We start from the raw sequence: 906282 nt of genomic DNA, 5'->3' as shown, positions 1-906282 counted from the left end.
CCATGCTGGTCGAGGACAAGGTGACAATCGCGATCCAGGTCAACGGCAAGCTGCGCGACACGCTGACCATGCCCAAGGGCGCCCCGCGTGAGGATGTGGAGGCCGCGGCGCTTGCATCCGAGAATGTGGTGCGCATGCTGGAGGGCAGGACCCCCAGAAAGGTGATCGTCGTGCCCGACCGACTCGTGAACCTCGTCGCGTGATCCGCGCCGCCGCCTTTCTCGCCGCGTCGGCCTTGATGCTCGGCGGCTGTGGCCTGCGCCCGCTCTATGGCGGCGGCCCGCAGGGGGCGGTGCGTCAGACGCTCGCCGCGGTCGAGGTCGCGCCGATCGCCGGGCAGAATGGCTGGCTGGTCGCCAATGCGCTCCGCGACCGGCTAGCGGGAGCCGATGGGGTGGGAACGGCGCGCTACCGGCTTCAGGTCGCGCTCGACGACGACATCATCGGGCTTGGCGTGCGGCGCAACGACACGATCACGCGCGAGCGGCGGACGCTGCGCGCGCGCTATCAGCTGGTCGATGTGGCGACGGGCGGGGTGGTGCTCGACGCGACCGCGGGGTCGGACGCGGGGATCGACGTCGTCAGCAGCGAATATGCGACGATCGCCGCCGAGCAGTCGGCGCTCGAACGGCTGTCGGGGATCGTCGCGGACCGCATCGTCGCGCGCATCGCGCTCTACGCGCAGCGCACCCGGCCGACCGAATGAACCTCAAGCCCGCGCAGATGCGCGCGCGGCTCGAGAAGCCCGACGAGGGGACGCGCCTCTACCTCCTCTACGGTCCCGACGAATCGGGGACGGGCGAGCTGGCGGCGGTGCTCCAGCGCGCGCTGGGCGAGGGGGTCGAGCGCGTCGACATGGACGGGGCGATGCTCAAGGCGAACCCGGGCCGGCTGGCCGACGAAGCGGCGTCGATGTCGCTGTTCGGCGACAAGCGGTTCATCCGCGTGACCGGCATGGGCGAGGAGAGCCTGGAGGCGGTGACGCTGCTCCTCAATGCCGAGCGCGCGGGCAATCCGGTCGTCGCGATCGCGCCGTCGCTGCGCAAGACGGGCAAGCTGGTGAAGCTGGTCGAGAGCGCGAGCAATGCCGCCGCTGCCGCTTTCTATGTCCCCGAGGGTGCCGACGCCGTGCGCCTCGCCGCACAGATCGCGCGCGAGCACGGGCTGCGGCTCGGCGGGGGCTGTGCCGAGCGGCTGGTCGCGGCGACGGGCGGCGACCGCGCGGTGATCGTGCGCGAGGTCGAGAAGCTCGCCCTCTATCTCGACGCTGCGCCCGAGAGGCCCGCCGATTGCGGCGCCGAGGTATTCGACGCGGTCGGCGCAGTGCTCGACGAAAGCGCGATGGGGGCGGCGATCGAGGCGGTGGTGGGCGGCGACCCCGTGACCGCGGGTGTCGAACTGGCCGCGATCGCCGAGGACAATTTGGCCATCCCGACGCTGCGGCAACTCGCCAAGCGGCTCATCGCGCTCGCCGACATGCGCCGTGAGGTCGAGAGCGGCGACGCAGCGGCGGTCGTGGTCAAGCGCCACCGCGTCTTCTGGAAGGAGGAAGCCGCGACGATCCGCGCGCTCAACCGCTGGAATGCCGCGCAGCTCGCCCGCGCGGTCGAGCGAGTGCGGACCGCCGAACGCGCGATCGTCGCGCGGGGCAATGCGGGTGCGATCCTGGCCGAGGCCGAGGGGCTGGCGATCGCGCGGATGGGGCAGCGCTTGGGCTGAGGCTCAGACGTCCTCGATCAGGCGCCGGTACAGCTCCGGCCGCCGGTCGCGGAAGAATCCCATGCCCGCGCGGTTCTTCTTCACTCGGGCGAGGTCGAGCGTCGCGGTCAGCACGCCCGTCTCATCCGCCCCGAACTCGGCGAGCAGCTCGCCGAACTCGTCGCAGATGAAACTGTGGCCGTAGAAAAGCTGGCCATGCTCGCTGCCGATGCGGTTCGAGGCCACCACCGGTACCACGTTCGACACCGCATGGCCGAGCATGGCGCGCCGCCACATCCGCCGCGTGTCGAGCGTGGGATCGTGCGGCTCCGCCCCGATCGCGGTGGGGTAGAACAGGATCTCCGCCCCCATCAGCATCATCGCGCGCGCGGTTTCGGGATACCACTGGTCCCAGCAGATGCCGACGCCCAGCTTCGCGCCCGGTCCGCCCCAGACCTTGAACCCGGTATTGCCGGGGCGGAAATAGAATTTCTCCTCATAGCCCGGCCCGTCGGGAATATGGCTTTTGCGATAGACGCCCTCGATCCGCCCGCCGGGCGCGATCATCGCCAGCGAGTTATAATGATGCGGGCCGTCCGCCTCGAAGAAGCTGGTGGGGATGTAGAGGCCGAGCTCGTCGGCGAGCGCCTGCATGGCCAGCACGGCGGGATGCTCGTCCACTGGCCGGGCGGTGGCGAACCATTCCTCCTCCTCGGTGCGGCAGAAATACTCGCCCTCGAACAATTCGGGCGGCAGGACGACCTGCGCGCCCCTGCCCTTGGCCTCGCGCACCAGCTCGCTGACAGCGGCAATGTTGGCGCTGAGGTCGCGCGTGAAGGCGAGCTGCAGCGCCGCGACGGTGACTTCGGTCATGCGGCGATCCTCGGCAGTTGCTGGCTGATGCAGTGGAAGCTGCCGCCGCCGGTCAGAATATGGTCGGCGCGCAGGCCGACCGCGCGGCGGCCGGTGAAAAGCGCCTGCACCGCCTCGACCGCGGCCGCGTCGTTTGGCTGGCCATAGGTCGGCACCGCGACCACCGTGTTGCCGATGTAGAAGTTCATGTAGCTTGCCGGCACCACCTCTTCCTCCACCAGCACGCGGCCGGGTGAGGGCAGGCGGACGACCTCGACGCCGAACGCCTCGGCGCGGCGGGCGGCGTCCTGATAGATCAGCCAGTTGGGGTCGTTCTCCTCGGGCGCGGGTACCGCCAGGCGATTGGGGCCGACGAAGCGCGCGAGATTGTCGACATGGCCGTCGGTGTGATCGTTGACGAGGCCGTCGCCGAGCCACAGCACCCGGTCGAAGCCGAGGTCGCGGTAGAGCCAGTCCTCCGCCGTCCGCATCGACAGGCCGGGATTGCGGTTGCGGTTAAGGAGGCACTGCTCGGTCGTGACGACGAGCCCGGTGCCGTCGCCGTCGATCGACCCACCCTCGAGCACCCAGTCGCACGGTTCGAACGCGATGCGCCGCCGCTTCGCGAGGCGCGCGCCGACATCCTCGTCGCCGGGGAAGTCGTATTTGCCGCCCCAGCCGTTGAACCGGAAGGCGCGGGCGGTGCCGTCGCCCGTCACGATCGCGGCGGTATCGCGCAGCCAGACGTCGCCGAACGCCTCGGTCACGATCTCTACGCCTCTGTCGATGCGCGTCACCGCGGCGCGCGCCGCCTCGTCATCGGCGCAGACGAGGAGAACGCGCTCGCCGCGCCCCTCGTCGGCGATCGCATTGGCGAAGGCGATCGTTTCGGCGCGCGCGCCCTCGAGCGGTGGCCCCCAGACTTCCGGGTGGCTCGGAAAGCCGATCAGCACGGCCTCGTGATCGGCCCATTCGGGCGGCGGCGGCAGCGTCATGCCCGGCGCTCTAGGCCCCGGCGCGCCAGCCCGCAACCGTCCGGCTCAGGCCGCGAAGGCCGCCGCGGGGATCGAGTAAAGGAGTTCGGCGCGCGCCGTCGCCGCGGCCTTGAGCCCCAGCGCCTCGGGCACGATCTGCTCGACATAAAAGCGCGCTGCCGCCCGCTTCTGCGCGAGGAAGGCGGGATCGCCCTCGGCCCTCCCGGCGATCCGCCCCTGCCGCTCCATCAGCCAGCCGCAGGTCGCGACCGACAGCATCGTGAGGAACGGGTAGGAGGCGGCAAGGCGATCGTCGGCATCGGCGGTCATCAGCCCTCTGCCGACTTCCTCGCAGGCGTCGATCAGCGTACGGAGGGTCGCATCCTCTGCCTCGGTGCGCATCGCCGCGATGTGGGCGAGGAAGACGCCGCCATTGTCCATCGAGAGCTTGCGCCCGACCAGGTCGGCGGCCTGGATGCCGTTGGTCCCCTCATAGATGGGGGTGATGCGCGCGTCGCGGAAATGCTGTGCGGCGCCCGTTTCCTCGACATAGCCCATGCCGCCATGCACCTGGATGCCTAGGCTGGCGACCTCGTTGCCGATGTCGGTGCCGTGCGCCTTGGCGAGCGGGGTGAGGAGGTCGAGCTGCTTGCGCGCGGCCTCGTCACCCAAAGTCGCACGGTCGCCCGCCGCGGCGGCGAGGTAGACGAGCGCGCGTGCCGCCTGCGTCTGTGCCTTCATGCGGAGTAGCATCCGGCGCACGTCGGGATGCTCGACGATCGCGACGTTCGCGCCGCCGCGCGCGCCCTGCACGCGGTCGAGCGCATAGGCGACGGCGCGTTGCGTTGCCCGCTCGGCGACCTGGACGCCCTGAAGCCCGACATTGAGCCGGGCATTGTTCATCATCGTGAACATGCCCGCGATGCCGCCGCCCTCATGGCCGATCAGCTCGCCCACGCAGTCGCCGTTGTCGCCGAACGACAGGACGCACGTCGGCGAGGCGTGGAGGCCCATCTTGTGCTCGATCGACACCACGCGGATGTCGTTGAACTCACCCGGCCGACCCTCGGCATCGAGGCGGTATTTGGGGACGAGGAACAGGCTGAGGCCGCGCGTCCCTGCTGGCGCACCGGGCGTGCGCGCGAGGACGAGGTGGACGATCTGCTCCGCCATGTCGTGGTCGCCATAGCTGATATAGATCTTGGTGCCGGTGATCGACCAGCGCCCGCCCTCAAGCGGTTCGGCGCGGGTGCGCAGCGCGCCGACGTCGCTGCCCGCCTGCGGCTCGGTCAGGTTCATCGTCGCGGGCCACTCTCCGGTGGCGAGATGGGGGAGGTACGCCGCCTGCTGCTCGGCGCTGCCGTGATGCATCAGCGCCTCGATCGCGCCGCCGTTGAGCGTGGGGCAGAGCGCAAGGCCCATGTTCGCGGTGCCCAGCGTCTCGAGCACCGCGCTCGCCAGCACGAAGGGCATGCCCATGCCGCCATATCCCGCGGGCGAGCCGATCGTGCCCCAGCCGCCCTCGACATAGCCGCGATAGGCATCGCCAAACCCCTCGGGCATGACCACGCCCTTCTCGGTCCAGCGCGCGCCGACCGTATCGCCCACCCGGTCGAGCGGCGCCCATTCGCCCGCGGCGAAGGCGCCCGCGCCCTCCAGCACCGCCTCGACGGTGTCGGGCGTCGCCTCTGCAAAGCGGTCGGTGGCGGCGAGTTCGTCGATGCCGGCGATGTGCGTCAGCACGAAGCGCTGCTCGGCGATGGCGGGGGTGAAGCTCATCGGTCCTCTCTTGTCGCGGTTTTGCCCGCAATATAGCGGCTTTCGGATGCCGCCGACAAACCCGCCCCATGCAACGCGAACCTTACGCTACGGCGCGCCCGGCGCGATCGAGACTGCGGTGGCGGTGATCGCGGCGGGCGGCTGTGTCGCGGTGCCGACGGAGACGGTCTACGGCCTCGCCGCCGACGCGACCGATTCGCGGGCGGTCGCGAGGATCTATGCCGCCAAGGGCCGGCCGAGCTTCAATCCGCTGATCGTGCACGTCCCCGATCTGGAGGCCGCGCGAACGATCGCGCGCTTCGACGAGGGCGCGCTGGCGCTTGCCGAGCGGTGGTGGCCGGGGCCGCTGACGCTGGTGCTGCCGCTCGACGAGGGGAGCCCGGTGGCGTCGCTAGCGACGGCGGGGCTGGCGATGGTGGCGGTGCGGATCCCGGCGCATCGGGCGATGCAGGCGCTGCTGCGCGCCTGCGGCAAGCCGCTCGCTGCGCCTTCGGCCAATGCGAGCGGTGGCATCAGCCCGACGCGCGCCGGGCATGTCGCGGCGAGCCTCGGCGGCCGGATCGCGCTGATCCTCGACGACGGGCCGACGCCGGCGGGGATTGAATCGACGATCGTCGATCCGGCGCGCGGGCTGATCCTGCGGCCGGGGCCGATCACGGGCGAGGCGCTGGGGCTGGCGCGGGGGCGAGAGGGGGAGGCGATCACCGCGCCGGGGCAGCTATCGAGCCATTATGCCCCTAGCAAGCCGGTGCGCCTGAATGCCACCGATCGGCGGCCGGGTGAGTGGCTGATCGGCTTCGGCGCGGTCGCGGGCGATGACACGCTTTCGGCAAGCGGCGACCTGGTCGAAGCGGCGGCGCGGCTGTTCGATGCGCTCCATTGCGCCGATGCGAGCGACGCAGTGGCGATCGCGGTGGCACCGGTGCCGGACACGGGCTTGGGCGAGGCGATCAACGACCGGTTGAAGCGTGCGGCGTTCTAGGTCGACCCATGGTCCTCCCCGTCGGGGAGGGGCTCTAGCTAGCTCTCCAGCATCGCATCCGCCTCGCTACGATCCAGCCCCTCGCCCTGGCCGCGCGTCACCACGCTCGTCACCGCCACATCCATGGTCACATTGCCGAGCGTCCTCACGATATCCGGCAGCGTCTCGACCGCCACCAGCAGCGCCAGGGGCTCGATCGGCACGCCCATTGCCAGCGCGATGGGCGCGATCGAGGAGACGAAGCTGATCGTCCCCGGCAGGCTCACCGCCCCGAGCGTGGTGATCGCCGCGGCAGCGATGCCGATCGCCACCTGCTCCGGCCCCAGCCTGATGCCGAACACGTGCGCGACGTAGAGCGCGACCGACAGGTTCATCGCCGGCCCGGTGAAGCGGAAAATCGCGACCGCGAGCGGCAGCACAACGCCCGAGGCGGCGACGGGAAGCCCCAGCGCCTCGGTCCCGCGCAGCATCGCGGGCAGCGAGGCGAGGCTCGACTGGGTGCTGATCGCCACCGCCTGCGCCGGGGCGATGGCGCGCAGGAAGCGGCGGAGCGGCACCCGGCCCGCCAGCATCGCGGTCGGATAGGCGAGCAGCCATACGAGCACGCCCGTCCCAGCGACCACTGCGACATAGTGGACGAGCGCGCCGAACGCCGCCGTTCCCGCCTTGGCGCCGACGACATAGGCGAGCGCGAACACGCCAAGCGGGGCAAGCCAAAGCACCCAGGTAATCATCACCAGCATCGCGTCGGCGACCGCCTGGAAGAAGCGCGTCAGCAGCTCGCGCGGCTCCTCGGCCAGGCGGGTGAGCGCAAAGGCGAAGGTTACGGTGAAGACGATCAGCGGCAGGAAGGCGTCCTCCGCCGCGGCCGCGACCGGGTTGGTCGGGACCATCGCGATCAGGAAGTCCGAAAAGGGCGGCACCGGTCCCACCGGCGCGGCACTGGTGAAGCTGGCCTTCAGCGCCGCGCCCGCCGCCGCGCCGAGCGGGAAGAGGTCGAGCAGCGTCAGCGTGAACAGCGCGCCTAGCGCCGAGGAGGTCCAGAGGCAGACGAGGAACACGGCGATCGCCCGGCCCGCCAGCTTGCTCGCCCGCGCCGCGCGCGCGGTGGCAGCGACGCCCGTGACGAGCAGCGCGACCACCAGCGGCACGATCGTCATGCGCAGCGCGTTGAGCCACATCGTCCCGATCGGCTGCGCGACCGCGGTGCCCGCCAGCGCCGCATCGGGCCGCCAAGCCGCCAGCGCGACGCCCGCAGCGATCCCCCCGACCAGCGCCAACAGAATTCGCATCGGCTGCGACATACTCGCCCTTCCAAAAAGGCCGCGCTATCAAGCGGCCGGAACATTCGGCGCAACGTGTAGCGGGATCGCGTGATGGCAAGGAAATATTTCGGGACTGACGGCATTCGCGGCGCGACCAACCTGTCGCCGATGACCGCCGAGATGGCGATGCGCGTCGGCATGGCGGCGGGCGCGCACTTCCTGCGCGGCGATCACAAGCATCGAGTGGTGATCGGCAAGGACACGCGCCTGTCGGGCTATATGCTCGAGAACGCGCTCGTCGCGGGCTTCACTGCGGTCGGCATGGACGTGGTGCTGGTGGGGCCGATGCCGACGCCTGCGGTGGCGATGCTGACCCGCTCGATGCGCGCCGATATCGGCGTGATGATCTCGGCCAGCCACAATCCCTATGTTGACAACGGCATCAAGCTGTTCGGCCCCGACGGCTACAAGCTGTCCGACGCCGACGAGGAAGCGATCGAGGCGCTGATCGACGGCCAAGTGCCGCTGGTCCCCTCGAGCGAGATCGGCCGCGCCAAGCGGATCGAGGATGCGCGCGGCCGGTACATCCACTTCGCCAAGGCGACCTTCCCCGACGATCTCCGCCTCGACGGCCTCAAGGTCGTCGTCGATTGCGCCAACGGGGCGGCCTATCAGGTCGCGCCCTCGGCGCTGTGGGAACTGGGCGCCGAGGTGGTGGCGATCGGCGTCGGGCCCGATGGTAAGAACATCAATGACGGGGTGGGGTCGACGGCGCCCGGCATCCTTCAGGAAACGGTGCTGGCGGCGGGCGCGGATCTCGGCATCGCGCTCGACGGCGACGCTGACCGGCTGATCGTCGTCGACCAGGAAGGCGCGGTCGTCGATGGCGACCAGCTGATGGCGACGATCGCGCTTGGCTGGGCGCGGCGCGGTAAGCTCAACGGCGGCGGGCTGGTCGCGACGGTCATGTCGAACCTGGGGCTCGAGCGGCGGCTGGCAAGCGAAGGGCTCGAGCTCATCCGCACCAAGGTGGGCGACCGCTATGTACTCGAGACGATGCGCTCGCGCGGCTACAATGTCGGCGGCGAGCAGTCGGGGCACATCATCCTCGCCGACTATGGCACGACGGGCGACGGCCTCGTCGCCGCGCTTCAGATCCTCGCTGAAGTGGTACGCGCGGGCGCGCCGGCGAGCGAGGTGCTCCACCATTTCGACCGCGTGCCGCAGGTGCTGAAGAACGTTCGCTACGAACGCCCGGCAAAGCCGCTCGAGGCCGCGACCGTGATCGACGTCATCGCCGTGGCCGAGGCGGAGCTTGCCGGCAAGGGCCGCCTGCTCATCCGCCCGTCAGGGACCGAGCCGGTGATCCGTGTGATGGCCGAGGGCGACGATGCGCGCCAAGTCGAGGCGACGGTGGACCGCATCTGCGACGCGGTGCGCGCAGCGGCGTGATCTTACTGTCCGATCGAAGCCGATGGGTTTTGCCAGGCGGGGCCGAGGCCATCGCGTGCCATCAGCCTCGGCTTCGCTCGAGCAGCGGGGGTCATTTCGGCTCGGTCATCGCTGGCGGATCGCTCGCCGGGAAGGTTTCCTCGAGCGCCTCGTCGAGCGCATCCTCGCGCGCGTTCCTCGCGACGCTTTCGTTCATGCGCGCGATCTGCTCGGGCGTCGCCTCGGTCTGGTGGCGCGCCTTCCAGTCGGCATAGAACATACCGTAGACGATCTCGCGCCCCTGGTCCTTCGTCATCCCGCCCGCCTCGGCCACCCAGTCGCCCAGGCAGTTGCGGCAGAAGCCGGCCAGCCCCATCAGATCGACATTCTGCGCGTCGGTGCGGTGCCGCAAATGCGTCACCAGCCGCCGGAACGCCGCCGCCGCCACCCGGTCGTCGAGTTCGTCGATGCCTGCCATTCGTCGCAATCCTATGCATGGTTGATCGGGGGCCAATATCGGCTACCAACCGCGCCGGACAAGCCGAGGAGCCGATTTCACCATGACCAGGGTCATGCCGCCCCGTTCGCGAAAGGTCCGCGTGCTCGCCACGCTGGGGCCGGCGAGCAGCACGCCCGAGATGATCGCGACGCTGTTCGAGCGCGGCGCGGACGCCTTTCGCATCAACATGAGCCATGGCGACCAGGCCTCGAAGATCCCGGTGATCGAGGCGATTCGCGCGATGGAGACCGAGTATCGACGCCCGACGACGATCCTCGCGGACCTTCAGGGACCGAAGCTGCGCGTCGGCAAGTTCGCCGACGGGCGCGTGATCCTCGAACCCGGCCAGACCTTCGTCCTCGACCGCTCGCCCGAGCCCGGCGATGCGACGCGCGTCGAACTGCCCCACCGCGAGATCTTCGCCGCGATCGCACGCGATGCCCGCCTGCTCCTTGACGATGGCAAGCTGGTGCTGCGCGTCACCGACCATAGCGACGACCGGATCGAGACGGTGGTCGAGGTCGGCGGCGCGCTCTCCAACTCCAAGGGCCTGAACGTCCCCGACGTCGTGCTGCCCATGGCGGCCCTTACCGAAAAGGATATCAGCGACCTCGCCTTCGCGGTCGAGCAGGGCGTCGACTGGATCGCGCTGTCGTTCGTGCAGCGCCCGGAGGACCTCGCTGACGCGCGCAAGCTCATTCAGGGCAAGGCTGCGCTCCTTGCCAAGATCGAGAAGCCGAGCGCGGTGGCGCGCCTCGACGAGATCGTCGAGCAGTGCGACGGCGTCATGGTCGCGCGCGGTGACCTGGGCGTCGAACTGCCGCCGCAGTCGGTGCCGCCGCTGCAGAAGCGGATCGTGGAGACGGCTCGCCGCCTCGGTCGCCCGGTGATCGTCGCGACGCAGATGCTCGAATCGATGATTACCGCGCCGACGCCGACGCGCGCCGAGGTTTCCGACGTCGCCACCGCGGTCTATGACGGCGCCGACGCAATCATGCTGTCGGCCGAGAGTGCCGCGGGTGCCTGGCCGGCCGAATCGGTCGCGATGATGGACGCCATCGCCAATGCGGTCGAGCGCGACCCGGCACATGGCGACCGCGTCCACTTCACCGTGACGACGCCCGACCCGACCACGGCGGACGCGCTGGCGGCGGCGGCCAAGACGATCGCCAATACCGCGAGCGCCAGCGCGATCATCTGCTTCACCCTGTCGGGATCGACCGCCCGCCGTATTGCGCGCGAGCGTCCGTCGGTGCCGATCCTCGTCCTCACCCCGCGCGCGCAGACGGCGCGGCGACTGGGGCTGCTCTGGGGCGTCCATGCGGTGCAGACACGCGACGTCGCTTCGTTCGAGGAAATGGTCGCCAAGGCCAAGCGCATGGCGCTGCGCCATGGCCTCGCCAAGGGCGGCGAGCGCGTGGTGGTGTGTGCGGGCGTACCGTTCGGGGTGCCGGGCTCGACCAACGTGCTGCACGTGACGCAGATCATCGGCGACGAGCTCAAGAACTATAGCCACGAGGGTTGAGCGGCCGCTGGCGTCCCACCGCGTTTACCGAGCCAGTCGAAGCCTTTCCTGACCAACTGCCGCAGCCAGGCAGTCGAAGGAGGGTTGCCCTTTCTCCGCCGATCGGATGAACGGCAGCGCTTTCGACTGGCTCGGCAAGAACGCGGTTGGTGCACCTATCCCCCTCCTGGCCGGGAGGGGAGTTAGGTCATCTTGGGGCGCACGTGTCCTCGGCTCCGCCATCGATGTCGAGGCAACGGCCGTCCACCTCGCCCGGCTTGAGCGGCAGGCCCACCAGCGCCGCGAAGCTTGGCATGATGTCCACCGTCTCGACCGGCAGTGGCTGTTCGAAGCGGGTCAGGTCCTTGCGCCAGAACAGGATCGGCACGCGGCGGTCGTAATCCCAGGGGCTGCCGTGGGTCGCGCCGCCCTGTGTTGGCGTGATCGCGGGCTTGAGGAAGACGAACAGGTCGCCCGACCGCTCGGCATCATAAGCGGCGCGCTGGCGATCGGCGAGCGTCCAGGTATCGGGCGTGCCGCCGGGCGAGGGAAGGGCGCGCACTTCCTCGGCGGTCAGCACTGCGGCCACCTGCGGCGCCGCACGCCACGCCGCCATCGCCGCGTCGCGAACGCGCGTGCGCCACTCGCCGGTGAGGTCGGGCGAGAGCCAGACGTCGCCGTTGAGCGAGCCATAGAGGAGCTGCCCGCCGGTCCAGCCGAGTTCGCCCGCGATCCGCTTCCCCAGCGCCTCGGGCGCGAGTTCGGGATCGACGCGGGCGGCCGCGGGCACGCCCCGCTCGCGTTCACGCTCGGGCAGGTCGTTACCGCCGTGATCGGACGAGAAGGCGACGACATAATCGACCCCCGTCGCATCGAGCGCGTCGAGCAGCGTGCCTACCGCGGCGTCGAGCGCGGCGACCTGGATGCACATTTCCGATCCTTCGGTGCCGAAGCGATGGCCGATGTAATCGGTCGCCGACAGACCGACGGTCAGCACGTCGGTGCCGCGCCCGCGGCCTAGCTTCAGGTCGGCGATCATTCGCACGGCGAGGTCGGCGACCGCGGTGTCGAAGTCCGGCGAGGCCTTCCACAGTGCTTCCTTGTCCGCCGGCCGTTCGAACCGGCCGTCGCCCATTGACGTCTCACCGACCTTCACCGGACGGCTGATCGGCGCGCAGAAATCAGGCAGCGGCCGCGCGGCACCCGGCGCCGTAATGGCGGCGCGCGCGGCCTCGTTCGCGGCGACCACGGCCGCGGGGGCAGCAGCCTTCTGGGTCGAAACGAACCCCTTGCCGTCGCGCCAGAACCAGATCGCGTCCATCCGGTGACCGCCCATCATGATCGCCGCGCGGTCCTTGCCCGCGATTGCAACGGTGCGCGTATTGGGATCGCGCATCTTCAGCCGCTCGCCGAGCGTCGGCACGCGCAGGTGCACGTCGCTGGGCACATAGTCCTTGAAGGTGCCGCGCGCTTCATCCTCGGCGCAGTAGATCTCGCCCGGCCGCGGGCCTTTGAACGAAACCCAGTTGTTGGCGATGATGCCCGTGCGCGCCGGCCGGTCGCCGGTCATCAGCGTCGCGTGGCCGGGGCACGTCTCGGTCGCGGCATGGCTCTGATAGCCGTTGGGGTACACCGCGCCCTGCGACAGGCGCTTCAGGCCGGCGCGGTAATAGGGCCGATACTGTTCAAACAGGTCGGTCGAGAACTGGTCCGCGGCGATCATCACCACCAGTTTGGGCGCGGGCCGGGGGGCATTCTGCGCAATTGAGGGGGCGGACAGCGCGAGCGCGGCGGCGAGGAGCGTGCGGCGGATCATCCTTCGCCCATCGCGCCGAACCATGACGCTTTCGTGGCGGTCAGGCCGCGAGCAGTTCGTGTTCGGCTAGAAAGGCGCGGAAGCTCGGCGCATCCCGGAACAGATGCGCGTCGATGCCGATCGCGTTGGCGGCGTCGACATTGGCGGGGTTGTCGTCGACGAACACTGCCTCGCCCGGCTGAAGCCCGAAACGGGCGAGCGCAAGATGATAGATGGCGGGATCGGGCTTCACCATCCGCTCCTCGCCCGAGACGACGATGTTGCGGAAGCGATCGAAAAGTTCGGGCCATTCGGCGCGGAACGGGGGGAAGAATTCGTGGCTGAAGTTGGTGATCGCAAAGAGCGGCACGCCCGCCTCATCGAGCGCCTCGACCACCGCGTGCATGCCCGCCACGGGCGCACCGACGCTCTCGTTGAAGCGCGGCCCCCAGGCGGCGATCAGATCCGCATGATGCGGGTGTGCGGCGATCAACTCGGCCGAGGTGTCGGCGAAGTTGCGGCCGGCGTCATGCTGAAAGTGCCAGTCGTGCGTCACGACCTCGCGCACGAATGCATCGAGCGCCCGATCGTCGTCGATCAGGCGCTCATACAGGAACCGGGGGTCCCAGTGGAACAGGACGTTGCCGATGTCGAAGATGACGGCGTGCGGACGCACGACCGGCCGATCCCCGACCGCGGCAATCAGCCCTGGCGTGCCTTGAAACGGCGCTGCGTCTTGTTGATGACGTAGACGCGGCCACGGCGGCGGATCACGCGATTGTCGCGATGACGGCCCTTGAGCGACTTGAGGCTGTTGACGATCTTCATGACCGGCTCGATTCGTATCCAGATTTGCGCGGAAAAAAGCGAAGGCGCCGCCTAGCCTCGGGGGTCGGCCGCGTCAAGGCGAAACGCCGGGCGCCGGACATCCCGAATTTGGCGGAAGCCAAAGCGTTGTCGGCGCGTTACGATCCTGCCGCCGGACAGGGTCCGTCCGGCGTGTGATCAAGGAAGCTCGCCATGCGTCGTCGTTCGCTCGTCCTTTTGTTGCTTCCGGCGCTTTTCGCCAGTGCCTGTACGACGGGCGGTGTGCGGCGCGGGCCGGTCGAGGTGATTCGCTACAATCTGGGCACGCCGATCGCACCGGGCAGCTTCGCCTTCGACCGTCAGGCTACACGCGGCAACGCGACGATGGCCAGCGATTACGGCATGGTGACGGGGGCAGTCGGCGACGAGCTGGGCCGGCTGGGCTTCACCCGTGTGCCCGACGGCGCCGCCTCGCTCTATCTGGTCGAGGTGAGCGTCAATCGCTCGCAAGTCGGAACGACGCGCGTCGGCCCGCGCTTCGGCATCGGCTTGGGCGGCGTGTCGGGCGGCATGGGCGGCGGGGTCGGCGGCGGCGTTTCGACCGCGCTCGGCGGCTCGACCCGCGCGCTGATCGGTAACGAGGTGACGGTGAAGATCCGCCGCCGCACCGACCAGAGCGTCGTCTGGGAGGGTAACGCGCGCACCAGCGGCACCGCGCCCGCCAGCGCCGACGATGCCGCGGCCGAGGCGGGGCGCGTCGCCAGCGCGCTGTTCAGGGACTTTCCGGGCCAGTCGGGTTTCACTACCACGGTGCCATGACCATCGACGTGAATGCCGCCTTCGACAGCGGCAATATCGAACTGGTCGCCATCGACGGCGATCGCATCGACCTCAATATCCGCCGCGACGCGGGGTCGGACTTCTACCAGTGGTTCCACTTCCGCGTCGCCGGCGCGAAGGGGCGGACGCTGAGCCTTCGCCTGCTCAACGCAGGGGGGGCGGCCTATGCGTTCGGCTGGCCCGGCTATCGCCCGCGCGTGTCGAGCGACCGGGCGCACTGGCCGATGGTTGCCGGCTCGACTTATCAGGCTGGCGTGCTGAGCTTCAGCCACAGGGTGGAGCACGACGTCGTCTGGTTCGCCTATTTCGCGCCCTACTCCATGGAGCGCCACCACGACCTGATCGCGCGCATCGCCGCCGCGCCGGGCGTCACGCACCGCACGCTCGGCCACTCGCTCGACGGGCAGCCGATCGACTGTCTCGATGTCGGTTCGGGCGGGAAGCAGGTCTGGATCTACGCGCGCCAGCATCCGGGCGAATCGATGGCCGAATGGTTCATGGAGGGGGCGCTGGAGGCGCTGACCGATGCGAACGACCCGGTGGCAGGCGCGCTTCGCGAGAAGGCGACGCTGCACCTTGTTCCCAACATGAACCCTGATGGTTCGCGGCGCGGACATCTGCGAACCAATGCGGCGGGGGTGAATCTCAATCGGGAGTGGCATGCGCCGACGCTCGAGCGCTCGCCCGAGGTGCTGTGCGTGCGGGGCGCGATGGACGCGACGGGTGTCGATTGGGCGATCGACGTGCATGGGGACGAGGCGATCCCGGCGAACTTCCTGGCGGGGTACGAGGGCATTCCCTCGTGGACCGACGCGCATGGCGAGCGCTTCTACGACTATCAGCGACGGCTGGCCGCGGCGACGCCGCTGTTCCAGACGCGGCTCGGCTATGACAAGGCTCCGGCGGGGCGCGCCAACCTGTCGATGTCGACCAACCAGCTCGCCGAGCGGTTCGGCGCGGTGTCGATGACGCTCGAGATGCCGTTCAAGGACCATGACCCGTCGCCAGATCCGGTCGAAGGCTGGTCGCCCGCCCGGTCCAAGGCACTCGCGCACGCCTGTCTTCAGGTGCTCGCGGACGTTATCTGATGGACCTGCGCGACGGCCAGCTCGAACATCCGGCGGTGGTCGCGCTGCTCCGCGAGCATTTTGCCGGCATGCTCGCCGCCTCGCCGCCGGGCACGTGCCATTTCCTCGACCTGGCAGCCCTCGCTGCACCTGAGGTGACGTTCGTAACTGCGTGGGAGGGCGAGACGCTGCTCGGCTGCGGCGCATTGAAGGCGCTGGGCGACGGGCATGGCGAGCTCAAGTCGATGCGAACAGCCGCGGCGGCGCTGCGCCGGGGCGTGGCGGCGGCGATCCTGACCCACTTGATCGACCGCGCGCGGGCGGCGGGGATAACGCGGCTGAGCCTTGAAACGGGGACCGGGCCAGCCTTCGCCGCGGCCGAGGCGCTGTACCTGCGGCACGGCTTCACGCCATGCGGCCCGTTCGCCGACTATGAGGCCACCGAGTTCAACCGCTATATGACGCGGGCGCTCTGACCCCGGTCAGAAGCGCAGCTTGTAGCGCGCCATCACGCGGCTGATCGGTCCGCCCTGCGCATCGCTGCCCTGCTCGACCTCGACGCCCAGTTTCTCGCGATCCGACAGGCCGAGTTCGGCGCGTGGCGGGCCTTTGACGGCCTCGTAGCGTTCGGGCAGGGGTTTCAGCCGGTATGCATCGGGATCGGTCCTGCCGCACACGACGATGTCGTCGCCGACGCCCGGCGTGCAGCGCTTCAGGACCGGAACGCGGAGGTCGTCGCGGGGCAGGGCCGGGCCGCTGACGGTCTGTAGCGAGAGGATCAACCAGGCCGGCATCGCTGCTCCTCGACGGTAAACGTCGAAGCTGCGGATGATTTGCGGCGCTGATAAGGCGCCCCCGTCCGATCCGGCGATCGGGCGGGGGCGTGGCGGCATCAGAACTTCGCGCGGACGCCGAAGTTGTAGCGGGCACCGGTGTCCTGAAGCAGCAGAAAGCGATCCTCGATCGCCGAGAACTCCTGAATCTGCTCGTTGGTGATGTTGACGCCCTGCAGATAGAGCTGGAAATTGTCGGTGACGTCATAGGAAAGATTGAAGTCGAGCTGGCCATAGGCCTGCCGGTTACGCGGTCGCGACTGGCTGTCGCGGCAGTTGCGCAGATAGTCCGAGCGCCAATTGTATGAAACGCGCGCGGAGATGCCGTATTTTTCGTAGAAGACGCTGCCGTTCGCCGAATGCGGCGACAGACCGTTATAGCCGCAGGCGAAATCCGACAGCGTCTGATCGCGCTGCACCTCGCTGTCGACATAGGTATAGTTGCCCGTGACGCCGAAGCCCGAGACGAAGCCGCCGAGCGCGTCGAACGAATATTGGCCGCCGACCTCGATACCCTTGATCGTGCCGCTCTGCCCGTTGCGCGTGCGCGTGTCCTGGAAGGTGCGGCCGAAGCGCTGGACGGGCAGCGTCTGCAATTCGAGGAAGTCGGACAGGTCCTTGTAGAAGCCGCCGATGCTCAGATAGCTGACGCGGGTGATGTACCATTCGAGCGCCAGGTCATAGTTGGTCGAACGGAACGGCAGCAGGTTGGGGTTGCCGCCCGACGAGAGTGGGATCGAGATGCGCCCGCCATAGTCGTTGTTGACGCCGAGGTCGGTGAGCGTCGGCCGCGTGATCGTCTGTGAAAAGGCGGCGCGGGCGATCAAATTGTCGGTGACGTTGTACTTGATGTTCGCGGAGGGCAGCGCGTTGACATAGCTGTTGCGCACCGAGATCGCCGTCGCCGGGCCGTAGGTATATTGCAGCGTGTCGTCGCCCGGCGTGTTGTTGATGCTGGTGACCGGCGTGTCGAAGCCCGACGAGACGACGTCGGTCTGGATGACGCGGACGCCGGCATTGCCCGACCAGTTTTCACCGCCGAACGCCATGCTCATATAGCCGGCGACGAGCTTTTCCTGGACGTTGACGGTGCCGCGCAGCTGCTCGCGCACGCCGAACGGCCCGCCGTCGAGCGCCAGAACCTGTTGCGCGAACGCTGCCTGCTGCTCGGGCGTTCGGCCGTTGGTGGGGATCGAGAGCGTTGCCGGATCGCTCATATAGGCGATCAGTGCGGCCGGATCGAACTCGAACAGCGACGGCGGGATGTTGCGGCCGCCGCCGAGCAGATCCTCCCAGCCATAATCCTGAAGCAGGCCGGCGCGGATCGGCACCTGATAGCCGCAATAGGTGCAGTTCGAGTCGCTGTTATTGAACTGGCGGTTGATCTTCCGCCGCTCGGTATAGGAGCCGCCGATCATCACCGACTTGAGGATCGAATCATCGACCTCGTACTTCGTGTCCAGATGGAACTCCGACCCGCGATCGCGCGAGCGGTTGGCGTCGATGCCCATATAGTGCAGGCGCATCCGGTCGGGATCGTTGATGATCGCATTGTCGAACGACACGCTGGGCGTGCCCTGGCCGCCGGTTAGGTCGAACTGGTAGTTGTAGGGCAGCAGCGCCCCGATCACGAGATATTGGTTGGGCGATTCGCGATTGGCGCCCGTAACCGATGCGTCGAGCCGGACCTCCACCGCGTCAGTCGGGTTCCACTTGATATTCCCACCGATCTGGTAGCTGTCGGAGAGGCGGTTGGTGGTGTTGTAGACATGGTCGATCTTCGAGCTGACGCCGTTGTTGGTCAGCCGGCCGGCATTGGCCGCGACAAAGGCCGGGTTCGCCGCGATGAAGTCGCTGCCGATCATGCTCTGGCTGGTGACGGTGCCATTCGCGTCAATCGTCGGGTTCAGATAGGGCGCGGCCATGAAGTTATCCATGCGCCGCGTGACGCCCGACACGTCGAACTTCGAATAGATGCCGTCGACGGTGATCTCGAGATTGTCGGTCGGCCGCCACTGAACGGTGCCCGACACGTTGATTCGCTCGCGCTCTTCCTGCGCGCGCTGGTACAACAGGCTTTGCGGCACGTTGATGTTGCCAGTCGCCGGATAGCGCGGATCGGTGCCGGTCAACAGCGTCGGCACGCCGCCGATCGTCTGGACGATATCGGGCCGCCCGTTGAACCAGCCGTCGACGGCGATGGTGTCGGCCTGGTTCTGGCGCTTCGTATAGGAGCCGGCGAGAACGATGCCGAAAGTGCGATCGGGATTGGTCCAGGATGCGGTCGCGGCAAAATCGGGCGAGACCCGCTCGCGCAGCGTGTCGTAGATGCCGCCGAGCTGCGCAGTCGCATGCAGGCCGCCGCGTCCCTCCAGTGGACGCGCGGTGATGATGTTGACGGTGGCACCTATGCCGCCTTCCTGCAGCTCGGGCACGGGCGACTTATAGATGTCGGTGCGCTGGATCATGTTCGACGACAGCACGTCGAACGAGAACTCGCGGCCGGGATTGTCGGTCGCCATAACCCGGCCGTTGATGAGCACGGTGTTGAACTCCGGCCCGAGGCCGCGGACGGTGATGAACTGGCCTTCGCCGCCCGACCGGTCGATTGCGACGCCGGTGATCCGCTGGAGCGATTCGGCGATGTTCGCGTCGGGAAACTTGCCGACATCGACTGCGCTGATCGAATCGACGATCTGCTCGGCATCGCGCTTTGTCTGGGCCGAGGAGCTCAAGCTGGCGCGGATGCCCGTGACGACGATGTCCTCGGGTTGGTCGGGGGTGGCCGGGTCGGCCGGCGCTGGCGTTTGCGGATCGGCGGTCTGGGGCGGTGCTGCCTGAGCGGCAATCGCAATGGACGACAACGAACATCCGGCGCCAATGGCAGCCGCAAGCCACAACTTCCGCATCTTAGGCACTCCCCATAACAATCTTCTTATCGGCGAAGATGTTACGCGGGATTCACGCGACGGGAAGACCGGCTTGCGACGAACCGCAATCGATTTCGCTGTCATACGTATGCATTCGCGACGAACGGTTCGTCGGCTCAGCCGAGGAAGCGGCGGACCAGGTCTTTTGCCACGCGCACCGGGCGGCGGGTGTCGGTATCGAGCGCGCACCAGCTCGACTTCACCTCGACCAGCACGTCCTCGCCGCGCTGGATCAGCGTGGTGAACATCGCGCGCGCGCCCTCGACACGCTCGGCGATCACGGTCGCGACGACCGCGTCGTCGAGGAAGGCGGGGCGGCGATAGGTGATCTCGTGCTTGAGCGCGACCCACAGGTGCCGGGCGACCGCCTCGGCCGGAGCCACCTTTTCCCAATAGGCGATCACGGCGTCCTGCACCCAGTTGAGGTACACGGCGTTGTTGACGTGCCCCATATGGTCGATGTCGCCCGGCGCGATGGTGACTTCGTGATGGTGCATTGCAATAGGCTGCGCGCAACTGACACCCATGTCAATTGCTTTCAGCCCCGCTCCGCCGCGCTCACCGCGTCGGCTGCGCGGAGTGCCGCGAGCAGCTTGGTCAGGTGCGCGGCGTCCCGCACCTCAAGGTCGATCGTGTTGGTGTGGAAGGTCGTATCGCGATTGTCGAGGCGCAGGCCGAGGATGTTGGCCTTGTGCGCGCCGATGATCGTCGCGATCGCGCCGAGCGAGCCGGGCTCGTTCTTGAGCGTCACCGCAACGCGCGCGGTGCCCCCCTCGGCCTTGTCGCCCCAGGCGAGATCGACCCAGTCGGCATCCTCGGTCTCAGCGAGCATCGGACAGGCGATGGCGTGGACCTGGATCGGCTGGCCCGGCCGGCGCACGCCGACGATACGGTCGCCGGGGATCGGCCGGCAGCATTCGGCAAGGTCGAAAGCAACGCCGGGCGTCAGCCCCTTGATCGAGATCGCGTGGAGTTGCGGCGGCATCGCGGTATCGGCACCTTCGGCCGAGCCGGGCATCAGCGCTTCCATCACCTGCGCGTCGGTCAGCTGCTGATGCGCGATGGCGAGCATCAGCGCCGCCTCGTCGGCGAGGTGCAGGCGGCGCAGCGCGTCGACGAGCGCGTCGGGGCCGAGCGGAACGGGCAACCGCGCGACGATGTCGTCGTAGAGCTTGCGCCCTAGCGCCATCCCCTCCTCGCGCTCCTTGTGGCGAAGGTGGCGGCGGATCGCCGCGCGCGCCTTTCCGGTGATCGCGAAATTGAGCCAGTTGGGCTGCGGCGTCTGCGCCTTGGACCGCAGGATCTGGACCTGGTCGCCATTCTCGATCTCGGTCCGAAGCGGCACGACGCGGCCGTTGATCTTCGCCCCCACCGCCTGGTCGCCCAGGTCGGTATGGACGTCGTAGGCGAAGTCGATCGGCGTGGCGCCCTTGGGCAGCTGGACGAGTTCGCCGCGCGGCGTGAAGGCGAAGATGCGATCCTGGTACATCGCCATCCGCGTATGCTCGAGCAGCTCCTCGGGGCTTTCGGCATTGTCGAGGATCTCGACCAGATCCTGGATCCAGCGGACCTGTGTGTCGGGACGCACTTCCTTCTGCTTGTACGCCCAATGCGCGGCGAGGCCGTATTCGGCCTGCGCATGCATCGCTTCGGTCCGGATCTGGATCTCGATGCGGTTGTCGCCGGCGTGGATGACGCTCGTGTGCAGGCTGCGATAGCCGTTGCGCTTGGGCGTCGAGATGTAATCCTTGAACCGGCCGGGGACGAGCGGCCACTTGCGGTGGATCACGCCGAGTGCGCGGTAACACTCCTCCTCGCTCTTCACGATCGCGCGGAACGCCATGATGTCGGACAGCTGCTCAAGGCTGACGTGCCGCTCCGACATCTTCTTCCAGATCGAATAGGGATGTTTCTCGCGTCCCGTCACCTCGGCCTCGATGCCCGCGCGGCTCAACAGCTGGCGGATATTGTCGCCGATCTTGGCGATTCGGTCGCCGTCGCCCGCCTGCATCGCCTCGAGCCGGCGGGTGATCGATTCATAAGCCTCGGGCTCGAGCTCGCGGAAGGCGAGCGTCTGCATCTCCTTCATGAACTCGTACATGCCGATCCGCTCGGCGAGCGGGGCATAGATGTCCATCGTCTCGCGCGCGATCCGCCGCCGCTTCTCGGGCTTGGGGATGAACTTCAGCGTCCGCATGTTGTGCAGCCGGTCGGCGAGCTTGACCAGCAGCACGCGAATGTCGTCGGACATGGCGAGCAGGAACTTGCGCAGGTTTTCGGCCGCGCGCTCGCTTTCGCTCTGCGCCTCGATCTTCGACAGCTTGGTGACGCCATCGACGAGGCGCGCGACCGAAGGGCCGAACTTCGACTGGATCTCCTCGGGCGTGGCGACCGTGTCCTCGATCGTGTCATGGAGGATGGCGGTCGCGATCGTCTCGTCGTCGAGACGCAGGTCGGTGAGGATGCCCGCGACCTCGATCGGGTGGCTGAAATAGGGGTCGCCGTTAGCGCGCTTCTGACTGCCGTGCGCATGCATGGAAAAGACATAGGCGCGGTTGAGCAACGCCTCGTCGGCTTGCGGGTCGTAGCTGAGGACCCGGTCGATCAGTTCATATTGACGCAGCACAGGGGTAATGTGGGGGGGAAGGGTGCCCGATTGCAACGCATTTGGACGCCCCACGCCGCGCTGCGGCATTGGCGAGTGGCGCAAATGTCACGGGCCGGGTCAGTCTTTCGCCCGAGCGTTGCACTTGTCGAGTGCGGCAGTGTCGAAATCGGCGCCCGCGGCGGCGAAACGCTGGAGCGGGCCTACCTCGCGCACCAGCAGCTCGCACATGATCGCGTCGCGCGAGCCTGCGCGCGGGGCGGCGCAGGTGCCGCCTTCGCACTTCCAGACGGTCGTACGCGTCACAATCGATGCCTTGGCGGGTGCGGTCGCGGGGACGGCGGCGTAATAGGACTGGGCGATGGCCGGCGTGGCGGCGAGCGCCATGGCGGCGGCGGCAAGGGTGCGCAGCATGGGGAGGTCTCCTGTTTGCAAGCAAGTTGCGAATTGCAACCTATCTGGGCAGCGCTCAGGTTGCAAGTCGCAACCTATGCTGCTTTGCAAAAAAGTGCTCTGGTTGCCTGTCGAGGTATTTGCTTTAGGATCGCGCGATGGGATTGCGCGAACCGCTGCGCCAGCTGGCCGAGAATTGCAGCCTCCCCGCCGCGCTGGAGGCGATGGGCGAACGCTGGTCCTTCCTGATCCTGCGCGCGAGCTTCAACGGATATCGTCATTTCGAGGAGTTCCAGTCCGAGCTCGGCATCGCCCGCAACATCCTCGCCAACCGGCTGGGGCGGCTGGTCGGTCACGGCATCCTTGAGCGGCGACCCTGCGACGACGACCGGCGCAAGGTTGAATATCGCCTGACCGACAAGGGCAAGGACCTGCTGCCGACGCTGGTGGCGCTCCGGCAATGGGGCGAACGCTACGAGATGAGCGGCCGCATCTCCCCCGTGCTGGTCGACGCCCGCGACCACCGCCCGGTCGCCGCCGTCCGCGTGATGAGCCACGACGGCCGCCCGCTGACGACGCACGACCTGCTCTGGGCGCTGCCCGAGGAGGTCGAGGACGCGAAGGCGGCGGAGTAGGTGGATGGCGCCACACAAGTGGGCGCCGTCCCTATCGGTCTTGTCACGTTACTCGCCGGCCTATTCGCCAATGCCGAAACTCAGCGCCGGAGCGTTGCAGCCGGCGACGACTTACCCCGGATGTGGGCTAAGGGCTGCGCGACGGGTGGCGCGGCAATGATCTTCGTGATGGGCGCGTTGATCGTGATCGCCAACATCTTCAATTGGCTAACTGCGTAATGATGCACGCCACAAGCATCGTCGTCCTGACCGGCGCCGGTATCTCCGCTGAGAGCGGCATCGCCACCTTTCGCGGGCCGGGCGGCCTGTGGGAAGGGCACCGCGTCGAGGACGTGTGCATGCCAGAGGCGTTGGCGCGCGATCCGGCGTTGGTGCATCGCTTCTATGACCTGCGTCGCGCTGCGCTGGCGGACGTTGAGCCCAATGCCGCACACCGGGCGCTGGCGCGGCTCGATGCCGAGTGGCGGGGCGAGCTCCTGATCGTCACGCAGAATGTCGACGACCTGCACGAACGGGCGGGGGCGACGCGGCTGCTGCACATGCATGGCGAATTGAAGTCGGCGCTGTGCGCGGCGTGCGGGGGGCGGCGCGAATGGGCGGCGGCGCTGCCGCCGGGGACCGTCTGCGAGGCGTGCGGCGCGCCGGCGCTCCGGCCCGACATCGTGTTCTTCGGCGAGATGCCCTATGCGATGGAGCGGATCGAGGCGGCGCTCTCGACCTGCGATCTGTTCGTGTCGATCGGCACTTCGGGCGCGGTCTACCCCGCCGCGGGATTCGTCCAGACCGCCCGCCACTGGGGCGCGGCGACGCTTGAGATCAACCTGGAGCCGTCGCAGGGCAGCTTCCTGTTCGAGGAAAGCCGGATGGGGCCGGCGAGCGTGCTGGTGCCCGAGTGGGTGGAGGCGGTGCTGGCAGCGTAAAGCTCTACGTCCCCCGGGATCAAGTCCGGGATCAAGAAGGAGTTGGAGGACGGTTGAGCGTCACTCCACCCAGTCGAGCCCGATATCGCGGTAGAGGCCACGGTCCTCGTCCCATCCGGGCTTGACCTTGACGTGAAGGTAGAGGTGGACGGGCACGCCCATGATCCGCGACAGTTCCGCGCGCGCCTTGGCGCCGATCTCCTTGATCCGCGTGCCGCCCTTGCCCAGCACGATCGCGCGTTGGGTGTCGCGCTCGACCAGGATCTGCTGGTGGATCTCGACCGAGCCGTCGTCGCGCTCCGAATAGCGCTCAGTTTCGACCGCGCTCTCGTAGGGGAGTTCGGCGTGTAGCTGGAGGTAGAGCTGCTCGCGCGTCACCTCGGCCGCCATCATGCGGTCGGTTGCGTCGCTCACCTGATCCTCGGGGAAGTGCCATGGCCCCGCGGGCATGCGGTTCGCGAGCGCCGTCTTGAGTTCGGGAATGCCGTCGCCGGTCGTCGCCGAGACGAAGAAGATCTCGTCGAACGCCAGCCGCTCGTTCAGCCGCTGCGCGTGGTTGAGGAGGCGCGGCTTGTCGGCGAGGTCGACCTTGTTGAGGATCAGGATCCTGGGCTCCGACCGCGAGGCGAGGCGATCGACGATCGTCAGGACCTTCTCGGGCAGCCCGCCCTTCGCATCGACGACGAGCGCGATCGCGTCGGCGCCCTCGGCCCCCTCCCACGCCGCCGACACCATCGCGCGGTCGAGCCGGCGCTTGGGGTCGAACAGGCCGGGCGTGTCGACGAGGAGGAGCTGGGTCTGGCTCTCGAGCGCGATGCCCATCAGGCGCACGCGAGTCGTTTGCGCCTTGGGGCTTACGATCGCCACCTTCTGGCCGACGAGCGCGTTGACGAGCGTCGACTTGCCCGCATTGGGCGCCCCCACCACGGCGACAAGGCCGCAGCGGGTCGATTCTTGGGTTTCGGTCATGGGCGGCCGTTAGCGCATGGACGCGCAGACCGCCATGCCCGTGCCTATTTCAGCAGCACCAGTTCCTCGGCCATCGTCGGATGGAGCGCCACGGTCGCATCGAACGCCGCCTTCGTCAGGCCCGCCTTCACCGCCACCGCCGCCGCCTGGAGGATTTCGGGCGCGTCGGGGCCGATCATGTGGATGCCGAGGATCCTGTCCGAGTCCGCGTCGCACACCATCTTGTAGAGCGCGCGTTCGTTGCGACCCGCGAGCACGTTCTTCATCGGGCGAAAGTCGGAGTGATAGACCTTGACCGACCCATGCTTCTGGCGCGCCTGCGCCTCGGTCAGGCCGACGCCCGCGATCGGCGGGTGGCTGAAGACCGCGCTGGGGATACAGTCGTAATCGACGCGAGTCGGCTTGTTCCCGTAGAAGGTGTCGGCGAACGCCTGTCCCTCGCGGATCGCCACCGGAGTCAGCTGGACGCGGTTGGTAACGTCGCCCACCGCGAAGATGCTGGGGCAGGTCGTGCGGCTCTGGTCATCGACCTTGATGGCGCCCTTGTCGTCCCATTCGACGCCCGCGGTCTCGAGGCCGAGCCCGCCGGTGTTGGGCACGCGGCCCGTCGCGAACATCACGGCATCGACGACGACGTCGGGATGATTGGTCATCGAGACCTTCAGGCAACCATCGTCCTGCTTCTCGATCCCCTTGAACTCGGCGTTGAAGCGGAACTCGATGCCCTTCGCCATCGAGATCTGGAGCAGCCGGTCGCGCACCTGCTCGTCATATCCGCGCAGGATCACGTCGGTGCGGTTGATGAGCATCACATGGGCGCCAAGCTGATGGAACACGCCCGCGAACTCGTTGGCGATATAGCCCGCGCCTGCGATCAGCACGCGCTCCGGGATCGCGTCCAGGTGGAACGCCTCGTTCGAGGTGATGCCGTGCTCGTGGCCGGGGCAGGAGGGGACCTGCGGCGTCGCGCCGGTGGCGATCAGGATGCGCTCGGCGGTGACGGTGCGGCCGTCGGCGAGCTTGACCTCGTTGGGGCCGGCGATCACCGCGCGCTGGTGGATGATCTCCGCGCCGCTCGACTCGATCGTCCGCGTGTAGGCCTCGTTGATCCGGTCGACCTCTGCCAGCACGTTGTCGCGCAGCCGCGCCCAGGTGAAGGCGCAGTCGGCGGGCACGTCCCAGCCGAAATGCCGCGCGTCGCGCAGGTCCTCGGCGAAATGCGCGCCATAGACGAGCAGCTTCTTGGGCACGCAGCCGCGGATGACGCAGGTGCCGCCGACGCGATATTCCTCGGCGACGGCGACGCGCGCGCCGTAAGCGGCGGCGACACGCGCCGCGCGCGTGCCCCCCGATCCCGCGCCGATCACGAACAGGTCATAGTCGTACTGGGCCAAAGCGGCGTTCCTTTAACTGGGTTGGCCGCCAGATAGGGCGGCGGCGGGCTCGCGACAAAGGCTTTCGCGCCGGAACCCTCTGCGCCATGCGGACGTAGGACGGCGCGAACACGAGGAGGCATGATGCGGCGCGCGGCGAAACGGATGGCGGGCGTGCTGCTCTGGCTGCTGGCGGGCGCGTGCCTCGCGGCGGTGATCGTGCCCGCGTTCCTCGACCGAATCTACTATCGGGGGGCCGCGAGCGGGCATTTCGACGGCGAGCGCTTCTTCAATCCCGGTGGAGACGATGCCGGGCGCGTGCCGGGCGGCGGCAATCGCGCGAGCTTCTTCTGGCGGCGGCTGACGGGAGAGGGTGAGGCGGCGTGGCCGGCGCAGGTGGCGGTGCAGCCCGCCCGGCGCAGCGAACTTGCGCTGCCCGCCCCCTCGGGCGCAGTGCCGCCGATGCGCGCGACATGGGTCGGACATGCCAGCGTGCTCGTGCAGACGCCGGGACTTAACATCCTCACCGATCCCGTGTGGTCCGAGCGGGCAGGGCCGTTCGGCTTCGGGCCAGGTCGGACGACCGCGCCGGGGATCGCGATCGACGACCTGCCGGAGATCGACCTGATCGTCGTCAGCCACAATCATTACGATCATCTCGACCTCACGACGCTGAAGCGGCTGTGGGACCGCGACCGGCCGAGGATCGTCACCTCGCTCGGCAACGGGGCGATCCTGCGATCGGCGGGGATCGACGCGACCGAGCTCGACTGGGGGCGGGCAGCGACGGTCGGCGGTGCGAGCGTCCATGTCGTGCGCAACCATCACTGGTCGAGCCGCTGGTTCGCCGACCGTAACCGCGCGCTCTGGTCGGCGTTCGTCGTCGAGCTGCCGGGCGGCAACCTGTTCTTTGCCGGCGACACGGGCTTCGGCGACGGCGCCTGGCCGCGCGAGGCGGCGGCGATCGGGCCGATCCGGCTGGCGCTGATCCCGATCGGCGCCTTCCGCTTCCAGCCGGGGGAGATGGGAACGGGTAGCCATATCGGCCCGCGCGAGGCGGTGCGCGTCTGGGACCGGCTCGGGAGCCCCATCGCGCTCCCGATCCATTGGGGGACGTTCAAGCTGTCGGCCGAAGCGCGCGAGACGCCGCCGGCGATGCTCGAGCTGCTGATGCGGTGTGCGGGACTGCCGGTGGCCCGGTTCGGGCGGCGCGAGGTGGGGCGGCCGTTCGACGTGCCGGCGGTCGAGGCGGCGGGGGCGCGGCTCGAGGAGGCGCGGCTGGAGGCGTGCGCACGGACGCCTGAGGTCAGGGCGCTACGCTAGATTTGCACCGGAACGGGGAGGTGGCAGCCAAAGGATGACGCAGGGGAGGGCCACGGGCGATCCGCCCGCGGCGATCCTCCTCCACCGCCTTCGGCGGTCCCCCTCCCCCTTGCGGGGGAGGATACTATCCACCCGCCTTCAGCGGCGGGGTCTGCTGATGCTGGACCACCTTCCACAGCTCATGCTCCAGCCGGCGATAGGTCGAGGTGCAGTGCGCGACGTAGCTTTCGCCGCCCTCCTTCTCGGCTTCGGCCGTATAGCCGATGACGATCAGCCCTTCCTGCGGCCGCATGATCTGCTGGTCCGAGAAAGCGACGCGCGACCAGCGCGGCGTCGAGGACACTGCCTCGACCGCCTGCGCTCCGGTCATCACGAACGGCGGTGCGGGCACGACCATGACGCATTCGTCGTCGATCGAGTGGCGATAATGTTCGGCATCGGCGGTCCAGAGGCTTTCCTCGAACGCCCAGACGCGATCGTCGTCCATTTCGCTTCTCCTTGAAATCATGGGGAGAAGTGAAGCGGTCGGGCGACGCCGGAGTTCCGATGCCGGGACCAAAGCCCCATATGTCCGTCAGAAATCGAGGTCAGGCGGGCAGGAGCAGCCGTGCGGTGGTGCCGCGCCCGGCGACCAGCTCGAACTTGCCGCTCAACTGGGCGGCGAGCGTGCGCGCAATGCTGAGGCCGAGGCTGCCCGCGCCGTCGATGTCGAAGCCCTCGGGCAGGCCGCGCCCGTCGTCGCGCACCTCGATGCGCAGCCGCTCGCCGCCCTCGCGCGACAGTTCGACCTCGATCACGCCGGTCTCGCGATCGGCGAAGCCGTGCTCGATCGCGTTGGCCATCGATTCGGCGACGATCAGCGCCAGCGGGATCGCCGCGTCGGGGCTGAGTGTCGCATCGTCGCCAACCATCACCTCACAGCGGATGCCGGTGCGCCCGCTCGCCTCGATCACGTCGTGGCACAGCGGCTCGAGGAACTCGCGCATCCGCCGCGTCGCCCCGCCCGCGTCGTAGAGCTGGCGGCTAATGCGGCCGATGAGCGCCAGCCGGCGCGACGCCTCGTCGAGCGCGGCGCGCGCATCGGCATCGGTGATTCGCCGCTTCTGGAGGGTGATCAGGCCAGCGGCGACCTGAAGATTGTTCGAGACCCGGTGCTGGAGCTCGCGGAACAGGAGCTCGCGCGTGTCGGCGAGCACCCGGCTCAATTCGCGCTCGCGCGCCAGCTTGGCATTGGCGCGCTGCATCCAGTGGATGATGACGATGTCGGTGACGACCACCAGCGCATAGAAGGCGAGCGCAACCCAGGTGCCCGGCAGCAGCACGAAGGTCATCTTCGGTTCGACGAAATAGTACCAGGCCAGCAGCCCACCGGCGATGCCGGCATAGGCGCCCATGCGAACGCCGAACAGCGCCGAGGCGAGGATCACCGCGGGGAAGAAGGTGACGAAGGGGAAGCCGCCGGGCAGATAGGGATCGACGACCCAGCGCAGTGCGAAGGCGGCGAGGATCAGCAGCGTGGTGAGCGCGAAGCCGAGCACGGGCCGATCGGCCGCCAGCGGCAACCGCTCGATCCAGACACGCTCCGCCTTGGTCGTCACTTCGATCACCGCCCCTTCGCCGGCGTTTCGCTTCCGAAACCTAGTCCGAGAAGCGACTGAAATCATTAAAATAAGAAGGGGCGCGGTCCCGACGGCCCGCGCCCCTCCTTTTTTTCAGGAACTTAGCCCTCAGTCCTCGGTGATGAACGACGGCAGGCCGATATTCTCGCCGCCCTCGTCCTTGCCACCTTCCGACCGCTCGCGGCGCGGGCCGCGGTCGCGGCGGGGGCCGCGGTCACCGCGATCGCCGCCCTCCCGGCGCGGACCGCGATCGCCGCGGTCACCGCCGTCGCGGCGGGGGCCACGATCGCCGCGCGGCTCACGCGGCTCGCGCGCAGGACGCGTGTCCTCGAGCTCCTCGCCGGTTTCCTGATCGACGACACGCATCGACAGGCGAACCTTGCCGCGCGGGTCGATCTCGAGGACCTTGACCTTGACCTCCTGGCCTTCCTTCAGGACGTCGCCGACCTTCTCGACGCGCTCGTTGCGGATCTCCGAGACGTGGACGAGACCGTCCTTGCCGCCCATGAAGTTCACGAACGCGCCGAAGTCGACGAGGTTGACGACCTTGCCGTTGTAGATCTTGCCGACCTCGGCCTCTTCGACGATGCCCTTGATCCAATTGATCGCGGCCTCGATCTGCGAGTGGTCCGACGAGCTCACCTTGATGACGCCGTCGTCGTCGATGTCGACCTTGGCGCCGGTCGTCGCGACGATCTCGCGAATGACCTTGCCGCCGGTGCCGATGACGTCGCGGATCTTCGACTTGTCGATCGTCAGCGTCTCGATCCGCGGCGCGTGCGCCGACAGCTCGGTACGCGACGAATCGAGCGCCTTGGCCATCTCGCCCAGGATGTGCGCGCGGCCTTCCTTCGCCTGGTTGAGCGCGGCGGTGAAGATCTCCTCGGTGATGCCGGCGATCTTGATGTCCATCTGCATCGTGGTGATGCCCTCGGACGTGCCGGCGACCTTGAAGTCCATGTCGCCGAGGTGATCCTCGTCGCCCAGGATGTCCGAGAGGACGGCGAACTCGTCGCCCTCAAGGATCAGGCCCATCGCGATGCCTGAGACGGCGCGCTTCAGCGGCACGCCGGCGTCCATCATCGCAAGGCTGCCGCCGCACACCGTCGCCATCGACGACGAGCCGTTCGACTCGGTGATGTCGCTGGTGACGCGGATCGTGTACGGGAACTCGTCCTTCGTCGGCAGCACGGGATGCAGCGCACGCCATGCGAGCTTGCCATGCCCGACTTCGCGGCGACCCGGCGCGCCGAAGCGGCCCACTTCACCGACCGAATAGGGCGGGAAGTTATAGTGCAGCATGAAGTTCTGGTAGCTGAGGCCACCCAGACCGTCGATCATCTGCTCGGCGTCCTTGGTGCCGAGCGTGCAGGTCGCGATGGTCTGCGTCTCGCCGCGGGTGAACAGCGCCGAGCCGTGCGAACGCGGCAGGAAGTGCGCCTCCGCGACGATCGGACGGACGGTCTTGAGGTCGCGGCCGTCGATGCGGATGCCTTCCTTGAGGATGGCGGTGCGGACGATCTCGGCCTCGAGCTTCTTCACCAGCTTGAGCACGCCCAGATACTGGGCGGGATCGGTTTCCTTGAGGTCGGCGAACGCCTCGCGCGCCTTGGTGCGCGCCTCGTTGATCGCGTTCTGGCGCTCGGACTTGTTGGTGAGCTTGTAGGCGGCCTTGAGGTCCTCGCCGATGAGGTCCTTGAGCTTGGCCTTCTGGCCGGCCTGATCCTCGACGGGCTTGAGGTCCCAGGGCTCCTTGGCGGCCTGCTCGGCAAGCTTGATGATCGCGTCGATCACCGGCTGCATCGAGCGGTGCGCGAACATGACAGCGCCAAGCATGACGTCCTCGGACAGCTCCTTGGCTTCCGACTCCACCATCATCACCGCGTCGTGCGTGCCGGCGACGACGAGGTCGAGCTCGCCCGCCTCGACCTGCTTGTCGGTGGGATTGAGGATGTACTCGCCATCGGCATAGCCGACGCGCGCCGCGCCGATCGGGCCCATGAACGGCACGCCCGACAGCGTCAGCGCCGCCGACGCCGCGACCATCGCAAGGATGTCGGGCTCGTTCTCGCCATCATAGGAGAGGACCTGCGCGATCGCGTTGATCTCGTTGTAGAAACCCTCGGGGAAGAGGGGGCGGATCGGGCGGTCAATGAGACGGCTGACCAGCGTCTCCTTCTCGGTCGCGCCGCGCTCGCGCTTGAAGAAGCCGCCGGGGATACGACCCGCGGCCGAGAACTTCTCCTGATAATGGACGGTGAGCGGGAAGAAATCCTGCCCTTCCTTGACCGTCTTGGCGGCCGTCACGGCGCACAGGACGACGGTCTCGCCGAGCGTCGCGATGACCGCGCCGTCGGCCTGGCGGGCAACCTTGCCCGTTTCGAGCGTGAGGGTCTTTCCGCCCCACTCGACTTCCACTTTCTTGTGATCGAACATTTCGTTTCCTTCACACCGGCCGCCCGATGCGGGCCGGGGCCTACTTGGATGCGGACGCTGATCGCCCGCAGATGGCGGAATTTCCGCCGCCGCCATGGCGCCGAATTGCGCCCTGCCGGATATGGAAACGGCCCCGCATCGCGGAGCCGTCCCGGATTACTTGCGAAGACCCAGCTTCGCGATCAGTGCGGTGTAGCGGTCCGCATCCTTCTTCTTCAGATAATCGAGAAGGCTGCGGCGCTTGTTGACCAGCATCAGCAGGCCGCGACGCGAATGGTTGTCCTTGGCGTGCGTCTTGAAGTGCTCGGTCAGGTTGGCGATGCGCTCGGTCAGGATCGCGATCTGGACCTCGGGGCTGCCCGTGTCGCCGCTGTTGCGGGCATTGTCCTGGATCAGCGCTTCCTTGCGCTCGGCAGTGATCGTCATGTGTCAGTTCCTCGACATCGTGTCACAGGTTGAAGCCCCGTACGACGCGGACGTTTCCGCCCGTTACCTCGACCAGCGCGACCGGCGTTTCACCGTCCAGCGCGAAATATTGGCCATCGTCGGCAGCAGATCCGGTCAGCACCCGCCCCTGACGGAGCGCTCCTGCCTGACCGGGTTCGAGGAATAGAGCCGGGATGTCGTCCAGCCCCGCCCTCAGCGGCAGGATGTGGTTCTCAAGCGTGCGCGACCTAGCGGCTTCGCCCAGAATGTCCAGTGAAATCGCCCCGTCGAGCGCGAACGGCCCCGCCTTTACCCGGCGTAGCATGGTCACATGGCCGACGGTGCCGAGCGCATGCGCAATATCGCGCGCAAGGCTGCGGATATATGTGCCCTTGGAGACGTGCGCGGTGAAGGTGGCGGCCGCGATCGAACCGTCGCCGGGGGGCGCCAGCGCGAGCGAATGGATCGTCACCGCGCGCGTCGTCAGCTCGAACGTCTCACCCGCCCGCGCAAGATCGTAGGCACGCTCGCCGTCGACCTTGAGCGCCGAATAGGCTGGCGGCATCTGGTCGAGGGGGCCGGTGAAGCGGGGCAGTACCGCCTCGATCGCGGCGGCGTCGGGGCGCACGTCACTGGTCGCCACCACGCTGCCCTCGGCATCGAGCGTGTCGGTCTCGCTCCCGAAGGTCACTGTGAAAGCATAGATCTTGTCGCTGTCGAGCATGCGGCCCGCCAGCTTTGTCGCCTCGCCCACGGCGATCGGCAGGACCCCCGTCGCCAGCGGATCGAGCGTGCCGCCATGCCCGACCTTGGCCTTACCGTACCCACCCTCGCGCAGCGCGCGCTTGACCGCACTCACTCCCTGGGTCGAGCCGAGGCCAAGCGGTTTGTCGAGGATGATCCAGCCGTGCATGGCGAGCGCGGTTAGTCGCTGACGGCTGCGGGCGCCAGTCATCGGCGCTTCATGTTAGGTGAGCGACGCTGTTCTCCTCCCGATCGGAGCGAACGCCATGCCCGTGCTGACGCTGATTGCCCTGCTGCTAGGCCCCCAGATCTGGGACGGGGGCGGGAAGGAGCCGATCGTTCGTCCGCCAGCGAGCGGGATCGGCCCGATTCTCGGCGATACCGAACGGCGCGTGCGGGCTGGGCGTCGCAGCGGCCAGCTCAGCCGGGCGCAGGCGCGCGGATTCCGACGCGATGCCTCGGTGATCGAGGACCTGTCCGATCGCTACACCGTCGACGGCATGCTGTCCGATTCGGAGAATGCGGAATTGCGCGCGCGGGCAGAGGCACAGCGCGGCATCGTCGATGCGCAGCGGCTCAGTCCGCCGACTCCATCGCCTCGGTAAAGTGGCGGCGGCAGAGGGCGACGTAGCGGTCGTTGCCGCCGATCTCGGTCTGCGCGCCCTCGCGCACTGCGCGGCCCTCGGCATCGACGCGCAGGTTCATCGTCGCCTTTCGCCCGCAGGGACAGATCGACTTGAGCTCGGTCAGCGAGTCAGCGATCGCCAGCAGCCGTGCCGCGCCCTCGAACAAGGCACCGCGGAAATCGGTGCGCAGGCCGTAGGCGAGGACAGGAATGTTCGCCTTGTCGGCCAGCGCCGCGAGCTGATCGACCTGGGTGCTCGACAGGAACTGCGCCTCGTCAACCAGCACGCAGCCGACGGTGCGCTGGGCATGCTCGGCCATGACGACCGCGAACAGGTCGGTCGCTCCCTCGAACGCGATCGCATCGGCGCCGAGCCCGATGCGCGATCCGATCCGCCCCGCGCCTGCCCGATCGTCGAGCGCGGCGGTGAACAGCATCGTGTGCAGGCCCCGCTCGCGATAGTTGAAGTCAGCCTGCAACAGCGTGGTCGATTTCCCCGCGTTCATGGAGGCGTAGTAGAAATAGAGCTTGGCCATGGCGCTCGCCTGCCTAGCAGGCCGCGCGGCCCGCGCCAGCCCGTCGTTGCGCGTCGCGTGCCCGATCCCCATCAAGGCGGCGAGGAGACGCTTGATGATGATGCTCTCGGCCCTGCTGGCGATGCTCGGCGGCTTCCTGCAACCGGCCGAGCGGCGTTACGCGGTCGATCCCGCGCGCAGCACGGTCAACGCCACGGTCGGCTTCTTCGGCATCGGCAGCAAGACCGCGCGCTTTCCGCGCGTCGATGGCGCCGTGACAGTAGGGGAGGGCGGCGTGCGGCTCGACGTCCGGCTCGATGCCGCGGCGCTCAAGGCATCGGACGGCGTGACCGAACGGCGGCTGAAGGGCGAGAATTTCTTCGATGTCGGCCGCTATCCGGTGGTCAGCTTCGCCGGCGCGGGGCTGAAGCCGACGGGACCGGCAGCGGGTACGATCCAGGGCAATCTCACCGCGCGCGGCGTCACGCGGCCGGTGACTCTCGAGGTCCGCTTCTCACGGCCCGTCGCGGCGCTCGGCAGCGGCGAGCGATTTCACGTGTCGGCGAAAACCGAGATCGATCGCCGCGACTTCGGCATGACCGCCTACCCGGTGGTCGTCGGTCGCCGCGTCCGGATCGTGATCGAGGCCGATCTTCAGCCCTCGGGCTGATCCTCGTCCTCGGCAAGGTCACGCGCGACCTCCGGCGAGCGGAGGAGCGCATCGATGCGCCCGCCCTCGTCGAAGCTCTCGTCGGCCAGGAATTTGAGGCGGGCGGCGTATTTGAGGTTCACCCGCCCCGCCACCGCGCGCTGGAGATAGGCGGTGTTCGTGCGCAGCGCCTTGAGCACCGCCGCCTCGTCGGCGCCGAGCAGCGGCTTGATGAAGACGGTCGCGTGGCGAAGGTCGGGCGACATGCGCACCTCGGTCACGCTGACGCTGTGCGCGGCGAGCACCTCGTCATGCACGTCGCCGCGCATCAGCACGTCGGACAGCACATGCCGCACCTGCTCGCCGACACGCAGCACGCGGACCGAGCGGTTTTCTTGAGTGTCGTTGTTCTTCATGGCTGGGGCCGCAGGTCTTCGACCGCGACGCCGAGACAGTCGGCCAGCTTTATCCAGAGATCAACATCGCCGGTTCGTTCGCCCCGTTCAAGCTTGTAGATGAATTGGCGCTGGCAACCCAGCCGCTCCGCTAGCGCCATCACGCTAAGGCCGCGATACTCGCGCCAAACCCTTAGCGGGTTATCGCCGCCGACCAGCCGGTCAACCACCTCAAGCGGAACATATTCCTCGCCCGCGGCCCGTCGCACCTCGGCGGCTTCTGCAGCGGCGGTGTCGGCGCGATCCTCGACGGCATCCAGGAGTCGCTCATAGTCGGCTGCAGGCAGCATGGCGATCCGCTGACCGCCGATCTCGACGAACTGAACACTCATGACCTGTCCTCATATGCCGACCCACGGGGCGCGATATCGTCGATCCAGAGGATATTCTCCTCCCGTCGGAACAGCACTCGCCAGTTCTGTACCCGCAGCCGGTATTCGGGCCGGCCCGCCAGTCGCTTGACGTTCGCCGCCAGTGCCTCCGGGTTGGTGGCCAGTTCGCCGATCTTCTCCCGGATGAGCTTGGCCTTGTCGCACCGGACGAGCGCACGCGCAGCCGATCGTGAAAACCGAATATCCACCCGCCTCGGTTAGTCGATGCGGCGTGACGTGTCCATATAGGGCCATGTCACGCCGCACCCGGAGCGCTTGACTGGTTACAGCGTCCGCTCGCGCATCTCGACCTCGAAGGTTTCGAGGAAGTCGCCGGCCTTGATGTCGGTGAAGTTCTGGCTGAACGTCACGCCGCATTCGAGGCCCGCGCGAACCTCTGCCACATCGTCCTTGAAACGGCGCAGCGAGGCGATCTCGCCCTGGTAGATGATGACGTCGTCGCGGGTGATGCGTGCCTTGAGCGCCTTTCGGATGACACCCTCGACCACCAGCAGACCCGCCGCCTTGCCGTGCTTGCCCGCCGAGAAGACCTCGCGGATCTCGGCGCGGCCGACGACCGTCTCGAACGCTTCCGGCCCGAGCTCGCCGGCCATGCCCGCGCGGATTTCGTCGGTCAGGTCGTAGATCACGTCATAATATTTCAGCGCGACGTGATTACGCTCGGCGATCTCGCGCGCCTTGGCATTGGGACGCACGTTGAAGCCGATGATCGGCGCGCCCGAAGCGGCCGCCACGTTGACGTCGCTCTCGGTGATGCCGCCAACGCCCGAGTGCAGGATGCGCACGCGGATCTCGTCGGTCGAGATCTTGTGGAGCGAGCCGACGATCGCCTCGACCGACCCTTGGGTGTCGGCTTTGACGACGAGCGGATATTCGATCGCCTGCTTGGCCGACAGCGCCGAGAACATGCTCTCGAGGCTGGCCGGCGCACTGGTCGTGCGCTTCTGGGTGATGACCGACTGGCGATAGGCGGCGACTTCGCGCGCCCGCGCCTCGTTCTCGACGACCTGGAGGGGATCACCCGCCATCGGCACGCCCGACAGGCCCAGCACCTCGACAGGCGTCGAGGGACCGGCTTCCTTGACCTGGCGACCCTTGTCGTCGACCAGCGCGCGCACCTTGCCGCTCTCGGCGCCGACGACGAACACGTCGCCGACGCGCAGCGTACCGCGGCTGACCAGGATCGTCGCGACGGGGCCGCGACCCTTGTCGAGCTTGGCCTCGATCACCGTGCCCTCGGCCGGACGGTCGGGATTGGCGCGCAGCTCGAGCAGCTCGGCCTGGAGCTGGATCTTCTCGATCAGCTCGTCGAGGCCGGTCTTCTTGAGCGCCGACACCTCGACGTCCTGCGTCTCGCCGCCCATGCCCTCGACGACGACTTCCTCGCTCAGCAGGCGCTCGCGCACCTTCTGCGGATTGGCCTCGTGCTTGTCGATCTTGTTGATCGCGACGATCATCGGCACGCCGGCCGCCTTGGTGTGGTTGATGGCCTCAACCGTCTGCGGCATCAGGCCGTCATCGGCGGCCACCACCAGCACGACGATGTCGGTCACGTTGGCGCCGCGCGCGCGCATCTCGGTAAACGCCTCGTGGCCGGGCGTGTCGAGGAAGGTGATCCGCGACTTGTCCTTCTGCGTCACCTGATAGGCGCCGATATGCTGGGTGATGCCACCCGCCTCGCCACGCACCACGTCGGTGCCGCGAAGCGCGTCGAGCAGCGACGTCTTGCCGTGATCGACATGGCCCATGATCGTGACCACCGGCGGGCGCGGCTGGAGCGCGCCGTCATCGTCCTCGGTCGTGTCGAGCTGGATGTCGATGTCGCTGTCGGACACGCGCTTGATGTTGTGGCCGAACTCGGTGACGAGCAGCTCGGCGGTGTCCTGGTCGATCGTCTGCGTCAGCGTGACGGGCATGCCCATCTTGAACAGCGCCTTCACAAGGTCGGCGCCGCGCTCGGCCATGCGGTTGGCGAGCTCCTGGACGGTGATCGCCTCTGGCACCTTGACGTCGCGGACTTGCTTGGCCTGCGGCTCGCGCGGGCCGCCATGGCCGCGGCGCTCCTTTTCACGCGCGCGCTTGAGCGCGGCGAGGCTGCGGGCACGGGCGCCGCCATCCTCGTTGAGTGCACGGTTAACCGTGAGCTTGCCCGACTGGCGGCGGTCGTCGCCCTTGCGATCGCGCGACGGCGCGGGACGCGCGGGCGCATCGCGGCGGGGCGTCGCCGCGCCGGTGCCGGTGGGAAGCGGGCGCGCCTGCTGCTGCGAAGCCGCAGGCGCGGCGGCGGCGGGCGCCTCCGGCTTGGGCTCGGGCTTGGGCTGAGGCTTCGGAATTTCGGGGCGCGCGACCGGGCTGAACCGGCGCGGCGCGGGCAGGCCCGGATCGAGCTGTAGCGTCACCGGCTGCGCGGGGGCGGCGGGCTCGGCCTTGGGTTGGGCGGCGCGCGCGACTTCGGGCTCGGGTTGCGGCGCAGGGGCCGGCTCGGGCGCGGGCGGCGGTGCCGCGGCGGCGGCTTCGGCAGCGGCGCGCTCGGCGGCGTCCGCGGCAGCCTTTTCGGCCTGGCGGCGCGCTTCGGCCTCGGCAGCCTCGGCACGTTCGCGCTCCTCGCGGCGACGCGCATCCTCGAGCGCCGACATGCGCTGCTCCTCGGCCTCGCGCAGCAGACGGGCCTGGCGCTCATGCGCGGTCTCGTTCGCCGGCGGGCGTCGCACGGGCGGCGGCGGCGGTGGCGCGACGGCCGCAGGGGGCGGCGGCGCCGCATCCTGAACAGGCGCACCCGTATCCTCGCCCGGACGGCCGATCATGCGCCGACGCTTGACCTCCACCACGACGGTGTTCGAGCGGCCGTGGCTGAAGCTCTGCTTCACCTTGCCCGTCTCGACCGTGCGCTTGAGGCCCAGCGGCGCGCGTGCGCCCAGCTTCGGCTTGTCGTTGTCCGTATCGCTCATTCGGGTACTCGAAGTCCTTCGTTCGTCGTTCCGGCGGGCGCCGGGGCGTTCTGGCCGGCATCCGCCGGTGCGTTCGTTCCGGCAGTGCCGCGCTCGGCCGCGGTTGCGGTCGATGCGCCCTGCGAGCCGGTTTCGCAAGGCTGGGGGACGGGGTCGGGTCCGATAAAATGCAGCCAGCGGTCGAGCGTCTCGCTCACCCGCTTTGCCGCCCTGGCGTCGGTCAGGCCGATATGTACCACATTCTCGCGGCCTAACGCCAACGACAATATGGTGCGGGGGATCGGCAATACCACCCCCATCAGTCCCGATCCCTCGGCATCGCGGCCGACTCGCCAGGCCTGAGCAAGGCGGCGCACGCCGTCGCTGCCGGCGTCGGCGGCATGGTAGAGGCGATGCAGCCGGCCAAGCCGCGCCGCTTCCTCGATCCGCTCGCCGCCGGTCAGGAGCGTGCCCGCCTTCGCCTCAAGCCCCAGCCGGTCGAGCGCTGCGCGCTGGAGCGCGTGGGCGATCCGGTCGGCCAGGTCGGGGGGGACGGTGATGTCGCTCGTCCTGAACGCACGCGACAGGGCGCCACGCAGCCGCCCCTTGGCGATCGCGGCCTCGAGCACGGGCTTGTCGACGCCGATCCACGCGCCGCGGCCAGGGGCCTTGGCGCGCACATCGGGATGGATTTGGCCGTCGGGGCCGAGCGCGAGGCGAACCAGCCCCTCGCGCGGGGCCGTCTCGCGCGACAGGATGCAGCTGCGGTCGTTCATCGCCGCGCCTCCTCAAGGAAGCGCGGCGATGCCGCGATCAACGGTGCGAACGCGCGATCATTGTGAGGATTCCGCATGCGCGTCCTCCTCGGCCTCGGCAGCGGCGGGTTCGTCCTCGAACCAGTGCGCACGCGCGGCCATGATGATCTCGTTGCCCTGCTCGTCGGTGAGGCCGTACTCGCCGAGGATGCCGCCCTTGTTCTCGGGCTTGCGCGGCGCTTCCTCGCCGCGGCGGCGGGGTTCGGCACGGCGCTTCTCGACCAGCTCGTCGGTGGCGAGGTCGGCGAGGTCGTCGAGCGTCTTGATGCCCGCCTTGCCGAGCGTCACCAGCATCGCTTCGGTGAGGTAGGGCATCGTCGCCAGATCGTCCTCGACGCCGAGCGCGCGGCGCTCCTCGCGCGCGGCATCCTCACGCCGCTCGAGCGCTTCCTGTGCGCGGCTCTGCAGCTCCTGCGCCAGCTCGTCGTCGAAGCCCTCGATGCTCGCGAGCTCGTCGAGCTCCACGTAAGCCACTTCCTCGAGCTCCGAAAAGCCCTCGGCGACGAGCAGCTGCGCCAGCGTCTCGTCGACGTCGAGCTCGTTCTGGAACATCTCCGAATTGCGGACGAAGTCGGCCTGGCGCTTCTCGCTCGCATCGGTCTCGGTCAGGATGTCGATCGCCTTGCCCGTCAGCTGGCTGGCGAGGCGGACATTCTGGCCACGGCGGCCGATGGCGAGGGAAAGCTGGTCGTCGGGGACCACCACCTCGATCCGGTCGTCCTCCTCGTCGATCACCACGCGCGCGACATTCGCCGGCTGGAGCGCGTTGACCACGAAGGTGGCGGTGTCGGGCGACCAGGGGATGATGTCGATCTTCTCGCCCTGCATCTCCTGCACCACGGCCTGCACGCGGCTGCCCTTCATGCCGACGCACGCGCCGACCGGGTCGATCGACGAATCGCGGCTAATGACGCCGATCTTGGCGCGGCTGCCCGGGTCGCGGGCGGCGGCCTTGATCTCGATGATGCCGTCGTAGATCTCGGGAACTTCCTGCGCGAACAGCTTCTTCATGAAGTCGGGGTGCGCGCGGCTGAGGAAGATCTGCGGCCCGCGATTCTCGCGCCGCACCGACAGGATCAGGCTGCGCACGCGGTCGCCGACGCGGACAACCTCGCGCGGGATCTGCTGGTCGCGGCGGATGACGCCCTCGGCGCGGCCCAAGTCGACGACGACATGACCGAACTCGACGCGCTTGACGACGCCAGTGATGATCTCGCCGACGCGGTCCTTGAACTCCTCGTGCTGGCGCTCGCGCTCGGCGTCGCGGACCTTCTGGAAGATGATCTGCTTCGAGGCCTGCGCCTGGATGCGGCCGAACTCGATCGGGGGCAGCGGATCGACGAGGAAGTCGCCAATCTCGGCGTCCTTCTTGAGCTTCTGCGCGCCCTTCAGATCGACCTGCTTGTAGAGGTCGTCGACTTCCTCGACCACCTCGACCACGCGCCACAGGCGAAGGTCGCCGGTGCCCGCGTCGAGCTTGGCGCGGATGTCCATCTCGGCGCCGTAGCGGTTCTTGGCGGCGCGCTGGATCGCCTCTTCCATCGCCTCGATGACGATGGCGCGGTCGATCAGCTTTTCCTTGGCGACCGAATCGGCGATCGCGATCAGCTCGGCCCGATTGGCGGAAACGGCGTTGGCCATCTTCGTCTGTTACCCTTCCGTGAGAATCTTGTCGGCGCCCTCGACAGAGAGCGGCTGCGTCGCGGCAATCAGCCGATCGGTGAGCAGCAATTTGGCGTCGGCGATCTGCGCGAAGTCGACGGTCATCGGCTGATGCTTGCGTACGTCGATCGTCACCGCGGTCCCCTCGACGCCGACGAGGTCGCCGGTCAGCTGCTTGCGTCCCTCGACCGGCTCGGTCAGCGTCAGGCGGGCCTCATGCCCCGCCCAGTCGGCATAGTCGGTGAGGCGCGTGAGCGGGCGGTCGATGCCGGGCGAGGATACCTCGAGCCGATACGCGCCCTCGATCGGGTCGTTGCCTTCGGCCTCCAGCGCATCGAGCCGGTCGGAGATGCGGCGCGACAGTTCGGCGCAATCCTCGATCACCAGCTGGCGCGTGTCGGGCCGCTCGGCCATCACCTGAAGCGTCGGGTCCGACCGGCCGCCAAAGAACTTGACGCGCACCAGCGACAGCCCGAGCGCACGGGCTTCGGGTTCGATCAGGTCGGTCAGGCGGGCAATATCGGTCAAATTCCACTCCGGCAGGCAGACAAGCGGGTTTCGTGCCGGAGCCTTTCGGCCCCGACCCCGGCAATGTCACCAATGTCGAGAACAATGGGGCATATACGCGCCTTGGGGCAGGCGCACAAGACTTGGCGGAACCGGCCATCATGCTACGGGTTCGCCAAGCAACTTATTTGCCGGGAGAGACCCAGATGCGTGCCCCTCTTGCCCTTGCGGTCGCTGCGATCGCGCTGATCGCCTGCAACGACGGCGGCGCGCCGTCCGACCCTGCACCCGTGCCCACCCAGAGCACGACCCCGACCGCCAGCCCGACCAGCGGCGGGCTGCCGTTCCAGACCGCGGCAGTCGCGACCTTTGATTCGCCCTGGGCGATGACCTTTCTGCCTGACGCGCGCATGCTGGTGACGCAGAAGGCCGGGCAGATGCTACTCGTCAGCGCCGACGGCAAGACCAAGACGCCGGTCGCGGGGACCCCGGCGGTGGACAGCGAGGGGCAGGGCGCCCTTATGGACGTGGTGCTCGCGCCCGGCTTCGCACAGAACCGTCTCGTCTATTTCTCCGCCTCGATCGCAGGGCCGGGCGGCAAGGGCGTTGCGCTGTGGCGCGGGCGGCTGGCCGACACGGGCGGTACTGCGCGGCTGGAGAACGTGACCGAGCTCTTTCGCGCGACGCCCTTCGTCGACGGCGACGGCCATTATTCGGGCCGCATCGCCTTTGCGCCCGACGGTCAGCACCTGTTCTTCACCAATGGCGAGCGGCAGAAGTTAGACCCGGCACAGGATCCCAAGGCGACGCTGGGCAAGGTCCTTCGCCTGACGCTCGACGGCAGGCCGGCGGGTGATCCGGCGCTGACGCAGAAGGGCTTTCATCCCGCTGTCTGGTCCTATGGCCACCGCAACCTGCTCGGCCTCGCCTTCGATCCGGCGGGCAATTTGTGGGAGCAGGAGATGGGGCCGCAGGGCGGCGACGAGATCAACCTGATCGTGGCCGGCCGCAACTATGGCTATCCCAAGGTGTCGAACGGCGACCATTATGATGGCCGCCCGATCCCCGACCACGCGCCGGGCGACGGGTTCGAGGCGCCGAAGGTCTGGTGGAACCCCTCGATCTCGCCCGGCGGTCTGATCGTCTATACGGGCGACGCCTTCCCGCAGTGGAAGGGCGACGTCTTCGTCGGCGGATTGTCGAGCGAAGCGTTGATCCGCGTCGATGTGAACGGGACGAGCGCGACCAAGGGCGATCAGTTCCCGATGGGCAACCGCATCCGCGAGGTCGAGCAGGGGCCGGATGGCGCGATCTATGTCCTCGAGGACGGCGAGGGCGGGCGATTGCTCAAGCTGACGCCCAAGGCCTGATGCGGGCTCCCGCGCCGGGAGCTCAAGGGTCACGGGCGGTGCGCTTGCAGCTCTAGGCTCCCGCCTTCGCGAGAGCCCGGCACGTCATCTCACCAGCAGGAAGTTGATCCGCGCCGCCGCGATCGGGCGGTGGCAATCGTCCTGCCACGCGAACGCCTCGACATTGGCGATGCGGGTGCCGAGACGGACGACATGGCCCGCCGCCCGCGTGTCCGCATCGCGGCCGCCGCGCATAAAGTCGGTGGTGAGGTTGATCGGCTTGACCGAAACGCCCTCGTCGGCGAGCGCGTGACGCAGCGCCGCCACCGCTGCCATTTCCACGAGTCCACCGATCGCGCCGCCGTGGACAAAGCCCGGGCGCCCCATCACCGCGTCGCCGAACGGCATGACGAGGATCGGCGCGCCGTCGGCATCGGGCTCGACGCGAAGGCCGAGGAGCTGCGCATAGGGGGGCAGCTTCACGGCGTCGCGCCCGTCGACATGAAGGTGCCGGCGACATGCGCAACCGGATCGTCGGGGTCGCCGTCATGCGCGATGCCCCGCACGAACGCGATCGCGCGCGTCAGCCGATAACATTCGCCGCGCCCGATCACCGTCGCGCCCGATCGCGCCGGCCGCAGGTAATCGACGCGCAGGTCGAGCGTCGCATGCGGCACGAAGCCGCCGCGCTTCATCCACACCGCGACGCTTGTCGCCATGTCCATCAGCGCGACGATCGGGCCGGAGGCGAGCACGCCGCTCGCCGGGTCGCCGACCAGCTCGTGCTTCCACGGCAGGTCGAGCTCGGCCCAGTCGGCGCCGTGCGCGCGATAGCCGATGCCGAGGATGCCGCCATGATGCGCCTGCGTCCGCTGGAGGAACTGTTCGGGATGGAAGGGGATGGGGCGGGGTTCGGCCATTGCCGCCCTTGAAGCTCAAGGCGACGCCCACGGCAAGGTTACACCGAATTAACTGCGTTCGCACGTGCACTCGGGCGATGCTGACCCTTGCCGCCGATCCCGGGCGGCAAGGGGGAAACCGACATGCCTGACTGTCTCGCACTCGACCGCCTGCCCAGCCTTGCCACGCGGGTCAGTGATCCCGCCGCCATTCCCGCGGCCGAGCGGCAGGGCGACGACGTCTATGTCTACGTCGTCGCGATGACGGGAGGGACCCGCTGAGCGACCGCCTGAAAGCATGGCGAGCGAGCCAGGCGTTCGCATCGTTTGCCGCGCTCGATGAGGTCGAAGATCCCGTTGCCGCAGCGATGCGATTGATCGCCGATCCGGGCTGGGCGGCGGCGATGCTCGGCCCGTTGCTGGCGCATCCCGACGCCGGGTGGCCGCTGGCGTGCCGCGTGGCCGGCGATCGAGCGACGCTGGTGATCGAGCGCCGTGCCGGAGCCGCGCTGACGGTCACGATGATCGGGCCGGGCGCCGCCGCCGCGACCGGCGTCGTCGCGAGCGGGCGGCACATGTTCGTGCGCGTCCTCGGCGGCAGCGGGCGTCTTGATCGCTGGCCGGCGGGGGAGGTCGATGACCGGTTTACCGCCGCCTCGGCGCCGCCGCTCGGCCGGCGTTGCTCATCGGCACTTAGAGCGGGCGCCGTGATGGAGATCGACGGACGTCGGGACGCCCATCGCATCGTCGCGGTGGGCCGCGAGCTGGTCCTGTTGACGCTGACGCTCGCCCAAGGCGCGGCGCCGCTGCTGCGCGAATATGCGCTGCCCGGTGGCCGCCTGCGCCGCGTCGCCGCCGCCGAGGGCGAGCCGGCGCGCGCGGCGATGCTGGTCGAACTGCTCGGTGCGCTGGACGGCGGCAGCGAGGGGCTGGCGGCGGCGGCACGGCACCCGGCCTTCTTCGTCCGCTGGGCGGCGATGCGTCACTGGCTGGCGCGAGATGCGGCGGGTGCGCGACCGGTGCTCGCCGCCATGGCCGTGGGCGATCCGCACCCAGAGGTGCGGGATGCCGCTGTGGCAGCGCTGGCGATGCCGGCATGTCCCGCCTGATCGCGGTCGCGCCATCCGGCGGGCTCGACGCCGCCGAATGCCTGGCGCGCGCCAAAGCCTCGGGCGCGGACGTGCGCGACGAGGCGGGGCTGGCGACGCTCGCCGACGACCTCGCCGCGTTGTCGGCCGATCGCGGCCTTGTCGCCCGAGTAGCCGAGCGCGTGCTGGCGGCGGGCGGGGCCGATGCGACGAGCGGCGGCTACGGCGCACAGGCGCTGCTGCTGGCGCCGCCCGGCCAACGTTTCGTGCTCCGCGCCGCCTTCTGGCCGGGCATCGGCGACGCGATCCTGGCCGACAGCGGTCCGGCGGCGTTTTTCTATGGCGTGGCGCACGACCACGACTTCGCCTTCCTCACCTGCGGCCACAGCGGGCCGGGCTATTGGAGCGACGAGTGGGAGGTGCCCGAACCCGTTGCCGGGGTGCCCGGCGAAGCGGTGGCGCTCACGCCGCTGGGCCGCCACCGACTCGCGCCCGGCGACGTGCGGCTGTACCGCGCAGGACGCGACGTGCATGCGCAGGCGCCGCCCACGTCCTTTTCAGTGTCGGTCAATCTGCTCGCCCGCGACGCCGCGACGGCGTGGATCGGCCAGTATCGCTACGACACCGACCGGAACTGCATCGCGGGAGAGCTCGGCGGGCTGCCCGCCGCCCTGCTGCTCGATCTGGCGGTCGAGCTGGGAGACGGCCTCGACCTTGCTGAGCGGTTCGCTGCGCGGCACCGCCAGCCGAGGATGCGCGTCGCGGCGTGGCGGACGCTGGCGCGCGTCGCACCGGCCACGCTGCGACCGATCCTGGCGCGCGAAGAGGTCGCCGCCGACCGGATGCTGGCGGCGCACGCCCGCGCGATTCTGACCGATCTGGATCAACTTCAAGGCGAGAGGGTCGGGCAAATCCTGTAATTTGCGCAAGTGATCCTCGGCCGCATCGCCTGTGACCCGCCAAACCCGGCCCTCGCCGCCGCGCTGGCGGCACGCGGGTTGCTGGCAGCGGCGCCGCTGGCGGCCGGGGCCGACGCGCTGGTGCTGCGCAGTGGCGCGGCGCCGCATCCGCTGGTGGCGCAGGTCCGCCGGACCGGCTGGGCGGGGCCGCTGATGCTGCTGGTCGAGCGCGCCGACGACGTGATCGCCGCGCTGGATGCCGGCGCGGACGAGGCCGTCTGTGCCGATGCCGCCCCCGCCGAGATCGCCGCGCGTCTGGCCGCTCGCCTGCGCGCGCCCGCCGGGCGAATTCGCATCGGCGCGCTCGAGCTCGATCCGGTCGCGCGTGCGGCCCGCCGCGACGACCGGCCGCTGCGGTTGCGGGCACGCGAATATGCGCTGCTCGCCTATCTGGCGCGACAGGCCGGCCGCGCGGTGCCACGCGCCGAGCTGCTGCGCGAGGTGTGGCGGCTCGGCTTCGATCCCGGCACCAATGTCGTGCAGGTCCATGTCGCCCGCCTGCGGGCCGCGCTCGATCCGCCCGGCGCCACGCCGATGCTGCACACCGACCGCGGGCTTGGCTACCGCCTGTCGGCGGCCTAGCTTTGCCTCGGGAGGATGCCGATGAACGACCGGGTGACGATAACGATCGAGGGCGGCGTGGCCGAGGTGCGGCTGGCGCGGCCCGACAAGCTCAACGCGCTCGACCCGGCGATGTTCGCTTCGCTGGGCGCGGCGATCGACCGGCTTTCGGCGGCGACCGAGGTGCGCGCGGTGGTGCTGTCAGGCGAAGGGCGCGGCTTCTGCGCGGGGCTCGACATGGCGAGCATGGCGGCGGCGGGCGACCTGGGCGCGCTCGTGGGGCCGGTGCCCAATTCCTTCCAGAAGGTCGCTTGGGGCTGGCGCACGCTGCCGATGCCGGTGATCGCGGCGCTGCACGGGGTGGTGCTCGGCGGCGGGCTCCAGATCGCGAGCGGCGCCGACGTGCGGATCGCCGCGCCCGATGCGCGACTGTCGGTGATGGAACTCAAATGGGGCATCGTTCCCGATATGGGCGGGTACGCGCTGTGGCGCGGTCTCGTCCGCGACGACGTGCTGCGCGAGGCGATCTACACCGCGCGTGAGTTCGCGGCCCGGGAGGCGATGGTGCTCGGCTTCGTCACCCGCATCGCCGACGACCCGCTGGCGGAAGCACGCGCGCTCGCCCGCGCGATCGCGAGCCGCAATCCGCACGCGATCCGCGCCGCCAAGCGTCTGGTGGCAGTGGAGGGTGATGCCGCCACGATCCTCGCCGCCGAAGCGCGCGAGCAGGCGGCGCTGATCGGCAGCCCGAACCAGAGGGAGGCGGTGGCGGCAAACCTGGCGAAGCGGGAAGCGGTGTTCCGGGATTCCGATTAAGGCCGCTTCCACGGCCGCGGCGGGGCCGCCCGGCGCGCCACCATCGCTGCCACCCGGTCGCGCACCTCTCTCCCGCTCGTCCAGCCCGGCTTTAGTTCGTGCGTGACTTCGCCAGAAAGTGTGACGTCTCGTTGCGAGCGCGGCTCGCCAGACGATTCATCTCGCGCGAGGCCGTCGCAATCCGCGCGAGGAGCGGGCGCGCTTCGGTCAGGTCGCCCCGGTCGGTGAACAACACGGCGCCGCTTGCATCTTTCTGCCAACGCCGGCGCGCCAGCACCTCGCACAGCGCCGCGCCATCGGTCGCAAGCGCGCCGGTGAGCTGCCATTGCCGCTCCGCCCGCGGCTGTGTCTGCGCCGCGCCCCTCAGAAAGCTGCGGAACTGGGTCGCGGACAATTCGCCGCGCGCCACCATCGCTTCGCCCTCGCGCGTCACTCGGGCCTGAATGTCCGCAATCTCGCGCTCGGCGGCGGCGGCTTGGCCGGCCAGCGCCGCGACGCGATCGCAGCGATCGAGGACCGGTGACGCCGTCGTCAGTCCTTCGAAACTTGTCACCTGCGCCAGCCCCGCGGCGTCCGCTTCGGCCTTGAAGCGCCGCGTCGTTCCAAGGCTCTGGTTGACGCCGTTCGCCAGGAGCTGCGTCAGCGGCGCGGCGTCAGGCCTCGCTGTCATGCCGCTATTGCCATCGCTTTCCACGATCCGATCGACCTGTGCGGCAACCTCACGTGCTTGGGTCCGCTCCGCTTCGACGGCCCGGCCCGACTCGGCACGCCGGTTGAGCGCGACGAGCTGTGTCAGCACGCCAAGCGCCAGCAGGCTCGACAACGAAATCAGCCGTGCGCGACGCGACGCCCGGCGGATCGTCACGACGAAGGCGATCCCCCAAAGCAGCGCCGCGAACAGCGCCCCGCCCAGAAGCCGCCCGACCAGCTCGCCCTGACCTGCGATGTCCGGCCGCGGCAGGTTCTGCTGCCCGACGCACGATCCGATCAGGAGCAGCGCGCAGATGACGGTCGCTACGATCGGCCTTCCCGTCGACCGGCGACGTGGCGTGCCGATGGCATCTTCGGGCGGCGTGGGACGATCCAGTGTCATCTCGGCGCTCTCGCTCTAGCGGCAACCGCTGCGTTGAACGCTTCGAGTGGCTATCGGTGTCAGCCATCCACCGGATTTCGCCCACCGCCCTGCCCGGTGGATTGCCTCAGCCGATCTTCTGTCCCGTCTTCGCCCAGTCTGCGAGAAAGCCTTCGATGCCCTTGTCGGTCAACGGATGCTTGACCAGCTGCTTGATGACCGAGGGGGGCGCGGTCATCACGTCGGCGCCGATCTTTGCCGCTTCGAGGACATGGATGGGATGGCGCACGCTCGCCACCAGGATCTCGGTGTCGAAGGCGTAGTTGTCGTAGATCAGCCGGATGTCGCCGATCAGCTGCATCCCGTCGAAGCCGTTGTCGTCGTGCCGGCCGACGAAGGGCGAGATGAAGGTCGCGCCAGCCTTGGCCGCGAGCAGCGCCTGGTTGGCCGAGAAGCAGAGCGTCACATTGACCATCGTGCCGTCGTCGGTCAGCGCCTTGCACGTCTTGAGGCCGTCGATCGTCAGCGGCACCTTGACCGCGACATTGTCGCCGATCTTGCGAAGGATTTCCGCCTCGCGCATCATTTCGGCATGGTCGAGCGCCACGACCTCGGCCGAGACGGGGCCTTCGACGATGCCGCAGATCTCGCGCGTCACTTCGATGAAGTCGCGGCCCGCCTTGGCGATGAGCGACGGGTTGGTGGTGACGCCGTCGAGCAGCCCGGCTTCGGCCAGTTCCCGAATGTCATCGACGTTAGCGGTATCAGCGAAGAATTTCATTGGCCCGGCCTCGCAGTTTAAGAACGTTGCCGGGCCTCTACCGGCTGGGTGAGGGCGCGTACAGTCCGAACCGCCGGTCGCTGCCCTTACCCGCCATTAACCGGCCGCGGCCTAACGCTCGGCCATGAACGCGCACCCGCCCTTCGATGAAGCGCACCGCCTGAGGGTCCTAGACGCCCTCGGCCTGATCGGGGCGGCGCCGCAGGCCGAGTTCAAGGCGCTCGCAGCGCTGGCCGCACGCCTGATCGGCACCGACATGGCGGCCCTGACGCTGATCGACGCCACCCATCAGCACGTAATGGCGAGTCATAATATCGACGCGCCGCCGCTGCCGCGCGGCGAAAGCTTCTGCGACAAGACGCTCGGCGAGCCCGAAATGCTGGTTTCGACCGACGCCGCGATCGACGCGCGCTTCGCGGGTAGCGTCCTGGTGCGCGAGGCCCCGCACCTGCGCTTCTATGCCGGGGTGCCGATCCGGGTGCGGGCCGGCGGCGGCCCGCGCGCGCCGATCGGCGCGATCTGCGTGCTCGGCACCGCGCCGCGCGACATCAGCGCCGATCAGTGCGCGGCGCTGATCCGGCTCGGGCGCGTCGCCGAGGCGCTGATCGACGCGCGGGGTGCCGCTCGCGACGCGCTGACGCTCGCCCGGCGGACCCACGAACAGGCGACCGAGCTCGTACGCAAGGACCGCATCTTCCGCCAGGCCGAGCGGATGGCGATGATCGGCTCGTGGCGCTTCGATCCCGTCGCCGAAACGGTCGAATGGTCCGAGGGCGTGCGGCGCATCCACGAGGTGGGCGAGGATTATCGCCCCAATCTTGCCACCGCGCTCGATTTCTATCCCGCGAACGCGCGTGCGATCGTCAGCGGGGCGCTTGCCCATTCGATCGAGACGGGCGAACCGTTCGAGTACGAGGTCGACTTCGACACCGCCCAGGGGCAGCGGCTGCGCGTGCGCGGGATCGGCGAGGTCGAGCGTGCCGGCGGTCGCACCATTGCAGTGACGGGCGTGTTCCAGGACGTGACCGCGCGCTACCTGCTCGAACAGGACCTGCGCCGCAGCGCGCATGTCGATGCGCTGACGGGCATCGCCAACCGCGCCGCATTCGACCAGCGGCTCGAGGCGGCAATCGACCGGGCGCGCCGGGATGGCATGGCGCTGACGCTGATCCTTGTCGATCTCGACGGGTTCAAGCGCGTCAACGATACCCACGGCCATATGGCGGGCGACGATGTACTGCGCGCGCACGGCCGCCGATTGCGCGGAGAGTGGCAGAGCGACTGCTTTCCCGCACGTCTGGGCGGTGACGAATTCGCGCTGGTGCTCGAGGGGGCGGCGACGCGCGACATGGGCGGCCGCGTCGCTCGCCTCCTCGACCTGCTCGCGCGGCCGATCGCGTTGGGCGAGGCGCAGCTGCGTGTCGGCGGGACGATCGGCTGGGCAACCTTCGAGCCCGGCATGGCCAATCCGCGCGACCTGATCCACGCAGCCGACACCGCGCTCTACAACGCCAAGCGCGAGCGCCGAGGGACGGCCAGGGCGGCGAGCGCGTAACGCTTTCTTTCGTGCCGACAGCCGCTATCTCGGGGGCATGCCCGGTGAGCGTGCCCGCGTGATCGTCATGAACTCGGCGCTCGGCCCGCTCGATTACCGCGTGCCGGCAGGGATGCGCGTCGAGCCCGGGTCGGTGGTCGTCGCGCCGCTGGGGCCGCGGCAGTTGCTGGGCGTCGCGTGGGACGCCGATCGGTTGGCGACCGAGGAAGTCGGCGACAATCGGCTGCGCAACCTGATCGCCGTCGCCGACGTGCCGCCGCTGCCGACGCCGCTTCGCCGCCTGATCGAGTGGACTGCCGATTATTATCTCGCGCCGCTCGCCGGCGTCGTCCGGATGGCGCTGCCGTCGAGTTCGGCGCTAGAGGGCGCGAAGCTCGCAATCGAGTACCGAGCGACCGGCCATGTCCCTGACCGGCTGACGCCGCAGCGCGCACAGGCGCTCGAGCGGATTGGGGACCGACAGGGGCTGGTGCGCGAACTCGCGGCCATCGCCGACGTCAGCGACGCGGTGATCCGCGGGCTGGTGAAGGCCGGCGCGATCGAGGCGGTCGAGGTCGATGTCGACTTGCCTTATTCCGCGCCCGATCCCGACTACGCTCCGCCCAACCTGTCGCCCGAACAGGCCGGGGTATCGGCCACCCTGCGCGGGGCGGTGGCTGGCGCGGCGTTCCAGCCGTTCCTGCTCGACGGCGTCACCGGCTCAGGCAAGACCGAGACTTATTTCGAGGCGGTGGCCGAGGCGATCCGCATGGATCGCCAGACCCTCGTCCTCCTGCCCGAGATCGCGTTGACCGAGCCCTTTCTCAAGCGCTTTCACGCGCGATTCGGTTGCGAGCCCGTCGCCTGGCATTCGGGCCTGCGCCAGTCGCAGCGTCGCCGCGCATGGCGTGCGATCGCCAGCGGCGATGCAAAGGTGGTCGTCGGCGCGCGTTCCGCCCTGTTCCTGCCCTATCCCAAGCTCGGCCTGATCGTCGTCGACGAAGCGCACGAGACCAGCTTCAAGCAGGAGGACGGCGTCCACTACCACGCGCGCGACGTCGCGGTGATGCGCGGGATGTTCGAGGGGTGCCCGGTGGTGCTCGCCACCGCCACGCCTGCGATCGAGACAAGGCATCAGGTCGCGCTCGGCCGCTACGCCGAGCTGAAGCTGCCCGGTCGCTACGGCGCGGCGGAGATGCCCGCGATCGAGGCGATCGACCTCCTGCGCGACCCGCCACCGCGCGGGCGGTGGATTGCGCCCACCCTGACGCGTGCGATCGACGCGACGCTCGAGCGGGGCGAGCAGGCGCTCCTCTTCCTCAATCGCCGCGGCTATGCGCCGCTGACGCTCTGCCGACATTGCGGCCACCGCTTCCAATGCCCAAATTGCACCGCCTGGATGGTCGAGCACCGGCTGATCCGCCGCCTCGCCTGCCATCATTGCGGCCATGTCATGCCGACGCCGCGCGCCTGTCCCGAATGCGGCGAGGAGGAGAGCCTCGTCGCCTGCGGCCCCGGCGTCGAGCGCATCGCCGACGAAGCGGCGGCGCTCTGGCCCGACGCACGCATCGCCATCGTCACCAGCGACACCATCTGGTCTCCCGCCAAGGCGGCCGAGTTCGTGGCGCGGATGGAACATCGCGAGATCGACATCGTGGTCGGCACGCAGCTCGTCACCAAGGGCTATCACTTCCCCGACCTGACGCTCGTCGGCGTCATCGACGCCGATCTGGGTCTGGCGGGCGGCGACCTGCGCGCTGCCGAGCGCAGCTTCCAGCAGATCATGCAGGTGGCGGGAAGGGCGGGCCGCGGCACCAAGCCCGGCCACGTCTATATCCAGACGCACGATCCCAAGGCGCCCGTGATGCAGGCGCTGGTCAGCGGCGATGCCGAAAGCTTCTATGAGGCCGAGACTGAGGCGCGCCAGGAGGCCGACGCACCCCCCTTCGGCCGGTTCGCCGCGATCATCGTGTCGAGCGAGGACAAGGATGCCGCGCACGACACCGCGCGGGCGATCGGCCGCGCTGCACCGCGGGTCGAGGGCATGGACGTGTTCGGCCCGGCGCCCGCCCCGCTCGCGATGCTGCGCGGCCGCCACCGCTTCCGCCTCCTCGTCCACGCGCGCCGCGTGTTCCCGGTGCAGGAGGCGATCCGCGACTGGCTGGGCGGCGTCGACTGGCCCGCCAAGGTGCGCGTCGCGGTGGATGTCGATCCGTACAGCTTCGTTTGATCTTGCACCCGTCGGGCGTCTGGCGGATTGAAGCCCGCGCCATTCGACGGAGCTTCGCCTTGAGCCGCCTTGTCATCTTCCTCGCGATGCTCCTGCTCGGCGCCGCGCCCGCGCGCGCCGACGACATCTCGGCGGCAGCGCGGGGAGTGGTTCGGATCGTCACGGTCGCGATGGACGGCGACGAGGTGGTGGGCTTCGGCCACGGCTCGGGCTTTGCCATCGCCCCCAATCGCGTCGTCACCAACGCGCACGTCGTCGAGCTGGCGGCGCAATATCCCGACAATGTCGTCATCGGCGTGGTGCCGAGCGAGGGCGAGCGGTCGGTGCAGGGCCGGCTGATCGCGGTCGATCCCGCCCGCGACCTGGCGCTGATCGAGTTCGGCGAAGTGCGCCTGTCGCCGCTCACGCTCTATTCCGGCCCGGTCGAGGATGGCGAGGCGCTGGTGTCGCTCGGCTATCCGGGCAATGTCGATCTTGCAGTTGCGCGGTCGGCCGCCGACTTCATCCGGCCGCTGTCGCCGGTGCGCAGCCAGGGCAATTACTCGGGCGCGCGGACGCTCGGCGGCACGCAGGTGCTGCTGCACACGGCTGGGATCGCGCGCGGAAATTCGGGTGGTCCGCTGCTCGACCGATGTGGCCGCGTCATCGGCGTCAATTCGGCGATCACCCGTGCCGACGACGGCGATGCGGGCTTTGGCTTCGCCATCGCCGATGCCGAGCTGATGGCGTTCCTGCGCGAAGCCGGGCAGCAAGTGCAGAGCGTCGGTGTTCCCTGCACCAGTATAGAGGCGCAGCTGGCGAGCGAGCGGGACGCCGATGCGCGCACCGCCGCCGCCGAAGCCGCGGCCGTGCGCGAGGCGGCCGAGAAGGCCGCGACCGCGCGCCTCGCCGCGATCGAGGAAGCGCGCGACGCCAACGAACGGACGCGCGAGAACTTCCTCGGGATCGCTGCGCTGCTGCTCGTCGTCGGCGCGCTGGCGGTCGGCGGCGCAGGCCTCCTCTATCAGCGAGGCAAGCAGCGCGAGGCGATGTGGGCGGGCGGCGGCGGCGCGGCGCTGATGCTGGCCGCCATCCTCGTCTTTCTGCTACGTCCCGCCTTCGATCCCGAGCGGGCCGAGGCGCGCGCGCGGGCCGCTGCGCCGAGCCCGTCGCCGACCATTGCCGCCGCCGATCCGCGCGCGGCGATCGGCGCGCTCGCCTGCACCATCGATCCTTCACGCAGCCGCGTCACCGTGTCGGCGACCGATCCTGTCGCGCTTGACTGGGGCCGCGACGGCTGCGTCAACGGGCGGACGCAATATGCCGAGGCGGGAAAGCGCTGGGCACGCATCCTCGTCCCCGATGGCGAGCAGACCGTCTCGCTCCTTGAGTTCGACCCGGCGAGCCGAACCTATACCAACACCCGCTATCTGCTGTCGGCGAACCAGATGACGCAGGCGCGGGCGCTGCGAAAAGAGGTGCAGCTCAAGCAGTGCAGCGCCGACCAAACGGCGCGTGCGGCGCTGGCGAGCCAGCAATCCGCCATCCGCGCGGCGCTCCCGCAACTGCCCAACGAGCGCCTCGTCTATCGCTGTTCGCCGGCACGCTAGGGCTTTTCGGCGGTACCGCCGCGCGTTAGCCTCGGCTCGGGGAAGACGGGGGAGGCGGACATGCGGTGGTGGGCGGCGCTCTGGCTGTGCTGGGCCGCGATCGGGGTTGCGCATGCCGACTGGTACGAGGCCACCGGGCCGAACGTACGTGTCTTCGCCGAAGGCCAGGCCGAGAACGCTCGCCAGTTGGCCGAACGGCTCGAGCGGCTCGATGCGGCGATGCGTATCGTTCGCAGCGTGCCGCCCGGCGACCGGGGCGCGGCGGGGCGGCTCAACGTCTACATCTTGCGCGGCGGCATCGACGCGATCGAGCGGCTGGCGCGGCAGGACAGCGTTGCCGGCTTCTATCGCGCCAGCGCCCGCGGTTCGATGGCGTTCGTGCCGGGGCGCGCCGGGATCGGCCGCCGCGGCGACCTGTCGGCGGAAATCGTGCTGTTCCACGAATACACCCATCATTTCATGTTCCGGAACTTCGACGCCGCCTATCCCGCGTGGTTGGCTGAGGGCTATGCCGAGTTCCATTCGACCGCGCGGTTCGAGGAGGACGGATCGGTGACGTTCGGCCTGCCGGCGAACCACCGCGCATGGGAGGTGCTGTCGGGCGAGCGGGTGACGCTAGACCGCCTGCTCAACCCGGAGTCGACGAAGCTGCCGATGTCGGCGATCTATGGCCGCGGCTGGCTGCTGACGCATTATCTCCACTTCGCCGATGCGCGAAAGGGACAGCTTGGCGCCTATATCCGGTCGATCAACGCGGGGCGGAAGGGCGTCGAGGCGGCGGCCGCGGCGTTTGGCGACCTCAAGGCGCTGGACCGCGAGCTCGATCGCTATGCAGGCCAGAAGCTGACCGGGCTGCGCGTGCCCGCCTCGGTGATCCGGGCGGGCGCGGTGACGGTGCGCACGATGAGCGCGGCCGAATCGGCGGCGATGCCGATCCATATCGTCTCCACGCACGGCGTGACCGCCGAAGAGGCGCGCAAGCTCTTGCCCAAGGCGCGGCGTGCGATCGCACCCCATCCAACGGACGCCTTTGCGCAGGGCGTCCTTGCCGAGGCCGAGTTCGACGCGGGCAACGTGGCCGAGGCGGGAGCCGCCGCCGATCGCGCGCTCGCCGCGGACCCCACATCGCGCCAGGGGCTCATCTATCGCAGCATGGCGCTGGCGGCGCAGGCAGAGGCGCGCAAGGACAAATCGGCTGCGACGCTGAAGGCGATCCGTGCCCCGCTGTTCGCGGCGAACCGCCGCGATCCCGACGATCCGCTGCCGATGCTGATGCTCTATCAGAGCTATGCGGCGACGGTCGGCGCGATCCCGGAAACCGCGCGCAAGGCGATCGTCTATGCGCAGACGCTAGCGCCCGAGGCCGAGGAACTCCGCATGCTCGCCGCGGTCGAGCAGGTCGCCGCGGGCGATGCCGAGGCAGCGCGCGCGCTGGTCGCGCCGCTCGCCTTCAACGCGCATGGCGGGGCCGGAAAGCAGATCAAGGCGCTGATGGCCGCGATCGACGCCAAGGATGCTGCCGCCGCCCGCAAGGCGCTGGCGGGCGAGAGCGACGCTGAAGTGGAGTGATTGCTCGGCGCGGCCACGGTCCGAGCCGTAAGCGGCCTCAGTTTTCGCTGGGGCGACGCATCAATCCGGATCCACCACGCCTTCCCGCGCGCGGAGCGTCCGCTTGCGATCGACGCCATAGGCATAGCCGCCCATCGTGCCGTCGCTGCGCGTCACGCGGTGACAGGGGATGACCACCGCGACGTTGTTCGCCCCGCACGCCGACCCCGCCGCGCGCACCGCGCCGGGCCGGCCGACCGCGGCGGCGAGTTCGGCATAGCTCATCGTGCTGCCCGCCGGGATGCGGCGGAGCGCCTGCCACACCGCCTCCTGAAACGCCGTCCCCGCGACGTCGAGCGGCAGGTCGGGGTCAAGGCCCGGCGCCTCGACTTCCGCCACCACGCGCGCGGCGAGGTCGGCGAGCGCGGTGCCGCCCGGCTCGATCGCGGCGCGCGGGAAGCGGGCGGCGAGCGCTGCCTCGTCCTCGTCGAACGACACGCGGCACAGCCCCTTGTCGGTGGCGGCGACCAGCATCGGCCCGAGGCTGGTCGTCGCGATCGTCCAGCGGATCGTCACCCCTGCGCCGCCGCGTGCCCAGGCGCTCGGCGCCATGCCGAGGCGCGCGCCATTCTCCTCGTAGAAGCGGCTCGGCCCCGAATAGCCCGCCTTGTAGATCGCCTGTGTCACGTCGCCCTCCTCGCTCAACGCCTCGGCCGCCCGGCCTGCGCGACGACCGCGCGCATAGGCGGCGGGTGTGACCCCCAGCGCCCGCTTGAACAGCCGGTGGAAATGATGCGGCGCATAGCCCGCCGCCGCCGCCAGCTCGTCCAGCGACGGCGGCGTCTCCGCCGCCTCGATCAGCGCGAGCGCCTTCGCCACCCCTTCGCGGTCGCGCGCCGCCTCGTCGGGGCGGCAGCGCAGGCAGGCGCGATAGCCCTCGGCACGCGCCGCCGCGCCGTCGGCCATGAAGCGGACATGCTCGCGCCGCGGCCGGCGCGCGGGGCAGGAGGGGCGGCAGTAGATGCGCGTGGTCGTTACCGCGACGACGAAGCGGTCGTCGGCCGCCCGGTCGCGCCGCTCGAAGGCGTCCCACGCCCGTTGTTCGTCGATCTCCATGGCCATGACATAGCCCGGCGCGCACCGGCCCGCATCCCGCCGCTTGCGGTCAAAGCGTCCTCGCGCCTAGGCTCGCGGAAAATGGGGGAGTTCCTGTCGATGCGTCACCTGTTCCTTGCCACCGCCGCGCTCGCGATCGCTGCGCCCGCTGCGGCCGCCGAGCCCGACTATGCCGCCGCCGTCCGCGCCGACTACAAGGCGGAGCTGGCGGCGATGTTCGACTGGTTCCACCGCAATCCCGAGCTCAGCTTCAAGGAAACGAAGACCGCCGCGCGCATGGCCGCCGAGCTGCGCAAGGTGCCGGGGATGCAGGTGACCGAGAATGTCGGCGGCACCGGCGTCGTCGGCGTGCTCAGGAACGGCAGCGGCCCGGTGATCCTCGTGCGCGCCGACATGGACGGCCTGCCGGTCGAGGAGAAATCGGGCCTTCCCTATGCATCGAAGGCGCGGCAGGTCGGGGTGGACGGGGTCGAGGCGCCGGTGATGCACGCCTGCGGCCACGACACGCACATCACCGCGATGGTCGGCACGGCCAAGCGCATGGCGGCGCTCAAGGACCGGTGGCAGGGCACCGTCGTCTTCATCGTTCAGCCCGCCGAGGAACGGGTGGGCGGCGCCGCGGCGATGGTCAAGGACGGGCTCTACAAGCGGTTCCCCAAGCCCGAGGCGGCACTCGCCTTCCACGTGTCATCAGAACTGGCCGCGGGGAAAGTGTCGGCGTCGGAAGGCATCCAATATTCCTCGTCCGATTCGATCGACATCACCGTCCCCGGCATCGGCGCGCACGGTGCGAGCCCGCACATGGGCAAGGACCCCGTCTATATGGCCTCGCAGCTCGTCGTCGCGCTGCAGGGCCTCGTCAGCCGCGAGCAGCAACCCTTGAAGCCCGGCGTCATCACCGTGGGCTCGTTCCACTCCGGCCTCAAGCACAACATCATCTCCGACGAGGCCAAGCTTCAGGTGACCGTCCGCGCCAATGACGAGGCCGAGCGCGCGCGGCTGATCGCGGGCATCCGCCGCGTGGCCAAGGGGATCGGCGAGCTGAACGGCATGCCCGCCGACAGGATGCCCGTGGTGACGGTGACCGAAGGGACGCCGACGACGATCAACGACGGTGCGCTCGCGCGGCGGCTGAATGCGACGATGGTGCAGGCGCTTGGCGCCGAGAACGTCGTCCCCTTCGAGCAGAAGGGCATGGGGGCTGAGGATTTCGCCTATCTCGTCGAGCCCGATACCGGCGTGAAGGGCTATTATTTCGCGGTCGGCGGCACGCCGCAGGCGACGATCGACGCGGCGGCGAAGGGCGGCCCGCCGGTCCCCTCGCACCACTCGCCACTGTTCAAGATCGCGCCCGAGCCCGCGATCGTCACCGGCACGATCGCGATGACCGCAGCGCTCCTCGACCTGATGAAGCCGGGCGCGGGCGGAAGCGCGGGATCGTGAGGCGCCTCGCCCTCATCGCCCTCGTCTCGCTCGCCGGTTGCGGCGGCGAGAGCACGCGCGAAAGCGCCGCACGGACGGGCGAGATCGACGTCAGCAATGCGAGCGTCGAGGAGGTCGCGGCACAGACCAAGGCGGCGGGCGCGCAGATGCGCTTCGATCCCGGTCAGTGGCGCACGACGATCGAGGTCATCGAGGCAGAAGTGCCCGGCCTGCCCCCGCAGATGGCCGAGGTGATGAAGAAGCAGATGCTCCAGAAATCAACCGTCTCGAGCTGCATGACCCCTGAGCAGGCGGCGAACCCCAACGAGGACCTTTTCGCCGGCAAGTCGGGCAATTGCCGCTTCGACCGCTTCACGATGAAGGACGGCAAGGTGGATGCCGCGATGACCTGTGCGGGCGACGGGAGCGGTGCCGGCGCGGCGAAGATCCTGATGACCGGCACTTTCGACAAGACGCGCTTCGAAATGGAGAACCGCATCGAGGCCACGGGGGCGGGGGCGCGGCAGGCGATGAAGATGCGCTCGCGGGTGACGGGGGAGCGGACGGGGGATTGTGCGTAAAGGGTGAACGGATGGGGTGGCGACGACCGTATCCGAGCATCCCATACGTGAAGCCGAAACATAGAGCTGATCGAGCAAACGACCTGAAATGCTTTATTGACGATCAATCGGTATCCGAACAGCGTAACCGATTGGAGAGCGCATGTTTGGTCGCCGCAAAACCCCGCCGCCTCAGCAGGCCAAACCTTCGGATTACCCGGATGCGCCGCAAGGACATGCCCATGTTCTGGCACTTCTCGACCGGGAACAGGCAGCCAAGCCGCTTCAGCGTGTGCAATTGGTAGGAACCGTCCTCTGGGACTTGGCGTGCAAGACGCTCAATCAGGAGGGTACGGGCATTCGGATCGAGAACCTGCTCGCGCTGCTCGCGTCAGTGGGCGGTCAGCAGTGTCTCCTCCCGATACTCGCGATGTTGGGCGGCGAAGGGAGACCGTTGAAGGATGTCGGCATGGTCCAGGCCAAAACCGAAGACGGCAATGTTTATTTCTTCGGTGACGCGTCGAATCGGCTCTTGGTCGAAAGCGAACTGTCGCTGATCAGCCTGGCCTTTGGCGCCGCTCGGGATTGCGGTGCGCCGGTCTCGATGGAGATGATCCACGCCGAGATGCAGCACGTCGCCAGCTCGATCGGCGACGACGAGGCGCTGTTCCGGCTGGACCTGCCCGAATCTCACGCCGTTGACAGCCCTCTCAACTGGGCAGCGCACTTCAGCCCGATGTTCGTGGAAGCGTGCGACCTGTACCGGCTGCCGCCGATGGAGCGTGCGGCGGCTTTCGGCTTCGCGCTGCAAAGAGCAATCATCGAGGGCAAGGATGCCATCGACCCGATGATCGCCGCGCGCATCATACTGAGCTGCGCCATGCGCACGTCGAAGATCGACCCGCACCGCCTTGCGGCTGCCCGCCGCGACTGAAGTTCAGACAGGGTTTCGTCTCGGCGAGTTGGTCATCGAACCCACCCTCGACAACCGCCCCGTTTTCCGCTGATCTCCCGCCCCATGCACCGCCCGTTCCTCGCGCTCGCCCTGGCGCTCGCCGCCGCCGCTCCCGCTGCCTTCGCGCGTCAGGCGCAGCCGGTCGCGGCGCCTGCCCCCGCCTATAGCTACACCAAGACGATGATCCCGATGCGCGATGGCGCGCGGCTCGAAACCGTCGTCATCCGCCCGCTCGACAAGCAGGGTCCGCTGCCGATCCTGCTCGAGCGCAGCCCCTATGGCATCCCCGATGCCGCGCCTGCCGAGACGCCCGAGGACCAGAGCTTCCTCGCGCGGGACGGCTATATTCTCGTCTATCAGAACATGCGCGGGCGGTTCGGGTCCGACGGCAAGTTCACCATGTCGATGGCGATCGCGCCCAAGGGGTCGAAGGCGGTCGATGACGCCACCGACGCCTATGACACGATCGACTGGCTGGTGAAGAACGTGCCCGCCAACAACGGCAAGGTCGGCATGTGGGGCGTCTCCTATCCCGGTTATGCCGCCGCGGTCGCGCTCGCCAAGCCGCATCCGGCGCTCAAGGCCGTCAGTCCGCAGGCGGCGTGGAACGACTGGTGGATCAACGACGACCTCCACCGCTTCGGCGCGGCGCGGCTCACCTACGCCACCGACTGGCTCTGGCTGCTCCAGCATTCGAAGACCAACGACATGTTTCCGGGCTACGACCAGTTCGACACCTATGACTGGTTCCTGAAACAGGGAACGCTCGGCAATATCGAGAAGATGTGGTTCAAAGGCGTGTCGCCGCTGATGACCGCGATGGTCGAGCGGCCCGATTACGATGCGGGGTGGCAGGCGCAGCGCTGGACCGACGCGCTCGGCCGCGCGGGCGTGGCCACGCTGTCGGTCGCGGGCTTCTGGGACCAGGAGGACCCGTACGGGCCGTGGCGCATCTATGAGAAGCTGGAGCGCGACGACCCGAATCGGCTCAATACCATCGTCGCGGGCCCGTGGAACCACGGGAGCTGGCGCGGGCCGTCGGACAAGGTGGGGCCGATCCCGATCGGCACCGAAAGCGGCACCGCTTTTCGCCGCGAGATCGAGGCACCGTTCTTTGCCTATTGGCTCCACGGCAAGGGCGAGCGCCCGGCCTATGAGGCGCGGATGTTTCAGTCGGGCAGCTGGCAGTGGCGCGACTATCCGCAATGGCCGCCCGTCGCCGCCAAGCCGACGTCGCTCTACCTTCGCGGCGATGGGACCGTCAGCTTCACTGCGCCCGCCGCGGGCGAGGCGTGCCGAGATTACGTGTCGGACCCCGCCGCGCCCGTCCCCTATCGCCGCCGCCCGATCTCCTCCACCTGGGGTTCGCGCGACTGGCCATGGTGGGAGGCGGAGGACCAGCGGTTCCTTGGCGGACGGCCCGACGTGCTGAGCTATGTCAGCGCACCCTTGGAGGCCGACCTCACCGTTACCGGCTCGCTCAAGGCCGAGCTGATGGCCTCGACGAGTGGCACCGACAGCGACTTCGTCGTCAAGCTGATCGACGTCTGGCCCGACGACGCCGAGAAGCTGCCGCGGCCGATGAAGCCGGGCGATTACGCCAAATCGCTCAACGGCTATCAGCTGCCGATCGCGATGGAGGTACGGCGCGGGCGCTGGCTTGACGGCTATGAGAAGGCCAAGCCGCTGGTGCCCGGTCAGCTGCGCGCTTGGAACGTTGACCTTCGCGAGCACGACCATGTGTTCAAGAAGGGCCACCGGATCATGGTGCAGGTCCAGTCGAGCTGGTTCCCCGTTATCGACCGCAATCCCCAGACCTTCGTCCCCAACATCGCCAAGGCCGCGCCCGGTGACTTCCAAAAGGCGACGCAGCGCGTCTGCGCGGGCTCACGCATCGTGCTGCCGGTGATGCGCTGAGGGTCGCCGGGGGCGATGAAAGCGGTTAGGCTGATCGTCGTTCCGGCGTGGTGGGAGGTTGCGTGATGAGGTTCCGGTCGATCCTGGCGGCCTGCGGCGCGGCGCTGTCGCTCACTGCCGCCGCGCCCGAGGCGCCGCCCAACCGCCTGACCTCCAGCGAGCGCGCCGCCGGCTGGACGCTCCTGTTCAACGGCCGCGACCTGTCTGGCTGGGGATCGTTCGCCGGCGGCCCGCCGCCCGCGGGCTGGCGCGTGCGCGATGGCACGATCGAGCTGGTGCGCGACGACGGTCAGATGACCGGCACCGACCTCGTGACCGACAAGAGCTTCGGCGCGTTCGAGCTTACGCTTGACTGGAAGGTGGCGGCCGGTGGCAACAGCGGCATCCTCTATCTCGCGCGAAATCAGGCGCCGGCTCGCCAGGTCTATGAGACGGGGCTTGAGATGCAGGTGCTCGACAATACGGGCCATTCGGACGGGAGGATCCCGTCGCACCGCGCGGGCGCGCTCTACGACATGACCGTCCCCCCGCCAAGCGCGACGCGGCCGGCGGGGCAGTGGAACCATGCGCGCCTGCTGGTCGAGCGCGGGCGCATCCGCCAGTGGCTGAACGGCGTGCCGACCGCCGACGTCAGCTATGGCGACGCCGGCTGGCGCAAGCGGGTCGCGGCATCGAAGTTCGCGAAGATGCCGTTGTTCGGCACCTTCGACAGCGGCGTCGTCGCGCTGCAGGACCATGGCGAGCCCGTCGCCTTTCGCAACCTGAAGCTCCGCCCAATCGGGCCGAGCGCCGTGGCAGGAAGCCGATGACCCCTGACAATGCGACCGCGCCCGCCGACGTCATCATCGTCGGATCGGGCGCCGCGGGCGGCATGGCCGCGTGGAGCCTGACCAAGGCAGGCCTACGCTGCCTGATGCTGGAGGCCGGGCGCGATTACGATCCCCAGTCGGAGGTCAACATGTTCGCGGCCGACAGCGATGCGCCGCTGCGCGGCAGTTCGACGCCCGACAAGCCCTTCGGTTATTTCGACGCAACGGTCGACGGCGGATGGGAGATCGACGGCGAGCCCTTCACCAACACCGAGGGTACCGATTTCCGCTGGTGGCGGCCGCGGATGCTGGGCGGGCGGACCAATCACTGGGGTCGGCACGTGCCGCGCTGGGGCCCCTATGACTTCAAGCCCTTCTCGCGCGACGGGCTGGGAGTCGACTGGCCGATCGCCTATGACGACGTCGCGCCCTTTTACGACCGGGTCGAGAAGATCATCGGTGTCAATGGCGGGCCGATCGGGCTGGAGAACCATCCCGATTCGCCCCCCGACTGCCTGATGCCGCCACCCAAGCCGCGTGTGACCGAACTGCTCATCAAGGCGGCGGCCGAGAGCGTCGGCATCCCGGTGCGGCCAGCGCATACCGCAGTGCTGACGCGCGACATGCCCGATGCGGTCGCGCCGCGCCAGGCGTGCTTCAACGCCACGCCGTGCGGCCGCGGCTGCACGATCGGCGCGATGTTCCAGACGACGACATCGTTCCTGCCACAGGCGAAGGCGACGGGCCGACTGACGATCGTCACCGACGCAATGGTCGCGCGCGTGCTGGCGGGCATATCGGGCCGCGCGACCGGCGTCGAATATGTCGATCGCAGGACCGGGCAGCGCCACCAGGTCCGCGCCCGCGCCGTCGTGCTGGCGGCGGGCACGGGCGAGACGACGCGCCTGCTCCTGAATTCGGGCGAGCCGGGGCGGGGCCTTGCCAATTCGTCGGGCGAGCTCGGTAGGAACCTCACCGATTCTACCGGCGCGTCCTTCGCCGCCTTCGTCCCCGGCCTTGCCGATCGGCCGCGTTATAACGAGGACGGGATCAGCGGGCAGCACATCTACATTCCCTTCTGGGACTATGAGCGCCAGAAGCGCGGCGAGCTCGACTTCGCGCGCGGCTATCATTTCGAGATCGGCGGGCGCTTCGGCATCCCGCCGATGTCGGCGATGCCGCGCGTCTGGGGGCCGGCGCTGAAGCAGGCGGTGCGCCACGCGTCCGGCGCGACGGTCAGTCTGACCCTGCGCGGCGAGATGATCCCCAACAAGGACACCTATTGCGAGATCGACCCGATCGTGAAGGACCGCTTTGGCATCCCCGTTCTCCGCTTCGCCTTCCGCTGGTCGCGGCATGAGGTGAACCAGGTGGCGCACGGCCGCCGATCGGCGATGAAGGTGTTCGAGGCGATGAAGGGCAAGCTGCTGTTCGACCCGATGATCCCGCCGGAGAAAATCATGACCGCAGGCGGCGAGATCATCCACGAGCTCGGCACCGCGCGGATGGGTGGCGATCCGAAAAGTTCGGTCGTCGACAGCTATGGCCAGGCGTGGGACGCCGACAATCTGGTGCTGATGGACGGTGCGATCTTCGCGTCGGGCGCCCACAAGAATCCGACGCTCACGATCCTTGCGCTGGCGCTTCGCGCGTCCGAGCGGCTGGCCGAGCGGTTCAAGGCGGGAGCGATTGCATGACCCCTTCACGGCGCACCACGATCAAGTGGATGATGGCCGCCGCGGCTCTCCCGCTCGCGCGTGAGTTGCCGGTCGCGCGGGCGGCGGGGGCGCAAACGCCGCCGCCCTTTCGCGCGATTGCGCCCTGGCCGGCGGCGCTGCCGCCGATGCCGCCCGCCAAGGGCTATGGCCGCGACCCCACCCTCATGGAGCCGAAGGTCACATGGCCGCTGACGCTGACCAAGGCGCAGCGCGCGACCGTCGACCTGCTCGGCGACATGATCCTGCCCGCCGATGCGCAGTCGCCGGGGGCCGGCGCGCTCGGCGTCGGCGCGTTCATCGACGAATGGATCAGCGCGCCCTATCCCAACCAGCAAAAGGATCGCGCAACGATCCTGGGGGGACTGGCCTGGCTCGACGATCAGGCGAAGCTGCTGCATGCCAAGCCCTTCGCCGGCCTCACCCCGCCACAGCGCGCCGCGCTGCTCGATGCGCTCTCGGTCGAGGCGCCGGCCGCGGCGATGGCGCAGCCGGTCGCCTTCATGGACCGCCTGCGCGGGCTGTTCGTGCTTGGCTTCTACAGCCTGCCCGAGGGGAAGGCGGACATGGGCTATATCGGCGACCAGCCGACGCCCGGGCCCTATCCGGGACCGACGCCCGAGGCGCTGGCGCACCTCGACACGCTGCTCAAATCACTGAAGCTGCCGCCGGTTACGGCCTGATCGGCGGGAAGGGGGGCTGACCCGGATCAAGGCCGGCGTGCCGCTTGCCGATCCGGGAAATGGTGCGGTCGAGAAGACTCGAACTTCCACGGGCTTTCGCCCACAACGACCTCAACGTTGCGCGTCTACCAGTTCCGCCACGACCGCACGTGTCATACCGCCAAGAGGACCCGGCGGCCGGTAGGCGGGTGCCCCTAGCAGCGTCCCCGGACCCTTGCAACACGCTTTCTTCCATGATTGCCGGTGGGTGCCCGGCGGCCTAGAGGCCGAAGATGATGCAGCCTGCGCGATCTTCCCTGTCCGACGAGGCGCGGCGCATCCTTGCCCTCGCCTGGCCGGTGATGCTGACCAGCCTCAACTGGACGATCCTGCACCTGACCGACGTCATCGTTGTCGGCATGGCGGGCACGCACGAGGTGGCGGCACTGGGGGCAAGCCGGGCGCTCACCTATATCGGTATTGTCGTCGTGCTCGGCTGGCTGTCGGGGATCATCGTCATGGTCTCGCGCGCCGACGGGGCGGGGGACCTTCGCGAGACGGGGCGCGTGCTGCACGAGGGGCTGGTGCTGGGCCTCGCGCTCGGCATCGCGAGCGGGGGCATCCTGTTCGCCTTTGCCGAGCCGTTGCTCCGCTTCGTCGGCGTTGCGCCCGACCTTGCCCCCGCGGCGGCGGCGGTGGTGCGCGTGATGGCCTGCGCCTATCCGTTCCAGCTCCTGTCGATCGCCGCGAGCTTCTTCCTTGAGGGGGTCAGCCGGCCGCGGCGGGTGATGGTCGTCCAGCTGTCGGTGCTGCCCCTCAATGGCGTGCTCGCCTGGGTGCTGGCGACGGGGCAGTTCGGACTGCCCGCCTATGGCGCGGTGGGCGCGGCGGCGGCGACGGCAATCGCCTCGGCCTTCGGCGCGGCGGCGATGCTTTATGCCGCCTGGACGCTGCCGCGCGCGGTGGAGCGCGGCGTCCGCACGCTGAGTGATTTTCGCTGGCCCGGCGTGGCTGCGCTCCTGTCCTTCGGCGCGGTGCCGGCGCTCGCCTCGGGGCTCGAACTCGCGGGCTTCTCGATCCTGATCGCGCTGTCGACGCAATTGGGCGAGGCGACCGCGCATGCCTTCCAGATTGTCTTTTCGGTCCACAACGTCACCTTCGGTTTCGCGCTCGGCCTCGGCTCCGCGGCCGGGGTACGCGTCGGCAATGCGGTGGGAGAGAAGCGTCCCGAGGAGGCCTGGCGGCGTGCCGCAATCGCCGCCGTGCTGGCGGCGCTCGGCACCGGGCTGATGGCGATCGTCATCCTCATCGGCCTCGACCCGATCGTCACCGCCTTTCCCGCCGCGCCCGCGGTCTACACCATCGCCGCGGCGATGCTGCTCGTCTGGGCGCCGTTCATCCTGTTCGACGGGCTGCAGGTGGTGTTCGTCTATGCGCTCCGCTCGCTCGGCGATCAGGTGGCCGCAGGGGTCAACGGGATCGTTGCCTTCTTCATCGTGACCGGCGGGCTCGGCTGGTGGCTGGTGCAGGCGGGCGCGGGGCCGACCGGGCTCGCCTGGGCATCGGGGATCGGCATGGCGGCGGCGGCGGCGCTGGGCGGCGCGCGGCTTTGGTGGGTCAGCGGCCGGGCGAACGGGCGCTTCCGCCAGCCTGCCTGAACCCCTTGTGGCACCACTCCCCGCCACTTACCTCAAGCAGCAGAAGCATAGGGGGCTCTCCGACATGCAACCGATCCTGACGCTTTCGGGCGTCACCAAGACCTATGCCAGCGGGCATCAGGCGCTGAAGTCGGTCGATCTGTCGATCAACCAGGGCGAGATCTTCGCGCTGCTCGGGCCCAATGGCGCGGGCAAGACGACGATGATCGGCATCGTCTGCGGCCTTGTCGTGCCGACGACGGGAACGATCACGTTCGATGGGCACGATGTGGCGCGCGATTTCCGCGAGGCGCGGCGGCGCATCGGCCTCGTGCCGCAGGAACTGTCGACCGACATGTTCGAGCGAGTGATCTCGACCGTCCGCTTCTCACGCGGGCTGTTCGGTCGGCGGCGCGACGATGCGCTGGTCGAGCAGGTGCTGCGCGACCTGTCTCTTTGGGACAAGCGCGACGCCAAGATCATGGAGCTGTCGGGTGGCATGAAGCGCCGCGTGCTCATCGCCAAGGCGCTGGCGCACGAGCCTGACCTCCTGTTCCTCGACGAACCCACCGCGGGCGTCGACGTCGAACTGCGCCGCGACATGTGGAAGCTCGTCCATCGTCTGCGCGAGGGCGGCACGACGATCATCCTGACGACGCACTATATCGAGGAGGCCGAGGAAATGGCCGACCGGGTGGGCGTCATCAACCGCGGCGAGCTTCTCCTAGTCGAAGAAAAGACCGCGCTCATGAAGAAGCTCGGCAAGCGCGAGATGGACATCTCGCTGACCGAGCCGATGGACGAGGTGCCCGCCGACCTCGCCGAATGGCAGCTGACGCTGGCCGACGAGGGGCACAAGCTGCGCTACGTCTTCGATGCGCAGGCCGAGCGGACGGGAATCCCGTCGCTGCTGCGCAAGCTTGCCGAGCTCGGTATCCAGTTCAAGGACCTCGACACCTCGAAATCGAGCCTCGAGGACATTTTCGTCGACCTCGTCCACCAGCCGCGGAGCGCCGCATGAACCTGCCTGCGATCTGGGCGATCTATCGTTTCGAGATGGCGCGCTTCGGCCGCACCTTCTGGGGCAGCGTCGCGACGCCGGTGATCACGACGGCGCTCTACTTCATCGTTTTCGGCGGCGCGATTGGCAGTCGCATCCAGGAAGTCGACGGCGTACCCTACGGGACGTTTATCGTCCCCGGCCTCGTCATGCTGAGCCTGCTCACGCAGAGCCTGATGAACGCCTCGTTCGGGATTTACATGCCGCGTTTTGCGGGCACGATCTACGAAGTGCTGTCGGCGCCGGTGGCGACGGCGGAACTGATCCTCGGCTATGTGGGCGCGGCGGCGACCAAGTCGATGCTGATCGGCACGATCATCCTCGTCACCTCGGCCTTCTTCGTCGATCTCAGGATCGAGCATCCGGCGATGATGGTCGCCTTCCTCATTCTCACCTCGGTCGCGTTCAGCCTGTTCGGCTTCATTATCGGCTTGTGGGCCAAGGGGTTCGAGCAATTGAGCCTCGTCCCTTCGCTGATCGTCACGCCGCTCACCTTCCTCGGCGGCGCCTTCTACTCGATCGACATGCTGCCGGAGCCATGGCGGACGGTCAGCCTGTTCAATCCCGTCGTCTACCTCGTCAGCGGATTCCGCTGGAGCTTCTTCGGCCGCGGCGATGTCGATGTGATGGTCAGCCTGTCCGCGACGCTCGCCTTCCTCGTGATCTGCACGGGCGTCGTCGCGTGGATGCTGAAGACGGGGTATCGCCTGAAGGCGTAAGCGTCATCGGCATCGTCGCGCTGCCAGGAGCGACCCATATGCGGCGGCGACGATGCCGATTCCGTTCGCGGCGACCGGGAGTGCGTGGTGCCGCAAACGTGTCTCCCCCGAGCCATGTCTGACTAGCCCGGCCACCTCACCGCCGCCATCACTCCTTAGGGTGCGGGCCGCGTTGCAGAGGGCGGCCGGCGCGTTCAGCAGGAATCGCGCACACCCGGATCGTCGGGAATCGTCGTTCGGAATGCGCAGCGGCGCATCGCCCGTGCGCCGGTGCAGTCGCGTTCCTCAGGCAAGCGAAACGCGCCAGCCGCCTCGGCGTGCGCGGCGGGCGATGGGGGGCAGGATCTCGGTACCTGGCATGTTCCGGCCGCGGCCGATCCGATGATCGCAGCTGCAACACGATCAGCCCCTACGCCAGGTCGCGTTCGTGATGGACGGCGATCAGCTCCCCTTGTTGATACCGACGGTGCCGGCTTGGCCACTTGGGTGGCGAAGGCGACGAAATCTGCGCCTGTCGCAGCGATGTTGAAGGCAGGTGGTCGATCCCACGCCCGCTGCCGAGGATGCGCCAGACGCCGACAGGCGCATGCCACCAAGCCTCTATTGACTTTCATTATCAATTACGCGAGGGGCGTTAGCGGATAACGCACCGGGGCACAGATGCATCGCTTCCCTCCTGCCATCTCTCTTTTCGCGTTCGCGTTGGCAGGTCCCGCACTGTTGCCCGAGGCCGCGATTGCGCAGTCCGACGGCCGTCCCGTCTCGCCGCAAGAGGCGGGCGAGGGGGCGGAACGCACGCGCCGGCGCGGCGACGATATCCTCGTCGTCGGCAGGCGCGAGAGCGGCTACAGCTCGCAGAGCCAGTCGGGCGGAACGTTCGGCGAGCAGGACATCCTCGACACGCCGTTCTCGGTCACGGTGATCCCGCAGGAACTGCTGATCGACCAGCAGGTCCGCTCGCTGGGCGACGTGGTGCGCAACGATCCCTCGACGCTGGTCAGCTCCCCGCCGGGCTTCAACGACACGATCAACGTGCGCGGCTACAATCTCGACAATTCGTCGAGCTACCGGCGCGAGGGACTGATCTTCCAGAACCAGGTGCAGAGCCCGTTCGAGAACAAGGCGGCAGTCGAGATCGTCAAGGGCCCGACCTCGGTCCGCTACGGTTTCACGCCGCCGGGCGGGGTCATCAACTATGTCCTCAAGCGCCCGACCGCGACGCCCTACAGCTTCGTCCAGGCCTTTGGCGACAGCTATGGCAGCTATGGCGTGCATGCCGATGTCGGCGGCCCGGTGGGCGAGCGGCTCGGAGTCCGTCTGAACGCGGTGGCCGCGCGCGAGGCGACCTTCGTCGACGGCGCCGCAGGCCCGCGCTTCATGGCGAGTGCGTTGGTCGAGTGGAAGCCGACCGACGACCTGACGATCGAGTTCGACCTCGAATACCAGTTCCGCAAGCTCGAGCAGCAGGCGACGATCAGCATCGCCTCCTTCGCCTCCGGGGTGACGACCGAGCAGCGGCGCGCGCTGCTCGAGCGGTTCGACCAGACGACGTTCCTCGGCCAGTCCTGGGGCACGTACCCGACCTCGAACATCATCGGGTCGGTGGGCGTGAAATGGGCGTTCGCACCCGGCTGGACCGTGCAGGGCCGCGCGCAGCAGATGCGGCTCGAGCGCGATCAGCAGGGGATCAGCATCCGGGCGGGCACGCTTCAGGCCAATGGCGATTTCAGCGCCGGCATCTTCTACGATCCCAACCAGATCCGTGACCCCTTCTCGTCCGAGCTGTTCGTGACGGGGCGCTTCGACACCTTCGGCATCGCCCACGACATCGCGATCGGGGCGGCTTACAGCAACAACCCGCTGCGCGCCTCGAACCGGGCGGCGCAACCCGTGGTGGGGGCGTCGAACATCTTCTCGCCAGTCCCGCTGCCCCGGCCCTTGCCCGAAGCGCTGGTCACGGCGCCGACGCTCGACCTCCTCGTCTTCACGCAGAAGGCGGCGTTCGTGTCCGATCTCGTGACCGTGACCGACTGGCTGAAGCTGTTCGCCGCAGCACGCTACGCCGACCAGCGCAACTCGGCGCAGCAGGTGGCCGACGGGCCGCGTGTCACCAGCTACCAGGACCAGACCTTCGCGCCCAATGTCGGCGTGCTGATCCAGCCGGTCGAGAAGGTGACGCTTTACGGCAGCTATTCGGCGGGGATCACCACCGGGGTCCAGATTCCCAACACCGCCGCCAATTTCGGCCAGCCCTCGATCTTCCTCGATCCCGCGCGCACGTCGCAGTTCGAGGTCGGGGCCAAGGCGGAAATCCTGGCCGGCGCGCTGCTGACCGCAGCTTACTTCGACATCAGCCAGCCGCTGGCAGCGCTCGGGGCCGACAATGTCTTCGCCTATATCGGCGACCAGCAGCATCGCGGGGTCGAGGTCAGCCTGTCGGGCGAGGTGGCGCCGAACCTGCGCCTGATCGCGGGAGGACTTTATCTCGATCCGACGATCGACAACCCGGCCAACGCCGCGGTCGACGGCAACCGGCCGAGCGGCGTGCCGCGGTACCAGGCCAATCTCTATGTCGACTATGCGCTGCCCGCCGTGCCTGGCCTCGCGCTCAACGGCGGCGTGTTCTACACTGGCGACCGGTTCGCCAACGACGTCAACACCTTCACCGTCGACGGCTATGTCCGGTTCGATCTGGGCGTGCGCTACGGCTTCGACCTCGGCGATCAGCGCCTGACTGCGCGGCTCAACGTCCGCAATGTCGGCGATGCGGATTTCGTCGAGGGAACGCAGTTCGGATCGTTCAACTTCGGTTCGCCGCGCGCGGCCTTCTTCTCGATCGCGTCGGAGTTGTGACGGCGGTGACGGCCCGTCGCGGATCGATGGTCGCCGATGAGGGCGCGGCGCTGATCCTGTGGCGGATCGCGGCGGGGTTCGTCGGCGGCTATGCACTGACCTCGGGCTTTGTGGCGCTGCTCGGCTCCGTCCTGCCGCTGGCCGGGATGGCGCGCGGTGAGGCGGTCAGCCTGGCGGCGATGCTGGCGCTGTTCGTCTATGTGCCTGCCTGCCTGCTGATGTTCGCGACGCGCCGCCCCCTGCGTGACGGCGCACTGTTGTCGGCGGGTGCCGCGGCGACGATCGCGCTGGCACGGGCAATCTAGGGCCTAAGCGCGATGCCCGCGATCACCGAGGATTTCCGGCGGGCGATGGGCTGGCTGCACAGCTGGCTGGGCGTGACGATCGGCGTCGTCATGTTCGCGGTGTTCTGGATGGGCAGCCTCACCGTGTTCGCACCCGAGATCGATCGCTGGATGATCCCCGAAACGCGGATCGTCCACCGCGAGCGCGCCATCTCCTACGACCGGCTGCTGGCAAACCTGCCCCCGGAAGCGGCGCGCAGCGACTATATCAACTTCGTCGTGCCCGACGCGCGGCGCCCCGCGATCGGCATGTTCTATCGCGCGGCGGACGGCGAGTTCCGCAGCCTCGACCTCGATCCGGCCACGGGCGCCCCGATCGATGCGACCGACAGCCATGCGGGCACGGGGTTCGTCTATCCGTTCCACCTGTCGCTGACGATCGAATGGCGAAGCCTGGGCTACTGGATCGTCGGCCTGGCGGCACTGTCGATGCTGATCCTCCTGATCTCGGGCCTGTTCGTCCATCGCAAGATCATCGCCGAGTTCTTCGTCTTCCGGCCAAAGCGCCATGCGCGGCGCGCGACACTCGATCTGCACAACCTGTCGTCGCTGGCCGGCCTGCCCTTCTATTTCCTGATGCCGTTCTCGGGCCTGCTCATCTTCGCCTTCCTCTATCTGCCGTGGGGCATGGCCGAGCCGTTCGGCGGCAAGCTCAAGGACGCGACTGCCGCGATCAGCGGCGAATATGCCGTCGCAAAGCCTGCGGGACGGCCCGCGCCGCTCGCTTCGGTCGACGCGATGAAGGCGCGGGCCGAGGCGATGTGGGCGGCGGCCGAGGGGGTGCCCGTCCGCACCAATCTGGTCCGCGTGTTCAATTACGGCGACGTCCGTGCGGCGGTCTATTTCCGGAACACCTTTCCCAAGGACCGGGTCACGCTCAGCGAATATGTCGCGGTGTTCGATGGGGTGAGCGGGCGTGTCCTCCACGACTTCGCCAAGCCGCCGATCGGCCACGCCTCCGCCTGGGTGCAAGGTGCGCATTTCGTGCAGTTCGGGCACTGGCCGCTGCGCTGGCTCTATTTCGCCGGCGGGCTGGGCGGCTGCGTGATGATCGCGACGGGGATGCTGTTCTGGCTGCGCAAGCGCGAGGCGAAGCTGTCGGCGAACTCGCCCGGCTATCGCCTGGTCGAGGCGCTGACGATCGCCGGTACCAGCGGCCTGATCGCAGCGACGGGCGCCTTCCTCGTCGCGAACCGATTGATGCCAGCCGATGCCCGCTTCGTCATGGAAAGTCGCGCCGATGGAGAGGTGCTGGTCTTCTGGCTGGTCTGGCTCGGCACTGTCGTCCACGCGGCGATGCTGCGGGGCCGGGCCTGGGCTCAGCAATGCTGGCTGATCGCGGGACTGGCGATCGCAGCCTTTCTGCTCAACGCGGTGACGACCGGCGACCATTTCGTCGCTGCTGTAGGCGAAGGCCTGTGGGCGGTGGCGGGCATGGACCTGGTGCTCCTGATCGCGGCTGCGATCGCGGGCCGGTCGGCGGTTCGCCTTTCGCCAGTCCGCCCGGCGGTACCGATGCCCGTCGCGATGCCGGCCGAATGAGCGCGTTCCTGTTCCTTGGCGCGCTCCTGTCGGCATTGACGGGCTGTGCGCTGCTCGCGCTGTCGCAGGCACGCCATTGGCAGGCGGTGACGGGCAGCCTTTCGGTCGCGAGACCGGGACCGAGGCGGTCGGGGTACGTGCTGGTGGCGACCAGTCTCCTCCTCACCGTCCTGCTCGACGGCGCCGGCTTCGCGGCGCTGTTCTGGCCCCTGTTGTCAGGAGCGGCGGTGCTGGCGACGGCAGCCGTCCTCGCAATATCGCCCGGTCTGCTTCGGCCGCTGGCGCGGCTCTGGGAAGCAAGGCCGCCAGGCCGGCGATGATCGCATCTCGCAGCCGATGGCGATCAGATCGCGCCTCTCACATCAATGGCGGCTGAGCCATATGTTTCATCGCGCGTCAGGAGCGGGCGAATGCAGCGCCGATCAGCGCGCGAGCCATCCGCCGTCCACCGCAAGGATATGCCCTTGGACATAGTCGGCGGCGCGGCTGGCGAGGAACACTGCGGCGCCGCCGAGATCGTTCGGCTCGCCCCAGCGCGCGGCCGGAATTCGAGCGAGGATCGCCGCATTGCGCGACTCGTCCGCCTGCAGTGCGGCGGTGTTGTTGGTGGCGATGTAACCGGGCGCGATGGCGTTTACGTTCAATCCCTTTGTCGCCCATTCGTTCGCCAGCAGCTTCGTGACCCCGCCGATCCCGGATTTGGACGCGGCATAGCTTGGCACGCGGATGCCGCCCTGGAATGTCAGCATCGACGCGATGTTGATGATCTTGCCGCCGCCGCCTTCCCGGGCGTGACGGGCAATCATGTGCCGCCCGGCCGCCTGACACAGGAAGAACACCGACTTGAGATTGGTGTCGATGACCGCGTCCCAGTCGGCCTCCGTGAAGTCGGTGGCGTCGGCACGGCGGATGATTCCCGCATTGTTCACCAGGATGTGCAGGTCGCCGAACTTGTCCACGGTTTCGTCCACAATTCGCTGCACAGGCTCGATCGTCGACAGGTCGGCGGACACGAACTCCGCCCGGCGGCCGAGCGCACGTATCTGCTCGACGGTTTCGCTCGCGGGCGAGCGGCCCACGGCGGCAATGTCGGCGCCGGCCTGCGCGAGCGCGATCGCGATCGCCTGTCCGATGCCGGTGTTCGCGCCGGTGACGATGGCCGTGCGGCCGGTGAGGTCGAAAGGGCTGATCATGCTGAATTCCGTTCAAAAGGAAGCAGCCGCTCAGCCCAACGCCGGCGGCCATCCGGGACAGGCGCCGGGGTGGGGCGTGTCCCCTCCCGCCGCACTCAGGCCAGCTGACAGATGTCGAGGACGTTCATGTCCGTATAGTCCTGGTTCTCGCCGGCCATCGCCCAGATGAACGCATAGGATTTCGTGCCGGCGCCCATATGGATCGACCAGGGTGGGCTGATCACCGCCTCTTCATTCGCCATCACAATGTGCCGCGTCGCCTCGCCCTTGCCCATGAAGTGCATGACGCGGTCGGTATCCAGATTGTCGAGTTCGAAATAGAAATAGATCTCGCTGCGGCGATCATGGACGTGCGGCGGCATGGTGTTCCACACGCTGCCCTGCTTCAGGACGGTCAGACCCATGACCAGCTGGGCCGAGGCGCACACGCCGGGAATGACGAGCTGGAAGATTGTGCGCTCGTTGGATTCGGCAAGGCTGCCGCGCTCAAGCGCATTGGCGTCGGCGATGCTCAGCTTCTTCGTCTCGAAAGCTGCGTGCGCCGGGCAGGATGCAAGGTAGAAGCGCGCCCCCTCGCCGGCGAAGAGCACCTCGCGCGCGCCCATGGTGACGTAAAGACAATCCTTGTTGCCCAGCGCAAAGGTCTGGCCGTCCACGGTCACGGTGCCCTCGACCCGGCCGACGTTCACCATCGCCATTTCGCGCCGCTCAAGGAAGGGGTGTCCCTTCGCGGAGGCTGGCGCCTCCTGATCGGGCAGGCGCACGGGGCTGCCTGCAACCGCGACGCCGCCGATTACAAAGCGGTCGGCATGGGTATAGTTCAGCACGCACTCGCCCGCGCGGAAGAGGTTTCGGATCAGATAACGCTCGCGCAGTGCGTCGTTCGATACGTGCTCCATCATGTCAGGGTGGGTGGCGTAATAGGTTCGATCAAACATCGCTCTCTCCTAGCGGTCGAACCGTAGACTGGCATCGCCAGTGGGTCGCCGATCAAATCCCGACTTGTATATAAAAATCTAGTTCACTAGTGAAGTAAAAAGAAAAGATGATCGGAGAGCATCGTGGCGATCGAGCACGGGAGGCAAGAAGGTGAGGGAGTCGCGCATGCGTTTGTCGCGGCGCGCCGCAAAGGCTGGGCATTGCCGGTCTATCCGGGGTGTCCACCCCAAAGTCTGAAGGCGGCTTATCGAATTCAGGACGAGGCCATCGCGCTGACGGCGCAGCCCGTCGGTGGTTGGAAGGTCGGTCGGATCAATCCGCCGCTGGACGGCGTCGATCGCCTGAGTGGGCCGATCTTTGCCGATCAGATCGTGGTGGAGACTCCCGCGCCGTCGATGCCGGTTTTCGCCGCGGGGTTCGGGGCGGCGGAGGCCGAATTCCTGCTGCGCGTCGGTACCGCGCCTGATCCGGCCAAAACGCATTATACGGTATCCGACGCCGCCGCGCTGATCGATGCGGTCCATGTCGGGATCGAGATCGCCTCCTCGCCGTTCCCGGGGATCAACGATCAAGGCCCCTGCGTGACCGTTTCGGATTTCGGGAACAACAACGGCCTGGTCGTCGGCCCCTTGTTCCTGCACGACGTTCTCACCACCCCGGTGGAATTGCGGATCAATGGCGAGGTCGCCGGAGCGGCAAGCGCCGAGACGATGCTTGATGGTCCGTTCGGCGCCGCCCGCTTTCTGTTCGAGAATCTGGCAAGCCGCGGCATCGCGATCCGCCCCGGTCAGTGGATTTCGAGCGGCGCGGTGACGGGCGTGCATCGCGTTAGACCCGGTGACCATGTCGAGGCGCGGTTCGGCGACGATTTGGTCGTTACCTGCGACATTGTCGAGCGCTGACATGGCGGGCGAAACCGAGCCAGCGCCACCAGGCGGCGGGTCAGCTCCGGCAGCGCGCATAGGTCGCTATCGCTGGGTCGTGGTCGCAATGCTCTTCGCGGCAACCGCGATCAACTACATCGATCGCCAAATGATCGGCGTCCTCAAGCCGACGTTGGAAACAGAATTCGGCTGGTCGGAAAGTGACTTTGCCAACATCATCTTCTGGTTTCAGGTCGCCTATGCGATCGGGTATATCGGTTTCGGCCGCATCGTCGACGTGATCGGCGCGCGCCTTGGCTATACCGTCGCGATCATCATTTGGACGGCGAGCCACATGGCCCATGGCCTGGCGGTCGGGGTCACGAGCTTCGCGGCGGCGCGTTTCGGTCTCGGCGTCGGCGAGTCCGGCAATTTCCCGGCCGGCATCAAGGCCGTGACCGACTGGTTCCCGCAAAAGGAGCGAGCCTACGCGATCGGTCTCTTCAACGCGGGGGCGAATGTCGGCGCGATCATCACCCCCCTGCTTGTGCCCGCGCTGGTACTGGCATTCGACTGGCGCGTAGCCTTCTATGTCACGGGAATCTTCGGCATCCTCTGGCTGGCGATCTGGTGGGTGATCTACCGGCACCCCGACGATCATCCGCGAGTCACTGCCGCCGAGCTGGCGCATATCCGGCAGGACCCGCCCGACGCGACGACACCGCTGCCGTGGCGCAGCGTGCTTCGCCAGCGTGAAACCTGGGCCTATGCGCTCGGCAAGTTCTTCATCGACCCAATCTGGTGGTTCTTCCTGTTCTGGCTGCCCGGCTATCTGTTCCAGCGTTACGACATGGACCTCAAGACGTTCGGCCTGCCGCTCGCGGCGATCTATCTGATCTCGGACGGCGGCTCGATCGCGGGCGGGTGGCTGTCGTCGAGGCTCATAAGGGGGGGGAGGAGCGTCAACTTCGCGCGGAAGATGACGATGCTGATCTGCGCGTGCTGCGTCGTACCCATCTTCTTCGCGCAGAACCTGTCGAGCGTCTGGATGGCGGTCCTGGTCATCGGCCTGGCGACGGCGGCGCACCAAGCGTTCTCGGCGAACCTTTATACGATCCCATCGGACGTCTTCCCGCGCAACGCGGTCGGCTCGGTCGTCGGCATCGGCGGCACGGTCGGCGCGGTCGGCGGCATGGGAATGGCGCTGTTCACCGGCTACATCCTCGACGCCACGAACAACAATTACTCGATCCTGTTCGCGGTCGCGGGCAGCGCCTATTTCGTGGCGCTGCTGGCGGTGCACGTCCTCAGTCCGCGGCTGGCGCCGATCGGCCTGCGGGGCTGAGCGGCGGGACCGGGTCAGCGGCGATCGAGAAGGTCCGCGTCGATCCGCGTCACGTCGGTCGCGCCCGACAGGGCCATCCCGGTGCGCAGCTCGGCGTTCAGCAGGTCGAGCAACTGCTCGACCCCGCGCTGGCCGCCGGCCGCAAGCGCATAGACCCAGGCGCGCCCGAGCAGCACGCCCTTCGCGCCCGATGCCAGCATCCGCAGCACGTCGAAGCCTGATCGGACTCCTGAATCCGCCAGCACCGTCAGCCGGTCGCCGACCGCATCGGCGACGGCGGGCAGCGCGCGGATCGTTGACAGGGCGCCGTCAAGCTGGCGACCGCCATGGTTCGAGACGACCACTCCATCGGCGCCCAGCCGCACCGCGTCGCGCGCATCCTCCGGATCCAGAATACCCTTGATGATAAGTGGGCCGTCCCATGCCTCGCGGATCCATTCGAGATCGCGCCATTGGATCGCGGGATCGAAATTCTTGCCGAGCCAGCCCATGAAGTCCTCAAGCCCGCTGGCCCGCTCGAGCACCGGGGCCACATTACCAAGCGTATGCGGGCGTCCGTGCAGGCCGACGTGCCATGCCCAATGAGGGTGTAGCGCTGCCTGAACATATCGGCGCAAGACGGCGTTCGGCCCCGACATGCCACTGTGCGCGTCCCGGCGGCGGCTGCCGGGAACGGGCATGTCGACCGTGAACACCATCGCCGAGGCGCCCTGCGCTTTCGCACGGGCGATCAGGTCGCGCATGAAACCGCGATCGCGGATGACGTAGAGCTGGAACCAGATCGGGGCGCGGCTGGCGGGTGCAACCTCCTCGAGCGGGCAGACCGCCACGGTCGACAGGCAGAAGGGAACATCGCGTGCCGCCGCGGCCCGCGCCGCCTGCACTTCGCCGCGCCGCGCGTACATGCCGGCCAGCCCGACCGGCGCAAGGACGACAGGTGATCCTTGGCGCCGGCCGAACAGGGTGGTTGCGGTATCGACACGCGACACGTCCTTCAGCACCCGCTGCCGGATGGCGACGTCCTGAAGGTCCGCAACATTGCGACGCAGCGTCGTCTCATCTCCGGCTGCCCCGTCGATATAGTCGAAGAGGAAGCGGGGCAGGCGCGCGCGGGCGCGGCGGCGAAAGTCCTCGGTCGACGTGGCGATCATGGCGGCATCCTCGTGCAATCTGCACATCGCCTACAATCGAAGTTGATATATGAACAACAACTTTATATGTGGGCATAGCGCCGAGCGCTGAAACAAGCGGCCATGACGCCTGTGGGGAGAGGATCGCACCATGGACACCGATATCGGAACCCGCGCGCCGCCCATCGTCGAACGCCGTTACCGGCTGGCGTTCGCGCTGGTCACAAGCCTGTTCTTCTCCTGGGCATTGGCGGCGGCGCTGAACGACGTGCTGATCCGTCAGTTTCAGAAGGCGCTCGACATTTCACGCACGCAGTCGAGCCTGGTCCAGACGGCGTTCTATATCGGTTATTTCTGTGCCGCGATCCCGGCCGGGCTGCTGATCCGCCATTACGGCTACAAGGCAGCGATCCTGCTCGGCCTGACGCTTTATGCGGGGGGAGCGTTCCTGTTCCTGCCCGCAGCCGACATGCGTGAGTTCGCCTTGTTTCTCGTGGCGCTCTACGTCATCGCCATCGGCCTTGGCTTCCTCGAGACCGCGGCCAACCCCTATGTGTCGATCCTGGGCGCGGAGCGCACCGGGCCGGCCCGGCTGAACCTCGCACAATCGTTTCACGGTCTGGGGCTGATCCTCGCGCCGACGATTGGTGGTCTCTTCATCTTTGCCGGAACCGAGCACACCGCCGCGGAACTGGCGAGCATGACGCCGGGCGCGGTAGCCGAATGGCGAGCTGCCGAGGCGCAGCTCGTAAAGCCGCCCTACACCGTACTTGGCCTCGCCATGTGCCTGCTGGCGGTGCTGGTCGCCGGGTCGAAGTTCCCGCCGATCGAGCGACTAGGGTCTGAGCGCGGCCCCCAGCGGGGCTTCGCCGCCGTGCTGCGCCACGTACAGGTGCGCCGAGCCGTCGTCGCGCAGTTCTTCTACGTGGCCGCGCAGGTTGGCGTCTGGAGTTTCTTCATCGATTTCACCAAGTCGCAGTTGCCCGACACGACTGAACGCACGGCAGCCTACTGGCTGGCGGCGAGCCTTGGCATGGTGATGGTTGGGCGCTTCTCGGGCGCGTTCATCCAGCGTCGGATGGCTCCGACGAAACTGCTCATGGCCTATGCCGCGGCGAACATCGCCCTGTGCGCGGCGGCGGTGCTGCTGTCGGGGGCGCCCGCGGTGGCGGCGCTGTGGCTGACCAGCTTCTTCATGTCGATCATGTTCCCGACGATCTTCGCGCTCGGCGTCTCGGGCCTGGGCGAGGAAACCGAGAGCGCGTCGTCGTTCCTCATCATGTCGATCATCGGCGGTGCGTTGATTCCGCCGCTGATGGGCGTCGTGTCCGAGCAGCTGGGCGGGGTGCACCACATGATGTTGGTGCCGATGCTGTGCTTCTGCGTCGTCCTGTGGTTCGGCCGCTGGGCGCATCGCGCGGGGCTGACCCGGGGCGACGCGGTGCCGACCCATGGATAGGATCGCGCAGCGAACGCTTGTCCGGTCCGACCTGTCGCTGAGCGAGATCGGCTGCGGCGCCGCATCGCTGGGCAATCTGTATCGTCCCGTTGCCGATGCAGAGGCACGCGCAACGCTCGATGCTGCGCTGGCGGCGGGCATGACTTATGTCGACACTGCCCCGCGCTATGGTCACGGCCTGAGCGAGCGCCGCGTCGGTGACGTGTTGCGCGGACGGGATGGCATTGTCCTGTCGTCCAAGGTTGGCCGCCTGTTCTGCGCCGACCCCGCACTGGCGGGTGATGCCGCACGCCACGGCTTTCGGTCGCCGATGCCGTTCGAGGCCCGTTACGACTACAGCTACGACGGCGTGATGCGGAGCTGGGAGGACAGCCTGCAGCGGTTGGGCCTGGGCCGTATCGACATCCTCTATGTCCACGATATCGGCGGGATGACGCATGCCGACGAGCATGACCGTACCTTTGCCGAACTGACCAAGGGCGGTGGTTTGCGCGCGCTCGAGGTGCTGCGCGCCGATGGCGCAATCGGCGCATTCGGCCTTGGCGTCAACGAATGCGATGTTGTCCTGCAAGCGATGAACTACGCCGACCTCGACGTGGTTCTGCTCGCGGGACGGTACACGCTTCTCGAACAGGGCGCATTGGATGCGCTGCTGCCGGCATGCGAACGTCGAGGCGTGTCGATCGTGGTCGGCGGTGCTTATAACTCGGGTATTCTCGCCACCGGCACGCGCCGCGATGGACCCATCTATTACGATTATGGCGCGGCGCCGCCGGATATCGTCGATCATGTGCGCTGGTTGGAGGCGCTGTGCGATCGTCACGCGGTGCCGCTGGCCGCGGCGGCGCTGCAGTTTCCGCTTGCCCACCCGCAGGTGGTGAGCGTGATCCCGGGCCTCGGCTCGGTCGGCCGGGTTCAGCAGACGATGGACCTTTACCATCAGGCGATCCCGGCCGATTTCTGGCGCGACCTTCGTGCGGTCGGCTTGGTGGACGTCGCCGCGCCGCTGCCGGGCGGGGCATGATGCGGATCGACGCGCATCATCAACTCGGGCGGTTGGCGCGTGGCGACCATGGCTGGCTGATGCCCCATGCCAAGGTGTTGCATCGCGACATCCCGACCGCAGACCTTGAGCCGCATCTTGCCGTGCGGGCATCGACGTCGCGATGGTGGCTTAGGTCGTTGAGCGAGGGTTCCGGCAAGGTCGGGCTCGAACAACTCAGCTCCAGTCTCCCGGTCGTTGTCGACACCTTTGCATGCCGACGCACCCTCTGGGGAAGCGAGTGGCCCTTGCCTCTTGGGTCGGCAAGCCATGCCGATTGGCCGGCGGTGACCGACCGGCTGCTGTCGGACCTGCCTGAGGACCACATCGCCGCGATCAGGGGACTGAATGCAGCGCGCATCCATCGCATCCAGAGGGACCTTCCATGACAACCGGACGACTAGCGGGAAAGACCGCGCTTATTACCGCGGCGGGGCAGGGCATCGGCCGCGCGACCGCCGAACTCTGGGCGCGTGAAGGAGCGACCGTCTGGGCGACCGATCTGAATGCGGAAGCCCTGGCACAGATCGACGGTTGCCGGACCGAGCGGCTGGACGTGCGGGACGACGCGGCGGTGGCTGACATTATTGGCCGGGCGGGCCCGCTCGACGTGCTGTTCAATTGCGCTGGCGTGGTGCCAGGCGGTTCGGTTCTCGACTGCTCACCCGATCAATGGGCGTTTGCCTATGACCTGAATGTGACCGCGATGTATCGGACGATCCGCGCGGCGCTGCCCGCGATGCTGTCGAATGGCGGTGGATCGATCATCAACATGTCCTCCGTCGCTTCGTCGATCAAGGGCGTGGCCAATCGCTTCGCCTATTGCACGACGAAGGCGGCCGTAATCGGCATGACAAAGGCGGTTGCCGTGGATTTCGTGACGCAGGGTATCCGCTGCAACGCGATCTGCCCCGGCACGGTCGAGACGCCTTCGCTGCACGAGCGGCTGCGCGCGACGGGCGACTACAATGCGGCGCTCGGCGCGTTCATCGCGCGGCAGCCGATGGGCCGCGTCGGGACGGCGGACGAGATCGCCGCACTGGCGCTGTATCTGGCATCCGACGAGGCCGGTTTCACCACGGGGCAGACGCATGTCATCGACGGCGGCTGGACGGCCTGACCGTCGACACGGCTCAATCAAGGGGATCGTATAATGAAGTTGCTCCGTCACGGCCCGGTCGGCCAGGAACGTCCCGGGCTGGTCGATGCCGAGGGGATCATCAGGGACCTCAGCAGCATCGTCGCCGACATCGATCCCACCGCGGTGACGCCGGAGGGGCTGGCGAGCATCGCCGCGGTCGATCCGGCGACGCTGCCAGCGATGGCCGCGGACACCCGCCTCGGCCCGTGCGTCGGCCGTCCGGGCAAGTTCATCTGCATCGGCCTGAATTTTGCCGATCACGCGGCTGAATCGAACATGCCGATCCCCGAGGAGCCGGTCGTGTTCATGAAGGCGACAAGCGCACTGTCGGGACCGAACGACCCGATCATCAAGCCGCGCGGATCGACCAAGCTCGATTGGGAAGTCGAGCTTGCGTTCGTCGTCGGCAAGGAGTGCCGCTATGTGGACGAGGCGGAGGCCGCCGCCGCCATCGCCGGCTATTGCGTGTGCAACGACGTGTCGGAGCGGGCGTTTCAGATGCAGTCGTCCCAATGGGACAAGGGCAAGGGATGCGACAGTTTCGGACCGCTCGGTCCATGGCTCGTTACCGCGGATGAAGTCGGCGACACGTCCGACCTCCACATGTGGCTTGAGGTCAATGGACACCGCTATCAGGACGGGTCGACGCAGACCATGATCTTCAAGCCGGCGTTCATCCTCGCGTATCTGAGCAGATTCTTCAGCCTTCAGCCCGGCGATGTCGTGACCACCGGCACGCCCCCCGGCGTCGGCCTGGGGCAAAACCCGCAAGTCTGGCTGAACGAGGGCGACCGCGTATCGCTCGGCATTGCCGGGCTGGGCGAGCAGCATCAGATCGTCGTGTCCGCCTGACAGACGCCGGGTCTTCCCGGCCGGAGCGGGGCGGCCCGGTACCCGGCCACCCCGCCGCACCCATCATACCCGGACGTCGGTCGATGCCAGGTCGCTGGAGATCGTCGCAGCAGCAGCGATTACCATCTCGAGGGCGACGTCGATGTCGACATGCTGGGTCGTCTTGTTCACGAACGGCATCGTCAGCGCCGCCGCCGCCGCGTCACCCCGCATGACGGGCGCCGACAGATCGATGATCCCGGGCACGACCCGGCTGGGGTGCTTGTCATATCCTTGGGTCCGCACGACCTCGGCAAGGGCGCGAAACGCCTTCAGTTCGCCGGCGGGCCGCGATCCGAAATCCTTTTCCCAGCGTTTGCGGACCTCATCGCTCTGGAACGCGTACAGGACAGTGCCCGAGCCGGTCAGGATCATCGGCTGGCGGTACCCGATCCGGACCGAAAAGCCGATCAGGCCCGCTGATTCCATCCGTGCCGCGATCACGATGTCGCCCCCCGCCCGCAGCGCTAGGTGGCAGCTTTGTTCAGTATCGTCGGCAAGCCGCCGCATGACCGGCAAAGCGACCTCGAGGATCGACTTGACTGGTGCCTGTGCCATGCCCAGCGCGAAGAGCTTTGTCGTGGGAATGAACCCACCGCCGTCGGCCTGCGCGATGAAGCCGCGGAATTCGAGGACCTGCAGCATCCTGAACAGTTCGCTGTTCGAACGGCCGAGGTGCTGGGAGATCATCGCGTGGGTCATCGGCTTCGATGCGCTCGACAGCAGCTCCAGGATGTCCAGGCCCTTCTCCAGCGCCGGCGCGCGATAACGCCGCTCGTCCGTTGCCTTGCCGCTGCTCGTCATATGCACCTTCGCTGCCTCGTACGGCCCCGAGCGGTAGCCGAAGGCTGCACGATCGCAAAGGGTCGGCTCAAGCCGTCGGCGGCAAGGACGGGTCCTTCTGCACCGGCTGGACGTTACGGACATTGACGCCGAAGCTGTTCTGCGGTCCGGCCATCGCGACCGGAGCGACCGGCGGCATTTCGCGGCCTGAGCGTGGACGGAGCAGGAGGGTCTGCCCCTTTGCCAGATCGGCCTTGAGATGGCCGTTGCGCCCCGGCACCAGCCGGACCGGCCGACCCTCGACCGTTGCTACCGGATCGGCGATGTCGGTCACGATCGCGAGCGGCTCGCCCGCCTTGCTCACGACCTTGATCCACCGGGTCGCGCCGCCGGCGCGAACGCCGCTGACCAGAAACCCGCCCTCGGCGCTCAGGTCGGAGAAGGCGCAGTCGCGCCAGGCCGTCGGAACCGCCGGGAACGGTCGCACCGCGCCGCCCCAGCTTTGCAACAGCATGTCCATGACCGCCTGCGCGCCCGACAGCGGCGTTTCGATGACCGGCCCGGATTCCTTGTAGAGCGTGTTGGGGCGCAGATAATCGTCGAACAGCCCCTTGAGATAGCGCAGCGCCGCATCCCCGTTGCCGATCGCGGCCGAAACCTGCGAGGCGCCTGTTGAGGAATAGCCGCGCAGCGCCTCCGGCATCGACTGCCAGTGGTCGAGTGTCCGCTGGATGACCTCGACGGCGCCCGGCTGTTCGCGGTTCACGAGGTACAACGGGTAGACCATCAGCAGGTGCGAGAAATGGCGATGCGAGCTTTTGAGCGGAAGGCCCGCCCCGATCATGTAGCCGGTGCGGTCGCGTGGATAATCGACGAGCTCGGCAAGAATCCGTTTCCATTCCGGCAGCAGCGGATCGTCGATGCCGAGCCGGCCCGCCGCCTCGATCAACGCAGTGCAGCTCCAGCGGAGCAGCGCCAGGTCGTAATTGGCATCGGGCGCCGCGGCGTATTCGGGCGAATAGGTGACGGGCAGGTGCAATTTTCCGTCCGCCCCGCGGCTCAGGAAATGGCGATAATAGTTCGTCGTCCGACGCAGCAGCGGAAACAGCGTTTCTCGCAGCATCGTCAGGTCCTGGGTATGACGCCAGACCATCCAGACATTGTGCAGCGCCCATGGCAGATCGCCGACTTCGGGCGCGCGGCCAACGGATGCCATGCCCGTCATCTCGGTCGCGCCCGTCCTCTGGCTGGGCGGGTTCTCCGGTGAATCGAGGTCGTCGGCGGACGTCCGGTTGATGGTGGCGGAGTCGCTTCGGAACGGCGGTGCGACGTTGGCGATCAACGCGTCGCGATGATCGTGAAGCGTGCGGATGAGCGATTGCGAGAGCTCGGCGCGGTTCGAGGCGACGGTCGGCCAGTAGGTCAGCTGGACGTTGAGATTCCACCAGGTACTCGGCCACGGCGTCAGCTGGAGCCAGGGGCCCTGGTTATCGATGAGCGCGCGGTCGGCACGGGTTGCCGAGGCGAGCTTGTACATCTGGATCCAGTAGAAGCTCTCGACCCGCGTATCGGGGATCGAGATGAAGCTGGCCGGATAATAGGCATGCCACCACGCCTGATGGCGGACGAACGGTCTGGGCGACGCCGTGAACCGCCGCACCGCCTGGAGCGCTTCGGCCCGCCCGGCGTCACCGTCGCGCCGGAACGCGACGCTGGCCACCAGACGGCCGGGTTCGGTCCGCCATGCGGTGGTCGCACCGCCACCGGCGAGTAGCGGCTGGATCCACAATTCCTCGCGCCCGTCGCGAGACCGCTGGCCCTCGGGGTTCGGGCGATAACCGGGAAGCCCGCGCGTCGGTTCGTTGCGGACGATCGAATATGTCTGGCGCGGGCTGATCGCCGGCTCGCCCACCCATTGCCAGGACGCGCCCGCTTCGCCGCCGGTCGCACGCGTCTCGACCACGATCGCCATGTCCTCGGCATGGACATAGGCGCGGATGCCGATCCGACCGCGATCGGTCGTGACTTCGCCCGTCAGAACCGCGTCGTGAAGGTTGAGCCGCAGCGTGCAGTCATTGGTGACCCGCCCCCTTGTCCGCAGTAGGAAATGCCCAATCGGAAGCCGCGCATTGTCGAAATTGGCATGCTTCATGGGCTTTCGGTGGTCCTGAAAGTCCGACCGTCCGATATCCACCCTGATCGCGCCGCTGTCGGCATCGCGATACAGCATGGCGCCGAGCATGCCGTTGCCGAGGAACGGCGCCTCATCCCAGGCTTGGGGGATGCGGTCCCAGATCATGTCATGTCGGGCGAGGAATCCGGCCCAATCGATGCCGTCGGCACGCCGTGTGAACGTGCGAGCGGCGAGCGGCGCAATCGGCGTCGCAGCGGCGGTCGCCAGCAATTGCAGGACCGTGCGCCTGCCAAATCGTGACGTCATCATCCTCTCCTGCTGCGCTTTTCCAACGTCTTATGCCGTTGTCCCTGATAGTGGCCGTATCACATATGAATTCAAAATTGACAAGTGAAACATGGGGGCGTAATGGGCGGCCAACGAGATAATGCTGCGAGAGGGGATTTGTGATGAGGTTCCGGTTTCTTGCGTCCGCTTCGATCGCGACGCTGTTCTTGGCTTCCGCCGCCGCAGCGCAGACGCAGCCGACGCCCCCGGATCAGCCCCAGCCCGCCGGACAGGATGCCGCGCCCGCAGAGGACGATGCGGCCGAGATCGTGGTCACTGGCATCCGCGCCAGCCTTCAGTCGGCCGCGAACATCAAGCGTGGTGCCGGATCGATCGTCGATGCCATTTCGGCCGAGGACATGGGCGCTTTTCCGGACCAGAACATCGCCGAGTCGCTTCAGCGCGTGACCGGCGTCCAGATCCAGCGCGATCGCGGCGAGGGGCGCGACATCAGCATCCGCGGTCTCGATCCCAAATTTTCTCGCATCCTGCTGAATGGCGATGGTCTGCTAAGCCTGTCGCCGATCACCAACATCAATCCGAACGGGCCGCCGCAGCCTGGCCGCAGCTTCGACTTCACCACGCTGGGTTCGGATTTCGTCCAGACGCTGGTCGTTAGCAAAACTTCGACGGCCGACCTCGAAGACGGCGGCCTTGCCGGTACGGTCGACGTCCGCACGGTCAAGCCGCTCAGCCTGAACCGCAACCGGTTCTCACTGACGGTCGAGGGCCTGCGCAACGCCTATGCCAAGACCGTCGGACCGCACGTCTCGGGCGCTTTCGTCGGCAAGTTCTTCGACGATACGCTGGGCGTGTCGATCGGCGGCGATTATTCCAAGCGGTATCTCCAGACGCAGAGCTATCAGAGCTCCGGGCAGGACAGCCGTCAGGAAAACCAGCTCAAGGCGGCCGGTGCCCCCGACCTCTTCACCAATACCGGTTCGGTCGGCACCGGCCTCCAGCGCAGTTTCGTCGATTGGAACGGTGACGGCGACAACCTTGATGCCTATCGCTTCAATCACCTCGTCCAATTCCAGCAGGACGAGGGCACGCGCGAACGCCAGACCTACAATCTGGGTCTGCAATGGCGGGCGAGTGACAAGCTTGAGCTCAATTTCAACGGCATCTACGCCAAGTACAAGACCGACTTCTACAGTGCCGGCTATTCGTTCCAGACGCATCTGGGTGCCGATCCGACCGTCACCGGCAACCGCGTCGTCAGCAGCCATATCAGCGACATCCCGCCCTTTGCAGGAGACGTGGTCGCGAACGGCCCCTCGATCGCGGCCGTCTGCACCGGCCCGAATGTCTGCTCGCGGCCGTCGACAGGCCAGCCACAGGCGATCGCGGGGCTCGTCGATGCGTACCAGCTTCGCGGCGCGCTGGTCGATAACATCACCAAGTTCAACCAGTCCAAGGCCGACACCCTCCAGGTTCAGGGCGGAGCGATCTACAAGTTCAGCGACGCGGTGCGGCTGAACGTCCAGGGCAGCTACACCCGCGCCAAGCGCGACAGCATCCTGAACACCGGCATGGATGCGTTCAGCTACAAGGAAGTGCTCTACGACCAGCGGACCGACCTCGCCGGTATTCCGAGCGTGGGCTACGGGGCTGGCGCGGATGCGCTGAACCCGGCGACCTACAACTCGGGCGCGGCCTTCCTGACCGGCTTCGTCGTACCGCAGAAGGTCACGCAGAAGATCGCATCGGCCGATCTGACCTGGGAAGACCCGCTGCCCTGGATGCCGGCGCTGAAGATCGGGTACAAACATGTCGATGCCGAGCTGAACCAGACCAACTACAATCTGTCGGTCGGTGCATTCAGCTTTGCACGTCTCAGCGGCGATACGCTGGTGCCGGGCGCCGCGGCCAACGGCATCAAGTCGAACGGCATCAACCTGACCAATTACATGACCACCTATGGCGGGGCAGACTTCCTGTCGCGTTACAACGGGGGGTCGCAGTTTCCGACGACCTGGGTCGGGCCGGACCTGAGGGCCCTGCTAGCGAAATATCCGCTCAGCCAGTTGCAGGCGCTGCAGGGTGGTTCCGCCGCCGCGCCCGTGCCGGCGCTGATCCAGACGCTGCCCACGAACACCTTCCGTATCCGCGAGATCGTCAATGCCTTCTACTTCCGCGCCGACCTGTCCGGTTTCGACGGTGCGCTGACTGGCAACATCGGCCTGAGGCTTGCCCATACCAAATCGGTCGCGGACGGCTTTACCGGCGATCCCGCGACCTTGGCGCAGGCGACCGTGTCGACGCTGCGATACGAAAGCGGCACTGCGGCCCCGCTTCAGGTCGGGCGCGATTACTGGAGCCCGTTGCCCAGCCTGAACCTGCGCTACGATCTCAACGATCGCGCCTCGTTGCGCTTCGCCGCGTCGCAGACAGTCACCCGGCCAGATTTTGGCAACATGGTGCCCAGCAACGGCCTGCCGTCGCTGGTGACGCAGACCTGGACGATCGCCAACCCGAACCTCGAGCCCTATTATTCGATCAATCTCGACTTCGGCGGCGAGATTTCCTTCGGGCGGGAATCGCTCTTGTCGGCCTATGCCTTCAAGAAGTGGATTCGCGGCTATTACGTCAATGCGATCAACCAGCAGTCGCTGACCTATCGCGATCTCGACGGCGCGACGCAGACCCGCATCTTCGCCACGACCCAGCCCGTCAACGGATCTGACACGACGACCCAGGGTATCGAGGTGGCGTTCCAGCAGCCGTTCAGCTTCCTTCCCGGCGCGCTCGGCGGTTTTGGCACGCTGCTGAACTACACCTTCACCGATGCGGGCACGATCCAGACGATCGCCGGCGGCACCGACTTCCCCCTGCCGTTCGTGTCGAAGCATGCGGCCAATGCGGTGCTCTATTACGAGAAGTACGGCCTCAGCGCGCGAGCCGCCTATGTCTGGCGGAGCAAGTACACCGAGGTGGCAGGCGGCGTCGGCGGGGACTCGCGCGGTGGGTCCTACGTCAAGTCCGCGGGCTATCTCGACCTTTCGACAAAGTACCAGATCACGCCTGAGGTCGCGATCACCCTGGATGCCGTCAACGTGCTCGATACCGCGGTCGAGCGGGTGAACATCTACGGCTTTGGGCGCGGGTACGAGGTCAATGGTCGCACCATTACCGGCGGTGTCCGCCTGACATTCTGACGAATCTCGGGCGGAAGGTTGGGCTTGCGGCGCGGTGCCCCCGGGGACCGTGGCAGCAGCCGCGGCCCAACCGATCGCGACGATGGCAACCAAATGGCCAGCAGTGCGAGGCTTTGCATGACCAAGATTATCGGCCTGAAGACGATCGATCTGCGCTTTCCGACGAGTCAGTCGCTGGACGGGTCAGACGCGATGAACCCGGATCCTGATTATTCGGCTGCCTATGTCGTGCTGGAGACCGACACGCCCGGGCTGGAGGGCCATGGCCTCACCTTCACGATCGGTCGGGGGAACGAGATCTGCGTGGCCGCGATCGAAGCGATGCGGCATCTGGTCGTCGGGATCGATCTGGCGACGGTGATCGCCAATCCGGGCACGTTCTGGCGGCATGTGACGGGTGACAGCCAGCTTCGCTGGATCGGTCCGGACAAGGGGGCAATTCATCTGGCGACCGGCGCGGTCGTCAACGCGGTCTGGGACCTTTGGGCCAAGTCGGTCGGGAAGCCGGTCTGGCGGCTGGTCGCCGACATGACGCCCAAGCAGATCGTGGAGGCGATCGACTTCCGCTACATCACCGACTGCATCACCCCCGTTGAGGCGCTGGCGCTGCTCACGCGGGCGCAGGTCGGCAAGGCCGAGCGGATCGAGACGCTCGAGGCCAAGGGTTACCCCTGCTATACCACATCGGCAGGCTGGCTCGGTTATTCCGACGACAAGCTGCGCCGGCTGGCCACCGAGGCGGTGGAAGAGGGCTTCACCCATCTCAAGCTGAAGGTGGGTGCCAATCTTGAGGACGATATCCGCCGCGTGACTATCGCGCGCGAGGTGCTCGGCCCTGACCGCACGCTGATGATCGATGCCAATCAGGTATGGGAGGTCGAGCAGGCCATCGACTGGGTGCGTGAAATCGCCTTCGCCAGGCCGTGGTTCATCGAGGAACCGACCAGCCCTGACGACGTGCTCGGCCACGCCAGGATCCGCGCCAGTCTGGGCTCGGCCTCCGGGGGTATCAAGGTGGCGACAGGCGAAATGTGCCAGAACCGCATCCTCTTCAAGCAGTTCATCATGGGCGGCGCGATCGACGTCGTGCAGATCGATTCCTGCCGCCTGGGCGGTGTGAATGAGATCCTGGCGGTGCTGCTGATGGCGGCGAAGTACAAGCTTCCGGTGTGCCCGCATGCCGGCGGCGTCGGCTTGTGCGAATATGTTCAGCACTTGTCGATGATCGACTATATCTGCTTTTCCGGCACCACCAGCGGGCGAGTGGTCGAGTATGTCGACCATTTGCACGAACATTTCATCGAGCCGTGCGTCATCAAGGGCGGGGCCTATATGCCGCCGCGCCTGCCCGGCTTCTCGATCGAGATGAAGCCGGAGTCGCTGCGCGACTATGCCTTCAATCCGGGAAGGGAGGATCAAAGCGGCGCCAAGGGACATACCGCGCTGCCGGTATTCCAATGACGGGGTGCTTCTCACGCGCGACGACGTGCCGCGTTGCGGCTGCCTTGGCGCCGATTATCGTCTCGATCGCAAGCCTTCCCGCGAGTGCGCAGGGAAGTAGCGCCAGCAATGTCGGTCGGGTCTATGACCGGGTCGCGCCCATGAACGAGACGGTGGAGCGCCGCGTGATCCCCGCGCTCGCATCGCTGGCCGACCGGATCGGACGCGAGGGCCGCGCGATGCAGGTCGCCGGCAAGCCGGGGTTCAATCCCGACGACAAGTTCCTGCCGGGCAAGATCGCGATCGGCATGGCCTATCCGTTGCTGGACGCACCGCGCGGCAGCCGCGAATTCTCGCGCCGCCTTGCCGACTACCGTCGTATCGCTGCACTGACGGCTGGCGACGTCAACGAAACCTGGGGAATCTATTACTACCTGCTGGCGCTCTACAAGCTGAAGCAGGCGGGCCTGCTCGATCGGGCCGTGTCGTCGGAGACGCTGGCCATATTGCGACAGAAGCTTGATTGGCGCAGCTTCGTGCGGCAGCCCGACCTCACCCTCATCGATTTGCCGAACAATTTCTACGGCGTCGCCTTCAGCGCGGCGCGCCTCCGGTTTCTGTTGGGATGGGAGGACGAAGCCGGGGCTAAGGCACTGCTGGCCAAGACCCTCGACCATTATCGCACCTATTCGGGTGAGTACGGGTTCGCAGACGAAACCAACGGCGATGGCCGCTTCGATCGCTACAGCGTTCTGCTGATCGGCGAGATCGCGCAGCGATTTATCGAAACCGGCCTGACCCCTCCGGCAGAGGTCAAGCGATGGCTGCGCCGGTCGGTCGATCTCCTGATTCCCCGAATGAACCTGTCGGGCGCGGGTTTCGAATATGGGCGCAGCATCGGCGCGTATGGCGATACAGCGCCGCTCGAGGTGCTCAGCGTTGCAGCTTATCTGACGCTGCTGACGCCGCTCGAGGAGCAGATGGCTTATGCATACGGCGCGCGCATCAGCGCGCGGCTGATGGACTTCTGGTACGATCCCGGCATGCGCTCGGCGAACCTGTGGCGCGGCGGACGTGCGACCGACACCTATCGCGGCGAGCACCGCGTTCTGGGCGAGAATCTGAGCTTGTTCCGCCAGTTGATCTACACCAACGCCCTCTGGAACCAACTGGGATATCGTGGGCGCCAGGCGGCCCCCGGTTTCGCGCGGTGGCTCGCAACCTTGCCACGTGCGACAACGACGTGGTTCGCACGCGGAGCTTATGACCGCGCGCTGGTGACGATCCGCGACGGTGATCACGTGATCGGCCTGCCGCTCATCAGCGGGGCCGAGGGGTATCACCGCAAGAACGCTTATTTCCCGGCGCCGTTTTCGATCGGCATGCTCGACGCGACGCCCGATCAGACATGGCCGTCGCTGGTGCCGCGGATCATATTTGCCGACGGCACGCCGTTGATGCCGCTGACCTTCTTCAAGGACATTGCGGTCAAGACTGTCGGTGCGACGACGATCGTGACACTGCGGCAGGACGCTCTGGACGATGTGTCAGGGGAAGCGCCGCGAGCCGACAAGCGAGCGAGGGTGACGACACGCTTCGTCTTCACGCCCGGCCGGCTTGTGCGAGAGGATTATATTCAACAGGACCGACCCGGCACCGTCGAGGTGGAGTTTGGAACGCGGTCGGTGCGCCCGGTCATCTCGGACGGGACCGTGCGCTTCGGCCAGGGGACGGTGCGGTCGTTCAAGGCGGACGGATACGGCAGTTGCACGGTCCGCCCGGTCGCAGATGATGCCGCCTATCACAGCGTCACCGGCGCGATGCAAACCGCAGTTCGCTGCTCGAGGAAGGGGGCCGCGGGCCGCTACACGCTTCGTTGGCAGGTCGATTACCGATAAGCGTTATGGGCCGGCATCCGGCGGACCCGCCATCAAGCGTGGGTGACGCCGGGACGCTGCGGGACCTCCGCCATCGGATATCCCGCCCGACAAGTCGCGCCACCGCGTCATGCGCGACGCGCTGAGGCGCCAGTCCGCGCGGCGTCGGCGCTGGCCCTAAAGATGGACCCCGACCAGCGGCAGCTCGAATTCCACGTGAGGCAAATCGGGACGAACGACTTGACGGCAGGATTCGCATGTGAAACACAGATTCATATGCGAATTTAATGATCGCAGCTTGAAAAAAAGACAAGTGTTTAGGGGAGATGACTGATGCGATTGCGCCCATTGGTCCGGCTTGGTGCGTCTGCGTCTGCACTCGCTTGCGGTTCGGCAGCCATTGCCAATCCCGCCCCTTTCCAAGTCGTCGGCAGCGAAAAGGCCGGCGCCTCACAATCGCGGCTCGAAGCACAAGCTCCGGAAGCCGATCCGAGTGCCGAAGAGGACCTGACGGCGGCTGACGAGCAATCGTCGGAAATCGTTGTCCGAGGTTATCGACAATCTCTTCAGAATGCTTTGAATCTGAAGCGAGGCGCCGGCGTGATGCTGGATGCGATCACGGCCGACGACATCGCCTCGTTTCCAGAGGCCAATGTTGCCGAGAGTCTTCAGCGTATCCCCGGGATCTCTCTCGACCGAGAGAATGGCGAGGGGCGTCAGATCAGCGTTCGCGGGCTGGGCGGGGACTTCACCCGCGTGCGGATCAACAATCTCGAAGCGCTGTCCACGAATGGATCGACAAGCGGCAGCATCAATACGTCGCGTGGGTTCGACTTCAACACTTTCGCATCGCAGCTTTTCAACAATGCCAAGGTCCAGAAGACCACATCGGCCGAGGTGGATGAGGGATCGCTCGGCGCCACGGTCGACCTCAACGCCGCTCGCCCGTTCGATTATAAGGGGTTGAAAGTCGCCGCCGCGGTCGAGGGCGCCTATTACGAGAACGGCGGAAAGATCAGTCCACGTCTGACTGGGTTGTTCTCCAACCGGTGGCTGGACGGTCGGCTCGGCCTGCTGGTCTCGGGTGCCTATCAATCGCGCGACACGACGACGAGCCAGTATTTCCGCTCCGCCGGCGTCGGCGACCTTTACTACCGCAATCAGGCTTGGGCAGGAAACGAGAACCCACCGCGCGCGCGCTTCGCCGCGCCGACAGGCACCAATTTCGGCTCGGCGATTACGAATCCGCTGATCGCGCGCGCCTATACGGGGTCAGATCCCGCTGCCTATGCCGCCCTGTACCCGGCCGGCTATGCGACCGCGGGGCGCTTCGACGACAGCACGGTCTTTATCCCCACCCTCGCGGGGGTCAGCGTGGGCGACCTGCATACCGAACGGCTCGGCGGTACCGCCTCGCTCCAGTTCGAGGTGTCCGATCGCACTCGGCTGTCGGTCGATTTTCTGGGGTCGAAGTTCACGCAGGAACAGAGGACATACGGAGTTGAAACCTTTTCAGGCCGCAACGGCTCGAACGCGACGCTGAACAATCTTGCGCCGGGCGCCTCGGCGCAGACGCGCCGGGCCTTTTATCCCGGCCAGTGCAATCGGGTGATCGAAACCCCGCTGCTTGCGCCGCAAGATTGCGGGCAGAGCCTGAACGGAGAGGCGCTCGTTCCCGGGACGTCTTTCAGCTTCAATCCCAACAATCTCGATCCGTTCGACTATTACAACTCACCGGTGTCCCCGGGTTATGTCTCCAGCGATCCCGGCGGCGCGTTCGGCATCCGCGGCCTGATCCCCATCCAGGGCCCGCAAACGATGCGCGTCGTCGGCGCGAACGTCACCAACGGGATCGCCGACTATCTGGCGATCCAGAACATGGACTGGCGCGCGGCAGGAACGCGTGCGCTGGTGACGACGACGTTCAAGCAGCTTTCGTTTTCGCTCGACCACGAATTCAGCGACCGGTTGAAAATCAACGCCAATGTCGGCGGATCCGATTCCAGCACGGACAGCCAGGTCCTGTTCGCCGAATTCAACGCGCTCGATAGGCCGGAAACCTTCGTCTACGACGCGCGCGGCGGCGGCGACATGCCGGTTTATCAGCCCGGCTTCGACAGCGCCAATCCAGCCAACTGGTCGGTGGTGAAGGGGCTCAGCGCCCTGCGTCACAACGCCAACACCGTGGACAACAAGTATCGCCAGGGACGGATCGACGGCCAGTGGGAAGTCGCCGACCAGCTGCTGTTCAAGTTCGGCGTCGCGCTCAAGAACTATGATTTCGCGACGACGAACGCCGTCCGTCTGACGGACACGTTAAATCCGACCGAAAAGGAGCTGGGGGTGTCGATTGCGTCACTGGGGCAGACCAAAGCGTTCGGTCAGGGCCTGAACCTGCCCGATGGAACGCCGACCACGATCTTCGCGCCGGATGTCGACGCGATGACGTCGCTCATCGGCTTCGATTGCAACTGCATCAACAAATGGGGTGACTTTCGGATCACCACGCGGCGCAACCGCGGTGCGAGCTACACCATCGCGGAACGCGACCGCAGCCTCTACGGTCAGTTCGATTTCCGCACCGAAGTGCTGGGCCGCGACCTAAGCGGCAATGCGGGCGTTCGCTATGTCCGCACCTCGATCGACGCACAGGGTTTCGACACCACCGGCCGCACAATCACCGACGACAATGTCTATGAGGATTATCTGCCCTCGCTGAATCTCGCTTACGACCTTACGCCCGATCTGAAGCTGCGCTTCGGGGTCAGCCGTGCGATGGCGCGGCCGCAACTGGCGCTGCTGTCGCCCAGCATCACCCAGATCGGCATTCCGAACACGGGCGAGCGCAGCGGCGCGACGCTGACCGTCGGCAACACGCGGCTACGGCCGTTCCGCTCGACCAACATCGACGCCAGCCTTGAGTGGTATTTCCGGCGGGACTCCCTTGTATCGATCGCGTATTTCGACAAGGCCATCAACAGCTTCCCACAGGTTTCGCTGTACGACGCGCAACTGTCCGCATTTCTGAGCCCGGCCGCGATCGAGGCGCTGAAGGCGCAATATGCGTCCAGTCCCAATCAGCTCGCCTACATCAACCAGGACAATCCGTTCACCGTTCGCCAGGCGCAGGATTCCCCGGGCGGATATATTCGCGGGTGGGAAGCCAATTTTCAGACCAACTTCTTCTTCCTGCCGGGTTTCCTGCAGAACTTTGGTATCCAGCTGAACGCGACGCGGATCTTTTCGAAGATCAACTATATCCTCGACCCCGGGGTCCGCGTCGGCGGGGTGCAGACGATTGCCCCGACATACGGCTTCGGACCATATCTGAACGCCTCTCCGAAGGCGTTCAACGCAACATTCTATTACGAGGATAAAGTTCTGAACGCGCGCATTTCCGCCGCACAGCGCGATGGATACTTCACGACGTTCCCGCTTGCGGCAGGATCATGCAGTCCGTCGCGTACCTGTGCCAATCCTCTGGTCAACGATTTTGCGAGTTCGGCCTCTACGACCAACATCGACGTGGCAGTCGGCGTGAACTTCACGGATCGGATCAGCCTGCGCTTCGAAGGCCTGAACCTGACGAACCAGACCGGTAATCGCGCGGCGTATCAGCAGAATCCGCAGGTGACCCAGTATCAGAGCACGGGTCCGCAATACACCGTCGGCCTGCGCTATCGGTACTGACGAGACAGACATCCTGAACCCCCCATCACCTTCCGGTTGAGAGGTAGTCCATGAAACGCGGGCATCAGAACCTATTCATCGCCTCGATCTCGGCGGTTGCCGGGCTGGCGATGGCGAATGAGCTTGGATTGGTGGGGGCATACGAGGTTGCGCGCTCCCAGCCCGCGGTGAGAATTGCGCCGCAAGCGGAAACGACCGTATTCCCTCAGGGTCAGCCGACGGCTGTTTCCAGCGATGCGTTGGAAGCGGTGACCCCGACGAGTAACTGGGCCAAGATCGTCAACGGCTCGCTCGCCTATCAGACGACGGCCAAGGGTGACCGCATCATGGACTTCTCGTCGGCGGGATATGCCGGTGGCGGCGTCGCATTGCCGACGGACGTGCCCGTGCGCGTCACGCTGTCACCATCGGGCGGCGACGATACCGCAGCGATCCAGGCCGCGATCGACACAGTGTCCGCGCGCGACCGGGGAAGCGACCGGTACCGCGGCGCTGTAAAGCTCGGCGTCGGGACGTTCAGGATCAGCCGGCCGCTCGCGATCAATGCGGCCGGCGTCGTCGTTGCCGGCAGCGGGACGGGTACCAACGGCACGATCATTCAGATGACCGGCACGACCGGCTTTCGCGCTTTCAATATCGGCACGGCACAGGCGCCGGTGCTGTCCAACACTGTCAGCCTGACGTCGTCCTATATCAAGTCGGGCAGCGATTCAGTTCGCGTGGAAAGCGTTGCGGGCTTTGCCGTTGGCCAGCGGGTCCAGCTGTCCCGCACGGTGACGGCGGCCTGGCTCCGCTTCATGGGTATGGACACATTGACCCGCGACGGCGCGCCGCAGACGTGGATCGCGCCCGGCACGGTGATTGCGACGCCCCGTGCGATCAGTTCGATCGACGCCGGCACGAAGACCATCCGGTTCGATGCGCCGATCACCGATTCGTTCGATGCGACCTATCTCGGCTCGCCGGTCGGGACGCTCAGCCGGGTCGACTATCCGGCCCGCGTCTCATGGGTGGGGGTTGAGCACCTCAAGATCGTCGCCCCGGCAGGCAGCACCGTCTATTCGGGCGCAACGTTCAGCAACGTCATCAACGGATATCTGAACGACGTGGTCGGGCAGGACCTGCAGAACAGCTTCAATGTCGCTCGCGACGCGCAACAGATCACCTTCGAGCGCGTCGTCACGACCGGCACGGTGACGCAGAGCAATGCCGCGCCGACAGCGGATTTCAGCGTGACCGGATCGCAGGTGCTGCTCAATCGCTGTCAGGCTCTGACCGCTGGCAATTGGGGCTTCGTAACCGGCGGGCCCGGCGTCGGGCCGACGGTCCTTCTCAACTTCATCGGCGGACCGGGTAGTCGAGGCGTGGCGCCGCATCAGCGTTGGTACACGGGCGTGCTTGTCGACAGTTCCTCGCTTCAGGGCGGATCGTCGACGACGCCGGGAATCGCGTTCACCAATAGGCGCAACCTTGGCACGGGCCACGGATGGACGACCGGATGGTCGGTCGCGTGGAACGTCACCTCTCCCTATTTTGCCGTCCAGAGCGCACCCGGTACGATCAACTGGTGCATCGGTTGTGTCGGCAGCGCCGTTAGCGTCACGGAGCCGGGGACCTTTGACGCGTCCGGGAGCAAGGTCGCTCCGGCCAGTCTTTATCTGCAACAACTGTTGGAGCGGCGAGGTGCCGCTGCGCTCTCCGCGATCGGATACGCGTCCACCGATCCGACCTCGTGACTAATGAAGAGATGGCACGACCGAGGTTGCCGGTCTGCTTGGTGTCGATTTGCACTCTCACACCAGGCCGGCACCGCGCTTTTAGAAAGAGCCCGACACGTTGCCTGCGACCGGCCGATCAGCTTGAGGCGCTGTCCCCAGCGCAGTCAGCCGTCGGTTCGTGGCGTCAGCGGAAACGTGCGCCAGTCGCCTCGGCGTGCGTCCGCCTGCTTATCGACCATGCCGAGGTCGGGAACGAGCAGATCCGCATCACCGGGCGGAAGCACTCCTTGGCGAAACTCGCCACGGACACCCCGCCAGCGCTGAACAGGTTGGCGCACCAGCGCATACGATGATGAGAACTACATGTTCGCTGTAGCACTATGATACTTAAAGCGTGCGCTCCTCTCCCGGGCACGGCTGTTCCTACCGCCAGCCTACCGACGAAACGGAACCACCTCGCCCGGCTCCGTCCCTGGGGACGTTTGGCCAACCCCCGGCTTAAGCCGGACTACTGTCGCTGCCTCATGGGTAAACCAGCCTGGCGGTAGGCCCGTGAGATTCTCAACATCGCCCGCCGGGATCGTAAATTCGAGCGCGAGCAGGTCTGCTTTTGACCGAACACCCCCATCAACGATCAGGTGGAGAGCGTCACGAAGCACGCGGGGTTCGGTTGGTGTCCACTGACGATCGAACGGCTCCTCCTTGGTCCAACCCTTGGCGGAGTAGAGCTTATACAGGTGGGTGGCAAAGTCGGCCGGGATAACGTCAAGATCGGCTAGGCGCTTAATCTGCGCTTTGATTGAGACACGCCAGCGTTCTTTGGCCGTCACCAAGGTCGCGAGCGATGGAAAACGCATCTCGACCGGGTAACTGGTCGACGGAAGCAAGAACGCACTAGCCAACCGGAACGCCTGTGTCTCAATGAGCTTGAGGTCACGCTTCAATTGCTCATTTGTGACATCACGGTGAAGAATAGCGTGCGCCATCTCGTGTGCGGCGTCCATTTGCCGACGCGCAAAGGACATCTTATCACTAGCAAGCAGGATATGAGGTCGGTCATCGTTTGGCGACCAACTGCAAAGCCCATCCAGCTTCACCGTCCCCATTTCAATAACGCTGACAATGAAGCCGAAGCGTTCGAGGACCTGGATCATATCACCACACGGACCGTCGCCGAGCCGCCAGTGTCGGCGTAGGTCGAGCGCAATGCGTTCGAGGTCTTCACCGCGAAGCTGATTATAGCTTGCCCCCGCCATGACATCAGGAATGCCAACTTCCGGTAGGTCTACGTAATGCTCCACCGTGTGACTGATCTCTTGCAGCCAGCGCATTTGAGCTCGCTGATACTGCAGATCACGAACCAGCGTGGAAGAAAGCGACCTTAGAAACATCGGTCGTGCTGAGATGCGTTCGGGTCGAAAGAAGAACTCCGGTCGCACCCCCAGGAAAGCCGCTAGCCGGGTCAACGTATCTGGATCAGGAGCTGAGCTTCCCTCCTCCCATCGGGAAACGGTACTTGGATTCAAGCTCATTGCCCGCGCCAACGCGGACATGCTCGGAATCCGTCGCGCTGCCCTGACCTCCGTAAGGCGGCCGGGCTCGAAGCCTGGTGTGCCGATGGGCATAGCCGTAGTCGTCTATTCCGCCGAACCGTCGACCGCCTCATCCGAGTCCGGCTGCTCCGGCGGCCTGAAGGCTTTCGGCTTCCGCTTCAACCTGACGAGCGGCTCCCCGTCCGGCACAGTATCGGCTCCCGATGTCGACGGAGCATACGCCTTCATCAACGACTCTACGGTCTCGTATGCCAGATAGCCCTGATACTCCGTATCGATCACGCCAATGGCGACTTCTTGCAAACGGCCGCCCTGCGAAGGGTCTCGGGCGAACAGTAGCAGTACGAAGATGTCGCCCGGCTGCGCCGTACTGCCGTCATCCTCAAGGTCCAGACGCGGGGTCAGTCGGTAATTGAGTGTGACGCCCGCCAGTCTCGATTGATTCCTAGTCGGCAGCTCTCTGGGCTCCGGCATTGATGCCAGGCCAAGCAGCACTCCAGGTCCGTCACCCCCGAATCGCATGAATGGTTGGAAGTAACGAAGGTCGGTGCCAGGGATTATGTCCCCTTCCAGTCGCAAGCCGCCATGAGCTTCGCACGCGTCTTGAAAGCCCTTTTCCATGAGGCGAAAGCGCGCCTGTCCTTCCAGTCCGCGAGCGCTACGCCCAGACAGGTCCGTATTATCGCGGATGAGTTCGTGCGCTTGACGCGCGCGTGACACCGCCGTGTCGAGAAGATCAATGATTAGGTCGCGCGGCAGCGTGCCGACCACACGGGCTTTGATCTCGTCCACAGTCACACTCGCCTCCGCCCTCGCCATCGTCGGGCTGATTTATGCTCCGGATTTTTGCACAAGGCAAGAGGATGGCGAAGATATTTTGCAGGCCGCCGGGTTAGGAGGTGAGAGCAGCCCGCGACGAAAACGTTTGCAACTGCGCCACTGCCGCCTCGACATGATGCCGATTGAAGATCCGGCTCTTCCGTTCGGCGGCACCGTCTGGCCCAGGCCAGGTAGCGATCGCCTGCATCATGTGGTCGACCGAGAGTTCGACGCCTGATGCCTCGTGAAGCCAGTCCACCGTGGCAAGCAACTCCAGGCCATGGGGAGACTGGAACCCATCGATCAGGTCCGCCGCTGCATCGAGCGCCGGACGGTATGCGGACGCCTCTGGAGAGGTGAGGTACGCGCTGACCCTGTCTTGACGATCATGGCGGAAACGGATCGGGTCGAAGGGCCGCGCGTCCGCAACCCGGCGTTCGCATTCGAGATAGCTACCGTCCAAGCTGTCCAGCAGGTGGCGAATCTTGTCGGAGTATGGGCCGTACCGATTGGCAGCGAAATCGTCGGCGATCGGGTTCGAGAGGCCTAGCCGCACAATCGTCCGCTTCAGGAACCACCCCAGCTTCTGAGCCTCCAAAATGGAACAGTCGAAGCCCAGCACTTCATAACGCCGGATCATCTCGGCCATCAGGGCACGGGCGGGCGTCAGCTTCTCGACGCCATGTCGCTTCACCACATTCTGATAGGTCTGGGTCGGCTCATAGACGACGATCTCACAATCAGCGTCCCGTAGTGCTTCGACGATCAAAGGCTTCACTTCTCCCCAGCGGAGTCCGCCGTTACCGGCACCCAGCGGAGGAATGGCGACGGATCGAATACCCCGAGCCCCAATCTCCCGCTTGAGAGCTTCGAGACCATCCCGAATCCATTCCAGTTTGGATGGGTGCCGCCAGTGCTTCTTGGTCGCGAAGTTGACGATATAGCGAGGCCCGAGCATGTCATGCCGCTCGGTGATGAAGAGCCCGCCGGGCGCGATCTCACCGGCCTTGCTCGCCGCCTCATACGACCTGAAGTTCTCCGGAAACGCTTCCTTGAACATCAGCGCAATGCCCTTGCCGCTGACCCCCACCGTGTTGACGGTGTTGACCAACGCCTCGACATCGGCGTCCAACAGATTGCCTTGGGTGAATCGAATCATCAGAAGTACCACCCTGGACGTACGAAGACTTTGACACTGGTTCCAGCCTTGGCGACTGCCGCCTCAAGCGGAGGCCGAACGCCTTCGGATGCGCAGCCGATCCCGAGCAGCGCTGACGGGGGCACGTGCTGGTGCGCCAGCGCCTCGGCTTGGTAGCGTTCCATCTTGTCGGGATAGGCGTCGCTCCGGGCAAAGTCATGCCGGCGCAGTATGTCCCAATCGAGCATGTCGGCGAGGTCGGTAGCAGCGCCGGACCAAGCCGCCGTCGCCGTGTAAGCGTGCCGGTCGGTGAAGAGCATCGTCACGCCTCGCGCCGTCATCGTCTGACATGACGAGACCAAGATCGCGATTTCGTCGTTCGAGCGACGCGTGACGCCGTTGTATCCGGTCTTGATGTTGAGCAGCATGGGTGACTTGGGCGTGAAGTAGAACGGGACGTAGTCGGAGAGCATGCCGCCCGGCGGGATGGGAACAGCCCGACGGGTTCGCTTGTCGATCAGGTCCGGGTTGCCGATCGGCACGAAGTTGGGATCGGCCGCGGCACCCCTGGCAGCGTGCAGGCCGTGCGATAGGAGCCACGGCACGTTCGCGACGTGCGTGATCCGGAACAGCAGGCCGCGCTCGGGGGTGAGGTCAAGCGGCATCGCGTAATGTCGTTGCCGCCTCGGGAGCGAACACCTCGGCCGAGAGGGCGGCGGCCATGGCTTCCGCCTTGGCGGCGGCGGCGTCGAGGGCGCGAGCGGTAGCTTCGAGGCGTTGGGCCTGTTCGGCGAAGGCCCTTTGGAGTGAGGACGGAGGTACAGGCACGTTCACCACAGTCAGCGCTTGCCTCGTGATCTGAGGCTGTGCTGCGCCAGTAATTGCATCCCTGAATCCTCGAAGTCGCAGAGCAGTCGCGAGGTACTCCAGCTCCAGCTTCGGCGAGGGGTCGTCCAGGCACATAGCGTTGCCGGTCACGTACGAGCGTGGCACGGTGACGTTGACCGTCCCGCAAGTCGCACCGCGGCATGTGACAGCGATCACCGGCTCCTCGTGATTGTAATCCGAATAGAAACCGATCACCCCGTTCGCGCCATAGACCGGGAAGCCGGAAGGCAGCAGCTCTGCACCTGTTATAGTTTTCCACTGTCGGGGCCGGCACAGCTCCGTCAGCGCGTGCTCAGGCCATCCGTTCGGATTGGTCGCCGGATCGCCGAACATGTCGAGGAAGACAGCGGGGATGATGGCGCGGGCCTTCGCGCGGGCGGCGTCGGCACGGCGCCTGATCTCCGCGGCCCGGTCCAGCAGCCGAACGATCCGCCGCTGCTCGTCGCGCGGCGGAAGCCGAAACACATAGCCTTCCAAAGCGGACTTGTTGAGGTTCTTGATGTTGTTACCCTGAGCCGCACTTGCCCAGCAGCGGAACGCAGCACCCTGAAAAAGATGTGCGAGAAACTTGGCTTCCACTTTCGCCGGCTTCGCCCTGATAGCGGCGCAAAATGCGCCGAACGAGCCAGTCCACTCTTTTTCCAGAAGCGCGCTTTTCCCAACGATTGCAGCGCTACCCGACGACATGCACATCACGATGTCATGGCATCGAAGCAACTGACTCTCACGAACGACCCGCTTCGGCAGCCAGACAAGATCATCATCAAGAATCAATTGCCTATCGATGTTTCCGGCACGGAGGACCGGAATGTCGCCTTCGACGGGAGCTAGGATCACGTCGCCCTTTCCAAACGTGACCCCGCGAATCACACTAGCGACTGTATCCAACCGAACTGAGGGCCATCCGCTCACGCCGCCTCTCCCCGCAGTTCGGCCGCCAGCGTCTGGATGTCGCCAAGCACCGCCTGCACGTCTTCCTCCAACTCCTGGAGCAGCTCGCGCGGGTTCCGATGCTCTGCCGCCTCGCGGCTCTCGGGGCGGTAGCGGGAGGCCGAGAGGTTCCAGTCCTCGCGCTCGATCGCGGCTGTGTCAGCGAACCACCAATTCTCGGTCCAGGGTGCGGCGGGGTCGCGCGCCTGCCAATCCGCCCACATCTCTTCTCGGCTGTTGAAGGCGGCGAGCAGGCCGGGGAGGTCGTCCGCTTCGATCGGCTGATCGTGATTGGCGTCGAGCTTGAAACCATCGTTGCTGGCGTGGAGGAACATGACGCGCTCGGTCCGACCGCCCTGGCGGAAGACCAGCACGCTCGTCTTCACCCCCGAATAGGGCTGGAACACGCCGCCGGGCAGCGACAGCACCGCCTCGACTTGGTTGTTCTGCATCAGCATCCGGCGCAGCTCCCGGTGTGCGCCCGTGGAGCCGAACAGCACGCCTTCGGGAACGACCACGCCGCACCGGCCGCCCGGCTTCAAGTTGTCGATCATGTACTTGACGAACAGCAGCTCGGTCGCCGTGCTCGTCCCGATCTTCACGTCGTCGACGATCCGGTCGCGGTCGATCCTGCCTGAGAAGGGCGGGTTCGCCAGGATCACGTCATAACCGTCGAGCGGCAGCGCCTTCTCCGCCTTCGCCTGACGGTCGAAGCTGGTGGTCAGCACGTTGCGCTTCAGGATGCGAACGTCGGGCAGCCCACGTAGCGCCAGGTTCATGCTGGCGAGGCTGACCATCTTGGGGTCGACGTCGTTCCCGTAGAAGGTCTCGGTCTGGAGCTTGCGCCATTGCCCCTGGTTCAGCCGATCGCCGAACCCGCGCTCGAACGTCTTGCCCTCCAGCTCCGCGACATCGCGACCGTTCGCCGACGAGTTGGCGAGGCGGATGTGCTCATAGGCCGCCACGAGGAAGCCGGCCGTCCCGGCCGCGGGGTCATAGACCGTCTCGCCGATCTGCGGATGGACCAGATCGACAATGGCGCGGATGATATGCCGCGGTGTACGGAACTGCCCCAGCTCGCCTGCCTGCTTGATCTGCCGAAGCACGTGTTCGAAGAGGTCGCCCTTGGTATCCGGGTCTGCCTGTTCGAGCCGGAGCTCGTTAACCAGCGTGACAACCTGAGTCAGCACGGTCGGCTCGTCGATCGCGAGCCGCGCCTGTGCCATGAAGCTCATGCCGTACTGGTCACCGATCCCCGCGAAGAAGGGGAACACCTCATCACGAACGAAGGTGACCAGTTGCTCGCCGGACATCGCATTCGCCCATGACGACCAGCGCATCCGGTCGCGCGGCATCGTCTCGACGCCCTTTGCGGGGGCGTTCAGCGGGTTGCGGATTATCCATTCGCCCGCGAACAGAGAGGCGTAGTCTCGGCTTGTCGCCTTGGCCTGACGCACGTTCGCGGCGTCGATCCCCTCTATCATGTAGAAAAAGAACAGGAAGCTGAGCTGCTCCGCATTGGACAGCGGGTCGGGATAGCCGCCGCCGTACAGGTAATCACGGATCTGATCGACCTTGCGGCGCATGTCGGGGGTGAAAGGCATTGTCGCTCGTACTCAAAAGGGCTTGCGCGGCCGAGTGGGATCATCTTCGGCAACATCGGCGGCGCCGTCGCCGAACACTGCTGCGCTGAGGCTCGCCAGTACGCTTTCGAGTTCGGCGTCGCCGCCGAACACGGCGCGGGCGCGCTCATAGCCGCCGTTCATCGACAGCGGAGGCGCGTCGAATCGCCAACTGTCGAACCCATCCAGCTCGCTTGCATTCGCTTTGATCTGCTCTTTTACGAGGTGAAGAAGCCGAAGCTGATCGGCATTGAACGGCTGGTCATCGAGCCAGGTCTCGAAGCGCCCGCCAAGTGCTTCGGATCGCGCTTCATCGACATCCAGGTAGGCGTGGCCGGTCTCGTCGACCGTCACCCACTCGCGGGTCGTGGGATCGACCTCATCATGCACGTCGAGCGTAAGGAGCCGTCGCGCAGTTGGCGGAGGCGCCTTGCTCTCCCGAACGACGATGACTCCGCCGTCGCCCGGCTCTTCGTCGTCACCATGGCGCAGGGTCACACCCGTGAAGTCCCACATGGTGAAGCGGGTTTTGCCCGGCGCGAGACGCGTCCCGCGCCCGCGCATCTGCTGGTAGAGGATGGAGCTGTGGGTGAAGCGCGCCATGACCAGATTCCGCACATCGGGGCAGTCGAAGCCCGTATCGAGCATGTTCACGCTGACGAGGATTTGCGGGAAAGGCTCTTTCTTGAAGCGTTTGATCTTCGCCGCACCGTCTACCGTATCGTCTGGCCCAAGCCCTGAGACCACGAAGTCAGCATACCGCGTCGATGGCGTAGGCTTCTTGTCCGCGAAGGCGTCGTCGAATATCCGGGCGAGCGTCTCAGCATGTCGCTTCGTGACCGCGAAAACGATCGTCTTGCCCCACTCGGGTGCGCGCCGAACGCCGTTCGGGCCGACATAACCCTGCTCAAGAATTTGCCGAAACTCGCGCACCATCGCCCGATTCCGCTCGGGGATCGTGAACTTGCGCTCCAGGGCGGTGGGATCGACCACCAACTCGTCCCGGTCATCGAAGAGCCGCTCCAACTCTGACCGGCTTGAGTCGTCGAGCGCATCCCAGTCGATTTCAGATCGCTTGACGGCGAACCCATCGGAGGCTGCGGTCCGGCCGGTCATGGCGCGGTAGATTTCGTGCGGGACGAGATGCCCGTCGGCGATAGCCTCGGACATCGAGTAGCTGTAGGTCGGCTTATCGACTTCAAAAAAGCGCAGCGTGTCTCGGATCGCCGCGCGATCTTCCTCGTCCACGTCGGGCGCGTCCCGCATCACGCACGGTGTCGCCGTCAGCCCGATCTTCACGCCGTCAAAGTGATCGAGCGCTCTCTTCCACTGGCCGTAGATGCTGCGGTGACACTCGTCGATCACGACCAGATCGAAGTAGCCGGACGAGTATTTCTCATACTCATTCACCAGGGTCTGAAGCGTCACGATTGTGATACGCTTCTCGTCCTGGAAACGTCGGCCAGTCCGCGGCACACGGTAGCACGGGAGGGTTGGAAGATGCTCCGCGAAGGCATCCTCCGCCTGAATCGCCAGCGTGTTCCGATCGACCACGAAAAGGGCGCGCGTAGCCCAGTTCGCCTCGAATAATCGTTTTAGTAATGCTGCCGCCGTGCGCGTCTTGCCTGTGCCGGTCGCCATTTCGACGAGCATTTTGCGCCGACCCGCCACCATCTCACGGCACAGCACATCAATGCAGACGGATTGGTGCAGGCGACCGCCACCACCCGCAATGCGTTGGTCTATGGCGATGTCGAGCGGGTTGCGGCGGATGTCGCGGGCGGCTTTCCGCCGCACGAGATCATCCTGGCTGAAGACGGTTTCGACCGTTCGAAAATGGGCGTCCTGGAACTTGTCGCGAAACCAGACCTCCTCACCGTTTGACAGGAAGATGAAGGGGACGTCGAGCTGGTCCGCATAGCGTAGACCTTGCGCCTCACCGGCCGACAGGTTGACGCTGGTGCTTTTCGCTTCGAGCACCGCCAATGCGCGCCCTTGACGGTCGAAGAGCGCATAATCCGCCTTTCCACCGTCATCCAGCGGATACTCGAACCGCACACTTCGGCCATCCGTAAGGCGCCAATCGGCATCCCGCAGAAGCTGATCGATCTTGACCCGTGCGAACGCTTCATTGGCCATCAGCGGCGCTCTCCACTGATGGGGCCCGTGCAGCCGTTCTGCGCTCAGCACGACGGTTCAGCCGCTCATACTCTTCGACGGAGATGACGATCACGACTCCACGCCCATGCTTCTCCACCAACACAGGCTCCGCACGTGCCGTGTCGATTAGCATGCCGAAGCCATTCTTGGCCTCGCGCGCCGACATGGTTTTCATAGGCCGCCCCGTCGCTTCAGGCCCGCACTGTAGCGGCTAAAATAGCTCTTCTGCAAGCTGGCGATCATGGGCGGCCCTGAGGACAGGTCGCTCGCCTGTGGACCCCGATCGAAGCGGCGGAGGAGATGGAGGGGTTGATGGCAAGATAAAGCGAGTTGCCTCGCCACCGGGACTACGTCCCTAAGTGTTTGTCTGCACATTATTTTTCCGCACCTACGGAGCCTGCCCGTAAGGTGCATGGGTGGCGCGCCAGGCGTTTTCCTCCGTCTTATCAATGGTTAAGTAGGTGCCACCCCCACAGTGCAGCCAGCGGCGAACCGCAGTTCGCCGCCGCCCGCCTGCATTTGCGCGCTACGTCACTACGCCGGCAACGGCGCTCTTGCCCGACTGATTCTCCCCTTCCAATCGTCGGTCCATGGCCGCCGATGAAGACAGTTTTCGTATCCGTTCGGGTCGGGTCAGAGAGCGCGGCCGGGACGGTGGCCGCGCGAAGCTTCCGCGCCCCGTGCGAGCGCGGGCCAAGACCTTCGCCGGCCAGGTGCAGCAAGCGATCCGGCGGGCAGGCGGCGACCCGTCCCGGGCGGGCAGAGCCGGGAAGCAAAGCGGGCGGTGCAATGCGCGCGGCCGGGGTGCTGCGGTTGCGGCCGGGCTGAAGGGCCGGAGCGCCTGGAGCCGGGACGGAGGCGGCGTTCGAACCCGGATGCGCCGCGTCGCGGTCAAGGCTCGGATCGTCAAGCTCAACCCGCAGCGCGGCGGCGCCCGCACCCGCGCGCATGTCAGCGCCTCGGCGGTCGACGCCCACCTGCGCTACCTTGAGCGCGACGGCGTGACTCACGAAGGCGAGAAGGGCCAAGTCTACTCGGCCGACAAGGACGTGGCCGATGGCCGCGCTCTCCTGGAGCGCGGGCGCGAGGATCGGCACCAGTTCCGCTTCATCGTCTCCGCCGAGGAGGGTGTCGAGCTGACCGACCTCCGCCAGACCACTCGCGAGGTGATGGCCCAAATGGAGGCCGACCTCGGGACGCGGCTCGACTGGATTGCCGTCGACCACCACAACACCGGCCACCCGCACACCCACATCCTCGTTCGCGGCGTGACCGACGACGGCAAGCGGCTCGACATCGCCGGCGACTATATCGCTCACGGCATCCGCGAGCGGGCGAGCGAGGTGGTCACGCTTGAGCTGGGCCGCCAGTCTGAGCAGGAGGTGACGCGCCAGCTTGAGCGCGAGGTGGATGCCGAACGCTTCACCCGGCTCGACCGGATGCTCATCGCCCGGCAGGAACAGGCGGCTGAGTTCGCCGATCTCCGGCCCGACGAGGACATGGCGATCGAGCTGCGCCGCAACCGAGCCCTCCTGATTGAGCGGGCTCGCGCGCTGGAGCGTCTGGGACTCGCGACCGAGTACCGGCCGGGCGAATGGGCGGTCGCGCCGCAAGCCGAGCAGCGCCTCCGCGCCCTTGGAGAGCGCGGCGACATCATCAAGACCATCCACCGCGCATTGGAGCGCGACGGCCTCGCTGAGGTGCGATCGGTCGCCGACTACCAGCTCCATGGCGATGGCCCGAAGTATCGCATCGTCGGCCAGGTTCGCGACAAGCAACTTGCCGGCGACGGGCTGGGGGATCGCATCGGCCTCACCATCGACGGCGTGGACGGCCGTGCCCATTACGTCGAGGCAAGCGCCGCCCAGGCCGAGGATATCCGGCGCGGCAGTGTCATCGCGGTCGAGCCGCCGCCGACCGCGCCGCGCGCTTCAGATCGCAACATTCTCGCAGCGACTGACCCTGGCGGTGTCTACAGTCCAGCGTCTCACCTCGAACAGATGCGCGAGCGGCTCGGAGCCGCAGATGCCGAGGCCTATGTCCGCAGTCATGTCCGCCGCTTGGAGGCCCTACGCCGCGCCGGGATCGTCGAACGCGTTGACGCGGAGCATTGGACGATCCCCGCCGATCTGCCCGAACGTGCATTAGCCTTCGACCGTCAGCGGTTCAGGAGCGGCCCGCGCATCGAGGAGCGCTCCCACCTGCCGCTCGATCACCAGGTCCGTCACGAGGGCGCGACGTGGCTCGACCGGACGATGCTCGGCCAAGATCGGGAGGCGTTGGCTTCTGGTGGCTTCGGCGGCGACGTGCAGACCGCCTGGAACGCCCGCAAGCAGGCGCTCACCGAGATGGGATATGTTCGTGACCTCGGTGGCGGCAAGTTTCGCGCGCCCAGCGACTTGCTGGCGCAGCTTGAGCGCGCCGAAGTCGCGCGGGTCGGCAAGGCGTTCGCGGCCGAGCGCGGCCTTTCCTTTCAGGAGACCGCAACCGGCGATCGGATCAGCGGCAAGCTGGTTGGGCAGGCGCAGCTTGCGAGCGGCCGGTTCGCTATGATCGACAATGGCTTGGGGTTTCAGCTCGTCCCCTGGAACGACGCGCTCACCAAGCGCATCGACCAGCAGATCAGCGGAATCGCCATGCCGGGCGGCGGCATCGACTGGACGTTCGGGCGGTCGCGCGGCCTCGGGCTATAAGGCTGATCAGAACTTGCGCCCAATATGGGCGCATGATAAACGGGAAGGAACATGCGGATCATCGCGCGGCGCACCTTGCGCGACTTCGTCGAGAGCCGGGTCGGCCACAAGGATCAACCGGCCTTGAAGGCTGCGCTCGATGCGTGGTTCGCGGAAGTGAGCAAGGCGAGCTGGACCAGCACCGCCGATGTGAAGCGGCTTTATGCGACCGCCAGCATCGTCAGCGCCGACCGGATCGTCTTCAACATCAAGGGCAACGACTACCGGCTGGTGGTCGCGGTCGATTTCGAGAAGGCGATCGTCTGGATCAAGTGGGTCGGCACGCACCGTGACTATGACCGGATCGACGTGAAGGAGGTGGAGCATGGCGACTGAGCTGAAGCCCATCCGCAACGACGCGGATCATGAAGCGGCGATGGAGGAGGTCGCCCGGCTCTGGGGAGCGAAGAGCGGCACGCCGGATGGCGACCGGCTCGACGTGCTCGTGACGCTGATCGACGCCTACGAGGCCAAGCACCATGCGCTGGACGCGCCCGATCCGGTCGAGGCGATCAAATTCCGGATGGAGCAGCAGGGCCTGACGCGCCGCGACCTGGAGGGCGTGATCGGCACGCGAACGCGGATCGCGGAGGTCTTGAACCGCCGGCGTGGGCTGTCGATCGACATGATCCGGCGCCTGCACGACCGGCTCGGCATCCCGGCCGAGGTACTGATCCGGCCGTCGCGGAAAGCAGCGTGACCGACGCGGCGCACACTGTCGCGCGGCGTAGCGCACATGGGCTGTTCTTATTTCTGGCCCGTGCGGCGATGCTGGCGCGATGCGCCGCGCACCATCTCACGACAGCGACTCGGCCGAGTGTCGCCGGCCTATGGGGGCCGCGCCACTCGACCTGTACGATTATGCTACCCAGGCCGCGAAACGCGGCGCGCGACTGGCCCGTGCCGATCCAGAGCCGATCGCCGTTATCGATGACTGGCCCTACGTCCTACCCATCACCGATGCCGAGGTTCGCATTATCGAGGCCCACTTCGGCGACGTGCTCGACGATTTGTTCGGACCGCTTCCCTAGCCAAGGACACAAGCCATGACCGATGCGGCCTCTCACTTGGCGGAGGCCGCGTCGCCCGGCTCTGCTACCCGCGCGGCGCTCTATCTGCGGGTCTCGACAGGCCGCCAGGCCGAGAGCGACCTTTCCATTCCCGACCAGCGGCGGCAGGCTGAGAACTACGTCGCCTCACGGGGGTGGAACGTGGTGGCCGAGTATGTCGAACCGGGCCAGTCCGCGACCGATGACCGCCGCCCCGAGTTCCAGCGCCTGATGGACGCCGCCTTGCACGGCGGCACGCCATTCGAGGTGGTGCTCGTCCACTCGTTCAGCCGCTTCTTTCGCGATCAGTTCCAGCTTGAGTTCTACGTGCGCAAGCTTGCCAAGGCGGGCGTGCGGCTGGTGTCGATCACCCAGGAGCTGGGCGACGATCCCATGAGCAACATGATCCGGCAGATCATGGCGCTGTTCGACGAGTACCAGTCGAAGGAGAACGCCAAGCACACGCTCCGGGCCATGAACGAGAACGCGCGTCAGGGCTTCTGGAACGGTGCTTTACCGCCGATCGGCTACCGCATTGTCGCCGCTGAGCAGCGTGGGGCGAAGGTCAAGAAGAAGCTGGAGGTTGATCCGATCCACGCCGAGACGGTGCGGCTAATCTATAGGCTCGCCTTGCACGGTTCAGGCGACAGCGGGCCCTTGGGCTTGAAGGCGATCACCAAGCACCTGAACGAGGCGAACATCCGCACCCGCGACGGCGGGCGCTGGGGCATCGCCGCCGTGCATCAGGTTCTGACGCGCACGACCTACTGGGGCGAGCACCGCTTCAACACCCGCGACCACAAGACCCGCCGCCCCAAACCGGAGGCCGAGCACGCGGTCATGGCCGTGCCGCCGATCGTCGCCAAGGCCGAGTGGGAAGCGGTGCAGGCGCACCTCAAGTCCCGCAACCCCCGATGGACCGCACCGCGCGTCGTGAGCGGCCCGACGCTGCTCACCGGCATCGCCTTCTGCGCCGACTGCGGCGGAGCCATGACGCTCCGTACCGGCAAGTATGGCCGCTACCGCTACTATACGTGCTCGACGAAGGCGCGGCAGGGCGAAAGCGGGTGCGGCGGAACGACGGTGCCGATGGACAAGCTCGACACGGCGGTTGCCGAGCATATTGAGCGACGGCTGCTCGACCCTAAGCGGCTAACCGCGCTCCTGTCAGAGGTGCTGGACCGGCGCGAGGAATACACCAGCCGCCGTCGCGAGCACCTCGCCGAGCTGCGCAAGCGCGCAACCGAGGCCGAGGCCAAGCTGAACCGGCTTTACGAGGCTATCGAGAATGGCGTCGCCGACACCGCTGATCCGGCACTGAAAGCGCGGCTCGCCGAGCTGAACGCCATACGCGACCAGGCGCAGGCCGACGCTGCCCGCGCGGCGAGCGCCATAGACCGCGCCGGACCGGAGCTTACGCACGAGAAAGTGCTGGCGTTCGCAGATGCGGCTCGCAAGCGCCTTCGCACCGGCGAAGGCCGCTACCGCCGCGATCACCTTCGGGCGGTGGCGCAGAGGATCGAAGTCACGAGAACAGAAGCGCGCATCGTCGGGTCGAAGACGGAGCTGCTTCGCACCCTGACCGCCGCCGCAAGCGCGGAAACGGCGGCAACCGGCGTTCCCAGCTTGGGACTGAAATGGCGCACCCGACAGGATTCGAACCTGTGGCCTCTGCCTTCGGAGGGCAGCGCTCTATCCAGCTGAGCTACGGGTGCCTGGAGCGGGGCCTAGCAAAGCGGGGCGGGGGGCGCCAGTGATTTTGGCCAGGCCCGGTCGAACGCCTCGATCACGCGATCGCCCGTCTCGCGGCGGAGCGCGGCGATGCCGGTTTCGCGGTGGCGGGTCGGGTGGACGCGATTGGTGAGGAGCGTCCAGGCAAGGCCGCGGTCGAAGTCCAGCCACAGGCCGGTTCCGGTGAAGCCGGTGTGGCCGATCGTCGCGTCGCTGCACGCATCGCCGCCGGGCCAGCCGGGCACGCGTCGCTCCCAGCCGCAGGTGCGCGTCGGCGACGCACGCTCGCGCATCGCCGCGAGCGCTGCGGGCGAGGCGCCGGTGCCGTCGAGCAGCCCGCGCGCAAAGTCGAGCACGCCGTCGACGGTGCCGAACAACCCGGCGTGGCCAGCCGCGCCGCCAAGAGCCGAGGCGTTTTCGTCATGCACCTCACCTTTCAGCACGCGCTCGCGCCACATGCATCGTTCGGTCGCGACGCTGAGCGCGGCATCGGGACGCCAGGCGAGCCCCGGGGGCATCGGCAGGTGGTCGAGCGGTTGGCCGGTCAGCCGCTCGATCGCGATGCCGAGCAGGATGAAGTTGATGTCCGAATAGACGGGCGGCCCCGCCCGCCACTCCCGCTGGAGGACGAAGGCGCGCAGTCGGCGCGGGTCGTCGCCATAGGTGTAGAGCGGCTCGACCGCGGGCAGGTGGGTTTGGTGCGCCAGCGCCGCTCGGAAGGTGATGCGCCGCTCTGCCGCACCCGCGACATCATATTGGCGCAGATCCGGGATCGCGTCGGCGATCGGGCGGTCGAGGTCGAGCCGGCCTTCGTCGGCCAGCCGCAGGATCGCCGGCGTCGTCGCTATCACCTTGGTCAGCGAGGCGAGGTCGAACCAGTGGCCGAGCGTGAGCGGCTCGCGCATCGGCGCGATCTGCGCCGCGCCGGTCGAGACGAGCGCGCGTTCGCCGTCGGCGGTGACGAGGCCGAGCGTTGCGCCGGGGATTGCACCCTCTCGAACCGAACGCGCAGCGGGGGCGAAGGCCAGATCGGCGATGGCGGCGAGGGTCATGCCACTCCTTCGCGCGGGCGGGCGCGAAGCACCGGCGGCAGAAACAGGAGGGCGGCGAGGCTGAGCGTACCCGCCATCAGGAAGAAGGCCGAATAGCCGTGAGCCGCTGCAAAGCTCCCCGCCCCTCCCGCCAGCAGCCGCGGGAGGAGGAAGGCGAAGCCCGAGAGGAAGGCGTATTGCGCGGCGGCATGGACGGGGTTCACCAGCAGCGAAAGATAAACGACGAACGCCGCGCCGGCGAAGCCGTTGCCGAACTGGTCGGCGCCGGTGGCGAGCCAGAGGGCCGGCGCCGACAGCGGCCGGGCACCGAGCCAGACGAACGCGAAATTGCCGATCGCGGCGAGCAGCGCGCCGAGCGCGAGCGTGCTGCCCGCCGGCCAGCGCGCGGCGAGCAGTCCTCCTGCAGCGACCCCCGCCATGCTCGCGGCGAGCGCGACGATCCCGTCGGCCAGCCCGATCGCGCCGAGCGAATAGCCGAGCGCCGCAACAAAGGGCTTTGCGAGGGTGAGGGCGAGCACGTCGCCCATGCGATAGAGCGAGACAAAGGCGAGCAGCGTGATCGCCGCGAAGCCATAGCGCCAGAACAAGTCGAGATAGGGCCGCATTGGCGCGCCGCTGGCGGCGATCGCTTCGGGCGAGCGGCGGCGGATGGCGGGAATGGCGAGAGCCATGGCAAGGAACGGCACGAGCGCGAGGCCGAGTAGCCAAGGCGTCACGTTGCTGTTCGCACCGATGCCTATCGCCGCGGCGAGCGCCAGCAGCGCCGAGCCCGCGATCGCGATGACGAGTGCGAGCCCCGCGAACAGTGCGGCCGATGCCGCCAGTCCCTTCGCAAGCGCCGGCACTCGCCCGCCTTCACCCGCGGCGTCACGGCGGGTCGCGGCGATGGGAACGAAGGCGGCGAGCGCAACGGCGGCGGGGATCAGATAGCCGGCCGCCCAGCCGGCCCGCTCGGCCACCAGCAGCACGCCCGAGCCGACTGCGACCATGGCGCCGCGATAGCCCCAGATGTTCGCCGCGACGATCGGCCCCTGTGTGGCGGCGTCCGGCGCCAGCTCAATCCGCCAGCCATCGACCGCGATTTCGAGCATCGTCGTCCAGAAGGCGAGGGCGAGTGCCCAGAACGCGGTTGCGGTCAGCGAGCGGTCGGGGTGCGTGAGCGCAAGGCCCGTGATCGAGGCGGCGATGCCGAGCTGGCCGGCGAGGATCCAGCTTCGCCGCCGGCCATAGAAGCGCGCAAAGCCCGGCACGCCGAAGCGATCCACAATGGGCGCCCATAGGAACTTGAAGGTGGGGAGCAGCGACACCCAAGCGAAGAAGCCGATGACCGCGATCGGCACGCCGTTCTGCGCCAGCCGCAACGACAGGACCGTCGAGAAGAGATAGAAAGGGAGGCCCGCGCAGACGCCCAGCAGCGCGAACAGCGCGAGACGGCCGGGGGGCGCGGCGATCGCCTGTGGTCTGTCAGCGCCCGTCATGTCCCATGCCCTCTGCCGCGACCTAGCCGCGGCGACACAGGATACGTCCATGATCCAGGTTAATGCCAGCGCCGATTGCCCGGCATTACCGTCAGCCGAGGATGTGCATCCACATCGGACGGCCGGCAAGGCTGGGAGAGCCGGTGAGCTTGTCGAGCGCCTGTGCGACGCATCGCTCCGGCCCTTCATGCGTCACAATCGTGACGATGACCTCGCCCTCGCCGGTCGCGCCGCGCTGGATCAGGCTCTCGATCGACACGCCCGCGTCGCGCATCGCCGCTGCGATCTCGGCGAGGACGCCCACCTTGTCGACGACGGCGAAACGCAGATAGGCGCGGCCGCGTCGCTCGCCGGGGTCGGCAGGCGGCTGGGCGGCGAGGCTGGCCGAGGGCATGGCGTAGGCGGGGCCGAACTCGCCGCGGGCGATGTCGATCAGGTCGGCAACGACGGCGCTTGCGGTCGGGCCGTCGCCTGCGCCCGCACCCTGGAAGAGCAGGCGGCCGACGAAATTCCCCTCGGCAACGACGGCGTTGGTCGCGCCGGTGACGTGCGCGAGCGGGTGGTCGATCGGTACGAGGTGGGGGTGGACGCGCTGGAACAGCCCGCCGGCACCCGCCTCGGCCAGGCCGAGCAGGCGCACGCGATAGCCGAGCGCCGCGGCCTCCGCGATGTCGGCGGCGATGACGTGGCGGATGCCGGTGATAGCCACGTCGCCGAACGCCGGACTGGTGCCGAAGGCGAGGCTGGCGAGGATCGACAGCTTGTGCGCGGCATCGACGCCGTCGATGTCGAAGCTGGGATCAGCCTCGGCGAAGCCCTTGGCCTGCGCCTCGGCCAGCACGTCGGCGAAGTCGCGGCCTTCGGCTTCCATTCGGCTGAGGATGAAATTGCAGGTGCCGTTGAGGATGCCATAGACGCGCGCGATCTCGTTCGCGGCAGCGCCTTCGCGCAGGCCCTTGATGACGGGCACGCCGCCCGCCACCGCCGCCTCGAACTTGAGCGCGACGTCGGCGTCCTCGGCCGCGCGCGCGAGCTCGAGGCCGTGATGCGCGATCATCGCCTTGTTGGCGGTGACGAAGCTCTTGCCCGCAGCAAAGCTGCTGCGCGCGAGCGCGAGGGCCGGACCGTCGGAGCCGCCGATCAGCTCGACCACCACATCTGCGCCCTCGTGCCGGCCGAGCGCGACGGGATCGTCGACCCAGGCGAAGCGCGCGATGTCGACACCGCGATCCTTGGCGCGGTCGCGCGCGGAGACAGCGACGACCTCGATCGGGCGGCCGGCTCGGCGGGCGATCAGCTCGCCATTGGCGTCGATCAGCCGGATGACGCCCGCCCCCACGGTGCCGAGGCCGGCGATCGCGACGCGAAGGGGTTGGGTCATCACTTCAGCCTCATTTCGTCATACCGGACCCGTTCCGGCATCCACGTGGCCGCACGTGCGGCGCAACCGGCTCATGCGGCACGGTGGACCCCGGAACAAGTCCGGGGTGACGAAGAAGAAGTGGGCTCGGGCTTAGTCGGGCTACTCGTTCCCCTAGGTGCATTCGTACCCCGGCCTTCGCCAGGGTACGCAGCGGGGATGTCACGCCCCTACTTCTTGATCAGCCCGATCTCGACCAGCCGCTCATGCAGGTAATCGTGCGCGGTGATCGGCTCGGGATAGCGGTTGGGGCGATCGGCCGAGACACAACCGGGCAGCGTCTTGATGACGAAATCGGGCGCGGGGTGGAGGAAGAAGGGCATCGAATAGCGCGAATGGCCGCGGCGCTCGGGCGGCGGGTTGACGACGCGGTGCGTGGTCGAGGGAAGGACGTGGTTGGTCAACCGCTGCAGCATGTCGCCGACATTGACCACCATCGCCCCCTCGGGCGGCTTGACCGGCAGCCAGCGGTCATCGCGGTCTAGCAGTTCGAGCCCCGCTTCCTCGGCGCCGAGCAGCAGCGTGATGAGGTTGATGTCCTCATGGGCACCGGCGCGAACGTTGGGCGCATCCTCGGTCACGGGCGGATAGTGGAGCAGGCGGAGGACCGAGTTGCCGTCCTCGACCGCGCGCTCGAACCAGTCGGGCGCGAGATCGAGATAGCGGGCGATCGCCGACAGGAGCCGCGACCCGGCTGCGTCGAACGCGGCGAACAGTTCGAGGAAGGTGTCGCGGAATCCCTCGGGCACGTCAGGCCAGATGTTGGGCGACATAACCGCCGCGAAGCGGTGCCCGGCGGGCAGCTCGCGGCCGATATGCCAGAACTCCTTGAGGTCCACATGGGTGGCGCCCTTGGCGATCTCGGTCTTGAAGGGCGTGTATCCGCGCGCGCCGCCGCCACCGGGGACGTACCAGCCGCGCTTCTGCTCCTCCGGCAGGGCGAACAGCGCCTCGGTCATGGCCCAGGCGCGGGCGATCAGCCCCTCGTCGATGCCGTGGTCGCGCACGATCGCAAAACCATAGCGCTGGAACGCCTCACCGAAATCGCGGGCGAAGCCGTCGGGATCGGCGGCCTGGTCGGCGAGGGAGACGGGCCGGATATCGGCCAGCGGGGTATCGAGCATGGAAAATGCCTGTCTTGAATGAACGACCTGCGCGCCAAGATAAGGCGGGCGCCCGGCCCCCCGCAAGCGGCCCGAGATTTTCGTTTGCGGCACCAACATTGGGCGTGACGCGGGCGCCGTCCGCGCTAAGGAGCCCCGATGCATCAACCGCTTGCCGCCCCTGCGTCGCTCGACCGCGCGCCGATTCCGTTTGGCGAGTTCGTGGCGCTGGCGGCTGCGTTGATGGCGCTGACGGCGCTCGGCATCGATTCGATGCTGCCGGCGCTGCCCGCGATTGGCGACAGCCTCGGCGTTTCGAACCCCAACGACCGTCAGTTCGTCATCACCAGCTTCCTGATCGGGTTCGCGGTCGCGCAGCTCGCGCACGGGCCGCTCAGCGACCGGTTCGGGCGGCGGCCGATCCTAGGCGTGTCGCTCTTGATCGCGGTTGCCATGAACCTCGCCGCGGCGGCGGCGGGCAGCTTCACGCTGCTGCTCGCGGCGCGCTTCGTAGCGGGGATGGCGGTGGCGGGCGCGCGCGTCGTCACCGTGGCGATGGTGCGCGACTGTTTCGCCGGACGGCCGATGGCGCGGGTGATGAGCTTGGTTTTCGTCGTGTTCATGGCGGCGCCGGTGCTCGCGCCGGCGTTCGGCCAGATCGTCCTCCTGTTCGCGCCGTGGCGCTGGATCTTCGTCGGCATCGCGACCGTCGCGGGCCTCGTCCTCGCCTGGTTCTGGGTACGGATGCCCGAGACGCTCGATCCCGATCAGCGCAGTCCCCTGCGGCCCGGCCCGATCCTTGCGGGGTTCGCACGCGTATGCCGCGACCGCATGGCGGTGGGCTATACGCTCGGTGCGACGTTGCTGTCGGGTGGACTGTTCGGCTTCATCAATTCGATCCAGCAGATCATGGCCGACCTGTTCGGCGCGGCCGAGTGGCTGACCGTGGTGTTCGCATGCGTCGCGGGGACGATGGCGCTCGCAAACTTCATGAACTCGCGCATCGTCATGCGCTTCGGCACGCGGCTGATCTCGCACAGCGCGCTCACCGGGCTGATCCTGATCGCCGCGGTGCATCTGGGCGTCGGGCTGATGGGCCTAGAATCGCTGCCGGTGTTCATCGTCCTCCAGGCGTTGTTGATGGCGTGTTTCGGCCTTGCCGCGTCGAACTTCTCGGCGATGGCGATGGAGAATATGGGCGGCATTGCGGGCCTTGCCTCGAGCTTCCAGGGCTTCGTCTCGACCCTGGGTGGCGCGCTGATCGGCGCGGCGATCGGACAAGCGTTCGACGGGACGACGGTGCCGCTCTACGGCGGCTTCCTGCTGATGGGCGTGATCGCTTTTGCGGTCGTCGCGGTGGCCGAACGCGGCCGGATGTTTCGCCCGCATTAGGTCTGAGGGCCGGCGCCGCAATCCGACGTGAGCCGGCAACAGCGAAGGAACGGGCATCGACCCGGCCCGTTACCACTCTGCTTCAATCAAGGAGGGTGCGATGGGCGGACACCGTGTGGGCGAACAAGGCCCCAATGACGACGGTTACGAGGAAGACGGCTATGACGAGAGCCAGCGCGCCGAGATCCTCGAGGTGACGCGCGACGGGCCGAGCGACGGCACCATCCTGACCGACGTTGCGCCCGACCTCGGCGACGATGACGAGGAAGAGGAAGACGGTCTCGACGATCTGTCCGACGAGGATATCGGCGAGGAGGACGACGACGCCGAGCTCGACGAGGACGATCGCGACGAGGACGAAGCGCAGGCCGATTTCGACGACGATTCGATCGAGAGCGAGGACGGCGACGACGATCTCGACGACGGCGATCGTGCGGCGCTAGAGCCCTGAGGCACGGGGTTGACGGCGGCATGCGCCGTTCGGCAGGCTGACCGGCATGAGATACGGATCGCCCCTGATCGCGCTGGCACTGCTGACGGGTTGCGGTGGCGGCGAGGAGGCAGGCAACAACTCGGCCACCGCCGATGCGCCCGCAGTCACGCTGATGAACGAGGAAGCGGCCGAGGCGGACAATGCCGCGCTCGCGCCGCTGCCCGAGCCCGCGGCCGACATGACCGCTCCCGACGCCGCGCTGCCCGGCATCGACGCGCCGCCGCTTGCCCCGCGCGCGCAGCCGACCGCAACCCCAACGCCTGAGGCGGGGCGCGCCGATGCGGCGCGGGTCGTTCGCGCCTATTACGCGCGGATCACGCGGGGCGACTATGCCGCCGCGCGGGCGATGTGGGACGATGATGGCGAGGCGTCAGGGCTGACCCCCGCCGATTACGCCAAGCGCTTCGACCGGTTCGCCGAGTTTAGGGCCGAGATCGGCACCCCCGGTCGCATCGACGCGGGTGCGGGCCAGCGCTATGTCGAGGTGCCTGTCACCGTCACTGCGCGCATGAAGGAGAGCGGCGAGGTCGTCGAGCGGCGCGGTATCGTCACGCTCCACCGGACGGGCGATATAGAGGGCGCGACACCCGCGCAGCGGCGCTGGCGGATCGCCAGTGCCGAGATCCTGCCCAAGCCGCCGGCCGCGCCCGCTGCCGAGGTACCGCCCACAGCCGCGCCCGCCGCCGACGCGATCGTCACCGCCCGCTATGCGTGTGAAGGCGGCGTGCGCCTGATCGCGCGCTTCGACAATGCCAAGGGCGAGGTGACGCTCCGCCGCGGCTATCGCGTGGTCGGCACGCTGAGGCAGCAGCCCGTCGGCTCTGGTATCGCATATAAGGGCGAGGACGGGCTCGAGCTGCGCGGCAAGGGTGATGCGGCAACGGTCACGCTGCCGGGCGGTGCGCCGTTCGCCTGCGAGGCGCGTTGATGGCGACCCGGTACCGGGCGGAGATCATCGCGACCGAAGCCGATATCGACGAGCTGGGCCACGTCAACAATGCCGTCTGGGTCAGGTGGATCCAGGATGTTGCCGTCGCGCACTGGCATGCGGTGGCGCGGCCCGAGGATCGCGACGCTTGCTTCTGGGTCGTGACGCGGCACGAAATCGACTATCGCGGCAATGTCCGCGCCGGCGAGCGCGTGATCGCTGAGACCTGGGTGCCGGAGCCGCCGCGCGGCGCCCGCTTCAACCGCCACATGCGCTTCGTTGGCGACGACGGCCGCGTCCGGGTGGAAGCGGTAACGACCTGGGCGCTGATCGAGCGCGCCAGCGGTCGCCTGATGCGCGTGCCGGCGGAGATGGCGGCGCCGTTTCTAGGGTGAAGCGGCGGCCGTCGTCCTGCGTTAAGAGAGCGAAGGAACAGGACCCCGATCGAGTCCGGCGTGACGGGTAGAGGACGGAAAATGATTGCAGCGCCGCCGCTGGGCAGGCGACACGCACCGGTCAGGCGGCGCTTGATTACGACCAACGACTTTGAAGGTTTGTCACTTCGGCCCTGAGCCGGCGCTTCGTTTCTCCTTCAGCCGGCGCGGAAAAAAAGAGGCCGGGGTTTCGCCCGGCCTCTTCATTCGATCAGTTGCCGAAGGTGCGCTGCCACCAGCCGCGGCGGGGTGGACCTTCAGGTTCGGTACCCTCGGCCGCGGCCGTTTCGTCGGCAGTCGCGGGGGCGAGGTCTTGTTCGGCAGGTTCGACCGCAAGAGCCGCCTCGACAGGTGCGGTGTCGGCCTCGGGTGCTGCTGCCCCGGTCTCGCCCGGTGCGGCATCGGCCTTTTTACGGCGCGAGCGCTTGGGTTTGGGCGTGTCTTCGACCTCGACGGCGGGTGTCGCTTCGGATTCGACCGGCGCGGCCTCGGCATCAGCCTTTTTGCGGCGCGTGCGCTTGGGCTTGGCAGGGGCCTCGGCCTCGACTGCCGACGCCGCTTCGACTTCGACCGGCGGGGCCTCGACCTCGGCCTTCTTGCGGCGCGAGCGCTTCGGCTTGGGCGCTTCCTCGACCGGCTCGGCGGGTGTCGCATCGGCGATCGTCACCGCGGTTTCGGCCTCGACGGGCGATTCTGCCTCGGCTGCGGGCGCATCGTCCTCGCCTTCTGCAGCTTCGGCACCAGCCGGCGTCTCGCCCCCCTCGCGGCGGCCACCGCGGCGGCGGCGGCGGCGGCGGCGACGCTCGCCGCCTTCGCTCGCGGGCTGGGCCTCGGTCGTGACCGGCTCGGCCTCGCCGTCGATCGCCTCGTCGGTGCTCTCGGCCTCCTCGCCGCCGGCGGCGGCGTGGCCATTCTCCTCGCCGTCGCGCGGACGGCCACGGCGACCGCGGCGGCGGCGGCGCTTGCGGCCGCGGCCCTCGTCACCCTCTCCGGAACGCTCGCGATCGCGGCGCGGTTCGGCGCGCTCGGTGTCGGTCGCCTCGACCGCTTCCTCTTCTTCCTCCTCGTCGAACTCCTCGATCTCAGGCTCGTCGAACTCTTCGACGATCGGATCGAGCTTGGGTGCGTGCGCGGGTGGTGGGCCGGCCGCCTCGACCGACATGCGCGCGCCCTCGAGCTCGCCGTCCGACGCCACCTCGACCGTCACGCCGTAGCGATCCTCGATCTCGGCAATGTCGGCGCGTTTCTTGTTGAGGACGTAGAATGCGGCTTCCTGGCTGGCGCGCAGGAGGAGCTGCGATCCGCGACCACGCGCGGCTTCCTCCTCGATCAGGCGGAGCGCCGACAGCCCGGCGGACGAGGCCGTGCGGACGAGGCCGGTGCCCTCGCAATGCGGACAGGTGCGCGTCGAGGCTTCGAGCACGCCGGTGCGCAGCCGCTGGCGGCTCATTTCCATGAGGCCGAAGGCGCTGATGCGGCCGACCTGGATGCGGGCGCGATCGTTCTTCAGCGCCTCCTTCATCGCCTTCTCGACCTTTCGGACGTTGGACGAATGATCCATGTCGATGAAGTCGATGACGACGAGCCCGGCCATGTCGCGCAGGCGAAGCTGCCGGGCGATCTCGTGCGCGGCTTCAAGGTTCGTCGCAGTCGCGGTCTGTTCGATATTGTGCTCGCGCGTCGAGCGGCCTGAGTTGATGTCGATTGAGACGAGCGCCTCGGTCGGGTTGATGACGAGGTAGCCGCCCGACTTCAGCTGGACGACGGGGTGGTACATCGCCGCTAGCTGATCCTCGACGCCGAAGCGCTGGAAGAGGGGCACCGCGTCCGAATACTGCTTCACCCGCCGCGCATGGCTGGGCATCAAGAGCTTCATGAAGTCCTTGGCCTGGCGGTATCCTTCCTCGCCTTCGACGATCACTTCGTCGATCTCGCGATTATAGATGTCGCGGATCGCGCGCTTGATGAGGTCGCTGTCGCCATAGACGAGCGCCGGGGCCGAGGACTTGAGCGTGTTCTCGCGAATGCCGTCCCACAGCCGCGCGAGATAGTCGAAGTCGCGCTTGATCTCGGTCTTGGTGCGCTGGAGCCCCGCGGTGCGGACGATGCAGCCCATCGTCGGCGGCAGCTTCAGGTCGGACATGATGCCCTTCAGCCGCTTGCGATCGGCGGCCGACGAAATCTTGCGGCTGATCCCGCCGCCATGCGCGGTGTTGGGCATGAGCACGCAATAGCGGCCGGCGAGCGACAGATAGGTCGTCAGCGCCGCGCCCTTGTTGCCGCGCTCCTCCTTGACGACTTGCACCAGCAGCACCTGGCGCCGCCGGATCACGTCCTGGATCTTGTAGCGGCGGCGCAGATTCATGCGGCGCTGGCGCAGCGCCTCGGCCGGGTCGTCGCCATTGCCCTTCTTGCGGCGCGGAGCGGACGCGCCCTCCTCACCGCCCTCATGCTCGGCCTCTTCCTCGTCGCTAGGTCGCTCGACGACCTCGACGTCGCCGTCCTCGTCGTCGTCATGATCCTCGGCGGCGCGCAGCGCGGCCTCTTCGGCGGCATGCTCGGCCTCTTCGGCGAGCAGGGCGTCGCGATCCTCCTTGGGGATCTGATAATAATCGGGGTGGATCTCGGAAAAGGCGAGGAAGCCGTGGCGGTTGCCGCCGTAATCGACGAACGCGGCCTGGAGCGACGGCTCGACGCGCGTCACCTTGGCGAGATAGATATTTCCCTTGAGTTGCTTGCGCTCCGCCGACTCGAAGTCGAATTCTTCGATACGGTTACCCTGGACGACGGCGACGCGGGTTTCTTCCCGGTGCCGTGCATCGATCAACATGCGTGTTGCCATTAAAAACTCTCCGCGGCGTCGGCGGCGCGTGGCCGGCCGGGCGCCGATGCGATGGATTGGCCCCTGCGCGCATCGCGTCGGGGGCCGTTCGATGTGGATGAAGTGCCTCTGCTGCCGCGAGCCGGCCGGGGCGTTCGCCCGGCAGCGTCCGCGCCACGCGCCGGCCCATTGGGGCGGCGGGTTGGCGAAGGACGGAAACAAGCCTCATTGCAGCGTCAACCTGTGAGCGTCCGACCCCGTGAAGCACGCCGGGCCGGACGAATGTCCCGGTGCGGCAGAGCATCAAACCTCGACGCGCCGGGACCGGTATCCAGCGACGTAGCACCGGGCCGCCTGCGCATCAACCGGCGCGTTTCGGCCGCCCGGTCGGCAAAATCATGCCTGATGCGGCGTTAACCGCGCCGTTTCACCTTACCCCAAAGGGTCAGCATTAAGCCGGTCCCGTTCAAAAGGGGCAGACAGGGTATGCGTTTTGACTGGACCGCCGCGCGGGCGGCGCGCCATAGCGGCCGGGTGACGTGGATCATCGCGCTTCTCGCCGTCTGGATGGGCGGCGTCCCCGCGCTGGCGGGCGACCTGGCCGAGGTGCGGGTAAATGACGAGGCGATCACCGTCACACTGGACGGCGATGTCGCCGGCGCCTCGACCTTCATCCTCGATGCGCCGCGCCGTATTGCGCTCGACATCGTGGGTGTAAAGCCGGGCGCACGGGTCGCACCGGGCGGACCGGTGGCCCGCGTTCGCCAGGGCATGATCGAGCGCGGCGCACGGCTCGTCTTCGACCTCGACCGGCCGGCGATCGTGCGCGAGGGCCGGTTCGATGCGGCCAGCGGCACGCTGACGCTCGTCCTAAAGCGCGTCGACGACGAGCGGTTCGCGCGCGCCGCGGGCGCCGGTCGCCTGCCGCTGTCGGGCTTCGACGGCAGCCTCGCGATGGCGCGCCGACCGATCGCGCCCGATCGCGGTGCGCGCGTCAGCCTGCCCGTGCCCGCGCCGAAGCGCGCGCCCGCGCTGCCGCGCATCTATGGCGAGGACGACAGCCGGCCGCTGGTGGTGATCGATGCGGGGCATGGCGGCAAGGATCCCGGTGCGCTCAATCAGGAAGCGGGCCTTTACGAGAAGGACGTGACGCTCAAAACCGCGCTCGCAATCCGCGACCGGCTGGTCGAGAGCGGCCGGGTGCGTGTCGCGCTGACGCGCGAGGACGACCGGTTCCTGATCCTGCAGGAGCGCTACGGCATCGCTCGGCGGCTCAAGGCCGACCTGTTCATCTCGATCCATTGCGACAGCGCGGGCAATCCGGAAGCGACGGGCGCCACCGCCTATACGCTGTCCGAGGTGGCGTCGGACAAGGAAGCCGCGCGGCTGGCGGCGCGCGAGAACAAGGCCGACATCATCGCCGGACTCGACCTCGGTGATCAGGCGAGCGACATTTCCTCACTGCTGATCGACCTTGCCCAGCGCGAGACGATGAACCGATCGGCCAGCTTCGCGCGGCTGCTGGGGCGCGAGGCGCGGCCCCTGATTCCCACCAAGGACAACTTCCATCGCATGGCGAGCCTCGTCGTGCTGAAGGCGCCCGACATGCCGTCGATCCTGTTTGAGACGGGCTATATCTCGAACAAGGGCGATGCCGAGTTCCTCGGCTCGCGTGACGGGCGGTCGCGGGTGGCGGAGAGCGTGGCGCGCGCGACCGAGGTTTATTTCGCGCGGCGGCTCGCGTCACGCTGAGCCCTCTGGCGACGTTGCCCCGCATCGAGTCCGTGGCTACGGACGAGGATGCGGCCAGCCTGTCCTCCTCCACTCGCCGCGGCGGCATTTCCATCCGGCCTACCTTGGTCTAAACCGCGCGCCTGATGGCGGATGCGGATGCGAATACGGTCAATTTCACGCTGAAGCGCGAGGCAGGCGCCGGCGCGGCGTCGTGGTTCGCGCGGCTGCGGCGGCGCTGGTGGTTCCGGGTACTGGCGGTGCTGGCGCTGCTCGGCGGGCTCGGCATCGTGGTCGGCTGGCTCGTCTTCGCGCGCGACCTGCCCAGCGTCGATGCGCTGAAGGCCTATGAGCCGCCGCTTCCCACGACGATCCGCTCCGCCGACGGCACGCCGATCCACACCTACGCTCGAGAGCGGCGGGTCGAGCTCGACTATGCCGAGTTCCCGCCGCTGCTCGTCCGCGCCTTCCTCGCGGCCGAGGACAAGACGTTCTTCCAGCATCATGGTGTCGACTTCCCCGGCTTCGCCGGCGCGGTGGTCGATTATGTCGGCAAGATGGGGACGGGAGAGCGGGCGCGCGGCGGCTCGACCATCACTCAGCAGGTCGCCAAGAACCTGTTGATCGGCAACGAATATTCGCCGACGCGCAAGGTGCGCGAGATGATCCTCGCCTGGCGGATCGAGGATGCGCTCGAGAAGCCGCAGATTCTCGAGCTCTATCTCAATGGTATTCCCATGGGACGGCGCAGCTTCGGCGTGCAGGCTGCCGCCCGGGCCTATTTCAACAAGGACGTCGATCAGCTCGCGCTCGCCGAGATGGCGTTTCTCGCGACGTTGCCGAAGGCCCCCGAAAGCTATGGTCGCGCGGCGAATGCCGACCGTGCGCTCAAGCGGCGGAACTGGGTGTTGTCGGAGATGCTGCGCAACGGCTTCGTCACCGACGCCCAGTACCGCACCGCCCGCGCCGCGCCGCTGGGCCTCAGCGACCGGCAGTTGCCGACGCTGCAGTCGAATGCCGGCTATTTCGTCGAGGAAGTGCGCCGCCAGCTGATCGACCGCTATGGCGAGAAGGCGGCCGACGGGCCGTACAGCGTCTATGACGGTGGGCTATGGGTTCGCACCTCGCTGGACCCCAGGGTCCAGCAACATGCGACCGATGCGCTGCGCCGCGGGCTGCTCCGCTTCGATTCGGGCCGCGGCTGGTCGGGGCCGATCAAGACGATCGAGGTGGGCGACGGCTGGCGCGGGCCGCTCGCCGCGAGCAACATGACGCTCGACTTCGACAATTGGCGCGTCGGCGTCGTCGTGTCGCGCGGCAGCGACAGCGCCGAGATTGGCTTTGCGGACGGGACGACCGGGACGATGCCGCGCCGGGGGGCGCAGATGCCGGTGCGCGGCAAGGGCGGCACCGCCTTTGCGGCATTGAAGCCCGGCGACGTGATCGCCGTCGCGCCCGAGGGCAGCCAGTGGGTGCTGCGCAGCATCCCCCGCGTGTCGGGCGGCATGGTGGTCGAGGACCCGCGGACGGGCCGCATCCTGGCTCTTCAGGGCGGGTTCGACGCGAGCCTCGACAGCTTCAACCGTGCGACGCAGGCGATGCGCCAGCCGGGCTCCACCATCAAGCCGATCGTCTATGCCGCCGCGTTCGAGGCGGGGATGACACCCGCGACGATCATCGTCGACGGCCCCTTTTGTGTCTATCAAGGTGCGCGGCTGGGGCAGAAATGCTTCAGGAACTTCGGCAACTCGCGCGGGGCCGGGCCGCACACGATCCGCTGGGGTCTTGAGCAGTCGCGAAACCTGATGACGGTGCAGGCGGCGAACCGCACGGGCATGGAGAAGGTGGTGAACCTGATGCAGCGCATCGGCATCACCGACCAGAAATATGCGCCCTATCTTTCCTACGCGCTGGGCGCGGGCGAGACGACCGTCATGCGGATGGTCAACGCCTATTCGATCCTCGCCAACAACGGCCGCGCGCTGACGCCGAGCGTCATTGACTTCGTCCAGAACCGACGCGGCGAGGTGATCTGGCCCGAGCGCTGGCGCGCATGCGAGCGGTGCAACATGCCCGACTGGGACGGCAAGCCGATGCCGCGCCCGCGCATCCGCGCGCGGCAGGTGATGGATCCGATCAGCGCCTATCAGATGACGCACGTGGCCGAGGGGGTGATCCAGCGTGGCACCGCGACTATCCTGCGCGATCTCGGCCGGCCGATCATGGGCAAGACCGGCACCTCGACCGGACCCACCGACGTCTGGTTCGTGGGCGGCACGCCGCAAATGATCGCGGGCCTTTATCTCGGCTATGACCAGCCGCGCAGTCTCGGCGGTTATGCGCAGGGCGGCACCGTCGCGGCGCCGATCTTCAAGGCGTTCGCGACCAAGGCGTGGGAGGGGATGGAAGTGCTGCCCTTCCGCGCGCCGCCGGGTACGCGGATGGTGCGCATCGATCGCGGCTCGGGCCGACCGGTCTATGGCGCCTGGCCCACCGACGATCCCAAAGCGTCGGTGATCTGGGAAGCGTTCAAGCCCGAGAGCGAGCCCACCCGCCAGCGTCGCAACCGCGAGGCCGAGGCGCAGGCCAAGGCCGAGGCGGCGGCGAAGGCGAAGGCCGCCGCCGCTGCTGCCCGCCGCCAGACCCAGCAGCGCCCCTCAGACAGCGATTTCTTGCAAAGGGAGGGCGGGATTTACTAACGCGATCCCAACCCCCTCGTCATCCCGGCGAAAGCCGGGATCGCCCGGTTGGCGGGCGCAGGATCGCCAGCGATTCCAGCCCTCGCTGGAATGACGTTCAGCAAATTGGAGTTTCCCATGCGCGCCGAAGCGCAGGCCTATGCCGACCAGATCAACGACGCGCTCGCGCTCCTTCGCCGCTTTCTCGACTGGGACCGCGCGCTGCGTCGGCTCGACGAACTCAATGCGCGTGTCGAGGACCCGACGCTGTGGGATAATCCGCGCACCGCTCAGGAGGTGATGCGCGAGCGTCAGCGCCTCGACACCGCGATCGGCGCGACGCGCGCGATCGAGCGCGAGCTGGCCGACACTGCCGAGCTCATCGAAATGGCCGATGCCGAAGGCGATGCCGAGATGGCCGAGGAGGGCGTCGCGGGCCTGAAGGCGCTCGCTGCGCGCGCCGAGGAGGATAAGATCAAGGCGCTGCTGGCGGGCGAAGCCGATGCCAACGACGCCTATCTCGAGGTTCATGCCGGCGCCGGCGGGACCGAGAGCCAGGACTGGGCCGAGATGCTCCAGCGCATGTACGCGCGCTGGGCCGAGCGGAAGGGCATGAAGGTCGAGATCGTCGATTACCATGCCGGCGATCAGGCGGGCATCAAGTCGGCGACCTTGCTCCTCAAGGGCGAGAATGCATACGGCTATGCCAAGACCGAGAGCGGCGTCCACCGCCTCGTCCGCATAAGTCCCTATGACAGCTCGGCGCGGCGGCACACCAGCTTCTCGTCGGTCTGGGTCTATCCGGTGATCGACGATTCGATCGACATCGAGATCAATGAGAGCGACCTCAAGATCGACACCTATCGGGCGTCGGGCGCGGGCGGGCAGCACGTCAACACGACCGATTCGGCGGTACGCATCACCCACGTCCCCTCCGGCATCATCGTCGCGAGCCAGAACGACCGCTCGCAGCATAAGAACCGCGCAACCGCGATGGGAATGCTGCGCGCGCGCCTCTACGAAGCCGAGTTGCAGAAGCGCGAGGCCGCCGCGATGAGCGATTATTCGGCCAAGACCGAGATCGGCTGGGGCCACCAGATCCGCTCCTACGTCCTCCAGCCCTATCAGCTGGTCAAGGATCTTCGAACCGGCGTGACTTCGACCGCGCCGTCGGACGTGCTAGACGGGGCACTCGACCCGTTCATGGCCGCCGCGCTGTCGCAGCGCGTAACCGGCGAAAAGGTCGAGGTGGAGGACGTCGATTGACGAAGCGGGGGGCGCCGATGCTGACGATGCTGGTCCCGGCGCTCGCGCTGTTGGCAGCGGGGTGCGAGGCGCCGGTCAAGCCGCCGCAGGCCAACAAGACCGAGGAGAAGGTCGAGGCCCGCTTCCCCGCGGCCGACCGTCCCGTCGCGACGATCGTCTCCAGCCGCTGGTCCACCGAGGAAGCGCGCGACCGGCTTAACGAGGCCGAGACGGTGATGGACAGGGCCGGCATCAAGCCGGGCATGACCGTCGCCGACATCGGCGCGGGTGAGGGCTATTACACCATCCGCCTGGCGTCGCGCGTGGGCGAGGACGGGCGCGTGCTGGCCGAGGATATCGTTCCCGAGGTGCATCAGGCGCTCGGGCGCCGCGTCGCGCGCGAGCGGCTGGACAATGTGAGTGTCCGGCTGGGCCTGCCCGAGGATCCGCGGCTTCCTGAAAACAGCTTCGACCGCATCCTGATGGTGCATATGTATCATGAGATCGCCGAGCCCTATGAGTTCCTGTGGCGGATGCGGCCCTCGCTGCGTGCGGGGGGCGAGGTGATCGTCGTCGATGCCGACCGCGCGACCGAGAATCACGGGACGCCGCCCGCGCTCCTCGAATGCGAGTTCGCCGCGGTCGGCTACAAGCTCGTCCGGCGCGAGGAGATGCGGCGCGCGGGCGGCTATATCGCCGCCTTCCGCGCCGAGGGCGACCGGCCGGCACCCGAGACGATCCGCGCCTGCCGCATCGACCGCCCGAGCGATCCCGCGGTACCGCAGCCGCGGGCGACGGGCGACATGCCGGGGTGAGGACGCTCGTGCCGAGGGCGTCGGCGCGGGTTGGTAAGGCGGTCATCACCGGGCACGACCTGCTCCCCGCGCTTTTCAGGGAGGGGGCCAGGCTAGCGTTCGGCCATTCCCGTCGGCACAGCGAGTGCTGGGGTCGAGCAGGGAAGTTCGCTCATGTCCGGACGATCCCGGCTTCCGCTGAGATGACGATGGTCCTGCGATAGTCGTTGCCACGTCAAATGCCGCCCGCCATTGTCCCGCGCCATAAAAGGGGACGGGCGAATGCGGCACGGGTGGTTGGCAGCGGCGGCGGTTGTGGCACTGGGCGGCGCAGCGCACGCGCAGAACCGAACCGAGGCGCCGCTCCTTGCGATCAAGGCCGATCCCGCCGATGGCCGTGTCCTCGTCACCCTGCCGCCGCCCGACGCGCACGGGATCGCGGGCCGTTTCATCCATGTCGCGGCGCTGCGCAGCGGGCTGGGCTCCGCCGAGATCGCGCTCGACCGGGGGCAGGTGGGGCCGGAGCAGCTCCTCGCCTTCCGTCGCTATGGCAAGAAGGTCGCCGTCACCTTTGAAAACACTCGGTTCCGCGCCAGCGGCGACGCCGGCACCGAGCGCGGCGCGCGCGAGAGCTTCGCCTTCAGCATCGCCGCGATGCTCGACATCGTTTCGACCGGCGCGGACGGGTCGCTCACCGTCGACCTCGCCCCGTTCCTGACGCGCGACATTCTCAACGTCGCGGATGCGCTCAACGGCAGCGGATCGGGCGCCGACCTTGCGCAGGGTGGCCGTGCGGGCAAGGGGTTCAAGCTGGCGGGCGACCTGAGCGCCGTCGATCTCGCCTCGATCAAGGCATTTCCTGACAATATCGAGATCGACGCGGTCCAGACCTATGTCAGCGACACGCCGGGGCGCGAGGTGTCCTCGATCGCGCCCGAACCGCGCCAGGCAAGCTTCACCGTCCATCACAGCCTGATCCGCCTGCCCCCGCCGGGCTTTGCGCCCCGCAGGCTCGACATCCGTTCGGGCAGCTTCGGCAACAGCTATTACGACTATGGCAGCCCCTTGGGCGCGCCGGTGCTGCGACAGGTCGCCAACCGGTTTCGGCTGGAGAAGGTCGATCCCGGTGCCGCGCGGTCGCGGGTCAGGAAGCCGATCGTCTTCTACATCGACCCCGCCGCGCCCGAGCCGATCCGCACCGCGCTGATGGAGGGCGTCAATTATTGGAAGGAAGCGTTCGAGGCAGCGGGACTGATCGACGCCTTTCGCGCCGAGATCCTGCCGCCGGGCGCCGACCCGATGGACGTCCGCTACAACATGGTCAACTGGTCGAACCGGCTGACGCGCGGCTGGTCCTATGGCGGCGGCATCACCGATCCGCGGACGGGCGAGATCATCAAGGGCAATGTCGTCATCGGCGCGCTGCGCGTCCGCCAGGACATGATCATCTTCGAGGGGCTGGTCGGCACCGCCGGCAACGGCAGCGGCGGCGCGCAGGACCCGGTCAAGGCCTCGCTCGACCGCATCCGCCAGCTGGGCGCGCACGAGGTTGGCCACGCGCTTGGCCTCATGCACAATTTCGCCGCGAGCACGCAGGATCGCGCGTCGGTGATGGACTATCCGGGCCCGCGGGTGAAGGTGGCGGGCGGCGCGCTCGACCTATCGGACGCCTATGCGCCCGGCATTGGGGCGTGGGACCGGTTCGCGGTCGACTGGCTGTACGGGGCCGCAGACGATACGGGCGGGTTGGCGAAAGCGGCGGCGGCCAAGGGGCTGCGCTATGCGACCGACACCGACGGGCGATCGGCCGATGCACCCAACCCCTATGGCAGCATGTGGGACGACGGGGCCGATCCGCTCGCGCATCTGGCGCATCAGCTGGAGGTGCGGCGCGTCGCGCTGTCGCGCTTCGGGCCACAGGTGCTGCGCGCCGGCGAGCCGCTGTCGGACCTGCGCCGCAAGTTCGTGCCGATCTGGCTGTTCCACCGCTATGCCGTCGATGCCGCGGGCAAGCTGATCGGCGGGATCGACACGCGCTATGCGCTGGCGGGCGATGGCGGCCCGCCGCCTGCGCCGGTACCCGCGGCGATGCAGCTGGCGGCGATCGACGCGCTGGTCGGCACGCTCTCGGCCGAGGCGCTGACGGTGCCGGCTTCGCTCGTGATGCCGCTGTCGTCGGCGACCAACGTGACGGGCGACCCGCAGTATAATCAGGAAGTGCTGCGCACCGCCGCCGGCCCCGCCTTCGACCCGCTGGTCGCCGCCGATGTGGCGGCGCAGGTGCCGCTCGACAGCCTGCTCGCCCCCGCGCGCCTCGCCCGGCTGGTCGAGCAGCATCGCCGCGACCCGTCGCTGCCGGGGATCGAGGCGGTGCTCGACCGGCTCGACCGCCAAGTGCTGACGCCGGGCACCGACCCGGTCGCGCGCCGCATCGCGTGGCGCGCGGCGATGACGATGGCCTTGACCGCGCGCGATGCCGCGACATCGCCGGAAGTAACGGCGGCGCTCGGCGATCGCCTGAAGCGGCTGGCGGTGCGGGCGGGCAAGGGCGATGCCTGGTCGCGGTACCTCGCGGACGTGCTCGGCGACGAGGAGCGGCTGAAGGCCGAACTGGCGAAGCGGCAGGCAAAGCCGGCAATCCCGCCGGGGATGCCGATCGAGAGCGATTGGTTCGGGAGCGAGTGAGGGGACTCACTCCTGTTTTGACAGATCAGGATAGACGAAATGCACGTGCCGCTGATGGACATCACCGATCGGATCGCAGAGCCACCCAAATGGTGGCTCAGCGGAGTTCCTCGATATTGCGACTATCACCCGGACCATACGCGGGGGCAACATACGCAGCTGCTTGTCCGCGTCTGTTGTCAGAACTGCCAACGAGTGTTCGAAACTGCAATCGGGACCACTGCGAGGCTAGAAGTCGGAGGAATTGAGCCCGTTTTGGGCTATCCGTTTGATAGCGCCACCGGCACTTGCATCGAGGTCGGCGATGACCCTCCGTTTCATCTTGGCGAAGATGGCTATAACTGCATGGGAAACTCAATGGGCGCCGAGTGGGTCGCCATCTTGCAGGTCTGGGAGGGAAGATACTTGGATTGGCGAAGACGCTACGATCTGGATGGCCCATCACCAGAAAGTCCGATCTGAAGGAAACGCCGACCCGATCGTCAGCTATCGCAGGATGACATCGCATCCAACGTCATTGCGAGCGCAGCGAAGCAATCCAGTTCCGGCGCTGGATTGCTTCGCTACGCTCGCAATGACGGAGTAGAGTGATCCGAAGTCGTCCGCTCCGCTGTTCCGACTGACACTACCGTGGTTGCGGATAGCCTACCCCCGCAACGCCTCCAGCATCGCCGCATAGCTCCCCGACGCCGCCGCGCGTCCGCCCGCCGCATCCACCATCATCGCCACGCGCCGCCGCCGGTCGAACCCGGTGAGGTCCGCCATTGCCACCCCCGACCCCGCGAAACACCGCGGCATCACCGTGATCCCCAGACCCGCGCGGACGTGCGCCAGTGCCCATTCGTCGTTGGTGGTGCGCGCGGCCATGAACGGGCGCACGCCGCGGTCGGTGAAGTGGCGGCTGACCGCGGCGAGCGCCTCGCAGTGGCGGCGGACCAGCATCGTTTCCCCGGCGATTTCCTCTGCCGTCACGCGTTCGCGGCCGGCGAGGCGGTGGGTCGAGGCCATGGCGACGGCATAGCCTTCCTCGAACAACAGCTCGCCGGTGAAGTTGCCCTCGGCCGGCGCGGCCACGGCGTCGAGGCGGCGGCGGTCGAGGCGAGCGATCAGGTCGCGGCGCGTGCCCTCGACCAGTTCGAGGCGTTCGTCAGGCGCGGCCGCGCGCGCGGCGGCGACGGCGCGCTCGACCATTGCCGCGGGGATCGAGGGGGCGATGCCGATGCGGATCAGGCGCGCGGGGGCGGTGTCGGCGCCCGCACGCTCGACCTCGGCGAACTCCGCCTCGATCCGGCGCGCATGGGCGAGCAGGCGGGTGCCCGCGGGCGTCAGTTCGACGCGGCGGCTGTCGCGCTCGAACACCGGCGCGCCGACCAGCCGCTCCAGCTTGGCGATGCCCGACGACAGCGTCGGCTGCGACACCCCGGCCGCGCGGGCGGCGCGCGAGAAGTTGCCGTGGTCGACCACCCCCAGGAAATAGCGCAGCAGATAGCGGTCGATCATAGACCGTATCTATCGCCCGATTCCAGCTGTATCAATTTCCCTCTCGCCGCCCGGCGGGGTAGAAGGTCGCGAAAAGCCAGGACTGGAGAGGGCATGACCCCTGATTTCGACTTCGCGCTGGGCGAGAGCGCCGACATGATCCGCGAGGTGACGCAGCGTTTCGCGAGCGAGCGGATCGCGCCGCTCGCCGCGCGGATCGACGCCGAGGACTGGTTCCCGCGCGAGCAATTGTGGGCGGCGATGGGCGAACTCGGCCTGCACGGCATCACCGTCGCTGAGGCGGACGGGGGGCTGGGTCTCGGCTATCTCGAACATGTGATCGCGTGCGAGGAAGTGGCGCGTGCCTCTGCCTCGATCGGGCTCAGCTACGGCGCGCACTCGAACCTGTGCGTCAACCAGATCGCGCGCTGGGCATCGCCTGAGCAGAAGGCGAAGTATCTGCCCAAGCTGATCTCCGGCGAGCATGTCGGCAGCCTCGCCATGTCGGAGGCTGGCGCGGGTTCCGACGTCGTCTCGATGAAGCTGGGCGCGACGCCGGCTGAGGGCGGCTGGGTGCTCAACGGCACCAAGTTCTGGATCACAAACGCAGCGTATGCCGACGTGCTCGTTGTCTACGCCAAGACCGGCGAGGGGTCGCGCGGGATCACCACCTTCCTGATCGAGAAGGACATGCCCGGCTTCTCGATCGGGCAGAAGATCGACAAGATGGGCATGCGCGGCTCGCCGACCGCGGAGCTGGTGTTCGACGACTGTTTCGTGCCCGCCGAGAACGTGATGGGGCCGGAGAATGGCGGCGTCGGCGTGCTGATGAGCGGCCTCGATTACGAGCGCACCGTCCTCGCCGGCATCCAGCTCGGCATCATGCAGGCGTCCCTCGACGTGGTGGTGCCATACCTGCGCGAGCGCCGGCAGTTCGGTGTGCCGATCGGCAGCTTCCAGCTGATGCAGGCCAAGGTCGCTGACATGTACGTCGCGCTCAATTCAGCGCGAGCCTATGTCTATGCGGTGGCTCGAAGCTGCGATGCGGGGCGGACCACGCGGTTCGATGCGGCGGGCGCGATCCTGCTGGCGAGCGAGAACGCCTTCAAGGTCGCGGGCGAGGCGGTGCAGGCGCTGGGGGGCGCGGGCTATACCAAGGACTGGCCGGTCGAGCGGTTCCTGCGTGATGCCAAGCTGCTCGACATCGGCGCGGGGACCAACGAGATTCGCCGGATGCTGATCGGCCGCGAACTGATCGGCGCGGCCGAGCGGGTGGCGCAATGAGCGCACCGGTCCTGCCGACGCAGGTCCAGCCCGATAGCGACACCTTCCGCGCCAACGCCGCACACAATCGCGCACTCGCCGAGAAGCTGCGCGCCGACGTCGCGAACGCCGCGCTCGGCGGCAGCGAAAAGGCGCGCGAGAAGCACATTGCGCGCGGCAAGCTGCTGCCCCGCGAGCGGGTCGAGCGGCTGCTCGATCCGGGATCGCCGTTCCTCGAGGTGGGGCAGCTTGCGGCGGTCGACCTCTATGACGGCGAGGTGCCCGGCGCAGGCGTGATCGCGGGCATCGGCCGCGTCTCCGGCCGAACCGTCATGATCGTCGCCAACGATGCGACGGTGAAGGGCGGCACCTATTTTCCGATGACGGTGAAGAAGCATCTGCGCGCTCAGGAGATCGCAGAGGCCAACCGGCTGCCGTGCATCTACCTCGTCGATAGCGGCGGTGCCAACCTGCCGCATCAGGCCGAGGTGTTTCCCGACCGCGACCATTTCGGTCGCATTTTCTTCAATCAGGCGAACATGAGCGCCAAGGGCATCGCCCAGATCGCCTGCGTGATGGGGAGTTGCACCGCCGGCGGCGCTTATGTCCCCGCCATGAGCGACGAGAGCGTGATCGTCCGCAATCAGGGCACCATCTTCCTTGCCGGCCCGCCGCTGGTAAAGGCGGCGACGGGCGAGGAGATCAGTGCCGAGGATCTGGGCGGCGGCGATCTGCATGGACGCCGGTCGGGCGTAGTCGATCACGTCGCCGAGAATGACGAGCATGCGCTGACGATCGTCCGCGATATCGTCTCGACGCTGCCCGCCAATTTCGCCAACGGCCTGACTCTCAGGGAGCCACGCGCGCCGGAATATGCGGCGGAGGAGCTATACGGCATCATCCCGCAGGACGTGCGCGCGCCGTACGACGTGCATGAGGTGATCGCGCGGCTGATCGACGGTAGCGAGTTTCACGAGTTCAAGGCGCTTTATGGATCGAGCCTCGTCTGCGGCTTCGCGCATATCTGGGGGATGCCGGTCGCGATCCTCGCCAACAACGGCGTGCTCTTCAGCGAGAGCGCGGTGAAAGGCGCGCATTTTATCGAGCTGGCGTGCCAGCGACGCGTGCCGCTCCTGTTCCTCCAGAACATCTCGGGCTTCATGGTCGGGGGCAAGTACGAGGCGGAGGGGATCGCCAAGCATGGCGCCAAGCTCGTCACCGCGGTCGCGACAGCGACGGTGCCAAAGCTGACGGTGCTGATCGGCGGCAGTTTCGGTGCGGGCAATTACGGGATGTGCGGGCGCGCCTACAGCCCGCGGTTCCTGTTCTCGTGGCCCAACAGCCGCATCAGCGTGATGGGCGGCGAGCAGGCAGCCAGCGTACTCGCCACCGTCCACCGCGATTCCGCCAGCTGGACGCCGGAGGAGGCGGAGGGCTTCAAGTCGCCGATCCGCCAGCGTTACGAGGACGAGGGCAACCCTTGGCACGCGACCGCTCGCCTTTGGGACGACGGGATCGTCGATCCGGTGCAGACGCGCGACGTCCTCGGCCTCGCGCTCGCCGCCAGCCTCAACGCCCCCATTCCCGAGCGCCCGTCGTTCGGCGTGTTCCGGATGTGACCATGCGTTACATTGCTCAGGAGACCAGCACTGACTGCGGCGTAGCAGCTTTGGCAATGCTGGCGGGCGTGACACTAAATGAGGCGCGCGACTATCTGGTCGATGCTGGCTTTAAGGTAAGTGGAGTTAAGGCTAAAGCCATTGTTGCGGGTCTAAAGCACTTTGGGCGTGAGCCCTTGCGAGCATCTTCGATCCGGCTCGCCTCAATAAATCTCAACCGTTTGGCTGATGATGCACTACTTAGCTGCTGGCTGAAAGTGGATGAAGAGTGGTGCGGTCACTGGGCCGTCTGGGATGCGCGTGGTCGGCGAGTCCTTGATCCTTACGTTCAGCACGGCGCCGCGGAGGCTCCTCTCCGTATTCGCACCTACTTGCCAGTGAAAGCACGATGATCCGCTCCCTCCTCATTGCCAATCGCGGCGAAATCGCTTGCCGTATCATCCGGACCGCGCGTCGCATTGGCATCCGCACGGTCGCGGTCTATTCGGACGCCGACGCCGGCGCTTTGCATGTCCGCCAAGCCGACAAGGCGGTGCATATCGGCCCGTCGCCAGCGCGCGAGAGCTATCTGGTCGGCGACAAGATCATCGCCGCGGCAAAGGCGGCGGGGGCGGAGGCAATCCATCCCGGCTACGGTTTCCTCTCCGAAAATGCGAAGTTCGCGGAGGGGGTGGCGGCCGCGGGTCTGATCTGGGTCGGCGCGACGCCGCATTCGATTCGCGCGATGGGGCTGAAGGACGCGGCCAAGAAGCTGATGGCCGAGGCGGGCGTGCCCGTCACGCCCGGCTATCTGGGCGAGGACCAGTCGCTCGAGCGCTTGCAGGCAGAGGCCGACGCGATCGGCTATCCCGTGCTCATCAAGGCGGTGGCGGGCGGCGGCGGCAAGGGGATGCGCCGGGTCGAGGCGGCCGCCGACTTCGCCGACGCGCTGGCGTCGTGCAAGCGCGAGGCGGCGGCGTCGTTCGGCGACGATCGCGTGCTGATCGAGAAATACATCCTGTCGCCCCGGCACATCGAGGTGCAGGTGTTCGGTGACACGCACGGAAACGTCGTCCACCTGTTCGAGCGCGACTGCTCGCTCCAGCGCCGCCACCAGAAGGTGATCGAGGAAGCGCCCGCGCCCGGCATGGACGAGGCGACGCGCGAGGCGATCTGCGCCGCAGCCGTGCGCGCGGCGCAGGCGGTCGATTATGTCGGCGCGGGCACGATCGAGTTTATCGCCGACGCTAGCGAGGGCCTGCGCGCCGACCGCACCTGGTTCATGGAAATGAACACCCGGCTCCAGGTCGAGCATCCGGTGACCGAGGAGATCACCGGCGTCGATCTGGTCGAATGGCAACTGCGCGTGGCGGGTGGCGAACCGCTGCCGAAGCGGCAGGACGAGCTGTCGATCGAGGGGCACGCGGTTGAGGCGCGGCTGTATGCGGAAGACCCGGCGCGCGGGTTCCTGCCGTCGACGGGGCGGCTGGATCATCTGGTGCTAGACCGCTCGATGCCGCCACTGCTCTCGATCTTGGCGTCGGCCGAAGCGGGCAGATTTGAAGGCAACGCACCAGACTGGATGCCGCCCTCGCCCTTGCGCGTAGAAACTGGGGTCGAAGCCGGCTCTTCGGTATCGACCTTCTACGACCCGATGATCGCCAAGCTGATTGTCCATGCCGAAAACCGCGATACGGCGATCGAACGACTAGCTGCGGCTTGCGATGGGGTCGAGGTCTGGCCGCTGCGCACGAACGCCGCCTTTCTGGCGCGCCTGTTGCGAGAGACGCGCTTCGGAGACGGAGAGGTGACGACCGGCTTCATCGCGGAGGCCGGCGATTCCCTGACCCAGCCGGCCGCGCTTTCTGATGATGCGGCAAGGCACGCGCTGACGCTGCTTGCCGCGTCTACTTCGAGCGACGGGCCGACCGTCGGGCCGCGCGGCTTTCGCCTGAATGCGCCGGCGCGCGAGGACGCCGTGATCTGGATCGACGGGGCGCCACGTACGGCGACCTGCGCGCCGGTTTCGCTGGCACATGGATGGGCCGACGGCAGCTTCGAACCGGCGTTTGTCGGCGATGGGGATGGCGTGGTGCTGTTCGAGCGAGGCGACGGGCATCGCGCTTCGCTACGACCGCCGCTCGGTGCGGCCGGCGCCGCCGCCGACGGTGCGATCCTGTCGCCGATGCCGGGGCGGGTGCTGTCGGTCGAGGTTGCTGCGGGCGATGCCGTCGTTAAGGGCCAGAAGCTGCTGACGCTGGAAGCGATGAAGATGGAGCATACGCTTACCGCGCCGTTCGATGGCATCGTCGCCGAACTCGACGCGCGGGCCGGCGCGCAGGTGCAGGTCGAGGCGCTGCTCGCACGGATCGAGCGGGGAGAGGTCTGATGGCGGGCCGTTTTTTCGACGAATGGCAGGTCGGCGACCGGATCGAGCATCCGATCCGGCGCACGGTGACCGAGACAGACAACCTTCTCTTTTCCACCATGACGCACAATCCGCAGCCGCTGCATCTGGATGCCGAAGCAGCGGCGGCGTCGGAGTTCGGGCGCATTCTAGTCAACAGCACCTTCACATTCGCGCTGATGGTGGGGCTGAGCGTGGGGGAGACGACGCTCGGCAGCCTCGTCGCCAATCTCGGCTATGACCAGCTCGTCATGCCCGCGCCGGTGTTCATCGGCGACACGCTGCGCGCGACGAGCGAAGTCACCGAGCTTCGTCCCTCCAGGTCGCGGCCGGGGCAGGGGATCGTCACCTGGCAGCACGAGATGCTCAACCAGCGCGACGAAGTCGTCTGCCGCTGCTTTCGCTCGGCGCTTCTGAAGTCGCGGCCGGCATGAGGTCGCTGCTTTTCGTCCCCGGCGACCGGCCAGAGCGCTTCGCCAAGGCGCTGGCCTCGGGCGCCGACGCGCTGATCCTCGACCTGGAGGACTCGGTCGTGCCCGAGGCGAAGGCGCGTGCGCGCGACGCAGTGGCGGCGTTTCTCGGCGAGCGACACGCCGCACGCATCTTCGTCCGCGTCAACCCGCTCGGCAGCGAATGGATCGACGCAGATGCGGAGATCGCCGCGCGGGCCGACGGCATTGTGCTGCCCAAGGCCGAAGGTGCGGCGAGCGTCGAGGCGCTGGCGGCGCTGCTGGGGGACGGAGCGCCGCCAATCCTGCCGATCGCGACCGAGACGCCGCGCGCCGTGTTCGCGCTCGGCGACTATGGCGCGGTCGCGGGCCGGCTGGCCGGGCTGACCTGGGGGGCGGAGGACCTGCCCGCGGCGATCGGCGCGGCGACCAGTCGCGAGGAGAGCGGCGGCTACACCGACCCTTACCGCGTCGTCCGCGCGCTGATCCTGTTCGGCGCGCACGCCGCGGGGGTGCCCGCGATCGAGACGGTGTTCCCGGCGATCAAGGATGAGGCAGGGATCGCGCGCTATGCCGAGACGGGCGCGCGCGACGGGTTCACGGGCATGATGGCGATCCACCCGGCGCAGGTCGCGCCGATCAACGCCGCCTTCACGCCCTCGGCAGAGGCGGTCGAACAGGCGCGGCGGATCGTCACCGCGTTCGCGCAGAACCCCGGCGCGGGGGCGCTCCAGCTGGGTGGCCGGATGATCGACGCGCCCCACCTCAAACAGGCGCGGGCGCTGCTGGCGCGGGCGGGCTGAGCGTCACCAGCCACAGGTCGGGCACCGCCACCAGCCGGAGCGGCAACAGGCTGGTGCCAAGACCCGCGCCGACGATCAGCGTCCGGCCGCCCTCACGCACGATCCCGCACGCATAGCGCTCACCATGCGCGGACATGGTGGCGATCGCGCCGAGGAGGGGCACGCGGATCTGCCCGCAATGCGTATGCCCGGCCAGCATCAGCGGCACCTCGCCGGGCACGCGCGGAAACGGGTCGGGGCTGTGGCTGAGGAGGACCGGCACCCCGCCGACGCGCCGCATCGCCACCAGCGTGGCGTTCAGGTCGTCGCGGCGCGTGAAAGCGTCGGCGAGCCCGCCGACCGCGAGCGGCCCCACCCGCGCCGCCTGATTGTCCAGCACGCGATGCCGGCCTTGGCCAGCGCGGCATGGGCCTGTGCCGTATTCCGCCAGCGATCGTGATTGCCGAGTACCGCGTAGGTGCCGAGCCGTGCGCGAAGGCCGGCGAGCGGGCGGGTCGCCATCTCGAAGTCATAGGTGCGGGTCGCGACGCGCTTGTCGCTGACGAAGTCGCCGGCGATCAGCACCAGGTCGGGCCGCTGCGCATTGACGAGCGCGACGAGGCGAGCGAGCCGCCCGGGCGGCATGTCGGGACCGGCGACATGAATGTCGGACAGGAGGACGAGGCGCAGCGGTCGCTCGCCCGGAGGCAGCAGCGCCAGCCGCGCCTCACGAACGATCGGGTCAGCAAGCGCGGTGCGATAGGCGATCGCGAGCATGATCAGTGCCAGCACCGCGCAGGCCAGCGCCGCGGAAAGGAGGCGCTTCCTCATGCGCCCGGCAGCCAGCCGGGCGGCGCGAGCTCGAAACCGGCGAAGTCGAAGCCCGGCGATACCACGCAGCTGACCAGCGCCCAGCCGGTATCGGCGTGCGCGGCCTGCCACTGACCTGCCTCGATCAGCAGCTGGGGTGCCTCACCGGCGAGCACGTCGGGGCCGAGGCGCATGCGCTCGACCGGCCCTGCGCTGCTCGCTGCGCGCGACAGGGTTAGCGGTACGCCGGCGTGCCACAGCCACAGCTCGGCGGCATCGACGCGATGCCAGTGCGACCGCTCGCCGGCCTTGAGGAGGAACAGGATCGCCGTCGCCGAGGCGCGCTTGCCGGGCGCCGCGGGCGCGCGCCACGTCTCACGGTACCAACCGCCCTCGGGATGCGGAGCGAGGTCGAGCGCGGCGATGAGAGCGTCGGGGTCGGGCATTGCCGGGTCCTTGAGCAAGCGCGGGCGGGGTCGCGTCGCCTGGATCCTAATCTGCGCCGGGCTTCGGTCCAGGACGTTGCGTGCGGGACTTTGCGCCCCGGTACTTGCAGGGATGCGATTACGGGAGATGGGTCTGGAGGACTTTGCCGGTCGTCGATGAGCGCTTCGAGCTGAACGAGCCTGATCCGCGCCTCAAAGCCGCGCCCGCCGACACGCCCCACTCGCGCGCCGGACCGATCAAGATTGTTAGCCAACCGTTCAGCGCCGCTGCCTATGGTCATCGCGTGCATATCGGTCGGATCGGTGTCGCGGGGCTGCTTCCGCTCGTGCTTCTCGCGTGCGTGTCGAGTGACCGGCCCGAGCCGCGCCGGCCCGCAGCGGCGCGGCCGAACCGCCGCCCACCTCCGCGCGTACCCGAACCGCCGCCGGCCGAGACGCGCCAGTGTCTCGCCGATCTCGATACCGACCGGGTCGAGTATCGTGTGCTGCCGCGGCAGGATCTCGGCGGCGGCTGCGTCGTCGTCGGCGCGGTACAGCTGCTCGATATCGGCGTGCCGGTGTCGGGGCTGACCTCGATGCGATGCCCATTGGCGCGCAACTTCTCCAACTGGGTGCGCTACGGCGTCGCGCCGGCAGCCAAGCAGATGCTGGGGAGCGAGCTGACGCGAATCGAGAGCTACGGCACCTTCAATTGCCGCCCGATCGCGGGGAGCGGGCGACTGTCCGAGCATGGCCGAGCGAACGCCGTCGATATCGCCGTCTTCGTTCTTGCCGACGGGCGGCGGGTGAGCGTGCTCGGCGGCTGGAACGACGGTTCGAACGAGGAGCGCCGGTTCCTGCGCACCGTGTTCAAATCCGCCTGCCGCCGCTTCACCACCGCGCTTGGCCCCGAATATAACGCCGCGCACGCCAACCACTTTCATCTCGACATGGGTGGGCGGCCGCTCTGCCGCTGACGCTTCCGCTCGAGCGCCGCCTCGGCTAAGGGCGCGCGGATGAGTGATCCCCGAGTACCGTCGCGCGTCTTCCGCCGCGCCGAGCAGGATGCCGAAACCGCACGGACCGGCACCACCACGCCGCAGACCGAGCATCCGGCCTACAAGCTAGCCTTCCAGGACCTCGACTTCCTGCTGCGCGAGGATCTGCGGCCCGTTCGTTTTCAGCTGGAGCTATTGAAGCCGCAGCTGTTGCTCGACGAGGCACAGATCGCGTCGACCTTCGTCATGTACGGCTCGGCGCGCATCCCCGAGCCCGACCGCGCGAGCGAGTTGCTCGAGCTGGCGGGCGACGGGCCGGGCCGCAAGGTGGCCGAGCGGCTGGCCGATAAGGCGAAATATTACGAGGTTGCGCGCGAATTGGCCCGGCTGGCGAGTGCGTTTCCTCGCGACAAGGCCGGGGCGCGGCATTTCGTCGTCTGCTCGGGCGGTGGCCCCTCGATCATGGAGGCGGCCAACCGCGGCGCGACCGATGTCGGCGCCGAATCGGTCGGGCTCAACATCGTTCTGCCGCACGAACAGGCGCCCAACGCCTATGTCACCCCGTCGCTGTCGATGCAGTTTCACTATTTCGCGCTTCGCAAGATGCATTTCCTTCTGCGCGCGCGGGCGGTGGCGGTGTTCCCGGGCGGCTTCGGCACCTTTGACGAGGCTTTCGAGCTCCTGACGCTGATGCAGACCGGCAAGATCGAGCGCATCCCCGTCCTGTTCTACGGCCGCGATTTCTGGGAGCGGGTCGTGAGCTTCGAGGCGCTGTGCGAGGAGGGGGTGATCAGCCCCAAGGACCTCGATCTCATCACCTGGGTCGAGAGCGCCGAGGAGGGGTGGGACATCGTCCAGCGTTTCTGGCGCGAGAAGGAAGCGGCGGCCTAACGGATCGCCAGCCACCCGGCGACCGCGCCCGTCGCGACGATCGCGGGCGTCACCCATCTGCCTTTCAGCCGCCATGCCGCCGCGCAGGCGATGGCGAGAATCGCCGCGGTGGCGACCGGCGCCGGCGTCCGACTGGCGGTGCCGATCCCCAGATCGATCACCGTCGCGGCGATGATCCCCACCACCGCCGCCGCCACGCCGTCGAGCGCTCGGTGGAGGCGCGGGTCGGCGACGATCGCCTCAAGCCGCTCGAAGAAGATCATCGAGACGGCGAAGGCGGGGAGGAACATGCCCGCGGTGATCGCGAGCGCCCCCGTGGGACCGCCCGCGACATAGCCCGCAAAGGTCGCGAAGATGACGAGCGGCGCCGGCAGCAGCCCCGCCACCGCCACCCCGTCGAGAAACGCGCCGTCGCTCAACCAGCCGCGCCCCACCGTGTCGGCGCGGACATAGGGGATGGCGGTATAGGCGCCGCCGAAGGTGAGGAGCCCGCCCTTCAGTCCCGCGACGAACAGTGTGCCGAGCGTGGCTGTCGTGGTGACGACTGGCGCGGTCCCGATCGGGTCGTTGCCCGGCACGAACAGCCCCGCGACGGCCACCAGCGCGACAGGCACCACCACCCAACACCCCGTCAGAAGTGCGCTTGCCAGTCCGGCGGTGATCAGCAGCGCCCAGAAAGGCACCCCCGCCAGCGTCGCCGCCAGCGCCATCGCGGCGATCCCGACCGCGATCCGGTCGGTGAGGATATGGCTGCCGATCCGCCACACCGCGCGGACGATGACGCCGAGCACCGCCGCCTGCACGCCGAGCAGCACGCCCTCGAATCCCGCGCGCCCCTCGACCAGCCTGACATAGAGTGCACCCGCCATCATCATCAGGGCGAGGCCGGGCAGCATGAAGCCGAGCCCCGCGAGCAGCCCGCCGATCCGCCCGCGCGCCATCATGCCCATGTGGACGCACAGTTCATGCGCCTCCGGCCCCGGCAGTATTTGCATGACGCCGAGCAGGCGGTTGAAGCGCGCGCCGTCGATCCAGCGCTCGCGCTCGACCAACGCTTCGCGGATCATCGCGATCTGCGCCACCGGTCCGCCGAATGCACCAAGGCCGAAGCGGAGAAAGCGCCAGAAAAGCTGTGGAAGGGGTAGGGCAGGTGGACGAGGATCGATCGTCATTCGGTTCGCTCCGAACCGTGCAGGCACGGCGTTGGGAGCGGACTTGGACGAGCGGCCCCGTCTGAACGGGCGTCCGCAGAAATAGCCCGTGCGCGCGTCACGCTGCCAAGCGCGCGGGAGCGTGGCAAGCCCCTATTCGGCAGCGATCAGCGTTTCGGCGGCGCTCAGGTCCACGCTGACCAGACGGCTGACCCCGCGCTCGACCATGGTAACGCCGAACAGCCTGTGCATGCGGCTCATCGTCGCGGCATTGTGGGTGACGATCAGATAGCGGGTCGCAGTCTCCTGCGTCATGCGATCGAGCAGGTCGCAGAAGCGGTCGATATTGGCATCGTCGAGCGGCGCGTCGACCTCATCGAGCACGCAGATCGGTGCGGGGTTGGTGAGGAACAGTCCGAAGATCAGCGCCACCGCGGTCAGCGCCTGCTCGCCGCCCGACAGGAGGGTCAGCGACTGGAGCTTCTTGCCCGGCGGCTGCGCCATGATCTCGAGCCCCGCCTCCAACGGGTCGTCCGAATCGATCAGCGTGAGATGCGCCTGGCCGCCGTCGAACAGCGTCGTGAACAGCCGTCGGAAATGGCCATCCACCGCTTCGAACGCCGCCAGCAGCCGCTGGCGCCCCTCGCGGTTCAACGTGCCGATCGAGCCGCGCAGCCGATGGACCGCCGCTTCCAGCTCGGCGATCTCGGCCGCGCCCTTCTCGCGCTCGGCCGCAAGCTCGGCAAGTTCGCGTTCGGCGATCAGGTTGACCGGCCCGATCCGCTCGCGTTCGGCAACGAGGCGGTCGTGACGGGCGCTTTCGTCCTGCGGATTGCCGACGTCGGCGGCGTCGAAGCCCGCGCGCTCGGGGAGCAGCGGCGGCGGACATTCGAAGCGCTCGCCCGACACGCGGCCCATCTCGACCCGGCGCAGGTCCTGGTTCTCGGCACGCGCCGCGGCCCCCGCGCGGCTCTCGCGCGCGGCGGCGAGCGCTTCGGCGGCGCCGCGCGCGGTCGCCTCGGCCTCGCGCAGCGCCGCCTCCGCGGTGCGCTCGGCAGCGGCGCTGGTTGTCGCCGCGGCTGTTGCTTCGCGTGCGCGTGCGTCAGCGTCGGCCTGTTGAGCCAGCAACAGGGCGGGCCGGCCGGCGAGGCGCAGGCGCTCGGCCTCGCCTTCGGCCGCGCGCTTGTCGAGATCGGCGATGCGCTTCGCCGCCTCGCCCGCCCGCGCGCGCCAGCCCTTCGCCTCGGCCTGCGCGGCGGCGCGGCGTTCGCGATCGAAGGCGAGACTGCGGTCGAGCGCGGCGCGTTGGGTCCGCGCCTCGGACACGGCGGTGCGGGCGGTCTCGGCTGCCGCGGACAGCGCCCGCACGCGCTCGCGCGTTGCCGATCCATCGGGAAGGGCGGCGATTGCCGCCTCGGCGCGCGCGACCTCACCTTCGGTCTCGTTCGCGTCGGCGGCGGTGCGCGCCTTGCGCTGGGCAAGGTCGGCGGCCTGCGCCGACAGGCGTTCGAGCGCGGCGGCGGCGCGATCCTCGTCGCGCGCTGCCTCGCGCTCGGCGCGCTCGCTTGCCTCGATCACGCGGCGGGCCTCGGAGGCGGTGGCGCGTGCCTCGGCGATGGTGGCTGCGATCCGGGTAGTTTCCGCCTCGGCGCTTTCGACCGCTCGGACGGCGGCGGGACGCGCCGCCTCGAGCGCGCGGAGGCGGTTGAGCCGTTCGAGCCGCTCGGCCGCCGCCGCGCCGCTCCCGCGCGCGACGAAGCCGTCCCAGCGGCGGAGGACGCCGGCGAGCGTGACGAGTCGCTGGCCGACGGCGAGCGGGCGGGCGTCGTCGGCCTCCACGACGAAGATCTGCGAGAGGCGACGGGCGAGCGCGGGCGGTGCCTCGACATGCGCGGCGAGCGTGGCGGTGCCGGCGGGCGCGGCGGGGTCGCCCGGCTGCGGCTCGGCGCCCGCCCAGTGGCGATCCTCGGCGGCATCGACCCCAGCCTCCAGATCGTCGCCGAGCGCTGCGGCGAGCGCGCGTTCATAGCCGGGCGCGGCGCGTACCCGGTCGAGCAGTCGCGCACGCGGGCCGGGGCGCGTCGCTCGAGCGAGCACCGCCGCTTCGCTGTCGAGCGCGGCAAGTTCGGCCTGCGCGGTGGCGCGCTGCGCGTCGGCACGCTGACGACCCTCGATCGCGGCGCGCTCGTTCGCTTCGGCTTCGGCGAGCGTCCGGCGCGCGGCGGCGGCGCGTTCCTGCGACTGGCGACGGGCGAGCGCGGCGGCCCGACCTTGTGCCTCAAGCGGCGCGGCGTCGCCCAGCCCCGCCGCCTCAGCCGCCACCCGCGCGGCGTCGCGCTGCGCCCGGTCCAGCCGCTGGCGCGCGGCAGCGAGCGCGGCATCGGCGACGCGCACCTCGGCCGTCTCCTGTGCCTGCGCGGCGAGCGCCTGCGCCAGCGCGACCTCAGCGTCGCGCGCAGCGCGTTCGGCACCAGCAAGCGCGGCGTCGAGCGTTGGCAGCCGCGCGGCGTCCGCCGCGATTCGCGTTTCCAGCGCCGCGGCCTCGGCGCCGAGCCGAGCGATGGCGTCGGCGGCGTCCTGGGCGAGGTCGCCCTCGCGCGCCCGGTCCTCGGTCAGGCGCGCGGCGGCGGCGGTGAGGTCGTCGAGGCGGCGCTCAACCCCGCGCCGTTCGCGTGCCAGGTTCTCGAGTGCGTGTTGCGCCTCTCCGGCGGCATCGCGCGCCGCCTGTGCCGCCGCGCGCGCCTCGGCGAGTGTGGTCTGTGCCGCCACCTGTGCGGCGTTTGCGGCCTCATGCGCGGCCGACGCCTCGGCAACCCGAGCGTCTGCGGCCTTCGCCTCGGCCCGCGCGGCATCGGCGGCGGCGGCGGCGTCGCGCCAGCGAGCAAAGATCAGGCGGCCCTCGGCGGTGCGCACCTGATCGCTGAGCGCGCGATAGCGTTCGGCCTGCCGTGCCTGCCGCCGGAGCGCAGCGATGCGCGTGTCCTGGTCGGTGATCAACTCGCCCAGCCGCTGTAGATTGCTCTCGGTCGCGCGCAGCCGCGTCTCTGCCTCCTTACGGCGGACATGAAGGCCGGCGATGCCCGCGGCTTCCTCCAGCATCGCCCGCCGTTCGACCGGCTTGGCGGCGATCACTGCGCCGATCCGGTTCTGGCTGACCAGTGCGGGCGAATGCGCGCCGGTCGCGGCGTCGGCGAAGAGGAGCGCGACATCGCGCGCGCGTACGTCGCGACCGTTGAGGCGATAGGCGCTGCCCGCACCGCGCTCGATCCGGCGGACGACCTCGACCTCCTCATCGTCGCCGGCGACTGCGTGGATCGCCACTTCGGCAAAGTCGCGCTGGGGGCGGGTGGCGGTGCCCGCGAAGATCACGTCCTCCATCCCCGCGCCGCGGAGCGACCGGGCGGAGCTTTCGCCCATCGCCCAGCGCAGCGCCTCGAGGAGGTTGGACTTGCCGCAGCCGTTCGGGCCGACGACGCCGGTCAGCCCCGGTTCGATCCGGAGGTCAGCAGGATCGACGAAGCTTTTGAAGCCGGTGAGGCGCAGCCGCGTGATCTGCATCGATGCGACCGCGCCTGCCCCAGCGCCGGCTAGGTCAGGCGCCCGCCTTCTTGAGCGCGGCCTCGACCTGCGCCCAGCTCACGGCGCCCTCGGCCTTTTCGCCGTTGATGAGGAAGGTGGGCGTGCCCTGCACCTCGGTCGCCTTCTCGGTCACGCCGACCAGCTTCTGGATGGTGTTCATGTCCGCAAGGCACTGGCGCGCCTGCGCCTCGGGAATGCCGCGCTGCTTGACGAAGTCGATATAGCCCGCTTGTTCGGCGAAGGCCGCGACCTGCTGCGCGGGGGCGAGGTTCTGGATGCGCGTCTGGAACTCGGGCGGGGTCGCCTGCAGCTTGTCGAGCGTCGCCGCCTGGTTGGCGTACATCTGCTCGAGGAGGGGGAAGAAGGTGCCGGGGCCGCCGCAGCGGCCGAGCACGCCGCTCGCCACGTCGGGCGCGCCGTGGATCAGGAAGTCGCGGAACTCGAAGCTGACCTTCCCCGTCTCGACCAGCTTGGTGAGCGGCTCGAATCCCTCGCGCGCGAAGGCGCCGCAAGCGGGGCAGGTGCGCGAGCCATATTCGACGAGCTTCACCGGCGCATTGGGGTTGCCCATTCGATAGCCGCCCTCAGGCGTCTCGCTGACGACCTGGCTCCATTGCTGCCCAGCGGGCGGCGCGGCGCCCTCGACCGGCGCGGCGGGGGCCGCGCTGTTGCCTTCCGAGCCGCCGCCGCAAGCGGCGAGCAGGGCGAGCGGGGCGAGAATCAGGAACGAACGCATGTCGGGGTTTCTCCGGTGAATAGGGGTCAGCGCGCCCCCGCGGCACGCAGCCGCGGTTCGAGGCGAGCCCAGTCGGTGCCCTGGATGAGCTCGCCATCGAGCTCGAACGAGGGGGTGCCGGCGATCTTGTCGAAGGCGGCGCGGGTGCCGGCGATCAGCTGATCGCGTGTGGCCGCGTCGGTAAGGCAGGCGGCGGGCGCCTTGGGCAGGCGCGCGCGGACCAGCGTGGTGAGGCCCGACCCGTCGGCGATCGTCCTGAGCGCCGCATCGCGGTCGCCGCCGGGGGGCGGGGCGATGCTGACTGCCTTGTCGAGCAGAGCCTTCTGGTTGGCGAAGACGAGGCCGTGGACAGCGGCGAAATTGCGCGGGCCGGCGCAGCGCGCATACATCGCTGCGGCAAGGTCGAGGCCGTCGCGCACCGCGTGGCGCACCTCAAGGCTGACGGTGCCCGAACGGACGAACTCGTCCATCAGCACCGGCTTCGATTCGGCGACGAAGTCGGCGCAATGCGGGCAGGTGTAGCTCAGATACTCGACCAGCTTCACCTTGGCTGCGGGATTGCCGATCACCCAGGTACCGGTCGACGTGGGGGTGACGACGGCGCGCCAGTCGCGCTTCGCCTGTGCCATCGCCGTGCCGGCGGTCAGCCCGAGCAGCAGCGCGAGCAGCAATTTCAGAAAACGCATCAACGAACCTTGCCGAGGACGGGAATGGGGATGGGATCGCCGAGGCCCGAGGCGAGCGCTTCGAGCACAGCCTTCAGCTCGGGGTCGGCGATCGCGCGCAGGCTGTCGGACAGGTCGGCGGGGACCGGGCGCGGCGCAGGCCGGGCGGCCGGGCGGGTCGGGCGGCGCACCTCGCCCTGGCGGAACACGACGCGCGCGACTGCGGCATAGCCGAAGAAGCGGTTGACCCGCTCGACGATCTCGGGGGCGATATGCTGCATCATCGGCCCGTGCGCGCCGACCACGGTGAGTGTCAGCACGCCCTCGGCACGCTGCCCCTGCGGGAAGCGGATCGATTCGGGGCTGGACACGCGGGCATAGCGGTCGCCGACGATCTCGACCCAGCGGCTGACGATCGAGGACTGGACGAAGCCGAACTTCTTGAAAGCAGCACCGCCGATGTCGGGCAACAGCTCGCTCACCGCGCGCGCGCGATTCGAGCGCGGCGGCGGGGCGGGCATCGGCCGGGGCTGGCGCGGCTTCGTCATCACCGCCGTCCATGCCATAGGCGGGGCGTGTCCAACAAGGTGCTGCCCCAAATCGCCGCCCCTCTGCTCGCCTGGTACGACGGTGCCGCGCGCGTCCTGCCCTGGCGCGCGCCGCCGGGCAGCGCGCCGCCGGACCCGTATCGCGTCTGGCTGTCGGAGATCATGCTCCAGCAGACGCAGGTCGCGACCGTCATCCCCTATTTTGAGCGCTGGACCGCCCGCTGGCCCGACTTCGCGAGCCTCGCCGCGGCCGACGATGCCGAGGTCATGTCGATGTGGGCGGGGCTCGGTTACTACGCCCGCGCCCGCAACCTCCTGAAGGGTGCGCGGGCGGTCGTCGCCGAGCATGGCGGGCGCCTTCCCGATACCGAGGCGGCGCTGCTGACTATCCCCGGTATCGGCCCCTACACCGCCGCCGCCATCGCCGCGATCGCGTTCGGGCGGCGCGCGGTCGTCGTCGACGGCAATGTCGAGCGGGTGGTGGCCCGACTGTTCGCGATTCCCACGCCGATGCCCGCCGCCAAGCCTGCGATCCGTGCCGCGACCGATACGATCACGCCCGACACGCGCGCCGGTGACTTCGCGCAGGCGATGATGGACCTTGGCGCGCGCATCTGCACGCCGCGCAGCCCGAAGTGCCTGTTCTGCCCGATCGCCGCAGGCTGCACGGCGCGGATCGAGGGAGAGCCCGAGCGCTATCCGGTCAAGGCCGCGAAGAAGGCGCGGCCCCTCCGGCAGGGCACGATGTTCTGGCTGACCAACGCGAATCGCGTCTGGTTGGTGCGCCGGCCCGATAAGGGGCTGCTCGGCGGGATGCGTGCGCTGCCGACCGGGCCTTGGGAAGCAGAGCCGCCCGTGCTGGCGGATGCACCGACCGCGGCGAACTGGCGGATGCTCGACACTGTCGCCACGCACGGCTTCACCCATTTCGAGCTTGTGTGCGCGCTTGCGGCGGCCCGGTGGGACGGGCAAACCGCGCTCGCCCCGGGCGAATGGTGGCCGATCGCCGATCTCGAGTCGGCGGGCCTCCCCACCGTCTTTGCCAAGGCGGCACGATTGTTTCGGGAGGATGGCGCATGCGGTGGATGATCGGCACGGCGATGATGATGGCGCTCGCGGCGCCGATGCCGCTGGCGGCACAGGCGATGCGCCAGCCCGCCCCGCAGCTCGCGCCCCCGCGGGCCGACCTGCCCGCGGTCGGCGCGCTGGTCGACAGCTATGTCGCCGAGAAGCGCACCCCCGGCATCGCCGTCGCGGTGGGTCATGACAACGCGCCGCCGCTGCTGCTCGCCAAGGGGCGGATCGGCCTCGCTCCCGACAGCGCGGCGGCGACGCCCGACACGCTGTGGCGCGTCTATTCGATGACCAAGCCGATCACCGGCATCGCCGCGATGATCCTGGTCGAGGAAGGCAAGCTCCGCCTCGACCAGCCGATCAGCGACTTCTTCCCGGCGTACAAGTCGATGAAGGTCCTGACCGATCCCGACAACAGCCTCGCCAGCCGGCCGGCGGCGCGCGAGATCACCGTGCGGCACCTCCTTACCCACACCGCGGGCCTCGGCTACAACATCATCACCAAGGGGCCGCTTCTCAAGGAGTATGAGCGGCTCGGCATCATCCCCGCCTCGCTCAACCGCCAGACCGAGGCGCAGGGCAAGGCGGTGCGGCCCAAGTCGCTGCGCGAGTTTGCCGAGCGTACCGCCACGCTCCCGCTGATCGCCGATCCGGGGACCAAGTGGAGCTATTCGATCGGCCTCGACGTGCTGGGCGCAGTGATCGAGGCGGCAGCGGGGATGCCGTTCGAGCGATTTGTCCAGACCCGCATCTTCGATCCGCTCGGGATGAAGTCGAGTTTCTTCCAGGTCCCGGCGAGCGAGGCCACACGACTCGCCGACAATGGCGCATGGGTGGGCGAGAACCTCGTGCCCCTCGATCCCGGCGCGACGTCGGTGTTCCTCGACCCGCCGAGCTTTCCCTATGGCGGCGCGGGCCTCGTCATGTCGGCGCGCGACTATGACCGGTTCCTGGCGATGCTGCAGAACTATGGCACGCTGGACGGCAAGCGCGTCCTGAAGCCCGAGACGGCGCGGCTGGCGATGTCGAACCTGCTGCCCGCGGGCGTCACCTACACGCGCATCGACGCGGCGACGGGGGGTAGTGCGGGTCCGAACACGGGTTTCGGCGCGGGCGGCTCGGTGCTGCTGCAGGACGTGCCGGGCGGGCCGGGGGCGGGCACCTATGGCTGGGGTGGTGCGGCAGGGACGATTGCCTTCGTCGATGCGAAGAAGCGCGTGCGCGCCGCCGGCATGGTCAATTACTTCCCCGCCGAGAAATGGCCGCTGCGAAACGACATCATCAAGGCGCTGTACGGCGACCTGAAGCGGTGAAGCCCGGCTTCACCGGCGCGGCCATCGATCGCGCCGATCGGCTGCGCGCCGACCCCGTCGGGCTGGCGGCGGCGGCGGCCGACCCGGCGGCGCGGGTGCTGATGCTGGACGGTCTCGACCCGCTGGTGGCGGGCGGGCGCCTGATGTGGCGGCCAGTCGCGGCTGGCGAGGCCGGCCTCGTGCTGCTCGGTCTCGAGGCCGGCGAACCCCGGTTCGCAGCGCTGCCTGCCGCGCCGACCGAGGGCGCGCGGCGCAGTCCCGAGCTCATGAACCTGCTCGCCGCGCTGCCGGCTGAGGAGATGGCGCTCTATGCCGGCGCGCGCAGCCTTGTCGACTGGCACGCGCGCCACCCCTTCTGCGCACGCTGCGGATCGTCGACTCAACTCGCCAAGGGCGGCTGGGCGCGCGAGTGTCCGAGTTGCGCCGCGCAACATTTCCCGCGCACCGATCCGGTCGTCATCATGCTCGCCGAGCATGACGGGCGCGTGCTGGTGGGCCGCGGGCTTGGCTGGCCGCCTGGTCGCTATTCGGCGCTGGCAGGCTTTGTCGAGCCGGGCGAGTCGATCGAGGAAGCGGTCGCGCGCGAGCTGTTCGAGGAAGCGGGCGTGCGCGTGGGCGACGTGCGCTATGTCGCGAGCCAGCCCTGGCCGTTTCCCTCGCAGCTGATGATCGCTTGTGTGTCGAGCGCGGAGGATGATGCGCTGGACGTCGATACGAGCGAACTAGAGGACTGCTTCTGGGCGAGCCGGGCCGACGTCGCGGCGGCACTGGCCGGGGCGTCCGACGCCCGCTTTCTCGCCCCGCCACCTTACGCCATCGCGCATACGCTGCTGAACTGGTGGCTCGGCGAGCCCTCGCCTCGTCAGCGCGGATCAAGTCCGGGGTGACGAGGGCGTCCTAGTCCCGCTCGCGCGCCTGCGGATAACTCCCCAGCACGCGCACCCAGGCCGAGTGGAAACCGAGCTCCCTAAGCGCGCGATCGACATTCGGCTCGCCCGGCCGGCCAGTGATGTCGGCGTAGAACTCGGTCGCGGCGAAGCTGGCGCCGCGCTGATAGCTCTCCAGCTTGGTCATGTTGACGCCGTTGGTCGCGAAGCCACCCAGCGCCTTGTAGAGCGCGGCAGGCACGTTGTTCACGGCGAAGATCAGCGTCGTCATGAACGGCCCATCGCCGACCAGAGGTTTCGATCCGCGCGCAAGGACGACGAAGCGCGTCACATTGTGCTCGCCGTCGGCAATGTCGTCGGCGAGCACGTCGAGGCCGTAAAGCGGCGCGGCCCTCGCCGGCGCGAGCGCCGCGACGCCCGGCTCGCGCCGTTCCGCCACCAAAGCGGCGGCACCAGCAGTGTCGGGATAGCTCACCGGGCGGATGCCGTGCGCGCGCAGCCAGTGGCGGCACTGGCCGAGCGCCTGCGGATGGCTCACCGCCTCGACCACCTCGTCGCGCGTGCCGACGCCCAGGAGCGCGTGGCGGATGGGCAGGAAATGCTCGCCGGTGATGACCAGCCCCGATTCGGGCAGCAGGAAGTGGATGTCGGCGACGCGGCCGTGCAGCGAGTTCTCGATCGGGATGATCGCGCAGTCGGCACGGCCATCGCGCACCGTGTCGATCGCGTCGGCGAAGTCGAAGCAGGGAAGCGGCAGCGCATCGGGAAACGCCTGCGTCAGCGCGACATGGCTGTTGGCACCGGGCGCGCCCTGAAAGGCGACGGCAAGGTCGGGGCGGGCGGCGGCGGCGGCGGTCATGGCCTCGACCAGCGGGCGCGCGGGCGCGGCGAACTGTTCCATGGCTGGCGCGCCTAGACCGGGGTTCACCGCAGTGCAACCGCGGCTTGCCGCGCCCGGAAAGCGTCTCTAAGGGAAGGCCGATTTTCACTTCATCGGGCAATCGGCAGCGCAATGGACAATCGCACGAACACGATCGCGGGCTGGGTTCTGGCAGGATGCGCCGCGGCGCTCGGGCTGACGATCGCGAGCGGCATGGTGTTCCACGGCGAGCGGCCCGAGAAGATGGGCTATCCGATCGAGGGCGTCGTCGAAGAGGGCGCCGGCGGCGGCGAGGCCGAAGTGCCGATCGCCACGCTGCTCGCCAGCGCCGATGCGGCGGCGGGTGCCGAGGTGTTCAAGAAGTGCGCCTCGTGCCACACGATCAATTCGGGCGGCGCGGCGGGCATCGGCCCCAATCTTTATGGCGTGCTCGGCAAGCCGCATGGCCATCAGGCGGGGTTCGCCTATTCGGATGCGCTGAAGGGGATCGCCGGGAACTGGGACTTTGAGTCGATGAACAAGTGGCTCACCAGTCCGCGCAAGTACGCGCCCGGCACCAAGATGAGCTTTGCGGGTCTGTCGAATCCGCAGGAGCGGGCGAACGTCATCGCCTATCTGAACCAGCAGGGTTCGAACCTGCCGCTGCCCGCGGCGCCCGCCGCCGACGCCGCGCCTGCCGAGGCCGCGGCAGAGGGTGCGGCAGCAGCCAACGTGACCGAGGGTACGCCGACCGCCGACATGGAAGACCGCGCCGTCCCCGCCTCGGGCGCGCCATCGGTCGATCCCGAAGCGGCCGAGGAAGCCGCCGAACTCAAGAAGTAATCGGCGCAAACTGCGCACAAAAAAGCGCGTCGCGGGTCAGCCGCGGCGCGCTTTTTCGTCGAGCACCGCCTGTTGCCAGCGGCCGGGCGGTTTGTCGTCGCGGTGGATGCAGCCGGGCCAGCAGCAGGGGCGCTTCTTGCCCCCGGCGATCTCGGCCACGGTGCGCGCGGGTCGGGGGCGCTTGGCATCCTCGATCCAGCAGATGAACTCGTTGCGGCCGAGCGGCGTCAGCGCACATCAGGCTGCCGCTTCCTTGCCCGACAGCGCCTTTTCGAGATCGGCGGGGAGTGCATGCGCAGTACCGGCAGGAAGCGGCTCGATTTCCGCCTCAGTCATCGGGACCCAGGCCTTCGGCAAGGTCGCGTGGCCGGACAAAGCGGTCGAGCACCGCGCCGCCCTCGCACGCATCGGCCCAGCCACCCTCCCAGTGCAGCACGGCGATTGCCGCGGTCGGATATTTGATCTCGACCTCGCCGCGCAGCGGAGAGTCTGGGCTGTCGGCTGCGAGGGCAAGGACGAGATCCTCCAGCCCCGGATTGTGACCGACCATCAACGCATGCGCGGCACCGGCGGGAAACTCGCGCACCAGATCGAGCAACGTCGCCGCCGAGGCGAGGTAGATGCGCTTGTCCCATGCAGGCTCGATCGGCCGGCCATAACCCTCGCTCACCCCGTCCAGCGTCTCGATCACGCGGGTCGCAGGGGAGGCGGCGACATGGTCGAAGCTGAGCCCCTCGCCCTTCATCCAGCTGCCCACCACGACCGCTGCGCGGCGGCCCCGCGCATTGAGCGGCCGGTCGAAATCGCGGGTGACGGCATCGTCCCAGCTCGACTTGGCGTGGCGCAGCAGCGTCAGGCTCGGCATGGGCTCTCCACTCAGGCTTCGATCGCGCCCTCTTGCCCGATGGGCACCGGATTGGCCAGCGCCCGTGCGATGTCGCATGCCTCGTCGAGGCTCACCCGATCGACGCGCGTGCCCAGCGGGAAGGCATCGAGCAGCCGTGTCGGGCAGGCGGTGGAAAGGAGCACGAATGCCCCGCGATCGTCGGCACGGCGGATCAGCCGCCCGAACGCCTGCGCCAAGCGTGCGCGGACGATGCGGTCGTCATAGGCCTTGCCCCCCATCGCCAGTTTCCGCGCGGCGTGGAGGACGGAGGGCTTGGGCCAGGGCACGCCCTCCATGACGACGAGGCGCAGCGATCGGCCGGGTACATCGACCCCGTCGCGCAGCGCGTCGGTCCCGATCAGCGACGCGCGCGGGTCGTCGCGAAAGATGTCGACCAATGTCCCCGTGTCGATCGGATCAACATGCTGGGCGAGGAGCGGCAGCCCCTCGCGTGCCAGCCGGTCGGCAATGCGCGCATGGACGCCGCGCAGCCGCCGGATCGCGGTGAACAGGCCCAGCACGCCGCCCCCGCTTGCCACGATCAGCCGCGAATAGGCATTGGCGAGGGCCGGCACGTCGCCGCGCTTCACGTCGCTGACGAGGAGGACGCGGGCGTTGCCCGCATAATCAAACGGGCTTACCGCCTCGAACCGCTGCGGTCCCAGGCTGAGGTGCTGCGCGCCCGACCGCGCCTCTGCCACGTCCCAGTCGCCCCCCGCGCGCAAGGTCGCCGACGCAACGACGACGCCGTGAGCGGGCTTGAGGACGGTCTCGGCAAAGGGTCGCGTCGGGTCGAGCCAGCGCCGGTGCAGGCCCATGTCGTATTCGCGCCCCTCGACCCGGTCGACCGCCAGCCAGTCGACGAAATCGGGATCGGCAGGGCCGCCGATCCGCTGGACCAGTGCGCTCCAGGCCCCCACCAGATCGCGCCGCCAGCCCAAAGAGGCGATCGCGCCCTCGATCCGCGCACGCGCCGGGCCGTCGAGCCAGTCGGGGCCGTCGGCCAGCACCGCTTCCAGCCGGTGTCCAAGCGCCACCATCGGCCGCACCAGCGCGTCGAGCGCCGCCGCCGCTGCACCCGCCGCCTCGACCAGCTCGGGCGAGGGTTCGGCGAGCTCGGTCTCCAAACCGTAGCCGCCTTCCGCTGCGCCTTCGTCGCGGGCGTAGACGAGGCCGCGGACGGCACCCAGCAGTGCCTCGATTGCGCCGAAGGGCTCGCCCTGCGCCACGCGGGCGATCCAGCCCTCGGCCGGGAGCGCGCGCGCGCCCTCGATCATCTCGGCGATCGCGCGGCCGCCCGCCTCGTCATAGCTGGCGACGTCGGAAAGGCGCGCGGCGAGGCCCCGCCGCCGCCCGCGCCCGCCACCCTCGGGCCCGGTGATCCAGCGACGAAGCTCGATCGTCTCGGCACCGGTCAGCGCGACGCCGAACATCGAATCGGCCGCCTCGAACAGGTGATGCCCTTCGTCGAACACGATCCGGGTCGGGCGCGTCGCGCTCTCGCGCCCGCGCGCGGCGTTGACCATGACGAGCGCGTGGTTGGCGATGACGAGGTCGGCCTCGGCGCTCGCACGCGCTGCCCGCTCGATGAAGCATTTCCGGTAATGCGGGCAGCCGGCATAGACGCACTCGCCGCGCCGGTCGGTCAGCGCGGTCGAGCCGTTGCGGCGAAAGAGGGTCGGCAACCAGCCGGGCAGATCGCCGCCGACCATGTCGCCATCGGCGGTATAGGCGGCCCAGCGCGCGACCAGCTGCGCCAGGATCGCCGCACGCCCGCCGAAGCCGCCCTGAAGCGCGTCCTCGAGGTTGAGGAGGCAGACATAATTCTCGCGCCCCTTGCGCGTGACGATGCGGCGGCGGCGCTCGGCCGGATCGGGGATCAGCCGGGCACCCTCGGCCGACAATTGGCGTTGCAGCGCCTTGGTAAAGGTCGACACCCACACTGCGCCGCCCGCCCGCTCGGCCCAGAGCGAGGCGGGGGCGAGATAGCCGAGTGTCTTGCCGATGCCGGTCCCCGCCTCCGCGAGGACCATGTTCGGGGCCTCGCGCGCGGTACGAGGGCCAAAGGCGTGCGCGGCAGCGATGGCGAAGCGGCGCTGGCCGGTGCGCTGCTCCGCCCCCGCGCCGGTCAGCTTGTGGAGGCGGCCGAGCACAACGTCCTCGTCCAATGTGACGGTGCGCGGCGCGGGGCGGGGGGCGACCTCCTCCCATTCGGGCAGCTTCGAAAACAGCCAGCGCTCGGGTACCGCGGGCTTGGCGATGCAGCCGGCGAGCAGCGGTGCCCAAGGCCAGCGTGCGCGCGCGAGCGATTGGAGCGCATGCCATGCCCCCTCCCGCTCGGGCCAGTCATAGTCGGGCGTTTTCAGAAGCCGCTGCGTCGCCTCGATCAGGAACGGCGCGACGGCGGCGTCGTCGACCGGCGGCTCGATCCCGATTGCGCGAGCGAGGCCGGCGGGGGTGGGCACGACGAACCGAGCGGGGAAGAGGAAGGCATAGAGTTCGAGCAGGTCGAGCCCCGACAGCTCGGCATGGCCCAGACGCTGGCCGATCAGCGGCGCGTTGAGGACGAGCGCCGGGGTGTCGGCGGCGAACCCGATCGCCTCGCCGCGCCCCACCGCGCGGGCGCCCGCCATATCGGCGATCCAGATGCCGGCATGGCTGGCGTGGAGGGCGGGGTAGGCGCGCACTCGCCTGCTATCGTCACTGTAGAACGAATTGGCAACCAGCCGATGGTCACCTCGGACTTGATCCGGAGACCGGCCGCCTTCTCCGATCGTTGAAGACGGTAGTTGCGTGATCCCGGATCAGGTCCGGGATTCCGGAATCACGAGGCCGGCCGCACCCGCCAGATGACGTTACCCACATCGTCCGCCACCAGCAGCGCACCCGTGCGATCGCCGATCACGCCCACCGGCCGGCCCTGTGCGCGCCCCTCGCCGTCGAGGAAGCCGCCCAGCACCTCGGTCGGCAGCGCCCCTGTCGGGAAGCCGTTGGCGCCGAACGGTACGAACAGCACCTTGTAACCCGCCGGCGGCGACCGGTTCCAAGAGCCGTGCTGGCCGATGAACGCGCCCGAGGCATAGCGGCCACCAAGCTTCACCGCGTCGCTGAAGGCGAGGCCGAGCGAGGCGGTATGCGGCCCCAGGGCATAGTCGGGCCGCCGGGTATATTCGCGAAGGTCCAGCCGCTGCGGCTGTACCCGCTCGTCGGTATAGCCGCCCCAGTAATTCCACGGCCAGCCATAGAAGCCGCCGAATTCGACCCGCGTCAGATAATCGGGCGGCACGTCGGACCCGATCATGTCGCGCTCGTTGACGACGGTCCATAGCGTCCGGTCGGCCGGATTGATCGCCATGCCGACCGGGTTGCGGAGCCCCGCGGCATAGACGCGCATCCGCTTCTGCTCGGGAAACACCTCGAGGATGTTGGCGCGGTACTTCTCGCGGTCGAGGCCATTCTCGGCGATGTTCGAATCGGAACCCACCGCAACGAACAGGCTCGAACCGTCGGGGTTGGCGATGACGTTGCGCGTCCAGTGATTGCCCGCGGGCGGGAGGTCGACGACCTTTTCGGGCCGCGCGTCGATCCGCGTCTGGCCGACCCTGAACGGGAAACGCACCAGCGCATCGGTGTTGGCGACATAGAGCCATTCGCCGACCAGCGCCATGCCGAGGGGCGAGTTGAGATTCTGAAGGAGCGGCGTCCTCACTTCCGCCCGCCCGTCGCCATCCGCGTCGCGCAGCAGGGTGATGCGGTTGGCCGAGGGGACTGCACCGCCCGCCCGACCGATCAGCCAGGCCTGCACGCGCTTGACGATACCGCCGCCCTCGCGTTTCGGCCCGTTCGTTTCGGCCACCAGCACATCGCCGTTCGGCAGCAAGTACATCCAGCGCGGGTGGTCGAGGCCACTGGCGAACGCATCGACCGCGAGGCCCGCGGCCGGCACGGGCTTGGCGCCGTTCGCCCAGCCCACCGGCTCGGCGATGCCGATCGTCGGCAGCCATTGCGCGCGCGGCGGGGTGATGCGCGGCGTCTTGCCCATGACCTGCTCAATGGGCAGCCGCGCCTGGTCGGGTCGAGAGAGATACCAGAACACGCCCGCGCCGAGCGCGATCAGCAGGCCGAGGATGATCAGGATGTGTTTGCGCATGGGCCTGAGATAGCGGCTTGGCCCGAAAGCGAAAGGGTGGTTGGGCGGAAAGCGAGGTCGCCAAAACCGGCGTGCCGCCCCCGCTATGTGCCTCGATGAGGACGCACGCCGCCCCGATTGCGCCTGCGCGGCTCGTGCCGGCGAAATCAACGGGCGCTTGACCCGTTCGTCTCCGAACCCGTGAGGATCAAGCGCTATTCCTCCGGCGCTTCCTCGCGCGGGGGGTGCAGCCTGAGTTTTGCGACGCGGCGCGTATCGGCCTCGACGATCTCGAGTTGCCAGCCGCTGGGGTGTGGAAGGCAGGCGCCCGCCTGCGGCACCTGTCCCGCAAGGACGAAGGCGAGGCCGCCCAGCGTCTCGATATCCTCCTCGACCTCTGCAAGCCGCGGATCGACGAGCTGTGCGACCTGTTCGAGTTCGGCGCGGGCGTCCGCTTCCCACGCGCCGCCGTCGAGCGGCACGAGCAGCGCGTGCGGCGCCTCGTCATGCTCGTCCTCGATCGCGCCGACGATCTCCTCGACCAGATCCTCGATCGTAATGAGCCCCTCAGTCCCCGAATATTCGTCGAGCACGACGGCGAGGTGCGTGCGGCTGGTCTGCATCTGGAGGAGCAGGTCGATCGCGCCCATGGATTGCGGCACGTAGAGCGGCTGCCGGATCAGCCCGTCGAGCGTCGCGGGCGGTGCCTCGCCCGCGGCAAGGATCGCGAACACGTCCTTGATATGGACCATGCCGATGACGTCGTCGAGATTCTCCCGATAGACGAGAAGGCGGCTGTGCCCCTCCTTGGCGAAACACTGGACGAGGTCGGCGAAGGACGTCTTCTCCTCGATCGCGGTGATATCGGCGCGCGGCACGCCGACGTCGCCCGCGTCGCGCTCGCCGAAATGGAGGAGGTTGCGGATCATCTGCCGCTCGACAGGGGCGAGGTCGCCGGCGACGGGTGCCTCGGCCTCCTGCTCATGCTCGGCGATGACGTCCTCGATGCGGGTGCGCAGGCTCTCGTGGCTTTCGTCGCCGAAGAGAAAGGCGCGAAGGCCGCGCCATATGCCGCCGTCGGCGGGGGGATGAAGGTCGCCGGTCGCGGCGCCGGTACTTTGGCCCTCGGGCATTGGGGGTCGTCAGTCCTCTTCGATGGGATAGGGGTCGTGCAGGTTCAACTCGGCCATGACGGCGCGCTCGATCGCTTCCATCGTCTCGGCCTCGCCATCGCCTTGATGGTCATAGCCTAGCAAATGAAGGCAGCCGTGAACAATCAGGTGCGTGGCATGTTCCGCGGGCGCGATGCCGCGCTCGGCCGCCTCGGCCACGCATACGCCGCGGGCGAGGACGATGTCGCCGAGCAACACCTCGCCATCGTCGCTGTTCTGCGTGACGGTATCGAGCAGGTCGGGCTGGATCATCGGGAAGGAGAGGACGTTGGTGGGCTTGTCCTTGCCCCGATAGTCACGGTTGAGCGTCCGCACCTCTTCATCGTCGGTCAGGCGGACGGCGATCTCGATCGTCGCGGGGCTTTGAAGCCACTCGGCCTGCGGCGTGCGGCCAATCGCCGCGCGCGCGGCGCGGTCGGCGATCCCCTGCCACTCGCCCCTGTCGCCCCAATCCGGCTCGGCCTGGACGGCCACTTCGATCATGAAAGGTCGGTCCTTGCGAAATTGCCACCCTTGGAGAGCAACCGCGCGCCATGCGCCTTCGCGCACTCATAGGCGAAGCGGTCGCCCATGTTGAGGGCTGCCAGCATGCGGGGGCCATACCGCGCATGAGCGTCGAGCGCGAGTCGGCGTTCGGCGTCATCAATCGGCACGAGGCGAAGTTGTGAGGCCGCGTCGAAGTCTTCCACCTGCTCACCTGCTCGGTTTCAATCGCCGCCCTCGTAAGCGTTGACGATACGCCCGACGATCGGGTGGCGAACGACGTCGGCGGCGGTGAAACGGACGATCGACAGGCCCTCGATCCCCTCGAGCCGTTGGACCGCGTCGTTGAGGCCGGAGGCACCGACGCCGCCGGGCAGGTCGGTCTGGTTGGGATCGCCGCACACCACCATCCGGCTGTTCTGGCCGAAGCGCGTGAGGAACATCTTCATCTGCATCGGCGTCGTGTTCTGCGCCTCGTCGAGGATGACGAAGGCGTCGGCAAGCGTGCGGCCGCGCATGAAGGCGATCGGCGCGATCTCGATCTCGCCGCTCGCGATGCGCCGCTCGACCTGCTCGGCGGGCAGGCAGTCGTAGAGGGCGTCGTAGAGCGGGCGCAGATAGGGATCGACCTTGTCCTTCATGTCGCCGGGCAGGAAGCCGAGTTTCTCCCCTGCCTCGACCGCGGGGCGCGACAGGATCAGCCGCTGGACGCTGCCCGAGATGAGCTGCGCCACCGCCTGTGCCACGGCGATATAGGTCTTGCCGGTGCCGGCCGGGCCGAGCGCGAAGATGATGTCGTGGCCGACCAGCTGCTGCATGTAATAGGTCTGCGCGGCCGATCGCGGCACGATCGTCTTCTTGCGCGTCCGGATCATGATCGGCGGCGGCGCGGCGGGGTCGCGGCGGATGATGCCGTCGAGCGTCGGTTCGGACGCCATCGCGATCACCGCATCGACCAGGCCGGGATCGATCTCCTGCCCCTGGATCAGCCGCGAATGGAGGCCCTGAAGCACGTCGCGGGCAAGCGCCACGCTCTCCGCCGTCCCCTCGATCCCCACCTTGTCGCCGCGCGCGGTGATATAGACACCGAGGCGGTTCTCGAGCGCGACGAGGTTGGTGTCATATTCGCCGAACAGCTGGGGCAGCATCTCCGGCCGGTCGAAGGCGAGTTCGATCCGCGACTTTTCCCCCGCGCGGGCGGGGACGGGCTTGCGGCTCATGCGATCCTTTCACGCTTCACGGGGCGCAGTCTGTCAGAGTGCGGGAACGCCGTACAACGCGAAAATGACGCATCATCGCGCGAGGCCCGTGCGGCGTGGCGCGAAAGTCACGCGGCAGCGCGGACCCGCTCCACACCGGCCAGCGAGTTGGGATCGGCGCGGACCACCTCGACCTCGACGATGTCGCCGATCGCGGCGTCGGTCATGAGGTGGACCGACTGGAGCCAGGGCGACTTGCCGAGCATCTGGCCGGGAAGCTTGCCCTTCCGCTCGATCAGCACCTCGCAGGTACGACCCAGCGTCGCCGCGTTGAACGCCGCCTGATCGCGGTTGAGTGCCGCCTGGAGGCGCTGGAGCCGCTCGTCCATCACCGCGGCGGGCACCGTGTCCTGCATCGTCGCGGCGGGAGTGCCGGGGCGCGGGCTGTATTTGAAGCTGAACGCCTGCGCATAGCCGACCTCGTCGATCAGGCTCAGCGTCTCCTCGAACTCGGCATCGGTTTCGCCGGGGAAGCCGACGATGAAGTCGCCCGACAGGGCGATGTCGGGGCGAACCGCGCGGATGCGGTCGAGCAGGCGAAGATAGGTATCGCGCGTATGACTGCGGTTCATCGCCTTCAGCACGCGGTCGCTGCCCGCCTGCACCGGCAGGTGGAGGAAGGGCATCAGCTTCTCGACCTCGGCATGCGCGCGGATGAGGCCGTCGGTCATGTCGTTGGGGTGGCTTGTCGTATAGCGGATGCGCGCCAGCCCCTCGATCCGATCAAGCGCGTGGATCAGCGCCTCAAGACCGTTCTGGTCGGCATCCCGCCAGCCGTTGACGTTCTGCCCGAGGAGGGTGATCTCGCGCGCGCCAGCATCGACCAGCGCCCTGGCCTCGTCGACGATCGCCCCCATCGGCCGGCTGACCTCCGCCCCGCGGGTATAGGGGACGACGCAATAGGTGCAGAACTTGTCGCACCCTTCCTGCACCGTCAGGAAGGCCGAGGGGCCGACGCGCCGGCGCCGGGGGAGCGCGCCGAACTTCGATTCGGGCGGCATGTCGGTGTCGAGCGCGGGGGCGCCGGCGGCGGCCCTCGCCACCAGATCGGGCAGGTTGTGATAGGCTTGCGGCCCCACCACCACATCGACCCTGGCGCGGGCGACGATTTCCGCCCCCTCGGCCTGTGCCACGCAGCCGGCGACGGCGATCATCGGCTTGCGGCCGCCGGCAGCGGCGTGCTTGCGGATGCGGCCGATGTCCGAATAGACCTTCTCGGTCGCCTTCTCGCGGATGTGGCAGGTGTTGAGCACGACGAGGTCGGCGGCATCGGCATCGGCAACCGGCGTCAGCCCCTCCGCCGCCATCAGCTCGCCCATGCGCTCGCCGTCATAGACGTTCATCTGGCAGCCGAACGACTTGACGTGGAAGGTCTTGGGAGCGGTGGTCATGACGGGCGCGCCCTTAGCGAAGATCGTCCGCCTCCGCCACCCGCGGGGTCTCGTCGGGTAGCGGCGGTGCGCCGCGTTCTACGGCATAGCGCACCGGCGCAACGTCGTGGGCGAAGGGGCGGAGCGGCTGGCCGAGCGCGGCGACCAGCGCCGTTTCGATCCGGCGGCGGCTCTCGGCGGCGATCGCCTTGCGCCCCGGAAAGTCGGCTGGGAAGAAGGGTTCGAGGAAATGGACCTTCAGGCGGAAACTGCCCGGCCGCGCGAGGATTCGCCTGGCGTTGTTGACGCCGCCCTCCGCGCCGATCCAGCCGATCTCCTCGCCCACCGCGCCATAGTCGAGCAGCACGGGCTGGACCATGACACCCGGCGGCGGCGGTTCGAGAACACGCAGCATCGGCGTCTTGAACGGAAGGAGCGAGCGGCCGTCGGTCGTCGTCCCCTCGGGAAAGATGGTGATTGCCCAATTGTCGGCGAGCGCGTCGCGCAGCTGATTGATCTGCTCGGCGACGCCCAGCCGGTTCTCGCGCTTGACATAGACGGTGCGGTTGAGCCCTGCGAGCCAGCCGACCAGCGGCGAGCTGGCCAGCTCGGCCTTGGCGACGAAGGCGGTACCGCTCGCGCCGCCGAGCGCGAGGATGTCGATCCAGCTCAGATGGTTCGACACGTAGAAGACGTCGCGGCGGAGCGGCGTGCCGATCTTCTCGACCCGCGCCCCCGCCACCCACGCGACCCGCCCAAGGAACCAGCGCGGCCAGGGCGAGGGGAGGCGGAGGAGCCGCCAGAGATAGTGCATCGGCACATGGCTCAGGACGAGCAGCGCCATGAGCGCGATCCGTGCCCAGAGCCGGACCAGCTCGGGCATTGTCAGCCGGGTCGCCAGCCCCGCGGCGGCCTCGGCCCGCCGCGCCGCGTCACGACTTGCGGTCGAGTGCGACGCCATAGAGCTCCATGCGGTGATCGACGAGGCGGAAGCCCAGCCGCTCGGCGATCTGCTTCTGCAAGAGCTCGAGCTCGGGATCGACGAACTCGATGACCTTGCCCGTCTCGACGTCGATCAGGTGGTCGTGATGCGCCTCGGGCGCAGGTTCGTAGCGCGCGCGTCCGTCGCCGAAATCGTGGCGGTCGAGGATGCCCGCCTCCTCGAACAGGCGCACGGTACGATAGACGGTCGCGATCGAGATGCCGCTGTCGATCGCCGAGGCGCGGGCATAGACCATCTCGACGTCGGGATGGTCCTCCGCTTCGGAAAGCACGCGGGCGATCACGCGGCGCTGTTCGGTGATGCGCAGGCCCTTTTCGTGGCACAGGGCTTCGAGGTCGATCTTGCGAGGCATGGGGCCGATGTAATCGGCTCGGCGCGTCGAGGGAAGAGCGCGGCGCCAGCGAACGACTCGCAACTATGAGAAGCGGCACCGGTCCGCTCCCCCACCCCGCCACCCGCTCAGTATCCTGATGGATCGCCGGGTGAAGGAGCGGGCCGGCGCCGCTGGAACGGGCGTCAACCAGTTCTCAAACGACTCTTACCGCTTGCGGCGCTGGGTACCGAGGCCGATCTTCTTGGCCAGGCTTCGGCGCTGCTCGGCGTAGTTGGGTGCGACCATCGGATAGTCGGCGGGCAGGTTCCACTTGGCGCGGTACTGCTCGGGCGTCATCTGATAGTGCGTCATCAAGTGACGCTTGAGCATCTTCAGCTTCTTGCCGTCCTCAAGGCAGACGATGTAGTCGGGCTTCACCGACGCGCGGACCGAGACTGCCGGCTCCTGCTTGATTTCGGGCTCGGCGACGACGCCGCCAAGACCCGAGAGCGCGCCATGCACGTTCTGGATGAGCAGCGGCAGGTCCGACACCGCGACACTGTTGTTGCTGACATGTGCGGCGACGATGTCCGCGGTCAAGGTGACCAGCGTTTCGTTCAGCTCGTTCTGATCGTTCATTCCATGTCCTTTTCGACCCGTCAGGATTGCGTCTGTCGCGCAAGTCCGCGCGGCTCCTATCGGGGTATCGCATGGCGACTTCAAGGCGGGCAGTTGAGCTTTTGGCGGTCAGCCGAGCGTTAGACTGAAGCTGTGGGCGTCGAACACATCGCCCGTCGTCCCGCGGTAATATTCGCGGCGGACGCCGACTTTCCGGAAACCCTCGCGCTCGTAAAGCGCTATCGCGCCGTTGCCGGCGCGAACCTCGAGATGGAGGACGGCGGCGCCGCGGTCGCGGCAGTCGGCGACGATGCCGCGCAGCAGCGCCGCGCCGACGCCTCGCCGACGCATCGCGGGACGGACGGCGAGGAGCAGGAGTTCGGCCTCGTCGGCGGCGAGTCGCGCGAGTGCGAAGCCCGCCGGCTCGCCCGCCAGCTCGGCGACCGTCAGCCAGACGCCCGGCAGCGACAGGATGCCGAGGCACTGGCCCTGCGTCCACGCCTCTCCATAGCGCGGGTCGAAGCTCTCGCGCATCAGCGCGTCGATCAGCCGCACCTCGGCCGGGCCGGCGCCGCGCAGCAACGTGCCGCCGACCGCGGTGCTCAAGCGTGCCCCGGCAGCTTGGCGTCGGGCGCACGGCCGTAGATCGGCGTCGGCGCAAGCGCACGCTCGGCGGGCGGCAGCAGCAGCGCGTCGGCGGCCGCGGGATGGCGCGCCGTCAGGTCGCGATGCCCGTCGGCCAGATGACGGATGCCGTCGCCCACGATCGGCAGATCGGCCGGCAACTGGTCGAGCGCCGCCGCCGGCGTCAGCGACGCAAAGGAGCCGCGCGGGGCAAGGGGGGCGTCAAAGGCCTGCACGAACACCTCACCGTGCCCCCCTTCCATCACGACCGCAAGCGCCGCGAGTTGGGGGCGGTCGGCAAGGGCGCGGGCGGCGACCAGCGGCAGCGCGCTGTACCCCGTCACCGACACGTCCCAACCGAGCGCGAGGCCGCGTGCGGCGGCAAGGCCCACGCGGATGCCGGTGAAGCTGCCCGGCCCGCAATCGACGAGGATGGCGTCGGCGCGGCCGCCTCCGGCCAGTTCGGCGATCATCGGCAGCAGTCGCTCGGCATGGCCACGCCCGACTACCTCGTGCCGCGCGTCGACCACATCGCCGCCTTCGATCAGCGCGACCGAGCAGGCGGCGGTGGCAGTTTCGATGACGAGCGTGCGCAATGCGGTTATTCGATGCGCCCGAAGGTCTCGAACTCGGGGCGCGGGCTGCGGTCGAAAATCGTCGAGGGATCGCCCTTGCCGAAGGTCGAGATGAAGTTGACGCGCACCCGCGGCTGGTCGGCAAAGAAGGCGGCGTTGACCTTGTCGGGATCGAAGCCCGACATCGGCCCCGTGTCCCAGCCGAGCGCGCGCGCGGCGATGATGAAATACGCGCCCTGAAGCGAGCTGTTGCGGAACGCGCTCTCGCGCAGCGCCTCCTCGGTCTTGAACCAGCTCTTGGCGTCGGTGTGCGGGAACAGCCAGGGCAGCTGCTCGTGGAAGTCCAGGTCCATGCCGATCACGACGCTGGCGGGTGCCTTGCGGATCTTGTCGGCATTGCTGTCGCTCGCGGCGGCGGCGAGCTTTGCCTTCGCCTCGTCGCCGAGCACCCAGACGAAACGCGCGGGCTGCTGGTTGGCGGAGGTCGGCCCCATCTTGATGAGGTCGTAGATCGCCCGCACGTCCGCCTCGGTCACGGGCGTATCGTCATAGCCGTTATAGGTGCGCGCGGTGCGGAAGATCGTGTCGAGCGCGGCGTCGTCGAGCGGCTGGCCCATCGAAAGCGGTCCCTTGTCGTTGTCGGATGGTGCGAGGCGCGCCGGGTCAGACCGCGCGCACCTCGGTCACTTCGGGCACATAGTAGCGCAGCAGCTGCTCAATGCCCTGCTTGAGGGTCGCCGAGGACGACGGGCAGCCCGAGCAGGCGCCCTGCATCTGGAGATAGACCTTCCCCTTCTCGAACCCGCGATAGACGATGTCGCCGCCGTCATTGGCGACTGCGGGACGGACGCGCGTGTCGATCAGCTCGCGGATCTGCGCGACGATGTCGGCGTCCTCGGGATCCTCGACGAAGGTCGCGTCGTCGGCGGGCACGGCTATGCCCGCGGCGTTGCCGGGGCGGAACAGCGGCATGTCGCCGGCGAAGTGGTCGAGCAGGATGCCGAGCACATCGGGCTTGAGGCTCGCCCAATCGACGCCGGGCGCCGCGGTGACGCTCACGAAATCGCGGCCGAAGAACACGCCGGTCACGTCGCCCAGGCCGAACAGCGCGTCGGCGAGCGGCGAGGCCTCGGCCTCTTCGGGACTCGCGAAGTCGCGCGTGCCGCCGGCCATCACCTCGCGGCCGGGCAGGAACTTCATCGTCGCGGGATTGGGCGTGGCTTCGGTCTCGATCAGCATGCCCGCCATGTGGCCGCGCGGCTGCTATCTATCAAGTGTCGAGGGCGCTGATCGCCCGGTTCCAGGCGTGGATGTTGGCGCGCGCCTCCTGCACGAAGGCCGAGCGGCGGACGGCGCCCAGAACCAAGTCTGCGATCCACTTGCCCGGCTGGGCGAGCGGGCGCTCGAACTGGATGAGGAGGACGACGCGGGTGCTCGTGCTGTCGTTCCAGACCTCGTGGTCATAGGTGTCGTCGAAGACGAGCGTCTCGCCCTCTGCCCAGCGGACCACCCGGTCGCCGACGCGCATCCGGGCGTCGCCGTCCTGCGGCACGATCAGCCCCAGGTGGCAGGTGATGAGCCCCTTGGTCACGCCGCGATGCGCCGGGATGTGCGTGCCGGGGGCGAGGATCGAGAAGAAGGCGCTGACGAGGCCGGGGATCTCCGTCACCGCCCGCGCAGTCGCGGGGCAGCGGGCGAGGTTCTCGGCAATCGGATAACCATAGCCATGAAGGAAGAAGGAACGCCACGCCTCGGGCGCGGCGATCGCGCGGTGATCGGGCGAGACTTCCGACAGGCTCGGCGCAGCGCGGCGGTCGAGCGCCACCGTTAGCGCCTCGTCGCGGATCGCGCGCCATTGCCGCCGCAGCGCGCATGTCCAGGCGAAGTCGCGCATATCGAGCACGGGTTCGTTCGAGACGAGCGAGGAGCCGCCGATCAGGCGGTCGAAGGCGCCGCGCAGATGCTTGCCATAGCGGATGATGATGGGGCGGTCCCGGGCCGGCGCGAGCGTTGGCGGCTGCGCCGACGCTTCGATATGCTGGGGGACCGGCGCATCGGGCGGCGAGGGGCGGCTTTGGGCAAGCACGGTCACCGGGGGTAAGCTCTTGGACGCCATAGGGATTGTCGCCGCTAGGCGAGCTTCGCGTCCGAAACATGGCGATCCCCGACCCGATTGCGGCAGCGCCCGGGGCAGGTGTCCCCCCGGCTGCCGCCCTCGCATGCAGCACGGGCTGCACCGGCCGTTCGAGCAGTGGGGTGGCGGGCCGCGCCAAAGCCCGCTAGCGTTAACGAATGATCCCCCCGATCCGTTCGCGCCTGGCGCTCGGCGCGCTGTCGCTCGCCGCCGCTTTTCCGCTCGCCGCCCAGACCGCCGCGCCCGCCCCCGCGCCGCAGACCGCCGCGCCCGCCGCCATCCCGCTGATGCAGCCGGGGTCCGTTCAGACCGCCGACGAGCCCTGGCTCTACAAGGGCAGCGACATTACGCCCGACCCGGCATGGACGTTCGGGACGCTGCCCAACGGCCTGCGCTATGCCGTGCGCCGCAACGGCGTGCCGCCCGGGCAGGTGGCGATCCGCGTGCGCATCGACGCCGGCTCGCTGATGGAGGCCGACCGCGAGCGCGGTTTCGCGCACCTGATCGAGCATCTGTCCTTCCGCGGCTCGCAGTACGTGCCCGACGGCGAATCGAAGCGGCTGTGGCAGCGGCTGGGCGTCACCTTCGGCTCGGACACCAATGCCAGCACGACCTTTACCCAGACGGTCTACAAGCTCGACCTCCCTTCCGCGACGCCCGCGGGGCTCGATGAGAGCATGAAGGTGCTGGCGGGGATGATGGCCGCGCCGACGCTGACGCAGGCCGCGCTCGACGCCGAGCGGCCGGTGGTGCTCGCCGAGCAGCGCGAGCGGCTCAATCCCTCGATGCGGTTCTCCGACGCGACGCGCAGCCTGTTCTTCGCGGGCCAGCCGCTCGCCGACCGCTCGCCGATCGGCACGGTCGAGACGCTCAACGGCGCGACGGCGGCGAGCGTGCAGGCGTTCCACGAGCGCTGGTACCGCCCCGACCGCACGACGATCGTCATCGCCGGCGACGTCGATCCCGCACAGCTCCAGGCGCTCGTGCAAAAGCATTTCAGCGGCTGGACGCCCAAGGGGCCGGCGACGCCCGCGCCCGATTTCGGCAAGCCGCAGGAGGGCAAGCCCGCCAGCGCGGTGTCGGTCGAACCCTCGATCCCGCCGGTCGTCACCATGGCGATCCTGCGCCCATGGACGATCGAGGCCGACACCGTGCTGTTCAATCAGGAGCGGATGATCGACCAGATCGCGATCCGCATCCTCAACCGCCGGCTCGAATCGCGCGCGCGCGGCGGCGGCAGCTTCATCACCGCCAATGCCGATCTTCAGGACGTCGCCCGCTCGGCCAACCTGACCGCGGTCAGCATCGTGCCCGTGGGCGAGGATTGGGAGACAGCGGTGCGTGACGTGCGCCGCGTCATCGCCGACGCAATGGTCAACGCGCCAACGCAAGCCGAGATCGACCGCGAAGTGGCCGAGATCGACGCCGCGATGAAGAACGCCGTCGATACTTCTCGGGTCGAGGCCGGCGCGATCCAGGCCGACGAGATCGTCCAGGCGGTAGACATCCGCGAAACCGCGGCTTCGTCGGAGGGCTCGCTCGGCATCTTCCGCGGGGCGGTGGCGAAGAAGTTCTTCACGCCCGCGCGCGTGCTCGCCGCGACGAAAAAGGTGTTCGAGGGCGATCGCCGCGCGATCGTCAACACGCGCACGCCTGACACCAATGTCCAGGCACGCCTCGCCGCCGTGCTCGACGAGGACGTATCGAAGCTTGCCTATATGCGTGCCCGCGGCGGGGCGATCGGCTTTGACAAGCTGCCGCGTCTCGGCCGGCCGGGCAAGGTCGCGACCCGCAAGATCGTCGTCACCGAACCGTCGATCGAACAGATTGATTACGCGAACGGCGTCAAGCTGCTGGTCTTCCCCAACGAGTCGGAGACCAACAAGGTCTATGTCCGCGTCCGCTTCGGCAATGGCCTGCGCGGGCTGCCGTCTGATCGCGTGACGCCGGTTTGGGCGGGCGACCTGGCGCTCATCCCCTCGGGCATCGGCAAGTTCGGGCAGGAGGAGATCGACCGCCTGACCAGCGGGCGGCAGATCGGGCTCGACTTCGCGATCGACGACGACGCCTTCATGTTCGGCGCGCTGACGACGCCCGCCGATCTGGCCGACCAGCTCAAGCTGATCGCCGCCAAGCTCAATTCGCCCGGCTGGGACCCAAATCCAGTGGCACGGGCGCGGGCGGTGATGCTGGCGGGCTATGCCGGGCTCGAGGCATCGCCCGACGCGGTGCTGAGCCGCGACCTCGAGAAGCTGCTCCACAATGGCGACGCGCGCTGGGGCGTGCCGCCGCGCGAGGCAGTCGAGAAGCTCGATGCGAAGGCGTTCCGCGCGTTCTGGCAGCCGATCCTCGCCTCGGGCCCGATAGAGGTGCAGGTGTATGGGGACGTCAAGGCAGATGCCGTGGTCGATGCGGTCGCCGCCTCGTTCGGGGCGATGAAGCCGCGGCCGGAGGCGCCCATCACCGGCCCGTCGCCCGACTTCCCCGGGCATGCGGCCCAGCCCGTGGAGCGCACGCACGAGGGGCAGCCGAATCAGGCCGCGGCGGTCATCGCCTGGCCGACCGGCGGCGGCAGCGACGCGATCAGCGAGAGCCGCCGGCTCGAAGTGCTGGCCGCCATCTTCCGCGACCGGCTGTTCGACCGGCTGCGCAGCCAGGCGGGGGTTAGCTATACGCCCAACGTCGTCAACGACTGGCCCGTGGGGATGCCAGGCGGCGGCCGCCTGATCGCGATCGGCCAGGTGCCGCCCGACAAGACCGGCTTCTTCTTCGAGGCGGCACGCGCGATCGCCGCCGACCTCGTCGCGACGCCCGTCGGCGAGGACGAACTGCGCCGCGCACAGGTGCCGGTGGCGCAGAGCTGGATCCGCATGTCGAGCGGGAACACCTTCTGGATGATGCAGACCGCAGGCGGGACGCGCGATCCCAAGCGCCTCGCGTCGATCGCGACGCTGCCGCAGGATCTCGGCCGGATGGCACCGGCCGAGTTGCAGGCGCTGGCGGCGAAATATCTGCGGCCCGAGCGCGACTGGACGATGACGGTCGTGCCCTCGGCGAAGGTTCTGGCAGGAGCGACCCCGGCAACATCGGCCGTGGCAGCCCCGACTGGGGCACCGGCGGCGCGCTAACCCGGATCGTCACCCCGGACTGGTTCCGGGGTGACGGAAGGGGGCGGGATCAGGCCGTTGCCGCGACCTGATACAGAAAATCGACGAACCCCATCGTCGCGTCCTTCATCCCCATCACCTTGGGGTTGGTGCTCTCGATCAGGAAATATTCGTCGGGAGCGTGCGCGCCGCTGCCGTGGCCGAAGCCGAACTGGCCGGCGGGCAGGCCCAACGGCGGCCCGGTGAAGATCACCCCCGGCCAGCTGCCCGCCAGCCGCGGCGCGAGTGTCGCGGGCACGCCCAGCCGCTCGCAGGTGGCGAGCTCGGCGCGGATCAGCGCGCTCGCCTCGTCGGTCTGGGTCGGGCCATAACCGCCCGAGACGTTGATCTCGACGTCCCCGAACCCCCGCTTGTCGAGATGCGCACGCAGCTTCTGGAGCGTGTCGTCGATCGTCATGTCGGGGACCAGCCGGATCTCGATCTTGGCGGTCGCGCGCCCGGGCAGCACGGTCTTGCCGCCGGGGCCGGTATAGCCCGAGACCAGCCCCTGAATGTTGACCGTGGGCACCTGTGCCAGCCGGACGAGCGAGGCCTCCCAGTCCATGTCGTCGATCCAGCGGGCGACGCCGAGCTGCCGCTTCACCACCGCCTCGTCGGTCGCGCGCGCGGTCATCGCGATCAGCTCGCGCTGGCGGGGGGTCAGCGGCACGACCTTGTCCTGGATGCCGTCGATCATGACCGTATTGCCGTCGGGGCTGACGAGGGTCGAGAGCGCCGCGACGAGGCGCCAGGGCGGGCTGTCGACGCGCGCCTTCTCGCTCGAATGGATGTCGCCCTTGGGCCCGCGGCCCCATTTCTCGCCCGAGACGGTGAGCTCGAACTCCATCGCCCCCTTGGCGCCGAGGGCAAGCGTCACCGCGCCGGTCGCCGGGTTCTGCCAGCCGGTCGGGATGATGACGCCAACCGACTTCTTCAGCGCCGCGGCCACGCGCGGGGTCTGGACGATCTCGTGAAAGTTCGGGGAAGCGATCTCCTCTTCCCCCTCCGCCACGAGGACGAGGTTGACGGGGAGCTTGACGCCGGCGCGCCTGAAGGCGTGGAGCGCGGCGAGGAACACCGTCTCCGGCCCCTTCTGGTTGACCGCGCCGCGGCCGACCATGACACGGCCGAGACCGGGCTTGTCGACGATCCGCCCTTCGAGCGGCGGGCTCGACCATTCCTTGGGGTCGTACTGCTTGACGTCGTACATGAAGTAGATGCCGAGCGTCTTCTTCGCGCCCGCGTCGAGCGTCGCGAACACGCCGGGCTTGCCGCTCGACGGGACGATTTCTGCCGTCTGGAACCCGGCGTCGAGCGCGAGGCGGCGCATATAGTCGGGACCCTCGGGATAGCCGCGATTCTCCGCGGCGATCGAGGGGAGGGCAATCCACTCGCGCAGCCGCTCGACGGCGGCAGCGTGCCCGGCCTCGACCGCGGGGCGCAGCTTCGCCGCGGGATCGGCCGCCAGCGCCGGGCCCGCCGCCGCGCCCGCGAGACCCGCCGCACCCGCCTTCAACATCGCCCGCCGATCGATTGTCATGCCTGTCGCTCCCCCACAAGATGTTGGGGTCAGCATCGCCGTCGCGTCGTGGCACGGCAAGCCGCTGCGGCCGAAATGATTCTTCCACGGGTTTCTTTTTGCTGACCCTTTGGATGCCCTTGCCAATCGCAAAGGTGAGGAACATCCATGCGTCGCAGCCGATGAGCGGTTCTACTGCATCGACGAACCGATTCAGTTTAGCGACGAACCGAGTCCCTAAAACGTCATTTACCCGCTTGTGCGTAAACGCGATTGGCCACAATCTATTGCGGTCACGTCAGGGGGCTGACACAAGAGGTGGTATCAGGACGCCGCGACACCATATCGCGGTGATGGCCCTGCCGCCGCCGCGAGGCCCCGGCGCGATCACTTTTTGTTCTCGCGCGTGGGCGGGGCGGTGGTAGCATCGCACGACGACGCCCGAGTCGAACGTATGAGGAACGGGGCCGTCATGGATTTCAGGGACGATCAGCGCGTGAACGACAGCACCGACATTGCCGAAGCCCCCGCCCTCGAAGCCGCCGCGGCACCCAAGCCCAAGCGCGATTCGAAGTCGATCGACGCACAGCTCTATGCGGTCGAGGTTGATCACGGCCGCGACGCGCTGCTGACCGAGTTCGGCAAGGAGACGCTGAAGGACCGTTATCTCCTGCCCGGCGAAAGCTATCAGGACCTGTTCGTGCGCGTGGCTTCGGCCTATGCCGACGATGCGCCGCACGCCCAGCGGCTCTACGACTATATCTCAAAGCTGTGGTTCATGCCGGCGACGCCCGTGCTGTCGAACGGCGGCACCGGGCGCGGCTTGCCCATCTCCTGCTATCTCAACTCGGTCCCCGACAGCCTGGAGGGCATTGTCGAGACGTGGAACGAGAATGTGTGGCTTGCTTCGCGCGGCGGCGGCATCGGCACCTATTGGGGCAATGTCCGCGGCATCGGCGAGCCCGTCGGCCTCAATGGCAAGACCAGCGGCATCATTCCGTTCGTGCGCGTGATGGACTCGCTGACGCTGGCGATCAGCCAAGGGTCGCTCCGCCGCGGCTCGGCCGCCTGCTATCTCGACATCAGCCACCCGGAGATCGAGGAGTTCCTCGAGATCCGCAAGCCCTCGGGCGACTTCAACCGCAAGGCATTGAACCTCCATCACGGCGTACTGATCCCCGACGCCTTCATGGAAGCGGTCCGCGACGGCGCCGAGTGGGAGCTCAAGTCGCCCAAGGACGGCAGCGTCCGCGGCAAGGTCGATGCGCGCGCGCTGTTCCAGAAGCTGGTCGAGACGCGGCTGGCGACGGGCGAGCCCTACATCGTGTTCAGCGACCATGTGAACAACACGATGCCCAAGCATCACCGTGACCTGGGCCTCAAGGTATCGACCTCGAACCTGTGCAGCGAGATCACGCTGCCGACCGGCCGCGATCACCTCGGAAACGACCGCACCGCAGTTTGCTGTCTGTCGTCGCTCAACCTCGAAACCTGGGACGAGTGGAAGGACGACAAGCGTTTCGTCGAGGACGTGATGCGCTTCCTCGACAACGTCCTCACCGACTATATCGAGCGTGCGCCCGACGAGATGGCCCGCGCCCGCTATTCGGCGGCGCGCGAGCGGTCGGTGGGCCTTGGCGTCATGGGTTTCCACAGCTTCCTCCAGGCACGCGGGCTGCCGTTCGAGGGGGCGATGGCCAAGTCGTGGAACCTCAAGATCTTCAAGCACATCGCCGCGCAGGTGAACGAAGCCTCGATGCAGCTCGCGGTCGAGCGTGGCCCGTGCCCGGATGCGGCCGACATGGGCGTGATGGAGCGGTTCAGCTGCAAGATGGCGATCGCGCCGACCGCGTCGATCAGCATCATCTGCGGCGGCACGTCGGCCTGCATCGAGCCGATCCCGGCCAATATCTACACGCACAAGACGCTGTCGGGCAGCTTCGCGGTCAAGAACCCGTATCTGGAAAAGCTGCTGATCTCCAAGTCGAAGAACTCGGACGCGGTGTGGAACACGATCCTCGAGCGCGGCGGCTCGGTCCAGCATCTCGACTTCCTCAGCCAGGAGGAGAAGGACTGCTACAAGACGAGCTTCGAGATCGACCAGCGCTGGGTGCTCGAGCTTGCCGGCGACCGCGCGCCCTATATCGATCAGGCGCAGTCGCTCAACCTGTTCATCCCTGCCGACGTCGAGAAGTGGGACCTTCTGATGCTCCACTTCCGCGCGTGGGAGCTCGGCATCAAGTCGCTCTACTATCTCCGCTCGAAGTCGGTGCAGCGCGCCGGGTTCGCCGGCGGGGTCGAGGCCGACAACACGATCGAGAAGCCGAAGTTCGAGCTGGGCGAGTCGACTGACTACGACGAGTGTTTAGCCTGCCAGTAATCGGAAGGAGGTGATTTGTTTGGCTTCCAACGAGAAAACTAGTTCGCGTGTTGCGTCTATCGCTAGCCGGGGGATGAAGAACCCCGCCAGTCTGACGCCCCGCGAAATCAAGTCGGTCTCCGCAGCGGCTCTAACGCAACGGCCAGATCGGAAGCGTTGATGATAACCTCCAACTGACGGGGGAGGATCGAAGCCTCCCCCGTCACCAGGCAAAGAAGATGTCAGACCGGCTCGCCGCCTTCTTCCTCCTCGAACGTCACCGCGACGTCGGCATTGGCGGAGAGGCGGACCTGGTCGCCCTCGACCTCGGCGACGAGGCCGGCGGGGATGAAGTGATGGTGGCCCGCATGATGCCCTTCGCCGGCGCCCTCGATATCGGCGCCCGAGTCCTTCTTGGTGAGCTTGATGCGGTCGCCCTCGACGCGGTCGACGGTGCCGACATGCACGCCGTCGGCACCGATGACTTCCATATGCTCGCGGATGTTGTTGAGGTCGGCCATTTGGGGTCTCCTACTGGGGGTTCCGCGCTCGAACGAGCGGGCGGGGGATTGGATGCGCGGTCCTTCGTCACGCGGAACAAGTCCGGAGCGACGATAAGGCGTGTCGCGGCATGAAGCGCCTCGTTCCCCTTCTGCTGCTCGCGCTCGCCGCCTGTGCGCGTCAGGTGGGGGATGCCGTGGCGCCCGGTGCCCCTGGGTTCCTCCACGGGCTTTGGCACGGGTTCATCTTCCCCGTTTCCTGGGCTCTAAGTCTCTTCATGCCCGACGTCGCCGTCTATGCCGTGCCCAACAATGGCGGCTGGTATGACTTCGGCTATTTCCTCGGCATCGTCGTGTTCGGCGTCGGCGCGCGCAAGACCCGGACGGTAACGGTCGTGAAGTGGCGCGAGCGGCGATGAGCCTGTCGATCGCCATCATGTACGCCGTCGCGGCGGTGCTGGTGCTCGCGGGCACCGGCCTTCTCGCCGCGCTCGCCCGGCCGGCCTCGCCGGGGCGGGTCTATGCCTTCCGCATGGTCGGCATCATGGCGCTGGCCGGCGGCGCGGTGCTGGCGATGAGCGCGACGGCGCTGTGGCGGGGAGGCGAGGGGTGAGCATCGCGGCCTTCGCCTCCCTGAGTGTCGTTGGTCCTGGTCTCCTGACGCTCGGCATTTGGACTCTGGTGCGCCGTCAATGGTATGACGGTGTACCCTTGGCCGAAGTGCTGATCGATCGCGCTGCCGGGATCGAGCCGCCCCAGCGTACCGCGTCCGATCGAGCGTTCGCCCGCTTCCATGCATGGGCGAGCGTCGTGTTCGGATCATTTTTCACACTGTGTCTCTGCGCAGTCCTCTTCTCGTCTTTCTCGGAGTAACGCCCATGCCCCTTCTTCAGGCCTCCAAGCAGTACAAGCCGTTCGAATACCCCTGGGCGTTCGATTTCTGGAAGCGCCAGCAGCAGCTCCACTGGCTGCCCGAGGAGGTGCCGCTGGGCGAGGATTGCCGCGACTGGGCACAGAAGCTCTCCGACCACGAGCGCAACCTGCTGACGCAGATCTTCCGCTTCTTCACCCAGGCCGATGTCGAGGTGCAGGACTGCTATCACGAGAAATACGGCCGCGTGTTCAAGCCGACCGAGATCAAGATGATGCTGACCGCGTTCAGCAACATGGAGACGGTCCACATCGCCGCCTATAGCCACCTGCTCGACACGATCGGCATGCCCGAGAGCGAGTATGGCGCCTTCCTCGAATATGCCGAGCTGAAGGACAAGCATGATTACATGCAGAATTTCGGCGTCGATTCGGACGAGGACATCGCCCGCACGCTCGCCATGTTCGGCGGCTTTACCGAAGGCGTGCAGCTGTTCGCCAGCTTCGCGATGCTGATGAACTTCCCGCGCTTCAACAAGATGAAGGGCATGGGCCAGATCGTCAGCTGGTCGGTGCGCGACGAGAGCCTGCACTGCGAGGGCATCATCCGCATGTTCCACGCCTTCTGCGCCGAGCGTCAGTGCCTGACCAAGGCGGTGAAGGACGACATCGCCGATGTGTGCCAGACGACGATCCGGCTCGAGGACGCCTTCATCGACCTCGCGTTTGAGATGGGGCCGGTCAACGGCATGACCGCCAAGGACATCAAGAAGTATATCCGCTACATCGCCGACTGGCGCCTCAGCCAGCTGGGTCTGAAGCCCATCTACATGATCGACGAGCACCCGATCCCGTGGCTGACGCCGCTGCTCAACGGCGTCGAGCACGCCAATTTCTTCGAGACGCGCGCGACCGAATATTCGAAGGGTGCGACGCGCGGCAACTGGAACGACGTCTGGTCGAGCTTCGACAAGCGCAAGAAGGTCGTTGCCGCCCCGGCGAACGAGGACCCGCGCGACGAAGGCGACATGTTCGCGCGCGCCGGAGTCGCGGCGGAGTGAGTGCGGGGCGGGTTGCGGTCTTCCTGCTTCTCGCCGCCGCCGCCCTTCCGGCGGCGGCGCAGGAGGCGTCGAGCCTTGATGCCACCCGCACCTATCTCAAGCGGATCGAGGCGATCGACCGGGCGGGGCCGCGGCTCAACTCGGTGATCGCGGTTGCGCCCGATGCCGAGGCACAGGCGCGGCGGCTGGACGACGAGCAGGCCAAGGGACGCGTGCGCTCGCCCGTCCATGGCTGGCCGGTGCTCATCAAGGACAATATCGAGACGGTCGAACTGCCGACGACTGCGGGCAGCCTGGCGCTCAAGGACAACAGGACCCGGCGCGACGCGCCCGTTGCCGCGCGGCTGCGCGCGGGCGGGATCGTCATGCTGGGCAAGACCAACCTGTCCGAATGGGCGAACATCCGCTCGTCGAACTCGATGAGCGGGTGGAGCGCGGTCGGCGGGCTGGTGCGCAACCCCTATGCGCTCGACCGGACGGCGTGCGGGTCGTCGAGCGGGACGGGCGTGGCGATCGCCGCCGGCCTCGCGCGCGCGGGCGTCGGGACCGAGACTGACGGCTCGGTCATCTGTCCCTCCGCGATCAACGGCCTCGTTGGCATGAAGCCGACGCTCGGCCTCGTCAGCCGCACCCATGTCGTCCCGATCAGCCACAGCCAGGACACGCCCGGCCCGATGGCGACCAGCGTGCGCGACGCCGCCGCGCTGATGGCGGTGATGGCGGGGAGCGATGCCGCCGACGCGGCGACGCGCGAAGCGGATGCGAGGAAGGGCGACTACGCCGCGCGGCTGAACCCTGCGGCGCTCAGCGGCATGCGCGTCGGCGTATTGCGGCCCGAGGGGCTTTCGGAGGCGCTCGCGCGCCAGTTCGACGCGGCGCTCGCGCGGCTGCGCGCCGCGGGAGCCGTGCTGGTCGAGGTCAAGCAGCCCGAGACCAAGGGGCTGGGCGAGGCCGAGTTCGACGTGCTCAAGATGGAGCTGAAGTCCGACCTTGCCGCATATCTCGCCACCACGCCGCCATCGGTGAAGGTACGCACCCTCGCCGACGTCATCGCCTTCAATCGGGCGAATGCTGCGACCGAGATGCCGTTCTTTGGACAGGACATCTTCGAGGCGGCGGAGAAGACCGGCGGCACCGCCGACCCGCGCTACAAGCCGGCGCGGGCCAAGTCGCTGGCGCTGGCGACCCAGGCGCTCGACACGATGCTGGCCAAGGTCGCGGTGATCGTGACGCCAAGCTATGGCGCAGCGTGGCTGTCGGACCCGGTGCATGGCGACCAGGTGAGCGGCCCCTCGGCGAGCGGACTGCCCGCGGTGGCCGGCTATCCGCATCTTACCGTGCCGATGGGGCAGGTGATGGGACTGCCCGTCGGCCTCTCCTTCATCGGGCCGAAATGGAGCGAGCAGCGCCTGTTCGATGCGGGTGCGGGGTATGAGGCGGCACGCGGGCCGCTGCCGGGGCCGCGCTACCTGCCGAGCGTGGCGGCGGGGCCGCGGCTCGAAGGGGCGGAATAATCCTCACTCGTCACCCCGGCCGTGAGCCGGGGGGCGCTGCCATTCTACCGCCGCGACGAGGAAGCGGGATCCCGGATCAAGCCTGTCCCGAGCGAGGTCGAGGGGGCAGGGACGACGTTCGTCTGGCGAGAACCGCCTGCCAAGCGAGGACAATGGGGACCAGCCCCAGTTCGATGCCCAGGCCACCCAGATGCCCCGCTGACGGCGCGCCGACCTGGATGAAGCTCCACGCCCGGCCCAGCCCGCCGGCGATCACCAGCGCGCCGAGCAGGCGGAGGCGCGGTCCCTTGCGCTCGATGCCGGGGATGCAGCTTGCGAAGCCGAGGCCGAGGGCAAGGAAGATGCCCGAGAGATAGCGGAAATGGCTGTCGAGATCGGTGGCGACCGGCGCGGCCTGTCCCATCCACACCGGCCCGCGCGCGAGGCTGATCGCGGCGACCGACAGCGGCACGATGCTGGCGAGCGCGACCACCGCCTGAAGCGCGCCGCGCCCGGCAGTCACGGGTGCCAGCGCCTTTTGCTCGTTGGGTCGAGTTCGAGCAGTTCGGCACGGATGTGCGATGCCTTGAGCGACATGCGCACCTCGATGAGGAAGAAGACGAGGCCGGCGATCAGCATCAGCATCGATCCGATGAAGGCGCTGGCGACGACGGTGCCGATCTTGAGATTCGACAGCTCGGCGATGAACAACAGCGCGACCACCGCGCAGATCGCGATCGCCGAGGCAGTGACGAGCGAGATCGAGGCGTTGATGACGGTGATCCGGCGATCGATGCGCCTGAGTTCCCAGACATGGCGGTCATGCTCCGGCCCCGTCGTGCGTGGGTGCAGCTGTTCGAGCGCGCGGGCACGATCGATGACGCGCGCCAGCCGACCGGTCAGCACGTTGAGCAACCCTGCGATTCCGGCGAGCAGGAACACCGGCGCGATTGCGATCTGGATCGTCTCGGCGACGGTCGAAAGGACGAACCCGAATTCCATGGCCGCGCCTTCATGGGATGGCGCCCGCCACCGGGCAAGTGGCAAAGTCGTGCGATGCGACTCGGGCGGGAAAAGATGCCGTGACCCTCAAGACGCAGGCGACCGAGGCGGATGTCGATGCCTTCATCGCCTCGGTGCCCGATCCGGCGCGGCGCGCGGATGCCGCGGCACTCCGCGCGCTCTACGAGCATGTCTCCGGGGGAGCGGGCGCGAATGTGGGGCGCGAGCATCGTCGGCTGCAGCGAATACAGCTATCGCGCCAGCGGCAAGGACCAGCGGATATGCGCGATCGGCTTTTCCCCGCGCAGGGCCGAGACGGTGCTCTATCTGGCGCAGGACTTTCCCGAGAAGGCCGACCTGCTGGCGCGGCTCGGCCCGCATCGGACGGGGGTGGGCTGCGTCTACCTCAAACGGCTGGACCGGGTGGATGCGGGGGTGCTTGAACAGCTGGTCGCCGCGTCATGGGCGAGCACGCTTGGAAAGCCATGAGCCTCCCGGCGCCGGGGAGGATCAGGCCATCACCACCGGCTCTGCGATCTCGCCCAGCGCGCGTTCCTGCTCCAGCATGTAATCGCGCGTGATCGGCAGCGCGTGGCGGTCGCGTGCATATTGGAGCTGGTAGTTGACGAGCCCGCCATGGCGGAAGCTCACCTCGCTGCCGGCGAGGTAATAGGTCCACATCCGGTAGAAGCGCTCGTCATAGAGCGCGACGATCGCCTCCTTCGCGGCGATGACGCGGTGATACCAGGCCGCGAGCGTGTAGGCATAATGGAGTCGCAGTACCTCGACATCGGTGAGGAACATGCGGAGGCCCTCATGCCCCTTCGCGATCTCCGACAGCGCAGGAATATAGCCGCCGGGGAAGATGTACTTGGCGGTGAAGGCGTCGGTCGTCCCCGGCCCGCCCGCGCGGCCTATCGTGTGGAGCAGCATCACTCCCTCGGGCGTCAGCAGGTTGCGGCACTGCCTGAAGAAGGTGCGGTAATGCGCGGGTCCCACATGCTCGAACATGCCGACCGACACGATCCGGTCGAACTGACCGGTCATGTGGCGATAGTCGATCAGCTCGAAGCGGACCTTGCCGTCCACCCCCGCCATCTCGGCCCGGCGGCGAGCGACCTTGAGCTGTTCTTCCGACAGGGTGATGCCACACACCTCCGCCCCCGTCGTGCGGTGGAGGTAGAGTGCCATCCCGCCCCAGCCGCAGCCAATGTCTAGCACCTTCATTCCCGGCTCGATCGCCAGCTTGGCGGCGATATGAACCTTCTTGTCGAGCTGCGCCTGTTCGAGGGGGGTGGCCGGATCGGTGAAATAGGCGCAGCTGTACTGTCGGTCGACGTCGAGGAACAGGTCGTAGAGCCGGTCCGACAGGTCGTAATGGTGCGCGACGTTGCGCTTCGCCCGGCGCGCCATGTTGATCCGGTCGATGCGGAAGCGGACTGCATCGATCGTGCGCTTCGCCGGGCTCGCGTTGAGCGTGCCGAGGCCCGCTTCCCAGCGGTTGTTGGCGGTGGCGAGATTGAGGAAGTCGCGGATGTCGCCGCGCTCGATGATCAAGCGCCCGTCCATGAACCCCTCTGCCGCGCCGAGGCTGGGGTCGGCGAGCAGCTGCCTTAACGCCCGCCCATCGGCGAAGCGGATGGCGACGGCTCCGAGCTCGGCATCGGGCGCACCATAGGTTGCGGTCCGCCCGCCCGGAAAGGTGACGGTCAACTCGCCGCGACGGATCGCGCGGGTGAGGAAGCGATCGATGAGCGACATGCTGCGTCCGCTAGCGGACAAAGCGGGGCAGGAATAGGGCAAGCGGCGCGATCGGCTTTAGCGGGCGGCGCGACGCCATCCGGCCCCGCACCGGGCAGAGTCACCCCGCCCGGCTGGTCGATTCCAGCTCGGCATCCGTTTGCCGGGCGGCCCGCATGAAGGCGGCAAGCTTCCCCGGATCGAGACGCCCGTCGTTGCGCACGCCCGAGCACAGGTCGAGGCCGAAGGGACGAACCCGCCGGATCGCGTCGGCCACATTCGCGGCCGACAGCCCGCCCGCCAAAAAGACCGGCCGATCGGTGGCTCGGACGATAGCCGCGCTGACGGACCAGTCGTGCGCACGGCCGGTTCCGCCCAGTTCCGCGATGGCTGCATTCGGTCGGCCGGAATCGAGCAGGAATGCATGGACGTGCGGCGCATAAGCGGGGATCAGGTCGAGCGCGTCCGGGCCTTCGACATGGATCACCTGAACGCGGCGCAGATGCGGTTCCAGCCGCGCCAGCTTCTCCGACTGCGCGGGATCGATGTGCGACACGATCTGGACCGCAGTCGGGCGGGTCGCCCGGACATGCGCGGAGATCGCATCGGCCAGGGTTTCGGACGTCAGAAGAAACGTCGCGACCGGCGGCGGTACGACGGCGGTCACCGACGCGATGATCGAATCGGGAATGGGGCCGGGCCCCGATGGCATTCGCGCGACGAGCCCCAGCGCATCCGCACCGGCACCGACCGCGATCCTTGCTTCGTCCAGCGAGGCGATGCAGCAAATCTTAATTCGCGTTCTCATCGTCATGCCCTTCGCATTCGCAGATGCGCGTTCAGTCGTCGTCTAGCGCTCGCCGCCCGCCCTAGCGCCAGCGCCACTTTTCGACTATATCCCGCCCCATGCAGACAGCCTCGGCCGCCCCCATGCCCATCCCCGGGCACATCGATCCTGTGCCGGTCGCGCGGGCGCCGTTCGCGCGGCCCGACGGCCGCGTCGATCTGGTCGGGCTCGACAAGGGTGCGATCCGCGTCGCGCTTGAGGCGGCGGGCATGGAGCCGAAACAGGCCAAGCTGCGCGCCAAGCAGTTATGGCACTGGATCTACAATCGCGGCGTCACCGATTTCACGCTGATGACCGACATCGCCAAGGCGCAGCACCCGTGGCTGGCCGAGCGGTTTGTCGTCGGCCGCCCCGACGTCAAAGAGGCGCAGGTGTCGGAGGATGGCACGCGCAAGTGGCTGCTCACCTCGCCCGACGGGCAGGATTACGAGATGGTGTTCATCCCCGACGCCGATCGGGGGACCTTGTGCGTGTCGAGCCAGGTCGGCTGTACGCTCAACTGCCGCTTCTGCCACACCGGCACGATGCGGCTGGTGCGCAACCTGACCGCGGGCGAGATCGTCGGACAGGTGATGCTGGCGCGCGACGCGCTCGGCGAATGGCCTTCCAGCCCCGACGGGCGCCTTCTCACCAACATCGTGATGATGGGGATGGGCGAGCCGCTCTATAATTTCGATGCAGTGCGCGACGGGCTCAAGATCGTCATGGACGGCGACGGCCTTGCGCTCTCGAAGCGGCGGATCACGCTGTCGACCAGCGGCGTCGTGCCGATGATGGCGCGCGCGGGTGAGGAGATCGGCGTCAACCTCGCCGTCTCGCTCCATGCAGTGACCAAGGATGTGCGCGACGAGATCGTGCCGCTGAACAGGAAATACGGGATCGAGGAACTGCTGCAGGCGTGCGCCGACTATCCCGGCGCGAACAATGCCCGGCGCATCACCTTCGAATATGTGATGCTCAAGGACAAGAACGACAGCGACGCGGACGCGCGCGAACTCGTTCGACTGCTGCGCCAGTTCAAGCTGCCGGCCAAGGTCAACCTGATCCCCTTCAACCCGTGGCCAGGCGCCGAATATGAATGCTCGACGCCCGAGCGCATCCGGTCCTTCTCGAACATCGTGTTCGAGGGCGGTATCTCGGCCCCCGTCCGCACCCCGCGCGGCCGAGACATCGATGCGGCGTGCGGACAGCTGAAGACCGCGGCGGAGAAGAAGAGCCGGGCCGAACTCGACCGGCTGGCGGCGGAGAAGCAGGCGGCGCTGGGGTAGGGGTCCGGTATCTGCGATCGGCTTCCGGCCTTCGTTCAAGCATTCCCGCTCAGGTCGTCCAGGCTGAGGCTGCCGCCCGGCTCCAGATCGGTCGGTGACCGGCACGCGGCGAGCAGCACGTCGACGTCGCCAGCGGTGAGTCCGCTCGCGGCATCGAGCACCCGGTCCGCCGGCGCGTCGCCGCGGAAAGCCTCGAGCCGGAGCCGCGCTTCGTCGAGTGCTTGGTTCATCGCCGGTTCTCCCATCATCGCCGCCATAAGCGCGCGGCCGCGGGCCGCGTTCCGCCGCTACCGCATTTGGTCGGTCGGGCTACCCAAGCACCTGTTTTCCTGAACCAAATCCCGACCTGCCGGTTCTCTTCCCACGCGCCGCCCCGGCGCGATTTCGGGAGATGGCGGATGACGGACAGCGGACCATCGCGGCGCGCGGTGCTGGGCGGTGTGGGCCTGGGACTGGCGGGAGCAGGAATGCCGCTCGCCGCGCAGACACCGGCACCGGCCCCCGCGCGCCCGCTGACCGATCCGCGCAGTCGATACACCAGCGATCCCTTCCCCGAGCAGAAGCAGCCCTGGCCCGGCCTCCAGTCGAAGATGACGCCGAGGCCCGATTGCGGCGAAGCGAGCTATCGCGGCTCGGGCCGCCTCGCGGGGCGCAAGGCGCTCATCACTGGCGGCGATTCGGGCATCGGACGGGCAGCCGCCATCGCCTTTGCGCGTGAGGGTGCCGACGTCGCCATCAACTACCACCCGGACGAGGAGCCCGATGCGCGCGAGGTCGTCGATCTGATCCGCCAGGCGGGCCGCCGCGCGGTTGCCATTCCGCGCGACCTGCGCACCCTTCAAGGCTGCGAGGCGATCGTCGCGAGTGCGCGGCGGGGGCTGGGCGGGCTCGACATCGTCGTCAACAACGCCGCCTATCAGCAGTCGAAGCCGGATATCTTCGCGATCACCGACGAGCAGATGGTGCGGACGTTCGAGACCAACATCTACAGCTATTTCCGTATCGCCCGTGCAGCCGCGCAGGGCATGGCGCCGGGATCGGTCATCCTCAACGTCGGATCGGTCAACAGCTATGATCCAGGTGAGGAGCTGCTCGACTACGCTTCCACCAAGGGCGCGATCCTGATCTTCACCAAGGGGCTGGCCAAGCAGCTCGCCAAGCGCGGCATCCGCGTCAACATGATCGCGCCCGGACCGATCTGGACACCGCTTCAGGTCGCGGGCGGGCAGCTTCCCGGCAAGATGGGCGAGTTCGGCCAGGACACACCGCTCGGCCGCGCCGGCCAGCCCGCCGAGCTTGCTGCGCTGTTCGTGACCATGGCGTCGGACGAGACAAGCTTCTCGACCGGCACCGCGGTCGGTGCACATGGGGGCAAGGGAAGTCCGTAAGGTTCTGCGCGCGGTTTTCTGGGGACCATCTGGACACCCGCCTCGCGCCCCGCGAAAGGGGCGGCATGCTCGACCCCGCCCTGATCGCCCTTGCCGCCGCCGCCGGAACGCTGGGCGGCGCCATGAATGCGCTGGCGGGGGGCGGAACCTTTGCCACCATGCCGGCGCTGATCGCGATCGGCCTGCCCGGCCCGATCGCCAACGCGACCTCGAACGTCGCGCTGCAGCCGGGGGCGATCGCGAGTGCCTGGACCTATCGCCGCGGGCTTCAGCCGATCGGCGGGGTGGGGGTGCGCACGCTCGCCGCCATCACCTTTGTGGCGGGGATCGTCGGCAGCCTGCTGCTCGTCGTCACGCCGACCCGGGTGTTCGACATCGTCATTCCCTGGCTGCTCCTGGTCGCGACGATCGCCATCGCCTTCGGCAAGCGCGCGGCGGAGATGCTCCAGCGTCACGCCGCGCCCGGCCCGCGCGCACTGGTCACGGCGCAGGCGCTGCTCGGCGTCTATGGCGGTTATTTCGGCGGGGGCGTCGGGCTGATGCTAACCGCGACCTGGGGGCTACTCGCGGGCGAGCCGCCGCACAAGCTGATGGCACCCCGCACGCTGATGCTGGCGATGGCCAATGCGGCCGCGACAGTGGTCTTCGTGGCCTTCGGCATGGTTCGGTGGGAGGCGTGCCTGCCGATGCTGGCGGGCGCAGCGTTCGGCGGCTGGGCGGGGGCGCATCTCGGCAAGCGGCTCTCCCCGCGCCTTGTCCGGGGCTGGACGCTGACCGTCACCACGGTCACGACGATCGTGTTCTTCGTGCGCGCTTACGGATGACGTGCTAACATGGCGCAATCGGACGGGCGGGGAGCGAAGCCGATGTGGGTCGCCAAGCACAAATTGGCCACGCGATTGTGGCACTGGGTCAATGCGCTGACGATCTTCGTCCTGCTCGGCTCGGGGCTGATGATCCTCAACGCACACCCCAATCTCTACTGGGGCCAGTTCGGGGCCAATTTCGACCAGCCCTGGTTCCGCGTCGCGTGGGTGTTCGAGGGCGGAAGGGTGCCCGGCTGGCTGACCATCCCCTCGACCTACAATCTTGCGCTCGCACGGCGATGGCATCTGACCTTTGCGCTGGTGCTCGGCTTCGGCCTGCTCCTCTTCATGGTCGCGAGCCTCATCAACCGGCATTTCCAGCGCGACCTCCGGCTCCGCGCCAGCGAACTCGCGCCCGCGCACCTGGCGCGTGACGTGCGTGAGCATCTGGCGCTGCGCTTCCACGATCCAAAGCAACCCGGCGCGTTCAACACCCTCCAGAAGCTCAGCTATGTCGGCGTCATCTTCGTCCTGCTGCCGCTGGCCATCGCCACCGGCTTGACCATGTCGCCGGGGATCAATGCCGCCGCGCCGTGGCTGCTCGACCTGTTCGGCGGGCGGCAGTCGGCACGGTCGATCCACTTCATCGCGTCGATGGCGATTGCGGGCTTCATCATCGTCCACCTTGCGCTCGTCATCTTGGCGGGGCCGGTCAACGAGGTGCGATCGATGATTACCGGGCGCTGGCGCGTGCCGGGGGAGGATTACCGATGAGCCTCATCACACGCCGCATGCTGATCGGGGGACTGGCCGCGGGCGCGGGGGGCCTCCTCGCTGGCTGCGACGCCGCCGGGCAGAACGAGCAGATTCGCGGGCTGATCTTCAAGGGCGCCGACTGGAACCAGTGGACGCAGCGCGCCCTGATGGACCGCAACGCGCTCGCCCGCGAGTTCCGGGTGGACCAGATGTCGCCGGTGTTCCGCACCAACGGCACCCGCAATCCCGGCACCCCCGATTATGCCGCGCACGCCGCCGCCGGCTTCGCCGACTGGCGCGTGCGGGTCGACGGTCTGGTCGCCCGGCCACAATCGTTCAGCGTCGCCGATCTCCTGTCGATGCCGCAGCGCGCGCAGATCACCCGTCACGACTGCGTCGAGGGATGGAGCGCGATCGGCAAGTGGCAGGGGCCGCGCCTCGCGACGCTGCTCGACGCGGCGGAGCTCAGTACCCGCGCGCGCTACCTCGTCTTCCACTGTGCCGACCGATATGCGGGCGGGCGGCCCTATTACGAATCGATTGACCTGATCGACGCCTTTCACCTGCAGACCATCCTCGCGCTCGGGCTCAACGACCGGCGGCTGGACATTGGGCACGGCGCGCCCGCGCGGCTGCGCGTCGAGCGCCAGCTGGGCTACAAGCAGGCCAAATATGTCGAGCGGATCGAGGCAGTCGCCGACCTCACGCCTCTCTACGGCGGCAAGGGCGGCCTGTGGGAGGATATCGCCGGCTACGAATGGTACGCCGGCATCTGAGCCCCGCGCCCTTGCCGCCGGGGCGCGAGTTCCGATATGCGCACCGCACGCTTCGCTGGAGGACCGTTTGCTCACCCTGATCGACATCGCCCGTATCCTGCTGAGCGTCCTGTGGTGGATCCTGATCGTGCAGGCGATTCTGTCGTGGCTGATCGCGTTCAACGTCATCAACACGCAGAATGATTTCGTGCGCTCGCTGTGGAACGGCCTCGGCACGCTGACAGAGCCGATCTACCGCCCGATCCGCCGCATCCTGCCCGACTTCGGGGCGCTCGACGTGTCGCCGATCGTCGTCCTGATCGCCATCGCGATCCTCGACCGGGTGCTCGCGGGGCTGGCCGCCAATATCGCCTCGGGCGGCGCCGTCCCGCTCTGACGCCGGGGTGGCGGCGCCGCGCCTGACACGATAGGGAGCGCGCCATGACAGCCGAACTGATCGACGGGAAGAAAGCAGCCGAACGACTGCGTGCGCGCGTCGCCGAGCTGGCGGCGCTTTTCGCCGAGGATGCGGGGCGCAAGCCCGGCCTCGCCGTGGTGCTGGTGGGCGAGGACGCGGCTTCCTCGGTCTATGTCCGGTCCAAGGGCAAGGCGACGGTCGCCGCGGGCATGGAAAGCTTCGAACATCGCCTGCCCGCCGACACCGCCCAGGCCGACCTGATCGCGCTGGTCGATCGCCTCAATGCCGATCCGGCGGTGGACGGCATCCTCGTCCAGCTGCCGCTGCCCGGGGGGCTCGACGCGCAGGCAGTGCTCACGCGGATCGATCCCGACAAGGACGTGGACGGCTTTCACCCCGTCAATGCCGGGCGGCTGGCAACGGGCCTCAACGGCTTTGTCCCTTGCACGCCTTATGGCTGCCTGATGCTGCTTAAGGCGCAGCTCGGCGAGCTGTCGGGGCTGAACGCGGTGGTGATCGGCCGGTCGAACATCGTCGGCAAGCCGATGGCGGCGCTGCTGACCGCGGCCGACTGCACCGTGACGATCGCGCATTCGCGGACCCGGAACCTGCCACACCACCTTGCCCATGCCGATATCGTTGTCGCGGCGGTCGGGCGTGCGGGTTTCGTGCGCGGGGAGTGGCTGAAACCCGGCGCAGTCGTCATCGACGTCGGCATCAACCGCACGCCCGCGGGCCTCGTTGGCGATGTCGAGTTCGAGAGCGCGGCGTCGGTCGCCGGGGCGATTACGCCGGTGCCGGGCGGGGTGGGGCCGATGACCATCGCCTGCCTGCTTCGCAACACGCTCGTCGCCGCGCACCGGCGCGAGGGCATCGCGCTCGACCCGCAGGCGATCTGATGAGCCTGTGGCTGGCTGCGCTGGCGTTGCAGGCGGGCTCGGTCGTTGATGCCGAGCGTGCTTTTGCTGCCGCCGCGCAGCGGGAGGGGCAGTGGACCGCGTTCCGCCGCTATGCCGCGCCCGACGCCATCCTGTTCGCGCCCGGGCCGGTCAATGCGCAGGCGCTGCTCAAGTCGCTCAGCGATCCGCCGGCTGCCGTGCGCTGGCAACCGACCGAGAGTCACGTATCCTGCGACGGCCGCTTCGCGGTCAATACCGGCGTGACGCAGTGGCCCGACGGGCGCGTCGGCTATTTCACCACGGTGTGGCGGCGCGAGGGTGACGGGACGTGGCGCTGGATCGTCGATCATGGCGACTTTCTGCCCAGTCCTCGCCCCGGCGACCGGCTGATCACCTTCAAGGCGAGCTGCGACGGCAAGCCGGCGCCGCTGCCGGGCGCCGCGAACGCGGTGGGTGCGGATGACGGCGGCGCCTCCACCGATGGCACGATCGCGTGGCGCTGGTCGGTTCGTGCCGATGGCGGCCGCACGCTGAGCGTTTCGGCATGGGACGGCCGGACGATGCGGCCGGTGATCGAGGACCGGGTCGAGGCGCCGGCGCGATGATCGAGCTCTACGTCTCGGCGCTCGCCACCTTCTTCGTCATCATCGACCCGCCGGGCTGCGCGCCCATCTATGCCGGGCTGACGACGGGCGCGACGCCGGTGCAGCGCCGGTCGATGGCGGTGCGCGCGGTGCTGATCGCCGGCGCGATCCTGATCGGGTTTGCGCTGTTCGGCGAGGATCTGCTGCGCGCGCTCCATGTCAGCCTCGATGCGTTCAAGATCGCCGGCGGCATCATGCTGTTCCTCATCGCGCTCGAGATGGTGTTCGAGAAGCGCACCCAGCGGCGTGAGGACCGCGCGCAGAAGATCATCGAGACGCCCGAGGTCGAGGATGTCGCTGCCTTTCCGATGGCGATGCCGATGATCGCCGGGCCAGGGTCGATCGCATCGGTGATGCTGATGATGAGCCGGACGGAAGGGATCGCCGCATCGCTCGTCGTGCTCGGGGCGCTGGCGACGATCCTCCTCGTCACGCTTGCCGCGCTGATCGCCGCCGGGCCAATGATGCGACTGCTCGGCACCCGGATCGAGGCGGTCATCACCCGGCTGCTCGGTGTCCTGCTCGCGGCGCTGGCGACGCAGTTCATCCTCGACGGGCTCGACGCGACGGTGTTGTAACACCCACTACCCGGAAGGGCGGTGCCAGCCGACGCAGCAGCGCTTTCAGCGAGGCCCGGCTTTCGCTACACGCGCCGGTCATGCACCGACCTGCGCTCTCCGTCGTCATCCCCTGCTACAACGAAGCCGAATGCCTCGAGGTGCTGCACGCCCGCGTCTCGGCGGCGGCGCGGGCGGCGGTGGGGGAGGATCACGAGATCGTCCTCGTCAACGACGGTTCGCGCGATGCCTCCTGGGCGGTGATGCAGCGGCTGGCGGCGGCCGATCCTCGGCTGGTTGCGGTCAATCTGTCGCGCAATCACGGGCATCAGCTGGCGCTGACCGCGGGCCTCGACCTCTGCAGCGGCGCGCAGATCCTTATCATCGACGCCGATCTTCAGGACCCGCCCGAGCTCCTCGCCGACATGCGCGCGGTCATGACGGCGGAGGGCGCCGACGTCGTTTACGCCGTCCGCCGTCGCCGCGAGGGCGAGACCTTCTTCAAGAAGCTTACCGCCGCCGCTTTCTATCGCTTTCTCGATCGGGTGACCGACACGCCGATCCCGCTCGACACCGGCGACTTCCGCCTGATGAGCCGCCGCGCGCTCGACGCGCTGCTCTCGCTGCCCGAACAGGCGCGCTTCATCCGCGGGATGGTCGCCTGGGTCGGGTTCAGGCAGGTGCCCTTCCTCTATGACCGGCACGAGCGGCATGCGGGCGAGACGAAGTATCCGCTGTCGAAGATGCTGCGCTTCGCCTTCGACGCAGTGACGGGCTTCTCGACCGCGCCGCTTCGCTGGGCGAGCCATATCGGCATCGCCCTGTTCTTCCTCTCCTTCCTGCTCCTCATCTACATCGCGATCGGCTTCTTCACCGGGTCGGCGGTGCAGGGTTGGACGTCGCTGATGCTGATCACCGTGTTCCTGGGCGCGGTGCAGATGCTCGTGCTCGGGATGATCGGCGAATATCTCGGCCGGCTCTATGTCGAATCGAAGCGGCGGCCGCTCTACCTCGTTGCCGACGTGGCGGGGCCGGTGCAGGGGCGCGCGACGCTCGGCTATCGCGCGGGGCAGGGGGCGATGGGCGAGCCGCCCGCCGCCTGACTGCTACTCGGCGACCGCGCTGCCGCCGCGCACCGGCACCGCCATCAGCCATGCGGTGAGCGCGCGAAATTCGGCCAGATCGCGGCCCGACAGCTGCGAGGTGGTGGTGAAGCTGACCGAGGCGGGGTTGATCGGCGCGCCATTGCGCCACAGCTCGTAATGGAGGTGTGGACCGGTCGACAGGCCGGTCGAGCCGACATAGCCGATCACCTCGCCGCGCGTGACGCGCTCGCCGCCACGCACCGCGATCCTGCTCATATGGCCATAGCCGGTGGCAAGCCCGCCGCCATGGACGAGCTTGACGAAATTGCCATAGCCGCCGTTTCGCCCGGCAAAGGCGACGACGCCATCGGTCGCTGCGCGGATCGGGCTGCCATAAGGGGCGGCGAAGTCAATGCCCTTATGCAGGCGGCGGAACCGCAGCACCGGGTGCGTCCGCCAGCCAAAGCCCGAGGAGATGCGCGCGGCGACGGGCATCGCCATCACGCCCTTCTTCTCGCCCACGCCCCTAGGGTCGAACCAGTCGGTCCGGCCGCCATCCTCCCAGCGGACGAGTTGGGTCCGGCGATCGCCCTGGCCGACCGCGGCATAGAGCAGCTTGCCCTGTCGCACCTCGCCCGTGGCAGCGCGCTCCTGCTCGACGATCAGTTCGTACTGGTCGTCGGCGCCGAGGCGCGACATCGGGACGCGCGTCGCGATCTGGCGAATGAACGCCTCGACCGCCTTCGCAGGCGCGCCCGCCGCACGGGCCGAGCGATAGAGGCTGGCGCCCACCCGCCCGCGGATGCGCAGCGGCGTCGCGTCGATCGCGATCGGTATCGGCCGAACCGCGAAGGTGCCGCCGTCGCGTATTACCTCGAGTGCGAGGTCGAAGCGCGCGCGGAAGGCGAGCCGGTCGAGCGGACGCGGCACGTCGCGGCTGGGCCGGCGCCCGAGCGTCAGGTCGATGCGCGTGCCGGGCCGGATGTCGGCGAGCGCGACCTGCTCGGCGACAAGCGCAGCGGCGCGGTCCGCCTCGTCCGCGCCGACCCCGCTGCGGCGCAGCGTGCGCGCGAGCGCGTCGCCGCCGGGGAGAGTGGCGGACAGGTCGAGCGTCGGCCGCTCGGGCGTGTCCGCAAGCGGGCGAACGGCATTGGTCGCGCCGATGCGCCGGCCGCTGGTCGCGCCGAAGGCGAGCGGGGCGATGGACTGAGAGGCGACCTCGTCGCGGTCGGTAGTCGTAAGGGGTGCGCTGCCCGCCTCGTGAATAGGACGGTCGAAACCGGGGGCCAGCGCCAGCGTCAGGGCGCAGAGCGAGAGGCAGGTGGCGGTACCGCGCCACCAGGCGGGTGAGCCGATATCGGCGCCCAGATCGACAACGAGGTCGAGGGCGCGCAGCCGCTCGATCAATTGCTCGGTGCGCGTCTGCGGCGGCAGGACCAGTGCGGCCGCACGCCCGAAGCTTCGCGTGCCCGTGCCCGATCCGTCTAGCCAATGCTGGTCGTCGTTGAGGAACAAGTCCGTTCGGCCCCCGCCGCTGGCCGCCCGCACCGGCCATGTGCATCCGCGGTGTAGCCACGCTTTGCTAAAGTCAAATTAACCCGCGATGCCGGAGGCTTCGCTGCGGCGAACCGCTCTGCCGCGACGACGAATGTCGGGCAAGGAAAAGGCGGCGAAGCCGATGCCCCGCCGCCTGCCTGAGAAGTCAGTCCGATCAGGAATCGATCAGGTTGTCTTCATGTTCGATGCGACGTTGTTGAACGTCTTGGTCAGGTTGTTGCCCAGGCCCTGCATCGCGGCGATCGCCGCAACGGCGATCAGCGCGGCAATCAGGCCGTACTCGATCGCGGTCGCACCCTTCTTGTCGGCAAACATCTTGCGAATCTTCTGCATTCCGGTCTCCATCGGTCCAAAGCTTCAAACACCCGGCTGTCCGAGAGCCCCCGGAACCAGCACGACCCGAATACGGGGCGGGCAGTTGAGAAAAGGTTTAAGGCCGAGGGCCGGGCAGTTTTATTTTCGGATGAACGGAACCGTGCGCTCGTCTGTTCGTGCGGTCATGTCACGTCATCGACGCGCGTGTTGACGTTGTTCCACATGGTCGTGGTGACACTCGCGACGGACATGACCGCGGCGATGATCGCGATCACCACCAGCGCGACGATCAGGCCGTACTCCACCGCAGTCGCACCGCGCCGATCGGCGAGAAGGCGTTGCGCCAATCGTGTCAGTCGCGGCATCATGTCCCCCAAGGCAGTCGCGCCGAAACCGTAATCACAAGGGGTTAAGGAAATGAGATCGGTCGATCCGATCCCGATGCTGTTCGTCGCAGCGGCCGCGTTGATCGATGCCGACGGCCGCGTGCTTGTCCAGCGAAGGCCGCCCGGCAAGCCAATGGCGGGTTTGTGGGAGTTTCCGGGCGGCAAGGTCGAGCCGGGCGAAACGCCCGAGGCGGCGCTGATCCGCGAGTTGCACGAGGAACTGGGGATCGACGTCGAGGCGGCGTGCCTCGCCCCGTCGGTATTTGCCAGCGAGACGCTTGGCGAACGGCACCTGCTCCTGCTCCTCTATGCCTGCCGCAAGTGGAAGGGCGTGGTCGAGGCGCGCCATGCCGAGGCGCTGCGCTGGGTCCGGCCGGTCGAGCTCCATCGCCTCGAGATGCCGCCCGCCGACCGGCCGCTGATCGGTCTGCTGGAGGCGTTGATCTGAAGAGTCGAAAGGGGCTGCTGGCGCAGCTGCTTCCCTCCCTTGCAGGGAGGCGCTCTAAGATGAGTCAGGTGCGGTGCGCGGCCGCGAGATGCTCAAGGATCGCGACGTGCAGTGGCCGCTCGAATGCAACGCCGACCTCGCCCGGTCGCGACCAGCGTACCTCGCACTTGATCGAGCGAAGCTGATCGACGGTCAGATAGAGCGTCTGGCCGGTGTGGAAGCGGCGATAGGTGGAGATGCGCGCGCCGGTCGACGAGATGTCGAGCAACTCGATCCCGTGCTGCCCGGCATAGGGCTCGGACAGCCGCCCCTCCGCATGCAGCGTCAGGCGCAGATTGGCACGCTGTTCGTGCGCGTCGATCGGCTGGACGGACATAGGCGGCGTTCGGTCCCTTTCGGCGCCAGCCTACATCCGAAAGGGTAAGCGAATGCTTACCGGCGCGCCGCCGCGACCACCGTTTCGACGGCGGTCGCCCAGCCCCGCAGCCGGTCGTCGCGCGCTCGGGCTGTGATCGCGGGGGCGAATCGCTCGGTGGCGCCGCGCATCGTCGCCGCTTCGGCCAGGTCCGCGAACCAGCCACAGCCGACCCCCGCCAGCATCGCTGCGCCGAGCGCCGTCGTCTCTGCAAAGGCGGGCCGCTCGACCTCAAGATCGAGCATGTCGGCCAAGTCCTGCGCCATCCAGTCGTTGGCGACCATGCCGCCATCGATTCGCAGGCACGCCCACTTGGCGCCATCGGCGGCGAAGGCGGTCTGGAGGTCGTGGGTTTGGTGCGCCATCGCCTCAAGCGCGGCGCGAACCAGGTGCGCGCGCGTCGTCGAAAAGCTCATGCCGGTCAGCGACGCGCGCGCCTCCGCCTCCCACCAGGGCGCGCCGATGCCAGCGAGCGCCGGCACGCAATAGACGCCACCATTGTCGGCGACCGACCGCGCCAGCGCCTCGCTTTCGCCAGCCTGTCCGATCAGCCCGATCGAATCGCGCAGCCACTGCATCAGGCTGCCGGCGACGAACACCGACCCTTCAAGCGCGTAAGCGCGACGGCCGCCGAGCTGCCAGAGGACTGTCGAGAGCAGCCGGTGGCGCGAGGCGGGCGGGGACGCGCCGCAATTGGCGAGCACAAACGCGCCAGTGCCATAGGTCGCCTTGACCTCGCCGCGATCGAGACAGGCCTGGCCGATCGTCGCCGCCTGCTGGTCACCGGCCAGGCCGCAGATCGGGATGCGGCCGCCAAATGCGTCGGTCGTGCCGAAGTCGCCGGCATTGTCGACGATCTCGGCGAGGCCGCCACGCGGCACGCCGAACAGGTCGAGGAGGCCATCGTCCCAGCGCCCGGTGCCGAGACCCATCAGCAGCGTGCGCGAGGCGTTGCTCGCATCGGTCAGGTGTGCGCCCGTCAGCTTCCGGACGAGCCAGCTCTCGACCGTCCCGATCGCGAGGTCGTCACCGGACTCCCGCAACTGCGGCCAGTGCTCGAGCGCCCAGGCTATCTTCGTGCCCGAGAAATAGGGATCGAGGAGCAGTCCGGTGCGCGCCTGCACTCCCGCTTCCTCGCCGCGCTCGCGAAGGTCGCGGCAGAGCGCGGCGGTGCGCCGATCCTGCCAGACGATGGCGGGGGCAAGCGGTTCGCCGGTCGCTTTCGACCAGAAAACGACGGTCTCGCGCTGGTTGGCGATGCCGATCGCGGCGACCCGGTTCGCCCCGCCCGCGCGATCGACCACCGCCCGGCCGCAGGCGAGCGTCCGCGCCCAGATCTGCGCCGCGTCATGCTCGACCCAGCCGGCGCGCGGATAATGCTGCTCGAGCGCCGCGCCCTCGCTGTCGCGGCAGGTGCCCGACCGGTCGAACAGCATCGCGCGCGTGGAGGTGGTGCCCTCGTCGAGGACGAGGATGAAGTCGCTCATGGCGGCGAGGCTAGCATCTTTATCCTCCCCCGCCAGGGGGGGCAGCCGCAGGTTAACGGAGGGGCGGTGGTCGCTGCGATTGTGGTTCGCCATCGCCATCGCGCCACACGCCCGTCACTCCCCTGGCGGGGGAGGATCGCCAGCACGCGCGCGATTCGCTAAGGCGAGCATGTGAGCGACAACCCCCATCTTGAAGAGCGGCATCCGCCGCTGCCGCCGATGCCCGAGCCCGCGCCCGATCAGGTCGAGGAGCTGCGCCGCGACCGCCTGCTCGCGGCACTGACGCTGATGGGGGGCGCGGGGCTTTTCCTCGCGCTGCCCTTCGCGCTCAAGGCGGGGTCGGAGTTCTTCCTGCCGCTGACCGCCGCGATCGTCATCGCCATCGCGCTGGTCCCCGCGCTCGAATGGCTCGAGCGGCGCGGGCTGCCCGCGGCGCTGTCGGCGTTCATCTGCGTGATCGTCTTCCTGACCGTCGCCAACGCCGCGCTCGCCTCGATCGTCGTGCCGGCGTGGCAATGGGTGCGGCTGCTGCCCGAGCGGATCGAGCAGATCCAGTCGAACGTGAAGCCGCTCATCGACTTTTATTCGAACGCCGAACGTTTCGTGAATCGCACGATCGAGAACTTCGCCAGTGCCCCGGCGCGCGAGGCATCGACGGCGGTGGCGGCACCGCCGCCCACGGGGCTGCTCGATCTCGTTGGCACCTCGGCGCCGTCGGCGCTGATCGAGATGTTCTTTGCGATCCTCGTCATCTATTTCTTCCTCTCGGGCTGGACCCGCCTGCGCCGCGCGGCGATCACCAGCCGGACGAGCTTTGGCGGCGCGCTCGCGACCGCGCGCGTCATTCAGGACGTGGTCGACGACACCTCGGCCTATCTGGGCACGATCACCGTCATCAACATCGCACTGGGGCTGATCGTCGCGGGGGCGCTCTATCTCGTCGGGATGCCGACGCCGCTGATGTGGGGCGGGATCGTCGCGCTGCTCAATTACATCCCCTATTTCGGCCCGGTCATCGCCGCGGCGCTCCTGGCGCTGGGCGGGCTGATGACCTTCGACCAACTCTGGTGGGCGATGCTGCCCGCGGTCATCATGGTGGGCGCGCACCTGATCGAGGCGAATGCGATCACGCCGTTAATCGTCGGCCACCGTCTGACGATCAGCCCGATCCTGATCCTCGTCTCGCTAAGCTTCTGGGGATGGGTCTGGGGGACGCCGGGTGCACTGCTCGCGGTGCCGCTCCTCATCATCATCCAGACCATCCTGAACGCCGCCGGCAAGCCCGATATCGCCGGGTTCCTGTTCGAACACGGTACCCTCGTCAGCCGGCCCGCGCCCCGCCATCCGGCCTTTCGCAAAAACGATGACGAGGCGAGTTGACAGGGGTGGGGGCGGCGTCTAGAGGCCGCGTCCTCGCAGGGACAATGCGGGTGTAGCTCAGTTGGTTAGAGCGCCGGCCTGTCACGCCGGAGGTCGCGGGTTCGAGCCCCGTCACTCGCGCCATTCCCTGGCGAGAATAACGAAGCCCGGTCATGCAAGTGGCCGGGCTTCGCTGCGTTTCACGCCCGCCAGCGTCCCGTTTCCATCCAGCGCAGCAGCGGCTTGAGCGGCGCGATCCAGACGATGCCGGTGACGATGTAGACCAGCGCCTGGGCCAGCGGGTGCAGCGAGCCGATCGCGCCCGAAAAGCTCGCGACGAGTACCGCCCACAGGACGATCAGCACGACGATCAGGAGCGCGCCGGCGGGTTTCCGCCACGAGGGGTTCACTGGGGATCGGTCCTTTCGATGAAATCCAATTCGGTGACGATACCGGCAAGCGGCCGGTCCCACGGATCGACGGGCAGCAACGGCACCTGTTGCACCGACCAGGCGACGCCCAGTGGCCATGCACCCGGCAGCGCGGCGAGCGCACGGTCGTAATGCCCCGCGCCCTGGCCCAGCCGGTTGCAGGCGCCGTCGAAGGCGACCAGCGGCACCAGCACGATGTCCGGCTTCACGATGGGCGCGTCGGGGGCTGGCTGGCGCAGGCCGAACGGGCCGGTTTCGATCGGATCGCCCGCGGCGAAGCGGTGAAAGGCGATCTGCGCCGCACGCGTCGTCGTGCGTGGAAGGGCTAGAGTGCAGCCGGCCGCCAGTGCCGCCTGTGCCAGCATCTCTGGATCGGCCTCCGACCCCAGCGGCAGGTAGCTCGCGACGATCAAGTCCGGCCGCAGCCGGTCTAGCAACGCCGCGGGCGGCCGGATCGGCGACGGGCCGCCTGCCACGAACGCATCGCGCAGGGCGCGGAGGCGGGCGCGCAACGCCCGCTTGTCCGGGCTGGGGGGCGGGGCGGTGTTCAAGGTGGCGGGACCGCCATGGCCGTTTGCTGGAAGATCCTCTGACGCCCAAACGTCAGGTGGGAACCATGTGCTTCGGACCAGGGTCCGGGCAGGGACAGTCCCCTTGGATGATATTATCGCCTCAGGGATTTTCGCTAAAGCTCGTACCGGGCAGTACCCGCCGCCTATCAATCTAGGCGCTCGCGGGCTCTTCCTCAAGGGCTGCGGCGACGGCTTCGAGCCGTTCGGCGAGCTTGTCGAGAAGGTGCGGCGGCACGCCGCTTGCCGGCGTGCGTTCGAGATCAGCGACCTGATCGGCGAGCATCAGCGCGATATAGAGCAGCGTCCGCTCGTGGCTGAGCCCGCCCGACGCCCGCGTCGCGACCGGCGCCAGCGCATCGAGCCGCTGGGCGAGCGCGCGCAGCCCCGGCTCCTCTCCCTCGCGGCAGCCGACGGTATAGGGGCGGCCGGCGACCTCGAAACTGACCTGCGCCATCAGTCCTGCCCCTCGCGCGCGATCAATTCGTCGAGCACCGCGACGGCCTCCTCCATCCGCGAGCGCAGCGCCGCGTGGCGGCGGGCGAGCGAATCGGCGACGAAGGCGCGGTTGGCGGCGGCTTTCTCGATCCGCGCGACCGCGGCCTCGATCCGCGCGACGGCGGGATGATGTTCGGGGGCCTGCATGGCGAATCAATAGCATCGGGGGGACGCCCTGCAAGCGGCGATGCAGCCGCCGTGCGCCGGGCCGGTTGACGCGGGCGGGCGAGCGCCGCAAAGGCACGCGCGAGCCGCGCGCCGCCAGCCCGACCATCTTCCGCGCGCGATGGGGAGAGCCGAATGAGTGTTTCGGATCAGGACTGCGCGAACGCGATCCGCGCGCTGTCGATGGACGCGGTCGAGGCCGCCAATTCGGGCCATCCCGGCATGCCGATGGGCATGGCCGACGTCGCGACGGTGCTGTGGCAGCGCTATCTGAAGTTCGACGCCGCCGACCCGCACTGGCCGGACCGCGACCGCTTCATCCTGTCGGCCGGCCACGGTTCGATGCTGATCTACTCGCTTCTCCACCTCACCGGCTTCGCGCGTCCGACGCTCGATGACCTCAAGGCCTTCCGACAGCTCGGCAGCCCCTGTGCCGGCCACCCGGAAAACTTCGAGCTTGCCGGGATCGAGGCGACGACCGGCCCGCTCGGACAGGGCCTCGCGATGGCAGTGGGCTTCGCGATCGCCGAACGACACCTCAATGCCGAGTTCGGCGACGATCTGGTCGACCATCACACCTGGGTGATCGCCGGCGACGGTTGCCTGATGGAGGGCATCAACCATGAGGCGATCGGGCTGGCCGGGCACCTGAAGCTCGGGCGGCTGAAGGTGCTCTGGGACGACAACCGCATCACCATCGACGGCGCTGTGTCCAAGTCGTCGATCGAGGACATTCCGGCCCGCTACCGCGCGACCGGCTGGCACGTCGTCGAGTGCGACGGCCACGACTTCGCCGACATCGCCCGCGCGCTCGACGAGGCGGTGGCGAGCGAGCTGCCGACGCTGGTCCGCTGCCGCACCGTCATCGGCAAGGGCGCGCCGACCAAGGCGGGCACCTCGGGCAGCCACGGCTCTCCGCTGGGCGCGAAGGAGATCGAGGGCGCGCGCGAGGCTCTGGGCTGGACGCACGAGGCGTTCGTGGTGCCCGACGACATCCGCGAGGCGTGGCTCGCCGCGGGCAAGCGCGGGCAGGGCGAGCACGAGGCATGGAACGCGCGCCTCGCCGCCCATGCCGACGCCGCCGAGTTCACGCGCCGGATGAAGGGCGAGCTGCCCGCGGGCGATCCCGCGGGCGACTATATCCAAACCCTGCTCGCCGACCCGAAGAAGGTCGCGACGCGCAAGGCGTCCGAGATGGCGCTCGACGTGCTGACCGCGGCGATCCCCGAGATGGTCGGCGGATCGGCGGACCTTACCGGATCGAACAACACCCGCACCAAGGCGACCGGGCCGCTGACGTCCGAGGATTATGCCGGCCGCTACATTTCCTACGGCATCCGCGAGTTCGGCATGGCCGCGGCGATGAACGGGCTGGCATTGCACGGGGGTGTCATCCCCTATGGCGGCACCTTTCTCGTCTTCTCCGACTATGCGCGCGGCGCCATCCGCCTGTCGGCGCTCCAGAACGCACGCGTCATCTACGTTCTCACCCACGATTCGATCGGGCTTGGCGAAGACGGGCCGACGCACCAGCCGATCGAGCATCTGACCAGCCTGCGCCTCATCCCCAATCTCGACGTCTATCGCCCGTGCGACACGGTCGAGACGGCGGAATGCTGGGCGCTGGCGCTGGCGAAGCAGGATGGGCCGTCGGTGCTGGCCTTGAGCCGCCAGAACCTGCCGCAGCTGCGCGCCGAGGCGGGGATGCTGTCGGGCCGTGGCGCCTATCGCCTGCGCGCGGCCGAGGCCGAGAGGCGGGTCATCCTGATCGCAACGGGCTCGGAGGTCGAGATCGCGGTCGGCGTGCGCGAGGCGCTTGAAGCCGAGGGGATCGGCGCCGATGTGGTGTCGATGCCGTCATGGGAGCGTTTCGAGGACCAGTCCGCCGATTACAAGGCGGAGCTGTTCCCCGACGTCGATCCGTCGCAGATCCTCCGCGTCTCGATCGAGGCGGGGACGACGCTCGGCTGGGAGCGCTACACGATGGTCCATGGCCTCCGCTTTGGCATCGACGGCTGGGGCGCGTCGGGGCCGATCGACGCCGTCTATGACAAGTTCGGGCTCACCGTGCCCAAGATCACCGCGGCCGTTCGCGAACGGCTGAACGCTCAGGAGAAGTAAGCGCATGACCAAGGTTGCGATCAACGGTTTCGGGCGCATCGGCCGCCTCGTCGCGCGCGCCATCCTCGAACGGCCCGACAGCGGGCTCGAGCTCGTCACCATCAACGACCTCGCCGACGCCAAGTCGAACGCCTGGCTGTTCAGCCGCGACTCGGTCCATGGCCGCTATCCGGGCGAGGTGTCGGCCGAGGGCAACGACCTGATCGTCGACGGCAAGCGGATCAAGGTGACCGCCGAGCGCGATCCCGCCAACCTGCCGCATGCCGAGAACGGCGTCGATCTCGTCCTCGAATGCACCGGCTTCTTCACCGACCGCGCCTCGTGCGAGAAGCATCTCGCGGCGGGTGCCAAGAAGGTGCTGATCTCCGCGCCTGGCAAGAACGTCGACCTGACCGTCGTCTACGGCGTCAACCACGACAAGCTCGAGACCGGGCACACGATCGTCTCGAACGCATCGTGCACCACCAACTGCCTCGCGCCCGTCGCCAAGGTGCTGAACGACACGATCGGCATCGAGCGGGGGCTGATGACGACGATCCACGCCTATACCAACGACCAGAAGATCCTCGACCAGATCCACGGCGACCTGCGCCGTGCCCGCGCGGCCGCCATGTCGATGATCCCGACCACCACCGGCGCGGCGCGCGCGGTGGGCGAGGTGCTGCCGGAACTGAAGGGCAAGCTCGATGGATCGTCGGTGCGCGTGCCCGTGCCCGACGGCTCGCTGATCGACCTCACCTTCACGCCCAAGCGCGACACGACCAAGGAAGAGGTCAACGCGATCCTCAAGGCCGCGTCGGAGGAAGGGCCGCTCAAGGGTGTGCTCGCCTTCACCGACGAGCCGTTGGTGTCGATCGACATCGTCCACACGCCCTTCAGCTCGACCGTGGACAGCCTCGAGACCGCGGTGATCGACGGCAAGCTCGTCCGCGTCGTCAGCTGGTATGACAATGAATGGGGCTTCTCGAACCGCATGGTCGATACCGCGACCGCGATGGCAAAGCTGATCTGAGCATGACGGGCGTGGTGACGGGACGGCTTGCCGGCATCGCCCGCCACGCCCGTTCGCGCGGTCCGATCGAGGTGGTCGACCAGGTGTCGGTCAGCATCGAGGGCGGCCTTGCCGGCGATTTCCGCGGGGCGTTGAAGCCCGGCGGGCGCGGGCGGCGGCAGGTGTCGCTGATCGAGGCGGGCGATTGGGACTGGGCGATGCAGGCGACCGGTCACAGCCTCCCTTGGTGGCACCGCCGTGCCAACCTGCTCGTCGAGGGGATGGACCTGCCGCAGGTGCCCGGCACGCGGCTGCGCATCGGCAGTGTGGTGCTCGAGATTACGCAGGAATGCGATCCGTGCAGCCGCATGGAGGAAGTCGCCGAGGGCCTGAGGGCGGCGCTGACCCCCGACTGGCGCGGCGGCGCACTGGCGCGCGTGATCGCCGGCGGCGACATCGCGGTCAGCGACGCAATCGAGATCATCGAAGCATAGAGGAAACGGACATGCCACGCAGCTTCAAGACGCTCGACGACATGGGCGACCTCACCGGCAAGCGCGTGCTGGTTCGCGAGGACCTCAACGTGCCGATGGCCGAGGGCAAGGTCAGCGACGACACCCGCCTGCGCGCCGCCGTGCCGACGGTGAGCGAGCTCTCGGACCGCGGCGCGATCGTCCTCGTCCTTGCGCATTTCGGCCGGCCGAAGGGACAGCCCGACCCGACCCTTTCGCTGTCGCTGGTGACGCAGCCGCTCGCCGAGGTTCTGGGCCGCGAGGTTCGTTTCGTCGACTGGGACTCGGCGCCCGACGCGGTGGCGATGCTCCAGCCCGGCGATATCGCGCTACTCGAGAATACGCGTTTTCATGCCGGCGAGGAGAAGAACGAGGCGGGAGTGGTCGACATGATCGCCGCGCTCGGCGACCTCTACGTCAACGACGCCTTCTCCGCCGCGCACCGTGCGCATGCCTCGACCGAGGGGCTGGCGCACCGGCTCCCCGCCTTCGCGGGGCGGCAGATGGAGGCCGAACTCGATGCGCTCGAAAAGGCGCTCGGCAATCCCGAGCACCCGGTCGCCGCGGTGGTCGGCGGCGCCAAGGTCTCGACCAAGCTCGACGTGCTCAAGCACCTCGTCGGCCGGGTCGATCACCTCATCATCGGCGGTGGCATGGCCAACACCTTCCTCGCCGCGCGCGGGGTGGATGTGGGCAAGAGCCTCGCCGAGCATGATCTGGTGCCCACGGCCGAGGCGATCTTCGACGCCGCGGACAAGGCGGGCTGCACGATCCACCTCCCCTATGACGTGGTCGTCTCGAAGGAGTTCGCCGCCAACCCGCCGTCCCTGCGCACCTGCAACGTCCACGAGGTCGCCGCCGACGAGATGATCCTCGACGTCGGCCCCGCCGCGACCGAGGCGCTGGGCGACGTGCTCAAGACGTGCCGCACGCTCGTCTGGAACGGGCCGCTGGGCGCGTTCGAGACGCCGCCCTTCGACACCGCGACGATGGCGCTCGCCCGCACCGCGGCGGCGCTCACGCGCGAGGGGTCGCTGGTGTCGGTCGCCGGCGGTGGCGATACCGTGGCGGCGCTCAACCAGGCGGGCGTAGCCGACGACATGACTTTCGTCTCGACCGCCGGCGGCGCGTTCCTCGAGTGGATGGAGGGCAAGGAACTGCCCGGCGTGGCGGCGCTGTCGGCGTAAGAACCGACCGTTCACACCCGCTCGCCCTGAGCCTGTCGAAGCCTTTTCTGAGCGACTGCCGCAGGCGGGCGGTCGAAGGAGGCCGTCCTTCTTCGGAAGAAGGGCAGGGCTTCAGCAGGCTCAGCCCGAACGGGTAGGGGCTATCGCCCCTCTAGCTCGGCCAGCAGCGCCGCCGCCGCCGCGGTCTCCGCCTCCTGCTTCGACGCGCCCTCGCCCTCGGCACTGGCGAAGCTGCCGAGCTTCACCGACACCTTGAACCGCGGCGCGTGGTGCGGGCCCGAGCGGTCGACGATCGCATATTCGGGCGCGCGGCGCTGGTTGGCGGCCGCCCATTCCTGCAGCGCCGACTTCGGATGCCGCGGTGCCGCCCCCTGGGCGTCGATGCGCGACCCCCAGGCCTCGCGCACGAACGCCGCCGTCCGGTCGAACCCGCGCTCGAGGAACAGCGCGCCGATCAGCGCCTCCATCACGTCGCCCAGCACATTGTCGCTCTGCGCCGCGCCGTCTTCGCGCGCCTGCTTGCCGAGCCGCAGGTGCTGCGCGACGCCGATCGACCGCGCGACATCGGCGCAGACCGGCCCGGTGACGAGTGCATTGAGGCGGCGCGACAGCTTGCCCTCGGGCTCGCCCGGATAGCGTGAATAGAGCCACTCGGCGACAGCGAGGCCCAGCACCCGGTCGCCCAGATATTCGAGCCGCTCGTAATTCTCCGCCGCCTGGCTGCCATGCGTCAGCGCGCGGGCGAAGCGCTCGGGCGTCTCGACCCTGCCGAACGTCGCCGTCAGCCAATCCTCGAGCTGCGACATGGCGTCAGTAAAGCTCGCCGATCCGGCCCCAGCGCGTGGCGCCGGGCCAGGTCCATGGCTTGAGCCACGCGGCATTGCCGTCCGTCGACCAGAAGTTGACGACCGCTTTGCCCTCCAGATTGGTCATCGGGACATAGCCGATCGAATCGGGGAAGCGGCTGTCCTTCGAATCGTCGCGATTGTCGCCCATCATGAAGACGTGGCCCGCGGGCACGCGGTAGATGCCGGTATCGTCGCCGACGCTGAAGCCTTGGTCGAGGATTCTATAGCGGACGCCGCCGGGCAGCGTTTCCTCAAACTGCGGATAGCGGCAGATCGGCGTGCCGTCGGCCGCGCGGTCGCGAAAATAGGGATCGCACGGGCTGTTGGGACTGACCGGCAGCACGAAGTCGGCAACACGCTGCTTCGGCACCGCGCGGCCGTTGAGGAACAGCGTGCCGCCGCGCATCTGAATGGTGTCGCCGGGCAGACCGATGACGCGCTTGATCCAGTCCTCGTCGCTGGTCGGCGGTGCCTTGAATACGACGACGTCGCCGCGCGCGGGTGTCGAGGCGAAGATGCGGCCGGGGATCAGCGGCAGGCTGAACGGCAGCGAGTGGCGCGAATAGCCGTAGTTCCACTTGGTCACGAACAGATAGTCGCCGATCAGCGTCCGCGGCAGCATCGACCCCGACGGGATGACGAAGGGCGAGACGAGGAAGCTACGCACGACGAACACGATCGCCACCAGCTTGACGAGGAAGATCAGCGTTTCCTGCCATTCGGAGCGGCGGGGGCGCCTCGGCGCGCGGGCGGGTCTCAATGCCATGCGCCGGACGTGCCGGGGTGTGTTGCGCGCGTCAAGCGGTGAAGCCATAGTGGCGGTGACAAGGCAGTCGACAGGCGCCCGGCGATCCTATACGATTCCGATAGAGGAGAGGGCCATGGGGCACAGCGATCGGCCGGGCGTGCCGGCATGACGGGGATCGAGGCATCGAGCGGCTGGTCGATCGACCGGCGTACCGCACTTGCCGGCATCGCCGGCGTCTTCGGCGCAAGCCTGTTCGCGCCGCTCGCGCGTGCTGCCGGGTACGAGCCGGTCCCGAAGATCAACACCGGCAAGCCCGCGGTCGTCTTCACCCCTGCGCAGCGCGCGCTCGTTGCCGCACTCAGCGAGCGGGTGATGCCGACCACCGACACGCCGGGCGCGATCGCCGCGGGCGTGCCCGACTATATCGAGCACATGATGGGCGACTGGGCGATCAACGACGATCGCGACCTCATCCTTGGCGGGCTTGCCGCGCTCGACGCGCGCAGCATGGCCGACTTCAGGAAGCCCGCGCTAAAGGCCTCGTCGGCGCAGCAGGATGCGCTCCTGACGCTGGCGATGAACGACCAGCTGCCGGGCGGCGCCAGGTTCTTCGAGGCGTTCCGCCAGCTCGTCGTCACCGGCTACTTCACCTCCGAAGTCGGGATCATGCAGGAACGGACCTACCTGCCCGTCCCCGGTGACTATGACGGCGCCTATCCGGCCTCGAAAGTCCCGCGGATCTTCTCCGCCTGACCGCTCTTCACTTCCGATTTCGACAGGCAGACATCATGGCAGCAACGGATCGCTTCGACGCAATCGTCATCGGCTCGGGCGTGAGCGGCGGCTGGGCCGCCAAGGAGCTCACCGAAAAGGGATTGCGCGTCCTGATGGTCGACCGCGGCCGGATGGTCGAGCATGGGGAGGACTATCCCTATGACGGCAAGCCCGCCTTCGAGATCCCCGCGCGCAACCGGATGCCGGCGGCGTTCACCAAGAGCGATTACAAGGGCCTGAATTTTTGGGTGCAGCCCGCCAACCAGCCCTTCTTCACCAACGACCGCCTCAACCCCTACGACTTCGACGCGCCCAACCCGTTCCACTGGGTGCGCGGCGGGGTGGTCGGCGGGAAGTCGCTCACCTGGGGCCGCTGGAGCTTCCGCTGGGCGCCGACCGATTTCGAGGCGAACAAGCGCGAGGGGATCGGCACCGACTGGCCGATCCGCTATGACGACGTCGCGCCCTGGTACAGCTATGTCGAGAAATATATCGGCGTGTCGGGCGGGCGCGAGAATCTCGACTATCTGCCCGACAGCGAGTTCATGCCGCCCTTCCCGATGAACGTCGCGGAGAAGTGGCTGAAGGAGCGGCTGGAGGCCGAGTTCCCGGGCCGCAAGCTCATCAACGCGCGCCTCTCCAACATCACCGAGGACAAGCCCGAGCAGAACCGCTCGCGCTGCCAGAAGCGCGCGCAGTGCGACCGCGGGTGCAGCTTCGGCGCCTATTTCTCGACCCAGGCGGTGACGCTGCCCGCCGCACGCGCGACCGGGCGGCTGACGCTGCGCGCAGATACCTGGGCGACCAACGTCGTCTATGACCCCGCGAAAAAGCGCGTCACCGGCGTCCGCCTCGTCAACGCAAACAGCGGCGCGGCCGAGGTGGTCGAGGCGCGGATGGTGTTCCTCTGCGCCTCCGCGATGGGATCGCTCCACGTGCTCCTCAATTCGCGGCCCGAGGGGAGCGAACGGAGCTGGTTCCATTCGAACGGCGCGCTCGGCAGCGCGGTAATGGATCATATCTTCAAGGTGAATGTTGGCGGCGACGTCCCCGGCATGACCGAGTTCGTCGAATATGGCCGGCGGCCGGGCGGCGTTTACGTTCCCCGTTTCCGCAATCTCCAGCCCGAGGAGCTGCCGTTCAAGCGCGGCTATGGTTATCAGGGCGGGGCGAGCCGGCGGCAGCCGGTGCCGCAGGGCTTTGGCGCGTCGATGAAGCACGGGATGCGCCAGTACGGCGGCTGGCGCTTCAACATGAGCGCGTTCGGCGAGTGCCTTCCCTACGAAGACAATCGCGTGATGCTGAATTTCGACAAGACCGACAGCCGTGGCATGCCGCTCCTGCGCTTCGACGTCACCTTTCGCGAGAACGAGATCAGAATGATGGACGATGCCCAGGCACAGGGCGAACTGATGCTCAGGCAAGCGGGCCTCACCAACGTCACCAGCAACCGCGGCACGCATATTCCCGGCGAAGCGATCCACGAGATGGGCGGCGCGCGCATGGGCCGCGATCCGAACAGCTCGGTGCTCAACGGCTGGAACCAGGCGCACGACGCGCCCAACCTCTACGTCACCGACGGCGCGATGATGGCGTCGGTGTCGTGCGTCAATCCGTCGCTCACCTTCATGGCGATGACCGCGCGCGCGGCGGACCATGCGGTTCGCCAGATGAAGGCCGGCGCGATCTGAGATCGAGGCGCGCCGACGGTGCGGGCAGGCATGCCGGTCGCGAATCCGGGACTGGATGCCGCCTCGCGCAGCCTGTAGCCCGTGGCGCGTGAGAATCGCGATCATCGATACCAGCACGACGCGCGCGGCGATCATTGCCGAGGGGCTGCGCGACGCCGGGCTCGACGATCAGGTGGTGCTCGATCCCGCCGGCCCGCTGGTCCGCCAGATCGAGGCGTGCGCGCCCGAGGTCGTGCTCATCAACCTCGAAAATCCCAGCCGTGACCAGCTCGAGGACTTTTTCGCCATGTCGCGCGCGCTGGGCCGTCCAATCGCGATGTTCGTCGATCAGTCGGATGCCGAGAGCGCGCTGGCCGCGGTCGATGCGGGCGTCTCCGCCTATGTCGTCGACGGGTTGGCGCGACAACGGATCAAGCCCGTGCTCGACGTCGCGATACGGCGTTTCCAAGCCTTTTCGCGCCTTCAGGCCGAGCTTGCCGAGGCGAGGACGGCGCTGGCCGACCGGCAGACGATCGACCGTGCCAAGGCGATCCTGATGCGCCGCCGCGGTATCGACGAGCCCGCGGCCTATGCGCTGCTGCGCCGTCACGCGATGCAATCCAACCGCCGCATCGCCGAGGTGGCGGAGGCGATCGTCACCAGCGACGCGCTGATGGGAGACCTGCCATGAGCACCGAGCGTCTGCGCGTCGGCTTCCTGCCGTTGGTCGATGCGGCGCTGCCGATCCTGGCGCACGAGCTGGGCTTTGCCGAGGCCGAGGGGCTGGCGATCGAGCTGGTGCGCGACGTCACCTGGGCGACGGTGCGCGACCGGCTGATCTATGGCCATACCGACGCCGCGCACATGGTCGCGCCGCTCGCCATCGCGACCGCGCTGGGAAGGACGGGACCGGCGATGGCGATGGCGGTACCGTTCGTGCTGGGGCTCAACGGCAACGCGATCACCTTCTCGGCCGCGCTGGGCAAGGCGTGCGGGCTGGGCGAGATGCTGGGCGAGCCGCATGCGGTCGGCGCGGCGCTGAGGGCGACCGCGATGGCCCGCAAGCTGCGCTTCGGCGTCGTTCACCGCTATTCCAGCCACAACTACATGCTCCGCTACTGGCTGGCGGGAGTCGGCATCCGCCCCGACACCGATGTAGAGATTGTCGTCACTAGTCCGCCCTTCGCCGCCGATGCGCTGGCGAGCGGCGAGGTCGACGGTATCTGCGTCGGCGAGCCGTGGAACTCGATCGCGGTCGATCGCGGCGTCGGCCGCATCGCGCTGGCGACAGCGCAGATCTGGCGCCGCGGCGTCGAGAAGGTGCTGGCGATGCGCGCCGATGTCGCCGCCGATCGCGGGGACGCGACGCAGCGCCTGATTCGGGCGCTCCACGCCGCCGCGGCGCACTTCGTGCGGCCCGACACGGCCGAAGGAAGCGCGGCGATCCTCGCGCGTCCCGCCTATCTTGATGCACCCGCCGACGCGATCCTGCGCGCGATTACCGACCGCATCCGCCTCGTCCGGGGCGGGGAGCCCGTCCACTATCCCGACTTCATGTTCCAATATCGGGAGGCGGCGAACTTCCCATGGCGTAGCCAGGCAGCATGGCTTTACGCGCAGATGACGCGCTGGGACGGGCGCGGCTATGATGCGGGCGATGCGGCGATCGCGGCGGCGACGTTCCGGCCCGATCTCTACCGCGCGGCGCTCGCCGGATCGGGCGCGGTGCTGCCGGGTGCATCGTCGAAGCTTGAAGGGGCACTCGGCGAACCGATCGGCGCGGGTTCGACGCAGGGGCGGCTGGTGCTCGGCAACGACCGCTTCTTCGACGGGCGCGCCTTCGATCCCGACGACATCCCTGCCTATCTCGCCGGGTTGCCGTGACTCTGCGGTTGCACATGCTGCAACTGCGAAAAGCGCTTGCACCGCGCCCGCGAATCATGCAGCTTATTGTTCGCTCGGCAAGGATGCCGGGCGCGAGATAGCAGCGACACGCCTCTCCAGCGCGGGGGAGGCCAAGCTGACGGAAGCCGGCGCCGCCGGCATCCGATAGGGCAACGAAGCCGCCAGGACGCACCCGAACAGGGTCGCCGTCCCGGCGGCTTTTTTCGTTTTTGGAGCTGAGCCGAGGGGACGGGCGATGGCGACGGCATATTGGGAAGACACAGGGACTACGAAGAGCGGCTTCTGGCGGAGCGGGCATGTGCCCACGCTGGTCGCGGCATTCCTTTATTTCGACCTCGCCTTCATGGTCTGGGTGCTGCTGGGGCCGCTCGCGCCCGAAATCGCGAAGACGCTCGCGCTGACCCCGGCCGAGAAGGGGCTGATGGTGGCGGTGCCGACGCTGGCGGGCGCGGTGCTGCGCGTCGTCAACGGGCTGCTGGTCGATCGGATCGGCCCGAAGCGCTCGGGCGCGATCAGCCAGGTGATCGTCATCGCCGGGCTGTTTTCGGCCTGGGTCCTGGGGGTCAACAGCTTCGCGGGTACGCTGGCGTTGGGCGTGGTCCTGGGCTTTTCCGGCGCGTCGTTCGCGATCGCGCTGCCGCTTGCCAGCCGCTGGTACCCGCCCGAGCACCAGGGCAAGGCGATGGGGCTGGCCGGCATGGGCAATTCGGGCACCGTCTTCGCCGCGCTGTTCGCGCCGGGCGTTGCCAAGCTGTTCGGCTGGAACGCGGTGCTGGGCCTTGCCTGCATTCCGCTGACGATCGTCTTCGTGGCATATATGGTCATGGCCAAGGATGCGCCCGGCGCGCCGGCGCCCAAGCGGCTCGCAGAATATCTGGCCCCGCTGCGGCAAGCGGATGCGTGGTGGCTGATGGGCTTCTATTCGGTGACGTTCGGCGGGTTCGTCGGGTTGGCGGCGAGCCTGCCGATCTACTTCACCGACCGCTTCGCCCTGACGACGATCGAGGCGGGCTATGCGACCGCAGCATGCGTGTTCGCCGGGTCGCTGGTGCGGCCGATGGGCGGCGCGCTGGCCGACCGCGTGGGCGGAGTGAAGGCGCTGACTGGGGTGTTCCTGCTCGCGGCGGCCGCGCTGGCGGGCGTGGCCCTCGCTGGCAGCTTCGCCGCGGCGCTGACGCTGTTCGTGGTCGCGATGCTGGCCCTCGGGGCCGGCAATGGCGCAGTGTTCCAGCTCGTGCCGCAGCGTTTCAGCGCCGAGATCGGCGTGATGGCCGGCCTCGTCGGCATGGCGGGCGGGGTGGGCGGCTTCTATCTCGCCTCCTCCCTCGGCCTCGCCAAGCAGTGGACGGGCAGCTTCGCGTCGGGCTTCCTCATCTTTGCCGGGCTTGCGGTGGTCGCACTGGCCGGGCTGACGCTGGTCAAGGCCGGCTGGCGGCGCAGCTGGGGCGCGGCGGAGGGGGTGCGGATCTGATGCGTGCAGTCGCGCTCCTTGCCCTCGCCGCCGCGACCCCGGCGACGGCGCAGACGATCAAGCCGCTCGCCGAGGCGCGCCTGCGCTACGAGCATGCGGAGCAGGACGGCCTTCCGCTCGATGCCGACGCGGTGACGATGCGCGTCCGTGCCGGCGTGGAGGCGAGCACCGGCGGGTTGTCGGCGCTGGTCGAAGCGCAGGGGAACCTTGCGATAGTTGGCGACTATCTCGACGGACTGCACGGGGTCCAGACCCGCCCGCTCGTCGCCGATCCGCAGAATGTGGCGATCTACCGCGCGCAGCTTCGCTACGCCCGGGCGGGTCATTCGGTGACCCTCGGGCGCCAGCGGATCGCGCTCGACGACGAACGGTTCGTCGGCAACATCCCCTTTCGCCAGAACGCGCAGACCTTCGATGCGGTGCGCGGCGAGTTCTCGCCAATGAAGGGCGTCAGGGCAGACTTCAGCTATGTCTGGTCGGTGCGCACTCTCTGGGGGATCGACGGCAACGGCGCGCGCCAGCGGGCAATTTCGGGCGACACGGTGCTCGCCAACCTTGCCTGGGCATCGCCGATCGGCACGCTGACGGGCTTCGGCTACTGGATCGACCAGGACGAGGCGGCGGTGCAGGGCTTTCGCCTGTCGAGCCGGACGCTGGGTGTGCGTCTCGCCGGTACGCGGTCGATCAGCGGGGTGAAGCTCGCTTATGCCGCCAGCTATGCGCGGCAGGTCGATCACCACCGCAACCCCAACGATTATCAGGCCGATTACTGGACGGTGGATGCCGCGCTCGACCTGAACGGCCCGCGCATCGGCGGCGGGTACGAGGTTTTCGGCGCTGGTGACGGCCGCGCGCTGACCAGCTTCCAGACCCCGCTCGCCGCCAATTTCAAGTTCAACGGCTGGGCAGAGAAGTTCACGATCAAGCCCGCCGATGGCCTGCGCGACCTTTATGCCGGCGCTGGCTGGGGGTGGAAGGCGGTCGGTCCGCTCAGGGCGGTGACGGTGTCGGCGACGTGGCACCGGTTCGAGAGCGACCGGCTGATCCGCCATTACGGCGACGAGATCGATCTGCTCGCCCAGGCGCGCATCGGCCGGACGACGGCCGCCATCCGCTACGCGGACTACCGGGCCGACCGCTTCGCGACCGACACGCGCAAGCTGTGGCTCCAACTCGACTGGACGATCTGATGAAATACGAGCCCCTTAAAGCGCCCGAGGGCGACCTACGCGACCACCTGATCGTCATCGGCAACGGCATGGCCGGTTGCCGCGCGGTCGAGGAACTGCTGGCCCGCGACCCGGCACGCTACCGCGTGACGATTTTCGGCGCGGAGCCGCGGGTCAACTACAACCGGATCATGCTGTCGCCGGTGCTGGCGGGCGAGAAGACGTTCGAGGAGATCGTCCTCAACGGCCACGACTGGTACGCCGACCACGGCATCACGCTGCTGAGCGGCGACCCGGTGGTCGCGATCGACCGCGAGGCGCGCACGGTGACGAGCCGCAGTGGCCTGACGCTCCACTACGACCGGCTGCTGATCGCGACGGGCAGCGATCCCTTCATCATCCCGGTGCCCGGCCACGACCTGCCCGGCGTCGTCAGCTTCCGCGACATGCACGACGTCGAGGCGATGCTGGCGGCAGCCGACCGGGGCGGCAGCGCGGTCGTGATCGGCGGCGGCCTGCTGGGGCTCGAGGCGGCGCACGGTCTCAGTCTGCGCGGGATGAAGGTGACGGTGCTGCACCTGATGCCGACGCTGATGGAGCGTCAGCTGGACGAGGCGGCGGGCTGGCTGCTCAAGACTGCCCTCGAGGCGCGCGGGCAGACGATCCTGACCGGGGCCGACACCGCCGCGCTCGTCGGCGACGGCCGGGTCGAGGGCGTCCGGCTGAAGGACGGAACGGAAATCGCTGCCGATCTCGTCGTCATGGCGGTCGGTATCCGACCCTCGGTCGCACTCGCGCGCCAGGCCGGGCTCGAGGTCGGGCGCGGGATCCGGGTCGACGACCATATGGTCACGTCCGATCCCGCGATCCTGGCGGTCGGCGAATGCGTCGAGCATGACGGACAGGTCTATGGCCTCGTCGCGCCGCTGTGGGACATGTGCCGTGCGCTCGCGGACGGGCTGGTCGAGGCCCCGAGCGGCTATCGGCCTGCGCCCACGTCGACCAAGCTCAAGGTCGCCGGGCTGGACGTGTTTTCCGCGGGCGACTTCTCCGGCGGGGGCGGGGCGGAGGACATCGTCCTGCGCGACGCGGCGCGCGGCATCTACAAGCGCGTGGTGGTGCGCGACGATCGCATCGTCGGCGCGGTGCTCTATGGCGATACGGCCGACGGCAACTGGTATTTCGACCTGCTGAAGCGTGGGACAAGCGTTGCCGACATCCGCGACGCACTCATCTTCGGCCAGGCCTTCGCCTCGGGAGGGGGGCAGACGGACCCTAAGGCGGCCGTTGCGGCGCTTTCCGACGATGCGGAAATCTGCGGCTGCAACGGCGTCTCCAAGGGCCGGGTCCTCGCCTGCATCGACGGCGGGGCGCATGGCCTCGACTCGGTGCGTGCCGGCTGCAAGGCTTCGGCGAGCTGCGGCTCGTGTACCGGAATCGTCGAAAGCCTGCTCGCCCTGCGCCTCGGCAGCGAGGTCGAGGCCGGGCCCAAGACGATGTGCAAATGCACCAGCTTCGGCCATGACGACGTGCGGCGCGAGATCGTCGCACAGGCTATGCGCTCGATCCCGGAGGTCATGCAGAAGCTGCACTGGTCGACGCCCGACGGTTGTTCGTCGTGTCGGCCGGCGCTCAACTACTATCTGCTCTGCGCGCTTCCCGGTGAATATGTTGACGACCAGCAGAGCCGCTTCGTCAATGAGCGGATGCACGCCAACATCCAGAAGGACGGCACCTATTCGGTCGTCCCGCGCATGTGGGGCGGCCTCACCAACCCCCGCGAGCTGCGCGCGATCGCCGACGTGGTCGAGAAGTTCAACGCCCCGATGGTCAAGGTGACAGGCGGCCAGCGGCTCGACATCTTCGGAATCAAGAAGGAGGACCTGCCCGCGGTCTGGGCCGACCTCAACGCTGCGGGAATGGTCTCGGGCCATGCCTATGGCAAGTCGCTGCGCACCGTGAAGACGTGTGTCGGCAGCGAATGGTGCCGCTTCGGCACGCAGGATTCGACCGGCTTGGGCGTGAAGATCGAGCGCGCCACCTGGGGCAGCTGGATGCCGCACAAGTTCAAGATTGCCGTCAGCGGCTGTCCACGCAATTGCGCCGAGGCGACCATCAAGGACTTCGGCGTCGTCTGTGTGGACTCGGGCTACGAGCTGCATGTCGGCGGCAATGGCGGGATCAAGGTCCGCGCCACCGACCTGCTCTGCAAGGTCGCGACCGAGGCTGAGGCGATGGAGATGTGCGCCGCCTTCATCCAGCTTTATCGCGAGGAGGCGCGCTATCTGGAGCGCACCGCGCCGTGGATCGAGCGTGTCGGGCTCGACTATGTCCAGTCGCGGCTGCTGCCCGATGCCGAGGCGCGCGGCGACCTCGCGCGGCGGTTCTGGTTCTCGCAGCAGTTCATGCAGGATGACCCCTGGGCGGCGCGCGCTGCCGGGGCGGATCGTGAGCAGCACGCGCCGATGGCGCGCTTCACCCCGGCGGAGGCGATGGCATGACTGGCGAGTGGCTCGATATCGGCTGGGCCGAGGAAATCCCGCTGCGCGGCGCGCGTACCATCAGTGTCGAGGGCGGCGACGACATCGCCGTGTTCCGCACCGGCGAAGATCGCGTGTTCGCGCTGCTCGACCGCTGCCCGCACAAGCATGGCCGGCTGAGCCAGGGCATCGTCCATGGCGGCGCGGTGGCGTGTCCGCTGCACAACTGGCGCATCAGCCTTGCGACCGGCGAGGCGCTCGGGGAGGACAAGGGCTGCACGCCGACCGTCCCGGTGAAGATCAGCGGCGGGCGTGTCTTGGTCTGCCGTGCCGGCCTGATGAGGGCCGCGGCGTGATCCTCCCCGGCACGAGGAGGGGGACCATGCGCAGCATGGCGGAGGGGACTATCCTCGCGCGCTGCCTCTCATTGCCGTTTCGCTTCACCAGCCTGCGGCTGGTCCCCCTCCTCGCGAGCGGGAAGGATCGATGAGCGTCAAGACCACCTGCGCCTATTGCGGGGTCGGGTGCGGGATCGTCGCCACGCGCACTGGCGAGCGGTCGGTGCGGATCGAGGGCGACCCCGAGCATCCCGCCAATCGCGGCCGGCTATGCTCCAAGGGCACGCATCTCGGCGAGACGGTGGGGCTGGAGGGGCGGCTCCTCCACCCCATGATCGGCAATCGCCGCGCGTCGTGGGACAAGGCGCTCGACCTCGTCGCCAGGCGCTTTCGCGACACCATCGCGCGGCACGGGCCGGGCAGCGTCGCCTTTTACGTCTCGGGCCAGTTGCTGACCGAGGATTACTATGTCGCCAACAAGCTGATGAAGGGCTTCATCGGCACCGCCAATATCGACACCAATTCGCGGCTGTGCATGTCGAGCGCGGTCGCCGGCCACAATCGCGCGTTCGGCGAGGACGTGGTGCCGGCAAGCTATGACGACCTCGACGCCGCCGACCTGATCATCCTCGTTGGCTCGAACACCGCCTGGTGCCATCCGATCGTCTATCAGCGCATCCGCGCGCGGTGCGACGCCGGGGCGAAACTCGTCGTCATCGATCCGCGCCGCACCGAGACGGCGGAGGAGGCCGATCTCCACCTCGCCATCCGGCCGGGCAGCGACGTTGCGTTGATGAACGGCCTGCTCGCCTGGTGTCGGGACGCGGGTGCGCTCGATCGTGCGTTTCTCGACGCGCATGTTACGGTGCCCGAGGGGTTCTGGACGCTGGCGGACGGCGATTTGTGGTCCACCGCGCGCACCTGCGACGTGCCCGCCGCCGACCTTCGCCGCTTCTACGAGCTGTTCGCCGCGACCCCGCGCACGGTGACGCTGTTCAGCCAGGGCGTGAACCAGTCGCTCGCCGGCACCGATCAGGTCAACGCGATCCTCAACGTTCACCTCGCCACCGGCCGCATCGGCAAGCCGGGCGCGCAGCCCTTCTCGATCACCGGCCAGCCCAATGCGATGGGCGGACGTGAGGTCGGCGGACTTGCCTCCACCCTCGCCGCGCACATGGACTTCGCCGAGGGAAACCGCGCGATCGTGCAGCGCTTCTGGGCCTCGCCGACCATCGCCGCCAAGCCGGGCCTGAAGGCCGTCGACCTGTTCCGCGCGGTGGGGGAGGGGCGTATCAAGGCGCTGTGGGTGATGGCGACCAACCCCGCCGTGTCGATGCCCGATGCCGGCCGCGTGCGAGAGGCGCTGGCGGGCTGCCCCTTCGTCGTCGTCAGCGATGTGATGGCCGACACCGATACCGGCGCCTTCGCCCATGTGCGCCTCCCTGCCGCCGCGTGGGGCGAGAAGGACGGTACCGTCACCAACTCGGATCGTACGATCAGCCGCCAGCGCGCGATCTTCCCGCTGCCGGGCGAGGCGAAGGCCGACTGGTGGATCGTCACGCAGGTCGCGCGGCGCATGGGGTGGAAGACCGCCTTCGCCTATGACCGCCCCGCCGATATCTGGCGCGAGCATGTGCGGCTCTCGACCTATCGCAATGACGGCACGCGTCTGTTCTCGCTCACGGGACGGGCGAGCGGCGGCAATGCCGACTATGACGCGATGGAGCCCTTTCGCTGGGGCGGCACACCCTTCGCCGACGGTCGGTTCCCGACGCCGGACGGCCGCGCGCGGCTGGTGCCGGTCACGCAGAAGCCGCTGGCTGCGCCGCTGCGCGACTGGCCGCTGACGCTCAACACCGGCCGCTATCGCGATCACTGGCACACGATGACGCGCACCGGCCTGTCGCCGAAGCTGGCGCGGCATCGAGAGGAACCGCTGGTCGAGGTTCATCCGGACGACGCAGCGCGGCTGGGGATCGCCAATGGCGCACTGGCGCGTGTCGCCACGCCGCAGGGCGAAAGCCTCTATCGCGCGCGTGTCACCGACGCGCAGCGGCCGGGCGAGCTGTTCGTGCCGATCCACTGGACCCACCGCACCTCGACCGGCGGGCGCACCGGGCTGCTGCCGCGCCCGCTCGCCGACCCGATCTCGGGCCAGCCGGGGTTCAAGGCGACACCCGCCGCCATCGCCGCGGTCGCGACGACGTGGCGCGGCTTCCTGATCCTCGCGGGAGAGCCGGCGAAGCGCCCGGATTGCCTTTGGGCGACCCGCGTGGCGGTCCCGTCGGGCAGCCTTTGGGAACTGGCGGGCGACGGCGGCACGGGCCTGCTCGACACCGCATTGCCGGCGGGGGAGCGGATCGAGGCGGTCGATACCGCGCGCGGGACGCGCCGGGTTGCCGTGCTCGCCGGCGGGCGGCTGGCCGCCGCCCTGTTCCTGACCGAGCGCGGCGAACTGCCGCCGCGCGACTGGCTGATTGACCAACTGCGCGAGGCCGAGGCGGCGCCGACGCTGCTTGCCGGCCGTGCGCCGGGGCCGGCGATCGACCGCGGCCCCATTGTCTGCACCTGCTTCGACATCGGCCTCAGGACCATCGTCGCGGCGATCCGCGAACAGCAACTGGCTGACGTCGCCGCCATCGGCGCGGCGATCGGCGCTGGCACCAATTGCGGTTCGTGCCGTCCCGCGCTGGCGCGGCTCATCACCGGGGAGACGACGCATGCGGCATGACGATTTCCCCGCCGGCAGCGTGTGGCTGGTCGGCGCCGGGCCGGGAGATCCCGAACTGCTGACCGGAAAGGCGCTGCGCCTCATCGCGGCGGCGGACATGATCTTCTACGATGCGCTGGTCGGTCCCGCCGTGCTCGACCTGATCGGGCCGGGCACCGAGCGCATCTGCGTCGGCAAAAGATCGGGTCGCCATTCGAAGGATCAGGCAACGATCGATTCGCTGATCGTCGCGGCGGCACGCTCCGGCGCCCGTGTCGTCCGGTTGAAGGGCGGCGATCCGGCGATCTTCGGACGGACGGCGGAGGAGCTTGCCGCCTGCCGCGCCGCGGGTGTGCCCGTCCGCATCTGCCCCGGCATCACTGCCGCCAGCGCGGCGGTCGCGTCGGCGGGGGCAAGCCTCACGCTGCGCGGGGTCGCGCGCCGGCTGACCTTCGTCACCGCGCATGTCCGGGCGGACTCGCCGCTCGATCTCGACTGGCGGACGCTCGCCGCGCCCGATTCGACGCTTGCGGTCTATATGGGCCGCGCGGCGGCGGCGACTGTCGCGCGGCAACTGATTGCCGCAGGGCGCGCGCCGGACACGCCGGTGTTGGTCGTCGTCAACGCCGCGCTGCCCGACGAGCGCATCCTGCGCGGACGGCTGTCCGCGCTCGCTTTCCTCGTTGAGACGGTGAGCGACGATGATCCCGCCATGCTCGTCATCGGCGAGGCCGTCGCGGCGACCGCGCCGCAAGCGACGGATCGCGTGAGCCGGAGCTGTGCGTCGGCATGAAGTTGTTCAGGCCGCTTTCCTTTCCCGAATGCGGGTGGCGCGCGTTTGCAGGGCATACGGCCCTTTGCTGTGGCGCCGCGTGGGCGGCGACGCTGCTGCTCGGCTAGGATAGGATCAGCGAACGGCCGACTGGGGCGGGCGAGTCGCGGGCGATGCAAGGGACGCGGTTCGGCCATCTGCCGCTGGAGCCGGATCGGTGGTGCGCTTGGTTGCGCCGAACCGATCGAGCCACGCCGCTGCCGCGGCGATGCGGGCGTCGCCCTGTGTGGTTTCGAGCGTCAGTTCCAGCTCGGCAGCCGCCTCGCCCAGTTCGGGTTCGCCGAACATCCCGGCCACCCCGGCGAATTGATGGAGCGCCCCGGCGAGGGTGGCGATGGCCTCATCCGTAACCTCGGCCGAACGGGCGACCGCCTCGACCTCGGCGAACAGTCTGGCCTTGCGTTCACGAAAGCGCTGTTCGAGGCCCGCAACGGGCGCTGGCGGGGGCGGATCCTGGGCCAGCGACGATGCGGGGATCAGACGTCCGAGCACCGCCAGCAGATCCTCGGCCGAAACGGGCTTGGCAAGGTGATGCTGCATTCCCGCCGCGAGGCATATGGCGACATCGTCGGCATAGGCATTGGCGGTGAGCGCGACGATCGGCAGGCGGTCGGGTCCATAGCCCGCCGCACGCAGTCGCCGGGTTGCCTCGAGCCCGTCCAGACGCGGCATCTGGACGTCCATCAGCACGAGGTCGAAGGGCGTTCCAGCCTGGTTCGCCGCCTCCACCTTGGCGATCGCGTCCTCGCCATCGGACGCGATGGTGGCATCGATGCCGATCCGCGCGGCGATGGCCAGCATGAGTTCCTGATTGATGTCGTGGTCTTCCGCCACAAGCACACGGGGCTGACGGCCCGTCGGCGCACGCGCGGGCACGGCGCTCTTCGGCGCGATGGTCGGGGCATGACCCGGCGCCCGGCGGCGCAGCGGGAGCGTGACCGCGAACAGCGTACCCTTCGCCGGCTTGCTGGTCACCTCGATCGTGCCGCCCATCAGCTTAACGAGGTGGCTGCTGATCGACAGGCCGAGCCCGGTGCCGCCGAAGCGGCGGGCGATCGACAAATCGGCCTGGGCGAACTTGTCGAAGATGAGCGACAGTCGCGATGGGTCGATGCCGATGCCGCTGTCCTCGACCTCCAGCCGCAGCGTCTCGCCAAGCGCGCGAGCGCGCACCACGACGCCGCCGCTTTCGGTGAACTTCACCGCATTGCCGATCAGGTTGAGCAGGATCTGCCGCAGCCGCAGCGGATCGCCGCCGATCGTCGCCGGGATCGCGGGGTCGATGTCGAGGTCGAGCGTCAACCCCTTGGCGCGGCTGACCGGCTCCATCAGCCGGATCGCGCCGCGCATCAGGTGGGGCAGATCGACGGGTTCCTCGGCCACGTGCATCTGGCCCGCCTCGATCTTCGAGATGTCGAGGATGTCGTTGAGCAGCCGCATCATTGCGCGTCCCGAATCGGCAATCAGCTCGACCGGACGGCGCTGGTCGGGCCGCAGGTCGCCGGCCAGCAACAGGTCGGTAAAGCCGATTACCGCGTTCATCGGCGTGCGGATCTCATGGCTCATATTGGCCAGGAATGCGGCCTTTGCCTGGGTGGCGTTCTCGGCGCGAATGCGGGCGAGCCGCAGCTCGTCTTCCAGCGCCTTCGCCTCCGAGATGTCGCGGAGCGAAGCGATCACCTCGAGGGGGGCGCGGGTCACCGGATCGCGGACAAGGCCCAGATGCGCATCGAGCCAGCGATACTGACCGGGCTCGCGTACCTGTTCGATACGATAGGCGACGATCCGCCGTTCCTGCTCGCCGCTCGCCACCGCCTCGAACGCGGCGATGGCCGCCTCCCGGTCGTCGGGGTGGAAGCGCACGAGCATGTGCTCTCCGACCAAGACGTGCGGCGGGATGCCCAGCAGTCGCTCGGCTGAGGGCGAGGCATAGATGCAATCGCCGGTCAGCGTCAGGCGGAACACCGCATCGGTGGCGTTGTCGGCCAGGAGGGAGAGCTGCTGGTCGCGCTCGACAAGCGCCAGTTCCGCGAGCTTCTTTTCGGTGACGTCGCGGATGTTGCCGGTCGTTCCGATGAACGCACCATCCGGGCCGCGCAGCGCACGCACGCTTACCTCGATAAAGGCGCTTTCGCCCGACTTGCGGAAGAAGCGTTGCCCGAGCGTGCACTCGCCGATCCTGCCCGAGACAAGATCGGGATAGACGGTGCGCGCCGTCGCCAGATCGTCGGGATGGAGCAGCCGGGTGGTGAACCAGCCGATGCTTTCCTCGACAGTATAGCCGGTCAGCGCTTCCCATGCGGGGTTGAGGAAGACCCAGCGGCCCTTCTCGTCGGTGCGGAAGATGACCTCGCGCATATTGTCGAGCATCAGCCGGTTTTCCGCCTCGCTCGCGCGCAGCCGCGCGGCGATCGCCTCGCGCCGGGCCAGCGCCGCCGCGACGGGCAGGCTCATGAAGAAGCTGACGGCGAGAAAGCCCTGCAGCACATGCAGACGGTCGCTCATCTCGCCGCGCACCAGCGTCATCGGCCCAAGTCCGCGCTGCGTCGCGATCCAGGCGATGACGGCGATCAGGGTCGTCGCCGCCGCCGACCCCAGCGCGCCCAGCCGGAATGCGGCGAGGAGGACGAAGGGTGCGGCGATATAGAGAAGCGGGAACCGCGTCTGCCCGAAGATCAGCAGCGTGGCGACGATCGTGACGCCGAGCACCAATGTCCACTCTGCCGGCGAGGCGGGTGACGGCGCGATCCGGCCGCGCCAAGTGTCGATACCGATCCACAGCGCGGGCGCCACGATCAGCAGGCCGAGCGCATCGGTCAGCCACCAGGTCAGCCATAAATCAACCCTGAACGAGCCGACCGGCGGGAGGACCAGTGACGCCAGCACGCCAGCGACCGCGGGAGCGATCCCGCCGGCAATCAGGCAGAAGGCGATCAGGTCGCCGCGATCCTCCATGTTCGGCCGGCTACGCCCGAGGCGGCGCATGCCGAAGCAGATCAGCAAGATCTCGACGCTGTTGACGCCGCTAAGGGCAAGGGCGCGAAGCACCGGGTCGCCGGCCAGCAGGTTGGATACCACGTTCGCGACGAACGCCGCCGCCACCAGCAGCAAATCGGGCTGCGGGCGGCGCAGCAGGATCGCCACGAGTACCGCATTGGGCAGCCACACCGCGGCGATCCGGCTCTGGTCGCGGGTCATCGCGACCCCGAAATAGGCAAGCGCACCGAAAACCAGCGCTACGCCGAGCATCGCCGCCACCGGGCCGGCCGTCGGGGCGCGCAGGTTACGGATCATGCGCTCATCTTCGGATCATCCGCCTCGCCAACGGGACCGCTCTCCTGATCGCGTTCATAAACCGTCGGCTCGGCTTCCGCCACCCGGCGTTCGACGGTGAGCGGCCAGGCGGTCTTGCTCTCGTCGGCGCGGGTATAGCCGGTGCGCGGCACTGCGGCCCAGGCAGTATCCTTCTTCAGGAAGCGCCAGAAGCCACGCAGGCGGTAGACGAGGTTGATCTGGCGGTAGCCGAAATTCTCGACCACCGCCGCCAGCGCGATCCGCCCCAGATCGGCGGCGCGGGGGGTGCGGCGCAGCTGCCGTTCCTCGAGCGCGAGCGTGGCGATGCTGACCCCGGTGCCGAAGACGAAGGTAAGGCTGAAGAAGGCGAGGGCTGTCGCCGGCTCAAGGATGCCGAGCAGATAGCAGACCGGCACCACGAGGTAGCCGATTAGCTCGGCCGGCGGGCCGATCACGTCCTCCAGCACCATCAGCGGCATCGCGATCAGCCCCACCCGGCCATAGCGCGGATTGCCGATCATCGCGCGGTGCGCGACCAGCGTTTCCAGCGCTCCCTGCTGCCAGCGCGACCGCTGGTTGCGCAGGCCCCCCAGCGTCTCGGGCGCCTCGGTCCAGCAGACGATCTCGGGTACGAACTCGATGCGATAGCGTTGGCGCCTTTCGCGCATGTGGCGGTGAAGGCGGGTGACGATCTCCAGATCCTCGCCCACGGTATCGTGGCGATAGCCGCCGATCTCGACCAGCACCGACCGCTTGAAGATGCCGAACGCGCCCGAGATGAGCAGCAGCGTGCCGGTATGCGCATTGGCGACACGCGCGGTCAGGAACGCGCGCAGATACTCGACGATCTGGAACCGCGGCAGCCATTTGGGCGAGACGCGCAGCGTGGTGATATGGCCGCCATCGACGGCGCTGCCATTCACGACACGGATCGCGCCGCCAACCGCGACGAGCTCACCGTGATCGGTCATGAAGGGCTCGGTCGCGCGTAGCAGGCCGTCCGATTCGATGATCGAATCGGCATCGATCACGCAGACCAGCGGCGTGACCGCAAAGCCGATCCCGGCATTGGCGGCATCGGCCTTCCGCCCGTTCTCCTTGTCGACGACGAGCAGGTTGGGATAGCCGGGTGAGGCATAGACACCGAGGATGCGCGTGGTCTGCAGCGCCACGAGCTGCTGGCGGTCGACGGAATGCATCCCGAACGCCTCGATCAGCCGCGCGAGCGTCGCGTCCTTCGACCCGTCGTTGACGACGATCACCTGATGATCGGGATATTGCAGCGCCAGCAGCGCCTTGACGCTGTCGACGACCGACAGCTCCTCGTTGAATGCGGGCGCGACGACGGTGACGGGGGGTGCGAGATCCTCGTAGCGCGACCATAGGTCGATCGAGCGCGGTGCGGGCTTGATCCGGCGCGCGAACACCCAGGCGGCGATCGCGAGCTGGAGGACCGATACCGCGTTGCGCGCGATGACGATCAGCATCGACGTCCAGGCGAGGCCGAGGATCAGCACCTGGCCCCAATAGGTCCACCCCGAAGCGGTACTCATCGCCGCAGTCCGATCGGCGCCTCGGGCGAGGGCTGGCCGCCACGCAGCAGCGCCAGCGCCTCGACCGCGCGCATCCGCACCCACCAGGACGGGTTCTCGACCAGTGCGGCGAGCATCGGTATCGCCTGGGTCAGCCCAAGTTGCCCGGCCGCACGGACCGCCTGGATCCGGACCTGATCGAACGGGTCGAGGAGCAGCGGGATCAGCCATGATCCGGCGCCGGGGTGGCCGAGCTTGCGGGCGGCGCGCGCGGCGGCGGCGCGAACCGCCGGATCGGGATCGCCTGCATGGTCGTGAAGCACCGCAAGGACCGAGAAGTCGCCGATCCAGCCCAGCGCCTCGACCAGCAATGGCCGAACCCGGCCCGTCGCCGGATCGCGCGACAGGGCGATGAGTTCAGCCGAGTGGCGTGGCGCCCCGGCGCGCAGGATCGCCTCGTGCAGCCGGTTGATCGGCCGGCGACGAAGGTCGAGCGTGTCGATCAGCACCCCGGGCGCGGGCACCGATCCGATCCGCGCCAGCGCCGCCGCTGCTTCCAGCCGCACGTCGTGCCGCCGGTCCTGCGCCAGGCAGCGCTCCAGCGCCTCGACCGCACGGGGCAGCGGATAGCGCTCCAGCTCGCGCATAGCGTCGACCCGCTGCGCGGCGTTGCCTTTGCGCAGCCGCCGGATCGCGCCGTCGGGCATCCCCAGTGCGTCGGCCAGCCGCATCAGCCGGTCGTGATCGTCGCCGCGCACCAACTGCAGCAGGTGGGAGAACACGCGGGTGCGGCGTTCATGGTCGATGCTGCGAAAGCGTTCGCGAAGGGTATCGACCTGCTCGGGGGTGCGCGCGGCCATCAGCTCGCGCGACAGGGCGATGTCGTCCGCGCGCTCGTGCCGCTGCTGCCGCTCGTCGATCAGCCGGCGCACATAGAGCGCGGCCATCGCCGTACAGCTGGTGACGGCAAACACGATCGACACGACCATCGCCGCGCCCGCCGCCGTCGATGTCAGGGCGATCAGCGCGTTCAGAAGCGCACGCTGACCCCGATCACGCCGGTGTCGCGGACATAGCTGTCGCGCCGGTCCTCATGCTCATAGGTCGCCCGGACGACGACGTCGTCGCTGACCGACAGGATGGCGCCGACAAAGCCCGACCGAAGCCGGCGGGTAATCCCGGCTTCGGTATCGGGATAGGTCGCACCGCCCGCGATCAGGCGCAGGCGCTGGCGTGGCTGGACTTCGCCGCGCAGCGCCCAACCGGCGCGGTGATCGCCCCGCTCGTCCCACAGGTTGATCGACCGTAGCGCGACCGACCAGCGGTCCGATGGGCTGTTGAGCCGCACGCCTGGCTCGGCCGAAACCGTCTTGCCGCGGCCGAAATCGGTGTAGCGCAGGTCGCCGGTCAGCATCAGGATGGGCGCGACGGCGAATTCACCGCCGGCACGGACACCCCAGCGCTCGCGGAAATCGGCGTCGGGGGTGGTACTGACCGAAACATAGGCGAAGCCGTTTGCAAACCGTCGGTCGAGCCTCACCGACCCGCGCACGTCGACAATGCCGGCACGATTCTCTCGCTCGAGATCGGTGCTCAGCGTCATACGGGGTGACAGCGGCACCGCCAGCGTGACGATGGTGTCGGCCCATTCGCGCCGCGTGCCGCCCACCCGCACGCGGGCAAGGCTCTGGCTGAGCGCAATCAGCGGACGCGGCGAGAAGCCGGGATCGGCATTGCGCGCCCGGTTGATCGCCTGGGCGAGCACCGGCAGCTCGGCATTGCCGGGATCGTCGCGAGCGATCGTGGCGGCGAGACCGGCTGCGGGCGCGATCCGGCCCGACCAAAGATAGGCGCGGGCCAGCGCCAACGCGATATCCTGGTCGCGCGGCGCCAGCGCGCGGGCGCGGGTCAGCGTCGCGATGGCCGGATCGTAGCGCCGGGCAAAGGCATAGCTGGTCCCGAGCAGCCGCAGGATCTCGGGATCGTCTGGTCGGGCGCGGTCGGCGGCCTCGAGCAGTTCGATGGCGCGATCGAAATCGCCGGCCTCGCGCGCGGCGATGGCGGGCGCGAGATCGATGTCCTGCGCCGACGCGATCGGGACGGGAGTCAGGGCGATGCCCGCCAGCAGCAGCAGGCTCATCTCAGCCCCGCCGCGCGAGCAGCCGCTCGATCCGCAGCACCAGTTCGTCGGGCAGGAAGGGCTTGGTGATATAGTCGTCCGCGCCCGACTGCAGTGCGTTCATGATGTCGTCCTGTCCCTTGCGCGCGGTCAGCATGATGACCGGGATGGCCGACAGGTCCGGATCGCCCTTCAGCGTCTGGAGCAATTGCTGCCCCGACAGGATCGGCATCATCGCGTCGAGGATCAGGATATCGGGCCGATCGGCACGGATGGTCGCCAGCGCCGCCTGACCGTCCTCGACCAGCGTCAGACGATGGCCGACCGCCTCCAGCCGGAAGCGGACCAGGTCGGAGAGGAGCGGATCGTCATCGGCGACGAGGATATGGGCCATGAAATCTCCTCTACGCAGGCCAGCTAATGCTTAATAGCCGGTATCTTTTCCGTTAATGCCTCGAGTCTAAGCGGCTGATGCGGTGGGATACCGCCAGCCTGTATTGCCGTACCGAACCCATGCCCGCACGCGCCGCTATCGTCGCTTCATGACCTATTCCGAGCATGGTTGCGCGAAGCGGGCGACCGGGCAAACGATCACGCGACGCCGGGCCAGCGGACGCCTTCTGCTACAAGGGTCAGAAATCGTGGATGACAGACGGATCTACGGTGCGAATCGACCGCTTTGTTCAGGAGGCATCACAGCGCTGCTCGTCGATGTGCCATGGCGCTGGAGATAGCTTCCGAGAAAGACCTGGTGGGTCGGCAGGCCCGCCACCGTCTGGCCAACGCGCGAGCGGATATCGTTGAGGGCGCCCGCGAGCCGATCTGGCGGCATGATCCGCCCCAGCGGATGATGCCGTTTGGGCTGGAGCCGCTGCCCCAGCATCACCTGCACCCATGACGCGACGCGGAACAGGTCGTGCGTGTCCTGATAGGCATGTGCGCCCTCGGCGAACAGCGCGATCCGTTCGGTCAGGCTGTCGGGCGGGGGCGTCGTGCGACAGCGGACCCAGAAGGGCTCGGGCCGCCCGTTGAGGTAATAATGGAGGGTGATGAAGTCGCGGATCGCCTCAAGCTCGCGGCGCGCCTGCTCGTTGTAGCGCGCGACCGCCGCGGGGCTGATCCCGCCCAACGGCATGACCTGCAACAATCGCGTGAGCGCGATCATGACGAGGTGGATCGAGGTCGATTCGAGCGGCTCGACGAAGCCTGAAGCCAGGCTCAATGCGACGCAATTGCCCGACCATGCCTGTAGCCGGCGGCCGGTCCTGAACCGGATGGGATTGGGCTCGACCAGCCGCTCGCCCTCGACCTGCGCGTAGAGGCGCGCCTGCGCCTCGTCGTCCGACAGATAGTCGCTGCAATAGACGAGGCCATTGCCCACCCGGTGCTGGAGCGGGATGCGCCATTGCCACCCGGCGCTGTGCGCGATCGCTCGGGTATAGGGGCGGGCAGGCTCGACCGAGGAGGTCTGGACGGGAAGGGCGCGGTTCGCGGGCAGCCAGTGGCTCCAGTCCTCGAACCCCACGCCCATCGCCTCGCCGATCAGGAGCGCGCGAAAGCCCGTGCAGTCGAGGAAAAGGTCGCCGGCGACGATGCGCCCGTCGGCCAGGTGCAGCCGCGTGATATGGCCGCTCTCGCCGTCGCGCTCGACGCGCGCGATCCGGCCTTCAACCCGCTCGAGCCCCGCGGTCTCGCACGCTTCGCGCAGATAGCGGGCATAGGATCCGGCGTCGAAATGATAGGCATAGTTGAGCGGCGTCTCGCCGCCGGTCGCGAACCGGCCGAGTTCGGCCGCACGGTGTTCGAGGCAATAGTCGCCGAGCTCGGCGGCGATGCCCTGCGCCCGCGCCTCGAGCCAGAAATGGTGGAAGTCGCCCATCCAGGTCGAGCGGCCGAGATCGCCGAACGAGTGGATATAGCGATCACCGACCCGCGACCAATGCTCGAACGAGATGCCGAGCTTGAAGGTCGCGCCGGTCGCGGCCATGAATTCGGCCTCGTCCAGGCCGATCAGCGCATGGAAGGCTCGTACCGTCGGGATCGTCGATTCGCCGACCCCGACCGTGCCGATTTCCTCCGATTCGACCAGCGTCACATTGACCAGTGCCGAAAGCTGGCGCGTGAGGAGCGCGGCGGCGAGCCAGCCGGCGGTGCCGCCGCCGGCGATGACGACGCGCATCCGGGAAGGGGTGGTCATCGATTGAGCCGGTCCGCGATCTTGGCGCGCAGCCGCCGCGCGGCCCGCTGATCAAGCGGGCCGAGCTCGCCCCGCACCGCCTCGGGCAGATGCGCTCCCGCGGCCGCCGGATCGCCGAAGACATAATGATCGAACATTGCCCGCCATGCCGCCTTTTCGGCGGGCGACCGGTCGCGCAGCGACAGGATCGCGTGGAGGAGCGTCGTCATCGGCGTGTCGGTGTGCGCCGGCGTCTCGTTCCACCAATAGTTGACGAGGATGTTGAAGGGGTCGAGCGCCTCGACATGATGCCACCACAAAGCGGGGTAGAAGAGCACGTCGCCCGGTTCCAGATCGGCGACCCTCGCCGCCGCCAGCGCGTCGGCAAACCGCGGATAGCGGTCGAGATCGGGGGCGGCGAGATCGACCATGCTGACGACCTGACCGCCGGGCGTGGGTTCGAGCGGGCCGGGATAGAGGTTGGCGACCTCGGCCGGCGGAAAAAGGGTGAAACGCCGGCGCCCAGCCACGCAGACCGCCAGGTTGTTCGACATGTCGTAGTGCGTCTGCGCGATCGTGTGATTGCCGATCCAGATGCTGACGAGCGGCGGGTCATGGTCCGGGGGCGGCGGGGGAAGGGCAAGGTCGTTCTCCCCCCGCAGTCCCGGCAGATAGAGGTCGAGGTCGGTCGAGCCCAGGTAGAGCGCTGGCGGCGCCGGATCCTGTGCGGCCGCGGCGACGCGATCGAGATAGTCGCCAAGCGCGACGCGCCCTGCCTCGAAATTGAAGCCCGACCAGTCGTCGCGATAGAAGAAGCGGCCGCCGATCGACGCATCGCCGGTATAGGCGACGACCGGACGGCCTGCATCGAACCGTTTGAGATAGGCAATCGCGGCGTCGATGCCCCGACGTCCCGCGGCGACCAGCGGCCAGTCCGCCGCCACCCCGCGAAGGATCACCGGTTCCTGCGCCTCAAGCAGGGAATCGAGCGACAGGTCCGTCGCCGCGGCGTCCGGGATGACACGCACCGGCCGGGGGCAGGTCGTCGCGATCATCCGACGCGAGCGTTCTTCAATTCGATGAGGCGCGCGACATTGGCGAGCGAAGCCGCAGCCATCGTCGCCGCGCGCAGCAGGCCGCTGCGGTGCAGCCGTACCAGCGCCGCATCCGGCAAGTCGGCCAGCCTTTCCTCATCCAGCGTGAAGACTTCCGGGACGGTATAGCTGGTGCCATCGCCCAGCTGGATGTCGAGGGTACGGGCGCGCAGCAGGCCAAGCTCGTCGAGCGCGGCGAAGAACGGCGCGATGCTGGCGCTGCCGTGCCTGATCGCCTCGGTCACCGCGGTCACGTGCTGGAGATAAGGCGCGCTGCCCCCGTGCGGGAGGAACAGCGGCTCGCCATCTTCGACCCCGACACGCGGATCGTCGAAGTCGATGAGCGGCGCGCCGCCGGCGGGATCGGCCGAAAAGGGGCCGCGCTGTTGGACGGCGGGGACGTATCGGCTGGTCCACCCGCTTTCGGCGAGAAACAGGTTTTCGTCGAGATCGAGGCCGAGCAGCGCCACGGCATAGAAGCGCGCCTGATCGTCACGCCGAAACAGGATGGGATATTCGCGCTGGATCTGCTCGAACTCGGTCGGGAAGACGAGCACCTGGTTGACCGCGTCGCCGAACGCCGCGCCGTGACGCCGCGCAACGGTGAGTTCCGCGTGATCGACATTGTCCAGCTTGACCCAGTTCGCCATCGGCGACGTGCCTCTCCCTTGGTACGGCGATGATAGGAACCGTCCGCCGCTGCACAAAGCAAAAAAGGGGCGGCCGAACATACGGCCGCCCGCAGGGAGGACGGGGTCAGAAGCGGTAGCGTGCGCCCAGCAGCAAGCGTGGCTTGAGCTCCTGTGCGAAGACCAGCGCGGTGCGGTCGCGACCATATTGGACGACGGGCTCGCTGGTCAGGTTCACGCCCTCGAACGACAGCGCGATGCGCTCGTTGAGTTCGTAGCTGATGTTGAAGTCGAGCGTCCCGAATGCGTCGGTGAAGATCGGATTGCGATCGTCGCCCTGGTTGGTCGCAGACAGGAATTTGTCACGCCAATTGTACGAGACGCGCGCCGACAGGCCATTCTTGTCGTAGATGAGCGACGCGTTCGCGCTGTCGCCCAGGCCGGTGAGCGCGAAGACGTTGACGTCGGGGCTTGCCGTCACATCGACGTTCACGTCGCCGTTGACCTTGGTGTACGACGCCGCGACCCCGAAGCCGGTGTCGCCGAAGAAGTGCTGGCCGGCGATTTCGAAGCCGTAGATGCGGCCGTCCTGGTTGTTGATCGGCTGCGAGATCGCGAAGTTGAACAGCGGATCCGCCGAGTTGGCGACCACATCGACGGCGCCGAGCAGCGCATTGGCATAGACCGCGTTGAACTCGCCATTCGACGAGTTCGCGCGATATTCGGCATCGGCGGCAGCCACGTCGCCGCCATTCTGCTGAAGCAGCGCGGTATAGCTGAACAGGTTGAGGTCGTTGATCGTGGCGCCGAGTGCGGTCAGGCGATCGCGCGCGGTGCCCGAACGCGATCCCGCTGCGCCCGAGGAAGGATCGCGCAGACCGAAGGCGTCCCGATTGAACACGCCCGACCCGAGGAAGTTGCGGACCCGCTTTTCAAAGAAGCCGACCGAGACGAAGCTCGACGGCTTGTAATACCATTCGACCGAAACGTCGAAATTGTCGGAGACCAGCGGCCGCAGATTGGCATTGCCGCTGCTGCCCGTGCCGACGCCGTCGAGCGCGGTCGGACGGCTCGGCCCGCCCACGGTGGTGGAGGCAAAGAGGTTGCCATAGTCGGGCCGGGCCAGCGTCCGGCTGGCCGACGCGCGCACGATCAGGTCACGCGCGACTTCGATGTTGAAGTCGATCGCGGGCAGCAGGTTGGAATAGCGTCCGGTCTGGGTGACCGTTACCGGCGTCGCGGTCGCCGCATTCGGCAGCACGACCGAGAAATCATTGTCGGATTGCCAGATGATCCCCGAGGGGGCGACCTGGCGGGCCAGCGAGCGGGTTCGGGTCTCTTCGTAGCGGGTGCCGAATACCAGGTTCGCTGGGCGCCCGGCGATCTCGCCCTTCCACGTGATCTGTCCGTAGACCGACCACACCTTTTCGCCGACCTGGTCGAAGTCGATGGCATTGGTGTTGACCGGGTTGTTTGCGTAGTTCGACGACAGCACGTCGAGCAGGCTGATCGCGTTGCCGCGGAACGCCACCTGGGCCGGACCCTGCGCGCGCGGGTTGAACCGGTCGAACTTGCAGGTCAGGCAGAAGGTGTCGACCAGCTCGGGCGCCAGGCGCTGGATGATGCCGGGATCGCCGATGCCCCAGTCGCCCAGCTGCTGCTGCGTCTGGGTGCGGGCGCTGGTCATCACCGTGTCGGTATAGCTGCCGCCGAAGTCGAACCGGCTGCCGCCGCCCAGATCCCAGCCCAGATCGGCGCGGCCGCCATTGATCCGCTGACGCTGGCTGGACGTGACGGTGCGCGCAACCTGCGAACCGAGGTCGCCAAGATCGAGAACGCCGTTGCCATTGCCGCGGACCGCGTCGTTGATGATCTGCGTCTGGACGGGGAAACCGCTCGAGAAATCGACCGACTGGGACTGGCCCACCGGCGCACCTAGGCTGACGAGGGTCGCCGAGGTGCCGTTGGGATTATCCGGGGTCGAGTTCGACACGGCGTGATAGCCGTCGAGGTTCAGCGTGACCGCGTCGGTGATCTCCCACTTGCCGTTCAGGCCGTAGGACTGGAGCTGCGTCTGGGTGGCGCGCAGCTGCTGTTCGTAGCCATAGTCCTTGGTGCCGTCATCGTCGCGGCGCAGGAACACCGCGGTCGGGATCGCCGAGTTGCCGCCGAAGCGGACCTCGTTGAACGGGCGGTTGAACCAGTTGGTCTGCTCCGAACGGATCTCACGCAGGTTGTTCTGCGCGAACAGCGCGTCGGCGGTGAAGGTGAGCGTGTCGACAGGCCGCCATTGGGCGACTGCCTGGGCGTTGATGCGCTCGCGCCGGTTGTCGGAGAACTGATAGCGGCTGTCGTTCGGAATCAGCACATATTCCGACGTCGGTGCATTGGTGATCTGCGTGGTCGCGCTGATGTAATCGCCGGGATTGAGGAAGTCGCTGGTCCGGACGACGTTGAAATAGTTGGGCGCGCTCTGTGCCGAGGTGCTGTCGCGGCGCTGGTAGCTGCCGAAGACCGAGATGCCGAACTGCTGCGCCGGATCGCTCCAGCTGACGAGGCCCGACAGCTCGGGCAGGATGCGGTTCTTGCCCTGGCTTTCCGCCTGCTCCACCGAGGTATCGTAGAGCGCCTTGGCGCCGATCGAGCCCGACAGGCCCGACTCGCGCGCGTCGAGCGGCCGCCGCGTGACGATGTTGATCGAGGCGCCGATGCCCCCCGACGGGATCGCGGCGCGGCCTGTCTTGTAGACCTCCAGCGCGCTTACGCCTTCGGAGGCAAGATTCTGGAAGTCGAACGATCGGCTGGTGCCGCGGGCGAAATCGCCGGCACCGCTGGTATCGACGTTCGATGCCGGCAGCTGGCGCCCGTTCAGCGTGACGAGATTGAAGCCGCCGGAGAAACCGCGAACCGACACCTGCGAGCCTTCGCCGTTGACGCGGTTGATCGACACGCCGGTGATCCGCTGCAGCGATTCGGCGAGGTTGGTGTCGGGGAACTTGCCGATGTCCTCGGCCGAGATCGCATCGACGACACCCGCCGAATTGCGCTTGATTTCGATCGCACGATCGAGGCTGGCACGGATGCCGGTGACGACGATGTCGGTGCCCTCGTCCTCCGCCTGCGGATCCTGACCGGTCGGCTGCACGCTTGACCCCTCGCTTGCCGGCGCGGTCTGCGCGGCCGCTGCGTACGGGAGAGCCAGACACGTCGTCAGCGCCACGACCGAGGTCGAACGTACAAGTGCCGTCAATGCTGCTGAGCCCTTCATCAACCCCTCCCCTTTGCCGCGGATGCGCCGCATGTCGCCCGACTCGTTGGCCCGGCACCAAGGGGCTACCACATTGTCCGACGTTGTCAACGCGACATGAGGCTCACGGTCCCGCAATCGCCGGGAACGGGTGGTGAGTGGTCGCGGCTTCGCGAATGGACCTGACAACGCAAACATGGCAACTCTCCGACGAAGGAGCGCGCATGCACGACCAACGGCGAATGACGATCATCGACGTGGCTCGACACGCCGGCGTTTCAGCCAAGACGGTATCGCGGGTGTTCAACGACGAGCCGCACGTGAGCGCCGGGGTGAAGCAGCGCGTGCGCGAGGCGGCGGCGGCGCTCGACTATCATCCGAACGTCATGGCTCAGGCGCTGGTCCGACGCCGGTCGCACCTGATCGGTCTCGTATATGAGAATCCATCCTCGAGCTATGGGACCGAGCTGCAGATGGGGGTGCTCGATCGGCTGCGCGACGAACCCTATCGGCTGGTAGTGATCCCGATCGCGTCCGTCGCGGAACACGCGGCCGAGGTCGTTGGCCTGCTGCGCTCGGCCGCGCTAGATGGCGTGGTGCTGGCGCCGCCGGCGTCGGACAACCCGCGCATCCTGTCCGATCTGCAGCGCGCCGGTATCCGGTGCGCGCGCATCGCCTCTACCCGGCTGCTGGACGCGGCGCCGAGCACGACGATCGACGATCTGGCTGCCGCGCGCGAGATCGCCGCGCATGTCATCGAGCTCGGTCACCGCGACATCGCGATCATTAAGGGCGACCCGACCCACGCCTCAACCGAAGCGCGGCTGCTCGGATACGGTCAGGCCTTTCATGCCGCGGGGCTGACGATGCGCCTCGACCGGATCGAGCAGGGGCTGTTCACGCGCGAAAGCGGGCGGGTGGCGGCGGCGCGGCTGCTCGAGTCCGCCGACCGGCCGAGCGCGATCATCGCGCAGAACGACGAGATGGCGCTCGGCGCGCTGATCGCCGCGCGTGAGCTGGGGCTGTCGGTGCCGGAAGACCTGTCGATCGTGGGGTTCGACGATACCGAGCTTGCCCAGCTCGCGTGGCCGCCGCTGACCACAGTGCGCCAGCCCGTGTTCGACATGGCCGTGGCGGCGACCGACATGGTCATAGCGCAGCTGCACCGCGAGCAAGTCACGATGCAGCGCGCCTACAAGCACGTGCTCATCATCCGGGGCTCCACCGCCGCGCCGCCGCGTCTTGATTGTTGACAACCTTGACAGCGTGCGTCCGATGATAGGGTCCGTCGCGACGGAGCCGCAAAGATCCAGTTGTGGAAGCTCACAGCCGTTTGCCCGATTCTCGAAATCGGACGTTCGTTTTGGATAGGCGCCAGCGCAGGGCTGGACGCGAGCAGTGCAGCGGCCGGAAGCGGGACTTTTTTCATCGGGTCGTATCGCAAACAAGGGAGCGGCTGCGCGAGGGGCAGGGCGCGGCCGCGGGAGATCTTAAGGGCGCCGGGGCTGGATGGTGCCGCTGAGAATGCGCGACGCTCCCTGCGGTCCGGTGAAGGTAGTCGAATAGTTCGCAGTGCCGTCGCTATTGCCGGTCGCGATTGTCGTGGAGTCGAAGCTGTTGTCGTTGGTGAACGTAGTGGTGCGGCCGCCGCTGAAATTGCCGTCGCCTCAGCTCGCGTCGCGCGAGCTGATGGCACCGCGCCCGTTGTTGAACTGGGTGCTGCGGTTGGCCGGTAGTGGCCGGGGCCATATTCGCGACCGCAACTGTGGCGATCGCCGCGGCCAGACCGAGAGTTTTGGGTGGGAGAAGTCACCCGCTACCGCATCGCCGCGGTGACCGCATGAGCGACATTAGGATGAGATCGCTGCGCTGGAGGTCCTCTCGTCCAACGACCTGCGCGTTCGCTGGCGCGAGCTTACGCAAGGCCCGGTGCTGCGGGTCAGCCCAGGCTGCTGCGGCAGGCGCCTGCCTGGGAGATGCCTGCGCAGCGGCTTGGCGGCCATAGCCGCGAGATCACCCGCCGTCTCGATCAGCTCGCCCGCGGTGAAACCCGCACCGATGCGGCTCGACCCGGCATGCGGCTGGTTCGTGAGTCGCAGGGAAGGATGCACGTCGTCATGATCGATGAGGATCGGTCCATCCACTATGAGGGTCGCAGCTACCACTCGCTGAGCGGGGTGGCGCGCACGATCACCGGCATGTGCTGGTCAGGGCCCGCCTTCTTTGGCCTCACGAGGAAGGTCGCGGCATGAAGCCGGTTCGCTGCGCCATCTACACGCGCAAGTCGAACGAGGAGGGGCTGGAGCAGAGCTTCAACTCGCTCGACCAGTGGTGATCGCGCGCAGAAACCCGGCCGCCGCTTCGCCTCGCGGACGGCTCGAGGCCTCGACGGTGCGTCTAAGGATGCCGCCCATGTCCGAACTGATGGCGGCATAGTCCCGGTAGTCGAGCTCTGCGGCGATGGGCGTGCAGGAACTGCCGCTGCCGGCGACAGACGGGTCGGTGGCCGCCGAGCCGGCGAACGAATAGGTCCACGCGACGAAATGTACGTATCGGACCGCAATGGAATGCCACGGGGCAGCATTGGAATGACGCGCGGCGCAGTCATAATGCGCGCTTTCACGGCTCATGCCGCAAACGATAATGGGATCGCGGCGCGCCCGAAGAAATGCGCTCCAATTTGATCGGTTGCGAGACCTCAGTCGCCGTGGGCGATTGAAGGGCATGCCAGTCATGCCTTCGCCAGTTCTCCGTCGCGGCGAAGACTATCTTCGCCAGTTGCAAGCTGCAGCTCCGAAATGGCACGCGATGTGTTAGAACGCACCGTTTCAGCGGGTGATTGTTGCGTTCACCGTCGCGCCTGCGGCAGGACAGGCGCATGAGCAAATCCCACGAGCCCACCGGGGTCACGCCACGCGTCCGCACCATCGCCGATCTCGCGCGGCTGGCGGGCGTCACGGCGGGCACCGTCTCGCGCGCGCTGGCGGGAAAGGAGCTGATCAGCCTCGAGACGCGCGAGCGGATTCAGAAGCTTGCCGACGAGCATGGCTTTCGTCCCAACCAGATGGCGCGGCGGCTGCGGACGCAGCGGACGGGGGTGATCGGCGTCGTCGTGCCGCTGGGGCATGAGCGGCGCCAGCATCTGTCTGACCCCTTCTTTATGACGCTGCTCGGTCACCTCGCTGATGCGCTGACCGAGAACGGCTATGACCTGATGCTGTCACGCATCATTCCCGATGCCGATGACTGGCTTGAGCGGATCGTCACCTCGGGCATGCTCGACGGGGTGCTGCTGATCGGCCAGTCGGACCAGTTCGAGGCGATCGAGCGTGTCGCCGCCGGCTATCGCCCGCTGGTCGTCTGGGGCAGCACGCTGCCGGGGCAGGTCCATTGCGCCGTGGGCGTCGACAACCGGCTCGGCGGGCGGCTGGCGGCCGAGCGGCTGGTCGCGCGGGGGCGTCGCCGATTGGCCTTTCTGGGCGAGATCCGGACGCTGGAGCTGATCGAGCGGCATCGCGGGGTGTGCGACGCGCTTGCCGATGCCGGGCTCGAACCGCCGCTCCAGCTCGACACGCATCTCGCCTCCGACATCATGGCCGACGAGATCGCCGCGCATGTCGGGCGGTTGCTGCCGGGCTATGACGGCATCGTCGCCGCGTCAGACGTGATCGCGATGCGCACGATCCGCGCGCTGGTCGATCAAGGGGTGGCGGTGCCCGAGCGGATCGCCGTTACCGGCTTCGACGATCTGCCGCTGGCCGAAAGTATGGTGCCGCGGCTGACGACGGTGCGCCAGGACCTGGTGCGGGGCGGCCGGGCGATGGTCGATGCGTTGTTCGCGCGCATCGCCGGCAGGGACGCGCCGTCGCTCGAAATGGCGCCCGAGCTGATCGTTCGCGACAGCGCATGATCGCCATCAGGCGATGGCGATGCGGTCGCCCTCGATCCGAAGCTCGAAGAAGGGCGCGGGCACGCCGCCGAACGCCGCGCGCCGTGCCGCCGGATTGTCGGGCTCTGCCGTGGGACCGCCGCGCCAGTAATTGACGAAGCTCGCCACGCGCAGCTCCTGCGTCACCCACCAGCAATAGGCCTGAAGCGGCGCCGCGGGCGGGTTGGCGGCGACGAGGCCAGAGCCGTTGACCGGCAGCCACGCGCCGTCGAACCGATCGGCCACCATCGCGTAGAGGCCCGAGGGCGCATCGATACCGGGCGCGAAGCGATGCCGGTGCGTCGACCAGAATAGATAATAGCGGCCGTCATGAACGACGACATGCGGCCGCTCGAGCTCGCTGTTGACGCCGATCGCCGACAGAATCGGCGGTCTCAGGTGCCAGCCTTCGCCCTGAAAGGTGGCGAGCCCGATCACGCCATCGGGCCACTGGCTCGCGCCGGCGGCGTTGGCGGTGAACAGCAGGTGCTCGCGACCGTCGGCGGGATCGCGGAAATAGCCGGGATCGCGAAAGCCCTTGATCCCACGCGCCGACGCCACCCGGTCGCGCGCGAAGGCATAGTGGCGGCCGTCGGCGGCGACCAGCTCGGTCGGCGCTTCCCACGCGTCGAAGCGCGGCGCGTCGCCCGACGTATCGATGGCCGCGCGGCTTTCGAATAGCCGCTGTTCGAAGCTCGGCGGTTCGCCGCGGCGGCCGGCGGCGGTGAAGAAGTGGCGCACCGTGCCGTCGGCCATCCGCACCGCCGAGCCCGACCATTCGCGGGAGCCGGGGGTGAACCCCTCGGCAAAGGTCCAGCCGTGATCGCGCCAGCCCTCCTCGCCATGGCTCAACAGCCGGATGCGGGCATGGTCGTGCCGCGCCTCGGGATCGGCGAAGCGCTCCGACGCGAGGAAGAACCACCAGCTGCGGCCGCCGATGCGGATTGTGCCGCCCCCCGCTTCTGCAAGCGGCCACATGTCCCAGAGGTCGAGCGCCGGCAGCCCCGGTATCGGCTCGACCGCGCGGATCGGCGGGATCGTCGCGGCCGGTTGATGCGCGGCAGCGCGCGCGGCGTCGGTGGTCCAGGCGCTGACACACGGGCGATCGGGGGCAGCGGGCGGCAAAGTCAAACGGTTCAACTCCGACACGCCCCTCGATCCCACTCAACCGTCACCCACGGCACCCTGCAACAACCCGGACGAGCGATCAACAATCGATTGCACCGATTGGCCCGAGAGCCTATCAGCCGAGCACCACCACGTGGAGAGGACATGGGCGGGGATCGGATCGACGCAGCGGGTCGCCAGGCGGAGCGGGGCGCGCCCGTGCTGCTCAAGGCGCTCGTGTTCCTGATGTTCGCGATGTTCGCGATGACGACCGACTCGGTCGGCACCGTCATCCCGCAGGTGATCCGCGAGTTCGGGCTTGGGCTGACCGCGGGCGGCGCGTTCCATTATGCGACCATGTCGGGCATCGGCATCTCGGCGATCGCGCTCGGCTTTCTGGCCGACCGGATCGGCCGCAAGTCGACGATCCTGATCGGCTTGACGATGTTCGGTGCGGGATCGGCGCTGTTCGCGGTTGGCGACCAGTTCCTGTTCTTCACCTTCCTCCTGTTCGTGTCGGGCCTCGGCATCGGCATCTTCAAGGCGGGGGCGCTGGCGCTGATCGGCGACCTCACCCGATCGACGCGCGAACATGCCGCGACGATGAACCTGGTCGAGGGGTTCTTCGGGGTCGGCGCGATCGTAGGGCCGGCGCTGGTGGCATGGCTGCTGCAGGCAGGGGCGAGCTGGAAATGGGTCTATCTGATCGCCGCGGCGCTCTGTGCGCTGCTGGTGCTCGGCACCTTTGCTGCGCGCTTCCCCCGGCCGATCGCCGCCCCGGCCGAACGCGCCGATGCGGGCGAGGCGCTGCGGCTGATTGGCGATCCGGCGGCGATGTTCTTCGCCTTGACGCTGATGCTCTATGTCGCGGCGGAGGCGGCGATCTATGTCTGGGCGCCCACTTATCTTGCCGGTTACCGCGGTGAGTGGGCGTGGCTGGCGCTCTATGCCGTGTCAATTTTCTTCGTCCTGCGCGCCGCGGGTCGCTTTGTCGGGGTGTGGCTGCTCGCGCGCTTCGACTGGAGCACCGTGCTGGCGATCTGCAGCGGCGCAATGGCGCTCCTCTTCTGGGTGGCGGTGGCGGGGGGGCGCGGTGCCGCGATCTTCGCGCTGCCGGCGACGGGACTGTTCATGTCGGTGCTCTATCCGACGATCAATTCGACCGGGATCAGCTGCTTCGACAAGCGCCGGCACGGGGCAGTGGCGGGGCTGCTCCTGTTCTTCACCTGCCTGTCGGCCGTGCTCGCGCCGCTCGCCATGGCGGCGCTGGCGGAGGCGCTTGGGGACACAAGGTGGAGTATCGTCGTCGGGGCGCTGTTCGCGACGGGGCTGGCGGGTCTTACGGTCTGGAACCTGATCGCCGCGCCATTTACCGCGCGGCTCGCGGCGCGCAACGCCGCCGATTATGCGCCCGGCAGCTGATCGGCCGGTGCGCTTCTCTCAGCCGCAAAGCTTTGCGATAACCGTGTCATGAGCGCCGATCCTGCCCCCATTCGCCGGGTCGTCATCCTGGGCGGCGGCACCGCGGGGTGGATGACAGCCAAGGCGCTGTCGCGCAGCTTCGGCCCGACCCTGTCGATCACGCTCCTCGAATCCGACGCGATCGGCACCGTCGGCGTCGGCGAGGCGACGATCCCGACGATCCACTGGTTCAACCAGCTCGCCGGCATCGACGAGGCCGCGTTCCTGCGCGAGACGCAGGCGAGCTTCAAGCTGGGCATCGAGTTCGTCGACTGGACGCGGCCGGGGCATCGCTATTTCCATCCGTTCGGCCAATATGGCGTCGAGCTGCCCGGCCCGCCCTTCCAGCATCGCTGGCTCAAGGCGAAGGCCGCGGGTCTCGACCTGCCGCTCGGCGCCTATTCGCTGGCGACCGCGCTGGCAGAGGCGGGGCGGTTCGCGCGGCCGTCGGGGGGCGGGCGATCGATCCTCTCGACGCTCGGCTATGCCTATCATTTCGACGCCGGCCGCTATGCCGCGTTCCTGCGCCGCCTGTCGGAGGGCGAGGGCGTGGTGCGTGTCGAGGGGGAGCTGGCGGTCGTCGATCGCGATGCCGAAAGCGGCTTCGTCACGGCGCTCCGCACCCGGCGAGGCGAGGTGCTGGAGGGCGACCTCTTCATCGACTGTTCGGGCTTTCGCGCGCTGCTGATCGAGGGGGAGATGCAGGCGGGGTTCGAGGATTGGTCGAACTGGCTGCCCTGTGACCGGGCGGTCGCGGTGCCGTGCGCGCGGGTGGCGGCGACGACGCCCTGTACGCGATCGACCGCGAGGCCCGCGGGCTGGCAATGGCGCATCCCGCTCCAGCATCGCACCGGCAACGGCTATGTCTATGCGAGCGCGCAGATCTCCGACGACGAGGCGGCGGGGTCGCTGCTCGCCGCGCTCGACGGCGAGCCGCTGGCCGAGCCGCGCTTTCTCAAGTTCACCGCCGGGCGGCGGCGGCGTGCGTGGGTTGGCAATGTCGTTTCGATCGGGCTCGCCTCGGGCTTTCTCGAGCCGCTTGAGTCGACGAGCATCCACCTCATTCAGAGCGGCATCGCCAAGCTCGTCACGCTGTTTCCCGAGCGCGATTGCGACCCCGCGCTCGCCGCGCGGTTCAATGCGGTGTTCGATCGCGACATGCTCAACATCCGCGACTTCCTGATCCTCCACTATCACGCGACCGAGGGGCATGAGGGCGCGCTTTGGCGGCATTGCCGGGCGATGGCGGTGCCCGACACGCTCGTCGAGCGCGTCCACCATTATCGCCGCACCGGCCGCGTCATCGTCGAAAGCGACGAGCTGTTCCGTGAGACGAGCTGGCTCGCCGTGCTCGACGGGCAGGGGATCGTGGCGGAAGGGTGGAGCCCGCTCGCCGACGCGCTCGATCCGGCGACCAATCGCGCGCAGCTCGAGCAGATCGCCGAAGTGATCGCGCGCGCGGTGCCGACGCTGCCGAGCCATGACGACGCGATCGCCGAGACGATCGCCCGCGCGGCAGCATGAGCGCGCGCGTCGTTGCGCGGCGGATCGGGCGGGAGCGGGAGCCGATCGCGATCGCCGACGACTTCCATCCCGAGCCGGCGGCGCTGCGAACCAGCGCTCATGCCGCCCGCTTCGCGCCCGCCGACCGGCATTATCCGGGGGTGCGGGCGCCGCTCGGGCCGGAGACGCTGCTGCCAGTGCGCGAACTGATCGCGGCGATCTTTGCCGAGTTGTTCGGGCGGCGACAGACGGCAGACGTGCTCGACATCGGCTTCTCGATCGTCGCGACGCCGCCGGCGCGATTGAGTCTGGTGCAGCGGTTACCGCATGTTGATGCGGTCGAGCCGGGGCGGATCGCGATGGTCCTCTACCTGTTCGACGAAGCGGAGGGCGGCACCGCCTTCTACCGCCACCGCGCGACGGGGTTCGAGACGCTCGATCCCGAGCGCTCGCCCGCCTATTTCGAGGCGCTGAAGGTCGAGGTCGCGCGCGATGCGCCGCCGGCCGCTTATCCGGGCTCCTTGCCGCAGTACGAGGTCGTCGATCGCGTGCCCGCACGCTTCAACCGCGCTGTCTTCTATCGCAGCCGGCTGCTCCACAGCGGCATCGTTACGCCCGCGACGCCGCTCGTCGCCGACCCGCGCGCCGGGCGGCTGACGATCACGGGGTTCTTCGACGCGAGTTGAGGGTTGGACGGAGCAACGAGCCGCTTTCTTTCACCGTTCGTCCCGAGCGAAGTCGAGGAAGCCGCGGAAGCGCCTCGACTTCGCTCGGCAGGCTCCCTCGACTTCGCTCGGGACGAACGGTTAGGGATCGGGCGCTACCGCGGCGGCTGGACCGCGAGATAGACGGTGCTCCAGAGCTGCGCTGCGTTCGATTCATCGACATCGGCGCGCCCGGCCCCGAACGCGACCACGCGATAGGCGCCGTCGCGATAGGCCCAGGACCAGAGCTCCGAGTTCTGAACCGCCTTGCCCGCGCGGATGACGCGCCAGAGGTCGGCCTGCGCGCGGGTCAGCAGCGCGCGGGTCGAGGCGGGCAGGTCGCGCCGGCCGAGCTGCCGCTCCAGCCCCGCGGCGAGCAGCGCCTGCTGCCACGACCAGACCACCGCGCCGTGATAGCGCTCCGGCCCGAACTCGCCCCGGCGGCGGGCATCGGCTTGTGCGGCATTTGCGACGAGCAGGCCGATATCGGTCATCAGCCCGGCGGGGAAAGGCCGCATCATCGCCGCCACATCGCGCTCCAGCAGTGCAGGCGCGGGGTCGGTGAAGAGGAGCGCGAAACCTTCGTCGGAATGGACGATCGGGACGGGTGTGCCGTCAGCCTCGAGGCTGATCGCATGGAAGGCGAGGTTAGATTGCCCCAGCGAGGCGAGCGCCGGCGCGGCGGGGACGCCGAGCGACTTGGCATAGGCATCGATGGCGGAGCGCGCCCGCGTATTGGGGATGGCGACATTGAACAGCCGGGGAGCATGCTCGCGCCAGACGGATGCGAGGCGCCCCGCCTCGGCAAGAGTCTTTCGGTCGTCGGCACTCAGCGCCGGGTCGAGCCGTCCTGATCTTAACAAACGCTGGGCGGCGTCGAGCGCGGCGGGGACGAACACCGCGTTGACATCATAGGCATAGCGCCCGCGCCCGAGACCCTGGTCGCTGTCGCGCCACTGGCCGTTATCGCGCCCGTCCTTGATCGCGACCAGATTGGCGACGCGCGGATCGGCGGCGAAGGCGCGCGCGCGCTCGACGACGAAGCGCAGGTTGCGGACCAGCGCCTTGCCTGCGCTTTCCTCAAGACCGGGCTGCGCCTCGCTCTTGAGCGGGCGATCGATGAAGGTGCGGGCTTCCCCGGCACTCGCGCGGTCGAGCAGATAGGTGGCCGCGACGGGCGCGAGCAGGAAGTCGTCGTCGACCATCGCATAGTCGAGCGTCGCGGCATCGCCGCCCGCCAATCCCTTTTCGCGGCGCTCGAGGATCGCGAACTCGCCCAGCGCTTCCTCATGCGCCACTTCGCCACCGGGGTTGAGCCGCGCGAGCACTGAATGGAGGCCGGCCTCGATCGCGGGGGGACGAAGCGCGGGCATGAGGAGCCGCAGGGACATCAGCGTGTCGCGGCCGAAATAGGTGTCGAACCGCCACGAGCCTGCGAGGAACTTCTCGCGATAGCTGAGGAAGCGCAGGGCGTTGCGGGCGGCCGGGTCGGCGGCGGCGCGATCGTTGAGAAGCTCGGCCGTCGTAAGCCCGGTGAGCGGCGTCTCGCCGGTGACGGCGGTGATCTCCAGCCGGATGCGGCCGCCCGCGCCCGCGCGGATCGAGCCGTCAGCGGAAAGCTGCCCCTCGAGCACGCGCAGGCTCAGCGCATAGCCGGGCGCGCCGTCGATGCGGTCGCGCTGCCAGACGATCCGGTCGCCGTCGATACGGGGCGCGGCCTTCAGCTCGGCGGGGTAGCGGCCGATCGCCTGATAGTCGCGCAGGAAGCGTACGTTCGACAGCACCGCCTCGCGCGGGCGGAGCGAAGCAGCGGTGATGCTGGCCGTCGCGACGATGCCGTTGAGTGTCCGGTCCTTCGCGTCGCGCTGCGTCGTCGGCCGGAGCCGGGCATCAAGCGTCCAATTTGCGGGGGCGGCGGTCGGTTCGAACCACAGGCCGACGCCGCTGTTGCCCGCGGGGAAAGCGACGAGGATGCGCGGGTCGGTGCCCGAGCGGAGGAGGAGATGCGCCGCCACCGCGCCGTCGCGGACAAAGGCGTTGAGATTGCGCCCCTCCTCGATCCCATAGGCGAGCTCCGGCGCGCGCTGCTGCGCGTGGCCGGCGGTCGCCGCCAGCATGAGCCCTGCGCTGCCGAGCAGCCGCCACATCCGCCGCACCACCCTCAGAACCGCATTGTCAGGGTGCCGCCCACCGTCGGCCCAACGATGCCACGCGCGTAGAAGAAGCCCGAGTCGGCATTCTGGCGCTGGCCCTGACGCGGATTGCCCTCGGTCAGGCCGACCACGTCGAAGATGTTGTCGGCATTGATCCCCACCTGGATGCGCTCGGTCACGTTGATCGTCACGCCCGCGCCGGTCACGCCATATGCCGGCAGGGCGACGCCGTTGCCCGAATCGGCGAAGATCTTGCCGATATATTTGTAGCGCACGAACGCCTCGCCCAGCCCGTTGGGCAGGGTGAAGGTGGGGATGATCGTGAACAGGGTCGCCGGTGTGCGCTCCGGCCGGTTGCCGTCGAAGGTCGAATCGGCAACGCCGTTGAGGCGAAGGTTGTTGAGCGTCGGATCCTGGAACACGCCCGATGCCTGGATCGCGAACCAGCTGGTCGGGCGGATGAGCGCGTCGATCTCGACGCCGCGGGTCTTGAGGTCGGCCTGAAACGCGGTCTGCTGCGTCGGGTCGCTGGGATCGATGAAATTGTAGAACTGGTCGCGGAAATTGGTCTGGAAGACGGTGGCCGAGGCGCTGATCAGACGCTCATATTCGAAGCGCACGCCCGCTTCGTAGAGCTCGATCCGGCTGATCGGGTCGACATTGTTGGTCTGGAACCCGTCGGCATAGCGCGCATAAACCGACAGATTGTCGGTCAGCAGATAATTGGCGCCGACCGTCCACGAGATCATGTCCTTCTTGTCCTCGCGGACGGTGAAGGTGCCGTCGAAGGTCGAGCCGACGGTCGGGATGACGGTGTCGAGGCCGGCGGGTACCGGCTGGTTGACCGCCGCCGCGTTGCCGTCGGCGAAGCGCGAGTCGAGGCTCTCCCAGCGGATGCCCGCGTCGATGCGCAGCTTGTCGCCGATCGCGATCTCGTCATTGGCATAGAGCGAGAAGGACTTGTCGTCGCGATCGCGGATACCCGCGCCCCAGTCGCCATAGCTGACAAGGCCGTTGTCAGTCAGCTGGCCGATGACGCCGTTGTTCGCATCGAGCGCGACCACGTCATAGATGTCGCTGTTGTTGCGAACGTCGTTGAGCGCGGTGGCGGTCGCCGACTGGTCCTGGAACCGGCTGACATCGTAATAAAGAAGGCCAAAGGTCAGCGAGTTCTTGACCGTGTCGCCCTCATATTCCCAGCGGCCGCCCAGGTTCATGCCGAAATCATGACCCTTCTGGTAATCGTGGTTGAGCGTCGTCAGCTGGAGAAAGCCGTTGCCGTTGAGCGCGTTGAGCCCGCTCGCCTGGTTCGAGCCGAGGACGACGCCGGTTCGCGTGTTGCGGATGCCGAAGCGCGCCGCGGTCGGGAACGCCGCCTGGCCAACTGTCAGCAGGCTGTTGATCGGCGAACCCGTGCCCGGCGTCAGGTAATCGACCGCGCTCGCCAGCCCCGCATTGCCGGTGCCCGACCCCGGGAACAGGCCGTTGAAGTCGTAGGACAGGTCGAGATACCGCGCACGGCCGAAGACCGAGAAGCTGTCACCGAGCGGTTTGTCGAAGTCGAAGCGGATCTGCTTGGTCTTGACCCGGACGCCCTCCTCATAGCGAAAGTCGCGAAAGCCGTCGGGATCGACGAAGGTCGAGACGGGCACGGCGATGTTGGTGAACGCGGTGCCGCCGATATTGTCGCGCTGGACGTCGAGCCCGGGCAGCCCCTCCGGATCGCCATTGTTGTTGGCGTAGGGCATGCCGGCATAATAGGCGGACTTGAGGTCGCCGATCCGCGCCGACAGCCGCGCGAAGCCGCCATCGTCGAACCGGTATTCGAGCGCGGCCTTCAGCCGATAGCCGTCATAGTCGAACGGGTTGCGACGCACGCCCGGATCGCTGGTGTAGAAGCCGCTCACCGCGAAGGCGAGGTTGTCCGCGATCGGCGCCGACAGATAAACGTCGGCGCGCTTCTGGCCATAGTCCCAAGCGGTGATCCGCGCGATCCCCTCGAGCTCCTCGAAGTTGGGCCGCTTGGAGACGAAGTTGATCGTCGCGCCCGCGCCGTTGACGGTCAGCACGCCCGACGAACCGCCTTTCACCGCCTCCAGCCGATCGGTCGAGAGGTCGGGGGTGAAGAAGAAGTCGCCGCCGCCGCCGCCATAGACGATCGGCATGCCGTCCTCTTCGAGCTGAACGAAGCGCTGGCCGCCACCCTGAAGCCCGCGGACCGAGTAGTTGTTGGACAGGTTGCCCGCGGTCCCCTCCACGAAGACGCCGGGGACGAGTTCGAGCAGGTCGGCGGTCGACTTGGCCGCGCGCCGGTCGATCGCCTCGCGATCGGCGAGGGTGATGTCGGCCGAAGCGGTGATGAGCGGACGATCGCGCGTCGTCTGGCCGGTGACGACGATTTCCTCGTCCTGGCCGGGATCGGCCGGTGCCGCGGCCTCCTGCACCTGCGCCCCGGCGGCGGTCTGCGCCCAGCAGGCAGACGGCGTGAGCGCGGTGCCCAGCAGCACAAACGCGCGCACCATGCTTGACTGACCCCTGCGCATGATCCTCTCCCTCATTGTATCGCAATCGATTGTTGCAATCGATTGCCGAGTCCTTGGTACGTCCACTCCCGTCGAATTGTAAAGGGGCACGCCGGGGACGGATCGCGATTTCGAGCAGCGCGTGACCGGGCTGCAATGTTCGCGGTCGCGACTGCGACACCGAGCACTCCCGCGAGTGGCGCGATCGATCGGCGAGCGCCTTGCGATTTGCGACCCGGCTGCCTCCGAGTGGATCCATTTGGTGAGCGCGTCGCTTCCGCGATCACAATGTCGTGGCGACGGACGTCGAGAGGAACGATTTGCGTCCGGATCGCCGTGAGGTGCTGCTCAACCTGGTCGCTGCCTATAGTCAGCCGCTCACCCGCTACTTTCATCGAAAGACGGCGGCACCCGACGAGGTCCCCGACCTGTTGCAGGAGGCGATCCTCCGGCTGAGCCGGATGAACGACCCCGAGGCGATTCGCGAGCGCGCCAGCCCGCCATGACCTTGTCCTGCTCAGCGACGATGACTGGGACCGAGAAGCCACAGGCCTTGATGCTTTCGGCGATCGTTTTTGATCTGCTGCCGCAAATGAGTACGCGCCTGCCGGTCGACGGCGTGTAGCGTGCCGGGTTGACGATGGCAGGTGTCCAGTGGACCGGCGGCAAACGTGAGGTTCCGTTCCGCCGTCGCCTTAGGCAAGGCGGTTGTCATGATGCTGTGTCATCGAACAGGAATAAAGGACGCAGTCGTTTAGAGCGGATTTGGTTCGATCAAGCGAACAAGAGGAGTCTCGGTGAATACGCGAGGTACGTTCGAGAGCTCGCTGGCGGCGAAAGGTATCTAGTTAGACGGGCTTCTGATTGTTCGTCTCGCTGTCACCTATAGGCACATTTATCATTGTTAGGACGCCAAAAGGGACGGCAAAACTTCAGCCGCAAGCGTGGTCAGGAATAAAGCTTCCCCTGATGGGGTTCGTTTGCGCCGCTCAGCCGCTTGACCCGCTACCCTGAAGCAATCGGGTTTGATAGCCCATAATAGCGCGCGCGATCTCGACGAGAAGCGATCTACCCTATAACCACTGTATTTGGCTTACGGAGCGGCTCGGGCGGAAGGCGCGACCAAGCATTCCGTACCATACGCCGCCGTAGCAGAGGAACGACGTGATTTGTCGCACTGACCCTCTCCTTGGATGCCTTTCCAAGACAAGGGTCAAACAACGGAATCGTGCTGAACTGCGCCGTTTGGGTGCAGGAGCCCTTTGGAGGGCGAAAAGCCTTGACCGGTTGGCGGAGCGGGAGGGATTCGAACCCTCGATACGGTTTTGCCGTATACTCACTTTCCAGGCGAGCGCCTTCGACCACTCGGCCACCGCTCCGCATCGCTGGGAAGGCGCCGCTTAGGCGAGGTGGGGGCGCACCGCAAGGGCGGGGATTGCGTGTGCCCGCCGCGGCGTGCGAGGCTTGGTCGATGACGATCGCTGCCGCACTGATGCTTGGCCTTGCCCAGGCCGCCCCTGCACCCGCCCCCGCCGAAAAGCCCGAGCCGCCGACCCCCGCCTCGATCGTCGCGGGGGCGCCGGGGTCGGACTGGCGCTCGATCCCGGCCGGCGACCTGCTCGTGATGGACCTGGCCGGTTCGCGCCGGGTGGTCATCCAACTCGCCCCGGCGCCCTTCGCTGCGGGCTGGACCGCGAATATCCGCCGGCTGGCGGCGTCGCACTGGTGGGACGGGACGGCGGTGGTGCGCGTACAGGACAATTATGTCGTGCAATGGGGTGACCCGACCGAGAAGAAGCCGCTGCCGCCCGGCATAGAGCCGGTGGCCGAAAGCGCCTATGTCACGCCGCTCGACATGATCGCCGACGCGCGGCCCTCGATTGGGGCGCAGGACCTGCCAGAGGCGAGTGCGCGGGCGAAGCGGCTGTCGGACATCGCCATTCGCGGCACCGTGACCCAGGCGGCCCCTGAGGGCTGGCACGAGCGCGACAGCTATGCCGAATGGGTCGAGGTGCTCGACAGCTGGCCGCTCGCCGCGGACAGGACGAATGCGTGGATGCCGCATTGCTATGGGATGGTCGGTGTCGGCCGGAACCTGTCGCCCGACACGGGGACGGGCGCCGAGCTCTATACGGTAATCGGACAGGCGCCCCGCCACCTCGACCGCAATATCGCGATCGTCGGGCGCGTCATCGCCGGGATGGAGCATCTGTCGAGCCTTCGCCGGGGGACCGGCGACCTCGGCTTCTACAAGACGCCGGCCGAGCGGACGCCGATCGTGCGCGTGCGGCTGGCAAGCGATCTGCCTGCGTCGCAGCGCCCCGCGTTCGAGTATCTGGCGACCGACAGCGACAGCTTCGCTGCCTATGTCGCGGCGCGCGCCAACCGGCGCGACGCCTTCTTCAACCTGCCCGCGGGCGGGGTCGATATCTGCAACCTGCCGGTTCCGGTGCGCGCGGTGAAGTAGGAGGCGGTTGCCGCTTCAACTCACAATGCGCCGGCGACGATGTTGACGGTGATCGCCAGCACGCCGAGGTTGAAGAAGAAGGCGATAAGGGCGTGGAGCGTGCTCGCGCGGCGGATGCGGGGGCCGGTGATTTCGATATCGGCGGTCTGGCAGGTCATGCCGATGACGAGCGCGAAGCTCGCGAAATCGGCAAAGCCGGGCTCGGCCCCGCCGGGCAGCGCGATCCCGCCATGGTCGCCGCCACCCTCGGCGCGGTCATAATAGAGCCGCGCATAGTGGAAGGCGTAAACGAGGTTGGCGAAGCCCCAGGCGATGGCCTCGGTCGCGATCGCCAGGGGTTTGGCACCGGGAATGATGCGGCGATGCGTGCCGAGGAGGTCGACCACGCAGACCAGCACCGCCATCGCGATGACGCCCGCCAGCAGGAGGAGGAACACGCGCCCGCCATCGTCGCGCTCGGACCGGGCGCGCAGCTCCCTGAGGTCGGCCTCGATCCGCCAGAGCGGCAGCGTCCCGGCGATGAAGCTGAGCGCCGCCACGTCGAACGCTGCGACGAAGGCGATGCGGAGCGGCAGGTGCGCGAGCGTGCCGGCCACGAAGCCCGCGATCAGGATTGCGAGGAAGGCGAGGAAGCGCGGGTGCGGGATGCGCGTATGCATCAACGCGGCGGATCGGGCGGGCAGGGGCCTTAGAGTTCGTCCATTCGCGCCGCGTTCTGGGCGATGCTGTCCATGCCCGCCGCCTTGCGCAAGCGATCGGTTGCGGCCTCATCCTGCGTCAGTGGCTGCGGCATCCGCTTGCCGGCCTTGCAGGTCCACTGCGTCCCGTATCGCTGCTTGCCCGAGAGCTTGAGTTCGACGCGATCGGTGAGCATCGCGACTTGCTGCGGATCGACTTCTTTTTGCGCGACCAGCGGGGTCATCAGCCGCAGCGCCTTCAGCTGGAAGGCCGGGTCGTTGTCGGCGTGCTGCGCCAGCAGCCAGGCGGCGTTGGCGGCGTCCTGACCGACCTTCGACCGCTTCGGCCAGCCTTGGGCCGTAACGATCTTCGCCAGCCACGCGGTGTTGGCCTGGTCGCGTGCGGTCACCGCCCGCGTGATGATGCCGTCGTAGATCGCCCGCTCCAGCGGTGAATAGTCGGCGGTGGCACCCTCTCGCTTGCCGCTTTCGACCCATCCGAAACGAAGCGCTTGGTCGCCAACAGTTCTGGTCGAGAGCTGATCGGCGAGCGAGCCCTTCTCAAGCACCTGATCCTCGGCCAGCGTCACGCCGCGCAGCACACCGAGCGCATAGGGACGATCCTTGTCGAGCGCAGTTGTAAACGCGGGCCAGCTAACGTCGGGGCCGATGCCGGGCTGCACGAACTGCTGGCAGCGTTTTGGTACCGCATAGAAACCGTCGAGTACGACCACCTTCGCGCCGAGCGCGGCGAGGTTGGTCTTCACCACAGCCTTTGACCACAGCTCGCACGCGCCGCGGAAGTGATCGGCAGCCCTGAACGCCTCGACTTCCGCCAGGGTTGCGCCGGGAAAGCGGCCGCGCAGCCAGCGATAGTCGCCCGCGGGGACTTCGCCATCGACCAGATAGGGCGTCAGCGCCGACGGCACGGGCGGCGCGTCCGTTGGTTGCGCGGCGAGAAGCAGGGCGGCGAGCAGCTTCAACGCCCCGCCGCCAGTCGCTTACCGCCCCACCCAGTCGGCGACTTCGACCGCCACCTGATTCGCCGCCTGATTGAGCCCGGCCGCCGCGTTCGCTGCGTCGATCGCGTTCACCGGTACCCGCGCCTCGAAGCGGCGCTTGTCGAAGGTCGTGGCGTCCTTGCGCAGGATCGCCGCGTCATAGGTGACGACCGCGCTGTTCGACGCGGCGTCGAGGCCGAAGCTGCGCAGCTCGCCGGTCAGCTGCGCGCCGGGATCGACGTTCGACTGGCGACCCGACAGGACGACATAGTTGGTGCGCGCCGTCACCGTGTCGGCGAGCAGGCGCGCGAACAGCCGCGCGGGCGGCTCGACCCATTGCGCGTCCTTGACATAGGCGATGCTGGTATCGCTGGCGCGTACCGGCACGCGCGTCACCGCGATCTCCTGCGGCGTCGCGGGCACGCGGATGGTGATGTTGCGCGCCTGGCCGCTGTTTGCCGCCGCGCCCACGGGCACCGGCGTCGTGGGCGACAGGGTGAGCAGCGACGGCGGCGGCTCGGCGCCGAAGCGGATGCACGCCGCGAGCGGGAGCGTCAGCAGGATGGCAAGCTTCTTCATCACGACGCTCCCTTATTTCGCTTCATAGTCGGGCAGCTTCGACGAGCCGACGAGCGAGCCCGCGCCGCCACGATTGACCCGCTCGGCGACATCGGCCAGCGCCTCGGTCAGGGTGCGCAGGTCGGAGACGAGCTGGCCCACCTCAGGCACCGTCTGCTTGGAAAAGGCCTGAAGGCCCGGTCGTGCGTCGCCGATCGCCGCATCGAGCGTCTCGGCGCTCTTCTGCGCCGCGCCGATCGCCTTGTTGAGGTTCTGCATCGCCGGCTTGACGTCGTCGGCGAGAACGCCGTTGGTGGTGGCCGCGAGCTCGCCGATCTGCTGCGCGGCGACGCCCGCCTTCTGGATGGCGATGCGCGTCTCGGCCATCGTCGCGGCGATTTCCGGCCCGCGATCGGCAAGCGCGTCGGTCAGCCGCTGCGTGTTGGCGAGAATGCCGGCGATCGAGTTCTGGTTGCGGTCGGAAAGAAGCTCGGTCAGCCGCTCGGTCAGAGTCGAGATGCGCTCGAGCAGTTGCGGCGCCGAATTGAGGATCGCGCCGAGGCCGCCCTGGCGGGTCGGGATGACGGGCACGCCGAACGGGCATTCCTGCGTCGACTCGCCCTCCGGACAGGCGATCGGCGGCGCGCCCTTGACCGCGCCGTCGAGCGACACCTGGCTGACGCCGGTGAAGCCGATGCCCTGAATCGTCGCGGTCGTCCCCTCAAGGATCGGCACGTCGTCGTTGACGCGGATGCGCACGCGCACAAATTGCGGATCGGGCTTGAACAACGCGATGTCGGTGACCTGGCCCGAAGGCACGCCCGAGAAGCTGACGGGCGACCCCTTGTTCACGCCGTCGACCGCCTGCTTGAAGAAGATGTCGTACTCCTTGTCGTTGCCACCGGACAGCCGGGCGAGCCAGACCGTGAACAGCGCCAGCATCAGCAGCAGGATCAGGACGACCGCGCCGACAAGGACATGGTTGGAACGGGTTTCCATGACTTACCTCGAATCCGCGCGGGCGGGGGAAGGGTGGGGGGCGGCGGCCTCGGCACGGGCGGCGCTGTCGACCGCGGCCCGACCGCGGGGGCCGTTGAAATATTCCTGGATCCACGGATGGTCGAGCGCCAGCAGTTCGGGGATCGTGCCGACCGCGATCACCTTCTTGTCCGCCAGCACCGCCACCCGGTCGCAGATCGCGTGCAGCGTGTCGAGGTCGTGGGTGATGAGGAAGACGGTGAGGCCAAGCGAGCGCTGGAGCGAGTGCGTCAGCTCGTCGAACGCCGCCGCGCCGATCGGGTCGAGGCCGGCGGTCGGCTCGTCGAGGAACAGGAGCTCGGGATCGAGCGCGAGTGCGCGGGCGAGGCCGGCACGCTTCTTCATGCCGCCCGACAGCTCGGCTGGGTATTTCGGCCCGGCCTCGGCGGGCAGGCCGGTCATCACCACCTTGTAATTGGCGATCTCGGCTAGGAGCGCGGGGCTGAGGCCCGGGTAGAATTCGCGCAAGGGAACCTGCACATTCTCCGCGACGGTGAGCGTCGAGAAGAGCGCGCCGCCCTGAAACAGCACGCCCCAGCGCTTCCGGATCTCGACCGCCTCGGTCTCCTCGCGGCCGATCGTCGGCTCGCCGAAGACGTGGATGTCGCCCGCGGCCGGCGTTTGGAGCCCGACGATCGAGCGCATCAGCACCGACTTGCCGGTGCCCGATCCGCCGACGACGCCCAGGATCTCGCCGCGCCGCACCTCGAGGTCGAGGCCCTCGTGCACGACCTGCTCGCCGAAGACGTTCTTCAGCCCCTCGACGCGGATGATCGGCTCGTCCCGCCTCATATCCAGCCGATCCAGGTGAAGAAGACCGCGAAGAAGGCGTCGAGGACGATCACGAGGAAGATTGCCTGCACCACCGCACTCGTCGTGCGCAGGCCCACCTGCTCGGCATCGCTTTCTACGAGCATCCCCTGGAAGCAGCCCGACATGGCGATGATCGCGCCGAACACCGGCGCCTTGACGAGGCCGACATAAAGGTCGGTGATCGGAACCACCTCGCGAATGCGCTGGATAAAGGTGATCGGCGGGATGTCGAGGCTGGCCCAGCAGAGCAGCCCGCCGCCGATGATCGCGACCAGCGAGGCATAGAAGCCGAGCAGCGGCATCAGCAGTACCGCCGACAGGACGCGCGGCAGCACCAGTGCCTCCATCGGGCTGACGCCGATCGTGCGCATCGCGTCGATCTCCTCGGTCAGCTTCATCGTGCCGAGCTGCGCCGCGAAGGCCGATCCCGAGCGCCCGGCGACCATGATCGCGGTCATGAGCACGCCGAGCTCGCGTAAGGTAATGCGGCCAATGAGGTTGATCGTGAACACCTCGGCCCCGAACTGACGCAGCTGCACCGCGCCCTGCTGGGCGATGACGATGCCGATCAGAAAGCTCATCAGCCCGACGATGCCGAGCGCGGAGACGCCGACCACCTCGAACCGGTGCACCGTGGCGTTGAAGCGGAACCGGCGGGGGTGGCGCACGACCGTTGCAAAGGCGATGGCAGTCGCCCCCATGAAGCCGAGCAGGCCATAGAGCGTGCGGCCCGCAATCGCCACCGCTTCGCCCACCTCGTCGAGGATGCGCAGTCCCGCGGGCAGGGTGCGCGGCGGCACGGCGACGGGGGCATCGGCGTGGACGACCTGCGCCAGAAGCCGCTCGCCATCCTCGCTGAGGCCGGTGATCTCGGCATCATGCTCGCGCGCGAAGCGGTGAACCACCCAGGCGCCCACGGTGTCGATTCGCTCGACTCCCGACAGGTCGAGCGTGCGCGCACCCGCACGCTCGGCATCAAGCCGGTCGGGCAGATCGCCAAGCCGTGCGAGCGACAGGTCGCCCGAAAAGCGAATGGTTTCGCCGTCCGCGCCGTCGCGGACGAATTCGGCTTGCCGCGTCATCGTCCGCTTCCATCGTTGATTTGCACTGGATCGGCAAGCGCGCAGCCGACATGAGGGCTGCCATGGTCCGCATCGCCATCTACGACATGGACAAGACAATCACCCGCGCGCCGACCTGGACGCGGTTCCTGGTCGCGGGCGCGCGGGCGCGCGCGCCGTGGCGGCTCGCCCTGCTGCCGTTGGCGGGGTTGATCGCACTGGGGCATCCGCTGCGCCTTCTCGACCGGGCGCGGCTGAAGCGGGTGACGCAGCGACTGATGCTGGGCAGCCGGCTGAGTGCGGGCGAGGTCGCCGCGCTCGTCGAGGCGTTTGCCGAGACGATCGATGCCGACGCTGTGATGGCTGAGGCGCGGGCGCGGATCGCCGCCGATCGCGCCGCGGGGTACCGGCTGGTGCTCGCGACCGCTTCCTATCGCTATTATGCCGAGGCGATCGCACGGCGGCTGGGGTTCGAGGCGGTGGTCGCGACCGATGTCCGGCGCGACGAGGGCGGCGACGTGCTGAGCGGCGTCGCCGGCGAGAATTGCTACGGCCCCGCCAAGCGCCGGATGGTCGAGGCATGGTTGGCCGGCGAGGGGATCTACCGGGCGGGCGCCCATATCCGCTTCTATAGTGACCATGTCAGCGACGCGCCCATGCTCGAGGCGGCCGACGAGCCCTTCGTGGTCAACCCGCATCCGCCGCTCCGCCGCCTTGCGGCCGAGCGCGGCTGGCCGGTGCTCGACTGGACCTGACCCCCCTTGCGGCGGCTTTCCGGGTGGTGGCAATCCCGGGTTCGCGCAGAAGCGCAGAGGCCGTGGGCGATCGATGCACGCGGGCGCTCGTCACCGGATGCCATGGGCGCTTTGCGGGCAAGTCCGCGCGCGCTCTGCGTCTCCGCGGGACAGAAACCGGATCATAGCGCTGCCTCGATCGCATGGAGGAGGACGCCGACGGAACCGCCAACCAGCGTGCCGTTGATGCGGATGTACTGAAGGTCGCGGCCGACGGCGTTCTCGAGCCGCAGCGTGATCGTCGCCGCGTCCCATCCGCGGATCGTGTCGCTGACCAGCCGGACGATCGCGTCGCCATAGTCCGATGCCGCTCCCACGGCGGCGCGGCGGGCGAAGCGGTTGATCGTGCGGCCGAGCAGCGGATCCTCCTGCAGCGTCGTACCCAGCTGCGCCATCGCCTCGCCAAGCCGGCCGCCCAGCAGCGCGTCGGGATCGCGCACCGCGCGCAGCATCGCGCCGCGCATCCGCTCCCACATTCCCTGCCACCAATCGGCGAGCGCCGGATTGTCGAGCAACTCGTCCTTGAACGCGGCAACCTTCGCCTGCGTGTCGGGATCGTGCTGGAGATCATGCGCGAGGCGCGCGAGCCCCTCCTCGGCCTTGGCGCGAAGGGGATGGGCGGGGTCATCGGCCATGTCGCGAATAAGCTTGTCGAGGCCGTCGATGATCTTGCTCGACAGCGTCTCGTCGAGGCCCGTCCAGCGCATGATCGCGCCCGAGCGTTCGTGCACCATCGCGCGGACCAGATGTTCGTTGGCCTCGAGCACCTTGGCCGCCCAGCGGATGATGCCGTCGAGCAGCGGCACGTGGCGACCGTCGGCGATGGCTGCCTCCAGCGCCTGGCCGACCAGCGGCGCGACGTCGAGGCGGCGAAGCTGCCCCGACAAGGCTCCCCGCACCATCCCGCCCAGCCGCTCGGGATCGAGCGATTCGAGTATGTCGGCGGCCAGCCGCGACGCGCCGTAACGCAGCCGCGTCGCCGAGGCGGCGCCTGACGGTTCGGCCAGCCAGCGGCCGAGCGCGCCGGCGATGTCGATCGCATGCATCCGCCGCGCGACCACCGAGGGGGTAAGGAAATGGGTGCGCAGGAAGACCGCGAGCGTGTCGCCGATCCGGTCCTTGTTGCGCGGGATGATCGCGGTATGCGGGATGGGCAGGCCGAGCGGGTGGCGGAACAGCGCGGTGACCGCGAACCAGTCGGCCAGGCCGCCGACCATCGCCGCCTCGGCAAAGGCCTGGACATAGCCCCAGGCCGGGTGGACCCCGGTCTGAGTGCGCGCGAACAAGAATAGCGCCGCCATCGCCAGCAACAGGCCGGTGGCGACACGCCGCATGCGTTTGAGCGCAATCGGGGCGGCGTCGCCTGCCCCGGAGACGCGCTGCGGACGATTCATATCGTCAACAATTCGCGAGGCGGGGGAAGGTTCAAGTGGAGCAGCGTTCGAGCGCCCCTCGCACCATCTGCGCCCCTCGGTGCGATCGCGAAAGCGGGAGCGCAGAGCCAAGCAGCGCAGCGCCTCCGCTCCTCGCCTCCCGCTCTCGCGGGCGCACAAGCATTGCTCTACTCCGCCGGCTGCGACCCTGCATCGGGGCCATAGCCGATCCGACCACCCGGCTGATGGTCGATGACGTGCGGGCCGTCGCCATGGTCGTCCCCGGGGCGATAGGTGAGCAGTCGACGCGACAGGCGCGGACCGATCCATCGCTCGACTGCGATCGACAAGCTGAAGGTGGCGGGCACGATCAGCAGCGTCAGGATCGTCGAGAGCGTGAGCCCGCCGATGACGGTGATGCCCATCGGCGCGCGCCACGATCCGTCGCCCGAGATCGACAGCGCGGTCGGGACCATGCCCGCGACCATCGCCACCGTCGTCATCACGATCGGCTGCGCACGCTTGTGCCCGGCGTCGATGATCGCGGTCATTTTGTCGACGCCCTTGCCCATCTCCTCGAGCGCGAAGTCGATCAGCAGGATCGAGTTCTTGGCGACGATGCCGAGCAGCATGAGGAGACCGATATAGACCGGCATCGAGATCGGCTGACCCGTGACCCAGAGCGCAAGCAGCCCACCCAACGGCGCGAGCAGCAGCGAGCCCATGTTCACGAAGGGCGGCATCACCCGCTTGTAGAGCAGCACCAGCACCGCGAGGACAAGCAGGATGCCAGAGACGACCGCGATAATGAAGTTGGCGATCATCTCGTTCTGGAACTTGCTCTGACCCAGTGTCAGCCGGTTCACGCCGATCGGCAGGTTCTTCATCGTCGGCAGTGCATCGATCTGCTTCATCGCGGTGCCGCTGACAACGCCGGGGGCCAAGTCGGCGCCGATGTTGAGGCGGCGCTGCTGATTGACGCGGTCAATGCGCGTGGGGCCGGCGCCAAAGCCAATATCGGCGACCACCGACAGCGGCACCGATCCGCCGGTCTGCGTCGTGACGGGCAGATTCTGGATCGTCGACAGCCGCTCGCGCGCATTCTCGTCGAGCGCGACGCGGATCGGGATCTGGCGGTCGTTGAGGCTGAAACGCGCGCTGTTCTGATCGATGTCACCGAGCGTCGCGATGCGGATCGCGCTCGACAGCGCCGCGGTGGTCACCCCCATGCTGGCGGCCAGGTCCATGCGCGGGCGGATGACGATCTCCGGCCGCTGCAGGTCGCCCTGCACGCGCGGCGCGACGACGCTGGGGAGGCGGCTCATCTCCTCCATGATCTTGTTGGCGGTCTGTTGCAGGAGGACGGGGTCCTCGCCGCCAAGCGTGATCGTCAGGTCGCGGCCCGAGCCGCCCCATCCGCCCTGCGCGCGGAAGTTGACGCGCGCGTCGGGGATCGCCGCGAGCACCGGGGCGAGCCGCCGCTCGAACTCGTTGCTCTTCTCCTTGCGGCCGTCGGCGAGCATCGCGGTGACGCGGCCGTTGCCGACGAAGCTGCGCGCATAGGTGTCGGTGACGATGTCCTCACGCGCCAGGATCTGCTGGACCTGCTGAACGACGGCGTCGGTCTGGGCGAGCGTGGTGCCGGGCACCATCTCGACCAGCGCTGTCACATCGTCGGCGTCCTGTGTCGGCTGGAAGGTCTGCGGCAGGACGGCGAACATGACCAGCGTCAGCGCCAGCGCCCCCGCGCCCGCGCCGACCACCCAGACGCGATGATCGAAGATCGGTGCGACGAGCTTGCGCCACCAGCCGCCCTTCGCCGCGAACGCCTTGGCCCGCTCGTGGCGCAGCGACCAGCGGAGCACGCCGACATAGGCGTCCATGACCGGCCCCTCGCCATGCTCGGCATGGCCCTTGGCCTTGAGGAAATAGGCGGCGATCATCGGCGTGATGAGACGCGCGACGGCAAGGCTGACGAGCACCGCGGCGACGACGGTCAGGCCGAAATTCTTGAAATACTGGCCTGAAATGCCGGGCATCAGGCCCACGGGCAGGAACACCGCGACGATCGCCATCGTCGTCGCCAGCACCGCCAGGCCGATCTCGTCGGCGGCGTCGATCGAGGCCTGATAGGCCGACTTGCCCATCCGCATGTGGCGGACGATGTTCTCGATCTCGACGATCGCGTCATCGACCAGCACGCCCGCGACGAGGCTCAAGGCCAGCAGCGTCATCTGGTTGAGCGTGAAGCCGAGCATGTCCATGAACCAGAAGGCCGGGATCGCCGACAGCGGAATGGCGAGCGCCGAGATCGCGGTCGCGCGCCAGTCGCGCAGGAAGAAGAACACGACGATGACGGCGAGCACGGCGCCCTCGACCATCGCCATCAGCGCGCTGTGATACTGGTCCTCGACATATTTGACGTTGTTGAACAACTTCTCGAAACGGACCTTGGGATTGCGCTCCTGCAGCTTCTTCAGCTTCTCGACCGCGCCATAATAGACGTTAACGTCGGAGGCGCCCTTGGCGCGCTTGATGTCGAAGGCGACGATCTGGCGCTTGTTGTATTCGGCCTTCGAGCGGACCTCTGCATTGCCGTCGATCACGCGGGCGATGTCGGCGAGGCGCACGGTGCGGCCGTCGCCGACGGCAATTTGCTGTTGACCGAGGCTGAAGGCGGTTTCGGCATTGCCGAGCACGCGCACCGCCTGCTCCGACCCGGCGATCTCGGCGCGGCCGCCCGCAGCGTTGAGGTTGACCTGGCGCAACTGGTTGTTGACCTGCGTCGCGGTCATGCCCATCGCCTGGAGCTTGACGGGGTCGAGGATGACGCGGATCTCGCGATCGACGCCGCCGATGCGCTCGACGGTCGACAGGCCGGGGACCGACAGCAATTCCTTCGCGACGGTGTTGTCGACGTACCAGGAAAGCTGCTCGATCGTCATGTCAGGCGCGATCGCGGTGAAGCTGGCGAGGTCGTTGTCGGTCGTGTTGGCGCGGTAGATTTGCGGCTCGAGGATGCCGTCGGGCAGCTCGCTCCTGATCTGGGTGATCGCCTCGCGCACGTCCTGCACCGCGCGGTCGATCGGCGTGCCGATGGCGAGCTGGACGACAGTGGTCGAGGAGCCTTCCTGCACGTTCGACGAAATCTCGTCGATGCCCTGGAGCGAACGGACAGCAGATTCGACGCGCTGCGTCACCTGAGTCTCGAGCTCGGTGGGGGCGGCGCCCGGCTGGCTGACGACGACGATCGCGACGGGAAACTCGACGTCGGGCTCGTTGTTGACGTCCATGCGCATGAAGCTGACGAGGCCGGCAAGCGTGAGCGCGACGAACAGCACCAGCGACGGCACCGGATTGCGGATCGACCAGGCCGAGATGTTGCGGAAGTTCATCGCCCGTTTGTCCTTCCCTGCCTCAGCGCTCGATCTTGACGAGCGTTGGCTTCACCTTCTGCCCCGGCGCGAGGAACCCGCCCGCCGAGAGGACGACGCGCTCGGTCCCGTCGAGGCCGCTCGCGATCGATACGCCGCCGTCGGACACCTCGCCGATGCGCACCGCGCGCCGCTGCACCTGGTCCTTGGCATCGACGACATACACGAAATTGCCCTGGCCGTCGCTGAGCACCGCCGATTCGGGAAGCTGCGGCGCGACTGCGGCGCCCGCGACGATCTGTGCGCTGGCGAAGCCGCCGGGGCGCAGGCTTTCCGAATAGGGAAGGGCGATGCGGGCGATGCCCTGGCGCGACTGCGGGTCGATGACGGGCGACACCTGCCACACCTCGCCCTTGACCGCGGTGGTCGAGCCGACGGGCGTCACCTCCGCGGGCGCGCCGGTGCGGACGCGGGCAAGGTCGCTTTCGGCGAGCTGCGCGCGCATTTCCATCTGGCCATTCATGGCGATGCGGAAGAGGACGGCCTGGCCGGCGCCGACGATCTGCCCCGGCTCGACCGCGCGGGTGAGGACGAGGCCGTCGGCGGGCGCGCGAATGTCGAGGCGCCGGTTGCGCGCGCGCGTCTCGCCCAGCGTCGCCTCTGCAACTGCGACGCGGGCGCGGGCGGCGTCGCGCGTCGCGGTGCGACGCTCCACATCGGCCTTCGAGATGAAGCCGCGATCGACGAGCTGCTGCGCGCGGCGAAGCTCCGACTCGGCGATCTCGGCATCGGCGCGCGCGACGCGGACCTGCGCAGCGAGCGACTCGGCGGTCTGCGCCTGGACCGAGCGATCGACGGTCGCCAGCACCTGGCCCGCGCGCACCCAGCTGCCCGGCTCGACGAGGACGCGGGTGACGAGGCCGCCTTCGCCGACGACGCCGATCGGCATCTCGCGACGCGCGGCGAGGCTGCCGGTGCCGGAGATGATCGTACGCACGGTGTCACGGCCGGGCACAGCGACGCTGATCGACGGCACCTGCGTCGCGCGGGCACCCTCGCCCTTCAGCGGATCGACCTCGGCCGGCTTGGGGCGCAGCAGATACCAGGCGAGAAGCGCGCCGAGCAGCACGACGACACCCGCGATCACCCAGCGCCGCCGGCGCGAAGGCGGGGGCGGCGTCCCATCGGTCAGAAGGCGGCCATCGGCGTCGATCGTCGTCGTCTCGTAGTTCATCCTGCACCCTTTACCGCCCGTCACCCCCCAGTTGGCGCAGGCCCATCGCTCGTTCGCTCAAGCTGTATTATCGGAATAAATCACCGACCTCAAGCCGGGTTCAGCAGCGGCATGCGCGATTCGGGCGCTTCACGCAAGGATTCGCGGTCGAAACCAGCCATTTCCGGGCAGTTTCGTTCAGCCGGGGTTGGGGTAACAGGTGCGAAACGGACGGAGCCCAACCGGGTCGAAAGGACGACGAAGCGATGATGAGGATGATGACGGCGACGCTGGTCGCGACCGCCGCCCTGCCTTCGATGGCTGTCGCACAGCAACCACAGCCGCCGGTGCTGACCGACGGCACCCTGCTCGACGTGGTGGCGGAGGGGCGCAGCGTGCGCACGCCCGACCTCGCGACGATCGACGCGGGCGTGGTGACGCAGGGGGCGGGCGCGGCAGAGGCGCTGTCGGCGAACGCGGCGCGAATGGATCGCGTGCTCGCGGCGCTCAAGCGCGCCGGTGTTGCCGACCGCGACGTCCGCACCGCGACGATCAGCCTCCAGCCGCAATATCGTTATGGCGAGAACGTGCCGCCGGTCATCACCGGCTATCAGGCGTCGAACCGCGTTACCGTCCGCTTCCGCGAGGTCGCGCAGAGCGGCGCGATCCTCGATGCGCTGGTCAAGGAAGGCGCCAACCAGATCGACGGGCCGACGCTCGGCCTCGCCAATGCCGACGCGGCGCTTGACGAGGCGCGGATGGACGCGATCGCACGGGCACGGGCGCGGGCCGAACTCTATGCGAAGGCGGCGGGGCTGCGGGTCGAGCGGATCGTCTCGATCGGGGAAGGGGGTGCTGCGGATGTCAAGCCGATGCCGGTTGCCATGATGGCCCGGATGGACGCGGCCCCGGCGACGAAGATCGCCGCGGGCGAGCAGGACGTGACCGCCACCGTAAATGTGCGCTTCCTGCTGAAGTAGGACGGGCGAGGCGTCGCCATCCGCACCGTTACCGCCGGTCAGCGCCGGTGAACGGGACACGAAAAAGGCCGCCGGATCGAACCGGCGGCCTCTTTTCTGCCGTGAGGCGCTGTCCTTAGCGGACGCGACCGCGGCGAACGAGGTTGACGATCGCCAGCAGGATGATCGCACCGACCAGCGAGCTGATGAAGGTGTAGAGCGTCACGCCGGCGTTGATCGAGCCGCCGAACAGCAGGCCGCCGATGAACGCGCCGACAATGCCGACTATGATGTTGAGCAGGATACCCTGCTGCGCGTCGGTGCGCATGACCATGCTGGCGAGCCAGCCCACGACGCCGCCGACGACCAGCCAAATGATGAGACCCACAAGATCCATGTTCCGTCCCTCCGTTACAGCCCGCTCACGCCCGGGCTTCTGAAGAGACACGACTCGTTACGGAGGCAAATGTTCCGAAACACATTTGTTTGCTGTCAAGGGAACTTTTCGGACCCTCTGCGACGAACGGCCAAGAAAAAGGGCGACCCGCCGTGACGGGCCGCCCCAGGTGCGTCGGCTGTTCCGGGCCGAGTTCAGTATCGCTGCTGGCGCTCGTAGAGCGACCGGTAATGCTGGATGCGGGTGACGCGCAGGCCTGGCATGCCCGATCGGTCGATCGCGCGCTGCCAGCCGGCGAACTCCTCGACCGTCAACCCATAGCGCTCGCACACCTCGTCGACCGACAACAGGCCACCGTTGACCGCGGCCACGACTTCGGCCTTGCGACGCACGACCCAGCGCGTTGTGTTGGGCGGGGGCAGCGAGTCGAGCGTCAGCGGCTCGCCCAGTGGCCCGATCACCTTTGCCGGCCTGATTTTCTGGTTCTCGATCATCACTCTACCTCGATCGGGGCGGGGGCCCCCTCTCTTACGCAACCGAAACTACATCCGTCCGTTTGAAGAACGGCTAAAATCCCAAGGTAAACATCGCCTTCATCCATGCCCCATCGACCGCAGCATCAGGGCGGTCTGGCGCTCGAACGCCCCGAAACCGCGACCGGTGGTGCCGACCGACGAAAGGCGTGCAGCCAGTCGGGCCGTCGGCGTCGCCGCCTGCCGTCCCGCCGCCCCGGCTAGCAGCATCGCCAGCGACGCCAGCCCCGCGGGCGCGCCATTGCCAGGGGCAAAGCGTCCGCTCAGGTCCATCGTCAGGCGCCGTTACCAAGCTCACTCATTCCGACAGGCATAAGCGCGATTGCTGAAGGTCCCGTAAAAGCCAGCGCCTTTTTGCAACGCGCGCCGGCGGCGCCTATGTGATGCGCATCATGATCGTCCCCGATTTCCAGTTGCCCGCGCCGCTCGGCCGCAGGCGGATCGTCGTCGCCATGTCGGGCGGGGTCGACAGCTCGGTCGTGGCCGCGCTGGCTGCGCGGTCGGGAGCGGAGACGGTGGGCGTGACGCTCCAGCTCTACGATCATGGGGAGGCGGTGGGCCGCGCGGGCGCCTGCTGCGCCGGTCGCGACATCCGCGATGCGCGCGCGGTCTGCGACAGGCTGGGCATCGCGCATTACGTCTTCGACCATGAGACGAACTTTCGCACCCAGGTGATCGACGACTTCGCCGACGGATATCTCGCCGGGCGCACGCCGATCCCTTGCGTGAAGTGCAATATGGGGCCGAAGTTCACCGACCTGTTCGCGCTTGCACGCCAGCTCGGCGCGGACTGCCTCGCGACGGGCCATTATGTTCGTCGGGTCGAGGGGGCGAACGGCGCCGAGCTCCACCGCGCGGTCGATCCGGCGCGCGACCAAAGCTATTTTCTGTTCGCGACCACGCGCGATCAGCTCGACTTCCTGCGCTTCCCCTTGGGCGGGCTGCCCAAGGCCGAGGTACGCGCGCTCGCGGCCGAGCTCGGTCTTGGCGTCGCGGGCAAGCCCGACAGCCAGGACATCTGCTTCGTGCCCGACGGCGACTATGCCGGCCTGGTGCGCAAGCTGCGGCCGGAGGCGGGCGAGGGGGGCGAGATCGTCCATATCGACGGGCGCGTGCTGGGCACGCACCGGGGGCTGGTCGGCTATACCGTCGGCCAGCGCCGGGGGCTCGAGATCGGCGGGCTGGCCGAGCCGCTCTATGTCGTTCGCCTCGACGCGGCGACGAAGCGCGTGATCGTCGGCCCGCGCGCGGCGCTGGCGGTTGCGGCGGCGCGGATCGAGGGGCTGAACTGGCTGGGCGAGGGGGCGAGCGGTGAGGGCGTGACGGTCAAGGTCCGCTCGCTCGCCCGGCCGGTGCCCGCGCGGCTCGAGGGCGACCGGGTGGTGTTCGCATCGCCCGAGTACGGGGTCGCACCGGGCCAAGCGGCAGTGCTCTATTCGGGCGACCGCGTGCTCGGCGGCGGCTGGATCGCGGCGACCGAGGCGGTAGAGACGGTGGCGGCGGCCTGAGCTTAATTCGTCACCCCGCACTTGTTCCGGCGCGGCACTCGCGCGCGAAAAGCAGCTCAAACGGTGGCGGCGGGATTGGAAGCGCAACCTGATCGAGCGCGACAATCCGGCGTGGAACGATCTTGCGATCGGGCTCGGCTTGCCGCCACTAACGTCGGTGCCACTTGAGTCGGTGGGCCCCGGAACAAGTCGGCGTGACGAAAGGGGGCGTTATGCCCCCCGTCGTCCCTTGAACCCCGCGGCCACCACGAACCATTCCACCGATCCCTTGCGGCTCGACGGCGGCTTGGCGTGCTTCACGCTGGTGAAGTTGCGCTTCATCTCTGCGACCATCGAGCTGTCGCCACCGCCGGCGAACACCTTGGCGACCAAGGTGCCGCCCTCGCGCAGCACCTCGCAGGCGAAGAGATGCGCCGCCTCGACCAAGGCGGCGGTGCGCAGCGCATCGGTCTGAGGATGGCCGACGGTGTTGGCGGCCATGTCGGAAAGGACGAGATCGGCCTCGCCGCCCAGCTCCTCCTTCAGCCGGTCGGGCGCGGCGTCGGACAGGAAGTCCATCTGGAGGATCGTCACCCCCTCGATCGGGTCGACGGGGAGGAGGTCGATGCCGACCACGCTCGCCTGCGGCAGGCGGCGCTTGACCACCTGGCTCCACCCGCCGGGGGCAAGGCCGAGATCCACGACGCGCTTCGCGCCCTTCAGGAACGCGAACTTCTCGTCGAGTTCGATCAGCTTGTAGGCGGCGCGGCTGCGATATCCCTCGGCCTTGGCGCGCTTGACATAGGGGTCGTTGAGCTGGCGTTCGAGCCAGCGCGTCGACTGCGCCGTCCGGTTGCGTGCGGTCTTGACGCGGACGCGGCCGCCGGGACCGCGGCTCACGACGCGCTCGCCATCAGGCGACGCAGGATGCCCTCGCGGATGCCGCGGTCGGCGATGCCGAGGCGCTCGGCCGGCCAGAGGTCGAGGATCGCCTCGAGGATCGCACAGCCCGCGACCACCAGGTCGGCGCGCTCGCTGCCGATGCAAGGCACGCGCGAGCGTTCGGCAAGGTCGAGGCCCGCGAGGCGCAGGCTGACCGCGCGCATGGCCGCTGACGGCACGATCAGCCCGTCGATCGCCGATCGGTCATAGGCCGACAGTCCCAGATGCACGCTGGCGAGCGTCGTCACCGTGCCGCTGGTGCCGAGGAGGCGCGGCACCCCCCGCGGGTGCCCTACGCGCTCGGCGAAGGGCGCGAACGCGGCGGCGACTGCGGCCTTCATCCGTGCATAATGGTCGAGCAGCGGCTCGCCGGGGCGGGCGGCAACGCCCTCGGTCAACGACACGACACCCCAGGGCGCGCTGTGCCAGTCGAGCACGCGGGGCGCCGGCTCCGTATTGTCGACGAGGACGAGCTCGGTCGAGCCGCCGCCGATATCGAACACCATCGCCGGACCGTCGCCGGGCTCGAGCAGCGCGTGGCAGCCGAGCACCGCGAGGCGCGCTTCCTCCTCGGCCGAGATGATGTCGAGCATGATTCCCGTTTCTGAGCGGACGCGCGCGATGAACTCGGCCCCGTTGCTCGCGCGGCGGCACGCCTCGGTCGCGACCGAGCGGGCGAGGGTGACGTTGCGGCGCTTGAGCTTGTCGGCGCAGATCCGGAGCGCCGCGATCGTGCGCTCGATCGCGGCATCGGAAAGGCGCCCGCTGGCGGCGAGACCCTCGCCCAGCCGGACGATCCGCGAAAAGGCATCGATGACCGCAAAGCCGCCACCCTGCGGCCGCGCGATCAGCAGCCGGCAATTGTTGGTGCCAAGGTCGAGCGCGGCATAATGCCGCGCCTCGCCGCCATGATGACGACGCTTGCCGGGCGGGTCGGCCGATCGGGCAGGCGCCGGTCCGGGTCGGCGCCGCTTCGGCGACTGGGCGGAGTAATCCCCCATGCCGTATCTCGCTTTATGTTCTATCCGTCACGGCAAAGATCGCCGCCGGTGCTTGGGCATCAAGCTAACGCAGGGGCGACGTGGCTTCAAGGGCCGCGCGTTGGCGGCTTGACCGCCCCCGAACCGCGCCCTATGTGGCGCGCCTTGCCGACATTGCCCTGTCGTCTAATGGTAAGACTACGGACTCTGACTCCGTCAATCGTGGTTCGAATCCACGCGGGGCATCCATTTCGCGCATTGGTCGCTGGCCTCTCCAATAATGGTGTGGCCGAGGACCCGGGCCGCGCCGGTTGCGCCGGCAGCGGCTCGGCTGGGGACCAGCGTTTCGTCAGCAACTCACGGCGCACGCGCCAGTCCAAGCTCTCGACGTGGCCGTGTTCATCGGCCTGCCTGGCACGATGTAGTGCCACTCGACCTTCGCCTCGCCCGACCAGCTCAGCACGGCGTACGGGGTTAGCTCGCCGGCGTTATCGCTGACGAACATGCCCGGCCGACCGCGCTCGACGACCGGGCCGGTCCGTTCGGGCACGACCCGCCTGCCGTCGATCGAGGTGGTCACCACCGCCCCCCGCCTCGGCCTCCATCAGGAAGCCGACGGTCGGCGCTTTGCGAAAACTGGTTCCGCTTCGTTCGGGCCGTCGCTCTGAAGGGTCGGTCTCCAAGTCCGACTGGATGAAGAAACGGGGGGCACGTCGCTTCCCGGAACCCCGTTCTTGATCTCAATCCGCCGGGAACACCGCGTGCTGCCCGCCGAGCTTGTGCACCACCCCGCGCCGCATCACGAAAGGCACCTTCTGCAGCACCGTCACGTCGGCGACCGGGTCTCCCGCCACCGCGATGATGTCGGCGTCCTTGCCGACCTCGATCGAGCCGATGCGGTCGGCGCGGCCCAGGAGGGTCGCCGCCTCGATCGTCGCCACCCGGATCGCGCGCGCCGGGTCCATGCCGACCTGCGTCATATAGACGAACTCGAGCGCGTTGGTGCCGTGCGGGCCAACGCCCGAATCGGTGCCAAAGGCGATCTTCATGCCGCTGGCGAAGGCGCGGCGGTGGCTTTCCTTGACGACCTTCGCCACCTGTTCGGCCTTGGCGGCGCTGGCGGCGGGGCGCTCGCCCGCGCGGCCCTGGCGGATGACGCTCTCGAAGGCATGCATCGTGGGGACCAGATACACGCCCTTCTGCTTGAACAGCGCGATCGTCTCGTCGTCGATATAGCTGCCATGCTCGATCGAATCGACGCCGGCGCGAATGGCGGTGTCGATGCCCGACTTGCCGTGCGCGTGCGCGGTCGCCTTGCGGCCAAAGGCGTGGGCGGTGTCGACGATCGCCTTCATCTCGTCGAGCGTCATCTGCGCCTCGAGTCCGCCGGCGATGTTCGAGCCGACGCCGCCCGAGGCCGCGAACTTGATAACCTCAGCCCCGGTGAAGATCTGCTCGCGCGTCGCGCGGCGGCAGTCGTCGGGGCCGTTGCAGAGCTCGGGCGACTGCTCGCGTTCGACATGGGCGAGCTCGCGGCGGAGGCCATTGGCGTCGCCGTGCCCCGCCGTCACCGAGATCATCCGCCCGGCATTGACGATCGTCGGCCCGGCGATCTCGCCGCGCTCGATCCCGTCGCGCAGCGCCCGGATGCCGCGGGGCTCGCCGCCCAGATCGCGAACGGTGGTGAAGCCCGCGTCGAGCGTCCGCTTCGCCTGTCCCATCGCCACGACGAACTGGTCCTCAAGATCCCTGGTCGATCCCTCCAGCCGCTCCTGCAGCGGATAGCCCGACGAATAGAAATGGACGTGCATGTCGATGAGGCCGGGCAGGACGGTCTGGTCCTTGAGGTCGATCAGCGTCGCGCCGCCCTCGGGCGCGGCGAAGCCGTCGCGCACCTCGGCGATCTTGCCGTCGCGGACGACGATCGTCGAATTGCCCCGCGCGCGTTCCCCCGGCCGGGCGAGCAGCGCGCCGGCGTGGATGTAGCTCACCTTCGGCGCCGGCTTCGCCGCGGGGGCGGGCGCCTGCTGCGCAGCGACGGGCGCGGCACAGGCGAGCGCGGTGGCGGCAAGAAACGCAAAACGCATGGCAATTCCCCTTTGTCGTTCTTTGGCCGCACCAGACACCAACTCGACCCGCTTGCCAAGCACGCCGAGGAGCGCGATGGAGGCGCGATGCTGGAGATGCGGCCCGATTGCGAGCGCTGCGGCACCGACCTGCCGCCCCAGGCGCATGGCGCCTTCATCTGCTCATTCGAGTGTACCTTCTGCGCCGAATGCGCCGAGGCGCTCGACGAGAAATGCCCCAATTGCGGCGGCGAGCTCAGCGATCGCCCGACGCGCACCGGCGAGCGGCTGAAGCGCCATCCCGGCGCGACCGAGCGGCGACACCGCGGATGATTCCGCGCATCCTGATCGTCGCGGGCTCCGACAGCGGGGGCGGCGCGGGTATCCAGGCGGATATCAAGACCGCCTCGATGCTCGGCGCTCACGCGATGACGGCGATCACCGCGATCACCGCGCAGAACACGCTGGGCGTCGATGCCGTCCACCCGATCCCGACCGAGATGGTGCTGGCGCAGGTGGATTGCGTGCTGCGCGACATCGGCGTCGATGCGGTCAAGATCGGGATGATCGGTTCGGCGCGCACCGCCGCGGCGCTGGCCGAGCGGTTGGCTGAGCTGCCCGGCCTGCCGATCGTGTTCGATCCGGTGATGGTCGCGACGTCGGGCGCGAGCCTAGCCGACGAGGCGACGATCGCCGCGTTCGAACGACTGATGCGCGTCGCCACGGTGACGACCCCCAACCTGCCCGAGCTCAAGGCGCTGTCGGGGATGAGCATCCTCGACAAGGGGGCGCAGCGCGCGGCGGCGCAGAGCCTTGTCGCGCGGCGCGGCTGTGCGGTGCTGGTCAAGGGCGGGCATGCCAAGGGGCGCCAGGTCACCGATCGCCTGTTCCAGCCCGCGCGTGAGGGGGCAGCGCCCGAGGTCGAGTGGACCGACCCGCGCATCGACAGCGAGGCGACGCACGGCACCGGCTGCACGCTCTCGAGCGCAATCGCCTGCGAACTCGCCAAGGACTGGTCGCTGCCCGAGGCAGTCGCGCGCGCGCGCCGCTTCGTGCGAATCGCGATGCAGGATGCCGGCGGGCTGGGGCAGGGTCACGGGCCGATGGCGCAGCAGTCGGTGCGCCTCGACCTCAACCAGTCCCGCTGGTCGCCGATGCTCAACCATGTGACGCTGCCGACGCGAGATCTGTCCGCCAGCGAGCATTTCTGGCGGCTGCTCGGCCTTCGCCAGATCGTCCGTGCCGATGAACGCTATGCCCGGTTCGAGACCGAGGGCGGTGCGACGCTGAGCCTAGAGGCCGAGGAGGAACTGCCCGCGCCGGTGGTGTTCCTAGAATGCGGCGACCTCGACCTGACGGTCGCCTATCTCAAGGCGCAGGGCCTCGCCTTCACCCAGGAGCCGCGCGACGAGAATGGGGGCTGGCGCGAGGCGCGGCTGAGCGACCCGTCGGGCAACATCGTCTGCCTCTATCAGGCCGGCGAGATGCGGCGTTTCCCGCCGTGGCGGCTCGCCGATGCCTGACTTCGCGTTCGAGGCGCGCCATGCCGGCCCCGTCGCGGGCGTGGACGAGGCGGGGCGCGGGCCGCTGGCCGGGCCCGTCGTGGCGGCGGCAGTGATCCTCGATCCCGACTGCATCCCGCAGGGCCTCGACGACTCCAAGGTACTGACCGCGGCGCGCCGGGCAGACCTCCGCACCGCGATCCTCGGCTGCGCGCGGGTGGGTGTGGGCATCGCCAGTGTCGAGGAGATCGACGAGCTCAACATCCTCTGGGCGACGATGCTGGCGATGACCCGCGCGGTCGAGGCCTTGGGAATCGCACCGGTCATGGTGCTGGTCGATGGCAATCGCTGCCCCCGTTGGCACTGGCCTAGCGAGGCGGTGGTCGGCGGCGACGCGCGCTGCCTGTCCATCGCCGCCGCGTCGATTGTCGCCAAGGAGCATCGTGACGCGCTGATGCGCGAATATGACGCGGCCTGGCCGGGCTATGGCTGGTCGTCGAACAAGGGCTATGCCGCGCCCGAGCATCGCGATGCGCTCAGGCGGCTGGGACCGAGCCCGATCCACCGGCGAAGCTTCGCGCCGGTGCGCGAGGCGCAGATGGTGTTGGAGCTGGGAACGGCGGGGTGACTGATCGAGCCTTTCCCCCCGGAACGGGGAGAGGCCGGTCGCTCAGTGCCGGACCGCGGCCCAGGCGTCGGCGATTTCCTTGAGGTCGCGGGCCGTCGCCCGGAAGGGCGTCGGATCGCTGCCGATGCTCGCCTCAACCACCTGCGCGCGCAGACCGCGATAGAGCGTCGCCAGCGTGCGCGACACCTCGCCGCCCTTTTCGTGATCCAGCCCGTTCTCGAGCGCGAACAGGATCGCCGTCGCGCGCGTCACCCGCTCGCTCTTTAGCCGATAGTCGCCCTGTTCGGTCGCCCACGCCGCGCCCGCCAGCGCGCGGATCGCCTCGACGTAAAGGAGATCGACCAGTGCGTGCGCGTCGGCGCCCCCCGTCCGGCTGGCGAGGTCGATCTGGCGATAGGTGGCAGCCGGGTCGCCGGCCAGAGCGGTGGCGTAGCGGGGCATCGTCAGTTGTTCTGGCTGTTCCAGGCATCGACCTGCTGCTGCAGGAAGGTCTGAGTCGATTTGTATGCCGCCACCTTGGCGTCCATGCTCGCGAATTGCTGGGTCATGCGCGTGCGCGTCGCTTCGGCGGCTTCGAGCGCCTTTTCGCGCTGCTCGGCGATTGCCTCAACCTGCTTGGTATAGCTCGCCTCGCTCGCGCCAAGGCCCGTCCGCGTATCGCTCGCCGATTGCGAGATCTTCTGCAGCGCCGCCGGAAGCGCGGCGCCCGCGGCGAACATCGATTCCACCGCCTGCGGATAGCGCGACAGCGCGGTCGCGAGCTTGGCGGCATCGACGCTGAGGGTGCCGTCGCGCAGCGTCGCCACGCCGATCTCGGCCAGCGTGCGGGGACCGCTCGGATCGTCAATCAGCTGCGCGCCGACAAGGCGTGATAGCTCGATCTTCATCGTCCGCGCCGCCGGATCGGCGCGCAAGGCCCCACCGACGGGATCGGTCGCGGTTTTCAAGAGCGCCTGGAGCTGATTGTAGGTCTCGGCGAAGTCCTGCACCGCTTGGCTCAGGCCCTCGCTCGACGGCGTCGAGCCGAGCTGCACCGTCGTGCCCGGCCGCGCCGAGACGAGGTCGAGGCGGACGCCCGGCAACAGGTTGCCGATGCTGTTCGACGCGCGCTGGATCTGCACCCCGTCAACGACGACGATCGCGTCCTGCGCCGCGGTGCCGATATTGCCCTTGCCCACGCCCACTTCGACGGCGGCAAGGCCGGCGGTGTCGGCGCTGAGCGTGAAGCCCTGGCTCTCGCCCGTCGCGCCCTTGAGCACCAGCCGCGAGCCGTTCGCGTCGCCGATGATGCTGGCGGTGACGCCCGCCTTCTTCGCGTTGATCGCGGCGGCGATGTCGGACAGTTTCGAGGCGGCAGGGTCGATGGTAATCTCGACCGGTGTGCCGGCGCCTGCGGTGAAACCGGTCATCTGCCCGCCCGACACCTGGGCCGAGCCGAAGGTCAGGGTCAGCTTGCCGCCGCCGAGATCGGCGCTGGTATCGGTGACGAGGTTCGAGTTGCTCGCCTGGGCGCTGGCGATCTGGCGCACCTCGACGGTGGCGGAAAGGCCCGCGGCGCTCGATCCGGTAAGCTGGCTCGCCCGGACGACGCCGGTGTCGCTGCTGGTCGGCTGGGTCGAGAGCGAGCCGCTGCGCGCCAGCGTCGCAAGCGCGCTGGAGAAGCCGCTAATCGCGCTCTTCAATTCGCCGGCGGCGGAGATCTGCGCCTTGATCGCGGTCTCGCGCGTGTCGAGCATCGCGTTCTTGGACGAGAATTGCGCATCGACCAGGCTGTCGACCAGCGCCTTGATGTCGATGCCTGAGCCCGCGCCCAGTGCCGAGGTAATTGAATCGACCATTCAAGCGCTCCCGTTCTCCAGAGGAAACGACCGGAGCCGGCCGGACTTAAGCGATCGCATGGCCGTTTTCGTCGAAGCGAGCCCCCGCGGGCACCGTGATCGGCGGGGGCGAGCCGCCCGCGGCGACATTGACCCCGAACACGAAGGCGAGGACCGTCGCGATCGCGAGATAAAGGTCGTCGCGCACCTCCTGCCCCTCGCGGCTGGTGTAATACACCGCGCGGGCGAGCGTCGGATATTCGAGGACCGGTACCGCCATTTCGCCCGCGAGCTCACGGATCGCGAGCGCGGTCGCGCCGCGACCCTTGGCGACGACAACGGGCACATTGTCGCGGCCCCGCTCGTAGCGGAGCGCCACGGCGAAATGGGTGGGGTTCGTGAGAACGACATGCGCCTCGGCCACCGCCTTGCGGAAGTTGCGCTTCGTCATTTCGTGCCGGCGGCGATGCTGGGCGGCCTTGGCCTCGGGCGAGCCTTCGGTCTCCTTATGCTCGTCCTTCACCTCCTGCTTCGACATGCGCAGCTTCTTAAGGCGCTGAACGATCTGGATCGGCACGTCGATGCCGGCGATCAGCGCAAGCCCGCCCGCCATCGCGAGCAGGAGCGTCGTCAGCTGCGCGCCGAGCCCCCCGAGCGCATGTTGCAGGTCGGTCGAGACGACGCCCAGCCCCTGGTGCGCGGTCGCCGACAGCAGCCACCAGCCGATCGAGCCCAGGAGCGCCACCTTGAGCAGCGACTTGCCGAGCTCGACCCAGCCATTGGGGCCGAAGATGCGGGCGAGCCCCGCGCCGGGATTGATGCGCGATCCCTTGGGCGCGAGGACCTTGCCGTTGAAGGCGAGGCCGCCTAGCAGCGCCTGGCCGGCGATCGCGCCGATGACGGTGACGGCGAGCAGTCCGCCGAGTGCAGGCGCAAGCTTCCACCCCGCTTCGATCAGCGGGCGCGCGGGCTCGAAATGCTCGACATCGGCGCGCCCGAAGCTGAGGCTGGCGATCACCACCTCGCGGATCGCGCCGAGCAGCATCGGGCCGAACGCGACCAGCCAGCCGCAGCCGAGCAGCACGACAAGCGCAGTGCCCAGCTCCTTCGACTTGAGGACGTTGCCCTCTTCCGCCGCTTTTTGGCGGCGGCGCGGGGTTGGGGCTTCGGTCTTTTCGCCTGCGGTCTCCGCCATCAGCCGAGCACCAGCGTCTTGGCCGCGTCGAGCGCCTCGCGCACGATCACCAGCATATAGTCGCCCATCGCCGGCATCGCGACGAACAGCGCGATCACGCCGACCGCAAGGCTGGCGGGCAGGCCGACCGCGAACAGGTTGAGCGCGGGGGCTGAGCGCGACAGCATGCCCACGACGAGGTTGAGGCAGAGGAGCAGGAACCCGACCGGCAACGCGAGGAGGAAGCCGGCGAGGAACGCATAGCCGCCGAACATCGCGATGTTACGGATGGCATTGGCGCCCAGCCACGCGGCGCCTGGCGGCAAGAGCTCATAGGAGCGGGCGATCAGGTCGACGAGGATCAGGTGCCCGTCGACCGACAGGAACAGGAGCGTGAGCAGCACCGACAGGAAGGTGCCGAGCGCCGGGCTCGCGGCGCCACGCTGCGGGTCGATCATCGTCGCGAAACTGAGGCCCATCGACCCGCCGATGATCTCGCTGGCGACCAGCGGCGCGGCAAAGGCGATCTGGAGGATGAAGCCGAGCGCCAGGCCCACCAGCGCCTCTGCGGCGATGGCGAGGAATGTGGTGAAGGCGAAGACTTGCGTGGGCGCGGCGATCGGCATCGACCCCATCACCAGCACGCCGATGGCTGCCGACAGGGTGACGCGCACCGTTGCGGGCACGCTCACCGCGCCGAACACGGGCGCCGCGACGAACGCGGCGCCGACGCGCACCATCACGAATAGCAGCGTCCAAAGCTGCGGCTCGACGGCAAGGCCGAAGCCGAGCATCGCTTAGCGCACCAGATCCGGAATGCGCTCGAAGATGCTGACGGTGAAGTCGCTGAGCAGCCCCAGGATCATGCCACCGAAGATGACGAGGCTGACGCCGACGACGATCAGTTTGGGCACGAAGGACAGCGTCTGTTCCTGGATCGAGGTCGCCGCCTGGATCATGCCGAGAATGAGGCCCGAGATCAGCGCGGGCAGCAGGATCGGTGCCGAGGCGAGCGCGAGGATCCACATCGCCTGACGCGCGACTGACAGGAAATATTCGGCGTCCATCCGCCCTAACTCACGAACGAATTGGCGAGGCTGCCCATGGTCAGCGCCCAGCCGTCGACGAGGACGAAGAGGAGGAGCTTGAACGGCAGCGAGATGATCGTCGGCGACATCATCATCATGCCCAGGCTCATCAGCACCGTCGCGACGACGAGGTCGATGACGATGAAGGGCAGGAAGACGAGGAAGCCGATCTGGAACGCGGTCTTGAGCTCCGAGGTGACGAAGGCGGGGAGGAGGACCGAGAAGGGCACGTCCCGAGGGTTCGCATAAGGCCCGGTCTTGGCGATGCCCGAGAACATCGTGATGTCCTTCACCCGCGTCTGTTTGAGCATGAAGGCGTGGAGCGAGGCGCCGCCGGTCTCGATCATCTGCTCCGCGCCGATCCGGCCGGCGGCATAGGGCTTGATCGCGGCCTCGTTCACGTTGGCAATCGTCGGCGCCATCACGAACAGCGACAGGAACAGGCTGAGCCCGATCAGCACCTGGTTGGGCGGCGTCTGCTGGAGGCCCAGCGCCTGCCTGAGGATCGCCAGCACGATGATGATCCGCGTGAAGCTGGTCATCATCAGGATGATGCCCGGCAGCACCGTGAGCAGGCCCATGATGATGAGCACTTGCAGCGACAGGGCCAGCGGCGCGTCGTTGCCGCCGCCAAGCTGCCCGAGCGCGCGGTCGAGGGCGTCGGCGGCGCCGGGGGCGGCGGGCGGGGTGGGCGCGGGCACCGCTTGTGCGAGCGCGGGCTGGGTCATCACCAGCGCGAGCAGGAACGCGCCGAGGATGAAGAGAGCGCCCCTCAACAATCCCGCTTGACCCGGGCGAGGTCGAGGGCGTTGGCCGAGCGAAGCCGAGGCGGTCTCGCTCCGCTCGAAAGCGGTTCTCGACTTCGCTCGAACGAAACGGATTTGGGGCGCGACCAACATCACTCGACCTTGTCGATCAGGGTCACACCCGCGCGGCTGACCGAGACGAGAAGACGCCGCCCCTCGAACTCAAGTACGGCGAGCTTGGTGCCGGTCGAAACCATCATCGTCTCGCGCACCTTGAGCATCCGCTCGCCCTGATTGCCGGGCATTCGCGCCTCGAGCCGGCGCCAGAGATAGAGGCAGCCGATCAAAAGGCCGCAGACGAGCGGCAGCAGCACGACCAGCTTGAGGATGTAGGACCACATCATGGGCGGTCAGCGGACCCGGCGCTCGGGGCTGACCAGTTCGGTCATGCGCACGCCGAAGCGCTCGCCCACGGTCACCACCTCGCCCCGGCCGATCAGCGTGCCGTTGACGAAGACGTCGAGCAGCTCGTTCGCCTGGCGGTCGAGCTCGATCACGCTCGATTCGCCCAAGGCGAGCAGTTCGCGGAGCGTCAGGCTGGTCGAGCCGATCTCGACCGTCAGCTTGACGTCGACGTCCTGGAGCAGGCGGAAATTGGCCGCTACGCCGGGACTGATCGGCGCATCCGCGGGAAAGCCGCCGGTCATGTCGTTCATGGCTGTTCGTCCTCTAGATCGAGCTGTTCGAGATGATGGATGCAGATGGCGGCGCGGCCGTTCTGGGTGCCGACGACGCCGGTGCCGAGCCGGTGGGTGCCGACCATGATCGGCACGAACTGGCCGAAGCTGACCGGGATGACGTCGCCTTCCTTGAGCTCCATCAGCGCCCCCAAAGACATGGTGGGTTCGGCCAGCACCGAGCGGACCGGGAAGCGTACCCCCATCGCCGCGCGGGTCAGGCCGTTGCGCCATTTGGGTTCGGGGTCGGCGGTGCGGCCGATGACGCGGGTGTTGAGCGACGGGCCGATCGGCTTCAGCGCCGCGACCGGATAGACGAGATCGACGAAGACCGGCTTGTCGCTGGCCGCAGCGATGCCGAAGCGGGTAACGATCACCGCATCCTCGCCGTCGAAATCGTGCAGCATCGCCGCATTGATCTCGGTCCGGCCGGCGGTGAGCTCGAGGCGTGCGACCGGCTCCCATGCGGCGGCGAGCGGCTCGGCGATGGTGCGGCCCAGCCGCTCGACCAGCGCTTCGGCCGCGGGCGAGAACTCGCTCGGCAGCGGCGCGGGCGCCTCGCCCAGCCCGCCGAAATACAGGTCGAGCAGCTCGAGCGTGAAGCGGCCGTCGAGGACGAGCAGCGCATGACCCGTCACTGCCCCCCCCGCCGGGCGAATCGCCATCGGCAGCCAGGCGGTCAGTGCCTTGGGTCGCTCCGCCACATAATCGGCGAAGCGCATGACGCTCAAGGGTTCGGCCCAGCTGCGCGTCGCGCGCCGCAGGATCGGCTCGAACACGTGGCGAAGGCCGCGCGCGAACCGCGCCGACAGGTGCTGGAGCGTGTGCAGGTCGCCGAACGGGTTCAGGTTGGCGACGCCCAACGCCGCGGCATGCGCCGCGTCCCCGCGGGGTCGCTGTCGCCGCTCGGCGGCGGAACCTGAAGCCTCGTTAACCATCGCCGTTCACTGAACAACAAAATTGGTAAAGTAGACGTTACCGATCCCGCCAAAGCCTTCCTTTTCCTTGAGCGTGTCGTTGATCGCCTTGGCGAGGCGCTTTTGCAGCTGCTGCTTGCCGGCGGTGCTGAACACCTGCTCTTCGTCGGTTTCGGACAGCGCCATCAGCACCGCCGATCGGACGGCGATCTCGTGCGTTCTCAGGTTGCCGATGACCTTGTCGTCATAGGGGGTGGAGACGGCGAGCCCGACCTGAATGAAATGGACGCTGTCGAGAAGGTTCGAGGTGAACTCCTTCTCGAACGTATAGTAGTTGGAGGCGTTGGCCTCCCCCTCGCCAGCGGTTTCGCCGCCGCCGCTATCGCTGCCCTCGTCGCCCTCGCCGGCGCGCTTCTGCTCGCTCTTTGGCACCAGGCGCGGCTTGTCGCTCTCAGCGCCGGCTTGCCCGCCGCCGATCATGCCGGTGGCATACAGGCCGCCGCCGACCCCGCCCCCGGCAAGGATCAGTCCGGCCAGCGCGATCATGATCAGCTTCTTCTTGCCGCCTTTCTTCTTGGGCTCGGCGGTCTTGTCGTGCTTGGCATCGCTCATCGGTCAGTCCCCCCGTTCAGGCGATTCGTTCGTCGGTTGGCGTGTCGGCGTCGGCACGTGCCGCCCGCCGGTTGGAAGTGGGTGTGTCGGGCGCGTGACGCTGCTGCGGCTGCGGGCGGTCGCCCGTGCCACCGTCGCCCGCGCCCGGCTGTTGCAGGCTCAGGCGAAGGCCGCGCGATTCGGCCAGTTCGGTCAGTCGCGGCGCTGCCTCGGCGAGCAGCGCGCGCGCCTCGGGCGCGGCGTCGAGCACGACCTCGATCCCGCGATCGGTCTCGCGCAGGCGCACTGCGACCTCGCCTAGCGCGTCGGGCGAGAGCGTGATGCGCGTCTCGCGGCCGGGGGCTGGGTCGGCGGCGGTGAAGCTGTCGATGCGCGCCAGCATCTGCGTTCGCCAGTCGCGGTGCTGGGTGTCGATGGCCGGCGCGGCGGCGGTCTCGATCGATGGCTGCGTCGGCGCGGCGGAAATGGCGGGGTCGATCGGTGCCGGCTCGGCCGAAAAGGCGGTGTTTGGCCGCGCGCGGAGCAGGCGGTCGGTGGCGTCTACCCGTACGGGCGTGGGGGCGTCGGCCGGGGCGGGCGGCACGGCGGCACGCGGCGCACCGGCACGGTGGATCGACCGCGTTGCCGCGCGCGGCGACGCCTCCCCCGTGGTGCCGACGGTGGCCGGAGCGACCGGCGATCCGGCTACGCCGCGCCCGGCGGGCAGGGAGACGAGCGTCGCGAGCGACGTAGGCGCCTGCGCCTGATCCGGCGCGCGTGCGACCGGCATCGCCTCGGCACCCGGACGTGCCGACGGAGCTATCGCTGGATCGGATCCGGTCACGATCGTTGTCCCGGTGACGGATTGGTTCGATGCGTTCCCTTGGGCAGTCGCGTGGGCGTCCGACGCCCCCCCGCCGGGTCCGACCGGCATCGCCGCCGCGGTCGCAGGCGGGGCGGGCGTGTCGCGCGCCGGTGCCTGATCGGCCGCAAAGGCGCCGGCGGGCGGCGCGACAACCGGGCTCGGCATCGCAATCGGGACCGGTAGCGGGGCCGCCGGCGGTTCGATCGACCCAGCAATGGGTGCGGGCGTCGGCGAACTGGCCGGCGTGACCGTCACCTCCTCGGGAAGCGATTGATCGCCCTCAATCGAGCTCCGGACCCGCGGCGCGGTCGGGGCGCCGAGCTTCGACCTGGCGGGGGCCGGCGTCGGTTGCAGCCGGCCATGGTCGCCGGGCCGCGTCACGCTTTCGCCGTCCGACGGTGCCGATCCAACGGCTCCGGGCGAAGGCAGCGCCTCGTCCAGCGCCGGCGATCGCGTCGATCGGTCTGTCGCCTCGACCTCTGTGCTGCCAGCTAGCATCGCGGCAGGTTCCGCGGCGATCGCCGGCCCCGGTTCGGCCACGGCGGCCGGGGTTAGCGGGGTCGTCACGGCCAGCGGCAGCGAGGCCCGCGGGCTCGAAGCTAAGTCTCCGAAAGGCGCGGCGTCGTCGGCCGTGTCGATGCGCGCAATCGGGGCAAGAGCAGGAGCGGGGGCGGGCGGCAGCGACACCAGCGGATCGGCGCCGGCCGACCCCGGCGAGGCCACCTGCATCTCGCTGCGGTTCGGTTCGTCGGGCGCGATTGCGGGCGCCGGCCCGGCCAATGAACCTTCAGGCGAGGGAGTGGCTGCGGCCGGCGCGCGCGGGCGCTCGGTCGGGCGGGTGACGATCGGACGGCCGACAGTCGCAGCCCGCGGCGTATCGTGCGCGGGCGCCGCCGGCACGTCGGACGCCTCGGCAAGCTCCGGCGCCGCACCGGGCGGCATTGGCCGCTCGACCGGCAAGTTCCTGCCGGTCGCGGCACGTTCCTGCCGGCGCTCGCTCTTTGCGGCGACGGCCGCGGGCGGCGGATCGACCGTAAAGGGTGCGGGGTCGGGCGGCGGCGCCTCGCCCGGTGCGATGGATGAGCGGCGATCGGTATCATGCAGGCGCGGCTCGGGCGCCGCGGTTACCGCTTCGCCCGCGCCGGCGAGCAGCGCGGCGAAGGCGGCGCTGTCAGGGCTGGCCTGAAGCGGGGCGGTGGACGTCGGCGCAAGAAGCGCGGTCAGGGATGGAGGTGTGATCGCGTCGGGCATGGTTCGCCCGAGCGATCAGCAAGGATCGTGCCGTTTCGGCGCGCGGCCCGGCGGCAAGGCCTCCAGCGCGCGGATCGCCTTGAGCGCCGCGGCATGGTCGGCGCGCACGATCAGCTTCTCGACCGCGCTCTGATCGCGCCGCGCCTCGTGCGTCGCCGCGCGGGCGCTGGCGAGGCCGTCATGCGCCGCACTGACTCGCGCCTCGGCCGCATGCGCCGACTGGTGCAGCCGCTCGCGATAATGCGCGGCGGCGGCGAAGCTCAGCGAGTCGGCGGGCAGGGGGGAGGGGGCGGGCGCGACGTCCTGCGCCAGCCGGGCGATACGGTCGCGCAGGGCCGTCTCGCTGGCGACGCGATCGACGGCGCGTGCCTCTTCGGCGCGGGTGAGGCCCAGTTGGAGCGTGCGGACGCGCAGGATGCGCGACAGCTTCCGCGCGTCAGCCGGCATCGCCGAACACGCCGACGAGCTCGGCCACCGCATCCTCGAGGCTCACCACTTCGTTCGCGTCCTGTCGAATATACTCAAGGACTGCCTCATGCGCCGCGATGGCGGCATCGATCGCGGGATCGGCGCCGCTGCGATAGGCGCCCATCAGCACGAGGTCGCGATTTTCCTCGTAGGTGGCGAGGTGACGGCGCAGCGTCCGCGCGGCGAGCACATGCTCGCGAGGCACGATGTCGGTCATCACGCGGCTGACCGAGGGGCCGACGTCGATCGCCGGATAGACGCCGCGCTCGGCGAGCGCGCGGCCGAGGACGATATGCCCGTCGAGGATCGAGCGCGCCGAATCGACGACGGGGTCGTTGCCGTCGTCACCGTCGGCGAGCACGGTATAGATGGCGGTGATCGACCCGCCCGACGAGACACAGGTGCCCGCGCGCTCGATCAGGCTTGGCAGCATCGCGATGGCGCTCGGCGGATAGCCGCGGGCCGAGGCCGGCTCGCCGAGCGCGAGGCCGATCTCGCGCCCCGCATGGGCAACGCGGGTCAGCGAATCCATGATGAGGAGGACCTTCTTGCCCTCCGCCCGGAACGCCTCGGCGATCGCGGTGGCGCGGAGGGCACCGCGGATGCGAAGGACCGGCGAATGGTTGGCGGGGACGGCCACGATGACGCTGCGCGCCCGCGCCGCGCCGGCCACCTTGGTCTCGAGGAAGTCGGCGACCTCGCGGCTGCGCTCGCCGATCAGGCCGATGACGATCACGTCGGCTTGCGCGGCGCGCACCATCATGCCGAGCAGCACCGACTTGCCGACGCCCGAGCCCGCCATGATGCCGACGCGCTGACCCTGGCCGATGGTGAGCAGGCCGTTGATCGCGCGCACGCCGACATCGAGCGGTTCGAGCACGCGCCCACGGTCGAGCGGTGACTGGAGCTTGCCGGCGAGCGGCCAGCGGCCCGCGCCGCGGATCGGGCCGAGCCCGTCGATCGGCTTGCCCGCGCCATCGACGACGCGCCCGAGCAACGCCGCGCCCACCTCGGCCTCGCCGGGCGGGCCGATGGGGCGGACGGGGGCTTGCGGCAGGAGGGCGGCGGGGCCACCGAGGTTCATGAGGAGCGTGCGCGGGCCGCGAAAGCCGATCACCTCGGCCTCGACGCGGGCCGAACCCTCGCCGATCTCGCAAACGGTGCCGACGGGGAGCGAGAGGCCGACCGCCTCCATGAGCAGGCCGTCATAGGAGGCGAGCCGACCCGAAACGCGCGGGCGCGGCGCGAAGCCGGCGGCGCCGATCGCCCCCAGATAATCATCGGCGAAGCGCGTCAGCATTTGGGCAGCGGCACCTGATCGATCGCGGTGGCGAGCTGTTCGAGCCAGCGGGCCGGACCATCCTCGACAATGGTTGAGGCCGCCTCGAGGCTGAAGGCACCGCGCGCGATCGCGGCATCGCCTACCGCGAAGATCGTCTTGGGAAGTCGACCCTCGACCAGCACCATGTCGGCCGGATTGAGGCGCAGCATTGCCGCTTCGGCCGCGTCGGCGAGCAGGTCGGTCGCAGCGGCGATGCGCGCGGCCAGCCGCTCGCCGTCGATGCCGCTCTCTTCGACCAAGTTACCGATCAGCGCGAGCACGGTCTGGCGCAGGCGCCTCGCGAAGCCGTCGCGGTCAAGCCAGGCGGCGCTGGTGACGGCGCGGGCGAGCTGGTCCATCAGCGCCATGTCGCGCGCACGCTCGACCGCGGCCTCGTCGGCGGCGGCGCGAAGGCCCTCGGCATAGCCTTCCGCCCGCGCCGCGGCGATCGGATCGACCGTCGCGGCGAAGGGGTCCCAGTTGCTGGCCGGAGCACTCTCGCGTTCGGCGGGGTGGAAGTGGCGCGGTCCCTCGGTGGCAGGTGCCGGTTCGGGCTCGGCAGGGCGGCCCGGCGGCGTTGGCGCGAAACCCGGCGGGGGCGAGAAGGCACGGCGCAGCGCCTCGCCGATATCGGCATGGCGGCCCGCGAAGCCCGCGGCAAAGGGAAAGTCCGCCGCAGCGAAGCGGCCGGTGTCGGCAAAGGCCTCAGACATAATCGTCCTCGCCGCCGCCCATCATGATCGTGCCGTCCTTGGCGAGCTGTCGCGCGGTGGCGATGATCGCCTTCTGCGCCTCCAGCACTTCGGTGAGGCGCATCGGCCCGCGCGCTTCCATCTCGTCGCGGATGCCGTCGGCGGCACGCGCGGACATGCAGCCGAGGAAGCGGTTGCGCCCGGCCTCGTCGATGCCCTTCAATGCGCGGACGAGCAGGTCGGTCTCGACGTTGCGGATGAGGACGCCGATATTCTTGTCGTCCATGTCGAGCAGGTTCTCGAAGACGAACATCGCCTCCTCGATTGCCTTGGCGACGTCGCGGTCGATCTTGGCGAGCTTGGGCATGACGCGTGCCTCGGTCGCCTTTCGCGCGCTCGACAGGATCCGGGCGGCATCCTTGGTGCCGCCGAGCTGGAGGCCCGCCGCCGACTGCGACTGGCCGACGCGGCTGGCGAGCGCGGCCTTGAGCGTCTCGATCGCCTCGGGCGCGATCGGCCCCAGCCGCGCGACGCGGTGAAGGATCTGCGGCTGGAGCTGCTCGGGCAGGATTTCCAGCACCTGGCCCGCGATCGCGGGGTCGAGATTGGCGATCAGGACCGCGGCAATCTGCGGATGCTCGCTTTCGATCAGCGACGCGATCTCGCCCGCGTCGAGCCAGTCGAGCAGGTCGATCGCGCACGCGGCCTCGGCCGGCGTGATGCGCGCGAGCACGCTGTCGGCCTTTTCGGGGCCAAGCGCCTTGTTCATCATCCCCTCGATCTTGGGGCGGGGGTCGAAGCCGATCGCCGTCCGTTCGCGGGCATGCGCCACGAAGTCGTCCAGCACGCCCTCGACCTCCTCCTCGCTCACGTCGGCGACCGCGAACATCGCCTTGCCGAGCTGGCGGACTTCCTCGGGCTCAAGCTTCTGAAGGATGGCCGCGGCCTCCTCCTCGCCGACGAGCATCATCAGCACCGCGGCACGCTCGGTGCCGGAGAACTGGCGCGGGGGTTCGATCACTGGGCGCCGTCCTTGATCATGTCGCGCACGGCCAGCGCCGCGCGGGTTGGATTGTCGCGGGTGAAGCCGCGGACGAGATCGACGCGCTCGTCATAGCTGCGCGCCGATTGCAGCATCTCGATGCTGACGGGCACGTGCGGCGGGGCATCGGATGCAGCGGGCGGACTGTCCTCGCCCGTTGCGGCGGTCGCCGCACCGGAGAGCGGCAGCGCGCCTTCGGGCGCCGGGTCGGTCTTTTTCTTCGCCAGCGAGCGGACAATCGGGCGGATGCCGACGAACAGGACGAGCAGCGCGATGATCAGGGCAGTGGCGTTGCGCGCCGCCATCGGCACCCAGGCGGCGTCGTACCAGGCGACCTTGTCGGCTTCGGTCACTTCGGCCGAGAAGGGGCGGCTGACGACCGTCACCTGATCCTGGCGCGCCTGGGAATAGCCGACGGCGGCGCGGACGAGATCGTTGATCTGGCGAATCTCGGCCGGGGTGCGCGGCTTGGCACCGGCGGGCTCGCGAAGCAGGACCGCCACCGAGAGCCGCTTGATCGCGCCGGGGGCCTGGCGGCTGACCGACACTTCCTTGCCGAGGTCGTAGGTGCGCGCATACTCCTCGCTCGCCTTGCCGCCGCCTTGGGTGTTGTTGGCGCCCGGCTGCGTCGCGGGATCGTTGGGGTTGGTCAGGCTGGCGGCGGCCGGGGGGGTGTTCGAGAGCGCGCCGGGAATGCCGCCGGGCTGCTGCCCGGCTGCCTGGGGCGACTGCCACTGGCCCTGCTCGGCGCGGATCACGCCGGTCTTGTCATAGCTCTCGCGCGTCGCCTGCGTCTCGTCGAGGTCGACATCGGCCTGCACCTCGGCCGAGAAATTGCCCGCGCCGACCAGCGGCGTCAGCAGCTTCGACAGCTGGAGGCGGTACTTGTCCTCGACGCGGCGCTGATAGTCGATCCGCGCGTCGCCCGCGCCGGTGCCGGCCTGCGAGTCCTTGGAGGACAGGAGCGCCCCCATCTGGTCGACGATCGTCACGTCGTCGGTCTTCATCCCCGGCACGGAGCCGGCGACGAGGTTGGTGATCGAGCGGACCTGACTGTCCGAGAGGGTGCGGCCTGGCTCCAGCCGGACGATGACGCTGGCGGAGGGGCGGGCATTGTCGCGCACGAAGACGGAGGCTTCGGGCGTGGCGAGGTGGACGCGCGCGTCGATAACGCTGTCGATCTCGGCGATCGAGCGGGCAAGTTCGGTTTCGCGCGCCTGGCGAAGCCGCTCGCCCTCGACGGCGCGGCTGACGCCCATCGGCAGTTCGTCAAGGATGGCGTAGCCGCCGGGTGCGGCCTTGGGCAGGTCCTGGCTGGCGAGCAGCATCCGCGCGCGATGGAAATCATCCTCGCCGACGGTGAGCGCACCGTTCGCATCGATGTCCGACGCGATATTGGCCGCGCCCAGCGCTTCGCTGACCGCGGCCTTGTCGGCATCGCCCAGATTGGGGAACAGCACGCGCTGCGGCGGCTGCGCGATCATCACCCAGGCGAGCGCCGCGGCGGCGATCAGGCCGACGATGGCGATCAGCGGGATCGCGCGGCGAACCGCCGGCTGCTGGAAGAAGCCCTGCGCCTGCCGGAGCGGCTGGGCGAGGGCGGGCGGAAGCGTGGCGAGAGCGTTCGACATGGCGCGTTACACCGGCATGCTCATGATGTCCTTGTAGGCGGACAACAGCTTGTTGCGGACTTGCAGCGTGGCCTCGAACCCGACCGAGGCCTGCTGCCGGGCGAGCATCACCTTGGCGATGTCGATCGTCTCGCCGCGTTCATAGGCGGCGGAAAGCTCGCTTGCCTGGTGCTGCTGACGATTGACCTGGCCGAGCGCCGTTTCCAGGGTCGAGGCGAAGTCGGTGACGGCCGGCCGCGCGGGCGCGGCGGCCGGGGCGGGGACCGCCACCTCGCTGCCGGCACGCGACAGCGCCTGGTTCTTCTCGAGGATCTGCTGGCGCATCGCCATGATCCGGTCGACGCTCATCGCGCCGCCGACGCCCGACACGCTCATGCCGTGGCCCTCCGCTCGGCGGGTTCACCCTGTTCGCGCAGGCGGGCTAGGCGGTAGCGCAGCGTTCGCTCCGAGATGCCGAGGCGGCGTGCGGTTTCGATCCGGCTGCCGTTGCACGCGGCCAGCGTGTCGCGGATCGCCTGGAACTCGTGCATCTGGACGATATTCGACAGACGGCCATTGCGCCCACCTGCGCACTCGTCATTGGCGACGAGGCGCGGCGCGGCGGGACGGTCGAAGACGATGTCGCCCGCCTCGATCCGCTCGCCCGCCGACAGCAGCAGTGCGCGCTGGATGACGTTCTCGAGCTCGCGGACATTGCCCGGCCAGTCGTGCGCCTCAAGCCGGGCGAGCGCTTCACCCGACAGCCAGGGCAGCGCCGCGCGGTCGCCGCCGTGGCGGACGATCATTGCGGTTGCCAGCGCGGCGACATCGGCGGGCCGCTCGGCCAGCGCGCGCGTCGTCAGCGGGAAGACCGAGAGACGGTAGTAGAGGTCGGCGCGGAAGCGGCCCTCGGCCACCTCGGCCTGAAGGTCGCGATTGGCGCAGGCGATGACGCGCACGTCGATCTTCTCGGGCTCGGTCGCGCCGATCGGCACGACTTCGCGCTCCTGCAGCGCGCGGAGCAGCTTGGCCTGGAGGGCGAGCGGCATCTCGGCGATCTCGTCGAGGAGCAGCGTGCCGCCGTTCGCCGCGCGGAAGAAGCCCTGGCCGCCCGACGAGGCGCCGGTGAACGATCCCTTGGTATGGCCGAACAGCATCGCCTCGAGCATCGTCTCGGGCAGTGCGGCGCAGTTGATTGCGACGAAGGGGCCTTCGCGCCGGTCGGAGGCGCGGTGGATCGCGCGGGCAAGCACTTCCTTGCCGGTGCCGGTGGGGCCGCCGATCAGGACGGTGATGTCGCTGCGGCCGACCCGCTCGGCCAGCGCGAACAGCGCCATGCTCTCGGGATCGGCGGAGACGGGCGCCTCGGCACCACGCAGCATGGCCGCAGCATAGCCGGCACCCGTTGCGGCGTCAGCGGTGGCGAAGCCGACCATCGCGGCGGTGCCGTCGCCGAACGGACGCGCCGTCTGGCGCCCCGCCGCGACGACCATCGTGCGCGCGGGCACCGCCATCGCCTCGCCCCCGGCGACCAGGAAGCGGTCGCCCGGTCGGGGCGCCGAATCGGGCTCGGCGATATCGAGCCCGGCGGTGCGCAGCATCGAAAGCAGCAGGAAATGGTCGCGCTGCACGGCGCGCGACGGAATGATCGACGACATTGAACTTGGCCCCCTTGAGGACTCGGCTTTGCACGTTCGATAGTTAACGGCCGGTAAAATCTGCCGGGTGCGGCAAGAATTTTCCGCTCCTGTATCCCCCGCGTACGCACGGGGCCGGAGTCCGCGTGCCGGCGCGAGGGGCCAGCGATTTTTTGCTTAAGCCCGGCGCCCGGCGGTCGTTCCCCGGATTGACTGCCCAGCCCCGAGGTTTTCGTTCGGGGGGGCCAAGGGGCGGTCCGGGAACTATGGAGATCGGACAATGACCGTTATCGGAACCAACATCGGCTCGCTCCGCGCGGCGAACGCCGCCACCTCGGCGAGCCAGGCGCTGACTTCGTCGATGGAGCGCCTGTCGACCGGCAAGCGCATCAATTCGGCCAAGGACGACGCCGCCGGCCTTGCGATCGCATCGAGCATGACCTCGCAGATCAAGGGCATGAACCAGGCGGTTCGCAATGCCAATGACGGCATCTCGCTGGCGCAGACTGCCGACGGCGCGCTGAACGAAGTCACCAACATGCTGCAGCGCGTCCGTGAGCTGGCCGTCCAGGCCTCGTCGGGCACCTACAGCGCCGACGATCGCACGAACCTGCAGACCGAAGTCACCCAGCTGACGGCGCAGATCGGCGACATCATCGACAATTCGAAGTTCAACGACGTGGCGCTCTTCGGCGCTGCAGACGTGACGATCTCGATCCAGGTGGGCGCAGGTTCGACGGATCAGATCGACCTGACCATCTCGGCGCTCGACCTGACTGCCGCGCGCGCTGCCAGCATCGCGGGTGCCGACGGCACCGCCGCCCAGGCCGTGCTCGACACGGTCGACGATGCGCTCGACGCTGTTGCCACGACCCGCGCCAGCCTGGGTGCCGGCCAGAACCGCCTCCAGTCGGTCGTCAACAACCTGACCACGAACGCGACCAACCTGACCGACGCGCGCAGCCGCATCGAGGACGCCGACTTCTCGGCCGAGACGACGCAGCTCGCCAAGGCGCAGATCCTCTCGCAGGCCTCGACCGCGATGCTGGCGCAGGCCAACCAGTCGCAGCAGGGCGTGCTGTCGCTGCTCCGCTAAGCTGACCGGCACTGAAGTAAAGCGTAACCGGCGCCGCCCGCCTCCCCCCTTGAACGAGGGCGGAAGGCGCCGGCCCGGCCGCTCCGCCGGGACAGCGGAGCCGGCATGGCGAGAACCCCGATCGGCAAGTCCGGTCGGGGTTTTCCCGTTTTCCGAGGTGCCTATCCGCCGGGTAGCAGTTCCTTCAGCGCTACGGCGGCATCGGCAAGCGCGGCGGGATCGGGGGACACGCCCGCCTCGATCAGCTTGCGGCCCTGCACATAATCCTTCGTCCGGTTGACGCAGTCGATCGCGATCAGGCGCCCTTTGCGCAGATAAGCGACCGAGAAGCTGCGATCGGCGGGATCGCCGCGCAGCACCGCCTGGTCGTGGCCGATCGACAGCCCGGCAGTCTGGAGGCGCAGGTCGTACTGGTTCGACCAGAACCAGGGGAAAGCGGCATAGGCTTCTGGCTCGCCCGTGATCGCCCGTGCGACGCAAGTCGCCTGGTCGTTGGCGTTCTGGACCGATTCGACGCGGATCCGCGTGCCTTCGGCATGGGCGCTGACAAAGGCGGCGCAGTCGCCGATGGCATAGATGTCGGCCAGCGAGGTGCGGCAGTACTCGTCCACGTCGACGCCGTTCGACCCGGCTGCGCCCGCGGCGATCAGCGGATCGACTGCCGGGACGATGCCGATGCCCACCACGACCGCATCGGCGGTCAGGATGTCGCCGCTCGCCAGCCGCACGCCCTCGACGCGCTCGTTGCCGAGCAGGCACTCGACCGTGGCACCGATGCGAAGGTCGACGCCCTGTCGCCGATGCTCGGCTTCGTAGAAGGTGGAAAGGTCGGGACCGGCGACGCGTGCCAGGACGCGCGGCAGCGCCTCGAGCAGCGTAACCGCGCAGCCAAGCTTGCGCAGCACCGCCGCCGCCTCGAGCCCGATATAGCCGCCGCCGACGACGATGATCCGCCGTGCGCCGCTGGCGATCTCGTCGGCGAGCGTATCGCAGTCGGCGCGGGTGCGGACGGTGTGGACGCCGGCCAGGTCGGTGCCCGGGCAGTCAAGGCGGCGGGCATCGCCCCCCGCCGCCCAGACGAGCTGGCCATAGCCGATCGACTGCCCGCTCGACAGCGACAGCCGCTTCGCCGTCGGATCGACTGCCGTCGCCTCGACCCCCAGCCGCATCTGGACCGCTCGCTCCTGCCAGAAGGCGGCGGGTCGGATATGGAGGCGCTCGAACGGCTTCTCACCCGCCAGATACTCTTTGGACAAGGGTGGCCGCTCGTAGGGAAGCTCGGCTTCCCGGCCGATCAGCGCGATGGATCCCTCAAACCCCAGTTGCCGGAGGGCGATGGCACATTGCGCGCCGCCGTGGCCACCACCGACGATAACCACATCATAGCGCGCTTCGATTTCGATCGGCGACGTCATCCTTCTTCCCTCTTGGACCGGCATCGCGAACGTTTATGGCGATCGTGCGCGTTTGTCTCGCGGTCGCAGCGACCCTGCTTGCCGCCGCGCGGTGCTCCGGCTTTCGATCTGTCGCACAAGATTGACGCAATCTGCCGTGCGCAAGCTTCTGGCCTCATCATCACTATATCGACGTCGGCCGGACCGAGACGGTCCGACGCATGATCCAAGGTTCCTGCATGCGGATACTGCTCGTCGAGGACGAGGCCGAACTGGCGGCGACCTTGCGAACCGCGCTCGAGCGGGAGCGCTTCGTCGTCGATCATGCGGATCGCATCGGCATAGCCGAGGAAGCCGTGCGCTCGGCACCTTATGATCTGGTACTGCTCGATCGGACGCTACCCGACGGCGACGGATTGTCGCTCATTCCGGCGTTACGGATCAGTTGTCCCGGGATGCCTGTGATCGTGCTCACGGCGCGCGGCGCCATCGCCGATCGCGTCGACGGGCTCGACGGCGGCGCCGACGACTATCTGGTCAAGCCGTTCGCGCTCGAGGAGATGCTGGCGCGCATCCGTGCGCTTCGCCGCCGCCCGGCGGAGCTTGAGGTGGAACAGATCCATGTCGGCGCGCTGGTTTACGACCCGGCGAACGACGAGGCGACCGTCGAGGGTGTCCGCCTGCCGCTGATCCGGCGCGAAATGCTCGTTCTGGCCGCGCTGGTGCGGCGGCGCGGGCGAACCGTGCTGCGCGAGGCGCTGGAACAGGCGGTCTACGGTTTCGACGACGAAGTGCAGTCGAACACGCTGGACTCCCATGTCTCGCGCCTGCGCCGCAAGCTGGGCGAGGCGGGCGCCAAGGTCGAGATCCACGCCATTCGCGGGGTCGGCTACCTCCTGCGCGCAGCGACATGAAGGCGAGGCAGCCTTCGCTTAAGCGGCCGCTCATCATCCAGCCGTTGATCCTCCAGTTCGTCACCGTGTTCCTGTGCTGCGCGATCATCATTGGCCTGGCGATCCGCATGGACAGCGGCGGCCCCTATGCCGACGAGCGGATCACCAAAGTAATCGCCGGCGCGATCGCGCGCGGGCCGGGGGGCGGACTGACCGTAACGGCGACGCCCGAGCTTGCCACGCTGAGGGCCGAGGCGCCCGACCTGTGGTTCGTCGCCCAGGACGATGCTGGTCGGTCGGTCGCCTTCGGCGACGTGCCGGCGCAGTATCGCTCGGTCGCTGCGCGACTGACGGACTTCGCCCATGCGGCGATCCGCGACCCCACCCCACCCTATCGGCTTGCCGCGGTGATCCGGCGCGAGACGTCGCCGGCTGGCCCGTTGACGATCCTCGGCCATGGCCGGGTGAGCAAGCTCACGTTCGTCGTCTTCATGGCGTCGAACGTCGTCGTGATCCCGATCTTCCTCCTGATGGCGTCGATCTCGCTGATCGTGACGCCGTGGATCGTCCGGCGATCGCTGGCGGGGGTCGCCCGTGTCGCCGCGGAGGCCGAACGGATCGACACCAACCAGCGCAGCCTTCGGCTCAACGAGCAGCACGTCCCGCGCGAGATCGGTCCGCTGGTCCGCGCGGTGAACGACGCACTCGCCCGGCTGGACGAGGGCTATGCCCGCCAGCAGCGCTTCATCGCGTCGGCCGCGCATGAATTGCGGACGCCAATCGCCATTCTTCGCGCCAAGGTCGAGGCAGCCGACGATCCGGCGACGCGGCGCCTGGCGAGCGATGTCGCCCGGCTGGGCAACGTTGCCGAGCAGTTGCTCGATCTCCAGCGCCTCGATGGCGGGAGCCTGGACGAGCGGTTCGACCTTGCCGGCCTGGCACGGCACGCGGTGGCCGACCTTGCCCCGCTCCTGATCGCTTCGTCCCGCACGATCCAGTTGATCGTCGAGGGGGAGCCGACCGTCCGCGGCGATGCGGGCGCGATCGAGCGGGTCATCGTCAATCTTGTCCAGAACGCCATCGATCACGGCGGCCGAAACGCGATCGTGCGCGTGACGCCGGACGGGTTCGAAGTCGAGGATGACGGGCCGGGCATCCCGCCCGACGAGCGCGAGCGCGTCTTCGAGCCCTTCCATCGGCTGCGCCCCCGCTCGACCGGCACCGGGCTGGGGCTGCATCTGGTCCAGCAGGTTGTCGAGCGCCATCGCGGCAAGGTTGCGATCCTCGGCGCGCCGGACGGCGGCACCCTGGTGCGCGTCGAACTCCCGCCCGCCTGATCGCGCCCAAGGTTCAGCCAATCTTCGCGTAATTCAACGCGAGCAGATTGAAGTTTCGAGAGAGCGAAACTGGCGCCGCCGAGCGTCTTTTCGCCCGAGACTTGGAAGGGACATATCGATGGAGACCCGCCATCCAGGCAGGTCCCATAGGCGTCTAAGGCCTTGCTGCGTGAGAAGTTTTGGCGCGCCCGGAACGATTCGAACGTCCGACCCTCAGATTCGTAGTCTGATGCTCTATCCAGCTGAGCTACGGGCGCGCGGTAGGAGGGGGCCTCTAACGGGGGTTGGCGAACCGCGCAACCCTGTTGCGTGCAAAAAATCGGCGGCCTAGGCGTTGGGCGATGATGCGCTTCCCTCCAGTTCTTGCAGCTGCCTGTCTGCTCACCGCCTGTGCCGCGCCGCAGGAGGGGGGCTATCCCTCGTTGCTGCCACGACCGATCGAGAAGCGGGGCTTTGCCGATCCGGCCCCCCGGCCCGCGCCGGTGGCCACCCCCGACGCGGCGCTCGATGGCGAGGTCGCCCGAGCCAAGGCGGCGCTTGCCACTGCCGCGTCTACCTTCGCCGACAAGGCGGGTGAGGCCGAGCGGCTGGCGGCGCGCGCCGAGGGGGCGGCAGCGGGGAGTGAGCCGTGGATCGCCGCGCAAGTGGCGCTCGCCGATCTCGACGCGCTGCGCAGCGGCACCGCGGGCGCACTCGCCGATGTCGAGAAGCTGGCGATCGACCGGGCCGCCGAGGGCAAGCCGCCCTATCCGGCGCTCGAGGCGCTGCTCGCCGACGCGCGTGCGCAGAATGCGGGCGAGGTCGAACGGATCGCGCGGATCGAAGGGTCGATGCCGCGGGGGTGAGGTGAGGCGAGGTCAGTCCTCGCGGCGGCGATAATTGTCCTGATGCAGCCGTCGCAGGCGCTCGGCCGCGTCCGCCCAGGGCCCTGCGACCGACGTGCCGTGCAGGACCTCGCCGATCGGTAGCGCTCGCACCGGTGCGGGATCGGCGCCCGCCTCGGCCAGCCATGTCGCCAGCTGTTCGGCGGAACTTGCATAGACGATGCGGCCAAGGCCGACCCAACCATGCGCGGCGGCGCACATCGGGCAATGCTCGGTCGAGGTATAGAGTGTCGCCGACCGGCGCGCTGCCTCGTCAAGGTGGTGCGCGGCCCAGCGCGCGAGCGCAATCTCCGGGTGCCGCGTCGGATCGACGCTGACCGCGCGGTTGCGATCCTCGGCGAGGATGTTGCCATCGGCATCGACGAGCAGCGAGCCGAACGGATGGTCGCCGGCCGCATCCGCTTCGGCGGCGAGCTCGATCGCGCGTTCGAGGAAGGAACAGTCGGCGGGGGTGACGTCGGTCATCCGGCGCCAACCGCTGGAGGCGCCGGACGATCCATGCGGCTTATCCCTCGCGGGCGAGCCATTCCTCCAGCCACTTGATCGTATAGTCGCCCGCCTGGAACTCGGGATCGTCGAGCAGTGCCTGGTGCAGCGGGATCGTCGTCTTGACGCCCTCCACCACGAACTCCTCGAGCGCGCGGCGCAGGCGCATCAGGCAGCCCTCGCGGGTGCGGCCATAGACGATCAGCTTGGCGATCATCGAGTCGTAATAGGGCGGGATGCGATAGCCGGCGTAGAGCCCGCTATCGACGCGCACATGCATGCCGCCCGGCGCGTGAAAGTAGCTGACGAGGCCCGGCGAGGGGGCGAAGGTGCGGGCATCCTCGGCATTGATGCGACATTCGATCGCATGGCCGGTGAAGCGAATGTCCTCCTGGCGGACCGACAGGCCATGCCCCTCGGCGACGCGGATCTGTTCGCGGACCAGGTCGACGCCGGTGATCATCTCGGTCACCGGGTGCTCGACCTGAAGGCGAGTGTTCATCTCGATGAAGTAGAACTCGCCGTTTTCCCACAGGAACTCGATCGTCCCCGCGCCGCGATAGCCCATGTCGGCCATCGCCTTGGCGACGATGCCGCCCATCCGCGCGCGATCCTCGGCCGACAGGACGGGCGAGGGCGCTTCCTCGAGCACCTTCTGGTGACGGCGCTGGAGCGAGCAGTCGCGCTCGCCCAGATGAATGGCGTTGCCTTCGCCGTCGCCGAACACCTGGAACTCGATATGGCGCGGATTGCCGAGATATTTCTCGATATAGACGGTGGCGTCGCCGAACGCGGCCTTCGCCTCGCTGCCGGCCTGCTGCATCAGCGTTTCGAGCTGGTCGGGAGCGTTGCAGACCTTCATGCCGCGCCCGCCGCCGCCGCTCGCGGCCTTGATGATGACCGGATAGCCGATCCGCTCGGCGATCGCCTTCGCCTCAGCGATGTCGCTGACCGCGCCGTCGGAGCCGGGGACGAGCGGCAGGCCGAGTGCGCCGGCGGTGCGCTTGGCCTCCACCTTGTCGCCCATCACGCGGATATGCTCGGGCTTCGGGCCCACGAACAGGATGTTGTGGAGCTCGACGATCTCGGCGAACTTGGCGTTCTCCGATAGGAAGCCATAGCCCGGATGGATCGCGTCCGCGCCCGAGATCTCGGCGGCCGAGATGATATTGGGGATGTTGAGGTAGCTCTCGCCCGCGGGCGGCGGGCCGATGCAGATCGCCTCGTCGGCGAGGCGCACATGCATCGCGTCGGCATCGGCGGTCGAGTGCACCGCGACAGTCTTGATCCCCATCTCGTGGCACGCGCGGTGGATGCGCAGCGCAATCTCGCCGCGATTGGCGATCAGGAGCTTCTTGATCTCGGGCATCTTAGCTGACGACGATCAGCGGCTGGTCGAACTCGACGGGCTGGCCGTTCTCGACCAGCACCTGGGTGACGGTGCCCGCGGCGGGCGCGATGATCGGATTCATCACCTTCATCGCCTCGATGATGAGCAGCGTATCACCCGCCGCGACCTGTTGTCCCAACGCCGCGAACGGCTTGGCGCCCGGCTCCGCGGCGAGATAGGCGGTCCCGACCATCGGCGACTTGACGGCATTGGCGGTGCTGGCGGGTGCCGAGGCGCCGGTTTCCGCGGGCGCTGGCGCGGCTGCGACCGGCTGGGGCGCGTGCGGCAGCGCGGGGGCATAGGCAGGCGCAGCCTGCATCATCGGCGCGACGGTGACTTCGCGCGCGACGCGGACGCGGCGTTCGCCGTCCTCGACCTCGATCTCGGTCAGTTGCGTCTCGTCGAGCACGCCGGCCAGCTGCCGGACCAGTTCGATATCGACACGCATGTGGCGCTTGTCTTCGCTCTCTTCGGCCATGCGACTGTTGCTTCCCAGTAAAAGTGCGGCCCTTTAGGCCAGCCGTGCTGCCGCTTCAAGCGCGAGGAGGTAGCTCTGCGCGCCGAAGCCGGCGATGGTGCCGTGCGCGCCCATGCCGACATAGCTTTTGTGGCGAAACGGCTCGCGCTTGTGCGGACTGGACAAGTGGACCTCGATCACCGGCACCCGGATCGCCTTGATCGCGTCGAGCAGCGCCACCGAGGTGTGGGTGAAAGCGGCGGCGTTGAGGAGCACCGCCTTCGCCCCCTCCGCCTGCGCCTCGTGCAGCCAGTCGACCAAGTGTCCTTCGTGGTTCGACTGGCGTACCTCGACTTCCAGCCCCAGTTCGCGGGCGCGATCCTCGAGCATCCCGGCAATGTCGTCGAGCGTGTCGGATCCGTAAATCTCCGGCTCGCGCGTGCCGAGCAGGTTGAGGTTCGGCCCATTGAGGACATAGACGAGTTCGGCCATCGGCGCTTCCGGTTGCGGGCGCGGCGGACGGCGCCTAGATCGAGCGCCTTCATACCCGCACCCACCGTCTCAAGTCGAGACTTGGTTCGCGAGGCTAACGAAATCGAAGGACGGCGATGCACAGCGACGGCACCATCTCGATCCGCGTCAACGGCGAGCACAAGCGCGTGAAGGACGGACTGACGCTGGCCGAACTGGCAAGCGAACTCGGCCTCGTGCCCGACAAGGTCGCGGTCGAGCGCAATCTGGAGGTCGTGCCGCGCTCGACGCTCGCGCAAGTGCGGGTCGAGGACGGCGACGAGCTGGAGATCGTCCACTTCGTCGGTGGCGGCGATCATGGCGCGCCGGTGCAGGACGACAGCTGGACCGTGGCGGGCCGCACCTTCCGCTCACGGCTGATCGTCGGGACGGGCAAGTACAAGGATTTCGCCCAGAACGCCGCCGCGGTCGAGGCGTCGGGCGCGGAGATCGTCACCGTCGCCGTCCGCCGGGTGAACGTCAGCGATCCGAACGCGCCGATGCTGACCGACTATATCGACCCCAAGCGCGTCACCTACTTGCCGAACACCGCCGGCTGCTTCGATGCCGACAGCGCGATCCGCACGCTGCGGCTGGCGCGCGAGGCGGGGGGCTGGGACCTCGTCAAGCTGGAGGTGCTGGGCGAGGCGCGCACGCTCTATCCGAACATGCGCGAGACGCTGACCGCGACCGAGGTGCTGGTGCGCGAGGGCTTCAAGCCGATGGTCTATTGCACCGACGATCCGATCGCGGCGAAGCAGCTCGAAGAGGCGGGCGCGGTCGCGATCATGCCGCTGGGCGCGCCGATCGGCTCTGGCCTCGGCATCCAGAACGAAGTGACGATCCGCCTGATTGTCGAGGGCGCCAAGGTGCCGGTGCTCGTCGACGCGGGCGTCGGTCAGGCGTCGGACGCGGCGCGCGCGATGGAGCTTGGCTGCGACGGTGTGCTCATGAACACCGCGATCGCCGAGGCGAAGGACCCGATCCTGATGGCCGCGGCGATGAAGGCCGCGGTCGAGGCCGGCCGGATGAGCTATCGTGCAGGGCGCATGGCCAAACGCCGCTATGCCGATCCGTCGAGCCCGCTCGCCGGATTGATCTAGATTGGAACTGCCGACCTGTCGAACCGTTCTTTATGATGAACGGCGCAAATGTTGTTGCCGTATCGCGTAAGGAGATTTTCGATGGGCGAGATGATCGACAAGATCAAGGGCAACGTCAACGAAGCCATTGGCAAGGCCAAGCAGAATTCGACCAATCCTGAGACGCAGGCCGATGGCGCCGCACAGGAGGCAAAGGGCAAGGCGCAGCAGCTCGGCGGATCGGTCAAGGGCGCGCTCGGCGACAAGGTCTGACAAGCCCGTTACTTTGACTTGAAGAAGCGGCCGCTCGTCTTGTGACGCGCGGCCGTTTTGTGTTTGGGCACCCCGGCACGGGAAGGGGTCAGCCGAAGGCTGGTGGAGGGATTTGCCCGTTGCCGACCGCGGAGACCCCGCCGCCCCCGCGCGCGGTTTCCCTCTGGATGCCGGAAGAGGTCTTGATGATTACCGCGCCCGCAGCGCCGCAATTGTGGTCGAGAAGTTGATGACCTCGATATCGGTGCGGATGTGGATCAGGCGAACGCCGCTCGCCGCCTTTGCCCGGTCGAGCGCAGGGGCGAAATCCTCGGTCCGGTCGATCGTCTCGGCGGTGGCGCCGTAGGCGCGCGCGAGCGCGGCGAAGTCGGGGTTGGAGAGGCGAGTGGCCGAGACGCGGCCGGGAAACTCGCGCTCCTGATGCATGCGGATCGTGCCGTAGCCGCCATTGTCGACGACGAGGACGATCAGGTTCGCGCCATGCTGTACCGCAGTCGCCAGTTCCTGCCCGTTCATCAGGAAATCGCCGTCGCCCGCGATCGCCGCCACGGTGCGACCGGGGTAGCGTAGCGCCGCCGCGATCGCGGCCGGTGTGCCGTAACCCATCGCGCCGGCAGTGGGCGCGAGCTGGCTGCACGGCCCCGAATAGCGCCAGTAGCGGTGCCACCAGCCCGAGAAATTGCCCGCGCCGTTGCAGATCATCGTGTCGGCGGGCAGCGCCTCGCGCATCGTCTTCACGCAGGGGCCGAGGTCCATCGCCACGCCGTCGCGGGGTTGCGGGTCGGACCAGCCCAGCCATTCGGCGTGGGCGGCCGCGCCGCTGTCGAACTGCGGCAGGCCCTCCAGCGCATCGAGCGCGCGCGCGAAGCTGCGCATGTCCGCACAAATGGGAAGGTCGGTGCGATAGACGCGATTGAGCTCGGTCGGGTCGGGGTGAACATGGACCAGCGTTTGGCCCGGATGGTCGGGCGTCACCAGCGTATAGCCGTCGGTCGTCGCCTCTCCCATCCGTGCGCCGACGACGATCAGCAGATCGGCTTCCTTGATCCGCTTGGGGAGGAGCGGGCAGGGGCCATAGCCGAGATTGCCCGCATAGACCGGCATGTCGTTCGGGACCGAATCCTGCTGGCGGAACGCCGCCGCGACGGGGAGGCCGATCCGCGCGGCCGCGCTGGCAAAGGCGCTTGCGGTGCCGTCGCACCAGCCCGCGCCGCCGACGATCGCGACCGGCCGCTCGGCTCCGCGAATGAGGTCGGCAAGGCGGTCCATCGCCTGCGGATCGGGCGCCTGGCGCAGCTTCTCGACGCGCGGGCGATCCTCGGCCTCCACCTCATCCAGCAGCATGTCCTCCGGGAGCGCGAGCACCACCGGGCCGGGCCGCCCGTTCATCGCGGTGGCATAGGCGCGCGCGACATATTCGGGGATACGCGCAGCGTCATCGATCCGCGCCGCCCATTTGGCGACCGGCGCGAACATCGCCTCGAAATCGATCTCCTGAAACGCCTCGCGGTGACGGGTACCGCGGTCGATATCGCCGATGAACAGGATCATCGGCAGCGAGTCCTGCATCGCCACATGGACGCCGATCGAGGCGTTGGTCGCCCCCGGTCCGCGCGTGACGAAGGCGATGCCCGGCCGCCCCGTCATCTTGCCGTCGGCAGACGCCATGAACGTGACGCCGCCCTCCTGCCGGCACGTCACCACGTCGATCGCGGGCTCATCGACCAGCGCGTCGAGCACCGCGAGAAAGCTCTCGCCAGGCACCTGGAACAGCCGGTCGCAGCCTTGGCGCACCAGATTGTCGACGAGGATGCGGCCGCCGTTGCGAAGGGGCATGGAATGTCTCTCCCGTAACTTTGAAAGAGGCTTAGGCTGGATTGCGGTTTCCGTCATCCCGGCTGCGGGTAGAACGCGGAAGAAGTGGGACCCGCGATCAAGTCCGGGTTTAAGTCATGGGAGAGTTTCTCATGCTCCCGACATCCCGAGCTTGGCTCCGCAATTCCGCTTCTCCTTCAAGCCTCCGCCGCGATCCCGTGCGACTCGACCGCGCCGAGCAGCGCCGTCAGCGCCGCGCGTTCCTCGGCGCCGATGTCGGGCCGCCAGACCTCGAACAACAGCACCACCCTGTCGCTGCTCCCACGATTCCACGCCTCGTGCTCGAAGCTGTCGTCGAAGATCAGGAGCTCGCCCTCGCGCCATTCGCGCGTGTCGGTGCCGACCCGGATACCGCAACCCTCAGGCACGACGAGCGGCAGGTGGCAGATCAGCCGCGTGTTGAAGACGCCGTGGTGCGGCCGGATGTGCGTGCCAGGCTTCAGCCGCGAGAAAAGCGCCATCGGCGAGCGGGTGCCGATCGCCGGCTGCGGCGCTTGGCGAAGCGCCGCCATCGTTGCCGGACAGCGCGCGGCATGGACGGGGTGCGGGCGGCCCCCCTCGAACAGGTGCACCGCGCCCCAGGCGGGATCGTCGAGCAGGTGGTTGGCGAGCGCAGGCTGGTCGGGATCAGATTTGACATAAGGCGCGAAGGCCTCATCCCCCGCCAGTAGCGCCGCCAGCTCGTCGCGGATCGCCGCGATCGCCGCCTCGACCGCGGGCACCCAGTCGAACTCGGCGCGCTCGAAAAAGGCGCGCTGGGCAAGGCCCGGATAATAGAACATCGAGGGCTGTTGCAGGTGCAGCTCGCGCCGGCCGAGCAGCAGCTCGATCGCCTCGCCGACGCGCGGCGGCACCTGGCGCCCCGACCCGACAAGTGCAAGCGCGGCGGGCAGCGAATCGGTAGTCATCACACAGGTTAGGCATGGCCCGAGCGTTGCGGCAACGATTGCGCCGTCCCCGCCGCCTTTGTAGGCAGCACGCACCATCGCCGAGAGAGGGACCGTCCATGCAGAAGCTCTACCCCGACGCCGCCGCCGCGCTCGCTGGCCTGCTGCACGACGGGATGACGATCTGCGCGGGCGGCTTCGGCCTGTGCGGCATTCCCGAGCGGTTGATCGACGCGATCCGCGACTCGGGGGTGAAGGACCTGACGATCGCCAGCAACAATGCCGGCATCGATAATGAAGGCCTCGGCAAGCTGCTGCGCACGCGCCAGGTGAAGAAGATGATCTCGTCCTATGTCGGCGAGAACAAGGAGTTCGAGCGCCAGTATCTGGCCGGCGAGCTGGAGGTCGAGTTCTGTCCGCAGGGGACGCTGGCCGAACGCTGCCGCGCGGGCGGGGCGGGGATCCCCGGCTTCTACACCAAGACCGGCGTCGGCACGAAAGTGGCAGAGGGCAAGGAAGTGAAGGTCTTCGACGGCGAGGAATATATCCTCGAGCGCGGCATCCGCGCCGACCTCGCCATCATCAAGGGATGGAAGGCGGACGAGATGGGCAACCTCATCTTCCGCAAGACTGCGCGCAACTTCAACCAGCCGATGGCGACCGCCGCGAACATCTGCGTCGCCGAGGTCGAGGAAGTGGTGCCGGTCGGCAGCCTCGACCCCGACGCGATCCACCTGCCCGGCATCTATGTGAAGCGGATGATCGTCGGCGCGCCTTACGACAAGAAGATCGAGTTCCGTACCGTGCGCGAGCGGGCGGCGGCGTGATTCGCCCCGCGGCCCTGACCGCGGCGCTCGCGCTGTCGGCGTGCGCGGCGACGCCGCCGCCGGCTGCGACGAGCGCGCCCACGCAGCCGGGGCGGCAGTATCGCTGGCAGCTGGGTTCGGGCGAGGCGGCGGTGCTCTCGGCGGCGACGCACCGGGCGATGGCGGAGTTCGCCGTGGCACATGCAAGGGGGCCGGCGTCGAGCGTCGTGCTCGCGCCCGGTTCGACGCCTGCCGCGCCGCGCTTCGCCGAATGCGGCAATCGCCCGCGCGCGGTGGTCTATGACATCGACGAGACGGTGCTGCTCAACACCGGCGCCAACTATGACAGCGCAGTACGTGGCGATCCGCCCTTCGACTCCGCGCGCTGGGCCAGGTGGGAACAGGGCGGTGCCGCGAAGGTCGAGGCGGTGCCCGGCGTGGTCGCGGCGATCGCCGCGATCCGCGCGGCGGGCCTGACGGTCGTCTTCAACTCGAACCGCGATCGCTCGGCCGCCGTGCCGACGGCCGCGGCGCTCGCCTCGGTCGGGATCGCGGGGGCGGTGCCGGGCGAGACCTTGTACCTGAAGGGCGACGTCGCGCCGGGTTCGGCCAAGGACCCGCGACGCGCGGCGATCGACGCGCGCTACTGCGTCATCGCGATGGCGGGCGACAATCTGGGCGACTTCGCCGACGCCTTCAACGACAGGGCATTGACCCCGTCGGCCCGCCGCACGCTGGCGCAGAGCCCAACGCTTGATGCACTATGGGGCAATGGCTGGTTCCTGATCCCCAATGCACTCTATGGTGCCTGGGAAGGTGCCGGCGTCGACGACCTGTTCCCCGTCGACAAGCGCTGGAGTCCCGAGCCGTGAGCGAGCCCAGGAACGCGATCAAGCTGGAAAACGGCGACACGCTGACCGACGAATCGGCGGAGGTCGCGCGCATCTGGGTCACCGACGGCGCGGGCAGCAGCGTCTGGATTGACGCGGCGGTGCTCGAGGACCCGACCGTCTTCGGCTATCTGATGGGCGACACCATCCGCCACGCCGCGCGCGCCTATGCTCAGGCCTGGGACCTCGACGAGGACGAAGCATTGCAGCGGATCGTCGACGGCACCTTTTCGGAGCTGCGCGACCAGATCGGCGATCTCGACACGATTGAAGAAGGGAAGCTCAACTGATGCCCTGGACACGCGACGACATGGCGGCGCGCGCCGCGCGCGAGCTGCGCGACGGCTTCTACGTCAATCTCGGCATCGGCATCCCGACGCTGGTCGCGAACCACATTCCCGATGGCGTGACGGTGACGCTCCAATCGGAGAACGGGATGCTCGGCATCGGCCCGTTCCCGTTCGCGGGCGAGGAGGACCCCGACCTCATCAACGCGGGGAAGCAGACGATCAGCGAGCTGCCGCACTCGGTCTATTTCAGCTCGGCCGACAGCTTCGCGATGATTCGCGGCGGGCATATCGACCTGACCGTGCTCGGCGCGATGGAAGTGTCGGAGGGCGGCGACATCGCCAACTGGATGATCCCCGGCAAGATGATCAAGGGCATGGGCGGCGCGATGGACCTCGTCGCCGGGGTCAAGAAGATCATCGTCGTGATGGAGCATAATGCCAAGGACGGCAGCCCCAAGTTCATCCCCGCCTGCACCCTGCCGCTGACGGGCCGCAACGTGGTCGACATGATCGTCACCGACCTCGCCGTTTTTCAGCGCGCCGATCATGACAGCCCCTTCCGCCTGATCGAACTGGCGCCCGGCGTGACGGCGGAGGAAGTCGCGGCCAAGACGACCGCGAACTACGAGGTGGCGGTCCCGGCCTAAAAGTCCCCGCCCGTTACCGGGTCACGCGCGGGCAGGGGCACCGCGGCGATGCGGGCGCGGATCGCGTCGTCGGCGGGCTTCGTCACCACATCCCAGTCCTGCCCGGCGGGGTAGGCACCCACGATCGCGAAGTCGTCGCTCGCCCTCTCGCATCGGTGGCCGGTGCCCGCAGGGAGCATCAGCGCGTCGCCCGCGGTGACGTCGATCGTCTCGCCACCGGGCCCTCCGATCGTCAGCGTCGCCTGCCCGGCGAAGCAGCCCAGCACCTCGTGCGCGGTCGAGTGATAGTGGTGATAGTCGAACACGCCGTCGCGCCACTCGGGCGACCAGCCATGCGCGGCGAACATGGCCTCGAACGCCGAGGCGCGGTCGGGATCGTCCGTCACCGCGCGATACAGGCGCACCGGCAGCACCGGGTTATTGGGCACGCCGTCGCTCGGGCCAAGCATCAGACGCTGCACGGGCACGATCCCTTTCGCAAATGCGGGAGCCGATGGGTTTTCAACGCGCGCGGATGAAGGCGCGGATATCGCTCGACAGTTTCCTGAGGTCGTCCTCGCGCACATACATCATGTGGCCGGCGTGGTAATATTTCCAGACGATCCGCCCATCATTGGGGATGCCCGTGCGATTCAGTGAATATTCGGCGCCGAAGAAGGGCGTTGCGAAGTCATAATAGCCCTGGCCCACGAACACGCGCAGGCCGCTGTTTTCGCGCAGCGCGGTGCCGATCCACGGCGCGACGTTGAGATAGCCCGAGCCCCCGCGTGGCCCCTCGCCGATGTTCCAGTCCCAGTCGCGCACCCCGCCGATCGAAGAGTAGGTGAGGTCGGGCGAGTATTTCAGCCCCTCGCGCGACCACTGGTTCATGGCGGCGGTGTACGCCCCGTCGATCGCGTAGAAGCTGGGATCGTTGTCGGGCGTCTCGCCGGCATTGTCGTAATCACGGCCGGTATAGCGCGTGTCGAGCCGGCCGATCACCTGGCCCCGGTCGCGTAGCAGCTCCTTGTAGAAGCGGCTGGGTGAGAGCCGCAGGTCGGCCTGTGCCAGATAAGTCTGGCTGACGCCGGTAAAGCGCGACAGCTGCGGCAGGATCGCCTGCCGCTCCTGCGCCGACAGCGAATTGCCCTTGAGCAAGGCGGAGGCATAGGGGCCGATCGCGAACTGGCGCGCTTCCTCGACGAACGCCTCGACGCTCGCGGGCTTGTTCGCCACCTTGTCGTGATACCAGGCGGTCGCCGCCATCGAGGGGAGGTTGGTGACATAGCCGAGCTCGTTCCCCGGCGTGTCGGCGGCCTGGCTGAAGTCGAGGATCGAGGAGATCAGGATGATGCCGTTGATCGCGACATCGGTGTACGAGCCCTCCAGCTCCTTGATCACCGCCGCCGATCGGGTGGTGCCATAGCTTTCGCCGCCGATGAATTTGGGCGCGTTCCAGCGGCCGTTTTCGTTCAGCCACAGGCGGATGAACGCCGCCATCGACTTGGCATCCTTGGTGATGCCCCAATAATCCTTGGGATCGGTCTTGCCGAGCGCGCGGCTGAAGCCGGTGCCGACAGGGTCGATGAAGACCAGGTCGGTGACGTCGAGCAGCGATTCGGCGTTGTCGACAATCGGATAGGGGGGCGCCCCGTCGTCGCGCGCATCCGACGGAATGACGACGCGCTTCGGACCGAACGCGCCCATCTGGAGCCAGAGCGAGCCCGAGCCCGGACCGCCGTTCCACAGGAAGGTGACCGGCCGGTTGGGGTCGAACGGCCCGTCCTTGATATAGCTGTACGACGTGATCGAGGCGAGCGGCTTGCCGTCCTTGTCCTTCAGATAGGTGTCGCCGGCGATCGCGCGATAGGCGATGCGCGTGCCGCCAAAGGTGCCGCTGTGCCGCGTGACCGATCGGACCGGCGCAGGAATGGCGGCGTCGCTTGCGTCCGCCTTGTCGGGCTTCGCATCGGGCTTGTCCTGCGCGGCGAGCGGCGCGGCGATGGCGAGGGCGGCAAGACAGGCGAACAGACGAAGCGACATGCGGCATTTTCCCCTTTTGCCGCCGGGTTGTAGCGTCCGCCGGCCGCCCCGCAAGCTACTCTCGCCAGCTCCGGTCGGTGCGATCGACCAGCCGCACCATCGCCGCGAAGTCGGCGGCACCCGGCCCGCCCGGCGCCTGTGCCTGGCCGATGTCGCGCTGGTGGACGGCGACGACCTCGGCCGGAACCTCGATGGGGGTCCCCATGCTCATCGTCGCGAGCTGGATCTCGCACGCGCGCTGGAGCGACCAGTGCTTGATGAACGCCTCCGGCAGGGTACGGCCCATCGCGACGATGCCGTGGTTCTTGAGGAGCATCATGCGCTTGTCGCCCAGATGCTCGACCAGCCGCGCGCCCTCCTCGTCGCGGACGGTGACGCCCTCGAAGTCGTGATAGGCGATCTGGCCGACGAAACTGGCGGCGTAGAAGTTGATGGGCCTCAGCCCGCCCTCCAGCGAGCTCACGGCCATCCCCGCGGTCGTATGCGTGTGCATGATGCAATGCGCGTCGGGCAGGTGGCGGTGGAACACCGCGTGCTGGACGAAGCCGGCGCGATTGACCGGATAGGGTGACCCGTCGAGCTTGTTGCCGTCGAGGTCAATCTTGACGAGGTTCGACGCCTTCACCTCGCTGAAATGCAGCCCGAACGGGTTGATGAGGAACGCGCCCTCTTCGCCAGGCACCTTCAGCGTGATGTGGTTGTAGATCATCTCCGACCAGCCGAGCATGTCGAACACGCGGTAGCAGGCGGCGAGCTGCTGGCGCGCCTCCCACTCGGCATCGGATATGGTGGGGGTCTCATGGATCGCGGTCGCCATGGCTCTCTCCTTGCGTTCTTTTTGCACGCATCCTGTCACGCCGATGGGCGCCCGGCAAGCCGGTCAGCTGAACCCGTACGGCACCACCCCCCGCGCGTCGGGATCGATCGCGATCGTCGAGGCGGCCGGCGGAAATGCCCGCTGGTCGCAGTCGAGGCGGGGGCAGATGCGGCACGAGCTGCCGATCGGCGTCGCGCCGCCGCCCGTCGCCAGCGCATCGGCATAGACGAAGGCGTCTGCATGCGCCGCCTCACATCCCAATGTCACCGCGTAGCGCCGCGGGGCGCGGGTGAAGCTGCCGCTCGGCTTCACCAGTCCCTTGGCCATGATGACGTAGCGCACGCCGTCGGGCGTCTCGGCGCGCTGGACGAGGATGCGGTCGGGGATCGCCGCCGCCTCGTGCACGATCCAGAGCGGGCAGGCGCCGCCGAAGCGCGCGAACTGCAGCGGCGTCGCCGAATGTCGCTTGGTAATGTTGCCCGCCATGTCGACGCGGCAGAAGAAGACGGGCACGCCTTGGGCGCCCGGCCGCTGGAGCGTCGAGAGGCGGTGGCATGCCTGCTCGAAGCTGACGCCGAAATCCTCGCGCAGGCGGTCGATGTCGTGGCGCTCGGCGCGCGCCGCCTCGCGGAAGGCTTCGTAGGGCATAGTGAGCGCGCCCGCGGCATAGTTGGCGAGACCGACCGATAACAGCGCGCGCGCCGCGGGATCGTCGAGCCCCGAGCCCGCCACGGTTGCATCGATCACTTCCGCCAGCTCGAGCCGTGCGAGCTGGTGGGCGAGCTGGAACGTCGCGCTCTCGGGCGGCAGCGCGCGGTCAAGGCGGAGCGTGCGGCGCGCAGGATCATAGGCGCGCAGCGACCCGCCGGCGTCGCCGCGCTCGATCGTGACGCGGTGCCGCGTGCGCAGCCGCTCGGCGATCGCGCGGTTGGTGCCGCGGGGGAAGCGCGCCGCGAGCGCCTCTGCCCCGCGGTCAAGCGCGTCGACATAGTTGCCCGCGTCGTGAAACCAGTCGCGTACCGCCTCCCATGGCTGGCGGGCCGCGCTCTCGCCCGACTGGACGCGATCATCGAGGACGCGGACCTGCGCCTCGACGCGCCGATACGCGGCGTGAAGCGCAACGAGGCGGCGGGCGAGCTGCGGCTGCTGGCGGAGCGCGCGGGCGAGGCCGGGGTCGGGCTCCACCGCGCCGTCGATGCCCGCGTCGGTTGCGGCAGCGAGCGCGGCGGCGGCGAGTGCGGCATCCTCGCCGATCGAGCGCCAGTCCTGCGGGAAGGCGCGGGCCAGCGCGGCGAGCACGAGTTCGGTGAGCGGCCGGTCGCCATTTTCGATCTGCGACAGATAGCTGGTCGAGATTCCGAGGCGGGCTGCAGCCTGCGCCTGTGACAGGCCGTGGGTACGGCGGAGCGAGCGGAGCTGATGGCCGGCGAACAGGCGGCGAGGCGGGGTGGGGGGCATCCCACTTTGCAAACATGGGGAAAGCCAGTTTGCAACATCGCATTTGCCTTTTCTGCCTCCGCCCGCGAAGGAGGCGCATCGAAAGCGGGAGCGCGCATGTCCTCGACGATCGCCGAACTCGAACGCCGCCGCGAGGCCGCCCGCCTCGGCGGCGGGCAACGCCGCATCGACGCGCAGCATGCCAAGGGCAAGCTGACCGCGCGAGAACGACTCGACGTGCTGCTCGACGAGGGGTCGTTCGAGGAGCTCGACATGTATGTCGAGCACAACTGCACCGACTTCGGCATGCCCGACCAGATCGTGCCCGGCGATGGCGTGGTGACGGGATCGGGGACGATCAACGGCCGGCTGGTGTTCGTCTTCAGCCAGGACTTCACCGTCTTCGGCGGCTCGCTGTCCGAACGGCATGCGCAGAAGATCTGCAAGATCATGGACATGGCCATGAAGGTCGGCGCGCCCGTGATCGGCCTCAACGACAGTGGCGGCGCGCGCATTCAGGAGGGCGTCGCATCGCTCGGCGGTTATGCCGAGGTGTTCCAGCGCAACGTGCTGGCGTCGGGCGTTGTCCCGCAACTTTCGCTTATCATGGGTCCATGCGCGGGCGGTGCCGTGTATAGTCCCTCGATGACGGACTTCATCTTCATGGTGAAGGATTCGTCATACATGTTCGTCACCGGCCCGGATGTAGTGAAGACCGTCACGAACGAGATCGTCACGCAGGAGGAACTGGGCGGCGCGGTGACGCATACCACGAAGTCGGGGGTCGCGGATGTCGCCTTCGAGAACGATATCGAGGCGCTGCTTGCGGCCCGCGACTTCGTGGACTTCCTTCCAGCCTCGAATCGCGAGGCGCCGCCGGTACGCCCGACCGAGGACCCGTTCGACCGGATCGAGGACAGCCTCGACACGCTGATCCCGCCCTCGGCAAACATGCCCTATGACATGCACGAGCTGATCCGGAAGGTCGTCGACGAGGGCGATTTCTTCGAGGTGCAGCCCGCGCATGCCGCCAATATCCTGACGGGGTTTGGCCGGATCGAGGGGCGGACGGTCGGCATCGTCGCCAACCAGCCGATGGTGCTGGCGGGCGTGCTCGACATCAACTCGTCGAAGAAGGCCGCCCGGTTCGTCCGCTTCTGTGACGCGTTCGAGATCCCGATCGTCACCTTCGTCGACGTGCCCGGTTTCCTGCCCGGCGTCGGGCAGGAGCATTCGGGCATCATCAAGCACGGGGCGAAGCTGCTCTTCGCCTATGCCGAGGCGACGGTGCCCAAGATAACCGTCATCACGCGCAAGGCTTACGGCGGCGCGTACGACGTGATGGCGTCGAAGCATCTGCGCGGCGATTTGAACTATGCCTGGCCGACCGCCGAGATCGCGGTGATGGGCGCCAAGGGAGCGGTCGAGATCATCTTCCGTGGCCGCACGCCCGAGGAAATCGCCGAGCGCACCGCGGAGTACGAGGCGCGCTTCGCCAATCCGTTCGTGGCGGCGAGCAAGGGCTTCATCGACGAGGTCATCATGCCCCACTCCACCCGCCGGCGGATTGCGCTGGGCTTGCGCAAGCTGCGGGGAAAGCAGCTGGCGAATCCGTGGAAGAAGCACGACAACATTCCGTTGTGAGTGGCCTTGCCCGACCTTATAATGTCCTTGCAATGACAAGGAGGTGATGATGCACACGGAACGGGTGACCTTTCTGGCGACGCCGGCGCTCAAGGCGACGCTCGCGGCGCGCGCTGCCGCGGGCGGTGTGTCCATCGGCGAGTATATCCGGAGCAAGGTCGAGGCGGACGATCCCGCAGAGGCCGAAGCAGCCACCGAACTTTCCGCGATCGTCGACGAGCTGGTCGAGGCGATCCCCGACATGAAGGCACGCCTCGAACGGACGGCGGCAATGATCGAGGCGGCGATCGAGGACTCGGATCGCCGGCTTCGCGAAGCGGGGCTGCGTCGATGAGCACGCTCAGCGACGCGGTAAAGGGCATCAAGCAATTGCTGCTGCTCCAGGAACAGGTTCGCCAGCTTGAGAAAGTGGGCGAGAAGCAGAGCGACGCGCTCGGCCGTCTGACGGGCGATGTGCTCGCGCTCGACAAGCGCGTGATCCGGATCGAGACGATGATCGAAATGACCCAGCGCGCGGCGACATCGCCCCGGATCGTGGGATGATCCTCGGCCGCCTCAACCACGTCGGCGTCGCCACGCCGTCGATCGAAGCGTCGGTCGCCTTCTACCGCGACGTGATGGGCGCGACGGCGATCGGCGAGCCGTTCGACCTGCCGGCGCAGGGGGTGCGCGTCTGTTTCGTCGACGCGCCCAACACGCAGGTCGAGCTGATCGAGCCCTTGGGCGACGCCTCGCCGATCCGCGCGTTCCTCGACAAGAACCCGGCGGGCGGCCAGCATCACCTCTGCTACGAGGTGCCCGACATCCATGCCGCGAAGGCGTGGTTTGAGGCGAAGGGCGCGCGCGTGCTCGGTGAGCCCCGCATCGGCGCGCACGGGACGCCGATCTTCTTCGTCCACCCGCGCGACATGGGCGGCGTGCTGACCGAGATCATGGAAACGCCGAGGGAGGCGCATTGATGGCCTATGAGCACATCCTCGCCGAGCGACGCGGCGACGTTCTCGTCGTGACGCTCAACCGGCCCGATCGCCTGAATGCCGCGCCGCCGGCGATGTTCGACGAGCTTCGCGCCGCGATCGGCGACCTCGATGGCGCGCGCGCGGTGCTGATCGCGGGGGCGGGGCGGGGCTTCTGCTCAGGCGCCGATGTGGCGGGCGGCGCGCTCGGCAGCGACGATCCCGGCGCTGCCACCTTCGCGGCGCTCGACGAGCATTACAATCCGGCGCTGCTCGCCATCGCCGAACTCACGGTTCCCGTCGTCAGCGCGGTGCGCGGGCCAGCGGCGGGGATCGGGTGCAGCCTCGCGCTCGCGGCCGATTTCTGTGTCGCGAGCGACACCGCCTATTTCCTCCAGGCGTTCGTCAATATCGGCCTCGTCCCCGATGGTGGCGCGTCGTGGATGCTCCAGCGGCTGATCGGGCGCGCACGGGCCGCGGAGATGATGATGCTCGGCGAGCGGGTGCTGGCCGAAAAGGCGTTCGACTGGGGCATGATCCACAAGGTCGTCGCGGACGAGGCACTGGAGGAGGCAGCCTTTGCGCTAGCCGAGCGGCTGGCCGCGGGCCCGACCGTGGCGCTCGGCCTGATGCGCCGGGCGCTGCACGATGCGGCGACCAGCGACTATGCCGCCGCGATGCTGGCAGAGGCGAGGGCGCAGCAGCAGGCGCGCGGTAGCCGCGATTCGATGGAGGGCGGCATGGCCTTTCTCAGCAAGCGCAAGCCGGTGTTTTCCGGGCAATGATCCCGACCGTTTGTCCCGAGCGAAGTCGAGGCGCCTTCTTGAGCGCCAGCGGGAAGCCTCGCCTGCGCTCGGCAATGGTTCTCGACTTCGCTCGAGCCGAATGAAGTAGTTCAAGGCAATTGTAATGACCGACAAACCCACCCCCGCCGACTGGCAGGCGCTTGCCGACAAGGAGGTGAAGGGCCGCGACCTTACCTGGCAAACGCCCGAAGGGATCGCGGTCAAGCCGCTCTATACGGCCGAGGACAATCAAGGCTGGGATCCCGGCCTGCCCGGCTTCGCGCCGTTCACGCGCGGCGTGCGCGCGTCGATGTATGCCGGCCGCCCCTGGACGATCCGGCAATATGCGGGCTTTTCGACCGCCGAGGAATCGAACGCCTTCTATCGCCGCAACCTGGCGGCCGGGCAGAAGGGGCTGAGCGTCGCCTTCGACCTTGCCACGCATCGCGGCTATGACAGCGACCATCCGCGCGTCGTCGGTGATGTCGGCAAGGCAGGCGTCGCGATCGACAGCGTCGAGGACATGAAGATCCTGTTCGACGGCATTCCGCTCGACCAGATGTCGGTATCGATGACGATGAACGGCGCGGTGATTCCGATCCTCGCCTTCTTCATCGTCGCGGGCGAGGAACAGGGCGTGTCGCAGGCCCAGCTCGACGGGACCATCCAGAACGACATTCTGAAGGAGTTCATGGTCCGCAACACGTACATCTACCCGCCCGCGCCCAGCATGCGGATCATCTCGGACATCTTCGCCTACACGTCCGAGCATATGCCCAAGTTCAACAGCATCAGCATCTCCGGCTATCACATGCAGGAAGCCGGCGCGACGCAGGTGCAGGAACTTGCCTTCACCATCGCCGACGGGCGCGAATATGTGAAGGCGGGCATCGCCGCCGGCCTCGACATCGACCGGTTCGCCGGGCGGCTGTCCTTCTTCTTCGCGATCGGCATGAACTTCTTCATGGAGGTCGCGAAGCTCCGCGCCGCGCGCACGCTCTGGCATCGGGTGATGACCGAATTGGGCGCGAAGGACGAGCGGTCGAAGATGCTGCGCACCCATTGCCAGACCAGCGGCGTGAGCCTGCAGGAGCAGGACCCCTACAACAACGTCATCCGCACCACGGTCGAGGCGATGGCGGCGGTGCTGGGCGGCACGCAGAGCCTCCACACCAACGCCCTCGACGAGGCGATCGCGCTCCCCACCGACTTCTCCGCCCGGATCGCGCGCAACACGCAGATCGTGCTGGCCGAGGAAACGGGTATCACCAGGGTGGTCGATCCGCTCGGCGGCAGCTATTATATCGAGGCGCTGACCAAGGACCTCGTCGATCGCGCGTGGGAGATTATCGAGCGCGTCGAGGGCGAGGGCGGGATGGCACAGGCGGTCGCCGCCGGCTGGCCCAAGGCGATGATCGAGGAAGCCTCCGCCGCCCGCGCCGCGCGCGTCGACCGCGGCGAGGACGTGATCGTCGGCGTCAACAAGTACCGGCTGAAGGACGAGGATCCGGTCGAGATCCTCGACATCGACAACCAGGCGGTCCGACAGAGCCAGATCGCGCGCATCACTCGCGTCCGCCAAACCCGCGACGAAGCGGCGTGTCAGGCGGCGCTCACTGCGCTGCGCGAGGGGGCGGCGGGCAGCGCCAACCTGCTCGCGCTCGCGGTCGAATGCGCCCGTGCCCGCGCGACGCTGGGCGAGATTTCGGCGTCGATGGAGGCGGTGTTCGGCCGCTACGGCACGCAGCCGACGCCGGTCGCCGGCATCTATGGCGGCGCTTATGAGGGCGATGCGCGCTGGACGCGCCTGACCGACGGGGTCGCCGCGACCGAGCGGCGGATGGGCCGCCGCCCGCGCATGTTCGTCGCCAAGATGGGGCAGGACGGCCACGACCGCGGCGCCAATCTCGTCTCGAGCATGTTCGGGGACCTCGGCTTCGACGTGGTGCCCGGTCCGTTGTTCCAGACGCCCGAAGAAGCCGCACGTCTCGCGATCGAGAAGGACGTCGACGTGGTCGGCGCCTCCAGCCTGGCTGCCGGACACAAGACGCTGATCCCCGAGCTGATCGGCCATCTGCGCGACGCCGGCCGCTCGGATATCAAGGTGATCGCGGGCGGCGTGATCCCCGCGCAGGACTATCAGTTCCTGCGCGATGCCGGGGTGCAGGCGATCTTCGGCCCCGGCACCAACCTCATCACCGCGGCGGAGGAGGTGCTGCGCCTCCTCGGCCACAACATGGCGCCCGAGACGGAGACGGCCGAGTGAACGACATGACCCCGATCGAAACGACGACCGCCGAGCGCTGGTCGCGCGAGGCGATCGCCGAGCTTTACGACCTGCCCTTCACCGAACTCGTGTTCCGCGCCGCCGAGGTGCACCGCGCGAACCACCCGGCCAATCAGGTCCAGCGCTCGACGCTTCTGTCGATCAAGACCGGCGGCTGTCCCGAGGATTGCGGCTATTGCAACCAGGCCGCGGGGGCGGAGACGGGGCTGAAGGCCACCAAGCTGATGGACGTGCGCGCGGTGATGCAGGCGGCGGCCGAGGCCAAGGACAACGGCTCCACCCGCTTCTGCATGGGGGCTGCCTGGCGCAACCCCAAGGACCGCGACATGCCCGCCATCGTCGAGATGGTGAAGGGCGTGCGCCAGATGGGCATGGAAACCTGCATGACGCTCGGCATGCTGACGCCCGCGCAGGCGGGTCAGCTCGCCGAGGCGGGGCTCGATTACTACAACCACAATATCGACACCTCGCCCGAGCATTATGCGAAGGTCATCACGACCCGGACGTTCGAGGATCGGCTCGACACGCTGGAGTCGGTGCGCGCGGCGGGGATCAACGTCTGTTCGGGCGGGATCGTCGGGCTGGGCGAGGCGCGGAGCGACCGGGTGGGCTTCATCCACGCGCTCGCCAATCTGCCCACGCCGCCGGAGAGCGTGCCGGTCAACGCGCTGGTGCCGGTCAAGGGCACGCCGCTCGGCGACATGCTCGCCGACACGCCGATGGCGAAGATCGACGATATCGAGTTCGTCCGCACCGTCGCGGTCGCGCGCATCACCATGCCGACGAGCATGGTACGCCTGTCCGCCGGCCGCGAGAGCATGAGCGAGGCGACGCAGGCGCTGTGTTTCCTCGCCGGGGCGAACTCGATCTTCACCGGCGACAAGCTGCTGACGACGGGCAATGCGGGCGACGATGCGGACGGCGCACTGTTCGCGAAGCTGGGGTTGACGGCGATGGCCGCCGAACAACCCCGTCACCCCGGGCTTGACCCGGGGTCCCGCTGCCTTGCCCGCGAAGAAGAAAGCGGGACCCCGGATCAAGTCCGGGGTGACGAGGTGGTGGGGACCGCCACGTGAAGAAGGCGGCTATCGTCGGCACCATGGTCGCATATTGGGTCGCGACTGCGATCATCGCCATAATCGCGATCGGCGCACCTTGCGGTCTCGCGCCGGACGAGCGCTGCGATCTCGAAGGGCCATCGATGTTCGGCCGCCTGCTTTTGATCGGACCGATCGGCGTTCTTGCTGCGAGCGCAGTCGCGTTCACGCTGCTGACCTTCCTATTTCGCCGCATGACCAAGGGGCGCTGATGTTCAACAAGATCCTCGTCGCCAATCGCGGCGAAATCGCGTGCCGGGTGTTCCGCACGGCGAAACGCATGGGGCTGAAGACCGTCGCGGTCTATTCGGATGCCGATGCGCGCAGCCCGCACGTGCTGATGGCAGACGAGGCGGTACGCCTCGGCCCGGCGCCGGCGGCGGAGAGCTATCTCAAGGCCGAGCTGATCCTGCTCGCCGCCAAGGAAACCGGCGCCGACTGCATCCACCCGGGATACGGCTTCCTGTCCGAGCGGGAGAGCTTCGCCAAGGCGTGTGCCGAGGCGGGCATCGCCTTTGTCGGCCCGCCGCCGGGTGCCATCGCGGCGATGGGGGACAAGATCGAATCGAAGAAGCTCGCCAAGGCGGCGGGCGTCAACGTCGTTCCTGGCTTCCTCGGCGAGATCGCCGACACCGACGAGGCGGTGCGGATCGCGTCCGACATCGGCTATCCGGTGATGATGAAGGCCTCGGCCGGCGGCGGCGGCAAGGGGATGCGGCTCGCTTACTCCGAACAGGACGTGCGCGAGGGGTTCGAGGCGACCAAGCGCGAGGGGCTGGCGAGCTTCGGCGACGACCGCGTGTTCATCGAGAAGTTCATCGAGCAGCCGCGCCATATCGAGATCCAGGTGCTGGGCGACCAGCACGGCAACATCGTCTATCTGGGCGAGCGCGAATGCTCGATCCAGCGCCGCCACCAGAAGGTGGTCGAGGAAGCGCCGTCGCCCTTCGTCACCCCCGCGATGCGCCGGAAGATGGGCGAGCAGGCGGTCGCGCTGGCCCGCGCGGTGGGGTACTACAGCGCCGGTACTGTCGAGCTGATCGTGTCGGGCGCCGACACGACCGGCGACGGCTTCTACTTCCTTGAAATGAACACCCGGCTCCAGGTCGAACATCCGGTGACGGAGGCGATCACCGGCCTCGATCTGGTCGAGCAGATGATCCGCGTCGCCGCCGGCGAGCGCCTCGCGTTCGATCAGGAAGGCGTGAAGCTCAATGGCTGGGCGATCGAGAACCGCGTCTATGCCGAGGACCCGTATCGCGGCTTCCTGCCGTCGACCGGCCGGCTCGTCCGCTATGCCCCGCCCACGGCGGAGGAGACGCCCTATGGCGAGACGCCCGTGGCCGGCTACACCCGTGTCGACGATGGCGTCGCCGAGGGGGGCGAGGTCAGCATGTTCTACGACCCCATGATCGCCAAGCTCGTCACTTGGGCGCCGACCCGCGACGAAGCGGCGGACCTTCAGGTCGCGGCACTCGACCGCTTCGTGGTCGAGGGGGTGGGCAACAATGTCGATTTCCTCTCCGCGCTGATGCAGCACACGCGCTTCCGCTCGGGCGCGCTGACGACGGGCTTCATCGCGGAGGAATATCCCGAGGGGTTCGGCGGCGCGCCGGCCGATGCGGGGTTGCAGCGCAAGCTGGCGGGCCTCGCCGCCCTGATCGCCGAGCGGACCGCCGCGCGCGCGCGGGCGATCGGCGGCCAGCTGGGCGAAGCGCTGACCACGCCCCGGCGGTGGACCGTGCGGATTGGCAGCGACGATTTCGCTGTCGATCTGGCCGCGGGCTTGACCGTCGATGGCGCGCCGATGGTGATCGAGCACGACTTTCGCCCCGGCGCGCGGCTCGTCACCGCGACTATCGATGGCGAGCCCTTGTCGGTACAGGTCGTCCCCACGCGCGGGGGGTGGCGGCTCACGACGCGCGGCGCGGCGCACAATGTCCGCGTGCTGCCCGCGCACATCGCCCCGCTGGCAGCGCACATGATCGAGAAGCTGCCGCCCGACACTTCCAAATTCCTGCTCTGCCCGATGCCCGGCCTGCTCACGCGGCTCGAGGTCGACGCGGGCGACCGGGTCGAGGCGGGGCAGCCGCTCGCCGTGGTGGAGGCGATGAAAATGGAAAACATTCTCCGCGCCGAGCGCGCTGGCACGGTGGCCAGAGTCAATCACCAGCCAGGCGACAGCCTGGCGGTCGACGCCGCGATCCTAGAATTCGAGTAAGTCACATCGCGACATCCGTCGTTCGAGTAGCCGTGCATCGGTTGCGGCGGGTCGAACGAAGATGCTGCGGCGGGCGTCGCGGCACCCCGCCGCTCGCGCTTTACACTCCATTTTCCGGCCGTTAATCCACCGAGGGGCGCCGGGCCACGGGGCGAGGTCCGGCCAATCGACAAGGGCGCCGCAGCGATGCGGCGGGGGACTTCGCCCGAGGGTCGCCGCCGACGCGGCGGTGCGGCCGGACATGCGGGTTCCCGTGAGGGAGCGTTGATCTTGCGTCTTGTGCCGCCACGGCTGACCCTGTTCCTGATTGTCGGAGCCGAGCTTGCGACTGGCAGTGCCGCTGCCGGCCAGGTCGCGCTGCCCCCGGCAGGCGGGTCGCCGCTGGTCGTCAATCCGCAGGGTGGCGCGACGCCGACGGCGCCCGCGCCGCGAACATTGCCCCCGCCACCGACGATCGCCCAGCCGGTTGTTGTGCCGAGCGCCCCCGCCACGTCGCGCACGCCGCCGATCACGCTGCAACCCGTCCGCGGCGACGTGGCCGAGCCCCAGCCGCGCTTTCAGGAGGGCGCGCGCGCCCGCGGCGACGTGCTGCCCGCACCGAGCGCCGATCCGCTCCGCCTCGATCCGCGCGCCGACCCCATCCTCGCGATCGCGCGCGATGCCGGCGACCGCGTCGCCTTCGACCGCGCGATCCAGGCCGCGGTCGATCGCCATCCCGCGGTCGAGGAGGCGGAGGCCCGCCGCGACGAGGCGCGCGCCTCCCGCAACGAGGCGCGCACGCTCGAGCTGCCCGTCGTCGACATGTCGATGAGCTATTTCAACGTGCTCACCCGGCAATTCTCCAACGATCCGCAGAATGTCCTCGAACGCTCGCGCCCGCGCGAGCGCACCGACCAGATCCTGCGCGTCCAGTGGCCCGTCTTCGACTTCGGCACCGCCAAGGCGCGCATCGGCGCTGGCAACCAGCGGCTGCGCGCCGCAACTGCGGGCATCGACGACGTGTCGACCCGGCTGGCGCTGCAAGGGGTCCAGGCCTGGTACCAGGTCTATGGCTATCGCGCGCTCGTCCGTCTGTCGGAGGCGTTCCTCGCCAACCAGACCGACCTGCGCGCCGCGATCGACGACCGCATCCGCCAGGGCGTGTCGGCCCCCGGCGACAAGGCGCAGGTCGAAAGCTACATCGCCGCCGCGCAGACGCAGCTCGCCGGCTTCCGCCGCAACCTTGCCCAAGCCGAAGCACAGTTCCAGCAGGTGACGGGATCGCCCGCGCCCGCCGCGCTCGGCCGCGCGCCGACGGCGGAGAACACCAACATCTCGCGTGAGCGCGCCGAGGCCGATTCGGCCAACACGCCGCCGGTCGTCGCCGCGCGGCGTCAGGCAGAGGCGGCGCGCTACGACCTGAAGGCCGCGAAGGCCGATGCGCTACCCGGTGTCGCGCTTGGCGTCGATACAGGCCGCTACGGCGTGTTCGAGAATGCCGGCGACTATGACGTGCGCGGCAGCGTCACCGTCACCCACCGCATCCTCGGCGGCGCCGACCAGCGCATCGACCAGTACGCCGCGCGCGCCCGCGGGGCGGAAGCGGCGCTCGAGCGCACCAAGCTGGAGGCAGCGCGCGATGCCGCGGTCGCCTGGTCGGACCTCGGCGCGCTTCGGGATTCGGCGAGCGCGATCGAGGCGAACTACCTCGCCACGCGCCAGTCGCGCGACGTGCTGGTCGAACGCTTCCGCGTCGCGCGCGGGACCTTGTTCGACGTGCTGTCGGCCGAGACCAACTATTTCAACGTTGCCACCCGCTATATCGAGACCGTGACCGAGCTCGACATCGCGCGCTACACGCTGCTCGCCCGCACCGGGCGACTGCTCGAAACCTTCGGCATCGCGCCGGCCACGACGGACACGAAATGAGCGATCCCGACCTCATCGCGCCGCGCCCACCCCGCTTCGCCGAATGGCTGTCGCAGCCGATGCTGCGCAATCGCGGCCTGTTCCTGAAGGTCGCGCTGGCGGCCGTGCTGATCAACCTTTTCGGGCTGATCGTCTCGCTGTTTACGATGACGGTCTACGACCGGGTCGTCCCCAATCTCGCCTTCGATTCGCTGACCGCACTGTCGATCGGTGTCGGCATCGTCCTCGTCTTCGACTTTGCCCTCCGTATCCTGCGCGCCTATTTCGTCGATGTGGCGGGCGCGGATATCGACCGCGAGATCGGCGGCAACGTGTTCGACCGGCTGATGCGCATCCGCCTCGACCTCAAGCGCGGATCGGTGGGCCAGCTGTCGGGCCTGATGCGCGAGCTCGAGACGCTGCGCGACTTCTTCGCCTCCGCGACGCTGACCGCGATCGTCGACGTGCCTTTCATCGTCCTGACGCTGATCTTCATCGGCTTCATCGGCGGGCCGATCGTGTTCGTGCCCTTGATCCTGGTACCGATCGTCATCGCCGCGGGTTATCTGACCCATCCCGCGCTCGACCGGCTGTCGGCCCGGTCGATGGCAGGGGGCCTGTCGAAGCAGTCGGTGCTGGTCGAATCGATCGGCTCGATCGAGATGGTCAAGACCTCTGGCGCGCAGAAGCTTTTGGAGAAGCGCTGGCTGAAGGCGATCGACGATCATGCCGACAGCTCGATGCGCCAGCGGCTCATCTCGACCATCGCGGTGACGATTGCGACCAGCGCCAACAGTGCCGCCTATATGGGCGTCGTCGTGTTCGGCGTGTTCCTGATCGCCGAGCGCGAGCTGACGACCGGCGGTCTCGTCGCCTGCTCGATCCTGGCGGGGCGCGCGGTCCAGCCGCTGGCGCAGATCGCGCAGCTGATGAGCCGTATCTCGGCGACGCGCACCGCCTATCGCCAGCTCAACGGCCTCATGTCCGTGCCCTCGGAGGGGCCGGTCGGCCAGCCGCTCTATCCCGGCCGGCTGTCGGGGCGGATCGAGCTCAAGAATGTCAGCTTCAGATATCCCGGCGCTTCGGAAAAGACGCTCGACCAGTTCAACTTCACCGTCGAGCCGGGGCAGCGCGTGGCGCTGATCGGCCGGGTGGGCTCGGGCAAATCGACCGTCGCGCGGCTGATGCTCGGCCTCTACCCGCCACAGGAAGGGCTGGTGCTGATCGACGGCACCGACATTCGCCAGTTCGACCCCGATGGCCTGCGCGCCAATATCGGCACCGCGCTTCAGGAAACGGTGCTGCTGTCGGGCAGCGTGCGCGAAAACATCGCGCTCGACCGCCCGCACATCGACGATGCGGAGATGCTGCGCGCCGCCCAGCTGTCGGGCGCGCACGGCTTCATGGGACAGATCACCAACGGCTACGACCTGATCCTCGCCGACCGCGGGGAGGGGCTTTCGGGTGGCCAGCGCCAGTCGATCACGCTCGCGCGTGCGCTTGCCGGGCGGCCGCCGATCCTGATCTTCGACGAGCCGACCAGCGCGATGGATTCGCAGACCGAGGCGGCGCTGATCGATCGGTTGGCCGAGGAGATGAAGGGCCGCACGCTGGTGATGATCACCCACCGTTCAGCGTTGCTGCGGCTCGCCGACCGCATCGTCATCGTCGAAGCGGGCAAGGTCGTCGCCGACGGCCCACGCGACACGATCCTGCAACAGCTCAGCCGCCCGCGCGCGGCGGCGTGATCCCGGAAGCCGGCCGATGAACATGGAACCCTCGCTGCCCGTGCCGATCGAGCCTCGCGGGGTGGTGCGCCTGGAGGACCGGGTCGGCGCGATCCGGCCAAAGGCGGCGTCGAACATCCTCCTGTGGACGATCGCAGCCTTTTTCGCACTGTTCGTCGCCTGGGCGGGGCTGACGCAGATCGACCGCACGGTCCGCGCCTCGGGCCGGATCGTGCCGGGATCGCGGCTTCAGGTCGTCTCGAACCTCGAAGGGGGGATCGTCGAGGCGATCCTTGTCAAGGCGGGCGACGTCGTGAGGAAGGGGCAGGCGCTGATCCGCCTCGACCCGACGCGCAGCGGTGCCGAGCTCGGCACCAACGAGGTGACGGTCGGCGCGCTTCAGGCCAAGATCGCGCGCCTGTCGGCCGAGGTGATGGGGCGCGAGCCGCGCTATCCCGCCGCCGCCGATCCTACCGTTGCCGAGCAGGTGGCGATCGAGCGCTCGCTCCACGCCAGCCGCATGGCCGATCTCGCCAGCGCGACCGCCGCGGGGCAGGCACGCGTTAATCAGTGGCAGCGCGCGGTGGCCGAGGCGCAGGCGACTTACGAATCGCGCGCGGCGGCGCTGCGCAGTCTCGATCAGCAGGTTGGCCTGATCCGTCCGCTGGTCGAGCGCGGAATCGAGCCGCGGCTCCAGCTCGTCACCCTTGAGAACAACGCGGCGGTCGCGCGCAGCGACATGGCCGCGGCGCAAGCAGCGATCGCCCGCGCGCAGGCGAGCGTCGCCGAGGCGCGCTCGGCGCTCAACCAGGTGCGGCAGGACTGGCGCGCCACCGCCGCCAGCGAGCTCGCGGCCGCGCAGGCCGACATGGCGGCGAAGCGCAGCGTCACCCCGGCGCTCGCCGACGCGGTGCGCCGCTCGACGGTGACGGCGCCGCTCGGCGGGCGCATCAACCGCGTGCTCGTGTCGACCGTCGGCGGCAGCGTTGGCGCGGGCGCGCCGCTGGTCGAACTGGTGCCGAGCGAGGATCTGCTGATGGTCGAGGTGATGGTCAGTCCCAAGGATATCGGGTTCGTCCGGCTGAACCAGCCCGCGCGGATCAACGTCTCGGCCTATGATTCGGCGATCTACGGTTCGATGGACGGCCGCGTGGCGACGATCTCGCCCGACGCGGTGGTCGAGGAGCGGACCGGCGAGAGCCACTATATCGTCAAGGTGCAGGCCGACGGCGCGACGATGAAGGGGCCGCGCGGCGAGACCCTGCCGCTCGGGCCGGGGATGACCGTCGAAGCGAGCCTGCTCGGCGACAAGCGTTCGGTGCTCAGCTACATCTTCACGCCGATCACCCGCCTGAGCGAGCGGGCGTTCCGCGAATAGGCTATTTGCCGAGCTTTTCCTTGAGCGCGGCGGCGAGACCCGACAGCGGCTGCGCCTCCTCCTCGCCGACGACGCCCGCGTCGCGCAGCGCTGCATCGGCGCCGCGCGCGCGCGGGAAGGGGTCGAGCGCCAGCGCCAGCGTCTCCGCCGCCGCCTCGCCCAGATCGATCGCGCTGCCGGTGTAGAACATCGTGTCGCAATCGGCCTCGCCCAGCTCGACCTCCTCGGGGGCGTCGTCGCCGGGCTCGGGCAGGAAGCGGAGGGTGAAGGGCTCGTCGATCGTCGCGGGGACCGGCGCGCCGGTGGCGACGCACGCCTGTACGACGGCGCCCGTCAGCCGGCCGGTCGCGAGCACGCCCGCGGCGTCGCGGCGCACGGCATAATCGGCGTGGATGCGATCGACCGAGATCAGCTCGAAGCGCCGCGCAAGCGCCGCCCGCTCGGCCTTGTCGGCCTCGATCGACTGCTTGTGGTCGCCCGCGCCGATCTGGTCGAGGCGAAGCGGGCGCGAGAATTCGGGCGTCACGGCAGTACGCCCTCGCGCAGCCGATCGACGCCCATGCCGTCCAGATCGCCGCGGAAGCCGACCAGATGATCCCGCACATGCGCCAGCGCCTGCGGCTCGGGCGGCTCGCCGCGCCAGACGTTGCGCACCAAAGCGGGGCCAAGGTCGCCCGCCGCCAGCCCGTCGCGGTATGCGCCCAGCCGGCCGCCGAGCATCCCCATCATCTTGCCGATATGCTTGCCGACCATGATGTCGCCGACGCCCTGCTGGCGAAGCTGCACGTCCATGTCCTCGATGAAGCATTCGGCGAGCGAGGCCGACAGCGACGCTGCGCGCTCCCCCTCGGTCTCCAGCCGCAGCAGCACCATCGCCAGCACTGCGGCGACCATGTCGAAGCGACCGTCGATCGTGTCGGGCACGCCGCCCTCGACATACCAGTGCGCCGCGCGGGCGCGCGCCACGATCGCTGCATAGAGTGGCTCACCCTCGCGTGGAGGCGCCGAGCCGAAAAGGCGTTGCAGAAGTCCCATCACCGTCCCTGATCCGCACGCCCTTGTTCGGCGCGCCCGCCCCGCATATTGAGGCGCATCGCGCCCGATGCAATCGCAACCGGGCGCGGCGTTGCTTGTGCTTGCTGTTCAGGAGATTTCGATGGCGCCCACCGGTCCCCGTGCGATCGCGACGCTGCTGGCCCTTTCGGTCGCGGCGAGCGCCTGCGCGCCGCTTCGGAGCCATCAGGGCTATGTGATCGACGCCGATCTGGTGAACTCGGTCCAGCCGGGCGTCGACAATCGCGAATCGGTGCTGCGCACGCTCGGCAAGCCAACGCTGACCGGCCAGTTCGACGAGGGCGAGTGGTATTACGTCGCGCGCGACAGCCGCAACCTCGCCTTCAACAATCCCCAGCCCAAGGCACAGACGACGCTGCGCATCCGCTTCGACCCGAACGGCACCGTCAGCAGCATCGACCGGATGGGAATGGAGCAGGTCGCCTCGGTCAACCCCACCTCGAAGAAGACGCCGACGCTCGGCCGCGAGAAGAGCTTCTTCCAGGAGCTGTTCGGCAATATCGGCACCGTCGGCGCCGCGGGCGCGCCGGGCGGCGGGGGCGGCAACGGCCCCTGATCCTTTCGCGAAGCTGACAGCGACGTTCCCGGCCGGTTCAGTGGCCGGGCTCCATGACGGCCCCAGCACCGATGCACTGCCGACTCGTCGGCAGCGCATCCGGGGGCAGAACATGGAGGAACACAAGATGCGCAAGCTCATCACCACTGCCCTGATGGCCGCCGTGGCGATCCCGTCCCTGGCGGTACCGGGCGTTGCCAGCGCCCAGTCATGGCGCGAGGTCCAGGATAGCCGCCGCGACGTCCGCGAGGAGCGCCGCGAGCTTCGCCAGGCACAGCGTTACGGCGACCGCCGCGACATCCGGCGCGAGCGCCGCGACGTCCGTCAGGCGCAGCGCGAACTTCGCGAGGATCGCCGCGACTTCCGTCAGGCGCGCGCCTGGGGCCGCAACGACTGGCGTGACTGGCGCGGTCGCAATCGCGCGCTCTATGCCCGCGGTAACTGGCGTGCGCCGTTTCGCTACAATCAGTGGCGGCCGGGCGTGCGGATCGCGCCGGTCTATTATGGCCAGCGCTACTGGATCAACGATCCCTATCGCTATCGTCTGCCCGCGGTGCGCGCGAACCAGCGCTGGATCCGGCATTATGACGACGTGGTGCTGATCGACTATCGCCGCGGTGTGGTGGTCGATGTGATCCGCGGTTTCTACTTCTAAGGAAGCCGAACGGCCGCGTCGGAGATACGCACCGACGCGGCCGGTGCGCGACAGGCACCGGTCCCGAAAGGGGTTGGGACCGGCGGCGTAACGCGCCGTCGCCCGGATGGTTCAGAAGTCGCTGCCGAGCGTCAGCGCCAGGCCCGAGCCCGGCCGGGCGCGCCCGGCGACGCGCTGGCGCCAGTCGAGCGTCAGGCGCAGCCGACGGTCGCCGATCGGCAGCGCGATCGCGGCCGAAGGGCCGGTGTCGAGCCGCTGCGCATCGCGCTGCGCCCCGCCCCAAGCGCCGAGCCCCAGCGTCACCTCGCCCGCGCGGCCGGCATTGGCGACCGGCGCCGCGAGCCGCAGCGCACCGTCAGCGAACGGCTGGGCACTGCCGCCGCGCAGGACGCCGCCCGCCTGCGCATAGCCCTCGAGATTGAAGCCGGCGACGATCGGCCGAGGCGCAAGGCCGCCGACCGCGAGCAGCGCGGGACCGCCGGGCGTGCCGTCAATCCCGATCCGCTGCTCGGCGATCAGCGCGACTGGTACACCGTGGGGGCGCCATTCGAGGCCGAGGGCCGCCTCGTGCCCGGGCCCTTCCAGGGGTGCCGAGAAGCGGGCCGAGAGCGCCAACGTCCGCGCCGCGCCAAGCGCGTACCGCAGCCGTACGCCGCCCTGCGACCCGCCAAGCTGTCCACCGGGGCCGAGGCTCTGGCCGCCGCCGCCGTCGCCGTCGCGCAGCGCCAGCCAGCCCGATCCCGACAGCCGCGGGGCTGCCGCGAACGGTCGCGGCGGCGCGCGGCCCGCCGATCGCGCGGCGGGAAGATACGGTGCCCCGAGTGTCGGCTGCGCCCGCCGTTGCGGCTCACCGAACCCGACGCGCGCGATCAGCGCCAGTGCGACCGAGCGGCCGATCGGCGGGGCCGCGTTGGCGGCGACCTCCGACTGGGCGGGGATGCGCGGCGCGGCGCGCGACTTCGACGATGGCGGCAGGCCTGCCCAGTCACCCAGCATCCGCGGTGGTAGCGAGGCGATCGACGGACTCGCGGGCGCGGCCTCGGCGACCACCAGCCCGCTGAGCTCCGCCGCCTCGGGCAGGAGGATCGCCACGCGCAGCGCCGCCCAGCCGCTGAGAACGGCGACGAGGAAGCGCAAGGGTCGGCCAGCGCGTGCGCTCACGCCCGCTCGCGCGCGAGGTCGGGAAAATGATGCACGGTCTTGTCCCAGGTCAGCGCCCGGCCGCGCAGCAGTCCGACATAGCGCCAGATCGCGCGCCGCGCAGCGAGCAGCGCGACGAGGTTCGCCACCGCCATGCGCGGCACCGACAGCGCCGCCTCGACGCGGCCATAGGCCGTGCCGACGAACGCCGCGCGCACGATCAGCCGCCAGCCGAGCAGTACGGCATTGGCCCCCAGCAGCCATTCAAGCACTGGGTCGAGCGGCGCCGCGCCCGTGCCGCGCCAAGCGTGGACCGCCGCGAGAAGCCCCCATCCGGCGAGCGAGACATAGGCGGCGGCGAGCACCAGCACCGCCAGGATCGCGCGCCGGTCGCGCATCCGCATCCAGTGGTCGCCGAGCGCGAGCGGACGGCCCCAGCCCGTTCGGTCCCAACCGGCGAGCGCGATGCCGGTCATCCAGCGCGCCTTCTGGCGAACCGATGCCGTCAGCGTGGCGGGAAAGAAGGCGCGCACCGCTACCGGCGCCGGGCCGTCGAGCACGCGCACGAATGCCGCCCGCCCGCCCAGCCGGCCGATCGTCAGGCCCAGTTCGTAATCCTCGGTCAGCGATCCCGGATCGAAGGGCAGGCCGCCGCGCGCCGCCGCCACGCGCGCAAGCATGTCGCGGTCGATCGCGCAGCCGGTGCCCGCCAGCGGCATCGCCGCACCGAGCGTCTGGCGCACCAGCATCTGTTTCGCGTGCGCCTCCGCAAACTCGTCGGCATAATGGCCGGCGACCAGGCGCGACTGCTGGTCGATGAGCGGCAGGACCGGCAGCTGCACCACATCGGCGCCGGCATCCAGATAATGCGCATAGACCGCAAGCTCGCCGCGATGGACCACGTCCTCGGCATCGTGCAGCACGACGGCGCGGACGCGCGTGCCGTCGGTCGCCTCGTCGGCGCACATCGCCTGCCAGATCGTATTGAGACAGTCGGCCTTGGTCGTCGGTCCCGGCTGCTCGCCGATGACGAGGCGGACACGGTCGTCGGTCGCCGCGATATCCGCGACGACGTCGATCGTCGCCCGATCGTTGGGGTAGGCGCCGACGTAAAGTCGCCAGTCCGGCCCGGCGAAACGCGAGCATGCCGTTCGCAGCATCGCCCCGATCACCGTGCTCTCGTCCCAGGCGGCGACGAACACGGCGAGCGGGCGCATCGGATCGCGCGGCGGGTCGAGTTCGGCGAGCGTCGGCGGCTCCACCCCGCGCAACTTGCGGCCGACAAGGCGGATCAGGAACAGGGCATCGACGAGTAGATCGTCGAACCCGCCGAGCGCGAAGCCGATCGCGGCGAACAACATCGCCTCATGCACCGCCGCGCCCAGCAGCGGCACCAGCCATTCGCCGTCACCCACGCGGCCTGCCCCCAAGCCGATTCGGATTTGGCGGAGCATTTGACTAATTCGGATTAAAGACAAGTTCCCTGCGCACGCACCGCCGCGGGTTTTCTTTGCCGTCCCGCTGGCCTAGCAGGAAGGCTCCAGCGTTCGACGGGTGCCGATGGACCTTTATCTTCCGATCGCGAATCTGTCGGTGAACGCGCTGGTGATCGTCGCGCTGGGCTTCGGCGTCGGCTGGCTCTCGGGCATGTTCGGGGTCGGCGGCGGCTTTCTGACGACGCCGCTCCTCATCTTCTACGGCATCCCGCCGACTGTGGCGGCGGCGTCCGCGGCGAGCCAGGTGACGGGCGCCAGCGTCTCGGGGGTGTTCGCCCATGCACGGCGCAAGGGCGTCGACTACCAGATGGGCGGGGTGATGGTGGCGGGCGGCGTCGTCGGATCGCTGGTCGGTGCCTGGCTGTTCGAGGTGCTGCGCGCGCGCGGCCTGATCGATACGGTCATCTCGATCCTCTATGTCGTCATGCTGGGATCGGTCGGCGGGCTGATGCTCCGCGAATCGCTGGGCGCGGTGCGGGCCGGGCGGCGCGGCGAGCCGGTGCGAGCGGCACGGCGGCGGCACCATCCGCTCGTCGCCGCGCTTCCCCTGCGCTGGCGCTTCTATCGCTCGGGGCTCTACATCTCCCCGTTGGCGCCGCTCGCCCTGGGTCTGGTGACCGGCGTGCTGACGATGCTGCTGGGGGTTGGCGGCGGCTTCTTCATGGTGCCGGCGATGATCTATCTGCTCGGCATGGGGACGGCGGTGGTCGTCGGGACCAGCCTGTTCCAGATCCTGTTCACCACCGCCGCGGCGACGATGGTGCATGCGACGACGACGCGCGCGGTCGATATCGTGCTCGCCGTTCTGCTGCTGATCGGCTCGGTCGCGGGGGCTCAGCTCGGCACGCGCTTCGCCGCGCGGCTGAAGCCCGAGCAGCTGCGCCTCGCGCTGGCGCTTATCGTGCTCGCCGTCGCGGTCCGCATGGCGCTGGGGCTGGGGTGGCGGCCGGGCGAACTCTATTCGATCGAGATCGGGTGAGGCGCCTCGCCCGCCTTGCCGCGCTCGCGCTCGCGCCGCTCCTCGTGGCGCAGGCCGACGCACCGCTGCTCGTCCCCGACGCCTCGCAGCGCGAGATCGAGATCGCCTACAGCTTCACCGGCGCCGATCTCCTGCTCTTCGGCGCGATTCTCTATCCCGACCGCCGCGCGGCCGAACGGCCCGCCGATATCGTCGTCGTGGTCAAGGGGCCGAGCCAGTCGGTGCTCATGCGCGAGAAGCAGAAGGTCGCCGGCATCTGGGTCAACGCGGAGGCGATGCGCTATCGCTCGGCGCCGTCGTTCTACGCGATCGCCTCCTCGCGGCCGGTCGAACGGATCGTCGATGCGCGCACCCGCGCCATCTACGAGCTGGGGCTCGACAGCCTCCAGCTGTCGCCGATCGGCAGCGAGCCGCAGGCGGTGCAGGACCGCTTCGTGCGCGGGCTGGTCGAGCAGCGCCGCCGCACCGGCCTGTTCGTCGAGGCGCCGGGCGCGGTCGAGATCACCGACGGCGTCCTCTATCGCGCACGCATCGCCATCCCGGCGCGCGTGCCGGTGGGGCGCTTCACTGCCGAAACCTTCCTGATCCGCGACGGCCGCGTGCTGGCGGCGGCGGTGCGCGAGATCGAAATCCGCAAGTCGGGCTTCGAACGCTTCGTCGCGGCGGCCGCACAGAATCACGCCGTCGCCTACGGCGTGGTCGCCGTTCTCCTGTCGGTGGCGTTCGGATGGGGGGCAGGGGCGCTCTGGCGCCGCTTCTGACGTCACCAACGCAAAATTTACCTCCGCTTTGGTATCGCTGTCACGTGATATGAACGGCGAAGGCTCCTTGCCCATGGCGGACATCATGAACGCGCACGCTTTCGAGCAGGCCCCGCCTGCCGGTGGCGGCGCGTCGGCGCTCGCTGCGGACCCGATCGGGATCGTCACCGAAATCTCGGGCGCGGGCAGCCGCGTCACCTTCGACCGCATTGCGCTCGATGCGATGCGCGGCGATGCCGACGAGATGCTGGCGGCGGCGGGCCAGGTCGGCAGCCTCGTCAAGATCCGGGTCGGCGGCAGCTGGCTCGTCGCCAGTGTGCGCGCGCTCAAGCTGACCGAGGACGGCCATGCCGACATCGCCGCGCAGATCGACTTCCTCGGCGAGGGCGAGGAAGAACGGCTGACGGGCAAGCTCTTTCACTTCCGCCGCGGTGTTACCCGCTATCCGACCCCCGGCTCCCAGGTGCTGCCCGTCTCGACCGAGGACATGCGCCAGGTCTATCAGACCGACGACCGCGCCAATGTGAAGATCGGCAACGTCTATCCGACCAAGGACATCCGCGCCGCGCTCTATGTCGATGCGATGCTGGGCAAGCATTTCGCGCTGCTGGGCTCGACCGGCACCGGCAAATCGACGGCCGCCTCGCTGATCCTCCACCGCATCTGCGAGGCCGCGCCGCAGGGTCATATCGTGATGATCGACCCCCATGGCGAATATGCCGCGGCGTTCGCGACGCGCGGCGCGATCTACGACGTCGGCAACCTCGCCATGCCCTATTGGCTGATGAACTTCGAGGAGCATTGCGAGGTGTTCCTGACCGGCAGCACCGGTTCGCAGCGCCAGATCGACGCCGACATCCTTGCCAAATGCCTGCTCGCCGCGCGCGGCAAGAACCGCCTCGCCACCGACGTCAAGCTGACGGTCGATTCGCCGATCCCCTATCTGCTCAGCGACCTTACCACCACGATCCAGCTCGAGATGGGCAAGATGGACCGCGCCGGCGACACCGCGCCCTATCTGCGCCTCAAGGCCAAGATCGAGGAGGTGAAGAACGATCCGCGCTATACCTTCATGTTCTCCGGCATGCTTGTCGCCGACACGATGGCGACCTTCCTCGCGCGGATGTTCCGCCTGCCGGCCGAGGGCAAGCCGATCTCGATCATCGACGTGTCGGGGGTGCCGAGCGAGATCACGTCGGTCGTGGTGGCCGTGCTGAGCCGGATGGTGTTCGATTATGCGATCTGGTCGCGCGGCGAACCGGTGCGCCCGATCCTGCTCGTCTGCGAGGAGGCGCACCGCTACGTCCCCAATGAGCGTAACGCCGATCAGTCCTCGGTCGGCCGCATCCTCAGCCGCATCGCCAAGGAAGGGCGCAAATACGGCGTGTCGCTCGGCCTCATCACCCAGCGCCCCTCCGACCTTGCCGAAGGCGTGCTGTCGCAATGCGGCACGATCATTGCGATGCGCCTCAACAACGACCGCGACCAGGCCTATGTCCGCGCAGCGATGCCCGAGGGCTCACGCGGCTTCCTCGACGCGATCCCCGCGCTTCGAAACCGCGAGTGCATCATCTGCGGCGAGGGCGTGGCGACACCGGTCCGGGTGCTGTTCGACGATGTCGAGGAAGCGCTGCGGCCAGCCTCGGCCGACCCTTCGTTCAGCCAGTTGTGGCGCCAGACCGGCGGCGAGGAAGCCTCGCTCCAGCGGACGATCAAGCGCTGGCGTAGCCAACGGCGATAACCTCCGCACCGCCCCATTGCTCGGTCGCCCCGGAGCGGCTATGCGGCGTCGCATACGTATGCAGAAGCCCAGGGGATCGCAGATGGACAAGGCCGACATGACCCAGCGGATCGCACAGGGCGACGGGTTCATCGCCGCGCTCGATCAGTCGGGCGGCTCCACGCCCAAGGCGCTCAAGGGCTATGGCATCGAGGAAGGCGCCTGGGACGGCGACGAGGCGATGTTCGGCCTCATCCACGACATGCGCGCGCGGATCATCACCGCGCCGTCGTTCAGCGGCGACAAGGTGCTGGGCGCGATCCTTTTCGAGCGGACGATGGACGGCGAGGTGGCGGGCAAGCCCACCCCCGTGGCGCTGATCGAGCGCGGGGTCGTCCCTTTCATCAAGATCGACAAGGGGCTGGAGGCCGAGGCCGACGGCGTCCAGCTGATGAAGCCGATCGACGGCCTCGACGCGCTGCTGGCGCGTGCCCGCGGCCTTGGCGTGTTCGGGACCAAGGAACGCTCGGTCGTCAACCTCGCCAACCCGGCGGGTGTCGCCGCAGTGGTGGCGCAGCAGTTCGAGGTGGCGGCTGAGGTCCTCGCCGCCGGCCTCGTCCCGATCATCGAGCCCGAGGTGAACATCAAGAGCCCCGAGCGCGGCGCCGCCGACCGCCTGCTCAAGGCCGAGCTCCTGAAGGCGCTTGATGCCATGCCCGGTGACGACCGGGTGATGCTCAAGCTGTCGATCCCCGAGGAGGCCGGCCTGTTCGACGAGTTGGTCGATCACCCCCGCGTGCTGCGCGTCGTTGCGCTGTCGGGCGGCTTCGCGCGGCCGCAGGCCTGCGCTGAACTGGCCAAGAACCGCGGCATGATCGCCAGCTTCAGCCGCGCGCTGCTCGAGGATCTGCGTCACCAGATGAGCGACGCCGAGTTCGACGCGGCGCTGGGCGAGGCGATCGACGAGATTCACGCCGCATCGGTGAAGAAGGTGGCGCTGGCGGCATGACCTGATCCCTCGTCACCCTGGATCAAGTCCGGGGTGACGAGATCCAAAGAGTGGCCAGCACCTTCCCCGCAGGGGTGGGGGGTTGCTCGATGCAGAGGTCGCGGATCGAGCCCATCGGGGAGGAATGCGGCGGGACGGGGGACTTCCCTTCACCCCCACCCCGCACTAACCCCGCGCGCATGACCGATTTCGACGACGATCCGCTCGGCCCGCTCGACCCCGACTTCGCCCTGCGGTTCCAGCGCGACGACCGGCGGCCGCCGTGCCAGCTCTACCTTATCTCCCCGCTCGAGGTCGGCGGCGGCTTCCACGACCGGCTTGAGCGTGCGCTCGGCGCCGGGCCGGTCGCGGCATTCCAGTTCCGGGTGAAGGGCATCGACCAGCACAAGGCCGCCGCGCTGGCCGAGCCGCTGCAGCGCATCTGCGCCGCCCACGACGTCGCCTTCATCGTCAACGATTCGATCAGCCTCGCCAAGCGCGTCGGCGCCGACGGCGTGCATCTGGGCCAGGGCGACGGCGACGTGCGCGAGGCGCGGGCGGCGCTCGGCCCCACGGCGCAGATCGGCGTCACCTGTCACGACAGCCGCCACCTGGCGATGGAAGCGGGCGAGGCAGGGGCCGATTACGTTGCCTTCGGCAGCTTCTTCGAGACGACGACCAAGACGGTGAGCCACCGGCCCGAGCCCGTCATCCTCTCCTGGTGGTCGGCGCTGTTCGAAGTGCCCTGCGTCGCGATCGGTGGCATCACGCCCGCCAATGCCCGCCCGCTGGTGAAGGCAGGCGCCGACTTCCTCGCAGTGTCGGGCGCGGTGTGGAACGGCGACGAGGCAGAGGCGGTGGCGGCGTTCGCGAGGGTACTGGGGTAGGGCGGCGATTTTTACGAATCCGGAAAGTCGGCTATCGCCCAATTGCGGACATGGGCCGGCACGATAGAACGAACGCCTATCGAGCGAGGGCGAACATAGATTAGCACAGCGTCGTGAAGGATTGCAAGAAGGTCGCGAGTTATCGATGCCCATGCTGTAGTCGTCTGACTTTGAAAGGCCGGGGAATGTTTGAGATTTGCCCTGTCCGTTTTTGGGAGGACGATTGGCAGGACAACCATGATGCGGAAGTGGTGCGCGGTGGTCCGAACCGCACGCTGTCGCTGGCCGTGGCTCGCCAAAATCATCTGACAACCGGGGCATCCGATCCAGTCGATCTGCCGCACGTTCGTGGCCCGACTAGCGACGAAGTGTGATGGCTCGACTGACCGCTTTCCTGCCCAAACTAGCCGTTTAGCCCCCGTTCCGGTGGCGGTCTCTCGCCAGCCCAAACCCCGGCCCCATGAAACAAAGGTGAGTCCCGCTCGTTCGGTTCGGCCAAGGAGGCGGATCGATTATGAGTCAGATGGAACAGCGGGATCGTGCGCTTCTGGGGGTGGTCGGCCTCGCCACGGTGACGGCGGCTGCGCTGGGTTTTGCCGGTGCTCCCACCGCCGATGCGCAGGCGCCTGAGCCCAAGCGGCAGGCGGCAGCACCCGCCGGGCCGAAGGTCGATCTGGCAACGCTGAAGGCCCAGGTGATTCTATCGAAGCTCGGCTTTTCGTCGGGACTGCTCGACGGGACCAACAGCGCCGCTTTCAAGGGTGCGATCCGCGGCTTTCAGGAAAGTCGCGGGCTGGGGCGGTCGGGGCGGCTTGACGCGCCGACGCTTGCCGCGCTGCGGCGCTACGACGCGGTCGAGCCCGTCAAGACGATCACCCTTGCGCCGCAGATGCTTTCAGGGCCGTTCGTCAACCCGATCCCCAAGGATTATGGCGAGCAGGCCAAGCTCCCCGGCCTTGCCTATCGCTCGCCGCTCGAGAAGCTGGCGGAGATGTTCCATACTTCGCCGGCGATGCTGGTCGCGCTCAACAGCCGCGAGACGCCGCTACGCCCCGGCCAGCAGATCGTCGTGCCCAATGCGCTCCCCTCGTCGCGCGCCTATGATATCGACGATGCGACGTGGAAGCGGACCGTCGCCTACCTCAACGTCGATGCGCGCCAGCCGACCGCCGATCACGTCGTGGTCGACGAGAGCGAGGGCGTGCTCAAGGTGATGAACGGTGAGGACCGGGTGATCGCGCAGTTCCCCGCGACCATGGGCTCCGCCGAGTTCCCGCTGCCGATCGGCGAATGGACGATCAAGGGCAACGCCTATAATCCCGACTGGAAGTTCCAGCCCGAGCTGATCGCCGGGTCCAAGCCGGGCGCGAAGGAGGCGGTGGTGCCGCCGGGGCCGAACAATCCGGTGGGCGTGGTCTGGATGGACCTTTCCAAGCCGCACTACGGCATCCATGGGACGCCCGAGCCGCAGAACATCGGCAAGACGGAAAGCAACGGGTGTATTCGTCTTACCAACTGGGACGCGGCACGGCTGTCTATGATGGTCAAACCGGGCACCAAGGCGCTGTTCCGGAAATAGGGCGATGACCCGCCTCTTTTGGGGCATCCTCGCGCTGATCTTGGTGGGCGGCGCGATCTTCACCTCGATGCTTCGCTTTGGCGGTCCCGATGCGCCGGCGAGCCCCGCCCGTGAGATCGCGGCGATACCCGATGCGCCCCCGGCCGGCGACGGCGTACGCTGGACGGGTGGGCTGCTGACCGTTCCGGTGGCGGGGGTCGAACGGTCGGCGATCGCCTCGAGTTGGGGCGATCCGCGCGGGCAGGGCACGCGGCTCCATCGCGGCAACGACATCATGGCCCCCGGTGGTACGCCCGTCCTCGCCGCCGCCGACGGGGTGGTCGAAAAGGTCTTCTGGAGCGCGGGCGGCGGCGGCAATACGCTCTACATCCGCTCGCCCGACGGCCGCTGGAGCTATTATTACGCCCACCTCGCCGCCTATGCGCCCGGCATTGCGGAGGGTGTGCGGGTCCGTGCGGGCCAGCCGATCGCAGCGGTCGGCGATACGGGCAATGCCCGGCCGGGCAATACGCACCTCCATTTCGGCCTGTCGGCGATGGCACCCGGCGAGCGCTGGTGGCAGGGGCGCGCGGTCGATCCGACGCCGCTCCTGACCGGCTCCGCCGACTAGCGCGCCGCGAGCGCCAGCGCCGCCCCGGCCGTCACGATCACCCCGCCCGAGATTCGCTGCGTCCAGCGCTGCGTCGCCGGGCGGCGGACGATCGCCGCGGCGCGCGCGGCACCCAGTGCGTAGAGCGTGTCGGTGACGAGCGCGGTCAGGACGAAGGTCGCGCCCAGCACCAGCGCTTGCGGCAGATAGGGACGGTCGGGCCGCACGAACTGGCTGGCGAAAGCGACGAAGAAAAGGATCGTCTTTGGATGGAGGCCACCCACCGCGACGTTGGTCATGAACGCCGCGCGGGGGCTGGCGCGCCGCGGCATCGCCTCGACCGGCCCGCCGCGGCCGCTCCGTGCGATCGCGAGCAGGCCGATGACGACCAGATAGGCCGCGCCCGCCCATTTGAACGCGGCAAAGGCGGCGGGCGACGTGGCGATCAGCGCGCCCGCGCCCGCCAGCGAGGCCGACACCGCCATCAGGTTCCCCGTCGCCATCCCCGCCACCGAGGCGAGTGCCGCGCGCCGCCCCGAGGAAAAGGCGAAGCCGACGATGCTCGCCACCCCCGGCCCCGGCAGCACCGCGAGCAGCAATGCCACCACCGCGAACGGCAGCCATGCCTGCAATTCCATGTCCGGTCCCCCCGCTTCGTCATAGCCGGGCGGGCGCCGGCGACCAAGGGCGCGGCTTGCCCCGTCGCTGCCGCTTGGCTAAGGCGCGGCCATTCAGCTCTTTCCAACAGGTCGAACCCATGAAGATCAGCGGCGTGGACATCCGTCCCGGCAACATCATCGAGTATGAAGGCGGCATCTGGCGTGCGGTGAAGATCCAGCACACCCAGCCCGGCAAGGGCGGCGCCTATATGCAGGTCGAGATGAAGAACCTGATCGACGGGCGCAAGACCAACGTCCGTTTCCGTTCGGCCGAAACGGTCGAGCGCGTGCGGCTCGATACCAAGGACTTCCAGTTCCTGTTCGCCGAGGGCGACACGCTGACCTTCATGGACAAGGACAATTACGAGCAGATCACGCTCGACAAGGGCGTGCTGGGCGACGCCGCCGAGTTTCTGCAGGATGGCATGGACGTCGTCATGGAGCTCCATGACGAGCGCCCGATCAGTGTCCAGCTGCCCGACACGATCGAGGCGACGATCGTCGAGGCCGACGCGGTGGTGAAGGGCCAGACCGCCTCTTCGAGCTACAAGCCCGCGATCCTCGACAATGGCGTCCGCGTGATGGTGCCGCCGCATATCACCAGCGGAACGCGCATCGTCGTCGACGTGTACGAGCGCGAATATGTAAGGCGCGCCGATTGATCCTCTCTGCCTCTCCCCGGCGGGGAGAGGGCTTAAGGTTAGAAAATGTCTGCCCAATCCGGCCTTATCACCGTCATGGAGCGCGCCGCCCGCAAGGCGGCGCCGCGCCTGCGCCGCGACTTCAACGAGGTCCAGCACCTTCAGGTGTCGAAGAAGGGGCCGGCCGACTTCGTGTCGATGGCCGACCAGCGCGCGGAGCGGACGCTCTATGACGAGCTTCTGAAGGCGCGGCCCGACTGGGGCTTCGTCATGGAAGAGGGCGGGGTGATCGAGGGCGATCCCGACAAGCCGCGCTGGATCATCGACCCGCTCGACGGGACGACCAACTTCCTTCACGGCATCCCGCATTTTGCGATCTCGATCGCGGTGCAGGACCCGCGCTCGGGCATCACCCATGGCCTCGTCTATCAGCCGCTGACCGACGAGAGCTTCTGGGCCGAGAAGGGTCGCGGCGCGTGGCTGACCGGCCAGCGGCTTCGCGTGTCGGCGCGGCGAGACCTGAACGATGCGATCATCGCGACCGGCATCCCGTTTCTCGGCCACGGCGACTTCCCCGAATGGACGCGCATCTTCGGCGCGATCGCGCCCGAGGTGGCGGGCATCCGTAGGCTGGGGTCGGCGGCGCTCGACCTCGCCTGGGTCGCGGCGGGGCGGTTCGACGGCTTCTGGGAAAGCGGGCTCAGCATCTGGGACGTCGCGGCGGGATACCTGATCGTCAAGGAAGCCGGCGGCTACGTCACCGACTATCGCGGCACCGACCAGGCGCTCGAGAAGCGACAGGTGCTCGCCGCCAACGACGTGCTCCATTCGAAGCTGCACAAGCTTGCCGCCGGCGCGCTGCGCTGACACATGGCTGGTGGGGTATTTGCCCCATCCCCGCGGGCCGGGGGCCTCGGGCCAGGGCAGGGGCCTTTCAATCATCCCCGCGCCGAGTTCGGGACGATCTTCGCCAGCTTGACCTTCGGCCGCTAAGGTCAGGAACGACGTCGAGGCGGGGCGCGCCCTGCGAATCATTCTCACTGGCTCGCCGCCTTGCCCCCCTCGGTTCATCGGCCTAGAAGCGCGCCCAAACCCTGCTGCAACCGCGAGATGACCCTTGGTCGACCTGTCGCAATATCTGCCGATCCTGATGTTCCTAGGCGTCGCGCTCGCCCTGTCGTCGGCGTTCGTGTTCCTGCCGATGGTGGCCGCGCGCTTCACAGGCGCGCACAAGCCGACGCCCGAGAAGCTGACGGAATATGAATGCGGCTTTCCCGCGTTCGAGGATTCGCGCAGCCAGTTCGACGTGCGATTTTATCTCGTCGCGATCCTGTTCATCGTCTTCGATCTCGAGGCGGCGTTCCTATATCCGTGGGCGGTGAGCGTGTTCGACCTGGGCTGGGTAGCCTGGTCGTCGATGATGATCTTCATCGCCGAACTCGCGCTCGGCCTTGTCTATGCCTGGAAGAAGGGAGCACTCGATTGGGAGTGAACCTCGCACAGCCCGCCCCCGGTACGCAGCCGGACCTGGGCTTCTACAACGACCTGAACGGTGAGCTTCAGGACAAGGGCTTCCTCGTCACCTCGACCGAGGAGCTGTTCCAGTGGGCGCGTACCGGCTCGCTCTGGTGGATGACGTTCGGCCTCGCCTGCTGCGCGGTCGAGATGATCCATGTGAACATGCCGCGCTACGACATGGAGCGGTTCGGTGCCGCGCCGCGCGCCAGCCCGCGCCAGTCCGACGTGATGATCGTCGCGGGCACGCTCTGCAACAAGATGGCCCCGGCGCTCCGCCGCGTGTACGACCAGATGTCGGAGCCCAAATACGTCATTTCGATGGGCTCGTGCGCCAATGGCGGCGGATACTATCATTATAGCTACAGCGTCGTGCGCGGCTGCGACCGGATCGTGCCGGTGGACATCTACGTCCCCGGCTGTCCGCCGACCGCCGAGGCGCTGCTCTATGGCGTGATGCAGCTGCAGCGAAAGATCCGCCGCGTGGGAACGATTGAAAGGTGATTGGCTCGCGATGAGGTCTTCGGCGCCCCGCTATGCCCCCAATGACGGCGTGATCGACGCGGCGACCGCGGCGATCGGTGCTGCGTTGGTCGAGGCGCAGGACAAGGTCGGCGAAGTGACGCTGACCGTCACCCGCGATGGCCTGATCGACGCGATGATCGCGCTGCGCGACACGCCGGGCCTCGAGTATCAGCAGCTGATGGAGATCGCCGGCGTCGACTATCCGGAGCGCGAGGAGCGCTTCGACGTCTGCTATCACTTGCTCAGCGTCACCCGGAACCACCGCCTGCGCGTGCGGGTGACCGCGGCCGAGGACACGCCGGTACCCAGCGTGACGGGCCTGTGGCCGGTCGCCAACTGGCTCGAGCGCGAAGTCTATGACATGTACGGCGTGCTGTTCGATGGGCACCCGGACCTGCGCCGCATCCTGACCGACTACGGCTTTCGCGGGCACCCGTTCCGCAAGGACTTCCCGCTGACCGGCTTCGTCGAGCTGCGCTATTCGGAAGAGGCCAAGCGCGTGGTCTACGAGCCCGTGAAGCTCGCCCAGGACTTCCGCAATTTCGAGTTCATGAGCCCGTGGGAAGGCGCGCAATACGTGCTTCCCGGCGACGAGAAGGCCGCCGCCGCGACCCCGCCCGCCGCGCCGCCGCCCGCGGTGCCCGAGGCCAAGGGTGCGCCGAGCCCCGTCACCGCCGATCAGGTCGTCCGCGCCGACGCGAGCACCGCGCCCGCCAAGCCCGACGCGCATCCTGGCACCGGCTATGGCCGCTCGACCGACAGCCGTGCGGAGACCGGCGCGGGCGAGGCGAGTCCGGGCAACCAGAAGGGCGAGAAGCCGGCCGAATCCGACGTGATCCCCACCAAGGGCGCGGGGCAGAACCAGTAATGTCCGATACCACCACCCAGCTGATGCACGCCGATGCCCAGTCGCCCGAGAGCGCTGGCGACGTCGCGATCCAGAACTACACGATCAACTTCGGCCCGCAGCATCCCGCGGCGCACGGCGTGCTGCGCCTCGTCATGGAGATGGACGGCGAGGTGATTGAGCGGATCGATCCGCATGTCGGCCTGCTCCATCGCGGTACCGAGAAGCTCTGCGAGTACAAGACGTATCAGCAGGCGATCCCCTATTTCGATCGCCTCGATTACTGCTCGCCGATGTGCATGGAACACAGCTTCGTCCTAGCGATCGAGAAACTGCTTGATCTCGAGGTGCCGGTCCGCGGCCAGTATCTGCGCGTGTTCTTTGCCGAACTCACGCGCATCATGAACCATATGCTCAACTTGGGCAGCCACGTGATGGACGTGGGCGCAATGACGCCCAACCTGTGGATGTTCGAGCTGCGCGAAGACCTGATGAACTTCTATGAGCGGGCCTCGGGCGCGCGCATGCACGCGAATTATTTCCGCGTCGGCGGCGTGCGTCAGGACGTGCCGCTCAAGCTGCTCACCGATATCGCCGACTGGCTCGACACGCGCCTGCCGCAGCTGTTCGGCGACGCGATCAGCCTCGTCGCCGAGAACCGCATCTTCAAGCAGCGTAACGTCGACATCGCGATCGTCAGCCGCGAGGACGCGCTGAAATGGGGCTTCTCCGGCCCGATGATCCGCGCCGCCGGGCTGCCCTGGGACCTGCGCAAGTCGCAGCCCTATGACGTCTATGACCGGATGGAGTTCGACGTGCCGGTGGGCACGCGCGGCGACTGCTACGACCGGTTCATGGTCCGCGTCGAGGAAGTCTATCAGTCGGCGCGCATCATGAAGCAGTGCCTGAACGAGATGCCCGACGGCCCCGTTCTGTCGCTCGATCGCAAGGTGGCGGTGCCGCACCGGGCGGAGATGAAGCGCTCGATGGAAGCGCTCATCCACCACTTCAAGCTTTTCACCGAGGGCTATCACGTCCCCGCTGGCGAAGTGTACGTCGCGACCGAGAGCCCCAAGGGCGAGTTCGGCGTGTTCCTCGTCTCCGACGGCTCGAACAAGCCCTATCGCGTGAAGATCCGCCCGACCGCGTTCAGCCACCTCCAGGCGATGGACTTCATGAGCCGCGGGCACATGCTCGCCGATACGACCGCGATTCTGGGCGCGATGGACATCGTGTTCGGGGAGTGTGACCGATAATGGCTGACGCAACACCCATTCCCGACGAGGCCGAGGTCCGCGCGCGCTGGGGCAATTTCGCCTGGAACGAGGCGAACATGGCCAAGGCGAAGGAAATCGTCGGCCGTTACCCCCCGGGGCGCCAGCAGTCGGCGACGCTCCCGCTCCTCGACCTTGCCCAGCGACAGGTGGGGGCAGAGACGCAGACGCAGGGCTGGCTGCCCGTGCCCGTGATCGAGTTCGTCGCGCGCTTCCTCGACATGCCGTACATCCGCGTATTCGAGGTCGCGACCTTCTACACCATGTACAACCTCTCGCCGGTCGGCCGCTATCACGTGCAGGTCTGCGGCACGACGCCGTGCATGCTGCGCGGCTCCGACGACGTACTCGCGGCGTGCAAGAACCAGGGCCTGGTCAAGGGACGGACGACGCCCGACGGCCTGTTCACGCTGACCGAGGTCGAGTGCATGGGCAATTGCGCCAACGCGCCGATGGTCCAGATCAATGACGACAATTTCGAGGATCTCGACTACGACAAGACGGTCGCGATCCTGTCGGCGCTCGCCGCGGGCGAGAGCGTGAAGCCCGGCCCGCAGAACGGCCGCCATACCTCGGAGCCAGAGGGCGGGCCGACCACGCTGACCGCGATGATCGAGGCGAACCATGATTATCGCGCGGAGTGGACCGCGTGAGCAAGAACACGATCATCACCATCCTCGCCGTCATCGGCGCGATCGTCGTGCTCGGCTGGGTACTGAAACTCAGCTTCAAGCTGCTCGGCGTGCTGATCGGCGCCGCGATCGTCGTCGCGATCCTCGCCGGGGGTCGCAAGCTGTTGGGAGGGGGCAAGTAATGCTCGCCGACAAGGACCGCATCTTCACCAACGTCTATGGGTTCCAGCCGTGGAACGTCGACGCGGCGATGAAACGCGGCGACTGGGACAACACCAAGGCGCTGCTCGAGCTCGGCCAGGATACGATCATCGATCGTATCAAGGCATCGGGCCTGCGCGGTCGCGGCGGCGCGGGTTTCCCCACCGGCATGAAGTGGAGCTTCATGCCGAAGAACCCGACGCCCGAGCGCCCCAGCTTCCTCGTCATCAACGCCGATGAATCCGAACCGGGGTCCTGCAAGGACCGGGAGATCATCCGCCACGATCCGCACAAGCTGATCGAGGGCGCGCTGGTCGCCGGCTTCGCGATGCGTGCGCGGGCGGCATACATCTACATTCGAGGCGAATATATCCGCGAGGCCGAGGTGCTGTTCGCGGCGATCGCCGAGGCGTATGACAAGGGCTTCATCGGCAAGAACGCCTGCGGGTCGGGCTACGACTTCGACGTGTTCTGCCACCGCGGGGCGGGCGCCTATATCTGCGGCGAAGAAACCGCGATGCTCGAAAGCCTCGAGGGCAAGAAGGGTCAGCCGCGCCTCAAGCCCCCGTTCCCGGCGGGCGCAGGCCTTTATGGCTGCCCGACGACGGTCAACAATGTCGAATCGATCGCGGTCGCGCCGACGATCCTGCGCCGCGGGCCGGAATGGTTTTCGAGCTTCGGGCGCGAGAACAACAAGGGCACCAAGCTTTTCCAGATCAGCGGCCATGTCGAGAAGCCGTGCGTGGTCGAGGAGGCGATGAGCATCTCCTTCCGCGAGCTGATCGAGAAGCATTGCGGCGGCATCCGCGGCGGGTGGGACAACCTCCTCGCGGTGATCCCCGGCGGCTCGTCGGTGCCGTTGGTTCCGGCGGCCGAGATCATGGACGCGCCGATGGATTTCGACGGGCTGAAAGCGGTCGGCTCGGGTCTCGGCACCGCGGCGGTCATCGTCATGGACAAGTCCACCGACATCGTCCGCGCGATCAGCCGTATTAGCTATTTCTACAAGCATGAGAGCTGCGGCCAGTGCACGCCGTGCCGCGAGGGCACCGGCTGGATGTGGCGCGTGATGGAGCGGCTGCGCACCGGCGACGCCGACATCAGCGAGATCGACACGCTGCATCAGGTGACCAAGCAGGTCGAAGGCCACACCATCTGCGCGCTCGGCGACGCGGCGGCATGGCCGATCCAGGGCCTGATCCGCCACTTCCGCCCGGAGCTGGAGCGGCGGATCCTGGAGAAGAACGGTTCGGGCACTGCCCCGATGATGGAAGCTGCCGAATAATGCCCAAGCTCAAGGTCGACGGGATCGAGGTCGAGGTGCCGCAGGGAGCCACCGTGCTTCAGGCGTGCGAGGCGGCGGGGAAGGAGATTCCCCGCTTCTGCTATCACGAGCGGCTGTCGATCGCCGGCAATTGCCGCATGTGCCTGGTCGAGGTGAAGCCCGGGCCGCCCAAGCCGCAGGCAAGCTGCGCGCTGCCCGCCGCCGACAATCAGGAAGTGCGGACCGACAGCGCGATGGTGAAGGCCGCGCGCGAGGGGGTGATGGAGTTCCTCCTCATCAACCACCCGCTCGACTGCCCGATCTGCGACCAGGGCGGCGAGTGCGACCTTCAGGACCAGACCATGGCCTATGGTCGCGGGGCGACGCGCTATACCGAGAACAAGCGCGCGGTGACCGAGAAATATATGGGCCCGATCGTCAAGACGGTCATGACCCGCTGCATCCAGTGCACGCGTTGCGTCCGTTTCGCCGAGGAAGTCGCCGGGGTCGAGGAGATCGGCGCGATCTATCGCGGCGAGAACATGCAGATCACCTCCTATCTCGAGAAGGCGGTGTCGAGCGAACTCAGCGGCAACGTGGTCGATCTGTGCCCGGTGGGCGCGCTAACCTCTAAGCCGTACGCCTTCAACGCGCGGCCATGGGAGCTCAAGAAGACGCTCGGCATCGACGTGATGGATGCGGTCGGCACCAATATCCGAATTGACGCGCGTGGCCGGCAGGTGCTGCGCGTGCTGCCGCGCGTCAACGAGGACGTGAACGAGGAATGGGCGCACGACAAGACGCGCCACCATGTCGACGGCCTTGTCCGCCGGCGCCTCGACAAGCCGTACATCCGCCGCGATGGCAAGCTCGTTGCCGCTACCTGGGACGAAGCGTTCGCCGCGATCGCCGAGGTGGCACGCACGGCCGGATCGTCGGTTGCCGCGATCGCCGGCGACATGGTCGATTGCGAGACGATGTTCGCCGCCAAGAAGCTGGTCGAGGGCTTCGGCTCGTCGCTGCTCGAGGGGCGGCAGACGGGCATGGCCTATGACGTGACCAGCCTGGGCGCAGTCGCGTTCAACACGACGATCGCGGGCGTCGAGGAGGCCGACGCGATCCTGCTCGTGGGCTCGAACCTTCGCTGGGAAGCGCCGCTCATCAACACGCGGGTGCGCAAGGCGATCAAGAAGGGCGCGAAGGTCTTCGCGATCGGGCCGGAGACCGACCTGACCTACAAGGCGACTTGGCTGGGTGATGACCTGTCGCTGCTCGGCAAGCTGCCGGATGCGGCGGCGGACGTGTTTGCCGCGGCGACTAAGCCGATGATCGTCGTCGGCCCCGGTGCGCTCAAGAACGGGCACGGCGCGGCGCTGGCGCTCGCCAAGTCGCTCAATGTGGTGAGGGACGGCTGGAACGGCTTCAACGTCGTCCACACCGCGGCGGCGCGCATGGGCGCGCTGATGCTGGGCTATGCGCAGGCCGGCGGTATCGCCGATATCGTCGGAGCGTCGCCGAAGCTCGTCTTCGTCCTTGGTGCCGACGAGGTCGATTTCTCGGCCTTTGCGAACAGCTTCAAGGTCTATGTTGGCCATCACGGCGACAAGGGCGCGCATCACGCCGACGTGATCCTGCCCGGCGCGACCTATGCCGAAAAGCCCGGCACCTACGTCAACCTCGAAGGGCGGGTGCAGTTCAGCGAGCGGGCGGTGTTCGCGCCGGGCGATGCGCGAGACGACTGGTCGATCCTGCGCGCCCTGTCGGACGTCATTGGCCGTCCGCTGGCCTTCGACGATTTCGGCCAGCTGCGCGCCGCGATGGCCGCCGAAGTGCCCGCGCTCGGCCGCGAAGGGCTGGCCGGCTACGACTGGAACCCGCCGGCGATCGACGCCAGCGGCGAGGGGCCGGTGACGTACCCGATCGCCGACTTCTATCTCACCAACGCCATCTGCCGCGCCAGCCCGACGATGCAGCGCTGCTCGGCCGAACTCGTCCATGGCGAAGATTTCGCGGAGGCGGCGGAGTGACCTCTTTCTTCCAATCGCTCGGTCTGAACTTCGAGGGGGCCTGGGCCGTCTCGACCCTTGCCGGCATCCTGCTGATCGCCTTCCCGGTCATGCTGGCGGTGGCGATGATCATCTACGCCGATCGAAAGATCTGGGCGGCGATGGCGCTGCGCCGGGGTCCCAACGTGGTGGGGCCGTTCGGCCTGCTCCAGTCGTTCGCCGACGGGCTCAAGGTCTTCCTGCAGGAAACGATCATCCCGACCGGCGCGAACAAGGGGCTGTTCCTGCTTGCGCCGATCATCACCTTCACGGTGGCGCTGATCGTGTGGGCGGTGGTGCCTTTCGACGTGGGCGTGGTGCTCGCCGACATCAATGTCGGGCTGCTCTACGTCCTCGCCGCCTCGTCGCTCGGCGTCTACGGCGTGATCCTGGCGGGCTGGGCGTCGAACTCAAAATACCCCTTCTACTCGGCGATCCGTGCGGCGGCGCAGATGGTGAGCTACGAAGTCGCGATCGGCTTCGTGCTTGTGTCGATCGTGCTCTGGGCGGGTAGCTTCAACCTGACGACGATCGTCGAGGCGCAGAAGAACATCTGGGGGCTGTCGTTCCTGCCGATCAACGGCTTCGGCTTCCACCCGCTCCTGTTCCCGATGTCGGTGGTGTTCTTCATTTCGGCGCTGGCGGAGACGGCGCGCGCGCCGTTCGACCTGACCGAGGCGGAGTCGGAGCTGGTCGCCGGATACCAGACCGAATATTCGTCGATGGCGTTCGCGCTCTACTGGCTTGGCGAATATGCCAACGTCATCCTGATGTGCATGCTGAACGCGGTGCTGTTCTGGGGCGGCTATCTGCCGCCGTTCGACTGGGCGCCGCTCTATATGGTGCCGGGCATCATCTGGCTGTTCGCCAAGGCGTTTTTCTTCTTCTTCCTCTTCAGCTGGGTGAAGGCGACGGTCCCGCGCTATCGCTATGACCAGCTGATGCGGCTGGGCTGGAAGGTGTTTCTGCCACTCAGCCTCACCTTCGTGTTCCTCGTGTCGGGCTTCCTGATGCTGACGCGATATGGAGTTTCGGCATGAGCTTCGCTCAGACCCTTCGTTCGTTCGCGCTGGCCGAGTTCGTCTCGGCCCACCTCCTGACGCTGAAGTATTTTTTCAAGCCGAAGGCGACGATCAACTATCCGTACGAGAAGAACCCCATCTCGCCCCGCTTTCGCGGCGAGCATGCGCTGCGCCGCTATCCGAACGGCGAGGAACGCTGCATCGCGTGCAAGCTGTGCGAGGCGGTTTGCCCCGCGCTGGCCATTACGATCGAGGCCGAGCCGCGCGAGGACGGGTCGCGGCGGACGACGCGCTACGACATCGACATGACGAAGTGCATCTATTGCGGGCTGTGCCAGGAAGCATGTCCCGTCGATGCGATCGTCGAGGGGCCCAATTTCGAATTCTCGACCGAAACGCGCGAGGAGCTGATCTACCACAAGGAGAAGCTGCTCGAGAATGGCGACCGCTGGGAACGCGCGATCGCCGCGAACCTTGCCGCCGACGCCCCGTATCGTTAAGCGGCGCGGGCACAAGGGGTCAGCCATGCTAAAGGCACGCATCGTCATCCCAGCGAAGGCTGGGATCTCTGGCCGCGGGAGCGCGCTACTTCACAAAGCGACCCCAGCTTTCGCTGGGGTGACGGCTGTTGTCCGGGAGGGATCGCGTTGATCCAGGCCGTCGCCTTCTATCTCTTCGCGGCCATTGTCGTGCTGTCGGCGGCGATGGTCATTACCGCTCGCAACCCGGTGCATTCGGTGCTGTGGCTGATCCTGGCGTTCTTCAATGCCGCTGGCCTGATGGTGATCGTCGGCGCCGAGTTCATCGCGATGCTGCTCGTCATCGTCTATGTCGGCGCGGTCGCGGTGTTGTTCCTGTTCGTCGTGATGATGCTCGACATCGACTTCGCCGAACTGCGCGCGGGCTTCGTCAAATATCTGCCGATCGGCATCGTGCTGGCGGTGGCGCTGGCGGCCGAGATCCTGATCGGCGTCGGCGCGTGGTCGGCGGGCGGGATCGAGCTGTCGACCCGCATCTCCCCGATTGACGCGGCGGTGCCGAATATCGAGGCGATCGGGCGGCTGCTCTACACCCGCTACCTGCTCGTGTTCGAGGGCGCGGGCCTCGTCCTTCTCGTAGCGATGATCGGCGCGATCGTGCTGACGCACCGCGAGCGGACCGGCGTCATCAAGCAGAACATCGCCCGCCAGGTCGCGCGCCGGTCAAAGGACGCGGTGCGCAAGGTCAACCAGCCGGTGGGCCAGGGGGTCGAGCTGTGATCGGGCTTCAGCATTACCTGACCGTCGGCGCGATCCTGTTCGCGCTTGGCGTCATGGGCATCTTCCTCAACCGCAAGAACCTGATCGTCATCCTGATGGCGATCGAGCTCATCCTCCTGGCGGTGAACATCAACCTCGTCGCCTTCTCGGCCTTCCTCGGCGATCTGGTGGGGCAGGTTTTCGCGATGTTCGTGCTGACCGTCGCCGCGGGCGAGGCGGCGATCGGGCTCGCCATCCTCGTCATCTACTTCCGTGGCCGCGGCAATATCGCGGTCGATGATGCCAACCGGATGAAGGGGTAAGCATCTGGTGATCCAGGCAATCGTCTTCCTGCCGCTGATCGCGGCGATCGTCGCGGGGTTGGGCAACCGCGCGATCGGCAATGTCGCCGCCAAGTCGGTGACGACCGGCGCGCTCGCCATTGCGTGCCTTCTTTCCTGGCCGATCTTCCTCGGCTTCCTGTCGGGCGGGCGCGAGGCCGAGGTCGTCCACGTCCTCGACTTCATCAAGTCGGGCGGGATGGACGCCGCCTGGGCGCTGCGGGTCGATACGCTGACCGCGATCATGCTGGTGGTCATCACCACCGTCTCGGCGCTCGTCCACCTGTATAGCTGGGGCTATATGGCGGAGGATCCCGATCAGCCGCGCTTCTTCGCATACCTGTCGCTGTTCACCTTCGCGATGTTGATGCTGGTGACGGCGGACAACCTCATCCAGATGTTCTTCGGCTGGGAAGGGGTGGGCCTCGCCAGCTACCTCCTGATCGGCTTCTGGTACAAGAAGCCGTCGGCGCAGGCCGCGGCGATCAAGGCGTTCGTCGTCAATCGCGTCGGCGATCTGGGCTTCATGCTCGGCATCTTCGGCACGTACCTCGTCTTCAACACCATCTCGATCCCCGCCATTCTCGAGGCGGCGCCGTCGATGGCGGGATCGACGATCGGCCTCCTCGGCTATCGCTTCGACACGATGACGGTGCTCTGCCTGCTGCTGTTCGTGGGGGCCATGGGCAAGTCGGCGCAGCTCGGCCTCCACACCTGGCTTCCCGACGCGATGGAGGGGCCGACGCCGGTGTCGGCGCTGATCCACGCCGCGACGATGGTGACCGCGGGCGTGTTCATGGTCTGCCGCCTGTCGCCGATGTTCGAGGTGTCGCCGACCGCGCTCACCGTCGTCACCGGCATCGGCGCCGCGACCTGCATCTTCGCCGCGACGATCGGCACGGTGCAGACCGACATCAAGCGCGTCATCGCCTATTCGACCTGCTCGCAGCTCGGATACATGTTCTTCGCCGCCGGCGTCGGCGCGTATGGCGCGGCGATGTTCCACCTGTTCACCCACGCCTTCTTCAAGGCGCTGCTGTTCCTCGGCGCCGGCTCGGTCATCCATGCGATGCATCACGAGCAGGACATGCGCTTCTATGGGGGCCTGCGCCGGCATATCCCGATCACCTTCTGGACGATGATGGCGGGCACGCTGGCGATCACGGGCGTCGGCATCTATGGCATCGGCGGGTTCGCGGGCTTCCACTCGAAGGACGCCATCCTCGAGGCGGCGTGGGCGTCGGGTAGCGGGCAGGGCGCCTTCTGGGTCGGCACCTTCGCGGCGCTCTTGACCAGCTTCTATTCGTGGCGGCTGATGTTCCTCACTTTCTGGGGCCAGCCGCGCTGGGCGGGGTCGGAGCATATCCAGCACGCCGCGCATGGCGACCACCATCACGACGACGCATCGCACGAGGATGCGGGCCATGCGCCCGCCGCCCATGCCGCGCACGCGCACGACCGGCACGGCCACGCCGAAGACGACGGCACGGCGGGCTATCACCCGCATGAGAGCCCGTGGGTCATGCTGACACCGCTGCTTGTCCTGACGGTCGGCGCGATCGGCGCCGGTCTCGCCTTCCACCATGCCTTCCTCGAAGAGGCGGCGTTCTGGCGCGGCTCGATCTTCTTCAATGTCGAGCTTTCGCACGCGATGCACGAGGTGCCGCTGTTCGTGAAGCTGGCCGCGACGGTGGTGATGCTGATTGGCCTGGTGACCGCGATCTATGCCTATCTCATTCGTCCGGGCTTCCCGGCGCAGTTCGCGGAGCAGTTCCGCGTGCTGCACCGGTTCCTGCTTCACAAATGGTATTTCGACGAGCTCTACGACCTTCTCTTCGTCAAGCCCGCCTTCGCCTTTGGTCGCCTGTTCTGGAAGGCCGGCGACGAGGGTACGATCGACCGTTTCGGCCCCAATGGGTCGGCGGCGGTGGTGGCGCTGGGCAGCCGGGTCGCGGGGCGCGTCCAGTCGGGATATGTATACAGCTATGCCTTCGTCATGCTGATCGGGCTGACCGCCGCGGTCACCTGGGCCATCGCGGGGCGCTGAGATCATGGACGGCTTCCCCATTCTCTCGCTGATGCTCGTCGTGCCGCTCGTCGCGGCGGTCGCATGTCTGTTCGTCGATGCGAAGACGGCGCGCCTGATCGCGCTCGTCGCGACCCTGGTCGATTTCGTGCTCGGCTGCCTGCTCTGGGCGAATTTCGACCAGAACCCCTCGGCGCCGCAGTGGCAGTTCACCGAATATGCGCCGGTCTTCGGCCGTTTCGCCTGGGCGATGGGCATCGACGGCTTCGCGCTGATGCTTATCATGCTCAGCGTCTTCCTGATGCCGATCTGCATCGGCGCCAGTTGGGAAGCGATCGAGAAGCGCGTGCCCGAGTATATGGCACTGTTCCTGCTCGTCGAAGTGCTGATGATCGGCACATTCGCTGCGCAGGACCTGTTCCTGTTCTACATGTTCTTCGAGGCCGGCCTCATCCCGATGTATCTCATCATCGGCATCTGGGGCGGCGCGAACCGTATCTACGCCTCATACAAATTCTTCCTCTACACGCTGCTCGGCTCGGTGCTGATGTTCATCGCGATGCTCTATATGAGCAGCGTGGCGGGGACGTCGTACATCCCCGACCTGATGGCGTATGACTTCCCCGCCGGGGTACAGACCTGGCTGTGGCTGGCCTTCTTCGCCTCCTTCGCGGTCAAGATGCCGATGTGGCCCGTCCATACCTGGCTCCCCGACGCGCACGTCCAGGCGCCGACCGCGGGCTCGGTGATCCTGGCTGGCGTGCTGCTGAAGCTTGGCGGCTACGGCTTCCTGCGCTTCAGCCTGCCGATGTTCCCGGAAGCGTCGGGCGAGCTCACCTGGCTCATTTTCGCGCTTTCGGCAGTGGCGGTGATCTACACCAGCCTCGTCGCCCTCGTGCAGTCGGACATGAAGAAGCTGATCGCCTATTCGTCGGTCGCGCACATGGCGATCGTGACGATCGGCCTTTTCGCCTTCAACCAGCAGGGCATTGAGGGCGCGATGATCGTCATGTTGTCGCATGGCCTCGTCTCGGGCGCGCTGTTCCTCTGCGTCGGCGTGATCTACGACCGGCTGCACACGCGGGAGATCGCGCGTTACGGCGGGCTTGCGAACAACATGCCGCGCTACGCGATCCTGTTTCTGCTGTTCACCATGGCCTCGATCGGCCTACCGGGGACGAGCGGCTTCGTCGGCGAGTTCCTGAGCCTTGCCGGTACTTATCAGGTGTCGACCTGGGTCGCGCTCCTTTGCACCACGGGCATCATCCTGGGTGCGGCGTACATGCTCTATCTCTACCGCCGCGTGGTGTGGGGCGAGATCAAGTCGGACGACGTTCGCGTCATGCCCGACCTCAGCCGCCGTGAAATCGCGCTGCTCGCGCCCGTGGCCGCGGTGGTGCTCTGGATGGGCGTGTACCCGGAGAGCTTCCTTGCGCCCATGCGCGCCGACGTCGCGACGCTGCTCGAGCGCGTGAACCGCGGCAATCCGGGGAGCGACTCGAAGCCGACCGCGGGCAAGCCCGCCGCGATCGCCGCTTATGAGGCCCGCGTCGAAGAAGTAAGCGGCCATGGCGAAGCGGCCGAGGGCGGTGAAGCCGCGCCCGCCGCCGCGCATGGCGGAGGCCATTGATGTCCTACGGAACGCAGATGCTGTTCATCCTGCCCGAGCTCGTTCTGACGCTCGGCAGCCTTGTGCTGATGCTCGCCGCCGCCTGGGGTGGTCAGGCGTCGACGCGGGCGATTTCCTATGCCGCGGTCGCCCTGCTGATCGGCGCGGGGATCGCGCTTGCCGGCCCTGCCTCGACCGGGGGCGAGGCGTTCGACGGGCTGTGGCGCTCGGACGCCTTCGGTACCTTTGCCAAGATCCTCATCTACATCGCCAGCGGCGTGGCGATCCTGATCGCGCCGCGCTTCTTCGCCGATACCTCGGGCGATGACCTGCGGCCCGAATATCCGGTGCTGATGCTGCTCGCGGCCGTCGGCATGGGGATGATGGTGTCTGCCGCCGACCTGCTGACGCTCTATGTCGGGCTCGAGCTCCAGAGCCTTGCGGCTTACGTGCTCGCCAGCTTCATGCGCCGCGACCAGCGTTCGGCCGAGGCGGGCCTCAAATATTTCATCCTCGGCGCGCTCGCGTCGGGCATCCTCCTTTACGGCATCAGCCTCGTCTACGGCTTCTCGGGCACGACGCTCTACTCGGGCATTTCGGCGGCCTATGCCGGCACGAAGTCGCTCGGCCTGCTGTTCGGCCTCGTGTTCGTGTTCGCCGGCCTTGCGTTCAAGATCGCGGCGGTGCCGTTCCACATGTGGACGCCCGACGTGTACGAGGGCGCGCCGACCCCGGTGACGCTCAGCTTCGCAAGCGCGCAGAAGGTCGCCGCCGTCGCGCTAGCCCTCCGCATCGCCGTCGAGGCGATGGGGCCGGCGACCGCCGACTGGCGCCAGATCGTCATCTTCGCCTCGCTCGCCTCGATCATCCTCGGCGCGGTCGCGGCGATCAACCAGAGCAACATCAAGCGGCTGCTCGCCTATTCGTCGATCAACAATATCGGCTTCGCGCTGATCGGCCTCGCCGCCGGAACCGAGGACGGCATCGCCGCAGTGCTCGTCTACATGACGATCTATGTCGCGATGACGCTCGGCAGCTTCCTGGTGGTCCTGCAGATGCGCGGCGCTGACGGTCAGCCGGTCGAGAGCATCGCCAGCCTGTCGGGGATGTCGCGCACGCGGCCGGGCCTGGCGCTGGCGCTCGCCATGTTCATGTTCAGCCTGGCGGGCATCCCGCCGCTGTTCGGCTTCTACGCCAAGTTCGCGGTGTTCGACGCGGCCGTCCGCGCGGGGCTGTTCCCGCTGGCGGTGATCGGCATCGCCGCCTCGGTGATCGGCGCCTATTATTACCTGCGCATCGTCAAGACGATGTATTTCGACGAGGCGGCACCCGCCTTCGCGCCATCGGAGAGCGTCGTCGAGAAGGGCCTTATCGCCGCGAGTGCGGTGTTCATCTCGCCCGCGGGCTATCTCCTGATCCCCGCGCTCAGCGCCGCAAGCCTGACGGCGGCACGGGCGCTGTTCTGACGCGCATCGTCGAGGTTGCGGAAACGGGGTCGACCAATGCCGACCTCGCCGTGCTGGCGGCAGGCGGGGCGGAGGAGGGCCTGTGGCTTCGCGCCGACCGCCAGACTGCGGGACGCGGGCGGCAGGGCCGTGCCTGGACCTCGCCGCCGGGCAATTTTTACGGCAGTACGCTTGTCCGCCTGCGCCCGAGCGACCCGCCGCCCACCAGCCTCTCGCTCGTCGCGGGCGTTGCGCTCCACGAAGCCGCGGGCGCCTATCTTCCGGCTCCGCAGCCGCTCCGGCTCAAATGGCCCAATGACCTGTTGCTGGGCGGCGCCAAGCTTGCCGGCATTCTGCTCGAACGGATCGAAGCGGCGGTGATCGTGGGCATCGGCGTCAACCTCGCCCACGCGCCGGCGCTTCCCGATCGGCCCACGGCGACACTGGATGCCGCGCCGACACCGGCCGACTTCGCCCATACCCTTGCGGCCGCGTTCGCGCGGTGGCTCGGCCGCTGGCGGGGCGAGGGGCTGGGGGCGATCCGCGAGGCGTGGCTCGCCCGCGCGCACAGCCTCGGCGCGGCGCTTCGCCTTCACGGCCCTGATGGCGACGCGATCGAGGGCCTGTTCGACGGCCTCGCCGCGGACGGCGCGCTCCGCCTGCGCTTGGCGGACGGGCGCACCCGTGTCATCCACGCCGGCGACGTGTTCCTGATCTGAGGACCCCACCTATGCTGCTCGCGGTCGATGCCGGGAACACCAATATCGTCTTCGCGCTGGTTGATCAGGCACGCACGATCCGGGCGCGCTGGCGCATCGCCACCGATCCGCGCCGCACCGCCGACGAATATGTCGTCTGGCTCAACCAGCTGCTTGCACTGGAGGGGTTCAGCCGCGACGATGTGGAAGGCGTCGTCATCGGCACCGTCGTGCCGCGTGCACTCCACAACCTAGAGGTGCTGGCGGAGAAGTATTTCGGAAGCGCCGCGCTGGTCGCGGGCCGCGATATTCCGTGGGACATCGCGCTCGACGTGGACGAGCCGGGCAATGTCGGCGCCGACCGCGCATTGAACGTCATCGCTGCACATGCGAAATATGACGGCGATCTCGTGATCGTCGATTTCGGCACTGCCACGACCTTCGACGTCGCCGACTATTCGGGGGCTTACAAGGGCGGGATCATCGCGCCGGGCATTAACCTGTCGCTCGACGCCCTCGTCGCCGCCGCCGCCAAGCTGCCGCGTATCGCGATCGAGGCGCCTGAGGACCCCTCCGTCGTCGGGCGTACCACCGTCAGCCAGATGCAGATCGGCATCTTCTGGGGCTATGTCGCGATGATCGAGGGGCTGGTCGCGCGGCTGCGCGCAGAGATCGGGCGGCCCGCGCGCGTGATCGCGACCGGCGGGCTCGCCATCCTGTTCGAGCGCCACACCGACGCCTTCGACGCGATCGAGCCCGACCTCACGATTCAGGGGCTGGCGATCCTGTGGCAGCGTTGCCATATCTGATCCAAAGGCGGCTGATCTGCCGCGCGTCGCTGCCCCGTATCCACCGGCAGCCAATCCAACGTCAGGAATGAAGTGACACCCAAGAACGAACTGCTTTTCGTCGCGCTCGGCGGATCGGGCGAGATCGGCATGAACGTCAATCTCTACGGCACCGCCGGCAAATGGCTGATGGTCGATTGCGGCGTGACCTTTGCCGATCCCGCCTATCCCGGCATCGACCTGATCCTGCCCGACCTTTCCTTCATCGAGGATCGCATTGACGATCTGGTCGGCATCGTCGTGACGCATGGGCATGAGGACCATATCGGCGCACTACCCTACCTCGCTGCCGATCTCGGCGTCCCCATCTATGCGACGCCGTTCACCGCCGGGTTGATCCGCGGCAAGCTCGAGGAGGAGGGTGTCGCCGATCAGGTGACGCTGAAGATCGTCGAGGTCGGCGGCAGCGTCGACCTCAAGCCATTTAAGGTCCGCTTCGTGCCGCTCGCCCATTCGATTCCCGAGGGCAACGCGCTGCTGATCGAGACCGCGCAGGGCCGCGTGCTCCACACCGGCGACTGGAAGATCGACGAGACCTCTGGCATCGGCACGCCCTCGACGGCCGAGGAGCTGACCGCGATCGGTGATCAGGGCGTGCTCGCGCTCGTCTGCGATTCGACCAATGTCTTCAATGCCGAGGCGTCGGGGTCGGAGGCCGAGGTGCGCGAGGGGCTCGACCGCGCGATCGACGAAGCAGCGGGACGGCGCGTCGTCGTCACCACCTTCGCCTCGAACGCCGCGCGGCTGCAGACGCTCGCCGACTGCGCGCGCGATACCGGACGGCGGCTTTGCCTTGCCGGGCGATCGCTCGACCGGATCGTCAAGGTCGCGCGCGCGACGGGCTACCTCAAGGACTTCCCCGAGCCCGTCGACTGGGAAACCGCGATGAAGCTGCCGCGCGGCAACGTCCTCATCGTCGCGACCGGCGGGCAGGGGGAGGCGCGCGCCGCGCTCGCTCGCATCGCCGACAAGAACCACCCGATCCGGCTGGAGGCAGGCGACCGCGTCATCTTCTCCTCCAAGCAGATTCCCGGCAACGAGGTGGCGATCGGGCGGATCATGAACCAGCTGGCCGAGCAGGGTGTTGATCTCGTCACCGACCGGCAGGCGTTCGTCCATGTATCGGGCCATCCCGGCCGCCCCGAGCTTCAGTCGATGTACAAGTGGATCCGGCCTGAAATCCTCGTGCCTGTGCACGGCGAGGTGCGGCATCTGGCCGAGCATGCCCGCTTCGCGCTGGCGAACGGCGTGCCGACCGCGGTGTCGAACAAGGACGGCGACGTCATCCGTCTCGCGCCCGGCGAGCCCAAGCGAATCGGCTTCGCCACCGTCGGCCGGCTCGCGCTTGACGGCGACATCATCCTGCCCGCCGACGGCGCGACGATGGCCGAGCGGCGCCGCCTCGCCAGTTACGGCCATATGTCGGTCGCCGTCGCCTTCAATCGCGAAGGTCGCCTGCTGGGCGAGCCGCAGGTCCGCGTGCAGGGCGTGCCGGTCGAGGAAGAACGCGAACCCTTCCTCGACGAGGTGGCCGATGCCGTGGTCGAGGCGCTCAAGAAGGGCGAGCGCGATGCCGACAAGCGGCGCGAGGCGATCCGCCTCGCCGCCCGGCGCGTCGCCACGCGCTGGACGGGCAAGAAGCCCGTCGTCGATGTGCTCATGATCGGCTGAGCCGTCGGTGCGCTGGCAGTCGGCCCTCGCGATCTGGTTCCTGTTCTGGTTCCTGTCGCTGTTCTTCGTCCTCCCCTTCTTTGCGCGCACCAGCGACGAGGCGGGGGTGGCGAAGGTGCCGGGCCAAGCCGATAGCGCGCCGGTGCGGTTTCCGTTCGCGCGGATCCTGCTGTGGACCACGGTCGTGGGGACGGCGTTGTTCGGGCTCTTCCTCGCCAACTACATCTATGGCTGGGTGACGGCCGACATGCTCGACTTCACGGGGCGATAGGACTCACCGCCGTCGTTGCGCGCATGGTGAGCCATCTGAGGGCAGACGCGCGCGGTACCGGATCACGGACAACGGGACGGTGGACCACCAAGCCCCCGTCGTGAAGACAGGTGGCTTACGTTCGCAACCGCTCGATCGCCTGGGCTAGCGCGACGTAGAGCTTGCCCGAATCGCTCGACAGCAATGTCACGCCCATTGGCGAACCATCGCGCTGCGCGAGCACCAGCCGCAGCATCGCCTCGAAATCATGGATGTAGCGATTGACCTGATCGTGGAACGCGTCGTCGGCGTCGTAGAGAGCGGCGATCTCGCGCAAGTCCGCAGGGTCGAGCAGGCGAACCGCGCGGCGAGTGAAGACGCCGCGGTCGCCCTTGAGGTACGCGGCCCAGGCGGTGTCGGCGACATCGGCCGACAGCGCCTTGGTAATGTCGATCGCCGCCGAGTTAAGCGCCTCGATCAGCAGCGACACGCGGCGCGCGAAGCTGTCGCGCTCGGCCGCCTCGCGCGCGGCTTCGGCGGCGTCGATGCGGCTCTCGACGATTGCCGACGCTTCGGCGATGGCGAGCGTCTTCTCGCCCACCCGGTCGGCGGCGCGGGCGGCGACGCGGACGGCGTCGTCGGCGGCCTGCGCCAGCAGGCCGAGTTGACGCGCAACGGCATCGTCAAAGGCACGCGCGAACCGCTCGACCGCGGCATGTTCGAGCTGCGCCGCCGCCTCGGGGATCACCGCCCCCAGCGTCTTGCGCGCATGATCGGCGGCGGCGCCGGCGGTCTCGCGAATGCTGACCAGTGCCTCGACCAGTTGCGGCGCGGCGCCGTCGGCGAAATCGCGGGTGTCGGCGATCGTCTGTTCGATCGTGGCCCGGATCGATTCGATCCGGTCGCTGCCGGTGCCCAGCGCCTCGACCAATGCCGCCGACAGTTTGACCAGCGTGTCGCGCTGCTGGCCGACGACGTCGTTGATCGCTTCGATCGCCGTGTGCGTGCTCTCGGCCGCGGTGACGAGCGCGAGCAGCTCGGGCTTGGCCGCGCCGACGATGCGGCGGCTGTCGCCGACACGCGCGTCGAGCCGGCCGAGCGCTTCCGGCAGCGTCTCGTCGATCTCGCGCGTCGCGGCGTCGAGCGCGGTAAGCAGGCCCTCTGCGGTTTCCATCGTCGCCTTCGCCACCGCGTCGCCGCCGTTCATCGCCTCGCGCATCGCGTCGAGCCCGGCGGTGACGGTCGCCACCTGCTGCGCCAGCGACAACGCGCGCGCGCTGCCGGTTTCGTGAAGCAGGTCGAGCTGGGCGGTCGCGCGCGCAACGTTGGTGTCGAGCGTCTCGAACAGCGCGCCCGCCTGTTCATGCTCGGCATCGAGCGCGTCGGCGATGCGGCCGATGCTCGCCTCGACCTGGCCGATCCGTTCGCGCAGCCGCTCAAGCCCGGCCTGCGCGTGGCTGTCTAGCGCGGCCTGGTTGGCGGCGAGCATCGCCGTCGTCGCCTCGCCCTGCGCGGCGATGCCGCGCCGCGCCTCGTCGATCGCGGCGGCGGCGCGGTCGAGCACGGCATCGACCTCGGCCGAGGTCTTGGCGGCGACATCCTCCAGCCGCTGGCCCGCGCTCTCACTGGTCGCCTCCATCCGCGCGATGTGCGCGGCGAGGCGCTGCGCGGCGCCGCCCGCCACCTCGTCGGCATGGCGCCCGCGCTCGGCCAGCGCGGCAAGCTGCGCGTCGAGTGCCGACACGCGCTCGCCGGTTTCCATGCCGATCGCGTGGAAGGTCCGGGCGAGCCCATCGACCTCGCCTTGTGCCTTGGGCAACTGCGCGAGCAGCACCGCCAGCCGCTTGCCCGCGATGTCGGTCGCCTCGCCCAGCGTGCGCGCGGCGGCATGGATCGAGGCGACCTCGGTGGTCATCGCATTCGCCACCGCCTGCATCCGCGCGGTCGCCCCGTCGCCTGTCTCCAAGAGCTCGCGCATATGCTGGTCGAGCAGGGCGCGGTCGGCGGCGATCCGTTCGGACAGCATCTCCATCCGCGACTCGAACATGTCGGCCTCGGCGCGCATCGCCGCCTGAAGCGCGGCAAAGCGGCGCCCCTGACGCTCGCCGCCGCGCCGCGCGACGAGCCAGATAATCGCGACCAGCGCCAGCGGTGCGAGGATCGCCGCGGCCAGCTGGATCGTCGCCGCCGGCATCAGCGCGACCGGCATCGGCTGAGCAAACAGCGACCATAGGCACCAGGCGACCCACGCCGCGCCCGCGGCGATCGCGCCGATCATCGCGAGTCGCGCCGTCGTCTCGGGCGGGGGTGGAGCATAGGCGTCGGGCAGCATCGCCGCGCGCTCCAAGGGCAGGATGTCGCCGTCATCGGCCGCGGGCGGCTCCCGATCGGCGTGGAAATCGATGATGCGCGAACCCCCGTTCATGGCCATGGTTTACCACAAACCGCACGCCGGGCGAGCGAAACCATGCCTTAACCCTCATGGCCTTAGTGTCTGCTGCGATGGCCTATGACCCCGGAGCGATCGATGCGACCCTGGCGGCGGCGGTGGGTGACGAACCCGCGCTGATCGCCGAGCTGCGCGAAGCCTTTCTCGACAGCGCCAAGCGCGCGCTTCATGCGATGCTCGCGGCCGAGGACGGCGATTCGTGGCGGCAGGGGGCGTGGCGGCTGAAGGGACTTGCCGCCAGCTTCGGCGCGATCCGGCTGATGGCGCTGGCGGGCGAGGCCGCCGCCGCGCCGGTCGGCGACATCCAGATGCTGCGCCGTCTGCGCCGCGCCGTCGAACGCCTCTGACCCGGCGCAGCTGCGCGGAATCGAACACGTCGCGCGCCGCCCGCGCTTTCCGTGCAACAGCTTGGCGCGCGAGGTCCGGCGCGATAGAAGCGTCGGGATCAACTAGTGTATTGCGCAGCTAATACGGTTGTGCGAAAAGGCGGACATGATGACGACCACCCTCGACAGGGCACCGGTGCTCGAAAACAGCGAGGCGTTGCGCAATGCCATGGTGGCGAGCCAGCTGCGCACCAGCGCGGTCAATGACCCGCGCGTCGTCGCGGCGATGGCGCAGGTCGAGCGCGAGCGCTTCCTGCCCGCCGCGCAGGCGCGCTTCGCCTATGCCGATGCGATGGTGGAGCTGCCCGGCGGGCGGCGTCACAACAATCCGCTGGCGACCGGGCGTCTGCTGACCGAGGCGCGCGTCCAGCCGGGCGACAAGGTGCTGCTGGTCGGCGCGGCGGGCGGCTATGCGGCGGCGCTGCTTGCCAAGCTGGCGGGCCACGTCGTCGCGCTCGAGGAGCAGCCCGATCTGGTCGCGCACGCCCGCGCGGCGCTCGCCGGCATCGGGAATGTCGAGCTGGTCGAAGGGCCGCTGGGCGCAGGCTGGGCGCCGAATGCGCCCTATGACCTGATCGTCGTCGACGGCGCGATCGAGACGGTGCCCTCGAGCCTCGTGGAGCAGGCGCGTCCCGGCGCGCGGCTGGCGACCGGCCTCGTCGATCGCGGCATTACGCGGTTGGCGACGGGCGAGCGCGCGACCGCGGGCTTCGGCCTGATCGACTTTGCCGACTGCGTCTGCACGATCCTGCCGGGGTTCGAGAAGCGGCGTGGATTCACATTCGGAAACCTTTAGAATTGCACCGCTTTCGCCCGATCAGGTAGATCGGTGACGGGAGCACAACGAAAGACGGGGAAGATGAGGGGGAAGCGACTGGCCCTGTTGGCCGGAACGGTTGCGTGCTGCCTGACAGCGGGCGGCGCGCTGGCACAGACGGTGACGCCGCCGCCGGCCGCCCCTGCGCCCGAACCCGCACCCGCCACGGCCGCCACCCCGACGACGCTGCGCGACGCGCTGGCCCGCGCCTATACCGACAGCCCGGTGCTGGCGGGCGAGCGCGCCAACCTGCGCGCCACCAACGAGGGGGTGCCGCTGGCTCGTGCCGACGCGCTCCCCAATCTGGGCGTGCGCGGCAACTATACCCGCTTCCTCGTCCAGGGGCAGAATGCCTTTCTCCAGCCCGATCAGGCGCTGACCGCCGATGCGCAGCTGACCCAGAATCTCTTCGCTGCCGGGCGCATCCGCAACTCGGTCGCCGCCGCCAAGACACGCGTGCTGGCGGGCCGGTCGAACCTTCGCACCGTCGAGGCCAATCTCTTCACCGACGTTGTCGCCGCCTATAACGACGTGATTCGCGACGAGGCGACGGTCGAGCTCAACCGCCAGAACGTCCGCAGCCTCGAGGTCAATCTTCAGGCGACGCGCGATCGGTTCGAGGTGGGCGATCTCACCCGCACCGACGTCGCCCAGTCGGAGGCCCGCCTGTCGGGCGCGGTCGGCCAGCTGCGCATCGCCGAGGCGCAGCTGATCGCCAGCCGCGAGGGTTACCTCCAGATCGTCGGCGCGGTGCCGGGCCAGCTTGCGCCGCCGCCGCCGCTGCCCAATCTGCCCGCCGATCCGCAGGCGGCCGTGGGCACCGCGCTCAACAACAATCCCGCGCTCGAGGCGGCTGAGCGTAACCGCGATGCCGCCGCGCTCGACGTGCGTGCAGCGCGCGCCGCGCGGCTGCCGCAGCTCGATGCGGTCGCGGGCGGCAGCTATTTCAACTATCTCGGCTCGCTGCCATCGTCGGTGGTCGGCACCAGCGTGCCGCAGTCGGGCACCTCGGCGCAAGCGGGGCTCAGCCTCACGCTGCCCATCTATCAGGGCGGTCGCCCGGCCGCTCAGGTGCGCCAGGCGCAGGCGCGTCAGGGGCAGGCGATCGAGCAGGTGACCGCGACCGAGCGCGGCGTGATCGCCCAGGCGCGTACCGCTTTTGCCAACTGGCAGTCGGCGCAGCGCGTGATCGAGGCGTCGGAAGCCGCGGTCGCCGCCAACCGGCTGAGCCTTGAGGGCGTGCGAGCCGAGAACAGCGTCGGCAACCGCACGATCATCGAGGTGCTGAACGCCGAGCAGGAACTGCTCAACAGCCAGGTCAACCTCGTCTCCGCACGGCGCGACGCCTATGTCGCGGGTTTCGCGCTCCTCGCGGCGATGGGCCGGGCCGAGGCCGAGGATCTGGGCCTCGACGGCGGCGCGCTCTTCGACCCGCGCACCGATTACGAGCGCGTCGACAAGGCGTGGTTCGATTTTGACGACGAGCCGACGCCGCGGCCAATCGGCACGCGCACCGTCGATGCGCCCGCGCAGACACCGATCGTGACCCGCGCGCTCGAGCCTCAGTTGCAGCGCCCCGTTGACACCGACCCCGCCAATCCGTCAGGTGACGTCAGGACGCCGCGCTGAAAGGGGCCGGCATCTGAAGGCGGCGAGGAAGTCATGGGGGATCTGAGCAGCGAACCGTCGATGGAGGACATCCTCTCGTCGATCAAACGGATCATCGCCGAGGAAGGCGATCCGCAGTCACCGCGCGGTCGCCGGATCGGTCGCCCCGCGCCGCCGCCGCCCGCGGCGCCCGAGGATGACGACGCGCCCGAGACGGTGCTCGAGCTCGACCAGCCGGTTGCTGCGCCCGAACCGCCCCGCGCCGAGGCTCCGCGGCCCGAGCCCGCTCCCGAACCCGTCCGCGCGTCTGAGCCGGACCCGGCGATCCTGTCGGCCCGCACGGCGCAGGCGACGCGCGGCCAGCTCGAGGCGCTGTCGCGGCTGATCGTGAAGCCGGAGGTCGCCGGCGCCGACACGCTCGAGGGGCTGGTGCGCGAGATGCTCAAGCCGATGCTCAGCGAATGGCTCGACGCCAACCTGCCGCGCATCGTCGAGACGATGGTTTCGCGCGAGATCGAGCGGATCGTGGGGCGTCGAGCCGACTGAGATCACCCTAAAGTATGTCATCGGGCTTGCGCGCAACCAACCGGGGCGTCAAAGGTTCGCCCTGCCATGAGTGACGACGACCTGGATAAGCTGCCTGGGGATACGATGATCCCCGGCCAGCTCCACGTTCCGGCGCCGCATCTGACCGATGCGTCGACGCCGGGCGAGGCGCGTCACGACATCTTCTTCGCCGCGGTCGAGACGACGCGGATGCCGATGATCGTCACCGATCCCAACCAGCCGGACAATCCGATCGTCTTTTGCAACAAGGCGTTCCAGAAGATGACGGGCTATACGCCCGCGGACATCGTCGGTCATAATTGCCGCTTCCTGCAGGGGCCGGAAACCGACCAGACCGTCATCGACCAGGTGCGCGACGCGATCGCCCGCCAGGAGGAAGTGGCGGTCGAGGTGCTCAACTATCGCAAGAACGGCTCGACCTTCTGGAACGCGCTGTTCGTGTCGCCGGTGTTCGACGCCTCGGGCAAGCTCATCTACTTCTTCGGCAGCCAGCTCGACATCTCGCGCCGCAAAGAGGCGGAGGAGGCGCTGCATCAGGCGCAGAAGATGGAGGCTGTGGGCAAGCTGACCGGCGGCATCGCCCACGACTTCAACAACCTCCTCCAGGTCGTGCTCGGCTATGTCGACCTGCTCGACGGGCGTATCGACGAAACCGACCGCTCGTCGCGCCGCGCGATCGAGGCGATCGGCGCCGCGGCGAATCGCGGTGCCACGTTGACGCAGCAGCTGCTCGCCTTCGCGCGCAAGCAGGAGCTGCGCGACCGCCTTCTCAACCTCAACACACTCGTCACCGATTTTGGTCCGATCATCCAGCGCAATCTGGGCGACGACGTGACGGTGCGGCGCAAGCTTGCCGAGAATCTCTGGAACAGCCGCATCGACCCGGTGCAGGCCGAAATGGCGCTGCTCAACCTCGTCTCCAACGCGCACGACGCGATGGAGGGCGCAGGCCATGTGACGATCGCCACCGACAATGTCGTAACCGATACCGACGCGGCGCTGGCGCCGGGGCTGGAGGCGGGCGAGTATGTGTCGCTGTCGGTCAGCGACACCGGCCGCGGCATCGATACCGACAATCTCGACAAGATCTTCGACCCGTTCTTCTCGACCAAGGGCGTCGGCAAGGGCACGGGCCTTGGCCTTTCGATGGTCTACGGTTTCATGCGCCAGTCGGGCGGCGGCGTTTCGGCCGAGAATCTGCCCGAAGGCGGCGCGCGCCTGACCCTCTATTTCCCGCGCGCGCGCGGCATCGTCGATCCCAAGCCCGGCCCGGTGCTGCGCAATGTCGGCGGCGGCGAGACGATCCTGATGGTCGAGGACCAGCCGCAGGTCGCCGAGCTCGGCCGCGCGATGCTCGAGGACCTCGGCTACACGGTCGAGCATGTCGACAGCGCTGCCCGCGCGCTGGAGGTTCTGCGCGCCGGTGGCCAGTTCGCGCTGGTCTTCACCGACATCGTCATGCCCGGCATGACCGGCGTGGCGCTTGCCCAGACGATCCGGCGCGAGTTTCCCAACCTGCCGGTTCTCCTAACCACTGGCTATTCGGATCGCGCGCTCGACGAGGACAGCCGCGCGTTCGAGCTGGTGCGCAAGCCCTATCGCCGCGCCGACCTGTCCTCTCGCATCAAGACGCTGCTCGAGGGGCCGAACGGCATCGCCTGACTTGTCATCCCGGTGCACCGGGGTAGAGCGGGCGGCATGACCGAGCTGCCCAAGACCTTCGACCCCGCCGCCATCGAATCGCGCTGGTACGCGCATTGGGAGGACAAGGGGCTGTTCCGCCCCGAGCGCCCCGGTGCCGAGCCCTGGACGATCGTCAACCCGCCGCCCAACGTGACCGGTTCGCTCCATATCGGCCACGCGCTCGACAATACGCTGCAGGACATCCTCGTCCGCCACGCCCGCCTTCAGGGCAAGGACGCGCGCTGGGTGGTGGGCACCGACCATGCCGGCATCGCGACGCAGATGGTGGTCGAGCGGAATCTGGCGAAGGACGGCGTCAAGCGCGCCGACCTCGGCCGCGAGGCGTTCGTGGGCAAGGTCTGGGAATGGAAGGGCGAGAGCGGCGGCGCGATTACCCGTCAGCTCCGTCGCCTCGGCTGCTCGATGGACTGGGCCAACGAGCGGTTCACGATGGACGATGGCTTTTCGAAGGCCGTCCTCAAGGTGTTCGTCGACCTGCACCGGCAGGGCCTGATCTATCGCGACAAGCGCCTCGTGAACTGGGATCCCGGCCTCGGCACCGCGATCAGCGATCTTGAGGTCGAGACGCGAGAGGTGAAGGGCGGCTTCTGGCGCCTCCGCTACCCGCTCGAGGACGGCTCGGGCCATATCGAGGTCGCGACGACCCGGCCCGAGACGATGCTCGCCGACATGGCGGTGGCGGTGCATCCCGATGACGCGCGCTATACCGCGCTGGTGGGCAAGCGGGTGCGGCTACCGATCACCGGGCGGCTGATCCCGATCGTCGCCGACGAGCATGCCGATCCCGAGCTCGGCTCGGGCGCGGTCAAGATCACGCCGGGCCACGACTTCAACGACTTCGAGGTCGGGCGGCGTGCCGGGATTGAGGCGCGCGACATGCTCAACATGCTCGATGCGAAGGCGGCGATCTGCCAGACCGCCGACGGGCTGGTCCCGGCCGAGCTGGTCGGCCTCGACCGCTTCGAGGCGCGTGCGGCGGTGGTCGAGCGGCTCAAGGCCGAGGGCTATCTCATCCCCCACATCGACAAGGACGGTGCCGAGCATGACGCCGAACCGCGCACGATCCAGACGCCCTATGGCGACCGCTCGGGCGTGGTGATCGAGCCGTGGCTGACCGACCAGTGGTATGTCGATGCGGCCACTTTGGCGAAGGGGCCGATCGAGGCGGTCCGCTCTGGCGCGATCGAGATCGTGCCGAAGACGTGGGAGAAGACGTTCTTCAACTGGATGGAAAACATCCAGCCCTGGTGCGTGTCGCGGCAGCTCTGGTGGGGACACCGGATACCGGCCTGGTTCGCCGAGGATGGCCGCATTTTCGTGGCGGAGACGGAGGAAGGGGCACAGGCGCAGGCGGGCGAGGGCGTCGCGCTTCGCCAGGACCCCGACGTGCTCGACACCTGGTTCTCCTCCGCGCTCTGGCCGTTCGCGACGCTGGGCTGGCCGGAGGCGGACCCGCGGGAGGCGGGGCGCTACCCCAACGACATCCTGATCTCCGGCTTCGACATCCTGTTCTTCTGGGATGCGCGGATGATGATGCAGGGGATGCATTTCCTCGGCGACGTGCCGTTCCGAAAGCTCTACCTCCACGGCCTCGTCCGCGCGGCCGATGGCGCGAAGATGTCGAAGTCGAAGGGCAATACCGTCGATCCGCTCGGCCTGATCGACAAATACGGTGCCGATGCGCTTCGCTTCTTCATGGCGGCGATGGAAAGCCAGGGCCGCGACATCAAGATGGATGAGCGCCGAATCGAGGGCTATCGCAACTTCGCGACCAAGCTGTGGAACGCGACGCGCTTCGCGATGGCCAATGGCATCGGCGCCTCGAAGGGGCTCGAGCCGCCCGCCGCGACCCACGCGGTCAACCAGTGGATCGTCGCCGAGACGGTGGAGACGGTGCAGGCGCTCGATCTCGCGCTCGCCGACCTGCGCTTCGACGCGGCCGCCAACGCGATCTACCAATTCGTGTGGAGCCGCTTCTGCGACTGGTATCTCGAGCTGATCAAGGGTCAGATCGACGAGGAGACAAAGGCGGTCGCCGGCTGGGTGCTCGACCAGATCCTGGTGATGCTGCACCCCTTCATGCCCTTCATCACCGAAGAGCTGTGGCATGCGCTGGGCGAGCGGGAGCACGACCTGATCGTCGCCAGATGGCCGATGCCCGATGCGCGCGCGCTCAATCCGGCGGCGCGGGCGGAGATCGACTGGCTGATCCGGCTGGTGAGCGAGGTACGCGCGGCGCGGACGGAACTCGGCGTGCCGCCGGGAGCGAAGCTGCCGATGCACACCGCCGGCGCGGATGCCGCGACCGCTGGCCGGCTCGATCGCCAAGCGGCGGCGCTGTCGCGACTAGCCCGGGTTGAGATCGCCGCAAGCGAGGCGCCGGCGGGCGGCTCGCTGCAGGTCGTCGTCGATGGCGTGACCTATGCGCTGCCGATCGGCGACGTGATCGACCTCGACGCCGAACGCGCCCGCCTCGCCAAGGCGATCGCTGCCGCTGAGAAGGAGCGGGATGCGCTCGCCGGGCGCCTTTCGAACCCCAGCTTCGTCGAGCGGGCGAAGCCCGAGGCGGTGGACAAGGCGCGCGCCGACCATGCCGACAAGGCGGCGGAGGCCGAGCGGCTGTCAGCAGCACTGACGCGGCTGGGGTAACTTCCTCGCGTCAAACTGCGCTCGATCCGGGATCCCGCGTCTTTTCCCGTGCTGTTGCCGAAAGAGCGGCGCTCGGGATCAAGTCCGGTGTGATGAAAGAGGGCAGGGGGCGCGGACCCCATCCCCGCCTTGCCCGGCGCGCGCGTGCCGCTAAACCGGGGGAAACGACAGGGCAGGGGACGTGATGGCTTCGATCGAGCAGGTGGACGGCGAACAGGTGCTCGCCGAGCCGAGCCCCAAGGACATTCGCCTCGTCATCACCGCTTCGTCGCTCGGCACCGTGTTCGAGTGGTACGACTTCTTCATCTACGGAACGCTCGCCGCCTCGGGTATCATCGGGCGAACCTTCTTCCCTGCGGGGTCGGAGGTGATGCAGGCACTGCTCGCCTGGGCAGGGTTTGCGGTAGGGTTCGGCTTCCGGCCGCTCGGCGCCATCCTGTTCGGCTATCTGGGCGACAAGCTCGGGCGCAAGTACACCTTCCTCGTCACGATCACGCTCATGGGCGTCGCGACCGCTGGGGTCGGCTTCGTGCCGTCGGCCGCGGCAATCGGGCTGGCGGCGCCGGCGCTCATCATCCTCCTCCGCATCGCGCAGGGGCTGGCGCTGGGCGGCGAATATGGCGGCGCGGCGATCTATGTCGCCGAGCATTCCCCGCCCGGCAAGCGCGGCTTCTATACGAGCTTCATCCAGGCGAGCGTCGCGGGCGGGTTCATCCTCAGCCTGATCGTCGTCCTCGGCTTTAAGGCATCGATGAGCGGCGAGGCTTGGCAGGCCTGGGGCTGGCGCCTGCCCTTCATTTTCTCGATTCTGCTGCTCGCGGTATCGCTGTGGATGCGCTTCAAGCTGTCGGAAAGCCCTATCTTCAAGGCGATGAAGGCGGCGGGCAAGCTTGCCGGCAATCCCTTCGTCCAGAGCTTCACCCATCCCGGCAACAAGCGGCGGCTGGTCGTCGCGCTGTTCGGCATCGCCGCGGGACTGACGGTGATTTGGTACACCGCTATGTTCAGCGTGCTGTCGTTCCTGACCGGCCCGATGCGGGTGGAGGAAACGACGGCGCAGCTCATTACCGGCGGCGGCGCGGCGGCGGGGCTGTTCTGGTTCGTGCTGTTCGGGCGCTTGTCCGACCGGGTGGGGCGCAAGCCGCCGATCGTGATCGGGCTGATCGCGAGCCTGCTGTTCCTCTTCCCGCTGTTCTGGATGATCGGGAGTGCCGCCAATCCGGGGCTGGCCGAGGCGGCGCGGCGTGCGCCCGTGATCGTGGCGGGGCCGAGCTGCGCCTACGACCCCTTCGCGGCGAAGCAGGCCGATGCGTGTGGCCAGGTGCTCGACCACCTGTCGAAAACGGGCGTCGCCTATACCAAGGCGCGTGCCGACGGCGTCGCCGTGTCGATCGGCGGCGTGCCGGTGAGCGACCTTTCGCCTGCGGGCCTCGACGCGGCGCTGGCGCATTCGGGCTGGAAGCTCGACAAGGTGGTGCCAACGGGCGGCAACCTTGCGCTCATCCTGATCGCGATCGTCGGGCTGTCGGCATTGTCGGGCGCGACTTATGGCCCCGTCGCGGCGGTCCTTTCGGAGATGTTCCCGCCCAGCATCCGCTATTCGTCGATGTCGATCCCCTATCATATCGGCACCGGATATTTCGGCGGATTCCTGCCGTTCATCAGCCAGTATATCGTCGCCAAGACGGGCGATCCCTATGCCGGGCTCTGGTACACCTTCGCCGTCGCGGCGATGGCGCTGGCGGTGGTGGGGCTGGGGTTGAAGGAGACGCTGAACGCCGAGGCGCGGGACTAGAACGCTTCCTGCGCCGGTTGCCGGAACGCGGCCTCGCCGGGATACGAAGAGGGGGCGTGCTGCCGCGGGGGCGAGCGCCTCGACCTGGTCCTCGATTCCCGCCTGTGCGGGGGCAGGGCGGCAACGGCTTCCCCCCTCGATCCGAACGCGCTAGCGGAGCGCGGTGTTCGCGATGGTTCCTCCCGCGCGCCTGACGCTCGACGGCGCGGCGCTCGTCCACAATTGGCAGGCGCTGCGCGGCCTCGGCGGCGGGGCGGCATGCGGGGCGGCGGTCAAGGCCAATGGCTATGGGCTGGGCGCGGGCCGGGTGGTCGAGCGGCTGGCTTATGCAGGGTGCCGCGACTTCTTCGTCGCGACCTGGGGCGAGGCGGCGGCCCTGGCCGATCTGGTCCTAGCGCACGACCTGTCGCTGTCGGTCCTCCACGGCGTGCGCGAGCGCGACATGAGCGCGGCGCGCGACCTGCCTGCCCGGCCGGTCTTGAGCACGCCCGAACAAGTCGCGCGCTGGCGCGCTGCGGGTGGCGGCGCTTGCGACGTGATGATCGATACCGGCATGAACCGGCTGGGCCTGGCCGCGGGCGATCTGTCGCTCCTCGACGGCCTCGAGGTCGAGACGCTGATGAGCCACCTCGCCTGTGCCGAGGAAGCCTCGGAGATGAACGGCTGCCAGCGGAACGGCTTGGCAGCGCTCGCCGGGCGGACCGGTGCCCGGCGAATGAGCCTCGCCAATTCGGCGGGGATCGCCCTCGGTCCCGACTATGCCTTCGACCTCACCCGCCCCGGCCTTGCGCTCTACGGCGGGGTGCCATGCGAGGGTCTCGCGCCGCACATCCGCCCGGTCGCGGCGATCGAGGCCGAAGTGCTGCAACGGCGCCTGGTCCCTGCGGGCGCGACCGTGGGCTACAACGCAACCTGGACTGCCTCCGCCGAAACGCCGGTCGCCGTGATCAACCTCGGCTATGCCGACGGTCTTCCCCGCGCCCTCGGCCCTTCGGTGTCGGCGACGTGGGAAGGTGCGCCGATGCCCGTTATCGGCCGCGTATCGATGGACCTGATCGCGCTCGACGCCAGCGCCGCACCGGGGATCGGGGAGGGCGAGATGGTCCGCTTCGACATCGACCTGCCCGCATGGGCCGCTGCGGCGGGGCGGTCGCAATATGAGCTGCTCACCGGCCTCGGCCAGCGGTTCGAGCGCGTCTGGCGCGACTAAAGGTTTTGCCGCGCCGCACAGCGCGCTAGAGGGCAGCCTGCTCCAAAGGAGGTGCCCATGCCCGACTGGTCGAAGATCGAAGCCGCCCCGCGTCCCACGCTCAGCGAACTGTTCGAGAGGGGCGACCGTCTGGACGGCCTTACGCTCGATGTCGCGGGCATCCATTTCGACTGGTCGAAGACGCACCTGACGCCCGAGCTGATCGCCGACTTCGCCGCGCTCGCCGACGAAGGCGGGCTCAAGGCCAAGCGCGACGCGCTGTTCGCAGGCGAGATCGTCAACGTGACCGAGGGCCGCGCGGTCGAGCACACCGCCGAACGCTATGAGGGCGCGGCCGAAAGCGTCGCGCGCGCCAAGGCACAGCACGCCCGCATGCGCGCGCTGATCGATGCGATCGAGGGGGAGGCGCTCGGCCCGATCCAGCATGTCCTGCACATCGGCATCGGCGGCTCGGCGCTCGGTCCTGACCTGCTCGTCAGCGCGCTGGGGCAGGAGGGGATGCATTACGACGTCGCGATCGTATCGAACGTAGACGGCCTCGCGCTCGAAGCCGCGCTCGAGCATTTCGATCCGCATGCGACGATCATCGCCGTCGCGTCGAAGACCTTCACGACCACCGAGACGATGCTCAACGCCGAGAGCGCGATCGGCTGGATGACCGAGGCGGGGGTCGAGGACCCTTATGGCCGCGTCATCGCCCTGACCGCCAATCCCGAAAAGGCGGTCGAATGGGGCGTCGACGAGACGCGCATCCTGCCGTTCAGCGAGAGTGTCGGCGGGCGCTATTCGCTATGGTCGTCGATCGGCTTTCCTGCCGCGATGGCACTCGGCTGGGACGCGTTCGAGGAACTGCTCGAGGGCGCGGCCGAGATGGACCGGCATTTCCGCTTTGCCGAGCCGGCCGCGAACGCGCCGGTGCTCGCGGCGTTCGCCGACCTCTACTACACGCAGGTCCGCCGCCTCTCGACCCGCGCGGTGTTCGCCTATGACGAGCGGCTGCGGCTCCTCCCCGACTATCTCCAGCAGCTCGAGATGGAGTCGAACGGCAAGGGCGTGACCGCCGACGGCGTGCCGCTCGATCGCCCCTCGGCGCCGATCACCTGGGGCGGGACCGGCACCGACGCGCAGCATGCGGTTTTCCAGCTCCTTCACCAGGGCACCCATGTCGTTCCGGTCGAATTCCTCGCCGTGATCGAGGCGGCGGACACGCTCGACGAGCAGCATCACCGCCAGCTTCTCCTCAACGCATTCGCCCAGGGGGCGGCGCTGATGAAGGGGCGCGATCATGCCGACAAGGCGCGCGCCTATCCGGGCGACCGGCCGTCCTCGACGCTGCTCCTCGACACGCTAGACCCGCGGACGCTGGGCGCGCTGATCGCCTTCTACGAACATCGGACGTTCGTGAACGCGGCGATCCTCGGCATCAACGCCTTCGATCAGTTCGGGGTGGAGCTCGGCAAGGAAATGGCGCGCGCGGCCGATGCGGGCGACCAGGACCTCGACGCCTCGACCGAGGCGCTCATCAAGCGGGCGCTCGGCTGACCTGTTCGTCACCCCGGATCAAGTCCGGGGTGACGAATATGCTAAGGAAGCGGCGCGCACTTCGCCGCAAGCCAGGCCTGATGCTCGGCGTCGAGCGACGGGCCGACCTTTGCCAGCACCTCGGCGTGATAGGCGTCGAGCCAGGCCCGCTCCTCCGCCGACAAGAGCCCCGGCTCGATCAGATCGCGCTCGATCGGGACAAAGGTGAGCGTGCGGAAGCCGAGCATCGGGCGGTCTGCGCCGGCGATCGTGCGCGGTTCGACGAGGATCAGGTTTTCGATGCGGATGCCGTATTCGCCGGCCTTGTAGTAGCCGGGCTCGTTCGAGAGGATCATGCCGGCGCGCAGCGGCTCGGCCGGCCCGCCGCCCGGGTAATTGGGCGCGGCGATGCGCTGGGGCCCTTCATGAACCGACAGATAGGCGCCGACGCCATGGCCGGTGCCGTGCGCATAATCGAGCCCCGCGTCCCAGAGCGGCCGGCGCGCAAAGCTGTCGAGCTGCGCGCCCACCGTTCCGTCGGGGAAGAGCGCGGTGGCGATGGCGATGTGCCCCTTCAGCACGCGGGTGAAGCGATCGCGCATCTCCGCGGTCGGCGCGCCCACGGGCACGACGCGAGTGATGTCGGTGGTGCCGTCGAGATACTGGCCGCCCGAATCGATCAGGAACAGTTGGCCCGGCTCGATCGGCAGGCTCGACGCTTCGGTGACGTGATAATGCGGGATCGCGCCGTGCGGGCCGGTGGCCGAGATCGACGAGAATGACACGTCCTTGAGTGCGCCGGTCGCCTCGCGGAATTCGCGAAGCTTGGCCGCGGCGGACAGTTCGGTCTGGCCGCCCTTGGGCGCCTCGGCCTCGATCCATTTGAGGAAGCGCACCATCGCGCCCGCGTCGCGCAGCTGCGCGGCGTCGTGGCCGGCGATCTCGGCGGGGTTCTTGATCGCTTTGGCAAGGACGACGGGATCGCGCGTCGCCACCACAGTCGCGCCGCCCGCCTCCAGCGCGTCGAAGATCGCCGCGACCGAGCCGGCCGGATCGGCGACTACCCGCTTGCCCGCAAAGCCGCCGAGCGCGCCCGCGAACGCGGCGCGCGGATGCAGGCGCACGGCGTTGCCGAGGTGGCGGCGCACCTCGTCGGTCAGCTTGCCTTCGTCGACGAACAGGTCCGCGGTCGCGTCGCCATGGACGATCGCATAGGCGAGCGCGACCGGCGTGCTCTCGACGTCCGCCCCGCGAACGTTGAAGGTCCAGGCGATCGCGTCGAGCGCCGACAGGACGACGGCGTCGGCGCGCCGCTTGCTTAGCCACTCGGCGATCTCGCCGCGCTTGTCGGCGGCGCTGCGCCCGGCAAGCGCGTCGGGATAGGCGGCGAGCGGCGCGGGCGACATCTCGGGGCGCCCGGTCCAGACGGCGTCGATCGGATTGCCCTCGACCGCGACCAGCTCGGCGCCCTTGGCCGCAAGCGCGCGCCGCGCCTCCTCGACCCAAGCGCGGGTGTGGAGCCACGGGTCGTAGCCGATCCGCGCGCCGCCCGGCGCATGCTCGGCGAGCCAGCCCGACACGCTCGTCGCGGGCACGCCGACATAGGCCCAATGGTCCGCCGACACCTGCTCGCGCACCTGCAGCGTATAGCGCCCGTCGGTGAAGATCGCCGCTTCCGCCGGCAGCACGACCGCGGTCCCCGCCGACCCCTCGAACCCCGTCAGCCAGGCGAGGCGCTGGGCATAGGCGCCGACATATTCGGACAGATGCTCGTCCGTCAGCGGCACGACGAAGCCGTCGAGCGACTGGCGCTTCAACTGCGCGCGCAGCGCGGCGAGGCGGTCGGCATGGGTGGACATGGGAATGCTCCTTTGCCGCTTCCCTTACCGCCGCCGCCGGTCCTAAGTCGAGGCATGGGGAATGGCGGATGAGCGGGACGAGATTGCTGCGCGTGCTCGGCGCGGCATTCGCGGTGGCGGCAGTGGTGGGCGGCACGATCGGCCAGGGTATCCTGCGCACGCCGGGCCTCGTCGCAGCAGCCGTGCCCGATGCCGAGCTGATGCTGCTCCTGTGGCTGGCGGGCGGCGTCATCGCGGCGATCGACGCCTGCTCGACCGTCGAACTCGCGACCTCGATCGGCGAGGCCGGCGGCCCCTATGCGTTCGTGCGTCGGGCGTTCGGGCCGGTCGCCGGGCTGGCGGCGGGGCTGGCCGACTGGCTGGGCAATCTGGGCGCGGTGGCGTTCATCGCCGTGGTCTTCGCCGAGTATCTGGGACGGCTGGGGGCCGATGGCGGCCTGCCGATCCCGGTCGTCGCGGTGCTGCTGATCGCGGCGATGCTGGCGGTGCAGTGGACGGGCACGCGCGCCGCCGCCGCGGCGCAGGAAGTGGGCAGTGCGATCAAGGCGGTGCTGTTCCTGGCGCTCATCGCGGCGCTTGCTTTTGCGCGCGGCGACACGGTGGCGGCCGAGCCGGTGACGGGCGGCGCGATCACTCTGGTCGCCGCGATCGGCGCGTTCCGGGCGATCTACGGCACCTACTATGGCTGGAACGGCGCGGCTTACTTCGCGGAGGAGCTGCGCAACCCGCGCCAGCTGGTGCGCGGGACCTTCATCGGCATAGCGCTGGTGACGGCGGTGTTCGTCGGCCTCAACGCGGCGATGCTCCACGTCCTGACCCCGGCCGAGATGGCGAAGTCCACGCTGGTCGCCGCCGATGCCGCGGGCCGCGTGCTTGGCGCGAGGGCGGATGCGGCGATGACGGTCGTGTCGCTTGTCTCGCTGGCGACGATTCTGGGCGTGCTCTTGATGTTCCTCCCGCGCATCCTGTTCGCGATCGGGCGGAGGTTCGATCTGCGGGCGCTGGCGGGCGTGGCGGAGGGCGGCACGCCGCGCGCCGCGCTCGTCGCCACCGCGATCGGCGGCGCCCTGCTCGCGCTGGTCGGCGTCGCGGTCAATGCCGCCGCGATCGTCGTGCGGCGGCGCGAGCCCGCGCTCGATCGGCCGTGGCGGATGCCGCTGTATCCATGGCCGGCGCTCGTCTCGGGCGCGATCAACCTTGCGCTCGCCATCGCCTTCATCGTGGAGGACCCTTGGACGAGCGCGCTGGCGATCGGCGTGATGGCGTTGCTGCTCGCCCTCATCGTCCCCTTGCTGCGCAGCGGGACGCGCGGCTAGGGGAGGGGCATGACCGCTCTCCCCCAGCCGCCAATCGCGGCGCAGCGTGCCCACAGCTTCACCGCCCACGGCCAGACGATCGACGATCCCTATGCGTGGCTGCGCGACCCCGGCTATCCCGAGGTCAAGGATGAGGAAATCCTCGACTATCTGAAGGCCGAGAACGCCTATCACGACGCGGTGATGGCGCCCCTCAAGCCGCTTGCCGACAAGCTGTTCAAGGAGATGCGCGGGCGGATCAAGGAGGACGAGTCGACCGTTCCGCAAAAGGACGGCGACTGGCTCTACTGGACCGATTTCGAGGAGGGCGGCGAATATCGCCGCTGGTGGCGCAAGCCCGTCGCCGGTGGGCCTGACGAACTGATCCTCGACGAACCCGCGCTGGCCGAGGGCAAGGAATATTTCCGCCTCGGTGCGCTGTCGATCAGCCGCGACGGCCGCCTGCTCGCCTATGCCACCGACACCGACGGTTCGGAGCGGTTCGAGGCGCGGATCAAGGATCTGGCGACCGGTGAGCACCTGCCCGACATCATCCCGGGCACGCTTGGCGCGCTGGTCTGGACCGCGGACGGCACGGGGCTGCTCTACACCCCAGCCAACGAACAGTGGCGCACCGACCGCGTGATGCTGCACCGGCTGGGTGGGGGCGAGGACACCGAACTCTATCGCGAGGCGGACGAGGGCTTCCGCGTCGGCGTGAGCGAGACCCAGTCGCAGCGCTTCATCGTCATCGCATCGGGCGACCATGTGACCAGCGAGGTCTACCTCCTTCCCGCCGACGACGTGACCGCGCCGCTCCTTTGCGTCGCGCCGCGACAGGTGGGGCGCGAATATGACGTGGACGAGCATGACGGCACGTTGTTCATCCACACCAACGACGTGGACCCGAACTTCCGTCTGGTGACGGCAAGCCTCGACAACCCCACCGACTGGGTCGAGCGGATCGGGCCGAGCCGGCATTTCTACATGACCGACGTCACCTGCTTCGCCGACTTCTTCGTGGTCGAGGGGCGCAAGGACGGGCTCGACCAGATCGAGCTGCACCGATACGAAGGCGGCGCGCCGACGCGCATCCCCTTCCCGGAGGCGAGCTATGTCGCGGGGGTCGGCGACAATCCCGAATATGCGATCCAGACGCTGCGGCTCGGCTATGAATCAATGGTCACGCCGGGCACCGTCTATGACTATCATGTCGGCACCGGCGAGCTGGAGGTTCTCAAGGTCCAGGAGATTCCCTCGGGCTACGACGCGTCGAAATACGCGACCGAGCGGCTGAAGATCACTGCGCGCGACGGGACCGAGGTGCCGTGCTCGATTGTTTATCCCGCGGGCTTTCCGCGCGATGGGTCGGGCAAGCTCTATCTCTATGCGTACGGCGCCTATGGCTATGCGGTGCCGCCGGGCTTCTCGACCAGCCGGATGAGCTTCCTCGACCGCGGGGTCGCCTTTGCCATCGCGCATATTCGCGGCGGCGACGACCTTGGCCAGCAATGGTATCTCGACGGCAAGCTCGAGAAGCGGACCAACACGTTCAACGACTTCGTCGATGTGGCAAAGGGGCTGATCGAGCGCGGCTTCACCAGCGCCGGCAACATCGCCATTGCCGGGCGGTCGGCGGGCGGCGAGCTGATGGGTGCGGTGATCAATTCCGACCCCGAATTGTGGCGGGTGGCGGTGGTCGATGTGCCCTTCGTCGATGTGCTCAACACGATGATGGACGCCACTCTGCCGCTCACCCCCGGCGAATGGCCCGAATGGGGCAACCCGATCGAGGACAAGGCGGCGTTCGACCTGATCCGCAGCTACTCGCCCTATGACAACGTCAAGGCACAGGCCTATCCGGCGCTCTGGATCGGCGGCGGCCTCAACGACCCACGGGTCACCTATTGGGAACCCGCCAAGTTCGCCGCGAAGCTGCGCGCGATGAAGACCGACGACAACGTGCTCGTGCTCAAGACGCAGATGGGTGCGGGCCATGGCGGCAAGTCGGGACGGTGGGAAAGCCTGAAGGAAGCTGCGGAGGAGAACGCGTTCGTGCTGTGGCAGCTGGGGGTGGAGACCGGGGCGTGACCAACCTCCGTTCGTCGCTCGACCTCGCTCGGGACGACCGGAGGGGTGCGTGACGCGCCTCGCCAGCCACCCCTACCTCACGCTGCTGATCGCCGGCGCACTGTCGGCGACCGGCTTTGCGCCGCTTCAGCTGTTCCCCGTCACTATAGCCGCGCTCGCGCTGCTCATGTGGATCGTCCATGACGCGCCCAGCCTCAAGGCGGCATGCTTGCGCGGCTGGACCTTCGGCGTCGGGCATTTCACGATCGGCAACAACTGGATCCAGCACGCCTTCGACTATCAGGACAAGATGCCGCCGGTGCTCGGCTACATTGCGGTCGTCCTGCTGGCGCTCTATCTCGCGGTCTATCCGGCAATGGCGGCAGGGCTTGCGTGGCGGCTCGCCAGCCCGCGCTCGGCAGGGGACCGGACGACCGAGCCGGGGGGCAGCTACGTCCTCGTCTTCGCCGCCGCCTGGATCGCGACCGAGTGGCTGCGCGCGACGATGTTCACCGGCTATGCCTGGAACCCGGTCGCGGTCGTCTGGCTGCCGCTATTGAGCGTCGCGCGCATCGCCGCGTTCGTCGGCACTTATGCGCTGTCGGGCATCACCGTCGCGATCGCCGGCGCGCTGATGTTGCTGGTCGGCTGGCGGCGCTGGCGGATGCCGGCGGTAGCCGCGGCGGGCCTGTTGCTGGCGGGCGTGTTCGCCTCAGCCCATCCGATCCCGCAGCGCGTCGGCCCCGACACGCCGCGCGTCCGCGTCGTCCAGCCCAATGTCGGGCAGGAAGCGATGCAGGACGGAAATTACGACCTTCGCATCCTCGAGGCGATGATCGACCAGTCAGGCCGGCCGCAGCGCCACCCGCGCCTGCTCGTCTGGCCCGAAGGCGCGGTGAACTATTATGTCGAGGACGGTTATCCCGCCGACTGGTATTACAAGGGAACTGCACCGGTCACGCGCGGGCGGATCGCGTCGCTCTTGGGGCCGCGCGATATGGCGCTCATCGGCTCGACCGCGATCGAGTTCGATGAGCGGCGCGAGCTTAAGGGCGCGGGCAACGCCATCTTCGTCCTCGATCCCGCGGGCAAGCTGGGGCCGCAGCGTTACGACAAGGCGCATCTGGTGCCCTATGGCGAGTATCTGCCGATGCGGCCGATCCTGTCGCGTATTGGCCTGTCGCGGCTGGTGGCTGGCGAGATCGACTATCTGGCGGGGCCGGGACCCCGGACGCTTGCGGTGCCCGGCTTCGGATCGGTCGGCATGCAGATCTGCTACGAGATCATCTTCTCGGGCGAGGTGGTGGATCGGGCGAACCGGCCCGACATGCTTTTCAATCCTTCGAACGACGCCTGGTTCGGCGCATGGGGTCCGCCGCAGCACCTGGCCCAGGCGCGGCTGCGCGCGATCGAGGAAGGGCTGCCGGTAATCCGCTCGACACCCACCGGTATCTCCGCGGTGATCGACGCCCAGGGCCGGCTGATCGGAACGATCGGCATCCGCCGCGCCGGCGCGATCGAGCTACCCATTCCCGCCGCGCTGCCGCCCACCCTGTTTTCGCGGCTGGGCAATCTTGCGGCGGCGATCGTCGTGCTGCTGATGCTGGCAGTCGCGATTGCCATCCCGCGGCGACCTCGCTACGGCCTCATATAACCATAGCTTTATATCTTGAAGTCCGGCCTCTCGCCGGTGCCAACCCACGGGGAAAGCATGCGCGACAATTATCTCTTCACCTCCGAATCGGTCAGCGAGGGGCATCCCGACAAGGTCGCCGACCAGATTTCGGATGCCGTCGTCGATCTGTTCCTGGCGCGTGATCCCGTCGCGCGGGTGGCGTGCGAGACCATGGTGACGACGCAGCGCATCGTCCTGGCGGGCGAGGTTCGCGCGAACGAGGACGCGTTTCCCAGCCTTGCCGAGATCGAGCAGGCCGCGCGCGATACCGTCCGCCGCATCGGATACGAGCAGCACGGCTTCCACTGGCAGACCGCCGATTTCGCCTGCCACCTGCACGGCCAGTCGGCGCACATCGCGCAGGGCGTGGACGAGAGCGGCAACAAGGACGAGGGTGCCGGCGACCAGGGCATCATGTTCGGCTTCGCCTGTGACGAGACGCCCGACCTGATGCCCGCGACGCTCTATTACTCGCACCGCATCCTCGAGAAGATGGCCGCCGACCGCCATGCCCGTACCGTTGATTTCCTTGAGCCCGACGCCAAGAGCCAGGTGACGCTGAAGTTCGAGAACGGCGTCCCGACCGGCGCGACCGCTCTGGTCGTCTCGACCCAGCATACCAAGGCGCTGTCGAACGACGCCGGCCAGAAGCGCCTGCGCGACTATGTGATGACGGTGTTCGAGGAAGTGCTGCCCGCGGGCTGGATGCCGACCGACCAGAGCCAGATCTACGTCAACCCAACCGGCCTGTTCGAGATCGGCGGACCGGACGGTGACGCCGGCCTGACCGGCCGCAAGATCATCGTCGACACCTATGGCGGTGCGGCCCCGCATGGCGGCGGCGCGTTCAGCGGCAAGGATCCGACCAAGGTCGACCGCTCGGCCGCGTACATCTCGCGCTATCTCGCCAAGAACGTCGTCGCGGCGGGCCTTGCCAAGCGCTGCACGATCCAGCTCTCCTACGCGATCGGCATCGCCGAGCCGCTCTCGCTCTATGTCGACACGCACGGTACCGGCACCGTGGATGCGGCGAAGATCGAGGCGGTTCTGCCCAAGCTCGTCCGCCTGACGCCCAAGGGCATCCGCACCCACCTCGGCATGAACAAGGCGATCTATCAGCCGACCGCCGCCTACGGCCATTTCGGGCGCAAGGCGGATGGCGAATTCTTCACCTGGGAACGCACCGACCTCGTCGATGCGCTGAAGGCCGAGCTGGGCTAAGAGAAACCCAAGTCACCCCGGCTCGCAGCCGGGGTGGCGTGGGTTTGTTGGAGCCGTCGCCTTCCTAGCCCCGTAGCCCGGGCTCGACCCGGGACCACCCTTCTTCTCTCCTCAATATCGCGCGCGCCCTGTCGCCCCGGCGCCACAACCGCCCGCCATCGATATGCACGAACCTTGCCAAGCGGTGGGGAAGGCGCGAAAAGGCTCGCCGCAACGCGGGAGCCGATCGATCGATGGACGACGTCACCACCATCCAGGAAGTGCCGACCGTCGTCGAGCTGCCGAGCGACACAGGCCTCGCCGTCGTCTCGATCGCCAAGGCTTATGACAAGCGCGTCGTCCTGACCGACGTGTCGATGAACGTCGCGCGCGGCGAGGTAGTCGGCCTGCTCGGGCCCAACGGTGCGGGCAAGACGACGAGCTTCTATTCAGTGATGGGACTGGTGAAGCCCGATTCGGGCCGCATCATGCTCGACGGCGAGGATATCACCGCGCTGCCCATGTATCGCCGCGCGATCCTTGGCCTCGGCTATCTGCCGCAGGAAACCTCGATCTTCCGCGGGCTCAGCGTCGAGAAGAACATCTCCGCAGTGCTCGAACTCGCCGAACCCGACAAGGCGGCGCGTCAGGTCAAGCTCGACCGGCTGCTCGACGAGTTCGGCCTCACCCGCCTGCGCGATGCGCCCGCCATGGCGCTGTCGGGCGGCGAGCGGCGGCGGGCGGAGATCGCCCGCGCGCTCGCCGCCGATCCGTCGATCATGCTCCTCGACGAGCCGTTCGCGGGCATCGACCCGATCTCGATCGCCGATATCCGCGATCTGGTGAAGGACCTGAAGCAGCGCGACATCGGCGTGCTCATCACCGATCACAATGTCCGCGAGACCCTGGAGATCGTCGACCGCGCCTACATCATCTACGACGGCCGTGTGCTGTTCGCAGGCAGCCCGGCGGAATTGGTGGCCGACGCCAATGTCCGCCGCCTGTATCTGGGCGAGAGCTTCTCGCTTTGAGTTGATGGCGGCCTCCTTTGCCCCGATTGGCCCATGAGCCTCGCGCCGCGCCTAGACCTTCGGCAGACGCAATCGCTCGTCATGACGCCGCAGCTGCAGCAGGCGATACGCCTGCTCGCGCTGTCGAACCTCGAGGTCGAGGGGTTCATCGCCGAGGAGATCGAGAAGAACCCGCTGCTCGAGGCCGCGCGCGAGGATGACGGCGGCGGCGAGCGCGAGGGGGGCGAGGACGCTCCTGTCGCCCGCGACGAACCCGCGCAGGCCGACGAGCTGCTCACGATGGGCGCGGGCTCGGGCGAGGCAAGCCTCGACGTCGACATGGGCGTCGAGGCGTTCCACCACGACAGCGCCAGCGACTCGGTCGGCGGGCTCGACGGCTCGCTTGGGCTGGGCGCGACCGGCAGCGGCGGCGGGGAGGGCGAGGCGCCCGACTTTGACAGCTTCGCCGCGGCGGGTGAGAGCCTGCAGGACCACCTCCTCGCTCAGGCGGGCGCGGTGCTGTCCGGCCCGGACCTGTTCGTCGCCGCGCACCTGATCGATCAGATCGACGAGTGCGGTTACCTGACTGCCAATCTCCTCGACGTGTCGCAGCGCCTGGGCGTGCCGCTCATTCAGGTCGAGCAGGTGCTGGCGTGCATTCAGACCTTCGACCCGACCGGCGTGGGCGCGCGCAATTTGGCCGAATGCATTGCGCTCCAGGCCAAGGAAGCCGATCGCTACGATCCCGCGATGGCGCGGCTGATCGACAATCTCGACCTCCTCGCGCGCGGGCAGATCGCGCAGCTCCGCCGCATCTGCGGCGTCGACGAGGAGGACATGGCCGACATGATCCGCGAGCTGCGCGACTATGACCCCAAGCCCGGCTGCCGTTATGGCGGCGAACCGGTGCAGAGCGTCGTGCCCGACATCTTCGTGGCGAGGCGCGGCAATGGCTGGGCGGTCGAGATCAATGCCGCGACGCTCCCCCGCGTGCTCGTCAACCGGGCCTATTATGTCGAGCTGTCGGGGAGCGCGGGCAAGGACAAGGTGGGCAAGTCGTGGCTGTCCGACTGCCTCGCCAGCGCGAACTGGCTGGTCAAGGCGCTCGACCAGCGTCAGCGGACGATCATCAAGGTGGCGTCGGAGATCGTGAAGCAGCAGGAGGCGTTCTTCCTCCACGGCGTCGCGCACCTGCGCCCGCTCACCCTCGCGCGGGTGGCCGAGGCGATCGAGATGCATGAATCGACCGTCAGCCGCGTCACCAGCAACAAATATCTGAGCTGCGCGCGTGGCCTGTTCGAGCTCAAATATTTCTTCACGAGCGCCATTCAGTCGGCCGATGGCGGCGATGCGGTGTCGGCCGAGGCGGTGAAGAGCGCAATCCGCGCACTGATCGGCGCGGAAGACCCCAAGAAGATCCTGTCCGACGACACGCTGGTCGAACTGCTCAATGCCAAGGGATTCGACATTGCTCGTCGGACGGTCGCCAAATATCGCGAATCGATGGGTATCGGCAGCTCGGTCCAGCGCCGCCGGCAAAAGACGCTGGCGGGCGCGGCGTGACGCGATGCGGCCCGGCGACCGCCTGACCCCAAAAGGGCGGTGGACCTAAACCGTTACCCATGCGTCATCTTTGTCGATTGCTGGGGAGCCGAGGTGAACGTCCATTCGCTGATCCTGACCAAGTTGAAGCTGCGGTCCCAGCTGACCGCGGCCGCCTGCATGGCGATCGAGACGGCGCCGTTTACGCTGCGCGATATCGAGGCGGGGGCGGAGATCGTGCATGATGGCGGCCCGCCGGCGCGTGACTGCTCGATCGTGCTCGACGGCGTCGCGATGCGGTCTAAGACGACGGCGACCGGCGGGCGACAGATCGTCGCGATCGAAATTCGCGGCGATTTCCTCGACCTTGCCCATCTCTTCCTCGAGATCGCCGACCACGACGTTCAGGCACTGACCGCGCTCAAGGTGGCGGCGATCGACCGGCAGGTGCTGCGCACGCTCGCGCTCGAGCATCGCGACCTTGGCCGCGCGCTCTGGACCGAGGCGCTGGTGGAGGCGTCAATCGCGCGCGAATGGCTGGTCAATCTTGGCCGGCGTGACGCGAAGACGCGGATCGCGCATGCGCTGAGCGAACTGGCGCTCCGGTCGCAGGCGGTCGGCCTATCGCCGCCCGACATGCTGACGCTCCCGTGGACGCAGGAACAGCTGGGCGACGTCACCGGCCTGACGCCCGTGCACGTCAACCGAATGCTGCGCACGCTCGAGGAAGAGGGTCTAATCGAACGGTCGGGCCGGCAGGTGCGGATCATCAACCGCAATGGCCTGTGGGCGGCGGGCGATTTCGAGCCGCGCTACCTCCACCTCGTCGAGATTCTACAGCCCGTGGGCGCGGCGGCGTAGACCATATATACGAAAAGCGGGCGCACCCGACCGGGCGGCCCGCCTTTGAAGCATCAGCGGGCGGCGAGTGCCGCCCGTCAGATCACTTGATCTTCGCTTCCTTGAACTCGACGTGCTTGCGCACGACGGGATCATACTTGCGGAAGCTCATCTTCTCGGTCTGGTTACGCGGATTCTTCTTGGTGACGTAGAAGAAACCCGTGTCGGCGGTGCTCACCAGCCGGATCTTGACAGTGGTCGGCTTGGCCATGGCCCAATTCCCGTAGCAGCAAAAAAGCGAAAGGCGGCGCGCGTGCGCACCGCCGTCAGGCCGCGGCGCATGCACGAGTCCGGCGGCGGCGTCAAGCATCGCGGCATCCTTAACGGCTTCGCAAGCGCGTTCGGGGCAGAGACGGTCTATGGACAGCCTGCTCCCCGCGCTGATCGCCGCGCTGCTTGCCGGGGCGGCGGACCGCCCCGCCTGGCTGGCGGCAATTTTGGGCGATCGATTCGGCGGGCGGGCGTCGGTGCTGCTCGGGGTGGCCGGCGCGCAGGCAGCGATCATGGCGATCGCAGCGGTCGGCGCGCTGGCGGTGCGCGATGTGATGACGCCGAATGCAAAGGCGTTGTTCTTCGGTGTCGCGCTGATTTTCGCAGGCGCAGGCGCGCTGATGCCGCCGAGGCCGCCGCGCGACCGGCTGGAGGGCTGGCGGATCGGCCCGCTGCCGACCGCGGCGCTCGGCAGCTTCATCCTCGCGTTCGGCGAGCGGGTGCAGTTCGTCGGCTTCGGCGCGGCCGCCTGGTCGGCGAGCCCGGTGCTGGCGGCATCGGGTGCGGCGCTCGGCGCCATGACTGGCGGGGTCATCGCGGCAACGCTCGGCGAGCGCGAGTGGCGGCGGCTGCCATTGCGGATCATCGGCGGTGCGGGCGGGACCTTGCTGCTCGCGTCGGGGATCGTCATGGGGCTCGGCGGGCTGCGGCTGATCTGACGAACCGATCGTGGCGATCGAAGAAAGCCGTCGTGGCGATCGGGAGCCAATGCGCATGCCTGTCGTTGTGCTACCGAACCGACTTCGCCCAACGAGGAGCCCTTTGGTATGGCCGACAATCCCGCCCCCGCGCTCAAGACCCCGACCGACCTCAAGACCAATGCCGCAAAGACGGTGGCCGATGCCCTCAACGGCATCCTGGCCGACAGCTATGCGCTGTATCTCAAGACCAAGAACTTCCACTGGCACGTCTCCGGCCCGCATTTCCGCGACTATCACCTGATGCTCGACGATCAGGCGGCGCAGATTCTGGCGACGACCGACGCCATTGCCGAGCGCGTGCGCAAGACGGGGAACGTCACGCTCCGCTCGATCGGAGACATCGCCCGACGCCAGACAATCAAGGACAATGACGCCGATTTCGTGCCCGCCGCCGACATGCTCGTCGAGTTGCGCGAGGATAACCTCAAGCTCGTCGAACTGCTGCGCGAGGCCAAGGACATCGTCGACGAGGCCAAGGACAACGCGACCAGCGGCATCCTCGACGACTGGACCGACGAAGCCGAGGAGCGCGCCTGGTTCCTGTTCGAGGCCAGCCGCAAGCAGTAAGGCCGCGCGGGGCGGCGTCGATCAGTCGCCCCGTACCGCCAGCATCAGCGCGCCGCCCGCCAACGTCAGCGCGGCAAGCGCGAGGAAGGCGGGGCCGAACCCCTCCGGGCCCGTCAGCGCCCAAGCGATCGGCGGGCCGATGATCGACGGCGCGGTGTTGGTGAGATTGAGAAGGCCGAGATCACGCCCCCGCCGCCGCGCGCTCGGCAACAGCAGCATCGCGAAACCCGCGTGCAGCGCAACGAATACCGCCGAGCCGATCGCGAACACCGCATAGCCGATCGCGCCCGTCAACCAGTGGGCGGCGGTCCCCATTGCGACCAGCCCTGCTGCCGCTATTCCCGCCGCGCCGAACAGGATTGCGCGCCGCCGCCCGGTTCGGTCCGACAGCCGACCCGCGGCGAGTGCTGCGGGAACGGCGAGGAGATTGACGATCGTAAGTAATTGTCCCGTGCGCGCCGCGACGCGTTCGGCCGAGGCGGCACCCGCGACCCCGCGCAGATAGTAGAAGAGATAGAGCGACACGACGACGCCCGCGATCTGCACCAGCAGCCGCGCGAGCCACGCGGCGGCAAGGTCGCGCGGCGGCGAGCCGGGATGGTCGGCGGGCGGCGGCAACCGGGCCGGCGCGCGCACCAGCAGAAGCGGCCCCACCAGCAACGCCGCGACCAGGGGCACGATCATCAGCCGCGCCGCCATGTCGAGCCCCGGCGCCGCCACGAGCAGTGCGAGAAACGCAGACGCGAGTGGCGCACCGAGGGCGAGCAGGCTGCTCGCGAGACCGATCTGACCCTCCGGCACTTCGTCGGCAAGGATCGCGAGCAGCGGCGCGATCAGCAGATTGACCGCGACCTGTATGAGCAGCACCGCCGCGAGGATCGTCGCCGGCGTGGCCGCCGCGGCAAGGACGGGATAGGCGAGGGCGAGCGCGACGAGGCCCGCCGCGACCCAGCGTCGCCGGCCGCCGCCGCGCTCCAGCGAGCGGTCACTCGCCCAGCCGGCGGCAATGTTGGCGACGCTCGCGACGACGGCGCCCGCCACCGCGACGAGCGTCGCCAGCCCGATCCGCGCATCGCCCGCGACCGCCTCGATCCGCATCGGCAGCAACAGGCTGAACAGCGGCAGCCAGGCGACCACGCCGCCCGCGCTGGCGACCGCATAAAGGAACAGAAAGGCTCGCGATCGAAGGGGCGGCGCGGGCGCAGGACCGGTCATCGCCGCGCTTTACGCCGCGCTCGCACCGATCGCCACCTGTGGCTTTCAGGGAACGTTCCCATCTTTTACCGCTAACATCGCGTGACCGCTGTTCCCTTGCTTGACAACAAACGGGAATGCGCGGAGTGAACGTTCTCATAGACGCGCTTTCCACCGGGCAGCGCGCATGAAAAGGGGAGGAAACGGGGATGTTGAGCGTCCGTGCTCGTCAGGTTTCGCGATTCGCCGCCGGGGCGTCGCTGATCGTTCTGGGCCATGTGCCCTCGCTCGCCGCGGCGCAGGATGCCGCCGCCACGGTCGGCAATCCCGGCCCCTCCGAAATTCAGGACAGCGCCCCCGCCGAAGAGGCAGGCGACGACATCATCGTGACGGGCATCCGCGCCTCACTGCGCGAAGCCGTCGATATCAAGCGCAATGCACAGGGCGTCGTCGATGCGATCTCGGCTGAGGATATCGGCAAGTTCCCCGACACCAACCTCGCCGAATCGCTCCAGCGCATCACCGGCGTTTCGATCGACCGCTCGAACGGCGAAGGTTCGACCGTCACCGTCCGCGGCTTCGGCCCCGAGTATAACCTCGTCACGCTGAATGGTCGCCAGATGCCGACCTCGACGCTGGGCGACGGGGCGAGCGCGCCCAATTCACGCTCATTCGACTTCGCCAACCTCGCGTCGGAAGGCATTGCCGCTGTCGAGGTCTACAAGACCGGGCGCGCCGCGGTTCCTTCGGGCGGCATCGGCTCGACGATCAACATCCGCACGCCGCGCCCCCTCGACCGCCCCGGCTTTCGCGGCTCGATCGCGGCGCGCGGCGTCCTCGATACGTCGCGAAACGAGGGCAATCCGATCACTCCCGAAGTATCGGGCATCGTGTCCAAGAGCTTCGGCGACGACCGCTTCGGCATTCTCCTGTCGGGCACCTATCAGCGGCGCAAGGCGAGCGTGAACTCGGCGAGTGTTGGCTTCCGCGACGGCTTCCTGGGGGCGGAGAACAACTGGGGCACGCTGCCCCAGCTGGGCACGCCTGGTTCGGAACGGATCACCAACCGGCCCGGCCCGACCGACGTCTATGAAGTGCCACAAAGCGCCGCCTACGACCTGATCGACATCGATCGCGAGCGCATCAACGGGCAGCTCGTGCTTCAGGCCAAGCCCACCGAAAGCCTGACCGCGACGGTCGATTTCACCTATTCGTCGAACCAGGTCGAGGTGCGCGACAGCAGCGTCGGCATCTGGTTCAACTTCGGCAACACCTCGTCCGAATGGACGGACGGTCCCGTCGCCGGCCCGGTCTTCTATTCGGAGCAGTTCGATCCCGGCAAGGACCTCTCCTATTCGCAGGCGCTGACTGCCAACAAGTCGATCAACAAGTCGCTCGGCGGAAATCTCACCTGGGATGCGCCGGGTGGCGTCACCGTGTCGCTCGACGTCCATCACTCGACCGCGGAGTCGAAGCCGACCAACGACTATGGCTCGAGCACGTCGATCGGCGGCGCGATCTTCGGCGTGCGATCGCAGCGCGTCGATTTCACCGGCGACCTGCCGATCATCAATTACGAGATGTATCCTGGCATCGACCCGCTCAACCCGTCGCTCATCACGCCGACGGGCAATGCATTCCGCAACGCCTATTTCAAGGACACGATCAACCAGGTGCAGCTGAAGGGCCGTTACGAGCATGACGGCGGCTTCCTCGACAGCATCGACGCGGGCTTCTCGTTCGTCGATAATCAGGTTCGTTCGGCCTATGGCTTCATCCAGAACGAGACCTGGGGCGGCGTCGATCCGCGCGGTCAGTCTTTCGGCGCGGCGGCGGTGCCCGACGATTTCTTCACGCGCGTGACCCTTCCCGACAAGTTCAAGGGCTTCGACGGCAGCGGCGGGCTGCCCGGCGCGATCTACACGTTCAACTTCGAGCAGATGGCTGAGCTGTTGCGCTCGCAATACAATATCTGCTCGGATCCGCAGACCGGCAGCGTGCAGGGCGACACCTGTCTGGCCAACTACACCGTCGATCGGCGGATCGGCGAGAAGACGATCTCGCCCTTCATCCAGGGTAATTTCAGCTTCGACGTGAACGGCAATCCGGCGCACATCATCGCCGGCGTGCGCTATGACCAGACGGTGGTGAACTCTTCGGCGCTGGTGCCGGTGCCGACGGGTACGCGCTGGACGGGCGCCAACGAGTTCGCGCTCGTCTATGCCCCCGACGCGGACTTTACGACCTTCAAGGGCAGCTATGCCAACTGGCTGCCCGCAATCGACTTCGACATCGAACCCGTGCGCAACGTCAAGCTGCGCGCGTCGTACAGCCACACCATCACCCGCGCCGACTATAGCAGCCTTCAGGGCGGGCTCGAGCTCGATGCCAATCCGCGCATCGGCGGCGGCACCGGTCGGCTCGGCAACCCCAATCTCGTCCCCTACAAGTCGAAGAATATCGATCTGTCGGCCGAGTGGTACTACACCCGCGAAAGCTACATCTCGGTCGGTTATTTCAACAAGGATGTCAGCAACTTCATCGGGAACACACAGGTCGATCAGTCGGCGTTCGACCTGCGCAATCCGGGGTCCGGCCCGCGTTATCGCGCGGCGGTCGCGGCGCTCGGCACCAGCGACGCGGTGCGCGTGCGCGACTATATCCTGCGCAACTATCCGGCCTCGTCCGAGGTCACCGGCACGACCGAGGCGGGCGGCGTCAGCTATCTGACCGGCAACATCTTCGGCCTGCCCGAGGACGATCTGTTCAATTTCCAGATCACCCAGCCGTTCAACAGCGATCAAACCGCCAACATCAACGGCTGGGAGTTCGCCATCCAGCACCGCTTCTGGAATACAGGGCTGGGCGTCCTTCTCAACTACACGATCGTCAACGGCGATACTGCCTATGACAATGCACTCGACCCCAATATCGGCCAGTTCGCGCTGGTGGGGCTGAGCGACACCGCCAATGCCGTCGCGTACTATGACAAGAACGGCATCCAGGCGCGCGTCGCGTACAACTGGCGAGAGGGCTTCTATGCCGGCGGGGCGTTCGACCCGACCTATGTCGAGGATTACGGGCAGGTCGACGCGAGCGCGAGCTGGGAGTTCATGCAGGGCCTGACCGTGTTCGCCGAGGGGATCAACATCACCAACGCCAATCGGCGCGGCCATCGCCGGTCGGACAATTTCGTGACCTTCGCCCAGCCCGGATATGCCCGGTACCAAGCGGGTCTGCGCTTCAGTTTCTAGAGACGGATACCGTGGGGTGGCGCTTTTCGCCACCTCGCGGCACAGTCGGGCGATGAGGAGCGGGCACCAGTGGCGGGGTCGGTGACCAGGATCGTGATCGTCGGCGGCGGGACCGCGGGCTGGCTCGCCGCCGCGCGCCTCGCCGCCGCCGTCGAACCCGGCCGCGTGCAGGTGACGCTGATCGAGGCGCCCGACATCCCGACGATCGGCGTGGGCGAGGGCACCTGGCCGACGATGCGCTGCACCCTGTCCCGCATCGGCATATCCGAGACAGAATTCCTGTCGGCCTGCGACGCCAGCTTCAAGCAGGGCTCGCGCTTCTTCGGCTGGCGCGACGGGCGCGATGCCTATCATCACCCCTTCACCCCGCCGGTGGAGGGATCGGCGGCGGCGCTGGTCGCGGGCTGGGGCGGGGCGGGAGCGTTCGCAGATGCCGTCTGCGCGCAGCCTGCGGTCGCGGAACGCGGCCTCGCTCCGCGCCAGCCGGCGATGCCCGACTATGCCGGGGCACTCAACTACGCCTATCACCTCGACGCGGGGAAGTTCGCCGCGCTGCTCCGCGCCCACGCGACCGAGCGGCTGGGCGTTGCCCACATCGCCGATCATGTCGAGAGCGTGGTGCCGGGCGAGGGCGGCACGATCGCCGCCGTCGCGACGCGCGCCAACGGCGAGGTCGCGGGCGACCTGTTCATCGACTGCACCGGTCATGCCGCGCTCTTGTTAGGCGGGTATTGCAGGGTGCCGTTCGTCGATCGGTCGGACGCTCTGTTCAACGACCGGGCGCTGGCGGTGCAGGTGCCGGTGGCGCCGGGATCGACGATCGCCGCCGTCACCGACGCGACTGCGCATGAAGCGGGCTGGATCTGGGATATCGGCCTGCCGACGCGGCGCGGGATCGGCTGCGTCTATGCCTCGGCGCATATGGACGACGATCGGGCGGCAGCGGTGCTGACCGACTATCTCCGCCGAAGCGCGCCCGATTGCGATCCGCGGGCGATTTCGTTCCGCAAGCTTCAGTTCCGGTCGGGGCATCGCGAGCGCTTTTGGGCGGGCAATTGCCTCGCCATCGGGCTCTCGGCCGGCTTCCTCGAACCGCTCGAGGCGTCGGCGATCGTTCTCATCGAGCTGTCGCTCGACGCGCTGGTCGAGGATTTCCCCGCCGACCCCGGTGCAATGGCGGGCGCGGCCGGGCGGTTCAACGCGCGATTCAGGCAGCGCTGGGACCGGATCGTCGCCTTCCTCAAGCTCCATTACGTACTGAGCGAGCGTGACGAGCCCTATTGGCAGGCGCATCGCGACCCCGCGACGATCCCGGCGGAGCTGGGCGTGATGCTCGATCGCTGGCGTCACCGTGCGCCGATGCCGAGCGACTTTGACGCGGTGGACGAGCTGTTCCCCGCCGCCAGCCACCAGTATGTCCTCTATGGGATGGGCGCGCCCATGCCGCCGCCGCCGGCCATGCGGATCGAGGATGCCGCCCCGGTCGCCGATCGGATGGGGCAGCTGCGCCAGCGCGCGCGGGCGCTGGCGGCGAGCCTGCCGACCAATCGCACCTATCTCGACACGCTGGCGGCGCGGCCGCTTCTGAAGGAAGCACGCTGATGGCCAACCATGCAATCCTCGACCCCGAACGCCACCGCGACCTGCGTGTCGCGGCCGGATACGGCGCGGGCTTTGGCGATGCGCTGATGAGCGCGATTGTCGTGCCGGACGAGTTCAGGAGGGTGCAGAACGACTATCCGATCCTGTTTCGCCTCGACCTTGAGGCCGATCGCTTCGACGCCCTCGCGCTGTTCGGGTTCGAGGCGGGCGAGAACCTGTATCTCTACGGCGACCGATGGGACGCGGGCGCATTGCCGCTATCGATCGAGATCCGGCCCTTCCTGATCGGTCGCACGCCGCAGGGGCAGGGCCAGGTGCATCTCGACCTCGACAGCCCGCGCATCGACCCGATGGGCGTGCGCGTGTTCGACGAGGAGGGCGCGCCGACCCCCTATCTGGAGGCGGTGATCGAGAAGCTGCGCGCGCTCGACACCGGCCATCACCGATCGGGCGACTTCTTTGCGGCGCTCAAGCGCCACGACCTGCTCGAGCCGCTGACGCTCGACGTGACGCTGGCGGACGGGGCGCGCCACCGGCTGATCGGCTATCACGTCATCGATGAGGCGAAGCTGCAGGCGCTGGACGACGCCAGCGTCGCCGAGCTGCACCGGGAGGGGCATCTGATGCCGATCTTCATGGCGCTCGCCTCGCTCACCAACCTCTCCGGTCTGATCGCGCGCAAGAACCGGCGGCAGGGCCATGGCTGAGGCCGATCCGGGCATCTTCGCGGCCCTTCCGGCGGTGCGCGAGGTCGAGGCGCGCGACGCGCAGACGCTCGACCGGTTGCTCGTCGAGGCCGAGACCCCGTTCGTCATCCGCGGCCTTGTCGGCGACTGGCCGCTCGTTCGGGCGGGGCGGGGTTCGGCCGGGGAAGCGCGGGAGTATCTGCTCGCACACGCGAAGAATCGCGCGTTTCCGGTTTCGGTGGGCGGCGAGAGCGACGGGCGGCTGTTCTACGACGCCGGCATGGCGATGAACTTCCGCATGATGAACGCCGGTCTTGCCGAAATCTTCGCGCGGATCGAGGAAGGCGAAGCCGCGGGCGACGGGCCGGCCATCTATCTCGGCTCGATCGACCTGCACGACTATTTCGACGGGCTGCACGCGGCCAATCATGTCGATCTGGGCGCGCGACAGCCGCTGGCGAGCATCTGGATCGGCACGCGGACGCGTATCGCCGCGCACAACGACGTGCCGCACAATCTCGCCTGCGTAGCCGCCGGTCGCCGCCGCTTCACGCTGTTCCCCCGCGAGCAGTTCGCCAACCTCTATCTCGGGCCGGTCGACAACACCCCCGCCGGCCGCGCGATCAGCATGGCGGACCTCCACGCTCCTGACCCCGACCGTTTCCCGCGTTTCGCCGACGCGCTGGCGAGCGCCACTGTGGCGGAGCTGGAACCGGGCGACGCGATTCACATCCCGGCGCTGTGGTGGCATCATGTCGAGGCGCTCGATCCTTTCAACATCCTCGTCAATTACTGGTGGCGCGAAAGCCCGCGCTGGCTCGGCCACCCACAGGACGCGCTCAACCACGCGCTGCTGGCGATCCGCGACCTGCCTGCGGACGAGAAGGCGCACTGGCGCGCGGTGTTCGATCACTATGTCTTTGGCGACCCCGAAGCGGCGGCGGCGCATATTCCCGAGCGCGCGCGCGGCGTGCTCGATCCGCTGACGCCCGAGACGGCGGGGCGGCTGCGCGCCTATCTCCTCCGGCAGCTGAGCCGATGATGCCGAAGCGCATCGTCGTCGCCGGGGGCGGCACTGCGGGTTGGATGGCCGCCGCCGCGATCGCGCGGACCATGGGCGGCGCGGCGACCGTGACGCTGGTGGAGTCGGAGGCGATCGGCACCGTCGGCGTCGGCGAATCCACCATCCCGCCGCTCGTCACGTACAACCGCCTGCTCGGCATCGACGAGGCGTCGTTCATGCGGGCGACGAACGCCACCTTCAAGCTCGGCATCCTCTTCGACGGGTGGCGCGACGGCCACGACCGCTATTTCCACAGCTTCGGCGTGACGGGGAAGGATCACTGGGCCGCGGGCTTCCAGCATTACTGGCTAAGCGGGCTGGAGCGTGGGCAGCACGCCTCGTACGACGATTATTGCCTCGAACTCGTCGCCGCGTTGCAGGGCCGGTTCGCGCACCTGCCCGACAATGCGCTCAACTATGCGTACCAGCTCGATTCGAACGCCTATGCCCGCTTTCTCCGCTCGATGGCCGAGGGGGATGGCACGATCCGCATCGAAGGGCGGATCCGCGAGGTCGAGCTCGACGGCGAAACCGGCGACATCGTCGCGCTGATCCTCGACGGAGGGCGCCGGATCGAGGGCGACCTGTTCCTCGACTGCACGGGCTTTCGCGCGCTCCTGATCGAAAAGGCGCTGCACGCCGGATACGATGACTGGAGCCACTGGCTGCCCTGCGACAGCGCGATCGCGGTGCAGACCGAGAATGCCGCGCCGCCCGTCCCCTATACCCGCGCGATGGCGCATGATGCGGGTTGGCAGTGGCGAATCCCCCTCCAGCACCGCACCGGCAACGGTATCGTCTGGTGCAGCCGCTATCTGAGCCGAGAGGCGGCGCTCGAGCGGTTGCTAGGCAATGTCGAGGGCCGGGTGCTGACCGAGCCCAATCACCTGTCGTTCCAGACCGGCGCGCGGCGCAAGCAGTGGCATCGCAACTGCATCGCTATCGGCTTGTCGGGCGGGTTCATGGAGCCGCTCGAATCCACGAGCATCCACCTGATCCAGCGGGCGATCCTGCGCCTAATCCGGATGCTGCCGCTTGGCCCCGTCAATCCCAGCGACGTGGCTGAGTTCAACGACCAGCAGCTGACCGACATGGTGCAGATCCGCGACTTCCTGATCCTCCACTACAAGGCGACCGACAGGCGCGATTCGCCCTTCTGGCGACAGGCGGCGGCGATGGACGTGCCGGAAACGCTCGCCCAGAAGATCGCGCTGTTCCGCGAGACGGGCCGTGTCTTTCGTCGGAACGAGGAGCTGTTCGCCGAAAACAGCTGGGTGCAGGTGATGCTCGGGCAGGGGATCGTGCCGCAATCCTGGCACCCGATCGCCGCGAAGCTCAGCGACGACGAACTCGCCCGGTTTCTCGGGGGCTTGCGCGAGCAGGTGGCACGGACGGTGGCGACGCTACCGTCGCACGCGGCTTATGTCGCGCGCTATTGCGGGGCGGCCGTGCCCGCCGAAAGGGCGGCCTGACCTCCATGGCAAGACGCCGCCAGGCGGTAACGATCAAGCATGTCGCGGCTGATGCCGGGGTATCGCTCCAGACCGTCAGCCGCGTCATCAACAAGGAAGCCAGCGTCCGGCCCGAAATGGCCGAGCGCGTGCAGGCCTCGATCGACAAGCTCGGCTACGTGCCCTCCATCGCGGCGCAGCGGATGGGCGGATCGCGCAGTTACCTGATCCTCGCGCTCAACGATCGCGAGCGGACGATCGCCGATTGGCGCGAGCGGCAGGGCACCGACTGGGTCGATCAGATGATGCTGGGCGGTATGGTGAAGGCGGCCGAGCACGGCTATCGCCTGATTGTCGAGCTGGTCGACACGCATAGCGACCATATCGAGCGCGAGTTGTCGGCGGCGCTGGCTGCCCTACGCCCCGACGGCGTGATCCTGACCCCGCCGCATTCGGAAAATTCCCTGATCCTGAAGCTCCTCGAGGCGCAGCATGTCAGCGTCGCGCGGATCGGGACGCTGCGCGACGGATATGGCTTTGCCCTCACGATGGATGACGAGCGGGCGGCGCGGCTGGCCACCGAGCATCTGGCGGACCTCGGCCATGCGCGGATCGGCTTCATCGCCGGGCCGGAAGCCTATGAGCTTAGCGGATGGCGGATCGAGGGCTGGCGACAGGCGATGGCGGCGGCGAGGCTGGCGACCGAGGAGCTGATGGCGCGCGGCGACTTTGGCTACGAATCCGGGTTGGCGGCCACCGAAGCGCTACTGGATGCCGGCGCGACGGCGGTCGTTGCCAGCAACGACCGGATGGCGCTGGCGGTGTTGGCGGTTGCGCGCGCGCGGGGCCTATCGGTGCCGAACGACCTGTCGCTCATCAGCTTCGACGATACGCCCATCGTCCGCTTCACCCACCCGCCGCTGACCGCGGTGGTGCAGCCGATTGCCGAGGTAACCGCGCGCGCGGTCGAGCGCATCATTGCCGAGCAGGCGGGCGGCGACTTCGACCCGGCGCCCGAGGTGGTCCCGGCCGGCCTGACCGTCCGCGCTTCAACCGCGCCACCCCCCCAATAAGAAGCCCGGCGGTCCAACCCGCCGGGCCAGGGATTGCCTGAGAGCTCTGGGCACGTCAGCGATTATAACGCCGGTTGAAGAGATCAAAAAAAGACCGGTGTTTCGGCCCGAAGCTGCGCTACTCAGAGCGCGTTGGCGACATCGTTCTCAAGCGGCGCGGCTTCGTTCAGGTCGGCAGCGTCGTCGACGAAGCCGATGGCATTGAAGTCGCCCGTATCGTTGCCGAGGCCGGTTTCGTCGACCGCGTCGGTGGCGTTGAGATCGGCGATCTGCTCGACATTGGCGACTTCGCTGTTGCCGGTATTGGTGCCGCCGCATGCGGCGAGCGCCATCGACGACAGGATGATGGCGGCGAGAACGGTCTTCTTCATGGCGTCTCCTTTGCGCTCGGCGGGCGAACGCACCCTCTCCGTCAGCAGGGCTGCGTATCGCCGTTTGTCGATCAAGCCGATTTGGGTTGCGCTGAGCCTAGCTTGCCCTCGGCGTTCGGCCCGCAGTCGGGAACGGACGGCGTTGCCCAGCACCGCGAGCTTCCGCGTTCGCGCGCAGCGGTTGAAGCCCGGATGCGATCCCAACTATGGGGGCGGGCAGATGACCCAGTTGATCCCCGACCGCCAGCCCCGCCGCCTCGGCCGCAGCGACCTTGTCGTTTCGCCGCTCGCCTGGGGGATGTGGCGACTGGAGGGGAGCGTCGCCGAGGTGCGCGCGCGGATCGATGCCGCGCTGGCCGCGGGGATCACGCTGTTCGACACCGCCGACATCTATGGCTTCGGGTCGCCAATCGGCTTCGGCGGGGCGGAGGCTCTGTTCGGGCGAGCGCTCGCCGAGGACCGGTCGTTGCGCGATTGGATGGTCATCGCGACCAAGGCCGGCATCACCCCGCCGCGCCCCTATGACTCGAGCGCCGCCTATCTGGCCGCGGCATGCGATGCCTCTCTCGTGCGGCTGGGAACCGAGGTCATCGACCTCTACCAGATCCATCGCCGCGATTTCCTGACCCACCCGCAGGAGGTCGCCGCGGCGCTGACGCGGTTGGTCGAGGCGGGGAAGGTCCGCGCGCTCGGCGTCTCGAACCACAGCCCGGCCGAGTTGTCGGCGCTCCAGCGGTTCCTTGGGCACCCGATCGTCTCGACCCAGCCGGAGTTTTCGCCGTTGCGCGTCGCGCCGCTCTATGACGGCACGCTCGATCAGGCGATGGCGGAGGAGATCGCGGTGCTCGCCTGGTCGCCGCTCGGCGGCGGGCGGCTAACCGATTCCTCGCATCCCGCCGCCAGGCTCCTCGCCGAACAGGGCTCGGCCTACGGTGCCGACGCGGTGGCGGCGGCACTCAGCTGGGCAATGGTGCATCCCGCTCGCATCATCCCGATCGTCGGCTCTCAGAACCCGGTGCGCATCCGCGCCGCCGCCGATGCGCTGCGCATCGAATGGACGCGCGACCAATGGTATGCGGTGATGCAGGCGGGCACCGGGGAAGCGCTACCATGAGCGCGCTGCCCCCTTGCGAAATCGGCTAATTCTCAGCGCTGCGGGGCGAGGATGCGAGTTCCCCGGCGTCACCGGTCCCACGTCGCAATCGAGTTGTGAGCATCGTCGTGATCTCGTCCTTGAGATCGAGAGCGGCGGGTTCGACAATATCGTGCGTCCGTCGGGCCATATGGCGGGAGCGAAAAGCTAGCCGTCGCCCGGCGACCAAGCCCTGAACGCCGCACGGATGGGGAGGCGTGTCCGCTCACGCTCGCGCTAGGCGGATCGATAGTAGGGCTGATCGAGCGGGTGGAATTCTGACGCCCTCGATTGCTTCACCGCGTTCGCAATGACGTGGGCGGCGTCATCCCGATAATTCCTCGAGCAGCGCCTCGATCCGATCGAGGCGCGCGCCCGCATTCTCGATGCGCTCGGAGAGGATCAGGCGGTCGCCCCTGGCCGTCAGCCCGCTCGTGTCGCCCGCAAAGTCGCGGCGCGGGGTGAGGGCGATCGCGGCGGGGCCGGCGTCGATCCGCGCGATCTGTGCCTCGCGGGCCGCGATCCGGAGCCCGGCGAGGCGGAGGAGCAGCTCAGCCTCGGCGGGCAGCGCGCCGAAGCGGTCCTCGATCTCCTCGGCAAAGGCGGCGAGTGCGTCGGCATCCTCGATCCGGGCGAGCCGGCAGTAGAGCGTGACGCGCAGCTCCTCGTCGGGCAGCCAATCCTCGGGCAACCGGCCCGTCAGTCCCAGGTGCAACTCGGGCGTCCAGCGCTCGACCGTTTCCCCTCGAGCCGTCCGCAGCGCCGCCTCCAGCAGGTGCTGGTAAAGATCGACGCCGATGAGCTTCATGTGCCCGGCCTGCGCCTCGCCGATCAGGTCGCCCGCCCCGCGCAGGTCGAGATCGCGGGCGCTGATCGCGAAGCCCGCGCCTAGCCGGTCGAATGCCTCCAGCGTGCGCAGGCGCTTCAGGGTGCGCGGCGCGATCTCGTGTCCGGCGTCGGTCAGCAGCATGACCTGCCCCCGCCGGCTGCCGCGCCCGACCCGCCCGCGCAGCTGATGGAGCTGCGACAGGCCGAAGCGGTCGGCGCGCCAGATCACCATCGTGTTGGCGCGCGGCACGTCGAGCCCCGCCTCGATGATGTTGGTCGCGAGCAGCACGTCGCCATCGCCGCGCCCGAACGCCACCATTGCCTCGTCGATCTCGGCGGCGGGCATCTTCCCGTGCGCCTGGAGGATGTCGAGTTCGGGGACCAGCCGCGCGAGCGTCTCGGCCAGCGGCGTCATGTCCTCGATCCGCGGCACGACGACGAAGCTCTGCCCTCCGCGACTGCGCTCGCGAAGGAGTGCGGTGCGGACGGTGTCGGCGACGAACGGGCCGACCGAGGTGCGGATCGGCTGGCGACGCGCCGGCGGGGTGGTGATGACCGACAGCTGCTGCAGGCCCACGAGTGCGCTTTGAAGGGTGCGTGGGATCGGCGTGGCGGAGAGGGCGAGGACATGGCCGGCCCCAAGGTCGCGCATCCGTGCCTTGTCAGCGGTGCCGAAGCGCTGTTCCTCGTCGATGATGACGAGCGCGAGGTTCCGGTAGGCCACTCCCTTGCCCGCGACCGCACCCGTGCCGACCACCACCCCGATCCACCCGTCGGCAAGGCCGGCTTTAACCCGCTTCTTCTCGGCCGCGCTCGACAGACGCGAGAGGCCGGCGACCTCGATCCCCGTGCCCTCGAACCGGCGCGTGAAGCTGTCGAGATGCTGGCGCGCGAGCACCGTCGTCGGCGCGGCGATCGCAACCTGATGCCCCGCCAGCGCGGCAAGCGCGGCGGCGCGCAGCGCCACCTCGGTCTTCCCGTAACCCACGTCGCCGACCACCAGCCGGTCCATCGGCTTGCCCGCGGCGAGGTCGTCACGTTCCGCGGCGATGGCGCGCGCCTGATCGGCGGTTTCGGCAAACGGGAAGCCGGCGGCGAAACGCTCATAAGCGTCGCTCGGCGGGTCGAGGACGGGGGCTGCGCGGGCGGCACGCTCGGCGGCGATCCGGGTCAGCTCACGCGCGCTCTCCGCGATCGCGGCATCGATCGCGCCGCGTCGTTTCTGCCAGCTGGCGCCGTCAAGCCTGTCGAGCGTGACCGCATCAGCCTCCGCGCCATAGCGCCACAGCCGGTCCGCTTCGGCGACGGGGACCAGCCGCGTGCCGCCATCAGCATAAGACAGTGCGATGGCGTCACCGTCGTCGGGCATCGCCGCCAGTCCCTGGACGACGGCGAGGCCGTGATCCTCGTGCACGACGACATCGCCAATGGCGATCTCGCCGAGGGTGAAGGGTGCCGGGTCGGTCGCGCTGGATCCCGCGGCATCAAGCTGCGCGCGGCTGCCGAGCAGGTCGGCGGCGGCGACGGCGAGGAGGCGGTCGTCCTCGAACCCGCGATCGATTGGCATCGCGAGCGACAGAAGGCTGCCCTTCTTCGCCTTCTCTACTGCCGCCCAGCTTTCGACGCGCTCCACGTCGCGTTTCAGCCCTTTTGCCACGCGGCGTGAGATGAAGCGCAGGTCGCGCTCGCTGCCGAGAAGGACGACGCGCTTGCCCGCGTCGATCGCGGCGCGTGCCGCATCGGCGAACGCCTTCATGGGGCGCTTGGCCTCGACGAAGCGCGGGGCCGGCGTAGCGGCAATCTCGAGCGAGGGGCGGTCGTGGCGGCCGACCGCCTTGGCCCAGACCGCCTCGCCCGCGACGTCGCGGATCGCGCGCTTGCCGCGGCGGCGCTGCGCATCGCCGGCGAGCGACAGGAAGCGGCGGCGGCGCTGCTCGGCATCCGCGGGCACGATCACAGCGGCACCGGGCAGATGCTCGATTAAAGGCACGCCGCTGCCGCCGAGCTCGGGCTCGCTCACCCGGCCGAGCTCGCGCGCCTCGCACTCGCCGGTCGTGCGCTGGTCGGCGGGGTCGTAGAGGCGGATGGCCGTGACCACACCCTCGGCCGCATCGATGCGCAGCGGCGCGGTGGCGTCGGCGGGATAGACATCGAGCACCGCGCCCCGCAGCGCCACCTCGCCGGGTTCGTCCACCCGCTCGTCGACGACATAGCCGATCGACTGGAGGTCGGCGTACAGCGCAGCCAGATCGACCGGCGATCCCTTCTCGACGCGCGGCGGCGCGGTGTCGAAGGCGGCTGGCGGCGGATAGAGGCGGCCCAGCGCCTCGCCCGTGGTGACGAAGGCGATGCGCGGGCGCCGCTTTAGCGACAGGAGCCGCCGCACCTCGCGCAGGGCCGACACGCGCTGGCCGACATTGGCGGGCGAAGCGGGAGCATCGTCGCCGGGAAGCGCGTCGCTGCCGGGGCAGAAGACCACCGCCGCATCGGGTACTGCAGCGCGCAATGCGGCGGCCAGCGCGGCAGCGCGCGGCTCGTCAGGGGCGGCATGGAACAGGTCGCCGTTGGTCAGCGCGCGGGCAAGGGCGATTGCGATGGAGGCGGTGCCTGCCGACGCCGTCGGATCGATCGCCTCGGCAGCCATGGCCATGTTTGTCGGAACCCCCGTCGATGGACGCCGCACGCCGGAACGGGCGCGGGCGAGACAGGCATTACCCGCACAAGCCGCTGAAGTTCCTCGACCTATTCAGAGGAAGGCGGCGCTCGACCGGTCGGTTATTTCCAGCCCCGCTCGATCGCCGCGGCCTCGCCCGCGCGGTCGAGCGGTTCACCGGCCATCATCTCCTGCGCCTCGGCCAGCAGCGCGGCGTCGGCCGAGCCCGCCTGGCGATAGGCGCCCGCCTCGGCATGGCCCGAGGCGGTGCGCGGCAGCGTCCAGCCGTCGCCCTCGCGGCAGGCGATGCCGCTGGTCGCGCTGCCGGCGAACACGCGGCAATAGCGATTATCCTGCGCGCGGAAGCTGGCGAGCATGCGGATGCCGCCCGCTGCGCCTTCGCTCCCCGGCTGCGTATCGAGCGCGCGCGCCAGCTCGCCGCGCGCCACCAGCCCCGACGGCCCAGCCGCGACCGGTCCGCCGGGCGACAGGCCCTGGCCGACCGCGAGGCCGAGCACGAGGCTCGCCGCCACCGCGCCAATCCAGCCCGCCGGCAGGCGGCGCTTCGCCGGTCGCGGCAGCGCGACGACATTGGAGGCGAGCGGCGCGGCGATGCGAGGCGGCACCGGCTCTGCTTCGATCGGCGCGAAGGCGGCGGCGATCCGGGCGCGGAGCGCGCGCTGCGCCTCGACCTCTGCGGCGAGCGCGGGGTCGGCGGCGATCGCCTTTTCCACCCGGCGCGCCGTCAGCGGATCGCACTCGCCGTCGGCATAGGCCATCAGCGTTTCCCGATCGATCGTCATGCCGCTTCTTCCAGTTTCGCCATCAGCGCCGCCCGGCCGCGCCCCAGGCGCGAGGTGAGGGTTCCCATCGGAATGTCGAGCACCGCCGCCGCCTCCTTGTAGGCCAGCCCCTCGACCAGCACGAGCGCCACCGCCTCGCGCTGGTCGTCGGGCAGCGTGTCCATCGCCCGGCCGACGCGGGCGAGTTCGGCCCGCGCCTCCATCGCGCGGTCACCCGCGTCGCCGACATGCGCGCCGTCTTCCTCGGGCACGAAGGTCTGTGCGGCGCGGCGGCGCGCGCGAGCGGTGTCGATCCAGGCATTTCGCATGATGCGGTACATCCAGCTGTCCAGTCGCGTTCCCGGCACGAAGCTGTCGCGTGCGACGAGCGCGCGTTCGACCGCCGCCTGCGCGAGGTCGTCGGCATCCGCCGCGTCGCGCGCCAGTGCCCGCGCGAACCGGCGCAGGCGCGGGAGCAGGGCAGTGAGGTCGCGCTCGAAACTCAACGGGGCTCCTACGGTCGGGTGCTTGGGGACGAAACGGATGCCGCGGCGCGTTTCATCCCGTGACAGCGCCTTCCGGTGCGTCAAGAAGAGAAAAAATGAAGCGAACCGCCCTTGTCCTGGCCCTGATCGCCGCCGCGCCCGCCGGCGCGCAGCTGCTGCCCGCGCTGCCGCCGCAGATCGGCGCGCTGTCCGAGCGCGTGCTCGGTACCGTCGACCGTGTCGTCGATACCGCGCCCGAGACGCTCGCGCAGGTGCGGCTCGACCGCATCGCCGATCTCGTCCGGTCGAGCCGCGGCGCTGTCGTTCGCGACGATCGCGGCGACGCGGCGCGCGCGGGCGAGGTGGTGCTGACCGATCCCGGCGAGGCTGTGCTCGCAGCGCTCCAGCGCGACGGCTTCCGCCTGATCGAACGGACCGAGGTCGAGGGGCTGGGCGTCGGCTATGCCCGGCTCGCGGTGCCCGTCGGCGTTCGCCTGGATCGCGCACTCGCCCGCGCGCGGCGCATCGCGCCCGAGGTGGCCGCCGACGTGATCCATTTCGAGAGCGGCGATGCGGCGGCACCGGCCGGCGCTGCGCCGGTCACGTCTGCAGCCGCGGGGCCGGTCGTCGGCATGATCGACGGCGGGGTCGCCGATCCCGACGTCCGGCAACAAGGCTTCGCCGCGGGGGCGCCGCGCGCGAGTGACCATGGCAGCGCCGTCGCCTGGCTGATCGGTCGCGGTGCGCCGGGTGCGCGGGTGGTCGCCGCCGATGTCTATGGCCGCGATCCGGCGGGCGGCGGCGCGGTCGCGATCGCGCGCGCGATCGGCTGGCTGGCGAAGGGCGGCGTCGGCACCGTTTCGATCAGCCTGGTCGGCCCGCCCAACCCGCTGCTCGCGCGCGTGGTCGCCGCGGCGCAGAGGCGGGGGATGACGATCGTCGCCGCGGTCGGCAATGACGGCCCCGCCGCGCCGCCCGCCTATCCCGCTTCCTATCCCGGCGTGATCGCCGTCACCGGCGTCGATGCGCGCGGGCGCGTGCTGATCGAGGCGGGGCGCGCTGCGCATCTCGACTATGCCGCCCCTGCCGCCGGCTTCAGAGCGCCCAATGCGCGGGGCCGTATGCGCGTGGTTCGCGGCACCTCCTTTGCCGCGCCGCTCGTCGCCGCGCGCCTCGCCGCGATCGGCCGTGCGCGCGTCGATGTCGAGGCGGTAAAGGGCCGCGGCTATGGGCGAGGCCTCGTCTGCGGCGCCTGCGTCACGCGACGATAAAAAAGTCTTCCGCCCGGGATGAAGTGCGCAGGGGCCGCCGTTCTCGTGTCAGAACCGATAAGGAGACACGACATGCGATCCATCCTGTTCACCACCGCTGCCCTCGCGCTGACGATCGCGGCGACCCCGGCCTCGGCCCAGCTGCTTGGCGGTGGCGGCGGCGGGCTCGGCGGCGGCTTGGGCGGCAGCCTGGGCGGTACGCTCGGCGGCGGCCTTGGCGGCACGCTCCGTTCGCCCGGCACCATGGCCGAGAGCACCCTTCGGCGCAGCGGCCGCGGCGAGGTCCGCACCGAGCGTCAGGTCGATCGCCGCAGTGGCCGTGTTCGCGCCGGCGGCAGCGCTTCGGGCGAGAGCGGCACGCTCCTGAACGGCCGCTCGGCGATCGGCAGCGGCAGCGCCGAAACGCGCGGGTCGGGCAGCGGCTCGGGTGCGGTCGATGCGCAGCTGATCGGCACCGACGCGGTCCGCTCGACGACGCAGGGTGCGGTCGGCGAGGCGCGGTCGCTCGCCGGGCGCGGGCGCGAGGCGCTGGGCGGCGCGCCCGATGCGGTCGGCTCGACCGCGGGCAGCGCCGCCGGCAATGCCATGGGCAGCGCATCAGGTTCGGGCAGCGGCAGCGTCGGGAACGGCATGCTCGCGCTGGCGGGCAGCAGTGCGGCGCAGGGTGCGGGCACGTTCGACGTGCAGCCCGGCATGCGCGTCGTGGACGCCAAGGGCCGCGCGATCGGCACGGTGCGCGACCTGCGCAGCGAAGCCGATGGCCGCGTGCGCGAAGTGCTGGTCCAGGTCGGCGACCGGACCGCGACCCTTCCTGCGGCCAACTTCTCGGGTCAGGGTTCGGGGGAGGGCAATGTCCTCGTCTCGTCGATGAAGCGCAGCGATGTGAAGCGCGAATCCGCCGAGTAAGGCCTGCGGAAACCGGTCGCACCCCCACCCGGCGGCCGGGTTCCCGTTGGCCTCGAGCTTGGTCCGGCATCCCCGGACCAGGCGCGATGCCGGCCCGCTCCCCCCTCTCTCCCCAACTCGGACAGCTGGCGGACGGGAAGGGGAAGCGGGCCGGTATCGCTAGATGCGCACGTAGCGGAAGTACCAGACCTCATGCCCCTTGCGGCGGGCTTTCCGCTCGTAGCGTGTCTCGGGCCAGTCGGCGGGGCGGGTGAGGAAGTCGGCGGCGCTTGCCACCTGCCACGCGAAGTCGCGGCGCTGGTTCATCACCATCATCGACCAGCGGCAATAGGTCGGGTCGTCGGTGCCCAGGCGGAACTCGGCGCCGGCCTTCAGCTTGGCGGCGATCAGGTCAAGTGGGCCGTGATTGACCATCCGGCGCTTGGCATGGCGCGCCTTCGGCCAGGGATCGGGGTGAAGGAGATAGAGGCGCGACAGGCTCTCGTCGGGCAGCCGCTCGAGCACCTGCAGCGCGTCGCCCATGTGCAGGCGGACATTGCCGAGGTCGCCATCGCGAATATGGCCCAGCGCGCTGACGACGCCGTTAAGGAAGGGTTCGCAGCCGATGAAGCCGGTGTCCGGCCGCGCCGCCGCCTGCGCCGCCAGATGCTCACCCCCGCCGAAGCCGATCTCGAACTCGAGCGGCCGCTCGTCGCCGAACAGGCGCAGGGCATCGAGCGGGCCGTCCTCGGGCACCGATATCCGCGGCAGCAATTCCTCGACGAGCGCCGCCTGGCCGGCGCGCAGCTTGTGCCCCTGGCGGCGGCCATAGAGGCGGCGGATGGTCGCGGGATCGTTCATGGCGGGCGGCGTTAGGCGCTTGGGGGCGGCGCTGTCGAGGGGCTTGATCGACCCGCGGCATCGGCTATTGGCGCTTGCGTCGGCCGCGCGACCGAGTCGCCACCGTCATCCCCGCTATCCACGTTATTCACAGGCTGGGCGCCGCATTTGGCGCTTCGGGCGACTCGGAACCCGTGACACACTTCGCCTGTAGCCGGGACGAGGCGGTACGGGAAATCGAAGCAAATCGAAGCGGTTATGCAGGATCGGGCGGCGGCGCAGGTGCCTTCACTGGAAACCGCGCAGGCGCCGGAGACTGGGATCGAAGGAAAGCGGCGAGGACGACGCGTGGCTCCGGCCAGGCAGCGATCGAGCAGGCAGAACGACGATCAAACGATGCGGATGAAGCGCCGTCTTCGGACAGAGCGGAAACCGGATCGGCCAAGGGCGACAGGTCACGCGGAAGCGCTTCCCATGGAAGCGGCGAAGCGAGCCCGAAGCCGGCGGCAAACGCGCCGGGATGCGCAAGCAGACCGACGTGAGGCCATCGAGGCCGGATCGCGACACCGCCCCTCGCCGAAAGGTGACCGGCAGGCACGCGGTTCCGGCCCCGATGACCGGACCCCGGCGAGCGCGGACCCGAGAAGGGCGAGGCGAGCCGGGTGAGGGGGCTGGCGGTGACGCCGGCCCCTTTTCCGCGTCCGTTTTTTGATGGCGCGCCCCTTCCATCCGCCGCTCGCACCCCGACATAGCCGCCGCACTCAGACGCGGAGGCTTTTCATGAAGACCAGCGGCAACACCATCCTCATCACCGGCGGCGGCTCGGGCATCGGAGCCGCGCTAGCGCATCGCTTCGCTGCGCGGGGCGACACCGTCATCATCGCCGGCCGGCGACAGGCCGCGCTCGACGAAGTGGCTGCGGGCCACGAGAACCTCCACGCGCTGACGCTCGACATCGACGATGCCGCCGCGATCAAAGCCTTTGCGGCCGAGGTCGTCGAGAGGTTCCCGGCGCTCAACGTCGTCATGCACAATGCCGGCATCATGCGGTTCGAGGCGCTGGAAGGTGCGCGCGACCTGTCCGATGCCGAGGCGACGATCACGACCAACCTGCTCGGCCCGATCCGCCTGACCGACGCGCTGATCGAGCATCTGAAGGGCCAGGCCGATGCGGCGATTGTGACCGTGACCTCGGGCCTCGCCTTCGTCCCGCTCGTCGCCGCGCCCACCTATTCTGCGACCAAGGCGGCGCTCCACAGCTACACCGTGAGCTTGCGCGAGGCGCTGGCGGGTGCGGTCGAGGTGATCGAGATCGCCCCCCCGGGCGTGCGCACCGACCTGACGCCGGGGCAGGCCGACCGCACCGGCTATCTCGGCCTTGACGACTTCGCCGACGAGGTGCTGGCGTTGATCTCGCGGCAGCCCACCCCGCCTGAAATCCTCGTCGAGCGCGTCCGCGACTTCCGCCACGCCGAGGCCGACGGCAAGTTCGCCGAGCGCTTCAAGGGGCTGAACGACTTCGCCCGCGCCGAGCGCAAGAAGGCGGACAAGGCGAAGGCGGACGCCTGACCTTCCGCCACCCCTCAGACCTTATTTGAAGCCGACCAACCGTCTCCGGACTTGATTCGGGGTCCCGCTTCTTGTTTTCAGCGTAGGGCGAGAAGAAGCGCGACCCGGATCGAGTTCCGGGGTGATGCGTCGGTAGTCACCCCCGCAACATTTCTTTGCGCTCGCCAAGTCGATGCGCTTTGCCGCGCTGCACAAGCAATCCTATCTGGCGGCCATGACGACTCCCGCGCCCGATGCCGCCGCCCGATCGACCCGCATCGGCCTGATGCAGGCGACGGGCGCGTATCTGCTCTGGGGTCTGTTGCCGCTCTATTTCATGCCCCTCCGGGGCGTCGATGCGGGGGAGGTGGTCGCCAACCGCGTCGTCTGGTCGCTGGCGCTCCTGTTCGCCGTCGTCGCGGTCACGCGGCGGGGCGCGCGGCTGTGGCTGGCGCTGACGAGCGTCCGAACGCTGCGCCTGCTCGCCGCCAGCGCGGCGATGATCTCGGTCAACTGGCTCGTTTATATCTGGGCGGTCCAGCATCATCATGTGCTGGAGGCGAGTCTCGGTTATTTCCTCAACCCGCTGGTCAACGTCGTGCTCGGTGTCGTCGTGCTGCGCGAGAAGCTGACGCGGCCGCAGCTCGCCGCGGTGATCCTGGCGGGCGCGGGCGTGCTGGTGCTCGCGTCGCAGGCGGCGGAGGGGCTGTGGATCAGCCTCGTCCTCGCGCTGTCGTTCGGCCTCTACGGCCTGATCCGCAAGGTCGCGCCGGTCGAATCGGTCGAGGGGCTGACGGTCGAAACGCTGCTCCTGACGCCGGTCGCGCTTGCTTATATGGCCTGGCTGGCGGCACATGGCGGCCTTGCGCTGACGGCCAGTGACACGCTCGTCACCGTGCTGCTGCTCATCGCCGGGATCGTCACCGCCATCCCGCTCCTGCTCTTTGCGGCGGGCGCGCGGCGTCTCCCTTACTCGGTCATCGGCCTGCTACAGTATCTCGCTCCCTCGATCCAGTTCGTGCTGGCGATCACGCTGTTCGGCGAGGTCGTGACAACCGCGCACCTCGTCTGCTTCGCGCTGATCTGGTCGGGGCTCGCGGTGTTCGTCGTCGGGAGCCTGCGCGCGCGGCGGGTTTGAGTCGCGCGTGGCGCTGGGCTAGGGGCGCGGCATGACGCTCTACGCCCAGTTCGCCGCCCATCTCGACTCGATCCTCGATGCGCTCACGGCCGAGGGGACGCTGCCCACCGGCCTCAACCGCCGCGCCGTCACCGTCGAGCCGCCGCGTGACGCGAGCCACGGCGACCTCGCCACCAACGCCGCGATGGTGCTGGCGAAGCCCGCCGGCACCAACCCGCGCGCGCTGGCCGAGGCGATCGCGGCGAAGCTCGGCGCGCTGGGCGAGGTCTCGTCGGTCGCGGTCGCAGGGCCTAGCTTTATCAACCTGACCCTCCACGAGGATCGCTGGCGCGAGGAGCTGCGCGCGATCCACGCGGCGGGCGACGATTATGGCCGCTCCAATGTCGGCGAGGGCGTGACGGTCAACGTCGAATATGTCTCGGCCAACCCGACGGGTCCCATGCACATGGGCCATTGCCGCGGCGCGGTGGTCGGCGACGCGCTGTCCAGCCTGCTCGAGCATGTCGGCCACAAGGTGGTGCGCGAATATTATGTCAACGACGCGGGCGGGCAGGTCGATGTGCTCGCCCGCTCGGTCCATCTTCGCTATCGCGAGGCGCTGGGCGAAGATGCGGGCGAGGTGCCCGAGGGGCTCTATCCCGGCGATTACCTGATCCCCGTGGGACAGGCGCTCGCCGCTGAATATGGCGACCGCTACGCCGCCGCGCCGGAGGGCGAGTGGCTGGCGCTGTTCCGCACCCGCGCAGTCGCGGCGATGCTGGAGCTCATCAAGGCCGATCTCGCGCTGCTCGGCATCCATCACGACCTGTTCGCGTCGGAAGCCGAGCTTCAGGCCGCGGGCAAGCCCGAGGCGGCAGAGGCTTGGCTGCGCGCCCGCGACCTCGTCTATGACGGCGTGCTCGAAGCGCCCAAGGGCGAATTGCCCGACGATTGGGAGCCGGTCGAGCTCCCGCTGTTCCGCTCGACCCGGTTCGGCGACGATCAGGATCGGCCGATCAAAAAGTCGAACGGGCAATGGACCTATTTCGGCGCCGACGTCGCCTATCACTTCCAGAAGGCGCAATCGGCCGACCAGCTGATCGACATCTGGGGCGCGGACCATGCCGGTACCGTCAAGCGCATCGTCGCCGCAGTCGAGGCGATCACCGAAGGGCGGACGCGCTTCGACGTCAAGCTCATCCAGATGGTCCGCCTGCTACGCGCTGGCGAGCCGGTGAAGATGTCGAAGCGGTCGGGCAATTTCGTGACGCTGGCCGATGTGGTGCGAGAGGTGGGCAAGGACGTCGTCCGCTTTACCATGCTGACCCGCAAGGCCGATGCGCAGATGGACTTCGACTTCGCCAAGGTGGTTGAGGCGTCGAAGGACAACCCCGTCTTCTACGTCCAGTACGCGCACGCCCGCGTCCATTCGCTGCGCCGCCGCGCCGTCGAGGCGGGGATCGCGCCCGCGCTCGGCACGCCCGACCTGTCCCGGCTTGACACGGCCGAGCTGACGCTCGTCAAGCGCCTCGCCCAGTTCCCGCGCGTGATCGAGGGGGCGGCGCAGGCGCGCGAGCCGCACCGGATTGCCTTTTATCTCTATGACTTGGCGGCAGAGTTCCATGCCGCCTGGAATGCCGGCAACGACGATCCGTCGCGCCGGACGGTGATCGCCGGTGACGCGTCCTTAACGCAGGCGCGGCTTTATCTGGCCGACGCGATCGGGCAAATCATCCGATCGGGCCTCGCCATCATGGGTGTCGAGGCAGTCGAGGAGATGAAGTGATGGCGCCTGCCGCCGACGATGCTGCGCTCGCCGAGGAGGATCGGCTGCCCTGGCTGGAGACGGTCGAGGAGCGGTACGAGGAAGGCGCGCCGATGGGCCGGGTGATCCTGCTCGTCGTCCTCGGCCTCGCCATCATCGCCGCGGCGATCGCCGGACTCTACTGGTGGCAGGACCGCGCGCCCTCGACCGGCGGCGGCTCGGGCGAGCTCATCAACGCCGCCGAGGGCGACTATAAGGTCAAGCCCGACGAAGTGGGCGGCATGCAGGTCGCGGGCGAGGGCGACAGCGTGTTCAAGACCAGCGACGGCGGCCAGCCCTCCAATGCCTCGGTCGATCTGAGCGCGGTGCCAGAAGCGCCGCTCGCGACCGGCGCGCGCCCCGCGCCCAAGGCGGCGCCGACGCCGGTAGCGGGCGCCGCGCGCGTGAGCGAGGCGGTGCCCCCGCCGGGCCGCGGCGACGCGCCGGCGGGCAAGGCGGGTGTGCGCCTGCCCCCCGTTGCGACCGGCGGCGCAGGCGGCGCGATCGTCCAGCTCGGATCCTTCCCCACCACCGCGGCGGCCAATGCCGCGTGGAAGCAGCTGTCGGGCCGCTTCGGCTATCTGGCCGGGCTCGGTCAGTCGATCGAGGCGGCCGAGGTCAATGGCCGCACCGTCCAGCGGCTGCGCGTCAACACCGGCAGCAACGCCCAGGCGCGAGAGGTCTGCGGCAAGCTTAAGGTGGCGGGCGAGGCGTGCTTCGTAGTGGCGAACTGAAGGTCGTACGCTCGCGCAAGCTGGGCCGCGTCGAGCCGGGTGCCTAGACCCGTGACGGCGCCCGGCCTCTCACCCCGGCGTGATTTTGTCCGGCCTGCGCGCGAGCAGTCGTCTTCGCTCGTGCCGAGATTTGGGCGCGATCGAACCCGCCTTGTTCGTAGCCGTCACCCCTGGGCTTGTTTCGGTCTCCGTCTCTCAGATCGCGCCGCCACCGCGTAAGGCGTAAACCCGGGGATCGTGGAACACGTGCTGGGCGACGAGCGACGGGCAGGAGAGGCTTGGCCTCCCCAGCGCCCGGCGCTAACCCGGCCTGATGCTGCCCGTCATCTATGGCCTGTCCGGCCCTGCGCTTTCTCCCGACGAGCGCGCGTTCTTCCGAGAGGCCGATCCGCTCGGTTACATCCTGTTCGCGCGAAACGTCGTCGATCGCGGCCAGCTGCGCGCGCTGACCGACGATCTGCGCGCGCTGTCGGGCCGCGACGAACTCCCAATCCTGATCGACCAGGAGGGCGGGCCGGTCACGCGGATGAAGCCGCCCGAATGGCCCATGACGCCCGCTGGCCCCGCGTTCGCGAAGCTTTGGGAGATCGCCCCCGCTTCGGCGATCGAGGCGGCGCGGGTGAACGCGCAGGCGATCGGCCTGATGCTGGCGGAGGTCGGGATCAGCGTCGACTGCCTGCCGCTGCTCGACGTGGCGGTGGAGGGGGCGACCCCCGCGGTCGCCAGCCGCACCTATGGCAGCGAGCCGATGCAGGTGGCGGCGCTGGGCCGCGCCGTGCTCGACGGGCTGGCGGCGGGGGGCACGATCGGCGTCGTCAAGCATATGCCCGGCCATGGCCGCGCCCGCGTCGACAGCCACCTCGAACTGCCGCGCGTCACCGCGACGGCGGAAGAACTCGAGGTCGATTTCGAACCCTTCCGCACGCTCGCGCACGCCCCCATGGGCATGACCTGTCACTGCGTGTTCGAGGCCTATGACCCCGAGCGGCCAGCCACGCTCTCGCCCGCGATCGTCGGCGAGGTGATCCGCGGCCGCATCGGCTTCGACGGCCTGCTGATGACCGACGATATCGACATGAAGGCGCTGTCGGGATCGGCGGGCGACAAGGCGGCGAGCGCGATCGCCGCGGGGTGCGACGTGGTGCTCGACTGCTGGGCACGGATGCCCGAGATGGTCGAGATCGCGGACCGGGTGTCGCCAGCGGGGGAGGCGACGCTCGGGCGGCTGAACCGGGCGATGGCCGGGCGGGGGGCACCACAGGGTGACCTTGCCGAGCTGTTCGCCAAGCGGGATGCGCTGCTCGCGCTGGCATAGCGCTCGGTCCGATCCGGCTCGCCACCCACTTTATGCCGGCGAAACTTGGCGTCGCCTGGTGAGGGGACAATAGCGGCCGAAAGCGGCCCCAGTTTGCACCGACGCAACGGATGGGGGGCAGAGTTGGTCTCGGCCCCGTGATGCTTCCTTAGCCCGACTCGGCGCCTCGCGCCTTCTTCGACCGCGGCTTCGGAAGCGGCAGTTCGGCGGCGGTCTGCTGCAGTAGGTCGCCCAGCCACTCGGCATCGTCCCACCGGTCGGCATCGATCAACAGCGACGGCTTCGCCCCCGGATAGGGCGGCGCCTCCTCCGCATCAGGCGCCAGCGCGCGCCCGGCTGCGGTCGGCTTCACGAACAGCTGGTCGTCGCAGACGAGCGCCACAAGCTTCCTGCCCCGATACAGACCATACTCGCCGAACATCGGCCGCGCGATTACGTCAGCCGCCGCGCCGCCGGCCTGATCGACGATGAAGGCGACGGTCTTCGGATCGGATGCCATGATCCCGATCATGCGCGGCTGCGGGCGTGTTGGGAAGGGGCTCCATCTTGCCCACCCCATTGGCCTCGTGCCAAGCATCGTCATGGCCGATGCCGACACGCTGACGATCTCGCTCGATAGCTGGGAGGGACCGCTCGACCTGCTGCTCGGGCTCGCGCGGACGCAGAAGGTCGATCTCAGGGCCATCTCGATCCTCGGGCTGGTCGATCAGTATCTCGCCTTCATCGCTACCGCCCGCGAATTGAAACTCGAGGTCGCGGCCGACTATCTCGTGATGGCGGCCTGGCTCGCCTATCTCAAATCGGCGCTGCTGCTCCCGCGCGATCCCGAGGAGACGCCGAGCCCCGAGGAACTGGCGCTCCGCCTCACCCTCCGTCTCGCAAGGCTCGATGCGATGCGCGAGGCGGGGGCGCGGCTGATGGCGCGCGACCGGCTGGGGCGCGACGTGTTCACCCGCGGCGCGCCCGAGGGACTCAGGACGATCCGGCGGACAAAATGGGATGCCGGCCTCTACGACCTGGTCGCCGCCTATGGCCGGGTGAGCGCGCGGTCGCGGCCGGTGCTGCACGTCGTGCGCAAGCGGCCGGTGATGACGCTCGAAACCGCGCTCGCCCGCGTCGCGGCGATGCTGGGCGAGGCGATCGACTGGACCGCGATCGAACGCTTCATGCCCGAGGGGGGCGAAGGGGCGTGGCGACGCTCGGCGCTCGCCTCCAGCTTTCTGGCCGCGCTCGAACTCGCCAAGCAGGGACGGGTGGAGCTGGCACAGGACGGACCGTTCGCACCGCTCTATTTGCGGGCGCTCGCGTGACCCCGCCCGACGACCGCACTCGTGCGATCGAAGCGATCCTGTTCGCCGCCACCGAACCGCTGACCGTCTCGGAGATCGCGGCACATCTCGGGGAGCGGGAGGGGATCGCCGAGGCGTTGGTCCGCCTTCAGACCGACTATGCCGGCCGCGGCCTCAACCTCGTCCGGCGCGGCGAGCACTGGCATTTCGAGACCGCCGGCGACCTCGCCCATCTTCTCCGCCGCGATCGTGAGGACAGCCGCCGCCTCAGCCGAGCGGGGATCGAGACGCTGGCGATCATCGCCTATCACGAACCCGTCACGCGGGCGGAGATCGAGGCGATCCGCGGGGTACAGGTGGCTAAGGGCACGATTGACGTGCTGATGGAGGCGGGCTGGGTTCGCCCTGCCGGGCGGCGCGAAGTGCCGGGTCGCCCGCTTACCTATGCGACGACGCCCGGCTTCCTCGACCATTTCGGGCTGGCGAGCCGCCGCGACTTGCCCGGCATCGACGATCTGAGGGCTGCGGGGCTCCTCGACCCGGTCGATCTGGCGCTCGAACAGACAGCGGTGGAAAAGGACGGCGAGGACTACTAGATACAGGGAACCTCGAGGAGATTCGTGATGGGTAGTTTCAGCCTGATCCATTGGCTGGTGTTCGGTGTGATCGCGATCCTGCTGCTCGGCGGCGGTCGCTTTTCGAACCTGATGGGCGACGTTGCCAAAGGCATCAAGAACTTCAAGAAGGGCATGGCCGAGGAAGAGGCCGAGCCCACGCGCATCGAGGCGCAGCGCGCCGCCGAGCCCGCCTACAAGACCGAAGAGCGCACGCGCGAGCAGCGCTGACGCGACCGGAACGGCGGGCCCTGGTGTCCGCCGGTCATTCGACAGCGCTAGGGGCGGGACCGACAGGGCGAGATGCTCGATTTTAACATGAGCGAGATGGTGGTGGTCGCCATCGTCGCGCTGCTCGTCATCGGCCCCAAGGATCTGCCCAAGGCGATGCGCTTCGTCGGCTATTGGGTCGGCCGCGCGCGCGGGGTGGCACGTCAGTTCCGCTCGGGCTTCGATTCGATGGTGCGCGAGGCCGAGCTCGCCGAGATGGAAAAGAAATGGGCCGAGGAGAACGCGCGGATCATGCGTGAGCACCCGCCCGAGCCCGCCGCACAGCCTGTCGCACAGCCTGTCGCCCTCGAAGGACCGCCGGCGCCCGACACCGCTACCGATCCCGCGCTGCTGCCCGTTCCTGATGCCGACGATGGTCCGGTCACGACGCCGCCGCCGGTAATTCGCGACGAACCTGGCGATCCTGCCGATCCGGCCGCGAAGGGCCAGTCGTGAAGGACATCGACGACACGCAGGCCCCGCTGCTCGAGCATCTGATCGAGCTGCGCCGGCGGCTCTTTTACTGCCTGCTGACGATCTTCGTCGCGTTCGGCGCCGCCTATTATTTCGCCGAGCAGATCTTCGCTTTCCTCGTCCAGCCGCTCCTGGCGGCGGGGCAGCAGAAGGTCATCTTCACCCAGCTGTTCGAGGCGTTTTTCGTCCGGGTGAAGGTCGCCTTCTTCGCGGCGATAATGATCTCCTTTCCAGTCCTGTCGAACCAGCTGTGGCAGTTCGTGGCACCCGGCCTCTATCGCAGCGAGAAGAAGGCACTGCTGCCCTTCCTGCTGGCGACGCCGGTCCTGTTCACGATGGGCGCGGCGCTCGCCTACTATGTGACCATCCCGGTCGCGCTCCATTTCCTGCTTGGCTTCCAGGGCAATTTCGGCGGCATCCAGCAGGAGGCGCTGCCCTCGGTCGGCAACTATCTGTCGTTCGTCATGCAGTTCCTGTTCGCGTTCGGTATCGCCTTCCTGCTGCCGGTTCTGCTGATGCTGCTGGAGCGCGCGGGCATCGTCACGCGCAAGCAGCTGGTCGGGGCGCGGCGCTATGCCATCGTTGCGGCGTTCGGCATCGCCGCGGTGCTGACGCCGCCCGATATCGGCTCGCAGTTCCTGCTCGCGATCCCGCTAATCTTTCTCTACGAGCTCGCGCTGATCGGCATCTGGTTCACCGAGCGCAAGCGCGCCCGCGAGGCACCGGCCGGGGAAGAACCCGCCTGACGCGAAAAGGGCCGCGTCCCCTTCGAAACGCGGCCCCCTGGCTTGCCGATCGGCGATTGCCTTAGTCGGCAGCATCCTCGACCGCCGACCCTGCCGACTGGACATCGCGGCCGACGCCCTCGACCGTGTTGCACGCGCTGACCATCAGCGCACCTGCGACCATCGCCAGACCCAGAAGCTTACGCATGTTCGTCTCCATCTTAGAAGCGGTGGCATGACAATGCCGCGCACGGACTTTCGTTCCGCGTGTGAAATCAGCGATATAGAAGGGAGAATGTAAGGCCCGGAAGCGCCGCCGGGGGGGGGGGGGAGGGTCGACGCTTCCAGGCCTCATGTCGTGGACGGCGAGAGCGGGGGGGCAAAAGGTCGCCGTCCGGGGTGATGAACGTGCGGCCAGCATGGCGGTTCCGGGCCGTTGCGCACGGCGCGCGAATTTTTTCAGTCGCGCGCCATCAGCGCGACGTTGATCTCATAGGCGCCGCTTAGCGGATCGTGATGCAGCGGCGCGCGCAGTTGCCGTGCCAGACCCGCGATTACCCGTCCATAGCGCGTGGCGAGCAGCGCGTCGAGCGTATCGCCTTGGATCAGCGCCGGCGACACGACGCGCAGAACGCCCATCTTTGGCTGGTCGTCGGACTGGCGCATTGAGATGCGCGCCTGCGTTTCCGGATTCGCAGTCATCGCCAGCTCGAGCAGTTCGGTGACGAGGAAGGCGACGGCGATCGCGATGTCCTGCGACACCGTCAGTGGTTCGACCTCGATCCCCACCGCAAAGCGATGCGCTCCCTCGGGCGCGCCGGCGCGGATGCCGGCGGCCAGCTCGCCGATCACCGCGCGCATCTCGACGCCGCGATTCTCCTCGAGCTCGGCGAAGTGGTATCGGTGGACGACCGCCAGCGCATCGACGCGCCGCTGGATCGAGGCATAGGCGGCGCTCGCCTCGGGCGTGACCGCGCCGCGGGCGTGGAAGTTGATCAGGCTGGCGATCACCTGCAGGTTGTTCTTGACGCGGTGATGCACCTCGCGCGTCAGCTTGGTCTGGCGCACCAGCCCTTCCGCCAGCCCCGCCTCGTGTGCGACGACGGTGCGGGTGATCGCGCGAAAGGTCTCGCCGAGCTGGCGGATCTCCTGTGCTGGCACCGCGCCGTAATCGACCGGTCCGAGCACGGTGCCGGGTGCGTAGGCGCCGACGCTCGCGCGCAGGCGGCGAAGGGGCCGGATCAGCAGGCGATCGACCACGAACCACGCGATCGCCGCAGCGCCCGCCCACATCAGGAAGGGGATTAGCATAGCGACCAGCAAAGGAGAGGTAATCGGCGCGCCGCGCATCGTCATCTCGACCACCAGCCCGTCGATGCCGATCGGTGTCGCCGCACTCTCGGTGCGGGCGAGCAGGCCGGCTTCGGGCAGATCGGCGAGCGTCAGCGACTGCGCGTCGTCGCGCAGCGCGATCCCCTTGTCGGCCAGGAGGCCGCTCGGCTGCGCGATCGGGGCGAGGAAGCCCGCGGGGAAGAAGGCGGTGCCGATGACGCCGCCCCGCGGATCGGCGATGGCGAGCGCCACGCCGTTTTTGACGACTTTCGCGGCGATGCGGCCGGGCTCCAGCGCGTCGCGCGCGAACGCCAGGCCGGGGGCGAGCGGCGTGCCGCAGAGCAGGCGTCCGTCCGGCGCGTTGATCGCGAAGCGCAGACCCGCGGCATATTGCTGCGCGAACACGCCCTGCGCGCGCGCGCAGATGGCGTCGTTGCCAGGATCGGCTGCGAGCGCCGCCACCCCGGTCCTGAGTGCGGCCATGTCGCCGAGGAGTTCGGCGCTGATCGAACGGGTGCTTTCAGCAAGCGCCACGCGAAGCTGCGCGCGCACTTCGACATCCGCGATGCGCGTCGTCTGGATCGTGGCGAGGAAGGCCAGCAGGGCCAGCGGCAGCAGGGCGCCGCCGAGGATGAGGAACACGCGCGCACCAGTGGGCAGCTGCGATAGCCAGCGACCCCTGTCCGACACATCGCCGGCCGCTGACGGCGTATTGCTCGGGGGATCGACGTCACTCATGTCGGCGGGACGCTAAAGCAACGTGCCGGAAACGCCATCGCCATTTCGGCGTCGATCGGCGGCGCCGCGCGCCTTCGGTCAATCAAGCTTCTTGAGGAGGTCGAGCAGATCGTCGGGCACCGCTTCTTCCACCGCCTCGCGATACACCGCGCGCAGCGCGTCGCCGACATTCTTGTTCGCAGGCGCAGGGGGGGTCTTTGGCGGCTTCGGCGGATGATTGTCGGAACCCACGATTTCCCCCTGCAGCCCGACGCCCCCCTGATCCGGACGACGGGTACGACGCTGTTGAACGACGCTCTTTGCAGCGCGCCGCCATCTGCGCAACCTGTGCGCATTTGGTGCGATGAAACCAAAAAGAGGTTCGATGGTTCCCTCGCCTGTGGCTTTTCCGGGGAAGGGGGGATTTTGCCCGTCCGCGGCCTCACCACGAATGATCGGCTGCCCGTTTCGTGGCGGCAGTGGAGGAGACTAGAATTACCATGTCGCTTGGACAGCAGCTTGCCCCGCATCTTCCGTTTCTTCGCCGTTATGGCCGGGCATTGACCGGGAGCCAGGCCGAGGGGGACCGCTATGTCCGCGCGACGCTCGAGGCGATCGTTGCGGCGCCCGAGGAGTTCCCGCGCGAGGTTGATCCGCGCCTCGGCCTTTATCGTACGTTCCAGGCCATCTGGGGTTCTAGCCAGATCGACGAGCATGACGATGGCGGCGCCGGCGGCAGCGACCAGGAAGCCATCGCCCGCGCGCGCCTCGCCCGCATCGCGCCGCTGTCGCGCCAAGCGCTGCTGCTTACTGCAATGGAAGGCTTTACGGTCGAGGATACCGCCTATCTGGTTGATGTTGAGACGGCCGAGGTCGAGGCGCTGGTCGCCGACGCGCTCGCCGAGATCGAGCAGCAGACGCGGGCCCGCGTCCTTGTCATCGAGGACGAGCCGATCATCGCCATGGACCTCGAGACGATCGTCCGCGACCTCGGCCATGAAGTGACCGGTGTTGCCGTGACCCGCGACGAGGCGGTGGCGCTCGCGATGGAGGACCGTCCCGGCCTCGTCCTCGCCGACATCCAGCTCGCCGACGACAGCTCGGGCATCGACGCGGTCAAGGATATCCTGGCGCAGTTCAACGTGCCCGTCATCTTCATCACCGCCTTCCCCGAGCGACTGCTGACCGGCGAGCGGCCCGAGCCGACCTTCCTCATCACAAAGCCGTTCCAGCGGTCGACGGTGAAGGCGGCGATCAGCCAGGCGCTGTTCTTCGACCAGACGACGGTACCGGCCGCGGCCTGACCTCCGGCCCAGAAGAATCGAGCGGGCGTCCCCGGCGGACGCCAAGGTCAGGTTGGGGGCAGTCGCGTGTCATCGCGACCCCCAGTCCTGAACCCTGGCCTCTGCCCGAGCGCGGTCGCGGGCGAAGAGGGATCCCAAGCGCTCGCGCGAAATTCGTGCGCTTGCCAAAAGGATACGGACCCAAAACGATGCTGAAGGGTTGATGCGCCATGGCTGATCCGAACGACCAGGTTCATCTCGACACCGACCGCGCGCGCGCCGGGTCGACGCCCCACATGACGCGATACATCCTGCCGATCTCGCTCGCGCTGGTGATCGCGATCTTCGCATATCTGGTCCTGTCCTGAGCGCTCTATCCGCTGCCGATGACGGCGCGGGGGTGGCCATTTCCGCGCTTGCCCCTTATGTTCCAGTGCGTGGCCGCGTACCGCAGGGCCAATCCGATCGGAGCTGCATGTCCCAGTCTGTCGATAACCAGCCGGGCACCGATTTGCCCGAGCGCGAGCATGTCTCGCTCTCGGATCCCGAGTTCAAGGCGCAGCTTACCCAGGTGATTCCGCATTTGCGTGCGTTCGGCCGCTCGTTGTCGGGCAGCCGCGATACGGCGGATGATCTGGTGCAGGAAACGCTTCTCAAGGCATGGGCCGCGCGCAAGCGGTTCCAGGCGGGCACCAACATGCGCGCCTGGACGTTCATCATCCTGCGCAACCTTTATCTTAGCCAGATGCGCCGCGCGCGGTTCAAGGGCGAGTGGGATGACCTAGTTGCCGACCGGTTGCTCGCCGCGCCCGCCAGCCAGGATCGCCATGTCGAGCTCACTGACATGCAGCGCGCGCTCCTCCACCTGCCGCGACCGCAGCGCGAGGCACTGATCCTCGTCGGCGCGGGCGGCTTCGCCTATGAGGAAGCGGCTGAAATCTGTCAGGTCGCGGTCGGTACGATCAAAAGCCGCGTCGCGCGCGGTCGCGTTGCGCTCGAAAACTTGCTTACCGACGGCGCTCTGCCCAGCCGTGCCCTCCACGACATGGGCGACAAGAGTGCGCTCGATACGATCATGGGCGAGGTCGACGATCTGAGCCGCGACCGGGGCATCCACTGACCGCTCGTGCTGGCGGCTTTCGCAAACTCAGTGATGGGCAGTTTTGCGGTCGAGTTCCCTCAGCAGCCCAACCATATCGTCGGGCAGGCCGAGATCGCGACCATAGGCGCCGCGCAGCGCGTTCGTCAGCCGGTCGCTGGCGAGGGGCCGCGACACCTGGAGGCGCTTCGGCAGGTCGCGGTCGGCGGGCGGGTACTTGGTCATGCGGCTATAACGCCGATCAAGCGCGATCGTTTCTTGACAATCGCATCGATTGATCGCTTCGACGCGGCCGTGACATGATGGCGACGGTCGATCCCGTAACGATTTCACAAGCACTCGTGCGGGCTTGCGACGAATCGCCTTTCCTGCGGCTGGCCGCACAGCGCGAGCCCGGCGTCGCGGCTGAGGCTGCGCAGCTGCTCGCTGATCCGGTGGCAGCGGCATTCGACGGGTTGGCCGACCTGTCCGTCGCGGCTCGGTTGCGGCGTGCGCGCTGGCGGCTGGCGCTGCTCGTCGCGCTCGCCGATCTGTCGGGCGAGTGGCCGTTCGAGCAGGTGGTGGCGACGCTGACCGATTTCGCCGATCGCGCGCTCGACCTCGCCATCCGCGCGGCGATCGAAGAACGGACGCCCGGGGCGGAGCCTGGCGGCTTTACCGCCATCGCGCTCGGCAAGCAGGGCAGCCACGAACTCAACTATTCCTCCGACATCGACCCCATCCTGCTGTTCGACCCCGCGACGCTACCGACGCGCCCGCGCGAGGAGCCGCAGGAAGCGGCGGTGCGGATCGGGAAGCGCGTGGTCGAGCTGCTCCAATCGCGCGACGGCGACGGCTATGTGCTGCGTGTCGATCTGCGCCTGCGCCCTTCCAGCGAAGTAACGCCGATCGCGCTGCCGGTGGAGGCCGCGATCGGCTATTACGAGTCGGCTGCGCTGCCGTGGGAGCGCGCCGCCTTCATTCGCGCGCGCGCCTGTGCCGGCGACGTGGCGCTGGGGCAGCGGTTCCTTGGCGCCATCGCACCCTTCGTCTGGCGCCGCAGCCTCGATTTCGGCGCGATCGCGGAGATTCGAGGCATCACCGCGCGCATCCGCGACCATCATGCGCAGGGACAGGCATTCGGGCCCGGCTACGACCTCAAGCGCGGGCGCGGCGGCATTCGCGAGATCGAGTTCTTCGCGCAGATCCACCAGCTGATCCACGGCGGGCGCGATCCGTCGCTGCGCGCGCCGGCGACGCTCGATGCGCTGGCGGCGTTGGGGGCCGCGGGGCGGATCGGCGTGGAAGAGGCGAGGATACTGGCCGAAGCCTATCGCCGGCTGCGGACGGTCGAGCACCGCGTCCAGATGATCGACGATCGCCAGACGCACGCGCTGCCAGCCCGCGACTCGCTTGATCGCGTCGCGCGGCTCGACGGGCTGGCGGATGGTGCGACGCTGCTGAGTGATCTGCGTCCCCATATAGAGGCGGTCGGTCGCATCTACGACGCGCTTGAGCCCGAGACGAACGACCGGCTTCCCGATGCTGAGGCGAGCCTTTCCGTCCGCCTCGAGGCGGCGGGGTTTGCCGATGCGGGGAGCGCGGTGCGCCGCGTCGCCGAGTGGCGCTCGGGCGGCTATCCGGCGCTGCGCTCGGCGCCGGCGCGCGCGGCGCTGGAGGATGTGCTGCCCGGCCTGATCGCGGCGCTGGGTGAGGCGCCCGATCCCGATGCCGCGCTGCTGCGGCTCGACCGGATGCTCGCGAAATTGCCGAGCGCGATCAATTTCTTCCGGCTGATCGACGCGCGGCCGCAGCTGGCGCGGCTGCTCGCTACGGTGTTGGCACTCGCGCCGACGCTCGCCGACGCGCTGGGGCGGCGGGCCGAGCTGCTCGACGGACTGATCGACGCGAGCGCGCTGGAACCGGTGGGTGAGGTGGCCGACCTAGTTGCGGCGATGCGCGTCGGCACGCTCGATTACGAGCAGCGGCTGGACCATGTCCGCCGCGTCGTCGCCGAGACGCGCTTCGCACTGGGCGTGCAGATCGTCGCCGGCGCGCGCGATCCGCTCGAAGTGGCGGGCGGTTATGCGCGCCTCGCCGAGGCGGCGATCGAGACGCTGACGTCGGCGACCGTCGAGGATTTCGAGCGCGCGCACGGCCGCGTGCCCGACAGCGAACTCGTCATCCTCGCGCTCGGGCGGCTGGGCGGCGGCGCGCTGACGCATGCCAGCGACCTCGATCTCGTCTATCTCTTCACAGGCGATCATGCGGCCGAAAGCGACGGCAAGCGCCCGCTGGGCGCCGTCCACTATTATAATCGCCTGGCGCAGCGGGTGACGGCGGCACTATCGGTGCCGACCGCCTCCGGCCCTCTCTATCCGGTCGATACGCGCCTCAGGCCCTCGGGCAATCAGGGGCCGCTCGTCGTCTCGCTCGAAGGGTTCCGGCGCTACCAGACCGAGAGTGCGTGGACCTGGGAGCATATGGCGCTCACCCGCGCGCGACCGGTGTTCGGGTCAGCGGCGGCGCGCGCGTCGACGCAGGCGATCGTTGATGCGGTGCTGCGGGGCGAGCGGTCGGCGCGCGGCATCGCCGCCGACGCCGCGGCGATGCGGGCGGAGATGCGCGCGCACAAGCCCGCTCAAGGCCCGCTCGATGCCAAGCTGCTCGATGGCGGGCTCGTCGATCTGGAGTTCGCGGTGCATGTGCGCCAGCTCGTCCACCGCACCGCCTTCTCGCCTGATCTGCGCGTGGCGATTGGCGCGCTGGTGGGCGGGGGGCTGGCGCAGGACGAGCTGATCGCCGCGCACGACCTGCTCACCCGGCTGATCGTCACCCTTCGCCTTGTCGCGCCAGATGCACAGGCGCCGCCGCCCCCGACCAAGGCCCTGATTGCCCGCGCGCTAGGCCTCGCCGACTGGGAAGCAGTGACCGCCGCGCTGGCCGAGGTCCGGCAGGCGGTGGGCGCGGCGTGGAAAGCGGTACAGAGAGACGAACGATGAGCTTGAGCGAAGGCGATGTAATTCCGGCGGTCAAGGTGACGACGCCCGACGGCAGCGAGCGTTCGCTCACCGAGTTCGGCGCGCCGCTGGTCGTCTATTTCTATCCCAAGGACGACACTTCGGGCTGCACCAACGAGGCCAAGGACTTCTCCGCCGCGCTGCCCGCGTTCGAGGCGGCGGGCGTCGGCGTGCTCGGCATCTCGAAGGATGGGCCGGACAAGCACGCCAAGTTCGCGGCCAAGTACGACCTGACCGTCCCCCTCGCGACCGACGCCGACGACAGCGCGTGCGAGGCGTTCGGCACCTGGGTCGAAAAGTCGATGTACGGCAAGAAGTACATGGGCATCGAGCGGGCGACCTTTCTGTTCGGCAAGGACGGCAAGCTTGTCCGCGCGTGGCACAAGGTGAAGGTGCCGGGCCATGTCGCCGAGGTGCTGGAGGCCGCGAAGGCGCTGTGAAGCGGAGCGTCGCCGAGGCCGTTCATGCCGTGCTGACTGCCGCCGACCCGCGCGCCAAGGTCAAGGCGGCGCGGGCGGCGGCGCGCGACTGGCGGCTGGGGCGGCTCGACTTCCGCTTCGACGTGGCGATGCCCGACCGGCCGGCGCGCCCCGCCCGGCCGGAGCTGCTGCCGCCCAACCGCATGCCGAAGCGCGGGCGCGGCGGCTCGGAGCGGGGGCGCATCGCCCTCATCCATGCGCTTGCGCATATTGAATTCGTGGCGATCGACCTCGCCTTCGACGCGGTGGGGCGGTTCGGGGCGGCGTTCCCGCGCGGATTCACCGACGACTGGATGGCGGTTGGCGCCGACGAGGCGATGCATTTCGCGCTGGTCGAACGACGCCTCAACCGGCTCGGCAGCTTCTATGGCGCGATGCCTGCGCATGACGGCCTGTGGGATGCCGCCCTCGCCACCCGCCACGATGCGCTGGCGCGGCTGGCGGTCGTGCCCATGGTGCTTGAGGCGCGCGGCCTCGACGTCACGCCGCAGACGATCGAGCGGTTTGCGAGCGCCGATGACGAACCGACGGTCCGCATCCTGCGCCGCATCCTGTCCGACGAAGTGAACCACGTCGCCGCGGGCACGCGCTGGTATGGCTGGGGCTGCATCCGGGATTCGCTCGATCCGACAACGACCTGGCAGCGGCTCGTGGCGTCCTACTTTAGGGGGATCATTAAGCCACCGTTCAACGATTCAGCGCGCGCCGCTGCCGGTTTGACGCGCGAATTCTATGCGCCCCTTGCTGACACCAATGTTACCGGACACACCACCTGACGTCACGAAACGCGGGTGGGGCTGCGACGGGACAATCATCAGCGGCCGGGCAATCCTGCCCGCCCCCGCGCGTGTTTGGGTCGCAAGCGCCATATGTCCGATCTGACGAGCGATATGAACGAACCGACCGGTCAAAAGGGTCCCCTCCTTCGTACTCGCCAGTTCCTGATCCATGACGGCCGCAAGGCGCGCCGCGTGTCGATCAGTGCCGTTCAGCAGCTTGCGATGGCCGGTGCGGCAGTGATGACGCTGTCGCTCGGCGGCTATGGCGCGGTGCAGGCCACGACCGCCCCCGACGGGAAGGTCGAGGCGATGCAGGCCGAGGTCGCAAAGATGCGTGCCGACGTCGCCGCCGTCCGCGAGGCCGCCAAGGTCCATGCCGCCCGCGTCGAGAAGCGCCAGGCGCTGATCGCCGCGGTGCTGAGCGGCAAGGGCGATCCCGAGGCGCTCGCCGACCTGGCCGAAGCGCCGCGCGCTCGCGCCGAAGCCGCCGCGGCGCAAATCCTCGCCCCGCTGAACAAGGTCGAGGCACAGCAGGTCCAGTTCGCGATGGCCGCGCGCGAGGCGACCGATGCCCGTGTCGCCGCCACCGCCCGCCAGCTCAAGAAGCTGGGCGTCAAGCCCGAGCGCGTTCTGGCCCGCGCCGGCATGGGCGGCCCCTATCTGTCGCTCGACAGCAAGGAAGGCGCCGAGGCCGCGGCCGAGGTCAATGCCGACGCGCAGTTCCGCTCGCTGTTCCAGAGCTGGAAGAAGCTCGATACGCTCGAGCAGGCGGTGATCTCGATTCCCTCGCTCCAGCCGGTCGAGAACGTCGCGCTGACTTCCTCCTTCGGCGTCCGCTCCGATCCGTTCCGCGGCACCGCCGCGATGCATGCCGGCGTCGATATTCCGGGTCCGATCGGTACGCCGGTTTATGCCACCGCGGACGGCGTCGTGCGCCGCGCCCAGCGTGCCGGTGCCTATGGCAATCTGGTCGAGATCAACCATGGCAAGGGCATCGAGACGCGCTACGGCCACCTCAGCAAGATCATCATCGGCGAGAATGTCCGGGTGAAGCGCGGCCAGCTCATCGGCCTGATGGGCTCGACTGGCCGTTCGACCGGCAGCCACCTTCATTACGAGGTCCGCATCGACGGTCGTCCGGTCAATCCGCTTCCCTATATGCAGACCGCCGATGTTCTGGTAAGCGCGCAGGACAGGGCGCTACGCCAGCGCGCCGCCATGGGCGGCCCGGCCAAGTAAGCCGCCCGACCGATTTCGAGAGGTAGGGGAGGAGAGGGGTCGTCCATTGATGACGACCCCCACTTCCCTTATCTCCAATCCCATGACCGTCATCGACACCCAGCCCGATATCGCGCTCACCGCGTCCGCCGCCGCGCGGATCGCCGCCATTGCCGATCGCCAGAAAAAGCCGGCGATCCTGCGCCTGTCGGTCGAGGGGGGCGGCTGTTCGGGTTTCCAGTATCGCTTCGGCCTCGCCGATGCGATCGAGGGTGACGACAGCGTGACCGAAACCGCGGGCGTCAAGCTGGTCGTCGATTCGGTCAGCCTCGACCTCGTCCGCGGGGCCGAGGTCGATTTCGTCGAATCGCTCGGCGGCGCGGCGTTTCGCGTGACCAATCCAAATGCCGCGTCTGGCTGCGGCTGCGGCACCAGCTTCTCGGTCTGACGCGCGCGCGTGCGGATCGTCAGCTACAACGTCAACGGGATCAAGGCGCGCCTTCCCCGGCTTCTTGAGTATCTGGACGAGCAGGCGCCCGACATCGTCTGCCTTCAGGAACTCAAGTCGAGTGACGAGACCTTTCCAGAGGCCGATATCCGCGCCGCCGGCTATGGCGCGGTGTGGCACGGGCAGAAGGGCTTCAACGGCGTCGCCATCCTCGCCAGGGATGCCGATCCGGTCGAGCGCAAGCGCGGCCTCGCGGGCGAGCCCGAGGACGAGCACAGTCGCTATATCGAGGCCGAGGTGGGCGGCGTGGTCGTTGCCTCGATCTACCTCCCCAACGGCAATCCGGTGCCCGGCCCCAAGTTCGAGTACAAGCTGCGCTGGATCGAGCGGCTATCGGCGCATGCCCGCGACCTGCTTGCCGAGGAGCGGCCGGTGGTGTTGGCCGGCGACTATAACGTCATCCCGAATGACGACGACACCTTCTCGGTCCGGGCGATGGAAAGCGACGCACTGATGCAGCCCGAGTCGCGGCAGGGATACCGTCGGCTGCTGGCGCAGGGTTGGACCGATACGCTGCGTACTCGCTATCCCCGCGGCGGCGTCTGGACCTTCTGGGACTATCAGGCGGGCGCGTGGCAGCGCGATGCCGGGTTCCGCATCGATCACCTGCTGCTGAGCCCCACTGCCGCCGACCGGCTCGCCGATGCTGGAGTCGACAAGGACTATCGGGGACGCGAAAAGGCTAGCGACCATGCGCCGACCTGGGTATCGCTGCGCTGAGTGGAGGTGGCGGATTTCGCTGTCAGTTAGCAAACTTCGCTGACCACAAGTGTAATCGACAGCGGGACCATCGCTAAGGCATTGTTTTTGTGAGTCGTCGTGTTTGGCATGGCTAATGCACTCCCTTTCGCGTCGCCGGCCCCCAGGTGACGCAAAGTGGAGGAGGAACCCATGTCGTTCATTGCCAAAGCCGCTATCGCCGCTGTCTCGCTCGGTCTCGCTGCGCCCGCGCTGGCCGAGGATCCCAAGCCGGCCGAGGCCCGGCCCGCCGCCGCCACCAGCTACCGGCCGTCGGATACGACGCGCATCTGCGTTCGCGAGACGATCACCGGATCGCGCGTTCCCCGGATGATCTGCAACACGATGAAGGGCTGGAAGGCACAGGGCGTCGACCCTTTCCAGCGCTGACGCTCCCTCTGCCGCTCCGGGGCGCGACGCCCCGGAGTCGGCGGATCACAGGTCCTTGCCGAAGATCGTGTAGCGCTTGTTGATCCGGCTCTGGATCGCGTCGGCGATTGCGATCATCCCCTGATTATCGTCGAGGATCCAACCGATCTCGCCGCGTGACGCGCCGTAACGCGCAACCGCGTCGCGGCGGATATACTCGATCATCATGAAGGCGAGCTGGCTCGCCATCCTCGACGCCTGCAGCCGCTTGACCACGCCCATCAGCGGCACGCGCATGGTCCGCGCCTTCGGCCGGCGCAGCCACAAGAGCAGCCTGGCCCAGCCGAACGGAAGCAAATTGCCCTTGAGCGGTGCTACCGCCTCATTGAGGTCGGGGAGGGTGATCATGAACGCGACGGGCTCGCCGTCGAGTTCGGCGATGCGAATGAGGTCGTTGAACACGATCGGCTTCAGCTTCTTGCCGACATCGTCGATCTCGGGCTGGGTCAGCGGCACGAAGCCCCAATTGTCGCCCCACGCATCGTTGAGGATGCCGAGGATGATTGCCGCCTCGCTCTCGAACTTCGACTTGTCGACCTGCCGCACCTTGATGCGGTCGTTGCGTTCGCCCGCGGCAACGATGCGCTGGACGATCGGCGGGAAGTCCTGGGTGATGTCGAGGTCGTAGGTGACGAGTTCCTTCGCCGGCGTATACCCCGCCGCCTCGATCCAGCCGCGATAGACAGGCTTGTTGTGACCCATCAGCACCGTCGGCGGATGGTCGAAGCCTTCGGTGAGGAGGCCCGGCTGCTCCCAGATCGACAGGCTGATCGGCCCGAGCGCGCGGGTCAGCCCCTTGCCGCGCAGCCACGTCTCCGCCGTCGCGATCAGCGCGGCGGCGACCTCGCCGTCCTCGGCCTCGAGTAGCCCCCACTGGCCGACGCCGGGGCCGAAGCCCTTGTCGGCAGGCATCGTCAACGCGAGGGTATCGACATGCGCGGAGATACGTCCGACGACCTGGTCGTTCCGCTCGGCAAGGAAGAGCTGGCCCTCCGCATGGCTGAACCAGCCGTTCTTTTTCGGGTTGATCGTCTCGGCCACTTCCTGACGCAGTGGCGGCACCCAATTGGGGTCGTCGGCATTCAGCCGATAGGCAAGGTCGATGAAGGCGCGGGTATCGGCCTTGGTGGCGACGGGACGGACCTGGATCATGGCCGCCCCACGTCCTCCCGCATGGCCACGCTGTCAAGCGCCGGCGGGGCGGACAATTGTACGCCCACATAATGCCACTATCTGATGCCAATGACCGCGACCATGAATATGCTGACGGTGAACCAGATCGACGCGAGCGGCGTCGCCTCGCGGCGGATGGCTGCGCCGACGGTGCGCGATCGTCTGGCCGAGGATAAGGCGATGCTTCGCACCGCCGCCGAGTTGACGCGCGACCTTTTGAAGCCGCGCCCTGCAATCTATTGGACCGATCTGATTGCGTCGAGCGTCATCGGCTATGGCGCGCTGTTCGCGTCGATGACGCTTCAATCGACGGGCTGGGCGGTGGCGGCGTTCGTCGTTGCGGTACTCGCGCTCTATCGCGCGGCCAGTTTCATCCACGAGGTCAGCCACATCAAGCATTCGGCGCTGCCGGGCTTTCGTGCGGGCTGGAATCTCCTCATCGGTGTGCCGCTGCTGGCGCCGTCCTTCCTCTATGAGGGCGTCCACAACCTGCATCATCAGCGGACCAAGTACGGCACCGCCGAGGACCCCGAGTATCTGCCGCTCGCGCATATGAAGCCGTGGAGCGTGCCGCTGTTCGTACTCGTCGCGGCGCTTGCCCCGATCGGTTTCCTTATCCGCTTCGGCATCATGGTGCCGGTGGGGCTGGTGAGCCCGAAGCTGCGCGCGGAGATCGATGTGCGCTTCTCGGCGCTCGCCATCAATCCCGACTTCCGCCGCCGCCCGCTCGAGGGCGAGGCGCTTACGCTATTCCGCCGTTACGAGCGGCTGGCGAGCGTCTGGGCGATCTCGCTGCTCGCGCTGACGGTCGCCGGCGTCGTGCCGCTCAAGGCGTTCGGCCTCTACCTCGCCGCGATCTCGCTGCTGATGGTCGTTAACCAGGTGCGGACGCTAGTCGCGCATCTGTGGGAGAATGAGGGCGAGGCAATGTCGGTCACGGCGCAATATCTCGATTCGGTGAACGTGCCGCCGCCGGGAATGCTGCCCTTCCTGTGGGCACCGGTGGGCCTGCGCTATCACGCGCTGCATCACCTTCTGCCGAGCCTTCCCTATCATTCGCTAGGCGAGGCGCATCGCCGGCTGTCGGGCGTGCTCGAGTCTGCATCGCCCTTCCACGCCGCGAATTATCGCGGGCTGCCGGGGCTGCTGGCGCGGCTGGTGCGGGGCACGTTCGGCATCCGCTGATCCTCCGTCACTCCGGCTCGGGCTGACGAAGGGATTATTCTTCCGTCCGCACCAGCACCGCTTCGCCGATGAGGAAGAACAGGAGGAACGGTGCCCAAGCTGCCAGGAAGGGTGGGTAGGCACCGAGATTGCCCATCGCCAGCGCGAAATTGTCGGCGACGAAATAGGCGAATCCCAGCGCCATCCCGATCACCGCGCGTACGAACAGCTTGCCCGACCGCGCGACGCCGAACGCCGCCACGGCGCCCAGCAGCGGCATCAGCACCGACGACAGCGGCCCCGACAGCTTGTGCCACAGAGCGCCCTCCAGCGCCTTGGTCGGGCGGCCCGCGGCGCTCAGTTCGTCGATCGCGCTCTTGAGCGCGCCGAACGACAGGCCGTCGGCGTTGACGCTAGCCAGCGTGAACTGGTCGGGGCTGATCCCGTCGCCGACATGCGCGGAGCCCAGCGGCTCGACCCTGCCCGCCGTCACGTCGAAGCGGCGTGCACCCTCAACGCGCCAGCCGCGCCCCTCCCGCACCCCCTTGGTCGCGGTCAGGACCGAGCGGAGCGTCCCGCCTTCACGCACGAACAGCGTGATGCCGGCGATCCGGACTGCATCGCCGCGACCGACCGCGAGGCGGACGTTCATCAGGTTGTTGCCCTCGCGCACCCAGACATTGGTGCGGTCGCCGCGATCGACGGGAAGGGGGCCGTAATCGACGTTCTGCCACTGATCGAGCGTCGCAGTCGCGCGCGCGACGATTCGCTCGTTGAAGACGAAGCTGACCGCCGCCACCCCGAACGCGGCGACGATGAGGGGGGCGAGGACCTGATGCGCGGACAGTCCCGCTGCCTTCATCGAGATGACTTCGCTGTTCTGGTTGAGCGTCGATAGCGTGATGATCGTGCCGAGCAGCACCGAGAAGGGCAGGAAACGTGCGATGATCTCCGGCGTGCGCAGACTCACATAGCGCAGAACCTCGGCCTGGCCGTTGCCAGCATAGGCGAGAATGCGGCCGCTCTCTGAAAGGAGGTCGAGCGCCTGGAGGACAAGCACCAGCGCCGCGAGGATCGCGAAGCTGCGCGTCAGGAACATTCGCCCCATGTAGAGCGTGACCGTCCGCGACGGGAAAAAGCTTGGCGCGCTGCTCATGCCATGCGCCTCCGTCCCGGCAGGCGGCGGGCGATGGCGCTTCCGAGCTTGCCCACCCATCGTTCGAGCGCGGCAATCGGCTGGCCGCCGGGGACATAGGCGGTCTGATAGTACATCCAGATCACCAGCGCGGCGAAGATCGTGAACGGCCCCCACAGCGCAAGGATCGGGTCGATCCGGCCGAGCCCGCCCACCGCTTCGCCATATTCGTTGATCTTGTGGTAGGTCACCAGCATCACGATCGACAGGAACACGCCCAGCGCCGAGGATGATCGCTTGGGCGGGATGCCAAGCGCCAATGCCAACAGCGGCAGCAGGAACATCGTGGCTACTTCTACCACGCGGAAGTGGAAGGCGGCGCGGCTGGTGTCGCGCACTTCCTCGGTCACGCCGGGGTCGCGGCCAAGCACGACGAGTTCGGGGAGCGTGCGTTCGAGGTTGCGGTCGCCGCGCGCGCGGAATCGGCCGAACTCAGGGAGCGGGATCGGCAGGTCGTGGCTGGTGAAGGTCAGCACGCGCGGCTGGGTAAAGCCGGGCGAGTTGTGGACCAACGCCCCTCGCGTCAGGCGGAAGATGATCGTGTTGGGGTCGTCCGTGCGCAGGAACTGGCCCTTTTCCGCAGTCGCGGCGTACCAGGCGTCATCCTTCGAACGGAAATGGACGAAGATGCCCGAAAGGTCGGCACCGCTGTCGCGGCTCTCCTCGATCCGGAGGGTCATGTCGTCGCCGAAGCTGGTGAACTCGCCCACCTTGATCGACGCGCCAAGCGCACCCGATCGCAGCTCGAACCTGAGCTCCTCATAGGCGTAGCGCGCCTTGGGCTGGACATAGCCGACGATGGCGAGATTGAGCGCGGCGAGCGCGATCGTGTACATGTAGGGCACGCGCAGCAGCCGGCCATAGCTCATGCCCACACCCCGCAGCACGTCGAGCTCGCTCTGCGAGGCGAGCTTGCGGAAGGCGAGGAGAATGCCGAGGACGAGGCCGATCGGGATGCCGAGGCCCAGATATTCGGGCAACAGATTGGCCAGCATCTTCCAGACGACCGCTACCGGCCCGCCCTCGGTCGCGACGAAGTCGAACAGACGCAGCATGCGGTCGAGCACCAGCAGCATCGCCGCGATGATGAGCGTCGAGAACAAGGGCACCGCGATCAGGCGGGCCATGTAGCGGTCGATCGAGCCCATGAGCAGGTCGGCAGAGCCTTTCGCGTCGAAGGCCGCCGATCAAAGGGGCCGCGGCCGGCTATAGGGCCAGCCCCCGGCGCTTGTCATCCCCCGGCTGCGGCCGACACGGCGTCGCCGAGCACGGCGAGGGTAAAGGGCTTGCGGATCACCGGATCGCGGCCGAGCGCGTCCTCGTCGAGATCGCCTGCGAAACCCGTCATGTAGAGGACGCGGAGGTCGGGGCGATGGCGGCGCAGGCCGCTCACCATCTCTGGCCCGGTGACGCCGGGCATCAGCACGTCGGACAGGACCAGGTCGACGCTCGGCATCGCGATCAGCGCGTCCGCCGCCTTGGCGGGATCGTCGCACGACACCGGGCGGTGGCCGAGCTCGCCCAGCGCGGCAACGACCGAGCGCAGCACGCGCGGATCGTCTTCGACTACGAGGATATCGCGGCCGGTGGTCGGCGCTTCGCTCGGCGCGTCCTCGGGGACGGCGGCGACCGCTTCGGCAGTGTGGTGGTGGCGCGGCAGGTAGAGCGTGACCGTGGTGCCGCGGCCTGGCGCCGACTCGATGCCGATCTCTCCGCCGAAACGGCGGACAGTGCCGAACACCTGACTGAGACCGAGGCCGGTGCCGCGACCTACGGGTTTGGTCGTGAAGAACGGCTCGAACACGCGCGCCTGCACTTCTGGCGTCATGCCGTGGCCGGTATCGGTGATGCAGAAGGCGACATAGTCGCCCGCCGCGCAGCCACCGATTTGGCCCGCCGCCAGCGTCATCGCGCGCGCGGCGATCGTCAGCGTACCGCGCTCCTCCATCGCGTCGCGCGCATTGACCGCAAGGTTGAGAATCGCGTTTTCCAGCTGGTGCCGGTCGGCCCAGACGCTCCAGCCGCGCGCATCGCCCGCTACCTCGATCCGAATCGCGTCACCCAGCGTGCGGTCGAGCAGAGGCGTCATCCCCTCAATCAGCGCGGGCGGGTCGATCGCCTCGGGCGCGACGGGCTCGGCGCGCGCGAAGGCGAGCAGCTGGCGGGTGAGCGCGGCGGCGCGCTGGCCCCCTTCGGCGGCGTGATCGAGATGCCGCCGCACTGCCGGATCGTCCGGCACGTGGCGGCGCGCAAGCTCGATGCCGCCGAGCACTACCGCCAGCATGTTGTTGAAGTCGTGCGCGATGCCACCGGTCAGCTGGCCGATCGCCTCCATCTTCTGCGCCTGGTTGAGCTGCGCTTCAGCCGCCGCGCGCTCGACCTGTTCCGCGCGAAGGCTGGCGGTTGCCGCATCGACCGCGGCCTCTAGTTCAGCGGCGCGGGCACGCTCGGCATCGGCCTCGTCGGCGGCGGCGCGGCGCTCGGCGATCGCCTGGACGAGGTGCCAGCCGAAGAACAGCCCGATCGCCGTCAGCGCCACCCCGAGCAGCAGCAACCCGCCCGCCAGCCGGTTTGAGCGGGCGATGGTGGCGTCGAGCTCGATCGAACGGGCGTCGAGCAGCAGTCGCTCGGCGGCTATCGTCTGGCCGAGCAAATCGTCGATCCGCCGCAGCGCCAGACTGTCGCGTGCGTCGTAAAAGGCGGTGATCGCGGGGTCGGGCCGGTCGTCGGCCGCGCCGGCGGCGATCACCGATAGTTCGCGCCCGCGAGCGGCATAGGCGCGCCTGAGCGCGGTGACGCGCGCGCGCTGCAGCACGTTGTCGCGTACCATCCGGTCGAGCAGCCCGATCTGACGGCCTGCTTGCGCCCAATCGCGTGCGAAGCGGACGCCAAGCTGCCGGTCGCCGCTGATGACGAAGCGGCCCAGTGCCGCCTCGGCCTGCGCGAGATTCTCGCCGAGCGAGCGGGCGAGAATCACTACCTCGAAACTGTGCGATCGCCGTTCGATCGCGCCGTCGCGGGCGGCGTTGGCATCCACGACGGTTTGGACGAGGCCGAAGGTCGTGCCGATGCCAAGCACGAGGACGAAGGCCAGGACCCAGCCGCGCCAGTCCTCGGGCAGCCAGCGCGGCCGGAAACGCCGGTGACGGGCGGCCGGGGTCAAGCGCGCCGCCGCTTCGGTCAGCCGATCACGCCCACGGCGCGGCCAGCCTCGGCGAACATCGCGGTAATCGCCTCGATCTGCTCGGGCCGATGTTCGGCGCAGAGCGAGCAGCGCAGGAGGAACGTCCCCGCGGGCGTCGCGGGCGGGCGCGCCATGTTAACGTAGAGGCCGGCTTCCAGGAGCGCCTGCCACATCACCACGGCCTGTTGCTGATCGGTCAGGATGACGGCGATGATTGCGCTGTCGGCCTGTTCGGTGCCGAGCTTGAAGCCGAGTTCGCGCAGATTGGCATGCAGCGTGCGCGCATTGCGCCATAGCCGATCGCGCTTGTCGGTCGCGGTCATCAGCTTCGTGATCGACGTCGCGGCGGTGGCGACGACGCTCGGCGGCAGCGACGCGGTGAAGATATAGGGGCGGCAGGCGAGGCGCATCACCTCGAACTTCGGGTGGTTCGACACGCAGAAGCCGCCGACGGTGCCGACCGACTTCGAGAAGGTGCCGATGACGAAGTCGATGTCGCGCCCGAGCTCCAGCCCCTGCGCCTCGTAAACGCCGCGGCCATGCGTGCCGAAAAAGCCCATCGAGTGCGCTTCGTCGGAGAGCGTCATCGCACCGTGCTTGCGCGCCACCGCGACCATCTCGTCGAGCGGGGCAAGGTCGCCGAGCATCGAATAGACGCCCTCGAGCACGACGAGTTTGCCCGCCTCCTTGGGCAGGCGGCCGAGCCGCTTGTCGAGATCCTCGACCGAATTGTGGCGAAAGCGCACGACCTCCGCATTGCCCAGCGCGCAACCGTCATAGATCGAGGCGTGGCTGTCCGCGTCGAGGATGATGTAGTCGCCCTTGCCCGCGATGGTCGAGATGATGCCGAGATTGGCCTGATAGCCGGTCGAGAACACCATTGCATGATCGGCGGCATAGAAGGCGCGCAGCGCATCTTCGGCGGCGATATGGTCGCGGAAGGTGCCGTTGAGCATCCGGCTGCCGTTGGTGCCCGACCCAAACGCGTCGAGCGCCGCCTTGCCCGCGGCAATCACGTCCGCATCGAAGGTCATGCCCATGTAGTTGTAGGTGCCGGCAAGGATCGTCGGCTTGCCGCGGATCACTGCCTCGGTCGGCGAATGCACCTCGTCCATCACGATCGCGAAGGGATCGCGCACGCCTGTCGCGAGCAGCGCCTCGCGCTCGGCGATCAGCCCATCGAACTTGGAAAAGAGGTCGCGCTCGGGTGGCGCGGCGGGGGCCTCGGCGGGGAGGGGGTGGGCTGTGGCGGCGGCTTCGGTCATCGGTTCATTCCTTGATCCCACACCCCGTTCGTGTCGAGCGAAGTCGAGACACTTGTTCGAGCGGAAGCGAGAACCCGGCCTCGCTGTCGCTCGGGGCAAACGGGAGGGCGTTAGTCCTGCTTCAGCTTCTGAACCGCGTCGACCAGCTGGCCGACGGTCTCGATCTCGGCCTGCATGTTCATGGTGATGAGGATGTCGAACTCGTCCTCGATCGCGGCGACGAAATCCATGACGGTCAGGCTGTCCCATTCGAGGTCGCCGGCGAAGGTCGTCGCCTCGGTGAGCGCCACGCCCTTTTTGTTGAAGGGCTCGATCTGGGCGGCGACGGTATCGAAAACGGCCTGGCGGTCGGACATTCGCTGATCTTCTCTCTTTCCTTCGTGCCGCCTCCTGACAGGGCAATGCGGCGGCTTTCGGGCGGGCTTATAGCAAGCCTTCGGCGCGATACCACTTGGCGGTGGCGGCAAGGCCGGGCTCAGTCGCGATCGCCGGGCGCCAGAGCGCGGGCGGCGGGCGGCGGTCGGCGCGCACGACCCAGTCAGGATGGCTGAAATAGGCCGCGCGGTCGGGCGTGAGCTTGGCCCTGTCCCCCTGTACCGCGCGGGCGATGCGGGCCGACAGCATCAGGAGCGCGCGCGGGGTCGAAAGGGTCAGGACGCGGCGGCCGACGGCGCGGCCGAGCGCGCGGGCGAAGTCGACATGCGACCAGCCCATCGGCGCCTCGTCATCGACCTCGAACAGGCCGGCCGCATCGCTGCTCGCGAGCGCGAGGAGCAGGTCGGCGAGGTCGTCGACATGGATGGTCGAGAAGCGGCCGGGCGGGGGCAGGGGCACGACCCCTCGCGCTGCCAGCCGGAACAGCTCGAGCATCTCGTGGTCGCCGGGGCCATAGATCGCGGGCGGGCGCACGACCGCGGCATCGGGCAGTGCGGCAAGGACGGCGGCCTCCCCCTCGGCCTTTGACCAGCCATAGGTCGAGAGCTCAGGCTCGCGCGCCGAGAGCGAGGAGACGTGGACGAAGCGCGGGGTGCCCGCGGCCTTTGCGGCGGCGACCACCGCCTCGGTCCCGGTGACGTTGCCCGCGACGAAGCCCGCCTTGTCGCGCGCGTTGACGACGCCGGCGACGTGGATGACGGCATCGACGCCCGCGAGCAGCGCCGCCAGCGCCTCGGGCGTATCGAGCGCGCCCGAGACCCAATCGACCCCCTCGCGCGCCGCCTGTGTTCGGCGCGTGAGCGCGCGGATGCGGTGTCCGGCGGCAAGGGCACGATCGATCAGTCGTTTGCCGACGAACCCCGTGCCGCCGGTGATCGCGAGCAGGCTCATAACAGGGCCATGTGGTTGCGATGGACCAGCGCCGATCGCGGCGCATAGCCGAGCAGCGCCTCGTGCTCGTCGCTCCGCCGCCCGACGATCAGCACGGCGTCGGCATCGCCATATTCGGCGAGGCCGCGGGCGATCGGGCGCGCATCTGGACCGGCAAGTACGACGAGGTCGCCGCGCGCGAACCGCCCCTCGACGCGCGTCGCCCCCGCGGCCAGCAGGCTGCGGCCCTCCTTGAGCGCGGCGCAGGCGCCGGCATCTACATGGATGGTCCCTCGCGCCGTCAGCCCGCCGCGCAGCCACGCCTTGCGCGCGGGCGCGCCGGTCGCGGCGACGAAGATCGTACCGTGACCCGTTGCCGCGAAGCGCGCCAGCGCATGGTCGCCGTGGCCGCTCGCGATGGCGAGATGCGCGCCAGCGGCGACCGCGATGCGCGCCGCCTCGACCTTCGCCACCATGCCCCCCGATCCCATGCCCGAGGCGGAGTGGCGATCGGCCATGTGCTCGATCGCGGCGATATGCTCGACCCGCGGGATCAGCGTCGCCGCCGGATCGGTCACGGGATTGGCGGTGTAGAGCCCGTCGACATCGGACAGCAGGATCACGCCCCCCGCCATCGCCGCCCCCGCCACGCGCGCAGCGAGGCGGTCATTGTCGCCGAAGCGGATCTCCTCGGTCGCGACCGAGTCATTCTCGTTGATGATCGGCACCACGCCCAGCTTGAGCAGCCGGTCGAGCGTCGCCGCGGCGTTGAGATAGCGGCGGCGATCCTCCAGATCGTCGAGCGTCAGCAGCATCTGCGCCGCGGTCAGGCCATGGTCGTGGAGGAGGCTGGCCCAGGTGCCGGCGAGCGCGATCTGCCCGGTCGCCGCGGCCGCCTGCGCATCCTCAAGGCTTGCGCGCCCGCCCTTGGCCAGCCCCAGCCGCCGCGCCCCGAGCGCAATCGCCCCCGAGGAGACGATCGCCACCTGCTGCCCGGCTTTCACCCGCCCGGCGACGTCGGCGACGAGGCTCGCCAGCCACTCGCGCCGGATCGCGCCCGCGGGATCGACGAGCAGCGCCGAGCCGACCTTGACCACCAGCCGCGGACAGGCGGCGGGGGCGAAGGGCGCGGCGGTGCGTTCCGCGATCAGATCGGCGACCATTCCTTTGCTTCCCCCTGATCGTCGCCCGGTTCCTCGTCGTCCTCGCGCATTTCGGCATAGGTGGTGGCTTCCGCCGGGCCGATCGTCTCGATCAGCCGGTCGAGCACCGCCTCCACCCCCGTGCCCGTCGCGCCCGACATCGGCAGCACGAGCGCGCCGCCCGACGCCTCGCGCAATTCCTCGCTTATCGCGGCGATCAGTTCCTCGTCGAGGAGGTCGCACTTGTTGAGCGCGATGACTTCGGGCTTGTCGGTCAGGCCCGCGCCATAAACCTCGATCTCCTCACGGACGACGCGATATGCCCGGCCCACATCCTCGCCATTGGCGTCGATCAGGTGGAGAAGCACGCGGCAGCGCTCGACATGGCCGAGGAAGCGGTCGCCGATCCCCGCGCCGTCGGCCGCCCCTTCGATCAGGCCGGGGATGTCGGCGAGCACGAACTCGCGCCCCTTGTGCTTGACGACGCCGAGCTGGGGCCGCGTCGTCGTGAAGGCATAGTCGCCGACCTTGGCGCTTGCGTTGGTCACGGTGTTGAGGAAGGTCGACTTGCCCGCATTGGGAAGGCCGAGCAGCCCGGCATCGGCGAGGAGCTTGAGCCGCAGCCACACCCACGCTTCCTCGCCCGGCCAGCCGGTGCCGTGCTGGCGCGGCGCGCGGTTGGTCGAGGTCTTGTAGCTCGCATTGCCGCGCCCGCCGTCGCCGCCGCGCAGGAAGACGATGCGCTGGCCGACATGGGTCAGGTCGGCGAGCAGCGTGCGGTCGTCATCGTCCGCCAGCACCTGTGTCCCCACCGGCACCTTGATGACGAGGTCGTCGCCGCCACCGCCGGTGCGGTTCGAGCCCGCACCGCCCTTGCCGCGCGGCGCGCGGAAATGCTGAGTGTAGCGGAAGTCGATCAGCGTGTTGAGGCCGGCGACCGCCTCGAAGATGATGTCGCCGCCCTTGCCGCCGTCGCCGCCGTCGGGCCCGCCATATTCGACGAACTTCTCGCGCCGGAAACTGACGGCGCCGCCGCCGCCATGTCCCGAGCGGACATAGATCTTCGCCTGGTCAAGGAAATGCATCGCGCGCCGTTAGCGCAACCGGGGCGATCCGTCACCCTTTTGCGCCGCACCTTGCGCTCTGGCGGGCGATACGCCATATTGCTTTGGCTAAAGTCGCAAATCGACGGTTCTCGCTTTGCGGCGCTCTCCTTCTTTCCCTGCTGACCGGCAACCGGTTCTGCGCCACTTGCGCAGGCGAAACGAAGGAATACCCAAATGGCCATCACCGGCACCGTCAAGTTCTTCAACGCCGACAAGGGCTATGGCTTCATCGCCCCCGATACGGGCGGCAATGATGCGTTCGTCCATATCAGCGCGGTCGAGCGTTCGGGCATGGTCACGCTTCAGCAGGACCAGCGCGTCACCTACGAGCTCGAAGAGGATCGTCGCGGCAAGATGGCCGCGGTGAACCTCAACGCGGCCGACTGACGCCGTGTCCCGTGCGGCGGCGTTCGCGCCGCCGCACCACCCTTTGCCAACCAAGGAACAGCACGATGAGCGATGATGCCGCCACCTTCCGCGGTCGTGCAGACCAAGCGCGCGCCGATGCCGCCGCCTCCAACCTCCAGAACGTCCGCGACCGCTGCGAGCGGTCGGCGGTGACCTGGGACGCGATGGCCGTCCGCGCCGAACGCATCGCCCAGGAACGCGCCGCAAGAGCCACGCCGCGCGAGGCCTAGCCCGTTCGGCATTCCGAACGCGCGTTCGGGCAGGCGTTGCCCGCGAGCGACATGGGTGCCGAAGCCGCGCGATGCTTGCCGGAGTCGGCGGGCTCAGGGCCCTTGGTCGCTTCTCGTGCCGTCAAGACTCCAACCACGTGCGACCGCATAGCGGAATAGGCGGGCTGACGCCCGCCGATGCTGTCGGGCGCGTTGTACGCCCCATCTGCCAAGGTGCCCGCGCACTCTACCTGTGAATGGACGGGCTGAGGGGGACGTCACCAAGCCGGCCGCGACGCGATAGGCACTGAAGTCCGGCTGTCCGACGATTCAACTGCTCGGAGATACGCTGCCGCAATGGCGAGCCGAACGTGTTTCGCTGTGATCCCGGACGTGCCGCCGTTCGCAGGCGAATCGCGCGACGGCGCTCCGCTGGAGCGCTTAGTGATCCGCGCAAAACTAACAATTTTCTCAATCTCGTAATTTCCTGTTTCGGCTGGAAACACTGCCGGTTTCGCGCGATTGGTCGGTCGCAGACCGGCGATAGCCGGCGCATCCGCAGGAACCCCAACCGGACGAGAGAGGAGAACCCCTGATGTCCCTGACCTTGACCCTCGCCGCGATGTTGCTGGGCGAGATGATCGAGCACCGCGTGACCGTCTCGCATGGCGGCGCCGAGCACGCCGCGACCTACCGCGCGCGCGTGACGCTCGATACCAAGACGATCGGTGCGCATACGCCCAATCGACCCTCGCGCCAGCATTGCGCCTGGACCGCAGCGATCACGATCGAGCGCGCGCTCGATGCCGCGCCGCAGGCCGCACGGGCGGTGGCGACCGATCGCACTTTGCGCGGTACGCATCCCGGCGCCTGTCAGACAGCACGACCGGCAATCGCCGAGACGGTCGCTCGCCGCAGCCCGGCGGTCCGCGACCGGCTGGTCGCTGCGGTTGAGGCTGACCGAGCGACGCTGGCCGCCGAATTGGCGGCGCTCAACCCGAATGGCTGAGCTGAAGACGTGGCTGCTCGCGCTGGCACTGGCCGGCGCGAGTACGGCCGAGGCGCAGGAACTGAGCCGCCCGACCGGGTCGCTCGAGGCGACCACCGATCATCGGCGCCGTGGCCTGTCGTGGAGCGATGGCGATCCGGCGCTCGACGCGATCGTGTCGGTGCCGGTCGCGGGGCTGCGCCTCGATGCGCGGGGGACGACGACACGCGGCGCGCGCCGGCATGGTGGAGCGGACGCCGTGTTCGATGCGTCGGCGACCTATGCCACGCAGCTTGCGAGCGGCATTTCGCTTAGCGCAGGGGCGACGGGGCACTTCTTCGCCGGGTCGGACGTGAAGGCCGATTATGGCGAGATCGACCTGGGCGTTGGCTATGCGCTGGGGCCGCTGCAGTTCGACGTGGCGGCAAGCTATGCGCCCGATCAGGCCGCGATCGGCGGCGACAACCTCTACCTTCAGGCGCGCGCGAGTGCGGGCATCCCGGGAACGGGGATCGACCTGGCGGCGCATGTCGGGCGGACTTCGGGCTCGACCGACGATCCGGTGCTGGCGGCCCGGTTGCGGCCTGAACTTGGGAGCTATGTCGACTGGGGCATCCGGGCCGAGCGGCGCTTCGGGCCGCTTGCGTTAGGGCTGCGCTATTCGGGCACCGATGTGAATACACGGGGCGTCGCGGCGTCGCCATTCGCCGATGTCGATGACGCGGGCGACCGGGTGACGGCGCACGCGGTGGTGTTCTTTTAAGGTCGCACGCAAACATGTCACCCCGGATCAAGTCCGGGGTGACAATGTAAGCAAGTTCAGTCCGCCTTGGCTGCTTCCGACCGCTTGCCGCCCTTCTTCTTTGCCTTTTTGGGCGGAGCAGGGACGATCTCGAAGCTGAGCGCATTGTCCTTGAGCTTCACGCTCACCTCGCCGCCATGGACGAGCTTGCCGAACAAAAGCTCCTCGGCCAGCGGCTGCTTGATCTTCTCTTGGATCAGGCGGCCCATCGGGCGCGCGCCATAGAGCTTGTCATAGCCGCGCTCGGTCAGCCACGTCTTCGATTCGTCGTCGAGGCGGATATGGACGCCGCGGTCGGCGAGCTGGAGCTCAAGCTGGAGGATGAACTTGTCGACGACGCGGTTGACCACTGCCGGCGGCAGATAGGCGAACGGCACGATCGCATCGAGGCGGTTGCGGAATTCGGGGGTGAAGAGCTTCTTCACCGCCTCCTCCTGCACATCCTCGCGCGCGATCTCGCCGAAGCCGATCGATTCCTTCGCCATGTCCGACGCACCCGCATTGGTGGTCATGATGAGGATGGTGTTGCGGAAATCGACGGTCTTGCCGTGGTGATCGGTCAGCTTGCCGTTGTCCATGACCTGCAACAGGATGTTGAAAAGGTCTGGGTGCGCCTTCTCGATCTCGTCGAGCAGCAGCACGCTGTGCGGGTTCTGATCGACCGCATCCGTCAACAGGCCGCCCTGGTCATAGCCGACATAGCCCGGGGGCGCACCGATCAGCCGGCTGACCGAATGGCGCTCCATATATTCGGACATGTCGAACCGCTGAAGTGGGATGCCCATGATCTCGGCCAGCTGCTTGGCGACCTCGGTCTTGCCGACGCCGGTGGGGCCGGAGAAGAGGTAGTTGCCGATCGGCTTGTCGGGATCGCGCAGGCCCGCACGGCTGAGCTTGATGGCCGACGACAGCACCTCGATCGCGGTGTCCTGCCCGAACACCACGCGCTTCAGGTCGGTCTCGAGATTGGCGAGCACGCGCGTGTCGTCGCTCGACACCGTCTTGGGCGGGATGCGCGCCATCGTCGCGATGACGGCCTCGATCTCCTTGGGCGTGATGACCTTCTTGCGCTTCGAGGGCGGCACCAGCATCTGCATCGCGCCCACTTCGTCGATCACGTCGATCGCCTTGTCGGGCAGCTTGCGGTCGTTGATGTATCGGCTCGACAGTTCGACCGCCGACTTGATCGCGTCCGGCGTGTACTTGACCGAATGATGCTCCTCGAACGCCGAGCGAAGGCCGGCGAGGATCTTGATCGTGTCCTCGACGGTCGGCTCGTTGACGTCGATCTTCTGGAACCGGCGCAGCAGGGCGCGATCCTTTTCGAAGTGGTTCCGGAACTCCTTGTAGGTGGTTGAGCCGATGCATCGGATCGTTCCGCCCGACAGCGCCGGCTTCAGGAGATTCGAGGCGTCCATCGCGCCGCCGCTGGTTGCACCGGCGCCGATCACGGTATGGATCTCGTCGATGAACAGCACCGCGTGCGGCAGCTTCTCGAGCTCCGACACCACCTGCTTCAGCCGCTCCTCAAAATCGCCGCGATAGCGCGTGCCGGCGAGCAGCGCGCCCATGTCGAGCGAGTAGATCACCGCCTCGCGCAGCACGTCGGGCACGTCGCCCTCGACGATCTTGCGCGCAAGCCCTTCGGCGATGGCGGTCTTGCCGACGCCGGGATCACCGACATAGAGCGGGTTGTTCTTCGACCGGCGGCAGAGGATCTGGACGGTGCGATCGACCTCCGGCCCGCGGCCGATCAGCGGATCGACCTTGCCGTTCCTGGCCTTTTCATTGAGGTCGACGGTGAACTGCTTGAGCGCGCTTTCGCCCTTCTGGTTCTTTTCCGCCTGCTTGGCCTGCGGCTTCTCCTCTTCGGCGCCCTTCACCTCGCGCGCTTCGGTAGGCGTGCCGCCCTTGCCGACGCCGTGGCTGATATAGCTGACCGCGTCGAGGCGGCTCATATCCTGCTGCTGCAGGAAATAGACGGCATAGCTCTCGCGCTCACTGAACAGGGCGACGAGGACGTTGGCGCCCGTCACCTCGTCGCGGCCCGAGGACTGGACGTGGAGGATCGCGCGCTGGACGACGCGCTGGAAGCCGCTGGTGGGCGAGGGATCGGTGACGCTGTCGACCTTCAGCGCCTCGAGCTCGGTGTCGAGATAGTGGGCGACTGTGGTCTTGAGCTCGCCCAGATCGACGCCGCATGCGCTCATCACCTTCGAGGCGTGCTCGTCATCGACGAGCGCGAGCAGCAGGTGTTCGAGCGTCGCATATTCGTGGCGGCGCGAGGACGCGGCCTCCAGCGCCTTGTGCAGCGTGGATTCGAGGGCGGATGCGAAGGACGGCATTGGGGAAGTTACTCCGGTGGGGCCGCTTGGGGACTCGCGACCCGGAAGTGCAATGTCGGGTGCGCCGGCGCGGTGTGCAAGTCGGCAGTGAGGGCAGGGGGCCGCACTAGGATGGCGCGGCGCGCGATCATCGGCGGAACAGCGCCTCTGCGCTCGATCGATGACTGCCGGCCCGGTCGCGGTGCGCCTTGACCCGCGCAATCTCTGCCTCAAGCGCGGCGATGCGAGCGCCCAGCTCCTCAATCGACATGGGATCGAGATCCTGGCGCGCCAGCATCGCGACGGGATCGTAGCTGCGGCGCGGCAAAATATCGTCGGCGTCCATCCCCCAAGCGTTGACCGCATGGGCCGCGATGTCAATAAGCGCGGGATTCACCATGGCCGAACAGGGGGGCCGGGTGATGCTGAGGGGGCGGGGCATGAACGTACCGGATGTTATGCGTGCGATCGATCCGGCCGCGTCCGGCGGCCCCGAGGTGCTGGTCGTGTCCGAACGCCCGGTACCGCGGCCTGGCGAGGGGGAGGTGCTGATCCGCGTCGCGGCCGCGGGCGTCAACCGCCCCGACGTGCTGCAGCGCAAGGGCGGCTATCCGCCGCCGCCGGGCGCGCCGTCGATCCTAGGGCTCGAGATCGCAGGCGAGGTCGTCGCGGTGGGCGAGGGCGTGGAGCCCGCGCTGATCGGCCAGCCCGTGTGCGCGCTGGTGGCAGGCGGCGGTTATGCCGAATACTGCCTTGCGCCCGCCGGCCAGTGCCTGCCCGTCCCCGACGTGCTGTCGATGGTCGAGGCGGCGGCGATCCCGGAGACGCTGTTCACCGTCTGGACCAACCTGTTCGAGCGCGGCTTCGCGGCGGAAGGGGACACGGTGCTCGTCCATGGCGGGACCAGCGGCATCGGCACGATGGCGATTGCGCTGTGCAAGCTGTTCGGGGTCGAGATCATCGTCACCGCTGGCTCGGCAGGCAAATGTGCCCGCGCGCTCGAACTCGGCGCCGATCATGCGATCGACTACAAGGCCGCCGATTTCGTCGATGAGGTGACGCGGATCACCGGCGGGCGCGGCGTGCAGGTCGTGCTCGACATGGTCGGCGGCGACTATCTGCCGCGCAACCTCAAATGCCTGGCCGAGGACGGCCGCCATGTGTCGATCGCGGTGCAGCGGGGCGCGGAGGCGACGATCCCGATCTTCGACATCATGCGCCGGCGCCTGACGCTGACGGGCTCGACGCTTCGCCCGCGCGATACTGGCTTCAAGTCGATGGTCGCCGACGAACTCGCCCGCACCGTCTGGCCGCATGTAGAGGCTGGCCGGCTGAAGCCGGTCATCGACCGGACGTTCCCGCTGGCGTGCGCGGCGGAGGCGCATGCGCGGATGGAGGCGGGGGACCATGTGGGAAAGATCGTGCTGACGATCTGATCACGCTCCCATTCTTCAGAGAGGGGAGGTCGATGGCCATCACACCCCCGTAACCCTCCCGCCGCCGCCGTGTAACAATCCTCGCCCATGGCCGTGGGAGCCAGAAGCTTGCCGGGGAACACGCCATGGGCACCGTCACCAAGCTGCCGTTCGACGCCGCCGACCTTGCCGACTTCCATGCCTCGCAGCCGCACCGGCCGGAACGCGGCGACATCGTCCGGCGGCGCTATCGCACCGTCTGGATCAGCGACGTCCATCTCGGCACGCGCGGGTGCAATGCCGACATGCTCATCGACTTCCTCGACCATGTCGACAGCGAGACGATGTACCTGGTCGGCGACATCTTCGACGGGTGGCAGCTCAAGAAGAAGTTCTACTGGCCCGCCAGTCACAACGACATCGTCTGGCGGATCATGAAGCGTGCCAAGCGCGGCACGCGCATCGTCTATATTCCCGGCAATCATGACGAGATGTTCCGCCAGTTCACCGGGCTCGACTTCGGCGGCGTGAAGATCAAGCGGCAGGCGATCCACACCACTGCCGACGGGCGCCGCCTGCTCGTCCTGCACGGCGACGAGTTCGACGCGATCACGCTGTCGCATCGCTGGCTCGCCCATGCCGGGGACGCCGCCTATCACCTGATGATGACGCTCAACCGCTGGGTGAACGTCTATCGCCGGGTCATGCGGCTCCCCTATTGGTCGCTCAGCAAATACGCCAAGCACAAGGTCAAGAACGCGGTCGAGTTCATCTCGAAGTTCGAGGAGATCGTCGCGCATGAGGCCAAGGCGCGCGGCGTCGACGGGGTGATCGCCGGGCATATCCACACCGCGGACTATCGCCGGATTGACGGAATCGACTATTACAACGACGGCGACTGGGTCGAGGGCTGCACCGCCCTGGTCGAGCATGACGACGGCCGCATGGAGATTCTGCACTGGGCGGACGAGATCCGGGCGAGGGAGGCGGCGGAAGCGGCCGCGACGACGCGGGCAGCGGCCTGATCGCGTCGGGCGCGCCCATGCGAATCGCCATCGTCACCGACGCCTGGGAGCCGCAGGTCAATGGCGTCGTCCGCACGCTGAAGTCGATCCGCGCCGTGCTCGAGCGGCAGGGGCATTCGATCGAGGTCGTGTCGCCCGATCGCTTCTACTCGCTGCCGTGCCCGACCTATCCCGAGATCCGCCTCGCCATGGCGACGACGGGCGCGGTCGGCTCGATACTCGAGGACTTTGGCCCCGACGCGATTCACCTGGCGACCGAGGGGCCGGTCTGCGTCGCGGCGCGGCGCTGGTGCCTGCGCCACGGATATCCCTTCACCACGGCCTATCACACGCAGTTTCCGGACTATGTGTCAGCGCGGTCGGGCGTGCCGGCCGAGTGGATCTGGCGCTATATCCGCTGGTTCCATGCGCCCGCGCGCGCGGTGCTCGCTTCGACCGCCTCGATCCGGCGGACGCTGGAGGGACATGGCCTTGTGCAGGTGCGACACTGGGGCCGGGGGGTCAATCTCTCGCGTTTCCATCCGGCTGTGACGCCGCATCCCGAACTCGCCCGCCTCTCTGGGCCGGTCCAGCTCTATGTCGGGCGCGTTGCGATCGAGAAGAATCTTGAGGCGTTCCTCAGGACGCGCCAGCCCGGCACCCGCGTCGTCGTTGGCGACGGACCGGCGCGGGCCGAGCTCGAGGCGCGCTATCCCGATGCGGTGTTTCTTGGCGCACGCTTCGGCGACGAGCTGGCCGCCTGCTACGCCGCCGCCGACGTGTTCGTCTTTCCCAGCCGCACCGACACCTTCGGCCTCGTCATGATCGAGGCGCTGGCCTGCGGCACGCCGGTCGCTGCCTATCCGGTGACCGGTCCGGTTGATGTGCTGACGCCGGAAACAGGGGCGATGGACGAGGACCTCGACGCCGCGATCGCCGCGGCACTGACGCGCGACCGGGGCGCCTGCGCCGCTTATGGCCGGACGTTCACCTGGGAAGCCAGCGCGGCGCAGTTCCACGCCGCGCTGGTTCCAATCCACAGGACGGCGGTGGCGGCCTGAGAGCGGACGACCGCTTCTTCAGCACCCGCTTGTGCTTGCGCGGCGCTTCCACTAGATCAGGTGCGTTAGCGGCCACCCGGCGACGGGTGGCCCTTGTTGTTTTTGCAATCGGAGACTTGGCCGTGGCCCAGCCGCTCATGCCGCATGCGACCGCTTCCTGGCTGGTCGACAACACTGCGCTCTCGTTCGAGCAGATCGCCGAGTTCTGCGGCCTCCACATCCTCGAGGTTCAGGCGATCGCCGACGATACCGCCGCCACCAAGCTGACCGGCCGCGATCCCGTTCGCGCACATGAATTGACGATGGAGGAGATCGAGAAGGGGCAGGCCGACCCCGACTATCGACTCCAGATGCTGAAGGGGCCCGAACAGGTCCGCCGCACCAAGGGGCCGCGCTACACTCCGGTCAGCAAGCGGCAGGACAAGCCCGACGGCATCGCCTGGATCATCCGCAACCATCCCGAAATTTCGGACGGCGCGATCGGCAAGCTGATCGGCACCACGCGCACGACGATCGCGGCGATCCGCGACCGCACGCACTGGAATATCGGCAACATCACGCCGAAGGACCCGGTGACGCTCGGCCTCTGCTCGCAGCGCGAGCTCGACGCGCTCGTGGCCAAGGCCGCCAAGGCGGCGGGGATCGAGCAAGTCCAGGACACCCGTCTGGAGGGGGACCGCGAGGCACTGCTCGAGCAGCTGCGCGCCGAGCGCGAGGCGGCCGCACGCGCGGGCGAGGTCGGCGAGGAAGCTGCGCCGCGCCCGCTGTTCGAGGATCCGTTCAAGCGCTGATCGCGTTTGCCATGCCCCCCGCGCCCGCGCTAAGGCGGCGCGGGCGGCGACCGTCTGCGGCGTCAAAACGAGTGGTGACATGGGTCTCAACATCTTCACCTGGTGGAACGGCGCGACCATCGGCACGCTCGCGGGCCTGCGCGGCAAGACCAAGGTCGGCACCGATGCCGAGGGCAATGTCTATTGGCAGGGCGGGAAGGATACCGCCGGTCGCCCGCGTCGCTGGGTGATCTACAAGGGATCGAACGACGCCAGCCGCGTACCGCCCGACTGGTTCAGCTGGCTGCACCATCAGATCGACGACGTGCCCGACCGTGCGCTGCCGCCTGTGCGCGCGTGGGAAAAGCCGCCGGTGCCCAACATGACCGGCACGCCGCTCGCCTATCGACCGCCGGGCACGCTCGAAAAGGGCGGCGAACGCGTGCGCGCGACCGGCGATTATGAGGCATGGTCGCCCGAGGCGTGAGCCCGCGACTGAAGTGGGTCGGCGCCGCCGTGGCGGTGCTGCTGATCGCGGTTGGCGGCTGGTTCGGCGTTTCCGCCTGGCGCCGCGCCGCCGGGCCCGAGACGGCGGCCGCGCCGCCCCCCAACGCCTCGCTGCCCAGCCCCGACGTTGCCGGTCCCGACCAAGCGGCGAATGGCGAGGTCGTCGCTCCACTCGAAACCGCGACGATCGCGACGAAGGGCGTGACGCCCATGGCGCAGCGCGTGGCGGTGCTGGGTCTGCTGAACAAGCGCAACGGCGACAGCCGCGAGCTCCAGATGCGACCGGGCCAGGCGCTGCGGGCGGGCAATGTCGTCGTCCGCCTGCGCGCCTGTGAGCGGACGGGACCGTGGGAGCCCGAGCAATATACCGGCGCCTTTGTCCAGCTGGACGTCGAGGGCAGCGACCGCAAGTGGCGGCGCGTCTTCTCGGGCTGGCTCTATCGGGAGCGGCCGGCGCTCAACGTCGTCCAGCACCCCATTTACGACGTCTGGGTCAAGAGCTGCACGATGGCTTTTCCTGAGGGCGGCGCCGAGACGGTGTCGCTCGGCAAAGGCGAACCCACGTCGAAGGCGGCGCCGAGGCGATCGAGCGCGCCGAACGAGCCCGAAAGCGAGGGGACGCCTGCCACCAGCCCACCCGCCGAAGGACCGAGCGCCTCACCCAGCAACGCCATATAGGCGTCGCGCTTGATCTCCACCGCGCCCATCGAGCGGAGGTGATCGGTTTGGAACTGACAGTCGAGCAAGGTGAAGCCGCCGACGCGCAGCCGCGCGACGAGCCAGGCGAGCGCGACCTTCGACGCATCGGTCGCGCGGCTGACCATACTCTCGCCGAAAAACGCACGGCCGAGCGCGAGGCCATAGAGGCCGCCGACCAGCCGCTCGCCCTCCCAAACCTCGACCGAATGGGCGAAGCCCATCTCGTGCAGCCGCGCAAAAACATGTGCGATCGGCGGATTGATCCAGGTCTCGGGCCGATCCTCGGCACTTTCCGCGCATAGACCGACGATCGCGTCGAACGCGCGATCGGCAGTAACGCGAAACCGGTCGCGGGCGATCGTCTTGCGAAGCGAACGGGACAGGCGGAAGCCGTCGAGCGGGAGGATGCCACGCATCCGCGGCTCCACCCAGTAGACGCCGGGCGCGTCGCGGTGGTCGGCCATCGGGAACACGCCCATCGCATAGGCGCGCAGGACGAGCTCAGGATCGAGCCGCTGATAGAGCGACAGCCGTCGCGTCATGCGAGCCGGCGCTCGACCGCCTGCCACAGCTCGCCGAACGCACGCGCGGCGGCGCTCTTTGGCGCGAAGCTGCCGACCGGCGCGCGGCGCGCGGCCATGGTTTCGACCATGCTCGCCATCGGGATGACGGGCCAGTCGGGTTCGGCGGCGAGCGCCTCGGCATGGAGCTTGCGCCGGCGATCGACCATCGCGTGGACGGGCATCAGCGCGGCGCGTCCGCTCTTGCCGTCGAGATGGCGCTTCACTTCCTCGAACGCGCGGGTCGAGAGCGGCGAGGGATTGACGGGCACGACGATCAGGTCGGCGGCGCGCATCACCTGCTCGCTCGTCTCGGTAAGGCCCGGCGGGCAATCGAGGATCAACCGGTCATAGGCCTTGTCGAGCGAGGCAACGAGCTTGGCCAGCCGCTTCTTCTTGTCGAGTTCGTGAAACAGGCGGTCGAGGCTGCGAAGCGACGCATCTGCACCAATGAGGTCGATCCGGTCATACGGGGTGGGGCGGATCAGTTGCTCGACCTCGACATCGCGGGTGAAGACGGCCTGCGCCTGATCCCGCGCCTTTCCGCCGCCGCCGAGCAGCCAGGTCGAGGCGGCTTGCGGATCCAGGTCCCAGACCAGGGTCCGCCGTGCCGACAGCGTCGCCGCGCACCAGGCGAGGTTGACCGCCAGCGTCGTCTTCCCGACGCCGCCTTTCAGGCTGTAGATCGCGACGACCGCCACGCCGTTCTTCTCCTGCTATGCCGAGCCAAAGCTGCCGCCTAGCGCCGCCGTGCGCAAGGGCGGCGGCACGCAAAAAGGGCCGCCGCATCGCTGCGACGGCCCTCTCGATCTTCAGCGATGCCGCGCGATCATACGTGGCAGGTCAGGTCGCCCTTGCCGGGGATCGTGACCTTGATGTTCTCCATGTCGCCGGTCAGCGAATAGCCGCCCTCGGCCGTCAGCGGCTGCCCAGCCTCATCGGCCTTGAGCACCGTCGGCGTGCCACCCTTCTCGGTGCGCAGATTCGCCATCTTGTCGCCCTGGAAGAAGTCGACGAACACGAGGCTGTTGCCCGGCTGGCAGCGGAAGCTGACCGAGCCCTTCATCGCGGGCGGAAGCTCGACCGGCGCGGCGTTGGCGAGCTGGTCGGCAAGCGGGTCCGGCGGAAGGGCGTTGACCACTTCCGGCTCGTTCTGACACGCGGCGAGGGGAAGCGCGGCGAGGGCCGCGACCAAGGGGAGGATGTGCTTCATACGGGCCGGACGCTTCGCGCATGCAACATCCCGCGTCAAGAGCGAAGACGGGCTCCGGCGGCGACATCATTGCTGCGCTGCACCCTCCGCGGGCGACAGGATCACCTCGACCCGGCGGTTGCGCTGACGCCCGGCCGCATCGTCGCTGCCATCGGGGCGCGCATTCGGCGCGGTCGGGCGCAGTTCGCCGAGCCCTTTTGTCTGCAGCTTGGTACCGTCCACCGTCCGCACGCCGATCAGATAGTCACGTACGGCAGTCGCGCGCGCCTCGGACAGTTTCTGGTTATAGGCGTCGTCGCCCTTGGTGTCGGTATGCCCCTCGATCGCGACAGTGGGCGGATTCTGCGCCTTGATGAGCTCGGCCAGCTTGTCGAGCGTGGGGCGAGCGTCGGGCCGGATCGTCGCCTTGTCATAGTCGAACAGCACGTCGCCGGGCAGCTCGATCAGGGTGCCGCGATCGGTCTGCGTCGCCTTGAGCTCCGACTGCAGCGACTGGACCTGGGTCAGCGCGGTGCGTCCGACCCCGCCGCCCTCAACCCCGCTCGCGCTGCCGCCCGCCGACCGCAGCTCCGAATGCGACGCGGCGAAGGCCGTTAGGCTGCTGACTTTTTTTTTGAGCCGTCGTCGGACCAGGCGGCGCTGGTGACGGGCAGGTCGAGGACGTATTTCGGATTGTAGCTCCAGTCGCTGGTCCCGCCATCCTCATTGACGACGAGCTGCAGCCGGTTGGTCTGCGGCACTGCGCCGATGAAGACGAGGTCGCCGGTCACGGTCGCCCCGGACTGGATCTTCACCCGCTCGTCGGTGACGGGCGGCGACAGGAAGAACTTGCGGTTGTCGGCGAGCAGATAGGTGCGCTTGTTGTTGGCCGTCCAGTTGAGCTGCACCTCGCGCGTGTGGCCGTTGACATAGGTCATGTTGACCACCGTCTCGGTCGGCTTGACCTGCACCGAATTGATCTTGAGCACGCCGCCATTGGGATGTTGCTGCTCAGCCGACAGCTTCATCGGCTGGCCGCCGCCCAGAAGCTTGTCGAAGATCCCGGCTTCCTCGGGGGTCAAATCCGCCGCTTCGTTGCGCGACGTGGCCGTCGACTCGGCATTCGCCGCCTTGTCCTGATCGCCGCCGTTGCAGGCGGCGAGCGTCAGTGATGCCGTGGCGGCAAGCAGCAGGCGAGCCTTCATCGATCACTCCCGTCGATCATTTCGTCGGGCGAACAACCCCTTGTCCGGCAATGAAGTTCCTATTCGTGGAACTCGCCGAGTTCGGGAATGCGGCCGAAGGCGATCTTGGTGCCCACCCGGTCGATACGGCCGCCACCGAGCGGCCCGACCGTCACGGCGTTGCGCCCGAAGCGCTCGTTCACCCGGTCCATCGCGCGACTGAGCGCGAGGCCGCGCGTCTCGCGTGCCAGCGGATCGTCGGGGTCGAGCATCGCGAACAGCGATGCCTGCTCGCCCGTCACCGGCTCGATCTCCGCCAGCGTCACCCCGACCATGCGCAGGCGAAAGCCACCCGGCCGCGCGCGCCCGGCGGCGGCAAGGCGAGGGAAGAGGCCGTCGAGCGCGGTGAGGATGACGAAGCTGTCCTCGGTCGCGGGCAGCTTCACCGACGCGCGCCAGTTCGATTTGTCGTCCTCGAACTTCCCGTGGAGGATCAGGAGACGGCTGCGATAGCCCTTGCGCCGCAGCCGGCTCGCTGCCTTGAGCGCCAGCCGGCGCGCGGTGAGGCGGGTGGGTTCGAGGCCCCGCTTCGAGGGGCTGAGGACGTGGCTGTGGCCGATCGTGCGGCTCTGCGTCGGCTTGGAGGGGAGGTCGACGCCGTGGAGCAGGTACCAGAGCCGGTCGCCGTCGGTGCCACCCCAGGCCGACCCGGCATCGCGCGGGCGGCGGGCGCACAGCTCGGCGATGTCGTTGATCCCCTCGACCGCCAGCCGCCTTTCCATGCGCGGCCCGATCCCGGCGATGTCGCGCAGCTTCAATGCGAATAGCCGCTGCGGCAGCTCGGCGCTTTCCAGGACGGTCAGCCCGTCGGGCTTCTCCATGTCCGAGGCGAGCTTGGCGAGCAGGCGATTGGGGGCGATCCCGACCGAAGAGCGCAGGCACTCGCCGACATTGGCGCGGATGCCCGCCTTGATCCGCCGGGCGAGCGCGACGGCGTGGTCGCGGTCGTTCTCGTTGTCGAGCAGGCGGCAGGCGACCTCGTCGATCGAGCAGACGTGCGTGACGGGCACGTGCTTCCAGATCTCGGCGACGATCGCGTCGTGGAACTCGACATAACGGCGGTGGCGGGCGGGGGTGACGACAAGCGAGCGGCACAGCCGCTTCGCTTCCCAGACCGGTGTGCCCGTTGAGATGCCGTAGCGCTTTGCCTCGATCGAGGCGGCGATCGCCACCGTCGTGTCGCTGTCGACCGGCGCGACGATCACCGGGCGGCCGCGCAGCTCGGGCTGCAATTGCTGCTCGACGCTCGCGAAATAGCTGTTGAGGTCGAGGAACAGCCAGCGAAGCGGCCGCGGGGGCAGCGCAAGCAGCGGGGGCGACTCGACCGTCATGCGGGAACAATAAAGGAACATTCGTCCTCGCGCAGCCCGCTTTCAACGCGCGCAATCCTGTCGCATAGGGGGTGCCGTTACCGCGTTTCAGGGAGAGGCCCCATGAAGACCCGCGCCGCCGTTGCGTTCGAGGCGAAGCAGCCGCTCGAGATCGTCGAACTCGACCTCGAGGGGCCCAAGGCCGGCGAGGTGCTGGTCGAGATCATGGCGACGGGCATCTGCCACACCGACGCCTACACGCTCGACGGGTTCGACAGCGAAGGCATCTTCCCAAGCGTGCTGGGCCATGAGGGTGCCGGCGTGGTGCGCGAGGTGGGAGCGGGCGTGACCAGCGTGGTGCCGGGCGACCATGTCATCCCGCTCTACACCCCTGAGTGCCGCCAGTGTAAGTCGTGCCTCAGCGGCAAGACCAACCTCTGCACCGCGATCCGCGCGACCCAAGGAAAAGGGCTGATGCCCGACGGGACGACGCGCTTTTCCTACAAGGGCCAGCCGATCTTCCATTACATGGGCTGTTCGACCTTCTCGAACTTCACCGTGCTGCCCGAGATCGCGGTGGCGAAGATCCGCCGCGACGCGCCGTTCAAGACCAGCTGCTATGTCGGCTGCGGCGTGACGACGGGGGTGGGCGCGGTGGTGAACACCGCCAGGGTGCAGGTCGGCGACAATGTCGTCGTGTTCGGCCTTGGCGGCATCGGCCTCAACGTCATTCAGGGTGCGCGGCTGGCGGGCGCGGGCCGAATCGTCGGTATCGACATCAATCCCGACCGCGAGGCGTGGGGACGCCAGTTCGGCATGACGCACTTCCTGAATACCAAGGGGATGAGCCGCGAGGAGGTGGTGGCGAAGGTGGTCGAGCTGACCGACGGCGGCGCCGACTACAGCTTCGATGCGACCGGCAATGTCGAAGTGATGCGCACCGCGCTCGAATGCTGCCATCGTGGCTGGGGCACGAGCGTGATCATCGGCGTGGCCGAGGCGGGCAAGGAGATCGCGACGCGCCCCTTCCAGCTCGTCACCGGGCGCAACTGGCGCGGGACGGCGTTCGGCGGGGCGAAGGGGCGGACCGACGTGCCGAAGATCGTCGACTGGTACATGGAAGGGAAGATCGCGATCGACCCGATGATCACCCATGTCCTGAGCCTCGAGGAGATCAACAAGGGCTTCGACCTGATGCATGCGGGCGAGAGCATCCGCAGCGTCGTTGTTTACTAAGGGAGGAGCGGATCACGATGTTCACGCACATCATGCTGGGGTCGAACGATCCCCAGCGCGCCAAGCAGTTCTACGACGCGGTGATGGCGCCGCTGGGGGTGGGGCCGGGCTTCGATGCGGGGACGCGGATCTTCTATCGGGGGCCGGGCGGCGCGTTCGGCGTCGGCACGCCAGCCGATGGCCGGCCCGCCAGCCACGCCAATGGCGGTACCGTGGGCTTCGCCGCGCCCGACGCGGCGGCGGTCGATGCCTTCCACGCGGCGGGGATCGCCAATGGCGGCACCTGCGAAGGACCGCCCGGACGCCGCGCCAATGCGCCCGGAAAGGCCTATGGCGCGTATCTTCGGGATCCGGACGGCAACAAGATCTGCGCCTTCGCCAAGGTAACGGAGTAACCAAGATGCTCAATCACGTCATGGTCGGGTCGAGCGACCTCGACCGGTCGAAGGCCTTCTACGATGCAACGCTCGGCGTGCTTGGTGCGGGCGAGCCCATCCGCAACATCGCGCCGAGCGGGCACACGCGCCTCCTCTACATCCATGACGGCACGATGTTCATCCTGACCCAGCCGATTAACGACGAGCCCGCGACCGTCGCCAACGGCGGCACGATCGCGTTCAAGTGCCACTCGGCCGAGCAGGTGAAGGACTTCCACGATGTCGCCGTGGCCCATGGCGGCACAACATGCGAGGACCCGCCGGGACTGCGCGACGGCAATCTGGGGCCGATGCACCTGTCCTATGTCCGCGATCCCGACGGCCACAAGCTCTGCGCGATCTGGCGGCCCTAGCCGTGGAGACGGTGTCGACAGCGCGCGCGTTCGGCGGAACGCAGGGCGTCTACCGCCACCGGTCGTCGGCAACGGGGACCAACATGACCTTCTCGGTCTTCGTCCCCGACCATGCGCCGGGGGCGCGGTTGCCGGTCGTCTGGTACCTCTCGGGGCTGACCTGCACCCACGCCAACGTCACCGAGAAGGGCGAGTATCGCCGCGCCTGTGCCGAACACGGCCTGATCTTTGTCGCGCCCGACACCAGCCCGCGCGGCGAGAGCGTGCCCGACGATCCGGCGGGCGCCTATGACTTCGGCCTCGGCGCCGGCTTCTACGTCGATGCGACCGAGGCGCCGTTCGACCGCCATTACCGGATGTGGTCCTATGTCACCGAGGAACTGCCCGCGCTGATCGGCGAGGCCTTTCCCGCCGACATGGGGCGCCAGTCGATCATGGGCCATTCGATGGGCGGGCACGGTGCGCTGACGATCGGCCTGCGTCATCCGGAGCGCTTCAGTGCGGTGAGCGCCTTCGCGCCGATCGTTGCCCCCGGTCGGGTGCCGTGGGGCGAAAAGGCGCTGACCGGCTATCTGGGTCAGGATCGCGCCAAGTGGCGGCGGCACGACGCCGTCGCGCTGATCGAGGACGGCGCACGGGTGCCCGAGCTGCTCGTCGACCAGGGCGAGGCCGACAATTTCCTTCGCGAGCAGCTGCGGCCCGAATGGCTCGCGGCGGCGTGCAGCGCGGCGGGGATCGACCTCACGCTCCGGATGCAGCCGGGCTACGACCACAGCTATTACTTCATCTCGACCTTCATGGCCGATCACCTCGCCTGGCACGCGGCGCGGCTCCAATAGCGCGCGCGCGCGTTTCCCGCTGCCAGCACGGGAGACGAAGATGGCACGGACGGCGGTGGTGACGGGCGGCGCGCAGGGGATCGGCAAGGGGCTGGTCCAGCATCTGCTCGCCGAGGGCTGGCGCGTCGCCGCGCTCGACCTGGACGAGGAAGCGGTGGCCGAGCTCGCCGCCGAGCTGCCGGACGACCGCCTTCTCGCGCGCACATGCGACGTCGCCGACGAGCGGGCGGTAGCGGCGGCCTACAAGGCGATCGACGCCTGGCAGGCGGCGGCGGGCGAGGGGGCGGGGATCGACCTGATCGTCTCGAACGCCGGGCTCGCCGATCCGGTTATCGGCCCGATCGAGGAGGCGAGCCTTGCCGACTGGCGGCGCTGGCAGGACAGCCATGTGACGGGCGCATTCCTGATGGTGCGTGGCGGGGTGCCGCGGCTGCGCGAACGTAGCGGATCGAGCATCGTCCTGATCGCCTCGACCCGCGCGCTCCAGTCGGAACCCTTTTGCGAGGGCTATGCCGCGGCCAAGGGCGCGCTCTGCGCGATGACCCACGCGCTGGCGGTCAGCCTGGGGCCGGCGATCCGGGTCAATGCGGTGCTCCCCGGCTGGATCGAGACGGGGCCGTGGCAGAAGGCGTCGGCGCGGGCCAAGCCCGAGCATCGCGATGTGGACCGCGACCAGCACCCGGTTGGCCGCGTCGGCGAACCGCGTGACATTGCCGCCACCGTGGCCTGGCTGGCGAGCGAGGGGGCGGGGTTCGTGACGGGGCAGCAGATCGTCGTCGATGGTGGGATGACGCGGCGCATGATCTACGCGGAATAAGGCCCGCAGGTCGACCTCGGCCTCCGCCGGGATACGCGTGAGCGGCAACCGCTCCGTCACCCCGGACCGAGTCCGGGGTGACATGAGGCCTAAGTGCCCGGTTTCAGCACCACCTTCGTCCACTCATTCTGGTAATTGCGGAAGTTGTAATAGCCGTCGGGGGCCTCCTCGAGCGGCAGGCGGTGGCTGATGAGGAAGGTGGTGTCGATCTTCCCCTCCTCGATCAGGCCGAGCAACAGGTGGGTAAAGCGCTGGACATGGGTCTGGCCTGTGCCGATCTTCAGCCCCTTCTCCATCAGCGCGCCCAAGGGAAACTTGTCGGTCATGCCCCCATAGACGCCGGGGATCGAGACGCGCCCGCCCTTGCGGCAGGCGAGCAGCGCCTGTTTCAAGGCGCTTGCCCGATCTGCGCCGATGCCCACCGTCTGCTTGGCCACGTCGAGCATGTTGTCGATCGCGAAGCCGTGCGCCTCCATTCCCACCGCGTCGATCACCGCATCGGGGCCGATCCCGCCGGTCATCTCGAGCAGCGCCTCGCGCACGTCCACCTCGCGAAAATTGAGCGTCTCGCAGCCGAGGCCCTTGGCGAGTTCCAGCCGGTGCGGGTGGTGGTCGATGACGATCACGCGCTCGGCATTCATCACCTTCGCGCTTTGCGCCGCGAACAGCCCGACCGGCCCCGCGCCCCAGACCGCGACGGTATCGCCGCCCTCGATCGCGGCATTCTCCGCCGCCATCCAGCCGGTGGGGAGGATGTCGGACAGGAACAGGACCTTCTCGTCCTCCAGATCGTCATTCTCGATGACGATCGGGCCGACGTCACTGAACGGCACGCGGACATATTCGGCCTGGCCGCCGGGATAGCCGCCGGTCATGTGCGAATAACCGAACAGCCCGCTCATCGGCTGGCCGTAGAGCGTCTCGGACATCTCGCGCTTCTCGACGGGATTGGAATTGTCGCAGGCGCTGTATTGCTGCTTCTCGCAGAAGAAGCAGCTGCCGCAGGAGATGGTGAAGGGGACGACGACGCGCTGGCCCTTTTTGAGCGTCGAGCCGGGGCCGGTCTCGACCACCTCGCCCATGAACTCGTGGCCGAGAATGTCACCTGCCATCAGGCCCGGGATCACGCCGTCATAGAGGTGGAGGTCTGACCCGCAGATCGCCGTCGCGGTGATCTTGATGATCGCGTCACGAGGATTGACGATGCCGGGATCGGGATGGGTGTCGACGCGGACGTCCTTCTTGCCGTGATAGGTGAGCGCGCGCATCAGGCTTTCTCCGTCTCGATCCGGTTGTCGCTTGTCGGGATCTCGCCCGTTTCCATCAGCGCCTTGAAGCGGCGAAGATCGCGCCGCGCCTGCTGCGCGGGTTCGCGTTGGAGGAGCTTGGCGATCGCCACCCCCGCCTGACCCGCGGGAGGCACATAGGCGACGACGAGCTCGACCTGCGTACCGCGGCCGCCGGGGGCATCGCGAAAGGCGACACGACCCTCGGTGTCGATGCGGGAACCCTCTACCGATCGCCAGGCGATGAGTTCGCCCGCACGCTCGCTCGCGATCTCGGTGACGACCGTCACGCTCGTCTCGCCGGGGGCGACGATCTCCCATTCCCAGCGGCCTTCGCTCAGCGGGCGGACGGCGTTCAGATTCTCCATGAACGCCGGCAGGTTGGTGAAGTCGCGCCAGAAGTCGAACAGCTCCGCGCGCGACGGCTTTGCGACAGTTACCGTCTTGCCGACGACACGGTAGCGGCCGAAGCGCTCGCGCCGTGCGGTGCGGCCGGGTGCGTCGCCGGTGGCGGCGGGCGCGTCCCTGGCGCTGCTGCGGGCGAGCGCGAGCAGGCCGATCGCGGCGGCGCCGATGGCAAGCGCGGTCCGGGGCTTCGGGGCCTTCATCGGGCGGGGGTCCGGGGCATGGGCATCCTCCTTGGTCAGGGCGAAGAACCGCGCCGGCGGGACATGCGTTCCGGAAGGCTGCAGGAAAAAGCAAGTTCTTGACGTGGGTTAGCTTGATCACGTCGGAGGAGAAGGGGGATCCCCGATCAAGTCCGGGATGACGAAGCAGGGGAGGGCAGCTATCGAGCGGCCATGCGCCGGCTCGGTCTCCTCGCTCTCCTCACCCTCTCCGCGTGCGCCGGCGGGCGGCCCGTCGCCGACTTCCCCGTCAAAGTCGGTGCGCCCTACCGGGTGCGCGGTGTCACGTACGTCCCCGCCGCAGACCCGACCTACGACATGCTCGGCTATGCCAGCTGGTACGGATCGGAATCGGGCAACCGCACCGCCAATGGCGAGCGGTTCCGTCCCAAATGGCTGACCGCTGCGCATCCCACCCTGCCGCTGCCGAGCTATGTCGAGGTGACGTCGCTCTCGACGGGGCAGCGGATCGTGGTGCGCGTCAACGATCGCGGGCCGTTCGCCGAACGGCGGCGGATCATCGATCTGTCGCGCGGTGCGGCCGACGCGCTGGGACTGCGGCAGGGCGGCCCGGCGCCGGTGCGGGTGCGGCTGGTCGATCCCGCCGACCGCGATCGCGCGCGACTGCGCAAGGGCAAGCCCGCGCGCGACCTGCCGCCGGTCGATGCGCGCACCCTTGCCAACCTGCGCGCGCAGCTTGCGGCGGGCACCCGCTAGATCACTCCGCGTCCTTCTCGCGCATCGCGATCAGCGCCACCGCTGCGACGGCCGACCCCAGCCCCATCACCAGCGAGATGGTGGCGAGCGTCAGCCCCGCCTCGAACAGATAGCCCGCGATGATCGGCGCGAGCGCCGCGCCGCCGCGGCCAATGCCGATGGCGAAGCCCGTGCCGGTCGCCCGCACATGTGTCGGAAAGACGCGCGCAAAGAGGGTATAGAGCCCGACGATCGCGGCATTGGTGAAGAAACCGGTCGCCAGCACCATCGCCGACAGGGCGCCGAGCCCGACATTGCCGGCCACCTGCCCGAAGGCGAAGATGAGAAGCGTCGAGGCGAACAGGATGACGATCGACAGACGCTTGAGCCCGAAGCGGATTGCGGCAAGGCCGAACAGCGCGCCGCCGCTTGCCCCGCCGACATTGGCCCAGGTGAGCACGCCCGCCGCCGCCTTGGCCTCGAACCCCATGTCGACGACGATCTTGGGCACCCATTTGAGCACGAAATAGAAGCTCATGATGTGCGCGAAATAGGCGAGGGTGATGAGGAGCGTGGTGCGGATCAGGGTGGGGCCGAAGATGTCGGCGACCGATCCGCGCTGACTGCCAGTGTCGCGCAGGCTCAGCGCCTCGACCGCGGCATGGCCGAAGCGGCGGAGCGTCCGGTTGATCCGCTCGAGCGCGCCGGGCGGCTGGCGCCGGTCGAGGAAGGCAATCGTCTCGGGCACCAGGAACCAGGTGAGGGGGATGAACAGCGCGGTGACGATCGCGCCGAAGTGGAAGACGTCGCGCCAGCCGCCGCCCGCGCCCAGGATGCCCTGCACCGCGAGGCCGCCGAGCACGCCGCCGATCGGATAGCCGATCACCATCAGCGCCATGGCGAGGCTGTACCAGCGCTTGTTCGCAAACTCGGCCGCGGCGGCGTTGATCGCCGCGAGCATCCCGCCGATGCCGAGCCCGGTAAGCAGCCGCCAGGCGAGCAGCGTGCCCACGCCGCCCGCCTGCCCCGCACCCCACATGCCCGCCGTCATCGCGACGAGGCAGCCGAGGATCGTCCGCCTTCGCCCAACCATGTCGGCAACGCCGCCCAAGAGGACCGAGCCGACCGCCATGCCGAGCAGTTCCATCGACAGGATCCAGCCGAGCGTCGAGGGCGAGGTGCCCCATTCGCGCGCGATCCCTGGCGAGGCGAAGCTGATCGACAAGACGTCGAACCCGTCGAGCGCATTGAGGCCGACAGTGACGGCCACCGCCGCCCATTGCCAGCCGCTCATCCGGCCCTGTTCGATCGCCGCCCTCGGACCCATCATGCTTCCTCTCGTTCGCCGCCGTGCCCGGCGTGAGGCCTATTCGTGCAGTCGCGTTAGCAGCTCGATCAACGTCTGGACCTCTGCAGGCGTGTAGCGCGCCTTGAGCCACGATTCGTGCTCGCGCACCGCGGCCTTGGCGACGGTCAGCGCCCCGCGGCCCGCGTCGGTCAGGTTGAGCGTCTGCTTGCGCCGGTCGGTCGCCGACTTGCCGCGGACGAGATAGCCGCGCGCCTCCAGCCGGTTGACGATCGCCATTGTGGTCGCGCGGTCCATGCGCATCCGCTGGGCCAGGCCGGTCTGGGCAATGTCGGGATGGTCAGCGACCAGCCACAGCACCGACACCTGCTTTTGCGTCAGGTCGAGGTGGCTGAACGTCTCGGCAAAGTGGCGATAGACCGCGCCATAAGCGAGGCGCAGGTGAAAGCCGACGATGTCGCGAAGATCGCCGATGTCGGCGGCATGGCCGACGGACGGCAACGTCGCGGCCGCGGTTGCACGGATCCTCATCCTCTTCATTGACGATGATTGTTAGTGTCGCCAACGTTTCTCGTCGAGAGGGCTTGTGCGCGCCTGTCCGTGCGGGTCAGGCGGCGCTGCGCGCCTCGTCGGCGAACAGCCATGCCTCGGCCTCCTCGCGCCGCTCGAAGATCATCACTTCGTCACGCTCGCGGGCGATGCGCCGGGCCTGCATCCGGCCCAGCGCCTGACCGGTGAACATCGCCAATCGCTTCGCCTTGGCGTCCGACTTGATGCCGAGCTGAAAGGCGTTGGCCACGTCCTGAAGCTGGAGCGGGCACTCGGTCAGATCGACGATGCACAGATGATCGCCGGGGCGGCAGTGCATCGCGCGGATCGCCAGATGCTCCTCGTGATAGAGCGCCGCGACCTGCTCGCGCGACAACATGCCCATGAGCTTGAGGCGCACCAGCTTGCGCGCCGGTTCGGTGGTGATCGAGTACATCACGCCAGTCTTGGCGATGCCCGGTTAAGGCCGCGTAACTCAGCGTTTCAGCATCATCCAGGCGAGCCACAGCCAACCCGCGATCATCGCCGCGCCGCCGATCGGCGTGATCGCGCCGAACCAGCGCGGCGCCCCGAGCGCCATCGCATAGAGCGTGCCCGCAAAGACAGCCGCACCCGCCAGCATCGCCCAGCCGGGGCCGGTCGCCCGCTGCTGTACCGCGACGAGCACGGCGACGGCGTGGATGAGCTGATAGGTGCCGCCAGTACGCAGCCACTCTGCCGCCTGGCCGCTCGCCCCATGGGCGCCGAACGCGCCCGCGGCGATGGCGATCGCGCCCGACAGCGCGGCAAGCGGTGCGAGCATCATCCGGCCTCCTCGGCAGCGGCCTTCTCGCGCAGCTTGCGCTGGCGCGCCTGGCTGAACACCACGTCGCGCGCGGCATAGATGTCCCCGGCCTCGACCTGGATGCCCAGCCGCTTGGCGTCCATGCGGCGATACTCGTCCTCGCTCCGCTCGATCTCGCCATCATCGACGCCGACCGCGCGCAGCGCCTGGCGCGCCATGACGATCGCGCTTTCGAACACCTCGCGGAACATGCCCGCGACCGGCGCATCCTTGAGCGCGATGATCGCGCGGCGGTCGAACACGCGGGTCATCACCGTGGCATTGGGATAGCCGTGCGCGACGAGTTCGAGCAGGTCGGGCGTCACCTGATCGCCGTCGGTGCAGAACAGGATGAGCTCGGCATCCTCGGCCCCGGCGAGGCGCAGCAGGTCGAGGCGCGTGCCGTCGCCATAATAGACCTTCATCCCGAACTTGCCGCCCACCTCGATGATCTCGGGATCGCGGTCGATCAGCGTCACCGACAGCCCCTGAGCGATCAACATCTGCGCCACGGTCTGGCCAAAGCGGCCATAGCCGACGACGATCGCGCTCGCCCCGTCATGGCGTGGCGGCTCCAGCGACTGGCCGTCGCCCGCGGCCGGCTCGGCGCGGAAGCGGCGGGTGAACATCATCAGAAACGGTGTCGTGGCCATCGACAGGGTGACGATCGCGCCGAACAGGCTCGCCGCCTCGGGCGCGATCAGATAGGCGTTCTGCGCCTGGGCGAAGAGGACGAAGCCGAACTCGCCGCCCTGGCTCAAGAGCAGACCCATCGCGAGCGCCTTTCGCCACGCCATGCGAAAGCCGAGGCCGATGGCGAAGATCACCGCCGCCTTTACCGCGACCAGCGCCAGCGCCATGCCGATGACAAAGCCCGGCCGCGCGGCGACAGCATTGAGGTCGAGCATCATGCCGACCGCGAGGAAGAAGAGGCCGAGGAGGATCGAGCGGAACGGCTCGACATCGGCCTCGAGCTCGTGACGATAAGGGCTGTCGGCGAGCATCACGCCGGCGACGAACGCGCCGAGTGCGGTCGAAAGCCCCAGCGCCTCCATGATCGCGGCAGCGGCAATGACGGTAAACAGGCCGGCGAACACGAACATCTCGCGCTCGCCGAGATTGCCGATCAGCCGGAACAGCGGGCCGAGGATGAAGCGCCCGGCGAGGATCAGCCCGCCGACCGCGAGCACGGTGTAGAGGCCGAGCTGCCAGCCGGGCGGCCCCGCGGCGTCGGCAGGGTTGCGGCTCAAGGCCGCGATGATCGTGATGAGCGGGACGATCGACAGGTCCTGGAACAACAGGACCGAGAAGGTCCGCTCGCCGAACGGGGTACGCAGGCGCCCCGCCGATTGCAGCATCGGCAGCACCTGCGCGGTCGAGGAGAGCGCGAGCGGCAGACCGAGCGCGAGCGCGGCCGCCCAAGAGAAACCCGCCGCGAGATGGACCAGGGCAGTGACGGCGAGGCCGCAAAGCGCGACCTGAAGCAGGCCGAGGCCGAAGATGTCGCGCTTGAGCTGCCACAACCGCGCCGGGCTGAGTTCCAGCCCCACGATGAAGAGGAGGAGGGTGATGCCAAGTTCGGCGAAGGTCAGCTTGCTCTCGGCATCGCCGACCAGCCCCAGCACCTGTGGCCCGACGACAGCACCCGCGACGAGGAACCCCAGCGTCGCACCCAGCCCCATCTTTCGAAAGGCGAGGACAGAAACCAGCCCCGCGCCGAGCAGCGGCGCAAATTCGCGAACCAGCGAAAGCCCCCCATGCACCGCCATCAGCCGGCGGGCACCCGTTGGCGGGCGGCTTCGGCCGCCTCGGCTGCCGCCTCGAAAGCGAGGCGGATTGAGGGGTGACGGGCAGTGTAGGGCAGCGCCGGTGCGAAGATCGAAAGCTCGGGCCAGTCGGGAACCGGCCCCTGACCGGCCAGCCACGCGGCGAGGGCGTCGCGCGTCGCGGCGATTTCTTCGGCCGTCCGCCCGGTTGCGTTCGCCGCCATCAGCGCTGCGGATGCCTGACCGAGTGCACAGGCACGCACGCGCATACCGAGCTCGGTAACACGGCCATCGTCACCCAGCGATACGTCGACGGTGACGCGGCTGCCGCACACGGGAGAGCGCTTCTCCGACGAGCCCTGCGCGTCGGCCAGGCGGCTGTCGAACGGCACGCTCGCCGCGAGGCGGAGAATCTGCTGGTTGTAGAGGGTCTCGCTCACGCCGTCCCATGTAGGGCAACGGGGGCGCCAGCGCTACCGCCCGATCTTCTTCATCGTCTCGGGACTGAAGACAGGCTCGCCGCGGCGGCGGCGGTCGACGAAGTCGGCGATGCTCGCGCTGGTGTTGTTGAGGAGCGGATAGGTGCGCGCCTCGCGGATCCAGAGCGGCCGGCGCGCCGCGCCGCCGTTCCAGGTATCGACGACGAGCACCACGACGATGAAGGCGAGGCTGACGAGGATCAGGCCCTTCAGGGCGCCGAAGCCGAAGCCGAGGGCTCGGTCGACGGGCCCGAGCACCGACGCCTTGGTCCGCTTGCCGATCGCGCCGGCGACCAGCTTGCCGCCCAGCCACACGATCCCGACGATCAGCGCGAAGGCGAGCACCGCCGCGCCCGAGGTGGTGCCGACCGGCCCCAGCAGCATCCCCGCGAGCGGCGTGTGGAACAGCCGCACGGCGAACACGACGAGCAGCCAGGCGAGCAGTGACAGTACCTCGGTCACGAAGCCGCGCAGCGCGCCGAGCACCGCGGCGCCGCCGATCGAGAGGAGGACGACGATGTCGAGCGCGGTGAGGTCCATGGCCGCGGCACTAGCGCGCGCGGGTGGTGCGGGGGAAGGGGGCATCGCCCGGCTTAACGGCATGTTAGCCATATGGCGCGACTCTGCCGTCACTCGTTTCCGGGAGTCGGTCGATGTCGCGTGTCCTTTTCGCCTATGCCCTGTTGCCGCTCGCCCTCGCGAGTTGCGGCAAGTCGAAAACCGAAGTGGCCGCGCCGGTGCCGCCCCCGCCGCCGGTCATGGTCGAGCGTCCGATGCCGCGCCCACCGCAGAGCGCGGCGGCGAACCTCACCCTGCCGGCGATGATGCCCGACGGCAGCTTCGTGACGCCCAGCCGCGGCCTCTCCCCGATGGCCACGGCATGGCACCTGCGCGCGGCCCTCAACGTCGCGGTGCTGCAATGCGCCAAGGCGGGCGAACCGATGGAGACGCAGTACAACGCCTTTCTCGCCGCGCACAAAAGCGCGCTGGGACGCGCGCATGACGGGCTGAAGGCCGAATATCGCGCGCGCTACGGGGCGCAATGGCAGGACCGCTTCGACGACGACATGACGCGGCTCTACAATTTCTATGCCCAGCCGCCGGCACGCGCCGCCTTCTGCCGCGCCGCTGGACCGCTGGTCGCGGCTGCCGCGACGACGCCGGCGGGCGCGCTCGACGGCTTCGCCGCGCCCGCGGTCGCCGCGCTGGATGTGCCCTTCACCGATTTCTACCGCGCCTATGCCGCGTACCGCACCGACCTTGCCGCTTGGCAGGCCGATCGCTTCCAGCCGGCATCGACGCCGGTACAGGTCGCGACGGTGCAGCCGGTGCCGCTCAACCGGGCGCCGATCCTGACGGTGACGCGCGACCTGCTGATGAGCGATACGGAGGTCACGTCGGGCAGCGGGCGATAAGCATGTCGCGGCGGCTTTAGCCCGCCCGCATCATCTGTTACGCCCGCGGTCATGCCGACTTCCGCCGCCGCCGCCGCCCGCGAAATCCTCGTCCGACTTCACGAGGTGATGGCCGCGCGGTCGGGCGCGCAGGCCAAGTTGAACGCCGTCGTCAACATCATCGGCGAAGCGCTGGATAGCGAGGTCTGCTCGATCTACCTCCTTCGCGAGGGCGTGCTCGAACTGTTCGCGACCCGCGGCCTCGACGAACGCGCGGTCCACGTCACCCGGCTGGCGCCCGGCGAGGGTCTGGTCGGCACCATCGCCAAGAATGTCGAGACGCTCAATCTCGACGAAGCGGCGTCGCATCCCGACTTCGCCTATCGCCCCGAGACCGGCGAAGACCGTTTCCACAGCTTCGCCGGCGTGCCGATCATCCGCCGTGAGCGCTCCGTTGGCGTGCTCGCGGTCCAGCACGTCGATCCTCGCCGCTACGCCGATGTCGAGATCGAGGCGCTGCAGACCGTCGCGATGGTGCTGTCCGAGCTGATCGCCAATGCCGACCTGATCGATGAGGGGGCGGCGGGCTCCACCCGGCCGCAGCCGACCGCGACCCAGCGGATCGAGGGGTTTCGGCTGGTCGACGGCATGGCGAGCGGCGTCGCCGTCTTTCACCAGCCGCGCGTCGTCATCGAGCATGTCGTCGCCGAGGATGTCGAGGCCGAGCGCCACCGCGTCTATGCCGCGTTCGACAAGATGCGCGACCAGATCGAGCGCTTCGCAAGCCAGGCCGAGTTCGGCGTCGGGGGCGAGCATGACGAGGTGCTCGAGACCTACAAGATGTTCGCCTATGACGAGGGCTGGGCACGGCGCATCAATGAGGCGATCGACAGCGGCCTCACCGCCGAGGCGGCGATCGAGCGCGTGCAGCAGCGCACCCGGATGCGGATGCGCGAGATCGACGATCCGCTGCTGCGCGACCGCATGCACGATCTGGAAGACCTGTCGAACCGGCTTCTGCGCATCGTCGCGGGGCAGCTGGGCACCGCGGCGCAGATGGGCCTTCGCCAGGATTCGATCCTGATCGCGCGCAATCTCGGCCCGGCGGAGTTGCTCGAATATGATCGCCGCCGGCTGAAGGGCGTGGTGCTGGAGGAAGGGTCGCTGACCGCGCACGTCACCATCGTCGCGCGGGCAATGGGCGTGCCGGTGCTCGGCCGCGTGCGCGACGTGAAGCGGCTGATCGGCGAGGGCGACCGGCTTCTCCTTGACGTGACCTCGGAAGCGGTGGTGGTGCGCCCCTCCTCGGCGATGGAGGAGGCGTTCGAGGCCAAGCTCGCCGCCAGCCAGAAGCGGCGCGCGGCCTTTGCCGCTCTCAAGGCCGAACCGCCGGTGACGCAGGACGGCCAGCGCGTGACGCTGATGGTCAATGCGGGGCTTCGCGACGACGTCGCCGCGCTCGACCTGACCGGCGCCGACGGCATCGGCCTGTTCCGCACCGAGTTCCAGTTCCTCGTGTCGGCGACGCTCCCTGCGCGCGAGCGGCAGCAACGTCTCTATCGCGACGTGCTCGATGCGGCCGGCGATCGGCCGGTGGTGTTCCGCACCGTCGATATCGGCGGCGACAAGGCGCTCCCCTATCTTGAACATGACGAGGAGCATCTGGAGGAGAACCCCGCCATGGGCTGGCGGGCGCTCCGCCTCGCGCTCGAACGCGAGGGGCTGATGAAGGCGCAGGCGCGCGCCCTGCTGGAAGCGGGGGCGGGGCGGACGCTCAATGTCATGTTCCCGATGGTGAGCGAACCCTGGGAGTTCGACGAGGCGCAGGCCCTGTTCGAGGCGCAGCGGGCCTGGCTCGCCTCGCGCGGCAAGAAGCTGCCGAGCGAAGTGCGCTACGGCGCGATGCTCGAGGTACCGGCGCTTGCCGAGGTGCTCGACATCCTGCTGCCCAAGCTCGACTTCCTGTCGATCGGGACCAACGACCTCACCCAGTTCCTGTTCGCCGCCGATCGCGCGCATCCCAAACTTGCGCTGCGCTACGACTGGCTGTCGGTGCCGATCCTGCGCTTCCTGCGCCGCGTGGTCGAGCCGGCGCGCGCCGCCGCGGTGCCGGTCGCGGTGTGCGGCGAGATGGGCGGCCGCCCGCTCGAGGCGATGGCGCTGCTCGGCCTCGGCATCGACCGGCTGTCGATCACGCCCGCGGCAGTGGGACCGATCAAGGCGATGATCCGCACCCTCGACCTCAGCCGCCTGCGCGCCGAGCTTCCGCCGATGATCGACGTGCCGGACGGGGCGCTGCGCCCGCGGCTGGAGGCTTGGGCCGCGGACCATGGCGTCGAGCTTGCCTGACTTTTTTTGGCGTGCCGCGGCCGTACCGCTCGCCTCATCGAAGCTGACGGGGTAAGGCCTCGCGCGACGCCAATCCTAAAGGTCGCAGCCAAGCGTCGGAGAAGATGATGGTCGATGAAGCCGCCGGTCCTCTCGCCACCCCGGGTCGCGAGCATGTGGGCGACCGCCTGCGTGCCGCGCGCGAGGCGGCGGGGCTGAGCCTGGCGGACATCGGCCAGCGGACGCGCATCCCGCTCCGCCATCTCGAGGCGATCGAGAACTCGACCTATGCCTCGCTGCCTTCGATCACCTATGCAATGGGGTTCGTGCGCGCCTATGCCCGGGCGGTCGGCGCCGACGAGGTGGCGCTGGCGACGGACCTGCGCGGCGAGCTGGCGACCACCTGGGCGCCCAAGCCGCGCCACGAGCCCTATGACCCGGCCGAGCCCGCCCGGCTGCCACCGCGGGGCCTTGCGCTGGCGGGGGTGCTGGTGGCGGTGCTGATCGTCGTCGGCATCGGCCTTTGGTACGGCACCTCGATCTTCCGCGGCGAGGAAGCGGCGCCCGTTGTCGTCGCCGACACCGCCGCGCCTGCGCCCGCGGCGGTCACCACGCCGGTGCCGCCGCCGACCCCCGCCGCCGGCCGCGTCCGCCTGACCGCCACCGACGAGGTGTGGGTGCGCATCTACGACGCCGCCAACGACACGCTCCTCATGAAGACGATGCAGAAGGGCGAGACCTACGACGTGCCCGCCGACGCCAACGGGCCGCAGATCAATATCGGCCGGCCCGACAAGCTCGCCGTGACGATCGACGGACAGGCGGTGCCGCCGCTGGGCTCGGGCGAGCGGCCGATCAAGGACATCGGCATCAGCGCCGCGGCGCTGCGCGCACGAGGCGCGGCGGGCGCTTAAGGCTGGCGACAGGTCGCGAAGGTCATTAAGCATATCGTCACAGCCGTCACCGGGGGGTGCGAGAAGCCGATGAACCGTTCGTTCCTGATCCTTTTGCCTTTCGGCGTCGCCGCGCTCGCTGGGCCCGTAGTTGCTCAGGACTTGAGCCCGCGCGTTGATCGACTGGAGCGAGAGATGCGCGCGGTCCAGCGAAAGGTTTTTCCTGGCGGTGCCGGCCAGCTGGTCGAGCCGCAGATCACCGCGCCGCAAGCTCCGGTCGCCACTCCCGGGGTTCCCGCCACCAGCGCGGTCGCCGACCTGACCGCGCGCGTCAGCTCGCTCGAATCCCAGCTCTCGAGCCTCACCGGCCAGATCGAGCAAAATCAGTATCAGCTTCGCCAGTTGCAGCAGTCGTTCGAGGCCTATCGCACGTCGACCGACGCCAAGCTCGCCGCCGGCGTTGCCGCGCCGCCGCCGGTCGTCACCGACACCGCCCCGCCGCGCGACGTCGCCGCCGCGGGAGACACCCGCGATGCACCGCCGCCGCGCATCGCTGCCCCCGCCGGCGACCGCGCCGCGCAGGTCGCGGCCGTCGCCAAGCCCTCGACCGGGGATGCGGGTGAGGACGCGTATGTTTATGGCTATCGCCTGTGGCAGGCGAAGCTCTATCCGGAGGCGGCAGCTGCGCTGAAGAAGATGGTCGCCGACTATCCGCAGCATCGCCGCGCGAGCTTTGCGCAGAACCTGCTCGGCCGCGCCTATCTCGACGACGGCAAGCCGAGCCTCGCCTCGATCGCCTTTTACGACAATTACAAGAAGATGCCCGATGGCGAGCGGGCGCCCGACAGCCTGCTCTATCTCGGCCAGTCGCTCGTGCAGCTCAAGAAGCCGGCCGATGCGTGCAAGGTCTATGACGAGCTTAGCGACGTCTATGGCGACCGCATGTCGGCGGCGATGAAGGCCGATGTCGCCAACGCCCGCACCACTGCCAAGTGCAAGTGACGCCCTGAGCCCCGCGCTGATCGCGCGGTTCCGGCGAGACCTGTCGGCACTGTTCGATATCGAGAGGGGGCGGCTGCTCGTTGCAGTGTCGGGGGGCGGGGACAGCCTTGCGCTTATGCTGCTGGCGCGGGCGGCGCTGGGCGACCGGTGCTTGGCCGCTACCGTCGATCACGGTCTTCGCGCGGCTTCGGCGAGCGAAGCGGCGTTCGTCGCCGGGCTCGCGGCCGCGCGCGGCATCGCGCACAGGGCGCTGCGGGGCGAGCTGCCAGCGCGGGCGGGACGGACGGCCAATCTTTCGGCACGCGCACGGGCGCTGCGCTATGTTCTGCTCGAAGCCGAGCGGGTTCGCGTCGGGGCCGACGCGATCGCCACCGCGCACCATGCCGACGACCAGCTCGAGACGATGGTGATGCGCCTCAACCGCGGGGCGGGGGTCGCCGGGCTGGCGGGGGTGCGCGCGAAAGGCGGGCGGATCGTCCGGCCGCTGCTCGGCTGGCGCCGCGCCGAACTCGCCGCGATCGTCGCCGATGCCGGCATCGTTCCCGTCGAGGACCCGACTAACGTCGACGAACGCTATGACCGCGCCAGGCTGCGCAAGGTGCTGTCGAGCATGGATGCGTTCGACACGGGGCATTGGGCGGCGAGCGCGCGGGCGCTGGGCGATGCCGAAGACGCGATCGGCTGGAGCGTGGAGCGGCTGGCTGGCGAGCGGATCGCTGCCGTCGAGGGCCGGATCGAACTGGTCGCCGACGACCTGCCATTCGAGCTGCAGCGCCGACTGGTCGAGCGGTGCCTTCGCGCCGTCGAGCCCTCGATCAACCCGCGAGGCGAGGCGCTGGCCCTGCTGGCGGCGCTGCTGCGGTGCGGACGTTCGGGCATGCTCGGGAACGTGCGCGCGGCGGTGGCGCGGCGCGGGGGGCGGACGCTCTGGACTTTCGTCCAGGCCCCGGCCCGCCGATCACACTGATCGGCGCTGTTCCATTGCCATTAACCCCGGCTCGCCTATGTTGTCGGACGAGAAGAGGTATCCCAACCGATGAACGACAACGACAAGCAGCAGGATCCGGGCAACGGCGGCGGCAATCCGTGGATGCGCAGCCTGATGATCTGGGTCGGCATCCTCCTGGCGCTGGCGCTGTTCGTGACGATGTTCGGCGGCGAACGCGCGGGTCAGACGGGCAACAGCATCCCTTATTCGACCTTCCTAGACCGGGTTGAGGAAGGGCAGGTGCGTCAGGTCAACGTCTCGCCCACGACAATCACTGGCGAGCTGACCAATAGCGAGCGCTTTCGCACCAATACGCCCAACGATCCGCAGTTGATCCAGCGGCTGCGCGAGCGCGGCGTCGTCATCAATGCGCGGCCCGAGGAAGGGCCGAACATCTGGATGGTGCTGCTCTACCAATCGCTGCCGTTCCTGCTGTTCCTCGGCATCGCCTTCTTCGTCCTTCGCCAGATGCAGAAGGGCGGCGGTGGCGGCGGCGCGATGGGCTTCGGCAAGTCGCGCGCCAAGCTGCTGACGCAAAAGGAAGGCAAGGTCACGTTCGACGACGTCGCCGGCATCGACGAGGCGCGCGAGGAGCTGGAGGAAGTCGTCGAGTTCCTAAAGGACCCGACCAAGTTCGCGCGGCTGGGCGGCAAGATCCCCAAGGGCGCGCTGCTGGTCGGTTCGCCCGGCACCGGCAAGACGCTGCTCGCCCGCGCGATCGCGGGGGAGGCGGGCGTGCCGTTCTTCACCATCTCCGGCTCGGACTTCGTCGAGATGTTCGTCGGCGTCGGCGCCAGCCGCGTGCGCGACATGTTCGAACAGGCCAAGAAGTCGGCGCCGTGCATCGTCTTCATCGACGAGATCGACGCGGTCGGCCGCCATCGCGGTGCCGGCCTCGGCAACGGCAATGACGAGCGCGAGCAGACGCTGAACCAGCTCCTCGTCGAGATGGATGGGTTCGAGGCGAACGAGGGGATCATCATCGTCGCGGCGACCAACCGCCCCGACGTGCTCGACCCTGCGCTCCTCCGTCCGGGCCGCTTTGATCGTCAGGTCGTGGTGCCGCGCCCCGATATCGAGGGCCGGATCAAGATCCTTGAAGTGCATATGAAGAAGGTGCCGTTGGCGCCCGACGTCGATGCGCGGGTCATCGCGCGCGGCACGCCGGGCTTTTCGGGTGCCGACCTCGCCAACCTCGTCAACGAGGCGGCGCTGATGGCGGCGCGCAAGTCCAAGCGCCTCGTCGCGATGCAGGAGTTCGAGGAAGCCAAGGACAAGGTCATGATGGGCGCCGAGCGTCGGTCGATGGTCATGACCGACGACGAGAAGCGAATGACCGCCTATCACGAGGCGGGCCACGCGATCGTCAGCATCCACGAGCCCGCGAGCGATCCGATCCACAAGGCGACGATCATCCCGCGCGGTCGTGCTCTCGGCATGGTCATGCGCCTGCCCGAGCGCGACAGCTACTCCTACCACCGCGACAAGATGTACGCGAACCTCGCGGTCGCGATGGGCGGCCGCGTCGCCGAGGAGCTGATCTTCGGGTACGACAAGGTGTCGTCGGGTGCGTCGGGCGACATCCAGTACGCGACGGGCCTTGCTCGCGACATGATCACCAAGTGGGGCATGTCGGACAAGGTCGGCCCGGTCGAGTATGCACAGCCGGAGGGCGAGAGCTTCCTCGGCTATTCCTCGGCGCAGCCGCGGCACATGTCGAACGAGACCGCCCAGCTGATCGACGCGGAAATCCGCGCAACGGTGGAAGGCGGGCTGGCGCGGGCGCGGCAGCTGCTGACCGACCATATCGACCAGCTCCACACGCTGGCGGGTGCGCTGCTCGAATATGAAACGCTGTCGGGTGATGAGATCAAGCGGCTGATCGCCGGCGAGGAACTCGAGCGGCCTGACCCGGGCTCGGGCCTCAAGCCTGTGGCGTCAGCGGGCACCTCGATCCCCAAGACGCGGCGGCCGAAGGGTCCGTTCGGCTCACCGCAGCCAGCCTGATCCGAGTAAAGATCGGGAAAAACCCCGTCGCAGCGATGCGGCGGGGTTTTTCGTGCGGGGTGGGGGCCGAGAGGGCTGGTCTTCGAAGGCTCGCGCAGCCATTCTCGCGCTCCGATCTGCTCCAACCCGCCGCCACCGGCACGTCACCCCAGCGAAGGCTGGCGTCCCCGGGTTGCGAAGCGCGCCAAAGCCTCGGGCGATCCCAGTCGTCGCTGGGATGACGGCGGGAAAGCAGCCTATCGGTCCTCGTCATACCTAGTGCAAGCTTGGGTATGAAGGCGTTGCGGTGACGTCGGGTCGTAGCAACCAGATGCCGCCCACCCGTCGCAAGCGGTTCAAACCTGAGGAACCTTGCGCGGGCGTAACGGTTTCGGGCTGATGCGTTCCCTTATCCTCGGTCTTGCCGTGCTCGCCGCCGCTACCCCTGCTTTCGCGCAGGAGGCGCGCGACGAACGGCCGCGGCGCACGCGGATCGGATTGGGGCCACAGCTCGTCCCGAGCTTCCCCGGATCGGACAGCTATCAGCTCCGCCCCTTCATCGACGTGTCGCGCGCGCGCGGTGACGACGATTTCGCCTTCGAGGCGCCTGACGAGAGCGCCGGCTTCCCGTTGCTCCGCACCAACGGCTTTTCGGTCGGCCCCGCCATCGGCATCGAGGGGAAGCGGCGCAGCCGCGATGTCGGCGGCGTCCTGTCCGAAGTCGGCTTCACCGTCGAACTCGGCGGCTTCGTCCAAGTTCAGCTGACCGACGCCATCCGCCTGCGTGCCGAGGCGCGCAAGGGCGTCAACGGGCACAAGGGGCTGAACGCCATGATCGGCGCCGATTATGTGCTGCGCGATCACGATCGGTGGCTGGTTGCGATCGGGCCGCGCCTGACGCTGGCCGACGATCGCTACATGAACGCCTATTTCGGCGTCTCGCCAGGTGATGCCGCGCGATCGGGCCTGCCCATCTATGATGCGGGCGGCGGGGTGCAGGCGGTGGGCGCCACCGTGGGCGTGCTGAGGCAGCTGAACGATCGGTGGGGGATCAGTGGCTATGCCAAGTACGACCGGCTGACCGGCGATGCCGGCGACTCGCCCGTCGTCGCGGCGTTTGGGTCGCGCAACCAGGTCTCGGGCGGGCTCGCGCTGTCCTACACATTCGACTGAGGCGCGGCGATTGACCGGCGGGGGCCGTGCGCCGTAACGCGCCGCCCATGACCACGCACATCCTTCTGACCGGCGCCAGCCGCGGCATCGGTGCCGCCATCGCCGAGGCTCTGACCGGCGACGACGTCCGCCTCGCCCGCCAGTCGACGCGCGACTTCCTCGCCGCCGACTTCGCCGATCCGGCCGCGCCCGCCGACCTCTGGGACCGCGCGCTGGCCGCGCTCGATGGCCGCATTGACGTGCTCGTCAACAATGCGGGGGTGTTCGAAGCCTCGCCGCTCGATGCCGGTCACGCCGACTGGGTCGCGCAATGGGAGCGGACGATGCGCATCAACCTGACCGCCAGCGCCGAGCTCTGCCGCCTCGCCGTCCGCCACTGGCAATCGCGCGTCATAGGCGGGCGGATCGTCAATATTGCCAGCCGCGCCGCCTATCGCGGCGACAGCCCCGCGCACTGGCATTACGCCGCGTCGAAGGCGGGCATGGTCGGCATGACCAAGACGATCGCGCGCGGCTATGCGCGCGAAGGAATTCTCGCGTTCGCCATCTGCCCCGGCTTCACGATGACCGGGATGGCCGACGATTATCTGGAGAGCCGCGGCGGCGACAAGCTGCTCGCCGACATTCCGCTCGGCCGCGTCGCGGAGCCGGTCGAGGTCGCGGCGATCGCACGCTTCTGCGCGCTTGAGGCACCGGCGTCGATGACCGGCGCGGTGCTCGACGTCAACGGTGCGAGCTACGTCCGATGAGCGACAGCTGGAAAGTGACGCTCCCCTGCACCCGCGCAGAGGCCGAGGCGATCGATCCGGAGGGCGCCGCGTTCGCCGACATGACCGCGCCGCCCGTCTTGATGACGCGCGAGTTGACCGAGGACGATGTCGAGGACTGGGTGCTCGACGCCTATTTCCAGGACGAGCCCGGCATGCGCGAGATCGCGATGCTGCGCGCGCTGGTGCCGAGCGCCGGCGACACGGCGGTCGTGCCCGAGCGGATCGCAGAGCAGGATTGGGTGACGCTCAGCCAGTCGGGGCTGGAGCCCGTCGCGACCGAGCGCTTCTACGTCCACACCAGCGCCAACAAGGGCGAAGTGCCCGCGGGCCTGCGTGCCTTTCACATCGAGGCGGGGCTCGCGTTCGGCACCGGGCATCACGAGACGACGACGGGCTGCCTGATGACGCTGGAGGCGATGCGCGCCGCCGGCCAGGTGGTGCGCAACCATATCGACGTGGGGACAGGCACCGGCCTGCTCGCTTTCGCCGCGATGCACCTGTGGCCGAACGCACGGGCGACCGCGTCAGACATCGATCCGATCTCGATCGACGTGACCCGCGTCAACGCCGAGGTCAACGGGGTCAAGCTGGGGACGGGGCCGGGGCGGCTTGAACTCGCGGTCGCGCCGGGGCTGGCGCATCGCACGATCGAGCGTCGGGCGCCCTATGACCTGGTCTGCGCCAACATCCTCGCCGGGCCGCTGATCGAACTGGCGCCGGCGATCGCCGCGGCGACGCTGCCGGGCGGGACAGCGATTCTTGCCGGCCTGCTCGACCGGCAGGCCGACGGCGTGCTCGCCGCCTATCGGCGCGCGGGCTTCCGCCTTGCCGGGCGCATCCAGCTCGGCGACTGGCCGAGCCTCAGGCTTGTGCGCCGCCCGATCCGCTGAGCGCGAGTGCGCCGTGCCGCTCGGCGATCGCGCGGGCGGTGAGATCAGCGGCGGCGAGCAGCATCGGCGCGAACGCTTCGGTCGGCTCGCCCGCCTCGCACGCCCGCTCAATCCGGCGTGCGATATCGGCGACGCGCGCTGCGCCGACGTTGAGTGCCGCGCCCTTCAGCGCATGCGCAGCTGTCGCGAGCGCTTCGTCCTCGCCGGCGTCGATCAGCCCGGCGATGGCGCCGGGCGCGCGGCCGAGTTCGTCGGTCATCATCGCCAGCAGGCGGTCGGTATTCGCCGCGCCGATCGTCGCCTCGAGATCGGCGAGCTTCGCCGCGTCGAGGACGGGAATGGCGGCCGCCGCCGGCCGACGCGCGCCGATCCGCCGCAGCCGGTCGATCAGCGCCGCACCGTCAATCGGCTTGGTCATCAGGTCGGTGAGGCCGGCATCGTCGTAGAGCGTCCGCCGTTCGAGCGCGGCGTCGGCGGTCAGCGCGATGATCGGCGTCGCCGCGTTGGGGCCGCCCCCTTCGCGGATCGCGCGCGTGGCCGCAAGGCCATCGAGTTCGGGCATCTGCATGTCCATCAGGATCGCGTCATAGTGCCGCTCGGCTGCCGCCTCGACCGCCAGCCGGCCGTTCTCGACGCTGGTGATGGCATGGCCGTCGCGGCGGACCAGCGCCTCGACCAGCATGCGGTTGATGGCATTGTCCTCGGCGAGCAGCAGCGACAGCGGCGCGACCGCGGGTGCGGCGGCCCTCGGCTCGGCGATGGGTTGGCCGGCCGCGGCGGCCAGGCGTACCTCGAAGCTGAAGCACGCGCCCTTGCCCGGCGCGCTCTCGACCGTGATGCGCCCGCCCATCGCCTCGATCAGCCGGCGCGTGATCGCGAGGCCGAGGCCGGTGCCGCCGAAGTGCCGGGAGGTCGATGGTTCGGCCTGGACGAACGGCTCGAACAGTCGCTCGATCGCGTCGGGGGTGATGCCGATGCCGGTATCGCGCACCTTTCCACGTAGCAGCCGCTGCGATCCCGACCCGGCGAGCGAGAGCGACAGCTCAATTCCGCCGGCGGGCGTGAACTTGACCGCGTTACTGACGAGATTGGCGATCACCTGGCGCAGCCGCACCGGATCGCCCCGGACCATCAGCCCGCGTCCCACCGGCAGCGACAGGCTGAGCGACAGGCCCTTTTGCGAAGCGGCATGGCCGAACAGGTCGAGCGTGCTGCGCGCCAAATCGCCAAGGTCGAAATCGATCGATTCGAGCGCCAGCGCCCCGCTTTCGATCTTCGAGAAATCGAGCACGTCGTCGAGCACGCCCATGAGAAGCGAGGCCGATTGCTCGAGGCTGTCGAGGTAGCGCTGATGCGCCGCCGGATCGGGTTTGGTGCACAGCAGCTCGATCATGCCGAGCACGCCGGTCATCGGCGTGCGAATCTCGTGGCTTACGGTGGCGACGAAGGCGCTTCGGGCGTCGGCAAGCGCCTGTGCCCGGTCGCGTGCGGCGATCAGCTCGGCCTCGATCTCGGCCTGTGCGGTCACGTCGCGAAAGACGCCGACGATGCCCAGCACCGCGCCGCCCGGCGCTCGCTCGGCCTGGCCAAACGATTCGACCTGCCGCGTCTCGCCGTCGGCGCGGATCAGCCGGGCGCGAAAGCTCCACCCCTCGCCCTTTTCGATCGCGCGATCGATGAGGTTGCGGACCATCGGGCGGTCGTCGGGATGATAATAGTCGATCCCGCCTTCGATCGGCGGCTCGGTACCGGGGTCGAGGCCGTGGATGCGGAACACCTCGCTTGACCAGAAGAGCGAGCCATCGACGATGTCGTAGCGCCAATGCCCGACCCCCGCCATTCGCTCGGCGAGCATCAGCAGGCGATAGCTTTCCTCGATCTGCGCGGCGGCGCGCGCGGCCTCGACCTCCGCAGCATGGCGTTGGCCGATGTCGCGCACGCTGGCGACGAACTCGACCGGGGTCCCGTCAGGAGCGCGCACCAGCCGGTAATTGGCCTCAAGCCAGGCATAGCTGCCGTCGCGCCGCTTTTGGCGATAGGTGCAGGTTGGGCTTTCGACTCCCTCCAGCAGCGAGTGGCAGACGCGCGCGACGCGGGCACGATCCTCGGCATGGATCGCCGCGATGGGTGTTTCGCCGACCAGTTCCTCGGGCGTGTAGCCGAGGATCGCCGTCGAGGCCGGCGAGACGTAGCGGCGCACGCCGTCGAGACCGATGCGGACGATCATGTCGTTGCTGTGGCGCGCGAGCAGGCGATAGCTCCGCTCGCTCTCGCGCAGCCGCTCGTTGAGGCGGCGCTGCTCGACGAGTACCGCGGCGATCGGCAGCGTAGACATGACCGTCACCGCCAGGAACGCCTGGAGGAACAGGATCCGTTCGCCCGGCTGATCGATCAGGCCCGCGATCGGCCCGTGCCCCAGCATCGTTTGGAGCGACGCGATCGCGGCGACGATCGGCACCGCCACGGTAGCGCCGACGAAGCGCAGCCGGAATGCCGCGAGCGTCAGCGGCGGCAGGATCGCGAAAAGCGCCGGATAGCGCGTCTGGTCGAACACCAGCGCCGTCACCAACGCCACCAGCGCGCAGATCGCCAGTGCCTCGGGCAAGCGGCCGGCGCGCAGGATCGAGCGGCTGTCGGGATTGAAGGCGACGAGGATCATCGGCCCCAGCACCAACATCCCCAGCGCATCGGCGGCGAACCAGCGGAGGACGGCGAGGCCATAGCCGACACCGGACGTCACCACCGCCGCGCCGAACAAGGCCCCCACCAGCGAAGCCGCCGCGCCTGCGCAAAGCATGAACAGCGCCAGATAGCGTGGCGACTGAACGTTCGCGTGGCGGCCGGCGAAGTACCGGGTCAGGAGCAGGGCGGTGACGATCTCGATCAGGTTCGCGGCCGACAGGCCCATCGCACGCACCGGCGGATAATCGACGAGCAGATAAGAGATGACGAAACCGACGCCGACCGCGGGCAGGACCACGCGGTCAGGCAGGTTGCGAAAGCGCAGCAGCATCGCCGCGGCGGCGGCATTGGCGAACCAAAGCGGTGCGATCGAGGGATGGTCGCGCGATACGAGCAGGCTGGGGACGGTCAGCGCGCAGGTCTGCAGGAATGCGCAGACTCCCGGCGCCGCCAGTGCCGCAAGGCGCGACGTGCCCGTCACGCGGACATACCGCGCACGCATACCGGCGCCGATCCGCGCGAGGCGCGTCGCAGTATCGACCATCGACCGGCCATCGGGCGTGTCCCCCTCGCCACAATGCCGCGCGGCCGGCGCGGTCGAGGGCGGTGGGGCGACCGCGTCCGACCGAGCCGCTGCCGCGGCGCCAGCCGGCGGCTGGCCGCGACCGCCCGGCGACGTCACGGCGCTACAACGGCTATGGTGCGGTCGTGCGGCCCGCCATCACTCCTTGGGATCACGGGCGGCGTCGTGCAGCAGCAGTACTGCCTGCGTGCGGTTGACCACCGCCAGCTTGCGCAGGATCGCCTTTACATGCTGCTTCACGGTGATCTCCGACAGGCCGAGCTCATAGGCGATCTGCTTGTTGAGGCCGCCGTCGCGCATCGCGCGCAGCACCCGTGCCTCGGCCGGGCTGAGCGAGGCGAGGCGCGCGTCGGCGCTGTCTGCACCGGGCTCCAGCTGCAGCCCCGGCGTGAAATAGGTGCCGCCCGACAGGACAATGCGGATCGCAGCGGCAAGATCGGCGAGGGGCGCGGCCTTGCCGACATAGCCCTTGGCACCGCTGGCGGCGGCGCGCGCCTCGATGTCGGGCCGCTCGTCGCCGCTGACGACGAGGATCGGTGTCGAGGGCCGGGCGCGGGCGACCTCGATCAGGCTGGCGATTCCGCGGCTGTCGGCGAGACCGAGGTCGAGAATGACGAGGCCTGCGGGGCGAGCGTCGTCCAGCACCTCGCGAAGCGTGGCGGCCTGGCTTGCCTCGGCGTCGGGCGCGACGATCTCCAGCGCCATGCGCGCCGCCTCCCGGCACATCGGATGGTCGTCGGCAATGATCGCGCGCGTGATCATGTTTTGCACCCCTGCCAGTACCTTAGCCGCTGGGCGGCGCGATTCCAGCGGGAAATTCAGCCGAGCTTGCCGAAGATGGCCTCGTAACCCGCGCGATCGCCCGCGGCGAGCAATTGCGCCTGTTCGTGCCAGCGGTCGCGCGCCATGCGCCCGGCGAACGGGCCGAGGTCGGCGTCGAGCGCGGCGGCCTGGTCGGGCGTCAGCGCGGCGAGCGCCGCGATGGACGAGACGCCGCGCTCGCCCAGCATTGCCGCCGCCTTCGGTCCCAGCCCCTTCAGCGTCGTGAGCGGCGGTTCTGCGGCCTGCGGCGGGGTGGCGGGCAGGGTGTCGGCAATCGGCGGGGGAGCGGGGGCAACGGGGGGCGGCGGCGGCTCGACGGGGCGTGCATCGCTCTCAGGCTCGATGTGGTGCGACGGCACGTCATCGCGTGCTGTCAGGTCGGTAGAGGCGGCCTCCGCGATGGGCGCCTCCCCGCCGACCTCGACCGTTTCCCCGCGAGTGCTCAACTCGCGCTCGCCCTCGCGCCGCTGGCGCCAGCGCCGCTGCCCCCAGAGGATCATCAGGATCGTCAGCACGATCGCGACGACGATCAGGATGAGGTGGGTGATCGTGACCGGCATCATCGCGTCGGCGGCACCGGCGGGCGTGGTCGAGGTGATCGTGTCGGTGGGCGCAGGGTTCGAGCTGTCCATGTCGATCCTTTTCGAACGTCAGGGTCGGGACGTATCAGCCGCGTTCGCGTTCCACCTCGCGCCAGCCGATGTCGCGGCGGCAGAAGCCCGAGGGGAAGTCGAGCGCATCGACGCCGCGATAGGCGGCGGCCTGCGCCGCGGCAACATCGGGTCCGCTGGCGGTCACGGCGAGGACGCGGCCGCCCGCCGCGACCAGCGTGTCGCCGTCGAGCCGCGTACCCGCCTGGAACACCGTTGCGCCGGCCGCCTCGGCCGCGTCGACTCCATGGATCGCACCGCCCGTTTGGGGCGTGCCGGGATAGCCGCGCGCGGCCATGACGACGGTCAGCGCGGGCGCGTCCGCGAACGCGGGCGGGCCGGCCTCGGCAAGTCGCCCCCCGGCCACGGCAAGCAGCAGCGCGAGAAGGTCGCCTTCGAACCGAGCCATCAGCACCTGACATTCGGGATCGCCGAAGCGCGCATTGTATTCGATCAGCTTGGGGCCGGTGTTGGTCAGCATGAGGCCCGCATAGAGGACGCCCGAATAAGGCGTCCCCTCGGCCGCGAGCGTCTCGATCGTCGGTCGGACGATCTCCTCGATCGCGCGCGCTTCCAGTTCGGGGGTGAGCACGCGGGCGGGGGAATAGGCGCCCATGCCGCCGGTATTGGGGCCGGTGTCGCCGTCGCCGACGCGCTTGTGATCCTGCGCCGAGCCGAAGGGGACAAGCGCAGTGCCGTCGGTCAGGACGAACAGGCTCGCTTCCTCGCCGCTCAGAAACTCCTCGATCACCGCCTCGCCGCCGGGCTCGGCGAACAGGGCCGCGAGCGCGGCCTCGGCCTCCTCGGGGGTCATCGCGATCGTCACGCCCTTGCCCGCAGCAAGGCCGTCCGCCTTGATGACGACGGGCAGCCCGAACGGCGCGAGCGCCGCGCGTGCCTCGTCCAGCGAGCGCATATGGGCATAGCCTGCAGTGGGAATTTTCGCGCGGGTGCAGAGTTGCTTGGTGAAGCCCTTCGACCCCTCGAGCTGCGCCGCTGCCTTTGACGGGCCGAAAACGGCGATGCCGGCTGCGCGAAGGTCGTCGGCGAGGCCCGCGACCAGCGGCGCCTCCGGCCCGACGACGACGAGGGCGATGCCCTTCTCGCGGCAGAAATCGGCGACCGCCGTGTGATCGGCGACGTTCAGGCCGACGCATTCGGCGTGCGCCGCGATGCCCGGATTGCCCGGCGCGGCGAACAGCCTAGAGAGGCCGGGCGATTGCGCGAGCTTCCATGCGAGCGCATGTTCACGCCCTCCCGATCCGATCAGCAGGACGTTCATGCCCGATCCCTTTTCCTTGCCCGACGACGACAGGCCCGCGCTGTTAGCCGAGGGGCGGCCCGGCGACAACGCCGCGCCGATGAGCGTCGGGGAGCTGTCGGGACGGCTGAAGCGCATGGTCGAGGGGGAGTTCGGCCATGTGCGGCTGCGCGGCGAAATCTCCGGCTACAAGCGCGCGGCGTCGGGCCATGCGTATCTGTGCCTCAAGGACGAGGCGGCAGTGATCGACGGGGTAATGTGGCGCGGCGCGGCGGGGAGCCTCGCCTTCTCGCCGGCTGACGGCATCGAGGTGGTGGCGACGGGCAAGCTCACCACCTATCCCGGCCGCTCCAAATACCAGATCGTCATCGAGCGGATGGAGCTGGCGGGTGAGGGCGCGCTGATGGCCCTCCTCGAACGCAACAAGGCGCGGTTCGAGGCGGAGGGGCTGTTCGCCAAGTCAAAGGCGCGGGCGCCGCTCCCCTTCATGCCGCGCGTTATCGGCGTGGTGACATCGCCGACCGGGGCGGTGATCCGCGATATCCTGCACCGGCTTGAGGAGCGGTGCCCCAGCCACGTCCTCGTCTGGCCGGTCAAGGTACAGGGCGACGGATCTGCGAACGAGGTGGCGGCGGCAGTGCGCGGGTTCGACGCGATTCAGCCTGGCGGGCCGGTGCCGCGCCCCGACCTCGTCATCGTGGCGCGCGGTGGCGGGTCGATCGAGGATCTGTGGGCGTTCAACGAGGAAGCGGTGGTGCGCGCGGTCGCCGGCTGCTCGATCCCGATCATTTCCGCCGTGGGGCACGAGACCGACACGACGCTCTGCGACTTCGCCGCCGACCTGCGTGCGCCGACGCCGACCGCGGCGGCGGAGATTGCGGTGCCGGTGCGCGCCGACCTCGCCGAGCAGGTGACGATGCTGGGCCTGCGCACCGACCGCTGCGTGCGGCGCTATCACGAACGCGGGGCCGAGCGGCTCGCGGCGCTTGCGCGCGTGATGCCGAAGCGCGACGCGCTGCTCGGCCCGCAGCGCCAACGCGCCGACGAGGCGGGGGCGCGACTCGTCCGCGGACTGGAGCGGCGGCTGACCGTGGCGCGCGGCCAGCTCGATCGCGCAGGGGCGGTGCTGCGCCCGGCGCTGCTCGACCGGCGGCTGGAGCGGGCGGGGGCGGCGCTCGCCTCGGCTGGGCGGGCGCTGGTCGCGAACGACCCCGCGCGACCGCTCGAGCGTGGCTATGCATATGTCGAGGGGCGGGTCAGCGGCCGCGTCGTCGCCGACACCGGCGCGGCGCGTGCGGCGGGGGCGCTCCGGCTCCACTTCAAGGACGGGACCGTCGACGCGCGGGTTGAGCGGAGCGGCGGGCGTGCCTACACTGGCGATACGCCCGAACAGCCCGCCCTGCTTTGAGGAGCCCCGATGCCGGGGACGCGATGCCCATGCTGATGTCGAACACCGCCCGTCCCGCCCGCCTCCACTTCATGGCCAACGGCTTTCGCGTGCTGTCGCCGGGAGATCATGTGCTGTGCGCGGTGACGGGCGAGCGGATCGCGCTCGACGCGCTCAAATATTGGAGCGTGTCGCGGCAGGAGCCCTATGCCAGCGCCGAGATCGCGACGAAGGTGCTGACGGGCGCGTGATTGCTCGGCGAGGGGTGCTGGGGGCCGGCGGCGCGCTGGCGATCGGGGCGTTTGCCCGTCGTGGCCTTGCTCAAGGATCGCGTTTCGGATTGAGCGGACGGGCGGTGCAGGGCGGCTCGATGATCGGCCTCGCGCCCCCGGAGCTGGCGGCGCTGACGCTGGACGGCGCGCCGGTGACGGTCGCCGCCGACCGCCGTTTCCTCATCGCGTTCGATCGGGATGCCGGGCCGATGGCGCGGCTGACCGGTAAAACCCGCGACGGTCGGGTCATGAGCGAGATCGTCGCCGTCGCGCCAGGCGACTGGCAGATCGAGCGGTTGCCGACGCTGCCCCGCATCAGCCAGCCGAGTGCCGAGTTCGCCCGCCGCCGTGCCCCCGAACTTGCGCGCATCGCCGCGGCGCGCGCGATGGAGTCGGCGGCGCAGGGGTGGCGGCAGCGTTTCGTCTGGCCGGCCAGGGGCCGCATCTCGGGCCGGTTCGGGTCGCAGCGCATCTATGCGGGCGAGCCCGGCGCCTATCATTCGGGCGTTGATGTCGCGCGGCCGACCGGCGCGCCGGTGGTGGCGCCGGCCGATGGCGTGGTGATCCTCGCGGCGGCGGCGCCCTTCACGCTCGAAGGGTTGCTGCTGATGATCGACCACGGGATGGGCCTCAACAGCGCGTTTCTCCATTTGTCGCGCATCGACGTGCGCGAGGGGGAGTCAGTGCGACAGGGCCAGCCGATCGGCGCGGTGGGCGCGACGGGGCGGGCGACGGGGCCGCATCTTCACTGGGGCATGAAGTGGCGCGAGGCGCGGATCGATCCGGCGCTCCTGGCGGGGCCGATGGGGTAACAAAGCCCCCCTGTTCAGGCAGGGGAGGCGCGCTTCAGTGCCGCGCCATCTGCGCCTCGGCCAGCGCGACCGCGCGCTGGACCGCCGCCTCGATCGACAGGAAGCTCGTATCCAGCACCGCGGCGTCGGCGGCCTGGCGAAGCGGGGCTTCACTGCGGCGGCTGTCGCGGTCGTCGCGCGCGCGGATATCGGCGAGGACGCGGTCGTAGCTGACCTCGATGCCGTGGCGGCGCAGTTCCTCGTGACGGCGGCGGGCGCGGATCGCGGGGGTCGCTTTCACGAACAGCTTCACGTCGGCGTCGGGGGCGATGACGGTGCCGATATCGCGCCCGTCGAGCACCGCGCCCCCCTCCTGCTGCGCGAACCGCCGCTGCCGCTGGAGCAGCGCCGCGCGCACCAGCGGATGCGCCGACACGATCGAGGCGGTCTTGCCGACATGATCGGTACGCAGGTCCGGCGAGGCCAGCAGGCCCTCGTCGAAGTCGCACATCGCCACCACATCGGCCTCGCGCGCCGGATCGAGCCCCTCGGCCAGCACCCGCGCGGCAACAGCGCGATAAAGAAGGCCGGTGTCGAGATGCGGCAGGCCGAAATGCTTCGCCAGCGCGCGCGCGATCGTGCCCTTGCCCGATGCGGCGGGTCCGTCGACGGCGATGATCATGCGTCGAGCCAAGTCGGCTGCGCGCCGAGCGCCTGCGCCGTCGCGATGAAGCCCGGATAGCTTGTGGCGATCGGCGCGGCGTCGTCGATCGCGACGGGTCGGGCAGCGTGCATCCCCGCCACCGCCATCGCCATCGCGATGCGGTGGTCGAGCAGGCTGGCGACGCGCGCGCCGCCGGTGCCGACAAGCGGCTCGCCATCGCGGCCCTCGATTGACAGGCCGTCCTCATGCTCCTCGACGCGCACGCCCGCGAGGCCGAGCGCGGCGGCCATCGCGGCGATGCGGTCCGATTCCTTGACGCGAAGCTCGTGCGCGCCGCGGGCGACGGTGTGCCCCTTCGCAAAGGCGGCGGCGACGAAGAGCACCGGATATTCGTCGATCATGCTCGGCGCGAGGTCGGGCGGGACTTCGATGGCCGACAAAGGCGCGTGGCGGACGCGCAGGTCGGCGACCGCTTCGCCCCCGACATCGCGCGTGCCCAGCGCCTCGATCGACGCGCCCATCAGGCGCAGCGCGGCGATCAGGCCCGTCCGTGTCGGGTTCATCAGCACGTTGCGGATCGTCACGTCCGACCCCGGCACGATCGACGCGGCGACCATCCAGAAGCCCGCCGAGGAGGGGTCGCCCGGCACGTCGATATCCTGCGCGCGCAGCTCGGCCTCGCCGCGGATCGACACGACCTCGCCCTCGACGTTCAGATCGGCACCGAAGCCGCGCAGCATCCGCTCGCTATGGTCGCGCGTCGGCACACGTTCGATCACGCGGGTGATGCCCGGCGTGTTGAGGCCCGCGAGCAGCACCGCCGACTTGACCTGCGCCGAGGCGACGGGAAGTTCGTACTCGATCGGCACCGCCGGGCAGAGGCCGCGCATCGTCAGCGGCAAACGGTCGCCTGGGCTGGCGGTGAAGTCCGCGCCCATACGCGACAGCGGTTCGATGACGCGTGCCATCGGCCGCTTCGACAGGCTGGCATCGCCTGTGAAGGTCGCGGTGATCGGGTGGCTGGCGACGAGGCCCATCAGCAGCCGGGTCGAGGTGCCGGAATTGCCCATGTCGAGCGCGGTGTTCGGCTGGAGCAGCCCGCCGACGCCGACCCCCGCGACGCGCCACTCGCCATCCTCGCGCCGCTCGATCGTCGCGCCCATCGCGCGCATGGCCGCCGCGGTGGCGAGCACGTCCTCGCCCTCCAAGAGCCCGCGGATGCGGCTTGTCCCGATCGCGAGGCCGGCGAACATCAGCGAGCGGTGACTGATCGACTTGTCGCCGGGGACCGTGACCTCGCCCTTCAACGGGCCGGCGGCGGCGATCGACAGGGGCCGGGGGGAAAGGGGGGCGTGCATGGGCGCGGGCTTTTGACAGGGGGCTTGCACTATGGCAAGGCGCGCGCCACTTCGCGGACCCTTCTCAAGGCCCGAAAATCATCCCATCCGAAAGGCGATACGCGGCATGGTCAAGCCGGAATGGGGCACGAAGCGTTCGTGCCCGAAATGCGGAACCCGCTTCTACGACTTGCAGAAGGACGAGCCCGTCACCTGCATCAACTGCGGCTATGCGTGGGAGCCCGAGCCCATCCTGAAGTCGAAGCAGCCGCTGCCGTTCGAGGCGGTGAAGGCCGATCCCGCCAAGGACAAGGAAGCCGATTCGGACCTGGGTGACGATCTCGACATCGATACCGAGGACGACGACACCCCCGCCGACGACGATGTCGACCTGGGCGGCGACGACGATCTGGGCGTCGAGGCACCCGCCGACGACGACGAGAACTGATCGGCCGGGTTCCGGGCAGCGCGCCTGTCCGGAACCCGCCGACGGCAGCCGCAAAAACGCGCTTGCCAACCCAGCGAAGCGCCCCTAATGGGCGCCTTCCCGGAACGATGGGGCCGTAGCTCAGCTGGGAGAGCGTCGCAATGGCATTGCGAAGGTCAGGGGTTCGATCCCCCTCGGCTCCACCATTCTAAGTCTTTGCAGTTGCTGCATATAACTGCGACGAGGTTCTTCTTTGCGAGGTTCTTCTGTTGCTTCTGGTATCGCGCTGGTATCGCAAGCGATCCTTCTCCCGAATGCCATCAGGATCTGCGTCGCTCTAGCGTGTGCATCGGTCTCGACTGACCCGGACGGACATTCCTGACTTGCATCGGCTTAGAGGAGCGGTTCGGCGGCTTCGTCGGCGCTCGCTTATTTCAGCAGCGCGTGCAGCGGTAGTGTGAGCTGCGGACCTAAACCGCAGTCCCGACTTCCTACTCAGTCGTGAGAACGCAGACTCGCCTATCAGGCGCAAGCGTTCGGTCACCCATCATGGTGGAAGTAGAACCTCCGCATTTTGGGCGGAAAGGGGCCCGTCCGGTTACGATCGCCAAATAGGCGTAAGCTCCCCTTCGTTCATGCTAATGCGGTCGGCAGCTACCTAATGCTGGTCGCGCGAGGCTTAGGCGTTTGCCTGATGCCCTGGCGTTAAGAGCAAGGCTGAGTAGAAGCCGATCGGTTCCGCGCCGGACCTCGCGAGGAGGAGCTCAGATGCAGCTTAATCCAATGCACCTGTCCATTGCCAAGCTCATGCAGGCGCGGCTGTTCCGCATCCCCGACTATCAGCGGGCATACTCCTGGCAGCATCGCCAACGCGAAGACCTGTTCGCCGACATACGGGAGGCGCAGCGATCCGGTCGGGAGCACTTTATGGCGACGGTGGTCGGCCTCGCCCGCGAACGCAGGACGATCGGCGCGGATGAATTCGGGGTGGTCGATCTGGTCGACGGACAGCAGCGAGTGACCACCCTCGTTATCCTCCTCAAGGCGATCGAGAAGGCGCTGGGGGACGGAGACAAGGCGGAGGCGAAGATCAAGGGCGAGCTGGCCGACCTGCTGGTCAAGGGCGACGAGCACAATCTGGTCCTGCTCCAGACGAACCACGACAGCAGCGACGTCTTCACCACCTACGTCCGGACGGGCGTGATCAAGCGAAAGGCCGTCGTCACGGCTGCAGACGACAACCTCGTCGAAGCGGCCGACGAGTGCGAGGCGTTCGTCGACCAGTGGAAGGCGACCGGCTCACTGACTGACCTGGTGTTCACCATCCGGCACCGGCTCTCCGTGATCTACCACGAGCTAGCCGACCAATCGACGGTCTATCGGGTCTTCGAGGTGCTCAACAGCCGTGGGCTCGACGTCCGCTGGTTGGACAAGACGAAAAGCCAGCTCGTGGCCTCGATCTACGAGCACGTGGACGAGGGCTCACGGACCGAAGGCCTTCACGAGATGCAGAGCATCTGGAAGGACGTCTATCGCGATCTGGGCCTGGAGGAGCGTGTCGGCGATGAGGCGCTGCGCTTCGCCGGGACGTGGTCGCGGGAGACACGGCCCAACCGGATTCTCTCGGACGAGGACGCCTCAATCGAACTGTTGCGGATCGCGGGCACCACGCTGAAGTCGATCGTCGAAGCGGCATCATGGTTGAAGGCGGTCGTGCGGAAGTCGCTCGAGCTGAAGGCCGACCAGCGTCGTGCCGCCGTGACCCGCATCGCGCACGCCCGGTTCCTGGCGATCGCCATCCTCCTGCGCGGCTTCGACGAGAAGACCGAACGTGACTTGCTCTCGGCTTGGGAGCGGGTCACCTTCCGCATCTTCACGCTCGCCGGAAAGGACACGAGGACGAAGGTCGGCGAGTACGTGCGCCTAGGATATGACGTGCTCGCCAGCAAGCTGCCGCCGAAGGCGGTGGCGGCCGCTCTCGCAGAACTCGGCGACGGCTATTCGATCGACGAAGTCATCTTCGAGGACTCGTGGGACAACTGGTACGACGGGTGGGCCGAGGAGGTCCGCTACGTGCTTTTCCGATACGAGGAGCATCTGGCGCGCGAGGCTGGCATGCAGATCAACGAGTCGCAGTGGGCGAAGGTCTGGGCCGCCGATCCGGCGCGCTCGGTCGAGCACATCATGCCGCGGAGTTCGGGCAAGCGATACGTCCACCACCTGGGCAACCTAACAATGCTGCCACCCAAGGTGAACTCCTCCCTCAAGGACAAGCCTCCTCAGGACAAGGCGGCCCGCTATGTGGAGTGCGGGCTGCAGGCCACCATGGCGGTGGGACGATCGATCCAGGAGGGACAGCGCTGGAACAGGCAGGCGGTTCTCGATCGGGCTGCGGCGATCGAGGAGTTCGTGCGCGAAGAGTGGGCGGATTGATCGCCGCAGCGAGCTCGTCTGGCCGATCGCGCAAGCCGCTCCGCTCTTCCCTCAGGGCCGCATACCGCTAGACTGACGGAACAACGATAGAAGGGTGGGCCGTGCGACTGGATCAGGTGCTGCCGAACATCGGCAACGGCGGCCTGTCAACCAGCGGCTTCCTCTTTGGGGCGGGTACGTCCGTGGAGGCGGGCTACCCTATGATGCCTGGCCTGACCCGCCAGGTGGTCGCCGGCCTGAGCTCGCCAGAACGGCAGATCCTCGACGAGGTCCTCGCCGCGACTGGTCAGACCTACGATGCGGTAAAGGGGGAGCCGAACGTCGAGGCGATAGCCGATCTGGTCATCTCGCACGCGATCTCGACCGGACTGCCTCGGTTCCAAGAGCTCGAAGTCCGCCTGCGTGACCTGATCACAGAGGTAATCCTCTCGGTTTCGACCCCGAAGCTGGACAACCACGTCGCCTTCTTGACTGCGCTGAAGACGAGGGCCTTCGGGCAACCCGCCTGCGTGCACGTGTTCACGACGAACTACGACCTGCTGTTCGAGATGGCCGGAGCCGAAGCCGGGGTGGTGGTCGAGACGGGTTTCATCGGTTCGGTGGAGCGCTTCTTCGATCCGCAGCGGTTCACTTTGTCCTGCGGCAGGCGGCAGCGGATGACCTTCGCCGAACACCCGGTGCTGACGGTGCGCCTCATGAAGCTGCATGGATCCGTGTCGTGGATCGGACGAGGCGATCGCTTCTTCGAACGGCATCCTGCATCCATCGACGCGGCCGACCGGCGAGTCATGATCCTGCCGCGCCGCCGCAAGGTGATGGACACGCTCAATGCTCCGCACGACGCCCTGTTCACGGCGGCGCGCAATGCCCTCGGCACCGACTGCCGCTACCTGGTGAGCTGCGGGTTCAGCTTTGGTGACGAGCACATCAACGACAACCTGCTCGTGCCAGTCGTCGGCGCCGGGCGCATAAGGTTGTTCGCGCTCTGCGAAAGCGAGACGGCTGGAATGGCGCCGCTGAAGAGTCTCGGCGCATTCAGCGCCGGTTTCCACGACGGCGGGATTGCCGGGGGCTCCCCGAACCACGACGGCACGGACTGCTGGATGTTCAGCAGGTTCGTCGAACTGTTCAAGTAGAGGAGAAGGAATGTCGGACTACCGGATCGGCAAGGTCGTGGCCGTAACGGGCGATCAGGTCTTCGTGTCGCTGCTGGAGGAGGACGAGGAGGGCACGGCGGGCGTGCCCGTCAGCATGACGGTCGACATGCCCAGTCCGAACGGTCCCGTTCCGCTGCTTATCGGACAGCCGGGCACCTTCGTGTCGGTCTCGCTCCCTTCGGGTTACCTCCTGTGCATGGTGACAGGCATCGAAATGAAGGAGGAGCGGATAGCGGCACCCGACATGCGCGAGGCCGCCAGTGCCGATCTGGCGCTCCTGGACCGGGTGTCGCGCAGTCTGTCGACCGTGCCCGTCGGGACCATCGACGCGTCCGGCACGTTCGAGCGCGGCACGGACGTGCTGCCGACAGTGAACGCGCCGGTGTTCGCGGTCGACGACCGGATGATCGATAGGATCTACGAGGGTTATGCGGAAGGCGACTTCTCGCTCGGACGCCTATCGCTGATCCCGGCGCAGGAGGCCAAGATCAACCTGGACGCCTTCCTGACCCGACATGCGGCGGTCCTGGGACAGACCGGCGGCGGCAAGTCGTGGACGGTGGCTTCGATCATCCAGCGCATTTGCGCCTTTCCGCAAGCCACGGTCGTTCTGTTCGATCTGCACGGCGAATACGGCTCGGCCTTCGGCGATCAGGCCGAGGTGATCTCCGCATCCGATCTGGAGCTGCCCTACTGGCTGATGAACTCGGAGGAGCTGCTCGGGCTCATGGTCGACCGGGCGGAGTCGGCTGCGCCGAACCAGATCGCGAAATTCAAGGAGCTGCTGCAAGCGGCAAAGCAGGAGGATTCGGAAAACCAGGCGCTAGGCATTCCGAAGATCACGATCGACACGCCGGTCCACTTCAGCCTGAAGCGCATAGTCGACGAGTTTCGCCGACTGGACACGGAGCGCGTCATCGGAGCGTCGAACCGGGAGGTGAACGGTCCGCTCTACGGACAGTTCAGCCGCCTGCTCATGCGGCTCGACTCGCGCATGAACGATCGACGATACGATCTCATCTTCAAGCCGAAGACCTACACGTCGTCAGGGTCGATGTCCGACCTGTTCCGGCGACTTCTGGGCGAGACCAGCGGTGAGCGGCGCAAGATCGTCGTCGTCGATCTGAGCTCAACGCCTTTCGACGTGCGCTCGTCGGTAATCTCGCTGATCCAGCGCTGCCTCTTCGACTTCGCCTATTGGCACCGACGCCTCAAAGGCGAGCGCTATCCGATCGCGGTATTCGCGGACGAGGCGCACATCTACCTCTCCGACGACGACCCCTCATGCGAGTCGGCGAGGAAGTCGGCCGAGCGGATCGCGAAGGAAGGCCGGAAGTACGGCATAAGCCTGACGGTCATAAGCCAGCGCCCCCGCGAGCTGTCGAGCACCATCCTGTCGCAATGCGGTAGCTTCCTCTGCCTACGGATCTCGAACCCCGATGATCAGGCCTACGTCCGCAATCTGCTCCCCGACTCGGTGCGCGGCATAACGTCCATGTTCTCCACGCTCCGGCGTGGCGAGGCCATTCTGCTGGGGGACTCGGTCATGATGCCGACGAGGATCAGGATTTCTCGCCCGGAACCGCAGCCGCAGAGCGACGACGCTTCGTTTACGTACACCTGGTCTGCTGCTCCCATCGATCTGGACGTTGATGGTGTCCTTGCGGCGTGGAGGGCCCAATCCGTCTGAGTTGCGGGGCGTTGACATGACCCCGTCGTGACCTGAATCAATGTCCGTGGTTGGAGAGCGGAAATTAGCAGCTGAACGTCTGTGTTTGGGGTCTACTATGACTCGCGAAAATGGACACATGCGGTGCGGCCTGCTTGGCGGATATGCCATATCTATTGCACATCGGTTTACTTTGTCCCTGCGGATGCCTGTTGCCATCGGGGGCTCGATCCTGGGGGGTAGGCTTTCATTATTATTATCGATGTGTCGCCGAGTAGTTGCGGAAGATTGTTTTTAACTTAGCCTCTAGGTCGGCGGCCTTGGCGGAGGACGGCGACGACAGATCGAACTCCCATTCCGCTTTATGGTAAGTAATCATTTTGGCGGCGGTCTCCGATGTTGTGTTCGTCACCAGCAGCCTGTTCCGCTTAGTCAGCTCCTCGGCGAGGCCGAGATAGCCACGGGCGAGCCCGAGCTGGAGCGTGCTCGCGTAGAACTTGCACTCGATCGCGATCGGGACCTTGCGGGCGCGCGGATGCACGCGGCTCGCCCGGCAGATTCGCGCCTCGTGCCGATCGATTACCGCCACGTCGCACTCGTGCAGGACTTTCGACTGCCCGCTGACCTTAACGCCGATGTGCGCCTCGAGCGCCGGGCATCCCGGCAGCTCGATCACGGCGTGCGCATATTTCCTCTTCGGGCTGAAGATGTCGCCGGGCGAGGTCCGGAAAGTGAGGGTGGTGGTCGCGTGTCCCTCGTTGTCCTCGAAGGTGACAGTCGCCCCCGCCGCGCGCGCCGCGCGCACTACAAGCGCGAAGGTATAACCCTCAAACGCATCATTGGCGGCCGAGGACGCCGAGTAGTTGGTGCCTATGGCGGGGCCAAGAATCGCGGCGATCTGCCCCACGAGGGTCGCGGCGGTCGTCATGCGAGTGCCTTCCGGGCTTCCTGCACCGCCGCCTGGACCCGCCGCCGTGTCGCCTCCTCGTCGGGGGTGCGGCCGCGCTGCAGGTCGCGGTCGGGCTCATCATCCTGCTCGGACACGAATGTCACCGTTTCAGCCTCGAGGTCAGCGAGGGCCTGCCGCTCGAAGTCGGGCAGGGCGGTCACGCGTTCGATGGCGTCGAGCAGGAGGCGGAGGCGTTCAACATAGCTGTAGGGCTCTGTCGTCACGAACTCTTGGAGGCGTTGTCGGCCGCGGCGTTGGCCGGCGACTTGGTCATCGATGAACTCGCTCGCGTCGGCTTCTTTGGTGACCGGCTTGCCGAGTACGACGGTTTGCTCGACCTGCTCCGCGATCCACGCCAGGCCAGCCCTGCGCAGCGCTGCCCTAAGCTCGTTAAAGCCCTGCCGGGCCTCTTCCTCGTTTATCATCGTGCACTCGACCCCAGTCCAGCGGAGCTGAACCTGGGTTGGTAGCTTATCGCGGGGTGGCTGGCGATAACAGCAGCGCGGTTTGCGCCCAAATCGGTCAGTTGTCCTCCCCGGGACCGGCGTGGCCCTTCGCGCGGGCATGAGCCGCAGATACTCGGTCCTTTATGCCGCCTTGTATTATCGTCGGCCTCATAAGAGAACTTGAGCCGGGGCAGCGCAGGGGCGCCCCGCCGGGGGGCGCAGCGTGATAGGCTACATCAACTCTAGTCTTATTTGGTTCTTCACCGGCATACCCGGCGTCGGTGAGAACCTCGCCTTCCTTCTATTTCTCGCGTTGCTCGGCACTGCGGCAACGCTGATCGTCAAGAACTACGCCCAGCACCACCGACCGATGATGCTGGCCCTTCGACGGCGGCTGGCCGTGCTCGACGACGTGCTCAAGGGAGAGCAGGTCGACGAGTGTCAGGCAGCGTTCGCCGCGCGCTTTGGCGAGGTCGATGAGGTCATGCGCGAGGGCGGCCGCCAGACCCATGATCTCCAGCGTGCCTGGGCCGAGTACAAGGAGACGATCGTTGAGCCCAACGAGTCCCCAATCCGCAACACCTCAAGACCGGAAGGCTTCTTCCTGCACCTGAGCGACGGCGCGCGTGGCCTGAACTGGTGGGCGAACATCTTCGTGGCGCTTGGCCTCGTCATCACCTTTCTCGGCATCGTAGCGGCGCTAGCCGCGGCCACAAGCGCGCTGGGCTCCAGCGCCGACCCGGCCGTGATGCAGAGGTCCCTCGTGACCCTGCTCAGCGTCACTGCGGCGAAGTTCTGGACCTCGGTCGGCGGGGTAGCAGGATCGATCCTGCTGCGCGCCTTCGACCGTCGCTGGAAGGTTCAGGTCGAACGCGATCTGGCCCGGCTCTCGGACCAGCTCGAGCACGGGATGCAGTTCCTCCCGCCGCAAAGCATCGCCGCCTCTCAGCTGGTGGAGGCGAAGGAGCAGACCACCGCCACCAAGACGCTCGCGACGGAGCTGGCGGCGGCCATTCGGGAGAACTTCACCACGGCCATCGAGCCGATGGCCGCTCAGCTCGGACGCATCCACACGAGCATGGAGGAATTCCGGAGCGGCGGCTTCAACCAGATCGGCAAGGAGTTGGGCGATGCGCTGAGCAAGAACGCCGGCCGCGAGATGGAGGCGCTGGCCCAGTCGCTCACCGACATGACGGAGAAGCTGTCCGGAGTGTCCGCCAACCTGGAGGGGAGTGGCGCCGCAGCGAACCAGCAGATCGAGAGCGCCGCGCGCCAGTTCTCCGAGGCTTCCGAACAGATGAACCGGGCCTTCGAGACGCTCAACTCCCGCATCGAGGAGGTGGGTGGCCGACTTAACAAAGAGGCCGAGGACGCCGCACAGCGCACGGCTGGCCAGTTCGCCGAGGTGCAGGAGCTCAACCGCAAGACCGCCGAGGAGAACCGCGAGGTTCTGCTCTCCATGGGGGCGGACATGCGTGCCCAGTCGACCGCCGCCTCCAAGGAAATGGTCGAGGCGATCCGCGATGCGGTCACCTCAGCGATGGCGGAGGGAAACGAGGCCACCCGTCGCGCCCTGGAGCAGTTCGGCTCCGCCAACGACACCATCCAGACCGCATTCGAGAGGATGCAGCAGCGCATCGTCGAGCAGGGTGAGCGGATGACGGCGGGCGCCGGCGCGGCCGCTGACCGGAACGCGGAGGTGCTCGCCCGCGCGGCCGCCGCGCTGGAGCAGGCCACGTCACGTGCGGCCGAGGGCATGACTGGCGCCATCGACGAAGCGGTGTCCCGTGCGGCAGCGGCGGGCGCGGAGGCGCTTGTGTCGGCATTTGCGGGCTTCAACCAGCGCTTCGAGGCGGCGAGCGCCGGGCTCGTCGACACGCTGCGGACGACGTCGTCACGCATGGAGACCGTCGCCTCCAGCATCGAGCGGTCGACCCGCGCGTCGGACGACCACACGAGCCGCCTCAGCGAGGCCAGCGAGCGCGCCCGCGGCATGGCGACTGCCCTGGGACAGGCGGCCAGCGACGTGCAGGCCGCGACGGCCCCGATCCGAGAGGCGACGTCCTCGATCGGCACCTCGCTCGCGACCACGCGGGAGCTGATGGAGACCCAGTCGCGGGTGGCGGAGGCGAACAGGGCCGATCTCGAGCGGCTCTCGGGAAGGCTCGCCGAGACGACCGCAGCGGCGACCCAAGCGTGGTCGGAATACCGCGCCCGCTTCGCCGACGTCGACAGGGCGCTCGGCGAAGCGCTCGAGAAGATCGCATCCGCCTCCTCCGAGCACGCGGACCACCTCAACGCCCACGTCGGCCGGATCGACGACGCGCTCGGCACGGCGGTCGGACGCCTGAGTGCCTCGATCGAGCCACTGAAGGAGATGGCGGAGAACGTCGAGGACGTGCTCGGCCGGATCAGGCAGGGAGCCTGAGCGCGTGGAAGCGGCAACGCGTAGGCGCCGTCCCCAGGACGAGGAGGAGAGCTACTTCATCTCGATGTCGGACATGATGGTCGGACTGCTGTTCATCTTCGTCATTATGCTCGTCTACTTCGCGCTTCAGTACCGGCAAACCACCGACCAGCTGACCGGGGCCGAGCGCACCCGTACCGAGATCCTCGCGCAGATAGAGAAGCGGCTGAAGGAGCAGGGCGTGCAGGTCGTGGTGGACTACGACACCGGCGTGCTCCGGCTCCCAGAGGACGTCCTGTTCGCGAAGGGTCAGTACGAGCTGTCGCCTGGCGGCGTGAGGGCTGTCTCCATCGTCGGACGCGAGATGGCGCGCGTCCTGCCCTGCTACGCCTTCGGGCTGCCGCGCCGCGGCTGCGCCGCCTCTCCGCACCACATCGACGCCATCTTCGTCGAGGGCCACACCGACAAGGACCCGATGCTCGGGGGAATGGACAACTGGGACCTCTCCGTCCGCCGTGCGACTAACACGTACCGGCAGCTCGTCCTGGGGGCGCCCGACCTGGAGCGGCTTCGCAGCCTGCCGCCCTCCGAAAAGGAATCGGTCCCGATTCTCGGAGTCAGCGGCTACGGGCCCGACCGCCCGGTCGACACCGGGGACGGCGAGGACGCGAAGAGGCGCAACCGCCGCATTGATCTGCGCTTCCTGATGGCTACTCCCACGGAGACCGGCGGCTTCGGTCAGGTCCTGGTGCGCCGATGAGCCTGCGGCAGGCGAGCGAGAAGGCGGCGCGAGGTGCCGAGCGCGGCTACTCGAGACCGCCCGGCCGCCAGACAGCCACGGAGCGGGCGGTCGCGAGTCTGCCTGACGAGACGATGCTGGAGCCTGCCATCGACGACGAAGAGAGGTCCGCCTTCCTCGCCAGGGTCACGGGTCTGCGCCTGACCTCCCTGAAGCCCTCCGAGATGAGATGGCTGCTCCGCACCGTCTGGGCGGACGACGAGCACGTCCCGCTCGCCAGCGAGGCACTGTCGACCGGCCTCTCGGCGGGCCGCCGCACCTTCGACCAAAGCATCATCGGCGGATACCTCTCCCACTTCCCCGTCGCCCATCCAGCCTTCGGGCAGCTCGCTGCCGCCGTTCGCGTTGCGGCCGAGCGCCATGACTGGCCCTGGCGCGAACGGGGAAGACGCTGGTCGCTCTGGGAACCCCTCGAGGGCCCCGCGCGGCTTGGCGGGGCCATGCTGGAGGGCGACCAGGCGTCAGCGTTGCAGCGGCTCATGGATGCAGGGTTCGACAGCGCCAGCGTGGATGCCGCGTTCGTGCAGGCCTGCTTCGAGGCCGCCTGCCGGCAGGCCGCGACGGCTGAGGGAGCCGCGGCCGAGCGCCAGGGTTCCTGCCTCATCGGCCTCATGGACACCGTCGGCGCGAAGTCGGCCCTGCCGGCGGTGCTGGTGTATGCACTGCTTAGGCCGTGGAGACGCGCGTCTCCCAGCGAGGCTCACCGGGGTGCGGTCTCGAGGCTCTTGGTGACTCGCATTGGGGACCCAAGGCTCGACCGGAGCCGCTGGGACCGCGTCCGTGCGAACTTGCAGGAGCTCGGCCTGGGCGCTGAGGCGGAAGATGCCCTGGCCGTCCTCCGCCGGTGGGTGGTCCGCGCTGCGATGCGGGAGTTTTTCGAGATCGTGGCGAAGACGACGAACGACCCGTACCAGTGGGCGCAGCGCACAAAGTTCTGGCTCGCATACGTCGATGCAGGCGCGATCGACGACGCCTGGATGGCCTTCGGGCCGCGAGCCGAGCAGAAGGCTCGCGGCCTCACCGACCGTGACGCGACGATCCGCCACGGCCGGATCTCGACCGGGGGTGGCGCCGAGTCTAGCCACTCCTCGGTGATCATCTCGATGGGGGATCTGAGGATCGCCGAGTGGAGCCACAACGGCGCGTGCAGGTTCTGGCAGGCCTCTGACCCGCGGGCCCCGGTGCAGTACCAGAAGCAGTACGACAGCGGCCGGCTGAAGGCCATGACGGGTGGCCAGGGCTTCCGGCACATCTCTCACACCAGCAACTGGGAGCCGCGGTTCGCGAGGCACATTCACGCGGTAACCGGCATCCCGCATCCGGTGCACGGCCGGGGAGGTTGGTAGCGTGGCGGCAGGGACCCCGGCGACCGCCTTCCATTCGGAGCAGCGGGAAGGTCGCGAGATCGTCACGCTCCGACGGCCTGCACGCAAGGGCCTGATCCCCTTCTCGGGCACGCGCGAGAGCGAGGTCCCGTTCGATGAATGGACGGCCGAGTGCCCCCCGGGCGCGGTGATGGCGATGTCGCGCCTCCTCCAGGCGTGGGCCGACGACGAGGTCGACCGAGGCGGCAGCCCTGCCGTCTTCGTCGTGGAGGGGCGCGCGAGACTGTCGCCCGCCTTCGTCGCTGGCCTTAGCGAACCGGAGGCGCTGGCGCTGGGGCTTCCCCCCGCCACGCGCCTGAGCCTCCAGCTCGCCTCCCGCGGGGGGCTTCAGGACCAGGGCTTCCGGATCGACACCCGCTGGACGCGGCCCGGCGGGATAGGCGCACACGTCGCCATCTCGGGTGCGCGCATCAGGACCGATGGGCGAGAATGGCGGATCGCCGAACCGCTCTACTCTACGATCCTGCAGGTCGAGGCGGTGAACGCGGCGCCGGCCGACGAGAGCCGACACGAGGCGATGGCGGGTCTCCGCATCGCGCTCGGCGAGCAGGCGTCCGAGCGGATCGACGCAGACGGCTACATCGAGAGACTTCGGCTCAGCTACGCCGCCGCCTTCTCGCTCGACCTCAAGGTCGAGGGGGGCGGCTTCGACTTCGACCCCGTGCTGTTCTCTCGGCAGCGCGCCGCGGAGGCGGACGACACGGGACGAACACTAGACGAGGCTGCAGACGGGCTACTGCCGCCGCAGCAGCACCGCTCCTTCACCGCCCGGTTCCGGGGTTCTCCCACTGCCCGTGCCACGTACCTGCTGAACGACGGCGCGTTCGTCTTCATCGATCCCTCGCTCAGCCGCGCCCTCGGTGTCGTGCGCGAGCGGCAGCAGGCCTCCCTGGACGATCGAAAGGCGTTCGTCCGGAATCCGCGCCGGGCGATCCGGGAGGCGCTGGGCGTCACGGGCGACGCGGGCGAGGGCGCAGACACCCTGTTCGTCGAGACCCAGCAGTTCTCCGAGCGCGTCTCCGGGATCGACGTCTGGCGGAAGCCGGTCCTGCCCTGGATCAAGCCGAAGCCCAACAGCTGGCTTCCGGAGAGCTTCGGCCTGAAGGTTGGCGACGGCGACGAGGCCGCTCATTTGGACCTGAGCCCCGAGCAGGCCAGCGAGGCACTGGCAGCGTGCGAGGCGGCGATCGAACGCGGCGACCCGACCCTGCAGATCGGCGACGCCGAGGTGCCTGCGACCGAGCAGACCAGATCAGCCCTGGCGGGCCTCGTCGAGTTCGCGGCCGCCGCGGCGCGGCCCGATGCGGGAGAGGCGCCTCCGCCTGCCGGACTGCAGCGCTTCTTCCTGCAGGTTCGTGACAATTTGGAGGAGGTCGACTACGCCCCTCTGGGCACCGTCGACAGGCCGGTCGACGCCGAAGCCGCAGCCCTCCCCGCGGCGCTGCGCACTCAGCCGAAGGCGCACCAGCGGACAGGCTATGACTGGCTCGTGGCGAACTGGCGGTCCGGAGCTCCGGGCGCGCTGCTCGCGGACGACATGGGTCTCGGCAAGACATACCAGGCGCTTGCCTTTCTCGCCTGGCTGCGGACGGACGCCGCGCCCGATCGTCCGGTCCTGATCGTGGCGCCGACCGGGCTGCTGGCGAACTGGCAGGCCGAGATCGGCATTCATCTCTCCGAGGGCGTGCTGGGACCAGTGGTCAGGGCCTACGGAGACGGCCTGCGGACCTTCCGCTCGGCACCCGGCCGCGACATCGACACGGGTGCGTCGCGGCTGGACACCGCGGAGTGGGGCCATGCCGGGGTCGTGCTCACCACCTACGAGACGCTGCGCGACTACCACATGAGCTTCGCGCGCCTGCCGTTCTCCGCGATCGTCTACGACGAGATCCAGAAGCTGAAGAACCCGGCGAGCCAGGTCACACGGGCGGCGAAGACGCTCAACGCGCGCTTCCAGCTTGCGATGACCGGCACCCCTGTCGAGAACAGGCTGCAGGACCTGTGGTCCATCCTCGACGTCGTGTGGCCGGGCCTCCTGGGCTCGAGCCGAGCCTTCGAGACCGCCTACCCGGCGAGCGACCGCACCGCCCTGAAGCAGCTCAACGACCTGCTAACAAAGCCGGACCGCGGCCGGCCCGCCATCCTGCTGCGGCGCATGAAGGACGAGGTGGTCGACGGGCTGCCCGCCAAGAACATCATCGCCGTTCCCCAATACATGCCGCCCGCGCAGGCGGCAGCCTACGAGTCTGTGCTCCTCAGGGCGATGGCGGTGCAGTCGTCCGGGGAGCGCGGGCGCATGCTCGAGGTGCTCCACGCGCTTCGTGGCGTTTCGCTGCACCCGCGCGCGCCCGAGACCGCGGCCGTGCCCGACGCTTACCGCGAGGAGTCCGCCCGGCTCCGCGTCCTATTCGCCACCCTGGACGCGATCGCGGCCAAGGGGGAGAAGGCGCTGGTCTTCTGCGAGAGCCTGGCGATGCAGGCCTTCATCGCCGTCGAGATCAAGCGCCGATACGGTTTGGATCACGAGGTCGCCCGCATCCATGGCGGCGTCGCCGGCGACGCGCGCCAGCGCGCGGTGGATACCTTCCAGTCGCGACCTACCGGCTTCGACGCCATGGTGCTCTCGCCCAAGGCCGGCGGCGTTGGCATCACCCTCACGCGTGCGAACCACGTCATCCATCTGTCCCGCTGGTGGAACCCGGCGGTCGAGGACCAGGCAACCGACCGCGCCTACCGCATCGGCCAGACCCGCGATGTAACAGTGTACCTCCCGCAGGCAGTCCACCCGGATCCAGCGATCAGGGCCAGCAGCTTCGACCTCAAGCTGGACGCGCTGATGCGGTCGAAGCGGCAGCTGAGCCGCGATCTGCTGGTTCCTCCGGAAGGGGACTCGGACGCTGGCGACCTGTTCGACGCCGTGGTGGGCGGAAGCGACACCGCCGCCGGGAAGCCCGTCGCGGCGACCGCGTCAGCGTCCGCTCAGACCAGGGCGCAGGACGAAGCAGTCGAGGCGGCGCGAGGCGCCGCGGCGGGTTCGGCCCTGCCTGTGGCCTCAGCTCCGGCACCACCGGCCCCAGCTCCGCCTGCCGCGACCCCGGCGCCGGCAGCGTCGCCACCAACCGTGCCGTTGCCACCCGACCGGCCGATGACACAGCCAGCGCCGGCGGCGGACAAGGAAAAGGTCCTGCGTCGCGTCGTGTTCCGCCCCGGGGCCTCGCGCGACTACGCCATATTCCAGCGGCACCTGTCCGGCGAGAAGCTGACCATGGTGAAGATCCGCGACCCCTTCGCGTGCGCGACTCCAGCGAACCGCGGAAACCTGATCGACTTCGTTAAGCTGCTGCAGGGAGCCGCCGTGGGCATCGACGTAGTGTCCATCACCTGCTGGGATGCCGAGACCGCCCGGCCGGAAGGCCGCGAGAGCAACGCCGACCAGCGCCGCGACCTGGAGACGCGGTGGGAGCAGCGCGTCGGGCGGCTGCCGCGCGCCAAGATGTCGCCGGTCTCCGGCCGACAGGTGCGGGAGTTCCACGACAGGTTCGTGGAGGCTACGACGGCGAGCGGACGGCGACTGATCTGGGATCTCGGCCGCGGCGTCGATGGCGTGATGAGCAGCTCCAAGGAGTGCGTGGTGGTCTTCACGGAGGAGTAGCCCAGGACCTCGCGTTACGCTCTAAGATCGACGGTTCGGCAAAGCTGCAAAAGCTACTACCCGCCGCCGCTTCCGATGGAGCCAGCCTCGGCGGGTGCCGGCGGCTGCCCAACAGCCACGCCTTGAGGTCGCGAGATCGCAGCCAGATCGATCGCGAGTTCGCGTGGGTTCCCCCTATCGGCGCCAACCCGCCGCAGCATTTTGCATGAACGCGTCAGGGTCGGGCTGGCCAAGCGCGAGCCGGTAGTAGAGCATTTACTCGAGCACCTGCTCCTTCCGCTTCGACCGACGGCTGAACCTCTAGTCGAGGCTCACGCTGACGGGTCGCCCGCGCTCCCTGGGAACGACAGAGCCTCGCCTTATCATTCATTTGCCATGGCAGCTCGTGCCCGGCACAAGACTGGCTACGTCATGGTCACGGAAGCTGATACCTGTCGGAAGCTGATCGTCCCCCGCCTGCAAGCGGCCGGCTGGGACGATGAACCATGCGCGATCCAAGAACAGCGGACCTTCACCGACGGCCGAGTGATGTTCGTTGGCGGCCAGCCACGCCGCGGCCAGAAGAAGCGCGCGGATTACATTCTGCGCTACCGGCCCGATTACCCGATCGCGGTCATCGAGGCGAAGGCCGGCTATCGATCCGCGCAGGACGGAGTGCAGCAGGCGCGCGACTATGCCGAGGTGCTCGGTCTGCGCTTCGCTTACGCCAGCAACGGCCACGAGATCGTCGAGATTGACATGGCGGCGGGGACCGAGGCCGTTCGTACCCACTTCCCCGCGCCGGATGAGTTGTGGACGCGACTGCGCGATCGCCTTGATCTGCCCGAGCCAGCCGCCGAGCGCGTCCTTGAACCCGGCTTCCCTGACCCAGACCGACCGCTACGCTATTACCAGGAGATCGCGGTCAACAGGTCGCTGGAGGCAATCCTTGGCGGTCAGCGACGCCTGCTGCTGAACCTGTGCACCGGCGCGGGCAAGACCGCGGTTGCGTTCCAGCTCTGCTGGCGCCTGTGGTCGGCGGGTTGGAATAAGCGCGGTGACCATCGCCGTCCGAAGATCCTATTCCTCGCCGACCGCAACATCCTGGTCGACGATCCGAAGGATAAGACCTTCACGCCCTTCGGGGACGCGCGATGGAAGCTGGGCGCGTCATCCATCAGCCACGGCCGCGATATCTATTTCTCGACCTATCAAGCGATCGCGGCGGACGAACGTCGGCCCGGCCTGTATCGCGAGTTCGCGCCCGACTTCTTCGACCTGATCGTCATCGACGAATGTCACCGCGGCAGCGCGCGCGCCGACAGCTCGTGGCGGGAAATCCTCGATTGGTTCGAGCCAGCCTATCAGCTCGGTATGACCGCCACGCCGTTGCGCGAAGAGAGCCGTGACACCTATGCCTACTTCGGCGATGCGCTCTACACCTACAGTCTGGCGCAGGGCATCGCTGACGGTTTCCTTGCCCCGTACCGCGTCCACCGCATCGTTACCGATCTGGATGCGGTGGGCTGGCGACCAAGCGCGGGCGAGCTCGACCGCTACGGCCGTGAGGTTCCCGATGAGGAATATCAGACCCGCGATTTCGAGCGAACGGTGGTCTTGCGCGCCCGCACCGAAGCGATTGCGCGCCACCTTACCGACTTCCTCAAGAACACCGATCGCTACGCCAAGACCATCGTATTTTGCGTTGATCAGGATCACGCCAGCGAAATGCGCGCTGCGCTGGTCCGGCTGAACGCCGACATGGTTGCGAAGCACCCGGATTACGTTGCCCGCGTCACCGCCGATGAGGGCGATATTGGCAAGGGGATGCTCAGCCGCTTTCAGGATCTCGAGGCGGAGACGCCGGTGATCCTCACCACATCTCAGCTGCTCACCACCGGCGTTGACGCGCCGACCTGCAAGAACGTGGTGCTCGCCCGCGTCGTCGGCTCGATGGCCGAGTTCAAGCAGATCATTGGTCGTGGCACGCGGCTGCGCGAGGACTATGGCAAGCTGTGGTTTTCCATCCTCGACTACACGGGAACGGCGACCGAAAAATTCGCCGACCCGGCGTTCGATGGCGAGCCTGCAGCGGAGATCACGACCGAGATCGACGATGCCGGCGAGGTTGTCTCGACCGACGTGGACGAACATGAAGATGGCTGGACGGATGATCCCGACGAGCCGACGACCACAGTGCTGCCACCGGACGACGACGTCGATGGCCTGCCGCGCAAGTTCTACGTCGATGGCGGGGAGGTGGAGGTGGTCGCCCACCTCGTTTACGATCTCGACGGCGACGGCAAGCGGCTGACCGTCCGCAAGCTGACCGACTGGACCGGCGAGAAGGTGCGGACCCTGTTCGCCACCCCGGCGGCATTCCGTGCCGAATGGGCGATCCCCGACAAGCGGGGCGCCATCATCGATGCACTCGCCGAGCGGGGAATCGACCTGCACGCGCTTGCCACAGAGGCGGGTCGCCCGGAGGACGATCCGTTTGACCTGCTCTGCCATCTCGCCTGGAATGCACCGCTGACGACCCGCGCCGAACGCGCGCGGCGTTTGCGCGACGCAGGCATCTTCGACCGCTATGGCGATGATGCCCGCGCGATTCTTGACGCGCTGCTCGACCGCTATGCGAGCGGCGGTGCGGACGAGCTGGCGCTGCCGCAGGCGCTGAAGGTTCAGCCCGTCTCAAATTTCGGCAACCCAAGCGAGATCGCGCGCCGCTTCGGCGGTCCGCAGCCCCTGCGCGAAGCTGTCGCCGAACTTAACGCCGCCCTGTACGCGGCCTGACCCGATATTGAAGGAAAGTCATGGCGCGCCCGCCGAAGAAGACCGCTGCCCCGCAGACCACCGATCAACGCCTCGATTCGATCGTGAAGTCCGCGCGCAAGATCATGCGCAAGGACAAGGGGCTGAACGGTGATCTCGACCGGCTGCCGGTGCTCACCTGGATTATGTTCCTCAAGTTCCTCGACGATCTTGAGCGGGTGCACGAGGACGAGGCGGAACTGGCGGGCGACCCGTTCCATGCGGCGATCGAGCCGCCGTATCGCTGGCGCGACTGGGCGGCCGACAAGGCGGGGATCACCGGCCCCGATCTCCTGTCCTTCATCAATGCCGACGAACCGGTGCGACCGGACGGCACTAAGGGGCCTGGCCTGTTCGCCTATCTGCGCGGACTTCGCGGGCGGAACGGTGGGCGCGATCGGCGGGACGTGATCGCCACCGTCTTCCGCGGCGTCCAGAACCGCATGATTGACGGGTACATCCTGCGCGAGGTCATAAATCTCGTCGATCGCATCCATTTCGACAGCTCGAACGAGATGCACACGCTCGGTCGCCTCTACGAGACGCTGCTGCGCGAGATGCGCGACGCCGCCGGCGACAGTGGCGAGTTCTACACGCCGCGTCCCGTCGTCCGCTTCATGGTCGAGCGGATCGACCCGCAGATCGGCGAGAAGGTGCTCGACCCGGCGTGCGGCACCGGCGGCTTCCTCACCGAATCCTACGCGCACATGGCGCGGCAGGCCGACAGCGTGGACAAGCAGCGTCAGCTCCAGGCGGGATCGCTGATCGGCGTCGAGGCCAAGCCGCTGCCCTATTTGCTGGTGCAGATGAACCTGCTGCTCCACGGACTAGAGGCGCCCGACATCGATCCCGGCAACGCGCTGCGTCATCGCCTTGCCGACATCGGCGAACGGGAGCGGGTGGAGGTGATCCTGTCCAACCCGCCCTTCGGCGGCGAGGAGGAAGCGGGCATCCTCTCCAACTTCCCCGACGACCGCCGCACGGCGGAGACGGCGCTGCTGTTCCTCCAGCTTATCATGCGCAAGCTCAAGCGGCAGGGTAAGGGCCGCGCCGCCGTGGTCGTGCCGCACGGCGTGCTGTTCGGCGACGGCGTCGCCGCCCGGATCAAGGCGGACTTGCTGGAACGGTTCAACCTCCACACCATCGTCCGCCTGCCTGAAGGCGTGTTCGCACCCTATACCGACATTGCCTCCAACCTGCTGTTCTTCGACACCACCGGCCCGACGGGCGCCATCCACTATTGGGAACAGCCGGTGCCCGAGGGGCGCAAGAAGTACAGCAAGACCGCCCCGCTCCAGACCGCCGACCTAGCCGACCTGACCGCATGGTGGGACGCGCGCGGCGACGACGCTCGCGCCTGGGTGGTGAACGGCCCCCCGCTGATTGAGCGCGACGGCGATGGCGTGGTTCGCGCAGTCAACCTCGACCAAAAGAATCCCAACGCCAAGGCCGCCGAGGATCACCGCGCGCCCGCCGAGATCGTTGCCGCCGCGCTGTCGAAGGAGCGCGAGGTGCTGGCGATCCTCGAAGAGCTGCACGCGCTGGTGGGGGAGCGCGACGCGGCATGACGTGGCCGATGGTAGCGTTGAATAAGGTCTTGCGGCCGTCAAGCGACCGCATCGCGCTCGTGCCCGACACAAGCTACAAGCAGATCACGGCGAAGCTGTGGGGCAAGGGCCTGACGCTGCGCGGCACCGTCACGGGTGCGGAGATAGCCGCGTCGTATCAGAACCGCGTCCGTGCAGGCCAGTTCGTCATCTCGAAAATCGACGCACGGCACGGCGCTTTCGGCGTCGTGCCGTCGGATTTGGACGGCGCGGTCGTGTCAAACGACTTCCCAATCTTCGACGTCGAGCCCGAACATGCCCTCACTGAATATGTGTCATGGGTGAGCCGGACCGATTGGTTCGTCGCTCTTTGCAAACAGGCGAGCGAAGGCAGCACCAATCGCGTCCGGCTCAAAGAAGCGCGGTTTTTGCGCCAGACCATCCCCCTGCCTTCGCTACCAGAACAAGGCCGGATCGTGGCGCGGCTGAATACGGCGTCGGCGGCGGTCGGACGAATTCAGGCACTACGCACCGAGATCGGTGAGGATCTCGCTTCGCTCGTCATACGATCCAATGAGACATACGGTGCACAGCCGACCCAATTAGCCGACGCCCTCGTTCTCGACGAAGACCGTGTCGCCGTCGCGCCGGACACCATCTATCCGCAGGTCGGCATTCGCGGCTTCGGCGGCGGATTGTTCCGCAAAGGCGGCGTGACGGCCGCTGACACCACCTATCGCCACTTCAATCGCCTTTCGGCCGGGCAATTTGTGGTCAGTCAGGTCAAGGGGTGGGAGGGGGCGGTCGCCATCTGCGACGACGAGTCCGCCGGCCTGTTTGCATCTCCCGAATACCGCACCTTCCGCTGCAATCCGGCCAAGCTGAACCCAAGGTACTTCGCGCATCTTTGTCGCACGAGCTGGTTTCACGCCAAACTCGCCCCGGCGACCCGGGGTCAAGGAGCACGACGCGAAAGACTACGGCCTGAAATGCTGCTCGCTATCAAGATCCCGCTACCCCCGGTCGAAGTGCAGGATCGCCTAGTGCCACTGTTCGACCGAGTCGCGACTGCGGCTGCGAAAAGCGGAACGAGCGACCTCGACCATCTGCTGCCCGCTATGCTGGACGATGTATTCGACGCGGGCGTGGGCGCATGATCAAGGGGACACGACCATGGCGAAGCTGAACCGCAAGCAGATCGAGGACGCCACCCGCGCCGTACTCGAACGCCACCCCGGCGGGGTGCGCTGGGCCGAGGTGCTGAAGGCGGTCGCCGCCGAACATCCTGAGACGCCGCTCAACTCGATCCGCGGCGCGACGCATCACCTGTTCCAGCGCGGCGACGGCATTGTGAAGATCGCCCGCGGCACCTATCAGCTCGCCCGCTTCGCCGACGCCGATGTTCCCACCATCGACACCGAGGCTAATGCCTCTGCGGCAGAGGTGACCGATGAGGCTGTCGATGCCGCGGGACGCAGCGCGGGCACACTGACCGAACAGGATTTCTACGCCAGTTTCGCCGAATGGCTGGAGGAGAATGACGAGGTCACAGTCGCAGCCGCGCTCGGCGGCAGCAGTCTGGGCGGCAAATGGGGCACGCCCGACGTGATCGGCGTGCTCCGACCGCGCGCGCAAGACATCTTCAAGTTCGAGCCCCAGATCGTCACCGCAGAGATAAAGGCGACGCCCGCACAGCCCGTCGTCGCCTTCGGCCAATCGGTCGCTTATCGGCTATTCAGCCACAAAAGCTACATCGTCGTGCCCCGGAGCACGACCAGCGACGACATGAACCGGCTGACCTCGCTGTGCAGTATCCACGGGGTTGGCCTGGTCGTCTTCACCCTTGACCGCGACCTGCCCGACTACGCCGTCGTCGTCCTCCCCGCTATCGCCAATCCCGACATGTTCTACGTCAACACCATGCTCGACCGCCTCAAGGCGAGCGAACCGCGATTGCTGAATAGGCTGTTCTAATCGCCCGACTGACGAGCAGGCTACGCGGCCTATGTCGTACGCGGCCTATAGACGGGGGTCCGCGATTTCGACCCAATCCTCAGTGTCTTGACCCGCGAGTGAAGGGTCAGGTCGGCTCAGCGGGACTCGGCAGAATATCACTCGTTGGGGCGGCAGCATGAGCCCTCCCGAACTTCAAGGGATTGGCCGACGATGCACACTCGTGTGTTCGTCGACGGCACGCCAGAAAGCCTCTGTCGATGCGATGAACTCTCGTAGGTACTCCGGCCGCATGTGCGTATAGTTTGCTCCAGATCCTTGTTCGCTGGAGTGACCCGCAGCTGCGTCGATCTGCGCTTGCGGTACACCCTGTCGCTGATGCCACGTGTGGATGGTGTGCCGCAGCGTGTTCGGCGATCCGATCGCTTGCAGCTTCGGTCGCCGTTCCTGATCACGAAGCTTCTCGCGCGGTGGCAGCCAGAGCTTCCGACCGGCCTCATCCATGGCTTGCTTTGCAAAGCCCAGATCAGGCCGTCTGGCATGCGCATCAAGCAGCACACCTCTGAACGCGTTGCGAACCTCATTCGTGGGTCGCTCGTAAAACTGAGGCCCGCCCGCAGCCCGGGTCTTATCTGAAGTGGGAACGCGGTACCTGATCACCTTGCCCCTTACATCTTTCAGCCACGGCGCGAGGGTGGGGCAGATCGGCACGATCGATCGCCGCTTTCGGGTTTGCACGCGTCCGGGCCGGTTGAAGTAGATCAGCCCATCCCTGATCTGCGTGTCTGCATCGAGCTCGACGATGGCTTCCGTCCGGCCGTGCGTGCTGCAGTGGATGAGCGTGAACAGGTGCACGTGGCGTCGAGCCTCGTTCGCCCATGCTGCCTCAAGGATCACCGCGACCTGCTCGGGCGACCATTCTAGCTCCTTGCGGGCGTCCTTGCCCTTCACGTCTTTGACGCGCGGGGCCGACGTGATGATCTCCTCCTTGAGCGCCCAGTTGATTGGGCATCGCAGCGCAGCGAGATCGCGACTGATCGTCGGCGGCGTCGCGCCTTCGGCTCGCCGGAAGCCGATGAAGGCGTCGACGATGCGGCCGTTGATGGCGCTCACGACAAGCGGGTCGGGTAGCTGGTTCTGCCGTCTGAGTTGATCCCAGAAGCGCTCCCAATTGAGCACCGAGTCCGCGTAACGGCGACCGTCCGACAGCTCGGACACATGGCGCTCGAGCCACTGCGCCACCACCTCCTGCAGCAGCACCTCAGTAGGCGGTACGGGGGCCGAGCTCACAAGCGCCGAGCGCTTCGCTTTCTGCTCTAGGACGAACTCGGCGAGCCGTTCCTTCGCTGCTTCCGGTGGATGACCGCTCGAGCCGCCTCCGATGCCCGTTTGGACGCGGCGTGTTGTACGACCGTCGAGCCAACAGATAGCCCAATCGTCGCGATTAGCCCTGTACCAGAGCCAGTATCCGCCAAGCTCGAAACGGGCGGGCGGGGTGGCGGCTGCCTTCGCGGCAGATCTTCTTGGCATAGCCTCTGGAGTTCCTCGGCCTCGATTTGAGAGAGCGCGTCGAGCACCCGCGGGTCGAACAGGATCCTGATCTGATCGAGGTCCAAGTGGAGCCGCCGTCCGGTCCGAATGCAGCTGTGCAGCTTGCGCCGCAGTTCGAACACAGGGTGATCGTCGCGTGGGGAGCTCATCTTGACCGTCGCTGATGCTCTCAGGTCGCGTCGCTCGCCCGCCCGGGCTACGCTTCCTTTCCTCTCTCCCGTTGATGGCAGTCCGGCTCAGGCCGAGGCGCGCAGGCCGCCGGACGGCCTGAACTCACCGAGCTTCTCCTCGCGCTCGATCAGCTCATCGATGTGGCTTGCGATCCGCTGAGCAACGAACTTCGCGACCGCCGGCCCCCAGCGTGGATCGACCCGATCGCTGCTGTCGCCGAGCTCGGCCGCGAGCGCGTCCGGCAGTGCGGCAACGAGCGTTTCGAGGAACGCCGCTAATCCCGACCGCGACCATTCGTTGGCCAGGTCGCGGCGGTCGAAGAGGGCGAGGGTGAGGGCGCCGCGTGCCGGCAGGCCGGCAGCGGTGAGTATCGAGCCGGCTTCCTCTAGGCTGAGGTGCCGCGTGCCCTTGAGCGTGCGGCATACCTGATCCTTGGACAGACCGACCTGGGCTGCGAGGTCGCGCTGGCTGATCCCAGCCTGGTCGACCAGATCGCCGACAATGATGTGCAGCGGTGTCGAGGACAGGGCTGCCGGACTGCTCGTGAGTGCCACTACTCCATCTCCAAGAGTCTGAGTCGCATGCATCGTATCAGGCGGCTGAGCTGTAGGAAAACAAAACAGGAACATCCTAGCCGCGAGTAGAACGCGCGGCCGCCTGAGTCTGCCTGCCTCGTCGGCCACGCCCGCAGCAGAAGTGGCCAGAATCAGTGAAGAAGAGCGAGTCGCGACGCCCGTCGCGGCAGCCCAATTGGGCGAGCATCTCAGCGCGACCTCAATCGCGAACCGCTAGGAAACTTCACACGGCCGGCGCGACGCCTGTCGCGGATACCGCGACCAAGTGGCTGATGTGTTCTCCGGATGTTCCTTTTTGTTGAGCCCCGGCCGGAGCCGGCGTGATGGTGGCTCTGCGGTCGAAGAACGGCCGCGGCGACCAACCCCACGGAGACGCTCTCGATGCGCAGCCTCACTCTCCCGCTGACCCGTGCCGGCCTCGGCCGGGCCAGCGACTATCTCATCCCGGCGATCGGCCTGATGGCCGTGGCGAGCGCGGCCTATGCCGGTGCCGACACGACCTTCGGTCCGGCGCTCACCAAGTTCACCGACTTTCTGGAGGGCTCGGGCGGCAAGATCATTGCCGTGCTCAGCCTAGCTGGCGGCCTCATCGGCATGGCATCCGGCCGGTTCACGCTGGCGCAGGTGGCGGTGCCCGTCGCCGTCGGCATCGGCGTCGGCACGGGCGTGCCGATCGTCACCTCCACCGTGACCGCGATCATCTGATCGCGGCGGCGAGGGCGGCGCAGCGCACATGACTGACAAGTACCTTGTCCCCCGGCGGCTCGACGATCCGGAGCTCATCGGCCTTTGGACCCTGGACGAATTCCTGGGGCTCGCGGTGCCGTTCGCCTGGGGCATCTTCTCCCAGCACATCCTGCTGGGCCTCGTGGGTGCCGGAGGAGCGTGGTTCGCGCTTCGCAAGGCCAAGGCTGGCCGGGCCAGTTCCTGGATCATCCACGCGGCCTACTGGTACCTGGGGGCAAGCTTCGTCAGGCTTCGCGCCACGCCGCCCTCCCACTGCCGCCGGCTCGCCGGCTGAGGGGAGAGGTTTCCCATGCTGTCCGATATCGCGCACCAGCGCAGCCAATCGCTGCTTCGCCAGCGCAAGGTCCTCGTCGTCGCCGCCGCGGCGTCGTTCCTGGCCAATCTCGCGCTGCTGACCGCGCTCAGCGGCCGGGACCGTGAGGTCATCCTGCAGCCAGTCACGACGCGGCCGCTCGCGATCAGCTCGTCGGGTGTCTCGGCCGACTATCTCGAGCTTGTGACGCGCGACGTCGCGCTGATGCTGCTCAATCGCTCGCCGACGGGGCTCGACTATTGGATGGAGCAGATCCTGAAGGTGGCGGACCCGTCCGCCTACGGGGCGCTCAAGGCCGAGCTGGTCAAGATCGTCACCGAGCAGCGCGGGTCGGACCTGGCGCAGGCCTTCGTGATCACCGGCATGACCGTCGATCCGAAGGGCCTGAGCTCCACCGTCGAAGGCGACCTCAAGACCTTCGTCGGCGGCCAAGTCATTGCCAGCGAGAAGAAGCGGTTCCGGTTCGGCTGGACCTATGTGGGCCTGCGCCTTTCGCTCTCGAGCTTCGCGCTCATCCCCGATCACCCAAAGACCTCAAGGGAGGCGCTCCAATGATCGCCACGACACCCGCCTGCCTGCTGGGCGCAGGGGCGGTGACCTTCGCCGCCGGCACAACCCAGCCGCGCGACATCAACCTGAGGCCACTCGGCATGGCGCTGATCGGTGCCGCCATCGCCCTCGCCGCGACGCCGGCTTGGGCCGACCAGTACCGGCAGGCCGCCGACAATGCGCAGGTCGACTGCGTCGTCTCCAATCATGAGCTGACGCGGATCAGCCTGGTCGGCGACGCCTTCGCCAGCGTCAGCAAGATCACGACCGGCTACCCGTACAACGACTTCACCGTCACCAACGAGCCGGTCCGCGGCGACATCTACCTGTCGGTGCCCGAAGGCTTCGCGCCGGGGCGGCTGAGCTTCTTCGCCACCAGCCGCAAGGGCTATGTCTACAAGTTCGCCTGCAGCGTCGGCGGACCCGAGGCTGAGCAGATCTTCGTCTCAAACCCGGCCATCGCCGGCGAGCAAGCGCAGGCCTGGGAAGCCAAGTCCAGCCCACGCGATGCCGCGGTGCGCCTCGTCCAGGCCATGGCCGCGAACAGCGCACCCGACGGCTACACGATGCGGCAGGTTGCGGCGGCGCCGACGCGCATCGGTAACGTCACCGTCCGCTTCATTGCGGAGTTCCGGGGTGCTGCGCTTACCGGCAAGGTCCTGCGCATCGACAATCGCAGCGCCAAGCCGGTCACAATCGACCCGGCGCAGCTGACGCCGGCAGGCAGCCTCGCAGTCAGCGTAACCGATCGCGAGCTGGCGCCCCATGGCGCGACGACGCTCTACGTCGTCCAGGACGGGAGTGCGGGCGCATGAGCGAGCTCGGCACCACCCCGGCCGCGTCCGCCGGCCAGGAAAGCGTCACGGCACTAGGCGCACTCAACGCGAAGACCCGTGCCCGCCAGCGCATGCTGCTGCTCGGCGGCGGTGGCTCGGCGGCCATGCTCGCGCTCTGGTTCGTGTTCGGCGGCACCGGCCACCACACGACCGCGGCCGACGCCCCGCAGAGGATTGAGACCGACGGGATCGTTAATCGCGATCTCAGCCAGAAGGAGTTCGTCGCGATCTACGGCAATCGGCTGGATGCGCAGGCGCGCCAGCTGAAGGCGCTCGAAGAGAACCGCGCCGTCTCGCCCGAGGTTCAGGCCAAGCTCGACGCGCTCGCCGCCGAGAACCAGGCGATGAAGACCGACGGCACCAAGACGATCGACGCACTGACGCAGGAGAACACAACGCTTCGCGGTGAGCTGAAGCGCGCCCAATCGCAGCCTGCACCCACGTCGGTCTCCGCGCCGATGCCTCTACGTGACCCGTCGATCCCGTCGGGCTCGCCGCTCGACCCGACCAACGGTGCCGATCCTTCGGGTGCGGCGCTGCCGGCCGCCGCCGAGCGACAGGTGAAGACGGTCTCGTTCACCAGCGGCACCGGCGAAACCGGCGGGACCGCCAAGACGGGCCTGAGGGCCGGGCGGCCGACCGCACCCGCGATCGAGGTCGAGGACAGCCCCGATTACCTGCCGCCGAATAGCTATGCGCCGGCGCGCGTGATCGTCGGCGTCGATGCCTCGGCCGGGGTGGCCAGCCAGACCGATCCGCTGCCGGTCGTGCTGCGGATCACCGGGCCGGCGCGCTCGGTGGTCCAGGACGGCAAGCTGTTGACCACCCGCATCCAGGGTTGCGTCGTCAACGGCGCGGCGCGCGGCGATCTCTCGGCCGAGAAGGTCTACGTCAAGCTCCAGAAGATGACCTGCGACCAGCCAGGCGGTCGGGTCGCGGTCAGCGAGGTCAAGGGCTTCATCAGCTTCGCCGGCAAGACCGGCGTGCGCGGCCGGGTGGTCAGCCGCGAGGGCAGCCTCGTCAGCCAGGCGCTGCTCGCCGGCATCGTCGGCGGCTTCGGGCGCGGCTTCTCGGCCAATGCGAACAGCGTCTTCTCCGGGATCACCACTGGAGTCGACGGCAAGCGCCAGCAGCTCTCGGGCGGCGACATCGTCCAGGGCGGGCTTGGTCAAGGCGTCGCCGACGCCTCGGACACGGTGTCCAAGTACCTGATCGAACGCGCCGAACAATATCAGCCAGTCGTGGAGATGCCGACCGGCATCGATGTCGAAATCGTCTTCCTCGACGGCGTCTATGTGAGGAACTCCCAATGATTTCTGCTGAAACTCGACTTGGCCGCGGGCTGGCCAGGATGCGCCGTATGGAGGGCGTTCCCTTCTGGACCTTGCTGGCGTCGGCCTCGCTGACGCTCGGCATGGGCGCGGGCGTGGTCGCGAAGAGCGTCCAGGCCGCCCCGATCGCCTCGGTGCACGTCGACACGGGGCTGGTCCGCGAGGCGCTCAAGCTGCGCCTACCCAAGACCCGGATCGGCGCGATCGACTGCAGTCGCTTCGGCGGGCTCTGCGAGGTCGTCGCCGGCACCACGCTCTTCTATGTCGACCGGACCGCGCGTTACCTGATGATCGGGCGGCTCTACGACATGGAGACGCGCAGCGACGTGACCGCGGCGCGGCTGCTCGAGCTCAATCCGGACCTGCTCGCCGCCGGTGCCGCGGGCAAGCGCGACAGCGATGGGGATGAGCAGCCGGCGGCCGCATCGCCTGCTGCCGCGAAGGTCGACCTCGGCCAGCTGCCCGCGGACGGTGCGGTCCATTGGGGTCCGGCGAACGGTCCCAAGCTGGTCGTGCTCAGCGACTTTCACTGCGGCTATTGCCGCAAGCTCTCGGCCGAGCTCGTGAAGATAGGTGCGCGGGTCGAGGAGCGGCCGATCTCGATCTTCGGTGCGGAGAGCCGGAAGCTTGCGGAAGCCGTGCTCTGTGCCAGCGACAAGCAGGGCGCGGTTCACGCCGCCTATGAGGGCCGGCCGGTCGCGCCCGGTGCCAGGTGCGACACCGCCGGGCTCGACGCCAATGAGGCGTTCGCCAAGGCGCATGGCTTCGGCGGCACGCCCATCATCATCCGCGCGGATGGGGCGGTGCTGCAGGGCTTCCACACCGCCGAGCAGCTCAAGGCCTTTGTCGCGGGAGGCCGGGCATGAGCCGCGCCGCCACCATCGCCCTGCTGCTCACGACCGTGCTTGGCGCGAGCGGCTGCACCACGCTCGGCGGCACGGTGAAGGGCGACTTCAACTGCCGCGCTCCGGCCGGGACCTGCGCGCCCATGACCAAGATCGATGCGGCCGCAATCGGCAGCGTCGACGAGGAGGGCGCGTCGGCACCTACGGTCGGCCCGCGCCGGCAGGGCGCGAGCGGGAAGGGCGGCAGCGTCGCCGTCCGTACCGGCGAGCGCATGCTGACCATCCTCCTGCCGGCGCATGTCGACGAAGCCGGCGTGCTGCACGATTCCGCCACGGTTCACGCCGTCGTCGAGCAGCCCGCCTGGACCTTCGCCTCCGTCGCTGAGCCCACATCCATCTCCGAGTTCTCGCGCAGTCCCGCCCCTTCCTCCCTGCGCGAGGCGGTCGCTGGTGCTTCGGCACCGGTGATCGAGGGGCTTGAGTCTCCTCCCGCTCAAGCCCCTCAACCGTTCAGCGCGACCGCTTCGACGGCGCGCATCCCTGATCCCGCGGCGCCCAGCGCCGCGGCGATCGCCGCCGCTCGGGCCGGCCACCGGATCGGGACCAAGCCGCCGGCCACCGTGCCTGCGCCTGCGGCGAAGCGCCCGGTGTCCCCCACCTCGGCGCTGCCGGCCGGCAAGGTCGTCCTCCCGCAGGGTGATCCGGCGGCGGCCCGAGCGAGGCTCAACGCGCTCGCAGCGCCGAACCTGTCGCGGCTCGGCGCTAAGCCGGGGGCGGCTTCCGGCCCGGTCGCGCCGGAAGCCGAGGGCAGCCCGTTCAGCGCCTCCGTTGGCCAGGAGCAGCCGCGATGAGCCTCTCGTTCAAGACGCTCACGGGCACGCTGCTCAAGGGCCTGTTCGGCGATGCCGAGGAGAGCGAGGGCGACCGCCCGGTGCTCGGCCTCGACATGCTATCGAGCTTCCTGCCGTACCGGGTGTACGAGCCGCAGACCCGGCTCTACCTCAACGCACGCTCGACCGGCTTCATCCTCAACGTGGCACCGCTGGTCGGGGCCGACGAGCGGGTCGGCGATCTTCTCGGCCAGTTCCTGTCCGAAGGCCTGCCGGCGGGTGCCTGCGTCCAGATCGTTCACTGGGCGTCCCCACGGATCAGTCGCAACATCGCGCCCTGGTTCGCGCCCCGCTATGCGCGCGGCGGCGTCTACGAGCAGATCGCGCGGGCGCGCACCCAGTGCCTGTACGACCTCGTCTGGACCAGCGGGTCAGGCGGCGCGCCCTTCCATGCGCGCCATCACCAGCTGCTCGTCTCGGTCGGCGTGCCTTCGAGCAGCGGCACCACCAAGGACGAGCTCATCGCGGTCCGCGAGAGTCTGGTCGGCGTGCTGCGCTCGCTCGACGTGCCGGCGCTCGATGTCGGCCCGGTCGAGCTCATCGCCTTCGTCGATGATCTGACCTCGCCAACCACGGCGAGCGGCGACGATGCGATCGACTACAACCCGCTCGACCCGATCGCCGACCAGGCGATCCGCCGCGACATTGAGCTCACCGTCGAAGAGAGCCGGATGCTGCTCCGGACCGAGCGCTTCCGGCCGACCGGTGCCAGCGACGGAGACGCGCCCGAGATCGGCGAGATCTACCCCGATCGCTTCGACGTGCGCCACTTCGGCGTCCGCAACATGCCGGTGCGCTGGACGCCATGGGAGACGGCGCGGCTGATCGGCGACCTGTTCACCGACAAGCTCCGCTACCCGTGCCCGGCCGCCACAATCCTCTGCCTCGTCTATCCCGACCAGGAGGCGGCGTCGACGCGCGCGGGGATGAAGTTCCTGCGCACCACCAGCCTCTCGGAGGGCAAGTCCGCCCGCTACGTGCCGAAGCTGCGCGAGCAGGCGGCGGAGTGGCGCGAGGTTCAGGCGCAGTTGCAGGAGGGCCGCCGGCTGGTCCGCGCCTTCTACGGCGTGACAACCTTCTCACCCGCGGGTGACGGCGACCGCAACGAGCGGATGGTCAAGTCGCTCTACAAGTCGGCCGGCTGGGACTTGGCCGACGAGCGCTTCCTCCAGGTCCAGGGGCTGCTCGCGGCGATGCCGCTGACCCTTGCCGACGGGCTCGCCGCCGATCTCGAGCGCTGCCGGCGCATGCGGACGATGCTGTCGACCACGGCTGCCAACATCGCGCCGGTGCAGGGGGAGTATCTCGGCGGCGCGGTGCCGCACCTCCTGTTCTTGGGGAGACGCGGACAGCCCTTCTTCTGGTCGCCCTTCGAGAATGGCGCCGGCAACCACAATGTCGCGATCCTCGGCAAGTCGGGCTCGGGCAAGTCGGTGCTGCTCCAGGAGATGTGCGCGAGCCTGTGTGGGGCGGGCGCCAAGGTCGTCGTCATCGACGACGGCCGCTCCTTCATGAACAGCTGCCGTCTCCAGGGCGGCCGCTTCATCGAGTTCACGCTGGCGAGCGGCTTCTGCCTCAATCCCTTCTCGATGATCGATGCCGAGCGGGTGATCGAGGACGAGGACTACCGGCTCGACTGCATGGCGATGCTGAAAGCCATCGTCGGTCAGATGGCGCGCTTCATCGACCGGCTGACCGACACCGAGCGCGGACTGATCGACCAGGCGGTCAATCGGGTGTGGGAAGAGCAGGGCAGGGCGGGCTCGGTCGAGGCGGTCGCGCTTGCGCTCGAGGCGACCGGCAATGCCGACGCCGCCAACCTCGCCATCGCCATGGGCCCGTTCCGCGCAGGTGGCACCTATGGCGGCTTCTTCAACGGCGAGGCGACGCTCCGCCTCGAGGCCGACTTCACCGTTTTCGAGATGTCGGACCTCGCCACGCGCGAGGAGCTGCGCTCGGTCGTGCTGACGGCGATCATGTTCATGACCGGCCAGGCCATGACCCGCTCACCGCGGTCGGTGAAGAAGCTGCTGCTCATCGATGAGGCCTGGGCGATGCTCAAGGGCGGGTCGATGTCGGATTTCGTCGAGACATATGCCCGCACCGCCCGCAAATATGGCGGCGCGCTCTGCACCGCGACGCAGTCGCTGAATGACTTCTACAAATCGGGCGGCGCGACCGCAGCGCTCGAGAACTCGGACTGGATGCTGGTGCTCCAGCAGAAGCCGGAGACGATCGCCGATCTGCGCAAGTCTGCGCGGCTCGACATGGACGACCGCACCGAAGGGCTGATCCGGTCGCTCAAGCGCTCGGGCAACGAATATTCGGAGGTCTTCATCCGCGGCCCCGAATGCCAGGCGATCGGCCGGCTCGTGCTCGATCCCTTCTCCGCCACCGTCTTCTCCTCGTCGCCCGACACCTATGCCGCGATCGAGCGGCGCCTCGCCCGCGGGCAGACGATCGCCGAGGCGATCGAGGCGGTGTCGCGCGGGGAGACCGAACCCCTCCAGCCGGAGCCGCATCATGGCTGACCGCTTCCCCAACCTGCGCCCACGGCTCGCCCGCGCTGGCCGCATCCTTGCCGACGCCTGTCACGTCACCCTCAGCATCACCCTTTGGCTCGCCGGCACGGTGCTGGCCGCCTTAGGTGCGGTGTTCGCCTTCGTGATTATCGCGGCCGACGGGCGTCCCTTGCGCTTCTTCGCGCACCTCCAGAACCTGTCGACGCACTACCTCTTCGCCGATCCGGCGGCGCGGGCGCGCTTCGACCGTCAGGTGTTGGTACTGTTCCTCGGCGTCGTCGGCCTGTTCCTGATCGCGCGGCTGCCCGGCCTCGCCACCCGTCTGCGGCGCGAGCTGGCGCGCGGAGGCCGGCATGGCTGAGCCAGCCGTCATCACCTCGCGCACCATCGCGGGCTGGCCGGTCACCCGCGTGCTGCTCGGGACCGTCCTGATCGCGGCCCTGATCTGGACGGCTTGGGCGACCCGCGCGCTCGTCGAGCTGCAGCATCGCCGCATCGTCTCGGTGAGCCTGTCGCGACTGGTCGAGGACTTCGTTGCGGCCGAGGCGCGCAACGGCGGCACACCCGAGCAGTCGGCGCGTCGCACCGCGACCTATCTCGCCGCGATCAACAAGGCGGTCGCCGACATGGGGGCGGGCGGCACGACCGTGCTCGTTTCCGAGGCGACGCTGGGCCGCTCGGTCGAGGACCGGACCGACGACGTGCGTGTCCGCGTCACCAAGGTCGTGGAGGCCGACCATGCGGCACGCTGACGCCGATCCGCGCTTCTGGTCGCCGGCGCGGGCGCGCCGCTGGGCGACGCTCGCGCTCCTGGGCGTAAGCGGCACCGCCTATGCCGCGCTTGCCGACTGGAGCGACGGCCACGTCTTCCTGGTCAATCAGAGCACGAGCCTGCCTAATTGGGCCTTCCTCGTCGACCGCCACCGGATGCCCGGCCGCGGCGAGCATGTCTTCTTCGATCCGCCCGCAAGCCCGCTCCTCGAGCGGCACTTCGGGCGCGATCACCAGCCGTTCGGCAAAATCGTCTATGGCGTTGCGGGCGACGAGGTGACTCGGCGTGGGCGGCTGTTCCTCGTCAACGGTCGCGCGGTCGCGCTCGCCAAGCCGCGGACGCTACGCGGTGAACCGCTCGAGCTTGGGCCCACCGGCACGATCCCTCGCGGCTGCTACTTCGTCGCGACATCCAACAAGGACAGCTTCGACAGCCGCTATGCCCTGATCGGTTGGGTCTGCCGCCGCCAGGTCCTCGGCACCGGGGAGGCCATTCTGTGAGCCGGCGCCTCCACCTCGTACTGCTGGCAAGCTGTCTTGCCGCGGCAGGGCCGGCGCGCGCCCGCGACTATGGTCAGCAGGGCGCGCTCTTTCCGGTGGTCGAGGCCGACCTGCTCTCGGTCATCCACAAGCGGCTGACCGCGATGCAGGCGTCGGGCGAGATCGACCGCGCCAACCGCCAGCTCGCGGAGCGGACCGCTGCTCAGGTTCGCCGACCGGCGCCGGTGCCGGGGATCGGTCGTGCCGCCGAGGAGCGGCGCTGGACCTTCGATCCGACGATCACCGTGAACGCGGATCTGCGCGACGCGCGCGGCCGCGTCGTCGTGCCCGCAGGCACCCGCGTGAACCCACTCGACACGGTGCCGCTGCGCCAGCGGCTCGTCTTCCTCGACGGCGACGATGAGGGCCAGGTTGCCTGGGCGATGGGCGCCACGACGGCGCTCAACGCCAAGCTGATCCTGGTGTCGGGCTCGCCATTCGCCTTGATGAAGGCCGAGCAGCGCCGCTTCTACTTCGACCAGAAGGGCACGCTCACCCGCCATTTCGGCATCCGCGCCGTGCCGGCCGTGGTCGAGCAGCAGGGCCGCACGCTCGCCGTCCGTGAGCTGGTGCTTCGGGGAACAAAAGGAGGCCGAAAGTGAGCGCGATGAGCAATCGCGAGTGGTTTGCCGCATCGCGCGAGCGCCAAGCGGCCGCGCGTCGCCGCCTGCGCCTCGGTCTGGCCGCGGTCGTCGCGCTCTTCGCCATCGTCGGCCTCGCGCTCGCGTCACCAGCGCGGGCGGAGGGCACGCCCGGCAAGTGCACCGGCCGCTTCGTCAACCCGATCACCGACGTGTGCTGGAGCTGCCTGTTCCCGATGTCGGTGGGCGGGCTCAACATCTGGCCGTCGCTCGCTGGCCGTTCCGATACCGACAATCCGACGCTGCCGGTCTGCGCCTGCGGCCTGCGGGTCGGAATTGCCATGGGCTTCTGGGAGCCGGTCCGGCTCGCCGACGTCAGCATGAAGCCGTGGTGCTTCGTGAACCTCGGCGGCCTCAAGCTCGACCCCGGCTTCGACATCGGCTTCAAGACGATCGCCGGGCCGAGCGCGGTCGGCGGCAAGGCGCAGAATACCAGCGGCTGGCACGTCCACTGGTACGCCTATCCGCTCATCTACTGGATGAACATCGTGGCGGACTTCCTCTGCCTCGAGACCGGTTCGATCGACATACTCTACATCACGGAGGTCGATCCGCTCTGGCAGGACTCCGAGCTCACCGCGATCATCAACCCCGAGGCGGTGCTGTTCGCCAATCCGCTGGCGCTCGCCGCCTGCGCCGCCGACTGCGTCGCGGCCACTGCCAAGCTGCCGACCGATCCCCTGTTCTGGTGCGCAGGCTGTCAGGGCACGATGTATCCGCTGAACGGCAACGTCGGTGCCTCGATCGGCCATGTGCAGGCGTCGCGGCTCGCGCTCGCCCGCTTCGCCTACAAGCTCCACCGCGAGCTCGTCGCCTGGGGCACGATGGGCAGCAAGGGCCTGTGCGGCAGCTACCTCATGCCGGTGATGCGGAAGCAGCAATATCGCTTCCAGGCCACCAACCCCAATCCCCAGACCGGCGGGCGCTACGCCTGCGCGCCGATCGGCGCGTCGACCACCTTAATGTCGGCCGGCCAGGTCTATCCCGCCATCGGAGAAGATATGGGCTATCTCGTCTGGCGCAAACGCAACTGCTGCGTGCTGTGATGCGGCGCCGTCTCCCCCTCATCGCCGGCACCGCTGCCTTCGCCGGCTTGCTGCTCGGCCTCGCCGCCGCCTCGGGCGCGCAGACCGTCGACGGTCTCGACCTCGCTAAGGTTCGTGCGCGGGCCAAGCTGTCGTCGCAGGAAGCCGAAGCGCTCACCAACGTCGTCGCCCGGCGCGGCGAGGCGCTCCGCCGGGAAGCCGCCGACAATGCGGTCTCGGCCCGCGCTGCTGCCGTCCGCTACGCCTCGACCAAGACCAGCGGTGATCCGGTCGCGACCTTCGACTTCGACGGCATGGTCGCCGCCACGGCCAAGCAGATGGCGCCGGAGGACGCGCCGCGGCTGGTCGCGTTCGCCAGCCTGTCGATGCCGTCCGCTTCGCTCAAGGCGATGATCGCGGACGTCGCACACGCAGGCGGCGTGGTCGTGTTCCGCGGCTTGCCCGGCAACTCGGCCAGGACGTTCACGACCGCGCTTGCCAAGGTGCTGCCGCCCGGGGAGGTCAAGGCGGCGGTGGGTATCGATCCGCGGCTGTTCCGTGCCTTCGACGTCGAGGCCGTGCCGGCTTATGTCGTGACCGCCACCGACTTCGACCTGTGTGACGGGTTCGATTGCCGGACGACGCTGCCGCCGCATGATCGCCTGGACGGTAATGTCACGCTGGCGCACGCGCTCGACACCTTCGCCCGCGGCGGTGGTCCCGGTGCCCGGGTCGCGGCGGTCTATCGTGCCCGGCTGGGAGAGGCGCAGTGAGTCCGGCCCGCACCAGCCTGGGGCTCGCGCTCGCCCTGTTCGCCGCCGGGCTCGGCGCAGGCGGGGCGCTCGGCCAGAGCCAGACCGAAGCCGCACGCGCCGACGGCAAGGCGTTCGGCAGCGATGTTCTCGGCAAGGCGCAGGACGCGGCCAAGACGGCGCCCACGGCCGATCGCGTGCCGGGCTTCGCCGGCACGCCCTCGCAATCCGCGCTGTTCGACGATCCCGACGCGATCGCCGCCCAGGCGGCCTCGGCTGCGTCGAGCGACGAGGGCTATGCGACCGTCCGCTCCTCCCTCGACCGCCGGCCGCGCGTGGCAGTCGAGGACATCGAGGCGACGATCGCGCGCGGACGCACCATCTCCGACGATCCCGCGACTTATGTCAGCGGCATGAGCGTCGGCGGCGGCCAGGGCAGCTGCCGCGAGCTGCCGCCCTCGACCGGTGCGAGCGGCACCTACGAGGCCACCTGCAACGACGGGGTCGCGCTTGAGCAGCGGACGGCGAGCTGCGCGATCCCGCTGGTCGTTTCTGTGACCAAGAAGACCGGCTATCGCTACTGGTGCAGCGACTTTAACGCTGGCTTCAACCGCGTCGATGATTGCAGCCTGTTCGAGCAGGCCTCGTGCCAGCGCACCGGTTCGCACGAAGGACGCTGCCTGCAAGGCTACAGCAAGCCGCCGTACCAATATTGCACCGAGCCCGGTGAGCCGGTCGAGGAGCTCCTCTGCGACGCGCCCGTGCCTGGCGCCACGCTCCGCGGCACCGAGACCCAGAGCAGCGTGGCCGAGCGTCGCGACGAGGGAGCCTGCGCGAGTCTTGCCGGCGACAGCGGCTGCACGAGCACGGCGGAGACCTGCACCTCGAGCGATCCCGTGACGCGGGTGATCGATGGCGTCTCGGTGACCAAGCCGTGCTGGGCGTGGCAGCGGACCTACGAATGCCACAAGGCCGTGCCGGCGCAGAACTGCGATGCGCTGGAGGCGAACAAGGACTGTCGGTTCGAGCGCGAGGAGTGCCTGACCGACGAAACGCCGTGCCCAACCCGCGAGCGGATCTACAGCTGCACGGTGCCGGGCGGGCCGACGCCAGCCAAGCAGTATGTCTGCGATGGCGACATCTACTGCGTCAACGGCGAGTGCGAGACGATCGATCGCCAGCCCAATGACGAGTTCAAGGATGCGGCGGTGGCGCTCAACGCCGCTGCCCAAGCCGGCAAGGAGTTTGATCCCGCCAAGCTGACCCTGTTCAAGGGCGAGCGCGATACCTGCCACTCCAAGGTGTTCGGCATCCTCAACTGCTGCGCGGGCAAGGCCTTCCCGCTGATCCCTTATTCGCAGCTGCTGGTGACGCTCGGCTGCGATCGCGAGGAGGTCCTGCTTCACCAGCGCGACGCCCAGGGTCTCTGCCACTATGTCGGCAGCTATTGCTCCGACAGCGTCTTCGGCATCTGCGTTACCAAGAAGAAGGCCTACTGCTGCTTCGAATCGAAGCTCAGCCGCATCCTGCAGGAGCAGGGCAGGGCCCAGATCAACAAGCCGTGGGGCAGCCCGAAGAAGGAGAGCTGCCAGGGCTTCACCATCGACGAGTTCGCCCGGCTCGACCTCAGCCGCATGGACTTTTCCGAGGTCTATGCCGAGTTCCAGGATGCCGCCAAGCTCCCCGATGAGCTCGGCACCGTCGCCACCCTGCAACAGAAGATCGCCGATTATTATGCGGTGAACGGAGGCGGCCGATGAACCCCGCTCGCCTCGGTCGCCGCGTGGTGGCGACGCTCAGCCTCGTGCTCGCCGCATCGGCCCCGGCCCAGACGCCGCCGGACCCGGCGCGACCGGTCCAGATCGGCGACCGCTTCTACTGCCAGGATCGCCATCTCGGGACCTGGTTCTACTGCGAACGGCCCAAGGTGGAGGAGCCCGACACGCCGGCCGCGCCGGTGCCGCCGGCACCGACCGCGGCGGAAAAGCTCGACGCGATCACCGCCGAGCTGCGCGAGCTCAAGGCGCGCGCGATCCTCGAGCCGACGCCTGACAACGTCGCCGCCTATATCCGCTTCCAGCGGGCGCAGCTCGACCGTGCTTCGCTGTTCGGTGACGTCTGGCAGCGCGCGCTCTGGCAGAGGCCCGAGCTCGATTACACGCTCGAGCGACCCGTCGGGACGGTCGCGAAGCAGCAATGGTCCGATGCCCGCAAGGTCGAGCGCGACCAAGCGCTCGATCGGCTGGGCCAGCGCTACGGGCTGTTTTACTTCTTCGCGCAGAGCTGTGGGGCGTGCCGGGTCATGTCCCCGATTGTGAAGGCGGTCGCCGATACCCACCACCTGACCGTTCGCGCGATCTCGACCGATGGCGGCCCGTCCGAGACCTTCCCGCGCTACACTGTCGAGACCAACCAACGGGCACGAATGGGCCTTACCGCCAAGGTCACGCCCGCCGTGGTCCTGTTCGATAGCGCGACCCAGACCGCCATCCCCATCGGCTACGGCATCATCGCTGCCGACGAGCTGATGGAGCGCATCTTCCTCCTCACCCAGCGAAAGGCCGGCAGTGACTATTGACCCAGCGTCCGTTGGCGAGCGCCTGCGCGCGCTCGCCCGTTCCGCGCTCGACATCACGGGCGCTGCTCTCGGCCGCTGCGGGCGCATTGCCGGCACGCTGGCCTGCTCGCTGAGCCTCGCCGGCGCCGTGGTGCCGCTGGTCCTGCCGGCTGCCCCCGCAGCGGCCGACGTCGGCGGCGCTATGGACAAGTTCGTGGCGGACGCAGGCGGTGCCGCCAACGTGACCGGGCCGAGCGCCTTCCAGGGCCAGTCGGCGGGCTATTACAGCCTCGGCAACGTCTGGACGCGCTTTCCCCAGAAGACGACCAACCTCGCCAACCTGCAGCTGCCCTCGGCCCGTGCCGGCTGCGGCGGGATTGACCTGTTCGCGGGATCCTTCTCGTTCATCAACTCGAGCGAGATCGTCGCCATGCTGAAGGCGGTCGCGAACAACGCGGTCGGCTTCGCCTTCAAGCTCGCGATCGACACCGTCTGCCCCGAATGCTCGAAGGTCATGGATGAGTTCGCTCAAAAGGCGCAGCTCATGAACAACCTCAACATCTCGAGCTGCGAGGCCGCGCAGGCGCTCGTCGGCTCAGTCTGGCCGAAGGGCGACCTCGCCGACAAGGCCATCTGCGAGGCGATCGGCAACTCCGACGGCATCTTCTCGGACTATGCCGCCGCCAAGCACGGCTGCGGCAGCAAGGGCGAGCGCAGCTCGACCATCAACGGCGCCGATCCGTCCGAGTGGGATGCGGTGAACAGCGCGGTGCCGCGCAACTACACCTGGCACGTCCTCCGCGGGTCCAAGTTCTTCAACTCGGGCGGCAGCTTTGATCGCGACCTTGCCGAGTACGTCATGACGATGGTCGGCACGATCATCTACGTGCCGCCGACCGACAGCGATCCGGGCCGCTTCCAGCCGCTGACCGGCGACACGACGTCGACGCTCGTGACGGCACTCCTCGACGGAACCAGCGCGGGCGAGGTCCAGGTCTACCGCTGCGACACTGAGGACCAGTGCCTCAATCCGACGCTCGCGCCCTTGTCGGTCCCCTCCGCCAAGGCGCTCCGGCCCCGCGTCACTGCACTGATCGACGGGATGGTCGAGGCGATCCGCAGCGATACCGCGATCAGCCCCGAGCAGAAGGAGCTGCTCCAGATTTCCTCGATCCCGCTCTACAAGATCCTGACGGTCCAGGCTGCCTATGCCCGCGGGCTCTCGACCGACGACCGCTCGACCCTGGCCGAGATCGCATCCATCGACCTGCTCTACGCAATCCTCGACCAGATGGTGAGCGAGGTCGGCAAGTCGAAGGCGACCTTCATCGCCGCCGACGAGGCGAAGCTCGCCGCCTGGACGGCGCAGATCAACACTGCGCGGACCACGCTCGCCGATCGCCAGCAGACGACCCAGGCGCGGGTGACCGCGATCATGGCGATCATCCAGAAGACGCAGTTCCTCGAGAACGTGCTCGCTAATTCCATGTCGCCGGGGATGGCGGCGTCGCTAGACTGGTCCCGCGGCGTCGCCGCGCGTGGCCTCAACTAAGCTTCGGGGTCAGGACGAGATGGGCACGGTCGAGCTCTTCACGATCGGCGGCGGCGAGTACATCGTCAACGTCCTCAACGCAGTCGCGGCCTGGACCGGGGCGGGGGGTTACAAGAGCCTTCTCCAGGTCGTAATGGTTATGGGGCTCGCCTATTCGGTCCTGATCGTCGCCTTCAACCTCGACTGGAAGGCGTGGCTGCACTGGTTCCTCCAGGCCACGCTCATGTACATGGTGCTGATGGTGCCGCGGCTCGACGTGCACGTCACCGATCGCATTAACCCGAGCCTCGCGCCCGCGCAGGTCGCCAACGTGCCGCTCGGCCTCGCGATGATGGCGAGCTTCACGAGCCAGGTCGGGGACTATCTCGTCCGCTCGTCCGAGCTGGTCTTCGGCCTGCCGGGCGATCTCGACTACAGCCGCAACGGCATGATCTACGGCTCGCGGCTGTTCGAAGCGACCCGGAGCCTCAGGATCAACGATCCCGAGTTCGCGGCCAACCTCGACGAGCACTTCAAGCAATGCGTCTTCTATGACGTGCTGCTCGGCCGCTACTCGATGGAGACGCTGGCGAAGGCACCCGACCTCTGGAACGCGATCGCGCCCGGCAGCCAGGCGCGTGCACAGCGGTTCCTGACGCGCGATGGTTCGGGCGCGGTCACCTCAAGCATCCAGACCTGCCGCGAGGCGTACACAGCGCTCAGCGGCCAGTGGAACGGCATGGTCGACGATCTCGGCCGCGTCTTCGGCAGGCAGCTCTACCCCAAGCAGACGACCGATCTCGCCCGCGCCAAGCTCTTCGCCGACCTGCCGGTTGCCTACCAGTATCTGACCGGCGTGTCCGCGTCCGCGAGCACCATTCTGCGGCAATCCCTCACGATCAACGCCATGCAGCAGGCGATGCACAGCGCGGCAGGCACGAGCGGCACCGGCAGCGTCGACGTCTATGCCCAGACCCGCGCCGACATTCAGACCGAGCGGACCTACGGCTCGATCGCGCATGCCGCGATGAAGTGGGTGCCCGTCCTCAACATCGTCCTGACGGTGGTCTTCTACGCGCTGTTCCCGGTGCTCTTCCCGCTGTTCCTGATGCCGCGCAGCGGGCCGTACGCTCTGAAAGGCTATGTCACCGGCTTCTTCTATCTCGCAGCGTGGGGTCCCCTGTACGTCATCCTCCACATGGTGATGATGTTCAAAGGGGCGGCCGAGGTAGCGGGCGCCAGCAGCGGCAGTGGCCTCACCCTCGCAAGCTTCACCGGCATGACGGAGGCCAACGACGACATCGGCCTGCTCGCGGGCTATCTCGTCGCCTCGATCCCCTTCCTTGCAGGCGGCATTGCCCGCGGCGCGATGGCGATCTCGAGCCAGGCGACTACCTATCTGAACCCGTCACAGAACGCTGCGGAGGAAGCCGCGCGGGAAGCGTCGACCGGCAACATCGCGCTAGGCAACTCGAGCTTCGACAACCAGACGGTGCAGACCCGCCAGCACGACCAGTGGAACCAGGCGCCCAGCTTCACCTATGGTGCCGCGCAGACCCGCGCGTTCAACGACACCGGCACGCTCGCGACGAGCTTTGCGGGCAATCAGATCCTCGACGTGCCCGCCTCCAAGCTGCCCTTCATGCCGCAGATCACGCAGTCTGTCGCCGCCGAGGCTGCGAAGGTTGCGTCCGAGACGCGGAGCCGCGGTGAAACCCTGTCCAACCAAGCAGTACAGAGCACCAGCAATGCGGTGACCCGCTTCCAGGAGTTCCGCCATGCCATGAGCACAGACCGCTCCGTTTCCGAGAGCTACGGTAATGATAATCGTGCGGTTATCTCGGAAGGCTTCAACGAAGTGAGCCGAGCATCGGAGATGCTGCAGAACCGGTTCGGGCTCCGTGCCGAAGTCGCCGATACCATCGCCACGGAAAAGTTCCTGACAGGAACGATAGGGGTTGACGGGGGAGTCGGCGCGTCAATTGGAATCGGCCGTCTTGGAGCTTCCGTCGGCGTGACTGGCGGAGCTTCGAAGCGCTGGAACGCGACAGATGTTGCAGCCGTCAGCAAGGACTCGAGTAAGATCGCAGAAGCGCTGGCGTCTTGGTCCTCCGACCGGGGATGGACTCATAGTCGAGACAGCTTCGAGCGTTCGGCCGAAACCACTTCTCGCTCCGATGTGGCAAGCCGAGCCTCCGGAATATCCTCCTCCGCTACCCGCGCTCAAACTGAGAGCGCCGAGGCTCGCCGCTATTTTGAAGACGCTCGCCGGATTGAACAACGCTGGTCGACAAGTTCGTCGCAAAACGTGAGCGGCGTGATGAACGCGAGCGACGAGTTCTTGCAGTTCGCTCGTCAAGAGATTGCCTCGACACCACTCGTGTACAAACGGTTTGACCCAGCCAGCGCAGCTGACTGGAGCAGCACTGATGTAGAGACGTCCGGTGAGCGCGATCTCCTCGTGCAACGCTTTGTAGAGCACGTAGGCGAGCGCATCCGGTCGGAAGTACACGGACGAGTATCTGAAATCGACGACGCCGGACTTCGAATGCCTCTAATGTCAGCGGTAAACGCAAGAGTGCCGGCGATCTCATCCGAGCCGACGCGGCCGAGCGGGCAGCACGTCGGCAACGATGTTCAGAGGGCGTTAGGCACTGGTCGCCGGGACATCGAGCGCCGCCGCTTGGCCACGGAAGGCCAAGCCGGCTTGGACGGAGTTGAGCTAAACAGAGGCGGAGCTAGGCAGGTCCGAGATTGGGGGAGGCGGCAATAAATCTACTGCAGAAGCAAGTATCCAAACGCGCTTGCGACTATAGCTAGGAAGGCAACGAGCCACCACGCGCTCAAGGCGCGAGGATGCGAAGGGGCGGGAGGGCGAGCAGGCTCGCTGCGCGTGAACATGCCGGGATTCAGGCTTGAGGCGAGGGTACCGTCCACCGTGCCAGGCCGCCTCCACCATGACCCATCGCTGAGTCGGGCGGGATTTTGCTCGGGTGGAAGGAAAGGGGACGGGTCCGACATGCAGCACCTGTTTAATCTGATGTCTTCCATACCACGCCTCCATCGCCGCCGACAGGTAGAGCCTTCCAGAGCCGCCAACTCCCCGCTCGATACTGGTGGCAAGCGGGACGGTCGGCTTGAGGCGGTGGTAAGCATTTCGCCCGCTCATTCAGATTTCGTTACCGCAGCACGGCGGTACCGCGGTGTCCGAAACCGCTCACCCCTTGAACTTCGACAATGCTTCCCAGCGTTCGTCGGTGGCAATTTGCTCGACGAGGAAGTCCACCCAAGCCTGGGAGTAGGTGTAGGAGTCGTAGGGTGGGTGGTACGTGCAAAAGTCCGCCTTCGTGGCGGCGGGATCCACTGCGCCCTTACGAGGCCGGGCTTCGTAGAGCTTCCATGCACGCTGATGCTTGTCACTGGTGAAAGGCCTTCCACTGGCCTGCGCGACGCGGGCGATCACCTCCCCAGGCTTGAACGGCCAGATGTCATCCTTCGGCTTGAACTTGATCAAAACGTTCTGGATTTCCTTCCCCTCGGCCGAATCGGGCTGGACGAACTGAAAGTGAGCCTTCGCCTTGGACGCGCTTGTCAGCGTGTAGACAACCTTGAATTGGTATTCGAGATTGTCAGCGTCCCCCTCATCCAACTTCGCGGCGAGGCTCGCGTCGAGGGCCGCGATGTGCTCGGGAAGGTCGTGCCCCTGCAGCGCGGCAATCTCGCCCGTCTTCAGTTTCGCGAACTGCAGGGCGAACCCCAGATCGTGACCGAGGCTCAGCCGCTGCCCGAACATCTCGGTAAGCGCCTTCTCGAAATTGAGGCAGGTGGACTGGAACAGCGGGAGCCATTTGTGGTCGAACATGCCGATAGTCCGATGTTCGACGACGTCCCTGATCTCCTTCAAGGCCATCAGGTTCTGCTTGCAGGCCTTTGACAACGGACAGTCGTGCCGGGCAACCATCTGCGAGAGCAGCAGACTGAAACCCTCGGGACTTACGATCTTCACCCCTTGCTGCTCATAGTATTCGTGAAGCAGGTAGGTCCACGCGACGTTCGCCAGCATCGAGAAGACGCCTGCCTTGAAGACGATCCGTGGCGTGTTGAACAGCTCCACCGCAAGCAGCATCGCCTCGCGAGCGCGCACCAGTCGCTCGTCCTCGATCGGGCACAATCCCGTGACATGGTCGAACAGCAGCTTCCTGCGCCTGAAGGCGTCGACCTGTCGCCTGTCTGCGGGCACGATGCTGTTGTCCGCCTTGATCGCGGAGATACGACCGGAGTTGATGGAGGCGCCTCGACCGTTGTTGATGAGGGCCTGCACGTCCTGTCCGCGCCAGCCATCATTGAGAAGCGCCTTGATAACCGCCTTTTCGGCGGAGGTGAGAGTCGGGCTTGAGGACGCAGTCGCCATGGGCCGATGCTAGCGCCAAAGCGGAAGAAGGGGACTCCCGGATCTGAGTGAAGGGACGCAGGCCAACGCGCCCCGCATGGCGCCCCGCGATAAGCGTGGAGGTCGCCAAGGCGTGAGAGAGGATGTAGCTTCCCCCCCCCACCTCACATGGATGGATCGGCATTGTCGGTAGATTGGGCGGTCTCGGGCCGCGCGTTGGAGACCCCGGGCCGGGCCGGGGGTATGAACGCCGAAAAGGGCTTCCTTTTCCAGCGCAGCTATGCGGCCTGGTTGCTCACGGGCTTGCTAACCGGTGCGGGTGGCGTCGTCGCGCTCCGTTACGAGGGGGCTCAAGACGTCGATCTGCGCCTGTTCGACGGGACCGAAATCTACGCCCAGGTAAAGGGCTACGAGCTTACGGAACTAGATTGGACGGTTGCTCGTGGGATCCTCTCTCGTTTCGTCGCCGACCTCCAAGCCGCGCGAGCCGCCATCGGCGCCGAGCCAAGCGCGCGTCTCTCCTTCCGGCTGGTTGCCGCCGCCTCCGTGGGGAGCAACGACGTGCTCGACCTGTTCCGGCGAAAGCGGATCGACAAGCACGTATCGCGGCTAGTGAGGGAGCTGGCTGCCAAGGGCTCGGCGTCTGCTGTAAAACTCGACTTGGAAGGCGTGCTGTCGCGCATGAACGCTGAGCTCCTTCCTGCAGGCATTCCTAAGGAAGTATTCCGTCTGATGGCCGAGGCGCGGCTCGCCCGCTTCGGGGTTCCGGCCGACGAGATCGATGCCGCTCTGCGCGCGTTGCTAGACGCCATAACGTGGCGCGAAACAATCGGGAGCGCGGAAGTCCTACGATGGATCGCCGACTATTTGCCGCCCGCGCATCCCTGCTCCATCGTCGGATCGATGGTGGCGTTCGGTTCGCGGACACGATCACAGACCGGCTCGGTCGCCCTCTTCTACACCAGCCAGAGTGACGTCTGGGAGGGGATCGCGAGCGAGTTGGACGTGCCGCGCGATGCGGCCGGTGCGCTGCGCGACGCCGTGACCTCGTCTGTGTGTCCCAAGATACTCGTGCATGGTCCAAGCGGCGCCGGAAAGAGCACGCTTGCGCGGCGCGTCATGTGGGACCTGCAAGTCGAGGGGAGGATCGTCGCCATCGAGTTTCGTGGTCCGGAAATGAGTGACGCAGAGTGGACAGCCACGGTCAGGCTGGCAGCGCGGCTGCGAGCGGAGGGTGGGCCGCGCGTGGTCCTGCTGGTCGACGACGTACACGAGCATCCGCTTCTGGCGCAGCGGATCGCCGAGCTCGACGCGAGTTCCGACCTCGGTCTCGTGATGACGACGTGGACGGTTGGCGCCGGTGGCGTGGGCCTAGGGGCCGGGCTGCAGCCTTTCCCATTGGCTAGCATCTCGGAGGGCGAGGCGGCCATCGCAGCGACCCGTCTGGGCCGTGATCTGGTGGCGATCCCGAACACAAGGCTGGCCGCTCTTCTGAAGGCGGGTCAGTTCATCGTACTGAACATGGTCCTGCTCGAAGGCACGGACTTCGTGTCTTTCGGTGGACGGCTTCTCGACAGCGTAAAGGCCCGAGCACCGACGCTTGCCGCCGCTTACGTCGATCTCTGCGCCTGCGGTGCCGACGACCGATCGGTTCCGTTTGACGTCATGCAGAGGCTGCACGGCGTAGCGGTCGACCTCGTCGCCGATCCGGCGATGAAGGGCCTGGTGTTCACAATTGGCGTCGGGCGAGTAAGATCAGGCCACCGGATTCTGGCCGGCGCCGTCGCCGCGGCCGCGCCGCAGAACCGACTGACCAGACTGCTCGCGATGGCGAGCGCAGTCGATCCGGCCGTTGCTGAGGAGCGCCGCTTCGGGATCGGGGTCCTGGAGGACGTCGTCGCCTCGGCCGACTTCTCCCTAGGGTTAGCGCCGCCCCTCGAGCGGCTGGCGCGGCTATTCGCGGGTGTCGGCCAGTACCTGGATGTCCGCCGATGCGCTCGCCTTCTGGCGGCGGCAGGCCTGCAGGCGTCAGCGACCGAGGTCGAGGCTCTGGCGGACTTCTCCCGAGTGGAGACCGGGCCGGACGCCGCAGCATATCGCAGCGATCACGGGGCAAGGGATCCGGCCGGCGTGTTCGACCGTCTACTCGGCTTCTACAGCGGCAACGCAACTGGCTGGGGCTGGCGCAATCTCCTTCACATGGCCAAGGAGATGGACGCGTCCCGACGGGCCCGTGCACTAGATGTCGCGAGGCAACGGTTCAGCGTGGAGATGGATGTCGCCACTGTGACAACCGTCATCGAACTCATGAACGCTGGCGACACGCCCGCCTCGAGCGTCGACTTCGCCGTCTCGATCCTAGAACGGATGCCACCCAATGTCGGGATCGCGCGGGCTGTAGCCCAACTTATCATCGACCGTCTCCGATCACCTCGGCTTTTCGCGACGCTGGTAGATTACGCCATCCCGCTTATTGACGGATCGGGGGAGGGTCTAAGGCTCGCTCGACACATCACCTCGGCATCGCGGCGCGGTGACCCTGCGGATCGCAGACGACTCCTGCTAATCCTCATGCCGCTTCTGGACGAACTGACCGACGAGAATGATTGCGCCACGCTTCTTCATACGTGCGCCAATCTTGCCAGCGGTGGGGACGTTGGACATATCTCCGCGAGGGTCGGTATAGAGCGGGCGGACGAGCCCCCAAGGCTGAACGCCGCGAGACACATCCTGAGGCGTAAGGCGGGCTGACGCTGTCGCACGATGGCTCAGTCGCAAATTGAGATAAACGAACAGCGGGACTTGGGAAGCAGCGACAGCGATCCTTGTGGCGGATTGTGAGTCCTTCGCAGCCTCAACTGGGGGCTTAAACGAACGTCCGCTTCTCGTCCCATTTGCCGGCAAAGCCGCTAGTCAGCAATTGGCCCACTACCGGCCCTTCAGTCGCACCTGAACCGACGGCTTCCGGGACCACGCGGGTGCTCGTGAGTGTCTGACAGGGGTATGCTCGGATGACCGGCGACGACCGGTGAAACACCAGATCAGAGTTGTCTCACAAACGATCGATTTTGATAGTCGGTCCAGTGATACGCCGCAGCAGAGGGAAAGAGCGTCTCAAATTCCTTTCTCGAATGCACCCCGCCTTCACGATCCTCAATCTTGAGTTTTGAGAAGCCGCCGATCGCCTGGCAGACGGCTTCCGATCAAGTCCCCTGCATGTCTCGGATTTCACTCTCGCCGAGTATGCGCAGAGCAGAGCCGGCGCCTCGGAGATCTTCTGCCTTTCGATATGGTGCGCTCGCCTGGACGAACCTGCCGTACGGTTGATCATCGCTGACGACGAGAATCGTCGTCGTCGTGCCGACCGAGGCGACGACGCGCGCACCCAGCTCTGCCAAGCGAACCGCCAGCGGACCGTCACGAGCTTGTCCGAGAACAAATGCCCGTTCACCCTTGAGGGGGCCATCTGCCGCCGGCTTCGGCGCCGGACCCCCCTTTGAATCTGCCGGCCTCAGCCAACCCGCGAGGTCGATCCCGGTATGGTCGATCGCCCTGACGATCACCATTCCCGCTGCCCGGGCGTCGCTGAGCGCGTCATGGTGCTTGTGCCGTACGCCCAGGAAGCGGGTCAGCACGTTAAGCCGATGGCTTGGCAAGTCGGGCCAGGCGCGCTTCGCCACCCGCACGCTATCCAGCCACGTCGTTTCGATCGTGCGCCGGTCATGAAAGCGGCAGGCGGCCGCAAGCGCGCCCTTATCGAAGGTAGAGTGCGCGACCGTCACCCGGCCGGTCAGATGACCGTCGACGATCTCGTGGACGTGGCCGAATGTCGGCTTGCCCACGACGTGATCGCAGCTGATCCCGTGGATGCGCGTGTTGAAGGGCGAGAACTCGTCGCAGGGATCGACGAGGGTCTCATAGGCGAACACCTCCCGTCCGTCCCGAAAGCCGACGATGCCGATCTGGCAGATGCTGCTGACGCGCGAACAGGCGGTCTCGACATCGACGACGACGAAGTCGACGCTCGGTTCGGCGGCCACAGCGCCTTCGGTTTCGGTTGGGATGGCCGTCATGAGGTTCATCGTCCGGAACATACCATGTCCGGCGCGCTTCGCTACGCCAGTCGGACAGCGGCGGGGCGGCCAACGCTGGCGCGTAATGCGTCGGGAGTCCGCGTCAGGCCACGCTCATCAGCTGCGACGGATAGGCAGACACGAGCGGAAGGGCCTCTTCGGCGGGCGCCGAGAGCCAGCGTTCATGATCCTCCGCCATGAGGATCACCGGCATCGCCTTCGGGTGCTTGGGTGCGACGAGCGCGTTCGGCTCGGTCGTGCAAAATGCATAGACCCGGTCATGATCCTGATCGACCTTCCACACGCCCGCAAAGCAGGGCTCGGGTTGGTCGGCGACGGTGAACCACCAGTTCGTGTCGCCGGGCCCGCTGCGATCGGCCACTGCCTTTGGCTCGGCGAAGCGTGAGAACGGCACGAGGCAGCGGTGCTCGGGCTTGAGCAGCCAGGGCCGCCACATGTTGCTCGAAAGATTGCGGCAGTTGGTCCACCAGTCATGCAGGAAGGGCATCTCGCCTTTGCGCGCCGGCCGCTTGCGCGGCTTCCTGGTCGGGAACCCCCACTTCATGGTGCTGAGCACGCGCTGCCCGGCGTCCATGCGCACCACATAGCCGGGCTTGCCGGGGGCGGCGTAATCCTTGGTGACCTCGAGCTCGTTGCAGGCGTCCTCGCCGGCCTGGAAATAGTCGAGATACTCCCAGCGCTCGACCTTGAGATTGTACAGGTTGCACATGGCGGCGATCCGATCACGAGCGATAGCGCGACACAACCCTCTTCCACTCGTGGTGGTTGGGGTAGGGCGGTTGCGGCCCTTCCGGCTGCTCGCGGGTAACGACGAAGCGGGGCCGAACAACGCGACCCCCGTCTCGGCAGGGCTGGCAGCATAGTCGCCGGATCGCGTGCGGCAGGCCATCGTCCCAGCCGCGCTTCGTGAACAGCCACCAGAGCGGGATCGCGTCGAGCAGCCGGACATGGCCGCAGGCGGGGCAGGTCAGCCGAAAGGTCCGGCGATGGAGCGCGCACTGTTCGAGCGTCCGCAGCTTGCGCCCGCCATGGTCGACGGCATCGTCGCCCCGACCAGGCGACGAGGTTGCCTGACCCTGCTCAGTCCTCATGCCGACCTGCCAGCCGCAGCTGCCGGACGATGCCGTTGAATGCGGCGGTGGTGCCCTGCGCGCGGCCGATCTCGTTGTCCTGGCCGGCCGAGTCCCAGAACAGCTCGAGGGGCCAGCGCTCGGGGCAGTGCGGCAGGAGGCAGCGCAGCGCGAGCCGGACCTCGACCGCGTCGACCCGCATCTCGCCCGAGCGGACCATGGCGGCGCGGAGAATGTGGAGCGACAATGAGATGATCACGCGCTGGTGGCGCGGCAGGCTGGTCACCCTTCACCGGAAGTCGCGCGTCTTGACCCGCACGACCTCCTCCGAATCCATGCCGGCGGCGTGCGGTGGCCAGTAGCTATCGCGCGGCCCCGGCTTCCAGCCCGCGTCGCCCCGGTCCGGCCAACCTGCATGGCGGGCGCCATCGCCGCGGCCGGTCGCGTGCGGGAAGTCCATCTGCCCAACCTTCGAGAGCAGGTCGCCATAGTCGATGATCCGGTCGCAGATGACGTGAATGACCTCGCCTTCTTTCTGAACCCGCCCCTTCATCCCGATCATCGCCGCCGACATGACGGTTCGGCGCTGCGCCTCGAAGCGGTCGGGCCAGAGGATGCCGTTGGCGATCCCGCTCTCGTCTTCGATGGTGATGAACAGCACGCCCTTGGCGGACCCAGGCTTCTGGCGGACGAGGATGATGCCGGCGACCTCGACATGGCGCCCGTCGCGGATGGTCGCGAGATCGGCGCAGCGTTTGACCCCGCGCCGGGTGAGATCGTCGCGGAGGAAGGCGAGCGGATGGGCGCGCAGCGAGAGTTGGAGGGCGCGATAGTCCTCGACCACTTCGCGTCCGTCGGACATCGGCTTGAGGGTGACGACCGGCTCCAGGCCCTCCGGGCTGAACGCAGCCTCGCGCTCGTCCGCGGCGGCAAACAGCGGCAGCGGCGCCTCGCCGAGGCCGCGCACCTTCCATAGGCCCTGCCGACGATCCTCGCCCAGCGCGTGGAAAGCGTCAGCTTCGGCCAGTCGCTCGATCGCGGCGCGGGGCACGCCCGCTCGGCGCCAGACCTCCTCGACCGATTGGAACGGCGTCTCGCCGCGGGCGGCGACGATTGCAGCGCCATGGACGTTGGCGAGCCCGCGGACCTGTCGGAGACCCAGGCGCACAGCGAGGGTGCGACCACGCGTCGGCTCGAGCGTGCAGTCCCAGCGGCTGGCGTTGATGCAGGCCGGGCGGACCTCGACGCCATGCTCGCGGGCGTCACGGACCATCTGGGCGGGCGCGTAGAACCCCATCGGCTGCGCATTGAGGAGCGCGCAGCAAAAGACGTCGGGATGATGATGCTTCATCCAGCACGAGGCGTAGGCGATCTTGGCGAACGAGGCGGCGTGGCTCTCGGGGAAGCCGTAGGATCCGAACCCCTCGATCTGCTTGAACGTCCGCTCCGCAAAGTCGCGAGGGTAGCCGCGCTCGACCATGCCGCCCACGAGCTTGTCGAAGAAGTGGCTGACGCCGCCGGTGAACTTGAACGTCGCCATTGCGCGTCTGAGCTGGTCGGCCTCGGAGGGCGTGAAGCCGGCGCCGACGATCGCGACCTTCATCGCTTGCTCCTGGAAGAGCGGCACGCCGAGTGTCTTCTCGAGCACCGCGCGCAGCTCTGGGCGGGGGTAATCGGGCTTCTCGATCCCCTCACGGCGGCGGAGGTAGGGGTGGACCATGTCGCCCTGGATGGGACCAGGGCGCACGATCGCGACCTCGATCACGAGATCGTAGAAGCGCCGCGGCTTCATCCGCGGCAGCATCGACATCTGCGCGCGGCTCTCGATCTGGAAGACGCCCAGCGTGTCAGCCTTCTGGATCATGGCGTAGACGTCCGGGTCGTCATCCTGGAGGTCAGCCATGCCGACCCGGATGTCCTTGGCCTCGTCGAGCAGGTTGAAGGCCCGGTTCATGCAGCCGAGCATGCCCAAGCCCAGCACGTCGACCTTCATGAACTTCAAGGCATCGATATCGTCCTTGTCCCACTCGATCACCTGGCGGTCGACCATCGCCGCGGGCTCGATCGGTACGAGATCATCAAGCCGATCATGGGTCAGCACGAAGCCGCCGGGATGCTGCGAGAGATGGCGGGGGACCCCAATCAGCCGCCTCGCGAGGTCGAGCGCCAGCCGCAGCCGCCGGTCGCCCATATTGAGGCCGAGCTCGTTGACCTGCTTCTCGCCAACACCTTCCTGGCTCCAGCCCCAGACTAAACCGGCGAGCGCCTTGGTAAGGTCTTCAGGTAGGCCCAGCGCTTTGCCGACCTCGCGCACGGCGCCGCGCGCGCGGTAGCGAGTCACGACCGCGGTCAGCGCGGATCGGTCACGGCCGTAGGTCTCGTAGATCCACTGGATGATCTCCTCGCGGCGCTCATGCTCGAAGTCGACGTCGATGTCGGGCGGCTCGCGCCGCTCGCCCGAGACGAAGCGCTCGAACAGCAGCTCGTGCTTGATCGGGTCGATGCTGGTCACCCCCAGCACAAAGCAGACGCAGCTGTTCGCTGCCGAACCACGTCCCTGGCAGAGGATGCCGCGACGGCGGCTCTCCGCGACGATGCTGTTCACGGTCAGGAAGTAGGGCGCGTAGCCAAGGTCGCCGATCAGCCGCAGCTCGTGGGCGATCTGTTTCTGGTAGGGGAGCGGCACGCCGTCGGGGAACATCCGCCCGGCCGCCTCGCGGGTAAGCTGCTCGAGCGCGCCCTGCGCCGAGAGGCCCTCGACCACCTCCTCGTGCGGATACTGGTAGCTGAGCTCGCCGAGATCGAAGCGACACGCCCGCGCGATGTCGGCCGTCGCGGCGATCGCATCGGGGAAGGCGGCGAAGCGGCGCTCCATCTCCTCTGGCGACTTCAGGTGACGATCGGCATGCCGTTCGCGCCGGTGGCCGAGCGTGTCGACGGTGCACTTCTCCCGGATCGCGGTGACCACGTCTTGGAGAAGGCGCGCCTCGGGCGCGTGGTAGAGCACGTCGCCGGTCGCGACCGCGCGCACGCCGGCAGCCGTTGCCTGGGCGGCGAGTTCGTGAAGCCGCATCGCGTCGTCGGGTCGGCGGCGCAGTGCCAGCGAGCAGTAGCCGCGGGTGCCGAACGCCTCCCCGAGTTCCTCCAGGTGGCGGGCGGTGGTCTCGCCGGGCAGGTCGGGTAGCAGGATCGCGATCAGCCCCTCGGCTCGTGCCGCGACGTCGCTCCAGCCGAGCATGCAGCCGCCCTTGCCGGCGCGGGACTTGCCGAGGGTGAGGAGCCGGCTCAGGCGCGACCAGGCAGGGCGGTCAGTCGGGTAGAGCAGCAGGCCGCGACCGTCGTCGAGCAGGAGCCGCGCGCCCGCGATCAGCCGGACCCCGGTCGCCTTTTGCGCCTCCCAGGCGCGAACCACGCCGGCGACGCTACCGAGGTCGGCGACGCCCAGCGCCGTGTGCCCGAGCAGGGCGGCGGCGGCGAACAGCTCTTCGGGCGAGGAGGCGCCGCGCAGGAACGAGAAGTGGCTCGTGACCTGCAACTCCACATAGCCGGTCATGACGCCTGTCCGCCGGCTTGGTATGGCGGGCCGATCAGGAGGCGGGCATGGATACGGTCAATGTGGCGGCGGGCTTCGCGCGCATCGATGAACAATGGCGGCCCAAGATTGTCGGCCGTCTCAACGGACAGGAGGTGAAGCTCGTCAAGGCCGAGGGCGTGTTCCCCTGGCACACGCACGCCGACGTGGACGAGATGTTCCTCGTCCATCGCGGCCGTTTCCGGGTCGAGTTCCGAACCCACATCGCGGATCTCGGGCCCGGCGAGTTTGTGATTGTACCGCGCGGCGTGGAGCATCGGACAGCCGCCGATGAAGAGGCCGAGGTCATGATCTTCGAACCGGCCGGCGTGCCCAACACGGGCGATGTGCTGGACGAGCGATTCACGGCACCGATCGGAGCGGAGATCTAGAGTCATCCGAACAGCCCGTGCATGTACCAGCTGAGGTCGCCGGTCGCGCCATCGACACCGTCGCCGCGCCGGAACAGCCAGAAGCGCGCGCCCGCCTCGTCCTCAACGCGGAAATAATCGCGCACCGCCCAGACCTCGCCGTCGCGCCGCCACCACTCGCCATGGATGCGTTCGGGGCCATCGCCCGCCACCACGGCATGGGCATGCCCTCGCCAAGTAAAGCGACGCGGAGGATGGTCGGGCAGGAGCGCCACTACACCGGACAGCGGCTCAGGCCGGCGCAGCAGCCGGACGGGTCGCTTCCACGCCGGCCAGCCCTGAGGGCTCGCCATCGGTTCGACACGGATGGTCGCGCGCTCGGGCACGTCGCTCTCAACCGCGCCGACCGTGAACAGCGCCGTCGGCCCCGCCCGGCCCGCGAGTTGGTCGACAAGGGTCGAGAGGTCGGCAAGTCCGACGTCGCCCGCGAGCGTGCCCCCGAGCGGAGTTGCGCCGAGCGGCTCGGTCCGCGGCGCCGCCAGCCGCATCGCCTCGATGCCGAGACCGGGATCGACGCGCTCGATGCGAAGATGAAAGAGGCGCGCGAGGTGAGCTGCATCGCGGGTGGCGCGCACCGTGCCGATGGCCAGCCGCTGCTCGCTGCCGTCGACGCGATCGAGCGCCAGCACCAGCGTCCGCGCGCCAAGGCCCCGTGTCCGCAGCTGCTCGACCATGTCGGCAAGCAGATCGCGGATGACCTGCTCAATCGCCTCCGCGGTCCCGATCGGCTCGAGCAGTCGTAGCGTTGCGACCGGAACCTCGTGGGCCACGACCGGGACGATCGGCTCGGCCACCCGACCGAGTGCCTCGTCGAGCCGGCGGACGCTGGCGAGGCCGAGGCGCCGAGCGAGCGGGCCGCGCGGGAGGGGTAGCAGGTCGCCGACGCGCTCCAGCCCGAAGCGGGTCGCCGCCGCCAGCGCCTCGGGCGTCAGGCGAAGCGCCGCGAGCGGCAGACCAGCGAGTGCCTGTGCCTCGCGGCCGACCTCGATCCGCTCGATCGGCTGGCCGCCGAACCGTGCCAGCGCGTGCGCCGCGCCGAGCGTGCCCGCGACCGCGACCCGCGCCGTCAGTCCGAGCCGTCGGCAGAAGCCGAGCAGGCGCGCGGAGAACCGCTCCTCGCCGCCGAACAGGTGGGTGACGCCGGTCAGGTCGAGCCAGAGCCCATCCGCCCCGCTGATGGCTGCGGTTGGCGTCCAGTGCCGCACCGCATGGGAGGCGAGCTGATCCAGGACGACCGCATCGGCGGCGGGATCCGACGCGCGGATGTCGAGCCCGGGCAGGAGCGCTCGCGCCTGGGTCACCGCCATACCCGGCACCAGGCCAAGCGCGAGGGCCGCGGGGCAAGCCGCCGCGATCAGCTGTTGATTGCCGATCTGGTGCGCCAGGATCAGCGGCGGTGCGGGCGCCTCCGCCCGTTCTGCCCTCGCTACGGTCGCGGCGAGCGGCGCATGCTGCCGCCCTTTGAACGGATGCTCGGCGGCTTCCGACCGACGCCGGAGTTCGCGCATGGTTGGTTGCTGATGGAGCGGGAGTGCGGTCGCCTCGGCCGCCACGCCCAAGCGATCGCGCGCGCCCTCGCGCGCCCAGCGTGCACCCGGCCGCCAGTTGCCGCCCCGCGGCACCGAGCAGGCGCCAGGGTCGTCGTCGACGGGCAAGGGGGAGAGGGCACGCGGCTCAGGCTGCGCGCGCGGTCGCTCCAGCCGCCGGAGCCGCTCGATGCTGAGCGCCGGCAGGTAGAGCGAGGCGACCCGTGTCATCTGAGGCCTCGACGAGAAGGGAGAAGGGATTGCCGCCCCGCTGGCGGACGAGCTCTACCGTCCAGCGCGCTCGGCCGACGCCCGGCGCGGGCAGCCGTTCGGACGGTGCACAGGCGATCCGCCAGCGCGTCGTCGCCGCTGACAGCTCGGACAGGGGACAGACACCCTGCCGCCGCCACCGGCGCGACAGGAAGGCGGGGGTGCTGCCCGCGTCGGCGGCGAGCTGGAGCCTGCGGCTCGCGGTCATGTCGGCGCGACGGACCTCGCCGACGACGGCGGCGAGCGCACCGTGCCGCAGGCCATCCTCCATCAGCGCCAGCACGTCCTTGTCCTCGCGTCCTTCGGCAAAGAGGATCCGGCCGGGCGGCAGTCCTGCCTGCTCGAGCCCCGGCGCGTAGAGGTCGAACCGGCTCACCACCCACAGCACGCGGGTGTCGGCCGCCGCTGCCAGACGCGCGGTTATGCCCGCGATGAAGAGCGTCGCCGCGGCGTCGTCGCTGAGCGACGGGGCCGCGGGCGCGATGTCGTGCAGGGCGGCACCATCCAGCCCATGGTCGGCCAGCCGGCGGTCGATCTCGGGCAAGGCAAAGGGAAGGGCTGCCACCTGCCGCGGGCGCACATCGGCAATGCTCTCGCGGAGGCGTGTCACAATTTCGGAGTGGGAAGTGGCGGCAGGCATCAGACGGAATCGACTCTCATGTTCCTCTTATGTTCCGCATGGCGGCGAGGTCGGTCAACCCACGGAGCGTAAAAGAATCTGGCCGGGATAAGCCCGACACGGTGCCCTGCTGGTGCTGCCCAGCGCCGGAAAGGCTGAAAACAGCGCCTGCTCACCCCATTTCGGATGAAAATCGAAGACGGAGCAGATGATGGCGGGCGGTTGGACGCGGGACGGTGCCGTCCAGGATCAGATCGACGACTCGGTCGCGGATGCCATCCTCGCCGCCCGGGCCGGCATGCCGACGGGCGAAAGTGAAACCCACTGTGTCGAATGCGGCGAGCCGATCCCCGAGCGTCGTCGGATTGTCCTCCCGGGCGTTCGCACGTGCGTCGCGTGTCAGTCGCTTCGCGATGCCAAGCCAAAGGCGTCCGCCATCAATCGGCGGGGAAGCAAGGACAGCCAGCTGCGCTGATCAAGCGCACTGGGATGCAGATCATAGTCGAGCAGTTGCCGGCCGGTTCTGCTTTAGGCCAGTCTAGGCGTCGGGGAACTTCGCTCCAACCCTTGCGCTCGAGCAATTGGTGTCGAAGCTTCCACGAAAGGGAAGATCATGGCCGAAGCAAGCTGGGGTGATGCAGCGTCGCCCGAAATCGACTGGCGGATGAGCGCCGCGCTCGAGAACGTCCCGCGCGGCCTGGACGAGCTGGTCGAAGTCACAAGCCTGAAAAAGGCGGTGCGCGCATGGCTCGACCTCGATCCTTGTCATCAAGAGGACGCGATTCTGATCCCGCAACGCCCGCTGATCGTCGATGGAGTTTCCATGATCGAGGTGCGGGGCGACAATATCGGCTCGCTCGCTTTGGAGTTGCCCGACGCGAAGCAGGTCGACCCTGCCTCACGCCCTGAGCCCGACGATGCGGGTTAGGACGATCGCGCGCGCAGGCTGCGGAACGTGATCGACCAGCGCGTTCGGTCCATCTCGGCGATGCTGTGTTCCCAGCCATGGCGCGCCGCGCCGCTGAGGTGATAGGCGCCGCGGGGCGGCAGCGGCACGGCGACACGCTCAAAGCGGGTGCCGACGCGGCGGCGAAAGCGCATCGTGGCCTGCGTGCCCAGCGACAGCCCGACCACATGCTCAAACGCCGGGCGGTCACGATGCCAGCCGATGCCCGCGCCGGGATCGTAGCGGATCAGCAGGGCCTGGACGAGATCGTCGACCGGCAACCGGGCAAAGGCGGCCGCGCGATCACGGATCGGCAGCAGCCAGTCGGGTAGCGGCTCGCCGCGCTCCAGCCTTCCCGCATCGAAGTCGTAGCGCCAGCCATAGGAGCTGGTCAGCCGCTTGCCGGTCCAGCCCTGGAAGCGGAACGGCGCCAGCGCCGTCGCGTCGATCGCCGCAATCAGCATCCGCTCCTCGGCCTCGCTGACGAGATCGTCCTGCGACGCGAGCCCGGGCAGCGCCGGGGCATCGAACAGGTCCGCCATAGCCATCAGGCGGCGCTCTCGTCGGCGTGTACCGGTCCCGGCGGCTCCCAGCCGAACACGCTGCGACCACCGAACGCGTGCGATTGGCTGCGCTCCTCCGCGATCAGCGCTTCGACCGATGGGCCCGTCGCGGTGGCCTCCAGCCGTCTCGCCTGCTGGTCGAGGCGCCCGATCGCCGCCAGCTTCTCGTCCTGGCCGAGCTTCGCGGCCGCGACCGCCTCCTTCATGACCGCGATCGTCCGGTCATAGACGCGGGTCGGGACCGGGTAGGGATGACGGTCCTTGCCGCCATGGGCGAGGCTGAAGCGGGCAGGGTCGCTGAAACGACACGGTGTGCCATGAACCACCTCCGCCACCATCGCCAGCGAACGGACGGTGCGCGCGCCGACGCCGGGCACCAGCAGCAGCTCGGCGAAGTCCTCAGGCCCACGATCGGCGGCAGCGGCGAGCGCGCCATGAAGTCGACGCTCGACCACGTCCTCGGCCCGGACCTCATGATGATCGGGCATGACGAGGTGCGGCAGCATGGCCTGCGCGGCCGGCGCAGATGCCTTGCCGTGGGCGGGTCCGAGCCGGGCAAGCTTGCGGACGATTCCAGCGGGTCCCGCATCTCGGAGCAGATCGAGCTGGCGTTCGCGCGAGGCGGCGGCGCGCCGGTCGGTGAGGTTGACGATCTGACCCTGATTGGCGCCCTCGACCGCGGCATGGGGCGCGTCGACGAAGCTCTCCAGTCCCTCGGAGATCCAGTGATAGCGGCGCGCCTGCTTCCGGCCGTCGTTCATGCCCTGCTGCACTACCACCCAGCGACCGTCGTCAGCGACGATGAAGCCGTGGAGATAAAGGTCGAACCCATCCTGTACCGCGGCGCTGTCGACCTTCGCGACCAGCCGACTGGAACGCGCGAGCGCATCGCCATCGAGACCGACGCGCTCGCCCACCGCGACAAGCTCTGTGGGGGTCGCGCGGCTGTGCCGCCCGCGACCGCCGCACACGTGCAGGCCGAGCTCGCTCGAGAGAGGGGCAAGGCCGCGCTTGAGGGCGCCAAGCACGCTCGTTGTGATCCCCGACGAGTGCCAGTCCATGCCCATCACCGCGCCGAACGACTGGAACCAGAAAGGGTGGGCGAGCCGGCGCAGCAGCTCGTCGCGGCCATATTCCAGCACGATCGCTTGCGCGATCACCGCGCCTAGCCGGGTCATGCGCTGGCCAAGCCAGGCGGGTACGCGCCCGCCATGGAGCGGCAGGTCGGCGCTCCCCGATCGCCTGCCCATCAGCGAGCCTCCACCATCATCGAAGCGCCGCGTGAGTCCGGTTCCGCGCTGAATAGGGGCAGGGCCGGCCCATCGCGCACGGGTGCCTCGAAGTTGGAGACGGTCACCCCGACCAAGCGGATGCCGGTTTCGGGCGGGTAGATCGAGCGGACGAGGTCAAGGCTTGTACGGTGAAGCTGATCCCGATCGGTCACCGCGCCCGCATGGCTGCGGCTGCGGGTGATCTGGCGGAAGTCTTGGAACTTGATCTTGACGGTGACCGTGCGCCCAAAGGCCTGGGTCTTTTCGCACCAGCCCCAGACATCGTCCGCCATGCGCAGCACGCCGGCCTCGATTTCGGCCGGCTCGGTCAGGTCGCGGTCGAACGTGGTCTCCGAACCCGAGGACTTTCGGGCGCGGTTCGGGTTTACCGGGCGATGATCCTCGCCGCGGGCAATCGCATGGTACCAGCCGGCCGAACTGCCGAAATGCTCCTCGAGGAAGGCGAGCGGCTTGGCGCGGAGGTCGGCACCGCTCTCGATGCCGAGCCGCTTCATCTTGGCCGCAGTCACCGGTCCGACGCCGTGGAAGCGCGCGACGGGCAATGTCTCGACCCAGGCCGCGCCCATGTCGGGCGTGACGGCGAACTGGCCGTTGGGCTTGCGGTGGTCCGACGCGAGCTTGGCCAGGAACTTGTTGTAGCTGATGCCGGCCGACGCAGTCAGGCCGGTCTTCTCGAGGATGCGCGCCCGGATGGCCTTGGCGGTGGCCCAGGCCGTCGGTAGCCCGGCACGGTTGCCGGTCACGTCGAGATAGGCCTCGTCGAGCGAGAGCGGCTGGATGAGGTCGGTGTATTCGGCGAAGATCGCATGGATCTGACGCGAGACGGCCTTGTAGACGTCGAAGCGCGGCGGCACGAAGACGAGGTCGGGACAACGCCGAAGTGCTGTGACCGAGGGCAGGGCTGATCGCACCCCGAACGCCCGTGCCTCGTAGCTGGCCGCCGCGACGACGCCGCGCGCTGCGGCATAGCCGACCGCGACCGGCCGCCCGCGCAGGGCCGGATCGTCGCGCTGTTCCACGGACGCGAAGAAGGCATCCATGTCGACATGGATGATCTTGCGAGTCGAACGGCCTTCCATCGCCGGGCAGCTTAGCAGCGCGCGAACGAACGAGGAACATGTGATCTGCGGCCCGGCTTCAGGATCATTCTACCCCTGAGCGACGGAACGGCACCAGCAACGCTGCGCTGTACGAATCTGCGGGCGTTACGGTCCGCCAGGGAGTGCCTCACATGGCCGACGAGAATGTAGCGATCCTGTACCGGATGATCCTGCCGGACCACACCTGTCCATTCGGCGTACGCGCCAAGGAGATGCTGGAAGAGGCGGGGTTCGAGGTCGACGACCGCATCCTGTCCTCGCGCGAGGAGGTGGACGCGTTCGAGGAGGAACAGGGCGTCGATACGACGCCGCAGGTGTTCATCGATGGCGAGCGTATCGGCGGGAGCGACGACCTCGAACGGTATCTCGCGGCATGAGCCAACCAGTGTCGAGAAAAGGAGCAGTCGGGCTGTCGCGCCCGGCGGCGATCGCGATTGTCGCTGGTGTGATGAGCCTGGGCGCGCTTCTCGGACGCCGTAACGCGCCCGACCCGTCCCACCCGAACATCCGGCGCTGGTACAAGCGGCTCGACAAGCCCGCCTTCACGCCGCCCAATCCCGTGTTCGGGGCTGTCTGGCCGATCGTGGAGAGCGGGCTGGCGATCGGCGGCTATCGACTGCTCCGCCGACGGCCAAGCGAGGGTCGCAACCTGGGCGTGGCCTTGTGGCTGCTCAACACCGGCATGATCGGCGGCTGGACCGAGCTTTTCTTCCGTAAGCGTGAGCTGGGCGCGAGCGCGCTCGCATCCGGCGCCATGATCGCAACGGGAGCGGGCTATGTCGCCGCAGCCGCGAAAGTCGATCGGCCGGCGGCGGCGCTCGGCCTGCCCTTTGTAGCCTGGCTCGGCTTTGCGACCCTGCTTGCCGAGCAGGTGTGGCAGCGCAATTCGGATCCGGACGTCCCCGCGTCCTGACCAGGGCTTTGCGTGCTCACCCGGTCGCGTCTGGCGTCGTCGGACGCTAGGTGAAGCCGATGGCGCGCAATCGTTACTATCAGGGACCGCCCACCAACCATTTCGACGGCGTCCGCTTCTTCAACCCGGGACAGCCATCGACCGATCGCGGCCTCACCGCCATGCTGCGCTGGAAGCTGGCTGGCGGTGCCGCCAAGTGGCCGGTCTCGGTGCCGGTCACCCCGGCCAAGCCGGAGTCGCGGGTCGCAGGCCTCCGGATCATCATGGTCGGGCATGCCTCGCTGCTGATCCAGGCGGCGGGCCGGAACGTCCTGACCGATCCGGTCTGGTCCGAGCGCGCCAGTCCCGTCGCCTTCGCCGGGCCGAAGCGGGTGACGGCGCCGGGAATCGCGTTCGAGGACCTGCCGCCGATCGATGCCGTGCTCATCAGCCACTGCCACTACGATCACCTCGACGTCGCGACGCTGCGCCGGCTCCAGGCGGATCATGCGCCGCTGATGGCCATGCCACTCGGCAACGATGCCATCGTCCGCGCTGCTGTTCCCGACGCGCGCTGCATCGTCGGCGACTGGTGGGACCGGCTGCCGCTGGGCGAGGGGATCGCGACCACGCTGACCCCGGCCTGTCATTGGGCGAACCGCGGGCCGACCGACGTGCGCATGGCCTTGTGGGCAGGGCATCATCTGACCACACCCTCCGGCTCGGTCTGGTTCGCGGGTGATACGGGCTACGGTGACGGCGTGATCTTCAGGGAGATGCGCGAGCGGCTCGGCGCGCCGGACGTGGCGCTCATTCCGATCGGTGCCTACGAGCCGCGCTGGTTCATGAGCGCGCAGCACGTCAACCCGGCGGAGGCGGTCCGTATCTTCAAGGACGTGGGTGCCGGCCAGGCGCTCGGCATCCACTGGGGCACGTTCCAGCTCACCGACGAGGCGCGCGACGCGCCGCGTCTGGCGCTCGCCTCCGCGCTGTCGGCAGCGGGGCTGCCGCCACGGCGCTTTGTGGCGGCGCAGCCCGGCACCGTCCACGACTTCGAGCCCGCGGGCGGCTAGAGCATCTCCAGCGGCACAGGTCCGGGCGGCCGCGGGAAGATGTCGTCCAGCCGCGCGAGATCGGTGTCGGAGAGGTCCAGGTCCGCCGCCGCGCGATTCTCACGAACGTGGGGCGCCGATCCCGCCTTGGGAATGGCGACGGTCCCATCGCGCGCCAGCAGCCAGGCAAGCGCCACCTGCGCTGGCGTGACGCCACGCTCACGCGCGATGACGGCCAGTCCGCGATGGGCGAGCAGGCGTCCCTGCTCGACGGGGCTGTAGGCCATCACCGGCACGCGTCGCTCGGCAAGCCAGGGGATCAGGTCGTGCTCGGGCCCGCGGCGGGTCAGATTGTAGAGGATCTGGTCGGTCTGGCATCGCTCACCACCGGCGGCGACCAGCTCTTCCATGTCGTTGGCATCGAGATTGCTGACGCCCCACCGGACGATCTTGCCGGCCGCGACCAGTCGCTCCATCGCCTCGACGGTCTCGGCCAGCGGCACGCTCCCGCGCCAGTGCAGCAGGTAGAGGTCGAGCCGGTCGGTGCCCAGCCGCTCGAGGCTCGCCTCGCACGCGCGCGGCAGCCGCTTGGCGGAGGCATTCTGCGGATAAGCCTTGCTGACGAGAAAGACGCGGTCGCGCATGCCGGCGATCGCCTCGCCGACGAGGCGCTCGGACTCGCCGTCGGCGTACATCTCGGCCGTGTCGATCAGGGTGAGGCCGAGCTCGACGCCTTCGCGCAGCGCGGCAATCTCTTGGCCGCGGCGGCTCGGATCCTCGGCCATCATCCAGGTGCCCTGACCCAGTGCGGGGACAGTCGTGCCGTCGGGGAAGCGGATCGTCTTCATGGGCGCACAACGTGCCATCCCGCCGATAGGACCATCTGCCGCGGCCCGACGTTGGGCACGCGGAGGTATCGATGAACGAGGATGACGAGCGCTGGATGCGCCGGGCGATCGAGATCGCCCGCTCAAAGGGTTCGGACCCGTCCACCTCGCCGCTCGGCTCGGTAATCGTCCTCGACGGCCGCGAGATCGCAGGCGAGCGCAACCAGACCCAAGAACTGCCCGACGCCACCGCGCATGCCGAGATGATGGCGATCCGCCGCGCCTGTGAGGGCACGGGCGAGCTCGAGCTGCGCGGGGCGACGCTCTACTCGACGCTCCAGCCCTGCGGCATGTGCACCATGGCCTCGATCTGGTCCAAGGTCGGTCGCGTCGTCTACGGCGCAGGACGGAAGGACGTGCATCCGATGTATTTCGAGGCGCGGCATGTCGACACGCTGTCTTTCATCGCGGACGCCTATCGCGACGATATCTTGATCGAGGGCGGGTGCCTCCGTGAGGAGTGCGCCGGCCTCTATTACCCACCCGACGCGGACCTGCCGCGAGACGAGCAGGCTAACCTGTGAGCGAGCCCGACACCCTGATGCTGGGCCCGAACGGCTGGGTGCCTAACAATCCGGCGCTGCCGGTGCTGGTCTATCGCGGCATCGTGCCCGTTGGCGATCCGGAAGCGATCGAGGCGACGCTTCGCCGGAATGACTGGCGTCCGGATTGGCGCGACGGCGTCTACCCCTACCACCACTACCACTCCACGGCGCACGAAGCATTGGCCTGCACCATCGGCTCGGCCGAGCTGATGCTCGGCGGGGAGGGCGGCCGACAGGTGCGGATCGAGGCGGGCGATCTTCTCGTGCTGCCGGCCGGCACTGGGCATTGCCGGATCAGGGCCAGCGACGACTTCCTGTTGGTGGGCGCCTACCCGGAAGGGCAGGATTGGGATGTCTGCCGCCGGGCGGCAGACACGGCAACGCTCGCGCGCATCGCCGCCGTGCCGCTGCCGCAGGCCGACCCGGCCGAGGGCAACAGAGGTCCGCTCACGCGGCTGTGGAGCAACAAGGCATGATCGACATCAACACGGCATCGGCGGACGAGATCGACGCTGTGCCGCAGCTCAAGGGGCACGGGTTCGAGATCGTCCGCTACCGCGAGGAGCGCGGGCGGTTCGAGGCGGTGCGGCAGTTCGAGGAAGTGCCCGGCATGGCTGGCAAGGCTGCCGGGCTGGAGGACGCCATCCGCTTCGGCTGAGCTCAGCTGCGCGCCTCGACTGCGATCAGCGGATCGCCCGACCGTCCGTCCGCGAGCAGATGCCCCTGGACATCCTGGAAGCCGGCTTTTTCCAGGTAGAGCCGGATGAGTGCTGCCTGGCCACTCATGTCGAGCGCGCGCCAGATCGCGACCGCCTTGGTCGGAAAGCACCGGTTCGAGAAGCTGGCGATTGCCACGCCCTCCGGCTTCAGCACCCGCCGGATTTCGCGAAACACCGCCAGAGGGTGCTGGAGATATTGTACGCCGACGCACACCAGTACCGCGTCGAACGCCTCGTCCGCCTCCGGCAGGACAGCATCCTGGTTGAGGTCCTGGACGAACCATCGGCCGAGGCGCGGATTGGCGGCGAGCTCCTCCGCGTTCATGCCGTGGCCGACGACCTCGAGATCCAGGCCGGGCGGCAGGTGGCTGACCCAGCTCGACATGAGGTCGAGGACGCGATCGCCTGGTTTCAACCTCGATGCATAGTGTCTGGTCAGAGCCTCGACTGCCGCCTCATCGATATGTGTGACGAGGCGGGTGGGCGCGTAGAAGTCGAGGTCGGACCCGCCGTCCTGCTTGGCGAACGCCTCGGGTGGCAGACCCAGCGCCTCGGTCTCGCTCATGCTGTGCTCCCGAGTGCTTCGTACCAGTCGGCATAGCGGGTGTTCCGCGCCATCCGCCGGTTCTGGTCAGGCGTGCCGTCGCTCCACCAGACAGGTCCACGCTCGCCGAGAGCAATCTTCGCTTCATTCACCCGTGTCCGCGCCGCCGCGAGCGCGGCGTCGTCGCGGCCCTTCAGGGCTGCACCGACCGCCCGGCGAGCGTTCATCAGTTCGGCCGTGAGCGCTCTCCGCTGCTCGGCATCGAGATCAGGATTGGCACGTCGCCAGAGCCGGCCGCGCACGACGATGTAGCGGCCGTCCGGCGTCACCGGCGGTGGGGCTGAAGCTTCGGCCGAGGACGCAATCTTGAGCGACAACATCAGGTCCGAACGAGCGGGCGGCAGGCTGGTTCAGGGGATCGGTCGATCGCCTCGTCATGCTCATCTCATTGGCCGCGAGCCGGACCGAACTGAAGCTGGTCCAGACACGCGTCGAGGATGGAGAAACGCTCCACTCCCTTGCTGTCGCCTGCCTGCCGGAACGCCACGATCCGCTCGGCGACCCATGCCTTGGCGCGCTCGCCATGAAGCCGCTCGATCGCGAGCGCCTCGGCTCATCGTTCCTGGTCCTCGGTCATCGGCATGGACCCGCAACATACGCAGGCTGAACCATTCCGCCACACCCGGGCAGCTGCCTTGCAGGCCCGAAGCGCCGAATCAGATGCCGATGTCATAGGGCTTGGTGCGCGCCGGCTCGAGATCGAGACCCTTCTCCGGCTCAGCGGCCCGCGTCGGTTGCCGGGCCGGCTCGGGGCTTGCAGGGAGAACCTTGCCGCTGGTCTCCAGCGCGGATGTCTTTCCGCCGGCATTGCGGACGAGCTGGCGTTCGAGCCGGACGGCATTGTCGACGACGAGCGTCAGCGAGTCTCGTAGCCGGGTGACGGTCACCAGGAAGGTCTGCTGGTTGACCAGCTTGGTGTCCCGCGTCTCGATGACCGCGATGCCCCGGTCCGATGTCAGCCCCTGCGCCATATGGGCGTTGAGCGCGTAGGCGAGGTCTAGACGCTGGAGCATGAGATCGTTCGGCTTCAACGTGACGCTGCGGCCCTGGCTCGTCTCCAGCATCACCTTGCCTGACGCGATCGCGGTGATCCGCGCTTGGTCGGCATTGAACAGGCCACGATCATGGTCGTTTGCCGTCCACCGGATCCGGTCCCGCTCGTGCAGTTCGAGCGCCTTTGCCTCGTAGAGCTGGAGCGGGCTCTCGCCCGCCCTGATCCGCAGCCGATCGGGCCGGAACGTACGTTCTGCGCCGCCCGAGAGCCGGAGCGTGACGGTGCCGCGGCCGGCGTCGACCCGTTCGACCACGGCGCGGGCGCGGGGGAGCCGCTGAGCCACCTGGGCGCGGCTGATCTCGACCAACATGCCTTCGGCATAGCTGTGCGGGTAACGCAGCTCCTCTCCGGTGACGCTGACCCGGTCCAGCACCGTCACCGCGAGCTTGTCGGTCCCGATATCGCCACGATCGACCAGCCCTTGTTGGACTTTCTCGTTGACCTCGGCGCGCAGCCGGCGACCCGAAGCGTAGATCGCGGTCCGCTCGCGGTCGGCCGGTGCCAAGGCGAGCCAGCGCTCGGCGGCTTCCGCGCTGGCGCGCTCTGGTGCCTCGACGGTGTAGGGCGCGAGCGCTTCCATCGCGCGATCAATCGCCCCGATCTGCGCGGCGGCAGCGGCGATGCGGACTGCCTCTCCGCGTGCCCGGAGGTTCTGGCTCATCTGCGCCGTCGGGGCGCCCGCCTGTTGCATCACCGAGAAGGGCTTGCCGGCATCGACCGCGCCCAGCTGCCGCGCGTCGCCGACGAACGCCATGCGGCCGATCCCGATCAAATTGGCGAGCTGGACGAGCTTCAGGTGATCGCCATTGGACAGCATCGACGCCTCGTCGACGAGCAGGGCGGCACCGCCCAGGCTGGCACGCGCGCCGGCGAGCCGGACGCGATCCGGTGCGGGGCCGAGCAGCCCTTCATGAGCCTTCAGGAAACGCGCCACGGTCATGGACTGGATGCCGGTTTCGCGCTGGAGCATCTGGACCAGGGTGTTCTGGACCGCGAGGCCGAGGACCGGTTTGCCGGCCTGGCGAATGAGATCTGCAACGGGGGCGAGCACGCTGCTCTTGCCGGCGCCAGCAACACCCTGGATTGCGACGATCCGATCTTTCGAGTTCAGCAGCATGACGCCGGCAGCATGCTGTCCGGGGTTGAGGGTGATACCGGATCGCGCCTGGGCAGCGTCGTCCAGCCTGGCCGCCGCGACGTCTGCCGCGACGTAGCACGCGCCGCCGCCGCGGCCCAATTCCACCGCTGCCAGCATCGCGCGCTCGGTCTCGATCGCCCGTGCCGTAGTGACCATCTGGTCGCGCCGGCCGGTGCCGGCAACGAGCTGGCCTGTAGCCAGCAGCGCCTCGACGCGCCGCTCAACGGCGTCGATCCCGACCGGCAGACCAGTGTCGAGCGCGGCCTTGAAGATGTCGGTCTTCGCGAATGCTGCCTCGCGCTCCTCCAGGTGCCGGACAGCCGATGCGACGGCGTGTGTTGCAGCGAACTCGGTGGCGCTCATCGCCTTGGTGTAGCGGGGCAGATACGGGTCGGCTTTCTCAATGCCGAGCTTCTGCTGGACAGCCTGGACCAGCTCGCGGCCGCGCGCTGTCGTCTGGCCGACAAAGGCGGCGAGGCGTGACCAGGGCGACATGTCCGTGGCAGTCCCGCGATCGGCAGCGGCGATGAGCCCCTGGAGATCGATGCCGGCCTCGGCGGCGCTCGCGCGCCAGGCGGTGTAGAGCGCGGCGCGGTCCTCGATCGCGTCCTTACGGGCGCGGGTCATCAGCGTCGCGGCGTCGAACGCGGCGGGGCTGCGATTGCCCAGTTCGGCAATTTTGGCGAGGATCTGCTGCCGGCGTGTGCTGAACGCCATCAGCATGTTGCGCGTAAGCCCGGCCGCTTCAAAATTGCCGTGCTTGGATCGGTCGCCGAGCGTGTAACCGAGCGCCTCCACGCGCTCGCGGAAGCCTGCCATCGCAACGGCGTTGAGGAGCGTGTTCAGCTGCCACAGCTTGCCATTGTGGAGCGCCCGCCACTTGCCGTCGGGCCCTTGCGTAACGTTGGCGACCACCGCGTGGAGATGCGCCTGCGGGTCCTGCGCGCGACTGGTGTCGTGCTCGAACAGGGCCGCCACTAGGTTGCCGGTCGGCACCACTTTCTCGGTCCCGCGCACCTCCATCCGGGTCTCGGCCGCATTGCGCTCGGCCCAGGCGAGCGTGTCCTTCACCGCCGCGCGATAGGCTTCGATGATCCGCCGATCGCCGCCGACAAGGGCCAGCAGCGACCAGCTCTTGGGGAGCGAGAAGGTGAGATCCACGCCCGCACTATGGCGGTCGGCGACGCCGACCTGCGCGCCGTTCGGGAGTGTTCCTTTGAGGAGCGCCTCGAAGACGGCCTGGTCGACTTTGCCGGTGAGGCCCAGCGCGGCCGCACCCTTGCCGACCCATTCGCCGGCAGCCTCTGGCGCGGTGGCCGCATAGTAGTTGTCGGCCGCGAAATAACCGGCGGCGCCCTTGGCCGACCTGACGCTCGCGACCGACAACATGAGGGTCAGAAGCCGAGGTCAGGTTGGTCGGTCGACCTGTCCTCGGAAGGCGCGATCCCTTCCCGAAGCTCACGACGGGTGATGTTCTCGGGCGAGGGCAGGGGGCGCACGCTCCGGCCGGGATCGAACCTGCCTGATCGACCCGCGCGCTCGGCCCTTGATCCTTCGCCTGGCTCCTTGAACGGCTCGACCGTCGCTCCGCCTGAGCCGGGTGGCTTCGCTATTGCCGGGCGAGCCGCGGTCGACGGCTCGTCCAAGCTCTGGCCGTCTGGCGAAGACGACACCTCGGGTACCGCCCCGGCCGAGCGGATAAGCGCCGGGTTGAAGTGGCGATCGGCTGGATCGGCGGCACGGGGCTCGGGTTGGTCGGCGTTCGTGCCGCGCAGATCTCTTCCTGTCGAGGCGTCCTCCTCGCGCGCGTTCCGGGGACCTGGACCCTGGTCGTTGGCGCCCGGCGGCGCTTCGCCGGCTGCGTCGCTTGCTCGCGCCGACGATGGTGCGATGGCAGGACGGGGCGCGAGCGGCGGCCGCGGCTCGAAGGGCGCAGCGATGCCGGTGAAGCCGACATAGTCGAGCCGGATGGGTGCGGCCGGGAAGCCGTCGGGGAACTTCAGGTAGCCCTGAAGGCGCGGCAGGTTCATCAGCTGGTCGGGTAGAAGGAGCGGCTCAATCTGGCGACGCGGCGTAAGGCTCACCGCGTCGCGCGCGTTGTTGTAGCCGTAGCTATAACCCTCCTCCATCTCGCGGTACTGGCGGTGGCCGATGAAGTCGGAGCACCAGGTGGCGGACTCGCGGTCGGCGGTGGCGAGCACGAGCTTGGTGCGGGCGAGCGCGGCGAGCGTCATCGCCATGTTGTCGCCATAGGTCTCCTTGAGCTTGGCGTAAGCGTGGACGCCCGCGACGATCGCGCCGCCATAGTTGCGGGCGGTCTGGAGGCCTTTTTCGAGCGCCGGCAGGCGGTGCAGCGCGCCGAGCTCGTCGAACAGGAACCAGAGCTTCAGGTCGGGGCTGCGAGGTCCCGCCATGAGCGTGTTCATGGCGGTGTCCATCCAGACGGTGAGCAGCCGGGAGGCCACCGCCATGTCGACGTAGCGCGCCGAGACGAAGAGGAAGCTGCCGGGGCAGCCCTCGCCCTCGACCCAGCGGCGAACCGAGAAGCGGGGACCATCCACAGGCAGCATCCGCAGCGCCTTCGCGTTGGCGTTGAAGACGGCGCGGATCGACTCCGCCATCCGCGCCGCCTCGGGCGCGGTCAGCGGGTCGGCCACCGTGCCCTGCATAAGCTGGTGCACATGGGCGAGGCTGGCGGTCATGAGTTCGGTCGACAGCGCGAGGTTGGTTGCCCGGCCTTCCGCGACCAGCTTTAGGCACATCTCGACGAACAGCATGCGCGCGGCGAGCACCCAGAACTGCTCGGCACCGCCGCCGTCATGAGGGACCATTGCCTCCGCCGCCGCGGTGAAGCCCGCCTCGTCGACGCAGTCCTCGAAGACCGACCATTGCGGGCAGCGGGCATCGAGCGGATTGAGGATGACGTCGCGTGTCGGGTCGAAGAATGCCTCGATAAAGGCCCCGGTCAGGTCGAAGATCACCGCGCGGTGGCGGCGCGCCCGCACCTGGCCGAGCAGGTCGCGCAGGCAGACGGTCTTGCCGGTGCCGGTCGTGCCAATCAGCATGACGTGGCTCTGCTCGAGCCGCCATGGGAAGGGCACGCCAGCGAGCGTGTAGGGCTGGTAGAGGTTGGCCGCCTGGCGTTCGGCAGCTGAGGAAAGCCGCCAGCCGGGGCCGAGGATGCGGCGATACTCGACCGCGCGCTCGGACCGGTTATGTGCCTCGATCTCGGTCACCAGGGCCGGCAGGGTTGCCAGCGTCGCGCCGCGCTCGTGGCGGCTCTCTTTCGAGCGTCGTCCGAACCAGGCCGCCGCCCAGGCAAAGGCGATGGTCGCCGGCACCGTGATCAAGGCGGCGAGTACCGCCCCGCCGCGAACCGCGACCATGCACTTGGCCCAGGCTGTGGCCATCAACGGGTGCGTGGCGGCACGTGCGATCGGCACGAGGATCGGCGCACCGTCGCGGGCCAGGTTGACCGGCTTGCCGGGATCGAACTCGAACCAGGTGTAGCCGGCGACGTAGATCCGCATCCAGCACAGGTAGCTTTCGGCGTCGCTCAGGGCGCCGTTCACGCGCCACCAGATAAGGCCGCCGAACACGGCCGTCGCGACCAGGGCAGGGCCCTTGAGGCCGGCCGCGAACATGAAGCCGAAATGCCCGATCAGCTGGCTGCCGCGGGTGAAGTTGACAAGCTTATGCCGCATGGAACCGGCCCTCCTCGGAGGTCGCCTCGCGCCACAACCGGATCACGGTCGCCCGCAGGTCGGGATCGGGATGAACGGCGAGCAGCTCGTCGAGCGCGATCGCCACGAATAGGAGCTGTCCGAGCGCCTCGCTGATCCGGTCGGGCGCGCCCCTGAGTTCGCGGGCAAGCAGTTCGCGCACGAGCTTGCCGATGTCGGTGTTGCGGGTTGCGACAAGGTGATCGAGCTCAGCGCGCATCGCGCCGCTCATGCGAACGGTGATGAAATGATGGTACGACATGCACATCTCCGATGAGCCGGAGGAGCATGGTCGCGCGTCGCAAGGCAGGGTCGATCTAGCAGCGGACGGGGGCTGTAGGAAAACGCTTTCGCTCGTGGCAGCTCGGCGGCTCCAGCAAAGGAAATCAACGGTTTACTGTTCGTCCCACAAGGAACCACGAAATGTGTCTGCCCGTGGGACCGGTTTTGGCGAGGGTCTTCAAACGCTTGTCCTGCGGGCTTGCCGCATAGGGTGTGCTCCCTTTGCGGCATATCGTCGAAGTGCTGCGGTCGGGTTGGATGGACTGACGATCGGGTCTTGATCGGGGTGCCCGGTGGGATCGCCGGCGCGAACTTAGGCTCTGCAACGAGGGTGTAATCAGCCGGGAATGAACGTGGCAGGCGTGCTCGGGGAGAAAGACGCTGCTCTGGACGAGCAAAGCGAGAGAGGCTGTCTGCCCCTCTCGCCGGCTTAGGATTCGTCGCTGCGGCCGGCAGCCACGGTGTGGACGATCCGGTCGACCAGGTCCTGCATCAGGGTTTCGTAGTCACCCTCGTCAGCGACCCAGTAGCAGCCATCGTCGGTGCGGATGATGTGCTGGTCAAAGTAGCTGTAGGGCGCCCTGGCGGCGGCCCTGGCGTAGGCGGCCATATAGGCGTCGTGCTCCGCAGCAGCAGCGGCGGCGGTGGTGATGATCGGGCTGTAGAAGGTCATCGTCCGTCCTCTCAATGTTCAAGTGAAAGACGGCGTCTGAGGGACAGCGGGGAAGATCGGGGGTCAGGGACCGCTCCGTCAGGAGCGGCCGCGTCAGCGGCGATGGGGGTCACGATTTTTTCGGCCGCGCGCTGACGCCGGCGGTGGAGTGCAGACCTCGATCGGCCGGAAAAATGGTGGGGCCCCGTCGTCCTTGAGGCCCGGTCTTCGCCGCTGTCATGCTTCCCCATGTCGAGCGAGTAGAAGAGCTCGGCCGGCGCGGGCTCGATGCCCGCGGCGGCCGATTGGATGCGGCACGCTGGAGGGGAGGACCTGCTCCGGTCTCCCGCAGAAATCCCTTTCCTACAGGTACGCGGCTAGGCGAAGAGAGAATCGGAAGGGGCTTCGACCGACAGGAGAATGGTCGTGGCCAAGAAGAAGCCGAGCGCGTTGGATGCGCTTACCCGACATGACGAGGAACGGCGCCTGCTCGAGAGCCGGCGCGAGGAGCTGCGGCGTGCTGCCGCGCTCGAACTGGGGCTGATCGCGCTCGATGCCGGCGGCGGTGCGCTGGGCGCCGAAGGCCTGAGACAGGCGATTCGCTTGGCGCTCAAGGGGAACGGCGGTGAGCCCGCTGCCGGCAGAACGCGACCGCGCGACGGGACGATCCAGCCGGCGGTGAAGGGAGAGGGCGATGCCTGACCCGATCACCCGTGAGCCGATGAGCGATGTGGCCGAGGTCATCGCGATGCTGGCCGATCCGGCGACCAGCTACTGGCTGCGCGATGCGATCGTCTCAGCCTGCCAGCGCGATCCGTTCGACGCCGAGCGTGATGCGCTGGCGCTTGCGAGCCTGCTCACCCGCCGGCTCGACGCGATCGTCACGCGGCACTTCGGCAGCCCTCCCCAGGCATGACGAAGGAGCCCCGGCGGCGGTGCCGCCGGGGCGTATTCCGGGCCGTCAGAAGGGCAGGTCGTCGTCGATGTCGTTCTGGCCGGAAGGCTCGCCGCCGCTCGCCGACTTGCCGCGGCTGAGGAACTGGACATCCTCGGCGATGATCTCGCAGCCGTACCGCTCAACCCCCTCGCGATCGGTCCACTTGCTGTAGTGGATGCGGCCGCGCACCGACACCAGCATGCCCTTGGTCGCGTATTGCGCGACCGTCTTGCCGAGGCCGTTGAAGCAGGTGATGCGGTGCCACTCGGTCTCCTTGGCGGTGTAGCCGTTCGCATCCTTGAAGGTCTTGCCCTCATGATCGCGCTTGGGACGGCTGGTGCCGAGGCTGAGGGTGGTGACGCGGGTCTCGCCGCGGGTGGAGCGGGTCTCGGGATCGGTGCCGAGATTGCCGACGAGAAGAACGGTGTTGGTCATGGCGCTGTTCCTTTCGGATCGTCGGGACCGTCCCGATCGACGGAGCCCCGGCCATGGCGAGGCAGCCGGGCGGAGGCACCGAGCGGCCCGAAGGGCCGGAAGGGGAACCCTGAGAGACCAAGGCTGGCGCGGGCAGCGGAGGCGAAGCCGGAGCAACACGGGCCTGGTCGGGAAGGGTTGCCTGCGCTCGCGCCCGCCATAGGGGTGAGCAGTCGATGGGAATGGTCCTGACCCGGCCGGATCGCGGGCGCCCGAAAGTGCTACCGTCTGTTGCTGGAGGTTCGCGCCGATCGACACAGACGGTTTCCGCCGTAGCGGGCCCACGCCAGCGCATAGCCGTCCCGGACCATCGCGCAGGAGAGGTCGCCGACTTGCTGAGAACGGCACAAGGCGCCGGTCCGATCGCCCTTCGCTGAACCGTTCGATACGCAGGTGAGAGGGGAACCACGGACCACGATGTGCCCGGTGCGGAGCGTGCCGCGGGCCCCGCCCAGAAGGGCGACGAGATGGTCGCGTGCGGCGCGACCGCTGGCGCGAGGACAGGGATGTCCTGGCCGGCAGGTCTCGTCCATCTCGCGGGCGGCGATGCCTTCCAGCCGAATGCGCGGCCCTTCCGCACACCAGATCGGACCGTCCCCGTCCCAGACCGCGACGGGGGTGCAGGTGAAGGTCGTGCCGGGGGCGACGACGCTGGCCAGGAGCAGAAGCGGGATCATTGCCGATGCTCTTACGCAAGGGTGCACGACAGGCCACCCCGCAGCAGTGTTCACCGCGCGGGCGGGCGGTTTGAGGAGATGGAGGCGCGGGCTAGTGAGGCCGGATGAAAACGTACGCACCTGTCTGCGAAACCGCGCTCTATGCGCCGATCAAGCGCTTCCTCGAGCGTCATGGGTTCGAGGTGAAGGGGGAGATCTGCGGCTGCGACATCGTCGGACTGGCACCTGGCGAACCCCCGCTCGTGGTCGTCACCGAGCTCAAGCTGTCCTTCTCGCTCGAGCTGCTGCTGCAGGCGGTCGAGCGGACGCGCTCGTCCGACATCGTCTATGTCGCGGTGCCGGCCACGCGCCGCGGCCGCGACCAGGACCGCCGGGTGCATCGGCTCTGCCGGTTGCTGGGGCTGGGCCTGCTCGCGGTCGACCTGCGGCTCGGCACGGTCACCGTGCTCGCCGAGCCTGCGCCCTACCGACCGCGTCCCAACCTGCCGCAGCGACGGCGGCTGGTGGCCGAGCATCGCCGTCGGAAGGGCGACCCGACCCAGGGTGGATCGACCCGCCAGCCGATCATGACGGCGTATCGCCAGCGCACGATCGCGTGCGCCGAGGCGATGCGGGATGGACCGAAGCGCCCGAGGGATCTGCGCGGGCTCGCGGAGGATGCGGGCGCTATCCTGCTGCGCAACGTTTATGGCTGGTTCGAGCGTGTGGAGAAGGGGCTCTATGCGCTGTCAGAGCGTGGTCGGCTCGCGATCGGCGATAGCGAGAAGAGATCGTCGCCGACCCCGGAGCAGAAAGCGGCATAGCCTGCAGCCGCGGAGGAAGGGCGCCGCCGAAGCGGCGCCCGAAAGGGTTCAAGCCGCGACCGCTTTGCCCGAGGTACGGGCGTGGTGCTTGGGGTTGGTGCCGAGTGGACCACGCCGGTCGACGACGGCGATCCCGCGCTCCTTGGCCTGGATGACGAGCCGCTCCAGCACGCCGTTGCCGGCAAAGGCGACAACGTAGCGCGGCTTCAATCCGAGCATCTGCTCGTTGCGGCGGAAGCCTGCCCGAGCGCCGAGCCGAGTGTCGAGACTGAACGCGATCTGCGGCACCTTGTGACGCTCGGCCCAGGACGCCGCGAGCCGGTCGGCACCTTTGCCGTCGCCGCCATGGACGAGGACCATGTCCGCGACATTGGCGCGCACCCGGTCGAGCGTGCGCCAGATCGCATCGCCATAGGCCTTAGCATCGTCCGCGCTGCCGAAGCTTAGCCGCCCGCCGGCAAAGACGACCGGCGTGCCCTCGGGCATCGCGGCCCGGCGCTTGCCCTCGGCACGCGCCTTCAGGAACTCGCGTCCCTGCACGACCGCTGACGTGCTCAGCGCGTCATGGCTGAGCCGCGATCCGCCCGCCGGCTTCCAGGACGAGCTGGTCTCGGCGAGGTAGAGCGCGGCTGCCGTTTCACGGAGTGCCTCCAGCGCCAGCATCTCGCCTTCGGCCGCTTGCGCGCGCTCGACCTGTTGCTCAAGTTCAGCGGTGTGGACCTCCGAGCCGTCGTTGGTCGCGAGCAGCAGCCGGATCTCGTCGGTCGCCCGGTCAATGCGGGTCGAGGCCTTGGCCGCGGCGCGATGGAAGAGGTTCACGAAACCCCAGCCAAGCTCCTCGGCCTGGTCCTCGAGGATGGTGTCGGTGAACAGCGCGAACAGGTCGGACCAGACGGCGGCGAGCGTCTGGTCGATCGCTTCCGGCTCGGGTCGGGCGAGGGGACGCGCACGGGGATCGCTGGCGATCGAGAGATGCCCGAGTTCGAGCGCGGCGAGTTGGGCGGCAAGGGTGGTCGGCATGAGAGGTCTCCTGTCAGACGCCGCGGATCTGCGGCGACGCGTGCCCTCCCACCCGGCGGCATCAGGGCCGGGCGCCACTCCCCGACAAGGCTGGCGCGGGCCGCCTCGCGAGGGCGCCAGCCCAAGCGAGGCAACACGGGCCGCAGGCGGGCGGGTTGCGCCTGGACCGCCGGCGGGTAGAGGGCCTCTCGCGCCCGCACCGCGGCACTGGCCGGACCTCGTATTCGGCTCTCAGGCGACGAGCCTCGGCTGGCTTTCGGGCGCGCATGCCAGCCCGATCTCACGTGCGATCCGTGCCGCCAGCCGAACGTGGTCGACCAGCTCGGTCATGTGAGCCCAATGGTTGCGCTCGCCGACATAATCGGACCGGCCTCGGCAGCGGCGGAACAGGATCTCGCCCGGCCCGAAGCCGCCGATCGAGACCTGGCAGTAGAGCTCGTCCCCGTGGAGGATGACCTCGCCCGACACCGCTGGACCGCCAGCACAGACGCGAATGTCGTATCGGCCGCGCTCGAGGTGCAGCGCGTCGGCAAGCCGCTTCAGCGCCCGCCGTGCTTCCGTGTGGAAGGTCCGCTTGGCGTCAGCGTTATGATCGACGCCGCGCGCGGCGAGCAGGGTGAGCAGCGGGGTGCGCGCAATCTCGGCCAAAGCATCGCCGCAGAGCGTGCGAAGGGCGGGCCGATCCGGCATCGTGGTCGTCGCGACAGCTCCAAGATGCTGGGCGAGCAGCACCACGGCGGGGTCGGTCTCGAACGGCTTGCCGGCGTTCCGGCAGTCTTTGGCAGCGGCCTGGATGGCGTGGAGGCAGGCAGCGATGGTGTCGAGGCCGCTCGGATCGAGCGCCTGCGCGAAGCGGTAGCCGACATCGTACGTCATGAGGAAATCTCCTGAGGAGAGGAGGTGCAAACAGCGACCCCTGCAGGTCGCCGAGAGGGTGCGGGTCAGGCGGCGAGCGAGAGCTCGGCGGGACGCTCGGCGCGGCCGAGCTTCAGCAAATAGGCGGAGGCCTCCTCGGCCTTGGCTGCCGCGGTCAGGATCGCGCGGGCATCGGTCTTAAGGACCTTGAGCCAGCTGCCGAGATAGCTCGCATGATCGTCGAGATGGTCGACTGGCAGCCTAAGTTCGGCGCCAATCATCGCCGAGGCGAGCTCGGCGGTCAGTTCCTCGATGGCGTAAGCGTCGCTCCCGAAGCGACCACCCAGCGAGCGGTCCAGCCGGCTTCGGTGCCCGGTCCAGTGCGCAAGCTCATGCAACAGCGTCGACCGGTAGAGGTCGCGCGTCCGGAACTGCGACACCGCCGGCATGGTGATCTGGTCGGTCGAGGGCATGTAGTAGGCCTCGCCGCCGCCGTGGCGCAGTGACGCCGGGATGGCAGCGAAGAAGGCGTCGAGGTCGTGGTCGCGCGCGCTCGGCTCGGGCAAGGCCGAGGGCTCGGGCCGGAACCGCTCGGGCAGCCCATCGATCTGGTCGACGTTGAAGACGGTAAAGCTCTTCAGCACGCGGCGCGCCTCGTCTTCGCGCTCGCCCGTCGCGGGATCCTCAATCTCCTTGGTATAGCTCTTGTAGAAGATGGCGAGCGTGCCGCGCTCGCCCTTGCGCACCTGGGCTCCGAGCAGCTGTGCCTGGTGGTAGGTCATCCAGGTCGGCGAGCCGAAGCCGCGTGATTGTGCCGCCATCCAGAGCCAGATGACGTTGACCCCTCGATAAGGCGTTCCGCAGACGCGCAAGGGCCGGGAGACAGGACCGCCGGTCCAGGGTTGGCGCCATGGCCTGACGCCGGCCTCCAGGCGTTCGATGATGGCGTTGGTGATCGTCTCGGCGGGGCTGGTCGGCGGGGTGGATCGGCTGTGGCGCATCGCGCGGCTCCTTGCGGTCACGAGCCGGATCGGCTCGCCCCGGCGACAGCCGACTCCCCTCTCTCGCGACGCCGAAGACCAAGGGGCGACCTCCGGTGGAGGCCGCCCCAGAATGCCGCGTGCCGCTCAGGCAGCGTCGCGGTCGATCACGTCGCTGACATGATCGAGCTCGGTCGCGCTGGCGTCCGCTTCGTCCGGCAGCGTGGCCGGATCGCCGTCGGCTTGCCGGGCAGGTTCGGGTGCGAAGCGCATTGCGGCCGGCAGCCACGCCCGTGCCGCCTGCTTGGTGCTGACCTCGCCGATGAAGTCGCCAGCACAGATCTTCTCGCAGGTGGCGGCGAGGTCGGCCTTCTTGGCATTGCCGTAGCGCGCGGCAAGTACGGGTCCGTCGATCTCGGCCAGAGCGTCGAACATGACGGGCTTGGTGACCTTGTCGAAGAAGTTTGCCGCTGTCGGCCGCCACCAGGCGGCGACGTCGATGCCGAGCAGATGGCCCAGATGATCGTGGAAGCGGCAGCCGCCAGTGCCCGTGCCCGCAACGCTCGCCTCGAGACTGCCGGCAACCGCGTGGCCGAGCCACGCCGCTCGTTCGTCGGGCCCGAGCGCGCGAAAGGCGTCGAACCGCGCCTCGGCGGTATCGAGAGTGGTCCAGCTGCGATCGAGCGCCTGGTCGGCTTCCACCCGGGCGAGAGTGGCGGGCGCTTCGGGCGTCTTGAACCCGATCACCGGCTCCTGAGGTGGCCGGGCGCTGAGTGACGAGCCGTACCGCTCCACCCCGTGGCCGGGCTTGCGGTCGACCATCAGGAAGATCGCGAGATCGAGCGCGAAGTCAGGATCGGCCGCGACATGGACCGCGAGGATATCGCGGCGCTGGATGGCAAGCTCGTCGGTCAGCCGCTGCGAGAGACCGACGGCCCGCGGGGCAGGCTCGCTCGCCTCGTCATCGGCATCGTCGGGCCCATTCTCTTCCTGCGGCATCCGCTCGACGTAGAGCGTCTGGTGCAGCCGCGGCGTGCCGTCGGGGCCGAGGACGAGGAAGGCGCCGATCTGCGGTCGAAGCGCCTCGTCGAGCACCGGCGGCTTGTCGGTGATCGCCTCGACCGCCTTCTCGATGCTCTCGAGCTCAATCTCGGCCTCCGCCCGGTCTTGGTCGCTGCTCGCCTCGTCTTCCAGCAGCGCGATCTTGTCCGCCGCCTGAGCCTCAAGCGCCGCGACCTGCTCCTGCTCGCTCCCGGTCAGCGCCGCAGGCTTGAGTTCGATCCGCTCGAGACCCTCAGTCTGCTGCCAGTCGACATAGCGGTCGAGCGTCGGGCGGATCCAGGCATAGCCGGTCTCGGTCGCGAGCGTCGCGGCGGCGGCGTCCATCTTCTCGTTGGCGAGCCGTTCGAGGATGGCGATGTCGAGCCAGCGGGTGGAGGTGTCGTCCGCGAAGAGGTCGCGGTCGATGCGGCCGCCCGCTGCGAGGTAGGCGTCCTCGCCGACAAGCCGGGCGCGCGGATCGGCGGCGGAGACGGTCGCCTGCGTCATCATGCGCCGAATGCTGTCCGGGTGCGCCCCGCCATAGCCACGGCTCATCTGGTCGAAGACATGCGCCTGCCGCTCGCGGTCGGGAGTCGAGGCATAGGCCTTGGCGATGTCGAGGGTGATCTCGCCGTCGGCGAGTGCCTGAAACACCACCGGCGCGAGGCTCGCAAGCCGGAGGCGGCCTTCGACGAACCGCACGGTAACGCCGAACCGGCGGGCCACGCCGTCGACGTCCGAACCCTGTTCGATGAAGTGCTGGAAGGCGAGGCATTCGTCCGCCGGGTTGAGCGCCAGCTTCTGGAAGTTCTCGGCCAGGCTCGCCTCGGCCACCGCGCTGCCGAGATCGTCGAGCACGAGGCAGGGCACCGCGAAGTCGGCAGCGAGCTTGCCGTCGTCGGCGAGCGCCTTCAGCGCGGTATGGCGACGGCCACCTGCCTCGACGGCGAAGGTGCCGCGCGGCTTCTTGTTGGCGGTCACGATCAGGTTCTGGAGCAGGCCGCGCGCTTCGATGTCGGCGCGGAGCTGGGCGTCGGCGGCGGCATCGCTGCGGCGGCGAACATTGCGCTTGGAGGGAACGAGCTTGGCAAGCGGGATAGTCTGGATCATCGTCTTCACTCCTGGTGACGAGCCCGCGTGCGCTCACGCCGGCTCGCGCCATCCGACGCGTCCTCCTCTCTCAAACGGTGCGGGAAATGCCCGATCAGGCGATCAGGCGGCTGAGGCGTTCGTCGACCGATGCGGCGAAGGGGTTGATCACGACAGTACCGCGCCACGCAAAGCCGCTCGACATGTCTTCGGAGAGGAGGAGGGCGCAGCCTGCCTCGGCGGCCGCGTTGAGGATCAGCGCGTCCCAAAGCTGCAGCTTGTGGGCGCCAGCGAGATCGAGCGCCGAGAGGAAGGCCGAGCTGTTGCTGTCGGCTGTCCCGAACGCTCGGGCCATGCGCAGCACCGTCTCGCGTGCCTCCTCGCGTGAAGCACCCGATCGGTTCAGCACGACGTAGAGCTCGCCCAAGACTTGGACCGGAGCGATGAGCGAGGCCCGCCCCCGTAGTTGCCTCAGGAGCGTGCGGCTGGTGTCGATCTTTGCGGCATCGTCAGGATGGCTATCGACCCCGGCGATATAGGCGAGGACGTTGGTGTCGAACGCAATACGGCTCACTCGTAAAGATCCTCGCGTCGCCAACCCTGGCCGCTGCGGCGGGGCATCGTAGAGACGAAGTCGAGCAAAGCGTCGATCTCGGGGCCCTGCCGGTCGAGGTCGTCGACCGGTGTGACCTTGGCGACGGGGCGACCGCGCGAGGTGACGACGAAGCTCTCGCCCTCCTGCACCTCTCGGAGCAGTTCGGAGAAGCGCTGGTTCGCGTCGCTGGCGCTGATCGCCCTTTCCATCATCGATCCTTTCTAGTGGTTACACCTAAATAGAAGATAAGCGTCCGCCTGTCGACTGCTCACCGGCCGCCGGACAGTCGCTCGACGATCTCCGCTGCTCTGGTCACGGGGATGAACAATCGGGTCTGGTAGCGGATGATCTCGGTGAAGCAGCCGAGCGCCTTCAATTCGCCGAGGCGGGCCGGATCGAAGCCGGCAAGTTCGAGCCGCCGTTCCCCACCCACCAGCGAGCGCTTCAGCTGGGCCGTGAGCGTGCCGGGGATGGCACAGGAGCGGCCGGTCTCGAGCACGCCCGACACCAGCGCAGGAACCGGAACGGCGTGGTCGAGGTCGAGACCGAACCGGCGACCCAGCTCAGAGACGGCGGCCGCGGGAACGGGCCTACCGAGGAGCGACCGGCCCTTCTCGTCGACGACCCGCAGCACCTGGACATGGTCACCGGGCAGGGCATCCCAGATCGGCAGAAGCAATCCCGTCGCGAGGTGCATCGTTTCGCTCTGCGTCGATGCCGTCGCCTCCTCGACCTCAGCGTTCCATGCCGCAGCGAAGGCCGTGCTGTCAGCGGGACGCCAGTGCGTTTCCTCGAATTGGCCATGGCCGATATGCTCGCGGCGGAGAGGCCGGACCAGCTCGTAGCGGCGGAGCGGCAGCCCCTCTTCGGTGAGAAGGCTGCGGGCATGCAAGCGGACCGCCGGGCGGCCCGAGCGATCGTTGACGAGGAGGCACGCGCCGTCACGCTCGGCGAGCCGCAGGGCCGCCTCAAACCGGAGCGGGCGGGGCCGCCGTTCGAGATCGAGGGTGAGGAGATGGCTCGTCGCACCGCTCGACGGATCGGTCCGCAGGATACGGTCATCGCTGACGGTCAGTGTCTCGACCAGGAGCGTCTCGACACCGACATCGAGGGTTCCGGCTTCGCGTGCCGCGGCGACCCGTGCCTCGACCAGCCCGAGATACTCCTCGAAGATCGCATTCTGGAGCGCGATCGGAAAGGCGAGGAGCCGGTTGAGCCAGCGCTGGATGGGTGGCAGATCGTCGCGCAAGCCGCCGCCTTCGGCTTCCAGCGCGAGCCCGGATCGCTCCTGGAAGTCCGCGCAGGTGATCGACTGGAGCTTGCCGACGAACAGCAACCGGTACCAGTTCGTGAGCGCGTCCTTGGCATAGTCGCGCTCGAGGTCGTCGGCCGGGTCGAAGAGATTCTGGCCGCCGGTCTGCCGTTGCCCTCGGGTCAGCGCGCCGAGCGCATCGAGCCGCCGCGCAATGGTCGAGATGAACCGGCGTTCGCCGCGCACGTCGGTGGTGACGGGCCGGAACAAGGGGGCGGACGCCTGCGCGCTCCGGTGCGTGCGCCCGAGCCCCTGAATGGCCGCATCGGCGCGCCAGCCGGGTTCGAGCAGATAGTGGATGCGGCGTGCCTGGTTCCTGGCCTTGAGGCACGCATGGTAGCTCCGGCCGGTGCCGCCCGCGTCGCTGAAGACGAGCAGCTTCTTGCTGCCGTCCATGAAGGCCTGCGCTTCAGCGAGGTTGCTGCGCGGCGACCGGCGTTCGAGCCGCTGCTGGCCGGCGCGGTCGAGCACGAGCCGCCGGGTGCGGCCGGTCACCTCCGCGACACTGTCGGTGCCGAACCGCTCGAGAATGGCATCGAGGGCGGTGGCGACCGGCGGCAGCGCACAGAGCTGCTCGACCATGCTGTCCCGCGCCTCGATCGCGGCCCGGCAGTGAACGGGATGGCCCTGGTCATCGACCATGGGTTCGGAGCGGACGTTGCCGTCAGGATCGGTGAAGACCCGCATCTGCCGCGTCGGGAAAGCGCGGACCAGATAGTCGACGACATATTCGCGCGGCGAAAGGTCGATCTCGAGCGTCTCGCGCTCGGCTGGATCCAGGTCGGCGAGCCGGCGGTCGAGCATGGCTTCGGACGTCGAGACGAGCTGCACGACGACCGCGTTCCCGTTCTCCAGATCGGTCGCGATCGCCGGCAGCAGGCTCGGCAGCTTGGCCGAGAGCAAGAGCTGGGCGAAGAAGCGCTGCTTGACGCTCTCGAAGCGGGAGAGCGCGGACGACTTGGCATTGGCGTTGAGGGTCGAGCCCGACGCGCTGTCGACCACGCGGGTCGCTTCGAGCGCGGCGCCGAGATTGCGGTGGATGATCGCCCAGGCCTCGGCGTAGGCGTCGTAGACGCGGACCTGCTCGGAGGTGAGCGCATGCTCGAGGAGATCATACTCGACGCCGGCGAACGAGAGCGCCCGCGCGGTGTAGAGGCCGAGCGCCTTCAGGTCGCGCGCGACGAGCTCCATCGCGGCAATGCCGCCGGCGCGGACACCGGTGATGAACGCCTCGCGGGTGGCAAAGGCGGTGCCGGGGCCCCACAGGCCGAGCCGGCTGGCGTAGCTCAGGTTGGCGACGTCCGATGCGCCCGTCGCCGAGACATAGAGGACGCGGGCGCGGGGTAGGCGGTTCTGGAGCCGCAAACCAGCGAGGCCCTGTTCCGAGCCCTTGATGCGACCGCGCGAACCCTCGCCGCCGGCGGCGTTGGCGAGCGCGTGCGCCTCGTCGAACGCGATTACGCCCTCGAAGCTTTCGCCCGCCCAGTCGAGGATCTGCTGGAGACGGGTGACCTCCTCCCGTCCCGAGCGGAGCGTCGGATAGGTCACGAAGAGGATGCCCTCGTCGAGCGTGATGGGCGTGCCGAGCTTCCACTGCGACAGCGGCTGCACGTCGAGGCTCATGCCGCCGAGCGCGCTCCAGTCGCGCCGCGCGTCCTCGAGCAGCGCCTCGTTCTTGCTGAGCCAGATGTGCCGCTTGCGCCCCCGCGCCCGCTGATCGCGGATGATGCCGGCAATCTGCCGGCCCTTGCCGGCACCGGTGCCGTCGCCGAGGAAGAAGCCCTGTCGATAGGCGATCCCGTCCTTCGCCATCGTGAGGTCGGTGCCGGCTTCGTCCGCGACGAAGTGGCCGGGCAGGTCGCGCTCGAAGGCACCGCCGGCATAGACGAGCGTCTCGAGCTGCGCGCCCGACAGCAGGGCTTGGCGCACGACGCCGGAGGGCAGGAGAGGCTGGTAGGCCGGCTTGGGCGCGGCGATCGATCCCATGGCGAGCGATTCGACGAGCGGCGTCGGATGCTCTGCGGCCCCGGGCAGCGCCAGGCGGCTTGGGCGCCATGCCATGTAGATGCCGGCCGGCTCGCCTTCTGGTGCGGGATCATCGAGGGTCACCACCTCGATCGGCTGCTCACCGTCTGGCTCGACAGCGCCCGGCTGTGGGCGCGGCGTCGGGGTTTGTGACTGGCGGCGGAACAGAGACAGCCGCGTGCGCGGAGTAGGCGGCATCGGGTCGCTCGGGCGCGCGCGAGCAGGCAGGTGTTGGATAGCGTCCAGCAACGCTGGTAAGTCGGGCATCTCCAGCTCGGCTGGACCCTCATCAGCGGCCGGAAGCTTGTCGAGGACCAGCAGGCGGACGGCAATGCCGGTTCCGTGTTTCACGTACAGGCCGCGGGGCAGAACCGCATCAAGGCGGATGGTCGCTTCCGATCCAAGCATCTGGCGGTCGAACCAGGTCGGCATGATCGCAACCGCGCGTCCGCAGCTTTTGAGGCGGCGGAGGCTGGCTTGGAGGTGCCGAGCGGCCGCATGCCGGTCGACCGGGCGGCCGAAGGAGCGCGCAAAAGGCGGGTTGATCAGGAGAATGTCGGCTTGGACATCGACCGGCAGCAGATCGTCGACGAGTTCGCCGTCGTGATCGCTGATCCGGGCCTGTGGAAAAGCCAGTTGGAGACAGTGTCGGCGACCGGGATCGATCTCGTTCAGCACGAGGGCGGCCCCGAGCTTCGCCGCTGGCCAGACGAGCAATCCGGTGCCGGCGGAGGGTTCGAGCACGGTGTCGGAGGAGCGGAGTTGTGCCGCCACGCTCATCGCCCACGCGATCGGGGCAGGGGTGGAGAATTGCTGGAAGACGAGCTGGTCTTCGGTGCGCACCGTCTGTGTCGGCAGCCGGCGGCCCAGATCGATCAGAGCGTCCAGCGCGACCGACGGGCTGGAGAGGTCCACGCCCGCACCGGCTGACCCCAACCAGAGCACTTGCGCGAGTTCGAGCGCATCGTAGGCGTGGCGCATCGACCAGCCGCCATCGGCGGCGGAGCGGCCTGCCGCGGAGGCAAGCAGGTCCCGCAGCAGGCGGGCGTCGATCACCTCGCCGGCCTGGAGGAAGTCGCAAAGGCGATGCGCGACGGCGAGGACGGGATCGGCAGGAGCTTCGAGGCGAAGCGCGGCAGCGGTCATGGCAGAGACACCGGCCCGGCCGGCTCCAGCGCCGACGTCGGGGCACGAAGTGTCCGATCTCCTCCCCTCTATCGTCCGGTCGTCATCCTGCCCCGCGGAGGTGCGCGCAGGACATCGTTCCAGTCCGCACCCGGCTGGGCCGGGTAGCGGGCCTCGATTCGCCGGCCGGCGAAGCGCTCGCGCGCCACCGTCTCGGCTTGGTGCCCGGCGGCATCATGGTCGAGAAACAGAATGATCTCCGTGACCGACGCGGGAAGAGTGATCCGCTTGAAGCGTTCGGCTCCGAGCGTGGCCCAGCAGGGCACGCCAAAGAGTCGGGAGGCGGAGAGGGCGGTTTCGATACCTTCCGCCAAGCCGAGGCGATTGCTCGCCGACACGAGGCGGACGAGACCGCTGCCGAGTGATCCCAGCGCGGCACGTGCCGGCTGGCGGGAGGAGAGGGATAGTCCATCCCGACTGAGGAACGTCCGGTGCACGGCGACGAGCCCGGTCTCGTCAGTCACAGCCGCGATCATGGCCGGCAAGAAGCGTGTGAGGGGATGCCGTCCCTGAGGCGTTCGTGGGTGGAAACGAAGCGCCGAAGTCCCGGTAAGCCCGCGTCCCGCCAGATAGCGCGATGCAGGGCTTTCACGGAGCGGGCGTGCCTCGGACCAGAGCCGCTCCACTGCGGGCTTTCGTGTGTCGATTGGCTCGTCTGTGCCGAACACCACGCGCGCACCGCCGGGAAGGCGGAGCGCCGCGATCGCGTCGAGCACATCGCGTGTCTCGCAGCCGGCGAAGCAATGGAACAGCAGTCTCCTTCGACCCGGGCGGACGCTGAGGGACGGCGTCGCATCGGCATGTGCCGGGCAGCGGCACATGCCGCCCCGGGGCGTCCAGTGGCCGCCGAGCGCCTCGACGATGGTGCGACCGCTGTCGGCGCCGCTGGCGAGGTGGGGATCGTGAAAGGTCATAAGGGCTCTCGCTGTCTGTGACGCGCCCCGCGCCGCCGCCTCCACTCCCTTCAGCTTAGCGCTTTCCTACAGCAGCACGTTCGCACTATGTTCCGATTCGAGGAAGAGGAAAATGCATGATGCGAGGCGATGATGATCCGAACCTTCTTCCCCGCCGCGGCAGTGCTGCTGGCCTGCGCTTCACCCGCACTGGCGCAGCACACTGAGGCGGGATTGAGTTCAGCTGAGGCGGACGATGCTTCAGCTGCCGTTTTCGAGCTGATCGAGCACCGGACGGCCGCAGCACGATCATTTTCTGCTGCGGCCGCCGATCCCCCAGTCATGACCGTCTCTGCGACGAGAGCCGCACCGCCGAGAGGACGCGAGCGGTTCCTCGCGTTTATCCGTGCCGCCGAGCTTCGCCACGCGCTGCCGAACGGTTTGCTCGATGCACTGATCGCGGTTGAATCAGCCTACCAGCCCGGCGTGGTCAGTCGCGCTGGGGCCATGGGTTTGGCGCAGCTGATGCCCGCGACGGCGCGGGCGCTGGGTGTCCTCGATCCATTCGACGCGCGCATGAACGTCGATGGTGGAGCTCGCTTCCTGAGAGCCATGCTCGACAAGTTCGGGTCGGTGACGCTGGCGCTGGCCGCCTACAATGCTGGGCCTGCGGCGGTCATGCGGGCGCGCGGCATTCCCGCCAACAGCGAGACCCCGACCTATGTTCGCAAGGTCCTGTCAGCTTGGCGGCTGGGGAGCTTCTGACATGCGCGATTCCCTCGACAGCCCCGGCTCACGCGCCGTTCTGCAGCAACCAGGCATGCACATGGGCGTGAACGCGCCGACGTGGCCGGCGGCCCGCCCGGAGGTCGAACACGAACCGAGGATCGTGGACGACGAGGCGGCCGAACCGCGTGGGGCTGAGGCCCACCCGTGTCAGGAAAACTTCGATCCTCGGCAGCAGATCCCCGTCCATGCGTCGCGACTCGCTTTACTCCGTTCCTGTTATGTTCCATACTGCGTGATTAGTGCTGTAGGAAATCCCCTATGATGCTCGCCACGATCGAACACCCGCGCGAAGCGCTCCAGCGGCTCATCGAAGAGCGCAAGGAGGAGTATGCCGCGCTGTCGCGCATGCTCGGGCGCAATCCGGCCTACATCCAGCAGTTCATCAAGCGGGGGACGCCCAAGCGCCTCGATGAAAAGGATCGCCGCCTTCTCGCCAGCTATTTCGGGGTCAAGGAGACGGTGCTCGGCGGCCCACAGGAGTGGGAGAAGCCGACGCTGCAGCAGGTGCCGGTGCTCGATGTCTACGCCTCGGCCGGCTACGGGGCTGCCGATTTTGGCGAGGCGCGCCGCACGTCGATCGGCTTCGATCCGCGCTGGCTTCGCGAGCGCACCAAGGGCTCGGCCGATGGTCTGTCGATCATCCAGGTCAAGGGCGACTCGATGGCGCCGACGCTCGCCGATGGCGACGACGTCCTGGTTGACCGCAAGGATGGGGTGAGCCGGCTACGCGACGGCATCTACGTCCTGCGGCTGGACGATAGCCTGATGGTCAAGCGGCTGGCGCGGCAGCCCTCGGGTCGCGGCATCTCGATCAGGAGCGACAATCCCGACTATCCGAGTTGGCAGGACATCAATCCCAGCCGGATCGACATCGTGGGACGGGTGCTATGGTTCGGCCGCACGCTGAGCTGATCGGGCCAGCCCGGTCACAGGTGTCAGCATGAAGCAGATGAGCCTACACGTCGTCGGCGCGAACCATCCCAATGCGGATGGTGGCAATCGGCGCTTCGAGATCCTGCTTTGCGTGCCCGGCGAACCGATCGAGCTGATTCCTGAGCCAAAGAACCCGGCGGACCCGAATGCCATTGCGGTGTTCAGCAGCCGAAACGTCCAGATCGGCTATCTGACCGCAGACCGCGCTCCCTGGATCGGCGGCATGCTGCGCAACGGCCGCCCGATCGAGGCGATCTTCCAGGCCGCCACGCCTGCCGGTGCTGCCATCCGGATCGGGTTCGACGGCGACCATCCCGTTTTGCCGCCCGCGGACGCGACCCGTGCCACACCACCAGATCCGGCCACGGTCGAGTTCTGGCCAGACGAGATCTACCCTGATGACTGACCTCGCTTCTCTTGCCGTTGAAGGCCAGCACACGCCCGGGAACCACCCTCCAAGTGGCTCAGCGGTACAACCGATACTTGAGGAGGCGTGGGCGATCGCAATCGATCTGCGCCGCGATCTCGGCTTGTCCGAGGCGATCGCCTGGGCAGACGGCTATCTGGAGGAGGTGCGGGAGAAGGAAAGCTCGACCGCCGCCGCGCGCTGGGTGGTCGTGATCAGTGCCTTGGCCGAGCTGGCCCGGTCAAGCGTGCACTGACGATCGCTCATCGGGATAGCTGTCTAGCTCAATAGGTTCGGCTTGCTTGGCTAAGCTCGGCAGCATCGGCACTACCGGCTCTGAGCTGCCGTCCCACTGCGTAGCTCATCCGGGTATACTCAAGAACGCCGAGCAGGAGTTAAGAGCAGGTGGCAGGCAGCGAGGTGAGGGCAGCTCGGGTGTACCTGCGGGTGAGCACGGAGGAGCAGGACCTGACGCGGCAGGAGGGCATCGTCGCCGGTGCAAGAGCGGCCGGCTTTTATGTTGCTGCGGTTTACCGAGAGAAGGCGTCAGGCGCGCGGCCGGACCGGCCGGAGCTCTTGCGCATGGTGGCGGACCTTCAGCCGGGCGAGGTGGTGGTGGCCGAGAAGATCGACCGCATCAGCCGCTTGCCGCTGCCGGAGGCCGAGCTGCTGGTGGAAACGATTCGGGGCAGAGGAGCGCGTCTAGCGGTGCCGGGCATCGTCGATCTGTCCGACTTGGTCGCGGACAGCGCGGGCGTGGCGCGCATCGTGTTGGAGGCGGTGCAGGACATGCTGCTACGCGTGGCGCTACAGACCGCGCGTGACGACTACGAGACCCGGCGCGAGCGGCAGCGCGAGGGCATCGAGATCGCCAAGCGGGAAGGGCGATACACCGGCCGCAAGCCCGACCTTGCGCATCATCGCCGCATAGTCGGCCTGCGCGAGGCGGGCATGAGCATCGCGAAGACGGCGGAGCTCGCCGGATGCAGTATCGCCCACGTCAAGCGTGTGAGCGCGCTCCATCGTGCCAAGGCGATTCCGGTGCAATCGACCGATTGAATGTCAAGCGCACTCAGGCTCGGTAGCCGATTGCAATGCGTCCGATCTGACCCGGCTTTCTGAAACATGCAAACCTGCGGAAATGCTGGGGTCGGGAGCTAGTGTCACAACCGGACGGCTCCGACACCGTCCCGATTGGGATGGTATTTCGGGATTATGGAAGTAGATCGGTTAGCCGGTTCCACCTGAGACATCAGGAGCCACTTTGGGGTCCGGGTCCTGCGCCTTGCCGGTCGCGGGTGCCACCTTCTGGCTCGGCATAGCGGTGAGATAAGCAACGATCGCATCGACGTCCTTCTCGGCCACTGGCGCCTTATACACCTCACGCATCTTGGTGACGGTCGCCTTCCACTGATCCGCCGATAGCGCAGGCTGGGTCAGCGCCATGCTGGCTGAGTGGCACGAGGTGCAATTGGCATTGATGACGTCGGCGTGCGGACCGTCGGGGTAGGTCGCGTCGTCGGCCGGCAGGTCGACGCTGGTCGAGGCAAGCGAGAAGCCGCGCGCTGACACGCTGGCGGCCGGTGCCGGCTCAGACATCTCGGAGATCGGAACGGGCGCCTTGCGGCTGCTCGGCGCGCCGATCGAGACGAGGATGATGCCGGTCAGGCCGATCAGGCCAGCAGCCATCATGCCGGGAGACGGAGTCTTCATGATTTGCTCGCTCCTCAGGCCGCGATGATGGTGGTGGTTTCAATGTTGCCGCGCATGAACCCGCCGGGATTCCAGATCGGCTTCATCGGCTGAGCGACACCGTTGGTGTTCCAGCAGCGCACCATGATGGGGTTAGGCCCGCGTCTCAGCGGCACCCGCCCGTCCCAGCGCCGGAAGCTGTACCTGCCCTCGTCCGCTCCGAGCGTCGTCCTGTACCAGGTGCGGCCACCGTCCGACGACACATCGACCTTGGCGACGCCGCAATCGCCGCCCATTGCGATGCCGCCGACCGGGATCGACGCTTCATAGGCGATCGCCTGACCATCGGGCAGGCTGGTCATCCAGCTACGCGGGATCATGCGATTGATCGGTACGGTCGGGAAGTCCTTGGCACCGGGCGCGACATTCGCGCCGGGTGTCGCGGGGATCTTGTAGGCCTTGGCCATCCAATACTGGTCGTCAGGGCCGGGCAGTACCTCGATCGCGTTCAGCATCTTGACCCAATAGGTCGAGTACCAGCCCGGCACGATCAGCCGGCAGGGAAAGCCGTTGAGGAGCGGCAGTTGCTCGCCGTTCATGCCGAAGGCGATCATGACCTCGCCGTCGCGGGCATGGTCGATGTCGAGTGCCTTCTCGAAGTCAGGAGCGCCCGCCACGACCGGCTGATCGAGAGCGCCGAAGCGCACCTGCACCGCGCCTGCCTTGACCCCGGCGAGGTCGAGCACGTCGCGCAGGCGAACGCCGAGCCACTTGGCGTTGCCCATCGCGCCATTGCCCCATTGCGCGCCGGCGACGCGCGGCTGGAACAGCCCGCGGCTGTTGCCCGAGCACTGGTTCACCGCCGCCATCTCGACCCGTGGAAGGCGCAGCAGCTGAGCGAGGCTGATCGACAGCGGCCGATTGACGTGGCCGAAGACGTTGAGGCGGAAACTTTCGACGTCGATCGAGGTCGGTATGTCGGCCCAGTGCCAGCGGACGAAGAACTGGTCGTTGGGCGTGAACACCGACTTGTCGAAGACCTCCATCGGCGTCTCCAGCAAGGGTGGATGGACGCGCTGGAGGATCATGCTGCCCTTGCCGGGAAAGGCGCTGGTCATCGGCCGCTCGGCATTGCCGCCGGGCAGCTTCAGGTCGACGAGCTGCTGCGCCAGTGCCGGCGCGGCGGCAAGGCCGGCGGTGCCGAGCGCGGCATGGCTGAGGAAGCGGCGACGGCTGGTCTCACTCGCCAGCCCGGCGTCGAAATTGTCCATGACAAGGCTCTCCTGTGGCCAGTCACGCTGGCGGATCGAAGGGGCATTCTGCAAGTGATCGGACCGACTGATCCGATCATCATGGCGGATCAGTTCGGGGTGGCGATGCAGGGCGAGACGAACAGGTTGCCCCGCCATGCACCGGCTAGCGTCTTGGCACCGACCAGCAGCCACATCGCCGCGAGCGCAACCGTCAGCACCGTGCCGACGATACCGAAAAACATAAGGTTCAGCGTCGTGCCGAGGCGGAAGGTGGCGACGGTGTAGACGCCGAGCGGGAAGGTGTAGCCCCACCAGCCGAGGTTGAACGGCACGCCCGCGCGCCAGTAGCGGATGGTGATAAGCGTCGCGAGCGCCAGCCACCACAGGCCGAAACCCCAAAGGCAGAGCCCGGCGACAACGCCGATCCCCTGCGCGACGGTGCCGACGCCGGCTAGCCCGTGCGCGGTGAGGATCGCCGGCGCATCCGCGCCGAGCACCAGCATGCCCAGAGCACCCGTGCCGATCGGCCCCAGCGCCAGCCAGGAAGATGCCGCCATGCTTTCATGCGGCAACTTGTGGAGTGCCATGCGCAGGATGAGGATGGCGAGGATGCCAAACGCGACCGGCACCGAATAGGCCCACAGCACATAGGAGGTCGCGAGCGTCACTATCTGCGCGTGGGGATCGGTTAGATGCGGCGCGAGCAGCCCGCCGCTGGCGCCCGCCACTTCGGCAGCGACGACCGGCAGCAGCCATACGGCGGTCATGCCGTCCAGGCTGTGCTCGTGGCGGGTAAACATCAGGTAGGGGATCAGCACGCCGCAGGCGAGCGACATGGCGACGTCGATCCACCACAGGATATGCGCGACCGGCACGATGCCATTTCCGAACCGCGCGATGCCGAAGGCGAGACAGCCGTTGATGATCGTCGCCAGCCCCATCGGAATGGTCCCGATGAACATCGACACGGTGTTGTGCCCGAAGATGCGCCGCGCCTCGTGCCCGAACATCACCCAGCGCGCGCCATAGAGGCCGGCGAACAGCGCGAAGAGCGCGATATTGAAGAACCACAACACCTCGCCGACAGGTTTAAGCGAAGGCCCGATGCCGGGCACCTGCGGCAGCGCGAGGGCAAGGATGCCCGTGCCCATCGTCGCGGCGAACCAGTTGGGCGTGAACTGGCGGATCATCTCGCGGGGGTGATCGAGCCGGCTGAGCGGCTTGAGGCCGCTGAGAACGGAGTGCGTGTCGGCAGTCATGCGACCTGCTCCTTGATGAGATCCGTCAGCGCGTCGGCCGCGCGGGTGCGATAGCGTTCCTTGTGGCGCAGCGCGTGAAAGGCGCGGTCGGGCAGCCCGAGCGGCAGCTCGACGAGATCGCCAGCCTTGAGCGCGCGCGCGACGACCAATCGCGACAAGACGGCAACGCCGGCACCGGCCTCAACGGCGGTGCGCACCGCCTCGTTGGACGGCAGCGTCATCGCTATCGTCAGCTGGGCCGGATCAAACCCGCGCGTTCGCAGCACGTCCTCGAAAGTCGAGCGCGTACCCGATCCCTGCTCACGGACGATCCAGCGTGTAGTGCGCAGCCAGGCCTCGTCGATGCGTTCGGCTTCCTCGCGGCCGACCAGCACCATTGGGTCATGCCCGACATTCCAGTGGGCAAGCGCCGGTTCGTCCACCTCGCCCTCGACAAAGCCGAGTTCCGCCGCGCCGCTCAACACCTGCGCTGCCGCGCCTTCGGTGTTGTCGATCGCCAGCTCGACCGCGATCTGTGGGTGGCGTTCGTGGAAGGCGGCGAGCTTTGCCGGCAACCAATAGCTCGCGATCGTCTGGCTGGCGACGATCCGCAACGAACCACGCGCGAGCCCGGCATAGTCCGCGAGCATCGTCTCGGCATGCGCTGCCCGCCCCAGCACCGCGCGCGCTTCCTCCAGAAAGCCGCGGCCTGCCTCGGTAAGCTGGATACCACGCCCGACGCGGTGGAACAGCGGAACGCCGTAGCGCGCTTCGAGGGCCGCAACCGCCCCGGAGGCAGCAGACTGCGTGACGTTCAGCGCCTCCGCTGCCTTGGTGACGTGTTCGCGCTCCGCGACACCGACGAATATTCTGAGCTGCTCCAAAGTCATGCAGCATATATCGCGTACTTAGATCGATACGACCAACCGTTTGATATGGTCATTCCAATCTGGATATCGGAATGGTCGGCAGCCTTTCGTCTGCGATGGTCTCGAAGACTTGAAGCGTTACGCGTGCCCGCGACGTTTGATCGTCCATGACCGATATGATCGAGCGCAGTTCTGATCCCTACAATGCCGAGCCGACGCCCGGTGCGTTGATCGAGCGGTTTCTGACGCCGCAGGCGCTGTTCTACGTGCGCAGCCACGGGCCGGTGCCGGATCTGCCCGCCAATCATCGGATCGAGGTGAGCGGGAGGGGCATGGCGAGCCGCTTCTTCTCGGTGCAGGAACTGAAGAGCACGTTTGCCACGCGCACGGTAACGGCGGTTCTCCAGTGCGCCGGCAACCGGCGTACCGATCTCCAGCAGGTCGCCAACACCTCCGGCGATCCGTGGGACGTAGGCGCGATCGGCAATGCGGAGTGGACCGGCGTACGCTTGGCCGATGTGCTCGATGCGGTCGGCGCGCCGGATGCGTCCGAGCTGTTCGTGGCGTTCACCGGCGCGGACGAGGTGGACGTGGAGGGTGAAGAAGCCTTGTTCGGGGTATCGATCGCCATGAGCAAGGCGCGGGAGCCCGACGTACTCCTCGCCTGGGCGATGAATGGCGAGCCGCTGACGCCCGAACATGGCGCCCCGCTCCGCATGGTGGTGCCTGGCTATGCCGGGGTCCGCAGCGCCAAATGGCTGACACGGATCGAGGTGCGTGAAACGCCCTCCGAGGCACCGATCCAGGCGCACGACTACAAGCTCTTCCCCGCCGCTGTGACGAGCGACACCGTCGACTGGAGCCAGGGTCTGACGATCAATGCCATGCCGCTCAACGCCGCGATCTGCTCGCCCGGTGCGGGCGAGAGTTTGGCCGCCGGAGAGGTGCGGATTGAGGGATATGCCATTGCCTATGACCGCCGTATTTCTCGGATCGAAGTGTCGGTGAACGGCGGTCGCGACTGGCAACAGGCGACCTTCGCCGATGATCCGGAGACGCGCTGGGGCTGGCGGCGCTGGATCCTTGACGCCACACTTGCCAAGGGACGCCAGCACCTTGTCGCCCGTGCCTTCGACGAGACCGGGCAGGGACAGCCCGAGCGGCCGGATACGATGTGGAATTTCGCCGGCTATCTGTGCACCGCCTGGCATCACGTTCACGTGCTGGTCGAATGATCGAAGCATCAGCGGCACCGGACGTCGCTTTCTGGATCGATGCGATTGGCCGGCTGGTGGTGGCGACCGCGGCCGGGATGGTGCTCGGCTGGGAACGCTCGCGTGAGAACCGGCAGATCATGGGCCTGCGGACGCTGGGTCTGGTCGGTCTGGCGAGTTGCATCGCCGTTCAGGCGATCGTGCATAGTGGCTTGCCGAACGTGAACGCCGATGCCGCAGGACGGGCGATGCAGGGCATTCTGTCCGGCGTCGGCTTCATCGGTGCCGGTGCGGTGCTGCGGGTCGGCCAGGGTCAGGAAGTGCATGGATTGGCGACCGCCGCGTGCATCTGGGTGACAGCCACGATCGGCGCGGCAGCAGGGTTGGCGGTGTGGCCGCTCATCATCGGCGGGGTGAGCCTTGCAATGCTCGTCCTGTTCGTCGGCGCGCCGCTGGAACGCCGCATCCGCGAGCGAGCCCGTCTGACGCCGGCCGAGACCGACAGGAAGGATGTCGAGCGCAAGCCGTGATCGCGCTGGACCGCCCGGTGCCCGTCGGCGCCGGGAGGCGGCAAGGCGCTATCAGGATACAAGCGCGGCATCTGCCTGACGCCGGACTTCATCGGCGATCGGATGCAGTTCGGCCGCGGGTCGCTCGCCCACCACACTATAGCCGATCCCGTCGACCGCCCATGTGACCCGGCCCATGGTCCCGCTGGACGTGCTGGTCATGCTCGCGGTCTTGTCGATCTGCATGGGCCTCGTCAGCACCGCAAGTTTCGACGCTTGCGGTCCGTCGTAGAGGAGCAGTGCCGCAGGGCCGTGGGGCGTCGCGACCAGTCGCCCCCCGCCATAGCGATAGCCGGCCGTGCTGAGGTCCGGGATCGTGACGCGCTCACCCAATCGAGCGGAGGTCCATCGGATCAGCATGGCGCGCTGGTCGGGGCCGATCTCCGCCGGTCGTATCCGGTCGGCGGCATAGACACGGAAATTATCACTCGCCTCGTTGGCCAGCGCCGCGATGCCCGCGCGGGGTTCGCCGCTCCACCGCGCGCTCGACCAGCCACCGCCAAACCCCAACGCCAGCAGAAGTGACGCGGCGATGGCGAGCTGCCAACGCGGTTGCCGTTGCCGTCCCCTGATCGCTGCCACGCGCATCGTCGCCGGGATCGGTTCATCCGCGACGGGGGCGAACAGGGATGCAAGGGCTCGCGCCTGCTCCGCCTGCTCTCGCACACGGGCATGCACGTCCGGCTGGCCTTCAAGATAGGCGTCGACCAGGCGCTGCCGCTCGGGCGACAGCCTGCCATCGATCCATGCGGCCAGATCGTCCTCGCCGATCGGGCTGGTCATTGCACGCTCCTCAATCGCGGCCGTTCACCCTCCCGGAGGAGGGTCGCCAGACGGTCGCGCCCCCGCGATATGCGCGACATTACCGTGCCCAGCGGCACGCCGACTACGGCAGCGACCTCCGCATAGGGCAGGCCCTCGACCGAGACCAGGAGCAGCACCGTTCGCTGTTCTTCAGGCAACGCATCAAGCGCGCGCAGCAGGTCGCGGTGGTGCAGGCCTGTGTCCTGATCGGCCGGGCGGCCGAGCGCGGCGTCGTCCACGAGGTGGAGCGGAACCGCCGTACCTCGCCGGCTATGCTGCCGCTGATGATCGACCAACAAATTGTGCAGGATCGCATAGACCCACGGGCGGACCTCCGCACCCCGTCGCTGTCGCCAGCGCCCGACCGCGCGCTCCAGGCAATCCTGCACCACGTCATCCGCCATCACCCGGTCGCGCAACCACGACCGGGCATAGCGGCGCAGCCCGGGGATCAGCGGTTCGATCGCGGCGGCAAGCGGGTCCATCTCAGTCGCGCTGCACCTGCACGATGCGCCCCGGCGCGCCGTTCACCACCTCCGCAACCGCCAGAAAGCGCCGGGGTGTCGCGGTGCTGCCCTGAACGATCTGGCGGATCGGACCCGATGCGTTGACGATCGCCGCACCTGCCGGGTTGCTCATGAAGTTCGCAAGCGGCTCTACAGCGCCGCTGCCGTCCGCATTGGCGGTCAGTACGAGCATGTAAGGCTTCTTGGGCTGCAAACCGGTAACGGCACTCTGCACGACCTGAATGATGCCCTGGTCGAAGAGGGTGATGCTGCTTGCCGTACCTTTGCCGCCAATCGGCCCCATGGTCAGATGCAGCGCCTTGCCCGCTGTGCCGAGCGGCTGGAGATTGTCGGTGCCGGGGCCTGTCGGAACTGCGTTCGACACATAGGCGATCGCCTGCGGTGCCTGTCCGACCGGCACGGTAGCGACGACCGTGTTGCCGGCAGTGTCGATCGCGGCCAGCTCATCGGAATTCTCTAGCCCGACATAAACGCGCCGGCCGTCGCCCGATGGCCAAACACCGTGCGGCATCTTGCCGACCGGAATTGTTGCCACCGGCGTGAAGTCGGACGTGCGGAACACCTTGACCACATTCTCTCCGCCGACCGTCACATACGCGAACTGCCCCTTGACCGTGCGGGCGAAATTGACATGGTTCGTGATAGGCCCGGTATCCAGCACCTTCAGGATCGCGAAGGGTGGCCGAGCATCGAATGCGACCGTCTTGCCGATGTCCTTCAGCGTAAACCACACTTGCTTGCCGTCCGGCGTCGCGGCGATGTTGGGGCAGAAGGGGCTTGGCTGCGCCACCTGTCCGACCTGCGCGTGGGTCGCGACATCGAACACAGCCAATACCGGATTGAACGAAGAGCAGACATAGCCGTACCGGCCATCGGGAGAGAAGATCGTCATGCCCGGACCACCGGGCGTCTTGATGCGCCCCGTCTCCTTGTACGTCGTGGGGTCGAGCACGGCGATATAATCCTCGCCGCGGACCGTGACCCACACCTCCTTGCCGTCCGGCGTGAAGAACGCCTCGTGCGGACTGCGCCCGACATAGGTCGTGTGCTTGACGGTGTTGGTGGCGGTGTCGATCCACGACACGGCGTTCGATCCGATCGACACGACCGCCAAGGTCTTCCCGTCCGGCGAGAAGCCCAGGCCGTGAACCAGCACCTGTCCCTTGTAGAGCGGGGAGAAGTTCATCGGCTGGGGATCGCCGAGTTTGATGACGCCGAGCAGCCGGTTGTCGGCCGGGTCGGTCACCGACACCGTGTTGGAGAATTGTTCAGACGCATAGACGCGGTCGCGGTGGCTGACGGGCATGTCCTTAGCGTTCCACGGCGCCTGCTGGGCCATGGCGAGGCCCGGTGCGGCGCTCATCAGCAAGGCGGCCGAGCGCAGGATGGTCCGGATCATGTCAGTGCTCCATAGGGCTATGGTGGTCGCCGCCCTGCGTCGGGGCTGGCGTCGAAGGCGGTAGCGGCTGGCCGATCGCCAGCTTCATGGCGGCGATCTCCTGCTGCTGATCGATGATGATTTCCTGCGCGATGCGCTTGAGCTGCTCGTTATGGCCGTAGCGCAGCTCCGCCACCGCCATATCGATGGCACCCTGATGATGCGGAAGCATCATCGCCACGAAGTCGCGGTCGACGTCACCGGACGGCTTGACCATCATGCCCGCCATCATCCGGTCCATCGCGACAGACATCATGGTAGCGTAGCCATCGGCGGGGGCGGCCGCGACTGCGCCGGTAAGTAGGGCCGAAGCCGTCAGACCCAGCATCCAATCTCGTCTACGCATAAGCCTCCAGCGCATCGGTCTCGAAAGCGTAGACGATGCTCGTCGGGGTTTATTCCGTGGCCAAAGCCATTTTATCGGTCCTCACCAAAACGATAGTCTCATGCTTCTGCGGTTGGTTGACCGGGTCGCGGTCGGACAGCATATGCGCAGGCACGGCGATGGATTTCCGCCGGGCCATTCGGTCGAACCGCCCTCGCAAGGGCCGATGATTCCTACCAGGCGCCGCAAGGCAGCAAGGAGGAATCGTGCGCGCGACATTTCGCAATCTCTATGACCAGTTCAACATGGCAGCGTTCATTCGCGATCGCCGCACCCATGCCACGTCGGTACTGCGGTGGGCTTTGATCCTGGTCCCGATGGCCGCAGCGGTGGGAACGCTCTGCGCGGCCTTCCTGCGGAGCCTCGACGCCGTAACCCGGCTTCGCTTCGCCTTTCCCTGGCTGCTCTACCTGCTGCCGATCGGCGGGTTCGTGGTCGGACTGCTCTACCATCTGGCAGGGCGCTCGGTCGAAGGCGGCAACAACCTCATCGTCGAGCAAATCCACGAACCGGGGGGCGGCGTGCCGCTGCGCATGGCTCCGCTCATCTTCTTCGGCACGGTCGTGACACATCTGTTCGGGGGATCGGCGGGACGTGAAGGCACCGCCGTGCAGTTGGGCGGCAGTCTTGCCAGCGGGTTTGGACGCGCGCTCAGATTGGATGCGGAAGCGACACGCACCCTCCTTATGACCGGGATCGCGGCTGGGTTCGGCGCGGTCTTCGGGACGCCGATTGCGGGCGCGGTCTTTGCACTGGAGGTGCTGGCGATCGGTCGGGTCGAGTATCGCGCGCTGGTGCCATGCCTGGTCGCGGCGCTGGTCGGTGACTGGACCTGTCTTGCCTGGGGCATTCATCACGGCGTCTACCATGTCGATGCGCTGGTGCCGGTCGACGCGCTGCTCGTCGCCAAGGCCGGTGTCGCCGGCATTGCCTTCGGTCTGACCGGGCTGACCTTTGCCGAGGCCAATCACGCGCTGGGCGGATGGTTGAAGCGCGTGATCCCCTATGGCCCACTACGACCCGTTATCGGCGGGCTGGCCGTGATTGCGCTGGTCTGGCTGCTCGGAACCCGCGACTATCTTGGCCTGGGTACGCTCGCCGCGACACCGGACAGCCTGACCATCGCCAGCTTCTTTGGTCCCGATACGCACTCGTGGAGCTGGGCGCTGAAGCTGCTCTTTACCGTCGTGACCCTGAGCGCGGGCTTCAAGGGGGGCGAGGTCACGCCGCTGTTCTTTATCGGCGCGGCGCTCGGCAATGCGCTCGCGCCGATGTTCGGAGTACCGTCGGGGCTATTCGCAGCGATCGGCTTCGTCGCGCTGTTCGCGGGCGCGGCCAACACACCGCTGGCTTGCACGTTCATGGGGATCGAGTTGTTCGGCGCGGCCTATACGGTGCCGATCGCAGTCGCGTGCTTCGTCGCCTACCTCTGCTCAGGCCACAACGGCATCTACCTGTCGCAGCGCGTCGCTGTGCCAAAGGTACCTGCCGCACACCTCACACCCGACGCGACCCTGCGCGATGCCCGCACGCACCGCGCTTCTCGCCGGCGCACGCGCGCCTGATCCTGTTTCCTGTCGAAAGCCCGTCATGCCCAATCGTTTCACCGTCCATCACCGCGAAGTCGGGATGCTGCGCATCTATCTGAAACCGTCCGACAAGATCGGCCCGCGTCGCTTCTGGGGGGCAAAGCCGCTCTATCGCGAGCTGATTCGCACCGCGAAGGCGGACGGCATCATCAACGCCGTCGCGCAAAATACCCATTACGGCTTCAGCAATCACGAACCGATCCGGGAGAACGGCTCGGAAATTGCCGATCCGCATCTGACGATCTGTGTCGAACTGGTCGGCGATCGCGATCAGCTCGACCTCTTCTGTCGCCGGCATGGAGATCTGATCGGCGACAAGGTGATCGTCTACAAACGACTGGAGCATTGGACTATCACGCGCAAAACTGAGCTAACCAGAGCCTGATCGGCGTTCCCGTAAAGGAACCTCCAACGGGACAGCCAGGACCGGCACGAAAAACCGCCTAACGAAGGTCGGGGCTTTCCCAAAATATGTTCCCGAAATATGAATCCCGAAATTCGCTGGTTGAGATGGGATAACGGGACTCATGCTGGTTGGTTATGCGCGCGTCTCGACCTCCGACCAAGACCTGACGCTACAAACCGATGCGCTGACCAGAGCTGGCTGTGAAAAGCTGTTCACCGACAAGGTGAGCGGCGCGAAGCTGAACCGGCCCGGCCTGATCGAGGCTCTCAATTTCGTGCGAGGCGGCGACACGCTGGTTATCTGGAAGCTCGATCGATTGGGCCGCTCGATCCAAGGCCTGATCGAACTGGCGGCCGACCTCTCGGCGCGCAAGGTCGATTTTCGGTCGCTGACGGATGGGTTCGACACGTCCACGCCATCGGGGCGGCTGCTGTTCCATATCCTTGCCTCGGTCGCGGAAATGGAGCGCGAGCTGATAAAAGAACGGACCGTCGCCGGCCTAGCGGCAGCGCGTGCCAAGGGTGGCACCGGCGGGGGTCGCAAGTCGGTGATGATGCCAGACATGCTAGACACTGCGCGCAAGCTGCTTGCGGCGGGCGACAGCTCCGCCAAGGTCGCCAAACTGCTGCAAGTCGGCCGCTCGACCTTTTACCGTCACTTCCCAGCCGGCGAACGATAGCAGGTGTCATAAACGGACGGTTATGACACCAATTTCGCAATTGGTCGCCGAAAGCACGAAGTTGGCTGATTGACGGCTTAGGGTCTCTAGCCCCGGCTTCTTACCCCCCTCCTTCCACCGCCTGCGTTTCGTGCTTTCGGCGACCAATTTGAAACACCAAAGCTCCACCCGCCGGACGTTGAACCACACAAAGCGCCGCAGGGGATGCAAGCCAACATAACGCTTGCTCGATTCTTTATTTCTCGTATCTTGGAATTATCGAATCGTTTGTTGGAGGTGATATGAAAACCCGCTTGTTCTTGGTGGCCTCGCTCGCGACCGCTCCCGCCTTTGCTGCGGATCAGGCACCGGCCCCGACCGTCATGACAGTGAGCGGCGAGCAAGGCTTCGATGTGAAATGCCATGTGTGGCCTCGCGGCGGCGACGAGTCCGTCCGCTTCCTCGACAAAAGCCGCAACAGCTTCTCAGTGAACGGCGTCTGGAGACTGGAGTGCGAATACAAGGGGAGTTCCCGCGGTCCGATCACGATCTCGCTCACCTCTCCTACCCTGCCATGCCCGTTCAAGGATGCCGCGCCTGACGCCTGTATGACGACCCTGCGCAAGGGCGGCGTCGGCTCGTTCGAGGTCAGGGAAAAGCGGAGCTGACCGGACTGCCGGTATTGGCGGCCTTCCTCATTTCCGATACGTTCGAAATATGGAAATGAAAAATGCTGTCTCGGGTCTGTCCGCGCTCGCCAACGCCGGCCGACTGTCGATCTTCCGAATGCTTGTCCAGGCGGGCCGCGAAGGGGTCGCAGCCGGCGAAATCGCCCGCCGTTTGGACGTGCTGCCGAACACCCTTTCGGCCAACCTCAACATTCTGGCGAACGCGGGCCTCATCGAAAACAGGCGTGAAGGCCGATCGGTGATTTACACTGCGCGCTACGAACAGATGACAGAATTATTGGAGTTTCTGATGCAAGACTGCTGCGCGGGAAATCCTGAAGTCTGCGCGCCGCTCGCGGATCTCGCGATCCGGAGCCGCTGCCTGCCCGAAGGCAATGCATGAGTAGCGTCACCAACGTCCTTGTCCTTTGCACGGGGAACAGTGCGCGCTCCATTCTTGGCGAAGCGATCGTAAATCGGTTGGGCGGGGGACGCTATCGAGGCTTCTCCGCAGGATCGTTCCCCAAAGGGCAGGTCCATCCCGGCGCATTGAGGCTGCTCGAACGCCACGGCTATCCGACCGAAGGGCTACGCTCGAAAAGCTGGGACGAGTTCGCCGGCTCGGACGGGCCGAACATCGATGTGGTCGTGACCGTGTGCGACAACGCGGCGGGCGAGGTTTGCCCGATCTGGCCGGGTCATCCCGTCAAGGCACATTGGGGGCTGCCCGATCCCGCGTCCGTCACCGGCGACGATGCCGCGATCGATGCGGCGTTCGAGGCCGCTCATGACGCCCTGACCAAGCGCTTCGCGAAGCTGGTCGACTTGCCGATTATCGACCGGGAGGTGCCGGCGATGGCCGTCCGTCAGCGCCTGCAAGCGATCCACGACGATCTTGTCGAAGACGAAACCACCAATTTGGGAAACCAGGCGTGACCGACATCATTATCTACCACAACCCCGAGTGCGGCACCTCGCGCAACACGCTGGCGATGATCCGCAATGCCGGCATCGAGCCGCATGTGGTCGAGTATCTGAAAACCCCGCCCGCACGCGCGTTGCTGGTCCAGCTGATCGACCGCGCCGGCATGACGCCCCGCGCGCTGCTGCGCGAGAAGGACACGCCCTATGCGGAGCTGAGCTTGAATGACACGTCGCTGTCCGACGACGCGCTGGTGGACGCAATGATGGCGCGTCCCATCCTCATCAACCGGCCGCTGGTCATCTCGCCGCTCGGCGTGAAACTCTGCCGGCCGTCCGAAGCCGTGCTCGATCTGCTGCCGAGCGATCAGCTCGGCGCATTCGCAAAGGAGGACGGCGAGCAAGTGGTGGATGCTTCGGGTCAGCGCGTCGTCTGATGCTTCTTGCCGTCTTGATCTTCATCGCCACGATCGCGCTCGTCATCTGGCAACCCAAAGGCCTTGGGATCGGATGGAGCGCGATGGGAGGCGCCGTTGTGGCGCTGTTCGCGGGCGTGGTCACGCTATCCGACGTGCCGGTGGTGTGGGACATCGTCTGGAACGCGACCGCCGCATTCGTCGCGATCATCGTCATCAGCCTGCTGCTCGATGAAGCCGGATTCTTCGAATGGGCCGCGCTCCATGTCGCGCGCTGGGGCAGGGGGCAAGGTCGCCGGCTGTTCGTCCTTATCGTGCTGCTCGGGGCGGCGGTGTCCGCGCTGTTCGCCAATGATGGCGCAGCACTGATCCTGACCCCGATCGTCATCGCCATGCTGCGGGCGCTGGGGTTCAAGGACAAGGCGACGCTGGCGTTCGTCATGGCAGCCGGGTTCATCGCCGACACCGCCAGCTTGCCGCTGGTCGTGTCGAACCTCGTCAACATCGTATCGGCCGACTTCTTCCACGTCGGGTTCGGCGACTATGCGGCCGTAATGGTGCCGGTCGATCTCGTCTCGATCGCCGCTACGCTGGGCGCACTGTTGCTCTTTTTCCGGCGCGACATACCGGCTGACTATGACGTGGGGGCGTTACGAGCGCCCCGTGATGCGATCCGCGATGCCGCGACCTTCCGCGCTGGATGGATCGTCCTTGCGCTGCTTCTCGCCGGCTTCTTCCTGCTCGAACCGCTCGGCGTACCGGTCAGCGCCGTGGCCGCGGCCGGCGCGATCCTGCTGCTGGTGATCGCAGGGAGGGGCCATGTGATCCAGACCGGCAAGGTGCTGCGCGGGGCACCCTGGCAGGTCGTGATCTTCTCGCTGGGCATGTACCTGGTCGTCTATGGCCTGCGGAACGCGGGCCTGACTGACTATCTGGCGGCGCTGCTCGATCGCACGGCGCAAGGCGGCGTGTGGGGTGCGGCGCTGGGTACTGGCGTGATCGTGGCCGTACTGTCGTCGGTGATGAACAACATGCCGACCGTGCTGGTGGGCGCGCTCTCGATCGACGCCACCCACGCCACGGGCGCGATCAAGGAAGCGATGATCTACGCTAACGTGATCGGCTGTGATCTCGGTCCCAAACTGACGCCGATCGGCTCGCTTGCGACGCTGCTCTGGCTCCACGTCCTCGGCCAGAAAGGCGTGAAAATCGGGTGGGGCTATTATTTTCGTGTCGGCGTCACGCTCACCGTGCCGGTCTTGCTCATCACGCTCGCAGCGCTCGCAATCAGGATTAGCGTCGAGTGGGGCTGACGATCGCTAAACTCGAACCTGCCGAGCTGGCCGAGCTGGCCGAGCTGGCATGGTTTCTCGATGCCGCGAACCTGCCAAGTGCCGATCTCGCCGATCCCGACCGCATGTTCTTTCGGTTCGAGGCCGATAGCCTCGTCGGTTATGGCGGGCTTGAGGGGGAGGGGACCGACCGCCTCCTTCGCTCGATCGTCGTCCTCGCCGATCGCCGCGGACATGGCATCGGCCAGGCATTGGTCGCCAGCCTCGAACGACAGGCCCGCGATCTCGGAGTGGAGCGCCTGCATCTGCTGACGACGACGGCCGCCCCGTTCTTCCGGACGCTAGGCTATGCCGACGCCGATCGCGGTGCTGCTCCTCCGACGGTCGCCGCCTCGCGCGAGTTTACCGCGCTGTGCCCGGCCTCGGCCGCCTATCTCGTGAAAGCTCTCTGATGCCACTCCGCACGCTTGCCGATCCCGACATCCTGCCGGCGCTCGATCCTGCCTACGCCATCGAGCGACCCGCCCTGGGTCTTAGCGCGCTCGATCCCGCACCGCGAATGCTGCTGCTCTACGGTAGCTTGCGCGAGCGATCCTTTTCCCGTCTGTGCGTCGAGGAAGCGGCCCGCCTACTTCGTTTCTTCGGTTGCGAGACGCGCATCTTCGATCCGTCCACCCTGCCGCTGCCCGACCAATATGCCGGCGACGACCATCCGGCCGTCCACGAGCTGCGCGAGCTGTCTCTATGGTCGGAGGGGCAGGTGTGGTGCAGCCCGGAGCGTCACGGCCAGATCACCGGCATCATGAAGTTGCAGATCGACCATTTGCCGCTGTCGATGGGTGGGATGCGCCCGACGCAGGGGCGAACGCTCGCGGTCATGCAGGTGTCGGCCGGTTCGCAGTCGTTCAACAGCGTCAACACGCTGCGCGTCCTGGGCCGCTGGATGCGGATGGTCACGATCCCGAACCAGTCGAGCGTCGCCAAGGCGTTCAACGAGTTTGATGACGCCGGTCGCATGAAGCCGTCCAGCTATTACGACCGGATCGTCGATGTGATGGAGGAGCTGGTCCGTTTCACAGTGCTGTTGCGCCCGCATACTGCCCAACTCGTCGATCGCTATTCAGAACGAAAGGAGGCGGGGGTGCCAGTCGATATTGCGGCCGCTCTATCGAGCATCGCCGTTTCCTGATGAGGCTGTTCGTACCGACAATCATCGCATCGGCCGCCTAAATCCTCTAGTGGCTGTAGAAAGGGGTGAGGTCTCCTTGCCTTGATATCGGTTGGATGAAAAACGGATGCAGATCGGCGAACTGGCAAGCGCGACCACCACAAAAGTCACGACCATCCGCTTCTATGAGGAGATTGGGTTACTCCGCAGGCCAGCCCGTACCGCGTCGGGGCGGCGCACCTATGGCCTATCGGATGTCGACCGTCTCAATTTCATTCGCAACAGCCGGCGGCTCGGCTTCTCGATCGATGAGATTCGCTCGTTGCTGGCGCTCGCCGACCAACCGGAACGCGACTGTTCGGAAGCGACTGACATCGCGTCGCGTCACCTTGCTGACGTCGAGGAGCGGCTTCGCCAGCTCGGTGCGCTGCGCGATGAACTTGCCTCAATGAGCGCGGCAGGCTGTTGCGCCAAGACGATGGCGGAATGCCGGGTCATCCAGGCGATCGCGCGACCTGTTGCGTAAGGCCCGATTATACGGCTTGACCCTCTAGCGACTGTAGCATGTAGCGGCATCTCCATTCCGGCAACGAGTCCGGGGTTGGAGGGATCGAGTGGACCGCGTGGACGGAGCCACGACGGGGTGTTTGAGCCGTCGAAGGGTGTTGAAGCAGCTCGGCAGCGGGTTTCTCGGGGCCAGCATTTCTACCGCTGCTGTGAGCAGGAAGCCTCGATCCGGATCGTACTGGCCCGGCTTCGTCGAATCTCCAAGCTGGCATCGTTTGGAAGTGGGAACAGGCGACACCCTGCTTGTCCCGACGCAGGTCGCGGGCGCCGACATAGAGGCAGTGCTCGACACTGGAAGCGGGGCCTCGATCATCAGCCGCCCGCTTGCCGCCAAGCTCGGTATGGTGGGCCTCGAACCTCGAACAATATCCGGCCTTAGCAGCCAGGCCGCAGTTGGATTGGTTCGCAGTGTCGAGGTGACGCTGGCCGGTGAAGCCCATGTTCTGCCTTTTGCCGTCGTTGCTGATCTGGGCGCGATCTCCGCGGCATATGGAAGACCGATCGACATGATGCTCGGAGCCGACGTGCTTGCCGGCGGCTGCGTTGCCCTGAATTTTGAGAGAAAACAGTTCGCATTCGGAAAGAGTGGGAGCTTCCTCGGTGGGGAAGGATGGACGATGCTCCCGCTTGAGCGGGGTGCCAGACAGGAACTCCTCGTCCGCGCGTCGGTGAATGGCTCTGGGTCGATACCGCTGATGCTCGACACCGGCAGCTCATCTGCACTGATGTTGTCCTCTGCCTATCTCGATGCGCACGGCTCGCTCGCCGACCGGCCTCACTCAACCGCAGCGCTGGGCGGGGTCGAGGGTGTGCAGATCGTCAAGACGTTCACTGCCGACAAGGTGAGCCTGGGCGGGCTGTTGACAGAGGCAGTCCCGGCCCTTGCCCTTGATCGATGGGCCTCGGCGAGCACGGTGGGCAACATCGGGATGCCGCTGCTGGGGCAGTTTGATATTGTGTTGGACGTCACCCTCGGACGCCTGTGGTTGCGACCGGCACCATATCGAGCGCGTCTGCCGATGTTGAAGGATCGAAGCGGCCTCGGCCTCACGGCCTCCCCGACAGATCTCGCGGTCATTCACGTGGCGATCGGCAGCCCGGCGGCAAGGGCGGGATGGTCGATTGGCGATCGGATCGTGGCGGTGAACGGCATTGCGATCGACAGTTCCTACACGCGCGGCCGGCTCTGGCAGTGGCGCTATGGCCACGCCGGAGACCGGATAGCGCTCAGGCTCACCGACGGTACAACGCGCATGCTCACGCTTGCCGACTACTATTGAAGCCACCACTCGATGCGGCGCTATTGCGAGCGGCTCTCAAATCGCTTGCTTCTACAGTGGCTGGAGGTTGTAGAGAGCTGGCATGTTTTCCGTGTATCTTCGCCATTCCAACGTCGATGGCGCGCCTTTCGATCGCGCGATCCACGCCGCCCCGGTGCGGCTGATCGTTGTCGTGCTCCTGATCCTGCTCGGGCTCATTGTGCCCATTTCCACGTTGCGCGCCGCGCCCGCGGCCGACCCGAACGATGTGCAAACTGCCTGGCGACTGCTCGACTATGTTGCCGTTGATTACGAGGGGGCCGTCGATCGCGGCCGTATCAAGAGCGCGTCCGAATATGCCGAGATGAAGGAGTTTGCAGGCTCCGTTTCCTCACGTCTTGCGGCTCTGCCGATCAAGCCCGAGCGAGCGGCGTTGATCTCAGGTGCGGCACGCTTGCAAGGCCTGATCGTCCGTCAGGGGTCGCCCCAGGAGGTCTCCGCGTTGGCACACGGGCTCGCGGCTGATCTGCTGCAAGCTTACCCCGTGCCGCTCGCCCCGACCGCTCCCCCGAGCTTTGCACGTGGCGAAGCTTTGTTCGGTTCGACTTGCGCCGCTTGCCACGGTGCTACTGGAGATGGGCATGGCCCTAGTGCGGCGAAGCTGACCACGCCCCCGATCGCGTTTACCGATGCCGATCGCGCCCGTCAGCGCAGCGTGTTCGCGCTCTATCAAGTGATCAGCCAAGGTATCGACGGAACGGCGATGCAGAGCTTCGCCGATCTGCCGAGCCAGGATCGATGGGCGCTGGCATTCCGCGCCGGCAGCTTTGCCTTCAGCGACGAACAGGCGCGGCTCGGCGAGCGCCTCTGGAAAGCCGATGCGGCGCTGCGCGACCAAATTCCGGACCTCAAAACCCTCGTAGGCCTCACGCCAGCCTCCCTCGCTGGAAAATTGGGTGAGCAGCGGGCGCGGGCGGTCATGGCTTATCTACGCCGCCACCCGGAAGCCGTGATCGAACAGGCTCCGGCGTCGCTGTCGCTCGTTCGTCAGAAGTTGGCGGCAAGCCTTGATGCGGCTCGCAAAGGTGATCGCGCTGCTGCGAAGGGAATGGCGCTGTCGGCGTACCTAGACGGTTTTGAGCCGGTCGAGCCGACGCTGGGTGCCAGCGACGCCACGCTGCTCGCCAGGATCGAAGGCGCGATGGGTGAGTATCGCGCCGCGGTCGATCAAGGCGCCGCTCCTGACGATTTGGCGAACCGGGTTCTCGTTCTCAACAGCCTGTTCGACGATGCCGAGGCCGCGCTGGCTCCCAACGCCTCTAGCAATGCTTCGACTTTCCTTGGTGCTTTCACGATCCTGCTGCGCGAGGGAATGGAAGCGCTGCTGATCGTGGTCGCCATGATCGCGTTCCTGCGTAAGGCGGACCGGTCCGAAGCGCTTCCCTACGTCCACGGCGGCTGGGTGGGGGCTCTTGCTGCCGGCCTCTTGACCTGGGTCGTTGCGACCTATGCGATCGGTATTAGCGGCGCGAGCCGGGAGCTGACGGAAGGCTTCGGATCGCTGTTCGCCGCCGTGGTCCTGCTCTCGGTCGGCATATGGATGCACGGCAAGGCACAGGCCGACCAATGGCAGCGCTACATCCGTGACAAGATGACCCACGCCTTGTCGGGTCGCTCTGCCTGGTTCCTGTTCGGGCTTGCGTTCGTCGTAGTCTACCGCGAGGTTTTCGAGACGATTCTATTCTACGCAGCCTTGTGGACCCAAGGTAATGGCGGTGCGCTGCTCGCTGGCGCCGGGTCGGCTGTCGGGGTTCTTGGCGTAATTGCTTGGGCGATGCTGCGCTATAGCCGGCAGATCCCAATCGCGAAGTTCTTTGCCTATAGCTCATGGCTGATGGCAGGTTTGACGGTGGTTCTCGCCGGCAAAGGTGTGGCAGCACTTCAGGAGGCTGGCATCATCAACATCGCGCCGATTGCCGAAGCGCCCCGGCTGTCGATGCTCGGCGTGTTCCCCACATGGCAGTCCATTACCGCCCAGCTCCTTATGGCAGTTGCGATCGCCGTTGGCTTCTCGATCAATCGTCGCGAGGGCACCGAGGCACGTGATCTTGCGCCGGCCGAGTAACGTGTTTCGCGGTGCTTCCAGATCTGTGACGTTTGTTCTTACTGCTACAGTGCCTATAGATTGTAGGGGGCAGGTATGAGTGGAAGTGAATCCTCCTCGTGCGGTTGCACGGGGGACACGAAGCGGGCCGAGCACGACCCTGCCTACCGGCGCGCGCTGTGGATCGTCGTGTTGCTGAACCTTGGCTTCGGCTTAATGGAGATCGTCGGCGGGTTTGTAGCCGACAGCCAAGCGCTGAAGGCTGACGCCCTCGACTTCATCGGTGACGGTACGATCTCGCTTTTCGGGCTCATCGCGCTGGGCTGGACCGCCGCTGCCCGATCCCGGGTAGCTCTCGCTCAGGGCTTGTTCCTCGGTGCATTGGGCTTGGGCGTGATCGCTTTTGCGATTTGGCGCGCCATGACCGCTGTGGCTCCGGAAGCCGATCTGATGGGCGGGATCGGGGTCGTAGCACTGGTCATCAACGTTAGCGCTGCCCTTGTCCTAGCCCGTTTTCGTGAGGGCGACGCCAATGTCAGGGCGATCTGGCTCTTCAGCCGCAACGATGCGCTCGCCAACATCGCGGTGATCGCCGCGGCCGGGCTGGTGGCGTGGACGGGGAGAGCATGGCCGGACCTCGCCGTGGCCGGCGTGATCGCGCTGCTGTTCCTGCACTCTGCCTGGGACATCACGCGCGGCGCCCTTACCGAGATGAACGAACACGCATGAAGTGCCACCATCACGCGCTGTTGCCGGCGCTACTCTGTTGCTCTGCCTGTCACCGGTTGCGGCGCAAACCGTACCATCGGGACCGGTGCTGACGCTCGACGACGCCGTCGCACATGGGCTGGCGCGAAAGTCCAGAAGCCGCTCGCGACCGTTGTCATTGGTGGGCTGATCACGGCGACGTTGCGCACTCTGTTCGTGCTACCAACGCTTACGCCCATTAGGCATCTCGGCAGAGCACCGGAGTCCTGCAGCGCGGACGCTATGATGGTCTCATCCTGTTCAGTTATTGTCGAACGCAGTCAAAATGGGGCAAGGGCCTTTCGATCCTGAACCGCATTCTCCAGCGAGCCGGTGAAGCGAAGCTCGCACACGCTGCAGTTCCACGATCTTCGCATCCAGTGCCGCGACTTGGTTGATGGCGAGCTGCCGCGCACGGGCACGATCGTTGGTCGCATCCAGCGCCAGCAGCTCCCCGATCTGCTCGAGCGTGAATCCGGCTGCCTGTGCCGAACGGATAAAGCGGAGCCGCCGCACATCATCGGCACCATAGCGTCGGATACCGCCACCGGTGCCGGACCCGCTCGGCCGATCGGGCTCGTCGAGAAGCCCGCGCCGCTGGTAATAGCGCACGGTTTCGACACCCACGCCACCTTCGCGCGCGAGCCCTGCGATCGTCATGCCCGCCATGCCTTGACTCCGGACTATGGTACGGACCTCATATAGGTGGGGCAGACGAACTGGAGAAGCGACATGGCGAGCGCCCCCGCCAAACAGGCGACGATCTACCGGATGGTAATGCCCGAACACACGTGTCCTTATGGGTTGAAGGCGAAGGACCTGTTGCGCCGAGAGGGCTACGAGGTCGACGACCATTGGCTCCGCACGCGGGAGGAAACCGACGCCTTCAAAGCGAAGCACGGGGTCAAGACGACCCCGCAGACCTTCATCGCCGGCGAGCGGGTGGGCGGCTATGACGATCTGCGTCGCTTCTTCGGCAAGACGGTGCGCGATCCCAAGGCCGTCACCTATCGGCCGGTGATCGCCGTGTTTGCGATGACGGCCTTGATGGCGCTTGCCGCCAGCTATGCGGTGCTCGGCACGCCCTTCACGGTTCGCGCAGGCGAATGGTTTATCGCCTTTTCGATGTGCGTGCTCGCCATGCTCAAGCTCCAGAACGTGGAGAGTTTTTCGAGCATGTTTCTGAACTATGATCTGCTCGCCAAGCGCTGGGTGCCCTATTCCTACGTCTACCCGTTCGCGGAAGGCGGGGCAGGCGTGCTGATGGCCGCTGGCGCGCTCACCTGGCTCTCGGTGCCCGTCGCGCTCGTCATCGGCACGATCGGCGCGGTGTCGGTGTTCAAGGCCGTCTATATCAACAAGCGCGAACTGAAATGCGCCTGCGTGGGCGGCGACAGCAACGTGCCGCTCGGCTTCATCTCGCTCACCGAGAACCTGATGATGGTCGCGATGGCGCTATGGATGATCGCCGCCCCATCCGCGCTGTCGATGGCGCACTGACGCGAGGAGCCGCCCGCATCGTCAATGCGGGCTGATCGCCGTGACCTCGGCCGCCATGCCCTTCGCCCTGGCGGTGAACGCGACCCGCTGTCCCGACCGTAATCCCTTGAGCAGGGACGGGGGAGCTGCCTTGAAGGTCATGGTCATGGCAGGCCAGCCGATGCTTGGGATCGGGCCATGCTTGATGGTCACGGTTCCGCCTTTCGCATCGACGGCGGTGATCGCGCCCATGCCGTTTCCGGTCTTCATCGCAGCCGCGGACGGCTTGCCGGCTTGTGCGAAGGCACCCGTCGCGATCGGCACGAGCAGCAGGATCGACGCGGCGCGCATGGAGTGTGTGAGCTTCATGATGTTTTCCTTTCGGGGTGGGTGAGCGTTCGGCGCCGCAACAGCATGTAGGCGGCGGGCAGGATGAACATGGACAGGAGCGGTGCGGTCAGCATTCCACCGATCATCGGCGCGGCGATCCGGCTCATCACCTCCGACCCCGCACCATGCCCGATCAGTACGGGGAACAGCCCGGCGACGATCACCGCGACGGTCATCGCCTTGGGCCGCACCCGCAATAGCGCGCCTTCCCGGATCGCCTCCGACACCTCATCCGCCGACGGCGATGGCCCGCGGTCGGCCAGCGCGTGTTTGAGGTAGATCAGCATAACGACGCCGAACTCCGCCGATACGCCGGCGAGCGCGATGAACCCGACGCCGGTCGCGACCGACTGCGCATAACCGAGCAGCCAAAGTGTCCAGATCCCGCCGGTCAGCGCGAAGGGCAGCGTGCCCATGATAAGCGCCGCCTCGTCGAGCCGCCCGAAGGTGAGGTAGAGCAGGAGGAAGATGATCGCGAGCGTCGCCGGCACGACGAGCATCAGCCGCGCCTCGGCGCGTTGCAGATACTCGAACTGCCCGGAATAGGCGATCGACACGCCGGGGCTAAGCCGAACATCCTTGGCGACGGCACGGCGCAGGTCCGCGACCGTGGAGGCCAGATCGCGCCCACGTACATCGACATAGACCCAGGTTGAGGGCCGCCCGTTCTCGGTCTTGAGCATCGGCGGGCCTTCCGCGATCGATACGGAAGCGACGGTGCCGAGCGTGATCTGCTGGCCCGATGCGGTCACGATCGGGAGGGTCCGCAATCCCTCCAGGCTGTCGCGCAGCTCGCGCGGGTAGCGGACGCTGATCGGGTAGCGGGCAAGACCCTCGACCGTCTGGCCGATCGTCTCGCCCCCGATCGCGCCCGACACGATCTCCTGCACATCGGCGATATTGAGGCCATAGCGCCCCGCGGTCGCCCGATCGATGTCGACATCGACATAGCGGCCTCCGGTCAACCGCTCGGCCAATGCCGAACTGACACCCGGCACGGTTCTGGCGACGCGCTCGATGCTGGCGGCAATCCGGTCCATCTTGGCGAGATTGGACCCCGCCACCTTCACCCCGATCGGGCTCTTGATGCCGGTCGCCAGCATGTCGATGCGGTTACGGATCGGGGGAACCCAGACGTTGGTAAGGCCCGGCACGCGCACCGTGCGATCCAGCTCCTCCACCAGCTTCGCAGGCGTCATTCCGACGCGCCACTGATCGCGCGGTTTGAACTGGATGGTGGTCTCGAACATCTCGAGCGGGGCGGGGTCGGTCGCGGTCTCGGCGCGCCCGGCCTTGCCGAACACGGTCGCGACCTCGGGCACGGTCTTAATCAGCCGATCGGTACGCTGGAGCAGTGCCGATGCGCTCGCGGCCGAAAGCCCGGGCAGCGCGGACGGCATGTAGAGCAGGTCGCCTTCGTCCATCGTCGGGATGAACTCGCCGCCAAGCCGCGTCAGCGGCCATGCCGTCGTCGCCAGCACCAGGGCGGCGATGCCGATCGCCGCCCACGGCCGCGCCAGCACGCGGTCGAGCGCGGGACGGTAAGCGCGGGTGAGCGCACGGTTGAGGAGGTTGTCATTCTCGGCCGGGATGCGTCCCCGGATCAGCCATCCCATCAGGACCGGCACGAGCGTCACCGACAGGATCGCGGCTGCCGCCATCGCATAGCTCTTGGTGAAGGCGAGCGGGGCGAAGAGCCGTCCCTCCTGCGCTTCGAGCGTGAAGACCGGCACGAACGACAGCGTGATGATGACGAGGCTGAAGAACAGCGCCGGCCCGACCTCGGCCGCAGCCTCGGTAATGACCCGCCAACGATCCTCGCCGGCCAAGGCCGTGCCTGAGTGCTCGTGCTCCCATCGCTCTATCTGCTTGTGCGCGTTCTCGATCATCACGATCGCGGCATCGACCATCGCGCCGATCGCGATGGCGATGCCGCCCAGCGACATAATGTTGGCGTTCACCCCCTGCACGCGCATGACGAGCAGGGCCGCTAGTACGCCCAAGGGCAGGGTGACGATCGCGACCAGCGCCGATCGGACGTGCCACAGGAACAGCCCGCAGATGATCGCGACGACGACGAACTCCTCGATCAGCTTGCCCGACAGGTTCTCCACCGCGCGGTCAATTAATTGGGAGCGGTCATAGGTGGTGACGATCTCGACGCCGGGGGGAAGGCTCGCCTTCAGCTCCGCCAGCTTGGTTCGAACGGCTTCGATCGTCTCACGCGCGTTCTTGCCCTGACGCAGGATGACGACGCCGCCCGAGACCTCGCCCGCGCCGTTCAACTCGGCGATGCCGCGGCGCATCTCGGGGCCGATCTGGATCGAGGCGACGTCGCCCAGCGTGACGGGCACGCCGGCACCGGCGACCTTGAGCGGGATCGCGCGGAAATCGTCGACGCTGCGCAGGTAGCCGGACGCGCGGACCATATATTCGGCTTCGCCCAGCTCGAGAACGGACCCGCCGGCCTCCTGATTGGCGCGACGAATGGCATCGACGGCCTGGGTGTGCGTGACGCCGAACGCGGCGAGCCGCGTCGGGTCGAGCAGCACCTGATATTCCTTCACCATCCCGCCGATGCTCGCCACCTCGGCGACGCCGGGCAGCGTCTTCAACTCGTAGCGCAGGAACCAGTCCTGCAAGGATCGGAGTTGCGACAGGTCGTGGCGTCCGGTGCGATCGACTAGCGCATATTCGTAGACCCAGCCGACCCCCGTCGCATCAGGACCGAGCGCGGCCTGCGCGCCCTGGGGGAGACGTCCCTGCACCTGGCTCAGATACTCGAGCACGCGCGAGCGCGCCCAATAGAGGTCGGTGCCATCCTCGAAAAGGACGTAGACATAGCTGTCGCCGAAGAACGAATAGCCGCGCACGGTCTTCGCGCCGGGCACGGACAGCATCGTCGTGGTGAGCGGATACGTCACCTGGTTCTCGACGATCTGGGGGGCCTGGCCCGGCCAGCTCGTGCGGATGATGACCTGTGTGTCGGACAGGTCGGGGAGCGCATCGACGGGGGTCGCGCGCATTGCGAACACCCCGGCGATGGCGAGCGCGACGGCCGCCAGCACGACGAGAAAGCGGTTCGCGACCGACCAGCGGATGATGGTTGCGATCATTGGCCGGCCTCGCGCGTCATGCGGCGCAGCGTCGGCCCGTCTGCGGGTTGATCGAAGCCGAAGCGGACCCGGTCGCCCTTGCGATACCCGCGCACCAGCGCGGGCTCGGCGACGCGGAAGGTCATCGTCATCGCAGGCCAACCGATCGCCGGAACGGGCTGGTGGGACAGGGTGACGCCGCTGCGGTCGATCGCCTCGATGCTGCCGACCGTCTCGTAGATCGGCGCGGCGGGCTTTCCCGTCGGCTTTGCCGTGGGCGGCGCTGCGCCCCCAATCGGCCGCGCGTCGAGGCCGGCAAGGCTGGCTTCGGAGTCGATCAGGAACTGGCCCGATGCGACGACCTTTTCGCCTTCGGACAGTCCGGCGACGACCTCGGTCTTGCCGCCGCCTTCTGCACCGATGCGGACCTCGGCCGGTCTGAACCGCCCGCCTGGCCCTGCCAGCATGACGAGCGTGCGCCGGCCGGTTCTGATGACGGCCTCGCTGGGAACGAGCAGCGCGGCGCGGCTCCCCTGATCGAGCGCCACGCTGGCAAACATGCCGGGGCGCAACCGGCCGCCCCTGTTGGGCAGCTCGACGCGGATCGTCAGCGTGCGGCTCGCGGCGTCGGCCTGCGGCAGGATCGCGGCTATCCGGCCCCGGAAACTCTCGCCCGGAAAAGCTGCCAGCGTGGCGGTGACGAAAGTGCCGATACGGAGCTTGCCGGCGATGGCCTCGGGGACGGCCGCATTCAACCAGACGGTGCCGAGCCCGTTCACCTCCGCCAGTGTCTGCCCTTGCGCGACTGTCATGCCCTGCCGGACGCCGAGCGTCTTGATGACGCCCCCCACAGGCGTCCGGATCGTCGTCACGCCCTGAGGTCGGCCGCTTTGCTCGGCCGACGCGATCGACCCGGCCGGCATTCCCAGAAGCGACAGGCGTTGCCGTGCTGCTCGTGCAAGCGCGGCATCCCCGGTCCGGCGCACGGCGAGATATTCCGCCTGCGCGCCCGCCCATTCGGGCACGAGGATGTCGGCGAGGGGGGCGCCTGCCGGCACGACGTCACCCGGCGCGCGCGCATAGACGCGCTGGACGAAACCGCCGCTGCGCGCCTGCACGATCGCGATGTTACGCTCGTTGAAGTCGATGCTGCCGGTAGCGGACGCCGCATTGGACAACGATCCGCGCTGGGCGGCCACGATCCGCGCTCCGAGCCGCTGTATGCTGGCCGGATCGATCGCCACCCCCGGTTCGGCGCTGCCGCCTCCATCCTCGTCGGCATAGCGCGGGATCAGCTTCATCCCCATCGACGACAGCCCTGGGCCGTCGTGGCGCTCCGCGGGGATCATCGGATCATACCAATAGAGGATCTTCTTCTGCGGGATCGGCGATGCTGCCGGGTCGGACGCGGGCGACGTGCCGAACTTGGCGATGCCGAAGCCCACGCCGCCCGCGACCAGCGCCAGCGCAGCCGCTGCGGTGACAAGGCTGGTGCGGGCGATAGTGGTGCCGCTCATCGATCAACGCTCCCGAAGGTGATGGTGAGGCGGACCCCGTCCGCAGCGACCAGCGCTTCCCGCTCGAGCACGGCCAGCTCGGCATCGGCGAGCGCGGTCTTGGCCTCGATGGCGTCCGTGAGGCTTGCCCGGCCGGCGGAATAGCTGGCCGTCTCCAGCTCGGCGCGTTTCCTGGCGAGCGGGAGCAGCACGTCCCGGGCGCGTTCCCATTGATTATGGTGCATCTGATGATCCGCCAGCGCCGCCTCCAAGTCGGCCGCCAAGGCGCGCCGGGTTTCCTCGCGCTGGGCTTCCGCTTGCGCTCGAGCCGATTGCCGCGCCGCGATGCGTGGGTCCTGACGCGATCGTGCGAACAAGGGCAGAGTCATCGATACTCCCGCCGACACCATGTCGCCGTACCGGGGGTCGCGGCGCTGATACGCCACTTCGACACCCCAATCCGGTCGCTTCTCCGCGCGCGCGGCGTCCACGTCCGCCTCTGCACGCCGAATGCCGGCGTCCGCAGAGATCAGATCGGAATGCTGGCTGAGCGCGTCGCGCAGCCGGGCCGGAGAAAGGTCGATCGCGGGCATAACGCCGGCGGTCTCCGGCGCCGACACACCGGTCCAGCGGGCCAGCATCGCGCGAGCACGCGCAACCGCCGCCACCAGCTCGTCACGGCGGTCTTCCAATCCCGCGATGCCCTGATCGGTCGTAACTGTCTGACCGGGCCGCACCGTACCGGCGGTTACGGCAGCGTGCGCAGCCGAAGGCAGCGCGCGGAGGGAGTGCAGGACGGTGTCGAGTGCGGTAAGCCGACGTTCGGCATAGGCAAGATCGATCCAGGCTTGCCCCGCTCCCAACCGCACTTCCCGAAGCTTGGTTGCCTGCGTGGCCTCCGCCGTCGCGATCACCGCGCGCGCCTGGGCCTGCGCGGCATGGCGTTTTGCAAGGTTGGGGACGTCCTGCTGGAAGCCGACGCGCCCCATCGTCATGTCGTCCCTTGAAAGCGAGAAGGCGGGGGGCCCCGAGACGGGATAATTGTCGATGCCTACCGCCACGCGTGGGTCCGGCAGGCTCCCCGCCGCGCGGGCGTCGGCCTGGGCGGCGGTCACACCCGCACGTCCGGCAGCCGCCCCCGGGGCATTGGCGACCGCATCGCGCAGCGCCTGGCCATAGGTTAGTGTCTGCGCGTGCGCAGCGCTTGTCATAAGCGCGGCGACCGCGAGCATCATGGATGCGCGCATGGCAAAGTCCGTTCTGAATGGGATTTCACGGCGAAGTGCCCGCGACCTCGCAACGCGAGGACGGCAGGCGCGACCGGTATCGATTCAGCTCAGACGGTAGGGGGTTCCGGCTCCGGCGCTACATCCCGCCCTGACAAGGGCCGGGCGCCGGCCTGATAGGCTGCAAGCGGGACCGCGACTTGTGGGGTAGTCAGCGCAAGCCGGTCCTCAATCGTTACCGGAATGACGCACCCCATCTGAGCGATGCACGCGAGCGTAAGCCCTTTGCAGGGCGCATCGTGAGTCGCCTTCGGCATGTCCTTCATGTCGGGGCAGTCCATACCCGACGGCATGGCGTGGCTCGCTTCCATCACGGGAACGAGCGCAGGACCGCCGGCATAGGCGGCCTGCTGGCCGAGAAAGCCGAGCAGCGCTCCCAAGAGGAGAAAGAAGGAAAGCCGACCTTTCACGAGGCGAATATGGTCGGGCGTGGGCGTGTACGTGTCAACGACTATCCGCCGTGATGCGCAAAGACACGCCGACCGGCAGCACCGAACGCGATCACGTCATAGGGCTGGGCCTTCATGCCCGGCATCTCCATGCCGGGTGATCCCATCGGCATTCCGGCCACGGCCAGACCCCGCACCCCTTTGGGATGCTGGGCAAGCGCCCGCTTCATGTCGGCGATCGGGACATGTCCCTCGAAGGCCATACCGTCGATGATCGCGGTATGGCAGGAAGCGAGGTCGGCGGGCACGCCCAACTTGCGCTGAAGCACGTTACGACGCGCATCATCGATGATCTGGACGCTGCGGCCGAATTGCTGGCGCACCTGCGCCGCCCATTTCTCGCAACACCCGCATCCCGGATCGCGGTGCATGGCGATGCCGTTCGCCGCCATGGCGGTTGCCGGCAGCATCATCGCAACGGCGATGAGCGCGCTACGGATCGGACCCTTCATCGCTGAACTCCTGTGCTGGTGCCCCGCCCTAATAGGGCGGGGTCATACCCGTTACTGCGGGCTCTTGCCCATTTTACGAAGGACCGCGTTGAGGGTCGCGATCTCGCGGGTCTGGCTCGCGATCGCCTTCTGCGCTTCGCGACGAACATCCGCATTCTGGGTGCTGCGCAACGCCGCCTGCGACATTTCTACCGCGCCACGGTGATGCTCGATCATTTTGCGCAGCCAAGTTTCGCCGGCATCGGCGCCTTTTGCTGCCATCATCTTCTCGTGCATCTTCATCTCGGCCGGGCCGTAGGGGTTAGCCGCGGTCGGCTGCATCATCCTGGAATGATCCATGCCCTGCATCTGGCTGTGATCCATGCCAGCCATGCCGCTCTGCTGCGCGGCGAGCGGGGTGGCGGCGAGCGCCGCGGCAAGGATGCCAATCGTCGTAATGGTCTTCATGGTCGTGCTCCCTGGGAATCCCCCACCTAGAAGGAGCTACGCGGCGACCTCGCTTACCCCTTGAGCTTTTCTGCGCCGGCGACGGGGCCAGCGCATGTAGAGAAGCACGACGCCCGCAACGGCGAGCAACAGCCCTCCGGCCGCGAAGGCCATCATCCAGGGCGTGTTGAAGTCCTCATGGTTCTTCCAGTCCATGATGTGGAGGCCCCAGAAGAAGTCGTAGAGCCGCCACGTGCCTGTCCGGACAGCGACGATCCTGCCGCTGTCGGGCGAGACGAACACGCGGGTCGTCTCCTCGTCGTCAAACTCGACGCGCCACACCGGCAGCTCGCCGCGATACTCGGTGCTCGCCGTCCCGATCAGAACGCCGGTCACGGCAGGCGCGCCCGGGCCACGGTAGGCGGCACGCGCAACCCGGATCGCGGCAGGAGCGTCGAGACGCGGAAGGGGGCGCCCGGTCCGTGCATCGTGCAGTCGAACAGTGCCGTCGGTCATCGTCAGCTCGGCGATCGGCTGTCCGAGGAGGCTCGCATAGCGCAGCTCGCGCACCGGCGCAGGCGCCCTGCGCAGCACGGTTGCCGGAGACGCGAGTTGCAGCGTCGGCGCCAACGGCGCCGCGCTATCGCGGGTGACAAGATGCTCGCCGCGTACCCGCTCGATCGGCAGGACACTCATCAGCAAGCCGCTGGAGAACCAGAGCAGGAGCTGCACGCCGATAATCAGCGACAGCCAGCGGTGAAGCTTGCTGGCGCCGATATGGAGGCGGAGCTTACGGCTCCTCAGAACCAGGTCCTCACGCCGGCGACGAAGCTGAAGCCGCCCGTGTCGTCTCCCCGCGCTCGCGTGAAGCGCGCCGTGTCGCCGAACTGCCGCTCCCACGATATGCCGATGTAAGGCGCGAGTTCGCGCCGGCCCTCGTAACGAAGCCGCAGCCCGGCCTCGAGATCCGTTAGTCCCGAGCCGATTCCGTCACGCCGCACGTCCTGCGCTGCGAAGTTGGCTTCCACCCTGGGCTGGAGCACGAAATAGTTGGTGATGCGCTGGTCGTACCACGCTTCGGCACGGCCCAAGACGTCGCCCTTGTCGGAGAGGAACAGGGCGCCCTCGACATCGAACCAGTAGGGAGCCAGCCCTTCGACCCCGATCGTCGCATAGGTGCGCGAGGGATTGGGTTTGAAATCGTAGCGGACGCCGGCCTGGAGGTTCCAATAGGGATCGAGAGCACGGCTGTAGAGCGCCTGCACCTCGGCAGCTTCGAGCGGTTTGCCGAACGTGCCTTCGCCTTCGCTCTTGAGCGTGAGGCGGTTGATGTCTCCGCCGATCCACGCTTCGCCGTCCCAGCGATAGCCATCGCCGCCCTTGCGAGCTTGGTACTCCGCGAGATTGAAGAGCACTTGGTAGTAGGTCATCCCACCATGCTCGCGGCGCAGATCATCTTCGCGGGAGGCGGCCATGGCGCCAGCCCCCCAGAAACGATCGGCGAGATGGTCGCCGGAAGGCGCGGGCGCGGGCTTGTTGCCGGGAGGAAGGTCGGTTCCGACCTTGGCAGCCTGATTACCGTCCATTGCCATCCCGGGCATGGCAGTCATGTCATGCCCCGCATGCGGGTCCTGCCCGGCGCTTGGCGATGAACTCATGCCAGGCATCGCCGACATATCGTGGCCGGCGTGCGGGTCTTGGGCGGGCGCGGGCTGCTGCTGACCGCTCATATCCATCCCCTGCATGCCACTCATATCGTGGCCGGCGTGGGGATCGGCCGCTGGAGCGGGTGCGGCCTGCGCACGACGCGGAGCCGCACGCCTCACAGGCGCCTTCCGCTTGGGCGCGGGCTTCGCCGCGGCTTTCTTCGCAGGCTTGGGAGTTGCCTTAGCGCCCGGCTTTGCCGGCATGGTCATACCCGGCATGTTGTGCATGGAATGGTCCATGCTCTGCCCGAACACAGGGCTGGCGAGCGCTGCCGAAGCGAGGCCGACGAGGAGAAGCGACCGGTTCATGCTGCAGCCTCCCCGACCTTGCGGACCTGGACGACGCGCATCATGCCCGCGTGCATGTGGTAGAGCATGTGGCAGTGGAACGCCCAATCGCCTTCCTCACCTGTCACGTCCCAGCTCACGGTGCCGCCCGGCTGGACGAGCACGGTATGCTTCCGCGGCGCATAGGCACCTTTTCCCGTTACCAGGTCGAAGAAGTGGCCGTGGATATGGATGGGATGGCCCATCATCGTGTCGTTGATGAGGGTGACGCGCACCCGCTCGCCGTGAAGCAGCGTGATCGGATCGGGGTTCTCCGACAGCTTCTCGCCATCGAAGCCCCACATATAGCGCTCCATGTTGCCGGTGAGATGAAGCTTGATCTCCCGTTCCGGGGCCCGCGTGTCGGGGTTGCGCTCGAGCGCCACCAGATCGCGATAGGTGAGGACGCGGTGTCCGACATTCTCGAGCCCCTGCCCGGGGTCGCCAGTACGGTCGACCGGCATAGACGAGATCGTCTGCACCCCCGGCCCCTTCTTGACCTCGGGTGCTTTGGAGAAGTCGCGCATGTTCATGGCGCCCACATCCATGCCCGGCATGTCCATGCCGGGCATCGCCTGATCGCCGCTCATCCCTGCCATCGCGCCGTTCGCCTGACCCATACCGGGCATGGCGCCGGCTTGGGGAGCTGACCCGTGGTTCATTCCGACCATGCTGCCGGCAGCAGCCGCGGTCGTGCCGTGGTTCATCTGCGAATGGTCCATGCCGGGCATGGCGCCGGCATCCGTGCCAGGCCCCATCGCGCTATGGTCCATGCCCGCCATGGAAGCGCCGGCACCGGCGCCCATGGCACCGTGGTTCATCGAACCGTGATCCATGCCGCCCATGCCCATGTCCTTCATGGTGGCGAGCGGACGCTTGCGCAGTGGCGGCACTTCGGCAGCCATGCCTTCGCGCGGCGCTAGCGTGGCGCGCGCCTGGCCCGAGCGATCGACGCTCTCGCCGACGAGCGTGTAGGCGCGCATGTCGGGGGGCGTGACGATCGCGTCATAAGTTTCGGCCGGGCCGAACTGGAACTCGTCGATCTCGACTGGACGCACGTTCAATCCATCGGCCGCGACGATGGTCATCGGCAGGCCAGGGATGCGGACGTTGAAAGTGGTCATCGACGACGCGTTGATGAAGCGTAGCCGCACCCGCTCGCCGGGACGGAACAGCGCCGTCCAGTTGTCCCGCGGACCGTAGCCGTTGACGAGATAGGTATAGGCCGAGGCGGTGACATCGGCGACGTCGGCGGGGTCCATCCGCATCTTGCCCCACATCAACCGCTCCTTGAGCGGCTGATCCTTGCCCGCGAGGAGGCCGGAAAGGGTCTGACGCTGGCGGTTGAAGTACCCCGACTCCTTTTTCAGCCGGTCGAAGAGATAGTGCGGATGCTGGAAGCTGTGGTCGGACAGCACGATTACATGCTCCCGGTCGAACTGCACCGGGTCGGGGGTCTTGGGATCGATCAGGATCGGACCGTAATGTCCTTCCTGTTCCTGCAACCCAGAATGGCTGTGATACCAGTAGGTGCCGCTCTGGATGATCGGGAACTCGTAGGTGAAGGTCGAGCGCGCGGGAATGCCCGGGAAGGCGATGCCGGGTACGCCATCCATCTGGAAAGGCAGCAACAGCCCGTGCCAATGGATCGACGTCTCCTCGTCCAGCTCGTTAACGACATGGAGGCGCACGTTCTGCCCTTCGCGCAACCGGATGAGCGGGGCAGGGACAGTGCCGTTGATGCCGATGGCGTGGCTCTGCCGCCCGTCAATCGTCATCATTTGATGCGCGACCTTGAGCGTGATGTCCTCGCCCGAAACAGTCGGCAGCGGCTTGGCGATGCCGGCGGATACGGGCTGCGCCCACGCCGGCATATAGGCCGACAAGGCAAGCCCGCCCCCGGCCAGACTGGCACCGCGCAGCAATTGGCGGCGGTCAACAACGCGCGACATTCAAGCTCCTCGGAACGTGGCCGCGAACGGCTCTTCGCCTGTTCTACGCGGCCCGTCCGCGCATCCCTTACCGAGGCCCGAGTTTTTCGAGCAACCGCGCTCGCGCCCGGTAGAGCCGGGTTTCGACGGCCTTCTGGCTGATGCCCAGCACCTCGGCGGTCTCGGCCTGGCTCAGGCCCTCGATCGTCCGCAAAACCAGCGGCTCCTTCAGCTTCGCAGGAAGCGAGGCGATCGCGCGCGACACGCGGCCTAACTCCTGCCGGTCGGCCGCGGCGACATCGACGGCAGCGCCATCGTCGGCGATCGCTTCCACCTGGTCGTCGTTCGGTAGGGCGAAGGACAGAAAACGACGGACGGCCCGCTTCCTCGCCCAATCCCGGCATTTGTTGACGGCGATCGTCGTAAGCCACGCCTGCATCGACCGGTTGGGATCATAGCGCGCCAGCGCCTGATGCGCGGCCACGAAGGCTTCTTGCGTCAGGTCGAGCGCTTCGTCTGCATCGCCGATGAAAGCCCGCGTCAGCCGAAAGATAGGCTGCCGATAGCGCCGCACGATCTCGGCAAAGGCGGCCTGCCGGCCCGCGATGCTAAGCGTCGCCAGCTCGCCATCCGACAGCGTGGTCCAGTCGAGGCTCACCCCTGGCCGTCGGTGAGCGCCTTCACCACCGCAGAATCGAATTGGGAGGTCTGGTCGGCCCGCAGAAGCTGACGCATGGCGAAGATGTGGGCGAGCGTCGCCTTCTGCAGCTCGCCCATCGCGGCGTGGCTCTGGTCGACCGCGGCCGCGACCCGAGGACCGTTGCCGTGTTCGGCCTCGATCGCCTCGGCAAGGCGGGCATTGGCGGCGCGCATCTCCAGCTCGAGTGCGCGGCGCTGCACCGCGAACCGGTTCTCCAGCACCTTCAAGCGTGCTTGCTGATCGGCATCGAGCGCGAGCTTGTGATGCAGAACCTCGTGCAGGGCGGCGCCGGGCTGCTTGGGCTGCGGCAACAGCGTCCGGCCGATGAACACCCCTCCGATCGCCGCCAGAAAGGCGAGCACGACACACAGGACGATGCGCCTGGTAGAGGTCATGGCTCGCCGACCAGCAGTGCCGAAGGGGCAAGCGGCGAGGCGCCGCCAAGCGGTGCAAGCGAAACCGCAGGGCTGGCGGACGCCGGCAACTCGGCGCCGATCATCCCGATCGCCAGTGCCGCGATCGTCACGGCCCCAATACCGATGCCTGCGCCGCGGACCGCGGGGCGGCTGCCGATGCGCGCGAGCACCTGGTTCCCGATCCCGTCCAGCGTGTCCGGAACGGGTGCCCCCGCCAGTCGCGCCAATGCTCTGTCCAGTTCGTCCATGCTTTCCACTCCGCCCCTCTATCATCGGTTACGCACGGCTGCCCATCGTCCCTCATGCGGATCGGTGAGGGGTGCAGGCATGGGCCGCGTAAGAGGGGATACGAACCTGATCGGAGTAGCCCATGCGTCGCCTTGTCGTTCCTGCCGCCATCGCTCTTCTCGGCCTCGCCGGCACCGCACAGGCGCATCCCAAGCTCCTGTCGGCATCGCCTGCGCCCAACGCGACCGTCGCCAAGCCCGCAAGCGTCGCTCTGCAATTCAGCGAAAAGCTGATGCCGAAATTCTCGGGCGCGGACCTGATGATGACGGGACACGCCGGGACCACGCACCCGCCGATGAAGGTCGCAGTCGCGACCGCCGTCGGGGCGGACGGCCGCACGCTCGTCCTGACGCCCAAGTCGCCGCTCGGCGCGGGTCGCTACAGCGTCGCGTGGCATGTCGTCTCGACTGATACGCACCGGGTAGCCGGCAACTTCGCCTTTGCGGTGAAATAAGGTGGAAACCGACTGGCCGCTGATCGCGGTCCGCCTCGCGCTGTATCTCGCGTTGAGCGGACTGTTCGGCCTGTCGGCGTTCAGCCTCTACGGGCTTCATGCGGGTGAGCGCTCCAGTGCGCTTCCCTTGCGCCCCTGGCTTGTCGGCAGTGGTCTTGCCGCGCTCCTGTTGTCCGGGATCGCGCTTGCGCTGCTCGCCGCGGCGATGGCCGGTGCCCCGGCCTGGCCGATCGATCACGAGGCGATCGGCGTGCTGCTCACCGGGACGGCGACGGGTACGGCGTGGGAGGCGCGGATGGGCGCGCTGGGGCTCGCGTCCGTCGTCGCGCTGATCGCGGCAGGACGGGCGGTTCCGCTCGGTCTGATCGCCATCGCAGGAGGAATCGCGCTCGCAACTTTTGCCTGGACGGGTCACGGCGCGATGGATGAGGGGGTGAGGGGCTGGGTCCACCTGCTGGCCGACATCCTGCATCTGCTGGCAGCCGGAGCCTGGGTCGGTGCGCTGCTCGGGCTGACGCTCCTCGTCACGCGCCCTGCCGATCGCATCGACATCGCCCATCTCAGACTCACCCATCGCGCGCTGCACGGCTTCGGGCTGGTCGGCACGATCGTCGTCGGCGCGATCGTCGTGACGGGTCTGGTCAATGGCTCGCTGCTGGTCGGCCTGGGCAATCTGCCGAACCTTCCTTTCACGCTCTATGGCCAGCTTCTCCTCGCCAAGCTCGCGCTCTTCGGCGCGATGCTTGGGCTGGCCTCCCTGAACCGCTTCCGGCTGACGCCGGCGTTCGAGCGGTCGATCGCCGCAGGCGATCATCGCGGAGCACTCGGTGCGCTGCGGCGCAGCCTCGCCATCGAGACGACCTGCGCCGTCACGGTCCTGGCGCTGGTCGCCTGGCTCGGCACGCTCGAGCCACCTGCTTCGGCGATGTGAGGGTGGGCGGGCGAAAGTCGCCCGCCCGCCGCTCAGGCGGCCATCTTCTCGCATTCCTCCGCGCAGCGCTCGCACGCGGCGACGCACTCCTCCATGCCATCGAGCCCCTTGCAGCTCGCGGCGCAAGCCCGGCAAATCTGGGCACAGATGCCGCACACGAGCTTATGCTGGTCCGACCCCCGTGCCATGAAGTCGAGCGAGGTGGCGCACATCTGCGCGCAGTCCAGCATGATCTTGATGTGCTCGGGCGCCGCGTGCGCGCCGCCCACATCGAGGCAATGCTGGGTGGTCATCGACAGGCAGGTGACATGGCAGCGGTGGCAGGCGTCCATGCACGCCTGCATTTCGGCGAACATTTGGTGATGCATCGTTCGTTCTCCATTTTGGCCCCCGCCAGAATAGATACGTGCGGCGCGCGGTCAGCCCTCACGGGTCTTTATTCGTCCCCGGTTATCTGATCCTCCACTACCTTTGGCATGGGGCTCCGCTTCAGCGTCTCGCGCCAAGGGCGCGTCGGCGACGGAAGCGCGATCCGCAGTGCAGCCGCCCTTCCTCGAACACCATCCATCGTCCTACCCATGTCCATCGCGATCTTCGCCAAAGGCTGTCTCGCGGCAATCCGCTGACGAAGCTCGGCATCCGACTTCTCCGTCCAACGCTGCCTCCGGCTACTGGTCACGTGATAGCGTCCGCTCGTTGACCGGGCAGCCCCGACGAAAGGGCATCGATCACCTTGCAATTGGCGATCGTGTTGGCGTCACATCCGCCGCCCCATCGGACGACCTCGTCGCGCAACGCTGCTAGGTCGCCGAGCTTGCGGTCGATTTCCCTTATATGAACCGCAACGATCTCATCCACTTCATCACAAGAATTCCTGGTGTTCTCCGCCAGACGGAGCAGGTCACGCACCTGATCGAGCGTGAAGCCAAGGTCGCGCGAGCGTTTGACAAACGACAGCCGATCGAGGTGTGAATGGTTGTAAAGTCGGTAGTTTCCGTCGCTGCGGCGAGGTGCATCGATCAATCCTTCGCGCTCGTAAAAGCGGATGGTCTCGACCTTCAGCCCGGTGCGGTTCGCAATGTCGCCGATTTTCATGTTCGTGCTATTGACCCTCTAGTTGGATGAGGGTGCATATGGGGGGTCCGACGCACGAATCGAGTGACATGATGGCGGACGACTGCTGTTCCAGAAAAGGCGACACGATCGCGCAGCTCGGCCGCAAGGCCGATCAGCGGCGCGTGCTGATCGCCGTCATGGTCATCAACTTCGTCATGTTCGTCGCCGAGTTCGGCGGTGGTGTATTCGCGCGGTCGTCGGCGCTGATGGCGGACTCGGTCGACATGCTCGGCGATGCCGTTGTCTATGCGCTCAGCCTCTATGCTCTGAGCCGCGGTCCCCGCTGGGAAGCGGGGGCCGCACTCGCCAAGGGCGTCATCATCCTCGTCTTCGGCATCGCAGTCGTTTTCGAGATCATCGACAAGCTGGTCAACGGCGTACCGCCTTCATCCTCGCTGATGCTGGCATTCGGCAGTGCTGCACTCGTCGCCAACCTGACATGCCTCGCCATGCTATGGCGGTTCCGGTCCGAGAACGTGAATATGTCCAGCACCTTCGAATGCTCCCGCAATGACGTGGCGTCCAATATCGGCGTGCTGATCGCGGCCGGACTGGTCGCGGCGACCGGCGCGGCATGGCCCGATATCGCAGTAGGTTGCGTCATCGCACTCATCTTCCTGCGATCGGCGTGGCATGTTCTTGCCGAGGCAATTCCGGCATGGCGCGAAGCTCGGCCCGTCGCGCCGGAAGTCTTGCGATGATTGTCGCATTGGATCGCACGATCGCCGTGCCTATCCCCACATCGGCATTACTGCTACGGATCACGTCGTGCGACGCCTGCTGAACATCCTTGCCTGCCTGATGCTCGTCTGCTCCCTTGGAGCGGCTGCGACGGCGCACGCACTGGAACGGCCGGATGCCAGCATTGGCGTAAGCGTGACGCCGGGCGAGCAAATCGCCGAGGGTCACACTCCCGACGATGCCGATCAGGTGCCGGCTGATGGCGACAAGGGCTATCCGCACCATCATGGCGGATGCCACGGCGATCATGTCGCGGCGCCGGTGAAGATCGCCAGCACGATCCTGACGTTCGACCTTCGCCTTGCCCCTGTGTTCGCGGGCCGATCGATGCGTCCGTTGCCCTCAGCCGATCCTGCACTGAGGCCCCCGCAAACCTGACGACCCGCTGACCCCGTCGGCTGTTGCCGTGCGGGGCGAGTCAGGTTCGTCAGGAGTCATCATCGATGCATCGTACAATCGCGGCCTTCATGGTCGCGGCGTCCTTGGCCGGTACGGCCGAGGCGCAGACATCACCGCCGCCCGGTATCCCGGCGGCGACCACTTCGTCACAGGCGATGCCCGCCTTTTCGCTCGACGCGGCGCTTGGCGCTGCCGGTGTGTCCTCGGCGGCCGGTACGCCGGCGACCAGCACTGCTACCGGCGGGGGGGTATCCGGTCCTGGCGGCAGCACGCAAACCGCGCTGCCATCGATTGGCGCGGCGACCGCGAACGTCGCAGCCGCGACCGCGGCGCGACGGGTCGCGGGACTGCGCCCCAATCCAGAGCTTCAAACGCAGGTCGAGAATATCGGCGGCAGCGGTGCTTACAGGGGCGTGCGCAGTTCGGAGACGACGGTCGGCGTAGCACTCCCGCTGGAGCTAGGCGGCAAGCGGCCCGCGCGCGTCGCCTTGGCCAATGCCCGCCTGACCCGCGCGCAGATCCAAGCCGAGATCGCTCGGGCCGATCTGCGCTTGCGGGTCACGCAGCTCTACATCGAGGCGGCTGCGGCCGAGCGTCGTTCGGAAGTGCTCGCCGAGCAAGCGGGGATCGCCAATAACGCCTTCCGTGTATCGAGCGAGCGCGTGAAGGCTGGCGACGTCGGCCCGATCGAGCAGCAGCGTGCCGACGTGCTGCGCATCAATGCACAGGTGGCGGCCGATAGCGCCACCCGGCAGGCACAGGTGGCGCGCTCCAATCTCGAGACGTTGCTCAATGCACCCGTAACGGGACCGCTCGACCGCACTTGGTTCGAACGGATCGATGGCTATGGGCCGCCACGTCCCCTCGATGTCGAAGGGACGCTGGCGCTCGTTGCCGCACAGGCTGATGTCCGCACTGCCGATGCCCAGGTTCGCGTGGCGCGGTCGTTGCGGGTTCCGGACCTGACAGTCAGCGCGTTCGCCCGGCGACTGGCTGCGACCAACGACACCGCAGCCGTGGTCGGCCTGTCGATCCCGATCCCGCTGTTCAACAACGGTAACGCGTTTGTCGCCCAGTCGCAGGCCGAACAGACCCAGGCGCTCGCACTGCGCAGCCTGGCGATCGTCGACACCCGTCAGCAGATCGCCAGCGCACAGACCGAGGTGGCGAATGCTGCCGCCACGGCACGCGCGGCGGGTGGTCCTGGCCTTGCCGCGGCGCAGGAAGCCGCCCGCATCGCGCGGATCGGCTGGAGCCAGGGCAAGTTCGACCAGATCGCGCTCCTCGATGCCGAGCGCACACTTTCACAAACCCGCCAGACCTACGTCGATGCGCTCGCCGCGTATCACGACGCGCAGGCGCGTCTCGACCGGCTCACCACGCCGGCTCCCACGATTTCCGGAGATGATCGATGATCCAGGACAAGCGCCTGTTAGGTGGTGCCGCGGCCGTTGCACTGGTCGCCGCACTCGGCGGCTTCGGCGTTGCGCGCTGCACCGCAGACAAACCCGCCACGACGGAAGCGGCAAACGGTAATACTGCTGCCCCCGCACCGGAGGAGAAGGCTCCCGACACGGTGGAGATGACCGCGCAAGCGGTCGAGCAGGCCGGGATTGCGACCGAGACGATCAATCCCGGTGGGCTCGGCGCGGAGATCGTCGCGCAGGCGACTGTCAGCGCGTCACCGCAAGGAGAAGCGATCGTCACGGCCCGCGCAGCGGGTGCGGTCACGAGATTGATGAAGCGGCTCGGAGACCCGGTGCGTGCCGGCGAGACGCTGGCGATCGTCGAGAGCCGCGACGCAGCCCAGATCGCGGCCGATCGCAGCGCCGCGGCTGCCAAGTCGACGCTGGCGCAGAAGGCACTCGCTCGCGAAAGCTACCTCTATCGCCAGAAGGTGTCGGCCCGGGTCGAGCTGGAACAGGCTCAGGCGGAAGCCGCGTCGGCTGCGGCCGAAGCGCGGCGCGCCAGCGTTGCGGCGGGTGCCGCGCGGATCACATCCGATGGGCGCGGCGTGCTGGTGTCGAGCCCGATTTCGGGCCGCGTCACCTCGGAGAACGTCAGCCTGGGCGCCTTCGTCCAGCCCGAGACCGAGCTGATGCGCGTCGCCGATGCGTCGAAGATCCAGGTAGAGGCGGCTGTCGGTCCGACCGATGCGCAGCGGCTCGCGCCGGGCGACCGGGCGATAATCGAATTGCCCGATGGACGGACGGTGGAGGCGCGGGTGCGTGCCGTCACGCCGGGCCTTGCCAACGACACGCGCTCGGCGACCGCGGTCCTCGATGTGACTGGTACACTGCAACCGGGCCTCGCGGTGCGGGTGCGGCTGCTACCGAGCCGTGGTGGCACCTCCAATGCGATCGTGGTTCCGGAAGACGCGGTCCAGACGCTCGAAGGGCGCGACATCGTGTTCGTGCGGACCGCGAAGGGTTTTCGCGCACAGACCATCACGATTGGACAGCGCAGCAATGGCCGCGTCGAGATCCTGAAGGGTCTCGCGTCCGGAAGCCAGGTCGCCACGAAGAACGCATTCCTGCTCAAGGCCGAACTCGCCAAGGGCGCGGGCGAGGAAGAATAGACCATGATAGCCAACCTCATGGCGCTCTCCGTCCGCGCCCGCTGGACGGTCCTCGCATTGTTCCTCGTCATCGCCGGACTCGGCGTATGGCAGCTTACCAAGCTGCCGATCGACGCGGTGCCCGACATCACCACCAAGCAGGTCCAGATCAACACGGTCGATCCGCGGCTGTCGCCGGTCGAAATCGAGAAGCTCGTCACTTATCCGGTCGAAATCTCACTCGCCGGCATTCCGGGGCTGGAGACGACACGCTCCATCTCACGCAATGGTTTCAGCCAGGTCAGCGCGATCTTCACGGACAGTACCGACCTTTATTTCGCGCGCCAGCAGGTCGGCGAACGCCTGCGCCAGGCGATGGAGAACCTGCCCGACGGCGTACAGCCGCAAATCGGACCGGTCACGACCGGTCTCGGCGAGATCGTCATGTATACGGTCGGCTACGCCAATCCGGACGGGAAGGGCGCGACGAAGGTCGCGGGGCAACCCGGCTGGCAACCCGATGGCAGTTATCTGACGCCGGAAGGCGAGCGGCTCACCGATCCCGTGGAGAAGGCGGGCTACCTGCGCACCGTGCAGGACTGGATCATTAGTCCGCAGCTCAAATCGGTGAGCGGCGTCGCCGGCGTGGACTCGATCGGTGGGTTTGCCAAAACGTTCGTGGTGGAGCCTGATCCGACCAAGCTCGCGAGCTTCGGCATCTCCTACAGCGAGCTGGGGCAGGCGCTCGAAAACGCCAACCTCGCGGTCGGTGCCAATTATTACAACAAGGGCGGCGAAGCCTATCTCGTGCGCGTCGACTCTCGCGTGCGGACGGTCGACGAAATCCGCAACGCCGTCGCCGCGACGCGGGGCGGCACGCCAATCACGATCGGCCAGATCGCCAACGTCCGCATTGGTGGCGATCTGCGCACCGGCGGTGGAAGCATGAACGGCCAGGAAGCGGTCATCGGCACGGTGCTGATGCTGATCGGCCAGAACAGCCGCATCGTCGCCGAACAGGCGTCGACCAAGCTGGATCAGGTGGCGAAGACGCTGCCGCCCGGCATTCAGGTCAAGGTCGTCCTCAATCGCGCAAAGCTCGTCGGCGCCACGGTGGCGACGGTCCAGCGCAACCTTACCGAAGGCGCCATCCTGGTGGCCGCGGCGCTGTTCCTGCTGCTCGGCAACTGGCGCGCCGCGGTGATCGCGGTGCTGGTGATCCCCTTCTCGTTCCTGATGATGGCGATGGGGATGAACGCCTTCAACGTCCCCGGCAACCTCATGAGTCTGGGGGCGCTCGACTTCGGTCTGATCGTCGATGGTGCGGTGATCATCATCGAAAACTGCCTCGCCAGGCTGGCGCATCGACAGGAACATGAAGGCCGGCTGCTGGCGCTGAGGGAGAGGCTCGAGGAGACGATGCGGGCCGCGCAGGATATGATCAAGCCGACCGTTTTCGGTCAGGCCATCATCCTGCTCGCGTTCGCGCCGCTGCTGACGTTTACAGGCACCGAAGGCAAGACGTTCTCGCCGATGGCGATCACAATCATGTTGGCGCTGGTAGCAGCGTTCGTCCTGGCGATCACGCTAGTGCCGGCGCTGGTCGCCATCCTGATCCGGGGCAAGGTCGCGGAGAAGGATGTGTGGCTGATCCGCAAGTCCAAGGAACGCTACCTGCCGCTGCTCGACAAGGCGATTGCGAAGCCGTGGCCATTCATCCTCGGTGGTCTGGCGTTCTTCCTCGCGGCGATCCCGGCGTTCGGGCTGCTCGGTTCGGAGTTTATCCCCCAGCTCGACGAAAAAAACCTCGCCTTTGCATCGACACGCGTTCCATCGGTGAGCCTCGAGCAATCGCTTGTCATGGAACGCAAGGTTGAAGAGGCCATTACGAAGATCCCTGAAGTCGAGTTGATGTTTTCAAAGACCGGCACAGCCGAAGTTGCGACCGACCCGATGCCGCCCAATGTTTCGGACGGTTTCGTTATTTTGAAGCCGAGCGAGGAGTGGGCTGACGGCACCACCAAGGCTGACGTGATCGCCAAAATCCAGAAGGCGACCGGCGGTCTGCTCGGCAACCTCTACGAGGTCAGCCAGCCGATCCAGCTCCGCTTCAACGAGCTGATCGCGGGCGTGCGCGGCGACGTCGCAATCAAGCTCTACGGCGACGATCTCGACAAGATGTCGCAGACCGCGAACGAGATGGTCCGCGTTCTACAGGGCATCCCGGGTGCGGCCAGCGTCAAGGCCGATCAGGTGGGCGGCGCGCCGACGCTAGACGTGAAGCTCGACCGGGCGGCCATCGCCCGGCTCGGCCTTACGGTCCGCGATGTGTCCGATACGATCGCGGCGGGGCTGGGGGGACGTGAATCGGGGCTGGTGTACGAGGGCGATCGTCGTTTCGACGTCACCGTGCGCGTTCCCGACGCGACCCGCGCCAATCTCGACGACATCCGGTCGTTGCCGGTATTGTTGCCCGAGGTCGAAGGACGACCGCGGGCACAGGTGCCACTCGCACAGGTCGCGCAAATCCGACTGACAGAAGGTTTGAATCAGATCAGCCGTGAGAACGGCAAGCGTCGTGTCGTTGTTCAGGTCAACTTGGGCGGACGCGATGCCGGGTCATTCGTGGCCGAAGCGCAGGCGAAGATCGCGCAGGTCAAGTTGCCGGCGGGATACTACCTCGAATGGGGTGGTCAGTTCGAGAATCTGGCAGCCGCCTCTAGGCGGCTGTCGATCGTTGTGCCGCTCTGCTTCCTGGCGATTTTCGGGCTGCTCTACATGGCGCTTGGCGGATTCGGCAGGGCAGCGTCGGTGTTCCTGGCGGTGCCGCTGGGACTCGCCGGGGGCGTCTTCACGCTGGTGCTGACCGGAATCAGCTTCTCGGTGTCGGCAGCGGTAGGGTTCATCTGTCTCGCCGGCGTGGCGGTGCTGAACGGGCTCGTGGTGATGACCGCGATCCGGGAACGCAGCGAAGCCGGACTGCCGGTGGCGCAGGCGATCCGGGAAGGCATGGCCGAGAAGATGCGGGCGGTCATCATGACCGGGTTTGTGCCCGCGATCGGCTTCGTACCGATGGCGCTTGCGCACGGCACCGGCGCCGAAGTGCAGAAGCCGCTTGCGACCACCGTCATCGGCGGTCTCGTTGCCGCGACCATCCTGACCCTGCTGGTACTTCCCGCCATCGCCAAGGTCGTTCTGGGAGCGACGTCGGGCAAGCGTATTGAGCCTAACGACCGACCAACAAGCGCACCCGAGGAGGCAACAACATGACCATGATGAAGCTCCTGCGGGTCTATACCGACGAGAACGCTTATTTTGGTGATCGCAAGGTCTTCGAACTCATCGCCGAGCGGGCGCGCGACGCCCGCCTCAGCGGGGCGACGGTGATCGAGGCGATGATCGGGATCGGGCGATCGGCGCATACGCACCGTCGCCACATCCTCGAGAACGATCGATCGGTGGTGATCGAGATCGTCGACGACGACACCAGACTGCGAGCCTTCATAACAAGCCTTCGCGATCTGAAGGGTGTCGGCCTGATGACGCTGGAGGCGGTGGAAATCGTCGTACTAAATGCCGACGCGGACGCGGGCGATGACGGACGTTGACCCTGGGCGCGCGATCGGTCCTGTTGGCGCTCTCCATGATAGTGGCCGCTCGTCGAGTGCCGGGCGCGCCGCCATCGAGAATGTCGTGATTCTCACGGCCTCTCCGCTGCGGGTCTGGTCGGTCCTCACGGACTTTGCCGCGCATCCGCAATGGAAGCCGTTCACCCAGCTCGCGGGTGAGGCGGTCGAGGGTGGCGAGGCGACATATAGTTTTCGCATCGGGGGGCTTGGGAAGCCCGTCACGACAGCGGCCGACATCACCCGTGTCGAAAAGCCCGTTGCCTTCGCCTGGACCGCGGGGGTGGCAAAGCTCCTCCAATTCGAGGAAATCTATGAGCTGGAGCGCGATCTTATCGGCACCCGCCTGCGGCATAGCCTCCGCTTCCACGGTTTCCTCAGTGGCATGTGGACGGCGTTGCTGCGCCGGAAGCTACAAGCCGGTCTCGTACAATCCGATCGGTGTCTGGACCGCCAGCTTCGGCGGTTAGCAACGTATCCGGGCGTGAAGCCGCGCCCCGCAGCGCCGCGTCACGGGGGCCAGAAGAATCGGAGGCACAGATGACGCCATGTCGGATTCGCATCGCCGGCGCCGGCCTCGCGTTGGCGCTTGCCCTGTCCGCCTGTTCCGAGCAAGCGCAAAAGGGGCCGCCAACCGAGCAGGAAATCCACGCCGGTGACAGCGGTGTGCCAAGCGGGGCACCGGGACGCCACCTCTACCGATGCGACGATGATGGGACGCTCATCGTCGACTTCAAGGATCAGGGGCTGACGGTCGAGTTCCGGCGTGACGCGAAGGCGGCGCCGACCGTCCTGACCGCGCCGATGCAGGGCCTTCAATATGTCGGTGATGCGCAAAGCGCGACCTTCGCCGGCAATCAGATCAGGATCGAGGCACCGGGCAAACGGCCGGTCGTTTGCATGAAGGAGAACGCATCATGATCGCAACCGTTGATGCCGGGGACTGCTGACGATGGCGGCACTCAAGTTTTCCTTGATTCCGATGCTTGCGATCGTGATCGGCGCGCTCATCGCCGGGTGGCGCACACCCGGCGAGAAGCTGGTGGCGGCCATGCAGCACCTCGCAGCCGGCGTGGTTTTCGCCGCGGCTGCCACTGAGATCCTGCCGCTAGTCATGCACGGCGGATCGCCAACGGCGACGCTTATCGGCGGAGCGATCGGCGTCGCAGTCATGCTCGGCCTGAAGGCAGCGGAAGGCCGGTTCGAAGGCCCTGTCGCGCTGCTCGCCGCGATCGGGCTCGATCTTGCCATTGACGGTCTGGTTCTGGGTCTGGCCTTCATCGCCGGCGAGAAGGCGGGCACGTTGCTGGCGGTCGCGCTGACGCTCGAAGTGCTGTTCCTGGCCCTGACGCTCACCAACGATCTGACGAGCCGGTATCGCAAGATGAAGGCGATCGGCCTGACCTGCGCGCTGGCGCTGCTGGTGCCGATCGGCGCGCTCGTCGCGCAGCCCGTGGCGCTGCTGTCGCCGGTATGGATCACGGGATTCCTGAGTTTCGGCCTGATGGCGCTGCTCTACCTCGTTACCGAGGAGTTGCTGGTCGAGGCGCACGAAAAACCGGACTCACCGCTCATCAGCGCAATGTTCTTCGTCGGCTTTCTCGCACTGCTGCTGATCGAGGAGATCGGGATGTGACCGGCCTGACCGTGAGCGGCGTCGATGTGCTCCGCGATCCATCCCGTGAAGAGAAGAAAATGTCGATCACCACGGCGCGATGGGGCGTTCTGGCCGCTGTGATTGCCCTGTCTGGGTGTTCCGGCGGCAAGCCGGCGGGTCAGTTCGCATCGAACGAGTCCGGTGCGACTGATGCCATCCACGGATCGAACGCGCACGGCACGGCTGCCATGGCGATGCCGTCGACCGGCGATCCTGATACCGACTTCCTTCGGGGCATGATCCCGCACCATGAAGGTGCGGTCGATATGGCGCGCGCCGAGCTTGCCAACGGCACCGATCCGAAGATGCGTGCGATGGCGGAGGAGGTGATCCGGACCCAACAGGCCGAGATCGTGAAGATGAAAACCTGGCTCGCCGAACGGCAAGCCGCGAAGAAGGGTACGCGATAAATGGCGCACGATCACGGCGAAGCCGGGCACAGCCACGACCATACCGCCGGCGCCAACGCCAGGATGCTTAAATGGGCGTTGGCCCTGACAGCGACCTATCTCGTGGCGGAGGTGGTCGGCGCCTTCGTGTTCAACAGCTTGGCGCTCTTGTCCGATGCCGCTCATATGATGACCGATGTCGCCGGCCTCGTCATTGCGCTGATGGCGATCCACCTCGGCAGGAAGGCGGCCGACGACAAGCGGACGTTCGGCTACAAGCGGCTCGAAATCCTCGCCGCTACCTTCAATGCCGTGCTGCTGTTCGTCGTCGCCATGTATATCCTATACGAGGCGATCCAGCGCTTTCGCGAGCCGCAGTCGATTCAATCGACCGGCATGTTGATCGTCGCGGTCATCGGCCTCGTCGTGAATTTCGCATCGATGCGTTTGCTGACCGCCGGCAAGGACGAAAGCTTCAACGTCAAAGGCGCCTATCTGGAAGTATGGGCCGACATGATCGGTTCGGTCGGCGTCATCCTTGGTGCGCTCGCGATCCGGTTCACGGGCTGGACCTGGGTCGATCCGGTCATCGCCGTCGGCATCGGCCTGTGGGTGCTGCCGCGCACCTGGGTTCTGCTCAAGGGAACGATCAACGTGCTGCTCGAAGGTGTCCCCGGCGGGTTAAAGCTGCCGGAGATCCGTTCAACGATCGCCGCCATTCCGGGCGTCGCCGGCGTTCATGACCTCCACGTCTGGTCGATGGCTTCGGACGAGATCAATTGCACCGCCCATGTGACGCTCGGCGAGGGCGTCGATCCCGATAGCGTCAGGGTCGCCGTGACGAAGACGCTCGGTGAAAGATTCGGGATCGAACATTCGACGATCCAGACCGAGGCGCCATCGCAAGCCTGTGAGGATGACCAGCACCTTCACCGCTAAGGCGTCCTGACGATCGGAGTTCACAACCAGGCTATGCTCTATGTCGTCATCAAAGCACTGATCTCCGGCGCAATCATCGCGGCAGTCTCGGAGATCGCCAAGCGGAGTCCCGGCATCGGCGCAATGGTCGCGTCGTTACCGCTCGTGTCGGTGTCGGGAATGATATGGCTGTGGCGTGATACCCAAGATCGGGCGTTGATGGCGTCTCACGCTGGGGCGACCTTCTGGTTCGTGCTGCCATCGTTGCCGATGTTCCTGCTGATCCCCGCGTTGCTCGGGCGCAACGTACCATTCTGGCTGGCGCTAGGCTCGGGGTGCCTTCTCACCATTCTGCTCTATCTTGGCTTGATATGGGTCGGTCCGCGCCTTGGCCTGCGATTATAGGCAATCGGTGCCGTCTCCTGCTTTGTGGATTGAATACCGCGCACAGTAGATTGTGTTAATATATCCGCTATGCTGGATATATGGAAAACGACTCAGCTATTGCCGCGCTGGGCGCCCTTGCACAGGGCACCCGCCTCGACGTCTTCCGGTTGCTGGTGCGGCACGAACCGGATGGCTTGGCCGCGGGCGATATCGCCCGTCAGCTCGACGTGCCGCAAAACACTATGTCGGCGCATCTCGGCATCCTCGCGCGCGCCGGTCTGGTCCACTCCGAACGGCATAGCCGCTCGATCATCTACCGTGCTGATCTGGATGGGCTGCGCGCTCTGACGCTGTTCCTCGTCAAGGATTGCTGCGCCGGCAATGCGGCGCTGTGCGCGCCACTCGTCGCCGAACTCACCCCCTGCTACTGAAAGGACGTCCCGTGGCCGTCGATATCGTCATCTACCACAATCCCGAGTGCGGCACGTCGCGCAACACGCTGGCGATGATCCGCAATGCCGGCATCGAGCCGCATGTGGTCGAATATCTGAAAGCCCCGCCCGCCCGCGCGTTGCTGGTCGACCTGATCGACCGCGCCGGCATGACGCCGCGCGAGCTGCTGCGCGAGAAGGGGACGCCCTATGCCGAACTCGGCTTGGGCGATACGTCGCTGACCGACGACGCGCTGGTGGACGCGATGATGGCGCATCCGATCCTTATCAACCGGCCGCTGGTCGTGTCGCCGCTCGGCGTGAAGCTGTGCCGACCATCCGAAGCCGTCCTCGACCTGCTACCGAGCGAGCAGCTCGGCGCGTTCGCCAAGGAAGACGGCGAACAGGTGGTCGATGCCTCGGGCCAGCGCCTCGCCTGATGCTCCTTGCCGTCCTGATCTTCGTCGCCACGATCGCGCTCGTCATCTGGCAACCCAAGGGACTCGGGATCGGGTGGAGCGCGATGGGCGGGGCCGTCGTGGCGCTGCTCGCGGGGGTGGTCACGCTGTCCGACGTGCCGGTGGTATGGGGCATCGTCTGGAACGCGACCGCCGCGTTCGTCGCGATAATCGTCATCAGCCTGCTGCTCGATGAAGCCGGATTCTTCGAATGGGCGGCGCTCCACGTCGCCCGCTGGGGCAGGGGGCACGGTCGCCGGCTGTTCGCCCTGATCGTGCTGCTCGGCGCAGGCGTGTCCGCGCTGTTTGCCAACGACGGCGCGGCGTTGATCCTGACGCCGATCGTCATCGCCATGCTGCGGGCGCTCGGCTTCAAGGACAAGGCGACGCTGGCGTTCGTCATGGCGGCGGGGTTCATCGCCGACACCGCCAGCCTGCCGCTGGTCGTCTCGAACCTCGTCAACATTGTGTCGGCCGATTTCTTCAAGATCGGGTTCGGCGAACACGCGGCCGTGATGGTGCCGGTCGATCTGGTGTCGATTGCCGCCACGCTAGGCGCGCTGTTGCTGTTCTTCCGGCGCGACATACCGGCGGACTATGACGTGGGGGCACTGCGCGCGCCGCGTGACGCGATCCGCGATGCCGCGACGTTCCGTGCGGGCTGGATCGTTCTTGCACTGCTGCTCGCCGGCTTCTTCCTGCTCGAACCGCTCGGCGTGCCGGTCAGCGCCGTGGCCGCGGCCGGCGCGATCATGTTGCTGGTGATCGCGGGGCGGGGCCATGTGATCCCAACGGCCAAGGTGCTGCGCGGCGCGCCCTGGCAGGTCGTGATCTTCTCGCTCGGCATGTACCTGGTCGTCTACGGCCTGCGGAACGCCGGCCTGACCGACCATCTGGCAGCGCTGCTCGATCGCACGGCGCAAGGCGGCGTATGGGGCGCCGCGCTGGGTACGGGTATGATTGCGGCAGTCCTGTCGTCGGTGATGAACAACATGCCCACCGTGCTGGTGGGCGCGCTGTCGATTGATGCCACCCACGCCACGGGCGCGATCAGGGAAGCGATGATCTACGCCAACGTGATCGGCTGCGATCTCGGTCCCAAGCTGACGCCGATCGGATCGCTCGCGACGCTGCTCTGGCTCCACGTCCTCGGGCAGAAGGGCGTGCGGATCGGATGGGGCTATTACTTCCGGGTGGGCGTCACGCTCACCGTGCCGGTCCTGCTCATCACGCTCGCGGCGCTGGCATTGAGGATCACGATCGGATGACGGCGCTGATCTACATTGGCGCGGCGCTCGCGGAGATCGCCGGATGCTTCGCCTTCTGGGCGTGGCTTCGCATGGGAAAGTCGCCGGTGTGGCTGGCACCCGGTATCGCCTCGCTGATCCTGTTCGCATGGCTGCTGACCCGCGTGGACAGTGAAGCCGCAGGCCGGGCATATGCCGCCTATGGCGGCATTTACATCTGCGCCTCGCTGCTCTGGCTATGGGGCGTCGAGGGCGTCCGGCCCCATCGCTGGGACGTAGGCGGTGCAGCCCTGTGCCTTGTCGGAACCTGCGTCATCCTGCTCGGCTCACGCGGAGCATGACGATACTGAAAGCCTCTTGATGCCGCTCCGCACGCTTGCCGATCCCGATACCCTGCCGGCGCTCGATCCTGCCTATGCCATCCAGCGGCCGGCGCTGGGGCTTGGCCCGCTCGATCCCGCACCGCGTATCCTCCTGCTCTATGGTTCGCTGCGCGAACGGTCCTTCTCCCGGCTGTGCGTCGAGGAAGCGGCGCGCCTGCTCCGGTTCTTCGGCTGCGAGACACGCATCTTCGATCCGTCGACCCTGCCGCTGCCCGACCAACATGCCGGCGATGACCATCCGGCCGTCCACGAGCTGCGCGAGCTGTCTTTATGGTCGGAGGGTCAGGTGTGGTGCAGCCCGGAACGCCACGGTCAGATCACCGGCATCATGAAGTTGCAGATCGACCATTTGCCGCTGTCGATGGGCGGGATGCGCCCGACGCAGTGGCGAACGCTCGCGGTCATGCAGGTGTCGGCCGGATCGCAGTCGTTCAACAGCGTCAACACGCTGCGAGTGCTGGGCCGCTGGATGCGGATGGTGACGATCCCGAACCAGTCGAGCGTCGCCAAGGCGTTCAACGAGTTCGATGATGGCGGACGGATGAAGCCGTCGAGCTACTATGACCGTATCGTGGACGTGATGGAGGAGCTGGTGCGGTTCACGGTACTGCTGCGCCCGCACGCTGCCCAGCTCGTCGACCGCTATTCCGAACGCAAGGAATCCGGCGTGCCGATCGATCCGATGATCGATCTATCAAGCCTCGCGACGGCCCCACAGAGTTAGCATCCAGGCGCGGGGAGGCTGCAGTGCACATAAGCAGATAGGGTCAGCTCCCGATGCCGAGAGCCTTTCGGGCAGTTCGTCGCTATCGTCGGCGATTCGGAGGCCGGCCCTAACCGTAACACGCCAAAGGCGTTATGTTTGAAGGGACAATCTAACTCAGCTGCGTGGGCAGGATATGACGATGACCGATAGGATCATTCAGCCCGGCGCTACGAAGGTGAAAACCAGTAAAACGCGGTTCGGCAGCGTAACGGTGAGAGCGCCTGCGCCTTCCGAAGCGTTAGTCCAGCACAGTGTAAACGCCAGCACCCAAGCGCTCGAGCGAGTGACAGAACGATTGGCGAAGGCCGGCGTCCGGCTTTCAGTGAAGAAGAACGTGCCGCTCTATTGGCTCGAGAGCGACAATCCCGATGTGATGATCCGCAAGCTGAACGGAAAAGTTGAGCGGGGTAGCTTCGTTGACGGTGTGTTCAAGGCGATCGGCTGATTTCGGCGGTAGGGGCCGCCAGGTCGCAAGACCCACGAACAGCACTACGAAGGCCGCCCCTTGATGCCAAAGGCAACAGCGGAGACGACCATGTTGCACGCAACCTACTGCATCTGAAGGAACAGGCTGGTCAGGAAAACCGAGGGCCGCCTTGTAGGGCGGCCCCGGTGCTAGTTCCCTACGCGGGAAACGGACAATCCAGTGGATGCCGCATGTCCTGACCTGATAGGGGCTGTCTCCTCTTCGGACAAGACTCCTCGAAAGATGGATGTGCCACGTGGCACACCAATGGTCGTCGAAAGCACGAAGATTGGGGATTTCTAGGCTGAGCTGCTGGCCATCGGTAGGGTCGACCTGCCGATCTTCGTGCTTTCGACGACCATTCCAGCTCCGGTTATGTCGCAGACAGGATCAGGCCGGTGAGCAGGAACCGCACGTCGATTACGACCTTGCCGACGCCGAAGATCTCCCCTGAACCAGCTACCGCTCGCCATCAGGACTATCCCCCCGATCAGCATCCTAAACCGGCCCGATTCGTGTCGGCGCAGCTGGTCGCGTCGGTGGGCGTGATGGCCAGCGCTGAATCGGCATCGGGATGGCCGAACAGCCTGAGGAGAATTTGCGAACAGAGGGCAGGGGGCACACGTTCGTCGCGCATCAGGTCGAATAGCGCCTCATCCCCAGGCGTCAGCGCCATGCCCTCGATCGCGAGATTAGCGCGGGCATCCTTGTCGTCCTCGCGCCACATCGCATCCTCGGCGAGACTGCCTCGCACAAAGTCGAGCGCGCGGATTTCACGCCGCAGTGTGTCAAGATCGATCATCGTCATGTGTCCCGCTCTTCCGCGTCGAAGGTCCTCTTGCCACGCCGCTCCACCGGCCAATCATGTTGCCGGCAGTATCGTCCGGTGCCCGTCCCCTCATTTCGAAATCACATCCTAAATGGCCGCGCAATCCCGGCGGCCTGATTAGCTCTCTGCGGCGAGTCTCGCGGTCGAACCGTAGTGGCTTTCGCGGTTCTCGAGTTCATCGCACGGCCTCGAGCGCTCGAGCCAATCGCGTCGAGTACGCAGCTTGCTGCGGTCTGGCGGACCCCAGTTACGAAGAAACAGCCTCGCGATTTTACGTAATCAATGCTATCGCATTTCGCTGATAGAGGCGAGCTAGGGCGTGCTCCGCAACGGAAAAGCTGGTATCGCAGCGGTATCGCAGGATGGCGATGTTCTTGTCACGTTCTGGGTGGTATCGCTTAAGAAAAGCGTGGAAAAACAATGGTTGGAGCAGCTTTTCAGGCAATGGCATTGCGAAGGTCAGGGGTTCGATCCCCCTCGGCTCCACCATCTTCCTCTCATCGCTGATCCCCGACGTTCCCGGCCGCTGACCTCAGCCGGTCAGCCATTCGGCGATCGTGCCAGCCAGATGAGGTGCGTCGCGCCTTTGCCGTTCTCGCGCGCCCGCACGCGCACTTCCTCGACCTCGAAGCCGGTCTTGATGAGGCGGCGGGTGAACGACGGATCGGGCGCGGCGGACCAGACCGCCAGCGTGCCGCCCGGCCGGAGCGCGCGCTTTGCGTCGGCCAGGCCGCTCGGCACGTAGAGATCGCCGTTCGCCTCTCGCGTCAGGCCATCGGGGCCGTTATCGACGTCGAGCAGGATCGCGTCGAACCCCTGACGCGGCTCCCGCATGACCGCGCCCACATCGCCCATCACCAGCGTGACGCGCGGGTCGTCAAGGCAGCCGGCGGTCAGTGCCGCCATCGGCCCGCGCGCCCATTCGACGATGCCGGGGACGAGTTCGGCGACCACCACCTCGGCATCGGCCCCGACGCGGGCAAGCACCGCCCGCAGCGTAAATCCCATGCCATAGCCGCCGATCAGCAGCCGGGGCGCGGGGCGGCTGGCAATCCGGTCGCACGCGAGCGTGCCGAGCGCGACCTCCGACCCGCTCATGCGCGTGCTCATCAGCTCGTTGCGGTCGAGCACGATCATGAAGTCGCCGCCCCGCCGGAACAGGCGGAGCGGCGGGCCGCCGGGCACCTCTGCCACGCCGACAAGCTCACGCGGCGTCATCGGCGTTCCTCCGGCCGGCGTTCAGGGTTCGAGGCACGTATCGTCATGGGCGGGCGGTTAGCAGAAGGCTGGCGCTGACGCACCCGCTGCGGTCGATCGCCGTCAGCCGGCGAACAGTGCGGCGTCCGCCACGACCCGCTCGCCGATCCAGCGCTTGAACGCCTCGATCCGGGCAAGGCGCTGGTTGTCGCGGTGGGTGACGAGCCAGAAGGTGCGGCGGATCGCGACCTCGTCGACGATCCGGCGGAGCGTGGGGTCGGCATCGCCGATGAAGCGCGGCAGGATGCCCAGCCCCGCGCCCGCGCGGATCGCCTGCGCCTGGGCATTGATGCTGGTGCTGCGAATGCGGGGAACGAGGCCGTCGCCAAGCCCCTTCAGATAGCGCAGCTCGGGCGCGTAGAGAAGGTCGGGGACATAGCCGACCAGCGTGCGGCTACGGACGGCGCCGAGGCCGCGCGGCTCGCCCGTCGCCGCAAGATAATTGGCCGCGGCATAGAAGCCGAGCGCATAGTCGGTAAGGCGCGACGCCACCACCTGTCCGGCGCGGGGGCGGGCGAGGAGGATGGCGATGTCGGTCTCACGCTTCGACGGGCTGAGGAAGCCGCTATTGGCGGCGAGGTCGAGCGTCAGGCCCGGATGCTGCGCCGCGAAGTCGGCGATGCGGGGCGACAGGTACCAGGTGCCGAACCCCTCCGACACGCTGATGCGGAGCGTGCCGGACAGGCCGCTCGCGCCGCCCGGCTCGCCGATCGCGTCGGCGGCGGCCTGCATCGCCTCGACCTGCGCGAGGAGGCGCTCGCCGGCTTGAGTGAGCGCCTGGCCGTCGCGGGTCTGCTCGAACAGCCGCTGGCCGAGGTCGCGCTCGAGCTTGCGCAGCCGTCGACCGATCGTCGTCGCGTCGACCCCGAGCGCCCGCGCCGCCCGCGCGATCTGGCCGCCGCGAGCGATGGCGAGGAAGATGCGGAGGTCGTTCCAGTCCGGTGGCTGCATGATTGCAGGCGACACAAGCAAAGTCGCGCGTTGCCTGCAATGGCGTCAGGTGCGATTGGAGTGGCCACAGGAGAGAATGTCATGCGGATCATCGACCATTTCATCGCCGGTGCCGCCGGATCCGGCGGCGCAGGCCGGACCGGCGAGGTGTTCGATCCCAACAGCGGCCAGGTGCAGGCGCAGGTGAAGCTGGGCAGCGCCGCAGAGCTGGAAGCCGCCATCGCCGCCGCCCGCGCCGCGCAGCCGGCCTGGGCCGCCACCAACCCGCAGCGCCGCGCCCGCGTCATGTTCCGCTTCAAGGAACTGGTCGAGGCGAACATGGACGCCCTCGCTCACATGCTCTCGTCCGAGCATGGCAAGGTGATCGCCGACGCCAAGGGCGATATCCAGCGCGGCCTCGAGGTCGTGGAATTCGCCTGCGGCATCCCGCACGCTTTGAAGGGCGAGTATACGCAAGGCGCGGGGCCGGGCATCGACGTCTATTCGATGCGCACGCCGCTCGGGATCGGTGCGGGCATCACGCCGTTCAACTTCCCTGCGATGATCCCGATGTGGATGTTCGGCGTCGCCATCGCCTGTGGCAACGCCTTCATCCTGAAGCCGAGCGAGCGCGACCCCTCGGTCCCCGTCCGTCTCGCCGAGTTGATGCGCGAGGCTGGCGCGCCGGAGGGCATCCTGCAGGTCGTACATGGCGACAAGGAGATGGTCGACGCGATCCTCGACCACCCGGCGATCGCGGCGGTCAGCTTCGTCGGCTCGTCGGACATCGCGCACTATGTCTATCGCCGCGGCGTTGAGGCGGGGAAGCGCGTGCAGGCAATGGGCGGCGCCAAGAACCACGGCATCGTCATGCCCGACGCCGACCTCGACCAGGTCGTCAACGACCTGTCGGGCGCCGCCTTCGGTTCGGCCGGCGAGCGGTGCATGGCGCTGCCCGTCGTCGTGCCGGTCGGCGACCAGACCGCCGACCGCCTGCGCGAAAAGCTGATCCCCGCGATCGAGGCGCTGCGCGTGGGCGTGTCGACCGATGCCGATGCGCATTACGGGCCGGTGGTGAACGCCGCGCACAAGGCGCGCGTCGAAAACTGGATCCAGACCGGCGTGGACGAGGGGGCGGAACTCGTCGTCGATGGCCGTGGGTTCAAGCTGCAAGGGCATGAAGACGGATTCTTCATCGGGCCGTCGCTATTCGACCGCGTGACGCCCCAGATGCAGTCGTACAAGGAGGAGATTTTCGGCCCTGTTCTCCAGATCGTCCGCGCGCCCGATTTCGAGATGGCGCTGCGTCTGCCCAGCGAGCACCAGTACGGCAACGGCGTTGCGATCTTCACCCGCAACGGCCATGCCGCGCGCGAGTTCGCGGCAAGAGTCGAGGTCGGGATGGTCGGCATCAACGTGCCAATCCCGGTGCCGGTCGCCTATCACAGCTTCGGCGGGTGGAAGCGCTCGGCGTTCGGCGACGTCAACCAGCACGGGATGGAGGGCGTGCGGTTCTGGACGAAGGTGAAGACAGTGACGCAGCGCTGGCCCGACGGCGCGCCCGACGGCAGCAACGCGTTCGTCATTCCGACGATGGGATGAGGGCGCTCAGTCGCCTCGAACGACCGGACCGGGTCGCAGGACGCGCTCGACCTCACGCTGGTGCTCCGGCCCGGCGGTTGGTTCGTCGCGACTCGTCGTGCAGCCGGGCGTCCGATCGCAAAGCGAGAACGCGACCCGATTGCGGTCGGTCGTGGTGCATCCACCAAGCGCCAAGATCATGAACACCATGGCAACTCGCATTCGACTCTCCCCGGCGGGCATGTGCCGCGCCGAGCGGCATGACGTGCGAGGTTGGTCAGCGCAAGCTCTTGTCTGGGCGCTGATGTTCACGCTCGCGCTGCTGGTCGCGGCGCCCGTGCAGGCGCAGAAGCGGATCGCGCTCACGTTCGACGACGTGCCGCGATCGCCCGGCGCGTGGTACTCGCCCGACGAGCGGACGCGGCGGATCATCGCGGCGCTGAGGGAAGGCGGCGTGCGCGGTGCGGCGTTCTTCGTCAATCCGGGCTCGCTGGCGAAGCCCGAGGGGGCGGGCGGCGAGCGGCGGATCGCCGACTATGTCCGCGCCGGCCATGTCATCGCCAATCACGGCTTTTCGCACCTCGCGCTTACAGCGGTGCCGGCCAATGCCTATGTCGCCGATATCGACCGCGCCGATGTCTGGCTGCGCGGCCGCGCGGGCTTTCGGCCGTGGTTCCGCTTCCCCTATCTGAACGAGGGTCGCGACGACAAGGTGAAGCGCGACGCCGTCCGCGCGGCGCTGGCCGAGCGGCGGCTCGCCAACGGCTATGTCACCGCCGATGGATCGGACTGGTATCTCGAGCAGCGCACGATCGAGGCGGTGAAGGCGGGCAAGCCGATCGACATGGCGGCGCTGCGCGCGCTCTATGTCGAGACGCAGGCCGATGCCGCCGACTTCTACGACGCGCTGGCGGTGAAGGCGACAGGTCGCTCGCCGGCGCACGTCATGCTGATGCACGAAACCGACCTCGCCGCGCGCTTCCTCCCCGACCTGATCGCCGAGCTGAAGCGGCGGGGCTGGCGCTTCGTGTCCGCCGACGCTGCCTTCGCCGACCCGATCGCCGCACAGGCGGCAACGATCGATGTGCCGAGCGCGCAGGGAACCCTTGTCGAAGCCGTGGCTTGGGCGAAGGGATTGCCCGCACCGCGCTGGTATGATGGCAAGCAGCTTGGCGGCTGGTACGACGCGCGGGTGCTGAAGGAGACGCCTGCGCCATGAACCGCTTTGTGCTCGCATCGACCCTGCTCCTTGCCGCCTGCGGCAGTGCGGGCGAGGACAGCGAGGCCAATGTGTCGGTCGCGGTCCCCGAGCCATCGCCATCGCCTTCGCCGGAACCCGTTCCGACGCCGGAGGAGACGCCCGAGCCCGAGGCAAGCGCGACCGAGGCGGCGGCAGCCACTGGCCCGACCGACGCGATCCCCGCCGAATGGCGCGGCATCTGGGCCGGGCGCGACGGTTGTGCGCGGTCGGCGACAATGCGCGTCCGCGTCGCCGCCGACCGGCTGGTCTTCTACGAGAGCGAGGGCGTCGCGAGCGAGATCGAGCGCCGCGCTCCGCGCGAGATCGCGTTGAAGCTCGCCATGTCGGGCGAGGGCGAGACGTGGGAGCGCCGCGCGGTGCTGTCGCTGTCGGCCGACGGCGAGCGGCTGACCCGGACCGAGGCGGGGATGGAACCCGTCACCTATACGCGGTGCGCGGTGTGAGCCCGTCGCTGCTGACCCCGCGCGTGCGGCGTGTTGCGATCGTGGCACTCGGCCTGCTCTGGGCGGCGTCGATAGGCGGGACCGCGGCGACGATGAGCAACGGAAAGCCTTTTGCCGGCTTCGCGATCCTGATCCTCGGCTGGACCGAGGTGCCGCTGGGCCAGCCGGCTTGGCTTGCCAATCTCTTCCTGTTGGCCGCATGGCTGCTGATCGCGCGGACGCGGGTGACGAGACCGCGGCTGCTGACCATCCTCGGCATCGCCCTGATGGCTTGTGCGATCGCAGCCTTGTTCTGGCGCACTATTCCCGACACGACGGGGCCGAAGGCGATCGTCACCTACCATGCCGGCTATTATCTTTGGATGGCGGCGGTGATCGGAACGTCGCTTGCCGCCGTCGCCATCGCCTCTACGGAGTCCTCGCGCGAATGACCGACCAGTTCGACCTGACCGACGACCAGCGCGAGATCCAGGAGCTTGCGCGCCGGTTTACCGCTGATCGCATCACGCCGTTCGCGAGCGAGTGGGACGAGACGCACCACTTTCCCCGCGACGTGGTGCAGGCCGCGGCCGAACTGGGCTTCGGCGCGATCTATGTCGGCGAGGAGTCGGGCGGCATCGGCCTCGGCCGGCTCGAGGCGGCGCTGATCATGGAGGCGATGGCTTATGGCTGTCCCTCGACCAGCGCGTTCATCTCGATCCACAACATGGCCGCGTGGATGCTCGACCGGTTCGGGTCGGCGGAGATCAAGGACCGCTATCTCCCCCGCCTGGTCGGCGCCGAATGGCTGGCGAGCTATTGCCTGACCGAACCCTCGTCGGGCTCCGACGCGGCGGCATTGAAGACGCGGGCGGTGCGCGACGGCGATCATTATGTCGTCACCGGCACCAAGCAGTTCATCTCGGGCGGCGGCGAGAACGAGCTCTATCTCGTCATGTGCCGGACGGGCGAGGAGGGGCCGAAGGGCATCTCCTGCCTTGCGATCGAGCGCGACATGCCGGGCGTCAGCTTCGGCGCGAACGAAAAGAAGCTCGGCTGGCACTCGCAGCCGACGCGCGCGGTGATCCTGGAGGAGGTGCGCGTGCCCGTCGCCAATCTCGTCGGCGGCGAGGGCGAGGGGTTCCGCATCGCGATGATGGGGCTCGACGGCGGGCGGCTCAATATCGGGGCGTGCTCGCTGGGCGGCGCGCAGCGCTGCCTCGACGAGGCGATCGCCTATACCAAGGACCGCAAGCAGTTCGGGCAGGCGATCGCAGAGTTCCAGAACACGCAATTCACCCTTGCCGACATGGCGACCGAGTTGGAGGCCGCGCGCGCGCTTCTCTACATGGCCGCCGCCAAGGTGACGGCGAACGCCCCCGACAAGACGCGCTTCGCCGCTATGGCGAAGCGGCTGGCGACCGATACGGGTTCCGCGGTGGTCGACCGGGCGCTGCAGTTGCATGGCGGCTATGGCTATCTGCAGGATTATCCGATCGAGCGCTTCTGGCGCGATCTGCGCGTCCATTCGATCCTGGAGGGCACGAACCAGGTGATGCGGATGATCGTCGGGCGCGATCTGCTGCGGCAGGGGTGATCCATCGATACAGGTCTTTGACTGCGCTCAGCTCCTACTCAGGACGAACGGTGCGGGCTGAGAACAACTCCGTTCGTCCTGAAAAGCCGCTGAGCTTGCCGAAGCGGCGTACTGAAGGGTTCAGATGACTGACGACATCATCATCGAGCGCGCGGGCGCGCTCGGCCGCATCCGGCTCAATCGGCCCAAGGCGATCCATGCGCTGACCGCCGACATGTGCCGCGCGGTGCTGGACGCGCTCGGCGAATGGGCCGACGATCCGTCGGTGGAAGCGGTGAGCATCGACCATGCGGAGGGCAGGGGTTTCTGCGCGGGGGGCGACATCCGCCTGATCGCCGAGTCGAGTGCTTCGGACGGGCAGGCGGCGCGCGATTTCTTCCGCGTGGAATATTCGATGAACCACCGGCTCTTCACCTTCGCCAAGCCGGTCGTCGCGTTCATGGACGGCATCACGATGGGCGGCGGCGTGGGCATCAGCCAGCCGGCGACGTTCCGTGTCGCGACCGAAAACACCCGCTTCGCGATGCCCGAGACGTCGATCGGGCTATTCCCCGACGTGGGCGGCGGCTGGTATCTGTCGCGGCTGCCGGGGCGGATGGGACAGTTCCTGGCGCTCACCGGCCACCGGCTGGACGGGGCCGAGTGCATGGCACTGGGGCTCGCCACCCATTATCTGCCCGCCGGGGCACTCGATGAAGCGAAGCGCCGGATCGCCGCCGATCCGCGGGGGATCGAAGCGCTGCTCGCTGACCTGTCAGCGCCCGTGCCGGAGGCGGTGATTCTCGCACACCGAGAGACGATCGACCGTCTGTTCGCCAGTGACAGGCTCGAGGAAATCCTCGACGCCCTCGACAAGGACGACAGCAACTTCGCGCGCGACCAGCGCAAGCTGCTCGCGACCAAATCGCCGCAGGCGATGAAGGTCAGCCTCAAGCTCCTTCTCGATGGCCGCGCGATGCCGACGTTCGAGGACGAGATGCGCCAGGAGTTCGCCGTCGCCGCCCATGTCGTCCAGCGGCCCGATATCGTCGAGGGCGTGCGCGCGGTCATCATCGACAAGGATCACGCCCCCCGCTGGGACCCTGCCACACCCCAGGCGGTCAGCGACCACCTGATCGACCGCATCTTCGCACCCCTGCCCGCCGACGAGGAATGGAACCCCGCATGACGTACGAAACCATCACCGTCGAACTGCGCGAGCGCGTCACGCTCATCACGCTGAACCGGCCCAAGGCGCTCAACGCGCTCAACGCCCAAGTGCTGGCCGACCTGCTCGCCGCGCTCGCCGCGTTCGATGCCGATGCAGGACAAGGCTGCGCGGTCATTACCGGCAGCGAGAAGGCGTTCGCTGCGGGGGCGGACATCAAGGAGATGTCGGCGATGGGCTTCGCCGACATGTACTGTACCAACCACTTCGCCGGATGGGAGGCGTTCGGGCGGACTCGCAAACCCATCATCGCCGCGGTCGCGGGCTATGCGCTGGGCGGCGGGTGCGAGCTCGCGATGATGTGCGACTTCATCCTCGCCGCCGATACCGCGAAGTTCGGCCAGCCAGAGATCAAGCTCGGCGTCACGCCGGGCATGGGCGGGTCGCAGCGGCTAGCGCATGCGGTGGGCAAGGCCAAAGCGATGGAGATGGTGCTGACCGGCCGGATGATGGATGCCGAAGAGGCCGAGCGCGCTGGCCTCGTCGCCCGCATCGTCCCCGCCGCCGATCTGGTCGAGGAGGCAGTGAAGACCGCAGCGACGATCGCATCGATGGCGCCGCTCGCGGTCCTCGCCAACAAGGAGATGGTGAACGCCGCCTTCGAGATGCCGCTGGCGCAGGGCGTCCAGTTCGAGCGCCGGCTGTTCAACGGCCTGTTCGGGACCGAGGACCAGAAGGAAGGCATGGCCGCCTTCGTCGAGAAGCGGCCGGGGAACTGGACGGGGCGGTAACGCCCACTCACTCCGTTCGTGCTGACCCTGTCGAAGCATCGCCCTTCTTTCCCGCGGGGCGAAGGGAGGGGCAGCCCTTCGACAGGCTCTGGGCGAACGGTGAAGACCTAGGATCAGGACGAATCACATGGCACGCATCGCATTCATCGGGCTGGGCAATATGGGCGGCGGCATGGCCGCGAACCTCGCCAAGGCGGGGCACGACGTCCGCGCCTTCGACCTCTCGGCCGAGGCGCTGGCGCGCGCCAAGGCCGCCGGCTGCCTGCCTGCCGATAGCGCGGCGGCGGCGTGCGAGGACGCGGAGGCCGTGGTGACGATGCTGCCCGCGGGGCGCCATGTCGAGAGCGTCTATGACGAGAGCGTGCTTGATGCCGCACCGCGAGCCGCGATCCTGATCGACTGCTCGACCATCCCCGTCGCGACCGCGCGTGCGGTGGCCGATCGGGCGGCGGCGAAGGGCTTCACGATGGTCGACGCGCCCGTTTCGGGCGGGATTGCCGCGGCCAATGCCGGCAGCTTGACCTTCATGGTGGGCGGCAGCGCCGAGGGGTTCAGCCGGGCCGAGCCGTTCCTCGAGGTAATGGGCAAGGCGGTGATCCATGCCGGCAGCCCGGGGGCGGGGCAGGCGGCGAAGATCTGCAACAACATGCTGCTCGGCGCGACGATGGTGGCCACGTGCGAGAGCTTCGCGCTCGCCGAGAAGCTCGGCCTCGACCTCCAGACCTATTACGACATCGCCAGCCAGGCATCGGGCCAAAGCTGGTCGATGACGAGCTATTGCCCGGTGCCCGGCGTCGGGCCGGAAACGCCCGCCGATCGCGACTATCAGGGCGGGTTCGCCGCCGCGCTGATGCTCAAGGACCTGCGCCTGGCGATGGATGCGGCGGCGGGGACGGCGGCGGACACGCCGATGGGCGCGCGGGCGGCGGAACTCTACCAGCGCTTCGTGGATGAGGGGAACGCCGCGACCGACTTCTCGGGTATCATCCGGATGCTAAAGGGTCAGAGCACGGTATAAACGCGCACGATCGCCCTGTCCGGCAGTCGCGCGCCGACGCAGACGAAGATGTTCTCGCCCAGCCAGCGATGCGGGCCGTCGCCGACCTCGAAGCTGGGACAGGCGCGGAAATAGTAGCTTTTGGGCGGCACGACCTCGCCCGCCATCATCCGCTGCATCACCGCGGCAGGTGCGCGGCGGAGGCCGGTGTTCTGGACCGAGATCGCCTGGCCGTCGTCGGCCTTCAGCCAGTAATGCGCGAAGACCCGCGTCAGCCCGTCGCCGGCGCGAATGCCCTGCCAGTCGGCGCCGCCGGGCATGACCACGCCGGAGAGGCGCGGCCCCGTCACCGTGCCGCCGACGATCGGCACGATTCGTCGCCGGATGCCGTCGATCACTCCCAGCTCCTGGATCGGCCCGAGCGCGACATCGGCCTGGAATGCGAACTCCAGCCGGGGTTCGGGATAGTCGCCTTGGGCCTCGGTCGCCGTCGCCGGCACCGCCATCGCGCTGCCCATCGCCAGCACCGTTCGCCGCTCGATGCCCTCGGCCATCATCCGCTCCCTTGTTGTTGGGCATAACGATAGCCGGCGGGCGGGGCTTGTCCACCCGATACCGCCCTTCGGCACGGCGCGGGAACCGGCGCGCGCCTGTATCGCTCTCATCCTATGCGACAGGAAGATCAGGCGCGGCATCGCGCGGTGCCCAGCGGGCGGCTCGCTCGGCTGGGCGGGTTCGGGCGGCTGGCGGGCGGCGTCGCGGGTGGCGTGCTGGCCGAAGGGGCGCGGCGTATCGCGAGCGGCGAGCGGCCGAAGCTCGGCGACCTGATCCTCACTCCGGCCAATGCGGCGCGCGTCGCCGATCGCCTGTCGCACCTGCGCGGCGCGGCGATGAAGCTGGGGCAGATGATCTCGATGGACGCAGGCGACCTGCTCCCGCCCGAGCTGGCCGGCATCCTCGCCCGGGTGCGCGACCAGGCGTACCGAATGCCGCCGGCGCAGCTCGACCAGGTGCTGCGCGCCGAATGGGGCGCCGACTGGCGCCGCCGCTTCCGCCATTTCGAGGCGGCGCCGATCGCCGCGGCCTCGATCGGGCAGGTCCACCGCGCGACGCTGCCCGACGGGCGGCCGCTTGCTATCAAGGTCCAGTATCCGGGCGTCGCCACGTCGATCGACGCCGATGTCGACAATGTCGCGACGTTGCTGCGCGTGTCGGGCCTGTTGCCCGCCGGGCTCGACCTCGCTCCGCTACTTGCCGCCGCCAAGCGCCAACTGGCGGAGGAGGCCGATTATGTTCGCGAGGGCGAACAGCTTCGCCTTTATGGAGAGCGGCTGGCGGGCGACGCGCGCTACGTCGTGCCGGTGCTCGAGCCCGACCTGACGACCCCGCGGGTGCTCGCCATGTCGTTCGTCGAGGGACGGCCGATCGAGGCGCTGGAGGGCGAGCCGCAGGCGACGCGCGACGCCGCGATGACGGTGCTGCTGACGCTTGTACTGCGCGAGCTGTTCGAGTTCGGCGCGATGCAGACCGATCCCAATTCCGCGAACTATCGCTGGCAGCCGGAGAGCGGCGCGCTGGTCCTGCTCGACTTCGGCGCGGCGCGCGACGTGCCCGCCGAGACGTCGGCCGCCTATCGCCGGCTGATCGAGGCGGGGCTGGACCGCGATCTCGATCGCGTGCGCGAGGTCGCGGTCGAGACGGGCTTTCTTGGTGCGGATGCGGTGAAGGCGCACCGGGCGTCGGTGGATCGCATCATCGCCGCGATCGACGCCACGCTCAATCGCCCCGGCCCGTTCGACTTCGGCGATCGCGCCTTTGTCCCCGTGGTGCGCGAGGAGGGGCGGGCTCTCGCCGCCGACCGCGCGACGTGGCACGTGCCCGATGCCGAGGTGCTGTTCGTCCAGCGCAAGGTAAGTGGCACCGCGCTCCTTGCCGCGCGGTTGAAGGCGCGGGTCGACGTGCGCGGGCTGGCCGCGGCGGCCGTCGGCCGCGGCTAACGAAACAGCCCGCCCCGCGCGATGCGGGACGGGCTGCCTTCCTCCCCAGGAAGTAGTGGCCGTCAGGCGGCGAACTGGTTCATCGTATTGTGGACGCCGCCGGCCTTGAGCGCGGCTTCGCCTGCGAAATAGTCCTTGTGGTCGTCGCCGATGTCGCTGCCCGACATGTTCTGGTGGCGGACACAGGCGATGCCCTGGCGGATCTCCTGCCGCTGGACGTTCCTGACATAGCCGAGCATCCCCGCCTCGCCGAAATACTCCCTCGCGAGATTGTCGGTCGAGAGCGCCGCGGTGTGATAGGTCGGCAGCGTGATGAGGTGGTGAAAGATGCCCGCCCGCGCCGCCGCATCACGCTGGAAGGTGCGGATGCGCTCGTCGGCCTCCGCCGCCAGCTCGCTGTCGTCATAATCGATGCTCATCAGCCGCGCGCGGTCATAGGCCGAAACGTCGCGGCCCTCGCCCGCCCAGGCATCGTAGACCTGCTGGCGGAAGTTGAGCGTCCAGTTGAAGCTGGGCGAATTGTTGTAGACGAGCTTGGCGTCGGGCACGACCGCGCGGATACGGTCGACCATGCCGGCGATCTGCTCGATATGCGGCTTCTCGGTCTCGATCCAGAGGAGGTCGGCACCGCTCTGAAGGCTGGTGATGCAGTCGAGGACGCAGCGATCCTCCCCGGTGCCTGCGCGGAACTGATAGAGGTTCGAGGGCAGGCGCTTCGGCCGCATCAACTGGCCGTCGCGGTTGATGACGACGTCGCCGTTGAGGCTGGCGGCATCGACCGGCTCGCAGTCGAGGAAACGGTTATACTGGTCGCCGAGGTCGCCGGGTTCCTTCGAGAAGGCGATCTGCTTGGTGAGTCCCGCGCCGAGCGAATCGGTGCGCGCGACGATAATGCCGTCATCGATGCCGAGCTCGAGAAAGGCATAGCGGATCGCGCGGATCTTCTGGAGGAAGTCCTCGTGCGGGACGGTCACCTTGCCGTCCTGGTGCCCGCACTGTTTCTCGTCCGACACCTGGTTCTCGATCTGGAGCGCGCAGGCGCCCGCCTCGATCATCTTCTTGGCGAGGAGATACGTCGCCTCGGCATTGCCGAAGCCCGCGTCGATGTCGGCGATGATCGGCACGACATGCGTCTCGTAATTGTCGATCGCGTTCAGCAGGCGCTGCTCCTCGATCGCGTTGCCGCCCTCGCGTGCCTTGTCGAGATCGCGGAACAGGCCGCCGAGCTCGCGCGCGTCGGCCTGGCGCAGGAAGGTGTATAGTTCCTCGATGAGCGCAGGGACGCTCGTCTTCTCGTGCATCGACTGGTCGGGCAGGGGGCCGAACTCGCTGCGGAGTGCAGCGATCATCCAGCCGGAAAGATAGAGGTAGCGGCGCTTGGTGCTGCCGAAATGCTTCTTGATGGCAATGAGCTTCTGCTGGCCGATGAAGCCGTGCCAGCAGCCGAGCGACTGGGTGTAGAGCGAGGGGTCCGCGTCGTACGCGGCCATGTCCTCGCGCATGATCCGGGCGGTGTAGCGCGCGATGTCGAGGCCGGTGCGGAAGCGGTTCTGAAGGCGCATCCGGGCGACCGCTTGGGGCTCGATCGCGGCCCAGCGCGCGCCGGCGGCGGCGATGGTGCGGGCGGCGTCGGCGGTCGTCTGGGCAAGGGTCATGGTGCGTCTCGCTTCGTGAAACTGTCGCCGGGGTATCGGCGGGCTTGTCAGGAAGCGAGTGATCCCGTCAGCTTTTCACGTGATGCGGTCGGCTATGGCGCTTCAATGAGAGTAACGCTGTAAACTATTTACTTCAATCGAGCCGCGCGCATGACCTTGATCGGCTGCGCAATCATCTGGCCGGGGAAATGGCCGCCGGGCTTGGTGGGCGTGTCGAGGATCGAATGGATGACGTCCATCCCCTCGACCACCCGGCCGAACGCGGCATAGCCCAGATTGTCGCCTGGCTTCGTCGGATCGGCGTCGAGGCTCGGCTGGTCGCCGACGCTGATCGTGAAGTCGCCGCGCGCGCTGCCCGGCTCGAACCGGGCGACGCTGATCGCGCCGTTCACATGGCGGACCCCGGTCTGCGTGGTCGGTTCATGCTTGATCGGGGGCAGCGCGCGCTTGGGATCGTTCTGGACGCCGAACTGGACGAAGCCGAACTTCTCCCCCGCCTTGACCGTCCGGTAGAAGGTGATGCCGTCGAGCCGCTTCTGATCGACATACTTCAGGAAGTTGGCGGCGGTGACGGGGGCGCGCTCGACCTCGACCGCGACGACGAAGCGGCCCTTGTCGGTGTCGATCGCCACGCGCTCGGTGCGCGGTTCGGCCGCCGGCATGGGCGCGGTCTGCAGCACGGCGGCGAACAGGCAAATGATCGGCATCAGGCTCACAAACCAAACTCCTTTGTTCCGGGGCGCCGGCCTCCCCATGTTGCAGCAAACCGCCCCGGATCGTAAGGCCGGGACATTCCGTTTTTGCCGAGAAAGTTTGCCCGATGACGACCCATTCCACCCGCATGCTGATCCTGGGCTCCGGCCCTGCTGGCCTCTCGGCGGCGATCTATGGCGCGCGGGCGGGCATGGAGCCGATCGTCGTCCAGGGCATCCAGCCCGGCGGCCAGCTGATGACCACCACCGATGTCGAGAATTATCCCGGCTTCCGCGAGGTCATTCAGGGTCCGTGGCTGATGGGCGAGATGCAGGCGCAGGCCGAGCATGTCGGCACGCGGCTGATGTACGACACGATCGTCGAGGTGGACCTCAGCCGCCGTCCCTTCCGCCTGATCGGCGACGGCGGCGACGTGTACGAGGGCGAGACGCTGGTGATCGCGACGGGCGCGCAGGCCAAGTGGCTGGGCCTCGACAGCGAGGAGGCGCTGAAGGGCAAGGGGGTCAGCGCCTGCGCCACCTGCGACGGCTTCTTCTATCGCGGCAAGAAGGTGGCGGTGATCGGCGGCGGCAACACCGCGGTCGAGGAGGCGCTGTACCTCACCAACCATTCGCCCGACGTGACGCTGATCCATCGCCGCGACACGCTGCGCGCCGAGAAGATCCTCCAGGCGCGGCTGCACGCCAACGAGCGGATCAGCGTGCTGTGGAACAAGGAGGTCGAGCGCTTCGTCGACGGCGGCGGGACGGCGGGGCTGGTGGCGCTCGAGCTGCGTGACACGCTGACGGGCGAGCTGTCGACCCTCGACGTCGATGGCGGCTTCGTCGCGATCGGGCATCACCCGGCGACCGAGCTGTTCCGCGGTCATGTCGCGCTGGACGACGACGGCTATATCGCGGTCGAGACGGGCTCGACGCGGACCAGCATACCCGGCGTGTTCGCGTGCGGCGACGTGATGGACAAGGTCTATCGCCAGGCGATCACCGCCGCGGGCACCGGCTGCATGGCCGCGCTCGATGCCGAGCGGTTTCTGGCCGAGGCCGAATTTGTTGAGGAACAGGCGCAGGCGGCCGAGTAAGCGGCGGGGCGCCCACGCGGCGCCCCGGCCCGATCAGCGCGTCGGCGCTGCTCTTCCTGCAAAGGTAACGATGCTTTCCGCCTTGTCCGCCAGCGCGGACACGCCGAAGAAGTGGTCATCCACGACCACGCCCTTCGCAGTGAAGCTCGTTGCATCGGCACCGACATCGGCATGGTCGGTCCAGTCCTGTGCGTCGTTCCGGCGCCAGTGGATACGATAGCCGCTCGCGCCCGGAACCGCCGCCCATTTGACCGTCGAATCGACGCCGAGCGCACCGTCCACGCTGACCCCTGTCGGCGCGGAGGGCGCGTCGGTTAGGCGGCGGGCGACCGCGACATTGATGGCCGTCACTTTGGCCGCATAGTCGAAGTCCATCTTGTCGATGGTGTCGCCATAGACGCGACCGTTCTCGGTGCGCAGATTCTGGTGCTGCTGGTCGTAATTCTCGGCCCCGACGGTGAAGCGCACCGCAGGATAGCCGAGGCGCAGGAACGCCTCGTGATCGCCGCCGCGGCCGAAGCGGTCGGGGCGGCGCACGGCGAAGACCTCGAGCGCGCCGGGCATGGCCCTGGCCGTCGAATCGATCGCTTTGGCGAGCGCGCGGCTGGGGCCGTCGTCCTCGCCGCCGTCGCCGCGCCGTTTCTTGGCTTCCTCGATCGTCTCGACCTGGCGGATGCCTTCGGAAAAGACACGGACGCGATCGGCGACGCGGCGGCCGTCCTGGCCGACGGTATTGCCGACGATATCGTTGCTGAGCACCGCATCGACGATCCAGCCGCGCTGCTTCGCCGTCTCGGCGAGCAAGGTCGCGCCCCAGAGCCCCTGTTCCTCCCCAGAGACGGCGGCATAGATGATCGTCGCGCGATGTTTCATCTTCGACAGCAGCCGCGCCGCCTCGATCGCCAGCGCCACGCCCGAGGCGTCGTCATTCGCCCCCGGCGCCTCGCCCACCGCGTCCATCACGTCCGAATTGCGACTGTCGAGATGGCCCATGAGGATGACGACGCGGCCGGGCTCGCTCCCCTTTTGCACGCCGAGCACATCGACGATTTCGACGCCGTTCGGCGCACGCGGGCCGGTGAAGCGGCGTGCCAGCCGCTCGGTGGTGATACAGCCGCCACACGCCTTGCCGATCGCCTTGAACTCGGCTTCGACCCAGTTGCGCGCCGCGCCGATCCCACGCCTGGGATCGGTGGTCGAGGAGGCGGAATGGCGGGTGCCGAAGCTCACCATCTTGGCGACGTCGGCGCGCATCCGCTGCGGCGACGGCGCCTCCTGCGCGGTGGCGGGGACGGCGAGAAGGGCGAGGGGGATCAGGGTTTTGCGCATGCCGCGAATGGAACCGCGCCGTGCCTCCGTGTCAACTGAGACGATCGATCCCGTCGCGGTCGAGGCTGCCGGGGATGATCATCACGGGCACTGGCAGCGCGCCCGCATCTGTGCCTGCGAAATGGCTGACCAGCGGCCCCGGCGCGCCGCTCGCCGCCGCGCCCAGCACGAGGGCGGCAATGTCGGGGTTGGCGGTGATCATTTCGCGTACGATCTTCGGCCCGTCGCCCTGGCGAACGGTGATCGAGGGCTTGAGCCCCGATTCGGACAGCAGCGTGCCGGCGGCGCCGGCGACCAGCGCCTCGGCATGGAGGCGCGCTTCCTCCTCCATCGTCGCCATCACGCCGCCCCACTGGACGAACTCGGTCGAGGGCACGAGCGCGAGGATCTCGACCGACCCACCCGTCTTGACCGCACGCCGCGCGGCGAAGCGCATCGCGATCTCCGCCTCCGGACTCTCGTCGATGACCACCAGATAGGTGCGCATGGTCCCGTTCCTCTCCCCGCGTGCACCTGACGTGGCGCGCGCCGCCTTCAAGCGCAAGATACAGCCCGCGTGAGAGCGCCAAGATACGTATGCGCGTGTCCCTTGCCCTTGACCCCGCGCGGTCGGATGGCGAAGAGGCGCCCAACCCCAGCGAAAAGGCAGGATCACCTCCATGTCGATCGAACTCAAGATGCCCGCACTCTCGCCGACGATGGAGGAGGGCACGCTCGCCAAGTGGCTCGTGAAAGAAGGCGACACGGTCAAGGCCGGCGACATCATGGCCGAGATCGAGACCGACAAGGCGACGATGGAGTTCGAGGCGGTCGATGAGGGCACGATCGCCAAGATCACCGTCGCCGAGGGGACCGACGGGGTGAAGGTCGGCACGGTCATCGCGATCCTCGCCGAAGAGGGCGAGGACGCCGCCGCAGTAGATGCGCCCAAGGCGGAAGCGCCCAAGGTTCCGGCTCCGAAGGAAGAAAAGGCCGAAAGCGCCCCTGCGCCCGCGCCGACCCCTGCGCCGGCTCCGGCCGCCAAGAGCGATGATGGCGGCCGGGTGAAGGCCAGCCCGCTCGCCCGCCGCCTTGCCGCCGAGAAGGGCGTCGACCTGTCGGGCGTCGCCGGCAGCGGTCCCAACGGCCGGATCGTCAAGGCCGATATCGACGGCGCCAAGGCCGGTGCCGCCGCGCCCGCCGCCAAGGCCGAAGCCGCGCCCAAGGCCGAAGCCGCGGTGCCCGCCACCGGCGCCGCGCCGACTGCCGAGACCAAGGCGGTCTGGTACGACGAATCGATCCCCCACGAGGTGTCGAAGCTCTCGAACATCAGGAAGACGATCGCCCGCCGCCTGACCGAGGCGAAGCAGACGATCCCGCACATCTACCTGACCGTCGACATCCGTCTCGACGCGCTGCTCAAGCTGCGCGGCGAATTGAACAAGGGGCTGGAGAGCCGGGGCGTCAAGCTGTCGGTCAACGACATGCTGATCAAGGCGCTGGGCGTGGCGCTGGAGGCGACGCCCAAGTGCAACGTCACCTTCCTCGGCAACGAGCTCGTCAGCTACCACCGCGCCGACGTGTCGGTGGCGGTGTCGACGCCGACCGGCCTCATCACCCCGATCGTGCGCGACGCCGCCAACAAGGCGCTGTCGAAGATCTCGACCGAGATGAAGGAGCTGGGCGCGCTCGCCAAGGAGAACAAGCTGAAGCCCGAGCAGTATCAGGGCGGCACCGCCAGCATCTCGAACATGGGCATGTTCGGCATCAAGCAGTTCGACGCGGTCATCAACCCGCCGCAGGGCATGATCCTGGCGATCGGCGCGGGCGAGAAGCGGCCCTATATCGTCGACGACGCGCTGGGCGTCGCGACGGTGATGTCGGCGACGGGCAGCTTCGATCACCGCGCGATCGACGGCGCGGACGGTGCCGAGCTGATGAAGCTGTTCAAGGAACTGGTCGAGAACCCGCTGGGCATGATCGCTTAAGGGAACCTCGCGCGTGCCCCATGCCCGCGTCCTGATCGAGTTGCTCTACATCCTGTCGGGCGTGATCGCCGCGTTCGCGATCGGCTGGGCGGCGGCATGGGCCTATCCGGTTGGCCGGGCGAATATCTGGCTGGTGACCTATATATCGGCGGCGATCGTGGTGCTGCTGGGCATCCGTCCGGTCGTGCGCGCGATCCGCGGAGAGACGAAGTGAGCGAGACCCCGCCCGACCGCGCACCGGCGCTGCGCGTCACGACGATGCCCGCCGATGCCAATGCGTATGGCGACATCTTCGGCGGCTGGCTCATGAGCCAGATGGACATGGCCGCTGGCCTCGTCGCCGCGCGCTTTTCCAAGGGGCGGGCGGTCACGGTCGCGATGGACGGGATGCAATTCCACGCCCCCGTCGCGGTCGGCGACGAGGTCTCGGTCTTCTGCGACATCGTCAAGGTCGGCCGCACCTCGATGACGATCGCCGTCGAAGCCTGGCGCCGCGACCGCCACCAGGAGGAACAGTGCCGGGTGACGCAGGCGCGGTTCGTGTTCGTCGCAATCGACGAACACAAGCGGCCGCGGGTGATCGGGTGAAGGGTGATGGACCTTCTTCCCCCTCCCCCCTCGAGGGGGAGGGAGGGGCCCGCCCGGCGCAGCCGGGTGGGAGGGTGAGGGGGTGCGGTTACGACGCGTCGACCCTAGCTAAGGCCAAGTGCCTCCGCCGCGACATGACCGACGCCGAGCGCCGCCTTTGGTCAATCCTTCGCGGCGCACAGCTCGACGGCGCGAAGTTCCGCCGCCAGCAGCCGATAGGCCCCTACATCGCCGACTTCGTCTGCCAGTCGCACCGCCTGATCGTCGAAGTCGATGGCGGCCAGCACAATCCGGAAGCCGATACGAGCCGTACCGCTTGGCTGGGAAAGGTCGGCTACCGTGTCCTCCGCTTCTGGAACGACGATATCCTTGTTCGCCTAGAGGGCGTCGGTGCCGAGATCGCCCGCGCCCTCGCGACCCCTCACCCTCCCACCGCTGCGCGGCGGGCCCCTCCCTCTCCCTCAAGGGGAGAGGGGTTTGATGGAGCTTTGAATGGCTGACACCTACGATCTCATCGTCCTGGGTTCCGGACCCGGCGGCTATGTCGCGGCGATCCGCGCGGCGCAGCTGGGGCTCAAGACCGCGATCGTCGAGCGCGAGAATCTGGGCGGCATCTGCCTCAACTGGGGCTGCATCCCGACCAAGGCGCTGCTGCGCTCGGCCGAGATCTTCCATTATATGCAGCACGCCAAGAACTATGGCCTCGCCGCCGAGAAGATCAGCGCCGACCTGGACGCGGTGGTCAAGCGCTCGCGCGGGGTCGCCAAGCAGCTCAATCAGGGCGTCACGCACCTGATGAAGAAGAACAAGATCGCCGTGCACATGGGCGAGGGCAAGCTGACGGGGAAGGGCAAGCTTTCCGTCACCGACAAGGACGGCAAGGCGACCGAGCTCACGGCCAAGCACATCATCCTCGCGACCGGCGCCCGCGCCCGCGACCTGCCCGGTACCCCGGCGGACGGCAAGCGCATCTGGACCTATCGTCACGCGATGACGCCCGCCGAGATGCCGACGAAGCTGCTCGTCATCGGATCGGGCGCGATCGGGATCGAGTTCGCCAGCTTCTACAACGACATGGGCGCCGAGACGACCGTCGTCGAGATGATGGACCGCATCGTGCCCGTCGAGGATGCCGACGTGTCGGCTTTCCTCGAAAAGTCGCTGACCAAGCAGGGGATGCGCATCCTGACCAAGGCGGGCGTCAGCGATATCAAGGTCGGCGCGGACGGCGTGTCGGTGAAGCTCAAGGACAAGGCGGGCAAGGAGACGAGCGAGACGTTCAGCCACGTCATCACCGCGATCGGCATCGTCCCCAATACCGAGAATATCGGCCTCGAGACCCTGAAGGTCGAGACGAACGACCGCGGGTTCCTGGTGACCGATCCGATGTGCCGCACCAATGTCGAGGGGCTGTGGGCGATCGGCGACATCACCGCGCCGCCGTGGCTGGCGCACAAGGCGAGCCACGAGGGCGTGATCGCCGCCGAGGCGATCGCGCAGGCGCTGGGCAACAAGGACGTGCACCCGCATGCGATGGACGTTCGCAACATCCCCGGCTGCACCTATTGCCACCCACAGGTCGCCAGCGTCGGCCTGACCGAGGCCAAGGCCAAGGAAGCCGGCTATGAGGTGAAGGTCGGCAACTTCCCCTTCATCGGCAACGGCAAGGCGATCGCGCTGGGCGAAGCGGAAGGCTTTATCAAGACGGTGTTCGACGCGAAGACCGGCGAACTGCTCGGCGCGCACATGGTCGGTGCCGAAGTGACCGAACTGATCCAGGGCTATACCGTCGGCAAGACGCTCGAGACGACGGAAGCCGAACTGATGCAGACGGTGTTCCCGCATCCCACCTTGTCCGAGATGATGCACGAAAGCGTCCTCGGCGCCTATGGCCGGGCACTGCATATCTGATCGAGCGGCGGGTGCGCGAACGGTCCGTTCGCGCGCCCGCTTACCCGGCTGACAGCAGCAGGATTTCGAGTCATGCTGCGCCTCATGCGTGACCGTTTCCTCGCGCGCCCTTCGGCTGCGCTCGCGATCCTTGCCCTTCTGTCGGCCTGCGGCGGCGGCGAGGGAGGGACCGGCGCGACGGTCGTCGCCCCGACCCCGACGCCGACACCCACTCCGACGCCGACCGCCAGCCCGCCCGCGACGGCCACCTGTTCGCTCCGGTCCCGGCAGGACTGGGTACTGGCGCAAATGCGCGAATGGTATCTGTTTCCCGAGACGCTGCCCGCCGCGCCCGATCCCGCCAGCGTCGGCAACCTCGACGATTGGGTCGATGCGCTGACCGCGACCGCACGCGGGCAGAGGCGCGACCGCTTCTTCACCTATGTTACCTCGATCGCGGAGGAGAATGCCTTTTACAGCTCGGGATCGAGCGCAGGCTTCGGCTTTCGCCTGGGCGCCGACGCGGGCAGCCGCCGGGCGGGCATCCTCGAGGCGTTCGAGAGCGCGCCGGCGCTTGCCGCCGGGCTCGACCGCGGGGCCGAGATCGTGGCGATCGGCACCAGCGCGTCGAACCTGCGCACGGTGTCGGACATCATCGCCGCCGAGGGCGTCGGCGGCATCAATACCGCGCTCGGCCCCTCCGATGTTGGTGTGACGCGCGTGCTGCGGGTATCAGACGCCAGCGGCACGCGCGATGTCACGCTGACCAAGGCCGAGTACGACATCGCCCCCGTTTCCTCGCGGACGGGCGTGCGTGTGCTCGAGACGCCCGGGGGCAAGGTCGGCTATGTCAACCTGCGCACCTTCATCACCCCGGCCGAACCCGCGCTCAAGTCTGCGTTCGCGCAGTTCAAGGCGGCGGGCGTGCGCGACCTCATCATCGACCTGCGCTACAATGGTGGCGGGTTGTTGTCGGTGGCGGGCGTGCTGGGCGACCTGATCGGCGGCGGGCGGGCCGCCAGCGACGTGCAGAGCCGCGTCGTCTTCCGCCCCGAAAAAAGCGCCGAGAACGAGATACGCAACTTCAACCAGCTGACCGAAACGGTGACGCCGCGGCGCATCGCCTTCATCGCGACTGGCGGCACCGCCTCGGCCAGCGAGCTCGTCGTCAACGCGATGATCCCGTATCTGGGGTCCGACGTCGCGCTGATCGGCACCAACACCTTCGGCAAGCCCGTCGGCCAGATCGCGCTCGATCGCGCGGAGTGCGACGACCGGCTGCGCGTCGTCGCCCTCTCGGTGCGCAATCGCGATGATCAGGGCGACTATTATAACGGCCTTGCCCCTTTTGTTCGCTCGACCTGTCAGGCGATCGACGATTCCTCGCGCCCGCTCGGCGACCCGGCGGAGGCATCGGTCGCGGCGGCGCTCGGCTTCATTGCGGGGCGCAGTTGCACGCCGATCAGTCCCGGCGTTGCGGCGCTCAGCGCCAGCGCCGAGCGGAGCGCCGCGCCCGCCGGGCGGCGGCTCCTGACGCCCGAGCGGCCCAGCCCCGCACAGCGCGAGGTGCCGGGTTCGTTCTGACGGGGGTTGCGACACCGCGACCGCTCGCCTAACCAGCGGCGCTTCGAAGGGCGGTTAGCTCAGTTGGTAGAGCGCCTCGTTTACACCGAGGATGTCGGCGGTTCGAGCCCGTCACCGCCCACCATCACGCGCGAAGGGGGGTGCGACCGTTGATCCGCAAGCCATTGGTCCTCTTATCGCTGTCGATGCTCGCCGCATGCGGCGGGGGCGATGCGGGCGGCAACCTGGCCGAGGGTGAGCTGGGGCCGGACGTCGCCGAGCGCAGCTACGAGGGCGACAACCTTACTTCGATCGACGCGGCGGCCAATGACGCGTCGATCCAGCCGCTCGCGCCCGACAGTCCGCTGGAGGCGCCGGGCAACGACGCCGCGGGTGTGGAGTAGCCGCGTGGGCGAGATCGACGATTTCAGCGACGTTTCCGCCGGCACGCGGCTGACGCTGCTCGATACGTTCGTCGGTTACCACCTGCGCCGCGCGTCACAGCGGTTCGCCGCCGGGTTTGCCGACACGGTGGGGCCGATGGGGATGCGCCAGGTGCTGTTCGGCGTGCTGACGATCGTCCACGACAATCCCGGCATCCGGCAGGGCGCGGCGGGTGAGGCGCTTGGCATCCAGCGCGCCAACATGGTGAGCCTGGTCAACGAGCTGGTCGATCGCGGGCTGGTCGCGCGGCGGGTGTCGGATACCGACCGGCGTGCCTTCGCGCTCGAACTGACGCCTGCGGGCGAGGTGCTGGTCGAGCAGGGCGTCGAGCGCATCCGCGCGAACGAGGCCGATCTGCTGGCGCCGCTCTCGGCAGCCGAGCGTCGGATGCTGCTCGGCCTGTTGTCGCGGATCGACGGCGCGGCGGACTGAGTGCCGCCGCGCGGCGTCAGTTGGGCAGCGCCGTCGTGTCGACCTTTTCGACCCAGGCCGGGTAGAAGCTCGGCTGGCGCGACGACCAGCCAGAGGCGGTCGCCGCCGCCTCGCTGATCGACTGGAGCAGCCGTCGGCGCAAATCGGGGTGCAGCGTCGGCAGCGCGGCGGCCGAACAGAAGGCCGCGGGCAGCCAGGGCCGCACTTCCGCCCCGATCAGCCGCTCGTAGAGAAAGCGATAGGCCGAGAAGCTGGTGAGCCGCCCCTGGCCAAGGTCGAAGGCCGAGACGGTGACGAGCGGCGCCATGAACGGCTCGACCGCGTCAAGCCCGTTGTCGTCGGGCACCATCGCGCGCAATTCGGGCAGCCGGTCGTACATTCGCGCCTGCGCCCGGATGCTCGCGGCCTCGACTACGTCGCGCGACCAGCGCGACAAGGCGTCGTCACGGTCGAGGCCGATGTCGAGCGACCGGCGGACGTAACGCTGCGTCGCCGCGGCGAACCCGGCAAATTCCTTCATTTCCGAAAGCGTCATGGCCCCTTCGGCCGGCTTCATTCGCGCACCCATGGCTTTGTCACCCATCCCGCATCATGCACGCCCTACCGTAGGACCATATGGTTAACGCACCCCTTAACCACTTGGTCGGCTCCGGTTCATGCAGAGGATCATGGATCGTGGTGCGATGCAACACGGGTTGCGACGATTTGCGCGCCTGACCCCAAAGTACGCAGATTCGCGCGATCGGCGCGCGATATTCAGGCAGTTGCCAAGTCAGTTCGACGGCAGTTCCTCAATTGACCGCTCGCGCTCCACCGTTCATCGGATCGACAGGTTCCAGCCCTTCCCGCGCGCCGTCTCGCCTGCTTTACCCCGGCTCGGGCAAGAACGGGGCTTGGGGGTTCCATGAAGTCGAATGGTCTGGCGGCGCGTTTCGCCGCGATGGTGGCGTGTTGTCTGATGACGGCCACGCCTGCATTCGCGCAGTTCTGGCAGTGCGCCCCCTATGCCCGTAAGATCTCGGGCATCCAGATCCACGGCAACGCCAATACCTGGTGGGGTCAGGCCGCGGGCCGTTATAACCGCGGCAACACGCCGAAGGTCGGCGCGGTGCTGGCGATGGCGTCGAGCCGCCGGATGCCGATGGGCCATGTCGCGATGGTCTCGCAAATCGTCAGCAATCGCGAGGTACTGCTCACCCACGCCAACTGGTCGCGCCGCGGTGCGATCGAAACCGATGTCCGGGCGATCGACGTGTCGCCGGGCAACGACTGGACGGAGGTGCGCGTGTGGTACGGCCCGATCGGTGGCCTCGGCACCAGCAGCAACCCGGCACACGGATTCATCTACGCCGATGGCGCGCCCGAGCGTGAGCTGCCGCAAGTGACGATCGCCAGCGCGGCGCCCGCCGCGGTCGATAGCGCGGTGGTGATCGCCGACTGATCAGCGTTCAGGCGGGGCGGAACTTCAGCGCCACGCCGTTCATGCAATATCGCAGCCCCGTCGGCGGCGGCCCGTCGTCGAACACATGGCCCAGATGCCCGCCACAGCGGCGACACAGGATTTCGGTCCGCCGCATCCCCAGCGTATTGTCCGCCCGCTCGATCACGGCATTGTCGCGGGCGGCATAGAAGCTTGGCCAGCCGGTGCCGCTCTCGAACTTGGTCGAGGAGAGGAACAGCGGCAGGTCGCAGCCGGCGCATAGGAAGAGGCCCCTGCGCTTCTCCTTGTTGAGCGGCGAGCTGTAGGGCCGCTCGGTATCTCCCTCGCGCAGCACGCCATAGGCCGCGGGCGACAGGCGCTTGCGCCACTCGGCCTCGGTCAGGCTGAAGGGGAAACGCTCGGCCGCGCGCGAGGGCGGCGAGCCGCAGGCAGTGGCGAGCACGGCGAGCGCGGCGCTCGACAGGAAGCCGCGGCGGTCGGGGGCGCTGATCGACATCAACATTATGTGGGGAGAGTACGCGGAACCGCAACATGGCCTTGGGCGCTTGGCGCACGGAGGATAACCCATGTCATTCCAGCAGCTCGATCCGCCGATCCCCGTTCATGTGCTCGAACGCGGCCCCGGCCTCGCCTTTGCGGTCATCGACTACGGCCCGGAGCACAACCTTATCTGGGTGACGGCGCTCGATGCCAATGGCGAGATCTGGTGTGCGCCCAATCCCAAGGTGCGGATGCAGGGCAACTGGACGATGGGCCGCGCCCGCCCCGCCGCCGTCGCCGCCGAGCGCGACGCCTGTACCGGCGACGGCGCGATCGCGGCCTAGCCCGTCAGCCCACCGGATCGGCGCGCCGGAACCAGCGAAGCTTCGGTCCCGCCGACTGGAGCACGCCGCGGCGAAAGGCGCGCGCGCCGATCGTGACGGTCAACGCCACCCAGGCAAGCTGCCAGCCGAGCGCCAGTGCATGCGGCCATAGCGTCGGCTCGCTCGCCGCCCGGCCGGCCATCGCGAAGGGCGAGCTGAACGGGAACACCGCCGCCGCCGTCGAGATCCAGCCGCCGGGGTTCGCCGCCGCGGCACTGGCAAGGCCGAACATCGCCACCTGGAAGATGGTGATCGGCAGCGACAGCATCTGGATTTCGCGCGGGGTCGCCGCCTGTGCGCCTACGCCGAGAAAGACGGCGCCGAGCAGCAAGTACGCCATCGTGAAATACGCCACGAACAGCGCCGCGAAGGCCGGCCCACCGATCGCCGGCGTCAGTGCCGACAGCGTGGCCCCGACATTGCCGGGCAGCACGCTCGCGACATTGGCGGCGATCGTGCCCCAGAATGCGACGAAGGTGAGGGCGACGCCGAACATGCCGATCAGCTTGCCGAGGAACACCGATTCGAGCGGGACCGCGGCGGCCAGCACCTCGATCACCTTGTTCGACCGTTCCTCCGCCATTGAGGAGACGACCTGGCCCGCGAGCAGCAGGGTGAGGAAGAAGAGCGCGAACACCGCGAAGAAACTGCCCTCGTCGCGGCCCACCGGCGCTGCGCGGGCGCGCTTCACCTCGACCAGGCGGGCGGTGCTGCGCGGGGCAGCCCCCGTTTCCCGCAGGCGCAGCGTCTGGTCGGCGAGCGCGGCGAGATAGGCGGCCGATCGCGTGCCGATCGGCGCATGGACGATCGTCGGCCGGTCGAGCGTACCATAGAGCACCGCCGTCACCTGTGCATCGCGGCGGTCGAGCTCGCGTCGTGCGGCGGACGCCCCGTCGCCCATGCCGCTGCGCAGCTCGAGCGCCGGGGGCGCATCGCGGCCGCGAAAGATCGCGCGTAGATTGCGGTCGGCGGCGAGCACGCCCTCGCGATCGACGGGCGCGACCAGCGCGACGATGCGCAGCGACCGCTCGCCGCGCTCGGCGATGCTCGCCGCCCCCATGCCGCCGATCGCCGCCGACAGTCCCATGAACAGGAAGGGCGCAAAAAGGAACAGGAGGAAGGTCGGCGTGAACACCGTCGCGGTGAAGTCACGGCGCGCGATCGTCAGCGTCTGGCGAAGGAGGCGGCGGGCATTGCTCATGCCGGCACCTCCTCGAGCGCTTCGGGGCCGACGATGCGGACGAACACGTCGTGGAGGCTCGGCCGCTCGATCGACAGGCCCGAAATGCCGTGGCCCGCAGCGATCAGGCGCGAGAGCAGGGGCTCGATTCCCTCGTCGGGCACGACGAAGCGCCACCCGTCGCCCTCGCGCACCGCATCGGCGGGCAGCAGCGCGGGGAGGCTCTCGCTCGGGAAATGCGGCACATAATGCGCGCGGTAGGGCAGGGTTGCGCGCGCGTCGGCGACGGTCCCCTCGAACCGCGCTTGCCCGCGCGCGATGATCGTCAGGCGATCGCAGAGCCGCTCGGCATGCGCCATCACGTGGGTCGAGAACAGGATCGTCGCGCCGCGGTCGCGCTGCGCATGGATCAGCGCCTCGAGCCGGTTCTGGTTGACGGGGTCGAGGCCGGAAAAGGGTTCGTCCAGCACGATGAAATCGGGCTCGTGCACGACCGAACCGAGCAGTTGGACAAGCTGCGCCATGCCCTTCGACAGCTTGCGGATCTTTTCGTCGATCGCATGACCCAGGCCCGCTTTTTCCAGCATCGCCTCGGCCCGCTTTCGTCCCGTGCGCCAGTCGAGCCCCCTGAGTGCGCCCATGAAGGCGATGGCTTCCCGCGCCTTCATGCCGGGGTAGAGGCCGCGCTCCTCGGGCAGATAGCCGACGCGGTCGCTCGCCTCGCGCGGGCGGGCATGGCCGAGGAGCGTGCGATGCCCCTCATCGGGTTCAAGGATGCCGAGCAGCATGCGTAGCGTCGTCGTCTTGCCCGCGCCGTTGGGCCCGAGCACTCCATAGATGCTACCCGCCGGCACGGCGATGTCGATGCCGTCGACGACCCGCCGGTCGCCGAAGAGCTTGACCAGCCCATGCGCCTCCAGCGCGAGTTCGGGTGCCTGCAACACTCATTCCCCCGGCGGCCACACGCCATTCGCGCGACGCCGCCGAAACTGGTAGCGGGCGGGCGTGGCGATGCACAAGTCGATTGAGGACCGTATCCGCGACAAGGCGGCCGAGCTCGGCTTCGCCGCATGCGGTTTCGCGCGCGCCGATGCCGCGCCGCGGGCGGGCGAGCGGTTGCGCGCGTGGTTGGCTGACGGGTTTCACGGCAGCATGATCTGGATGGAGGGCCGCGCCGACCAGCGGGCCAGCCCCGCCGGGCTATGGCCCGAGGTTCGCAGCGTGATCGCGCTCGGCATGAGCTATGCCCCCGCGGTCGATCCGCTGGCGCTGGAGGGCGTGGGCGACCGCGGGCGCATCTCGGTCTATGCGCAGGGGGCCGACTATCACGACGTCGTGAAGAAGGCGCTGAAGGCGCTCGGCCGCTGGCTGGTCGGGGAGGCGGGGGGCGACCTCAAGGTCTTTGTCGATACCGCGCCGGTGATGGAAAAGCCGCTGGCCGAGGCGGCGGGGCTCGGATGGCAGGGCAAGCACACCAATCTCGTCAGCCGCGAGCATGGCAGCTGGCTGTTCCTCGGTGCGATCTACACGACGTTGGAGCTTCACGGCGACGGGGCGGGGCGCGATCGCTGCGGGTCGTGCGACGCCTGCCAGCGCGCTTGCCCCACCGATGCGTTCCCCTCGCCCTATCGGCTCGATGCGCGGCGGTGCATCTCCTACTGGACGATCGAGCATGCCGGTCCGGTGCCGGGCGACATTGCCGACGCGATGGGCAACCGCATCTATGGCTGCGACGACTGCCTCGCCGTCTGCCCCTGGAACAAGTTCGCGGCAGCAGCAGCGGCTAACCGCGCGTTCTGGCCGCGCGCCGAGCTGGTGACGCCGTCGCTCGCCGAGCTGCTGGCGCTCGACGATGCGGGGTTCCGGCAGGTGTTCGCCGGCTCGCCGATCAAGCGGATCGGGCGGGCGCGGATGGTGCGCAACGCGCTGATCGCGGCGGGGAACGGCGGAGACGTGTCGCTGCTGCCGGCAGTGACGGCGCTGCTGTGGGACGAGGACGAGACAGTGCGCGACGCGGCGGCGCGGGCTGTGGCGCGGCTGGAGGCGATCGTCCAGAGTGCGGAGAACGCGATCTCGTAACCGCCCTACTCTGGCGAAGGCTGGGCTGGGGCCGCTTTCAAGGGGTGGGGCGGGCGCTCGCCCGACCCACGAACATCGTCCCGGATCTGATCCGCATCCCGCCTCTTCCCTTCTGCCTGAAGAAGGGAAGAGGCGGAACTACGGATCAAGTCTGTGGTGACGAAGTTCAGCCCCGCTTCGCCGCGATGTACCCGTCTACCACTTGCTCGAGCTCGGCGAGCGGCATCATGCCGTTCGCCAGCACCGCCTCGTGGAACTCGCGAATGTCGAACTTCGGCCCCAGCGCCTTCTTGGCCCGATCGCGCAGTTCGGCGATCTTCAATTGCCCGACCATGTAGCTCGTCGCCTGGCCGGGATTGTTGATGTAGCGGTCGACCTCGCGCTTGAGGTCGATTTCAGACAGCGAGCTGTTGTCGCGGAAATATTGCTGCGCCTGTTCGCGTGTCCAGCGCTTCGAATGCATGCCGGTATCGACGACCAGCCGGATCGCGCGCCACATCTGGAGCGAAAGCATTCCGAACCGCTGATAGGGATCCTTGTAAATGCCCATCTCGTCGGCCAGCCGCTCGGTATAGAGGCCCCAGCCCTCGGTATAGGCGCTGTAGCCGCCCAGTTTCCGGAACTTGGGCAGGCCGGTCAGCTCCTGCGCGCGGGCGATCTGGAAATGGTGGCCGGGCGCACCCTCGTGCACCGAAATGCCGAGGTTCTGGACCTTCTGCACCTGGCCCATGTCGGCGAGGTTGACGTAATAGATGCCCGGCCGCGACCCGTCGGGGGCGGGGCGGTTGTAGAATGCCGTCGACGCCGTCGCTTCGCGCCATTTCTCGACCGCGCGGACTTCCAGCGGGGCCTTGGGTAGCACGCTGAAATATTGCGGCGCCTTGCCCATCACTTCCGCGATCACTGCGCGCGCATCGGCGAGGTACGCTTCCTTGCCTGCCTCGCTATTCTCGTACTTGAAGCGCGGGTCGTCCCGGATGAAGGCGAAAAAGGCCTTGAGGTCGCCCTTGAAGCCGGTCTGCTTGCGGATCGCATCCATCTCGGCGCGGATGCTGGCGACTTGACGCAGCCCGAGCTGGTGGATCTGGTCGGCGGTCAGGTCGGTCGTCGTGAAGTTGAACAGGCGGGCGGCATAATAGGCGTCGCCATTTGGCAGGCTCCATGCGCCGTTGTTGCCCTTGGCCTTGCCCTCGATCTCGTCGAGCGCGGCGAAGAGGGTGTCGTAGCCCGTCTTGAACGGGCCGGTCAGCGCGTTGCGCGCATCGGCGAGGAGCTTCTCCTTCGTCGCAGGCGGCGCGTCGAGCGCAGCGACCTTCTTGGCGAAATCGGCCATCACCGTGCTATCGGGGCCGGCAGTGAAGGGCGCGCCGACGAGGATCTTCTTCGCGTCGTTGCGCGCGGGGGCGAAGACCATCTGCGGCGGCACGATGCCCTTGGCCGCCTGCGCGCGCATCCGGGCGACGACCTCGCGCATCACCCGCTCGGTCTCGCGGATGCGGGCGATATACGCCTCGGCCTCGGTAACGCTGCCGACCTTGTGCTGGTTGAGGAGGAAGACGGGGATGTCGCCCGCAGGGCTGCCGTTGGTCGAAACGGGGAAGCTGTAGTCTCGCCACTGATGTTGGCGGCGCTGGTTGGCGACCTGGAACTCAAACAGGCGATAGCTGAGCTTGCCCTGGGCCCCGAGTTTCGCAGGGTCGAACCGGCGCTTCATCTCAGCTAGCGTCGCCTCGGCCATCTGCAGCCGCTTCTCGGCCGTCGCGCCGGTATAGTCGTCGAGCCTGTCGTAATTCGCCTTGCCGCCGAGCGAGGTGGTCTGCTCGGGGCTGAGGGCGATCGAGGCGTCGAATGCGGCGTCGAGGAACTGGTTGAGCTTCGCATCCTCCGCCTCGGCCGCGCTGGCGGCGGGGACGGCCTGCTGCGCGGAGGCGCCGGCTGCGAGGGGTAGGGCGAGGGCGGCAGACAGCAGAAGACGGAACGAAAGGGCCAAGCGAACCTCCTGATTTCAGGGCGGAGGCTAGGCGGGCGGCGAAGCGAGGGCAACAAGGTTTCTGGCGCTACTTCCTTCGCCCCTTGCCAGGAAGGAAGCCTGCTCGCTCAATCGTCCTCGTCCTCGAATCCCACCAGATCGAGCGCGCGTGCCTTGATCTGGTGGAGCGCACACCAGTGGACCAGCGCATCCTCGCGCCCGTGCGTGACCCATACTTCACGCGGGGCGAGTTCGCGGATCGTCGCGGTCAGCTCGTCCCAGTCGGCATGATCAGAGAGGATGATCGGCAGCTCGACCTGCCGCTGGCGCGCGCGCTGCCGGACGCGCATCCACCCGCTCGCCATCGCGGTGATCGGATCGGGCAGCCGCCGCGACCAGCGATCGCCCAGCGCCGAGGGGGGTGCCATGACGACGCGGCCGCGCAGCTCGTCCTTTGATGCGTCCATTGCGGGGCGAAGATCGCCAAGGTCGACACCGTGCTCGACATAGAGGTCGCACAGCTTCTGCAGCGCGCCGTGCAGATAGATGGGATGACCATGCCCCATGTCGCGAAGCTCGCGGATGACCCGCTGCGCCTTGCCCAGCGCATAGGCCCCGACCAGGACGCAGCGATCGGGTTCGGCGAGGAGTGCCGCATCGATCTTCGACAGTTCCTCGCTGGTCTCGGGATGGCGGAAGACGGGCAGGCCGAACGTCGCCTCGGTCACGAACACGTCGCACGGCACCGGCTCGAACGCGGCGCAGGTGGGATCGGGGCGGCGCTTGTAGTCGCCCGATACGACGACGCGCTCGCCGCCATGGTCGAGGACGATCTGCGCGGAGCCCAGGACATGGCCCGCGGGGACGAACCCCACCTCAACCGGCCCCATCGTCACGCGGTCGCCATAAGCCACCGGCACGCCGTTCTGCGGCCCGTACCGCGCGGCCATGATCGCCAGCGTCTCGGGCGTTGCCCACACCTCGCCATGCCCGCCGCGGGCATGGTCGGCATGGCCATGGGTGACGAGCGCGCGCGGCTTGGGAGTCGAGGGGTCGATCCAGGCGTCTGCCGCGGGGACGTAGATGCCTTCGGGGCGGGGATCGATCCATCGGCCGGGTGCGGGCATCGCGCGGACATGGGGCGGGCGGGCAGCGGACGCAAGCGGATCGAATGCGTCCGGCCGCGCGTTGCCAGTTGTCCGGAAAGACGGAGCAAGTGAATGTTCTTCGACGAAAGCGGAATCTGGGGCGTGGTTGTGATCGTCGGCCCAATCATCCTTGCCGGCATCATTGCGTGGGCGATGTTACGCAATCGCGGCGCCAGTCGTCACGAGGTCGAGCGGACCGAAGCGGCGACGCGGCGACTGTATGACGAACAGAATGCCGAAGACATCGCCCGCGAGGAACGCTGAAGACTGTAGGTTGCGCATCGCATTACCACTCGATAGCGCGCAGCCATGAATGATGTTCTTGTTGCGCGCACCGGGATTACCAAACGGGGGCATCCGGTGTCGGTCAACCGGCCGCCGGACGAAGATCTCGGGCGACATATCGCTCGCCTCTTCATCACCATCGTCGATCAGCCCGAAGATGGCGTGATCGAGGACTTCATCGTCAGTGAAACCGGTTTCATCCGAATCTTGCTGACGGGCGAATGGCAGGCGCTGGAGGGGGGTGAGTGGCGCGACTATGCGGGGCCGATCCTGTTCGGCGCGCAGTCGCGGCCGTTTCGCTGCCGGGTGCGAGGACCGTTCGCGATGTGCGGCTTCGCGATCCTGCCGGGGGCGTGGCGCAGCCTGACGGGGATCGACCACCGTGACCTGGCCGATCGGGTCAGGCGGCTGGTGGGGCCGGTGGGCGACCGGCTGGATCAGGCCGGCGCCGATCCCTGGTCGCATGGCCCGACCTTCGCCGCGCTCAACGCGGCGGTGCGCGACTGGATTCGGCTGGGCAGCGGCGAGGTGGATGCCGTGGCTGAACGGTTCGACCGGCGCATCCATGTCGATCCGACCCGCTCGGTCGCCGATCTGGCGCGCGAGATCGCGGTGACGCCGCGCACGCTCGACCGGCGGGTGCAAGCGAGTTTCGGGATGAGCCCCAAGATGGTGCTTCGCCGCGCGCGCTTCCTCGACATGGCGGCGACCGTGCGCGGGCTCGCGGTGCCCGACGAGGAGATGCTGGCGGCGTTGCGCTTCTACGACCAGTCGCATCAGGTGCGCGAGTTCCGCCACTTTACCGGCATGACCCCCGGCGCGTTCCAGCGCGCATCGACGCCGCTGTTCAACCTCGCGCTCGAATCGCGGCAGCGGCGCAAATTCGAGCTGGCAGGCCAGGCCGACGAGCGGATACCCTGGCTGGCGTGACCCCGCCACTGCCTCCGATGATCGAGGACTGGTTCGCCGCGCGCGGCTGGCGCCCGCGGCAGCATCAGTTGGGCATGCTTGATTCCGCGCGCGCCGGACGGCACGCGCTGCTCGTCGCGACGACGGGGGCGGGCAAGACGCTGGCCGGCTTCCTGCCGACGTTGACCGAGCTGATCGAGGCTCCGCGCGAAGGGCTGCACACGCTCTACATCTCGCCCTTGAAGGCGCTGGCGGTCGATGTGCGCCGCAACCTCCTGACCCCGATCGAGGAGATGGGGGTCGATATCACCGTCGAGGCGCGGACCGGCGATACGCCGAGCGACCGCAAGGCACGGCAGCGGGCCAAGCCACCCAACATCCTGCTGACCACGCCGGAGTCGCTGAGCCTGTTGCTGAGCTACCCCGACGCGGCAATCATGTTCGCGAGCTTGCGCACCGTCGTCATCGACGAGGTCCATGCCTTTGCGACGGGCAAGCGCGGCGACCTGCTGTCACTTTGTCTCGCCCGGCTCCAGCGGTTCGCGCCCGAGCTTCGCCGCGTCGCGCTGTCGGCGACGGTCGCCGATCCCGACGGCTATCGCGCGTGGCTGGCGCCTGACGGCGACATCGATACGGTCGCGCTGGTCGAAGGCGAGAAGGGCGCGGACCCCGACATCTCGATCCTGTTGCCAGAGGATCGCGTGCCCTGGTCGGGGCATTCGGGCCGCTATGCCGCGCCGCAGGTGATGCGAGAGATCGAGGCGCACCGGACGACAATCGTCTTCTGCAACACCCGCAGCCTCGCCGAGCTGATCTTTCAGGACCTGTGGAAGGTCAATGACGGCAATCTGCCGATGGGCGTTCATCACGGCAGCCTGGCGGTCGAGGCGCGGCGCAAGGTCGAGGGGGCAATGGCCGACGGCCGGCTGCGTGCGCTGGTCGCGACCGCCAGCCTCGACCTGGGCGTCGACTGGGGCGATGTCGATTGCGTGATCCAGATGGGCGCGCCCAAGGGATCGTCGCGCCTCCTTCAGCGGATCGGCCGCGCCAACCACCGGCTCGATGAGGCGTCGGAAGCGGTGCTCGTCCCGGGCAATCGCTTCGAATATCTGGAGGCGCGCGCTGCGCTCGATGCGGTCGAGGCGCGCGAGCTCGACCCCGACATCTTCCGCCCCGGCGCGCTCGACGTGCTGGCGCAGCACCTGATGGCCTGCGCCTGTGCCGAACCGTTCGACGGGGAGGCGATGCTGGCGGAGGTGCGCTCGGCGCTCCCCTATTCGGCACTGACGGCCGAGACGTTCGAGCGGGTGCTCCAGTTCATCGCAGATGGCGGCTATGCGCTTCGCGCCTATGATCGGTTCAAGCGCCTGACCAAGGGCGCGGACGGCCTCTGGCGCGTCAGCCATCCGCGCTTCATCACGCAGCATCGACTGAACGCCGGGATCATCGTCGATGCGCCCGTCCTCAACGTCCGCTTCAAGAACGGCCGCACGCTTGGCACCGTCGAGGAATATTTCGCCGCGACGCTGTCGCCGGGCGACACCTTCTTCTTCGCCGGGATGGCGCTGGAGGTCGAGCGGATCGACCAGCTCGACCTGCTCGTGCGCGCAACGTCCAAGCCCGCGCGCATCCCCACCTATGTCGGCGCGCGGATGCCGCTCTCCACCAACCTCGCCCACCGCGTCCGCTCATTTCTGTGCGACAAGCGCGAGTGGCCGCGTTTCCCCGACGATGTGCGCGAGTGGCTGGAGGTGCAGGATCGCCGCTCGATCCTGCCCAACCCCGAGCAGCTGCTGGTCGAGACCTTCCCGCGCGAGGGGCGGCATTACATGGTCGCTTACAGTTTCGAGGGATGGAACGCCCACCAGTCGCTCGGCATGCTCATCACCCGGCGGATGGAGGCGCTCGGCCTCAAGCCGATGGGTTTCGTGTCCAACGACTATGCGATCGCCTGCTACGGGCTGGAGAAGATCACCGATCCCGCCGCGCTGTTTTCGCCCGACATTCTCGAACACGAGTTCGTTGATTGGGTGCAGGGATCGGCGCTGCTCAAGCGCGCGTTCCGCGAGGTGGCGGTGATCGGCGGCCTGGTCGAGCGCCAGCATCCGGGCAAGAAGAAGACGGGCAAGCAGGTCACCTTCTCGACCGACCTCATCTACGACGTGCTGCGCAAATACGAGCCCGGACACCTGCTGTTGCAGGCGGCGTGGGAGGATGCGCGCGCACGGATGACCGATGTCGGGCGGCTTGCGGGCCTGCTCGACCGCGCCGCCGACACGATGGTGCATGTCGATCTGGAGCGGGTGAGCCCGCTGGCGGTCCCCGTCCTCGTCCTGATCGGGCGCGAGCGGGTGGCGCAGGGCACCGTCGACGACGAACTGCTGGCCGAGGCAGAGGTGCTGGCCAATGAGGCGATGCGGCTGGATTGAGGGGAGCTGCCTCCCCGCGCGTATCCGCACCCCGGAGCAGAACAGGCCGGGTCCAGAGCACGGCAGCGCGCCGTCCTTTAACCTGACCCCGACCTTCGCCGGGCGGCGTGCGGACGTCCTTCCGCCCCCGTCCGCCCCATGCTATGCTGCGCCCATGCTGCACCCCCGCGCCGCGTTCGCGCTCCTGCTGGCCCTGTCGGGACCGGCGGCGGCGCGTGATCCGCAGGTGGTGGTGCCGCCGCTCCCGACCCCGCCCGCGGCCGAGGCGGTGACGCCCATCGATCCCGCCGAGCTTCTCGCCTTTGCCGAATATGAGCAGCGGATGCGCGTGCCTGTGCGGGTGAACGGCGCGGGCCCGTTCCAGTTCGTGATCGACACCGGCGCCGAACGTACGGTGATCTCGCGCCAGGTCGCGACCTCGCTCGGCCTTGCGCCCGGCCCGGTCGTCAACGTGGCGGCGATGTCGGGTGTGGTGCCGGTACCGACCGCGCGCATCCCCTCGCTCGAGATTGACGCAGTACCGCGCACCCTCGCGATCGACGCGCCACAGCTCGAAGGGCCGCATCTGGGTGCCGACGGCCTGATCGGGCTCGACAGCCTGGCGAGAAACGCACTGCTGATCGATTTCGACAAGCAAGTGATGCACGTCCAGAAGTCCCGCCGGCGCCAGCGCAGCACGACGCCCGACGAGATCGTGGTCGTCGCGAAATCGATCATGGGCCGCCTGATCGTCACCGACGCACGCTATGCCGGCAAGAAGATCAGCGTCGTGCTCGACACCGGCACCTCCGTCAGCGTCGGCAACACCGCGCTCCTGAAGCTGGTGGAGGGAAAGGCGAAGGCCGGCATGCCGATCCGCATCATGAGCGTGACCGGCGCGATGATGACTGCCGATTATCGCGTGGTGCCGAAGGTTTCTGTCGGCGGCATCGAGGTCAAGACGCTCCCCGTCGCCTTCGCTGACGTGCCGCCGTTCCGCCGCCTGAACCTCGACCAGAAGCCGGCGCTGTTCCTCGGCATGGATGCGATGAAGCTGTTCCGTCAGGTGCGGATCGACTTTCCCAATCGCGAAGTGCGCTTCCTGCTGCCGCGCGATGTCATCCGGCCCGGCATGACCGCGCGGATGATGCGTTAGGGACGTTGCCCGCGGCGCGTCGGCACGGCATAGCGAAGTCATGGTTCCGTTTTCGTTCGCCGGCCACGCCTTTGCCGCGATGCCCGAAGGGGCGCTGTTCTGGCCCGCGCGGCGCGCCCTGTTCGTCGCCGACCTGCATTTCGAAAAGGCCAGCTGGTTCGCCAAGCATGGCCAGATGCTGCCCCCCTATGACAGCTTCGCCACGCTCGCCGCGCTAGAGGCGGTGGTCGCCGCCTGCGATCCGGCGGAGATCTGGTGCCTGGGCGACAGCTTCCATGACGCCGCGGGGTGCGAGCGATTGCCGGTGGAGGTACAGGCGGGGCTGCGTGCCCTGACCGCGGCGCGGCGGTTCGTGTGGATCACGGGCAACCACGACGCCGGCATGATCGACCGCTGCGGCGGCGAGGTCATGGCCGAGGCGCGGCTCGGCGACCTCGTCCTGCGGCACGAGGCCGAGCCGGACGAGACTGCGCCCGAGCTCTCGGGCCACTGGCACCCCAAGCTGCGCGTCGCCGTCCGGGGACGCCTTGTCGCCCGCCGCTGCTTCGTCGCGACCGCGACCAAGCTGGTGCTGCCCGCGTTCGGGTCGCTGACCGGCGGTCTGGATGCGACGCATCCGGAGCTGATGCGCACGGTCGGCGCACCGGCACAGGCGCTGGTGACGGCAGGCGGGCGGTTGCTTCGGTTTCCGCTGGCGGCGTGAGCGCGCGCGGCCGACGGGCTGGCGCGAAGGGGCGAATCAGGTGATCCAGCTATCCCGGCACGATCCGCGCCAGCCGTCGCGCTTCTTTCGCATCACGCAGAGCTTGCCATATCCGAACGCGCCATTCGTATGGAACGAGATTTCGACCATGGCGAGCCGCCTGTCGGCCGAGAAGACCGGGCTGGCGAACGCAACGAAGCCGGCATCGCGGTAGTGGGTCAGTTTGAAATCTGGCCCTGTTTTTTGTAGGGTCCGCGCTTCGCCGGGGCGGCTTCCGCATCCTCGACCAGCTTGGCGATATCCGCAATCTCCCAGAGCCGATCAGCTACGCCAGCGGCCATCGCCGGGGTAACGCGAAGCGTCTTATGGATGCGGACGAAATTATAATACATCATGTGGAGCGCGACTGCGTGGGCGTGGTTCTCGACCTTCTTTGAGAAGGCATTGGTCAGGCGGGTGAACCGGCGCATGTGCATCTGCATGGTGAGGTTCTGGCGCTCGACATAACTTGTCGAAACGTGGGCGATATCCGGGTTGCCTTCGCGGCGGATTTTCTTGCTGCCGGTGCATTCGGCTGGGCTGTAACGGCCCGGTGCGCCAACGGTGGCACCGTACATCTTGACCAGCTGCGCATAGTTCACGTCGCAACCGAATGCGCCTTCTACGGCTTCCAGATACGCGCGATGGCCGTCGCTGGTCAGCTGGACGCGGTTCGCGAGGCGCGCGGCTAGATCGTCCATGAACCACAGCGCGTATTCGGCGTCACGACCGCCGACGAGATACGACACGATAAGCTTGCTGTCGGCGTCCAGCGCGGTCCACGTCCACGTATCGCCAGCGCCTTCCGGGGCATCCTTGGACGTCGCGACGTTCTTTTGCTTGGCGTAGGTAAACGACCAGATTTCATCGACCTGAACCCGGCTCGCCTTCACGTTGCGGACGTTGGCGTCGTGGTAGGCGGCGCAAGCCTTACCCGCGTCGACCAACAGCTTTGCCACCGTGTTCTTGCTGACACCGGTGAGGCGCGTGACGGCGCGAATGCTCATACCCTCGCAAAGCATGTGGAGGATTTTGGCGCGATCGTCGGTGGAGAGCCTGTTCATAGAAACTGTATGCCGTAACGCCGATCTAGCGTCAAGCATAAGGGTCAGTTTAACGGCAGGCGTTCAGTAGGTGATTGACGATCGTGCCGGGAAGCTCTAGAACGATTCAGCATGAGGATCGAGTTTGCGAATGATCATCTCGCGCGCATTTGTACGAACGAGGCTCACAAGCTCGGTTTGCCGATCTCGGTCATCACCGCGGCGCGGCTTAAGCTTCTGAAGCTGGAGGCCGCTCCGGACGAGAGGACGCTCAGGAACTGGAAAGGGCTCTACTACAAGAAGCTGAGCGGCGATCGGGAGGGTCAACGATCCGTCAGGATCAATGACCAGTACCGGATAGTTTTCAGACTATTAGATGACCAACGACCACCTACGATTCTGGTAATAGACATTGATGACATACACTGAGGAGGGCCGAGCGATGAGCATTGCATCTTGCATGACCGATGTTCCTCATCCCGGCGTGTTTATAGCTGAAGAGCTGGAAGCTCGTGATTGGCTGCAGCGTGACCTTGCATACATTCTTGGAGTGCCCGAGCAGACGGTCAACATGATCGTGTCTGGCAAGCGCGGAATTAGCCCCGAGATGGCGAAGGCGCTTGGAGATGCTTTCGACGTGGCTCCTGCGTTCTTCTCGAATCTTCAGAACGCTTACGAGATGTCAAAGGCGCGCGCTCCTGATCCTGCGGTTGCCCGCCGCGCGTTGCTCCAAAGCATCTTCCCGGTGCGCGAGATGATCAAGCGCGCGTGGCTGGAGGATACGGACGTTCCATTGCTGGAAGCGCAGCTCATGCGCTTCTTCCGCCGTAACGACCTCACTGCGATCACCCACATGGCTCACGCCTCAAAAAAAAGTGGCGACTACGCGACGGACACTCCCGCCCAACTCGCCGCTCAACTCGCTTGGCTGTTCCGGGTACGCCAGATTTGCTCAGAGATGATCACTCCTGCCTATTCGGAGGCGCGTCTGCGGCAGGCCATTGCCGAGTTTCCGCGTTACATGGTCGACCCGGAAGAGGTTCGTCACGTGCCGCGTATCCTGAACGATTGCGGTGTCCGATTTGCTATTGTGGAGACGTTTCCCAAAGCCAAAATAGATGGCGTTTGTTTTTGGGAGGACCATCAGACTCCGGTAGTTGGAATGTCTACCCGGTTCGATCGCATCGATAATTTCTGGTTTGTACTCCGCCATGAGCTTGAACATGTTCTCAATAAGGACGGGCGAGGTAAAAGCGACGAAGATGTTAGCGTCGATACCGACCTTCAGTCGGATAATGCGCATCACCTTCCTCCAGAGGAAGTTAGAGCAAATGCCGCAGCCGCTGACTTCTGCGTTCCCACGGAAGAACTAAACTCCTTCTTCCTTAGAAAGGCTCCCTACATCGGGGAGAAGGACGTGCTTGGCTTCGCTCGCCGAATACAGAGGCATCCTGGCATTGTTGTTGGGCAGCTTCAGCGCCTAATGGAACGTCCTGAGTATCTTGCTCGCCTGAAAGTAAAGGTCCGGCAGTTTGTAGCGCAATCAGCAGTTGTGGACGGCTGGGGCGTTCCCGCTCCGGTCCAGCTCTAGGAGTCGAGGCGATGCCTTCCAAGAATGAACAGCTTCAGAAGATTTGGCACGAGTACGAAGAGGTTATGGGCCACGTTCCCGCAAGCGCGCGGGATGCATTGAAGTGGGGCGTGGGGCGCGGGATGATTCCGCTTCCCGTGGCCGACCCCTATGACAAGCTCGAAGAGGAAATGAGCCGCGCGCTTCGGGAAGAGTACGCCACGGATCATCTCGGCCGGCGCTATCGAGTCAACCATGCCGTTCGAGTGACCAAGGGCGGCGTCCAGCACACTATGTGGGCTATTATAGGCAACGCGCCTCGCGACCACATGCAGAAGGCGTTTGCGCAACGACGGAAGGGGATTGTTGGCGATTGTGTCCAGCTCGACACCGACGTTGAGGTCTACAACGACGCTAATCCCGACCAGCCGAGAATCCAGATACCGTTCAACTTTTCGGACGATGTCCACGAGGCGCGGTTCTGGGACAACGACGAAGCTGCCTAGCTCTTTTTCCAGCGTGCTGACGCTGCGACATGGGCGATCTTTGAGCGCTGCTCTGGCGTCAGAACTGCCGCCCGCGCCGTCCCGCCTGACTTTCCAGCCTTCCTAGCTCGGGCTGTTTCCGGGCTTTCCGGTGCGTTGTCGCCAGTCGCTTCACCCGTGGCGATATCCACGATCGCCTTCGCAAGCTGGTTCGGATCGCGCGGGCGCTTGGGGGGCTTACTCATCAGAAAGCCCCCTCACATAGATTTGCGCGGACGCGGCGTTCTGCATCTTTTCGGACAAGCTCGCGAGGGCGCTTTGGTACAATGAGCGCTTTACCCGCATCACCATGCCTGTTGGGCTGTCTTTAATCGACTCCGTAGAACGATCTGAAACCACCTCAATCACGAGGGGCTTGGGGTTTGGCGGCGGGCGCTCCCCCTTTCGCAGATGAATGACTTCGACCATGCGCTCTTATCGCACGACCTCAGGCGACATGTCAGCGTCAATTTCAAACTGACCCACTACCGGCATCGCCCTTCGTTACCGGCACACTGTCTGGCACGCCCTTCCACGGGCAAGCGGGCCTGAAGTTCGGAAAGCCGTAGCTCGATTGCTGATCGACCAGATGGGCGAACTCGCGCTTCGATAACGGCAGGCTGTCTCGATAATCGGGAACGAATGCCCTGGGCGCGGTGATGCGCGGCGTGAACCTGAGATTTTTCGGATAGGTGGCGGGTTTCGTCCGGCCACGCGCCGTCATGTAGGCCGCTTGCAACATCGAACAGGTCTGCGGTGACGACGCGAAGTGTTGGTTCAGCACGGGCAATTGGACGGCAGCCGAAGCTGGCGCCGCCGCGCCGGGAGCAATCGAGATCATCGCAGCGCTCAGGCGGGCCAGCTTTCCGACCCGATCGTCCTGGTGCCGCTGCCGCATGCCGGATACAGTCCTATTCCCGACCGCAGCGGATCGGGGCGGGACCGGACACCGTACAGGCCGCGCCGCCGATCACGCTGACGCTGCCCGTGCCCGTGCCGACCACCGTTGCGGTCTCGCTTGCGCCGGCGCGGGTGTCACCTGCGCTTTCGGACTGGAGAATGAGGTCGCGGACGGCCAGGCGATCGGCCTCGATCGAGCCGACGCCGTTGTTCACCAGCCGGGCGGTCCGCGCGGTCCCGGCGAGCGTCAGCGCGCCCGAGCCGATCAACGTGGCGTTGAGCCGGTCGGCCTGTACTTCCGCCACCTCGATCCGCCCGGCGCCGGTGAGCGCCACCGTCGCCTCCAGCCCCTCCAGCCGCTCGGCGCGCGCGGACCCCGCCCCGGCGACGCGCAGATCGATCAGGCGGGGGAGGGTGACGAGGACGCTCGGCGCTTCGCTGCGCGCATCGGGCCAGCCGCCCCATCCATTGGCGCTCGGCCGCACCACGAGTGTGCGATCCTCCACCCGCACATCGATGCCGTCCAGCGCCCGCGGCGTGCCGCTCGTAACGGCGGCCGGGGTGGCGCCGCGACGAACCTCCACCGCGAACGGTCCCTCGACGCGCACGCGATCAAAACTCGTGACCATCATGCGCCGCTCCTCGGCCTGCGCAGCGGCGGGAACGGCGAGGGCAAGGGCGATCAGAAGCGCGCGCATGGGCCCTGATCGCATCGCGCCCCGGTGCCCGCAAGCTTTACTCGCCGCAGGTGACGCTGCCGAGCCCGGCCTTGCTGACGGTGCACTTCGCGCGCGGGCCAAGATCGACCGAGCCGAGCCCTGCGATGGACACGCGCGCGTCGCCATCGACCGTCGCGTTGATGCTGCCCGCGCCCGCCACCTCGACCTCGGCCGACCGGACGCGCAGTTCCCTGGCACGGATCGATCCGGCCCCCGCGACGCTCGCGTTGAGCGTCTGCGCGGTCCCTGCGGCGGCCACGTCGCCCGCACCCGACACGCTGAAGCTGACATTGCCGCCCTCGACCCGCCCGATCGTCAGGTCGCCGGCGCCGGAGATGTCGCCGTCGAAGTCCCCCGTGCCGCGGTCGATCGTCATGCCGCCCGCGCCGGCGATGCTGGCGCCTTCAATGCGCGGCATGGCGACCTCGATCGTCGCCGAGCCGGCATTGTCCCAGCTCCAGCTACCCTTCTTCACGCGGATCTGCAGCGCGCCGCCTTCGACGATCATTTCGAGCCTGTCGAGCAGCTTCTGGCTGCCCGAAGCCTCGATCGCGAAGCCGCTGCCGCCCGTCGTGACGCGGATGTCAGCGGGCGCCGAATTGGCGATGCGAGTGAAGCCCGACAGGGCGAAGCTGCGCTCGCCTTTCGGTCCGGCATCGCTGCCGCCGATGGCCGAGCCGCTGCCGCACGCGACGAGCGGAATGGCGAGCAAGATGGCGCTGAAGCGCATGGACGACCTCCCTTCGATCTGTATTATTGAAATAATACACTTGGGCAGGATCGTCCGCAACCCGTCATCGAAAAAGGGGGAAGCGGTTGCCCGCTTCCCCCTTTTTCGCCCGGTCGGTAAGCCCGATCAGGCTTCGACCTTGTCCTTGTTGTAGATCGCCGCCGCCTTGCGCAGCACGTCGAGGATCTTCTCGAGCGCCTTGGGCTCGTCAACCTCTTCCATCGCGGCGAGCTCGCGCGCGAGGCGGCTGGCCGCCGCCTCGAAGATCTGGCGCTCCGAATAGCTCTGCTCGGGCTGGTCGTCGGCGCGGAACAGGTCGCGCACCACCTCGGCGATCGAGACGAGGTCGCCCGAGTTGATCTTCGCCTCATACTCCTGCGCGCGGCGCGACCACATGGTGCGCTTGACCTTGGGCTTGCCCTTCAGCGTTTCCATCGCTTCCTTGAGCGTCTTGTCGCTGGACAGCTTGCGCATGCCGACGCTCTCGGCCTTGTTGGTCGGCACGCGGAGGGTCATCCGCTCCTTTTCGAAGCGCAGGACGTACAGCTCGAGCTGCATCCCCGCGATTTCCTGTCGTTGCAGCTCGATGACGCGACCGACGCCATGCTTGGGATAGACAACATAATCACCGACGTCGAAGGACAGCGCCTTGGCAGCCATTCTTACAAACCTTTCCGTGGACCCTTGACCCGATGCGGGCGCTTGTCGCACCAGCGCGTGCTGGCGGACGGACAGCGATGTCGGGCCAAATTGCGAGTGCGTCTCCGAGAGGCGGGGCGAATCTTCGCTCCGTCGTGCGTCGTTTAACACAGCCGCAATAAAATTGCCAGCGTTTGCAGCTATCGTGAACGGTCGGGCGCGAGCACGCGAATGCCGTCGATCGTGACCAGCCGCGCCCGCGCGCCGGGCGGCAGCGGCGCGCCGGGCAAGAGGACATAGAGGCGTCGGGGTTCGAGGCGCCCCTTGGCGAAGTCCTGATCCTCCAGCATCAGCCGCGTCCGGGTGGGCAGCGACGTGCGCGCGGCATAGACATGGCGGATGGGCTTGCCGGCGGACACGGCACGCCATGCAAGCTCCTGATAGAGCTGGAGATCGGCGATCGCGTCCGCAGGTGCGAGCGTGACGTCGTCGGCGGCGGCGACCAGCGCGTCCCAGCGGGGCGAGGGGGTGCGGACGTAGGTCGGCCGGCGGTCGGCGCTGGCCGCATGGACGGCGCGGATCAGGCCCGACAGGTCGAGCAGCTGCAACGCGGTGACGCTCGCCAGCAACAGGGTCGCGCGGTCGTGGCGCAGCCGATAGGCGAAGCGAACCGCCACCAGTACCAGCACATAGGCGGCGGGCCAGAACAGCCGGCCCGACGCGCGGACCATGTCGAGCGGCGCGTCGAGCATCGTGGGGATGGGCAGGCGCAGCAGCTTCTCACCGGCGATGTCGATCGCCGGCGTGATCGCGAGCGCGGTGAGGACCAGGAGGGCGGGAAGCAGCCAGACCAGGCGGTTGAGATCCGAGCCCGCGCTGCCCTTGCCGAGACGGATGGCGAGCGCCGCGGGGATCAGCACGAGCAGGCCGACGCCGAGATACTGGAACCCTTCGAACCCGCGGCCCTGGCGCTGCGGTGTGGCTGGGAGGAAGGTCGAGTAGCTCGGATTGGCGGGATTCCAGAGCGCGTCGAGGCTCATCGCGAAGGCTCCGTAGGAGCCCGTCACCTCGAACTCGCCGCCCGCGCCATGCGCGCGTGCGATCAGCGCCACGAGCGCGAGGATCGCCGCCGAGCCCGCAGTCAGGCGAAGACGGCTGGACCAGTCGCCGGCCGCGAACCGCTCGACCATCGCGCTGGCGAAGATCGCCGCGACCATCAGCAGCAGATAGTTGTGGACCAGCGCCGCGACGACCATCGCTGCCGCCCACCAGATGAGGTTGCCCGCGCGGCGAGGATCAAAGAACAGCCACAGGCTCCACAGGACCAGCCAGTGCGCCATGAGGTTGGCGTGGAGGAAGCGGTTGGCGAGCGTGGGCACGAGCAGGAACAGCGCGACGCCGCACCAAAGCGCGACGAAGCTCGGCGCATGGTCGCGCAGCAGCAGCGCGGCGAACAGCGCGTGGAGGAGGAGGCAGGCGAGGATCCAGGGACCTACGAACTGGAAATCGGCGGGCAGCCAATCGGCGAACGGGCGCAGCAGCAACGCGACCAAAGGGTTGCTGTCGGTGAACAGCAGCGTCACGCCCTCGGGCGCGTTGAGCATTGTGGTCGCTGGCCACCAGCCGCCCGCCGGGTCGCGGAGAAAGGCGTGGAGGCCAAGCGCATTCTCGCCATTGTCGGTCCCGCGGATCAGCCATCCCACTGCGCGTGGATCCAGCGTGAGGGGATCGAACAGCGCGAGGTAGAGCCCGACCGGGATCAGCGCGAGGATCAGCCAGTGACGCAGCGACAGGGCCATGAGGCCTAGTCTGGCATGGCGGCGTCGACTTAGGGTTAACGGGCCGGTCAAGCTGTTTTCGGCGCATCCGTTTGAGCCGATGAAGGGATCGAGCCAACTCGTCACCCCAGCGGGCGCTGGGTCGCTCGATTTCCAGTCCGGCGGCGTTCGCTTCCGCTTCTTCCTCGATGACTAGCGGTCGAGCCCCGCCTTGCCCGGTCGGCGCATCCGCCTTAGCGCGCTTGCATGACCCCGCCGCTCGACCCCGGTCCGATCCTCGGTTTCCTCGACACGTTCGGCATTGCGATGTTCGCCGCGTCGGGGGCGATCGCGGCGGCGCGGGCGCGGCAGACCTTTGTCACGGCGGCGTTCTTCGCGCTGGTGACGGGCGTGGGCGGCGGGACGGTGCGCGACCTCCTGATCGGGGCGCCCGTCTTCTGGATCGTCGACCCGTGGATCGCGCTCATCGTCCTTGGCGCCGCGATCGTCATCTGGATGACGCCCGAGCGGTGGTGGGCGGGGCAGGGGCTCGACTGGCTCGATGCGATCGGGCTGGCCGCCTATGCGGTGTTCGGCGCGGCCAAGGCGCTGGGGCTGGGGGTGCCGCCGGTGCCGGCCTTCCTGATGGGCGTGGTGACCGCCTGCGTCGGCGGCATCATCCGCGACGTGCTGGCGGGCGAGCCGTCGATCCTGATGCGGCCCGAACTCTACGTCACCGCCGCGGCGCTCGCCTCCGCCCTCTATGTCGGGCTGCGGCTGATGGGGTTTGAGGGGTTCACGGTGTCGCTGGTCGCGGCGGGGGCGGGGTTCGGCCTGCGTGCCGCTGCGATCCAGCTGAAGCTTGGGCTGCCGACCTATCGGGGGCGTTAGGGGATTTGTACCCCTCTCGCTAAAGAGGGGCTACCCTAAAGGCTGAGGAACAGCGCGACGTTGGCGACGTGGTTGCTGCGATTCTCGCCCGCGCGGAAGACGGTCTGGTTGAGATAGCCCGGCTCGATCCGCAGCTTCGGTGCAAGGGGGAAGCCGATGCCGACAAAGTTGCGCCACTGGTCGATTCCGTTGCGCGCGCCCCAATTGGTCGAGTTGAGGTTGAAGAACCCCTCGGTATAGGCAACCGCCAGTACCGTGCCCTGTCGCGCGATCGGCGCCTGGAGGCGAACGAACTGGCGAAGTCGCCAGCCGGTCTCCTCGCGCCCCTCGATCATCCGCTGTTCGAGCCGGGTGCGGCTGATGACCAGCGGCACGCCTCCACGGTTGCGCAGCGGCACGAACTGGACCTGCTGCCACACACGGTTCTCTCGCGTGGCGACACCACCCTGGGGATCGGTCGGGATATAGGAATAGCCGATGACCGCATGGGCATCGCGGGCGATGCGCGCGCCGATCGCCGGCCGCACCAGGATCTGGCTCCCGCCGCCGGCATCGTCGGTCAGGCGCAGCTGGCCCTCGCCCCAGACAAACAGGTCGCCCTTGACCGCGCCGCTCGCGGTGAAGGCACCCCAGGCCTGCACGTCGTCCTCGGCAAGTGCGGGGGAAGCGGCAGCAAGCGCGGCGGCAAGGGAGAGCAGGTGACGCATGGCTTTCCCTTACCCGCTCAAGGTCGCGGGGCAACCCGTCAGTCGCGAACGACGCCCACTTCGGCGAACGGGCGGACGGCCCGTGGCGGGTTCGCCGCGTCGGCGAGTTCGCACTGCCAGAAACCAATGTCAATCCAGCGACCGAACTTGAACCCGGCCTCGCGGATCACCCCGGCGCGGCGGAAGCGGACCTGTTCGTGCAGCTTGATCGAGGCATCGTTGGGCAGCGCGATGGTGCCGATCGCGTGGATGAAGCCCTGCGCTCTCAGCGTGTCGAGCAGCGCCTCGTAGAGCAGGCGACCCACGCCGCGCTGCTGCGCGTCGCCGGCGAGATAGATCGAGGTCTCGGTCGTCCAATGGTACGCCGGGCGATCCCTGAACCGCGAGGCATAGGCATAGCCGAGTACGCCGCCGCCCTCCGCATCGCCATTGGTCGCGACCAGCCACGGATAGAGGCCGTCGCTCGCCGTCATTCGCCCGCGCATTGCGCGCGCGTCGGGCGCCTCGCTCTCGAAGCTGACCGTGCCCGACAGGACGAACGGCGCATAGATGGCGGCGATCGCCGCGGCGTCGGCGGCCTCGACGGCGCGGATCGCGATCATGGCAGCACCCGTGCGAGCATGAGGTCGGCAAGCGCACGGTCGGTGCCGCGCGGATCGGCGGGTGCGAAGCCGGCGCATTCGAGGCAGCGGGCCTGCACCGACTGACCCGACAGCAGCCGGCGGACGTCGCCCGCCGCCTGCGCCAGCTTGCCGCGCCGATCGGCGGCCAGCCTCGCGAACAGGTCGCCGCCCATGCGTGCCTCCTCGGTCCCCTTGTCGCGATCCTGCTCGCGCTGCCAAGCCTCGGCCAGCTGCGCGGCCCAGCTCGGCTCCTTCTCGAGGTAGATGGTCCGGACCTTGGCGGGGTCGAGCTTGGCCCGGCGCGCGGCCTCTGCCACTGCGTCGTCGAGGCTGCCGAAGCGGTCGACCAGTCCGATCTGCCGCGCCGTGCCGCCGTCCCACACACGGCCCTGGCCGATCTCGTTCACCCGCGCGGGTGCCAGCTTGCGGGAGGCGGCGACGACGCCGACGAAGCGGCGATAGATGTCCTCGATCGAGCTTTGCAGAATCGTGTCGAACTCAGGGCTGGTGCCGCCGAACACGTCGGGCTGGCCCGACAGCGGCGTCGTCCGCACGCCGTCGCTGGTCACGCCGATCTTCGACAGCGCGTTCTCGAACGTGGGGATCACGCCGAACACGCCGATCGAGCCGGTGATGGTGTTGGGCTCGGCGAAGATCATGTCGGCCGGGGTCGAGACCCAGTAACCGCCCGAGGCGGCGAGGCCGCTCATCGAGACGATGACCGGCAGACCCTGCGCCTTGGCCTGAAGGATCGCCTGCCGGATCGTCTCCGACGCCAGCACCGACCCGCCGGGCGAATCGACGCGGACGACGAGCGCCTTCAGCTTCTTCTCGGCCAGGCCCTTCAGCACCAGGCGCGCGATTGTGTCGCCGCCCGCGCGGCCGGGGCCGGCCTCGCCGTCAACGATCTCGCCCGCCACGGTGACGACGCCGATCGCGTCGCCCGTCGTCGGCAGCGGGTTGGCGGCGAGATAGTCGGCGATCTTGATCGTGTTGAAGCTGCCCGCCGGCTTGCCCGCAGGTGCGCCGGCGATCTGGGCGACCCGCTTGCCAAAGGCGATCTTGTCGCCCGTCTGGTCGACGATCCCGGCGGCAAGGTTGGCGCGGCTGAGGTCGCCGCCCGCCGCACGGATCATCTCGGCCGGGCGGCTGAGGAAGTCGGCGACGCGCGCCTTCGGCCGCGCCTTGGCGATCAGTTCCTGCCAGCGCGACAGGATCGCGCCATAGAGCGCCTCGTTGGCGGCGCGCGCCTCGGGCGACTGGTCGGCGCGCAAATAGGGCTCGACCGCCGACTTGTAGGTGCCGACGCGATAGATGTGCGCATTGACGCCCAGCTTGTCGATCAACCCCTTGTAATAGAGCTGCGACCCGCCCGGCCCCATGAAGGCGGTGCCGACCAGCGGATGCGCCCAGATCTCGCTCGCATTGGCGGCGATCAGATAACCCGCGTCGGTATAGCCGAGCGCGTAGGCGAGGACCGGCTTTCCGGTGGCGCGCACCGCGGCGACCGCTTCGGCTGCCTGCGCGACAACGGCGGGATAGCCGCCGGTGAAGCTGTCCATGTCGAGGACGACGGCCTTCACCTTGGCATCGCTCTTCGCCAGATCGAGCGCGCGGATTACGTCGCGCAACCGGGTCTGCTTGGCCATCTGCCCGCCTGCCAGGCTGGCGAAGGGGTCCGACTCCTCGGGCTGCTCGACGAGCTGGCCCTCGAGCGCGACGACAAGCGCGCCGTTCGAGACGGTCGCCGGATTGGGCCGCGCCGACAGGAGCGCGAACAGCGTTCCGAAGAATAGAAGCATGAAGAGCAGGACCAGCGCGTCCTTCACCCCGACCAACAGCTTCCAGGCGAGCCGCACCAGCTTCACGTCGCAAATCTCCTTCGACCCGGCTCAAGGCGCTAGAGCATCGGCAGGGAACAGGCAACGCCGTCTTGCGGACGTAACACAGCGCGTCGATTTTTGTGGTGGTCACCGCTTGACGACGCACCGCTTCCGGAACATATCCCGCGCCGTTAGCACTCACGCGATATGAGTGCTAAGAATGCTCAACCATCGCTCTGAGAGGAAGGCGCATGAACTTTCGTCCGCTGCACGACCGCGTGCTGGTCCGCCGCGTCGAGGCCGAGGAAAAGACGGCCGGCGGCATCATCATTCCCGACACCGCGAAGGAAAAGCCCCAGGAGGGCGAGGTCGTGGCCGCCGGTGCCGGCGCCAAGAACGACAAGGGCGAAATCAGCCCGCTCGACGTCAAGGCCGGCGACCGCATCCTGTTCGGCAAGTGGTCGGGCACCGAGGTCAAGGTGGGCGGCGAGGACCTGCTCATCATGAAGGAAAGCGACATCCTCGGCATCGTCGAGGCGTAAGTCCTTCTCCTTCTTCGTGTTTCCAACTTCAACTGAAAGGGTAGCCACATGGCAGCCAAGGACGTGAAATTCAGCCGCGACGCGCGTGAGCGCATCCTGCGCGGCGTCGACATCCTCGCCGACGCGGTCAAGGTCACGCTGGGGCCGAAGGGCCGCAACGTTGTCATTGACAAGAGCTTCGGCGCGCCGCGCATCACCAAGGACGGCGTCACCGTCGCCAAGGAGATCGAGCTCAAGGACAAGTTCGAGAACATGGGCGCGCAGATGGTGCGCGAAGTGGCCTCGAAGACCAATGACGTGGCCGGTGACGGCACGACCACCGCGACGGTTCTCGCTCAGGCGATCGTCCGCGAGGGTATGAAGTCGGTCGCGGCCGGCATGAACCCGATGGATCTGAAGCGCGGCATCGACCTGGCGGTTGAGAAGGTCGTCGAGGACGTCAAGGCGCGCTCGAAGCCCGTTTCGGGTTCGGCCGAAGTCGCGCAGGTCGGCATCATCTCGGCCAATGGCGACCGCGAAGTCGGCGAGAAGATCGCCGAGGCGATGGAGAAGGTCGGCAAGGAAGGCGTCATCACCGTCGAGGAGGCCAAGGGCCTCGAGTTCGAGCTCGACGTCGTCGAGGGCATGCAGTTCGACCGCGGCTATCTGTCGCCCTACTTCATCACCAACCCCGAGAAGATGTCGGTCGAGCTCGCCGATCCGTACATCCTGATCCACGAGAAGAAGCTCTCGAACCTGCAGTCGATGCTGCCGGTGCTCGAGGCGGTCGTGCAGTCGGGTCGCCCGCTGCTCATCATCGCCGAGGATATCGAGGGTGAGGCGCTCGCCACGCTCGTCGTCAACAAGCTGCGCGGCGGCCTGAAGGTCGCGGCCGTCAAGGCGCCGGGCTTCGGCGATCGCCGCAAGGCGATGCTCGAGGACATCGCGATCCTGACCAAGGGCGAGGTCGTCAGCGAGGATCTCGGCATCAAGCTCGAGAGCGTCACGCTTGGCATGCTCGGCACCGCCAAGCGCGTCACGATCGACAAGGACAACACCACTATCGTCGATGGCGCCGGTGATGCCGATGCGATCAAGGGCCGCACCGAGGCGATCCGTCAGCAGATCGAGGTCACGACCTCGGACTATGACCGCGAGAAGCTGCAGGAGCGTCTGGCCAAGCTTGCGGGCGGCGTTGCCGTCATCAAGGTCGGCGGCGCGACCGAGGTCGAGGTCAAGGAGCGCAAGGACCGCGTCGACGACGCGCTGCACGCCACCCGCGCGGCGGTCGAAGAGGGCATTGTCCCCGGCGGCGGCACGGCGCTGCTCTACGGCACGCGTGCGCTCGAGGGCCTGACCGGCGCAAACGAGGACCAGACGCGCGGCATCGACATCGTCCGCAAGTCGCTGACTGCGCTGGTTCGCCAGATCGCCAGCAACGCGGGCCATGACGGCGCGGTCGTGTCGGGCAAGCTGCTCGATCAGACCGACACCTCGTTCGGCTTCAACGCCTCGACCGACACCTACGAGAACCTGGTTGCGGCCGGCGTGATCGACCCGACCAAGGTCGTCCGCACCGCGCTCCAGAACGCGGCCTCGGTCGCGGGCCTGCTCATCACGACCGAAGCGACGGTCGCCGAGCTGCCCGACGACAAGCCCGCGATGGCTGGCGGTGGTGGCATGCCCGGCGGCATGGGCGGCATGGATTTCTGATTTCGGATCGGGGCAGCGAAAGCTGTCCCGGACACGAAATCAGAACGGACGGCGGGGCCAAGGCCCCGACCGACGGCGCGGCTTCGCCGCGCCGGTCCGACAAAGAAAGAAGGGCCGGAGGTTCGCCTCCGGCCCTTTTTCGTGCGAAAATCGAGTGCCTCGCCGACGTCCTTCGACACGCCATCTCGCCACACGCCTGCAGGCGCTACTCGTCGGGGATGACGGGGGCTTCGGTGGCGTTGTCCATTCTTCCCACTAACGTCCGGAAGCGGCGGGCGGCCAAGCGCGACTCCTCAATACCGAACCCGCACCACCCTGACCTTCTTCTTCTCCAGGTCCGCGATCACGCTGCCCGGGCCCGCCAGATGCCCCGCGCCCACCGCGACAAACACCGTCCCCGGCTTGTTGAGCCGCGTGTCGATCCAGTCGGCCCAGCGCTGGTTGCGGTCGGTCAGCAGGATCCTGGCGACCTCGGGCGTGTCGGTCAGCCCCTCGTTCATGATCGCGCCCAATTTGTCGGGGTCGCCCGCGGCCCAGGCGTTGACCATGTTTTCGATGCTGGTCTGGATCTTCGGCAGCTCCTCGACCGTCGAATTGAGCAGCGCGATCTGTGCGGCATCCGACAAGCTCTCGAAATAGCCGAGCTGCTGTTCGGCGGTTTCGAGCCCCGTCACCGTTTTGCGCGCGGTCTTGGCCGCTTCGCTGATCTTCGCCTCGGCTCCCTGCGCCGGATCGTAGCCGAGCTTGATGAGCGGCAGGAGCGAGAGGTTGGTCGAGGCGAACCAGGGGTCGGTGCGGTCGAAGGTGTTGGCAGGCAGGCCGAGGTCCGAGAGCGCCTTCAGATAGGCGGCCTTCCTGTCCGGCGCGAGCTTGTCCGGAAGCGCGGGGCCGCCGGTCGAGATCGCCAGCCGCTGGATCAGCGCCTGCATCGATTGCGGGTCGGGCATCACCATTTCGAGCACCACCTCGTCGCTGGCGTCGAAGGCCGCGCGTACGCCCTCGTCGAACCAGTCGAGACCGGGCTTCAGCACATGGATGGTGCCGAACAGGTAGATGGTCGTGTCGGCGTCCTTGACCACCCACAAGGCGGGATCGGCATCGACAGTCGCAGGCTGCGGCGCGGGTGCTGGGGCCGGCGCGGGCGCGGGCGCGGGCGCCGTCTGGGCCGACAGCGCAGCGGGCGAGGCGGCGAGGCCGAGCGCGAGCAGCAGTTTCTTCAGACGATCCGGCACTTCACCCTCCCCGAACAACGACGCCCCCCAGATAGCGGCTGTGTGATGCGTTGGTAAGACGCTCAGGCGGTGTCGAACTTGTCGCGCTTGCGCACGCCGAACAGCAGCCGGCGTTCGAGGTGACGGCGGAGTGCACGGTAATAGGCGTCGAGGAACACCTCGTCGCCCGGCACGTCGTAGCGGTTCAGCTTGGCGCGGATCGTGTCGGCGACCGCGGCCATCGCCGATGCCTCGCCGCGACGCAGCACCTCCTCCAGCCGTTGCAGTTCGTACTGGCCATAGATGGCCAGCTCATGGGGCCCGAACTCGATCCGGTGCTCGGTGGCGCCGCGCATCAGGTCGGCCCCGATCCGCCGCCGCCCCGTCTCGATCACCCAGGTGCCGGCGATCAGGTCGCCGGCGCGAAGCCGGTCGCGATTGAACAGTGGGAAGAACAGGAACAGCGCCGTCCAGCTGAGGCCGAGCGCGGCGACCCACTGATCGGCCATCCCGCGCGAGCCCGCGACCGCGAGGAAGGTAAGGGGCAGGAACACCTCGATCTCGCGCATCAGGTTGCGCGCGACGATCGCCCCGCCGGTCAGCCGCCCGCCGTCGCGTGCGACAACGCGCAGCTTCATCACCCGCTTGCCGAGCGTCGCCGCCCGCCCGCCGCTCTCGCCCAGGATGAAGTAGAAGTTGCGCAGGAGGAAGAAGCCGAGCAGCCACAGCACGATCATGACGTTGCCCAGCGACCCGCCAAAGCTGGCGTGAAAGGCGAGCAGCGCCAGCGTCACGCCAAGGAGGATGCCGAGCATCAGCAGCGCATCGACGATGAACGCACCCGCCCGCGTCCCCGCGCTGGCGAGGCGCAGGTCGAGCGCCACGCCCTCGGGCGTCACCAACCGGCGGCCGAGCCCGACCTTAACGCGCGCCACGGCGTCGGCCCCCGAAGGCGAAATAGCTTGTCCAGAGCGCCAGCATCGTTGCGGCGATCGCAAAGCGACCGTCGTCGGTGCGCACCAGTTGTCGCCCGAACCCCTCGAGCAGCCCGGCGATGAGCAGCATCACGACGACGCCGATCATCACGAGTGCCGCGCGCTCGCCCGCCGCCTTGGCGGCGGCGAGGCGGCTGCGCTCGCCGGGAAATGCGACGGCGCGGCCGATATGGAAGCCCGCCGCGGCGGAAAGGATGATCGCGGTGATCTCCGTCGTGCCGTGGATCGACAGCCAGCCGGTTAGGCCCCAGCCCAGTCCCTTGGGGATGTAGACGGCATAAAAGGCCCCGAGCAGCGCGCCGTTCGAGGCGAGCAGCAGCATCGTCGGCACCCCGAAGGCGAAGCCCAATGCGAAGACGAGGATCGAGATCTGCGCATTGTGCGTGAACAGCGCGGTTGCGAAGATCTCCAGCCCGCCCTCGCGCGGCGCGTCGTACAATGTGCCGCGCAGGAACTGCACGCCCGCCTGCGGATTGCGGCCGTTGGCGACACCCGGCGGCACGATCGCATCGAACCAGCCCGGATCGGCGAGGATCAGCGCGTACCCCGCCGCCGCCGCCGCGAAGAAGAGGAAGACCGAGAGCAGGAGCTCGGGCACCAGTCCGCGCACCGCCGCCGGCCAGTCGCGCGCAAAGAAGCGGAGGACCGAGCGCCCCCAGGGCTCGCGCGCCGAATAGAGAAGGAAATAGGCGCGCGTCGACAGCTGTTCGAGATAACCGATCAGGTCGGCGTCGAGCGAGGTCGCGCGCGCGATCGACAGCGCCGACAGCGCGGCGCGATAGAGGCGCGGGAGCTCGACCAGCTCGACTTCGGACAGCTTGCGCGCCGATCCCTTCTCGACGCGATTGAGCAGGCTTTCGAGGCGTGCCCAGTCGCCCTCGCGCTCGGCGCGGAAATGGTCGGGGGTGAAGATCGCATCGGTCATGGCCGCTCGCGCATCTGTAGATAGCGTTCGACCAGCGCGAGCGGGGCGTCACCCGCCGCCGCCTCGATCACGTCGATCCCCTGCCGCTTCAGCCGCTCGACGACGATCCGCCGCTCGCGCAGCAGCGTGTGGGCGACGTTGGCGCGGGTGACATCGTCGGCATTGGTCGGCCGCGCCTCGGCAAAGGTGGCGAGCTCCTCGTCGTGAAACAGCACGAACAGCAGGCGGTGGCGGCGGAGGAGCCGGCCGGCGGCGGCGAGCATCAGCTCGGCGGCGGTGGGGTCGGAGAATTCGGTGAAAAGGACGATCAGCGATCGGCGGTCGAGCCGCTGGTCAAGGAGGGTGAGGCCAAGGGTGAAGTTGGTCTCCTCCGCGCCATAGTCGATCTCGGCGGCATGGGCGTGGAGGCGGGCGAAGGCGCGCGGGCCGCTTACACTCCCTGAATCGACGCGCGGCTTCGAATCGAACGCGAACAGGCGCGCGCGATCGCCCGACTTGAGCGCGACGAACGCCGCGAGCAGTGCTGCCGATACCGCGCGGTCGATGCGCGGCACGCCGCCGACCGGCTCGGCCATCACGCGCCCGGCATCGACGGCGAGGACGATCGGATTGTCGCGTTCGGTCCGATATTCGCGCGCCAGCAGCGACAGGTGGCGGGCCGATGCCTTCCAGTCGATCGTGCGGCGGGCCATGCCCGGCTGGAAGCCGGTCAGCGCCTGGAACTCCTGACCCTCGCCCGCCTCCAGCCGCATGCGCTGGCCGAATTGCGGGCCGTTGAAGCGCTGGCGCATCGCCGTTTCGCGAACGCCGGCAATGTCGGGGGTGACGCGCACGGCGATGTCGGCCGGATGCGAGCGCTGCCACGCGCCGAGCCCCAGCGGACCGCGTGCGCGCGCCCAGACGCGCTCGATCCGCGCGGTGCCGCGCCGCGCGGCGCGATAGGCAAAGCCGGTTCGGCGGATCAGCGGCTCGCTGACCTCGGCGGCGAAGTCGAGGCTCGGCGCGCCCGCCATCTCGGGCCGGAGCGTCACATCGGCCCCCACCGGCACCGCGGCGGGGGCGGTGACGGTGATCGGTCCGCGCAGGCCCGAGGCAAGCATGCCGTCGACCAGCACGAGCAGTGCCACGCCCAGCACCCACAGCACCGCCAGCGCCCAGCTGCCCGGCGCGGCGACGCCCAGCGCCAGCGCGGCGGGCGCCGCGACCAGCGCCAGCATCGCCGCCCTGGGCGTAGGAACGATCAACGCGGTGCCTCGACGCTCTCGATCAGCTCGGCCACCACGTCGTCGACGCGCCGCCCATCGATCTCGGCCGCGGGGGACAGGATCAGGCGGTGGCGCAGCATCGGCGCGGCGAGCGCCTTCACATCGTCGGGGATCACATAATCGCGCCCGTCGAGCGCCGCCGCTGCGCGCGCCGCGCTGGCGAGCGCCGAGGCGGCGCGCGGGCTGGCGCCGGTCGCGAGATCGCCATGGACGCGCGTCGCCCGGACCAGCGCGACGACATAGCCGACGATTTCCTCGACCAGCCCGACACCCTGCACCGCCTCGATCGCGGCGGCGAGGGCGGGGGCGTCAGCGACCTGTGCCACGCCCTGTTCGGCCGCCCGCGGCACGCCGCCGGCGGCGCCGTACTGCGCGACGATCGCCCGCTCGGCCGCCTCGCTCGGATAGTCGATGCCGATCTTGAACAGGAAGCGGTCGAGCTGCGCCTCAGGGAGCGGATAGACGCCCTGCTGCTCGATCGGGTTCTGCGTCGCGACGACGGTGAAGCGGTCGGACAGCCGCTCGGTCCGGCCGTCGAGGGTGATCGAGCGTTCCTGCATCGCCTCGAGCAGGGCGGCCTGCGTCTTGGGCGGGGTGCGGTTGATCTCGTCGGCGAGGAGGAGTTCGCAGAACACCGGCCCCTTGGTGAGCGCAAAGGCGCTGGTCTGGAAATTGAACAGGTTCGCGCCGACGATGTCGCCGGGCATCAGGTCGGGGGTGAACTGGATGCGCCCGAAATCGAGGCCGAGCGTCCACGCGAAGCTTTGCGCGAGCAGCGTCTTGGCGGTGCCCGGCGGCCCTTCGAGCAGGACATGCCCGCCCGAGAGCAGGGCGACGAGCAGCAGGCGGACGGTCGGCGACTGGTCGACCACCGCCTTGGCCACTTCGGCGTCGATCGCGCGGCCCAGCGCCGCCACTTCGTCGAGGGTCATGCATGCTCCTTGGTGAAATCGTGGAGTGCCTGCGCGGCGTCGGTCAGGCTCGTCTCGTCGGTCGCCCTTGCGACGGCGCGGTACCGCTCGGCAAAGCCCGGCCGGCGCGTGTCGAGCCAGTCGGCAAGCGCGTCGCCGCCGAGGCCGCGCGGGGCGTGGAGCCGCGCGCCCAGCCGCTCGGCGCGCATCGCCGCAAAGCGGGGGCCGCCCGCCGCCGCCCGGCCGGCACGGCGGGTCAGCGCGGCGATCGTCTCGATCAGCGCCGCCTTGCCGAAGGGGATCGCCCGCGCCTCGCGCCGCGGCGGGCCGAAGCGCGCGGCGCTCGCCCAGCCGGCGAGCAGCGCGGCGGCGAGGAGCGCGATCGTCACCGCGACGAAGGGCGGCGTCAGCATCAGCTTGACGAGGTTGCGGTCGCCCGGCCGGTAATGGAGCGTCAGATCGAAGGCGACGGCATCGAGCCGGTCGTCGTTCATCGCCTTGATCGCGGCGACGATCGCGCGGGCATTGCGGATGTCGCGCAGCCCGTAATTGTTGGCGAGGTCGGGATCGGCGAGGATCCAGATGCGCCGGTCGGACAGCTTCGCCAGCATCGCGCCCTGCCCGCGGACGCTGATCCAGGGCTCGATGCCGTTGCCCGAGATTGTCTGCGGCTCCTCGACGGGGGCGAGCGGCGAGCCCGGTGCGAGGGGGCGGCGGACGCGCTGCCCCTCGCGGGTAACGCCTGCATTCGGGACGACATCCTTCAGCATCGAGCCCAGCGCCGGCAGCCGCATCGATCCGCGCACACGCCGCTCGCGCGTCGGCGACAGCCCGTCGCGCTCGGTCTGCCATTTGGGCAGGATGACGAGCAGCGGCCGGCCTTCGCGCCGGCGCACCAGCGCGGCCAGATCGGCGGCCTTGATCTGCGCATCGGGCGTCGCGATGACGAGATTGTCGGCGGCGAGCGCGTCGTTTTCGCGCGCCAGCGTTACCCGGGTGCCCGGCAGGCCGGCGAGCAGGTCGTGCAGCGCCTGGAACCCTGTCGCACCCTTGGCAACGGGGCCGGGCACCCGCGTCATCCGCGCCTCGATCTCCTGCCCGAACCCCGCCATCACGAGCAGCGCGATGAGAAGGATCCCGCCAAGCCCCGTCAGGATCAGCGCCGTCCGCGTCGTGAAGGGGGAGGGATTGCCGCTCAAAGCGCGAACGCCCGATAGGCCTCGCGCGCCGCGTCCCAGTCGGCGGGGCCGAGCGGGCGGCGGGCAAAGATGCCGCGCTCGGTCAGCTCGACAAGGCGGGCGAACACGCCGCGCGCCCGCTCGGGGATTGCCGGCTCGGCGGCAAGGTCGCGCGAGGTGCGCGCCGGGCGGACGAGGCCGTGCCGCCAGCGCTCGATATCCTCGATCGAGCGGTGGAGCAGGAGTTGGACCGCCGCCTCGAACCGTCCGGCCGCGGCCAGTGCCTCGGCCTCGTCGAGGAGCGCCCGGGCGGTGGCGGGGGCGGGGCGCCACTCGGCCTCGACAGCGGCCGGCCTTTGGCGGCGGAACCGGTCGCGCAGCCAGTCGCGCACCGGCGGGAAGAAGCTCGCGACCAGCACCGCGACGATCAGCGCGACCAGCACCCAGAACACGATTTGCCAGAACGGCCCCAGCGCCGAGAAGAAGCGGTCGAGCGCGGCGCCCAGCGCGCGCAGCCATTCGGGCGTCGGCTGCCGCGCGTCGACCGCGCGCCAGGGAAAGTCGAACTGGATCGACGGATCGGCGCGCACGCGGGCATGGGCAGCATCGACGGCGCGGGGTTCGATCGTCGTCGCCGGCACCCCTTGTCGCTCCCACCCGTTCGGTCCCGAACCAAGCAATTCGAACGTTTACACGCAAGCCGTTTCGCTTCACCTTGTCGCAACGGACACGATTTGACCCAAGCCGAAGCAGGCGGGCGGGGTGTCCCGAAAAGGGGTGCGCGTATTTTGATCGTCGGGCTCGGCTTCCTGCTGATCGCGGGCGTGTTCGCGGGCGCGGTGGTCATGGCGCTGCGCGGCGGCGCGCGGCTCGAGCTTGCCCGTGTCATCGGCGACGCGGGCGGTGCGATCGCAAAGGCGCCGCTGCTGTTCGCGGGGTTTGCGCTTGTCGGCGCGGGGTTGCCCAACGCGGCGCTGTTCGTGTCGCTGGCGGCCACGCCGGGACTGCTCACAACGGGAGCGGTATTGAGTACCGGCCTGATCGGATCGCTGCTGGCGTTCGCATGGTACCAGTTCTTTCTGCTCGCCATGATCGCCGCGACGCTGGAGGGGCTGGGCGGCCGTCCGCACTTCCGCGGCGTGATCGCCGCGGCGCTGCCGCTGGTGCCGCAGGCGATGTTGACGAGCGTCCTCTACTGGGTCGCGGTGGGCATTGGATTTGCCTTTTTCGTCGTGCCCGGAATCATCCTCGCCTGCGTCTGGATGCTCGTCCTCCCGGTACTGGTCGAGGAGCGGCCGAGCCTGTTCGCCGCGTTCGCGCGCGCGGCAAAATTGAGCCGTGGCGTGCGCTGGCAGCTGTTCCTGCTCGCCGTGCTCGGGTTCGTGTTCGCGCTGGTGGTCCAGTCGATGCTCGGCGCGATGGCGGCGCTGCTCGGCGGCCAGATCGCAGCGCAGGTCGGTTTCGCGCTCGTCTCGTCGCTGCTCGCCGTCTTGCCGCCCGCGCTGGTCGCCAGCGCCTATCGCCAGATCGTGATCTTGCGCGAGGGGGCGCGCACCCGCGAGCTCGAAGAGATTTTCGCTTGATAAACAGATGGATCGTTCAGGGAGAATAACGTGAAGCGACTCTTATTGTCGGCCGCCGCCATGGCGCTGCTCGGCGGCTGTGCCGCGCAGGGGGGCGGGGGTGCCAAGTCCGCGTCCAGTTCCAAGGCACCCGCGCCGGGGATGAACAAGGGCTATTCGCACGATCCCTTCCCCTCGACCTATCGCGCCTATCCGGGTCGGCCGACGCTCATCACCAACGTGACCGTCCTCGATGGCGAGGGCGGGAAGATCGAGGGCGGGCAGGTGCTGTTCCGCGACGGCCGGATCGTCGCGGTGGGCCAGAGCCTCGACCCCGCCGGCGCCGACGTGATCGATGGGCAGGGCAAGTGGGTCACGCCCGGCATCATCGACGTCCACAGCCACCTCGGCGACTATCCGAGCCCGTCGGTCGATGCGCATTCGGACGGGAACGAAGCGACGGCGCCGATTACCGCCGAGGTGTGGGCCGAGCATTCGGTCTGGCCGCAGGACCCCGGCTTTGCCCGCGCGCTGGCGAACGGCGGCGTGACCACGCTGCAAATCCTGCCGGGCTCCGCCAACCTGATGGGCGGCCGGTCGGTGACGCTCAAGAACGTCTATGCCCGGACGATGCAGGGAATGAAGTTCCCCGGCGCGCCCTATGGCATGAAGATGGCGTGCGGCGAAAATCCAAAGCGCGTTTATGGGTCGAAGGGGCGGATGCCCTCGACCCGGATGGGCAATGTCGCGGTGAATCGCGCGACGTGGGCCAAGGCCGCCGAGTATCGCCGCAAGTGGGACAAGTACGAGACCGACGGCGGCGACGCGCCGACGCGCGACATCCAGCTCGACACGCTGCGCGGCGTGCTGTCGGGCGAGATTCTCGTCCACAATCACTGCTACCGCGCTGACGAGATGGCCATCGTCATGGATATGGCCAAGGAGTTCGGCTACCAGGTTTCGACCTTCCACCACGCGGTCGAAAGCTACAAGATCGCCGACCTGTTGAAGGCGAACAACGTCTGCTCGGCGGTCTGGGCCGACTGGTACGGCTTCAAGATGGAAAGCTACGACGCGGTGAACGAGAATCTCGCCATCCTCGATCACGAGGGGGCGTGCGTGATGATCCACTCCGACGACGCCAACGGCATCCAGCGGCTCAATCAGGAAGTGGCCAAGGCGATGGCCGCGGGCCGCCGTGCGGGCTTCCAGATCACCCCCGAACATGCCTGGACCTGGCTGTCCTACAATCCCGCCCGCGCGCTCGGCATTGCCGAACAGACGGGCAGCCTCAAGCCGGGCAAGATGGCCGATGTCGTCCTTTGGAACGGCAACCCGTTCAGCGTCTATACCCGGCCCGAGCGCGTGTGGGTTGACGGCGCACTCATGTACGACATGAACAATCCCAAGCATCGCCCGGTGTCCGACTTCGAGCTCGGCCAGCCCGGTGAAGGAGACGTGAAGTGATGCGCGGCCTGAAAGCAATCGCGGTCCTGATGGCGACCGCCGCCGCGCTCCCTGCCGCCGCGCAGGACGTGGTCATCACCAATGCCAAGGTCGTGATCGGCGACGGGTCGGAGCCGATCGAGGGCGGCACCGTCGTCATCCGCGGCGGGCGCATCGTGTCGGCGGGCCGGGCAGCGGCCCCCGCCGGCGCGCGGACGATCGACGCGGGCGGACGCTGGGTGACGCCGGGCATCGTCGCCGGCTTCACGCGGATGGGCGTGGTCGAGGTCGACGGCGTACGCGACACCGACGATTCCTCGGCGGCGACGTCGGTGTTCAACGCCGCGCTCGACATCGCCCCGGCGGTCAATCCCAAGGCGAGCCCGATCGCCATCAACCGGGCCGAGGGGATCACCCGCGCGGTCGTCGCGCCCGCCGCGCGCGGCTCGATCTTCGCGGGCCAGGGGGCGGTCATCGACCTCGGCGCCGACATGAACGCGCTGACCCGCCCTCGTGCCTTCCAGTTCATGGAATGGGGCGAGACCGGTGCGCAGCGTGCGGGCGGCAGCCGCGCGGCGGCAATGGCGACGCTTCGCAATGCGCTGTTCGAGGCACAGGCCTATCGCCGCAATCCGGCAAGCTATGACGATCGCGGCAAGGACGCGCTGCTCACCCGCGCCGACGCGGCGGCACTGGTGCCGGTGCTGGCGGGTCAGATGCCGCTTCTCGTCCATGTCGAGCGCGCATCGGACATCCTGACGCTGATCGAGCTGAAGCGCGAGTTCGCGGGCCTGCGCCTCGTCCTCGTCGGCGCGACCGAGGGGTGGACCGTGGCGCGCGAGATCGCGGCGGCCGGGCTGCCCGTCATCGCTTCGGCGCTCGCCGATCTGCCGATCAGCTTCGAGCAGCTCGCTGCCACCCAGTCGAACATCGGCCGTTTGCGTGCGGCGGGCGTGACCGTCGGCATCGGCTCGATCAACGACGACGAGGCGCGGCAGGCCCGGCTGGTCAAGCAGTATGCCGGCAACCTGGTCGCGTTGTCGAAGGTGCCTGGGGCGGCGGGCCTCAGCTGGGGCCAGGCGTTCGCGACGATCAGCTCGCTGCCCGCCGAGGCGATCGGCATGGGAGCCGAAATCGGCTCGCTGCGCCCCGGCCGCCACGGCGACGTGGTGATCTGGGACGGCGATCCGCTCGAGATCGGCTCGGCGGCGACCGCGGTGTTCGTCGATGGGGTCGAGCAGCCGCTCGTCAACCGCCAGACGCGGCTGCGCGACCGCTATCTTGATCCCAAGGAGGGAACGCTTCCCAAGGCCTATCAGTATTGAGCCTTGCGCCTATATGACGAAGAGCGGGCGTAAGGGGCGACCTTTGCGCCCGCTTCGATTTTTAAGGCGAGCGATGAACGAGAGCGATCGAATTGGTTGACGGGGCAAGCTGCTGCGGCGTGATCCGCGGGCGTGCCGGGCCGGGCCGGCCCCGCGATCCGGCCAAGGACGACGCGATCCTGTCGGCGGCGCGCGAGAGCTTTCTCGAAAAGGGCTTCCACGCCTCGACGATCGAGGACATCGCCGCGCGCGCCGGAGTGTCAAAGGTGACGCTCTACAACCGCTTCGGCGACAAGGAAGCACTGTTCGAGGAGGTGGTTCGTGTGGAGATGGGGCGGATGAACGCCCTGTTCGAGCCGAGCCTGGATGGGCCGATGCCGCTTGCCGACCGGTTGACTGCGATCGGCACCGCCTTGCTCGACATGCTCTTCGAACCCGACCATGTCCGCTTCGACCGCCTGATCTCGGGCGAAATCGCCCAATCGCCGAAACTCGCCCGCCGGTTCTTCGAGGTAGCGCCTGGCAAGTGTCGCAGTGCGCTGGCCGCGATCATCGACGAGGCAGCGGCCGAGGGGATCGTCGCGGTCGACGATGCCGAACTCGCGGCCGAGGACCTGACCGCGCTGTGGAAGGGGTTCTGCGACTTTCAGCTCAAGCTCGGCCTCATCGAGCGGCCCCCGCACGCGGCAATCGTCGCGCGCGCCGCCCGAGGGACGGCGGTGTTTCTGAGGGCATATGCGCCCGGCAATAGCAAGGAGGGCTGACGATGGTTCGGATCGGGGTCGCGCTGGCGGGCGCGGCGATGCTGCCGGGGTGCGGCGGTGGCACGAGCGCGCCTGCGCCGACGGCGAACGAGGCGGCGGCGGGGAACGAGGCGTCGCTCAACTATCAGGCGGCGGTGCTGGATCTGTCCGTCGGCCAGCGCAACATCGTCATGATCCGCGCGATCCAGGACGCGAACATCGCCTGTGAGAAGGTAATCGAGAGCGAGCAGATTAAGGGCCAAACCCTGACCTACCGCGCCAAGTGCGCCGATGGGGCAAGCCACGTCGTCGCAATCGAAGCCGACGGCAACGCCAGCGTCATCAGCGCCGGCGCCGCAGCAAGAAAGTAAAGCGAGACCCACGTCGTCCGGGGCTTGATCCGGGAGTCCGTTTCTCTTCGGTCGGCTCGAAGGGGGAAGAAGCGGTTCGGATCAACCCTGGCCAGAGCCTGTTGAAGGGTCCGGGGGGGGGGGACGAAAAGAGAAAGGGGAGAGGCCACCAGGCCTCCCCCCTTTCGTTTGTGCGCTTTCGCCAGGCTTAAAGCCCGACGATACCGCCGTCGTTCTTGCGGATCACGACCACGCCCGAGCGCGGGCGCGTCGTCGCGGGCAGGCTGGTCGAGCCGCCCTGGCTGTCGGGCCACTTGCTGGTTGGCGCCGCCGGGGTGCCGCCCTCGCCCGGATGCTGGATGCCGACGAACAGCGTGCGGCCGTCGGGGGTCGAATCGACGCCGGTGATCTCGCACTCGATCGGGCCGACGAGGAAACGGCGCAGGTTGGTGCCCGGCGCCGCACCGATCCGCGTGACCACGGTCGAGGTGGTGCCGTCGGCGGCAGTGTTGGTCACCGTCCGAGTGCCGCCGTCACCCACCCGGCCGGGGAAGGCCGCCAGCATCTGGTTATTGGTGACGTCGGTGAAGGCGCCGTCGTCGGTCTGGATCCACAGCAGCGGATTGACCTGGCCCGACGCGTTCGAGGGGCGGCCGAACCACAGGCCGTCGGGGCTCGAATGATCGTTGTCGGCGGTCAGGCCCGACAGGTTGATGTTGGTCGCGTCGAGGTCCGATCCCGCGGCGAACACATAGATGTCCCAGGTGAAGCTCGTTGCCTCGGTCGTGTCGCCGGTCTCGCGCAGTCGAAGGATGTGGCCGTTGCGGTTGCCGCGCGAGGTGCTGGGCGGGTCCTGATAAGAGCGCGGATTCGCCGGATCGGCATTGGCCGCGGTGCGCGACGAGTTGTTGGTGAGGGTCAGGTACATCTCGCCATTGACCGGATTGACCGCGGTCCACTCGGGGCGGTCCATCCGTGTCGCGCCCTGCACGTCGGCGGCGATGCGCGCATGCGTCACAACGTCGGCCTGGTCGGCGAAGGCATAGGTCGCATTGGTGCTCGTCACGTTACCCTGACCGAACACCAGCGGCAGCCACTCGCCCGAGCCGTCGGCATTGAACCGGGCAACATAAAGCGTGCCCGTATCGAGATACTTGTCGCCGATCGCCAGCCGGTCGGCCGCGTTGGCATCCGCCGCGACCCACGGCGTCGCCGACACGAACTTGTACAGATACTCGTTCTGCGCGTCGTCACCCATGTAGAAGGCGGGCTTGCGACCGGCGACGAACGGACCGGGCCAGCAGCCCTCGTGGTTCATGCGGCCGAGCGCGGTGCGCTTCCGCGGCGCCTTGGTCTTGTCATAGGGGTCGATCTCGACCACCCACCCATATTGATTGGGTTCGTTGCGATAGTCGGCGCTGGCCGAGCTGCCCGTCGCCTGCGCGTCCCACTTGCGAAAGATGGTGCTCGATGCATTGGCGGGGGTGACGCTGGCCCAGGCATAGTTGCCGTTGGTGCTGGTGACGCCGTAGCGGATCAGCGCGGTCAATTCCTTTGCCGTGCGGCGCGCATCGTCGGCGGCGCGCGGACGGCGGAAGTATCCGGCCCAATTCTCCTCGCAGGTCAGCAGCGTCGCCCAAGGCGTATGGCCGTTGGCGCAGTTGTTGATCGTGCCGCGGCCCGCCGTCGCGTCGGTCGAATAGGCGGTGACGAGGAGCGCATTGCCGCGCGCTGGGCCGCGGATCTCCACCGGCGTGTTGGGCGTGATGCGGCGGTTGAAGGTGCTGTTCTGGACATAGGCCCAGCCGGCGCTGCCCTGCACCACCTCGACCACCGAGACGCCGTGCGCCTCGATCTCCTTGATCGCCTCGGCCTCAGGGCGTGGGCCGGCCGACACGTTGGTCGGGCCGTTGGCGTGGAGATACTGAACGTTGAGGTTCTCGTGGTTCTGCGCCAGCAGGCCGCGGATGTTGCTGTTGTCGTCGCGCGCACCATCGGCGTTGAGGCCGTAGTAATAGAGCGCGTCGCCATGGTCACCGATGCGGTTGGCGAAATCGGTGTCGGTGCCGTCATTCTTGTAGGCGGCGGTCGACTGCGCGATGGGGTCACCCAGGCGCGTGAGGATGCTGACGCTGTAGCCCGTGGGCACCGTCACCACGTCGTTCTTGTTCTTGGCGACGGCGGTGAAGCCGAGCGCCGCGGGCGTCACGTTGACCGTCGTTTCGGCCGAGGCCTGGAGCCCGCTCTGATCGGTCGCGACATAGCGGAAGACGAGCGGGGTCGCGGCCGAAACCGCCGGCGCAGTAAAGGTCGCGGTCGGCGTGTTGGCGTTGGTGAGCGAGACGGTCGGACCGGACACCTGCGTCCAGGCCGAGGTGACGATACCGCCGTCGTCGGTGACGGTGCTGGTCAGCGTGACCAGCCGGCCCGACGAGGACGAGCCGCTCGAACCCGCGGTCACGACGGGCGCGCTGTTGCCATCGCCATCGCTGCCATTGTCGTCACAGGCGGCAAGCACCGCGCCGCCGAAGACCGCGATCGCCGCAGCCGACACACCGCTCTTCAGCGTGTCACGACGCGAGTAGCGTGCCTCGACCAGCTCGTTGAGCGACAGGTTGTAGGTCGGATTGGTGTCGATATCGCCGTCGGTATAGCCCGACTCGAGTTCAAGCATGTCGCTCATTCGATTCATTCCCCATAGCGTCCTGACGGGCAGGCGAGCCCCCGGTCCCCTGTTGCCTGTGGCGGTGCCAGCTTACGCGCGCATGCACAATGCGTTACCGCCCTGCGTCAGTGATGTGACGCGATTGCGACAGTCGCCGCGATGCTGGATCGCTTGTCCGTTCAAAGCTAAGCGCAGCGCCGATGGAGCCCGCGACGCTGCCCCCGCCCGATCCTGCACCCAGCCTCGTCGAGCGGTTGGGCAAGGCGGCGCAGCGGCCGGCAACGAAAGCAAGTGGGCGAACCATCGGCTGGGCGCTGGCGCTGCTGCTGCCGCTGGGGCCGATCCTGACGATCGCGGGCGCCGACTGGCTGACGGCGCGCGTCTCGCCCCCGCCCGCAGATGACGTATCGACCGATGCGAGTCGGGCCGAGCGGCATGCGCTGGCGCGGCTGGGGCCGACGGGTTTCGCCGCGACGGTCGATCGCGTCGCCCGCCTGCTGCCGCCCGAGGCGCGACTCGTCTCGCTGTCGCTCGATCGCGAGCGCGGCGATTCGGCGCTGGAGATGGAGATCGCCACCGCCGATCCCGACCGGCTGCGCGCCGCCTTGTCGCGTGCGGGCGGCGCGGCGCGGCTGCGTGCCGTCGGGGAACGGCGCGGCGACGGCGTGCTGATCGTGTCGGTCGAGGGCGAGCCATGAGCCGCGCGGTCTGGATCGGCGGCGGCGCGGGACTGGCGCTGGCGGCGCTGGCGTGGAGCGGGGCGGGCGACGCGCTCGCGCGGCTCGATGCGGCCCGCGCGATCGCCGCCGATGCGCGGGCCGAGGCCGCACCGATCGATCGGCTCGCCGACGCGCCATGGCGGCTGCAGGCGCCGTCGGCCCGCGCCGCGGCGGCGGCGGTCGCGGCCCGCATTCGCGACGGAGCCAAGCGCAACGGCGTGCTGGTCGAGCGCGCGGGGGCGGGTGCGCCGGTCGGTCCCGGCCTCGCGCGCCTGGACCTGTCGCTGTCGGGGCCGGAAAAGGCGGTGCTGGCGGTCGCCGACGCGATCGAGCGCGAGTCGAGGGGCGCGCGCTGGGAACGCTGGCGGCTGGAGGCGACCGCCGGGGGCGTGCGGCTGTCGGGCAGCGTGGCGGTGGCATGGCGATGAACCGGCGCGCGACGCTGACCGCGCTGGCGCTGCTGGCGGTCGCGATCCCCGCGGCTGCGCTGGGGCCGCGCCTGATCTGGCGCCCCGACGGGATGACGACCCCGCCCGAGCCGGTCGCATGGAACGCGCCACCGCCGCTTTCCGCTGCGCTCGACCGCCCGCTGTTCGACGCGGCCGAGGCCGAGCCGCCCGCCGACGCGCCCGAACTCGTCGGCATCGTCGGCCGCCTCGACCGCGATGCCGTTGCGATGGTCCGCGGCCAAGACGGCGGGGTACGCACGCTGCGGCCGGGGGAAGGGGTGGATGGCTGGCAGTTGCGCAGCCTGGCGATCGATGCCGCGTATTTCACGCGCGGGACGCAATCCGCCCGCGTGACCCTGGCCGACTAGGCGCGGCGCAGCCTCAGCAGGTGCGGCCAGCGGCGCTTCGCAAGCAGCAATAGGGCGATGACGGGTGCCAGTCCGATGAGCGAGGAAAGCTCGAAGCCGAGGGAGCCGCCAAGCAGATCGACCGCCAGATACTGGCATGTTTTGCCCAGGATCACGCCGGCCACGATCAACGGGATGGCAAGCGCGACCCGCCGCAACATCAATAAATGCCGTCGATCTCGACGGTCAGGCGCGGGGCGGGGGGATTGAGGAGCAGGCTCCCCTTTTCGGTTGTCGACGCCTCGATCCCGCGCAGGCGCTGATAGCGCTCGGCAGCCGCCGCGGCGGTGGCGTCGGGATCACGCAGGATCGTGGGCTTGAGGAAGATAAACAGCGTCCGCTTCTGCCGCTGTTCCTGCCGCGACTTGAACAGTTCGCCGACCAGCGGGATGTCGCCCAGGATCGGCACCTGGCTGCGCTGGCGGATATAATCATCGTTGATGAGCCCGCCGAGCACGATCGTGCGGCCATTGTCGGCGAGCACCGTCGTGTTGATCGCGCGGCGATTGGTGATGAGGTCGGCGGCCTGGTTGAGCTGCGTCTGCGCGATGGTCGAGGCTTCCTGGCTGACCTCCAGCCGGATCGTGTCGCCGGCATTAACGCGCGGCAGGACGCGCAGGGTGATACCGACGTCCTTGCGCTCGATCGAATTATAGGGCGTCGCGCCATTCTGGTTGGTCAGCACCGAGCCGGTCAGGAAGGGTACTTCCTGTGCCACCACGAACTCGCCGATCTTGTTGTCGAGCACCGTCACCGACGGGGTGGAGAGCAGGTTCGCCTTGGTCGAGGTGCCAAGCGCCTGAACGAGGATCGAGAAGTCGTTGCCGAACGCCACGTTGCCGGTGATGCCGTTGCCGAGCACCTGCCCGACGGGCACGCCGAGCGCAGTGAGGATCGTACCGAGACCGACGACCCCGGTGCTGGGCGATCCGAAATTGGTGGCCACCCCCTCGACCCCGTCGAGCACGGTACCGGCGCTGCCGATCTGGATCGCCAGCCGCTCGGCCTCGTCGCCGGTGATCTCGGCGATCGCGGCCTCGAGCAGCACCTGCGGGCGGCGGACGTCCAGGTCGGCGATCAGCTGGTCCATGCCCGCCATCGCGCTCGGCGTGCCGCGCACGACGATGGCGTTGATGTCGGGCGCGGGCTGAACGGTAAGCTCGGGGGTTGAGAAGCCCTGCGGCGTTTGCGCCCGCTCGGTCTGGCCGACGGTCGAAATGCCCGCGCCGCCCGTGCCGCCGGCACCGTTCATGCCGCCCGCCGCGCCCAGGTTTTGCTGGTTGCTGCTGTTGACGAGGCCGGCGAGCGCGGCGGTCGGGCTGCGGTTCGCCTGCGCGCCGAGGCCGCCGCGGGTGCCGCGCGACTGGAGGCTCTGGGCGATCGGATTGGTTGCCTCCGCCTCCTGCCCCAGCACGCCGCGCAGCACCTCGGTCACGCTTTCGGCATCGGCATAGTTGAGGCGGAAGGTGCGGGTGATCGGCGTCGCCCCGCCCGGCGTGTCGAGCGACAGCGCGATCCGCCGCGCCTCCGCCACTGCCGCCGGGGTGCCGCGCACCACGACGATGTTGCTGCGCGCATCGCCCGCCACGCGCGCGTCGCCCTCTCCCAGTACCTGGCCGATGGCGGCGGCGACGTCGGCCGCCGACCCGTTGCGCAGGGGGATCGTCGCGAAGCTCTGCCCCCCGCCGCCGTCGAGGCTGCGCATCAGCCCCTCGATCCGGCGGACATTGTCGGCATAATCGGTGACGACGATCGCATTGGGGCTGGCGAGCGGCTCGACCGAGCCGAAGGCGGCGACCAGTGGCCGAGCTATGCGTGCGGCCTCCGCCGCCGGCACGTTCGACAGGCGGATCATCCGCGTCGTCAACTCCTGGCCTGAGGCCGAGCGGCGCACGCCGCCGTCGCGCACTGCATTGGCGGCGGGTACGACCCGCCATGCCCGGCCCGAACGGACGGCGGCGAAGCCGTTAGCGCGCAGCACCGACTGGAACAGCTCCCACACCCCCTCGGCCGACAGCGGCTGGGCCGAGGTGACGGTGACGACGCCCTTGACCGCGGGATCGAGGATCAGCGTGCGGCCGGTCAGGCGCGAGATCTGGTCGGCGACGTCCGCGATCTCGATCCCGCGCATGTTGACGACGATGTCGCCCGGCGGCTGCTGTGCCGCGAGCGGTGACAGTGCGGTCGCGGCGAGGGCGCAGGCGAGAAGGGGGCGGCGGAAAGCGTGGGTCACGTCATGTCTCTAGCGTAGCGGGACGGTCAGCGTCATCGGCTTGCCGTCGCGGAGAATCTGGACTTGCGCGGTGCCGCTCGCCTGCGCGGCGGCGAAGGCGGCCTGGTCGGCGGCGCCGCGGCCGAGCGCCTGGCCGTTGACCGACTGGACGATGTCACCCGCGCGCATGCCCGGCACCGAGCCGCTGCCGATGCGGTAGCCGCCATCGGTCGGCGTCGCGTCGAGCCGCTGGAGCAGCGCCGCGGGGCCTTGGGCCGGAGGCGGCGGCGGCGCGCTCAACGGCACGTTGCCGCTCGGGCCGGGGGCGGGGGCCGTCGCAGGGGCGCCGGGCACGGGCGGTGGCGTGGCGGGATCGGGAAGCGCGAGATATTCGAGCCGCCCGGCGTTCGACAGGATGATGCGGTCGCGCTGGATCGAATCGATCGTCGCGCCGCCCAGCGCCTCGCCCACGCGAACCGCGCGCGCCGGCCCGCCATTCTCGCTGACATAGGCGACGGCGAAGCTCTGCGGGATCGCGAAGACAACCCCCTTCAGGACGAAGGCGAGGCCGGTCGGCTGCGCCTGCTCGGTCTGCGCTGCCTGGCCGAAGGGTTGCCAGCCGAGCGCCGGCGAAAGGTCCGGCGGCGGCACGGGCCGCGCGCCCGAGGGGACGGTGATCGCGCCCTGGCCCGCATGGCCCGCCAGCCGCCACGTCAGTCCGGCCAGCGCGAACGCGACCGACACGACCATCGCTCCGGTCAGGAGGTCGAGCGCCAGCCTTTGTTGCCGCGGGGTGAGGTCGAGCGTGCGCTTCATGCCGGCCCGGCGTCCACGAATCCGTCGAGCGATGCAAGCGGCGAGGCGCCCGGCGGTCCGTCCATTTCGTACACGTCGATGCGCACGCGGCGGATCTCGCGGTCGGCGGTCGCACGCTCGGCGACGGCGATGCGCCAGCGCCGGCCCAGCATCTCGACCTGGTTAGCGCCGCCCGCCCGCGCCTCCAGTTCGGCCAGGCGGTTCTCGGCTACCCACATCGCCGCCTGCCGCCCCTCCATTGCGCGGGTGGAATCGATATGCGTCTCGACGGTGCGGACGAGGCCGACCGTGGCGATGGCGAGGATCGCGAGCGCAACCAGCGCCTCGATCAGCGAGAAGCCCTCCTCGTTCATGTCGCGGGCATGACGCGGGCGGTGAGGCCGTCATAGACGACGGTACTGGTCTGGCCGGGCGCGGTGATGACCGCGGTCAGCGGCTTGCCCGATCCCTCCGGTCCCAGCACGATCGGCGGGCGCGCCGACAGGCGCATCGTCATGCCGCCGGGTAGCGTGTGAAAGCCCATCGCCTCGCCGCTGAGCGGCTGCCACGTCGTTCCGTCGAACCGGGCGAAAGCATAGCCGGTCTTCTCGGCGGTGAAGGCGACGAGGCTGTCGCCCAGCATCCCGTCATCGGCGGCCGCCTGAAGCCGGTTGGCCAGCCGCTGCGCCTCGCTCCCCACCGAGGGCGCCCGCGACGCCGATCCGATGCCGAGCGTCACCGCGCCGGCCGCGACGGCGATGATCGAAAGGACGATCAGCATCTCGATCAGGGTCATGCCGGCGTCGGCGGCGAGGTGTCGAACGTCTTCGCCGCATTCCGGCGCCGGCCGGGGATCAGTCGCGAGCCGCCGAACCCTGAAATGACTGTTTCCCAGCTGGGCCCCGGCCTCCGCCGGAGACCGGGCAAGGGCAAAGCGAAAGGCCATCCGGCCCACGTCCTACTTCTTGCCGTCGAGGTCCGCGTCGAGGCCCTCGCCGCCGGGCTTGCCGTCCTTGCCGAGCGACTTGAGCGTGAAGCCGCTGCCCTCCGACGTATAGGCATAGGGGTTGCCCCAGGGATCGAGCGGCACCTCGCCAAGATAGCCCTCGCCCGACCAGTTGGAGGGAAGGGGCGGCGTCGTCGGCTTCTCGGCCAGCGCCTTCAGCCCCTGCGCCGTCGTGGGGTAGCCGCCATTGTCGAGGCGGTACATCTTGAGCGCAGCGGAGATGGTGCGGATGTCGGTGTTGGCGACGGTCACGCGCGCCTCATCCGGGCGGCCGATCACGTTGGGAACGATCAGCGCGGCGACGAGCGCGATGATCGCGAGCACGACGATCATTTCGACAAGGGTCAGTCCGGCTTCGCTCTCGGGCACGGATTGCGCCGTACCGCGCCGGCTGTCATGAAACTGTTTCAAAAGGATGTGCATCGCCGCCCCATGCGTCGCCTCGATGAAAACAATGTGACAGCTGCCCCCGCACCATCGGCGCTCATCATAGCCGAGGGGGCGGGCGCGGCAACCATGCTGGTGCCGGGCGAGGCGGTGCGCCTGCTTGCCGTCGACCTGCCGCTCCCGACGCGGGCCAAGCGGATCGAGGCGCTGCCCTTCGCGGTCGAGGAGATGATCGCCGATCCGCTCGACGCGGTGCATCTGGCGCTCGGTACGCAACTGGCCCCGCGTCGTTTCCTCGTGGGCGTCGTCCGCCACGCGCAGATGCAGGCGTGGATCGAGGAAGCCGCGGCGGCGGGGCATCCCAATGCCGCCTTCGTGCCCGACGCGCTTGCGCTGCCGCGTCCCGATGCGGGTGAGTGGGCCGTCGAACTGGGCGAGACGCGCGCGGTGGTCCGGAGCGGCGACGGCACGGGTTTCGCGGTTCCCGCGCCGATGCTGCGTCCCGCCTGGGAAGCGGCGGGGCGGCCGGCGATCCGCAATTACGGCGTGGCGTTGCCGGCGGACATGGGCGCACTGCCGGCAGAGCTTGGCGATCTCTCTTTGGCGCGCCGAATCGCCGAGCCGGCGCTCGACTTGCGGCAGGGCGCCTATGCGCGGCGGCGCACGGCGACGCTGCCCGGCTGGGGACGGCGGCTGTTCTGGGTCGGCGCGATCGGCCTGACCGCGCATGTCGGCATCGCCGCGGCGGACACGCTGATGCTCCGCTCGATCGCCGATCGGCGAGAGGACGATACGCGGATGCTCGTCGCCAGCGCTGCTCCGGGCGTGCCGACGGGCACCGACGATCTGGCGGGCACCGTCGCCGACCTCCTGCCCGAGCCGAAGAGGTACAGCGCCTTCCTGCCGCTGCTCTCGCGCGTTTCCACGGTGCTCGCGCCGATAAATGGACAGGTGGCGGTGCGATCGATCGGGTTCCAGGGGAGCGCGCTGGTGATCGACGTCGATGCGCTGGCGCCCGGCATGGCGGGGCGGATCAACGGCGCGCTCACCGACGCGCGGCTGTCGGGGACAGTGACGACGTTGCCCGACGGCGGCCTCCGACTGACGGCGAGGGGCGCATGAAGATCGAGCTTCGCGATCCCCGGCTGGACGCCGCCATTGCCCGGTTCGAGGCATGGTGGGCAACGCTTTCTCAGCGTGAGCGCGTGCTGCTGACCGTGCTTGGCGTGCTCTTGGCGGGTGCGGTGCTGGTCTATGGCGTGGTAAAGCCGCTTCAGGCCGCACGGGCCGAGGCACAGGCCGATATCCGTACCTACGAAACGCTTTCCGCCCGCATCCGCGCTGCCGGCACGCTCCAGCCGCCGTCGCCGGGCCAGCGCCGCACCGGCAGCCCGGCCGAGATCGTCCAGGCCGCGGCGCAGGCACAGGCGCTGTCCGTTGCGGTCGAGCCCGCGGGCAACGGCGTGCGTGCGGTCGTCGCCGAGGGGGAGTATGCCAAGGTGATCAACTGGCTCGCCGACGTGAACCGCTCCTCCGGCCTTGCCGTCACGTCCGCGCGTATCGTCAAACGCCCGACCGTCGGCATGGTCGAGGCGCAGATCAGCTTCGCGCCATGACCGCGATGCTCCCTTACAGTTTCGCGCGCCGCCACGGCGTCGTCCTGCGCGAGAGTTCCGATGGCGCGGAATGCGTCTATCGCACCGGTGCCCCGCTCGACGCGCTCTTGGAAGTGCAACGCATCGCCCCCGCCGCGCGGCTGGTGCCCGTCGGCGACGACGCATTCGATGCCGCGCTTGGTGCCTCGTACGGTGATCGCGCGGCGCAGGCGGCGGATTTCGAGATCGACGGCACCGACCTTGCCGCGCTGGCCGATTCAGCGGCTGCGGTCGATGACCTGCTCGACAGCCGTGACGATTCGCCCGTCATCCGCCTCATCAACGCGCTGCTGCTGGAGGCGATCAAGGAAGGCGCGTCGGACGTGCATGTCGAGACGCAGGAGAAGCGCCTCGTGGTCCGTTTCCGCATCGATGGCGTGCTGCGCGACATCGTCGAGCCGCAGCGGGCGCTCGCGCCCCTGCTCGTCAGCCGCATCAAGGTGATGGCCAAGCTCGATATCGCCGAGAAGCGCGTGCCGCAGGACGGGCGCGTGACGCTGCGCATCGGCGGGCACGATGTCGATGCGCGCGTCTCGACCATCCCGACTCAGCATGGCGAGCGGGTGGTGATGCGCCTGCTTGAACGCGGGTCGATGACGCTCGACCTCGCCAGTCTCGGGATGAGCGAACGCGATCGCAACGTGTTCACGCGATTGCTGGAGCGGCCGCACGGCATCCTGCTCGTCACCGGGCCCACCGGCTCGGGCAAGACAACGACGCTCTACACCGCGCTCACCCGCCTCAATGACCGCAAGCGCAACGTGATGACGGTCGAGGACCCGATCGAATATGAACTGGCCGGCATCGCCCAGACGCAGGTCAACCCGCGCACCGACATGACTTTTGCCCGCGGCCTCCGCGCGATCCTGCGCCAGGACCCGGACGTCATCATGGTGGGCGAGATCCGCGATCAGGAAACCGCGCAGGTCGCGGTACGGTCGGCGATGACGGGGCATTTCGTGCTCTCGACGCTCCATACCAATTCGGCGGTTGGTTCGGTGACGCGGCTGATCGACATGGGGGTCGAGCGCTATCTGCTGGCGCCGATGGTCGTGGGGCTGTGCGCGCAGCGGCTGGTGCGGCGACTGTGCCCGACTTGTCGGCGGGAAGACGTGGCGACGCCGGGCGACGTGGCGCTGGTCGGCGGCGGGCTTTCGCCTGGCGAGGCCATCTGGCGCGCCGAGGGCTGCGAGGCGTGCCACGGCGACGGCTATCGCGGGCGTGCGGGGCTGTACGAGGTCGTAGCGATCGATGACCGCTTTCAGGCGATGATCCATGACGGCGCGTCGGAGGCCGAGCTCGAGCGCCACGCGCGGGGGGACAATCCGTCGCTGCTCGACGACGGCATCGCCAAGCTGCGCGCGGGGCTGACCACGGTCGAGGAAGTCGCGCGCGTGACCCGTGAAGAGGCGTGATCTTCCGCTACTGGCGGCGCTGACCGCGGTTGCCGCACCCGCGCCCGCGCAGGACGAGCCGATCTGCGCCGACCGGCCGGGCGTCGGCACGCCGCCCTGTGTGACCGAGCGGGGCCGCGTCGTGGCCGAACTCGGCGCGGTGAGCTGGACGCTCGATCGCGAGGGCGGCGCGCGGACCGACACGATCGTCGCGGGCGACGTGCTGACGCGGATCGGCATCGGCGGCGGCACCGAGCTGCAACTCGGCTGGACCGCGTTCGGCCATGTGCGCGGGCGAATGGACGGAGCGGTCGAAAGCGTCTCCGGGATCGGCGACGTGACGGTCGGGGTGCTCAAGGGGGTGGTCGACGGCGATGGCGTTGCCCTGTCGGTCCTCGGCCGCGCGACGTTGCCGCTCGGCGGCGCGGCGATCGGCGCGGGCGACTGGTCAGCGAGCCTCTTGGTGCCGGTCGAGGTCGATCTGGGCGGGCCGCTGTCGCTCGGCCTTACTCCAAGCATCGCTGCGGAGGTCGATCAGGACCGGCGCGGGCGGCACCTCGCTTACGGGCTTGTGACGGGGCTGACCGCGGATTTTGAAACGCATCTGTTCGGAATCGAGCTGGCGGTCGATCGCGACGACGACCCGGCGGGGCAGGGGACGCCGATGGTACTGGCGTTCTCGGGCGGCTGGCGGCCCGACCCCAATCTGCAATTCGACGCCGGCACCAATCTGGGGCTCAACGACGACGCCGATGATTTGCAGCTGTATGTGGGGCTCTCGAAACGCTTCTGATCCTCCCCGGGACAAGAGGGCCGCCGCAGGGCGGTGGAGGGGGCTGCCACGAACGCATTGTCTGCGGCCCGCCCCCTCCGTCACGCTTCGCGTGCCACCTCCCCCGGCTCGGGAGGAGTTTAGCCGACCGCGAGCAGCCTTTTCTCCCCGGCGAGGCGCATCATCGCCTTCTGCAGCTTCTCAAATGCGCGGACCTCGATCTGGCGGACGCGCTCGCGCGACACGCCATAGACCTGGCTGAGCTCCTCCAGCGTCTTGGGATCGTCGGTCAGGCGGCGCTCGGTCAGGATGTGCTTCTCGCGCTCGTTGAGGTCGTCCATCGCCTCGACCAGCATTGTGTGGCGGACGTCCGCCTCCTGCGCCTCGGCGACGCGCTGATCCTGGAGCGGCTCGTCGTCGGCGAGCCAGTCCTGCCACTGGCTCTCCGAATCCTCGCGCATCGGCACGTTGAGGCTGGTGTCGCCGCCCATCGCCATGCGGCGATTCATGCTGACGACTTCCTCGGCGGTGACGCCCAGGTCCTTGGCGATCTTCGCCACGTCGTCGGGGTGGAGGTCGCCGTCCTCGAACGCATCGAGCTTGGCCTTCATCCGGCGAAGGTTGAAGAACAGCTTCTTCTGCGCCGCCGTCGTGCCCATCTTCACGAGGCTCCACGAGCGCAGGATGAACTCCTGGATGCTCGCGCGAATCCACCACATCGCATAGGTGGCGAGGCGGAAGCCGCGGTCGGGCTCGAATTTCTTCACGCCCTGCATCAGGCCGATATTGCCCTCAGAGATGAGCTCCGACACGGGCAGGCCGTAGCCGCGATAGCCCATCGCTATCTTGGCGACGAGGCGAAGGTGGCTGGTGACGAGCTGCGCCGCCGCCTCGGGATCTTGATGCTCCTGAAAGCGCTTGGCGAGCATATACTCCTGCTCGGGGCTCAAGATCGGGAATTTCTTGATCTCGGACAGATAGCGGTTAAGGCTCGCCTCGCCGCCGAGCGCGGGGATCGTCGCGGGGACGTTGCTGCCGCTTGCCATGACCAAATCTCCCTTATCGATGGGGCATTATCGCTGTCGCGGGTACGCCGCGGCAATTCAGCCCTAAGGCTATACGACAAGCCGGTTGAACAGTTCCTGCATGTCGCCGGGCATCGCGCTGTCAAAGGACAGGGCGTGGCCCGTCACAGGATGGATGAACCCCAGGCGCGTCGCGTGCAACGCCTGCCTGCGGAAACCCAGAGTTTCGAGGATAGGCCGGTGCACTGCCTTACTCTTGCCATACACCGGATCGCCGAGCAAGGGGTGGCCGATCGAGGCCATGTGGACGCGCACCTGATGTGTGCGTCCGGTCTCGAGCCGGCATTCGACCAAAGCCGCGTCGGTAAGCGCCGTCATGAGCCGCCAATGGGTGATCGCGTGCTTGCCCGCCTCGCCGCCGACGATCGCCATCTTCTTGCGATTGGCGCTCGACCGGCCGAGCCGCGCCTCGATGGTGCCGCTGCCGGTCAGCGGGCGACCGGCGACGATCGCCAGATAGCGGCGGTCGATGCTGTGCGCCTTGAACTGCCGCGCCAGCCCCTCGTGAGCGCGGTCGTGCTTGGCCGCGACGATGAGGCCGGAGGTGTCCTTGTCGATCCGGTGGACGATCCCCGGCCGCGCGACGCCGCCGATGCCCGATAGCTGCCCCGCGCAATGGTGGAGCAGCGCATTGACCAGCGTGCCGTCGAGGTTCCCGGCGGCGGGATGGACGACGAGGCCCGCGGGCTTGTCGACGACGATCAGATGCTCGTCCTCGAACGCGATGCTAAGGTCGATTGCCTGCGCCTCGTTGTGCGCGGGCGTCGGGGCGGGAACATCGACGCGGAACTGCGCGCCCGCCACCGCCTTGCGCGCGGGATCGCGCACCGGCCCAGCATCGCCCGCCACCGCGCCCGCCGCGATCAGCGCCTTCAGCCGCTCGCGCGACAGGCTGGGCACCGCGTCGGCGAGCGCACGATCGAGCCGCCAGCCGTCCGCGGCCGCTGAAATCGTCGCTTCGATGGTGGAAACCCCCCGGTCCATTCTTGTAGGTAAAGTGGGTGGCAGGTGTAACGATTTCAAGGGGCGCGGAGGCCATCATGCTGGGTGCTGCGGTTGCGGCAGGCGGACTTGAGGCGTGCGGCCTGCTGCTCGGCGCGGGCAACCTTGTCGAGGTTGCGACCGTCGCCGCAAATGTCGCCGCCCAACCGGCGAAGCGGTTCGAGATCGATCCCGCGCACCTCCTTGCCGCACACCGGGCGGCAAGGGCGGGCGGGCCGGCGATCCTCGGCTATTGGCACTCGCACCCTTCGGGTCTGACCGAGCCCTCGGCGACCGACGCGGCGATGGCCGATCCCGACGGGCGCGTCTGGGTGATCGTCGCGGGCGGTGCTGTCCGCTGCTTCCGGGCAGTGGCGCACGGTGCGCTGCACGGGCGCTTCGACCCGATCGAGGCGGTATTCGCCGCGGACTGAACCGCTTGCCTTGCGCCGCGTAGCGCGGGCGTGGCACAAGGCGCCTTGCCAAAGGGGAGCCTTTCGTTGCCGACCAGTCCCACCGAGTTTGCGAGCCTTCTGTGCTCGCGCCTGTGTCACGACCTGCTCAGCCCGGTGGGCGCGCTCAACAACGGGCTCGAACTGCTCGCCGACGAGCATGATCCGGAAATGCGCGCCCGCTGCCTCGAACTGCTTGCCGACAGTGCGCGGGCCTCGGCCAACAAGCTGAAGTTCTTCCGCCTCGCCTTCGGCGCCGCGGGCGGTTTCGGCGAGATGGTGGATACCCGCGAGGCGAAGGCGGCGATCGAGGGGCTGTTCGTCGACAACCAGCGGCTCCAGCTCGGCTGGATGATCGAGGCGGGGCAGTTGCCCAAGCCGGCGATCAAGGTGCTGCTCAACCTCGCGCTGATCGCCGGTGACGCGCTGGTGCGCGGCGGTCGGCTCGACATCGGCGCCGAGGCGGACGGCGAGCGCGTCGAGATCGTCGTGCGCGCCGACGGCCCGCGCATCGTGCTCGACCCGGAACTGCGCAATGCGCTCGAGGGCGAGTTGCCCGTCGACGGACTTACCCCGCGCTCGGCGGCAGCGCATCTCGTCCAGAGCCTTGTGGCCGAGAGTGGCGGTTCGCTCCAGGTCTCCCCGCCCGAGGCCGAGGTGCTGCTGTTCGGCGCGCACTTCGGGCAGGGCTAGAGGCAGCAATTCATCGGCACCCCCGATCAAGTCTGGAGTGACGGGAAGATCGTGGCGGATCGCTGATTCCGCGCTCGAACTCGCGCTTGGCCGATTTCCCGAACGTCTCTAACCCCGCCTTAACCTGAACCGCGCCAGGGTCGCGCCGCCGGTACGGGCGGGGGACCATGGACGACCTGTTGCAGGAATTTATCGCAGAGACGCGCGAGACCGCCGAGGCGCTCGCCGGCGAGATTGTCGCGTGGGAAGCCGCCCCCGGCGATCGCGGCCGCCTCGACGGCATCTTTCGCTTCGTCCACACGGTAAAGGGCAGCTGCGGATTCCTTGACCTGCCGCGCCTCGAACGCCTGGCCCACGCCGCCGAGGATGCGCTCGCCGAAGTCCGCGACGGCAAGCGCGTGCCCGACCGTGCGCTGGTCGACGCGGTACTCGCGATCGTCGACCGCATTTCCGAGATCGTCGATGCGATGGACCGCGGCACGCCGCTCGACGACGGGGGCGAGGACCTGTTGATCGCCGCGCTCGACGGCAGCGCCGCGCCTGTCCTCGAAACACCTGCCGCCCCCGCCAGCCCTGTCGCCGCGCGCGCGCCGATGCGCAGCGTGCGGCTGGGTGTCGACCTGCTCGACCGGATGATGAGCGGCATGTCCGACATGGTGCTCGCTCGCAACGAACTGGCCCGCCGCCTGCGTGCGGGCGAGGTCGATCCGAGTGCCGAGGCGGCGCTCGAGCGCCTGTCGGCGACTGTCGCCGAGATGCGCGACACTGTCACACGCACGCGGATGCAGAAGATCGACGCGCTCTTCTCTGCGCTCCCGCGCCTCGTCCGCGATACCGCCGCGTCGGTGGACAAGCGCGTCGTCCTCGAGATCGAGGGCAGCGATGTCGAGCTCGACCGCGAGATGATCGAGGTGATGCGCGACCCCCTGGTCCACATCATCCGCAATTCGATCGACCACGGGATCGAGGACGCTGCCACCCGTCTCGCCGCAGGCAAGCCCGAGATCGGCCGCCTGACCGTCGCCGCGCGGCAGGCGGGCAACCAGATCGTGGTCGAGGTGACCGACGACGGCCACGGCATCGATACCGACCGCGTCATCGCCAAGCTGGTCACCGCGGGCCGCGACGAGCGCGTGCTGCGCGCGCTGCCCGAACGCGACAAGCTGGAACTGGTGTTCGAACCCGGACTCAGCACCAAGGACGGCGTAACCGCCGTGTCGGGCCGCGGCGTCGGCATGGACGTGGTCCGCGCGGCGATCGACGGCATCGGCGGCCGGATCGAGCTCGATTCGACCCCCGGCCGCGGCCTGCGCGTCGCCATCCACGTGCCGCTCACCCTGTCGATCCTGTCGACGATCATCGTCGCCGTCGCCGGCCACCGCTTCGCCATTCCGCGCGGCGTGATCGAGGAGATCGTCGCCGCGCATGCCGCGGGCGTCGAGCTCGACACGCTTGGCGGGCAGCGGGTGGCGATGATCCGCGGCCGGCGGCTACCGATGGTTTCGCTCGCCGCCCTGCTCGGCGTGCCCGCGCAGGGCCGGCATCCATCGATGCTCGTCATCGCCAATGTCGGACCGGGCGCGCTGGTGATCGGCGTCGACGACGTGCTCGACCATGAGGAGCTCGTTACCAAGCCCGCCGCTCCGCCGGTGATGAGCGCGGGCATCTACGCCGGACAGGCGCTGCCCGACAGCGGCCGCCCGATGCTGCTGATCGACTGCGCCGGCGTCGCTCACCGCGCGGGCGTGAACTTCCGGCGCGAGGCCGCGGTCGCCAAGGTTGAGGAGGTCGGCGAGACGCCCGGAATTGAGGTGCTCACCTTTCGCGACCTCGACGGCGTGCTTCGTGCGCTGCCGCTCGGTGCGATCGACCGGATCGAGCCGGTCGCGGCGCATCAACTGCATCGTGCGGGCGGGCGGCTGCGGCTGCTGCTCGACGGCGCGCTCATCCCGCTCGCGGCGCTTGGCGAGCTGCCCGAGGGCGCGTTTGCGGCGTTGCGGCTGCGCGACGGATCAACCGAGGTCGCCTATGCCATCGCCGAGGCGAGCGATATCGTCCGCCTGCCCGCGGATCTTGCCGCACCGGCCGAGCCCGGCGCGATCGCCGGCGTGGCGCTGATGGGCGACGACCCGGTCGAGCTGGTCGATCCGCTTTGGCTGCTCGCCGGCCATGCCGATGTCGCCGCTGCCGAGCGCAAGCCGCTGGCGCTGCTCGACGAGGGCGAGGGCGGCTGGATGGCGACCTTCCTCGCGCCGATGCTGCGCGGTGCCGGCTGGCGCGTCGCGGCGCGGCTGGGCGAGGGTGAAACGGCCGATGTCGTCATCCGTCTCGATGCGGCGGGCGACCTGCCCGCGCCGGCGGGCGCCGCGATCGTCCGCCTCGTCACCGATCCCGCCGCCGCGCGCTGCGGCGACGCCATCCATCGCTATGACCGGGCGGGCCTTCTCGCCGCGGTCGGCGCCCGTCTGGAGCAACGCCGGTGAGCGAACTCTTCCTCGTTGCGAGGATCGCGGGCCAGGCGGTCGCCGTCGCCTCGCGCTCGGTCGAATCGGTCGTCGATCTGGGCGAGGTCACGCCCGCACCGCTCGCCGCGCGCCACGTGCTTGGCCTCGCGACGCTTCGCAGCCGCATCGTCACGGTGATCGACACCGCCGGCACGCTGACGGGCGAGGCATCGGCGGCGCCCCCGCGCCGGGCGATCGTCTCGGCGATCGAGGGACATCATTATGCGTTCGTCGTCGATGCGCTCGACGACGTGGCGGAACTTGCTGCCCAGCCGCTCGATCCGGGCATCGCGCTGTCGGGCCACTGGGCGGATGCCGCCTCTGCACTGGTCGAGCCGGCAGGAGAGGCGGCGCTGGTCATCGATCTGGCGGCGCTGGTGCCCGGCAACCTCCATTCCCGATGCAATTAACGCGGTGCTTACGCTCCGTGTGCGAAGGTCCGAAGGGTCGCGGAAAAACAAGGTAAGCGTTGCATGAAATCGTGTCTGGTAGTCGACGATTCGAAGGTCATCCGCAAGGTTGCCCGTCATATCCTCGAAGGGCTCTCGTTCGAGGTGCGCGAGGCCGCGGACGGCCGCGAGGCCCTCGACGCCTGCCTTGCCTCGCCCCCCGACGTGGTGCTGCTCGACTGGAATATGCCGGTGATGAGCGGCATGGACTTTCTGCGCGCGCTGCGCGAGGCGAGCCTGTCGGCCAAGCCCAAGGTCGTGTTCTGCACGACCGAGAACGGCATCGCCTATATCCGCGCGGCGATCGAGGCGGGGGCCGACGAATATGTCATGAAGCCCTTCGACCGCGAGACGCTGCAGTCGAAGCTCCAGATCGTCGGCATGGCCTGACGGGAGCAACGCCGGTGGCGACCTCGCTTGCGCAAGACAGGGCCGAGGCGCCGCGGCGGCGGGTGCTGATCGTCGACGATTCGATCGTCGCGCGTGCGGTGCTCCGCCGCATCCTCGAGGGAAGCGGCTGCGACGTGATCGAGGCGGGCGATGCGCGTGCCGCACTCGACCTGCTCGCGCGCGAGCGGGTGAACGTCATCCTTCTCGATATCGAGATGCCGGGGCAGAACGGCCTCGCCGCGCTGCCCGACATCCTGCGGGCCGGTCAGGGCGCGCGCGTGTTGATTGTCTCCTCGACGAGCGCGCCCGGGGCCGAGGCGAGCGTGCGCGCGCTGGCGCTCGGCGCCGCCGACACGCTGGTCAAGCCGGGCGCTGGCGTGCTCGCCGGCCGCTTCGCCCAGTTGCTCGCGGAGCGCGTTGAGCGGCTCACCGAAGATCATCGCCCCGGGGCACCGGCCGAGCGGGCGGCGCCGAGCCTCGGCACGCGCCGCGACGCGCCGCGCATCGTGGCGATCGGCGCCTCGACCGGTGGCATCCATTCGCTCGGCCGGCTGCTGGGCGAACTCGGCGCCGCATGCACTGCCCCGATCCTCATCACCCAGCATCTGCCAGCGTCCTTCATGCCCTATTTCGCGGCGCAGGTGGCGAAGCTCGCCGGGCGCCCGTGCCTGGTCGCGGAGGATCGGATGCGGCTTCGCGGCGGGCAGGTCTATGTCGCGCCCGGCGACGGGCACCTTGTTTGCGGCCCGATGACCGACGGCCATGTCCTCCGCCTCGATCGCGAGAAGTCGGCGAGCGGCTGCATGCCCTCGGTCGATCCGATGTTCGCCAGCGTCGCCGCCTGCTTCGGGGCCGATGCCTTTGCCGTGATGCTGAGCGGGATGGGCCGTGACGGCGCGGCGGGGGCGGAGCGAATCGTAAAGGCCGGAGGCACGCTCGTCGCGCAGGATCAGGAAAGTTCGGTCGTCTGGGGGATGCCGGGCGCAGTCGTCGCCGCGGGCCTCGCCCAGGCAGTGTTGCCGCCCGAGGCGATCGGCCGAGCGATCGCCCATCGGTTCGAGGGTGGGCGATGACGCTCCGCCCATTGCCCGCCAGTGCGCCTCGCGTCGGTGCGACCGGCATCATCGCCGCGCTCCTCGAACAGCGGACGGGCCAGCAACTCGCCGCCAATCGCGCCTGGCGGCTCGATGCAACGCTGAAGCCTTTATTGCGTGAGCGTGGGCTTGCCGATTTCGACGCGCTGGTAGGGGCGCTGCTCGGCGCGCGCGACCCCAACCTTGCCGACGCGGTGGTCGAGGCGCTCCTTAACCAGGAAACGAGCTTCTTCCGCGACGCCGGCGTGCTCGAACAGGTGGTCGAGGCGGCGTCGTCGATGGCGAGCGAGGGCGGACGGCCGCGCATCTGGTCGGCGGGCTGCTCGGCGGGGCAGGAACCGCTCAGCCTTGCGATGCTGTTTGCCGAGCGCGGCGGCCCCATGCCCGACATTCAGGCGACCGACGTGTCGGGCGCGGCGCTCGCTCGCGCACGATCGGGCCGCTATTCACAGTTCGAGGTGCAGCGCGGACTGCCGATCCGCCGGCTGATGCAGTGGTTCGATCCCGTCGGCGAGGATTGGGTGGGTAAGCCCGAGCTGGTCGATCGCATTCGCTATCGCCGTCAGAACCTGGCAAGCGACCCGGTACTGCCGGGCAAATTCGACGTCATCCTCTGTCGCAACGTCCTCCTCTATTTCGGCGGACCGACGCGTGCGCGCGTGCTCGATGCGCTCGCCTGCGCGCTGCGCCCCGGCGGCATGCTGGTGCTTGGGGCGGGGGAGACGGTGATCGGCCAGACCGACCGGCTCGAGCCCAGCCGCCAGTGGCGCGGCTTCTACGCCATTTCCGACCGCCCGCGTCGCTACGCCTGAGGGGCTTGCGTCGCGGCCGCGCGCGCCGCAATCAACGCGGATGCAGCCGGCCCAAGCGCCTTCGCCCAATTTCGACGACCGCGCGCTGCCGATCAGCATGATCGTGCTCCATTACACCGGCATGGAGACGGGCGCGGCGGCGCTTGCCCGCCTCTGCGATCCCGAGGCGAAGGTGTCGGCGCATTATCTGGTCGAGGAAGACGGCACCGTCTTTGCGCTGGTCGATGAGGACAAGCGCGCCTGGCATGCCGGCCGCTCGCACTGGCGCGGGGTCACCGACGTCAATTCGGCCTCGATCGGGATCGAGATCGTCAATCCCGGCCACGAGTTCGGCTATCGCGACTTTCCCGAGGCACAGGTCAATGCCGTCATCCGCCTCGTCGCGGCGATCAAGGACCGCTACTCGATCACGCGTGGCAACGTCGTCGGCCATTCGGACATCGCGCCGACGCGCAAGAAGGATCCGGGCGAGCTGTTTCCCTGGTGGAAGCTTTCGCGCCTGCGCCTCGCGCTGCCGCGCCCGACCCGGGGCCTCATGGACCCGCATTGGAACGAGGCGAGCTTCCTCCTCGCGCTCGAACGCTTCGGCTATGACGTCAGCGACCCGTGCGCTGCGATCCGCGCCTTCCAGCGCCGCTTCCGTCCCGAGATGATCGACGGCGAGATGGACGCCGAATGCCGAATGATCCTGCTGGCGCTGCTGTTGCCGCAACCGCAAGGGGATTGAGGTCTTGGCTCGCCGCCCCGGGTCGGGCCCGGCGTAAAGGTGCAGGTCAGGCCTCCGCCATCACTTCCTTCACCAGGTCCTTGCGGCTCAGCTTGCCGATCATCGTCTTCGGCAGCGCCAGGCGCACGACGACTTCGTCCACCCGCTCGTGCTTGCCGAGTTGAGGGTTGAGCCAGTCGCGGATCGCCTCGCCGGTCGCTTCGCTCTCGGCCTCCAGCGTCACATATGCGCGCGGCACCTCGCCGCGATAGGCGTCGGGCATGCCGATCACCAGCGCCTCGCGCACCGCGGGATGGTGATACAGGATCGCCTCGATCTGGCTCGGGAAAACCTTGAAGCCGCCGACTGCGATCATGTCCTTGAGGCGATCGACGATGCGGATGAAGCCGTCCTCGTCGATCGTCCCGACATCGCCGGTGCGCAGCCAGCGCGTGCCCGCCGCGTCGGTCACGAACACCTCCGCATCGGCATCGGGGCGTTGCCAATAGCCGCACATGATCTGCGGCCCGGCGACGACGATCTCGCCCGGTTCGTCCTCGGGTGCGGGGCGGGAAGCGTCCTCCTTGTCGACGAGCTTCACGCGCGTCGCAGCGAGCGGCTGGCCGATCGTTCCAGACTTCCCTTCAGCCTCATAGGGGTTGGCGGAGACGACGCCTGAGCTTTCGGACAGGCCATAGCCCTCGATCAGCGTCGCGCCGGTCGCCGCCTCGAACTTCTCCTTGAGCTCGGCGGGCAGCGGCGCGCCGCCCGAGATGCAGATGCGCAAGGAAGAGAGGTCGGTCTGCGCCAGCTTCGGATGGTCGAGGAGGGCGCGGTACATCGTCGGCACGCCGGGCAGCGCGGTTGCCTTGGTCCGCTCTATTGCCGCCAGCACCTGGCCCGCATCGAAGCGGGGCAGGAGGACGATCTCGCCGCCCGTGAGCACCGTGCGGTTGAGGACGCAGGTATTGGCGAAGACGTGGAACATCGGCAGCGCGCCGAGGATGCGGTCGGTCGTCTGCCCCAACTCGGGGTCGAGCAGCGCCACCTGCCGCGCATTGGCGGACAGGTTCTGGTGGCTCAGCATCGCACCCTTGGGCACGCCGGTCGTGCCGCCAGTATACTGGATGAGCGCCAGGTCCCGCTCGGGATCGAGCGGCGGGGTCGAACACGCGCCCTTGTTGGCGATCAGCTTCGAGAAGGCCAGGATGCGCGGATCGTCCGGCTTTTCGGCGATCTCCTTGGCCTTGAACCAGCGATAGAGCACCGACTTGGTGGCGGGGAGGGCACCCGCGACCGAACCGACCACCAGCCGCTCGAGCGCGCTCTTGTCGAGCACCTTGAGCGCGGTGGGCAGGAGCGCCGTCGCCGACAGGGTGAAGAGCAGGCGCGTTCCCGAATCGGCGACCTGATGCGCCAGTTCGTCAACGGTGTAGAGCGGCGAGAAATTGACCGCCGTCGCACCCAGCTTGAGGATGCCGTAATAGGCGGCGAGATAATGCGGCACGTTGGGCAGGAACAGCCCGATCCGGTCGCCGGGGCCATAGCCCAATTCTGCAAGTCCGCAGGCGACGCGATTGGCGCCGTCGAGCGTTTCGGCGTAGCTGAACTTGCGGCCTAGGAAATCGATCAGCGGGCGGGGACCGTGCGCGGCCGCCGACGCCTCGAACAGCGCGATCATCGTCTCGGGCGCGAAGGCGCGTTCCCACTCGCCCGGATGGCGATATTGCCGCCGCCAGACCTCTCCGTCTTTTATCATTTACACGAGTGTAAGCAGGTTGACGTTCGCGTCAACCTGGCCGCCGCCGGCAGCAACAATATGTTTCAGCGCAGGCGGCGCTCGGCCTGCTGGAACAGGATGGTGACGGCGACCGCGCCGATCTCGACCGCGGCCTCGACCTGCGGGGCGCCGCTTTCGGTCGCGGTATCGAACGACAGCCGCAGATAGCCAACGGGCGGCTTGATCGCCACGAGCGCAGCGAAGGCGATGATCGCGAGGCAAAGGCCAAGGCGGCGGCGCTGCATCTGGACTTGGGCTCCGTCGATCGTTGCGCGGAGTCCATAGCGCAGTCAGGCGACGGCGGCGAGCCCCTCGATGATACGCGCGCGGTCGCGCCCGCTCGCCTTGGCATCGAACAGTGCGCGGTCGGCAATCTGGTACAGGCGCTTCCAGTCGGGCTCGCTCCCAAGCGGGCCGAAACAGGCGCCGATGCTGGCAGTGACGGCATAGTCGAACGGCATCCGCGTCGCGCGCAGGCGCCCGAGCAACACGCCGGGATCGACCGGCGCGGCGGCATCGGCCACCAGCGCGAACTCCTCGCCCCCCAGCCGCGCCACCAGCGCCCCGGCGGGCGCCGTTTGGCGCAGCACGCGCGCGACGACGCGCAACACCTCGTCGCCCCCGTCATGGCCGAGCGTTTCGTTGACCAGCTTGAAATGGTCGATGTCGAGAAGGATCAGCTGCTGGCGCCCCGGCCGGCCGATCGCCTGGCCGAGGAAGGCGCGGCGATTGAGAAGCGACGTCAGCGGATCGGTCGCGGCCAGCAGTCGGTCAACCGCCGCCTGCTCGACCGCGCGGTCGCGTTCGGCGGACAACAGCCGGATGCGATAGGCGATCGCAAGGCTCGACAGCAGCGCCTCGACCGCCATCGCGATCAGCGTCGAATTGTCGAGCCAGAAGCTCCACGGCACGAGATTGATCGCCTGCGCGATGCGCAGCGCCGCCACGACCACAGGGGTGGTCCAGGCGAGCGCGAACATCCAGATGAAACGGCTGCGCCTCGCAAAGGCGCGCCAGACGATCGCGGGGATCACCGCGATCAGCGACCCGCAGGTGATCGAGAAGAGAAGGTCGAGCTCGATCATCCATCGTCCCGCGAACAGCGCGACGCCGATCCCCACCGCGAACATCGCGGTGATGACCGCATCGACGATCCGTCCCAGGCCGCCCTCGAACACGCGCGCCTCGAAATAGGTACGTGCGAACAGCAGCGCCGCGCCCGCCGAGGCAGCAAGCATCATGTAGTTGATGCGCAGCCGATTGTTGTTGTCGATCGAGGGCACTGCCCAGGCAAGCAGCCCCGAGCTCGACAGCGCATAGGCGAGGAGCAGGCCCAGCATCAGGCAATAGGCGAGCTGGAACGGGTGCTTCAGCGCGCGCCACAGCGCGAAGTTGAAGATCAGGAGCGCGATCGAAAGTCCGGCGAACGCGGCGTAGATCATGCCCATATAGAGGTTCGAGCGATCGCTCTCGCGCTCGCTGGCGACATGGACGCCGTTGAGGATGCCGCGCCGGTTGGCCGCGCCGTCGATCCGCCAGACGATCCGCGTGACCGGCGCGCTTGCGGAGGGCAGCGCGAACTCGACGATGGCGCCGAGCTGGATGCGGCGGGTGAGGTCGCGCGCGTCGGCGCGCAGCCAGTCGATCCGGCCGTCGGCATGAACGATGCCGATGGTCACGCGCTGCTGCCAGAGGCTGGCGGTGCGGAGCAGCATCTGGCGGTGGGACAGATCGAGCGAGAGGGCGCCGCTCGCCGCCCAGAAGTCGCCGCTGCCGTAGCGGGTCTGTCGCTGCTCGCAGTCGAGATCGATGCGACCGGCGATCAGGTCGGCGAAGCGCTCGCCGGGTTGGACCGGCGCGACGCAGACCGAAACGGGCTGGCCGGTCAGCCCCGCCTGCGCACGCGCCGCGCCCGGCAGCATTGCCGCGAGCACGCCGAGCAGCGCCGCCAGCCAGATCTTCCCGCACCCCATGCCGACACCATGCCAGCGGATGCTAAACGCCGCGTAAACGACACTTTGTTGCTCAGGCGAGGAGGCGGGCTTTCGCCGCGGCATATTCGGCGGCGAGGCGGTTCACCCGGTCCGCGACGCTTTCGACCACGCGCACCGCGCCGATGCCCTGACCCGACCCCCAGATGTCGCGCCACGCCTTGGCCTTGCTGCCGCCGCCCGACCCGAAGTTCATCGCGCTGGGATCGCTTTGCGGCAGGTTGTCGGGATCGAGCCCGGCGGCCTCGATCGAGGCGCGCAGGTAGTTGCCGTGCACGCCGGTAAACAGGTTGGTATAGACGATGTCGGCCGCCCGCCCTTCGACGATCCCCTGCTTGTAGGCGGGCTCGGCATTCGCCTCGACCGTCGCGATGAAGGGCGAACCGATATAGGCGAGGTCAGCGCCCGCCGCCTGGGCCGCCAGCACCGCGCCGCCATTGGCGATCGCGCCCGAGAGGAGCACCGGCCCCTCGAACCAGTCGCGCACTTCTTGGACGAAGGCAAAGGGGTTGAGCCGCCCGGCATGGCCGCCCGCGCCCGCGGTGACGAGGATCAGGCCGTCGGCGCCCTTCTCCACCGCCTTGTGCGCGAAGCGGTCATCGATCACGTCGTGAAGGGTGATGCCGCCCCACGCGTGAACCGCTGTGTTGAGCTCCTCACGCGCGCCGAGCGACGTGATGACGATCGGAACGCGCCACTTGGCGCAGGTTTCGAGATCGGCCGCGAGCCGATCGTTCGACTTGTGAACGATCTGGTTGACCGCGAACGGGGCCGAGGGCGCCTCCGGATGATCGCGATCCCAGGCGGCGAGTTCCTCGGTGATGCGGTGGAGCCACTCGTCGAAGAGACTCTGCGGCCGGGCATTGAGCGAAGGGAACGAGCCGACGATCCCCGCCTTGCACTGTGCAATGACCAGCTCCGGCCCGGAGACGATGAACATCGGGCTGGCGACGATCGGCAGCCGAAGACGGTCGAAGAGAGAAGGAAGCGCCATGACCCGTTTCATAGCGCAACTGAAATGGCTGTCCAGTAATCAACCGCCCGGCGGCGATCAGGCGGCGGCAAGCGCTTCGAGCAACGGACCCTGCGCGCCGAGCGCCATCGCCAGCGCGACCGTCGCGAGGAGGAGCGCCAGCACCGAAGACATCGACATCAAGCCCCAGCCCATGGCGGTGACGACGGCCGGATTGGGGCGCGCCTCGCGCCGGTTTCTGGTCGCGATCATCAGTACCAGACCCGCACACAGCCCATAGAGAAACACGGCAATCTCAAGCATCATCGATCGATCCCGCCCCCGCGTGAACATCGTTGGCGACGCTATGGCGAAATGGTTAACGCTTCAACCTGCCTCCCGGCCTTTCGCCGCAGCGCAGCGTTGATTCGTCAGCGCCGCGCGAGCGGCAGCGCGATTCCCGCGAGGATCAGCGCCATGCCGATCGCATGATGGGGATGCAGCGTCTCGCCCAGCAGCAACGCTGCCAGCAGCGCGCCGAACAGCGGGAGGAGCGCGATCGTCCGCCCCGCACTCGCCGGCCCGACCATCGTCACCGCCCGGTTGTAGAGCGCATAAGCGATCGTCGAGGGGAAGACTGCGACATAGCCGACCCCCATCCATGCCCGCGACGACCACTCGATGCCGCGCCCGGCCGCCCATTCGGTCGCGGCGGCCGGCAGCATCGCTGCGACGCCGATCGCGAAGGTGATGGCGAGGAAGCTCGCCGGCGCGATCGGCGGGCGTCGGCGCAAGAGCGAGGTGTAGAGCGCCCATACCGCGACGCTCGCCAGGATCATGGCATCGCCCGGGTTGAGGTGGAAGGCCAGGAGCGCCTTGAGGTCGGCCCGAAACACGATCAGGGCCACGCCCGCGCTGCCGATCGCGACGGCCAGCATCTCGATCGGCTTTGCGCGGATGCCGAAGCCCAGCCGATCGACGATCAGCACCAAGGCGGGCACCCCCGCTTGCAGCAGCAGCGCGTTGCTCGCCGTCGTCGTGGCAAGCCCCGAATAGAGGAGCGCGTTGAACGCGGCGACGCCGAGCAGGCCGAGCAGGAGCAGCATCCGCCAATGCACGGCGATGGCGGCGCGGTCCTTGCGCAGCGAAGCCCAGGCGAATGGCAGGACGATCGCCAGCGCGCCGCTCCAGCGCAGCAAGGCGAGCGTCAGCGGCGCGACGTCGTCGCGGATCGCCCGGCCGACGATTGAGTTGCCCGCCCACAGCAGCATGACCACGCCCAGCATGGCATAGGCGCGAGCGGGGAAGGGGGCGGGCATCGGCCGGTCATGACGCCTGCCGACGGCAGACGCAACGCGCGATGGACCGGGCCGGCATGTCGACAAGCTGCCGAACAGGCGCTAGCTTAAGCGCAAAGATGCGGTCGCAACCTCCAGATCCCCAGCAGACGATGCAGCGGCTTCGCGTGGCGCTGACCGGACTTGCCGCCGTTGTGCTGCTGATCGGCATCGCCGGTGCGATCTTCAGTGCGGTCGATCGCGACGCGCCTGTCGAGGCCGCGGGCGCCGCACGGCCCGAGGTCGTCGCCAACCTGACGGGCGCCCCGCCAAGTCCCGCCGCCGAAGCCGCGATCGTCGACGAGCCGCTCGCCGAACTCGGTGTCGCGCCGAGCAAGTCGGTCGCCGATCCGGTCAACGTGACGGTGGTCGAGCAGCCGCCGAATCCCGGTGCGCCGACGCCCTGATCGGGGCCGGATGGTGCGGAAAGCATAAGTCCGAATCGGGCGCGCAGCGACGTTCGCCTGTCTGGCGGCGGATCGGCCCGGCTTTGCAAGGCGCGATCGATCGGAGCCAGTATCGTGGCTCGTGAAAGCCGCACCAGACGGAGGCCGGTATGTGAGGTCCATCCGCCTTTCGTCGCGCCCGAATGGATGCGCGGCTATGCGTCTTAACTTTCTGTCCGTCCGGCCGATCGCTGCCACGTGTGCGCATCCACGGGGGATCGACCCACAATTTTCCGGAACAAACCACAAACATAGATGATTGTGGGGAAAATTGGGGTCAAATGGGGGTAAGTGGATTGAACGCGAACGGCCGCTCTGTTACTAACATTGCAGGGGGCACACTCCTTTTCGTCGTTCGGGATCGACCGGGGCCATTGGGTTGGTTTCCGGAACGACCGGGTTCGTGCGCCGCCCAAAGGGATGTGCGTGTCGAACAGGGACCTCTTTCACGGCTTTTCGCTGCAGTCGGTCGACGACAAGGGTCGCGTCGCGATCCCTGCCGACCTGCGCGAGACGCTGGACGCCAATTCACCGGCGAAGCAGGTCCTCATCACCCGTCATCCGACGCTGCCCTGCCTCGTCTGCTATGATGCGGGCTGGGCGCAGGAGCTCAATGACCGGCTGAACAACCTCGCGCGCGCCGCCAAGGCCGAGGGGCGGCCCTTTGACGAGGCGGCCGAGCGCCGCGGCTTGCGCGCCGAGAAGGCGACCTACGACGCCAATGGCCGCTTCGTGATCCCGAGCTATGAGCGCGACCGCGCGGGCATCGGCAAATGGGCGTTCTTCGTCGGCGACAGCGACACGTTCCAGATCTGGTCGCCCGAGCAACTGGTCGCCGCCGACATCGACGACGACGATCTCAAGGACCGCTGCCGCCACTATGCCGCGGCGAAGAAGGTGACGCTGTGACCGCCGCCCCGCACATCCCCGTCCTGCTGGACGAAGTGATCGAGGGTCTCGCCATCGTGCCCGGCGAGACGCATCTCGACGCGACCTTCGGCGCAGGCGGCTATACCCGCGCGATGCTGGCGGCGGGGGCGAGCGTGATCGCCTTCGACCGCGATCCCGACGCGATCCGCGAAGGGCAGGGGCTGGTCGAGTCGAGCGAAGGCCGGCTGCGGCTGATCGAGTCGCCGTTCTCGGCGCTCGACCTCGCCGGTCCAGTGGACGGCGTCGTCATGGACATCGGCGTCTCCTCGATGCAGCTCGACCGGGCCGAGCGCGGGTTCTCGTTCCAGGCCGACGGTCCGCTCGACATGCGGATGAGCCAGTCGGGTGAGAGCGCGGCCGACTTCGTCAACACCGCCGACGAAGGGCTGATCGCCGATATCCTCTATCGCTATGGCGAGGAGCCGCGATCGCGCCGCGTTGCCCGCGCGATCGTCGAGGCGCGGCCGATCACCCGGACGGGCGAGCTGGCGGCGGTGGTGCGCCGCGCGCTCGGCCATCGTCCGCACGACAAGAAGGATCCGGCGACCCGCACCTTCCAGGCGATCCGCATCCACCTCAATGCCGAGCTCGACGAGCTGGCCGAGGGGCTGGCCGCGGCCGAGCGGACGCTGAAGCCCGGCGGGCGCTTGGCGGTGGTGACCTTCCACAGCCTTGAGGACCGGCTGGTCAAGCGCTTCCTGCGCGAACGCTCGGGCGGCGAGCCCGCCGGTTCGCGCCATCGCCCCGCGGCCGCCGCGCCGCGGGCACCCAGTTTCGAACCGCCCGCGCGCGCCGTGCGTCCGGGCGAGGCCGAGCTTGCGCGCAACCCGCGCGCGCGCTCGGCGACCTTGCGCGTAGCGAAGCGGACCGCGGCCCCGGCCTGGTCCGCCAATGGAGGGCAATGATGGCGACCAAGCGGTTGAAGGGCTTCGGCTGGTTCGTCTGCGGCGTGCTCGTCGCGCCGCCCTGTTATCTGGTGTCGAGCTGGGTCGCGGCCGAGCGGGCGCGGGTCGAGAGCCTCGAGCGCTCGATCCTCGCCGCACGCCGCGACATCCGCGACCTCGAGACCGAGTTTCAGACGCGCGCCAACCTTGCGCAGCTCGAGCGGTGGAACGGCGACGTGCTCGCGCTCGCCGCGCCGCGGCCCGACCAGTATGTCGCGAGCGAGGAGGCGCTGGCGCAGCTCCACTTCGCCCCCGCGGGTGAGGGCGCGGTCCGCCCGGCGAGCTACATCGTCCCCGCAGGGTACGCCCAGGCGTCGCCGCCGCCGCAGCCGGTCGTGCCTGTCGCAGCGCCGAGGCCTGCCGCGCCAGTCGCTCCCGCACCGGTCGTCCCGACGCGTCAGGCGCCGGCGCCCGTCGCACTCGCCGCCGCCGCGCCGGCCAGCCCCACGCGCGCGATCGCCGCGCCCAAGCCCGCCAAGCCCGTCCGCAAGGCACAGGCGGTGGCAATGCTCGACAATGCCCTGCTCAGCGATTCGACGCTCGGTGACCTGGCCCGCGGCGCGCGCGCCGAACGCACGGTCAAACGTTGATCGTCCTGGTCGCCCCCGGAACCCCGGCCTATCGCAAGCCGGGCGGCCAGCAGGCGCTTGTCCAGCTGGCGCAGGCACGGCTGATGGTGATGCTGCTGCTGTTCGCGGCGGCGATCCTGCTCATTGCCGGACGGCTGGCGATGCTCGCGGTCTTTGCCCAGCCGGTTTCAGGCCGCGACGCCGCCGCCGCGCTGGTGCCGATCCGCGGCGATATCGTCGATCGCAACGGTACCGCGTTGGCGCGCACGATCGACGCCTGGTCGATCGGTGTCCATCCGTCCAAGGTGATCGGCGACAAGCTCCAGCTCGCCGACCAGCTCGCCGCGCTGATGCCCGAGCATGATGCCGCCTGGTACCACAAAGCGCTCAACTCAGGCTCGTCCTTCACCTATCTGCGCCGCCGCGCGCTGCCCGAGCTGGTCAACGCGGTCAACGCGCTCGGCGAGCCCGGCATCGCCTTCGCGCGCGAGCCCGAGCGGCTCTATCCGCAGACGACGCTGGCGGCGCACACCCTCGGCAGCCTCGATTTCGACGGGCGCGGTATTTCGGGCATGGAAAAGGTGCTCGATGCCGAGCTGACCAACCCGGCGCTACGCGGGCGGCCCGTGGCGCTGTCGATCGACCTGCGCGTGCAGGGCGCGCTCGAGAGCGAGCTCGGCCGGTCGATGGCGGCGTTCCAGGCGGCGGGCGCGGCGGGCGTCATCCTCGACGTGGCGACCGGCGAGGTGCGCGCGATGGCGTCGCTGCCGAGCTTCAATCCCAACAAGCTGACGCGGGGCGGCGCCGGCCTGATGAACAACGTGACGCAGTCGGTCTACGAGCTCGGCTCGGTGTTCAAGCCCATCACCGTGGCCGAGGCGATCGACAGCGGCGTCGTGCCGGACATCGCGCGCCGCGTCGATGCGACCGCGCCGCTGCCGATCGGCCGCTTCCAGATTCGCGACGACCATGCCCAGCGCCGCTGGCTCAACATGCCCGAACTGCTGATCTACTCCTCGAACATCGCCACCGCGCGGATCGCCGACGAAATGGGGCAGGCGCGCATGGAGCATCTGTTCCGGAAAGTGGGCTTCGATACCCCGCCCGATATCGAGATCGAGAAGGCGCGCCCGCTTTGGCCGCGCAACTGGGGCCGGGCGACGACGCTGACCACGGCCTACGGTCACGGCATCGCGGTGACGCCGCTGCACCTCGCCAGCGCCTATGCCGCGCTGGTCAATGGCGGCGTGTGGCGCCCGGCGACACTGCGCAAGGTCGAGCCGGGCCAGGCCGCCAAGGGTCGCCGCGTCTTCAGCGAGGCGACGAGCGCCAAGATGCGCGCGATGATGCGCCTGATCGTGCTCGAGGGGACAGGTCGCAAGGGCGAGGCGGCGGGCTATCGTGTCGGCGGCAAGACCGGTACCGGCGAGAAGCCGGGCGCCGGCGGCTACAGCAAGAAGATCAACGTCTCGACCTTCGCGGCGGCTTTCCCGATGGACGCGCCGCGCTATGTGGTGGTCGTCATGCTCGACTCGCCCAAGGGGAATGCCGAAAGCTTCGGCCTGACCACCGCCGCCTGGACCGCCGCACCGGTGGTCAGCCGCGTCATCTCGCGCACCGGCCCGATCCTGGGCGTCGTCCCCGAACTCGACCGCGACGTCGACGTGAGCGGGCTGATGCCGCTGATCTGGCGCGGCGCGGGGGCGAAGGCGCACTGATGCGGCTGGGCCAGCTGATCGAGACGGGCGACGAGGGCGTCGTCACGGGCTTCGCGATCGACCATCGAAAGGTGGCGCCGGGCACCGTCTTCGGCGCGTTTCCGGGCATGCGCGTCAATGGCGAGGATTTCGTCGAGGCGGCGGTCGCCGCGGGCGCCATCGCGGTCGTCGCGCGGCCGCAGGTGCGCGTCGAGGGCGCGGTCCATGTCGCCGCCGACAATCCGCGCGCCTGCTTCGCCGACCTCGCCGCGCGCTTCTTCGCGCCGTTCCCGTCGGTAACGACGGCGGTGACGGGCACCAACGGCAAGACCTCGACCGTCGAGATGACGCGTCAATTGTGGCGGATGGCGGGGCATCACGCCGCCTCGATCGGCACGCTGGGCGTCACCACCGCCGACGAGCGGGTCTCGACCGGCCTCACCACCCCCGACGTCGTCACCTTCCTGTCGAACGTCGCGGGCCTCGCGCGCGAAGGGGTGACGCATCTGGCGTTCGAGGCGTCGAGCCACGGCCTGTCGCAGTACCGGACGCAGGGGCTGCCGGTGCGGGCGGCGGCGTTCACCAACCTCAGCCGCGATCACCTCGACTATCACAAGGACATGGCGGAATATTTCACCGCCAAGCTCAGGCTCTTCTCCGAGGTGCTCGATCCCGACGGCACCGCGGTCGTGTGGGTCGACGATCCGCATTCGGAGCGGGTGATCGATCTCGCCCGGATGCGCGGCAACCGCCTCATCACCGTGGGCGAACATGGCGACACGCTGCGCCTTATGAAGCGCGAGCCGAGCCTGCTTGGCCAGACGCTGACGATCGAGGCGGAGGGCGCACGCCACGTCGTCAAGCTGCCGCTGATCGGTGCCTATCAGGCCGCCAATGCGCTTGTCGCCGCGGGCCTCGTCATCGCCACCGGCGGCGAAGTGGCCGCGACGCTGTCCGGCCTTGCGCGGCTTCAGCCCGTGCGCGGGCGGCTTGAGCGCGCGGCGATCGCAGCGTCGGGCGCGCCGGTCTATGTCGACTATGCTCATACGCCAGACGCGCTCGAGGCGGCGATCGCGGCCTTGAAGCCCCATGCCGAGGGACGGCTGATCGTCGTGTTCGGCGCGGGCGGCGACCGCGATACCGGCAAGCGCGAGCCGATGGGCGAGGCGGCAGCACGCGGCGCCGACCTCGTCATTGTCACCGACGACAATCCTCGGACCGAGGATGCCGCCGCGATCCGCCGCGAGGTGCTGAAGGGTGCCCCCGGCGCAACCGAGATCGGCGACCGCCGGGAGGCGATCCGCGCAGCGATCGGCCAGGCGGGCCCGGCCGACATCGTCCTGATCGCCGGCAAGGGGCACGAGCAGGGCCAGATCGTCGGCGACCTCGTGCTGCCGTTCGACGATGTGACGGTCGCGCGGGAGTGCGCGGCGTGACGCTCTGGACCGCGGCGGAAATCGCGGCGGCGACGAACGGCGTGGTTCACGGCGGCTTTGCGGTGACGGGCGTTGCGTTCGATTCGCGCGAGGTGGGGCCGGGCGACCTGTTCGTTGCGTTGACGGGTGAGAGCACCGACGGCCACCGCTTCGTCGATCAGGCGTTCGTGCAGGGGGCGGCCGGCGCGATCGTGTCGCAGCCCACCAACCACCCGCACGTCCGCGTCGCCGACACCACCGCCGCGCTCGAAGCGCTCGCCCGCGCCAGCCGCGCGCGCAGCGCGGCCAAGATCATCGGCGTCACCGGATCGGCGGGCAAGACCGGCACCAAGGAGGCGCTCCACGCAGCCCTCAACCGGATCGAGCCGGGCGAGGCGCACAAGTCGGTCAAGAGCTACAACAACCATACCGGCGTGCCTTTGAGCCTAGCCCGGATGCCGCGCGGGACGCGTTTCGGCGTTTTCGAAATGGGTATGAACCATGCGGGCGAACTCGCCGCGCTGACCCGGATCGTCCGCCCGCACATCGCCATCGTCACCACGATCGCCCCCGCGCACACCGAGTTCTTCCCCTCGGTCGAGGCGATCGCCGATGCCAAGGGCGAGATCTTCCAGGGGCTCGAGCCCGGCGGCACCGCGGTCGTGCCCTTTGACAGCCCTTATCGCGACCGCTTGGTCGGGGCGGCGCGGCCTTATGCAGGGCGGGTCGTCACCTTCGGCCTGAACGAGGGCGCCGATGTCCGTGCGATCGAAGTCATGCCGGCAGCGACCGGCAGCTTCGTCGTCGCCAAGGTGGGCGCGCGCGAATTGAGTTTCACGCTCAGCCAACCCGGCGCGCATTGGGTCGCCAACGCGATGGCGGTGCTGGCGGCGGTCGATGCCGCAGGCGGTGACCTCGCGCAGGCGGGACTGGCGCTGGCCGAGCTCGGCGGCCTTGCCGGGCGCGGGGCGCAGGTCGACGTGGCGGTGGGCGAGGGCACCGCGCGGCTGATCGACGAGAGCTACAACGCCAACCCCGCCTCGATGCGCGCCACGCTCAAGGTGCTGGCGGCGACCCCCGCGGCGCGCCGGATCGCCGTGCTCGGCGAGATGCGCGAACTGGGGCAGGAGAGCGCCGCCTATCACGCGGCGCTGGCGCGCCCCATCGCCGAAGCGGGTGTCGAATACGCCGTGCTGGTGGGCGACGGCATGACCCCCCTCGCAAGGGTGCTTGAGGGGCGCGTGCCCTTCGTGCATGTGCCCCGCGCCGCCGATGCGGGCGAGGCGCTGGAAGCGGTGCTGGCCGCGGGGGACGCGGTGCTCGTCAAGGGATCGAACGGGGTGGGCCTGTCGGCAGTCGTCGCTGCGCTTACCCGGACCAGGCAAACATGCTCTACCTGATCGCCGAATATCTGGGCTTTCCCGGCGTCCTGAACGTCGTGCGCTATCTGTCCTTCCGCACCGGCGGCGCGGTGGCGACGGCGCTCGTCATCGGCCTGATCATCGGGCCGAAGTTTATCGGCTGGCTGCGCATCCGCCAGGGCAAGGGTCAGCCGATCCGCGCCGACGGCCCGCAGAGCCATCTCGCCAAGCGCGGCACGCCGACGATGGGCGGCCTCATGATCCTGACGGCGATGACGCTGTCGATCCTGATCTGGATGGACCTGACCAATCCGTTCGTCTGGGCCTGCCTGTTCGTGACCTTGGGCTTCGGGCTGATCGGGTTCCTCGACGATTATGACAAGGTGCGAAAGGCCTCGACCGCGGGTGTCTCCGGCCGGGTGCGCCTGCTCGCCGAGTTCGCGATCGCGGGCATCGCCGGGTTTATCATCACGCAGCAGAACGGGACGATGCTCTACGTCCCCTTTTTCTCGAGCTTTTCGGTCGATCTCGGATACTTCTACATCGTGTTCGCGGCGTTCACGATCGTCGCGTTCGGCAATGCGGTGAACCTGACCGACGGGCTGGACGGCTTGGCGACGATGCCGGTCATCATCGCCAGCGTGGCGTTCATGGTCATCGTCTATCTCGCCGGCAACGCGATCTATTCGAACTATCTCGGCATCCCGCACGTGCCGCGCGCGGGCGACCTTGCCATTTTCTGCGGCGCGATCGCGGGGGCGGGGCTCGCGTTCCTCTGGTTCAACGCGCCGCCGGCGGCGGTGTTCATGGGGGATACCGGCAGCCTCGCGCTCGGCGGCGCATTGGGCGCGATCGCGGTGACGGCGCATCACGAGATCGTGCTCGGCATCATCGGCGGCCTCTTCGTGATGGAGGCGATGAGCGTCATCATCCAGGTCTTCTTCTACAAGCGCACCGGCAAGCGTGTGTTCCGCATGGCCCCGATCCACCACCATTTCGAGCAGCTGGGCTGGTCGGAACCGACGGTCGTCATCCGCTTCTGGATCATCAGCCTCGTGCTGGCGCTCGCCGGCCTGTCGACCTTGAAGCTGCGGTGATCGGCTCGACCGCCTGGGCCGGCAAGCGCTTCGCGGTTCTCGGCCTTGCGCGGTCGGGAGCGGCGACGGTCGCCGCGCTGATCGCGAGTGGGGCCGAGGTTATTGCGTGGGACTCTGACGCGGCAAAGCGTGAAGCGGTCGAAGGCGCGACGATTCAGCTGATCGAGGACGCCGACCTCACCGGCTTCGCGGGCGTCGTCGTCTCCCCCGGCGTGCCGCTCAACACTCACTCGATCGCCGCGCAGGCAGCGGCGGCAGGCGTCCGAGTCATCGGCGACATCGAACTCTTCGCACAGGCGCGCGCCGGGCTGCCGCCGCACAAGGTCGTCGGCATCACCGGCACCAACGGCAAGTCGACCACGACCGCGCTGATCCACCACATCCTGCAAACCTCGGGTACGCCGACGCTGATGGGCGGCAACATCGGTCTGCCGATCCTCGGCCAGGACCCGCTGCCCGACGGCGGCGTCTATGTCCTCGAACTGTCGAGCTACCAGATCGACCTGACGCAGAGCCTCGACTGCGAAGTCGCGGTGCTGCTCAACATCACCCCCGACCATCTCGACCGCTATGACGGGTTCGACGCCTATGCCGCCAGCAAGGCGCGACTCTTCGCGATGCAGTCGGCGGGGCACGCCGCGATCATCGGCATCGGCGACGAGGCTTCGTCCGGCATCGCCAGGCAGCTCGCCCGCGCGGGCCGCGCCGAGGACGTGACGAAGATCGCCCCCGGCATCTGCATGGACCAGTCGCGCTGGCCCGCGCTGCAAGGTCCGCACAACGCCCAGAACGCACTCGCCGCGATCGCCGCGTGCGAGGCGCTGGGGGTGAGCAACGCAGCGATCGACGCCGGTCTTGCGAGCTTCGACGGGCTGCCGCACCGCACCCGCACCGTTGCGGTGAAGCAGGGTGTCCGCTTCGTCGACGATTCGAAGGCGACCAATCCGGAGTCGGTCGCGCCCGCCCTCCGCGCCTTCGACCGCGTGCACTGGATCCTCGGCGGGGTCGCGAAGTCCGACAGCCTCGAGGCGTGTCGCCCTGGCTTTCCCCATATCGTCGCTGCCTACACGATCGGCGAGGCGGGGCCGCTGTTCGAGCGGCTGCTTGTCGATGAAGCCTTTCCGGTGACGAGCTGCGGCACGCTCGAAACCGCGGTCACGCGCGCCGCCGCCGCCGCCCGGCCTGGCGAGACGGTGTTGCTCTCTCCCGCCTGCGCCTCGTTCGACCAGTTCGCCGACTATGCCGCGCGCGGCAACGCCTTCGCTGCGCTCGTTGAGGCGCTGCCATGAGCGACGTGCGGCTCGCCTTCGTGCGCGCGAACCCTTATCGGGAGCGACCATCCTTCAGCGTCAGGTTGATCTGCCCGTGAGCATTCCGCGCCATTACGTCCTCGCCGCCGGTGGTACCGGTGGGCACATGGTCCCCGCCGCCGCGCTGGCGGCCGAACTGATGCGCCGCGGTCATCACGTCGCGCTGGTCAGCGACGAGCGCGGGGTACGCTTCCCCGGTCTGTTCGACGGGGTGCAGGCGCATGTCCTGCCCGCCGGGCGCCTGTCGGGCGGGCCGCTCGGCTGGTTGCGCGCGGGGCGCAAGATGCTCGCCGGCCGGTCGATGGCGATCGAACTCTATCGCAGCTTCAAGCCCGCCGCCGTGATCGGCTTTGGCGGCTATCCCGCATTCCCGGCGCTCGCGGCGGCGTTCAAATTGAAGATCCCGACGATCGTCCATGAGCAGAACGCCGTGCTCGGCCGCGTCAACCGGCTGGTCGCGGGGCGTGTCGACGCGATCGCCACCAGCTATGCCGAGGTCGAGCGGCTGAAGCCCGCGCACGAACGCAAGGTTCATCTGATCGGCAACCCCGTCCGCGACGCGGTGCTCGAGTTGCGCGACCGGCCCTATCCCGAGCTCGATGAGGACGGCATCTTCCGCGTCCTCGTGACCGGCGGCAGCCAGGGGGCGAGCATTCTGAGCGACGTGGTGCCCGATGGCCTCGCGCTCCTTCCCCCGCATTTCCGCGCCCGGCTTCAGGTCACGCATCAGGCGCGGCCCGAAGATATCGACGGCGTGCGCCAGCGCTATGCCGAGCATGGCATCCCGGCCGAGATCGCGACCTATCTGCCCGACCTGCCCGAGCGGCTGGCCTGGGCGCATGTCGTGATCGCGCGCGCCGGCGCCTCGACCATCGCCGAATTGACCGCCGCGGGCCGCCCCGCCATCCTCGTGCCGCTGCCCAGCGCCACCGACGACCACCAGACCGCCAATGCGCGCGAGATCACGCTGGCGGGCGGCGCCCGCACGATCGCGCAGGGCGCCTTCACCGCACAGGAACTCGCCAAGCAGATGCAGAAGCTCGGCCTCGAACCCCAGGCCCTGGCCAACGCCGCCGTGCGCGCGAAGCAGTGCGGACGACCCCGCGCCGCCGCCGCGCTCGCCGATCTGGTCGAGCATATCGACGCGCCCTCGCTCCTCGACCGTGACGCGCCGCGTCCGCTGGCGGTGCCGGCATGAAGGGCGTCGCAACCGACATCGGCACGATCCACTTCGTCGGAATCGGCGGCATCGGCATGTCGGGCATTGCCGAGGTGATGCACAATCTCGGCTACCGCGTGCAGGGCAGCGACGTGGCCGAGGGCTATGTGGTCGAGGGGCTGCGCGCGCGCGGCATCCCCGTGACGATCGGCCATGACGCGGCGAATGTGGAAGGGGTGGCGGTCGTCGTCACCTCGACCGCGATCCAGCGCGGCAACCCGGAGGTCGAGGCGGCGCTTTCAGCGCGCATCCCCGTCGTCCGCCGCGCCGAGATGCTCGCCGAGCTGATGCGCCTCAAGTCGACGATCGCGGTCGCGGGCACCCACGGCAAGACGACGACGACCAGCATGGTCGCCGCGATCCTCGATGCCGGCGGCGTCGATCCTACGGTCATCAACGGCGGCATCATCAACAGCTACGGCTCGAACGCGCGTCTCGGCGAGAGCGACTGGATGGTGGTCGAGGCCGACGAGAGCGACGGGAGCTTCCTGCGCCTCGACGGCACCTATGCGATCGTCACCAACATCGATCCCGAGCATCTCGACCATTACGGTTCGTTCGAGCGGGTGAAGGACGCCTTTGTCGAGTTCGTCGAGAATGTGCCCTTCTACGGCGCGGCGATCCTCTGCCTCGACCATCCGGAGGTACAGGCGATCATTCCGCGCGTGCGCGACCGGCGGATCGTCACCTATGGCTTTTCGGCGCAATCCGATGTGCGCGGCGTCAACGTGACGCCGCATCCGGGCGGCAACCGGTTCGAGGCGATCGTTCGGCACCGCGACGGCTCGGTCCGTTCGATCGAGAATATCGAACTCCCTATGCCCGGCCGGCACAACGTCCAGAACGCGCTGGCGGCGATCGCCGTTGCGCTCGAACTCGGCATCGACGATGCGACGATCGAAAAGGGCTTCGGCGCGTTCACCGGCGTCAAGCGGCGCTTCACCCGCGTCGGCGAAGTCGCGGGCGCGACGATCATCGACGACTACGGCCATCACCCGGTCGAGATCCGCGCGGTGCTCGCCGGCGCGCGCGAGAGCGGGAATGGGCGCGTGATCGCCGTGGTCCAGCCGCACCGTTACAGCCGGCTCGGCAATCTGATGGACGAGTTCGCACAGGCGTTCAACGACGCCGACATCGTCTATGTCGCCCCCGTCTATGCCGCGGGCGAGGCGCCGGTCGAGGGCGTGGATGCCGAGGCCCTGGCCGACCGCATCCGCCAGCGCGGCCACCGCTCGGCCCAAGCGATCGGCGGCGCCGACGCGCTTGCCGCGGCGCTGGCGGGCGAGGTGCGCGCGGGCGATCAGGTGATCTGCCTGGGTGCAGGCGACATCACCAAATGGGCGGCGGGACTCGCCGGCGCGATCGAGGCGCAGCGCGCATGAGCGACTGGTTCTCCACCGCGATCGAGATGCAGCGCGAGATCCTGCGCGCCCAGCGCGCGCAGGTCGAGGCGGGGCGCAAGGCGATCGAGGCGGCCGAGCCGTTGATCGCCGCACAGGAAGCGACCGCCAAGGCCGCCGAGGCCAACCTCGCCGCGTGGCAGGCGTGGATGCAGTTCTGGAGCGGGAAGCGGTGACGACGACGCTCGTCCTGCCGCTACCCGCGGTGCGCGGCCGGCTGACCGCCGGCGCGCCGCTTGCCCCGCTCGTCTGGTTCAAGGCGGGCGGCGCGGCGGAATGGCTGTTCGAACCCGCCGATGTCGAGGACCTGTCGGCCTTCCTCGCCGCGCTCGATCCGGCGGTGCCGGTAATGCCGCTCGGCCTCGGCTCGAACCTGATCGTCCGCGACGGCGGCGTGCCGGGCGTCGTCGTGCGGCTGGGCAAGCCGTTCGCGGTGGTGGAGCGGCTCGATGCGACGACGCTCAAGTGCGGCGGCGGGGCGAGCGGCATCCTCGTTTCCTCGACCGCGCGCGACGCCGGCATCGGCGGGGTGGAGTTCCTGCGCTCGATCCCCGGCACCGTCGGCGGCTTCGTCCGCATGAACGGCGGCGCGTACGGACGCGAAGTGAAGGACGTGCTGGTCGAGGCCGAGGTGGTGCTCCGCTCGGGCGAGCGGGTGACGCTTTCGAACGCCGATCTCGGCTACACCTATCGCCACAGCAATCTGCCTGATGGCGCGGTCGTCGTTTCGGCGACCTTCCGCGGCCAGCCCGCCGAACCCGCGGCGATCCAGGCCGAAATGGACCGCATCGCCGCCGCGCGCGAGGCGTCGCAGCCGCTGCGCACCAAGACCGGCGGCTCCACCTTCAGGAATCCGCCGGGCGAGAAGGCCTGGGCGCTGGTCGATGCCGCGGGCTGCCGTGGCCTGACGCTGGGCGGCGCGCAGGTGTCGGAGAAGCACACCAACTTCCTCATCAACACCGGCACCGCCACGAGCGCCGAGATCGAGGCGCTGGGGGAAGAGGTGCGCAAGCGGGTGAAGTCGAAGAGCGGAGTCGAGTTGGAGTGGGAGATTCAGCGGGTGGGGGTGACGCGGTGAGTGCGGTGCTTGTTATCCTCCCCGTGCCGGGAGGGAATTCATGACGCCCCTCCACATCGCCGTGCTCATGGGCGGCTGGTCGGCCGAGCGCGAGGTGTCGTTGATGAGCGGCGCGGGCGTCGCCGACGCGCTCGAAAGCCTCGGCCACCGCGTCACGCGCATCGACATGGGTCGCGACATCGCGCTCCGGCTGTCCGAGGCGAAGCCCGATCTCGTCTTCAACGCGCTGCACGGCACACCGGGTGAGGACGGCAGCGTGCAGGGGATGCTCGACCTGATGGGGCTGCGCTACACGCATTCGGGTCTCGCCACCTCGGTCATCGCGATCGACAAGCAGCTGACCAAGCAGGCGCTGGTGCCGCACGGCATCCCCATGCCCGGCGGCCGGATGGTTCGCAGCGAGGAGCTGTACGAGCGCGACCCGTTGCCGCGCCCCTATGTGCTGAAACCCGTCAATGAGGGGTCCTCGGTCGGCGTCGCGATCGTCACCGACGAGAGCAATTACGGCAACCCGATCGCCCGCGACAGCCAGGGTCCGTGGGCCGAGTTCGACGAGCTGCTGGCCGAACCCTTTATCCGCGGGCGCGAGCTGACGACGGCGGTGCTCGGGCAGACGGCGATGGGCGTCACCGAACTCAAGCCCAAGACTGGCTTCTACGATTACGAATCCAAATATACCGACGGCCTGACCGAACATGTCTGTCCCGCCGCCATCCCCGACGACGTCGCTCAGGCGTGCGAGGCGATCGCGGTCGAGGCCCATCGGCTGCTCGGCTGCAAGGGCGCCTCGCGCTCCGACTTCCGCTGGGACGACGAGCGCGGCGTCGCCGGACTGTTCCTGCTCGAGGTCAACACTCAGCCCGGGATGACGCCCTTGAGCCTCGTGCCCGAACAGGCGCGGCATCGGGGCATGAGCTATGCCGAGCTCGTCCAGGCGATCGTTGACGAAGCGATGAAGGACGCCGAAGCATGAGCCGGATGGACCAGCGCCGCACCGCCCAGCGCCGACCCGGACCCCAGCGCAAGCCGGGCGCCCGCAAGCCCGGCGGGCGCAAGCCGCGCGCGGGGCTGCTCGACCGGATCATCGCGTCGGTGCCGGTGTCGGAAGCGACGCTGCGCCGAGTCTTCGGCTGGACCTTCACCCTCGCGGCGGGCGGGGCGGCGATCGGCGTCGCCACTTTCTTCGGCGTGCCCGGCATGATCGGCACCGCGATCGCCGAGGGTATGGGTCGTGCGGGCCTGCGTGTCGAGCAGGTCGAGGTGACGGGCCTCAAGCGCATGGACCGGATGGCGGTCTATTCGGTGGCGCTCGACCAGCAGTCGCGGGCGATGGCGCTGGTCGACCTGGACGAGGTGCGGGAGCGGCTGCTCCGTTATGGCTGGATCGCCGATGCGCGCGTCTCGCGGCGGCTGCCCGACACGATCGTCATCGACGTGGTAGAGCGCACCCCCGCCGCGGTCTGGCAGAACAACGGCCAGCTGATGCTGATCGACGAGGGGGGCACGTTGCTCGAACCCATTCGTGCCGACGCGGTGCCGCACCTGCCACTGTTGGTCGGCGAGGGCGCGAATGCGCAGGCGCCCGCCTTCGAGCGACTGATCGACGCCGCACCGGCGCTCAAGCCGATGGTGCGCGCCGCGACCTGGGTCGGTGGCCGGCGCTGGGATCTGCAGTTCGTGTCGGGCGAGACGCTGTTGCTTCCCGAGGAGGAGCCGGTCGCCCAGGCAGCGCTCGTCAAGTTCGCAGAGCTCGACGGCCGCGACCGGCTGCTCGGCGGGCCGTATGTCCGCTTTGACCTGCGCATCCCAAAGAACCTGGTGATGCGAAAGGCCAGTGGGCTCGAACGGACGACCGCGGTCGATCCCGATGCGAAGGTGCAAGCGGAAGCCGACAAGTCGCTGCCCCGCGACGCGGAATAGGGGCGGGTAAATGGGGGGGTACAGGGCATGGCGAAGCAGGTAGCGGACGGACTTCTCACCGTACTCGACATCGGATCGTCGAAGGTCTCGGCGCTGATCGCGCAAAAGGGTGACGGCGGCGAGCTGGTGGTGCTCGGCACCGGCCAGCGCGAGAGCCGGGGCGTGCGGCGCGGCTATATCGCAGACATGGCCGCGACCGAAGTCGCGGTGCGCGAGGCGGTGGAGCAGGCCGAGCGGATTGCCGGGGTGTCGATCGAGGACGTGTGGGTCGCCTTCTCCGCCGGCGGACTGGTCAGCGATATCGTGAAGCTCGAGGTCGATCTGGGCGGCCACCGCGTCGAACAGGGCGATATCGACGCGCTCCTGAAGGCCGCGGGCGAGGCGCTCGACCCGCAGGGGCGGATGGTGCTGCATGCACAGCCGACGCGCTACACGCTCGACGGGCTGACCGGCACGCCCAAGCCCATCGGGATGCATGCCGACCGGCTGGGCGTCGAGATTCACGTCGTCGCGACCGACGGCTCGCCGGTGCGGAACCTCGACCTGTGCGTCCGCTCCGCGCATCTCGACGTCAAGTCGATCGTCGCCGCGCCGGTCGCCACGGGCCTTGCCGTGCTGAGCGAGGAGGAGCGCGACCTGGGCGTCGCGCTGGTCGAGATCGGCGCGGGCGTGACCAACGTGTCGGTGTTCCAGCACGGCGTGCTGACGGGCCTCGCCTCGATCGGGATGGGCGCGGCGGACGTGACCGATGACATCGCCAGCGCCTTCGGTACCCGCCGCGCGCAGGCCGAGCGGATCAAGTGCTTCCACGGCTCGGCGAACATGAGCCCACGCGACAATCACGACATGATCGACATCGCCCCGATCAGCGCCGAGCAGGGCGAGGAGGGGAGCCGCATCACCAAGGCACAGCTGATCGCGACGATCCGCCTGCGCCTCGACCGGCTGATGCAGGAGGTGCAGCGCGAATTGAAGAAGCTCAACTTCGACGATCCGGTCGGGCGGCAGATCGTGCTGACCGGCGGCGGCGCCGAGCTGAAGGGCATCGCCGATTATGCGCAGCAGGCGCTCGGCCGCACCGTCCGCGTTGGCCGTCCGCGCGGGCTGTCTGCCCTACCCGAGGCGCATTCGGGGCCGGCCTTCTCGACGCTGGCCGGCCTCGCCATGTTCGCGGCGGCCGATCCGGTCGATCTGCGCGGCATGGAACCGCAGCATCAGCTGGTCGTGCGGCCGACGATGGGGGCGATGGTCAAGCGGCTGCTGGCGGCGTTTCGGTCGAATTATTAAGATTTTGCGACTTGCACCCATTTTTGACGCTAGGATCGGTCAGAGCAATGGTGCAGAACGGGCGGGAGTATCAGGCGCCCGCGTGTAATCTGGGGGCACTGGGGAGAAGCACATGGGTATCGATTTTCTGCCGCCCGACGTCGACGAGCTGACGCCGCGCATCACCGTCATCGGCGTCGGGGGCGCCGGCGGCAACGCGATCGCCAACATGATCCGGGCCGAAGTGCAGGGGGTCGAGTTCGTCGTCGCCAACACCGACGCGCAGGCGCTGAAGCAGTCGGTCGCGCCGGCACGCATCCAGCTGGGCGCGAAGATCACGCAAGGGCTGGGCGCCGGCAGCCGGCCCGAGATCGGGCGTGCCGCTGCCGAGGAGACGATCGAGCAGGTCCAGAAGTCGCTCGAGGGCAGCCATATGTGCTTCCTCGCGGCCGGCATGGGCGGCGGTACGGGCACGGGCGCTGCGCCTGTCATCGCCAAGGCCGCGCGTGACATGGGCATCCTGACCGTCGGTGTCGTCACCAAGCCCTTCGCGTTCGAGGGCAAGCGCCGCTCGGCCAGCGCCGAGGCGGGCATCGACGAGCTTCAGAAGTACGTCGACACGCTGATCGTTATCCCGAACCAGAACCTGTTCCTGATCGCCAACGCGAACACCACGTTCAAGCAGGCTTTCGAGATGGCCGACGAGGTGCTGCAGCAGGGCGTTCGCGGCATCACCGACCTGATGGTCATGCCTGGCCTCATCAACCTCGACTTCGCCGACGTCCGGTCGGTGATGCAGGAGATGGGCAAGGCGATGATGGGCACCGGCGAGGCCGAGGGCGACAGCCGCGCGATCGAGGCGGCGCAGAAGGCGATCGCCAATCCGCTGCTCGACGGCGTCAGCATGAAGGGCGCCAAGGGCGTCATCGTGTCGATCACCGGCGGCGACGACATGCGCCTGCTGGAGGTCGACGAGGCCGCGAATCATATCCGCGAGCTGGTCGATCCCGACGCCAACATCATCTGGGGATCGGCCTTCAATCCCGAACTCGAGGGCCGCATCCGCGTGTCGGTCGTTGCCACCGGGATCGAGGCGGACTCGGGCGCACTGCCCACCCCCGCGCCCACGGCGGCGGAAACGACGCGAAGCTTCAGCTTCTCGGCGCCCAAGCGCACGCCCGCGACGCCCGCGCCGCAGCCCGGCTTCAGCGAGGAGGTGGCCCCCGCCGCAGCCGAGCCTGTTGCCGTGGCAGATCCCGCGCCGACGCCCGCCGAGGACAGCGACGAACTGGTGCTCGGTGCCGAATCGACGCTGCCGAGCGAGGGGGGCGAAACCGCACCCCAGCCCGCTGACGCCGAGGCGCCGCGCCGGCGCTGGCTGACCGGCGCCGAGGAGCCCGAAGCCGAGGCGGCGCCCGCCGCCCCGCGTCCGGGTGGCACGCTGTTCGAGCGCATGTCGGCTGCGGGTCGTGGAATCGCCCGGGGCGAGGGGGACAAGGACCCGCTCGACATCCCGCGCTTCCTTCACCGCCAGAACAACCAGTAAACGAGGCCATGCCGCCCGGTTCGTCGCCGGGCGGCATCGCCTTGTCGCCGTTGCCGCGTTTCGACAGTCGCGGTTCAGCCGCGGCATGGTAACGGCGTTCCCAAGCATGACTCGTCATACCGCCCTGTGGCTTGGCGGCGCCGCGTTGCTGGTGCTCGTCACCCCCGCTGCTGTTGCACAGCAGGCCCTGCCCGCCGCGCCCGGCTATGTCCCGCAGCCGACACCGACCGCCGACAAGCTCGCCGCGGCGATGCGGACGCTCGGCCGTGCGCCACAGGATGTCGAGGCGTTGATCGCCGCGGGCGAGGCGAGCGCGCTGCTCGACGATGCCCCTGCGGCGCTGCAGTTCCTCGCGCGCGCCGAGAAGGTTCGGCCGACCGATCCGCGCATCGCCGCCGCGCGCGGGCGGGCGTTGGTGCGGATGGGCCGGCCGGGCGAGGCACTGCGCCGCTTCGCCGACGCCGAGCGCGGCGGCCTGTCGCCCGCCGGCTATGCCGACGATCGCGGGCTGGCCTATGACCTCGTTGGCGATCAGGCCCACGCACAGGCCGAATATCGTCGCGCGCTGGCGACGGGCGACGAGGCCGAGGTGCGGCGGCGGCTGGCGATCTCGCTCGCCATCTCGGGCGACCAGCCGGGGGCCGAACAGGTGCTCGACCCGTTGCTGCGCCAGCAGGATCGCGCTTCGTGGCGGACCCGCGCGCTGGTCATGGCGCTGGCGGGCGACACCGCAGGCGCGGGGCGCGTCACCGCCACGATGATGCCGGGCTTCGCGACCGCCTATCAGCCGCTGTTCCGCCGTCTGTCGGAGATTCGCGATCCGGCCGACCGCGCCTTTGCCGCACATCTGGGTGAATTCACGCGGACTCCCGCACGGCTTGCCGATGCCGGCCTCGCGCCGCCTGCACCGGCGCTGCCGCAGCGCGCGCCGGTGCAGGTCGCGTCGCTGAGCCCTGCGGTGCCTACGACCACCCCTGCGCAAGGCGTAGGCGCGGCCGCGACACGCGACGAGTCCGCCGCCGACACTCGTGCGCGGGCCCGGCAACGCCGCGCGGCCGAGCGCCGCGCCGAGCGTGAGGCGCTGAACGCCGAGCGCTACGGCCGCCGGCCCAGCCGCGTGCAGACCGCCGCTGCCTCGCGACCGGCGCCGCCGGGTACGACCCGGTCTGCACCCGCCGCCACGACCGGCACGACGTCGCCGGTCGGCGGTTCGTTGCCGGCGTCGTCTTCGGTGGCGGCCGCCGCGCCTGGCCGTTCTTCCTTAACGTCGGCTGCGAGCGGATCCGCAGCATCCGCAACGGCAGCGACCAGCGCTGCGGCGGCGTCAGCGGCGACGGGCGCACCGATCAGCAGCCTGCGCGCGCCTGGCGGCGGCGCGGCGCAATCGGGGAGCCCCGCGGCAAGCCTTGCCACAGGGCCAGGTGCTGTCGGTGCAGGCGGGACGTCGCTCGCCGCCCCGGCGTTCGGCACCGGTGGCTCGCCAGCCTCGACCGTCACGGCCGCTGGTGTTGCGTCAGTGGCGCCCTCGCCGCCGGTAACGGGCGCGGAGCGTCCGGCTGGCGTCGCGATGGTGACACCAGCCACGCCGCCTGCAGAAAGCACGGTTGCCGCGTCGGTCGCCGGCCCCACAAGCAGTGTTGGTGTGGCGGCCGTCGAGGGACGCGGGACGAGCAGCGTCGCGGCTGGTGAGACCGCGGCGTCGGTTGGAACCTTGCCACTTGCCGGCGCGAGCGTGCCGCCGCGCGCCCCTGAACCTTCGACAGGCGCGACGGCGCCCGCGCTGACCGCCAGTGCCGCGACGGCACCGGGCTTTTCCACCGGAGCCGCCGAGCGCCCACGGCCCGTGGCCCCGACCCGACGCATCGGCGGCGAGGACGATGTGTTGGCGATGATCGTCCGCAACATCGCGGTGCCGGCGGCCGAACTCGGCGTCACCGCACCGCCGCCCGTAGAGCCCGCGCCCGCCCCGGTCGCCGCAAAGCCAGCGCCAGCGCCGGCGCCAAAGCCTGAGCCCAAGAAACCCCCGACGCCAATCGCCGTCGCGAGGGCCGAGCTCCGCAAGCCGGAGGTCAAGCCCGCTGACGCGAAAAAGGCCGCGGCGAAGAAGGACGAGGGCAAAAAGCCCGAGCCCAAGAAACCTGAGCCCAAGAAGCCCGCCGAGCCCGCGCGCTGGTGGGTGCAGGTCGCGGGCGGAGCCAACGTGGCCGACCTGCCCAAGGCGTGGAACGCGCTCGTCGCCAAGTCGCCGGCGCTCAAGGGCAAACAGGCCTGGACGACGCCGCTGCGCTTCACCAACCGGCTGCTGACCGGCCCCTTCGCCAGCGGCAGCGAGGCGCAGGCCTTGGTCAACACGCTCGGCAAGGGCGGGCTGTCGGCGTTCACCTTCCAGAGCGAGGCGGGGCAGAAGGTCTCGCGGCTGCCCGCCAAATGAGCGGTTCCGCGCGCTGGGCTTCGGACCCGGCACGAAGCAGGGGACGGCTCCACGCCGAGCCCGGCGCCGCCGAGCGCGGACCGCGCGACGCCTTCCAGCGCGACCGCGACCGTATCGTCCACTCGATCAGCTTCCGCCGCCTGCGCCACAAGACGCAGGTGTTCATGGCGCCCGACGGCGACCATTTCCGCGTCCGCCTTACCCACAGCCTCGAGGTCGCGCAGATCGGCCGGGTGATCGCCCGTACGCTCGGCCTCAACGAGGATCTGACCGAGGCGCTCTGCCTTGCCCACGACATTGGCCACCCGCCCTTCGGCCATGCCGGCGAGACGGCGCTGGAGGCGGCGCTCGCGGGGAAGGGGGGCTTCGACCATAACGGCCACACGCTGCGCGCGTTGATGTGGCTCGAGAGCCCCTATCCGCGTTGGCGGGGCCTGAACCTGTCATGGGAAACGCTCGACGGCCTCGCCAAGCATAACGGCCCCGTTGCCGCGCCGGGCTGGGCGCTGGCCGAGGCGGATGCGGCGTTCCCGCTCGACCTCACCCGCTATTCCTCGCTCGAGGCGCAGGTCGCGGCGCTGGCCGACGACATCGCCTATGACAATCACGACATCGACGACGGCCTTCGCGCCGGGCTGTTGTCGCTCGACGCGATCCTCGCGGTGCCGATGATCGCCGCGGGATGGGATGCGGTGCGTGCGCGCTTTCCCGACTGCGCGCCGGACCGGCTGGTGGGCGAGCTCGTCCGGTCGCAGATCGGCGCGATGGTCAACGACCTGATCGCCTCGACGCGCGCCAACCTCGCCGAGCATCGCATCGAAAGCGCCGACGACGTGCGCGCCGCCGACCGCTGCCTCGTCGCCTTTTCGGAGCCGATGCGCGCGGCCGAACGGACGCTGAAGCGCTTCATGTACGCCGAGCTCTACCACCACCCACGCCAGCTTGAGGCGGCGGGGATCGCGGCAAAGGTGGTAGCGGGGCTGTTCGCCGCCTATGCCGACGATCCGCGCCGGCTGCCCGAAGGTTGGCGTGAGACGCTGCCCGAGGGCGAGCCCGCGCGCAGCCGCCACATCGCCGATTTCATCGCCGGCATGACCGACCGCTTCGCCATCGGCCGCTATCGCGAGCATGTCGGCGCGATCGACCTGCCCGAGGGCTTCTGACGCAAAAAGGGGCGGCCGAGGCCGCCCCTTCCCGAGTTCGAAAATGCCTGCGCCTTAGTTGGCGTCGACGCTCGCGGTCTGCGTGCGCGCGGCCAGCGTCAGCGGCTTGGCGATGCGGAAGCTCACGCGGCGACCGTCGATGTCGCCCTCGGCCGTGCGACCGCGCACAACGAGGCGGAAGGGATCGTTCTGCGGCACGGTGCGGCCGGCGATCACCGTCGCGTCACCCTCGGCCGAGAGCGTGTAGGCATAGGTCTGGCCATCGCGCGTGAACACGGTCTCGTCCCCGGCGGCAAGCGCGGGAGCGGCAACGAAGGCGGTGGCAGCGGCGGCGATAAGAAGCTTGGTCACGATCTGTCTCCTCTGGCGTGAAGCCCTGAAAGAGCCTGATCGGCATCCCGGTGTTTTTTTGTTTGCACCACTCTTGCTGCAATGCAGCACGCAGACAATCGCGCAGTGTGAAGATGCAGTTGCAGCAGATGCAACGGCAAGGCGAGGCGCGGGCGCGACCAACCGGCACGATTGACAGACTTTTGCGACAGCTTGGGCGCAAGGTCGTGCGATGGCACAGGACGATATCCGCATCGCGTGGCACCGCTTCGGGCTGGGGCCGCGCCTTGGTGAGACGCCGCCGAGAGACGCCAGGGCGTGGCTTGAAGGACAGATCACGACCTATCGGCCGATGATCGCTGCAGCGTCGTCGCGGGTGATCGCCGCCGAGATTTTCGGTCTGATCGAGCAGCGACGACAGGCGCGTCAGGAAGCGCGGCTGATGGGGGCGGGGCAGCCCATGGAACTCAATGCGGTCGGCCCCGCCTCCCGCCGCCATCTGGTCGAGGCAATCGGCGTGCGCGGCGCATCGGCACTGACAACTGATGCGCCCTTTGCCGAACGGCTGGTGCATTTCTGGTCGAACCATTTCGCCGTGTCGGTGGAAAAGCAGCGGATGATCGCCCTCGCAGGCGCGTTCGAGTTTGAAGCAATCCGCCCGCACGTCATGGGCCGGTTTTCCGACATGTTGCTGGCGGTCGAGCGGCATCCGGCGATGCTGCTGTTTCTCGACCAGGCCCAGTCGGTCGGCCCCGGCAGTCCCGCGGCGCTGCGGGCTGAGGCGCGCGGCCGCCGGCGCGGCCTCAACGAGAATCTCGCCCGCGAGATCATGGAACTGCATACGCTGGGCGTCCGCACCGGCTACGGCCAGACCGACGTGACCGAGCTGGCGCGCGCGCTCACCGGCTGGACGGTCGGCGGCCTGGGGCCGCAGGGCCGGGCGGCGGAGCCCGGCAGCTTCGTCTTCGCGCCGCAACTGCACGAGCCCGGCGAACGGCGGCTGCTGGGCGAGCGTTATCCGGCCGGTGGGCTGGAGCAGGGCACGGCGATGCTTGAGACGCTCGCGCGCCATCCGGCGACCGCCAGACACATCGCAACGAAGCTCGCGCGCCATTTCGCCGGCGATGCTCCACCCGCGGCGATGATCGCGCGCCTGGAGGCGGCGTTCCTGCGATCGGGTGGCGATCTACCCAGCGTCTACCGCGCGCTGATCGCCTCGCCCGAGGCCTGGGCGCCGCAGCCGGTCAAGTTCCGCAGCCCCTGGGACTGGACGATCGCCGTCCTTCGCACCAGCGGTGTCCGCGTCTTTCCCGGTCAGGCACTGTCGGGTCTGCAACAGCAGTTGGGCCAGCCCGTCTGGAAGCCCGGATCGCCCGCCGGCTGGGACGACAGCGATGCCAGCTGGGCGGCACCCGACGCGGTGATGCGTCGGGTCGAGGCGGCGCAGCGGCTCGCCGCGCGCGCGCAATCGGCGACGCTTGATGCGCGTGCGCTTGCCCGCGACCAGTTCCCCGGTACGAGCAGCCCCACCGGCGCTGCGGTCGCGAGGGCGGAAAGCCCGCCCGAGGCGCTGGCGCTGCTCTTCGCCTCGCCCGATTTCATGCGGAGATGACCATGTTCGACCGTCGCAAGATTCTCGGCCTCGGGGCTGCCGGGCTGGCGCTCGGCTTTGCGCCGCACATCGCCTTCGCCCGCGCGGCGACCCATCGGCGGTTCATCTTCATCCTTCAGCGCGGTGCCGCCGACGGCCTTGGCACGATCGCACCGGTCGGCGATCCGGCTTTCGATCGACAGCGCGGTCCGCTGGCCGAGCCATTTGCGACTGCCGAGAAGCTCGACGGCATGTTCGCGATTCATCCTGCGCTCGCCACGATCGGAGGAATGTATCGCGCGCGTGAGGCGATGTTCGTCCACGCCGTCGCCTCGCCCTATCGCGAGCGGTCGCACTTTGACGGGCAGAACGCGCTCGAGACGGGAAGCGCGCAGCCCTATGCCATCAAGGACGGGTGGATGAATCGGCTCCTCGGCTTGCTGCCGTCCGATCAGGCGCGGGCCATCGCGGTCGCGGCGACGGTGCCGATGGCGCTGCGCGGAGGCGTTGAGGTGGCGAGCTACGCGCCCTCCGCGCTGCCCGACGCCAGCGACGACCTGATCGCGCGGGTGACGCAGCTGTACGAGGGCGATGCGCAGCTGCACGCGCTCTGGGCACAAGCGACGGCGACCCGGATGCTGACAGGCGACCTTGCCGCCGATCAGGGACGCAACGCCGCCGCAACGGGCGCGCTCGCCGCGCGGCTCGTCACCCCCGACAACGGCGCGCGCGTGGCGATGATCGAGACGGGGGGCTGGGACACGCATGCCGGGCAGGTCGGCCGGCTCGCAGCGCAGCTGAAGGCCCTCGACGCCATGCTGGGCGCGCTTCGGCAAGGCCTTGGGCCGCTTTGGACACGAACGCTCGTCATCGTGGCGACCGAGTTCGGGCGGACGGTGCGCGCCAACGGCACCGGCGGCACCGATCACGGGACGGCGTCGGTCGCGATGCTGATGGGCGGCGCGGTGGCGGGCGGTCGGGTCGTCGCCGACTGGCCGGGCCTTGCCGACGCCATGCTCTACGAAGATCGCGACCTGAAGGCGACTGGTGACGTCAACGCGGTGATCGCGGGCGCGCTCGCCGAACATTTCGGGATCGACGCACCGCGATCGCTTGCGGCGCTGTTTCCGGCAAGCAGGGCGAAGCGCCCCAGCGAGGGCCTGGTGCGCGCCTGACTGCAAAACGGGGCCGGACATCGCTGTCCGGCCCCGTCGCTCTGCACGCCTGTCGGGTCAGTAGGTGCCCGAGAAGCTCCGACCCAGATTTCCCGTCGAGCCCGACGTGTCGGTCCCGGTCGAGGCAGAATCGGTCATGCGGTCGCCATTTTCGCGCGAGCGATCGTCGCGGCCGAACATCGCATGGTTGCGCTCCTCGTCGCGCCACTCGGCCTTGGCCTCGGCCGCGGTCTTGCGGATCTTCACCTTGTCGTCGACGCCGTCGATCCAGCGCGACGGGATCGAATGGTGACGCCCGCCGGCATCGACGTCGTTCTTGGTCAGGATGATGCGGTCGCCGCGCACCTTGTCGACGGTGCCGACATGCTCGCCGTCGGAGCCCACCACTTCCATGTGCTCGGTCACGCGCGCGAGCGACGATCGCTGCGTCTGGCGCTCGGTGCGGAAGCTGTTGAACTCGTTCTCGAACTTCGTCGCGTTCTCGCGGCGATATTCGTCATAGTCACGATCCAGCTCGCCGATTCGTTGGCGGCGCCAGTTCGAATAATGCTCGTCGCGGCCGGTGTCGCGGTCGCCGTAGCGCTCATCATAGCGGCGATCCATCTCGCGGCGCCGCTCGGCCTCCTCGTCGCCGAACCACGAGCGGACCTCGTCGCCCGCGCGGTCGAAGAAGCCGCGGTCGTCATAATCATAGCCTTGCGGCTGGCCCGAATAGCCGCGCCCGTGCCCGCGCTCACCCTCGCGGCCATAACCGCCCTGGCGCTGATAGCCCTGGCGATCGCCGGAAAATCCGCGGTCGCGCCCATAATCGCGCTGGCCATAACCTTGGAAATCGCCGCCGAATCCGTAGCTGTCGCGGCTCCGATCACCGCCATAGCCGGCGCGCCCATAGCGGCCCTGCGCACCATAGCGGCCACGATCGTTGTCGTCATCGCGATAGCCATAGCTGTCTCGCTGGCCGTAGCCGCCCTGATTGCCATAACCGCGCCCGGTGTCGCGCGCGCCGTAGGAATCGCGGCTCTCGCCGCGCCAGTCGCCGCGGTCACGCTGCCCGCCCTGGCGATAGCGGTCGCCATATTGGCCCGCCGCGGCGTAATCGCGCGCGCTCGAATAGCCATAGTCGAAATCGCGGTCGTCGTCGCTGCGCCAGCCGCCACGCTGGTTGCGTTCGTAGCCCATCACACGATCCTCCTGGGATTGTCTTGCAAGCGGACGAGGTCGCGAGATTGCGCCTTCCGCTCAAAGGTTAAGGATCGAGCCGGGCGAATGTTCCGCTGCTCGCCGCGAACCGCGGCCCGCCGTCGCAAAGCCGCGCCTTTGCCGCCGAAAAATTGCTGCGCGACGGGCGTTGCATCGGGTTCGAACTGTCGCTAGAGGGGCCACCTTCGCGGCGCCGAACGCCGCGGAAAACCGGCGGCGGGGCTGTAGCTCAGATGGGAGAGCGCTGCAATCGCACTGCAGAGGTCAGGGGTTCGATTCCCCTCAGCTCCACCAGCCGCCGATCATTCCGCCGCCGCGCAATAGTGTCCGCGGCGAGGATCCCAGCTCAGAATTGGACGATCGCCTTTAGCACCTGATCCGCCTCGGCGATCAGTTCGGGCAGTCGGGTGGGGAGGTCGTCGGCGGCGACGCTGTGGGTGTGCAGCCGGTCGGTCGGGATGTGGCCCTCGCGGATTGCGGCGATCGTCCGGTCGAAATCGGCGGCGATCGCGTTGCGGCTCGCGATCAGCGTCGTCTCGCGCTTGTGAAACTCGGGGTCCGGCAGGACGAGGTCGCCGGGGGCGACGCCGACCAGCACCAGCCGGCCGCCGTGCGCGACATATTGCAGGCTGGCCGCCATTGCCGCGAGCGAGCCCGTGGCGTCGAACACGACGTCGAACATCTCGTCGCCCGTTTCCAGTGCCAGCGCCGCAGCGAGGTCGGGGCCGACGGTGTGGACTGCGGCAAAGCCCAGCGCGTCGCGCGCATAGTCGAGGCGCGACCGCCGCGTGTCGACCAGCGTCACCTCGGCGCCGTTCAGCCGGCAGAACAACGCGGTGCCGACGCCGATCGGCCCGGCGCCGACGACCAGCACGCGCTCCCCCGTCGCCGGAGCGCCGCGCGCCACGGCGTGCGCACCGATCGCCAGGAACTCGACCATGGCCGCCTGATGGACAGTCAGGCCGCTGGCATCGATCACCGCGCTTTCGGGCACCACCAGCCGCTCGCACATGCCGCCGTCGCCATGGACGCCGAGCACGGTGATGTTGACGCAGGCATTGGGCTTGCCCTTGCGGCATGCGATGCAGCTGCCGCAGGCGAGATAGGGATTGATCGCGACGGTCTGTCCGACGCGCAGCACCGACCCCGGCGGCACCCGTTCGATCGTGCCGCCCAGTTCATGGCCCATCACCCGCGGATAGGTGAGGAAGGGGTGTCGCCCGGCATAGATATGATAGTCGGTGCCACAGATGCCGACCTGTTCGATCCGCACCACGACCTCCGCCTCGGTGGGGACGGGATCGGGTCGCTCGATCAGCGCCAGGTTCAGTGGTTCGTGGCAAATAACTGTTTTCACGTCTGTTCCTATGGCGATCGAGGCAATGTGTGCAAGAGCTGCTAGACAAGCATATGTCAGATATGCAAGCCTTCTATCATATATAAGACCGATGGGAACAGCAGCGTCGGAGCGTCCTTCGGCCGATGGCAGGGCGGACGGACGGATCGTCAAGAGCGCGACAATCGCGCCGGACTGAAGGATTGAGGAGGGGATCGAGGCCGATGAGGGAAGCCGGGACAAGCTACAGGGCGGCGATCGTACTGACGACCTGCCTTTTCTTCCTGTGGGGGATGGCGAACAACCTCAATGACATCCTGATCGCGCAGTTCCGGAAGGCGTTCGTCCTTTCCGACTTCGAGACGAGCTTCGTCCAGCAGGCCTTCTATCTCGGCTATTTCCTGCTCGCGGTACCCGCCGCGATGCTGACCCGCGCGCGGGGGTACAAGGCGGCGATCGTCACCGGCCTTGCGCTCTATGCGGCGGGCGCGCTGCTTTTCTATCCGGCGGCGCATTTCGGCGAGTATCGCTACTTTCTTGCCGCCCTGTTCGTCATCGCCGCGGGCCTCGCCTTCCTTGAAACCTCGGCCAATCCGCTGATGACCGAGATCGGCGATCCGGCAGGGGCCGCGCGGCGGCTCAACTGGGCGCAAGCGGCCAATCCGGTCGGCACGGTCGTTGGCGTGCTGATCGGCAAATACTTCATCCTGTCTGAGATCGCGCACGACGAGGCGGCGCTCGCCGCGATGGCGCCCGCCGCGCGCGACGCGCTGCTGCGGCAGGAGGTGATCGCGGTCCAGACGCCCTATCTGATCATCGGTCTCGTCGTGCTGGGCTTCGCGATCGCAGCGGCGCTGATCCGCTTCCCGGGCCGCAGCGCCGACGAGGGCAACGGCGCGCACGTGCCCTTTTCGGGCGTGTTCGGCCAACCGCGCCTGCTCAAGGCGGCGGCGGCGCAGTTCTTCTACGTCGGCGCGCAGGTGGGGCTGTGGAGCTACACCATCCGCTATGCCCAGGCGAACCTGCCGGGGACGAGCGAGCGCGCCGCAGCCGACTGGCTGTTCGCCAGCCTTGTCCTGTTCGGGATCGGCCGCTTCGTCGGCGCCTCGCTGATGGGTCGCATCGCGCCGCCGCTGCTGCTCGCGGTATTCGCGGGTACCAGCCTGATCCTTGCGGTTGCTGCGGCGCTGCTGGGGGGACAGGCGGGGCTGATCGCGCTGGTGGCGGCAAGCTTCTTCATGTCGATCCAGTTCCCGACGATCTTCGCGCTCGGCATGGCGGGGCTAGGGCCGCTGGCGCGAGCGGGGGCATCGCTGATCGTGATGGCGATCATCGGCGGGGCGGTGCTCACCGCGGCGATGGGCGCGGTGTCGGATATGGCCGGCATCAACGCCGCGATGCTGGTCGCCGCGCTCGCCTTCGTCGTGGTGCTGCTGTTCGCGCTGTCGGTGCGCGGCGCGACGGTCGCGGTCACGCCCGCGCACAGCCATTGAGGGCCCGATGAGCATCGAACATGTGCTGATGCTCGATCTGCACGACGATCCCGAACTGATCGCCGAATATGAGCGGTATCACGCCCCCGGCGCCGGCTGGCCAGAGATCGAGGCGTCGATCCGACGCAGCGGGATCGAGGCGATGCGCATCTATCGCCTCGACACCCGGCTGGTCATGGTGATCGAGGTCGACGACAGCTTCGACTTCGCGGCAAAGGCACGTGCCGACGCCGCCGATCCCGCCGTCCAGCGCTGGGAAAAGCTGATGAGCCGCTTCCAGCGCGTCGGTCCCGACGGCGCGAAGTGGCGGCGCGCCGAGCGCATCTTCGACCTGGCGACCGCGCTTCGGGGCTGATTCTGGTCGGCGCCGGCGCGCCTTGGGACTTTGCCTCATCCGCTCTGGCGGGTCGCGGACACGCGGTCGGGGCTCGCCTTGGCCGTCAAAGGCAAAACCGCATTTCGAGCCGCCTGATCCACCGGTCTCGCAACATCCGCGCCTGTCAGAATCGTATATGAAAACGAGAATGCACGATCCGATCCTATAGGATGCACCAGGATCGCAGGGCGGTCATGTTTCCCAAAGCTATAAGATACCGAAAAGATTACGAAAAATGCCGCTCGCTCCTCTTGATGCGCGCCAGCCCGACGGCATTGTCCAACGACTAGACCCTCCACATCGATTTCTTCGAATCCCACTGGAAGATTCTGACTCGCATATATAAAAGTATGGTTCGCGAAGATGTGGCGAGTCGAGCATAGAGATGCCGGGTCGCCCGACCGAGCTTCGCAAGGCCAAGGAGGGGCTGCTGGAATGATCAAGGACCTGCACCGGGCGAGGCCGCCTCGAGGCGACGTCATGGCCCGCGCTCCCCTTCATGGCCGTGCCGGCCATCGCCTGCCTGCCGCGTGCGCGTCCGAGCGCGCCATCCGGCCCCAGTCGATCGCGTGAATTGATGCCGTCGCGGCGGCTGAGGCTGTCGCCCGCCCGGCAATCGGGGGTGCCAGAGGCGCTGCCGCCGACGCCGGGACAACTCGCTTCAAGTCGATAGCGCGAGCCTTCGGTCAACAGCCGGTGAGCATCGCGCAAGGGAGGGGAAGACGAATGATTGCCAAGGGGTTCATGATCGGCGTCAGCGGCTACGCCATTGCGCTCGCAGGGGCGGGCCTCGCGCAACCGGCCTATGCGCAGGATGCCGGTCAGGCCGCGGCGCCTGAAGCCGCATCCGAAGAGGAGGGCGCACAGGAGATTCTCGTCACCGCCCGTCGCAAGGCGCTGAACGACGCGATCGAGATCAAGCGCAACGCCGACACGATCGTCGATTCGATCGTCGCGGATCAGGCAGGCCGCTTGCCCGATACCTCGATCACCGAGGTGCTGCAGCGCGTGCCGGGCATCGCCCTGTCGCGCTTCTCGGTCGATCAGGGTAATCCGAGCTTTCAGATCGAAGGCACGGGCATCTCGGTGCGCGGCCTGCCGTACAATTCAAGCACGCTCAACGGCCGCCAGGTGTTCAGTGCCAATGGCGGCAGCGCGATCAGCTGGGGCGACGTCACCCCCGAACTGATGAGCGCGGTCAACGTCTACAAGGGAACGACCGCCAGCCTGATCGAGGGCGGCGCGTCGCAGGTCGATCTGCGCACGCGGCTGCCGTTCGATTACAGCAAGTCCGAATCCAACCTGACGGTCGGCGGCAGCTACGGCGACATGTCGAAGAAGTTCTCGCCCAACATCTCGGCGCTCTACACCAAGAGCTGGACGACCGGGGTCGGCGAGATCGGCATTCTTTGGAACCTCGCCTTCTCGCGTTTCGACGCGCAGAGCAGCGACCTCAAGATGAACCCCTTCTACGCCGCCTACGCACCGGGCGCGCCCGACGATGTGGGTCTCATCCCCTATGGCTATAACTGGAGCAACAGCGAGTTCAGGCGCGACCGCTACGGCCTGTATCAGGCGGTGCAGTGGAAGCCCGATCCCGACATCGTCCTGACCAACACGCTGTTCTACTCGCAGTACAATGTCGAAAGCATGGGCTCGAGCGCCGGCTTCGGCATGGCGCCGAATCAGGCGTCCGCATACATCCCCGTGGATCCGGTCTTCGACGAGAACGGCGCGATGATCGCCGGCTCGCTACGCTACGGCGCGACTGGCAACATCGTCTACGGCGCGGGCGGAAATACGTGGCTTCAGCAATATTCGGGCGGCTGGTCGCCCGCGCCCGATCTCGATTGCGGATCGCAGGCTGGCTATGGCGGCCCGGTGTCGCAGGCGACTGCCGACTGGAGCAACGGCGTCTACGGTTGTACCGAGCCGCTGACCAACATCCAGGGGTTCGGCAGCTCGCGGTCGGTGGGCAAGAGCAAGAGCTCGACGCTCGACCTCACGACCAGCTTCGTCTGGACGCCTGCGCGCGAACTGCGCATCTCGGGCGGCATCCAGTATGTCCGGTCGATCGTCAAAAGCACGAACATGTTCGCGTCGCTGCAACAGACCGATCCGGCGCTGTCCTCGGCCAGCTTCGACCTGCGCAACGACATTCCGGTGGTCGGCGGCTTTGACGCGGCGGCACTGGCGAACACCGACACTGCCTATTGGGGGTCGATGGCGTATAACGGTGCCGACAACAAGGGCACGATGTTCGCATCGAACATCGACGTCGACTACAGCTTCGGCGACGACAGCTTCTTCAAGAGCGTTTCGGTCGGCGCGCGCGCGTCAGTGCGCAACGAGAACGACAATTTCATCGGCACCTACTGGGCGCCGCTGGCCCAGCCCTGGGCCGGCATCCAGTATTTCCTGACCGGGCCGGAGGCGTCGCCGAACGGCTCGCCCGACGATTACGAGGTCTACGACTTTCCCGGCTTCTTCGGCGGACGGGTTCCTTCGCCTGGGGCAGTGCTGATCCCCAGCGAACGGACGATGAAGAGCTTCGACTGGTATCGGCTGCAAAAAGCATACAACGGCGCGATCCCCAATGGCACGCGCGAGGATTACTGGCAGGAGTATTTCCAGAATCCCGGCGGCCTTACCGACTCCCGGATCGCCAACCTTGCCGGCTATATCCAGCTGAAGTTCGGCCGCGACCGCGGCGAGGGCGGACTGCCCTTCTCCGGCAACATCGGCGTCCGCGTCGTTCGCGCACAAAACAAGAGCTCGGGCCTGCTCGTACAAAACCAGGTGTCGGACTTCTTCCTCAGCGAGGCCGACGCTGCCGAGCAGACGCAGATTCAGTTCAACGGCGGGACGCCCGACCCGGCCAAGATCTTTTCGACCTTGCCGAGCGCGACGCCGCGCTCGATCGACTATTCGTTCACGCGGGTGCTGCCGTCGCTCAACCTTCGGTTCGACGTTTCACCGCAGATCATCGTGCGTGTTGCCGCGTCGGAGGGCCTGGCGCCCCCCGACCTCAACGCCATCCGTGCCGGCGGCAATATTGGCGCGAGCACACGTTCGGTCTCGTTCATCCCGCCGGGCGGCGGTGATCCGCTCAGCCAGCCGATCCTCACCAACTTCACCAACCAGTCGGCGGGCGCGCGGCTCGACCCGGTCCGCATCCGCAGCGAGGATTTGTCGTTCGAATGGTACCCGCGTAACGGGACGGCGTTCAACGTCAGCCTGTTCGCCAAGCAGATCCGCGATCAGGAGGTCTTCACCTTCTTCACCCAGAATCAGCAGACGCCGATCGTCAACGGCAACGGCGAGATCGTCACTATCGACATACCCTGGACCTATCTCCAGAACGAAACGTCCGACGAACAGGCCAATATCAAGGGCTTCGAGATCGGCGGGCGCACCTTCTTCGACAAGCTGCCGGGGCTGCTCAGCGGCTTCGGCGTGAACGGCAGTTTCAACTTCGTCGACAGCAGCAACCCGGCGCCGCAGGCGACCGACGTGCTGGGCAATGATTTCGAGGATCTGCCGTTCTTCAACCTCTCGAAATACAGTTACAATGCCGAGCTGCTCTACAGCCGCAAGTCGGTCAACTTCCGTATCGCTTATAACTGGCGGTCGAAGCAGCTTCTTTCGACCAACGCCAATCCGCTTTCCTATGCGACGTCGGGCGGCAATCCATATTGGGCCAATCTTAGCCCGACCGACTTCGGGCCGGAAAAGTCGTTCCAGGTTTACAATATGGTGCCGCTTTGGGCGGCGCCTGCCGGCTATGTCGATATCGGCTTCGATTATCGGTTCAACAATGTGGCGACGCTCAACCTGATGTTCGGCAACGTCACCAACACGAAGTCGCGAACCTATCAGGAGCCGTTGCCCGGCGTGATGGTGCCGTACGACACGAACATCAGCGACCGGCGGGTCACCCTGATGTTCCGCACGCGCCTCTAGAAACAACCGGCCGGACGGCGGGAAGGCGCACATCGCCTTCCCGCCGCGTCGGGCGGCGCGGCATTGAGAGTTGAAGGGGTGGGGATGGCGACCGAAGAACGGGCAGCAACGAGCAGCGAGAACGCGGTTCGCAAGGTGGTGATCGCGGGCGGCGGCACTGCGGGGTGGATGACCGCCGCGGCGCTCGCGGCCGACCTTGCCGATGCGGGCCTTGAGATCGAACTGGTCGAATCGCCCGAGATCGGCACGATCGGCGTGGGTGAGGCGACGGTGCCCTTCATCCACACCTTCAACCGGATGCTCGGCCTCGACCAGGCTGACTTCATGCGTCGCTGCAACGCGACCTTCAAGCTCGGGATCGAGTTCGTCGGCTGGCGCGACGTGGGCGAGAGCTATTTCCACTCGTTCGCCCAGTTCGGCCCCAATTTCAAGGACGTGTCCTTCTATCACATGTACCTGCGCTACGCCGCGCTGATGGCGGCGAAGGGCGCGGACGTGCCGATCGAGGCGAGCAACGTCGGCGCGGTCGCCGCCCGGCACAGCCGCTTCCGCCACCCCCATACGGTCGAGAAGAGCGGACTTCCCCCGCACCACTATGCCTTCCATTTCGACGCGGCGCTCTACGCCGACTATCTGCGCACCTATGCGACCGCCCGAGGCGTGCGGCACATCAGCGGCCGCATTGTCGAGGTCGCGCAGGTGCCCGAGACGGGCTTCATCAAGTCACTCCGGCTCGAGGACGGGCGCGTGCTCGCGGGCGACCTGTTCGTCGACTGCACCGGCCTGGCCGGCCTCCTGATCGAAAAGACGCTCGGCAGCGGGTACGAGGAATGGAAGCACTGGCTGCCCTGCGACCGCGCGGTCGCGGTGCCCTGTGCAAAGGCCGCATCGCCGATCCCCTATACTCAGGCCTCGGCCGAGGCGTCGGGCTGGCGCTGGCGCATCCCGCTCCAGCACCGCACCGGCAACGGCATGGTCTATAGCGGCGCCTTCGCCGACAGCGACGATGCGGTCGAGGCGCGGCTCATGGAGGCGATCGACGGCGAGCCGCTGGCCGCGCCGCGGCGCATCCGCTTCACGCCCGGCCGCCGGCGAGAGGTGTGGGTCAAGAACTGCGTGTCGGTGGGCCTCGCCTCGGGCTTTCTCGAGCCGCTCGAATCGACCAACATCCACCTCGTCCAGTCGATCGCCTTCAAGCTCCTGTCCTATTTCCCGGACCGGCATTTCGATCAGAGAGAGATCGACGCGTTCAATGCCGAGATGCAGCTCGAAATCGAGCACATCCGCGACTTCATCATCCTTCACTACAAGGTGACCGAGCGCGAGGACACGCCCTTCTGGGCCTATTGCAAGCACATGTCGGTGCCCGACAGCCTGCAGGCGCGCATCGACATGTTCCGCCCGCACGGCCGCCTGTTCGTCAAGCCGGGCGAGTTCTTCACCTACAATAGCTGGCTGTCGGTGATGCACGGCCAGGGCCTGCGCGCCGACCGGCTGGTCCGACAGATCGACCGCCTGACCGACGAAGAAGTCATCGCCTATTTCGAAGCGTTCAACGGCCGGGTCGCGTCGGTCGTCGCGAGCATGCCGGCGCACGATGCCTATCTGCAGGCGTTCGTCAGCGCACGCGACACAGTGACGGCGCTGCGGGGCGCGGCCGGCCGATGAGGATCGCTGTGCGTCGCTTGGTCAAAGGCGTTGTGCTGCTCGGGACGGTCGCGAGCCTTGCGAGTGCGCAAGATGCCGCGCCGAAGCGCAAGGCGGCCCGCTTCCGCTGGACCTCGACCGCGCCCGTCGTGCTGCCCCGCTCGGACGCTGAGCATCCGGTGGTGGCGGTCAAGGATCCGTCGATCGTCTTCGCCAATGGCAAGTATCACGTCTTCATGACGACGGCGGGCGCGAAGGGCTGGGGCCTCGCCTATGCGAGCTTCCGCCGCTGGGAGGACGCGCCCGCCGCGCCGCTCACCTATCTCGATCGGTCGCCGATCGGGCCCGGCTATCGCGCCGCGCCGCAGGTCTTCTTCTTCGCGCCGCAAAAGCGCTGGTACATGGTCTTTCAGGGCGGCGACCCGCTCTATTCGACGACCACGAACATCGACGATCCGATGTCGTGGAGCGCGCCCAAGCCCTTCTTCGCGGCAGTGCCCGACGTGGTGAAGGGCAAGGACGGCAACGCGACCTGGCTCGATTTCTGGGTGATCTGCGACGACACCCGCTGCCACCTCTTCAACACCGGCGACAATGGCCGGCTCTACCGTTCCGAAACCGCGCTCGCCGACTTTCCCCGGGGCTTCGGCAAGACCGAGGTGGTGCTTGAGGACGCCCGCGACCGGCTGTTCGAGGCGAGCATGACCTACCGGGTTGCCGGCACGCCGAGCTATGTCACGATGGTCGAGGCAATCGGCCCCCGTGGCCGCTATTTCCGCGCCTGGACCAGCGATCGGCTCGACGGCGGCTGGAAGCCGCTCGCCGACAGCCTCGCAGATCCCTTCGCCGGTTCGGCCAATGTCGCCTATCCGGGCGGGCGCTGGACGCTGGACGTGTCGCATGGCGAGATGATCCGCGCGGGCAACGACCAGCACCTGACGCTCGACCCCTGCCGGCCGCTGCGCTTCCTCTATCAGGGGGTCGATCCAAAGTCCGCCGGGATGGATTATCTGATGTTGCCCTACCGCCTCGGCCTGCTGACGGCGACCGCGCCCAATCCGCTGTCGGCGATGTGCCGGGCAAGGCCGGAGGGGGGTGGCAAGCGGCGCTGACGGGGCGCCGGTCGGCGCGGCCGCGGGGCCGGACAGCAGGAACGGGATCGGCCGTCGATGACGGCGACGCCGCCGGTGCGCGCAGCGCGGCGGGCGGATGGATTGTGCGTGGGAGGATCGAGATGAAGTTCGCAAGGCGCCAGATGCTGGTATCGACGGTCGCACTGGTCGCGGGGTGCGCCGGCGGCGGGATGAGCGCCGCGCCCCGGCCGAGCGCTACTCCGTCGCCTGCGCCGACCCCGACGCCCACCCCGACACCCACGCCCTCACCGTCGCCGACCTCGACCGGCACTCTTTACCCCAGTTACAACACCAGCCCGGCCGCGCCCAACTCGACCGGCATGGGCAGCAACGCGGTACAACTGGCCGCGCGGATGCAGCTCGGCATCAATATCGGCAACACGCTGGAGGCGATCGGCGGCGAAACCAACTGGGGCAACCCGCTCATCACGCGCGAGCTGATCGACACGGCCAAGGCGTCGGGCTTCGATTCGATCCGGCTGCCCTGCGCGTGGGACCAGTATTCGGATCCGACGACGGCCAAGATCAGGGACAGCTGGCTCGCGCGCGTAAAGGATGTCGTCCAATATTGTGTCGATGCCGACCTTCATGTGCTGCTCAACATCCACTGGGACGGCGGTTGGCTAGAGAACAACGTCACCCCGGCGAAGAAGGACGCGGTCAACGCCAAGCAAAAGGCGTTCTGGGAGCAGATTGCGACTCACTTCCGCGACTATGACGAGCGGCTGATCTTCGCCGGCGCCAATGAGCCCAATTGCGACACCGCCGAGCAAATGGAGGTGCTCTACAGCTATCATCAGACCTTCATCGACGCGGTGCGCGCGACTGGCGGGCGCAACGCCTATCGCGTGCTGGTACTGCCGCTGCCCAACGTCAACATGGACCTGTCGAAGACGCTCTGGACGCGGATGCCGACCGACACGGTCGCCGGCCGCCTGATGGTCGAGCCGCATTTCTACAGCCCGCCCAATTTCTGCATCCTCAGCGAGGACGCGAGCTGGGGGAAGATGTTCTATTATTGGGGCAAGGACTATCACTCGACGATCGAGCCCGACCGCAACGCCACCTGGGGCGAGGAGGAGACGGTCGATGCGCACATGGCCCTCGCCAAGGAGATGTTCGTCAGCAAGGGCGTGCCGGTGCTGCTCGGCGAATATGGCGCGCCGCGCCGCTCGACGCCGCGCGATCTCGAAAAGCACCTCGCCTCGCGTGCATACTGGATGAAGTATGTGACGCTGAAGGCGCGCGAAAACGGCCTTCTGCCCTTTCTGTGGGACACCGGCGACTTGATCGACCGGCGAACCTATGCGGTGAAGGACCGGCAGGGACTCGACGCCCTGCTTCAGGGGGCGGGCAAGAGTTGAGCGGCGCCGGCCCCCGTGTCGGCCCCGCGCCCTCCGCTCGGCGCAGCAGCGAGCCTTTCCGATGAGCCTTTCACGACGCGACTTCGTCAAATCCCCGGTGGCGCTGGCGGGCGCCTCGGCACTCGGCCTCGGATCGGCGGGGTGGGCGCAACTGCCGGCTCCCGCTGCCCCGGCCGAGGCGGGCGAGGTGATCGAGCTGTGGCCGCGCCCGCCCGCGGGCGCGCGCAACCCCGCCATGGCCGAGATCGTCGAGCAGACCTCGACCGACCCTGCCTATAGCAGCCGGCGATTGAAGGGCGTGACGCGGCCCCGGATCGTCAGCTTTCGCGCGGCGCAACCAAATGGCGCCGCGATGCTCATCATTCCGGGCGGCGGGTTCGCGTGGAATTATTTCGAGCATGAGGGGTACCGGGTCGCCAATGCCCTCAACCGCGCGGGCATCACCTGCTTCGTGCTGTTCTATCGCCTCGCGCAGGATGGCTGGCGCGAACCTGCGGCGGTCGGTCCCGCCGATGCGCAGCGCGCGATCCGCGTCATCCGCGCCAATGCCGCGCGCTTCGGCGTCGATCCCGCGCGCGTCGGGGTGATGGGCTTCAGCGCCGGCGGCTTTCTGACGACGACGATGGCCACGCGTCATTCGGCGCGCTTCACCGCGCCCGTCGATGCGATCGACCGGCAGAGCGCCAGGCCGCTGCTGACCGCCCCGATCTATCCCGTCCAGACGGTCGATCCGGCCGATGCCTATGACGGGACGGCGCCGTCGCTGTTCGGCGGCTCGGCGACGCCCGAGCAGATCCGCGAATGGTCGCCCGACCAGAATGTCACGGCCGATGCGGTGCCGACCTTCATGGTGCATGCCGAGGATGACGAGGTGGTGCCCGTCGCCAACGCCGTGCGGCTGCGCGATGCGATGCGCGCCAAGGGCATCGCGGTCGAGACGCACCTGTTCGCGCGCGGCGGGCACGGCTTTGCGCTGCGGCCCATGCCCGGCGCACCCGATGGCCTCTGGTTGCCGCTCTTTCTCGACTTCGCGCGCGAGCAGAAGCTGTTCGGCTGAACCACCACCACAGGAAACGAAGGAGCAGTTGCGGGCATGGCAGCGAGCAGGACGGCGAAACCGGGATTGATGCTGGCGCTCGCGATGGCCGCGCTGCCCGCCGCGGGCGAGGAGCGCAGCCTGTCGCAGGGTTGGCGCTTCCACGCCGGCGACGCGCCCGGTGCCGAGCGGCCTGGGTTCGAGGATCGCGACTGGCGTCCCGTCACGGTGCCGCACGACTGGTCGATCATGGATCGGGGGGATGGACGCCCGCCCTTCGACCGCGACGCCGTTGCCGGACAGGATTCGGGGTATCTGCCGGGCGGCATCGGCTGGTACCGTCGCCACCTGAAGCTGTCGGCGGCCGAGGCGGCGGGGGTAGTCCGGCTGAAGTTCGAGGCGATCTATATGGACGCCGACATCTGGCTGAACGGCCGGCATCTAGCGCGCCAGCGTTACGGCTACACCCCTTTCGCGCTCGACCTGACGGGGAAGGTGCGCGCCGGCGACAATGTGATCGTCGTGCGCGCCAACCATGCCGACCCCTCGTCGCGCTGGTATGCAGGGTCGGGCCTCATCCGCCCGGCGAGCATCGAACTCCTCGACCGCGTGCATCTCGACCCAGACAGCGTTTTCGTCACGACGCCGGTCGCGACCGAGGCGAAGGGCGTCGTCTCGGTCGAGGCGGCGGTCGCCAACCGCGCGGCCACGGCGCGCGCCGTCGAGCTGGTGACGCGCATCGTCGCGGCGACGGGCGAGACGGTGGCAGAAACGCGCCGCACCGCCGTCATCGCGCCTGGCGCCCGCTCGGCGGCAACGCAGCGGCTCGAGCTCACGCGGCCACGCCTGTGGTCGCCGGGCGCGCCCAACCTCTACACGCTGGTGCAGGAGGTTCGCGTCGCCGGCGCCGTCGTCGATACGCGGCGTACGCGCTTCGGGCTGCGCACCGTCACGCTCGACGCGCGCGGGGGCCTGCGCATCAATGGAAAGCCGCTCAAGCTCCAGGGCGGCAACATCCATCATGACAATTACATGATCGGCGCCGCCGGCGTGCCCGATGCCGACCGGCGCAAGGTCGCGCTGATGAAGGCCGCTGGCTATAACGCGATCCGAAACGCGCATAATCCGGCGAGCCAGGCGACGCTCGACGCCGCCGACGAATTCGGCATGCTGGTCATCAACGAGGCATTCGACAGCTGGAACAAGTCGAAGCGCGCGCAGGATTATTCGCGCTTCTTCAAGACCGACTGGCCGCGCGATATCGACCGCCTGGTCATCAGCGGCCGCAACCATCCGAGCGTCTTGTTCTGGAGCATCGGCAACGAAATTCCCGAGGACGGCACGCCCGAGGGGGTGGCGACCGGGCGTCAGCTGGCCGAGCGGGTCCGCCGCCTCGACCCGACCCGCCCCGTCACGCAGGGGATCAACGCCGATGCGCCGCGAAGCTCGAACCAGCTCGCGCTGCTGGACGTGGGCGGGCTCAACTATCACGCGCAGGATTTCGATGCCGAGCATGCGCGTTCGCCCGAGCGGGTGCTCTACACCTCCGAATCCTTGCCCAAGGACGCCTTCCCTTATTGGCGGCATGTCGAGACCAAGCCCTGGGTGATCGGCGATTTCGTCTGGACCGCCGTCGATTATCTGGGCGAGAGCGGCATCGGCTGGATGGGGTACAGCCAGGATTGGCAGAAGCTCGGCCCCTATCCATGGCACCTCGCCTATTGCGGCGAGATCGACGCGACCGGGCGCAAGCGGGCCGCTGCCTATTATCGCCAAGTGCTTTGGAAGACGGGGATCGATCCGATGGCCGCCTTCGTCCGTCAGCCGCCGGGGACCGAGGACTTGCCCGACCGCCGCCTCTACCCGGTCGATGCCGGGCATCTCGACTGGGCGCTTGACGACGTTCACCCGAGCTGGAGCTGGCAGGGACAGGAGGGCAAGCCACTCGAGGTCGTGGTCTATTCGGAACTGCCGACAGTCGAGCTGCTGCTGAACGGCAAGTTGCTAGGTCGGCGGAATGTGGGGGTTCAAACGCAGTACAAAGCGTCGTTCAACGTACCCTATGCGCCCGGTGAGCTGACCGCGGTCGGCTATCGCGATGGGCGCGAGGCGGGGCGCTGGACCCTCCGCACCGCCGCGGCGCCGGCACAGGCGCAGGTTTCGATCGACCGCATGCGCATGGCCGCGAACGGCGAGGACCTCGCCTACCTCACCGTCGAGCTGCAGGACGCCGCCGGCGTTCCGATCTATGCGCAGTCGGGCGATCGGACGGTGCGCGTTCGAGTCGAGGGGGCGGGGGAGCTTGCCGGCATCGGCAACGGCAACCCGATCGATGTCGCCAGCCTCCAGTCGGGTACCCGCCGCACCTTTCACGGCCGCGTCGTCGCCGCGATCCGCGTCGGGGCGACCGCCGGGCCGATCGCGATCGACGTCGAGGTCGAAGGGCTGCCACTTCGGCAGATCCGGCTGGATGCGGTGTCGCCGGGCGGCGGTCAGTCGCCGGGCTGATAGCCGAGCCGATCGGAGATGCGCGCCGTCGCGTTGCGCAGCATCCGGCGCGCGGCGTCCATATCGACTTTCTGCGATCCGTCGATGAACTCGACGAATGGGATCGTCAGTGCCGCGACGACGCTCCGGTCGAACCCGAAGATCGGGAAGCTGATGTCGGTGACGCCGCGGGTAATCGGGCTCTTGCGGCTGTCATGGCCGGCGCGCCGAACCGCCGCGATCCGCTCGGCCAGCCACTCGCGATCGACGCTGCGCCCCTGCTCCTCCTCCGCCGCGCGCACGATCCGTTCGGTACGCTGGAGGCTTGAGAAGGCGAGGATGACCTGGCCCGAACAGCTCTGGACGATGTCGACGTGAGAGCCGACCCTGAGCGCAAAGCTGCGCGTGCCGGGCTGTTCCTCGCGCGCGACGACCATGCCGCGTCCGCCGTTGGCGACGACGAGGTGACAGGACTGGCCAGCTTCGATCGCGAGCGCCTGCATCTCGGGCATCGCCGCGCGGACCAGATCCTGCGATGGCGTTGCCCGGAACGCGATGTCCAGGAGCTTGTAGGTTACGGTATAGCGATCGGTCGTCTCGGACTTCCGGAGATAGCCGAGCTGCTCCATCACCACGACGATGCGGAACAACTCGCCGACCGTCCGGTTGAGGTCGGCCGCCATCTCGGTGATCAGCGCGCCTTCAGGTCGGGTCGCGAGCAGCTCGAAGATTTCGAACGCCTTCTCGATCGCGGGCGCGGCATAGGTGCCCTTGAGCCCAGAACGCGGCATTTTCTCCCCCTTCTTGAGTCCGATCGTACCGGATCGTGCCGGTCTTGCGCGGAAATCCGGGCGGCGCAAGCCGCAACCGCCGCCTGTTTCTCAACGATATGACGAGTAAGGTGAGCTAATCCCAAACTTGAAAACAAACTTGTTTATATGCAACCAAGGGCGCTGACACGGCGATGCACTCGTCGGTGGATGAGGAGAGTTGATGGCCATGGCGTCCCGATTCACGGCGGACAGGCGTGTCCAGGCGCGGCGCGTGTTTTGCCGCCGCCTGCTATCGCTCGGCGCGGCTGCGGCGCTGGCGATCCCCGCAACGCCCGAAGCTCAGGTGCAGACAGACGAGCAGCGTTCCGCCGCCAAGTTGGCGAACGCCGATCCGACGCTGGCGCCAGACCTGCTGCTGCCCGATCGCGACATGGCGTGGTGGCGCGATGCCAAGTTCGGCGTCTTCATCCACTGGGGCCTCTATGCCATTCCGGCCAAGGGCGAATGGCACATGTTCAACGACAAGGTGCCGGCGGCCGAATACGCCAAGCTCGCCGGGCAGTTCGATCCGCAGCATTACGACCCGGATGCTTGGGCCCGCATCGCCAGCGACGCGGGCGCGCGCTACATGGTGATGACCGCGCGGCACCATGACGGCTTTTCGCTGTTCGACAGCCCGGCGAGCTATGGCCAGTATGACTCGATGCACGCCGCCGCGAAGCGCGACCTGATTGCGCCGTTCGTAAAGGCAGTGCGCGGCGCCGGCCTTCGCGTCGGGCTCTATTACTCGCCCCTCGACTGGCGCTTTCCGGCCTATTTCCGCCCGCGCGAACTGCCCGACAATGCGCGCCTTCTGAAGCAGCAGACCTATGGCCAGGTCGAGGAGCTGATGCGCGGCTATGGCCCGCTCGACATCCTCTGGTACGATGGCGGTTGGCTGGCGCACCAGGGTACCGACGCCGATGCCGCGTGGTTCTGGGAACCCGACAAGCTCAACCGCATGGTGCGTCGCTACCAGCCGAAGATCGTCATCAACCCGCGATCGGGCTGGAAGGGCGACTTCGACACGGCCGAGGGGCCGGGGCCGATCACCGGCCCCATCCGCGCGCGGCCTTGGGAGAAGACCTTCTCGATCAGCCGCACGGCCTGGGGCTACACGCGCGACGACAATGTGATGAGCGCCGACGAGGTCATCAGGCTGATCGTCGATGCGGTGATCCGCAACGGCAACGTCCTCGCCAATATGAGCCCCGACCCCGATGGCGTGGTACCGCCGAAGCAGGTCGAGACGCTGCGCGGCGTGGGCAAGTGGCTCAAGGCGCACGGCCGCGCGGTCTATGGCACCCGGCCGGGACCGTTGCAGCCGGTTGACGGCGTCTATGGCACGACTCAGGCGGGCAATAGCGTCTTCGTGCATGTCCTGAGCTGGCAGGGCGACACGCTGACGCTGCCGCTCGCCGGGCCGGTGGCGGCGGTGCGAAACCTGTCGGGTAATGCCGTCGAGTGGAAGCGGGTGGCCGGCGGGCTGAGGCTTTCGGTGCCGGCAAGCGCGCGGGAGGCGCCGGTGACGGTGCTGGAAATCCGTCGCGGGGTTGATCGTGGCTCGCTGGCGGCGACGCCTTGACAGGGTTCGTGACCGTAGTCAGAACTACAAGCGCGAAAAGGATTTCATATACGAAAGCAACAGGCGGCTTGAGGCAATCAATCAAGCTGCATTGGCGATCGGCAAGGCAAAGCGATGGGGATGGGGATGACGGGGTTCAGCAAGCGCGAGGTTCTGTTCGGAACGTTGCTAGCGGCATCGGCGCGACCGGCGCGCGCCCGTGTGGGCGAAAGTACTTCGCTCGCCGGGCTCATGCCCCAGGCGGCGCCGGGCCGCTTCGACGCGAGCATTGCGTCGCTCGAGACCTATCAGACGCCTGACTGGTTCCGCGACGCCAAGTTCGGCATCTGGTCGCACTGGGGGCCTCAGGCGGTGCCGGGGCAAGGCGACTGGTACGCCCGCAACCTCTACATCCCCGGTCACCCCCATTACGACCATCACGTCAAGACCTACGGCCACCCTTCGGCGTTCGGCTACAAGGACATCATCCCGCTGTGGAAGGCGGAGCGCTTCGATCCTGAGGCGCTGATGGCGCGCTATGCCGCGGCGGGGGCGAAGTACTTCGTGTCGATGGGCGTCCACCACGACAATTTCGACCTGTGGAACTCGAAGCATCACCGCTGGAACGCCGCCCAGATGGGGCCGAAGCGCGACATCGTCGGCGCGTGGCAGGCGGCGGCGAAGCGGCACGGCCTCCGCTTCGGTGTGTCCGAGCATCTGGGGGCCAGCTATTGCTGGTGGTATCCGAACCACCAGTTCGATCAGTTCTGGACGTCAGGCAAAATGGGCGTCGATTACGACGGCGCCGATCCCAAATTTGTTGATCTCTACCACGACAACCGCACCGAGCCATATCGCGGCAACGGCCAGACCTGGTACACGACCAACCCGAAGTTCCAGCGCCACTGGTTCGATCGGATCACCGACCTCATCGACAATTATCAGCCGGACCTCCTTTATTCGGACGGCGGCATTCCGTTCGGCGAGGTCGGCCGGGCGATGGTGGCGCACCTTTACAACCGCAAGGCCGGCCGCGGAGGCCGGACCGAGGCGGTCTACGCGCACAAGTCAATGTCGGGCGAGTTCCTCCCCAAGGCCGCCGTGCAGGATGTCGAGCGCGGCGTGCTCGAGGGGATCAATCCGCTGCCGTGGCAGACCGACACCTCGAATGGCGACTGGTTCTACAACCGCAACGACAAGTTCAAGACGACGCGGGAGGTGCTCAGCATGCTCGCCGATATCGTCGCCAAGAACGGCAATCTGCTGCTCAACATCGTCCAGCATCCAGACGGCAGCCTGTCGCCGCAATCAGAGGAATTGCTGACGGGCCTCACCGCGTGGATGAAGGTCAATGCCGAGGCGATCCACGGCACCCGGCCCTGGCGCCTCTATGGCGAGGGGCCGACCGTCGCCAAGGCGGGCCACTTTGCCGAATCGGGCAACTATACTGCCGATGACGTGCGCTTCACGACCAAGGGCGGGGCGCTCTACGCGATCCTGCTGGGCTGGCCGCAGGGCGAGAGCGCGATCAAGGCGCTCGGCAGCCAGGCGCTGCCCGGCGCGCGGATCGAGCGGATCGACCTGCTTGGCGGGCCGAAGCTTCGCTTCGCCCAAGGCGCGGATGCGCTGCGACTGGCGCTGCCGGCGGGCGATCCGACGGTCCTTCCCGTGCTGCGTATCCGGGGTCGCGGCTTTTCCTGACCGAGAGCGGCTCGGTTCGCCGAAATGCCGCCCAACTCCCGTGTAGACTCGGATCGTTTCGCACGCGAAGATGTTAACACAGGTTGACGCGCGGAGACGTGTCATTCTGGCGGCGACTGTGGCCCTGTCACGGTTCGCCAGCGACGCATGTACGCGCCGCCGAGTAAACCGTGATGGAGAGGGCGAGATGATGCAGTCAGTATCGATGACTCGTTTGACGAAATGGACGGTCGGGGCGGCGCTGTTGGCGCTGACGGCGGCCGGTTGTTCGCAGGCGCCGGAAAGCTCCGGTTCGGGCGGGAGCACCGAAACGGCGGCCGCCAATACCGGTGCGGCGGCGGATACGGCGGCTGCACCCGCCGCGGCACCTTCGGCGGCGGCTTCGGCGCCGGCGGCCGACAATACCGAGACTACTGACGGCACTACGCTCGCCAGCTTCACCGGCGACGCGGCCAAGGGCAAGACCGCGTTCGCGACTTGTTCGACATGCCATGCGGTCGAAGAGGGCGTGAACAAGATCGGCCCATCGCTGCACGCCATCATCGGCCGTGCGGCAGGCACCGTTGCGGGCTATAGCTACACGCCGGCCAACAAGAACAGCGGCATCACCTGGACCGAGGAGAAGCTGTTCCAGTACCTCCAGAACCCCCAGCGCGTCGTGCCCGGTACCAAGATGGCGTTCGCGGGCTGGTCCGACGCGCAGAAACGCGCCGACGTCATCGCCTATCTCAAGACGATCTGACCGGGCGGGCCGGGCGGCGCGCGTCGCCCGGCCCTCTACCCATCAAGTCGAGCAGATGGACCGGGAGCGACGCCGCCAGCGGCAGCGCGACCCACGGCCATGCCGCCCCGACGAGCGCCGCCCGCAGCCCCAGCAGCATCAGCGCGCCCGGCAAGAGGCGCAGGGCCGCACGCCGGGGCGACCAGCCGAAGCGCGTGACCAGTAGCGCATATTCGCCGGCGATGACCGCCAGCACGAGGTCGGCAGCGTGGCCGCTCTCGAACCACCACGTCATCGCCGCGTCGGTCATCCGAACGGCCCGTTAAGGCGTACGATCGTCATGTTGAGATAGCCGGCGAACGTCACCCACAACAGGTAGGGGACCAGCATCACCGCCCCCGTCATCGTCCGCCGCCACAACAGGATCACCAGCGCCGCGACCGACAACCACAGGCCCAGCACCTCGATCACTGCCCAGTCAGGTCGCTGGAGGCGGAAGAACAAGACGCTCCAGAGGATGTTGAGGAAGCCGTTGAGCGCGAACAACCCGAACAGCCATTCGCGCTCCGCCTTGGTCACGGCCGCGAGCCAGCCGCGCACCCCGGCGAGCGCGGTCAGCGCGTAGATGAGCGTCCAGGCGACGCCGTAAGCCGCATCTGGCGGCGCCCAGCGCGGCTTTTCGAGCGCGCGGTACCACGGCCCGATCTCGGTCATCGTCGCGCCCATGAACGCGACCACCGCCGCCAGCAGCAGCGCGACCGCGACCGGCAGCGTCCAGGGCCGCGCAGTCATGCGGTCTGCACCAGGTGGCGCATGTCCTTCATGAAGATGCGCAGATAGGCGAGGGGGGCGGCATAGACGATGCGCTTGTTCATATAGGCGGGCCAGATCAGCCGCTGGACGTCGCGATCGTCGCACATCGCGACGAAGCGCTCGCGCCGACGATCGTCGCGGTACCAGAAATGCTGCATCACCCCCAGTATCCAGAAGACGCGGCCATGCGCGCGCATGAAGCGGGTGCGCGCTCCGGCAAGCGCGCGGGCGTCGCCGGTCGCGAGCAGCGCGGCCATCGCGCCCGCTGCCTCACGCCCGCTGGCCATGGCGTAATAGATGCCCTCGCCCGAAGCGGGTGCGACGACGCCTGCGGCATCACCGATCAGGAGCGTGTCGCGGCCATTGTCCCAGCGCTTGCGCGGCTTCAAGGGGATCGGCGCGCCCTCGCGCCGGACGACGGGGGCCGCCGCCAGCCCGCTCTCGGCGCGTAGCCGATCGACCGCGGCGCGCAGCGCGAAGCCCTTGCGCGCGCTGCCGACGCCGACGCTGACCGTGTCGCCATGCGGGAACACCCAGCCATAGAAGTCGGGCGACAGCGCGCCTTGATAGAAGACGTCGCAGCGGGTTCGGTCGAAGCCCGGCGGCGTCTCGACGATCTCGTGATAGGCGAATACCTGCGGCGGCGGAGCGACGCCCGGCATTGCCGACGCGGCGACGCGCGAGCGCGCGCCGTCGGCCCCGATGACGGCGCGGGTCGGCAGGCGGCGTTCGGTGCCCTCGGCATCGCGATAGACTACCACCGCCCATCCGGCATCGTCGCGCTCGATCCGCTCGAAGCTGCCGGTACGGCGTTCTGCACCCGCCCCGGCGGCGCGGGTGCGCAGCCACTCGTCGAAGGGTCCGCGATCGACCATTCCGACGAAGCCGTCGCCGCCACGATCGACCGCCATGTCGACGGCGGCGGCACTGGGTGCAACCATCCGCGCCGCGACCGCACGGCCGACGAGCAGCCGGTCGGGAATGGCGAAGTCGGCGATCAGCCGTGGCGGGATCGCGCCGCCGCACGGCTTGATCCGGCCCCCGCGGTCGAGAAGCATGACGCGCGCGCCGGTCGCTGCCAGGTCGGCGGCCGCGGTCGCGCCTGCCGGCCCGCCGCCCACGACGACGCAATCGGCGATCATGCCGGCGCTGCCTTGTGCATGGGGGCTGAGACGGGGTGCCAGGCGAGCAGTGCGGCCGCCGCGAACAGCGCTGCCTCGACGGCAAAGACCGCGGCAAAAGCATCGGCGCTCGATCCGGTCGCGGCGCGCAGCAGGTCGACACCGCCCGCGCCCAGCAGGCCGCCGAGCGCAAAGGCGATCGCCTGTGCCGCGCCCCAGACGCCCATCCGCACCCCCTCGCTCCCCGCGCCGCCGGCGCTCGCCAGGGACATCATCGCCCCGATCGCGGCTACGGCGAAGATGCCGTTGGCGATACCCAGCAGTGCGACGTTGGCGACGAGCGGCCAACCGGGCCCGGCCTGTGCCCCCAGGGCGAGCGCCACCATTGCCAGCGTGGAAGCAGCGCAGCCCCCGGTGATCCAGCGGCGGAGACCCGCCCCGCCCTGAAGGCTGCCGCCGATCCCGGCACCGATCATGCCGATCAGAACGCCGCCATGCTGCACCCCCGTCAGCGAGGTCGACTGCCCCGCGCTCATGCCGAAGCGGAGGCCGGCAAAGGGTTCGAGGATCAGGTCCTGCATCGAATAGGCGAGCATCGACACGAAGACGAAGGCGGTGAAGCGCCGCGCGGCCGGATCGTCGCCGATCGCGCGCAGTGCGGCGGCGAGGGGCGGGGGGGCGGTTTCGGGTGGCACCGCCGCGCCCTCGATCCGCCAGGTCGCGATGATGCTGAGCGCCACCGCGCCCATCGCGACCCAGGCAGCGATGCGCAGCAGCCGGGCGGGGCTGAATGGATCGATGAGGGCGCCGACCACGCCCGCGGTGACGGCGATGCCGAGGATCATCATGATCCACGCGATCGCCGCAGCGGCGGGACGCTGCGCCGGCGTCGCGCCCGCCGCGAGCAGCGCCAGCGTCGTCGTGCCCGCCGCCCCCACGCCGGTGCCGATCAGCGTGAAGGCGAGCAACGCGATGCAAAGGCCGGTCCAGCCCCCGGCTGCGATCAGCGGCAGTGCCGCGACCGCCGTCAGCGTGCCCGCGGCGAGCACCGCCATGCCGCCGACGATCCACGGCGCGCGCCTTCTCGCCCGGTCCGACCCATGCCCCCAGGCGGGACGCGACAGCTGCACCGAATAATGCCAGGCGACGAGCCCGGCGGGGAGCGCCGCGGGCAGCGCATATTCGACGATCATGACGCGGTTGAGGAGCGACGTCGCGAGCACCGCGAGCGCGCCGATCGCGCTCTGGACCAGGCCGAGGCGCAAGAGGCCGGGCCAGCCGAGCGGCATCACGCGCCGAGCCCGAACGCGGCGGCAAGCATGCCGAGGACGTAGAGCGTCGTGCCCGTCGCATTGTACCACGGCGCATGGCGACGTGGATCGGCGAGCAGCCGGCGCATCAGCACGAGCTGCCCAGCCAGCACCAAAGCCACCGCCGCGGCGGCGACCGGATGCTCCCAGCGGAGGAGCAGCGAGACGACGACCAGCTGCGGCAGCGCCATCACCGCACATGCGATTCGCGCCGCCCGGTCCAGCCCGAGCACGACCGGCAGCGAGCGCAGGCCGGTCAGCCGGTCGCCCTCCACGGCCTTGAAATCGTTGAGCGTCATGATGCCGTGCGCGCCGACGCTGTAGAGGATTAGTACCATGAGCACCGGCGCCGGCGGCAGCGTGCCGAGCATCACCGCGGCGCCGGTGAACCAGGTCAGCCCCTCATAGGTGAGCGCGACGACGGCAGGTCCCCACAGGCCGCTCGCCTTCAGGCGAAAGGGCGGCGCGCTATAGGCCCAGGCACAGGCGAGGCCGAGCAGCGTCGCGACGAACACCCACGGCTCGGTCGCCGCCGCGACGACCGCCGACAGCGCGGTGCCGATGATCGCGATGAAGAGCCCCCACCGCCCGGCGATCCGGCCTGAGGGGATCGGTCGCTCGGGCTGGTTGATGGCATCGACACGGCGGTCGAACCAGTCATTGACCGCCTGGCTCGTGCCGCAGACCAGCGGACCGGTCAGCAGCACGCCCGCGATCAGGAAGCCCCAGCGATCGGCGATCGGCACGCCCGAGGAGACGACACCGCACATGAACGCCCAGATCGGCGGGAACCAGGTGATTGGCTTGAGCAACTCGACCACGTCGCGCGGCGCGGGAAAGGGGACGGGGACGGTCGTGGTCGTCGATCGTGCCATGCATCGAGGCTATGCCTGACGCGAGGCGGCGTCAAATCGAATTGACAGTTAATCGTCACTCGAGACGAGGTTGCCAAGGCCGTGGCGGTGGAGCTTCGAGTAAAGGCTCTGGCGGCTGACGCCAAGAATCTCAGCTGCGGAAGCGCGATTGTCGGCGGTGTAGGCGAGCGCCGCCTCGATACACAGCCGCTCGATCAGGTCGGTCGACTCGCGCACAATGTCCTTGAGCGACATGCGCCCGACGAGACCCGTGAGCTGCTCGACCGAACGCGGCAGGTCGCGCGGGATCGCCGGCGCATCGCGCAGTCGCCGCCCGACCGAACGCAGCGTGAAGCCGAAACACTCGCCTGATGGCCCCGGCGCGAGCACCGCCGACACCTCGATCGCTTCCTCGCCCCCCGCCGACCCGCGCAGGATCGTCGCGACGTTGCGCACCTGGCCATGCTCGCGAAGCTGGGCGACCATCAGCTCGAGGTCGATCCCCGGCCGCCCCAGCCAGTGGCCCAGTCGTGCGCCGACGACGCGCTCGGCTGAAGGCGCCTCGGCCAGATCGACGAACGCAGCATTGGCGGTCAGAATTTCGAGATTGCGATCGATCAGCACAAAGGCGTCGGGCATCCGCTCGACTACGTCGCTCAGCGTGCCATCGTGGCGGTGGCGATCGGCGGGCGCGGCGTCGGCGATGCGCACGAGCAGCAGCGGCGCGCGCGCCTGACGGAAGGGGCGGGCCGACACGGTCGCGTTGCCGCGGTCACCGGCGAGGTCGAGCGAGAGCGCCGGCACGTCGTCGGCGGCCTCGACCGCGCCGAGATACGCGACCAGTGAGTCGCGCGCGACGGGCGCCGCGAGTATGTGGATCGGTTCGCCCACCAGCGCGCCCTCGGCGACGCCGAGCAGGCGATGCGCGGCGGGATTGGCCTCTCGGATGCGCCGCGTGCCGGCATCGACGATCAGCACGGGTTCCGAGGCGGTCTCGAACAACAGGCGATAGCGCGTCTCGGCCTGGCGCAAGCGGATATAGTCACGCTCGAGCGACTGTTGCGCCTGAAGCAGCCGCTGCTGCATCTGTGCGGCGCCGCGCATGTCACGACCGATCGCAACGAGTCGGCCGTCACTGCCGAGCGCCATGACGAGGTATCGGATCGGCACGTCGCCGCCCGCCGCCGGATGGTTGACCTGTCGCCAGCGCGCAGTGCTGCCGGGGACGGCGGCGTCGGCGATCATCTCGGCCACCTTGGTCCGGCTTTCTGGTGTGACCGTCTCGGCCCAGGCCTCACCGACCCAGGCGTCGAGACCGTGATGCGACAGCTCGCCGTTGGAGACTGCGACATCGAGGATGCGTCCCTCGCCCGACAGGATCAGCGCGACGTCGCCGACCGCGGCGAGCAGCCCGGCCGCAACCCCCGCGTCGAGCGCGGCGGGCACGGCATCGGTCCGTGTGAACGCACTGTGCCGGGCGGGAGCGATCTGCTTGTTCACGGGTGGGCACCGGGCTCCGGGAAACGAGGTTCAATCGGCGTCGGCGACCTCCCCGGCACGTGCGCGGACCAGGTGGGTCGCCACCGAAAGGGCGAGCCTGGCGTCGCGCGCGGTGCCGTCGGCGCCGACACTCGTGGCAAGCGACGGATCCTCGACAAAGACCCGCCCGCCGACCATCACGCTGACTTTCGGATTGCGCGAAACGGTCCTCAGGTCGGCGATAAGCGGCGGAAGCGCGGCGATATGGCAGTCGCAGCTGATCGTCAATCCGATCAGATCGAAGCGGTGCATCCGCACACGCTCCTGAAGCCCGGCCGCAGCTTCGCCGATCCAGCGGTCGGTTGACCAACCGTTGCGCCGGAACAACTCGTCAACGATGACCGCACCGAAGCTGTGCTGGTCGCCGGGCATCGCGGCGAACAGCGCCTTGGGACGCGGCGCCGCACGAAGCGTCGGCGGCGCGCCGTCGCAGATCTCGTGCACAACCTCCTGCAGCCGCCAAAGGCCCATCGTCACCTCGACGAAGTCGCAGCGATCGGCCTCCCACCATTCGCCGAGCAGCCGCGCGGTGGGCGCGAGCAGGTCGATGAGCACGCTGTCGATCGAGATGCCGCGCGTCATCAGCCCCTGGACGTGCGCGAGCAGGACGTCGGCCTCGACCTCCAGAGTCATCGGCGCCAGCGCGGCGATGTCGCGCGCGTCGATCTCGTGAGCGGTGCCGGGCGCGACGGCGGGCGTCGCGGCGTGGTGCGCGACCATCAGGCGGGGGATGATCTCGCCCTCGATCAATGCGGACAGCGCGACCGGAGACCGCTCGCCAGCAATGGAGCGAAAGCCAACAGGACGCGGCCGGGGCCGTCGTCCATCCTCCTCCTTCATCGGCGCGAGTGTCGCCATTACCAGTTCTCCGCCTGGCCGTTTTCGCCGTGGAACGACTGGCAGGATCGCCATGTTTGGAGTGCCCCGCGACACTTAACCTATGCCTGATTCGGGGGACTGGCAATCGACTCTCGTTGCTGCGCCGCAATGAAGTGTCTTGTTGGCTTTACGTCAAGAAAGGTTGACACTCTCCCTTACACTGCCGTAGCTTCGGGCCTGCCTCAGAATAAAGGAACGGGCGAAATGCGGCGGGCGGAGAGCCAGGGATCGGACCGCGTTGGGCAGGGATCGCCGATCCCGCTCTACACACCCGATCAGCGCCGGCGCCGCGACGCTACATGCTGGACGCTGGTGCAGGGGGTGCTCGCGCCGCTGCAGTTCCTGATCTTCCTGGTCAGCCTGGTGCTGGTGCTGCGCTATCTCGCGACCGGGGAGGGCGCGCTGGCCGCGACGGTATCGATCGTCGTCAAGACGATGGCGCTCTACGCGATCATGGTCACCGGCTCGATCTGGGAAAAGGTTGTGTTCGGCAAGTGGCTGTTTGCGGGTCCCTTCTTCTGGGAGGACGTGTTTAGCATGGTCGTGATCGCGCTGCACACCGCCTATCTGGCGGCGCTGGTGGCGGGGATCGGGACCGAGCGGGAACGGATGCTGCTGGCGCTCGCTGCCTATGCCACCTACGCCATTAATGCGGGTCAGTTCCTGCTCAAGCTGCGGGCGGCGCGACGCGAGGGCGCACCGGCGCTGGCGGTGGCGGGATGAGCCCGCCACCCCTCGCGTCGGCACCGATCGCGTTGCCGGGCTGCGCTGATGCGCCCGTCCTTCGCGAACGCGGCCAGCGCGAGGTGTTCTGCGGGCTAACCGGCATCGTATGGCTGCATCGCAAGATCCAGGACGCCTTCTTCCTGGTCGTCGGGTCGCGCACCTGCGCGCATTTGCTCCAGTCGGCCGCGGGCGTGATGATCTTCGCCGAGCCGCGCTTCGGCACTGCGATCATCGAGGAGCGCGACCTCGCCGGCATGGCCGACTGCAACGAGGAGCTCGATCGCGTCGTCGATCGGCTGCTCGAACGGCGGCCGGAGATCAAGCTCCTGTTCCTAGTCGGCTCCTGCCCCTCGGAAGTCATCAAGCTCGATCTGTCGCGCGCCGCGCAGCGGCTCTCGGTCAAGCACGCCGGCACGACCAAGATCCTCAACTATTCGGGCTCGGGGATCGAGACGACCTTTGCCGAGGGCGAGGACGCCTGTCTCGCCGCGCTGGTGCCCGATCTGCCCGCGACCGAGACGGCGAACCTGCTGATCGTCGGCGCACTGCCGGACATCGTCGAGGACCAGTTCCGCCGCCTGTTCACCGAGCTCGGCATCGAGGCGGTCGATTGCCTGCCCGCGCGCCGGGCCGGGGAGATGCCGGCGATGGGGCCGAATACGCGCTACCTGCTCGCCCAGCCGTTCCTCGGCGAGACGGCGCGAGCGCTGGAGGATCGCGGCGCGACGCGGATCGATGCGCTGTTCCCGTTCGGGGCGGAGGGGACGACCGCCTGGCTACACGCCGCCGCGACCGCCTTCGGCATCGACGAACTGCACTTCCGCCGCACGGTCGCGGCCCCGCGCGAGCGCGCCAAGCGAGCGCTGGAACCCCTGCGTGAGCGGCTCTACGGCAAGTCTGTCTTCTTCCTCCCCGACTCGCAGCTCGAGGTGCCGCTGGCGCGGTTCCTCGCGACCGAGCTCGGCATGATCCCGGTCGAAGTGGGCACGCCCTATCTCCACCGCCGCCATCTGGCGCGTGAGCTCGCGCTGCTGCCCAGCGGCACCGTCATCAGCGAGGGGCAGGACGTCGACCGCCAACTCGACCGCGTGCGTGCGGCCAAGCCCGACCTCACCGTCTGCGGCCTTGGCCTCGCCAACCCGCTGGAGGGGGAGGGGCTGGCGACGAAATGGGCGATCGAGCTCGTCTTCTCGCCCATCCACGGCTTTGAGCAGGCGGGCGACCTTGCCGAACTCTTCGCGCGGCCGCTGCGGCGCCGCGACGTGCTGAGGCTCTGATGCAACTGGCGGTCTGGACATATGAGGGGCCACCCCATGTCGGCGCAATGCGCGTCGCCACCGCGATGGAAGGCGTCCACTACGTCCTACATGCGCCGCAGGGCGACACCTATGCCGACCTCCTGTTCACGATGATCGAACGCCGGGCGAAGCGTCCGCCCGTCACCTATACGACCTTCCAGGCGCGCGACCTGGGCAAGGACACTGCGCACCTGTTCCAGACCGCAGCGCGTGAGGCGTATGAGCGGTTCTGGCCACAAGCGATGCTGGTCGGCGCGTCCTGCACTGCCGAGCTGATCCAGGACGACCCGGCTGGCCTGGCCGAGGCGATGCGGCTGCCGTGCCCGGTGATCGCGCTCGAACTGCCGAGCTACCAGCGGCGCGAGAGCTGGGGCGCGAGCGAGACCTTCTACCAGCTCGTCCGCGCGCTCGCCGACCGCGAGGCGCGACCGGCCCCGCGCGAGGGCCGCCGTCCGCGCGCCAACCTGCTGGGCCCCACGGCGCTCGGCTTTCGCCACCGCGACGACGTGATCGAGGTGACGCGGCTGCTCGATGCGATGGGCATCGACGTTGCGCTGGTCGCGCCGCTGGGGGCGAGTCCCGCCGACCTCGCCGCGATTGGCACGGCCGATTTCAACATCTGCCTCTATCCCGAGACCGCCGACACGACGTGTCGCTGGCTGGAGCGGACCTTCGAGCAGAAGACGGTGCGGACCGTGCCGATCGGTCATGGCGCGACGCTGGACTTCGTCGCCGAAGTCGCCGCCGCCGCGGGGCTGGCCGAAGTGTCGGCGCTGCCGCAATCGAACCTGCCCTGGTGGAGCAGGTCGGTCGACTCGACCTACCTCACGGGCAAGCGCGTGTTCGTCTTCGGCGACGCCACCCACGCGATCGCCGCCGCCCGTGTCGCGCGCGACGAGCTGGGGTTCGAGGTCGTCGGCCTCGGCTGCTACAATCGCGAATTCGCTCGCGATCTGCGCGACGCGGCGAAGCTCTACGGCGTCGAGCCGCTCGTCACCGACGACTATCTCGCGGTCGAGCAGGCGATCCAGGCGGCACAGCCCGAACTGGTGCTCGGCACGCAGATGGAGCGGCACATCGCCAAGCGGCTGCGCATCCCCTGCGCGGTCATCTCCGCGCCCGTCCATGTCCAGGACTTCCCCGCGCGATACTCGCCGCAAATGGGGTTCGAGGGAGCGAACGTGCTCTTCGACACCTGGGTCCACCCGCTCGTCATGGGGCTGGAGGAGCATTTGCTCACCATGTTCCGCGACGATTTCGAGTTTTCGGACGCCCACGGCGCCAGTCATCTTGGACATGCTCACCTCGGCCACGCCGCCCCCACGACGGCAGTGGCCGAGGTGTCCGAAGCCGAGGGCTGGACGCCCGAAGCCGAGCGCGAGCTGATGAAGATCCCGTTCTTCGTCCGCGGCAAGGCGCGGCGGAATACCGAGGCGTTTGCCGCCGATCGGGGAGTCGCCACGATCACCCTCGACACGCTTTATGAAGCGAAGGCGCATTATGCCCGCTGACGCCGCCCCGCTACGCGTCGTCATCGTGACGCTCGACAATCACCTGGCCGGGGCGGTCGAGCGGGCGGGGGCGCGGTTCGCGGCGGAAGGGGCCGGGATCAGCATCGGCTTTCACGCCGCGTCGGACTGGGACCATCATGCGGGCTCGCTCGACCGCTGCATCGCTGACATCGGGCGCGCCGACATCGTCATCGCGACGATGCTGTTCCTCGACGACCATATCCGTGCGGTCCTGCCCGCGCTCGAGGCACGGCGCGAGGAGTGCGCGGCGATGCTCGGCCTCATGTCGGGGGCGGAAGTCGTCAGGCTCACGCGCCTCGGTGCCTATCGCATGGACAAGCCGGCGAAGGGCCCGCTCGCGCTGCTCAAGCGGCTGCGCGGGTCGTCCAAGGGCGGCGGGTCATCGGGCGCGGTGCAGATGAAGATGCTGCGCCGCCTGCCGCGGATGCTTCGCTTCATTCCCGGCACCGCGCAGGATGTACGGGCCTACTTCCTGACGCTCCAATACTGGCTGGCGGGCAGCGACGACAATGTCGTCTCGATGGTCCGCGCGCTGGCGCATCGCTATGCCGGGCACGCGACAAAGGCCGAGGCGCCGCGCGACTATCCCGATGTTGGCGTCTACCACCCGATGCTGCCGGGCGGGATGAGTGATCGCGCCGTCGATCTGCCGCGCGCGGAGGGAGCGCGCGGGACGGTCGGCCTGCTACTGCTGCGCTCCTACCTCCTCGCCCACGATACCGGCCATTATGACGGCGTGATCGCCGCGATCGAGGCGCAGGGCCTTGCCGTCGTGCCCGTCTTCGCCAGCGGCCTCGATTCGCGCCCGGCGATCGATGCCTTCTTCGTGGGCGAGGATGGCCGGCCGAGCGTCGATGCGATCGTGTCGCTGACCGGCTTCAGCCTGGTCGGCGGCCCCGCCTATAACGATACCGAGGCGGCGGAGGCGGCACTTGCCGCGCTCGACGTGCCCTATGTCGCCGCGCACCCGATCGAGTTCCAGTCGATCCAGCAATGGGGCGCGAGCCGCCAGGGCCTGCTGCCGATCGAGGCGACGATGATGGTCGCCATTCCCGAGCTTGACGGCGCGATCCTGCCGAGCGTGTTCGGCGGGCGCGCTGATGCTTCGGGCGCGTGCACCGGCTGCGCGCGCGGCTGCGCCTTCGAGGGCGCGGGCCTACGCCGTGAGATGCAGGCCTGCCCCGAGCGGGCCGGGGCATTGGCAGGCAAGGTCGCGAAAATCGTGGCGCTCAAGCGGTCCGAGCGGGCCGCGCGCAAGCTGGCGGTCGTGCTGTTCAACTTCCCGCCCAATGCCGGTGCGACGGGCACCGCCGCGCACTTGGCCGTTTGGGAATCGCTGCATGCGACGCTCGTCCGGCTGGCGCGTGAGGGCTATGATGTCGAGCTGCCCGCCGACGTCGATACGCTGCGCGATGCCGTCCTGAAGGGCAATGCCGCGCGCTACGGCGCCGACGCCAATGTCCACGCGCGCATCGCCGCCGACGATCATGTTCGCCGCGAGCCGCATCTCGCCGCGATCGAGGCGCAATGGGGACCGGCGCCCGGTCGTCAGCAAAGCGATGGCGGCTCGATCCACATCCTGGGTGCGCAGTTCGGCAAGGTGTTCGTCGGCGTCCAGCCCGCCTTCGGATACGAGGGCGACCCGATGCGCCTGCTGTTCGAGGGCCGCTTCACGCCGACCCACGCGTTCAGCGCCTTCTATCGCTGGCTGCGCGAGGATTTCGCCGCCGACGCCGTCCTCCATTTCGGAACCCATGGCGCGCTCGAGTTTATGCCGGGCAAGCAGGTCGGGCTGTCGGGCGACTGCTGGCCCGAGCGGCTGCTCGGCGATCTGCCCAACTATTATCTGTACGCCACGAACAATCCGTCAGAGGCGTTGATTGCCAAGCGGCGGTCGGGTGCGACGCTGGTCAGCTATCTGACGCCGCCGCTCGCGCAGGCGGGGCTCTACAAGGGATTGTCGGAGCTGAAGGCGCTGGTCGAGCGCTGGCGCTCGTCACCCGACGCGGGCGAGCGCGCGAAGTTGGAGCCGATGATCGCCGGCGCGGCGGCAGCACTCGACCTGGATGGCAGCGATGCCGGCGGGCTGGCGGGCCGCCTCTACGAGATCGAGCGCGAGCTGATCCCGCATGGCCTCCACGTGCTCGGCCGACCGATGACCGAGGCGCAGCGCGCCGAGATGCTGGCGGCCGGCGTCACGCTTCCCGAAACCAACGGCGAACTCGACGGGCTGGTCCATGCGCTCGACGCCGGCTTCGTCCGCCCCGCGCCTGGCGGCGACGTGCTGCGCAACCCGGCGGTGCTGCCGACCGGGCGCAACATTCACGGCTTCGACCCTTTTCGCATCCCCGGTGCCTTCGCGTGCCAAGAGGGCCGCGATCAGGCCGATCACCTGATCGCGCGTCACACCGCCACCGCAGCCTTCCCCGAAACGCTGGCGATGGTGCTGTGGGGCACCGACAACCTCAAGTCGGAGGGCGTTCAGATCGCCCAGGCGCTGGCGCTGATCGGCGCGCGCCCTCGCTTCGACGGCTATGGCCGACTTTCGGGTGCCGAGCTGATCCCGCTTGCCGAGCTTGGCCGACCGCGCATCGACGTGATCGTCACGCTGTCGGGCATCTTCCGCGACCTGCTGCCACTCCAGACGCGGATGATCGCCGAGGCCGCGTTCCTCGCCGCGACCGCCGACGAGCCGCTTGAGGCCAATTTCGTCCGCAAACACAGCCTTGCCCATGCCGAGCGCCATGGCTGCGACCTCGAAACCGCGGCGCTTCGCGTCTTCTCGAACGCTGAGGGCTCCTATGGCGCCAACGTCAACCTGCTGATCGACGACGGCGCCTGGACCGACCCCGACGAGATCGCCGAAGTGTTCGAGCGGCAGAAGGGCTATGCCTATGGCCGCAGCGGCAAGCCGGCGCGCCAGCACGAGCTTCTAAAGACCGCGCTGGCCGGTGTCGATGCGGCGTACCAGAATCTCGATTCGGTCGAACTCGGCGTCACCGACATCGACCATTATGTCGATGCGCTGGGCGGCATCAGCCGCTCGATTGCGCGCGCAAAGGGGGCGGCCGCGCCGGTCTACATCCTCGATGCGACGCAAGGCGCGGCAAAGGTCCGCACGCTCGCTGAGCAGGTCGATCTCGAAACCCGCACGCGGATGCTCAATCCCGCCTGGTACGAGGCGATGCTGAGCCACGGGTTCGAGGGCGTCCGAAATATCGAGGCGCACGTCACCAACACAATGGGCTGGTCGGCGACGACCGAGGGGGTCAGCCCCTGGGTCTATCAGCGGATCAGCGAGACCTTCGTCCTCGACCCCGCGATGCGCGAACGGCTGGCCGGGCTGAATGCCAAGGCCGCGGCGCGTGTCGCCAACCGGCTGATCGAGGCAAGCGAGCGGCAGTTCTGGACCCCCGATGCGGCGACCCTCGCCGCGCTCCAGGCGGCAAGCGACGAGTTCGAGGATGCCCTCGAAGGCGTCACCGCGGCGGCGGCATGAGGAGCAACTGATGGCCCTATTCGATCCCCCCGGCGGCCGCGGCGACGGCGATGGCTCGGTCCAGGTCGCGCTCGATCCGCGCGACAGGATCGGCACGGCCAAGGTCTTCGCCGTCTATGGCAAGGGCGGCATTGGCAAGTCGACGACCTCGTCGAACCTGTCGGCGGCCTTCTCGATGCTCGGCAAGCGCGTGCTCCAGATCGGCTGCGATCCCAAGCACGACAGCACCTTCACGCTCACCAAGAAGCTGATGCCGACCGTCATCGACGTGCTCGAGACGGTCGAGTTTCACAGCGAGGAGTTGCGGCCCGAAGACTATATGTTCGAGGGGTTCAACGGCGTGATGTGCGTCGAGGCGGGCGGCCCGCCCGCGGGCACGGGCTGCGGCGGCTATGTCGTCGGCCAGACGGTCAAGCTCCTCAAGCAGCATCACCTGCTCGAGGATACCGACGTCGTGATCTTCGACGTGCTGGGCGACGTGGTGTGCGGCGGGTTCGCCGCGCCGCTGCAACATGCCGAGCGCGCGGTGGTGGTCGCCGCCAACGACTTCGACAGCATCTTCGCGATGAACCGCATCGTCGCCGCGATCGGGGCCAAGGCGAAGAATTACGACGTGCGGATGGCGGGGGTGATCGCCAACCGCTCGGCCGCGACCGACGAGATCGACCGCTTCAACGCGGCGACGGGGCTCAAGCGGCTCGCGCATTTCCCCGACCTCGACGCGATCCGCCGCAGCCGCCTCAAGAAATGTACGCTGTTCGAGATGGACCAGACGCCCGAGGTCGAGGCGGCGTGCAACGAGTACAAGCGCTTGGCCGCGCAGATGTGGGCCGGGTGCGAGCCGCTCGCTGCCAAAGCGATGAAGGATCGCGACATCTTCGAGTTCCTGGGATTCGAATGATGGGGCACGCGGCTTCCCCCACAAGGTACGCCGACCGGCGCCAGCGGCTCGAGACCTATTTCGATCGCACCGCGGCCAAGGCGTGGGAAGCGCTGACCTCCGACGCGCCCGTTAGCGGCATCCGTGCGACCGTCCGGGCAGGGCGCGACCGGATGCGCGGCACATTGCTCGGCTGGCTGCCCGCCGACCTGCGCGGTGCCCGCCTGCTCGACGCGGGCTGCGGTACCGGGGCGCTGGCGGTCGAGGCGGCGCGGCGCGGGGCCGAGGTGGTGGCGATCGACGTGGCCGGCAGCCTGCTCAAGGTCGCCCGCGACCGCGCGCCGACGGACCTGACGATCGACTGGCGCGTCGGCGACATGCTCGACCCGCGCCTCGGCAGCTTCGATCATGTCGTCGCGATGGATTCGCTGATCCACTATGACGCGTTCGACATCGTCGAGGTGGTGAAGGCGCTGGCGGAGCGGACGCGCGGCAGCGTCGCCTTCACCTTCGCGCCCTCGACCCCGGCGCTGCGCGCGATGCATTCGGTGGGCAAGCTATTCCCCCGCAGCGACCGCGCGCCCGCGATCGAGCCGGTGGCCGAGCGGCTGCTGCGCACGCTGATCGCCGGCGCAATGCCCGCCGCGCGGATCGGCCGCGACGCGCGCGTGGGCGGCGGCTTCTACATCAGCCATGCGGTGGAAGTGCTGCCGTGAGCCGCCTCGCCACCCTTCGTGACGGCTACTTCTGGGCGCGGCTCGGCACGCGCTTCCTACCCTTTGCCGATGCGGCGACGGCGGAGCTGCCGCTCGGGCGGCTGCTGCGCCTGTCGCTGTTCCAGATTTCGGTCGGCATGGCGGCGGTGCTGCTGACGGGCACGCTCAACCGGGTGATGATCGTCGAGCTTGGCATGTCGGCAAGTTTCGTTGCGATCATGGTGTCGCTGCCGCTCGTGTTCGCGCCGCTCCGCGCGCTGATCGGTTTCCGGTCGGACACGCATCGGTCGGTGCTGGGCTGGCGGCGGGTGCCCTATATCTGGTTCGGGACGCTGCTCCAGTTCGGCGGCCTTGCGCTGCTCCCGTTCGCGATCCTCGTGATGACGGGCACGGGGCAGGGGTCGGCGGCGGTGGGGCATCTGGGCGCGGCCGCGGCGTTCCTGCTGGTCGGCGCGGGCATGCACACGACGCAGACCGCGGGCCTCGCGCTCGCCACCGACCTTGCCGACGAAGCCTCGCGGCCGCGCGTCGTGGCGCTCCTCTATGTGAGCCTGCTCGGCGGCATGCTTGTCAGCGCGATCGTCATCGGCCGCGTGCTCGCCGATTTCAGCCCGACGCGGCTGGTGCAGGTGGTGCAGGGCGCGGCGGCACTGACGATGGTCCTCAACATCATCGCGCTGTGGAAGCAGGAAACGCGCAACCGCACCCGCCGTTCGGCAGGCGACGCAAAGCCGGCCTTCGGTCCCGCCTGGAATCGCTTCATCGCGGCGCCGCGCACGCGCCGGCTGCTCGTCGCGGTCGGCCTCGGCGCGGCGGCGTTCAGCATGCAGGACGTGCTGCTCGAGCCCTATGGCGGCCAGATACTGCGCCTGTCCGTCGGCGCGACGACCTCGTTGACCGCGTTGTGGGCGGCGGGGATGCTCGCCGGCTTCGCCTATGCGGCTCGGGCGCTGGCGGGCGGGGCCGATCCGCACCGCATCGCCGGGTTCGGCGCGGTGGCGGGGATCGGCGCGTTCCTGGCCATCCTCTTTGCCGGACCGCTCGAAAGGCCGGTGTTGCTTGCGATCGGGGCGGCGTTCATCGGGGCGGGGTCGGGGCTGTTTTCGGTCGGCACGCTGACCGCCGCGATGGCGCTCGACGATGGCGGCCATCGCGGCCTATCGCTCGGCGCGTGGGGCGCGGTGCAGGCGAGCGCTTCGGGCGGCGCGATCGCGATCGGCGCGCTGATGCGCGATTGGGTGTCCGATGCCGCCGTCGCCAACCGGCTGGGCGCGACGCTCGCCGGGCCGGGCACCGGCTATGCCGCGGTCTATCTCGCCGAGATCCTGCTTCTCCTCGCCACCCTCGTCGCGCTCGGGCCGCTGGTCCACGGCGGCGCGCCCCGCGCTCGCTTCGGCCTCAGCGAATTCCCGATCTGAAAGGAACGGCCATGCATCCCGATCTCACCCCCGGTCTCGACGTTGCCATGCTGGTGTTCTGGGCGTTCCTGTTGTTCTTCACCGGCCTGATCTTCTATCTGCGGCGCGAGGACCGCCGCGAGGGCTACCCGCTCGAGGACACGGTCACGGGCCGCGTCGACACGCCCGGCGGGCCGCTCAGCACCGCGTCCCCCAAGTCGTTCAAACTCCCCTTCGGCCACGGCCTCGTCTTCACGCCCACCAAAGGCCGCGAGCCGGTGGACATCGCCGCGCGGCGCACCGACCGCTTTCCCGGCGCGCCCTATGCGCCGACCGGCGATCCGTTCGCCGACGGCATCGGCCCGGCGGCGTGGGCGGAGCGGGCGAAGCGCCCCGACCTCGACATGGAGGGGCATCCGCGGCTCGTGCCGCTGACCGGCGCGGCGGGGTTCAGCATCGCCTATCCCGATCCGGGGCTGAAGGGCTGGCCCATCTATGGCCTCGACGGGGTGCTCGCGGGCCATGTCACCGACCTCTGGATCGACAAGGCCGATCGCCTGGTCCGCTATATCCAGTTCGATGCGGAGGGCGCGCCGGCGCTCGTCCCGATGATGATGGCATCGGTCAGCCGCGGTCGTCGCCGCATCGTGGTGGACGCGCTCAACGGCGCGCAGTTTGCCGGCGTGCCGCGGCTCGCCGCGACGGGTCAGGTTACGCTCTATGAGGAGGAGCGCATCCAGGCCTATTTCGGCGGCGGCTATCTCTATGCCAGCCGCAACCGGCAGGAGCCGTTCCTGTGATGGAGCATGAGGTCGAGCCGGTGCCGGGCCTGCCCGGCCATCTGCCCCCCGGCGAGACGATGCTGTGGCAGGGGCGGCCCGACCGCGCGAGCCTCGCCCGCCACGCTTTCCACACTCGCGGCGTGGCGATCTACTTCGCGCTTCTCACCGCCCTTGCGCTGGCGAGTGGCGGACCGACGGCGGCGACGATCACCGCCGGGCTCGGCGTGGCGGCAGTCGGCCTGCTCCACCTGTTCGCCTGGGGCGCGGCGAAGACGACGATCTACACGCTGACCGATCGGCGCGTGGTACTGCGGATCGGGACGGCGGTGCCGAAGTGCGTAAACCTGCCGCTGTCGCAGATCGGCGCCGTCGACATGGCGGTGCGGCGCGACGGCACGGGCGACCTGCCGCTGACGCTCGCGAGCGGCGCCGGGCTTGGCTATCTCGCGCTCTGGCCGCATGCCCGGCCGTTCCGGCTCGGACGACCGCAGCCGATGCTGCGCTCGCTTCAGGACCCGCAGGCGGTTGCCGCGCTGCTCGCGCGCGCCTGCCTCGCTGCCGGTGCTGCGCGGGCCGAGGTGCGGCCGGTGGCCGTGCCGCTGTTTGAGGGGGCGCAGGCGGCATGAGCCACGATCACGCCACCATGCTGCCGCGCGGGACGATCGCGCTGACCGGCGCGCTCGTCCTGTTCGCGATTGGCGCGACTGCGGCGGTGCGGATCACCGGCACCCCGCTCGCCGCCTCGCCGACGGCGCTGCGCGCCGCCGAGCGCGTCGCACCCGCCGCCAGCCGCACGCTCCGCTTCAGCGACCGCGCCGACGGCGCCGTGGTGATCGAGGATGTGGGGAGCGGCAGCGTGGCGCAGGTGATCGAGCCCGGCCAGCAGACCGGCTTCATCCGCGGCGTCATGCGCGGCCTCGCGCGCGAACGGCGCATGAAGGGGGTGGGGGAGGGGCCGCCCTTCGCCCTGACGCTGTGGCGCGACGGCCAGCTGTCGCTGACCGACACCGCTACCGGCCGGTCGATCGAACTCACCGCCTTCGGCGCGAGCAACCGCGCCGCCTTCGCCGCGCTCCTGCCAACAGAGACCCAGCCATGATCGCGCTCCGCCGTACCCGCTTCGACACCGACTGCCGTGTCGAGCTCGAGCACAGCGACGAGTTCCTCTGCGCGCATGTCGTGCTGGCGAACGATGTCGAGCTGGGGCCGGGCGACCGGGTGCGGGTTCACGGCGCGCCGATCGTCATCGGCTTTGGCGAGCGCGCCGTCGTCGAGCGCACCGCCACCGTCGAGCGCGCCTCCACCGCCGAGCGGCTGTGGACCAAGCTTGCCGGCCATTTCGAGATGACCGAGCTTTACGAAGTCAGCTTCAGCGATCGGACCCGGCTATGAACGCGATCTCCCCCGTCACCGCCGCCCCCGACACGATGGCGATCGCGCGCGAGGACACGGTGCTGTCCCCGCGCTTCTACACCACCGATTTCGACGCGCTCGACCGCATCGACGTGTCGGGCGTGCGCCGCGAATGGGATGCGCTCATCAAGGAAATGGCGGACGATCCCAATCGCCTGCATTTCAAGCGCACCCAGGCGTTCGACGGCGTGATCGAGAGCCTGCCTGAAGACCTTCGCGCCGAGTTCACGGACTTCCTCGTCAGCTCGCTCACCGCCGAGTTTTCGGGCTGCATCCTCTATGCAGAGATCGCCAAGCGGGTCAAGAATCCCGACATCAAGCAGCTGTTCAAGCTGATGAGCCGCGACGAGAGCCGGCATGCGGGCTTCATCAACGATACGCTCAAGGATGCGGGGATCGGCATCGACCTCGGCTTCCTGACGCGCACCAAGAAATACACCTATTTCCGGCCGAAATTCATCTTCTACGCGACTTATCTGAGCGAGAAGATCGGCTATGCCCGCTACATCACCATCTTCCGCCATCTGGCGCGGCATCCGGAGCTTCGCTTCCACCCGATCTTCGACTGGTTCGAATTGTGGTGCAACGACGAGTTCCGCCACGGCGACGCCTTCGCGATCCTGATGCGCACCGATCCGAAGCTGCTGACCGGGGTCAACAAGCTCTGGATCCGCTTCTTCCTCGTCGCGGTCTATGCGACCATGTATGTGCGCGATCACAACCGGCCGGCCTTTCACAAGGCGCTGGGCATCGACCCCACCGACTACGACCAGCGGGTCTTCACGATCTGCTCGGAAATCACGCGGCAGGTTTTTCCGGTTGTGCTCGACACCGACTCGCCGCGGTTTTTGACGCTGCTCGACCAGATGCGGCGGATCGCGGTGGCGATCGACGTGGCCAAGGCGCGCGGCGTAGTCGGCGCGGTCAAGCGCGCGGGGCTAATGGTCGCGGCGGCCGCGACCTTCGCCGGCCTCTACCTCACCCCGGTCAAGCGCAACGAGGCGCCCGCCGATGTGCGCTTGGTGCCCGCCTGGTGACGCTGCCGCCGCTCCTCTTCGCACTCGCCATGTGGTTCGCCGGGACCGCCGCGGTGGTGTGGCTGTGCAGCCGGCCGCGTGCCGGGTTCGCGCGCAGCCTGGCGCTGGCAGGGAGCGTGGCGCTCGGCGCGACGACGGTAGTGGCGATCACCGCGGGCGATGCGGGGGCAGGCGGCGCCTATGCTGCATTCGCCGGGACGATCATCATCTGGGGCTGGCACGAGATGAGCTTCCTGATGGGCCATGTTGCCGGCCCCAACCGGGCGGACTGTCCGCCGGGTGCGATCGGCTGGGCGCGGTTCCGGGCGGCGACGGCGACGGTAGTTTATCACGAGCTGGCGATTGCCGCGACGCTGATCGCGCTGATCGCGCTGACCTGGGGTCAGCCCAACCAGATCGCGCCCCTGACCTTCGCCCTTCTCTTCGCGATGCGGCTGTCGGCGAAGTTCAACCTCTACCTTGGCGTCCCAAATCTCAGCGACGAGGTGTTCCCGGCGCATCTCGCCTATCTGAAGAGCTATTTCCGCACCGCACCGATGAACGGGCTGTTCCCGCTTTCCATCCTGGGCGGCACAGCCGCCGCAGTGCTCGCCTGGCGTGCCGCTGAGGCTGCATCGCCCGAGAGCGGGATGGCGGTAGGCATGAGTCTTTTGGCCGGGCTTGCGGTCCTTGGCGTGACCGAGCATTTGTTCCTGGTCCTTCCGCTGCGCGATGGGCGGCTGTTTGCTTGGGCGCTTCATGGCAACAAGGCGGTCCGAACCGCCGGCATAGAGTTCGATGGGAGAAGGCGATGAACTACGACGCGGTGTTCGCGCAGCAGCTGGACGGCCTGCGCGAGGCGGGGAACTACCGCGTCTTCGCCGAGATCGAGCGGCAGGCGGGTCAGTTCCCGCGCGCGCGCCGCTGGGTCGAGGGCGCGCAGGTCGCCGACGTCACCGTCTGGTGCTCGAACGATTATCTGGGCATGGGCCAGCATCCCAAGGTGCTCGACGCGATGCACGACGCGCTCGACCGCTGTGGCGCGGGCGCGGGGGGGACGCGCAACATCTCGGGCACCAACCACCAGCATGTGCTGCTCGAGGCCGAGCTTGCCGACCTGCACGGCAAGGAAGCGGCGCTGATCTTCACCTCGGGCTATGTGTCGAACTGGGCGTCGCTCTCGACGCTCGCCTCGCGGCTGCCGAACTGCGTCATCTTGTCCGACGCGCTCAACCACGCCTCGATGATCGAGGGGATGCGACACAGCCGCGCCGAGTGCCTGCGCTTTCGCCACAACGACGTCGCGCACCTCGACGAGCTCTTGTCGGGCATCGCCCCTGACCGACCGAAGATCGTCGCGTTCGAGAGCGTCTATTCGATGGACGGCGACATCGCCCCGATCGAGGAGATCATCGAGATCTGCGAGAAGCACGGCGCGCTGTCGTACATCGACGAGGTGCATGCCGTCGGCCTTTACGGCCCGCGCGGTGGCGGCGTCGCCGAAGCGCGCGGCCTGATGCACCGCATCGACGTGATCGAGGGGACGCTGGGCAAGGCATTCGGCGTCATGGGCGGCTATATCGCCGCGTCCAGGACCCTCTGCGATTTCGTTCGCAGCTTCGCGAGCGGCTTCATCTTCTCGACCGCGCTGCCGCCGGCGATCGCCGCGGGCGCGGCGGCGTCGATCCGACACCTGAAGGACAGCCAGATCGAGCGGACGCGGCATCAGAACCGCGTCCGCATCGTCCGCGAGCGGCTCGACGCGATGGGCATCCCGCATCTGCCCAACGACAGCCACATCATCCCGGTGATGGTCGGCGACGCGCACCACGCCAAGATGATCTCCGACTGGCTGATGGAGCATCACGGCATCTATGTGCAGCCGATCAACTATCCCACCGTGCCCAAGGGGACCGAGCGGCTGCGAATCACGCCTTCGCCCGTCCACACCGACCGCGACATCGATCGGCTTGTCGAGGCGCTGAGCGAGATCTGGTCGCAATGCGCGCTGGCGCGGCGCGAAATGGCGGCTTGACCGGTTCATCACGTCGGATCGGGACCGGCGTGACGGAAGCGGCTTAGTTTTGATGCGCCCTCTCGGAATGACATGTGCCCCGGCGAAGACCGGGGATCAGCCACGATGGCCTTAAGGTCACATTGCAAGCTGCAACGACTCGCTGCAGGGCCCTCGCCTCAACCGGGGTAGGCCATTGCGCCGCAAGGACGCGTTCGCGTTCAACTCACCCGTGCAGCCGCTTCCGCACCCGCAGCATCGACAGCGCCACCCCGGCGACGACGAACGGCACCGCCACCGCCATCGCGACTTCCTTGTGCAGCCCCGGCACTGCCTTCGCGACATAGCCGATCAGCGCGACCAGGTAGTAGCTGATCGCCACCACCGACAGTCCCTCGACCGTCTGCTGGAGCCGCAGCTGCAGGTCGGTGCGACGGTCCATCGAGGTGAGAAGGTCGCGGTTCTGCCTGGCCAGCGCGATGTCGATGCGCGTGCGCAACAGTTCGCTGGTCCAGGCGGCGCGCTGCGACAGGTCCTCAAGCCGCGCGGTGAAGCTGTCGCAGGTGCGTACCGCGGGCATCAGCCGCCGCTCGGTGAAGTCGTCGAGCGACTGATAGCCGGCCACCGGCCCGATGCGCAGTCGCTCGAGCCGCTCGATCGCGAGCTTGGCATAGGCCTGTGTCGCACTCATCCGGTAGCGCGTCTCGGCGAGCAGTTGGGCGAGGTTGGAGGAGAGATAGGTGAGTTCGTCGAGCAGCGGATCGTCGGCGGTATCGCGCTCGCCGACGCGCACCGTGAGCTCGGCGAGGCGCGCCTCGAGCGCACTGACGTCGGGCGTAAGGCGCTGCGCGAGCGGCAGGCCGAGCAGCGCCATCTTGCGGTAATTGCCGAGCTCCTGGAGCCGCAGGACAAGCTGGGCCGGCTCGTCGCCCGCCAGCCCTCTGTCGAACACCAGCAGCCGGCCATAGCCGTCGTCGTGCAGCCTGAAATCGGAGATCACGCGCGCCGCGCCGCCGGCCACGTCGCACTCGATGATCGCCTCGTCGCTGAACAGCCGCGCCCGCTCGGCAGGGGTGGGGAGCGGCGCGTCGCGGTCGGCGATGGCGATGCGCACCGCGCGGATGATCTCGCCAGGCATGTCCTTCAAGAGGTCGGTCAGCAGCGGTTCGAACGGCGCATGTTCAAACGGCGCGTCAAACGCGCCGGGGCGCAGCAGCGTATAGGTCGCGAACTCGGTATGCCGTTCCCAGACGAGCGTCAGCGCACCCAGGCGAACCACCCCGTATTTGCCCGCGATCGGCACCACGGTCTCGCCGCATGCTGCCAGCGCCTCGACATGCGCACGCGCGTCCTCGCCGGCGCTCTCGCCCAGCAGAGTGACAATCTGGACCAGCGCGGCGGGGGCGGCGAAGCGCGGGATGCGCCGGACGTGCATCTCCGCCGACAGCGCAGCGCGCAGGCGGTGACTGACGATCATCGGGCGTCCCTCCGTTCCCGCGGCCTCAGTGCGGCGTTACCTGCTGCCCGATCCGGCGCGCATCGGCAATGCGCGTCTTCGCCCGCCGAGGGCGCGCCCTATTGCCGCGCCGGGGTCGGCGCCGGTTCGTTCTTCCCCGTCATCGCGCCCGGATTGGCAAGCGCGTCGAGCACCGCGCCGCTGCCGGCCGGTCCCGCCTCGGTCGCGGCGGGGGTGACGAGGGGGCCGCGCAGCACCGGCGCCTGATCGATCATGCTGACCCCGCCCAGCGGCTTCGACAGACCCTGGTGACACGTGGTGCAGTTGACCTTGTACGGGTCGCCATGCGGCCCCTTGCGATTGGCGGGGAATACCGACTGGAGCGGCGAGATATACTCGTCGTTGGACTGGCGCACCATGCGGATGCCGTAATAGGCGGTTGCGCGCTGCCCGCGGCTGAGGTTCCAGGCGCGGAACGACTGGCTGTTGTGACAATAGGTGCAATTGACGCCGAGCGCCGAGCTGACGTGCATCATCAGGCCGTAGCTCTTCTCCGCATCCTTGATCGACACGACGTGGTCGGCCGAAGGCAGCGCATTGTCGGAGGCGACACGGATATTCGCCTTCCCCGCGAAGTAGGCGGCGAAGGGATCCGAGGGCAGCGAGGCGTAGCCGACATTCGGGTCGGGCGCGTTCTGGCCGCGGCGGTTGCCCCGGATCGAGCGCGGATTGGGCGTGCCGTCGGCGAGCGCCCATTTGAAGTCGGGTACCGGCTTGCCGCGGTGACAGGTGTAGCAGGTGACGCCCGTCTGCTTGACGTGGCTGGCCCAGGTCGAATTGATCCGCTGCGTCATCTGGATCATGCGCCGCGCGACGATCTTGGTGTATTTCTCGTCGGAGGCCATGTTCTCGGGATTGTGGCAATAGTTGCAGCCGGCCTCGGGCGGGGCGACCCACTGGTTCATCTCGGCCATCAGATGGTTGAACCGCTCGGTGCTGAGCCCGCCCAGCACCTGCACGTTCTGATAGGTTTCGGAGGCGCGCGGCCCCTCGTCGGGGGGCAGCGGATAGGGGGCGGGCGGGATCGCCGTCGCTTCCGCCACGCGGCTGCGATCGACGATCTGGGCGAGGCCCGCGCCGCGATAGCCCGTCTGGACCGAATCCTTGGGGCCGAGGTCGCAACCGGCGAGCAGCGTCAGCGTGGCGCCGCCGATCGCGGCGATCGTCAGGGATCGGGTCATCGCGGGGCTCCCGGCAGGGTGGCAGGATCGAGGACGCCGGTGCTGGGATAGTCGGGGGCAAAGCTGTGGAGCACCGCCCACAGATACCAGTTGTCGACGACGGTCCCGGTCAACAGGATGCCGATGCCGCCGGTGATGGGGCAGAGCACCGCAAACCACCACGCCCAGCGGTGGATCGATTCCATCGTCGCGTTGAACCCCATCGTCCAGCGCCAGAACAGGGCCGCGCGCTCCGACGCGGTGCCGCGGTCGGTGATCTGCTCGATCTCGCGCTCGCCGCCATAGCGCCCGACCGCCAGGATCGTCGCGCCGTGCATCGCGAAGAGCAGCGTCGATCCGTAAAGGAAGACGATCGAGAGGCAGTGGAAGGGGTTGTAGAAAAGGTTGCCGTAGCGGATCGAAAAGGCCGCGGTCCAATCGAGGTGCGGGAAGATGCCGAACGGCACCGCTTCGGCCCAACTGCCCATCAGCAGCGGGCGGACGAAGCCGAGCACGAGGATGAGGAAGATGCCGGCGGCGAACGCCCAGGCGACGTGCGTGCCCATCCCCATCGTTTTGGCGCGGCGATAGGTGCGCAGCCAGAACAGGATGAGCGAGGCGCTCATGAAGAAGCCCGCCATCTGCCACCATCCGCCCTCGGCGAGCGGGACGGCCAGCGTGAAGCCCCATTCCGGCCCCGGCGGCTCAAGCGCCAGCCAGGGAAGCTGGCGGACGAACTGAATCGGATCCCAGTTGACGCTGGCCCACATGTTAAGGCCGATGATCTCGATCGCGAGGAACGCACAGACCAGCGACGCCACGCCCAACGTGCCGAGATAGAAGGGCCCGATCTGCGCATTGCCGAGCTTGCCGATCCAGTAGTTGTAGGTCGCAAGGTTGCCGCGGTCGAAGGTGCTCGGCGGCACCGGCGGGCCGGCCTCAAGCGGGCCGCGCAGCTGAACCTGGGTGAAGATGTTCTGATATTGCATCGTTCTAGCCCCCATCACGACCAGATCGGCAGGTTGAGCCACCAGGTCCACCATTCGGGCCAGCCGCGCGTCCAGAAGGGGCCGGAGATGATGATGCAGATGGCGCTCCAGAAACCCGCCGAAAGGGCAAGGAGCAGGCCGAGGCGGTGGATGCCGAGGGTTCCCACCGAATAGCCGATCGAATCGCGGAAGAAGGCGTCCTCATACTCGGGCGACTTCACCTCTTGGCCCTTGCCCGGATTGACCGAGGAAAGGACGAGCGCGCCGTGGAAGGCGAGGGCGCCGCCGGTCATGAAGAAGAAGCTGACCGCGAGCATATGCGCGGGATTGTAGTGGAAGTGGAGATACTGATAGCCGGTGTTCGACACCCAATCGAGATGGCTGAAGATGCCGTAGGGGAAACCATGTCCCCAGGCACCCAGCATCAGCGGGCGGATCACGACGAGGCTGACATAGGCGAAGATCGCGAAGCCATAGGCGAAGGGGACGTGATACCCCATGCCGAGCTTGCGGCAGATCTCGACCTCGCGCAGCGCCCAGGAGGTGAAGGCGACGATCGCGCAGATGGTGATGATCTGCCAGAACCCACCCTCGCGCAGCGGCGCCAGCGCCAGGCCATATTCGAGGTCGGGCGGCGCGATGTTGATGAGCCAGGGATTCCACGTCGGCCCCAGCGAAGCCGCGTAGAAGATCAGTGCCGTCCCCAGGATCGCGCTGATCGCGGTGGTGACGCCGAAGAAGCCGACATAGAAGGGGCCGACCCAGAAATCGAACAGGTCGCCGCCGATCAGCGTGCCGCCCCTGACCCGATATTTTCGCTCGAAGCTCAAGAGCGCCATGTCTGCCTCTCCTCACCGCAGCACGTCCGCCGCGGGTGGTCCCGTCGATCGTCAGGGTGTTTCGGGTGGGCCGGCCGGCGCGAACCGGCGCCTGCCCACCCGAAAGCGGGTGTACGCGTCAGGTGCCGGGCATCGCCGGGGCGGCCGCCGCAGGGGGCGTGCGCGGGCCGTCGAGCCAGTTGAACTTGTCGGTGCTGAGCAGGATGAAGTGAATCAACAGCGCCAGCACGAACAGGAAGACGAAAAGTGCGACCAGCGCGCGGCGCGGGTCAAAGATGAGCCATATTCTCCACATCGCGTGGGTTCCTTTCGGTTATCGGCTGGAGGATCGCGAACCCGGCCTCAGAGCCAGGGGCGCCAGTTCCAGACGAGCACGTGGGCGACGACGGCCACGGCGGTGAAGATCAGGAAGCTCGTGATGAAGAGCTTGTGAAACTCCTTGGCTTCTTCGGGGCTGAGGTATGTTCCCGGCCCCATCCGTTCTGGATCGTTCATGTTCTACGTCTCCGTTGTTCCGACGATGACAGGAGCGTGGACCGGCCTGCCCGGCGGTATCCGCGCATGGGGCCAGCCCATGCGAGGATCGTGAGTCCGCTGGCGCCCCGTGGCACGTCGGCGGAGAAGGCGGGGCGCCGTCATGGCACCCGACTTTCGGCTAGCGCGAGCGCGAGGCGCTCGGGCGAGACGCTGTCCTCGCCGGCGCGGCGCGCGGCACGTTCGGCGGCGTCGCGGATGCGCTTGGCGGCGGAGATGCGGACGAGCACGGGCACGCGCTCGACCGCGGCGTCGAACTCGCGCTTGGCAAGGTCATCCCATTGCAGCTCCCGGTCGAGCCGCGAGGGCGTGGCCTCCACCCGGTCGAGCTGGCCGGCCAGCGGCAGGATGTGGAAAAGCGCGTCGAACAGCGCGTTGCACACTTCCTGGACAAGGTAGGTTGCGCCCGCATAGCCCATGAACGGCGTGCCGGTATGGCGGCGGATCACCGCGCCGGGGAAGCTGGCCGGAATATGCACGCCGCGCCCGCCCGCCTCGGCCATATAGATGCGCTCGTTGACGCTGCCGAACAGGATGAGCGGCGGGTTGGTCGCGATCGACGCGCGGATCGCCTCGTTATCTGGCTTGGTCCCCGCCGTGCGCGACACCGCGAGCGTGCAGGGGAGGCCCATCTCTTCTTCGAGGAAGCGGCGAATGCCTCTCGTATAGGTTTCGGTGGCGACGATGCCGAAGCTCGCGGTGCCGAAAAAGTCCTGCGTGACCGAGCGCCACAGGTCCCAGAGCGGCTTGATCGTGGTGTGCTTCTCGCGCTCGATGAACGGCTCGGGGTCGAGGTCGAGCAGCTCGCCGAGCTTGCGCAGGAACAAGGTCGTGCTCTCAAGCCCGATCGGCGCCTGGAGGTACGGGCGCTCGAGCGCTTCGCAGAGTCCGCGACCGAACTCGCGGTACAAGCAGACATTGACCTCGGCATGGGCAAGCTTGCCGACATCGGCGAGGTGGCTGCCGAGCGGGAAGGTCATGTTGACCTCGGCCCCGATCCCCTCGACCAGCCGCCGGATTTCGGCGAGGTCGGAGGGCATGTTGAAGGTGCCGTACATCGGCCCGATGATGTTGACGCGCGGCCGCTCGCCGTCCTTGCGCGGCTTGACCGGCGGCACGCGCTTCGGCCCGAATTGCGTCCAGAGCCAGGTCAGCGCGCGATCGCCGGACTGCCACTGATCCTCGTCGATTGTGCGCGGCAGGAAACGCTGGATGCTCGTCCCCTCGGGCGTGACGCCGCCGCCGATCATCTCGGCGATCGATCCCGTGACCACGACCGAGGGGAGGTCGGGATCGAGCGTACCCCAGGCCCGCTTCATCGCCCCTTCGGTCCCATCGCGGCCGAGCTCCTGCTCGCCCACGCCCGTGACCGTGATCGGCAGCTCGTGCGGCGGCAGCGCGTCGGTGTAGTGGAGGACCGAGGTGACGGGCAGGTTCTCGCAGCCCACCGGGCCGTCGATGATGACCTGCAGCCCCTTGATCGCGGTAAAGGCGTAGACTGCGCCCCAATAGCCGCCAGCCCGATCATGGTCGATGACGAGGGTCATGTGCCGACATGCTCCTCTGCCTTGGCCGCGGCGATCCGGCGCGCGGCGTACTTGGCTTTGAAGCCGGGGCGATTCTCGGGCGTGTCGGTCCAGACGCCCGTCGCATGGCCGGTGCCGACGCCCTCGAAAAAGGCGCTCATCCGGTCGAAGCGATGCTTGTTGGCCAGCGCCCCGCCCACCACGGCGGCGAGGCTGCCCGCACCCGCCGGCCCCATCAGCGGCCGCGCGGAGATGAGGTTGGTGAAGTAGAGCGCGGGGATCGAGCGCTGCTTGGCATGCTGCACGACGGGGGTCGTGCCGATCGCCAGGTCGGGGGCGAAGACATCGACGGCGGCGAGGTCCTGTTCCAGGCTGGCGCGATACTGGACGCGGGTGCCGCGCGCCTCCAGCCAGTCGCGATCGGGATCGCTCCAGCGCGTGCGCGGGCAGGCGGTGCCCACATAAGGGACGTCGGCGCCGCTTTCGATCAGGAGGCGAGCGATGAGCAGTTCGGAGCCCTCATAGCCGGACACGGTGATGCGCCCCCTGATCGGCCGCGCGGCGAGCGCGCCGCGGATGGCGGGGAGGATGCGGTCCTTGGCGGCGGCGACCTGTCGCTCCGCGATCCCGCACGCCGCGCCGATCGCGTCGAGCCAGGCGGCGGTGCCGTCGACGCCGACAGGGGCCGAGCCGACGACGGCACGGCCAGCCGCCTCGAACTCGCGAATGCTTGCGGTGTAGAAGGGGTGGATCGCCCCGACGACCGCGCAGTCGAGCGCGGCATAGAGCTCGCGCCATTCGCGCGTCGGCACGACCGGACCGGCGGCAAGGCCCATCGGCTCGAGCATCAGGCCAATACCCGGCGGGTCTGCCGGGAACATCTCGCCGAGCAGCGTCACGGTCGGGCGGTCTGTGCGCGTCGCGGGCGCGGCGACGGGACCGACCTCGGCCTCGGCCCGCGCATAGGCGAGCATCGCACCCGCCAGCACGTCCTTCGCCTCGGCATGGGTCGGCACGCCGAAGCCGGGCACGTCGATGCCGATCACCCGGACCCCGTTGATCGCGTCGGGCAGGAGCTGAAGGGGCACGCCGCTGGCGGTCGGCACGCACAGGTTGGTCACGACAATCGTGTCGTAGAGCGCCGGGTCCGCCAGCTGGTGGACGGCGTCGCGAATGTCCTCGAACAGCTTGCCGGTGACGAGCGTTTCCGAGCTGAAGGGGACGTAGCCGACACTGCGCCGCGCGCCGTAGAAATGGCTGGTGAAGGTGAGGCCATAGACGCAGCAGGCCGATCCCGACAGCACCGTCGCCGTCCGCCGCATGCGCAGGCCGACGCGCAGCGAGCCGAACGCAGGGCACATGGATTGAGGCTGGTCGTGGGGACCTTTCGGATAATCGGCGGCGTAGCGGTCGAGGATCTCGGCCTTGCCCGCGGCGGTGGCGGCGTCGTGGAGGGTGTCCTTCGAGGAACACGAAAATCCCTTCCCTTCAGGGGAAGGGCTGGGGCGGGACCTGTCGGCAGACAAGTCAGTCTCTGTGAGACGCGAACTCTCCGCCCCCACCCTCAACGGGAGGGGCTCGGCCAGATCGAGGCGATCCTTAAACCGCATCATACACCACTTCGAGACTGGCTTTGGGCACATAGGCCGCACCGCGCATGTCGGCCTGGGTCGCTGGCTTGAGCGCGAAGTCGGCGCCCGTCACCTCAGCGCTGAACAGGCTGAGCAGCCCATCCTGGTCGAGGGGACTGGGGCGCAGCGGCGGGGCGGCGGCGACGTTCGTCGCCAGCTGCTCGAAGATCGAGGCCCATTCGCCGCCGGGCTTGCCGATGATCTGATAGTTGGCGCTCTTCTTGCGGATGTCCTCGTTCGCCGGGATCGCCGTCAGCACCGGAATGCCCACTGCCTCTGCAAAGGCATTGGCCTCGCCCGTGCCGTCGTCCTTGTTCAGGATCATGCCGGCGACGCCGACATTGCCGCCCAGCCGCCGGAAATATTCTACCGCCTTGCAAACGTTGTTGGCGACGTAGAGCGATTGCAGGTCGTTCGATGCGACGACGATCACCTTCTGGCACATGTCGCGCGCGATCGGCAGGCCGAACCCGCCGCAGACGACGTCGCCCAAGAAATCGAGCAGAACATAGTCGAAGCCCCACTCGTGAAAGCCCAGCTTCTCCAGCGTCTCGAAACCGTGAATGATTCCGCGCCCACCGCAGCCGCGGCCGACCTCCGGCCCGCCCAGCTCCATCGCGAACACGCCGTCGCGCTGGAAGCAGACATCCTCGATCCCGATCTCCTCACCCGCCAGCTTCTTGGCGGCCGAGGTCTCGATGATCGTGGGGGTCGATCGGCCACCGAACAGGAGGCTGGTCGTGTCGCTCTTTGGATCGCAGCCGATCAGGAGGACGCGCTTGCCCTGCTGCGCCATCATGTAGCTCAAATTGGCGAGCGCGAACGACTTGCCGCTACCGCCCTTGCCATAGATGGCGATGATCTGCGTTTCCTTGGTCACCGGGCCGGTGGGCACCGGATCGGGCTCGAACGAGGCTTCCTCGCGCAACTCGCCGGGATCGAACATGCTCATATCGTTCTCCAGTCGAGCACCATTTTCAGGCACGCGGGATCGGTGAAGGCCTGCGGGTAGGCGTCGGCTGCCTCGCCCGCGGGGCGGGCGTGGGTGATGAGGCCGGTGAGGTCGAGCAGCCCGGCGTCGATCAGCGCGAGCACGCCGGCGATGTCGGCAGGGGTGAATTCGGCAGCGATGTTCAGTCGCGCTTCGCGCATGAAGGCGGGCGGGAAGGCGAAGGCGAGGCGGTCGTAGAAGCCCGCCAGCGTGACCGTGCCCCGCCTGGCGATCCGGGCAAAGGCGAGGTCGAGTATGTCGGCGGCGCCGCTGGCATCGAGGATCGCGACGTAGTCGCGGCAGTCGTCGTCCGCGGGATCGATGACGTCATAGTCGAAGGCGTCACGGCGGGCGGGATCGGTTTCCCAGACGGTCGGCGCGCTGCCGCCGCTGGCGATGGCGATGCGCGCGATCAGCCGGCCCAGAATGCCGTGGCCGATGACGAGCTCGGGCACGCCGCCTACCTCGATCGCGTGATAGGCGGTGGCGGCAAGGGCGAGAAGGATGCCGTCGCGCCCGAGTGTCTCGCGGATCGGGATCGCGCGGGCGGCGGGCATGACGACGCTGGCCGCTGCGCCGCCGAACAGGCCGCGCGCACCCTGGAAGCAATTGGCGCCGGGGACGAACACCCACTCGCCGATCCGGCCACGTGCGTCGATGCCGGCATCGACGATGCGGCCGACCGATTCGTAGCCGGGGACCAGTGGATAGCCCATGCCGGGGAAGCTCGGCATCCGGCCCGCCCAAAGGAGCTTTTCGGTGCCCGAGGAAATGCCGCTCCATTCGACCGCGACGCGCACGTCGCCGGACCCCATAGGCGTGAGGGCGAGCGGGCGCAGCGAAAGCTGCTCCGGCGCCTCGAGTATGACCGCAACCGCGTCCATACGTTCCATCCCCTACACGGCGTGACGTGATAGTCCGGCGTGCAGTCGTCATCCTACGCTGACGTATATGAATGTCAATTAATCTAGACAGCCCTTCGTTACGGTCGCGCTGTTACGGCGCTGGCAACGAGCGGCAATGGGGTGCGAAGGGGGCGTACACGCCTGAAGCCTGCTTCGCGCAGCATCGCGCCGATCTCCTGCATCGTGCGGGGCCGGCCGGAGCCCATCGCGAGCAGATAGAGCTCGAAATAGCTCCCGACACCGCCAGCACCACGCGTGCCGGCCATCGGCTCGGCGATCAGCAGGGTGCCGCCGGGTGGCAATGCTGCACGTACGGCGCGCAGCAATTGCATCGCCGGGACATCGTCATGGTCGTGCAGGACGCGGATCAGGGTGATCAGGTCGTAGCCTGTCGGCAGCGGATCAGTGAGGAAGTCACCGCGGTGGATCGCGACGCCGTCGCCGAGTCGCGCCCGCGACCGCTCGCCCACGGCGGGCAGGTCGAACAGCCCGCGATCGAGTTCAGGCACGGCCCGGGCCACGGCCGACAGGAACGCGCCTTCGCCGCCACCGATATCGAGGACGCGCGCATGTCGGTCGAAGCGATAGGCTGCCAGCGCCTGTGCCGCGACCATCGGCTGCGACGCCGCCATCAACGCCGAGTAGGGTGCTACCGCAGCGGCATCGCCCGCTCCCGACGCCTCGGCATAGTGCCAGTGACGTGACAGCGCGCCGCCCCCACCGCCGCGGCGAAGAAGGGCCAGCGGGTCGGCGAGGTCGGCGTAGAGCAGTCGGTGATGCGCCACCATCTCGGCGATGCCTGGATTGCCGAGCAGGGCCGCCCCCTCGCTGCCGAGCGCCCAGCGCTGATCCAGTCGTTCGACGAGCCCGAGCCCCTCGGCGGTGCGGAGCAGGCGCTCGGCGGCGTCGGCGGGAAGGCCGATCCTGGCAGCAAGGTCGTCGGCACCGCGGGGTCCGCCACGCAGATGGTCGAGCAGCCGGGTCTCGATACAGGCGGCCAGCAGCTGAGAATAGGTGAAGCCGGCGACCAGATCGAAGAGCGTCCGCGCGCGCCGCCGTGCGACCGGGCGCAAGAACGGCGATCGCGCCGCGAAGCGCTGGAAGCGGGGCGAGCCGATGACGCCGTTGCGCCAGGCGATCCATTGCTCTCGGAGGTCGGTGGACGATTTCATATGTCAAGCAATGTGGACACGTGTTAGTCTCGTCGTCAATGAGAGGAGCGGCGGAATGACCGACGCGCGCGTGATCGTCATCGGTGCCGGGGTGGGGGGCATGGTCGCCGCCGCGCTGCTCGCAGCGCGCGGCCACGACGTGACGCTGGTCGAGGCGCAGCCGCGACCCGGCGGCAAGCTGCGCGCGATTTCGGTCGACGGCCATGCGATCGACGCCGGTCCCACCGTCTTTACGATGCGCGAGGTGATCGAGGACGTGTTTGCCGAATGCGGCCTGCGGCTCGGCGATTTCGTGACCATGCAGCCAGCGACCACGCTCGCACGTCACGCCTGGGGCGAAGCGCGACTGGACCTGTTCGCCGATCCGGCCGCGAGCGAGGCGGCGATCGGCGACTTCGCCGGTGCTGCCGAGGCAAGTGGCTATCGCGCCTTTCGCGCGGAGGCGAAGCGGCTGTTCGAGGCATGCGATGCGCCGTTCCTGCGCGCGCCCAAGCCCGATCCGCTGACGCTCGGCTGGCGGATGGGCCTGCGGGGCCTGCCGGATTACCTGAACCTGCGCGCCTACACGTCGATGTGGCGCGCACTCGGGGGCTATTTCCGCGACCCGCGCCTGCAACAATTGTTCGGCCGATACGCCACCTATTGCGGCTCCTCGCCCTTCGCCGCGCCCGCCACGCTGATGTTGATCGCGCATGTCGAGGCGAGCGGAGTGTGGCTGGTCGTGGGGGGAATGCACCGGCTGGCCGCGGCGCTCGCGACGCTCTGCGGGCGGATGGGCGTCACGACGCGGTACGGTGAGCGGGTGCGGGAGATTCGCGTTGAGCGAGGCCGCGCGGCGGGCGTGACGCTTGAGAGCGGCGAGGTGCTGGCGGCCTCGCGGATCGTCTGCGCGGCCGATCCGGTCGCGATCGGCTCGGGGACGTTCGGGCCGGCCGTTGCCCGCGCCTCGTCGCGCGTTGCCCCGCGCCGCCGCTCGCTCAGCGCGATGGTCTGGAGCGCGAACGCCCGCTGCGGCGGCTTTCCGCTCGCGCGGCACAACGTTTTCTTCTCGGACGACTATCGCGCCGAATTCGATGCGCTCGCCCGCGGACAGCTGGCCGAGGCGCCGTCAGTCTATCTCTGCGCGCAGGATCGCGGCGACGCCGGCGGCGCGCCGGGCGGGCGCGAGCGCATCCAGATCATCGTCAACGCGCCTGCCACCGGCGACGGCGCGCCCCTTTCAAGCCAGGAGATCGACCGGTGCAGGCGGCAGATGCTGGACGGCGTTTCGCGGGCGGGGCTTTCGCTCGATCTGGGGTCGGAAGCAGTGCTGACGACACCGCGCGACTTCGCGCGCCTCTGTCCGTCGACGGGTGGAGCCCTTTATGGACCGGCCTCGCACGGATGGGCGGCGTCCTTCCGCCGGCAGGGCAGCCGAACGTCGATCCCTGGGCTCTATTGCGCGGGCGGGAGCACGCACCCGGGCGCCGGCGTCCCGATGGCGGCGCTTTCCGGCCGACTAGCCGCCGACTGCCTGCTGCGGGACCACGCTTCGATGTCGTTGTGGCACCGGGCGGCTATGCCTGGTGGTATGTCGACGCGACCAGCGACTGCGGCCGCTACGGGCTGACGATCATCGCGTTCGTCGGCAGCGTCTTCTCGCCCTATTACAAGGTGACGGGGCGGGGGCGGCCCGACAATCACTGCGCGATCAACGTGTCGCTGACGGGGAAGGGTGCCGGCGCCTGGGCGATGACCGAGCGGGGGCAACGCCGCGTGGACCGCGGGCGCGACCATTTCGCGCTCGGGCCAAGCGCGCTTTCGTGGGACGGCGATGCACTCTCGATCGAGATCGATGAATGGTCGGCACCGCTCCCCTATCGCGTGAAGGGGCGGGTGCGGATCAGTCCCGAGATGATCGGGACCACCGCCTTCCTGCTCGACCCCGCCGGCCGGCACCGCTGGCACCCCGTCGCGCCGCGCGCGCGGATCGAGGTAGCGATGACGCATCCAGGCGTCAGCTGGTCAGGTGCCGGCTATTTCGATTCGAACTTCGGCGACGAGGCACTGGAGGAAGGGTTCGACGACTGGCACTGGGCGCGTGCGCATCTGAGCCGCGACGTGGCGGTGCTTTACGAGGGGCGGCGGCGTGGCGGCGCGCCGTTCGAACTGGCACTCCGCTTCGATCCGCAGGGGCGCTGGCACGACTGCGTCCAGCCGCCCAAGGCGCGGCTGCCGCGCACCGGCTGGCTGATCGAGCGGGCAACGCGCGCCGATGCGGGGGCCGATCCGCGCGTCCTCAAGACCTGGATCGACGCGCCCTTCTATGCCCGCAGCGCGCTGTCCACGCGCCTGTTCGGCGAGGCGGCACAGGCGGTCCACGAAAGCTTGTCACTCGGGCGGTTTCGGTCGCCCATTGTCCAGACCATGCTCCCCTATCGGATGCCGCGCGCCTTCTGGTGAGCGGTCCTTGGCGATCTCGCGGTTGATCGAGACGAGCTGCCAGATGCCGAGCCCGAACACGACGACCGCGACCAGCGCCATGTCGAGAATGCCGAAGACGTGATCGCTCATGCGCTGTCCTTCAGTGCGGCGAGGATGAGGGCCGCGACCTCACCCGGTCGCTCTTCGTGCGCGAGGTGGCCGAGGCCGGGCAAGCCGGTCGTTCGCCCATCAGGGACCAAGGCCGCCGCCTCTCGCGCGGTTGCGATCGGAATCGCCGCGTCGCGCTCGCCGTGGATCAGGCGAAGCGGCGGGGCGAGGCGCGGCAGGTCGCGCTTCAGCGCGTCGAGGTCCCACTCGGCCATCATCGCGATCGCCGCGCCGACATGATCGGGGTCACGCAGCAGCCGTTCGTAGAGCGCCACTCCCTCGGGCTCGATCGTCGAGCCGGTCGCGCGGACCACGAAGCGGGCGGTCTCCCCCTGCATCCGCGCCATGCCCGCGAAGAGGTGCGGTGCGAAGGGATTGACGAACAGCATCCGCGCCATCGTCGGAAACAGCGCGGCGGCAAGGTCGGGAAAGGGGAGGAGGGCGGCACCGAGCCCGACGATCGTCTGCGGTTCGGCAATGCCGTCGAGCGCCATTCGCGCGCCCAGCGCCGCACCCGCCGAATGGCCGACGATCGCGTCGGGCGCGACCTCCAGGGTGGCGAGCAGCCCGCGGATCGCCTTCGCCATCGCCGCCATCGTCATGCCGCCCGGCGGCCGTCCGGCGCTGAAGCCGTGGCCCGGCAGGTCGGGCGCGACCACGGTGTATCGCTCGGCCAGCAGCGGGGCGAGGTCGCGCCAGCTGTGCGTCGCCGCGCCGGTGCCGTGGAGCAGCAGCAGCGGCGGCCCGTCGCCCAGCACCTGCACATGCCAGCGGAGCGCCCCTTGCGTGACGAAGCGGCTGTGCTCGCGAAGCGGCCAGTCGCGGCCCTCGACCGACCAGCGCAGGCTCACGCCGCCTGCACGGCGCTGATCGCGGCGTGCATCGCGGCCGCGTCGGCGCGCGGCAGCGGCAGGTAGCGCGCTCGCATCGTTGCGGCGAGCATCGCCCCCTCGGGCCGGGGCCGCGCCGAGATGTCGACAAAGGCGGCGGCGATCCCGGCCAGCCCGATCGCGCGCGCGGCGGCGGCGGCATCGCTTTCGGCGAGGGCTCGGACGGTGCTGCCGTCGGCGGCAATGTTGGCGCGCCCGTCGGTCAGCACGACGACGAAGGGGGTACGGCCCTTTGCCCGCGCAGCCTCGGCAAGCAGGCGGGCGGCGTCGAGCCCGGCGGCAAGCGGCGTGCCCCCGCCGCCGGGCAGGTCCGCGAGCGAGCGGCGCGCGCGCGTCAGCGAGCGGGTGGGGGGCAGCAGCAACTCCGCGCCCGTGCCGCGAAAGGCGATCAGCGCGACCTCGGCGCGCTTCACATAGGCTTCGGCAAGCAACAGCTCGACAGCGCCCTTGGCCTCTGCCAGCCGCGCCAGCGCCGACGAGCCCGAGGCATCGACCGCGAAGATCGTCAGGGCCTCTGCGCGCGCCTCGAACCGGCGGATGCGCAGGTCATCGCGGCGGATGAGGACCCGGTTTTGGCGCCCCCGCAATCGCTGCCATGGCGCAGCGGCGCGCAGCGTGTCGATCAGCGACAGCCGCTTGCCGCCGCCGGGCAGCCCCGCTCGCGCGCCGAGCGGCCGGCCGCGCGCATGCCCCAGCCGCCGCTCGCCCGCGCCGTTCGCGCGCGCGCGCTGGCGGCTTCGTCCCTCGGCGACGCGCGCGAGCAGGTCTGGCGGCAGCGCGGCAAGCGCGGCGGCGAGGACGAGGTCGTCGAGCGGCGGGGTGTCGGTAGCGGCCTCCTCCTGCCCCTCGCCCTGTTCGGGCGGCGGAGGCGGCGCTTCGGCGGCTTCGGGCTCGGCTGGCCGTTGCGTCGCGCGCGGGGCGAGGACGAGGCGGGCGGCAAGCGCGAGGTCGGCGACGGTGACGAGGCAGCGGCCCTCCGCCCGCGCCGCTGCCCGCGCGGCGCGCAGCGCGAAGCCGGGGGCGCGGGCCGAGGCGATGCCGAGCGCGGCGGCGGTGGTCACGAGCGCCTCGATCGCGCCGGGCGGGTCGGCGGCGCGCGCGGCGGGCGCGACAGGCGGCAGCGCCGCGCCGGGCCGCGCGTCGGTCAGGTCGATGTGGAAGGCAAGCCGCTCGGCAAGGGCCGCGGGCGGCCTGGCGTCGGCCTCGACCCCGTCGTCGAGGGCGATCGTGACGAAGCGCGCCTCGCCGGTGTCGATCGCGGCGGCGATGCGGCCGGCGACGGCCTCCGACAGGCGCTCGGCCATCGGCAGCACGACGAAGCCGCCCGCCGCCTCCGCCAGCAGCCCCTCGCGCCGAACAGGTCGCCCCGCGGCCAGCGTGGCGGTGAGGTTGATGCCGCCGAGCAGCCGCTCGTCATCGACATTGACGGGGATGCGCCGTTCGGGGCCGAGCCCCGCGCGCAGTTCGGCGAGCACCGCCTCGCGCAGCATCTCGCCGCCTTTCAGGACGATACCGCCCAGTCCAGGGTCGATCGCGCAGAGCCGGGCGGCGAGAAGCGCGTCGGCGAGCGCGTCGGGCGCCGAAACGCCCGCCGGGCTCACGCCGCCTGCGCCAGGTCGGCGAGCGCGCGTTCGATGCGGACGGTGGAGCCCGTCTCGTCGAGGACGTTGCGGCGGAGGCGATGGCGCAGCGCCATCGGCGCGACCGCGGCGACATGGGCGGGGGTGGCGGCGCCCGCGCCCTCCAGCGCGGCGACCGCGCGGGCGGCGCGCATCAGCGTGAGTTCGCCGCGCAGGCCGTCTGCCCCCACCGCCATGCAGAGCTGCGCGGCATAGCCGAGCACCTCGTCGGGCACGTCGATATCCGGCAGCGCGTCGCGCGCGCGGGCGAGGCGGCGGAGCGTCTTGCGCTCGGCCTTTTCCCATGTCGCGGCAAACCCATCGGGATCCCGCTCGAAACCGTCGCAGCGTTTCAGGATCTCGATCCGGTCGGGCAGGCGCGCGGGCGTGCGCACCTCGACCGACAGGCCGAACCGGTCGAGCAGCTGCGGGCGCAGCTCGCCTTCCTCGGGGTTGCCGCTGCCGACCAGCACGAAGCGCGCGGGGTGGCGGACGCTCAGCCCCTCGCGCTCGACGACATTCTCGCCTGAGGCGGCGACGTCGAGGAGCAGATCGACGATATGATCCTCGAGCAGGTTGATCTCGTCGATATAGAGGAAGCCGCCGTTCGCGCGCGCGAGCAGCCCCGGCTCGAACGCCTTTTCGCCGGCGCCCAGCGCGCGTTCGAGATCGAGCGCGCCGACGACGCGGTCCTCGGTCGCGCCCAAGGGTAGGTCGATGAAGGGAACGGGCACGCGGCCCTTGCGGGGCGTCCCGTCCTGATAGCCGGCTCTGGCGGCGGGGACGGGGGGCAGCAGCGCGGCGAGCGCGCGGACCGCGGTCGACTTGCCCGTGCCGCGATCGCCGAACACCATCACGCCGCCGATCCGCGCATCGACCGCGGCGATGAGCAGCGCCTGCTTCATCTCGTCCTGGCCGACGATCGCCGAGAAGGGGAACGATCTGCGCACGAACCGCTTGTAACACACACTGGACACGCGGCAAGACAGGCAAAGATGACAAATTGGACCCCGATCCTCGTCGCCGGCGGCGGCGCGCTGTTCCTCGGCCTCGCCGGCGGGCTGCTGACCCGGATCGGGCCGTGGTACCGCAACTTGCGCAAACCCTCGTTCCAGCCGCCAGACTGGCTGTTCGGGCCGGCCTGGACGATCATCTTGGGGTTGGCGGCGTGGTCGGCGGTAATCGCGTGGGAAGCGGCGGCGGGGGATACTGGCGCGCGCCGCGCGGTGGTCATCCTGTTCCTCGTCAACGCGGTCTGCCACTTCCTGTGGAGTCCGTTGTTCTTCAAGCTGCGCCGACCCGACTGGGCGCTGGCCGAGGTCGTGTTTCTTTGGGCTTCGCTCGTCGCGCTGGTCGTCGGGCTGTGGCCGATCTCGCGTTTCGCCGCGATGCTGATCCTGCCCTATCTGGCGTGGGTCAGCTTCGCGGCGGTGCTCAATCGGGCGATCGTGCGGCTCAACGGGCCGTTCGACGCGCGCGCCGTGCGGGGCTGATCCTTCGACTCCCGCCGCGTCACAGCGGCTGGCCGAGCACCGCCTCGACGCCCGCGCGATAGGTGCGGCTCATGGCAAGGCGCGTGCCCGATTTCAGCACCACTTCGAACTCGCCGTGCGAGCGCCGTTCGAGCGAGTCGATCGCGCCCACATTGACGAGGTGCGAGCGGTGGATGCGTACGAAGCGAAAGGGGTCGAGCCGTTCCGCGACTGAGGCGAGGCCCGCGCGGTAGAGATAGGCCGCGCCGCCGCTATGGACATTGACGTAGACGCCCGCCGCCTCGACCCGCTCGATCTCCGCGGTGCTGATGAGGCGCGTGGCGTCGCGCGTTCGCACCGCGATCCACTCCCAGATCGCGCCCGGCCGCGCACGCGCAGCGATGAGTTGAAGCATCTCGGGGCCGAAGGCGTTGGCATCGCCCGCGGCTGCCGGCCGTTCCGCAATCCGCGCCCGGACGCGCTCGATCGTGGCGGCGAAGCGCCGGTCGCTGAAGGGCTTGAGCAGGTAATCGACCGCCTCGACCTCGAACGCCTGGATCGCGAACCGGTCGAAGGCGGTGACGAATACCGTCGGCGGCATCCGGTCCGGCCCGATTGCCTCGATCACGCCGAAGCCGTCGAGGCCGGGCATCTGGACGTCGAGGAGGACCAGGTCAGGCCGCGCCGCGTCGATCGCGGCGACCGCCTCGACCCCGTTTTCGGCTGTCCGTACCTCGCCGATGGCGCGATCGGCGGCGAGCAGCTCGCACAGCCGCCGCCGCGCGGGCGCCTCGTCATCGACGACGAGGACCGACAATCGGTCAGGCGCCGGCATCGCCGGCCGCGTCGTGATAGGGCAGGCGAATGCGGACCTCGGTCCCCGCCTCGGGCCGCCGGGCGATGCTGAACTCGTGGCCGCCACTGCCGCCATAGAGCGCCTGCAGCCGCTCGCGTGTGACCCGCACGCCGAGCCCCGCCGAGCCGTCGGGCAGCCAGTGCGGCGGCAGGCCCACGCCGTCGTCGGCGACCCGCACCTCGAGCTCGTCGCCCACCCGATCGGCGGTCACCACCACCTCGCCTCCGCCCAGCCGTCGCTCTAGCCCATGACGGACCGAGTTCTCGACCAGCGGCTGGAGGAACAGCGAGGGCACCAGCGCGCCCAGTGTCGCCGGATCGGCCTCGATCCGGAACTGGATGCGCTCGCCGAAGCGGTGCTTCTGGATGGCGATATAGCGATCGAGCAGCGCCAGTTCCTGCGCCAGGCTGATCTCGGTCCGGTTCTGGCAGTCGAGCGAGTGGCGCAGCAGCGCGCCCAGATCCTCGATCATCTCGCGCGCGAGGGCGGGGTTGGCCGCCACCTCCGACGAAATGGCGTTGAGCGAGTTGAACAGGAAATGCGGCTCGAGCTGCAGCCGCAGCGCATCGAGCCGCGTCTCGACGAGCCGCTTCTCGACGCGCTCGAGCTCGACCTGGCTGATCAGGAGGCGGCCGTGAAACTTGAGCGCCTGGAGCACGCCCACGAACGCGCAATAGGTGATCCACCCGCCGAGATAGAAGTAGACGCCGAAATCGGCGCTGCGCAGCGGATTCCACCAGATTGAAGGCACCGGATAGAGGATGACCGCGGCGACGTAGGTGTGGACGATGCTGAAGGGTACGCTGAGCAGCAGGTGCGCAACTGCAAGGCGCAGCACCTGTGGATTGGCGCGCGTCAGCGCCCGATCGACCAGCAGGATCGCCGGCGTCAGCAGCGCCCAGGACCAGGTTTCGACGAACTTCGCGAACACCTCGTCCCAGCGAATGCCGCCGATCATGTCGGGCACCGCCTGGAACACACCCGCCGCCGTCCAGATCGCGATCACCGCGAGTACCGAGCGCCATGACCAGCCGACATGCCGCGCCGCCCGGTCCTCGGCTCGCTCGGCGTCGGCGGGCAGTTCGGGCGCGAGCAGGATCGGGGCGGCGGTCGGGATCATCAGCATCGTTATCGTCCATCCGGCCGCGCGTTTGAAGTACGGCGCTGTTTGCCGTCTGCGACCGCGTCCGACCACGCGAGGATCGTATTTTGTTACGAGCGGGACTGGCAGCACGTGAACCGGCTCGCGAGCGGAACGAGCCGGTACGGATCAATCGCTAAGTGAACAAAAACCGCCGTAAAACAGAGGTTTGCCGAGAACAACTAGGTGGACTTATCTGATAAATCATGGCCTTCAACGGCGGCGCAGCAGGCTGCTCGAACGCTTCGTTCGAGCGGGAACAGCCGATAGCCGCCGGTCACGAGCGGTGCGCGACGAGGGAGGGGAAACCATGACCAAGGCACGTGCCGCAACGACAAGCTGGCTGGGCGCATCCACGCTGATCCTCGCGGCGACGATCGCCGCTCCCGCCGCGGCGCAAACCGCCGAGGACACGCCCGGCGCCGCCGAACAGACCGGTGCCGAGGACGAGCAGGCCGAGGCGATCACCGTCACCGGCCGCCGCGCCGCGCTCCAGGCGGCCGACGACCGCAAGCGGCGCAGCGACAGCATCATCAACTCGGTCGTCGCGGACGAGGCGGGCAAGCTGCCCGACAATTCGATCACCGAAGTGCTGCAGCGCGTATCGGGCGTGAGCATCGTCCGCTTCGCCGCGCTCAACGACCCCGACCACTTCTCGGTTGAGGGGTCGGGCATCCAGGTCCGCGGCCTGAATGGCGTCGCCTCGCGCCTCAACGGGCGGGAGATCTTCAGCGCCAATGGCGGCCGCGCACTCGTCTGGGGCGATGTCACGCCGGAGCTCATGTCGGCGGTCGATGTCTACAAGTCGGCCACCGCCGACCTGATCGAGGGCGGCACCGGCGGCCAGATCGACCTGCGCACCAAGCTTCCGTTCGACTACAATCGCGGCTGGCATTTCGCGGGTAGTGCCGAGGCGAGCTATGGCGACCTCGCCAAGAATGCCGACTATGCCTTTTCGGGGCTGGTGTCGGGGCGGTGGGAGACCGGGATCGGCGATGTCGGCCTGCTGGTCGATCTCGCCACCAGCCGATTGACGTCGCTCTCCAACTTCTTCCGCGCCGAGCCCTATTTCAAGAAGCGGCTGCCCGGCGAGACCGAGGACGTGTTCATCCCCGGCGGCTTCGATTTTGGCGACGAGGAATTCCAGCGCGACCGCAGCGGCATCTATGTCGCCGCGCAATGGGCGCCGAGCAACGACCTGGAGTTCACCGGCATCTTCTTCCAGTCGCGCTACACCAACCTCAACCAGTCGCATTTCTCGATGGTCGCGCAGCAGGACCTTGCGGTCGAACGCGGCAACAGCCGCTTCGACGAGGATGGCGGGCTGCTATCTACCGAGGCGATGTTCCAGCGCGACCCCAACACCTTCCTGCCCACCGGCGGCGGGATCGTGAGCGGCGGCGGGGTCGAGGGGACGCGATCGGGATCGCTGACGCGCGACATTTCCGGCCAGTTCGAATGGCGGCCGGGGCAGGGGCCGCTCAAGCTGTCGGGCGCGTACCAGAACATCCTCTCGACCTCCCGCGCCGACCGGCTCGCGATCTTTCGCGAGGTGCCGTACCCCACGTCGTTCGGCATCGACCTGACAGGCACCTTTCCTAGCGTGACGGTCGACACCTCGGGCGATCGCTTCACCAACCCGGCCAATTATTTCTGGTCGGCGGCGATGCCCCATAACGAGCGCAATCGCGGCACGCTCGACAGCGCCAATCTCGACGCCGAGTATACGTTCGACGACGACAGCTTCTTCCGCGCGGTAAAAGCAGGCGCGCGCTGGTCCGACCGGCGCGAGCGCGACTTCAACAACGGCTATACCTGGACGGCACTGGGTCGCGGGTGGAACGGCGATCCCCAGCTCACTTTCGCCAATGCCGCGCCGGGCGATGTCGACAACTACGCCTTCAAGGACTTCTTTCACGGGCAGATCGCGGTGCCGGCGCAGATGCTGTGGCCGACGATCGACCTTGTCCGCAATCTGGACGTCGATCTGCTCCACCGTTCGCCGCCCGCCGGCTTCTGTCCGGCGGGGAGCGAGTTCAACTGCTCGGCATCGGGGCCGCTACCCGACAGCACCTATGGCGGCCCGCGCGCACGACCCAACGAGTTCCTGCCGCAGGATCTCGGCATATGGCGGACTCAGACCTGGGCGGGCTATGCGCAGGTTCGCTTCGGCCACGACTATGTGCCGGGGACGATCGGCGTGTCGGGCAATATCGGTGGCCGCATCGTCCGGGTGAAGAACGAATCGCAGGGCTTCATCGTCCAGAACGGCTTCTCGTACATCCGCGACGGCCAGACGGTGCAGCTGGCCACGCGGGTCGATCCGCGCGGCGGCGAGGCCGAGTTCACGCGCTTTCTGCCGGCGATCAATGTCCAGCTCCAGCCGAGCGAGACGACCAAGGTCCGCGCCGCGTACAACATCACCACCGACCTCCCGACCTTCAACGCGACGCGCGGCGGCGGCGATATCGGCGTGGCGACCACGGCCAATCCGGTGCAGGGCCAGCCGGGCATCTTCACCAACTTCACCGCATCGACGGGCAATCCGCTGCTGCCGCCGGCGCGCGCGGACAATTTCGACCTGTCGTTTGAATGGTATGTGAAGCCGGGGACGCTGTTCTACCTCAACGGCTTCTACAAGCGGCTGAAGGACCTGCCGATCTATTCGCTGACCGAGCGGGCGGTGACGATCTACTATCAGGACGGCACGAGCGAGGACGTGCTCGCCGCCGCGACCGACGTCATCACCGCACCCGCCGCGGCCGAGGTGAAGGGCGTGGAGGTGGGCGGCCGCGCCTTCCTCGACATGCTGCCCGGCGCGCTCGCGGGGCTGGGGTTCGAGGGCAATTATACCTTCATCGACAGCAAGAACCCCGGCGACCTTTATCGAGACATCGACGGCAACATCCGCAACGATGCGCCGCTCCAGGGCCTGTCGAAGCACAACTTCAACGCGACGCTCCTTTATGAACGGCAGCGCGTGTCGGTCCGCATCGCCTATTCGTGGCGGTCGCGTTACCTTCAGTCGACCAACTCGAACGGCACCAACCCGACCTACAACTTCGTGTCGGCACCGGGCGCCCCGCCGCAGGCGATCCAGATCGCGCTGCCGGTCTATGGCGACGCCTATGGCCAGGTCGATACGGGTGTGACGGTGAAGGCGACCGAAGAGCTGTCGCTCACGCTGCGCGCGACCAACGTGTTCAACGCCACGCAGCGGACGTTGATGGGCGGCTATCGCAACGACGCGATCTACACGCGAAGCTGGTTCCAGAGCGACCGCCGGGTCGCGCTCGGCGTCAACTTCGCCTTCTGACGCAGGGCGGGGCGGGGGAGCAAAGGGTGGGGCGGCGTGTCGTCATCGTCGGGGGCGGAACCGCGGGCTGGCTGACCGCGGGCTATCTGGCCAAGCGGCTGGCCGCCGACCTGCCCGGCGGGGTGGCGATCACCCTTGTTGAATCGACCGAGATCGGCATTCTGGGGGTGGGGGAGGGCACCTTCCCCACGATCCGCAAGACGCTGGCGACGATCGGCATCAGCGAGAGCGACCTCGTCCGGCATTGCGGCGCCAGCTTCAAGCAGGGCGCGAAGTTCGCGCACTGGCGCCATGCCCCCGGCGCGGCCGGACCGGACCATTATACGCACCCGTTCCAGGTCGCGGCGCAGGACGACGGGCTAGAACTGTTGCCCTATTGGCTGCTCGGTCACGGCGGCACGGCCAATTGGGACGAGGTGTGCAGCCCGCAGAAGAAGGCCGCCGACGCGCACCGCGCGCCCAAGCTGCCGAGCCATCCCGACTATGTCGCGCCGCTCAACTATGCCTATCATTTCGACGCCGTCGCGCTCGCCGCGCTGCTGCGCGACCGGGCGGTGGCGAGCGGCGTCACCCACATCGTCGATACCGTAACCGAGGTGATCGTCGATGGGGACGGCGCGATCGGCGGGATCGATACCGCCGCTCACGGGCGGCTGACCGCCGATCTTTATATCGACTGCACGGGCTTTCGCGCCGAGCTGATCGGCCGTGCGCTCGGCATCCCCTATCGCTCGTGCCGCGACGTGCTGTTCTGCGACAGCGCGCTCGCGATGCAGGTGCCGCATCGCGACGCGCAGGAGCCGATCGTCTCGTATACCGTCGCGACGGCGCAGGAGGCGGGCTGGGTCTGGGACATCGGCCTCGACCGGCGGCGCGGGGTCGGCCACGTCTATTCCTCGGCGCATACCGACGATGCCGCGGCGGAGGCGAAGCTGCGTGCCTATATCGGCCCGGCCAGCGCCGACCTCGACATGCGCAAGATTCGGTTCGAGGCGGGCTATCGCGAGGTCAACTGGCACAAGAACTGCGTCGCGATCGGTCTGTCGAGCGGCTTCTTCGAGCCGCTCGAGGCAACGGGCATCGTCTTTTCGGAGGTCGCCGCGGGGATGGTCGCCAACCTCTTTCCCTGGGGCGGCGATTACGAGACCTCGGCGCGGCAGTTCAACGCGGTGATGCTCAAGCGCTACGAGCGGGCGCGCGACTTCATCAAGCTGCATTACTGCATCTCCGAGCGCCGCGATTCGGACTTCTGGCACGACAATGTCGCGGCGGCGTCGATTCCCGACAGCCTGCACGAGCTGCTCGACCGGTGGCGCTTCCGCCCGCCGACCGAGATCGACGTCGACGCCAATATCGACATCTTCACCGAGGCGAGCTGGCAATATGTCCTCTACGGCATGGGCTGGACGACCGACCTGTCGGCGCGCGCGGGGACCTATCGCCATGCGGAGGCGGCGCGCCGCGCCTTTGCCGCGGTCGATCGGCAGGCGGCCTACGCGATCGCCAATCTGCCCTCCAACCGCCAGCTGATCGAGCATGCGCGTCATCACCGCTTCGGGCCCGAGGGGATGGCGGCATGAGGGGCGGCGAGACGATCGGCCGCGTCGTCATCGTCGGCGGCGGCTCGGCGGGGTGGATGACCGCGGCGGCGCTGTCGCGGCTCTGCGCCGCGGGCGTCGAGGTGACGCTGGTCGAATCGGACGCAATCGGTACCGTCGGCGTGGGCGAGGCGACGATCCCGCCGCTCCTCGACTTCAACGCTGCGCTCGGCATCGACGAGCCCGCCTTCGTCAAGGCGACGCGCGCCACTTTCAAGCTCGGCATCGAATTCGTCGACTGGGCGCGGCGCGGCGAGCGCTATCTCCACCCGTTCGGCCGGATCGGGCGCGCGCAGATGGGCGTGCCCTTTCATCAGATCTGGCTGCGCCAGCGCCAGCTGCGCCGCCCCGATCTCGATCCCGGCCCGCTCGGCGCCTATTCAATCGCCGAGGCCGCGGCGGTGCGCGGGCGCTTCGCCAAGCCGGTGGCCAATCCGGAGGCGGTGCTGTCGGGCCTCTCCTACGCCTACCATTTCGATGCCGGACATTATGCCCGCTTCCTGCGCGACTTCGCCGAGGCGCGCGGCGTCCGCCGGGTCGAGGGCCGCATCGCCGCGGTCGAGCGTCGCGGCGAGGACGGCTTCATTACCGGCGTGACGCTCGACGACGGCCGACGGGTCGAAGGCGAGCTGTTCGCCGACTGCTCGGGCTTCCGCTCGCTGCTGCTCGGAGAGGCGCTGGGCGTTCCCTATCGCAGCTGGCAGCATTGGCTGCCATGCGACCGTGCGCTGGCGGTGCAGAGCGAGCCGACCGCCCCGCTCCTTCCCTATACCCGCGCGACCGCCGACGTCGCCGGCTGGCGCTGGCGCATCCCGCTTCAGCACCGGACGGGCAACGGCCATGTCTATTCGAGCGCGCATCTGGGCGACGAGGCGGCGCGCGAGGCGCTGCTCGCCGGGCTCGATGCGCCCGCGCTGTCCCAGCCGCGGATGCTGCGCTTCGTCGCGGGGCGGCGCGAGCGGCTGTGGGATCGCAACTGCGTCGCGATCGGCCTGTCGGGCGGGTTCATCGAACCGCTCGAATCGACCAGCATCCACCTGATCCAGCAGGGGATCACCCGGCTGCTCTCGCTCTTCCCCGACACCGGCTTCGCCGAGGGGGAGGTGGCGGCCTATGACCGGCTGATGGTCGAGGAATATGAACATATCCGCGACTTCATCATCCTCCACTATCACGCGACCGCGCGGCGCGACTCTGCCTTCTGGCGCGACGTCGCCGCGGCCGAACTGCCCGACAGCCTGGCCGAACGGATCGAGCTGTGGCGGGGCAAGGGGCGTCTGCTGCCCATCCCCAACGGCCTGTTCACCGAGGAGAGCTGGCTGGCGGTGCTGATCGGGCAGGGCATCCTACCCACGGGATCGGACCCGTTCGCCGCGATCCTGCCCGCAGGCGAGACCGCGCGCTTCATGGCGCATCTGCGCCACGTCGTCGCCCGCACGGCCGAGGCGATGCCCTTCCACGAGGATTTTCTGGGCGGCGACGCCCGTATCGAGCCCCAAGAAAGGTTACGCGCGTGATCCGCCGCCTGCATCTCCGTGGCCTCGCCGCTGCCCTTGCGATGCTGTCGCCCGCCGCCGCCGCGGCGCAGACGGGCGAGGTACGGCGCATCGACATCGACCTGGCGCGCGCGGGCGCGCCGCTCGACCGGTCGTTCAACTTCTCGGTCGGCGCCGACTATGCGGGTACCTTGGCGCGTCCCGACAGCCTCGCGCAACTCAAGGTCGCGGTGGACGAGCTCGGCTTTCGCTATGTCCGCTTCCACGCGATCTTCCACGATGCGCTGGGCACGGTGAAGCGCGGGGCCGACGGTCGCATCACCTATGACTGGACCGGCATCGACCGCCTCTATGACGCGATGCTGGGCATGGGCATCCGCCCCTTCGTCGAGCTCGGCTTCACGCCCGAGGCGATGAAGACGTCGGACCAGACGATCTTCTACTGGAAGGGCAATACCTCGCATCCCGAGCCAAAGGCGTGGGCGGCACTGGTCGATGCGTTCGTGCGCCACGTGCGCGAGCGCTACGGCGCCGAGGAAGTGCGCCGCTGGTACTTCGAGGTGTGGAACGAGCCAAACCTCGCCGGCTTCTGGGAAGGCGCCGACCAGAAGGCCTATTTCGACCTTTATGCGGCGAGTGCGCGGGCGATCAAGGCGATCGACCCGGCGCTCCGCGTCGGCGGTCCGGCGAGCGCGGGGGCGGCGTGGGTGCCCGAACTGCTCGCCGATGCCGACCGCCGCGGCGTGCCCGTCGATTTCATCGCCACCCACACCTACGGCGTCGATGGCGGCTTCCTCGACGAAAAGGGGCAGGACGACAACAAGCTGTCGCCCAATCCCGACTCGGTGATCGCCGACGTGCGCAAGGTCCGCGGCCAGATCGACGCGACCCGCCACCGCGGCCTGCCGCTCTACTTCACCGAATGGAGCGCCAGCTACAATCCGCGCGATCCCGTGCATGACAGCTATATCAGCGCTGCCTTCATCCTGTCGAAGCTGCGCGGGTCGGCGCCTTACGCCCAGGGCATGAGTTACTGGACGTACAGCGATCTGTTCGAGGAAGCCGGCCCGCCGCCCATGCCCTTCCATGGCGGCTTCGGCCTCATCAACCGCGAGGGCATCCGCAAGCCCGCCTTCTTCGCGTACAAATATCTGAACGCGCTCAAGGGGCGCGAGGTGCCGACCGGCGACGCGCAGACGATCGTCGCGACCGAGGGTGGGCGGACCGGCGCGCTCATCTGGAACTGGACGCAGCCGAAGCAGACGCTGAGCAACCGGCCCTTCTTCACGCGGCTGCAACCCGCGACCGATGCGCCGCCCGCCGAACTGCGGCTGAGCGGCATGGCGCCCGGCCGCTACCGGCTGAGCGTGCGGCGGACGGGATTCAAGGTGAACGACGCGCACAGCCGCTATCTGGAGCTCGGATCGCCCGCGTCGCTGACCGCGGCGCAGCTCGGCGAGCTTCAGGGGCTCACCCGCGACCTTCCCGAGCGCCAGGCGACGGTGCGGATCGGCCGCGACGGCCGGTACACGCTGCGCCTCTCGATGCGGACCAACGACGTCGTCCTCGCCCAGCTCGAACCGCTGGGACGCTCGACGAAATGAACAAGCTCCCCCTGGGATGCCGTCCACCGGGCGGCGTCCCCTTTTTATTCCACACCGGCCCTTTTCGATGCTGAACGCTGCGATAAGCTCCGGTTTTCTCCCCCCGGCCCGCCCCATCGGCGCAGGCCGGACGCCAAGCCAGCTGACGAGGTGCCCGTGATTTCCAAGACGTGCCGCCATATCCTGCTCGCCGGCCTGTCGCTGACTGCGGCAGCGACGGCCGAGGCGCAGACCTGGCCCATGCTCGACCGGAACGGCAGCCGCGTGGCGATCGAGCCCTATGGTCCCGGCATCGTCCATGTGACGATCGCGCTCGATCCGGAAGAGATCGAGAAAGGCGCGGGCTATGGCATCAGCGGCAAGCCCGACGCTGCCGGCTGGTCGCACCGCGCCGATGCGGCGGGCGACACCTATCGCTCGGGCGACCTGGCGGTCACGGTCAATGCCCAGCCCTGGCCCAAGGCGCCGACGCAGATGGAGCGCTATTTCGTGCCCTCGCTGCCGCCCGTTTCGATCGCGGTGCGCGGCGCCGACGGGCGCGAGATCGTGGCGATGAACGGTTGGGAACTCGCGCCGCACGAGGTCAATGGCGAGAAGACCTTCCGGATCGGCGCGAGCTTCGGCGAGGCGCCGGGCACGCACTATTACGGCCTCGGCCAGAATCAGGAGGGCGCGCTCGACCTGCGCGGGCGGACGATCGACTGCCGCCACAATTACGATGCGCCGACGGGCGAGACGGTGTGCGTGCCCTTCCTCGTCACCGACAAGGGCTATGCCATCCTGTGGGACAATCCGTCGGTGACGACGGTGTCGCCGGGCATCAACGACCGCGTCCAGTTCCAGTCGCGCGTCGGTGAGCGGGTGTCGTTCTTCATCGTCACCGGCAAGACCACCGACGAACTCTACGCCGGCTATGCGAAGCTGACCGGCAGGACGCCGCTGCCGCCAAAGGCCGCATTCGGCCTCATCCAGTCGAAGGCACGCTACGAGACGCAGGCCGAGTTGATGGGCATCGCCGACGGCTATGCCAAACGCGGGCTGCCGCTCGACGTGATGGTGCTCGACTGGTTCCACTGGACGCGGATGGGCCAGATGGACATCGACCGGACGGCCTTTCCCGATCCCTCGGGCATGAACCGTGAACTGCATTCGCGCGGGCTCCACACCCTTCTGTCGGTCTGGCCGCGCTACGAGCGCGAGGGGCGCTATTACGACATGCTCGCCTCGAAGGGCTGGTTCCTGAAGGATCCCGACGGCGAGCCGGCCTATGGCCTTGCCATCCGGTCGGACCGGGTGGGCGCGCTGCTCGACAGTACGAATCCCGACGCGCGGCAGTGGTTCTGGGGCAAGATCCGCGACAATCTGGCGAGCGAGGGATTCGACTGGTTCTGGCTCGACGAGACCGAGCCCGATCTCGTTCCCGCGGGCAAGTTCTATTTGATCGGGTCGGGCGACCGCTTCTACAATCTCTATCCGCTGGTCCACACCGCCGGCGTGGCGGAGGGGTCGGCGAAGGATCGCCCCGACTTCCGCAACCTCATCCTCGCGCGCGCGGCCTATACCGGCGCGCAGGCGTCGGGGGCGATCTTCTGGACCGCCGATGTCCATTCGAGCTGGGAAGCGCTCAAGCGACAGGTGCCCGCGACGCTGGGCATGGCGGCGAGCGGCATCGCCTATACCAGCAGCGACACCGGCGGCTGGCAATGGCCCCATGGGCCGAAGGCGGAGCGCCCGGTGCTGGTCGATCCCGCGGGCGCGACGGCGATGAGCCCCGACTATCGCGACTATCCCGAGCTGTTCGTCCGCTGGTTCCAATATAACAGCTTCACGCCCACGCTGCGCATCCACGGCCAGCGGCCGGCGACGGCACTGTGGGAATATGGGACCGCCGCCGAGCCGATCCTCGCCGACTGGCTGCGGCTTCGCTACGCGATGATCCCCTATCTCTATTCGCTGGGCCGCCGGACCTATGAGGGCGGCGCGCCGTTCATGCGCGCCCTGTTCATGGACTTCGGCAGCGACCCCAAGGTCGCCGACATCCGCGACCAGTATATGCTCGGCCCGGCCTTCCTCGTCGCGCCCGTGGTCGAGCAGGGGCGGACAAGCCGCCCGGTCTATCTGCCAGCAGGCGCCGACTGGTACGATTACTGGACCAACAAGCGCTACACCGGCGGCCAGACGGTCGAGGCGGCGGCGCCGATCGAGCGGATGCCGCTGTTCGTCCGCGCGGGCTCGATCGTGCCGGTGGGGGCGGCGATCAGGAACACGTCGGAGAAGCAGTCGCTGAAGGCGATCCGCGTCTATCCGGGCCGCGATGCGCGCTTCACCCTCTATGACGACGATGGCGTCACCAATGCCTATCAGCGCGGCGGCGGGGCAAAGGCGGAGCTGATCTGGAACGACGCGACCGGCCGGCTGTCGGCGAGCGGCCGCCTGCCGACCGGGCAGGATGCGGCGTCGCTGGTCGAAGTGGTGCGCGGCCAGTGAGGGCGGCGCTGCTCGCCGTACTCGCGCTCGCCGCCGCGCCGCTTGCCGCGCAGGACCTGCCCCGGCTGGAGCGCAAGGGCGGACGCCACGCGCTGATCGTCGACGGCAAGCCTTTCCTGATGCTCGGGGCACAGGCGAACAATTCGAGCAACTATCCCTCGGCCCTGCCCAAGGTTTGGCCGGTGCTCGATACGATGCACGCCAACACGCTCGAGATGCCCGTCGCCTGGGAACAGGTCGAGCCGGTCGAGGGGCAGTTCGACTTCAGCTTCGTCGACACGCTGCTGGCCGGGGCGCGGACGCATGAAAAGCGCCTCGTCCTCCTGTGGTTCGGCACGTGGAAGAACACGAGCGCGGGCTATGTGCCCGAATGGGTGAAGCGCGACGGCCGCCGTTTCCCGCGGATGCGCACCGCCGACGGCAGCGCCCATTATGCGCTGAGCCCGCATGGTGAGGCGACGCTCGCCGCCGATCGCCGCGCCTTCGTCGCGCTGATGACCCATCTGGCTAAGGTCGATACGCAGAACACCGTCATCATGGTGCAGGTCGAGAACGAGGCGGGCAGCTATGGCCTGGCCCGCGACCACGCGCCCGCCGCCGAGCGACTGTTCAAGGGGCAGGTCCCCGTCGAGCTTGTCCGCGCGCTCAGGGTCAGGCCGGGCAGCTGGGAAGCGGTGTTCGGCAAGCGCGCCGAGCAGTTCTTCCACAGCTGGCACCTCGCCCGCTACATCGACGCGATCGCCGCGGCGGGCAAGGCGGTGAAGCCGCTGCCGATGTACGTCAACGCCGCGCTCGGCAGCGCCTTCACCGACGAAAATGGCGAGGTCGGGCCGTCGGGCGGGCCGAACTGGAACGTCATGCCGCTGTGGAAGGTGGCGGCGCCGCATATCGACCTGCTCGCCCCCGACATCTACAATCGCAAGGCGCCCGACGTTATCGCCTTCCTCGACAGGTACGCGCGTCCAGACAATGCGCTGATGGTGCCCGAAATCGGCAACGCGCTCGATTATGCGCGCTTCTTCTGGCCGGCGCTGGGCAAGGGCGCGATCGGGTTCGGGCCGTTCGGCATGGATGCGACGGGCTTCTTCAATTATCCGCTGGGCACCAAGACGTTCGAGGACGGGTCGCTCGCGGCGTTCGCCGCGCCCTATCGACTGTTCGCGCCGATGGCGAGCGACTGGGCGCGGATCGCGCGCGATCATCCGACCTGGGGCATCGCCAAGGGCGCGCCCGAGCAATCCATGGTGATGGGCCGCTGGCGCGTCTCTGCCGAATATGGCCAGTGGCAGATGGGCGAGGCGGAGTGGGCCAAGTGGCTGCCCGGCGATCCGCATCCTGACACCGATCGCCCCGTCGGCGGCCTGGTCGCCGCGCAGATCGGCCCCGACACCTTTCTGCTCGCCGGCGCCAATGTCCGCGCCCGCCTGGCGCTCGCCGCGCCGGCGAAGGGCGAGGGGGGTCAGATCATCCGCGCCGAGGAGGGAAGCTTCGTCGGGGGACAATGGGTGACGCGGCGCATCTGGAATGGCGACCAGACCGATTATGGCTTTAATTTCACTGCCGAGCCGGTGATGCTGCGCGTCACGATGGGCAGCTATCGTTGAACGGAGTGCATGCATGTCTGACCGTATCGACCGCCGCAGCCTGATCGCCGGAAGCCTTGCCGCCTCGCTGACCGCGGGGCCGGCGCTGGCGCAGGCGCGCCGCCGGGTGTCGGCGAACGACAAGCTTCAGGTGGGCCTGATCGGCTGCAAGGGGATGGGCTGGGCCGATCTCAGCGCGATGATGAAGGGCGGCGACGTGGTCCCCGTGGCGCTGTGCGACGTCGATGCCGGCGCGATGGCGGAGCGGGCGGCGGAGCTGCGCAAGGCGGGGCACAATCCGCGCCTCTACGACGATCACCGCCGGCTGCTCGACGATCGCTCGGTCGATGCGGTCATCATCGCCACGCCCGATCACTGGCACGCGCTGCAGCTGGTCGATGCGATGTCGGCGGGCAAGGACGCCTATTGCGAGAAGCCGCTCGGCAACTCGATCGCCGAATGCCGCGCGATGGTCGCCGCCAAGAACCGCCATAGCCGCGTCGTCCAGGTCGGCCAGTGGCAGCGCAGCGGCAAGCACTGGGCCGATGCCGTCGCCCATGTCCAGTCGGGCAAGATCGGCCGCGTGCGCAAGGTCAAGGCCTGGGCCTATATGGGCTGGATGAAGCGCGTCACCCCGCGCCCCGACCAGCCGGTGCCCGCCGGCGTCAATTATGACCGCTGGCTCGGGCCCGCGGCGGCGCGGCCCTTCAACCCCAATCGCTTCCACTTCAGCTGGCGCTGGTACTGGGACTATGCTGGCGGGCTGATGACCGACTGGGGCGTCCATTTGATCGACATCGCGCTGATGGGGATGAAGGCTGAGGCGCCGCGCACCGTGACCTCGATCGGCGGCCCCTATGGCTATCCCGACTCGGCGATGGAGACGCCGGACACGCAGAGCGCGATCTTCGACTTCGGCGACCATATGCTCGAATGGGAGCATGCGGTGGGGATCAGCCAGGGGCCCTATGGCGGCCGCGACCACGGCGTCGCCTTTATCGGCGAGCTCGGCACCTTGGTGGTCGATCGCGGCCAGTGGCGGGTGGTTCCCGAATATGGCGACGGCAAGCCGTTGACGCCCGAGGTGCCGGTCACCAAATCAAGCGACGATGCGCTCACCCGCCACGCCGCCGATTTCGTCGCCTGCGTCAAGGATCGCTCGCGTACACCCGCCTGCCCGATCGAGGCGGCGGCGCAAACGGCGATCGTCTGCCAAATGGGCAACATCGCCTTCAAGACGGGGCGAAAGGTCGAATGGGACGCCGCCGCCGGCCGCTTCCGCGGCGATGCCGCCGCCGACCGGCTGATCACGCCCGCCTATCGCGCGCCCTATCGCCTGCCGGTCTGATCGCGAGGCCTTCTGGCGTTAGCGATAACGCGCTATGCACCACCTCAGTATCGGGGAGGGGGAAGGCGATGCGATCACAGACACTTGCCGCCATGCTGATGGCGGTGGCGGCGCCCGCGGCCGCGCAAGAGTCGATCGAGGCAGCACGCGCGATCGCCGGCGAGCCGGCGGCGGCGCCGCAGCGGCTGGTGCTCGCCGATGTCCCCGAGCCGCGCGGCAAACGCACCGCGCTGTTCGACGGGCAGAGCCTCAAGGGCTGGACGCCGTGGCTCGGCTATGCCGACCCGGCGATCACCTACAATGCGGGGCCGACGGCGCGGCCGATCGGCACCTCGCGCGACACGCGCGGCGACTTCGCGGTGCGGACGGTGGACGGCGCGCCGGCGATCTGGGTCAAGGGCGAGACCTGGGGCAGCCTGGTCCACCGCGCCGACCTGTCCAACTATCACCTGCGGCTCGAGTTCAAATGGGGCGCGCGCACCTTCGCCCCGCGCGAGACGCAGCCGCGCAACAACGGCCTCCTCTATCACACGCATGGCCGGCCGGGCGAAGTGTTCGGCACCTGGCGCCCCTCGTCCGAGTTCGAGATCATGACCGGATCGACGGGCATGATCGTCGCCGTCGGCGGCAAGGTGCGCGGTCGGACCGAAGTCGCCTTTGACCCCAAGCTGATCGCGCCGCACCTTCGCTATCGGATGGGCGGGCGCGAGATCGACATCGTCAACGGCACGCCGACCTGGAATGTCGAGGCCGGCACCGATGCCGAGCGGCCGGTGGGCGCGTGGAACACGCTCGACCTCTATGTCGTCGGCGACCGCGCGGTGCATGTGGTCAACGGCGTGCCGGTGGCCATGGTCCGCGATCTCGCGACGATCGCCCCCGACGGCACCCGCCGCCCGCTGACCCACGGCCAGATCCAGCTTCAGTCCGAAGGCGCCGAAACCTGGTTCCGCGCGATCACGGTCGAGCCGATCGACCGGCTGCCGACGGTTCGCGTGGCGGGGTGAGGGGAGGGATGATTGCAGAAACGGCCGATCCGCTCACGCCCAATTGCGGCCGTCACAGCTTTCGGTCAGCATGGTTGGAAGCTGTCGTTCCGCAACGCGTTAACTGGAAGGTGTCTCATGGGCTTTGAGCCGCTCGGATATGGGAACCGCTGGTATGATCGGCTCCATGCTGGCGTGGTGACACCGAAGCAGTTCGCGTTCCTGCTCGTGATCGTAGTTGTGCTGATCGTTGTGTCGCAGCTTTCTTGATTGCTAGGCAGGCCCAAGCGAGCTTCCGTTTTCCTGCCCAAAGCCGCCATGCTGTCACTACCTCCGCCGAGCGCCCTTCCGGCCAACCCCATCTAATCGCTTCGATTACAGACACTCGCCCGCCATCGTGGGAAACCGCCGCCATCCGAGGCAGCGGGAGCGAGAGCGATGACAGGCGCAGTTTCGTCAGCGGAGATCGGCAGCAGCCGCACGGCACCGCCGCCGCCGTCTGAGGGCGCTCACACCGTCCGCGCGGGCGAGACGCTGTCGGGGATCGCCGCGCGCTACGGCACCGATGCCGAGACGCTGGCGCGGCTCAACGGCATCGCCAATCCCGACCTGATCCACCCGCGCCAGCAGCTCGCGCTGCCGCAGGACGCGGCGGCGGGGTACAAGGTGCAGTGGGGCGACACGATCGCCGGGATCGCCCGCGACCATGGCGTCGGGGTCCAGGCGCTGCTCGCCGCCAATCCACAGATCGCCAATCCCGACCGCATCTATCCCGACGACGTGCTGACCATCCCCGATGGCGGCGCGACCAACCGCGCGCAGGACGTGACCCCGCGTACCGACGCGCCGATCCGCGTCGAGGGCGCGACTCGCGTCCAGAACGGCACGCTGTCGCTGAGCGAGGCGGACGTGCTCAACATCAAGAAGACGCTGCAGACCGAGTGGGTGCAGTCGGCGGGCGATGCGCAAGCGCACGGGATCGTCGACACGATCCTCAACCGCACGGCGTCGGGCCATTGGGGCGACAGCGTCGCCGACGTGGTGAACGCCCGCAACCAGTTCAGCGACATCAACGGCCCGATCTCGCGCCGGGACGGCCGCAATTCGGTCGACGATATCCCGGCGAGCCAGATCAGCGCGCGCGTCGACCGGCTCGTCGACGACTATCTGGCGGCGCGCGCGGCGGGGCAGCCCTCGTCGATCGGCTCGCACCTCAACTATGCCAATCCGCATTTCTCGAGCGCCAACAATCTCGGCTGGATCAACGCGCTTGACGGGCCGGTGCTGGGGCGCGGCAACGCTGTCCACCACCATGGCACGGTGCCCGAGCTCGAGCGTCACCGCCCCGGTGATTTTGCGCTCGCATTGCCGGGCAGCACTGTCGCCGCGCCGACACCGACGCCGGCCGGCGGTGCGATCGACGGCAACGCGGTCGCGGCGGCGAGCGGGGTCGAGGTCAAGAGCAACACGGTTGCGATTGGGCGGCTCGACGCCTCGATGGAGCCGGCGATCCGCGCCGCCGCCGATGCCGCGCGGCGGCTGGGCCTTCCGACGCCGGTCATTACCTCGGGCAACGACAGCCGCCACTCGGCGCAGTCGCTTCACTATGAGAACAAGGCGCTCGACTTCCGCGGCAACAACATCAGCATTGCGCAGGGCCGCGCGTTCGAGGCGGAGATGCAGCGTCTGCTCGGGCCGCAATATGACGTGGTGTTTGAAACCTTTGCCAATCGGAGCAACAATCACCTGCATGTCGAGTTCGATCCCAACTGATCGCCCGCGGCCAGCGCGCCGCCGCGCGCTGGCGCTCGCCGCCGCCCTCTCTCTCGTATCCGGCTGCTCGGCGCCCGAGGAGGCGGCGGCCACCGGCAACGGCCCTGCTGTCACCGAGACGCCGGCGGCACCTGCGCCCAAGCCCTCGCCGGCCGCGAAGGAGGCGGGGTCGCGCATCCTCGCCGCCAAGGACTTCACGCTGCGCGGCAAGCCCGCTTGCAAGATCGACTTCGTCTATGCCGGCCATCCGCCCGAGGACCTGTTCTGGGAGGAGCCTTGCAGCGCCGTCACGGCGCGGCTGATGACCAATGCGGATTTGCGGGCGCTTGGCCGCTGGGACCGGCTCGACGAATTCGCGCAGCAGTTCGTCCACGCGCTGCCGGGCGGGCGTGTGCTCTATGTCGAGGGCAGCCACAGCGCCTCGGTCTATCCGATCGGCACCACGGGCGAGACCTATGAGGTCGCCGTCGCCGACTGACCCCTAGGGCAGCAGCAGCGAGGCGTCGCCGTAGGAATAGAAGCGGTAGCCGCCGGCGATGGCGTGGGCATACGCCGCCTGCATCGTCTCCAGCCCCATCAGCGCCGAGACGAGCATGAACAGCGTCGAGCGCGGCAGGTGGAAATTGGTCATCAGCCCGTCGATACCGCGAAAGCGATAGCCCGGCGTGATGAAGATCGCGGTGTCGCCCTCGAACGGGCGGATGACGCCGTCCTCGCCTGCAGCGCTTTCGATGAGGCGCAGGCTGGTCGTGCCGACCGCGATCACCCGGCCACCGGCGGCGTGGACGGCGTTGAGGCGATCCGCCGTGGCGGCGTCGATGCGACCCCATTCGGCGTGCATCGCATGATCGTCGGTATCCTCGGCCTTGACCGGCAGGAAGGTGCCCGCACCCACATGGAGCGTCAGCGTCGCATGGCCGATCCCCGCGGCGTCGAGCGAAGCGAGCAGGTCGGGCGTGAAGTGCAGCGCGGCGGTCGGGGCTGCGACGGCGCCCGCCTCTCGCGCGAACATCGTCTGATAATCGTCGGCGTCCCGTTCGTCGGTCGGTCGCTTGGCGGCGATGTACGGCGGGAGCGGCATCCGCCCCGCGCGCTCGAGCAGCAGCTCGACGGGCTCGTCGCCGGCGAAGTCGAGCGCGAAGCTGCCGTCGGCGGCGCGGTCGCTCGCGGTCGCGCTGACGTCCGCGCCGAAGTCGATCGCGTCGCCCTCGCGCAGCCGCTTGGCGTTGCGGATGAAGGCGCGCCAGCGGCGCGGCCCCTCGCGCTTGTGGAGCGTCGCGCCGATCCGCGCTTCGCCCCGCGTCCCCTCCAGTTGCGCGGGGATGACGCGCGTGTCGTTGAAGACGAGGCAGTCGCCAGGGCGCAGGCACTGCGGCAGGTCGCGGACGATCGCGTCGCGCAAGCCGCTGCCCTCCACCACCAGCATCCGTGCGGCATCGCGCGGGGCGGCGGGGCGCAGCGCGATGCGTTCTGACGGCAGCTCGAAATCGAACAGATCGACCTGCATTACTTCGTGCCGGGCAGCGTCACTTCCTTCTCGCCCGCGGGCAGCGCGGCGGCGGGGGCGGGCGGCTGATAGGGCGGCGGATTGTCGGCGGCGATATAAGCGCGGAGAATGCGCGCCGGATTCGCCGGTGGCTCGCCCCGGGGAATCGAATCGACAAATTCCATGCCGCCGATCACCCGGCCGAACACGCTGTAATCCTTGTCCAGGCTGAGGCGCGGGGTGAACATGATGAAGAACTGGCTGTTCGCGGTATTCTCCGCCGCTTTCTTCTGCTCGGGCGTCGCTTGCTCGGGCGCGCCCTGGCGCGCCGCGGAGACGGCGCCGCGGACGTGCGGCAGATAGCTGAACTCGGCGGGCAGGTCGGGCAGGTCCGAACCGCCCGAGCCGTCGCCCTTGGGGTCACCCGACTGGGCCATGAACCCCTCGATCACGCGGTGGAACAGGACGCCGTCATAGAATTTGCGCCGGGTGAGCGTCTTGATCCGCTCGACCATCTGCGGCGCGACGTCGGGGCGCAGCCAGATCGTCACGCGCCCGCCGGTGGACAGGTCGAGCAGCCACAGATTTTCCTTGTCGGTGGTCGGCGGCGGCGCCTTGCGGCCGGGCACCGGCGCGTCGAGAATCTGGGCGGCGGCAGGCATCGCGGTGCCGAGGCCGACGAGCGCGAGAAGCGAGAGAAGGAAACGCATGGATACCCCGAAGGCGGTCAGTCGGCGCGCGGGATAGACCAGATTGCGAGCGGGGGGAATGGCCTCGCTTTATGCCGCCTGGCGCGCCGCGGTTTCGCGGATCATTGCGATCATGTTGGGGATGCCTTGCGTCCGGTTGGAGCTCAGCTGGTTTCTGAGGTCAAAGGGGGCGAGCTCGCTCTCGATATCGGTAGCCAGGATCGCCGCGGGGGTCTTGTCCTGCACGGCGAGCAGCACCAGCGCGATGATCCCCTTGGTGATCGCGGCGTTGCTGTCTGCGAGGAAATGAAGCGTCCCGTCCTCGCGCGGCGTGGGATAGACCCAGACGGAGGCCGAGCAACCTCGCACCAGCGTCGCATCGGTCTTGAGCGCGTCGGGCATCGGCTCCAGCGCGCGGCCGAGGTCGATCAGCAGGCGATAGCGGTCGTCGGCGTCGAGGAAGGCATGTTCGTCGGCGAGGTCGGGGAGCGTCGGCATGGGCGCGCGCATAGCGGGGTGACGGCCATGCGTCACCCCGTCCCTGCGGTCACGCCACCGGCTGCCCCGGTGCAATTCCGGGGCCGCCGGGCTGGGGCGAGGGGATGTCGATGTCAGGCCCGATCGGCGGCGTTTCCGCGGGCGGTGTCTCGGGAACGCCCGGCGCCCCGGGCTCGGCCGGTGTGCCTGGCTGTGGCGGCGCCTCGGGCGGGGGCGCGGTGGGTTGGTCGGGCTGCGAGGGTTCGGGCGCTTCGGGGATGGGGGGCTCGACGGGCAATTCGGTTCTCCTTCTTCGATGCCAACGATCGCCGCGGGCGCTGGTTGCCCTTACCCTTGTCTGCGAACCGCTTGCTGCTATAGAGCCGCGCTTGACCGGCGGTGTCCTCTCTCATGCGGGCGTGGCGGAACTGGTAGACGCGCTGGATTTAGGTTCCAGTATCGCAAGATGTGGGGGTTCGAGTCCCTTCGCCCGCACCAGTCTCCGCCCTCGACGAGGGGGACGCATCGCCGACCCGATTTCAACCAGACGAAAGCGCGAACCCGAAGAATGCAGACTGTCGAGACGTTGAACGAGGGCCTGAAGCGCGCCTACACGCTCACCATCACCGCCGGCGAGATCGACGGCAAGGTCGATGCAGAGGTGAAGCGCGTCGCCCCGCAGATCCGCATGCCCGGCTTCCGCCCCGGCAAGGTGCCCGCCAACCTGGTGCGCAAGATGCACGGCGAGGCGATCGCGCAGGACGCGCTCAACAGCTCGATCCAGGAAGGCATCCAGAAGCTGATCGCCGAGCAGCAGCTGCGTCCCGCGATGCAGCCGTCGGTCGAGCTGGCCGATGGCTATGCGCGCGGCAAGGATGCCGAGGTCAAGGTCGAGCTCGAGGTGCTGCCGCAGGTGCCGACGCCGCAGATCGAGGGGCTGAAGCTCGAGCGGCTGGTCGTGCCCGTGGCCGACGAGCGCGTCGACGAGCAGCTCAATCAACTCGCCAGCGGCCAGAAGAAGTGGGAAGAGGCCGAGGATCGCGCGGCGGAGACCGGCGACCTCGTCGTCATGGACTTTGTCGGCAAGGTCGACGGCACGCCCTTTGACGGCGGCACGGGCGAGGACATGTCGGTCGAGATCGGCACCGGTCGCCTGATCCCCGGCTTCGAGGACCAGCTCGTCGGCGTGAAGGCGGGCGACGAGAAGCAGATCGAGGTGACCTTCCCCGAGGACTACGGCGTCGACACGCTGTCGGGCAAGCCCGCCACCTTCGACCTCAAGATCAAGTCGGTGAAGACCGCGGGCGAGACCGCGATCGACGACGACTTCGCCAAGTCGCTGGGGCTCGAGAGCCTCGACCAGCTCAAGGGGCTGCTGCGCGGCCAGCTCGAGAACGAGACCGGGCAGCTCACCCGCACGCACATGAAGCGCAAGCTGCTCGACCAGCTGGCCGAGGGGCATGACTTCGAGGTGCCGCCCTCGATGGTCGAGGCCGAGTTCGCGCAGATCTGGCAGCAGCTGGAGCATGAGGCGAGCCACGAGGCCGACCCCGAGGCGGCGATGAAGGAGCTCGAGAGCGAGCGGGGCGACTATCGCAAGATCGCCGAGCGCCGCGTGCGCCTCGGCCTGCTCCTGTCGGAGATCGGCCAGGCGAACGGCATCGAGGTCAGCCAGGCCGAGATGCAGCGCCTCGTCGCGCAGGCCGCGCAGCAGTACCGCCCGGAAGATCGCGAGCGGTTCGTCCAGTATATCCAGCAGGAGCCGATGGCCGCCGCACAGCTGCGCGCCCCGCTCTATGAGGACAAGGTCGTCGATTTCCTGTTCGGCAAGGCCGATGTGACCGAGCGCGAGGTGACGCGTGAGGAGCTGGAGGCGGCGATCGAGGCCGAGGACGGCGACGTGCCGCACGTCCACGGCCCCGACTGCGGCCACGATCACGATCACGACCACGCCCCGGCCAAGAAAAAGCCGGTCGCGAAGAAGGCCAAGGCCGCCGAAGTGACCGACAAGGACGTCGAGCCGGCGGCTGCCGATGCGCCGGCCGAGGCTGCGGCGCCCAAGAAGAAGGCTGCGACCAAGAAGGCCGCCGAGGCGCCCGCCGAGGAAGCCCCCGCCGCCGAGGAAGCGCCGAAGAAGAAGGCGGCGCCGAAGAAGAAGACCGAGGTCGTTGAGGGCGACGCGCCTGCCGCCGAGGCCCCCAAGAAGAAGGCGCCGGCGAAGAAGAAGGCCGAAGCCGAGTGACCGCTTGGCCCTCCCCCTTTGAGGGGGAGGGCCGCGAGACTTGGCGGCTCTGCCGCCTAGTCGCAGCGGGAGAGGGGGACGCCGCAGGCGCGACGCCCGAGGCTCCACCCGCATCCAAGCTTCGCTAGGTCGCTCGCGCGATCAAGCTGCGCTATCCTTCTCCCCTCAAGGGAGAAGGCTTGGGGGTGAAAGACGTGGCCGAACCCCGCATCGCGGTGATCCTGCCCTGCTACAACGAGGAAGCCGCGATCGGTCAGACGGTGGCGGGCTTCCGCGCCGCGCTGCCGACGGCGCGCATCTATGTCTACGACAACAACAGCCGCGACCGGACAACCGAGGTCGCCCGCGCCGCCGGCGCGATCGTCCGGACCGAGCGCGTGCAGGGCAAGGGCGCCGTCGTGCGGCGGATGTTCGCCGATGTCGATGCCGACGTCTATGTCATGGCCGATGGTGACGCGACCTACGACGCCGCCTCCGCACCGGCGTTGGTCGCGCGGTTGCTGGACGAACAGCTCGACATGGTCGTCGGCAGCCGCGTGCACGAGGCCGCCGCCGCCTATCGCCGCGGGCATCAGTTCGGGAACAAGGCGCTGACGGGGATGCTCGCGCGCCTGTTCGGGCGCAGCTTCACCGATATCCTCTCGGGTTACCGCGTCTTCTCGCGCCGCTTCGTGAAGAGCTTTCCCGCACTGTCGGGCGGATTCGAGATCGAGACCGAGATCAGCGTCCACGCGCTTGAGCTCAAGATGCCGGTGGCGGAAGTATCGACGCCCTATTTCGAACGGCCCGAAGGCTCCGCCTCGAAGCTGTCCACCTATGGCGACGGCTGGCGGATCGCGACGACGATCGCGACGCTCTATCGGATCGAGCGGCCGCTCCTGTTCTTCGGCGCGATCGGCGGGCTTCTGGCGCTGACGGCGGTGCTGCTCGCGCTGCCGCTGATCTTCACCTATCTCCAGACCGGCCTCGTGCCGAGGTTCCCGACCGCGATCCTAGCGACGGGTCTCATGATCCTCGCCTCGCTCTGCGGGTTCGCGGGGCTGATCCTCGACACCGTGGTGCGCGGGCGGCGGGAGGTGCGGCGGCTGGCCTATCTCGCGCATCCGGCGCCCGGGACAGCGGATTGATCGACGCACCCTTGCGCGGTTTCGCCCGAGCGCCGATGTAGGCGAGCGACACACAACCGAGCGGGATTTCCATGCACGACCCTTTGAGCGTCCTCCAGAACGCCCTCGTTCCCATCGTCATCGAGCAGTCGAGCCGCGGCGAGCGCAGCTTTGACATCTACTCGCGCCTGCTGCGCGAGCGGATCATCTTCGTCGTTGGCCCGGTCGAGGACCATATGGCCTCGCTCATCACCGCCCAGCTCCTGTTCCTTGAATCGGAAAATCCGAAAAAGGACATCTGGATGTACATCAACTCGCCGGGCGGCGTGGTGACAGCTGGCATGGCGATCCACGACACCATGCAATATATCCGTCCGCGCGTCGGCACTGTCTGCATCGGCCAGGCCGCGTCGATGGGCAGCTTCCTCCTCGCCGCTGGCGAGCCGGGACTGCGCGTCGCGCTCACCAACGCGCGAATCATGATCCACCAGCCCTCGGGCGGGGCGCAGGGCATGGCTTCGGACATTCAGATCCAGGCCAAGGAAATCCAGCGCATCAAGGACCGGATGAACGCGCTCTACGTCAAGTACACCGGCAAGTCCCTCGAGGAGATCGAACGCGCGATGGACCGCGACACCTTCCTCGAAGCGCCGGAAGCCAAGGCCTTCGGCCTGGTGGACGAGGTGTACGAGAAGCGGCCGCAGCCGACCGAGGATGCCGCCGCGAGCTGACCCGGCCGATCGACGACCGCTTGACGGGGCCGGGGGGCATCCACATTTTGTTGATTGTCCCCCGGCATCCTGTGTGTAGTGTCGAGCGTTGAATGCGACCGGCCATGCTGCCGGGATCGGGACCTTACGGGCGCCTCGCCGGATCAGGGGCTGAAAGGTTGCGCCGCCATGCCGGCGCAGATGGTGACTGAATGACGAAATTGAGCGGCGGCGACAGCAAGAGCACCCTTTACTGCTCGTTCTGCGGCAAGTCGCAGCATGAAGTGCGCAAGCTGATCGCCGGCCCGACGGTGTTCATCTGCGACGAGTGCGTCGAGCTGTGCAACGACATCATCCGCGAGGAGACCAAGTCGGCGCTCGTTAGCAAGAAGGATGGCGGCGTGCCCACGCCGCAGGAGATCTGCGATGTTCTCGACGACTATGTGATCGGCCAGAGCCGCGCCAAGCGCGTGCTGTCGGTGGCGGTGCACAACCATTACAAACGGCTCAACCACGGCGCCAAGGGTGCCGATGTCGAGCTGTCCAAGTCGAACATCCTGCTCGTCGGGCCGACCGGCTGCGGCAAGACGCTGCTGGCGCAGACGCTGGCGCGCATCCTCGACGTGCCGTTCACCATGGCCGATGCCACGACGCTGACCGAGGCCGGTTACGTCGGCGAGGATGTCGAGAACATCATCCTGAAGCTGCTCCAGGCGTCGGACTACAATGTCGAGCGGGCGCAGCGCGGGATCGTCTACATCGACGAGATCGACAAGATCAGCCGCAAGGCTGAGAATCCGTCGATCACCCGCGACGTGTCGGGCGAGGGCGTGCAGCAGGCGCTCCTGAAGCTGATGGAGGGCACGACGGCCTCCGTCCCGCCGCAGGGCGGGCGCAAGCATCCGCAGCAGGAGTTCCTGCAGGTCGACACGACGAACATCCTGTTCATCTGCGGCGGCGCGTTCAGCGGCCTCGACAAGATCATCGGCGATCGCCTCCAGGGCAAGTCGATCGGCTTCGGCGCCTATGTCGCCGCGCCCGAGGAGCGCCGGACGGGCGAGGTACTGCGCCAGGTCGAGCCCGAGGATCTGCTGAAGTTCGGCCTGATCCCCGAATTTGTCGGCCGCCTGCCGGTGATCGCGACGCTGGAGGACCTCGACATCTCGGCGCTGGTCAAGATCCTGACCGAGCCCAAGAACGCGCTGGTCAAGCAGTATCAGAAGCTGTTCGACATGGAGGGCGTGAAGCTCGGTTTTAACGACGACGCGCTCAATGCCGTGTCGAAGCGGGCGATCGAGCGCAAGACCGGCGCGCGCGGCCTCCGCTCGATCCTTGAGGGCATTCTCCTCGACACGATGTTCGACCTGCCCAGCATGGACGGCGTCGACGAGGTGATGGTCGACAAGGACGTGGTCGAGGGGCGCAAGGAGCCCGTCCGCGTCTATGCCAAGAAGGAAAAGGCCGGCGGGGCGGCCTGACCGGGCCGGAAAGGTGTAATCACAAGGGGCGGGGATCTTCGGATCGCCGCCCTTTTTCTTGGTGCGTATCGGCGGATCGGCGGGGTTCGTCCGAAGTGACGGACGATTCAGCCAATCTGCGCCGGTTTAACCATGATCGCCGGCAGGTTGTTAACCGCGCTCACCGGAAAGCTTGCGCGGCCGAAAACCATCATCGGTCGCGGCTGAAAAGGGGCTTTCGACTTGCGTCTTGCGTCAACCGGCGGCTTCCTCGTGCCGCAGAGCCTGCGCATGCGGATCTTCGCGATCTGCTTCATCGGCACGCACATACCGCTCCTGAGCTTCGCGGCGCGCGAGGCGCTTCGCGGTCAGGTCGCGTGGGGCGACATCGGCATCCTGCTCGTCGCGACGCTGATTGGGACGGCGGGCGCGCTCTACGGCATCCATGCGCTGCTCTCGCCGCTCAAGCTGTCGATCGAGGGTGTCGCGTCGATCGGGCGCGGAGAGCCGGTAGCGATCGGCCCGGTTGCCGGCCCTGACGAGATCAGCGAGCTGCTCCGCCGTGTCAACGAGGCGGCGGCGTCGGTCCATTCGCGGCTCTCGACCCTCGATCATGCCGCGCATCGCGATCCGCTGACGGGGTTGCTCAACCGCCGCGGCTTCTTTGCCGAGGTCGATCCGCTGTTTGCGGCGCGTATCGGCGGGGCCTTCGCGATCCTGGATCTCGACCGGTTCAAGGCGATCAACGACCGCTTCGGCCATCCGGCGGGCGACCAAGTGCTGCGCGATTTCGCCAACCGTTTGATCGCGGTTTGCCCGCGCGATACGATCGTAGCGCGCTGGGGGGGTGAGGAGTTCGTTGCCTATTTCCCGCGGACCGAGGAAGGCGCGGCCCAGACGACGCTCGCGACGCTGCTGATCGGGATCGAGGAGGTGCCGGTGGGGCCCCCGGGTCTGCCGCCCGTCACCTTCTCCGCCGGCCTTGTCGAGGCGGGAAGCGAGCCGATCGAGCGCACTGCCGAACGGGCAGATGCCGCACTCTATGCCGCCAAGCGTGCCGGCCGCGCGCAGGTGCTGGTCGAGCGGGACCTGGTGGCACGCGCGGGAGAGTAAGTTTCGATCCTCCCCTTGCGGTGGAGGATTTTAGCCGACCGGCGGCACCGTCCTCAGGCGCGGGAAGACCGTTTCGATCGGCTTGGTGTCGGGCAGGATGTAGACGTATCCGCCCTTGCGCCGGAAACCGGGCCGTAGCTGTTTGGCATAGAAGGCGCGCGGCACGTTGATGCAGCCGAACGTTATGCGGTTGTCGTCGGAGGTCGGCGACAATATCCGCGCGCGCCGCTTCTCCTTGGCGGCGGCATCGGCGGGGATCGGGTGGAGCGCGACCGAGGTCGAATAATCCACCCAAAGCACGCGCTCTCCAGCGACGGGCAGTCCGAACTTGGCGAGATAGCGGCCCGCGGGCGTTGTCTTTTCGGCCGGGCCGAGGTCGGAAAGCTTCTTCGAGCCCACGCCGGGCGAGGCGTCGTCCCCCGCCATGATGCCGATCAGCACCGGCACGGCGGCGACCTGCTTGCCCTTGCCGTCGAACATGAACAGGGCAGCGTTGTTCTTGTCGATAATGGTATAGGGCAGCGTGCGATTGTCGCCCGACCCCGCCACCCATGCGGCCACGCGCGCGACGTCGGCGGAGGGGAGGATCGGCACCTCGACCTTCGTGGCGACGGGCGGCTTTGGCTTTGGCCGCGGCTTCTTCTTCGTCTGGGCGGCGGCCGGGGAGATCAGGGCGAGCGCCAACAGCGGCAGGATAAGGGTCTTCATGCGAGGCACTCAAGAAAATGGCCGGCCCTCCTGTCAAGGAAGGCCGGCCGAAACAGACCGAATCAGAGGATCAGGGGGTGATCAATGACGCGGACGGCGCGCGGGGCGCTGCTCGGCAGCGGTCAGCCGCTGCTCGGCGCTGTCGACGCGGCCGGTCAGCTGGTCGATACGCTGCCCGTTCTGCTGCGCCTGGCCCGATGCCGCCTGCGCCTCGGCCAGCGCCTGCTTGGCGGTGCCGTCGGTCTGCTGGAGCTGGGTCTCCAGGGTCGCGACACGCTCGCTGACGGGCGCGATCTGCTCGCGCACATACTTCTTGGTGGCGCAGCCGCTGACGCTGACGGCGCCCGCCAGCACGGCGAGGGCGAGAAGGGGCTTGGACGCAATCACAGACATCGGAAACCTTTCGTAATGAAACCGCTCTACGCGTGAGAAGCCCAGCCGCTGCGAGGCGACAATCCACCATCTGACCGGACGTGCTTCTTCTCCGGCCAGCCGAAAAGCAGGAACGACGGGGCGCGCCGGTAGGGCGCCCCGTCGCAACATCACTTGCGTCGTTTCGGCTGCGAATCGGCGAAGGGGTCGCGCGGAATCGCTTCGTCGCCGGCATCACGGGCCGCAGGCGCGCCCTTCGACGCGGCGACGCAGCGCCTCAGTTCGGCGACCGCGACGCCGGTTCCTTCGAGCGTGAGCCGCTCGACCGGCACCTCGCCGCGGAAGATGGCGAGGCTGGTGGCGGCGGCGAACTGCGCGGGGAACTTCGCGTCAAAGGTCGAGACGAATCCTTGCTTGTCGCCCGCTGCGAGCCCGATCGCCAGTTGCCTGGGAAAGCGCCGGTTAGATAGCCGATAGTCGAGCGTCAGCCGGTCGCGCGGCTTGATCGACCAGTTGGCGTTGAGCACCGTCAGCCGGTTCGACCCGTCGGCCGACAGGCCGAACAGCAGCGTCGTGTCGCCGTCGCGCGGATAGCTGCGCGTCATGAAGCAGCCGTCGCCGTCGCGGGCCGCTGCGACTTTCCATGGGCCGAGATCGCGGGTGGCATAGCCCTGTGCCGGGGCCGCGAGCGTGACGAAGAGAAGAGATGCGATCATGCCGTCCTCTCGATCATGGCCGCTGGCGCGATGCAAGCCACAGCCCTGCCGCGAGCTGAACCACGGCGTAGGCGCGGCGGCGACCCGGGCGCCCGCGGAACGGCGCGACGAGCGCCTCGGCCCCCATCGCGTCACGCGCCCACAGGGCCACGTGCCGCTGGGGCTGGACAAGGCCGAGCAGTCCGTCGCCGATCATGAAGGTCGCGGCCATCTCGCCCGCCCGTCCTTTCCAGTTTGCCATCACGGCTCCTTTCACATTTCGTTACGCAACCAACGCACGGCCGGCACATTCGTTGAGCGAGACACGAAACGGAGATCGCATGACCGACCGGGTGGCCGACGAACTGCCGACCGCTGCGCCCACCGTGGCGCGAAAGCTGCTCGACAAGCGCGTGCTGCCGGCCTGGTCGCTGGCAATGCCGTTGCTGGGCGCCGTGGCGGTAGCGCTGTCGCTGGCAAAGGCGGGACCGGTGGGCGTGACCGGCGCGGGAATGATCCTGATCGGCACGGTGCTGGCGGCGGTACACCATGCGGAGGTGGTGGCGCACCGTGTGGGCGAGCCATTCGGCACGCTGGTCCTGGCCGTCGCGGTGACGGTGATCGAGGTATCGCTGATCGTATCGCTGATGACCTCGGGCGGCGACGACGCGGCGACGCTGGCGCGCGACACGGTGTTCGCGGCGATCATGATCATCCTGAACGGCATCGTCGGCGTCTGCCTGCTGGCGGGCGGCGTGCGGCATCATGAGCAGGTGTTCGGGCTGAAAGGGGTGAGCGCGGCGCTGTGCGTCCTCGCGGCGATGGCGACGCTCAGCCTCATTCTCCCCAATTACACGCTGTCGGCGCCGGGGCCTTTCTTCACCACATCGCAGCTCATCTTCACCGCGGTCGTGTCGCTGACGCTCTATGCCACCTTCGTGCTCGTCCAGACGGTGCGGCACCGCGACTATTTCCTGCCCGCGGACCTCGACGATATCGATCAGGACAGCCATGCCGAGCCGCCCAGCGCTGCGCAAACGCTGGTCGCGTTCGCGATGCTGGTCGTCGCGCTCATCTCGGTGGTGCTGCTCGCCAAGGATCTGGCGCCGACGCTGGAGGCGGCGGTGCTCGCCGCGGGCCTGCCGATCGCGCTGGTCGGCGTGGCGATCGCAGCGCTGGTGCTCGCGCCCGAGAGCCTGGCGGCGGTCCGCGCGGCGCGGCGCAACCGACTCCAGACGAGCCTCAACCTCGCATTGGGCTCGGCGCTGGCGACGATCGGACTGACCATCCCGAGCGTGGCGATCGCTTCGCTGGCGCTCGGCCTGCCGATCGCGCTCGGTATCGACGCGCGCGAGATTACGCTGCTCGCGCTGTCGCTGATCGTCGCGGTGCTGTCGCTGGGGACGGGGCGGACAACGGTGCTGCAGGGCGTCGTCCACCTGCTGATCTTCGCGACGTTCCTGTTCACGACGGTAGTGCCCTAGCGGGCGGCCTGCATCCGCTCATAGGCGGGCAGGCGGCGCAGGACGCGCATCATCGGATCGACGCTGACCGCGGCGCCCGAGGGGACGGCGATGCTGCCGCGGCCGCCGGTCATCGGCAGCTTCTCGATCCGGCCATCGACCTCGACCTCGACGGGGAGGGGGAAGGGGCGGCCGTCCGGTACGCGCCATTCGAGCGAAAGGCGGCCGGGGCTCCGCGTCTCGACCAGGTCGGGGAGCGGCGCCTTCGTCAGATAGGCATCGAGGAACCAGTCCATGTCGCGGCCCGTGACCTCAAGAACGATGCGACGATACTCGGCGGTCGAGCTGTAGCGCGGCGTGAAGTTGCCGGGCCGCGGATCGGAACGGCCATAGACGAGGCGGCGGGTGATCTCCCCGAACGCTGCATCGCCGACATAGCCCCGCAGCGTGTGGAGCATCCACGCGCCCTTGAAATAGATGTCGCCGCCGGGGCCGTTGGCGTCGTCATAGACCGCGCCTTCATCCCGCGGCTGGCCCGACACGATCGGATGACGGTTGGCGACCCTCGCGCGCCCCTCGATCATCATCGCGATGTAGCGGGCATAGCCTTCGCGGCGCAGGCCGTAGAGCGGCTGCATGTACTGGGCATATCCCTCGTGCAGCCAGAAATCGTCCCAGTTCGCCGCCGTCATCTGGTTGGCGAACCATTCGTGCGCGAACTCGTGGTGGAGGAGCCAGTCAAAGCCCTCGGCGGCGAGCTTGTAGCCGTTGCCATAGGCGTTGATCGTCTGGTGCTCCATGCCGAGATGCGGGGTCTCGACCACGCCCATCTTCTCGTCGGCAAAGGGGTAGGGGCCGACTTCGGCCTCGAAGAAGTCGATCGTCGGGCCGAACTCGGCGAACAGCCCGCGCGCCTTCTCGGCATTGCCCTTCAGGTGCCAGAAATGGAGCGGGATGTCGTTGCCGAAGCGGCTGCGATGCGTGCCCTTCATCTCCTCATAGGGGCCGATGTTGAGCGCGATCGCGTAGGTGTTGGGGTTCTTCGCCCGCCAGTTCCAGCGGGTGCGGCCGTCCGCCAGCGTGTCGACGCCGATGAGCCGGCCGTTCGACGGCGCCGACAGCCCCTTTGGCACGGTGATGTGCAGGTCGACGGTCTTCGGCTCGAACGTCGGCGCGTCGATGCACGGCCAGAACAGGTCGCAGCCCTCGCCCTGCACTGCGGTCGCAATCCAGGGCTCGCCGGTGGGCGCCTTCGACCAGACGAAGCCGCCGTCCCACGGCGCGCGCACCGCGACATGCGGCGTGCCGCCATAGGCGATGCGCGCCGCCACCTTCGCCCCCGCGGCGACCGGACGGGGCAGGTCGATCGTCATCCGCCCCTCGGGATTTCGCCACGCGCCTTTGGCCAGCGCCTGCCCATCGATCGAAATGGCGCTGACCGGCAGATTGCGGTCGAGGTCTATGACGAGCCTGGCGACCGGCGCCTTGGCGGTGAAGGTCAGCACAGCGACCCCGCTGAGTGCCTGTCGCTCCGGGAATACCTCGAACGACAGGTCGGCGGTCTCGAACGTCAGCTTCGCCTGTTCGGGGTCGATCGGGCCGCCCGACAGCGCCGTCTGGACGGTCAGCGGCGGCTGGCCCGGATCGGGGGCGGCACCCGCCAGCGCGAGTGCGACAAACGCCGCGGCGACCCCCCGATTGATGGCTTGCGCACGCACCCCATATAGGCTGCAAAGGGTGCCCCAGTCGGGCGCCGTCGGAGAATCCATGAAGTCCAGCTACCCCGTATTGCCGCTGCGCGATATCGTCGTCTTTCCGCACATGATCGTGCCGCTGTTCGTCGGCCGCGACAAGTCGGTCGCCGCGCTCGAAGCCGCGATGGCCGACGACAAGATGATCTTCCTTGTCGCGCAGCTCGATCCTGCCAACGACGATCCCGGCCGCGACGACCTTTATGACACCGGCGTCACCGCTGAGGTTCTCCAGCTGCTCAAGCTGCCCGACGGCACCGTTCGCGTGCTGGTGGGCGGGCGCGAGCGCGCCAACCTCGACTCGCTCGAGACGCGCGACGGCTATGTGCAAGCGACCGTTTCCTCGGTCGCGGAGGGTGACACGTCGCTTGAAGATGCGGCCGAGGAACTGAGTGCCGAGATCAAGGCGCTGATGCGCTCGGTCGTCGACCAGTTCGAGAATTACGCCAAGCTCAATCGCAAGCTGCCCGCCGAGACTGCGGTGCAGCTGGGCGAGCTCGACGATCCCTCGCGCCTCGCCGATGCGGTCGCTGGGAACATCGCGGTCAAGGTCGCCGACAAGCAGTCGCTCTTGGTCGAGACCGATCCGCGCAAGCGGCTGGAGATGGTCTTCGCCTTCATGGAGGGCGAACTGGGCGTCCTGCAGGTCGAGAAGAAGATCCGCAGCCGCGTGAAGCGGCAGATGGAGAAGACCCAGCGCGAATATTACCTCAACGAGCAGTTGAAGGCGATCCAGCGCGAACTCGGCAACGAGGGCGAGGAGGGCGAGGGCGACGAGATCGCCGAGCTGACGCAGAAGATCGCGACCCTAAAGCTGTCAAAGGAAGCGCGCACCAAGGCGCAGGGCGAGCTCAAAAAGCTCAAGACCATGGCGCCGATGTCGGCCGAGGCCACTGTCGTACGCAACTATCTCGACGTGCTGCTCGGCCTGCCCTGGGGCAAGAAGTCGAAGCTGAAGAAGGACCTGGTCGAGGCCGAGAACATCCTCGACGCCGACCATTATGCGCTGGAAAAGGTCAAGGACCGGATCGTGGAGTATCTGGCGGTGCAGGCGCGGACCAACAAGCTGAAGGGGCCGATCCTGTGCCTCGTCGGCCCGCCGGGCGTCGGCAAGACCAGCCTCGGCAAGTCGATCGCCAAGGCGACGGGGCGCGAGTTCATCCGTCAGTCGCTGGGCGGCGTGCGCGACGAGGCCGAGATTCGCGGCCATCGCCGGACGTACATCGGCTCGCTGCCGGGCAAGATCGTCACCAACCTCAAGAAGGCGGGGGCGTCCAACCCGCTGTTCCTGCTCGACGAGATCGACAAGCTGGGTCAGGACTTCCGCGGCGATCCCGCCTCCGCGCTGCTGGAGGTGCTCGATCCCGAGCAGAACGCCAAGTTCAACGACCATTATCTCGAGATCGATATCGACCTCAGCGATGTGATGTTCGTCTGCACCGCGAACACGCTGAACCTGCCGCAGCCGCTGCTCGACCGGATGGAGATCATCCGGCTGGAGGGCTATACCGAGGACGAGAAGGTCGAGATTGCCGAGCGGCACCTGATCGCCAAGCAGATCGATGCGCACGGCCTCAAGGAAGGCGAGTTCGAGCTGACCAACGCGGGCCTGCGCGACCTTATCCGCTATTATACGCGGGAGGCCGGCGTCCGCACGTTGGAGCGCGAGATCGCCAAGCTGGCGCGCAAGGCGCTGCGCCGCATCCTAGAGGGGAAGGCGGTGCAGGTCACCGTGACGCCGGACAACCTCCACGAGTTCGCGGGGGTGCGGAAGTACCGCTTCGGCATCGGCGAGGAGGAGCATCAGATTGGCGCGGTCACCGGCCTCGCCTGGACCGAGGTCGGCGGCGAATTGCTGACGATCGAGAGCGTGACCGTGCCCGGCAAGGGCGCGATCAAGACGACGGGCAAGCTCGGCGACGTGATGAAGGAAAGCGTCGAGGCGGCGCTGAGCTTCGTCAAGGCCCGCGCGCCGACCTTCGGCATCAAGCCCAGCCTGTTCGCGCGCAAGGACATCCACGTCCACCTGCCCGAGGGCGCGGTGCCCAAGGACGGGCCGTCGGCGGGCATCGGCCTCGTCACCTCGATCGTCTCGACGCTGACGGGCGTGCCGGTGCGCAAGGACATCGCGATGACCGGCGAGGTGACGCTGCGCGGACGCGTGCTCCCCATCGGCGGCCTCAAGGAGAAGCTGCTGGCGGCACTGCGTGGCGGCATCACCACGGTGCTGATCCCCACCGAGAACGAGAAGGACCTGGTGGAGATCCCGTCGGTGATCCGCGACGGGCTCAAGATCATCCCGGTTGCCCATGTGGACGAGGTGCTGCGGCTGGCGCTGACCGAGCCGCTGACGGCGATCGACTGGAGCGACTCGGACGAGCTTGCGGCCCAGCCGCCCGCCGGCGTGGCGCCTGCGGCCGATCCGGTGCGCCACTGATCTGATCCAAAGTGGGACCAGGGGCCGCCCCGGCGGCCTCTTTTCACATGGATCAGCCCAGTGGTGCGCCGCATCCCGCCGCAATCAGCCGCTTTTTCTTTGACAGGGCAGGTGTGGATGGGCCTACTGCGGCGCGCTCGCCGCTAGGGCGAATCCGATTTGACGATCCAGAAAACAGGACAGGGGTGTAAAGGGCAATGAACAAGCAAGAGCTGATCGCACAGGTCGCCGACTTGTCGGGCCTGGGGAAGGGCGATGCGAGCAAGGCCGTTGAGGCAGTGTTCGACACGATCTCGGCCTCGCTCAAGAAGGGCGACGAAGTGCGCCTCGTCGGCTTCGGCACCTTCTCGGTCAGCAAGCGCAAGGCCTCGACCGGCCGCAACCCGCGCACCGGCGAGCCGATGACGATCAAGGCGTCGTCGCAGCCCAAGTTCAAGGCGGGCAAGGTCCTGAAGGACTCGGTCAACTGATCTGACACCCCGGCGTGCGATCGTCGTGCGCCGGGCCGATTTCCGGGCTTTACAGCGCCGGCAACGCCGCCTAAACGCCCGGCTCCGAATTCGCCGAAGCCCATCGGGACAAGGCATCGGGCGCGTAGCTCAGCGGTAGAGCACACCCTTCACACGGGTGGGGTCACAGGTTCAATCCCTGTCGCGCCCACCATTAGATCAGGCCCGCCCGGCATCCGCCGCGGCGGGTCTTTTCGTGGCAGGTTGGGGCGGCGCACCACATTTCGCGCGAGTGCCAAGGGTGGTACCGCCTCTACCGGCTCGCCACTCTCGTCATCCCAGCGCTCGCCGCGACGACGAATGGGGTGCGGATGGCCGCAGGTAGCGCGACCGCTAAAGCGCTTCGCCCCGGTGTACCCTCGCCCTGCCGCAGCGCGTCTGCACCCATCCTGTCGCGGCCACTGTCCGTCCCTCCCACGGTTGCGCGTCCGCGGCACAGCGCGATGTTGGACGGGCATTTCAACGACGACGGAGCAGTTTCATGCGTTCATTCACCCTCGCCGCCGCGGCGATCGCCAGCACCTTTGCCGTGGCTGCCGGTGCGCAGGAGACGCCTGCCGCCGGTGCCGCCCCGGCTCAGGAGGCCGCGCCCGCAACCGGCGCGACGCCGTCCGCCAGCGCCGGGGCAACCGCGACCGTCAGCGATGCCGAGGTGACGCAGTTCGCCACTGCGCTCGCCGCAGTCGACAAGATCAACAAGGACGCCGCCACGCCCGCGGCCGAAAAGCAGGCGAAGATGGCCGAGGCCGTGACCTCAGCTGGCTTGACGCCAGAGCGGTTCAACTCGATCGGCCAGTCGCTGAGCAAGGACCCGGCGCTTCAGGCCAAGGTGGCCGCGGCGATGCAGGCGAAGGGCGGCGCGCCGAGCTGACCCAACAAAAAGGGGAGCGCGAGCGCGCTCCCCTTTTAGCTTACGCCACGGCGCTCCGGCTTACTTGCCGCGGCGCTTGCGATGCGTTTCGAGGTCGAGCACCGCCGAATCGGCGCCTTCGGGCATCAGGCCCAGCCGCCGCGCGACCTCCTGATAAGCCTCCACCTCGCCGCCCAAGTCGCGGCGGAAACGGTCCTTGTCGAGCTTCTCGCCCGTCGTCGCGTCCCACAGCCGGCAATTGTCGGGGCTGATCTCGTCGGCGAGGATGATCCGGGCATAGTCATTGTCCCAGATGCGCCCGAACTCGAGCTTGAAGTCGACGAGCTTGATGCCGATCCCGGCGAACAACCCCGACATGAAGTCGTTCACGCGCACCGCCAGGTCGGCGATGTCGTGCAGTTCCTCCTGGCTCGCCCAGCCGAAGCACAGGATGTGCTCGTCGGTGATGAGCGGATCGCCGAGCGCATCGTCCTTGAGATAATATTCGATGACCGTGCGGGGCAGCTGCGTGCCCTCCTCGATCCCCAGCCGTTTCGACATGGAGCCGGCGGCGATGTTGCGCACGACGACCTCGATCGGCACGATCTCGACCTGGCGGATCAGCTGCTCGCGCATGTTGAGGCGGCGCAGGAAGTGCGTCGGCACGCCGATATTGCCGAGCATCGTGAAGATGTGCTCGGAAATCCGGTTGTTGAGCACGCCCTTGCCGTTGATCGTGCCCTTTTTCTGGGCGTTGAAGGCGGTCGCGTCATCCTTGAAATACTGGATGAGCGTGCCGGGTTCCGGCCCCTCATAGAGGATCTTGGCCTTGCCCTCGTAGATCTGGCGGCGGCGAGCCATGCGCATGTTCCCGAAACGATCGGCCCCGGCAGCGCGGGGCCGCGCGCCGGGGCAGGTGAGGGGGCGCCTATACCGGATGGGGGCGGGGGGTGCAATCAGCCTTCCGGCAAGGCGCGGCGGCGGCGAGCCTGGGTCAATGGTCGCCGTGCGTTGCGCATCCGCAACACGCCCGATCAATCGGTTGCCATTTGGAACCCGTCGGGTGCATGGGCGCTCCCCAACCGGACCGGCGCCATGCCGGCAGGGTCGCGAAGAGAGGGTAGAGCATGTTGCGTAAGGCGTTGTGGTTGGCCGCGGGTTCGGCGTGCGTGATGGGCGGTGCGAGCGGCGCGCTGGCGAGCGGCTTCTCGCTCAAGGAACAGTCGGCGAAGGAAACGGGGCGCGCGTTTGCTGGCGGCGCAGTGGCGGCCGACGATGCCTCGATCATTTTCTACAACCCCGCCGGCATGACCAAGCTCGAGCGCAGTCAGATCTCGCTCAACACGCACGTCCTGTTCGTCGATAGCAGCCAGCGCAACGACGGCACGACGCTGACCGTGCCCGGCTCGCCCGCGGCGATCCCGGTGACGGGCAATGACGGTGGCAATCCCTTCGACCAGCCGGTGATCGTGCCGACGGGCTATGCCGCGTTCCGCGCGACCGACCGGTTGTGGTTTGGCCTCGGCATCAGCGCGCCGTTCGGGCTCAAGGTCGAGTACGATCCCGGTTTCTTCGGCCGTTATGATTCGATCAAGTCCGAGGTGAAGACGGTCAACATCCAGCCAAGCGTCGGCTTCGCGATCAACGACAATGTCTCGATCGGGGGCGGCATCGACATCCAGCAGATCGACGTCAAACTGCGCAATGCGCTTCCCAACCTCGTCCCCGGCGCGGGCGACGGCGAGCTCAACATCTCGGGCGACGACCTGTCTGTCGGGTGGAATGCGGGCGTGCTGTTCAGCTTCGGCAAGGCGCGGCTGGGCGCGCATTACCGCTCGAAGGTGGTGCACCGGCTCGACGGCAGCTATCAGGTTTCCGGCCTCGTCGGGCCGCTGGCGGGTGCGAACGGCCGCAGCTTTGCCACCGCGCCGCTCGAGATTCCCGAAAGCGTGACGGTGAGCGCGATGTATGGCGTCGGCGACCGCTTCCGCGTGATGGCGACGGGCCAGTGGTTCAACTGGTCGCGGTTCGAGGCGATCGTGGTCGAGCCGCTCGGCCGCCCGGTGACGGTCAGCGAGCAGAACTACAAGGACAGCTGGTCGGGTCACGGCGCCGTCGAGTTCGACGCGACCGACCGGCTGACGCTGCGTGCCGGCGGCCTTTACGACACGACGCCGACACGGGACGCCTTCCGCACCACGCGCGTGCCCGATGGCGATCGCATCTGGGCGACCGCGGGCGCGACGTGGCGCCTCAACGACCGGATCGACGTCAACGTCAGCTACGCCCATGTCTTCGTCAGCGAGGAGCGGCTCGATCGTCGCGATACGCTGTTCTCGGGCACCGCGGCAGCGACGACGGCGCGGGTTGTTTCGACCAACAGCGGCAATGCCGATGTGATCGGGACGTCGTTGACGATCAGGCTGTGATCGCAACCGGTGCTCCCGCGACGGCGAGGGCGTAGAGCCAGAAGCGTGCCGCTGCATGGCTCCGGGCTTTCGCGCTCGCGGGGCACCAGGTGGATGCGGCAGGGGACGAGCCCCTGCCCGCATAGTCACGCGACCTTGAACCCTTCCTTGTTCATCGCCGCCGCCAGCGCCTTGTTCTTTTCGTCCGACAGCTGGGCGCGAAGCGAGGGGAAGAGGTCGGTCTCCTCCTCGTTCATGTGCTTTTCGATGTCGGCGCGGAACTTGCGCAGCTTGGCCGGGAACTCGGCATGGTCCTTGGGCATGTTCTCGAGCTCGTAGAGATACTGCTTGATATAGCCGTGATCCTTGGTGAGGTGGTCGGCCTCGTCCTTGCGGCCCGCCTCTCGCAACGCCGGGTAGATGACGTTGCCTTCCTCGACATCGTGCTTGGCGAGCGCGTGCTTGAGCTGGGCGAGAAGGATCGTACGCTTGGTCGTGTTGCGGCTCTCGGTCGCCTCAAGTGCGTCGAAGATCTTGAGCACCGCCTTGTGCTCGGCGGTGAGTGCCGCGACCCAGTCGGCGGCGAAGGCGCTTGGCGCCTGCACCGCGGCCTTGCGGCCAAGCATCGCCAGCATGCCGATCGCCGCGCCGGCGGTCGCGGCACCGGCGATCACGCCCAGATTGCCGTTGGTGGCCGGCGCCTTCTTCGTAGCGGCGGCCGTGCTCTGCTTCTTGGCGGTGGTGGTCGTCATCGTCCGTCCTCCTTCGATTGCGATTCGCGGCTATGCGATCACAACCCCTTGAAGCGGTTGGACGTTCCGATCAGCTTCGCGCGGCGGCGGCGAGTTCGGCGTTGCGACGCGTGGCTGCGGCGAGCGTGTCGGTGAGAAGGCGGACAAGTGCGGCGTCGGCATCGAGGACGTTGAGCCCCTCGCGCGTCGAGCCGCCGGGGCTGGCGACGCGATCGGCGAGGATGGCGGGCGTCTCGTCGGCCTGCGCCGCGAGCATCGCCGATCCCTCCACCGTCGCGCGGGCAAGGCGAAGCGCCTGGTCTGTGGGCAGCCCCAGCGCCTCGCCGCCCTTCGCCAGCGCGTCGATGAAGCGATAGGTGAAGCCCGGCCCGCTGCCCGACAGCGCGGTGACGACGTCGAAGAGCGCCTCCTCGACCCATTCGACATGGCCGAGCGGGGCCATCAGCGCCTCGGCTGCAGCGCGCAAGGCGGGAGCCTCGCTGTCGCCGTGGAGCGCGACGACGCCCTTGCCGATCGCTACGGACAGGTTGGGCATCGCCCGCACGATCGCCCGCGCGGCAAAGCGCGACCGCAACGCCGCGACCTCGACGCCGGCGAGGATCGAGACGAGCATCGCCGCCTCGGCCGAACAAATCGCTTCGGCGACGGCGTCGATCATCTGCGGCTTGACCGCAAGGATCAGGATGTCGGGGGCGTCGCCGTCCGGCGCCTCGGCCAGCACGCGTACGCCCTCGGGCACCGCAGGACTGCCGGGATCGATGACGGTGATGCGATCCGACGCGATGCCGCTCGCGACCCAGCGGCGGAGCATCGCCCCGCCCATATTGCCCGCACCGACCAGCCAGAGGCGAGCCGGCGCTTGTGCGTCGCTCATGCTTCGCCTTGTGTTTCGATCAGCGCGGCGGTGATGGCGTCCTTGGGGCTCTTGCCGCCCCACAGCACGAACTGGAACACCGGATAGAAGCGCTCGCACTCGTCGATCGCGGTTTCGACCAGGAGCTCGGCACGGTCGAGGCTCATCGTCGCGCCGTCCTCGTCGTCGGACATCATCGCGGCGTGGCGATAAAGAAGAATGCCGCTCGACGACCAGAGCTCGAAATGACCGATCCAGAGCTGTTCGTTGACCAGCCCGATCGTCTCGTAGATCGCCGCGCGCCGCTCCTCGGCAACGCGGATGTCGGGCAGGGCGAGGAACTGGAGGACGCCGTCCTCTTCGCGCCAGATCGCGCGCAGTTCATATTCGGTCCAGCTGCCCTTGAACTTGGCGACGATCTCGTCGTCTTCGCGCTCGTGGCTCCATCCATGCGCGGCGAAATAGCTTTCGAGCATGTCGATGGGGGCGGCGTCGTCGCGGTCGAACTCGGCTTCGTCGAGCATTTGTCTTTCCAGCGGCGGCACGATGCCGCCTAAATCATGGTGCCGTGCAGCAGGCGACTGTGCAAGTCGCGCAAAGGACATGGATGGCAGAAAACTGTGGATCATGCCGCGGAAACGCAAAGGGCGGGGCCGCCGTCGCCGGCCGCCCCGCCCCCAATTGCGGCATCAAGGATCAGCGGCGGCGCTCTTCGGGCAGGCGCACATTCGGACCCAGATTTTCGATCACCTGCCGCGCGTCGAAGGCGCGCACGTCCTGCGGCTTGGGGCCGCGGCCGGTCAGGATCTCGGCCTGCGCTTCGTAGCGGTCGATCTGGCGCACGTCGGTGAAGCCGCCGCCGAAGCCACCGCCCCAGCCACCCCAGCCGCCCCAACCAAAGCCCGGGCGATAATAACGCCAGCGCGGCCCCCAGCCGCCGTAGAAGCCGCCGCCCCAGCCCGGACCCCAGAAGGGGTCGTCGATGATCTGGGTGCGCGTCCGCCGCTCGGTATCGCGGTCGACGAGGGTGAAGTTGTCGAAACCGCGCTCAAGCGTAAGCTGCGCGGCGCGGAACAGCAGGTAGCGCTCGACTGTCTCGCGCGAGGTGAGGCTGTTGCCCGCGAAGCCCACGCGGAAGCGGTTCGCCTCGATCTGCTCGTCGAAATAACCGGTGCGATAGCTGCCCTGACCGGTGACGGGGCGATAGGGAGTCGGCGTGGCACAGGCCGACAGAGTAACCGCGCCGGCGACGACGGCCAGTGCAACTGGGCCGATCCGACGCGCAAAGGACTTGGACATTCGAACTCTCCGGTGTGGATGCCAGGGGACACATCCAATGTTCGTGAACGCTCGGGGCCGTGGCTTTGGTCCACTGGCTCGCGCGCGACAGGCTGTGCCGCATCGTCGATTAGCGGAGGCTGAATGGCAAGCGTCTGCATCGCCTCTTCCGTCCCCGCCCGGGCCGCTCTAGGGCTAGCGACATGGAACAGGGGCGCGCCGGCGCACCGCCACGCCGGCGGCGGACATGATCGAGGCGAGCGGGCAGGTGGCGCTGGCGGGCGCGGCGCTGGCGGTGCTGGTCGCGGGCGCGGTCTGGGCGCTCTATGCCGGGCTCCGGATGCGCGCCGCCGCGCGGTCAGTGGAGGCCGACAATGCCCGGCTCTGGGCGCTGATCCGATCGGCGCCGGCGCGGGCGATGGTAGTGCGCAGCGATGGGCGCGTCGAGTTGTCGAGCCGGCTGCTCGACTGGCTGGGCCTCGACACCGCGCCGCGCGATCTGTCGGGGCTGTCGGCGGGCGGGGCGGGACTGGTCGCCGAGGATGCCGAGCGCCTGACCGCCGCGATCGAGGCGACGCGCCGCGCCGCCATCCCCTTTCGCCTGCCCGTCCGCGCGGGCGGCAGCGACCGGCTCTTGATGGCGGTGGGCGAGCGCGCGGCGGCGGCGCTGACGCGCGACGCCGGGGTCATCGTCTGGTTCTTCGACGCGACCGAAACGCAAGGGGAAGTCCAGCGCCTGGCCGAGCGGGTCGAGCTGCTGCGCGACGCCTATCAGGCGCTCAAGGGCCTGATCGAGGCGGCGCCGATGCCGATGTGGTATCGCACCGGCGACCTTCGCCTCGCACTCGTCAACTCGGCCTATGTCGCCGCCGTCGAGGCGCGCGACGCCGACGATGCCGTCGCGCGCCAGGTCGAGCTTGTCGAGATGGGCGCCCCCGGCGCGCCGCCCGTCCAGGCGCTCGCCGCGAAGGAGGCGGGCGCTCCGCGCACCACCGCCATGCCTGCGACGATCGGCGGCCAGCGGCGGATGCTGCGCGTCCACGACGTGCCGCTCGCCGATGGCGGCATTGCCGGCTTCGCGATCGACATCGAGGAGCTCGAACAGGCTCGGAGCGGCATCCGACGCTTCGGCGCGGCGCAGCGGGCGATGCTCGACCGCATCTCGGCCGGGGTGGCGCAGTTCGGGCCGGACCGCGCGCTCGTCTTCTGCAACCAGCCCTTCCGCCGGATGTTCGCGATGCGCGGCGAGTGGCTGGCCGACCGGCCCGAGTTCGACCGCGTGCTCGAACGGATGCGCGAGGGCGGGCGCCTGCCCGAAGTGCGCGACTTTCCCGGCTGGAAGGCCGAGCGGCGCGGCTGGTTCACCGCCGCCGACGCGCAGATCGAGGAAGGCTGGCATCTGGCCGGCGGCATCCACCTGCGCGTCGTGGCCCAGCCGCTGCCCGACGGCGGGCTGCTCCTCATTTTCGAGGACCGGACCGAGCAGGTGCAGCTGGCGAGCGCGCGCGACACGCTGCTGCGCGTCCGCACGGCGACGATCGAGAATCTGTTCGAGGCGATCGCGGTGTTCGGCGCCGACGGCCGTGTCCAGCACTGGAACAACAAGTTCCGCACCGTCTTCGGCCTCGACGAGGCGATGCTGGGCGAGCACCCGCGCGTCGACGCGCTGGCGCGCGACATCGCGCCGCGGCTCGCCAACCCGTCGCGCGGCGCATTGATGGCCGAGCTCGTTCGTTCGGCGACGGCCGACCGGCTCCAGCGCGGCGGCCGGGTTGCCTTTGCCGACGGGCGTCATTTCGAGTTCGGAGCGGTGCCGCTGCCCGACGGCAATGCGCTTCTCACGATGCTCGACATTTCCGACAGCCGGAAGATCGAGCAGGCCTTGCGCGATCGCGCCGAGGCGCTGGAGGCGGCGGACAAGGTCAAGACCGCGTTCGTCGCCAATATGAGCTACGAGCTTCGTACGCCGCTCACCTCGATCAAGGGCTTCGCCGAGATGCTCGAGGGCGGTTATGCCGGCGCGCTGACCGAAACGGGGCAGGCCTATACCGGCGCGATCCTCGAATCGGTCGAGCGGCTGGGGGCACTGGTCGATGACGTGCTCGACCTGACACTCGCCGACCAGCCGCCGGTGCGCGCGTTGCTGGCGATCGGCGATGCCGCCGAAAGCGCCGCCGCGGCGGTCGCGCCGCTGGCGGGCGAGAAGGGCATCGATCTCGCGACCGAGGTGCAGGGAAGCGCGGGCAAGGTGCAGGCCGAGGGACGCCGCATCCGCCAGGCCATCGAGCACGTGCTGCGCCACGCGATCGCCCATACGCCTGCGGGCGGGCGCGTGCTGCTGCACGTCGACGGCGACAAGGACCGCGCGCGGATCGTCGTGTCCGACAACGGTCCCGGCATGTCGGCAGAGGCACAGGCGCACGCCTTCGACCGCTTCGCACGCGCGGCCGGCGCGGGCGAGCGGGCGCTCGGCCTCGGCCTGCCGATCGCGCGGCAGCTGGTCGAGGCGCATGGCGGGACGGTGGCGCTGTTGTCCGAGCCGGGGCAGGGCACGCTCGTCACGATCGAGCTGCCGCGGCGATGATCGACCTTCCCGACGAGGCGGCGGCGTTGGCATTCGGGCAGCGGCTGGCGTCGGTACTGCGGCCGGGCGACGCGGTGACGCTGTCGGGGCCGCTGGGCGCGGGCAAGACGACGATCGCGCGCGGGCTGCTGGCGGCGCTGGGGCTAGTCGGCGAGGCGCCGAGCCCGAGCTATGCGATCGTCCAGAGCTATGCCCCGCCGGAGGTGCGGTTGCCGGTGCTCCATGTCGATCTCTATCGCATCGAGGAGGAGGGCGAGCTGCTCGAACTCGGCCTCGACGATGCGCGCTATGACGGCGCGCTGGTGGTCGAGTGGCCCGAGCGGGTCGCGGCCCACGTCTTTCCGGACGCCCTTCGCCTGACGCTGATCGTCGCCGCGGACGGCGCGCGGCGCTTGACAGCCGAAGTGCCGACGGCATGGGAGGGCCGATGGCCCCTGACCTGAATCCGCCGGCCGCGGCGCGCGACTTCCTCGCCTCGATCGGGTGGGGCGATGCCGAGATCGAACCGATCGCCGGCGACGCCTCGTTCCGCCGCTATTTCCGCATCGTCGCGCCCGGCCGCCACGCGATCCTGATGGACGCGCCGCCCCCGCACGAGGACCCGCGCCCGTTCCTGTCGGTCGCGCGCTGGCTCACCGATCGTGGCTTCGCGGCGCCCGAGATCTATGGCGAAGACCTTGAGCGCGGCCTCGTCCTCCTTCAGGATTTCGGCAACGCCCGAATGCGCGAGACCGTGGATGCCGCGCCAGAGAGCGAGCTGCGCCTCTATGAAGAGGCTGTCCGCCTGCTCATCCGGCTTCGCGATCACGCACCGATGGACCTGCCGCCCTACGACCTCGACGTCTATCTGCGCGAGGCGCGTTTGCTGGTCGAATGGTATGCGCCCGCTCTCGGCCTCGAGGTCGATGTCGAGGGATATGACCGCGCCTGGGAAGCGGTGCTTGGCACGCTGCCGCCGCCCGGCGTCACGGTGCTGCGCGACTATCATGCCGAGAACCTGATGCTGATCGAGGGGGCCGAGACGCTGGGCCTGCTCGACTTCCAGGACGCGCTGGCCGGGCATCCGGCCTACGACCTCGTTTCGCTGCTGCAGGATGCGCGGCGCGACGTGCCCGCCGCCGTCGAGGCGGCGATGCTCGACCTCTATATGCGCACGGTTGGCGCCGACGACAGCTTCGCGACCGCCTATCACGTGCTCGGGGCGCAGCGGAACGCCAAGATCGTCGGCATCTTCACCCGCCTGTGGCGGCGCGACGGCAAGCCGCGCTATCCGACGCTCTGCCCGCGCGTCTGGGGCTATCTCGAACGTGATCTCGCTCAGCCCGCGCTGGCGCCGGTCGCGGCTTGGTTTGACGCCAATATTCCGTCGCACCTGCGCGGCGATCCCATCGAGCTGACCCGCTGATGGCCAAGGCACGCGCGATCCGGCCCAATCCCGCCGTGGCGGTTCCGAAAACTGCGATGGTGATGGCGGCGGGGCTCGGCAAGCGGATGCGGCCGCTGACCGCCACCCGGCCCAAGCCGCTGGTCGAGGTCGCGGGCAAGCCGCTGATCGACCATGTCTTCGACCGGCTGCGCGCGGCGGGGGTCGAGCGGGCGGTGGTCAACGTCCATTATCTTGCCGACGTGCTCGAGGCGCATCTGGCGCACCGGGTGAAGGGGATCGAGGTCGTCGTGTCCGACGAGCGGGCGCAACTGCTCGAAACCGGCGGCGGCCTCGCCCATGCGCGCGACCTGCTGGGGGACGCGCCGATCCTGTGCGTCAACAGCGACAATCTGTGGATCGACGGGCCGGTCGATGCGATCGTTCAGCTCGCGCAGATGTGGGACGCTGACCGGATGGACGCGCTGCTGCTGGTAGTGCCGCTGGCGCAGGCGCACGGCCATCCCGGGCGCGGCGACTTCCACCTCGATGCCGAGGGGCGGATCGTCCGCCGCCGGGCGCCGGGCCGTCTGGCGCCGTTCGTCTATACCGGCGTGCAGATCCTCAACCCGGCGATCATCCGCGACTATCCCGACGGGCCGTTCTCGACCAACCTCTTCTGGAACCGCGCCATCGCGGCGGGGCGGGCATATGGCGTGACGCACGAGGGGCTTTGGTTCGACGTCGGCAGCCCGGCGTCGATCGGCATGACCGAGGCGCTGCTCGCCGATGGCTGAGGGGGTGACGGATCCGCAGGTCTTCACCATCCCCGCGCACAAGGCGTTCGCCGACACGCTCGCCATCGGCCTCCTCCGCCGCTTCGGGCGTGAGCCGATGGGCCTCGCACGCGGCGTCATTGTCGTCCCCACCAGCCGGGCCGCGCGTGCGATCAACGACGCCTTCGTCCGGCTGAGCGAGGGCGGGTTGTTGCTGCCGCGGATCGTTGCGGTCGGCGATCCGGATCTCGACGAGGCGGTCGGGCCGTTCTTCGACCCCGCCGATGCGGCGCCGGTGCCGCCTGCGATCAACCCTTTGAAGCGCCGCCTGATCCTCGCGCGGCTGTTGCAGGAAGCGCGTCCCGGCTTCGACCCGGCGGAGGCGGTGCGGCTGGCCGGCGACCTTGCCCGCACGCTCGACCAGTTGCAGGTCGAGGAGATCGCGCCATCGGCCCTTCGTGCCATCGACCTGTCGGGCGAGCTGTCGCAGCACTGGGCGACCGCGCTTTCGACCTTTGAGGTGGTGCTCGATCGCTGGCCCGGCGAGCTCGAGCGGCTGGGCGTCATCGACCTCGTCGAACGTCGCCGCCGACTGCTCGACCGCGCGTGCCGCGCCTGGTCGCAGGCCAGCCCGGCGCGCTTCATCTGCGCGGCGGGGGTGACGTCGCCGGTGCCCTCGGTCGCGCGGCTGCTGCGCTGCGTCGCGGGGTTGCCTGACGGGTTCGTCGTGCTGCCGGGGCTCGCGACCGGGCTCGACGAGGCGGCGTGGGAGGCGCTCGGCCCGCACGCGCCCGATCCCGCGACCGGCGAGGTTCGCCGGTCGGTCGAGACGCATCCGCAGTTCGCGCTCAAGCTCCTCCTCGACCGCATGGGTGTCGCCCGAGCGGAAGTGCGGCCGTGGCGGGTCGCGAGCGAGCTCGACGCGCCGCCGGCCCGCGGCAAGGCGATCGACAGCGCGATGCTGCCCGCCACGCTGACCCATCGCTGGCCGACGCTGCCGCGCGCCGAGCGGCGGTTCGAGGGCGTCACCGCGCTCGACGTCGCGACCCCGGCCGAGGAGGCGCAGGGCATCGCCCTCAAGCTGCGCGAGGTGCTGGAAACACCGGGCAAGACCGCCGCGTTGGTGACGCCCGACCGCAATTTGGCGGCGCGGGTTGCCGCGCATCTGGCGCGCTGGGGCGTCGCGATCGACGATTCGGCAGGCCGGCCGCTGGCGATGCTCGCACCCGGCACGCTGCTGCTCGCGATCGTCGAGGCGGCGGGGCAGCGCTTCGCGCCGATGGCCCTGCTCGCGCTGCTCAAGCATCCGCTGGTCGCCGCATCCGATCCCGAGCGGCGCCTGAGATGGCTGGAGGGCGCGCGCCGCCTCGACCTCGCGCTGCGCGGGCCGCGGCCGGCACCGGGGATCGAGGGGATCGATGCGCATCTTGGCATGGGCGACCCGCGCAGCGCGGCGCTGCGCGAGGCGGCGAAGGCGTGGTGGGACGAGGCCAAGGCGTGCCTCGCGCCCGTCGCGGCGATGGCGGACGGCGGCGACCGGGCGCTCGACGACCATGCGCGCCTGCTTCGCGAGGCTGCGACCCTGCTGGCGGGCGACGCCGCCTGGGCACGGGCTGAAGGACGGGCTGCGGCGGACCTGCTGACGGCGCTGGAGGCCGAGGGCGGGGAGGGGCCGCGCACGGTGTCGCCGGGCGCGCTCCTGCCGCTGATGCGCAGCCTGCTCGACGAGGTCGCGATCCGGCCGCCTCAAGGCGGGCATCCGCGGCTCGCCATCTACGGCCTGGTCGAGGCGCAGTTGCAGAGCGCCGACCTCCTCATCCTCGGCGGACTCAATGAAGGGTCGTGGCCGGCCTTGCCCGCGCCCGACCCGTGGCTCGCCCCGCGTATCCGCACCGAACTGGGCTTGCCCGCGCTCGAACGGCGGATCGGCCTGTCGGCGCAGGATTTTGCGCAAGGCCTCGGCGCGCGCGAGGTGCTGTTGACCCGTGCGCGGCGCGATGCATCGGGGCCGACTATCCCGTCGCGCTTCTGGCTGCGGCTGGAGGCGCTAGCCGAGGGGCTTGAGCCGGCCGAGGGGCTGCCCGAATGGGCGCGTGCGCTCGACAGTGCCGAGCACGTCCCCGCCAAGCGTCCCGAGCCGCAGCCGCGCATCGAGGATCGGCCGCGCAAGCTTTCCGTCACGGAGGTCGATCGGCTCAAAGCCGATCCTTACGCCTTCTACGCGCGGCGGATGCTCGGCCTGTCGCCGCTCGATCCCGTCGATGCAGACCCGAGTGCGGCGTGGCGCGGGACGGCGGTGCATGCGATCCTCGAGCAATGGTCGAAGCACGACCGCCACGATCCCGCCCGGCTCGTCGCGCGCGCGCACGCGATGCTCGACGACACGCGCACCCATCCGATCGTCCGCGCGCTCTGGCGTCCGCGCCTGATCGCGGCGGTCGAATGGATTGCGGGCGAGCTCGCGGCGCAGGTCGCCGAAGGACGGCAGGTGCTCGGGGTGGAGGAATCGGGCGCGATCGATGTCGCGGGCGTCACCCTGACGGGCAAGTATGACCGCATCGACCGGCTGCCCGGCGGCGGGCTCGCGGTCATCGACTACAAGACGGGCAAGCCGCCGAGCCCCAGCGCGGTGGCGGCGGGGTTTAGCCTCCAGCTCGGCCTGATCGGCCTGATCGCCGAGCGAGGCGGGTTCGAGCGTATCGCGGGCGAGGCGACGGGCTTCGAATACTGGTCGCTGGCGAAGAAAGGCGAGGCATTCGGCTATATCCAGACGCCGGTCGGACCCAAGAGCGGGATCGCGCCCGAGGATTTTGTCGGCATGGCGCACGACCATTTCGTCGGCGCGGTGCGCGACTGGCTGACCGGCGACCGGGCCTTCACCGCCAAGCTGGTGCCGGAAATGGCGCCCTATGCCGAGTATGACCAGCTGATGCGGCGGGACGAGTGGTATGGGCGTGATTGAGCGGCGCGCATCCGATCACGGCGGGCCATACCCCGGCCTCGGCCGGGGTAGGACGGAGGGTGCGCCGGCATGACCAAGCCCCTCCATCCCCTTCGCGGCGCGCAGCGCGACGCCAGCCATCCCCAGCGCCACGTCTGGCTCGCCGCCTCGGCGGGCACGGGCAAGACCCAGGTGCTCGCCGCGCGCGTGTTCCGGCTGCTCTTGGCGGGGAGCAGGCCAGAGGCGATCCTGTGCCTCACCTTTACCAAGGCCGGCGCGGCCGAAATGGCGGAGCGGATCGCGGGCACGCTGGCGCGCTGGGTGCGGCTCGACCGCAACGACCTGTTCAACGAGCTGCGCGGTCTTGGCGAACCCGCGACGCCCGAACAGGTCGAGCGGGCGCGGACGCTGTTCGCGCGGGTGCTCGATGCGCCGGGGGGCTTGCGCATCCAGACCATCCACGGCTTCTGCCAGAGCCTGCTCGCGGCCTTCCCGGCCGAAGCGGGGCTGGTGCCGGGCTTCCGCCCGCTCGAACCGCGCGAACAGGCGCTGCTCCGGCGCGAGGCGCTCGCCCGGTTGCTGGAGGACGAGGCGCGCGAAGGGCGGGTGGCGATCGCCGAGGCGATCGGCGCGCTGGCCCTCAGGCTCGGCGAGCAAAAGGCGGAGATGTTCCTCCATGCGTGCGCCGCGCGGCCCGATGCCATGGAGGCGCTGCCGATCGGCGAGAGCATCCGGCCGTACATCCGACGCGCGCTCGACCTTCCCACGGGCGACATCGATGCCGAGATCGAGGCGTCGTGCGGCGACGACCGCTTCGACCTTGAGAGCCTGCGCGAGATCGCCGCGGCAAATGCCGCATGGGGCACCAAGACGGGTCTCGAGCGCGCCGATGCCATTGCGGCCTGGCTGGCCGGCGATGCGCGTGCGCGGGCGGCGGGGCTCGCTGACCTCCACCTTGTCTGGGCGACGGGGAAGGGCGAGCTGCGCAAGAAGCCCGTCGCGCCCGGTGACGCCTATGCCGCCCTCGCCGAGCGGCTGCACGGGCATTGCGGCGAGCTCCTCGCGCTCAAGGTCCGCGCCGGCTACGCCGACGCGCTCGCCTCCGCGCTGACCGCGGGCCGAGCCTATGCCCGCGCCTATGCCGATGCCAAGCGGCTGGCGGGCGCGGTCGATTTCGACGACCTGATCGCCGCGACCGTCCGCCTGCTCGAAACCGAGGGGATGGGCGAGTGGGTGCGCTACAAGCTCGACCTCGCGACCGAGCACGTCCTGATCGACGAGGCGCAGGACACCAACCTCGCCCAATGGCGCATCGTCAAGGCGATCGCCGACGAGTTCTTCGCCGGGGCGGGCACGCGCGGCAACCGGGTGCGGACGCTGTTCACCGTGGGTGACGACAAGCAGGCGATCTTCGGCTTTCAGGGTACCGATCCGATCTTCTTTCGGGCGGCGCAGCTCCATTTCGACCGGCTGGGTGCCGCGCCCCCGATCGAGGCCGAAGAACGTCGCCCGCTCGAAACCGTCGCGTTGACCGAAAGCTTCCGCTCGGTCGCGACCGTCCTGCGCTTCGTCGACGCCGCGCTCGACGCACTGCCCGCGCCGGGCATGGGCACCGACGAGCGCCAGCCGCATGCCAGCCAGGTGCCCGGCCCCGGCAGCGTCACCCTGTTGCCCCCGGTCGTCGCCGGCGGCAGCGAGGAGGACGAGGAGGGCTGGGTCGACGACCAGGTCCGCGAGCTCGCCCGCCGCATCGCGCGCCAGGTGCGCGAGTGGATAGACGGCGGCCACATGCTGGCATCGAAGGGGCGGGCGCTGCGGCCCGAGGATGTGATGATCCTCGTCAAGCGGCGCGGCGAGCTCGCCTCCCTGATCGTGGCGCGCCTCTATGCCGAGGGGGTGCCGGTTGCGGGGGTCGATCGCCTGCGCCTCAACGCACCGCTGGCGGTGCAGGATCTGCTCGCGGCGATCCGCTTCGTACTGCAACCGGGCGACGACCTCAGCCTCGCCAGCCTGCTCGTCTCGCCGCTCATTGGCTGGAGCCAGGACGAGCTGATGGCCGCCGCCATGCATCGCAAGGGGAGCCTTTGGCGGCACCTGCGCGCGACGCAGGCGTCCGAGCGGCTCGCCCCTCTCTATCATCTGCTCGCGCGGGCCGATTTCGCGACGCCCTATCGCTTCCTCGAGGACATCCTCTCAGGCCAGCTCGATGGCCGCCGCCGCCTGATCGCGCGGTTGGGGGAGGAGGCGCGCGACCCGATCGAGGAGCTGCTGTCGGCCGCGCTCGGGTTCGAGCGTAATGCGACGCCCTCGCTCCAGCGCTTCCTCGACTGGTTCGATCGCGGCGAGGTGGAGATCGTCCGCGACAGCTCGCGCCCGCAGGCCGCGGTCCGGGTCATGACCGCGCATGGGGCGAAGGGGCTGCAGGCGCCGCTCGTCATCCTCGCCGACGCGACCGCCGACCCGACCCAGAACCGGCGCGACCTGTTCGACTGGCAGGCGGACGAGGACCGTCCGCCGCTCCCGGTCTTCCGCCCGCGCAGTGCCGAGCGTGGCGGGCCGCTCGATGCCGTCGTCGCCGACAGCGATCGGCGCGAGCTGGAGGAGCATTGGCGGCTCTTCTACGTCGCGGCGACGAGGGCCGAGGAGCAGCTCGTCATCGCCGGCAGCCTGTCCGAGCGGGCGAAGGGCGAGCCGCCGCCGCTCAGCTGGTACCGCGCGAGCGCGATGGCGATGGACGCGCTGGGCGTGCCGCCGGGCGAGGTACGTGTGCTCGCCGACGACCGGCTGCCCGCGCCTGCGATCGTGCGGCCGGCCGAGGCTTCGACCGCGACCGCACTCCCCGACTGGGCGCGTCGCCCCGCGCCCGAGGAGGCGCGCCCGCCGCGGCCGCTCGCCCCCTCGTCGCTGGGCGAGGACGAGATCGCCGATCCGCCGCCCGCCGGCCCGGCGATGCAGGACGCGGCCGAGCGCGGTCGTCTGCTTCACGGCCTGTTTGAGCGGCTGCCCGCCCTCCCGCCCGAGCATCGGCGAGCGGCGGGAGAGGCGTGGCTTGCGGGCAATACGCTGGGCGACGGGCTGGTCGATCGCACGCTGTCGATCATCGGCCATCCCGATTTCGCCGATCTGTTCGGCCCGGACGCGCTGGCCGAGGCGCCGGTCGCCGCCATCGTGGACGGACAGGTGGTGGCGGGCACCGTCGACCGGCTGCTGGTGGGCGCCGACCGCATCCGCCTGATCGACTTCAAGACCGGCCGCCGCGTCCCGTCGGACGCGGGCGAGGTGCCGCTCCATCACCAGCGCCAGATGGCGGCCTATGCCGCGGCGCTCGCCGTCATCTTCCCGAACCGGCCGATCGAAGCGGCGCTCCTCTATACCGCCGGCCCGCGGCTGATCGCGTTGGCGCCGGAGACGCTCGCCGCACTCAAGCCCGGCTTCGTGGTCACGGAGCAAAGCTTGCCTTCGCGCGCTTGAGCCGGCGCGTGCGCCCACATAGATTGCGGGTCAACCAAGGAGTAGACCGATATGCCCACCAAGGCCGTCACCGACCAAAGCTTCGCCACCGACGTGCTGGGCGCGGACAAGCCCGTCCTCGTCGATTTCTGGGCCGAGTGGTGCGGGCCGTGCAAGATGATCGGCCCGAGCCTCGAGGAACTGTCCGAGGAACTCGGCGAGCAGGTGACGATCACCAAGCTCAACATCGACGAGAATCCGGAGGCGCCGGGCAAGTACGGCGTCCGCGGCATCCCGACCATGATCCTGTTCAAGAACGGCGAGCCCGCCGCGACCAAGGTCGGCGCCGAGCCCAAGGGCCGGCTGAAGGCATGGCTCGAAAGCGAGCTCTGATCGTCTGATCTGGAATGACGAAAAGGGGCCGGCGGGGCGACCGCCGGCCCCTTTTGCTGTGCACGATGTCCCCCGACCCCCGCCGGAGTACGGCAGATCATCGTGACACGACCCCTGCGTCATTCCAGCGAAAGCTGAGATCGCTCGGTGATTGCGCGCCGTTCGGGGCCTGACCGCCTCAGCCTTCGCCCCTACGACGAAATCGCGAAAATGGTTCGGCTTGGTTTGGTTTTACGCTCCGATATTTACGCTTGAGGTCGGGGCCATGGGCTCCTCCTCGGTCACAGCTTTGTCACACCTGTCACCGTTCGGTCATATCGTCGCAACCGAACCGTCTTCGAAACCGCATCCGGGCGTCACGTCCGGCCACTAGCCGGGCCATGAGGTCGACAGGGGGACAGCCGAGTCGATCGAGGGGCAGCGACCCCTTCCTCGTCAACCCGGAATTGCCGGAACGGAGATCTTCATGGCCGACTTCAAACGCCTTAGCCTTATCCTGCTGACGAGCTGCGCGGGCGCGACGCTCGCCGCGTGCGACGGCGCCTCGAGCGTCGCCTCGCCGGGCGAGGGCGGTATCGTGCTGCCCACGCCGGCGCCGACCCCGGCCCCCACGCCCACCCCGACGCCGACCTCGACCGCTGGCACGCCGGCCGCCGATTGCCCGACCGGCACCACCAACGTCGGCACCGTCGGCAACTTCCGGTCGTGCCGCCTCCCTTCGGTCCTCACCAGCAACCTGACGCTTCCGCGCCGCGCGGGCACGGCATATGAGATCAACGGCCGGGTCGATGTCGGTATCGACCGCGGCGCATCGGGCACCGTCGGTACCGCCGCCACGCTGACGATCGAGCCGGGCGTGCTGATCTATGCCAACACGACGAACACCGACAACGACTTCCTTGTCGTCAATCGCGGTTCGACGATCAACGCCGACGGCCTGCCCGACGCGCCGATCATCTTCACCGCGCAGCAGAACCTGACGGGGACCATCGACGAAACCGCGCAGGGCCTCTGGGGTGGCGTTATCATCGCTGGCCGCGCGCCTGTTTCGAACTGCAACCTGTCGGGTGCGACCGGCGGCTCGGCGAACTGCGAGAACGTAGTCGAAGGGACTGGCAACGCGCTCTATGGCGGCGGCTCGCCGGGCGACAATTCGGGCGTCATGCGCTATGTCCAGATTCGCTATTCCGGCACCGTCATCAGCCCCAACAACGAGTTGCAGGGCCTGACCACCGGCGGCGTCGGCACCGGCACGCGGCTCGAATATATCCAGATCCACAACAGCTCGGACGACGGCATCGAGATCTTCGGCGGCACGCATAATCTGCGCTACCTCGTGGTGACCGGCGCCGATGACGACAGCGTCGATACCGATGTGGGCTGGAAGGGCTTCCTTCAGTTCGTGATCGCCATCCAGAAGCCGAACAACAGCCAGACCGACAATTTCCTGATGGAGATCGATTCGAACAACAACGAGGACGTGGTGCCGCGCCAGACCGGCCGCATCGCGAACTTCACCTTCATCCACACCTCGACGAGCAGCGGCTCGCCGGCGGCGATCCGTCTGCGCGGCGGCGCCGACTTCAGCTTCGTCAACGGCATCGTCACCAGCTCGCAGGCCTGCCTCAACATCATCGCCGGCACCGACGCCAACGGCGGCAAGTCGACGATCCGTCCGGCCAACCCGGCACTCGACGAAGCCGGTCCGCCGGTGTTCAACTCGGTCTATTTCGCCTGCAACACGCTGTCGGCGACCACCACCGTCAACAGCGTCACGGTGACCAACGACGAGCAGGCTGCGGTCGTCGCGGCGGGCAGCAACAACGTCACCAACGGGACGGCGGCCAACGCCTATACCTCGACCTATCTGCCGGGTTCGGGCGCGACGGCCGTGACGCCGTTCAACAACACCAGCCTCAACCCGTCGGGTACCTCGTTCCTCGTTCCCACCAGCTATATCGGGGCGATCTCGGGCTCGAGCGACAATTGGTATCGCGGCTGGACCTGCAACTCGAACGCGGCGAACTTCGGCTCGACCAGCGGAAACTGCACGACCGTTCCGGTCACCTGAACGAGCGTAAAGACCATGCGGGGATGGCGGTGAAAGGGGCCGCCATCCCCGTCGGCCGCGTGGCGCGGCAATTCCCTGACGCGGATCGAAAAAGATGAAGAAGCCTCTGGCATTGGGCAGCCTGCTGCTCCTCACCTCGACGCTGGTCGCGCCGGCCGCGCTGGCTCAGACGGGTAGCGCCGGTGCGCAGACCACCAGCCCCCCGGCGGGTAGCGTCGTAGCGCCCGACGCGGGCGGTTCGACCACGCCCGACAGCGGCCCCGGCGCCACGACGACGGCACAGGACGCGGCCCAGCAGGAGGTCGAAATCTCCGGCCCCGGCGCGAGCGGGGATGGCGAGGACATCGTCGTCATCGGCCGCAACATTCCCAACGTCATCCGCAACACCGCGCAGGTCGTTTCGGTCCTGTCGACCGAGGACATCGCCCGCACGGGTGAAGGCGACATCGCCGGTGCGCTCAGCCGTGTCACCGGCCTCAGCGTCGTCGGCAACGGCTTCGTCTTCGTGCGCGGCCTTGGCGACCGCTACTCATCATCACTGCTCAACGGGTCGCCGCTGCCGAGCCCCGAGCCGCTGCGCCGCGTGGTGCCGCTCGACATCTTTCCCACAAACGTCATCGCCTCGAGCCTCGTCCAGAAGAGCTTCTCGGCCAATTATCCGGGCGAGTTCGGCGGCGGCGTCATCAACCTGACGACGCGCGCCGCGCCGAAGGAGAGCTTCCTCCAGTTCGGCGGGTCGGTGGGTTTCGATACCGTCACCACCGCCGAGCTCGGCTATACCTATGACGGCGGATCGCACGACTGGCTGGGCTATGACAGCGGCGAGCGCAGCATCCCCGACTTCATCCGCGAGGCCGGCCGGACCGGCGCGATCGTGACCCCCGATCAGGTGGTGCAGCTCACCAACGCCGAAACGTCGCTGGTGTTCGAGAACCGCAACATCCCCGCCAACTTCTCGGGCGAGCTGAGCGCGGGCACGTCGTTCGACCTCGGCACGGCGCGCATCGGCGTCATCACCGGCGGCGGCCTGTCGAACACGTGGCGCACGCGCGACGCGATCCAGCAGGTGCCGCTCGATGCGCAGGGTGGCCTCGCCGGTGACGCCCGCTCGGTCGCCACCGATCACCGCGCTCTCGTCAACGGCCTGTTCGGCGTTGGTGCCGAGGTCGGCCGTCACCGCTTCCGCTGGACCAACCTCTACGTCCATGACACGCTGAAGCAGGCGATCATGTCCGATATCGAGGACCAGAACAACCAGCCGCTCTTCCAGCAGAACACCAACTGGTTTGAGCGGCAGCTGTTCACCACGCAGGGCGTCGCCGAACTGAAGTTCGACCGGTTGAGCGTCGATCTTCGCGGCGCCTATGCGAACACGCAGCGCAATTCGCCCTATGAGCGGACCTTCGTCTATTTCTTCGAAGGCGGGCTGATCAACGACTATGTCAACAACCTGACCGGACAGCAGGGCGTCGCGCAGATCGCGTTCAGCGAACTCAATGAGGATCTCTGGTCGGGCGGCGTCGATCTCGCCTATGACTTCGGTGGCGACCGGCCGCTGACGCTTCAGGCGGGCTATGCCTATTCGGATGCCGACCGCACGTCGTTCCGCTATCAGTTCCGTTATCAGGCGGGTACGCCGCTCAACGACGCGCAGAAGCAGCAGCGGCCCGACTTCCTGCTGAGCGACCTGAACGTCCAGCTCAACAACATCTTCCTTCAGAACGAATCGAATGTGCAGGGCGCGGCGGCCTATACCGCGTCGCTGCGCACTCATGCCGGCTATGCCCAGGTGGAGGCCGAAGTCGCCGATGGGCTGCGCGCGCAGGTCGGCGTGCGGTACGAGGATGCTGAGCAGCGCGTGCTGCCGGTGGGCGCCAACGTCGCCGGAACCAACCTGACCAACGGGTACTGGCTGCCTGCCTCGACGATCACGTGGAACTTCGCGCGCGACATGCAGCTTCGCCTTCACGCCTCGAAGACGATCGCGCGGCCGCAATTCCGCGAGCTGGCGCCGCAGCTCTATCTCGACTTCGAATCAAATCGCCAGTTCGTCGGCAACCCGTTCCTGACCGATTCCGAGCTCTGGAACCTCGAGGCGCGGTACGAGTGGTTCTTCGCGCGCGACCAGCGCATCACGCTGGCGGGCTTCTACAAGCGGATCGACAATCCGATCGAGGCGTTCGGTTCGCCGGGCGCGGGCAGCTCAGCGTTGTTGACCAGCTTCTCGAATGCCCCGAGCGCGCGGCTGTACGGCGGCGAGTTGGAGCTTCAGAAGTATTTCCCGCTCGATGGTCTCGGCCTCGGCGACCTGTTCGCGACCAAGCGCGCGCTGCTGATCGCCAACTATACCTATACCAAGTCCGAGCTGAACGCGCAGGACCAGCCCGTGGTCAGCCCCTTCGGCGGAACCGGTGCGACCCTTCCGGCCCGCTTCCTGTTCCAGGACGGTGCGTCGCTCGTCGGCCAGTCGGATCACATCGTCAACGCGCAATTCGGTCTCGAGGATACCGAAATGCTCAGCCAGGTGACGCTGCTGGTCAATTATGCCAGCGACCGTGTGACAAATCGCGGCGCAATCGTCGACGGTGGCCGCCTGCCCGACATCCGCGAGCGGCCGGGCGTGCGCTTCGACGTCGTCTGGCGGCAGGGAATCCCGATCGGCGGCGACGACAAGCAGGTCGAGCTGAAGTTCGAGGCGCGCAACCTCAGCAAGACGCGCTACCAGGAGTTCCAGATCTTCGACGGCGGGCTGCGCCGCGAGATCAACACCTACGACCTTGGCCGCATCTTCACCTTCGGGGTCAGCGTCGGGCTCTGATCCGCTTCGGGTTCAAAAGGGGGATCGGGCCTTCGGCGAATGCGCCGGAGGCCCTTTCTCGTGTCACCAGCCCCAGGGGCGCTCGCGAAACCATTTGGTGATGACGTATTTGGTGCCTGCGCGCACCTTCATCCCGTGGTGCAGCGTCGCCGGATTGGGGCTGCCGTCGGGGCGCAGATTGTTCCAGGCGAGGAGCTTGCCGGTTTCAGGCTGCACCAGCTTGTCGACGACCTTGAACCGCGTCGCGCCGCCTGCCTCAGGCTCGTTGAGGTAGATCATCACCGTCCACGTCCGATTACCCGCCACAGAACAGAAGCGTGTGAAATCGGCGCCCCTGGGCTCGAAATAGTCGGTATGGGCCTTGAACTCCTGTCCCACGGCATAGCGCTGGCCCTGGATCGGCTCGCCGTGCCGTGGATCGAGGCCGCAGAAGTCGAGGATCGCCGCTTCAAGCCGCGCCACCGCCGGGTCGGCCGGGTCGAGGTCGCAGGTCTCGCTCGTCCGGAACGCATCGTCGCCGTTGGGATCGGCGATTGTCGAGGGGCGGCGGTCGCGGTCGATCAACCCGATCAGCTCGGCGCAGTGCGCGGGGTCGAGGAAGCGTTTGCCGACGAACAGCGTAAGCTTGGGATTTGGCAGCTTCTGCACGCCCGGCCGCGCGGCGATGTGTGCGACGACGGGTTCGCTGGGGTGGCCCGAGCCGAGGTTGGTCATCGCGCGTTTCTGCCAGAGCCGCCGGCCGAGGCAAAGCCTGCCATGAAAACGTAACCTTCGCGTCGCATCGCCGTCATTCGTGAAACCTTGCGAAGGGGGCCGGGCATGACGAGCGAAGCGGCGATCCGCGCGTTGGCGGCTGATGCGCAGGCGCAAGGGGCAAGCGACGTGCATCTCGACCTCGACGTCGATGCGGTTCGGCTTCGGCTGCGCGTCGACGGGCGGTTGCGTGCTTGGGTGCCCGCGCGGCTCGAACCCGAGCGACTGCGCGCCGCCGCCTGGGAAGTCGCGGGCAGCGGCGCCGATCGGCTCGACGAGTGGCAGGTGGCGAGCCATGCCGAAGGCGAGCGGCTGGCGCTGCGCTTGCGGTCCGAGCGGACCGGCGTGGCGGTCGACGGCCTCTCCGCGCTCGGCCTGGTGCCGGCACAGGCACGGCTGCTGCTGCGCGCGACCGAGCGGCCTGGCGGGGTGTTGGTGGTCGCCGGACCGGCGGGGTCGGGCCGGCGGACGACGATCGCCGCGCTGCTGGCAGGCGAGGCCCGGACGCAGAGCGTCGTTGCGCTGGGTGCGACGATCCCAGGCGCGCTGCGGATCGACGGCGCGAGCGGATCGGCGGCCATGGACCGGGCGATATCGCTCGATCCCGATATCCTCGTACTGGGGCAGGTCGAGGACCGCGAGACCGCGGCGCTTGCCTTTCAGGTCGCGGCGGGTGGTCGGCGGGTGATCCTGCGCCTCGACGCGCCCGATGCAATCGCCGCAATCGACGCACTGCGGGCGCTGCGGATCGATCGGCTGGCGCTTGCCGCGCATTTGCGCGCGGTGACCGCGCAGCGGCTGGCGCATCGGCTGTGCCAGGCGTGTAGACGCCCGGTGCAGGCGAGCAACGGCACCGCCGCGCTGCTCGGCTTCGATCCGGGCGCGGTGATCTATGAAAGTCCAGGTTGCGGCGAGTGCGAAGGGCGGGGGCGCGTATCGGCGATCGGCGTGTTCGAGTTGCTGGCCATCGACGCCGCGCTCGCCAGGCTGGTCAATGACGGCGCCGACGCAGCGCTACTGGCGCGGCATGCCTTCCTCAATGCGCAGCGCATCGATTCGGCAGCGCGGTCGATGGCGCGTGAGGGGCTGATAGACGCCGCCGAGGCGATCCGGCTGTCGAGAGGGTAGGCGCTACGTCAGTCTCGCGCTCGACCCATGGGGCTGGAACAAGACAAGCGCCTATTGTTGCGGCATCCCCCTGCCGCCCGCTTCCATCGCGAGGAAGCGGTCGAGGAGGACAAGGCGGAGGGCGATTCCCTCGCGCCAGGGCGCGTCTGGGCGCGAGACGCGCAGCGCCCTGATCCAGAGCGGCCGCGCGGCGGCGAGGTTGCCGGCGCGGACCTGTGCCAGCCCCTCGTAGAAATACGGGCCAGGATGTTCGGGATTGAGCATTCGCGCGCGGCGGAACGCCATCCGCGCGGTCGGCGACATCGCCCCGTCGGCGCCCGCGGTCGCAAAGGCGAAGCCCGTCCAGAGCGGTAGGCTGTCGGGCGCCGACCGCACGCCGCCCAGCATCGCCCGGGCCGCCGCGCGCTCGTCACCCGAGCGGGCGAGCGCGTCGGCGATGAAGAAATAGCTGTCGCTGTATTGAAAACGGCCGAACATCTGCTGGCGCAGCTTCACCAGCTCCTCGTCGGCGACATCGACGGGCTTTTCGGGACTGGCGGGCGAGGCGGGCAGGGTTGGCCGCCCCTGCAGCGTATAGCCGGTCGCGCCCAGCATCAGCGCCGCGCCGGCGAACCCGAGCACGCTCTTCGGCAGCTTGAGGAGCAGCATCAGCCCCAGCGAGGCTGCCGCAACGGCGGCGAGCGCGAACCAGCCCATCAGCTGCGCTCGCGCCGCGCCATGGTCAGCCGCGCCCGATCAGGCGCATTGCCTGAGCATCGGCGACCTGCGCGGCGGGGGTGTTCGTCCGCTCGCTCTCGGCCCAGACTGCCTCGAGCCGCTCGGGAATGCGGGCAATACGGCTCCCGACCTCGGCGCGGTCGCCCTGGCCCAGATATTCAAGGCCGACATTGATGATGCCGCCCGCGTTGATGACATAGTCGGGGGCATAGAGGATGCCGCGGTCGTGGATCGCCTGACCCTCGGCGCGGGTCGCGAGCTGATTGTTGGCGCCGCCCGCCACCGCCCTGCATTTCAGCGCGGCAATCGACGTCTCGGTCAGGATCGCGCCGAGTGCATTGGGGCTGACGATATCGGCCTCGACCGACAGGATCGCGTTGGGGTCTGCAAGCGTTGCGCCCAGCTCGCCGGCCATAGCCGCCGCGCGGTCACGATTGACGTCGGCGAGCGTCAGGCGTGCGCCGTCCTTCGCCAGAAGGCGGGCGAGGCCGCCGCCGACGCTGCCCAGTCCTTGAATCGCGACATGAACGCCCGCCATTTCGTCAGTGCCGAGCGCGCGCTTCGCCGCCGCCTTGACGCCGAGATAGACACCGTGCGCGGTAAACGGCCCCGGATCGCCGCCCGCACCGCCCGACGCCTTTACCGGCAGGCCCGAGGCGAAGCGCGTCTCGCCCGCGATGGTGATAAGGTTGGCCTCTGAAATGCCCACGTCCTCGGCCGTGACGTAGCGACCGCCGAGCGAATCGACCGCGCGGCCGAAGGCCTTGAGCATGTCCTCGGTCTTGGTGCGGCTCGCGTCGGCGAGGATCACGCCCTTGCCGCCGCCCATCGGCAGGCCCGCCATCGCGTTCTTGAAGCTCATTCCGCGCGACAGGCGCAGGGCGTCGGTGATCGCCGCGCTCGGATCGGCATAGTGCCAGAAGCGCACGCCCCCGGCCGCGGGGCCAAGCGTCGTCGAATGAACTGCGATCACCGCCTGCAGGCCGCTGGCGGGATCGGTGAACAGGTGGACGCCCTCATGGTCGTCGAAATCGGGGAAACCCCAGTCGGTAAGCACGTGACAAATCCGCCGATCACGAAGAGATGGGGAGGGATGGGGCGGACGACGGGACTTGAACCCGCGACCCTCGGTACCACAAACCGATGCTCTAACCAACTGAGCTACGACCGCCGTTGAGCCCGCGCGCCTACCCCCAAATCGGGGCGCGCGCAAGATGATTGCGCGGGTTTTGTGGACGGGCGCGCGGCTTGATCGATGCGACCGTCGTTGCCGTGCGCCCGATCGCGCAGGCTTCCTGTGATCGGAGGTATGTCCTCAGAACTCGCATGCCTGGACCTTGCTTCCCTCGCGGCTAGCGCAGGGCAGTGGGCGCAACCGGTGTGGAGCGCGAACGGCGCAGTGGCCGAACCGTTCGCCGAAACCTTCAATGCCCGGGTGTCGACGCGGGCGACCTGCGAGCCTCGGCTCTTTGCGGTGATCCTCGATCAGGCTGGCGACGACGATCCGCGTTCGCCGCCGCGATCCGCTTCGTCGTGCTTGAGGTGCTGGGTGGCTATTCGCCTGAAGCCGAGGCGCCATCTTTCTCGGCGAGATGATGCGGTCCGATCCAACGGCCTTTGACGCGGTTTTCGCGTCCTGTGGGCACGGGTCAAGTCAGCGCACCCGTATCGCATTTTCGATCGCGCCATAGACCTGCGCGAGATCGTCTGAGGACACGCAATAGGGCGGCATCACGTACACCGTGTTTCCAAGGGGGCGGATCAGCACGCCCGCCGCCGCGCAGCGCGCCTTGATCGCGGGACCGAGGGCCGAGAGATAGCCGGGCCGCATATCTTCCACTTCAAATGCGGCGATCGTGCCGAGGCGGCGGGCTCCAATCACGCCGGGCCAGCGTGCTGCGCGCTCGACCCAGTCGGCCTGTATCACCGAGAGTGCGGCAACCCGCTCAAGCACCGGCTCCTCGCGCCAGATCGCCAGGTTGGCGGCGGCGGCGGCGCAGGCGATGGGGTTGGCGGTGTAGCTCGACGAATGGAAGAACATGCGCGACCGGTCGGGCGCGTAATGCGCGTCGTAAATGGCCGCACTCGCCAGCGTGACGGCGAGGGGCAGGCTGCCGCCGGTCAGCCCCTTTGAGAGGCACATGATGTCGGGGACGACGCCCGCCTGCTCGCAGGCGGTGAGCGCGCCGGTGCGGCCCCAGCCGGTCATCACCTCGTCGGCGATGAACAGGACGCCGTGGCGGGCGCAGATCGCCGCCATCGCCGCCAGCCGTTCGGGCGCGTACATCCGCATGCCGCCGGCACCCAGCACCAGTGGCTCGACGATCAGCGCGGCGGCATGTTCACGGCACGCGGCCTCCAGCGTGTCGAGCGCATCGTCGTCGCCGGGAAACGGGATCGTGCCGACGTCGAACAGGAGCGGCGCATAGGGTGCGTTGAACACCCCGCGCGCGCCGACCGACATCGCGCCGATGGTATCGCCATGATAGCTCCCCTCGAGCACCAGGATGCGGTGCCGGCCCTCGCCCCGCGCCGCCCAGAAGCCGAGCGCCATCTTGAGCGCCACCTCGACCGCGGTCGATCCGGAGTCGGAGAAGAAGATGTGGGCGAGTTCGGCTGGGAACAGCGCCGCAAGGCCGTCGGCCACGGCCTCTGCCTGCAGATGCGTGTGCCCGGCGAAGATGATCTGGTCGGTCATCGCTGCCGCTTCGGCGATGGCGGCGGCGATGCTCGGATGGGCGTGGCCGTGCGTCGTCACCCACCAGCTCGAGATCGCGTCGATCAGCCGCTCGCCGGTGTCCATCCAGAGATAGGCGCCCTCGGTCCGGACGATGTTGGGGATTGGCTCGCCCAGGCCATGCTGGGTGAAGGGGTGCCAGATGCGCGTACGGGTCATGCGAAATCCGCCCGGTCGAACCCCTGCGCAAAGGCGGCCGCCAGCGTCTCGCGCGTCAGCGGCTCGACGATATCGAGCCGGCCGAGCTGCCGCACGGCGCCCATCGCGGCGATTGTCGCCTCGCTGTCGGGCACGCTCTCGCCGACGAAGGCGATGCCGTGGATGGCGATGCCGCGCGACCGCATCGCCTCGATCGACAACAGGCAGTGGTTGATCGTGCCGAGCGCGGTGCGGGCGACAAGGATGACCGGCAGGCCCCAGGTCGCGACGAGATCGATCGTCAGCAGGCCGAGGGTGAGCGGCACCATCAGCCCGCCCGCCAGCTCGACGACCAGCGGGTCGTTCTGGGGCGGCGTCAGGCGGTCGGGGTCGATCTCCACCCCGTCGATCTCGGCCGCACGGTGCGGGGAGCAGGGCGTGACGAGGCGGTACGCCTCGGGCAGCAGGCGATCGGGGGTCGCGCCCGACAGCGCGGCGACGCTGTCGGTATCGGTTCCGTCCTCCAGCCCAGATTGAACTGGCTTCCAATAGGTCGCGCCAATCGCGCCGGTCAGTGCGGCGGCGAAGACGGTCTTGCCGATGCCGGTATCGGTCCCGGCGACGACGAAGCGGCTCACAACAGGTCCTTTATCAGCGCGCCAAGCGCGTCGATGTCGGCGAGGCTCGCATGGTTGGTGATCGAGATACGCAGCCGCGCGGTGCCGGGCGGGACGGTCGGCGGCCGGATACCGCGCACGTCGAAACCCGCCGCCTGGAGCTCCGCTGCCACCCCCATCGTCCGTTGGTCCTCGCCGAGGACGAGCGGCAGGATCTGCGATCCCGTATCGAGGCCGAGCGCGGTGCGCGCATGAGCGATCCGCCGCCACAGTGCCGCGCGCCGCTCGGGTTGGTCGACAAGGGTGCGCAGGCTCTCGCGCACCACGGCGGCTATCAGCGGCGAGGGGGCAGTCGAGAAGATGAAGCCGCGCCCCCGATTGACGATGAAGTCGCGCATCACCGCCGGACCCGTGATCAGCGCGCCTTCCGCCCCCATCGCCTTGCCGCAGGTGTGGAGCGCGATCGTCCGCTCGGGCGCGAGCGCGTGCGCAAGCCCGCGCCCGTCCTTGCCGAACACGCCCGTCGCATGCGCCTCGTCCACCACCAGCATCGCGTCGTGCCGCTCGGCGATTGTGGCCAGGTCGTCGAGCGGCGCGCGGTCGCCGTCCATGCTGTAGAGGCTCTCGACCGCGATCCACGGTGTGCCGGTGCCGCCCCCCCGGCGCCACGCGACGACCGCGTCGTCGAACGCCTGCGCATCGTTGTGCGCCGCCGCCACCGCCTCGGCGCGGGAGAGCCGCATCCCGTCATGCGCACTCGCGTGGATCAGCGTGTCATTGACGATCAGGTCGCCGCGCTGGGGCAGGGTGGAGAGCAGGGCGACATTGGCCGCAAAGCCGCTCGACAGCCACAGCGCCGCCTCGTGCCCGAAGAACGCTGCCGCCTCAGCCTCTAGCGCCTCGATCTCGTCATGGTTGCCGCGCAGCAGCCGCGAGCCCCCTGAGCCCACAGGTACGCCGCGTCCGATCGCCTCGCGCGCCGCATCGGCCAGCCGCTCGGACCCGGCGAGCGCCAGATAGTCGTTCGAAGCGAAGTCGACGCCCGCGCGCGGGGCTAGCGCCCGCCGCCGCCCGATCGCGCCGAGCGCGTCGAGATCCGCCGCCTGTGCCTCCAGCATCAGCGGCGGCGCTGCTGGTTCAGCACCTCATACGCCATCACCGCGGTGGCGACGGCGGCATTGAGGCTGTCGGCCTTGCCCAGCATCGGCATCTTCACGCGCAGGTCGCATGCCGCGGCATAGGCGGGGGGCAGTCCCTGCGCCTCGTTGCCGGTAAGGAGGAAGGTGGGTCTCTCATAAGCGGGCTGCTGATAGTCGAGATCGGTGTCGAGGCTGAGCGCGACAAGTTGCCCCGGCCCGGCGCGGAGCCAGGCGAGGAACTCGTCCCAGTCCGCGCGCACGATCGGCACCGTGAACAGCGCCCCCATGCTCGCGCGCACCGCCTCGACCGAAAAGGGATCGACGCACTCGTCGATGAGGATCAGGCCGCCCGCTCCCACCGCATCGCCGGTGCGCAGGATGGTGCCGAGATTGCCCGGATCGCGCAGCCGCTCGGCGACGAGCCAGATGCCGGCGCTCGTTCGGTCGAGGTCGGCGAGCGTGGCTTCGAACTCGGCGAACACCCCGACCACGGCGCCCGGATTGTCCTTGCCCGAGAGCTTGGAGAGGATGTCGGGCGTCGTCTCGATCGCATCGCCACCCGCCGCCTCGACTGCCTCGACCAGCGCAGTGACGAGTGGATGGCGCGCGCTGTCGGCGGCGAAGAAGACCTGTTCGGGTAGCCGCCCGCCTTCGCGCGCCTCGGTCAGGATGCGCAGCCCCTCGGCCAGGAAGCGACCCTGCGTGCGGCGATGCTTCTTGTCGCGAAGCTCGCGCGCGGCCTTGACGGACGGGTTCGAAAAGGCGGTGATCTGACGCGGCATCGCGCGGCGCTTTGCCCCAGCCGGGGCGCAAGGGGCAAGGGGCCGTCGGTCAGGTCGCCGCCATTGCGCGTGCGCGCCAGCGAATGCGCGGGCCGTGGGCCGCCAGCCGGGTGGCACCGAGCGCCGACGCAGCGACGAGAATGCCGGCAATGCACTCGATGAGATAATGTCCGCCGGTCGTCGGCGTGGCGGCGAGCATCATCAGGTTGACCGGCACGAAGACGAACCGCATCCATCCAGAGGTCCAGCTGGCCCAGATGAACAGCACCGCCGTGGCGGCGTGAAAGCTCGGGAAGGCGATCAGGCCGCACAGCGCGCCGAGATCGATGGTGGTAAGCCGCCCCTCGCGCAGCGCCTCGATCACGGCGATGTGCATGAACCCCGGCTGCGGCATCAACGGATCGTCGGGTGCGAGGAAATGTGCCCCGGCCGAGGTTGCCGGCGCGAATGCGAACAGCGCATTGGTGACGAGAAGCGCAAGGGCGAAGGCCAGCACCAGCCGGTCGAGCCGCGCCTGCTGCCCCCGCCACGCCATCGCGGCGGCGAGCAGGGTCGGCGTGAAGAAGATCGACAGATATGCCCAGCCGAGCGGCACCCCGATCCAGCGGTTGAGCTCGAAGACGCGCCAATAGGCGGGCCACCAGCTTTCGAGCGGCCCGCCGAGCGCGATCAGCTGCGCATCGGCCCAGCCGGTGGTCGAGGCGGCGATGATATAGCTCGTGATCGCCCCCAACAGGCTGACGCCTGCGAGCATGCCCGCCGAACCGATCGCGGCGACGAGGCGGGGGCGACGGGCGGCGAGCCCCCGTCGCGTGAGGTGCGGCGTCGCGAGGGCGAGCAGCGGGAACAGCAGCGCCGCGATCGCGAGCGGCCCGAGGGCGAGCGACAGTCCGGCGGCCGGCATCGCGACCGCGAGAAGCGCGATCCACGCGATCGCCACCGCCGTTGCCGCCTGTCGATATGCCATCCCGCCCCCCAGGGTCGCTTCCCTGCGCAGTCCTAGCCCATAAAGGGTTAAGGGGAGGTGGGCGCGACCAGCGCCTCGATCGCGCGTTCGACAGCCTCCAGCCCGTGCTCGCTTGCGACGGCGAGGTCGAGCGGGCGGCCACCCAATGCCTCGTCATGGCCGTTGAGAAAGGCGATGGCGCGGTCGCCGCCCAGCCGGTTCCAAGCGAGCAGGGTGATGCGGCCCTGCCGTTCGGCGGCGGTGGGTTCCATCCTCTTCATCGTCCGGCGCGGCTGAAAGGCCGATCGGCGCGGCGGTGCCTTGGCTTCCTCGGTCATCGGCGTCGTGTTCCCCTTGCTGCGCCGCCGCCTCCGGGGCCGCGGTCGCGATAGATCAGGCGCCCCTTGTCGAGGTCGTAGGGCGACATCTCGACCTGGACCGAATCACCGACGACGGTGCGGATGCGATATCGCCGCATCTTGCCCGCAGTATAGGCGGTGATCCGGTGCCCGTTGGCGAGCATGATGCGAAAGCGCCCGTCAGGCAGCATTTCCTCGACATGGCCGTCGAGGGTCATCAGCCCTTCCTTAGACAAAGGCGGCGCCCGGTCCGCCGATAACGCGGCCCGACCCGGTCGAGCCGGCCTGGACTGCGCGAATGCGTGCGGCATAGCCCGCGGCAAGCCCCTGATGGGACCGGCGCGACGACGAGCAGGCCGACTGGTTGGCGCGCATCAGCGAAATCTGGTGACGGGAAAGAAGATAGTTGAGGTCCATGCGGACGCCTCCTCGCATTGTAAGCGGGAGCGCGATGGTCTCTCAGCCACGGGTGCCTACGGATGGGTGATCCCGGTGGTGATTGTCATATAGCGCGGATGGCGGCGGATTGGAACCCGCCACGCCGCTCACTCCTCCCCGAACCGCTCCTCGACCAAGGTGCAGAGCGCGATGACGGCGTCCTCGGCGGCGTCTCCCTCGGCTGAGATGGTGATGGTGTCGCCCATCGCCGCGCCCAGCATCATCAGCCCCATGATCGACGTGCCGGTAACACGCGAGCCGTCCTTCTCGACGGTGATTTCGGTTGGCTGGGTGCTGGCAAGGGTGACGAACTTGGCGCTGGCGCGCGCATGGAGTCCGCGGCGGTTGGTGATCCGGACCTGTCGGCTGACCTGGCTCAAGCCGCCGCCTCGCCCAGCACCTCGGACGCGACCGAGATGTACTTGCGCCCCGCCTCGCGCGCGGCGGCGACGGCTTCGGTCACCTTCATCGTCTTGCGCGCGCCGCCCAAGCGGATCAGCATCGGCAGGTTGATGCCCGCGATCACCTCGACCCGGCCCGTCTCGAGCAGCGAGATGGCGAGATTTGAGGGGGTGCCGCCGAACAGGTCGGTCAGAACGATGACGCCGCGGCCGTCATCGACCTCGCCGATCGCACGGGCGATGTCCGCGCGCCGTTCCTCCATGTCGTCCTCGGGGCCGATGCAGATGGTGGCAATCGCCGGCTGCTTGCCGACGACATGCTCCATCGCCACCACGAATTCCTCGGCCAGGCGCCCATGGGTCACGAGGACCAGGCCGATCAGGGGATTTTCCGTCATAACCTTCATGTCTTGGCGGGCGCGCCTTCCAGCGAGTCCTGCGGCGCGGTGGCCAGATCGCGGTGTTGCACCGTGGGCGAAAATCCTTCCGCGCGCAACCGTGCCGCCACGCGCTCGGTCACGTGCACCGACCGGTGTCTCCCGCCGGTACAGCCGAAGGCGACGGTGACGTAGGATTTGCCCTCCGCCCGGTAGCGCGGGAGCAGCATTACGAGCAGGTTCTCGATCGCCGCGACCGAGTCGGCATAAGCGGGGTCGGCACGGACATAATCGGCGACCGGTGCATCGAGGCCGGTGCCAGGCCGCAGCTCTGGCACCCAGTGCGGATTGCGCAGATAGCGCATGTCGAAGACGAGGTCGGCGCTGCGCGGCAGCCCGCGGGCGAAGCCGAAGGACATGATCGACAGCGTTGGTTCGCCGAGGCCGTCGCCGCCGAACAGTTTGCGCACTTCCTGCGCCAGCGCGTTGGCCGACAGGTTGGTGGTGTCGATCAGCCGACCGGCCCAGCGCTTGATCGGCTCAAGCAGCTCACGCTCGCGGATGATGCCGTCGGCAGCGGGGCGATCCTGCGCCAGCGGGTGGCGACGGCGTGTCTCGTTATAGCGCCGCTCGAGCTCGGTCCCGCCGCAGTCGAGATAGAGGACCGAAATCTCCTGGCCGGCATCGACCAGCTTCTGCACGCGCGCGGCGACGCGCGCCGGATCGAAGCCGCGCGTGCGGGTGCCGATGCCGATCGCGAGCGGCCGGTCGTCATCGTCGGTGCCGGCGGCGGGGGCGGTAGCGAGCAGCCGGTCGACCAGGACCAGCGGCATATTGTCGACAACTTCCCAGCCCAGATCCTCGAGCGTGCGAAGGACCGTCGACTTTCCCGCACCCGACATGCCGGTGACGAGGAGGATGCGGTGCGGCGTGGTCATGACGCGGGCGTCCGGGCGAGCGCCAGCTCGACCTTGATCGGAGCCGAGGGCTCGAGCGCTGCCACCGCGCCGCACGGCACGTCGATGCCGGCAATGCGGCGGAGCTCAGGCGCGGGCGGCATCCGGTCGGGCTCGGCCTCGATCGACAGGATCAGCGCGACGGGCACGTCGGCCACGTGCGGCATCTCGACGATGCCGATCCCGCGCACCTCGATCCGGCCAGCGATGTTGGCGGGCGGTGCGGCCAGCAGCGTGCCGCCGCTGCGCCGCAGGATGGTGTAGTCGTCGCTGACGAGTTGCGCGCCGCGATCGATCAGGCGGAGCGCAAGGTCGGACTTGCCGGCCCCCGAACGCCCAACGATCAGCACGGCGCGGCCGTTTATGGCGACGCAGGATGCATGCAGCGTCTCGGACGATAGCGCGGTCATGGCTCGATCCGGTCTCCGTCCCCGATTGCCCTCGGCAGGCGTACGACAAAGCGTGCGCCGCTCACCCGATCCTCGCGCGATTCGACGTGGATCGTGCCCGCATGGCCTTCGACGATCGTCCGCGCGATGGCAAGGCCGAGCCCCGAATGCGCGCCGAACGCCTCGCCCTCGGGCCGGATCGAGTGGAAGCGGCGGAAGATCGCCTCGCGTGCGTCCTCGGGCACGCCTGGCCCCTCATCCTCGACGCGGACGGTGACGAGCGGCCCGCCGTCCGACGCGGCGACGCTGACCACCGCATCGTCGGGGGAGAAGGACAGGGCGTTGTCGATCAGGTTCTCGAACACGCGGGCGAGGCGCGCGCCGTCGCCGTTGACGATCAGCGGCTCGCTGTCCGGCCGGTCGAGGTGGAGGCGGATACCGCGCGGCAAGCCGCGGGCGCGCCGCCCCTCGACGATGGCGCCGAGCATCGCCGCAAGATCGAGCGGCTCGAACTTGGTGCGGCTGAGTTGCGCGTCGAGGCGCGAGGCGTCCGAGATCTCGGTGATGAGCCGGTCGAGCCGGCGCACATCGTCGCGGACGATGTCGAGCAGCTGCGCCTGAAGTGCCGGGTCGCGCACGGATCCCAGGCTCTCGACCGCCGACCGCAGCGAGGCGAGCGGATTCTTGAGCTCGTGCGTCACGTCGGCGGCGAACGCTTCGGTCGCGTCGATGCGGACGCGCAGCGCCTGGCTCATGTCGGAGACGGCGCGCGCCAGCATGCCGATCTCGTCGCGGCGACTGGGCAGGCGCGGGACGACGACCTCGCGCGCGCGGCCCAGGCGGACGCGGACCGCCGCGCGCGCAAGCATCCGCAGCGGCCGGACGATCGTGCGCGCGAGGAACAGCGAGAGCAGCAGCGAGGCAAGGAAGACACTCGCCAGCACGATCGCGAGGCGCCATCGCTCGGCGCGCACGATCGAGGTGATGTCGGCGGCGTTGACCGTGGTCATCAGCGCCCCGCGCGCGCCCAGCGGCGCGGCGGCGGTGATGACGGGGGTGCGGTCGGGCGCGCGCCACAGGCTTGCCGGTGCTTCATGCGTCCAGACCGCGCGGGCGACGTCGGGCCAGCGGAACCCGCGACTGCGCGGCCGCTCGCGATAGAGCGGCGCACGGTCGGCGCCGACGACGGTGTCGATGCCGGCGTCGAGGAAGCGGCCGATCGCCTGGCCCATCGGCTGCTTGTCGGGGTCGCGCAGCCGGAAATTGGCGACGCCCAACCGCCGGCTGTCATGGCGCTCGATGCCGTCGGGGGCGAAGGTGCGGATGCGCATTCCCGTCTGCCGAGCGAGGCGGGTGACGAGCGTCGGCTCGTCGCTCATCCGCGTCGCCATCAGCGCCTGGGCGATCAGCCGCGCTTCTCGGCTCGCCTGCTCGAGCCGCGCGTCGATCAGGCGCGTGCGATAGCTGTCGAGATAGAAGAAGCCGCCCGCCAGCATCGCGAGCGCGATGCTGTTGACCGCCAGAATGCGCGGCGTGAGGCTGATCCGCCCCGACCAGCGCAGCGACAGCCGGGCGTCGTCACTCGTCGGAGAAGCGATAGCCGGCGCCATAGAGCGTCTCGATCGCGTCAAATCCGGGATCGACTTGCCGGAACTTGCGTCGGACGCGTTTGATGTGGCTGTCGATGGTGCGGTCGTCGACATAGATGTCGTCCTGATACGCCGCGTCCATCAGCTGGTTGCGGGTGCGGACGATGCCGGGCCGCTGCGCCAGCGTTTCGAGAATCATGAATTCGGTGACGGTCAGCGTGACGTTGGCGCCGCCCCACGTCACCTTGTGCCGGGCCGGGTCCATCGTCAGCCGCCCGCGCTCGAGCACCGGTGCGGGTGCTTCCTCGCCGGACTCGCCGCCGCCCGCCGCCTCGGTCCGTCGCAGGATGGCACGGATGCGCGCGATCAGCAGGCGCTGGCTGAACGGCTTGGCGATATAGTCGTCGGCACCCATGGCGAGGCCCAGTGCCTCGTCGAGCTCGTCATCTTTGCTGGTCAGGAAGATGACCGGGATCGCCGACTTCTCGCGCAGGCGACGCAGCAGCTCGAGCCCGTCGAGCCGCGGCATCTTGATGTCGAGGACCGCAAGATCGGGCGGATTGTCTATCAGCGCCTTCAGCGCCGCCTCGCCATCCGAATAGACGCGCGTCAGGAAACCTTCGGCCTGCAGCGCAATCGAGACCGAGGTCAGGATGTTGCGGTCGTCGTCGACCAGGGCGATGGTGCTGCTGCGCGGGGCCGGCGCGGTCGTCGCGCTCATGCAATGGGCTCGATCGGGCGGCGATCCATGTCGCTCGCCTAACGCAAAGCGCGGGCCGGCTCAATCGCTGCTTGGGCTCGGGCGCGCCGCTTGACGATGCGAGGGCGCGCGCCGACAGCGTGAGGCATGGCCACTTCTCCCCTGTCGCCCCCCGATGCCGACACAACTCGCCAGTCGCTGCTGATCGCCGCTGCGGCGGGCACGGCGGCGGCGATCGTCATCCTCTGGATGATCGGCGATTGGCGGCTGGCCGCGGGATTCGTCGCGGCGGGGCTGGTGATGGCGGGCGGGGTGCTCGCCTTCGCCCGCCTCTCGTCGCGACGCGCGGCGGCCGCGCCGGTGCAGGACTGGGCGCTTGCCCATGCGCTGGCCGATGCGAGCGCGGGGGCGCTCGCGGTGACCGACCGATCGGGCGTGCTCGTCTGCGCGAACGATGCCTATCGCCGGCTTTTCGACGGGCTGCCGACTCCCCCGTCGGTGCCGCTCGACGCCGATGGCGAGGGGCGGCTGGGCGGTGCGGGTCGCGCGGCGTGGCGCGACGGGCGCGGCGAGGTGGCGGGCCTCGCGCAGCGGGGCCGGCTGCTCGACGCGGTGATCGCGCGGGCGGGCGAGGACATGCTCGTTTGGCATTTCACGACCGCGTCGGCGGAGGGGGCGGCAACGGGCGATGCGCTGCCGGCGCTCGTCTCTGCCGTTGCCGGTCGCCCGGGCGAGCGGCTGGGTGCTGCGGGGGTGATGGCGGTAGTAATCCAGCCCGACGGTCGGATCGAGGCGGCGAACCGCGTCTTTACCGCGCGCGCCCTGGGCAAGGCCGAGGGCAATGTCGAGGGGCGCGACTTCGCCCGGCTGATGCTCGCCGAGCCGAGCGGCCACGTCCGCTTCGAGCGCGAGGGAGAGGCGGGCAATCCCCTCCGCCTGATCCAGCTGCCGCTGGGCGAGGGGGCGGAGGCACCGCTGGCGCTCGCGCTGATCGACGAGGAGGATGCCGGGCTGCCCGCAGGCCTGGGCGATGATGTCGCGGCGCACGTCCGCGCCCTGGTCGGCCTGCTCCCGATTGGTCTTGCGATGGTCGATCGCGAGGGCCGCTTCGTCCACTTCAACGCTTCGTTTGCGGCGGCGACCGCGGTCAACGCTGCCGCGCCGCCGCTCTATCCCGGCGACCTCGTGGTGCGCGAGGACAAGGCGGCGCTTGCCGATGCGGTCCGGCGCTTTTCGGGTGGCGCTGCCCATGTCGCCGACATGCAGGTCCGCCTCGCGGCGCGGCCTGACGAGCCGGTGGCGCTGACGCTGGCGGGCGCGCGGGGGCTCGGCGACGCGGCGGTCATCCTCTGCCTCAAGGAGTCGGGCGAGGAGGGCCAGCTCAAGCGGCAGGTGGCGCAGGCGACGAAGATGCAGGCGGTTGGCCAACTGGCGGGCGGGGTCGCACACGACTTCAACAACATCCTGACCGCGATCATCGGGCATTGCGACCTGATGCTGATGCGCCATTCGCCCGGCGACAGCGATCATGACGACATCCAGCAGGTGCGCGCCAACGCCAACCGCGCCGCGGCGCTCACCCGCCAGCTCCTCGCCTTCTCGCGCCAGCAGACGCTGCGTCCGCAGGTGCTGCAGCTGCCCGACGTGGTGTCGGAGGTGTCGAACCTGCTCACCCGCCTGCTTGGCGAGACGGTGCGGCTGGAGGTCAAGCATGGGCGCGGCTTGGGCGCCGTGCGTGCCGATCCGGGACAGCTCGAACAGGTGATCGTCAACTTGGCCGTCAACGCCCGTGACGCGATGGTCGCCGCCAATCCCAAGGGTGGCGGCACGCTGACGATCGAGACGCTGGCGGTCGGCCGCGCCGCGGTGAAGCGCATGGACGACGACGTGCTGCCGGTCGGCGACTATGCGGTGCTGCGTATCACCGACACGGGCACCGGAATCCCCGCTGACATCCTCCCCAAGATCTTCGAGCCCTTCTTCACGACCAAGGAAGTGGGCAAGGGCACCGGCCTCGGCCTCTCGACCGTCTATGGCATCGTCAAGCAGTCGGGCGGCTACATCTTCGCTGAATCGCCACCGGGGCAGGGTGCGTGCTTCACCATTTACCTCCCCGTTTATTCGGCCGCCGAGGCACCGGCGCCCAAGGCGACGCCAAAGCCGGTGAAGCGCGCAGCGGGCTGGGGCACGGGCACCGTCGTCCTCGTCGAGGACGAGGCGATGGTCCGCGCCGTCGCCGAGCGCGCATTGGTGCGGCAGGGCTACAAGGTGCTGACGGCCGAGAATGGCGAGGCGGCCCTTGAGCTGATCGCGGCGTGCGAGCGCCCGGACCTGCTCGTCTCCGACGTTGTCATGCCGATGATGGACGGGCCGACGATGGTCGCAAAGGTACGCGAACGCTATCCCGACCTGCCCATCCTGTTCATGTCGGGCTATGCCGAAGAACAGCTGCGCCGATCGATCGATCTCGACAATGTCGCCTTCCTGCCCAAGCCCTTCTCGGTCCAGCAGCTGACCGAGGCGGTAGGAAGCGTCATGGGTGCGGCGTAATCAATGCTTGGCGCATTGCCCGCACCGTGCTTATGACGGCTCGATGACCGAGCGCATGCGTATCCTCATTGTCGAGGACGAGCCCCTGATCGCCATGATGCTCGAGGATTTCCTCGATGCGCTGGGTAAGGACGTGGCGGGAACCGCCGAAACGGTGTCGAGCGCGCTCGACCAGGTGTCGCGGGGCGGCGTCGATGCCGCGATCCTCGACGTCAACCTGCGCGGCGGCGAGAAGAGCTGGCCCGTCGCCGATGCGTTGGCGGAAAAGGGCATTCCCTTTGTCCTCGCGACCGGCGGCGACACGCTCGCGCCCGCGCACGCCGGTCGCCCGGTGCTGGCCAAGCCGTTCACGATGGACGGCGTCGAACAGGCGCTCGGGGCGCTCTGACATTCCCACCGCCGTAAGTGCTGAGTAGCGACTAAGCGCAGGCGGCCGAAGGGTTCAGCGGTTACTCAGGACTGACGGACGGGATTGGGCGGGATTGGCGCTCACCCGGGCACCACGCTGAACGCTAATTTAACCTCTCGCGCCGCATAGCATCCGCGTTTCTGCATCGGTGCGTGGACCCCTGTCCGCGCCGCCGATGCGCCGACGGAGGTGATCGATGCGTGTTCGCGTGAAGGCAAAGACGGCGCTGACGGCCGGCGCGGCCGCCGTGCTGGCGACCGGCTGCACCAGTGCAAGCCGCCCCGAGCTTCCGCCCGCGCAGTTCGTCGCCGCCAAGGAGGGGCCGGGCGAGGAGTATGTCATCGGCCCGCTCGATTCGCTCCAGATCTTCGTCTGGCGCAATCCAGAGCTGTCGGCGAAGGTGCAGGTGCGCCCCGACGGCCGCATCACCACGCCGCTGATCGCCGACATGCCCGCGGTCGGCAAGACGCCGTCGATGCTCGCCGACGACATGAAGATCGCGCTCAAGGAATATATCAAGGACCCGATTGTTTCGGTCATCGTCGACCAGTTCCAGGGCACCTTCAGCCAGCAGATCCGGATCGTCGGCGCGACCGAAAAGCCTGCATCGCTGCCCTATCGGGCCAACATGACGCTGCTCGACGCGATGATCGCGGTCGGCGGCCTGTCCCAATATGCGTCAGGCAACAAGGCACGGCTGGTGCGCTTCGACCGCGAGACCAGTAAGCAGACTGAATATGCCGTGCGGATCGGCAGCCTGCTGAAGGACGGCGACACGTCGGCGAACGTCCGGCTCGAGGCGGGCGACGTCATCATCATCCCGCAGAGCATGTTCTGATGGACGCCATCTACGACGAGATCAGGGTCGGCATCCACGCCGTTTGGCGCCGCCGCTGGCTTGCCCTGGCGATCGCCTGGGGCATCTGCCTGGCGGGCTGGCTCGTCGTGTCGCAGATTCCCAACCAGTATGTCTCGTCGGCGCGCGTGTCGGTGCAGCTTCGCAACGTCCTGCCGGGGCAGGACAATCCGATGGCGCAGATCGACCAGCAGCGCGACGTCGATCGGGTTCGCCAGACGCTCTTGTCGGCAGTGAACCTGGAAAAGGTCGTGCGCGGCACCTCCATCGCCAATTCGGTGTCGAGCGACCGCGACGTCGCGGATCGTGTGGCCGCGCTGCAAAAGGCGATCAAGATCACCGCGCAGGCCGACACCAACATCTTCGAGGTGTCCGCGACGATCGCCAATGCCGGCGCCGCCGATTCCGCCAACGCCAAGCTCGCGCGCGAGGTGGTGCAGAAGCTGATCGACATCTTCGTCGAGACCAACCTCGCCGGCACGCGCGACGAAGCGAGCCAGTCGCTCCGCTTCCTCGACGAACAGATCGACCAGCGCCAGCGGCAGCTTCAGGACGCCGAGGCCAAGAAGGCCGAGTTCCAGTCGAAATATATGGGCGCACTGCCCGGCACCGGCAGCCTCGAGGAACGGATGTCGGCGGCGCGCACCCAGCTGGCGCAGGTCAATTCGGACCTTGCGGCCGCGCAGTCGGGCCTGGCCGCCGTCAACGGCCAGATGGCGGGCACGCAGCCCTCGCTGCCCGGCAACGCCGGCACGGCGATGGGACCGGCGCGGGCGCGCGTCGCGACGATCCAGGGGCAGCTCGCCGAGGCGCGCGGGCGCGGCTGGACCGACAGCCATCCCGACGTCATCGCGCTCAAGAACCAGCTTACCATCGCCACCGCTGCCGCGCGCGGCGAGCCGGTCGGCGGCGGCGACGGCGGTGCGCCCAATCCGCTTTATCTAAGCCTCCGCTCGATGCAGGCCGACCGCGCGGCGCAGGTCGCGGCGCTCACCCAGCGCAAGGCGCAGCTCGAGGCCGATATCGCGCGGTTCGACGGGACGATGGGCGCGCAGCCCGCCGTCGCCGCCGAGCAGGCGTCGATCGACCGCGACTATCTCGTCCTCAAGGACCAGTATGACAAACTGCTCGCCAGCCGCGAGCAATTGCGCATCCGCGCGCAGGCGAACAACGAGACCGACGCGGTCAAGATCAGCGTGATCGACCCGCCGACCAGCCCGCGCACGCCCACCGCGCCCAATCGGCCGCTCCTCCTGTTCGGCGTTCTGGTCGTCGGGCTGGGCGGCGGCGCCGCGGCGGCGTGGGGCCTTTCCAAGCTCCAGACCACCTATCCCACCGTCCAGCGGCTCGAGAAAGCCAGCGGCATGCCCGTGCTCGGCAGCATCGGCGAAGTGGTGAACGACGCGGTGCGCAGTGCGCGCCGGCGGCAGCTCAAGCTGTTCGCGGGCGGGGCGGGGGCGCTGGCCGGTGCCTTCCTCATCCTCATGAGTATCGAGTTCCTCCAGCGCGGGCTGGTGGCGTGACGGAGAACAGGAACATGACCGCCGCCGATCCCAACCGCCCGCCAAGGGCCTCGCTGCTCGAGCGCGCCAGCGACTGGTTCGACTATGCGCCGCCGCCGCCCGTCGCCGCGCCGCGGCACGACCCGGTTCCGTTACCCTCCGAGCCCGCGCCGGCGGCCGAAACGCCGGCTTTCGCGCCGCTGCCCGTAACGCGCGAGCGCGTGGCGATCGACCGCGAACGGCTGGTCGAGCGCGGGATGCTGGTGCCCGGCGCGGCGGTGACGCCGCTTGCCGAGGAGTTCCGCCTCATCAAGCGCCAGCTGCTGCTCGCCGCCGACGAGGCGGCGACGACCGACGCGGTCAAGGCGCGCGCGATCCTCGTCTGCTCGGCGCGGCCGGGCGACGGCAAGACCTTCTCCGCTACCAACCTCGCGCTCAGCCTCGCCGCCGAGCGCGATGTCGAGGTGCTGCTGGTCGATGCCGATGTCGCCAAGCCCGATGTTCCGCGCGTGCTCGGCTTCGATGACGGTCCGGGCCTGCTCGACGCGATCGGCGATCCGGCGCTCGACGTCGAGGGCCTCGTCCTCGACACCGACATCCCCCAGCTCCAGATTCTGCGCGCCGGTACGCGCGGCCATGCGGACACCGAGCTGCTGGCCTCTGGCGCCGCTCGGCAGGTGATCGGCGGCCTTGCCCGCGCCAATCCGCGCCGCATCGTCCTGTTCGACTCGCCGCCGGTGCTGGCGGCGAGCCCCGCCGGCGTGCTCGCCGGGCTGGTGGGTCAGGTGATGCTCGTGGTGCGCGCCGACCGGACGAGCGAGAGCGACCTGCGTGAGGCGGTCGGACAGCTCGGTGCCTGCGAGCGCGTGTCGCTGGTCCTCAATTCGGTGTCCTTGCGGCCGGGCGGCAACCGCTACGGCGACTATTATGCTTATGGGAGCGAGGCGTGATGCGCGCGACTTTTCTCGCCGCGACGGCGCTGGCCTGCGGCATCGCCGCGCCGGCCGCGGCGCAGGATCGGCCGGGCGGCGACGCACCGCGAGTCGACGTCTCGCCCTACATCAACCTCAGCCAGGTGCTGATCGCCGACCTGAGCAACGGCGACGATGCGCTGACCTATACGAGCGCGCAGGCGGGCATCGACGCGACGATCCAGACGCGGCGGACCCAGGCGCAGCTCAGCTATAATTACGAGTATCGTTTCGCCTGGGACGATGACCTTGCCGATACGAGCATCCACACCGGTCTGGCCCGGCTATCCACCCAGGTCACGCCGAGCCTCGGCTTCGAGGTGGGCGGCATCGCGACGCGCGCGCGCAGCGATATCCGCGGCGCGGCGCCGGGCCTGCTGGTCGGCAACGTCGCCAATATCAGCCAGCTCTATGGCGTTTATGGCGGGCCGACGGTCACCCGGCAGATCGACCAGTTCGGCTTCAACGCGGCCTATCGCGTCGGCTATACCAAGGTCGAGGTGCCGGACAGCGGCGTCGGGCTGCTGCCCGGCCAGCCCCGGCTCGACTATTACGACGACTCGCTCACCCACCTCGTCACCGCCAGCCTTGGGACGCGCGCGGGCACCTACCTGCCCATCGGGTTCACCCTCTCGGGGCAGTATGAGCGCGAGGATGCCGGGCAGCTCGACCAGCGCTATGAAGGGTATTTCGGGCGCGGCGACGTCGTGCTGCCGGTGTCGGGCACGCTCGCGCTGACCGCGGGTGTGGGATATGAGCGCATCCAGATCAGCCAGCGCGACCCTCTGGTCGACGGCAACGGCAACATCGCGATCGACGGCAATGGCCGTTTCGTCACCGATGAAGGCTCGCCGCGCCGCCTCGCCTACGATATTGACGGGGTCTTCTACGACGCCGGTGTCGTCTGGCGGCCGAGCCCGCGCACCACGCTGGAGGTCCATCTGGGCGAGCGGTACGGCACGTTCAGCGGCACCGGCAGCCTTTCGTGGCAGATGAACGGCACCGACGCGCTTCAGGTCGTCGTCTATGACAGTGTGCAGAGCTTCGGACGACAGCTGGGCGACGGCATCTCGGCGCTGCCAACCAGCTTCACCAATCCGTTCAACGGCGGCGGCAATGCCTATAACGGCTGCATCTTCGGCAGCGACGGCGGTGCGGCGGGCGGCTGCCTCAATTCGGTGTTCCAGTCGATCTCTACCGCCAATTACCGGGCGCGCGGCATCGACGCGGTCTATGCGGTGACGCGAGGGCAGCTGCGGCTGGGGGCAGGGGCGGGCTATGCCAATCGCCGCTTCTTCGCGCCCGACGACGCGCCGGGCGTCAACGTCTCGGGACTGGAGGACGAGAGCGCCTATATCCAGGCCTTCGCCTCGCGTCAGCTCGACGGCAATTCGGGGGTGACCGCCGACGTCTTCTACAACTGGTATCGCGCGGGGCTCGGCGGGTTCGAGACGCGCGGCGCGGGCGCGACTGGCGCCTATTATCGCAATTGGGGCCGTCTCGACGGGGTCGCGTCGGCAGGTATCTATGTATCCGATCAGTCGCTGAGCGACGCCGACGTGGTTGCGCAGGCGCTCATCGGCCTCGGCTATCGGTTCTGACGGGGGCGGCGATGTACGACACGCATTACGGGCTGACGGGACGACCCTTTCAGCTGACGCCCGATCCGGGCTTCTGGTTCGATACCGCGACGCATCGCAAGGCGATGGCGTATCTGGGCTACGGCCTGGCGCAGGGTGAGGGCTTCATCGTCATCACCGGCGATCCGGGCGCGGGCAAGACGACGCTGGTCGGCCACCTGATGGGGCGGATCGACCGCGAGCGACTGCACGTCATCCAGATCGTCTCGACCCAGGTCGATGCCGCCGACCTGCTCGGCCTCGTCGCCGCGGGCCTCGGCATTGCCGCCAGCCAGCCCAAGGCGCAGCTTCTCGGCGCGATCGAGCGCGGGTTGCACGCCGTCGCGCGCGGCGGCAAGCGCACCCTCCTGATCGTCGACGAGGCGCAGTCGTTGCCCGTCGACAGCCTGGAGGAGCTGCGCATGCTCTCCAACTTCCAGGCGGGCGGCTATCCGCTGCTCCAGATCTTCCTGCTCGGCCAGCCCGAGTTCCGCCACGTCCTGCACGGTGCCGGCAGCCTCGAGCAGTTGCGCCAGCGGGTGATCGCGATGCACCACCTCGACCCGATGGGCGTGGAGGAGGTCGAGGCCTATCTGATCCACCGGCTGAAGGTCGTGGGCTGGGACGGTCGTCCGTCGTTCGACGAGGGGGCAATCGCGGCGCTCCATGTTTGGTCGGGTGGGGTGCCGCGCCGGCTCAATCAGCTCGCAGCGCGGCTGATGCTGCATGGTGCGATCGAGGGTATCGAGCGCTTCGGTGCGCGCGATGTCGAGGTCGTCACTGCCGAGCTCGACGCAGACATGGCGCCGCCCGCGCCACTGCCCGAGCCGGTCGTACGCCCGCTCGACGCCGCCGCGCGCCCGATCCGCGCCGAGGGGCCGCCGCCGCCGCCGTCGCAGCCGCTGCCCACCGACTCGATGCTCGAGCGCCGGGTGGCCGAGCTTGAGGAACGGCTGGAGGCACAGGATGCGGCGCTGCGCCGCGTTCTGACGCTGCTGGTCGACTGGGTGGAAAACGACGCGCGCCCCGACAAGACGATGCTGCGCGGCTCGGCCGCCTGAGCGGGAACCCGGCGCATGTATCACGACCGCTCGCTCCGCCCCGGCCCGACCAACATCATGTCGGTCGATGTCGAGGACTGGTTCCAGGTTGGCGCGTTCGAGCGGGTGATCGACAAGGCCGATTGGCCGCGGCTTCAGCACCGGGTCGAGGCGAATACCGATGCGGTGCTCGCGCTGTTCGAGGCGGCGGGAGTCAAGGCGACCTTCTTCACGCTCGGCTGGGTGGCGCATCATTATCCGGCGCTCATCCGCCGGATCGTCGAGGCCGGGCACGAAATCGCCAGCCATGGCTGGGGTCACGATCGCGTCTTCACCTTTACCCCCGACCAGTTCCGCGACGACCTTGCCCGCGCGCGCGCCGCGCTGGAGGATGCCGGGGGGCAGAAGGTGACGGGCTATCGCGCGCCGAGCTTCTCGTTCGACGCGCGTACGCCGTGGGCGCACGCGGTGCTGGCGGAGGCGGGCTATGCCTATTCCTCGTCGATCGCGCCGCTCGCGCACGATCATTATGGCTGGCCCGATGCGCCGAGGCGCGCCTTTCGCCCGCTGCCCGGCTGTCCGCTGATCGAGATGCCCGTCACCCTGGCCAAGGTGCTGGGGCGCGAGGTGACGGCGGGCGGCGGCTTCTTCCGCCTCTTGCCGTCGAGCGTCGTCGAAAGGGCGATCGTGCGGTCCAACGCCGCCGGCGATCCCGCAATCTTCTATTTCCACCCATGGGAGATCGACCCGCACCAGCCGCGCGTGCGCCAAGCGCCGCTCAAGTCGCGCATCCGCCATTACAGCCGGCTCGGCGCGATGGCGGGCAAGCTCAGGCGGCTGTGCGCCGGTCACGCCTGGGGGCGGGCCGATGCGGTGGCGGCGCGCGCGGCCGCGGCGCTGTCATGAACGCGCCCTTCGCCCTGCCGATGCTCGCCGTACGCGAGGCCGACCTTCGCGGAGCACGCGACTGCGCGGCGATCGAGGCGTTCCTGCACGAAGCCGCGGGCAGCACACCCTTTCAGCTGCCGGGATGGAGCCGCGCGGTCGTGCGCGGCTGCGGCCAGCGCGCGCGTTATCTGCTCGCCGAGCGCGGCGGCATGGTCGCGGGGGTATTGCCGCTGATCGACATCCGCTCGCCCGTGGTCGGCCGCTCGCTGACCTCGGTCGGCTTCGCCGTCGAGGGCGGGATCGTCGCGAGCGATCCCGCGGCGCGCGCAGCGCTCGAGGCAGCTGGGTGGGCGCTGGCGCAGCGGCTGGGCACGCCGACGCTTGAACTGCGCGGCGGCGAGGTCGCGGGCGAGGGGTGGACGCGTGACGACACCACCTATCTGGGCTTCGTGCGCGACCTGACCGCCGATCACGACACCGAATTGCAGGCGATCCCGCGCAAGCAGCGCGCCGAGGTGCGCAAGGCGTTCGCCAACGATCTGATCGTGACGGTCGGCCGCGGCGACCGGGACCGCGCGGCCCATTACCGCGCTTATTCGGAATCGGTGCGCAATCTGGGCACGCCCGTCTTCCCGCGCGCGCTGTTCGCGGCGATGCTCGACGAACTGGGCGAGCGTGCCGACATCCTGACGGTGTGGCAGGGCGATCGCCCTGTCGCCTCGACGCTCAGCGTCTATTGGGGCGGCACCATGTATCCCTTCTGGGGCGGCGGCATCCGCGAGGCGCGCGAGCTGCGCGCAAACGAGCGCATGTTCTATGCCTACGCATGTCACGCGCTCGACCGCGGCTGCCGCCGCCTTGACCTCGGCCGATCGAAGGCGGGGACCGGGCCGGCGGCGTTCAAGAAGAATCTCGGTTACCCGTCGCGGCCACTCACCTATTGGCGGCGCACGCTCGACGGCTCGCCGCCGCGAACGGTCAATCCGCTCGACCCCAAATATGCGCGCAAGACGGAGCTGTGGAAGAAGCTGCCGCTGCCCGTCGCGAATCTCCTCGGACCGCTGATCGCGCGCGGGCTGGGCTGATGGGGGGCACGCTGTTCCTCGCGCATCGGGTGCCGTACCCGCCCGATCGCGGCGACAAGATCCGCGGTTGGCACCTGCTGCGTCACATGGCCGCAAGAGGCCCGGTCCACCTCGTCACCTTTGCCGACGACCCTGCCGACCTGGGCCATGACGCTGTGCTGGGCGAGGTCTGCGCCAGCCATCACGTCACCTGGCGCGGCAAGCCGCAATGGCGAGCGGGGCTGGAGGCGCTGGCGAGCGGGCGGCCGATCTCGGTCGCCGCCTTCGCCGACGCCGGCGTCGCCGAGCGCGTGCGCGCGGTGCTGGCGCGCGAGGCGATCGACACGATTTTCGTCTTTTCGGGCCAGATGGCTCAGTATCTGCCGACCGTCACGGATGCTCGCATCGTGATGGACTTCTGCGACGTCGACAGCGCCAAGTTCACCTCCTACGCCGCCGCGGGCACGCCGCCGATGGCGTGGGTGATGGCGCGCGAGGCACGACTGCTCGGCGCCTTCGAGCACGAGATCGCCGCCCGCGTCGACGCCAGCCTGTTCGTGAGCGAGGCGGAGGCGGCGCTGTTCCGCGCCGGCGGCGCCGCGCCGCGCGTGACGGTGGTGGAGAACGGCATCGACACGGCGTTCTTCGATCCCGCCGGGGCGTTCGACCGCTCGGCCGCGGTGCCGGGCGTCACCTTCACCGGCCAGATGGACTATGCGCCCAATGTCGAGGCGGCGTGCTGGTTCGCGGGCGAGGTGATGCCGCGCCTCGCCGCGCGCGGCATCGACCTGCCGTTCAACATCGTCGGCCGGGCGCCTGCCAAAGCGGTGCGCGCGCTGGCGGGCGAGTGGGTGCGCGTGACGGGCGCGGTCGCCGACGTGCGCCCCTGGCTTGCTGCCGCGCCCGTGGTCGTCGCACCGCTCCTCACCGCGCGCGGCGTGCAGAACAAGGTGCTGGAGGCGATGGCGTTGGCCCGCCCGATCGTTGCCTCAACAGTGGCGGCCGAGGGGATCGAGCATCGCGGCACGCTGTCGGTGGCGGGCGATGCAGATGCCTTTGCCGAGCGCATTCTTGCGCTGCTCGCCGATCGCGATGCGGCGGCGGCGCAGGGCAGGGCGGCGCGCGCCTGCGTCGAGGATCGTTATGGCTGGGCCGCACGCCTCGCCGCGCTCGATGCGGTGCTCGACCGGCCGGTCGAACGGCGGGTGGCGGCATGAGCGTGCTGGCGGTCGGACGCTCGGTGCCGTTCGAGAGCGTATGGCGGCGGCACGGCGGGCTGCTGGGGCTCGTCGTGGCGGCGCTCGCGCTGCTGTTCCACCGCGACGTTGCCGACCTCGCCGGCATCTACTGGAACTCGGAGACGTTCGGCCATTGCCTGCTCGTCCTACCGATCTTCGCCTGGCTGGTCTGGCAGCGGCGCGAGGGACTGGTGCAGCTTACGCCGACTGGCTGGTGGCCGGGGCTGATTGTCGTCGCGGGCGGCGCGCTCGCCTGGCTCATTGGCGCGGCGGCGGGGGTGGCGGTGCTGCGGCACCTCGGCCTCATCGTCATGATGCAGGGAAGCGCGATCGCGACCCTCGGCCCCAATGTGGCCCGCGCACTCGCCTTTCCGCTCGGCTGGCTCTTCTTCCTCGTGCCCTTCGGTCAGTCGATCGAGGCGCCGCTGCAGGACCTGACAGTGCGTCAGGTGATGCCGCTGCTGGTCCTGACCGGCGTGCCCGCCACCTATGACGGCGTGCTGATCGTCACCCCTGACGGCGTGTTCGAGGTGGCGGAGGAGTGCTCGGGCGCACGCTTCGTCCTCGCCATGCTCGCCTTCGCGGTGCTGGCGGCGAATGTGTGTTTCCGAACATGGCCGCGCCGGATCGCCTTCGTCGCCTTCGCGCTCGCCATGCCGGTGCTGGCCAACGGCTTGCGGGCATGGGGGACGATCTATGCCGCGCACCTCACCTCGGTCGAGGCGGCGACGGGCTTCGACCATATCGTCTATGGCTGGGTGTTCTTCGGGCTGGTGATGGCGCTGGTGATTGCGCTCGCCTGGCCGTGGTTCGACCGGGATGTCGACACGACTTGGTTCGATCCCGCCACGTTGCAAAGGGCACCGCGGTTCGCCGCCGCGCTGCTGCCGGTGGCTGGCGCGTCGCTCGGCATCGCGGTGGCGGCGGCGGGCTGGGCGCATGCGATCGACGCCCGCGCGGCGGCGCTGCCTACGCGGATAGAGCTGCCGCAACTGCCCGGCTGGCGCCGCGTGCCGATTGACCCGCTGGCCCCTTGGACGCCCAGCTATCCCGGCGCTGACCATTTCCTGATCGGCCGCTATGCCGATGCGTCAGGCGCCACCGTCGATCTCGCCATCGCGGTGCAGGCAAGCCAGCGCGAGGGGAAGGAAATCGTCGGCTTCGACATCGGCCCGATCGTCGAGCACGGTCCGTGGCTGCGCGTCGCCGACCTCGCGCCGCTGCAAGGCGGCGCGGCGATGCGGATCGTCCATGCCGGCCCGGTCGAGCGCGAGGTCGTGACCTGGCTGTGCATCGGCTCTATCCTGACCGGTGACCCGAAGCGGGTGAAGCTGGAGACGTTGCGCGTGAAAATGACGGGGGGCGATCCGGCCGCGGTCGCAGTGCTGGTGTCGGTGGAGAAGCGGGGATCGCAGGACACGCGCGCGACGATCGAGCGCTTCCTGGCGACGCTCGGTCCCGTCGAGGCGCTGGCCGACCGCGCCGCGGGCAGGCGCTAGGGGGATGTGCGGCATCGCGGGGCTGTTCTACCCCGGCACGCCCAAGCCCGTCGAGCCCGGCCGCATCGCCGCGATGTGCGACGCGCTCGCGCATCGGGGGCCTGACGGGTCGGGCATCTGGACCGCGCCGGGCGTCGGCTTCGGCCATCGCCGCCTGTCGATCATCGACCTCGCGGGCGGGCGTCAGCCGATGGCGACCGACGACGGCGACATCACCGTCACCTATAACGGCGAGATCTACAATTTCGCCGAGGTCCGCGCCGAGCTGGAGGCCAAGGGCGCGCGGTTTCGCACCGCCGGCGATACCGAGGTGCTGCTCCATGGCTGGCGCGCCTGGGGGCCGGACCTGTTGCCGCGCCTCAATGGCATGTTCGCCTTTGCCATCCACGATGCACGCACGCAGACGCTGTTCCTCGGGCGCGACCGGATGGGGGTGAAGCCGCTCCACCATGTCGAGCTGGCCGACGGCGCGATCGCCTTTGCGAGCGAACTCAAGGGTCTGCTCGCGCATCCTCTGGTTCGGCGCGAACTCGACGCCACCGCGATCGAGGATTTCATGGGCCTCGGCTACGTGCCCGACGACGCGTGCATCGTCGCGGGGGTGAAGAAGCTGCCCGCCGGGCACTTCCTTCTCATCGAGCGCGGCAAGCCCGTGCCGCAACCGCGCCAGTGGTGGGACGTCGACTTCTCGAACCGCGCGAAGGGCAGCGCCGCCGACCTCGCCGCCGAACTGACCGAGCACCTGCGCGTGGGCGTGCGGAGCCGCATGGTCGCCGATGTGCCGCTGGGCGCCTTCCTGTCGGGCGGCGTCGACAGCTCGGCCGTGGTCGCGCTGATGGCCGAGGTCTCGAAGCACGCGGTCAAGACCTGCACGATCGGCTTCGACGAGGCGGGGCATGACGAGCGCTCGCACGCCACCACCATCGCCCGCCGCTTCGCCACCGATCACCGCGAGCGCGTGGTCGCCGCCGACGATTTCGCGCTGATCGACACGCTGGTCGCCGCCTTCGACGAGCCCTTCGCCGATGCCTCCGCGCTCGCCACCTATCGTGTCTGCGAGCTCGCTCGCGCAGAGGTGACGGTCGCGCTGTCGGGCGATGGCGCTGACGAGGCGATGGCGGGCTACCGCCGCTACCGCTTCCATGCGGGCGAGGAGCGGGTGCGGGGGCTGCTGCCCGGCCCGCTGCGCCGCGCGGCAGGGGCGCTGGGCGCGGTCTTTCCCAAGGCTGATTGGGCACCCCGGCCGCTGCGCGCCAAGACGACGCTGCTCGCGCTCGCCGAGGACGGGGCCGCAGCCTATGCCAAGGGCGTCGGCGTCACCCGGCCCGAGCTGCGCGCGCGGCTTTATACCGATGCGATGATGCGCGCGCTCGGCGATCATGCGGCGGAACTCCGTTACTGGCGGACGATGAAGGCCGCGCCCGGCCGCGACGCGCTCGACGCCGCGCAATATGCCGATTTCAAGCACTGGCTGCCCGGCGACATTCTGACCAAGATTGACCGCACGAGCATGGCTGTCAGCCTGGAAGCGCGCGAGCCCCTCCTCGACCACCGCCTGATCGAGTTCGCCGCGACGTTGCCCTCCGCGATGCGCATCCGGGGCGGGCAGGGCAAATGGCTGATGAAGAAGGCGATGGAGCCGTACCTGCCCCGCGACATCCTCTATCGCCCCAAGATGGGCTTCGTGACCCCGGTCAGCGCCTGGTTCCGCGGCGCCCTGGCGGGGGAAGCGGCAGGACTGGCGCGTTCGCCAATCCTCGCGACATGGTTCGAACCTGCGGCGATCGAGACGTTAGCGAGCGAGCACAGGGTGGGCCGCGCGGATCACGGGCGGACACTGTGGCAGCTGATGATGCTGGAGCGCAGCGTGGGGCGTCTGTTCGGGTAACGAGGCGGCGTGAGCAGCCTGTCCGCTTACGCCCATTAGCGGCCGTTCGTCTGTAGGTTAGATACCCAAATGCCTATCGCTTCACCGCCAGTCCCTCCAAAGACACCCGCACCTCTTCGGGAAGGCGAGGGAGAGTTCATCAAGGAGGCGGTAAAGCGCTTCTACGGACAAGACGCCGTAATTCGCAACTTCGGGCCTGACCCAGACCGGCTGGAACTTCGTGTCGAGACTGATGCTGACGCAGATATGAGGAAGTATGACTGCCTTGGGGCGCTTCTCACCCGCATAGATCGGCAGGTTAGCCTAGAAGTCACGAAACGTGGCGCCAAGGCGCGTGGAAGTGCGAAGCTGGCGTATCGCGAAGGTGTGATCCTTTAACGTCCGCTTTCCTGCCCCTAACGGACGCGCGGCTTTCTAGGTGGCGCTCGCGCTGGCCTGCACCGCCAGCACCTTTGCATCGCTCGCCAGCGCGTGGAGGAAGTGGTGTCGCGCCTCCGTCCCGGCCGGGTCCGCCTTCAGCGACTTCTCCTGCGCCTCGGTCAGCGTGAAGCGCACATAGCCGCGCTGCGTTAGGCACGCTGCCACCGTGTCGTTCAGTACCCCCGCCACCTCGCGCATCCGCTCGCGCGGGCGGGTGCCGCTGATGATCTGTTGCGACATGGCGTTGATGTTGCCGACGCGGGTCAGGTCGCCGGTCTGCGCGGCGAGGCCGAGTGCGGTCTCGTTATCCTCCAGCCGGCGAGAGGCGTCGCGAAAGACCTTCGCAGCCTCGGTATCCGACACGTCGCGAAAATGGCCCGCGCGCCCGCACTCGACCGCATCGGCGCGGTAGGTGTCGAACGCGACCCCTGCCTTGCCCCAGCTGACCATCGGCGTCTTCGGCGGATGCGCGGGCAGGGCGGTGAGTGGCAGTGCCGCCATTGCGATCAGGCCGAGCTTGCGCGTCGAACGCCTCCCTATCCGCGTCGGTGCGACGATACGGCCGCAGCCGGGCGGCGACAAGCGGCACCGGATGGCCCTTGGGATGCTATATGAAGTTGGTCGGGACGACAGGATTCGAACCTGCGACCCCCACACCCCCAGTGTGATGCGCTACCAGGCTGCGCTACGTCCCGACCGAGCGCGCGCCTCTACGCGGATCGCCGGGCCTGCGCAAGGGGGTGGCGGCCTTGCGGGCATAGTTGCGCGGGACCTAGCCGCATGATAGCGCGCGCCGCTTGGAAACGGGGCGTGTCGCCCCGCCCCTGAACGCAGGCGCAATCGACCCGATCATGTTCGCAAGCCCAGCCTTTGCCCAATCCGCGGGCGCCGCAGCCCCCGGCGTCGCCGGTCAGATCCTCGGCATCGCGCCGCTCGTCCTGATCTTCATCGCCTTCTACTTCCTGATGATTCGCCCGCAGCAGCGGCGGATGAAGACGCTGCAGACGGCGATCGCCAACACAAAGAAGGGCGACACCGTCGTCACCGCCGGCGGGCTGATCGGCAAGGTGACGCGCGTCGAGGATGCGCATCTGGAGGTCGAGATCGCGCCGAACGTCCGGGTCCGCGTGGTCAAGGCGACGATCGCCGAGGTGACGCCGCTGGGCGGCAAGCCGGCCAACGACTGATGCTCGACTTTCCTTCGTGGAAGAAGTGGCTCACCTGGGCCACGGTCGTAGTGGGCGTGCTGCTGGCGGTGCCGACGCTGTTGCCCGGTTCGATCGGGTCGCGGGTGCCGGGATGGGAGCGCCTGCCCAAGGTCAATCTCGGCCTCGACCTGGCCGGGGGCAGCTACATCCTGCTCGAGGCGCAGACGAGCGACGTGCGCAACCAGCGCCTCGAGACGATGCGAGACACGATCCAGGGCGAGATGCGCCGCGCGCCGCGCATCGCGATCGGCGACATCTCGACGCGCGGCGGCCAGATCAGCTTCATGGTTCGCGACACGGGCCAGATCGACGCGGTGCGCGAGCGGCTGCTGCCGCTGACCGCGGGGGCGGGCCTCACCGGTCAGCGCGACTGGGACATTGCCGTCCGCGACACCAACACCGTCACGATGACGCCGACCGAGGCCGGCCTTGCACAAGCGACCGAGCAGGCGATGGTCGACGCGACCGAGGTCGTGCGCCGCCGCGTCGACGAGCTCGGCACGCGAGAGCCGACGATCATCCGCCAGGGATCGAACCGCATCGTCGTTCAGGTGCCCGGCCTTCAGGACCCGCAGGCGCTGAAGGAATTGCTCGGCAAGACCGCCCGGCTCGAGTTCAAGCTGGTTGACACTGCCGCCGACCCCGCCGCGCTCGCCCGCGGGCAGGCGCCGATCGGCAGCCAGGTGTTGCCCTATCCGACCAGCGGCGGGCCGATCGCGGTCCGGCGCTCGACGATCATCTCGGGCGACCAGATCGCCGATGCGCGTCAGGAGTTCGATCCGCAGACGGGTGCGCCAATCGTCGGCATCCGCTTCAACTCGGAGGGCGGCCGCCGCTTCGCGCGAGTGACGCAGGAGAATGTCGGCAAGCCGTTCGCGATCATCGTCGACAATTCGGTGATTTCGGCGCCCAACATCAACGAACAGATTCTGGGTGGCGCGGCGAGCATCTCGGGCGGGTTCACCGTCGAGAGCGCCAACCAGCTGGCGATCGCGCTGCGGTCGGGCAAGCTGCCGGTCGATCTGTCGGTGATCGAGGAATCGACGATCAGCCCCGAGCTTGGCGCCGATTCGATCCAGTCGGGCGTGATCGCGGGCGTCATCGGCACGCTGGCGATCGTCGTCCTCATGCTGTTCGCCTATCTGCGCTTCGGCATCTACGCCAATATCGCCCTCGTCGTGAACGTGCTGATGATCCTGGGCGTCATGGCACTCTTCAACGCGACGCTGACGCTGCCGGGCATCGCCGGCTTCGTGCTGACAATCGGCGCGGCGGTCGACGCCAACGTGCTCATCAACGAGCGCATCCGCGAGGAGCGGCGGCGCGGGCGCAGCGTCAATGCCGCGGTCGAGTTCGGCTACAAGGAAGCGACGCGGGCGATCTTCGACGCCAACGTCACCAACGCGATCGCCGCGGTGATGATGTTCGTGTTCGGCGCCGGCCCGGTGCGCGGCTTCGCCGTCGTGCTCATCATCGGCATCGTCACCTCGGTCTTCACCGCCGTCACCTTTACCCGCCTGATGGTCGCGAACTGGCTTGCCAAGCGTCCGCGCGAGCTGGTGATCTGAGGAACTATCCCATGCGTCCGCTCAAGCTCGTTCCCGACAACACCAATATCGACTTCATGGCGTTCCGGCGGATCGCCGCGGTCATTTCGACGGTGATGGTGATCGCCTCCATCGCGCTGCTGGCGACCAAGGGGCTCAATTTCGGCATCGACTTCGTCGGCGGCCAGCTCGTCCGCGTCACCTTCTCGCAGGATGTCGAGATCGACCAGCTGCGTGCACGGGTGGACAGCCTGGGCGTCGGTGAATCGACGATCCAGCAGTTCGGCAGCCCGCGCGACATCGCCATCCGCTTGCCCGTGCCCGCGAACGAGACCCCGCAATCGGCGAGCCAGGCGGCGCAGAAGCTGCGCGACACCATCGAACAGGCCTATCCCGGCGCGCGCGTCGGCTCGGTCGAGGCGGTGTCGGGCAAGGTATCGGGCGAACTGTTCGAGAAGGGCGCGCTGGCGCTTGGCCTCGCGATGATCGCCATCGCCATCTATATCTGGTTCCGGTTCGAATGGCAGTTCGGCGTCGGCGCGCTGCTGGCACTCGCGCAGGACATGATCGTGGTGCTCGGCTTCTTCGCGCTGACGCAGCTTGAGTTCGACCTCAACACGATCGCCGCGCTGCTCACCATCATCGGCTATTCGCTCAACGACAAGATCGTCATCTTCGACCGCGTGCGCGAGAACCTGCGCAAATTTCGCCGGATGGGCATCGTCGAGATCCTTAACCTGTCGATCAATGAAACGCTGTCGCGGACGGTCATGACGTCGGTGTCGATCACCATGCCGCTGCTCGTCCTTGTTTTCTTCGGGCCGGACGTGATCTTTGGCTTCAGCCTGGCGATGGCGCTCGGCATCATTGTCGGCACCTGGTCTTCGATGTTCGTCGGCAACGGCATCCTGATCCAGTTCAACGTGTCGCCCGACAGTTTCGACCAGAAGGCGGTCGGCGCCAATGCCAATGCGGAGCGCGTCGCCCCGCGCGAGCGTTAAGGCCTTGGCCATGCGCATGGATCGCGACCAGCGCGGCGAAGGGCCGCTGATCTCGGGCATCGTCGGGCGCGGTTTTCGCGTGGACGACGGGATCTATGAGGGGCTGACGATCACGCCGCGCCGCGCCGACGGCTGGTCGCCGCCGCCGATCGAGGCGCTGGGCGAGGACGACCTTGGTCCGCTGTTCGCGATCGACCCGCAGCCCGAGTTCATCATCCTCGGCACCGGCGCGAAGCTGGTCCGGCCACCACGCACGCTTGTCACGGCGTTGGAGGCCAAGGGCGTCGGGCTCGAGCCGATGGACAGCCGGGCCGCCGCGCGTGCCTGGGGCGTGCTGCGCGCCGAGTTGCGCTGGGTCGCCGCGGCGCTCTACCCGCTCGACTGAGCGACGGCCGGGGCGCTGTCGAGGCGCCGGCGATGCTCGCGCACGGCGATGTAGATGCCGCACCCGATCAGGATCGGTGCGCCGATCCAGGTGCCCGGCGACGGGAACTGGCCGAAGATCAGCCAGCCGAGCAAGGTCGCCCACAGGAGCGCCGAATAGTCCATCGGCACCACGACCGATACCGGCGCATGGCGCAGCGCCGCAGTCAGCGCGATCTGCCCTGCGCCGCCGATCAGGCCGATCGCGATCAGGATCGCCCAGATCTCGGCCGGGTGCGCGCGCAGATCGGTGAGCCACAACAGCCCGAGCGGCGGTACCGACAGCGCCGAGAACCAGAACACGGTGGTGCCCGCACTTTCGGTACGACCGATCTGGCGCAGCAGGACCGAGATGACGGCGATCATGAAGCCCGAGGCGAGGCCTACCGCTGCCCCTGCGAGAGGGATGGCGTGGCCGCCGGGCTGAACGATGATGAGGACGCCGACAAACCCCGCTGCAACCGCGCTCCAGCGGTGGATGCCCGTCGGCTCACGCAGCCAGAGCGCGCCCAGCAGGGTGGCGAAGAGCGGCGCAGTGAATTGAAACGTCGTCGCCTCTGCCAGCGGCAGCAGATGGAGGACGCCGAAGGTGGCGGTCATGCCGACCAGTCCCGCTGCGGTTCGGCCGGCGTGCGCGCGAAACCGCTGCGTGCGGATCGTGCAGACGCCGTCCGTCTGCCAGAGCCACAGGATGACGACCGGCAGCGCCCAGAGTTGCCGGAAGAACATCGATTCGATGAGCCCCGCGCCGCGCGTCTCGGCGAGCTTCACCAGCGCGCCCATCGTCGCCAGCAATGCAACGGCGAGGAGGCGCAGGGCGATGCCCCTGAGGATCGAGTCGCCGGTCATGCACGGGCGCTAAGCCGCGGGGCGCTGCGCTGCAACAAAGTTGTCTGTTGTTGCCTGTTCGAACTTCCGGCGAATGTCGGAATCGACCGGCGGTGGCGCGCCCAAGCGCCTCAGCCTTCGGTCGAATAGCGATCCGTCAGGCCGCCGCCGATCAGCGCCCCGACATCTCGCGCAGGCGCATCGGCATTGCGTCGATGATACGCTCGATCCGTATCGGCACGACGGCTTCGGCCGACCGGAATTTGACCCCGCCGTCGCGGCCGACGAGCACGACGCCGAAACGGCCGCGCGGAACCGCGTAGCGCTGACGGAGCGCGGCGGCATAGTCGTGCGCACCGGCGACGGTGTCGCCCACCACCTCGATCACATGGACGTCGCGCTCTGCCATGCCGCGCTGCGATTGGCGGAGCAGCGCCCGCTGACGTAAAAGGTTCGGATCGCTGCGGCTGGGCGCGAAGATGACGATCAGGCGTGGGTCAAGGTCGCGGCGCTCGGCCGAATCGGGCTGCGCCTGAACAGCGGCAGCGAGGGTCAGGGGGAGCAGCGGTCCGATCACCCTCAACCAACGACGAAGCGGAGTAAAAGTGCCGCGCACGGCTCAACCGCGCTTGCGGATCAGCCCCTCCTGCGCCGCGCTGGCGACGAGGCGTCCGCCGGCCGTGTAGATGCGCCCGCGATTGTGGCCGCGGCCATGGCCCGACCAGGGGCTGTCGCAGGTGTACAGCATCCACTCGTCGGCACGGAACGGTTCGTGCAGCCACAGCGCATGGTCAAGGCTGGCCGTCTGGACCGAGCCGTCCATCCAGGTGACGCCATGCGGCAGCATGCAGGTGCCGAGCAAGGTCATGTCGCTGGCATAGGCGAGCATCGCGCGGTGAAGCGCGGGGTCGTCGGCGAGCGGGGCGACGACGCGGAACCAGCTGTGCTGGACTGGCTCGCGGGGGGCGGGCGCGAACCATTCGCGCGGATCAACGGGACGGATCTCGATCGGGCGTGCGCGCAGGAAGAAGCGGCGGAGCTTCTCGGGCACGTGCGCCTGAATCTCTTCGCGCAGCTCGCTTTCGCTCTTCAGTGCCTCGGGCGGGGGCACGTCGGGCATGGGGAACTGGTGCGACAGGCCATCCTCGGGCAGCTGGAAGCTGGCGATCATGTTGAGGATCGGTGTGCCCCGCTGCATCGCGATCACGCGACGATTGGCGAAGCTGCGTCCGTCGAAGTCGCGGACGACGCGGTAGATGATCGGGTGGTCTTCGCTTCCCGCGCGCATGAAATAGGCGTGGAGCGAATGGGCGACCTTGCCGTCGTCGATCGAACGCTGCGCCGCCTGAAGCGCCTGCGCGATCACCTGTCCGCCGAAAACGCGGCCGACGCCGCCCGGCTGGCGGGCGCCGCGATAGAGGTCGGTGTCGATCGTCTCGACGTCGAGCAACTCGACAAGCTGCGCGACCAGTCCCTCCGGCGTTTCCGCGCGCTCTATCATCAGTATCCGTTCGCCCTTGCCAGCGCATCGGCATGGTGGCCGGCATCGCCGAACATCTCGGCGAGCACACGCGCGCGCTTCATGTAGAAGCCGATGTCGTAATCGTCGGTCATGCCGATCCCGCCATGCATCTGGATGCCTTCCTGCACCGACAGCGTGGTGGCAAGCCCCGTCATCGCCTTTGCCACCATCGTCGCCTCGGCCGCACGCGGGTCGCCCGCATCGAGCAGCTGCTGCGCCTTGAGCACGGCGGCGCGTGCGACCTCCATCTCCGAGTAAAGGTGCGCTGCGCGGTGCTGCAGCGCCTGGAAGCTGCCGATGACTTGGCCGAACTGCTTGCGCTCTTTCAGGTACGCGGTGGTCATGTCCATCGCGCCCGCGCCGACGCCCACCAGCTCGGCCGCGGCGGCGGTGCGCGCAGCGCCGAGAATGCGGTTTAGGACGGCGCGGCCGCCATCGACCTCGCCCACCACGGCATCGGCATCGACCGCGACGCCGTCGAAGCGGACTTCGCTCGCCAGGCTCGCATCGGCAAGACGGCGGGGGTCGGCGGCGAGGCCGGCGGCTTTCGGATCGACCGCGAACACCGTCTCGCCATTCTCCGTCCGGGCGGCGACGAGAATCAGGTCGGCGACGTGCGCGTGGTGGACGAACCGCTTGGTGCCGGTGAGCCTGAACCCGTTGCCCGAACGCTCGGCGGTCATTTCGACGCGGCCGGTGTGTTTGGCGCTCTCGTCGATCGCGAGCGCAATGACCGCGTCGCCTGCGACGATGCGCGGGAACCACGTATCAGCGTGCGCGGTGCTCTTGAGGCCTGCCACGGCGGCGACCGCGGTGGTGAGAAAGGGGGAGGGGGAGAGGTTGCGGCCGATCTCCTCCATCACCACGCCGGCCTCGACATGACCCAGGCCGAGGCCGCCCTGGTCCTCCGGCACGACGATGCCGGTGAAGCCCATCTCGGCGAACTGCCGCCACAGGTCGCGGCTGAACCCGGTGGGGTCCTTCGCATCGCGAAGCGCGCGCAGATGGCCGACGGGGGCCTCGGTTCCGACGAAATCGCGCGCGGTGTCGCGCAGCATCGCCTGTTCGTCGTTGAGATAGAGGGGCATGATCTCTCCTGATCGTCACCCCGGACTTGTTCCGGGGTCCACCGCGCCGCTTGTCCGGCGGCGTCGGTGGAAAGGTGGACCCCGGAACAAGTCCGGGGTGACGGGTGGGCGTCAGGCCCCCGGCAATTCCAAGATCCGCTTGGCGATGATGCCGAGCTGGATCTCGCTGGTCCCGCCCTCGATCGAATTGGCCTTGGTGCGCAGCCACGCGCGCGCCTTGGCGCCGCCGTTCGAGCCCTCGCTCTCCCATTCGAGCGCGTCGCTGCCGCCCGCGGCCATCACCAGCTCGTGGCGCTGTTTGTTCAGTTCGGTGCCGACATATTTCATCATGCTCGGCTGCGCCGGGTGCGCGCGGCCGGCCTTCAGTTCGTCGATGAAGCGTTCGGACATGGCGGAAAAGGCGCGAGCGCGTACGTCGAACTCGGCGATCGCGGCGCGCAGCATCGGGTCGGCGAGGCGGCCGCTCTCGTCAAGGCCGATGGTCGCGATCGCCCCCTCGATCAGCGGGTTGCCGCCCGTCCCCTGACCCAGCCCCATGCCCGAGATCATCTCGCGCTCGTGCCCCAGCAGGTATTTGGCGACGTCCCAGCCCTTATTCTCGTCATGGACGCGATTGGCCTTGGGCACCTTCACATTGTCGAAGAAGGTCTCGCAGAAGGGCGAATAGCCGCTGATGAGCAGGATCGGGCGGGTTGAGACGCCCTCGCTCTCCATGTCGAACAGGACGAAGCTGATGCCGCCCTGCTTCGATTGCTTCGAGGTGCGGACGAGGCAGAAGATCCAGTCCGCCTTGTCGGCGTAGCTGGTCCAGACCTTCTGCCCGTTGACGATGTAATGGTCGCCGGCATCCTCCGCGCTGGTGGCGAGACCGGCGAGGTCGGAGCCGGCATTGGGCTCCGAATAGCCTTGGCACCAGCGGATCTCGCCGCGCGCGATCTTCGGCAGGTGATCGAGCTTCTGCTCCTCGGTCCCGTACTTGAGGAGCGCCGGGCCGAGCATCGAGATGCCGAAGCTGGACAGGGGATTGCGCGCGCCGATCGCGGCCATCTCCTCCTTGAGGACCTTGGCCTCGGCAGGCGAGAGGCCGCCGCCGCCATATTGCGTCGGCCAATCGGGCACGGTCCAGCCGCGCGACGCCATCGCGTCCATCCATTCCTTCTGCCCCGGCTGATAGACGGCGCGGCGGCCGCCCCAGCACACGTCCTTCTCGCTGCGCACAGGTTGGCGCATCTCGGGCGGGCAGTTGCCCTCCAGCCATTGGCGGGTGTCGGCGCGGAACTGGTCGAGGTCGGTCATCACGCGGCTCCTTGAAGCTGGGTGTCGATGATCTGGGCGATTGCAATGGCGTCGTGGTCGCGATGCTGGGCGCACATCACCTGCACACCGCCGGGCAAACCGTCGAAGGTGCCGATCGGCACGACACAGGCGGGCAAGCCCGGATAGGTTGCCAGCCCCGCCCAGGCGAGGTGCGCGTCGTAGGGGCTGTCCACCCCGTCGATGTCGAGCGTCCGTTCGGCCAGCGGGCGGCTGTCGTGGCGGAAGGCGAGCGTGGCCGCGGGCGGCGCGATCACTGCGTCGACTTCTTCAAACAGCGCCCCCCAGGCGCGGGTGCTGCGCGCCTGTGCGTCAAGCCAGTTCAGCCATGCCAGCAGCGTCGGCATCGTGTGGTGCAGGTCGGGCTGCGACCGGGCAAAAACCACGTTCAGCATTTTGCCATACGCCTCATGCTGGCGCGAAAGGTCAGGTAGCGCGGCGTGGTCGCGGATCACCTCGACGCCCGCGCGGACGAGCGCCTCCGCGGCGTGTTCGACCGCCTCGACACAGGCGGCGGCAGTGCGAGTTTCGGGATGCTGCGTCAGCGCCAGCACCCGCTTCGCCGGGCGGGGCGGTGGCAGCGGTAGGGCGGAGAGCAGGTCGAGCAACACCGCTAGGTCCTCGCCAGTGCGCGCCATCGGGCCGACGGCGCCGAGTACCGTCTCCGCCCCGTCGGTCTTGGGGTAGCGGTGGCCGAGGCTGCTGATCGCGTTCCATGTGGGCTTGAGGCCCCAGACGCCGCAGAAATGGGCGGGGACGCGGATCGAGCCGCCGATGTCGCTGCCCATCTCGATCGGCACATATCCCGCGGCGAGCGCCGCGGCGGAGCCGCCCGAACTGCCGCCGGGCGTGCGTGTCGGGTCGAGCGGGTGGTTGGTGCGACCGTGGATCGAGTTGACCGACTGCCAGTCGCCCAGCGCCTTGGGCAGGTTGGTCTTGCCGAGGATGATCGCGCCCGCGGCCTTCAGCCGGCGCACCGCCTCGGCATCGCTGGTTGCGATATTGCCGGCGTGCTGGGCGAGGCCCCAATGGGTGGGAAGGCCCTCGATATCGAAGGCTTCCTTGACCGTCATCGGCACGCCGAGCAGCGGCATCGCGTCGGCGACCGGGCCGCGCGCGTCGATGGCGTCGGCGGCGGCCCGCGCGCGGTCGAAGTCGCGGACGACGACGGCATTGATGGCTGCGTCGCCGGCCTCGATGCGGGCGATGGCGGTGTCGGTTTCGGCGCGGGCGGAGGTTTCGCCCGCCCGGATCGCGGCAGCGGTGGCGAGCGCGGACCTCATGGCCGCGCCGCCGTCACCATCCGCGCCGGGCAGGGCGAGGGTGCGATCAATTGAACTTCTCGCCCTTCTCGGCCTTCTCGCGCAGCAGTTTCGCGACCTCGAAGCCGTGCTTTTCCAGCCCCGCGACGATCTTCGGCAGCCCTTCCTGATCGGCCCAGAACATCGGGCCGCCCTTGTACGGGGGGAAGCCGTAGCCGTAGATCCAGACGACATCGATGTCGCTCGCACGCTGCGCCATGCCTTCCTCGAGGATGCGCGCGCCCTCGTTGACCATGGTGTAGAGCGTGCGTTCGGTGATCTCGTCCTCGGTCACCTCGTGCTGCGGCGTGCCCGTCTTCTGGCGGAAGTCCTCGATGATCTCGGCGACGCGCGGGCTGTTCGACGGCTGACGCTTCTCGTCATAGTCATAGAAGCCCTTGCCCTTCTTCTGGCCCCAGCGTTCCTCGGCGGCGAGGGCGTCGCGGATGCTCTCGATCCGCGTCGGATCGCGGTGCCAGCCGATGTCGACGCCGGCGAGGTCGGCCATCTGGAACGGTCCCATCGGCATCCCGAAGGCGACATGGACGCGGTCGACCTGCTCGGGCGTCGCGCCTTCGAGCAGCAGGTTCATTGCCTCGACCTGGCGCGGCATCAGCATGCGGTTGCCGATGAAGCCGTGGCAGACGCCGGCGACGACCGCGACCTTCTTGATCTTCTTGGCGACCGCCATCGCGGTCATCAGCGCATCGGGCGCGGTCTTGGCGCCGCGGACGACCTCGAGCAGCTTCATCACATTGGCGGGCGAGAAGAAGTGGAGGCCGAGCACGTCCTGCGGCCGGCTGGTCGAGGCCGCGATCTCGTCGATGTTGAGGTAGGACGTGTTGGACGCGAGGATCGCACCGGGCTTGGCGATCGTGTCGAGCTTGGCGAAGATGTCCTTCTTCACGTCCATCGACTCGTACACCGCCTCGATGATGAGGTCGCAGTCGGCGAGGTCGTCGAGGCTGAGCGTGGGCTTCAGGAGCCCCATCGCGCCCTCGACCTGATCGGCGGTCATCCGGCCCTTAGCGGCGGTCGCCTCGTAATTCTTGCGCATCACGCCGGTGCCGCGGTCGAGCGCTTCCTGCTGCATCTCGACGATCGTCACGGGGATGCCCGCGGACAGGAAGTTCATGCTGATGCCGCCGCCCATCGTGCCGGCGCCGATCACGCCGACGCGGTTGATCGCGCGGGGCTGCGTCCCCTCGGGCAGGCCGTCGATCTTCGACGCCTTGCGCTCAGCAAAGAAGATGTGCCGCAGCGCCGCCGACTGCTTGCCCATGACCAGCTTCATGAAGCCCATGCGCTCGCGCTGAACACCCTCGGCATAGGGCTTGCCAGCTGTGGTCTCGATCACCTCGATGATCTCGTTCGGCGCGTCGAGGCCGCGGAAGCGGCGGGCGTTGGTCTTGCGGAACGCTTCGACCACCGCGGGGTCGAGGGTGACGGGCGCCTCGCTGGTGCGCGGTAGCGGGCGGGCGTCGGCGACTTCGCCCGCGAACGCGATCGCGTCGGCAAGCAGGTCGCCGTCGGTCACGCGGTCGAGCAGGCCCGCTTCCTTGGCCTTGGCGGCGGGAATGGGATCGCCCTTGGTCGCCATTTCGAGCGCGACCTCGACCCCCGCGACGCGCGGCAGGCGCTGCGTGCCGCCGGCACCGGGCAGGATGCCGAGCTTCACTTCCGGAAGGCCGAACTTCGCCGAGGGAACAGCAATGCGATAATGTGCGGCCAGCGCCACCTCCAGCCCGCCGCCCAGCGCCGTACCGTGGATTGCGGCGATCACGGGCTTTTCCGACGCCTCGATCTTGTCGACCAGCACGGGAAGCGAGGGCTCGGCCATCATCTTGCCGAACTCGGTGATGTCCGCGCCCGCGAAGAAGGTCTGGCCCTCGCAAGCGATCACGACGGCCTTGATGCCGTCATCGGCCGCCGCCTCGTCGATCGCCTTGTCGAGGCCCTGGCGGACGGCAGCGCCGAGCGCGTTGACCGGCGGGTTGTTCGACAGGACGACCAGCACGTCGCCCTCGCGGCGCGTGGTGATGGGGGAAGTCATGGATGCCATCTCCTTGAGGCAGTCAGTCCAGCGCCGCGTGGATCATCGTGCGGATCTCGCGGCGGACGGGGTAGAGGTTCGAGGGACTCAATTGGGTCATGAAGATCATGTGCAGCCGCTCGACCGGATCGATGAAGAAGGCGGTCGAGAACAGCCCGCCCCAGTAGAAATCACCGACGCTGCCGGGGACGAGCGTCGAGGCGACGTCCTGCGTGACGGCAAAGCCCAGGCCGAAGCCGATGCCGGCGTTGGTCGCCTCGCTGAACATCGACCGCGACATGGCGGCGAGGTCGCCGCCCCCGGGCAGATGGTTGATTGTCATCAGCTCGATCGTCTTTCGGCCGACGATGCGCGTGCCCTCCAGGCTGCCGCCGTTCAGCAGCATGGTGCAGAAGCGGTGATAGTCGAGGGCCGTGGAGACGAGCCCGCCGCCGCCGGAGACGAGCCGCGGCTTCAATGCCCAGGCGCTCGCCGCGCCCGGATCGTACATCACCCGGCCTTCGCCCGCCTTGAAGGTGTAGCAGTCGGCAAGGCGAGGCAGCTTGCCCTCGGGCACCTGAAAGGAGGTGTCGTCCATGCCGAGCGGGGCAAGGATACGGGTCCGCATCGCCTCGTCCAGCGGCTTGTCCTCGATCCGCTGTATGACCGCGCCGAGCACGTCGGTCGCGACCGAGTAGTTCCAGGCATCGCCGGGCGAAAACTCCAGCGGCAGCTTGGCGAGCGCGGCGACGAAGCCGTCGAGATCGAGATCGCCGTGCCACGTTTCGATCCGCAGCTCGCGATGCGCGGCATCGACGTTGGTGCGGTTCTGGAAGCCGTAGGTGAAGCCGGCGGTATGGCGGAGCAGGTCGACCATCAGCATCGGCCGGGCGGTGGGCGACGTTGCGAACGGCACCCCGGCGCCGCCCCCCGCATAGACGCCGACGCCCTTCAATTCGGGCAGGACGCGGTGGACCGGCGTGTCGAGCGCGATGCGCCCTTCCTCGACCAGCATCATGAACAGGACGCTGGTGATCGGCTTGGTCATCGAGGCGATGCGGAACAACGTGTCGGGGCCGACGGGCGTCTCGTCGGTTCGCGCGTTGCCGAGATGGCTGAAATGCGCGATTGCTCCATCGCGTGCGACAAGCAGCTGGGCGTGCGGCAACAAGCCGGTGTCGAGATAGCGCTCGCGCAGAAAGGCGTCGATCCGCGCCAACCGATCGGGCGCAAACCCAAGCGACCGGGGATCGTCGTGAACCGTGCGCGTCAGCATACCTGTCGTTCGAATCCTCTCGGGTCGCAGTCATGCTCGCGACCCGCTCACCTAATATCTTGAGCGTAGATCGAATCAACACTAACCTTCACGCAAACGTCAATCGGGCAAACCCGATCTTCGACAGCGTATAGGAGAGATGAGGATGGCGACCGCCCCCGACGCCAAACCCTGGCCCGCGATGACCCTCGCGCAGATCGAGGCGCTGATCACTGCGCCGGGCCAGCCGTTCGAGATCGAGACGGTCGAAATCCGCGGGGTTCCGACGCGCACATGGAAGAACGCGCCGCCCAACCTCGCGCTCCTCATCGCCTTTTCGCGCAGCCACGGCGCGCGCGAGTTCGTCATCCATGAGGACGAGCGCGTGACCTACGACGCGCATTTCCGCGCCGCGACGCATCTGGCGCACAAGCTCGCGGAGGCGGGGGTGGCGAAGGGCGACCGCGTCGCCTTTGCCATGCGCAACCTGCCCGAATGGACCGCGATCTTCTTTGCCGTCGCCAGCATCGGTGCAGTCGCGGTACCGCTCAATGCGTGGTGGAGCGCCGCCGAGCTTGCGTATGGGATCAATGATTCGGGTGCGAAGCTGCTGATCCTCGACGGCGACCGCTATGACCGCTTCAAGGGCGAGTTGCCGGCGCTGACAGGGCTCGAGCGTGTGTTCGTCACGCGGCCTAAGGGGCCGGTCGAGGCGCCTGCCGAACCCTTCGACACGCTGCTGCCGTCGCCGAACGAGTGGGCCGCGCTGCCCGAAATGGGGCTGCACCCGGCCGCGGCGACGATCGCGCCCGACGACGATGTCGTCATCTTCTACACCAGCGGCACCACCGGCGCGCCCAAGGGGGCGCTCGGCACCCATCGCAACATGGCGACCAACATCTTCAGCTCGGCTTATTGCAACGCGCGGGCGATGCTGCGCCGGGGCGAGATGCCGCCGGGCGCGCCGGTGCCCAAGATCGGGCTGCTCGTCATCCCGCTGTTTCACGTCACCGCCTGTTCGGCGTCGCTGATGGGGACGGTCGCGAGCGGGGGGACGATCGTCCTGATGCGCCGCTGGGACGCGGGCGAGGCGCTGAAGCTGATCGAGCGCGAGCGGGTTCAGCTGACCGGCGGGGTGCCGACGATCGCGTGGCAGCTGCTCGAGCATCCCGACCGCGACAAACATGACCTGTCGAGCCTGGAGGCCGTCCAATATGGCGGCGCCCCGGCCGCGCCCGAGCTTGTCCGACGGATCGAGGCCGAGTTCGGCGCGGCGCCCGGCAGCGGCTGGGGGATGACCGAGACGATGGCGACGGTGACGCAGCACACCGGCGAGGATTATCTCAACCGCCCCGACAGCTGCGGCCCGCCGGTCCCTGTGGCCGAACTCAAGATCATGTCGCTCGACGGTGCGCACGAGCTGCCCGTCGGCGAGGTCGGCGAGCTGTGGGCGCGCGGACCGATGATCGTGAAAGGCTATTGGAACAAGCCCGAGGCGACCACCGAGACCTTCGTCGACGGCTGGGTGCGAACGGGCGACCTCGCGCGGCTTGACGAGGAAGGCTTCTGCTACATCGTCGACCGCGCCAAGGACATCGTCATCCGCGGCGGCGAGAACATCTACTCGATCGAGGTCGAGAACGTCCTCTACGCCCATCCCGCCGTCACCGACGCCGCGCTGGTCGGCGTGCCGCACCGGACGCTTGGCGAGGTGCCTGCGGCGGTCGTCCACCTTTGTCCCGGCTGCAGCGCGAGCGAGGCGGAGTTGCAGGACTGGGTGGCCCGGCACCTCGCCGCCTTCAAGGTGCCGGCGGCGATCCGCTTCGTTGACAGCGTGCTGCCACGAAATGCGAACGGCAAAATCCTGAAGGGCGAGTTGCGCAAGATGTTCGCTGAGGGGTGATCGATACGCCCGCGAAGGGGGGAGTGGAGGTCCAGGCAGCGCTGCGTTCCCGACTTTGGGCGCCCGCTTCCGGCGGAGCAATACCTCGGGGAAGGCCGGGATTCAGTAGCGGCAGGAGGGGTGGTGTGTCCTGCGGACGGGGGCACGACTAGCCCCCGGGGCTTCGCCGGTTACGGGGTGTCGCGGGACGCGGCTTGCGCAGATCAACCTGGCCTAAAGAAGGAACCCGTTACGCCGGCGCGATGTTTCTGTCGGATCGACAACGGGGGGACGCATGGAAACGACGCATATCGGCGGGATCGCGCGCCGGGCCTTGGTGGTGATGTTGGTGGTGGGCTTGTGCCTGCTGACCGTGCAGTTCGCCTTCGTCTTCATGCTGATCTTCTCGGCCGTCATTGTCGCCGCGCTGATCCGCGCGGCGGGGTGGCCGTTCAAAAAACTGGGCGCGAGCGACACGTTGTCGGTGTTCCTCGGCCTGTTCTTGATCCTCGCCATCCTGGGCGGGGCCGGCTGGCTGTTCGGGGCGCAGCTTTCCGAACAGTTCACCGAGGTTGGGCGGCAGCTGCCCCAGGCGTTCGACCGGGCGCGCGACATGGCCGAGCAGGTGCCCTTTCTCCAGAGCTTCCTGTCGGGCACTCCCGATCTTCAAAGCATTGCCGGTCGCGCGCTGACGTTCGCATTCGGGGCGGTCGGGGCGATCACCAACCTCGTCCTCGTCATCGTGGCGGCGATGTACCTCGCGCTCGAACCCGATCTCTATGTTCGCGGCGTCGAGAAGCTGTTTCCCAAGTCGGAGGGCGAGCGGGTACGCGAGGCGCTGTCGGCAAGCGGGCAGGCGCTCAACCAGTGGCTGATCGCGCAAGGGGCCACGATGATAATCGTGGGCGTGCTGATCTGGGCTGGCCTCAGCATCGTCGGCGTCGAGTCGGCCGGCGCGCTCGGCGTCATCTCGGGCCTCACCAACTTCATCCCGCTGGTCGGTCCCTTCATCGGCGCGGCGCCCGGCGTGCTGCTGGCGCTGAGCGAGGGCGGCGACGCGCTGCTCTGGACGATCGTCGTCTATGTCGTCGCGCAGCAGCTAGAGGGGAATGTCCTGACCCCGATGATCCAGAAATACGCGGTGTCGATTCCGCCTGCTGTGCTCCTCTTCGCGCTCGCCGCACTGGGCAGCATGTTCGGCTTTATCGGCGTGATCGTCGCCGCGCCGCTGGCGGTGGTGCTCTACGTCCTCGTGACGTTGCTGTGGGTGCGCGACACGCTCGGCCACCAAGCCGAGGTCGAGGGGATCGACGCGCCGCCGCCGCCGGACTCGAACGCGCCCGAGGCCGACGGGGAAACCCAGTCCGCCTGACCCTTTACGCCCGCATCGAAGGGGGGCAATAACGCCTCATCACGGCCGCCCCGGAGCCCCTTCGGCGTCGGCCCCTTCGGAGATGGGAATGCGCGGATGGTGGTTGGCGCTGGCGCTTGCGTCGGTGAGCGTGACGGCAATGGTCGCTGAACCCGTCGCGGCGCAGCAGCCGGCGGCAAAGGAGACGCTGACGTTCGAGCGCGTCATGCAGGGCGGCCTGTCGGGCGGCGGCGGGCGGCCGCCGCGCCTGTCGCCCGACGGCAAGCTCCTGACCCAGCTTCGCCCGCGCGACGGCGAGCCCGAGCGCTACGACCTGTGGGCGCAGGACCTTGCCACCGGCCAGTGGCGGATGCTGGTCGATTCGAAGAAGGTCGGCTCGGGCGCCGAACTGTCGGAAGCGGAGAAGATGCAGCGCGAGCGCGCGCGTATCGGCGGCCTGCGCGGCATCGTCACCTATGACTGGGCGCCCGACGGGCGCTCGATCCTGGTGCCGCTCGATGGCGACCTGTTCCTCGCGACGCTGAACGGTGAGGTGCGGCGGCTGACGACGAGCGAGGCAGGCGAGCTCAATCCGGTCATCAGCCCGGATGGCGGCTTCATCAGCTTCGTGCGCGACCAGAACCTCTGGGTGCAGCCGTTGAACGGCGCCGGCGAGGCGCGTGCCGTGACGCAGGGTGGCGGCGGGACCGTCCATTGGGGCG

Annotated in this window: 862 protein-coding genes, 14 tRNA genes, 1 other RNA gene, 6 pseudogenes and 1 riboswitch (2 of these 884 only partly in view); of the genes and pseudogenes, 499 read left to right on the top strand and 384 right to left on the bottom strand. The window is 68.2% G+C overall.

Translation table 11 applies throughout. From position 1 onward, the window contains the following. The 3 genes in view from leuS to holA are tightly spaced (at most 35 nt apart) and all read left to right on the top strand, a layout consistent with a single transcriptional unit that may run on beyond the window. Window positions 1-203: the 3' end of a leucine--tRNA ligase gene (leuS, locus tag COC42_RS08325; protein ID WP_096342674.1), read on the top strand. It extends 2356 nt beyond the left edge of the window; only the last 203 of its 2559 coding nucleotides appear in the window; the start codon falls outside the window, past its left edge; its stop codon occupies window positions 201-203. A gap of 35 nt (window positions 204-238) precedes the next feature. Next, window positions 239-706, top strand: a complete 468-nt coding sequence (lptE, locus tag COC42_RS08320; RefSeq protein WP_096343184.1) for an LPS assembly lipoprotein LptE — start codon at window positions 239-241, stop codon at window positions 704-706. Then, window positions 703-1719, top strand: coding sequence for a DNA polymerase III subunit delta (gene holA, locus COC42_RS08315; RefSeq protein ID WP_096342673.1), 1017 nt, complete (start codon window positions 703-705; stop codon window positions 1717-1719). Before lptE ends, holA begins: the two co-directional genes overlap by 4 nt. A 3-nt stretch (window positions 1720-1722) precedes the next feature. Here the strand turns inward: holA and aguB are convergent, their stop codons facing one another. Genes aguB through COC42_RS08300 form a run of 3 tightly spaced genes read right to left on the bottom strand, consistent with a single transcriptional unit; the run spans window position 1723 to window position 5303 of the window. Continuing rightward, window positions 1723-2571 carry an N-carbamoylputrescine amidase gene (aguB, locus tag COC42_RS08310; protein ID WP_096342672.1) on the bottom strand — a complete coding sequence of 283 codons (849 nt, stop codon included), beginning with the start codon at window positions 2569-2571 and terminating at the stop codon, window positions 1723-1725. Further along, window positions 2568-3545, bottom strand: a complete 978-nt coding sequence (locus COC42_RS08305) for an agmatine deiminase family protein (protein WP_096342671.1) — start codon at window positions 3543-3545, stop codon at window positions 2568-2570. Before COC42_RS08305 ends, aguB begins: the two co-directional genes overlap by 4 nt. A gap of 45 nt (window positions 3546-3590) precedes the next feature. Continuing rightward, the gene (locus COC42_RS08300; protein WP_096342670.1) at window positions 3591-5303 is read right to left on the bottom strand and encodes an acyl-CoA dehydrogenase family protein; all 1713 of its coding nucleotides are present in this window, start codon (window positions 5301-5303) and stop codon (window positions 3591-3593) included. Between the two features lie 46 nt (window positions 5304-5349). Between COC42_RS08300 and COC42_RS08295 the strand changes: the two genes are divergently transcribed. Continuing rightward, a complete protein-coding gene (locus tag COC42_RS08295; RefSeq protein WP_096342669.1) occupies window positions 5350-6285 on the top strand; it encodes an L-threonylcarbamoyladenylate synthase in 936 nt (311 codons plus the stop codon). A 38-nt stretch (window positions 6286-6323) separates the two neighbouring features. Here the strand turns inward: COC42_RS08295 and COC42_RS08290 are convergent, their stop codons facing one another. Continuing rightward, window positions 6324-7577 carry a dicarboxylate/amino acid:cation symporter gene (locus tag COC42_RS08290; protein ID WP_342747293.1) on the bottom strand — a complete coding sequence of 418 codons (1254 nt, stop codon included), beginning with the start codon at window positions 7575-7577 and terminating at the stop codon, window positions 6324-6326. A gap of 84 nt (window positions 7578-7661) precedes the next feature. On the opposite strand from COC42_RS08290, the gene glmM reads away from it, so the two are divergent. Next, a complete protein-coding gene (gene glmM, locus COC42_RS08285) occupies window positions 7662-9002 on the top strand; it encodes a phosphoglucosamine mutase (protein ID WP_096342667.1) in 1341 nt (446 codons plus the stop codon). A gap of 91 nt (window positions 9003-9093) precedes the next feature. On the opposite strand, the gene COC42_RS08280 is transcribed toward glmM, so the two are convergent. Continuing rightward, the gene (locus COC42_RS08280) at window positions 9094-9459 is read right to left on the bottom strand and encodes a DUF1244 domain-containing protein (RefSeq protein ID WP_096342666.1); all 366 of its coding nucleotides are present in this window, start codon (window positions 9457-9459) and stop codon (window positions 9094-9096) included. Window positions 9460-9541: 82 nt separating this feature from the next. On the opposite strand from COC42_RS08280, the gene pyk reads away from it, so the two are divergent. Further along, window positions 9542-11005, top strand: a complete 1464-nt coding sequence (gene pyk, locus COC42_RS08275) for a pyruvate kinase (RefSeq protein WP_096342665.1) — start codon at window positions 9542-9544, stop codon at window positions 11003-11005. 187 nt (window positions 11006-11192) lie between these two features. Here pyk and COC42_RS08270 read toward each other — a convergent pair whose 3' ends face one another. Genes COC42_RS08270 through ykgO form a run of 3 tightly spaced genes read right to left on the bottom strand, consistent with a single transcriptional unit; the run spans window position 11193 to window position 13607 of the window. Continuing rightward, window positions 11193-12800 carry an alkaline phosphatase family protein gene (locus tag COC42_RS08270; protein WP_096342664.1) on the bottom strand — a complete coding sequence of 536 codons (1608 nt, stop codon included), beginning with the start codon at window positions 12798-12800 and terminating at the stop codon, window positions 11193-11195. Between the two features lie 40 nt (window positions 12801-12840). After that, window positions 12841-13455 carry an HAD family hydrolase gene (locus COC42_RS08265; RefSeq protein ID WP_176484593.1) on the bottom strand — a complete coding sequence of 205 codons (615 nt, stop codon included), beginning with the start codon at window positions 13453-13455 and terminating at the stop codon, window positions 12841-12843. A 26-nt stretch (window positions 13456-13481) separates the two neighbouring features. Continuing rightward, entirely contained in the window at window positions 13482-13607 is a 126-nt protein-coding gene (gene ykgO / locus COC42_RS08260; protein WP_066575973.1) for a type B 50S ribosomal protein L36, read from the bottom strand. A gap of 192 nt (window positions 13608-13799) precedes the next feature. Here ykgO and COC42_RS08255 point away from each other — a divergent pair, with 192 nt between their 5' ends. The 3 genes from COC42_RS08255 to COC42_RS08245 are packed head-to-tail and all read left to right on the top strand — an operon-like array spanning window position 13800 to window position 15969. Beyond that, window positions 13800-14405 (top strand): DUF4136 domain-containing protein, encoded by a 606-nt coding sequence (locus COC42_RS08255; RefSeq protein WP_096342662.1) that lies wholly within the window; start codon window positions 13800-13802, stop codon window positions 14403-14405. After that, window positions 14402-15514 carry a M14 family metallopeptidase gene (locus COC42_RS08250; protein WP_096342661.1) on the top strand — a complete coding sequence of 371 codons (1113 nt, stop codon included), beginning with the start codon at window positions 14402-14404 and terminating at the stop codon, window positions 15512-15514. The genes COC42_RS08255 and COC42_RS08250 overlap by 4 nt, the downstream gene beginning before the upstream one ends. Then, the gene (locus tag COC42_RS08245) at window positions 15514-15969 is read left to right on the top strand and encodes a GNAT family N-acetyltransferase (RefSeq protein WP_096342660.1); all 456 of its coding nucleotides are present in this window, start codon (window positions 15514-15516) and stop codon (window positions 15967-15969) included. Before COC42_RS08250 ends, COC42_RS08245 begins: the two co-directional genes overlap by 1 nt. Window positions 15970-15975: 6 nt before the next feature. On the opposite strand, the gene COC42_RS08240 is transcribed toward COC42_RS08245, so the two are convergent. The 5 genes from COC42_RS08240 to COC42_RS08220 all read right to left on the bottom strand — a co-directional run bounded on the left by COC42_RS08240 (window position 15976) and on the right by COC42_RS08220 (window position 22275). Next, window positions 15976-16287 (bottom strand): hypothetical protein, encoded by a 312-nt coding sequence (locus tag COC42_RS08240; protein ID WP_096342659.1) that lies wholly within the window; start codon window positions 16285-16287, stop codon window positions 15976-15978. Window positions 16288-16385: 98 nt separating this feature from the next. Continuing rightward, complete coding sequence (locus tag COC42_RS08235; protein WP_176484592.1) at window positions 16386-19190, bottom strand: TonB-dependent receptor; 2805 nt, start codon at window positions 19188-19190, stop codon at window positions 16386-16388. A 182-nt stretch (window positions 19191-19372) separates the two neighbouring features. After that, the gene (locus tag COC42_RS08230) at window positions 19373-19753 is read right to left on the bottom strand and encodes an acyl-CoA thioesterase (RefSeq protein ID WP_245843933.1); all 381 of its coding nucleotides are present in this window, start codon (window positions 19751-19753) and stop codon (window positions 19373-19375) included. A 41-nt stretch (window positions 19754-19794) separates the two neighbouring features. Then, the gene (locus COC42_RS08225) at window positions 19795-21882 is read right to left on the bottom strand and encodes a RelA/SpoT family protein (RefSeq protein ID WP_096342656.1); all 2088 of its coding nucleotides are present in this window, start codon (window positions 21880-21882) and stop codon (window positions 19795-19797) included. Between the two features lie 99 nt (window positions 21883-21981). Continuing rightward, a complete protein-coding gene (locus COC42_RS08220) occupies window positions 21982-22275 on the bottom strand; it encodes a CC_3452 family protein (protein WP_096342655.1) in 294 nt (97 codons plus the stop codon). A 137-nt stretch (window positions 22276-22412) separates the two neighbouring features. On the opposite strand from COC42_RS08220, the gene COC42_RS08215 reads away from it, so the two are divergent. Genes COC42_RS08215 through COC42_RS08210 form a run of 3 tightly spaced genes read left to right on the top strand, consistent with a single transcriptional unit; the run spans window position 22413 to window position 23809 of the window. Beyond that, window positions 22413-22889, top strand: coding sequence for a winged helix-turn-helix transcriptional regulator (locus tag COC42_RS08215; protein ID WP_096342654.1), 477 nt, complete (start codon window positions 22413-22415; stop codon window positions 22887-22889). Further along, on the top strand, window positions 22890-23108 hold the full coding sequence (locus COC42_RS17410; RefSeq protein WP_141395812.1) for a hypothetical protein: 219 nt from the start codon (window positions 22890-22892) through the stop codon (window positions 23106-23108). It abuts the gene before it with no gap. Between the two features lie 2 nt (window positions 23109-23110). Then, window positions 23111-23809: an NAD-dependent deacylase gene (locus tag COC42_RS08210; RefSeq protein WP_425442826.1), complete on the top strand. Its 699-nt coding sequence runs from the start codon at window positions 23111-23113 to the stop codon at window positions 23807-23809. Window positions 23810-23869: 60 nt separating this feature from the next. Here COC42_RS08210 and era read toward each other — a convergent pair whose 3' ends face one another. Next, window positions 23870-24778, bottom strand: coding sequence for a GTPase Era (gene era, locus COC42_RS08205; RefSeq protein ID WP_096342652.1), 909 nt, complete (start codon window positions 24776-24778; stop codon window positions 23870-23872). A 44-nt stretch (window positions 24779-24822) separates the two neighbouring features. Beyond that, the gene (gor, locus tag COC42_RS08200) at window positions 24823-26172 is read right to left on the bottom strand and encodes a glutathione-disulfide reductase (protein ID WP_096342651.1); all 1350 of its coding nucleotides are present in this window, start codon (window positions 26170-26172) and stop codon (window positions 24823-24825) included. A gap of 123 nt (window positions 26173-26295) precedes the next feature. Here gor and COC42_RS08195 point away from each other — a divergent pair, with 123 nt between their 5' ends. Then, window positions 26296-27474, top strand: coding sequence for an MBL fold metallo-hydrolase (locus COC42_RS08195; RefSeq protein WP_096343183.1), 1179 nt, complete (start codon window positions 26296-26298; stop codon window positions 27472-27474). Window positions 27475-27598: 124 nt separating this feature from the next. On the opposite strand, the gene COC42_RS08190 is transcribed toward COC42_RS08195, so the two are convergent. The 5 genes from COC42_RS08190 to truB all read right to left on the bottom strand — a co-directional run bounded on the left by COC42_RS08190 (window position 27599) and on the right by truB (window position 32868). Next, the gene (locus tag COC42_RS08190) at window positions 27599-27961 is read right to left on the bottom strand and encodes a DUF4440 domain-containing protein (protein ID WP_096342650.1); all 363 of its coding nucleotides are present in this window, start codon (window positions 27959-27961) and stop codon (window positions 27599-27601) included. A gap of 100 nt (window positions 27962-28061) precedes the next feature. Continuing rightward, complete coding sequence (locus COC42_RS08185; RefSeq protein WP_342747292.1) at window positions 28062-29081, bottom strand: sensor histidine kinase; 1020 nt, start codon at window positions 29079-29081, stop codon at window positions 28062-28064. Between the two features lie 120 nt (window positions 29082-29201). Next, window positions 29202-31529, bottom strand: a complete 2328-nt coding sequence (gene pnp / locus COC42_RS08180; protein WP_096342648.1) for a polyribonucleotide nucleotidyltransferase — start codon at window positions 31527-31529, stop codon at window positions 29202-29204. Window positions 31530-31685: 156 nt separating this feature from the next. Next, a complete protein-coding gene (rpsO, locus tag COC42_RS08175; RefSeq protein ID WP_096342647.1) occupies window positions 31686-31955 on the bottom strand; it encodes a 30S ribosomal protein S15 in 270 nt (89 codons plus the stop codon). Between the two features lie 22 nt (window positions 31956-31977). Further along, entirely contained in the window at window positions 31978-32868 is an 891-nt protein-coding gene (gene truB / locus COC42_RS08170; RefSeq protein WP_096342646.1) for a tRNA pseudouridine(55) synthase TruB, read from the bottom strand. A gap of 97 nt (window positions 32869-32965) precedes the next feature. Between truB and COC42_RS08165 the strand changes: the two genes are divergently transcribed. Next, window positions 32966-33304 carry a hypothetical protein gene (locus tag COC42_RS08165; protein WP_096342645.1) on the top strand — a complete coding sequence of 113 codons (339 nt, stop codon included), beginning with the start codon at window positions 32966-32968 and terminating at the stop codon, window positions 33302-33304. On the opposite strand, the gene COC42_RS08160 is transcribed toward COC42_RS08165, so the two are convergent. After that, on the bottom strand, window positions 33276-33860 hold the full coding sequence (locus COC42_RS08160; RefSeq protein WP_096342644.1) for a thymidine kinase: 585 nt from the start codon (window positions 33858-33860) through the stop codon (window positions 33276-33278). The genes COC42_RS08165 and COC42_RS08160 overlap by 29 nt on opposite strands. A gap of 94 nt (window positions 33861-33954) precedes the next feature. Between COC42_RS08160 and COC42_RS08155 the strand changes: the two genes are divergently transcribed. Continuing rightward, window positions 33955-34509: a YceI family protein gene (locus COC42_RS08155; protein ID WP_176484591.1), complete on the top strand. Its 555-nt coding sequence runs from the start codon at window positions 33955-33957 to the stop codon at window positions 34507-34509. On the opposite strand, the gene rbfA is transcribed toward COC42_RS08155, so the two are convergent. The 7 genes from rbfA to rimP form a co-directional block, all read right to left on the bottom strand. After that, window positions 34494-34904, bottom strand: coding sequence for a 30S ribosome-binding factor RbfA (rbfA, locus tag COC42_RS08150; RefSeq protein ID WP_096342642.1), 411 nt, complete (start codon window positions 34902-34904; stop codon window positions 34494-34496). The genes COC42_RS08155 and rbfA overlap by 16 nt on opposite strands. Continuing rightward, window positions 34901-35275 carry a helix-turn-helix transcriptional regulator gene (locus tag COC42_RS08145; protein ID WP_096342641.1) on the bottom strand — a complete coding sequence of 125 codons (375 nt, stop codon included), beginning with the start codon at window positions 35273-35275 and terminating at the stop codon, window positions 34901-34903. Before COC42_RS08145 ends, rbfA begins: the two co-directional genes overlap by 4 nt. Continuing rightward, on the bottom strand, window positions 35272-35523 hold the full coding sequence (locus COC42_RS08140; RefSeq protein ID WP_096342640.1) for a type II toxin-antitoxin system RelE family toxin: 252 nt from the start codon (window positions 35521-35523) through the stop codon (window positions 35272-35274). Before COC42_RS08140 ends, COC42_RS08145 begins: the two co-directional genes overlap by 4 nt. A gap of 75 nt (window positions 35524-35598) precedes the next feature. Next, window positions 35599-38283, bottom strand: coding sequence for a translation initiation factor IF-2 (infB, locus tag COC42_RS08135; protein ID WP_096342639.1), 2685 nt, complete (start codon window positions 38281-38283; stop codon window positions 35599-35601). Beyond that, on the bottom strand, window positions 38280-39038 hold the full coding sequence (locus tag COC42_RS08130) for a DUF448 domain-containing protein (protein ID WP_096342638.1): 759 nt from the start codon (window positions 39036-39038) through the stop codon (window positions 38280-38282). Before COC42_RS08130 ends, infB begins: the two co-directional genes overlap by 4 nt. A gap of 57 nt (window positions 39039-39095) precedes the next feature. Next, window positions 39096-40718, bottom strand: coding sequence for a transcription termination factor NusA (gene nusA / locus COC42_RS08125; RefSeq protein WP_096342637.1), 1623 nt, complete (start codon window positions 40716-40718; stop codon window positions 39096-39098). 9 nt (window positions 40719-40727) lie between these two features. Beyond that, a complete protein-coding gene (rimP, locus tag COC42_RS08120) occupies window positions 40728-41267 on the bottom strand; it encodes a ribosome maturation protein RimP (protein ID WP_096342636.1) in 540 nt (179 codons plus the stop codon). A 185-nt stretch (window positions 41268-41452) separates the two neighbouring features. On the opposite strand from rimP, the gene COC42_RS08115 reads away from it, so the two are divergent. Then, entirely contained in the window at window positions 41453-42616 is a 1164-nt protein-coding gene (locus COC42_RS08115) for a PQQ-dependent sugar dehydrogenase (RefSeq protein WP_096342635.1), read from the top strand. An 84-nt stretch (window positions 42617-42700) separates the two neighbouring features. Here COC42_RS08115 and COC42_RS08110 read toward each other — a convergent pair whose 3' ends face one another. Next, a complete protein-coding gene (locus COC42_RS08110) occupies window positions 42701-43078 on the bottom strand; it encodes a PaaI family thioesterase (RefSeq protein WP_096342634.1) in 378 nt (125 codons plus the stop codon). Continuing rightward, window positions 43075-43515: a PaaI family thioesterase gene (locus COC42_RS08105; RefSeq protein ID WP_096342633.1), complete on the bottom strand. Its 441-nt coding sequence runs from the start codon at window positions 43513-43515 to the stop codon at window positions 43075-43077. Before COC42_RS08105 ends, COC42_RS08110 begins: the two co-directional genes overlap by 4 nt. A gap of 123 nt (window positions 43516-43638) precedes the next feature. Between COC42_RS08105 and COC42_RS17645 the strand changes: the two genes are divergently transcribed. The 5 genes from COC42_RS17645 (at window position 43639) to COC42_RS08085 (ending at window position 46918) form a co-directional block, all read left to right on the top strand. After that, window positions 43639-43776 carry a hypothetical protein gene (locus COC42_RS17645; RefSeq protein WP_176484590.1) on the top strand — a complete coding sequence of 46 codons (138 nt, stop codon included), beginning with the start codon at window positions 43639-43641 and terminating at the stop codon, window positions 43774-43776. Window positions 43777-43862: 86 nt separating this feature from the next. Next, window positions 43863-44603, top strand: coding sequence for a hypothetical protein (locus tag COC42_RS08100; RefSeq protein WP_096342632.1), 741 nt, complete (start codon window positions 43863-43865; stop codon window positions 44601-44603). Further along, a complete protein-coding gene (locus tag COC42_RS08095; RefSeq protein ID WP_096342631.1) occupies window positions 44591-45502 on the top strand; it encodes a transposase in 912 nt (303 codons plus the stop codon). Before COC42_RS08100 ends, COC42_RS08095 begins: the two co-directional genes overlap by 13 nt. Before the next feature lie 9 nt (window positions 45503-45511). Continuing rightward, complete coding sequence (locus COC42_RS08090) at window positions 45512-46123, top strand: winged helix-turn-helix domain-containing protein (RefSeq protein WP_096342630.1); 612 nt, start codon at window positions 45512-45514, stop codon at window positions 46121-46123. Between the two features lie 21 nt (window positions 46124-46144). After that, entirely contained in the window at window positions 46145-46918 is a 774-nt protein-coding gene (locus COC42_RS08085; RefSeq protein ID WP_096343182.1) for a crotonase/enoyl-CoA hydratase family protein, read from the top strand. A 91-nt stretch (window positions 46919-47009) separates the two neighbouring features. Here the strand turns inward: COC42_RS08085 and COC42_RS08080 are convergent, their stop codons facing one another. Continuing rightward, complete coding sequence (locus COC42_RS08080; RefSeq protein ID WP_096342629.1) at window positions 47010-48011, bottom strand: hypothetical protein; 1002 nt, start codon at window positions 48009-48011, stop codon at window positions 47010-47012. Between the two features lie 106 nt (window positions 48012-48117). Next, window positions 48118-48771: a fructose-6-phosphate aldolase gene (gene fsa, locus COC42_RS08075; protein WP_096342628.1), complete on the bottom strand. Its 654-nt coding sequence runs from the start codon at window positions 48769-48771 to the stop codon at window positions 48118-48120. A 124-nt stretch (window positions 48772-48895) separates the two neighbouring features. On the opposite strand from fsa, the gene COC42_RS08070 reads away from it, so the two are divergent. Genes COC42_RS08070 through COC42_RS08055 form a run of 4 tightly spaced genes read left to right on the top strand, consistent with a single transcriptional unit; the run spans window position 48896 to window position 55693 of the window. Continuing rightward, window positions 48896-50326, top strand: a complete 1431-nt coding sequence (locus tag COC42_RS08070) for a sensor domain-containing diguanylate cyclase (RefSeq protein ID WP_096342627.1) — start codon at window positions 48896-48898, stop codon at window positions 50324-50326. Between the two features lie 37 nt (window positions 50327-50363). Next, window positions 50364-52535 (top strand): primosomal protein N', encoded by a 2172-nt coding sequence (locus tag COC42_RS08065; RefSeq protein WP_096342626.1) that lies wholly within the window; start codon window positions 50364-50366, stop codon window positions 52533-52535. 59 nt (window positions 52536-52594) lie between these two features. After that, window positions 52595-54124 (top strand): S1C family serine protease, encoded by a 1530-nt coding sequence (locus COC42_RS08060; RefSeq protein WP_096342625.1) that lies wholly within the window; start codon window positions 52595-52597, stop codon window positions 54122-54124. Window positions 54125-54184: 60 nt separating this feature from the next. Beyond that, window positions 54185-55693, top strand: coding sequence for a hypothetical protein (locus tag COC42_RS08055; RefSeq protein WP_096342624.1), 1509 nt, complete (start codon window positions 54185-54187; stop codon window positions 55691-55693). Between the two features lie 60 nt (window positions 55694-55753). Here the strand turns inward: COC42_RS08055 and ada are convergent, their stop codons facing one another. Then, window positions 55754-56794 (bottom strand): bifunctional DNA-binding transcriptional regulator/O6-methylguanine-DNA methyltransferase Ada, encoded by a 1041-nt coding sequence (ada, locus tag COC42_RS08050; protein ID WP_096342623.1) that lies wholly within the window; start codon window positions 56792-56794, stop codon window positions 55754-55756. 75 nt (window positions 56795-56869) lie between these two features. Between ada and COC42_RS08045 the strand changes: the two genes are divergently transcribed. The 7 genes from COC42_RS08045 (at window position 56870) to COC42_RS08015 (ending at window position 64849) form a co-directional block, all read left to right on the top strand. After that, window positions 56870-58231 (top strand): amidohydrolase, encoded by a 1362-nt coding sequence (locus tag COC42_RS08045; protein ID WP_342747291.1) that lies wholly within the window; start codon window positions 56870-56872, stop codon window positions 58229-58231. After that, the gene (locus tag COC42_RS08040; RefSeq protein WP_176484589.1) at window positions 58228-58791 is read left to right on the top strand and encodes a DUF3617 domain-containing protein; all 564 of its coding nucleotides are present in this window, start codon (window positions 58228-58230) and stop codon (window positions 58789-58791) included. The genes COC42_RS08045 and COC42_RS08040 overlap by 4 nt, the downstream gene beginning before the upstream one ends. Before the next feature lie 142 nt (window positions 58792-58933). After that, entirely contained in the window at window positions 58934-59704 is a 771-nt protein-coding gene (locus COC42_RS08035; RefSeq protein WP_141395811.1) for a hypothetical protein, read from the top strand. Between the two features lie 84 nt (window positions 59705-59788). Further along, the gene (locus tag COC42_RS08030; RefSeq protein WP_096342620.1) at window positions 59789-61642 is read left to right on the top strand and encodes a CocE/NonD family hydrolase; all 1854 of its coding nucleotides are present in this window, start codon (window positions 59789-59791) and stop codon (window positions 61640-61642) included. Between the two features lie 65 nt (window positions 61643-61707). Beyond that, window positions 61708-62451 (top strand): 3-keto-disaccharide hydrolase, encoded by a 744-nt coding sequence (locus COC42_RS08025; RefSeq protein ID WP_096342619.1) that lies wholly within the window; start codon window positions 61708-61710, stop codon window positions 62449-62451. After that, a complete protein-coding gene (locus tag COC42_RS08020; RefSeq protein ID WP_096342618.1) occupies window positions 62448-64148 on the top strand; it encodes a GMC family oxidoreductase in 1701 nt (566 codons plus the stop codon). Before COC42_RS08025 ends, COC42_RS08020 begins: the two co-directional genes overlap by 4 nt. After that, window positions 64145-64849, top strand: a complete 705-nt coding sequence (locus tag COC42_RS08015; RefSeq protein WP_096342617.1) for a gluconate 2-dehydrogenase subunit 3 family protein — start codon at window positions 64145-64147, stop codon at window positions 64847-64849. The genes COC42_RS08020 and COC42_RS08015 overlap by 4 nt, the downstream gene beginning before the upstream one ends. A gap of 60 nt (window positions 64850-64909) precedes the next feature. On the opposite strand, the gene COC42_RS08010 is transcribed toward COC42_RS08015, so the two are convergent. After that, window positions 64910-64996 (bottom strand) — tRNA-Leu (locus COC42_RS08010). Between the two features lie 128 nt (window positions 64997-65124). On the opposite strand from COC42_RS08010, the gene COC42_RS08005 reads away from it, so the two are divergent. From COC42_RS08005 to COC42_RS17640, 7 genes are all read left to right on the top strand, one after another. Further along, window positions 65125-66486, top strand: coding sequence for an MATE family efflux transporter (locus COC42_RS08005; RefSeq protein WP_245844010.1), 1362 nt, complete (start codon window positions 65125-65127; stop codon window positions 66484-66486). 64 nt (window positions 66487-66550) lie between these two features. Further along, window positions 66551-67486, top strand: a complete 936-nt coding sequence (locus COC42_RS08000; protein WP_096342616.1) for an ABC transporter ATP-binding protein — start codon at window positions 66551-66553, stop codon at window positions 67484-67486. Next, complete coding sequence (locus tag COC42_RS07995) at window positions 67483-68244, top strand: ABC transporter permease (protein ID WP_096342615.1); 762 nt, start codon at window positions 67483-67485, stop codon at window positions 68242-68244. The genes COC42_RS08000 and COC42_RS07995 overlap by 4 nt, the downstream gene beginning before the upstream one ends. A 702-nt stretch (window positions 68245-68946) precedes the next feature. Further along, window positions 68947-71097 (top strand): TonB-dependent receptor, encoded by a 2151-nt coding sequence (locus tag COC42_RS07990; protein WP_176484588.1) that lies wholly within the window; start codon window positions 68947-68949, stop codon window positions 71095-71097. Between the two features lie 5 nt (window positions 71098-71102). Continuing rightward, window positions 71103-71402 carry an iron uptake protein gene (locus COC42_RS07985; RefSeq protein WP_141395810.1) on the top strand — a complete coding sequence of 100 codons (300 nt, stop codon included), beginning with the start codon at window positions 71103-71105 and terminating at the stop codon, window positions 71400-71402. 12 nt (window positions 71403-71414) lie between these two features. Further along, a complete protein-coding gene (locus COC42_RS07980) occupies window positions 71415-72983 on the top strand; it encodes a PepSY-associated TM helix domain-containing protein (protein ID WP_096342612.1) in 1569 nt (522 codons plus the stop codon). After that, the gene (locus tag COC42_RS17640; protein ID WP_096342611.1) at window positions 72980-73303 is read left to right on the top strand and encodes a DUF3325 family protein; all 324 of its coding nucleotides are present in this window, start codon (window positions 72980-72982) and stop codon (window positions 73301-73303) included. The genes COC42_RS07980 and COC42_RS17640 overlap by 4 nt, the downstream gene beginning before the upstream one ends. Before the next feature lie 102 nt (window positions 73304-73405). Here the strand turns inward: COC42_RS17640 and kduD are convergent, their stop codons facing one another. Continuing rightward, the gene (gene kduD, locus COC42_RS07970; RefSeq protein WP_096342610.1) at window positions 73406-74176 is read right to left on the bottom strand and encodes a 2-dehydro-3-deoxy-D-gluconate 5-dehydrogenase KduD; all 771 of its coding nucleotides are present in this window, start codon (window positions 74174-74176) and stop codon (window positions 73406-73408) included. A 95-nt stretch (window positions 74177-74271) separates the two neighbouring features. Continuing rightward, entirely contained in the window at window positions 74272-75114 is an 843-nt protein-coding gene (kduI, locus tag COC42_RS07965; protein WP_096342609.1) for a 5-dehydro-4-deoxy-D-glucuronate isomerase, read from the bottom strand. A 123-nt stretch (window positions 75115-75237) separates the two neighbouring features. Between kduI and COC42_RS07960 the strand changes: the two genes are divergently transcribed. Both COC42_RS07960 and COC42_RS07955 read left to right on the top strand, forming a co-directional pair. Then, entirely contained in the window at window positions 75238-76017 is a 780-nt protein-coding gene (locus COC42_RS07960; RefSeq protein ID WP_245843931.1) for a 2-keto-4-pentenoate hydratase, read from the top strand. A 1-nt stretch (window position 76018) separates the two neighbouring features. Further along, window positions 76019-77323, top strand: a complete 1305-nt coding sequence (locus COC42_RS07955; protein WP_096342608.1) for an MFS transporter — start codon at window positions 76019-76021, stop codon at window positions 77321-77323. 14 nt (window positions 77324-77337) lie between these two features. Here the strand turns inward: COC42_RS07955 and lldD are convergent, their stop codons facing one another. Continuing rightward, complete coding sequence (gene lldD, locus COC42_RS07950) at window positions 77338-78474, bottom strand: FMN-dependent L-lactate dehydrogenase LldD (RefSeq protein WP_096342607.1); 1137 nt, start codon at window positions 78472-78474, stop codon at window positions 77338-77340. Between the two features lie 130 nt (window positions 78475-78604). Here lldD and fucP (COC42_RS07945) point away from each other — a divergent pair, with 130 nt between their 5' ends. Genes fucP (COC42_RS07945) through COC42_RS07925 form a run of 5 tightly spaced genes read left to right on the top strand, consistent with a single transcriptional unit; the run spans window position 78605 to window position 82947 of the window. Next, window positions 78605-79912, top strand: coding sequence for an L-fucose:H+ symporter permease (fucP, locus tag COC42_RS07945; protein ID WP_096342606.1), 1308 nt, complete (start codon window positions 78605-78607; stop codon window positions 79910-79912). Then, window positions 79905-80936 carry an aldo/keto reductase gene (locus tag COC42_RS07940; protein WP_096342605.1) on the top strand — a complete coding sequence of 344 codons (1032 nt, stop codon included), beginning with the start codon at window positions 79905-79907 and terminating at the stop codon, window positions 80934-80936. Before fucP (COC42_RS07945) ends, COC42_RS07940 begins: the two co-directional genes overlap by 8 nt. Beyond that, window positions 80936-81343, top strand: a complete 408-nt coding sequence (locus COC42_RS07935) for an amidohydrolase family protein (RefSeq protein WP_141395808.1) — start codon at window positions 80936-80938, stop codon at window positions 81341-81343. Before COC42_RS07940 ends, COC42_RS07935 begins: the two co-directional genes overlap by 1 nt. Beyond that, complete coding sequence (locus COC42_RS07930; RefSeq protein WP_096342603.1) at window positions 81340-82074, top strand: SDR family oxidoreductase; 735 nt, start codon at window positions 81340-81342, stop codon at window positions 82072-82074. The genes COC42_RS07935 and COC42_RS07930 overlap by 4 nt, the downstream gene beginning before the upstream one ends. 33 nt (window positions 82075-82107) lie before the next feature. Next, the gene (locus tag COC42_RS07925) at window positions 82108-82947 is read left to right on the top strand and encodes a fumarylacetoacetate hydrolase family protein (protein ID WP_096342602.1); all 840 of its coding nucleotides are present in this window, start codon (window positions 82108-82110) and stop codon (window positions 82945-82947) included. 63 nt (window positions 82948-83010) lie between these two features. Here the strand turns inward: COC42_RS07925 and COC42_RS07920 are convergent, their stop codons facing one another. Both COC42_RS07920 and COC42_RS07915 read right to left on the bottom strand, forming a co-directional pair. Further along, the gene (locus COC42_RS07920) at window positions 83011-83790 is read right to left on the bottom strand and encodes an IclR family transcriptional regulator (protein ID WP_096342601.1); all 780 of its coding nucleotides are present in this window, start codon (window positions 83788-83790) and stop codon (window positions 83011-83013) included. 67 nt (window positions 83791-83857) lie between these two features. Then, window positions 83858-86209 carry a glycosyl hydrolase family 95 catalytic domain-containing protein gene (locus COC42_RS07915; RefSeq protein ID WP_141395807.1) on the bottom strand — a complete coding sequence of 784 codons (2352 nt, stop codon included), beginning with the start codon at window positions 86207-86209 and terminating at the stop codon, window positions 83858-83860. A 143-nt stretch (window positions 86210-86352) separates the two neighbouring features. Here COC42_RS07915 and COC42_RS07910 point away from each other — a divergent pair, with 143 nt between their 5' ends. The 5 genes from COC42_RS07910 (at window position 86353) to COC42_RS07890 (ending at window position 98131) form a co-directional block, all read left to right on the top strand. Beyond that, complete coding sequence (locus tag COC42_RS07910) at window positions 86353-89388, top strand: TonB-dependent receptor (RefSeq protein WP_096342599.1); 3036 nt, start codon at window positions 86353-86355, stop codon at window positions 89386-89388. A gap of 117 nt (window positions 89389-89505) precedes the next feature. Then, window positions 89506-90849, top strand: coding sequence for an L-fuconate dehydratase (locus COC42_RS07905; RefSeq protein WP_096342598.1), 1344 nt, complete (start codon window positions 89506-89508; stop codon window positions 90847-90849). A gap of 140 nt (window positions 90850-90989) precedes the next feature. Next, complete coding sequence (locus COC42_RS07900) at window positions 90990-92726, top strand: hypothetical protein (RefSeq protein ID WP_141395806.1); 1737 nt, start codon at window positions 90990-90992, stop codon at window positions 92724-92726. A gap of 312 nt (window positions 92727-93038) precedes the next feature. Next, complete coding sequence (locus tag COC42_RS07895; protein ID WP_096342596.1) at window positions 93039-96395, top strand: TonB-dependent receptor domain-containing protein; 3357 nt, start codon at window positions 93039-93041, stop codon at window positions 96393-96395. Between the two features lie 50 nt (window positions 96396-96445). Beyond that, a complete protein-coding gene (locus COC42_RS07890; protein ID WP_176484587.1) occupies window positions 96446-98131 on the top strand; it encodes a hypothetical protein in 1686 nt (561 codons plus the stop codon). A gap of 416 nt (window positions 98132-98547) precedes the next feature. Here the strand turns inward: COC42_RS07890 and COC42_RS07885 are convergent, their stop codons facing one another. The 9 genes and pseudogenes from COC42_RS07885 to COC42_RS07850 form a co-directional block, all read right to left on the bottom strand. Further along, on the bottom strand, window positions 98548-99444 hold the full coding sequence (locus COC42_RS07885) for an ImmA/IrrE family metallo-endopeptidase (RefSeq protein ID WP_245843930.1): 897 nt from the start codon (window positions 99442-99444) through the stop codon (window positions 98548-98550). Between the two features lie 102 nt (window positions 99445-99546). Beyond that, a pseudogene (locus tag COC42_RS18200) lies at window positions 99547-99738 on the bottom strand (helix-turn-helix domain-containing protein); the annotation flags it as partial. A 12-nt stretch (window positions 99739-99750) separates the two neighbouring features. After that, on the bottom strand, window positions 99751-100458 hold the full coding sequence (locus COC42_RS07880) for a hypothetical protein (protein WP_141395804.1): 708 nt from the start codon (window positions 100456-100458) through the stop codon (window positions 99751-99753). Between the two features lie 100 nt (window positions 100459-100558). Continuing rightward, the gene (gene darG, locus COC42_RS07875) at window positions 100559-101644 is read right to left on the bottom strand and encodes a type II toxin-antitoxin system antitoxin DNA ADP-ribosyl glycohydrolase DarG (RefSeq protein ID WP_096342592.1); all 1086 of its coding nucleotides are present in this window, start codon (window positions 101642-101644) and stop codon (window positions 100559-100561) included. Next, window positions 101644-102288, bottom strand: a complete 645-nt coding sequence (gene darT, locus COC42_RS07870) for a type II toxin-antitoxin system toxin DNA ADP-ribosyl transferase DarT (RefSeq protein WP_096342591.1) — start codon at window positions 102286-102288, stop codon at window positions 101644-101646. The genes darG and darT overlap by 1 nt, the downstream gene beginning before the upstream one ends. Next, window positions 102278-103423, bottom strand: coding sequence for a restriction endonuclease subunit S (locus tag COC42_RS07865; RefSeq protein ID WP_096342590.1), 1146 nt, complete (start codon window positions 103421-103423; stop codon window positions 102278-102280). The genes darT and COC42_RS07865 overlap by 11 nt, the downstream gene beginning before the upstream one ends. Next, on the bottom strand, window positions 103420-105045 hold the full coding sequence (locus tag COC42_RS07860; protein WP_096342589.1) for an HsdM family class I SAM-dependent methyltransferase: 1626 nt from the start codon (window positions 105043-105045) through the stop codon (window positions 103420-103422). The genes COC42_RS07865 and COC42_RS07860 overlap by 4 nt, the downstream gene beginning before the upstream one ends. Before the next feature lie 12 nt (window positions 105046-105057). Beyond that, window positions 105058-107202: a DEAD/DEAH box helicase family protein gene (locus tag COC42_RS07855; protein ID WP_096342588.1), complete on the bottom strand. Its 2145-nt coding sequence runs from the start codon at window positions 107200-107202 to the stop codon at window positions 105058-105060. Then, entirely contained in the window at window positions 107192-107398 is a 207-nt protein-coding gene (locus tag COC42_RS07850) for a type II toxin-antitoxin system Phd/YefM family antitoxin (protein WP_096342587.1), read from the bottom strand. The genes COC42_RS07855 and COC42_RS07850 overlap by 11 nt, the downstream gene beginning before the upstream one ends. A gap of 700 nt (window positions 107399-108098) precedes the next feature. On the opposite strand from COC42_RS07850, the gene COC42_RS07845 reads away from it, so the two are divergent. The 5 genes and pseudogenes from COC42_RS07845 to COC42_RS17900 form a co-directional block, all read left to right on the top strand. Continuing rightward, the gene (locus COC42_RS07845) at window positions 108099-109916 is read left to right on the top strand and encodes a DUF3363 domain-containing protein (RefSeq protein WP_217991263.1); all 1818 of its coding nucleotides are present in this window, start codon (window positions 108099-108101) and stop codon (window positions 109914-109916) included. Between the two features lie 51 nt (window positions 109917-109967). Continuing rightward, window positions 109968-110291, top strand: a complete 324-nt coding sequence (locus tag COC42_RS07840; protein WP_096342585.1) for a type II toxin-antitoxin system HigB family toxin — start codon at window positions 109968-109970, stop codon at window positions 110289-110291. After that, window positions 110281-110655: a helix-turn-helix domain-containing protein gene (locus tag COC42_RS07835; RefSeq protein WP_096342584.1), complete on the top strand. Its 375-nt coding sequence runs from the start codon at window positions 110281-110283 to the stop codon at window positions 110653-110655. Before COC42_RS07840 ends, COC42_RS07835 begins: the two co-directional genes overlap by 11 nt. Window positions 110656-110785: 130 nt before the next feature. Further along, window positions 110786-110986, top strand: a complete 201-nt coding sequence (locus COC42_RS17400) for a hypothetical protein (RefSeq protein ID WP_141395803.1) — start codon at window positions 110786-110788, stop codon at window positions 110984-110986. Between the two features lie 15 nt (window positions 110987-111001). After that, a pseudogene (locus COC42_RS17900) lies at window positions 111002-112117 on the top strand (recombinase family protein); the annotation flags it as partial. A 54-nt stretch (window positions 112118-112171) separates the two neighbouring features. Here the strand turns inward: COC42_RS17900 and COC42_RS17895 are convergent. The 6 genes from COC42_RS17895 to COC42_RS07800 form a co-directional block, all read right to left on the bottom strand. Continuing rightward, window positions 112172-112501 (bottom strand): hypothetical protein, encoded by a 330-nt coding sequence (locus tag COC42_RS17895; RefSeq protein ID WP_245843928.1) that lies wholly within the window; start codon window positions 112499-112501, stop codon window positions 112172-112174. Window positions 112502-112642: 141 nt separating this feature from the next. After that, window positions 112643-112719: transfer RNA gene (locus COC42_RS07820), tRNA-Arg, on the bottom strand. A 12-nt stretch (window positions 112720-112731) separates the two neighbouring features. Then, window positions 112732-113787: a serine hydrolase domain-containing protein gene (locus tag COC42_RS07815; protein WP_096342583.1), complete on the bottom strand. Its 1056-nt coding sequence runs from the start codon at window positions 113785-113787 to the stop codon at window positions 112732-112734. Beyond that, window positions 113784-115265 (bottom strand): MFS transporter, encoded by a 1482-nt coding sequence (locus COC42_RS07810; RefSeq protein WP_096342582.1) that lies wholly within the window; start codon window positions 115263-115265, stop codon window positions 113784-113786. Before COC42_RS07810 ends, COC42_RS07815 begins: the two co-directional genes overlap by 4 nt. 91 nt (window positions 115266-115356) lie before the next feature. Continuing rightward, complete coding sequence (locus COC42_RS07805) at window positions 115357-116646, bottom strand: homoserine dehydrogenase (RefSeq protein WP_096342581.1); 1290 nt, start codon at window positions 116644-116646, stop codon at window positions 115357-115359. A 209-nt stretch (window positions 116647-116855) separates the two neighbouring features. Then, complete coding sequence (locus COC42_RS07800; protein WP_096342580.1) at window positions 116856-117809, bottom strand: isopenicillin N synthase family dioxygenase; 954 nt, start codon at window positions 117807-117809, stop codon at window positions 116856-116858. A gap of 138 nt (window positions 117810-117947) precedes the next feature. Between COC42_RS07800 and COC42_RS07795 the strand changes: the two genes are divergently transcribed. The 4 genes from COC42_RS07795 to COC42_RS07780 all read left to right on the top strand — a co-directional run bounded on the left by COC42_RS07795 (window position 117948) and on the right by COC42_RS07780 (window position 120996). Then, window positions 117948-119180 carry a multidrug effflux MFS transporter gene (locus tag COC42_RS07795; RefSeq protein WP_096342579.1) on the top strand — a complete coding sequence of 411 codons (1233 nt, stop codon included), beginning with the start codon at window positions 117948-117950 and terminating at the stop codon, window positions 119178-119180. Between the two features lie 100 nt (window positions 119181-119280). Further along, window positions 119281-119631 (top strand): DNA primase, encoded by a 351-nt coding sequence (locus tag COC42_RS07790; RefSeq protein WP_096342578.1) that lies wholly within the window; start codon window positions 119281-119283, stop codon window positions 119629-119631. Between the two features lie 46 nt (window positions 119632-119677). Then, window positions 119678-120601 carry an MliC family protein gene (locus COC42_RS07785; RefSeq protein ID WP_096342577.1) on the top strand — a complete coding sequence of 308 codons (924 nt, stop codon included), beginning with the start codon at window positions 119678-119680 and terminating at the stop codon, window positions 120599-120601. Then, entirely contained in the window at window positions 120601-120996 is a 396-nt protein-coding gene (locus COC42_RS07780) for an acyl-CoA thioesterase (protein WP_096342576.1), read from the top strand. Before COC42_RS07785 ends, COC42_RS07780 begins: the two co-directional genes overlap by 1 nt. A 250-nt stretch (window positions 120997-121246) precedes the next feature. On the opposite strand, the gene COC42_RS07775 is transcribed toward COC42_RS07780, so the two are convergent. Then, window positions 121247-123865: a ribonuclease E/G gene (locus COC42_RS07775; protein ID WP_096342575.1), complete on the bottom strand. Its 2619-nt coding sequence runs from the start codon at window positions 123863-123865 to the stop codon at window positions 121247-121249. Between the two features lie 477 nt (window positions 123866-124342). Here COC42_RS07775 and COC42_RS07770 point away from each other — a divergent pair, with 477 nt between their 5' ends. The 5 genes from COC42_RS07770 (at window position 124343) to COC42_RS07745 (ending at window position 132989) form a co-directional block, all read left to right on the top strand. Next, complete coding sequence (locus tag COC42_RS07770; RefSeq protein WP_096342574.1) at window positions 124343-125608, top strand: N-acetylmuramoyl-L-alanine amidase; 1266 nt, start codon at window positions 124343-124345, stop codon at window positions 125606-125608. Window positions 125609-125733: 125 nt separating this feature from the next. Further along, a complete protein-coding gene (locus COC42_RS07765; RefSeq protein WP_096342573.1) occupies window positions 125734-128286 on the top strand; it encodes a penicillin-binding protein 1A in 2553 nt (850 codons plus the stop codon). 117 nt (window positions 128287-128403) lie between these two features. Then, window positions 128404-129531 (top strand): peptide chain release factor 2, encoded by a 1128-nt coding sequence (gene prfB / locus COC42_RS07760; protein ID WP_096343177.1) that lies wholly within the window; start codon window positions 128404-128406, stop codon window positions 129529-129531. A gap of 17 nt (window positions 129532-129548) precedes the next feature. Then, window positions 129549-130325, top strand: coding sequence for a class I SAM-dependent methyltransferase (locus tag COC42_RS07755; protein ID WP_096342572.1), 777 nt, complete (start codon window positions 129549-129551; stop codon window positions 130323-130325). A 261-nt stretch (window positions 130326-130586) separates the two neighbouring features. Then, window positions 130587-132989 carry a zinc-dependent metalloprotease gene (locus COC42_RS07745; protein ID WP_096342570.1) on the top strand — a complete coding sequence of 801 codons (2403 nt, stop codon included), beginning with the start codon at window positions 130587-130589 and terminating at the stop codon, window positions 132987-132989. 645 nt (window positions 132990-133634) lie between these two features. On the opposite strand, the gene COC42_RS07740 is transcribed toward COC42_RS07745, so the two are convergent. Further along, the gene (locus COC42_RS07740; RefSeq protein WP_096342569.1) at window positions 133635-134489 is read right to left on the bottom strand and encodes a LysR family transcriptional regulator; all 855 of its coding nucleotides are present in this window, start codon (window positions 134487-134489) and stop codon (window positions 133635-133637) included. A 93-nt stretch (window positions 134490-134582) separates the two neighbouring features. On the opposite strand from COC42_RS07740, the gene COC42_RS07735 reads away from it, so the two are divergent. The 6 genes from COC42_RS07735 to COC42_RS07715 are packed head-to-tail and all read left to right on the top strand — an operon-like array spanning window position 134583 to window position 140988. Continuing rightward, complete coding sequence (locus COC42_RS07735) at window positions 134583-135752, top strand: acyl-CoA dehydrogenase family protein (protein WP_096342568.1); 1170 nt, start codon at window positions 134583-134585, stop codon at window positions 135750-135752. Beyond that, window positions 135749-137350, top strand: a complete 1602-nt coding sequence (locus COC42_RS07730) for a carboxyl transferase domain-containing protein (RefSeq protein ID WP_096342567.1) — start codon at window positions 135749-135751, stop codon at window positions 137348-137350. Before COC42_RS07735 ends, COC42_RS07730 begins: the two co-directional genes overlap by 4 nt. A 2-nt stretch (window positions 137351-137352) precedes the next feature. Continuing rightward, window positions 137353-137742: a cysteine peptidase family C39 domain-containing protein gene (locus tag COC42_RS17395; RefSeq protein ID WP_141395802.1), complete on the top strand. Its 390-nt coding sequence runs from the start codon at window positions 137353-137355 to the stop codon at window positions 137740-137742. Further along, window positions 137739-139718 carry an acetyl/propionyl/methylcrotonyl-CoA carboxylase subunit alpha gene (locus COC42_RS07725; RefSeq protein ID WP_096342566.1) on the top strand — a complete coding sequence of 660 codons (1980 nt, stop codon included), beginning with the start codon at window positions 137739-137741 and terminating at the stop codon, window positions 139716-139718. The genes COC42_RS17395 and COC42_RS07725 overlap by 4 nt, the downstream gene beginning before the upstream one ends. Further along, complete coding sequence (locus COC42_RS07720) at window positions 139718-140170, top strand: MaoC family dehydratase (RefSeq protein WP_096342565.1); 453 nt, start codon at window positions 139718-139720, stop codon at window positions 140168-140170. The genes COC42_RS07725 and COC42_RS07720 overlap by 1 nt, the downstream gene beginning before the upstream one ends. Then, entirely contained in the window at window positions 140167-140988 is an 822-nt protein-coding gene (locus COC42_RS07715; protein ID WP_096342564.1) for an HpcH/HpaI aldolase/citrate lyase family protein, read from the top strand. The genes COC42_RS07720 and COC42_RS07715 overlap by 4 nt, the downstream gene beginning before the upstream one ends. On the opposite strand, the gene COC42_RS17890 is transcribed toward COC42_RS07715, so the two are convergent. Genes COC42_RS17890 through COC42_RS07705 form a run of 3 tightly spaced genes read right to left on the bottom strand, consistent with a single transcriptional unit; the run spans window position 140951 to window position 142223 of the window. Beyond that, window positions 140951-141343, bottom strand: coding sequence for a metallophosphoesterase family protein (locus COC42_RS17890; RefSeq protein ID WP_245843926.1), 393 nt, complete (start codon window positions 141341-141343; stop codon window positions 140951-140953). The two genes, COC42_RS07715 and COC42_RS17890, sit on opposite strands and share 38 nt — an antisense overlap. Continuing rightward, entirely contained in the window at window positions 141286-141798 is a 513-nt protein-coding gene (locus COC42_RS17885) for a metallophosphoesterase (protein WP_245843924.1), read from the bottom strand. Before COC42_RS17885 ends, COC42_RS17890 begins: the two co-directional genes overlap by 58 nt. Further along, complete coding sequence (locus COC42_RS07705) at window positions 141795-142223, bottom strand: cupin domain-containing protein (RefSeq protein WP_096343176.1); 429 nt, start codon at window positions 142221-142223, stop codon at window positions 141795-141797. Before COC42_RS07705 ends, COC42_RS17885 begins: the two co-directional genes overlap by 4 nt. 143 nt (window positions 142224-142366) lie before the next feature. Here COC42_RS07705 and COC42_RS07700 point away from each other — a divergent pair, with 143 nt between their 5' ends. Next, the gene (locus tag COC42_RS07700) at window positions 142367-143179 is read left to right on the top strand and encodes an extensin family protein (RefSeq protein WP_245843923.1); all 813 of its coding nucleotides are present in this window, start codon (window positions 142367-142369) and stop codon (window positions 143177-143179) included. A gap of 39 nt (window positions 143180-143218) precedes the next feature. Then, window positions 143219-144091 carry an LOG family protein gene (locus COC42_RS07695; protein ID WP_096342563.1) on the top strand — a complete coding sequence of 291 codons (873 nt, stop codon included), beginning with the start codon at window positions 143219-143221 and terminating at the stop codon, window positions 144089-144091. On the opposite strand, the gene chrA is transcribed toward COC42_RS07695, so the two are convergent. From chrA to COC42_RS07670, 5 genes are all read right to left on the bottom strand, one after another. After that, window positions 144088-145263: a chromate efflux transporter gene (gene chrA, locus COC42_RS07690; RefSeq protein ID WP_096342562.1), complete on the bottom strand. Its 1176-nt coding sequence runs from the start codon at window positions 145261-145263 to the stop codon at window positions 144088-144090. The two genes, COC42_RS07695 and chrA, sit on opposite strands and share 4 nt — an antisense overlap. A 132-nt stretch (window positions 145264-145395) precedes the next feature. Continuing rightward, window positions 145396-148800, bottom strand: a complete 3405-nt coding sequence (smc, locus tag COC42_RS07685; protein WP_096342561.1) for a chromosome segregation protein SMC — start codon at window positions 148798-148800, stop codon at window positions 145396-145398. Window positions 148801-148834: 34 nt separating this feature from the next. Continuing rightward, window positions 148835-149557 carry a DsbA family protein gene (locus COC42_RS07680; protein WP_096342560.1) on the bottom strand — a complete coding sequence of 241 codons (723 nt, stop codon included), beginning with the start codon at window positions 149555-149557 and terminating at the stop codon, window positions 148835-148837. 26 nt (window positions 149558-149583) lie between these two features. Next, window positions 149584-150243 (bottom strand): DsbA family protein, encoded by a 660-nt coding sequence (locus COC42_RS07675; protein WP_096342559.1) that lies wholly within the window; start codon window positions 150241-150243, stop codon window positions 149584-149586. After that, window positions 150243-150770: a DUF721 domain-containing protein gene (locus tag COC42_RS07670; RefSeq protein ID WP_096343174.1), complete on the bottom strand. Its 528-nt coding sequence runs from the start codon at window positions 150768-150770 to the stop codon at window positions 150243-150245. The genes COC42_RS07675 and COC42_RS07670 overlap by 1 nt, the downstream gene beginning before the upstream one ends. A gap of 27 nt (window positions 150771-150797) precedes the next feature. On the opposite strand from COC42_RS07670, the gene mutY reads away from it, so the two are divergent. From mutY to nudC, 3 genes are read left to right on the top strand one after another with little or no spacing between them, the layout of a single operon-like run. Further along, the gene (gene mutY, locus COC42_RS07665) at window positions 150798-151859 is read left to right on the top strand and encodes an A/G-specific adenine glycosylase (RefSeq protein WP_245843922.1); all 1062 of its coding nucleotides are present in this window, start codon (window positions 150798-150800) and stop codon (window positions 151857-151859) included. After that, window positions 151847-153157 carry a serine hydrolase domain-containing protein gene (locus COC42_RS07660; RefSeq protein WP_245843921.1) on the top strand — a complete coding sequence of 437 codons (1311 nt, stop codon included), beginning with the start codon at window positions 151847-151849 and terminating at the stop codon, window positions 153155-153157. Before mutY ends, COC42_RS07660 begins: the two co-directional genes overlap by 13 nt. Continuing rightward, window positions 153103-154044, top strand: a complete 942-nt coding sequence (gene nudC / locus COC42_RS07655) for an NAD(+) diphosphatase (protein ID WP_096342558.1) — start codon at window positions 153103-153105, stop codon at window positions 154042-154044. Before COC42_RS07660 ends, nudC begins: the two co-directional genes overlap by 55 nt. 10 nt (window positions 154045-154054) lie before the next feature. Here the strand turns inward: nudC and COC42_RS07650 are convergent, their stop codons facing one another. Next, window positions 154055-154945: a prephenate dehydratase gene (locus COC42_RS07650; protein ID WP_096342557.1), complete on the bottom strand. Its 891-nt coding sequence runs from the start codon at window positions 154943-154945 to the stop codon at window positions 154055-154057. Window positions 154946-155056: 111 nt separating this feature from the next. Here COC42_RS07650 and COC42_RS07645 point away from each other — a divergent pair, with 111 nt between their 5' ends. Continuing rightward, the gene (locus COC42_RS07645) at window positions 155057-155746 is read left to right on the top strand and encodes a c-type cytochrome (RefSeq protein WP_096342556.1); all 690 of its coding nucleotides are present in this window, start codon (window positions 155057-155059) and stop codon (window positions 155744-155746) included. A 36-nt stretch (window positions 155747-155782) separates the two neighbouring features. Here the strand turns inward: COC42_RS07645 and COC42_RS18075 are convergent, their stop codons facing one another. The 17 genes from COC42_RS18075 to COC42_RS07560 form a co-directional block, all read right to left on the bottom strand. Further along, on the bottom strand, window positions 155783-155905 hold the full coding sequence (locus tag COC42_RS18075; protein ID WP_281253083.1) for a hypothetical protein: 123 nt from the start codon (window positions 155903-155905) through the stop codon (window positions 155783-155785). 169 nt (window positions 155906-156074) lie between these two features. Further along, window positions 156075-156611, bottom strand: coding sequence for a SixA phosphatase family protein (locus COC42_RS07635; RefSeq protein ID WP_096342555.1), 537 nt, complete (start codon window positions 156609-156611; stop codon window positions 156075-156077). Between the two features lie 11 nt (window positions 156612-156622). Further along, on the bottom strand, window positions 156623-159265 hold the full coding sequence (locus tag COC42_RS07630; protein ID WP_176484626.1) for an ATP-dependent DNA helicase: 2643 nt from the start codon (window positions 159263-159265) through the stop codon (window positions 156623-156625). Window positions 159266-159456: 191 nt separating this feature from the next. Continuing rightward, window positions 159457-160782, bottom strand: coding sequence for a PQQ-dependent sugar dehydrogenase (locus tag COC42_RS07625; RefSeq protein ID WP_096342553.1), 1326 nt, complete (start codon window positions 160780-160782; stop codon window positions 159457-159459). A 194-nt stretch (window positions 160783-160976) separates the two neighbouring features. Continuing rightward, entirely contained in the window at window positions 160977-161894 is a 918-nt protein-coding gene (locus COC42_RS07620; protein WP_096342552.1) for a hemolysin family protein, read from the bottom strand. A gap of 9 nt (window positions 161895-161903) precedes the next feature. After that, window positions 161904-162416: an rRNA maturation RNase YbeY gene (gene ybeY / locus COC42_RS07615; RefSeq protein WP_096342551.1), complete on the bottom strand. Its 513-nt coding sequence runs from the start codon at window positions 162414-162416 to the stop codon at window positions 161904-161906. Then, entirely contained in the window at window positions 162413-162622 is a 210-nt protein-coding gene (locus COC42_RS07610) for a type II toxin-antitoxin system VapC family toxin (RefSeq protein ID WP_096342550.1), read from the bottom strand. Before COC42_RS07610 ends, ybeY begins: the two co-directional genes overlap by 4 nt. Before the next feature lie 18 nt (window positions 162623-162640). Next, window positions 162641-163636, bottom strand: a complete 996-nt coding sequence (locus COC42_RS07605; RefSeq protein ID WP_096342549.1) for a PhoH family protein — start codon at window positions 163634-163636, stop codon at window positions 162641-162643. Between the two features lie 107 nt (window positions 163637-163743). After that, window positions 163744-165066 (bottom strand): tRNA (N6-isopentenyl adenosine(37)-C2)-methylthiotransferase MiaB, encoded by a 1323-nt coding sequence (gene miaB / locus COC42_RS07600; protein ID WP_096342548.1) that lies wholly within the window; start codon window positions 165064-165066, stop codon window positions 163744-163746. A 13-nt stretch (window positions 165067-165079) separates the two neighbouring features. After that, window positions 165080-166006, bottom strand: coding sequence for a lysophospholipid acyltransferase family protein (locus COC42_RS07595; protein WP_096342547.1), 927 nt, complete (start codon window positions 166004-166006; stop codon window positions 165080-165082). Then, window positions 165978-166400 (bottom strand): Fur family transcriptional regulator, encoded by a 423-nt coding sequence (locus COC42_RS07590; RefSeq protein WP_096342546.1) that lies wholly within the window; start codon window positions 166398-166400, stop codon window positions 165978-165980. The genes COC42_RS07595 and COC42_RS07590 overlap by 29 nt, the downstream gene beginning before the upstream one ends. A gap of 186 nt (window positions 166401-166586) precedes the next feature. Further along, on the bottom strand, window positions 166587-167000 hold the full coding sequence (locus COC42_RS07585; protein WP_096342545.1) for a Ros/MucR family transcriptional regulator: 414 nt from the start codon (window positions 166998-167000) through the stop codon (window positions 166587-166589). A 108-nt stretch (window positions 167001-167108) separates the two neighbouring features. After that, a complete protein-coding gene (locus tag COC42_RS07580) occupies window positions 167109-167585 on the bottom strand; it encodes a GNAT family N-acetyltransferase (protein ID WP_245843920.1) in 477 nt (158 codons plus the stop codon). Next, window positions 167582-168199 carry a tRNA (adenosine(37)-N6)-threonylcarbamoyltransferase complex dimerization subunit type 1 TsaB gene (tsaB, locus tag COC42_RS07575; protein ID WP_096342544.1) on the bottom strand — a complete coding sequence of 206 codons (618 nt, stop codon included), beginning with the start codon at window positions 168197-168199 and terminating at the stop codon, window positions 167582-167584. Before tsaB ends, COC42_RS07580 begins: the two co-directional genes overlap by 4 nt. A gap of 5 nt (window positions 168200-168204) precedes the next feature. Beyond that, a complete protein-coding gene (locus tag COC42_RS07570; RefSeq protein ID WP_096342543.1) occupies window positions 168205-168795 on the bottom strand; it encodes a malonic semialdehyde reductase in 591 nt (196 codons plus the stop codon). Window positions 168796-168841: 46 nt separating this feature from the next. After that, complete coding sequence (locus tag COC42_RS07565; protein ID WP_096343170.1) at window positions 168842-169417, bottom strand: NifU family protein; 576 nt, start codon at window positions 169415-169417, stop codon at window positions 168842-168844. A gap of 31 nt (window positions 169418-169448) precedes the next feature. Beyond that, the gene (locus tag COC42_RS07560) at window positions 169449-170270 is read right to left on the bottom strand and encodes an aspartyl/asparaginyl beta-hydroxylase domain-containing protein (RefSeq protein ID WP_245843919.1); all 822 of its coding nucleotides are present in this window, start codon (window positions 170268-170270) and stop codon (window positions 169449-169451) included. A 200-nt stretch (window positions 170271-170470) separates the two neighbouring features. Between COC42_RS07560 and COC42_RS07555 the strand changes: the two genes are divergently transcribed. Beyond that, the gene (locus COC42_RS07555) at window positions 170471-173440 is read left to right on the top strand and encodes a M16 family metallopeptidase (protein ID WP_096342541.1); all 2970 of its coding nucleotides are present in this window, start codon (window positions 170471-170473) and stop codon (window positions 173438-173440) included. A gap of 49 nt (window positions 173441-173489) precedes the next feature. Here the strand turns inward: COC42_RS07555 and COC42_RS07550 are convergent, their stop codons facing one another. Next, the gene (locus tag COC42_RS07550) at window positions 173490-174998 is read right to left on the bottom strand and encodes a M20/M25/M40 family metallo-hydrolase (protein WP_096342540.1); all 1509 of its coding nucleotides are present in this window, start codon (window positions 174996-174998) and stop codon (window positions 173490-173492) included. A gap of 451 nt (window positions 174999-175449) precedes the next feature. Here COC42_RS07550 and COC42_RS07545 point away from each other — a divergent pair, with 451 nt between their 5' ends. After that, window positions 175450-177357 carry a ribonucleoside-diphosphate reductase subunit alpha gene (locus COC42_RS07545; protein ID WP_096343169.1) on the top strand — a complete coding sequence of 636 codons (1908 nt, stop codon included), beginning with the start codon at window positions 175450-175452 and terminating at the stop codon, window positions 177355-177357. 221 nt (window positions 177358-177578) lie between these two features. Here the strand turns inward: COC42_RS07545 and COC42_RS07540 are convergent, their stop codons facing one another. Continuing rightward, window positions 177579-177857: a DUF2171 domain-containing protein gene (locus tag COC42_RS07540; RefSeq protein WP_096342539.1), complete on the bottom strand. Its 279-nt coding sequence runs from the start codon at window positions 177855-177857 to the stop codon at window positions 177579-177581. Between the two features lie 110 nt (window positions 177858-177967). Here COC42_RS07540 and COC42_RS07535 point away from each other — a divergent pair, with 110 nt between their 5' ends. The 4 genes from COC42_RS07535 (at window position 177968) to COC42_RS07515 (ending at window position 181281) form a co-directional block, all read left to right on the top strand. Beyond that, window positions 177968-178255: a hypothetical protein gene (locus COC42_RS07535; RefSeq protein WP_096342538.1), complete on the top strand. Its 288-nt coding sequence runs from the start codon at window positions 177968-177970 to the stop codon at window positions 178253-178255. Beyond that, window positions 178252-178449, top strand: a complete 198-nt coding sequence (locus tag COC42_RS07530) for a hypothetical protein (RefSeq protein ID WP_096342537.1) — start codon at window positions 178252-178254, stop codon at window positions 178447-178449. The genes COC42_RS07535 and COC42_RS07530 overlap by 4 nt, the downstream gene beginning before the upstream one ends. 265 nt (window positions 178450-178714) lie before the next feature. Continuing rightward, entirely contained in the window at window positions 178715-179767 is a 1053-nt protein-coding gene (locus COC42_RS07520; protein ID WP_096342535.1) for a ribonucleotide-diphosphate reductase subunit beta, read from the top strand. After that, window positions 179764-181281: an amidase gene (locus COC42_RS07515; protein ID WP_096342534.1), complete on the top strand. Its 1518-nt coding sequence runs from the start codon at window positions 179764-179766 to the stop codon at window positions 181279-181281. Before COC42_RS07520 ends, COC42_RS07515 begins: the two co-directional genes overlap by 4 nt. Window positions 181282-181357: 76 nt before the next feature. On the opposite strand, the gene COC42_RS07510 is transcribed toward COC42_RS07515, so the two are convergent. Then, window positions 181358-181783: a DUF4345 domain-containing protein gene (locus COC42_RS07510; protein WP_096342533.1), complete on the bottom strand. Its 426-nt coding sequence runs from the start codon at window positions 181781-181783 to the stop codon at window positions 181358-181360. Then, the gene (locus COC42_RS07505) at window positions 181780-182262 is read right to left on the bottom strand and encodes a DUF2721 domain-containing protein (protein WP_096342532.1); all 483 of its coding nucleotides are present in this window, start codon (window positions 182260-182262) and stop codon (window positions 181780-181782) included. Before COC42_RS07505 ends, COC42_RS07510 begins: the two co-directional genes overlap by 4 nt. Window positions 182263-182475: 213 nt before the next feature. Here COC42_RS07505 and COC42_RS07500 point away from each other — a divergent pair, with 213 nt between their 5' ends. Beyond that, window positions 182476-182751 carry a DUF1801 domain-containing protein gene (locus COC42_RS07500; protein WP_245843918.1) on the top strand — a complete coding sequence of 92 codons (276 nt, stop codon included), beginning with the start codon at window positions 182476-182478 and terminating at the stop codon, window positions 182749-182751. Window positions 182752-182772: 21 nt separating this feature from the next. Here COC42_RS07500 and COC42_RS07495 read toward each other — a convergent pair whose 3' ends face one another. Both COC42_RS07495 and COC42_RS07490 read right to left on the bottom strand, forming a co-directional pair. Beyond that, the gene (locus COC42_RS07495) at window positions 182773-184023 is read right to left on the bottom strand and encodes an SAM-dependent methyltransferase (protein WP_096342531.1); all 1251 of its coding nucleotides are present in this window, start codon (window positions 184021-184023) and stop codon (window positions 182773-182775) included. A gap of 100 nt (window positions 184024-184123) precedes the next feature. Continuing rightward, a complete protein-coding gene (locus COC42_RS07490) occupies window positions 184124-184810 on the bottom strand; it encodes a phosphoribosylanthranilate isomerase (RefSeq protein ID WP_096343168.1) in 687 nt (228 codons plus the stop codon). Between the two features lie 122 nt (window positions 184811-184932). On the opposite strand from COC42_RS07490, the gene rlmN reads away from it, so the two are divergent. After that, window positions 184933-186117, top strand: coding sequence for a dual-specificity RNA methyltransferase RlmN (gene rlmN / locus COC42_RS07485; RefSeq protein WP_245843916.1), 1185 nt, complete (start codon window positions 184933-184935; stop codon window positions 186115-186117). 35 nt (window positions 186118-186152) lie between these two features. Here rlmN and COC42_RS07480 read toward each other — a convergent pair whose 3' ends face one another. Continuing rightward, window positions 186153-186347, bottom strand: a complete 195-nt coding sequence (locus COC42_RS07480; protein ID WP_141395801.1) for a hypothetical protein — start codon at window positions 186345-186347, stop codon at window positions 186153-186155. Window positions 186348-186515: 168 nt separating this feature from the next. On the opposite strand from COC42_RS07480, the gene COC42_RS07475 reads away from it, so the two are divergent. The 9 genes from COC42_RS07475 to COC42_RS07435 all read left to right on the top strand — a co-directional run bounded on the left by COC42_RS07475 (window position 186516) and on the right by COC42_RS07435 (window position 193443). Then, the gene (locus tag COC42_RS07475) at window positions 186516-187505 is read left to right on the top strand and encodes an SDR family oxidoreductase (RefSeq protein ID WP_096342528.1); all 990 of its coding nucleotides are present in this window, start codon (window positions 186516-186518) and stop codon (window positions 187503-187505) included. 65 nt (window positions 187506-187570) lie between these two features. After that, complete coding sequence (locus COC42_RS07470; RefSeq protein ID WP_096342527.1) at window positions 187571-188329, top strand: sulfite exporter TauE/SafE family protein; 759 nt, start codon at window positions 187571-187573, stop codon at window positions 188327-188329. Window positions 188330-188371: 42 nt separating this feature from the next. Next, the gene (locus tag COC42_RS07465) at window positions 188372-189085 is read left to right on the top strand and encodes a cytochrome b/b6 domain-containing protein (RefSeq protein ID WP_245843915.1); all 714 of its coding nucleotides are present in this window, start codon (window positions 188372-188374) and stop codon (window positions 189083-189085) included. Beyond that, window positions 189082-189843: a molybdopterin-dependent oxidoreductase gene (locus tag COC42_RS07460; protein WP_096342525.1), complete on the top strand. Its 762-nt coding sequence runs from the start codon at window positions 189082-189084 to the stop codon at window positions 189841-189843. Before COC42_RS07465 ends, COC42_RS07460 begins: the two co-directional genes overlap by 4 nt. Window positions 189844-189910: 67 nt before the next feature. Continuing rightward, window positions 189911-190219, top strand: a complete 309-nt coding sequence (locus COC42_RS17880) for a YggT family protein (protein WP_245843914.1) — start codon at window positions 189911-189913, stop codon at window positions 190217-190219. Between the two features lie 44 nt (window positions 190220-190263). Further along, window positions 190264-191139 carry a bifunctional methylenetetrahydrofolate dehydrogenase/methenyltetrahydrofolate cyclohydrolase FolD gene (gene folD, locus COC42_RS07450; RefSeq protein WP_096342523.1) on the top strand — a complete coding sequence of 292 codons (876 nt, stop codon included), beginning with the start codon at window positions 190264-190266 and terminating at the stop codon, window positions 191137-191139. Further along, entirely contained in the window at window positions 191139-191744 is a 606-nt protein-coding gene (locus COC42_RS07445) for a YybH family protein (RefSeq protein WP_096342522.1), read from the top strand. The genes folD and COC42_RS07445 overlap by 1 nt, the downstream gene beginning before the upstream one ends. After that, window positions 191741-192361 carry a MarC family protein gene (locus tag COC42_RS07440; RefSeq protein ID WP_096342521.1) on the top strand — a complete coding sequence of 207 codons (621 nt, stop codon included), beginning with the start codon at window positions 191741-191743 and terminating at the stop codon, window positions 192359-192361. The genes COC42_RS07445 and COC42_RS07440 overlap by 4 nt, the downstream gene beginning before the upstream one ends. Before the next feature lie 80 nt (window positions 192362-192441). Next, complete coding sequence (locus COC42_RS07435; RefSeq protein ID WP_096342520.1) at window positions 192442-193443, top strand: glycosyltransferase family 2 protein; 1002 nt, start codon at window positions 192442-192444, stop codon at window positions 193441-193443. A 3-nt stretch (window positions 193444-193446) separates the two neighbouring features. On the opposite strand, the gene COC42_RS07430 is transcribed toward COC42_RS07435, so the two are convergent. The 3 genes from COC42_RS07430 to COC42_RS07420 form a co-directional block, all read right to left on the bottom strand. Further along, entirely contained in the window at window positions 193447-194940 is a 1494-nt protein-coding gene (locus COC42_RS07430) for a M23 family metallopeptidase (RefSeq protein WP_141395800.1), read from the bottom strand. Between the two features lie 207 nt (window positions 194941-195147). Further along, window positions 195148-195315, bottom strand: coding sequence for a Flp family type IVb pilin (locus COC42_RS07425; protein ID WP_096343167.1), 168 nt, complete (start codon window positions 195313-195315; stop codon window positions 195148-195150). 164 nt (window positions 195316-195479) lie between these two features. Further along, entirely contained in the window at window positions 195480-195662 is a 183-nt protein-coding gene (locus COC42_RS07420) for a Flp family type IVb pilin (RefSeq protein ID WP_425442824.1), read from the bottom strand. A gap of 52 nt (window positions 195663-195714) precedes the next feature. Between COC42_RS07420 and COC42_RS07415 the strand changes: the two genes are divergently transcribed. Next, window positions 195715-196131: a (deoxy)nucleoside triphosphate pyrophosphohydrolase gene (locus tag COC42_RS07415; protein ID WP_096342517.1), complete on the top strand. Its 417-nt coding sequence runs from the start codon at window positions 195715-195717 to the stop codon at window positions 196129-196131. Window positions 196132-196195: 64 nt separating this feature from the next. Here COC42_RS07415 and COC42_RS07410 read toward each other — a convergent pair whose 3' ends face one another. Both COC42_RS07410 and COC42_RS07405 read right to left on the bottom strand, forming a co-directional pair. Continuing rightward, window positions 196196-196507, bottom strand: a complete 312-nt coding sequence (locus COC42_RS07410; RefSeq protein WP_096342516.1) for a PilZ domain-containing protein — start codon at window positions 196505-196507, stop codon at window positions 196196-196198. A gap of 56 nt (window positions 196508-196563) precedes the next feature. After that, complete coding sequence (locus COC42_RS07405; protein WP_096342515.1) at window positions 196564-198033, bottom strand: FGGY family carbohydrate kinase; 1470 nt, start codon at window positions 198031-198033, stop codon at window positions 196564-196566. Between the two features lie 219 nt (window positions 198034-198252). Here COC42_RS07405 and COC42_RS07400 point away from each other — a divergent pair, with 219 nt between their 5' ends. After that, window positions 198253-199413 (top strand): AI-2E family transporter, encoded by a 1161-nt coding sequence (locus COC42_RS07400; protein WP_096343166.1) that lies wholly within the window; start codon window positions 198253-198255, stop codon window positions 199411-199413. 46 nt (window positions 199414-199459) lie between these two features. Next, window positions 199460-199536 (top strand) — tRNA-Asp (locus COC42_RS07395). A gap of 56 nt (window positions 199537-199592) precedes the next feature. Here COC42_RS07395 and COC42_RS17635 read toward each other — a convergent pair. The 5 genes from COC42_RS17635 to COC42_RS07375 all read right to left on the bottom strand — a co-directional run bounded on the left by COC42_RS17635 (window position 199593) and on the right by COC42_RS07375 (window position 201037). After that, window positions 199593-199802 carry a DUF2842 domain-containing protein gene (locus COC42_RS17635; protein WP_176484518.1) on the bottom strand — a complete coding sequence of 70 codons (210 nt, stop codon included), beginning with the start codon at window positions 199800-199802 and terminating at the stop codon, window positions 199593-199595. After that, the gene (locus COC42_RS07385; protein WP_245843913.1) at window positions 199799-200335 is read right to left on the bottom strand and encodes a 5-formyltetrahydrofolate cyclo-ligase; all 537 of its coding nucleotides are present in this window, start codon (window positions 200333-200335) and stop codon (window positions 199799-199801) included. Before COC42_RS07385 ends, COC42_RS17635 begins: the two co-directional genes overlap by 4 nt. Window positions 200336-200377: 42 nt before the next feature. Then, a non-coding RNA gene (gene ssrS / locus COC42_RS18195) (6S RNA) lies at window positions 200378-200534 on the bottom strand. Between the two features lie 12 nt (window positions 200535-200546). Then, a complete protein-coding gene (locus COC42_RS07380; protein WP_096342512.1) occupies window positions 200547-200849 on the bottom strand; it encodes a cell division protein ZapA in 303 nt (100 codons plus the stop codon). Then, a complete protein-coding gene (locus COC42_RS07375; protein WP_096342511.1) occupies window positions 200849-201037 on the bottom strand; it encodes a hypothetical protein in 189 nt (62 codons plus the stop codon). Before COC42_RS07375 ends, COC42_RS07380 begins: the two co-directional genes overlap by 1 nt. Window positions 201038-201190: 153 nt before the next feature. Here COC42_RS07375 and tkt point away from each other — a divergent pair, with 153 nt between their 5' ends. Genes tkt through COC42_RS07355 form a run of 4 tightly spaced genes read left to right on the top strand, consistent with a single transcriptional unit; the run spans window position 201191 to window position 205866 of the window. Next, on the top strand, window positions 201191-203176 hold the full coding sequence (gene tkt / locus COC42_RS07370) for a transketolase (protein ID WP_096342510.1): 1986 nt from the start codon (window positions 201191-201193) through the stop codon (window positions 203174-203176). A 4-nt stretch (window positions 203177-203180) separates the two neighbouring features. After that, window positions 203181-204188 (top strand): type I glyceraldehyde-3-phosphate dehydrogenase, encoded by a 1008-nt coding sequence (gene gap / locus COC42_RS07365; protein ID WP_096342509.1) that lies wholly within the window; start codon window positions 203181-203183, stop codon window positions 204186-204188. 2 nt (window positions 204189-204190) lie between these two features. Next, entirely contained in the window at window positions 204191-204661 is a 471-nt protein-coding gene (locus tag COC42_RS07360; protein WP_096342508.1) for an MOSC domain-containing protein, read from the top strand. A gap of 11 nt (window positions 204662-204672) precedes the next feature. After that, window positions 204673-205866 (top strand): phosphoglycerate kinase, encoded by a 1194-nt coding sequence (locus tag COC42_RS07355; RefSeq protein ID WP_096342507.1) that lies wholly within the window; start codon window positions 204673-204675, stop codon window positions 205864-205866. 140 nt (window positions 205867-206006) lie between these two features. Here the strand turns inward: COC42_RS07355 and rnc are convergent, their stop codons facing one another. Together rnc and lepB are read right to left on the bottom strand one after the other, a co-directional pair. Beyond that, a complete protein-coding gene (gene rnc, locus COC42_RS07350) occupies window positions 206007-206672 on the bottom strand; it encodes a ribonuclease III (RefSeq protein ID WP_096342506.1) in 666 nt (221 codons plus the stop codon). A gap of 4 nt (window positions 206673-206676) precedes the next feature. Next, entirely contained in the window at window positions 206677-207528 is an 852-nt protein-coding gene (gene lepB / locus COC42_RS07345) for a signal peptidase I (protein ID WP_425442823.1), read from the bottom strand. A gap of 99 nt (window positions 207529-207627) precedes the next feature. On the opposite strand from lepB, the gene COC42_RS07340 reads away from it, so the two are divergent. The 10 genes from COC42_RS07340 (at window position 207628) to cobA (ending at window position 220772) form a co-directional block, all read left to right on the top strand. Further along, window positions 207628-208215 (top strand): gluconate 2-dehydrogenase subunit 3 family protein, encoded by a 588-nt coding sequence (locus COC42_RS07340; protein WP_096342504.1) that lies wholly within the window; start codon window positions 207628-207630, stop codon window positions 208213-208215. Window positions 208216-208250: 35 nt separating this feature from the next. After that, window positions 208251-209927 carry a GMC oxidoreductase gene (locus tag COC42_RS07335; RefSeq protein WP_096342503.1) on the top strand — a complete coding sequence of 559 codons (1677 nt, stop codon included), beginning with the start codon at window positions 208251-208253 and terminating at the stop codon, window positions 209925-209927. A gap of 88 nt (window positions 209928-210015) precedes the next feature. Further along, window positions 210016-210597 carry an ANTAR domain-containing response regulator gene (locus COC42_RS07330; RefSeq protein WP_096342502.1) on the top strand — a complete coding sequence of 194 codons (582 nt, stop codon included), beginning with the start codon at window positions 210016-210018 and terminating at the stop codon, window positions 210595-210597. Next, window positions 210594-211790: a CmpA/NrtA family ABC transporter substrate-binding protein gene (locus tag COC42_RS07325; RefSeq protein ID WP_096342501.1), complete on the top strand. Its 1197-nt coding sequence runs from the start codon at window positions 210594-210596 to the stop codon at window positions 211788-211790. The genes COC42_RS07330 and COC42_RS07325 overlap by 4 nt, the downstream gene beginning before the upstream one ends. A 256-nt stretch (window positions 211791-212046) precedes the next feature. Continuing rightward, complete coding sequence (locus tag COC42_RS07320) at window positions 212047-213282, top strand: nitrate/nitrite transporter (protein WP_096342500.1); 1236 nt, start codon at window positions 212047-212049, stop codon at window positions 213280-213282. After that, complete coding sequence (locus COC42_RS07315) at window positions 213282-214472, top strand: hypothetical protein (RefSeq protein WP_096342499.1); 1191 nt, start codon at window positions 213282-213284, stop codon at window positions 214470-214472. Before COC42_RS07320 ends, COC42_RS07315 begins: the two co-directional genes overlap by 1 nt. After that, complete coding sequence (gene nirB, locus COC42_RS07310; protein WP_096342498.1) at window positions 214472-216952, top strand: nitrite reductase large subunit NirB; 2481 nt, start codon at window positions 214472-214474, stop codon at window positions 216950-216952. The genes COC42_RS07315 and nirB overlap by 1 nt, the downstream gene beginning before the upstream one ends. Then, window positions 216949-217287, top strand: coding sequence for a nitrite reductase small subunit NirD (gene nirD, locus COC42_RS07305; RefSeq protein ID WP_096342497.1), 339 nt, complete (start codon window positions 216949-216951; stop codon window positions 217285-217287). Before nirB ends, nirD begins: the two co-directional genes overlap by 4 nt. A gap of 130 nt (window positions 217288-217417) precedes the next feature. Continuing rightward, a complete protein-coding gene (locus COC42_RS07300) occupies window positions 217418-220000 on the top strand; it encodes a nitrate reductase (RefSeq protein WP_096342496.1) in 2583 nt (860 codons plus the stop codon). Continuing rightward, on the top strand, window positions 219990-220772 hold the full coding sequence (cobA, locus tag COC42_RS07295; protein WP_096342495.1) for a uroporphyrinogen-III C-methyltransferase: 783 nt from the start codon (window positions 219990-219992) through the stop codon (window positions 220770-220772). The genes COC42_RS07300 and cobA overlap by 11 nt, the downstream gene beginning before the upstream one ends. A gap of 114 nt (window positions 220773-220886) precedes the next feature. Here cobA and COC42_RS07290 read toward each other — a convergent pair whose 3' ends face one another. The 9 genes from COC42_RS07290 to COC42_RS07250 form a co-directional block, all read right to left on the bottom strand. After that, window positions 220887-224105 carry a PAS domain S-box protein gene (locus tag COC42_RS07290; RefSeq protein WP_096342494.1) on the bottom strand — a complete coding sequence of 1073 codons (3219 nt, stop codon included), beginning with the start codon at window positions 224103-224105 and terminating at the stop codon, window positions 220887-220889. Further along, on the bottom strand, window positions 224102-225658 hold the full coding sequence (locus tag COC42_RS07285; RefSeq protein ID WP_096342493.1) for a glycosyltransferase family 2 protein: 1557 nt from the start codon (window positions 225656-225658) through the stop codon (window positions 224102-224104). The genes COC42_RS07290 and COC42_RS07285 overlap by 4 nt, the downstream gene beginning before the upstream one ends. After that, on the bottom strand, window positions 225655-226626 hold the full coding sequence (locus tag COC42_RS07280; RefSeq protein WP_096342492.1) for a HEAT repeat domain-containing protein: 972 nt from the start codon (window positions 226624-226626) through the stop codon (window positions 225655-225657). The genes COC42_RS07285 and COC42_RS07280 overlap by 4 nt, the downstream gene beginning before the upstream one ends. Window positions 226627-226667: 41 nt before the next feature. After that, on the bottom strand, window positions 226668-227777 hold the full coding sequence (locus tag COC42_RS07275) for a YaiO family outer membrane beta-barrel protein (RefSeq protein ID WP_096342491.1): 1110 nt from the start codon (window positions 227775-227777) through the stop codon (window positions 226668-226670). Window position 227778: 1 nt separating this feature from the next. Then, complete coding sequence (locus tag COC42_RS07270; protein ID WP_096342490.1) at window positions 227779-228150, bottom strand: response regulator transcription factor; 372 nt, start codon at window positions 228148-228150, stop codon at window positions 227779-227781. A 264-nt stretch (window positions 228151-228414) separates the two neighbouring features. After that, window positions 228415-229953 (bottom strand): tryptophan halogenase family protein, encoded by a 1539-nt coding sequence (locus COC42_RS07265; protein ID WP_096342489.1) that lies wholly within the window; start codon window positions 229951-229953, stop codon window positions 228415-228417. Next, window positions 229950-230987, bottom strand: a complete 1038-nt coding sequence (locus tag COC42_RS07260; RefSeq protein ID WP_096342488.1) for a cupin-like domain-containing protein — start codon at window positions 230985-230987, stop codon at window positions 229950-229952. Before COC42_RS07260 ends, COC42_RS07265 begins: the two co-directional genes overlap by 4 nt. Continuing rightward, complete coding sequence (locus COC42_RS07255) at window positions 230984-231676, bottom strand: SapC family protein (RefSeq protein WP_096342487.1); 693 nt, start codon at window positions 231674-231676, stop codon at window positions 230984-230986. The genes COC42_RS07260 and COC42_RS07255 overlap by 4 nt, the downstream gene beginning before the upstream one ends. A gap of 106 nt (window positions 231677-231782) precedes the next feature. Beyond that, window positions 231783-234923, bottom strand: a complete 3141-nt coding sequence (locus COC42_RS07250) for a TonB-dependent receptor (RefSeq protein ID WP_096343165.1) — start codon at window positions 234921-234923, stop codon at window positions 231783-231785. A gap of 203 nt (window positions 234924-235126) precedes the next feature. On the opposite strand from COC42_RS07250, the gene COC42_RS07245 reads away from it, so the two are divergent. The 3 genes from COC42_RS07245 (at window position 235127) to COC42_RS18070 (ending at window position 237237) form a co-directional block, all read left to right on the top strand. Then, window positions 235127-236155: a LacI family DNA-binding transcriptional regulator gene (locus tag COC42_RS07245; RefSeq protein WP_176484584.1), complete on the top strand. Its 1029-nt coding sequence runs from the start codon at window positions 235127-235129 to the stop codon at window positions 236153-236155. 723 nt (window positions 236156-236878) lie between these two features. Next, entirely contained in the window at window positions 236879-237154 is a 276-nt protein-coding gene (locus COC42_RS07240) for a DUF2924 domain-containing protein (RefSeq protein WP_096342485.1), read from the top strand. Further along, the gene (locus tag COC42_RS18070) at window positions 237103-237237 is read left to right on the top strand and encodes a hypothetical protein (protein ID WP_281253093.1); all 135 of its coding nucleotides are present in this window, start codon (window positions 237103-237105) and stop codon (window positions 237235-237237) included. Before COC42_RS07240 ends, COC42_RS18070 begins: the two co-directional genes overlap by 52 nt. Here the strand turns inward: COC42_RS18070 and COC42_RS17390 are convergent. Then, window positions 237215-237532 (bottom strand): hypothetical protein, encoded by a 318-nt coding sequence (locus COC42_RS17390; RefSeq protein ID WP_141395799.1) that lies wholly within the window; start codon window positions 237530-237532, stop codon window positions 237215-237217. The two genes, COC42_RS18070 and COC42_RS17390, sit on opposite strands and share 23 nt — an antisense overlap. Before the next feature lie 248 nt (window positions 237533-237780). Here COC42_RS17390 and COC42_RS07235 point away from each other — a divergent pair, with 248 nt between their 5' ends. After that, entirely contained in the window at window positions 237781-238812 is a 1032-nt protein-coding gene (locus tag COC42_RS07235) for a LacI family DNA-binding transcriptional regulator (RefSeq protein ID WP_096342484.1), read from the top strand. Between the two features lie 6 nt (window positions 238813-238818). Here the strand turns inward: COC42_RS07235 and COC42_RS07230 are convergent, their stop codons facing one another. Beyond that, window positions 238819-239970 carry a glycoside hydrolase family 68 protein gene (locus COC42_RS07230; protein ID WP_245843912.1) on the bottom strand — a complete coding sequence of 384 codons (1152 nt, stop codon included), beginning with the start codon at window positions 239968-239970 and terminating at the stop codon, window positions 238819-238821. A gap of 132 nt (window positions 239971-240102) precedes the next feature. Here COC42_RS07230 and COC42_RS07225 point away from each other — a divergent pair, with 132 nt between their 5' ends. From COC42_RS07225 to COC42_RS07215, 3 genes are read left to right on the top strand one after another with little or no spacing between them, the layout of a single operon-like run. After that, window positions 240103-241359 carry an MFS transporter gene (locus COC42_RS07225; protein WP_096342482.1) on the top strand — a complete coding sequence of 419 codons (1257 nt, stop codon included), beginning with the start codon at window positions 240103-240105 and terminating at the stop codon, window positions 241357-241359. A gap of 48 nt (window positions 241360-241407) precedes the next feature. Next, window positions 241408-242922 carry a tryptophan halogenase family protein gene (locus tag COC42_RS07220; protein WP_096342481.1) on the top strand — a complete coding sequence of 505 codons (1515 nt, stop codon included), beginning with the start codon at window positions 241408-241410 and terminating at the stop codon, window positions 242920-242922. Beyond that, on the top strand, window positions 242919-243587 hold the full coding sequence (locus COC42_RS07215; RefSeq protein WP_096342480.1) for a DUF6445 family protein: 669 nt from the start codon (window positions 242919-242921) through the stop codon (window positions 243585-243587). Before COC42_RS07220 ends, COC42_RS07215 begins: the two co-directional genes overlap by 4 nt. 134 nt (window positions 243588-243721) lie before the next feature. Here COC42_RS07215 and COC42_RS07210 read toward each other — a convergent pair whose 3' ends face one another. Beyond that, window positions 243722-245752 (bottom strand): hypothetical protein, encoded by a 2031-nt coding sequence (locus COC42_RS07210; RefSeq protein ID WP_096342479.1) that lies wholly within the window; start codon window positions 245750-245752, stop codon window positions 243722-243724. 14 nt (window positions 245753-245766) lie between these two features. After that, window positions 245767-248280: a TonB-dependent receptor gene (locus tag COC42_RS07205; RefSeq protein ID WP_217991262.1), complete on the bottom strand. Its 2514-nt coding sequence runs from the start codon at window positions 248278-248280 to the stop codon at window positions 245767-245769. 320 nt (window positions 248281-248600) lie between these two features. Between COC42_RS07205 and COC42_RS07200 the strand changes: the two genes are divergently transcribed. After that, a complete protein-coding gene (locus COC42_RS07200) occupies window positions 248601-248786 on the top strand; it encodes a hypothetical protein (RefSeq protein WP_141395798.1) in 186 nt (61 codons plus the stop codon). A 782-nt stretch (window positions 248787-249568) separates the two neighbouring features. Here the strand turns inward: COC42_RS07200 and COC42_RS07195 are convergent. After that, a tRNA-Ser gene (locus COC42_RS07195) sits at window positions 249569-249659 on the bottom strand. A gap of 92 nt (window positions 249660-249751) precedes the next feature. Between COC42_RS07195 and COC42_RS07190 the strand changes: the two genes are divergently transcribed. After that, on the top strand, window positions 249752-250747 hold the full coding sequence (locus tag COC42_RS07190; protein WP_245843911.1) for a peptidylprolyl isomerase: 996 nt from the start codon (window positions 249752-249754) through the stop codon (window positions 250745-250747). Between the two features lie 20 nt (window positions 250748-250767). Here COC42_RS07190 and COC42_RS07185 read toward each other — a convergent pair whose 3' ends face one another. The 6 genes from COC42_RS07185 to COC42_RS07160 are packed head-to-tail and all read right to left on the bottom strand — an operon-like array spanning window position 250768 to window position 255916. Further along, window positions 250768-251406, bottom strand: coding sequence for a DUF1345 domain-containing protein (locus COC42_RS07185; protein ID WP_096342476.1), 639 nt, complete (start codon window positions 251404-251406; stop codon window positions 250768-250770). A gap of 29 nt (window positions 251407-251435) precedes the next feature. Next, entirely contained in the window at window positions 251436-252407 is a 972-nt protein-coding gene (locus COC42_RS07180) for a DUF6624 domain-containing protein (protein WP_096342475.1), read from the bottom strand. Between the two features lie 18 nt (window positions 252408-252425). Next, window positions 252426-253004, bottom strand: a complete 579-nt coding sequence (locus COC42_RS07175) for an ABC-type transport auxiliary lipoprotein family protein (RefSeq protein WP_096342474.1) — start codon at window positions 253002-253004, stop codon at window positions 252426-252428. A 12-nt stretch (window positions 253005-253016) separates the two neighbouring features. Further along, window positions 253017-253982: an MlaD family protein gene (locus tag COC42_RS07170; protein WP_096342473.1), complete on the bottom strand. Its 966-nt coding sequence runs from the start codon at window positions 253980-253982 to the stop codon at window positions 253017-253019. Window positions 253983-253985: 3 nt separating this feature from the next. Next, window positions 253986-254813 (bottom strand): ABC transporter ATP-binding protein, encoded by an 828-nt coding sequence (locus tag COC42_RS07165; protein WP_096342472.1) that lies wholly within the window; start codon window positions 254811-254813, stop codon window positions 253986-253988. After that, the gene (locus COC42_RS07160; RefSeq protein ID WP_096342471.1) at window positions 254810-255916 is read right to left on the bottom strand and encodes an ABC transporter permease; all 1107 of its coding nucleotides are present in this window, start codon (window positions 255914-255916) and stop codon (window positions 254810-254812) included. Before COC42_RS07160 ends, COC42_RS07165 begins: the two co-directional genes overlap by 4 nt. 50 nt (window positions 255917-255966) lie before the next feature. Here COC42_RS07160 and COC42_RS07155 point away from each other — a divergent pair, with 50 nt between their 5' ends. Next, window positions 255967-256650: an HAD family hydrolase gene (locus tag COC42_RS07155; protein WP_245843909.1), complete on the top strand. Its 684-nt coding sequence runs from the start codon at window positions 255967-255969 to the stop codon at window positions 256648-256650. Window positions 256651-256811: 161 nt separating this feature from the next. On the opposite strand, the gene COC42_RS07150 is transcribed toward COC42_RS07155, so the two are convergent. The 3 genes from COC42_RS07150 to COC42_RS07140 form a co-directional block, all read right to left on the bottom strand. Continuing rightward, window positions 256812-258023, bottom strand: coding sequence for a DUF445 domain-containing protein (locus tag COC42_RS07150; RefSeq protein WP_096343163.1), 1212 nt, complete (start codon window positions 258021-258023; stop codon window positions 256812-256814). 227 nt (window positions 258024-258250) lie between these two features. Then, a complete protein-coding gene (locus COC42_RS07145; protein ID WP_096342469.1) occupies window positions 258251-261457 on the bottom strand; it encodes an efflux RND transporter permease subunit in 3207 nt (1068 codons plus the stop codon). Window positions 261458-261479: 22 nt separating this feature from the next. Next, window positions 261480-262670: an efflux RND transporter periplasmic adaptor subunit gene (locus COC42_RS07140; protein ID WP_096342468.1), complete on the bottom strand. Its 1191-nt coding sequence runs from the start codon at window positions 262668-262670 to the stop codon at window positions 261480-261482. Between the two features lie 248 nt (window positions 262671-262918). On the opposite strand from COC42_RS07140, the gene COC42_RS07135 reads away from it, so the two are divergent. After that, a complete protein-coding gene (locus COC42_RS07135) occupies window positions 262919-263629 on the top strand; it encodes an SIMPL domain-containing protein (RefSeq protein WP_425442822.1) in 711 nt (236 codons plus the stop codon). Window positions 263630-263744: 115 nt separating this feature from the next. Here COC42_RS07135 and COC42_RS07130 read toward each other — a convergent pair whose 3' ends face one another. The 3 genes from COC42_RS07130 to COC42_RS07120 all read right to left on the bottom strand — a co-directional run bounded on the left by COC42_RS07130 (window position 263745) and on the right by COC42_RS07120 (window position 264811). Further along, entirely contained in the window at window positions 263745-263996 is a 252-nt protein-coding gene (locus COC42_RS07130; protein WP_096342466.1) for a GlsB/YeaQ/YmgE family stress response membrane protein, read from the bottom strand. Between the two features lie 203 nt (window positions 263997-264199). After that, the gene (gene sciP / locus COC42_RS07125) at window positions 264200-264499 is read right to left on the bottom strand and encodes a CtrA inhibitor SciP (protein WP_096342465.1); all 300 of its coding nucleotides are present in this window, start codon (window positions 264497-264499) and stop codon (window positions 264200-264202) included. 99 nt (window positions 264500-264598) lie between these two features. Then, the gene (locus COC42_RS07120) at window positions 264599-264811 is read right to left on the bottom strand and encodes a hypothetical protein (protein WP_096342464.1); all 213 of its coding nucleotides are present in this window, start codon (window positions 264809-264811) and stop codon (window positions 264599-264601) included. Between the two features lie 119 nt (window positions 264812-264930). Here COC42_RS07120 and mnmA point away from each other — a divergent pair, with 119 nt between their 5' ends. Next, the gene (mnmA, locus tag COC42_RS07115) at window positions 264931-266046 is read left to right on the top strand and encodes a tRNA 2-thiouridine(34) synthase MnmA (protein ID WP_176484625.1); all 1116 of its coding nucleotides are present in this window, start codon (window positions 264931-264933) and stop codon (window positions 266044-266046) included. A 210-nt stretch (window positions 266047-266256) separates the two neighbouring features. Here the strand turns inward: mnmA and COC42_RS07105 are convergent, their stop codons facing one another. Both COC42_RS07105 and COC42_RS07100 read right to left on the bottom strand, forming a co-directional pair. Continuing rightward, a complete protein-coding gene (locus COC42_RS07105) occupies window positions 266257-266925 on the bottom strand; it encodes an RlmE family RNA methyltransferase (protein WP_096342463.1) in 669 nt (222 codons plus the stop codon). Continuing rightward, on the bottom strand, window positions 266922-267968 hold the full coding sequence (locus COC42_RS07100) for a Ppx/GppA phosphatase family protein (RefSeq protein ID WP_096342462.1): 1047 nt from the start codon (window positions 267966-267968) through the stop codon (window positions 266922-266924). The genes COC42_RS07105 and COC42_RS07100 overlap by 4 nt, the downstream gene beginning before the upstream one ends. A 154-nt stretch (window positions 267969-268122) precedes the next feature. Between COC42_RS07100 and COC42_RS07095 the strand changes: the two genes are divergently transcribed. Beyond that, a tRNA-Gln gene (locus COC42_RS07095) sits at window positions 268123-268196 on the top strand. Between the two features lie 95 nt (window positions 268197-268291). Here the strand turns inward: COC42_RS07095 and COC42_RS07090 are convergent. Together COC42_RS07090 and COC42_RS07085 are read right to left on the bottom strand one after the other, a co-directional pair. Beyond that, window positions 268292-268533: pseudogene (locus COC42_RS07090) on the bottom strand (integrase core domain-containing protein); the annotation flags it as partial. Window positions 268534-268687: 154 nt separating this feature from the next. Beyond that, window positions 268688-270034, bottom strand: a complete 1347-nt coding sequence (locus tag COC42_RS07085; RefSeq protein ID WP_096342460.1) for a metal-dependent hydrolase family protein — start codon at window positions 270032-270034, stop codon at window positions 268688-268690. Between the two features lie 87 nt (window positions 270035-270121). Here COC42_RS07085 and COC42_RS07080 point away from each other — a divergent pair, with 87 nt between their 5' ends. From COC42_RS07080 to COC42_RS07070, 3 genes are read left to right on the top strand one after another with little or no spacing between them, the layout of a single operon-like run. After that, window positions 270122-270346 carry a DUF1272 domain-containing protein gene (locus COC42_RS07080; RefSeq protein WP_096343161.1) on the top strand — a complete coding sequence of 75 codons (225 nt, stop codon included), beginning with the start codon at window positions 270122-270124 and terminating at the stop codon, window positions 270344-270346. Beyond that, on the top strand, window positions 270343-271536 hold the full coding sequence (gene thiD, locus COC42_RS07075; RefSeq protein WP_096342459.1) for a bifunctional hydroxymethylpyrimidine kinase/phosphomethylpyrimidine kinase: 1194 nt from the start codon (window positions 270343-270345) through the stop codon (window positions 271534-271536). The genes COC42_RS07080 and thiD overlap by 4 nt, the downstream gene beginning before the upstream one ends. Then, window positions 271529-272143, top strand: coding sequence for a ribonuclease HII (locus COC42_RS07070; RefSeq protein WP_096342458.1), 615 nt, complete (start codon window positions 271529-271531; stop codon window positions 272141-272143). The genes thiD and COC42_RS07070 overlap by 8 nt, the downstream gene beginning before the upstream one ends. Before the next feature lie 42 nt (window positions 272144-272185). Here the strand turns inward: COC42_RS07070 and COC42_RS07065 are convergent, their stop codons facing one another. The 18 genes from COC42_RS07065 to COC42_RS06980 all read right to left on the bottom strand — a co-directional run bounded on the left by COC42_RS07065 (window position 272186) and on the right by COC42_RS06980 (window position 288120). Next, on the bottom strand, window positions 272186-272584 hold the full coding sequence (locus COC42_RS07065; protein ID WP_096342457.1) for a flagellar export chaperone FliS: 399 nt from the start codon (window positions 272582-272584) through the stop codon (window positions 272186-272188). 2 nt (window positions 272585-272586) lie between these two features. Further along, the gene (gene fliD / locus COC42_RS07060) at window positions 272587-273981 is read right to left on the bottom strand and encodes a flagellar filament capping protein FliD (protein ID WP_096342456.1); all 1395 of its coding nucleotides are present in this window, start codon (window positions 273979-273981) and stop codon (window positions 272587-272589) included. 46 nt (window positions 273982-274027) lie between these two features. Beyond that, window positions 274028-275155, bottom strand: a complete 1128-nt coding sequence (gene flhB / locus COC42_RS07055) for a flagellar type III secretion system protein FlhB (RefSeq protein ID WP_096342455.1) — start codon at window positions 275153-275155, stop codon at window positions 274028-274030. Continuing rightward, complete coding sequence (gene fliR / locus COC42_RS07050; protein WP_096342454.1) at window positions 275155-275928, bottom strand: flagellar biosynthetic protein FliR; 774 nt, start codon at window positions 275926-275928, stop codon at window positions 275155-275157. The genes flhB and fliR overlap by 1 nt, the downstream gene beginning before the upstream one ends. A gap of 3 nt (window positions 275929-275931) precedes the next feature. Then, entirely contained in the window at window positions 275932-276201 is a 270-nt protein-coding gene (fliQ, locus tag COC42_RS07045) for a flagellar biosynthesis protein FliQ (protein ID WP_096342453.1), read from the bottom strand. 5 nt (window positions 276202-276206) lie between these two features. Then, entirely contained in the window at window positions 276207-276950 is a 744-nt protein-coding gene (fliP, locus tag COC42_RS07040; RefSeq protein WP_176484624.1) for a flagellar type III secretion system pore protein FliP, read from the bottom strand. Window positions 276951-277120: 170 nt separating this feature from the next. Beyond that, complete coding sequence (locus COC42_RS07035) at window positions 277121-277369, bottom strand: flagellar biosynthetic protein FliO (protein WP_425442820.1); 249 nt, start codon at window positions 277367-277369, stop codon at window positions 277121-277123. Window positions 277370-277378: 9 nt separating this feature from the next. After that, window positions 277379-277684, bottom strand: a complete 306-nt coding sequence (fliN, locus tag COC42_RS07030; RefSeq protein WP_096342450.1) for a flagellar motor switch protein FliN — start codon at window positions 277682-277684, stop codon at window positions 277379-277381. After that, window positions 277681-278643, bottom strand: a complete 963-nt coding sequence (locus tag COC42_RS07025) for a flagellar motor switch protein FliM (protein WP_096342449.1) — start codon at window positions 278641-278643, stop codon at window positions 277681-277683. Before COC42_RS07025 ends, fliN begins: the two co-directional genes overlap by 4 nt. Before the next feature lie 6 nt (window positions 278644-278649). Further along, on the bottom strand, window positions 278650-279234 hold the full coding sequence (locus COC42_RS07020; RefSeq protein WP_096342448.1) for a flagellar basal body-associated FliL family protein: 585 nt from the start codon (window positions 279232-279234) through the stop codon (window positions 278650-278652). Window positions 279235-279250: 16 nt separating this feature from the next. Beyond that, window positions 279251-281329 carry a flagellar hook-length control protein FliK gene (locus tag COC42_RS07015; protein WP_096342447.1) on the bottom strand — a complete coding sequence of 693 codons (2079 nt, stop codon included), beginning with the start codon at window positions 281327-281329 and terminating at the stop codon, window positions 279251-279253. A gap of 15 nt (window positions 281330-281344) precedes the next feature. Next, the gene (locus tag COC42_RS07010; RefSeq protein ID WP_096342446.1) at window positions 281345-281776 is read right to left on the bottom strand and encodes a hypothetical protein; all 432 of its coding nucleotides are present in this window, start codon (window positions 281774-281776) and stop codon (window positions 281345-281347) included. Then, on the bottom strand, window positions 281766-283097 hold the full coding sequence (locus COC42_RS07005) for a FliI/YscN family ATPase (protein ID WP_096342445.1): 1332 nt from the start codon (window positions 283095-283097) through the stop codon (window positions 281766-281768). The genes COC42_RS07010 and COC42_RS07005 overlap by 11 nt, the downstream gene beginning before the upstream one ends. Then, window positions 283091-283831 (bottom strand): FliH/SctL family protein, encoded by a 741-nt coding sequence (locus tag COC42_RS07000; protein WP_096342444.1) that lies wholly within the window; start codon window positions 283829-283831, stop codon window positions 283091-283093. Before COC42_RS07000 ends, COC42_RS07005 begins: the two co-directional genes overlap by 7 nt. Continuing rightward, entirely contained in the window at window positions 283824-284831 is a 1008-nt protein-coding gene (fliG, locus tag COC42_RS06995; RefSeq protein WP_281253080.1) for a flagellar motor switch protein FliG, read from the bottom strand. Before fliG ends, COC42_RS07000 begins: the two co-directional genes overlap by 8 nt. Next, window positions 284828-286483 (bottom strand): flagellar basal-body MS-ring/collar protein FliF, encoded by a 1656-nt coding sequence (gene fliF / locus COC42_RS06990; protein WP_096342443.1) that lies wholly within the window; start codon window positions 286481-286483, stop codon window positions 284828-284830. The genes fliG and fliF overlap by 4 nt, the downstream gene beginning before the upstream one ends. Before the next feature lie 6 nt (window positions 286484-286489). Continuing rightward, window positions 286490-286858: a flagellar hook-basal body complex protein FliE gene (fliE, locus tag COC42_RS06985; protein WP_096342442.1), complete on the bottom strand. Its 369-nt coding sequence runs from the start codon at window positions 286856-286858 to the stop codon at window positions 286490-286492. Continuing rightward, complete coding sequence (locus tag COC42_RS06980) at window positions 286855-288120, bottom strand: sigma-54 interaction domain-containing protein (RefSeq protein ID WP_096342441.1); 1266 nt, start codon at window positions 288118-288120, stop codon at window positions 286855-286857. Before COC42_RS06980 ends, fliE begins: the two co-directional genes overlap by 4 nt. Window positions 288121-288379: 259 nt before the next feature. Here COC42_RS06980 and COC42_RS06975 point away from each other — a divergent pair, with 259 nt between their 5' ends. Beyond that, window positions 288380-289195: a flagellin N-terminal helical domain-containing protein gene (locus tag COC42_RS06975; RefSeq protein ID WP_096342440.1), complete on the top strand. Its 816-nt coding sequence runs from the start codon at window positions 288380-288382 to the stop codon at window positions 289193-289195. Between the two features lie 161 nt (window positions 289196-289356). Here the strand turns inward: COC42_RS06975 and COC42_RS06970 are convergent, their stop codons facing one another. After that, entirely contained in the window at window positions 289357-290610 is a 1254-nt protein-coding gene (locus COC42_RS06970; RefSeq protein ID WP_096342439.1) for an NAD(P)/FAD-dependent oxidoreductase, read from the bottom strand. Between the two features lie 218 nt (window positions 290611-290828). On the opposite strand from COC42_RS06970, the gene COC42_RS06965 reads away from it, so the two are divergent. Both COC42_RS06965 and COC42_RS06960 read left to right on the top strand, forming a co-directional pair. Beyond that, window positions 290829-291503, top strand: coding sequence for a response regulator (locus tag COC42_RS06965; protein WP_096342438.1), 675 nt, complete (start codon window positions 290829-290831; stop codon window positions 291501-291503). After that, window positions 291500-292819 carry a sensor histidine kinase gene (locus tag COC42_RS06960; RefSeq protein WP_096342437.1) on the top strand — a complete coding sequence of 440 codons (1320 nt, stop codon included), beginning with the start codon at window positions 291500-291502 and terminating at the stop codon, window positions 292817-292819. The genes COC42_RS06965 and COC42_RS06960 overlap by 4 nt, the downstream gene beginning before the upstream one ends. Before the next feature lie 180 nt (window positions 292820-292999). Here COC42_RS06960 and COC42_RS06955 read toward each other — a convergent pair. Continuing rightward, window positions 293000-293076 (bottom strand) — tRNA-Arg (locus COC42_RS06955). Between the two features lie 84 nt (window positions 293077-293160). On the opposite strand from COC42_RS06955, the gene COC42_RS06950 reads away from it, so the two are divergent. Continuing rightward, window positions 293161-293664, top strand: a complete 504-nt coding sequence (locus COC42_RS06950) for a hypothetical protein (protein WP_141395796.1) — start codon at window positions 293161-293163, stop codon at window positions 293662-293664. 12 nt (window positions 293665-293676) lie between these two features. Here the strand turns inward: COC42_RS06950 and COC42_RS06945 are convergent, their stop codons facing one another. Genes COC42_RS06945 through aroQ form a run of 4 tightly spaced genes read right to left on the bottom strand, consistent with a single transcriptional unit; the run spans window position 293677 to window position 296528 of the window. Beyond that, a complete protein-coding gene (locus tag COC42_RS06945) occupies window positions 293677-294168 on the bottom strand; it encodes a nucleoside deaminase (RefSeq protein WP_096342435.1) in 492 nt (163 codons plus the stop codon). 40 nt (window positions 294169-294208) lie between these two features. Next, the gene (gene accC, locus COC42_RS06940) at window positions 294209-295558 is read right to left on the bottom strand and encodes an acetyl-CoA carboxylase biotin carboxylase subunit (RefSeq protein ID WP_096342434.1); all 1350 of its coding nucleotides are present in this window, start codon (window positions 295556-295558) and stop codon (window positions 294209-294211) included. A 1-nt stretch (window position 295559) separates the two neighbouring features. Beyond that, window positions 295560-296057: an acetyl-CoA carboxylase biotin carboxyl carrier protein gene (gene accB / locus COC42_RS06935; protein ID WP_096342433.1), complete on the bottom strand. Its 498-nt coding sequence runs from the start codon at window positions 296055-296057 to the stop codon at window positions 295560-295562. A gap of 33 nt (window positions 296058-296090) precedes the next feature. Continuing rightward, entirely contained in the window at window positions 296091-296528 is a 438-nt protein-coding gene (gene aroQ, locus COC42_RS06930; protein ID WP_096342432.1) for a type II 3-dehydroquinate dehydratase, read from the bottom strand. 116 nt (window positions 296529-296644) lie between these two features. Here aroQ and thiS point away from each other — a divergent pair, with 116 nt between their 5' ends. Beyond that, window positions 296645-297649 carry a sulfur carrier protein ThiS gene (gene thiS, locus COC42_RS06925; RefSeq protein ID WP_096342431.1) on the top strand — a complete coding sequence of 335 codons (1005 nt, stop codon included), beginning with the start codon at window positions 296645-296647 and terminating at the stop codon, window positions 297647-297649. An 81-nt stretch (window positions 297650-297730) separates the two neighbouring features. Further along, on the top strand, window positions 297731-297901 hold the full coding sequence (locus tag COC42_RS06920; protein ID WP_096342430.1) for a CsbD family protein: 171 nt from the start codon (window positions 297731-297733) through the stop codon (window positions 297899-297901). A gap of 189 nt (window positions 297902-298090) precedes the next feature. Here COC42_RS06920 and COC42_RS06915 read toward each other — a convergent pair whose 3' ends face one another. Continuing rightward, window positions 298091-299737 (bottom strand): thiamine pyrophosphate-binding protein, encoded by a 1647-nt coding sequence (locus tag COC42_RS06915; protein WP_096342429.1) that lies wholly within the window; start codon window positions 299735-299737, stop codon window positions 298091-298093. A 176-nt stretch (window positions 299738-299913) separates the two neighbouring features. After that, window positions 299914-300684, bottom strand: coding sequence for an aspartyl/asparaginyl beta-hydroxylase domain-containing protein (locus tag COC42_RS06910; RefSeq protein ID WP_245843908.1), 771 nt, complete (start codon window positions 300682-300684; stop codon window positions 299914-299916). A gap of 98 nt (window positions 300685-300782) precedes the next feature. Between COC42_RS06910 and COC42_RS06905 the strand changes: the two genes are divergently transcribed. Genes COC42_RS06905 through COC42_RS06890 form a run of 4 tightly spaced genes read left to right on the top strand, consistent with a single transcriptional unit; the run spans window position 300783 to window position 303296 of the window. Further along, entirely contained in the window at window positions 300783-301490 is a 708-nt protein-coding gene (locus COC42_RS06905; RefSeq protein WP_096342427.1) for a CoA transferase subunit A, read from the top strand. Further along, on the top strand, window positions 301487-302341 hold the full coding sequence (locus tag COC42_RS06900) for an HAD family acid phosphatase (RefSeq protein WP_245843907.1): 855 nt from the start codon (window positions 301487-301489) through the stop codon (window positions 302339-302341). Before COC42_RS06905 ends, COC42_RS06900 begins: the two co-directional genes overlap by 4 nt. After that, window positions 302338-302649: a DUF5076 domain-containing protein gene (locus tag COC42_RS06895; RefSeq protein ID WP_176484583.1), complete on the top strand. Its 312-nt coding sequence runs from the start codon at window positions 302338-302340 to the stop codon at window positions 302647-302649. Before COC42_RS06900 ends, COC42_RS06895 begins: the two co-directional genes overlap by 4 nt. Beyond that, window positions 302649-303296 carry a CoA transferase subunit B gene (locus COC42_RS06890; RefSeq protein ID WP_096342425.1) on the top strand — a complete coding sequence of 216 codons (648 nt, stop codon included), beginning with the start codon at window positions 302649-302651 and terminating at the stop codon, window positions 303294-303296. The genes COC42_RS06895 and COC42_RS06890 overlap by 1 nt, the downstream gene beginning before the upstream one ends. Here COC42_RS06890 and COC42_RS06885 read toward each other — a convergent pair. The 4 genes from COC42_RS06885 to COC42_RS06870 all read right to left on the bottom strand — a co-directional run bounded on the left by COC42_RS06885 (window position 303293) and on the right by COC42_RS06870 (window position 307593). After that, entirely contained in the window at window positions 303293-303757 is a 465-nt protein-coding gene (locus COC42_RS06885; protein WP_245843906.1) for a cupin domain-containing protein, read from the bottom strand. The genes COC42_RS06890 and COC42_RS06885 overlap by 4 nt on opposite strands. A gap of 40 nt (window positions 303758-303797) precedes the next feature. Further along, the gene (locus COC42_RS06880; RefSeq protein ID WP_096342423.1) at window positions 303798-305318 is read right to left on the bottom strand and encodes a S10 family peptidase; all 1521 of its coding nucleotides are present in this window, start codon (window positions 305316-305318) and stop codon (window positions 303798-303800) included. 55 nt (window positions 305319-305373) lie between these two features. Then, on the bottom strand, window positions 305374-306135 hold the full coding sequence (locus tag COC42_RS06875) for a class II aldolase/adducin family protein (RefSeq protein ID WP_096342422.1): 762 nt from the start codon (window positions 306133-306135) through the stop codon (window positions 305374-305376). Between the two features lie 63 nt (window positions 306136-306198). After that, a complete protein-coding gene (locus COC42_RS06870) occupies window positions 306199-307593 on the bottom strand; it encodes a helix-turn-helix domain-containing protein (protein WP_096342421.1) in 1395 nt (464 codons plus the stop codon). Window positions 307594-307689: 96 nt separating this feature from the next. Here COC42_RS06870 and COC42_RS06865 point away from each other — a divergent pair, with 96 nt between their 5' ends. The 12 genes from COC42_RS06865 to COC42_RS06810 all read left to right on the top strand — a co-directional run bounded on the left by COC42_RS06865 (window position 307690) and on the right by COC42_RS06810 (window position 321554). Next, a complete protein-coding gene (locus COC42_RS06865; protein ID WP_096342420.1) occupies window positions 307690-309216 on the top strand; it encodes an acyl-CoA carboxylase subunit beta in 1527 nt (508 codons plus the stop codon). A 49-nt stretch (window positions 309217-309265) separates the two neighbouring features. After that, complete coding sequence (locus tag COC42_RS06860) at window positions 309266-309550, top strand: hypothetical protein (protein ID WP_141395795.1); 285 nt, start codon at window positions 309266-309268, stop codon at window positions 309548-309550. Beyond that, complete coding sequence (locus COC42_RS06855) at window positions 309547-309759, top strand: hypothetical protein (RefSeq protein WP_096342418.1); 213 nt, start codon at window positions 309547-309549, stop codon at window positions 309757-309759. Before COC42_RS06860 ends, COC42_RS06855 begins: the two co-directional genes overlap by 4 nt. Continuing rightward, window positions 309756-310175, top strand: coding sequence for a methylmalonyl-CoA epimerase (gene mce, locus COC42_RS06850; RefSeq protein WP_096342417.1), 420 nt, complete (start codon window positions 309756-309758; stop codon window positions 310173-310175). Before COC42_RS06855 ends, mce begins: the two co-directional genes overlap by 4 nt. Then, window positions 310175-310957, top strand: coding sequence for an enoyl-CoA hydratase-related protein (locus COC42_RS06845; RefSeq protein WP_096342416.1), 783 nt, complete (start codon window positions 310175-310177; stop codon window positions 310955-310957). Before mce ends, COC42_RS06845 begins: the two co-directional genes overlap by 1 nt. Window positions 310958-311081: 124 nt before the next feature. Then, complete coding sequence (gene scpA, locus COC42_RS06840; protein WP_096342415.1) at window positions 311082-313223, top strand: methylmalonyl-CoA mutase; 2142 nt, start codon at window positions 311082-311084, stop codon at window positions 313221-313223. Between the two features lie 5 nt (window positions 313224-313228). Beyond that, a complete protein-coding gene (bioB, locus tag COC42_RS06835) occupies window positions 313229-314320 on the top strand; it encodes a biotin synthase BioB (protein WP_096343158.1) in 1092 nt (363 codons plus the stop codon). Further along, window positions 314317-314553: a hypothetical protein gene (locus tag COC42_RS06830; RefSeq protein WP_096342414.1), complete on the top strand. Its 237-nt coding sequence runs from the start codon at window positions 314317-314319 to the stop codon at window positions 314551-314553. The genes bioB and COC42_RS06830 overlap by 4 nt, the downstream gene beginning before the upstream one ends. After that, on the top strand, window positions 314553-316562 hold the full coding sequence (locus COC42_RS06825; protein ID WP_096342413.1) for an acetyl-CoA carboxylase biotin carboxylase subunit: 2010 nt from the start codon (window positions 314553-314555) through the stop codon (window positions 316560-316562). Before COC42_RS06830 ends, COC42_RS06825 begins: the two co-directional genes overlap by 1 nt. A 279-nt stretch (window positions 316563-316841) precedes the next feature. Continuing rightward, window positions 316842-318470, top strand: a complete 1629-nt coding sequence (locus tag COC42_RS06820; protein ID WP_245844004.1) for a TolC family protein — start codon at window positions 316842-316844, stop codon at window positions 318468-318470. Next, window positions 318467-320197, top strand: coding sequence for a type I secretion system permease/ATPase (locus COC42_RS06815; protein ID WP_096342411.1), 1731 nt, complete (start codon window positions 318467-318469; stop codon window positions 320195-320197). The genes COC42_RS06820 and COC42_RS06815 overlap by 4 nt, the downstream gene beginning before the upstream one ends. Before the next feature lie 16 nt (window positions 320198-320213). After that, a complete protein-coding gene (locus tag COC42_RS06810; protein ID WP_245843905.1) occupies window positions 320214-321554 on the top strand; it encodes an HlyD family type I secretion periplasmic adaptor subunit in 1341 nt (446 codons plus the stop codon). 1 nt (window position 321555) lies between these two features. Here COC42_RS06810 and COC42_RS06805 read toward each other — a convergent pair whose 3' ends face one another. Together COC42_RS06805 and COC42_RS06800 are read right to left on the bottom strand one after the other, a co-directional pair. Next, window positions 321556-322080, bottom strand: a complete 525-nt coding sequence (locus COC42_RS06805; RefSeq protein ID WP_096342410.1) for a YceD family protein — start codon at window positions 322078-322080, stop codon at window positions 321556-321558. Then, entirely contained in the window at window positions 322077-322589 is a 513-nt protein-coding gene (locus COC42_RS06800) for a ubiquinol-cytochrome C chaperone family protein (RefSeq protein ID WP_096342409.1), read from the bottom strand. Before COC42_RS06800 ends, COC42_RS06805 begins: the two co-directional genes overlap by 4 nt. Before the next feature lie 121 nt (window positions 322590-322710). Here COC42_RS06800 and COC42_RS06795 point away from each other — a divergent pair, with 121 nt between their 5' ends. Further along, on the top strand, window positions 322711-323184 hold the full coding sequence (locus COC42_RS06795) for an outer membrane protein assembly factor BamE (protein WP_096343156.1): 474 nt from the start codon (window positions 322711-322713) through the stop codon (window positions 323182-323184). 127 nt (window positions 323185-323311) lie between these two features. Beyond that, window positions 323312-323839, top strand: coding sequence for an RcnB family protein (locus tag COC42_RS06790; RefSeq protein ID WP_096343155.1), 528 nt, complete (start codon window positions 323312-323314; stop codon window positions 323837-323839). 111 nt (window positions 323840-323950) lie between these two features. Here COC42_RS06790 and COC42_RS06785 read toward each other — a convergent pair whose 3' ends face one another. Beyond that, complete coding sequence (locus COC42_RS06785; RefSeq protein WP_096342408.1) at window positions 323951-325000, bottom strand: hypothetical protein; 1050 nt, start codon at window positions 324998-325000, stop codon at window positions 323951-323953. Continuing rightward, the gene (locus COC42_RS06780; protein WP_096342407.1) at window positions 324997-326433 is read right to left on the bottom strand and encodes a glycosyl transferase family protein; all 1437 of its coding nucleotides are present in this window, start codon (window positions 326431-326433) and stop codon (window positions 324997-324999) included. The genes COC42_RS06785 and COC42_RS06780 overlap by 4 nt, the downstream gene beginning before the upstream one ends. A 106-nt stretch (window positions 326434-326539) precedes the next feature. Here COC42_RS06780 and COC42_RS06775 point away from each other — a divergent pair, with 106 nt between their 5' ends. From COC42_RS06775 to COC42_RS06740, 8 genes are all read left to right on the top strand, one after another. Then, window positions 326540-327454: a sulfite exporter TauE/SafE family protein gene (locus COC42_RS06775; RefSeq protein WP_096342406.1), complete on the top strand. Its 915-nt coding sequence runs from the start codon at window positions 326540-326542 to the stop codon at window positions 327452-327454. Then, complete coding sequence (locus tag COC42_RS06770; protein WP_096342405.1) at window positions 327451-328215, top strand: TIGR02186 family protein; 765 nt, start codon at window positions 327451-327453, stop codon at window positions 328213-328215. Before COC42_RS06775 ends, COC42_RS06770 begins: the two co-directional genes overlap by 4 nt. 73 nt (window positions 328216-328288) lie before the next feature. Next, complete coding sequence (locus COC42_RS06765; RefSeq protein WP_096343154.1) at window positions 328289-329956, top strand: ATP-binding protein; 1668 nt, start codon at window positions 328289-328291, stop codon at window positions 329954-329956. A gap of 82 nt (window positions 329957-330038) precedes the next feature. Beyond that, a complete protein-coding gene (locus COC42_RS06760; protein ID WP_096342404.1) occupies window positions 330039-330944 on the top strand; it encodes a fructose bisphosphate aldolase in 906 nt (301 codons plus the stop codon). 179 nt (window positions 330945-331123) lie between these two features. Continuing rightward, window positions 331124-331810: a thiamine phosphate synthase gene (thiE, locus tag COC42_RS06755; RefSeq protein ID WP_096342403.1), complete on the top strand. Its 687-nt coding sequence runs from the start codon at window positions 331124-331126 to the stop codon at window positions 331808-331810. A 113-nt stretch (window positions 331811-331923) separates the two neighbouring features. After that, window positions 331924-332184, top strand: a complete 261-nt coding sequence (locus tag COC42_RS06750; RefSeq protein ID WP_281253079.1) for a CPCC family cysteine-rich protein — start codon at window positions 331924-331926, stop codon at window positions 332182-332184. Between the two features lie 140 nt (window positions 332185-332324). Continuing rightward, the gene (locus COC42_RS06745) at window positions 332325-333389 is read left to right on the top strand and encodes a L,D-transpeptidase family protein (RefSeq protein ID WP_245843903.1); all 1065 of its coding nucleotides are present in this window, start codon (window positions 332325-332327) and stop codon (window positions 333387-333389) included. A 4-nt stretch (window positions 333390-333393) separates the two neighbouring features. Beyond that, window positions 333394-333999 carry a M23 family metallopeptidase gene (locus tag COC42_RS06740; protein ID WP_096342400.1) on the top strand — a complete coding sequence of 202 codons (606 nt, stop codon included), beginning with the start codon at window positions 333394-333396 and terminating at the stop codon, window positions 333997-333999. Here COC42_RS06740 and COC42_RS06735 read toward each other — a convergent pair. After that, complete coding sequence (locus COC42_RS06735) at window positions 333996-334616, bottom strand: LysE family translocator (protein ID WP_096342399.1); 621 nt, start codon at window positions 334614-334616, stop codon at window positions 333996-333998. The genes COC42_RS06740 and COC42_RS06735 overlap by 4 nt on opposite strands. 119 nt (window positions 334617-334735) lie before the next feature. On the opposite strand from COC42_RS06735, the gene efp reads away from it, so the two are divergent. The 21 genes from efp (at window position 334736) to COC42_RS06635 (ending at window position 354750) form a co-directional block, all read left to right on the top strand. Then, window positions 334736-335299, top strand: coding sequence for an elongation factor P (gene efp, locus COC42_RS06730; RefSeq protein WP_096342398.1), 564 nt, complete (start codon window positions 334736-334738; stop codon window positions 335297-335299). Between the two features lie 45 nt (window positions 335300-335344). Next, window positions 335345-336145, top strand: a complete 801-nt coding sequence (locus COC42_RS06725; RefSeq protein ID WP_096342397.1) for an inositol monophosphatase family protein — start codon at window positions 335345-335347, stop codon at window positions 336143-336145. Between the two features lie 250 nt (window positions 336146-336395). Continuing rightward, window positions 336396-336770: an NADH-quinone oxidoreductase subunit A gene (locus COC42_RS06720; protein WP_096342396.1), complete on the top strand. Its 375-nt coding sequence runs from the start codon at window positions 336396-336398 to the stop codon at window positions 336768-336770. Continuing rightward, window positions 336761-337297 (top strand): NuoB/complex I 20 kDa subunit family protein, encoded by a 537-nt coding sequence (locus COC42_RS06715; RefSeq protein WP_096342395.1) that lies wholly within the window; start codon window positions 336761-336763, stop codon window positions 337295-337297. Before COC42_RS06720 ends, COC42_RS06715 begins: the two co-directional genes overlap by 10 nt. Window positions 337298-337307: 10 nt before the next feature. Further along, window positions 337308-338186 (top strand): NADH-quinone oxidoreductase subunit C, encoded by an 879-nt coding sequence (locus COC42_RS06710; protein ID WP_096342394.1) that lies wholly within the window; start codon window positions 337308-337310, stop codon window positions 338184-338186. After that, window positions 338186-339421, top strand: coding sequence for an NADH-quinone oxidoreductase subunit D (locus tag COC42_RS06705; protein WP_096342393.1), 1236 nt, complete (start codon window positions 338186-338188; stop codon window positions 339419-339421). The genes COC42_RS06710 and COC42_RS06705 overlap by 1 nt, the downstream gene beginning before the upstream one ends. Beyond that, a complete protein-coding gene (locus COC42_RS06700; RefSeq protein ID WP_096342392.1) occupies window positions 339421-340092 on the top strand; it encodes a complex I 24 kDa subunit family protein in 672 nt (223 codons plus the stop codon). The genes COC42_RS06705 and COC42_RS06700 overlap by 1 nt, the downstream gene beginning before the upstream one ends. Continuing rightward, window positions 340089-340253 carry a hypothetical protein gene (locus COC42_RS17630; RefSeq protein WP_176484581.1) on the top strand — a complete coding sequence of 55 codons (165 nt, stop codon included), beginning with the start codon at window positions 340089-340091 and terminating at the stop codon, window positions 340251-340253. Before COC42_RS06700 ends, COC42_RS17630 begins: the two co-directional genes overlap by 4 nt. Then, window positions 340253-341557, top strand: a complete 1305-nt coding sequence (nuoF, locus tag COC42_RS06695; protein ID WP_096342391.1) for an NADH-quinone oxidoreductase subunit NuoF — start codon at window positions 340253-340255, stop codon at window positions 341555-341557. Before COC42_RS17630 ends, nuoF begins: the two co-directional genes overlap by 1 nt. After that, window positions 341557-343563: an NADH-quinone oxidoreductase subunit NuoG gene (gene nuoG / locus COC42_RS06690; RefSeq protein WP_096342390.1), complete on the top strand. Its 2007-nt coding sequence runs from the start codon at window positions 341557-341559 to the stop codon at window positions 343561-343563. The genes nuoF and nuoG overlap by 1 nt, the downstream gene beginning before the upstream one ends. Next, a complete protein-coding gene (nuoH, locus tag COC42_RS06685) occupies window positions 343560-344621 on the top strand; it encodes an NADH-quinone oxidoreductase subunit NuoH (RefSeq protein WP_096342389.1) in 1062 nt (353 codons plus the stop codon). Before nuoG ends, nuoH begins: the two co-directional genes overlap by 4 nt. Further along, window positions 344618-345103, top strand: a complete 486-nt coding sequence (nuoI, locus tag COC42_RS06680; RefSeq protein ID WP_096342388.1) for an NADH-quinone oxidoreductase subunit NuoI — start codon at window positions 344618-344620, stop codon at window positions 345101-345103. Before nuoH ends, nuoI begins: the two co-directional genes overlap by 4 nt. A 147-nt stretch (window positions 345104-345250) precedes the next feature. Beyond that, window positions 345251-345862 (top strand): NADH-quinone oxidoreductase subunit J, encoded by a 612-nt coding sequence (locus COC42_RS06675; RefSeq protein ID WP_096342387.1) that lies wholly within the window; start codon window positions 345251-345253, stop codon window positions 345860-345862. After that, window positions 345859-346164, top strand: coding sequence for an NADH-quinone oxidoreductase subunit NuoK (gene nuoK / locus COC42_RS06670; RefSeq protein ID WP_096342386.1), 306 nt, complete (start codon window positions 345859-345861; stop codon window positions 346162-346164). The genes COC42_RS06675 and nuoK overlap by 4 nt, the downstream gene beginning before the upstream one ends. Window positions 346165-346171: 7 nt before the next feature. Beyond that, window positions 346172-348229 carry an NADH-quinone oxidoreductase subunit L gene (nuoL, locus tag COC42_RS06665; protein WP_096342385.1) on the top strand — a complete coding sequence of 686 codons (2058 nt, stop codon included), beginning with the start codon at window positions 346172-346174 and terminating at the stop codon, window positions 348227-348229. A gap of 4 nt (window positions 348230-348233) precedes the next feature. Then, a complete protein-coding gene (locus tag COC42_RS06660) occupies window positions 348234-349838 on the top strand; it encodes an NADH-quinone oxidoreductase subunit M (protein WP_096342384.1) in 1605 nt (534 codons plus the stop codon). Next, complete coding sequence (gene nuoN / locus COC42_RS06655) at window positions 349838-351283, top strand: NADH-quinone oxidoreductase subunit NuoN (protein ID WP_096342383.1); 1446 nt, start codon at window positions 349838-349840, stop codon at window positions 351281-351283. Before COC42_RS06660 ends, nuoN begins: the two co-directional genes overlap by 1 nt. A gap of 5 nt (window positions 351284-351288) precedes the next feature. Then, window positions 351289-351981 carry a biotin--[acetyl-CoA-carboxylase] ligase gene (locus tag COC42_RS06650; protein WP_096342382.1) on the top strand — a complete coding sequence of 231 codons (693 nt, stop codon included), beginning with the start codon at window positions 351289-351291 and terminating at the stop codon, window positions 351979-351981. Window positions 351982-351992: 11 nt separating this feature from the next. After that, window positions 351993-352769 (top strand): type III pantothenate kinase, encoded by a 777-nt coding sequence (locus COC42_RS06645; protein ID WP_096342381.1) that lies wholly within the window; start codon window positions 351993-351995, stop codon window positions 352767-352769. Between the two features lie 72 nt (window positions 352770-352841). Continuing rightward, window positions 352842-354479: a ribonuclease J gene (locus tag COC42_RS06640; protein WP_096342380.1), complete on the top strand. Its 1638-nt coding sequence runs from the start codon at window positions 352842-352844 to the stop codon at window positions 354477-354479. Window positions 354480-354486: 7 nt separating this feature from the next. After that, a complete protein-coding gene (locus COC42_RS06635; RefSeq protein WP_096342379.1) occupies window positions 354487-354750 on the top strand; it encodes a DUF1467 family protein in 264 nt (87 codons plus the stop codon). Window positions 354751-354865: 115 nt separating this feature from the next. Here the strand turns inward: COC42_RS06635 and COC42_RS06630 are convergent, their stop codons facing one another. Next, a complete protein-coding gene (locus tag COC42_RS06630) occupies window positions 354866-357154 on the bottom strand; it encodes a coiled-coil domain-containing protein (protein ID WP_096342378.1) in 2289 nt (762 codons plus the stop codon). A gap of 77 nt (window positions 357155-357231) precedes the next feature. Between COC42_RS06630 and COC42_RS06625 the strand changes: the two genes are divergently transcribed. From COC42_RS06625 to pgi, 9 genes are all read left to right on the top strand, one after another. Next, window positions 357232-357525, top strand: a complete 294-nt coding sequence (locus COC42_RS06625; protein ID WP_096342377.1) for an Hpt domain-containing protein — start codon at window positions 357232-357234, stop codon at window positions 357523-357525. A gap of 145 nt (window positions 357526-357670) precedes the next feature. Next, entirely contained in the window at window positions 357671-358360 is a 690-nt protein-coding gene (locus tag COC42_RS06620) for a protein-L-isoaspartate O-methyltransferase family protein (RefSeq protein ID WP_096342376.1), read from the top strand. 63 nt (window positions 358361-358423) lie between these two features. Next, a complete protein-coding gene (locus tag COC42_RS06615; RefSeq protein WP_096342375.1) occupies window positions 358424-360010 on the top strand; it encodes a TolC family outer membrane protein in 1587 nt (528 codons plus the stop codon). Window positions 360011-360043: 33 nt separating this feature from the next. Further along, complete coding sequence (locus tag COC42_RS06610) at window positions 360044-360535, top strand: DUF2497 domain-containing protein (protein WP_176484580.1); 492 nt, start codon at window positions 360044-360046, stop codon at window positions 360533-360535. Between the two features lie 66 nt (window positions 360536-360601). Next, a complete protein-coding gene (locus tag COC42_RS06605; protein ID WP_245843899.1) occupies window positions 360602-362218 on the top strand; it encodes a histidine kinase famiy protein in 1617 nt (538 codons plus the stop codon). A gap of 36 nt (window positions 362219-362254) precedes the next feature. Beyond that, the gene (locus tag COC42_RS06600; RefSeq protein ID WP_096342374.1) at window positions 362255-364909 is read left to right on the top strand and encodes a valine--tRNA ligase; all 2655 of its coding nucleotides are present in this window, start codon (window positions 362255-362257) and stop codon (window positions 364907-364909) included. Between the two features lie 184 nt (window positions 364910-365093). Beyond that, window positions 365094-366704 carry an MFS transporter gene (locus COC42_RS06595; protein WP_096343151.1) on the top strand — a complete coding sequence of 537 codons (1611 nt, stop codon included), beginning with the start codon at window positions 365094-365096 and terminating at the stop codon, window positions 366702-366704. 172 nt (window positions 366705-366876) lie between these two features. Continuing rightward, window positions 366877-367914: an alanine racemase gene (gene alr / locus COC42_RS06590; protein ID WP_096343150.1), complete on the top strand. Its 1038-nt coding sequence runs from the start codon at window positions 366877-366879 to the stop codon at window positions 367912-367914. Between the two features lie 57 nt (window positions 367915-367971). Next, entirely contained in the window at window positions 367972-369456 is a 1485-nt protein-coding gene (gene pgi, locus COC42_RS06585) for a glucose-6-phosphate isomerase (RefSeq protein ID WP_096342373.1), read from the top strand. Between the two features lie 41 nt (window positions 369457-369497). Here pgi and COC42_RS06580 read toward each other — a convergent pair whose 3' ends face one another. Then, window positions 369498-371294, bottom strand: coding sequence for an aminopeptidase P family protein (locus COC42_RS06580; RefSeq protein WP_096342372.1), 1797 nt, complete (start codon window positions 371292-371294; stop codon window positions 369498-369500). Window positions 371295-371362: 68 nt separating this feature from the next. Here COC42_RS06580 and COC42_RS06575 point away from each other — a divergent pair, with 68 nt between their 5' ends. The 7 genes from COC42_RS06575 (at window position 371363) to COC42_RS06545 (ending at window position 380947) form a co-directional block, all read left to right on the top strand. Next, the gene (locus COC42_RS06575; RefSeq protein ID WP_096342371.1) at window positions 371363-372610 is read left to right on the top strand and encodes an APC family permease; all 1248 of its coding nucleotides are present in this window, start codon (window positions 371363-371365) and stop codon (window positions 372608-372610) included. Window positions 372611-372619: 9 nt separating this feature from the next. Further along, entirely contained in the window at window positions 372620-374680 is a 2061-nt protein-coding gene (locus COC42_RS06570) for a S9 family peptidase (RefSeq protein WP_096342370.1), read from the top strand. Window positions 374681-374729: 49 nt separating this feature from the next. Continuing rightward, window positions 374730-376313, top strand: coding sequence for an apolipoprotein N-acyltransferase (lnt, locus tag COC42_RS06565; RefSeq protein WP_176484579.1), 1584 nt, complete (start codon window positions 374730-374732; stop codon window positions 376311-376313). A 57-nt stretch (window positions 376314-376370) separates the two neighbouring features. Then, window positions 376371-377555 (top strand): methionine adenosyltransferase, encoded by a 1185-nt coding sequence (gene metK / locus COC42_RS06560; protein ID WP_096342369.1) that lies wholly within the window; start codon window positions 376371-376373, stop codon window positions 377553-377555. A gap of 233 nt (window positions 377556-377788) precedes the next feature. Further along, window positions 377789-378565, top strand: a complete 777-nt coding sequence (lptB, locus tag COC42_RS06555) for an LPS export ABC transporter ATP-binding protein (protein WP_096342368.1) — start codon at window positions 377789-377791, stop codon at window positions 378563-378565. 33 nt (window positions 378566-378598) lie between these two features. Continuing rightward, window positions 378599-380107 carry an RNA polymerase factor sigma-54 gene (gene rpoN, locus COC42_RS06550; RefSeq protein WP_096342367.1) on the top strand — a complete coding sequence of 503 codons (1509 nt, stop codon included), beginning with the start codon at window positions 378599-378601 and terminating at the stop codon, window positions 380105-380107. Between the two features lie 93 nt (window positions 380108-380200). After that, on the top strand, window positions 380201-380947 hold the full coding sequence (locus tag COC42_RS06545) for a Crp/Fnr family transcriptional regulator (RefSeq protein ID WP_245843897.1): 747 nt from the start codon (window positions 380201-380203) through the stop codon (window positions 380945-380947). An 82-nt stretch (window positions 380948-381029) separates the two neighbouring features. Here COC42_RS06545 and rpmG read toward each other — a convergent pair whose 3' ends face one another. Beyond that, complete coding sequence (rpmG, locus tag COC42_RS06540) at window positions 381030-381197, bottom strand: 50S ribosomal protein L33 (protein ID WP_033922433.1); 168 nt, start codon at window positions 381195-381197, stop codon at window positions 381030-381032. 148 nt (window positions 381198-381345) lie between these two features. Between rpmG and COC42_RS06535 the strand changes: the two genes are divergently transcribed. Beyond that, window positions 381346-381915 (top strand): TMEM165/GDT1 family protein, encoded by a 570-nt coding sequence (locus tag COC42_RS06535; protein ID WP_096342366.1) that lies wholly within the window; start codon window positions 381346-381348, stop codon window positions 381913-381915. A 108-nt stretch (window positions 381916-382023) separates the two neighbouring features. Further along, a complete protein-coding gene (locus COC42_RS06530; protein WP_096342365.1) occupies window positions 382024-382524 on the top strand; it encodes a Dps family protein in 501 nt (166 codons plus the stop codon). 21 nt (window positions 382525-382545) lie between these two features. On the opposite strand, the gene COC42_RS06525 is transcribed toward COC42_RS06530, so the two are convergent. Further along, window positions 382546-383739, bottom strand: coding sequence for an MFS transporter (locus COC42_RS06525; protein ID WP_096342364.1), 1194 nt, complete (start codon window positions 383737-383739; stop codon window positions 382546-382548). Window positions 383740-383927: 188 nt separating this feature from the next. Here COC42_RS06525 and COC42_RS06520 point away from each other — a divergent pair, with 188 nt between their 5' ends. The 6 genes from COC42_RS06520 (at window position 383928) to COC42_RS06495 (ending at window position 392847) form a co-directional block, all read left to right on the top strand. Further along, window positions 383928-386972, top strand: coding sequence for a TonB-dependent receptor (locus COC42_RS06520; protein WP_096342363.1), 3045 nt, complete (start codon window positions 383928-383930; stop codon window positions 386970-386972). Window positions 386973-387053: 81 nt separating this feature from the next. Next, a complete protein-coding gene (locus tag COC42_RS06515) occupies window positions 387054-388574 on the top strand; it encodes a tryptophan halogenase family protein (RefSeq protein ID WP_245843894.1) in 1521 nt (506 codons plus the stop codon). Continuing rightward, a complete protein-coding gene (locus COC42_RS06510) occupies window positions 388574-389281 on the top strand; it encodes a SapC family protein (protein WP_096342361.1) in 708 nt (235 codons plus the stop codon). Before COC42_RS06515 ends, COC42_RS06510 begins: the two co-directional genes overlap by 1 nt. Continuing rightward, window positions 389274-390302, top strand: coding sequence for a cupin-like domain-containing protein (locus COC42_RS06505; RefSeq protein ID WP_096342360.1), 1029 nt, complete (start codon window positions 389274-389276; stop codon window positions 390300-390302). The genes COC42_RS06510 and COC42_RS06505 overlap by 8 nt, the downstream gene beginning before the upstream one ends. Then, window positions 390302-391795 carry a tryptophan halogenase family protein gene (locus COC42_RS06500; RefSeq protein ID WP_425442819.1) on the top strand — a complete coding sequence of 498 codons (1494 nt, stop codon included), beginning with the start codon at window positions 390302-390304 and terminating at the stop codon, window positions 391793-391795. The genes COC42_RS06505 and COC42_RS06500 overlap by 1 nt, the downstream gene beginning before the upstream one ends. Before the next feature lie 5 nt (window positions 391796-391800). Then, window positions 391801-392847 (top strand): LacI family DNA-binding transcriptional regulator, encoded by a 1047-nt coding sequence (locus COC42_RS06495; protein ID WP_096343147.1) that lies wholly within the window; start codon window positions 391801-391803, stop codon window positions 392845-392847. 122 nt (window positions 392848-392969) lie between these two features. Here COC42_RS06495 and COC42_RS06490 read toward each other — a convergent pair whose 3' ends face one another. Then, window positions 392970-393293, bottom strand: a complete 324-nt coding sequence (locus tag COC42_RS06490; protein ID WP_141395794.1) for a hypothetical protein — start codon at window positions 393291-393293, stop codon at window positions 392970-392972. A 145-nt stretch (window positions 393294-393438) separates the two neighbouring features. On the opposite strand from COC42_RS06490, the gene COC42_RS06485 reads away from it, so the two are divergent. Beyond that, window positions 393439-394332 (top strand): aldo/keto reductase, encoded by an 894-nt coding sequence (locus tag COC42_RS06485; RefSeq protein ID WP_096343146.1) that lies wholly within the window; start codon window positions 393439-393441, stop codon window positions 394330-394332. Between the two features lie 343 nt (window positions 394333-394675). Here COC42_RS06485 and COC42_RS06480 read toward each other — a convergent pair whose 3' ends face one another. The 3 genes from COC42_RS06480 to COC42_RS06470 all read right to left on the bottom strand — a co-directional run bounded on the left by COC42_RS06480 (window position 394676) and on the right by COC42_RS06470 (window position 399119). After that, window positions 394676-397828: a helicase-related protein gene (locus COC42_RS06480; RefSeq protein ID WP_096342357.1), complete on the bottom strand. Its 3153-nt coding sequence runs from the start codon at window positions 397826-397828 to the stop codon at window positions 394676-394678. 125 nt (window positions 397829-397953) lie between these two features. Beyond that, on the bottom strand, window positions 397954-398634 hold the full coding sequence (locus COC42_RS06475) for an anti-sigma factor (protein ID WP_096342356.1): 681 nt from the start codon (window positions 398632-398634) through the stop codon (window positions 397954-397956). Next, window positions 398631-399119 (bottom strand): RNA polymerase sigma factor, encoded by a 489-nt coding sequence (locus tag COC42_RS06470; RefSeq protein ID WP_096342355.1) that lies wholly within the window; start codon window positions 399117-399119, stop codon window positions 398631-398633. Before COC42_RS06470 ends, COC42_RS06475 begins: the two co-directional genes overlap by 4 nt. Before the next feature lie 95 nt (window positions 399120-399214). Between COC42_RS06470 and COC42_RS06465 the strand changes: the two genes are divergently transcribed. Both COC42_RS06465 and COC42_RS06455 read left to right on the top strand, forming a co-directional pair. Further along, complete coding sequence (locus COC42_RS06465) at window positions 399215-400369, top strand: S8 family serine peptidase (RefSeq protein ID WP_096342354.1); 1155 nt, start codon at window positions 399215-399217, stop codon at window positions 400367-400369. 72 nt (window positions 400370-400441) lie between these two features. Beyond that, on the top strand, window positions 400442-401275 hold the full coding sequence (locus COC42_RS06455; protein ID WP_176484578.1) for a PRC-barrel domain-containing protein: 834 nt from the start codon (window positions 400442-400444) through the stop codon (window positions 401273-401275). A gap of 159 nt (window positions 401276-401434) precedes the next feature. Here COC42_RS06455 and trmB read toward each other — a convergent pair whose 3' ends face one another. Then, window positions 401435-402115: a tRNA (guanine(46)-N(7))-methyltransferase TrmB gene (trmB, locus tag COC42_RS06450; RefSeq protein WP_096342351.1), complete on the bottom strand. Its 681-nt coding sequence runs from the start codon at window positions 402113-402115 to the stop codon at window positions 401435-401437. Window positions 402116-402874: 759 nt separating this feature from the next. Between trmB and COC42_RS06445 the strand changes: the two genes are divergently transcribed. From COC42_RS06445 to COC42_RS06425, 5 genes are all read left to right on the top strand, one after another. Continuing rightward, window positions 402875-403663, top strand: a complete 789-nt coding sequence (locus tag COC42_RS06445) for an SDR family oxidoreductase (RefSeq protein WP_096342350.1) — start codon at window positions 402875-402877, stop codon at window positions 403661-403663. 172 nt (window positions 403664-403835) lie between these two features. Further along, complete coding sequence (gene rarD / locus COC42_RS06440) at window positions 403836-404780, top strand: EamA family transporter RarD (protein WP_245843893.1); 945 nt, start codon at window positions 403836-403838, stop codon at window positions 404778-404780. Between the two features lie 31 nt (window positions 404781-404811). Beyond that, on the top strand, window positions 404812-406545 hold the full coding sequence (argS, locus tag COC42_RS06435; RefSeq protein ID WP_096342349.1) for an arginine--tRNA ligase: 1734 nt from the start codon (window positions 404812-404814) through the stop codon (window positions 406543-406545). Next, the gene (locus tag COC42_RS06430; RefSeq protein ID WP_096342348.1) at window positions 406545-407297 is read left to right on the top strand and encodes an SPOR domain-containing protein; all 753 of its coding nucleotides are present in this window, start codon (window positions 406545-406547) and stop codon (window positions 407295-407297) included. Before argS ends, COC42_RS06430 begins: the two co-directional genes overlap by 1 nt. A 313-nt stretch (window positions 407298-407610) precedes the next feature. Beyond that, complete coding sequence (locus COC42_RS06425) at window positions 407611-408612, top strand: glycoside hydrolase family 3 N-terminal domain-containing protein (RefSeq protein WP_096342347.1); 1002 nt, start codon at window positions 407611-407613, stop codon at window positions 408610-408612. A 148-nt stretch (window positions 408613-408760) separates the two neighbouring features. Here the strand turns inward: COC42_RS06425 and COC42_RS06420 are convergent, their stop codons facing one another. Beyond that, on the bottom strand, window positions 408761-409111 hold the full coding sequence (locus tag COC42_RS06420) for a TfoX/Sxy family protein (protein ID WP_096343144.1): 351 nt from the start codon (window positions 409109-409111) through the stop codon (window positions 408761-408763). A gap of 82 nt (window positions 409112-409193) precedes the next feature. Here COC42_RS06420 and COC42_RS06415 point away from each other — a divergent pair, with 82 nt between their 5' ends. The 5 genes from COC42_RS06415 to tatC all read left to right on the top strand — a co-directional run bounded on the left by COC42_RS06415 (window position 409194) and on the right by tatC (window position 412005). After that, window positions 409194-409922 carry a segregation and condensation protein A gene (locus tag COC42_RS06415; protein ID WP_096342346.1) on the top strand — a complete coding sequence of 243 codons (729 nt, stop codon included), beginning with the start codon at window positions 409194-409196 and terminating at the stop codon, window positions 409920-409922. Beyond that, window positions 409919-410497 carry an SMC-Scp complex subunit ScpB gene (gene scpB / locus COC42_RS06410; protein WP_096342345.1) on the top strand — a complete coding sequence of 193 codons (579 nt, stop codon included), beginning with the start codon at window positions 409919-409921 and terminating at the stop codon, window positions 410495-410497. The genes COC42_RS06415 and scpB overlap by 4 nt, the downstream gene beginning before the upstream one ends. 27 nt (window positions 410498-410524) lie before the next feature. Beyond that, the gene (locus tag COC42_RS06405) at window positions 410525-410746 is read left to right on the top strand and encodes a twin-arginine translocase TatA/TatE family subunit (protein WP_096342344.1); all 222 of its coding nucleotides are present in this window, start codon (window positions 410525-410527) and stop codon (window positions 410744-410746) included. A gap of 72 nt (window positions 410747-410818) precedes the next feature. Beyond that, complete coding sequence (tatB, locus tag COC42_RS06400) at window positions 410819-411241, top strand: Sec-independent protein translocase protein TatB (protein WP_096342343.1); 423 nt, start codon at window positions 410819-410821, stop codon at window positions 411239-411241. After that, window positions 411238-412005, top strand: a complete 768-nt coding sequence (gene tatC / locus COC42_RS06395) for a twin-arginine translocase subunit TatC (RefSeq protein ID WP_096342342.1) — start codon at window positions 411238-411240, stop codon at window positions 412003-412005. Before tatB ends, tatC begins: the two co-directional genes overlap by 4 nt. Before the next feature lie 61 nt (window positions 412006-412066). Here the strand turns inward: tatC and COC42_RS06390 are convergent, their stop codons facing one another. The 3 genes from COC42_RS06390 to COC42_RS17625 form a co-directional block, all read right to left on the bottom strand. Continuing rightward, window positions 412067-412192: an entericidin A/B family lipoprotein gene (locus COC42_RS06390; RefSeq protein WP_096343143.1), complete on the bottom strand. Its 126-nt coding sequence runs from the start codon at window positions 412190-412192 to the stop codon at window positions 412067-412069. Between the two features lie 251 nt (window positions 412193-412443). Then, complete coding sequence (locus COC42_RS06385) at window positions 412444-414054, bottom strand: sensor histidine kinase (RefSeq protein ID WP_096342341.1); 1611 nt, start codon at window positions 414052-414054, stop codon at window positions 412444-412446. A 78-nt stretch (window positions 414055-414132) separates the two neighbouring features. After that, a complete protein-coding gene (locus tag COC42_RS17625; RefSeq protein ID WP_245843890.1) occupies window positions 414133-414285 on the bottom strand; it encodes a NepR family anti-sigma factor in 153 nt (50 codons plus the stop codon). Window positions 414286-414533: 248 nt separating this feature from the next. Between COC42_RS17625 and COC42_RS06375 the strand changes: the two genes are divergently transcribed. From COC42_RS06375 to COC42_RS06370, 3 genes are all read left to right on the top strand, one after another. After that, complete coding sequence (locus COC42_RS06375) at window positions 414534-415337, top strand: response regulator (protein WP_096342339.1); 804 nt, start codon at window positions 414534-414536, stop codon at window positions 415335-415337. Between the two features lie 209 nt (window positions 415338-415546). Further along, window positions 415547-415684 (top strand): hypothetical protein, encoded by a 138-nt coding sequence (locus COC42_RS17620; RefSeq protein ID WP_176484577.1) that lies wholly within the window; start codon window positions 415547-415549, stop codon window positions 415682-415684. Window positions 415685-415791: 107 nt separating this feature from the next. Further along, complete coding sequence (locus tag COC42_RS06370; protein WP_096342338.1) at window positions 415792-416436, top strand: sigma-70 family RNA polymerase sigma factor; 645 nt, start codon at window positions 415792-415794, stop codon at window positions 416434-416436. 27 nt (window positions 416437-416463) lie between these two features. Here COC42_RS06370 and COC42_RS17615 read toward each other — a convergent pair whose 3' ends face one another. Continuing rightward, on the bottom strand, window positions 416464-416640 hold the full coding sequence (locus COC42_RS17615; RefSeq protein WP_176484576.1) for a hypothetical protein: 177 nt from the start codon (window positions 416638-416640) through the stop codon (window positions 416464-416466). A 74-nt stretch (window positions 416641-416714) separates the two neighbouring features. On the opposite strand from COC42_RS17615, the gene COC42_RS06365 reads away from it, so the two are divergent. The 7 genes from COC42_RS06365 (at window position 416715) to COC42_RS06335 (ending at window position 423526) form a co-directional block, all read left to right on the top strand. Beyond that, entirely contained in the window at window positions 416715-419396 is a 2682-nt protein-coding gene (locus COC42_RS06365) for a bifunctional [glutamine synthetase] adenylyltransferase/[glutamine synthetase]-adenylyl-L-tyrosine phosphorylase (protein WP_096342337.1), read from the top strand. Continuing rightward, a complete protein-coding gene (locus tag COC42_RS06360; protein ID WP_176484575.1) occupies window positions 419393-419854 on the top strand; it encodes a peroxiredoxin in 462 nt (153 codons plus the stop codon). Before COC42_RS06365 ends, COC42_RS06360 begins: the two co-directional genes overlap by 4 nt. Next, a complete protein-coding gene (locus COC42_RS06355; protein ID WP_096342335.1) occupies window positions 419851-420669 on the top strand; it encodes a ferritin-like domain-containing protein in 819 nt (272 codons plus the stop codon). The genes COC42_RS06360 and COC42_RS06355 overlap by 4 nt, the downstream gene beginning before the upstream one ends. Window positions 420670-420783: 114 nt before the next feature. Next, window positions 420784-421911 (top strand): M23 family metallopeptidase, encoded by a 1128-nt coding sequence (locus tag COC42_RS18065; RefSeq protein WP_176484574.1) that lies wholly within the window; start codon window positions 420784-420786, stop codon window positions 421909-421911. Between the two features lie 82 nt (window positions 421912-421993). After that, window positions 421994-422338, top strand: coding sequence for an iron-sulfur cluster insertion protein ErpA (gene erpA, locus COC42_RS06345; protein WP_096342334.1), 345 nt, complete (start codon window positions 421994-421996; stop codon window positions 422336-422338). A gap of 9 nt (window positions 422339-422347) precedes the next feature. Then, window positions 422348-423118 (top strand): exodeoxyribonuclease III, encoded by a 771-nt coding sequence (xth, locus tag COC42_RS06340; RefSeq protein ID WP_096342333.1) that lies wholly within the window; start codon window positions 422348-422350, stop codon window positions 423116-423118. A gap of 171 nt (window positions 423119-423289) precedes the next feature. Further along, on the top strand, window positions 423290-423526 hold the full coding sequence (locus COC42_RS06335; protein WP_141395793.1) for a hypothetical protein: 237 nt from the start codon (window positions 423290-423292) through the stop codon (window positions 423524-423526). 45 nt (window positions 423527-423571) lie between these two features. On the opposite strand, the gene COC42_RS06330 is transcribed toward COC42_RS06335, so the two are convergent. Further along, window positions 423572-424717: an N-acetyltransferase gene (locus tag COC42_RS06330; protein WP_096342331.1), complete on the bottom strand. Its 1146-nt coding sequence runs from the start codon at window positions 424715-424717 to the stop codon at window positions 423572-423574. A 108-nt stretch (window positions 424718-424825) separates the two neighbouring features. Between COC42_RS06330 and COC42_RS06325 the strand changes: the two genes are divergently transcribed. After that, window positions 424826-425923: a fatty acid desaturase family protein gene (locus COC42_RS06325; protein WP_425442843.1), complete on the top strand. Its 1098-nt coding sequence runs from the start codon at window positions 424826-424828 to the stop codon at window positions 425921-425923. A 34-nt stretch (window positions 425924-425957) separates the two neighbouring features. Here COC42_RS06325 and lptG read toward each other — a convergent pair whose 3' ends face one another. The 8 genes from lptG to obgE all read right to left on the bottom strand — a co-directional run bounded on the left by lptG (window position 425958) and on the right by obgE (window position 435078). Further along, window positions 425958-427058: an LPS export ABC transporter permease LptG gene (lptG, locus tag COC42_RS06320; RefSeq protein WP_245843887.1), complete on the bottom strand. Its 1101-nt coding sequence runs from the start codon at window positions 427056-427058 to the stop codon at window positions 425958-425960. Continuing rightward, on the bottom strand, window positions 427055-428224 hold the full coding sequence (locus COC42_RS06315; RefSeq protein WP_096343141.1) for an LptF/LptG family permease: 1170 nt from the start codon (window positions 428222-428224) through the stop codon (window positions 427055-427057). The genes lptG and COC42_RS06315 overlap by 4 nt, the downstream gene beginning before the upstream one ends. A 104-nt stretch (window positions 428225-428328) precedes the next feature. Then, window positions 428329-430260: a hybrid sensor histidine kinase/response regulator gene (locus tag COC42_RS06310; protein WP_245843886.1), complete on the bottom strand. Its 1932-nt coding sequence runs from the start codon at window positions 430258-430260 to the stop codon at window positions 428329-428331. Window positions 430261-430277: 17 nt separating this feature from the next. Beyond that, entirely contained in the window at window positions 430278-431546 is a 1269-nt protein-coding gene (gene spt / locus COC42_RS06305) for a serine palmitoyltransferase (RefSeq protein WP_096342329.1), read from the bottom strand. 110 nt (window positions 431547-431656) lie between these two features. Beyond that, complete coding sequence (locus COC42_RS06300) at window positions 431657-431902, bottom strand: acyl carrier protein (RefSeq protein ID WP_096342328.1); 246 nt, start codon at window positions 431900-431902, stop codon at window positions 431657-431659. Between the two features lie 67 nt (window positions 431903-431969). Further along, entirely contained in the window at window positions 431970-432872 is a 903-nt protein-coding gene (locus COC42_RS06295; protein ID WP_096342327.1) for an NAD-dependent epimerase/dehydratase family protein, read from the bottom strand. Further along, window positions 432869-434014: a glutamate 5-kinase gene (gene proB / locus COC42_RS06290; protein ID WP_096342326.1), complete on the bottom strand. Its 1146-nt coding sequence runs from the start codon at window positions 434012-434014 to the stop codon at window positions 432869-432871. Before proB ends, COC42_RS06295 begins: the two co-directional genes overlap by 4 nt. After that, entirely contained in the window at window positions 433999-435078 is a 1080-nt protein-coding gene (obgE, locus tag COC42_RS06285; protein ID WP_096342325.1) for a GTPase ObgE, read from the bottom strand. Before obgE ends, proB begins: the two co-directional genes overlap by 16 nt. A 195-nt stretch (window positions 435079-435273) precedes the next feature. On the opposite strand from obgE, the gene COC42_RS06280 reads away from it, so the two are divergent. The 4 genes from COC42_RS06280 to COC42_RS06265 all read left to right on the top strand — a co-directional run bounded on the left by COC42_RS06280 (window position 435274) and on the right by COC42_RS06265 (window position 437467). Further along, entirely contained in the window at window positions 435274-435486 is a 213-nt protein-coding gene (locus COC42_RS06280) for a cold-shock protein (RefSeq protein ID WP_096342324.1), read from the top strand. Between the two features lie 65 nt (window positions 435487-435551). Next, window positions 435552-435737: a hypothetical protein gene (locus COC42_RS06275; protein WP_096342323.1), complete on the top strand. Its 186-nt coding sequence runs from the start codon at window positions 435552-435554 to the stop codon at window positions 435735-435737. 574 nt (window positions 435738-436311) lie between these two features. After that, entirely contained in the window at window positions 436312-436725 is a 414-nt protein-coding gene (locus COC42_RS06270; RefSeq protein WP_141395792.1) for a hypothetical protein, read from the top strand. Next, window positions 436718-437467: a TorF family putative porin gene (locus COC42_RS06265; RefSeq protein ID WP_245843885.1), complete on the top strand. Its 750-nt coding sequence runs from the start codon at window positions 436718-436720 to the stop codon at window positions 437465-437467. Before COC42_RS06270 ends, COC42_RS06265 begins: the two co-directional genes overlap by 8 nt. Before the next feature lie 56 nt (window positions 437468-437523). Here the strand turns inward: COC42_RS06265 and clpA are convergent, their stop codons facing one another. Together clpA and COC42_RS06255 are read right to left on the bottom strand one after the other, a co-directional pair. Continuing rightward, window positions 437524-439851 carry an ATP-dependent Clp protease ATP-binding subunit ClpA gene (gene clpA / locus COC42_RS06260; RefSeq protein WP_096342321.1) on the bottom strand — a complete coding sequence of 776 codons (2328 nt, stop codon included), beginning with the start codon at window positions 439849-439851 and terminating at the stop codon, window positions 437524-437526. 127 nt (window positions 439852-439978) lie between these two features. Further along, window positions 439979-440176 (bottom strand): DUF1192 domain-containing protein, encoded by a 198-nt coding sequence (locus tag COC42_RS06255; protein ID WP_096343137.1) that lies wholly within the window; start codon window positions 440174-440176, stop codon window positions 439979-439981. Between the two features lie 94 nt (window positions 440177-440270). On the opposite strand from COC42_RS06255, the gene COC42_RS06250 reads away from it, so the two are divergent. The 6 genes and pseudogenes from COC42_RS06250 to COC42_RS18155 all read left to right on the top strand — a co-directional run. Beyond that, window positions 440271-441266 (top strand): NAD(P)H-quinone oxidoreductase, encoded by a 996-nt coding sequence (locus tag COC42_RS06250; protein WP_176484572.1) that lies wholly within the window; start codon window positions 440271-440273, stop codon window positions 441264-441266. Window positions 441267-441391: 125 nt separating this feature from the next. Beyond that, a complete protein-coding gene (locus COC42_RS06245) occupies window positions 441392-442270 on the top strand; it encodes a UDP-2,3-diacylglucosamine diphosphatase (protein WP_096342319.1) in 879 nt (292 codons plus the stop codon). A 17-nt stretch (window positions 442271-442287) separates the two neighbouring features. Continuing rightward, entirely contained in the window at window positions 442288-443310 is a 1023-nt protein-coding gene (locus COC42_RS06240; protein WP_096342318.1) for a glycosyltransferase family 4 protein, read from the top strand. A gap of 122 nt (window positions 443311-443432) precedes the next feature. Further along, window positions 443433-444101, top strand: a complete 669-nt coding sequence (locus tag COC42_RS06235) for a DUF1013 domain-containing protein (RefSeq protein ID WP_096343136.1) — start codon at window positions 443433-443435, stop codon at window positions 444099-444101. A 79-nt stretch (window positions 444102-444180) separates the two neighbouring features. After that, window positions 444181-444567 (top strand): NADH:ubiquinone oxidoreductase subunit NDUFA12, encoded by a 387-nt coding sequence (locus tag COC42_RS06230; RefSeq protein ID WP_096342317.1) that lies wholly within the window; start codon window positions 444181-444183, stop codon window positions 444565-444567. Continuing rightward, a pseudogene (locus COC42_RS18155) lies at window positions 444549-445031 on the top strand (DUF2155 domain-containing protein); the annotation flags it as partial. The gene COC42_RS06230 and the pseudogene COC42_RS18155, both read left to right, overlap by 19 nt. A 35-nt stretch (window positions 445032-445066) precedes the next feature. Here COC42_RS18155 and aat read toward each other — a convergent pair. The 6 genes from aat to COC42_RS06195 form a co-directional block, all read right to left on the bottom strand. Next, on the bottom strand, window positions 445067-445828 hold the full coding sequence (gene aat, locus COC42_RS06220) for a leucyl/phenylalanyl-tRNA--protein transferase (protein ID WP_096342316.1): 762 nt from the start codon (window positions 445826-445828) through the stop codon (window positions 445067-445069). Beyond that, complete coding sequence (locus COC42_RS06215) at window positions 445825-446547, bottom strand: ParA family protein (protein WP_096342315.1); 723 nt, start codon at window positions 446545-446547, stop codon at window positions 445825-445827. Before COC42_RS06215 ends, aat begins: the two co-directional genes overlap by 4 nt. Before the next feature lie 128 nt (window positions 446548-446675). After that, window positions 446676-447059, bottom strand: a complete 384-nt coding sequence (locus COC42_RS06210) for a hypothetical protein (protein ID WP_096342314.1) — start codon at window positions 447057-447059, stop codon at window positions 446676-446678. Window positions 447060-447125: 66 nt separating this feature from the next. After that, entirely contained in the window at window positions 447126-447485 is a 360-nt protein-coding gene (locus COC42_RS17610) for an OmpA family protein (RefSeq protein WP_176484571.1), read from the bottom strand. Between the two features lie 167 nt (window positions 447486-447652). After that, on the bottom strand, window positions 447653-448243 hold the full coding sequence (locus tag COC42_RS06200) for a hypothetical protein (protein WP_096342312.1): 591 nt from the start codon (window positions 448241-448243) through the stop codon (window positions 447653-447655). Window positions 448244-448302: 59 nt separating this feature from the next. Further along, on the bottom strand, window positions 448303-449613 hold the full coding sequence (locus COC42_RS06195; RefSeq protein WP_245843883.1) for a Y-family DNA polymerase: 1311 nt from the start codon (window positions 449611-449613) through the stop codon (window positions 448303-448305). Between the two features lie 102 nt (window positions 449614-449715). On the opposite strand from COC42_RS06195, the gene COC42_RS06190 reads away from it, so the two are divergent. The 5 genes from COC42_RS06190 to COC42_RS06170 are packed head-to-tail and all read left to right on the top strand — an operon-like array spanning window position 449716 to window position 453274. Further along, window positions 449716-450828, top strand: coding sequence for an S-(hydroxymethyl)glutathione dehydrogenase/class III alcohol dehydrogenase (locus COC42_RS06190; protein WP_096342310.1), 1113 nt, complete (start codon window positions 449716-449718; stop codon window positions 450826-450828). 17 nt (window positions 450829-450845) lie between these two features. Further along, entirely contained in the window at window positions 450846-451223 is a 378-nt protein-coding gene (locus tag COC42_RS06185) for a VOC family protein (protein ID WP_096342309.1), read from the top strand. Window positions 451224-451228: 5 nt separating this feature from the next. Next, window positions 451229-451618, top strand: coding sequence for a VOC family protein (locus COC42_RS06180; protein WP_096342308.1), 390 nt, complete (start codon window positions 451229-451231; stop codon window positions 451616-451618). A gap of 2 nt (window positions 451619-451620) precedes the next feature. Next, window positions 451621-452457 carry an S-formylglutathione hydrolase gene (fghA, locus tag COC42_RS06175; RefSeq protein ID WP_096342307.1) on the top strand — a complete coding sequence of 279 codons (837 nt, stop codon included), beginning with the start codon at window positions 451621-451623 and terminating at the stop codon, window positions 452455-452457. A gap of 40 nt (window positions 452458-452497) precedes the next feature. Further along, the gene (locus COC42_RS06170; RefSeq protein WP_096342306.1) at window positions 452498-453274 is read left to right on the top strand and encodes an SDR family oxidoreductase; all 777 of its coding nucleotides are present in this window, start codon (window positions 452498-452500) and stop codon (window positions 453272-453274) included. 89 nt (window positions 453275-453363) lie between these two features. On the opposite strand, the gene COC42_RS06165 is transcribed toward COC42_RS06170, so the two are convergent. Then, a complete protein-coding gene (locus tag COC42_RS06165; protein ID WP_096342305.1) occupies window positions 453364-454542 on the bottom strand; it encodes a zinc-dependent alcohol dehydrogenase in 1179 nt (392 codons plus the stop codon). Then, the gene (locus tag COC42_RS06160) at window positions 454542-455168 is read right to left on the bottom strand and encodes an SRPBCC family protein (RefSeq protein WP_096342304.1); all 627 of its coding nucleotides are present in this window, start codon (window positions 455166-455168) and stop codon (window positions 454542-454544) included. Before COC42_RS06160 ends, COC42_RS06165 begins: the two co-directional genes overlap by 1 nt. A 192-nt stretch (window positions 455169-455360) precedes the next feature. On the opposite strand from COC42_RS06160, the gene COC42_RS06155 reads away from it, so the two are divergent. Further along, window positions 455361-455903 carry a septal ring lytic transglycosylase RlpA family protein gene (locus tag COC42_RS06155; protein WP_096342303.1) on the top strand — a complete coding sequence of 181 codons (543 nt, stop codon included), beginning with the start codon at window positions 455361-455363 and terminating at the stop codon, window positions 455901-455903. A gap of 1 nt (window position 455904) precedes the next feature. Here the strand turns inward: COC42_RS06155 and COC42_RS06150 are convergent, their stop codons facing one another. From COC42_RS06150 to COC42_RS06120, 7 genes are all read right to left on the bottom strand, one after another. Beyond that, window positions 455905-457212, bottom strand: coding sequence for an MFS transporter (locus tag COC42_RS06150; RefSeq protein ID WP_245843881.1), 1308 nt, complete (start codon window positions 457210-457212; stop codon window positions 455905-455907). A 36-nt stretch (window positions 457213-457248) separates the two neighbouring features. Then, window positions 457249-457719 carry a Saro_0803 family transcriptional regulator gene (locus tag COC42_RS06145; protein ID WP_096342301.1) on the bottom strand — a complete coding sequence of 157 codons (471 nt, stop codon included), beginning with the start codon at window positions 457717-457719 and terminating at the stop codon, window positions 457249-457251. A 76-nt stretch (window positions 457720-457795) separates the two neighbouring features. After that, complete coding sequence (locus tag COC42_RS06140) at window positions 457796-458173, bottom strand: hypothetical protein (RefSeq protein WP_096342300.1); 378 nt, start codon at window positions 458171-458173, stop codon at window positions 457796-457798. A gap of 39 nt (window positions 458174-458212) precedes the next feature. Next, window positions 458213-458542: a DUF423 domain-containing protein gene (locus COC42_RS06135; protein ID WP_096342299.1), complete on the bottom strand. Its 330-nt coding sequence runs from the start codon at window positions 458540-458542 to the stop codon at window positions 458213-458215. Next, entirely contained in the window at window positions 458539-460329 is a 1791-nt protein-coding gene (locus COC42_RS06130; protein WP_096342298.1) for a cation:proton antiporter domain-containing protein, read from the bottom strand. Before COC42_RS06130 ends, COC42_RS06135 begins: the two co-directional genes overlap by 4 nt. Continuing rightward, a complete protein-coding gene (locus COC42_RS06125) occupies window positions 460329-460766 on the bottom strand; it encodes an iron-sulfur cluster assembly scaffold protein (protein ID WP_096342297.1) in 438 nt (145 codons plus the stop codon). The genes COC42_RS06130 and COC42_RS06125 overlap by 1 nt, the downstream gene beginning before the upstream one ends. Before the next feature lie 33 nt (window positions 460767-460799). Then, window positions 460800-461345 (bottom strand): CvpA family protein, encoded by a 546-nt coding sequence (locus COC42_RS06120; protein WP_096342296.1) that lies wholly within the window; start codon window positions 461343-461345, stop codon window positions 460800-460802. A 113-nt stretch (window positions 461346-461458) separates the two neighbouring features. Between COC42_RS06120 and COC42_RS06115 the strand changes: the two genes are divergently transcribed. The 9 genes from COC42_RS06115 to COC42_RS06075 all read left to right on the top strand — a co-directional run bounded on the left by COC42_RS06115 (window position 461459) and on the right by COC42_RS06075 (window position 472229). Continuing rightward, entirely contained in the window at window positions 461459-462220 is a 762-nt protein-coding gene (locus tag COC42_RS06115) for a hypothetical protein (RefSeq protein ID WP_096342295.1), read from the top strand. Window positions 462221-462271: 51 nt separating this feature from the next. After that, complete coding sequence (gene ptsP, locus COC42_RS06110; RefSeq protein WP_096342294.1) at window positions 462272-464548, top strand: phosphoenolpyruvate--protein phosphotransferase; 2277 nt, start codon at window positions 462272-462274, stop codon at window positions 464546-464548. Between the two features lie 107 nt (window positions 464549-464655). After that, window positions 464656-465441: a helix-turn-helix domain-containing protein gene (locus COC42_RS06105; RefSeq protein ID WP_176484570.1), complete on the top strand. Its 786-nt coding sequence runs from the start codon at window positions 464656-464658 to the stop codon at window positions 465439-465441. A 69-nt stretch (window positions 465442-465510) separates the two neighbouring features. Beyond that, entirely contained in the window at window positions 465511-466422 is a 912-nt protein-coding gene (locus COC42_RS06100; protein WP_096342292.1) for a tetratricopeptide repeat protein, read from the top strand. Then, window positions 466385-467389, top strand: coding sequence for a tRNA lysidine(34) synthetase TilS (gene tilS, locus COC42_RS06095; RefSeq protein WP_096342291.1), 1005 nt, complete (start codon window positions 466385-466387; stop codon window positions 467387-467389). Before COC42_RS06100 ends, tilS begins: the two co-directional genes overlap by 38 nt. Window positions 467390-467458: 69 nt before the next feature. Next, window positions 467459-469417: an ATP-dependent zinc metalloprotease FtsH gene (gene ftsH, locus COC42_RS06090; protein ID WP_096342290.1), complete on the top strand. Its 1959-nt coding sequence runs from the start codon at window positions 467459-467461 to the stop codon at window positions 469415-469417. A gap of 378 nt (window positions 469418-469795) precedes the next feature. Then, window positions 469796-470569: a MipA/OmpV family protein gene (locus tag COC42_RS06085; protein WP_096342289.1), complete on the top strand. Its 774-nt coding sequence runs from the start codon at window positions 469796-469798 to the stop codon at window positions 470567-470569. 47 nt (window positions 470570-470616) lie between these two features. Further along, entirely contained in the window at window positions 470617-471318 is a 702-nt protein-coding gene (locus COC42_RS06080; protein ID WP_096342288.1) for an SDR family NAD(P)-dependent oxidoreductase, read from the top strand. Beyond that, window positions 471315-472229, top strand: a complete 915-nt coding sequence (locus COC42_RS06075; protein WP_096342287.1) for a 50S ribosomal protein L11 methyltransferase — start codon at window positions 471315-471317, stop codon at window positions 472227-472229. Before COC42_RS06080 ends, COC42_RS06075 begins: the two co-directional genes overlap by 4 nt. Here COC42_RS06075 and COC42_RS06070 read toward each other — a convergent pair. The 4 genes from COC42_RS06070 to purD form a co-directional block, all read right to left on the bottom strand. After that, window positions 472201-475455, bottom strand: a complete 3255-nt coding sequence (locus COC42_RS06070; protein ID WP_096342286.1) for a PAS domain-containing protein — start codon at window positions 475453-475455, stop codon at window positions 472201-472203. The two genes, COC42_RS06075 and COC42_RS06070, sit on opposite strands and share 29 nt — an antisense overlap. 177 nt (window positions 475456-475632) lie before the next feature. Beyond that, on the bottom strand, window positions 475633-476256 hold the full coding sequence (locus COC42_RS06065) for a response regulator transcription factor (RefSeq protein WP_141395791.1): 624 nt from the start codon (window positions 476254-476256) through the stop codon (window positions 475633-475635). Window positions 476257-476312: 56 nt separating this feature from the next. Continuing rightward, the gene (locus COC42_RS06060) at window positions 476313-476948 is read right to left on the bottom strand and encodes a hypothetical protein (protein WP_096342284.1); all 636 of its coding nucleotides are present in this window, start codon (window positions 476946-476948) and stop codon (window positions 476313-476315) included. Between the two features lie 34 nt (window positions 476949-476982). After that, window positions 476983-478248, bottom strand: coding sequence for a phosphoribosylamine--glycine ligase (purD, locus tag COC42_RS06055; protein WP_096342283.1), 1266 nt, complete (start codon window positions 478246-478248; stop codon window positions 476983-476985). On the opposite strand from purD, the gene xseA reads away from it, so the two are divergent. The 3 genes from xseA to COC42_RS06040 are packed head-to-tail and all read left to right on the top strand — an operon-like array spanning window position 478247 to window position 480698. After that, window positions 478247-479635 (top strand): exodeoxyribonuclease VII large subunit, encoded by a 1389-nt coding sequence (gene xseA / locus COC42_RS06050; protein ID WP_096342282.1) that lies wholly within the window; start codon window positions 478247-478249, stop codon window positions 479633-479635. The genes purD and xseA overlap by 2 nt on opposite strands. A gap of 29 nt (window positions 479636-479664) precedes the next feature. Further along, entirely contained in the window at window positions 479665-479865 is a 201-nt protein-coding gene (locus COC42_RS06045) for a DUF2093 domain-containing protein (RefSeq protein ID WP_096343135.1), read from the top strand. Between the two features lie 35 nt (window positions 479866-479900). Beyond that, the gene (locus COC42_RS06040) at window positions 479901-480698 is read left to right on the top strand and encodes a M23 family metallopeptidase (RefSeq protein ID WP_245843999.1); all 798 of its coding nucleotides are present in this window, start codon (window positions 479901-479903) and stop codon (window positions 480696-480698) included. A gap of 34 nt (window positions 480699-480732) precedes the next feature. On the opposite strand, the gene cmk is transcribed toward COC42_RS06040, so the two are convergent. Further along, complete coding sequence (gene cmk, locus COC42_RS06035; protein ID WP_096342281.1) at window positions 480733-481359, bottom strand: (d)CMP kinase; 627 nt, start codon at window positions 481357-481359, stop codon at window positions 480733-480735. Beyond that, a complete protein-coding gene (gene aroA / locus COC42_RS06030) occupies window positions 481356-482699 on the bottom strand; it encodes a 3-phosphoshikimate 1-carboxyvinyltransferase (protein WP_096342280.1) in 1344 nt (447 codons plus the stop codon). Before aroA ends, cmk begins: the two co-directional genes overlap by 4 nt. Before the next feature lie 106 nt (window positions 482700-482805). Here aroA and COC42_RS06025 point away from each other — a divergent pair, with 106 nt between their 5' ends. The 5 genes from COC42_RS06025 to COC42_RS06005 all read left to right on the top strand — a co-directional run bounded on the left by COC42_RS06025 (window position 482806) and on the right by COC42_RS06005 (window position 488385). Then, complete coding sequence (locus tag COC42_RS06025; RefSeq protein WP_096342279.1) at window positions 482806-483126, top strand: FYDLN acid domain-containing protein; 321 nt, start codon at window positions 482806-482808, stop codon at window positions 483124-483126. A 109-nt stretch (window positions 483127-483235) separates the two neighbouring features. Then, window positions 483236-483311: transfer RNA gene (locus tag COC42_RS06020), tRNA-Ala, on the top strand. A gap of 562 nt (window positions 483312-483873) precedes the next feature. Beyond that, window positions 483874-485538, top strand: coding sequence for a DUF262 domain-containing protein (locus tag COC42_RS06015; protein ID WP_096342278.1), 1665 nt, complete (start codon window positions 483874-483876; stop codon window positions 485536-485538). Between the two features lie 101 nt (window positions 485539-485639). Then, window positions 485640-486674, top strand: a complete 1035-nt coding sequence (locus COC42_RS06010) for an SIR2 family protein (protein ID WP_141395790.1) — start codon at window positions 485640-485642, stop codon at window positions 486672-486674. 10 nt (window positions 486675-486684) lie between these two features. Further along, window positions 486685-488385 carry an ATP-binding protein gene (locus COC42_RS06005; protein ID WP_096342276.1) on the top strand — a complete coding sequence of 567 codons (1701 nt, stop codon included), beginning with the start codon at window positions 486685-486687 and terminating at the stop codon, window positions 488383-488385. Window positions 488386-488620: 235 nt separating this feature from the next. On the opposite strand, the gene COC42_RS06000 is transcribed toward COC42_RS06005, so the two are convergent. After that, complete coding sequence (locus tag COC42_RS06000) at window positions 488621-489292, bottom strand: hypothetical protein (RefSeq protein WP_096342275.1); 672 nt, start codon at window positions 489290-489292, stop codon at window positions 488621-488623. Further along, window positions 489289-489738 carry a hypothetical protein gene (locus COC42_RS05995; RefSeq protein WP_096342274.1) on the bottom strand — a complete coding sequence of 150 codons (450 nt, stop codon included), beginning with the start codon at window positions 489736-489738 and terminating at the stop codon, window positions 489289-489291. Before COC42_RS05995 ends, COC42_RS06000 begins: the two co-directional genes overlap by 4 nt. Window positions 489739-489982: 244 nt before the next feature. Here COC42_RS05995 and COC42_RS05990 point away from each other — a divergent pair, with 244 nt between their 5' ends. The 8 genes from COC42_RS05990 (at window position 489983) to COC42_RS05955 (ending at window position 504316) form a co-directional block, all read left to right on the top strand. Next, complete coding sequence (locus COC42_RS05990) at window positions 489983-492187, top strand: hypothetical protein (protein ID WP_141395789.1); 2205 nt, start codon at window positions 489983-489985, stop codon at window positions 492185-492187. A gap of 4 nt (window positions 492188-492191) precedes the next feature. Further along, the gene (locus tag COC42_RS05985) at window positions 492192-492926 is read left to right on the top strand and encodes an OmpA/MotB family protein (RefSeq protein ID WP_245843880.1); all 735 of its coding nucleotides are present in this window, start codon (window positions 492192-492194) and stop codon (window positions 492924-492926) included. Continuing rightward, the gene (locus tag COC42_RS05980) at window positions 492923-494311 is read left to right on the top strand and encodes an EH signature domain-containing protein (protein WP_096342272.1); all 1389 of its coding nucleotides are present in this window, start codon (window positions 492923-492925) and stop codon (window positions 494309-494311) included. The genes COC42_RS05985 and COC42_RS05980 overlap by 4 nt, the downstream gene beginning before the upstream one ends. 1 nt (window position 494312) lies before the next feature. Then, complete coding sequence (locus COC42_RS05975; RefSeq protein WP_096342271.1) at window positions 494313-498002, top strand: DEAD/DEAH box helicase; 3690 nt, start codon at window positions 494313-494315, stop codon at window positions 498000-498002. A 411-nt stretch (window positions 498003-498413) separates the two neighbouring features. Next, the gene (gene hsdR / locus COC42_RS05970; protein ID WP_096342270.1) at window positions 498414-500777 is read left to right on the top strand and encodes an EcoAI/FtnUII family type I restriction enzme subunit R; all 2364 of its coding nucleotides are present in this window, start codon (window positions 498414-498416) and stop codon (window positions 500775-500777) included. A 20-nt stretch (window positions 500778-500797) separates the two neighbouring features. Further along, window positions 500798-502363: a class I SAM-dependent DNA methyltransferase gene (locus tag COC42_RS05965; protein ID WP_096342269.1), complete on the top strand. Its 1566-nt coding sequence runs from the start codon at window positions 500798-500800 to the stop codon at window positions 502361-502363. Continuing rightward, entirely contained in the window at window positions 502360-503499 is a 1140-nt protein-coding gene (locus COC42_RS05960; protein ID WP_141395788.1) for a restriction endonuclease subunit S domain-containing protein, read from the top strand. Before COC42_RS05965 ends, COC42_RS05960 begins: the two co-directional genes overlap by 4 nt. 16 nt (window positions 503500-503515) lie before the next feature. Next, window positions 503516-504316, top strand: a complete 801-nt coding sequence (locus COC42_RS05955) for a hypothetical protein (protein WP_096343132.1) — start codon at window positions 503516-503518, stop codon at window positions 504314-504316. A 174-nt stretch (window positions 504317-504490) separates the two neighbouring features. Here the strand turns inward: COC42_RS05955 and COC42_RS05950 are convergent, their stop codons facing one another. Further along, a complete protein-coding gene (locus tag COC42_RS05950) occupies window positions 504491-505555 on the bottom strand; it encodes a site-specific integrase (protein ID WP_096342267.1) in 1065 nt (354 codons plus the stop codon). Window positions 505556-506082: 527 nt separating this feature from the next. Beyond that, on the bottom strand, window positions 506083-506571 hold the full coding sequence (locus COC42_RS05945) for a hypothetical protein (RefSeq protein WP_096342266.1): 489 nt from the start codon (window positions 506569-506571) through the stop codon (window positions 506083-506085). Window positions 506572-506973: 402 nt separating this feature from the next. On the opposite strand from COC42_RS05945, the gene COC42_RS05940 reads away from it, so the two are divergent. The 18 genes from COC42_RS05940 to COC42_RS05855 all read left to right on the top strand — a co-directional run bounded on the left by COC42_RS05940 (window position 506974) and on the right by COC42_RS05855 (window position 525215). Further along, the gene (locus COC42_RS05940) at window positions 506974-507297 is read left to right on the top strand and encodes a hypothetical protein (protein ID WP_096342265.1); all 324 of its coding nucleotides are present in this window, start codon (window positions 506974-506976) and stop codon (window positions 507295-507297) included. A gap of 28 nt (window positions 507298-507325) precedes the next feature. Next, on the top strand, window positions 507326-507613 hold the full coding sequence (gene traL, locus COC42_RS05935) for a type IV conjugative transfer system protein TraL (protein ID WP_096342264.1): 288 nt from the start codon (window positions 507326-507328) through the stop codon (window positions 507611-507613). Between the two features lie 15 nt (window positions 507614-507628). Next, window positions 507629-508207 (top strand): type IV conjugative transfer system protein TraE, encoded by a 579-nt coding sequence (locus tag COC42_RS05930; RefSeq protein ID WP_096342263.1) that lies wholly within the window; start codon window positions 507629-507631, stop codon window positions 508205-508207. After that, window positions 508204-509016: a type-F conjugative transfer system secretin TraK gene (locus COC42_RS05925; RefSeq protein ID WP_096342262.1), complete on the top strand. Its 813-nt coding sequence runs from the start codon at window positions 508204-508206 to the stop codon at window positions 509014-509016. Before COC42_RS05930 ends, COC42_RS05925 begins: the two co-directional genes overlap by 4 nt. Then, complete coding sequence (locus COC42_RS05920; RefSeq protein ID WP_096342261.1) at window positions 509013-510350, top strand: TraB/TrbI/VirB10 family type IV secretion system protein; 1338 nt, start codon at window positions 509013-509015, stop codon at window positions 510348-510350. The genes COC42_RS05925 and COC42_RS05920 overlap by 4 nt, the downstream gene beginning before the upstream one ends. 38 nt (window positions 510351-510388) lie before the next feature. Next, on the top strand, window positions 510389-511234 hold the full coding sequence (locus tag COC42_RS05915) for a DsbC family protein (RefSeq protein ID WP_096342260.1): 846 nt from the start codon (window positions 510389-510391) through the stop codon (window positions 511232-511234). Continuing rightward, entirely contained in the window at window positions 511231-512064 is an 834-nt protein-coding gene (locus tag COC42_RS05910) for a TraV family lipoprotein (protein ID WP_096342259.1), read from the top strand. Before COC42_RS05915 ends, COC42_RS05910 begins: the two co-directional genes overlap by 4 nt. Further along, on the top strand, window positions 512061-514634 hold the full coding sequence (traC, locus tag COC42_RS05905) for a type IV secretion system protein TraC (protein WP_096342258.1): 2574 nt from the start codon (window positions 512061-512063) through the stop codon (window positions 514632-514634). The genes COC42_RS05910 and traC overlap by 4 nt, the downstream gene beginning before the upstream one ends. Further along, window positions 514627-514986, top strand: coding sequence for a hypothetical protein (locus tag COC42_RS05900; protein WP_096342257.1), 360 nt, complete (start codon window positions 514627-514629; stop codon window positions 514984-514986). The genes traC and COC42_RS05900 overlap by 8 nt, the downstream gene beginning before the upstream one ends. Further along, on the top strand, window positions 514979-515377 hold the full coding sequence (locus tag COC42_RS05895) for a TrbI F-type domain-containing protein (protein WP_096342256.1): 399 nt from the start codon (window positions 514979-514981) through the stop codon (window positions 515375-515377). The genes COC42_RS05900 and COC42_RS05895 overlap by 8 nt, the downstream gene beginning before the upstream one ends. Beyond that, on the top strand, window positions 515364-515897 hold the full coding sequence (locus COC42_RS05890; RefSeq protein WP_096342255.1) for a S26 family signal peptidase: 534 nt from the start codon (window positions 515364-515366) through the stop codon (window positions 515895-515897). Before COC42_RS05895 ends, COC42_RS05890 begins: the two co-directional genes overlap by 14 nt. Next, window positions 515894-516538: a type-F conjugative transfer system protein TraW gene (gene traW, locus COC42_RS05885; protein WP_245843879.1), complete on the top strand. Its 645-nt coding sequence runs from the start codon at window positions 515894-515896 to the stop codon at window positions 516536-516538. Before COC42_RS05890 ends, traW begins: the two co-directional genes overlap by 4 nt. A gap of 5 nt (window positions 516539-516543) precedes the next feature. Beyond that, window positions 516544-517623, top strand: coding sequence for a conjugal transfer pilus assembly protein TraU (traU, locus tag COC42_RS05880; protein ID WP_096342254.1), 1080 nt, complete (start codon window positions 516544-516546; stop codon window positions 517621-517623). Next, the gene (trbC, locus tag COC42_RS05875; RefSeq protein WP_096342253.1) at window positions 517623-518375 is read left to right on the top strand and encodes a type-F conjugative transfer system pilin assembly protein TrbC; all 753 of its coding nucleotides are present in this window, start codon (window positions 517623-517625) and stop codon (window positions 518373-518375) included. The genes traU and trbC overlap by 1 nt, the downstream gene beginning before the upstream one ends. Beyond that, a complete protein-coding gene (locus tag COC42_RS05870; RefSeq protein ID WP_245843878.1) occupies window positions 518372-520114 on the top strand; it encodes a conjugal transfer protein TraN in 1743 nt (580 codons plus the stop codon). The genes trbC and COC42_RS05870 overlap by 4 nt, the downstream gene beginning before the upstream one ends. Continuing rightward, entirely contained in the window at window positions 520111-520932 is an 822-nt protein-coding gene (locus COC42_RS05865) for a conjugal transfer protein TraF (RefSeq protein WP_096342252.1), read from the top strand. The genes COC42_RS05870 and COC42_RS05865 overlap by 4 nt, the downstream gene beginning before the upstream one ends. Window positions 520933-521113: 181 nt before the next feature. After that, on the top strand, window positions 521114-522463 hold the full coding sequence (locus COC42_RS05860) for a conjugal transfer protein TraH (RefSeq protein WP_096343129.1): 1350 nt from the start codon (window positions 521114-521116) through the stop codon (window positions 522461-522463). A 19-nt stretch (window positions 522464-522482) separates the two neighbouring features. Then, window positions 522483-525215 carry a conjugal transfer protein TraG N-terminal domain-containing protein gene (locus COC42_RS05855; protein WP_096342251.1) on the top strand — a complete coding sequence of 911 codons (2733 nt, stop codon included), beginning with the start codon at window positions 522483-522485 and terminating at the stop codon, window positions 525213-525215. Window positions 525216-525659: 444 nt separating this feature from the next. Here the strand turns inward: COC42_RS05855 and COC42_RS05850 are convergent, their stop codons facing one another. Continuing rightward, window positions 525660-526853 (bottom strand): DUF3644 domain-containing protein, encoded by a 1194-nt coding sequence (locus tag COC42_RS05850; protein ID WP_245843877.1) that lies wholly within the window; start codon window positions 526851-526853, stop codon window positions 525660-525662. A gap of 222 nt (window positions 526854-527075) precedes the next feature. Between COC42_RS05850 and COC42_RS05845 the strand changes: the two genes are divergently transcribed. Further along, entirely contained in the window at window positions 527076-529583 is a 2508-nt protein-coding gene (locus COC42_RS05845; RefSeq protein WP_176484569.1) for an ATP-binding protein, read from the top strand. Between the two features lie 452 nt (window positions 529584-530035). Here COC42_RS05845 and COC42_RS05840 read toward each other — a convergent pair whose 3' ends face one another. From COC42_RS05840 to COC42_RS05825, 5 genes are all read right to left on the bottom strand, one after another. Continuing rightward, window positions 530036-530914, bottom strand: coding sequence for an exonuclease domain-containing protein (locus COC42_RS05840; RefSeq protein ID WP_425442816.1), 879 nt, complete (start codon window positions 530912-530914; stop codon window positions 530036-530038). A gap of 94 nt (window positions 530915-531008) precedes the next feature. Beyond that, window positions 531009-531635, bottom strand: coding sequence for an SOS response-associated peptidase family protein (locus tag COC42_RS05835; protein ID WP_176484568.1), 627 nt, complete (start codon window positions 531633-531635; stop codon window positions 531009-531011). A gap of 13 nt (window positions 531636-531648) precedes the next feature. Next, window positions 531649-532017, bottom strand: coding sequence for a hypothetical protein (locus tag COC42_RS17605; RefSeq protein WP_176484567.1), 369 nt, complete (start codon window positions 532015-532017; stop codon window positions 531649-531651). After that, on the bottom strand, window positions 532007-532282 hold the full coding sequence (locus COC42_RS05830) for a hypothetical protein (RefSeq protein ID WP_096342248.1): 276 nt from the start codon (window positions 532280-532282) through the stop codon (window positions 532007-532009). Before COC42_RS05830 ends, COC42_RS17605 begins: the two co-directional genes overlap by 11 nt. A 3-nt stretch (window positions 532283-532285) precedes the next feature. Further along, window positions 532286-535549, bottom strand: coding sequence for an error-prone DNA polymerase (locus COC42_RS05825; RefSeq protein WP_096342247.1), 3264 nt, complete (start codon window positions 535547-535549; stop codon window positions 532286-532288). Between the two features lie 47 nt (window positions 535550-535596). Between COC42_RS05825 and COC42_RS05820 the strand changes: the two genes are divergently transcribed. Next, entirely contained in the window at window positions 535597-535959 is a 363-nt protein-coding gene (locus COC42_RS05820; RefSeq protein ID WP_096342246.1) for a cupin domain-containing protein, read from the top strand. A gap of 2 nt (window positions 535960-535961) precedes the next feature. Here the strand turns inward: COC42_RS05820 and COC42_RS05815 are convergent, their stop codons facing one another. Then, window positions 535962-537755 (bottom strand): Y-family DNA polymerase, encoded by a 1794-nt coding sequence (locus COC42_RS05815; protein ID WP_096342245.1) that lies wholly within the window; start codon window positions 537753-537755, stop codon window positions 535962-535964. After that, complete coding sequence (locus tag COC42_RS05810; protein ID WP_245843876.1) at window positions 537673-538404, bottom strand: ImuA family protein; 732 nt, start codon at window positions 538402-538404, stop codon at window positions 537673-537675. Before COC42_RS05810 ends, COC42_RS05815 begins: the two co-directional genes overlap by 83 nt. A gap of 220 nt (window positions 538405-538624) precedes the next feature. On the opposite strand from COC42_RS05810, the gene COC42_RS05805 reads away from it, so the two are divergent. Together COC42_RS05805 and COC42_RS05800 are read left to right on the top strand one after the other, a co-directional pair. After that, window positions 538625-538888 (top strand): DksA/TraR family C4-type zinc finger protein, encoded by a 264-nt coding sequence (locus COC42_RS05805; protein WP_096343125.1) that lies wholly within the window; start codon window positions 538625-538627, stop codon window positions 538886-538888. A gap of 138 nt (window positions 538889-539026) precedes the next feature. Further along, window positions 539027-539341 carry a hypothetical protein gene (locus tag COC42_RS05800; RefSeq protein ID WP_096342244.1) on the top strand — a complete coding sequence of 105 codons (315 nt, stop codon included), beginning with the start codon at window positions 539027-539029 and terminating at the stop codon, window positions 539339-539341. Here the strand turns inward: COC42_RS05800 and COC42_RS05795 are convergent. Genes COC42_RS05795 through dinB form a run of 3 tightly spaced genes read right to left on the bottom strand, consistent with a single transcriptional unit; the run spans window position 539338 to window position 542293 of the window. Then, window positions 539338-539901 (bottom strand): alpha-ketoglutarate-dependent dioxygenase AlkB, encoded by a 564-nt coding sequence (locus tag COC42_RS05795; protein ID WP_096342243.1) that lies wholly within the window; start codon window positions 539899-539901, stop codon window positions 539338-539340. The two genes, COC42_RS05800 and COC42_RS05795, sit on opposite strands and share 4 nt — an antisense overlap. Before the next feature lie 5 nt (window positions 539902-539906). Continuing rightward, window positions 539907-541172, bottom strand: coding sequence for a DUF763 domain-containing protein (locus tag COC42_RS05790; RefSeq protein ID WP_096342242.1), 1266 nt, complete (start codon window positions 541170-541172; stop codon window positions 539907-539909). Then, window positions 541172-542293: a DNA polymerase IV gene (dinB, locus tag COC42_RS05785; protein ID WP_096342241.1), complete on the bottom strand. Its 1122-nt coding sequence runs from the start codon at window positions 542291-542293 to the stop codon at window positions 541172-541174. The genes COC42_RS05790 and dinB overlap by 1 nt, the downstream gene beginning before the upstream one ends. Before the next feature lie 152 nt (window positions 542294-542445). On the opposite strand from dinB, the gene COC42_RS05780 reads away from it, so the two are divergent. Genes COC42_RS05780 through COC42_RS05770 form a run of 3 tightly spaced genes read left to right on the top strand, consistent with a single transcriptional unit; the run spans window position 542446 to window position 544279 of the window. Further along, entirely contained in the window at window positions 542446-542691 is a 246-nt protein-coding gene (locus tag COC42_RS05780) for a glutaredoxin domain-containing protein (protein ID WP_096342240.1), read from the top strand. Continuing rightward, complete coding sequence (locus tag COC42_RS05775) at window positions 542688-543227, top strand: TspO/MBR family protein (protein ID WP_096342239.1); 540 nt, start codon at window positions 542688-542690, stop codon at window positions 543225-543227. The genes COC42_RS05780 and COC42_RS05775 overlap by 4 nt, the downstream gene beginning before the upstream one ends. 59 nt (window positions 543228-543286) lie before the next feature. Next, window positions 543287-544279, top strand: a complete 993-nt coding sequence (locus tag COC42_RS05770) for an MBL fold metallo-hydrolase (protein ID WP_096342238.1) — start codon at window positions 543287-543289, stop codon at window positions 544277-544279. Here the strand turns inward: COC42_RS05770 and COC42_RS05765 are convergent. Then, on the bottom strand, window positions 544276-545106 hold the full coding sequence (locus COC42_RS05765; protein ID WP_096342237.1) for an aldo/keto reductase: 831 nt from the start codon (window positions 545104-545106) through the stop codon (window positions 544276-544278). The two genes, COC42_RS05770 and COC42_RS05765, sit on opposite strands and share 4 nt — an antisense overlap. A 71-nt stretch (window positions 545107-545177) precedes the next feature. Between COC42_RS05765 and COC42_RS05760 the strand changes: the two genes are divergently transcribed. Genes COC42_RS05760 through COC42_RS05750 form a run of 3 tightly spaced genes read left to right on the top strand, consistent with a single transcriptional unit; the run spans window position 545178 to window position 546348 of the window. Then, window positions 545178-545669 (top strand): nucleoside deaminase, encoded by a 492-nt coding sequence (locus tag COC42_RS05760; protein ID WP_096342236.1) that lies wholly within the window; start codon window positions 545178-545180, stop codon window positions 545667-545669. Continuing rightward, window positions 545666-546166: a cupin domain-containing protein gene (locus COC42_RS05755; protein WP_245843874.1), complete on the top strand. Its 501-nt coding sequence runs from the start codon at window positions 545666-545668 to the stop codon at window positions 546164-546166. Before COC42_RS05760 ends, COC42_RS05755 begins: the two co-directional genes overlap by 4 nt. Continuing rightward, the gene (locus COC42_RS05750) at window positions 546163-546348 is read left to right on the top strand and encodes a helix-hairpin-helix domain-containing protein (protein WP_096342235.1); all 186 of its coding nucleotides are present in this window, start codon (window positions 546163-546165) and stop codon (window positions 546346-546348) included. The genes COC42_RS05755 and COC42_RS05750 overlap by 4 nt, the downstream gene beginning before the upstream one ends. Window positions 546349-546350: 2 nt before the next feature. On the opposite strand, the gene COC42_RS05745 is transcribed toward COC42_RS05750, so the two are convergent. From COC42_RS05745 to COC42_RS05715, 7 genes and pseudogenes are all read right to left on the bottom strand, one after another. Continuing rightward, a complete protein-coding gene (locus COC42_RS05745; RefSeq protein WP_096342234.1) occupies window positions 546351-546974 on the bottom strand; it encodes a class I SAM-dependent methyltransferase in 624 nt (207 codons plus the stop codon). Continuing rightward, window positions 546971-547330 (bottom strand): hypothetical protein, encoded by a 360-nt coding sequence (locus COC42_RS05740; RefSeq protein ID WP_245843873.1) that lies wholly within the window; start codon window positions 547328-547330, stop codon window positions 546971-546973. The genes COC42_RS05745 and COC42_RS05740 overlap by 4 nt, the downstream gene beginning before the upstream one ends. Window positions 547331-547398: 68 nt before the next feature. Further along, window positions 547399-547554, bottom strand: a pseudogene (locus COC42_RS18190) (hypothetical protein); the annotation flags it as partial. Between the two features lie 115 nt (window positions 547555-547669). Then, a complete protein-coding gene (gene mobF, locus COC42_RS05730) occupies window positions 547670-550594 on the bottom strand; it encodes a MobF family relaxase (RefSeq protein ID WP_096342231.1) in 2925 nt (974 codons plus the stop codon). Window positions 550595-550599: 5 nt separating this feature from the next. After that, on the bottom strand, window positions 550600-552909 hold the full coding sequence (locus COC42_RS05725) for a type IV secretion system DNA-binding domain-containing protein (protein ID WP_096342230.1): 2310 nt from the start codon (window positions 552907-552909) through the stop codon (window positions 550600-550602). Then, window positions 552899-553189: a hypothetical protein gene (locus COC42_RS05720; RefSeq protein WP_141395786.1), complete on the bottom strand. Its 291-nt coding sequence runs from the start codon at window positions 553187-553189 to the stop codon at window positions 552899-552901. The genes COC42_RS05725 and COC42_RS05720 overlap by 11 nt, the downstream gene beginning before the upstream one ends. Window positions 553190-553639: 450 nt before the next feature. Further along, window positions 553640-553882, bottom strand: a complete 243-nt coding sequence (locus tag COC42_RS05715) for a hypothetical protein (RefSeq protein ID WP_096342228.1) — start codon at window positions 553880-553882, stop codon at window positions 553640-553642. A gap of 405 nt (window positions 553883-554287) precedes the next feature. On the opposite strand from COC42_RS05715, the gene COC42_RS05710 reads away from it, so the two are divergent. Together COC42_RS05710 and COC42_RS05705 are read left to right on the top strand one after the other, a co-directional pair. Further along, window positions 554288-554563: a DUF6437 family protein gene (locus COC42_RS05710; RefSeq protein WP_141395785.1), complete on the top strand. Its 276-nt coding sequence runs from the start codon at window positions 554288-554290 to the stop codon at window positions 554561-554563. Beyond that, window positions 554556-554777 (top strand): hypothetical protein, encoded by a 222-nt coding sequence (locus COC42_RS05705; protein WP_217991259.1) that lies wholly within the window; start codon window positions 554556-554558, stop codon window positions 554775-554777. The genes COC42_RS05710 and COC42_RS05705 overlap by 8 nt, the downstream gene beginning before the upstream one ends. A 45-nt stretch (window positions 554778-554822) precedes the next feature. Here the strand turns inward: COC42_RS05705 and COC42_RS05700 are convergent, their stop codons facing one another. Next, entirely contained in the window at window positions 554823-555233 is a 411-nt protein-coding gene (locus tag COC42_RS05700; RefSeq protein ID WP_096342226.1) for a single-stranded DNA-binding protein, read from the bottom strand. Between the two features lie 260 nt (window positions 555234-555493). Further along, window positions 555494-555949 carry a thermonuclease family protein gene (locus COC42_RS05695; RefSeq protein WP_096342225.1) on the bottom strand — a complete coding sequence of 152 codons (456 nt, stop codon included), beginning with the start codon at window positions 555947-555949 and terminating at the stop codon, window positions 555494-555496. 104 nt (window positions 555950-556053) lie between these two features. Here COC42_RS05695 and COC42_RS05690 point away from each other — a divergent pair, with 104 nt between their 5' ends. After that, on the top strand, window positions 556054-556752 hold the full coding sequence (locus COC42_RS05690; RefSeq protein ID WP_096342224.1) for a DUF2161 family putative PD-(D/E)XK-type phosphodiesterase: 699 nt from the start codon (window positions 556054-556056) through the stop codon (window positions 556750-556752). Between the two features lie 48 nt (window positions 556753-556800). Here the strand turns inward: COC42_RS05690 and COC42_RS05685 are convergent, their stop codons facing one another. The 8 genes from COC42_RS05685 to COC42_RS05650 form a co-directional block, all read right to left on the bottom strand. Then, window positions 556801-557772: a DUF2493 domain-containing protein gene (locus COC42_RS05685; RefSeq protein WP_096342223.1), complete on the bottom strand. Its 972-nt coding sequence runs from the start codon at window positions 557770-557772 to the stop codon at window positions 556801-556803. Window positions 557773-558003: 231 nt separating this feature from the next. Then, the gene (locus COC42_RS05680; protein WP_096342222.1) at window positions 558004-558648 is read right to left on the bottom strand and encodes a hypothetical protein; all 645 of its coding nucleotides are present in this window, start codon (window positions 558646-558648) and stop codon (window positions 558004-558006) included. Between the two features lie 65 nt (window positions 558649-558713). After that, window positions 558714-559628 carry an ArdC family protein gene (locus COC42_RS05675; RefSeq protein WP_096342221.1) on the bottom strand — a complete coding sequence of 305 codons (915 nt, stop codon included), beginning with the start codon at window positions 559626-559628 and terminating at the stop codon, window positions 558714-558716. A gap of 126 nt (window positions 559629-559754) precedes the next feature. Beyond that, complete coding sequence (locus tag COC42_RS05670; RefSeq protein WP_096343122.1) at window positions 559755-561758, bottom strand: ParB/RepB/Spo0J family partition protein; 2004 nt, start codon at window positions 561756-561758, stop codon at window positions 559755-559757. A gap of 94 nt (window positions 561759-561852) precedes the next feature. Then, complete coding sequence (locus COC42_RS05665) at window positions 561853-562311, bottom strand: PIN domain-containing protein (protein ID WP_096342220.1); 459 nt, start codon at window positions 562309-562311, stop codon at window positions 561853-561855. Beyond that, window positions 562308-562541: a type II toxin-antitoxin system Phd/YefM family antitoxin gene (locus COC42_RS05660; protein ID WP_096342219.1), complete on the bottom strand. Its 234-nt coding sequence runs from the start codon at window positions 562539-562541 to the stop codon at window positions 562308-562310. Before COC42_RS05660 ends, COC42_RS05665 begins: the two co-directional genes overlap by 4 nt. 59 nt (window positions 562542-562600) lie before the next feature. Continuing rightward, complete coding sequence (locus COC42_RS05655) at window positions 562601-566815, bottom strand: strawberry notch-like NTP hydrolase domain-containing protein (protein ID WP_176484566.1); 4215 nt, start codon at window positions 566813-566815, stop codon at window positions 562601-562603. 68 nt (window positions 566816-566883) lie between these two features. Beyond that, window positions 566884-567768, bottom strand: coding sequence for a DUF7146 domain-containing protein (locus COC42_RS05650; protein WP_096342218.1), 885 nt, complete (start codon window positions 567766-567768; stop codon window positions 566884-566886). A gap of 132 nt (window positions 567769-567900) precedes the next feature. Here COC42_RS05650 and COC42_RS05645 point away from each other — a divergent pair, with 132 nt between their 5' ends. Next, complete coding sequence (locus COC42_RS05645; protein ID WP_245843871.1) at window positions 567901-568512, top strand: lytic transglycosylase domain-containing protein; 612 nt, start codon at window positions 567901-567903, stop codon at window positions 568510-568512. Window positions 568513-568540: 28 nt separating this feature from the next. On the opposite strand, the gene COC42_RS05640 is transcribed toward COC42_RS05645, so the two are convergent. Further along, the gene (locus COC42_RS05640; protein WP_096342216.1) at window positions 568541-568723 is read right to left on the bottom strand and encodes a hypothetical protein; all 183 of its coding nucleotides are present in this window, start codon (window positions 568721-568723) and stop codon (window positions 568541-568543) included. Window positions 568724-568794: 71 nt separating this feature from the next. Between COC42_RS05640 and COC42_RS05635 the strand changes: the two genes are divergently transcribed. The 4 genes from COC42_RS05635 to COC42_RS05620 all read left to right on the top strand — a co-directional run bounded on the left by COC42_RS05635 (window position 568795) and on the right by COC42_RS05620 (window position 570934). Continuing rightward, window positions 568795-569448, top strand: a complete 654-nt coding sequence (locus tag COC42_RS05635) for a S24 family peptidase (RefSeq protein WP_260158806.1) — start codon at window positions 568795-568797, stop codon at window positions 569446-569448. A 28-nt stretch (window positions 569449-569476) separates the two neighbouring features. Next, entirely contained in the window at window positions 569477-569875 is a 399-nt protein-coding gene (locus COC42_RS05630; protein WP_096342215.1) for an HIRAN domain-containing protein, read from the top strand. After that, complete coding sequence (locus tag COC42_RS05625; RefSeq protein WP_096342214.1) at window positions 569868-570131, top strand: hypothetical protein; 264 nt, start codon at window positions 569868-569870, stop codon at window positions 570129-570131. Before COC42_RS05630 ends, COC42_RS05625 begins: the two co-directional genes overlap by 8 nt. 164 nt (window positions 570132-570295) lie before the next feature. Continuing rightward, window positions 570296-570934, top strand: coding sequence for a recombinase family protein (locus tag COC42_RS05620; RefSeq protein WP_096343119.1), 639 nt, complete (start codon window positions 570296-570298; stop codon window positions 570932-570934). Window positions 570935-571105: 171 nt separating this feature from the next. Here the strand turns inward: COC42_RS05620 and COC42_RS05615 are convergent, their stop codons facing one another. The 4 genes from COC42_RS05615 to COC42_RS05600 form a co-directional block, all read right to left on the bottom strand. After that, window positions 571106-571588 (bottom strand): c-type cytochrome, encoded by a 483-nt coding sequence (locus tag COC42_RS05615; RefSeq protein WP_007406258.1) that lies wholly within the window; start codon window positions 571586-571588, stop codon window positions 571106-571108. A gap of 14 nt (window positions 571589-571602) precedes the next feature. Next, complete coding sequence (locus tag COC42_RS05610) at window positions 571603-572838, bottom strand: molybdopterin-dependent oxidoreductase (RefSeq protein ID WP_007406293.1); 1236 nt, start codon at window positions 572836-572838, stop codon at window positions 571603-571605. Between the two features lie 89 nt (window positions 572839-572927). Beyond that, window positions 572928-574079, bottom strand: coding sequence for a TDT family transporter (locus COC42_RS05605; RefSeq protein WP_007406242.1), 1152 nt, complete (start codon window positions 574077-574079; stop codon window positions 572928-572930). Next, a complete protein-coding gene (locus COC42_RS05600; RefSeq protein ID WP_007406272.1) occupies window positions 574076-574948 on the bottom strand; it encodes a LysR family transcriptional regulator in 873 nt (290 codons plus the stop codon). The genes COC42_RS05605 and COC42_RS05600 overlap by 4 nt, the downstream gene beginning before the upstream one ends. A 146-nt stretch (window positions 574949-575094) precedes the next feature. Between COC42_RS05600 and COC42_RS05595 the strand changes: the two genes are divergently transcribed. Together COC42_RS05595 and COC42_RS05590 are read left to right on the top strand one after the other, a co-directional pair. Beyond that, on the top strand, window positions 575095-576162 hold the full coding sequence (locus COC42_RS05595; RefSeq protein ID WP_007406227.1) for a molybdopterin-dependent oxidoreductase: 1068 nt from the start codon (window positions 575095-575097) through the stop codon (window positions 576160-576162). After that, window positions 576159-576671: an MgtC/SapB family protein gene (locus COC42_RS05590; RefSeq protein WP_007406274.1), complete on the top strand. Its 513-nt coding sequence runs from the start codon at window positions 576159-576161 to the stop codon at window positions 576669-576671. The genes COC42_RS05595 and COC42_RS05590 overlap by 4 nt, the downstream gene beginning before the upstream one ends. Window positions 576672-576722: 51 nt before the next feature. On the opposite strand, the gene COC42_RS05585 is transcribed toward COC42_RS05590, so the two are convergent. From COC42_RS05585 to COC42_RS05570, 4 genes are read right to left on the bottom strand one after another with little or no spacing between them, the layout of a single operon-like run. After that, window positions 576723-577493: an anti-sigma factor family protein gene (locus COC42_RS05585; RefSeq protein WP_007406229.1), complete on the bottom strand. Its 771-nt coding sequence runs from the start codon at window positions 577491-577493 to the stop codon at window positions 576723-576725. After that, a complete protein-coding gene (locus tag COC42_RS05580) occupies window positions 577490-577999 on the bottom strand; it encodes an RNA polymerase sigma factor (protein WP_007406239.1) in 510 nt (169 codons plus the stop codon). The genes COC42_RS05585 and COC42_RS05580 overlap by 4 nt, the downstream gene beginning before the upstream one ends. A 1-nt stretch (window position 578000) precedes the next feature. Further along, a complete protein-coding gene (locus COC42_RS05575) occupies window positions 578001-579440 on the bottom strand; it encodes a YncE family protein (RefSeq protein ID WP_096342213.1) in 1440 nt (479 codons plus the stop codon). Window position 579441: 1 nt separating this feature from the next. Continuing rightward, window positions 579442-579807 carry a DUF305 domain-containing protein gene (locus COC42_RS05570; protein WP_219994278.1) on the bottom strand — a complete coding sequence of 122 codons (366 nt, stop codon included), beginning with the start codon at window positions 579805-579807 and terminating at the stop codon, window positions 579442-579444. A gap of 163 nt (window positions 579808-579970) precedes the next feature. Then, window positions 579971-580047, top strand: a riboswitch (Fluoride riboswitch). 23 nt (window positions 580048-580070) lie between these two features. Between COC42_RS05570 and COC42_RS05565 the strand changes: the two genes are divergently transcribed. The 15 genes and pseudogenes from COC42_RS05565 to COC42_RS18185 all read left to right on the top strand — a co-directional run. Continuing rightward, window positions 580071-581429 (top strand): voltage-gated chloride channel family protein, encoded by a 1359-nt coding sequence (locus COC42_RS05565; RefSeq protein WP_096342212.1) that lies wholly within the window; start codon window positions 580071-580073, stop codon window positions 581427-581429. A 25-nt stretch (window positions 581430-581454) separates the two neighbouring features. After that, the gene (locus COC42_RS05560) at window positions 581455-581838 is read left to right on the top strand and encodes a DUF190 domain-containing protein (RefSeq protein ID WP_007406288.1); all 384 of its coding nucleotides are present in this window, start codon (window positions 581455-581457) and stop codon (window positions 581836-581838) included. Between the two features lie 142 nt (window positions 581839-581980). Then, on the top strand, window positions 581981-582538 hold the full coding sequence (locus COC42_RS05555) for a recombinase family protein (RefSeq protein ID WP_096342211.1): 558 nt from the start codon (window positions 581981-581983) through the stop codon (window positions 582536-582538). A 281-nt stretch (window positions 582539-582819) separates the two neighbouring features. Beyond that, on the top strand, window positions 582820-583185 hold the full coding sequence (locus COC42_RS05550) for a hypothetical protein (RefSeq protein WP_096342210.1): 366 nt from the start codon (window positions 582820-582822) through the stop codon (window positions 583183-583185). A 55-nt stretch (window positions 583186-583240) separates the two neighbouring features. Further along, entirely contained in the window at window positions 583241-583588 is a 348-nt protein-coding gene (locus COC42_RS05545; RefSeq protein ID WP_425442815.1) for an ArsR/SmtB family transcription factor, read from the top strand. Beyond that, entirely contained in the window at window positions 583585-584121 is a 537-nt protein-coding gene (locus COC42_RS05540; protein WP_096342208.1) for an arsenate reductase ArsC, read from the top strand. Before COC42_RS05545 ends, COC42_RS05540 begins: the two co-directional genes overlap by 4 nt. Then, window positions 584118-584543 (top strand): arsenate reductase (glutaredoxin), encoded by a 426-nt coding sequence (gene arsC, locus COC42_RS05535; RefSeq protein ID WP_096342207.1) that lies wholly within the window; start codon window positions 584118-584120, stop codon window positions 584541-584543. The genes COC42_RS05540 and arsC (COC42_RS05535) overlap by 4 nt, the downstream gene beginning before the upstream one ends. Then, a complete protein-coding gene (locus tag COC42_RS05530) occupies window positions 584543-585835 on the top strand; it encodes an arsenic transporter (protein WP_096342206.1) in 1293 nt (430 codons plus the stop codon). Before arsC (COC42_RS05535) ends, COC42_RS05530 begins: the two co-directional genes overlap by 1 nt. Continuing rightward, on the top strand, window positions 585826-586266 hold the full coding sequence (gene arsN2, locus COC42_RS05525) for an arsenic resistance N-acetyltransferase ArsN2 (RefSeq protein ID WP_096342205.1): 441 nt from the start codon (window positions 585826-585828) through the stop codon (window positions 586264-586266). The genes COC42_RS05530 and arsN2 overlap by 10 nt, the downstream gene beginning before the upstream one ends. Next, window positions 586266-587003, top strand: a complete 738-nt coding sequence (gene arsH, locus COC42_RS05520) for an arsenical resistance protein ArsH (protein ID WP_096342204.1) — start codon at window positions 586266-586268, stop codon at window positions 587001-587003. Before arsN2 ends, arsH (COC42_RS05520) begins: the two co-directional genes overlap by 1 nt. Window positions 587004-587109: 106 nt before the next feature. Next, window positions 587110-587508 carry a MerR family transcriptional regulator gene (locus tag COC42_RS05515; protein ID WP_096342203.1) on the top strand — a complete coding sequence of 133 codons (399 nt, stop codon included), beginning with the start codon at window positions 587110-587112 and terminating at the stop codon, window positions 587506-587508. A 136-nt stretch (window positions 587509-587644) separates the two neighbouring features. Beyond that, complete coding sequence (locus COC42_RS05510) at window positions 587645-588829, top strand: retropepsin-like aspartic protease (protein ID WP_425442842.1); 1185 nt, start codon at window positions 587645-587647, stop codon at window positions 588827-588829. An 82-nt stretch (window positions 588830-588911) separates the two neighbouring features. Beyond that, window positions 588912-590933: an FTR1 family protein gene (locus tag COC42_RS05505; protein ID WP_425442814.1), complete on the top strand. Its 2022-nt coding sequence runs from the start codon at window positions 588912-588914 to the stop codon at window positions 590931-590933. 75 nt (window positions 590934-591008) lie between these two features. Further along, window positions 591009-591641 (top strand): cation efflux transmembrane domain-containing protein, encoded by a 633-nt coding sequence (locus COC42_RS05500; RefSeq protein ID WP_096342201.1) that lies wholly within the window; start codon window positions 591009-591011, stop codon window positions 591639-591641. Between the two features lie 117 nt (window positions 591642-591758). Continuing rightward, a pseudogene (locus COC42_RS18185) lies at window positions 591759-591971 on the top strand (efflux RND transporter permease subunit); the annotation flags it as partial. Here COC42_RS18185 and COC42_RS05495 read toward each other — a convergent pair. After that, on the bottom strand, window positions 591921-592328 hold the full coding sequence (locus tag COC42_RS05495) for a MerR family transcriptional regulator (RefSeq protein WP_096342200.1): 408 nt from the start codon (window positions 592326-592328) through the stop codon (window positions 591921-591923). The pseudogene COC42_RS18185 and the gene COC42_RS05495 overlap by 51 nt on opposite strands. A gap of 63 nt (window positions 592329-592391) precedes the next feature. On the opposite strand from COC42_RS05495, the gene COC42_RS05490 reads away from it, so the two are divergent. Further along, window positions 592392-593159 (top strand): glutaredoxin family protein, encoded by a 768-nt coding sequence (locus COC42_RS05490; RefSeq protein WP_096342199.1) that lies wholly within the window; start codon window positions 592392-592394, stop codon window positions 593157-593159. Window positions 593160-593180: 21 nt separating this feature from the next. Here the strand turns inward: COC42_RS05490 and COC42_RS05485 are convergent, their stop codons facing one another. The 12 genes from COC42_RS05485 to COC42_RS05425 form a co-directional block, all read right to left on the bottom strand. Further along, on the bottom strand, window positions 593181-593507 hold the full coding sequence (locus COC42_RS05485) for a copper-binding protein (RefSeq protein ID WP_096342198.1): 327 nt from the start codon (window positions 593505-593507) through the stop codon (window positions 593181-593183). Then, the gene (locus COC42_RS05480) at window positions 593504-596644 is read right to left on the bottom strand and encodes an efflux RND transporter permease subunit (protein WP_096342197.1); all 3141 of its coding nucleotides are present in this window, start codon (window positions 596642-596644) and stop codon (window positions 593504-593506) included. Before COC42_RS05480 ends, COC42_RS05485 begins: the two co-directional genes overlap by 4 nt. After that, window positions 596641-598140, bottom strand: coding sequence for an efflux RND transporter periplasmic adaptor subunit (locus COC42_RS05475; protein ID WP_096342196.1), 1500 nt, complete (start codon window positions 598138-598140; stop codon window positions 596641-596643). Before COC42_RS05475 ends, COC42_RS05480 begins: the two co-directional genes overlap by 4 nt. Next, the gene (locus COC42_RS05470; RefSeq protein ID WP_096342195.1) at window positions 598137-599366 is read right to left on the bottom strand and encodes a TolC family protein; all 1230 of its coding nucleotides are present in this window, start codon (window positions 599364-599366) and stop codon (window positions 598137-598139) included. Before COC42_RS05470 ends, COC42_RS05475 begins: the two co-directional genes overlap by 4 nt. Window positions 599367-599856: 490 nt before the next feature. Then, entirely contained in the window at window positions 599857-600306 is a 450-nt protein-coding gene (locus COC42_RS05460) for a DUF411 domain-containing protein (protein ID WP_245843868.1), read from the bottom strand. A gap of 51 nt (window positions 600307-600357) precedes the next feature. Then, window positions 600358-600753: a DUF305 domain-containing protein gene (locus COC42_RS05455; protein ID WP_096342193.1), complete on the bottom strand. Its 396-nt coding sequence runs from the start codon at window positions 600751-600753 to the stop codon at window positions 600358-600360. A 36-nt stretch (window positions 600754-600789) separates the two neighbouring features. After that, entirely contained in the window at window positions 600790-601509 is a 720-nt protein-coding gene (locus COC42_RS05450; protein ID WP_281253088.1) for a PepSY domain-containing protein, read from the bottom strand. A gap of 23 nt (window positions 601510-601532) precedes the next feature. Continuing rightward, entirely contained in the window at window positions 601533-602747 is a 1215-nt protein-coding gene (locus COC42_RS05445; RefSeq protein WP_096342192.1) for a copper resistance protein B, read from the bottom strand. Further along, entirely contained in the window at window positions 602744-604717 is a 1974-nt protein-coding gene (locus COC42_RS05440) for a copper resistance system multicopper oxidase (RefSeq protein ID WP_096342191.1), read from the bottom strand. Before COC42_RS05440 ends, COC42_RS05445 begins: the two co-directional genes overlap by 4 nt. Before the next feature lie 67 nt (window positions 604718-604784). After that, complete coding sequence (locus tag COC42_RS05435) at window positions 604785-605354, bottom strand: RNA polymerase sigma factor (protein ID WP_096342190.1); 570 nt, start codon at window positions 605352-605354, stop codon at window positions 604785-604787. Continuing rightward, window positions 605351-605791: a periplasmic heavy metal sensor gene (locus COC42_RS05430; protein ID WP_096342189.1), complete on the bottom strand. Its 441-nt coding sequence runs from the start codon at window positions 605789-605791 to the stop codon at window positions 605351-605353. The genes COC42_RS05435 and COC42_RS05430 overlap by 4 nt, the downstream gene beginning before the upstream one ends. Beyond that, the gene (locus COC42_RS05425; protein ID WP_096343115.1) at window positions 605788-606060 is read right to left on the bottom strand and encodes a hypothetical protein; all 273 of its coding nucleotides are present in this window, start codon (window positions 606058-606060) and stop codon (window positions 605788-605790) included. Before COC42_RS05425 ends, COC42_RS05430 begins: the two co-directional genes overlap by 4 nt. A 122-nt stretch (window positions 606061-606182) precedes the next feature. Between COC42_RS05425 and copC the strand changes: the two genes are divergently transcribed. Together copC and copD are read left to right on the top strand one after the other, a co-directional pair. Continuing rightward, window positions 606183-606554: a copper homeostasis periplasmic binding protein CopC gene (gene copC / locus COC42_RS05420; RefSeq protein WP_096342188.1), complete on the top strand. Its 372-nt coding sequence runs from the start codon at window positions 606183-606185 to the stop codon at window positions 606552-606554. A gap of 1 nt (window position 606555) precedes the next feature. Further along, on the top strand, window positions 606556-607485 hold the full coding sequence (copD, locus tag COC42_RS05415) for a copper homeostasis membrane protein CopD (protein WP_096342187.1): 930 nt from the start codon (window positions 606556-606558) through the stop codon (window positions 607483-607485). A 32-nt stretch (window positions 607486-607517) separates the two neighbouring features. Here the strand turns inward: copD and COC42_RS05410 are convergent, their stop codons facing one another. Together COC42_RS05410 and COC42_RS05405 are read right to left on the bottom strand one after the other, a co-directional pair. Continuing rightward, entirely contained in the window at window positions 607518-607841 is a 324-nt protein-coding gene (locus tag COC42_RS05410) for a four-helix bundle copper-binding protein (protein ID WP_245843866.1), read from the bottom strand. Between the two features lie 319 nt (window positions 607842-608160). Then, window positions 608161-608580: a MerR family transcriptional regulator gene (locus COC42_RS05405; protein ID WP_096342185.1), complete on the bottom strand. Its 420-nt coding sequence runs from the start codon at window positions 608578-608580 to the stop codon at window positions 608161-608163. 71 nt (window positions 608581-608651) lie between these two features. Here COC42_RS05405 and COC42_RS05400 point away from each other — a divergent pair, with 71 nt between their 5' ends. The 18 genes from COC42_RS05400 to COC42_RS05315 all read left to right on the top strand — a co-directional run bounded on the left by COC42_RS05400 (window position 608652) and on the right by COC42_RS05315 (window position 623005). Continuing rightward, window positions 608652-609302 (top strand): cation diffusion facilitator family transporter, encoded by a 651-nt coding sequence (locus COC42_RS05400; RefSeq protein WP_096343114.1) that lies wholly within the window; start codon window positions 608652-608654, stop codon window positions 609300-609302. Window positions 609303-609369: 67 nt separating this feature from the next. Then, complete coding sequence (locus COC42_RS05395) at window positions 609370-609720, top strand: hypothetical protein (protein ID WP_096342184.1); 351 nt, start codon at window positions 609370-609372, stop codon at window positions 609718-609720. A 65-nt stretch (window positions 609721-609785) separates the two neighbouring features. Then, window positions 609786-611156 carry a TolC family protein gene (locus tag COC42_RS05390; RefSeq protein WP_096342183.1) on the top strand — a complete coding sequence of 457 codons (1371 nt, stop codon included), beginning with the start codon at window positions 609786-609788 and terminating at the stop codon, window positions 611154-611156. After that, window positions 611153-612319, top strand: a complete 1167-nt coding sequence (locus COC42_RS05385; RefSeq protein WP_096342182.1) for an efflux RND transporter periplasmic adaptor subunit — start codon at window positions 611153-611155, stop codon at window positions 612317-612319. The genes COC42_RS05390 and COC42_RS05385 overlap by 4 nt, the downstream gene beginning before the upstream one ends. Window positions 612320-612322: 3 nt before the next feature. Next, entirely contained in the window at window positions 612323-615568 is a 3246-nt protein-coding gene (locus tag COC42_RS05380; protein ID WP_096342181.1) for an efflux RND transporter permease subunit, read from the top strand. Then, complete coding sequence (locus COC42_RS05375) at window positions 615565-615906, top strand: DUF190 domain-containing protein (RefSeq protein ID WP_096342180.1); 342 nt, start codon at window positions 615565-615567, stop codon at window positions 615904-615906. Before COC42_RS05380 ends, COC42_RS05375 begins: the two co-directional genes overlap by 4 nt. Further along, window positions 615872-616468 carry an SRPBCC family protein gene (locus tag COC42_RS05370; RefSeq protein WP_096342179.1) on the top strand — a complete coding sequence of 199 codons (597 nt, stop codon included), beginning with the start codon at window positions 615872-615874 and terminating at the stop codon, window positions 616466-616468. Before COC42_RS05375 ends, COC42_RS05370 begins: the two co-directional genes overlap by 35 nt. Continuing rightward, window positions 616465-616845 carry a hypothetical protein gene (locus COC42_RS05365; RefSeq protein WP_096342178.1) on the top strand — a complete coding sequence of 127 codons (381 nt, stop codon included), beginning with the start codon at window positions 616465-616467 and terminating at the stop codon, window positions 616843-616845. The genes COC42_RS05370 and COC42_RS05365 overlap by 4 nt, the downstream gene beginning before the upstream one ends. Before the next feature lie 31 nt (window positions 616846-616876). Beyond that, the gene (locus tag COC42_RS05360) at window positions 616877-617560 is read left to right on the top strand and encodes a ZIP family metal transporter (RefSeq protein ID WP_096342177.1); all 684 of its coding nucleotides are present in this window, start codon (window positions 616877-616879) and stop codon (window positions 617558-617560) included. Beyond that, window positions 617557-617991, top strand: a complete 435-nt coding sequence (copM, locus tag COC42_RS05355) for a CopM family metallochaperone (protein ID WP_245843865.1) — start codon at window positions 617557-617559, stop codon at window positions 617989-617991. Before COC42_RS05360 ends, copM begins: the two co-directional genes overlap by 4 nt. Then, the gene (locus COC42_RS05350; RefSeq protein WP_096342176.1) at window positions 617992-618909 is read left to right on the top strand and encodes a cation diffusion facilitator family transporter; all 918 of its coding nucleotides are present in this window, start codon (window positions 617992-617994) and stop codon (window positions 618907-618909) included. 33 nt (window positions 618910-618942) lie between these two features. Further along, window positions 618943-619293, top strand: coding sequence for a DUF3147 family protein (locus COC42_RS05345; protein ID WP_096342175.1), 351 nt, complete (start codon window positions 618943-618945; stop codon window positions 619291-619293). An 80-nt stretch (window positions 619294-619373) separates the two neighbouring features. After that, window positions 619374-619706, top strand: coding sequence for an ArsR/SmtB family transcription factor (locus COC42_RS05340; protein WP_096342174.1), 333 nt, complete (start codon window positions 619374-619376; stop codon window positions 619704-619706). Window positions 619707-619717: 11 nt separating this feature from the next. Then, entirely contained in the window at window positions 619718-620146 is a 429-nt protein-coding gene (gene arsC / locus COC42_RS05335; protein WP_096342173.1) for an arsenate reductase (glutaredoxin), read from the top strand. Next, complete coding sequence (locus COC42_RS05330; protein ID WP_096342172.1) at window positions 620146-621432, top strand: arsenic transporter; 1287 nt, start codon at window positions 620146-620148, stop codon at window positions 621430-621432. Before arsC (COC42_RS05335) ends, COC42_RS05330 begins: the two co-directional genes overlap by 1 nt. Then, a complete protein-coding gene (locus COC42_RS05325; protein WP_096342171.1) occupies window positions 621429-621752 on the top strand; it encodes a YnfA family protein in 324 nt (107 codons plus the stop codon). The genes COC42_RS05330 and COC42_RS05325 overlap by 4 nt, the downstream gene beginning before the upstream one ends. A gap of 19 nt (window positions 621753-621771) precedes the next feature. Beyond that, the gene (gene arsH, locus COC42_RS05320) at window positions 621772-622518 is read left to right on the top strand and encodes an arsenical resistance protein ArsH (protein WP_096342170.1); all 747 of its coding nucleotides are present in this window, start codon (window positions 621772-621774) and stop codon (window positions 622516-622518) included. 181 nt (window positions 622519-622699) lie between these two features. Then, entirely contained in the window at window positions 622700-623005 is a 306-nt protein-coding gene (locus COC42_RS05315; RefSeq protein ID WP_096343112.1) for a hypothetical protein, read from the top strand. Window positions 623006-623516: 511 nt separating this feature from the next. On the opposite strand, the gene COC42_RS05310 is transcribed toward COC42_RS05315, so the two are convergent. Further along, complete coding sequence (locus tag COC42_RS05310) at window positions 623517-623834, bottom strand: hypothetical protein (RefSeq protein WP_096342169.1); 318 nt, start codon at window positions 623832-623834, stop codon at window positions 623517-623519. Window positions 623835-624281: 447 nt separating this feature from the next. Here COC42_RS05310 and COC42_RS17600 point away from each other — a divergent pair. Further along, window positions 624282-624344, top strand: a tRNA-OTHER gene (locus COC42_RS17600). A gap of 51 nt (window positions 624345-624395) precedes the next feature. Here the strand turns inward: COC42_RS17600 and COC42_RS05305 are convergent. Both COC42_RS05305 and COC42_RS05300 read right to left on the bottom strand, forming a co-directional pair. Further along, complete coding sequence (locus COC42_RS05305) at window positions 624396-625073, bottom strand: spermidine synthase (RefSeq protein ID WP_096342168.1); 678 nt, start codon at window positions 625071-625073, stop codon at window positions 624396-624398. A gap of 102 nt (window positions 625074-625175) precedes the next feature. Beyond that, window positions 625176-626063 (bottom strand): LysR family transcriptional regulator, encoded by an 888-nt coding sequence (locus tag COC42_RS05300; protein WP_096342167.1) that lies wholly within the window; start codon window positions 626061-626063, stop codon window positions 625176-625178. A gap of 81 nt (window positions 626064-626144) precedes the next feature. Between COC42_RS05300 and COC42_RS05295 the strand changes: the two genes are divergently transcribed. The 8 genes from COC42_RS05295 to mmsB all read left to right on the top strand — a co-directional run bounded on the left by COC42_RS05295 (window position 626145) and on the right by mmsB (window position 633859). Beyond that, complete coding sequence (locus COC42_RS05295) at window positions 626145-627644, top strand: CoA-acylating methylmalonate-semialdehyde dehydrogenase (protein WP_096342166.1); 1500 nt, start codon at window positions 626145-626147, stop codon at window positions 627642-627644. Between the two features lie 178 nt (window positions 627645-627822). Next, the gene (locus COC42_RS05285) at window positions 627823-628842 is read left to right on the top strand and encodes a polysaccharide deacetylase family protein (RefSeq protein ID WP_245843864.1); all 1020 of its coding nucleotides are present in this window, start codon (window positions 627823-627825) and stop codon (window positions 628840-628842) included. Beyond that, entirely contained in the window at window positions 628839-629327 is a 489-nt protein-coding gene (locus COC42_RS05280) for a hypothetical protein (RefSeq protein ID WP_096342163.1), read from the top strand. Before COC42_RS05285 ends, COC42_RS05280 begins: the two co-directional genes overlap by 4 nt. Continuing rightward, window positions 629324-629758 carry a hypothetical protein gene (locus COC42_RS05275; protein ID WP_141395784.1) on the top strand — a complete coding sequence of 145 codons (435 nt, stop codon included), beginning with the start codon at window positions 629324-629326 and terminating at the stop codon, window positions 629756-629758. Before COC42_RS05280 ends, COC42_RS05275 begins: the two co-directional genes overlap by 4 nt. Then, on the top strand, window positions 629755-630903 hold the full coding sequence (locus COC42_RS05270; RefSeq protein ID WP_096342161.1) for an acyl-CoA dehydrogenase family protein: 1149 nt from the start codon (window positions 629755-629757) through the stop codon (window positions 630901-630903). The genes COC42_RS05275 and COC42_RS05270 overlap by 4 nt, the downstream gene beginning before the upstream one ends. Before the next feature lie 124 nt (window positions 630904-631027). Beyond that, window positions 631028-632071, top strand: a complete 1044-nt coding sequence (locus COC42_RS05265) for an enoyl-CoA hydratase/isomerase family protein (protein WP_096342160.1) — start codon at window positions 631028-631030, stop codon at window positions 632069-632071. Then, a complete protein-coding gene (locus COC42_RS05260; RefSeq protein ID WP_096343111.1) occupies window positions 632068-632841 on the top strand; it encodes an enoyl-CoA hydratase in 774 nt (257 codons plus the stop codon). Before COC42_RS05265 ends, COC42_RS05260 begins: the two co-directional genes overlap by 4 nt. Window positions 632842-632968: 127 nt before the next feature. Further along, window positions 632969-633859: a 3-hydroxyisobutyrate dehydrogenase gene (gene mmsB / locus COC42_RS05255; RefSeq protein ID WP_096342159.1), complete on the top strand. Its 891-nt coding sequence runs from the start codon at window positions 632969-632971 to the stop codon at window positions 633857-633859. Here the strand turns inward: mmsB and COC42_RS05250 are convergent. Next, window positions 633844-634392: a DUF3237 domain-containing protein gene (locus COC42_RS05250; RefSeq protein WP_176484564.1), complete on the bottom strand. Its 549-nt coding sequence runs from the start codon at window positions 634390-634392 to the stop codon at window positions 633844-633846. The two genes, mmsB and COC42_RS05250, sit on opposite strands and share 16 nt — an antisense overlap. 114 nt (window positions 634393-634506) lie before the next feature. Between COC42_RS05250 and COC42_RS05245 the strand changes: the two genes are divergently transcribed. Continuing rightward, the gene (locus tag COC42_RS05245; RefSeq protein ID WP_096342158.1) at window positions 634507-635835 is read left to right on the top strand and encodes an ABC1 kinase family protein; all 1329 of its coding nucleotides are present in this window, start codon (window positions 634507-634509) and stop codon (window positions 635833-635835) included. A gap of 62 nt (window positions 635836-635897) precedes the next feature. On the opposite strand, the gene COC42_RS05240 is transcribed toward COC42_RS05245, so the two are convergent. Together COC42_RS05240 and COC42_RS05235 are read right to left on the bottom strand one after the other, a co-directional pair. Beyond that, window positions 635898-637490 carry an isocitrate lyase gene (locus tag COC42_RS05240; protein ID WP_096342157.1) on the bottom strand — a complete coding sequence of 531 codons (1593 nt, stop codon included), beginning with the start codon at window positions 637488-637490 and terminating at the stop codon, window positions 635898-635900. Window positions 637491-637618: 128 nt separating this feature from the next. Continuing rightward, on the bottom strand, window positions 637619-638197 hold the full coding sequence (locus COC42_RS05235) for a peptidylprolyl isomerase (protein WP_096342156.1): 579 nt from the start codon (window positions 638195-638197) through the stop codon (window positions 637619-637621). Between the two features lie 113 nt (window positions 638198-638310). Here COC42_RS05235 and trxB point away from each other — a divergent pair, with 113 nt between their 5' ends. Beyond that, window positions 638311-639282: a thioredoxin-disulfide reductase gene (trxB, locus tag COC42_RS05230; RefSeq protein WP_096342155.1), complete on the top strand. Its 972-nt coding sequence runs from the start codon at window positions 638311-638313 to the stop codon at window positions 639280-639282. Window positions 639283-639315: 33 nt separating this feature from the next. Here the strand turns inward: trxB and COC42_RS05225 are convergent, their stop codons facing one another. Both COC42_RS05225 and COC42_RS05220 read right to left on the bottom strand, forming a co-directional pair. Further along, window positions 639316-640611, bottom strand: a complete 1296-nt coding sequence (locus tag COC42_RS05225) for a M28 family metallopeptidase (protein ID WP_096342154.1) — start codon at window positions 640609-640611, stop codon at window positions 639316-639318. 31 nt (window positions 640612-640642) lie between these two features. Continuing rightward, window positions 640643-641098 (bottom strand): universal stress protein, encoded by a 456-nt coding sequence (locus tag COC42_RS05220; protein ID WP_096342153.1) that lies wholly within the window; start codon window positions 641096-641098, stop codon window positions 640643-640645. A gap of 172 nt (window positions 641099-641270) precedes the next feature. Between COC42_RS05220 and COC42_RS05215 the strand changes: the two genes are divergently transcribed. The 9 genes from COC42_RS05215 (at window position 641271) to COC42_RS05180 (ending at window position 647495) form a co-directional block, all read left to right on the top strand. Next, window positions 641271-642578 carry a pyruvate dehydrogenase complex dihydrolipoamide acetyltransferase gene (locus tag COC42_RS05215; protein ID WP_096342152.1) on the top strand — a complete coding sequence of 436 codons (1308 nt, stop codon included), beginning with the start codon at window positions 641271-641273 and terminating at the stop codon, window positions 642576-642578. A gap of 13 nt (window positions 642579-642591) precedes the next feature. Next, window positions 642592-642792: a hypothetical protein gene (locus COC42_RS17855; protein ID WP_245843863.1), complete on the top strand. Its 201-nt coding sequence runs from the start codon at window positions 642592-642594 to the stop codon at window positions 642790-642792. 44 nt (window positions 642793-642836) lie between these two features. Then, a complete protein-coding gene (locus COC42_RS05210) occupies window positions 642837-643166 on the top strand; it encodes an acyl-CoA thioesterase (protein ID WP_245843995.1) in 330 nt (109 codons plus the stop codon). 134 nt (window positions 643167-643300) lie between these two features. After that, window positions 643301-643666 (top strand): endonuclease domain-containing protein, encoded by a 366-nt coding sequence (locus tag COC42_RS05205; protein WP_176484563.1) that lies wholly within the window; start codon window positions 643301-643303, stop codon window positions 643664-643666. Next, on the top strand, window positions 643659-645077 hold the full coding sequence (gene lpdA, locus COC42_RS05200) for a dihydrolipoyl dehydrogenase (protein WP_096342150.1): 1419 nt from the start codon (window positions 643659-643661) through the stop codon (window positions 645075-645077). The genes COC42_RS05205 and lpdA overlap by 8 nt, the downstream gene beginning before the upstream one ends. A gap of 72 nt (window positions 645078-645149) precedes the next feature. Beyond that, window positions 645150-646640 carry a S41 family peptidase gene (locus tag COC42_RS05195; protein ID WP_245843862.1) on the top strand — a complete coding sequence of 497 codons (1491 nt, stop codon included), beginning with the start codon at window positions 645150-645152 and terminating at the stop codon, window positions 646638-646640. Window positions 646641-646688: 48 nt separating this feature from the next. Further along, window positions 646689-646764 (top strand) — tRNA-Val (locus tag COC42_RS05190). Between the two features lie 25 nt (window positions 646765-646789). Next, window positions 646790-647023 (top strand): hypothetical protein, encoded by a 234-nt coding sequence (locus COC42_RS05185; RefSeq protein ID WP_096342149.1) that lies wholly within the window; start codon window positions 646790-646792, stop codon window positions 647021-647023. A gap of 4 nt (window positions 647024-647027) precedes the next feature. After that, window positions 647028-647495 (top strand): MarR family winged helix-turn-helix transcriptional regulator, encoded by a 468-nt coding sequence (locus COC42_RS05180; protein WP_245843860.1) that lies wholly within the window; start codon window positions 647028-647030, stop codon window positions 647493-647495. Window positions 647496-647511: 16 nt separating this feature from the next. Here COC42_RS05180 and COC42_RS05175 read toward each other — a convergent pair whose 3' ends face one another. Then, window positions 647512-648063 (bottom strand): hypothetical protein, encoded by a 552-nt coding sequence (locus COC42_RS05175; RefSeq protein ID WP_096342147.1) that lies wholly within the window; start codon window positions 648061-648063, stop codon window positions 647512-647514. Between the two features lie 336 nt (window positions 648064-648399). Here COC42_RS05175 and COC42_RS05170 point away from each other — a divergent pair, with 336 nt between their 5' ends. Next, a complete protein-coding gene (locus COC42_RS05170; protein ID WP_096342146.1) occupies window positions 648400-648936 on the top strand; it encodes a CHAP domain-containing protein in 537 nt (178 codons plus the stop codon). Between the two features lie 7 nt (window positions 648937-648943). On the opposite strand, the gene msrB is transcribed toward COC42_RS05170, so the two are convergent. Continuing rightward, complete coding sequence (msrB, locus tag COC42_RS05165; RefSeq protein ID WP_096343108.1) at window positions 648944-649432, bottom strand: peptide-methionine (R)-S-oxide reductase MsrB; 489 nt, start codon at window positions 649430-649432, stop codon at window positions 648944-648946. 70 nt (window positions 649433-649502) lie between these two features. Between msrB and COC42_RS05160 the strand changes: the two genes are divergently transcribed. After that, window positions 649503-649760, top strand: a complete 258-nt coding sequence (locus tag COC42_RS05160; RefSeq protein WP_096342145.1) for a hypothetical protein — start codon at window positions 649503-649505, stop codon at window positions 649758-649760. A gap of 4 nt (window positions 649761-649764) precedes the next feature. Here the strand turns inward: COC42_RS05160 and COC42_RS05155 are convergent, their stop codons facing one another. Beyond that, a complete protein-coding gene (locus tag COC42_RS05155; RefSeq protein WP_096342144.1) occupies window positions 649765-651000 on the bottom strand; it encodes an ABC transporter permease in 1236 nt (411 codons plus the stop codon). After that, the gene (locus COC42_RS05150; RefSeq protein ID WP_245843858.1) at window positions 650997-651920 is read right to left on the bottom strand and encodes an ABC transporter ATP-binding protein; all 924 of its coding nucleotides are present in this window, start codon (window positions 651918-651920) and stop codon (window positions 650997-650999) included. The genes COC42_RS05155 and COC42_RS05150 overlap by 4 nt, the downstream gene beginning before the upstream one ends. Window positions 651921-651990: 70 nt before the next feature. Here COC42_RS05150 and queG point away from each other — a divergent pair, with 70 nt between their 5' ends. After that, on the top strand, window positions 651991-653058 hold the full coding sequence (gene queG / locus COC42_RS05145; RefSeq protein ID WP_096343107.1) for a tRNA epoxyqueuosine(34) reductase QueG: 1068 nt from the start codon (window positions 651991-651993) through the stop codon (window positions 653056-653058). A gap of 166 nt (window positions 653059-653224) precedes the next feature. Here queG and COC42_RS05140 read toward each other — a convergent pair whose 3' ends face one another. Both COC42_RS05140 and COC42_RS05135 read right to left on the bottom strand, forming a co-directional pair. After that, window positions 653225-655048 (bottom strand): DUF885 domain-containing protein, encoded by a 1824-nt coding sequence (locus COC42_RS05140; RefSeq protein ID WP_096342142.1) that lies wholly within the window; start codon window positions 655046-655048, stop codon window positions 653225-653227. 107 nt (window positions 655049-655155) lie between these two features. Beyond that, window positions 655156-656154, bottom strand: a complete 999-nt coding sequence (locus COC42_RS05135) for a ligase-associated DNA damage response exonuclease (RefSeq protein WP_096342141.1) — start codon at window positions 656152-656154, stop codon at window positions 655156-655158. 93 nt (window positions 656155-656247) lie between these two features. On the opposite strand from COC42_RS05135, the gene COC42_RS05130 reads away from it, so the two are divergent. From COC42_RS05130 to COC42_RS17595, 6 genes are all read left to right on the top strand, one after another. Continuing rightward, on the top strand, window positions 656248-656439 hold the full coding sequence (locus tag COC42_RS05130; protein ID WP_096342140.1) for a hypothetical protein: 192 nt from the start codon (window positions 656248-656250) through the stop codon (window positions 656437-656439). 45 nt (window positions 656440-656484) lie between these two features. Next, window positions 656485-657390 carry a helix-turn-helix domain-containing protein gene (locus COC42_RS05125; protein WP_096342139.1) on the top strand — a complete coding sequence of 302 codons (906 nt, stop codon included), beginning with the start codon at window positions 656485-656487 and terminating at the stop codon, window positions 657388-657390. A 17-nt stretch (window positions 657391-657407) separates the two neighbouring features. Beyond that, window positions 657408-659798 carry a ligase-associated DNA damage response DEXH box helicase gene (locus COC42_RS05120; RefSeq protein ID WP_096342138.1) on the top strand — a complete coding sequence of 797 codons (2391 nt, stop codon included), beginning with the start codon at window positions 657408-657410 and terminating at the stop codon, window positions 659796-659798. Window positions 659799-659952: 154 nt separating this feature from the next. Next, window positions 659953-660933 carry a retroviral-like aspartic protease family protein gene (locus COC42_RS05115; protein ID WP_096342137.1) on the top strand — a complete coding sequence of 327 codons (981 nt, stop codon included), beginning with the start codon at window positions 659953-659955 and terminating at the stop codon, window positions 660931-660933. Window positions 660934-660973: 40 nt separating this feature from the next. Further along, complete coding sequence (gene pdeM, locus COC42_RS05110; protein ID WP_096342136.1) at window positions 660974-661636, top strand: ligase-associated DNA damage response endonuclease PdeM; 663 nt, start codon at window positions 660974-660976, stop codon at window positions 661634-661636. Window positions 661637-661676: 40 nt separating this feature from the next. Then, on the top strand, window positions 661677-661850 hold the full coding sequence (locus COC42_RS17595; protein WP_176484562.1) for a hypothetical protein: 174 nt from the start codon (window positions 661677-661679) through the stop codon (window positions 661848-661850). A gap of 4 nt (window positions 661851-661854) precedes the next feature. Here the strand turns inward: COC42_RS17595 and COC42_RS05105 are convergent, their stop codons facing one another. Next, window positions 661855-662739, bottom strand: coding sequence for a helix-turn-helix domain-containing protein (locus tag COC42_RS05105; protein WP_096342135.1), 885 nt, complete (start codon window positions 662737-662739; stop codon window positions 661855-661857). Between the two features lie 111 nt (window positions 662740-662850). Between COC42_RS05105 and COC42_RS05100 the strand changes: the two genes are divergently transcribed. Genes COC42_RS05100 through COC42_RS05090 form a run of 3 tightly spaced genes read left to right on the top strand, consistent with a single transcriptional unit; the run spans window position 662851 to window position 664794 of the window. Then, window positions 662851-663147, top strand: a complete 297-nt coding sequence (locus COC42_RS05100) for a type II toxin-antitoxin system RelE/ParE family toxin (protein ID WP_096342134.1) — start codon at window positions 662851-662853, stop codon at window positions 663145-663147. Between the two features lie 13 nt (window positions 663148-663160). Further along, window positions 663161-664309 (top strand): HigA family addiction module antitoxin, encoded by a 1149-nt coding sequence (locus tag COC42_RS05095; protein ID WP_176484561.1) that lies wholly within the window; start codon window positions 663161-663163, stop codon window positions 664307-664309. An 11-nt stretch (window positions 664310-664320) separates the two neighbouring features. Continuing rightward, window positions 664321-664794, top strand: coding sequence for a hypothetical protein (locus COC42_RS05090; RefSeq protein ID WP_096342132.1), 474 nt, complete (start codon window positions 664321-664323; stop codon window positions 664792-664794). Between the two features lie 490 nt (window positions 664795-665284). Here the strand turns inward: COC42_RS05090 and COC42_RS17370 are convergent, their stop codons facing one another. From COC42_RS17370 to COC42_RS05065, 5 genes are all read right to left on the bottom strand, one after another. Next, window positions 665285-665710 (bottom strand): hypothetical protein, encoded by a 426-nt coding sequence (locus tag COC42_RS17370; protein WP_141395782.1) that lies wholly within the window; start codon window positions 665708-665710, stop codon window positions 665285-665287. Between the two features lie 13 nt (window positions 665711-665723). After that, complete coding sequence (locus tag COC42_RS05080; protein ID WP_176484560.1) at window positions 665724-666410, bottom strand: head GIN domain-containing protein; 687 nt, start codon at window positions 666408-666410, stop codon at window positions 665724-665726. Between the two features lie 37 nt (window positions 666411-666447). Then, complete coding sequence (locus tag COC42_RS05075; RefSeq protein WP_096342129.1) at window positions 666448-667161, bottom strand: head GIN domain-containing protein; 714 nt, start codon at window positions 667159-667161, stop codon at window positions 666448-666450. Between the two features lie 126 nt (window positions 667162-667287). Further along, entirely contained in the window at window positions 667288-667821 is a 534-nt protein-coding gene (locus tag COC42_RS05070; protein ID WP_096342128.1) for a CarD family transcriptional regulator, read from the bottom strand. A gap of 179 nt (window positions 667822-668000) precedes the next feature. Further along, window positions 668001-669599, bottom strand: a complete 1599-nt coding sequence (locus COC42_RS05065; protein WP_096342127.1) for a DUF6311 domain-containing protein — start codon at window positions 669597-669599, stop codon at window positions 668001-668003. 225 nt (window positions 669600-669824) lie between these two features. On the opposite strand from COC42_RS05065, the gene COC42_RS05060 reads away from it, so the two are divergent. Then, window positions 669825-670448 carry a trimeric intracellular cation channel family protein gene (locus tag COC42_RS05060; RefSeq protein WP_096342126.1) on the top strand — a complete coding sequence of 208 codons (624 nt, stop codon included), beginning with the start codon at window positions 669825-669827 and terminating at the stop codon, window positions 670446-670448. A gap of 35 nt (window positions 670449-670483) precedes the next feature. Here COC42_RS05060 and COC42_RS05055 read toward each other — a convergent pair whose 3' ends face one another. The 3 genes from COC42_RS05055 to sppA are packed head-to-tail and all read right to left on the bottom strand — an operon-like array spanning window position 670484 to window position 673646. Continuing rightward, window positions 670484-671155: a DUF2490 domain-containing protein gene (locus COC42_RS05055; protein ID WP_096342125.1), complete on the bottom strand. Its 672-nt coding sequence runs from the start codon at window positions 671153-671155 to the stop codon at window positions 670484-670486. 38 nt (window positions 671156-671193) lie between these two features. Beyond that, window positions 671194-671757, bottom strand: coding sequence for a GNAT family N-acetyltransferase (locus COC42_RS05050; RefSeq protein WP_096342124.1), 564 nt, complete (start codon window positions 671755-671757; stop codon window positions 671194-671196). Further along, entirely contained in the window at window positions 671754-673646 is a 1893-nt protein-coding gene (sppA, locus tag COC42_RS05045; protein ID WP_096342123.1) for a signal peptide peptidase SppA, read from the bottom strand. Before sppA ends, COC42_RS05050 begins: the two co-directional genes overlap by 4 nt. A 206-nt stretch (window positions 673647-673852) precedes the next feature. Here sppA and groES point away from each other — a divergent pair, with 206 nt between their 5' ends. Together groES and groL are read left to right on the top strand one after the other, a co-directional pair. Then, window positions 673853-674143, top strand: coding sequence for a co-chaperone GroES (gene groES, locus COC42_RS05040; protein ID WP_096342122.1), 291 nt, complete (start codon window positions 673853-673855; stop codon window positions 674141-674143). A gap of 48 nt (window positions 674144-674191) precedes the next feature. Further along, window positions 674192-675835, top strand: a complete 1644-nt coding sequence (gene groL / locus COC42_RS05035; protein WP_096342121.1) for a chaperonin GroEL — start codon at window positions 674192-674194, stop codon at window positions 675833-675835. Between the two features lie 293 nt (window positions 675836-676128). On the opposite strand, the gene COC42_RS05030 is transcribed toward groL, so the two are convergent. The 7 genes from COC42_RS05030 to COC42_RS05000 all read right to left on the bottom strand — a co-directional run bounded on the left by COC42_RS05030 (window position 676129) and on the right by COC42_RS05000 (window position 682961). After that, window positions 676129-677067, bottom strand: coding sequence for a TraB/GumN family protein (locus COC42_RS05030; protein ID WP_096343106.1), 939 nt, complete (start codon window positions 677065-677067; stop codon window positions 676129-676131). A 62-nt stretch (window positions 677068-677129) separates the two neighbouring features. After that, complete coding sequence (locus COC42_RS05025; protein ID WP_096342120.1) at window positions 677130-677981, bottom strand: RDD family protein; 852 nt, start codon at window positions 677979-677981, stop codon at window positions 677130-677132. Then, the gene (locus COC42_RS05020) at window positions 677968-678966 is read right to left on the bottom strand and encodes a stage II sporulation protein M (RefSeq protein ID WP_096342119.1); all 999 of its coding nucleotides are present in this window, start codon (window positions 678964-678966) and stop codon (window positions 677968-677970) included. Before COC42_RS05020 ends, COC42_RS05025 begins: the two co-directional genes overlap by 14 nt. Next, window positions 678963-680210 (bottom strand): DUF58 domain-containing protein, encoded by a 1248-nt coding sequence (locus tag COC42_RS05015; protein ID WP_141395781.1) that lies wholly within the window; start codon window positions 680208-680210, stop codon window positions 678963-678965. Before COC42_RS05015 ends, COC42_RS05020 begins: the two co-directional genes overlap by 4 nt. Further along, window positions 680207-681163, bottom strand: coding sequence for an AAA family ATPase (locus COC42_RS05010; RefSeq protein WP_096342117.1), 957 nt, complete (start codon window positions 681161-681163; stop codon window positions 680207-680209). The genes COC42_RS05015 and COC42_RS05010 overlap by 4 nt, the downstream gene beginning before the upstream one ends. Beyond that, entirely contained in the window at window positions 681160-682341 is a 1182-nt protein-coding gene (locus COC42_RS17590) for a hypothetical protein (RefSeq protein WP_096342116.1), read from the bottom strand. The genes COC42_RS05010 and COC42_RS17590 overlap by 4 nt, the downstream gene beginning before the upstream one ends. Next, complete coding sequence (locus tag COC42_RS05000; protein ID WP_096342115.1) at window positions 682338-682961, bottom strand: hypothetical protein; 624 nt, start codon at window positions 682959-682961, stop codon at window positions 682338-682340. The genes COC42_RS17590 and COC42_RS05000 overlap by 4 nt, the downstream gene beginning before the upstream one ends. Window positions 682962-683108: 147 nt before the next feature. Here COC42_RS05000 and COC42_RS04995 point away from each other — a divergent pair, with 147 nt between their 5' ends. The 5 genes from COC42_RS04995 (at window position 683109) to COC42_RS04975 (ending at window position 687767) form a co-directional block, all read left to right on the top strand. Next, window positions 683109-683903: a hypothetical protein gene (locus tag COC42_RS04995; protein ID WP_096342114.1), complete on the top strand. Its 795-nt coding sequence runs from the start codon at window positions 683109-683111 to the stop codon at window positions 683901-683903. Window positions 683904-683963: 60 nt separating this feature from the next. Next, entirely contained in the window at window positions 683964-685349 is a 1386-nt protein-coding gene (locus COC42_RS04990) for an amidohydrolase (RefSeq protein ID WP_176484620.1), read from the top strand. Next, complete coding sequence (locus COC42_RS04985; protein WP_176484559.1) at window positions 685349-686653, top strand: amidohydrolase family protein; 1305 nt, start codon at window positions 685349-685351, stop codon at window positions 686651-686653. Before COC42_RS04990 ends, COC42_RS04985 begins: the two co-directional genes overlap by 1 nt. Window positions 686654-686772: 119 nt before the next feature. After that, window positions 686773-687417, top strand: a complete 645-nt coding sequence (locus COC42_RS04980; RefSeq protein ID WP_141395780.1) for a TetR/AcrR family transcriptional regulator — start codon at window positions 686773-686775, stop codon at window positions 687415-687417. A gap of 2 nt (window positions 687418-687419) precedes the next feature. Next, window positions 687420-687767 carry a hypothetical protein gene (locus tag COC42_RS04975; RefSeq protein WP_096342111.1) on the top strand — a complete coding sequence of 116 codons (348 nt, stop codon included), beginning with the start codon at window positions 687420-687422 and terminating at the stop codon, window positions 687765-687767. Between the two features lie 187 nt (window positions 687768-687954). Here COC42_RS04975 and COC42_RS04970 read toward each other — a convergent pair whose 3' ends face one another. Then, a complete protein-coding gene (locus COC42_RS04970; protein WP_176484558.1) occupies window positions 687955-690429 on the bottom strand; it encodes a PhoX family protein in 2475 nt (824 codons plus the stop codon). A 182-nt stretch (window positions 690430-690611) separates the two neighbouring features. Between COC42_RS04970 and COC42_RS04965 the strand changes: the two genes are divergently transcribed. Genes COC42_RS04965 through COC42_RS04955 form a run of 3 tightly spaced genes read left to right on the top strand, consistent with a single transcriptional unit; the run spans window position 690612 to window position 691947 of the window. Continuing rightward, complete coding sequence (locus tag COC42_RS04965; RefSeq protein WP_096342110.1) at window positions 690612-691109, top strand: hypothetical protein; 498 nt, start codon at window positions 690612-690614, stop codon at window positions 691107-691109. Beyond that, window positions 691106-691558: a hypothetical protein gene (locus tag COC42_RS04960; RefSeq protein WP_096342109.1), complete on the top strand. Its 453-nt coding sequence runs from the start codon at window positions 691106-691108 to the stop codon at window positions 691556-691558. The genes COC42_RS04965 and COC42_RS04960 overlap by 4 nt, the downstream gene beginning before the upstream one ends. Then, the gene (locus COC42_RS04955; RefSeq protein ID WP_245843856.1) at window positions 691549-691947 is read left to right on the top strand and encodes a hypothetical protein; all 399 of its coding nucleotides are present in this window, start codon (window positions 691549-691551) and stop codon (window positions 691945-691947) included. Before COC42_RS04960 ends, COC42_RS04955 begins: the two co-directional genes overlap by 10 nt. Here the strand turns inward: COC42_RS04955 and COC42_RS04950 are convergent. From COC42_RS04950 to gspG, 6 genes are read right to left on the bottom strand one after another with little or no spacing between them, the layout of a single operon-like run. Beyond that, window positions 691944-692147, bottom strand: a complete 204-nt coding sequence (locus tag COC42_RS04950; RefSeq protein ID WP_096342107.1) for a hypothetical protein — start codon at window positions 692145-692147, stop codon at window positions 691944-691946. The two genes, COC42_RS04955 and COC42_RS04950, sit on opposite strands and share 4 nt — an antisense overlap. Further along, on the bottom strand, window positions 692147-694219 hold the full coding sequence (gene gspD, locus COC42_RS04945) for a type II secretion system secretin GspD (protein WP_245843855.1): 2073 nt from the start codon (window positions 694217-694219) through the stop codon (window positions 692147-692149). Before gspD ends, COC42_RS04950 begins: the two co-directional genes overlap by 1 nt. Window positions 694220-694228: 9 nt before the next feature. Then, window positions 694229-695014 (bottom strand): type II secretion system protein N, encoded by a 786-nt coding sequence (locus COC42_RS04940; RefSeq protein ID WP_096342106.1) that lies wholly within the window; start codon window positions 695012-695014, stop codon window positions 694229-694231. Then, on the bottom strand, window positions 695011-695367 hold the full coding sequence (gspI, locus tag COC42_RS04935) for a type II secretion system minor pseudopilin GspI (protein WP_096342105.1): 357 nt from the start codon (window positions 695365-695367) through the stop codon (window positions 695011-695013). Before gspI ends, COC42_RS04940 begins: the two co-directional genes overlap by 4 nt. Further along, window positions 695364-695939, bottom strand: a complete 576-nt coding sequence (locus COC42_RS04930) for a prepilin-type N-terminal cleavage/methylation domain-containing protein (protein WP_281253076.1) — start codon at window positions 695937-695939, stop codon at window positions 695364-695366. The genes gspI and COC42_RS04930 overlap by 4 nt, the downstream gene beginning before the upstream one ends. Before the next feature lie 12 nt (window positions 695940-695951). Beyond that, window positions 695952-696368 (bottom strand): type II secretion system major pseudopilin GspG, encoded by a 417-nt coding sequence (gspG, locus tag COC42_RS04925; RefSeq protein ID WP_281253075.1) that lies wholly within the window; start codon window positions 696366-696368, stop codon window positions 695952-695954. Between the two features lie 63 nt (window positions 696369-696431). On the opposite strand from gspG, the gene gspL reads away from it, so the two are divergent. From gspL to COC42_RS04905, 4 genes are read left to right on the top strand one after another with little or no spacing between them, the layout of a single operon-like run. Beyond that, the gene (gene gspL, locus COC42_RS04920; RefSeq protein ID WP_096342102.1) at window positions 696432-697508 is read left to right on the top strand and encodes a type II secretion system protein GspL; all 1077 of its coding nucleotides are present in this window, start codon (window positions 696432-696434) and stop codon (window positions 697506-697508) included. Beyond that, the gene (gspM, locus tag COC42_RS04915; RefSeq protein ID WP_096342101.1) at window positions 697505-698002 is read left to right on the top strand and encodes a type II secretion system protein GspM; all 498 of its coding nucleotides are present in this window, start codon (window positions 697505-697507) and stop codon (window positions 698000-698002) included. Before gspL ends, gspM begins: the two co-directional genes overlap by 4 nt. Further along, window positions 697999-699456, top strand: coding sequence for a type II secretion system ATPase GspE (gene gspE, locus COC42_RS04910; RefSeq protein WP_096342100.1), 1458 nt, complete (start codon window positions 697999-698001; stop codon window positions 699454-699456). Before gspM ends, gspE begins: the two co-directional genes overlap by 4 nt. Next, the gene (locus COC42_RS04905; RefSeq protein ID WP_096342099.1) at window positions 699443-700228 is read left to right on the top strand and encodes a transporter; all 786 of its coding nucleotides are present in this window, start codon (window positions 699443-699445) and stop codon (window positions 700226-700228) included. Before gspE ends, COC42_RS04905 begins: the two co-directional genes overlap by 14 nt. A 119-nt stretch (window positions 700229-700347) precedes the next feature. Here COC42_RS04905 and rpoH read toward each other — a convergent pair whose 3' ends face one another. Next, on the bottom strand, window positions 700348-701253 hold the full coding sequence (rpoH, locus tag COC42_RS04900) for an RNA polymerase sigma factor RpoH (protein WP_096342098.1): 906 nt from the start codon (window positions 701251-701253) through the stop codon (window positions 700348-700350). Between the two features lie 69 nt (window positions 701254-701322). Further along, window positions 701323-702276: an RluA family pseudouridine synthase gene (locus COC42_RS04895; protein WP_096342097.1), complete on the bottom strand. Its 954-nt coding sequence runs from the start codon at window positions 702274-702276 to the stop codon at window positions 701323-701325. 56 nt (window positions 702277-702332) lie between these two features. Between COC42_RS04895 and COC42_RS04890 the strand changes: the two genes are divergently transcribed. From COC42_RS04890 to COC42_RS04855, 8 genes are all read left to right on the top strand, one after another. Further along, entirely contained in the window at window positions 702333-702707 is a 375-nt protein-coding gene (locus COC42_RS04890) for a Mov34/MPN/PAD-1 family protein (RefSeq protein WP_096342096.1), read from the top strand. A gap of 66 nt (window positions 702708-702773) precedes the next feature. Continuing rightward, entirely contained in the window at window positions 702774-703418 is a 645-nt protein-coding gene (locus COC42_RS04885; protein WP_096342095.1) for a histidine phosphotransferase family protein, read from the top strand. A 167-nt stretch (window positions 703419-703585) separates the two neighbouring features. After that, the gene (locus COC42_RS04880; RefSeq protein WP_096342094.1) at window positions 703586-705901 is read left to right on the top strand and encodes a chemotaxis protein CheA; all 2316 of its coding nucleotides are present in this window, start codon (window positions 703586-703588) and stop codon (window positions 705899-705901) included. Beyond that, window positions 705898-706332 carry a chemotaxis protein CheW gene (locus tag COC42_RS04875; RefSeq protein ID WP_096342093.1) on the top strand — a complete coding sequence of 145 codons (435 nt, stop codon included), beginning with the start codon at window positions 705898-705900 and terminating at the stop codon, window positions 706330-706332. The genes COC42_RS04880 and COC42_RS04875 overlap by 4 nt, the downstream gene beginning before the upstream one ends. A gap of 63 nt (window positions 706333-706395) precedes the next feature. Beyond that, the gene (locus COC42_RS04870; RefSeq protein ID WP_096342092.1) at window positions 706396-706761 is read left to right on the top strand and encodes a response regulator; all 366 of its coding nucleotides are present in this window, start codon (window positions 706396-706398) and stop codon (window positions 706759-706761) included. A gap of 14 nt (window positions 706762-706775) precedes the next feature. Beyond that, window positions 706776-707834 carry a chemotaxis protein CheB gene (locus COC42_RS04865; RefSeq protein ID WP_245843852.1) on the top strand — a complete coding sequence of 353 codons (1059 nt, stop codon included), beginning with the start codon at window positions 706776-706778 and terminating at the stop codon, window positions 707832-707834. Further along, entirely contained in the window at window positions 707831-708667 is an 837-nt protein-coding gene (locus COC42_RS04860) for a CheR family methyltransferase (protein WP_096342091.1), read from the top strand. Before COC42_RS04865 ends, COC42_RS04860 begins: the two co-directional genes overlap by 4 nt. Before the next feature lie 40 nt (window positions 708668-708707). Beyond that, entirely contained in the window at window positions 708708-709394 is a 687-nt protein-coding gene (locus COC42_RS04855; RefSeq protein ID WP_096342090.1) for an N-acetylmuramoyl-L-alanine amidase, read from the top strand. Window positions 709395-709440: 46 nt separating this feature from the next. Here the strand turns inward: COC42_RS04855 and COC42_RS04850 are convergent, their stop codons facing one another. From COC42_RS04850 to COC42_RS04825, 6 genes are all read right to left on the bottom strand, one after another. Then, complete coding sequence (locus COC42_RS04850; protein ID WP_096342089.1) at window positions 709441-711132, bottom strand: long-chain-fatty-acid--CoA ligase; 1692 nt, start codon at window positions 711130-711132, stop codon at window positions 709441-709443. A gap of 65 nt (window positions 711133-711197) precedes the next feature. Continuing rightward, window positions 711198-711398, bottom strand: coding sequence for a hypothetical protein (locus tag COC42_RS04845; protein WP_096342088.1), 201 nt, complete (start codon window positions 711396-711398; stop codon window positions 711198-711200). Window positions 711399-711443: 45 nt separating this feature from the next. Next, a complete protein-coding gene (locus COC42_RS04840; RefSeq protein ID WP_245843850.1) occupies window positions 711444-713126 on the bottom strand; it encodes a GGDEF domain-containing protein in 1683 nt (560 codons plus the stop codon). Between the two features lie 52 nt (window positions 713127-713178). Then, window positions 713179-714138 (bottom strand): NAD(P)H-dependent flavin oxidoreductase, encoded by a 960-nt coding sequence (locus tag COC42_RS04835; protein ID WP_096342087.1) that lies wholly within the window; start codon window positions 714136-714138, stop codon window positions 713179-713181. 57 nt (window positions 714139-714195) lie between these two features. Further along, window positions 714196-714420 carry a hypothetical protein gene (locus COC42_RS04830; protein WP_096343100.1) on the bottom strand — a complete coding sequence of 75 codons (225 nt, stop codon included), beginning with the start codon at window positions 714418-714420 and terminating at the stop codon, window positions 714196-714198. A gap of 107 nt (window positions 714421-714527) precedes the next feature. Further along, entirely contained in the window at window positions 714528-715415 is an 888-nt protein-coding gene (locus COC42_RS04825; RefSeq protein ID WP_096342086.1) for a DMT family transporter, read from the bottom strand. A gap of 98 nt (window positions 715416-715513) precedes the next feature. Between COC42_RS04825 and COC42_RS04820 the strand changes: the two genes are divergently transcribed. The 19 genes from COC42_RS04820 to COC42_RS04735 all read left to right on the top strand — a co-directional run bounded on the left by COC42_RS04820 (window position 715514) and on the right by COC42_RS04735 (window position 737225). Then, window positions 715514-715840, top strand: coding sequence for a hypothetical protein (locus COC42_RS04820; RefSeq protein ID WP_176484557.1), 327 nt, complete (start codon window positions 715514-715516; stop codon window positions 715838-715840). Between the two features lie 465 nt (window positions 715841-716305). Next, window positions 716306-716788: a division/cell wall cluster transcriptional repressor MraZ gene (locus tag COC42_RS17850; protein ID WP_245843848.1), complete on the top strand. Its 483-nt coding sequence runs from the start codon at window positions 716306-716308 to the stop codon at window positions 716786-716788. Next, a complete protein-coding gene (gene rsmH / locus COC42_RS04815) occupies window positions 716785-717714 on the top strand; it encodes a 16S rRNA (cytosine(1402)-N(4))-methyltransferase RsmH (RefSeq protein WP_245843846.1) in 930 nt (309 codons plus the stop codon). The genes COC42_RS17850 and rsmH overlap by 4 nt, the downstream gene beginning before the upstream one ends. Next, window positions 717714-718343, top strand: a complete 630-nt coding sequence (locus COC42_RS04810) for a hypothetical protein (RefSeq protein WP_245843845.1) — start codon at window positions 717714-717716, stop codon at window positions 718341-718343. Before rsmH ends, COC42_RS04810 begins: the two co-directional genes overlap by 1 nt. Beyond that, a complete protein-coding gene (locus tag COC42_RS04805) occupies window positions 718340-720040 on the top strand; it encodes a peptidoglycan D,D-transpeptidase FtsI family protein (protein ID WP_096342083.1) in 1701 nt (566 codons plus the stop codon). Before COC42_RS04810 ends, COC42_RS04805 begins: the two co-directional genes overlap by 4 nt. After that, window positions 720040-721455 carry a UDP-N-acetylmuramoyl-L-alanyl-D-glutamate--2,6-diaminopimelate ligase gene (locus COC42_RS04800; protein ID WP_096342082.1) on the top strand — a complete coding sequence of 472 codons (1416 nt, stop codon included), beginning with the start codon at window positions 720040-720042 and terminating at the stop codon, window positions 721453-721455. Before COC42_RS04805 ends, COC42_RS04800 begins: the two co-directional genes overlap by 1 nt. Continuing rightward, complete coding sequence (locus COC42_RS04795; protein ID WP_096343099.1) at window positions 721452-722834, top strand: UDP-N-acetylmuramoyl-tripeptide--D-alanyl-D-alanine ligase; 1383 nt, start codon at window positions 721452-721454, stop codon at window positions 722832-722834. Before COC42_RS04800 ends, COC42_RS04795 begins: the two co-directional genes overlap by 4 nt. Beyond that, on the top strand, window positions 722822-723892 hold the full coding sequence (mraY, locus tag COC42_RS04790) for a phospho-N-acetylmuramoyl-pentapeptide-transferase (protein WP_096342081.1): 1071 nt from the start codon (window positions 722822-722824) through the stop codon (window positions 723890-723892). Before COC42_RS04795 ends, mraY begins: the two co-directional genes overlap by 13 nt. Continuing rightward, window positions 723889-725181 (top strand): UDP-N-acetylmuramoyl-L-alanine--D-glutamate ligase, encoded by a 1293-nt coding sequence (gene murD / locus COC42_RS04785; protein ID WP_096342080.1) that lies wholly within the window; start codon window positions 723889-723891, stop codon window positions 725179-725181. The genes mraY and murD overlap by 4 nt, the downstream gene beginning before the upstream one ends. Window positions 725182-725257: 76 nt before the next feature. Then, the gene (gene murG, locus COC42_RS04780; RefSeq protein WP_096342079.1) at window positions 725258-726400 is read left to right on the top strand and encodes an undecaprenyldiphospho-muramoylpentapeptide beta-N-acetylglucosaminyltransferase; all 1143 of its coding nucleotides are present in this window, start codon (window positions 725258-725260) and stop codon (window positions 726398-726400) included. Next, complete coding sequence (gene murC, locus COC42_RS04775) at window positions 726397-727803, top strand: UDP-N-acetylmuramate--L-alanine ligase (protein WP_096342078.1); 1407 nt, start codon at window positions 726397-726399, stop codon at window positions 727801-727803. Before murG ends, murC begins: the two co-directional genes overlap by 4 nt. Further along, window positions 727800-727997 carry a hypothetical protein gene (locus COC42_RS04770; protein WP_245843844.1) on the top strand — a complete coding sequence of 66 codons (198 nt, stop codon included), beginning with the start codon at window positions 727800-727802 and terminating at the stop codon, window positions 727995-727997. Before murC ends, COC42_RS04770 begins: the two co-directional genes overlap by 4 nt. After that, the gene (gene murB, locus COC42_RS04765; protein ID WP_096342076.1) at window positions 727994-728899 is read left to right on the top strand and encodes a UDP-N-acetylmuramate dehydrogenase; all 906 of its coding nucleotides are present in this window, start codon (window positions 727994-727996) and stop codon (window positions 728897-728899) included. Before COC42_RS04770 ends, murB begins: the two co-directional genes overlap by 4 nt. Window positions 728900-728939: 40 nt before the next feature. Further along, window positions 728940-729872 (top strand): D-alanine--D-alanine ligase, encoded by a 933-nt coding sequence (locus tag COC42_RS04760; protein WP_096342075.1) that lies wholly within the window; start codon window positions 728940-728942, stop codon window positions 729870-729872. Then, window positions 729869-730819 (top strand): cell division protein FtsQ/DivIB, encoded by a 951-nt coding sequence (locus tag COC42_RS04755; protein ID WP_096342074.1) that lies wholly within the window; start codon window positions 729869-729871, stop codon window positions 730817-730819. Before COC42_RS04760 ends, COC42_RS04755 begins: the two co-directional genes overlap by 4 nt. Window positions 730820-730846: 27 nt before the next feature. Then, window positions 730847-732106, top strand: a complete 1260-nt coding sequence (gene ftsA, locus COC42_RS04750; RefSeq protein WP_096342073.1) for a cell division protein FtsA — start codon at window positions 730847-730849, stop codon at window positions 732104-732106. Between the two features lie 112 nt (window positions 732107-732218). Next, window positions 732219-733631 (top strand): cell division protein FtsZ, encoded by a 1413-nt coding sequence (ftsZ, locus tag COC42_RS04745; RefSeq protein ID WP_096342072.1) that lies wholly within the window; start codon window positions 732219-732221, stop codon window positions 733629-733631. Window positions 733632-733737: 106 nt separating this feature from the next. Then, entirely contained in the window at window positions 733738-736062 is a 2325-nt protein-coding gene (locus COC42_RS04740) for a tetratricopeptide repeat protein (protein WP_096342071.1), read from the top strand. Next, a complete protein-coding gene (locus tag COC42_RS04735) occupies window positions 736059-737225 on the top strand; it encodes a deoxyguanosinetriphosphate triphosphohydrolase (RefSeq protein WP_096342070.1) in 1167 nt (388 codons plus the stop codon). The genes COC42_RS04740 and COC42_RS04735 overlap by 4 nt, the downstream gene beginning before the upstream one ends. A 54-nt stretch (window positions 737226-737279) precedes the next feature. On the opposite strand, the gene COC42_RS04730 is transcribed toward COC42_RS04735, so the two are convergent. Beyond that, the gene (locus COC42_RS04730) at window positions 737280-737576 is read right to left on the bottom strand and encodes a hypothetical protein (RefSeq protein WP_096342069.1); all 297 of its coding nucleotides are present in this window, start codon (window positions 737574-737576) and stop codon (window positions 737280-737282) included. A gap of 211 nt (window positions 737577-737787) precedes the next feature. Here COC42_RS04730 and COC42_RS04725 point away from each other — a divergent pair, with 211 nt between their 5' ends. Together COC42_RS04725 and COC42_RS04720 are read left to right on the top strand one after the other, a co-directional pair. Continuing rightward, window positions 737788-739167 (top strand): DUF1800 domain-containing protein, encoded by a 1380-nt coding sequence (locus COC42_RS04725; RefSeq protein ID WP_096342068.1) that lies wholly within the window; start codon window positions 737788-737790, stop codon window positions 739165-739167. Window positions 739168-739169: 2 nt separating this feature from the next. Continuing rightward, window positions 739170-740321 carry a DUF1501 domain-containing protein gene (locus COC42_RS04720; RefSeq protein ID WP_096342067.1) on the top strand — a complete coding sequence of 384 codons (1152 nt, stop codon included), beginning with the start codon at window positions 739170-739172 and terminating at the stop codon, window positions 740319-740321. Between the two features lie 57 nt (window positions 740322-740378). Here COC42_RS04720 and COC42_RS04715 read toward each other — a convergent pair whose 3' ends face one another. Continuing rightward, window positions 740379-741500, bottom strand: coding sequence for a DUF2171 domain-containing protein (locus COC42_RS04715; protein ID WP_096342066.1), 1122 nt, complete (start codon window positions 741498-741500; stop codon window positions 740379-740381). A 239-nt stretch (window positions 741501-741739) separates the two neighbouring features. Between COC42_RS04715 and COC42_RS04710 the strand changes: the two genes are divergently transcribed. Beyond that, window positions 741740-741815: transfer RNA gene (locus COC42_RS04710), tRNA-Ala, on the top strand. Window positions 741816-741867: 52 nt separating this feature from the next. Here COC42_RS04710 and COC42_RS04705 read toward each other — a convergent pair. Next, window positions 741868-742878 (bottom strand): zinc-binding alcohol dehydrogenase family protein, encoded by a 1011-nt coding sequence (locus tag COC42_RS04705; RefSeq protein ID WP_096342065.1) that lies wholly within the window; start codon window positions 742876-742878, stop codon window positions 741868-741870. A gap of 203 nt (window positions 742879-743081) precedes the next feature. On the opposite strand from COC42_RS04705, the gene fucP (COC42_RS04700) reads away from it, so the two are divergent. The 8 genes from fucP (COC42_RS04700) to COC42_RS04665 all read left to right on the top strand — a co-directional run bounded on the left by fucP (COC42_RS04700) (window position 743082) and on the right by COC42_RS04665 (window position 756377). Then, window positions 743082-744350 (top strand): L-fucose:H+ symporter permease, encoded by a 1269-nt coding sequence (gene fucP / locus COC42_RS04700; RefSeq protein ID WP_096342064.1) that lies wholly within the window; start codon window positions 743082-743084, stop codon window positions 744348-744350. Between the two features lie 7 nt (window positions 744351-744357). Next, entirely contained in the window at window positions 744358-744705 is a 348-nt protein-coding gene (locus COC42_RS04695) for an L-rhamnose mutarotase (RefSeq protein ID WP_096342063.1), read from the top strand. 747 nt (window positions 744706-745452) lie between these two features. Further along, window positions 745453-748689 carry a TonB-dependent receptor gene (locus tag COC42_RS04690; protein ID WP_096342062.1) on the top strand — a complete coding sequence of 1079 codons (3237 nt, stop codon included), beginning with the start codon at window positions 745453-745455 and terminating at the stop codon, window positions 748687-748689. A gap of 84 nt (window positions 748690-748773) precedes the next feature. Further along, window positions 748774-750357: a tryptophan halogenase family protein gene (locus COC42_RS04685; RefSeq protein ID WP_096342061.1), complete on the top strand. Its 1584-nt coding sequence runs from the start codon at window positions 748774-748776 to the stop codon at window positions 750355-750357. A gap of 8 nt (window positions 750358-750365) precedes the next feature. Continuing rightward, the gene (locus COC42_RS04680; protein ID WP_245843843.1) at window positions 750366-751448 is read left to right on the top strand and encodes a glycoside hydrolase family 62 protein; all 1083 of its coding nucleotides are present in this window, start codon (window positions 750366-750368) and stop codon (window positions 751446-751448) included. A gap of 122 nt (window positions 751449-751570) precedes the next feature. Then, window positions 751571-752833: a glycoside hydrolase family 5 protein gene (locus COC42_RS04675; protein WP_217991258.1), complete on the top strand. Its 1263-nt coding sequence runs from the start codon at window positions 751571-751573 to the stop codon at window positions 752831-752833. Between the two features lie 61 nt (window positions 752834-752894). After that, the gene (locus tag COC42_RS04670; RefSeq protein ID WP_096342058.1) at window positions 752895-753890 is read left to right on the top strand and encodes an alpha/beta hydrolase; all 996 of its coding nucleotides are present in this window, start codon (window positions 752895-752897) and stop codon (window positions 753888-753890) included. 36 nt (window positions 753891-753926) lie between these two features. Next, the gene (locus tag COC42_RS04665) at window positions 753927-756377 is read left to right on the top strand and encodes a glycoside hydrolase family 2 TIM barrel-domain containing protein (protein ID WP_096342057.1); all 2451 of its coding nucleotides are present in this window, start codon (window positions 753927-753929) and stop codon (window positions 756375-756377) included. On the opposite strand, the gene COC42_RS04660 is transcribed toward COC42_RS04665, so the two are convergent. Next, window positions 756362-757147 (bottom strand): IclR family transcriptional regulator, encoded by a 786-nt coding sequence (locus tag COC42_RS04660; protein ID WP_096342056.1) that lies wholly within the window; start codon window positions 757145-757147, stop codon window positions 756362-756364. The genes COC42_RS04665 and COC42_RS04660 overlap by 16 nt on opposite strands. Window positions 757148-757355: 208 nt before the next feature. Here COC42_RS04660 and COC42_RS04655 point away from each other — a divergent pair, with 208 nt between their 5' ends. From COC42_RS04655 to COC42_RS04645, 3 genes are all read left to right on the top strand, one after another. Then, on the top strand, window positions 757356-758753 hold the full coding sequence (locus tag COC42_RS04655) for an alpha-L-fucosidase (RefSeq protein ID WP_096342055.1): 1398 nt from the start codon (window positions 757356-757358) through the stop codon (window positions 758751-758753). Window positions 758754-758879: 126 nt separating this feature from the next. Next, window positions 758880-760433: an alpha-L-fucosidase gene (locus COC42_RS04650; RefSeq protein WP_096343098.1), complete on the top strand. Its 1554-nt coding sequence runs from the start codon at window positions 758880-758882 to the stop codon at window positions 760431-760433. Window positions 760434-760638: 205 nt separating this feature from the next. Beyond that, window positions 760639-761175 carry a c-type cytochrome gene (locus COC42_RS04645; RefSeq protein ID WP_245843842.1) on the top strand — a complete coding sequence of 179 codons (537 nt, stop codon included), beginning with the start codon at window positions 760639-760641 and terminating at the stop codon, window positions 761173-761175. Here COC42_RS04645 and COC42_RS04640 read toward each other — a convergent pair. Genes COC42_RS04640 through COC42_RS04610 form a run of 7 tightly spaced genes read right to left on the bottom strand, consistent with a single transcriptional unit; the run spans window position 761162 to window position 767649 of the window. Beyond that, the gene (locus COC42_RS04640) at window positions 761162-761464 is read right to left on the bottom strand and encodes a hypothetical protein (protein ID WP_245843841.1); all 303 of its coding nucleotides are present in this window, start codon (window positions 761462-761464) and stop codon (window positions 761162-761164) included. The two genes, COC42_RS04645 and COC42_RS04640, sit on opposite strands and share 14 nt — an antisense overlap. Beyond that, window positions 761461-761946, bottom strand: a complete 486-nt coding sequence (locus tag COC42_RS04635; protein ID WP_096342054.1) for a TspO/MBR family protein — start codon at window positions 761944-761946, stop codon at window positions 761461-761463. Before COC42_RS04635 ends, COC42_RS04640 begins: the two co-directional genes overlap by 4 nt. Further along, window positions 761943-763109 (bottom strand): geranylgeranyl diphosphate reductase, encoded by a 1167-nt coding sequence (locus COC42_RS04630; protein WP_096342053.1) that lies wholly within the window; start codon window positions 763107-763109, stop codon window positions 761943-761945. Before COC42_RS04630 ends, COC42_RS04635 begins: the two co-directional genes overlap by 4 nt. Next, window positions 763106-764377: a BCD family MFS transporter gene (locus COC42_RS04625; RefSeq protein ID WP_096342052.1), complete on the bottom strand. Its 1272-nt coding sequence runs from the start codon at window positions 764375-764377 to the stop codon at window positions 763106-763108. The genes COC42_RS04630 and COC42_RS04625 overlap by 4 nt, the downstream gene beginning before the upstream one ends. Further along, complete coding sequence (gene chlG / locus COC42_RS04620; RefSeq protein ID WP_096342051.1) at window positions 764377-765273, bottom strand: chlorophyll synthase ChlG; 897 nt, start codon at window positions 765271-765273, stop codon at window positions 764377-764379. Before chlG ends, COC42_RS04625 begins: the two co-directional genes overlap by 1 nt. A 48-nt stretch (window positions 765274-765321) precedes the next feature. Further along, entirely contained in the window at window positions 765322-766752 is a 1431-nt protein-coding gene (gene ppsR / locus COC42_RS04615) for a transcriptional regulator PpsR (RefSeq protein ID WP_176484555.1), read from the bottom strand. A gap of 30 nt (window positions 766753-766782) precedes the next feature. Next, window positions 766783-767649, bottom strand: a complete 867-nt coding sequence (locus tag COC42_RS04610; RefSeq protein WP_096342050.1) for a cobalamin B12-binding domain-containing protein — start codon at window positions 767647-767649, stop codon at window positions 766783-766785. A 225-nt stretch (window positions 767650-767874) separates the two neighbouring features. Between COC42_RS04610 and bchF the strand changes: the two genes are divergently transcribed. From bchF to hemA, 14 genes are read left to right on the top strand one after another with little or no spacing between them, the layout of a single operon-like run. Continuing rightward, window positions 767875-768393, top strand: coding sequence for a 2-vinyl bacteriochlorophyllide hydratase (gene bchF / locus COC42_RS04605; RefSeq protein ID WP_096342049.1), 519 nt, complete (start codon window positions 767875-767877; stop codon window positions 768391-768393). Further along, a complete protein-coding gene (locus COC42_RS04600) occupies window positions 768390-769673 on the top strand; it encodes a ferredoxin:protochlorophyllide reductase (ATP-dependent) subunit N (RefSeq protein ID WP_096342048.1) in 1284 nt (427 codons plus the stop codon). The genes bchF and COC42_RS04600 overlap by 4 nt, the downstream gene beginning before the upstream one ends. Beyond that, a complete protein-coding gene (bchB, locus tag COC42_RS04595) occupies window positions 769673-771205 on the top strand; it encodes a ferredoxin:protochlorophyllide reductase (ATP-dependent) subunit B (protein ID WP_096342047.1) in 1533 nt (510 codons plus the stop codon). Before COC42_RS04600 ends, bchB begins: the two co-directional genes overlap by 1 nt. After that, window positions 771195-774725, top strand: coding sequence for a magnesium chelatase subunit H (locus tag COC42_RS04590; protein WP_096342046.1), 3531 nt, complete (start codon window positions 771195-771197; stop codon window positions 774723-774725). Before bchB ends, COC42_RS04590 begins: the two co-directional genes overlap by 11 nt. Window positions 774726-774735: 10 nt before the next feature. Beyond that, entirely contained in the window at window positions 774736-775626 is an 891-nt protein-coding gene (bchL, locus tag COC42_RS04585; protein WP_096343094.1) for a ferredoxin:protochlorophyllide reductase (ATP-dependent) iron-sulfur ATP-binding protein, read from the top strand. Next, a complete protein-coding gene (bchM, locus tag COC42_RS04580) occupies window positions 775623-776321 on the top strand; it encodes a magnesium protoporphyrin IX methyltransferase (protein ID WP_425442808.1) in 699 nt (232 codons plus the stop codon). The genes bchL and bchM overlap by 4 nt, the downstream gene beginning before the upstream one ends. Next, window positions 776318-777739: a BCD family MFS transporter gene (locus COC42_RS04575; protein WP_096342044.1), complete on the top strand. Its 1422-nt coding sequence runs from the start codon at window positions 776318-776320 to the stop codon at window positions 777737-777739. Before bchM ends, COC42_RS04575 begins: the two co-directional genes overlap by 4 nt. 11 nt (window positions 777740-777750) lie before the next feature. Continuing rightward, complete coding sequence (gene puhA / locus COC42_RS04570) at window positions 777751-778518, top strand: photosynthetic reaction center subunit H (RefSeq protein WP_096342043.1); 768 nt, start codon at window positions 777751-777753, stop codon at window positions 778516-778518. Beyond that, window positions 778518-779126: a photosynthetic complex putative assembly protein PuhB gene (puhB, locus tag COC42_RS04565; RefSeq protein WP_245843840.1), complete on the top strand. Its 609-nt coding sequence runs from the start codon at window positions 778518-778520 to the stop codon at window positions 779124-779126. Before puhA ends, puhB begins: the two co-directional genes overlap by 1 nt. Next, window positions 779123-779599 carry a photosynthetic complex assembly protein PuhC gene (gene puhC, locus COC42_RS04560; protein ID WP_096342041.1) on the top strand — a complete coding sequence of 159 codons (477 nt, stop codon included), beginning with the start codon at window positions 779123-779125 and terminating at the stop codon, window positions 779597-779599. The genes puhB and puhC overlap by 4 nt, the downstream gene beginning before the upstream one ends. Beyond that, complete coding sequence (locus COC42_RS04555) at window positions 779596-779892, top strand: hypothetical protein (RefSeq protein WP_096342040.1); 297 nt, start codon at window positions 779596-779598, stop codon at window positions 779890-779892. Before puhC ends, COC42_RS04555 begins: the two co-directional genes overlap by 4 nt. Next, window positions 779889-780950, top strand: coding sequence for a magnesium-protoporphyrin IX monomethyl ester (oxidative) cyclase (gene acsF / locus COC42_RS04550; RefSeq protein WP_096342039.1), 1062 nt, complete (start codon window positions 779889-779891; stop codon window positions 780948-780950). The genes COC42_RS04555 and acsF overlap by 4 nt, the downstream gene beginning before the upstream one ends. Next, window positions 780947-781744: a putative photosynthetic complex assembly protein PuhE gene (gene puhE, locus COC42_RS04545; RefSeq protein ID WP_096342038.1), complete on the top strand. Its 798-nt coding sequence runs from the start codon at window positions 780947-780949 to the stop codon at window positions 781742-781744. The genes acsF and puhE overlap by 4 nt, the downstream gene beginning before the upstream one ends. After that, window positions 781741-782964, top strand: coding sequence for a 5-aminolevulinate synthase (hemA, locus tag COC42_RS04540; RefSeq protein ID WP_096342037.1), 1224 nt, complete (start codon window positions 781741-781743; stop codon window positions 782962-782964). Before puhE ends, hemA begins: the two co-directional genes overlap by 4 nt. A gap of 205 nt (window positions 782965-783169) precedes the next feature. Here hemA and COC42_RS04535 read toward each other — a convergent pair whose 3' ends face one another. From COC42_RS04535 to COC42_RS04485, 11 genes are all read right to left on the bottom strand, one after another. Next, window positions 783170-784420: a DUF3422 family protein gene (locus COC42_RS04535; RefSeq protein WP_096342036.1), complete on the bottom strand. Its 1251-nt coding sequence runs from the start codon at window positions 784418-784420 to the stop codon at window positions 783170-783172. A gap of 98 nt (window positions 784421-784518) precedes the next feature. Next, the gene (gene pufC, locus COC42_RS04530) at window positions 784519-785640 is read right to left on the bottom strand and encodes a photosynthetic reaction center cytochrome PufC (RefSeq protein ID WP_096342035.1); all 1122 of its coding nucleotides are present in this window, start codon (window positions 785638-785640) and stop codon (window positions 784519-784521) included. Next, entirely contained in the window at window positions 785637-786608 is a 972-nt protein-coding gene (gene pufM, locus COC42_RS04525; RefSeq protein ID WP_217991273.1) for a photosynthetic reaction center subunit M, read from the bottom strand. The genes pufC and pufM overlap by 4 nt, the downstream gene beginning before the upstream one ends. Window positions 786609-786622: 14 nt before the next feature. After that, window positions 786623-787447 (bottom strand): photosynthetic reaction center subunit L, encoded by an 825-nt coding sequence (pufL, locus tag COC42_RS04520; RefSeq protein WP_096342033.1) that lies wholly within the window; start codon window positions 787445-787447, stop codon window positions 786623-786625. 118 nt (window positions 787448-787565) lie between these two features. Further along, a complete protein-coding gene (pufA, locus tag COC42_RS04515) occupies window positions 787566-787742 on the bottom strand; it encodes a light-harvesting antenna LH1, alpha subunit (RefSeq protein WP_096342032.1) in 177 nt (58 codons plus the stop codon). 47 nt (window positions 787743-787789) lie between these two features. Beyond that, complete coding sequence (pufB, locus tag COC42_RS04510; RefSeq protein WP_096342031.1) at window positions 787790-787942, bottom strand: light-harvesting antenna LH1, beta subunit; 153 nt, start codon at window positions 787940-787942, stop codon at window positions 787790-787792. A gap of 140 nt (window positions 787943-788082) precedes the next feature. Then, on the bottom strand, window positions 788083-789528 hold the full coding sequence (gene bchZ / locus COC42_RS04505; protein ID WP_096342030.1) for a chlorophyllide a reductase subunit Z: 1446 nt from the start codon (window positions 789526-789528) through the stop codon (window positions 788083-788085). Continuing rightward, window positions 789525-791117, bottom strand: coding sequence for a chlorophyllide a reductase subunit Y (bchY, locus tag COC42_RS04500; RefSeq protein WP_096343093.1), 1593 nt, complete (start codon window positions 791115-791117; stop codon window positions 789525-789527). The genes bchZ and bchY overlap by 4 nt, the downstream gene beginning before the upstream one ends. After that, window positions 791107-792090, bottom strand: coding sequence for a chlorophyllide a reductase iron protein subunit X (locus COC42_RS04495; RefSeq protein ID WP_096342029.1), 984 nt, complete (start codon window positions 792088-792090; stop codon window positions 791107-791109). The genes bchY and COC42_RS04495 overlap by 11 nt, the downstream gene beginning before the upstream one ends. Further along, window positions 792087-793013, bottom strand: coding sequence for a chlorophyll synthesis pathway protein BchC (bchC, locus tag COC42_RS04490; RefSeq protein ID WP_096342028.1), 927 nt, complete (start codon window positions 793011-793013; stop codon window positions 792087-792089). Before bchC ends, COC42_RS04495 begins: the two co-directional genes overlap by 4 nt. A gap of 98 nt (window positions 793014-793111) precedes the next feature. Further along, a complete protein-coding gene (locus COC42_RS04485) occupies window positions 793112-794206 on the bottom strand; it encodes a methyltransferase (RefSeq protein WP_096342027.1) in 1095 nt (364 codons plus the stop codon). A 55-nt stretch (window positions 794207-794261) separates the two neighbouring features. Between COC42_RS04485 and crtD the strand changes: the two genes are divergently transcribed. Together crtD and COC42_RS04475 are read left to right on the top strand one after the other, a co-directional pair. Continuing rightward, complete coding sequence (gene crtD / locus COC42_RS04480; RefSeq protein WP_096342026.1) at window positions 794262-795815, top strand: 1-hydroxycarotenoid 3,4-desaturase CrtD; 1554 nt, start codon at window positions 794262-794264, stop codon at window positions 795813-795815. Next, window positions 795749-796648: a hydratase gene (locus COC42_RS04475; protein WP_245843837.1), complete on the top strand. Its 900-nt coding sequence runs from the start codon at window positions 795749-795751 to the stop codon at window positions 796646-796648. Before crtD ends, COC42_RS04475 begins: the two co-directional genes overlap by 67 nt. On the opposite strand, the gene COC42_RS04470 is transcribed toward COC42_RS04475, so the two are convergent. Genes COC42_RS04470 through COC42_RS04455 form a run of 4 tightly spaced genes read right to left on the bottom strand, consistent with a single transcriptional unit; the run spans window position 796577 to window position 800236 of the window. Beyond that, a complete protein-coding gene (locus COC42_RS04470) occupies window positions 796577-796759 on the bottom strand; it encodes a hypothetical protein (protein WP_096342025.1) in 183 nt (60 codons plus the stop codon). The two genes, COC42_RS04475 and COC42_RS04470, sit on opposite strands and share 72 nt — an antisense overlap. Then, a complete protein-coding gene (gene bchO, locus COC42_RS04465) occupies window positions 796756-797628 on the bottom strand; it encodes an alpha/beta fold hydrolase BchO (RefSeq protein ID WP_096342024.1) in 873 nt (290 codons plus the stop codon). Before bchO ends, COC42_RS04470 begins: the two co-directional genes overlap by 4 nt. Next, the gene (locus tag COC42_RS04460) at window positions 797625-799268 is read right to left on the bottom strand and encodes a magnesium chelatase subunit D (protein WP_096342023.1); all 1644 of its coding nucleotides are present in this window, start codon (window positions 799266-799268) and stop codon (window positions 797625-797627) included. The genes bchO and COC42_RS04460 overlap by 4 nt, the downstream gene beginning before the upstream one ends. After that, window positions 799265-800236 (bottom strand): magnesium chelatase ATPase subunit I, encoded by a 972-nt coding sequence (locus tag COC42_RS04455; RefSeq protein ID WP_096343091.1) that lies wholly within the window; start codon window positions 800234-800236, stop codon window positions 799265-799267. Before COC42_RS04455 ends, COC42_RS04460 begins: the two co-directional genes overlap by 4 nt. A 45-nt stretch (window positions 800237-800281) precedes the next feature. On the opposite strand from COC42_RS04455, the gene COC42_RS04450 reads away from it, so the two are divergent. After that, window positions 800282-800779, top strand: a complete 498-nt coding sequence (locus COC42_RS04450) for a TspO/MBR family protein (RefSeq protein ID WP_096342022.1) — start codon at window positions 800282-800284, stop codon at window positions 800777-800779. Window positions 800780-800798: 19 nt separating this feature from the next. Here the strand turns inward: COC42_RS04450 and COC42_RS04445 are convergent, their stop codons facing one another. Further along, window positions 800799-801593, bottom strand: a complete 795-nt coding sequence (locus COC42_RS04445) for a LytR/AlgR family response regulator transcription factor (RefSeq protein ID WP_176484554.1) — start codon at window positions 801591-801593, stop codon at window positions 800799-800801. Then, on the bottom strand, window positions 801580-802740 hold the full coding sequence (locus COC42_RS04440) for a sensor histidine kinase (protein ID WP_096342020.1): 1161 nt from the start codon (window positions 802738-802740) through the stop codon (window positions 801580-801582). Before COC42_RS04440 ends, COC42_RS04445 begins: the two co-directional genes overlap by 14 nt. A gap of 325 nt (window positions 802741-803065) precedes the next feature. Here COC42_RS04440 and COC42_RS04435 point away from each other — a divergent pair, with 325 nt between their 5' ends. The 10 genes from COC42_RS04435 to COC42_RS04390 all read left to right on the top strand — a co-directional run bounded on the left by COC42_RS04435 (window position 803066) and on the right by COC42_RS04390 (window position 819424). Next, window positions 803066-806071 carry a TonB-dependent receptor gene (locus COC42_RS04435; RefSeq protein WP_141395779.1) on the top strand — a complete coding sequence of 1002 codons (3006 nt, stop codon included), beginning with the start codon at window positions 803066-803068 and terminating at the stop codon, window positions 806069-806071. Between the two features lie 26 nt (window positions 806072-806097). Further along, complete coding sequence (locus COC42_RS04430) at window positions 806098-807651, top strand: tryptophan halogenase family protein (protein ID WP_096342018.1); 1554 nt, start codon at window positions 806098-806100, stop codon at window positions 807649-807651. Continuing rightward, complete coding sequence (locus COC42_RS04425; RefSeq protein ID WP_096342017.1) at window positions 807648-809186, top strand: tryptophan halogenase family protein; 1539 nt, start codon at window positions 807648-807650, stop codon at window positions 809184-809186. Before COC42_RS04430 ends, COC42_RS04425 begins: the two co-directional genes overlap by 4 nt. Beyond that, the gene (locus COC42_RS04420) at window positions 809183-810769 is read left to right on the top strand and encodes a GH39 family glycosyl hydrolase (RefSeq protein ID WP_342747285.1); all 1587 of its coding nucleotides are present in this window, start codon (window positions 809183-809185) and stop codon (window positions 810767-810769) included. The genes COC42_RS04425 and COC42_RS04420 overlap by 4 nt, the downstream gene beginning before the upstream one ends. Before the next feature lie 156 nt (window positions 810770-810925). Beyond that, window positions 810926-813256 (top strand): glycoside hydrolase family 31 protein, encoded by a 2331-nt coding sequence (locus COC42_RS04415; RefSeq protein ID WP_245843835.1) that lies wholly within the window; start codon window positions 810926-810928, stop codon window positions 813254-813256. Then, window positions 813253-814860: a DUF5597 domain-containing protein gene (locus COC42_RS04410; RefSeq protein ID WP_096342016.1), complete on the top strand. Its 1608-nt coding sequence runs from the start codon at window positions 813253-813255 to the stop codon at window positions 814858-814860. Before COC42_RS04415 ends, COC42_RS04410 begins: the two co-directional genes overlap by 4 nt. Window positions 814861-814873: 13 nt before the next feature. Continuing rightward, window positions 814874-816187, top strand: coding sequence for a Gfo/Idh/MocA family protein (locus tag COC42_RS04405; protein ID WP_096342015.1), 1314 nt, complete (start codon window positions 814874-814876; stop codon window positions 816185-816187). A gap of 68 nt (window positions 816188-816255) precedes the next feature. Further along, window positions 816256-817194, top strand: coding sequence for a 3-keto-disaccharide hydrolase (locus COC42_RS04400; RefSeq protein WP_096342014.1), 939 nt, complete (start codon window positions 816256-816258; stop codon window positions 817192-817194). Between the two features lie 417 nt (window positions 817195-817611). Further along, complete coding sequence (locus tag COC42_RS04395) at window positions 817612-818946, top strand: LysM peptidoglycan-binding domain-containing protein (protein ID WP_096342013.1); 1335 nt, start codon at window positions 817612-817614, stop codon at window positions 818944-818946. Next, window positions 818924-819424, top strand: coding sequence for a hypothetical protein (locus tag COC42_RS04390; RefSeq protein ID WP_096342012.1), 501 nt, complete (start codon window positions 818924-818926; stop codon window positions 819422-819424). The genes COC42_RS04395 and COC42_RS04390 overlap by 23 nt, the downstream gene beginning before the upstream one ends. A gap of 3 nt (window positions 819425-819427) precedes the next feature. On the opposite strand, the gene queA is transcribed toward COC42_RS04390, so the two are convergent. The 4 genes from queA to COC42_RS17360 form a co-directional block, all read right to left on the bottom strand. After that, window positions 819428-820453, bottom strand: coding sequence for a tRNA preQ1(34) S-adenosylmethionine ribosyltransferase-isomerase QueA (gene queA, locus COC42_RS04385; protein WP_096342011.1), 1026 nt, complete (start codon window positions 820451-820453; stop codon window positions 819428-819430). Beyond that, window positions 820453-821142: a peptidylprolyl isomerase gene (locus tag COC42_RS04380; RefSeq protein ID WP_096342010.1), complete on the bottom strand. Its 690-nt coding sequence runs from the start codon at window positions 821140-821142 to the stop codon at window positions 820453-820455. Before COC42_RS04380 ends, queA begins: the two co-directional genes overlap by 1 nt. 69 nt (window positions 821143-821211) lie before the next feature. Next, window positions 821212-821619, bottom strand: a complete 408-nt coding sequence (locus COC42_RS04375; RefSeq protein ID WP_176484553.1) for a SufE family protein — start codon at window positions 821617-821619, stop codon at window positions 821212-821214. A 49-nt stretch (window positions 821620-821668) separates the two neighbouring features. Beyond that, on the bottom strand, window positions 821669-821896 hold the full coding sequence (locus tag COC42_RS17360) for a hypothetical protein (protein ID WP_141395777.1): 228 nt from the start codon (window positions 821894-821896) through the stop codon (window positions 821669-821671). Between the two features lie 115 nt (window positions 821897-822011). On the opposite strand from COC42_RS17360, the gene COC42_RS04370 reads away from it, so the two are divergent. The 6 genes from COC42_RS04370 to COC42_RS04345 all read left to right on the top strand — a co-directional run bounded on the left by COC42_RS04370 (window position 822012) and on the right by COC42_RS04345 (window position 828226). Continuing rightward, window positions 822012-822096, top strand: a tRNA-Leu gene (locus tag COC42_RS04370). A 70-nt stretch (window positions 822097-822166) separates the two neighbouring features. Beyond that, window positions 822167-823840, top strand: a complete 1674-nt coding sequence (gene tig / locus COC42_RS04365) for a trigger factor (RefSeq protein ID WP_096342008.1) — start codon at window positions 822167-822169, stop codon at window positions 823838-823840. Between the two features lie 185 nt (window positions 823841-824025). Beyond that, window positions 824026-824967, top strand: a complete 942-nt coding sequence (locus tag COC42_RS04360) for a glycosyltransferase family 2 protein (protein ID WP_096342007.1) — start codon at window positions 824026-824028, stop codon at window positions 824965-824967. Window positions 824968-825038: 71 nt separating this feature from the next. After that, window positions 825039-825677, top strand: coding sequence for an ATP-dependent Clp protease proteolytic subunit (locus COC42_RS04355; RefSeq protein ID WP_096342006.1), 639 nt, complete (start codon window positions 825039-825041; stop codon window positions 825675-825677). A gap of 191 nt (window positions 825678-825868) precedes the next feature. Next, window positions 825869-827134, top strand: a complete 1266-nt coding sequence (gene clpX, locus COC42_RS04350) for an ATP-dependent Clp protease ATP-binding subunit ClpX (RefSeq protein ID WP_096342005.1) — start codon at window positions 825869-825871, stop codon at window positions 827132-827134. Window positions 827135-827356: 222 nt separating this feature from the next. Then, window positions 827357-828226: a GGDEF domain-containing protein gene (locus tag COC42_RS04345; RefSeq protein WP_096342004.1), complete on the top strand. Its 870-nt coding sequence runs from the start codon at window positions 827357-827359 to the stop codon at window positions 828224-828226. Window positions 828227-828256: 30 nt separating this feature from the next. Here COC42_RS04345 and COC42_RS04340 read toward each other — a convergent pair whose 3' ends face one another. The 4 genes from COC42_RS04340 to COC42_RS04325 form a co-directional block, all read right to left on the bottom strand. Continuing rightward, window positions 828257-828934 carry a hypothetical protein gene (locus tag COC42_RS04340; RefSeq protein ID WP_096342003.1) on the bottom strand — a complete coding sequence of 226 codons (678 nt, stop codon included), beginning with the start codon at window positions 828932-828934 and terminating at the stop codon, window positions 828257-828259. Between the two features lie 81 nt (window positions 828935-829015). Then, window positions 829016-829327: a hypothetical protein gene (locus COC42_RS04335; protein WP_096342002.1), complete on the bottom strand. Its 312-nt coding sequence runs from the start codon at window positions 829325-829327 to the stop codon at window positions 829016-829018. 149 nt (window positions 829328-829476) lie between these two features. After that, on the bottom strand, window positions 829477-830022 hold the full coding sequence (locus COC42_RS04330) for a hypothetical protein (protein ID WP_096342001.1): 546 nt from the start codon (window positions 830020-830022) through the stop codon (window positions 829477-829479). A gap of 13 nt (window positions 830023-830035) precedes the next feature. Then, window positions 830036-830263 carry a hypothetical protein gene (locus COC42_RS04325; RefSeq protein WP_096342000.1) on the bottom strand — a complete coding sequence of 76 codons (228 nt, stop codon included), beginning with the start codon at window positions 830261-830263 and terminating at the stop codon, window positions 830036-830038. Between the two features lie 79 nt (window positions 830264-830342). Between COC42_RS04325 and COC42_RS04320 the strand changes: the two genes are divergently transcribed. Further along, window positions 830343-831485, top strand: a complete 1143-nt coding sequence (locus COC42_RS04320) for a calcium:cation antiporter (protein ID WP_096341999.1) — start codon at window positions 830343-830345, stop codon at window positions 831483-831485. On the opposite strand, the gene COC42_RS04315 is transcribed toward COC42_RS04320, so the two are convergent. Continuing rightward, window positions 831482-833233, bottom strand: a complete 1752-nt coding sequence (locus COC42_RS04315; RefSeq protein WP_096341998.1) for a M1 family metallopeptidase — start codon at window positions 833231-833233, stop codon at window positions 831482-831484. The two genes, COC42_RS04320 and COC42_RS04315, sit on opposite strands and share 4 nt — an antisense overlap. Here COC42_RS04315 and lon point away from each other — a divergent pair. From lon to COC42_RS04295, 4 genes are all read left to right on the top strand, one after another. Continuing rightward, the gene (gene lon / locus COC42_RS04310; RefSeq protein WP_096343088.1) at window positions 833232-835652 is read left to right on the top strand and encodes an endopeptidase La; all 2421 of its coding nucleotides are present in this window, start codon (window positions 833232-833234) and stop codon (window positions 835650-835652) included. The genes COC42_RS04315 and lon overlap by 2 nt on opposite strands. Window positions 835653-835849: 197 nt before the next feature. Beyond that, window positions 835850-836122 (top strand): HU family DNA-binding protein, encoded by a 273-nt coding sequence (locus COC42_RS04305; RefSeq protein WP_096341997.1) that lies wholly within the window; start codon window positions 835850-835852, stop codon window positions 836120-836122. Between the two features lie 118 nt (window positions 836123-836240). Continuing rightward, window positions 836241-836315 (top strand) — tRNA-Val (locus COC42_RS04300). A 327-nt stretch (window positions 836316-836642) separates the two neighbouring features. Beyond that, a complete protein-coding gene (locus tag COC42_RS04295) occupies window positions 836643-837032 on the top strand; it encodes a DUF4168 domain-containing protein (RefSeq protein WP_096341996.1) in 390 nt (129 codons plus the stop codon). Between the two features lie 60 nt (window positions 837033-837092). On the opposite strand, the gene purC is transcribed toward COC42_RS04295, so the two are convergent. After that, window positions 837093-837872 (bottom strand): phosphoribosylaminoimidazolesuccinocarboxamide synthase, encoded by a 780-nt coding sequence (gene purC / locus COC42_RS04290; protein WP_096341995.1) that lies wholly within the window; start codon window positions 837870-837872, stop codon window positions 837093-837095. Between the two features lie 266 nt (window positions 837873-838138). Here purC and COC42_RS04285 point away from each other — a divergent pair, with 266 nt between their 5' ends. Beyond that, entirely contained in the window at window positions 838139-839440 is a 1302-nt protein-coding gene (locus COC42_RS04285) for an OmpP1/FadL family transporter (protein ID WP_096341994.1), read from the top strand. A gap of 125 nt (window positions 839441-839565) precedes the next feature. On the opposite strand, the gene COC42_RS04280 is transcribed toward COC42_RS04285, so the two are convergent. The 4 genes from COC42_RS04280 to COC42_RS04265 form a co-directional block, all read right to left on the bottom strand. After that, on the bottom strand, window positions 839566-840171 hold the full coding sequence (locus COC42_RS04280) for a hemerythrin domain-containing protein (RefSeq protein WP_096341993.1): 606 nt from the start codon (window positions 840169-840171) through the stop codon (window positions 839566-839568). 70 nt (window positions 840172-840241) lie between these two features. Then, window positions 840242-841045, bottom strand: a complete 804-nt coding sequence (gene proC, locus COC42_RS04275; protein ID WP_096341992.1) for a pyrroline-5-carboxylate reductase — start codon at window positions 841043-841045, stop codon at window positions 840242-840244. After that, on the bottom strand, window positions 841042-841548 hold the full coding sequence (locus tag COC42_RS04270; RefSeq protein WP_096341991.1) for a type III secretion system chaperone family protein: 507 nt from the start codon (window positions 841546-841548) through the stop codon (window positions 841042-841044). The genes proC and COC42_RS04270 overlap by 4 nt, the downstream gene beginning before the upstream one ends. A gap of 172 nt (window positions 841549-841720) precedes the next feature. Further along, entirely contained in the window at window positions 841721-842323 is a 603-nt protein-coding gene (locus tag COC42_RS04265) for a CC0125/CC1285 family lipoprotein (RefSeq protein WP_096341990.1), read from the bottom strand. Window positions 842324-842549: 226 nt separating this feature from the next. On the opposite strand from COC42_RS04265, the gene COC42_RS04260 reads away from it, so the two are divergent. The 9 genes from COC42_RS04260 to COC42_RS04220 all read left to right on the top strand — a co-directional run bounded on the left by COC42_RS04260 (window position 842550) and on the right by COC42_RS04220 (window position 858698). Continuing rightward, window positions 842550-844886, top strand: coding sequence for a sensor histidine kinase (locus COC42_RS04260; protein WP_096341989.1), 2337 nt, complete (start codon window positions 842550-842552; stop codon window positions 844884-844886). After that, window positions 844883-845329 carry a tRNA (adenosine(37)-N6)-threonylcarbamoyltransferase complex ATPase subunit type 1 TsaE gene (gene tsaE, locus COC42_RS04255; RefSeq protein WP_096341988.1) on the top strand — a complete coding sequence of 149 codons (447 nt, stop codon included), beginning with the start codon at window positions 844883-844885 and terminating at the stop codon, window positions 845327-845329. The genes COC42_RS04260 and tsaE overlap by 4 nt, the downstream gene beginning before the upstream one ends. After that, window positions 845326-846291, top strand: coding sequence for an aminoglycoside phosphotransferase family protein (locus COC42_RS04250; protein WP_176484618.1), 966 nt, complete (start codon window positions 845326-845328; stop codon window positions 846289-846291). The genes tsaE and COC42_RS04250 overlap by 4 nt, the downstream gene beginning before the upstream one ends. Beyond that, the gene (locus COC42_RS04245) at window positions 846291-847046 is read left to right on the top strand and encodes a nucleotidyltransferase family protein (RefSeq protein ID WP_096341986.1); all 756 of its coding nucleotides are present in this window, start codon (window positions 846291-846293) and stop codon (window positions 847044-847046) included. Before COC42_RS04250 ends, COC42_RS04245 begins: the two co-directional genes overlap by 1 nt. Next, window positions 847039-849987 carry a double-strand break repair protein AddB gene (gene addB, locus COC42_RS04240; RefSeq protein WP_096341985.1) on the top strand — a complete coding sequence of 983 codons (2949 nt, stop codon included), beginning with the start codon at window positions 847039-847041 and terminating at the stop codon, window positions 849985-849987. The genes COC42_RS04245 and addB overlap by 8 nt, the downstream gene beginning before the upstream one ends. A 69-nt stretch (window positions 849988-850056) precedes the next feature. Then, window positions 850057-853437: a double-strand break repair helicase AddA gene (addA, locus tag COC42_RS04235; protein ID WP_096341984.1), complete on the top strand. Its 3381-nt coding sequence runs from the start codon at window positions 850057-850059 to the stop codon at window positions 853435-853437. Between the two features lie 51 nt (window positions 853438-853488). Then, complete coding sequence (gene trxA / locus COC42_RS04230; RefSeq protein ID WP_096341983.1) at window positions 853489-853809, top strand: thioredoxin TrxA; 321 nt, start codon at window positions 853489-853491, stop codon at window positions 853807-853809. Window positions 853810-854275: 466 nt separating this feature from the next. Beyond that, window positions 854276-855880, top strand: a complete 1605-nt coding sequence (locus COC42_RS04225) for a hypothetical protein (RefSeq protein ID WP_096341982.1) — start codon at window positions 854276-854278, stop codon at window positions 855878-855880. Between the two features lie 94 nt (window positions 855881-855974). After that, the gene (locus COC42_RS04220) at window positions 855975-858698 is read left to right on the top strand and encodes a TonB-dependent receptor domain-containing protein (RefSeq protein ID WP_096341981.1); all 2724 of its coding nucleotides are present in this window, start codon (window positions 855975-855977) and stop codon (window positions 858696-858698) included. 63 nt (window positions 858699-858761) lie between these two features. On the opposite strand, the gene COC42_RS04215 is transcribed toward COC42_RS04220, so the two are convergent. Continuing rightward, window positions 858762-859412 carry a prolyl hydroxylase family protein gene (locus tag COC42_RS04215; protein WP_096341980.1) on the bottom strand — a complete coding sequence of 217 codons (651 nt, stop codon included), beginning with the start codon at window positions 859410-859412 and terminating at the stop codon, window positions 858762-858764. Window positions 859413-859517: 105 nt separating this feature from the next. On the opposite strand from COC42_RS04215, the gene COC42_RS04210 reads away from it, so the two are divergent. After that, complete coding sequence (locus tag COC42_RS04210; RefSeq protein WP_096341979.1) at window positions 859518-860579, top strand: ATPase, T2SS/T4P/T4SS family; 1062 nt, start codon at window positions 859518-859520, stop codon at window positions 860577-860579. A 51-nt stretch (window positions 860580-860630) separates the two neighbouring features. Here COC42_RS04210 and COC42_RS04205 read toward each other — a convergent pair whose 3' ends face one another. The 17 genes from COC42_RS04205 to COC42_RS04125 all read right to left on the bottom strand — a co-directional run bounded on the left by COC42_RS04205 (window position 860631) and on the right by COC42_RS04125 (window position 872885). Beyond that, window positions 860631-861275 (bottom strand): tetratricopeptide repeat protein, encoded by a 645-nt coding sequence (locus COC42_RS04205; RefSeq protein WP_096341978.1) that lies wholly within the window; start codon window positions 861273-861275, stop codon window positions 860631-860633. A gap of 25 nt (window positions 861276-861300) precedes the next feature. Continuing rightward, on the bottom strand, window positions 861301-862353 hold the full coding sequence (locus tag COC42_RS04200) for a Glu/Leu/Phe/Val family dehydrogenase (RefSeq protein ID WP_096341977.1): 1053 nt from the start codon (window positions 862351-862353) through the stop codon (window positions 861301-861303). Window positions 862354-862390: 37 nt separating this feature from the next. Continuing rightward, window positions 862391-862467: transfer RNA gene (locus COC42_RS04195), tRNA-His, on the bottom strand. Between the two features lie 483 nt (window positions 862468-862950). Continuing rightward, window positions 862951-864192: an adenosylmethionine--8-amino-7-oxononanoate transaminase gene (locus COC42_RS04190; RefSeq protein ID WP_096341976.1), complete on the bottom strand. Its 1242-nt coding sequence runs from the start codon at window positions 864190-864192 to the stop codon at window positions 862951-862953. Next, entirely contained in the window at window positions 864189-864809 is a 621-nt protein-coding gene (gene bioD, locus COC42_RS04185; RefSeq protein WP_096341975.1) for a dethiobiotin synthase, read from the bottom strand. Before bioD ends, COC42_RS04190 begins: the two co-directional genes overlap by 4 nt. Further along, window positions 864806-865906, bottom strand: a complete 1101-nt coding sequence (locus COC42_RS04180; RefSeq protein WP_096341974.1) for an 8-amino-7-oxononanoate synthase — start codon at window positions 865904-865906, stop codon at window positions 864806-864808. The genes bioD and COC42_RS04180 overlap by 4 nt, the downstream gene beginning before the upstream one ends. Next, window positions 865906-866709, bottom strand: a complete 804-nt coding sequence (locus COC42_RS04175) for a TrmH family RNA methyltransferase (protein WP_096341973.1) — start codon at window positions 866707-866709, stop codon at window positions 865906-865908. The genes COC42_RS04180 and COC42_RS04175 overlap by 1 nt, the downstream gene beginning before the upstream one ends. 49 nt (window positions 866710-866758) lie before the next feature. After that, window positions 866759-867676 (bottom strand): phosphatase PAP2 family protein, encoded by a 918-nt coding sequence (locus COC42_RS04170; RefSeq protein WP_096341972.1) that lies wholly within the window; start codon window positions 867674-867676, stop codon window positions 866759-866761. Window positions 867677-867723: 47 nt separating this feature from the next. After that, window positions 867724-867993: an antitoxin Xre/MbcA/ParS toxin-binding domain-containing protein gene (locus tag COC42_RS04165; protein WP_096341971.1), complete on the bottom strand. Its 270-nt coding sequence runs from the start codon at window positions 867991-867993 to the stop codon at window positions 867724-867726. Beyond that, window positions 867990-868250, bottom strand: coding sequence for a translation initiation factor IF-1 (gene infA / locus COC42_RS04160; RefSeq protein ID WP_096341970.1), 261 nt, complete (start codon window positions 868248-868250; stop codon window positions 867990-867992). The genes COC42_RS04165 and infA overlap by 4 nt, the downstream gene beginning before the upstream one ends. Continuing rightward, window positions 868243-868431, bottom strand: a complete 189-nt coding sequence (locus COC42_RS04155; RefSeq protein ID WP_096341969.1) for a hypothetical protein — start codon at window positions 868429-868431, stop codon at window positions 868243-868245. Before COC42_RS04155 ends, infA begins: the two co-directional genes overlap by 8 nt. A gap of 128 nt (window positions 868432-868559) precedes the next feature. Further along, window positions 868560-868832, bottom strand: coding sequence for an HPr family phosphocarrier protein (locus tag COC42_RS04150; RefSeq protein WP_096341968.1), 273 nt, complete (start codon window positions 868830-868832; stop codon window positions 868560-868562). Beyond that, the gene (locus tag COC42_RS04145) at window positions 868829-869236 is read right to left on the bottom strand and encodes a PTS sugar transporter subunit IIA (RefSeq protein ID WP_096343087.1); all 408 of its coding nucleotides are present in this window, start codon (window positions 869234-869236) and stop codon (window positions 868829-868831) included. Before COC42_RS04145 ends, COC42_RS04150 begins: the two co-directional genes overlap by 4 nt. 20 nt (window positions 869237-869256) lie before the next feature. After that, window positions 869257-870168, bottom strand: coding sequence for an RNase adapter RapZ (gene rapZ, locus COC42_RS04140; protein WP_096341967.1), 912 nt, complete (start codon window positions 870166-870168; stop codon window positions 869257-869259). After that, window positions 870165-870596, bottom strand: a complete 432-nt coding sequence (locus COC42_RS04135; RefSeq protein ID WP_096341966.1) for an HPr kinase/phosphorylase — start codon at window positions 870594-870596, stop codon at window positions 870165-870167. The genes rapZ and COC42_RS04135 overlap by 4 nt, the downstream gene beginning before the upstream one ends. Continuing rightward, a complete protein-coding gene (locus COC42_RS04130; protein WP_096341965.1) occupies window positions 870593-872185 on the bottom strand; it encodes a sensor histidine kinase in 1593 nt (530 codons plus the stop codon). The genes COC42_RS04135 and COC42_RS04130 overlap by 4 nt, the downstream gene beginning before the upstream one ends. Continuing rightward, complete coding sequence (locus COC42_RS04125) at window positions 872154-872885, bottom strand: response regulator transcription factor (RefSeq protein ID WP_096341964.1); 732 nt, start codon at window positions 872883-872885, stop codon at window positions 872154-872156. The genes COC42_RS04130 and COC42_RS04125 overlap by 32 nt, the downstream gene beginning before the upstream one ends. A 126-nt stretch (window positions 872886-873011) precedes the next feature. On the opposite strand from COC42_RS04125, the gene COC42_RS04120 reads away from it, so the two are divergent. The 12 genes from COC42_RS04120 to COC42_RS04065 all read left to right on the top strand — a co-directional run bounded on the left by COC42_RS04120 (window position 873012) and on the right by COC42_RS04065 (window position 888388). Beyond that, the gene (locus COC42_RS04120; RefSeq protein ID WP_096341963.1) at window positions 873012-875414 is read left to right on the top strand and encodes a hybrid sensor histidine kinase/response regulator; all 2403 of its coding nucleotides are present in this window, start codon (window positions 873012-873014) and stop codon (window positions 875412-875414) included. A 43-nt stretch (window positions 875415-875457) separates the two neighbouring features. Further along, complete coding sequence (locus COC42_RS04115) at window positions 875458-875802, top strand: response regulator (protein ID WP_096341962.1); 345 nt, start codon at window positions 875458-875460, stop codon at window positions 875800-875802. A 217-nt stretch (window positions 875803-876019) separates the two neighbouring features. Further along, window positions 876020-876661, top strand: a complete 642-nt coding sequence (locus COC42_RS04110) for an XrtA/PEP-CTERM system exopolysaccharide export protein (RefSeq protein ID WP_096341961.1) — start codon at window positions 876020-876022, stop codon at window positions 876659-876661. Next, entirely contained in the window at window positions 876661-878202 is a 1542-nt protein-coding gene (locus tag COC42_RS04105; RefSeq protein ID WP_096341960.1) for an XrtA system polysaccharide chain length determinant, read from the top strand. Before COC42_RS04110 ends, COC42_RS04105 begins: the two co-directional genes overlap by 1 nt. Before the next feature lie 14 nt (window positions 878203-878216). After that, entirely contained in the window at window positions 878217-879131 is a 915-nt protein-coding gene (locus COC42_RS04100; protein ID WP_096343086.1) for a P-loop NTPase, read from the top strand. Then, on the top strand, window positions 879131-880753 hold the full coding sequence (locus COC42_RS04095; protein ID WP_245843833.1) for a hypothetical protein: 1623 nt from the start codon (window positions 879131-879133) through the stop codon (window positions 880751-880753). Before COC42_RS04100 ends, COC42_RS04095 begins: the two co-directional genes overlap by 1 nt. An 11-nt stretch (window positions 880754-880764) precedes the next feature. Beyond that, window positions 880765-881832: an ExeA family protein gene (locus COC42_RS04090; RefSeq protein WP_096341959.1), complete on the top strand. Its 1068-nt coding sequence runs from the start codon at window positions 880765-880767 to the stop codon at window positions 881830-881832. A gap of 15 nt (window positions 881833-881847) precedes the next feature. After that, window positions 881848-882717 (top strand): XrtA system polysaccharide deacetylase, encoded by an 870-nt coding sequence (locus COC42_RS04085; RefSeq protein ID WP_245843831.1) that lies wholly within the window; start codon window positions 881848-881850, stop codon window positions 882715-882717. After that, entirely contained in the window at window positions 882714-883784 is a 1071-nt protein-coding gene (locus tag COC42_RS04080) for a FemAB family XrtA/PEP-CTERM system-associated protein (protein ID WP_096343083.1), read from the top strand. The genes COC42_RS04085 and COC42_RS04080 overlap by 4 nt, the downstream gene beginning before the upstream one ends. Further along, entirely contained in the window at window positions 883784-884980 is a 1197-nt protein-coding gene (locus COC42_RS04075) for a TIGR03087 family PEP-CTERM/XrtA system glycosyltransferase (protein WP_096341958.1), read from the top strand. Before COC42_RS04080 ends, COC42_RS04075 begins: the two co-directional genes overlap by 1 nt. Beyond that, window positions 884977-886500 (top strand): exosortase A, encoded by a 1524-nt coding sequence (gene xrtA, locus COC42_RS04070; protein WP_096341957.1) that lies wholly within the window; start codon window positions 884977-884979, stop codon window positions 886498-886500. The genes COC42_RS04075 and xrtA overlap by 4 nt, the downstream gene beginning before the upstream one ends. A gap of 4 nt (window positions 886501-886504) precedes the next feature. After that, window positions 886505-888388 (top strand): XrtA/PEP-CTERM system amidotransferase, encoded by a 1884-nt coding sequence (locus tag COC42_RS04065; protein WP_096341956.1) that lies wholly within the window; start codon window positions 886505-886507, stop codon window positions 888386-888388. A 414-nt stretch (window positions 888389-888802) separates the two neighbouring features. Here the strand turns inward: COC42_RS04065 and COC42_RS04060 are convergent, their stop codons facing one another. Both COC42_RS04060 and COC42_RS04055 read right to left on the bottom strand, forming a co-directional pair. Beyond that, a complete protein-coding gene (locus COC42_RS04060; protein WP_096341955.1) occupies window positions 888803-889309 on the bottom strand; it encodes a hypothetical protein in 507 nt (168 codons plus the stop codon). Window positions 889310-889426: 117 nt separating this feature from the next. Continuing rightward, a tRNA-Pro gene (locus COC42_RS04055) sits at window positions 889427-889503 on the bottom strand. A gap of 156 nt (window positions 889504-889659) precedes the next feature. On the opposite strand from COC42_RS04055, the gene yajC reads away from it, so the two are divergent. From yajC to COC42_RS04035, 4 genes are read left to right on the top strand one after another with little or no spacing between them, the layout of a single operon-like run. Beyond that, complete coding sequence (gene yajC / locus COC42_RS04050) at window positions 889660-889995, top strand: preprotein translocase subunit YajC (RefSeq protein WP_096343082.1); 336 nt, start codon at window positions 889660-889662, stop codon at window positions 889993-889995. Then, window positions 889995-891584 carry a protein translocase subunit SecD gene (gene secD / locus COC42_RS04045; RefSeq protein WP_096341954.1) on the top strand — a complete coding sequence of 530 codons (1590 nt, stop codon included), beginning with the start codon at window positions 889995-889997 and terminating at the stop codon, window positions 891582-891584. The genes yajC and secD overlap by 1 nt, the downstream gene beginning before the upstream one ends. A gap of 11 nt (window positions 891585-891595) precedes the next feature. Beyond that, window positions 891596-892564, top strand: coding sequence for a protein translocase subunit SecF (gene secF / locus COC42_RS04040; protein WP_096341953.1), 969 nt, complete (start codon window positions 891596-891598; stop codon window positions 892562-892564). Window positions 892565-892574: 10 nt separating this feature from the next. After that, a complete protein-coding gene (locus COC42_RS04035; RefSeq protein WP_096341952.1) occupies window positions 892575-892949 on the top strand; it encodes an Mth938-like domain-containing protein in 375 nt (124 codons plus the stop codon). Here COC42_RS04035 and COC42_RS04030 read toward each other — a convergent pair. From COC42_RS04030 to COC42_RS03995, 8 genes are all read right to left on the bottom strand, one after another. Continuing rightward, window positions 892934-893836: a DMT family transporter gene (locus COC42_RS04030; protein WP_096341951.1), complete on the bottom strand. Its 903-nt coding sequence runs from the start codon at window positions 893834-893836 to the stop codon at window positions 892934-892936. The genes COC42_RS04035 and COC42_RS04030 overlap by 16 nt on opposite strands. 151 nt (window positions 893837-893987) lie before the next feature. Next, window positions 893988-894392, bottom strand: a complete 405-nt coding sequence (locus tag COC42_RS04025) for a DUF4174 domain-containing protein (protein ID WP_176484552.1) — start codon at window positions 894390-894392, stop codon at window positions 893988-893990. Window positions 894393-894434: 42 nt separating this feature from the next. Beyond that, window positions 894435-895316, bottom strand: coding sequence for an acyl-CoA thioesterase (locus COC42_RS04020; protein ID WP_096341949.1), 882 nt, complete (start codon window positions 895314-895316; stop codon window positions 894435-894437). Further along, the gene (locus tag COC42_RS04015) at window positions 895316-896425 is read right to left on the bottom strand and encodes an acyl-CoA dehydrogenase family protein (protein ID WP_096341948.1); all 1110 of its coding nucleotides are present in this window, start codon (window positions 896423-896425) and stop codon (window positions 895316-895318) included. The genes COC42_RS04020 and COC42_RS04015 overlap by 1 nt, the downstream gene beginning before the upstream one ends. Window positions 896426-896536: 111 nt before the next feature. Beyond that, window positions 896537-897724, bottom strand: a complete 1188-nt coding sequence (locus COC42_RS04010) for an acyl-CoA dehydrogenase family protein (RefSeq protein ID WP_096341947.1) — start codon at window positions 897722-897724, stop codon at window positions 896537-896539. Beyond that, entirely contained in the window at window positions 897721-899022 is a 1302-nt protein-coding gene (locus COC42_RS04005; protein WP_096341946.1) for an amidase family protein, read from the bottom strand. The genes COC42_RS04010 and COC42_RS04005 overlap by 4 nt, the downstream gene beginning before the upstream one ends. Before the next feature lie 46 nt (window positions 899023-899068). Further along, window positions 899069-901093, bottom strand: a complete 2025-nt coding sequence (locus tag COC42_RS04000) for a 3-hydroxyacyl-CoA dehydrogenase NAD-binding domain-containing protein (protein ID WP_096343081.1) — start codon at window positions 901091-901093, stop codon at window positions 899069-899071. Window positions 901094-901115: 22 nt separating this feature from the next. Then, window positions 901116-902348: a serine hydrolase domain-containing protein gene (locus COC42_RS03995; protein WP_096341945.1), complete on the bottom strand. Its 1233-nt coding sequence runs from the start codon at window positions 902346-902348 to the stop codon at window positions 901116-901118. A 145-nt stretch (window positions 902349-902493) separates the two neighbouring features. Here COC42_RS03995 and COC42_RS03990 point away from each other — a divergent pair, with 145 nt between their 5' ends. The 3 genes from COC42_RS03990 to COC42_RS03980 all read left to right on the top strand — a co-directional run. Beyond that, window positions 902494-904230, top strand: a complete 1737-nt coding sequence (locus COC42_RS03990) for a class I adenylate-forming enzyme family protein (protein WP_096341944.1) — start codon at window positions 902494-902496, stop codon at window positions 904228-904230. 274 nt (window positions 904231-904504) lie between these two features. Next, window positions 904505-905581: an AI-2E family transporter gene (locus COC42_RS03985; protein ID WP_096341943.1), complete on the top strand. Its 1077-nt coding sequence runs from the start codon at window positions 904505-904507 to the stop codon at window positions 905579-905581. 88 nt (window positions 905582-905669) lie between these two features. Next, a protein-coding gene (locus tag COC42_RS03980) for a S9 family peptidase (protein WP_096341942.1) crosses the window boundary here: on the top strand, window positions 905670-906282 show its 5' portion. The gene runs 1622 nt beyond the window's last position; only the first 613 of its 2235 coding nucleotides appear in the window; its start codon is at window positions 905670-905672; the stop codon falls past the right edge of the window.

It is taken from the genome of Sphingomonas spermidinifaciens (assembly GCF_002351485.1).
GTDB lineage: Bacteria > Pseudomonadota > Alphaproteobacteria > Sphingomonadales > Sphingomonadaceae > Sphingomonas > Sphingomonas spermidinifaciens.
The sequence above is the reverse complement of the archived record's forward strand: the minus strand, read 5'-3'. Positions and strand labels throughout refer to the sequence as shown.

Bases quoted from the DNA above. Each gene is read 5' to 3' on its own strand.
- lptB (WP_096342368.1), top strand. From the start codon at position 377,789: ATGGACGACGTCACCACCATCCAGGAAGTGCCGACCGTCGTCGAGCTG.
- bchZ (WP_096342030.1), bottom strand. From the start codon at position 789,528: ATGACCCTCGTCATCGACCATGATCGGGCTGGCGGCTATTGGGGCGCA.
- COC42_RS04890 (WP_096342096.1), top strand. From the start codon at position 702,333: ATGCTGGGTGCTGCGGTTGCGGCAGGCGGACTTGAGGCGTGCGGCCTG.
- COC42_RS05225 (WP_096342154.1), bottom strand. From the start codon at position 640,611: ATGCGCAAAACCCTGATCCCCCTCGCCCTTCTCGCCGTCCCCGCCACC.
- COC42_RS05815 (WP_096342245.1), bottom strand. From the start codon at position 537,755: ATGACACGGGTCGCCTCGCTCTACCTGCCGGCGCTCAGCATCGAGCGG.
- COC42_RS05595 (WP_007406227.1), top strand. From the start codon at position 575,095: ATGACCGATATGATCGAGCGCAGTTCTGATCCCTACAATGCCGAGCCG.
- acsF (WP_096342039.1), top strand. From the start codon at position 779,889: ATGAACGCGATCTCCCCCGTCACCGCCGCCCCCGACACGATGGCGATC.
- COC42_RS06525 (WP_096342364.1), bottom strand. From the start codon at position 383,739: ATGACCGGTCCTGCGCCCGCGCCGCCCCTTCGATCGCGAGCCTTTCTG.
- COC42_RS07630 (WP_176484626.1), bottom strand. From the start codon at position 159,265: ATGGCGGGCGCCCGCGCGGTGGGGCGCGGCGAGGCGATCGGGTTCGCC.
- COC42_RS06135 (WP_096342299.1), bottom strand. From the start codon at position 458,542: ATGATGCTCGCACCGCTTGCCGCGCTGTCGGGCGCGATCGCCATCGCC.
- COC42_RS07265 (WP_096342489.1), bottom strand. From the start codon at position 229,953: ATGACCACCCCTTCCCGGATGCGCGTCGTCATCGCCGGCGGCGGCACC.
- arsH (WP_096342204.1), top strand. From the start codon at position 586,266: ATGCCACTCCGCACGCTTGCCGATCCCGACATCCTGCCGGCGCTCGAT.
- nusA (WP_096342637.1), bottom strand. From the start codon at position 40,718: ATGGCCAACGCCGTTTCCGCCAATCGGGCCGAGCTGATCGCGATCGCC.
- COC42_RS06580 (WP_096342372.1), bottom strand. From the start codon at position 371,294: ATGTCCACCCATGCCGACCGCCTCGCCGCGCTGCGCGCGCAGTTGAAG.
- COC42_RS05210 (WP_245843995.1), top strand. From the start codon at position 642,837: ATGCCCGCCGATGCCAATGCGTATGGCGACATCTTCGGCGGCTGGCTC.
- COC42_RS06145 (WP_096342301.1), bottom strand. From the start codon at position 457,719: ATGAGGATCCGTGCAACCGCGGCCGCGACGTTGCCGTCCGTCGGCCAT.
- COC42_RS04820 (WP_176484557.1), top strand. From the start codon at position 715,514: ATGCGGTCGCAACCTCCAGATCCCCAGCAGACGATGCAGCGGCTTCGC.
- COC42_RS06245 (WP_096342319.1), top strand. From the start codon at position 441,392: ATGGGCACCGTCACCAAGCTGCCGTTCGACGCCGCCGACCTTGCCGAC.
- COC42_RS04015 (WP_096341948.1), bottom strand. From the start codon at position 896,425: ATGCCCCTCTATCTCAACGACGAACAGGCGATGCTGCGCGACACCGCG.
- COC42_RS07170 (WP_096342473.1), bottom strand. From the start codon at position 253,982: ATGGAAACCCGTTCCAACCATGTCCTTGTCGGCGCGGTCGTCCTGATC.
- mnmA (WP_176484625.1), top strand. From the start codon at position 264,931: ATGATCGTCCCCGATTTCCAGTTGCCCGCGCCGCTCGGCCGCAGGCGG.
- COC42_RS17640 (WP_096342611.1), top strand. From the start codon at position 72,980: ATGAGCGCGTTCCTGTTCCTTGGCGCGCTCCTGTCGGCATTGACGGGC.
- COC42_RS06415 (WP_096342346.1), top strand. From the start codon at position 409,194: ATGGCCGATGCCGACACGCTGACGATCTCGCTCGATAGCTGGGAGGGA.
- COC42_RS06165 (WP_096342305.1), bottom strand. From the start codon at position 454,542: ATGCGCGCGCTCACCTATCACGGCAAGAAGGACGTCCGCGTCGACACC.
- hemA (WP_096342037.1), top strand. From the start codon at position 781,741: ATGAACTACGACGCGGTGTTCGCGCAGCAGCTGGACGGCCTGCGCGAG.
- COC42_RS05705 (WP_217991259.1), top strand. From the start codon at position 554,556: ATGCCTGACCCGATCACCCGTGAGCCGATGAGCGATGTGGCCGAGGTC.
- COC42_RS07635 (WP_096342555.1), bottom strand. From the start codon at position 156,611: ATGCCGAGCCTGACGCTGCTGCGCCACGCCAAGTCGAGCTGGGACGAT.
- COC42_RS04020 (WP_096341949.1), bottom strand. From the start codon at position 895,316: ATGATAGAGCGCGCGGAAACGCCGGAGGGACTGGTCGCGCAGCTTGTC.
- COC42_RS07720 (WP_096342565.1), top strand. From the start codon at position 139,718: ATGGCGGGCCGTTTTTTCGACGAATGGCAGGTCGGCGACCGGATCGAG.
- COC42_RS07715 (WP_096342564.1), top strand. From the start codon at position 140,167: ATGAGGTCGCTGCTTTTCGTCCCCGGCGACCGGCCAGAGCGCTTCGCC.
- COC42_RS06660 (WP_096342384.1), top strand. From the start codon at position 348,234: ATGGACGGCTTCCCCATTCTCTCGCTGATGCTCGTCGTGCCGCTCGTC.
- COC42_RS07645 (WP_096342556.1), top strand. From the start codon at position 155,057: ATGGACAATCGCACGAACACGATCGCGGGCTGGGTTCTGGCAGGATGC.
- cmk (WP_096342281.1), bottom strand. From the start codon at position 481,359: ATGATCATCGCCGTCGACGGACCCGCCGCATCGGGCAAGGGCACGATC.
- COC42_RS08025 (WP_096342619.1), top strand. From the start codon at position 61,708: ATGAGGTTCCGGTCGATCCTGGCGGCCTGCGGCGCGGCGCTGTCGCTC.
- COC42_RS06815 (WP_096342411.1), top strand. From the start codon at position 318,467: ATGAGCGATCCCGACCTCATCGCGCCGCGCCCACCCCGCTTCGCCGAA.
- lptG (WP_245843887.1), bottom strand. From the start codon at position 427,058: ATGAGCAGCGCGCCAAGCTTTTTCCCGTCGCGGACGGTCACGCTCTAC.
- COC42_RS05235 (WP_096342156.1), bottom strand. From the start codon at position 638,197: ATGCCGATCATTTGCCTGTTCGCCGCCGTGCTGCAGACCGCGCCCATG.
- COC42_RS17370 (WP_141395782.1), bottom strand. From the start codon at position 665,710: ATGCGGCAGCGGCACCAGGACGATCGGGTCGGAAAGCTGGCCCGCCTG.
- COC42_RS06085 (WP_096342289.1), top strand. From the start codon at position 469,796: ATGCGTTCCCTTATCCTCGGTCTTGCCGTGCTCGCCGCCGCTACCCCT.
- COC42_RS05500 (WP_096342201.1), top strand. From the start codon at position 591,009: ATGAGTGGAAGTGAATCCTCCTCGTGCGGTTGCACGGGGGACACGAAG.
- msrB (WP_096343108.1), bottom strand. From the start codon at position 649,432: ATGTCGATCAGCGCCCCCGACCGCCGCGGCTTCCTGTCGAGCGCCGCG.
- fliQ (WP_096342453.1), bottom strand. From the start codon at position 276,201: ATGGACGCCGAATATTTCCTGTCAGTCGCGCGTCAGGCGATGTGGATC.
- mce (WP_096342417.1), top strand. From the start codon at position 309,756: ATGATCCTCGGCCGCCTCAACCACGTCGGCGTCGCCACGCCGTCGATC.
- COC42_RS04210 (WP_096341979.1), top strand. From the start codon at position 859,518: ATGACGAGCGAAGCGGCGATCCGCGCGTTGGCGGCTGATGCGCAGGCG.
- COC42_RS06390 (WP_096343143.1), bottom strand. From the start codon at position 412,192: ATGCGTAAGCTTCTGGGTCTGGCGATGGTCGCAGGTGCGCTGATGGTC.
- COC42_RS07000 (WP_096342444.1), bottom strand. From the start codon at position 283,831: ATGTCTGAGGCCTTTGCCGACACCGGCCGCTTCGCTGCGGCGGACTTT.
- COC42_RS05445 (WP_096342192.1), bottom strand. From the start codon at position 602,747: ATGAACCGGTCGCTTCTCCTCGTCGGCCTCGCTTCGGCAGCGCTCGCC.
- COC42_RS04975 (WP_096342111.1), top strand. From the start codon at position 687,420: ATGGTTCGGATCGGGGTCGCGCTGGCGGGCGCGGCGATGCTGCCGGGG.
- COC42_RS05090 (WP_096342132.1), top strand. From the start codon at position 664,321: ATGCCTTCCAAGAATGAACAGCTTCAGAAGATTTGGCACGAGTACGAA.
- COC42_RS05470 (WP_096342195.1), bottom strand. From the start codon at position 599,366: ATGCGCGCATCCATGATGCTCGCGGTCGCCGCGCTTATGACAAGCGCT.
- COC42_RS04770 (WP_245843844.1), top strand. From the start codon at position 727,800: ATGAGCGACTGGTTCTCCACCGCGATCGAGATGCAGCGCGAGATCCTG.
- efp (WP_096342398.1), top strand. From the start codon at position 334,736: ATGAAGATCAGCGGCGTGGACATCCGTCCCGGCAACATCATCGAGTAT.
- COC42_RS06855 (WP_096342418.1), top strand. From the start codon at position 309,547: ATGAGCACGCTCAGCGACGCGGTAAAGGGCATCAAGCAATTGCTGCTG.
- COC42_RS04180 (WP_096341974.1), bottom strand. From the start codon at position 865,906: ATGCTGGAGGCACAGGCGGCGGATCTCGACGCGCTCGGCGCGATCGGG.
- COC42_RS08105 (WP_096342633.1), bottom strand. From the start codon at position 43,515: ATGGCCGAACCCCGCCCCATCCCCTTCCATCCCGAACAGTTCCTCCAG.
- COC42_RS07815 (WP_096342583.1), bottom strand. From the start codon at position 113,787: ATGACCCTCGCCGCCATCGCCGATCTGGCCTTCGCCCCCGCTGCGCGT.
- COC42_RS07185 (WP_096342476.1), bottom strand. From the start codon at position 251,406: ATGCATACGCGCATCCCGCACCCGCGCTTCCTCGCCTTCCTCGCAATC.
- COC42_RS06240 (WP_096342318.1), top strand. From the start codon at position 442,288: ATGCGAATCGCCATCGTCACCGACGCCTGGGAGCCGCAGGTCAATGGC.
- proC (WP_096341992.1), bottom strand. From the start codon at position 841,045: ATGAGCGACGCACAAGCGCCGGCTCGCCTCTGGCTGGTCGGTGCGGGC.
- COC42_RS06100 (WP_096342292.1), top strand. From the start codon at position 465,511: ATGAACCGTTCGTTCCTGATCCTTTTGCCTTTCGGCGTCGCCGCGCTC.
- COC42_RS07890 (WP_176484587.1), top strand. From the start codon at position 96,446: ATGAAACGCGGGCATCAGAACCTATTCATCGCCTCGATCTCGGCGGTT.
- COC42_RS07440 (WP_096342521.1), top strand. From the start codon at position 191,741: ATGATCGAGCTCTACGTCTCGGCGCTCGCCACCTTCTTCGTCATCATC.
- COC42_RS05690 (WP_096342224.1), top strand. From the start codon at position 556,054: ATGAAAACGTACGCACCTGTCTGCGAAACCGCGCTCTATGCGCCGATC.
- COC42_RS07730 (WP_096342567.1), top strand. From the start codon at position 135,749: ATGAGCGCACCGGTCCTGCCGACGCAGGTCCAGCCCGATAGCGACACC.
- COC42_RS05310 (WP_096342169.1), bottom strand. From the start codon at position 623,834: ATGACGATGATCGATCTTGACACACTGCGGCGTGAAATCCGCGCGCTC.
- COC42_RS05175 (WP_096342147.1), bottom strand. From the start codon at position 648,063: ATGGGTGCGCGAATGAAGCCGGCCGAAGGGGCCATGACGCTTTCGGAA.
- COC42_RS05070 (WP_096342128.1), bottom strand. From the start codon at position 667,821: ATGGCTGCCAAGGCGCTGTCCTTCGACGTCGGTGATTATGTTGTCTAT.
- COC42_RS05570 (WP_219994278.1), bottom strand. From the start codon at position 579,807: ATGCTGGGTCTGACGGCTTCGGCCCTACTTACCGGCGCAGTCGCGGCC.
- COC42_RS06865 (WP_096342420.1), top strand. From the start codon at position 307,690: ATGTCCTCGACGATCGCCGAACTCGAACGCCGCCGCGAGGCCGCCCGC.
- COC42_RS05630 (WP_096342215.1), top strand. From the start codon at position 569,477: ATGAAGCAGATGAGCCTACACGTCGTCGGCGCGAACCATCCCAATGCG.
- COC42_RS04315 (WP_096341998.1), bottom strand. From the start codon at position 833,233: ATGGATTCTCCGACGGCGCCCGACTGGGGCACCCTTTGCAGCCTATAT.
- accB (WP_096342433.1), bottom strand. From the start codon at position 296,057: ATGGCCGAAGAGAGCGAAGACAAGCGCCACATGCGTGTCGATATCGAA.
- puhA (WP_096342043.1), top strand. From the start codon at position 777,751: ATGCATCCCGATCTCACCCCCGGTCTCGACGTTGCCATGCTGGTGTTC.
- COC42_RS04395 (WP_096342013.1), top strand. From the start codon at position 817,612: ATGACAGGCGCAGTTTCGTCAGCGGAGATCGGCAGCAGCCGCACGGCA.
- COC42_RS06105 (WP_176484570.1), top strand. From the start codon at position 464,656: ATGGTCGATGAAGCCGCCGGTCCTCTCGCCACCCCGGGTCGCGAGCAT.
- COC42_RS04115 (WP_096341962.1), top strand. From the start codon at position 875,458: ATGACCGAGCGCATGCGTATCCTCATTGTCGAGGACGAGCCCCTGATC.
- COC42_RS08155 (WP_176484591.1), top strand. From the start codon at position 33,955: ATGATGATGCTCTCGGCCCTGCTGGCGATGCTCGGCGGCTTCCTGCAA.
- COC42_RS05300 (WP_096342167.1), bottom strand. From the start codon at position 626,063: ATGCAGCCACCGGACTGGAACGACCTCCGCATCTTCCTCGCCATCGCT.
- COC42_RS04555 (WP_096342040.1), top strand. From the start codon at position 779,596: ATGATCGCGCTCCGCCGTACCCGCTTCGACACCGACTGCCGTGTCGAG.
- COC42_RS04850 (WP_096342089.1), bottom strand. From the start codon at position 711,132: ATGATAAAAGACGGAGAGGTCTGGCGGCGGCAATATCGCCATCCGGGC.
- bchL (WP_096343094.1), top strand. From the start codon at position 774,736: ATGGCCCTATTCGATCCCCCCGGCGGCCGCGGCGACGGCGATGGCTCG.
- murC (WP_096342078.1), top strand. From the start codon at position 726,397: ATGAAGGGCGTCGCAACCGACATCGGCACGATCCACTTCGTCGGAATC.
- pufM (WP_217991273.1), bottom strand. From the start codon at position 786,608: ATGCAATATCAGAACATCTTCACCCAGGTTCAGCTGCGCGGCCCGCTT.
- COC42_RS05605 (WP_007406242.1), bottom strand. From the start codon at position 574,079: ATGACTGCCGACACGCACTCCGTTCTCAGCGGCCTCAAGCCGCTCAGC.
- dinB (WP_096342241.1), bottom strand. From the start codon at position 542,293: ATGGAAGGCCGTTCGACTCGCAAGATCATCCATGTCGACATGGATGCC.
- COC42_RS08165 (WP_096342645.1), top strand. From the start codon at position 32,966: ATGCCCGTGCTGACGCTGATTGCCCTGCTGCTAGGCCCCCAGATCTGG.
- COC42_RS04405 (WP_096342015.1), top strand. From the start codon at position 814,874: ATGTCTGACCGTATCGACCGCCGCAGCCTGATCGCCGGAAGCCTTGCC.
- COC42_RS06335 (WP_141395793.1), top strand. From the start codon at position 423,290: ATGTCGTTCATTGCCAAAGCCGCTATCGCCGCTGTCTCGCTCGGTCTC.
- COC42_RS07535 (WP_096342538.1), top strand. From the start codon at position 177,968: ATGAAGCGCCTCGTTCCCCTTCTGCTGCTCGCGCTCGCCGCCTGTGCG.
- COC42_RS05820 (WP_096342246.1), top strand. From the start codon at position 535,597: ATGGATACGGTCAATGTGGCGGCGGGCTTCGCGCGCATCGATGAACAA.
- COC42_RS07530 (WP_096342537.1), top strand. From the start codon at position 178,252: ATGAGCCTGTCGATCGCCATCATGTACGCCGTCGCGGCGGTGCTGGTG.
- bchY (WP_096343093.1), bottom strand. From the start codon at position 791,117: ATGCGGTTTAAGGATCGCCTCGATCTGGCCGAGCCCCTCCCGTTGAGG.
- pnp (WP_096342648.1), bottom strand. From the start codon at position 31,529: ATGTTCGATCACAAGAAAGTGGAAGTCGAGTGGGGCGGAAAGACCCTC.
- COC42_RS06645 (WP_096342381.1), top strand. From the start codon at position 351,993: ATGCTGCTCGCGGTCGATGCCGGGAACACCAATATCGTCTTCGCGCTG.
- COC42_RS05350 (WP_096342176.1), top strand. From the start codon at position 617,992: ATGGCGCACGATCACGGCGAAGCCGGGCACAGCCACGACCATACCGCC.
- COC42_RS07250 (WP_096343165.1), bottom strand. From the start codon at position 234,923: ATGAAGGGCTCAGCAGCATTGACGGCACTTGTACGTTCGACCTCGGTC.
- COC42_RS05840 (WP_425442816.1), bottom strand. From the start codon at position 530,914: ATGAACCTCATGACGGCCATCCCAACCGAAACCGAAGGCGCTGTGGCC.
- aat (WP_096342316.1), bottom strand. From the start codon at position 445,828: ATGACGCGACGGCTGTCGCTCTATCAGCGGCTCGATCCTGAGCTCGTC.
- COC42_RS08000 (WP_096342616.1), top strand. From the start codon at position 66,551: ATGCAACCGATCCTGACGCTTTCGGGCGTCACCAAGACCTATGCCAGC.
- COC42_RS07300 (WP_096342496.1), top strand. From the start codon at position 217,418: ATGAGCGTCAAGACCACCTGCGCCTATTGCGGGGTCGGGTGCGGGATC.
- COC42_RS05260 (WP_096343111.1), top strand. From the start codon at position 632,068: ATGACGTACGAAACCATCACCGTCGAACTGCGCGAGCGCGTCACGCTC.
- COC42_RS07620 (WP_096342552.1), bottom strand. From the start codon at position 161,894: ATGCCCGAGGGCCAAAGTACCGGCGCCGCGACCGGCGACCTTCATCCC.
- COC42_RS05060 (WP_096342126.1), top strand. From the start codon at position 669,825: ATGACCCCGCCGCTCGACCCCGGTCCGATCCTCGGTTTCCTCGACACG.
- COC42_RS07120 (WP_096342464.1), bottom strand. From the start codon at position 264,811: ATGGACCTGAGCGGACGCTTTGCCCCTGGCAATGGCGCGCCCGCGGGG.
- COC42_RS07840 (WP_096342585.1), top strand. From the start codon at position 109,968: ATGCGGATCATCGCGCGGCGCACCTTGCGCGACTTCGTCGAGAGCCGG.
- COC42_RS08270 (WP_096342664.1), bottom strand. From the start codon at position 12,800: ATGATCCGCCGCACGCTCCTCGCCGCCGCGCTCGCGCTGTCCGCCCCC.
- addB (WP_096341985.1), top strand. From the start codon at position 847,039: ATGGCTGAGGGGGTGACGGATCCGCAGGTCTTCACCATCCCCGCGCAC.
- COC42_RS05100 (WP_096342134.1), top strand. From the start codon at position 662,851: ATGAGGATCGAGTTTGCGAATGATCATCTCGCGCGCATTTGTACGAAC.
- bchF (WP_096342049.1), top strand. From the start codon at position 767,875: ATGCGGCGGGCGGAGAGCCAGGGATCGGACCGCGTTGGGCAGGGATCG.
- COC42_RS05170 (WP_096342146.1), top strand. From the start codon at position 648,400: ATGAAGTCGAATGGTCTGGCGGCGCGTTTCGCCGCGATGGTGGCGTGT.
- COC42_RS06430 (WP_096342348.1), top strand. From the start codon at position 406,545: ATGGCGCCTGCCGCCGACGATGCTGCGCTCGCCGAGGAGGATCGGCTG.
- COC42_RS05505 (WP_425442814.1), top strand. From the start codon at position 588,912: ATGTTTTCCGTGTATCTTCGCCATTCCAACGTCGATGGCGCGCCTTTC.
- COC42_RS04810 (WP_245843845.1), top strand. From the start codon at position 717,714: ATGGCGACCAAGCGGTTGAAGGGCTTCGGCTGGTTCGTCTGCGGCGTG.
- COC42_RS04005 (WP_096341946.1), bottom strand. From the start codon at position 899,022: ATGAGGTCCGCGCTCGCCACCGCTGCCGCGATCCGGGCGGGCGAAACC.
- COC42_RS05360 (WP_096342177.1), top strand. From the start codon at position 616,877: ATGGCGGCACTCAAGTTTTCCTTGATTCCGATGCTTGCGATCGTGATC.
- COC42_RS04720 (WP_096342067.1), top strand. From the start codon at position 739,170: ATGTTCGACCGTCGCAAGATTCTCGGCCTCGGGGCTGCCGGGCTGGCG.
- COC42_RS06465 (WP_096342354.1), top strand. From the start codon at position 399,215: ATGAAGCGAACCGCCCTTGTCCTGGCCCTGATCGCCGCCGCGCCCGCC.
- COC42_RS06575 (WP_096342371.1), top strand. From the start codon at position 371,363: ATGAGCGGGACGAGATTGCTGCGCGTGCTCGGCGCGGCATTCGCGGTG.
- COC42_RS07835 (WP_096342584.1), top strand. From the start codon at position 110,281: ATGGCGACTGAGCTGAAGCCCATCCGCAACGACGCGGATCATGAAGCG.
- COC42_RS08210 (WP_425442826.1), top strand. From the start codon at position 23,111: ATGCACGCCACAAGCATCGTCGTCCTGACCGGCGCCGGTATCTCCGCT.
- pufA (WP_096342032.1), bottom strand. From the start codon at position 787,742: ATGTGGAGAATATGGCTCATCTTTGACCCGCGCCGCGCGCTGGTCGCA.
- COC42_RS06315 (WP_096343141.1), bottom strand. From the start codon at position 428,224: ATGGCCCGCCTGATCGCGGTGCCCTTGTTCTCGACGCTCATCATCGCG.
- COC42_RS17400 (WP_141395803.1), top strand. From the start codon at position 110,786: ATGGGGGCCGCGCCACTCGACCTGTACGATTATGCTACCCAGGCCGCG.
- COC42_RS07465 (WP_245843915.1), top strand. From the start codon at position 188,372: ATGTGGGTCGCCAAGCACAAATTGGCCACGCGATTGTGGCACTGGGTC.
- bchC (WP_096342028.1), bottom strand. From the start codon at position 793,013: ATGGACGCGGTTGCGGTCATACTCGAGGCGCCGGAGCAGCTTTCGCTG.
- COC42_RS05760 (WP_096342236.1), top strand. From the start codon at position 545,178: ATGAACGAGGATGACGAGCGCTGGATGCGCCGGGCGATCGAGATCGCC.
- COC42_RS05075 (WP_096342129.1), bottom strand. From the start codon at position 667,161: ATGCGCTTCAGCGCCATCTTGCTCGCCATTCCGCTCGTCGCGTGCGGC.
- COC42_RS06880 (WP_096342423.1), bottom strand. From the start codon at position 305,318: ATGTCGCTTCGTCTGTTCGCCTGTCTTGCCGCCCTCGCCATCGCCGCG.
- COC42_RS06295 (WP_096342327.1), bottom strand. From the start codon at position 432,872: ATGAGCCTGCTCGCGATCACCGGCGGCACGGGGTTCGTCGGCAAACGA.
- bchB (WP_096342047.1), top strand. From the start codon at position 769,673: ATGCAACTGGCGGTCTGGACATATGAGGGGCCACCCCATGTCGGCGCA.
- COC42_RS04335 (WP_096342002.1), bottom strand. From the start codon at position 829,327: ATGTCTGTGATTGCGTCCAAGCCCCTTCTCGCCCTCGCCGTGCTGGCG.
- COC42_RS07320 (WP_096342500.1), top strand. From the start codon at position 212,047: ATGGCGACGGCATATTGGGAAGACACAGGGACTACGAAGAGCGGCTTC.
- sciP (WP_096342465.1), bottom strand. From the start codon at position 264,499: ATGATCGAGAACCAGAAAATCAGGCCGGCAAAGGTGATCGGGCCACTG.
- COC42_RS04830 (WP_096343100.1), bottom strand. From the start codon at position 714,420: ATGCTTGAGATTGCCGTGTTTCTCTATGGGCTGTGTGCGGGTCTGGTA.
- COC42_RS08055 (WP_096342624.1), top strand. From the start codon at position 54,185: ATGCGGTGGTGGGCGGCGCTCTGGCTGTGCTGGGCCGCGATCGGGGTT.
- COC42_RS05865 (WP_096342252.1), top strand. From the start codon at position 520,111: ATGAACCCCGCTCGCCTCGGTCGCCGCGTGGTGGCGACGCTCAGCCTC.
- COC42_RS07260 (WP_096342488.1), bottom strand. From the start codon at position 230,987: ATGATCGCGACGACCTGCCCCCGGCCGGTGCGTGTCATCCCGGACGCC.
- COC42_RS06740 (WP_096342400.1), top strand. From the start codon at position 333,394: ATGACCCGCCTCTTTTGGGGCATCCTCGCGCTGATCTTGGTGGGCGGC.
- COC42_RS08100 (WP_096342632.1), top strand. From the start codon at position 43,863: ATGCGATTGATCGCCGATCCGGGCTGGGCGGCGGCGATGCTCGGCCCG.
- COC42_RS07590 (WP_096342546.1), bottom strand. From the start codon at position 166,400: ATGCCTCGCAAGATCGACCTCGAAGCCCTGTGCCACGAAAAGGGCCTG.
- COC42_RS08005 (WP_245844010.1), top strand. From the start codon at position 65,125: ATGCAGCCTGCGCGATCTTCCCTGTCCGACGAGGCGCGGCGCATCCTT.
- alr (WP_096343150.1), top strand. From the start codon at position 366,877: ATGGTTCCTCCCGCGCGCCTGACGCTCGACGGCGCGGCGCTCGTCCAC.
- queA (WP_096342011.1), bottom strand. From the start codon at position 820,453: ATGCAGGTCGATCTGTTCGATTTCGAGCTGCCGTCAGAACGCATCGCG.
- COC42_RS04495 (WP_096342029.1), bottom strand. From the start codon at position 792,090: ATGAGCATGTTCGATCCCGGCGAGTTGCGCGAGGAAGCCTCGTTCGAG.
- COC42_RS07765 (WP_096342573.1), top strand. From the start codon at position 125,734: ATGGCGGATGCGGATGCGAATACGGTCAATTTCACGCTGAAGCGCGAG.
- COC42_RS04320 (WP_096341999.1), top strand. From the start codon at position 830,343: ATGACCGACCGGGTGGCCGACGAACTGCCGACCGCTGCGCCCACCGTG.
- COC42_RS07415 (WP_096342517.1), top strand. From the start codon at position 195,715: ATGAGATCGGTCGATCCGATCCCGATGCTGTTCGTCGCAGCGGCCGCG.
- COC42_RS05765 (WP_096342237.1), bottom strand. From the start codon at position 545,106: ATGAAGACGATCCGCTTCCCCGACGGCACGACTGTCCCCGCACTGGGT.
- COC42_RS05915 (WP_096342260.1), top strand. From the start codon at position 510,389: ATGCGCCGTATGGAGGGCGTTCCCTTCTGGACCTTGCTGGCGTCGGCC.
- COC42_RS07235 (WP_096342484.1), top strand. From the start codon at position 237,781: ATGAGCAAATCCCACGAGCCCACCGGGGTCACGCCACGCGTCCGCACC.
- COC42_RS05430 (WP_096342189.1), bottom strand. From the start codon at position 605,791: ATGACCTCTACCAGGCGCATCGTCCTGTGTGTCGTGCTCGCCTTTCTG.
- COC42_RS07460 (WP_096342525.1), top strand. From the start codon at position 189,082: ATGAGCCTCATCACACGCCGCATGCTGATCGGGGGACTGGCCGCGGGC.
- COC42_RS06365 (WP_096342337.1), top strand. From the start codon at position 416,715: ATGATGGCGACGGTCGATCCCGTAACGATTTCACAAGCACTCGTGCGG.
- COC42_RS04295 (WP_096341996.1), top strand. From the start codon at position 836,643: ATGCGTTCATTCACCCTCGCCGCCGCGGCGATCGCCAGCACCTTTGCC.
- COC42_RS05215 (WP_096342152.1), top strand. From the start codon at position 641,271: ATGTCGATCGAACTCAAGATGCCCGCACTCTCGCCGACGATGGAGGAG.
- COC42_RS07340 (WP_096342504.1), top strand. From the start codon at position 207,628: ATGACGGGGATCGAGGCATCGAGCGGCTGGTCGATCGACCGGCGTACC.
- chlG (WP_096342051.1), bottom strand. From the start codon at position 765,273: ATGGCACGATCGACGACCACGACCGTCCCCGTCCCCTTTCCCGCGCCG.
- COC42_RS08020 (WP_096342618.1), top strand. From the start codon at position 62,448: ATGACCCCTGACAATGCGACCGCGCCCGCCGACGTCATCATCGTCGGA.
- COC42_RS04355 (WP_096342006.1), top strand. From the start codon at position 825,039: ATGCACGACCCTTTGAGCGTCCTCCAGAACGCCCTCGTTCCCATCGTC.
- prfB (WP_096343177.1), top strand. From the start codon at position 128,404: ATGCGCGCCGAAGCGCAGGCCTATGCCGACCAGATCAACGACGCGCTC.
- COC42_RS07420 (WP_425442824.1), bottom strand. From the start codon at position 195,662: ATGCCGCGACTGACACGATTGGCGCAACGCCTTCTCGCCGATCGGCGC.
- fliN (WP_096342450.1), bottom strand. From the start codon at position 277,684: ATGAACGACATGACCGGCGGCTTTCCCGCGGATGCGCCGATCAGTCCC.
- COC42_RS07355 (WP_096342507.1), top strand. From the start codon at position 204,673: ATGCCACGCAGCTTCAAGACGCTCGACGACATGGGCGACCTCACCGGC.
- COC42_RS07565 (WP_096343170.1), bottom strand. From the start codon at position 169,417: ATGCTGATCGAGACCGAAGCCACGCCCAATCCCGCGACGATGAAGTTC.
- COC42_RS06075 (WP_096342287.1), top strand. From the start codon at position 471,315: ATGAGCGACAGCTGGAAAGTGACGCTCCCCTGCACCCGCGCAGAGGCC.
- COC42_RS06605 (WP_245843899.1), top strand. From the start codon at position 360,602: ATGAGTGACGACGACCTGGATAAGCTGCCTGGGGATACGATGATCCCC.
- smc (WP_096342561.1), bottom strand. From the start codon at position 148,800: ATGCAGATCACGCGGCTGCGCCTCACCGGCTTCAAAAGCTTCGTCGAT.
- COC42_RS04760 (WP_096342075.1), top strand. From the start codon at position 728,940: ATGACGCCCCTCCACATCGCCGTGCTCATGGGCGGCTGGTCGGCCGAG.
- fliR (WP_096342454.1), bottom strand. From the start codon at position 275,928: ATGCTCGGCTTCGGCCTTGCCGTCGAGCCGCAGCTTTGGACGCTGCTA.
- COC42_RS07165 (WP_096342472.1), bottom strand. From the start codon at position 254,813: ATGAGGCGGGACGAGCCGATCATCCGCGTCGAGGGGCTGAAGAACGTC.
- truB (WP_096342646.1), bottom strand. From the start codon at position 32,868: ATGCACGGCTGGATCATCCTCGACAAACCGCTTGGCCTCGGCTCGACC.
- COC42_RS06265 (WP_245843885.1), top strand. From the start codon at position 436,718: ATGGCTGAGCTGAAGACGTGGCTGCTCGCGCTGGCACTGGCCGGCGCG.
- COC42_RS04215 (WP_096341980.1), bottom strand. From the start codon at position 859,412: ATGACCAACCTCGGCTCGGGCCACCCCAGCGAACCCGTCGTCGCACAC.
- COC42_RS06800 (WP_096342409.1), bottom strand. From the start codon at position 322,589: ATGGGACTTCTGCAACGCCTTTTCGGCTCGGCGCCTCCACGCGAGGGT.
- COC42_RS04860 (WP_096342091.1), top strand. From the start codon at position 707,831: ATGACGCTCCGCCCATTGCCCGCCAGTGCGCCTCGCGTCGGTGCGACC.
- COC42_RS06870 (WP_096342421.1), bottom strand. From the start codon at position 307,593: ATGCCCCCCACCCCGCCTCGCCGCCTGTTCGCCGGCCATCAGCTCCGC.
- COC42_RS04340 (WP_096342003.1), bottom strand. From the start codon at position 828,934: ATGAAGACCCTTATCCTGCCGCTGTTGGCGCTCGCCCTGATCTCCCCG.
- COC42_RS03990 (WP_096341944.1), top strand. From the start codon at position 902,494: ATGGCGACCGCCCCCGACGCCAAACCCTGGCCCGCGATGACCCTCGCG.
- COC42_RS07805 (WP_096342581.1), bottom strand. From the start codon at position 116,646: ATGACCCAACCCCTTCGCGTCGCGATCGCCGGCCTCGGCACCGTGGGG.
- COC42_RS08190 (WP_096342650.1), bottom strand. From the start codon at position 27,961: ATGGACGACGATCGCGTCTGGGCGTTCGAGGAAAGCCTCTGGACCGCC.
- queG (WP_096343107.1), top strand. From the start codon at position 651,991: ATGCACAAGTCGATTGAGGACCGTATCCGCGACAAGGCGGCCGAGCTC.
- gspI (WP_096342105.1), bottom strand. From the start codon at position 695,367: ATGAACGAGGAGGGCTTCTCGCTGATCGAGGCGCTGGTTGCGCTCGCG.
- groL (WP_096342121.1), top strand. From the start codon at position 674,192: ATGGCAGCCAAGGACGTGAAATTCAGCCGCGACGCGCGTGAGCGCATC.
- COC42_RS05480 (WP_096342197.1), bottom strand. From the start codon at position 596,644: ATGATCGCAACCATCATCCGCTGGTCGGTCGCGAACCGCTTTCTCGTC.
- COC42_RS05545 (WP_425442815.1), top strand. From the start codon at position 583,241: ATGAAAAATGCTGTCTCGGGTCTGTCCGCGCTCGCCAACGCCGGCCGA.
- COC42_RS07745 (WP_096342570.1), top strand. From the start codon at position 130,587: ATGCGGCACGGGTGGTTGGCAGCGGCGGCGGTTGTGGCACTGGGCGGC.
- COC42_RS05155 (WP_096342144.1), bottom strand. From the start codon at position 651,000: ATGAGCAATGCCCGCCGCCTCCTTCGCCAGACGCTGACGATCGCGCGC.
- gspM (WP_096342101.1), top strand. From the start codon at position 697,505: ATGAAGATCGAGCTTCGCGATCCCCGGCTGGACGCCGCCATTGCCCGG.
- COC42_RS04095 (WP_245843833.1), top strand. From the start codon at position 879,131: ATGCGCGCGACTTTTCTCGCCGCGACGGCGCTGGCCTGCGGCATCGCC.
- COC42_RS05245 (WP_096342158.1), top strand. From the start codon at position 634,507: ATGCGACAGGAAGATCAGGCGCGGCATCGCGCGGTGCCCAGCGGGCGG.
- crtD (WP_096342026.1), top strand. From the start codon at position 794,262: ATGACCGACGCGCGCGTGATCGTCATCGGTGCCGGGGTGGGGGGCATG.
- COC42_RS05825 (WP_096342247.1), bottom strand. From the start codon at position 535,549: ATGACCGGCTATGTGGAGTTGCAGGTCACGAGCCACTTCTCGTTCCTG.
- COC42_RS07035 (WP_425442820.1), bottom strand. From the start codon at position 277,369: ATGTGGTCCTACATCCTCAAGCTGGTCGTGCTGCTGCCGCTCGTCTGC.
- COC42_RS07925 (WP_096342602.1), top strand. From the start codon at position 82,108: ATGAAGTTGCTCCGTCACGGCCCGGTCGGCCAGGAACGTCCCGGGCTG.
- COC42_RS04450 (WP_096342022.1), top strand. From the start codon at position 800,282: ATGACAAATTGGACCCCGATCCTCGTCGCCGGCGGCGGCGCGCTGTTC.
- COC42_RS05650 (WP_096342218.1), bottom strand. From the start codon at position 567,768: ATGACCTTTCACGATCCCCACCTCGCCAGCGGCGCCGACAGCGGTCGC.
- COC42_RS05400 (WP_096343114.1), top strand. From the start codon at position 608,652: ATGGCGGACGACTGCTGTTCCAGAAAAGGCGACACGATCGCGCAGCTC.
- COC42_RS06140 (WP_096342300.1), bottom strand. From the start codon at position 458,173: ATGTACTCGATCACCACCGAACCGGCGCGCAAGCTGGTGCGCCTCAAG.
- COC42_RS08145 (WP_096342641.1), bottom strand. From the start codon at position 35,275: ATGAGTGTTCAGTTCGTCGAGATCGGCGGTCAGCGGATCGCCATGCTG.
- COC42_RS04880 (WP_096342094.1), top strand. From the start codon at position 703,586: ATGGACGACCTGTTGCAGGAATTTATCGCAGAGACGCGCGAGACCGCC.
- COC42_RS05120 (WP_096342138.1), top strand. From the start codon at position 657,408: ATGATCGAGGACTGGTTCGCCGCGCGCGGCTGGCGCCCGCGGCAGCAT.
- COC42_RS07495 (WP_096342531.1), bottom strand. From the start codon at position 184,023: ATGTCGCTCATCGATCGCTTCCTCACCCGCGCGATCCGTCGCGGCGAG.
- COC42_RS07280 (WP_096342492.1), bottom strand. From the start codon at position 226,626: ATGGTCGTGTCGATCGTGTTTGCCGTCACCAGCTGTACGGCGATGGCC.
- COC42_RS07675 (WP_096342559.1), bottom strand. From the start codon at position 150,243: ATGCGTTTTCTGAAATTGCTGCTCGCGCTGCTGCTCGGGCTGACCGCC.
- COC42_RS07740 (WP_096342569.1), bottom strand. From the start codon at position 134,489: ATGATCGACCGCTATCTGCTGCGCTATTTCCTGGGGGTGGTCGACCAC.
- COC42_RS06975 (WP_096342440.1), top strand. From the start codon at position 288,380: ATGACCGTTATCGGAACCAACATCGGCTCGCTCCGCGCGGCGAACGCC.
- COC42_RS05325 (WP_096342171.1), top strand. From the start codon at position 621,429: ATGACGGCGCTGATCTACATTGGCGCGGCGCTCGCGGAGATCGCCGGA.
- purC (WP_096341995.1), bottom strand. From the start codon at position 837,872: ATGGCTCGCCGCCGCCAGATCTACGAGGGCAAGGCCAAGATCCTCTAT.
- COC42_RS07015 (WP_096342447.1), bottom strand. From the start codon at position 281,329: ATGCCCGACGCGATCACACCTCCATCCCTGACCGCGCTTCTTGCGCCG.
- COC42_RS07425 (WP_096343167.1), bottom strand. From the start codon at position 195,315: ATGCAGAAGATTCGCAAGATGTTTGCCGACAAGAAGGGTGCGACCGCG.
- COC42_RS05745 (WP_096342234.1), bottom strand. From the start codon at position 546,974: ATGAGCGAGACCGAGGCGCTGGGTCTGCCACCCGAGGCGTTCGCCAAG.
- COC42_RS07435 (WP_096342520.1), top strand. From the start codon at position 192,442: ATGCACCGACCTGCGCTCTCCGTCGTCATCCCCTGCTACAACGAAGCC.
- COC42_RS07570 (WP_096342543.1), bottom strand. From the start codon at position 168,795: ATGGGCCAGCCGCTCGACGACGCCGCGCTCGACACGATCTTCCGCACC.
- COC42_RS06330 (WP_096342331.1), bottom strand. From the start codon at position 424,717: ATGATCCAGGTCCGTCCCGTCGCCACCAAGGCCGATACCCGCGCCTTC.
- folD (WP_096342523.1), top strand. From the start codon at position 190,264: ATGACAGCCGAACTGATCGACGGGAAGAAAGCAGCCGAACGACTGCGT.
- COC42_RS04260 (WP_096341989.1), top strand. From the start codon at position 842,550: ATGATCGAGGCGAGCGGGCAGGTGGCGCTGGCGGGCGCGGCGCTGGCG.
- spt (WP_096342329.1), bottom strand. From the start codon at position 431,546: ATGACCGAAGCCGCCGCCACAGCCCACCCCCTCCCCGCCGAGGCCCCC.
- COC42_RS06790 (WP_096343155.1), top strand. From the start codon at position 323,312: ATGCGCAAGCTCATCACCACTGCCCTGATGGCCGCCGTGGCGATCCCG.
- darG (WP_096342592.1), bottom strand. From the start codon at position 101,644: ATGATTCGATTCACCCAAGGCAATCTGTTGGACGCCGATGTCGAGGCG.
- COC42_RS06325 (WP_425442843.1), top strand. From the start codon at position 424,826: ATGCTGACGGTGAACCAGATCGACGCGAGCGGCGTCGCCTCGCGGCGG.
- COC42_RS04205 (WP_096341978.1), bottom strand. From the start codon at position 861,275: ATGGGCTGGTTCGCGCTCGCCGCCGTTGCGGCAGCCTCGCTGGGGCTG.
- lon (WP_096343088.1), top strand. From the start codon at position 833,232: ATGAAGTCCAGCTACCCCGTATTGCCGCTGCGCGATATCGTCGTCTTT.
- COC42_RS03985 (WP_096341943.1), top strand. From the start codon at position 904,505: ATGGAAACGACGCATATCGGCGGGATCGCGCGCCGGGCCTTGGTGGTG.
- COC42_RS06185 (WP_096342309.1), top strand. From the start codon at position 450,846: ATGTTCACGCACATCATGCTGGGGTCGAACGATCCCCAGCGCGCCAAG.
- COC42_RS04000 (WP_096343081.1), bottom strand. From the start codon at position 901,093: ATGACTTCCCCCATCACCACGCGCCGCGAGGGCGACGTGCTGGTCGTC.
- COC42_RS04655 (WP_096342055.1), top strand. From the start codon at position 757,356: ATGGCGTCCCGATTCACGGCGGACAGGCGTGTCCAGGCGCGGCGCGTG.
- COC42_RS05900 (WP_096342257.1), top strand. From the start codon at position 514,627: ATGGCTGACCGCTTCCCCAACCTGCGCCCACGGCTCGCCCGCGCTGGC.
- COC42_RS03995 (WP_096341945.1), bottom strand. From the start codon at position 902,348: ATGCTGACGCGCACGGTTCACGACGATCCCCGGTCGCTTGGGTTTGCG.
- COC42_RS04155 (WP_096341969.1), bottom strand. From the start codon at position 868,431: ATGGACCTCAACTATCTTCTTTCCCGTCACCAGATTTCGCTGATGCGC.
- COC42_RS08085 (WP_096343182.1), top strand. From the start codon at position 46,145: ATGAACGACCGGGTGACGATAACGATCGAGGGCGGCGTGGCCGAGGTG.
- COC42_RS06950 (WP_141395796.1), top strand. From the start codon at position 293,161: ATGATGCGCTTCCCTCCAGTTCTTGCAGCTGCCTGTCTGCTCACCGCC.
- COC42_RS05315 (WP_096343112.1), top strand. From the start codon at position 622,700: ATGACCGATAGGATCATTCAGCCCGGCGCTACGAAGGTGAAAACCAGT.
- COC42_RS06060 (WP_096342284.1), bottom strand. From the start codon at position 476,948: ATGGACAGCTCGAACCCTGCGCCCACCGACACGATCACCTCGACCACG.
- COC42_RS05020 (WP_096342119.1), bottom strand. From the start codon at position 678,966: ATGACCGATGCGATCTTCACCCCCGACCATTTCCGCGCCGAGCGCGAG.
- COC42_RS06705 (WP_096342393.1), top strand. From the start codon at position 338,186: ATGTCCGATACCACCACCCAGCTGATGCACGCCGATGCCCAGTCGCCC.
- COC42_RS06825 (WP_096342413.1), top strand. From the start codon at position 314,553: ATGTTCAACAAGATCCTCGTCGCCAATCGCGGCGAAATCGCGTGCCGG.
- COC42_RS05890 (WP_096342255.1), top strand. From the start codon at position 515,364: ATGCGGCACGCTGACGCCGATCCGCGCTTCTGGTCGCCGGCGCGGGCG.
- tkt (WP_096342510.1), top strand. From the start codon at position 201,191: ATGAGTGTTTCGGATCAGGACTGCGCGAACGCGATCCGCGCGCTGTCG.
- COC42_RS08130 (WP_096342638.1), bottom strand. From the start codon at position 39,038: ATGAACGACCGCAGCTGCATCCTGTCGCGCGAGACGGCCCCGCGCGAG.
- COC42_RS06065 (WP_141395791.1), bottom strand. From the start codon at position 476,256: ATGATCACGCGCGCGATCATTGCCGACGACCATCCGATGTGCCGGGAG.
- COC42_RS05910 (WP_096342259.1), top strand. From the start codon at position 511,231: ATGAGCCGCGCCGCCACCATCGCCCTGCTGCTCACGACCGTGCTTGGC.
- purD (WP_096342283.1), bottom strand. From the start codon at position 478,248: ATGAACGTCCTGCTGATCGGATCGGGAGGGCGTGAACATGCGCTCGCA.
- COC42_RS05205 (WP_176484563.1), top strand. From the start codon at position 643,301: ATGACCGACGCCGAGCGCCGCCTTTGGTCAATCCTTCGCGGCGCACAG.
- COC42_RS06170 (WP_096342306.1), top strand. From the start codon at position 452,498: ATGGCACGGACGGCGGTGGTGACGGGCGGCGCGCAGGGGATCGGCAAG.
- COC42_RS06765 (WP_096343154.1), top strand. From the start codon at position 328,289: ATGGCGGACATCATGAACGCGCACGCTTTCGAGCAGGCCCCGCCTGCC.
- COC42_RS06510 (WP_096342361.1), top strand. From the start codon at position 388,574: ATGGCCAACCATGCAATCCTCGACCCCGAACGCCACCGCGACCTGCGT.
- COC42_RS07270 (WP_096342490.1), bottom strand. From the start codon at position 228,150: ATGGCCCATATCCTCGTCGCCGATGACGATCCGCTCCTCTCCGACCTG.
- miaB (WP_096342548.1), bottom strand. From the start codon at position 165,066: ATGACCACCGCTCCCAAGACCTTCCACGTCAAGTCGTTCGGCTGCCAG.
- COC42_RS08280 (WP_096342666.1), bottom strand. From the start codon at position 9,459: ATGGCAGGCATCGACGAACTCGACGACCGGGTGGCGGCGGCGGCGTTC.
- darT (WP_096342591.1), bottom strand. From the start codon at position 102,288: ATGCCGCTTGACCTCACCCCCGAGCGCGGCCTGCTGTTCCGGATCACG.
- COC42_RS07380 (WP_096342512.1), bottom strand. From the start codon at position 200,849: ATGGCGCAGGTCAGTTTCGAGGTCGCCGGCCGCCCCTATACCGTCGGC.
- COC42_RS07845 (WP_217991263.1), top strand. From the start codon at position 108,099: ATGCGCCGCGTCGCGGTCAAGGCTCGGATCGTCAAGCTCAACCCGCAG.
- COC42_RS05625 (WP_096342214.1), top strand. From the start codon at position 569,868: ATGACTGACCTCGCTTCTCTTGCCGTTGAAGGCCAGCACACGCCCGGG.
- COC42_RS08215 (WP_096342654.1), top strand. From the start codon at position 22,413: ATGGGATTGCGCGAACCGCTGCGCCAGCTGGCCGAGAATTGCAGCCTC.
- COC42_RS08290 (WP_342747293.1), bottom strand. From the start codon at position 7,577: ATGCGAATTCTGTTGGCGCTGGTCGGGGGGATCGCTGCGGGCGTCGCG.
- COC42_RS05490 (WP_096342199.1), top strand. From the start codon at position 592,392: ATGGCGAGCGCCCCCGCCAAACAGGCGACGATCTACCGGATGGTAATG.
- COC42_RS04600 (WP_096342048.1), top strand. From the start codon at position 768,390: ATGAGCCCGCCACCCCTCGCGTCGGCACCGATCGCGTTGCCGGGCTGC.
- COC42_RS06980 (WP_096342441.1), bottom strand. From the start codon at position 288,120: ATGTCGTCGATCATTCCGTCGCGCGCCGTGCAGCGCGACCATTTCCTG.
- COC42_RS04870 (WP_096342092.1), top strand. From the start codon at position 706,396: ATGAAATCGTGTCTGGTAGTCGACGATTCGAAGGTCATCCGCAAGGTT.
- COC42_RS04635 (WP_096342054.1), bottom strand. From the start codon at position 761,946: ATGACTGCGCGGCCCTGGACGCTGCCGGTCGCGGTCGCGCTGCTGCTG.
- COC42_RS07360 (WP_096342508.1), top strand. From the start codon at position 204,191: ATGACGGGCGTGGTGACGGGACGGCTTGCCGGCATCGCCCGCCACGCC.
- fucP (WP_096342064.1), top strand. From the start codon at position 743,082: ATGAGGGAAGCCGGGACAAGCTACAGGGCGGCGATCGTACTGACGACC.
- COC42_RS06620 (WP_096342376.1), top strand. From the start codon at position 357,671: ATGATGACGACCACCCTCGACAGGGCACCGGTGCTCGAAAACAGCGAG.
- COC42_RS06970 (WP_096342439.1), bottom strand. From the start codon at position 290,610: ATGACGTCGCCGATCGAAATCGAAGCGCGCTATGATGTGGTTATCGTC.
- COC42_RS06965 (WP_096342438.1), top strand. From the start codon at position 290,829: ATGCGGATACTGCTCGTCGAGGACGAGGCCGAACTGGCGGCGACCTTG.
- COC42_RS06385 (WP_096342341.1), bottom strand. From the start codon at position 414,054: ATGAGTGACGTCGATCCCCCGAGCAATACGCCGTCAGCGGCCGGCGAT.
- traU (WP_096342254.1), top strand. From the start codon at position 516,544: ATGAGCAATCGCGAGTGGTTTGCCGCATCGCGCGAGCGCCAAGCGGCC.
- COC42_RS07905 (WP_096342598.1), top strand. From the start codon at position 89,506: ATGACCAAGATTATCGGCCTGAAGACGATCGATCTGCGCTTTCCGACG.
- aroQ (WP_096342432.1), bottom strand. From the start codon at position 296,528: ATGGCCGAACTCGTCTATGTCCTCAATGGGCCGAACCTCAACCTGCTC.
- COC42_RS05645 (WP_245843871.1), top strand. From the start codon at position 567,901: ATGATCCGAACCTTCTTCCCCGCCGCGGCAGTGCTGCTGGCCTGCGCT.
- COC42_RS07020 (WP_096342448.1), bottom strand. From the start codon at position 279,234: ATGAGCGATGCCAAGCACGACAAGACCGCCGAGCCCAAGAAGAAAGGC.
- fliE (WP_096342442.1), bottom strand. From the start codon at position 286,858: ATGAGCGTGTCGGGCGTCGGCGGCGCGATGAGCGTCGACCGGATCATG.
- hsdR (WP_096342270.1), top strand. From the start codon at position 498,414: ATGGTCACGGAAGCTGATACCTGTCGGAAGCTGATCGTCCCCCGCCTG.
- COC42_RS04670 (WP_096342058.1), top strand. From the start codon at position 752,895: ATGAGCCTTTCACGACGCGACTTCGTCAAATCCCCGGTGGCGCTGGCG.
- COC42_RS07540 (WP_096342539.1), bottom strand. From the start codon at position 177,857: ATGGCCGACCTCAACAACATCCGCGAGCATATGGAAGTCATCGGTGCC.
- COC42_RS07315 (WP_096342499.1), top strand. From the start codon at position 213,282: ATGCGTGCAGTCGCGCTCCTTGCCCTCGCCGCCGCGACCCCGGCGACG.
- COC42_RS05065 (WP_096342127.1), bottom strand. From the start codon at position 669,599: ATGGCCCTGTCGCTGCGTCACTGGCTGATCCTCGCGCTGATCCCGGTC.
- COC42_RS06420 (WP_096343144.1), bottom strand. From the start codon at position 409,111: ATGGCATCCGATCCGAAGACCGTCGCCTTCATCGTCGATCAGGCCGGC.
- COC42_RS06210 (WP_096342314.1), bottom strand. From the start codon at position 447,059: ATGAAGCACATCCTCCCCTTGGTCGCGGCCCTCGCCGCGCTTCCCCTC.
- COC42_RS04120 (WP_096341963.1), top strand. From the start codon at position 873,012: ATGGCCACTTCTCCCCTGTCGCCCCCCGATGCCGACACAACTCGCCAG.
- COC42_RS07550 (WP_096342540.1), bottom strand. From the start codon at position 174,998: ATGACAATCGATCGGCGGGCGATGTTGAAGGCGGGTGCGGCGGGTCTC.
- pufB (WP_096342031.1), bottom strand. From the start codon at position 787,942: ATGAACGATCCAGAACGGATGGGGCCGGGAACATACCTCAGCCCCGAA.
- COC42_RS07070 (WP_096342458.1), top strand. From the start codon at position 271,529: ATGCCTGACTTCGCGTTCGAGGCGCGCCATGCCGGCCCCGTCGCGGGC.
- COC42_RS07410 (WP_096342516.1), bottom strand. From the start codon at position 196,507: ATGTCCGTCCAGCCGATCGACGCGCACGAACAGCGTGCCAATCTGCGC.
- COC42_RS05390 (WP_096342183.1), top strand. From the start codon at position 609,786: ATGCATCGTACAATCGCGGCCTTCATGGTCGCGGCGTCCTTGGCCGGT.
- COC42_RS04675 (WP_217991258.1), top strand. From the start codon at position 751,571: ATGAAGTTCGCAAGGCGCCAGATGCTGGTATCGACGGTCGCACTGGTC.
- COC42_RS08065 (WP_096342626.1), top strand. From the start codon at position 50,364: ATGCCCGGTGAGCGTGCCCGCGTGATCGTCATGAACTCGGCGCTCGGC.
- clpX (WP_096342005.1), top strand. From the start codon at position 825,869: ATGACGAAATTGAGCGGCGGCGACAGCAAGAGCACCCTTTACTGCTCG.
- COC42_RS06155 (WP_096342303.1), top strand. From the start codon at position 455,361: ATGCGCCGGCTCGGTCTCCTCGCTCTCCTCACCCTCTCCGCGTGCGCC.
- COC42_RS04105 (WP_096341960.1), top strand. From the start codon at position 876,661: ATGGACGCCATCTACGACGAGATCAGGGTCGGCATCCACGCCGTTTGG.
- COC42_RS07795 (WP_096342579.1), top strand. From the start codon at position 117,948: ATGCATCAACCGCTTGCCGCCCCTGCGTCGCTCGACCGCGCGCCGATT.
- COC42_RS07220 (WP_096342481.1), top strand. From the start codon at position 241,408: ATGAGCGCCGATCCTGCCCCCATTCGCCGGGTCGTCATCCTGGGCGGC.
- infB (WP_096342639.1), bottom strand. From the start codon at position 38,283: ATGAGCGATACGGACAACGACAAGCCGAAGCTGGGCGCACGCGCGCCG.
- lpdA (WP_096342150.1), top strand. From the start codon at position 643,659: ATGGCTGACACCTACGATCTCATCGTCCTGGGTTCCGGACCCGGCGGC.
- COC42_RS05895 (WP_096342256.1), top strand. From the start codon at position 514,979: ATGGCTGAGCCAGCCGTCATCACCTCGCGCACCATCGCGGGCTGGCCG.
- COC42_RS07910 (WP_096342599.1), top strand. From the start codon at position 86,353: ATGAGGTTCCGGTTTCTTGCGTCCGCTTCGATCGCGACGCTGTTCTTG.
- COC42_RS08300 (WP_096342670.1), bottom strand. From the start codon at position 5,303: ATGAGCTTCACCCCCGCCATCGCCGAGCAGCGCTTCGTGCTGACGCAC.
- COC42_RS05105 (WP_096342135.1), bottom strand. From the start codon at position 662,739: ATGAACAGGCTCTCCACCGACGATCGCGCCAAAATCCTCCACATGCTT.
- COC42_RS05010 (WP_096342117.1), bottom strand. From the start codon at position 681,163: ATGACCCTCGACGAAGTGGCGGCGCTGGGCCGCGCGATCGACGCCGAA.
- COC42_RS04590 (WP_096342046.1), top strand. From the start codon at position 771,195: ATGCCCGCTGACGCCGCCCCGCTACGCGTCGTCATCGTGACGCTCGAC.
- COC42_RS04930 (WP_281253076.1), bottom strand. From the start codon at position 695,939: ATGGCCTTTCGCTTTGCCCTTGCCCGGTCTCCGGCGGAGGCCGGGGCC.
- COC42_RS07605 (WP_096342549.1), bottom strand. From the start codon at position 163,636: ATGAGCCGCAAGCCCGTCCCCGCCCGCGCGGGGGAAAAGTCGCGGATC.
- COC42_RS05845 (WP_176484569.1), top strand. From the start codon at position 527,076: ATGAACGCCGAAAAGGGCTTCCTTTTCCAGCGCAGCTATGCGGCCTGG.
- COC42_RS05790 (WP_096342242.1), bottom strand. From the start codon at position 541,172: ATGGGCAGGCGATCGGGGAGCGCCGACCTGCCGCTCCATGGCGGGCGC.
- COC42_RS06485 (WP_096343146.1), top strand. From the start codon at position 393,439: ATGACCCAGTTGATCCCCGACCGCCAGCCCCGCCGCCTCGGCCGCAGC.
- COC42_RS05655 (WP_176484566.1), bottom strand. From the start codon at position 566,815: ATGACCGCTGCCGCGCTTCGCCTCGAAGCTCCTGCCGATCCCGTCCTC.
- trmB (WP_096342351.1), bottom strand. From the start codon at position 402,115: ATGAACGATCCCGCGACCATCCGCCGCCTCTATGGCCGCCGCCAGGGG.
- fliP (WP_176484624.1), bottom strand. From the start codon at position 276,950: ATGACCCAGCCCGCGCTCGCACAAGCGGTGCCCGCGCCCACCCCGCCC.
- COC42_RS05370 (WP_096342179.1), top strand. From the start codon at position 615,872: ATGCCGACGCGGACGCGGGCGATGACGGACGTTGACCCTGGGCGCGCG.
- pufC (WP_096342035.1), bottom strand. From the start codon at position 785,640: ATGACCCGATCCCTGACGATCGCCGCGATCGGCGGCGCCACGCTGACG.
- COC42_RS04625 (WP_096342052.1), bottom strand. From the start codon at position 764,377: ATGCCGCTCGGCTGGCCCGGCCTCTTGCGCCTCGGCCTGGTCCAGAGC.
- ftsZ (WP_096342072.1), top strand. From the start codon at position 732,219: ATGGGTATCGATTTTCTGCCGCCCGACGTCGACGAGCTGACGCCGCGC.
- COC42_RS06230 (WP_096342317.1), top strand. From the start codon at position 444,181: ATGGGTCTCAACATCTTCACCTGGTGGAACGGCGCGACCATCGGCACG.
- COC42_RS07475 (WP_096342528.1), top strand. From the start codon at position 186,516: ATGACGGACAGCGGACCATCGCGGCGCGCGGTGCTGGGCGGTGTGGGC.
- nirB (WP_096342498.1), top strand. From the start codon at position 214,472: ATGAAATACGAGCCCCTTAAAGCGCCCGAGGGCGACCTACGCGACCAC.
- bioB (WP_096343158.1), top strand. From the start codon at position 313,229: ATGACCCCGATCGAAACGACGACCGCCGAGCGCTGGTCGCGCGAGGCG.
- COC42_RS05930 (WP_096342263.1), top strand. From the start codon at position 507,629: ATGCTGTCCGATATCGCGCACCAGCGCAGCCAATCGCTGCTTCGCCAG.
- COC42_RS17620 (WP_176484577.1), top strand. From the start codon at position 415,547: ATGGCTGATCCGAACGACCAGGTTCATCTCGACACCGACCGCGCGCGC.
- COC42_RS06845 (WP_096342416.1), top strand. From the start codon at position 310,175: ATGGCCTATGAGCACATCCTCGCCGAGCGACGCGGCGACGTTCTCGTC.
- COC42_RS07625 (WP_096342553.1), bottom strand. From the start codon at position 160,782: ATGCGCAAACACATCCTGATCATCCTCGGCCTGCTGATCGCGCTCGGC.
- COC42_RS07470 (WP_096342527.1), top strand. From the start codon at position 187,571: ATGCTCGACCCCGCCCTGATCGCCCTTGCCGCCGCCGCCGGAACGCTG.
- COC42_RS08230 (WP_245843933.1), bottom strand. From the start codon at position 19,753: ATGCACCATCACGAAGTCACCATCGCGCCGGGCGACATCGACCATATG.
- COC42_RS05675 (WP_096342221.1), bottom strand. From the start codon at position 559,628: ATGCGCCACAGCCGATCCACCCCGCCGACCAGCCCCGCCGAGACGATC.
- COC42_RS05585 (WP_007406229.1), bottom strand. From the start codon at position 577,493: ATGACCAGCCCGATCGGCGAGGACGATCTGGCCGCATGGATCGATGGC.
- COC42_RS06910 (WP_245843908.1), bottom strand. From the start codon at position 300,684: ATGACTACCGATTCGCTGCCCGCCGCGCTTGCACTTGTCGGGTCGGGG.
- COC42_RS07670 (WP_096343174.1), bottom strand. From the start codon at position 150,770: ATGACGAAGCCGCGCCAGCCCCGGCCGATGCCCGCCCCGCCGCCGCGC.
- COC42_RS05940 (WP_096342265.1), top strand. From the start codon at position 506,974: ATGCGCAGCCTCACTCTCCCGCTGACCCGTGCCGGCCTCGGCCGGGCC.
- holA (WP_096342673.1), top strand. From the start codon at position 703: ATGAACCTCAAGCCCGCGCAGATGCGCGCGCGGCTCGAGAAGCCCGAC.
- COC42_RS05375 (WP_096342180.1), top strand. From the start codon at position 615,565: ATGACCATGATGAAGCTCCTGCGGGTCTATACCGACGAGAACGCTTAT.
- addA (WP_096341984.1), top strand. From the start codon at position 850,057: ATGACCAAGCCCCTCCATCCCCTTCGCGGCGCGCAGCGCGACGCCAGC.
- COC42_RS06610 (WP_176484580.1), top strand. From the start codon at position 360,044: ATGGGGGATCTGAGCAGCGAACCGTCGATGGAGGACATCCTCTCGTCG.
- COC42_RS04305 (WP_096341997.1), top strand. From the start codon at position 835,850: ATGAACAAGCAAGAGCTGATCGCACAGGTCGCCGACTTGTCGGGCCTG.
- COC42_RS04425 (WP_096342017.1), top strand. From the start codon at position 807,648: ATGAGGGGCGGCGAGACGATCGGCCGCGTCGTCATCGTCGGCGGCGGC.
- COC42_RS08195 (WP_096343183.1), top strand. From the start codon at position 26,296: ATGCGGCGCGCGGCGAAACGGATGGCGGGCGTGCTGCTCTGGCTGCTG.
- COC42_RS07800 (WP_096342580.1), bottom strand. From the start codon at position 117,809: ATGCTCGATACCCCGCTGGCCGATATCCGGCCCGTCTCCCTCGCCGAC.
- COC42_RS07770 (WP_096342574.1), top strand. From the start codon at position 124,343: ATGCGTTTTGACTGGACCGCCGCGCGGGCGGCGCGCCATAGCGGCCGG.
- COC42_RS07755 (WP_096342572.1), top strand. From the start codon at position 129,549: ATGCTGACGATGCTGGTCCCGGCGCTCGCGCTGTTGGCAGCGGGGTGC.
- mobF (WP_096342231.1), bottom strand. From the start codon at position 550,594: ATGTTGTCGGTCGCGAGCGTCAGGTCGGCCAAGGGCGCCGCCGGTTAT.
- COC42_RS06160 (WP_096342304.1), bottom strand. From the start codon at position 455,168: ATGAAGGCCCCGAAGCCCCGGACCGCGCTTGCCATCGGCGCCGCCGCG.
- COC42_RS05380 (WP_096342181.1), top strand. From the start codon at position 612,323: ATGATAGCCAACCTCATGGCGCTCTCCGTCCGCGCCCGCTGGACGGTC.
- COC42_RS06760 (WP_096342404.1), top strand. From the start codon at position 330,039: ATGGACAAGGCCGACATGACCCAGCGGATCGCACAGGGCGACGGGTTC.
- COC42_RS05425 (WP_096343115.1), bottom strand. From the start codon at position 606,060: ATGGACGAACTGGACAGAGCATTGGCGCGACTGGCGGGGGCACCCGTT.
- COC42_RS07285 (WP_096342493.1), bottom strand. From the start codon at position 225,658: ATGAGTACCGCTTCGGGGTGGACCTATTGGGGCCAGGTGCTGATCCTC.
- COC42_RS05680 (WP_096342222.1), bottom strand. From the start codon at position 558,648: ATGACGTACGATGTCGGCTACCGCTTCGCGCAGGCGCTCGATCCGAGC.
- COC42_RS07445 (WP_096342522.1), top strand. From the start codon at position 191,139: ATGAGCCTGTGGCTGGCTGCGCTGGCGTTGCAGGCGGGCTCGGTCGTT.
- COC42_RS08080 (WP_096342629.1), bottom strand. From the start codon at position 48,011: ATGACACTGGATCGTCCCACGCCGCCCGAAGATGCCATCGGCACGCCA.
- COC42_RS07400 (WP_096343166.1), top strand. From the start codon at position 198,253: ATGCCCGAGCCCGCGCCCGATCAGGTCGAGGAGCTGCGCCGCGACCGC.
- COC42_RS05660 (WP_096342219.1), bottom strand. From the start codon at position 562,541: ATGGAAAGGGCGATCAGCGCCAGCGACGCGAACCAGCGCTTCTCCGAA.
- COC42_RS05720 (WP_141395786.1), bottom strand. From the start codon at position 553,189: ATGTCGTACCATCATTTCATCACCGTTCGCATGAGCGGCGCGATGCGC.
- COC42_RS06600 (WP_096342374.1), top strand. From the start codon at position 362,255: ATGACCGAGCTGCCCAAGACCTTCGACCCCGCCGCCATCGAATCGCGC.
- COC42_RS06710 (WP_096342394.1), top strand. From the start codon at position 337,308: ATGAGGTCTTCGGCGCCCCGCTATGCCCCCAATGACGGCGTGATCGAC.
- COC42_RS07860 (WP_096342589.1), bottom strand. From the start codon at position 105,045: ATGCCTTTCACCCCCGACATGCGCCGCAAGGTCGATCAGATCCGTGAT.
- COC42_RS06915 (WP_096342429.1), bottom strand. From the start codon at position 299,737: ATGCCCCTTCGCAACGGCGGCCGCATCCTCGTCGACAATCTGGTGCGC.
- COC42_RS07940 (WP_096342605.1), top strand. From the start codon at position 79,905: ATGGATAGGATCGCGCAGCGAACGCTTGTCCGGTCCGACCTGTCGCTG.
- COC42_RS07210 (WP_096342479.1), bottom strand. From the start codon at position 245,752: ATGTGGCGGCTGCTCGGCAGCGCAGGGCTCATGCTGGCGGCGACCGCC.
- COC42_RS04660 (WP_096342056.1), bottom strand. From the start codon at position 757,147: ATGCCGCGTTCTGGGCTCAAGGGCACCTATGCCGCGCCCGCGATCGAG.
- COC42_RS07225 (WP_096342482.1), top strand. From the start codon at position 240,103: ATGGGCGGGGATCGGATCGACGCAGCGGGTCGCCAGGCGGAGCGGGGC.
- COC42_RS06300 (WP_096342328.1), bottom strand. From the start codon at position 431,902: ATGTCCGACCGCCAGGCCGTTTTCGATACCGTCGCCGCCCAGATCGAG.
- COC42_RS06505 (WP_096342360.1), top strand. From the start codon at position 389,274: ATGGCTGAGGCCGATCCGGGCATCTTCGCGGCCCTTCCGGCGGTGCGC.
- COC42_RS05995 (WP_096342274.1), bottom strand. From the start codon at position 489,738: ATGATAAACGAGGAAGAGGCCCGGCAGGGCTTTAACGAGCTTAGGGCA.
- COC42_RS06000 (WP_096342275.1), bottom strand. From the start codon at position 489,292: ATGACGACCGCCGCGACCCTCGTGGGGCAGATCGCCGCGATTCTTGGC.
- COC42_RS07785 (WP_096342577.1), top strand. From the start codon at position 119,678: ATGAGATACGGATCGCCCCTGATCGCGCTGGCACTGCTGACGGGTTGC.
- COC42_RS06250 (WP_176484572.1), top strand. From the start codon at position 440,271: ATGAACGTACCGGATGTTATGCGTGCGATCGATCCGGCCGCGTCCGGC.
- COC42_RS04855 (WP_096342090.1), top strand. From the start codon at position 708,708: ATGCAGCCGGCCCAAGCGCCTTCGCCCAATTTCGACGACCGCGCGCTG.
- pyk (WP_096342665.1), top strand. From the start codon at position 9,542: ATGACCAGGGTCATGCCGCCCCGTTCGCGAAAGGTCCGCGTGCTCGCC.
- COC42_RS06475 (WP_096342356.1), bottom strand. From the start codon at position 398,634: ATGACGATCGATCGGGAAACGCTGATGGCCTATGCCGACGGCGAGTGC.
- COC42_RS05130 (WP_096342140.1), top strand. From the start codon at position 656,248: ATGTTCTTCGACGAAAGCGGAATCTGGGGCGTGGTTGTGATCGTCGGC.
- pufL (WP_096342033.1), bottom strand. From the start codon at position 787,447: ATGGCGCTCTTGAGCTTCGAGCGAAAATATCGGGTCAGGGGCGGCACG.
- COC42_RS07790 (WP_096342578.1), top strand. From the start codon at position 119,281: ATGGGCGGACACCGTGTGGGCGAACAAGGCCCCAATGACGACGGTTAC.
- COC42_RS05700 (WP_096342226.1), bottom strand. From the start codon at position 555,233: ATGACCAACACCGTTCTTCTCGTCGGCAATCTCGGCACCGATCCCGAG.
- COC42_RS05080 (WP_176484560.1), bottom strand. From the start codon at position 666,410: ATGCGCGCGCTTCTGATCGCCCTTGCCCTCGCCGTTCCCGCCGCTGCG.
- COC42_RS08245 (WP_096342660.1), top strand. From the start codon at position 15,514: ATGGACCTGCGCGACGGCCAGCTCGAACATCCGGCGGTGGTCGCGCTG.
- COC42_RS05770 (WP_096342238.1), top strand. From the start codon at position 543,287: ATGGCGCGCAATCGTTACTATCAGGGACCGCCCACCAACCATTTCGAC.
- rpoN (WP_096342367.1), top strand. From the start codon at position 378,599: ATGAGCCTCGCGCCGCGCCTAGACCTTCGGCAGACGCAATCGCTCGTC.
- COC42_RS08035 (WP_141395811.1), top strand. From the start codon at position 58,934: ATGTTTGGTCGCCGCAAAACCCCGCCGCCTCAGCAGGCCAAACCTTCG.
- COC42_RS04280 (WP_096341993.1), bottom strand. From the start codon at position 840,171: ATGACGACCACCACCGCCAAGAAGCAGAGCACGGCCGCCGCTACGAAG.
- gap (WP_096342509.1), top strand. From the start codon at position 203,181: ATGACCAAGGTTGCGATCAACGGTTTCGGGCGCATCGGCCGCCTCGTC.
- metK (WP_096342369.1), top strand. From the start codon at position 376,371: ATGCGCGACAATTATCTCTTCACCTCCGAATCGGTCAGCGAGGGGCAT.
- accC (WP_096342434.1), bottom strand. From the start codon at position 295,558: ATGCCCGAGATCAAGAAGCTCCTGATCGCCAATCGCGGCGAGATTGCG.
- COC42_RS07255 (WP_096342487.1), bottom strand. From the start codon at position 231,676: ATGGCGAACTGGGTCAAGCTGGACAATGTCGATCACGCGGAACTCACC.
- COC42_RS04080 (WP_096343083.1), top strand. From the start codon at position 882,714: ATGAACGCGCCCTTCGCCCTGCCGATGCTCGCCGTACGCGAGGCCGAC.
- yajC (WP_096343082.1), top strand. From the start codon at position 889,660: ATGTTCGCAAGCCCAGCCTTTGCCCAATCCGCGGGCGCCGCAGCCCCC.
- COC42_RS05160 (WP_096342145.1), top strand. From the start codon at position 649,503: ATGTCATTCCAGCAGCTCGATCCGCCGATCCCCGTTCATGTGCTCGAA.
- COC42_RS07190 (WP_245843911.1), top strand. From the start codon at position 249,752: ATGACGATCGCTGCCGCACTGATGCTTGGCCTTGCCCAGGCCGCCCCT.
- COC42_RS05635 (WP_260158806.1), top strand. From the start codon at position 568,795: ATGATGCTCGCCACGATCGAACACCCGCGCGAAGCGCTCCAGCGGCTC.
- COC42_RS04135 (WP_096341966.1), bottom strand. From the start codon at position 870,596: ATGACCGCGCTATCGTCCGAGACGCTGCATGCATCCTGCGTCGCCATA.
- COC42_RS04400 (WP_096342014.1), top strand. From the start codon at position 816,256: ATGCGATCACAGACACTTGCCGCCATGCTGATGGCGGTGGCGGCGCCC.
- gspE (WP_096342100.1), top strand. From the start codon at position 697,999: ATGACCGCGATGCTCCCTTACAGTTTCGCGCGCCGCCACGGCGTCGTC.
- COC42_RS05715 (WP_096342228.1), bottom strand. From the start codon at position 553,882: ATGACCTTCTACAGCCCGATCATCACCACCGCCGCCGCTGCTGCTGCG.
- COC42_RS04740 (WP_096342071.1), top strand. From the start codon at position 733,738: ATGACTCGTCATACCGCCCTGTGGCTTGGCGGCGCCGCGTTGCTGGTG.
- COC42_RS07335 (WP_096342503.1), top strand. From the start codon at position 208,251: ATGGCAGCAACGGATCGCTTCGACGCAATCGTCATCGGCTCGGGCGTG.
- COC42_RS17885 (WP_245843924.1), bottom strand. From the start codon at position 141,798: ATGAGGAAGCGCCTCCTTTCCGCGGCGCTGGCCTGCGCGGTGCTGGCA.
- COC42_RS05115 (WP_096342137.1), top strand. From the start codon at position 659,953: ATGCTGCACCCCCGCGCCGCGTTCGCGCTCCTGCTGGCCCTGTCGGGA.
- COC42_RS04190 (WP_096341976.1), bottom strand. From the start codon at position 864,192: ATGACCCGTACGCGCATCTGGCACCCCTTCACCCAGCATGGCCTGGGC.
- COC42_RS07145 (WP_096342469.1), bottom strand. From the start codon at position 261,457: ATGAACTTCCGCAACATCTCGGCCTGGTCGATCCGCAATCCGGTGCCG.
- COC42_RS05695 (WP_096342225.1), bottom strand. From the start codon at position 555,949: ATGATCCCGCTTCTGCTCCTGGCCAGCGTCGTCGCCCCCGGCACGACC.
- COC42_RS06625 (WP_096342377.1), top strand. From the start codon at position 357,232: ATGGCCTATGACCCCGGAGCGATCGATGCGACCCTGGCGGCGGCGGTG.
- COC42_RS08045 (WP_342747291.1), top strand. From the start codon at position 56,870: ATGGGGGAGTTCCTGTCGATGCGTCACCTGTTCCTTGCCACCGCCGCG.
- proB (WP_096342326.1), bottom strand. From the start codon at position 434,014: ATGGTCGCCGATCTGATCGCGGAACGCACCGCCGCGCCCTTCGCCCCC.
- COC42_RS04325 (WP_096342000.1), bottom strand. From the start codon at position 830,263: ATGGCAAACTGGAAAGGACGGGCGGGCGAGATGGCCGCGACCTTCATG.
- COC42_RS04175 (WP_096341973.1), bottom strand. From the start codon at position 866,709: ATGCCGCGTCAGATCACCGCCTTTTCGAACCCGTCCGTCAAGGCCGCG.
- arsH (WP_096342170.1), top strand. From the start codon at position 621,772: ATGCCGCTCCGCACGCTTGCCGATCCCGATACCCTGCCGGCGCTCGAT.
- COC42_RS05590 (WP_007406274.1), top strand. From the start codon at position 576,159: ATGATCGAAGCATCAGCGGCACCGGACGTCGCTTTCTGGATCGATGCG.
- COC42_RS05920 (WP_096342261.1), top strand. From the start codon at position 509,013: ATGAGCGAGCTCGGCACCACCCCGGCCGCGTCCGCCGGCCAGGAAAGC.
- COC42_RS07545 (WP_096343169.1), top strand. From the start codon at position 175,450: ATGGATTTCAGGGACGATCAGCGCGTGAACGACAGCACCGACATTGCC.
- COC42_RS06045 (WP_096343135.1), top strand. From the start codon at position 479,665: ATGCTGATGTCGAACACCGCCCGTCCCGCCCGCCTCCACTTCATGGCC.
- copC (WP_096342188.1), top strand. From the start codon at position 606,183: ATGCGTCGCCTTGTCGTTCCTGCCGCCATCGCTCTTCTCGGCCTCGCC.
- COC42_RS06500 (WP_425442819.1), top strand. From the start codon at position 390,302: ATGCCGAAGCGCATCGTCGTCGCCGGGGGCGGCACTGCGGGTTGGATG.
- COC42_RS17605 (WP_176484567.1), bottom strand. From the start codon at position 532,017: ATGAGGACTGAGCAGGGTCAGGCAACCTCGTCGCCTGGTCGGGGCGAC.
- COC42_RS04220 (WP_096341981.1), top strand. From the start codon at position 855,975: ATGAAGAAGCCTCTGGCATTGGGCAGCCTGCTGCTCCTCACCTCGACG.
- COC42_RS05800 (WP_096342244.1), top strand. From the start codon at position 539,027: ATGGCCGAAGCAAGCTGGGGTGATGCAGCGTCGCCCGAAATCGACTGG.
- COC42_RS07240 (WP_096342485.1), top strand. From the start codon at position 236,879: ATGCCTGCGCAGCGGCTTGGCGGCCATAGCCGCGAGATCACCCGCCGT.
- COC42_RS04100 (WP_096343086.1), top strand. From the start codon at position 878,217: ATGACCGCCGCCGATCCCAACCGCCCGCCAAGGGCCTCGCTGCTCGAG.
- COC42_RS04445 (WP_176484554.1), bottom strand. From the start codon at position 801,593: ATGCCGGCGCCTGACCGATTGTCGGTCCTCGTCGTCGATGACGAGGCG.
- COC42_RS07810 (WP_096342582.1), bottom strand. From the start codon at position 115,265: ATGACGGGCGCTGACAGACCACAGGCGATCGCCGCGCCCCCCGGCCGT.
- COC42_RS07065 (WP_096342457.1), bottom strand. From the start codon at position 272,584: ATGCCCCGCTACGCCACCGCTCTGGCCGGCGACCCGGCTGCCACCTAT.
- COC42_RS06195 (WP_245843883.1), bottom strand. From the start codon at position 449,613: ATGACGGTCGAGTCGCCCCCGCTGCTTGCGCTGCCCCCGCGGCCGCTT.
- COC42_RS06520 (WP_096342363.1), top strand. From the start codon at position 383,928: ATGTTGAGCGTCCGTGCTCGTCAGGTTTCGCGATTCGCCGCCGGGGCG.
- ftsA (WP_096342073.1), top strand. From the start codon at position 730,847: ATGGCGAAGCAGGTAGCGGACGGACTTCTCACCGTACTCGACATCGGA.
- COC42_RS07935 (WP_141395808.1), top strand. From the start codon at position 80,936: ATGCGGATCGACGCGCATCATCAACTCGGGCGGTTGGCGCGTGGCGAC.
- COC42_RS07900 (WP_141395806.1), top strand. From the start codon at position 90,990: ATGAACGAGACGGTGGAGCGCCGCGTGATCCCCGCGCTCGCATCGCTG.
- COC42_RS06275 (WP_096342323.1), top strand. From the start codon at position 435,552: ATGAGCGATGATGCCGCCACCTTCCGCGGTCGTGCAGACCAAGCGCGC.
- COC42_RS05550 (WP_096342210.1), top strand. From the start codon at position 582,820: ATGAAAACCCGCTTGTTCTTGGTGGCCTCGCTCGCGACCGCTCCCGCC.
- COC42_RS04170 (WP_096341972.1), bottom strand. From the start codon at position 867,676: ATGGCATATCGACAGGCGGCAACGGCGGTGGCGATCGCGTGGATCGCG.
- xrtA (WP_096341957.1), top strand. From the start codon at position 884,977: ATGAGCGTGCTGGCGGTCGGACGCTCGGTGCCGTTCGAGAGCGTATGG.
- COC42_RS04390 (WP_096342012.1), top strand. From the start codon at position 818,924: ATGTCGAGTTCGATCCCAACTGATCGCCCGCGGCCAGCGCGCCGCCGC.
- COC42_RS06480 (WP_096342357.1), bottom strand. From the start codon at position 397,828: ATGGCCATGGCTGCCGAGGCGATCGATCCGACGGCGTCGGCAGGCACC.
- COC42_RS05580 (WP_007406239.1), bottom strand. From the start codon at position 577,999: ATGGACCCGCTTGCCGCCGCGATCGAACCGCTGATCCCCGGGCTGCGC.
- COC42_RS06270 (WP_141395792.1), top strand. From the start codon at position 436,312: ATGTCCCTGACCTTGACCCTCGCCGCGATGTTGCTGGGCGAGATGATC.
- COC42_RS05835 (WP_176484568.1), bottom strand. From the start codon at position 531,635: ATGTGCAACCTGTACAATCTCAAGGTCGAGCGCTGGGAGTATCTCGAC.
- COC42_RS04125 (WP_096341964.1), bottom strand. From the start codon at position 872,885: ATGAGCGCGACGACCGCGCCGGCCCCGCGCAGCAGCACCATCGCCCTG.
- COC42_RS05285 (WP_245843864.1), top strand. From the start codon at position 627,823: ATGAACACCATGGCAACTCGCATTCGACTCTCCCCGGCGGGCATGTGC.
- COC42_RS05135 (WP_096342141.1), bottom strand. From the start codon at position 656,154: ATGCCCGCACCCGGCCGATGGATCGATCCCCGCCCCGAAGGCATCTAC.
- COC42_RS07895 (WP_096342596.1), top strand. From the start codon at position 93,039: ATGCGATTGCGCCCATTGGTCCGGCTTGGTGCGTCTGCGTCTGCACTC.
- traL (WP_096342264.1), top strand. From the start codon at position 507,326: ATGACTGACAAGTACCTTGTCCCCCGGCGGCTCGACGATCCGGAGCTC.
- COC42_RS04375 (WP_176484553.1), bottom strand. From the start codon at position 821,619: ATGCCGACGCTCCCCGACCTCGCCGACGAACATGCCTTCCTCGACGCC.
- COC42_RS07175 (WP_096342474.1), bottom strand. From the start codon at position 253,004: ATGAAGAAGCTTGCCATCCTGCTGACGCTCCCGCTCGCGGCGTGCATC.
- COC42_RS08030 (WP_096342620.1), top strand. From the start codon at position 59,789: ATGCACCGCCCGTTCCTCGCGCTCGCCCTGGCGCTCGCCGCCGCCGCT.
- COC42_RS06615 (WP_096342375.1), top strand. From the start codon at position 358,424: ATGAGGGGGAAGCGACTGGCCCTGTTGGCCGGAACGGTTGCGTGCTGC.
- xseA (WP_096342282.1), top strand. From the start codon at position 478,247: ATGCCCGATCCCTTTTCCTTGCCCGACGACGACAGGCCCGCGCTGTTA.
- COC42_RS07245 (WP_176484584.1), top strand. From the start codon at position 235,127: ATGCACGACCAACGGCGAATGACGATCATCGACGTGGCTCGACACGCC.
- COC42_RS06025 (WP_096342279.1), top strand. From the start codon at position 482,806: ATGGTCAAGCCGGAATGGGGCACGAAGCGTTCGTGCCCGAAATGCGGA.
- COC42_RS07920 (WP_096342601.1), bottom strand. From the start codon at position 83,790: ATGACGAGCAGCGGCAAGGCAACGGACGAGCGGCGTTATCGCGCGCCG.
- erpA (WP_096342334.1), top strand. From the start codon at position 421,994: ATGACCGTCATCGACACCCAGCCCGATATCGCGCTCACCGCGTCCGCC.
- COC42_RS07100 (WP_096342462.1), bottom strand. From the start codon at position 267,968: ATGGGGGATTACTCCGCCCAGTCGCCGAAGCGGCGCCGACCCGGACCG.
- COC42_RS05250 (WP_176484564.1), bottom strand. From the start codon at position 634,392: ATGGCCGAGGGCATCGAGCGGCGAACGGTGCTGGCGATGGGCAGCGCG.
- COC42_RS07480 (WP_141395801.1), bottom strand. From the start codon at position 186,347: ATGAACCAAGCACTCGACGAAGCGCGGCTCCGGCTCGAGGCTTTCCGC.
- COC42_RS06495 (WP_096343147.1), top strand. From the start codon at position 391,801: ATGGCAAGACGCCGCCAGGCGGTAACGATCAAGCATGTCGCGGCTGAT.
- COC42_RS06070 (WP_096342286.1), bottom strand. From the start codon at position 475,455: ATGGTCGATACTGCGACGCGCCTCGCGCGGATCGGCGCCGGTATGCGT.
- trxB (WP_096342155.1), top strand. From the start codon at position 638,311: ATGACGACCCATTCCACCCGCATGCTGATCCTGGGCTCCGGCCCTGCT.
- COC42_RS05980 (WP_096342272.1), top strand. From the start codon at position 492,923: ATGAGCCTGCGGCAGGCGAGCGAGAAGGCGGCGCGAGGTGCCGAGCGC.
- COC42_RS05485 (WP_096342198.1), bottom strand. From the start codon at position 593,507: ATGAAGCTCACACACTCCATGCGCGCCGCGTCGATCCTGCTGCTCGTG.
- ptsP (WP_096342294.1), top strand. From the start codon at position 462,272: ATGCCGACTTCCGCCGCCGCCGCCGCCCGCGAAATCCTCGTCCGACTT.
- COC42_RS04695 (WP_096342063.1), top strand. From the start codon at position 744,358: ATGAGCATCGAACATGTGCTGATGCTCGATCTGCACGACGATCCCGAA.
- COC42_RS06115 (WP_096342295.1), top strand. From the start codon at position 461,459: ATGTCGCGTGTCCTTTTCGCCTATGCCCTGTTGCCGCTCGCCCTCGCG.
- COC42_RS07375 (WP_096342511.1), bottom strand. From the start codon at position 201,037: ATGCAGGCCCCCGAACATCATCCCGCCGTCGCGCGGATCGAGGCCGCG.
- COC42_RS07705 (WP_096343176.1), bottom strand. From the start codon at position 142,223: ATGCCCGACCCCGACGCTCTCATCGCCGCGCTCGACCTCGCTCCGCAT.
- COC42_RS07680 (WP_096342560.1), bottom strand. From the start codon at position 149,557: ATGCGTTCGTTCCTGATTCTCGCCCCGCTCGCCCTGCTCGCCGCTTGC.
- COC42_RS07735 (WP_096342568.1), top strand. From the start codon at position 134,583: ATGACCCCTGATTTCGACTTCGCGCTGGGCGAGAGCGCCGACATGATC.
- COC42_RS08095 (WP_096342631.1), top strand. From the start codon at position 44,591: ATGTCCCGCCTGATCGCGGTCGCGCCATCCGGCGGGCTCGACGCCGCC.
- COC42_RS04090 (WP_096341959.1), top strand. From the start codon at position 880,765: ATGTACGACACGCATTACGGGCTGACGGGACGACCCTTTCAGCTGACG.
- COC42_RS07555 (WP_096342541.1), top strand. From the start codon at position 170,471: ATGATCCCCCCGATCCGTTCGCGCCTGGCGCTCGGCGCGCTGTCGCTC.
- nudC (WP_096342558.1), top strand. From the start codon at position 153,103: ATGGCCGCTGCGAAACGACATCATCAAGGCGCTGTACGGCGACCTGAA.
- COC42_RS06535 (WP_096342366.1), top strand. From the start codon at position 381,346: ATGGACAGCCTGCTCCCCGCGCTGATCGCCGCGCTGCTTGCCGGGGCG.
- COC42_RS05530 (WP_096342206.1), top strand. From the start codon at position 584,543: ATGCTTCTTGCCGTCTTGATCTTCATCGCCACGATCGCGCTCGTCATC.
- COC42_RS07660 (WP_245843921.1), top strand. From the start codon at position 151,847: ATGCGGTGGATGATCGGCACGGCGATGATGATGGCGCTCGCGGCGCCG.
- COC42_RS06425 (WP_096342347.1), top strand. From the start codon at position 407,611: ATGCTGCCCGTCATCTATGGCCTGTCCGGCCCTGCGCTTTCTCCCGAC.
- ybeY (WP_096342551.1), bottom strand. From the start codon at position 162,416: ATGATCGAAGTGGCCGTCCAGGCCGAGCCGGATTGGGGCGACAGGGGC.
- COC42_RS05385 (WP_096342182.1), top strand. From the start codon at position 611,153: ATGATCCAGGACAAGCGCCTGTTAGGTGGTGCCGCGGCCGTTGCACTG.
- COC42_RS04845 (WP_096342088.1), bottom strand. From the start codon at position 711,398: ATGCAGCGCCGCCGCCTTGGCCTTTGCCTCGCGATCATCGCCTTCGCT.
- fliD (WP_096342456.1), bottom strand. From the start codon at position 273,981: ATGGTCGATTCAATTACCTCGGCACTGGGCGCGGGCTCAGGCATCGAC.
- ada (WP_096342623.1), bottom strand. From the start codon at position 56,794: ATGGCCATGGAGATCGACGAACAACGGGCGTGGGACGCCTTCGAGCGG.
- COC42_RS06080 (WP_096342288.1), top strand. From the start codon at position 470,617: ATGACCACGCACATCCTTCTGACCGGCGCCAGCCGCGGCATCGGTGCC.
- COC42_RS06905 (WP_096342427.1), top strand. From the start codon at position 300,783: ATGCAGAAGCTCTACCCCGACGCCGCCGCCGCGCTCGCTGGCCTGCTG.
- COC42_RS06875 (WP_096342422.1), bottom strand. From the start codon at position 306,135: ATGGCGACCGCGATCCATGAGACCCCCACCATATCCGATGCCGAGTGG.
- COC42_RS07205 (WP_217991262.1), bottom strand. From the start codon at position 248,280: ATGGTGCGCGCGTTTGTGCTGCTGGGCACCGCGCTCACGCCGTCTGCC.
- COC42_RS08160 (WP_096342644.1), bottom strand. From the start codon at position 33,860: ATGGCCAAGCTCTATTTCTACTACGCCTCCATGAACGCGGGGAAATCG.
- tig (WP_096342008.1), top strand. From the start codon at position 822,167: ATGCAGACTGTCGAGACGTTGAACGAGGGCCTGAAGCGCGCCTACACG.
- COC42_RS06120 (WP_096342296.1), bottom strand. From the start codon at position 461,345: ATGGACCTCACCGCGCTCGACATCGTCGTCCTCCTCTCGATCGGCGGC.
- COC42_RS05455 (WP_096342193.1), bottom strand. From the start codon at position 600,753: ATGAAGACCATTACGACGATTGGCATCCTTGCCGCGGCGCTCGCCGCC.
- COC42_RS04075 (WP_096341958.1), top strand. From the start codon at position 883,784: ATGGGGGGCACGCTGTTCCTCGCGCATCGGGTGCCGTACCCGCCCGAT.
- obgE (WP_096342325.1), bottom strand. From the start codon at position 435,078: ATGCATTTCCTTGACCAGGCGAAGATCTATGTCCGCTCGGGACATGGC.
- COC42_RS04895 (WP_096342097.1), bottom strand. From the start codon at position 702,276: ATGGACCGGGGGGTTTCCACCATCGAAGCGACGATTTCAGCGGCCGCG.
- traC (WP_096342258.1), top strand. From the start codon at position 512,061: ATGAGCCTCTCGTTCAAGACGCTCACGGGCACGCTGCTCAAGGGCCTG.
- COC42_RS04715 (WP_096342066.1), bottom strand. From the start codon at position 741,500: ATGGGCTACGAACGCAACCAGCGTGGCGGCTGGCGCAGCGACGACGAC.
- COC42_RS05495 (WP_096342200.1), bottom strand. From the start codon at position 592,328: ATGGCGGGCATGACGATCGCAGGGCTCGCGCGCGAAGGTGGCGTGGGT.
- COC42_RS06700 (WP_096342392.1), top strand. From the start codon at position 339,421: ATGGCTGACGCAACACCCATTCCCGACGAGGCCGAGGTCCGCGCGCGC.
- COC42_RS05860 (WP_096343129.1), top strand. From the start codon at position 521,114: ATGGACAAGTTCGTGGCGGACGCAGGCGGTGCCGCCAACGTGACCGGG.
- COC42_RS07980 (WP_096342612.1), top strand. From the start codon at position 71,415: ATGCCCGCGATCACCGAGGATTTCCGGCGGGCGATGGGCTGGCTGCAC.
- tilS (WP_096342291.1), top strand. From the start codon at position 466,385: ATGTCGCCAACGCCCGCACCACTGCCAAGTGCAAGTGACGCCCTGAGC.
- era (WP_096342652.1), bottom strand. From the start codon at position 24,778: ATGACCGAAACCCAAGAATCGACCCGCTGCGGCCTTGTCGCCGTGGTG.
- thiS (WP_096342431.1), top strand. From the start codon at position 296,645: ATGCACAGCGACGGCACCATCTCGATCCGCGTCAACGGCGAGCACAAG.
- COC42_RS04030 (WP_096341951.1), bottom strand. From the start codon at position 893,836: ATGACCGGCGACTCGATCCTCAGGGGCATCGCCCTGCGCCTCCTCGCC.
- COC42_RS07995 (WP_096342615.1), top strand. From the start codon at position 67,483: ATGAACCTGCCTGCGATCTGGGCGATCTATCGTTTCGAGATGGCGCGC.
- COC42_RS05515 (WP_096342203.1), top strand. From the start codon at position 587,110: ATGCAGATCGGCGAACTGGCAAGCGCGACCACCACAAAAGTCACGACC.
- COC42_RS05055 (WP_096342125.1), bottom strand. From the start codon at position 671,155: ATGCGTCACCTGCTCTCCCTTGCCGCCGCGCTTGCTGCCGCTTCCCCC.
- COC42_RS06280 (WP_096342324.1), top strand. From the start codon at position 435,274: ATGGCCATCACCGGCACCGTCAAGTTCTTCAACGCCGACAAGGGCTAT.
- COC42_RS05365 (WP_096342178.1), top strand. From the start codon at position 616,465: ATGACGCCATGTCGGATTCGCATCGCCGGCGCCGGCCTCGCGTTGGCG.
- COC42_RS07725 (WP_096342566.1), top strand. From the start codon at position 137,739: ATGATCCGCTCCCTCCTCATTGCCAATCGCGGCGAAATCGCTTGCCGT.
- COC42_RS07505 (WP_096342532.1), bottom strand. From the start codon at position 182,262: ATGGAATTCGGGTTCGTCCTTTCGACCGTCGCCGAGACGATCCAGATC.
- COC42_RS04665 (WP_096342057.1), top strand. From the start codon at position 753,927: ATGGCAGCGAGCAGGACGGCGAAACCGGGATTGATGCTGGCGCTCGCG.
- fsa (WP_096342628.1), bottom strand. From the start codon at position 48,771: ATGAAATTCTTCGCTGATACCGCTAACGTCGATGACATTCGGGAACTG.
- COC42_RS04110 (WP_096341961.1), top strand. From the start codon at position 876,020: ATGCGTGTTCGCGTGAAGGCAAAGACGGCGCTGACGGCCGGCGCGGCC.
- COC42_RS07085 (WP_096342460.1), bottom strand. From the start codon at position 270,034: ATGCGTTTTGCGTTTCTTGCCGCCACCGCGCTCGCCTGTGCCGCGCCC.
- COC42_RS06015 (WP_096342278.1), top strand. From the start codon at position 483,874: ATGCAGCTTAATCCAATGCACCTGTCCATTGCCAAGCTCATGCAGGCG.
- COC42_RS08295 (WP_096342669.1), top strand. From the start codon at position 5,350: ATGCCGCCGACAAACCCGCCCCATGCAACGCGAACCTTACGCTACGGC.
- COC42_RS07215 (WP_096342480.1), top strand. From the start codon at position 242,919: ATGAGCGCGCGCGTCGTTGCGCGGCGGATCGGGCGGGAGCGGGAGCCG.
- thiE (WP_096342403.1), top strand. From the start codon at position 331,124: ATGACCGATTTCGACGACGATCCGCTCGGCCCGCTCGACCCCGACTTC.
- aroA (WP_096342280.1), bottom strand. From the start codon at position 482,699: ATGCACGCCCCCCTTTCCCCCCGGCCCCTGTCGATCGCCGCCGCCGGC.
- glmM (WP_096342667.1), top strand. From the start codon at position 7,662: ATGGCAAGGAAATATTTCGGGACTGACGGCATTCGCGGCGCGACCAAC.
- COC42_RS08240 (WP_096342659.1), bottom strand. From the start codon at position 16,287: ATGCCGGCCTGGTTGATCCTCTCGCTACAGACCGTCAGCGGCCCGGCC.
- COC42_RS17645 (WP_176484590.1), top strand. From the start codon at position 43,639: ATGCCTGACTGTCTCGCACTCGACCGCCTGCCCAGCCTTGCCACGCGG.
- COC42_RS08220 (WP_096342655.1), bottom strand. From the start codon at position 22,275: ATGCTGCGCACCCTTGCCGCCGCCGCCATGGCGCTCGCCGCCACGCCG.
- COC42_RS07650 (WP_096342557.1), bottom strand. From the start codon at position 154,945: ATGGAACAGTTCGCCGCGCCCGCGCGCCCGCTGGTCGAGGCCATGACC.
- COC42_RS05795 (WP_096342243.1), bottom strand. From the start codon at position 539,901: ATGGCGGACCTGTTCGATGCCCCGGCGCTGCCCGGGCTCGCGTCGCAG.
- pdeM (WP_096342136.1), top strand. From the start codon at position 660,974: ATGGTTCCGTTTTCGTTCGCCGGCCACGCCTTTGCCGCGATGCCCGAA.
- nuoI (WP_096342388.1), top strand. From the start codon at position 344,618: ATGAGCTTCGCTCAGACCCTTCGTTCGTTCGCGCTGGCCGAGTTCGTC.
- COC42_RS08250 (WP_096342661.1), top strand. From the start codon at position 14,402: ATGACCATCGACGTGAATGCCGCCTTCGACAGCGGCAATATCGAACTG.
- kduI (WP_096342609.1), bottom strand. From the start codon at position 75,114: ATGTTTGATCGAACCTATTACGCCACCCACCCTGACATGATGGAGCAC.
- COC42_RS06920 (WP_096342430.1), top strand. From the start codon at position 297,731: ATGGGCGAGATGATCGACAAGATCAAGGGCAACGTCAACGAAGCCATT.
- COC42_RS05240 (WP_096342157.1), bottom strand. From the start codon at position 637,490: ATGACCCTTGCCCAGACGACCGCCGACGCCGCCCGCACCATCGCCGCC.
- thiD (WP_096342459.1), top strand. From the start codon at position 270,343: ATGATTCCGCGCATCCTGATCGTCGCGGGCTCCGACAGCGGGGGCGGC.
- COC42_RS05560 (WP_007406288.1), top strand. From the start codon at position 581,455: ATGCCCAATCGTTTCACCGTCCATCACCGCGAAGTCGGGATGCTGCGC.
- COC42_RS04610 (WP_096342050.1), bottom strand. From the start codon at position 767,649: ATGGCGACACTCGCGCCGATGAAGGAGGAGGATGGACGACGGCCCCGG.
- COC42_RS06630 (WP_096342378.1), bottom strand. From the start codon at position 357,154: ATGAACGGGGGTTCGCGCATCATCGATTTCCACGCCGATCGGGAGCCG.
- COC42_RS05925 (WP_096342262.1), top strand. From the start codon at position 508,204: ATGATCGCCACGACACCCGCCTGCCTGCTGGGCGCAGGGGCGGTGACC.
- COC42_RS06780 (WP_096342407.1), bottom strand. From the start codon at position 326,433: ATGCTCCGCCAAATCCGAATCGGCTTGGGGGCAGGCCGCGTGGGTGAC.
- COC42_RS05685 (WP_096342223.1), bottom strand. From the start codon at position 557,772: ATGCCGACCACCCTTGCCGCCCAACTCGCCGCGCTCGAACTCGGGCAT.
- COC42_RS06745 (WP_245843903.1), top strand. From the start codon at position 332,325: ATGAGTCAGATGGAACAGCGGGATCGTGCGCTTCTGGGGGTGGTCGGC.
- COC42_RS07010 (WP_096342446.1), bottom strand. From the start codon at position 281,776: ATGCCGGCTGACGCGCGGAAGCTGTCGCGCATCCTGCGCGTCCGCACG.
- COC42_RS08115 (WP_096342635.1), top strand. From the start codon at position 41,453: ATGCGTGCCCCTCTTGCCCTTGCGGTCGCTGCGATCGCGCTGATCGCC.
- COC42_RS04330 (WP_096342001.1), bottom strand. From the start codon at position 830,022: ATGATCGCATCTCTTCTCTTCGTCACGCTCGCGGCCCCGGCACAGGGC.
- rapZ (WP_096341967.1), bottom strand. From the start codon at position 870,168: ATGACCACGCCGCACCGCATCCTCCTCGTCACCGGCATGTCGGGTGCG.
- COC42_RS05270 (WP_096342161.1), top strand. From the start codon at position 629,755: ATGACCGACCAGTTCGACCTGACCGACGACCAGCGCGAGATCCAGGAG.
- COC42_RS08015 (WP_096342617.1), top strand. From the start codon at position 64,145: ATGACCCCTTCACGGCGCACCACGATCAAGTGGATGATGGCCGCCGCG.
- COC42_RS07850 (WP_096342587.1), bottom strand. From the start codon at position 107,398: ATGAAAACCATGTCGGCGCGCGAGGCCAAGAATGGCTTCGGCATGCTA.
- COC42_RS04965 (WP_096342110.1), top strand. From the start codon at position 690,612: ATGGAGCCCGCGACGCTGCCCCCGCCCGATCCTGCACCCAGCCTCGTC.
- COC42_RS05305 (WP_096342168.1), bottom strand. From the start codon at position 625,073: ATGACGCCGCGTGAGCTTGTCGGCGTGGCAGAGGTGCCCGGCGGCCCG.
- mraY (WP_096342081.1), top strand. From the start codon at position 722,822: ATGCTCTACCTGATCGCCGAATATCTGGGCTTTCCCGGCGTCCTGAAC.
- rlmN (WP_245843916.1), top strand. From the start codon at position 184,933: ATGCCCATCCCCGGGCACATCGATCCTGTGCCGGTCGCGCGGGCGCCG.
- COC42_RS06735 (WP_096342399.1), bottom strand. From the start codon at position 334,616: ATGGAATTGCAGGCATGGCTGCCGTTCGCGGTGGTGGCATTGCTGCTC.
- rnc (WP_096342506.1), bottom strand. From the start codon at position 206,672: ATGTCGCAGCTCGAGGATTGGCTGACGGCGACGTTCGGCAGGGTCGAG.
- COC42_RS06795 (WP_096343156.1), top strand. From the start codon at position 322,711: ATGGCGCCCACCGGTCCCCGTGCGATCGCGACGCTGCTGGCCCTTTCG.
- COC42_RS07490 (WP_096343168.1), bottom strand. From the start codon at position 184,810: ATGAGAACGCGAATTAAGATTTGCTGCATCGCCTCGCTGGACGAAGCA.
- scpA (WP_096342415.1), top strand. From the start codon at position 311,082: ATGACCGACAAACCCACCCCCGCCGACTGGCAGGCGCTTGCCGACAAG.
- COC42_RS08070 (WP_096342627.1), top strand. From the start codon at position 48,896: ATGAACGCGCACCCGCCCTTCGATGAAGCGCACCGCCTGAGGGTCCTA.
- COC42_RS07080 (WP_096343161.1), top strand. From the start codon at position 270,122: ATGCTGGAGATGCGGCCCGATTGCGAGCGCTGCGGCACCGACCTGCCG.
- COC42_RS06190 (WP_096342310.1), top strand. From the start codon at position 449,716: ATGAAGACCCGCGCCGCCGTTGCGTTCGAGGCGAAGCAGCCGCTCGAG.
- COC42_RS05600 (WP_007406272.1), bottom strand. From the start codon at position 574,948: ATGACTTTGGAGCAGCTCAGAATATTCGTCGGTGTCGCGGAGCGCGAA.
- COC42_RS04735 (WP_096342070.1), top strand. From the start codon at position 736,059: ATGAGCGGTTCCGCGCGCTGGGCTTCGGACCCGGCACGAAGCAGGGGA.
- COC42_RS04800 (WP_096342082.1), top strand. From the start codon at position 720,040: ATGCGGCTGGGCCAGCTGATCGAGACGGGCGACGAGGGCGTCGTCACG.
- COC42_RS05540 (WP_096342208.1), top strand. From the start codon at position 583,585: ATGAGTAGCGTCACCAACGTCCTTGTCCTTTGCACGGGGAACAGTGCG.
- COC42_RS18065 (WP_176484574.1), top strand. From the start codon at position 420,784: ATGAACGAACCGACCGGTCAAAAGGGTCCCCTCCTTCGTACTCGCCAG.
- COC42_RS06130 (WP_096342298.1), bottom strand. From the start codon at position 460,329: ATGGCGGTGCATGGGGGGCTTTCGCTGGTTCGCGAATTTGCGCCGCTG.
- cobA (WP_096342495.1), top strand. From the start codon at position 219,990: ATGCGGCATGACGATTTCCCCGCCGGCAGCGTGTGGCTGGTCGGCGCC.
- rarD (WP_245843893.1), top strand. From the start codon at position 403,836: ATGCGCTTTGCCGCGCTGCACAAGCAATCCTATCTGGCGGCCATGACG.
- nuoN (WP_096342383.1), top strand. From the start codon at position 349,838: ATGTCCTACGGAACGCAGATGCTGTTCATCCTGCCCGAGCTCGTTCTG.
- COC42_RS04470 (WP_096342025.1), bottom strand. From the start codon at position 796,759: ATGAGCGATCACGTCTTCGGCATTCTCGACATGGCGCTGGTCGCGGTC.
- COC42_RS04985 (WP_176484559.1), top strand. From the start codon at position 685,349: ATGCGCGGCCTGAAAGCAATCGCGGTCCTGATGGCGACCGCCGCCGCG.
- COC42_RS06860 (WP_141395795.1), top strand. From the start codon at position 309,266: ATGCACACGGAACGGGTGACCTTTCTGGCGACGCCGGCGCTCAAGGCG.
- COC42_RS05555 (WP_096342211.1), top strand. From the start codon at position 581,981: ATGCTGGTTGGTTATGCGCGCGTCTCGACCTCCGACCAAGACCTGACG.
- COC42_RS04380 (WP_096342010.1), bottom strand. From the start codon at position 821,142: ATGCGTTTCCTTCTCTCGCTTCTCGCGCTCGTCGGCCTCGGCACCGCG.
- COC42_RS06200 (WP_096342312.1), bottom strand. From the start codon at position 448,243: ATGAAGGCTCGCCTGCTGCTTGCCGCCACGGCATCACTGACGCTCGCC.
- COC42_RS07150 (WP_096343163.1), bottom strand. From the start codon at position 258,023: ATGCGGCGTGTCGCCACCGGCCTGTTGCTGGCGATGGCGGCGCTATTC.
- COC42_RS05050 (WP_096342124.1), bottom strand. From the start codon at position 671,757: ATGATCGCGATCCGCGCCGTCGAGGCCGCCGACGCCGCGGCGATCGCC.
- COC42_RS04245 (WP_096341986.1), top strand. From the start codon at position 846,291: ATGGCCAAGGCACGCGCGATCCGGCCCAATCCCGCCGTGGCGGTTCCG.
- COC42_RS07855 (WP_096342588.1), bottom strand. From the start codon at position 107,202: ATGGCCAATGAAGCGTTCGCACGGGTCAAGATCGATCAGCTTCTGCGG.
- COC42_RS06945 (WP_096342435.1), bottom strand. From the start codon at position 294,168: ATGACCGACGTCACCCCCGCCGACTGTTCCTTCCTCGAACGCGCGATC.
- COC42_RS06960 (WP_096342437.1), top strand. From the start codon at position 291,500: ATGAAGGCGAGGCAGCCTTCGCTTAAGCGGCCGCTCATCATCCAGCCG.
- COC42_RS04955 (WP_245843856.1), top strand. From the start codon at position 691,549: ATGGCGATGAACCGGCGCGCGACGCTGACCGCGCTGGCGCTGCTGGCG.
- COC42_RS04990 (WP_176484620.1), top strand. From the start codon at position 683,964: ATGGCGCTGCTCGGCGGCTGTGCCGCGCAGGGGGGCGGGGGTGCCAAG.
- COC42_RS05750 (WP_096342235.1), top strand. From the start codon at position 546,163: ATGATCGACATCAACACGGCATCGGCGGACGAGATCGACGCTGTGCCG.
- COC42_RS05125 (WP_096342139.1), top strand. From the start codon at position 656,485: ATGAATGATGTTCTTGTTGCGCGCACCGGGATTACCAAACGGGGGCAT.
- COC42_RS05195 (WP_245843862.1), top strand. From the start codon at position 645,150: ATGCTGCGCCTCATGCGTGACCGTTTCCTCGCGCGCCCTTCGGCTGCG.
- COC42_RS05475 (WP_096342196.1), bottom strand. From the start codon at position 598,140: ATGAGCGGCACCACTATCGCCCGCACCAGCCTTGTCACCGCAGCGGCT.
- rpoH (WP_096342098.1), bottom strand. From the start codon at position 701,253: ATGGCAAGCGGCAGCAACGTCCCCGCGACGATCCCCGCGCTCGGCGGC.
- COC42_RS04825 (WP_096342086.1), bottom strand. From the start codon at position 715,415: ATGCCCGCCCCCTTCCCCGCTCGCGCCTATGCCATGCTGGGCGTGGTC.
- COC42_RS07275 (WP_096342491.1), bottom strand. From the start codon at position 227,777: ATGAGCCTGCTGCTGCTGGCGGGCATCGCCCTGACTCCCGTCCCGATC.
- COC42_RS04835 (WP_096342087.1), bottom strand. From the start codon at position 714,138: ATGGCGCTTCCTTCTCTCTTCGACCGTCTTCGGCTGCCGATCGTCGCC.
- rpmG (WP_033922433.1), bottom strand. From the start codon at position 381,197: ATGGCCAAGCCGACCACTGTCAAGATCCGGCTGGTGAGCACCGCCGAC.
- COC42_RS17615 (WP_176484576.1), bottom strand. From the start codon at position 416,640: ATGACCAAGTACCCGCCCGCCGACCGCGACCTGCCGAAGCGCCTCCAG.
- groES (WP_096342122.1), top strand. From the start codon at position 673,853: ATGAACTTTCGTCCGCTGCACGACCGCGTGCTGGTCCGCCGCGTCGAG.
- COC42_RS04970 (WP_176484558.1), bottom strand. From the start codon at position 690,429: ATGAGCGACATGCTTGAACTCGAGTCGGGCTATACCGACGGCGATATC.
- lldD (WP_096342607.1), bottom strand. From the start codon at position 78,474: ATGATCGCCACGTCGACCGAGGACTTTCGCCGCCGCGCCCGCGCGCGC.
- COC42_RS04265 (WP_096341990.1), bottom strand. From the start codon at position 842,323: ATGTCCAAGTCCTTTGCGCGTCGGATCGGCCCAGTTGCACTGGCCGTC.
- mmsB (WP_096342159.1), top strand. From the start codon at position 632,969: ATGGCACGCATCGCATTCATCGGGCTGGGCAATATGGGCGGCGGCATG.
- COC42_RS07160 (WP_096342471.1), bottom strand. From the start codon at position 255,916: ATGACGCGGCAAGCCGAATTCGTCCGCGACGGCGCGGACGGCGAAACC.
- tsaE (WP_096341988.1), top strand. From the start codon at position 844,883: ATGATCGACCTTCCCGACGAGGCGGCGGCGTTGGCATTCGGGCAGCGG.
- COC42_RS04685 (WP_096342061.1), top strand. From the start codon at position 748,774: ATGGCGACCGAAGAACGGGCAGCAACGAGCAGCGAGAACGCGGTTCGC.
- COC42_RS07290 (WP_096342494.1), bottom strand. From the start codon at position 224,105: ATGATCCGTAACCTGCGCGCCCCGACGGCCGGCCCGGTGGCGGCGATG.
- COC42_RS07775 (WP_096342575.1), bottom strand. From the start codon at position 123,865: ATGTTGATCGATGCACGGCACCGGGAAGAAACCCGCGTCGCCGTCGTC.
- COC42_RS04485 (WP_096342027.1), bottom strand. From the start codon at position 794,206: ATGAAATCGTCCACCGACCTCCGAGAGCAATGGATCGCCTGGCGCAAC.
- COC42_RS06370 (WP_096342338.1), top strand. From the start codon at position 415,792: ATGTCCCAGTCTGTCGATAACCAGCCGGGCACCGATTTGCCCGAGCGC.
- COC42_RS05960 (WP_141395788.1), top strand. From the start codon at position 502,360: ATGACGTGGCCGATGGTAGCGTTGAATAAGGTCTTGCGGCCGTCAAGC.
- COC42_RS04645 (WP_245843842.1), top strand. From the start codon at position 760,639: ATGACTCGTTTGACGAAATGGACGGTCGGGGCGGCGCTGTTGGCGCTG.
- COC42_RS05340 (WP_096342174.1), top strand. From the start codon at position 619,374: ATGGAAAACGACTCAGCTATTGCCGCGCTGGGCGCCCTTGCACAGGGC.
- chrA (WP_096342562.1), bottom strand. From the start codon at position 145,263: ATGACGATCGATCCTCGTCCACCTGCCCTACCCCTTCCACAGCTTTTC.
- COC42_RS04755 (WP_096342074.1), top strand. From the start codon at position 729,869: ATGAGCCGGATGGACCAGCGCCGCACCGCCCAGCGCCGACCCGGACCC.
- nuoF (WP_096342391.1), top strand. From the start codon at position 340,253: ATGCTCGCCGACAAGGACCGCATCTTCACCAACGTCTATGGGTTCCAG.
- COC42_RS04130 (WP_096341965.1), bottom strand. From the start codon at position 872,185: ATGGCGCCGGCTATCGCTTCTCCGACGAGTGACGACGCCCGGCTGTCG.
- COC42_RS05725 (WP_096342230.1), bottom strand. From the start codon at position 552,909: ATGCGGCATAAGCTTGTCAACTTCACCCGCGGCAGCCAGCTGATCGGG.
- ykgO (WP_066575973.1), bottom strand. From the start codon at position 13,607: ATGAAGATCGTCAACAGCCTCAAGTCGCTCAAGGGCCGTCATCGCGAC.
- COC42_RS06405 (WP_096342344.1), top strand. From the start codon at position 410,525: ATGGGTAGTTTCAGCCTGATCCATTGGCTGGTGTTCGGTGTGATCGCG.
- COC42_RS05775 (WP_096342239.1), top strand. From the start codon at position 542,688: ATGAGCCAACCAGTGTCGAGAAAAGGAGCAGTCGGGCTGTCGCGCCCG.
- COC42_RS05850 (WP_245843877.1), bottom strand. From the start codon at position 526,853: ATGGCGACTGCGTCCTCAAGCCCGACTCTCACCTCCGCCGAAAAGGCG.
- COC42_RS06595 (WP_096343151.1), top strand. From the start codon at position 365,094: ATGGCTTCGATCGAGCAGGTGGACGGCGAACAGGTGCTCGCCGAGCCG.
- COC42_RS04225 (WP_096341982.1), top strand. From the start codon at position 854,276: ATGGCCGACTTCAAACGCCTTAGCCTTATCCTGCTGACGAGCTGCGCG.
- pgi (WP_096342373.1), top strand. From the start codon at position 367,972: ATGCCCGACTGGTCGAAGATCGAAGCCGCCCCGCGTCCCACGCTCAGC.
- COC42_RS06150 (WP_245843881.1), bottom strand. From the start codon at position 457,212: ATGATGGGTCCGAGGGCGGCGATCGAACAGGGCCGGATGAGCGGCTGG.
- COC42_RS06725 (WP_096342397.1), top strand. From the start codon at position 335,345: ATGTCTGCCCAATCCGGCCTTATCACCGTCATGGAGCGCGCCGCCCGC.
- COC42_RS04840 (WP_245843850.1), bottom strand. From the start codon at position 713,126: ATGGGGTGCGGGAAGATCTGGCTGGCGGCGCTGCTCGGCGTGCTCGCG.
- COC42_RS04640 (WP_245843841.1), bottom strand. From the start codon at position 761,464: ATGACCGACGCGGCGATGACGTGGTGGTTCGAGAGCGGCCACGCTGCC.
- rbfA (WP_096342642.1), bottom strand. From the start codon at position 34,904: ATGAAGAACAACGACACTCAAGAAAACCGCTCGGTCCGCGTGCTGCGT.
- COC42_RS05805 (WP_096343125.1), top strand. From the start codon at position 538,625: ATGGCGGGCGGTTGGACGCGGGACGGTGCCGTCCAGGATCAGATCGAC.
- COC42_RS04940 (WP_096342106.1), bottom strand. From the start codon at position 695,014: ATGAAGCGCACGCTCGACCTCACCCCGCGGCAACAAAGGCTGGCGCTC.
- COC42_RS17390 (WP_141395799.1), bottom strand. From the start codon at position 237,532: ATGAGCCGTGAAAGCGCGCATTATGACTGCGCCGCGCGTCATTCCAAT.
- COC42_RS07955 (WP_096342608.1), top strand. From the start codon at position 76,019: ATGGCGGGCGAAACCGAGCCAGCGCCACCAGGCGGCGGGTCAGCTCCG.
- lptE (WP_096343184.1), top strand. From the start codon at position 239: ATGCTCGGCGGCTGTGGCCTGCGCCCGCTCTATGGCGGCGGCCCGCAG.
- COC42_RS06445 (WP_096342350.1), top strand. From the start codon at position 402,875: ATGAAGACCAGCGGCAACACCATCCTCATCACCGGCGGCGGCTCGGGC.
- aguB (WP_096342672.1), bottom strand. From the start codon at position 2,571: ATGACCGAAGTCACCGTCGCGGCGCTGCAGCTCGCCTTCACGCGCGAC.
- COC42_RS06455 (WP_176484578.1), top strand. From the start codon at position 400,442: ATGCGATCCATCCTGTTCACCACCGCTGCCCTCGCGCTGACGATCGCG.
- COC42_RS07915 (WP_141395807.1), bottom strand. From the start codon at position 86,209: ATGACGTCACGATTTGGCAGGCGCACGGTCCTGCAATTGCTGGCGACC.
- COC42_RS04065 (WP_096341956.1), top strand. From the start codon at position 886,505: ATGTGCGGCATCGCGGGGCTGTTCTACCCCGGCACGCCCAAGCCCGTC.
- COC42_RS05410 (WP_245843866.1), bottom strand. From the start codon at position 607,841: ATGTTCGCCGAAATGCAGGCGTGCATGGACGCCTGCCACCGCTGCCAT.
- rpsO (WP_096342647.1), bottom strand. From the start codon at position 31,955: ATGACGATCACTGCCGAGCGCAAGGAAGCGCTGATCCAGGACAATGCC.
- COC42_RS05220 (WP_096342153.1), bottom strand. From the start codon at position 641,098: ATGCGCACCTATCTGGTGGTCATCGACGAGAGTCCGGAGGCGGAGATC.
- tatB (WP_096342343.1), top strand. From the start codon at position 410,819: ATGCTCGATTTTAACATGAGCGAGATGGTGGTGGTCGCCATCGTCGCG.
- COC42_RS04950 (WP_096342107.1), bottom strand. From the start codon at position 692,147: ATGTTGCGGCGGGTCGCGCTTGCCATCCCGTTGATCGTGGCCGGCGTG.
- COC42_RS05780 (WP_096342240.1), top strand. From the start codon at position 542,446: ATGGCCGACGAGAATGTAGCGATCCTGTACCGGATGATCCTGCCGGAC.
- nirD (WP_096342497.1), top strand. From the start codon at position 216,949: ATGACTGGCGAGTGGCTCGATATCGGCTGGGCCGAGGAAATCCCGCTG.
- COC42_RS04035 (WP_096341952.1), top strand. From the start codon at position 892,575: ATGCGCATGGATCGCGACCAGCGCGGCGAAGGGCCGCTGATCTCGGGC.
- COC42_RS06375 (WP_096342339.1), top strand. From the start codon at position 414,534: ATGTCGCTTGGACAGCAGCTTGCCCCGCATCTTCCGTTTCTTCGCCGT.
- COC42_RS04650 (WP_096343098.1), top strand. From the start codon at position 758,880: ATGACGGGGTTCAGCAAGCGCGAGGTTCTGTTCGGAACGTTGCTAGCG.
- COC42_RS05615 (WP_007406258.1), bottom strand. From the start codon at position 571,588: ATGAAGACTCCGTCTCCCGGCATGATGGCTGCTGGCCTGATCGGCCTG.
- COC42_RS04435 (WP_141395779.1), top strand. From the start codon at position 803,066: ATGACCAAGGCACGTGCCGCAACGACAAGCTGGCTGGGCGCATCCACG.
- COC42_RS04630 (WP_096342053.1), bottom strand. From the start codon at position 763,109: ATGATCGCCGATTGCGTCGTCGTGGGCGGCGGGCCGGCAGGCGCGACC.
- COC42_RS07885 (WP_245843930.1), bottom strand. From the start codon at position 99,444: ATGCGCTGGCTGCAAGAGATCAGTCACACGGTGGAGCATTACGTAGAC.
- COC42_RS05095 (WP_176484561.1), top strand. From the start codon at position 663,161: ATGAGCATTGCATCTTGCATGACCGATGTTCCTCATCCCGGCGTGTTT.
- kduD (WP_096342610.1), bottom strand. From the start codon at position 74,176: ATGATCAGCCCTTTCGACCTCACCGGCCGCACGGCCATCGTCACCGGC.
- COC42_RS05265 (WP_096342160.1), top strand. From the start codon at position 631,028: ATGACTGACGACATCATCATCGAGCGCGCGGGCGCGCTCGGCCGCATC.
- ftsH (WP_096342290.1), top strand. From the start codon at position 467,459: ATGAACGACAACGACAAGCAGCAGGATCCGGGCAACGGCGGCGGCAAT.
- COC42_RS05295 (WP_096342166.1), top strand. From the start codon at position 626,145: ATGCGGATCATCGACCATTTCATCGCCGGTGCCGCCGGATCCGGCGGC.
- COC42_RS07930 (WP_096342603.1), top strand. From the start codon at position 81,340: ATGACAACCGGACGACTAGCGGGAAAGACCGCGCTTATTACCGCGGCG.
- trbC (WP_096342253.1), top strand. From the start codon at position 517,623: ATGCGGCGCCGTCTCCCCCTCATCGCCGGCACCGCTGCCTTCGCCGGC.
- COC42_RS07325 (WP_096342501.1), top strand. From the start codon at position 210,594: ATGAGCACCGAGCGTCTGCGCGTCGGCTTCCTGCCGTTGGTCGATGCG.
- COC42_RS07780 (WP_096342576.1), top strand. From the start codon at position 120,601: ATGGCGACCCGGTACCGGGCGGAGATCATCGCGACCGAAGCCGATATC.
- COC42_RS05345 (WP_096342175.1), top strand. From the start codon at position 618,943: ATGCTCTATGTCGTCATCAAAGCACTGATCTCCGGCGCAATCATCGCG.
- COC42_RS17395 (WP_141395802.1), top strand. From the start codon at position 137,353: ATGCGTTACATTGCTCAGGAGACCAGCACTGACTGCGGCGTAGCAGCT.
- clpA (WP_096342321.1), bottom strand. From the start codon at position 439,851: ATGCCGTCCTTCGCATCCGCCCTCGAATCCACGCTGCACAAGGCGCTG.
- COC42_RS05440 (WP_096342191.1), bottom strand. From the start codon at position 604,717: ATGTCGCGCGTTGTTGACCGCCGCCAATTGCTGCGCGGTGCCAGTCTG.
- COC42_RS04270 (WP_096341991.1), bottom strand. From the start codon at position 841,548: ATGCTCGACGAAGCCGAGTTCGACCGCGACGACGCCGCCCCCATCGAC.
- COC42_RS04690 (WP_096342062.1), top strand. From the start codon at position 745,453: ATGATTGCCAAGGGGTTCATGATCGGCGTCAGCGGCTACGCCATTGCG.
- fucP (WP_096342606.1), top strand. From the start codon at position 78,605: ATGGACACCGATATCGGAACCCGCGCGCCGCCCATCGTCGAACGCCGT.
- COC42_RS07155 (WP_245843909.1), top strand. From the start codon at position 255,967: ATGAGGGCTGCCATGGTCCGCATCGCCATCTACGACATGGACAAGACA.
- secD (WP_096341954.1), top strand. From the start codon at position 889,995: ATGCTCGACTTTCCTTCGTGGAAGAAGTGGCTCACCTGGGCCACGGTC.
- COC42_RS05955 (WP_096343132.1), top strand. From the start codon at position 503,516: ATGGCGAAGCTGAACCGCAAGCAGATCGAGGACGCCACCCGCGCCGTA.
- COC42_RS04085 (WP_245843831.1), top strand. From the start codon at position 881,848: ATGTATCACGACCGCTCGCTCCGCCCCGGCCCGACCAACATCATGTCG.
- COC42_RS05640 (WP_096342216.1), bottom strand. From the start codon at position 568,723: ATGGACGGGGATCTGCTGCCGAGGATCGAAGTTTTCCTGACACGGGTG.
- COC42_RS06180 (WP_096342308.1), top strand. From the start codon at position 451,229: ATGCTCAATCACGTCATGGTCGGGTCGAGCGACCTCGACCGGTCGAAG.
- COC42_RS07585 (WP_096342545.1), bottom strand. From the start codon at position 167,000: ATGAACGATCAGAACGAGCTGAACGAAACGCTGGTCACCTTGACCGCG.
- COC42_RS07135 (WP_425442822.1), top strand. From the start codon at position 262,919: ATGAGGATGATGACGGCGACGCTGGTCGCGACCGCCGCCCTGCCTTCG.
- COC42_RS04165 (WP_096341971.1), bottom strand. From the start codon at position 867,993: ATGACCGAGGAAGCCAAGGCACCGCCGCGCCGATCGGCCTTTCAGCCG.
- COC42_RS07005 (WP_096342445.1), bottom strand. From the start codon at position 283,097: ATGCTGACGCGCTTCGCCGATGATTATCTGGGGGCGATCGGCGCCGCC.
- COC42_RS05280 (WP_096342163.1), top strand. From the start codon at position 628,839: ATGAACCGCTTTGTGCTCGCATCGACCCTGCTCCTTGCCGCCTGCGGC.
- puhC (WP_096342041.1), top strand. From the start codon at position 779,123: ATGAGCCACGATCACGCCACCATGCTGCCGCGCGGGACGATCGCGCTG.
- COC42_RS06360 (WP_176484575.1), top strand. From the start codon at position 419,393: ATGAGCTTGAGCGAAGGCGATGTAATTCCGGCGGTCAAGGTGACGACG.
- COC42_RS06570 (WP_096342370.1), top strand. From the start codon at position 372,620: ATGACCGCTCTCCCCCAGCCGCCAATCGCGGCGCAGCGTGCCCACAGC.
- COC42_RS07140 (WP_096342468.1), bottom strand. From the start codon at position 262,670: ATGAACTACGAGACGACGACGATCGACGCCGATGGCCGCCTTCTGACC.
- COC42_RS04440 (WP_096342020.1), bottom strand. From the start codon at position 802,740: ATGCTGATGATCCCGACCGCCGCCCCGATCCTGCTCGCGCCCGAACTG.
- COC42_RS05610 (WP_007406293.1), bottom strand. From the start codon at position 572,838: ATGGACAATTTCGACGCCGGGCTGGCGAGTGAGACCAGCCGTCGCCGC.
- COC42_RS06890 (WP_096342425.1), top strand. From the start codon at position 302,649: ATGCCCTGGACACGCGACGACATGGCGGCGCGCGCCGCGCGCGAGCTG.
- COC42_RS04285 (WP_096341994.1), top strand. From the start codon at position 838,139: ATGTTGCGTAAGGCGTTGTGGTTGGCCGCGGGTTCGGCGTGCGTGATG.
- COC42_RS07695 (WP_096342563.1), top strand. From the start codon at position 143,219: ATGAGTGATCCCCGAGTACCGTCGCGCGTCTTCCGCCGCGCCGAGCAG.
- lepB (WP_425442823.1), bottom strand. From the start codon at position 207,528: ATGGCTTCACCGCTTGACGCGCGCAACACACCCCGGCACGTCCGGCGC.
- COC42_RS05575 (WP_096342213.1), bottom strand. From the start codon at position 579,440: ATGATCCGGACCATCCTGCGCTCGGCCGCCTTGCTGATGAGCGCCGCA.
- COC42_RS06005 (WP_096342276.1), top strand. From the start codon at position 486,685: ATGTCGGACTACCGGATCGGCAAGGTCGTGGCCGTAACGGGCGATCAG.
- COC42_RS04060 (WP_096341955.1), bottom strand. From the start codon at position 889,309: ATGGCGGCACTGCCACTCACCGCCCTGCCCGCGCATCCGCCGAAGACG.
- fliF (WP_096342443.1), bottom strand. From the start codon at position 286,483: ATGTCGAACGCTCTCGCCACGCTTCCGCCCGCCCTCGCCCAGCCGCTC.
- COC42_RS07025 (WP_096342449.1), bottom strand. From the start codon at position 278,643: ATGGTTAACGAGGCTTCAGGTTCCGCCGCCGAGCGGCGACAGCGACCC.
- COC42_RS05670 (WP_096343122.1), bottom strand. From the start codon at position 561,758: ATGATCCAGACTATCCCGCTTGCCAAGCTCGTTCCCTCCAAGCGCAAT.
- COC42_RS06810 (WP_245843905.1), top strand. From the start codon at position 320,214: ATGAACATGGAACCCTCGCTGCCCGTGCCGATCGAGCCTCGCGGGGTG.
- COC42_RS04725 (WP_096342068.1), top strand. From the start codon at position 737,788: ATGGCACAGGACGATATCCGCATCGCGTGGCACCGCTTCGGGCTGGGG.
- trxA (WP_096341983.1), top strand. From the start codon at position 853,489: ATGCCCACCAAGGCCGTCACCGACCAAAGCTTCGCCACCGACGTGCTG.
- nuoG (WP_096342390.1), top strand. From the start codon at position 341,557: ATGCCCAAGCTCAAGGTCGACGGGATCGAGGTCGAGGTGCCGCAGGGA.
- COC42_RS07595 (WP_096342547.1), bottom strand. From the start codon at position 166,006: ATGGCGTCGCACTCGACCGCAAGTCGTGACGCGGCGCGGCGGGCCGAG.
- COC42_RS05330 (WP_096342172.1), top strand. From the start codon at position 620,146: ATGCTCCTTGCCGTCCTGATCTTCGTCGCCACGATCGCGCTCGTCATC.
- COC42_RS05405 (WP_096342185.1), bottom strand. From the start codon at position 608,580: ATGAAAATCGGCGACATTGCGAACCGCACCGGGCTGAAGGTCGAGACC.
- argS (WP_096342349.1), top strand. From the start codon at position 404,812: ATGACGCTCTACGCCCAGTTCGCCGCCCATCTCGACTCGATCCTCGAT.
- COC42_RS06255 (WP_096343137.1), bottom strand. From the start codon at position 440,176: ATGGACGCCGACGATATTTTGCCGCGCCGCAGCTACGATCCCGTCGCG.
- COC42_RS06775 (WP_096342406.1), top strand. From the start codon at position 326,540: ATGGACCTTTATCTTCCGATCGCGAATCTGTCGGTGAACGCGCTGGTG.
- COC42_RS08255 (WP_096342662.1), top strand. From the start codon at position 13,800: ATGCGTCGTCGTTCGCTCGTCCTTTTGTTGCTTCCGGCGCTTTTCGCC.
- COC42_RS05965 (WP_096342269.1), top strand. From the start codon at position 500,798: ATGGCGCGCCCGCCGAAGAAGACCGCTGCCCCGCAGACCACCGATCAA.
- flhB (WP_096342455.1), bottom strand. From the start codon at position 275,155: ATGGCGGAGACCGCAGGCGAAAAGACCGAAGCCCCAACCCCGCGCCGC.
- COC42_RS08305 (WP_096342671.1), bottom strand. From the start codon at position 3,545: ATGACGCTGCCGCCGCCGCCCGAATGGGCCGATCACGAGGCCGTGCTG.
- COC42_RS07405 (WP_096342515.1), bottom strand. From the start codon at position 198,033: ATGAGCGACTTCATCCTCGTCCTCGACGAGGGCACCACCTCCACGCGC.
- COC42_RS05460 (WP_245843868.1), bottom strand. From the start codon at position 600,306: ATGAAGGGTCCGATCCGTAGCGCGCTCATCGCCGTTGCGATGATGCTG.
- bchM (WP_425442808.1), top strand. From the start codon at position 775,623: ATGATGGGGCACGCGGCTTCCCCCACAAGGTACGCCGACCGGCGCCAG.
- gspL (WP_096342102.1), top strand. From the start codon at position 696,432: ATGCGTCGCCTCGATGAAAACAATGTGACAGCTGCCCCCGCACCATCG.
- COC42_RS04535 (WP_096342036.1), bottom strand. From the start codon at position 784,420: ATGATCGTCAGTCACCGCCTGCGCGCTGCGCTGTCGGCGGAGATGCAC.
- COC42_RS05855 (WP_096342251.1), top strand. From the start codon at position 522,483: ATGGGCACGGTCGAGCTCTTCACGATCGGCGGCGGCGAGTACATCGTC.
- COC42_RS07520 (WP_096342535.1), top strand. From the start codon at position 178,715: ATGCCCCTTCTTCAGGCCTCCAAGCAGTACAAGCCGTTCGAATACCCC.
- COC42_RS07500 (WP_245843918.1), top strand. From the start codon at position 182,476: ATGTGGGGCGCGAGCATCGTCGGCTGCAGCGAATACAGCTATCGCGCC.
- COC42_RS04960 (WP_096342109.1), top strand. From the start codon at position 691,106: ATGAGCCGCGCGGTCTGGATCGGCGGCGGCGCGGGACTGGCGCTGGCG.
- secF (WP_096341953.1), top strand. From the start codon at position 891,596: ATGCGTCCGCTCAAGCTCGTTCCCGACAACACCAATATCGACTTCATG.
- COC42_RS06530 (WP_096342365.1), top strand. From the start codon at position 382,024: ATGGCCGACAATCCCGCCCCCGCGCTCAAGACCCCGACCGACCTCAAG.
- puhB (WP_245843840.1), top strand. From the start codon at position 778,518: ATGGAGCATGAGGTCGAGCCGGTGCCGGGCCTGCCCGGCCATCTGCCC.